This is a genomic window from Chitinophaga sp. YR573 (genome assembly GCF_900110995.1).
In the GTDB taxonomy this organism is placed as follows: Bacteria; Bacteroidota; Bacteroidia; order Chitinophagales; family Chitinophagaceae; genus Chitinophaga.
This window is the reverse complement of record NZ_FOJF01000001.1, coordinates 1,813,671-2,736,416: the sequence shown is the minus strand read 5'-3', so window position 1 is coordinate 2,736,416 and position 922,746 is coordinate 1,813,671. Positions and strand designations below refer to the sequence as shown.

Genomic DNA, 922,746 nt, shown 5'->3' with positions numbered 1-922,746 from the left:
CGGAGAAAGAAGCCAACCTCAAATACATTGATACCATCGTTCAGCATATCAGCATTGGTGTATTATCTTTTGATTCCGAAGGCAGAATAGAACTGATCAACCCTGCTGCCTTTCGCCTCTTAGGCATTTACCGCCTGCGCAATATTGCAGAACTTAAAAACGCACATCCGGGTTTACCTGAATTATTATTACAGGTACATTCCGGTAACAAAATCCTGTACCGCACCCGGCAGGAACAGCAGTTGTCTATTCATGCAGCTACTGTCAGGTTACAGGGGCGCCTGGTGAAACTGCTTTCTATCCAGAATATCCATGCAGAACTACAGGAAAAAGAGCTGGAAGCATGGCAGAACCTTACCAAAATATTAAGGCATGAGATCATGAACTCCGTTACGCCTATCGTATCGCTGATCAGTACGATGCAGGATATCGTGGAACAGGATATCTTACCGGAAACGCAGCAACAGGAAGCTATCACCGACTTGCAGGAAGCACTGCAAACAATCAAGAGCCGTAGTAAAGGCATCATGAATTTTGTAAATGCTTACCGTGATTATACTACGCTGCCAAAGCCACAGTTTACCAACGTAAATATAAAAGAGCTGGTCACCAGCGTAAGCAATCTGCTACAGCCGGAAATGAAACAGGCCGGCATCTATTTCCATCACCAGGTAGAATCTTCCAGTACAGAGATTCATGCAGACGTAGCCCAGTTGCAAATGGTACTGATCAACCTTATTAAAAATGCGATGGATGCACTGGAACACTCACAACAGCCTGCTATCCGCGTTAACGTTACACTCAATAATAACGGCCAGGTAAGTATAGAGATCACAGATAATGGCCCTGGTATAGACACAGATGCGATGGATAAAATCTTCATCCCTTTTTATACCACCAAAAAGAAAGGCAGTGGTATTGGTCTTAGTCTGTCGCAACAAATCATACAGCTGCACGGTGGACAACTTAAAGTGAGCAATACGAACAACAACGGTACTACCTTCCATATTTTACTCCCGGTTCTTTAACTCCACCATTAAACCATTATCCACGGATGAAAAAACGTGTATTAATTATTCTGTTCTTTCTTTTTCTTCTTATAGATCTGATTGCCATTGCCTGTAACAGAGAAGTAGTTTCTTATGTGGCAGAGCCAATGCTCACCATACTGCTCGCGATTTACTTTCTTAATAATACAAAACATGTAGCTCGCTTATTCAGGATACTGATGTTTGCTGCCTTATTCTTTTCATGTATCGGTGATATTTTTCTTTTATTTGAGGATAAGGGAGAAGAATTTTTCATAGCTGGCATTGGTTGTTTTCTATTCACGCACTTAGCTTATATAGGTTTCTTTCTGAAGATCAGATACAGTAATTATCCGCTTCCCGATTGTCAGTGGCCATTCATTTTTTTAACAGAAGCCGCCTTGCTTCTATTCATCTTTGCTATGCTACCCTACCTGGGAGAGATGCGTATTCCTGTAATCATTTATGCTATATTCATTTCCTTTACCCTGCTAACGAGTATGCATGCTTTCCGGCTGAAAGAACAGGTCATCGGATGGTTTGCCGTTGGCGGTGCCATCCTCTTCATTCTCTCAGATACCCTCACCGCAATAGATCACTTCTATCATGCCGTACCGGCAGGCAACTTCCTGGTTACATTAACCTATGGCCTTGCACAATGGGGACTCTGTACCGGAGGACTCAAATACTTACAGATCCGGCAGGGGTATGGCACAGGGAGTGTGGGAACAAATTAAAGCGTACATTTGGTGCTTGCTAAAGTAACTATGCAACAGACAGACTTCTTAGTGATTGGTTCCGGTATTGCAGGCCTTACGTACGCCTTAAAAGTGGCAGCGGAATGCCCTGATAAAAAGATTACCATCATCACCAAAACGCGTGAAGACGAAACCAACACGAAATACGCACAGGGCGGTGTAGCCGTGGTAAACGACCTGGAGAATGACAGCTTCGAAAAACATATTGATGATACGCTCATTGCCGGTGATGGCCTCTGCGATAAACATATCGTTGAGATTGTTGTTAAGGAAGGACCGGAACGTGTAAATGAGATCATTGAATGGGGTGCAAACTTTGATAAAAATGATGCCGGAGATTTCTCCCTTGGCCGCGAAGGCGGACATTCGGAGTTCAGGGTCATCCACTATAAAGACGTTACCGGGAAAGAAATAGAACGTGCATTACTCGATGCCATTCACAAAAACCCGAATATAGAACTGGTTACCCACTGCTTTGTGGTAGACCTCATCACCCAGCATCACCTGGGTTACCTCATCACGAAATCAACACCGGATATTGAATGTTACGGTGTATACGTACTGAACCTTCTCACCAATAAGATCGAAAAGATCCTCAGCCGTATTACCGTACTGGCTACCGGTGGTAATGGCCAGGTATACCGCAGTACAACCAATCCTATTATCGCTACCGGCGATGGTGTGGCGATGGTATACCGTGCTAAAGGCAGGATAGAGAATATGGAGTTTATCCAGTTCCATCCTACAGCCCTCTACGAGCCTGGTGTGAATAATGCATTCCTTATCACAGAAGCTGTACGCGGTGATGGTGGTATTCTCCGCAATGTACATGGAGAGGAATTCATGCATAAATATGATGCACGTCTTTCTCTGGCCCCCCGTGATATTGTTGCCCGCGCAATAGATAGTGAAATGAAAATTGCCGGTACTGAATATGTGTACCTCGACTGCCGGCATATGGATATAGAAAAGTTTGTGCATCACTTTCCAAACATTTATGAGAAATGTCTTTCTGCCGGTATTGACGTAAAGAAGGATATGATACCGGTATCACCTGCTGCACATTACAGCTGTGGTGGTATCAAAGTAAATGAATGGGGACGTACTTCCATTAACAATCTGTATGCATGCGGAGAATGCTCCAGCACGGGTTTGCACGGCGCAAACCGACTGGCATCCAACTCTCTGCTGGAAGCAATGGTATTTGCACATCGTTGTTATTTAGATGCGGTGCAGCGGATTGAATCCATTCCATTAAAGAATGATGTGCCCGACTGGAATACAGCCGGTACTACTGCTCCCAAAGAAATGATCCTGATCACACAGAGTTTAAAAGAACTCAAGCAGATCATGAGCGATTATCTTGGTATCGTACGCACCAACGAACGTTTACAACGTGCTATACGCAGACTGGATATTTTACACGAAGAAACAGAATCACTATACGAAAGAACAGAAGTTTCTCCCCAGCTTTGCGAACTACGTAACCTCATTACTGTAGGTTACCTGATCGTGAAGAGCGCCTCCTTCCGTAAGGAAAGTCGTGGTTTACATTTTAATACTGATTATCCTGAGAAGAGCGCACTGGTACAGAATATTGTGTTATAGAAATTGTAGCTGACATGTATTATTTTTTGCTGGCATTCACATATGGAATTTCCATATTGCCGTTATGGCTGTTATACCTCATTAGTGACGGATTATATCTGATCATCTACTACATTGTGGGCTACCGCAAAAAAGTAGTGTTCGCAAACCTGCGACAGGCTTTTCCTGATAAGACAAACAAAGAGATTACACAGCTGGCTAAAAAATACTATCTCAATCTTACGGATATGATGGTGGAAACCCTTAAGCTGTTAACCATCAGTCCTAAGAATCTGGAACGCCGGTTTATCTGCGACCTTACTGTTTTACATGAACTTTATGCAAAAGGCAAAAGCTGCCAGTTGCACCTGGGACATAACTTTAACTGGGAATGGGCGAATCAGTTTTGTATGCAGGGCGTACAATTCCCTTTCCTGGTTGTGTACATGCCACTGACCAACAAAGCAGCTGACAGGCTGTTTCGTCATTTCCGTGAGAAGTCCGGCAGTACCTTATTACCCGCTAATGATATCAGGGAGGCCATGCTGCCATGGCATGACAAACAATACCTCATTGCCCTGGTAGCAGATCAGAATCCCGGCAACCCCCGTCGTTGTTACTGGTTTCCTTTCTTAAATAAAATGACTGCTTTCTATAAAGGCCCTGAGATGACGGCCAAACGAAACAACATCCCTGTTGTATTTGCAGACATCCGTAAAGTAAAACGTGGCTATTATCACGCCACCCTCAAACTGGCATTTGAAGAACCTCAGCAAGCTCCTGATGGCGCTATCACAGAAGCATTCGTAAACTTCCTGGAGAAGAATATCTACGAACAACCCGAAGTATGGGTGTGGAGCCACAGACGCTGGAAGCATGAATACAAAGAAGAAACAAAGAATTCTCTACCAGAGCCCTAAAACACCAACTCCGCCTTTAGCCGGAGCCAAAGACGGAGTTGATTAGATAGTACATTCTCTACTTCACAGTAAGTTTATTATTCACTTTCGTGGCTTTAGCATCTTCTGCTGTTTTCACGATTTTCTTAACATCTGCTTTCTTAGCATTCCCTTCCAGGGTAGCTTCTCCATTCGCAACTGTTACAGTCACCTCTGTAAACCCGTCTGCTTTATAAGCAGAATCCAGGGTATTCTTCAGTATCTCATCAGGGCTCAGTGCTGCTGGAGGAGGAGGGGGAGGAATAGCAGCTTGTACCATTACATTGTTGGTTACAGATTTCACACCAGCTACACTCTTCACAGATTCTTCTGCAGAAGTCTTAGCCGCATCATCAGAAACCTCTCCGCTCAAAATAACTACTCCACCTTTTACTTCAGCAGTAATACCAGGGACACCTGCTAATTTTTCATTAACACCCTGTTGAATTGTAGTATCGCTAGGTTGGCAGGAAAATAGGCCCACTGCGATAAATAGTAAGCCAGCCATCAATAATGATCTGTTTCTCATAGTCAAAAGTTTATTTGAGTTTTACAAATAACATGCTAGAATGGGCATCGTTGCACATAATTAATTGTTAGTCAATCAAAACAGTTGAAATAATCAACCATTATCCGCAAATCCGGGGTACAAGGTCATACCCCCATCTATAAACATAGTTATGCCAGTAATATAATCACTCTCATCGCTGGCCAGCCACACCGCTGCTTTTCCAATATCATCAGCCTCCCCTATTCTGCCATAAGGAATCAGCTCTAATAGTTTCTTCTCATCCTCAGGAGTATCCCATGCATCTTTATTGATACGCGTCTTAATAGCCCCTGGAGCCAGGCTGTTCACCCTTATTTTAAGTGGCGCCAGTTCCTGTGCCATAGACTGCATTAATAGTTTCACCCCGCCCTTACTGGCAGCATAGTTCACATGTCCCGCCCAGGGAATCACTTCATGCACGCTACTCATACAGATAATTTTGCCCGCTGCTTTAGAGCGCTCAGGCAGCACCCCTCTGCGTTTAAACTCACGTGCAGCTTCCCTTGCACAAAGGAATTGCCCGGTAAGATTAGTACTGATGACCGCATTCCACTGTTCCAGTGTCATATCTAAAAAAGGAGCATCCTGTTGAATACCCGCATTTGTCACCACAATATCTACAGTTCCAAACTGGGTAAGAATCTCCGCAAACATCTTCTTCACATCCTCTTCCTCACTAATATTACACTGGTGGATCACCCCATTGGATCCCGCACTTTTAATCTTCTCCAACACAGCTTCCGCACCTGCAAGACTCTTATCACTATGATAGTTAACAACCACAGTAGCACCGGCTTCCGCGAATGCAACAGCAATGCCTGCACCTATGCCACTACTACTTCCTGTAACCAATGCTATCTGTCCTTCCAGTTGTTTTCCCATAGAAATATTTACGGTTAGGGTTCAAAAAGCATACCTGTGAAAATGAAAAAGGAGAAAAGCAGTAATGCCTTTCTCCTTTTATACTCTTCCGGAAAATATGTTAATTCAATACATTCTTCTCTTTCACTGTTTCCAGCCCTTTTGTATCCTTCATATTATTATATCCACCCTCTACATTACGCAGATTATGAATGCCTTCTCGTTTCAGCATGGAGCAGGCAATAATACTACGATATCCACCCTGACAATGTACATACAGGTTATGATGATCATCAAAATCTGCCATAGTACCAGGATCAACCATATCACTTAATGTAAGATTGATAGCATCTTTAATATGTCCGTCAGCATACTCTGCCGGTTTACGCACATCCAGCACTATCAGGTTCGGATCATGCGGAACATCCATCGCCAGTTCATCCGGTTCTACCGTAATGATCATATCGATTTTTTCTCCTGCAGCAGCCCATCCTTCATAACCACCTTTCAGGTAGCCGATCACATGATCAAAACCAACACGCGCTAAACGAACGATGGTTTCTTCTTCTTTTCCTGCTTCTGTTACAAGAATAATCTCCTGGTTAAATGGTAACAGGCTACCAGCCCATTCCGCAAAACGACCTTCCAGGCCAATACTCAGAGAGCTGGGAACAAAACCTTCTGCAAATGTTGTTGCAGGACGGGTATCCAGTACCAGCACACCTTCTTTGATCTTCTTTTTAAAATCAGCTACGGATAATGCTACATTGCTCTTTTCCATCACAGCCTTGAGCGTATCATATCCTTCCTTGTTTATTTTAGCGTTGATAGGAAAATAAGAAGGAGGTGTACTGAGACCATCAGTAACTTCAGAGATAAACTGTGCTTTATCGGTAGCCAGTAAAGCATAGTTAGTGCTTTTCTCTTCTGCCAGGGTACTGGAAGTATTAGGACCCAGATTTTTACCGCAGGAAGAACCAGGACCATGTGCCGGGTAAACGGTTACATTATCTGGTAAAGTTTTGATCTTGGTATTTAAAGATTCGAACAGCAAACCTGCCAGTTCTTCTTTTGTGTGGTTACCACTGAAAAGGTCCGGACGACCAACATCACCTACAAACAGTGTATCTCCTGTAAATAAGCTGGCGGGAACACCGTTTTCATCATATAGTAAATAACAGGTAGACTCCATGGTATGCCCTGGTGTATGTAATACTTCCAGAGTCAGTTTACCTATAGTAAATTTCTCTCCATCTTTAGCAAGATAGATAGGGAAACTGGTAACAGCTTCGGGGCCGAATACTATAGGAGCTTTTGTAGCAGCAGCAAGATCAAGATGACCTGATACAAAGTCTGCATGAAAATGTGTTTCGAAGATATACTTAATGGTAGCGTTCCGTTCTTTAGCAAGATCAAGATAAGCTTCGATATCTCTCAGTGGATCTATCACAATAGCCTGTCCTTCTGACTCTATAAAGTAGGCAGCTTCTGATAAGCAATTCGTATAAAGTTGCTTGACGAACATCGGTTTTTGATTTCGTGCAAATTTACGGATTTATCAGCGGAGGAATGTATGAGAGAAGTCATAATATGATATGACTTTTAACGTCAAAATTACATACGCGTACGAATACGAGACCTGTTATTATATATAACGGGAAATATGCAGGTAACAAAATACTACTCAATTGAGTAGTATAATTTACTTTCAGTTGTAACCTTGGCAAATCAAAAATTAGAGCCTAACTAAAAGTAAAATCTCTCAGTTAGGCCCGAATAATTTCTTTGTACTCAGATGACCTGTCATCCAAAACCAGATTTAGCCTACCAGCTCTTCCACAAATTTGGCAACTTCAGCTATACGTTGTTTGTTGATCGTATAGTGGATGAACTTACCATCTCTTTCTGTGATTACAATGCCGGCACGACGAAGAATAGCCAGGTGCTGTGATGCAACCGACTGCTCCAGACGCAGCTTAACGTAGATTTCAGTAACTGTCATTTTTTTGTGATCTTCCAGCAATTTAATCATTTGCTGGCGCAGCTTATGGTTTATTGCACGCAATACCATCGCAGCCTTCTTAACAGCAATGTAATCCAATTTAATTTGGTCTTTTTCATTGGTACCTCTAGAAATAATAAGAGTATTAGAAGAGGTAGTTAATAATGTTTTTTCCATCGCATAATAGTTTTTAAAGTAATGATGAAATGAAAGGGATCAACGGACAGTAAACCCACAAATTGTTAGAAAACAATAACCGGGTATCGATTTATACAAAAATATAATATTAGTCGTAATAAAAAAAACTTCTATACCTTATTTTTTAATATATAGATGGTCATTACGTGCCAATTAAATGTAATTTGACAGTTCTATGACACAATTATGTAATCTGATGGAAAAAATCCCTATTTTTTGGGAGTAGAATGGAAGGGTTTGAGGTAAAAAGGACTGAAATATGCCACATCTGCGAAGTCCTGACGGTCAAAAGCGGCATTAGAAAGTAATGACAAATGAGCTGCGCTCATCTCATAAGGCACAAACAAGGCATTTTTATGACCATTTAGTAGTAGTTGCCATTTTTCACTGCCATCGCCAAAGAAATACGTTTTTTGATGATCCAGCTGCGCTGTAAAAGCTTCAGGAGTAAGAATAAGCGCCTGAGGAGCCATTACAGCTGACAAATCCGCATTATATATGGCCGTATACACTTCCATACGGCGCGCATCCAGCATCGGGCAATAGAAAGCTGCATTATCCTTTAATTGCATATACAGCCCCTGTGCCATCATCTGTAAAGTAGAAATGGCTATCAGCGGTTTGTTCCAGGCATAACACAGCCCTTTGGCGGTGGCTACGCCCACACGTAAGCCGGTATAAGAACCAGGGCCTGCGCTTACAGCTATTGCATCCAGTTGATCAGGAGCAACACCCTGCGTTTTCATGATCTCCTGTACAAACGGGACCATTGTAGCGGCATGATCTTTTTGCTGGTCATTGACCAGCGTCTGTAAAGGCACACCGTCTTTAGAAAGACAAACAGAGCCTATTTTCGCAGCAGTATCTATGTTGAGTATTAAAGACAATCTATTTTACATTTGATGTTTGTGCCTCTTCTATTAGCAGCGGACTTACCTTATACCTTTCATTTCCTGTGGCAGTATATACAGATGATAAAACATCACATACATGCTTTATTCCTATCTTTTCACACCATTCAAAAGGCCCTAACGGGTAGTTGGTTCCCAGTCTCATCGCCGTATTAATATCAGCTCTGGAAGCGATTTCTTCCTCAGCAGCCATGTACGCTTCATTAATAATCATACATATTACACGGGGCGTTACCATCCCTACGCTATCTTTCACCACCTCATACTGCCAGCCCAGCTGCCCCATCATCTCCTGCAACACCGGCAACTGCTCCTCATCTATTACAGATACCTCTGTCACCGGCATTTCAATAAAGCCTGGCAGCCAATTGCATCCTATGAGGTTAAACCCCTGAGAGAAGGCATAGTTACCCATTACAGCGCCCAGGGACGTCTTTACGATGCCTGCCAGCACTGGTACTGCCGGGAACCTGGCGTACAGCACCGCATGCTCCTGGTGGTCATCAAAGACCAGGTCTATCACCAGCTGATAATCTGCCAGTGAATCAATCCTGTCCAGCGTGGTTACCTGCTGCACCTGATGCCCGCTTAAGCCGCCTTTCAGCAGCAGGGCTGTATAATGTTGCGCATCTCCTATTACCAGGATCTTCATGAGCAAAATTTTCGCAAACCTATTAATTAATAACTAATAATGATGAATTAAAAATTCCCTGTAATTTTACAACTATGGAAAAACAGATTATCAATACTACAAATGCTCCTGCTCCTATTGGTCCTTATAATCAGGCCATTAAAGCAGGTAATATGTTGTTTGTTTCCGGACAGATCGCTCTTCACGCAGAAACAAACCAACTGATGCTGGAAGATATTATCACTGAAACACACCAGGTAATGCACAATCTGAAAAACATCCTGGTTGCTGCTGATATGGACTTCAGTGACGTATTAAAGACCACCATCTTTATTACAGACATGAAGAACTTCTCGCAGATCAATGAAGTATATGGTAAGTACTTCAGCGGCTATTTCCCTGCCAGAGAAACGGTAGAAGTATCCGGTTTGCCCAAAGGCGTAAACGTAGAGATATCAGTGATTGCCTGTAAATAAAAAAAGGAGTAATTGTTTAGTGATGGTACTTCGCACCATCACTAAACAATAGAAGAGGTTTTGCAGGGCTTCGCCCTGCACCCAAAAATTAAATTGATTACTTTTTGCCAAACAGGCTGGCTGCCAGTTGTGCATCGTGCCCATACACATCATCTCTGAAATTCAGGCGGCCCTGATCATCCACATATGCCGTGAAATATCCAATAAACACCGGCACTTTTTCCTTTAAAGACACAAAGGTCTCTTTCCCGCTATTCATTGCATCCACTATCTTTTTCCGTGTCCAGGAAGGATCTTTACGTAACAGCCATTCCGCCAGGTGCTGAGGTTCAGACACCCTGATACAACCATGACTGAAAGAACGTTTGTTCTCTCCAAACAACCCTTTGGATGGCGTATCATGCAGGTAAATATTGTATTCATTAGGAAAGAGGAACTTCACCTTACCCAGGGCATTTGCCCCTCCTGGTTTCTGCCGGATAATATAAGGAAAACTGGTACCACTGTACTTGTTCCAGTTGATAGAACCTATACTCACAGGCTTCCCTGTATTAGTCACCACTTCCATATTCTGACGGGCTAAATACCCCGGATTACGTTTCATAGCAGGTATCACCTCATGAGCAATAATAGTAGGGGTAACATTCCAGTAAGGGCTAAACACCACAAACTTCATCTGATCACTGAAGATAACGGTGTTCGTACCTGGTTTACCTACTACTACATTACAGGTCCAGTCTAATTTGTTATCATCATATACATACAGTTTAAAAGCAGGAATATTCACCAGCAGGTATTCTGCCGGCAAAGAAGCAGGCACCCAGCGCAAACGCTCCATATTGATCAGCACCTGCTCAATACGTTTACGCGGAGAGATGTTCAATGCGTTCAGTAAAGGTTGCTGAATAGTACCATCAATCTTTAAACCGGTGCAATGCTGGAAGCTACGGATAGCGCTGTCCAGCAGAGGAGTAAACACAGGGGAAGCATCTGCAGCAGGAAGATCTCCTAACAAATGCAGCCGCTCTTTCACAGCAACAATGATTGGCGCAGAATCATTCTCTTTATATATTTTCTGTGTAGCCTTTAAGGAATCCCAGGGCAGTTTTGAAAGGACATCCAGTTGATGCAGTTTGCCTCTCAACAGTTTATATTGGATGTTTACTGGTTCTTCAAAAGTATTCGCGGGTCTGTTGACCATAGAATCCAGTAAACTCTGCATATCTATTTTCTTACGGGGGATAAACCATTCCAGGTCTTTTGCGTTGTCTGAAGTCATGCCTCCCCACACTTTACTGCCATAGGCAAAGAACTGAGCGGTTAACTGTAATTCTGCCTGTGGGATGGATTTGTCACCGGGTTTCAGTTTATCACCTTCCAGCATCAGTGTATCATTCAACTCACGTAGTGGTTTGCTGATAAGACCAGTATCATTCAGACCATATGCAGCATCGGTTTTCATAAGGTTAATGAAGTTACCGGCTTGCTCAGTCAGCTTACCATCGCCGCCAATCCAGGCGTAGTGGTAATCACGTTCACGGTAGAAATCGCGGATATACTCTGCATAGGTAGTATCCTTTTGCAGGAAATTGTTAACGATATTACTATCCAGTTTCTGATCAATGTATTCCTGTTGGGTATAATGGGTGGTATCCCTTCCAATGTGTGGCCCTTTCTTTCCTCCGGAGCGGCAGGCAGCCAGCAAAACTACGAACAACAACAATTTACGTACGGACATATGCGTGATCTCATTTTTAAGAACAACATAAAATTATACTAAAATGTTGAGCTTGAGGTTGCTGCTTAACCAGGATTCTTTTGGTAAACAGGAATTAAGATGTAAAATTATCTCAGGTGCAGGATGCTGCCTAACGAGCATTCTTGTGATAGCTTAACTTTGATTTTTTTGATAAAGAGCAGGAGTAATACCTGTCCAACGCTTAAACGTGCGGGTAAAAGCACTTAGCTCATTATAGCCAAGCATGTAAGATATCTCCTTCACCGGGTAAGACCCGGCCTTTAGATAATTTATGGCTAACACCATTCTTGCTTCATCAGCCAGTTGCTGAAAATTGATACCTTCTTCTTTCAATTTTCGTTGCAGTGTGCGCGTACTGATGTTAAAGTTAGACGCAATATCTTCCAGGGATACAAGCCCGAGGTAGGAGTTCTCCAGCAGGTAATTATAGATCCTGTTTTTAAGCGCTTTTTTTTCTGCCGGATTTTTCAACATTGCTACCTTTTGCAAGAGTATACTTTGCATCTCATAATTAGCAGTGATAATAGGTTCGTTCCAGTATTTCTTCTCAAAAGTGATACAGGTGTCCCTATTTACAACAGGTCTGCAACGCATTACACGCTCATATTCGACCACATCATCGATCTGCCGGGCATAACTCACCGATAAAGGTTTTATCTTTTTGAGGATAAGACCGTCCAGTTCATGTATCACAAAAACCATCAGCAGATCCAACATTTGTATAGCAGCAGGAGAGCTTTGTCCTTCGGGCATTGCCGGAATAAATATCACACTAAAGGTTTCTTCTTCCTGTTTTACTTCCAGTATAAAATCACTGGTGATCAGATGTGTCAGGGATGCTGCTATCAGCAAAGCCTTGCCAACAGTCTCGCTACTTTTGATAATATCTCCCACTACTCCCAATGCAGATAACTGCAATGATTCCCCAAAGTGCAAACCAAACAGCTTGTCTTTACTTAAATGCAAGGCATTCAGCCAGAGATCATTCACCTGTTTTGGAGAAAGCGGTTGATGACTGCTTTGCAATTCCTCCATTGTAACATTTGATAAATGACACAGGCTTTCAACTGACAAATCCCGCTGTGCGGCGTAGGCCAGTAAACCCATCATCAATTTCTTAACCTGATCTTCCATCACTCTAAAATACCTCTACTATCACGTATCCCCAAAAAATGGCGGAATATGGTAAATCGTTGTCACCTAAAGATAACTCTCAAAGGTCCTTCTCTGGTGATCTTTGTATCATCAAAAACATTCTTAATCATCAAATATAAAATCATGAAAAACGAAGCAACACATGTAGTAAACGAATTTTTAAGTGCTGTAAAACGCGTAGATACTGAAAAACTCGGGGAGCTCCTTCATCCGGATGTAGAATGGAAACAACCAGGTAACAACAGTATCTCAGGAATAAAACGTTCCAGAAATGAAGTCTTCCAGATGGTAGGTAAAATGTTCGAGTTATCTGCCAATACCGTAAAACTGACGGATATAAAATCTATAAGTGCCAACGGCAATAAGGTTGCCTGTTTATTACACTGGAACGCAACACATCCTGCCGGTGCAATTTTAGACGTAGATAATATCGATGTCTACACCGTTGAAGACGGAAAGATTGTCAGGGCCGAGATATTTACAGTTGATGAAGCCGGGGAAGATCAGTTCTGGGGTAACTGATTCAGGCATCCTCTGGTATGCTATAAAAGCAAAAACGCTTAACGTTCGATGACGTTAAGCGTTTTTGTTTAAACAATATCTTATAATTTAATTTCTTCTTCGTTGGCGTCGAAAAAGCGATATTCAGTAAGGTGGTAATTAGAATCTGCCTTTACCTTAACCCATTTCTTATATTGGAAATACCATTTCCATTGGCGGGAGGTTAAGAATCCTTTGGCTAGGAAAGCATAAAATATAGGATGAACTCTGATGGTAAGTCCTTTATGCTGATGATTTATCAGGTATTGAAGGTTCTTTTCAACCTCATCTATAATTAATACGGAGGCCCCTATTTTACCGGTACCATGGCAGGTTGGGCAATCTTCCGCCACGGAAATTGTTACTTCTGGTTTAACACGCTGACGTGTTATCTGCATCAGTCCGAACTTTGAGATCGGCAGAATAGTATGCTTGGCTCTGTCTTGTGCCATGAATTTCTCCATAGCTTCGTACACTACCTTTTTGTTCTCCGGCAGCTTCATATCAATGAAGTCAATGATAATAATGCCCCCAAGATCACGCAACCGCAGTTGACGTGCAATTTCTCCCGCAGCTTCTAAATTCGAAGCAAGCGCGTTTTGCTCCTGATTGTTACTGGAGCTTTTATAACCACTGTTTACGTCTATGACGTGCAGGGCTTCCGTTGCTTCTATGATCAGGTATACACCACTGTCGAGGTTCACTGTTTTACCAAATGAAGCCTTCACCTGCCGGGTAATGCCGTAGTGATCAAAGATAGGAGCGCCATTATGATAATGATGAACGATGTCCTGTTTCTCCGGGGCTATCTTACCGATATAAGCCCTGGTATCAGTGTACATGTTCTTATCGTTAATGACGATACGGTTAAAGCTCTCGTTCAGGAGATCTCTTAATATGCTGGTGGTTTTGGCTTGTTCGCTCAGTACCTTTTGCGGAGGCGTGCCGCCGCGCAGATTAGCCTGAATGTTTTTCCAGGTTTCAACCAGGGTGGTAAGGTCCTCATGCAGTTCTGCCGTTTTCTTTCCTTCTGCGGCTGTACGCACAATAACACCGAAGTTCGGTGTCTTGATCGCTTCCACAATCTTTTGCAGGCGTTTTCTTTCTTCGGAAGAGTGTATCTTTTTAGATACAGCTACAATGTCATTAAAGGGTGTTAACACAATAAACCTTCCGGGTAATGAAATTTCGCAACTAAGACGTGGGCCTTTTGAAGAGATCGGTTCCTTTAGTATTTGCACAAGAATGTTAGGCTTACCGCCCAGCACATCTGTAATCTTACCGGTTTTAACAATTTCCGGTTCATTCTTAAACTTTGTAAAATCAAAACCCTCTGGGGTTTTATCGGTAATAGCCTGCTGGGTAAATTTAAGTATGGAGCGTATGTAAGGGCTTAGATCTGTATAATGCAAAAAAGCATCCTTTTCAAAGCCAACATCCACAAACGCTGCATTGAGGCCTGGAATGAGTTTTTTCACTCTCCCCAGGTATAAATCCCCTACTGAGAAATTGGGATTGCCACTTTCGTGATGCAATTCGACCAGTTTCTTATCTTCCAGCAACGCTATTTCCACACCAGTAGGTGCCGCATTTATAATAAGTTCCTTGTTCAAGCGTCCAAAATTTTAACCATTATAACTTCACCTTATTGTTATGCACGGCTATTTAATAACAGCTTGCTGCATACCAGATTACACCTAACATTATGTTAGTATACGTGATGATGGATTGCTTAAGGGTTCAGCGATCTGCAGGTAATATCCGGAATACTAAGCGGGATTTGTGGAAAAACCTGCATGACTTCAGCAATTTAAGAATAATCGCTAAAATCATGCAGGATATATCAAAATTTTTGTCCGATCACCGCGCCGCAAATAAAACCTGGTTAGTATAAATGGCGGGAAACAGGAGAAAACTATTTTTTACCTTTCTTATGCCGGTTCTTTCTCAATCGTTTTTTACGTTTATGAGTGGCAATCTTATGTCTTTTTCTTTTCTTACCGCAAGGCATACGCTAAAACGTTTTTAAATGTTTAAAAATGAAATATTATCTAATACTTTTAATATAGTTGTCAATTTCCGCTTTCAGCCCCGGATCTTTCAGCAGTTTCTTACATTGCTCAAATATCTCAATGGCCTTCTTGGTATCACCCTTACTACGGTAGGCTTCAGCCAATACAAACATTGCTTTCGCTTCGTCAGGATGTTTCTGCAGAAGCGTTTCCAGCCTTTCGATAGCTTTGTCGTACTGACCGGATTGAATTGCCAGATTTGCCAGTGTTAATTGAGCTTCAATATTATCAGGATTAGCTGCCACCACATCCCTGAGCTTTTGAACACCCACCATAGGCTCGCCGGTATTCATATACAACAGCGCTTGTTTTATTTTCAGAGAATCATTTGCAGGGCTAAGTTGTATAGCCCGATCGAGCAAGGTAATAGCCTGTTGGCTCTCCCATTTCATAACTGCAGGATCCTGTGCGTGTTCCAGGTGTTCTAAAAATAAATTGGCTGCAAAGGTGAGACTTTTTTCGGAATTTTCCAACTTGGCTGCTTCGCCAAGATAATAGGCAGCTACGGGAAGTTGGTTTAGACTATCCCAGGTGACATACAATTCTTTGTAAGCGGCTATTTGCTGATTTTTTACATCACCCCGCACAACCTTATTTTCCAAGGTAGTGATAGAAAGTAATTTTCCTGCGGGAACTTTTTGCTTGGCTGCCGCCAGCAATTCGTTGAAGGCAATAGGTTTTTCCTCCTGACCACTATGAAGGTGAGTGTCAGTTGGCATCGCTTTTTTGTCCGAATGTGGTATGGTGCGGCCAAAGGCTACCAATACTATAAGTAATGCCGCAGCGGCACCTACCAGGAGAACTTGTTTTTTCTGCACGCCTATAAGATTAGGCTGCGAAATTAAGAACTTTTAAGCTTCTTTACTTCCGCAACGAATTCTTTTGACGGTTTGAACGCCGGAATAAAGTGCTCAGGAATCTCAACTGCAACATTTTTCTTAATGTTACGGCCGATCTTCGCAGCCCTTTTCTTGGTAATAAAGCTACCGAAACCACGTATGTAGATGTGCTCGCCATTAGCCAACGCTTCTTTGACCTCCTTAAACATGGCCTCTAGTGTTACTAACACGTCTACTTTAGGTATGCCGGTTTTTTCAGCAATATTGTTAATTAAGTCAGCTTTTCTCATAATTGAAGCGAAGGATTACTTGTCCCAAAATTATCTAATTTTTTTTAATTGCTGAATTTTAAGCAAATAAATTTTATCTTTTTTTCTTATACCTTACTTTTTTTTAATATTTTCCAATGCAAGTCATTAACTATGAACCTCTAGGCAAAATGTTGGACGATCGTGAGGAAAAAAGATTTTCAGGCTCTTGACCACTACATGTTCATTTTTATAGGTATGACAGGCAAATTTTCACTAAACCACTCATTAACGAATATACAAAAAATAATATTCATTTCACCTTTTTTTTCTGCACTTAAGGGGGAAAAATGTGTCCTAAATAGCTGAAATCGCTCATCAAATGCTACATTAATATAACGCATATCTCTCTATATTCGTCTATTTCCCAATAACTTCAGTTATAAAATTATTTATTTGAGGACCTTGGAAATATACCCTTAACGGCTTCAAAACAGGACTATATCGGCTTCTGAACAGGATCATCCTCCGTTCATCCTCCGTTAAAAAACGGAGGATGATCCTGTTTTATTCCTGTTTTAAACCTCTTCACACAGATAATTTCTTCTTTTCAGGCAGAACACTTGTCCTGTTTATCCCCTCACAAACATATATTTGCACTAAAATTCCAAGCCGCTCCCTCACAGGATCGTCCCGTTTATAAAAAATGAAGCAATTCTTTACCCCCGCTCTTCTTGAATGGAACCAAAACGAGAATTCCCGCTCCATGCCCTGGAAAGGTGAAAAAGACCCCTACCGGATATGGCTGTCTGAAATTATCCTCCAGCAAACACGCGTTGAGCAGGGTTGGGCATATTATGAAAACTTCATACAGGCCTATCCTACCGTACAGGACCTGGCCGCCGCTCCGGAAGAAACGGTCTTCCGCCTCTGGCAGGGACTGGGTTATTACGCCCGCTGTAAAAACATGCTGGCTGCGGCCCGGCAGATCGTGGAACAGTTCCATGGTCACTTCCCCAATACATATGACGCTATACAATCACTTAAAGGTGTAGGACCCTACACTGCAGCAGCGATAGCATCATTTGCCTTCAACCTGCCACATGCAGTATTAGACGGGAACGTATTCCGCGTGCTGTCCAGGTACTTCGATATAGATACTCCCATAGACAGCACCACAGGTAAAAAACAATTCACCGCACTGGCGCAGGAACTCCTGCCGCACGCACAGTCAGCGGCCTATAACCAGAGCATCATGGACTTTGGAGCTGTGATATGCAAGCCACAGCAACCTGCCTGCTCCATCTGCCCCCTGGCTAAAAAATGTAAAGCATTACAACTCAACCTCGTTGGCCTGTTACCGGTAAAAACGAAGAAACTCATTATCAAAAAGAGATATTTCTACTACCTGGTACTGCAATACAAAGACAAAATCTACATACGCAAACGCACCGAAAATGATATCTGGCAAAACCTGCACGAATTCATTTTAATAGAAACACAGCAACCTGCAGATATTCCCACATTGCAGACAATGCCCGTATTTAAAAACACACTTGTTGATATAAGTTACAACATAGATGGGACTTCAGCTGCATTTAAGCAGCAGCTTACACACCAAACAATTTACAGTCAATTCATCTTCATGTCAGTTAAAAAACAACCCGAAATGCCCGGCTACATTGCTGTTCCACGTACACAGCTGGACGATTTCGCATTTCCAAAAACGATTACAGACTTTCTAAAAAGCAGGGAGTTGAGCCTGTTTTGATCCAGGATTCCAGGAGGGGTTAATTGCTCTTAACTTGCTGCGGCAAGGTATTTGACGCTAAAAGTATGTGTTAAAATTTTCCCTGTCGATTGGAAAAAAATATTAACTTTAAGAAGGTTGTTTATTTAAGAAGAAGTATATTTTCAATAGTTTAAAATCAATAGATTAAAACCTGCAACAATGAGAGGTGTTAATAAAGTAATCCTGATTGGCAACTTGGGAAGAGATCCGGATGTACAGTTTTTAGAAGGTAATATAGCAGTAGCCAAGTTCTCACTTGCTACTACAGAAACATTCAAAGACAGAGCCGGTAAACTGATATCCCAAACAGAATGGCACACAGTAGTATTGTGGAGAGGACTGGCTGAACTGGCGCAAAAATACCTGCACAAAGGCAGTCTTGTATATATTGAAGGCCGTTTGCGTACCCGCAGCTGGGAAGATAAGGAAGGAAATAAAAAATTTGCTACCGAAGTGGTCGGTGACAACCTCGTTATGTTGGACAAACGGATGGATCTCAATAACTCTGAAAGCGCTATCCATCACAGTAACACCGGTAGCTCCACAGGAGACAATTTCCCCAATATGGAGATTCCACCCCAAATGAACGACGCAGCGGACGACCTACCCTTTTAACTATCCAAATAAAATATTAATTCTTTTTAATTGATAATCCTGTAATGGGACATTACTTATATTTGCATATAGGGAAAGTGATTCAATTTAATACCTGAATTTCTTTCCCTTTTTTTGGAACCTGCTTTGTAGTGTAAAGACTCAGGTTTAATATTTATCACGTCAAAGTCGTACAATTTGGACATCTATCCGGCAAGCATTCTATTTGGTAAGCTTACCCAGTTACAAGCCGCAGTGCCGATTGCCACACCCAATGTGGTAGTTTATCTCCTTGTAATATTTATATTACTATTACTGGCATTTATCGTGTCCGGAGCAGAAGTCGCCTTCTTCTCACTCAACTATAAAGACCTCAATGCCCTTAAAACAAGGCAAAATACCAGTGGAAAGCTGATTACCAAGCTATTGGAAAAGCCACGCTCCCTGCTGGCATCCCTCCAGATAGCAGGTATACTCCTCTCCCTGGCCTTCATACTTGTCACCAACTATCTGATCACACAGATGGAAGACCTGCAAACCCTGCCCGTAGTATCCTTCGTAGTACGTATCGCTATCATCACCTTCGTACTCCTCTTCTTTGGTCAGGTACTTCCCCGGGTATGGGCCGCCCAGAATAACATCCGCTTCGCTACCTACTTCGCCTGGTTTGTCAGCATTATACATGCTACCCTCGAACCCGTGAGCGACTTCTACGTAAGCGTCAGCGAAAGCATAGAAGCCAAATTCTTCCACAGAGGCAGTGGCGCTGTCAACTACCAGGAAATAGACGAAGCCATCGAAATGAGCGTAGATCCTACCGCCTCCCAGGAAGAAAAGAACATCCTCAAAGGAATCCTCAAATTCGGCAACATCACCGTAAAACAAATCATGCACACCCGCCTGGATGTGTCTGGTATTGAATATGATGATACTTTCACCACCGTCGTAAAACACGTGGCAGATCTTCACTATTCCCGTTTACCGGTGTATAAAGGTAACCTCGACAATATCGTAGGCGTTATCCATACAAAAGATCTCCTTCCTCATCTCGATAAAGGCAATGCCTTCGACTGGCACACCGTTATGCGGCAGCCATTCTTTGTACATGGCCATAAACTGATAGAAGACCTGCTCTCCGAATTCCAGACAAGGCGTATGCACTTTGCCGTAGTCGTGGACGAATTCGGCGGTACTTCGGGTATCGTTACCCTGGAAGACATCGTAGAAGAAGTAATAGGCGATATCAAAGACGAGTTCGATGAAGAAGAATTCAACTACAGCAAAGTGGACAACTTCACCTATGTATTTGAAGGTAAAACCATGCTCAATGACGTTTGCCGTATCATGAACATTCCTCCCGATACCTTTGAAGTGGTAAAAGGAGAAAGTGATTCTATCGGTGGTCTGATCCTGGAACTGGCGGGTAAATTCCCCGAGGAAAACAGCGTGATCAGCCACGAACAATACGATTTCACCGTACTGGAAGTAAGCAAAATGCGTATCCAGAAAGTACAGGTGAGCATCCGGCAGAATGCAGAAGAGGAATAAAATAACAACCAGCCTGTAATGAAATTCAAAGGGAACAAGAACAGCCTTATACTACCTGCTTATAGCTGGTTACTTACTATTTTGTTATTTACAACCGCCTGCGAACAAACATTTACTCCCAAACCACGCGGATATTTTGAGATAAAGTTCCCGAAACGGGAATACCAGGTTTTTGATAAACCAGGATATCCCTACACTTTCGAATACCCTGTATATGCCACTATCGTGAAGGATAGCCTCTTCTTTGGTGAAAAAACAGAAAACCCTTACTGGATAAATGTGGAATTCCCCTCTCTGAACGGGAAAATATACATGAGCTATAAGGAAATCGGTAAAGGAGAGAATAACTTCCAGCAGCTGATCAACGATGCATTCAAAATGACTTATAAACACACTTATAAGGCTGAATACATCAATGAAAATATAATTGCTACCCCAAACAACGTACACGGACTTTTTTACGATGTAGGGGGTAATGCGGCTTCTGCCAAACAATTCTTCGCTACCGATTCTGTCCGTCATTTCCTTCGTGGCGCCCTTTATTTCGATGCTGCTCCTAATGCAGACTCTCTGGCTCCTGTAAATCAGTTCCTGCAAAAAGACCTGTTACACCTCGTTGAGACCTTAAAATGGAGATAACAGGTAAGATTGTTGTAATTTTGCCAGTATTGGAATAGGTGTGAATATAGATGCTAACTAACAATGATCATAATAGACGATAAATACATCAGCGATGAATTGATTGAAGAACAATTCGTTTGCAACCTGGGTGCCTGCAAAGGGGCCTGTTGTGTAGCCGGTGATTGTGGGGCTCCGCTGGAAAAAGAGGAAGTGAAAATCCTCAAAAAAATCTACCCGAAAATAACTTCCTACCTGCGGCCGGATGGTATCGCAGAAATAGAAAAGACCGGTACCAATACCACCGATGATGAATATGGCTACGTAACCCCCATTGTCAACAAAGGGATCTGTGCCTATGCTACAATAGATAATCATGGTATTGTGGGTTGCGGTATAGAAAAAGCATACAACGACGGAGTAATAGATTTCAAAAAACCTATCTCCTGCCATCTGTACCCCATCCGGGTAAAGAAATACGAAGCCTTTGAAGCGTTAAATTACGATCGCTGGGACGTTTGTAAACCTGCCTGTAAAAACGGGAAAACTTTACGCGTACCAGTATACCGTTTCCTGCGCGATGCGATTACCCGTAAATACGGTAAGGATTTCTATGAAGTGCTGGACAAAATAGCACTCAAGAAGTACAAAGCAGAGTAGGTTTACCACCCTGATGCTATCCCTGCAATTCCCTATCTTTACCAACAGTTGTTTAGCAAAGCCTCTAAACCGGAAACCGGTACGGGTTTTGTAATTCGGAACTACGAATTCAATTACGTATGCATCAGAAAGCATCCACTTTTTTGGCAGATAGCGAGAAAAAAGTAGCCGACATCGGCCACCGGAATACTATCAATCATAATATTGGTAAATATAACACCGCTGTTAAAGCCGGTAAACTACAGTTTGCCGACATGCAGACTGCGCGCGAACGAGCCAAAAATATCAAGTGGAGAGCCCTGGAACATCTCGATAAACACCTGGAAGACTTTGAATCCAACTTTACACGCCGCGGAGGAAAAGTGATATGGGCAGAGAACGCACAACAGGTACTGGACGAAATCCTGGCCATCTGTGAAGCCAAGCAATGTAAAAGCATTGTGAAAAGTAAGTCCATGGCTACCGAAGAAGTACATCTCAACAGCTTCCTCGCCAAACATGGTATCGAATGCGTGGAAACAGACCTGGGAGAATACATACAACAACTTGACGGAGAACCTCCTTATCATATCGTAACGCCGGCCATGCATAAAAGCAAGGAAGACGTGGCCCGCCTGTTTGCTGAAAAGCTGGGCACTGCGCCTAACCTTACTCCGCAGCAGCTAACACAGGTTGCTCGTGAAAAACTGCGTCAGAAATATCTGGATGCAGAAATAGGTATCACTGGTGCTAACTTCATTCTGGCCGATATTGGCGCAGTGGCTGTTACCGAAAATGAAGGAAATGCGCGTCTTAGCACTGCCTTTCCTAAAACACATATTGTCCTCGTAGGTATAGAAAAGATGCTGCCGTCTATTAATGATCTGGCGCTTTTCTGGCCTTTACTCGCTACTTATGGTACCGGGCAGCAGGTAACTGTGTACAATTCTATTTTCAGTGGTCCAAGACAGGAAGGAGAAGTGGATGGTCCGGAAGAAATGTATGTGATCCTGATGGATAACGGACGTACTAACATCCTGAAAGATACAGAGATGCGTGAAAGCCTGTACTGCATTCGCTGCGGTGCCTGTCTGAATGCCTGTCCTGTTTATAAGAATATAGGCGGTCACACTTATGGTACTACTTATAGTGGTCCTATTGGCTCCGTGATTACCCCTCACTTACAGGGGATGGAAGAGAATATGCATCTTAGTTATGCTTCTTCCCTCTGTGGCAACTGTACAGAAGTATGCCCTGTACGCATCAATATCCACGAATTACTGCTCAATAACCGCCATAAAGCGGTAGAAGATAACCTCACTTCAGGTGGTGAAAAAATGTCCTGGTTTGGCTGGAAACAGGCAAGCCTGAGCCGCCGCATGATGAACCTTGTAGGTGGTAACACCAAGAATTTCTTTATAAAGAAGTTTTTTGCTGATGCCTGGGGAGATAACAGGGAGCTACCTGTTTTTGCTCCGAAATCATTCAACCAAATGTGGAAAGACCGGAAAAAATAGTATCTTTTTACTATAACCCGATCTGTTAATATTAAACTTTTAGTCCCATGATGCTGATAGCAATCCTTTTGCCCTGGCTATCTTTTTTCCTTAGAGGTAAAATCCTGACCGGCATTGTATGCCTTTTGCTGCAAATTACTTTGATTGGCTGGCTGCCCGCTGCTATATGGGCTGCATTATCCCTGAATGATAGCAGAGAAAACAGAAGAAATAAGAGACTGATCAGGGCGATTAAAGAGAGTAGAGGATAGAAAGATGATGGTGGGATAAGTAGACTTAGAGGGGGCTGATAGGGACTATCTATTCAGATAATTTGGTATTATCAAATCAGATAAGTTAAGAACCCGGGGGACTATTTAAGGGGCAAAAGGAACATCCACCTGCGCTCTTGTAGCCCTGCCATCCGAAGCAGGTATCCACGCCGGCCCTTCTTTCACCACACGAATCGCTTCCGCATCACAATCCGGCTGCAGCTTCCGGAGTATTTTAAAATCTTCCAGGGTACCATCAGCTTTTACCGTAAAAGCAACCCGTACACGTCCTTTTACACCTCCCGCAGATGCAGGGTAACGAACATTTTTTGCCAGATATTCCTTGTAACGATCTAACCCTTCTCCAGGCTGAGGTGCCTGATAAACAGCCTTTTTTGCTTTTTTAGTGCCATATGCGGTAACCACTACTTCCTCATTCAGAGATTGTTGATTCTCAGGTAACGCTATTCTAAGATTATTTTCATTATTGTTTACCAGCACATTTTTGCTGGCCCAACCCAGAGCGGCTACATTCAGCTGAACATTGGCAGTACTATCAACTGCGATCGTAAAATATCCATCTTTATCTGTCAGTGCGCCCTTATTCGTACCGGCAACAGCAACTGACGCGTATGCCAGTCCGCTATCATTGTTCGCATCTGTTATCTTACCTTGTAACATCCGCATTTTACCCGGAAACAGTGCTACATTACTTTGATTCTGGGTAACCTTAACCCCTCTTCCCCTGATAGTAAGCGCCTTAGGGGGGCTATATACAGATGCGACACCTTTCTTGTCATCCTCAGTAACCTCTTTCTCAGATGCCATATCAGCCGATACAGGTACAACAGCAGCCTTTTCAGCTACCACTACAGATCCCGGAGCTGGTATTGAGGCTGCCGGTACTGGTGCCGGTGCCGCTTTTGATGCTGCAATATCCATTGCCCCTGTAACACTATCACTTTGCTTATATACTCCACGAGCCAAAGGGGACGTCTCAACAATCTCAGGCGCTGATCGCCGCTCTTCCGGCACAGCTGACTGATTCCTTTCTTTCTTCAATTTTAAGTCTGGTATTGCTGTCGGGTGTTGCTGATCTGCTCTGGCAGCCAGAGACTGCCCGCTTTCATCTATAATCCCACCGGCAGGAACAGAGTCATGTAGTACTTTCACATCAGCAATCTCCTGCTTCACCGGAGCCTGCCATAACTTCATCACACCAACACCCGCAACTATCAGCACAACAGCCGCTGCTGCCCAGCGATAATACACAAACATCTTCCGCTCCTTAGCGCCAGCCACCCTCTTTTCCAGCCTGCGATCCAGATCATCCAGGTTGACAGTCTGGTCCGCAGCATACCCGGTAAACCCATCCAACGCTTCCGCCAGGAAAGGATCTTCCAACGCCTGCCGTTCCAGGATGTGCATAGCTTTATCATCCAGCTCTCCGGCAAGGTAACGGCGGATCTGTTCAGGATCCACCCCGTGTTTAATATCGTTATGCTTGTGAGGCATGTTGTTGTTCCATACAAATTTTCAGGTTCCGCTTCCCGTTCTGAATATAGCTCTTCACTTTATTCATCTCATATCCCGTCATGTCCGCCACTTCCCGGTAACTCTTTTCCTTCAGGTAAAACAGGTCTACACTGCGTTTCTGTTCTTCCGGTAATGTTTCCAGACATTTCTCCATATCCTGCAGATGAGCTTCTACACTCACTCCGTTCTCATGATGTTGAAAAGAATCGTTTTCCATAACATCGATAGAGATCTCCCTTCCTTCCCGGTTCTTCATAGACCGTAAACGCATCAGGCAGTAATTACGTGTAAGAACGTGCAACCAGCTCTTAAAGTTCTGAACCTCATGCTGTTTCAGCTTCGCTATCAGCTCCTCAAAGATCTGCATCACTGCATCCTTACTGGCTTCCTCATCAAAATAACGCAGGCACACCCCATATACCAGGTTCATGTAACGCTGGTAAAGGGCTGCAAGGACATCCAGCTTACCGGAGCGTTTATACTCCTGTATCAGTGCCGCATCGTCCTCCTCCTTCATGATATTGTGATGTAAAAAAGCCATAATTGCTTCCTGCAAGTTATAAAAAAAGCACCGGCATAAGCTGGTGCTTTAAAATATTGTAACAGGTAACAGTTAGTGTCTGAAATGACGCATACCCGTCATCACCATCACCATTCCATTCTGTTTGCAGAACTCAACAGAGTCATTATCACGTACAGAACCGCCTGGCTGTATCACTGCTACGATTCCCTCTTCATGAGCGATACGTACACAGTCATCAAACGGGAAGAATGCATCAGAAGCCAGTGCAGCACCTTTCAGATCAAACTGGAACTGATTAGCCTTTTCAATAGCATGACGTAATGCATCTATACGGGAAGTTTGTCCACAACCTTTACCAATCAGCTGCCTGTCTTTCACCAGTGCAATAGCATTGGATTTTAAGTGTTTACACACGATGTTGGCGAATTCCAGGTCGGCCTTTTCAGCAGCAGTAGCTGGTCTTGCACCCGTATCATTCCACTCTTTGTAGCTGCCTTTATCGCTTTCCTGTAAAAGCACACCATTCAGTACGTTCTTATATACATTAGCTGTTACTACAGGTTTTAATTGCTGTAACAGGATTCTGTTCTTCCTTACCTGCAACACAGTAAGTGCATCTGCATCAAAACCCGGAGCGATCAGGATTTCGAAGAAGATCTCGCTGATAGATTCTGCGGTAGCCTTGTCTACAACGGCATTGGTAACCAGTACGCCACCAAATGCGCTTTCCTTATCACCGGCCAGTGCCGCTTCCCAGGCTTCTTTCAATGTACCTCTGCTGGCAATACCACATACATTCGTATGCTTGATAACAGCAAAAGTAGTCTCGGTAAACTCCTGGATCAGCTGACAGGCAGCATCTACATCCACCAGGTTGTTATAAGACAGTTCCTTGCCATGCAGTTTGTTAAATATCTCAGACAGATCGCCGTAGAATACACCACGCTGATGCGGGTTTTCTCCATAACGCATTACCTGACCTTCCGCAGCAGATACCTGGAAGTAAGCAGCAGGTTCGTTATGCAGGAAATATTGTGCAATTGCTACATCGTAGTTGGCACATACTTCAAAAGCCTTTGCAGCAAAAGCCCTGCGATCTTCTATACTTGTATTACCATTATTCTCTACCAGTACTTTTTCCAGGTCAGCATACTGATCTTTGGATGCCACTATCACTACATCTTTATAGTTCTTACCCGCAGCTCTGATCAGAGATACCCCACCAATATCAATCTTCTCGATGATGGTCTGTTCCTCTGTAGTACTCTTTACAGTTTCTTCAAATGGATAGAGGTCTACAATTACCAGGTCCAGCTCAGGAATCTCGTATTGTTTTAACTGTTCGAGGTCCTGCGCATTTTCACGGCGGGCCAGTATGCCACCAAATACCTTGGGATGCAGCGTTTTTACACGGCCACCCAGAATGGAAGGGTAAGCAGTCAGTTCTTCTACAGCCACACATTTTACGCCCAACTCCTCAATAAACTTCTGTGTACCACCTGTTGAATAAATGGTTACACCCTGTTCCCCTAATTTTTTAACGATGTTCTCCAGGTTATCTTTATAGAAAACGGAGATCAATGCTGATTTGATTTGCTTTTGCATGTATAGAAAAAATTAGAAATTTACGACATAAGCTCCCTGGTCCGGAACCGAAAAGAAGCGCAAAGTTAGCGCGTAACAATCACTTTTCCATTTTCGAATGTTCTTAGATGTGTTGGAAGCATCAAAAATCAGCATCCCTATTCCATACAATGAATCCAATTGTTTGATATCCACATGAGGATTATGTGACAGTAAAAGATAATCTGTCTGTAATTTTTTTCCTTCAGCACTGACGGGCAGGTATCTCTGAGAACTGTCTATCACCAATAATCGCTTATCACCCAGGCTAATATAACCTGATGAATACTGACAACTGCGGGTAATTTTAAAAGATGCCCTCGCTGTTTGCAGACAGGAACTAACCAGCTTATCTCTTATAGCATCAGTTTTATCTCCTAAGAACTGCACACTACGTCCGTATATCACATCAACAGCTGTATGCGCCGGAATGTTGTAGACAATCAGCTTACGTTGCCACTGTGCCTGTAAGTTATCTGCCATATCCCATGCAGCCCACAACAAACAACTTAACAGAGCCAGTATCAATCCTCTTGGCCATTGGCAAAGCCACCAGGCCAGTAGCCCGGCGATTATTCCGTAACAGCAAAACGTGCCATACAATGTTATATGAATCTCTGTTATCAACGCCCCGGGCAAATGCCCTATCCATGCTACAGATGTATTCATGTAATACATCAGCCACTTTAAAATCGTTCCTGTAAAATGAACGGGTATTATCAGCAGTAGAATTTCCCCGTAAAGAATCACTGTAGATAAAGGCACAGCCAGCAGATTAGCCGGCAGGAAGTACAACGGAAATTGCTGAAAGTAATAAAGACACACTGGCAAGGTAAACACCTGTGCGGACAAAGTAAGAGCAATCGCTTCCCATATTTTATCCAGCCAACGGTTACGAACAAACAACAACTGGTAAATCGGTCTGTAACAGATAAGAATACTTAACACGGCCAGATATGACAACTGAAAGCCTACATCTGTCAACAGGTAAGGATTATAACATAACAACAGGAACGCAGAAGCCATCAATGTGTTGTAGATATTTGTATGACGATCCAGCACAAACCGGCCTGCAGTAATAAAGGAAAACATTACAGTAGCTCTTAATACAGAGGCAGAGGCACCTGTAAGCCATGTAAAAGCCCATAAGAAAAATAGAATGATCCCTGCCTTCAATATCTTCGATGGCAACCATTGCAGCAACCATAACAAACTCCCATAAATAAGTGCCAGGTGCATCCCGGAAATAGCAATAATATGCACGATCCCCGTATTCGTATAGTCCTGCACCATGGCTTTATCCAGGTCATAACGGTAACCTATCAGTAATGCGGCTGCCAGTCCGGCCTCTGGCTCTCCTATATATTGTTTAAGTATACGCAGACAATAATCCCTCACTCTCCCTGTCCGGTTATTTAAAACCAGCTTCCACTCTCCTTCCCGCAAATAAACCTGCTGATAAATCTGCTGCGCCACACAATACTGCCTGTAATCAAATCCATCAGGATTCCCACTGCTCTGTATCTCCCGCAGCTTATTACAGAGTAACAACTGATTACCACATTCCAAAGCAACCCCCTCTTTTTCCAGGTACACCAGCAAATTCCCCTTCGCCGGTAACAGGCTATCCCCACGAACAATCCCATCCACCCGCACAACCGTCTTATAAGACCGTGGCTTCTCCTGCAAAGGTTCCTGTACCGTTACAAGCAACAGGTCTGAAGATCTCAAAAAAGAGGCAAAATAATGCCCGCTGTGCCGGATATCCGCATAGCTCATAACAAGACAGCCCACGGCAATAACCAGCAGGTGAATAACCACTCCTTTTATCCATCCGTAAGTAAACTGTACCCATAAAGCCAACCTGGATAAAGCCAGTAATATTATCCCGGACAGACAACAAGTCCCCCATAATACAACCGGTAATAAAGGCATATATGATTGTAATACAATGCCTACAGAAAATGGAAGGATCAACCGTACAAAAGGTGCGCGTTTTAAAAAGGCAACAAACATAAATGGGCAATTGAGGACTACAAATATAAAACAGATCAGTTCGCAGGTTTTAAGAACTTGATAAGTTTTTTCGATGAAATATATTTCTGCAATAAGATCGATTTTAAATATCTATATATTTTACAATTATTATATCATTGAAAAACAGTAAATTAGTAATAACGTTTTTATTGATCTGTTATTGATTAGTTAACATCTTTTTAATATTTAATATTTATAGTAAACTGCACTACCGGTCACGCTATTTATGCAAATAAATAGACGTGTCTTTAATGGTTATTTTGAGGGAAAAGAAAGAGCCTGATCTTCATCAGGCTCTGATCTTTTAATACAAGACCGCAATATTATCGCCTTGATATAAAAGCAAAAGGCCTTCCATACGGAAGGCCTTTTGCTTTTATAATATCTCTGCACCTATTTGCTCAGGTACATGCTTTTCTCTTTGTATAATGTTCTGAAATAAGGGTCACGCAAGTCTTTGATAAAGCGGATCGCTTCACCGGTAGACTTCATCTCAGGCCCTAACTCCTTGTTCACTCCAGGGAACTTGTTGAAAGAGAACACCGGCTCCTTGATAGCAAACCCTTTCAGGTTCTTCTCTATCGTGAAATCCTTCAGCTTCTTGGCACCCAGCATCACTTTGGTAGCAATGTTCAGGTAAGGTACCTGGTAAGCCTTCGCGATGAACGGTGTTGTACGGGATGCACGTGGATTCGCTTCAATCACGAACACCTGGCCATTCTTAATGGCAAACTGGATGTTGATCAGTCCGCGGATATTCAGTGCGCGTGCTATCTTCTCTGCATAAAACTCCATAGTAGTTACTTCCAGCGGAGTAAGGTTGAATGATGGCAGCAATGCATTACTATCCCCACTATGGATACCTGCAGGCTCTATATGCTCCATTACACCCATCACATGGAAATCATCCCCATCAAAAATACCATCTATCTCAGCCTCCTGACAACGGTCCAGGAAGTGGTCAATCAGTATCTTATTACCAGGTAAATGTTTCAACAGGCTCAGTACAGATGTTTCCAGTTCTTCTTCGTTGATCACGATCCTCATACGCTGGCCACCCAGTACATAAGAAGGACGAACCAGCACAGGGTAACCTACCTCTTTTGCTACTTCTATCGCATCATCTGTATTGTAAGCAGTACCATAGTTTGGATAAGGAATACCCAGGTCTTTCAGCAGATCGGAGAAACGGCCGCGGTCTTCTGCAATATCCATGTTATCGAAAGAAGTACCGATGATCTTCACACCTTTCTCTTCCAGGCGTTTTGCCAGTTTCAATGCTGTTTGTCCGCCTAATTGTACAATCACTCCTTCTGGTTTTTCCAGCTCTATGATTTCCCACAGATGTTCCCAGAACACTGGTTCAAAGTACAGCTTGTCTGCCATGTCAAAGTCTGTAGACACCGTTTCAGGGTTACAGTTTACCATGATAGCTTCGTAACCTGACTCCTGAATAGCCTGCAAACCATGCGTACAGCAGTAGTCAAATTCAATACCCTGACCAATACGGTTAGGACCAGAACCCAGCACTATCACCTTCTTCTTATCAGTAGGTTTGCTTTCGTTCTCTGTATCAAAAGTGGAGTAGAAATAAGGTGTCTTAGCTTCAAACTCTGCAGCGCAGGTATCTACCATTTTAAAAGTACGGGTAATGCCCAACGCTTTACGTTTTGCATATACCTCATCTTCCTCACAATCCAGCAGGTGCGTCAGCTGCATATCGGAGAAGCCCATCTTCTTGGCTTCAGACAGCAGATCGTTCGGAACGGTGTTCAGATCAAATTCCAGCAGCTGCTTTTCCAGTGTAACGATATCGTTGATCTGGTTCAGGAACCATTTATCTATGTAAGTCATCTGGTGCAGATGTTTAACAGAAACACCAGCCATCAACGCATCCTTAATACGGAAAATCCTGTCCCAGGTAGGCGTCTTCATTCTTTCCAGCAGTTGCTCACTGCTCATCAGCGACTTGCCATAGTAACCTAATCCCAGGGCATCATTCTCTAAACTCTGACACGCTTTCTGCAGTGCTTCAGGGAAAGTACGGCCGATAGCCATTACTTCTCCCACAGATTTCATCTGCAGGCCTAATGTCTGGTCAGCACCTTTAAATTTATCGAAGTTCCAGCGTGGCATCTTTACTATTACATAGTCCAGTGCTGGTTCAAAGAAAGCGGAAGTAGTTTTGGTGATCTGGTTTTCCAGTTCATCCAGTGTATAACCAATAGCCAGTTTAGCAGCTATCTTGGCAATCGGGTAACCGGTAGCCTTGGAAGCCAGTGCGGAAGAACGGCTCACACGTGGATTGATCTCTATAGCGATCAGTTCTTCATTAGCCGGGTTCTGTGAAAACTGTACGTTACAGCCACCGGCAAAATTGCCCAGGTCGCGCATCATCATGATCGCCTTGTTACGCATATCCTGGAAGGACGTGTCGCTGAGCGTCATGGCTGGTGCTACTGTGATAGAGTCCCCTGTATGGATCCCCATAGGGTCCAGGTTCTCTACGGTACAAATGATCACCACGTTGTCATTACTGTCTCGCAGTAATTCAAGTTCAAATTCTTTCCATCCCAGCACTGCCTTTTCAACCAGTACCTCATGGATAGGAGACGCCTGTAATCCGCGTTGCAACGCTTCATCCAGTTCATCTTTGCTGTGTACAAAACCTCCACCGGTACCACCCAGTGTAAAGGAAGGACGGATTACCAGCGGGAATCCTATTTCCTGGGCAAATTCCTTCCCTTCCAGAAAAGAGTTAGCCGTTCTTGCAGGAGCCACAGGAACACCCAGTTGTATCATCCACTGGCGGAACTGCTCACGGTCTTCTGCTTTATCTATTGCTTTAATGTCCACACCTATCAGGCGTACATTATATTTCTGCCATATTCCCAGCTCATCTACTTCTTTACAGAGGTTCAGTGCTGTTTGCCCACCCATGGTAGGCAATACGGCATCTATCTGATGTTCTTCCAGTATCTGTTCTATACTTTCCACCGTAAGTGGCAACAGGTATACCTTGTCGGCCATCATGGGATCCGTCATGATAGTAGCCGGATTAGAATTTATCAGCACCACTTTAATTCCTTCCTCGCGCAGCGAACGTGCTGCCTGGGAACCGGAATAGTCAAATTCACAAGCCTGACCAATAATAATAGGACCAGAACCAATAATAAGAACAGATTTGATAGAGGAGTCTTTAGGCATTTGCGTTTTCTATTGTAAAAATTAAAAACCAGACGATTTTAATACCATTCACCAGACAAAAAAATCGTGCAAAAGTACGGGTTTCACAGTGTATTATGATAATTAAATTTTCCGCTAAAAACTACCCTTCCGCCTAAACCCTTCACAGACAATAAAAAGACGAGACGAATAATAATTATACATATATCATTTCTTCCCGTTCTCCTCACCAGTTATTAGATATTCTCACATAGTACTTTTTTACAATTTGTTAACAGTCAAGGGAAAGGCGTTACAACATCTTCCCAGATATCACAAATCGTTAATATATAGACCTCCAAAGACTATGTTTACACTCTAATATCTCCTTAAACAGCATCTTATCTATGAAGAAAATTTTATTATTGTGTGCAGTAGCATGCACAGTGACCTTCTATGCCTGTAAAAAAGACAGCGCGACGGACACAAATACCCCAGTTCCCCAGGACACTGTAGCAGTATCCGCAATTGATCCTGTAGCACTTTCCTCATCAGTGAAAATCGGTTATGGTGGTACCAGCGTAAAAGGTGCTTTCCCCGCTACAACTACCGCTGCGGAAACGCCTGTGCTGGATTCCATTTACAACGGACGTATCTATACCACAGTTAACAACCGCTACGTTCTGATCTATCCACGTGTAAGGTCTGGTTTCATCAGTGGTTATTATTTAAAGATCAATGGCGCAGATTCTTATTTTAAGATTGACTACACCATTGCTTCCGGTTTAAGAAAAGCAAGGAATCCGAATCATGGTACACGTGATGAAGTCAATAATATGGATTCATCCATCATCATCAAATTGCCTGCTGGTCTCAAAGGTGATACCTTCTCTATTAAATACGCTGCTTATGACTCCCTGAATCATGTGAGTAATACAATCACAGCTATCGTGAATGTGATCGCTCCTGCGGACTCCACAAATGATGCTTTATTGGCAGGCAGCTGGCATTATGTAGGTTATAAAGGGAGTGAGAGCGATGACTGGCAACCTAATGTAGAGCAGGACAGCAGTTATTTCCGTTATTACAAATGCATAGATAATAAAATAGTAATGACAGAGGATGATGAAACTACAGATGGTCTCGTTCTTCTGGTAACATATAAGAATAAGTATACGTACAACATTCAGTTCTCAGCTGACAATGGATGCCAGCGAATATATTATCACAGTAATCGCAACTTAAATCTGGATGAATCTTCCTGTAGTAATTATGTTTATACTCCTTATAGTGAAGGTACTGATATTTATTCCGGTGGTTATTCATATGATGCAACAACTAAAGTGATCACCTTAATTAAGGATCAGGATAATGCGGGAAATAATTTTGAGAGTACAAAATATTATGTAAAGGAACTGACTTCCAGCAGACTTGTGTTCTACGAAATAGACCGTTCTGATGATTATCATAACCAGCTTGAGCTGGAATATTCTGAGTTCACGAAAAACTAATTAAACAAGATATTATCTATGAAGAAAATTATATTATTCAGTGCAGTTGCCTGTAGCCTGGCATTCTACGCCTGTAAAAAAGATAGCAAAACCGATACTCCTGCTACGGACGATACATCTACCTCAATAGATCCTGTGGCGCTTTCAGCTGCGGTTAAAATAGGGTATGCAACCAGTGTTACAGGAAACCTGCCAACGGCATCTGCAGACGGACCAACACTGCTTATTGATGGTTATGACAATCGCACTTACTATGCTGTTAATAATCGCTATGTTGTCATCTATCCTCAATCAGACAAAGGATTTGTAGCAGGATATTATGTAAAGATCAACGGTGCTCAGAATTATTTTAAAATAGATTATAAAGCAGCAGCCGGTGCAAGGAAATTAAATAAGTCTCATGATTCACGTGAAGAAGGAGATAATTCAGATTCCTCTATTGTAATTAAACTGCCGGCCGGCCTTAAAGGAAATACCTTCTCTATTAAATATGCCGCATTCGACACTTTAAATCATGTAAGTAATACCATCACTGCTATTGTGAGTGTTATCGCATCTAAAGACACTGCTGATAACAGTTTATTGTATGGTACGTGGAGATATAACAGATCTAAAATGAATTATAATGACTGGAGTAATCCACAAAGTTATAAACCTGATACTACTTATGTAAATTACTCATGCATTGATGGTAAACTACAGGGTTGCACAGAAGGGTATAGCTGTGAGCCATATATTTCGCGTATCTATGGTCCTGTTTCAAATGATCAGATCTTCTCTGCAAATAATCTCTACACCACCAGTTATGCGCGTATATACAAAGATCTTTACCCGGATCAATCTACATGCAGTAACCTGATATACTACGATGGTAGTCGTGCTTACTCCAGCATCGGTGGCTATACATATAACAACACTACAAAAGTCCTCACTTTAATTTATGATGAGAACGGTACCGGCGATTACGTGAATAATATATATACTGAAAGTTATACCGTTACCGAGATATCTTCTACCAAACTTGTTTACTACTCCAAAGAAGAATCCGTTAATAATGGTGATCGTGCAGGGGCCCGTGATGGAGACATCAAGATCATATATTCCGAATATCTGAAACAATAATTCCTCCATAAAAATGTCAGCGGTACAAAAAGGTCTTGTATCGCTGACATTTTCAATTCATCATCCTTATTATCTATGAAAAAAGTCCTACTATTAAGTGCTATAGCATGCATGGCACTGTATGCATGTAAAAAAGACAGCACGTCCACATCTACTCCGTTAACAGAAACGCCGGCAGACACGATTGACCCTATAGCCCTCTCCGCTGGAGCAAAAGTCGGCTATGGCGCTATTAATGTAAAAGGTACTTTCCCCCTTGCATCATCAGATGCAAATGCACCCGTACTGGATACCTTATACAATGGTCGTGTGTACGATGCTATCAGTAACCGTTACATTGTAATTTATCCACGTGTAAGTGCAGGTTACCTCGCCGGTTATTATCTGAAAATCAATGGCGCAGATTCTTATTTTAAAATTGATTACAAAACGGGATATGGTTTAAGAAAAGCACAGCAGAAGAATCTGTTTGGCTTACGTGATAATAATGGAGATAATTCAGATTCTTCTATCGTAATCAAATTACCTGATCACCTTAAAGGAGATACTTTCTCTATCAGCTATGCAGCTTATGATACATTGAATCGTATAAGCAATACAATAACAGCAATTGTTAATGTAATCGCCTCTGCAGATTCCACTGATAACAGTAAAATAATTGGTGACTGGCAGGTATCCAGAACTAAATATAATAATGATGACTGGCAGATAATTAGTCTGACAGACTCCAGCAACTATAACTATTATACCTGCTCAAAGAATATGTTGCAAACATCAGAGGATAGCACTGATCTGCACCTGCCGGATAATATAGGTTCCGGTTCATTTATATTCTCATTTGGGACTATGAATCTATTCGCATCAGCACAATCCTACAAAAATATTCAGTTAAACCACGAGACATCATCCTGCAGTAATTTCGTATACGATATAGTTAACTCAGGGGACTACTTAACTAAAGGTGGTTACTCATATAATGCTGCCACTAAAACCATTACTGTAATCCAGGATGAGGATGGTACAGGATCTTATATCACTACGCTGCCATTAAAAGTAAAGGAATTCACTTCTTCCAAAATGGTTGTGTACACGACATATATGAGCGAAGGTGCTTCACATGACGAGATTAATCAGATAACCTACCTCGAACTCCTTAAAAAATAATTACCTATGAAGAAAATTATATTATTCAGTGCGGTTGCATGCAGCGTTGCGTTCTACTCCTGTAAAAAAGATAGTAAAACTGAGACGACTCCAGTCACAGAAACACCAACAGCTGTAATAGATCCGGTAGCCCTTTCTGCTGCTGTAAAATTACCCAATGCAACCAGTACAACAGGAGATCTTCCTGCATCATCATCTTCTTCAGATGCTCCGGTATTACTCACTGATGGTTATGATATGCGTACTTACTACGCTGTCAATAACCGTTATGTTGTTATCTATCCAAGATCAACCACTGGCTTTATAGCAGGGTATTATGTAAAGATTAATGGCGCTGGCAATTACTTTAAAATAAGCTTCCCTGCAAAAGGTGCAAAGAAGGCAAATAAAATACCTCATAACCTGCGTGAAGATGGCGACAACTCAGATTCTGCGATCATAATTAAACTGCCTGCTGGTCTTAAAGGAGATACTTTCTCTGTTAAATATGCCGCATATGATTCTACGAATCGCGTAAGTAACACACTGACCGCTATTGTAAGTATAATAGCTTCCGCAGATTCTACCGATAACAATTTACTGGCAGGTACCTGGAAATATAACCGGTCCCGTTATAATAATAATGACTGGAGTGAGCCATCCTTTTATAAAATAGATACCACCTTTGCAAGTTACTCCTGCGTTGCGGGTAAGTTAGAGTCATGCGACGGTGGATGTGAAGACTATCTATATCAGGAGAGCGGTTATACCACAAACGATATGATGTTCTCTGCTAATAATCTGTATACTGAACATTATATCCGTATCGATAATAGGCTGAATGTCGGGAGTTCCTCTTGCAGTAACCTCGTATATAATCAGGAAGGGTATGATGAGAAATATTACGGTGGTTATGTTTATGATGCAAAAACCAAAGTCCTCACTGTAATCTATGATGGTAATGGTACTACTGATGATGGTGATGCAAGTAATATTACTATCTATAATTATACTGTAACAGAGTTATCTGCTACAAGACTTGTTTATCTTGAGAAAAGATACGATAATGATCGCACTGCTGCACGTGGTTATGACAGCAATGTATCCGCAGACTATTATGAATATCTGAAAAAGTAATCTACTAAAAAGAAGGCCGCGGATCGTATGATCCGCGGCCTTCTTTTTAGCTCTTTATCTTCCCGCTCATCAATGCTATACACATTCCCATCACAGCTATTATAGAGAACGAAATTCGTAAACTCGTTGCCTGTGCTACAAACCCTATCAATGGTGGTCCCAGCAGAAATCCCAGGTAACCGATCGTAGATACCGCTGCCAGCGCCACTCCCGGAGACATTGTTCTGCTACGCCCCGCCGTACTGTACACCAGTGGAACTACAGAAGATACCCCCGCTCCTACCAGCAGGAAACCGAAAATAGCTGTAGCGAAATATGGTAATGATACCGAAATGAGCAATCCTCCCGCTGTTAGCGCGCCACTCATCTGCAACATTCTCTTTACACCAAACCGTGTGGTCAGCCAGTCTGCAATAAAACGGAAAGAGGCCATCGTACTCATAAAAGCAGTATAACCAATACCCGCAATACCTTCCGGTGAGTGGATCACCTTTCTGAAATATACACCGCTCCAGTCGAACATCGTTCCTTCACAGATCATAGAACAAAATGCAATCACCCCAAGGATAAGAATAGGCATCATTACCCGTATCCTCCTTTTAAAAAAAGAGAATGCAAACTGCCTGCCTGTCGTTGTTTTTAATATCAGTAACCTGCGCGTCATCCACGGGAACAGGTACTTTATCCCTTTTCCCTCTTTCTCATCTTCCACTTTCACATCATGACGAACAGCCCATTTTATACTAACACCTACAATGATAATCGCCGTTACCATGATCATCAGGAAATGCTGATAAGGCACTACCTCACCGGCAGACATCGCAGTTCCAATAGCTGCTCCGGTAAATCCGGCCAGGCTCCATAATCCATGAAAAGATGCCATGATAGAACGGCCATACATCGCCTCTACCAGCACTGCCTGTGTATTCACGGCTATATTAGCCATATTACCACAAAAACCAAACAGCATCAGACAGGGAAATAACTGCCAGGATTCACCTACCAGTCCAAGCGTAGGCAGCACCCCCGCATACAATAACCCCGCAATCATCACTACCTGACGGCTGCCATATTTACTCACCATCCATCCTGCTACCGGCATAGACAACATAGAACCTATCGGCAATGCCAGCAGCATCCCACCCAATTCTCCATCACTCATATGCAGCTTCTGCTGAATAGCAGGAATACGGGATGCCCAGCTTGCAAAGCAGAGTCCCGTTAAGAAGAACAATGCACTTACCGCAATACGTGCAGATTTTTTCTGAGAATAGTCTAATGTAAGTTCCATATCAGATTACTTTTATACCTAGTTGTAGATAAGGACTTGCCAACTCAAGCCCCGCAGCGTCTGTAATAATGGTATCCATCTCTGTAATATCACATACTTTATAAGGTTCGGCTGTTCCCATCTTATCGCTGGTTACCAGAGAGATCACCCGGTTTGCTGATTGCACCATTACATTCTTCACCGCCGCTTCTTCCATATCCGGACCAGTAACCCCTACTTCTGTATGCAAACTGCATACCCCCATAAAGCAGATATCCGCCCTCACCTTTTCCAGCATACGAATAGTGTCCAGCCCTGCCGTTACCTGCGAACTTTTAAAAATACGCCCGCCGGTAAGGATCACCTCTATACCCGGATGTTCCATCAGCTGCATGGCAATAGGAACACTGGGAGTAATCACCGTAAGTTCTAATGAGGGAGGGAAAAGTTTTACCAGGGCATATGTAGAAGTGCCCCCGTCTATAATAAGTGTTTGTCCGTTTTCCAGGAATGACAATGCCTTGCCTGCAATCGCTTTCTTATCATCTTCATGAATAGCAATGCGTTCATTAAAAGTATAAGGATGAGGAGAGTGCGGAATAGCGCCACCTCTTACTTTAATTAACAGGCCATTTTGTGCCAGTACTTCCAGGTCGCGGCGCACAGTGTCTTCAGATACCTGCAGATCATTACTCAGCTCCGTATGCAATACCTTATGATCGGCTTTTAGCTTCTTGAGTATATAATCGAAACGCTCCTCTTTCAGCATGTTCTTGCAATTTAATGCAATATTATGAAATAATCTGCAATAAATGCATAACTTTGCACAAAACAGCAGAATATGGCAAGGATTGCAATAGACATGGATGGCGTAATGGCAGATACTGCACAGCAGTTTATCAACTACTATGAACAACATTATGGGGTAAGAATAGATAAGGAGTCATTAAACGGCCATCCGGAAGCAGACGGTTTTCCTCACGAGAAAGCAATCATCCGCAGCTTCCTGTTCGAACCAGGTTTCTTCAGGACCAAACCGGTGATAAAAGACAGTCAGGAAGTAATAAAAGCATTACAGGATAAATATGAGGTATTCATAGTATCTGCCGCAATAGAATTCCCTGGGTCTTTAACAGAGAAAATCGACTGGTTGCAGGAACACTACCCTTTCATCAGCTGGCAGAATATAGTTTTCTGTGGATCGAAGACGATTGTACAGGCAGATTATATGATTGATGATCATATCAAAAACCTGCAGCATTTTAAAGGAGAAGCACTGATGTATACAGCGCCACATAATATAAATGTGACAGACTACAAACGTGTAAACAACTGGGAAGAAGTTGGTAAACTGTTATTATAGATCAATACCGGCAACGTTATTGATGCTGTTGAATTCATAAAATCCGGGGTCTGTGGCATAGCCTTTTAAAACAGGCTGGTATAAGAGGTCGTATGCGCAGCGTTCAAATGCTACCGCATCAATGATCAGCTCCTGTGTGAAGTTGGTCCAGGTGCAGCTTATACCTTCTTCCCCGCCATTGTCCCCCAGTTCATGGGCAGTAGCATCCCGGAATACCGGCCACCACATTTCCAGGGATAAAGCAACTTCCCGCACTATCAGATGTATCGCATCCGGAAGAATAGTGTATTCTTCCACCTTTATTAATGCATTACGCTGATCCCGGTTCAATCTCTTTGCAAGGATTTCACGATTACGCTTCTGTGTAAGTAGTTCCGCCGCACCGTTAATCTGCATTCCAATATACCATATGGGAGAATCAAATGCGTTTGGCAAAAAATCCATATGAAGTAGCTTTATATATTTAGCAGTAGATCATACACACAATGATACCAGCAGTATCGTTATGGTAACACTAGTGAAATTATAATAATTTTATGATACAATGAAAAAGGAAAGTTTCATTTCATAAGCTACAGAGTAATAAAATACAACAGAGGAGATCGATATAGGTATAATGCACTGGTGGGTAATAACCTTATTATCAGATCAGGTGCTTTTTTTTGAACGGACCTGCTTACGTAACTGGATGATATCTTTCTTTGCCAGCTCCAGTGCGTCCTTTAAGGAAGAATAACTTTTCAGTAACAGGTTGTGCTCTTCCAGCAATTTGTAATACTTCTCCCGCATAGCCAGCATTTCATCATTATCAGCCTGCCTTGCATCTTCCAGTACACCCGGGTACAGGAATCCGGCGGTAGTCATTTCCAGTGCCCTGGATACGCGCTCCAGTTCTTCTGCACCAAAAACTTCTTTTTCAAACAAATTATACATCGTTCTGCGGCTCATGCCCAGTCGTTTTGCTAATCTTGTTTTGTTAAGACCCCGTTCTCCTATCAGTTCCATCAGGCGGCTCCCATGATGCAAAACTGTGTGCTCTCCAGCCTTATCCCCGCTGTTTACAGTTACACTGTTCCATTCGTAGAATTCTTCCGGTGTTACATTGATTAATTCACAGAATTTTTCGAGCGTGCTTCGTTTCATATCGCTCTTTCGTAAATGGTAGTGGGCTATCTGGTTTGTAAAACCGGCCAGATCGGCAAAATCTACTATCTTTATTTTCTTCTGCTTTAAAATTTGTTTCAGGCGCTGGCCCATGTGGATTAACCTGGACATGTATTCTTTAGATTAGTTGATAGCTTCAGTGTGTTGTGCAACTCATACAATATAATAATAATTTCCATTTCATTTTATGAAATGAGAATTTCATATAGACAATGTGGTTATTATAATGCTGATCAGGTGATTTTTTAAATGCAGTAAAAACAGCACATTGCACACTTTACATCAGCCAAAAATGTTGACAAAATTTAGAATGGGCCAGACAGACTCCCTCCGTAATGCTTACTGGTGGCCACTTTCAAAAATTTCATATATTCTTAAAAATATATGTGCAAATTTTGGGACAGCAAAATAAATATAAATATATTTGATTATAAGTAACCATAAATGATAAATACGACAGTACTGTTCTCTAAAAATTCACGTTTCCCAAAAGCATACAATAACAACTATTAATATGAAAAAATCCATGCCATCCACACCGCCACCAGTAAACGTGTTACAAGACGTACATTCAAGAATGATCAATCTCCCTATTTATTTCAGGGAAAGAGTTTGTGAAGAATGTGCCTGGAGCGTACCAACGTTCTATCGTAAAATGCGTAGTGTTAACAAACCCGGAGGTCTTGACAAAGACAAGATCATACCTTCGCTCAGCAACGCTGAAAAAGAGAAAATTATCGCTGTAATGGATGAGGTCTACCAGGGCTTCTGGAATTACTGTGATAAATACCGTAAGAAACCAGGTAAATAGCCGGTTGGTTTTACTTCTCTCTCTCTTTTGACGTCTCTTTTAGCCCCTAATTCCTTTCCCTTACTAATAGCCCCAGGTTATCCAATTAAAAGGCATTACATAATAGTCTGTCACTATTAATACTTACTATTCCCCAATTTTATTAAATTTAAGCCGCAGATTGACATCACGTTACTCACTTAAACGACCAACAAAAAAAACTGATTGAAGCTATGGCTTATCCGTACCAGATCAAAAGCATAGAAGAGTACCAACAGAACTATCAGCAAAGCGTAATGGACCCTGAAGGGTTCTGGGCGAATATTGCTGATCACTTTTACTGGCGCAGAAAATGGGATAAAGTGCTGGAATGGAACTTTAAAGACCCCAATATTAAATGGTTCGTAGGCGGTAAACTCAATATTACCGAAAACTGCCTGGACAGACACCTCGCCACAAATGGAAATACCCCCGCCATCATCTGGGAACCCAATGATCCGGAAGAACGTCACCGTATAATCACCTACCGTGATCTATACAATAAAGTATGCCAGTTCGCTAACGTACTAAAGAACAATGGCGTTAAAAAAGGCGACCGCGTATGTATCTATATGGGTATGATACCGGAACTCGCTATCTCCGTGCTGGCCTGTGCCCGTATCGGAGCCATACACTCCGTAGTATTCGGAGGCTTCAGCGCACAATCCATTGCAGACAGGATACAGGATGCTCAGTGTAACCTCGTTATCACCTGCGACGGCGCCTTCCGCGGTAATAAAGACATTCCTCTCAAATCTGTAATAGACGATGCCCTCGTCGCCTGCCCTTCCGTAAAAAAAGTGATCGTATGCACCCGCACCCGTACTCCCGTAAGTATGATCAAAGGCCGCGATCTATGGTGGGAAGATGAAATCAAACAGGTGGAAACAATGGGCAACCCACCCTGCCCCGCAGAAGAAATGGATGCAGAAGACATGCTCTTCATCCTCTATACTTCCGGCTCCACAGGCAAACCTAAAGGCGTTGTACATACCTGCGGCGGATACATGGTATACGCCAACTACACCTTCGTAAACACCTTCCAGTACCAGCCCGGTGAAGTGTACTTTTGTACAGCAGACATAGGCTGGATCACCGGTCATAGTTATATCGTATACGGCCCCCTCAGCGCAGGTGCTACCACCCTGATGTTTGAAGGTGTACCTACCTATCCGGATGCCGGCCGCCTCTGGTCTATCACCGATAAGTTCCGTGTTAATACACTCTATACCGCACCTACGGCTATCCGTAGTTTAATGAGCTACGGCCTTGGTCCTGTAAATCATAAAGACCTCAGCTCCCTCAAAAAACTGGGCAGCGTAGGCGAACCAATTAATGAAGAAGCCTGGCATTGGTTTAAAGATAATATCGGTAAAGGACGTTGTCCTATCGTAGATACATGGTGGCAGACAGAAACCGGTGGTATCATGATCACTCCCATTGCCGGCGTCACCAAAGAAAAACCAGGTTACGCTACCTTACCGCTCCCCGGCGTACAACCGATACTGGTAGATGAAACAGGGAAAGAAGTAACCGGCAATAATGTGAACGGAAACCTCTGTATCAAATTCCCATGGCCAGGTATGTTACGCACTACCTACGGCGATCATGAACGCTGCCGTACCACCTATTTTGCTACCTATGATAACCTCTACTTTACCGGCGACGGATGTCTTCGTGATGAAGACGGTTATTATCGTATCACCGGCCGTGTAGATGATGTACTCAATGTAAGTGGTCACCGTATTGGTACCGCCGAAGTGGAAAACGCCATCAACATGCATGCTGGCGTTGTGGAAAGCGCTGTAGTAGGATTCCCGCACGATATCAAAGGACAAGGCATCTACGCTTATGTGATCACAGATCGCATGACGCACGATCCCGAACTCACTAAAAAAGATATCCTGCAAACAGTATCCCGTATCATTGGCCCTATCGCCAAACCAGATAAGATCCAGTTTGTAAGCGGACTGCCAAAAACACGCTCCGGTAAAATCATGCGCCGCATCCTGCGCAAAATTGCAGAAGGCGAAATCGATAACCTGGGCGATACCAGCACACTCCTCGATCCCGCTGTAGTAGACGAGATCAAACGTGGTAAAATATAACTGACTATAAGGGCTGACTAATCCGAAGTACCGCCAACTGTTTGGAAGTACAGACATTAGTCAGCCCTATTTATTTTTGTTCATGAAATTCTTGAAACGCCTCCTATATTTTCTCCTTATACTCTTCCTGCTGCTGAATATCATCGCAGCATTCCATGCCTGGAAATTCACTCACTTCTATCCCGCCGGTGCCTTTAAAAACAAAAAACCGGAACAGATGAATACCTGGGAAAAAGTGAAGATGGTAACCCTGGGCGTACGCCTCTCTAAATCTGTAATAAGACTACACCCAAACGTACCTTTCGAAACAGTACTCCTTCATACCAAAGATGGGCTGCGACTGGAAGGATGGTATATCCCCGCACCCAAAGCCACAGGCACCGTTATATTATTTCACGGTTATAACGCCTGTAAAGACGGTTATCTCCCGGAAGCATATTACTTCCGCCAGCTTGGCTACAACACATTCATGATAGACTTTCGCGGCCATGGTAACAGTGAAGGCAGTACCTGCACTGTTGGCTACAAAGAAGCAGAAGATGTGAAACTCACCTATGAATACGTAAAACAAAAAGACAAACATATTATTCTCTGGGGCATGAGCATGGGCGCTGCTGCCATCATCAGGGCAGTACCTTCCTATCAGTTACACCCGGACAAAGTAATTCTCGAAAGCTCTTTCGCTACATTAACAGATGCTGTAAAAGGAAGAATGAGAGCCGTACACCTTCCCGGTACACCACTAGCGCAAATGCTTACCTTCTGGGGAGGTGTGGAACAGGGCTTCTGGAGTATAGGTTTTAAACCAGAAAGAGATGCCCGTCAAATAAACATGCCGGCCCTCGTATGCTGGGGCTCTCATGATACAAGAGTAACCAGGGAAGAAACAGATCTCATCTACCAACACCTGAGCAGCCGCAAAAAACAACTGGTAATATTTACAGAGTCTGGTCATCAGTCTTTCTGCCGTCATGAACCAGCTAAATGGAAAAGCGCAATAAAAGAGTTTCTGCGATAAAAATAAAAAAGCACGCTCCACAAAATGAAGCGTGCCTCACAAGACCAATACCCGCTTATGATAGTTCATGGCACCATGATAGTACCACTACAATGCTCCGCTGTCAACAGCAGCACGGGAAAATAATATAGGAGATTAACAGACTTCAAAGATACTCCTGAAGACTGCTACGGGAATGCTGGTTAACGTCTTATTACTACAGGTGTACCCACCTTTATGATCTCATACAGCTCGGCAACATCCTGGGTTTTCATACTGATACAACCCAGTGTCCAGTTAATACGATTCTCTACATAATTATCTCGGATACCTGAGTCATATTCCACTCCATGAATACCAATACCACCACCAATAGAAGCATTAGCGGGTAACATACCTTCAGACTGTAACTGGTGAAATTTTGTCCAGGAAACTTCATTCGGATAGTCCAGTAACATAAAACGGCTCCAGCTCTTGTCAAAACGTTTACTCTGGATATGGAAAGTGCCTTCAGGAGTACGGTGGTCACCTTCCAGTTGTTTGTCCGACTGATCCCTGCTGCCGAACACAACTTTGTATACCTTACGCAAGGTCACATCTTCATACAGGTACAACCTGTAATCACTCTTATCTATCAGAAGAAATACCTTATCCGGATCAATATTATCACGGCTTACCTTCACAGTATACAGGTCCTCTTCTCTTTCAGCATTTAATCCTGGCACCGAAACACCCAGTAGCAGGAATAGCAATAAGCAATAGCAACGCATTTCACAAGGGATTTTGCTCAATCTTAACGTTGGCATTCAAGCCTTTATTGTGAAAGATAATGAAAAAGGAGAAAGAGCAACAAGCCCTTTCTCCTTTCCATTTAATATTTTACTAATACTAGTAACCGAAAATTTCTTCCAGCGTTACCTTCTTCACATCACCATATTTCTTCAGATTATCCAGACTGATTTTCTTTTCAGAACCCAGGATACAATAAGTGTATGGCTTACCCGCAAGATTCTGATCATGAAATAATTTCACATTATCAAAAGTGATCTTGTCAATATTCTCATATACAGTTTTGCGGTAGTCAGTAGTTAAACCCAGCTTCTTGGATGCCAGGTAATTAAAGATGATACCATCCTGCGTAATACGTTCTGTTTCAATATCCTGTTTCTGACTCATCCTGGATGTTTCAAACAGTTTGTCGGAACGGGGAATATCATTCAGTAACTCATTCATACCAGTAATGGCATCATCCATTTTATCTGCCTGGCTACCTACATAAGCAACCACAGAATAACGCTCATCTTTCTTATCAGGAGATGCATAGTAAGCATAAGTAGAATAAGCAAGCGCTTTGGACTCACGGATAGTCTGGAATACGATAGATCCCATACCACCACCGAAATAATTATTGAACATACTGATAAGTGCAGTATTCTCTGGTTTATATACAGATGAATTCCTTACCCAGTTTACTTCAGACTGTACCATATCATAATCTGCAAACAGTACATTGTTCTTTGTCTGATCAGCTTTTTCAAACTTGATGGCTGGTGGTGCCACCTTAAAAGTTGCCGGTAAAGCATGCTCTTTCTTTACAGAAGCTACAGCGGCTGTCAGAGACTGAGGGCCATAATAGATAACTGTATGTTTGTAGTCTGGCAGGGAATGCAGTAAATCTACAAGGTCCTTTGCAGTAATTGCATTCAGTTCAGCGTCGCTCAACTGATTATTAAAAGGATTTTTCGCACCATACATACCATAATTCACCAGCCCTTTCAGGATAGCGCCTTTATTCAGTTTGTTATCTGAACGGCCCTTTTGTATACGACCTTTTAATGTAGCCAGTATCTGCTCGTTAGGCTGACAGTTTCTCAGCAGATGTTCAAACAGAGAGGCTGCCTGATCAAAGTTCTCCTGTAAACCGGAAATGGTAATCACTGTTGCATCTGTACCCGAACTTACACTGAAATTACAGGCAATATTGTAAAACTCTTTACTGATCTGTTCCGTAGTATACTTGTCTGTTCCCAGGTATTGCAGATACTGTGAAGCCAGTGGTAATAACTTATTATTCCAGCTTCCCATATCAAAACGGTAGTAAAGACGGAATAAACCATTATCCTTATTCTGTACATACAATACATCAGCCGCTCCTACTTTTCCTTTCTGGATATCCTTATCGAAATCCAGCCACTGTGGTTTTACCGGTGTAGCAGGAATAGCATTTAATTTCACCAGGAAAGCCGATTGAGCTTCGCGGTTTACTTCCACCGGAGTGATAACAGGCTTTTCTACCTTTTCGATATTCTTATCTTCACCTTTACGTTTGTATAGTAGTACATAGTTGTCTTTCAGGTACTTATTAGCAAAATCTACGATCTCCTTTTTAGTCACCTTACTCATATCGTCCACAGCAGAAACATCTGTCAGCCAGTTTTGTCCCCTGTGTTTAATAAAGCCGTCCATCATGGAATTCGCACGGTTGCTATTATTGTCCAGGCCCTGCAGTTCAGCCAGTTTGGCATTGTTTACAATCGCCTTTACCAGTGTTTCATCAAACTCCCCTTTCTTCAGAATTTCCAGTTGTCCCAGCAGCAGGTCTTTTACCTGTTCCAGTGTCTGGCCCTGTTTGGCTTTACCACTCAGGCTAAATACGGTGTAGTCTTTCCATTGCATTAAACCAGCGCTTGCGCCCTGTACTTTCTGCTGCCTGTTGATGTTCAGGTCAAGTAATCCAGCCTTTCCGTTTTCCATGATCTCTGAAAGAACGTTCAGCAGCGTAGACGATTTAACATCCAGCGCTCCCGGCATACGGAATGCAATCATTACATTTTCAGCATCCGGACCGAATACTTCTTTTACAATAGGTGCAGTGATCGGCGCTTCTACAGGAGCTTTATACTCCGGTACAGGCTTAGGCTGCATATAAGCGAAACTGCTGTCAATATGTTTGATCAGGTAATCAAAGTCAAAATCACCCGCCATTACGATGGCCATATTGTTAGGCACATAGTAGGCATTGTAGAACTGACGGATAGCCTTAAGAGAAGGATTTTTCAGATGCTCAACAGTACCGATAGTACTCTGTTGGCCATAATTATGAGTAGGGAACAGGCTCTTCAGCATCAGTTCATAAGACTTACGTCCGTCATTATCCAGTCCTCTGTTCTTTTCTTCATACACCGCTTCCAGCTCTGTATGGAACAGGCGGAAAACCGGGTCTCTGAAACGTTCAGACTGTACCGCCAGGAATTTATCTACCGCGTTGGAAGGAATATCTTCTTCATAGATAGTCTCTTCTGTCCAGGTATGCGCATTGGTTCCCTGAGATCCCATGCTGGCCATTGCCTTATCGTATTCGTTAGCGATGGCATACTTTGCTGCCAGTCCGGATACACTGTCTATCTGGTGATAAACAACTTTTCTCGCTATCGGGTCGGTTGTATGATTGTAGGTATCATACAATCCTTCGATATTGTCCAGGTAAGGCTTTTCCTTTGCCCAGTCAAGAGAACCGTACTGTTCGGTACCCTTAAATAACAGGTGTTCCAGGTAGTGGGCAAGACCTGTATGGTCCTGTGGGTCATTGTTACTACCTGCTCTTGTTCCGATCAGCGTTTGGATACGTGGATCTTTCTTGTTAACGCTGAGAATTACAGTAAGGCCGTTCTTTAATGTGTAAAAGCGAGCCTTCATTGGGTCGTTGGTGATATACCGGTACTTATAGCCCCCGGACTCACCCTCCTTCCATTCGTACTTTTGCTGTGCAGATGTGGTGTTCATCAGGGCACAGGTAAACAGCAATAAATTAATTGCTTTTTTAATGAGGTTCATGTGTTGGTTTTTGACAAATAAAAAAAACATGACCAAATATAATGGTAATGTCCGGATGTCATGCAGCAGGAAAATGTTAAAAGGGGCAATAAAATGAGCAGCGGAGAACTGACTCTAATCCGGGTAAACTCTTCTGGCACTGATGTTTATGGTATCCAGATAGACTGTATGGACATAGTGGGCATAAAGGACAGGCGAAGAACGCACCGTGTCCAGACGTAGTGTTCCCTGTTTACTAACAGGTTGAGTAACAGGTTCATGAGCATAAGCTTTTACGCCCACAATCCTTGTGTCACACGAATGAGCCCAGATGATAAATCCGGTACAGGCCAAAAAAGCAATAACAGAACGCATAACTAATTTAAATTATGTACACCCCAAAACGTTTAAAAACCATTAAAACGTATACCTATGGAAAATGGATATTGTTCAAGACCGTAATCATGTAACGGTGTTAAGGCAAAATTACCATACAGTTTAAATGGTCCGTAGCCGATGTCCCCTGTCAGGCTAACCTTCCATTTATTGAGGTTAAAATCGTCTACCTTCTTCACTTTCCCTCTCTCTTTACTTATCTGTTTGGTACGTGCCTTTACTAAATATCCCCCCATTACACCCATACTCATCTTAAATGCTTTCGACGGACGGGCCGCATTGCTGTTAAAATTTAGCATAAGCGGTACGCTAAGATATTCAGCAAAAAGTTTGTTTTTGGAGAAATTAATAGTGTCCCGTATGATTTCGGTTGGATAACCGGGTACGTAGGTAATGTTCCGTGCAAAACGGTAGTTATTCATTTCTACGCCCAGCGCATATATAAGGTTCAGTTTGTGTTTGTAGAGATTCAGGCGTTGCTGGAACAACCAGATATTTACATTCACAGACTTTCCTGTTATCAATTTGAATTCTGAAGGAGTTAATGGCGTACTCCCTGTGCGGGGAGCCAGTGTGTTCAATCCTGAAGCAGAGTAGGTATAAGATCTGTTGATATCTGCCAGATAAGGATTTGTAGCTGAATAATAAGCATAAGAAACAACGCCTGTGTAATCGCTGCGGTCTATATAGTTATTGAAACCCAGGTCAAGTACAAACCATTTTGTTTGCAGGTTTCTTTTGAGTTTGGCGCGGGCATAGGCAGTGTCGTTATAAATCTTAAAAACACGCTTCCCTTTAGCATCTTTGCCCTGTAAGATCACCAGTCCTTTTACCTGGATCTTAACCAGGGAATCCTTTTCCTGGGCGTTTACACCCACACTTACCAAAAGCAGCAATAATAGCCAGCGTAAAGCTTTACACTTCATATAATATATTTTCAATCCTGTTACCGGTTATGTTATTCCCGGTATAATTGTTACTCTTTCTTTGAAAAGAATCCCGCCACATTGGCTACACCGTTCAATAGCTTGCTGTTGCGGTTCATTGTCACTGACAAATCCTATCACATTTACTTTTTCTTCCTTGAGAAGAACCTCGCCACATTAGCGACCCCGTTCAATAGCTTGCTGTCTCCGTTCATTGTCACTGATACCACCAGTTCTCCCTGTACGGGGGCTGGAGCCGTTACTATTTCAGATACCTTGTTATTGGTGTTGATAGCTGTTGCATTGGCCAGCACTGGAGCTTTCTGCACGGGGTTAGCAACGGCAGCCGCTATCTGCTCCTGTTCATTCATCTTGTCCTGCAATTGCTTCACCACTTCCCCAGAAGTCGCAACTGGCTGCGCCAGTTTAGTAAGTCCCGGATTGCTGTTATCAGCAACTGCTGGTTTATCGCCAACACTGTTTATTACCTGTTTGCCATTTACTATTACACCTGGGCTACCATTTGAAGTCACGCCCGGTCTACCATTTACTGATACGTCTGGTTTATTATGCTCTGCAGGTTTATTACTTGCCAGCAGTTGTTTCCCTGTTGATGACAGGCTACCAGGCTGTTGCCCGTTCGTTTTATTAGGTGTTTGTGTCTGACTACTTGTAGAACCAGTGCCTGTTTGCGCAAGACTACCTGATTGCTGGTTCCCGGCCTGATTATTATTAGTGGCCTGATCCGCCATTAATTGCTGGTTCGTATCTGTAGCTGCCTGCCCATTACTTCCATCTCCTACCTGCTGATTACCAGCTACCTGTCCATTATTCACCCCACTATCCGTGGTTACTTTATTCATTGCCACCGGCACATTTTCTTTACCCGGCAAAACCGGTAACACCCATATCGCTACTCCGGCAACAACTGCCGCTGCGGTACTCCACCACCAGATAGGGCGTATTGTACGCCGGTTATGCCTGTAAAGTGTTTGTTTATTTTCGAACTGAAGGTGTAGATCAGGCTGTAACCTTGCCTGTTGTAATAAATTAAGCTCCTTGGATAAATGTACATTCCCACGGATCATCTTCTCAAAAGCCAGCTTCTCCGCTCCATGTAACTCATTATCCACATAATCCAATAGCTGTATCGACTCGTGATATAACTCGTTCTTCGCATCAAACTGTATCTCAGTATCAGGTGTCAGCTTCACCGATTCCAATAAAGCCATCTCCTCCCTGATGTGCGGATGCTGCTGCAGGAACAGCTCCAGCGCCGCCATCTCGTCTCCGTTTAGTTCCCCGTCTACGGCACTAAGCAGATACTCTTCATAGTTTGATATGTCAATATTTATCTCCATTAAATAACGTTCTCCATTTTCACCAGGTATTGCTTTAAAGATATCCGTGCCCTATGTAAATAAACCTTCACCTGGGAAGGGTTCAACTTCATAATCTCTCCAATCTCCTCATAACTGTAGCCCTCGTAATCCTTTAATAAAACCAGGGACCGCTGTACTTCAGTTAACCGTTCCAACGCTTTCTCCAGCACTTTCTTCGCATCATGTACCCGCTGCTCCGATATTTTCACTTCTTCTTTAAACTCATCTACCAGTGTAATCCGCTTTATCTTCCGGACATGATCTATCATATTGTGGTAGCCTACTGTAAACAGATAGGACTTGGCCTTTTCAAAAGGCACATCTGTACAGTGCTTCCACAATATTTCAAACGCATTCTGTACTACATCTCTCGCATCTTCTGTGTGGTCTAAGTTTTTCACAATAAACCTGAAGAGATTGTCTGAATACAGATCCACGCATTTGTTATACTCCTTTTCGGTCATCCGGATTCTGCGTGATTTTAATGCTAATGTCCGACAAATACTTTTATAACGCTTTATATCTCTTCTCTTTATCTCCCCGACTGCTACCTGTACAAAATTCCTGCTCGATGATTCCGGATGATACCGCGACCACAAATTCAGGGTCCAGACATTACTATGACGCAGACCAACTACCAAATGTTACACTCCCGTCAAACTTTTTACTTACTTGTCATAAAACCCCGCACAGCTGCCCGAATCGTAATACATTTATTCATATAACTTTGAACCAGGTTACAAAAAGCTGTCATTTATGAACGAAAAATTCGTTACCCGTCTGCAAAAAGAACTGGAAGAGATCCAAACCGCAGGTCTTTTTAAGAAGGAAAGGATCATTACTTCCGAACAGGGAGCTGAAATTCAGGTTGGAGGAAACACAGTTATCAACTTTTGTGCGAATAACTACCTCGGCCTGTCCAGTAATCCGGAAGTCGTAAAGGCAGCCAAAGATGCTATTGATACCCACGGATACGGAATGAGCAGCGTTCGCTTCATCTGCGGTACCCAGGATATTCACCGCGAACTGGAACAGAAACTGGCGCAATTCCTTGGTACAGAAGATACTATCCTCTATGCTGCAGCCTTCGACGCCAATGGCGGTGTATTCGAACCACTGTTCAATGAAGAAGACGCTATCATCTCCGATGCCCTTAATCATGCTTCTATTATAGACGGGGTACGCCTGTGTAAAGCACAGCGCTTCCGCTATGAACATAATAATATGGCCGACCTGGAAGCAAAACTCCAGGAATCTGCAGCTCTCCGTAGTCGTATCATCGTTACCGACGGTTCCTTCAGCATGGACGGTACTATCGCCCAGCTGGACAAAATCTGCGACCTGGCCGATAAATACGATGCTATCATAATGGTAGATGAAAGCCACTCTTCAGGTTTCTTAGGTAAAACCGGCCGTGGTACCCATGAATACAGGAATGTAATGGGGCGCATAGATATCATCACCGGTACCCTGGGTAAAGCCCTTGGCGGTGCTTCCGGCGGATTCACCAGCGGTCGTAAGGAAATCATAGACATGTTACGCCAGCGTAGCCGTCCTTACCTCTTCTCTAACTCCGTGGCTCCCAGCATCGTAGGCGCTTCTATCGCCGTACTCGATATGCTGAGTGCGAAAACTACCCTCCGCGATAAACTGGAATACAACACCAAATACTTCCGCAGCAAAATGACCGAAGCCGGCTTCGACATCAAGCCCGGAGATCATCCAATCGTACCTGTAATGCTGTACGATGCCCTGCTGAGTCAGCAGTTTGCCGACAAACTGTTAAAAGAAGGCATCTACGTTATTGGGTTCTTCTATCCCGTAGTAGCAAAAGGACAGGCCCGCATCCGTGTTCAGCTTAGTGCTGCCCATGAACAGGCCCATCTCGATAAAGCTATTACTGCCTTTACCAAAGTGGGTAAAGAATTAGGCGTGATAAAATAAACCAACCTTAAAGAAGTCCGGCCGGGTTTCCGGTCGGGCTTCATACTACCCTCCTTCCTATCTCCGTCCTCTCTCCTTCCTGTCTCCGTCATACCTGAAGCATAGTTGAAGCATGTTAACCGCGCACTTTAACACCTAAAAAGCTACTTTTGCAGCATCAAAAAAAGATCTGCAATGAAACTCACTGGCTGGATGCTCTTCCTGGTTGCCATACTGGCAAATGCCTGCGCACCAAATAATGTTAAAGTACAACCGTCCTGGGAAAAGTATTTTACCCAATACAAAGTAGAAGGATGTTTTATGCTGTTTGATAACGGCAAGGGTACTTTTGGCGTATACAACTTAGACAGAGCTAAAGAACGTTTCCTCCCCGCCTCTACTTTCAAGATCTTCAACTCCCTGGTAGGACTTGAAACCGGTGTCATCAAAGACACTTCCATGGTAATTCCCTGGGATGGTATTGTCCGCTCACGTGAAGAGATCAACCGTTCTCTCAGTATGAACCAGGCATTCCGCCTGTCTTCATTTCCCTATTACCAGGAAGTAGCCCGTCGCATTACAAAACCTGTCATGCAGAAATGGCTGGACACTGTTAAATATGGCAACATGAAGATCAGCAAGATAGATACCTTCTGGGTAGATAATACCTTGCAGATCTCCCCAGACGAAGAACTTGGCTTTGTCAAGAAACTTTATTTCGACCAGCTCCCTTTCCATAAATTGACCATGCAAACCGTACGTAGCGTAATGCTGATGGAGAAAACGCCTCAATATGAACTGAGCTACAAAACCGGATGGGGTACAGTAGGTAAGAAACAGATCGGATGGATAACCGGATGGATAGAAAAAAATGGCCTGCCCACCTTTTTCGTCCTGAACATAGAATCAGAAAATCCGAAGACCGACATGCGCACCGTTCGGATGAACATCCTCAAAAGCATTCTCACCGAAGCCGGATATATAGAATAATATTAGAACAGCCCATAGTTGACTTACGCAACTATGGGCTATTCCCCTGATCCTAAGTTAATTGTTCCAGTCAACTATCTCCAAAAACCCACGCTACGTTAAAAAACTCCTAAATCCCAACCTTTACATACTGTAAAACGTACTAAAAAATTTATATTTGATCTTTGTCTTTCCTACAAGACACATTTATTGAAACCTGAATAGGATGATGTTACGCTTTCAGCATAGTGAATATTTATGGGCACTGGCATTGTTGCTGGTATTACAACTTGCATTTATCAGTATCTCCTGGTGGAAACGCCGCTCTGTCCGTAAACTGGGAGACCCTGTACTGGTAGAAAAACTCTTTACCGGTTACTCCCGCCACCGTTTTGTTCTCCGCTTCCTGCTTATTTTCCTCGCATTCTTCTTCGGCGTATTGGGATTGGCCAATATGCAGAAAGGCAGCCGCATGGAAAAGATCACCCGTAAAGGTGTGGACGTGGTTATAGCCCTGGACGTAAGTAAAAGTATGCTGGCAGGAGACGTGAAACCCGATCGTCTCACCCGCGCCAAACAACTCATTTCCAAGCTGGTAGACAAACTCGATAACGACCGCGTAGGTCTCGTTGTATTTGCCGGTAACGCATACCTGCAGATGCCGCTCACTATCGACTACTCTGCCGCAAAAATGTACCTTACCACTGTCAGCCCCGATATGATCCCTACACAGGGTACCGCCATCGGTCAGGCTATCCAGGTCAGTGATGATGCATTCAATAAAAAAGAACGCAAACATAAATCGCTCATTATCATCTCCGATGGGGAAGATCATGATGAAGCCGCTATATCCAGGGCAAATGCGGCCTTTGATAACGGAGTAGTGATCAATACAATAGGTATTGGTTCTCCTACCGGTTCCCCGCTTCCTGATCCGGAAACCGGTACCTTCAAAAAAGATAAAGAAGGGAATACCGTTATCTCCAGGTTGAATGAAGAAGAACTGAAATCCATTGCCTCCGCAGGCAGAGGTATCTACGAACACCTGGATAACAACACAGAAGAAGTAGTGAATTCCCTGGTCCGTAAAATAGACAGTATGGAACAGAAAGAATTTGGCGAAAATATTTTCACAGACTACAACAGCTACTACCAGTATTTCCTGGCAATAAGTGCGCTCTTACTGGTAGCAGAGTTTTTTATTCCTGAAATCAGACGTAAGACCCGTGTAAACGTTGTTACAGCTACAGAAAAACCATGAGTACAGTACAATTAACTTATAAGACTATACTGGCAGGCACCTTAATATGCCTTGGAAGCAGCGCTTTTGCTCAAACCGGCAATAAATATATCCGTAAAGGAAACGAACTGTATCAGCAGAAACAGTACACCGATGCGGAAGCCAATTATAAAAAGGCATTGGAAGTAAACCAGCAGTCCGTAGAAGGACGATATAACCTGGGTAACTCCCTCTATGAACAAAAACGGTATGACGATGCCCGCACCCAGTATGCAAACAGCTTCAAACTGGCTCCCAATAAACAGGAGAAGGCAGACGCCAGCTACAATATAGGCAACACCTTCATGGAAGGAAAGAAATGGGAAGAGAGCATTAAAGCCTATAAAGAAGCACTGAAAATGAACCCTACCGATGAACAGGCCCGTTACAATCTGGCCTATGCGCAGGCCATGCTAAAGAAACAGCAGCAAGGCGGTGGAGGTGATAACAAGGATAATAAAGACAAGAATAAAGACCAGAAAAACAAGGATCAGAACAAAGACAATAAGGATAACAAAGACCAGAAAGACAAGGATAAGCAGGATCAGAACAAGAATAAAGATCAGCAGAACAAGGATAAACAGGACCAGGATAAGGATAAAAATAAAGATAAAGACAAAGATCAGCAGGATCAGAAACCAGAGCCACAGCCAAGTAAATTAAACAAACAGGAAGCTGAACGTTTATTACAGGCATTGGGTCAGGAAGAAAATAAACTGCAGGATAAAATGAAAAAGGCAAAAGGCCAGGCAGTACAGGTAGAGAAAGATTGGTAATTCAATTCGTTACCTTTGCTCCATAATATTCTCGAACATTATTTATGCAGCTATATAGTAATTCATTGACGGAGTATAAGCGGTTGGCCACTTTAGAAGTAAAAGTCGGGGATCTGCTGATAGGTAATTTCAATCCTGTACGTATACAAACCATGACCACCACGGATACCATGAACACCCTGGGTACCGTGGAACAAGCCATCCGTTGCATTGAAGCGGGAGCAGAACTGGTCCGCATCACCGCTCCCAGTAAAAAGGAAGCAGAAAACCTCCTCCCGATTCGTAATGAACTACGTAAAAGAGGGTACACCACTCCCCTGGTGGCAGATATCCACTTTACACCTAATGCAGCTGAAATTGCAGCCCGCATTGTGGAGAAAGTACGTATCAACCCGGGCAACTACGTAGACAAAAAGAAATTCGAAACACTTACTTATACAGATAGTGAATACCAGGAAGAGATAGAGCGTATTCACAAACAGTTCACCCCACTGGTAAAAATATGCCAGGAGTATGGAACTGCCATGCGTATAGGCACCAACCATGGTTCTCTCAGCGACCGTATCATGAGCCGCTATGGAGATACCCCCATGGGAATGGTAGAAAGCGCTATGGAATTTCTGCGTATCGCCGAAGATCTCAACTACCGCAACATCATATTAAGTATGAAGTCCAGCAACCCGCAGGTAATGGTGCAGGCTTACCGCCTTCTCATTCACACCATGCAGGAAGAACTGGGTCATGCTTATCCGCTACACCTGGGTGTAACAGAAGCCGGCGACGGTGAAGACGGCCGTATCAAATCGGCCGTAGGTATCGGCACCCTCATGGAAGACGGTATTGGAGATACCATCCGCGTATCCCTCACCGAAGATCCTGAATTCGAATTACCCGTATGCCGCGATCTCGTAAAGAGATATACTACCCGCGAAGGACATATGCCCATCCCACCGGTAGATCTGGTACCTTACTCTCCCTTTGCGTATAAACGCCGCGAAACACTGGCGGTAAATAACATTGGCGGTAAACAGGTGCCCGTAGTAGTAGCCGATCTTGGCGATCTGGAAGTAATCACACCAGATCACCTGAAAGCTATTGGTTACACCTACAATGCAGATACCGATAAATGGAATATAGCAGATGCTGCCGCTGATTATCTGTACCTGAACGAACCCTTAACCTTCACATTACCAGGTACATTAAAAGTGATAGTGCCTTATGTAATCTGGCAAACCTGTGAGGATAAGGAGAAATACATGCCTATCCTTTCCCTCATGGAATACCTGAAGGAAAAGGATAAATCCACCATTCTCAATTTCATCGACTTTAATACCGCCGTTGAATTTCCGGAAAAGATCCTGTCACAGCTGAAAACGGATACTACAGCAGTCCTGTGTCTGAACTCTTTCAATACGCATGCCATGCCGGAAATCCGCCGTGCCTTCATTACATTGCTGGACAACAACATACAGACACCCTGTATCCTGAAGTGTTTTGCATCAGATGAAACAGCAGACGAACAACTGATTCACGCAGCTACCGAAGCCGGCGCTTTACTGCTGGATGGCTTTGGTGATGGTCTCTGGCTGGTAAATACTGCCAACGGATCGGAATTCACAGATTACAACTTACTCAATAATATTTCCTTCGGCATCTTACAGGCCACCCGCACCCGTATTTCCAAAACAGAATACATTTCCTGCCCTTCCTGTGGCCGTACACTGTTCGACCTGCAGGAGACTACCGCCAAAATTCGCGCTGTCACTAATCACCTCAAAGGCGTTAAAATCGCCATCATGGGTTGTATTGTGAATGGCCCGGGCGAAATGGCCGATGCTGACTTCGGTTATGTAGGCAGTGGTGTAGGAAAGATCACGCTCTATAGGGGAAAAGAAGTAGTAAAACGTGGGCTGAGCAGCGATGTAGCTGTAAATGAACTGATAGACCTGATTAAGGAAAACGGCATGTGGGTAGAAACTAACTAAAAGAATAAGGGCTGTTGTTTCCAACAGCCCTGTGCAGCAGTGTGCTTTTTGAGGTTAACGGACGACTAAATGATTCAATAATGGGGTTATATAGTATCAGACAATCGAATTGTTATTTTATATATTATACCTAGTAGAGAAATATCATTGTTTAATTGTGTGACACAAAGGTACATGGGCGGATAGTCCCTGTCAAGCGTATTTATACGTAAAATAGCTGCGGGAACTACGTTTTAATAACTTGTAAACCAGCCTATTGCAACACGGCTATAAATAACACATTTCTACTACAGCTATAATCGAAAAAAGTCTTAAATTTTCAGTAAAATCAATTGACTATGAAAAAGTTCCTTACCGGAATGTTCGCATTGTTAATAGGCGCATCAGTGTCTATGGCGCAAACACCTGCAGCCCCTGCAAAACCTGCAAAGAAGGAGAAAGCAAAAACTGAGCAAACTGCTACACCTGCTCCGGCTACCGCTGCTCCTAAAGTAAAGAAAGATGGTACGCCTGACAAACGTTTCAAAGAAAACAAAGCTGCAGCAGCAGAAGGACCAAAGAAAAAAGATGGTACTCCTGACAAACGCTACAAAGCAAACAAGGCTCCTGAGAAAAAATCATAATCCCTAACGGGAAATTTCTAAAGAGGCTGACAAGAAGTTCTGTCAGTGCTTCCGGACCATCAACGTCAGAAGCCCTGCACTGGCTTACTCGTCAGCCTCCACTTTTTTATTTCGTACCTTTAACGCATGTTGGATTTCAGGCTAAAAGTTTTCTATACAGTTGCCAGGCGGCTCAGCTTCACCAAGGCTGCAGAAGAATTATTCATCTCTCAGCCAGCCGTTACCAAACATATCCATGAACTGGAACAACAGCTTGGAATGGCCATGTTTGAACGAATAGGTAACCGTATCAAAATAACCCGCGCCGGTCAGATACTCCTGAAACATGCAGATGATATCTTCACCAGCTACCGCAACCTGGAATACGAGATCAATCAGCTGAAACATGCCCAGGGCGGCCTGCTTCCCTTAGGCGCCAGCACAACCATCGCACAATACTTCATACCACCCGTACTCGCACAGTTTAACCTGCGTTACACAGATGTAACAGCTTCGTTAATGAGCGGCAATACAGAACAAATAGAACAGGCCCTCTTTGATAAAACAATTCAGCTGGGCCTCATCGAAGGCCGTTCCAAAAATCCGGTGTTGAAATACGTGGAATTTGCCAAAGATGAGATAGCCCTCATTGGCAACGTAAACTATACTTATGGGGATAATATGCCCCTTACCGCAGCTACCTTAAAAACCATTCCCCTTCTTATGCGGGAACAAGGCTCAGGTACACTGGAGGTAATTACAGATGAACTCAAACGCCTTAAGCTCAAACTAACAGATTTGCAGATTGCTATGTACATGGGTAGTACTGAAAGTATAAAATCATATCTCCATCATGCCCCCTGCGCAGCATTTCTTTCCTTACAGGCAGTAAAGCGGGAACTGGAAGCCGGGGAATTCAAGATCCTTCCCGTAAAGAACTTCCGCCTGGTACGTAAGTTCCATTTCATTCACCTACAGGGACAGCAGGATAAACTGGCCCAGTTGTTCATGCGCTTTGCCCGTCAGAACGCAGGTACTATAACGCAAAACGCTTAATGCCGCATGCAATCGCATGAAACATTAAGCGCTTTATAACAGATACTGATATATTAACTACGCTGCAGCGTATAAATGATAGCACCAGTCTTATCCTCATAATTCACACTAGCCTTCCACTCCATAGTAGTGTTGCTCAGAGAACTAATTTCAACTCTGTAACCATCAGTTACATTCTTTGCCTTCAAACCGGTTCCCACTTTCTTGAACTGGAACATGTCTGCACCATTCAGTTTATATAAAGACCATACAATTGGCTGTGTTGCAGTACTACAACCATCGTCGGTAGAAGATAATGTGTAAGAACCATTGGCATTGGATGGTAATACCCACTGGCTGCCTTTAAAACAACCAAAAGAAGCCTGATCAAAAACGGTCACTTTAGAATGTGCCGGAATACCTTCAAAACGGATATCGGTTACAATCCAGCTGCCTTTTACAGAGCCTTTACTGATACTTTGTGTTGTGCCGGCTGCGGACTGCGTCTTGCAGGATATCGTAAAAAATGCCGCCACCAGGCATAACATAGCAAGTGTAAGATGTTTCATGTACAAAATAGTTTGATGTTTAAGTAACCGTTTACCGGCGCAAGATGTGGAAAGACAAGAAATGTACCAAAATAGACTTTCCGTTATTTAACAACTGGCTGGCTCATTGGTTGTGAGGTAGGATATATTTGTAGCAGATGCTGTTCCAGCTGGGAATATTTCTGATAAAAATAAAAGGTACTGGCTATTAATGCCATAATAATCACACATAAAGCAATAAATGCACAACGCCACCAGATACTGATAGTCATAGTCCTCTTCTGAGCCTGTATAATGTATGTGTGACCTTGTTTTTGTTTGGTGTCAGTTTTAGTAGGGGGCTCTTCCCACTGAATACGTTCTGCGATTCTGTTCCACACCTGTGCCGGAGGAGCAATACCACCCTCTTCTCCCAATCTCTGCAGTTTATATTCCATAGTGGCGATCTCTCCATTCAACTGGGGATAAATATTCCGCATACGCTCAAACATCACTACCTCATCGCGGGTAGCGAGACCAAGCAAATAGCTTTCGATAATGCCACTTTCTATGTAATCTTCCAGATCCAAGATAGTATTGTAAATAGATTGATGGTTATAATTGAGAGTTCAGGTCAACCCCTTCTTCCGCAGTAATCAGACTTTCAAATGTCAAATTAACTTAATTCATTTCCAAATAAAACCCAACAATATTATGCAAGTTTTTTTATCAGATTGATTATGAAATGATTATTGTTACAACAATTAATTACTACCAGCTGGCACCTGTCTGTATGGAGTTTATTTTGTGGGAACACGGTACTCTATCCGGGAAGAAGGTTGCGCTAATTTCTCCTGTGACTGCCGGTATTTGAGGTAAAAATAGATAGCAGCAAACAGGCATATTTTAGACACAATGAATACCATGATAAAAAATAGTTTCCACCACCTGTGGACCGTGATATAGTCCTGATTTTTGGATTGTATATTGATGAAGGTGTAGTTCGACTTATCTTTCCCTGTAGTATTTTTTTCCTCGTCCCAGTTGATGCGCTGAAAAACCCTGTCCTTTAGTCTTGATGGGGGTTGTACCCCCTCTGTTAAAGCAGCCATCTCTATTCTACGCTCTACAATACGAAGCTCCGTATTCAGTTGCGGATACAGCTTTCTCATGTACTGCAATTCCTCTATTTCCGCTGCAGTAGCAAGACCCAGCGCGTAGCTTTCAATAATGCCGCTTTCTATATAGTGATCAAGTTCCAATTAGTTATTTAAGAATTTTCTAAAGGCAACCATTGCTTCTCTCAACTGACTGGCAACTTCTTCAGGATGCAGTCCCAGCATACGGGCCACAGCTTCCCTGGATAGTCCTTTGTAGTAACACAACCGGAATACTGTCTGTATTCCTTCCGGTAACCCTGTTGTAAAGCGAAACAACAAACTCCCGTTACTCACCATTGTTCCGTTATCTTCCAACTCCCCGACAGCAAGCTTTAAAGCCATCTGTCGTGCTACTCTCCTCATCCAGCCAAACAGGGTAATATCACCAGAATCTCTGTATGCGACAGCATCGTTGAAGATATATACGAAAACCTGAGCAAGTGCGTTTTCTGCTTTCTCATTATCTGCAATAACCTGGAGAATTATAGTGTAAAGTGCAGGACCGTAATGATCATATATCATCTCTCTGGCCCCGGGGTCTCCGGCCATCAAACGCTCTGAAAGTATATAATCGTCGATATGAACAGCTGATTGCTGCAAATTGTTATAGGTTTAAAGCTAACTAAGATAATATTAAATCATGAATGCCTCACCTATTTGAATAATTCATTCACCTGCTGTTTCCGGTACTCAAAAATATCATCCAACTGCTTTTTTACGAATAATCCATGTGCGAATCGTCCTAATATACCAAAAGGCATCTCATAGTGAACAATATCCGTCATTTTTACCCCACCTGTTACCCTTTCAAAATGATGTTGATGATGCCACAGACTATAAGGCCCTCTCCGCTGCTCATCAACAAAATACACCCCTTCCTTTACATGTGTGATCTCCGTCACCCAGCGCAGTGGGATCCCCAGTACCGGACGTACTTTATAGGTAATGATCTGACCTGCATACACAGGTTTCCCTGTTTGGGGAGATGTAACATCATAACGCATGTAGGACGGTGTGATACGCTCCAGGTTCTCCGCCGCCGAAAAGAAGTCCCATGCCTCATCCAGACTGGTATTTATCACTTGCTCGTACTCTAAACGATAGATTTTTCCCATAACTTTATACGACTTGCATTTTCAAATATAGTCATGTCTACAGATCAATACGAACATCATCTTCCTGAAGTATATAATTTACCGAAACAACCTTTCGCCCGTAAGGTCCTGACAATCATGCGCTATATTGCCTGTGAGCTGGATACTCCTTACAGTGGGGATGATCTGTTGTTCTCTATTTTACACTTTGATTTCTTTAATATCCCGGCAGAAGAAATAGCCAAAGTAAGCCGGCGTGTAGCAGAAAGAGGTTATAAGGATAAAACCTCACTCCGGCAATATCTGAAGGAATGGCATAACTCCCATGGCCTCACCATGTTCACCCCCGCGGCGGAACAGGCAATGATGGAATTCAGTCCCTTACTGGAAAGCTGGATACGGGCAGCACAGCAGGTATCTCTTCAACAACTGTTTACGATCATTATTAATGAAGAACGCATAAGTCGCTCACTGAGAATTAATGAAGAAGACAGCCACCATTTACCTGAAATAGTGCTTTTCAATGCATTTATTGCTGAAGAAGTCCTCCGGGAGCCCACACTTACACTCATTGGCTTTATGAATAAGATAGATGAGATAGAAAGGGTTGATAACGTATTACCGTCTCCTATCCTTTCACCGGAAATACCGGCAATGGACCCGCTTTTCATAAATCCACTGTTATCAGGCTTTATGATGAACGTAACCGCGCTTAACAATTACTTAGACTGTCCCCTGGGCTTCTTCTATAAAAGTATTATCCGCGCACCTTATGGCCGCTCTGAAAGCATGGAGTTCGGCTCTGCCGTGCACCATGCAGTGGAAAAGCTGTTCCAGAAAATGCAGGATAATGACACCAACACCTTTCCCTCAACAGAAGAGTTCATCGAAGACTTTTTACAATACATGACCCGTAACCCGGAATCATTTACCAAAGAGGCTTTTGAACGCAGGCTGCAATATGGCAGGGAAATCCTTACCAACTATTACAACACTTACATCAGCCAATGGAATAAAGTGGTAAGCGTAGAACGCAACATCCGTAACGTGCTGGTAAGCGGCGTTCCCCTCAAAGGCAAAATCGACAAACTGGAATTTGACGGCAACAAAGTAAACCTGGTAGATTACAAAACCGGTAGCTACGAGAAGGCTGCTGTAAAGCTCCACAAGTTCGATCCCCCGGGAGAATACACCCCCAACGGAGGCGATTACTGGCGACAGGCAGTCTTCTACAAAATCCTCCTGGACAACTACAAACAAAAGAACTGGCAGGTAACCAGCACAGAATTCGACTTTATAGAACCTGATACTCAGAACATCTACCGGAAAGAAAAAGTCACCATCACACCCGCTGACGTAACCACCGTTACCCAACAGATCGTCTCCACCTGGAACAAAATCCAGGAAAAGGACTTCTACACTGGCTGTGGCAAAGCAAACTGCCGCTGGTGCAACTTTGTAAAAGAGAACAATCTATATATAACCCTGCACCAGTAGTACAAAAATCCGGCAATTAGCGTAGCCCTCTCTTGTAAAAGACAAAGCTTCCACCCGGATTTGGATTTTACTGTTTGGAATTTGATCTTTGGTCCCGGTTTTCGGAATAATAAAATGAAAATGAAGCAGAACTTTCGTGCCGGGATATCCTGGTTGTTAATAATAGGTGCCTCTATCCTCTTACTCCCCCGCTGTGCCAACATAGTACCTCCCAGCGGTGGTCCAAAGGATACTACAGCTCCAAAGCTGGTAAGTGCCAACCCATCGGACTCAACCCTGCACTTCAAAAGCAAAAAGGTGGTCCTTACTTTTGATGAATATGTAGAGTTAGACAATATCTTTGATAAACTGATCGTATCACCTACGCTCAAACGTACCCCCACCGTAACTGCCAAGCTGCACACTGTGACGATGACAATCAAGGATACACTGGCACCCAATACCACCTACACCTTTAACTTTTCCGATGCCATTAAGGATATCAATGAGCGTAATCCCATCCAGGAATACTCCTACGTAGTCTCTACAGGAGATTACCTCGATTCCTTACAGGTAAGAGGTTATATCATAAATGCTGAAACCGGTAAACCAGACAGTAACGTATCCGTAATGATATACCGCCACAATGAAGACTCCGTAGTCTCCAAAGAAAAGCCGGTATACTACGCCCGTTCCAAAGGGAATGGTAGCTTCTGGTTCAAAAACATGGCTCCCGGCGATTACAAACTGTTCGCACTCAAAGAAGAAGATAAAGACCTTCAATACAACCAGCCAGGGGAACTCATCGCTTTCGAAGACAGTCTCATACACCTGCGGGAGCAAAACATCAAAGATGTTACCATGCTGCTGTTCCTGGAAAAAGATAGTACCCTGAAGGAGCCGGGAGAAATGGGCAATGAGCCGCCACCAGAAGAAGAACATAAAGAAAAAGACAAGGATAAAGAGAAAAAGAAGAAACGTCATATCACCGTCGCACCTACCCTCTCTGATAATCACCAGGATCTGGGCCAGCCCCTGCTCCTCACTTTCAGCGGACCGGTAAAAACAATGGACAGTACCACGTTCCTCTTAACACAGGATACCACTAATACACCTGTAAGATTCTCTGTCTCCTTTGATTCTACCCGTACCAAACTCTCCGTTCAGTACACCTGGAAAGAGGGTACACCCTACAGGCTCATCATCCCTAAAGAATCTATCACAGATACAACAGGGCTATCGCTGGCAAAAGCCGATACCATCAAATTCATGTCAAAGAAAGAGTCTGACTACGGCAGAGCCATGGTAACCCTGCATCTCAGCGATAGCGCCAAAGCACAGATAAATGATTCTATGCACATTGTGGTACAGCTGATCAAAGACAAAGAGATCAAATATTCAGGCACTCTCGTCAATGGTACCTGGGTAAAAAAACTGATCCAACCGTCTGAATATGAGGTAAGAATCCTGCTGGACAACAACAATAACGGGAAATGGGACCGCGGTGTATACTTTGGAACGCCTAAAAAACAACCGGAAAGAGTGGTCAATTTCCCTAAAAAAGAAAACATAAAAGCCAACTGGGGAGTACCCATCCGCCTCACGCTTTAACGGTGGATTTTTATAACTTTGCGATATGATCTTTTCTTCAGCCCTGATAGAAAATGCGGTAAATGAATTTGCCCGCTTGCCGGGCATTGGCAAGAAAACAGCATTAAGACTGGTATTACATCTCCTGAAACAGGACCCTGCACAGGTACAATTATTTGGCGAAGTGGTAACACGCATGCGGCAGCAGATCAAATTCTGTAAAAACTGCCACAATGTATCCGACGAAGAAATTTGCAGCATCTGCGCAAGTACCTCCCGCAACAAGGCCATCGTATGTGTGGTAGAAACCATACGGGACGTAATGGCCATAGAAAGCACACAGCAATTTAATGGCGTATATCATGTATTGGGTGGTATCATCTCTCCCATTGATGGTATTGGTCCGGAACAACTGAACATCTATTCCCTGGTAGACAGGGTACAACAGCAGGGTGTAGAGGAAGTAATCATGGCACTAAGCCCTACAATAGAAGGGGATACAACCATTTATTATCTCTCCAAAAAGTTGAAAGAATCTCCTGTAAAAATTACTACAATTGCCCGTGGTATTGCCTTTGGTGGCGAACTGGAATATGCGGACGAAATGACCCTGGCCCGGTCTATCTCCAACAGGCTCCCATTAGAAAGTTATGTGCAAAAGTAAGCTGAATGCTTAATACGGGGGCGTATTACTCATTCAGCTTAAAGAATAATACGGATGTTAAATAACACCCGTGTGTGTTTAACCTGTAATTCCACGTTATGAAAAAGCTAAAAACGGTTGGTTTTTAATTTATGTCTCTTAATGGTGTTAGCTCATCCTGTTTCCCATCTCTCTCCTGTAACTCTTTCCAACGCTGCATTTCCGTATGGTTCAAAAAACAGATCTTGAAAATTGCGGACTCTTCACTTACTGTCTCTTCCGGTACCGGGTACAACCCAAATTGCGCCAAGTGTTTCTGCAAGCTCTGTACATGCTTAGAAATACTCATAGTAATTAATTAATTTGAAAACAAGGTTAATCAACTAAGCGGGCAATGGTGGGTGCTCCTTTTAATTATAACAGCACTGACAATACGTGTTTCTTTGCATGGCAATTTTCTATTACTCTACAAATATAGTAGACTTTTAGATTCTAAACAAAATTTTAGTTTTTCTTTAATAATTGTAAAATTGGGAAATAACAGTTCTGTGCAGCGTATACAGCTAATTTATAGTCAATTATTAAGTACCTTTGCAGTGCTTCCGCAGGTGGATTTGTTTATTGTTCGACCTCCGGTAACATAAACAGTAACTAATAAACGCATTAAACATATGAAATCATTATCCCAGTGCGCAGCAGAGCGCATTCTGATTATTGATGGGGCCATGGGGACCATGATCCAGCGCTACAAGCTGGAAGAAGAAGATTACAGAGGGGAACGATTCAAAAACCATCACTCAGATGTGAAAGGTAATAATGACCTGCTCTGTCTTACACAACCCCAGATCATCGAAGACATACATAAGGAATACCTGGAGGCAGGGGCGGATATCATTGAAACCAATACCTTCAGCAGCACTACAATTGCCATGGCCGATTACGACATGCAGCACCTCGCATTCGAAATGAATGTAGCCGCCGCACGTATCGCCAAAAAAGCAGCCACTGAATACACCCTTAAAACCCCCGACAAGCCAAGGTTTGTAGCGGGAGCTATAGGGCCCATGAATAAAACACTGTCTCTTTCCCCGGATGTAAACAATCCAGGGTTCCGTTCTGTTTATTTCGATGAAGTGGTAGTTGCCTACTACGATCAGATAAAAGGACTGCATGAAGGTGGAGTAGATATTTTACTCATAGAAACCATCTTTGATACGCTCAACAGCAAAGCCGCCATTTACGCCATTAAGAAATACTTCCGCGATATCAACCAGCCGGAATTGCCTGTTATGATATCAGGTACCATCACGGATGCATCAGGAAGAACCCTGAGCGGACAAACACTGGAAGCCTTTTACATATCAGTAATGCATGTAAAGCCTTTCTCCGTTGGTCTTAACTGCGCATTGGGCGGTGCCCAGATGCGGCCGCATATCGAGGAACTGTCACAGATTGCCGCATGTAATGTAAGCTGCTACCCCAATGCAGGTTTACCAAATGCCTTCGGCGAATATGATGAGACACCTGACGAAACAGCACATATCATAGAAGATTTTGCCAAAGAAGGTTTTGTAAATATTGTAGGTGGATGTTGTGGTACAACCCCGGATCATATCCGCCACATTGCAGAACATGTGAAATCGCTGAAACCAAGACCATTACCGGTGCTTGCTACAGAACTTGTGTAAAAGTAAATAGTCCTCATAACTACCACAGCAACAAATGAGCGAAACATTAACTACTGAAGATATTTTAAAGGATCAGGATGATAAAAAGGTGATTAAACCTTTCCTGCGCCTGAGCGGTCTGGAACCTCTGGTGGTAAGACCGGAAACAAACTTTCTCAATATCGGTGAACGTACCAACGTAACCGGTTCTAAAAAGTTTGCCCGCCTTATCCGTGAAGGATTATATGAAGAAGCGCTCTCCGTTGCCCGCCAGCAGGTGGAAAACGGTGCACAGATCTTAGACGTGAACATGGATGACGCACTCCTCGACGGAGAAGTTGCCATGACCACCTTCCTCAACTTACTCGCTTCAGAGCCGGACATCTCCAGGATTCCGGTAATGATAGACTCCAGTAAATTCAGCATCATAGAAGCCGGCCTCAAATGCCTGCAGGGTAAATGTATCGTGAACTCTATCAGTCTTAAAGAAGGCGAAGAGAAGTTCATAGAACATGCCACAATCTGTAAGAGCTTTGGCGCTGCCGTAGTGGTAATGGCCTTCGACGAACACGGACAGGCTGATACTGAAGAGAAAAAAGTGAGCTTCTGCCACCGCGCCTACAAGATCCTTACAGAACAAGTAGGTTACGATCCACAGGATATCATCTTCGACCCAAACATATTTGCCATCGCTACGGGTATAGAGGAGCATAATAACTACGCAGTAGACTTTATCAATGCTACCCGCAGGATCAAGCAACTGATGCCCCTCACCAGCATAAGCGGTGGTGTAAGTAATATTTCCTTCTCTTTCCGTGGTAACGACGTTGTGCGTGAAGCCATGCACTCCGCATTCCTGTATTATGCCATCAAAGAAGGCATGAACATGGGCATTGTGAATGCAGGTATGCTGCAGATCTACGATGAAATCGAACCTACCCTGCGCGAACTGTGTGATGACGCCATCCTCAACCGCCGGGAAGATGCCACAGAACGTCTCATTAACTACGCCGAAACCGTAAAGGCAAAAGGCAAAGTGATAGAGAAAGATGAAACCTGGCGCCTCGGTACCGTGCAGGCAAGACTCAGCCATGCGCTGGTAAACGGTATCACAGACTATATCGAAGCAGATACAGAAGAAGCCCGCCAGTTATATCCCCGCCCCCTCGATGTAATCGAAGGTCCGCTGATGGATGGAATGAACATCGTGGGAGATCTCTTCGGAAGCGGTAAGATGTTCCTGCCACAGGTAGTAAAGAGCGCCCGTGTAATGAAAAAATCTGTAGCCGTCCTCACTCCTTTCATTGAAGAAGAAAAGCTGAGATTAGTGGAACAGAATGGCGGTAAGGTAAAGGCTGCAGGTAAAATACTCCTGGCCACTGTAAAAGGAGATGTTCACGATATCGGTAAAAACATCGTAGGTGTAGTATTAGGCTGTAACGGATACGACATTATAGATATGGGTGTAATGGTTCCTGCAGATAAAATCCTGCAAACCGCCCGCCTGGAAAACGTAGACATTATTGGCCTGAGTGGTCTGATCACTCCCAGCCTGGATGAAATGGTACACGTGGCCCGTGAAATGAAACGGCAGAACTTTAATGTTCCCCTGTTAATTGGCGGTGCTACCACTTCCCGTACCCATACCGCTGTGAAAATAGCGCCTGAGTATGAACATGGTGTAGTACACGTACTGGATGCTTCCCGTAGCGTAACTGTTACCGGCAGCCTGCTTAACAAAGCACTTAAAAAGAACTTCCTGGGAGAAGTAACAACCGAATACGATAAACTCAACGAGAGTTTCAAGAATAAAAAATCTACCAAACAATTCCTCTCCATCGCCGATGCCCGCAAGAATAAAGCGATCACCGACTGGACCGGCTTCGTGCCTGTAAAGCCTAAGAAGCTGGGAGTACAGGTATTCCACGCATACGACCTGGCAGAGATTGCTCAATATATCGACTGGCATCCTTTCTTCATCTCCTGGGAACTGCACGGTAAATTCCCGCAGATCCTCACAGACGAAATAGTAGGCGTAGAAGCTACTCGCCTCTACAACGATGCGAAAGATATGCTCAAACGCATTATCGAAGAAAAATGGCTCACTGCAAACGCAGTAATAGGGTTGTTCCCTGCCAGCAGGACCGCAGACGACACCATCACGGTAGAATCTCCCAAAGGAGGAAAAGTAAACCTCGAATCTATCAGGCAGCAGGTGAAGAAAGCGCCGGGACAACCCAACTACTCCCTCGCCGACTTCATTGCCCCCGCAGAATCAGGTATCCAGGACTATATGGGTGGCTTTGCCGTAACAACCGGTAATGACATAGAAATATGGCTGGAAAGATTCAAACAGGATCATGATGATTATAGCAGCATTATGCTGAAAGCCCTGGCAGACCGTCTTGTAGAAGCATTTGCAGAACTGATGCATGAACGTGTAAGAAAAGAATGGTGGGGATATGCGACAGAAGAACATCTTACCAAAGAGGACCTTATTAAAGAGGAATACCTTGGTATCCGTCCTGCGCCAGGTTATCCTGCATGCCCGGAACATACTGAAAAGTATAAGCTGTTCGACATGCTGGATGCTACTGAAAACACAGGCATTTCATTAACCGAATCTCTTGCCATGATGCCCGCTTCCAGTGTAAGCGGCTGGTACTTCGCCAATCCTGCCGCCAAATACTTCGGTATCGGTAAGATCGAAAAAGACCAGGTGATAGACTATGCCGAACGTAAAGGCTGGCCTGTGGAAGAAGCGGAGAAATGGTTACGGCCGGTGCTGGAATATGATATGTAATTCCCACATTATTTAATACTGATCATGAGAATTGTTTCCTATAACGTAAATGGCCTGCGTTCCGCAATGACCAAAGGTTTTACCGATTGGTTGCGTACAGATCCTGCTGATATCATCTGCCTGCAGGAAATAAAAGCCCATAAAGACAATGTAGATCATCAGCAGTTCGACGAACTTGGTTACGAACACTACTGGTATCCTGCGCAAAAGAAAGGCTACAGCGGTGTTGCGGTGCTGACTAAAATCAAACCTACCAATGTACAGTATGGAAACGGTTACATGCAAAGCGATGCTGAAGGCCGTGTTATCCGCATAGACTTCGGAGATATCACCCTTATCAATACTTACATTCCTTCAGGTACCAGCGGAGACGAGCGTCAGACCTATAAATACCAATGGCTTGACGAGTTCTACGGCTATCTGGAAGAGCTAAGGAAAACAAGGCCCAACGTAATAGTATGCGGCGATTACAATATCTGTCATAAACCTATCGATATCCACGATCCAGTAGGTAATAAAAACTCTACCGGTTTCCTTCCTGAAGAAAGGGCCTGGATGGATAAGTTGTTCAATAATGGATTTGTAGACACTTTCCGGCAGTTTCATCCGGAACCTCATCAGTACAGCTGGTGGAGTTTTCGTGCTAATGCAAGGGCTAATAATAAGGGATGGCGCATAGATTACATCAATGTAACAGCTCCTTTACAACCACGTTTACTGCATGCACAGATATGGCAGGATGTTAAACATTCTGATCACTGCCCTGTTTTTCTGCAATTAAGTTAATCATGATTATCTATAACGTAACTACCAAAGTAACCAACAATATCAATGAAGAATGGCTCCGGTGGATGAAACAGGAGCATATTCCCAAGATAATGGCTACTGGTCTTTTCCACGATTTCCGCATCTGCAGATTGCTGGAACAGGATGATCAGGATGGTCCAACCTACTCAATACAGTACTTTACTGATACACTGGAAAACTACCAGACTTACCTCTCAGAGCATGCTCCGGCGCTTCGCCAGTCGTCGTATCTGCTCTTCGGAAGCCAGTTTGTATCATTCCGAACGGTGATGCAGGTAGTATAACTACCTAAACTTATCCACAGGAAATCCACTGTTTATAAGGGGTTTAGACTTTGGTACAATACTTGAATACATACAGCGTTTATTATAATTACCATGGCAAACACTCTATAGTGGCCGATCTCAGAATGTGATAGGGTAATACCCTACGTTACCATGACAATGGTGAATCTTCTGTAACCGTTACCTGTAGGCGTTTTCAGCCGATAGTTTTTTGTTTAAAAATAATTCAAAAAATTTGGTAATCTGATAAAACGCGCTATATTTGCTCACATCAAACATTTTAATTAACTAGTTAAATCTTACTAGCTATGAACAAAGCCGAATTAATCGACAAGCTGGCAAAAGACGCCGCGATCACTAAAACCCAGGCTAATGAAGCTCTGGATTCTTTTACTAAAGCTGTTGCTGATACCTTGAAAAAAGGTGGAAAAGTAACTTTAGTAGGTTTTGGAACTTTCTCTGTTTCTAAACGTGCTGCACGTAACGGTAGAAACCCGCAGACTGGTCAGATCATCAAGATCAAGGCTAAGAAAGTTGCTAAATTCAAAGCTGGTAAGGCTCTGTCCGACAAGCTTTAGTCTGTTAGCTTAACTTATTCAAGCAAGGAACACTTCTGTTTCTTGCTTTTTTTTTGCCCGTATACAGGCGGAGAGTAGTATGAATTAAGCGAATTAGCGTAATTTGCGTGAAATTAGCGGACTCAGGTCCCTATCATATTAAACGTCAACAAAACTATTAACAATGGGTAGAGGTGATATCAAAACCAAAAAAGGTAAAATTTTCAGTGGTTCTTTCGGCAAGTCAAGACCTGCCAAACCAGCTAAGGCTGCCGCTGAAAAGAAAGCTGCCGCTGCTGCAAAGCAAGCTTAAAACATTTTGAATGATCAATTACTGATGACCAGTAATTGATCATTCGTAATTATTATCAGGGAGCCAGACGCTCAATCTTCCAGCTATTTCCTTCCTGACTGTACAGTAAACGATCATGCAGGCGATTACTACGTCCCTGCCAGAACTCCATCCTCACCGGCTTTACAGCATAACCACCCCAATACACAGGACGCTCCGGTTCTTCCAACACATATTTCTCTGCCAGTATCTGCACCTGTTCTTCCAGGAAACTTCTGTGCGGAACCACCCTACTCTGAGGAGAAACAATCGCGCTTAAACGGCTACCGGCCGGACGGCTGTTATAATATTCATCACTCATCGCAGCAGATACCTTACTAACAACGCCGTCTATACGTACCTGCCTTTCCAGCTCCCGCCAGAAGAACAACAGCGATACATTCGGGTTGGCTGCCATCTCCAGCCCCTTGCGACTTTCGTAATTTGTAAAAAACACAAAACCATCCGCATCAAAACTCTTCAGCAGCACAATACGTGCAGACGGATATCCATCCGGAGTACTGGTTGCCAGCGTCATGGCATTGGGTTCATCCACTTCACTGGTGGTAGCATCTTTCCACCAACGATTAAACTGTTCTAATGGTTCCGGAGCAACATCATGCTCATCCAGGGAGGCCAGGCGGTAATCTTTACGCAGGTCTGCAACTTGTTTATTCAACATGGGCCTATAATTTTCTGTTCCGCAAAGATAGTAGATCGATGAGTCCCTATAACATGATTATCATCATAGGCAATTTTTTTGAAGGGGTTTTGCAGGGCTTTGCTCTGTACTCAAAGATCAAACTCAGTCACTACCAAATATTAATATTTAGTACTTTTATAACATGAGAACTATCCTTTTTGCTATTACCTGTTGCGTCTTTATGTCCTGCGGCAGGCAAGCCAAACATCATAACTCTGTAACGTTACCAAACTTTACTACCACTCCTTATTACTATGTACACCTCAAAGGCAAACTCGGTGATCAGGCAGTAACAATGGACCTTGTAAAATCCGGCCCCTGGATGTACAAGGGATTTTATACCTATGACGGGATAGGGGAACCAATTACAATATGGGGAAGCCCGAACAATAACGGGAAGATTGTGCTCAATGAAAACACCGACCGGGACGATGAAAGATACTTTACAGGACAGCTTGATAGTACTGGCACTTTTAAAGGCATTTGGCGGGGTAATAAAACGTCCCATCCATTTACCTTAAAGCCCGATTTTGATGACGCTACGGGGCTGGATGTGTATTATGCGGCCGATTCTGTAAAGTTGCTGCCAGACAATCCGGCTACACCAATAGGCGAAGCCAGTAACTGCATCTTATGGCCAACGGCATCAATGGAAGAACCTGTGGCAGACTTTATGCGGAAAAGCTTTGCAGATGGTAAACAGGTGGATAACGTAAGGCAGTATATAAAAAGAGATATCGATTCCTTCCTCCTTACCTATAAAACAGGCGCGGCAGACATGGACACTACCGGTGGTATACCAGCTACCGCCAACTGGTCGGCAGATGCAGATATGAAAGTAGTCTGGAATCACTACCCGATCCTGTCTGTTGAATATTTCAGTTATGAGTATACGGGAGGGGCACATGGTAATTATGGCGCTTATTACCAGGTGCTTGATCTGGAAAAAAAGAAGATCCTCAAACCGGAAGATATTTTCAAACCAGAATATAAAACCGCACTGATCCCGGAACTGGCAAAGTCTTTCCGTAAAGCATTCAAGATGGGAGAAGATGATTCAATTGAGGGGATGCTGTTGCAAAAAAATATCAAACCAAACAACAACTTTTATCTCACAGATAAAGGGGTCGCATTCAGCTATACACCATACGAGATAGGCCCCTATGCCCTCGGACAGGTCACTTTGTTCATCCCCTTTAAGGATATCAAATCGTTATTAAAATAAGACTCGGTTTTTTGTGATGATGTGAAGCATCATCACAAAAAACTAAAGGGATTTTGCAGGGCTTCGCCCTGCACCCAAAAAATATGAACCCGATTGCAGTTCAAACTATAAAAAAAGCGGAATACTAAGTATTCCGCTTTTTTTATAGCAATGATTTAACGTAAAGTTCAGCCGGTTACTAACGTACCCACATTTTTACCCATAATCACCTGTAACAGGTTACCTACCCTGTTCATATCGAACACAATGATAGGCAGTTTATTTTCCTGACAAAGCGTAAACGCCGTCATGTCCATCACGTTTAAAGACTTCTGGTAGACTTCGGAAAAGGAGATCGTTTCATAACGGGTAGCAGTAGGGTCCTTTTCAGGGTCTGCCGTATAAATACCATCTACACGGGTCCCTTTCAGAATCACGTCTGCCTGTATTTCTATGGCACGCAGAGAAGCGGCGGTGTCTGTAGTGAAATACGGGTTACCGGTACCGGCTCCGAATATTACCACACGACCTTTCTCCAGGTGACGGATTGCACGGCGGCGGATGTAAGGTTCAGCGATCTGTTCCATTTTGATAGCAGATTGCAGACGGGTATACAGCCCGGCCTTTTCCAGCCCGCTTTGCATAGCCATACCGTTGATTACCGTTGCAAGCATCCCCATGTAATCTCCCTGCGCTCTTTCAATACCGGTTTCTGCTTCATTCATTCCCCGGTAAATGTTCCCGCCACCAATTACGATGGCTACCTGAACACCCAGATCTGTTGCAGCTTTGATATCGTATGCATACTGCGAGATCACTTTGTGATCGATACCATAATTACCATCTCCCATCAGGGATTCCCCACTCAGTTTGAGTAAAATACGTTTATACTTTGGCAACATGATTATTGAAAAATGATATTGAGATTGTAGTTAGAGAATAGATTACTGGGCCCGAAGATACAAAAAATGCGGAACGCTTCATGCTTAATACAAACCGCTCCGTATAGGCACAAAAAAAAGGAGAGAACCAAATGTCTCTCCTTTTCTCACAGGTAAGTGAATTACCCTAATGCGATCCTGGTAAAGCCAGTTACCTTCAGATCTGCGCTAACAGATTTCAGGTAATCAGCTACAGACTTGTTGTTATCCTTAACAAAAGCCTGCTGTAACAGGGTATTATCTTTATAGAACTTGTTGATCTTGCCTTGTGCTATCTTCTCTGCCATCTCAGCTGGTTTACCTTCAGCTTTGATCTGGTCAATTGCGATATCTCTTTCACGAGCGATCAGTTCAGCAGGTACGCCGTCTGCATCAACTGCAATCGGGTTCATAGCTGCGATCTGCATAGCTACATCTTTACCTACTTCTTCAGATACAGGCTGGGAGAAACCAACCAGTACACCCATACGGTAAGTACCGTGGATATAGGAAGTAACGGAAGCAGCAGTGATTTTTTCAAACTTAGCCAGGGTGATTTTTTCACCGATCTTAGCTACCTGATCGTTCACTTTATCTGCAACGGTTGCACCATCCAGGGTAGCTGCACCCAGTTCTTCAACTGTGTTAACACCTGTGCTGATAGCGAGATCAACTATAGCCTGAGCAAATTTGATGAAGTCTTCATTCTTAGCAACGAAGTCAGTTTCACAACCTAATGCTACTACAACACCAGATTTACCATCTGCTGCAGTTTTAGCAATGATTACACCTTCTTTAGTTTCACGGTCGGAACGCAGCGCTGCTACTTTCTGTCCTTTCTTACGCAGGTAATCCACTGCTTTTTCGAAATCACCATCACTTTCAACCAGTGCTTTTCTGCAATCCATCATACCTGCTCCGGTTTGCTGACGCAGTTTGTTCACATCAGCGGCTGTAATTGTTGCTGCCATAAATTATAATGAGTTTAAATCAATTAAGGTTTAGTTTATCCATTCTAATGATCAATTGCGAATCACGGATCAAAGATATCCACGACTCGCAATTGATTATTTGTAGTAGATTATTCGGAATTATCTTCCTCCGCCACCAGGTCTTGGACCACCACCGGAACCAGCTGGGCGACGTTGTCCGCCTGCACCACCGCCACCGGGTCTTGTACCGCCACCACCGGGACCACGGCCAGGACCACCAGGTCTGTTACCGCCGCCACCACCGGGCCTGTTACCACCGCCGCCGCTGCCGCCACCGGGACCACGACCAGGTCCACCAGGACCACGGCCACCACCGCCAGGACCACCACGACCAGGACCACCTGGTTTACGACCTCTCTCACCACGATCATCACCACCTTCCAGCTCAAATTTCAGAGCCTGGTTGTCTGCTTCTTCCTCTTCTATAACGTCGTCAGTTTTTTCGTTAGCTCTTTCAGCCAGACCTTCTGCAATTGCTGCAGCAATGTAGTTGGTGATGATTGCTATTGATTTAGTGGCGTCATCATTTGCAGGAACTGCAAAGTCAACTTTGGTAGGATCTGAGTTAGTATCTACCATACCGAAGGTAGAAACACCCAGGCGACGAGCTTCTGCCAGTGCAATGTGCTCATGGCTGATATCCACCAGGAATAATGCGGCAGGAACACGGGCCAGCTGAGCGATACCGCCCAATACTTTCTCCATTTTTTCCTTATCGCGTGTTAATGTCAGACGTTCTTTCTTGGTAATGCTATCGAATGTTCCGTCAGTCAGCATCTTTTCAATGCTCTGCATTTTCTTAACACTCTTACGGATAGTAGCGAAGTTGGTTAACATACCACCTAACCACCTTTCGGTAACGTAAGGCATGTTCACGCGTTTTGCAGCTTCTGCTACGATTTCTTTAGCCTGTTTCTTCGTGGCCACGAACATGATCTTCTTACCACTCTTCGCGATAGATTTCAGGGCAGCTGCTGCTTCCTGTAAACCTTCAACTGTTTTGTTAAGATCAATGATGTGAATACCTTTCTTTTCTGCGAAAATATAAGGCAGCATCTTAGGATTCCACTTTTTCTTCAGGTGACCGAAGTGTACACCTGCCTCCAGTAATTGCTGCTGTAATGAGGTATTATTTTCCATGTTATTGTAATCTGTTATAAAGGATCAATGTTAATAATCTGCGATCAGCGATTAGCCTTACGCATTCACCACAACTAGCGTTTAGAGAACTGGAAGCTTCTTCTTGCTTTACGTTTACCTGGTTTCTTACGCTCAACGCCTCTAGGATCACGTTTCAGCAAACCAGCCGCTTTCAATGCAGGACGGAACTCAATGTTCACCTCACACAATGCACGCGCAATACCCAGTTTCACGGCTTCTGCCTGACCTTTGATACCACCACCGGCAGCATTAACCTTTATATCAAATTTATCCAGTACGTCTACTGTTTTCAACGGAAGTTCAACCTGATTCTGCAGGTAAACTAACGAGAAGTATGTTTTATAGTCCTTGTCGTTGATGATAACGTTACCAGTACCCTTGCTGATATAGATACGGGCAACAGCTTCCTTACGACGACCAATGGTATTTTTTTGCTTTTCCATGTATCAGAGAAGAATTAGAAAGTTAAGGATTTAGGTTTCTGCGCTGTGTGCGGATGTGCAGCACCGGCATATACAAACAATTTTTTGTACATAGCACGTCCCAGGCGATTCTTAGGCAACATACCCTTTACAGCCCTTTCTATTACTACTTCTGGTCTGCGGTTGATCAGTTCTTTAGCAGTTTCTGCTTTCTGGCCACCTGGATAACCGGAATATGTTAAATATTCCTTGTCATTCCATTTATTACCCGTTAACTGCACTTTTTCAGCGTTGATAACGATAATAAAATCACCACAGTCAGTATGAGGTGTGTAGTAAGGTTTGTTCTTACCTCTTAAAATGGACGCAATCTTAGCGCTCATCCTGCCCAATGTCAGGTTGGTAGCGTCTACAATGTGCCAGTCACGCGTTACGGTTGCGTCGTTGGCCGATTTAGTCTTAAAGCTTAAAGTATTCATTATAGTATATAATAAAATTTATACGTCTTACAAACTATCCCAAACAATTTGGGAGGGCAAAGCTAACTTTCTTACTTCGAATAACAATGAATTTTGGCAACTTTTTTACAAGCGCCCTTGCAATGTATTGATTATCAATAAATATTTTGACGATTAGTTATTAACACACGTTCCCATTATTTAAAGTCAGCTATTTTTATACTGATAAATACGACTTAACATATCTACTATATACTACATACAAAAGCCGGAAGCATAACTGCTTCCGGCCTTCATTGGGTAAATATCCTTAATTGCGGTTCCGGGAAACACCCATATATATTAATATATACTGGAACAGAGTAACCACTGAAGCCAGCGCCGCTACCACATAAGTCATGGCAGCCCACCACAAAGCATCCTTGGCCTTGTCATGCTCTTCCCGCCTCATCAGGTTCGTATTATCCAGCCAGGCCAGCGCCCTGCGGGAAGCATCAAACTCTACCGGCAACGTAATCAGTGAAAAGAGCGTCGTTACTGCAAACAGGATGATCCCGCCCAACAATAAGGTCGGAAACACATTTATCAGCAGAATCCCCCCCAATAGTACCCACTGTACCAGGTTAGAGCTAAACTGCACCGCTGGCACCAATTTAGAACGCATTGATAACCAGGGGTATGCCCGGTCATGCTGCACAGCATGACCGCACTCATGCGCTGCAATTGCTGCGGCGGCTACATTGGCCCCGCTATATACATCAGGACTGAGATTCACTGTTTTATTGGCTGGATCATAGTGATCGGATAAGAAACCATCCACGGAAACCACCTGCACATCGTAAATCCCGTTCTCCTTCAGCATCTTCTCGGCAACTTGCTTACCGATAAGACCAGAAGAGGTCGGAACCAGGCTATATTCCCTGAATTTACCCTTCAACCGCAAACTAACCAGCATGCTGATACCTATAAATATCAGCGATACGATCATAATTCCAGGTGTCATAATTATAGAATAAAGGTTTATTGACTACAAATTTACAGGTAGTAACATCAAATAAACATCCAACCACCCCTCCTTCCAATCATTTGTGATTTCCTTAAGAAACTTACCTTTTTTCTCTGCCAAACTGAAAATTAACACTGCCAATATGTCCTTAAAAGAAACTTTTAAACCCTGTTTCCGGCCGTTCTGACAGATATAAATTATGTCACTATTAGAGATTTTTCATATATAAATCTGAGCTTCATCATTCCTATTTATCAACCTTTTACGAACTTTAATTGAACGTATTATTAAATGCTTTTCTGCCCTGAAACATGCTATGGGAGCCGATCTGTCATACGCCCACAACCCATCAAAAGTTATTAACATCTATTAAATAAACTTTTTTATTCTGTAGCCATTTAGTAATTTAGACGTGAATTTAATGGGTTAGTAAGTAGAAAGAGTCAGCAGAAAATTCTGTTGGCTCTTTTCTTTTTTACTCATTTTCCTTCTCCCACTTTTTTGCAACATATCCACGCAGTTTTTTCAATCACAATTACTTTTTTCACCAACTTCTTACAACGAATTGCTTGTAGTGAAAAACTTAACTTCGCTTCATGAAAATAAAAACCGCTTTTTTTTGTCAGCATTGCGGATACGAATCAGCTAAGTGGACAGGCAAATGTCCAAGCTGCGGACAATGGAATACTTTTGTTGAAGAGAAAGTGCAGAAAGATATTCCATTACGTAATATCAGCTGGCAGGAAGAAAAAGAAAGTACCCGTTCCAATAACTTTGTTAATCTCTCTGATGTAAGCGGTATTGAAGAAGAAAGATTATTAACGCCTGATGGAGAATTGAATCGTGTATTAGGCGGAGGTATCGTCCCGGGCTCACTGGTGCTGGTTGGCGGCGAACCAGGTATCGGTAAGAGCACGCTGTTCCTGCAGAACGCACTGTTACTGAAAGATATAACAACACTCTACATCAGTGGAGAAGAAAGTGCGCAACAGATTAAAATGCGTGCAGATAGATTACAGATAAAAAATGATAAGTTCTTCCTGCTTACAGAAACATCTACACAAACCATTTTCCAGGAAATAAAAAAACTCCGTCCGCAATTAGTGATCATCGATTCAATACAAACATTGCAATCGCCACTTATAGAGTCTGCTCCTGGTAGTGTATCACAAATAAGGGAAACAGCAGCAGAGATGCAACGCTTTGCTAAAGAAAGTCATACACCTGTTTTCCTCATCGGACATATCACTAAAGATGGTTCCATTGCCGGTCCTAAAATACTGGAACACATGGTAGATACCGTGTTACAGTTCGAAGGCGATCAGCACTATGCCTACCGCATATTACGCACCATCAAGAACCGCTTTGGCTCCACCGCAGAGTTGGGCATCTACGAAATGACCGGGCAGGGACTCCGGCAGGTAACCAACCCTTCAGAGATCCTGATTTCACAGCGTGAAGACATGCTCAGTGGTGTGGCAATTGCATCCACAATGGAAGGCATGCGCCCAATGCTCGTAGAAGTGCAGGCACTCGTAACACAATCCGTTTACGGTACTCCGCAACGTACTGTTACCGGCTTCGACCTGCGCCGGTTACAATTACTGCTTGCTGTACTGGAAAAACGCGGTGGTTTCCACTTCGGAATGAAAGACGTATTCCTCAATATTGCAGGTGGAATCAGGGTGGAAGATCCTTCTATAGATCTCTCCGTATTATGCGCCTTACTATCTTCTTATGAAGACATTGCCATTGGCAGTAATATCTGCTTTGCGGGTGAAGTAGGATTAAGTGGAGAGATCCGTGCAGTGAACCGTATAGAACAACGCATCGCAGAAGCAGAGAAACTGGGCTTTGAAAAAATATTCATCAGCCGGTATAATAAAAAAGGAGCAGACTTCAGTAAGTTCAATATTGAAGTGATAGCAGTAGGCAGGGTAGACGAAGTGTACAAAGGATTATTTTAATTCGTACTTTCAGCAGGTTAACCAATCCATTGTTAAAATGAGAAGCCTGCTGTCTTCTTTACTGCATTTATTTTATCCGCATGCCTGTGAAGGTTGTGGTACAGATCTTACATCATCCGAAGAGGTACTTTGTCTGAATTGCCAGGAGAAATTACCCCGTACCGGGTATCAGCATTACCCGGCCAACCCGGTAGCGAAAATCTTCCGGGGAAGAGCAGATATCCGTCATGCAATGGCCGCCTATTATTATAGGAAAGCATCCCTTTTGCAATCGCTCATTTACCAGTTCAAATATCACAATCGCAGGGATATTGCGCTGCAACTGGGAAAGCAAACCGGGTACATGCTTTTGCAAAGTAAATGGTTACACGAAATCAACTGTATTATCCCTGTGCCACTCAGTAAAACAAGGGAACGGCACCGGGGTTATAACCAGGCGGCATTACTGGCTGCGGGTATTGCCGCCGTCATAAAAAAACCGGTAATTTCCCATGTGCTTACCAGGAAAAGCTACCGCTCATCCCAAACAAACAAGAACAGGGTCCTGAGATGGGAAAATGTAGAAGAAGCATTCTCACTGCAGCATGCTCACGTTATCAGGAATCAACATGTACTGCTGGTGGATGATGTAATCACCACCGGCGCTACCACAGAAGCCTGTTGCCAGGTTTTATTACAGGAAAAAGTAAATGTGAGTATATGCAGCCTGGCTTACGCTAATCACACTTAACATCTTGTATTCATTTATTTACTTAATTTCAATACCAACACGTTCATCTTTACAAACCACAATAAAATTTATCCATATGTTAAAAACATTGCTCATTTCAATGCTGATATTCATGAAAGCAGGTGCTATTTATGATTTTAAAGTAGATGCTGTTGATGGCGGCAAGATCAACTTTGCCGATTACAAAGGCAAAAAGATCCTGATCGTAAATACGGCTTCCATGTGTGGGAATACACCACAGTATGCTGAACTGGAAAAGCTCTACAAAAAATATGAAGGTAAACTGGTGATCATCGGTTTCCCGGCTAATAACTTTGGCTCACAGGAACCAGGTTCTAATAAAGAGATCCAGGAGTTCTGCACAAAGAAATATGCAGTTACCTTTCCAATGGCAGCTAAGATTTCTGTAAAAGGATCAGATATCCATCCTATATATAAATGGTTGCTGGAAGAAAGTAAAGCAAAACATTTCACTCCTGAGGAAGTAACCTGGAACTTCCAGAAATATCTTCTGGATGAAAAGGGCAACCTGGTTGCTGTATTTGCACCCAAAACACAACCTTCTGCTCCCGAGGTAATAGCTGCTATAGAAAAGAAATACTAATTACTTAAGATACCAGATTTAAAAGCAATTACGGGAGTCTCCTGTAATTGCTTTTTTCATTTCTCCTTTTCTCCGTTAATTTGCACCTATGCTTTTTTCCAACATCATAGGCCAGGAGGATATTAAGGAACAACTGATCAACTCAGTAGTGCAGAACCGCATGAGCCACGCAATTGTGTTGCTGGCTCCGGAAGGGACCGGTGGTCTTCCGTTGGGATTAGCCTTTGCGCAATACCTCGTATGTGAAGATAAACAGGCAGATGGTGCCTGTGGCAAATGCCAGGCCTGTATAAAAGCGGCTAAATACATCCATCCGGACATTCACTTCTCTTATCCGGTGATTCCCCGTAAACCGGGAGATAAACCCGTAAGTACCGACTATGCTGCTGAATGGAGGGAGTTTATCGTAGCCCAGCCTTATGGAAATGCTTACGATTGGTTACAGTTTATCGGGGCAGAAAATAAACAGGGGAATATCACCGCTACAGAATGCCAGGATATCATTCACAAACTCAGCCTCAAGAGCTTTGAAAGTCAGTATAAGATTTTATTAATGTGGATGCCCGAATATCTGGGCAATGAAGGGAACAGGTTATTAAAGCTGATAGAAGAGCCTCCACCTAATACCCTGTTCTTATTAATAGCGGAGAACCAGGAACAGATCCTGGCCACTATCCTCTCCCGTACACATCTGATAAAGGTAAACCCCTTACCAAAAGAAGTAATGGTAGAGGCATTGATCTCACGTGCGCAGATAGCGCCTGCCAAAGCCCGGCAGGCGGCAACGATTGCTGCAGGTAACTACCGGGAGGCATTATACCTGTTGCAGAACTCAGACGATGATTACCATGAGCTGTTACGCAACTGGCTCAACTATATCTTCACAGGTAACCGTTCTGCCCTGCAGGAATGGGTGGACACCGTTGCTAAAATGGGACGTGAAAACCAGAAACAGTTTCTCCGCTATTTCATCAACCTGCTGGAACATACCCTTCGCCTTAAATATATTGATAAGAGCCTGCTGGCATTTTCTGAAGAGGAAACAGACTTTGCTGCCAAACTGCAAAAGCTGGCAAACCTGCAACAGATGGAGCTGATCATGCAGGAGTTAGATAGCGCCTGTTATTATGTTGAACGTAATGCCAATGCTAAATTACTGTTCCATGCGCTCTCTATCAAGCTGCAGTATATCTTTAAAAAGAGGCCTATTCCAATGATGTAAAAGCGCCTCAGCCCCATTTCCGCGGCAACACCGCACTTTAGCACAATTTCCGCTATCTTTGTCACTTACGTACTTTTTGTATTACAAAGGGAAAGACGTACTTTAAAGCCGCCCGGGACAGATACCGGAAGCATATTCATTTAATACTTTAAACTAATTAATATGGCTTGTGCCGGATGTGGTACAGGTGCAGAGGGGAAGCCGTCAGGATGCAAAAGCAATGGAGGTTGCAGTACTGGAGGCTGCAATAGGCTTAATGTATTTGACTGGTTGGCCAATATTCCCTTAAGTGACAGCTTAGCACCATTTGATATTATTGAAGTAAGTTTTAACAACGGTAGCCGCAAAGATTTTTTCCGCAATGTCACCAAACAGTTTCTCGATAAAGGAGAAATGGTCACAGTAGAAGGAGTTAGCGGTTTTGATGTTGGCCAGGTGACCCTCACCGGAGAACTGGTAAAACTACAGATGAAGAAACGTCGCATAGAAGATACCCCTGAGGTGAAAAAAGTGCTGCGTCGATCTACGAATGAAGACCTTAGCCGCATGGGCGATAATAAAGCCCGCGAAAAAGAAGCCCTCATCAAAGCCAGAGCAATGGCCCGTAGTATCGGTCTTGAAATGAAACTTGCAGAAGTGGAGATTCAGGCAGACGGACGTAAAGCTACTTTCTTCTACACCGCTGATGACAGGGTGGATTTCCGCGAACTGATTAAATTATACGCCGGCGAATTCAGAGTAAAGGTGGAGATGCGCCAGATAGGTGCCCGCCAGGAAGCCGGTAAAGTAGGTGGTATCGGAAGCTGTGGCAGAGAACTTTGTTGTTCTACCTGGTTAACAGACTTCAAAAGCGTAAATACTACTGCTGCACGTTACCAGAATCTTTCCATCAACCAGGCCAAACTTTCCGGCCAGTGCGGACGTCTTAAATGCTGTCTGAACTATGAACTGGATACTTACCTGGATGCGCTGAAAGAATTCCCGGAAGATGCAGACAACATTGAAACTACCAATGGTGTTGCTTCCCTCCAGAAGAGAGACATCTTTAAAAACCTGATGTGGTATTCCTACGGAGACAGTAACAAGCAATACCCGCTTACTATTACCCGTGTAAAGGAAATACGTCAGCTGAACAGGCAGGGTATTAAACCCGAAGACCTGAAACCGGTAGAAGTTGTTGCCGGTAAACCAAAAGAAACTGACCTTGGCTTTGCCGATGTGGTTGGACAGATCAGCCTTCGCTCTCTGGAAAAAACCTCTCAGAAACGCAAGCATAAGGACAAGGAAAAACAAAAGCACAAACAAAAGTCTCAGGATCAACCGCAGCAGCAACAGCCGCAGCAACCTGGTAAAAAAGCTGAAGGCAGGCCAGACGCCCGCCCGCCACAACAACAACAAAGGCAGCAACAACCACAGAAGCCTAAGCAGGAACAACGGAACAATCCAAACCCAAGACCACCACAAGGTCAGGGACAACAAGGACAGGGTAACAATCCTAACAACCCGAAAGGCCCAAGGCCACAGGGACCAGGAGGAAATAACCGCCCGCCTAAACCAAGGCAAAAACAACAATAGTACATCTCATTCATACAAAGAGGCCGTCCGATCAGGACGGCCTCTTTTATTTAAAGCCTATAAAAAGGACTCACTGGCTACCAAAAACAGAAAAGGCCGTCCTAAAGAACAGCCTTTGTTTAACAATTGGTTTTTGCTTATGAAAAAAAAATTAATCGATTACGTTTCGTTCTCGAATAGTAGCTTGTAGTAAGACATGTTGGTAGCTTCATCAAATCCCCGCTCTATCATCTCTCTGTCGCCATGGATATAGACATGGAAGTTCCTGTCTAACTTCAGTACACTCTTGAAAACTTTTTGCTGCTTCTTCACCGCCGGTGAGGAAATATCAAACTCGTCTGGGATCTGCTGCTGAGACTCATGCTGGAAGTGGTCCCGGTACTCCTTAAACGATGCAATCGCTTCCGGATTCCCTAATACTTCCTGTGCAAAATCATCCAGCTGAAACTGCTCCTTCTCCTTAAAATACGCGGCTGATTTGTTGAGCAGATCCACCTGGTCTACTCTGCTGATTTCATATTCACTGGGCAATTTATCGTGTATAAACTGCTTGCACATATTCACCGCAAGCTCCGTCTGATGATAACTGTCATCCCTGCGTTGAATCTGCAGAAAAGAATCTTTCCAGTATACCGCCTCATTTTGCTTGCTGATGCTGTCTATGACACTGACTTTGTACCCATTTTCTTCTTCAATATTATATACCAGACAACCCTTATCCAGCTTGTTTATATTGATCCCATCATCATAATTTACCTGGTAGCTTTCATTGGCTAGGAATACTTTCAGGTATGTGTCCCGGGTCTCTGATTTAAAGATCCCTAATGCTTCAACGTCTTCTCCGTCTACCTGACATTTACTGAAGTACGCTATGTATAGTTCGCCCCCTTTTATCTTCGGATGAGTGGAATGCTTATAGAGATGTTTCGCTATATTGACTGATTGCTCATGAAAATTGTCCCGATTCTCAAATATACGACGGCAATACTGAAATATTTCATTTAATTGTAAATCAGCCTCATGGAAAAAACGGAAATACTCGGCGCTGTTGGTGAACGGCTGTATGAAATAAGTTAAAAGCAACTGACTGATCGTTTCATCCTGCATTTCAAGCGGAGCCTGCGAGCATATCAGGGCTTCTTCCTGCGAAGGGTTACCTACCTTATGTATAGATAGTAACTCAAGATCTTTAAATTCAGAAACATGTATCATGGCGGGGCGAAAATACAGATTCCCCATATCTTTTCTTAACTTGATAGCTCAACGTCAATATTTTTATCATGAAACAACATATCTGTTTATTACTGGCTGTAACCGCAGGCTACACAGCTATGGCACAGGTAAAGACTTTGGAACTGTACAAAACACAGGACCTTACCAAAGAGAAAATGTTTTCAGTGAATATCGAAGGTCCCAACTTCGACAAAGCAGGCAACCTTTATGTGGTGAACTTCCAGCGGGATGGTACCATAGGAAAAATCAGCCTCAAAGATGGCAGTGGGGAAATCTTCGTTAGCCTTCCGGACAGCAGCATAGGCAACAGCATCCAATTCAACAGCAAAGGGAACATGTATCTCCCCGACTTTAAAGGGCACAACGTCCTTGAAGTAAACCCCAAGACTAAAAAGGTAAGTGTATACGTACATTCAGATAAATTTCACCAGCCTAATGATCTCTGTGTAAACAGCCGTGATCAGGTATATGCTTCCGATCCTGACTGGAAAAACAACGCCGGACAGTTATGGCGTATTGATAAAGGAGGTAAGATGGTTCTGCTTGAAGGCAACATGGGTACTACCAATGGGATAGAACTCAGTCCGGATGAAAAGACCTTCTACGTAAATGAAAGCATCCAGCGTAAAATCTGGAAGTATGACGTTGATAAAGCCGGTAACATCAGCAACAAAAAACTCTTTGCAGAATATCCTGATTTTGGATTTGATGGGATGAAATGTGACAAAGCAGGTAACCTGTATGTAGCCCGTTGGGGTAAAGGCACCATCGTTGTCCTCTCCCCTACCGGTAAAGAGATCAGGGAAATTCCTCTTACAGGTAAACAATGCAGCAACTTAACTTTTGGCGGCAAAGACGGTAAAACCGTATTTGTAACCTTACAGGATAGAAAATGCATGGAAATGTTTCGTGTAGCAATACCTGGTAAACGATACTAAACTATCAGATGTATAAAAAGGAAAGAGGGTGTATCAAAAGTGATACACCCTCTTTCCTTTTTATACAAAATTCTTAGATTAGATATTCAATCCGCCACAGGCACTGATCACCTGACCAGTTAAATAACTGCCCATGTTAGATGCCAGGAACAGACATACATTTGCGATATCCTCAGCAGTACCAAAACGACCCAAAGGAATCTTCTCTATATAAGCTTTTGCACCTTCACCATCTTTCAGGTAACTCGTCATATCAGTTTCTACGAAACCAGGTGCCACCGCATTACAACGGATATTACGGCTACCCAATTCTTTCGCTATAGACTTGGTAAATCCGATAATACCTGCTTTAGAAGCAGCATAACTGCTTTGTCCTGCATTACCGGTGATACCTATAATTGAACTCATGTTAATGATAGCACCACTCTTTGCCTTCATCATAGGACGTATAACATGTTTGGTCATATTAAATACGCTCTTCAGATTGATGTCCATCACGTCATCCCATTGCTCTTCGCTCATACGCAACAGCAGATTATCTTTAGAGATCCCTGCATTGTTTACACAGATATCAACCGCACCAAATTCCTTTACCACATCATTCACTAACGCTTCACAATCCGCATAAATCCCGGCATTGGATTTAACTGCTTTTGCCTTTACTCCTTTAGCCTGCAGCTTCTGCTCCAGCGCTTTGGCTTTTTCATCTGAACTGAGATAGGTAAACACTACATGTGCGCCATGTTCTGCAAATTTCTCTGCAATAGCTTCACCTATACCCCGGCTGGCCCCTGTTACAATAGCTACTTTGTTCTCCAGTAATTTCATATAAGCGTGATAGTTGTTTGTTTGCAAATCAGTTTACACCGGTAATACCGGCAAATTTCAGAATATCCTCTACATACTGCCTTTCGTTATTCAAACGGGGAACTTTATGTTGTCCTCCCAGTTTGCCTTTACTTTTTAACCATTCTGTAAAAGTTCCTTTAGGCAATACATGTATAAGAGGACGACGCAGCGCCATATCCTTATAACGTTTGGCTTCGTAGTCGGAGTTGATAGATTTAAGTGTACTGTCCAGCACATCGATAAAATGTTCCACATTGTCCGGCATCACATCAAAGTCCAGTAACCACTCATGTCCACCACATTTATCCTCACTGAAATAAATCGGAGCAGCTGTGTAATCATTTACCACAGCACCTGTCTGCTCACATGCTTTTGCAATCGCCATATCAGAATTCTCCACGATCAGCTCTTCGCCGAAAGCATTGATAAACGATTTGGTCCGTCCACTCACTCTTACACGGTAAGGCGCCAGTGATACAAACTGTATGGTATCACCTACCAGATAACGCCACAATCCACCATTAGTACTAATGATAAGTGCATAGTTCTTGCCCATCTCCACATCCTGCAGTTGCAATGTCTGCGGATTCTCTTTACCATATTCTTCCATCGGCATAAACTCGTAGAAAATGCCATGATTCAGGAATAACAATAATCCTTCTTCTCCTATTACATCCTGAGCAGCAAAGAAGCCTTCAGAAGCGTTATAGGTTTCCTGGTAGAACATGTCCGGCTTGTCGATCAATTGCTTAAATCTTTCGCGGTAAGGCGTGAAGCTCACACCACCATGCATGTATAGTTCCAGGTTAGGCCATACATCAGCAAGATTGTCCTTTCCGGTAATTTCGAAGATACGTTTGATCAATACCAGCGTCCAGGTAGGCACACCGGCAATAGAAGTTACATTCTCATGTATTACGGCATTCGCCATACGTTCGATCTTCTCTTCCCATTCGTCCATAAGGGCGATAGAAAGATCAGGCGTACGTATCATGTTACCATAAAAAGGCATGTTCTGTAACATCACGGCACTAAGATCTCCAAAGTAGGAATCACTTTCCGGTGCCAGTTTATTTACCTGATGGCTGCCACCTATTACCAACGACTTTCCGGTCAGTAACCGGGATTCAGGGAAGTTATTATAATACAGGGAAAGTACATCACGACCAGAACGGTAATGACAATCATCCAGGCTCTCTACAGATACCGGGATGAATTTGCTCTTATCAGCAGTAGTACCGCTTGATTTTGCAAACCATTTGATGGGCGTATTCCACAAAATATTCTGCTGCCCTTCCATCGAACGCTGGATGTAAGGCTTAAGTGTATCATAATTATGTATCGGTACCCGCTGCTTGAACTCCTCTATCTTATAGATCTGTGAAAAGTTATACTGCTTACCAAACTCGGTATACTGAGCTGCGCTGATAAGGTTTTGGAATACCTGCTGCTGCACCTGCAGGGGATACTGCATAAAATACTCTATGCGTCCCATGCGCAAACGCGCCAGTTGTGATATTGCAGGACTTAATATTCTCATAATAGGATTAGGAACGTAGTAGTTAGTTTATAGTTGCTTTGCTGCTTCGTCCAGGTAATTTTTACGGCGTAAAATGAAATTCTGGCCAAGATACACTTTTCTTACCTGTTCATCCTCGGCTAACTCTTCTGCGGTTCCGGCCTTAAGGATTTTACCCTCAAAAAGCAGGTATGCTCTGTCCGTGATGGATAATGTCTCCTGTACGTTGTGGTCCGTAATCAGGATACCAATGTTCTTATATTTAAGTCGCGCAACGATTGACTGTATATCCTCTACCGCAATTGGGTCAATACCTGCAAAAGGCTCGTCCAACAGGATAAATTTTGGGTCTACGGCAAGGGCACGGGCTATTTCCGTACGGCGGCGTTCTCCCCCGCTCAGTACATCTCCCGGACTTTTACGCACATGAGTCAGATGGAACTCTTCCAGCAGGCTTTCCAGCTTTTCCTTCTGCTCTGCCTTTTTAAGGTCTGTCATTTCAAGCACCGCAGAAATATTATCCTCCACACTCAGCTTACGGAATACCGATGCTTCCTGTGGTAAATAACCGATGCCCATCTTGGCTCTCTTGTACATTGGCAGCTTGGTAATATTCACCTCATTGAGGAACACCTGTCCCTCATCCGGCTTAATTAACCCCACCACCATATAAAAGGTAGTTGTCTTTCCTGCTCCATTAGGTCCAAGCAACCCTACAATCTCTCCCTGAGTAACTTCTACAGATACGTGGTTCACTACGGTTCTGCTACCGTAACGTTTAACCAGCTCTTCTGTATGTATTTTTAATGCCATATGTCTAAACTTAGCAAAAATAAACAATTCATTTAGCTTTCAACAGATAAGTGTCCATAACTGCTGGTTTCAACCACCCAGCTATCGTTTTTTTCTGCAAAAGAGCGATGTGGGATACAATTATACGGACTATTAACTAATAAATAGATGATAATACTAAGAGATATACTATTTTTGCTCCGCACAAACTTAAGCTCACTTTTATTTTACTATGAAAGTCACAGAACATATTGCACAGGCAAAAGATACACTTATATCTTTTGAAATCCTTCCTCCATTAAAAGGAAAGAGTATTGAATCTATATATGAACATCTGGACCCTTTAATGGAGTTTAAACCGGCTTTTATTAATGTAACATACCACAGAAGTGAGCATATGTTCAAGAAAAAAAGCGACGGTTCCTTTGATAAAGTAGAGATCCGTAAACGCCCGGGTACAGTCGCTATCTGCGCGGCAGTTATGAACCACTACAATGTAGATGCTGTTCCTCACCTTATCTGCGGCGGTTTTAGCCGGGAAGAAACAGAAAATGCACTCATCGACCTCAACTTCCTTGGTGTAGATAATGTACTGGTATTACGTGGCGATGCTCCAAAAAATGAAGCCTCCTTTGAACCAGAACCTCATGGACACCGCTACGCAGATGAACTGCTGCAGCAGGTGGTGCATATGAATAATGGTATTTACCTGGAAGAAGACCTGCAGGGTGGTGTTAAAACCAAATTCTGTATCGGTGTTGCCGGTTATCCCGAAAAGCATTTCGAAGCCCCCAATATGCAGACAGATATGAACTATCTGAAACGTAAAGTGGAAAATGGTGCAGACTACATCGTTACACAGATGTTCTTCGATAATCAGAAGTTCTTCGACTTTGTGGCCAAATGCCGGGAAGCAGGTATTACTGTTCCTATCATTCCGGGATTAAAACCCATCACCTCCCGCAAACAGTTGAATATTCTGCCAAGGACCTTCCATGTAGATATTCCTGCTGATTTCTCTAACGAGATTTTAAAGTGTAAAACAGATAAAGACGTAGAAGAATTGGGTGCTCAATGGCTGATCCAGCAGTCAAAAGAACTGAAAGCCTTTGGTGTTCCCGTACTGCACTATTATACTTTAGGTAAACCAAACGTAATACTGAAAGCCATACAGGCAATATCATAAAGCAAAAGTATATTATAAAGAAAAGGGGTCATGGCGTTGCTATGATCCCTTTTCTTTATAATAATGCCATCACGTGGAAACGCAGTGGCATGTCCGAATAACTGTCACACTTTTTGTTTTTTGTCCTATGTATCTATAAGACGGCAACAGCTATTCTTACCCCTATAAGACATAAAAAGAGACCATCCCGGGTAAGATGGCCTCTTTTTTATATTTGCTTTAACCTAATAATCTTCCCTGTTCAGCAATATGCCGATGCTTATCCCCAAAGAACTGTTCTTTACCTTGTAAGCAGCAGAATTGTCCAGGTCTACCATCCCATAACTGTAATTTGCCCCAATCATCACCATACTGTTAAGTTCCACACCCAACATTGTATTTAACCCGGCATCCCAACGGTTCAGGTACATACCTGGAGACACCACATTATCTTCTTCCCCGAATGCCAGGGAACGACTGCTATGGCTTACCACTTTTCCGTTAGATATCAGATCTGTACGATAAGTTCCGTCCAATCCATAAGCTACATAAGGACCCGCACCTACACACAGCTTAAATCCCGGAAAGGGGAATTTGTACACCAGATTTACCGGCATCTCTATATACCGCACTTTGATCCTATTCCCGGCTTCCCCATCCGAATGGGATGTCCCCGGTTCAAAGAAAGTGCCTTTCGTAATATACCGGAATGCAGGCTGCAGGTATAAACCACCCTGCAGAGGAATGTTCAGCAAAAGGTCTGCCTGTAAATTTTTTAGTTGATTGCCACTCCCTATTCCTCCACTTTTTTGTCCGGAGGCAGTTTCAAACTTCATGGCAGATAAATTAAAGCCCCCACGTACACCTATACTAACCTGTGCATAGATTTGGGGAGATAGAAAGACCGTACATAAGAATAGGAATAGAATTTTTTTCATGCATTAGTGGTTAGATAACAGTAAAATGTCCCGAAATTTCGATTTTTAGAATACGAACATAACTCAAGCTACGACAGACTCTGCACCAAATTAACGTACAAAAACAACAAATGGTTTTATTAATTATTTTCTGGGGAAAAATAGGAGAAGATACCTATAATAAAAAAAGGATGGACAACCATTGTCATCCACCCTTTTATAATAAGATTATGTTACTATTTAGAACTTATATCCTACAGAAACACCAAATGAAGTGTTCTTGAAGCTTCTGTTGCCATCAGTTTTTTCGTAAGCATTCACCAGACCCAGGTCAGCATTTAGTCCAAGGTATAAACCTGCATTGAATTCATAACCGGCAACAACACCCACACCTGCATCAAAACGTTTCAGTTTCAGATCACCTGATTCATCATCAAATGCTTTGTATTCGGCAGAAACATTACCAACAGTTGCTTTGTTCTTACCACCAATACCATACGCAACATAAGGACCTGCGCCAAGATTAAGTTTACCTGAACCTACTTCCGGTTTAAACAGGAAATTGATAGGTATCTGGAGATAAGATAATGTTGTTTTAACATCGCTGTTATCTTTATTCTTTCCTCCTTTACCTGCATATAATAATCCGGTACCAATGTAGAATTCATCAGCCAGTTGCAGATCTGCCGTAACACCAGCTCTTAGTCCTACAAGGATGTCACTGGTTTCTTTGCCACTGCCTGCAATAGTATTTTTTGAAGTAATGCTGGAAAAGTTAGGGCCTGCAATAATACCCACTTTAGTTTGTGCGAATGTAATACCAGCTGTTAAAAGAGCCGCGGAAAATAATAATATCTTTTTCATATCAGTTTTTTTATAAAATAGTATAGCATCCTACAGGCGTTGGGATGCTATACTGTTAAATATTTGGCGTTGCCTGTTTACGCTTTTCCTGTGTCTATATACAAAATGGATGAGTCTCTGCTAAAACAGAAAACCTGCAGAAAGACTGAATGTGCGGTTTTTGTTTTTGTCATTACTACCATTGTCCGAACCAGAGTTGATCTTAGCAAGGCCAAGTCCGTACTGGGCAGAAAGGATTAAACCGTGGGTTTCAACACCCGCCATCAGGTTACCACCATAGTCAAATCTTTTGTACTTGTCATAACCCTGGTTAGCATCACCGGAATTAAACGGGGTATCATCATCCCATTTAATATTGGTTTCAGTAGTGGTTGTTACACCGCCTAATGAAGAGATCACTTTATTCTTACCGGCTACACCAAACGCAAAGTAGGGGCCGATACCAGCAAATAACCTTGTATCTTCTCCAATAGGAATTTTACCAACGAAGTTTAAAGGAATCTCTATGTATGAAGGACTGGTTGTGTACTTTCTATACACAGAAGCGGAATTGTTTGGATCACCTGATGTCAGCTTTGAACCTTTAGTAGTATAAAATACTCCGGGCTGGAATGACAGGATACTGGGTACTAAAGGGAAATCAGCTATTACGCCGATGTTAAACCCTGATAATGATTTGTCCTTGTCAACGGAGCCATCACTATTAACTGAAATTGATGAAAGGTTCCATCCACCTTTAACACCTACACGAGCCTGAGACATTGCACCAAATGATATCGCAAGGGCAGCAAACGAAAGGATAATCTTCTTCTTAGTCATAACCTACAATTTTTGATTACGACATCAACTTTCCAAAGACTATGCCAAAGGCTAGTACTGCAATTATATCTCTTTGGTAATAAATGAGTTATAACATACTTTAATGTAGGCTACACACGCTTTACTTGTGTGCGGTTCCTCCACGTGCTTCCATTTTATCGATGAATTCATTGAGTTGTTCTACCCCAAGTCGTTTAGCCACGATCTTCTTTTTTTCATCTAACAGATATACTACGGGAGTGCTGTACACATCATATAATCTGCGGAAGTTACTTTGTGCATCGGGGTCCCAGGCGTGAATCCAACCGTTGAGTTTATACTGTTTAATAAAGTTCTGCCACTCTTCTTTAGTACCTTCTGTTTTAAAGCCAACCATCGCTACTCCTTTACTTTTCCAACTGGCTTTATATGCAGAATCCAAACGGGGAACTTCTATTTTACAATGTCCACAAGTGGGGTCCCAGAAAACAAGAACAGTATATTTTGCTTTGGTAGTATAGAGTGATACCGGTTTTAATGCAGAGTCTTTTACTTCCAGTGGTGGCGCCTGTTGTCCTATCAGATTAGGTGCTATAGAATATGCACGCGAGATAACTTTATTCAGTTGTTCATCATTCAGCCAGAATGCATCTCCTGCTACGTAATACTTTTCTACAAGGTGTACAAACACAGCATCCATTCCCATGTACTGCGATGTTTCATAGTTGTAGGTAAGCCACCACACCACATACTTAAACACCTCTTTGTTTTTACGTGTTTGTGCTATCAGCTGGTCACACTCTATATTCACAGAATCGGGATGAGGCGGTACAAGTTGTGTAAAATATTTGTGCAGTTTATTTTCAAGTATAGGAGTATATACCAGTCTGTCATCACCCAGATCTACATTCTCCCAGTAATGTGCTTTATAATAACGATAAGCGAAAGTAGAATCTTCAGGAGAAGGATTAGTTGGGATCTCTGGTTCCTTTAATGCTTTAAACATGCTACTGAGCAGGCTCTGTGGATGTTTGGCAATCACATCATTGCGGTAATCCTGTAGCTTCTTGCGCAAAGTTGTTTCCAGGGATCTCGCAGCAGCACTGTCTGCCGTTGTATGAGCTGTAGCCAGTTTTGCCTGTAACTGAGTATTGATAGGGCCTATCTCATTCGTCAGGAACTTATTATATCCCAGGAAAAGCTCATTTTCTGGAGAGTTCTTAAAGACTGTTTTTGTGATAAGGTCTGAGGAATCAGCGATAATACTGAATTGCTGTTGTTTATTATCCAGTAATAACTCAAAATAACGCTGTTTACCAGGGAGGAGGATCATGTAGATACCACCAGGTAATGCCTGGGTCCCCTTTATTACGCCAATACCCTGCTCATTCAGTAAAGCAGAATCCGACATGTATTTATTATTCCCCATATAATGGGCCAGGTAAACCTGTCCACCTTTATACTGCTTTAACTGGATGGTAATCTGGTACCCCTGTGCCTGTAACTGAAACTGGGATAAAAGGCAGGCTAAAATGATAATTAGTCTTTGCATAGGACATCGGTTAGTGTAAATGTAGCAAGGAAAAGGGAAAATTTAAAATCTCAGGGGGAAACAATACCCCGGAAAACTGTGGTTTACATATGGCTTACAGCTTGTTGCTTGTAGCTAAAATCCTACCTTTGCACCCGTGAGGAAAAAAAATGTTATTCTGGAAAAAGTACCGGTTAGCGCTTATGCCGCAGAAGGGAAAGCACTGGCCCGTATTGACGGAAAGGTGATATTTATAGAAGGGGGCGTGGTTCCCGGAGATGTAGTGGATGTAAGGCTCGGTAAAAACAAAAAGGACTGGGCAGAGGGGAAAGCCATACACATTCATAGCTACGCGGAAAACCGCGTAAAGCCCTTTTGCGAACATTTTGGAAACTGTGGCGGCTGTAAATGGCAGATGTTACCCTATGCCCAGCAGCTGGAATACAAACAGCAGCAGGTGGCAGATAACCTTCAGCGTATCGGGAAACTGGAATTGCCCCCCATGCAACCTATCATGGGTTCCCGTTTTTCTACTCATTACCGCAATAAACTGGAGTTTACCTTCAGTAACAAAGCCTATCTGCTGGCAGATGAGATCGGAGAAGATGGGGTAATCCCCCGGCGTAATGCCCTGGGATTCCATGTACCCAAGTTATTCGATAAAGTATTGGATATAAATACCTGTTACCTGCAGGCAGAGCCGGTAAATGCCATCCGCAATACCATTAAGGCATATGCACTGGCAAACGACCTCTCTTTTTACGATATCCGTGCCCAGGAAGGGTGGCTGCGCAACCTGATCGTCAGGATCTGCACCACCGGGGAGGTGATGGTAAACCTGGTGATCCACCACGAGAACAAAAAAGACAGGGAAGCCCTGCTGGACCACCTGCTGGCAACAGTACCCGGTATCACTACCATACTGTATACCATCAACCCCAAAGGGAACGATACTATTTTCGACCTGGATCCTAAAGTATATTACGGAAAAGGATATGTGGAAGAAAAACTGGAAGATTTTGTATTTAAGATAGGCCCCAAGTCGTTTTTCCAGACTAATACCTACCAGGGAGAAGCATTATACCAGGTAACCAGGGAATTTGCAGGCTTAACAGGAACAGAAATTGTTTATGACCTGTATTGCGGAACAGGCAGTATTGGTATTTTTGTATCTCCACAGGCAGGCAAGGTAATAGGGATAGAACTGATAAAAGAGGCGATAGATGATGCAGTTGAAAATGCAGAAATGAATAACGTGAAGAACGCTACCTTTTTTGCAGGCGATGTGGTAGATATTTGCAACGATGCTTTCTTTGCTCAACATGGGCAACCGGATGTAGTGATAACAGACCCTCCAAGGGCGGGTATGCATGAAAAGCTGGTAAACAAATTACTGGAAATTGCAGCCCCCCGTATTGTATATGTAAGCTGTAACCCGGCAACACAGGCAAGAGATCTGGCTTTACTGGACCAGTTATATGTTGTAAAAAAGATACAACCAGTGGATATGTTCCCACACACCCACCATATAGAAAATGTGGTGTTACTGGAAAAAAGGATTAATCATTAATAGAATCAGTTAATAAATGAGTGAGTTCAGGCCCAGCAGATTTGAAATTCTTCCCACCGTGATCAAAAACCTTCTGATCATCAACGGTTTGGTATTCCTTGCACAATACACGCTGGGTGCAAGTCTGGACCATAAAATTGAAGACCTTTTTGCACTGCATTACTGGGGTTCGGACCTCTTTAAGCCGCATCAGCTGATCACTCACCTGTTCATGCATGGCTCTCTTGAACACCTGTTCATGAATATGTTCACCTTGTGGATGTTTGGTGCTACACTGGAAAATATCTGGGGGCCCAAACGTTTCCTGATATTCTATATGGTTTGCGGCCTGGGTGCAGCCCTCTGTCACCTTGGAGTGCTGACGTACGAGAACATCTCACTCAGTAAAGATATACAGGCCTTCCTGTCTGCTCCTTCCGCCAGTAACTTCGTAATGCTGCAAAACAAGTACGACCTTACCTTCCGCGGTTATGAGTTAACCAGTTATCCTACCACGCCTGAGCAGATGGAAGCTACTAAAGTATTCTTACAGCAATATGTAAGCGACTACCGCGATACCGCTACCCTCGGAGCTTCAGGCGCTGTATTCGGGATCCTCTTTGCTTTTGGATACCTCTTCCCGAACAATCTTTTATATCTCTACTTCCTGTTTCCGGTCAAAGCCAAGTATTTCATTGGCTTCCTGATAGTACTTGAACTGATATCCGGTATCCAGAACTCTGCAGGCGATAACGTAGCCCACTTCGCCCACCTTGGCGGAGTACTGTTCAGCTACCTCTTATTGAAGACATGGAACAGAAAGAACCGACAGCATTTTTATTAACACACAACTTTATGCCATGCATCAGGAGGAAAACAGAGGAATAATACAGCTATCACTGGGAGACCGGAGGAACATGGTTACACAGCTGTTGCTGGTAAACATTACCGTGTTCATGCTGTTGTTCTTTACACAGATCATTTACAACATTGAAGGCAATACGACAGAAAGATTTAACAGAGAAGTACTGAGCAGGATAATTTTATCAGGAAGTATCCAACAGGTATTACATAGCCCGTGGAGCATTATCACGTCTCTTTTTGCACATAACAGCTTCTGGATGATATTCAGCAATATGATCTGGCTATGGGTTTTCGGCTCCTTCTTACAAGGTCTGGCCGGGCACAGACGCATTCTTCCCCTCTATATCTACAGCGGCCTTTGTGGTATCGTGTTTTACCTTTTAGGGATGCAGCTGATTCCTTCTTTCCGCGACCTGCAACCATATGCTGCTATGACAGGGGCTTCTGCCAGCATCATGGCACTGGCGATAGGAGCTACTACCATCGCTCCAAATTACCGCATCTATCCACTGTTATCCGGTGGTATTCCCCTGTGGATAATTACCATCCTGTTTATTATTATAAATGTAGGCACACACGTGGTTACACAACATGATATGACTTACCTGCCTGCATTATTGGGTGGTGGTCTTACCGGTTTTATTTATATGCAACAGTGGAGAAAGGGCAATGACCTCGGCTCCGGCTTTAACAGGATCCTTTATAAGATCACACATTTTTCCCATCCTAAAGGGCCTAACAGCCTTAACATGGTAAAATAAATATAACAGAGAAACATCCGGAATACCCGGATGTTTTTTTATTTTACTTATGCCTTTAAACCCCACCCCGTGTCCCTGTTCAAACGTCGTGCGCTATATTATACACATGTGCTGATAGCTTTTATGCTTATCCTCACATCCTGGCTACCACATTTCAATCCGCAGGCAATATGGCCGAGTGGCTTTATTGGCTTATTGTTTCCGCTATGCTGGTGCCTTAACTTTTTATTCCTTATTCTCTGGATCATTTATAAAGAGAGATTTCTTTGGATGGGTGTGTTTGCACTTGTATTATCATCCCCTGCATTGTATGTTAGTTTTGGACTACACCCGGGATCAGACATAAAAGCCAAAGGCAGGAAACAGTTCACCCTTATGACTTTCAACACCAGTAGCATGGGATTGAAAGAATACAAAGAAGATGTTTCTATTAAAAACAACATCTACTATACTATAAAAGAAAATCAACCGGATATTCTCTGTCTCCAGGAGTTTTACACCAATAACAGAAGCGGTTATACTGATCATATTTCCGATATACAGCAACAACTACATTACCGGTACTTCTATTTCACCTGTGATAAAACAAGCTGGTATACCTGGCAATATGGGATCATCCTGTTTTCTAAATATCCTATTATAAATGCTTCTGCCATCCCCTGCGGACACAGCGCTGTTGGCAGTGGCAGCAGTATACTTCAGGCAGATATACTTATACAAGGCGATACTGTGCGTATTCTCACAGCCCAGCTACAGTCCTACATGTTTAAATCAGTTGATTACTCCTTCATCGAGATGAAAGACCCTGCTGTGGGAGAAGGCAAGACGCTGGTAAGCAAAATGCGCCGTACCATTTACAAAAGAGCGGAACAGGCCCGTCTGCTTGCATCCCTTGCAGATGCAAGTCCTTATCCGGCAATTGTTTGCGGAGATTTCAATGATATACCCGTATCTTATACTTATAATACCATCAGCAATAACATGCAGGATGCTTTTCTCAGTCATGGTTTTGGCTTAGGCAGGACTTTGTCCTTTTTATCTCCAACGCTGCGAATTGATTATATCCTTGCCCAGCCTTCTTTTAACATCCTGGATTACCATACATTTAAGAAGAAAGGGTTTGAACATTTTCCTGTAATGGCCACGTTCTCTCTAAAAAGAAATTAATTTCTCTCTTTCTACTATCTTTAAGCAAAAAGCAATAGCAGTTGAGATTTTTGAAGCTTTTTACAAAAGGTTTTTTTCTGACAGTAAACGTCATTGTATTGCTGCTGTTCCTGGTAGCATGCCTGGCTCCCTATGTGTCACCTGAACAGTGGTGGCCTATCAGTTTTATTACCCTTTTATTCCCTTTATTACTACTTGCGCTGATACTCTTTTTTATCTGCTGGCTCATATTCGATTTCAAATACTGTCTTTTATCTTTACTGGCTATCGTTATCGGGTGGAAATCCATTGCGGCTTTCATTGCATTCAACTTACCGTCTACTAAAAAACAGTTTGCCAATCCTGAAGGAAGTATCAACATCATGAGCTACAACGTAGCGCAGTTTGGACTTTACAAGGAGAAAGACAGTAAATACAACCGTCAGGCTATGTTTGCTTTGATCAACAAGCAGGACATGGACATCGTTTGTTTCCAGGATTTTTATACTTCGGAGAAGAAGAATGATTTCAATAACCGGGAAGATATTTCCCGTGAAATGAGATTGCCCTACCGTTACTTTTCCAGCGATTTTAACCGGGACGGGATGCAACACTGGGGATCTATCATTTATTCCCGTTCCCCTATCATCAAATCCGGCAAGCTGAAGATGTCTACAGGGCCATTAAGTGAAAGTCTCATTTACGCTGATATCGTTAAAAACGGAGATACCATCCGTGTCTTCAATATGCACCTGGCATCTTACCGGTTCAATGAAAGGGATTACCGTTTTATAGAAAAGATAAAAAAACAGGAAGATACCGGGCTGGTAGCTACCCGCAATATTGTGGAGAAAATGAAGGATGCATATGTGGGCCGTAGCCGGCAGGCAGATATTGTAGCGGCTTTCATCAAAACGAGCCCTTATCCTACCATTGTATGTGGCGACTTCAACGATACTCCTGCTTCGTACACCTACTTTACCATCAGGGGAACTATGCAGGATGCCTTCCTTACCAGGGGCAGTGGCATAGGCCGTACCTTTGCCGGATTAGCACCTACCCTGCGTATAGATTACATCTTTACCGATAAATCATTCATTATCAATTCTTTCAGGAAAATAAACTCCGATCTGTCCGATCATTACCCTGTTATTGCTAACCTGACCCTGCTGGGACATTAACCGGTTTATATGCTTTTTCAATGGTAATGTCACTGACGAAACAATAATTATCTTTGCAATCCAACAAAAGCCGAGGAAGGTTTTTACTATTCGAAATTATCTGATATGTCTGAGCTTAAAATATACAATTCGCTACAACGGCAAAAGGAAGTATTCAAATCTCTGTATCCCGGCCACGTTGGTATGTACGTATGCGGTCCTACCGTATCCGGGGAGTCACATCTGGGTCATGCCCGTCCTTATATCACATTTGATGTTGTTTTCAGATATCTGCAACACCTTGGCTATAAAGTACGTTATGTAAGGAATATTACAGATGCCGGTCACTTCGAGGAAGAAGGTCGCGCAGCTGAAGATAAAATAGCCAAAGGAGCCCTGCTGGAAAAGCTGGAACCAATGGAACTGGTACAGAAATACACAAACCTCTACCATTGGGCTATGCACCAGTTCAACTGTCTGGAACCAAGCATAGAACCTACTGCTACCGGTCATATCATCGAACAGATTGAAATGATTAAGAATATCATGGGTAAAGGTTATGCCTATGAGAAAAACGGCTCTGTATATTTTGATGTAAAGAAATATGCAGAAACGCATGACTATGGTATTCTCAGTGGCCGCATATTAGAAGATATGCTGGAAACTACCCGTGAGCTGGAAGGTCAGGATGAGAAAAAGAATAAGGTAGATTTTGCCCTGTGGAAAAAGGCACCACCAGAACACCTGATGCGCTGGCCCAGTCCCTGGAGTGATGGTTTCCCTGGCTGGCATATTGAATGTTCTGCTATGAGCAGTAAATATCTGGGCAAACAGTTTGATATTCATGGTGGTGGTATGGACCTGCAATTCCCTCATCATGAGTGTGAAATAGCACAGAGTGAAGTGGCGCATGGTGAGATGATGGCCCGTTACTGGATGCATAACAATATGATTACCATTAACGGCCGTAAAATGGGTAAGGCGTATAACAATACCATCAAACTGACGGAGATGTTTGCGGGTACTAATCCTTTGCTGGATAAGCCTTATAGCCCCATGACGATCCGCTTCTTTGTATTGCAGACACATTACCGTGGTACCCTGGATTTCTCCAATGAAGCGTTACAGGCTGCGGAGAAAGGTTTGCAACGTTTGTGGGCTGCGTATGAAGTATTGCTGAAACTGAGCTACGACGGGGCGAAAGGTGTTCTCAATGAAGAGCTGGACAAGCAGGTACGTGAATGGTGCCACGAATGCCAGGAGTTCATGAATGATGATGTCAACACGGCTAAAGTATTGGCGAATCTTTTTGAACTGGCACCAGTGATTAATTCATTGAAGGGTGGTCAGATTAAAATGCACGAGATCAGTGAAGAGACTTTCACGCTTTTGCAGAAAACATGGAATATTTATCTGATAGAGATCCTGGCGCTTAAACCGGAGACTTTATCTACTGATGATAATACGCTTGATGGTGTTATGCAGTTACTCATTGAGATGAGGAAAGAAGCTAAAAGCCGTAAAGATTATGCTACTTCCGACAAGATCCGCAATCAGCTTTTAGCTGTAGGTATACAGTTGAAAGATGAGAAGGATGGTGGCGTGAGTTATAGTATCCAATAATAAACAGTACTCATTTTTATATGAATAAAATCATCAGCACTTTTACGGGTATCGCATTGTTTGCATGTGCCTGTAATCAATCAACGAATAATAACCAGAACAATGGTGCGGATAGTGCCAGTCAGCAGGTGACTGCGGCAGCGAAAGTCCCTGTTTTCAATGCAGACAGTGCATATGCATTTACGGCTAAACAGGTGAGCTTTGGTCCACGTATTGCCAATACGCCGGCACAGCCTAAATGTGCTGAATGGCTGATACAGGAGTTAAAACCTTTGGCGGATACGGTGTATGTACAGCGTACTACTGTGATGGGACCTAAGAAACAGCCTCTCCCTTGTATCAATATCATTGCTACTTTCAATCCGGATGCTAAACAGCGTATCCTTCTTTTATCGCATTGGGATACTCGTCCGCATGCGGATCAGGATGCGTTTGATAAAACCAAACAGATGGATGGTGCCGATGATGGCGCCAGTGGTGTTGGGGTGCTATTGGAAACCGCCCGTGAATTGCATGCGCAGAAACAAGGTATTGGTGTGGATCTTTTACTGACGGATGTGGAAGATTATGGAATCAGTGAAGAGGAGAACAGCTTTTGCCTTGGTACGCAGTACTGGGCGAAGAACCCGCATGTGAAAGGTTATAAAGCTAATTATGGTATTCTGTTGGATATGGTGGGTGCCCGTGGCTCACAGTTCTTTATGGAAGCGGGATCTCAGCAGTATGCGTATGGTCCTATGAAGATGTTCTGGGATGTGGCGAATCGTCTTGGATATTCTGATTATTTCCGGTATGAGAATAATGGCTCTGCTATTACGGATGATCATGTGTATGTAAACACGATGGCGAACATACCTACGTTTGATATTATTGCGTTGCAGCCTAACGGTAATTTTGCTCCTCACTGGCATACGCAGAACGATAACATGAGTGTTATTGATAAACGTACATTACAGGCAGTCGGGCAAACTATTATGCAGGTGATTTACGCGCAGCCTTTCGAGTACTAGATAACACCTTACATAACGATGCTCCTGAGCAGGCAAATATTCTTATTTTTGCTGTCTCAGGAGCATCCTGTTTTTATACCCTTGTTATGACTCAACCTTTAGAAATCTACCACGTTCACTTAGGTAAAGACAAAAAGTTTTTACCGATTATGGTTAGTCCTCTTCCTGCTCTGGCCATTCGAAAAAATATTGCTCTCCGGCTGATAGCTTCTATCATGAGCCAGCAGCTAAGTGTAAAAGTAGCAGACGTTATTTACAAGCGTTTCCTTGCTTTGTATAATGGGAAAGAACCCACTGCACAGCAGATTCTTGACACTGCTCCGGAAACCTTGCGCAGCATAGGTTTATCTAATGCTAAAGTAAGTTACGTTCACAACGTTGCGCGCTTCACAGTGGAAGAAAAACTGACGGATAAGAAGCTGCAAAAGATGGATAATGATGAGGTGATTGCCTATCTGACGCAGATCAAAGGTGTAGGTCGCTGGACAGTAGAAATGTTGCTGATGTTTTATCTTGGAAGAGAAGATGTATTTGCGATAGATGACCTGGGAATTCAGCAGGCGATGATCAAATTATATAAGCTGGATAAAACAGATAAAAAAGCATTCAGAGAAAAGCTACTGAAGATCTCTGTGAAGTGGTCTCCTTATCGGACTTATGCCTGTAGATATTTATGGGCCTGGAAGGATATGAAACCTACTGCGTAAGCAGCTAAAAAAAATCCCCACCTTGAAAAAGGCGGGGATATAGGTAATACTAACTAACCCAATTGCTTATATCTAAAACTAAAACAACTCTAATTAAGAAGCGGCTTCCAGCTGCTGCGCTGCAATCTTCGCTTTGATTTTCCCTTCAATCTCATTCGCTACTTCCGGATTGTCGATCAGCAACTGCTTCACGGCATCGCGGCCCTGGCCCAACTTGTTGGTATCATAACTGAACCAGCTGCCGCTTTTTTGTACGATGCCATATTCAACACCCATATCAATGATCTCACCTACTTTGGAGATACCATGTCCGTAGATGATATCAAACTCAGCCTGGCGGAAGGGAGGTGCAACTTTATTTTTTACAACTTTTACTTTCACGCGGTTACCCACTGCTTCATCACCATCTTTGATCTGTGCCATACGACGGATATCTAGACGTACTGATGCATAGAACTTCAGGGCATTACCACCGGTAGTTGTTTCCGGATTACCAAACATAACACCGATCTTCTCACGCAGCTGGTTGATGAATATGCAGCAGCAATTCGTCTTTGAAATGGTAGCCGTCAGCTTACGCAATGCCTGAGACATCAAACGGGCCTGTAAACCCATCTTGCTATCTCCCATTTCACCTTCCAGCTCACCTTTTGGAACCAGGGCAGCTACGGAGTCAATTACCACTACGTCTACCGCTCCTGATAAGATCAAACGGTCCGCAATTTCCAGACCCTGCTCTCCATGGTCCGGCTGTGAAATCAGCAATGAATCAACATCCACACCCAAACGCTGGGCATAAGTACTGTCAAAAGCATGCTCAGCATCTATTATAGCACAGATACCGCCTTTCTTCTGCGCTTCTGCTATTGTATGTATCGCAAGTGTCGTCTTACCGGAAGACTCAGGTCCGTAGATCTCTACGATCCTGCCTTTAGGAAGGCCACCAATACCCAGTGCAATATCAAGACCCAGAGAGCCTGTAGATATTACCTCCATGGCAACCACGCCCTTCTCTCCCATCATCATCACGGACCCTTTACCGAAATCTTTATCGATCTTGTCCATGGTAAGGCGCAGTGCCTTCAATTTATCTGCATTGGCTGTAGACATATTAGTAAGTGTTTTTTTACAAATTTAATGGTGCGCTAAGTTAAGATCTAATTTTTAACTTTCCCAAATTTTTTAGCATTTTACACCAAAAATGCTAAATCCTATAGTAAAGCCTGCAACCTTTCACCGAATCAAAAAAAAGTTTAAGGGTTAACTCACAACGGTAACATATGTCAATGTTCAAATAACACTACAAAGATGGGCCACCTTCACGCACTGAATGTGCGTAGTGAAAAAAGAAAGAAAAATAATCTTACCCTACTATACCATATGCTATCCATTGCGATAGAATACCGATAATAAAACCGGTATAGATCTCGGCAGGAGTATGCGCGGAAAGAATTAAACGGGCCGTTGCTACAACACCGGCTATCAGAATAGTGACTACCAGCGGAAAACTAACATTCATATGCATACCGGTCATCAGCATCAGCAAAAGGCCGATTACCCCGCCCCAGCCGGTCGTATGCATACTGATCTTCGCATACGTATTACCTACCATAGACAATACCACCGCTAAAAATACCCCCAGGAAAAATGCATTGAAAAAAGGAGGTGTTACCCCTTCCCTCTTAAACGCATAAAATGCCCAGAAATAATAAATGGTACAGGCTACATATGGAATGATACGGTCGCGCTGCGTATGCATCTGTATAGACTCTACAAACTTCAGGGAACGTGCCAGCATTAAAGTTAATACCGGGAAAAATATACTGATGGTGAGTACACGGATATAAAGCGTATCATACTGAAAACGCTTGCTGCTGTGGGCAAATGCTACAAAGTATTCCGGCAGTGACCTCACTATCAGGAACGTAATAATTAACGGTATAAATAACGGATGCGTGATATAAGAAATAACCGTTGCTACCGCACGCAATGCTGATGAAAATACCGGACGGTTATCCGTTGTTGATAATGTTGCCTGTTCCATTCGATACCCCCTGATATTAATTTTTTAAAGCTCTTTTCTAAGCCTTGCTACTGGTATATTTAACTGCTCCCTGTATTTGGCCACCGTACGGCGGGCAATATTGTACCCCTTATCCTGAAGCATCTTCGTCAGGTTCTCATCACTCAGCGGTTTACGCTTGTTCTCCCCTTCTATCAGATCAGACAAAATCTTCTTTACCTCACGGGTCGATACTTCTTCCCCGCTATCTGTAGATAATGACTCGCTGAAAAAGAACTTGAGCTTAAAAGTACCAAACTCTGTCTGCACGTATTTACTGTTCGCCACACGGCTTACGGTAGAAATATCCAGCTGGGTAATATCTGCAATGTCCTTCAGGATCATAGGTCTCATCGTTGTTTCATCCCCTGTAAGGAAAAATTCCCGCTGATACCCCATGATAGATTCCATTGTAGACAACAGCGTATGTTGCCTTTGCTTGATAGCATCAATGAACCATTTAGCTGCATCTATCTTCTGTTTGATAAACAGTACCGCTTCTTTCTGACGTTTGTCTTTCTTATCTCCACGGTCATAATCCTTCAGCATATCCCTGTAACCTTCAGAAATTCTTAGGTCAGGTGCATTCTTTGAATTAAGGGACAATTCCAGTTTACCGTTATTGTTGAGGATGAAAAAGTCAGGTATCACATAACTCTCGGCCTTATTCAGGGTGGCATAATTGCCGCCTGGTTTTGGCGTAAGACGGATAATCTGGCCTATGGCTTCCTTCAGCGCTTCATCACTCATATTCAATCCCTTCTGGATCTTCTCGTAGTGCTTCTTGGTAAACTCATCAAAGTAGTTCTCCAGGATCTGGTAAGCGCCCATCACTCCGGGATCATCCTGAATTTTGCGTTTCAATTGCAGTAACAGACACTCCTTCAGGTCTGTAGCACAGATACCCGGCGGATCAAACTCCTGGATCTTTTTAATCAGGTCCTTGATCTCGTCTTCATCTGTAGATACGTTCTGAGAAAAAGAAAGGTCGTCCACAATTGCACTGATCTCTCTTCTCAGGTAACCATCATCATCAATGCTACCAATGATCTGTTCTGCGATGCTGGTCTGTCTTTCATCCAGTGCCAGCATACCCAGTTGTGCCAACAGATGCTCATGGAAAGATGTTTCCACTCTTACCGGGATGGTTTTGTTCTCATCCGGGTCTGGGTAGTTATCATCCCGCAACCTGTAATCGGCTATATCATCATCTCCTTCACTTACGTATTCGGAGATATCAATATTATCGTATTCATTCTCGCTTCCATCAGGCTCAAAATCATCCTCCTCTTCAGGCGCCGTGTATTCTTCCTGCGTTTCCTTAAATTCATCTTCCTGCGCTTCCTCTCCATATTCCAGGGCAGGATTTTCCTCCAGCTCTTCCTTGATACGTTCTTCAAGAACAGCCGTGGGTACCTGAAGCAGCTTCATTAACTGAATCTGCTGTGGAGACAATTTTTGTAATAGCTTCTGCTGTTGTGTCTGCTTTAACATAGTCTGATCCTATCCAATGGCAAAAATAATAACAATAGTTTTAAGTATTCAACTTCCACGGGCGGGAAGGCCTATTTCACAGGTTTGTCGGCAAAATCCAGTTCTATCTGTTCCGGCAATAACCGGAAAGATTTACGGTGATAAGGGGTATCTCCATGTTCCCGGATTGCATTACGGTGATATACAGTAGGATAACCTTTATTTTCCTGCCAGCCAAAATGCGGAAATTGTTCATGCAGGGACTGCATATATTCATCCCGGTAAGTTTTAGCCAGTATGGATGCTGCTGCTATAGAAGCATATATCCCATCTCCTTTAATAATACAGGCATGAGGGATATCTCCATAAGGGACAAAGCGGTTGCCATCTACCAATATATAACCGGGCCTTTGCTTCAGCTTTTCTAAAGCTAGGTGCATCGCCCTGAAAGATGCCTGCAGGATATTGATCCTGTCGATCTCCTCATTATCTACACTGGCAACTGCATAACATACTGCTTCTCTTTCTATTACCACCCGCAGGGTATCACGGTCTGCCGCCTTCATCTGCTTGGAATCATTCAGGAGCTTATGCCGGAATTCAACCGGCAATATCACAGCGGCCGCAAATACCGGCCCTGCCAGACACCCTCTTCCGGCTTCGTCACAGCCAGCTTCAAACGCAATTTCCTTTTGATGGTATGAAAGTAACACAGCCCTATAGTGATTGTTGCCAGGTAAAGTTAGTTATTTTAGATTAGCCCCCACAGACCGTTACAAATTCTTAATTTACTGGAACAACTCATTAAATTCCTGCTTGAACTCCGTCCATTCCCTGTCTGATTTTTTAAGCAGGGTATCTGCTCCTTTACGGGTATCCTCCCAGGTAGATGCGCTGCTCTTTTTTACATCTTCCAGTTCACGATTGATCTGATCCCTCAGTTCTGACAACCTTTTACGGGCTTTTGTACTCTTTTCTGAACCATCTTTTTTGAGGTCCTTCATTTTCTGATCTATTTCATCCTTACGGTCCTGCAGATCGTCACTCACTTTTTTACGCTGTTCATCCAGGTATTCTCCCGCATCTTTGGCAGTTTCCTTAACATCTTGTCCAATTTTCTCCACACCTTCTTTCATCTCATCTTTCTTCTCCTGCTGCTTTCCGGTCTCATGACAGGCAGAAAAGGTAGCGGCAGCAAGCAAGTACAGCAATATTCTCATACGTAGGTTTTTAAAATGATGTTTAGTGATAATAAACGTCCCTTACAAACGCCATTCCAATTTTATAAGATACCCGCCAGTGCCTCAATACAACCACTCAGCACAGTCAATATGGCACTTAATGAAAAATTAGCTAGGTTTGAGGTCCTTTACAAAATAGAATATTAATTATGAAGAAAAATGTATTACTCCTCCTTTTACTGCTGACGGTTAAATTTGCCAGGGCAGATGAAGGTATGTGGCTGCCGTACCTATTGGGACAGCAAGTGTACAACGACATGGTTAAAAAAGGTCTGAAATTAACCAAAGATCAGTTGTACAGTATCAATAAGGCCTCTTTGAAAGACGCCATTGTAATATTCGGAGGAGGTTGTACAGGAGAGATAGTGAGTAGTCAGGGATTAATATTCACCAACCATCACTGTGGTTATGATGCCATTGCTACAGCCAGTTCCATGGAACATAATTACCTGAAAAATGGTTTTTATGCCCTGAACAAACAACAGGAAATCCCTTCAAAAACTTTGTCTATACAGTTCCTCGTAAGAGTGGAAGACGTTACGGCAAAGGTAGAAGAAGCCCTGAAAGGACTTTCCGGTCAGGAAAGAGTAACACAACAACAGAAAATTACCACTGATATTGTTAGCCAGACTATCGCCAATACCAGCTATGAAGCAAAGGTGCTCCCTATGTTCAAGGGTAACCAGTTCCTGCTTTTTGTGTACGAGCGTTATAAAGATATCCGCCTGGTAGGGGCTCCGCCTGAAAGTATAGGCAAATTCGGTGGTGATACGGATAACTGGGAATGGCCCCGCCATACCGGCGACTTCTCCATTTTCCGTGTATATGTGAGTAAAGACGGCAAACCTGCTGAATATGCGGCGGACAATGTGCCTTTAAAACCTAAATACTTCTTACCGGTTTCTATAAAAGGGATCAGGGAAAATGATTATGCCATGATCTTTGGTTACCCGGGTGGTACCAACAGATACGAAAGCTCTGAAGGGGTGAAGCTGAAAATAAATGTGGAAAACCCTTCTGTAGTGGCGCTTCGCGCTGTTCGTCTTAAATATATGTTTGAGCAGATGAAGAAAGACCCGGCCATTAAATTGAAAATGGCCTCTTCTTATGCAGGTATTGCCAATTACTGGAAATTCTTTGATGGAGAAACACAGCAACTCCTGAAATATAAAGTACAGGAAGAGAAACAACAGCAGGAAGCTACATTTGAGAAATGGGCGCAGGGTAAACCTGAGTTTGAAAATATCTTTAAGGATTATGCAAAGGCTTACCAGGACTGGACTCCTTATGCTAAACATCGTATTTATATCAACGAAGGGATCTTAGGTTCTCCTCTCGCCGCTTTTGCTGCCAGTTTACAGGCGGTAGAAAAAGCGATGGTGACTCCTGGTACGGCATCTGATGCAATCAAGCAAAGTATACAGGCTGCTGATAAAGCCCGTACCGCTTTCCTGGCACAGGAAGATAAGACCAGCGATCAGAAAATCCTGGCTGCTACCTGTCGTCTTTTCTATACGGATATTCCACAGGCACAACATCCTATTGGCTTCTACGATGCGGTTAAAGCTAAATTCGGTGCTTTGGATGATGATAATACTTACCGTCTCTGGTCTTCTGCACTGATGTCCGGATCTATGATCCTGAATGATGCCCGCTGGAAGGCGTTTATTGCTAATCCTGATGCAGTGACCCTGCAGACTGATCCTGCTTTTGCTTATTCCAGTGCTTTCATAAAGAACTATGTAAGTAAATACATGCCGATCTATAACCAGTTCGTTACGCAGAATAATGACCTTGGCCGTGTTTATCTGAAAGGATTGTTAGCCATGGAGCCTAATAAGAAATGGTATCCGGATGCTAACTTCTCTATGCGTCTTACTTACGGACAGGTGAAACCTTATTCTCCCCGTGATGCGGTGTCTTATGATTATGTGTGTACGATGAAAGGTGTGATGGAGAAATATAAAGCAGGAGATTATGAGTTTGATTTACCTGATAACTACCTGGATTTATATAAGAAGAAAGACTTTGGCCAGTATAAAGATCTTAGGAAGAATGATCTTGTTACTTGTTTTATTACAACTAACGATATTACAGGTGGGAACTCTGGTTCTCCTGTATTGAATGCTAATGGGGAACTGATTGGTCTTGCTTTTGATGGTAACTATGAAGCTTTGAGCCACAAGATTCAGTTTGATCCTGTATATAACAGGACAATTTGTGTGGATGTACGTTATGTACTCTGGTGTATTGATAAATTGGGTGGGGCTCCTAATATTGTGAATGAGCTGAAGCTGATAAAATAATTTATGCTTGTGTAGAAAGGCCCGGTAGTGATGCTACCGGGCCTTTTTTATTATAGTTACTTTTTATTGCTGCGATTCTTTATCCATTGCACCAAACATCAGTATTATCTTGCTGCTATCGTACAATTGTAATGTCTGATCTGCTACATCAAATGTATAAGGATGGTCTGATAATAACCGGAGAAATGTTACCTCTCTTTCATTTGCTGCCTGATCCACACAGGCCATGCGGGTGCTGATGACCTGCCGGAATGAGATTGTATCTGCTGTCAGATTATAAGCTCCGGCCAGTTTGTTGCAACCACCGTTACCACTGATGCGGCGTGCGGTCGTATCAAACTCCAGCCATACGGAAGATTGTTCCTGCATCTGGCCATTCATCTGTATCAGCTTCCATCTTTTCCGTTGTATGTAATGCCATACGCTTCCTGTTAAGTTTACTTCTTTCACGGCGTCTTCTACAGCAGGTACTTTTGGAGTTTCTTTCGTTGTAGCAGGAGGGTTGCAGGCGTTCGCCAGTATTACAGCTAATGTGAGGGTAAATTTGTAAAACATGATTATAGGTTTAGTAAGATATCTCATTCAAAAATCAAACCATCAGTTATAACTGCCGGATTCTTCTGATCACCTCTCTGTAATAAGCCGCTTTATCTTTTGCTTCAATGTCAATCACCTTTACATCATTGGCGGCCAGCATATCCAGTTTGAATTTGGCTCCTTTTACAAATTCTGCCGGGATATAATAATAGAGCGCATTCCTTACCGGGATAGTGTTCTTCTGGAATTTCTGACGTGCGCGATAAGTCAGCAACCACCAGAGATCCGTTTCCACAAAGTCCAATGATAACCCGAATATATGGATATCCTTTGTGAAGAACAGGTCCAGCCAGGAATCTTCCCTGATGGGTTCTTTCAGGTGCATACGTCTTACCAGGGATAACCTGGGTGCCTGCGGGCTGGAATACGTAGTACCGGACACTACATAATTCCGCATCTGTTGCAGCTGTCCACCATAATGCTCAAAGCCCAGGTTAATACTTAGGGGGTTCAGACAATCTCCATGGATATGCCAGTAGTGAATATTATCTACTATATATTTTCTGAAAATACTGAAAATCCTTTCTGTGATGATACCATCATAAGAGGTTGGTATTACTCCTTCCAGCGTAAACTCATAGTTGGTAGTGAGAATATGTGCCGGTTTAAGACTACGGATCTCTGCATGAATTTCATTAGACTGTATAGCCAGTGTTTTCTTTGCAATAAATGTTTTTAAATCAGCTTCATTGATATGTGTTTGCCGGATGGCAGTAAGGAAGATTTCTTCGTATAACAGCGGGAAAGGCTTCCGGTCGTCCAGTTGCACACAGCCTTCAGGAAGGCAGAAGTTTATGATATCCTGCAACAGTTCTTTCCAGCTCTGGCCTTTGGATATGTTGTTGATATCGTTACCTATCAGCAATATCGGATTCCTCATGTCTTAATAGTTTGGTGTTAACAGGTCTTTCAATATAACAAATGTAGGCATTGGATACGCATCCAATATACGTAGGGTCTAAAACAAAAAAACCGTCCCGGCTTACGCCAGGACGGTTATATCTTAAAGAAGGATTCATTAGCCTACGCTATCAGCCTTCATTACTTTTTGTTGTCTCTTACGCTCTTCTTCGTCCAGGATGGTTTTACGCATACGGATGTGGTTAGGCGTAACCTCTATACACTCATCATGCTGGATGTACTCCATACATTCTTCCAGTGTCATCAGGGTTTTAGGAGCAATGCTGGTAGCACCATCGGTACCACTTGCACGCATGTTGGTCAGTTTCTTTCCTTCATTAGGGTTCACTACCAGGTCACCAGGCTTATTGTTTTCACCGATGATCATGCCTTTGTAAACCTCTTCTCCCGGATCAACGAAGAAGAATCCTCTGTCCTGCAGTTTATCGATAGAGTAACCGGTAGTGGTACCGTTTTCTTTAGCGATCAACACACCATTGTTACGACCGGGAATTGGTCCTTTCCATGGTTTGTAGTCATTGAAACGGTGCGCCATTACAGCTTCACCGGCAGTACCGGTCAGCATCTGTGTACGTAAACCGATCAGACCACGTGAAGGAATTTCGAATTCCAGATGCTGCATGTCACCTTTGGTTTCCATGATCAGCATTTCACCTTTACGACGGGTAACCAGGTCAATCACCTTACTTGCAAACTCCTGAGGTACATCTACCACCAGTGTTTCATAAGGCTCACATTTCTTACCATCTACCTCTTTCAGGATTACCTGAGGCTGACCTACAGTCAACTCATATCCTTCACGACGCATAGTTTCTATCAGTACACCTAAGTGGAGGATACCACGACCGTATACCATGAAGCTATCAGCACTGTCAGTATCCAGCACGCGCAGCGCCAGGTTCTTTTCAGTTTCTTTCATCAGACGGTCACGCAGGTGACGGGATGTAACGAACTTACCATCTTTTGCAAAGAAAGGTGAGTTGTTAATGCTGAACAGCATGTTCATTGTTGGCTCATCCACCGGAATGATTGGCAATGCTTCCGGTTCTTCGAAATCAGCAATGGTATCACCAATACCGAAATCTTCAATACCTACTACTGCACAAATATCTCCAGCTAAAACTTCTGTTACTCTCTTTTTACCCAGTGCTTCGAAAACATACAGTTCACGTACACGGGTTTTCTTGATAGTACCGTCAGCCTGTACAAGAGAAACCGGCTGGTTTTCCTTGATAGAACCACGGGCTACTCTTCCGATAGCGATACGGCCAAGGAAAGTAGAATAATCCAGTGATGTGATCTGCAATTGCAGGGTACCTTCAGCGATTTGTGGTTCCGGAATATGTTTCAGAATACCATCGATCAATGGGGTAATATCTTCGCTCTGAGTCAATGAATCATTGAACCAGCCATTCTTACCTGAACCATAATAGGTTGGGAAGTTCAGCTGCTCTTCAGTAGCATCCAGATTAAAGAACAGTTCGAATACCGCATCATGTACCTCGTCAGGACGACAGTTAGCCTTATCCACTTTGTTGATAACAACAATTGGTTTCAGGTTAAGCGCCAATGCTTTCTGCAACACGAAACGTGTCTGCGGCATTGGTCCTTCAAAGGCATCCACCAGCAATAGTACGCCGTCAGCCATTTTCAACACCCTTTCAACCTCACCGCCAAAGTCGGCGTGACCAGGGGTGTCTATCACATTGATCTTCACGCCTTTGTATTCAACAGAAGCATTTTTACTGAGGATCGTGATACCACGTTCTCTTTCCAGGTCGTTACTGTCCATGATCAGTTCACCAGTTTCCTGGTTAGACCGGAAAACGTTGGTGTGATGAAGGATCTTATCAACCAGGGTAGTCTTACCGTGGTCTACGTGCGCAATAATTGCTATGTTACGGATATTCATAAATCTTGTTAAAATGATTCTGGCTGAAGACGACACATCTGGCCAAAAGAAGGCGCAAAGTTACAATAAAATGTGGAAAAAAGGGGGATAAGATCTTAAATAATTGTGATCAATGTGTTAATGTTGAAGTTCCCCACTCAATCACCTGATTAGTAAGTGATTATATAATTTATCGGTAGCGTCTGGTTTACCAGGAGCTATATCCTCCTGTCTAAGTTCCTGCTATAATCTTGAACAGCTTCTGAACAGGAATATAACAGGTTCATCCTACGTTTATCCTACGTCTTTAACGTAGGATAAACGTAGGATGAACCTGTTATATTCCTGTTTTGTTCCTGTTATATTCCTGTATTGAAGCTAATGAGGTACTATTCTTAGTGTTCTATCAAATGCATCACACTATCAAATGACTGCTGGTTGGCGGGATTATCCAGTGCTCCGGCAATATCTATTTTCTCTCTGGAAGTAAGATGCAGGCTCAACGCTGCCGATTTATCTTCCTTCTGAGGTACATACTGAAAAATGATCCTGTCTAACTTGTCCGGGAAATATCCCTGCAGGTAGGTTAACTCATTATCCTGTACGAAATCCTGCATAGCACTCCAGTGCTGCTGCATGGTAAATAAAGGGTCAAACATCATGTCACTCAGCTGCATGGTTTGTTTAATACCCCCAATATCATTTTTCCTCGTATCCCTTATCTGTATATACACTATCCCACTGGTATTCTCATTGATCCAGTCCCGGAATGTATGGAGGAAACGCATAGAAGTCTCCTGTCCGAAGTTATCACGGATCCCCGCATCCATTACATCTACAATAGGATCGCTGGGCAGGAAAACATTCGGTAATACATATGGGAAGGTGGCACACATACGGATAGCACTGGTCACCCGCATATTCATAGCTCCCTGACCAGCAAAATACTGCCCGAAATCTACGCCGTCAACATCCTGGAACCCTGGCTTCGCAGGACTATACTCAGGTGCGCATAAATAACTCACCGGCTGGGGAGAGATAATCAGCCGGCGCCCGTCTGCATTAATAGTAGCCGTCCATATCAGCATTGGAATGATTGCTTTCTGTTCAGGTCCCTTATAGTAACCCAGTGTTTTGGCCAGCACATTATCTGTATTGGTATTCAGCTGCATTTCAAATGCATATCCCCGGTCTTTTGCATACCGGTTATTCCCTATCTTAAAACTCCGGAAAGGTGTAATAAAATCATTTACAGCAAGAGAAGTAAATACAGGGTTCAGCAGGTCTCTGGCAATTCGTTCTGTATAAATACTATCGTGTAAATTGATCTGTTTCCCCTGTTGTTTTTCCAGGTAAAGCGCCCGGAAATAAGAAGACCCTATCATTCCTCCGGAAGCTCCTGTCATCAGGAAAGTATGCTGCATCAGTTCTCCATGCATAAGGGTATCCAGCCGCTGCAACACGTTCATGCTCCAGGTGGCAGCACGCAATCCTCCTCCACTGCAGTTAACAACGATCAGCTTGGGCTTCTTTCCTGCCGGAAAACGGGCTTTCCAGTTTTCAAGAATCTTCAGTGTTTCCAGTTTGTCCTTCTCAGCACGTTCTATGGTAAAGAACTGTTGAAGGGAAGTAACACTGTAGGAAGGACGGGCATTTCTTTCATGATAATTAAGTCCGTATCCTTTATTACGATTATCTACAAGGTTATACTTCACCATCCAGTTAAGCCCTATCAGCATGATCAGCACCATGGGTATTGCCCAGCTTTGCAACAAATAAGCATAAGCGCCTGCTACTCCTATCAGAAAAGCAAAAAAGATCATCACATTCGCTCCTGCCGGAATACGGAAAAAAGAATGGTCCATCATATAAGCCAGGAAAACGAGGAACACCAATGCGCACCCGACTGTGATCATCGCCGCAAAGTGGTGCTGTTTGAGGATACTATCGAGGTAATGTTTGTTGTAATGATCCACATTCCTTGCCCTGCGCAATTTCCAGGGGGAATTAAAGTAATTATGTACCGGCAGGGCGTTCTCATCTTTCTCCTGTGTAGGCTTTAGGATGGTACGCACGAAATTGCGGGTATTTCCGAATTGCTTACCCAGCCTGCGACCGATATTCTTATCTGCATTAAAGAAATAGAAAAAGGAGAAGAAGATAACGAACAGGTATCCACAGATAAACCCTTCTGCCAGTAATAATATTTCCGGTACAGTGCTTAACTGCTGATAACGCTGGTATTCCCAACCGCGGTATATCAGGTTCACCATGAAAGCAAGCGGAAAAATGGAATTATTGAGACAATATTTGAAGAACGGCTGAGTGGTAGTGGCCAGGAATTTGAAACGGCCGGTATGCAGAATGAAGGTGGTGATATTCCAGCTCATGGCAAACAGCCCGGTGGACAACCCCAGAATAGTAGTGCTATAGAAATTTACTTTACCCAGATATTCCGGCGCCAGAAAGAGCGCATCACCTCCAAATACTTTAGCAAAGTTGCCGTTCACAGTACTAAAAAGTATGGCCCAGAAAATAAGCAATACCTGGTACTTGCGGAAATGCAGCAATAGCAGTTGTATCGGGAATGAATAATAGATCTTTACCAGCAGAAGTTTCACTTTCATCCGTAACGCAATTACAGCTAAACTTACGAAAAATTGTAATATGCGACTGCCCGGAGATAATTATCTTACGCGCCCACGGCTAAGAAATAAAGTCCATAAGAGCGACAGTAGCAGCATCATACCGGTAAACTGATGTAAAATTGCGAGGGTTATCGGAATTTTCACCTGGCTACCCAAAATCGTCAGCACCCCTAACAATACCTGTAATAATACCAGCATCAGGGGCAGATAACGAATTTTGTGCAGAAGGCTATGCTGAGGTGTTTCAGCAGCTTTCCACCACCAGATGCCTACCAGGATGGCAATGATGTAGGCCAGTCCACGATGAATGAATTGTATAGTAATCTGATTATGGGTAATATCTGAGAAGAAACTGCCTTGTGTGAGCATACTTCCCGGTACCCACATTCCATTGATATCCGGCCAGCTACTGGCCACCAGGGCAGCATGCAATCCGGCCATGAAAGCGCCATATATCAGTTGTAAGGTAAGCAGCCCCAGTATCCATATATTCAGGGAGGCTAATCCTTTTACAGGTAATATTTCCTTAGCAGGAGTGCTTAATTTCAGGGCAAACCATAACACATAACAACCCAGTATTAGCGCTGCAATAAAGTGAATGGCCAGTCTGATATGATTTACGTACAGGTCTTCTACATTCAGCCCGCTCTGCACCATGATCCAACCAATGGCTCCCTGTAATCCACCCAGCAGAAACAGGATGATCATAGGTTTTACCATGGTACCGTCTATCTTTTTCTTAATCAGAAAGTAAACGAAAGGTATAGCAAACACAACACCCATCAGCCGTGCCCAGTCGCGGTGCAGCCATTCCCAGAAGTAAATAGCCTTAAAATCAGCGAGAGTAAAATGACTGTTCACATACTGGAACTGTGCAATTTCCTTATAATGATCAAAAGCTGTTTGCCACGCCTGCTCATTCATCGGTGGCAGGGCGCCGAGAAGCGGCTGCCATTCTGTAATAGACAATCCCGAACCGGTGAGCCTGGTAATGCCCCCAAGTAATACCTGGATAATGATCATCCCCACTCCTATATAGAGCCAGATGGCTACCGGCCGTTGCTTTTGTAATGTTGAAGTTTCCATAAACGCCAGCAAAGGTAGGGAATGTCAATTAATCCTTTCTTAACATGTCGGTAATATTCAGTTAACCTTAGGCATGGATCTTTGCGGCGAAATAAGGAACCATTGTATTAGCTAATACGGCCCTAAACATCAAAACATAATCACACAAAAAAACTTTGTATGAAACACATACTGGTATTGGTAGCTATCCTGCTGAGCCTCTCATCCGTTAACGCCCAGGACAACACATATGCTTACAACGGAAAAGCCTCTTTCATCAATGATGAAACGCCCGTTGCAGTAACATCTTTCAAACTGGAAATTGCCAGATTAAATCAGGAAGACCTCGTTTTCCGCATAACAGTTGAAAATCCGGGATCAGAAAAAGTGATCCTTAGCATAAAAGATGCAAATAACGTAGTCCTTCACCAGGAATCCCTTCCGGCTACCCTTGTTTACAAGGCTAAGTTCAACCTGCAGGGACTGGAAGATGGTAACTATACTTTCGAGATCAGGAAAGGAAAAACCAGACTGGCAGAAAAATCAATAGACATAAGAACAGAAACAAGTATTAACCGAACAGTATCCGTACAGTAAGATATTAATACTAAAAAAATAGCGCCAGGTGAATGGCTTTTACAGCATATTTCACCTGGCGCTATTGACTATTTAAAAGCGCTATTTGCCTTTCTCTATCGCTTCGTACAGCGTTTCCATCATGTTCTCCCGCACATGCATATTGCCTAATTTTTTGTTATCCCCACCGGCAGGACAGACTCTGTTACTCAGGAAAATGAATATCAGTTTAGATTGAGGATCTACCCAGATACAGGTGCCTGTAAACCCGGTATGACCATAAGTAAGCGGCGAAGCACTCTTACATGGATAAGGATCTCCGTGTTTGCCATTATCCTTTTCCGGTTTATCAAAGCCCAGTCCACGGCGGCTTAGATTACTGTTATACCCTGTAAACAACTGTAACGTTTCCTGTTTGATATACTGCTTTCCATTATAAGATCCACCATTCAGCAACATCTGCATCAGAATAGCCAGATCTTCTGCATTGGAGAATAATCCCGCATGACCAGCAACACCTCCAAACATAGCTGCTCCCGGATCATGTACATCTCCGCGGATCCACTGCATACGGAAAATACGTTCATTTTCTGTTGGCGCCAGCTGTGCTAAAGAGAACCGCTCTCTTGGTTTAAAACCGGTAGTGGACATGCCCAGTGGCTCATAGAATGTTTCACGTACATAATGATTCAGCTTCTTACCAGTGATCTGTTCTACCACTTCTCCCAGGAAGATAAAGTCATTGTCACTATATACATATCCCTGCTGTGGTTTCAGCGGACTTTCCAGTATCCGTTTGAACAGCGTATCCGTATAACTGCTCTTCAGGTACAGATGCTCTGCTACCCTTACAGAATACAGTGAATCTGCATAACTATGGTAAAGCGCCGTATCGGGTACTACACCGCCAATCAGTGTTTCTTTATAGAAGGCGATGAAAGGGACCAGTCCCGCCTGGTGTAATAACACATCCCGTATACGCAGACCAGCTTTATTACTACCCTTCACCCAGGGCAAATAATCTCCCAACGTAGCATCCAGGTCCAGTTTGCCTTCATCATATAAATGCATGACGGACATGGTCGTAGCACAGACCTTCGTTACGGAGGCCAGGTCATATATAGATTGAGCCGTTACCGCTTCCCGTTTGCCATAATCGTATGCGCCAAAGTTTTTGTCATACACGATCTTACCATCTTTCATTGCCAGGATCTGACAACCAGGGGCCGCTCCTTTTTTGATCATCTCATTGGCCAGTACATCGATATGCTGTAATACCTGGCTGTTCATACCCACCGTTTCCGGCTTCACATGCTGCAATTCCGGCTGTACCACCGGTACTGGTGGCGGCGGAGTTACAATACCCGTTCCATAAGGGAAGTTAGAGCATACCGTTACCGGCAATGTCCCCATCGGCTGTAGCTGTCCGAATAACAAGCGGGCAGCTTCCCGCTGTGTATTATCATCATCTTCATAAGCAGCTACGATCGTAGGCGCATCGCAGAAATACTGGATGGCATAAGGATTTCCGAATACCACAGTCGCAGTTGGCATCTCCTGCTGCAACTGCTGGATCAGCAATCTTTCAGCGGTACTGATGTTAAAGTTGTTGGCAGGACGACGGCCATAATTATGTAAACCAATAATCACTGCCTGGTAATCCCGTTTCAGGCGTTCCACTACCTGTCCTACCTGGTTCTCCTGCTGGCGGGAAGTAAAGATATAGGTAGCAGCGTCTGGCCGTAATGCTTTGATTGTTTGTAAGAAAGCATTGTTCACATCCGCCCCTACTGCTATCACGGCTACTTTACCCGGAGTATGTTCATTGAAAGGGATCAGGTGATTATCATTCTTTAATAATGTCAGTGCTTTTTCAGAGATCCTTTTGGTTAAGGAGTCTGTAACGGCATTCAGGTCGTTGGTAAGATTAGTGGTATCTATTACCTGTGGCTTGTTTAGCCCCATCTGGTATTTAGCATGCAATACCTTCTTCACGCGCAGGTTCACTTCATCCCAGGAGATCAGGTCCTTTCTGATAGCCCGTTTGATGGCATCTACACTGCCTTCTGCCGTAGAGGGCAACATCAGCATATCATTCCCTGCCAGCAGTGACTGCGCAGATTCTTCTCCGCCTGTATAAAATTTGGCGATGCCTTTCATTTCCAGTGCATCGGTAATAACGATGCCTTTATAACCCAGCTCCTGCTTCAGCAGTTTAGTAATAGTATTATAGGAGATAGAGGTAGGTGTATTAGGAGTACTGTCTATAGCCGGAACATAGAGGTGTGCAATCATAATGGAACCTACACCAGCAGCGATCGCTTGTCTGAAAGGATACAATTCCAGAGAATCCAGTTGCGCCCTTGTTTTACGAATGGTTGGCAGATCAAGATGAGAATCCACATCCGTATCTCCATGACCCGGGAAGTGTTTGGCACAGGCCCATACTCCCTGGTCCTGCATTCCTTTGATAGCCTGCACACCCATTCTGGCCACCTGGTATTTGTCCTGCCCGAAAGAGCGGTCATTAATAACAGGATTATTGGGGTTGTTATTCACATCCATATCCGGAGCGTAATCCATATGGATGCCCATTCTCCGGCACTGCTGCCCCAGGATCTTACCGGCATCATAGGCCAGGGTACTATCCTTTACGGCGCCTATCATCAGGTTACGGGGCAGACTGATAACACTATCCAGCCGCATACCCAATCCCCATTCTCCATCAATGGCTATCATAAGCGGTGTCTGGGAAATAGACTGGTAATAATTGGTGAGCAGAGCCTGTCTTACTGGTCCGCCCTGGAAGAAGATCAATCCTCCTACCTTATTCTCCTGGATATCGTTGACTATTTTCCTGACATGATCCGGCCCCAAGTTAGAATGGGCTCTGATCATAATCAGTTGCGCAATACGTTCATCAGAATTCAGCGAAGCAAAGACACTGTCTACCCAGTGATCTTCAGGGGTTTCCCTTCTGACTGCCCGGGTTTTGCTTTCACGAAGAGGTTTATCAGGTCCTGTCTTGTCCGGATTACTTGGATTTATCCTGGTTGATACTCCCGGAACACTGCCCGCCAGGAATAACCCGGAGAGCCCTAAAATCAGTAATTGCTTCATAATCATTGGCTAAACTTACGAATTAATTATTTTTTTGCATATTTCATAATTTCCCGATAGACGTGGTCCGGCAGTGTAAATAACTATTTTTACCCTAAGGTTCATAACGTTCTTTCCATATCTGTATCTATGAAATATTTTAAGCCTCCTTAAAAATAATCCATTATTTACAGCATATCATTGAATGATATCTATGAAATTTCTTAAATATTTCACTTTATTCAAGCAATACCAATTTTAGTTACCTATACATTCAATTGTTTATTATATTTGTACTCTTGCTAAAGATTTTATAAACACATGGTCAATATCATTTTATTTGGCCCTCCCGGCAGCGGTAAGGGCACACAAAGTGCTAATCTTATTGAAAAATACGGACTTATTCACCTCTCCACAGGAGATTTACTCCGTAGTGAGATAGCGGATAAAACACCGTTGGGCATGGAAGCTAAGAAAGTAATCGATCAGGGCTTACTGGTTCCGGATGAAATAGTGATTGGCATGATCAGTTCCAAACTGGATGCCAACCCGGAAGCAAGAGGGTTTATTTTTGATGGTTTCCCACGTACTACTGCCCAGGCAGAAGCGCTTGATAAGCTGTTATCACTGAAAAAAACATCTATATCCAATGTATTGGCACTGGAAGTACCGGAGGATCAGCTGATTGCCCGTTTACTGAACAGGGGTGCAACTTCCGGCCGCAGCGATGATGCCAATGAAGATGTAATCCGTGCACGTATCGTGGAATATCATAACAAAACGGCTCCTGTTGCTGATCATTATGCCAAATATGGCAAGTTTAAAAAGATCAAGGGAGAAGGTGAAGTATCCGAAATATTTGACCGTTTAAGCAAAGAAATCGATAGTCTGGTAGAAGAAAAAGTATAACAGGCAACCGCATATATTTTAAACGCAAAGATTGTAAGTATGTATTTTACTTAGTAAAATGCCTGAACTTAACGATCTTTGCGTTTTTACGTTTTATAGAAAGCGTTGAAAAGCACGCAAAAATTATAAACATTGGAAAGAGGTAATTTCGTTGATTATATAAGAATATCTGCCAAATCAGGCAAAGGTGGGGCAGGAAGTGCGCACTTTATGCGTACCAAATACAACCCCGAGGCTGGTCCGGATGGTGGTGACGGTGGCCGTGGCGGGCATATCATTTTAAAGGGTAACTCACAGCTGTGGACGCTGCTGCATCTCCGCTGGTACAAGAACGTAGTGGCAGAAGACGGCGCAAACGGACGTGATAATAACAGTACCGGTCACAACGGCGCAGATGTGATCATCGAAGTCCCCCTGGGTACCCAGGCCTTTGATGAGGAAACCGGGGAAATGGAAGTGGAGATCCTGCATGAAGGTCAGGAAGTGATATGGGTTCCCGGTGGACAAGGTGGCCGTGGTAATGCCTACTTCAAATCTGCTACTAATCAGGCTCCCGAATATTCTCAGCCGGGCATGCCGGGCAAAGAAGGCTGGAAAGCACTGGAGCTGAAAATGCTGGCGGATGTAGGACTGGTAGGCTTCCCGAATGCGGGTAAATCGACCCTGTTATCTACCATCACAGCTGCCAAACCTAAAATTGCCGATTACGCATTTACGACCCTTACCCCTAACCTGGGTATGGTTGCTTACCGTAACGACCGCTCCTTCTGTATTGCGGATTTACCGGGGATTATTGAAGGTGCGCATGAAGGTAAAGGTCTGGGACATCGTTTCCTTCGTCATATAGAACGTAACCCGGTGTTACTGTTCCTTATTCCGGCAGATAGCCAGGACCATCGTAAAGATTTCGATATCCTGTTGAACGAGCTGGAGCAATATAATTCCGAACTGCTGGATAAGAAGTTTATACTGGCCATCAGTAAAAGTGATATGCTGGATGATGAACTGAAAACAGCTATTGCGGAAGAACTGCCAACGCATGTGCCGCATGTATTCATCTCCTCTGTTACCCAACAGGGCTTACCTGAACTGAAAGACCTGTTGTGGCAGGCATTGAATACTAAATAACCTTATAGTTATAATATGGAAAAGGCGAAGGATATCCTTCGCCTTTTCTATTGAGATTTATTTTATTACTTTAGGAAAATTTTATCCTGTGAAATACATTATCGGAGCATTTTTGTTTATCTCATTGTTCAGCAGATGTACCTCATCTACCCCCGAACATACCAAATACAATATGACCGTTTTTCCGGACGCAGAAAAAGCAAATGCGAAAGGCCTTTATAAAGGTGATTTTGCCGGCGATCCTATTTACCTCACTATTAATTTTTCCAGTGGTAAACATGTAGCGGGTTATAATGTTCACAAAGGATTACGTCGCAACATAAGTGGTACCATGCTACAAACAGCTAATGGCTGGGAACTGGTGATGAATGAACCAGGAGATCATCCCTTTGATGGTATCTTTAAACTGGCATTTGATAGCGCCTTCACCTCTGCAAAAGGAGAATGGAAGCCGTTAAATACACCATCTACATTAACAGAAAAACAATTTACTCTCACCCGCGCAAAGGCTACTAATGACAATGACGATGGTGACATATCCAATTATTATACCCTGGGAGGAGATCATTGTGATATCACTTTCCAAAAAGATGGTAGCTGTATATTCGATTACTACGACAAAATAAACGATTCTACATTTGCAGAACAGATGAATACAGTAAGAGGTACCTGGGAGAGGAAAGATAGCGCTATATTGGTGACCTGGCACAAAACAGCGCAGTGGAATAAAGACAAAAGTGTTTTTATCATCTATAAAGATGGTCTGGAAGGGTTTGAAGGTATGATGACTGTTACAGGAGAAGGATATGAATTCACACCTTCTTTCTAACACTAATACTCAGTGATTAAACGAATCTTATTTTATATACTGGCAGGTTTAATAATGTACGGCTCCTGGCTGATGCTGTTATTAAGCCTGCCTTATACTTCTCTCAAACCACATGTGGATTTCCTCATGACCAAACAGCTGGTCTACCATCTCCGACTCTGGAGAGTGAGCTTTTACACACATGTGTTTATCAGTATTCTTGTACTCCTCACAGGACTTTTGCAGTTCAGCTGGTATCTTCTAAAAAAATATCCCGGAGTGCATCGCACATCCGGGAAAATATATGTTCTGATAGTCTTATTATTCAGCGGCCCCAGTGGTTTGATAATGGGCTTTTACGCCAATGGCGGATTACCGGCCCGTATCAGTTTTGTAATCCTCGCTACCCTTTGGATAGTTTTTACCTATATGGGTTGGCGTTATGCGCTGCAACGTAACTGGCAAAAACATGCGGCTATGCTGATACGCAGTTATGCCCTCACTCTCTCCGCTCTCACTCTCCGTTTCTATGCATTCCTGATTGCCTTCTTTCATATCCCCATACACCCTGTTAACAGGTACATTCTTATCTCCTGGCTTAGCTGGACATTAAACCTGCTAATAGCTGAAGCCATCATAAAATGGGGTTTCGGAAAGATCAACCGTTCATTCCCAGCAAAACCGGCTGCTGTTTAACAAAATGACCATCAGCGGAAATAGTATAAACCTCTTCCCCCTCTTTTGATTCCTGTAGCTTATTGTTTTCATAGCCTGCCGTATCCGGGTTCTTCTCGTATACCTCTTTAAACAATCCTACCCGGATAGTTCCGTTCTGTTGTATCGTAGCTACTTTAAACGGTTTTTCCAGTTCTATCTGACCGCCAATCAGCAACTTATCTATCAGTTTGCCCAGCTTATCAAAACTTACAATATAATATTGTGGGGCAGATCCTTCTCCCACCACATCTTTTACTGCATAGATCAGTGTTTTTATACTATCAGTGTTCTTTACAAGTCCTACGTGATAATATTCACTACCCACATCACGGGAAAACTGTGCATTTCTCATTTCAGGAACAAAACGTTCGTACTCGTATGAGATATAATCTTCTTCCCCTAATTTATCTGCATATTTCCTATCCAGGGAAACAGGGAAACCTAATGGCTTAAACTCATGCCAGAAAAGGTTCCATTGTAACTTTTCCGGGTCAGTTGCTCCGTTCAGAGCAGCGGTAACCTCACTTCGGAATGAATAACCATCCTTTTGTCTCAACCCTTCAAGGTCCTTATCCGCAAAGATATTTTTCACATTACTATACCCGAATTCTATCGCAGATACCAGGTAATATTTAGCCCATTCATTATCCCCCATCCTTGAATAAGCACAGGCCATATTATACAGCACCTTGTGTAAAGGTTTATAATCCAGCAGTTCTGCGACGCCATACGCCTTGATCGCCTCTTTCAGTTCCTGCTTATCAAACAGGGCGTTACCCAGTTCATAATAAGCCTTGGCCTGTGGCTTCAGCAAAATGGATTGCTTAAATGATTCAATCCCAGCAGCAGGATTTTTCTTATTCCTGTATTTATCTATCCCATCAAGAAATAACTTATCCGAAGCGCTGTTTTTCTCAGTAGCACTATTTACTACCAACAATACAGAATCCTTATCATACAGATTATCAGCGCTTAAATGAAGGGCATTAACAGCGGCTGTTTTCTTTGAAGAAGGGGTGCACGCAAACAAACAGGTGCCGGCAATAAAGAGAATTATATATCGCATAAGCTAAAGATAATACCAATTATTATAATGTGATTATCCCTATAAAAAAAGCATTTATAACAGGGTTATAAATGCTTCATACTGAGCCAACCAAGGGGCTCGAACCCTCGACCTACAATTTACGAAACTGTTGCTCTGCCAGCTGAGCTAGGTTGGCGTTATTCCATGATAAAAATAACGCACAACACCGCAGCCCTAGAACAGTCCTCCTAATCCACCCATCATTCCGCCAGCGACTCCTTTCATTTCAGTTTCCCAGGCATTCTCCGCATTTTTCAGGGCACGGTTCAGTGCTGTGATCACTAAATCTTCCAGTTCTTCTTTGCTGTCTTTTTCCAGCAAACGTTCTGCAATGTCGATGCTTTTTACTTCGCGGTTACCTGTAACAGTTACCTTCACGGCGCCATCTCCGGCCTCTCCGTCTACAGTAATCCGGGCAAGACGCACCTTGCTGTCTTTCATTTTTTCCTGCGCTTCCTGCAGCTTACCAAAAAGATCTCCAAACATGGTATGTTGATTTAAAGGCGCGAAGATATTCCACATTTCTTATCTTAACACTTTAATTGTATCTGAATGTTAGAAACCAAAGTATGTATTGTTGGGGCAGGACCAGCAGGAACAGCAGCTGCGCTTCAACTGGCCCAATTGAATATCGATTGTATCATTGTGGATAAAGCCGTGTTCCCGCGGGATAAGGTTTGTGGCGATGGATTAAGTGGAAAAGTAATCACAGCCCTTAACCGTATAGACCCCGCTATTGCAACCCGTCTTAAAGAAGCTAATTTCAAGTTAAACAGCTGGGGGGTTACGTTTGTATCTCCTGCCCGTCATAGCCTGGATGTTGGTTATCGCCCGGACTATGACAGCAAAGATGGTAGTCATAAGGAAACACCTATCGGATATGTATGCAAACGCATGGACTTCGATAATTTCCTGGTAGATGAAGTGAAACGCCGGAAGGAAATACAACTGCACGAAAATGTTAACATAGAAAGTTACGAACTCACCAGCGACGGATATATCGTTACCGGTAATAAAGGCAGCTTCCAGGTGAAAGCGCAATTGCTTATCATCGCTAATGGTGCACACTCTTCTTTCACTAAGAACGTTGCTAACATTACTATAGAACATAAACATTATGTAGCCGGCATTCGTGCTTATTACAAAAATGTAAGTGGTAATAATCCTGACAACTTTATAGAACTGCACTTCCTGAAAAGCCTCTTACCTGGCTATTTCTGGATCTTCCCCCTGCCAAACGGAGAAGCCAATGTGGGTGTGGGTGTATTAAGCGAAGCAGTACGTAAAAAGAAAATGAACCTGAAGAAGTCTATGCTGGACATCATTGAGAATGATCCTGTTTTTAAGGAACGTTTCAAAGATGCAGAACTCACCAGCAGCATAGACGGATATGGCCTGCCACTTGGCAGTAAGAAACGGGTGATTTCCGGCGAACGTTATATGCTGGTTGGGGATGCGGCTTTTCTTATAGACCCTTTCACTGGTGAAGGTATCGGTAATGGGTTGTACAGTGGACGCATAGCTGCACTGGAAGCAGCAGAGGCCCTCAAAGCAAATGATTTTTCAGCAGCTAAACTGGCTCACTACGATTCGGAAGTATACCGCATCATGGGACCCGAACTGAGATTGAGTCACCGCCTGCAAAAGCTGATCAACTTCCCATGGCTGTTTAATACGCTGATGAAAGTAAGCAGTCGTAATAAACAATTGCAGGAGTTATTATCCTGTATGTTCTATGAGGTAGACTTGCGGAAAAAGCTGGCCAAACCATCTTTTTATCTGAAACTACTTTTTAACAGGTAACTTCTATCTGAAATACTCTTTAACAGATAACCAGTGAAATTAACATTAATACTATCCCTTCTAACCTGTTTACTTATGCCATCTGCATCTGCGCAACAGCCGCTTTACACGCACAACAGTGCCGGCAACCTGGAACTTACTGTACAGGGTGCCGCTCACCTGGCACAGTTGCCACTCAGGTGTATGCAACAGGAATTTCCTTATAAAACAGGGATCGTATTTACTGATACATCCCTGGTAACAAATCCCAGAACATACCACCCGGCATTTTATGGCTGTTACGACTGGCATAGCAGTGTTCACGGGCACTGGATGCTGGTACGCCTGCTGAAATCATTCCCGGATTTACCACAAACACCCGAAATCAGGACCAAACTGTCTCAGAACCTGACAGCAGAACATATCGAACAGGAACAACTCCTGTTCAACAATAAAGAAAACAGGGGATTCGAACGTATCTATGGCTGGAGCTGGTTGCTGCAACTGCAACGTGAGCTGCTTACCTGGAATGATCCTTATGGAAAACAACTGGCAGCCAATGTACAACCACTGGCTACTCAGTTCTCCAAAGCATACATAGACTTTCTTGGGAAACTGCTATACCCTATCCGTGTCGGAGAACATACCAACCTTGCCTTTGGCCTCTGCCTGGCATGGGACTATGCAGAAACCGCAAAAGATACCGCCTTACAAGTAGCTATCCGGGAGGCTGCCATCCGTTTTTATAAAGCAGATAAAGACTGTCCGGTGTCCTGGGAACCTGGTGGATATGATTTCCTCTCTCCCTGCCTGGAAGAAGCAGACCTGATGTGGCGTATTCTGCCACCCGCTGAATACCAGACATGGGTACAGGCTTTCATTCCAGAGCTGTTCAAAAAAGACTCCCGCATTTTTAAAGTAGCAGAGGTAAAAGACTATACTGATGGCAAACTCGTACACCTGAACGGACTTAATCTGAGCCGCGCCTGGTGCCTGTATAATATTGCCCGGCATACCAAAGTAAACGCAAACAACATTCTGAAGATGGCGAATGAACATCTGGAAGCAGCCATTCCTCATGTCGCCAGCGGAGATTATGCCGGTGAACACTGGCTGGCTTCTTTTGCCGTATACGCCCTTACTACAGAAAATAATTAGCTAACATAAAAAAAGGACGGTATAACACCGTCCTTTTTCATTTAAATAGTTTCAGAATCAAAGATCACGACCCTGTCCCACAGATGTTTGCAGTTCTCTACAAACGCCAGGTGTAAAGGATGTTTCTGATATATATCATGGCCTTCCAGATCGTTAAATACGGCCAGCTCACAGTAACTGTAACTTCTGTCTATAACAGGGCGATCTGTTGATGCAGGTTTACCTACATTATATAATACCAGTGATTCAATGGCTCCCAGCGAATTGGCGCTGTCTTCAAATTTCTTGATATCAGCGGCTGAAAGATCGGCTTTCAGATAAAAATTAACAACGTGTACAAACATCTTTCAATATTTAATAAGGATTCAAAATTAACTGATCTCTGCTACATATTTCCGCACATTCAGCAGGTTCACAATGTATACCAGTAATACTACCAGTATAGCAGCGCCAAATGTAAAAACAGACAACATGGGCGCCACAAACATATCATGCGTAGCCAGTATACCGGATGCCCACCATTGTAAACCTGCGAGTACCAGTAAGGCTACAACACCGGTAACAATGTACAGCGGAATGAACTGCCGCATCAGGTAACGACGCAACTGACGGGGCGCTGTTCCCAGTGTTACCAGCAACTGGATCTCACGTTTGCAACTCGCTATTACCAGCTGAATAAACATACTGAATACCAGTAATGCAAACAGTAATAATACAATGCCAAAGAACCCTATTACGGATACAATGGTTTGCACAATCATCTTTGTTTTGCTGTATTTGATCTTATCCTGGTTGGTTGTATATCCCTTATCATCCAGGTATTGTACCAGTACAGGATTGGAAGGATCTTTTGTTTTGATGATCACCCGCGAAGGAGCTGTTATCTCTCCATTGCCGAATTTCTGATTAGCCCATTCCATAAAATTACCAGGAACAAGAAAAGAGGAAATACGATCCGAGAAGCCAACAATACGCCCGGTAAATTCCTGTGTAATCAGTCCTTTGGAAATCGTGATCTTCATTGGCAATGCTTTCACAGTTTCCTGGGAAATCTGTGGCAGGTCCTGACTTAACGCAAATCCAAAGTTATACAGGTTCAGGAAATCATTAGGCAGGATGATAGGGATAGTATTATCACCGGTATTCCATTTCCAGTCTTCATTCTTTACATCAATAAACGCATCCGGAACAGATTCAAAAAACATATCTGTATAGAAATGCAGTTCACCGGGAGCAGCAGCTGTTACCTTAAACTGGTTAGAGGTAATAAAACCGAATGCATCTGTGAATGACTGTTTTTTAATATCGGCAATCTCTTCAGGGGAGAACTCACTTTTTGCCGGTTGCCCCATCATCGCATTGGTGATCTTTTTATTGATCACTAAAAAATCGGCGCTTTCATTCTGGTTCTGCTGGCTATGCAGCAGCTGGTCAAAATCCGTATGTGCCTGTATCGCCAGCAGCAGTAGCAGCATCGCGATAGCGAGACCCAATGTGGCCATCACTAAGCGGGTTTTGCCAATGCCGGTTTGTATGATCTTCCTGAGTAAGCCAAAAAACGATTGCATCATAAGTTATAGTGTGAGTCATACGCAAACCTGGTATCATGGTCCAGGTCTGTTAAAATAAAACCAGCGCCGCGGGCACGGCATTCTTCCCCAATCAGCTCGGCTGCACGTTTTGCATTCTCTTCATCCAAATGGCTGAATGGTTCATCCATGATCAGCCATTTAAAGGGTTGTACCAGTGCGCGTATGATAGCAATACGCTGCCTCTCTCCGTAGGAAAGGGTCTTGCCACTTTGAGACAGTATATGGGTAACGTTGAGGCGGGCGGCCATTTCTTTTACCTTTTCTGAGGTACAGTATGGCTGAGGTGTCATTACCCGTTTCAGTTCAATATTCTCTTCTGCGGTCAACTGTTCAAAGATGCGCAGGTCCTGAAATATCACGCTCACCTGTTGCTGGCGCATGGTAGCAATCACTTCTTTATTGTACGACTGCCACAGCTTGCCATCTACCAGCACCTTGCCGGTATAATCATACCTGATATGATACAGGTAATGTACCAGTGTAGTTTTACCGGTACCGGAAGGCGCTTTTATCTTCACGAAATGTCCAGGCGTAAAGGTTATTTCCCTGTTCCAGATGTCTGACGACCGCTGCAATACTTTATCCCGCAGCGGAACAGGCACCAGGTTCTCTAACTGTATCTGCATAACTGTAATGTATAAAAAACCCGGCTTCTTTCGAAGCCGGGCCATATTAAAGTTTGATAAAGATTATTGTGCGATAGCAGCAGCGGTATCGACTGCTACGGCTTCCGCCGCTTCTTTCTTCTTTTTATCCTGCATGTATTTGGCAACATTTGTTCCCAGGTTCACCAGTTGTACCAGGCTGTTTTCATTTTCATTTTTGAAGGTCAGTACCATGTGAGAGTGTTGTACTTTACCATCAAATTTTTCAGAAAGAACAGTGGCATCTTTCAACAGGTTCTTAAACTGGCCGGCCAGTTCTTTACCGTCTGCCGGAACTTCTTCCTCAGGAATATTGTTGACGATCTTTTCCAGGTTTACATAACCACCTAACGGATTACCTTTTATTTTGCTTACGAAACTATTATCCAGTCCGCCAGCTTTTGATTTACCATCCAGGTATTGTGTCAATACATTGTTATCAGAAGCAAGGGTTACCAGCTTATCAGTGATAGATACTGCCGGCATGCCTGGCATCTGCTGATTCATTACATAATGGTCGCCCTGTTTGGTAAACATTCCACCTACCATAGGAGAAGCCATTACTTTATTGAAAGCAGCTTTATCGCCTACTTTCATTGCAAACAGCCATTTAGCATCCGGTTTGGTGATACTGTCTTCCGGGAAATAAGGATTAGGGGTTTTGTTTACCGCAAAGTCGGATGCAACAAATACCATCTGACCTTTAAATGCAGCCAGGATATCATCCAGGGTAAGTCCCGAGCTGTGCAGTGTCATGTTTACGATGCCATCCATACCGGTGCTTTTAATGATATCACCCAGCATGCGGAAATCGAAACCATATACCAGAAAACCGGTAATGTTACTGGAAGGATATTTTTCCAGCATGTCCAGATCAGCTTCCTGTGCGCCATATTTCTTATATATAGCAGCCATTTCTTTACCCATGTAAGAAGAACCTTCCATCACGATCTTTCCTTTATCAAAGTTCACAGCGCCGGTGTAATAACTACCGGAAATGATTTCTTTAAGATTGGCAGGGATCATGGTAGCCTGTGTGCTGTAGATTGGCTCCGGGTTTACGTATACGCTTACATCAGCATCCCCTTTCAGCAGGTCTTTGAATGCTTCAATAGTACCGGCCGTTTCTTCTTTTTTCAGGTGAAACAGGTGATCTGTTTCTGCTACCCAGGTATCTTCTTCTGCGCTAGCAACAGCTGTTACCACGCGGGCAGGAGCAGCAACAGCAGAATCTACTGCTTCAGAATCCGAGTCAGGATAAGCAGGAGCTGCACCACCAGGCATTCCGCTTTTCAGTTTGTCCGCGTCTACACCTTTAACATAGATCACTGTTTCTTTATTCCAGCCGATCACAGCCTTCTGGTCTTCTTCCCAAACGTATTGAAAATCCTTTTTCGTTTTCAGGGAGTAATTAGCAATATTCTTTTTCAGATATGCTTCAAACTTTGCGGCATCTTTCAAACCACCGGTCATACTTACATACGACTGCTGGCTGCTGTTAAATACAACAGACACAAAGAAATTACTCTGCAGATCTATACCAGAGTTCTCTGCATCCTTCCATGCCTTAGCTGCGGTGCTGGCAGTATCTTTATCCTGCACAGCCGTAAACAGCTTGTCCATGGTGATACCATTTGTAATCAGCTTCTTGCTGATTTCTTTGCTGTTGATGTTAAGTACTACACCAGCAGTTTTGGGGATATACTTACTTTGCTCCGGCAGCTTGGAACAAGCAGAGAATACGACCGCTGCTGTAACAGCGGTTAACAAAACCTTGGAAATGTTTCTTGTCATAATCAGGGGATCAGAATTAATAATATTATTATACGCTAAAATACTCAGATTTTCGTTAGTACAATAGGAAGACCCATTATTAAATTAGTCTTTTTGAGCATATATTACGTATAGTATCTGGTATTGGTTAATATACTATCATATCTTGGGCAAGGGCCTAATTTCTAGCTATTTATTAAAAAAATTAAAGCTGCAATAGTTTTATACCTTTGTACAAATGCCATCCTAATTATGATCTTAAATCCTATCATCGAAGCGCTATTATGTACTTAATCATGTTGCAATACATCCGTCCCGTAGCTGCCGTAGAACACTACATGGACCAGCACAGAGCTTTTCTTGATAAATTCTATAAAAGCGGACAATTTATTCTGGCGGGACGAAGAAAGCCTAAATCCGGAGGTGTAATTCTTTGCAAAGCCTCGAGCCGGAAAGAAGTAGAACAAATTATGAGTGAGGATCCGCTGGATAAATACCAGCTGGCGCTTTATGAGATTATTGAATTTGAGCCAACGTCTTACGTAAACGAACTGCAAGCTTACCTTTCATAAAATGGGGAAAGACGAATTACCAGGATGTTTACTCCCTGCAATTCGTCTTTCCTTATTTTTATTATTCCCCCTTAGTGTTTTTCTGTATAATGCTTTTCAGCACTTTGCGCTTTATCAAAATCCAGTATAACTGAATTGATACAGTAACGCAACCCTGTTGGTGGCGGACCATCATCAAATACATGACCCAGGTGTGCCTTACAACGTCCGCACATTACTTCTGTACGTTGCATCCCGTGATCATTGTCCGGTGAATAAATAACACTTCCCTTCGTAATTGGTTCAAAAAAACTTGGCCATCCGCAACTACTCTCAAACTTGGCATCAGAAACAAATAAAGGGTTTCCGCATGCAGCACAGTAGTAAGTACCCTTTTCCGTACTGTTCCAGTATTTTCCTGTAAATGCCCATTCAGTACCCTTTTCACGGGCAATGTTATACACCTCAGGGGATAGCTGTTCTTTCCATTTATCGTTGGATAGGCTTACCTTGCTGGTGTCCGTACGGGAATACACTTCACTCTTTTTTCCTTCCATAGTCTTATTTTTTGCCCCGTTCTGTGAACAGGAGCAATTACTAACTAACACAGCGACATTCAAAATTATCAGATTCCGCCACTTCATAGCTATAATTTTACCCGATTAACGACTCATTAACAAGCTTCTGATGATTAAACTTTATATTGACGCCCTTTTTAAATTTACGATTTGTATTGTATCCTGGTTTCATATGAGAGACCATCCTACTGTATTTAACATTTTAGCAACCATTAAACTTTCCTAACTTTACGCTAAAAGGACACCATAAGTGGCGGATATAATCAATCTATTACCAGACAACATAGCCAATCAGATAGCAGCAGGGGAAGTGATTCAACGGCCGGCATCGGCAGTGAAAGAACTGCTTGAAAACGCTGTGGATGCGGGAGCTACTGAAATACAACTGATTATCAGGGATGCAGGCAAAGAACTGGTGCAGGTGATCGATAATGGAAAGGGAATGAGTGAGACTGATGCCCGCATGTCTTTTGAAAGACACGCTACTTCCAAAATACAAACCATCGAAGACCTCTTCCGTATACGTACCATGGGATTCCGTGGAGAAGCCCTGGCTTCTATCGCCGCCGTATCACAGGTGGAGCTGAAAACCCGGCTTCGCGGTACAGACCTCGGCACCTATATAGAAATAGACAACAGCGCTGTAAGGAAACAGGAGCCCTGCCAGACAGCAGAAGGCACCAGCATTGCCATGAAGAACCTCTTCTTCAATGTTCCTGCACGCCGTAATTTCCTGAAAAGCAATGCGGCAGAAATGCGGCATATTGTAGATGAGTTTATCAGGGTAGCCATGGCCTTCCCACTGGTACAGTTTACCCTTAATAATAATAACACCCAGCTGTTTTACCTGGAAAAAGGTTCGCTGAAACAACGCATCGTCTCCATTCTGGGCCAGCATTACAATGCCCGCCTGGTGTCTGTAAAAGAAACGACAGACTATATGGATGTAAATGGCTTTGTAGGTAAACCGGACACAGCCAAGAAAACACGGGGTGATCAGTTCTTCTTTGTCAATAATCGTTTTATTAAGAGTCCCTATCTGCACCATGCTATCATGAACGCTTTTGCGGAAATGATACCGGCAGACAGCTACCCTTTATATGTACTGTTCATAGACCTGGACCCTGAACATATAGATATCAACGTCCATCCTACCAAACAGGAGATAAAGTTTGATGATGATAAAGTGATGTATGCCTTTGTTCAGTCTGCCGTGAAACATGCTCTGGCACAATTCAGTATCACTCCTACCCTGGATTTTGAACTGGACCCGGGTATTCAGCAACTGGATGCCATCAGCAAACCTTTTACGGAACAGCAGCAGACACAGTCGGCCAGCGGCTCCTTATATAAGACCTTTACGCAGGCTAACCAGGCCCATGTAATTGATAACAGCAGCAATCTTAAGCATTGGAAGGATTTGTATGATATAGGGAAGTCTGATAGTTTTTCTACCGGCAGGTCTTCTCTTGAGAGACCTCCTGTTGACAGGTCTTCCCTGGATACAGGCGGACCTTCTGTGAATACGCCCCTTCAAAATGAAGAGGCTAGTGGCTTTTCAGCCTCTTCCTCTCTGATAGATGAACGCTGGCAGGATACTACTATAGATCAGAAGGTACCGGTACAGGTACATCAACGATATATCCTCTCTCAGATAAAATCAGGATTTATCCTGATTGATCAGCAGGCGGCTCATGAACGTATTCTTTATGAACGATACCAGCGGGCATTACAGGACAGTCCTGTGCCGGTACAGCAAAACCTGTTCCCGCAGACACTCCCGCTCCTGCCCGCAGATGCGGCACTGATCGCTGAAATGTTACCTGACTTACTGGTATTGGGTTATGACCTGGAACCTTTCGGGAACAACACCTTTGTTGTGCGTGGTACTCCTGCTGATATACAAACCGGTAACGAACAGGCCAGCATAGAAGGATTACTGGAGCAGTTCAAGAATTTCAGTAATGACCTGAAAGTAAACCGTCGCGAGCAACTGGTACGCTCCATGGCCCGCAACAATGCTATCCCTGCCGGTAAATCATTGACTACAAGAGAGATGCAGAACGTAATTGACGAGTTGTTTGCCTGTGCAATGCCAACCTCTTCCCCCGGCGGAAAGTATACTTATATCTCATTTAAACTGTCTGATCTGGCAAAGATGTTCGGGTGATTATATCTCTCTGAAGATCTCTTTCAACGCACTATATAGTTTTTTATAAACAGCATATGCTGCCTGGTATGTTTGCGCATGTGTCGCATCAGGTGTAAACACTTTATCAGGCAGCACTGCTGCAAAATCCGGCGTAATATTCAATGCCTGAAAACCCAGCAGAACAGCGCCCATCGCTGAGGCATCCCCTTCCCTTTGCAGATACATAGGGCGCTGGAAGATATCCGCCAGCAACTGTACCCATTCAGCTGAAGCGGTAAATCCGCCACTCACGGAAATCTTATTAATTGTTCCCGCTGTTTCTTCCAGTGCTTCCGTAATACTTAACAGGCCGAAGGCCATTCCTTCCAGCATAGCCCGCATAAAATGCCAGGCATTATGTTGTGGCCGTACTCCTATATAAGCCCCCTTGGTATGTCCATCCCATACCGGTGCTCTTTCTCCATGCAGATATGGTAAACACAACAAGCCTTCTGAGCCGGGAGCAACAGCCAATGCCTGTTGTAATGCCCCATCCACAGAGATCTTCTTATCTGTTACTGCCTGCACAAAAGCATCCAGGAACCACTGGATCAATACCCCTCCATTATTAGACGCCCCTCCTGTAATAAAATGCCCTGGAGTAAGTACATAAGTGAACAAACGTCCATGCGCATCTGTCACCGGTTTATCTATTGCCATCCGCACTGCTCCACTAGTACCTATCGTTAAAGTAGCATGCCCTGCATCCAGCGCACTACTGCCTAATTGTGCCAGGCAACCATCACTACCGCCAGCTATAAATTTTGTAGTAACAGGGATCCCCATTTCTTCCGCTAATAGAGGTAACAAGCCGGTAATAATGCTTTCACTGGGTACCGCTTCCGCTAACTGCGTTGCCGTAATTCCTGCCAGAGATAAAGAAGGGGCATTCCATTCTAGCTCATGAATATTAAACAATCCTGTTGCCGAAGCAATAGAATGATCTGTGATATAACGTTCAAAGAAATGATAGAAAATGTATTCCTTGATCCCGATAAATTTAGCCGCTGATTCAAACGTCTCCGGCGCCTGTTCCCGCCACCAGATAATCTTACACAAGGGAGACATCGGATGTACCGGAACACCTGTCTGCTGATATAAACTTTCGCGTTCGTTTATCTTGTCCGCAATCTCCTGACTACGGTTATCTGCCCAGATAATAAGTGGTGTTAAACCCTGGTGATCTTTATCCACAGCCATCACGCTATGCATCGCACAACTGAATGAGATCGCCAGTGGGTCCTGTTTTAATAAAAGCGCAACACTACGGATACCACTCTTTACCGCCTTCAGTATTTCTTCGGGATCCTGTTCACTATAACCGGGTTGAGACTGTTGGGTGGGATAATCCTGCTGGTGATGTGCCAGCACCTTTCCGTTTGTTTGTACAGCTATTACTTTGGTACTGCTGGTTCCGATATCCACGCCAATAAGATATGATGCCTCCATAGTTATAAATATTTGTCTAAAATCTCCGTTCCTACTATTTCTCTTTAATCCCTTAAAAATAATTTATAGATTTAAAAGTCACTTAAAGTTCAATTAAATTATCCACGATATGGCATTCCAAATTAAGCAAAAGGGGCCGGTGTACGATGTCTGCATCGTCGGTTCCGGGGCTGGCGGCGGTATGGCAGCAAAGATCTTATCAGAAGCAGGATTAAAGATAGCCTTACTGGAAGCAGGCCCAAAGTTCGACCCAGCTAATCCGGAACAAATGACACAGTTGAAATGGCCTTATGAATCGCCCAGAAGAGGTGCCGGTACCACCCGCGCATTCGGGGATTTTGATGCGGCCTATGGCGGATGGGAAATTGAGGGAGAACCTTATACAACAAAACAAGGGACGAAATTCGACTGGTTCCGCTCCCGTATGGTAGGCGGACGTACTAATCACTGGGGACGAATTTCACTGCGCTTTGGTCCACGCGATTTTAAACACAAAAGTTATGACGGGCTGGGCGATGACTGGCCTATTGAATACGAAGAAGTAGCGCCTTTCTACGACCGTGTAGATAAGATGATCGGTGTCTTCGGTACAAAAGAAGGCCTGCCCAATGAGCCGGATGGTTTTTTCCTGCCTCCTCCCAAACCAAGATTGCATGAACTAATGATAAAAAAGGCTGGTACCAAACTAGGCATTCCTGTTATACCTGCAAGAATGTCTATGCTGACCCGCTCTGTTAATAAAGACCGCAGCCCCTGTTTCTATTGTGGGCAGTGCGGACGAAGCTGCGCTGTATATGCCGACTTCTCCTCTTCTTCTGTACTCGTAAACCCTGCGGTAAAAAGCGGGCATGTAGACCTGTATGATAATGCCATGGCCAGGGAAGTCCTCACCAACAGTGAAGGCAAAGCCACCGGCGTTGCCTATGTAGACAAAACCGACCTGGAAGAATACAGGGTAATGGCACGTGTGATAGTGCTTGCAGCCAGTGCCGGGGAAACCGCCCGTTTACTGCTGAACTCCAAATCATCCCGTTATCCGAACGGACTGGCCAACGCCAGTGGCATAGTAGGTAAATACCTGCATGACTCCACCGGCTCTTCCCGTGCAGCTTTCCTGCCACAACTCATGGACCGTAAACGTTATAATGAAGATGGTGTTGGTGGCATGCACATGTACATTCCCTGGTGGGGCGATAATAAAAAGCTGGACTTCGCACGTGGTTATCATATGGAATTCGGTGGCGGGCTGCGTATGCCATCCTACGGATTTGTGAATGCGATAGAAAACATGAACGGTAAATATCCGGGCCGTGACGGACAAATGAAACCTGCCGGTGGATATGGCGCCGGCCTTAAAGACGATTACCGCCGCTTTTACGGGGCTACCATCGGCTTTGCAGGAAGAGGTGAGTCCATTGCCCGCGAAGACAACTACTGTGAAATAGACCCCAACGTAGTTGATAAATGGGGCATTCCTGTATTACGCTTTAACTACACCTGGAGCGATCATGAGATCAAACAGGCTAAACATATGCAGGATACTTTCGAACAGCTGATTCATGAAATGGGTGGTGTGCCATTGGGTAACAAACCCGGGCCGGAAACGATGTACGGACTGGAAAACCCCGGTCGTATCATTCATGAAGTAGGAACAACCCGTATGGGAAATGATCCTAAAAAATCTGTTCTGAATAAATATAGTCAGGCCCATGATGTAAAAAATTTGTTCGTGGTAGATGGAGGATCTTTTGTATCCCAGGCAGATAAAAATCCTACCTGGACCATCCTCGCCCTGTCTATGCGTGCTTCTGAATACATTATGAGTGAGTTAAAAAAACAAAACATTTAACAATGGATAGAAGAGAAACCCTCAAAGCGCTGGCAGTCGGCTCTTTATCTGTGAGTGCCTTTCTGACCGCCTGTAGTGATGATAAGAAAACTAAACCTCCGGTAGGTGCCGGCGTTAAAACACCTGTGTATGGGAGAACCGAAGAAGAAAAAAAGCGGGACTTAAAACTGGAAGAAGAGAAATTCTTTACACCGGAAGAAATGAAAACGATCACCGTACTGGCAGATATTATCATCCCCGCAGATGAACACTCCGGTAGTGCAACAGATGCCAAAGTGCCTGAATTTATCGAGTTCATTGTAAAAGATATGCCCAAATATAAAACGCCCATGCGTGGCGGATTACGCTGGCTGGACCTTCACAGTTCCCGGCTCTATGACAACCGCTTTACGGATTGCAGCAGTAAGCAGCAACTGGCGCTGATAGACCAGATCGCCTACCCGGAAAAAGCAGCACCGGAAATGAGTCAGGGTGTGGCTTTCTTTAACCTGATGAGAGACCTTACCGCCAACGGGTTCTTCACCAGTAAAATAGGTATTAAAGACATTGACTATCGAGGTAATACACCTAATGAATGGGATGGTGTTCCTGCAGATGTTTTACAACAGTATGGCTTATCGTATGATGAAAAAACACTGGCAGAATGTCTGAAAGTAGAAGACCGCAACAAGCTGATGACATGGGATTAATCCATGCATCCGTACATCATTTAATAATATAGTTTTCTCTCATTTTCTTTTATATTGAAACGATAAATTTATTGTTACTATGGTCCAGGAAAAAAATAACCAGGGAAGTCATGTCTCCCGCAGATCATTCTTAAGAAACGGGGCCCTAACCGCTGCCGGCTTTATGATCGTTCCACGTCATGTTTTAGGAGGTAAAGGCTTTATTGCGCCAAGTGATCGCTTACGCGTTGCAGGTATCGGTGTAGGAGGTAAAGGAGAAAGCGACCTTTTAGAGATTTCAAAAGGTCCGTCAGACATCGCTTTCCTTTGCGATGTGGATGCCCGCCGCGCTGCCACTTCAGTACAGCGTTTCCCCAAGGCAAAATTTTACAAAGACTTCCGGGAGATGCTGGATAAAGAGCATAAGAATTTCGATGCTGTAACTGTATCCACTCCCGATCATCAGCATGCTGTTGCTGCGATGGCTGCTATGCAACTTGGCAAACATGTGTATGTGCAAAAACCACTGACACATGATATTTACGAAGCCCGTATGTTATCGGCAGCCGCAAAACGTTATAAAGTAGTTACCCAGATGGGCAACCAGGGTGCTTCCGGAGATGGCGTAAGGCAGATGATGGAATGGTACAACGCTGGTACTATCGGCGATGTACATACTGTATACTGCTGGACAGACCGTCCCGTATGGCCACAGGGTATTCCCTGGTCTTCCAGGAAAGCGGAAATACCAAAGGAACTCGACTGGAACCTCTGGTTGGGTACCGCACCTTACAAAGATTATATAGACAAACTGGTACCTTTCAACTGGCGTGGCTGGTGGGATTACGGTACCGGTGCTTTAGGTGATATGGGATGTCATATCATAGAACCACCTTTCCGCATCCTGGGACTGGGTTATCCTACTTCCGTAGAAGCCAGTGTTGGTAGTGTTTATGTAGATGAATTCAAGCGTGGTTACTTCCCGGAAAGCTGTCCTCCATCTTCTCATGTGATCCTGAAATTCAAGGGTAAGAACGGAAAAGAAATCACATTGCACTGGATGGATGGTGGTATTCAGCCGGAACGTCCGGAAGAACTGGGGCCAAATGAAATCATGGGTGATGGTGGTAATGGCGCTATCCTGATAGGTACAAAAGGCAAGATGATGTGTGGTACTTATGGTATGAATCCTACTTTGCTACCCACAAGCCGCACTAAAGAAGTAACAGTTGCTAAAACGATTGATCGCGTACCGGAAGGACACTATGTACAGTGGGTAAATGCCGCTATTGCTGGCTATAACAGTCCGAAAGATAAACTGATCAGTTCTCCGTTCTCTATTGCAGGTCCGCTTACAGAAAGTCTGCTCATGGCTAACCTGGCTATCAGGAGTTATGATATCAAAAAGGAAGTGGAAGGACATACTTCTTATCCCGGCCGTTATATCAAACTGCTATGGGATGGTGATAATATGAAAGTGACCAACTTTGATGATGCTAACCAGTTTGTAAAACGCACCTACCGCGAAGGTTGGAGCCTTGGAGTATAAGTTTTTAAACCGTCTTATATGGAAGGGGACTCAGTAGCTGAGTCCCCTTTTTCTTTGTTAATCAATCATTTATAGCCTATATTTACAATAGAGAGTCATTCTAACCCCCATATCCTGATAAGCATGAAATTGTTAAGATTGTCGCAGTTACTGCTGTTCCCCGTATTCACATTAACAATATGGGCTTGTAGTAAAACCGGCTCCCGTGAATTGTCTGCATCCGCAACAAAAGAAACAGAGAAGGTACTAACCAGTATACAGGGCCGCGTACTAAATGAACTGTTACAACCTGTGCAGGGTGCCCTGGTTGTATGCGGCGGGAAAAGAGATAGTACTGATGCAAATGGTAACTTTTTAATGGAACGGGTAAAAGTTCTTCCTGATGCGGCACAGGTAACCGTTACAAAAGACCAGTATCTCAATGGCATTCGTACGCTGACTGTAAACACCAACAGCCTGCATTATGTGCAAATCATCTTACAGGCCCGTGAAGCCGCTGCTACCTTCAGCGCAGCCAGTGGTGGCAACATCAATCTGCCCGGTGGTAAACTCACCATACAGCCTAATAGTGTGTTGATGAAAGACAACACTTCCTACACAGGAATAGTAGACATCAACTTTAAATATACTAATCCGGAAAATGAGCATTTTGCTGATATGATGACCGGAGACCTTCGTGGTATTGACGACAAAAAAAACAAAAAAGGCTTGCAGTCGTTCGGTATAGTAACACTGAACTTCACTGGTCAGAGCGGAGAACCACTACACCTGGATGTTAAACAACCGGTAGGCTTGCTGGTGAATATTCCCGGTTCCCTGCAAAGCAGTGCACCAGCGCAAATTGCTTTATGGTCTTTTAATACTGCTTCGGGCTATTGGGAACAGCAGGGATTTGCATCAAAACAGGGAGATGCTTATATCGCTATGGTAAAATCTACAGGATTCTGGCATTTTGCGGTCCCTTATAATGTGGTGAATCTTAAAGCAACTATGCTGGACCAGAATAATAATCCCATCCCCAATATGCGAATGAGTATTGTAAGTAAGATAGATTTCATTCCGGTATACAGTTATACAGATGCAGGAGGTAGGTTTGCCGGTAAGGTAGCTTCCAATTCCCAGCTCATTCTCTCTCTTATTGATCCCTGCGGACAAATTTTTTATCACCAGGAAATAGGCCCCTACGCTGCTGATGTAACAACAGATCCTTTTTCTGTTCCTCTCCCTGCCAGCAGCACCCTGATGATAGATGGTACCGCCAATAATTGTTCAGATCAGCCGGTAATGGGTAAAATAAATATCACAGTAGATGGATTATGTTATGCCACTAATATCAACAACGGGAATTTTAAAATGACATTTATACGATGTAATGCTTCTGCCACAGACGTTACTTTTTCTGCAACGGATACTGCTACTCATATCAATACCATTACCACTATCAATGCCAATAATGGTACAATTACCCCTTCACTGATAGTATGCAAGCCATAACCAGACTTTTATGCGGGATTGGGTTAATGGGCCTGTTCTCCTGCAAAAAAGAGAAGAGCAGCGAAACGATCTATGAAGTGTGCGGATATGCTCCTTATACAACAGAAAGTACCTTCGATTATGTGTATGTATCAAACACACAGGATACACTGGCCTACACATTAATCGTAACAGGCGATACCCTGATAAACGGAGACCGGTTTTCCATATTGAACAATGGTTATACCAGTCAGTACATCCGCTGCGACAATGGCCGTTATTTCCTCTTTGAATTTGGCATCTCTGTTCCAGGTTATGAAAGACCCGATGGAGTAAGACTATTTCTCTATGACAATAAATCCGTAGGTGCCACCTGGGCTGATACCATTACAGCAGTTGCTTCCGGGCAGCCCCAGATTGGATTATTACAATATACCATTCTCCAGCAAGGTGGGTTCAGAACAGTAATGGGGCATGAATACGCAAACGTGATTGGCGTAAGGCAGGATGCGTCCGTTCTGATAGATAGCACGGTACACCTGCTTGGTACCATTGCCACCTATTATTATGCACAGGATGTAGGGTATATACAAGCCATTGCTCCTGAATACACTGTCTCTCTAAAAAACTACAACGTAAAATAACCCTGTTCAGATTTGCTACGAACGTTGCATTTTTGCTACTGCCGCCAAATGCTTAAACTGGCTACTGGCATGAATGGCCCTCTCCTTTGTAGTATGAATAGCATAACACGAATGTTGTTGACTATCAATACATTAAAATATTAGCTTTGTAACCTGCATCCAGATTAATTGTCCCCTAGACACCTTTGCCAACTTTAGAATTTAAACTGTATGCGGTATCCGTACCTGATGTGCCTGGGGCTTTCTGTGTCCCTTTTTCTGGCCTGTAAGAAAGAGTATAGTAAAGAGGATACAGACATTATTACAACCCCGCCTATCACTACGCTGCCGCCCGTTTCAACGGCAACGTGTGAATATAATCCCTATGCAACAGGGAATACTTTCGATTATCAGTACATCTCTGAATCGAATGACACTTCATATTACAACATGGGAGTAAGCGGTGATACCCTTATAGATGGCAACAAATTTGCCATAGTGAGTGATGGGTATAACAAGCAATATATCAGGTGCGATAATGGCCGTTATTACTCGTTCGAAAAAGGCGTTTCTCAAACTGATTACCAGAGACCTGATGGCTTAAGATTGTTCCTGTATGATGATAAAGAAAAAGGTGCTACATGGGCAGATACTGCTACCTCTGTGATTTCAGGCAAACCGGTAGTGGGATTATTACAGTATACCATCCTTGAAAAAGGAAGCACAAGAACAGTACTGGGACAGACCTATACAGATGTAATAGGCGTAAAACAGGACGCTGCATTACTGATTGATGGAAAGGTATATCCGCTTAATACTATTGCTACTTATTATTATGCGAAAAAAGTAGGCTATATTGAAGTGATAGCGCCTACCTATAAAATCTCTATGAAGAGTGCCAGTATAAAATAAGATCAGTAGTGTTCTGATATCTGCGTCAGGAAGCTTTCTACAGCTCTTCTTACATTACTTCCGCTGTTATTATGGTTATTTACCAGCACACTGAATACTAACGTTTTCTTTTTGCTGGTAATAAGATATCCGCTTAATGCTACACAACCGGATAAGGTACCTGTTTTAGCATGTACAGAAAGTCCTTTATAATAATTTTTCAATGTTCCTTTTCCTCCTGTAGGGAATATGCTGTACAGTCTTTCATGATCATATGTTTTGTACATGTCTGTTAGTACACTTACAAAATCCCTGGGAGTAAAAAGATTATAGCGGGAAAGTCCGGAGCCATCTACCCAGTGAGGAGTATCCGGCAAATTAGATAAATAAGTATGCAGCATATAATCAATCATACGGCTTGTACTGATTGTATCCCATAAACGGGCTGCACACATCATCAACGTCTGCTCTGCAAAGAAGTTATCACTGCGGTGCATCATGGGTGTAAAAAGAGAATCTGCGGGAATACCATTTAACATAGTAAACAGGCCTTTTTTATCTGAAACGGATACCGGCCGGTGTAATGTATCTGCCAGTCTTCCTGCAAGATCCTGTGTACTACCTACGATAAAAGGGACTTCTGCTTCCTGCAGACTTTTATCACGACTATTAAACGTCAAAGAAAACTGATTACTGTGCTCATCTCTTTCTGCCAGTAATTCTTTTAACGTATCATCATTTTTGTAAGAGAAACCGAACTGCTTTGGTACTATCAGATTGCTATCTCCATGATGCCTGATATGTGCCACATTCCCATACATTGGCCAGTCGTTTAATTCCGACTGGTAATAATCTGCATAATCATTCCAGGCCCATCCCGGTCCAAACCGTTTATTCTCATTAACGGTTGGAACAACTGCGATATGTTTAGAAGTTTGCAGAAGTTCTAACACTCGTTGCAGAGAATAATCCGGGTGCAGGAAAGAAGGATCTCCTGTCCCTTTTACATATAAAACAGAATCTGTATTGAGATAACGGACTGCCGGAAGAGAATCTCCCAGATAACGTAAGCCCGTATAGAGTGTGAATATTTTCGTGTTGGATGCTGGTGTAAAATACCGGTTGTCCTGATAGCTATACCAGTATTTTCCTGTAGCCGGTTCGTATATACAGATACCGGTATGTGCCTGTCGTAAAGCGGCTGTTTTAAGCAACTCATTCTCTGCCCATTTCTTTATCTCATTATACTGAGCGTACACAGTGCTTTGCAAACAAAGCAACAGGCAACACAACATGACTCTTTTCATAAACTCTTCTTTCTTTAAAAAAAACGGGCTGACACGTCATCAGCCCGTTTATTATTTTCTTAGCTAAAATACCTTGTTATACCTGGTTTTGCATATGGATAAAAACCGTCCGCATCCGGCATTACCGGCGGCTTCGCGTCGAACGCATATGTTGCCGGTTGCAGGTTAAGACCAGAGTTAAGCGCTTTATCAAAAGGAATCACTTCTCCGGAATAAGTAGCCAAACGACCTATGATAGCTGTGAGGGTTGTTTTAGCACCCCTTTCAGCATCCCAGAATTTATATTCCCCTTTTGCAATCGCAGCAAACAGTTCATCATGTTCATTCTGGTAAGGCTGGTTCTCCTGTTTCTTATCAAACTGGAACAGCACTTTTCCTTTATGGTCCTGTATCAGACCTCTGTCGCAAATAATACGTCCTTTTGTTCCTGTCAGTTCCTCATCTACCCGGCTGGCACTATCCTTCCAGTGACGGCATTCACTGTTCATTATAACACCATTACCATAACGATACTCCACTGCATGGTGATCGTAGATCTCTCCGGTATCTTTACCTGTGCGCACGGTACGGCCACCCATACCATATGCGGTTACCGGGTAATCTTTCATGAACCAGTTACCTACGTCAAGATTATGAATATGCTGCTCTACGATATGATCTCCGCACAGCCAGTTAAAGTAATACCAGTTACGCATCTGGTATTCCATTTCTGTATACTGAGGTTGTCTTGGTCTTATCCACAATGCACCCTGGTTCCACCATACATTTATAGACAGCAGATCACCGATAATACCATCATTGAAACGCTTGAATAATTCACGGTAAGATGCCTGATAGCGGCGTTGTAAACCAACCACCACATTCAGTTTTTTAGACTTCGCTATTTCTGCTGCGTCCAATACTCTTTTAATACCGGCTGGGTCTGTAGCTACCGGCTTTTCCATGAAAATATGTTTCCCCTGTTTCACTGCTTCTTCGAAGTGAATAGGACGGAAACCCGGAGGTGTGGCAAGGATCACCACATCCGCCAGCGCGATTGCTTTCTGATAAGCATCAAAACCGGTAAACTTGTGTTCTTCTTTAACATTTAAACGGCTGGCATTCTCTCCCAGCTCCTCTTTAATATTATTGTAGCTGTCGTTCAGTCTGTCTGCAAAAGCATCTGCCATAGCCACCAGCTGTACATTCTGTTTAGTCCTTAATGCCTGTACAGCCGCACCGGTACCACGACCGCCGCAACCTATCAACGCTATTTTAATTACATCACCTGCACCTGAAAAGAAATTGGCCTGAGATAATACAGGCATTGCTAACAGACCGCCTGCCAACATAGACGATTGTTTTACAAAATCACGCCTGCCTGCGTGGAATTCTTGTTGTTCTTCTTGCATGATAGATAGTTTTTAATAATTGTTAATTATGGGGGAATGATATACCTGTAACATTTTTTATTCTATCGGGAACCCAGATATTTATCTACTACATCTGCGAAAAACTGTTCTGCTTCTTCTTTAGTGGGTTGCTTTACTGGTCTTACGATCCTGAATCCTATAAATGGTGCATCCGCATTCCACCATTTGCTTTTAGGAATCTGGGGATCTCTCCGGTTCCAGTCTGTGTTTGATTTCAGGCGGCTTGCACTCCGCAGGTGCGCGGCATCATCCTGATAGTTACCACCTTTTACAGTACGTGGTGTTTTAGCTGTTGGTTTATTCCAGGGGTCTGTATCTGCTGCCTGTTCCAGGAATTTCGGGTCGTATTGGTCCAGTGTCCATTCAGCTACATTTCCCAGCATATCGTACAGGCCCCAGGCATTGGGACGCAGCTCTCCTACTTTATGGTATTTATTCCCGCTGTTGGTGGCGAACCAGGCATAGTCTTTCAACTGTGCGGCATCATTTCCAAAAGGATAAGCGGTAATTGCTCCTGCGCGGCAGGCGTATTCCCATTCTGCTTCTGTAGGCAGACGGTAAAACACACCGGTTTTTGCATATAACCAGCGGCAGTACATCAATGCTCCGTACTGGCTCATACTGTTGGCAGGAAAGCCGCCCAGTTTACCCATCCCCAGGGTAAGATCTATGTACGGAGGACTTGGACGCGTCATTCCATCAGGAACAGGTGTTTTGTCCTTTTCTGCATCTGAATAAATATCGTATTCATCAAAAGTCACCTCATGAGCCCCCATCCAGAAAGCAGCAATCTTTACTTTCTTCTGTGGTCCTTCATCTTCTCCTCTGCCCTTTTCTCCTGCCGGGCTACCAAAGGAAAATTCCCCGGCGGGTATAGGCATCATTTTAAAGGTTAAATCCGTGCCTGGCAACTTCTCATCATAGGCCGTAAATGGAGCGTTCTGTGCGAAAGCTGCACCTGTAAGCATGCTTCCCAGCGACAGCGCCCAAAGTTTGTTTTTCATAACATTCATTAATACAGGTCAATTTATTAAATCCATCTCAGGGATGCAACGTTTTTTATATGAATGTTTAAACATTGGCAAAAAAAAGCACTGTATTGCATTTACGCATAAAAGCACTTATTTTTAGAATTCAACTTGTTAACGTTATGGAAAGAAGACAATTCCTTCAACAGGGTTCCCTCGCAGGTCTTTCTACACTGGCCTTTAGTAGTGTTACCGCAGCAGCCACCCGCACACCCTCAGACGGGAAGGTATTCAATATGAACTATGCTCCGCATCAGGGTATGTTTAAGAACAGTGCCGGTGATGATGTACTCGACCAGATCAAATTTATGTATGATCAGGGGTTCCGTGCTTTTGAAGATAATGGGCTGATGAACCGGGATGTTGCCGAACAGGAAAAGATTGGTAACCTGCTGGCCAAACTGGGTATGCACATGGGTGTATTTGTAATTGATGGCGGCGATAACTGGAAAACATCCCTTACAACAGGTAAACAGGAGTTCAAGGATAACTTTGTGAAGATTTGTCGTAAATCTCTTGAAACGGCAAAACGGGTGAATGCGAAATGGGCCACTTTTGTTCCCGGCTATTTTGAACGTAACCTTCCTATTGGTATTCAAACAGCGAATGTCATTGAGACCCTGCGACTGGCAACATCTATTCTGGAACCTTCCGGACTGGTGATGGTACTGGAACCACTTAGTGATAACCCAGATCTCTTTTTACGTACTGCGGAACAAACTTATATGATCTGCAAAGCCGTAAATAGCCCCAGTGTTAAAATACTGTATGACATTTACCATATGCAGCGTAATACCGGTAACCTCATTCCTAATATAGATCTTTGCTGGAGCGAAATCGCCTATGTTCAGATCGGGGATAATCCTGGAAGAAAAGAACCTACTTCAGGGGAGATCAATTATAAGAATATATTCAAACACCTGCATGGGAAAGGATTTACAGGAGTACTGGGTATGGAGCATGGAAATGCGAAGCCGGGGAAAGAAGGAGAACTGGCTCTGATAAAAGCATATAGAGAAAGCGATGACTTTTTGTAGGCGTTAAGTTTATAAGGTTATATAAAAGAAGAGCTTTTGCAGATAAAACAGCAAAAGCTTTTCTTATTTCAAATCGTTACCTTCCCCTTAAATTTGTTGCCATGAAACTTCTACTCCGCTTGCTGGTAACGGCACTGGCCGCAATGGTTACCGCATATTTATTACCAGGTGTAAGACTGAAGGATTTTGTTACAGCCCTTATACTGGCTGTTGTATTATCTCTGCTTAACCTGCTGGTAAAACCAATACTGATCATATTTACACTACCTGTTACTATTATTACCCTGGGTCTTTTCCTGCTGGTAATTAACGCTATTATCATTCTGCTGGCATCAAAACTGGTAGATGGGTTTAAAGTAGATGGCTTCTGGTGGGCGCTTATATTCAGTCTGGTGTTAACCATCGTCAGTGGTATCATGAACAGCATTGCAGGTAGTAGTAGTGATAACGACTAAGCCCCATGTACTTCGACCGCACACATATCAGTGATGAGCAATTGCTGAGCTTTTATAATGCACTGTTATATCCCCGGCTGGTAGAAGAGAAAATGCTCTTACTGCTGCGCCAGGGCAGGATAAGTAAATGGTTTTCCGGCATTGGCCAGGAAGCCATTGCTGTTGGGGCTACACTGGCCCTTGACGACGATGAGTGGGTGTTACCGCTACATCGCAACCTGGGAGTATTCACTACCCGTAATATGCCCTTGCAGCAGCTTTTCCACCAATGGCAGGGAAGTCCCCTGGGCTTTAGTAAAGGACGGGAACGTTCTTTTCATTTTGGGAGTCAGGCCCATCATATCTGCGGGATGATTTCCCACCTGGGGCCACAGCTTTCCGTGGCTGATGGTATTGCGCTGGCGCATAAACTGAAAGGCGAAAACAAGGTGTCTCTTGCTTTTACCGGCGAAGGCGGGACCAGCGAAGGCGAATTCCACGAAGCCCTGAATGTAGCGGCGGTATGGGACCTGCCGGTGATCTTCCTCATAGAGAACAACGGCTACGGCCTGAGTACTCCTGTAGAAGAGCAATACCGTTGTGAACAGCTTGTTCAGCGGGCTGCAGGATACGGAATGCGGGGGATGCGCATCAATGGGAATAACCTGCTGGAAGTATACCATGCTGTGAGGGAAGCCAGGCGGCATGCATTACAGGAGCAGCAACCAGTGCTGATAGAAGCAGTTACCTTTCGCATGCGTGGACATGAAGAAGCGAGTGGTACTAAATATGTGCCCCCGGCTCTGCTCGAAGAATGGGCCTTACAAGACCCGATACAACACTTCGAAGACTTCCTGAAATACCTGGAACTTCTGACACCAGAGCTAATCACTCACACCCGCGAAACACTGAAGCATCAGATAGATGCAGACATTACAGCGGCGCTGATAGAAACAGAGATGCATGCAGATGAAGCCGTAGAGTTAGGGGATGTGTATGCAATACAGGCTAATGTATATGAGGAATCTGATACTACGCTTCCTTCAAAAACAACAGAAAAACGTTTCATCAATGCTATTTCAGATGCGCTGCATCTGGCAATGGATAAATACCCCAACCTTGTTCTGATGGGGCAGGACATTGCCGAATATGGCGGGGCCTTTAAAATAACAGAGGGTTTCGTAGAGCAATTCGGCAAAAGCCGGGTACGCAATACCCCTCTTTGCGAAAGCGCCATTATAGGCGCCGCGCTGGGCCTCTCCCTAAAAGGCTTTAAAAGCATGGTTGAAATGCAGTTCGCAGACTTCGTTACCTGCGGCTTCAACCAGATCGTAAACAACCTGGCCAAAATCCATTACCGCTGGGGACAGGCCGCCGATGTTGTCATCCGCCTCCCGGCAGGAGCAGGTGTAGGCGCCGGCCCCTTCCACTCACAAAGCAATGAGGCCTGGTTTACGCATACCCCGGGACTGAAAGTCGTATACCCTTCTACTCCCGAAGATGCCAAAGGTCTGTTACTCGCAGCTTTTGCAGATCCCAACCCCGTACTTTACTTTGAACATAAAGCGCTATACCGCAGTATTTCCGGCCCGGTAAAAGACGAATGGTACACCATAGAGATCGGGAAGGCAAGACTGGTGCAGGAAGGAGAAGGGATCAGCATTATCACCTACGGCAGTGGTGTGCACTGGGCGCAGGAATACGCCCACCAGCACCCGGAAATATCCCTTCACATACTGGATCTGCGCACCCTGTTACCGCTGGACTACCCGGCCATAAAAGCCGCTGTTGCACAAACCGGCAAAGTGCTGATCCTTCATGAGGATACGCTCACCGGCGGTTTAGGCGGAGAAATTGCCGCCTGGATAGCAGAACATTGCTTCCATATGCTGGATGCACCCGTTATGCGCTGCGCAAGCCTGGATACACCGGTACCATTTGCCGCCGCACTGGAGAAAAATTTTCTCGCTAAAACGCGTCTGCACCAATATGTACAACAATTGAATGCATATTAACAATATTCATGTGTTGGGATTTTTAAAAGTAATGCGCTAACTTGCACTGCAGATCACTAAACGTATTTTTATGTTGCTTTCAGTAGTTAATAATGTAGAGGTTTCTGATTTTTACAGAAGTGGAGATAAGTTCTTTCATTATCTGACTTTTTTCATGGTTGGCCTGTTTGCGCTGATGTTCCTGTACGCAGCTGTGAAATACGCAAAACGCTAATTATTAATTTATTACGATATTATAAGGCAGTCTTACAATGTAAGGCTGCTTTTTTATTGCCGGAACAGTTATACAATGTACTGACCATCTGCCCTTTATAATTAACTTTGTAGCATGGATCAGTCGTCGGGAAGAATCTACACCTTCCACTTCATCATGCTATGTCTCAGCAACGCCCTGTTTTCCGCCAGCTTTAATATGTTGCTTCCGGAATTACCAGCTTACCTCAGCAGTATGGGCGGAGAACAATACAAAGGGTATATCCTGGCCCTCTTTACTCTCATGGCGGGACTCTCCCGCCCTTTCAGCGGAAAACTGACAGATACTATTGGTCGTGTACCGGTAATGATATTCGGTTCTGTTGTTTGTGTAGTATGCAGCCTGTTATACCCGCTGGTAAGCAGTGTAGGAGCGTTTCTGTTGTTACGTTTCTTCCATGGGTTCAGCACCGGGTTCAAACCTACAGGTACTGCCGCATATGTATCAGATATCGTCCCTGCTACCCGCCGGGCGGAAGCAATGGGAATGGTAGGATTGTTCAGTACTATCGGTATGGCGTTAGGCCCTGCTATCGGGGGTACGATCTCTCCTATCTGGGGGATTACCGTCATGTTCCAGGTATCAGCAGTATTTGCCTTATTATCTGTAGTAATACTGGCAGGAGGTATGAGGGAAACATTGCCCAACAAGCAGCCTTTCCGTTTTACGGCGCTTAAAATCTCAAAAAGCGAAATATTTGAGCCCCTTGTACTGGCTCCGGTGATTATTACCTTCTTAACATATCTCAGCTACGGCGTACTCTTTACTATCATCCCCGATTTCAGCAGTTATCTGGGCATACAGAATAAAGGTCTCTTCTATACTTATTTTACTGCCAGCTCTATTGGTATACGCTTATTGGCAGGTAAAGTTTCTGACAAATACGGACGATTACCCATTCTGAAGTTATCTTCCATTATCATGGCATCTGCTGTTTTCATACTGGCCATTAGCACCACCCCTGCCATGATGCTGACAGCAGCTGTAATCTATGGTATCTCTGTCGGGCTGAACTCTCCTGCTGTTACAGCATGGACGGTAGACCTTGGTAATCCCCTCTACAAAGGCCGGGCACTGGCCAGTATGTATATTGCGATGGAAGCCGGGATAGGATTGGGCGCCTATCTATCCGTTTTTGTTTATAAAAACGATCCTCACTTATTCCCTACCACCTTCTATTGGACTGCAGGAGTAACACTACTGGCATCCGTTTATCTCCTGTTCATTTATCCAAATCGCCAGCCACAGGTTGTAAAGTAAAAATCCCGGTTACCTCTTACGAGATAACCGGGAAATATTTTCAACTCCGTTTTAAGCAGCCTTATGATTAGCTCATTAGAAGAGGATTATAATTGCTCATACAAAGCACGTAAACGTTCGCGGGTCATTTGCTCTTTCCAATCTTTACCCAATGCATTTTCCCACAGAGGAGCCATACCCAGAGACACATCAATCATGATGTTAAACTGCTCATCAGTAAGACCTTTTGTAATATGCTGAGGAATATCGATGTTATGCTTCTTCACCATCAGCTTAAATTCTCTCACCCCTTCCGGATAAAACTCTTCCAGCTTATCAAACACGATACAGTTACCAATACCATGTTTAGTACCTAATAAATAAGCGAGACCATAACTCACCGCATGTGCCACCCCTACCTGGGAATAAGCGATACTCATACCACCGGCATAAGACGCCATCATCAGTTTCTCATCTGCATCATCATCCCATTTATCTTTCTCCAGGAAAATCTCCTGGCATAAGCGCAGGGACTCTTCTCCATAAGAACGGCTGAAGGCATTCAGGTAAGTTCCTGTGAGGGATTCTATACAGTGAATGTAACAGTCCATCGCAGTGTAGAACAACTGATTAGTTGGTACACCTTTTATCAATTCAGGATCTAATACGATCTGGTCAAAAGGTGTAAAGTCTGAGTTCATACCCAGCTTACGGGTAGGACCCGTCAATACACAGGTACGGCTCACTTCAGCACCCGTACCGGAAATAGTAGGGATACCCGCCTTGTATACACCAGGGAACTTTACGAGGTCCCAACCCTGGTAATCTGCTGAAGAACCGGGGTTAGTCATCATCAGAGCAACCGCTTTCGCCATATCCATTACAGAACCGCCGCCGATACCAATGATACCACTCACTTCCCCAAATTCGGCTTTCAGCTCATCACGTACCTTATCCACGTATTTTGTCTTCGGTTCATCAGTAACGTCGATGAACACGATCTTGTCTTTCCCTTTTACCGGTACACGTGCAGCAAAAGCAGGCTTATCCTGGAAAAAATGATCTACAAAAAATATCATGGGCGCATCACCTTTGCGTTGCGGTTCCAATATCTCATCTAACTGGTCAAATGCTCCGCGGCCAAATACCACATAGTCGACCATTTTAAAGTTCCTGAATTTCATCTTAGCCAATTAAGTTTATAGTAATTTTTCAGCTTTCAGCAGATCCTCCGGTGTATCTATCTCTACCCCCATATATTCTGTTACTACCATCTTCAACGGAATGCCGTTTTCCAGATAGCGTAAACATTCAATCTTTTCCGCAGCTTCCAGCGGACTTTCCGGCATTTGGGTAAAGTCCAGTAAAGTTTGTCTGCGGAAAGCATAGATACCAATATGTTCGTAATAAACTGTTTTTACCGCTTTATCCCGGGGATAAGGTATTACTGAACGGGAAAAAAAAAGTGCATTAGACTGTTTGTCCACGGCCACCTTCACATAGTTTGGGTCTTCAATGGATTTCCAGTCTTTCAGCTCCTGCATCAGGGAGGCAACCTGTACTTTTTTACCCGATTCGCCTTCAAATACCTGTAGTAGTTTTTCCAGGGGTTCCTTTTGAGTAAAAGGTTCATCTCCCTGTACATTCACTACGATGTCGATATCTGTTCTGTCGGCAATGGCCTCTGCGATACGGTCTGTTCCACACTCGTGTTCCTTTTTGCTCATAACAGCTTTACCGCCATTATTAACAATCTCGTTGTAAATGATATCACTATCACATACCACCATCACCTCATCGAATACACCGGTGTTCACTGTGCTTTCATACGTGCGCAGTATCACTGATTTATCTCCCAGTTTGGCCATTAGTTTACCCGGAAACCGGGTAGCTCCATAACGGGCAGGAATTAAGGCTATCTTTTTCATGAATTGATTATAAAGCGCTCTTTACTGCATTCACCAGTTTCTCTGCACGTTGTTTCACTTCTTCTTCACTCCATCCCAGGTTAATAGGGGTACAGATACAACGGCTCATCAGTGCATCGGAAACAGGGAATTGTTTCACTTTATACAGTTCCATAGCCTGCTGTAATCCGGGAGCCAAACGGCTCATTACGGAGCTTTGCTTAAAATGTTCCCAGTTACGGATATAATGCCAGTTGTTATCAAACCAGAAAAAAGCAGCCAGACCGGCAGCTTTCATAGCAGCAGCTGCTGCTCTTGCCTGATTTTCTTCCGGCAGGAAGAAACCAAGGAAAGTGGCGCTATCACCGGAAGGATCCGGCAAACGGCGGAAGCTCACTTCTGGTATAGCAGATAATGCATCCTTGAAGATCTTCTTTGTGTTGCGCTGTATTTCCAGGAAGGTATCCAGCTTGCGTACCTGTGCAAGGCCAACCGCTGCATGCAGTTCGGAGATACGGTAGTTGTAACCAATATACGGGTGAAGGTCTGCACCACGGTCTACACCAAGGTGATCATGTCCATGGTCTGCATAAGCATCACATTTAATGTATATTTCCTCATCGTTGGTAACGATACCACCACCTTCCGCGCAGGTGATTGTTTTTACAAAGTCGAAAGAGAAGGCTCCGGCATGACCGATTGTTCCCAATGCTTTGCCTTTATAGGAAGCGCCGAATGACTGACAGGCGTCTTCTAATAAGATCAGTTTGTGTTTTTCGCAGATCGCTTTCAATGCGTCCATGTCGGCCATAGCACCGCACATATGGACAGGCATAACGGCTTTGGTACGCGGAGTAATGGCAGCTTCTACTGCTTTCGGGTCCAGTGTCAGTGTATCATCTACATCCACCAGTACCGGAGTGGCACCAACAGAGAAGATACATTCAAAACTGGCCACAAAGGTAAATGTAGGCATGATCACCTCGTCTCCGGCACCAATTCCCAATGCAGCCATAACGGTTGTAAGGGCAGCAGTACCGCTGGACACAAGGTGCGTATGGGCAACATTCAGCTTTTGGGAAATGGCTTGTTCCAGTTCCTTTGCTTTCCAGATGCCTTTACGTGGGCCGTCAAACCCATAGCGCATAAAAATGCCGGTATCCAGCACATCATTTATCTCTTTGCGTTCTTCCGGTCCAAAAAATTCATATCCGGGCATAAGTTCTAGATTTTTGCAAAGGTAGTATAATCATGATTGCCTTACATCGCAAAAACTGTTTATCTTTTACTAAAAATTAACATGCGTTTTGTATTGTACCTTATCCTGTTGACAGCACCGCTTACGGCCTTACGGGCGCAACAGCCGGAAACGGCAATTAAGGCCCTGCTGGAACAACAGATCAAAGGCTGGAACCAGGGCAATCTGGAAACATTCATGCAAACCTACTGGCAATCGGATTCTCTTGTGTTTATCGGCAAACATGGCCCTACCTATGGCTGGCAGAAAACATTAGACCGGTACAAACAATCCTATCCGGATACTGCCGCCATGGGCAAACTGAATTTTAATTTGCTGGAGATCAGACCATTATCATCAGAAGTATATTTCGTAGTAGGGAAATGGCATCTGCAACGTACTGCGGGAGATATGGAAGGTCATTTTACCCTGATCATTAAGAAGATCAAAGGTGCCTGGAAAATTATCGCCGACCATAGTAGCTAAAAAAAGAAAACCATCCCATGAATGGGACGGCCTGCTATACACCACAACATTAAAGAAGAACATTAGGGGTTATCCATTATATATATGGTAATGACTTTAATCTTCTATATACTTTGCAAAGTTTATTCCATCCCTGAAATGCTTGTCAATAGGACATTACATAAGATTAATGAGTAACGGGTTCCACAGATTGCCCAATAAAATGTTCTTTTTGCTGTGCAGCACACTCCACAAGCGATGGCCGCAGAGACAGGTGCAATAGATTGCAATTCATTATTTATATTCCTGTTTACGGTGTTTAATGTCTTTTTTACTTTCTCCCGTTAGAGCCCTTTCCATTTAAACACTTTGCCATAGAGCATTTCAATTCTTTTCGTATAGGCATTAATTAACATTTCCCTGCTGACTGATGGCATAGATGTTGAGCTATATAATACTCAGCCGTAATGTTAACGCTGCTTAATAATCAGGGATAAACGATTGAATAACAAATAAATAGTCTTTCTATGAACATTAGTGGATACCAGTGGTCGGTACTAAAGAAACTGCTGAAGCGTCGCTTTACACAACTGTCAGATGAAGATCTGATTTTTGAAAGTGGTAAAGAAGTAGAACTGTTTGTGCGACTAGAGAGAAAAATAGGTAAACCTCAGGAAGATGTAGCCCGTATTATTAAAGGCATGCAACAATGCTATCTGCAGGAGTCATTACTGTAATAATGTTTTATGGAAAAATGGCCAGTTACGACCTGTACAAGTTGTGATTGGCTATTTTATTTGTAGTTATCCTGTACCGGTGCTTTCTTTCTCCATAATTTGTACACCAGGTACAAATAGCCGGCAAGACTTATCACAAACCAGCTATAGAAAAAAATCATCCTGCCGGGAGTAGATTCCTCAGGAACTGCGAACCCCAGGTATAACCCGAAGAATACATTGATCATCATCCAGAAAAATCCAATGAACAGCGTACGCATGATCCTGACAAAATATGCCACAATCCCCATATCGAATGGTTCCTTTTGGTCATGTTGTTCAGGTGATTCCATATTCCTAAGGTATGCATAAGTTTCTGAGGGCAAGACTATCCCCGCTGAAAACATTAAAATCCACTGTAGAAGCTATTCCATTTACACGGCCCATATCATTATGCTGCCAGAAGGTCCACTTACGACTGGCAGATGGCCGCTCTTCCTGGTAATAATGGGCTATCCAAAGTGGGTAACTATCAAATTCATCTCCCAGGTAAGTTTCATAGAAATGTACATTGGTATAAATGATAGGTTTTACGCCATATGCTTTCTCCATCTCCTCCAGCCAGATCCTGGCTGTACTTCTTATTACTGCAGCAGGTTGATTATTATTAACTTCTATATCCAGTACAGGAGGAAGATCTCCTGATTCCAGCTGTACCACATTCTGAAAATTGATGGCCTGCTTTAAAGGGTCCCGGGTAGAGTAAAAGAAATGATAGGCCCCCCTGATAATCCCGGCCTTTTTAGCTTTTTGCCAGTTCTGACGAAAAGCCGCATCCTGCCGGGTAATTCCTTCTGTTGCTTTTATAAATGCAAATGAGATATGAATATTGTCTACCTGCATCTGCTCTACGGCAGACCAGTTAATATTTTTCTGAAACTTAGAGACGTCAATGCCATGCATGGAGTAATTCACAGGCATATCTATTCCAAATTCCTCGTACCGTACAAAATTAATTGAATCCCTCTGTTGCCACCAATACCAGGCGCCAGCAGTTAAACACAGGAGAACTACCAGTATAAATGGCAGACGCCATGCCTTCCGGCCCCTTACTTTTACTACTTTCTTTTTATTCCGCATTTCGCTTTTCTATAAAGACCAATTTTTTTGTGATGGAGCTTAGCACCATCACAAAAAAATTGAAAGGGTTTTTTACAGGGCTTCACCCCACACCCCAAAATAAAACTGAATCACCATCCAATTTTACAGCAAGTATAATATTAATTATACATAACCGGTATAGTTATCTTATTTTTACAATAACAAGTATTGTGGTTATGCCGGATTTTAATTTGAACGATACACTGAACCTTTTCTCCAAGTTTACCCTGCGCCGCGCCTGGAACGCCGGCAAAGTACTCAGTGGCTACTTTGTAAGCAAATGGTTCAATAAACCCACTCAATGGGGTTATCCTATTTCGGTATCATTTGAACCAACCACATCATGTAACCTGCGTTGCCCTGAATGTCCAAGCGGATTACGAGCTTTTACCCGGCCCACGGGTATGCTGCAACAGGAACTCTTTAAGAAAACGATAGACGAAATATCCAAAGAGCTTTTATATCTCATTTTTTACTTCCAGGGAGAACCATACCTGAATCCAAGTTTCCTGGATATGGTAAAGTATGCCCATGATAAAGGGATTTATACTGCCACTTCTACCAATGCACATTATCTGACAGATGAGAATGCACGTAAAACGGTGGAAAGCGGATTAGACCGGTTGATTATTTCTATTGATGGTACTACTCAGGATGTGTATACACAATATCGTATAGGTGGTAACCTGGAGAAAGTAATACAGGGAGCTAAGAACATTGTGAAATGGAAAAAGGAGCTGAATTCAAAAACGCCTTTTGTGTTCTTCCAGTTCCTGGTAGTGAAACCCAACGAACACCAGATAGAAGATATTAAAGTACTGGCGAAAGAAATCGGGGTAGACCAGGTACGATTTAAAACTGCACAGGTATATGATTATGAAGAAGGCAACCGCCTTATTCCTACTATCGATAAATATAGCCGTTATCAAAAGAATGAAGACGGCACCTATAAGATTAAAAATAAAATGGGAAACCATTGCTGGAGACTGTCACATGCACCGGTAATTACCTTCGACGGGTTGGTGGTTCCCTGCTGCTTTGATAAAGATGCACAGCATAAACTGGGGGATCTCAAGAAACAATCCTTTAAGGAACTGTGGCATAATGACCAGTACGTAAAGTTCCGTACCCAGTTAAAAGAGGGACGGAAGAATATAGATATTTGTGCTAATTGTAGTGAAGGAACAAAAGTCTGGGGTTAACTAAAGGATTAATCTTCTTCTCTTTCCGCAGTAGCTTTCGCTTTCTTCTTTTTGCTACGGCCCTTGCGGTATTTATCAAACAGGTTAATGCCCAGTCTTACACCCGCAAATTCCAGTGCCGTCATAATGGAACTGGTAGCAAAAGATTTGAATTTACCGCTCTCCCAGGCAATTTTGGCAATGCGCCCTGCCATACCAAGCCAGCCGCTATGTTTAGCGCTACCAGGTATTACAGTGTTCAGTGCCATTTTTTTGTAATTACCCTTGAAGAATTCAACACGATCTCCTAATTCCCCTTCAAGATTGCGCGTGCGTCTTTTAAGACGGGCTATTTCCTTCTGCAGTGATTCTGTACTGGTGATTTTCACCTTAGGCATGTGTAAAGGTTTATCATTTTCGTAATGCATTAGAGTTGTTCATATGCCTCTTCTTCTTCCTCTTTTTTGCTTACCAGGTCTTCATCCTCATCGGTGTTCATTTCACTTAGTAATTCTGTAATAAGCAGGTTAGATAAGGGTGTTTGTATAAGGGGTTTACGGAACACTAAAATGATGGCCAGCAGAAACACGAACAATCCTGCTGAACAGGAAAATCCTATTGTATTACTGTGAGTCATTTCACCAATCCAGAAGCCTACAACCATACCCAGGAAAACAATAACAAAAAAGAACAGCAGGAAAGCCAGGATCAAAGAGAAAAATAGTCCTAACGCTTTGGATAGCTTTCCTGCTGCCTGGAGTTTAATCAGGTCCAGGCGGGTTTCCAAATAATCTTTGGCAACCTTGCCTGTCTGATTGAAATAATTGCTGAAATTATCTTCCATGCAAATGTTTTTAGTGCAATAAGGGATTAAGCCAGCTCATTTTCAAGAGCGTCCTCATATTGCTCTTTCTTCTTGTTGAACTTGTCTTTTAATTTGTCTGCCTGATATTTCAGTTTGTCAACCCATTCGTCTTTCTTATCAGAGTTCAGGAAGTAACCTACTGCTACACCTACTGCAGCACCAACAATAAATGATACAACTGCTTTTGAACTGTTGCTTGCCATAAGATTAGTTTTTAAAGATTAACATTTATTACCGTGATTCGGTATGATACAGATACAAACACTATTCCAATAATCACCAGATGATAAAATGAACCTGTTAAATTGTAGTGAACGGTATCTTTTTTGCAACAATGTTAATATCAACTGACATATTAACATTAACCTCATGAGTGTAATCGACAATCAGCGCCTCAAACAGATCAGCTTTTTATTACTAATTGTACTGCTGGCAGCACTTCTCTTCTCAGAATTGTATACCTTTTTCCCCGGATTCCTTGGGGCGGTAACCCTGTATATTATTGCCCGCAAACTCATGTTCCGGCTGGTAGAAGAACGTAACTGGAATAAAAGTCTTGCCGCAGCAACACTTATGTTCCTCTCATTCATCATTGTATTACTTCCTTTTGGTCTGTTGATCAACATGCTGACGGATAAAATTGTGTATGCCGTATCACATTCATCAGAAATGATGAACAGTATCCGCTCCGCAAATTACCGCATCTATACTGCCACTAAAATAGATCTCCTTTCACAGGTACGCCTGCAAAAACTACAGGAATATCTTACTACCGTTGTGCCGGCATTACTTGGTGCAACATTCAACACCTTAACAGCCATCGCTATACTATATTTTATCCTCTACTTTATGCTGGTGAATGGCCGGGAACTGGAAGCACGCCTCTACGAATATATTCCCCTGAAAGATGAGAATGTACTACGACTGGGTAATGAATTTCGCAAACTGGTGATTGCCAATGCTGTAGGAATTCCCCTTATTGCTGTTATTCAAGGTATTATATCGCTGATAGGGTATTTTATTTTCGGCGTAGCCGAACCTTTTTTCTGGTTTGCTGTCACCTGTTTCACTGCTATGTTACCGGTAGTGGGTGCCGCAGCGGTATATGTTCCAATGGGAATTTACATGATTGCTGCCGGAAATACCTGGCAGGGAATAGGTATCCTGATTTACGGTTTTGCTGTAGTAGGTACTTCGGATAATATTTCCCGTTTTATGCTGGCCAAGAAGATAGGCGATGTTCATCCGCTTATTACGGTATTTGGCGTGCTGATAGGTGTGAATCTCTTTGGTTTCATCGGGCTCATATTCGGCCCCTTATTAATTTCCATGTTCATCCTGTTACTGGAAATATATACCAATGAGTTCCTTACCAAGAAAAGGGAAGTATTGGTTAAACGATAGGTTACTTCTTAGTCTTTTCGTGATGATGCATCGCCCTGCACCCAAAACGTTTTTATTTGTAGTAGTTGTTCTCTGCAATATAGGCAGCTACATTATCGGGTACCAGGTAACGGATGGACTTTCCTTCCTTTACCCATTGCCGGATGCTGGTGGCAGAAATGTCCAGTAACGGTGCTTTCAGGATCTCGATCTGTGCGCCATAAGTATCTTTCACTTCATGTCCGGGACGTTCGTATATGTAGATGGGATAATGCTTTATTAACTGCTCATAATTTTTCCAGCGGGTAATGTTCTGGAAACTGTCGCTACCCATGATCACCGTGAATTCCTGTGTAGGAAATTTCTCCGACAGATAAGTGAGTGTATCAATGGTATAAGAGGGCCGGGGTAATGTAAATTCAATATTACTCGCCCTTAGTTTAGACTCTCCCATCACACCCAGTTCTACCAGGTGAAGGCGATTATGTTCATTCAGTAATGATCCGGATGGTTTTAATGGGTTATGTGGAGACACCACCAGCCATACTTTGTCCAGGTCTGTATTGTATGCCACGTAGTTGGCAATAATGAGATGTCCGGTATGTATAGGATTAAAGGACCCAAAGTACAAGCCTATCTTCATGCCCCTGCTTTTTTTTGAGCGTGAAAGTAAACAATAATGTGTTATGAGAGAGGCTTAAATTGCTCGAACATCATCCCGCAATGTTTACAGAAATGAATAGCACGGCAGAGTGTGGAACCGAACGGGGAGCGTAAGTAAGTGTTCTCACTGCCGCAATGCGGGCAGTTTGTATGCATGATCATATCTATCTCTACATCTCCCTCATGCTTTTGAGGAGCTGCTATTCCAAAGTTTTGCAGTTTTTCTTTGGCGATGGCTGTTAACCGGTTACTGTTCCACTGTACTTCTTTATCTACAGATACCTTTACAGGTATCTGCAGATCTTTTTCCAGTGTTGTTCTGATATTGGTCTTTATCACTTCCACTGCCGGGCAGGCAGCAAAAGTGGGAATCATTTTTATCAGCAGGTATTCCTCTTCCATGATCACATCCGTAATCATTCCCAGTTCCAGTACATTTAATACTGGTATCTCCGGGTCCATTACCTGTTCCAGGGAAGTATAAACTGCTTGTATCGTAATCGTACTGTTCATGTATTTTTCTTTCTACCAGGTTGCTTCAGGATTAAGCCTGAAAACTTCGCCCATTTCATTCAGCAATGGTTGCAAATATGCTGTATGTTTACCATAACGGCCGCCATATACAGGTTGCTTTCTTTCCGGCATATTCAGCGATGCCTTTACCAGCACCGGGTAAATAGCCTCTATCCATTGCTCGTACAGGGCTTCTTCGCCTGGATATACGTTTTCAGCAGCCAGCTGTTTATCATCCGGCCCCGCTTCGAAAATACCACAGGCCAGCTGGAAGCAATTATCCAATGCCGTCTGCATTTTCAGGTAGCTCTCCTCTCCTGCCCGGCAAAGCTGCATGATCCATGCATCCGCATGCAGTGTATGGTACTTCAGCTCTCCCCTTACTTTTCTTGCCAGTTGTTGTAATGGTAGAAAACTGCTTTGCAGCATACTGTTGTAACGTACTGTTTCTGCATGGTCAAACAGGAAATGACGCATCAGGCTGAAGTCATAAGACCCTATAGGCATTTCTGTAAGGTGACAGCATTTGAAATCCTTTTCGCTGCGCATAAATGCAAACTGATCAGGGTCTTCTCCTCCCAGTTCTTCATGTAAGATGCGGTACAGTGCCCAGGAATGACCTATTTTATCCTGTGCCATAGAGGAAAAGGCAATATCTTCTTCCATTACAGGGCCCAACCCTGTCCATTCAGAATTGCGATGACCTAAAATAAGTTCATCATCGCCCATTTTAGTAATAAGCTCTTTTATTAACTGATTTAATAACATCTGGGAGTTATTTGTCGTTGGCTTGTTTAGCCTGTGCTTTAAATTTATTGATCTTCTCCATTACCTTGAAACCACTGGCATCCCTGTAGGTTTTCTCGAGGTTATTGGCAAACATATCTTCATCTTCTACATCAAAGGCAAGGATATCTGCGCTGCGCACTACCCATAGGTTCACACACTTTTTACGGCGTCCGAACTGTTCCTTCGCAAATACCAGTGCCAGTCCGGCATCCGGTGCATGCACGCAGCCAACATGTTCATGGTGGGCTCCTCTCTTTTCCTGATGAAATACTTCGAATACGTTCCAGTTCTCCCCTTCTTCTACTTTGCAGGGATCATCTGTTTTATTCAGCTTAAGGCGGTTTATCCGTGGATCTAATGAGTCATTCATAATCGTGTGAAATTTATATCTCTGTCTGGGGCTGTTCTATGCCACGGGCATTGCCTTCTTCCCGAAAGCCTCTTCTTTCATCAGGGCCTTCCTGATCCAGCGGCCATGTTCTTCTGCCCATTTCCTTACATCCAGTCTTTCTTTATTACATGGGCCATTTCCTTTTATCACTTCAAAGAAAAGGTCCCAGTCCGGGTCTGAATATTCCCAGCGACCGGTTTCCTCATTTTTATTCAGTAAGGGATCGGGTAATGTAAGTCCCAGTTCACGGATCTTGGGTACATATGCTTCCAGGAACTGGTTACGCATATCGTCATTGCTCGCCATCTTCACTTTCCATTGCATCAGCTTTTCGCTGTGTCCCGAAACTTTATCCGGCGGGCCAAAGAAGTGCATGATAGGCTGCCACCAGCGGTTAAGTGCATCCTGCAACATTGCTTTCTGGCCGGGTGTTCCTGTAGCCAGTTCAATAAATGCATCATGCCCTTGTTTCAGGTGAAAGCTTTCTTCGTAACAGATCCGGTCCAGCGCCCGGCAATAAGGACCATAAGATCCTTTTGCATTGGCCACCTGGTTTACAATAGCGGCCGCATCTATCAGGAAACCTATTACAGTCACATCTGCCCAGGTTTCTGCAGGATAGTTGAATACATTAGAGTATTTGGATTTGCCACTTAACAGATCGTTGATCATGGCTTCCCGGGATTTCCCCAGCGTTTCTGCTGCATTATACAGCAATTGTCCATGGCCGATCTCATCCTGTACCTTGGCAATGAGTGCCAGTTTACGTTTGAAACCAGGTGCCCGGGTTATCCAGGTGCCTTCAGGCAATGCCCCTATAATTTCGGAATGTGCATGCTGTTCGATCAGCCGGATCAGCTGTCTGCGATATTCTGCCGGCATCCAGTCGCCGGGTTCTATTTTTTCCCCTTTAGCAATTCGCATCTCAAATGCGGCCAGCTTTTCAGGGTCATCATGCAACTGCTCCTCCCGCTGTTGCACCCTGTTGGGTTCTTCGAAGATATATCCGCCACCGTACATAGTGCGATTGTTTTGGTAACCCGTAAGTTACGAAAAATGTATCTTTAAATACATTTAGACGATATGTTTTTGCCGCTTCGCACCATATTGTATTGTTGCCTGTTACCGGTATTAACGGTAACCAGCCCATCTCATATAAAACCCGCAACGCAGGTAATAAAAGTGACGTTTATGCCGGACAGGCGGCCGGAAAACCCCAACTCAGACAGCCTCTTTTATCATGCTTCCAGGAAACTCCGCTGGTCAGATTTCAAAGCCATTCCTCCCATGCGCGGTAAAAGCGGAGCGGTGAGTTATACCAGTTTTGCCTATGAAGGGAACAGTCTGCATAAAAAAGATACCTTATTACTGAATCTCACCCTGCAGGTCTTCTTTATAAAAAGCGCGTCCTGGTCAAAGCCCATTGTTATGGATCCCTATGGGCTCGCACATGAACAGTTGCATTTTGATATTACCTGGCTGGTAGCATTGCGTTTTCAGCAGCGCATAAAGACAATGCCGCTTACCATAGAAGACTATGACAGCATTATACAATATCAGTACCTGGAGTCTTTCCGGGAAATGAACCGTTTACAGGATGCCTATGATGACGAAACGAGCCATGGACAGAACCCTGCTGCGCAGGCAAAATGGCAGCGGGCAATAGCAGAAGCGGTTACCGCATTAACAATAGATGGAGCTATTACCGGCCCAATTCCTTTTACCACTATTTAAATGCCTTTATCCGCAGCCAGTATTACTTTTAAAACACGTTGGGTAGCCTGGTAATAAAAAGAAGGCTGGATATGTTCAAACTCATCCGAGAGCTGATGATAATCAGGATGATCTTCCACACCAAAGTATAAAGCCGGGATCTTCATCTTATAAAATTCATAATGGTCGCTCTGGTTAATCCAGTTCTGTGCACCATCTTCTTTATGGTCGTGTCCGGAGAGTAATTTTACATTCCCGTCAGGAGATAAGTCTACATATTTCTTTAACTGGGGGAACTGGGTAAGTCCGCATACATACAATTCATTCTTATCATTACGGCTCACCATGTCCATATTAATATTGAGGACCATCTGGGTTGCCGGTACGGGGGGCTGTTTCAGAAAAGCCTTCGCTCCCTGTAAACCTTCTTCTTCCCCATCAAAGGTGACAATGAGCAGTGTATGTTCCGGAGTATGCTTTTTAAAATATGTGGCAATCGCCAGTAAGGCACCTACGCCAGAGGCATTATCATCAGCACCATTATATATACTGTCTTTACCGGCCTGTTCCTTTTTGATTCCCAGGTGGTCATAGTGCGCGGATACTACGATGATAGAATCTGTCTTCCCTTTGATGTAACCAAAGAGATTGGTACCCATGGTTTGCTTTTCGCCTTCCGGGAAAAAGAACGGATACTCAAAAGTATTGTGGTAAGGTTCTATGCCGATCTGCTTAAAACGGTCTTTCAGGTAGAACTGTGCCATGCGGCTTCCCTTGCTGCCTGTACGCCGGCCTTCAAATTTATCCGAAGAGAGTGTACGGATATCCTTTATTAATTGCAGGGAATCTATGGAAGACTGGGCTTGGGCTGTAAACCCCATAAAGAGAAATAAACAAACAGGTAGTATTTTCATGCCTTATGATTGACTATTGCAATATAAGGTATTTCCCTGCGTCTGCATTTCGTAATACCTATTTAAATAACTGGAAAGCAAGCAGGCTAAAGCCGTAAGCAAGGGCCGTCATATAAACAAACTGTATAGCAGGATATTTCCATGATTTCGTTTCCCGCTTCACTATCGCCAGCGTACTCATACACTGCATGGCAAAAGCATAGAACAACATCAGGGACAACCCACTGGCCAATGTGTATACAGGGCGGCCGTCCCTCCAGGTAGCGCCGCTCATTTTCTGCCTGAGAGTGGCATCATTATCTTCGGGGTTTTCCCCTACGCTGTACAATGTAGCCATTGTGCCTACAAAGACTTCACGTGCAGCAAAGGAGGTGATCAATGCAATGCCTATTTTCCAGTCGAACCCAAGCGGGCGGATAGCTGGTTCAATAGCATGACCTAATATACCTGCATAGGAATTAGCAAGTTTCTCTGATTCCTTTTCTCTCAGCAGCTCATCTTTTTGTGCAGGATTAGCAGTCGTAAGCTGTTCATATCTTGTATCAACCGCGTGCATTTTCTCTGTAGGTCCATAACTGGCCAGGAACCAGAGTATTACAGAAATGACCATGATCACTTTACCGGCATCCGTAATAAAGATCTTCGCCTTTTGTACCATGGTAGTACCTACATTCTTCCAGCGGGGAGCCCGGTACACCGGCAGCTCCATAATAAAGTAGCTCTTTTCCTTAATAGCAATGAAGAATTTCATGATGGCAGCAATAATCAATGCCATTACAAATCCTAAAAGATATAGGCCCATCATTACCAGCCCCTGTAAATTGAGGATGCCAAGGAATGGTTTATTGGGGATCACCAGGGCGATCATTATAGTATAAATGGGCAGGCGGGCAGAGCAACTCATTAAAGGCGTGATCATAATTGTGATCAGACGCTCCTTACGGTTCTCAATATTACGCGTAGCCATAATAGCCGGTACGGCACAGGCCACCCCACTGATCAGGGGCATTACGGATTTACCGTTAAGACCCACCTGACGCATCAGCCTGTCTGTGAGAAAGCTGATACGGGCCATGTAACCAGTATCTTCCAGGATGGTGATAAACCCGAAAAGGATCATGATCTGCGGAACAAATACGGCGATTCCACCCAATCCGGCAACAACCCCTTTCACCAGGATATCTGTTAACTGGCTTTCGGGCAGGATATCTGTCAGCTTGCCGCTCAATGCACCAAAGGCAGCTTCTATCCAATCCATAGGAAAGGATGCCAGCCAGAAAATACTCTGGAACATGATGAACATTACACCCATCAGGATAGCATATCCCCAGAAGCGGTGCAGCAGGAGATTGTCCAGCTTTTCTGTCTGCAATTGTTTTTGTAACGGATCGGCTTCCACTACCGCTATCTTCATAATATGTTTAATGCGGGCATATCGCTGCATGATCTCTTCTGCCTGCACTTTGGTTTTATTGAAGTGGTATTCCTGGATCGCGTTGGTAATGGCCAGTTTTTGTCCACCGTTCAGGAATGATAGTTCCTGGTAGTTAACGGCCATGTGCAGGGCGGCATAATCACTACGGGTAGTTACGAATTGTTTAACCACCTGCAATACTTCCGGTGCCAGTGTACGGCTGTCTATAAAATCACGGGGAGGAGCCACATGTTTTTCTTTGGAGAGCAGCTCTATCGTTTTCTTCAGTTCTACGAGTCCTTTGTTCTTGCGGGGATTGATGGTTACTACGGGTACGCCGAGTTCTCTTTCCAGACCGGCTTCATCGATTTCCACTCCCTTTTTACGGGCAATATCCATCATGGTAAGGCCGATAATTACCGGTATTTTAAGGTCTATGATCTGGGAGCAAAAGAGGAGGTTTCGTTTCAGGTTGGCTGCATCGGCAATGATCAGGATCATGTCTGGCTGTTCTCCGTTAGGATTTACCAGCACGTCGTAGGTTACAAATTCGTCAGCACCTTTAGGATATAAGCTGTAAGTACCTGGCAGGTCAATGATATTGGCTTGCAGATTGGCAGAGATGTTGGCACTACCTGTTTTTTTATCTACTGTTACCCCTGGAAAATTACCCACTTTCTGGTTAAGGCCAGTTAATGCATTAAACAGCGAACTTTTCCCACTATTCGGATTTCCTACCAGCGCAATATTAATCGATGCGTTTTTTGTTGCCTGCAGCATTCCTTATCCTTATCCTGATAAAACGATTAAAAAAGCAAAACTATGAATTAATACGGGAGGGCTGTTATCATATCGGGAAAAAGTTCTGCAAAGACTATGTTAAATGAAAAACCACGGTAAAAACCGTGGTAATTTTCATTTCTTTAACTATTGAACTTATTGTGATAAACATATTTGATCAGCAACTGACTATATCTATTCATCACTTAATCAGGTTGTACAGACTATTGAAAACTACATCAATATCCATCTCGGTGTCTTTTGCTGGCTTAGAATGATCCCCACTATCGTCTATGGGTGTGGTATTTTGTTTTTCGTGACTTTTATAATGATAGCTATTGTCCAGAGAATCCTTTGATTCTTTTAATCCCTCCTTATTGGTGTTCTTCTCTATGTGAATGCTATTAACCCCGTCTGTGGTCATTTTCAATTCCACATGTTCCTGGTTCTCATTATCGAAGTCATCATCGTTCCAGTCCCTGATAAAATGATAATGATCGTATACATCATTATCAATATCCACTTTCTTACCTACCGGGACCCTGATGATTACAACAAGGCGCTGACCACGATATTTAGAATTCCGGGGAATTGAAAATCCTGATGGCAGATACAGAATTGAATCCTGCTGTGTAACCTGGAAACTGATTTGTTGTGCCAGCATTCTCGCCTGAGTGATATTCCGGCCACGCGAAGTACGTTGTACTTCTACCTGGAAGCTATCATTCGGGCTCTTTTCCATTTTTATCCGCACATCCCCAATAATTACAGTATCCTCTGTCATACGAAGGTTCCCGTCAAAAAACCCCATATCATCCACATCAACAATATCTTCCCCTTTCTTAATGACGAGCTTTCCGTGAGAAGGTTGCATGATTGCAATTTTTTCTTTTACAGGATAACCATAACCGGCCCTGAAATCCTTCCCGACAGATACAACAAGCAGTATTGTACCGAATACGCCTACCAGCCATAAGAAGCTAAGGGTGTATCCTACATAACGGTTTGTTTCTTTTATCCCGGTCATTTTGCGGATGAAGAATACGATCAGCCCTACGATCGGAACTCCAATCACTAAAAACAGGGTTGGCCAGAAGATCAGGTTTTGTAAAGTGCCTGACAGTAGCAGGTCTTTCAGCGGGAAAAGGACCGGAGAAGCAACTGCAATCATGATTCCTGTGACAAACAATACCAGCAGGATGATGGCAGCAAAGAAATAAAAGAAACCTTTAGTCAGGAATACGATCGCTTTTGCCAATCCTCCGAAGAGGCTACGGAAAAAGCGTTCTATATCATTACCAACTTGTTTTCCCCGGCCCTGAGAAAAATTTCGCACGTCCTCCCCCACATTCTTCAGGTGACCTTTCATGGCGTTGATTTCGTCCTGAACGGTAGCCTTTATATTGTTAACGTCTATGCGTTCTCCTCTCATTTCCAGTTTTTCCGTAGCGGTATTCGCTTCGGGAGTAGCCATCCATAATATGAAGTAGATCAGGATACCGGTACCAAAACCACCTACTGCCAGTAAGGCAAAGATAATTCTGAAGATAACGGGGTCTACGTTCAGGTAAGCACCCAGCCCACCACATACACCACCCAGTACTTTACTGTCCGGATCGCGGTACAGGCGTTTACGCGGGCGGGCTTTATCAAATAAAGACTCCTGTGCGAAATCTTTTGTTTGTGTGCCGGCATCTGATGCGCTATCAAACTGCTCCGGGGTACCCATGGCAGATTTCATCGCCTGTACATCCTCATCGGTAATACAATGGGCGCCTTTCTTAAGTGTGTCCTGGAATAATTCTGCTATACGGCTTTCAATGTCCCCTACAATCTCATCAGCTCCTTCTTCACGGGCAAAGTACCGCTTCAGACTGTCCAGATACTGCCGCAATATCTCATATGCGCTATCCTCAATGGGAATAAGGCGGCTGGCCAGGTTTATATTAATAATCTTTTTCATTTGCTGATCAATGTTTAATTAAGGTTGTGGTATTTGGATGGATTTATTCTTTGTTACTTGTGAGCTGATGGACTGCATTGGCCAGCTCGTTCCAGGTTGTTTCCAGTTCCTTGTAGAAGTTTTCTCCTTTCTCGGTCATGGAAAAATATTTACGTGGGGGCCCCGAGCTGCTTTCTACCCATCTGTATGTGAGCAACTCTGCATTTTTCAATCTTGTTAGTAGCGGGTAAAGGGTCCCTTCCAGGGTGTCCAGCTTTGCTTCTTTCATTTTTTCAATAATGTCTGAAGGATAAGCCTCGCCTTGCTTGATGATAGAGAGAATGCAGAATTCCAGCACCCCCTTTCTCATCTGTGATTGTGTGTTATCTATGTTCATGGCAAGTGAGCTTTATTAAAAACATATAAAACATTGGTGTTTGATAATTACAATACAAAGATAGAGAAAACATACTACTATGCAATACACAATACCATAGAAAGCAAAATAACTTGCTTAGAAGGCTACCAGATTTGCAGTGGTGATAAAGCCACTATCAAAGCTTTAAGACCATTTTTACTTATATAAGTAAGTTTGGCTGTTTGTGATGAACGGTAATATATCGGGATGAAATGAACCGGGTTGGCTGCTTAAACCTCTTTTAACATTTTTTTAATCCGTATATTTACCAAAGTAAATTTCGCTTACCTACTTTTGTAACAACATGATGAAAAAGGTTTTAGGCATATTTCTTCTGGTACTGATGAGTACACAGCTCCTTCCAATAAAGGAGATGGGAAGATTATTGTTTAATAACCAGATTGTTGAAGAACATCCGGTAGATGGTTGCAGTGACCTCGTTAAGCTTACTAAAGAACTTAAGTTCTTAAAGGTATACGATCCCTCTCTCCAATATGCACCATCATTATTCTTTACCAGTACTCATTACAATTTCTTTGCAGAAATTCCTCTGGGCCCTGCAAGAGAGATCCACTGCCCTCCACCCAATTGCTAATCTGTTTATAGTCTTTTAACTACATTCATTTATTATGCATGCGTCCGCATGTGACTGTCATTAACTGTTATAGGCTATAAACTACCACCTTCTGGTGCATACCATTCGTATGTCGCCTCGTTTTTCTCTATTTATTTTATTAATTAATTAGTGTCCGCAGGACTTTGCTTTACCACGTTAGCGAACAGGTATAGCTATGCCCTGCCGGAACAGTCAATTCCTTTGTACTATGAGTAAGCCATCTGTTTTTGCCAATATAAAAAGTGATTTTTCATCAGGTCTTGTTGTATTCCTGATAGCCGTTCCGTTATGCCTGGGTATTGCGCTGGCTTCCGGAGCTCCTTTATTCTCCGGTATGATTGCCGGGATAATCGGTGGTATTGTGGTTGGCGCATTAAGCGGATCACAAATGAGTGTAAGCGGCCCTGCTGCCGGCCTTACAGCTGTAGTGTTAACAGCGATTACCAAACTGGGCGCATTTGATGTATTCCTGCTGGCACTGGTGATTGGTGGTGGTATGCAACTCCTGCTGGGAATAATAAAAGCCGGTACAGTAGCCAACTACTTCCCATCCAATGTGATCAAGGGTATGCTTTCGGCTATCGGTATCATCATCATATTAAAACAATTGCCTCATGCTTTCGGGTATGATGCAGGTGGTATGACCGACGATGATAACAACCAGATCGCCTTATTATCAATACTGAATCATGTTCATTTCGGTGCCATATTAATTACCGCTATCTCCATACTGATCATTCTTTACTGGAACAAAATACCTAAAGCAGGAATCATCCCTTCTGCTCTGGTAGCTGTAATTGTAGGGGCCGGACTGAATGCACTGTTCATTTCCATCGGTAGTCCGCTGGCAATTGCGCCCTCTCATCTTGTAAGCCTTCCAATACCGGATAGCTTCAATGCTTTTGTGGGACAATTCACCACACCGGATTTCACCGCTATTGGTAATAAGGAAGTATGGATCACTGCCGCAACTATTGCAATTGTTGCGTCTGTAGAAACACTGCTGAATGTAGAAGCAACGGATAAACTGGATCCGCTGAAAAGGTATACTTCACCTAACAGGGAACTGAAAGCACAGGGTATCGGTAACATAGTAAGTGGATTAGTAGGTGGTTTACCTGTCACCTCTGTAATTGTGCGCTCTTCTGCCAATATCAATGCAGGTGGTAAGTCTAAACTGTCTACAATTATACACGGTTCATTACTGCTGATATGTACTGCACTGATCCCTGTATTGTTAAACAAAATACCGCTGGCCACTCTGGCAGCTGTGTTACTGGTAACCGGTTATAAACTGTGTAAGATTTCCATATTCACAGAAATGTTTAAAAATGGTAAGTACCAGTGGGTTCCTTTCCTGGTAACCGTGGTTGCTATCGTATTTACAGATCTGCTGATCGGTATTGCACTGGGTATGATCGTTAGTGTCTTCGCCATATTAAGAGGTAATATCAAGAGTTCTTACTTTTTCCGCAAAGAGAAATACAAGAATGGAGACAGCATCCGCCTGGAACTGGCAGAGGAAGTATCCTTCCTGAATAAAGCCAGCATCCTGCTTACACTGGATCATATGCCGGAAAATACAACCGTGATCATTGACGCCGGCAAAACAACATACATAGATTTTGACGTGCTGGAAAGCATTCGTGAATTTAAAGATGTAAAAGCACCACAGAAAAACATCCTTGTTGTGCTGAAAGGATTCAAAGAAGCATACAAGATCGCTAACACAGATGATGCCGGACATGAGGCAGCCTTAAGAAGCGGACATGTCCATACAATTTCAACTGGTAATCACAAGCAATTGTTAAAAGAGTTGCAATTGAATTAATTGTTTATTCATCTCCTTAAAATGAAAAAAATGAAAACATTAAATAAAATATCACAGAAATCTATTACTCCTGAAGAAGCGCTGAACCTGCTCAAAAACGGTAATGCCCGTTTTGTAGATAATCTGCAACTGCATCGTAATCTGCTGCAACAGGTGAACGATACCCGCGACGGTCAATGGCCAATGGCAGCTATCGTGAGCTGTATGGATTCCCGCACTTCTGCAGAACTCATCTTCGATCAGGGACTGGGAGATATTTTCAGCATCCGTTTAGCTGGTGCTGTCATTTCTGATAATGTACTGGGAAGCCTGGAATATGCTTGTAATGTTGCCGGTTCCAAATTTATAGTGGTACTCGGTCATAGCAAATGTGGCGCTATCAAGGGTGCATGTGATAAAGTAGAAATGGGTAACCTTACTGGTTTGTTGAATAAAATCACGCCTTCCGTGTATGCAGAAAAAACGGTTAAAGAAAACAGAACATCCAGCAATCCTGAATTTGTAGAAGCAGTAACACATATCCACACGGAACGTTCTGTACAGGCTATCATGGAACAGAGTCATATCCTGCGTAATATGATCCTGAATGGCGAAATAGGTATTGTGGGTGCTTTATACGATGTGGAAACAGGAGTTGTGACTTTCCTGGAGAACACCCTTGTTATAGGCAGGGAGAACTTCCGGGAACAGCACGAAGCTGTTGCTGTTTAAGGTTGAACAAAGGAACAAGCTACGCTTGTAGTCATATACAAAGGATAAGCCGCTCTTTTTCTGGAGCGGCTTTTTCATTTTATATCTTCCGGAGTCTTTCTACTGCTTTTTCCAGTGTTTCTGTTTTCTTCGCAAAACAGAAACGTACCACATGATCATCTTTTCCATCCTGGTAAAATGCGGATACGGGGATGCTGGCTACTCCAAACTCTTTTGTAATCCTGATAGTAAAATCTTTATCTCCTTCATCAGAAATACGGTCATAACGCATCAGCTGAAAATAACTACCATACGACTGTAAAGGAGTGAACCGGGTGTCTGCCATCAGTTGCAGGAAATGATCCCGCTTCTGTTGAAAAAATGCGGGTAGGGAAAGATAGTGTTCCGGTGTTTTCAGGAACCCTGTTATACCATACTGCATAGGAGTATTGACAGAGAAACACAGGTACTGATGTACCTTACGGTATTCCTGCATCAGATGGGCCGGAGCCACACAGTAACCCATCTTCCAGCCTGTGATGTGAAATACTTTTCCAAAAGAGAAGGTTACAAAACTATTGCGGAACAATGCCGGGTAACGCAGTATGCTAAGATGTTTTGCCCCATCATACACCAGGTGTTCATATACTTCATCTGATAATATTAAGATGTTAAATTCTGCCACCAGTTTTTCCAGTTCCTGTATATCTGTTTCCGTTAAAATACTGCCGGTAGGATTATGTGGAGTATTCAGCATAATCATTTTGGTACGGGGAGTAATCCGGCTACGTACAAGTTGCCAGTCGATATGATAATCAGGATAAGAAAGCGGGATTAATACCGGCACACCACCATTCACCAGTACATTGGGTATATAGCTATCGTAGGCGGGTTCAAAAATGATCACTTCATCACCAGGACCAATACATGTGGCTATTGCTGTGAAAATAGCATACGTGCCTCCGGGTGTAATGGTGATTTCAGTATCCGGATTTATATTTTGTCCGTAAAGGTTGCTGATCTTTTCTGCTATTGCTTCGCGTAATGGCATAATACCGGGCATGGGCGCATATTGATTATGGGCTTGTTCCATGGCTTCATTTACCAGTTGCTTTAATGTTTCGCTGCAATCAAAATCGGGGAAACCCTGTGAGAGATTAATGGCTTTATGTTGTGCCGCCAGGGCAGACATGACAGTGAAAATGGTGGTTCCTACATTCGGTAATTTAGACATAATCAGTTGCGAATTATTGAATCTGTTTCTGAAATTAATAATTCGCAACTAATCTGCCCTATTTAAAGGTATTTTTCTCCTTTATTTCTTTTTACCTCTGCTACGTATTCTTTGATCTGTTGCTCATTTTCTTTTTTACAGATCAGCAGCACATCTGTAGTATCCACTACAATGAATTCGTCCAGGCCCTGCACTACCAATAGTTTATCCTGAGGTGCTTTTATCATACAATTGGTAGCATCTACCAGCATAACATTCTTTCCCTGCACGGCATTACCGGAATCATCTCTTTCCAGGTTTTCGTAAGCAGATGCCCAGGTTCCCAGGTCGCTCCATCCGAAATTGGAAGGGATCACATATACATTATTTGCCTTTTCCATAATTCCATAATCGATGGAGATATTGGAGCATTGCGGATAAATTGTTTCTATTGCTTTCTTTTCTTCCGGGGTATTTAATACCGCCACACTTTGTTCAAACAGCTCATCTATTTCCGGTAAGTATGTTTTAAAAGCAGTGAGGATGGTTTTCACATTCCATACAAAAATGCCGGCATTCCAGAGGAAGTCACCACTTTGCAGGAATGTCCTTGCCAGCTCCAGATTGGGCTTTTCGGTAAAGGTTTTTACCGGGTAAACATTATCAGCTACCTGTTGTGTTTCGTGCTGTATATATCCATAACCTGTATCCGGGCGTGTTGGCTTTATACCAAGTGTAACCAGGGCGCTATGCTTTTGCACGAACATCAGTGCGTTCAGACAGGTGGTGGTAAAAGACATAGGGTCCATAATAAGATGATCTGCCGGCGCACAAATAATGTTTGCCTTGGGATCCTGTTTATGGATCTTATGAGAAATATAAGCAATGCAGGGTGCTGTATTTTTACGGGAAGGTTCACATACTATATTCTCTACCGGCAGACCAGGAAGTTGTTCCTTTACTTTCGAAATATAGTGCTGGTGAGTAACTATGAAAATGTTTTCCTGTGGAATAAACTGTAAGAACCTTTCAAAGGTCCATTGTAATAATGTCTTCCCGGTATTGAGAATATCCAGGAATTGCTTGGGGTAATCTGTGCGGCTATAGGGCCAGAATCGGCTCCCTATTCCCCCGGCCATAATGGCCACATAATAATGCCTGTTCACATTTGTCATCTCAAATAATTCCTTCCCTGATTAAATCATGTAAATGAATGATACCAATATAGCGTTTATCTTCCAAAACTAGTAGTTGTGTAATATCATGCTGGCGCATCATTTCAAGTGCATTGATGGCTAGTTCATCCTTTTGAATAGTTTTCGGATGTGTGGACATGATATCTTTTGCAGTAACGCTGTTTGCCGGAATTTCCTTTTCCAGCATACGGCGAAGGTCACCATCAGTGATAATACCGGCTAATGCTCCATCTTTGTCCAGTACTGCTGTTACTCCCAGCATGCCAGATGAGATATTCACAATTACCTCTTTTAAGGCACTTTCCTGTTGCACATATGGAGCCTGATGTTGCCGGCTAAGGTCTCCCACCTTTAAATATAGCTTTTTACCCAGTGTTCCTCCAGGATGAAACTTTGAAAAATCTCCTGCTGTGAAGCCATGCCATTCTATCAGGCATACTGCCAGGGCATCGCCCATTGCCAGTTGTGCTGTAGTGCTGGTGGTAGGCGCCAGGTTATTGGGGCAGGCTTCCTGGGCTACTGTTGTATCCAGGATCAGATCTGCTTCCCCGGCAAGGAAAGATGAAGCGTTCCCTACCATGGCAATCAGCTTGTTACCAAAGTTCTTTACCAGTGGTACTAATACCTTGATTTCCGGAGAGTTACCGCTTTTTGAGATACAGAGGATAATATCTTCTTCCTGGATCATTCCCAGATCTCCGTGAATGGCATCTGCAGCGTGCATGAAGGACGCTGGTGTTCCCGTGGAATTAAGCGTAGCTACTATCTTCTGTGCAATGATTGCACTTTTCCCAATGCCGGTTACTACCAGACGGCCGGGGCAATGAGCAATCAGCTCTACTGCCTGCTCAAAATCAGCGTTTATGTACTGCTGTAAATCATCTATTGCCTCAGCCTCGAGCCGGAGTGTCCGTTTTGCTATCTCCGCTATATTTATAACCGTTCTGTTTTTCATTAGCATCACAAAGTTAACTAGGATTCAGGAGATTAATTGGAATGCATTGCCTAAATTTATAATAGATGTGCTTCTTTCTTATATCCTAAAAAGCTGTTAAGACATCCTTTAGGATAAATTTAATTGCAGAGCAGCGCATTTTTAGCTAACTTCGTGTCCCCTAAAAAACACATAAACAATATCCATAATTTGTTACTTTTCTTTAGAGTTTATTGTTTAAATATTGAATGCAATGGCTGTTGTAAAGGTAAGTTTGATAGATGCATTAAAGGAACACTTTGGGTTTGATTCCTTCAAAGGAAATCAGGAAATCATCATCAAGAATATTCTTGCCGGTAAAGATACTTTTGTTATTATGCCAACTGGCGGGGGTAAATCCCTGTGTTATCAATTACCGGCATTGATGAGTCCTGGCTGTGCGCTTATTGTTTCTCCGCTGATCGCGTTAATGAAAAACCAGGTAGACCTGGTTCGTTCATACAGCAGCAAGGACAATGTGGCACATTTTTTAAATTCGACCCTGTCCAAAGCACAGATAAAGAAAGTACGGACCGACCTGACTTCCGGTAAGACCAAGATGCTATATGTAGCACCTGAAACGCTTACCAAACAGGAAAACCTGGACTTTTTCAAGGAACTGGATATCTCATTTATCGCCGTGGATGAGGCGCACTGTATTTCAGAATGGGGACATGATTTCCGTCCTGAATACCGTCGTTTAAAGGAAATGATAGAACAGATCAATGGTGATCTTCCTATCATCGCCCTTACCGCCACTGCTACCCCCAAGGTACAAAGCGATATCGTGAAGAACCTGGAACTCCGGGATCCCCAGATCTATCTGTCGTCTTTTAACAGACCCAATCTGTACTACGAGATCCGTCCCAAACGTAAGAAAGATCAGACCATCCGTGAGATCGTCAAGTTCATCCACTCTCATAAAGGCAAAAGCGGTATCATATATACCCTGAACCGGAAAACGACGGAAGAGCTGGCTGACATGCTGATGGCCAACAATATTAAAGCGGTGGCCTACCATGCCGGACTGGACGCCAATACCCGGGCTATGCGCCAGGATCAGTTCCTGCATGAAGATGTAGACGTGATCGTGGCTACCATCGCCTTTGGTATGGGTATAGACAAGCCGGATGTGCGCTTCGTTATACACTACAATATTCCCAAAAGCCTTGAGAACTACTATCAGGAAACTGGTCGTGCCGGTCGTGATGGCCTTGAAGGCATATGCGTTTGCTTCTATTCCTATAAGGATGTGCAGAAACTGGAACACCTCATGCGGGATAAACCCCTTAGTGAGCGAGAAATGGGCGCACAGCTGATCAATGAAACAGTTGCCTATGCTGAAAGTTCTGCCTGCCGCAGGAAAGTAATCCTCCACTATTTTGGTGAAAAGTATGAAGAAGGGAACTGTAATGGTGCCTGCGATAACTGCCGTAATCCAAAAGAGAAGATAGAAGTAAAGAATCGTGTGGTAATTGTGCTGAAAGCGATCCGCTCTCTGGAAGAGCGCTTTGGCAGTGACTATGTGGTGAATGTAATTACAGGTAAGGCTAATCCTCAGATCGCTACTTTCCAGCATAATCAGCTGGAAGTATTTGGTGAAGGGAAAGAGTTTGATGCTCACTTCTGGAATTCACTGATCCGGCAGATGATGCTGGAAGACCTCATAGAAAAGGATATTGAAGAATATGGTCTGCTGAAAATTACAGAGAAAGGCCATGCCTTCCTGAAAGAACCTTATAACATCATGGTATCGCTGAATCATCAGTTTGATGAAGAGGCCGGAGAAGATGAGGAAATAGCGGCTGAAGCTCAGGCTTCTGCGGATGTTGTGCTGGTTGAGATGCTGAAGGAACTGCGTAAAAAAGTAGCCAAAGAAAAGAATCTGCCTCCGTTTGTCATCTTCCTGGAAACGTCTCTGGAAGACATGGCTACTCAATATCCTACTACTGTACAGGAACTGGAAAAGATCCAGGGTGTAAGTAAAGGAAAAGCTGTTCGGTATGGTAAACAATTCGTAGATGTTATCTCTAAATATGTAGAGGAAAACGATATTGTAAAACCGGACGACTTCGTGATGAAGAGTGTGGTGAACAAGAGTGGTCTTAAAGTATTTATTATTCAGAACATCGACAGAAAGATGCCACTGGAAACCATTGCCAAGAACAAGGAATTAACTACTTCCCAGCTTCTGGATGAAATGGAAACTATTGTAGCCAGTGGTACCAAACTGAACCTGGATTATTGTCTTGATGAAGAGCTGGACGATTATGCACAGGAAGAGATAATGGAATACTTTAAAGGATGTGAAACATCCAGTCTTGCGCTTGCTCGTGAAGAATTATCCGATGGTGATTATACGCTTGAACAATTGAAGCTGATGCGTATTAAGTTCCTGGTTGTATATGGCAACTAATTTTTTTTAGATGAACGGGATTCAACAAATAAAAGAAACGATAGCTCCCGTAAGGGAAACCATAGTAGAACATCCGCTTTATAGTCACATGCAGCGCATGGACGATATCAGGGTATTCATGCAGTATCATGTATTTGCCGTTTGGGATTTCATGTCTCTGCTTAAATCTTTACAGCTACATCTTACCTGTACCAGCATTCCCTGGGTTCCTGTAGGTAGTGCGGCTACACGCTTCCTGATCAATGAGATTGTTACAGGAGAAGAAAGTGATGTAGCACCGGATGGCACAAGGGTAAGTCATTTTGAACTTTACCTGCAGGCGATGGAACAGGTGGGCGCAGATACACAGGGTATCCGCAACTGCATCCTTCAGATTCAACAGGGACATTCTCTTGATTCAGTAATTGCATCTTTACCTTCTGCTGCAAAATCATTTGTACAATATACTTTCGATCTGATCGCTAATGCCCCTGTACATGTTCAGGCTGCCGTATTTACTTTCGGCCGGGAAGACCTGATTCCGGATATGTTCCTCGCATTGGTAAATGACCTTGATAAACAATTCCCCGGACAGATTAGTCTTTTCAAATATTACCTGGAAAGACATATAGAAGTGGATGGAGATCATCATAGTCATTTAGGTATGCAAATGGTACAGGAACTGTGTGGAAACGATGCCCGGAAATGGGCTGAAGCGGCAGCCGCATCAAAGGTGGCGCTGGAAAAAAGGCAGGCTTTGTGGAACGGTATTCTGGAAGAAATAAGTGTTCCGGTATAAATTTGATTGAAGAATATTTGGAAGTTAATATTGAATTTTATTATCTTTGCAATCCCTTCACAGGAAGGGGCTTAAAAATAAGATGGTGCGGTAGCTCAGTCGGTAGAGCAAAGGACTGAAAATCCTTGTGTCGGCGGTTCGATCCCGCCTCACACCACCTTCAAAGGAGATCACAGAAATGTGGTCTCTTTTTTTTTGTGCTATGCTGATAGCGGGTTTCAGCAGATTTGGTTTGTGCAGTGATTATTAGAACATCTTGCATTAGCTGCATGAACCGGATAACAATATCCGTTGCCTCCGTCTTTCCGATTTGCCATCCTATGAACAGATTTATAATGACTACATAGTAAATATAGGACCCTAAACATTGCCGATTTAATGCAGTTGTTGATATGTTTATTTCACGGAGAAAATATTAACCATTTCACCTGGTCCACTAGATCCTACAGCACCATCTTTCCAAAAGAGCGACTACCATAAAATGCGACCATCAGGTTTTCTCTAAAAAGGCAGGCGTTCTGTTCCATATTATCGTCTTTAGGTGTTCAAAAGTACATACGGCCCCCATGAATGTAGAAAATGGGCCCTGCTACAAATGATTGATCCCTGCTGCTTCTTGTGGGTCTTTATGAAGTATTGTTGTATGCCATTGATATTATGTAGATCGTTTGTAGTAGTCTGATTGTTATTCCTTTTACATTAAATGTGCATTTTTGAAGTCTATAAAATTAAACCCTCTATCAAATGGAAAGACCTGCAAACGTTCCCGAAGCAGCTATTTATGACGAACAAAAAAATCAATGGGCCCTTGGTGAGAAAAATGAAAAAGGAGAAAAGAAAGGATTGTGGAAACAATGGCATGCCCAGGGACACCTTAGAGCTACAACTGAATACAATGACGGCATTCCGCCGTACCGCGTACACTATTTTCACCCCGATGGCACCCTCGCGCAGGAAGGCGACTGGTATGGCGATAGCAAATGGCTAGGCACTGTTCGGTATTTTAAAAGCGATACGTCTACTGTTGCTTTCTATCCCGGTGCTCCCGATGAAGCCACCAATGTATGGATGGCAGAATTTGACTTTGTAGAAGATGGCATCTGCAATGCAAAGCGATATTTTGATAAACAAAGCAACCTGGTAAGCTCAAATGGCGATCCGGCACCTGCACGTCCGGCAACGGTTCCTGAACGGGCACATTTCACAAGAATGCCATTAAGGAAAACCGGTTGGGTAATGTGTACTATAGATGCCCGTATTGGTAAATTTATTGGCGAATACCTGCAGTGGGACCTGAATGGTAACCTCGTTGTAAAACAGCTTTACAACGAAACCGGCAAAGTAGTGGAAAGTTATGAGTATAATAAGGGCATGCTTAAGACTTCGACAGTATACGATGCCTATAGCATGATAAAAAGCTCTTATTACCAAAACATAGAACCACCGGTAGTTGAAACTTATATCGTTTTTCGAAACGATCAAAAAGATACAGAGCACACCTTTTTTGACCAAACCGGAAAACTGCTTTACTCCGTACGTAGCGAAGAGGTGACTAAATTCCACCATAGAAGACATTATAATGGTAAACTGGTGTATGAAGGTATCATGGCTGAAGATGGTACCCAGCCTCCGGTTAGCATAAAATACTATGCTGAAAATGGCACCACTCTCATCGATTATACTTCCAATGGAGATAATACAGGCGTATGGCGGTTGTATGACGCAACTGGAAATCCACAGCAAAGCATGCCGGTACGTGATGAACAGGCCAACAAAAAGTGGCCGGATTGGGAAGTCTTTCTAGAAAGCTGGTCCGGTTATGACGTGCATTACCTTCAACCCGATTGGGAAACCATTGTAGCCAATTTCCATGAAGCTAATAAGAGCTTCAATGCCGAAAACAAACTGAATGCCCTGGAAATACCGCCGTATTTACAGAAAGAACTGGACAAAGTAGACTGGAAGGGTATTGAAACGGCTATGGACGGCGGGGAAGAACTTCCCATAGCCATCAATGGTATGTTGTGCGAAGATGAGCATGTTGCCAATATTAGCAGAGACATTATCTGGTTCCAGATAGAACACCAGGACTGTGTGTATGAAGCCACCTACCAGGTAGCCAATATACTGGCGCGCATGCTGCCTTTATATAACCATTTGCCTGCTGTTCAACAGCGTCTGTGTAAATTCTTATATGACGTACTGAAACTGTATTACATAAGTACAGAGGAAAAGATGTATGAAAAACTGATCACAGCTATTAATATTGAATCCTCATTACCGCTTATTATGCAGTGGGCTACTGGTGCAGATGAAAAAGTTGCCCGGAAGGCACAATACCTCCTGGTGCTCGCCGGCAAAATAGAAGAAACCGAACCATTTCTGATGCAGGAATGGCAAAACACTGCTCATTCACGTGTAAGAAGGGGATATGCCATATTCAGCCTGTGTGCATTTTATACTATCAGAAAGGAGAACAAAAAACTGGTGGAGGTTTTCTCTGCTGCTTTCAATACGGAAACAGACAGTTTTCTCCGGTTTGCCCTGGCAGGCCAACTTGTGCTGGCGACCCGGGAAAAGGCGGAAGACAAATGGCTGGCGGAGATCCTGGTTGCACTGGCCAACTCCGGACCTATCAGCGAAGACTTTTTTAGTATGAGACCCTTCATTGGCTATAGTAACGTGCAGACATACAGTATGACTGTATTGGCAAAAGCCAATCCCCAAGCACTGGCAAAGACACTGGCAAAGAACATAGAACCAGTAATAGATGCACTGCCCATGGTGGAATCCCGGGAACAGCGAACTCACCTTCAGGCCATTTTCGCCATCCTGTTTGAAAATGTTAAATCCGCTCTGGAAAATATAACACCTGTCAGGAAAAAAGCCCTGCTGGCGGCTGCCAATGTGGTATTGAACGATCCAGCCGGCTTCATCAACCACAAAGAAGTGTTCGACTCTTATGGTTTACCGCACGATGCATTTGCACTTATACAACTGGCGGAAGCAGCAAATTCATAGTTTAATCCATATAGTATATACAATGACTAATATTGATTATTTTAGTTAGGGCGACTGGATTCGAACTTTCCTGAAAACATCAATAAGTATTTAACTTCTTACAGATTTCTTCAAAATCCTGTAAAAAATTCGACATCTCCCCGCCCCTTTCCGCTAAAACAGTAAAAGCCGCTCAAAGGGCAGCTTTTACTGTTTTAGTGCATTTGCAGTTACATTGAATGCTTATCTCACAAGGGTTTCACCCTTCGACTCCTGTTGAGTTATAGATGAGTAACAAAGATCCTCTGATGGACCCCTTTGTCTTTTAAAGCCCTTATTCAACCGGTTCTCACCCCTATTAGAGAACTAAAGTCCTGCTATCAAAAGATTTTATAGGACGCAGCCACAATTGTAACAATCTCTAAACTTTCCGGAGCTTCCAGCCCGCTGCCATTACGTTGCTGTTGGAACGATTTAAAAGATGGTAGCTCCAGAAACTGTTTCTGTGCCTCATCATTATCGAAAGTCGCGATGTGGGTAAATGTTTTACCATCACTTCCCAGGTAACTGATGTAACGGATTGCCGGGTTCCTCAATGCTTCAATATCTTTGACAAACTCCTTTACATTCTGGTGATTCCTGGCAGCAAAATCTGCGTTTACTGTATAGGTTACTTTTACGATTTTCATTTTTTGATTTTTTGTGCTTATAAGACAATCCCGGATCTCAAAACGTGACCATTATCCGTTTTTTATTTATTGAGCCATGTACCCAAAAGCCTGCTGAGCAATGGCACCAGGAAATAGACCATTACAGGTACTGCTATCAGGGTTAATACCAGGGTCCTAAGCGCTGTAGGCAACGGTTGCAGGTATTCTCCCAAGAAATGACAAAGCACTGTGATCAAGGGATAAATGGCAAGCCAGATAATGACTGCCATTTTGTGTTTCTCGTTTTTACTTTTGTTTTCCATGTTAGTTCGTTTTTAAGCTATGAAAATTGCTTTCCATAGTAAAAACAAACAAGGCATCCATTACGTGACAGAAATCCTAAAAATTAAAAAGGTTCTTTAGCTTTTCAGGGTCGACTATAGAATAAACATTTTTGATCTTTCCATCCGCAATATCAAACACCTGGCAGTTGGTCAAAGAATTGTTCTTATAATAAAGTATGGCTGGTTGGTGGTTAATTGTATGAACCTTGAAGGTAAAGCTATGTTGATAGGTTTGATATAAATAAAGCAGCAAGTCCGTTACAGCCTGAACACCGATCGTCAATTCACGAACAATTTTAACTTTTCCTCCTCCGTCGGCCATAAATGAAACCTCCTCTGAAAGTTTTCTTTCCAGTGAGCCCGTGTCTCCATTCTTTATGAATTCAACATATTCCAGCAAATAGGAAGAAGTAATATCCATAGCTAACCTGGGAGGATTATTGTTGTTTTTCAATCCGGACTTAGCGCGGCTTAATAGCTTCCTGGAGTTTTCAACAGTGATGGACAATACCGAGGCAATATCTTCGTGGGAATAGTCAAACGCTTCCTTCAATATAAATACGGCCCGCTCTTTTGGATTCAGGTACTCAAGCAATACCATCATAGAGTAACTAATGATTTCGCGGCGTTCGATATTAGTATCTGCTCGTTGGGTATCTACCGGCTCCGGAAGCCACATGGCGCCTGTAAGTGTTCTTGCATTTCTCTTTTTGACATTAATGGATTGATTAACAACACTTCTTACAAGGTACCCCAATTCATTATCAATTTCCCTGTTGGCAACTGCCATATACTTGATCACAACTTCCTGAATTACATCTTTTGCGTCATCTACAGAACCTAAAATATTGTAGGCATAGGGAAACAATTTTTGCTGGTACCCGTCTATTACATTCATCCGATTAAATTTTAACACATTTTAAAAATAGAATAAGTTTCCGATTTTCATAAAAACATGTCAGCATATAAAATCAAACAGTCTGCTCATTGCAGGTGTTCAATGCGTGGGCGTATTTATAAGAGAGAGGGCTTTGAAGCAGTTGCTTCAAAGCCCTCTCTCTTATAAATACGCCCCTATTTTAAAGCCGATATTACTTTCCCGGCAACCAGTTCCGCCGAAGCAGGATTCTGACCCGTTATCAATAAGCCATCCTGTACAGCAAATGGTCCCCAGTCAGCCCCTTTCTCATACTTAGCACCTCTTTCCTTCAGCATATCTTCCAGAGAAAACGGTACCAGTGCCACTGTCCCTCCAGCCTGCTCTTCACTGTTCGTGAATCCGGCTACGGTCTTCCCTTTCACCAGGTATGTCCCATTCTTAGTCTTTACATTCTTCAATGCAGCGGGAGCATGACATACCAGCGCTACCGGTTTCCCTGATTTATAGAACGCCTCAATCAGCGAAATGGAATATGAATTATCCGGAAGGTCCCACATAGGCCCGTGTCCGCCAGGATAAAAAATGGCATCATAGTCTTTTACATTCACCGTATTCAGCGCCGCGGTATTATTCAATCTATCCTGTGCAGCAGCATCGCCAAGGAATTTCTTTGATGAAGGAGTGAGGAAATTATCCGAAGTACTCTTTGGATCTATAGGCGCTTTCCCTCCTTTCGGAGATGCGATCGTTACCTGAATTCCTTTTTCTGCGAACAGGTAATAAGGAGTTGTAAATTCCTCTAACCATATGCCTGTTTTTTCTCCACCTTTTAATTCACTAAAAGAGGTAACAACAATAAGCACCTTCTTCGGAACTGTGGCCGACTGGCTAAAAACATTATGTGTTATCAACGCAAACAATGCTATCACGCAGGCTATTTTCATCTTCATATCTTTTTTTCACAAAGCTAAGCCGGCGGCGGCTCTGGTAACAAGGACATACATCACGTATTCCATGTGATGTACATCACAGGAAGAACTATTTTTGCAGCAAATAACTGATATGTATCCTGCCCTTAAAAAACAATTTGAAGATCTGATCCAACTGACTGATACAGAGTTTGAATATATATCATCACATTACCAGGTAAAGAGGTTCAAAAAACATGCTATCATTCTGCACCCGGGGGAAATTGTCAATTATGAATATTTTGTATTGAAAGGCCTTATCAAAACGTTCATGGTGGATAATGAAGGCAAAGAACATATCTGGCAGTTTGCTATGGAAGACTGGTGGGTATCTGATTATTATGCCTTTCAAACCCGAGAACTGTCTTCATTTACCATCCAGTGCCTCGAAGATGTAGAACTATTACGTATATCATATACAGACAGGGATAAGCTATGCCGGGAGATGCATAGCATGGAACGCTTTTCCAGACTGAAAATCACATCCGGCTTTTTTAGTCAACAGAAAAGGATCATGGCGTTGCTACAGAATGATGCGCAGTCACGATACAAGCAATTACTGGATCAATATCCGTCTCTCTTTCAGAGGGTACCAAAAGCGCTAATCGCTGCGTACCTGGGGGTTACAAGAGAAACCCTGAGCAGATTGAGGATCGAATAAACGGTCTTATATGCTGGTTAATACGTATTCGGAGAGTGTTTGGGGAGAGTTCGGGAAGTCTCTATATGTGCGTCACACATAGAACATCCTTTGAACATACATAGAACAGAATAATGTGCTCTAAGTATGTTCAACGTATGACCAAGGTATGTTCAACGTGTGCTCAACATATAGAGACTTCCCGAACACTCCCTTACCTCTATATCACATTTTACTTATTATATTTTCATTAAACGGCTATGTTTGGTATCATTTTAGCTGTTACAACGCAGTTTTAAACCATTTAATCAAACCAATAACCCTTTAAGATGAAAAAAATTGCTTTAGCGTCCGCTATTATTTTTGCTATTACTCTGGCTGCCTGTAAAGGAAAGAAAAGCACAGAGAGCTCTGAACAGGCAAGTACTGAACAGACAGATAACAAAGATGCTGCTGCTAATAATACCCCCACCAATGAACCTAAAAGTTATGCTGTAACATTTTCTCCTGATACTGTTTATCTGGGAAAAAATAAGGAAGCATTTGTCCGCTTGAAAGATGGGAAGGCAGTGCAACTATCTGATGCAGATGGAAAAATAACAGGTACAGAACTTACCTACGAAATTGAAGTAACAAATAAGCGGAAATTAGGAGAAAACAGCGTTTACATTAATCCTAATGATTTTCGTTTACAATTAGATAATGGTAATAACATTACCCACGATACTTACAATACAATATCTGCTGCTGCTGAAGCTACCAATTCATCTACTGATAATAAATTCAGATTGCCAGCAGGTACAAAACCTAAATCATTAAACCTGTTTTTTGATGAAACAAGAGTGACTGTTGGTGTAGAATTGAAATAATATTACAGGAAGAACTAAAGCAAAAGGCTCTCCGATGGAGAGCCTTTTGCTTTTAATACACAAACGGTATCAGACGCCAGGTACGTTTTTTATAATCAATATATTCCTGTCCGAAATTTGAAATGAGCAACTCCTCTTCTACCCTCATCCTATTCATAAAAGCCAGTGTTACCGGAATAAATACTATCAACATTCCATACCAGTTATTCAGTGCAAAACCATTTCCTAAAAAAGAAAATAATGACCCCAGATAAGATGGATGACGCAGGTATTTATACAATCCCTGCTGAATGATTTTATGATCTCTACGGATGGTTACATTCACCGTAAAATATCTACCCAATGTATACACTGCTATAAACCTGAAGAGCATACCAGCTACTATCATTCCCATGCCAAAGTATGACGTGTATTCATAACTGTTTATAGGGTTAGAATATCTGCCTGATATATATTGCGCTACTGGCATCACAATCATGATAGTCACCCAGATAGTAATAAGGGAGCGACGATCTGAATGCTGCTTATCTTCCTGACCCGCACGGAATATGCGGTTCAGAATAATCTCTGATGTGATCCAGATAAAGCAGATACACAGGTATAACATAGGTTGATTTTAGATGGCTTTTATTTCTCCATTCTCGTACGCAATGATTACTGTAGGTTGTAAGTTCAGAAACAATCCGGTTTCTACAATACCTGTAATCAATTTTAACTGCTGATGCAATTGTACCGGATCTTTTATTACTCCGAAAGAACAATCGATAATGTAGTTTCCATTATCAGTAATATAAGGCTGATCGTCTTTTGTACGAAGTGTAGGTACTCCCTGTAAAGTCTGTAATGTTTTAAATACCAGCTCCCATCCAAAAGGCACTATTTCCAGCGGTAATGGGAATTTACCAAGGGTCTTAACATATTTACGCTCATCAGCTACGATGATCCTTTTCCTGCTGGCAAGCGCAACAATCTTTTCCCTCAGCAGTGATCCACCACCCCCTTTGATTATCTGCAGGTCTTCGCTGATTTCATCTGCACCATCAATATCTATATCCAGTTGTTGTATTTCACTGAAAGATGTAATAGGAATGCCCAGCTCCCTGGCCTGCTTTTCTGATGCCAGGGAAGTAGCTACTGCCTGGATGTTCAATCCTTCTTTTACCATCTCTCCTATTTTCTTAATAGCCCAGTAAGCAGTAGAGCCTGTACCAAGTCCTACCAACATTCCGGGATGAATGAGTGAAGCCGCCTTCTCTCCTGCTGCCTTCTTAGCTGTAGTAATTGCATCCATGATTATCTCTTTTATAAGAGGCAATATAAGAATTAACACATTTGTATGCGTAAGACTATGTGTCGATTTTCTTATTTTTGATTGCTACCCACAACTATGAATAAAACAAACGATACCGCCTGGCGGATAAAAGCCATCTTTACCGGCTCCATAGGTAACCTGGTAGAATGGTACGACTGGTACGCATATGCTGCCTTCGCTCTCTATTTTGCCCCCATCTTTTTCCCAAAAGGTAACCCCACTGCGCAGTTGCTGGATACTGCCGCTATTTTTGCCGTAGGCTTCCTGATGCGCCCCGTGGGAGGATGGCTGTTTGGCCGTATTGCAGATCGCTCCGGAAGGAAAACGGCCATGACGCTGTCTGTACTACTTATGTCTGTAGGCAGTCTGATGATTGCTATGGCACCTTCTTTCGAGGTAGCCGGGATCCTATCTCCTATTATCTTATTGTCTGCCCGCCTCTTACAAGGCCTAAGCGTTGGCGGTGAATATGGCACCTCAGCTACTTATCTCAGTGAGATATCCACACCAGGGAGACGCGGGTTCTATTCCAGCTTTCAGTATGTAACACTCATCGGAGGACAGCTTATAGCCCTGGGCATTCAAATGCTGTTGCAAAAAGTTTTCCTTACACCGGAACAACTGCATGCATGGGGCTGGCGTATTCCTTTTGTAATAGGTGCCTGCCTCTCATTGTTTGCCCTGATCATTCGGCGGCATATGAAAGAAACTATACAGGTAGAAAAAGATAATGCCAAACGCGGTTCTGTACTGACGCTTTTAAAAGAACATCCACGTGCAGTATTAACCGTTATTGGCCTTACCATGGGCGGTACGCTTGCCTTCTACACTTACACCACATACATGCAGAAGTTCCTGGTAAATACCGTGCATCTTACTAAAGAACGTTCAACAGAATTAACTTTCTGGCTGATGCTTATTTATGCATGTATGCAACCGCTGTTTGGTATGCTTAGTGATAAGATTGGCCGTAAACCATTATTGTTAAGTTTTGGAATATTAGGTACGTTGCTCACTGTTCCTATCCTTACTGCTATCAGCCATACTACAACAGAGTGGTCTGCTTTCTTACTTATCTTATCTGCCCTGATTATCATCAGCGGATATACTTCTATCAATGCCGTGGTGAAAGCAGAGATGTTTCCGGCAGAAGTAAGAGCACTTGGTGTAGGCCTCCCCTATGCACTTACTGTTGCTATCTTTGGTGGTACAGCAGAATACATTGCACTGTATTTTAAAAAGATCGATCACGAATCACTCTATTACTGGTATATAACCATCTGTATTTTTATTTCACTCATTGTATATGCTGTAGTACGCGATACAAAGCATACTTCGCATATTGATAAAGAACTCAAATAATGTTCCCTTACTCAAACATGCCCTATGGCTTTCCCCCATCTTTTTGTTACCCACTAACAGAGTGTTGTATGTATCTGCTTTTTATCCTTTGCTTCTTACATGCATGGAAAAAAGGGGTCGGTAGTGTTGCTTATTTATTAGGCGGTCTGGGCTTTGGTCTGCTACTGGAATATGTAAATGTTATGAGCAGCGCCGGATATAAATATGGTCAGTTCCTGGTAATGCTGGGTCATGCGCCGGATAATATCCCCGTATGGATTGGTGCCGGATGGGGTGTTATTATTTACACATCAAGACTCATATCAGATAGCCGCGGATTAAGTATCTGGGCTGCTGCCGCCTTCGACGCATTACTGGCGCTTAGTATAGATCTGAGTATGGATGTAGTCGCCTATCGCCTGCATATGTGGCATTGGGACTGGCAGGGAATGCATAGCCCCGAATTAGCACTTACCGGGCAATGGTTCGGCATACCTTATGGGAACTTCTTCGGATGGTTATGCGTAGTATTCTTTTATTCCCTGTTTGCCCGCTTCTTAGAGAAAGTAAGTAAGACAAATATCTGGCGTGCTATCACCCCCTTATTCTCCATATTGATTTCACAGGTAGTATTATGGTTAATGCTCTTCCCTGTTTCCGATTGGTTAAAACTTACATTCAATATTGCCAGTAAAGAAAAACTGATCTTTTTATTAGTGCTTTTTCCAATAATGTCCATCATAGGATTCAGAAAACGAAGAGATCTACAATACCCTGCATTACCATCCATTACGTGGCTGGTGCCTGCATGGTTTCATCTCTATTTTTTCTGCTGGTTATTTATAGGAGGATTTTCAGCAGAGAATAAATGGATGACATTCTGGTGTGTTGTAAATTTGCTGACAGGCATCGCTATACATTGGTGGTTACATCTTCGTAAGCCAAAATTAATTTCCGAACTTTGAATATATGAAACAGGAAAGCAAAAATATAAAGTACAGCCGGCTGGCTGCTAAAACAGCAATCAGGATATTTATTATTATGTTATTCTGTGGTATTGTCCCTTTCATTTCGGGTCAGCAACCATGGGATGCCCGTCTGGAAGATACTCATCTTGTTATTACCAATAAATGGACACTGGTATTTCCGGTTATTCTTTTTATAGGGTTTCTGACACTGCTCATTCTCTGTATGAAAAAGAAATACCAGGAACCAGATATTAACTGGCTACTGGTATTAAATACGTTGATATTATTATCCTACCTGGTAATGTTATATAGCAGGATCTTTAAAGCAATAATGGTATAATCATTTTGCTTTTAACCATTCTCCATCCAGATAAATAATATCACGGTTCAGGCATTGCTCAATGACTGCCGTGATATCATTTTTTATATCTTCTGTAACACGGTTCAGTCCTAATGTTTTTGCCACCATCGGTATAGCTGCTACTGTTGTAATTGCCACTGCATCTGTTACCACTTTTTCCACAGCTACTATTATTTCTTCCGGCGCTATATAAGAAAGTTTACGGGACGCTGCCGGTAAATTAGCACGGCTACGTAATGATGGTACTTCCATCTGTGCATCCCATAAGAATTCTTCTTTTACAATAATACTGCCCGTACTTTCTGCATTTGTAATTGCCTGCTTCAGTATATCCCTGATACGACTACCGACTCTGGAAACACCTGCAGCTTCTATCATTCGGCGGATTACTTCTTCTGTATGTACCGGGCTTTCTACCACAACGATTCCTTCCAGCCAGCTTTGCATTTTATCTGACGGATGTAAATGAAATTCTTTTGTAGTGATTTCCACAGGTAGTACTGCCAACTCATATAAAGGAGCTGTTTCTTCTTCCGTTTCCCTGATAATTGTATAATCTTCGGCTACATTATCTTCTTCAATATTCTCTACCTTTTGTGCATCTTCTATTGCATCCAGTAATCTCTTCAATTCACGCGCAGGATGACGGAACCAGTCTGTACTCCATACCCTGTATATTTCCCAACCCATATCTTCCAGTACCTGCTGGCGTAACCGGTCTCTGTCGCGGGCAGAACGTGCAGTATGATAAGATGCTCCATCACATTCTATTCCCAGTAAATATTTCCCGGGATTTTCCGGGTCCGTCACGGCAAGGTCTATATAAAATCCTTTACTTCCAATCTGTTTATGCACGGTGTAACCTGCTGCCGTAATCTGTGCTGCAACCATATCTTCAAATGGAGCCTGCGCAGGTGTACCATCTGTAAAAGCAGATGGTAATTTTCCATGTTGTGCAAAGTAGAGGAAGTTTTTTAACGCACGTACTCCTTCACTTTCTGTTTTGCTGAGATCAATATCATCGGAAGTAAGATTAGTAAATACTTCACAGCGTTGTTTCGCTCTCGTTATTAACACATTCAATCTGCGTTCTCCACCTTCATTATTTAAAGGGCCGAAAGAAAGATTTACATTTCCTTCCGGTGTACGTCCATAACCAATGCTGATAAAAATTACATCTCTTTCATCTCCCTGTACATTCTCCAGGTTCTTTACAAAGAACGGTTCATGCGGATGTGCTTTAAAAAACATTTCTACATCCGGTGTAGTTTTACGCGCTGTTTCCAGCGACTGCTGTATTGCCTGCATCTGTGCAGTACTAAAAGCAACTACGCCTAGACTCATTTCCGGATGTTTGCGTACATGTGCTATCACAGCAGCTGTGATAGCATCCGCTTCTTTTTGATTGGTACGTGTTTTACCTCGATCATAGGTTGCGTCCTTCAATAAATGATATACTAATCCCATTTGCTGATCTGCACCCGGACTAGGAAATATCACCAGTTTATTTTCATAGAATTCATGATTCGAAAATGTGATCAGTGATTCATGACGACTACGATAATGCCAGCGCAACATTCTTTGCGGAGCTCCCTGTGCATCACACATTCCTAATATGCTTGGCATATCTGCTGTTACATTTTCTTCATCATCTACTTCTTTCAGGAGAGAATCAAAAAAGCTACTGGGCGGTAATTGTTTACTATCTCCTACTACCACTAATTGTTTTCCACGCAGCAAAGCACCTAATGCATCAACGGGTCTTACCTGACTGGCTTCATCGAATATTACAAGATCAAACTGCAACGAACCAGGTGGTAAGAAGTTAGCGATGGATAAAGGGCTCATCATAAATACCGGCTTGATAGCCTGTATGGCCAATCCCGCTGCCTGTACCAATTTGCGGATAGGCATATGCCTTGCCTTTTTATTAAACTCTGTACGTAATACGTTTACTTGTCCGCCTGCTTCCAAAGGAGGTACACCGTCCCAATGTTTCAATGCTGCACGTGCTCTGTTATATTGCAGATTGAGTGTGTCCAGTTTTACAAACTGTTTCACTGCCGACTCATGACTGGATCGTTCAAATTTACGCAGTGATGCATGTTCTGTTAATGCCTGCTCCCAAAGATATTCATACCATGTTCTTTGTAGTGCTGCTTTCAATCCTTTATATCCTTCCTTCCAGCGCGTCACTATATCTATCAATGGCTGAAAGCCTTCAGTAGCAGCCGTTGCAGCCAGGTTGTTCCATGAAATTATCTGATGTATTTCAGGCAACCCCTTCATCCACGATTGCAACAAAACAATCTGTTCTTCGTATGCCCGTTGTAGTAAGGGCGTTACATTTCTGAAACGCAATAATTCATTAAGAGCAAGTGAGCTTACTACATTTTCTATCGCTGCTCCATGTTGCTGCATTGTTCTTAACAACGTATCATAATACCCTTTTGCTCTTTCTACCGGTTCGTTTTTTTCCAGGTAATCAAGTATTACGGTTGTACATGATCCTATACTAATCTGCTTGTGTACTTCTGTCAGATAATTAGTCGCAGTTTCCAATGCATCCCAGTTCGTCTGCCCTTTTTGCCAGCGTAATCCAAACAGTTCTTTTGCCAGTGTTTCCTGTTCCTGGATTAGTTTATCCAGACGGCGTGCTTCAAGAATAGCATCTACACAAGACAATTTACCGGCTACATCTTTTGGTAATCCTGCTTTACACAAAGCAGCCAGCTGACGTTTACTCCGGTTATAATCCCCGATTATAAATTTGTACCACTTATCCCCATAGGCCAGCAGGTTCTGTCGGATTTCAAGTACCTGTTGTTCCCATGCTTCAGGAATCAATATCTCATCATATACTTTATGGATTTGCGACAAACGTCTTCCTGTTTGTAACAACTCTTTGATATCTTCTTTTTGCTGCAGCCATGCCGGGTGTTTTATACGGACATTACTAATGTCAGGAGATACAGATGCCAGCTGTGTAACAAAGGATAAGTCCATACTATGTTTGCGACTCAGTGGCATGGGCAATCCTATATGCCCGGCAATAATAGCACTCTCATGTTGCAGCGCGGTGGTGGTTGTTTCTCCCAGTTGTAATATGGGTAACAATTTTTCTTCTGCTGCAGGTGTCAGTACTGTTAACTGGCTACCCCAGAATAATAATGCAGAAGGTACTCCGGTTTCAGCCAGGCGCGCTTCTATACGTGCGGCAATTGCTTCTGCCCGTTGCATAAGACGGGCATCCCATGTAGACAATGATTGTATAGGAATACGGGGCAGATCCATATTTCCGAACTGCTCTCTTAATTGTAAGAGATAGCCCATTATTTTTTGCGGTGTAAGTCCGCTTTGCGCTACCGGTGTATTTACAGAGATGCAATAATCGTTCAGCTCATTTCTGTAATCATTCAGTAAGGTTACTTCCTGTTGCAGTTGTTGTATAGCAGGCTTACCGAGTTCCAGTGTTCTTCTCAGTTCCTGATGTAGTTCTTTTTTATTTGCTTTATGACTATGCAACTCAAGACAGGCATCTCCCAGCTGAATACTGTCCAGCCTGCGTTTCACCACTTCGAGCGCCGCCATTTTTTCTGCTACGAACAACACCTTTTTACCTTCCCCGATAGCATTGGCAATAAGGTTGGTAATCGTTTGTGATTTACCTGTACCCGGTGGACCTTGTATTACAAGGTTACGTCCTTCCTGTACAGCCAGCATTGCCAGCAGTTGTGAACCATCTGCATCTACTACCTGATGCATTTCATGTGCTGATGTTTCTGTATCAATAAACGCATCTTCTGAAACACCTGGTTTGCCTTCATTAAATCCTTCTCCAAAAAGACTCTGCAGGATTGGATGATTACCTGGTTTCTCATCTTCCGGCCATAGGTCACTATCCAGATCATGGTAGAGCATCAGTTTTCCGAAAGAGAAAAATCCCAATTCTACTGCATCCGGTATTACCTGCCAGCCAGGCATGCCGTTAATAACTTCTGCTAATTCCTGAATATATTCCGCCACAGCTATCTCATCTGCTTCAGGCATATCAGGTAACAGGATACCATACTCTGTTTTTATTTTTGCCTGCAGACTCAGATTCATTTCTACTTCACCACCGGTGTAGCGTAAACGAAAACGTTCTCTAGCACTGGATCTTTCCAGTGACACAGGAATTAATACCAGCGGGGCTTGCCGCACTTCTTTAGTATTGTCTTTATCATACCATTGCAGCATACCCAATGTGATAAACAGGATATTCACACCCTGCTCTTCCAGACTGGTACGCGCTGCATAATATGTATTGAGTAATCTGTTTTGCAAACTGGTTACTGTTTCCTGTGTTTGCAAACGGGTATCATATACTACTTCTTCCTGTTCCAATAAAACAGGTGCTTCCGTTTCTATAATTTCCTTATTACCGGACTTAGGCAAAAAGGTCATTGCTTTCCCCTGCTTTACCAGTACTTCGTAAATGTTAACCGCCTTTTCTTCTTCAATATGCACTCCTCGACTGGCTGGTAAATGATAATTGAGTAAGGGGTTACGCAATCCCAGGTCCAGGAGTTCCCTGCGGGATGCTTCAAGTTTTGTTAGGATTGATTCCTGCATGTACAGCTCATTGTAACAACAAAAAAAATGATAATTTATCTTAAGAACGATTTATGGGGATAATTTATTCTTGTTAATTTTTTAAGTTCACAACATTAACATGGAATTCAACAAGATAAATTACAAAACAAAGAAAGTACCTTTATCCACATAACCATATAAGCAACGTTGTGTATCAGATATTTTACCTGCTCTGGGGAACAGATTGGCACATTGCATTAAAAATCTCCGGCTATGTATTAATTACGCTTTCCTTTATAGGGGTCGTAAGTACAATATTGCTGGAAAACAGGAATCCGGTAAAAGCACTTGCTTATATCATGTTGCTGGTATTTGTTCCAATAGTGGGATTGATTGTTTATTACTATCTGGGCCGGGACTTACGCAAGCGCCGGCGCTTTACTTTAAAAGGTAGTAAAGATGCTACCCTGATGTTACGCTATTTTGAATCTCAGCGTAAAGAAATAGAACATTTACAATTAAAGTTACGCCATGAGGTAGCAAGTAAGCAGGAGATTTCTGCTATGTTATTGAATACCAGGCACTCTGTACTTTCTCATAATAACCGCATAAAGGTACTGCTGAACGGAGAAGAAAAGTTTCCTGCCGTAATGGAAGCACTTCGTGCGGCTAAACACCATATCCATATTGAGTATTACATTTTTGCTGCAGACGATGTGGGGAATGCGATCACAGACATTCTGATAGAGAAATTAAAAGAAGGTGTTGAGGTTCGTTTTATCTATGATGATTTTGGTTCAGATAATATAGGTGGGATTCCTGATCTGCTGGAAGATAACGGAGCAGAGGTATATTCTTTTTCTCCTGTCCTGATCAATTTTTACCTGAATGCAAATTATCGTGATCACCGTAAAATTATCGTGATTGATGGAGAAGTAGGTTTTACCGGTGGTATTAATATAGACGACCGTTATCTGAATAATGGTAAACATGAAGTTTTCTGGAGAGATACCCATTTACAGCTGGAAGGCGATGTAGTAAACCTGTTGCAATTACAGTTTCAGATGAGTTACCGCTATTGCAGTAAAAAGACTTTCAATTTTGGTCCTCCTTATTTTCATCGTTCAGATATACAGGATAATTGTTTTGCAGATGTTGTTGCCAGTGGTCCGGATTCGGATTTCCCGATGACGATGCAAACTATCCTGATGGCATTGAATGTTGGCCGCCGGAGCATCCGGATCAGCAATCCTTATTTTATTCCAAACGATCAGATTCTGACTGCTTTGCAGATGGCAGCACAAGCTGGTAAAAATGTAGAGTTATTACTTCCTTCCCGGGGAGATTCTTTTTTTGTGCAACACGCTGCACAATCTTATATTAAGCCAATGCTGGATGCAGGGGTGAAAGTATATTTCTATCAGAAGGGATTTATCCATGCCAAGACTATTGTCATTGATGATAACCTGGCAATTGTTGGTACAGTAAATTTAGATAACCGCAGTTTTTATCTGAATAGTGAAATTGCTGTTGTGATATACGACAAGCCAACTATTCAAAAATTGCAAAACGCTTTTAAACAGGATTTACAGGATGCGGTCCTGATTGAACGCCGCTCCTGGAAAAACCGTTCAATCTGGCAACGTTTTATTGACGCTGTTTGCAGATTGCTTACTCCTTTATTATAAGTAACTATTAATCTTCGTTGTCGTTTGCTTCTTCCAGATCTTCGTGCCTGTCTCCACCCAGACTGTAGAAATTATTTTCCTCATCTTCTTCTCCCAGTGCTTCTTCGTCATCATCCAGTTCTGCTCCGGGGATATCCAGGCTTTCATCAAAGTCTGCCGGGTCTACTCCTTTCTCTCTTGCAATTTCATTATTGAGTCTGGAAGAACCAGTCACTTTTTCCACATCCAGATCTTCCTGTTCTTCCTGGTTCATGATATCTTCACTTGCCGGGTAGATGGGATAACCAGGAAAATCGTCTTCTTTATTTTCTTCTTTCCCTTTTGCATGGGAAAGATCCTTGTCTGTTTTAACGTCTCTGTTTTTCATGGTAATCTTTGTGTTGATCGTGAAAAGATATAACTGTAAGATTTCCACAATTACCGTACCCTAATTACTTCCGATCATTTTAAGACATACTGGTGCCAGTACTTTAATTTCCTGCTTTGTAGGTTTTAACAAGCCGGTAATTTTATTTCTTTTAAAAACTACTACATTATCTGTTTGCTGGTTTGCTACCAACAGAAAATTGCCTGATGGATCTATCATAAAATTCCTTGGTGTTTTACCTCCGGAAGATTGTTGTCCTTTTTTTACAAGATGCCCATTTTTCTGATCTATACTATAGATGACTATATTATTTAAACTTCCACGGTTAGATGCGTATAAAAATTTACCATCCGGGGAAGTGTGGATATCTGCACCTGAGATTTGTCCTTTAAATTGTTCCGGCAATGTGGATATCTCCTGAAAACCTATAAGCGCTCCTTTTTTATAATTGAAAGCAGTAATCTTTCCATCCAGCTCTTGAATCAGGTAAACCCATTTTCCATTCGGGTGGAAAACAAGATGCCGGGGTCCCGAACCCGGAGCTAATGGAGCAAAACCCGGAGTTGCCGGAACCAGGGGTTGAACATCTCCCTGCTGATAAGTGTAAATGGCTACCTGGTCAATTCCCAGATCTGAGACATAGAGAAATTGGTGATCGGGACTAAACACCACACAATGTACATGTGGTTTTTCCTGACGTTCCTTATTTGCTCCCGAACCGGTATGTTCAATAGTTTGTACAGGTGCATCTATTCTTCCATCTTCTTTCACAGGAAGAACAGAAAAACTTCCGCCTCCGTAATTTCCCACTATTACATATTTACCGTCCTGGTCGGTATTCACATAACAAGGCGTTTCTCCTCCTGAGGATTGTTTGTTTAAAAAGTTTAGTTGCCCGGTAGTGGTATCCCAGTCAAAAGCACTCACTCCTCCGGTCTTTCCTTCATTCACAGCATACACATGTTTCTTGTCCGGGGCGATCACCATATAAGACGGGTTATCCACATCTTTGGCAATACTAACAAAACGCAGTGTCCCGGTTACATTATTGAAAGCGTAAACATTGATTCCCTGGTCAGCAGTTTTAGTATAGGTACCGATCAGTAAAAAACTTTCATTGCCAGTTGTATCAGTTTTTGGTTGAGGCATGGAAGTCAGTAGTAAGCTGGTGTAGGCAAGTAGTGTATTAAGCATATTGGGAAGCTTATTTAGGTACGAGTAATTTACGAAATAAGGAATAAATCCGGAAAACGTATTTTAAGGGGCCAATTTTCAAATTACCCCCTTTTTGATCCAATGATATTACCACTATCCTGATCGTTTAAATTTAAGGAGATAATGAGGTCGTTATTATAATCCTTATTTGATTGATTATCAATATATTATGTGTTTTTAATGAAAAAACCCAGCCCGAAGAAACGGACCGGGTGTTTTTATACTTCTAATTTAACCTTCACTTTAATTGATATCTTTTCCAGCATTATAAGCTGCAAATAGAAATATATTGATACCCATTGATTATGGGAAAATTTCTTATGTTATATAAAACTTGTTTTTATTGTTTTTACAAAATTACCTGACACAGATAATTGGGTTATGAGTTTTCAGTTGTTTTTAAGAGCAGAAGTTTTTCTATCAAAATTTAGAAGTAGCTATATAATGATATACTTTTTCCTGATTTATAAATTTACGTGTTTTGGTCAGAGTCTATAAAGTTGCTCTTTTTAAGAAATCAGTTGTTTTCATAGTGCCAGTTTTTATAAATCTTGAGGGACGATTTCGATACAAGACGAATATAAACAAAAAAAATACATGCTTGTAGAAAAGCATGTATTTTTATTTTGGACAAATAAGTCTCTTTTTATCTTCCCATGTACACCATTAAAATCTGTACATCACTCGGATTTACTCCACTAATTCTACTAGCCTGACCAAGAGTACGGGGACGAATCCTGTTAAATTTCTGTCTTGCTTCTGTACTTAATGAAACCAGTTTAGCATAATCAAAGCTATCTGGAATTACTAAGTCTTCCAACTGGCTCATTTTTTTCACCAGTTCATTTTCCTTTTCTATATATACTTCATACTTCACCTGAATTTCTGCCTGCTCTAATGTCTCATTACTGAAACCTGCCAGGGCACTTTCCATTTTTGCTACATGCTCTTTCATGATGAAAATATCCATAGAAGGACGGAGCAATATCTGGTAAGCACGAATTCTCTGTGTTAAGGGAGCCGTGTTTTTTTCTATTAACAGCTGATTGATATCTTCAGGATCAATCGGCAACTCTTTCAATATTGCTTTTATCTTCTCTACTCCTTCCTGTTTTTCTTTCACTTTATCCATTCTCTCCTGACTGGCCAATCCCATACGATAACTTTTTTCTGTAAGACGGAGGTCCGCATTATCCTGTCTTAACAGTGTACGGAATTCTGCACGTGAAGTAAACATACGATAAGGTTCATCCGTTCCCTTATTAATAAGATCATCTATCAATACTCCAATGTAAGCTTCACTCCTTTTCAAAACAAATGCAGGTTGACCGGTTGCTTTCAGGTGAGCATTTATTCCGGCCATTAATCCCTGGCAAGCTGCTTCCTCATATCCGGTAGTTCCATTTATTTGTCCTGCGAAGAATAGATTTTGTACCTTTTTTGTTTCCAGGGAGAACTGCAATTGTGTTGGTGGAAAGTAGTCATACTCTATCGCATACCCCGGACGGAACATCTTCACATTTTCAAAACCGGGTATTAACTGAAGCGCTTTGTATTGAACATCCTCAGGCAGGGAGGTAGAAAATCCATTCACATAAATTTCCACGGTATTCCAACCTTCAGGTTCTACAAATAACTGATGTCTTTCTCTTTCAGCAAACCTGTTGATTTTGTCTTCGATACTTGGACAATACCTTGGACCTATACCCTGAATTCTTCCCTGAAACATAGGGGAACGATCAAAACCGGTACGTAACATTTCATGTACTGCTTCACTTGTATAAGTGATGTAGCAACTTTTCTGTTGTTCCGGTTTTATCTTTTCAACATCCAGGTAGGAGAATCCTGTAATCACTTCATCTCCTTTTTGTTCTTCCATTTTGGAATAATCAAGGCTTCTGGAGTCTACTCTTGGAGGAGTTCCTGTTTTCAGACGATCGCTTTCGAAACCAAGTTCCACCAGTTGTTCTGTAATTCCGGTAGCTGCTCTTTCTGCTACACGACCTCCACCGAACTGTTTATCTCCAATATGCATTACTCCATTCAGGAAGGTTCCATTGGTAAGTACTACAGATTTTGCTTTTATCTCATGCCCCAACCCTGTTACTACTCCATAACACTGACCATCTTTTACTAATAACCCCTTTACCATATCCTGGTAAAAGTCCACATTAGGTGTTTGTTCCAAAGCTTCTCTCCACTTCGTAGCAAACAACATTCTATCGTTCTGTGTTCTTGGACTCCACATAGCAGGTCCTTTAGAACGGTTCAACATGCGAAATTGGATCATAGACTGATCGGTAACAATACCAGAGTATCCACCTAGTGCATCAATCTCTCTTACTATTTGCCCTTTAGCTATACCTCCCATTGCTGGGTTGCAACTCATTTGGGCAATAGTCTGCATGTTCATTGTAATCAATAAAACCTTGGACCCCATATTTGCTGCTGCAGCTGCTGCTTCACAACCGGCGTGTCCTGCGCCAACCACTATAACATCGTAAGATGGAAACATAAGTTAGTTTGAATAGAAAGCAAAATTACATAGAAGGCGGGACATTATAAGATGTTCCACGTGGAACATCTTAATTAGTTTAAAGTACCCCTCCTCCTGGTATGAATCATTATGTTCCACGTGGAACATATACAGGTTACTTGTCACCAAAGTAAAGTGAGAGGTACTCGTTTTCCTTGTTCCTCATTGTAGCTGCATGTACTTTTCCTTTGTCTTTATACCCACATAAGTGCAAAGCTCCATGAAAAATTACCCTATGCAACTCCTGTTCCTCACTTACCTGGAACTTGGAAGCATTCTCTTTTACCCTATCTACACTTATGTATATCTCCCCTTCCGTTACTTTTGGATCCGTTCCTAACTCAAAGGTTACTATATCTGTAAGGGTATCATGTTGCAAAAACTGCTGATTTATCTCTAAAAGATACTCATCTGAACAGAAAACATACTGTAAACTCTTCAATCCCTGTCCTTCTCTTACAAAACTCTCCTTTAAAAAAGCCTTAAGTTTCGTCTTATTCTTCAGATTTACCTTCACCTCATGAGGTGTAAAGTTGATAGCCATATGTTGTTATTAATTACAAATGTAAAAGTATAGTGAAATTTCTAATTAGCAGTATATCAGCTTTGTTCAATTGGTTGCTACCCCCTACCTTTACACCATCATAACAAACACAGAATATCCAAACATAGTATCACAGCAAAAGAAATTATATACTAAGTAGGGAAGCATCTGAATCAAAAGAACAATAATTAAGATGAAAAAAGGCGCGATTAAATTGTCTTCTCTTGCTATAGGAAAAAGTGCAGTGATTACATCTTTTGAGAAAGATGATCTCTACATCAAACTAATGGAGATGGGTTGTGTTCCCGGAGAAACTGTAAAGATTGAAAAGATTGCCCCCCTGGGAGATCCTATTTCTATCATGGTTGCAGGATATAATCTTTCTCTTCGCAAAACTGAAGCTGACTTTATCTGGGTAGAGGAACTTATTTAGTTCTTCCCTCCTCTTCAAATGATCAATTATAGCAGTTATGATTGATCATTTTTAATTTAGCACCACATGAAAACATCTGCACATACCATACCCACCTACCAGTTAGACCCTTCACATAAGGAACATCATAGGGATACCAGTATAAATATTCCCTTCGGATATCATCAACTTTCATCACATCAACATATCCCCGGTTTTGAAATATACTCCACAGAGGGAATGAAAGGCAGTTATGGTCCTGCTAAATCTAACTTCTATAGGGTAGGTATTATGTTGCAGGGATCATTAGATATGCAGATTGGTCTCGAACAATTTCATGTAAAACCAGGAAGTATCAACTTTTCTATACCCGGACAGGTACATTCCAAATGGAATATTAGTCCTGATACCTTCGGATACTATATACTTTTTGAAGGATCCTTCCTGGAAAACCTGATTCCTCCAGGACAAATAAATCAGGAATTTCCTTTTTATAATTATGCAGGTATACAATTGCTGCAATGTAATGCTACAGAAATAGAAGAATTGACTGCTCTCTTTCTACAGATAAATAAAGAAGTACAAGAGGAAAACTCAGGAAGAATAACTGCGGTGAAAATGTATTTATATCTTCTCTTACTAACAGTTAAACGTAGTTATGAAAAACAAGGATTGGAAAAAGTAAGTGTTGATGCCGGCACAAACCTGGTAACCTCATTTCATAAACTGGTTAGTCAGCACTTTTTAGAACTCAGGCAAGTATCTGATTATGCCAATCTCCTGCATGTAACTCCTAATCATCTAAACAGAATTGTAAAAAACACAACAGGAAAAACTGCTTCGGAGGCTATTGATGAAATGTTAGTACAGGAAGCAAAAGTTTTACTGAGGTACACTACCCTCTCTGCAGCAGAAATCGCATATCAACTTGACTTCAGTGAACCAGCTGCCTTTAGTCATTTCTTCAAAAAACTGACTGATCAAACACCCCTGTCCTATCGGAACCAATAAAAGACAGTCAGCTTCTGCATGATGCAATCAATACATTGCATACCTCAAACAATCTATAGCCTGCGAATCTTTGCAACTTTGATCTGTCTAAAAAACAGATCATGAATTTGCAAAATCAGAAAGTAGTTATTGCCGGTGGTTCATCCGGGATAGGATTGGCAACAGCCCTTTTACTCTCCTCACAAAATGCTAATGTTACAGTTACTGGTCGTGATAGCAGTAAGCTCGAAAAAGTAAAAAAAGAATCCCCTACTATCAACACTGTTTTACTTGATAGCGGAAATAGCCAGGCATTGCAGGAATTCTTTTCAGCAAATGGAAAGTTTCATCATCTTGTAATTGCAGTAAGTGGTGCAAAAGGTGGTGGTGCATTTTCATCTCTTTCATTAGCAGATTTAAGAGAAGGATTCGAAGCTAAGTTTTGGCCCCATCTCCAAACCATGCAGGCAGCTCTGCCCTATCTTGAAAAAGATGGAAGTATTACCATCATCACAGCTGCTTCAAGTAATTCACGTTTACCAGGTACTTCCGGACTTGCAGCTATTAATGGTGCATTGGAACTGATGATCCCTATTCTTGCAAAAGAGTTACAACCACTTCGTGTAAATGCAGTTTCTCCCGGAGTGATAGATACCAGCTGGTGGAACTTTTTAAATGAGCAGGATAAGAAAGCAACCTTTGAACAATTCTCCAAACAGATTTGTGTAGGTCGGGTTGGTCAGCCTGAAGAAGTTGCTTCTGCTATTCTGAGTGTCATTTCAAATGGGTATATCAATGGAACAATTCTCTCTTGTAATGGTGGACTTTAATAAGGTCATTTGTGTACTCCATGTGGATAACTGTCTAATAACATCAAATCAGGGAAGGCCCTGAGAATTAGTTATTCCGTAGTATTCCCCGGATATTTTATTTTATCTCATCTATAAAGCCTTCTTTTTTGAAGGCTCCGAGAATCAAATTACCGGTATATTGGTAAGGATACCTATCATTTATTTCATCTATAAAGCCTTCCTGAGCATAAAAAAACACCCTGTTATTCAAATAACAGGGTGTTTATACTATATTAAATATAATTATAATTATATTTAACTGTAAATCAATTAATTAACTACAATCCGTATTGTGCACTTATCTCCAGCATTCTTTCAATAGGCTTTTTAGCAGCTATACGCAGTGTTTCGTTCATTGTGATCTCGGGTTCCTCGTATTCCATGCACAGATAAAGTTTTTCCAGTGTGTTCAGCTTCATATGTGGACAGTCGTTACATGCACAGGCATTGTTAGGTGGTGCAGGTATGAAAGTCTTACCAGGGTTCTCTTTTTGCATCTGATGCAGGATACCTGTTTCGGTTACCACGATGTACTCTTGGGCATCATCCTTCAGGGTATATTTGAGCAGGCCGGTAGTAGAACCAATGTAATCGGCTACGGCAAGTACAGCTGCTTCACATTCCGGATGCGCTATCACCTTGGCTTTCGGATGTCTGATCTTCAGTTTTGTGATCTTTTCCAGGGAGAAAATTTCATGTACCATGCAGGCTCCATTCCAGAGTAACATGTCTCTTCCCGTTTTACGGGCCAAATAAGCCCCTAAATTCCTGTCGGGGGCAAAAATGATCGGTTGGTCCTTGGGGACGCTTTCGATGATCTTTTCGGCATTAGAGGACGTGCAAATGATATCGCTGAGAGCTTTGATACCTGCAGAACAGTTTATGTAGGAAATCACGAGATGATCTGGATGTTTCTCTTTGAATCGTCTGAATAACTCCGGAGGAGCGCTATCAGCAAGGGAACAACCCGCTTTCAGGTCTGGTAAAAGTACCTTTTTCTGAGGACTCAGAATCTTTGCTGTTTCCGCCATGAAGTGTACTCCGGCGAAAACGATGATGTCTGCATCGGTCTTGGCAGCCTGTTGACTTAGCCCCAGACTGTCACCGATGTAATCTGCCACGTCCTGGATATCCGGTTCCTGGTAGTAATGTGCGAGGACAATTGCGTTTTTCTCTTTTTTCAATCTTTCTATTTCCGCGAAAAGATCCAGGCGCACATCAATGGGCAAATCCAGGAAACCTTTTCGTTGCAATTCATTTTTTGCAATGTTCAGCTCCTTCATCATAATTATATATCTAGTTTATTATTTAAATAAAGAAAGAACCCACTACTATTAGGGGTGTGAATATGTGAAAAGTTAATTTTTGCTTCCGATACAAATGTAGTTGTTATTCTTTTCGTATTAGCTATCCACACGAAATTAACAACGCCGATGAGCCATAGTATTGAATTTATCTACTTTCATCCACACCGGTGGATATCCTGGTTCGTGTATATTTTTATAGTGCCGGGTGTATTAAGAAAATGTTAACAGAGGCTAATAACAATTCACAAAAAGGCACTTTTATACCTCAAACCATCCCGGCTGGAAATAACAAAATTAGTTTTACGGTCCTGAACTCATGGTTTTTCCCACTATGTTGGACCTTTTTCCCTGAGTTTTTAACAACCCATGTGGATAAAGAGAATTAAAAATTTTAAAGATGATGATTTTGCTTTTTTAGTTTTACATTCACTTTTATACACATTTTTATGTGGATGAGGATATGAGCAGCTGAAAAATGTGAATAATGAAACCTATACTTTTCCGATATGTCAAATCATCAAATTAATGCCTGTGGCCGTCTTAATTATGTTCCATGTTATGCACAATCAGGGAGAAAAACCGTAACAAGTGTGGATAACCTGTGAATGAACCCTTAATTACACTTCTTGTATTTTACTTGAAACCCTTTACTGTATTGGGTTTGGGCTAAAAAAAACTGTTTTGTAGTTACAGTATTTTTATTCTATTTTTGCTTTCCTTAAAAATTAGACTATATAATATATGTCAGTTATTCAGAAGATCCGGGATAAGTATGCTGTGGTAATCGTCGTAGTGATTTGCCTGGCTATTGTTAGTTTCCTGTTGCAGGATGCCTTTTTTGGCAAGAGTTCTATGATGCGCCGTTCTACCAGTGTTGGTAAAGTAAACGGAGAAGAACTGGATATCAGTGAATATCAACAACGCATTGAAGAAACAGTAAACAAGTATCGCCAGCAGGCTCCTAACGGAAACGTTAATGAACAGACCCGCCAGTATGCACGTGAGCAGGTATGGAATGAGTTCTTAAATGAACAGATCATGAATGCTCAGTACGATAAACTGGGAATTCAGGTAACTGAAGCTGAGGTAATTGACCAGTTCAATGGTAAAAACCCAAATCCAATTGTTGTACAGCAGTTCACCGATCCAAAGACCGGCCAGTTCGACCGCGCACAAATGCAGCAGGCTTTACAGAGCATCGGTCAGGACCAGACTGGAAGAATGAGGAATGCATTACAGGAACTGGAACATTATATTCTGAAATCAAGACTGCAGGAAAAATATACTTCCCTGATCAAGCAGGCTGTTTATTATCCAAAATGGCTGGCTGAACAGCAGGCTAAGGATAATGCACAATTTGCTTCCTTATCATATGTATCTGTACCCTATGCTTCTATAGCTGACTCCACTATTAAGGTAACTGATGATGAATCACAGAAATACATTGATAATCATAAGGCACTGTTTAAAACTCAGGAAGCCCGCAAAGTAGAATACATCTCTTTCGACGCATTGCCTTCTTCTGCAGATACTGCAGTTGCACTGAAATCGCTGTTCGAAGCTAAAGCTGAACTGGATACTACCAGCGCTGCTGATATCGAAAACTTTATCAAGCGTAATTCAGACATCGCTTACTTTGACGGTTACGTTTCAAAGAAAGCACTGATGGTTCCGCAGAAAGATACTATCGCAAACTTACCGGTAGGAACCGTGTTTGGTCCTTATTATGATAATAACCTGATTGTATTTGCGAAAATGATTGATCGCAAAACAATGCCGGACAGCGTAAAAGTGCGTCATATATTAATAGCTACTAAAACTCAGCAAGGTGCCGGCTTACCGGATTCAATTGCCAAGAACCGTATAGACAGTATCGAAAGAGCTGTAAAAGGTGGTGCTGATTTCAAAGCGCTGGTTGAACAATATTCTGATGATCCAGGTAGTAAAGCTACCGGTGGTGAATATGATATCACTCCTGCTACTCCATTTGTGAAAGAATTCAAAGATTTCGCAATGGAAGGTCCTAAAGGGAAAATGGGTGTTGTTAAAACACAGTTCGGTTATCATCTGATTGAAATCCTCGATCAGAAAAATATCGGCCCCGCTATTAAAGTAGCTTACCTCGGTAAACCAGTTGACGCGAGCAAGGAAACTGACAGCAGAGCTTATGCAGCTGCCAACGAATTCGCTTCTCAGAATCACGATCAGAAAGCATTCGAAAAAACTATCCAGGAAAAAGGTCTTAACAAACGTCTCGCAGATAACCTGCGTCCGATGGACTTTGTAATTCCTGGTGTAGGTCAGGCACGTGAACTGGTACGTTGGGCTTATGATGCTAAACAAGGTGATGTTAGTAACGTATTTACTTTCGAAGATAAATATGTTGTAGCTGTATTGAATGGTATCCGCAAAGAAGGTACTGCTTCAGTTGATGAAGTAAGGCCTCAGGTAGAAGCAGAAGTAAGAAAAGCTAAAAAAGCAGATGAGATCATCAAAAAGCTGCAATCACCTGCTTCCCTGGAAGCTGCTGCTAAAGCAGTTAGCCAACCGGAACTGAAAGCAGATGGTATCAACTTTGGTACTCCGTTCATCGCTTCTATGGGTTTTGAACCACGCGTAGTAGGTGCAGCTTTCAATAAAGCACTGGGTACTGCTAAAATATCAGCTCCTATCGAAGGTAATGGTGGTGTATATATTATAAGAGTAGATGCTTACCAGCCAAATACACAACCTCAGGATCCGGCAGGTGCTGCAAGAGCGTATGAGCAAGGTGTTAAATCTATGCTTGATGGTCAGAGCGGTCAGCTGTTTGAAGTACTGAAGAAACTGAATAAAGTAGAAGACAACAGGGCTAAGTTCTTTTAAGGAAATTATATAACTGATTATATGCAAAAGCCTCCCAACCGGGAGGCTTTTTGTATTTGTACACTACCCATACATTTTTAGTAATTTTGTATAAACGTGGATTATGGAAGAGATTGTTAATAAAGTAGCGCAGAGCGGTCTTATTACATTAGACCTGGAAGATTACTATCCGCAGGAAGAAATTGTAGAGTTTGATATGAAGGAACATCTTTTTATGGAGATGATATTGAAAGAGAAAGACTTCCGTGCAAAATTGCAGTCCTGGGACTGGGAACAATACCGTAATAAAATTGTAGCCATCACCTGCTCCGTAGATGCAGTAATACCCTTCTGGGGATATATGTTAGTAATGACTTACCTGGAACCGGTAGCTACTTTTGCCGGTTTTGGGACCAAAGCAGCTTTGCATCATACACAGTTTATGAAAAAACTGGGTGAGATTGATGTAAATGAATATGCAGATCAGCGTATTGTGATAAAAGGTTGTGGGGATAAAGGCGCCGGAGAAGCTGCTTATGTAGAGATTACCCGTCTGCTTCGCCCGGTGGTGAAAAGCATGATGTATGGGGAACCTTGTTCAACAGTGCCTATCTACAAGAAAAAGTAAGAGGCTAGAACCAGCCACGCTTACGGAAAAAGATAATCATCCCTATCAGCATCAGTAGCATAGCAGCTAACACAACGAAATAGCCATTCTGTGTGTGTATCTCCGGCATATTGTCGAAGTTCATACCATAAATACCCACCACAAATGTCAGAGGGGCCATCAGTGTGGTAACAACCGCCAGTACTTTCATAATCTCATTCATTTTGAGATTGATCTGGGTATGATATTGTTCCTGGAGAGTCAGGATCATTTCCCTGTAGTTGTCCGTCAGCTCATTGGCCTGGATAATATGATCGTAAACGTCTTTAAAATATTTAATAGTACGCTCATCCAGCAAATCACTTTCACTTTTGAGGAAACCATTGATGAGCTCCCGTACCGGTGCAATGGCTCGTCTTAACAACAGAAGTTCCCGGCGCAGGAAATTTATCCGGGCAAGTGTACGGGTATTAGGCTGATGTAGAATCCACTCTTCCATCTGTTCTATACGTTCACCCAATTTTTCTATCACTGTAAAATAGCTGTCTACAATAATATCCAGCAGGGAATAACAAAGGTAATCCGTACCAGCGCTGCGTATGCGGGAATGATTGATACGCAGTTTCCCCCGTATATTATCAAATACATCCCGGGCAGCATCTTCCTGAAAAGAGATCAGAAAATGTTTCCCCAGTACTATGCTTACCTGTTCCTGTTCTACGATAGAAGTTTCTTCGTTGAAATACACCATGGGTAACAGACAAAACAGGTAGTCCCCTATTTCATCCATCTTGGCCCGCTGGCCAACACTCATAATATCTTCTTCCAGTAGTGTGTGAATATTATAACGGGTACAGATCCTGTGTACCATCTCTTTATTGATCCCATCTATATTAATCCAGGTAACTTTCGAATTATCAAGGTATTGGAATACAGCAGCGTCATCCTGAGTAGCGATCTCTTCACAAGTATCAGCATCATAATCAAATACGCTGATTTTTTCACAGAAAGTGGGTCTGCGGGTAGAAGGCCCGGTCACCGGGTTATAATTCATGATCCGCTGTTTCTTTTTCTCCTTAAAAGGATTTAAAGTTCCCAGCACCTCCTGTATCGGTAAAATGATATTCTGTTTCTGCATCCTGAGTGGTAGTAATTCTGCTAAGATAAAAATAACTTAAAATTGGCGTAACAGCGAGTTAACATGTAAAGGTTATTTTAGTCCAACCTGCAACTGTTACCAACATCTCACCGTGAAGGATACAGAGCTTTGATATTTACTGACTTATAAAAAATCTAGTATGCGACTGTCCGTTATTGTTGTGAGCTTGCTCCTGTTGATAATTTGTACCTACAGTATTTTTGAATTGAAAAGCAATGATACGCTTGCTGTAGACAGTACCAGGAAATGGTATCATCAGTCTGTGGATAACCTCGATAAAAAAGTAGACCTGCTTTGTAAAGCACTGGCAGAACATCAGTCTGGAGAAGCGGTGCAGCATGCCTTCAAAGAAACAAGACTCGCATATAAAAAGATAGAACTGGTAGTAGAATTCTATCATCCTTATACTGCACAGTTTATGAACGGTACAGGTAAAGAAACACAGAACTTCCAGGCATTGGAAACAACGATATTTCCTGTACTGCAACCAGATATGGCTTATGCAGAAGCCCGTAAGCTGAAATCGGTTATGGGAAGATTAGAGAAAGAGAGTGAAGTGATCCAACCTACTGATGCACAATTATTTGATGCAATGAGACTGGAGTTGGTACGTATCATGTCTCTGGGGTTAAGCGGATTTGACTCACCACAGGCCGGAAATAGTTTACCAGAGGCAGTGGCTTCACTGGATGGGATTAATGAGATCTGGAAATTTTACGTACCCAAGGTAGGGATCTATAATCCTGCTCTTGTAAAATATATGGATGAGCTGATGGCTGCTTCAAAGGCCCGTTTACAGGCAGGACAGGATTTTAACAGGGACCAGTTTGTTACAGAATATGTGAATAACCTGGCTATAAATCTGAAAATGGGAAGAGAAGCTTTACGTATTCCCTATGATAACCAACAGTATATACTGGATCCGGCGGCGTCTAATATTTTTGCCCGCAATGCTATCCTCCCTTTATACTCTTCACCTGATACCATTACTGTAACCAATGATCCGGTGTATAATGTGAATGGTCAGCATTATACAGCCAGGTATCTGCATTCTCTTTTACGTCAGAACAGCGCCTTGAACAGTTATGTGCGTGGGAAATAAAAACTGCCGGTGAAAAGTATCACCGGCAGCGGACTTGGTTATGTAAGATAGGATATGGAAACAAAATTATTACCGGACGTTCAATTACATTCCTCATTATGCATAACCGTTATATAAAACGGGTATATACTCGTAAATAAATTATACGGAAAAAGAACTGGTAAAAAGGGACTTACAGAGATAGGATAATAACAACGAGGTCAGTTAGTATTCACATGATAACATTTATCCTGCTTCTTCAAACACGCACATACCAGATAATGCGGAGTAAGTGCATTTTTCATGGAATATGGTAACTGATTTCGGCGCAAATAACAATACTGTCAGAGAATTTCCAAAAAAAATAGAATAATTACTACAAAAATGTGAGATAAATGAGTAATACAGGAAGTAGCGGAGAAATACCTGTATGCAGGTATTTTCCTTGTATTTCTTTGTGGTAGCGGGTTTAAACTACTGACGGGCTTTTTTACTTTTTCTTTTTATAAGTGACCTCTACTACGGCAACTCCTGTACTAAGCATACCTATTTTTCTGGCTGCTTTTTTAGATAAGTCTATTACTCTGCCTTCGGCAAAAGGACCCCGGTCAGTAATTCTCACTTTTACAGAACGACCATTAGCAACATTTGTGACTTTAACTTTTGTACCAAAAGGTAAAGTACGATGTGCCGCCGTCAGACCATTCTGATGAAATGTAGAACCACTGGCAGTACGATGGCCTTCAAACTTATCAGCATAATATGATGCCTTTCCATTTTCAGTAATCTTCCTGCTACAGGAAGTCAGAAATAAGAGTGTACATAATAGTACAATCAGACTGCGTGAATATTGTATAGTTCTCATAGGCATTATTATAATGGGGGATATGCCCCCAAGATAAAACAGTTTTTTAAAACGGATATCCTATCGCTATGTTCAATATCAGATTTTCCTTACGCCAGTCGGGATCGCCAAATTTTACATCTTTAATTACCCATCGCTCATCCTGTGGTAACCAGGGCTTACGAAGAGGGAATGCAACATCCAGTCGTACTACAATAATAGAAGCATCTACGCGTAAACCAGCACCCGCATCTACTGCCATCTGGGAGACAAAAGAGCCTAATTTAAATTGACTTCCAGCTTTTTCGGGTACAACCCCTTTTAGCCATATATTACCGGCATCCAGAAATAAAGCTGCATTAAATATGCCAGTGAGGTGTGCACGTAACTCAGAGTTATATTCCAGTTTAATATCGCCGGCTTCATTGGCCAGGTATTGACTGGAAGAATCTTTGTAGGATCCGGGGCCCAGTGTTCTGGCCCTGAATCCACGCAGACTACTGCTACCTCCTATAAAGTATTGTTTTACAAAGGGTAGTGTACTGGAATTACCATATGGGAGACCGTAACCCGCATAAATACGGTTTATCCAGGTGAACTTCCTGTTTAATTTCCAGTAATGCCTTGCGTCTACAGTCAAACGAACAAACTGGGCAAAAGGAATGCCCAGAATATTTTTCGAACTATCCCCTTTAGGAACAATCAAACCGGCAATGTTACCGGAATAGTCCAGATCTCCATTGATATAAAAACTATGAACACGATTAGCTGACTGATTGTTGAAAGTAATGTTATAATTACCACCCAGGATAAATTGCTTTTCAATGGCAGAACGCTGACTGGGATCATATTTCAGGATGCTGTCATATCCGGCTGTTGTTTTAGTCGGTAATACGTAAGTGATGGAAAAAGGGGACCACTTATGTTCCAGGAATTCTGTCTTACGCCAGATGTACTGGAAATTAAAAGAATAAGCGTTCAGATTATATAACTGACTACGGCTGTACAATTCATAACTCAGGCTGATACGGGTGCGGGGTACATATGGTGTACGTACATTCAGTCCCTTAAATATTGGTTGCCAGAAACGGGGAATGGTTACCGCAGCTTCCGTCTTGAAGTTATAGGAGTTGCCACCTGTTTGTACGGAGGTGGCCTTCCCTCCCACCTGCCATTCCAATCCACCGGAAACAGAGATTTCCAACAGGTTAGCAGCATGCAGCCAGTTACGGTTGCGGGCAGTAACTTTTACTTCTGATCCTACAAAGTTGTTGGATTTAGAAGTACCTCTCAACTCAGCCTGCAGGCTACGTCTTGGATAAGGGGTGAGGAAGAAACTTGCATTTAAAAGAGAACTGTCCCCTCTTACCGGCCGGAACGTCCCTTTTACAAATTTGAATGTACCAAGGTCTGTTAAGCGATGCAGCGTAATATTGTGAGAACTCAAGCGGTACAAGCTATCCGGTTTCAGGAATATGGAACGGTCAAATACGCTGGGTTTGAATTTATTAGTAGTATCTATGATACGCAGGCGGTTATAAACAACCGGAGTACCCGATCTGGAAAGCGAATCATTATCCAGGGAGTAGTTAGGATACACCGTAATGTTTTTCATGTGGTACATCTTCCGGGCCGGAGCAGGCGTTTCGGGTTTGATAGTTACAAACAGATCCACCATCCCGTTATTGGTACTGTCTACTTCCACCAGCAGATAGTCCGGCGTAAAATAATAGTACCCCTGTTCCTTCAGTATATTATGAATGCGATTACGTTCTGCTTTGATACTATCCAATCTGTAGGGACGGTTCAGTTTCAGGGAAGATCCTTGCTGAGCAGCAGCTACAGCTTTACCAAGGATACTACTGTCTGTTACATATGTTACGCTTTTTATACGGTAACGAAGATTGGGAGTAGCGGTATAAAGGATAGATGCTTTTTTCTTACCCTTGTTCTTTATCTCTGAAGTAACAAGTGCCTGGAAGAATCCATTGTCTACCAGGTATTGTTCCATCACATTGGATGTATAATCAGGTTTGGCCTGACTTAATAAAACAGGCGCTTCTCCCCATTTACGTCTTAACAGGTAATTGAGTCCTTTCCCTTTGGGTTCTTTCCCAAGGTTATAAAACCAGAGGCGGAAAGGTAATCCTGCAAATTTCTTATTGGGTTTGGGTCTGGCACTACTCTCCATTGTTTCAGTAAGGGTACTGTAATCCCGGGACTTTTTACCCTCCCATTTAATATTGGTACCGGTAAAAAGACGATCACCTTCCGGGACGCTCTTAGTTGTACTACAGGCACTGATGCAAACAACAGCAAGTAGCAATAGCAATCGGGGTATAATATGCCAGTTTCCTCTAACCATTTTATTTTTTACTGTCGGGTTTTTTAGTTCGCAGTTTAGTCTGCGTTTTATCTTTTTTAGCGCGTTGGAATATCTCACGGAAATTATCATAATCCATGATCAGGGCAAATGCTACACCTGTTTCAACTACCTGACCCTCAATCACGGTACTGTTATCATTCCGCTGATATACTCTCACACGATATCTGCCATCTCTGGTCAGTTTATATTCTACAGAAATATCTCCTACCAGTGTACTTGGGTTGGCCTGGCTTTCTCCCTGTAACATCACATTGGAACCAACAGAAACAGAGAGGCGATCGTTGAAGAGTTTTTTTGAAGCACCTACTTTCAGGTTAGTCGTTTCCTGCTGAGAACCGGTGGAGTAATCATCTTTGGATTCTACATCGAAGTTGAGATCGATACCTTTTATCAGGTTGCCTGCCAGGTTATTCAGCTGTTGAGACAGGATTTTGCTTACACTTTGTCTTGCCATATTGCTTACACCAAAATCTCCGCTGCCCTCTCCTGCCAAAGGATCTTCAGGGATGAAGCTACCCATTACCAGTAATCCCATTACCTGCTTATTCAGCTCAGAAGGGATCTGGTTGATTTGTCTCAGACGGTTATACACACTTCCGCTAAATGCGTTCTGGTCTGCTTCCGGCATATCCAGTTCAAAGGATATTTCTGGTTTGAGCAGAGAACCTTTGATTTTCAGGTATACATAGAAAGGCAGACGCTGTTTATATTTATTGCGTTCTGTTTCTGGGAGAGAAGTTAACTGATCCTGTACCAGATCGGCAGCCGGAGCATTCACGGTATACTTAGCCGTGATGTCAAGATCTGCGCTGGTAGCATCTCCGCTGAAAATAATGGCACTTCCTTTTTCTATAGAGAAGCTACGTTTGATCAACTGGTTCAGAGACATTTCATATTTACCTTCAGAGATCTCATAACGGCCGGTAAGGCTCAGTTTACTGCTGGGGTCCAGGGTAGCATTGAGGGTGGCTGTTCCTTTCGCCTGAACATAGTCACCATTGACAGGATCAATGATAATCTTGATAGTAGATTCAGGTGTGATTTCCGCAGTACCAGAGAAGTTGATTCCTTTTAAACGGGGATTCTGGAATTTGGTGCTGTCTACTGCTTTCAGAAGAGAGGAATCAATAGGATTGGACTTATCCACAAAAACGATCACACCCTCCCTATTGGCAACACCTGGTTCTTCACTTGGCAGCGTTACAGTAATACTTGATTTATCACGGAGTTTAAGAGAAGCATCTACACGGGGCAGATCGAGATTACCGCGTATTTTGATACGGGTGTCAACAAAAGCAGGACCGTAATATAATTGATCAGGGTTTTGCTGTTTACCCAGTATCATGAAGTTATTGGAATTGATATCCAGGTTGAAGTTAAAGTTGGTGTAGTCTTTTGTATTGATGCGGCCATCAAGTACCAGCTCATTTTGCAGGCTATCTGCAATTACGAACTTATTGAATTGCAGACCTTTCTCATCCAGTACAATGTTCTCATCCGGCATAGTAAGCGGGGTGCCAATTTCTGTGATGGTCCCTCCTGCATTATCAAAATGGAGATTACCCAGCACTTTGGGATTGTCGGTAGTACCAGTGATAGTGAACTTACCATCTGCCGTACCATGCATGCGGTTGACGCTACCAAACGTAAATGCTTCCAGGGAAGACATATTAATACGGTTGATATCCACATTGGCATTGATAGTTGTATCATAAGTACCGGCAACTTTCAGGTCATTGTCGTTCCCAATAAGAGTGGCCGTTAATTTATACTGATTGGCCACAGGTGTTTCCACATCAGCATTGAGGGTGCCTAATTTAGAACCCCGGAAAACCAGGCTGTCTACTTTTATAGTGCTTCTGATGAGAGGCGATTTATCAAGATTGCTTATAAGGGCCTGTGCATTCATGTTACCATTTGCCAGTAAGGTATCTGCTGCCAGTAATGCTGTAATAGTAGACAGTTTGAAGTCTTTGATATTTGCCTGTATGGCAGGTAGGGTACTATTACTGCTATCTGGCCGGGTCTGTAATTCTATAGATTGTTCCTGGTAAGATATTTTAAGCGTTGCGGTATCCGGAGAACCATTGTGGATATGTATGCGATTATCATCCGCTACTTTCCATTGTTGCCTGTTCAGCATCAGATCTGGTTTCAGGGAAAGAGAGATGGCATTGTCCGGCAGAAACTGCACATAACCACCTACCTTGTATTTAGGATTCCGTTTGATATCATCCAGGAAGAGGTCCCAGTTTACTTTACCGCCGGAAGCCAGAGCATTCAGTTGTGTATAATACAGTGGTACTACTTTATGGTGCAACTGTGCTAAAGAGATAGTCGCTTTCAGTGCTGTGTCCAGGACACTTGCATTGAGGAGAAGACTATCCACCTGCAGGGAGTCGTATGTTAATTTGGGTAAGGCGGCATTCAGTACCAGCAGGCTGCTGTCTGTGTTCAGACGGCCATTCATGAGAAGCGGCTTTTCCATGCGCAGACCAGGTATCATGGTTTTGAGGCTGCGGGGCCAGGTTAATTCAGCGTTCCATTGGAGTATTTGTCCTGATGGAAGTTGAATCAGTTTCGCACTATCATAAGGTTGCAGCGGTCTGTTGATCAACTGGCCAAAGGCAGCACCGACTTTTGTATAATCTATTGAACCATTTGCATTTATAAAACCAAATGGACCGGTTAATGAAAGATATTGTTTATCCTGATAATGTGCTATCAAAGCAACAGTATCTATGGTGTATACCTGCCCCTGTGTGGCAATCTGCCATCCATCAAGGAATGCATTGCCTTCTAAGCGACGGGGTTCCAGGCTGCTGAAATCTGCATCCAGGGAGCCTTTCAACTGCAACGGTTCCGTGTACATATGTATGGCAAACAGATCTGCCTTATCCAGTTGCAGCTTTGCCTGTAAAGATTGCAGAGTGGTGTCGTTGAGCGTTCCATCTACATTAAACACCATCGTAATACTGGTATCCTTGCTTTCTCCTTCTGCATGCAGTTGTTGCTTATCAATATTGGCTTTTACTGCAACATCGTGATAAGTGTATCCTTTGTAAGTGGCGTCGCTTAAATGCATAGCAGCATTAGCGATCATACCAGGGAAAGAATATCCCTGCCCGCTGGCTGACATATTTCCACTTACCCAGCCAAAGGTGGTATCATATAATAATATCCCGGGGTGTATGTGGAAGGAAGACAGATTTACATCATAACGACTGTGGATACTGTCTGTGATATTTATAAGATGAGCTGTGAGGTTTGCATTGGCAGAACTGCTTTTCAGTTGTAATGCCGTTGTCATATCCTGCATGCCTCCCAGGAAACTACCGGTAATAAGCAGTGATTCCGGTAAGCGGGGTGTATCCGGTAAAGTGTTAGCAGGAAGCCAAGAGCGCAGCTGTTTGTTTCCTGATAAAATATAGATGTCGGATAAGTTAGCGTAGAGATGATCTGCATCTGTTACGTGTTCTACTTCGCCGTGTGCCTGAATGCGGTTTCCTTTGTTATCAGCAATGCGTAAAGTTTCGATGATCAGTTTACCCAGGGAGCCTTTCAGCACAGTGGTTAACTCGATTTCTTTGTCCCAGAGGGGTTTCATGGATTTATTCTGCCGGGCGTCCGGTACAAAGGGTAACCATTCTGCCAGGGTAATATGGGATGAGTCCAGGTTAGCACGAAGCTGTAACAATTCCAGATTGTCGGACAAGGTAGACCATGAAGGAACATTCACAGCAATCTGTTTCCTGAACAGGCTTTTGTTTGTTTGCAGCAAAAGGTTCTGTAAGGAGAGAGATTGAGGTGTGAATAGGACATTAAAATGTGCCTGTTTGATAGCAAATCCGGAACGGTCTGTCATTGACAGTTTGTGCAGGATAGCGCTGATCGTATCTGGTTTGTAAAGAATATTGCTGATATGCGTATTGAAGTTGCTGAGTAAAAGGTGGTTATAATCCGGATCACTGCCGGCGCCCCGTTTTGCAGGAGCGGTGTTATTATCGAATTTAACGTTTAGATGTTCCAGTTCTGCTTTCGTAGCCAGTACCTGCCAGGTATTGGGAGTACTATCTGCAGGATCTGGTTTGGATGTATCGCGGGCTGTGGATAAGGAGAAGACCCCGGAGGTATTGCTGATCTTTAGTCCTCCTACCAGTACACGGGTAGAATCCTGGTCTATGCTTGAATTAAGGAGTTCCAGTTTTCCTATTCTCCAGGCGGTAGATATACCACTTCCTTCATCGGCATACAGGAAAGAGCTATTCTGGACCTGTAGTTTTTTAAGGAGAAGATGAAAGGCTGCACTGCCGGTATCTACTGGTGGTGGCGCTGCGCTGGTTAATTGTTTGGGTCTGTATTCCTGTTTGAAGAAGCCTTTCAGTCCGTCTAATTTTATACCGCGGAAAGCATAGAGACCATCATCGAGTAATAATTCATCCGGATCTACGTGCAGTTCCTGCCAGGTGATTACGGCATTCATTCCTCCGGGAGCATCTAGATATCTTACGCGTACCTGTTTAAGGGTCACGTCTTTGATATGAAACTGAATGGTAGTGCCGGTTTTAGTGGAAACGGTGTCTGGAATACTGTCTTTACTTACAAAGGCATCTATTACAAACTGGTAATTAAACGCCGAATCCTGAGGATGGCGGTAGATATTTACGAGTAAGCTATCCCATTCCAGATGATTGATCTGTAGCTCATTGTTGAGAATTGCCAACAAATTGTACCGTACTTTAAGGGAACCAGAATATAAAAGCGCCTGTGAACTGGTATCTGCCACAAATACATTCCGTAATTCCAGGTATTGCCAGCCTCTTACGCGCAGATAGCCAATCTTCACACGGGTGTGTAGTTTCTTTTGCAGATAGGATTCCCCTTGCCTACGTATATAATCCTGAACAGATTCCAGCTGTAAAAGCAATACAGCCATAACCGGTAATAATAACAGGACCAAAACCGTCCATAAAACCCATCGCCACCAGGGGCGTTGGTGATGCTGTTGCTCTTGAGTTGATGGTGCCGTCACTATAAAATAGTTACTTACAGTAAATTACTGGATTAAAACACTTTAGGATGTTCGTTGTTCGAATACTGTCAGTAAACAAAATTTGTACCCGCAAACGAGAATCAGGAAAAAAGAGGGGATAAAAACAGAATTATATTACCAGACAGGGTTATTTCTTTGATTGAATTTCTCAATGTAGTAGATCAGTTTTTCCTTATTCTTTGGGTCATCGTTAAATTCCCTCAACAGAGCGGTATCCTGGGGAAGGATATATCTGCGGAGATTGAAAAATGTGAGATCGTAGACATCTCCTGTAACTATATTCAATACTTTTCTGCTGATGGTAGCAGGAGGGGTATTATTAAAAATGATTCCTTCTGTGGCACGGTTGGCCGGGGCAGAAGTAATAGCATGTACCTGATATAAACAATAATATCCTATTTCGTCGAATTTATTAAGACCATTATCCCGGATATATGCGGCGGTTCCGTCACTATATCCCCAGAAATTCTTCACTTTATGTTCATGACCGGCGGAATCCACGAGCATTAACTGATTGCGGGAAGCAAGCAGGTAAATCTGGGCTGCCGGGGTTTTGTCCTTTACAACCAGTTTCCCATTTTCTGATGGCTGATTGGAGCGGAATTCCTTAAAGCTTTTATAGATACCCTTTTTTAATTGATGAGTATCATATATAGAAGTATCCTGTGCAAAAGATGACAGGAAAAGTCCGGAGAACAGCGCTGTAGAAAGTAAAAACCGCATCATAAGGATGCAAAAGTAAGACATGTTTATTTAGCGGGAATGATAAAAGCAAAAGGCCGGGTAAAGACCCGGCCCGGCTGAAGGTTACAACAAAATCTAAACCTGCTTATGAGAAATTTTAATCAAAGCATTCAACTTAATTTATACAGCGAGCGCCTGTAAAGAGTGATCTTTACTTTCCAGCTGTGAGCTGCCCATCAGGAACTCATCAACCTTTCTTGCACATTCTCTTCCCTCGCTGATTGCCCATACTACCAGGGATTGACCACGACGCATATCGCCGGCAGCAAATACCTTGGGTATAGAAGTCTGGAACGCTTTTTCACCTGCCTTCACATTTCCTCTCTCATCTTTCTCTACACCCAACTCATCCAGCATACCGGTGTGTTGAGGGTGTACAAAGCCCATGGCCAGGAAAGCAAGTTCACAGGGTAATTCCTGTTCTGTTCCGGGAACCTCTTTGAAACCACCCGGACGACCATCTGGTCCCAGTGCCCATTCGAGATTCACTATTTTTAATCCTTTCAGATTACCATTCTCATCTCCTGTAAATTCCTTGGTACCAATTGCCCAATGACGTGCAGCGCCTTCTTCGTGAGAAGAAGATGTTTTCAACACCATAGGATATGTTGGCCATGGCATATAAGGAGTACGTTCTCCCGGTGGTTTTGGCAACAGTTCCAGTTGTGAAATACCTATCGCACCATGACGGTTAGAAGTACCTACACAGTCGGAACCAGTATCACCACCACCGATTACTACCACATTCTTACCGGTGGCCAGGATGTCTGCTCCGGAAACAGCACGGCCGCTTACGCGTTTGTTCTGTTGTTTCAGGAAGTCCATCGCATAATGCACACCTTTGAAATGACGGCCGGGAATATCTAGATCGCGTGGGATGGTAGAACCACCAGCCAGTACGATGGCATTGTATTCACGCAGCAGGTCGTTCACACTTACATTCACACCTACGTTAGCATTACACTGGAATACTACGCCTTCATCTTCCATCAGTTTCACACGACGGTCGATTACCCATTTCTCCAGTTTGAAATCCGGGATACCATAGCGGAGTAATCCACCCGGAGCATCATCCCTTTCAAACACGGTTACCTGGTGTCCGGCATAGTTCAGTTGTGCAGCGGCAGCCATTCCCGCAGGACCAGAGCCAATTACCGCTACTTTTTTACCGGAACGTACACGTGGTGATTTAGGCTGTACCAGCCCTTTATCAAAAGCGATTTCAATAATATGACGTTCAATTTCTTCGATAGCAACAGGAGGCTGATTGATACCCAATACACAGGCACTTTCACATGGAGCCGGACAGATACGACCGGTAAACTCCGGGAAGTTATTGGTACTGCTTAATATATTATATGCTTCCTGCCAGTCTTTGTGATACACGGCATCATTAAATTCCGGGATCACATTACCCAGCGGGCAACCGCTATGGCAAAAAGGAACACCACAATTCATACAGCGCGCAGACTGCTGATTCAGTTTAGTATCTGAATACTTTTCGATGAACTCGTTATAATTCTGGACTCTTTCCTGAGGAGCCACTTTAGATGGCAGCTCTCTTGTAAATTCCAGGAATCCTGTTGGTTTGCCCATTTATCTTTTCATTAGAATGTTAGTACTACTTCCCTACTTTCTGAGCCTGTGTTTTTGACGCACTTAAAACGGCTTTGTATTCTTTCGGGAATACTTTCACAAAATGACGCAGCTGATTTTCCCAGTCCTTTAATATGAACTTAGCCACTGTACTGTTTGTGTATGCATGATGTTTGGTAATCAGGTCCTGCAGAGCGATTGCATCTTCCTGGTCCAGGGGGTCCAGATCGATCATATCTTTATTGCAGCGACTTTCGAAAGTACCTTTCACATCATATACATAAGCAATACCACCACTCATACCAGCGCCGAAGTTGTGGCCTGTTTCTCCCAGTATCACTGCTTTACCACCGGTCATATATTCACAACCATGGTCGCCAACACCTTCTGCTACGATGGTAGCTCCGGAGTTACGTACACAGAAACGTTCACCTGCTTTACCGCGGATGTAGGCTTCACCGGAAGTTGCTCCGTAGAATGCCACGTTACCGGCAATGATATTTTCTTCTGCTTTGAAGCCAGCTTCAGCATGTGGGAAGAGGATCAGTTTTGCGCCGGAAAGACCTTTACCAAAATAGTCGTTTGCTTCACCTTCCAGTTCCAGGGTAACACCTTTTGTATTAAAGGCACCGAAACTCTGGCCGGCAGAACCTACAAACTTGTAGTGGATAGTATCTTCCGGTAAACCATCGCCTTTGTAACGTTTGGATATTTCATTACTGAGGATGGTCCCTGTAGCACGATCGGTATTCTTTACTGTAAACTGCTGATATACACGTGATTTCTTTTCAAGCGCTGGCTGTGCAGCTTTCAGCAACTGCCAGTCGATCACTTCACTGATACCATGATCCTGTTCTTCCTGTTTGTACAGGCCTACTTCAGGACCAGCTGGTTCTTTATATAATACCTGAGAAAGATCGAGGTGTTTGTATTTCCAGTGAGTGATATTTTCACGTACCTGTAAGTTATCTACCTGGCCAACCATTTCAACAACGGTACGGAAACCAAGGTCCGCCATTATCTCACGGAATTCTTCTACCAGGAAGTTGAAGAGGTTCACTACGTTTTCAGCATCCCCGTTAAAGCGTTTGCGCAGTTCAGGGTCCTGAGTAGCAACACCCACAGGGCATGTATTCAGATGGCATTTACGCATCATGATACAACCTTCTGCTACCAGAGCAGCAGTAGCCACACCCCATTCTTCAGCACCTAACAAAGTAGCGATAGCGATATCACGGCCTGTTTTCAGCTGACCATCTGTCTGTACCACTACACGGCTGCGCAGTTTGTTCTTTACAAGTGTCTGATGTGTTTCTGCCAGACCAAGTTCCCAAGGTAAGCCGGCATGTTTCACAGAACTTATAGGAGAAGCACCGGTACCACCGTCATGGCCTGCAATCAGCACCACATCTGCCTTGGCTTTTGCCACACCGGCAGCGATGGTACCAACACCTGCTTTGGATACCAGTTTAACACTGATACGGGCAGCACGGTTGGCGTTCTTCAGGTCAAAGATCAGCTGAGCAAGATCTTCGATAGAGTAAATGTCGTGATGCGGTGGAGGGGAGATCAATCCTACTCCTGGTGTAGAGTGGCGCACTTTCGCGATCCATTCGTCTACCTTATGGCCGGGCAGCTGGCCACCCTCTCCGGGTTTTGCTCCCTGAGCCATTTTGATCTGGAGTTCATCCGCATTGGTGAGGTAGTTGCTGGTAACACCGAAACGGGCACTGGCAACCTGTTTGATGGAAGAGCGCATGCTATCACCGTTAGGTAATTTTTCATAGCGCATTTCATCTTCCCCACCTTCACCTGTATTGCTCTTTGCACCGATACGGTTCATAGCGATAGCCAGGGTAGAGTGAGCCTCATGAGAGATAGAACCGAAGCTCATAGCACCGGTAGCGAAACGCTTCAGGATGCTTTGTGCAGATTCTACTTCTTCAATAGGAACAGAAGGACGGGTACGTTTGAAAGCGAAGAGGCTGCGCAGGGTGGCTGCTTTCTCGCTCTGATCGTTTACCGACTTCGAGTATTTCTTGAATATGCTGTAATCGCCCATACGGGTAGCATATTGCAAAAGGTGAATAGTAGTTGGATTAAAGAGATGGAATTCGCCTTTACGTTTCCACTGGTATACACCACCTGTAGTGAGGCGTTGTACCGGTGTTTCTTTACGGCCATAACCCATCCAGTGTTTTGCCAGTGTTTCGCGGGCAATTTCATCCAGGCCCATACCCTGTAAGCGGGAAACGGCACCGGTGAAGTATTTATCTACTACCAGGCGGTTGATACCAAGTATTTCGAAAATCTGTGCACCCTGGTAAGATTGCAGGGTAGAAATTCCCATTTTAGAGAATACTTTCAGCAAACCTTCACATACTGCCTTGATGTAGTTCTTTTTCAGTTTGTCTACGTCCAGTTCTGTTTCCAGCTTTCCGTTGATTTTCAGGTCGCGGATGGTGCTGAGAGCCAGGTAAGGGTTGATGGCGGTAACGCCAAAGCCCAGCAGACAAGCGTAGTGGTGTACTTCCCATACGTCACCGGCTTCTACGATGAGGCCTACCTGGCCGCGGTATCCTTTGCGGATCAGGTGGTGATGTACTGCGGAAGCAGCCAGGATAGAAGGGATGGCAGCATGTTCGGAGTCGATCGCCCTGTCTGACAGGATGATTACTTCAAAACCATCTTCTACAGCATCCACTGCATAACGGCAGAGGCGTTGTAATCCTTTCTCCATGGAACCGGGCTTTTCATCTGCACGGAAATAGGTGTGCAATGTTTTAGCCTGGAACAGGCCGGTATCTATACTACGTATTTTTTCCAGTTCGAAGTTGTTCAGGATGGGATGACGCAGTGCCAGTCCGTGGCAGTGCAGCGGATCTTCATCCAGCAGGTTACCATTATTACCTACGAAAGTAGCAAGAGACATTACCAGTCTTTCACGGATCGGATCGATAGGTGGATTGGTTACCTGTGCGAACAGTTGTTTGAAATAGCTGGTGAGGTGCTGAGGCTGATCGCTCAGTACGGCCAGGGGAACATCTGTACCCATAGAACCGATCGGCTCTTTACCATCCAGCGCCATTGGCGCAATGATGGTATCCAGGTCTTCGGTAGAGTAACCGAAAGCTTGCTGGTATTTGAAGATCTGATCGTGTTCCAGGTGACTGAAAGTTACCCTTGGTTCAGACAGTTCTTCCAGACGGATCTTATATTTATTCAGCCATTCGCCGTAAGGTTGCTGAGAACAGATGGTCTGTTTCAGTTCCTCATCGCCGATGATGCGGCCCTGTTCCATGTCCACAACGAACATTCTTCCAGGTTGCAGGCGGCCTTTTTCTTTTACGTTCTTAGGATCGATAGGTAATACACCGGCTTCAGAAGCCATGATTACGCGATCGTCTTTAGTGATAACGAAGCGGGCAGGTCTAAGACCGTTACGGTCCAGGGTACCCCCGATGATCTTACCATCAGTAAAGGAGATACAGGCAGGACCATCCCAGGGTTCCATCATGGAAGCGTGGTACTCGTAGAAGGATTTCTTTACGGGGTCCATTGCAGCGTTACCATCCCATGCTTCGGGGATCAGCATCATCATTACATGCGGAAGGGAGCGGCCGGTGAGCAACAGCAGTTCTACTACGTTGTCCAGGCTGGCAGAATCGGACTGACCTTCTTCCACAATAGGAAGGATCATATCCATTTCTTCCTGGGAGAAGAATTTAGAGATAAAGTCTTTCTCTCCGGCACGTAACCAGTTGAGGTTTCCTTTCAGCGTGTTGATTTCACCATTGTGCGCAATGTAGCGGTAAGGGTGAGCCAGGCGCCAGCTAGGGAATGTATTGGTAGCAAAACGAGAGTGGATGAGCGCAAAAGCGGACACCATTTTCTCATCGCTGAGATCTGCATAATAATGACGTACCTGGTAAGTGGTCAACTGTCCTTTATACACAATCGTTTTAGTAGAGAGAGATGGTATATAAAACAGTGCCTTTTCTTTAGGTACAGTGTTACGTACTGTTTTGGAAACATAATTACGCAAAACAAAAAGTTTGCGTTCAAATGTATCGTTGTCAGTAATATGATAAGGACAGGCAATAAATACCTGTTCGATTTCAGGTTCTACAGAAAGCGCACCTTCACCAATGCCGTCCGGACGAACAGGCACTTTACGATAACCAAGAATTTCCAGACCTAATTTTTCCGCCGCTCGGTTTAAAATCTCACGACATTCTTCTCTCCATCGGGGTTCCTTTGGAAAGAAAACCATTCCTACACCATATTTACCAAATTCGGGGAGACTAATGCCGATTTTAAGGCATTCGTCATACAGAAATTCATGTGGCAACTGAATCAGGATCCCCGCCCCATCACCAGTGTTTTGTTCACAGCCACATGCACCGCGATGCTCCATGTTTTCCAACATGGTCAGCGCATCCCGGATGATCTGATGCGATTTACGGCCCTTGATATGGGCTGTAAAGCCTGTTCCGCAAGCATCATGTTCATAATCCGGGTGGTACAGTCCTTGCAATTGCTTCACTTCTTGCATTCGTTTAGATTTTTTGACCTTGGCATACTTCTCCTGGCATAATTCGGGAGAGGGTACCGTAATTTTTGTATCGGGAATGCTATAAAGATACTAAAGGAATACGGTATTTTTTACCAAAACTTTCGTATAAGGGTTAAAATTTAGAAAAGATTAAAAAAGTATAGGCTTTTGTTAGAATTATATAAGAAGTGTAGGCTTAACTGGTCTGATTTTACCCTTTAGGGTGCTTGTTGGGTGTTAAAAAGGCGTAATGTGTTGGGGGTGAGGGAAGAGCTATAGGGACAAGGAAAATATAGGGTTTACCCAGTAGAGATATAGTGATCCTTCGTTCATCCTTCGTTCGCGAACGAAGGATGAACGAAGGATCACTATATCTATGGTATAGATATGAACAGGAATAAAACAGGATTATCCTCCGTTTATCCTCCGTCTTTTAACGGAGGATAAACGGAGGATAATCCTGTTCAGAAGCTATTTAGAACCTTATTAAGGAGTCTTAAACGATACGGACGTTCACGCCCAGCTCTTCCAATGCTTTTACAATATGTGGGGAGATACCGCTGTCTGTAATGATCTCATCAATATCCTCAATACCACAGATTTTACCAAAACCACGGCGGCCGAATTTAGAAGAATCCGCCAGTACTATGGTTTTCTGTGCTGCATTCACCATTCGCTGGTTTAGTTGTGCTTCCAATATATTAGTGGTGGTCAGTCCAAATTCGATATCAATACCATCTAAACCCAGGAACAGTTTGCTACAGGAAAAATCAGCCAGGATTCTTTCTGCATAAGTACCGGTTACAGAAGAAGAACTGTTGCGGACAATACCGCCCAGTTGTAATACTTCTATTTCGGGATGGCGAAGCAGTTCCTGTGCTACGTTCAGCGCAGGAGTGATAACTGTAAGATGTCCTTTAGGGTGGATATTCCTGGAAAGGGCCAAGGCCGTGGTACCGGAAGAGATAATAATGGCATCGTTGGGGGCGATTAAGCCGGCAGCAGCGATGGCTATATTATTCTTTTCATCCCTGCGGATCTTCTCCTTTTCATTAACAGGTTTATCATTGATATACGGGTTGTGTATAGTAGCACCTCCATGGGAGCGGAATAACAAGGCCTTGTCTTCCAGTAATTTGAGGTCTTTTCTAATGGTTACACCGGATACGTCCAGTTCTTTGCAGAGATCTACGACATTCACATATCCTTTCTCAGACAACCTGTCGAGGATATATTTATGCCGTTCTGCAATATTTATCATTGACATATGCGCAAAAATTAAAGAGTATTGAAATGTACCTGTAGTTGGGGATGAAACGCTATGCCATCTTCCAAATAGTTACAAAAGTACTTTCATGTTGTTGAATTAAATGCATAATGACAGAAAAAAATATTAGGGAAATTTGTAGTCTTTAGTGTATAAACGAAAGGATATGAAGTAAATTCTCCTTATTCAAGTAGAGTTGAAATGATCTAATTCGTTTATTAGCATATCTTTTTATCATTTATCGATTGTTTTTTCAGTTTTTTATTGGTTGTTTCAATTTATTTAATTTTCTTTTTTCTTTGGATATTGATGAGATAGAAGTGAAAGCAATCATTTTATAAAGTAACCTGGTATGTTTTATAAAGTAGGACACCGTGGTACACGGGGGCTGATGCCTGAAAATACAATCCCAGCCATGATAAAGGGAATAACATCCGGCGCCAATACGGTTGAATTTGATATACATATTACTAAAGACGGGCAGGTAGTTGTTTATCATGATGCTTCTTTTAACCCGGTTTATACGACTATGCCGGACGGATCGGAGATCACATCCCGGGAACAGTATACTTTTTATAAGATGGATTATAGTCGTATCCGGGAATTTGTGATCGGTGAAAAGGCGTATCCTGCATTTCCTCAGCAACAGCGGCTGAAGAGTTATGCGCCGCTATTGTCTGAAATGATAGATGCTGTAGAGGCGTATACCCAGGCACATCATTTACCGGCAGTTACTTATCTGCTGGAAATTAAGTCCTCTGAGGAAACGGATGGTAAGGAACAACCGGCTCCGGAAGAATATATTAATAAGCTGATGGCGGTGAAACAATTGAACCCGCTTGGTAACAGACTGATTGTGCAGTCGTTCGATGTTCGTCCTTTACAGGTGATACATCACCAATATCCTAACATCATATTGGGTTATCTCTCTGAGGATAAAACAATGTCGCTGGATCAGCAATTATCTTTGCTGGGCATCTCTCCTGCTTTTTATAATCCTTATTATCAGTTCCTTACACCGGAGATCCTGGCAGCCTGTCATGAAAAGAAGATCCAGGTAATACCCTGGACAGTTCAGGATATCGTAGATATGAAGAAGCTGAAAGAGATGGGGGTAGATGGAATTATCTCAGATTATCCGGATAGGTTTAAGGATGCAGGAGTATAAATTTATCCTGCTATTTATCCACTGGTAAATTAATATTTTGCGGGAAAGGATAATTTAGCAACATTCAAGACTTTGTATGTGTTTGATACGCAGATCAATGGAATGTTGAAAATTATCGATTATGACCAAAAAATTATCAGCTCTTGCCCTGGCATGTGTCATGGGCTTTTCTGTTATGGCGCAGCAGGCAGCACCACGACCAAAACTTGTTGTAGGGATTGTGGTAGACCAGATGCGCTGGGATTACCTCTATCGTTATGCTGACCGCTACGAGGCCGGTGGATTTAAACGAATGATGGGCGAAGGATTCTCCTGCGAGAACACTTACATCACACATCTCCCCTCTTTTACCGCGGTGGGGCATAGTACTATTTATACAGGATCTGTACCTGCCATTCATGGTATTACCGGGAATGACTGGACAGACCAGGTAACCGGCCGTAAATGGTATTGCACAGAGGATACTACGGTACAATCTGTTGGTACTACTTCTGCTGCGGGAAAGATGTCTCCGCGTAATTTACTGGCGACGACCATTACAGATGAGTTGAAACTGGCTACTAATTTCCGTTCTAAAGTGGTAGGGGTTTCCCTGAAAGACAGGGCTTCTATCCTGCCTGCCGGTCATACGCCTGATGGTGCTTTCTGGTTGGATGATAGTAACGGTAGTTTTGTGACCAGTTCTTATTATATGAATGAATTACCTGAATGGGTAACGAAGTTCAATAATACCAAAGAACCGGCAGCACTTATGTCTAAGCCCTGGGAAACGTTATATCCTATAAAGACCTATGTGCAGAGTACTGCTGATTCCCAGAGTTGGGAAGGAACTTTTAAAGGGGAGACGACCACTACTTTCCCGCATAATATGCCGGTGATTTATCCACAGGACCCGGTAAGTTTGCGCTCTACTCCTTCCGGGAATACGCTGACACTGGATTTTGCCAAAGCGGCGATTGCCGGGTATAATCTTGGTGGTGGCACTATGACGGATTTCTTAACGATTAACTGTGCTTCTACGGATTATGTGGGTCATCAGTATGGGCCTAATTCTATAGAGGTAGAAGATACTTATCTGCGTCTGGATAAAGATCTGTCCGCATTTTTCCGGTATCTGGACCAGCGTTTGGGCAAGGGGAATTACCTGGTGTTTTTATCTGCAGATCATGGTGTAGCGCATTCTGTAGGGTTTATGCAGGAGCATAATATTCCTGCGGGACTTGTGCCAGGTGGAAAACTGCTGGCAGGGGTGAACAGCGCGTTACTGGCTAAGTTTGGTGTGGATAAACTGGCGGTTTCCGGAGAGAATTATCATGTGAACTTTGACAGGAATAAAATAAAAGAGCAGAAGCTGGATTATGATGCGGTGAAGAAAGAAGCGGTGATGTATCTGCAACAGCAGCCGGGAGTTGAATTTGCGGTTGATATTGATAATATTGGGAATAGTCCGGTGCCAGAGCCGATCAAATCGATGATCATTAACGGGTATAACCCTAAACGCTGCGGAGCCGTGATGATTATTCAGGAACCAGGCTGGTTCCAGGGATCTGATAAGGGGACTACACATGGCAGCTGGAATACGTTTGATACACATTTGCCTTTGTTGTTTATGGGCTGGCATGTGAAACACGGGGCGACGAATGCGATGACCAGTATGACGGATATTGCACCCACTATTGCGGCGATGTTACATATACAGATGCCAAGTGGTTGTGTAGGGAAACCAGTGATGGAAGTATATAAATAGCTTACCAGAGAATCTATTACATGATTCTACTACGTAATAGGCTCCGTTAGGAGCCCCGTGTTTGTAGAAAACATGTTAAACAACAAAACACAGACTCCGTTAGGAGTCCCCTGATATTTGCGATTTAGGGGACTCCTAACGGAGTCAATTATATAGAAGATAGATCTTTGCTACAAACACGGGGCTCCTAACGGAGCCTATTGTGTTTTGTTACTACAAACACAGCTAAAATGCTATTCAGGATCAAACAGGAACTTTGTTTTACCCCGTATTATCTTCATATATAAAGGATCACTGGCGTGGCTTTCATCCTGTAGCCGGTTCAGCGCTGTTAATACATAGGTGTAGAGTTTTCCTTTTACATAGGTAGCATCTATGTATTGAGGATCTGCCATCTGTGGCAGGATGGTAAGGATCCTGGATGGATCATTCAGGTTAATGACTTCGTCAGCGTTAAAGCGATACAGCACGTACTGATTGGTTCGGCCGGAAGTATCATTATCTGCCCAAAATAAATTTAACCCGTTAGGCTTTTCTATTGCATCAATAAAATAAGGAGAGAAAGGCGCTTTGCCATTCAGCCAGGGCATAATGGGTCTTAAAGCCGGATAATGATAAAAGTGATTCCTCAGCGTATCTTCTATCCCACGGGGATTTCCGGTAAAAGACTTGTTACTATAGAAGAAACTACCCTGTATCGTATTGAGGGTGCGTACTTCTGTGAGTTGTATGGGCAATTCGTTCGGGTTATTCCAGGCAGCATTACTGTTGATTTTGTATACGCCGTGGCCGATATACACATGACGACCATACCCATGCTGGGCCCACCAGTTCAGTAATACTTCAAAATCAGCCGTACGATGCCCGCGCTCCCAGTAAAGCTGTGGAGCGGCATAATCTATCCAGCCTTTCTTCAGCCATTTCAGTACATCTGCATAAAGATCGTCGTAGTTGGTGAGGCCACCTCTGGTGTAAGAACCTTCGGGATCGCGGTCCCTGCTGCGCCAAACGCCAAAAGGACTGATACCGAATTTCACCCAGGGCTTCTCTTCCTTTATCATCTTACTCACCATCTGGATAATGGTATCCACATTCCAGCGGCGCCAGTCGTCTTTCGCCATACCATGGCCATATTGCCGGTAAGAGCTATAATCGGGGAAATCCTTGCCCGGTACGGGGTAAGGATAGAAATAATCGTCGAAGTGAACGGCATCTATATCATAGCGGCGAACAACGTCGCGGATAATCTGGGTCACATATTCCCGTACTTCAGGAACGCCGGGATCGAAATATTTGCGGCCATCGAAGGTCAGGAACCACTGGGGGCGCTGTTTGGTAATATGTGTAGGCGAAACACTGCTACGGCTTACACTGAACACTGCACGATAGGGGTTGAACCAGGCGTGGAATTCCATACCCCGCTTGTGGGTTTCGGCTATCATGAACTGAAGGGGATCATAATAAGGATCAGGCGCCTGCCCCTGCCGGCCGGTAAGATATTCAGACCAGGGCTCGAAAGGAGATGCATAAAAAGCATCTGCTACAGGGCGCACCTGCACCACCACGGCATTCATGCCGTTTTGCTGCTGGTGATCAAGTATGTCTGTAAATTCCTGTTTCTGCTGTTCTACGGGTAATCCCTTTCTCGACGGCCAATCAATGTTTTCCACTGTTGCTATCCATACTGCGCGTAATTCCCGTTTTGGCGGTAACTGTGCAAATCCCTGCCTGCAAAAGAGGCCGGTGAGCAGCAAGATTACCGCTAATAAATGCTTCACCATTCTACAATACGTTAAGACCTGAAAATTGCGAAAGTAACAAAACGATTAACAATAGCCATAATATGCTGTTTATCTATATATCTATTGGAAAATTCGATAGTTAAAGGTCGATTGAATCCCGTGTTTCTGCCCGAAAGTTGCTACCTTTGCATTATCAAAAGAACAGAATACCATGATTAAAACTGGAAATCCAATTATAAGCATATATACGGAGATGACGCCCAACCCGGAAACAATGAAGTTTGTAGCTAACAAACTGTTGTATCCAGGCAAGCACATCGATTTTCCGGATGAAGCCAGTGCAAAACCCTCTCCTTTAGCGTCAGAGCTGTTCAGCTTTCCGTTTATCAGAGGCGTTTTTATTATGGCAAACTTCATCACCCTTACCAAAACATCTGAAACAGACTGGAACGATATTATACCTACTATCAAAGCATTCCTGAAAGAATACCTGGAAGATAATAACAGGCCTATCGTGAATGAAGATGAGATAGTAATTACTAAAGAATCTGCCAGTAACGAGGTAAGTGCGGATGATACTGATGTTGTGAAACGTATTAAGGAATTATTGGAGAATTACGTGAAGCCTGCAGTAGAAATGGACGGAGGAGCAATACAATTTAAAGATTACAACGAAGGTACGGTGACGTTAATGCTGCAGGGATCCTGTTCAGGCTGCCCATCTTCTATGATTACGCTGAAGGCCGGTATTGAAGGCATGATGAAGCGGATGATTCCGGAAGTGAGAGAAGTAGTGGCAGAAGCAGAATAAGCCATAGTTGAGAGAATGATAGTGTTAAAAATGGAGCACAGTCTTATGACTGTGCTTTTTTATTACCGGTAGCGGTCTGTACGTATATTTGCCACATGAATTTTGAGGTTATCTACCAGAGTTTTCAGGAGGGGATTCACGCCATGAGCTGGCTGGAGATTGTTGCAGCCCTGTTTGGCGCCGTGAGTGTTATCTGCAGTATGAAGAACAGCATCTGGTTATACCCTACAGGGTTAGTCAGTACCGGTATCTATGTATATTTGCTTTCCCGCGACCAGTTTAAGTTATATGCCGAAGCCACTATGAATGTGTATTACTTCGTAATGAGTGTGTACGGCTGGTATCACTGGGCGAAAAAGAAAAATGCTGAAGAGGTGTCTGTTGAATGGACTACCCGTCGGGAATGGGTAATTGCTTCTTTAATTGCATTGATTGGCTGGGGAACATTTTACTATCTGCTTAAAAACTTTTCCAACTCAGATGTACCATTGGTAGACGGATTTGTATCGGCCACTGCCTGTAGTGGTATGTGGTTACTGGCTAAAAGGAAGATAGAGAACTGGCTGGTACTGAATGTTTCCAACCTGGTGGCTATTCCTCTTTTATTTCATAAAAAGCTGATTCCTACTGCCATGTTAACAATCTTCCTGTTTATTGTTGCGGTGTTTGGTTATTTTAGCTGGCAGAGGATCTATAAGAAAGCGGTATGAAGAAAGTAGTTGTCATAGGACCGGAATCTACCGGTAAGAGTACCCTCAGTGAACAACTGGCGGCGTACTACAATACCATATGGGTACCTGAATATGCGCGTCAATATATAGAGGAACTGGGCCGGCCGTATGAACAGCACGATCTTTTGCAGATAGCTGAAGGGCAACTGGAGCTGGAAGATGAAAGGGCTGCGCTGGCAGATAAGCTATTGATTTGTGATACGGACCTGCATGTTATTAAAGTATGGAGTGAGCATAAGTATCATGGATGTGATCCTTTGATACAGGCTTATGTTGCTTCGAGGAAATATGATTTGTATTTACTTACTTATATAGATATTCCCTGGCAGGAAGATCCTCAGCGGGAGTATCCGGACCCTAAAATGAGGGAGTACTTTTACAATGTGTATAAAGCGATTGTTGCTGATTCCGGCGTTCCCTGGGTAGAAATCAGGGGTAGTGCGGAAAACCGGCAGCAGGCCGCTATTCATGCAATAGACGGGCTGCTGAAAGAAGTATAAGACTTACAAAATACAGGTGTTGCTTTCCAGACCGGATTACTTACCACTTACCAGTGCTGAAATATCCGGGTCTCCCGAAAGGAAACGCATTTGTTGCAGGATTTTGCGCTGACGCCAGGCAGTAATACGAGCCGGCGGATTCACAGTATACTTTACAGGATTAGGCAAACAGGCTGCTATCATCGCTGCCTGTTCTCTATTCAGAGAGGCGGCGCTTTTCTGGTAATATTGTTGTGCGGCGGCTTCTACTCCATAAATACCGTCACCCATCTGGGCAACGTTCAGGTACATTTCCAGGATGCGTTGCTTTCCCCACAGTTTTTCTATCATAAAAGTGAAATACACTTCCAACCCTTTGCGTAACCAACTCCTGCCCTGCCAGAGGAACACGTTTTTGGCAACCTGCTGACTGATAGTACTTGCCCCACGAATCTTTTTACTTTTCTGGTTATGTTTCATCGCCTTCTCGATAGACTTGAAGTCGAATCCGTTATGATCAGGAAATAACTGGTCTTCACTGGCGAGTACCGCCAATTTACTATGTTGGGAAATTTCGTCATAGTCTGCCCAGGTTTTATGGAACTTTTTATCAGTACCTAAAAGGCTGAACCAGTTCGAAATCATTGTAATAGTAATTGGTGGATTAACCCAGCGTAACAGGATGAGATAAAGTAAATGCGCAATAAACATCACTAACAGCACCCGCTTCAGCCGTCTCCAAGTTCTCGGAACAATTCCTTTTGTGTTCATCCAGATAGGTTTAGAAAATCGGCCGGAAAGATAATAAGATTATTTAATGTGCGAATGTGTAAATGTAGAATCGTCAGGGATCGTTGCAGTTTCCGTAAATTTGCAGTATGATTTTGACTTTACATCCTGATAATCCGAATCCCCGTCAACTAAAGATGATTGTAGAATGTTTGAAAGACGGAGGTGTGATCATCTACCCTACTGATACAGTATATGGCATGGGATGTGATATATCTCAGCATAAGGCCGTAGAGCGAATTTGCCGTATCAAAGATATTAATCCTGCCAAGGCGCAATTCTCCTTTATATGTTCAGACCTCAGTCATTTATCTGATTATGCGAAGAGTGTTGATACTCCCGTTTTCAGAATGCTGAAGAAAGCACTGCCAGGTCCTTACACATTTATTTTACCGGCCAGTAAAATGGTACCGAAAATCCTGAAGGCCAAAAAGGATACAGTGGGTATACGTGTACCGGACAATAATATCTGCCGGGCTATCGTAAGCGAATTAGGGAATCCTATTATGAGTACTTCTCTCCCCATTGAGAAATACGTGGAAGAATACACGGACCCTGAAATTATTCATGAGAAATTTGGAAAGATTGTGGATATCGTAGTGGATGGTGGTATAGGAGGAATGACTTTCTCTACCGTTGTGGATTGTACTGATAGCGAACCGGTACTAATCAGAGAAGGCGCAGGAAGCTGGGAAGAACTATTCTAAACTTTTAAAACAATGTTTATGAAAAAGGTGATTCTGTTGATGCTGATTGTAACCGCTATCCCTGGACTGTTAAAGGCCCAGCAGAAAAAAGTTGCTACGGGTCAACTATCTGTAGCTCCTCTTTATCCTTTAGTAATTAAGAATAAGTTGACTGTGTCAAGTCCTGTTTTTGCTTCTATTTTTTCCTCTGCTCAATTACCGGTAACTCCAAAGGCAGCTTCTCCGGTAGGCCCCAGAGATTATTATCAACAGAGTTTTGGGTTTTTCTGTAAGAGAGAATGGAACTGGGAGAAACAAACGAAGGTTCCTGTGAAATTCAGGCTCGGAAGTTATCAGGAAGCGCAGCGGATTGAAGGTAAACAATGAAACCCCTTTGTAGTAGTGGAATTACCTCAAATAAGTTGATTCAGACAAATATATTATTTGACCTTGTCAACCAATCAATTAGCTTTTAAACGGGCTAATTTTGATATAATCAGCAATGGAAAAGTGCGCGGTTAATATGAAGGAGACAGGAAGGAGACAGGAAGGAGAGTGGGAGGAGAGAGGAAGGAGAGTAGGATGAACCTATTATTTAATTTAGCTCCGTTAGGAGCGGCGTGTTTGTAGAAAACACCTTAAACAACAAAACAAAGACTCCGTTAGGAGTCCCCTACTTATTTGTTATTTAGGGGACTCCTAACGGAGTCTATTAAAAAGAATATCAATATTTGCTACAAACACGGGGCTCCTGACGGAGCCTATTATGTTTTGCTATAAACACAGCGCTTTTAATTTATTATAAAAGATGGAGATAATCCCCCAACTATTGTTTAATACCTAATTTCTTAGCGATAGCTGCAGGCAATGCTTTTTTGTTCAGCATGATGCAGGTGGTTTTATAAGCAAAGAAAGGTTCGGAAGCATAAAAGTAACCGTTACCAGGATTTGCAGTTCCCCATGAATTCTTCACACGGAAGAATACCTTACCGGTTTGATCTTTCGCTATCCCTACTATAAGCATACCATGATCATCCTGTGTTTCGAAATTGTCGAATGCCAGCTGACGAACTTCAGGAGTGATCGTCTTTTCTTTGATAGGCTCTTCGAAAAGTTTCTTTTTATCTTCTGGTGTCATGTCATCCCAGTCAGTATCAGGAACGATAGCCAGACCATCCCGGAAATTGAAACCTTTTTCGCTTACATCAGAAGCCCAGGCGATGGTGTAACCTGTCTGGACCGCATTTTCTGCAATAGCTGTAAGGTCGGTTAAAGGAACATTGTATACTCTTTCCCAGTTCCAGTTATCAGGAACTTCCAGCACAAACTGTTCGTAGTAAGGATGGTGAGTGAAGGAAGATACCAGTACATAATCATCCGCATTCAGGCCCAGTTCTTTTGCAAAGGTTTGAGGAGTGTAGCTCTTACCATTATAATCAAACTGTTTTGGCGCATCGCCCATGTAGGCATTCAGCACACCATCAAAAGCGGTTTTCCAGTTAGGATTGATCACGCCTTCATTGTTACCAATGCTCTTGGTCATGTTTTCCAGGAGGCCGGTCATTTCAGCATGATTGTAAGTCTTTACGCGGTTACCATCGTAGACACTCTGGGGAACCATACCGTATTCACGGAGACATAACAGATCGTCCGGGAAGCCACCACCTTCTCCGAAGTTGGCTTTACCATGCATGCGTACATAGTTTACTGCTTTCAGGGGGTACATTCTTCTTACCACGTACATTTCGCTCAGGTTTACATCTTTACCCTTGCCAATGCGGAGCGCTTCGGCCTGGAAGAAAGATAAACCGGAGAAGGACCAGCAGGTACCGGTGCGGCCCTGGTTTTCCACGTCACCTGCATCCAGGTTTTTGATTACGGTAAACTGGTATTTACTACCTTCTTTGTTGGTGTTCTGTGCCATTGCCGCACTGGAGCATAATACGGCAAGACAAACGATCCATTTCTTCATTGTTATGGTGATTTGATTTTGGTAAAAACAAGGTGCCAAATGTAAGGGAAAGCTATGATTGCTACAGAGGAAAGTATGACGAACGGGCTGTAGATAGGATACAATAGGGAATTAATCTGCCGGCCAGTCGTACTGGTTGCGGGAGATCTCCCAGCGCCATAACTGTTCTTCCGCTTCCTCACCGGCAAAGTGCATCCCTGATTTCTGGAGGACTTTGACATAAGCGGTGTATTCCACTTCCGTATGGGCAATCACTTTCTGTACATAGGAGTGATTGAAGGCAAAGCGGATCAGGGCTTGTGTGAACTCGGTACCGTAGCCTTTATCACGGTATGTAGGGCTGATCTCATACACGATTTCTACAGTGCCGTTACTATCCGGGCGACCTTTAAAGCCTCCGGCGCCAATCAGGCGCCTGTCTTCCTTATGGATAACCAGGTAAAAGAACCAGCCAAGTAAAGAAGGGTCGTTGCGTAGTTTGTCGTATGCTACCAGGATTATTTCGGGGTATTCTGTCCAGGATTCGGGGATGTCTATATCCAGCAGTTCACCCAATACGTCCTCTCCCTGCAACAGCGCTTCGAAATGCTGCAGAGAACAAGACAATAATTGTAACCGGGAGGTCAGGATCATGGCCGAAAGCTAGTAAACGAATTTGTAAAACACAAGAGGGTAAGACGGGTAATTATGAACAGGGTGAGGTGTGGATACAGTGGAAATTTTTATATAAACAGGAGCAGTGCGTAGTTAAACGCTGTATGACAGGCGGTTTTAGAACTGAGAGGGGGAAACAAGTTCCATAAAGACGACAACAAATATATAAGTAGTGGGTGGGTTTTAGGTGTAGGGCTTCGTCCTGCAAAACCCCTTTGATCATTTTGTGATGGAGCGGAAGCTCCATCACAAAATGATAGTTCTAGTGAGCTTCCAGCCAGTTAATCCCTGCACCTATTTCCACTTCTACAGGAACGGCCAGTGGCAGCGCATTACGCATCCCTTCCAGGATAAGAGGTTTGATAATCTCCACTTCATCTTTATGGGCATCAAATACCAACTCATCATGTACCTGTAAAATCATCTTGGAGCGAAGGTTATGCTGCTGCAATGTTTTGTGGATATTGATCATAGCCAGTTTGATCATGTCTGCAGCGGTACCCTGTATTGGCATGTTGATGGCGTTCCTTTCTGCATAACCACGTACTACCGCATTAGAAGAGTTAATGTCCTTTAACCAGCGCTTACGACCCAGCAGGGTTTCCACATAACCGTTTTGTTGTGCAAACCGGATCTGGGAGTCCATGTATTCCTTAATAGCAGGGTATTGCGCAAAGTAATTGTCGATCAGCATTTTTGCTTCACTACGGGCAATGCCCAGGTTTTCAGATAACCCGAAAGCACTTACACCGTATATAATTCCAAAGTTCACGCTCTTGGCATTGCGGCGCATTTCAGATGTCACCTCAGCGAGGTCTATCCCGTATACCTTCGCAGCTGTAGCTGTGTGGATATCCAGTTTATCATGAAACGCGGCCATCATCTGTTCATCTTTACTGATGGCAGCAATGATGCGGAGTTCTATCTGCGAATAGTCGGCAGATAATAATACATGGTCTTTATCCCGGGCAACAAAAGCCTTACGAACTTCACGCCCCCTGTCTGTACGGATGGGGATATTCTGTAAGTTGGGATTGTTGGAGCTCAGGCGACCGGTTACCGCTACTGCCTGGTTATAGGAAGTATGTACGCGGTTGGTACGGGGATTCAACATTAAAGGAAGTGCATCTACATAGGTAGATTTCAGCTTACTCAGTTCGCGGAACACCAGGATGTCTTCTACGATCTGGTGTTTATTGGAAAGCTTCTGTAAAACATCTTCCCCTGTAGCATACTGGCCGGTACGGGTTTTCTTTGCCTTAGGGTCCAGTTGCAGCTTTTCAAATAATACCTCACCTAATTGTTTGGGAGAAGCCAGGTTGAAGCGGACACCAGCCTGTGTGTATACACTCTCTTCAGCTCTCTTTATTTCAGTATCCAGTTCGCGGGAGTAATCTGATAATGCCTGTCTGTCTATGGAAATACCTTCGTATTCCATATCTGTTAAGACTTTCACCAGCGGATTCTCTATCTCGTAGAATACCTTTTCCACACTTTTAAGAGGTAATAAGGGAGCAAACTTTTCTTTCAGCTGCAGGGTGATATCTGCATCTTCCGCCGCATATTCCTTTATTTTATCCAGTTCCACATCACGCATGTTTCCCTGGTTCTTGCCTTTTTTGCCGATCAGCGTTTCTATGGATACCGGCTCGTATTGCAGGTATTGAGCGCTTAACAGGTCCATGCTGCGGCGACCTTCCGGTTCTATCAGGTAGTGAGCCAGCATGGTATCGAATACAGGGCCTTTTATTTCTACACCGTACCATTTTAGTACGATCATGTCATACTTGATATTCTGACCTACAAAGAGAATATGTGTAGCATCAAACAGGGGGCGGAATTCTTCTATAATCGCTTTAGCTGCCTGCTGGTCTGTAGGTACGGGTACGTACCAGGCTTCGCCGGCTGCGAAGGCGAAACTCATGCCCACCATTTCTACGTTATTGGCATCTGTACCGGTGGTTTCTGTATCGAAAGAGATTTCCTGCTGTGGTAGCAGTTTGGCCAGTAAGCTGGCCCTTTCTTCCGGCGTAGCCGCCAGGTGATAATTATGCGCGGTATTGTTGATGTTGAATTCTGCCGTGAGGATGCTGGGTGCTGCTTCCGATTCTTCGCGGGCAGGTTGCAGATTTGTTTCTGCCACGATGTTACCGAAGAGGTCCAGTTGTGCATTGCCGGTATCTGCGGTGTTACTGGCTGCGAAGGTTTCTCCCAGGATGCGTCTGCCCAGTGTTTTAAATTCCAGTTCAGTGAATATTTCTGCCAGTAATTCTTTGTTGGATTCTTTAATGCAGAAATTTTCTTCGTGGAAAACTACCGGTACGTCGGTGATGATAGTGGCCAGTTGTTTGGACAGGATCGCGCTTTCAGCACCAGCTTTGATCTTCTCTCCCATTTTACCGGCTATCTTATCTGCGTTTTCCAGTACGCCTTCGATAGTACCGTACTGGGCGAGCAGTTTCATGGCTGTCTTCTCTCCTACGCCGGGGATACCAGGGATATTATCTACCGCATCTCCCATTAATCCCAGGATATCTATTACCTGGTTCACGTTCTGGATCTGCCATTTGTCGCAGACTTCCTTTACGCCCATGATTTCTTCCTTGCTGCCCATGTATGGCGGCTTGTAGATAAAGACGTTGTCTCTTACCAACTGTCCGTAGTCTTTGTCCGGGGTCACCATGTATACGGTATAGCCTGCATCTGCTGCTTCCCAGGCAAGGGTACCTATTACGTCATCTGCTTCGTAACCGTCCAGTTCTATGCAGGGGATGTTAAACCCGGTAATGATCTTTTTAATATCAGGGATAGCATCTGTGAGATCTTCAGGAGCCTCTTCACGGTTTGCTTTATAATCAGTGAAGGTGGTATGCCTTTCTGTGGGAGCGCTTGTATCAAACGCAACCGCCATGTGAGTAGGCTTCTCTTTATTGAGGAGATCAACTAATGTAGAGGTGAAACCAAACTGCGCATTGGTGTTGCGGCCGGCGCTGGTAAGACGTGGGTTCCGGATCAATCCGTAATAGGCACGATAGATCAGTGCCATGGCGTCCAGTAAAAACAGTTTCTTTTCTTGCATTTGCCAAAAATAGGTATCAATTATGAAATAAATGATCTTTGTGCACAAAGAAAAAGGGATGAAGAAAATATATCATTTGTCTAGTTGTAGTACCTGTAAACGTATCCTGGAGGCGATTGATGCAAAGGGGAACGGGTTTGTTTTACAGGATATCAAAACAGAAAAGATTACCCCAAAGCAGTTGGAAGAGATGCATACGCTGAGCGGGAGTTATGAAGCGCTTTTTAGTCGCCGGTCTATGAAGTACCGGCCTATGGGTTTGCATGAAAAAGAATTAACAGAGAAAGATTATCATGATCTGATTTTACAGGAATATTCTTTTTTGAAGCGTCCGGTAGCGATAGTGGGAAAACAGATTTTTATAGGCAGTGAGAAGAAGGTGGTAGAAGGTTTGGAGAAGGCATTATAGAAGGGGACTCCTAGCGGAGTCTATTGTGTAGAGTAAAGACATTTTCTACAAACACGGGGCTCCTAGCGGAGCCTATTGTGTTTTGAGATAAAAATGAGGCTCCAATCGAAGCCTAGATTGATGGTTACAAACACTGGATTTCTAACGAAGTCTATTGTGTAGAGTAAAAGAGATTTCCTACAAACATGGGACTTCTAATGTGCCCTGATCAAATTTGGCTCCGGTAGGAGCCCCGTGTTTGTAGAAATATGAAACCCCAATAAAAGACACGCTGAATAGCGTGCTATTTATTAAGAGATTTTACAAAGTTCTGTACGATAGGTTTATACTGCTCCATATCTTCTTCATGTTCAAAAGATTTGAAGGGGAAGGAAGCAGCAGCTACCAGGGCTTCTGTAAGGTTGAATTTATCCTGGGAGATATTATAGAAATAGCCCTTTTCCATGAGGAATTTACCCAGATATTCCTGTTCGGACTGACCGGGTGTAGGAATGAGGATGGCTTTCTTGTTTAGTTTTACCAGGTCCATCAGGGTAGTATACCCGGAACGGCTCAATACCATTCCTGAAGCCAGCATGGCTTCGTTCAGTTCATTCGCGTTCAGGTGGTTTACCTGCTGAATACGCGGAGTGATCTGTTGTTTTTCCGGAGTACCGGGTTTTCCACTCACAATTAAAGCGCTGATAGGCAGCGATTTAACCTGCTCCAGCACCATTTTCTCCAGATTGGAACGCTGAGGTTCCGGGCCGGAGATCAATACCAGCAGATCATATTGTTTTTCTACACCGGTACGGTTTACAAACCGGCTGAGGCAACCCAGATAGGTAGTATTTGGTGGTAATACTTTGGGATGTGCCAGGATCCCGGAAAGGTTGTTGCTGCCCGCATAATCAGGGATCCAGCAGGCGCTATAGCGACGGATGTACTTGTAATTAAGTTGTTGCAGCAATTTTTCAAGGGGACCTCCAAACGGTGTTTTTATCAGTAACTGATGGGAAATGAACACGGCAGGGATCTCGCTATGGTATAATCCAAAGCGGTTATCAGAAATTACGGCATCTATATGGTGTTCTTTTACAACACCTTGCAGCCATTTCTGTTCGTATTTTATGCTCTTAACGATCTTAGGGATCTGTTGAATGATTTTAATACCAAAAAACCAGCCTTTCTGGGCATATTGGATGCGGTAACCAGGAAGGGGAAGGATGGTAATCTGAGGAAATTCCTGCTGCAAAAGTGCGGCATGTTTCCCTTCTGCTGCAATAACTACTTCGCAGCCAGCGTTTAGTATTTCATGGATAAGCGGAATGTCGCGGGTGGCATGTCCCAACCCCCAGTCGAGTGGGACTACCAGTATTTTTTTGCGCGTAGAAATTGTGGACAAATATTTGAAATTTTTACGAAATTAGCTTAATTTAGAAATGCGCACTGTTAAGAAAAGGTAAACTCTCAGACAGACTAGCATTATAGATTAGCAGAGAACACAACTAAGAGTATGATAACTAGAAAATGGCTGACTATCTTTTTACTATGCGGCACTTTAAGTATGATTGGTCAGGGCTGTAAGGTATTTAAAAAGAACGATTGCGGATGCCCAACCATGAATAAGAAGCGAATGCATTGATTTGTAAATGGCTTTAGAAGCAAGAATATCACATCCAGTTAATCGAATATACCGAGCCACGCTAATTATGAAAACCTTGGGAATTGAAGAACAATTTCGAAGTGGAACTGTCAAATTATTTCAGATGAAACAGGTAGAGAGGGATTTATTGATCTTACTGCATGAGGATCGGTATAGCGAACAACAAATCCAGTATGCAGTTAAACAAATAAGCGATATGCTGACTGTGGTAGAGACCATGGACTACCTATGCAATGTGATGGAAGTTGCTGATTGTAACAAAAACCGTGTTACCAGTAAACGAACAATCCTAAAGAAAGTATTTGCAAGGAGAGAACACAAGCCTTTTGAATTCATCATTCATAAGAACTAGTCAGCGCTTTAAGAGTTACGTGTAGCATACACGATCTCCACATCTTCGTTACAAAAACAATAGTCAGTTATCTCATTAGCTTACTAGACAGCGTAAGCATGTCTTTTTTTCGTAGGTTTGCCGCCAAACCAAATAACAGTTGTGATGGCAGACTTCTCGCTCCTGCATGATTATTTACTTCCCATTTCCAAAGCAACCCTGAATGACGATCAGGAATATGATGAATACCAGATAGGTGGTATCGTTGATCTGTATGAAGAAGGGCATACGCCTAATCTTGATACAGCAGACATCGTATTGCTGGGCGTCGGAGAAGATCGTGGTTATGGTCCTGGTAAAAAGGGTGTTGATGCGGCAGATATCATCCGCCGTGAATTTTACAATTTATATTACTGGCATAAAGATGTACAGGTAGCTGATCTGGGAAATCTCAGAAGAGGATCTTCCCTGAAAGATACTTATGCTGCACTGAGAACTGTTTTAGCAGAGATGATCAATGCCGGCAAAACAGTGATCATCCTGGGAGGATCTCATGATCTTACTTATGCGCAATACAAAGCATACAGCTCTCAGAAATATGTGATTGAAGCAACTGTAGCAGATGCACTGATAGACCTTAAAGAAGAATCGCCTATACCGGCAGATAGTTTTTTAATGGATATGCTGACAGAGCAGCCGAACTACATCCGTCATTATAATCATATCGGATTCCAGAGTTATTATGTACATCCGCGTATGCTGGAGACGCTGGATAAGCTTCGGTTCGACTGCTATCGCCTGGGTAAGGTGCGTGAAAGCCTGGAAGAGATTGAACCAGTGCTGCGTAATACAGATCTGTTCAGCCTTGATATCAACATTATCAAACATAATGATGCTCCTGCCAATATCCTTTCTCCGAATGGCCTTGGTGGAGATGAAGCCTGTGCCCTCTCCCGTTATGCCGGTATGAGCAGCCGCCTGAGTACTTATGGTATTTACGGCTATCGCCCGGAAAGAGACAGGGATAACCTTACTGCCAGACAGATATCCCAGATGTTATGGTACTTCATGGATGGATACGCGGTGAAGAATAAAGAAGCGTTGCTGGAAAACCGGGATGCTTTCTGGGAGTTCAGTATCGTGAGTGAAGATATTAATACGGTGTTCCTGAAGAGTAAGAAAACACATCGTTGGTGGATGCAATTACCGGGGAAAGAATTTGTGCCCTGCTCTTATACGGATTATGTAATGGCCAGTAATAATGAAATGCCTGAAAGGTGGCTGAGACACCAGGAAAGATTATAAATAAAAACGCGGAATACCTGTAAAGGATTCCGCGTTTTACATTATGGCAAGTTCTTATGAATGAATACTCGTTAATAATTCTATCACCCTGTTTTTCAGGTATTCTGCTTTGTTATCTGTTACAATCATATCGTCATTAAGACCAGGTAATGTTAACGGTCTTTTCTTCTCTGCACGAATTTCTATATTCTTAAAATAAGCCTCTTTTTTCTCTATCCATAACTGCTGTGATACCTGTAAAGATTCCCGGCGATGATTATCCAGCTTTGTGTATAGCTGACGGTATACAGTGTTCAACAGGCTATCCATTTCTGTGTAATACAGTAAGGCGCAGTTATACACGTTGTTCCCTTCACTAAGGCAATGCTGATAACGTAATTCGAGAGAGTCTACAGTGGTTTTACTGGCTTGAGAGAAAACATTCAGGCATATGCACAATGGCAGGCATAGTAATAATAACTTCATAGGATGGCAAATATTAGGATCGCAAATATAGTCAAATAACACAATATCATAAATTGACTATATATGTGAAAATGCCAGTCAGAAGCTCCCGAAGGGCTGCAGACTGGCATTTTAGCGTATCCTTTTAATTATATTACTATCAGATTATTTTGTCACTTGATAACTATATCACTACCAGCTCGTAGAAGTCTTCCGGTGTAAAGTATTGCTGTGCAAGTTGTTGCAGTTCTCCAGCCGTAATCGTCTTAATGGTACGGATATTATTGTAGAAATAGTTTTCGTCCAGATCATTGAGGATCAGATTTTTCCAGCGTTGAATGATCTGGAAAGCACCATCCAGGTCGCCCAGGATAGAGCCTATCATAAAGTTCCTTACCAGGTGCAGTTCCTCTTCAGGTACTTCTTCCTGCTGTAAGGTGTGCAGTTCCTTATAGATCTCTTTGATAGTCGCCTCACAAACATCGCGTCCTGCCTCTGTGTGGATGTTAATCGCACTGGTCTGACGGAAATTATAGATCTGTGAAGAGATGCCATAGGTGTATCCTTTTTCTTCCCTGATATTGCTCATCAGGCGGGAGCCAAAGTAACCACCAAATATAGTATTCAGTACCAGCATCTTAGAGAAATCCGGATGATAACGGTTAGGGAAATGACGTGCTACACGCACCGCACCCTGTACGCCGTTTTCATCATTAAAAATGCGGAACTTCTTTTCTTCGGCCGGTAAGATTGGCAGCGGCGCCCTTACAATAGTGCTTTCTCCATTCCATTTGGTAGTACCAAAGTATTGGTTGAGAAGCGCAATCATGTTTGCGGGCAGGTTTCCTGCTACAAATATTTTGCAGTTATTGTAAGTATAATGCCGCTTGTAGAAGGCGTGTAATGTTTGCGTCTGCAAAGCATCATATGCTTCCATGTTACTCACTCTGCCATAAGGATGAAACTCGCCGAACAGGTATTTATCAATATGTCTGTTCGCTACGAAATCACATTTCTGCAGGTTTACAGCCAGGCGTTGCTTCATGTTCTGCTGGAAAGTAGCCAGTTCCTCTTCAGAAAAGATGGGGTCCAGGATCACTTCCTGCAGCACTGGTAACAGCTGCGTAAGGTGTTTGGTGAGGCAATGAAGGGTATATGTTGCAGTCTCATGGTGGCTGTTACGGTTCAGGTAAGCACCATGATAATCAATACTTTCGTTTATTTCCAGGGCAGAACGTTTACTGCTTCCGTTCTTCATGAGGAAATTGGCAGCAGAAGCTACCAGGTTCTCCGTTTCGAACCAGCTACCGCCGGGAAAAACCATTTCAAGCTGTAGTGTATCCTGTTCATCGGACTTCACTACGTAAACAGGAATACCGTTATCCAGGGTGAATTTCTCACAAGGTTTCAGCGTAATGTCGAAATCTACGGCATCCTTTATCTGAGGGGCAATTTTCCGATTTATCATTAATCTATTTGAATAGTTATTTACCCGGATTATTTATCCGCGTAATAGTAAATAGTATTGGAATTTTTCTCGTCGAACAGTTGTTGAGCTTCCCTGTGCAGGTCTTCTGTAGTGATAGCTTCATAGTTGCTAAACTCTTTATTCATGAGTTCTGCATCACCCATCAGTTCATAAAATGCAAGGTTATTGGCGCGGTTCAACAGTTCCATATCTTCAAAGGCCAGCATGCTTTCCACGCGGTTCTTCACCTTCTGGAGTTCTCTTTCCGGAATAATTTCCTGTTGTATTTTATCGATCTCTATCTGAACAGCTTTTTCTGCATCCTTCATTTTTACACCTTTCACCAGTTTGCCTTCTATGGTCAGCAGGCCGGCGTCCAGGGTGCCGAAGTGATAACAATCGATGTTGCTGAATAGTTTCTTCTCTTTTACCAGCACCTGGTTGAGGCGGGAAGAAGCGCCACCACCCAGTATGTCTGAGATGAGATCTACTGCATAGTATTGTTTTTCCACACGGCCGGGCATGTGGTAACATTTATACAGCGCATCCAGTGGTACACTGGCTTTTACTTCCAGTTTATGAGCAGCCGTCTGTTTGGGCTCTACGGGCAATTTGCGTGGGAGCTTTTCTCCGGAAGGAATATCCCCGAACCATTTTTCTGCCAGTGTTTTTACCTGTTCCGGTGTTACAGGCCCTCCTACTACGAGGATAGCATTTACCGGGCGGTAATATTTGAAGAAAAATGCTTTCACATCTTCTAGTTTGGCATCTTCAATATGCGACAGATCTTTACCGATAGTCATCCATTTGTAGGGATGGGTAGAGTAGGCCAGGTCGCGCATTTTGTGCCATACATCACCATAGGGCTTGTTGATGTAATGTTCCTTGAACTCTTCACTTACCACTTTACGTTGTACGTCCAGGCTTTTTTCATCAAAAGCAAGCGACAGCATACGGTCGCTTTCCAGCCAGAAGGCCGTTTCAATATTTTCTGCCGGAAGAGTTATGTAATAGTTGGTAAGATCGCTGGTCGTAAAGGCATTGTTTTCGCCACCTGCCATCTGCAGCGGCTCATCGTAGTCCGGGATGTTTACAGAACCACCAAACATCAGGTGTTCGAACAAATGCGCAAAGCCGGTCTTGTTTGGGTCTTCATCTCTTGCACCCACATCATACATCACGTTTACCACAGCCATAGGAGTGGTGTGATCTTCATGCACAATTACGCGAAGGCCGTTTGCCAGGGTGAATTTATTGTAATGGATCATATTCCTCTTTTCCTGTTTATGAGAATTGCAAGTTATTAAAACTAAGGGAGAATGGGCGAAAAGGAAATAGGAGGATAATTATGAGACTATTATTTTTCGAGGAAGATCTCTTTTTCGTTGTAATTGATGGTGATGGTACGGAACTGTTTCCATACAAAATACCCAATGGAACCGGCCACTTCGGACATGGAACCGGCATCGTTCACATCCGGGGAATAGCTTGCCGGTACCTGTTCTACACGGTATGCACCCATTGCCAGGAAAGGAATAGTGACATTTGTATAGGTGAGTACTTTGAAGAGGTCCTGTACCTTATCCGTATTCAAAACAGGTAATGTGGTATTGAGATGATATTTCTCTACGTAGGGATAGTTGAACAGGATACCGTATTCTCCACCGGAAATAAAGTGGAAGCGGCTACCCAGCGTACTGCCATCCGGGAGCGAAATCATGGCTTCTATGGCCGGGGTTTTGAAATTAAGGGCCATGGGCATGCGTTTACCTTTTACTTCAGCCGGTGTTTTGCCGGCACGGTATAAAAGTAACTGCTGATGTTCGTAATCGATGGTTACCACGAAAGTCTTTAACATGTCTACTCCCAGGATGCCGTCTATGGGAACGGGACTATCACGGAACTGTGTCAGTTTTTCCAGGTATACTTTTACAAAAGGGATCCTGGTTTTGGAGAGGTATAATAAGCTGATAGTAGCAGTAGGGACGTTTATCACTATATCATCGGTGCCACTCATGCCCGATATTTCTGTACTTTCCAGTTTCAGTGTTTTGGCTGTTTCCTGGTTAAGGGTAGTGATTTCCGCACCGGTATCAAAAATAAAATGAAGTGTATCTATAGAAGTGGTAACGGTTGCCGGAATGATTAAATACCTGTCGTATATACGAAATGGGAGTGTTGCCACCACTTTTGAGTTGGTGCCATCCTGGGCAGATACGAGTGCCGGCAGGCAGATTAGTATAAAAGCAAGGTATTTTTTCACATTACAGATCAAACGAAAGAAAGTGCAATGTATTATTTCACCCGGCTATAATATGCTTTTAATCTGTATTTTTTTTAGGAGCAGTTCTTTATCGCGCATTAACAATATAGTAGGCCGGGTGCCAACGTTTTTAAGCAGATCGCGGTAAAGCTGCAGGTTGGAACTGATATTATTGTTGATAGCGATGATCTTATCCCCTTTTCTGAACCCCGCCTTTTCTGCCGGAGAGCCTTTGATGATATCGGTAATCTCAACCTGTCCATCTATCAGATAAATAATCAATCCGGTATAGGAATAATCAAATGGATCCCGGTAATGAGTGTTGGGGACCATGTAAATTTCCTTTTTCTCGTAATTGATGAACAGGTTAAAACGGCGCAGGAGATCATTTCCTACCATTCCACCCAGGAAAGGGTAAGCAGTGATATTGCTTACATCATCGAAAAGGTAAACGGGAACATTACGGAAGGAGAAAGTGCCCAGTTTGAATTCCTGTATGGTAGTGATATCCATGGTCATCTTCCCTCCCAGTCCCTGGGCTTCTGTCTGGATTACTTTCCGCTGCTTTTTGCGGGAAGACAATATGGTGCTGTCCTGTACAAACTGTTTGGAGAGCAGCAGGCACATGCCGGCACCGGTATCAAAATAATAACGGGTATTCCGCTGGGCTTTGCCGTTGCGGAGTTCTGCGCTGACAATAGGAATTAAAGTAAGGGAAGGATGCATCAGCAGTCCGCCTTTTGGATAGTTGAAGTTGCCTTTGGTATAGATTGCGATGGTTTCGGTATCGTAGTCTATCTGTACAGTGTAACGGCTCAGGATACTGTAACCCATGATGCCATCTACCTGAAGGCCATATACCTGGCTAATCAGTTCGTAGTCGTTGATGTGGAAATTGAGGCTGTCTACTTCCAGTCCGGGCATCTGCAGGGTATGATTCATGGCAAAGGCCACTTTCTTGGAGCCGCCGACGCCCCGAACGATCTTATCTGTGGGGATGAGCGGAATGCCCAGGCGTAAACAGGTATTGGTGTCCAGGGATATGCCGGCGCTGCCGGTATCCAGAATAAACTGGAGGGTATCAGGATATCCTTTTAACTGAGCCTGAATAACCACTACTCCACCGTAATACTGATGAAATGCGAAGCGTGAAATTAACACACCTTCGGTAGTGGCTGCTTTGGAACGTGAAGATTGTGCAGTTGCTACGTGGAATGAGGCGATGGCCAATAAGAATAACCAACAGTGCTTTAACAGTGTTGCTTTTTGCATACGTATAAATAGGTCAATCTAAAATTAACATTAAAAATGCAGGGTATTGTGGATTTTGTTTTTTCCTACCTTTGTTTATCATGGAACTGAAAGAACTATATAGCAAAGCACTGAACTTTGAGTGGCTATCACCGGAAGAAGGGATATATCTGTTTGAAAAAGCTCCACTTACAGAGCTGATGCATATTGCAGATGAGTTGCGCAAGCAGCAGGTGCCACATGGAAAAGTTACCTGGCAGATAGACCGTAACGTGAATACCACGAACGTCTGCACCGCCAATTGTAAATTCTGCAACTTCTACCGTATCCCGGGGCATGCAGATGCATACATTACCACCATAGACGAATACAAGCGGAAAATAGAAGAGACGCTGAAGTTCGGTGGAGACCAGCTGTTATTGCAGGGTGGTCATCATCCGGACCTGGGTCTTAAATTTTATGTGGACACCTTCAGGACGCTGAAGGAGCTATACCCCACCCTTAAACTGCATACGCTCGGGCCCCCGGAAGTAGCGCATATCACCAAACTGGAAAAGAGTACCCATATTGAAGTGCTGCAAGCGCTGAAGGATGCCGGTATGAACAGCTTACCAGGTGCCGGTGCGGAAATACTGAACGACCGTGTACGCAGGCTGATCTCCAAAGGTAAATGTGGTGCACAGGAATGGCTGGATGTAATGAGGGCGGCACATAAGCTGAATATCGCGTCTTCTGCCACCATGATGTTTGGTCACGTAGAAACCCTGATGGAGCGTTTTGAACACTTTGCAGCTATCCGCCAGGTGCAGAGCGAGAAACCGGAAGGACATTACGGGTTCACTGCCTTTATCCCCTGGACCTTCCAGGACGTGGATACATTGCTGTCCCGTATCCGTGGTGTACATAACATGACTACTTCAGAAGAATATATCCGCATGATCGCTATGAGCCGGATCATGCTGCCTAATATCAAGAATATCCAGGCATCCTGGTTAACAGTAGGTAAACAGGTAGCACAGATCTGTCTTCGTGCAGGTGCGAATGACTTCGGATCTATCATGATCGAGGAAAATGTGGTAAGTGCGGCGGGTGCTCCTCACCGTTTCACCTATCGTTCTATGCAGGAAGCTATCAGAGAGGCTGGTTTTGAACCACAGTTGCGCACGCAGCTGTACGAATTCCGTGAGATTCCGGCAGGCATACAGGAACAGGTAATTAACTATTGATATAGTAACTTTTTTAACGGGCTGCGACACAACGTTGCAGCCCGTTTTTTATTGTATACCATTGATCCTCAAAGAAATGTTAATTCCTTCTGATCTCATGTAACTCTTCGCAATTTTCTACGTCTAACAAATAGTTAAACGGAGGGTATATGAAAAAGTCAGGGTTATTTATAATGGCAATCTGTCTGCTATCAATGGCTGCGTGTAAAAGTACCAGGCTCACTTCATCCTGGAAAACACCGGACGCCAAATTACAGCCGGATAAAAAGATTATGGTGGTTGCGCTGGTGCCTAAACAGGAGCGTAAACTGCGTATTTTAATGGAAGACAATCTCGTATCCGAACTAAAGAAAGAGGGGTATAATGCAGTATCTGCATTTGCCACTTATGGTCCGGATAATGCGATGAACGGGAAAGATGACGAAAAGGCCGCACTGCAGAAATACCGGAACAGTGATGTTGCGCAGGTAATGACAGTAGCGATGGTGGACAAATCACGGCAGAGAAGTTATGTGCCGAATTATGGGTATCCTTATTATGGAATGCCTTATTACAGGGGATGGTATGGTGGAATGTATGGTCCGGGTTACTACCAGGTAAATATAAGATACCAGTGGGAAGCCAATTTGTACGATCTGAATGAAAAGAAGCTGCTGTACAATGCGGAGAGCGATTCCGTTGATCCGCCAACAGCTTACAGACAGGCTTACCTGTATGCCCGTCAGATCGTGAAGGACCTGCAGAAGCAACAGCTGATCGCAAAGAGTTAGTATTTTGTTATTTTTGAGGTTTGATGTTTGCTGAAGGGCGGCATCAAACCTTTTCTTATGCTGGATTTACCCGTTAATGACTCGATTACCCTCAGGCAGTTACAACCTGAAGATGCGCCTGTACTCTACGCGCTGATTGATCTGTCCCGCAAAACGTTGCGTCGCTATCTGCCATGGGTAGATTATAATACCAATGAGGAACATTCTCTTCGCTTTATAGAAATGATGCTGCGTAAGGCAGAAGACCAGGATGCCATTGCCATGGGGATGTGGTATGAAGGGCAGTTATGTGGGGTGATAGACCTGCATAGCTGGGACCATATGTTACAGAAAGTAGAAGTGGGTTACTGGATAGCGGAAAAGTACCAGGGGAAAGGGATTGCGGTGGCCTGTTGCCGGGAGCTGATCAACTTTGCCTTTGAATCATTAAAACTGAATAAGGTAGAGATTCATTTTGCTTTGCAGAATGAACGCAGCTCCAGGATCCCTATCAAACTGGGGTTTGCGAAGGAAGGCGTTTTACGCCACCATGCCAAATTGCACGGGCAATATGTTGACATGGTGGTAATGGGAGTGTTAAGGGAGGATTGGAAATATTAAATATCACAGATTTCAACGCCTTGTTTCAGAGAAGCCAGTTTATCTGCACGTTTAGGTACAAACTCCTGCGCCACAAAGCCTTTGAAGCCGGTTTCATGAATGGCTTTCATAATAGCCGGGTAATATAATTCCTGTGTTTCGTCTATTTCATTACGGCCAGGTACGCCACCAGTGTGGTAGTGAGCGAAATACTGGTGATTGTTACGGATGGTATGGATTACATCTCCTTCCATAATCTGCATATGGTAAATATCGTACAGCAGCTTAAATCTGTCAGAGCCGATCGCTTTGCATAAATCTACTCCCCAGGAAGTATGATCACATTGATAATCAGGGTGATTCACCTTACTGTTCAGCAGTTCCATTACAATGGTCACATTTTTCTTCTCAGCATAATCCATGATGCGTTTTAAGCCTCTGGCGCTGTTTTTCAGTCCCAGTTCATCATCCAGGCCTTCGCGGTTACCGGAAAAACAGATGAGGTGCGGGAATCCGGCTTTGGAGGTTTCATCTATCAGGTACTGGTAATAGGTTACCAGCTGATCATGATGCTCTACGCGGTTCCAGCCTTTGGTAATACCCCAGTCTTTGTTGATGGACGCTACCATGGCGCAGGTGAGGTCATACTTTTTGGCGGTGGCAAAGTCTTTGGGATCGAGAAGATCTATAGACTGAAGGCCTATACGGTTGGCTGCTTTGCAGAGATCTTCCAGGGGAATATCATTGTAGCACCAGGCACAGACAGAGTGGTTGATCTGTCCTTTCAGCTTTTCTTCTACGGCTGTTTCGTGGGCCATAACGCGGTTAGTAAGAGAGGCCAGTGATGTGGATGCAAATGCCATAGCAGCGGCTTTCTTAATCATATCGCGGCGGGAATTTTCGTTAGACATGTTAATTGGTTTAATACTCTATACGTGAAACTACGCATTTTAATTTTGCGTACATCTGCCTTCTTAAATACTTCGTAACTTTATTATGGACTACAACGTTTAATAATTATAGGATTTACGGATACACTCAGCATTTTTTAATAGCCTGTAATACAGATCATTACTTTAAAAGTAAGCACCAACACTTCTTCGTAAGCCCCTGGTCATTGAATTTGGTAAGCTATTTGATTATATTATACTATAACACTTAAAGCGGAGGTTGAAAATGGAAAGAAAAATTACTCCAGCCTTGTGGGCATGTATTTTAATGGACCTGTTAGGATGTGCAAGCTACGCGGTACCTGTTTTAGGGGAAGCCAGCGATGTGATATGGGCCCCCATATCAGCCATCATATTTTATAAAATGTTTGGTGGAAGTGTAGGCGCTTTCGGAGGCGTGTTCAACTTTATAGAAGAACTGTTTCCGGGGCTCGATTTTATCCCCACGTTTACTATCAGCTGGGTAGTGAGAAGGGTTACACAAAGCATCAGGGAAGGTAAAACACCGAAAGAAAAAGTTCAGCCTTACAAAGTAGCCGGACTATAAAAATACCAAGATTGTAAGGTTTCAAAGTTGAAGGTAAGGTTGAGGAGATTCGCCAGCACCTTTGTTATCCTTTCAATCTTTCAAGAAATTAAATAAGGTCTCTTTACCCCGATTAAAAGGGGTTTAACCAACATCCATAAAGGGGTTGACCTGATCTCTTTACTCCGATTAAAAGTGGTTTAACCAATATACATAAAGGGTCTGACTTGATCTCTTTACCAGAAACAGAAGGGGCTGTATCAAATCTGATACAGCCCCTTTTTTGTTGGGTTCTTTTATGTGGAGAAAGACCAGAAGTTATTACCCTCTTGGCGGCATACCACCACCTGGGAATCCGCCACCTCTCATACCTGGGAATCCGCGCATTCCAGGAGGACCTTCCCGGCGTTGATTATTATTGCCACCGGAGCCAAATTTTTTCAGAAAGTAAGTAAAGCTCAGCATAAAGTACTGTTGCAATACCATGTTGTTTGTATCCTGAATATAGTTTTCTCCGGTGCTGCGACTGATACTCACATTGCGCTTCAGAATATCGTATCCGTATAATTTTATCAACCCCTGTTTCTGCTTAAATACACTTTTTGAAATGAAGGCATTGAGCATGGTTACATCTACGTTGTATCCTGCAGCCCTTCCTGCATTCAATGTGTACGTAAGATCACTGCCAATAATAAAACCAGCAGGAAGATTTACGTTAAAATCAACCATAAACGAATAGTTGAAATAATTGGTGTTTGCAGTAGGCTGGATATCGTATCTCGCCGCGCTGTACTGTGCACTGGCGGTAGTAGATACATCAAAGAGTTCTTTATAAAAATAGTTGAAACTGAGACCCTGTGTAATACTATAGGTTTTATTAAAAGTTTTAACAGCAGAACTAAAGTCTGTACCGGTTGTACTGAAGCTCACATCCCGGCCATAACTCAGGGAAGTATTAAAGTTTATAGTGCTGTTATTCTTTTTATTAACCGGAATAGTGTTTACCATAAACCCATCAATATTATATGCACCATTTGCATTCATTGGTTTCGTATACTGTTTACCGGAAGTATCTGTACGGTTTGCATTTACGATTTTGTTTTCAGAAAAACTGCTTCTGATATTTGCAAAGAAACCACGGAAAGTACTCCTGTTAAAAGCATTATACCCTACATTAAAACTATGTGTGAAAGTTGGCTTCAGATCAGGGTTTCCCTGTTGTACGTATAGCGAACTTGTAAGGTCTGGTAATGGTTGTAACTGCTGTACCGTTGGTTGTGTAGTACTACCGGAATAGCGTATACGGAAACGTCTGCCCTGTTCAAAGTTATAGTTGAATGATGCAGATGGATAATAGTTTACAGTATGCTGAGTGATGTGTGTAGATCTGCTTACATTGGTGTTATCTAAGTTACTGAATTGTACGTTTACCCCTACGGTATAATCGTACTTGAACTTTTGTGTGTGGATGTTGATACCAGCCTGTTGTGTCTGAAAAACATTCTCAAAAATATTACTCAAACTATCATTCAGTTTATCGTATTTATCAGATACACTGTTGAGGTCATAAGTAAGATTATTTGATGAGCTGAAATTATGATTCCAGGCGTATGTCAGTTCAAGAAAACGTGTTTTGCTGATGGGTTCTGTGTATGTTAAACTCACGCCCAGATTTCTACCTAAATTGTCAGCATTTGTTAACCTGTCGTACCCGGTTATAAAATCTGCGGTGCTATCTGTACCCACGTGGGTATCAGATGTTTTATAATAATTCTGCCGGGTAGTGGTGTTATAACCAAAGCTGAAATTAGCGCTGACGGTGCGACCAACTTTATTGAATTTTTTTCTGAACAACGCGGTTGTTGAGAAATTGGGAGAGCTGGCGCCACTCCTGTTAATGGAAGATCCTTCAATCGTTTTTACTTTATTGATATCCAGCGACTGATAATCATTTCCGGAATAGTTAGTCCCGTCTGTATAAGTGAAAACAGGTGTGATAACCAGGGAGTGTAAAGAGTCTATCTGATACTCCATACGCATGTTAATGCGGTTGTTGGTGGTATTAGCGACAGAGCCTGAATTCTGATCGTAGTAATAAGTTGAATCGCCTAAGAACGTTTGTTTGGCGCTAATCGTTTGGTTCTGTACACGGGTATCGCTCACCAGGTAGCTACCATTTACTTTTAATTTAGTGCCAAAGTCCTGGTTATAATTCAAACCCGCATTCCAGTTACGTGTGATCCCTGTACTGTTATTACCACCAAGACTGTTGATGGTACTACTTGACGCACCACGACCTCCGCCCCCACTGCGGCCGCTTCCTCCTCCATTTCCACCACCGGAGTTGTTGCTGCTGAAGTTGAAAACATCCTGTTGGGTATAACCAAGGTTATTGATGTTATTCCCACTACCTAAAAAGGAAAGCTGACTGTTTTCGCGGAAGCTGTTGAGGCTTCCGTTAACGGCATAACGTTCATCATTTCCATAACCGGCAGAAGCTCTTCCAAACACACCATGTTTCTTGTCTTTTTTGATGGTGATATTTATTGCTTTTTCCGTGTTGCCATCGTCTATGCCGGTAAACTGTGCCTGATCAGACTTACGGTCTATCAACTGTATTTTATCGATGATATCTGCAGGCAGGTTTTTGGTAGCCAGTTTGGGATCATCTCCAAAGAAAGGTTTACCATCTACCAATACTCTTTTTACTGTTTCCCCCTGTGCAGTGATGACGCCATCTTTATCTATCGTTACGCCTGGTAGTTTTTTCAGCAGATCTTCCACTACTGCATTCTCCCTTGTTTTAAAGGAGCCGGCATTAAACTCCAGGGTATCTATTTTCACTACAACCGGAGGAACTTCCTGCACAATTTCCACTTCATTTAATGTAATTCCTTTTCCTTTCAGCTGAACATTTCCCATGTCTACAACCGGTTTGGCAGGAGAGACCGTTATACTTTTGAAGATGGGTTTATAACCCAGATAGGTAATATACACGCGATAATTACCCATGGCAACACCGGGTATTGAAAAAGCCCCTTTTTTATCTGTAAATACGGTGGCGGCAAGAGAAGAGTCGCTACCATACAATAAAGCGACCGTTGCATCCGCTAAGGGATTGGTCGCAGTTGAGTCGGTAAGTAGCCCTTTGATCTGTCCCTGCTGTGCTTTTGTTATCAGCACGAACAGGAACAGAAATGCAGTTATAAGGGTTATTCTTTTCATGTAAAAGGAATTAATAGCGGGAATGCGAATTTACGGTTAATTAATTCCTGTTGTTTTGACGGTCACGGAACTTCTGCATCTGTTCACGACGCATATCACGAAACTGATCCTGAGAGATTTTTTCTGCATTAGCAGGGATCGCTGTTTCTGTAACAGCTACAGGTTTCAGGTCTACTTTTTTAGCAGAGAAAGAGCGTCTGTCGCTTTCTGCGGATAATACTACGCCATTGGCTTCCGGTAACAATCCGTTGATTGGACTGTAGCTGAAAGGCAGTTCCTGTGTGTACCATACGGTGTATGTTTCATCACGTAAGGTAACGGTTGCTTTTTTGCAGTTGTAGCCGGCTACTTTTTTAGTTTTATCAGTCAGCTTTACATCTTTTGGCGCTGCAAAGTCTTCTTCTGTGTAGAAGGATTTAGTACTGTCGTCTGCTTTTGTGACAACCTGGATATACTTTTTACCGCTAAGGTCTACATATACAGGACCGCCACCAAAGCCACCACCAAAACCACCGCGCATGCCACGGCCTGGTCCGCGACCCTGACCACCGCCACCGTTATCACCCGGAGGAGGACCTTGTGGAGGAGCCTGTCCATTACGACCGCCCATGTCCGGGCGTTCCGTAGCCAGTTTACCTTTACCTGCTGTAAAGAAGAAATGCTGTGAGAAAGTAATTACTTGTTCTTCTGCGTCTCCACCGTCTGTATTACCGCCGCGGGGGCCCATTTTTGCACTTACCTCATAATCTATAACACCTGCGTTTTTGTCCTGTGCCATAGCTGTGATACCTGAGAAGGCTACCAGGGCTGCACTAAGGAGCGTCTTTGAGAAATGGTTCATGTGTTTATGTTTTTTCTGATACAAAAGTCACTAATCGCAAGGCATTAGATGGTTAAATAGCATTATTTACTGTTAATTACTGTTAAGGGTATGCTGCGTGTAAGCCCGGAAACCGATAGCTTTGTGTGATTACAAGTTAACAGAGCTAACAAATGCGTCAACGAATCCGCAACATACTGATATTAATGTGTGTATGCATACTCAGCATATACCTCTTCCAGGGTTACTGGTTATATAACTCCTATCATATTCAGCTGGACCAGTTTGGAAAAGATATAAATGAGTCATTGCGAACAGCTATTTTTAACAAGCAGTTTGCTGATGTGCGCCGGTATTTCAGACGCTATGGCCGCGAACGTGATTCCCTGCATGATATGCCACCCCCGGGAGAAGACTGGCACCATTTAACAGATACGAGTACACGGAATGGAGAAGGGCCGAACAGGAAGTTTGCGGATACGCTTGCCCGGCAGATCTCTGATTTCATCCTGCTGAATAACGAATACGGAGATAGTATCAAGCTGGTAAAGCTGGATTCTGTATATAGTTCGGAGCTGCATAACAGGCAAATTACAACAGACTTTGAGCTGGATACTTTTCATATCAGCTTTAACGGGCTGGCCCGTGACGGATTCCGGGACAGCCTGCGCAGGCGTAGCCCGTTAAAAACAAGCAAGATCCCGTTTAATCCGGCCAGTAACCTCTTTGTTCAGGCCGTATTTAAATCGCCATTGCAATATATTCTGGCAAAGATGATCTGGACACTGGCAGGTACTTTACTATTGCTGGTGCTGGTGACCATCTGTTTTATCTACATGTTGCGGACGATCTTAAAGCAGAAAAAGTTGTCTGAAATAAAGAACGACTTTATCAATAACATGACGCATGAGCTGAAGACTCCTATTGCCACGGTATATGCGGCAGTAGAGGCCATGCAGAACTTCAATGCGCTGAACGACCAGAAGAAAACACAAAACTATCTTGATATTTCCAAGCAGGAATTACAGCGATTATCAGACCTGGTGGAAAAGGTGCTGCATATTGCTTCGGAAGAGAATGAAGAGATAGAAATTTACAGGGAAGAAACGGACCTGAATGATGTGATAGATACTATCATCACCAATCATCAACTGAAAACAAACAGGCCGGTACAGTTCAGATACGATAATCTTTTAGGGGACAGGCAGGTGTTTGTAGACAAAACGCATATCTCCAATGCTATCAGTAACCTGGTGGATAATGCGATTAAATATTCGGGAGAACATCCTGCTGTAAGTATCCGTTGTTCCATAGAAAACGGTACCTTAACTATCCGGGTAAAGGATAACGGAATAGGGATACCCAAGATGTACCAGGAAAATATCTTTGATGCATTTTTCCGTGTACCAACGGGCAATCTGCATAATGTGAAAGGGTTTGGCCTGGGGCTGAGTTATGTGAAGAAGATCATCATGCTGCATGGTGGTACGATTACTGTAACCAGTGAACAGGAAAAAGGAAGTGAATTTATTATCCATCTCCCGCTTTAAAATTCAGCGCTATGTCTAAAGTATTACTAATAGAAGATGAAACACAGTTAGGCCAGATCGTAAAAGACAGCCTGGAGATGAGAGGATTTGAAATGTTATATGCGGAGGATGGGAAGGAAGGACTGAGATTGTATAAAGAACATCACCCTGATGTGGTGGTCCTGGATATCATGATGCCTAATATGGACGGGTTTTCTGTAACTACAGAGATCCGTAAAGAGGATAAATTGACCCCCATTATCTTTTTAACCGCTAAATCACAAACAGCGGATGTGGTAAAAGGGTTTGAACTGGGAGGGAATGACTATCTGAAGAAGCCGTTCAGCATGGATGAACTGATTGTGCGGATCAAATCGTTGCTGATGCGGTACAACGAACAGCAGGGATCTGCGGATTCCGGTGCGGATGTAGTGCAGATTGGCCAGTATACGTTTAACTATACGAAACAGACCCTTACCAGGAATAACAATACCGAGTTCCTCTCTCACCGGGAAGCAGAAATACTGCGGCGCCTGTCTGATAACCGCAACCAGGTGATGGAAAGGAAGACGATCCTGCTGGATTTGTGGGGAGATGACAGCTTTTTTAATGCTCGCAGCATGGACGTATTTATCACCAAAATACGGCGTTATCTGAAGGAAGATCCCAGGATACAGATAGTGAACATACGAGGGGTTGGCTATAAGCTGATCTTTTAATTATCTTTGCTCCCTATGGAGCAGATAGAACAGCAAATAGCTGCATACAAACAGGAAATACTGGCATTTGAACCAGCCACTGCGGCGGATCTTGAAACATACCGTATCAAATTCCTCGGAACCAAGGGAATTGTGAAGGCGATGTTCGGGGAAATGAAACAGGTGCCGAACGATCGTAAGAAAGAATTCGGACAGGTGCTGAACAGCTTTAAACAGCTGGCAGAAGAAAGATATGCGCAGTTTGAAAATCTGAAAGACGATGCGGGCAGTACTACCGCAGATACGGACTTTACCTTACCGGCAGAACCTCACCGCCTGGGTACCCGTCACCCGATCAGCATTGTAAGAAATAACATCATCAGCATATTTGAGCGCCTGGGATTTGCTATTGCAGAAGGGCCTGAAATAGAAGATGACTGGCATAACTTTACCGCATTGAACCTGCCGGAGAATCACCCGGCACGTGATATGCAGGATACTTTTTACATCAGTCAGAACCCCGACTGGTTATTACGCACACATACCTCTTCCGTACAGGTAAGGACTATGGAGCTGGGTAAGTTGCCTATCCGCATTATCTGCCCAGGCCGTGTATATCGTAACGAAACGATCTCTGCCCGTGCACATTGCTTCTTCCATCAGGTAGAAGGGTTGTACATAGACGAAAACGTTTCTTTTGCGGATCTGAAACAAACGCTTTACCACTTTGTTAAAGAGTTGTTCGGAGAGGATATCAGTATCCGTTTCCGTCCTTCGTATTTCCCTTTTACAGAGCCTAGTGCCGAAATGGATATTACCTGTATTATCTGCGGTGGTAAAGGATGTAATGTATGTAAACATACCGGTTGGGTAGAGATCCTGGGTTGTGGTATGGTGCATCCGAAAGTGCTGGAGAATTGTGGTATTGATCCTGAGAAATATACCGGTTTTGCATTCGGTATGGGTATAGAACGTATTACAATGTTGAAATACCAGATTAAAGACCTTCGCCTGTTTTCTGAGAACGATACAAGGTTCCTGGAGCAGTTTGAAGGGGCGATCTAAACATATTTTTACAAGGAATAGGAGAAGGGCGAAGGGGTTTATATCAGCGTCTTTCTCCTTTTGCTATTTTATAAGCATTATGGGAATACATACAATTGCTGTTTGCGGAGCCGGAACCATGGGAGCCGGTATAGCACAGGTAGCCGCTACAGCCGGTTACCGCACGGTACTGTTTGATCTGCAACAGGCGGTGCTGGATAATGCACAGCAACAGATATCCCGGCAGCTGGATACAGCTGTTTCTAAAGGGAAACTGGCAGCGGAGCAGAAAGCTGTTATTTTATCACAGATACGGTTTACGAATGATGTGAATGAGTGTGTCGCAGACCTCGTAATAGAAGCTATTGTGGAGAAATTATCCGCTAAAACCGGGTTGTTCAATCAGCTGGCAGCTATTAATGATCATTCCGCGATATTCGCTACAAATACGTCATCGCTGGCTGTATCAGCCATCGCATCTGAGGTGGTGAATCCATCCAGGGTAGCAGGTATGCATTTCTTTAACCCCGCACCGGTTATGAAGCTGGTAGAGATTGTACAGGGGCAGCAAACATCACAGGCTGTAGTGGATTTGTTGTATGATTTATCGCTGAAACTGGGAAAAACACCGGTACATGTGAAGGATACACCGGGATTTATTGTGAACCGGGTAGCCCGGCATTATTACCTGGAGGCCATGGAGATTGCTGCTGAGGGTATCGTTGATTTTAAAGCAGCAGACAGGTTGCTGGAGAGTGCGGGCTTTCGCATGGGACCCTTTGCCCTTATGGATCTTATAGGAAATGATGTGAACCTGGCAGTGACGCAATCGCTGTATGATGCGTTTGAAAAAGCACCAAGATTTGCACCTAATAAATTGCAGATAGAAAGGGTGCAGCAAGGTGCATTAGGAAAGAAAAGCGGGAAAGGATTTTATAATTACGGCTGAGGTATATCATTTCAGCTGCACATTGTTATCTTTGGATTCTTGTATAAAACGGGACTTAGTACATGATTTTAGTTACGGGAGGAACAGGTTTTTTAGGGAGTAATTTATTGAGGAAACTGGTGGATGTCGGGGAGCCGGTACGGGCATTGTATCGTACAAAGATCCCTGATTTGTTAACGGATACACAGAATAAGATAGAGTGGGTAAAGGGCGATATACTGGATGTATGTACGCTGGAAGACGTGATGGAAGGAGTGGATAAGGTATATCACTGCGCAGCAGTTGTTTCTTTCCATCCCAAAAATCATAAAGAGATGATGAAGGTGAATGTGGAAGGTACCGCTAATGTGGTGAACCTGGCTATAGATGCAGGTGTGAAAAAGCTGGTACATGTGAGTTCTGTGGCTGCGCTGGGCCGTGCAAAGGCAAATGGTGTGATAAATGAGGAGAATGAATGGCAGGAAAGTAAGAACAATTCGCAGTATGCGGTAAGTAAATATTTGGCGGAGATGGAAGTGTGGAGAGCAAATGCGGAAGGCCTTGCCACTGCAATTGTGAATCCTTCTATCATACTGGGAAGCGGGTTCTTTGATGATCCTTCCAGTATGCTTGTACGGAATGCCTGGAATGAATTTCCTTTTTATACAGATGGGGTGACTGGTTTTACCGATGTGAAAGATGTGGCAGATGTGATGATACGCCTGATGGAAAGTGATATCAAAGGGCAGCGGTTCATTTTGTCTGCGGAGAATATGGGTTATCGTGAGCTGTTTACTGAAATGGCTACAAGGCTTGGTAAGAAACCGCCTCATATAGCGGTGAAACCATGGCTGGCGGAGATTGTGTGGCGTGTTGAGGGTCTTAAGGCAAAACTGACCGGAAAGAAAGCACTGCTAACGAAAGAGACTGCGCGTACCGCTCAGATGAAAGTATATTATGACAACAGTAAGATCCAGGCGGCATTACCCGGATTTGCATTTACACCGTTAAAGACAACGATTGCCAGGATGTGTGGCGCATTCAAAGAGTACATGATCTTATCTAAGTAGTAAGGCTCCGATAGCCGCGGCTATGACTGGCTGTAATTCTGCGGGGATGTCCGCACTCATCCATACACGGGGTTTTTCTCCCGGCATTACTGCCGCTATATCCTTGCGGCGGTAGTGAAATTCATAACAGATATTCTCGTAGGAATTCTTTGTTCCGAAGTTATTATGAGCCGTTATACGGATCTCGTCCTTATCTGAGCGCAGTATACCTGCCGGTTTATTGTCGTTTAGCTCCAGGTAGGTCGCTTCTTTGAGAATAAATTCCCAGCGTTTTAAAGGCTCGTTTTTGGTCCCGTTGATCTGTACGTAGGTGTAAGGGGCCGTTGGGGGCATATTGTCCAGAAAAGAGGGCAAAGACCGGCTTGAGAAGGCAATGTGCAGGGCCCTGAGTTCCTGTATCAGGATACTTTCGTCCTGCCCGGTTATGATGAAGTTAAAAGGGTTCTGCGGGTCTTTGATGAAACTGATACTTGCAGCATCTGAAATACCGTTCTTACGGGAGGAGGTGTTGTATGGCCCGTAGGAGATGGTTTTAGAGGTGAACCAGCCATCGCTGATCTTTACGGGCCATTCCTGCGAAGGGTTGTATAACCCCTTCTGGGAGTATCCAGACGTAAAACCGGCAAGCAGCAGGCATATTGTGAACAGGGTACGAACCATATTTAGGCATTGATTTTTGGGAGCAGGGCTTCGTCCTTTAATTTTTTGTGGTGGTGCATCGCACCACCACAAAAAATTGTTCTTTGATCAAACTAACCTTGTTGTTGTTTTCCATAAAGCTTCTCCCACATTTCAGGGATGCGTTTGATCCAGGCCAGTTCTTTCTTCTTCACCCGGGCATCTTCTACCGGTGATCCAAAGTATACTTTACCCGCTTCCAGGTCTCCGCCCACACCACTTTGTGCAAGCACTACCACGCCTTTGTGTATGGTAAGATCTTTTGATACACCTACCTGACCCCACAGAATTACGTTGTCTTCTATCTTTGCTTTTCCGCCAACGCCTACCTGGCCGGCAAATAAACAATTGCGGCCAATCACGGTACCATGACCGATATGGATCATGTTGTCAAACTTAGTACCACGGCCGATGATGGTGTCTCCACTAACGCCTTTATCGATGGCGCAGCCGGCTCCTATTTCCACATCATCTTCGATGATCACACGTCCGCAGCTTTCCAGTTTATCATACATCACTTCCCTGTCTGCTCTCTTCTTAAAGTAGAAAGCATCAGCACCAATTACGGTACCGGCATGAATAATTACGTTGTTGCCGATGATAGTATTGTCGTAAATAGTTACGTTAGGATGTATAATACAATTACTGCCTATGCGAACATGGTTACCAATGAATACATTAGGCTGTATGATGGTGTCTTCCCCTATCACAGCGGAATCGCTGATGGGTTTGGTGGCTGGTTCGAAAGGGCGGAAACGTTTAACAAGTTTCACATAAGCACTGAACGGATCAGGTAAAACAAGTAATGCCTTACCGGGAGGGCAATCAACTTTTTTATTGATGATGATGATGGTTGCTGCAGATCGCAAACAGGCATCATAATACTTTTCAAAGTCTACAAAAGAGATATCTCCCGGTTCAACTTTATGAATCTCATTAATGCCGGTTGCTTCCAGCTGGTCGTTGCCAACCAGCTCTGCGCCTATGAATGCTGCTATTTCCGTAACCGTTAGCGGTGCGTTCAACTTCATGTGTTGTGCTGTTTAGTGCAGCAAAGGTAGTAGAGAATTGGGAATAAATAATTGGATGTTCCGGAATGATGAAGAGACGAAATAAAGTTATCTCACGAAGTACTAACTGTTGTTATCCACACTTTTTTTACTGGTGTGAATAAAAAAGTTTGCATTTTTTTTCTTTTGTGATGAAATTCTTTTTAATATTGTGTAGGGAATTTATGTTTCCTGTACTTACTAACCCATTCACATAACAAGAAAGTCTGATTGTAAACACGGTCAGACTTTTTTTATGCCCCTTAAGATCCGCATCCCACAAGCATTTCAGCCGATTCGTTTTTCTATCTGCTACTAACATCCTACTGATGTCAATACACTTTTATCTCTTTTTGCAGTGAAGCGCAAAAATCAGGAAGGCATCATTTTTCTCTTTTTGAGGTCCATTTTCTGGAAAATGTTTTTTCATTTTGAAAAGATTGTAACATAAAGTGGTAAAAATGAAGAGAATATACTAGATCGTTTTACTGAAGAGTTGTGATTGTGGTAATTGCTGCCATAAACGGGCATCAAAAGCCATACAGATGTTCCGTATAAACGGACGACCTTTCAATGTAACAGACACCTTCTTCGGATGTACAATCACCAGTCCGTCTTTTTCCGGTTCCTGCAAGCGTTGCAAACCTTCAAATATAGCATCACACTGCGTATCAGCCTTATTCCATGTTGTTTCAAAGGCACACATGAGTGCATGTATATGGCGCCGGATTAACAGATCTTCCCTGTTTAACAGGTGACCTCGCACTACAGGAAACTGTCCGTTGTTCACCAGACGTTGCCAGACAGCAATCTCTTTTTCATTTTGTGCATAGGCATACCAGCTGTCTCCGATAGAAGAAGCTCCTAATCCTATCATCAGGGATGTATGTTGATCTGTATAACCCATAAAATTGCGGTGTAATGTTCCATTGGCAAAGGCATTGTAAAGAGGATCGTGCTTCAGAGCAAAATGGTCCATGCCTATTTCTGTGTAGTTGTTTTCTGCGAACATAGTTTTGCCAAGATCATACAATGCCCGCTTCTCTTCGTCTTTGGGCAGGTCGGCTTCAGAATAGCGCCTTTGCCCAACTCCTTTCACCCAGGGAACGTGTGCATAGCTGTAAAAGGAGATCCTGTCAGGTTGCAGCTGCATTACCTGATTAATGGTATCTTTTACACTAACAGCTGTCTGCAATGGCAATCCGTATACAAGGTCGAAGTTGATGGACGTATATCCTATCGCTCTGGCGGCATTCATCACACGTGCTACCGTTTCATAAGGCTGTATGCGGTTGATAATTTCCTGTACGCGGAGATCAAAATCCTGTATACCGAGACTCATACGCCGGAATCCCAGATTGTACAGCGTTTGCATATGTGCTTCAGTGGTGTTGTTGGGATGCCCTTCAAAGCTGAGGGACGCGTCTTTCAATATATCTGCCCCTTTGAAAATCCCCGTTACAAGCTGATGCAGATTTTCCGGTGTGAAGAAGGTCGGCGTTCCTCCTCCCAGGTGTAATTCGCGGATGCGTGGACGTTTCTCAAACAACCCCAGGTATAACTGCCACTCTTTTAACAACGTGCTGATATAAGGTTCTTCTACAGCATGATTCACTGTAATGTACTTATTGCAGCCACAATAGGTGCACAGCTTTTCACAGTAAGGAAGGTGGATGTAAATACTGATGCCTTCTGTGTTGTTGGTGGCATGGAATGACTGTTGTACTAATGCCTGCCAGCTGACGATATCAAAGCCTGCATTGTTCCAGTAGGGAACAGTTGGGTAACTTGTATAACGGGGAGCCGCAACATTGTATTTCTGAATAAGGCTCATACTATGATGGTTTATAACAGTGTTCAATCGTTTTTCCTTTGGAGATGACGGGGCTGATGTATGGAATGCCGAGATTCAGGCCACGCATAATCAATAGCACTGCCATCAATACTACTGCGTATGGTACACATTGGCGCAGCCTGTTGCGCATGTGGACGGTGATGATCTGACTGCAGCAGCTGATGGTGACCATAGCGGGCAATGTGCCGGCACCAAAGGCGCACATAAACAGCGCACCCTGTGCGATGCTGCCGGTGGCTACCGCTCCTGCTACGGCGAAGTATACCAGCCCGCAGGGTAGCAGGCCATTGAAGAAACCGATTGCATAGAGGGTGTGCAGCTGTTGTTTGCGCAGTAGATAACCGAGGATCTTTTTAATGCGGGAGCCATAGATACCTGTGCTAAAATGGAAATGGTTATTGCGGAAGATAACAGCCAGCAATAACCCGCAACCAATGGTAATGGATAACCATTGTTGTAACCCTCCTATGTAAAATTGTCTGCCCAGCCAGCCGGATGCAATGCCTATGCCACTGTATGCGGTGATACGCCCTGTGTTGTATAACAGTATACCGGCCATTTTCCTGGTACCATCCAGGTGTTGTACCGGTAATGTTAGCGCTATAGGGCCACACATTCCTATACAATGAAAGGAGCCTATGAATCCGAGTGAAAGAGCATAAAGAAATGTTAAGAACATAATCAACTTAGTTAACCATTACTGCGTTTTCCTGGAAGTACTTTTTGCCGTTTGCTTCCCATTGCATCTGTACTTTGTAACTACCTCTGTGCAGGCGGTCCTTGCTGAGAATAAGTAGTCCGGATTTAACCGGTACTGTTATATCCTGTCCCGAGTCTGAAGCCCGGTAAAACAAGACATTCCCTGTAAGGGGAATGTCCTGCATCTCTTTGGGAAATGCGAGTGTGATCGTATATTCTTCCTGAGTGATCATCACAGGAGAAGATAGATTCAGTGCCTGTTTACGGCCATCTATCACCTGTTGATATTTCAGCTCTTCCCCATAGTAATCAGGCGTTACCAGGTCTATCCGGGTACGCATACTTTTAGTGACCATGGTAAGAATCCCGGCAGCGAAAAGCACGAAGACGATGATGATTTTATGTCCCCAGTTCATAGTGTTGAGTTTTATTGTACAGGGCCAAGGAAAGTAGTTTTGATGGTCCCGGTTTTTTTATTGCCTGTATATAGCGCTATATGCAGGATTGTTTTACGGTTTTTAATACCCGTACGAGGCAGTACAACGAAGAAAGTGCCTTCTCCCTGGTCTTCTGCCTTTACATGGATAATCTGCTGCCCTAACAGCTCTATAGTGCCGGGAGCATCTTCTAATTTCAAGGTAAGCAGGATGTCCCCGGTCGTTTTATTCACCAGTTTGATGCGATAGAGGTTAGTAATGCTATCCAGTCCTCTTTCCTGGTATAACATGCCTGCTGTGCGCATTACGGCCCCGCTCACGGGCTGCCTGCTGAGCAACATCCAGGAGATAACAGAGAGAATAATTAGTAATAGCGCGCTGTAGACCTTTGTGCGGGGCGTAAAACGTAATGGTTTGTTAGCCGCAATACCGTTTTCAGAAGCATACCGGATCAGATCCGGGGGCCGCCCCGTTTTTTCCATCATGAAATTGCAGGCATCTATACAGGCAGTGCAATTCACGCATTCCAACTGAGTGCCATTGCGGATATCTATGCCTGTGGGGCATACCTTAACACATTGTAAGCAGTCTATACAATCTCCACCATGCTGTTCCTTTTTAAAATGCCCTCTGGGTTCTCCCCTTACATAATCATACGCTACTACTACGGAATCTTTATCCAGCAATACTCCCTGCAAACGACCGTAAGGGCAAACCACTGTACATACCTGTTCTCTGAAGAAAGCAAATACGCCATAGAAAACACCGGAGAAAATGAACATGGTGACTGTATGTGCAGACACAGGGCTTTCAATCACCTTCAACAGGCTATTAACCCCTATGATATAAGCCAGGAAAGTGTTGGCGATGAGAAAGGACAGGGCAAAAAACAGGATATGTTTGCTTGTCTTTTTAAGGATCTTTTCCGTATTCCAGGTGGCTTTGTTCAACACTTTCTGCGCAGCCGCATTCCCCTCTATCCAGTACTCTATCTTCCTGAAAAGCATTTCCATAAAGATGGTTTGAGGGCATGCCCATCCACAGAACAATCTGCCGAAAGCCATAGTAAACAATACAATGAAGAGGATAAAGGCAACCATTGCCAGTCCGAAAATGAAGAAATCCTGTGGCCAGAAAATAGCGCCAAACAAAATAAACTTCCCCTCTACTACATTTAATAAAAACAAGGGCCGGCCATTTATCTTAATAAACGGGCCGGCAAAGAATACAATGAAATACAGGTAACTTAAAATACTTCTGGCAGTATAATACTTACCAGCAGGCTTCTGAGCATATATCCAATTGCGTTTTCCCTGTTTATCAACAGTGGCTAAGCTATCTCTGAACGTTTCAGTCTCTTCCATAATACTACTGTTCTGGTATACCTTGTTTCTCTTTTGGATCAGGAGGATTGGAGCCATGGATACTTTTGATATAACTGGCCAGCTGGGCCAGTTGTCTGGGAGAAAAATCATCTTTCCATGACTTCATACCTTTATCTGCTACCCCGTATTTAATCGTGCTAAATACTTCGTTGATCTTTCCGCCATGCAGCCAGTAATCGTCTGTCAGGTTAGGGCCTACGACTCCCTGCCCCTGTGGGCCGTGACAAGGCGCACAGTTAGTGGAGAACAGCTTCTGAGCCGCTGCAAGATCTGCCTGATCTGTCAGCAGCTTCACGCTTTTCTCATCGATATTATTGGCGGCCAGTTTCAGGTATTCGGCCTTTTCTTCTGCAGCAGCTGTTTCTGCGGAGGCTAATTCTTCTGCCTGCGTAGGGGCTGACTGGAAACGCCATAGATACACAACAGCAAACAGGATACTGCAATAGAATCCATATCTCCACCAGGGAGGTGTAGGATTATTCAGTTCATGGATGCCATCATAATCATGTCCCATATCTACGTCTGCTTCTGAATCTGCATCCAGGCTTTTTGTATCGTTCAGTTTATCCAGCCAGGAGATCTTTGGCTTGCCGGGAACCGTTTCCCTAGCAGGTTTGATCCGTTTTTTGCGTTCAATACCTACCAGAATACGCAACGTAAACAAGAGGCTGATGATCACGATTATTTCCACGGCTATCACAGATACCAGCAGGTAAAAGGATGTCTGTGACAGGCCATTGATGAGCGTTGATTTTATTGCAGGAGTATCCTGTGCCATAGCCTGACCAGCCACCAGTATTAATAGTATGGTTAGGATTGTTCCGGACTTTTTCATCCTGTCCCTGTAAATATCCATGGCACTTATTACCGCGTTGCCAAGGATGGCAATTGCTATAAGTAATCCGATGATCACCGTCAGCAATACGATTGCTACCGGGTTGCTTAATTCAGAAGGAGGTTCCGGCCTGTCCTGCGCAGCAGCCGTAAGGCTGAGTAATAAAAGTGCAGATATATTGACTAATTTCTTGTTCATGTGTGTAACAGTTAAAATTATTTATCATCCAGCGGGATATGGCTGATATGATCTATCATGCCCTTATCTGCTTTGAGTGCCCAGAAAGTGGCCAGAGCAAAGAAGATGGTGAAAATGAACAATGAGGCCAGCGGATATACACTTACACCAGTGATTGATTCCAGATAGTTGATGAACTTCATTGCAGTATGATTTTAATGTGTGGCTTTAATATCTTTTCCTAAGCGTTGCAGATAAGCAATCAGGGCAACGATTTCACGGTCTGGCTGTATAGGCAGCTTATCCTTTTGCAGGGATGCGGTTATTTCCTGTGCCTGTTTCTCCATGTCTGCATTCGCCTGTTTCTCATAACCGCTGGCATAAGGCACTCCCAGTTTGCGCATCACATTGATCATCGGAGCGGTGAGCGTTTTATCTACTTTATCTTCAAACAGCCATGGATATTGCGGCATAATAGAACCCGGAGACATAGACGTTGGGTCCATCATGTGATTGTAATGCCATGAGTCCGGATACTTGCCTCCTATCCTGGCTAAATCCGGCCCAGTACGTTTAGATCCCCACTGGAAAGGATGGTCATAGATAAATTCACCGGCCTTGGAGTATTCTCCGTAACGGGCCACTTCATCGCGGAATGGGCGGATCATCTGGGAGTGACAGGTATAACAGCCTTCGCGGATGTATATATCACGGCCATGCAGTTCCAGCGGCGTATATGGTTTTACGCTGGTGATGGTTGGGATGTTACTCTTTATCAGGAAGGTCGGGATCAGTTCAAGAATACCGCCTATACCAACGACAATCAGACTGAATACAGCCAGCTGTATAGGTCTGCGTTCTATCCAGCTATGCCAGTGCGCTTTGCCGTGAGTAACGAACACTTTTGGTAAAGGCGCAGCTTCTGCTGGTTCATTTGCTACGAATGTACCATGGCGTACTGTTTTGGTCAGGTTTACTATCATCAGGATGACACCTGAGATGTATAATGTGCCACCAAAAGCACGTAGTGCATACATCGGTACAATTGTGTTCACTGTTTCAAGGAACTGGAATTTTAACTGGCCTTCCGGTGTAAACTGTTTCCACATCATGCTTTGTGTAAAAGCCGCCCAGTAAAGCGGAATGACATAAAAGATGATGCCCAGCGTACCTAACCAGAAGTGTGTATTCGCCCATTTCTTAGAGTATAAGGTTGTGCTGAAAATGCGTGGTAATAACCAGTAAAGGATCCCGAAAGTGAGGAAACCATTCCATCCCAAAGCGCCTACGTGTACGTGTGCGATGGTCCAGTCGGTATAATGACTGATCGCATTTACATTTTTAAGGGACAACATAGGGCCTTCGAAAGTGGCCATACCATAACAGGTGAGCGCTACAACGAAGAATTTCAGAATAGCATCTTCTCTTACACGGTCCCATGCACCACGAAGTGTGAGCAAGCCATTGAGCATACCTCCCCAGGAGGGAGCGATAAGCATAATGGAAAATACAGTACCTAAGGATTGGGCCCATTCAGGTAATGCAGTGTATAACAGGTGATGAGGACCTGCCCAGATGTAAATAAAAATGAGTGCCCAGAAGTGAATGATAGACCAGCGGTAAGAATATACCGGCCTGTTAGCGGCCTTTGGAACAAAGTAATACATGAGTCCCAGGTAAGGTGTGGTAAGGAAGAATGCAACCGCATTATGTCCATACCACCATTGTACCAGAGCATCCTGTACACCTGCATAGGCAGAATAACTTTTCAGGAAGGATAAGGGCAACTCAAAAGAGTTTACGATATGCAGCATGGCAATCGCTACCCAGGTACCAATGTAGAACCAGATAGCAACATACAGATGCGCTTCACGACGGCGTAAAATAGTACCCAGCATATTGGCGCCGAATACCAGCCATATCAGGGTGATTGCAATGTCGAATGGCCATTCCAGTTCCGCATATTCTTTACCGGTAGTACATCCCATTAAGAGGGTAATAGCGCCGCCGGCAATGATGGCCTGCCATCCCCAGAAATGAATTTTACTCAGCATATCGCTGAACATACGCGCTTTACAAAGGCGTTGCAGTGAGTAATACACACCCATGAAAATACCATTGCCTACAAAGGCGAATATTACAGCATTGGTGTGTACAGGTCTGAGTCGCCCGAAGGTAGTAGGAGCAAAGCCCAGGTTCATATCTGGCAACACAAGTGCAAGTGCTGCCCAGAGGCCTGCCAGCATGCCTATCAGCCCCCAGCCGATACATGCATATGCAAACCATTTAACGGTACGGTTGTCGTACGAGAATTTTTCAAGAGGCATATATATTCTATTACTGGTTTTTACAGTTCTTGTTATTACATGACTTTTTGCAGATGTGCACGGCAGGTTTGTTTTCGAAAAGGATTCGGTGTGCAGGAGAAAAACTATCTTCAAATTGTCCGTTCTTCACAGACCATATAAATGCTGCAAGGAAAAATAATGCCACCAACAGGCTGGCTCCCAGTAGAATAATGATCACGCTCATAGTGTAATAGTTTATAACAAAGCTAGGTCATGGCGTGTGCGGGGTTTATGATGTAGCTCAATGCTGTTGCTGATTTATATCAGCCCATTCACTTAATCCATAAGTAATCAGTACAATGCTGACAGAGCTTGCTGGCATGAGTATAGCGGCCGTGAGCGGAGATAAAAGACCTTGTACGGCAAAGAAAAGCCCGGTGATATTATAGATCAGGGAGATGATAAAGCTGATGATAATAATGCGTTTATTGGCCTTGCATATTTTTATGAAATGAGGCAATTGCGATAGTTGAGCCGCTTCCAATATACCATCACTTGCAGGTGTGAAATTGTTACTGTTTTCTGTGATAGAGATACCTACATCACTTTGTTTTAATGCACCGGCATCGTTCAATCCATCGCCTATCATGAGTACCCTGTTGCCTTGCTGTTGCAGCTGGATGATATAGTTTAATTTGTCTTGCGGTTGCTGCGTGAAAAGCAATGTGGATGAAGGTCCCAGTAGTTTTCGCAGGTAAGGCATTTCCCTGTTGTTATCCCCGGATAAAAGAGAGAGCCTGTATTTCTTTTGCAGTTGTTTTAATAACACAGGCATGCCTTCGCGGAAATGATTTCCAATGCTGAAATATCCTGCTACCTGTCCGTCAATAGCAACGAATACAACACTTCCATTCGCGGTTAGATGTTCAGGAGCGCCTACAAATATAGCACTACCCATCTCTATAAAGTGTTCCTGTACCCAGCCACTGATACCTTGTGAGGTAACGGATTTAAAACCGTTTACGGGCAGGCGGGTGTTATCCCCGTAATGTGCTGTTATTGCCTGACTAAGCGGATGTGAAGACTGTGCAGCAATAGATATAACAGCATGTGTTTGATCGGGTGTAAGTGGATTACCAATGTAACTGACAGTGCTGATTGTTTTACTTGTAAGCGTACCTGTTTTATCAAAAACAATATGATCTATATCGGCAAGACGTTCTATGGCAGCAGCATTGCGGAGGTATAGGTGATGGCGGCTTAGTATTCTTAAAATATGCCCGTTTGTGAAAGATGCAGCCAGTAGTAATGCGCAGGGACAGGCAATAATTAAAACAGCCGTAACGGCCGGCCATATACGAGCCGGTTCATTTGCCCACCAGTAAGTAGCGGTAATCACTGCAATCCATAATACCACCCAGGTAAAATACCGGGATAATAAGTGAATAAAGGAGGCTTCTTTTGCAACAGGATTTTTTAGTTCCTCACGGTTCCATAGACTGGTAAGATAACTTTGAGCCACTTCTTTAATCGTCAGTATTTCAATATTTCCTTCCAGTTGCTTTCCTCCGGCATATACGATCTCTCCCACAGATTTCCTTACCGGTAAGGATTCTCCCGTTACAAAGCTGTAATCAATTACGGCATTGCCTTTGACCAGGATACCATCTGCGGCAATCAGTTCATCATTATGGATTAGTAAGGAGTCGTTTATTTTGATATCAGGTAAGGCCGTAGGGATTTCTTTTCCCGCTTTCATAACGGAAACCGCTATGGGGAAATAGGCTGTGTAATCTCTGTCGAAAGAAAGTCTCTGGTAGGTTTTATCCTGTAAAATACGTCCTGCCAGCATAAAGAAAACAATGCCGGTCATGGAGTCGAAATACCCGGCACCATGGCCGGAAAAGACGTCTGAAAGACTGCGGACAAAAGTGACAGTGATGGCTAGTACTATGGGTACATCTATATTCAGAAAACCGGCTTTAAGACTGCTCCATGCAGAGCGGAAAAATACCTGGGCGCTGTAGAAGAATACAGGTAAGGAAAGTAATAAATTGAGATAACGGAAGAGTAGATTGAGTTTGGGATCTGAATAACTATGCCCGGAGAAATATTCAGGAAAACTGAGCAGCATAATATTCCCGAAACAGCAGCCGGCCACACCTATACGATAGATGAGATCGCGTTGTACACGAGGCTTTTTCTGTTGCAGATCTTCCAGACTGATATAAGGTTCGTATCCTATACTGCTGAGTATTTCCACTACTTTTCTGAGAGAGGTTTGTGAGTGCCGGAAAATGACCAGTGCTTCCCTGCGTGTAAAGTTGACGCTTACTTTCTGTACGCCAGGGTCCAGCCGGTGCAGGTTTTCGAGGAGCCAGAGGCAGGAGCTGCAATGAATATTGGGAATGTAAAAGGTGACATGTGTTTGTTGATCATCACGAAATTGCAGCAGTTGTTGCTGAATTTTTTCATCATCAAGGAAAGCGAATTTATCTTTTCTGACAGGAAAACGTTGAGCCACTCCTGGTTTATTATTCAGGGAGTAATACTCACAGAGGTCGTTCTCGTTGAGTATTTCATATACCAGTTTACACCCCTGGCAGCAGAAATGTTTATCGCCATTAGTAATGCTGTTGTCCGTACAGGTTTCTCCGCAGTGATCGCATAGTAATTGTATACGGGATAACGTTGCCATATCAAAGATTTGGAGCAAAGCTAGTCGTATGGCCAGGCCGGCACAATGATGAGGATCAAGTTAATGTGTGATGCAGATCAGTCCTGGAGATTAGCAGTACGCGTAATCTCATCTGTATTAAGCAGGCGGATCTTTTTGCCTTGTAGTTCTATAAGGCCATCCTTTTTGAATTCGGAGAGCAGGCGGATAGCGGATTCCGTAGCGGTACCAACAAGGTTGGCTATTTCTTCGCGGGAGAGACGAACATTCAATGTGAAGCCATCGCTTTCTACGCCATAGGTTTCTTTGATAAAGAGAAGGGTTTCTGCCAGTCGTTCGCGCACTGGTTTCTGAGACAGGTGGGTGATTTTAACTTCTGCTTTACGCAGTTCGCTGGCGATGATACGCATCATTTCGAAAGACAGGCTGGCGTCTTTCTGTAATACGCTCATGAAAAGGTCTTTGGGAATGAAACATACAGAGGCGTCATCGATGGCGATGGCAGAAGCGGTATAACGTTCTGCGCTCAGTAATGCTTTATATCCTATAATATCACCCGGTTTGGCGAGGCGTACGATTTGTTCGCGGCCATCGTCCCCACAGTGGGATAATTTAATCTTACCTGTATTCACGCAATAGATGCCAAAAGGATAAGCTCCTTCCTGGAATACTACCTGCCCTTTTTTGTAAATAGAGCATACCTTGGCTGCTTCGATTTCTTCCAGATTGCACTTTTCCGCTTTGAAAAGGATTGATCCAAAGCGGGCCTGGCAATTCAGACAAGAAGCATTATGGAAAGCTGTACACATATATTCGACCGCAAAATTACTAATTTACAGGCAATTTACCCTTAAGTAACGAGTTGTTAATGTATGCCATTTAATTATTATGTTATATATAAACCTTTTCAGGTACTTACCCGTTTCGGGAAAGAGGATGGGAAGGACAGTCTGTCAGATTATTTTAAAGTACCTGTGGATGTTTATCCGGTAGGCAGGCTGGATTATGATAGTGAAGGGTTGCTGATACTTTCGAATGATAAATCATTGACTAACAGGTTGCTGGATCCTAAGAACGCGCATGAACGGGAATACTGGGTGCAGGTAGACGGGGCTATAGATGATCCTGCCATCCGGCAATTACGTCAGGGCGTCACGATTGCCGTGGACGGAAAAAAATATCAGACACGCCGTTGCCAGGCAGAAATATTTGAGACGGAACCGGCTGTTCCGGAGCGTAATCCTCCCATTCGCTTTCGAAAGAGTATCCCTGCACCCTGGATAAAACTGGTCTTACAGGAAGGCAAAAACCGGCAGGTACGCAAAATGACTGCAGCGGCGGGATTCCCTACGTTGAGACTTATCCGTTATCGGATCGGAGGTATCACTATAGAGGGAATATTGCCAGGAGAGATGAGAGAGATGACCCAGCGGGAGATCTACGCACTATTGTTTCAGTAATACCACCTGTAAATAGCTTGTAGCTATTCTTTTGCGCTTTGCCCTAATTTAGCTAGGTTTGTTACTCACAAATCTCTATTATGCTGAAATCAATGACCGGCTTCGGAAGGGCGGAAAATACCAGGGGAGAGACCACTATCGTGGCAGAAGTAAAATCGCTCAATGGTAAGCAGTTTGACGTAAACCTGAAGATATCCCCGTTATTAAAGCCTTACGAATTTGATATCCGTAACCTGCTGCAGCAATCTTTGCTGCGTGGTACGCTGGATGCAACGGTGAATGTACGGCAGAACGGGGCTAACCGTCCGGTGATGATCAATACAGAACTGGCCAGGTTTTACCACCAGTCTATCACTACGCTGGCAACAGAGCTGAACATGCCGCAGGAAGATATGCTGAACGTGCTGATGAAATTGCCGGAAGTAGTGACACCTGCTACAGAACAGATCACAGAGGAAGAATGGAAAGAGGTGGAAAAAGTACTTAAAGCTGCGCTGGCAGAACTGGATGCACACCGCCAGGATGAAGGACAAATGATGGCTGCAGACCTGCTGGTACGCATAGATAACATAGAGTCTTATTGTGTGAAAGTGCGGGAACTGGACCCGCTGCGTAAGGATAAAGTTCGTCAGCGACTGGACAGTTTACTGGCAGAACATGTGGGTAAAGAGAATGTAGATGCGAACCGTCTGGAACAGGAACTGATATTTTATTTAGAAAAGCTGGATATTTCAGAAGAGCTGATCAGACTGGAAAATCATTGCCGTTACTTCAAGGAGATCCTGCATGAAGCAGATCCTGCGAAAGGAAAGAAGCTCGGATTTGTGCTGCAGGAAGTGGGTAGAGAGATCAATACAACCGGTTCAAAGGCAAATGATGCTGCCATACAACAATGGGTGGTACTGATGAAGGATGAGCTGGAAAAGGCAAAAGAACAGGTACTGAACGTACTTTAATAAAAGTATTTCGAATTATATGAGTAATTTCTGCCGGACTATTGTGGCCGCAGGTATGCTGCTGATAGTGGCTTCCTGCCAACCCATGAAGATGGACACCTATGAAAAGAACCTGGAGATTCCGGGACATGAATGGTCTTACGAGCATAAACCCGTTTTTGAGGTTACATTGCTTCCGCAGGACACCGCTTACCTGTATAATATATTTGTGAATGTAAGGCATAAGGACTCCTACCCTTACAGCAATATATGGCTGGTAGTAAATACACAGTTTCCTGAAGGACAGCCAATTCCTCAGCGCGTAGAACTGCCGTTGGCAGACATGTCCGGCAAATGGCTGGGTAGCGGGCTGGATGATATTTATGAGCATCAGATACCTATTCAGCAGAGAGCAATACTGAACAAGCCGGGTACTTACCGGTTCACCTTTGAACAAAACATGCGGCAAAATCCGCTGCCAGATATCATGAATGTAGGCCTGCGGATCGAGAAAGCCGGGTTACGGAAAAATGAGAAAACTATTCCTTAAAATGCACGAAGGAAAGGTAATTTCCTTCATCTACCTCTTTGTACTGGCATACACTATTCTCGCCCTGGTATGGTGGGGCATACTGTTGTTCATGCAAAGTGAACAGATTGCCCGCTTCGAAGTCCAGAACCTGGAACTAAGAACAGATAGTGTTTCACACCCCGTAGAATATCACCAGGAACTCCAACGTATAGAAACTACCGAAAAACGACGAACTGTCATGTTCTTTGGAGAGGGAGTTATTTTCCTTGCCATCATACTTTTAGGCGGGTTCTTTGTGTACCTCGCTGTCTATAAACAGATGAAGTTATCGCAGCAGCAACAGAACTTTCTGATGGCTGTGACACATGAACTGAAGTCGCCCATTGCTGCCGCCAAACTGAATCTGGAAACATTACGCAAACATAGGCTGGATGAAGAAAAGCAGCATCGCCTGCTGGATAATACCATCCGTGAAACCAACCGCCTGGACCAGCTTTGTAATAATATTTTGCTGGCATCCCAGATGGAATCCCAGCGTTATCAGCTGTACCTGGAAGACCTTGATTTCTCTGCCCTGCTGGAAGCCGGCGTAAAAGAAATACAATCCCGGATACCGACCCATACCATACAGGCACATATTTTGCCTGACGTGTGGTTGAACGGGGACAAGTTCATGTTACAGATCGTGCTGAGTAACCTGATAGAGAACGCCGCTAAATATTCACCTAAGAATACGGTGATAGATGTGACACTCACAGCAACAGGGAATCAGCTTAAATTAAAGGTAACGGACCAGGGACCTGGAATACCGATTGATGAGCGCAGGCGCATCTTCCTTAAGTTTTATCGTATAGGCAATGAAAATACGCGTAAATCCAAAGGCTCGGGGTTGGGTTTATTCCTTACTGAGAGGATAGTACAGCAACATGGAGGAACAATTATAGTAAAGGACAATGTGCCGGCAGGCGCCAGTTTTGAAATAACATGGCCTGTATATTCCGCACAAACTGTGTAAATTAGACTATCGCAATTATAAATTATGAAGGAAGCTACAAAAGCATCCATACTACTGGTAGAGGACGAAGAGAACCTCCAGGAAGCATTGAAGCTTAACCTGGAGCTTGAAGGATATGAAGTTACAGCTGTAGATAATGGCACCGCTGCTTTGAAGGCGGTGAAGAATGAATATTTTGATCTGATCATACTGGATATCATGCTGCCGGAAATGGACGGTATTGCCGTATGTGAGAATATCCGTATTCAGAATAATGAGGTGCCCATTTTATTCCTGAGTGCCAAGAACAGTAGTGCAGACAGGGTATTGGGTCTGAAAAAAGGCGGGGATGATTATATGACCAAGCCTTTTAACCTGGAAGAGCTGCTGCTGAGGGTGGAAAAACTGATCGTAAAGAATAAGAAGATTCAGGATAAGGACAGTGTTCCAAGCATATACCGCTTCGGAAGTAATGAAATAGACTTTGGTGCACAGGAATGTATAGGCAAAGACGGAAAACATTATGAATTAAGCAAGAAGGAGGCAATGTTGCTGAAACTGCTGATAGAGAACAAAGGGGAAGTAGTTACCCGGGAGAAGATCCTGCAGGTGGTATGGGGTTACAATGTATACCCTACTACCCGTACTATTGATAACTTTATACTGAACTTCCGGAAGTATTTTGAGGAAGACAGCCGGAACTCGCGATATTTCCACTCTGTGAGAGGTGTCGGCTACAAGTTTACCGAATAGAAGCTCCGCCAGGAGCTTTTTGTTTTTAACCCAACTACCACTTACCACGCATTTTCCCCCAATTTCGGGAGAAATGCTGCCTTGTAATAATTGTCACTTTAAATTCATACATATTTGGCGGATATTTAATATCGGTCTTAACTGATGTTGCAATGCCGTACCTGAGTGAGGTTTTCTAACCTGGTGATGGTACTACTTTGTAGTACAGACTTTAATTATATCCTTTTAAATAAAAACCGTTAAAGAGTTGAGGCTTTGCAATGACATACTCAATGCAGCAGGTTGGCCGTACTGGCTGTTTTTTTTGTTAAGTGTAACGATATTATGTTTCCTTTTTTTCAGAAGAGAGAGGCGGATAAGGAAGATCACAGCAAAAGAGATAACCCGGCAACAATCCCTTGTATACCTGGAAATGCACGCATTTCAGGCACAGATGGACCCTCATTTCATCTTCAATAGCCTGAATGCAATACATCATTATATCCTTACTACCAGTACGGACCTGGCATCTCTGTACCTTACCCGCTTTGCAAGACTGATGCGTTCCATGATCCGGAACTGCAACAGGGAATGGATCAACCTGGAAGAGGATGTAGAAGCTCTTGAACTATATCTGCAACTGGAACAGCTGCGTTTTGGCCCGCAGTTCGACTATAACCTGGAAGTATTGCCGGAAGTATTCCAGCAGGTGACCATGATTCCCCCTCTTATTATTCAGCCGTACGTGCAGGAAGCCATCTGGCAACGCTTGTTACTGAGACCCGAAAAGACCGGGGGACATCTGAAAATCATTATCAGTCGGGATAAAGACATGCTCTGCATCCATATCGCAGACAACGGGGTTCATAATGACACTCTGCCCCCCTCAGACGCTTCTTTCCTGAAAGGGATCACCATTGCCGCAGAAAGACTGGAAGCCATCAACGAAAAGTATAACCTGAAAGCTTCAGTAAAAGAAGAAGATATCTATAATGACCAGCATGAACCCGATGGAAGTCATGTTATTATCATGATGCAACACGTTTCCAGCCGTTTGAACTAACCCCTGCATATTTTATTAAAATCATACACAAATCTTTACGGGAAATATTGTACTTTTTCCCTGCCTGACCTATATGTAAACATAAGCAGGGAATTTTGGGGACAAAGAATTTGTAGAACATGCGCACCATCATTGTGGATGATGAAAAACTAAGCAGAAGTGTACTAACGCTTTTATTGGAGAAACACTGCCCGGCAGTAAACATTGTGGCTGTTTGTGCCGATGGAATTACTGCTTTAGAGGCTATAGAGGCACATAAACCTGAACTCCTTTTCCTGGACGTGGAAATGCCGGGTCTGAATGGCTTTGAAGTATTGCAGGCCTGCAAGGACGCCAGTTTCTCTATCATAATAACAACCTCGCATGATCATTATGCGCTGGATGCTATCCGTCATAACGCGCTGGATTACCTGATGAAGCCTATTATCAGGGAAGATCTGCAGGAAGCCGTGGATAAAGCCCAGGTACGCCTTTCCAAAATGAAAGGGCAGACCGTCAGCAAAACAGATAGCCTGATGGAATTCCTGCATCAGCACCTGCATCCGGGAGAACGGCTGGCACTACCAAGTCCTGAAGGACTAAGGATGTTGCTGGTAAAGGATATCATGTACTGCGTAGCAGACGGGGAAAATACCAAAATTTATCTGCAGAATTCGCCGGAGCAACCATCACTGGTATGCCGCACATTAAAAGAAGTAGAGAGCAATCTAAAGAATAAAGGATTTTTCAGGGTACACCATAGTTATGTGGTGAACCTCTTCTATATGGACAGGTATATAAAAGGAGATGGTGGAGATATTATTATGAGTGATGGAAGTAGTATACCGGTGTCCCGGAATCGTAAGCAGGAATTTATGGAAAGGATAGAGCGGCTGTAAGTATACTTACAGCCTTTTTATTTCCGTACAGGCCATCCATCCGGTTTTACCATCTGGCAACACTATTTTGCAGTATTCCTGCGTAGCATCTGTTACCTGTACTTTTACACCTTCATGTAATTCAAAAATGTCTTTGCTGCCCAGATCCGGTGCCGCTTTTACTTTTACAGCACTACTCATAATGATACCGGTATCATGTACACTGCTGTTCATAAAAGCACTAACAGCCATACTTATAAAGCAAAGAAACAACACACCTGTAACAACATTTGCCCATTTTATTAAAGCCGGTTTAAAGGAAGGGCGCAGCAGCATTGCAATAATACCCGTTACTAATAACCATAAGAAAAGAATACTTCCTAATGCCCATCCGTTCGGGTTATACAGGTGTTGTATCTGTAACCACCATTGCTGGAAGAATAACAGGGGTATATCATTTACATATCCTTCTACCCGCTGATTAGCTACAGAAAGATTATGTGTTGCCGGTTTATAGAAAGGATCCTTGATCAGTGCTTTTTCATAATTATAAATAGCCAGGCCGGTACGGTTGGCTTTGTACCAGGCATTACCCGCATTCACATATAACTCAGGCTGGTTATAACCTTCATCTATCAGTTGCTGGTAAATACCGGCGGCGTCGCTGTATTGTTTTTGCCGGAAAAGATCATTGGCTTTGCTGAACAACTGTTGCTGCGGTATCTCTGCTGCCAGTAATGAATTACATAACAGCAAGCAGCAACAGATACCTGTTAATATTGATTTCATCCGTTAATAGTTATGTTTTATGCAACTGTTTTTGCGCGTTGCAGCTCGTCTTCTAATTGGCTGATCACCTTTACTGCCTGCTGATAGGTACCCTGCATTTTATCGTTGTTATGCATAGGTGTATACAGTGCCATTTCGCAATTATCAAGCAGTTCGAATAGCTGGTCTGTATTCTCTCCGTTGATCTGTTGTTGTGAAAGGCGTTCCTGGATCAGCTGTTTACTAAGATCTGAAAAAGGAATATGTAGTTTATTACTGAGATAACCCCATACAGCACGGGACGTTTCCTCATAAAAAGCTTTGTCTTTTCCTTCCCGCAGGTAGCGAGCTGCCAGTTCCAGGCGTTTGAGCGCTACTTTATTAGCATAGCGGTGTTTAAGGAATGCTGCGTTATTCTGCTGATAATCCTGTTTGCGGCGGTAAAATAATGCAACGATCAGGACTACTAACGGAAGCAGTAATAAGATATAGAACCACGGACTTACTAACAGGAATCGTTGGTCTTTGATCCATTGTAGTTGTCCGTTAAAGTTAGAGGTGATGGTATTCTTGTTTTCGCTAAAGTCTTCCTTCTCTTTTTTCGCCTGTTTGCCTGCAGTTACATGCACTTTAAAGGCAGGGGAACGCATTGTTTTATAACTATTGGATGCTGCGTCGAAGTAAGAAAACTCTACAGGAGGGATGGTTTGATCCCCTGCTTCCACCGGCATAAGCGCAAACTCAAACTGACGGGAACCGGAAAGAGGATTACTGTTCTTCTCAATGTTATCAGTAACCTTCGGATCATACTTTTCGAAACTGGATGGAATATCCAGTTTAGGCGCATTCAGCAGGTTCACATTACCCTGACCGGAGATGACCACTTTCAATGTGAGAGCATCGTCTGTACTCAGGTTTTGTTTGTCTACTGTAGCCGTCATGTTGAATTTACCGACGGCACCGGTGAAGCTGATAGGGCGGCTATCTACCGGCAGAGGCTTCACATTTATTTTTACAGGCGGTGTTTGTATTTTATACGGTACATCTTCATAACTCACTTCCGGACGGTTAAAGAAATCGTCGAAGAAAGGATCGTTGAAGGGGTCGTTAAATGCATCCCCGAAAGGATCACGGGCCGCTTTTTTGTTATTCTTTACAAGCTTTACCAGTCTTACATGATTATCCACTTCTACGGGATCCAGTTCCAGTGTACCGGATTGTAGTGGGAACAGGAGCGTTTTACGAATGATAAATACTTTGAAAGGTATGCCATTCACCAGTTCTTCTGTTGCCTGTGGCGGATTGGGCAATTCTATATCTTTAGCAGAAAAGCCTTTGAAAGCAGGTACTTTGGTAACGCTTGAATTTGTTGGGAGGCGTGTATATAGTTTATAGGTAACCGTTAACTGTTGCCCTTCATAGAGGCTGGTTTTATCAACGTCTACCTTTACAAAAATGTTCTTTTTTAGCTTTGCATTTACGTCTTCTCCATTCTTCAGTACACCTTCCATTTCATCCTGCCTGCTTTGTTGTTGTTGTGCGCGGGACTGAGGAATAGCTGTTTGAGGGAGCTGTTGCTGTTGAGGTCCCAGGCTACGGGCACCCTTTACTACTTCTATCGTAACCGGGTTGGAACGCACCACATTGCCATTCGAGCGTGCGGTAGCACCTGTGAGGGTAAAGTTTCCTACCCTTTTAGGTTGCAGCACATAAATGAGTGCAATATATTCAGAGCGGTGACCGTTCATAATAGACTGCCCCTGCATCTGGGAAGGCCCCTGCAACACTTCAAAATCGTTAAAGGATGGAGGGGTAAAACTAGTTACATTAGGAGCGTTTTCCAGCATGAATTGTATCTGGAAAGGTTCATCCAGTGCCACTTTTGTATTACTAACAGTGGTAGTGAATTTAAAATCCTGCGCCTGCAGGCATGATACTACACCCAGAGAACAAAGCAGGGATAGTACACTCATCCTTATACTAACAGTATTGACCATCATAATGCATAACAAATTTAACCAAAGCCAACCCTGTTATGACCGGGTACCCAGTTAAAACTTAGTTAAAAAAATAATAGATATGAAGGTGAAAAGTGCTTACTGGTAAGGGTTTTACTGGATATCTCCCAGCATGGGCCGCATAAGTACTTCTTCCACAACAGCCTGAGCCGACAGTGTATATGCCGCCCATAGCAGGTTCGCAACGTCTTCCGGTTCCATCATACGGCCCGGAGGGGCATCAAAACCATCCCAGGAGGCCGTTAATGTAGGGCCCGGGCTGAGGGACGTTACTTTCACATTATGTTGTTTCAGCTCTTCGCGCAGGTTGCGGGAAAATCCCAGCAGGGCAAACTTAGTGATGCTATAAGCCCCGCCGTTTGGGTATGCCGTATAACTGGCTGTAGAGCAGAGGTTGAAGATATGCCCTTTGCGCTGTGCTTTCATCGCAGGCAATAATTGCCGGGTAAGGTGATAGGCACTGTACACGTTTGCGGCCATCATGCTTTCCAGCAATCCGTCTTCCTGTTCGTCCAGGCTTCCGGGTACAAAAATACCAGCATTGTTTACCAGTATATCCACTGCCGGGAATACCGATTTTATTTTGGCTGCAAAGGCAAGTACATCCTCTTTTTTACCCATGTCTGCGGGCATGGATAATATGGTAGCCTGCGGATTTTGTGCCTGTATATCAGTAACAGCCTGTTCCAGGTTGGCTGCATTCCTGGCACAAATAGCTATGTTAAATCCTTCCCGGGCAAGCTTTTCAGCGATGGCCTTCCCTATGCCTTTACTGGCTCCGGTGATTACTGCGTTCATAAATTCCATTTATAAGAGGGTGGAAAATAGTAAATTTATGCCTGCTTTCAGCAGCATTTTAAGATGAAATACAAACATATATTTTTTGACCTTGATCATACATTGTGGGATTTTGAAGCCAACTCATTTGAGGTTTTAGAGGAATTATACCATGAGCATAACCTGGAAAGCAGAGGAGTAGCCTCTTTTGCAGTTTTTCATGAACAGTTTACTGAACATAACGAGAAGTTATGGGATCGTTTCCGAAAAGGATTTATTAACCGGCATGAGTTGCGTGTGAAACGTTTCCGGGTAACGTTGCTCGACTTTAAAATCGGGGATGAGAAATTAGCGGAAGCATTAAGTGTGCACTTCCTGGAACGATTACCCTCTAAAACGAACTTATTCCCGCATACTAAAGACGTGCTGGAATATCTGGCAGCTAAAAACTACCCTATCCATCTCATTACCAATGGGTTTGAGGAAACACAGCTGCAAAAAATACGTAATTCGGGGATAGATCATTTCTTTACACATATCATTACTTCAGAATCCGCTGGTACGCTGAAACCAAAGAAAGAGATTTTTGATTTCGCTATTGCCAAGGCTGTGGCCACTACAGAGACCAGCATTATGATTGGAGATGCGCTGGATATTGATGTGCTGGGAGCGTATAATGCGGGGATAGACCAGGTACACTTTAATCCACTGTTACTGGCTCCTAAGATTGATCTGAAGCCAACTTACTCTATTCAGAGCCTGCATGAACTAAAGGAAATATTATAAGAGCTTAAAATAAAAAGGAGCGGACTCTGTTTCTAACTGAGTCCGCTCCTTTTTTGCATGGAAATTACTTTTGGGCAGCAGGCTTCGCTGGCTGAGCCGCTTGTGCTGGCTTTGCCGGTTTGGCAGTACGCAGACCAGCTGTTTTGCTGGGCTGTTTGCAACATGCTTTGTTACTCTTACTGCAGGATTTCTCCTTTGCTTTCTCCTGGGCCAGTACTGTACCAGTAATGAATAATACAGTGGCAGCGCCTATGATTAATTTCTTCATATATGCGTATTTTATAAGGTTGCAATTACTGTCTGACCTGCACGCACTACCTGGTCCAGCTGAACGGATACCTGGGTACCTATGGGCAGATAAAGGTCTACTCTTGAACCAAATTTAATGAAGCCCATTTCTTCATTCTGTGTTACGTCCATACCTGCTTTCAGATAGTTGACGATACGGCGGGCCAATGCACCGGCGATCTGTCTTACCAGTACATCTGCTTTTCCGTTACCGATCACCACTGTATGGCGTTCGTTTTCGGTAGATGATTTTGGATGCCAGGCCACCAGGTATTTACCCGAATGGTACTGAGATAGTTTTACCTGTCCGCTGATAGGGTTCCTGTTCACATGTACATTTGCAGGGCTCATAAAGATAGACACCTGCAGGCGTTTGTCTTTGAAATACTCAGGTTCATAGGTTTCTTCAATCACCACTACTTTACCGTCGCAGGGCGCTAATACCAGGGCCTCATCATGTTTCATTTCCCGGTTTGGAATACGGAAAAAGGAAATGATGAACAGGAAAAGTGCCAGGGAAAAGGCAGCAATAATCTGGAGCGTGAGCGTGTTTCCTGAAAAATAAAAAACAGCGCCATTGATCAGTGCAAGCACTACAAAGGTCAGTAAAATGGTGGCCAATCCTTCTCGGTGGATCTTCATGTTGTGTTGTTGTTTGATGCGAAGTTAAATCATTGCGAATAAATGTACATATAACCATGCAAAAGGAGCTGCAAGTAGCAGAGAATCAAAGCGATCCATAAAACCACCATGCCCTGGCATTATTTTGCCGGAATCCTTTACACCGGCCATACGCTTGAGTTTTGACTCCAGCAGATCGCCTATTGTACCAAAAATGGCCGCGATCGCTGCCAGTGCCAGCCAGTGTTGCAGGGACAGCCATTGCTGGCCCCAGTAATAGCCGTACACACCAGCGGCAGCTACAGCCAGGATCATACCGCCTACAGTACCTTCTATGGTCTTTTTAGGGGATATGGTGGGCGCAAAAGGAGTGCGTCCTATGAGAGAGCCTACGATGTAGGCCATGGTATCATTGATCCAGATGAAAATGATGAGCAGCAGGGGTATCAGCCAGCCTGGTCCGGTACCGGTAGCCGTAGGTGTAAAGCGGATACTGCCATAATTCAGGCACAGGTGTATCAGTAATCCCAGGGAGAGTGTGATATAAATGAGCCCCAGGGCAGAATACCCCATGTTTTTAAGCGAGAACTCTTTACTCAGCAGTATTTCTCCTATAGGCAGTACCAGCAGGAAAATAACGGCCAGCCACCAGCCCAGAAAACCTAATGAGAGGTTTGCGGAAGAGATGAAATGTTCACCCGTAAAGGCCATGATCAGCGCACAACTGGCAACGAGAATACCGTTCCTGTGCCAGCCGGAAATATTGGCATATTCAGGATCTATGTTCCTGATCAGTTTGAAATATTCCTGCAGGGCAAAGAAATTGACCATGAAAAAAAGCAGGAAAAAAGTAAAGGGACTGTATAAGATCCCGCCCAGCATCACGGCTACAAAAACAAGGGCAGTAGCTGTTCGGGTGAAAAATGTCTTCATGTAAGCGTATAATTTGAAAGTTGATGTCCGCTGTTCAGGCGGCTTTTATTCTTCATTCTCAGGATTCTCCTGCAGCAGTTTTATTGCTTCTGCTTCCTGGGACTGATGTACGTAAACTTCGGCCATCCCGGGCAGTGCCACAAGATAGGAAGAGTCTACCCGGTTTACCAGTACTGCGTTTACACCGTATTCCTGTAACATACCTTTCACTATTTCCGCCCGGAAAGTTTGGTTGGTAGTAAATATTTTCACCCAGTCTTTTTCCATAAGTCTTTTATTGAAGCCTGTAATTTACGATTTACTCGCCGATTGAATTTATATCTGGTTCTTTTACAGAGAGTAGTTTGGGTTGATCTGATCTTTTACGCAGGTACCACAGTAGTGCTACTGTTATAATCAGGCTGATGGCTGCGCTATACCAGGCGGTGGTTTCAGACGCCATAGGATCATCATGGATCAGTTTAGCCTGATAAAGATAGACCATCACCACCTGCATTCCGTTATTGAGGAAGTGTCCGAGAATGGATAACCAGAGGTTGCCACTCAGATAATAGATGGCGCCCAGCAGGAAGCCCAGTATAATACGGGGGATAAAGTCCAGCCATTCCATATGGATAGCACTGAAAATGGTAGCGGTAATGATGACCGCTATCCAGGGAATCTTTGGCATAGCCTGGATAAGTAAACGTTGTATCACTCCTCTGAAAAAGAACTCTTCTGCGATGGCCGGGAGTATGGCAATGAGTACAATGTTTACGAGCAGCGTGCCAAAATCGGGCATTTTCAGCAATACCCTGGTCAGGAGTTCGGCCTGTTCTTCCATTTGCCTGGAGGCACCGGAAAGATGCCAGGTATGGTTCCAGTCGCTGGTAAAGCCAACCACCGGTAAAGCAGCCAGCATGATTAAAATAGCCAGTGCTGCGGGCACTACCCTGGGTGGTTTCTGTAAGTACATCCACTGTGCAGGGCTGGGATCTGCCAGATAGGCAAAAAGAGCCGCCGGGCACAGATAAACTACTAAAGTGTATAGAAATTGCGTTAATTTCAGATAGCCGAGAACTTTAGGTAGGGAAGGATCAGCAGTTTGTAATGTTTCTATGGTATAGCCGCTGATGTAAGGAAAGACAGTGATCAGGAAGATCCCGTACAGCAGTGAGAAGCCAATGAATAAGCCAAAGAATGTAGCGATCTGTAATGCTGGCGGGTACTGCCTCAGGTAGCCTGTCATAGAGTAATTTTGCGTAAATTTACAGTGCGAAATCGAGTTGGCAATTGGTTTCCGGATTAATAAGTGTTAATAGCCAGCTATCAATTAATAAAATGGTAAAAATTGGGAATATAATATTAGGTGATTTTCCGCTCTTACTGGCTCCGATGGAAGATGTAAGTGATCCACCTTTTCGTGCAGTGTGTAAAGATCAGGGTGCGGACCTGATGTATACGGAGTTTATTTCTTCGGAGGGTCTTATACGTGATGCGATCAAGAGCCGGCAGAAGCTGGATATATTTGATTATGAACGCCCTGTAGGCATTCAGATCTTTGGTGGGGATGAAGAACCAATGGCAATGGCTGCGCAGATAGTAGAGGCTACCAATCCTGATCTGCTGGATATCAACTATGGCTGCCCGGTGAAGAAAGTAGTATGTAAGGGTGCCGGTTCCGGTATCCTGAAGGATATTCCTAAAATGGTAAAGTTAACATCTGCTGTAGTAAAGGCTACCCGTCTGCCGGTAACGGTAAAGACCCGCCTTGGCTGGGATGATAACATGAAAAATATTGAAGAAGTAGCAGAACGTTTACAGGATATTGGAATACAGGCGCTTACAATACATGGACGTACCCGTACCCAGATGTATAAGGGTAGTGCAGACTGGTCACTGATCGCCAAAGTAAAGAACAATCCCCGTATTCATATACCCATCTTTGGTAATGGAGACATCTGTACACCTGAACAGGCAGTAGCCGCCAGACAAAAATATGGTGTGGACGGGATTATGATAGGACGTGCTGCAATAGGATATCCCTGGATCTTTAATGAAATCAAGCATTTTATGAAGACAGGTGAACATTTACCTCTTCCAACTGTTTTTGAGAGAGTAGAAGTTTGTAAAAAACATCTGCGGCACTCAGTAGCCTGGAAAGGGGACGTTGTAGGCATACTGGAAATGCGCCGGCACTATACCAATTATCTCAAAGGATTACCGCACATCAAAGATTTCAGACAACAATTAGTAACTTGCAATACGCTGGCAGCTGTAGAAGACGTTTTAGATAAAGTAGCAGTACATTACAAGGATCATGTTATAGAGCGGACATCCCCCCTTACAGACAATAATTTATTGCCGGCAAATAATGAAGTAGTAGATTGTAACGTTTACGGATAAACCCCAGGTTCAACTATTAAATTTCTTTCACATGGCCACGATTAAAAACCTGAAAAATGAAGTCTGGAAAGACTTGCAGATTAAAAATAAATCTGCCCTGCGTAAAAAATACGCAGTATCTAATATGGGAAGAGTGATCAGCTATTATGAAGAGATCACGGACGGAAAATTATTGTCCGGATCTACAGTGGAAGGTTATACTGTATTGAATGTTAAGCCCGCAGACAGTTATCAGTCGCTATACCTGCACAGGGAAGTAGCCAAACTGTTTAACAAAAAGCCGGGCCGTACATACAAGTACGTGATCCATGTAGATTACGACAAGAAAAACAACAAGGTCAGTAACCTGCAATGGGCTACTAAAGAAGAAATGGAAGCGCATCAGCAGTTTAGTCCGGCTAAACTGGCCTACAAGGAAAAACAGCGCAACCGTGTTAAAGGGCTGAAGCTCAACATCACAAAAGTAAAGAGTATCAAACGTTTACTGGCTAAACCCGGTAAAAAGACAATGAAACAGATTGCTGAGCAGTTTGATATCAGTGAGATGCAGCTCTACCGTATTAAAAGCGGAGAAAACTGGAGCCATGTTACCCTGGATTAAGCCAGCTATCCTGAAGGGGATCAGATGATATTGTGTTACAATGGTATAATGTTAACGCCAGGCCTTTGTATAATTTGCCAGGTAATGGTACTTAGCAAGGACGTATCAGGAACAGACTTTTAAAGTTATGCCCTGGCGCCTTTTTTCCCTTTCGGCCCTTTTTTCTTTCCCGTTTTTTCTTTGCCACTCCCTGCCTGCTTGGATTCTTCCCGGAATAACCAGGGAGCGATAGGATTTGCCTGTGCCCAAAGGCCCAGCTTCTGCCTCCGTGCGTTCGCTTCTGCGGCTGCCAGCGGAGCGCTTTTTGAATATTTTGTATAATGCCAGGCATCCCCGTCTGCTATCAGCCACCCGTTTACATACTCATTATTGCTGCTGTAAACATCTCCTATCCAACGCTTATATTTGTCTTTACTCAGCAACTCTACCGTTACCATCTTTCCAAAGATCAGATCTGCCAGGGCCTGCCTGCTTTTCTGGTAATAATCCTGTCCTTTTTCAGGAGCATCTATAGCACTCAGGCGGATCTTGTAAGTCTCTTTTTTTACCAGTAATTCAAAGGTATCCCCGTCTATAATGCGTACCACTTTCCCTTTTACTTTTACAGGCGCTTTTTTCACAGTCGTATGAGCTGTTAATTGCTGCGTAAAGAAGCACAGGAAAAAGACAAGTATCAGATTAAAACGAGTGGGCATGAAATAGGATTTAGGCATGCGAAGTAACACATTTTATTTTAATGTGACTAGTGTTCTTGTGTATCTGGTCATCTTGTTATACCTTCCACGTAATAAAAGCGATAGTGAACATGTCTAGTAAGAAAATCGCCATCATTGGTGGTGGAAACCTGGGATCTGCGATAGCGCAGGGATTATTAAAGAGTGGCTTTGCGCAGGCTGCGGACCTTACCGTTACAAAAAGAAATATTGCGTCATTAAGCGAACTGCAGGCATTAGGTGTGCAGACGATCTCAGATAATGAAGCGGCTATCCGTGGTGCGGAAATAATAGTAGTGGCATTAAAGCCCTACAATGTAAAAGAGGTACTGGCAAAAGTGAAGAGTGCATTTGATCCGAAACGCCAGGTGCTGATCAGTGTAATGACCGGGGTATCTATAGACGACCTGGAAGAAATAGCAGGAGCAGGGATGCCGGTAGTGAGAGCAATGCCTAATACGGCCATCGCTATCCAGGAGTCAATGACCTGTATCTGTTATAAGAACGTACCGGAGCAACTGGTGACTTTTGTAAAGGATATGTTTGACCAGCTGGGGGTTACAGTAAGCATAGACGAAAAGCTGATGGATGCAGCTACCGTACTGGGAGCCTGTGGTATTGCCTATGCATTGCGTTTTATCCGGGCGAATATACAGGGTGGTATAGAGATAGGGTTTGATGTGAAAACTGCCAATCTGATTGCCGCACAGACGGTGAAGGGTGCAGCAGAACTGCTGATACGTGAAAAACGCCATCCGGAAGAAGAGATCGATAAAGTAACTACCCCTAAAGGATGCACCATCGCAGGTCTCAACGAGATGGAGCATCAGGGATTCAGCTCCTCATTGATCAAGGGGATTACAGTTTCGTACAATAAGATCGTGAAAGGTTAGACGATTTCCTGTTTGGGGTAATCGAAGAACAGGAATGTTTTCCTGGCGCGGTCAAAATCTTTCCATGAATCAGTAAATGCCTGTACGGCAAAGATACCAGTAGTGGGAACATTGTCTATACGTATCTCCTGGGTCAGGTAATTGGCAAAGTCAGTAATACCGGGGTTGTGTGCGAAGATGGCAACAGCGCTGAAATCATCATCTATTTTGGTAATTACTTTCAGAAAGGTAGACGCGTAACAGAGATAGAGTTCTTCTTCAAACAAGATAGCTTCTTTGGGATAATCCCACTCTTTGGCCATGATCTTGGCAGTACTGCTGGTACGTTTAGCCGGGCTGGCAATGATCAGCTCAGGTACAACTCCGCGCAGCATTAGTCTTGAGGCCATTTCCGGAGCATTCTGTTTGCCCCGTTTGTTAAGTGGCCTGTCGAAATCATCTACATCCGGATCATTCCAGCTGGATTTGGCGTGTCGAATAAGAAGTAATGTTTTCATAGCACATTACAGGTTAGTAGCATGAGAATTAATGTTTAGTACTACCTAATTTACGGATTTTACCGGGAGTAAGAGCGGACGGATGCGGTCCAGAGGACGTGGAAACAGGGATTTAAAGTAAATTTAATAATAGGCCCCGGCAGAATGCCGGGGCCTATATATTTAATATCCTCTTTCGTTCTTGCCTTCCATATAGTTCATGAAAGCTTTGTTTACCACACGGTTACCACCCGGAGTAGGATAGTTACCAGTGAAGTACCAATCACCCAGGTTATTGGGACATGCCTTATGTAAACTTTCTATAGATTGATAGATCACATCTACTTTGGCATTAATGCCGGAAGGAGTGATGATCTGTGCAATCTTGGCAGAGATTTCTTCTGTAGTAAAAGGTTTGTAAATATTGCGTACCACATTCTGTGCATGAAGGGTGTTGGTACGCTGCAGTTCCAGGCAGAGGCCATAAGCTTCCTGCAGGATATGTTCCTTATCGTGTTCTTTCAGCAGGGAAATAGCGGCCTGGAAGGCAACGAAATCACCCATCTTACTCATATCGATACCGTAGCAGTCAGGATAACGGATCTGCGGAGCAGAAGAAACAACGATGATCCTTTTTGGTCCCAGACGGTCCAGCATTTTGATGATGCTTTCGCGCAGTGTAGTACCGCGAACGATGGAGTCATCTATTACTACCAGGGTATCTATACCCGGGCGTACGGTACCATAGGTGATATCGTATACGTGCTGCACCATCTCATTACGGCCGGTATCTGCCGAAATAAAGGTGCGCATTTTCACGTCCTTGATAGCTATTTTATCAATGCGGACGCGGCGTCTGATCATTTCCGTCAGCTTCTCTTCATCTATGTCTTTACCCCAGGAAGCGATACGTTCTATCTTAATATTATTCAGGTAATCTTCCAGTCCTTTAATCATCCCGTAGAAAGCTATTTCAGCTGTGTTGGGGATAAAGGAGAAGATGGTATTGCGAAGGTCGTTGTCTATATTCTTCAGGATAGTTTCAGACAGGTTCTGACCAAGTGCGTGCCGCTCTTTATAGATCTTTTCATCGTTACCACGGGAGAAATAGATTCTTTCAAAGCTACAGGCACGGCGTTCTTTAGGAGCCAGTATCTGTTCTATGCTGTATTCGCCATTTTCTTTTACGATCAGCGCATTGCCCGGCATCAGTTCATGTACTTCATTCTCACCTACGTTGAAGGCGGTACGGATGGCAGCACGTTCGGAGGCGGCTACGATCACGTCGTCATTCACATAATAGTAAGAAGGGCGTATACCGTGTGCATCGCGGATTACAAAAGAATCACCGCTACCTAAAAGGCCACATACATGGTAACCACCGTCAAACATGGAGAAAGCCTGTTGCAGGATCTGCTTCACGTCAAGACCGTTGGTCCTTTCTTCATCTGCTTTGCAAAGGAAATGATGTACTACTTCCAGCATAGCAGCGAGGTCGCTGTTCTTATGTGTTTCTCCCGGCTGAACGTCCACGAACTTGAACAGTTCATCGGCGTTTACCAGGTTAAAGTTACCGGCGATTGCCAGATTGCGTGCGGGAATTGTGTTGTAGCGTACAAAGGGGTGGCAGAGTTCTACGTTATTTCTGCCCTGGGTTGCGTAGCGGAGATGGCCCATCAGTAATTCGCCCAGGAAACGCATATGCCCTTTCATGAGGCCAGGGTACTTGGTGATTTCCGGTTGGTACTTTTCGATCTCGTCAATCTCGTCCTTCACTTTGGCAAAGATATCACCGATTGCCTGTGTAGCGCTGCTTCGGAGGCGTTGCATAAAAGGAACCCCTGGCTCTGTATTCAATTTCACGGTTGCTATCCCTGCGCCATCCTGTCCCCTGTTATGCTGCTTTTCCATCAGCAGGTACAGCTTGTTGAGGCCGTAGAAAACCGTTCCATATTGTTGTTGGTAATAAGAAAACGGCTTCCTTAATCTTATAAATGCTAAACCGCATTCATGCTTTATGGCATCACTCATCCCTATAGAATTGAAGGCGCAAAGTTACGTGTAAAAAGCTGAAAAAGCCTAAAGTTCATGTTTAAATGAAAATCCCCGGTATAGCTATACCGGGGATCAATTATATTATAATGTGTATTGTTCTCATTTACTGTTTGGCGACACTTTCAATCCATTTGGAGATGTGACTGCACTGTTTGAACTCATCGTCTACATGGATGTAGTATGTTGGGATCTTTTCCCTCAGCCATTTGTCGCGGGTTTCTTCCTGTTTAATCTGCAAAGTACGTTGCTGGATGCGCGCATAATCATCTGTCATGTTCTCGCGGTGAGGCTGCGTACGTGTTTTCAGGTAAACAATGCGGCAACCCAGGTTACCTTTTTCATCTGTATACTGAACCGGTTTGGATAATCCGCCTGGTTTCAGGGTGTCCAGCATCAGTACGATATCCCTTTCGGAAGGATCGTCCAGCTGATCTATGGTGATAAGGGTGCTACCATTCATTTTGTTCTGCAGCATACCGCCATCGAACTTCGCCATTTGTGCATCGCTGTATTTGGCAACAGCTTCAGCAAAGGTGTATTTACCGGTAGCGATATTGGTACGGATGGTATCCAGTTTGGCCATTGCCTGAGCAATATCGGAGCGGGTGATGTTCGGTTTGAGCACTATATGCTGAACGGTTACGTTATCGCCCTGACGTTTAATACATTGGATCAGGTGGTAGCCGAACTGTGTTTTGATAGGACTGGAGATCTCATTCTCTTTCAGACGGAAAGCCGCTGCCAGGAAGTCTGCATCCCATTGTTTATCTGCACGGTTCAGGATGTATACCCCTTTGTTGTCTTTAGCTCCGGGATCGTCTGAATATAACAGCGCCAGACGACCGAAGTCGTTGGTTTTGTCCTGTACCTGTTTTTTGAAATCCAGCAGGCGGCTAATGGTGTACTGCTCCATTTCGCGGGTGGGTTTTGGTAACAGGATCAGCTGACCTATTTCGAGTTCAGATTCATAAAAGTGAAGACTATCATGAGGAATACCATCGAAGTATCTTTTTACTTCAGAAGGGGTCACCTTTACAGATCCGGTGACTTTTTCCTGCATAGCTTTTGCCAGAAGGCCTTCTTTGATAGGCTGGCGGAAGCGTTCACGCAGCTGGTAAATAGAATACCCGGTTACTTCTTTCATTTTCTCACGGGTACCATAGAGTTCTTCGAAATAGCGGATACGGTTTTCTATCTGTCCGTCCACATCCGCGTCACTTACCGGCAAACTATCGCGTTCTGCCTGCATTACCATTACTTTCTGAGCGATGATCTGTTCCATGATCAGGCAGGATGCGTTCGGTGGCAGGCTATTGTCCGGCGTATTACGTTGCAGGTTTACCATCTCTCCTTCCACATCTGATCTCAAAACGATCTTGTCCCCTACGATGGCGGCTATTTTATCCGCTACCATCTTTTTCTGCTGGGCTGAAACTACCTGACAAAGCAGTAATGCGCCTGCAGAAATTGCCAATATTCTATTCATAATAACGAGTGCAGTGAATTTCAAAAGTAACCAAAAAATAAGCCGCGTGATAGCGGCTTATTTTTTTAACAAAAGTTTATGCTGTATTATAACGTTCTCTTTACTTCTACTTCTTCGAATCCTTCTACTATATCGCCTACGTGGAGGTCGCTGTAGTTTCGGATACTCAGACCGCATTCCATGTTGGCGGCAACTTCTTTCACATCTTCCTTGTAGCGTTTCAGAGATCCCAGTTCGCCGGTGTAGATTACTATACCATCACGTACCAGGTTCACACGGGTGTTACGTGCTATCTTACCATCCAGCACAAAGCAACCTGCAACGGTAACCTTGTCGAAGCGATAAGTTTCGCGCACCTCTACGTTGGCAATAACCTTCTTCTCGATCTTAGGTTCAAGCATACCTTCCATCGCGCTCTTCAGCTCATCGATAGCATCGTAGATGATGGAGTAGGTACGGATCTCGATATTCTCTTTCTCTGCCAGTTTGGATGCCTGTGAAGACGGACGCACCTGGAAGCCCACAATGATCGCATCTGAAGCGGTAGCCAGCAATACATCGGATTCTGTGATCTGACCCACTGCTTTGTGCACCACGCTCACTGCAATTTCTTCGGAAGACAGTTTCTGCAGGGAATCGCTCAATGCTTCCACAGAACCATCAAAGTCACCCTTGATGATCAGGTTCAGCTGTTTGAAGTTACCCAGTGCAAGACGACGTCCGATTTCATCCAGCGTAATGTGTTTCTTGGTACGGATACCCTGTTCGCGGATGATCTGCGCACGGCGGGTAGCCATTTCCTTCGCTTCGGATTCATCTTCATACATTCTGAACTTCTCACCAGCCTGCGGTGCACCGTTCAGACCCAGTACCTGTACAGGTGCGGATGGCCCGGCGGATTCTACGCGCTGACCGCGTTCATTGAACATCGCCTTGATCTTACCGAAGTGAGATCCGGAAGCGATGGTATCGCCCTGATGAAGAGTGCCAGCCTGTACCAGCAGGGTGGCTACATAACCACGACCTTTATCCAGTGATGCTTCAATTACGCTACCGGAGCCTTCTCTGTTAGGATTAGCTTTCAGTTCCAGTAATTCAGCTTCCAGCAATATTTTTTCCAGCAGGATGTCTATGTTGAAACCGCTCTTGGCAGAAATTTCCTGGCTCTGGTATTTACCACCCCAGTCTTCTACCAGCAGGTTCATACCAGCCAGCTGTTCTTTAATCTTTTCAGGATTAGCGCCTTCCTTATCTATCTTGTTAATAGCAAACACCATAGGCAGACCCGCTGCCTGTGAGTGGGAGATCGCTTCTTTCGTCTGTGGCATGATCGCATCATCTGCAGCAATTACGATGATGGCGATATCCGCTACTTTGGCACCACGAGCACGCATCGCAGTGAAGGCTTCGTGACCCGGTGTATCCAGGAAGGTGAGGCGTTTTCCTGTAGCGGTAGTTACCTGGTAGGCACCGATGTGCTGGGTAATACCCCCTGCTTCACCGGACACCACGTTTGCGCTACGGATATAGTCAAGCAAGGAGGTCTTACCATGGTCTACGTGACCCATGATGGTCACAATAGGCGCTCTTGGTACCAGATCTTCCTCGTTATCCACTACTTCCTCTTCATCCATTTCGTCTGCATCATCTACACCGATGAATTCAACTTCGTAACCAAACTCTCCGGATACCAGTTCTATTACTTCCGCATCAAGGCGTTGGTTGATAGATACCATGATTCCGAGGCCCATACATTTGGAGATTACTTCTGCGAAGCTCACGTCCATCAGGTTGGCCAGTTCACTTACAGAAACGAATTCTGTAACCTGGAGTTTGTTGCCTTCAGTACCCTGATTAGCCATTTGCTCTGCGAGCTCATGACGTTTATCACGGCGTTGTTTGGCTTTAGTATTTTTACCACGTCCACCACCGCCGGTCATTTTGGCCATGGTTTCTTTGATCTTATTCTGAATTTCGTTCTTATCTATTTCTTTATCCTCAGGTCTTCTGTTGTCGCGGTTGCCATAAGTACCACCAGCGCCTACAGCAGGTCTGTTACCAAAACCACCTGGTCTGTTGCCACCGGCTCCACCGCCACGGTTACCGCCAGCACCACCACCCGGTCTGTTACCACCGCCCTGATGGCCGCCTGGTCCACCCGGTCTGTTACCACCTGGTCTGCCATCACGGTTAGGTGCAGCATGTGGTCTGCTTGGTCCTGCAGGTTTATTTGCATCGCCGCCGGCATTGGCATTGTTACCACCGCCGCGGTTCCCACCAGCACCCGCAGGTCTGTTATGATCACGATCGCGGTTAAAGTCACGGTTACCCGGACCACGGTTGCCACCACCTTCATGACCGCCTTTATTACCGGCACCGCCCTCATTTGGAGAGACAGGTTCTGGTTTCTTTTCTACGATGATACGCTTGCGTTTGCGTTTGTCATCGCGGTCATTGTTATTATTGTTGTTGTTACCGCCACCGCCGCGATTGAAATTATTGTTATTTCCTTTGTTGTCGCGGGTATGTCTTTCGGTATGAACGGGCAGATCGATTTTACCGATGACTTTTGGTCCGGTCAGTTTTTCTGCCTGTATGTTTTCTATAACGGCGTTTCCACCATTATCATCCTGGTCTGATGCAATTGCTGCTGCAACTTCCTCCATATGCTGTGCGGCCGGTTTTTGTGCGGGTTCTTTCGCAGGTACCGGTTCTTTTGTTTTATCCTGAGCGACGGCTGTTTTTTCAGCTACCGGCGCCTGTTTGTCTTCAACCGCTTTAACAGCTGGTTTTTCAGCAACAGGTGCAATAACTTTTTCTGTTTGGATGGGCTGTACAGGTTTCACAACTTCCGGTTCGGCAGGTTTTGCTGCTTCTACGGGGCGTGTTGGTTGTACAGGCGGCACAACAACTGGTTCCTTAACGGGTTCTTTTTCTTTTGCCACAGGTGCTACGGGAGCAACAGGGGCTATAGGAGCCACAGGAGTTACAGGTGTTTCCGGTTGTTTAGCAACGGGTTTTTCTTCCTGTTCCTGTTTCTTGGCAACCGGAGGAGGTGTTTTTTTGTGCTTATTATTAAGGGCATCCAGATCAATAGTGGCAACCACTTTGGGGCCATTAATCCTTGGAGCATCTGTTTTAGTGACTTCCGGGCTTTCCGGTTGTGCAGGAACTACTACAGGGGTTTTCTCAACAACAGGGGGCTTCGGAGCAGGTGGTTCTTTCTTTACCTCTTCTGTTTTAACAACAGGAGGGGTAACTACTGCTGCCACTACCGGTTCCGGTTTAGGCTCGGGCTTTGGTTCAGGCTTAGGCTCCGCTTTTGGTTCGGATTTAGGCGCTGGTTTAGGCTCAGGCTTTGGTTCTGGTTTAGGCTCAGGTTTTGGTTCCACTGCTGCCGGGGATGTGGGCTCCTCTTTTGAGGAAGTTTCCTTCTTTTTAGCCGCTGCTGCCTCTGCTTCTTCCTTTTCCTTCTTCTTCATTGCATCTAACACACTTCCTTTAGGCAAGGCTATCTGATCGCTTTTGCGTTTATTAGCCTTATCCTGCTGGAATTCAGATTGCAGGGCTACATACATCTGAGAAGTCAGGCGTGCATTGGGTGAACCAAAGCCCCCCATATCATAGCCTTTATTAGCAAGAAAATCAATTAGTGTTTCCTTACCAATATTGAACTCCTTGGCTGCAGCCAGCAGTCGTGGCGTGTTGTTTGTTACTTCAGGCATATTGTAATCTCGGGCCTCCCCATTTTTCCTGTTAGCTAACAGGACTCCGTTTTTTAACAATTAACAATAACTAAAAAATATTTCCTGTCAAGTAAGCCCACATCCTGGGGAAGTTGCGGTGTGGTCTTACTCTTTATCCTTATCAAATTCTTCCTGTAGTATTCTTCTAATATCTTTTACTGTTTCTTCTTCCAGATCAGAACGGCGAACCAGTTCTTCTACTGTAAGGTCCAGCACACTACGCGCGGTGTCGCAACCAATGCGTTTTAGTTCATCCAGCACCCACTCTTCAATCTCATCAGAGAATTCTTCCAGGTCAATATCAAATTCTGTTTGTTCCTGTTCTTCATCGCGGAACACATCTATTTCATATCCTGTCAATTCGCAGGCCAGTTTAATATTTACACCTTTTTTTCCGATAGCCAGGGATACCTGGTCTGCCTTAAGGTAAACAGAAGCATACTTATTATCATTATCCACTTCCATGCGGCTGATTCTTGCAGGCGTTAAGGCGCGCTGTATCAGCAATTGGATGTTAGCGGTATAGTTGATGATATCTATGTTTTCGTTACGCAATTCCCTTACGATACCATGGATGCGGCTTCCTTTCATACCAACGCAGGCCCCAACAGGGTCTATGCGGTCATCATAGGATTCCACAGCCACTTTGGCTCTTTCTCCGGGTTCGCGTACAATTTTCTTGATTACAATAAGGCCGTCAAAGATCTCGGGAACCTCAATTTCCAGCAATTTCGCCAGGAAGGTAGGATGGGTGCGGGAGAGTATGATGAGTGGTGCGTTGTTTTTCATTTCCACCTTCTTCACTACTGCTCTTACATTTTCCCCTTTCTTGAAATAATCGGTAGGAATTTGTTCAGATTTAGGTAAAATTAACTCATTCCTTTCATCATCAAGCAATAAAACTTCTTTTTTCCAAACCTGATAAACTTCACCGGTTACAATTTCACCTACTCTGTCTGCGTATTTTTTAACCAGGATGTTCTTTTTCAGATCTCCGATACGGGCAGAAAGTGTTTGCTTAGCAGCCAGTATGGCTCTGCGGCCGAAATCCATGATTTCCACTTCTTCGTACAGATCTTCACCAACCTGGTAATCTGGTTCTACTAAAATGGCTTCAGAATAAGCTATCTGGGCATTATCGTCTTCCACTTCTCCATCAGTCACAATTGTCCTGCGGCGTAAAATCTCCAGGTCACCCTTCTCAGTATTTACAATCACGTCAAAATTCTCATCAGAGCCATACTTCTTACGAAGAAGCGTTTTAAACACATCTTCCAATACCTTCATCAAGGTTGGGCGGTCAATGTTTTCCGCCTCCTTAAACTCCGTGAATGACTCAATCAGGTTAATACTTGCCATGTTTCGATTATATTATTATATTTTAAAACACGATGCACACCATGGTGTGCTTTATTTCGCTTAAATTAATTTCTGTTGTTACTTTCTCTTTCTTCTTGCCCACTGTTTCCTCAATTGTGATCTTCTCTTCAGTAGCTGCCAGCAGCGTACCCTCCTTCTCCGTATTGTTCAGCAGCGTCACAGCTACCTTCCGGCCAATATTCTTAAGATACTGACGGTGGAGTTTAAGCGGCTCGTCTAATCCGGGAGAGGAAACTTCCAGGGAGAAATCATTGTCAGGGAAAAGGTTTGCACCTTCCAGTCTGGGGTATAAGTTGCGGTTGAAGGCTACAAGCTTCTCTACTGGCACACCATTGTCGCCATCTACAAAAAGCTTTATATTATTAGTGGGTTTTATCCGCACGTCTACCACAAAATATTCCGGGTAGGGTGCCAGCATTTCGGCTGCCAGGTCCCGGATGTTTATTAAAACATGTTCATTTGCCATATAAAAAAACGAGAAGGGGACAGTCCAGTCCCCTTCAATTGAATCATTTTCCTACATGCAAAATTAGGAATTTATTTTAATCCAAAAACTATTTCTTTAACTTGTACGAAATAATTTAATATATCCAAACCCCCGACCTATACAGATTGTAAAAGATTTTAATAAATTCACGCCCGCGCAAGTAACATGCAAATTAAAAGATACATACAACACCTTCATATAGAGTTGTTCATATGGCCAACGGCGTTAGTGCTATTATATTTCATGAATCCACAAGCTTCGGGCGCTCAAAGTTTTTGTTTGTTGAAACACCTGGGAATTCCCTGGTGTCCGGGCTGCGGAATGGGACATTCTATCAATTACCTGCTTCACGGACAGTGGATCGCCTCTTTTAAAAGCCATCCCTTAGGTCCATTTGCCGTAGGCATGTTAACATATAGAACCTTCCAGCTGGGGAAATTACAGGTACAAACTATTTCTGAACTAAAAAACAACATCACATGACAGATTTCTCTTTTGCTATGTTACCCGGCATTGATTCGGAAGAATTAATGTGGCTGCAGGAACTTACCAAAAACTACTCTGAAGAAAACACCAGGCGCTTCCTGTCTATCTATCAGGGTCGCCGGCAGGACCCACAAACCATCCTGATCTGTTCTCTCATTGGCCTGATAGGACCTGCAGGCATCCAGCGTTTTCTCTTAAAGCAGATCGGAATGGGGATCCTATTCCTCTTCACCCTGGGATTCTGCTTTATAGGCACCATCGTAGATGCCGTTAATCACCGCAAACTTACATGGGAGTATAATAAGAAGGAGGCCATAGCGTCTGCTGCCTTACTGGGACTAAAAGACTTTTAACAGGTTGATCAATTGCATACATTGTTTATATGTATGCAATTGATCTCAACGAAATCCTTGTTAAAGAAAACCTAAAATCAAACCGGTTTCCGGCCCTGATAGCCGATTAACTCCTACATTTGCGGTATGCTTAAGATTATCTTTTACACATTTATATTCTGGCTGCTGTACAAGCTCATATTTGATTTCATCGTACCGGTATATCAGTCTACCAAACAGGTTCGCCGTCAGATGGGAGATATCCAGGACCGTATGCGTCAGCAATATCAGGAACAGCAACAGGCACAGCAGGAAACTCAGCGCCCGCAGACATCTGCCAAAAAAACAGATAAAAGCGACTATCTCGATTTTGAAGAGATCAAATAGTCTTATCTGAAAATATCCGCAATAGTTTTAGGCGGCACCAGGTGAATTGTTTCCAGTCCAACCAGTTTTGCTCCCTCTATATTTGGCAAGGTATCGTCAATAAATAACGTTTCGGAAGGTTGTAGTCCATTCTCTTCCAGTACCAGCTGGTACGCCTCCTTCTCCGGCTTCCGGAGACCAATCAGGTTCGAATAATACACTTTATCAAAAAAGTCTGCCAGTGATGGAATACTTCTGCTTTGCTGCAGGATGTTATTAAATGCATCCATATGGATAGCATTCGTATTACTAAGCAGGTACAATCCGTAATGCTGACGCAGTTGCTGTAAGATCTGTAAACGACGCAACGGAAAATCCAGCAGCATCGCATTCCAGGCATCTATGATCTGCTGGTCCGTTGTTCCTTCGGGCGCATGTTGCTGCATGGCTGTGAGAAAATCCTCCTTTCCAATCTTACCCGTTTCAAGATCTCCAAATAAATTGGATAACGTAAACTGGTTATACAGGCTGGTAAAATCTTTTACGCCCAATTCCGCAAATGCATTGTAAGTGAGCTGGTAATTGATGTTCAGGATCACTCCACCCAGATCGAAAATAATGTGCTTAATGCCTTTCATGGGTGCAAATTTAGCAGTCTCAAAGAAAAAAATATAAATCAGTTGGATAATTGAATAAAAAATAATTAATTTTGCCCTCCCCTGAAAAGGGTACCCACAAAAAGTTTCAATATATTCGTTCTGCAAAGAACAGGTCCTATAGCTCAGTTGGTTAGAGCACCTGACTCATAATCAGGGGGTCCCTGGATCATGCCCAGGTGGGACCACACAGAAACAACGAGGCCGTCTCTTTCTTTGAGATGGCCTTTTTTTGTCTGTTCGTTAAATGATCATAACCACATGCAGATAAAAAGCAAATTCTTTGCTGTTGAAGGCCTGGATGGCGCCGGCAAGTCTACACAAATCGCATTACTGACAGATTATTTCAATGCCCGTGGTATTGAAACAAGGTTTGTTCATTTCCCCAGAAGCCAGGAAGGCGTGTTCGGAGAACTGATCGCAAAATTCCTGCGCGGAGAATTCGGTGATGTGAAACAGGTACACCCACAACTGGTAGCACTGCTCTTTGCGGAAGACAGAAAGGCATTTGCTAAAACCATCAATGAATGGCAGCAAAGTGGTCATGTGGTACTGGTAGACAGGTACGTGTTATCAAATATAGCTTTTCAGTGTGCCAAGCTGACATCCGAAAATGAGAAACAGGAATTAAGGGAATGGATCAATATGTTTGAATATGAACATAACCAGATCCCTAAACCCGACCTGTCTTTTTATCTGGACGTCCCCTTTGCATTTACAGAAAAAGCACTCACCGAAAGACGTTCCGGAGAGGAAAGAAAATATTTAAATGGAAAGGATGATATCCATGAAAAGGATTTTTCCCTGCAGCTGGCAGTAAAACATGAATACGATGTGCTGGTAAATACAGATAATACCATTACAAAGATTACCTGTTATAATGAAGATAAGCAGATGAAACCCATTGCGGATATTCATGCTGAGATCATTTCGAATATTGAGAAGATTATTTGAGGGAAGTGACGTTTACGACAAATGAAAAATGAAATAAAAAGGTTCTCATAGGATATAAAATATAATCGTTGGCATAGATTATTTGAGATACTCTTTTGTAATAACAATTTAGCATAAACTTTCCTTGATACCAATTTAGGTGTATATGGTATCAGAGATAGATAAAAAAACATTATCACTCCACCTCAAATAGATAAAACTGCGTCTCTTCCTGCGCAGAAAAATTATTATCTGCTACAAAAATCATACTCCTGTGACCATTGGGAAGACGTGGTCCAAAAGTCATTCCTTCTATATTGTCTATATAGGTATGCAGACTTTCAAAATTAAATAACTGTTTTTTGCTGACAGGCGTAAAGGTTTTTACTTCCTGTAAAGAATTAATGTCGCTTACATCAGTAGCCTTATCCAGACTGGCAACAAACAATCTGATAGTACAATCTTTAATGCCTGTAGAAAAAGACCGCTCTATAATCAGCAACCGGTAAGCTGATAATACAAGAATATCTGAAATACCATTGATGTAAAACTTATCTGCGGGTACAGGATGTTGTGCTACCGGATCTAATTTATACGCATATTGCGCTACTGGTTTACGACTTTGCAGATCGTACTTGAGAATACGGATATAGGCCGTTGTATCTGTAAATCCTGCACGCGGGCCATCTTCATAACGGGGTTCTTCCAGGTTTACAAACATGTAACGCCCGTCGGGTGTAAAGCCAAGTCCTTCGAATGTACCATTACGGCGTGGTCCTGCGGCGGTTGCCTGCATATGAAACCGGGAAGGGATAGCAAAAGAATCTAAAAATCGTCCGTCTTTGCTGATCTCGTACACAGCAGGATCTTTCAATATAGTGTCTTTGTCTACAATTCTTTCTCCTTCACTACTCCAGATAAGATGACCGGTATGCGGATTATAACGCATCGCTTCAGGATCTGGTGCCATATTTTTCGTAGCAGGATATACGTTACCGTCCGGCATACGTAATGAAGTAACGCCTGTAAAGCGGACACTGTCTGTTGTTAACTGAGCGGTATAAAATCTGGCGGATTGTTTTTCTGAACGATCATCGCAAATGAGGTAGTATACCTGTTGTGCAGTATCATAATCGATACCTGATAATCCACCAATGGTTGTACCATTAAAAGGAAGATTATGAGGTACAATGTATTTGTGTATCAACCTGAGTTTTGAAACAACAGGAGTTGTTGTTTTATGTGCAATGCTGCATCCGGCAAACAGCATGCATAACAGCCAATATTTTTTCATACAAGCAGATGTTAATTACCTGCTGCAAATGTAAGTAATACAAAGCACCCCTCAGATGCTTTGTATTACTTATGAACGGCTATATTAATCAGACTGTTACAATGAAAGGACTAACAATCGCTGTTACTGCTGCTCTGTCCAGTGGTTCGTCGAAGGATTCAGTCGCGGCGTTAGCATCTACCTGTGAAGCAATACCGGTAATGGTAACACCTCCCTGTGCTTCTACCTCTTCTCCATTATAGGTAGCCTGAATAGCAGAAATATCAGTTGCCTTACCGGTAATCCATCCTTTCTGTCCTCTCATTCTACGGATATGAGCAGCGTGACGGGCTTCTACAGAGTGAATCTGTAATGCAACAGTAAGAACGGTTTTATTTTCCTGTAAGTTAGCAGCCTGGCCTTTGTATGCTCTTACGCCGGTATCTTCAAAACCCTGTGCTATGGCTAACAGCGTACTGTAACTGCTGAATACTGAAGGAAAGGTTCCATCTGCTGTATAATCAAATGTAGGCGCAGGATCAGGTGTACCTCCCAATGCCTGAATCGTTTGCGTAAGCAATGTTACGTGTGCAGCCTCATGATTGGAGATCGTTGTAAATGCAGCAAGTCCGGCTGCATCGAACAATGATGTATGTGTAATGGCTTCAGTATAAAATCCTGATTCCAGATGTTCCAGTAAAAGCGCAAACTGTAATACTGATAATACATCGGCAGGAGTACGGCCGTAAGCCTTTTTAAACATACTGCTTAATGCAAGAGGAATCGCAGACAGCGCAAGCACTTTACCAACATTGGCAAAACTTTTCATTGCACTTCTGCGCGTATCCAGACGTTCGTAAATTTCCGGATCCGTTTTCTCTATGGCTGTAAGAATATTTTGCAGGTCCATATTGTAAGATTTTAAAAATGTGAAGTAACTAGTGGGGCAGTGTATTTACGTTGATCTGTGTTTTGATATAAGTACTGGCAATACCAAAAACATCCAATGGAGATCTTGCTTTGTCCAGCCCTTGTGCATCAACAGCAGTGCTGTCTGCAAATGAACCAGCAGTGATCAGATCACGGATAACAGCAGCGTGACGTGCTTCCACAGACACAATTTTACCTGCAAATCCAAGATAGGCTGGCAGTGTAATATACTGGCCTGCACCGTTGTAGGCGCTTACCCCCAGATCTTCAAAAGCCATCGCTGTTGCCAGTACTTTATCTCTGCTGGTGAAATCGATAGAAGTGAAATTTACTTCCAGGGATGCGATTGCATTTGCACCCAGTGCAGCTTTGAAGAATTCGCGGTGAGCGATTTCATGATTACGGATATCTGTAAGAATAATCCCTTCTGCGGTACTCATGCCTGCATAAGGAGTAGCGATGACCTGTATGTAGAATGCTGCTTCCAGCTGTTCTAATGCATATGCGTAATTTAATACTGAAGTATCGCCACTACCAAGGCTTACACCAGAACCATCCGTATTATCTTTTGAGCAGCTGTTTAATGCGGCTCCTGCAGAAAGTATGGCAGTACCCATACCTGCGTATTTAAGAAATGTACGGCGATGCACGTTAGGCATGGCAATACCTTCCTGCTGACCATTACTGGTTGCAGTACGGGTTTTCCGTATGAACATAATGAAAGAGTTTAGAGTGAACTAAAAGTTTTTCAGACTATAAAAACGTAATGTTTAGAGCTACGCGATAGCAAAAACCAGGGTTACACTTTGGGTGTGATGACAGGCTTTCTGTAGTTCATATACGGGGAGTAAATTCTTATGGTTTTAAAAACGTTGAAATACTTTTAATTGAGAGCTCGCTATAGGTAAGGGTTTTAAAGAATGGTATATATGAGTACGGATAATGGATCATCGTTTATCATTCATAAACGATGATTCATTATCCGTAAAAAAAGAGCTTTGGGGGCTACAATAATTATAGTGCCCTTCCACGTATAATATTTACAAGAATAGCGATGATAGCCAATACAAGCAGTGCATGGATCAAGCCACCTGCGGAGTAAACAAACACGCCCAAAACCCATCCGATAATCAGAATAACTGCGATTAAATAAAGTAAGCCGTTCATATCAAAAAGATTTGGTTACAAATAGTATTTAAAAATCTATGCCAGATAAACCGGCAGGAAGAGATAATCTGCTACAGCCGCTAATTACAAGTATTAAAGCCCGCCGGTAACAAGCAATCTGGTCACAGCGTTATGAAGTAGATTTGGGGAAGGTATTCCCCAGAAGGGGTATTAATATTGTTTACTTAGTTCAGTAAACCATTGTTGGATAAAGGTGTTTACTAACTGGACACATTTTTGAAATCATAAAAGAAGACTTATATTAAGGAACAGTTTTCCCCCAGGAACCAGTTTCATTTATCACTGCATAAAATTTTAACACCCATGCAACACAACGAAAAATTGATGGAAGCCCTGAGTGATCTTGTAAAGATCAATAATGACCGCATCGAAGGATATAGAAAAGCCATGGAGCAGACAGATGATGTTGATCTGAAAGCATTGTTTCAACGAATGACAGAAGAAAGTACTGTATATATAAATCAGCTGAACGAAGAATTACTAAAAGGAGGAAGTGGCGAAGAAAGGAATACGACAGTTTACGGAAGATTATACCGTACCTGGATGGGTGTAAGAGCGACCTTTACCGGAAAAAACCGCTACGCTATCCTGGCTGCCTGTGAATATGGGGAGGATGCAGCACAAAGAACATATGAAGATGCTTTACGATCTGATATCTCGATGCCTTACAGCGTTCGTGAAATGATCGCAAACCAGAAGGGTGCACTGAAAAGTTCTCATGATACAATTAAGACATATAGAGATCTTGAAAAAGTAGTTCAAAATTAAATTCATTTGTTCATTACTGATAAGCCTGTTCTTTTTGTTCATAATAGTGGGGAGTTCCTGTTGTTCAGGATGGGCTGCTTACATTTGAAATGAAGATTAAGCGGCTACTTATGTTTATAAGTAACATTTCAGTAATGGATTTAGGTAAATGGACAGCCCCACATTGTGGGGCTGTCTGTATTTAAAGATGAAGATCTTTCTAAAACCAGTCTTTCCACACAGGCTCGTATCCCTGTTTCCTGAGCATAATGGCAATATCTGCTGCGTTCCTTTCATCTGAAATTTCAAATTGTTCCAGGGAAGATGTATCGGCGGCATAGCCTCCTGGATTAGTCCTGGAACCCGCGCTGATAGCTGTGATGCCCAGCTTTACAACATTGTCCCGGAATGTTTCATTCTCCCGGGTAGATAAGCTGAGTTCTACTTCCTGGTCCAGTAAACGATAAGCACAAATAAGCTGCACCAGTTCCCGGTCGTTCATGACAACCTTAGGTGGGAGCCCTCCTGAACATGGGCGTAACCTGGGAAAGGAAAGGCTGTATTTTGTTTGCCAGTAAGTTCTTTCTAAATACTGTAGATGAAGCGCTGTAAAGAAACTGTCTGTACGCCAGTCTTCCAGTCCTATTAATACCCCCAGCCCTATTTTATGCACCCCGGCCCGGCCCAATCTGTCGGGCGTTTCCAGCCGGTAATCAAAGTTTGATTTGCGTCCTTTAGGATGATGCAATTTGTAATCTTCCCGGTGGTAGGTTTCCTGATATACCAGTACTGCATGTAATCCCAGGGGAATAAGTGCTGCGTATTCAGTCTCATCCATAGGCTGTACTTCCATGGAAATACTGGCAAAGTGAGGACGGATGAGTTCCAGCGCCTGTTTGAAGTAATCCAGACCAACAGTCTGACTTGCCTCTCCTGTTACCAGCAGCACATGATCGTATCCCATTTTCTTTATCGCAGCTACTTCCTGGAGTATCTCTGCCGGGGCCAGTGTTTTCCGCTGGATCTTATTATCCAGGCTAAATCCGCAGTAAGTGCAGATGTTCTGACACTCGTTACTGAGGTATAGCGGGATATACAATTGCATAGTGTTACCAAAGCGTTGCTGTGTCAGTTGCCGGCTCAGCTGTGCCATTGGTCCCAGGTAAGGAAGCGCGGCCGGAGACAGCAATGCTTTAAAATCTTCCAGGTTACGTTTGCGGGCATGTAATGCCTGTTCCACATCTGTAGCCGTTTTAGCGTAAATGCTTTCTTTTACCTGGTCCCAGTTATATTGATCAAAAATGTTTTTGAAACCTGACATAAGATGGATGATTTAATCTAAAAAACCGATAAGCGGACTGGACGCAATGGCCTCTTTATGAGCAGGTGCAAGCCCGGCCTCATAGGCCAATCTCCCCGCAATAACTGCCAGCTTAAATGCTTCTGCCATTAATACGGGGTTTTTAGACACGGCAATAGCGGTGTTGACCAACACAGCATCCGCACCCATCTCAAGGGCTCTGGCGGCCTCTGAAGGGCTGCCAATGCCTGCATCTATCACTACCGGAATATTACTCTGCTCTATAATGATCTCCAGGAAATCTGCTGTCTTTAATCCCTTGTTACTGCCAATAGGTGATCCGAGCGGCATCACCGCTGCCGTACCAACTGCTTCCAGTCGTTTGCACAACACAGGATCTGCATGTATGTAAGGCAATACCACAAAGCCCATTTTAACCAGTGCTTCTGCCGCTGCAAGCGTTTCTATAGGGTCTGGTAACAGATAGCGGGGATCGGGATGTATTTCCAGTTTGATCCAGTTTGTTTCCATGGCTTCACGGGCAAGCTGTGCCGCATATATGGCCTCTTTAGCTGTACGTACACCAGAGGTGTTGGGCAACAACCGGAATGGCAGATGCTGTAACATATCATCAGCCTCATTGTGCAGGTCTACCCTTTTTAACGCGACGGTTACGAGTTCTGTACCAGAGGCACGCAGCGCCTCTTCCATGACTGGCAGTGAAGCAAATTTGCCTGTGCCGGTAAAAAGGCGGGATGTAAAGGTGTGACCGGCTATAATTAAAGGTTGCATGACAGGGAATTTAATTGGATATTATTCATGATAGCAGACACCAGTTGCTTTTTATCTGTCGCATGTGTAAGCAATCCGCTGATGGCAATACCATGAATGCCGGTACGCATCAGGTCCGGTATATCCGCTGCCAGAATACCACCAATAGCGATAATAGGAATATCAATGTTCAGGGCTTTCAGTTTCCGCATAATAACATAGATGCCTTCCAGGCCCAGGATAGGACTTAGCTTTTGCTTGGTTGTAGTGAAACGGTAAGGCCCCACACCAACATAGGTAGCTCCGTCCTGCACATGTTGCAGAATATCTTCCAGGGTGTTAGCCGTGCCGCCTACTATAGCTTCACTGCCCATTATTTTTCTGGCCTCAGCGACTGTCATATCATTCTTGCCAACATGAACACCATCCGCGCCTACGGCCTTTGCTATATGCGGAAAATCGTTGATAATAAGTGTAGCGCCGTAATCTGCACAGATAGCTTTGGCTAACAATGCCTCGCTGGCGATAATACTTTCAGGTGCATGTTTAATTCGTAGCTGTACCCAGCGGCAACCCGCTTCGCAGGCCGCCTGAATGTTCTCCAGGTGCATGGGCTGCGATATGTATTGTAATGAACTGATCATGTTAATTAATTTTTCTCCAGATATCCCTGATACGGCAAAACTCTTCTATAGCCCTCTCCGGTTTTTCCCATAGGGCACCCAGCAGTGCGATACCATCAAACAGCATACTGCGGGCTTTACCGGCGGTGGTATCATTCACGCCACCCAACGCCAGCACATTCCCTTTGAAACCATCTTTATCCAGCCGGAAACTTTCATCAAAAGCAGCAGTATAACCTTTCTTGGAAATGCTGTCAAACACAGGACTTAACAGCAGATTACTCCAGTTATTACTGGCCACCTGCAATGTTTCAGCGCTATGAATACTGGTACTTAATGACCATCCCATTTGCTGATAACGACAGATGTCCTCTTCTGTAATATTTCCCCTGGCAGCTTCTCCGAAATGCAGGCCCTGCAAGCCATAGCGTTCACACAAAACAGCATGTTCTGCTATCATCAATCTGGGATAACAGATAGGATCTGCCTGTGATAACAACTGCTCATAATCGGCTTCCTGCCAGCCTGGTTTACGCACGAGGATGCTGTCTGCCCCTTCTTCCAGTAGCTGTTGCCAGATGACTGTTTCACCGGGAATGTTTTGCATATGAGTGATGATCTGTATCAAAGCTTTAGAATTTGATTTAGAAATACACTTCTCCGCCCTGCTCGTTAAAGGCCGCCGCCTGTGCAGCCATACCGGACGCTGCGTATTCTCTTACTTCCTGTGTTATTTTCATAGAACAGAAATGAGGGCCGCACATAGAACAGAAGTGTGCAATTTTCGCGCCTTCTGCCGGCAGTGTTTCATCATGGTAAGAACGGGCGGTTTCAGGGTCCAGCGACAAATTGAACTGATCTTCCCAGCGGAACTCAAAGCGGGCTTTACTCAATGCGTTATCACGGTGTTGCGCACCCGGATGCCCTTTGGCAAGATCCGCCGCATGTGCGGCTATTTTATAGGCAATTACTCCCTGACGTACATCTTCTTTATTGGGCAGGCCCAGGTGTTCTTTGGGTGTTACATAACAAAGCATAGCCGTACCAAACCAGCCTATCATCGCAGCACCGATCGCAGAAGTGATATGGTCATACCCCGGAGCGATATCAGTGGTTAATGGCCCCAGTGTATAAAAAGGTGCTTCACTGCAATGCTGTAATTGTTTCTCCATATTGGCTTTGATAAGATGCATGGGTACATGTCCCGGCCCTTCTATCATCACCTGTATATCATGTTTCCAGGCTATCTGTGTTAATTCTCCCAGTGTTTCCAGTTCGGCAAACTGAGCCGCGTCATTCGCATCTGCGATACAACCCGGACGTAATCCATCACCTAATGAAAACGCTACATCATACGCTTTCATTATCTCACAGATTTCTTCGAAGTGTGTGTACAGGAAATTCTCTTTATGATGAGACAGGCACCATTTAGCCATGATGGAACCACCGCGGGAAACGATACCGGTAGTACGGGTGGCAGTTAAGGGAACATAACGTAAAAGCACGCCGGCATGAATCGTAAAATAATCTACACCCTGCTCTGCCTGTTCTATCAGGGTATCTCTGAAGATCTCCCAGGTGAGGGCTTCCGCTTTACCGTTTACTTTTTCTAAAGCCTGGTAAATAGGAACGGTACCAATAGGCACAGGAGAGTTACGGATAATCCATTCTCTTGTTTCATGAATATGTTTTCCTGTACTGAGGTCCATGATGGTATCGGCTCCCCAGCGGCAGGACCATACTGCTTTTTCCACTTCTTCCTCTATGCTGGAAGATACCGCAGAGTTACCGATGTTGGCATTGATCTTCACGAGGAAGTTACGGCCGATAATCATCGGCTCACTTTCCGGGTGATTAATATTCGCAGGAATAATCGCACGGCCGGAAGCAACTTCCTCCCGTACAAATTCCGGCGTAATAAATTTAACAGGTGTATTAGCGCCAAAAGAATGTCCTTTATGCTGGTGCCATAGCGGATCATCTTTCATCAACTGCTCCACACATTGGTTCTCACGAATGGCGATGTATTCCATTTCCGGAGTGATAATACCTTTGCGGGCATAATGTAACTGGGTAACATTACTGCCTTTTTTCGCTTTCATCGGAGAATGCAAATACGAAAAGCGTAAGGCATCCAAACGGGTATCTGCCAGTCTTTCCTGTCCGTATACAGAGGTAACAGCTGTCAGCTGGTCCACATCATTACGGTCTTTAATCCAGTTCTCACGCAGGCGGGGTAAGCCTTTGCGAACATCAATTTCAATCTCGGGGTCGGTGTAAGGACCACTGGTATCATACACTACAACGGGAGCATTAGGCATTTCTCCTTCAGTGCCATGCGGGCGTGTAGGAGTAAGCGTTATCTCTCTCATGGCTACGCCATTAACATAGATCTTTTTTGAGCCGGTAAATGGCGCACGCGAAATGGGCTGCATAAATTAGTTTTAAATAAGGCAATAAGATTCCTGACGACATCAAGCCGTACAATCAAAAAGGTGAAATGTGGAGATGAATTTACCCTCCCTGTGTAGCGCGTATAATAGTTATACTATCTGCGCTTTGCAGCGTTTGTTGCTGCCAGGTAGCCTTGGGTACAACCTGGCTGTTAATGGCAATAGCAATGCCTTTGTCTGATGGTAATTGAATAAACTGTAAGAGAGCAGCGATGGTTATACCAGGCTGCACCGCATAAAGTTTATTGTTTACATGCACTTCCATGTTTACAGAAATTTAAGTGAAACAATAAACTTTAAGGATGGTAAAAGATGTGAGAGTTCAGTTACTTTTCCCTACGGCAGTATGAACTGCGTCAGGTCTGAGGGTCTCATCTCAGCTTCCCGGTGATTTATTTCCGGAAAACACCCCTAAAGTGAGCGTAAAGGTAGGGGAAAAAGTCCATATCTTTGAAGCTATGAAAAAATGCATTGTGCTGGCTGCATCACTCATTATCCTATATGCGTGTGAGCCATCTTCCGGACCAGCGTCTACCATCACATCCAGGGACAGCAGCCTGATCGATGTGCCGGACAGTACATCAATGCAGATTACGGATTCTGTTGCAATCATTGCAACAACGGATACGGTTACTTATAATGCGGCCCAGTTGGTGGGTAAATGGTTACAACCGGTGCCGGGGCTGGATGACGAAATGCAGGGCTTTCTCCTGAAGAAAAACGGGAAAGCTGTTTCTATCAACACTTACTCTCTTGTATATGACAAATGGTTACTACAGCATGATACATTACTGCTGTGGAACCATGCCGAAGGAGTACATAGCAAGGACTCTGCAGCGACTATAGATACCACGATCATTAAGTCGCTGACAGACACCTCACTGGTGTTATTCCCGATCAAGGCTGTTCCCGGATACCGGGAACAATACAGAAAATCAATTATACATCTGCCATAATGCTACCGCGCAGGCTACTACGGCCATGAATATACCGGCAGTAGCTACCTGCATATCTTCAGTACTTCTGCGGGCTTTTATAACGGAAAAGCCGCCAATCAGTATGGCTGCAATCCCAAATACAAGGGCAGTGCCGGGAGTTTTTGCTGCATAAGCGTAAACGGCAGCAAACACGCCTGCGAACATGGATACGAAGCAGAGAATCTTAGTGCTTCTGGTGGTGGTGGTGTGCTGTTGCATAAACTATGAATTTGAATTAGAAAACTGGGTTTTGTTTTTCTCCCATGGCAGTTTCAGCAACGGTCCTATCTCCTGATAACGGTCATCCTGGTATTCATCCAATCCATAACGGATAGACGTAGTGTCCTTTATTTTTACAAACGTGCCGAAAAGTCGATCCCACAGGGAAAATATATTTGCATAATTAGAGTCTGTTTCCGGTTGGTGATGGCTATGATGCACCTTGTGCATATCGGGCGATACGATGATCCAGCTGAGTGTATTATCAAGCCATTTGGGCAAACGGATATTCGCGTGGTTAAACTGCGCCATAAAGGCGGAAAAAGTCTGATACAGCATTACCATCCAGATGGGCACTCCCATCGTAATAATCGCGAAGAAAAGGGCTATTACGCGGAAGAAACTTTCTACCGGATGATGTCGGAGAGCTGTCGTTGCATCTATAGCGGTATCTATGTGATGAATCTTATGGAAATGCCACATCCAGCCAATTTTGTGCTGGATGAAATGAACCAGGTAGGCACCGATAAAATCCAGCATTAATAACGCCAGGATACAATGTAACCAGAGAGGGAGATGTATGAGGTATAGCAGGCCAAACTGTTCGCGGCTGGTCCATTCAGATGCTTTCACGATCAGGAATGCAAAGCCGAGATTTACGATTGCCGTAGTCAACGTAAAAAACAGATTCGTACCTGCATGACGATAGCGGTTGCTTTTAAAAGATAAACGCGGGATAGCGCCTTCTATGATCCAAAGCAATAAAAGTCCGCCTACCAGAATGGCAGTACGATACCAGGAAGGAATGCTGTCAAAAAACGCTTCCATACGGGAATTAATTTGCGGGATAAACAAGACGGGGTAATAACGTCGTTACTGTCCTTTCGTACCCTTATTTCTACGATAAATTACAACATTTTTTGCTCTCAAACGCTTGCTGGAAAAGAAAAAAGCAACCTCCTTGTGAGAGATTGCTTTACAAATAAATATTAGTTATCAGTTGTTGTCCTGCCTGCTTAATTATTTAACATCAGCGGCATTACCAGCATCAGGAGATCTTCGTTTTCTTCTTTTTCAGAAGGTCTGAGGATACCTGCTTTGGTAGGAGTAGATAATTCGATAGTGATCTCATCACCTTCTGCGGCATTCAGCATTTCTATCAGGAACTTGGCGTTAAAGGCGATCTGCATGTCTTCGCCGGTGTACTGGCAGTTCATACGTTCGTTACCTTCAAAGGAGAAGTCTACATCCTGTGCAGAAAGCTGGAGTTCGCTGCCGGTAATGTTTAACGCTACCTGGTTTGTGCTTTTATTAGAGAATACACTAATGCGTTTCAGTGCGTTCTGGAAATCGCTTTTTACCAGGGTAAGGCGGTAAGGGTTATCTTTTGGAATAACCACTTTATAGTCCGGGAAGCGGGCATCGATCAGACGACAAATCATCTGTGAACCATCATGAGATACAAAGAAGTGATTCTGGCTGTATGATATCTTCAGTTCACTCTCGTTATCCGGCAGGGATGATTTCAGCAGGTTCAAAGGCTTTTTAGGCACAATGAAAGTTTCTGCTTTAGGGCATTCAATGCCTGTTCTTACATATTTCACCAGTCTGTGCGCATCGGTAGCCACAAAGGTGAGGCTGTTGACGGTCAGTTCAAAGAACACGCCTGTCATGGCAGGACGAAGATCGTCGTTGCTCACAGCAAACAGTGTTTTGTTGATGGCTGTTACCAGTGCAGTAGAAGGAAGTGTGAAAGAGGTAGTGTCATCGGCAGTCGGCTCTTTCGGGAAGTTCTCCGGATTTTCACCCATTACCTTGTACTTACCATTATCCGAAGTAATCTCAACTGCATAAGAGTTCAGATCTATATGGAAAGTCAGTGGCTGGTCGGGCAGATTCTTGAGGGAATCCATCAGGATCTTCGCCGGGATACAAATACGGCCGGTTTCTTTGGCTTCTACCTCCAGCTTTACCTTCATTACAGTTTCCAGGTCTGTAGCCACTACAGTTAGTTCGTTTTTGTCAATCAGGAAAAGGAAATCCTCCAGGATTGGCAATACGGTATTGGAGTTAATCACACCGCTGATCTGCTGCAATTGTTTTAACAAAGTAGAGGAAGAAACGATAAACTTCATGTGATATTATTATTTGAAAGCAAACAAAGATAGAAAGTTTTGCCAATCTACAAAGAAGCGGACTGTAAACAACAGACTAATCATGAAATACAGATATTACCCTAAAATGTTATGTTGAATAAAATAACATTTATTGGGCTTATTATTGAGGGATATTCAAAAATTAAGCCTGTATTTCGAATGTTCTGAAAAAATGTAGTGTTTCTTTTAAATGATCTGCATATCCGTTAGCTTTGCGGACTCAAAAAAAATATTTCTAAAACTTAAAAATCTTTTGGGTTATGAAACTGTCTCATTTAGCCGAAACGTTGATCGGGTCTGAAATTATTAAGCTGGCCGGTGAGATAAAGGAGAAGCAGGCCAAGGGCGAGAAGATCTACAATTTTACAATTGGGGATTTTGACCCCAAGGTATTTCCTATTCCGGCTGAGTTTGAGGAAGAGATCATAACTGCTTATAAGGAACATTTTACCAACTACCCTCCGGCAGATGGTATCCTTGAGTTGAGAAAAGCGGTAGGTGAATTCATCTCAGAACATGAACACCTGAACTATGATCCAACAAAGGAGATCGTTATCTCCTGCGGCGGCCGTCCGATTATCTATGCCACATTTAGAACAATCCTGGACAGGGGTGAAAAGGTAATCTATGCCACTCCTTCCTGGAACAATAATCACTATACTCACTTCCTGGAAGCAGAACACGTAGTGCTGGAAACAAAACCAGAAAACGATTTCATGCCTACTGCCGCAGAACTGAAACCTTTAATTAAAGGCGCTACCCTGCTGGCATTATGTTCTCCGCAGAACCCTACCGGTACTGCTTTCGGTAAACAACAACTGGAAGACATCTGCGACCTGGTCATTGCTGAAAACAAGAGCCGCGGTGCTGATGAAAAACCTTTGTACATCATGTTCGACCAGATGTACTGGGTGTTAACTTTCGGACAAACACAACACTACACCCCCGTTTCCCTGCGTCCTGAGCTGAGAGACTATACCATCTTTATCGATGGTATGAGTAAAGCTTTTGCTGCTACCGGTGTAAGAGTAGGTTGGGCATTAGGCCCCGCTCACGTGATAGGCAAGATGAAATCCATCCTGTCTCACGTAGGTGCATGGAGCCCTATGGCAGAGCAGCATGCTGCCGCCAAATACCTGCGTCGCAAAGACGAAGTAAATGCTTACCTGAAGAGCTTTAAAGCTGAAGTAGAGGAAAGACTGCAGCGCATCTATGAAGGATTTGACGCGCTGAAAAAAGCTGGTCATTCCGTAGAGGCTATCGCGCCACAGGCTGCTATTTATCTCACGCTGAAAATAGACCTGGTGGGTAAGAAAACTGCTGATGGTAAAGTACTGGAAGATCAGGCTGCGGTTACATCCTACATCCTGGATGAGGCTAAACTGGGTCTTGTTCCGTTCTACGCCTTCGGTTCTGCAAAGAACTCTCCATGGTATCGCATGAGTGTCGGCACTTGTGTGAAAGAAGAAATACCAGCTATGCTGGCTCAGCTGAAAGCTGCGCTGGAAAAGTTAAAATAGTTATAATAAGCTAAATATCAGAAAAGCCGTTTCGGGATCTCCCCGAAACGGCTTTTCTCATTTACTGTCTGTCCTGTACGTTATTAGTGTTTGTCTTTACCCTTACCATGTCCGTTCCCACCTTTATTCCCGTGACCATTATTCCCATTATTCCCATGACCATTGTTACCAGGATGCTCTTTCTGCCACTGTGCATGCTGAGGATGATACCTGTTCACATAATACTTCTCTTCCCTGCTGTCGCGGATCGGTGTCTGATCGTGCTGGCCTTTAAAGTTGCCGTATTTCTCCTTGTAAACTTTATTCTTAAGGTATGGCCTGTTTACACCATTGATCACCACCTTATGCATGTTGTACACATCATAGCTGGTGTAACGTGCGGGCAGTATTCTGGATCTGTGCCAGCTGTTACCGTTTCTATAGATGTACACCCGGTCAGGTACATAATAATAGGTTTCGATATCCGGCAGGTAATAATAATCAACATAGTCATAGCCTGTAGGTCCCCAGGCTGGCTGAGTACCTAAGTTGATACTAACGTTGACCTGTGCCTGTGAGGCAAACGTAAATCCTGTTAAGGCAATTACGAGGAACATTAACTTTTTCATATAGATTGATTTTCATTAAGTAATGCAAAAGGGATGCCCCAACACGCCAAAACTGATTATTTGAGATATAATCCCGAAATCCATCTGTTAATACCTGAAATTTCGCCGCTATCACATTTTCTCAGGAACCACCTATGGGAAATCCCCTTTCCTGTGTTGATTCAGGGGCATATAAACCTCAAAATCCTATATCCCTTCGTCATAGAAAGCTCATTCCTTCAGCACTCTTACATCATTCCTATATCGTTTGGATATAGGAATGCCGGTAGAATGATATAGGAGTGATATAGGAGTGACGAAGGAATGTTGGTAGAATGAGCCATGAATAAGTCTTTAGGGCCGTGTTTTACAGTGCTTTAAGAAGGGCTTCTAACTTCCTGACTTTTTTGTTCGAAAAGTTAATCAATTGTTAAATAGCCAACTTCCTTGACTATTCTGCTAAAAGTTCTTACTTTTGACTCGGAAACTAAAAAAGTCAAAAAGTTAATGCACGCCGAAACCAAAGATGAAATGAGGGAAAAGATCCTCGAAGCGACTTTGAAGCGATTTACTCACTATGGTGCGTCCAAGACTACCATGAATGAGATAGCTGACGACCTGCGTTGCTCAAAGGCATCTTTATATTATTACTTCCCGGATAAGAAGGGATTACACTTCGCTGTGCTGGAGAAAATCGGGGAAATCTTTCATGCAGAACAAGAGGCTGAGGCGCAGAACATGACATCTGCCACCCAGACCCTGCTGAATATTATTGAAATTAAACGCCAGTTCGTACAACGTTACAGTCGCCTGGAATTATTCAAGGTATTGAATGATGGCAGTCCGGAAACACAACGGGTCATGAGGGAAATGAAGATAGCGATAGATGCGCTGATCACGAAGATTATGAAATATGGCGTAGAGACCGGAGAATTTGTGATAGATGATGTAGAAAGAATGGCAGAATTATATAACCAGACGATGGAAGGACTGAGATTTTCTGTTATAGATTATTGTATGCCGGTTCAGATAAATGCGGACCTGGCCCCCGAAGATTTTGAAAGAATAGTAGCACAGCAGAAGCTGCTGACGGAAATATTTGTGAAAGGATTAAAGCACCGTTAAACAGGAGTCATGCCAGTCAGAGAACGGATAATGGAAACAGCACTACGGATGTTCAGGATGTATGGTATTAAGAGCGTTACAATGTTTGATATATCGAGGGAAAGCGGAGTGTCGAAGAAGACGGTATACGAACATTTCAGAGACAAAGAAGACCTGGTACATGAAGGAATGAGTTTTTTACTGAATGGGCATGTGGAACAATTTAAAAATTTCCGTCAGCACTCTGCCAATGCTATTGAAGAATTAATCAGGGAACTGGAGTACATGGAGTTACTCGGTAAAACAGTGAATCCCGTGATGTTGTACGAAGTACAGAAATATCATCCGGGCATCTGGAAAACCGTAGAAGATTTTAAAAAGGATTGTGTACTGGACGCTATCTCCGAAAACCTGAAGCGTGGAATTGAAGAAGGATTATACCGCAACGATCTTAATACCACAATAGTGGCGCGCATGCGGCAACTACAACTGGAAACGGTATTCGATCCTGCACAATATCCGGCTACACAATATGATATGCACGAGGTAATGACGCAATTAACACAGCATTTCATATTAGGTATTACAACTTTAAAAGGACGTAAAATCGCCGCCGGATACCTACAAATTAAAGACGAAGACTAATATTCGAACGAACTATTAATATTCAAATCCGCCTACAAAAAAAACAAAGATTATACGGATGAAAAGGATCATGTTAACGCTTATTCTCCTTGTGGGAATAGGGGGCTATAATACCTATGCGCAGTCGGAACTGTCGCTGCAGGAGTGCCTGAAGTACGCACTTACCAATAATCAGCAGCTGGCACGTATCCGCATGGAAGAAGATATGGGTCGTTTCAAAACAAGCGAAGTAAGATCCAAAGCACTTCCACAGGTAAATGCCAGTGGACAGTATACCAACAATATCAAGAAACAGGTACTGGCCGTTCCGGGAGAGCTTATCCAGGAACCTGGTAAAACAGTACTGCTGGAAGCGGGTACCACACACAACATCACCGCTTCAGGCACCCTTACACAGACCATATATGATCAATCCGTATTTACCGGTTTAAAAGCCGCAAGAGCAGGAGAAGAATATTACAGTATGCAGTCTGCACAAAGCGAGGAAACCGTTATCTATAATGTGACCCAGTTATATTACAGCACACTGGTATCCCGCGAAAAAATGATCGTACTGGATGCCAATATAGAAAAGATAGGCAAACTGGTAGCCACCACCGGCTCTCAGGTTGAAAGCGGACTGGCAAGGAAAATAGACCTGGACCGTATGCGCGTAAACCTCACCAACTATAAAACACAACGCACACAGGCACAGAACCAATACCTGGTACAACTGAACCAGCTGAAACAACAAATGGGTATGTCAATGACGTCTTCCATCGACCTGCCACATACTTCCTTTAAAGAGATAGAAAGTAAAGCCGTAGCTGCGCTGGATTATGGCGGAGTAAACCTGGATAACAGGATAGAATACCGCTTGCTGAAGAAACAGGAAGAGTTACAGGAGTTCCAGAAGAAAGCATACAAAGCAGAATATTACCCTTCCCTGGCCTTAGCCGGTAACTATTCCTATAATGGGATCAGTAACAAATTTGATATGTTCAAAGGGAGTGGTTCTACTGCCAGCTGGTATAGTATGGCAAATGTGAGCCTCACTTTAAAGATCCCGATTTTTGATGGTTTTGCCCGTCGTTCACGTGTAAGTCAGGCCAGCGTAACGCTGAAAGAGCTGAGTAAACAAAAAGAAGAAACAGCCCTTGCACTCAACACACAGTTTGAAAATGCAAAACTGCAGGTACAGAATAATCTGACTACCATACAGGCACAGAAAGAGAACGTAGACTTAGCCAATGAGGTATATAATTCTACACAGAATAATTACAACCTTGGACTGGCCAACCTCACTGATCTGTTAGATTCAGAAACATCCCTTACAGAAGCGCAGAACAATTATAACGAAGCGCTGCTGCAATACAAACTGGCGGAACTGGACATTATTAAATCAAACGGGAATCTTAAAAGTCTCCTGAACTAATCAACATCTATAAACATCATACTGGATCTATATGAAAAAAATTATTATCTGGAGCTTAGTCGTAATAGCAGCTGGTGCACTGATCATGTGGAAACTGGGCGCCAATAAAAAAGCCAACCTGGCAAAAACGGAGTTCGTAAAAGAAAGTAATTCAGGAGATGTTCCTGTACTGGTAGAAAAAGTATCAAAAACAGATTTCTCACAAGGCTTCCTGGCCAATGGTAACTTCACGCCTGTACGTGAACTCACTTACCTGGCGGAAATTGCAGGACGTATCACTAAACTGACTGTAGACGAGGGTAGCGTGGTAAAACAGGGACAGATCATTGGTTATATAGATGGAGAAATTCTGGGAACAGATTTACAATCTGCAAAGGCTAACCTGGAACAACTGAGAGTAGATAAAGAAAGATATGAAAGCGCATTTCAGACAGGTGGTGTTACCCGCAAACAGGTAGACGATGCGAAACTGCAATACGATCTGGCTGCTTCTAAATATACTGCTGCCAGCCGTCGTGTAAGTGATACTTATATCAAAGCGCCTATACAGGGTGTTATCAATAAAAAATATGTAGAGCAGGGTGCTTACCTCTCTATTGGTAATAAATTGTTTGATATCGTAGATGTATCCCGTTTGAAACTGGCGGTATCAGTACCGGAAGCACAGGTAGTAACCCTGAAAGTAGGTGACAAGGTAAATGTAACTACTAATGTATTCCCCGAAGTTACCTATGAAGGGCGTATCACATTCATTGCAGCCAAAGGTGATAATACACTGAACTATCCGATAGAAATGGAAGTAGCTAACATCAGCGGTAAACAACTGAAAGCCGGGATGTTCGGTACTGCACATTTTGATCTGCCTGATGCATCAGCAGCTATACTGGTAGCACGCACCGCTTTTGTAGGTGGTGTAAACAGCAACCAGGTATATGTAATGCAGGACAACACGGCTAAACTGCGTAAAGTTATAGCAGGTCGCATCTTTGGCGATAAAGTAGAAATAAGAGAAGGATTAAAGGAAGGAGAAACAGTTATCACCAGCGGACAGATCAACCTGATAGATGGTGCTAAAGTAATGGTGCAAAAATAATCAACTATGAAGATCACTGAAATATCCATAAAGCGGCCGACCATAGTGGTAGTGGTGTTTACTGTCCTCTCCCTGATGGGGTTCATTAGCTATAAATCGCTGAACTATGAGTTACTGCCAAAGTTTACATCACCTGTAGTAACAATTGCTACAGTGTATCCCGGAGCTTCTCCTAAAGAAGTAGAGAGTACAATTACCAAGAAGATTGAAGATGCAGTTGCATCCATGGAGAAGATCAAAAAGATCATTTCCAAATCCTCTGAAAGTTTATCTACTGTAACAATAGAATTGAACAACGATGCGAATGTGGATATTGCCCTGCAGGATGCACAGCGTAAGGTAAACTCTATATTATCTGATCTGCCTACAGATGCAAAGGCACCATCGCTGACTAAATTCTCTCTGGATGACTTACCTATCATGACATTGTCTGCTACCGCCAATATGGATAGCAAAACATTTTATGACCTGGTAGATAAAAAAATACAACCATTACTTTCCCGTTTACCAGGTGTTGCACAGGTAACACTGATCGGTGGACAGGAACGTGAGATCCAGATTAATATAGATCCTAAAAAGCTGGACGCATATAAGCTGTCTATTGTACAGTTGCGTCAGACCATCACCAATGCCAACTTAGACTTCCCTACGGGTAAGGTAAAAACATTAGATCAGCAGATGCTGATTCGTCTGGCAGGTAAATATAAGGATGTAGATCAGCTGCGTAATCTTGTACTGACTACACTGGATGATGGTACACAGGTTCGCCTGAAAGATGTGGCAGATGTGCAGGACGGACAGAAAGATGCGGAACGTCTCGCCCGTTTGGATGGAGTGAGTTCTATCGCCCTACAGGTGCAGAAACAGAACGATGCCAATGCCGTAACTGTGAGTGAAGAAATGAAGAAGGCGATCGCCAGCATCGAAAAAGATTATAGTGCCAGCAAACTGAAACTATTTATCGCAAATGACTCTTCCGACTTTACACTGGAATCTGCTGATTCTGTAATTCATGACCTGATCATTGCGATCGTACTTGTAGCCTTTGTAATGTTATTATTCCTGCACAGTATCCGTAATGCGATCTTCGTAATGATCTCTATTCCGGCATCACTGATAGCAACTTTCATCGGTATAAAGCTGATGGGTTACTCACTGAACCTGATGTCCCTGCTGGGTTTATCCCTGGTGGTAGGTATCCTGGTGGATGATGCGATTGTGGTACTGGAGAATATTTACAGGCATATGGAAATGGGTAAGAACCGTGTACGTGCTGCTTTTGACGGGGTAAAAGAAATAGGCTTTACCGTTACCTCTATTACACTCGTAATTGTGGTGGTATTCCTGCCTATCTCGCTGACAAGCGGACTGGTATCAATGATTCTCCGTCAGTTCTGCGTAGTGGTGATGATGTCTACAATGCTTAGTTTGCTTGCCTCTTTTATGATCGTTCCATTACTATCATCAAGATTTGGAAAGCTGGAGCATATCACTGGTAAGAACCTTTTTGAAAAATTCATCCTGTGGTTTGAAAAGCAACTCTCGAAATTTACAGACTGGATGACTGGCATCCTGAAATGGGCACTGAATCATAAAGCAATTATGCTGATTGGAGCAGTAGGCTTGTTATTCCTGTCCTTCATGCTGGTAGGTAAAGGATACATTGGAGGAGAGTTCATTCCTAATGGTGACCGCGGACAGTTCATCGTTGTGCTGGAAATGCCAAAGGATGCATCTGTAGAACAAACCAACCAGGCTACCCGCACTGCGGAGAAATATCTTGCCACTAAAAAAGAAATTACGCGGTTAATCACTACCGTAGGACAAACCAGTGAGGATGGTTTTGGTGTATCGCAGTCAACTGCATACAAAGCCGAGATCACGGTAATGCTGGTAGATCCTAAAGAGCGTCTGGACGGAGCAGATATTTATGGGGCCAGAATCAAAGAACAACTCCGTAAAGTTTTACCTGGTGTGAAGGTGAAAACAATGGATGTGAGTATCATGGGTACGGCACAGACAGCACCTGTGGAACTTGTTGTGATGGGTACTGAGCTGGATAGTGTAATGGGATTTGCCAAGAAAGCGATGGTGGTACTGTCAAAAATTGATGGTACAAGTGATGTGAAGTTATCCGTAGAAGATGGTAACCCGGAAATCAATGTGCAGGTAGATCGTGATAAGATGTCCGCACTGGGACTTACGCTGGATGGCGTAGGAGGAACTATGCAAACAGCATTCAACGGTACTGCAGATGATTCCAAAATAAAATTCAGACAGGGAGATTATGAATATGATATAAACATCCGGTTCGACGACTTTAACAGGAAGAACCTGGAGGATGTTTCCAATATAGAGTTTCTAAATAATAAAGGACAGCTGGTTAAACTGTTGCAGTTTGCTACTATCACACAAGGTTCCGGTCCCAGTAAGCTGGAAAGAAGGGATAAGAATACGTCGGTATCAGTGAAATCGCTGGTTGTAGGTCGCCCAAGCGGTACTGTGCAGGCAGAGTTTGCAGCTAAACTGGCAGAACTGCCTAAGCCTGCAGGTATCAGTTACCTCTGGGCAGGTGATGCGGAAAATCAGGGAGATTCGTTTGGTACGATAGGAATAGCATTGATGATCTCTATTGTACTGGTGTACCTGATCATGGTAGCATTATATGATAACTATATTTACCCGCTGGTAGTATTGTTCTCTATCCCTCTGGCAATCATCGGTGCATTACTGGCACTGGCCCTTACTAACAATACCCTGAACATCTTCAGTCTCCTGGGTATGATTATGCTGATAGGACTTGTGGCGAAAAATGCGATCATTCTGGTCGATTTTACTAACCAGATGAAGGAACAGGGGATGAGTACGAATGAAGCACTGATTCACGCGAATCATGCGCGTCTCCGCCCGATCCTGATGACAACGATTGCGATGGTAATCGGTATGTTACCAATTGCATTGGCAACCGGTGGTGTATCCGCTATCAAAAATGGTCTTGCATGGGTAATCATCGGAGGTCTGACAAGCTCCATGTTCCTGACCCTGATCATAGTACCGGTAGTGTACAGAATTGTGGATAGCGCGATGAACCGTCTGGGAATGAATAAACCTTCTACCAAACGTATGATCCGTCAGAAAATGTCGGCTCCTTCTGAGGAGGAAATTAAAGCAGCAGCATTAAACTAATTATAAGATAATCGTTACTCTAACAGTGTAACAGTTGTAGGTTTAGGTAAATGGCCGGGGTATTCCTACTCCGGCCTCTTTATTTTCTGGCCAGTAATAACATGTGAGATACGGGGAAAGGGATTTCTTCCAGAGAGGTATTGAATAATTTTGTTTTCCCTTCTAATCTGTTTTTCACTATCCATTCGTTACGGTAAGGTTTGGATAGTTTATCTACTCTGAAACCGGCGGTTTCCAAAGCCTGTTGCCAGTCGGCAAAATTCCAGAAACAGAATGTTTCATGCATTTCACTTAACCAGTTGTCTTTATAATCTTTTGTAAACAGGAACTCACAGGCGTCCTGCATTTTTAATTTGCAATAGGTTTCATCTTGTATGGTTACCCATTCATAAGGTAAGTGGAATCCTTCTGCATGACGGAAGTCCTGTGCAAAGCGCGTGAATAAAGCTCTTGTAGACAGTTTATCAAGATCTGTGGTATCGTTCTCTCCGTCGCTGGCATTTAACCACATTAGTATGATCTCGTCTTTATTATCAGGCCCAACAACATCCCTGTTAATCCATACCCCACCAGGAGCAAGCTCCTGATAACGGTTATTGATAAATTCAAGTAGATCAGCCCTGCTGCCGTAAGATTCTATTTCATGGGTAAGAGAAGACGTGTGGATGGTATTCATGCTTCCAGCATCAAATACCAGACTTGTTACTGCATTCTTTTGAGAAAAGAAAACAGAAGGATTTGTAAAATCCCCATTATGCTTACGTTGCAGGCAAATATCAAATAAATGCCTTGATACTTCTACACCGTAAAAATCACACTCATGCAAACGCTCATCTTCACTTCCTGTCTTTATCCAGGAACCAGCTGCACAGCCAATATCTCCTATTCTCCCGGTATGAATATAAGGCGCGGTCTCCTGATATTTTAAAGCAGCTATTTCATCCATCTGCTTTACATAAGCATTATAATCTCTCGTAGCAGTAAGATCTCCGTCTGCGCCTATGATAGGGTCTTTTAGAATACGCTGTACTTTCTCTCCAACATTATACTGGTTCCAGACCTTAAAAGCTGCAGGATGCATCAGATCCAGGATCTGTTTATCTTTTTTCCAGTTATCTGCTTTTACGATCATCTGCACAATATCCCATGGTAAAACCTGTGTGTATTGTTGAGTATTAACATCCCATTCTGCCGGTAATACGCGATAGCCTTGTTCTGCATACATATCCTTTACAGGAGTAGAACAGATTACAATCGTATTATCAGGAGTTAGTTTGTGAAAACCTTCACTGTTATGATTAATAGTTTTTAAGGTATAACCAGCGAAGTTATCAATAACCCCCACATCATCAATTCCATATACAAATACGGGAACATCCAGATAACTGGAAAACTCCTGTATCGTCATAGCCCTTAAGTAAAAAGGAACGGGGTTACGTTTAGTACCCAGATGATTAGAAGAAGTGACCGCAAATATTATTGCGGTAACAGGCATGGGTAACATTGGTTTACCCTGAATATCCAGTTCTCCTTCCAGGCTGCGCTGCACAAGCCCATTCAGGTACTTAAACTGAAAATCTGTAAGAAGATGGTGTCGGCCAGGTATTAGTATATACATCTGCACAAAATAATAAAAAAATGCTGTCTGCCGGGAGGCCGGAGACAGCATGAAAATGGGGGACAAATGATGGTGATGAATTCGTTAGTGAATAGTATGCCCAGATCAGATAATTGCTCGTTTCTTTATTTCGTCAAAAGTGTATTGTTTTTTAATCTCTCCATTTTCAAATACAGTTACCAGCTCATCTGCTAACTGAGGCGCTTCGCTTTGAGCATAAGATTTGAAAACACCATTTTCCTTTACCAGTACCTGTTTGCCATATTTGGATTTCTTGAAAGAAACGCGCGTGTTACCATTTGCATCTAATTCCAAAGGATTCTTCTGTACGTTAATTTCTTTACCATTTACCTGTGCATAAGAACATTTCAATGCATATTCCTGTGTATCACGGTTCACTCGTTGCAGCAAAGCCCCACCCATACCCAGCACCAGGTTTTCAGCACTGATACCGGCATTCTTTAATGCTTCGTAAATAACAGGAATGGAAGAGTAACTGATACCATCACCCTGAATCACACGTACCTGAGGTGGTAATACTTTATACCCTTTCTCATTCAGGGTAAATCCAAATTCCTGCATCAGGATTTCAAATATTTTCAGCAATGTCTGTACAGCATCTCCACTGTCCGGACGTATTACCAATGTTCCTTTACGGTTCAGGATCTGTTGTTTCAGTTCAGTACCCCAGTAATCTTTACATGCACGGAGAATGTTGTAGGAGTCAGATACGCAGGCAATAATACCTGTAGGGAACGTATCCAGAATGTGACGGAATATTTCCAGTTCCCCTTTCTCTCCCAGCAGCGTAACGATAGAGTGTTCAGTGGCAGGGATAGAAACTCCCGGAGCAACAGGTGCGTTATAATAACGTTTCGCGTAAGTAGACGCAATCAATGTATCGCTACCGGCAAAGCTGATCAGGTGAGCGCTACCGCCCCATCCCGCACTTTCTACAGAGCTGGCGCCACGGAAACCAAAGTCGTTCAGTATATAATCGATGCCGGCAAAAGATGCAGCGCTGGCAGTAGTGGTATAATACTGCTGTACTATCTTTTTAATCTCTCTGGAAAGCGTAGCCACCGTACATGGATACCATACCTGCATCAGTAATGTTTCCAGGAAGTTGGTTAACCAGAAACAGTTAGGGTCTGTATTCTCGATGGTCATCAGTACATTCTTTACAGAAGTGACTGTTCCTTCCGGTACTGCTTTGATACGCACCGGTAAACGACCCCCATGTTTCTCTATAATGTATTCGAATTTGCTACGGTCGAAGATATCATTGCGGCCAAATACCTCCAGCAAAGTTGCTTCTGCTTCATCAATCTTTTCTTTAGTAATAACAGCGCCCTGCAGGTATTCCATGAGGAGATACTGTAATCCATAGAAAACGGTTTCTTCAAACTTGCCGCCGCGGCTTTCCAGGTAGGAGTAAATATATTCAGTGCCCGGTATATACAGTTTGTGGTGAGAGTATTTGTAAGCGTCGGCTAAGAGAATGATGTTTTCCTTTGTCATGATTCCTTATTTTAATCGTTTGTAGAATATTTTTCGGCTAATTTTTCTATCAGGGGTATGTGGGTGCTAACTATTTCGCCTTGTGCAATAAGCTGAGGGATCTCGTTTACATTTACCCATCTCATAGCGGCAAGATCGTCTGCGGCTGCAGGTTCTCCGAAGAGGAGGTCTGTACTGAAAAGAGTAGTGATGATCTTATCTACTTCAGAGCGATAACGCCAGTCGTCCATCAGCAGCGATAATTCAAACTGCATAGGTCCGGCTTCCACTTCTCCGCATTCCTCACGTAGTTCACGGCGGGCTGCCATTTCAAAACTGTTATCAGTAGGGTCTGCAAAACCACCAGGCAATCTCCAGGCTACTTCATTCGGCTTGCGGCCTAATAACAGCTGCCGGCGGTTCTGCCGGAACAGGGCGATATCTACTGTAGGATATACTTTTGGAAAGAGGTTGTACGTGTTATAGATCACGCCTGCACGAAACTCTTCCGTATCAAATACTTTATCAGAGATGGCTTCCCTTTGTGCGGTAGCGTTAAAGTCCTGTACGGGAGGCAATGCTTCCGTGTTGTAACGGCCGGTGTAAGAAGGAATGAAACTATCGCGACTACCATACAGTACAAATGTTTCCTGCGGGAAGTTGTTGGATAACAGATCATCCAGTTTCTGAGACCATACTTTATCTATTGCCTGATCGCTGAGTGGTAATATGATGATATCTGAAAACAGCTGTTTGAGCATCCGTTCGCGGGTGTAATAGTCCAACGGATTTTTGCGACTACCCTTTACCGGGCTTACTCCTAAAACAATGATCAGCCGGTTATGTTTTTGTTTCACCTGGCGGATCAGTGAAAGGTGTCCCTCATGAAGGGCCGGTGTCTGAAACCTTGCTATAATGACTGCTGTCGGCTTATTTGTTAGCATAGGATAAATTAGTTTGCGTATTTATGACACAAATGTAATAAGTTATAACACATAGACAAAATAATTTTTGTACTATTTACACAAATAAATATAAACGGCTGATTTTGAGGTGTAAAAATAAAAAAGGCCCCGATAGGAGCCTGTCAATAAATAGTTATATTTCGAAGATGATACCTTCCTGCTTCAGCTTAAAGTATTGTTCTTCATTAAAGCTGTACAGCTTAGCCGGTCGGCCTGCCGACGGATGTTTCTGTTTCTCATTGTGCCCCATCAGAATCCCGAAATGATTCATTTTTTTCTGGAAATTCCGCCGGTCAATGGGACGGTCTAATACCGTCTCGTATAACTTCTCCAGGTCAGAAATCGGGAATTTCTGATCCAGTAGCTCAAAGCCTATAGGCTCATATCTTATTTTGGTACGCAGGCGTTTCACAGCAGTTTCCACTACCTCTGCATGGTCGAAGGCGAGGTCCGGTAACTTCTTGATATCAAACCAGCGGGCATCTTCTGCATCAGAACTGGCGGCCAGTTTAAAGTTGGTAGGGTTTACCAGTCCAAAGTAAGCCACAGACACTACCCTGCCACGGGGATCACGTTCCGGGCGACCAAAAGTATACAGTTGTTCCAGGTAATTGATATGCACACCGGCTTCGGTTTGCAGTTCTCTTGTTACTGCTTCTTCCAGGGTTTCTCCGTCCAGCACAAAACCGCCTGGCAATGCCCAGCGGTGCATGAAAGGAGGAATGGTACGTTTGATGAGCAGTACAGAAATGCTTTCTTTCGCAGTGTAGCCAAACACTACCGCATCCACACAGAGTCTTATGTTTTGTTTTGGTTCCAACCGCTTATTTTATATAATGTTCTACCTGTGTGGTATCCTTATGAAGATTGATGAACAGGGGATTTTTTGCAGGATCGAATACGATAATGGTATTAGCACCCCAGGCATCCTGTGGAACAGGTAAATCTATCAGTACTTCCTGTGCATTTGTTCTATGAAACAGCAGGCTGTCTTTGGCCGCAATGTGTCTGGTGAAACCATGACGTTCAAGATAGTTTTCCATTTGCTGTTTGCGAAGGAACACAGAATCATCAGGATTGCCCGGTTTGATATTCCGGGTTACGTAGCTCTTCTCTGTTATAATATCATAAGCCGCCCTGTTGGTATTATCCCGCTCACCTGACTGATTACACGAAAAAAGCAGGCTGCTTGTTAATAAAATGAGAATACTACGCATGATAAAATTATGTTATAGAGCTGCAAGGTATTAAAAAAAGCGTTGTGGCTCTTAAAACTGGATATTAAAAACTTTTTCGGCTTCTCCTCTGCGGATCTTTACGGTAGTGGTATCTCCCTTTTTGAAGGCAGAAAGTGCCTGCATATAGTCTTCCAGGTTGGCAACGGAATGTTTGCCCAGTTGAACGATTACGTCATTGATTGCCAGTCCGGCCTTTTGAGCGGGTTTACCCTCAGAAACTGCATCTACCCTTACGCCTGCCTTCTGGAAAGTATAATCCGGCATGATACCCAATGTTACAGTGAAGTGTGCGCTGGTACCTGTTTGCAGTTCACGTGTTTTGGAGAACATCAGTTTATCCATGCCATTGGTCTTCTCTACAACGGTATATATCATCCTGATTACCTTTATCTCTCCTTCATAATTAATCTTATCCGCTTCATCTGAAGGCTTATGATAATCGCTATGGGTGCCGGTAAAGAAGAATAATACCGGTACATTTTTACGGTAAAAAGAAGTATGATCAGAAGGGCCAACACCTGATGAATCGTAAGTAAGTTGCAATCCTTCCGGCGCTGTTTTTGGCAGCAATGTAGGCCAGGCCGGAGAAGTACCTATACCGCCAACCTGCAAACCTTTGGTTTCATCCAGGCGGCCTACCATATCCATATTTATCATGTAGTCGAAAGTAGCAGGATCTACAGTGCTATGTTCTGTAAAATATTTGGACCCGAACAGTCCCAGTTCCTCTCCGGAGAAAGCAACAAACAGGTAGTTGTATTTATTAAGGCGGGAAGCTTTAAGCTGTTTGGCCAGTTCCAGCAAAGCTGCAGTACCGCTGGCATTATCATCCGCACCATGATGTATTACTTTCAGCGTTGGTGTCATGGAATTATGATCTTCTCCATAACCGAGATGGTCGAAGTGTGCACCTATCACTACAGTACCAGGGGCTTTATTATCAATATATCCGACTACGTTAGTACCGGTACGTTTGTAGCTACCGAAGGCTACACGTATATTGATATGACTGTCTTCTGTAGTAGAGAGTGATTTACTCACTTTACTGTTGATCCACACCGCCGGTATGGTCAATGGTTCAGAGGGAGTAGCCAGCCATTTCTTCACTTCTTCCGGGCTTTCCGTACCATTATAAAACACTACACCTGTAGCACTGGATTTAGCAGCTTCACGGGCGTACTGGCGGTATACGTCAACCGGTGCGGTGTGAGGGTTTACCTCAAATTCCTTCACGTTTATCAGCCATATATTATCCGGTTCATTTACATCTGGTATTACATCTCCTTTTACACTTTTTTCTGCGCTGAAAGGGAGTGGAATAAACTCTTCGCCTGCGGCAAGATTAGCAATATTGATAGTGAGCAGACTTTTTTCCGCAATAGTTCTGGTTTCACTTACAGGGAATGTCTGCAGGTAACCGTCATTACCTTTGGGCGTTAGTCCTGCCTGTTTCATCTGATCGGCGATATACGCTACGGCCAGTTGTTCTCCGCGGGTGCCGGTACGGCGGCCTTCCAGTATGTCGCTTGATAAATAAGAGATGCTGGCCTGAAGGTTTCCCAATGTTTTACGGTCAGCCTTTTTTTGGGCGTTTAATGGTGTAAAGGGCAATAAGAGTGCGAATAGCCAAATGTTGTGCTTCACAGTTGTTGTTTTTTAGGAGTCTGTTGACGGTTGTCAATAAACAAGAACAGGTGTTAAGCCTTTGAAGTTCAGTGCAAATGTAGTTTACTTCTATGTACTATGGATTATTGACTGCAAACACGAAGGCAATTATTGCACCAAAATCACGATTTAAGCCCGAATTTAGAAAATCACCCTATTTTTGCGGGGCTAAAACAAGATCTGAACTTTAAAACATACCCAAAACAAGAAACCGATCATTAAACATTTATGAAGAACACACCTTTTACAAACAAACACATAGCGCTGGGCGCTAAGATGGCTGCTTTTGCGGGCTACAATATGCCAATATCATATACTGGCATTAATGATGAACACCAGGCAGTGCGTAATAATGCAGGGGTTTTTGATGTAAGCCACATGGGTGAGTTTATACTAAAAGGAGAAAATGCACTGGACCTGATTCAGCGTGTTACCAGCAATGATGCATCCAAACTGACAGCGGGTAAAGCACAATACAGCTGCCTGCCAAATGAAACGGGTGGTATTGTGGACGATCTGCTGGTATATTGCATTGAAGAAAACAAGACGTATATGCTGGTCGTAAATGCCAGCAATATTGAGAAAGACTGGAACTGGATAAGCCAGCATAATACTAAGGGTGCAGAGATGCACAACATTTCTGAAAAGACCTGCCTGCTGGCAATACAGGGGCCTAATGCTTCCGGTATGCTGCAGTCATTAACAGATATTGAACTGGTAAACCTGAAGTATTATACTTTCGCAAAAGGGGGGTTTGCAGGGGTGCCAAATGTATTGATCAGTGCTACCGGTTATACCGGTGCGGGTGGTATTGAAATCTATTTTGAAGATAAAGACGGGGCTGCGGATAAGATCTGGGATGCCATATTTGAAACCGGCGGACCAAAAGGACTGAAGCCAATCGGACTGGGTGCCCGTGATACCCTGCGCCTGGAAATGGGTTTCTGCCTGTACGGTAATGATATTGATGATAATACGTCTCCCCTGGAAGCAGGTTTGGGCTGGATTACAAAATTTACAAAAGACTTCACTTCCCGTAGTATATTTGAGGCGCAGAAAGCTGCCGGTTTAGAGAATAAGCTGGTAGGTTTTGAGATGATAGATAAAGGAATTCCGCGTCATGACTACGAAATCAAGGATGCAGCCGGGCAGGTAATTGGCCGGGTAACCTCCGGGACACAGTCGCCCTCTTTACAAAAAGCGGTAGGTTTGGGTTATGTGAAGACCGCATTTGCTGCCCAGGACTCCGAAATCTTTATTGCGGTGAGAGATAAGTTGTTGAAGGCCAAGGTAGTAAAAGTTCCTTTTTTAAGTTAATAAGAACATAATAAAAAAGGAGCGATAATCGTTAGCTTTATTTGCTGAAAAACCATATCCGCTATGCCTACAATTCATATAACTACTTTGATTCATGCTCCAATGGAAAGGGTCTTTGACCTGAGCCGGAGCATTACCCTGCATAAGCGCAGCATGCTGCACCTGCAGGAGGAAGCAATAAAGGGCCGTACTAACGGGCTGATAGAGTTGGATGAAACAGTTACCTGGCGTGCCAAACACCTGGGAAAGATAAGGCAACTGACTACCCGTGTCACAGAAATGCATCCTAAAGATTATTTCTGCGATGAAATGGTAGAAGGGGATTTTACCTTTATGAAGCATGAGCATCATTTTAAGCAGATTGAGAACGGCACCGTAGCGATTGATATTTTTGAATTTGGTACTCCGTATGGCAAGCTGGGCAAGCTACTGGAGAAGTTTTATCTCCAGCGTTATATGACCCGCCTGCTGCGACTACGGAATAGTGTAATAAAAGATTATGCGGAGAGTGAAAAGTGGAGAGTGATATTAGATTAACAGCGACAGGGCCTGTTGTATAGCAGGTCCTGTAATTGCAACTTAAGAGAGAATGACAGAACAAGGAAAACCCTCTTTGGAGGTATGTTTATCACCAGCATTGCTGCACTTGTATGATGTGAAGAATTGTATAGTGGTGATTATTGATGTGTTAAGGGCTACTTCTACTATCTGTACAGCCTTGAACAATGGAGCAACCAAAGTTATACCGGTATCATCGGTAGCAGAATGTGTGAGTATTGGCAAACAGCTGGGAGCTGTTACTGCCGGTGAGCGGGATGGAATGATTGCCGAGGGCTTATTAAACGGAAACTCTCCTTTTGAGTATTCCAGGGAATTCATCCAGGACAAGACACTGGTGCTGACCACAACAAACGGTACCAAATTACTGCATATGGCTAAAGATGCCATACAGATCATTACCGGTTCCTTTCCTAATATTTCTGCAGTATGTGATTACCTGGTAGCACAAAAGTTGCCGGTGATCCTGGGTTGTGCTGCCTGGAAAGATCGTGTAAACTTGGAGGATACCCTTTTTGCCGGGGCCGTAGTGAGCCGTATAAAAGAACATTTTTCTGTCAATTGCGACTCAGCAATAATGGCAGAGTCTGTATATAATACTTCCAAAGACGATATTTTTGGTTTTATGACACAGGCTTCCCACTTTAAGCGCCTGGCTAATTACGGATTGGAAAAAGATATCCGTTATTGTCTTTCCCCTGATGGCGCCAACGTTTTACCGATATTCAGAAATGGAGAGTTGGTAATAGCGGGATAGCGTTCTGCACAAAGCCTTCAGCTTTTAGCTTTTTAGGTTTTTTCTGCTTACTTTTGTGAATTGCCTTTTCACCAGCTGCTAAATATTTTAGTTTTTTAACCCGCTGGAAAAAAAGTAGGCAGATTTTTGAACTATGTCGCTGCCCCAGTTGCTCAAATATGTTTATAATAACGGAACCGATGAGGTAATCCGTAGGGGGAAACGTATATACGCAGCTGGCGGTGTAGAACTGATAGAGGCAGACCCGGTTTTGAAGTCAGCCACTTTCCGCGTTAAAAGCGATACACACGCCAATTACTATAGAGTTTCCATTAATAAATACCATGATACGGGCAGTATGAATGTCCGTTGCCAGTGTCCTTACAACCTGGGAGATATCTGCCGGCATGAGGCCGCCGCAATGTTCCAGCTACAGGAAATGCTGGATAAAAATCATTTCGATAGCTATGAAACCAAGTATAACCAGCAGCATACGCTGGTGAAAATGAAGTTCATAGATATCAAAGCATTAAAACTGCTTACCAATAACGACATTTTTGCAGAGGCAGAAAAAATGGCCAAACAGGCCCGTGCAGTTAAAATCATTTCTGCCAAGGATGAAAAAGTAGAGGCCGTACTGAAATTTGAAGGGGCAGAATTCCCCATGATCTTACAGCGGAATGAGGAAAGGCACTTTGATACACATTGTACCTGTGATGAAACAGAATTTGCCATCTGTAAACATAAAACCGCCCTGTTCCTGTTCCTGCTGAATAAGCAGGGACCTTACTATTTTGATACACTCAGGAACTGGGATAAGGAAAAGAATAAGTTATTAGCATTATATGGTTATTCCTTAGAGGATAACCTGGAAGGGAAGTTCACCTTCTCTTACCTGGAAGGAAAGCCTTTCCTGCGGGTGCTTGACTCAAGCATCAAAAGAGTAGATGGTCTGGGAAGTGGTAACCGTCAGCCGGTAGCACCTCCGCCACCAGATGTGGCAGCTGTTATTACCCAACGTGTGGGAGTGGTGTTTAACGGGAACGAACCTTTGTACCCGTTCTTCAGGATAGACCTGGTGAGCGGGGAAGTGAATGAAGAGCAAACAACGTTCGTATCGCTGGTAAACAAGCTCGATCTTACCAAATACGTAGATTTTTATCAATATAAAGAGATAGACCGTGACCTGATAACACCTATCCGTAAGGTGCAGGGCATGGAAGTGAGTAAGTTCCTCAGTAAGAATTCCCCTTTTGCGGGCATCTGGGAGAACATTACGCACGACGAAAATGAATCGGCCCTTCCTACGGAAACGAAGGAACTGATGCTGGAGTACCTTCACCCCAAGCTGGCCAAGCTGTTCCCACAGATTGCCGCTCATGGGTTATTGTTCTTCCTGCCTAACCGTCAGCCTTTTAAAACAAAGGGCCTGCTGCCGATTAATTTATCCGGTGAAAGGTTGCAACCCATCTTTAAAACACATTCCTCCCCCGACTTTGTGGAGATCACCTGTCATGTTTCTATAGAAGGTGAAATGGTGAATGTGGCGGATAACGAATGGGACAGCTCTCTCCTGTTCCTTAAAGGACAGGTATTGTACCTCTTCGAGAACCCACAGGATGCCCTGCATGTGGAACTGTTCCGTGAAACCGGACGGGTAAAGATCCCGGCTGATCAGTTTAGCACGTATTTACAGGATTACCTGCTTCCGTTAAGTAAGCACTATAGTATTGAATTTGATAATTCCCTGCTGGCAGAGGTGGATGATGTGGTGCCTGAGTACAGGGTGTTCCTGCGTGAAGTGGGAGAAACATTCGTTATCCAGCCAGGGTTTGCCTACCATGGACAGGAAGTGGACTGGAACAGCGATGCCCGGATCACCGTACAGGAAGGCAATAAAGTACTGATCATTCATCGTAACAAATCCGCAGAGCGGGAGTTTGTTGAAAAGCTCAGTACACTACATACAAACTTCTCTCAGCCTAATACACATAATTACTTTTTCCTGCGTGCAAAAGAAGCCCTGAAGAATAACTGGTTCTTCCTGTTCTTTGATGCGCTGAAGGAAATGAATGTGCGGGTATTTGGATTTGAAAACCTGAAAAACTTCAAGTTCAGTGCACATAAACCTGTCACCAACCTGCAGATCAGCTCCGGTATTGACTGGTTTGATGCCAAGATAGAGGTGGTGTATGGTGATCAGAAGGTAAGTATCCGGGACATTAAAGCCGCACTGGCCAGCAAACAGAACTATGTTCAGCTGGCGGATGGTTCCCTGGGTTTATTGCCTGAAGAATGGCTGAAGAAATATTCGCTGTTATTTAAGATAGGTGAAGAGAAAGATAAGGGTGCGCTGAAACTGAGTAAGTATAACTTCAGCGTAATTGATGAACTGTTTGAGTTCATTGATGATGAAGCTATTCTGATGGAGCTGGAGCAGAAACGCCGTAAACTCTTACAGTTCGACGAGATCCGTAATATAGACCTGCCTGCTAATATGCACGCTACCCTGCGTCCTTACCAGGAAAGCGGGTTCCAGTGGCTCAACTACCTGGATGAAGTGAAATGGGGCGGGATTCTGGCAGATGATATGGGTCTTGGTAAGACCATACAGGCGCTTACATTTATCCAGCATTATAAAAACACGCATGATGATAAATGTCTGGCACTGGTTGTTTGTCCTACCACATTGATCTATAACTGGGAGAATGAAATCAAGAAGTTCACGCCTACGATGAGGTATCATATACATCATGGTCCGGCGAGAATGAAGAGTGCGGAAGAACTGCAACAGTTTGATATCCTCATTACCACTTATGGCACCTTACGCAGTGATATCACTACACTCATGAAGATGCCGCTGGACTATGTAGTACTGGATGAATCGCAGGCTATCAAGAATCCGCAGAGCAAGGTGACCAAAGCGGCACAGCTACTGAATACCCGCAATAAGCTGGCATTGAGTGGTACCCCCATGCAGAATAATACCTTTGATATATATGCACAGATGAACTTCCTGAATCCGGGAATGCTGGGTAGCGTAGACTTCTTCCGTAATGAGTTTGCCACGCCTATCGATAAGTTCCAGGATGAAGAACGTAAAGATCATCTGCGTAAACTTATCTACCCTTTCATATTAAGACGTACCAAGGAGCAGGTGGCGAAAGACCTGCCAGAGAAGATAGAAACCGTGATCTTCTGCGAAATGGATACGGAACAGCGCCATATTTATGACGCTTACCGTAATTCTTATCGCTCCAAGATCCTGGGTGTGATAGAAGATCAGGGTATGGAACGCTCCCAGCTGACTATCTTACAGGGTCTGATGAAGCTGCGTCAGATCTGTGATTCGCCGGCTATCCTGAATGATACGGAGAAGTATCCGAACCATTCTGTGAAGCTGCATGAACTTACCCGTGAGATGTCTGAGAACATCAGTAACCATAAGGTGCTGATCTTTTCACAGTTCCTGGGCATGCTGGGCCTGATCCGTGAGAAGCTGCAGCATATGAAAATCGAATTCGAATATTTTGATGGTAGTACTTCCGCCACAGACAGGGAAAAGGCCATTCAGAATTTCCAGAATAACGAGGACTGCCGCGTGTTCCTGATATCTTTAAAAGCCGGTGGTGTGGGTTTGAACCTTACGGCGGCAGATTATGTTTATATAGTGGACCCATGGTGGAATCCGGCGGTAGAGCAACAGGCTATTGACCGTACACACCGTATTGGACAAACGAAGAACATCTTCGCTTACCGAATGATCTGTAAAGACACGGTAGAAGAGAAAATACTGGAATTACAGGAACGTAAGAAGTCTCTGGTAAAAGAGATTATTGCGGACGACAGCGGTTTTGTGAAGAAGCTTACCAAAGAAGATGTCTTATATCTGTTCAGTTAAATATGGTGAAACGGAGATAAGATACCTGCATCTACAGATAGCCGGGAGGGCAAATAATATTTTTGCAATATTTTAACCCTTTATTTTATTCCTATTCCATTAAATTTGCCTAATATTCTTTTTCAAGACTTTATACTTAAACATGAAGAAAATATTCTTTACGCTGGGAATGCTGCTTGTCTCTTATAGTATTTTTGCACAGAGTGCAGGTGATGCGGTTGCCGGTAAGGCAATGAAAGCAACGCAACATTCCAAGGACTTTTTGGTGATCCAGCTGGGTTATGTTGGTTTGGCGGGTACAGGAGCCAGTGCGATTAAATCCGGTTTTAACCGTGAGTTTAATCTTGCTTTTATGTATGACATTCCTTTGCAGAAAACTAATTTCAGCCTGGCAGCAGGTTTAGGTATCAGTTCAACGGGGATATATCTGAATGATCAGGTTATTAATCTTTCCGCTGTAACTACTTCTCCGGCTTTCACTTCTTCTTCCACTTATAAGAAGTTCAAATTAGCCATGAACTACATTGAGATTCCTTTGGAAATTCGTTACCGTCAGGTGCCGGAAAATGCGAATAAAGGCTTCAAAGTAGGATTAGGTATTAAAGTAGGTAACCTGGTGAATGTACATACACGTTCAGTGGAGACTATCAATAACTCTAAGCATGTTGAGAAGGAATCTAACAAGAGTCTGTTCAATACATGGCGCTTTGATGGTACTGCAAGAATAGGTTATGGTAACTTCTCTCTCTACGGTACTTATGCACTGACTACGATCTTTAAAGACAACAGCACTTATGATATCAAACCATATTCAATTGGTATCATGATCAGTGGTCTGTAAAATAATCTGAGTTAAATAAAAAGAGCGGTCCGGGATTCCCGGGCCGCTCTTTTTATTTGCAGGTTGCTTCTTTTTGCAGATATCTTATCTGCCTTTGAAAACAGGCGTTACTTTCTCAATAAAAGCTTTTATCCCCTCAGCATTATCTTCTGTTTTTCCTGCTATTTCCTGGCAATAGGCTTCATAGTCTAATGCAGTATCCAGGTTTTCTGTCATCCCTTTCGTCAGCATTTTCTTCATCATGGCAATTGCTTTGGTAGGAGCATTTGCATAAAATGTTGCTTCTGCCTGTACCACACTGTCCAGTTCTTCGGGTTTTACTACCTTGTTAACCAGCCCAAGCTGCTGTGCTTCTGTGGCGGAAAGTTTAGTTGCCTTTGTGGCCAGTTCAAAAGCCCTGTGATAACCAACAGTACGTGGTAAAAAGTAAGAAGAGCCGGAATCCAGTACCAGGGCAATATTGATAAAGATTTCTATCATAGAGGCCGTTTCACTGGCAATAATCATATCGCAGGCCAATGCCAGTGAGCAACCTGCTCCTGCCGCCACGCCATTGAGCCTGCAGATAACCGGTTTTGGCATATTGCGGATAGCCCTGATAATAGGATTATATCTTTTGTGCAGTGACTCGCTGAGATTGCGTGTACCAGCCTCCATAGAAGCTTTAAGATCCTGCCCGCTGCAGAAAGCTTTTCCGGCGCCGGTGAGTACCACTACTCTTACCGCAGGATCTTTTTCTGCCTGTTTTAAAGCATCCTGGAGTTCGTAACTCTGGGCATCATTAAATGCGTTGTAAACTTCGGGGCGATTGAGTGTAATTGTGGCAATGCCATCATTGATCTGGTGTAAGATTGCAGACATGGAAATTTAATTGTGGAATTGGAGTAACGAAAGATCGTAAACAGGAAACTCCTGTTTACGATCGTATATTATTTAAAGTGTTTCAGTTAACCATTTAAAGAATTCACGTTGCCATACCAGCGCATTCTGCGCCTTCAGCACCCAATGATTCTCTTCAGGGAAATAAAGCAGTTTGCTTTTAATTCCTTTTAACTGGGCCAGCTGGAAAGCCTGTAATCCCTGTTCTATACCAACACGGAAATCAATCCCACCCTGGATAATCATGATAGGCGTATTCCATTTACTGGCATACTCACTGGGATTAAACTCTTTATAGATTTTAGCATTGGCAGGGTCCCAGTAAGCGCCGATATCATAGTTGGCAAACCACAGTTCTTCTGTAGTACCATACCAGCTTTTCAGGTCAAAAAGACCATCGTGTGCGATGAATGTTTTAAAGCGATTGTTATGCACACCCGCCAGCATATAAACAGAGTAACCGCCATAACTGGCACCTACAGCACCCAGGCGGCTTTTATCTACATACGGCTCCTGGCTAACTGCATCAATAGCGCTCAGGTAATCACGGATGGGCTGTCCGCCCCAGTCCTTACTGATAGCAGCATTCCATTCCACCCCATGACCCGGCATACCACGACGGTTAGGGGCTACAACAATATAGCCCTGGGAAGCGATTAACTGGAAATTCCAGCGGTAAGAGTAAAACTGTGATAGTGCCGCCTGTGGGCCACCCTGGCAATACAGGAGGGTAGGATATTTTTTTGCAGGATCAAAGTCGGGAGGGAAAATCACCCAGCTTAACATGTCTTTGCCATCAGTCGTTTTGATCCAGCGTTTCTCCACCTTACACATGCCTGTTTTATCATACACGGCTTTGTTCACTGTTGTGAGTGGCTGCATAGTGCCTTTAGGCAGTGAAACCGTGTACAGTTCAGACGCATGGTTGATATCCATACGGGATACTACCAGTGTATTACCTGACTGCCCAACGATATCACTGATATCAAAATCTCCTTCTGTTACCTGGCGTATATGCTTTGCGGTTGTAGCCGTTATATCTTTCTGTAATGCTATTTCCAGCAATTGTTCCGTACCCTTTACAACAGCCAGGAAGTAGAGTTGCTTACCATCTTTGCTCCAGTAGATAGAAGCTACGGTGCCATCCCAGTCTTTAGTAAGATTGGTACGTGTACCGGTAGCAAGGTTCAGGACGATGATATCATTTTTATCTGCCTCATAACCATCTTTGGCCATGCTTTGCCAGGCCAGGTATTTACCATCAGCACTGAAAACGGGCCCCAGGTCGTAACCGGGCATACCTTCGGAAAGGTTCTTAGTGGCTTTGGTTTCCAGGTTGTATTCGTAAATATCGGTGTTGGTACTGATAGCGTAATCTTTACCGAACTTCTTCTTGGAAACATAGATAATGCTTTTGCTGTCAGGGGCCCAGATCATATCTTCTGTACCGCCGAAAGGCATCTGAGGAGCATCAAAAGCTTCTCCTTCCATAATATCTATAGGAGTGCCTACCTGACCATTCTCATAGGTAGCGTAGAATACGTGCTGGAAGTTACCGTCTTCCCAGGCATCCCAGTGGCGGTAGTTCAGGTTATCGTAGATCTGTACGTTTGACTTTGGAAGGTCTGGATAATGGTCGGCACCACTCACCTTTTTGATCTTCACATCTTTTGAAAAGAGGATGTGTTTACCATCGGGAGACAGGCGTATATTCTGTAATCCGCCTTCTACATTGGTGAGTTGTATGGCACCGGTGCCATCTGCGTTCATTTCCCACCATTGTCCTTTTAAGGAATAGCCGATCTTCTGAGCGTTAAGGGCAGCCACATCGCCTTCACCGCCTGGCGCTGTAGTGATCTGCTGTGCAGTACCGCCGGTTAACGGGATAGCATAGAGGTTCTTTTCGCTTTTGTTTTCAGCAATGTTGTATTGCGATACGCCGTAAACAACTGTTTTGCCATCTGCCGTAATCGTTTCCCCGCTTACTCTGCCTAATTGCCAGAGTTGCTCAGGCGTCATTTTCTGTTGCGCCGTGGCCATAGTTGTTATAAATAGTGATGTTAACAAAAGAGGTTTGAGCATGTTAGATTTTGTTTGGAGGAATAAATGTAGGGAAAATAGTGTCAGCATCTAATTTGCTACCTTTGTAAAAATTATCAGATACTTTGATTGAGAAAAAACAAGCGATACAACAGGAAGAGAGAGCGGTGATCGTGGGCTTGATAACCAAGGAACAAACTGAGCGTCAGGTACAGGAGTACCTGGACGAGCTGGTGTTTCTGGCAGAAACAGCAGGGGCTCCCATTATAAAACGATTCACACAAAAGATGGCCCGTCCCGATAGGGCAACCTTTGTGGGTAAGGGTAAACTGGAAGAAATAAGAGATTTCATTACCGGAAGGAATATTACCCTGGTAATATTCGATGATGAGCTGTCTGGCTCCCAGATAGCCAATATAGAAAAGGTCCTGAACGTAAAAGTGATAGACCGTAGTGACCTTATCCTGGACATTTTTGCCCGGCGTGCCCGCACAGCCCAGGCAAAGGTGCAGGTGGAACTGGCACAATATCAGTACATACTGCCGCGCCTGAAAGGGATGTGGAGTCACCTGGAAAGACAGGGAGGTGGTATTGGTAGTCGTGGTCCGGGGGAAACGGAAATTGAAACTGACCGTCGTATTATCAAGGATAAGATCTCCTTATTGCGTAAACGCCTGGCAGAAATCGATAAACAGGCGCTGACCCAGCGTAAAGACCGTGGTGAATACATTCGTGTGGCGCTGGTAGGATATACCAATGTGGGAAAGAGTACCATCATGAACGTGCTGAGTAAAAGTGAGGTGTTTGCGGAGAATAAGTTATTCGCCACGCTGGACACCACTACCCGTAAGGTAGTGTTCGATCAGACACCTTTCCTCTTAAGTGATACCGTAGGGTTTATCCGCAAATTACCCCATCACCTGGTAGAGAGTTTTAAGTCAACCCTGGATGAGGTACGTGAAAGCGATGTCCTGATGCACGTGGTAGACATCTCCCATCCACAGTACGAAGACCAGGTAGAAGTGGTGAACCGCACGCTGCAGGAGCTGAAAGCCTTTGACAAGCCAACCATCATGATCTTTAACAAGATGGACCTTTACGAACAGAACACGTTCGATAAATGGCTAGCAGAGGATATTAAACAGGATATCCTTACCCAGATGAAAGCCGACTGGGAACGTCGTTCACAGGGCAATTGTGTGTTCATCTCTGCGCTGGAAAAGAAGAATATTGAAGAGCTTCGCCAAACCATTATGGATAAAGTAATGAACTTATACCGGGAACGTTTTCCTTACAAGTCAGAATTTTTCTATTAATGGCAAAACAATACAACTGGCACCGGGTAGAGGATCTTCCGATGGCCAACCGGGAGATTACTGTGCTGGATGTTCATGGAAAGAAAATTTGTTGTACCCGCTATGAGGGCAGTTTATATGCGTTCGCATATAAGTGCCCGCATGCCAGCGGGATTATGGCGGATGGATTTATAGATGATTCCGGGAATGTGGTATGTCCGTTACACCGGTACCGGTTTAGTGTGAAGAATGGGTATAATTCAAGCGGAGAAGGGTTTTACCTGAAAACCTATCCGGTAGAACAACGGGAAGACGGGGTGTATATCGGGTTAGAGAAAACCGGGCTGTTCGGGTGGTAACCACGTTAATTTTCCATTAAAGACAAATGTATTCTTGTGCAAGTGCCAGCTATGCTGTAATTTTTGCACATGTCTTCTTCCTCTTTCTCCTTCTCAGAAAAACAGGTCAGCATATTCATCATAGGGCTGCTTGTATTCCTGCATTTTACAGGTTTGAATGTTACCGTTATGGAGCCTGACGGCGCTTTATATGCCGGCATTGCCAAACATATGGTACAGCATCATGACTACCTGAACCTGTTTGCTGATGGGCATGACTGGCTGGATAAGCCTCATTTCCCTTTCTGGATCATGGCGCTCTCCTATAACCTGCTGGGCATTAACACCCTTGCTTATAAACTTCCTGCCATCCTCTTTTTAATGATGGGGGTGATCTATACTTACCGGTTCGCACAGGCTTTATACGGGGCTCAGACCGGGCGTTGGGCGGTATGTATCCTGCTATCGGCAGAACACCTGATTATCTCCAGTAATGATGTCCGGGCAGAGCCTTACCTCACAGGTCTGATCATCGCCAGTGTATACCATCTGTATAGAGGGCGTGGTTTCCACCTGGTATTAGGAGCGTTGTTTGCCGCTTGTGCGGTAATGACCAAGGGGCCTTTTGCACTGGTACCGATAGGTTGTGCCATTGCCGGGCAATACCTTTTTACCCGCCAGTGGAAGGAGTTATTCCATTTACGATGGTTGCTGGTTGCAGTGCTTATTGGCATCTTCATCATTCCTGAGTTGTATGCTTTGCGTCAGCAATTTGATCTGCATCCGGAGAAGGTCATCTTTGGGCAAACGGGTGTCTCCGGTATCCGTTTCTTTTTCTGGGATAGCCAGTTTGGCCGGTTTATGAATACGGGGCCTATCAAAGGACAGGGCGATCCTTCCTTTTTCTTCCATACGGTATTATGGGCCTTTTTACCCTGGTCTATATTCTTATATGCAGCGGTGATCGTTTTTTTCCGCAGGGACAAGCGCGAGTATTATTGTATTTGTGGGGCGTTGGCAACATTTGTGTTGTTCTCTCTTTCCAGTTTCCAGTTACCGCATTATCTCAATATTATCTTCCCATTTTTCTCTATTCTCACCGCTCAATATATTTTATCGTTAAAAGGGCTGAAATTCTTCCGGATCACTCAATATGTAATTATGAGTATCATCGGGGTAGCTATCGTTGGATTATGGCTGTTATATCAGCCGGCAGTTAACTATGTGACCGTCGTGTTGATCCTGCTGGTCGTGTTGTTATTTATTTTCCTTCCGTTGCAGGGGTTGCAACGTGTTTTTTTCCGAACCTGTCTGGCCAGTATAGCATTGAATCTGTTTTTGAACGGGATGTTTTATCCGGATGTATTGCAATATCAGAGTGGGAGTGCGGCTGCTTTTTATGCAAATAAAGTGTTGCGGGGTCAGCCGGTAGTTTTTTACAGGGTGAATTCTTATGCGATGGAGTTTTACCTGGATGCACCGGTAGAAAGGTATGAAAGTGTAACAGCTGATAAGCCGGGTTTGTTTTTTACAACACCGGGATATAGGGATAGTTTAGTTGAACTGGGGCATTCCTGTAAGGTAATAAAGTCATTTCCTTATTTTGCTGTAACAAAATTAGATCTTCCTTTTGTGAATCATAGTACACGTAATTCCGCTTTGGGAGAGCGTTTGCTGATATCTGTAGATGCTGTATCAGAAAAAAAAGTAAAGTAAATTTGAAAAATTTCTCGAATAGATTTTGCAGGAATAAAAAAATGTCTATTTTTGCAATCCCGAAACGGGAAAACACTCCTCCTTAGCTCAGTTGGTTAGAGCATCTGACTGTTAATCAGAGGGTCTCTGGTTCAAGTCCAGAAGGGGGAGCAAAAAAAGGGTTTTAACGTCTTACGTTAAGACCCTTTTTCATTTAATAGGAGTATTTTTGTATTCAGCTTCACAGATATCCATCCTGGAAGTACAAAGCCGCTTAAGATTAAACTATCAACCAACGTTTGTAAACAATCACGAAACACTTCGTCAAGGCATTTTGTTTAAAGAAAGGATTTGTTCATAATCAGATTACGTAGCTAAACATCATTAGAAGAAAAATAAATTATGGGTAACGAGGTAGGAAAGTATTTACCATTTTGGGGAAAGTTTATTTCTGTGATTAAGATCTTATTGAAAAGATCAATTGCAGGAGACCAGGTGTTCGAAATGAGTAAAGGAGAATTTGAAGCGATTGGTAACAGGGAAAAGTCCGGTTACAGCTTTAATCTCGAGATCATTAACGGACGTGTTACCAATGATCTTGGAGGCTCTGCTATTGCCCGGGATTTGTTCCAGGTGCTTTCAGACAATGAAGACATCAAGAAATGGCTGAAAGGAAAGAGTGTGAAGATTAACATGGGGAATAAGTTCTCTTTGATGCTTCAGAGTACTCAACTGGACTAACACACTGGTTTTATTAGCCCCCAATTCTATTTCCCTGAAAGGGGGAACGGGCCTGCTGTATAAGTATAATTTTCATGAAAGAATATAGGAAGAGGATCTTAATTAAGGTATAATTGAAATCCTTCTTCCGATTATGCTGCATCTGCGAGTGATATTCTGAAACCCTCCCCCTGCTATGCCAATAGGAATATCCCAATAAATCAATTCCCCGTTAATTTTCTCCAGCGCAGCTTCTCCAAACCAACCTGCTAGTTTTACATCCTTTTTGAACGTCTGTAATAACATTATCCGAAAATGGCCCTTAAAATCTGAATAATAAACAGACTCATAAGATGAGGGACTGATTCTTATAAACCGGGTGGTGGTATTTACGATATAATTATCATCGCAGGTGGTAAGTATCAGCACTGGTATCTCAAACGGGGCCAGGTGTACTTTGTTTAATATTTGACCATGCTCTGCATAAGAGAACAGGTTAAAAAGATTATCTGTGTCCTCTTTTTTATTATAAAACATCAGGTACTGCCTGGCCAATTGTGTTGCCACCTGTACAGGCGTTTTTACAATCTTGTTTGTCATAAGAAATTTTTAAAGTGATAAAATTAAAACCGGATTCCTGGAAAGAAACCCGGGTTGACATTGCATATATTCAACATTAGCAACAAAATCATTTAGACTATAGGCTGGTACATCTCTCCAATATCCAGACAACGGAACAGCATCCCTTCTTTTTCTTCTACCATGGATTGATGATAATGCCCGTAATACCATTGCTTGCAGCCAGCCTGTTTTGCATGTTCATACACAACATTCATATTGCTGCGCTCCTGGTATAAAGCATTTGCTAATCCGGGTTCTCTGCCTGCATAATGATTTACTACAGGTGTAAAAGAGTATGGCCATGCGCTGTTAGGCGCAATGTGTGTAATGACCATATCTACTCCTGCAGCACATGCATTGTCGAGTAATACCGGATTCAATACAAACTCTTCATCTATCCAGTAATCTTTTCCTACTGTTCTGTTTTTTCTGTCAATAGAGATACCGCCACCGATAAATAATATTTTTTGCCCTTCAATAGTCACTACCTCATAATCCTGTACGAAAAAGATATTCTTCATCTGAATTTCCTGGCGGTGATTCCAGAAAAAAGGATTGTCGTGATTACCTCTGATCAGATAAAGAGAATTCCCTTTTTCATGCAGGAATTTATTTAACCCGGATAGTGTTTTAATGTCATGATGAAGATCATGAAAGCCTAATCCAAAATCACCAACCTGAATAAGTGTTGTATTCTTTATTTCAAGTTTATTAATCTTGTATAGGATATTGAGATATTCACCATGTAAATCACCTATCAGTATCATTGTTAAAAGGTTGATGATTATTTATCGTTTATTATTCTTATGGTATCTAACCGTCTTGCTACATCCCAGAAATGATGAAATTCGCCGGCCGGTATTTTCAAGAAGGCCATATCGCCATCTGTTTTTTTAAGCCCGACATCTACAAGTTTCTGGGGCGGTAGCTTTTTTATTTCAGCATAAATCGATTGATAACAAATCATTGCTTCGAATTCTTCATAATAAACTGATTCAATATTTTTCGAAGTGATTTTTATAAATCTTTCACTGGTATTCACCACGTATTTGTTAGTATTAATAATTAATACTAATACAGGTATCTCTTGTGAATTAAATTTTATTTTTTTGCTGATCTCTGTTTGTTTTTCAACCGTTAATTTTTCAAATAATGTAAATGCTTCAGTTCCTTTTATATAAGATTCAATGACACGATGGTGCATTAAATACCAATGTTTAATTCTGAAAGCGGCCTGTTTGTGGGCCATTGCAATTTTCATAAATCAATATTTCAGGTATAAAAATTATACAGACCAGCTATTCAGCTATCCGGATAACCGAATAGCTGGTGTATCTCCTGCTAATGCAAACATTAGCCGGTAATCATTTTCAACAAGAGGAGCTACCCGGTATATTCTTGTTGACACAGAAACGGATGTTGAACCGGGATATGTTCCGTTAACTGAAATAAAATTCTTAGTAATCAGATTATACATCATTCTCATTTTAATGAACTATTTTATTGGCGCAGCTGCTGCTTGCGAAAGCATGCGGCTTTGCTTTAAAGGTGAATCCCATACCCATGATATATCCCATTGCATCCTTCAATGCATCATTGCTTTTGAAAGAAGGATTTGTGTTGATATCAACATGGATTTCCATATCTATATTATAACTTGAAAAGATATCGCATAGGGGATATGCTACTTCAATACTTTTCCCAACTTCTACCAGCATCCTTTCCTTGATACTCATTTTTCGCAGTGTACTGTCATTGTGTATGTACATGAAACCTCCTTTACCCTTACGGATAAAGACTATCACAGTAGCGAATTCAGTGACAGCTCCTTTTACCTGACTATCTGTACCAATGCATACTTTCAATGCATGGCCGTTTTCTTTTTCAGCAGACAGCATCGTGGTTATTTCATCTTCAATTGGTCTGTTGATAATGACACCATTCAGCCGTCTCCAGTACTTGCTTTGTTGCATGGTTATGTTATGTTAAGAAAAATAAAAAACCCGGTCGTGATGAACGACCGGGTTTTATTGTATGGGCATAAGTTATTTATGGCCATATATAAAACGGTCGTTGATAAATGCGATTGCGTTCACTAGGTTTATAAGAATAGCATACGCCTGATAGTTGTATATCATTCATGTTTGTAAAACCTATATTCTCAAAATGTAATTGCATGTGCGGCTGAATTATTTAAAAATAAAAAGCCCCGCAATCTCTTGCAGGGCTTATGTTATATTGAATTCGTTTATCTAAACTTATTCTACAGCATAACTTGCCCCGCAGTCAATAAATCCCTCTAAAGGACGTACTGAACATTTTGGATTTGTATGTAGCTGTATAAATTTCATTTTCGTCGTTGCATTTATTTTAACAAAGCAAAGGTGCATTTATTTTTTTGATAATAACAAATTTTAAAAAGAATATTTTTTTATTAATACAGTCGTCCGTATTCAATAAATTAATTATGATGTAGTTATGCGCTCATTGAATAATTTATTATTTTTAGAACCTTTGGTCAGAAGCATTATAATCAGATTATGAATAGTGTAATAATAGACAAGCTGTTATCTATCGAAGCAGAGCAGCAGGTAAAAATATTATATGCCTGTGAGTCAGGAAGCAGGGCCTGGGGATTTGCATCACCGGATAGTGACTACGACGTGCGCTTTATTTATGCAAGGCCCACAACAGATTACCTGAGTATCAGGGAGAGACGAGATGTGATTGAAGTACCCGTGAATGCAATACTTGATATCAGTGGCTGGGATATAAGAAAAGCTTTACAGCTGTTTCTGAAATCCAATGCACCATTGTACGAATGGCTGCAATCTCCCATTGTGTATATGGAAACAGGCGGCTTTAAAGAAGAACTGGTAAAACTGGCAACAACGTATTTTTCCAACCGTGCGGGTTGTCATCATTATCTTTCTATGGCAAAGAATACTTTTGAAAATGATCTGCAGCAGGAAATGGTGAAGATGAAAAAGTACTTCTATGCATTACGCCCACTATTATCTGCGTTATGGATCGTAGAAAAAGGAAGCCTGCCTCCTATGACATTCGATCAGCTCCGGACGCTGATTACAGATGAGCAATGGAATACTGTTATTGATGATCTGCTGGAAAAGAAAAAAGTAGCAGATGAGAAAGGAGTGATCGCACCAGTTCCATTATTACAGGAATGGATAACATCAACATTAGCTTACTGCGAGGAAAGATCTTCTGATATACCTGCACTAAAGAATGATACACAGGAACTGGATATTTTATTCAGAAAATATATTAAGTAATGACCTTTGAACAGCTGATATCCGAACCACAACATCTTTTACTGAAATGCATCAGTGGTAGCAGAGCACAACAGTTACACCTGCCAACATCAGATACAGATATAAAGGGGATTTTTGTGTTGCGGCAACAGCAATTATATGGACTGCATTATGTACCGCAGTTATCCAATGAGACAAATGATGAGGTGTATTTTGAAATAGGCAGGTTCATAGATCTGCTGAGTAAGAATAATCCAAACATCATGGAGTTATTGGGAACTCCGGAGCAGAGTGTATTATTCCGTCATCCTTTAATGTCACTGATCCGTGTAGAGGATTTCCTGTCTAAGTTATGTAAGGATACATTTGCAGGTTATGCAGCAACACAAGTGAAGAAGGCAAAAGGGCTTAATAAGAAAATACATAAGCCGGTAGGTGAGGAAAGAAAAAGGGTACTGGACTTTTGCTACGTTGTAGAAGGAAATGGTAGTATCCCACTTCAGGAATGGTTAACTCAGCATGGATATTCTCAGGAGAATTGTGGCTTAACAAACCTGCCTCATTTTAAAGATGTATACTTATTATATCATGGTGAAAAGCTAAAAGGCATTGTGTCCGGAGAGCAGGCAAATGATGTGCAATTGAGTTCTATCCCCAAAGATATGATGCCACAAGGCGTCATGAACTTTAATAAGGATGGTTATTCTGTATATTGTAAAGAATACTATGAATACTGGGAATGGGTAAAGAAAAGGAATGAAGCAAGATATCAGAATACGCTTTCCCATGGGAAGAACTATGATGCAAAAAACATGATGCATACTTTTCGCTTGTTAAGTATGGCAGAAGAAATAGCAGCAGAACATAAAGTAATTGTGCAAAGGAATGACAGGGATTTCCTGTTAAAAATAAGAAGCGGGGCTTTTGAATATGAAGACTTATTAAAGATGGTGGCAGAAAAGCTGGAACGGATAGATGAATTATATCTTAATTCAGATTTGCCTGAGATGCCCAATGAGAAAAAAGCAGAAGAAGTTCTTATACAGATACGGGAACAATTTTATTAAAATAACCAGCTTCTCTCACTGACAACTGTTTTCTTTCTGATAGTAATCTGTTTAGTGAAAGTAGTGGGTGGCTGATTGGGACTGCTGAGAATAGTTCCCTTCACCGTAACAAGATAACTGTTGCCTGCCCTGCGGCTATCGAATGCGAAAGTAATAGAACCGGAAGAAGACTCATAACCAGGATGTACCAGTTTGCAATTCTCCGGTAATTCGTAGAAGGTTGGTACAAGTGGATCCGTATCGCATAGATTAGAAGTAACAGACATTAAGGAAGAAGAGCTTACTGTAACATCCAGGGTCTTTATATGGATCACCTCATGTACGTTTTCGAAGTTGAGGAAAACCCTTAACTCTTTATCACTATTGATCATAAACTCCGGCTTTATAGAAAGATGATTGCCTACATTGGTATAGGCTTCTTCCCTGTCATATACAATGATTGTATCCAACCTGTAAGAAAGGAAAAAATAGCAGCCGATAGCTATTGTCAACAGAACAAAAAACGTAGTAATGACGATTTTAAGCATGTAATAAAATTACACTTCTTTGTATTGTCCCGGCATCCCTGAAAACCATGGTTTTATATAAAAAAAGGATGACTATTGTCATCCCTTTTTCTGAGGTATAAAAATCTGCTTTAACTGTCCGACAAGGTCTCCCCCGCCATTTACAGAAATACTACTGATCTTATCAGCGATCTTCTCAACGTATTCCATTTCCTTCAACTTGAAAAGCATTTCGTTTTCTTCCATCAATCTGGCGGTATTCAGCAAGCTACGCGTACTGGCTGTTTCTTCCCGACGCATGATGATGTTCGCCTGCGCTTTCTTCTCCGCTACCAATACCTGGTTCATGATCTCCTTCACATCACCTGGTAAGATGATATCCCTGATACCGCAATCGGATACCGTAACACCCAATGCCTCTGCCTTTTCTTTTACAGCGGACAGTACCAGTGCAGAAATAGTATCCCGCTTATCCAGGAGTTCATCCAGTGTATAGGCAGAAACCTGTTCTCTTAATGCCAGCTGTAGTAATACGTACAACTGCTTGTCGTATTCCTTGCTTTCTATTACCTTGAAGATATCAGATATCTTGTACATCAAAGAGCAGTTTAAACGGATATTGGCTTTATCTTTTGTAAGAATTTCCTGTCCGTTCATTTCTATCTGTAACTGCCGGGTATCTGATATATATACAGCTAATACAGCAGGCGTTTTCCAGAAGTAGTAAATACCTGCCTCCAGCTTCTTCCTGAACTTCCCATCCTCATATAACAAGCCCTGTTCATAAGACTCTATAGTATATGTCTTTACATAAGGAGCAAGATCAGGTCTTAACAGAATAGCTCTGTCTACTGGCTCTGTGATCTCATATTTACCCAGGTCTATACTAATAGTAGTATATGTAATGACGCCCTTCCAGAAAGCATATCTTCCGGCAGCCAGGACTGATTTAAATAATCCGTTTTCATATAACAATACCAGTTCATTCTGCTTTACATCAATAACTAATAGTGCTTCTGCCAGTGCAGCATCCTGCAACAGCATGTTTATATCTAAGGGCGCAATGAAAGGCTGGGTCATATCATAACTGATCACAGTTGCTCCGGGTGCCACCCAGTATTTTCCTTCTGCCAGTAATTTTACAAGTCTGTTGTTTTTTAATACCAATGCTTTGTGATAAGCAGCAACATTTGTTCTAAGTGTCATATATCAAGTTTAAAAAAGTAAAAAGAAAACAGGTCAAAGCTTCCAATCCGTATCAGGCGGAGCCGGGCTTAAGTGGATGTTTGTTCAACAGGTTTTAAGTTTTGGGGCACTTAAAAGCCGGAGAACAGTCAACCGCGGTATCTGCCTTTGTCAGGCCGGCAACAGACTGCTATAGAACCTTTTGTTCTGAGCCAGGTTGCTTTTCCTGTTTCCCTCAGGTGGTGACAGTTTTAAAGTCTGCCAACTTTCAGTGATTGGATTCGTAATCCATCTGTTTGGTTCAACCAATGAGCCTTACCAGAGAGGCGAGGGATTTGAACCCTCAACCACGGAAAGCATTTCTGTAACAGCAGCATATTACCCACCATGGGCAGGCAATACTATGAGGGCTATCAGAAACCATCATCAGGTCCGTTACTAACATTAGTGCAATGCAAAGGTTGAAGACAAGTGCGCAGTTTTTTTGCGCAATAGATTTTTTTTCCTACTTTTTGAAAAATTCTATGGATGCCCGTCAACAAAAATGCTTTAATCCGCTATAAAACTATTGATGCATGCCTGCGGAACCGACGTAGAAAGTGGACGCTGGAGAACCTCATAGATGCCGTGTCTGATGCATTGTATGACTATGAGGGGATTGATAAAGGTATCAGCCGGCGTTCCGTACAGGCGGACCTGCAGCTGATGCGGAGTGATAAACTGGGATATAATGCGCCTATCATTGTTGTAAGCAAGAAGTATTATACCTACGAGGACCCTGCATACAGTATAACCAATATACCGTTGAATGAACAGGACCTGGGGCGTATGAATGAAGCGGTGGAGATTTTGAAACAATTCAAAGGGTTCTCTCATTTTAGTAGTCTGAATGAGGTGGTGCAGAAATTAGAGGACCACGTGTACGCTGCTGCACATAACACTCAAACGATTATTGACTTTGAAAAGAACGAGCGGCTGAAAGGGCTGGAATACCTGGAAATGCTCTATCAATCCGTTATACAGCAAAAGGCGATGATGATAACGTATCAGTCGTTCCGGGCTAAGGAAGAGAGGTCCTTTGTTTTTCATGTATGGTGGCTGAAAGAGTTTAAGAATCGCTGGTTTGCAGTAGGCGTGAAGGGGAAAGGCTTGCAGATCATGAACCTGGCACTGGACAGAATAGAGAATCTTGTTATAGCGGAAGATACTTTATATGTTGATAATGATGAGATTACCCCATCTGAGTATTATAAGGATGTAATAGGTGTGACGGTCAGCAGTACATTGAGGGCCGGTAACGTAAAACTATTTGTGAGTAATGAGCATGCGCCATATGTAACCACCAAACCGATGCACCATTCCCAGAAATTGCTGGAAACAAAAGAAGATGGGATTATTATCAATCTGAAAGTACAATTGAATTTTGAGCTGGAAAGAGAGATATTGGGTTATGCAGAAGGCATGAGGGTATTAGCGCCCGAATTTTTGCGCAAGCGGATTTTTAAGAAGCTAAAGCAGGGAGTGTATAATTATAATGATGAGAACGGGGCGGTTAATGCTTCGTAATCAGCTGATATTCCACAAAAATGAACTAATGAAGTGTAAGTATATCTGTTTGTTATTATTATTAACTGCAGGAAGAGCATATGCCCGTTCGGGTAATGATAGTTTATTAAACCAGTTGAACCGCACGATTGATAAAGCAGCGACGTACGATGCGGAAAAAGTTCAGCAGATCAATATATTAAGAAAGGCCTTACAAAAAGATGAACATCTGTCATTACAACAGCGATATGCTGTTTGTCAGGAGTTGTATGAACAGTACAAAGTGTTTAAATATGATTCCGCCTTTGCCTATGCCCAGCAGTTGCAGGCGCTGGCCAGGCAGATGAATGACCCGGCCAGGATCAATTATGCAGGTATTAAACTGGGTTTTGTGCTGCTTTCTTCCGGCATGTTCAAAGAAGCCGGTGACTATCTGGCAGCTATTGATGTAGCGGCTCTCTCCGATAGTGCCAGGGCTGAATATTACACGCTGAAAGGAAGGTATTATTATGATTTATCTGATTACAGCAGCGATCAATACTTTGCTCCGGGATATACCCTGCAGGGAAATAGCTGTATGGATTCTGCCCTGATACTTTTTAAACCGCATTCGTTTAGTTACGAATACAATTATGGGTTGATGTATCAGAAAATGGGGAATATGGATAGTGCCCGGTATTATTATGTGCGTGCTGTGGCCTTGAAGAATCTTACTACCCACCAGGTAGCCATCGCCACCTCTTCTCTTGGTAATATATATATACGCACCGGCAAAAAGGATAGCGCCATCATTATGATGACAAGAGCAGCTATCGCTGACATTGCTTCCAGTACGAAAGAAACAACGGCCATGTTTATCCTGGCAGGTCTGTTATTTAAAGAACAGGATGTAAAACATGCCTCCCGTTATATAGAGTATGCCGTTGCGGATGCCTCATTTTATGGAGCCCGTCTGCGCAAAGTACAGGTGAGCGCGATCCTTCCCATTATTGAGAGCGAAAAGATCAATACAGTAGAGGGGCAGAAGAAACTGTTGTTTGCCTATGCCGCCATCGTTACACTTCTTTTGCTTTTACTGGTATGGCTGGGGGTGATCATCCTCAGACAATATAAAAAGTTACAGGCAGCTCAGAAAGTAATTACGGCAGCCCATGCTCTCCAGCAGGAAATCAATTATAAACTGATGGAGGCAAACACAATTAAAGAAGAGTACATCGGTTATTGTTTCCAGGTGAACTCTGCTTACCTGGACAAAATCAAGAAATTTAAAAAACTGGCTGATCAAAAATTAACCGATAATAAATACGGAGAGGTAAAATACCTTGTAAATAATATTGATCTGAAAGAAGAACGGGAAGAGTTATTTCGGAATTTTGATCGTATCTTTCTGAAGATCTTTCCGAACTTCGTAGGGGTATTTAATTCTTTCTTCCGGGAAGAAGATCAGATCAGATTAAAGGATAATGAACTATTGAACACCGATCTCAGAATATTCGCCCTCATCAGAATCGGTATTAGTGATAATGTAAAAATAGCCCAGATATTAGAATACTCTGTAAACACAATTTATACTTATAAAACCAAGATCAAAAACAAGGCAATTATTCCAAAAGATGAGTTTGAAGAACGCCTTATGGATATAAAAGCAATGTGAAAATGATCCTATGATCCTTATATATATAAATGTATAATATAACTTTTCTGTATTGATAAACAGTTAGTTGTGATATATTATAACCCATTTTTAACCAATATTTTCTATATATCGACCATATAAATTGTTAACCAGTTGAAAGCTGATTTACTTTGATTTATTGAACTGCAATAGTGATTCACTTGTCGTATAAGCCATCATAATGGCACCACGTATTTAATTGATTTCAGTTATGAAAACAGCGTCCACGCATTTACAGTTATCAGTCAATCTATTTTTCAGGACAAAGTGTAAATGGAGTTATTACCCGGGTTAAGAGGTTAACTGAATACAATTTTATTCCACGTACAGAACAGCCAGCATCTCCTGCCGGTTCTAAATCTATTTCCCAATGGCATCAATATTCCACAAACAAATAAAAACTGATCTATGACCAATCTTCTATTTCGCAAAGTGCGCCTGTTATGCTCGCTATTACTGCTTACGGCAGGTATAGCCGGTGCACAGGCTCAAACTAAACCCATTACCGGTAAGGTAACCGATGAAAGCGGCATGGCCATCCCCGGAGCTTCCATCCAGGTAAAAGGTACCAGCACAGGTACTTCTACCGGAGTAGATGGTACTTTCAAACTAAACGCACCCACTAACGCTACTACCCTCATCGTCTCTTTTATAGGGTATGTTAAACAGGAAGTGATTATTACCGGCAAATCTGAAATTTCCGTTAGCCTGAAAGCAGAAAGTACCACATTAACAGATGTGGTAGTGGTAGGTTATGGTACCTCCCGCAAAAAAGACCTGACAGGTTCGGTTGTTTCTATTAAGTCCGCAGATTTTAATAAGGGGATCGTTACAGCTCCGGATCAGCTGATCCAGGGTAAGGTAGCCGGTCTGATGGTGGTAAACAACAGTGGCGCTCCCGGTGGTGCTACCACCGTAAGGATCAGGGGTAACTCCTCTGTAAGAACGGGTAACCAGCCACTGTACGTAGTGGATGGGATGCCTTTGGACGGCCGTACGGCAAAGCCATCTGTGGCTGCCAATGGCCTTGGCCAAACGCCAGATGCCAACCCGCTTAACTTCATCAACTCTTTCGATATTCAGTCTATGGACGTATTGAAAGATGCATCTGCTACTGCGATCTATGGTGCAAGAGGTGCCAATGGCGTGGTGATCATTACTACCAAGAAAGGAGCTGCAGGCCCTCCACGCCTGGATGTTTCCTATTCTGCCGGTGTAAGTAAGATCATGAAGAAACTGGATGTACTGGATGCTGCCGGATACAGAAGTGCACTGAAACAATACAATCTTACTGCCGGAGATGAAGGTTCCAGCTCCGATGGTCTGGAAAGCATTCTCCGCACAGGTACTACTCAGAACGTAAACGTAGGCGTGAGCGGCGGTAGTGATAATAGTATATACAGAGCCTCTTTTGGTTTACTGGATCAGCAGGGTATTGTGAAGAAAACAGGACTGAAAAAATATACAGCTAATCTGAACGGACAATATAAATTTCTGGAAAATAATCATTTAGGAATTGATTATACCGTACAGGCGGCCCATACTACAGAGCAGATTGCCCCTATTACCAATGATGCTGGTTTTACCGGTAGTTTAATAGGACAGGCACTGCAATGGAACCCTACCCTGGCATTACGCAAACCAGATGGTTCTTTCAATATACTGGGCGTTGGTTCGGCGATCAATCCGGAAGCAATGTCTGCTGCTTATGATGATAATGTAAACATCAACAGTATCCTGGCCAGCATCTCTCCTTATTTTAAATTCACGAACGACCTGGAATACCGTTTCACTTTCAGTATCAATCACCAGGTAGGTGAAAGGGAAACTCAGATAGCTTCTTTTATCAATATCGACCAGGTATTTGGTAATGGTCAGGCTTATTATGGAAATAATACCCTTACTTCCCGGTTGTATACACATACGCTGAACTATAACAAGCAGGTGACCAAAGCATTATTCCTGAGTGCCGTAGCAGGTTACGAATACCAGCGTTTTGATTACAAAGGCAGAAGCCTTGGCGGTCTTGGATTCTCTACCGATCAGTTGAAATACACAGATATCTTACAGAGTCCTTCTCAGACCAATACTTTCATGAGCTCTTTCCGCAATCCTAAATCAGAGCTGCAATCTTATTTTGGAAGGGCTAACCTGAACTTCTTTGATAAGTACCTGGTGACAGCCACTTTAAGAGCGGATGGTTCCAGCAAGTTCGGGACTAATAACAAATATGGTTATTTCCCTTCTTTTGCTGCAAAATGGAATCTTAGCAATGAAGCTTTCTTAAAAGATAACAGGACTATCAACCAACTGGCATTACGTGTTGGCTGGGGACTCACCGGTAACCAGGAATTTCCTGCCGGAGCTGCTCAGGAACAATACACAGTTAATTCAAACGGTGGTGCCAGTCTGAGTAACGTGGCTAATCCTAACCTGAAATGGGAAAGTTCCAAACAGCTGAATGCTGGTGTGGACTATACCTTCTTTGGTGGTCGCTTATATGGTAGCCTGGATTATTTCCATAAGAATACTACTAATCTCCTCTTTAACTTCCCTGCCATTCAGCCTGCACCGGCATCCAATTACTGGATCAACCTGCCCGCTAATGTCGTTAACAAAGGGGTGGAAATTGTGTTACGCGGAGATATCATTGCCACTAAGAACCTCACCTGGAACCTGGGCGTAAATGCTACTTTCCTGAAGAATGAACTGGAGAATTATGATGGCCCTCCGGTGCTGACAGGTTCCATCAGCGGACAGGGTGTGTCTAACGCTTATGCACAAAGGCTTGTTAATGGTAAACCACTGAACTCTTTCTATGTAAGACAGTTCCTTGGATTTGATGATAACGGTCAGGGTAAGTATACAGATGGTGGTAACAGCCAGTTTTTCCTGGGCAATCCTAACCCTACTGCTATGCTGGGTGTTAATACTTCCGTTAATTACAAACAATGGACACTGGGAATAAACTCACATGGTGCATTTGGTATGGATGTGTATAACAACACAGCTAATACAGTATTGCCAATAGGTAACCTCGGTTCCAGGAATATCTCAGCGAAACTGGTAGGTACCAAGGAAAGCCTGTCTAATCCAATCACTGTATCCAGCCGTTATCTTGAAAAAGCCAATTTCATGAAGCTGGATAATGCCACACTTAGTTACAATATCGGGAATATAGGAAAGGTGATCAAAGGAGCTTCTATTTATGTAACAGGTCAGAACCTGTTCATCATTACGAAGTATTCAGGATTTGATCCGGAAGTAAATACGGATAAGAGTATTAATGGTGTTACCTCTTTTGGTATTGAGTATTCACCTTATCCAACTGCACGGAGCTTCCTGGCAGGTATCAACTTCTCATTATAATTCACCGGTCTAAAAATTACAATTATGCGTTTTAATAAAGCATTCGTCATATTTTCTCTTGTGATAGGAAGTGGTTTGGCTTCCTGCACCAAGCTGGATGAAAAACTGGGTTCTACCCTTACACGTTCGCAGGCAGATTCTGTTATTCAGGTTTCTGCATTGTTGAAATCTGCTTACGATGGTTTACAATTGCCCTACCAGGACCAGAGTAACTACTGGGCCTTAGAGGAAATGACTGCAGATGAAGCGGTTGCTCCTACAAGGGGTGGAGACTGGGATGATAATGGTGTGTGGCGTTCATTGAAGCTCCATAACTGGACATCAGACCATACTTTTATTGGTAATACTTTCACTAATATTCTGCAACTGCAGTTCCTGGCGACCAATGTACTGAGCTTCCGCCCTACTACAGCACAGGCAGCTGAAGCACGTTTCCTGCGTGCCTGGGCTATGTATACGGTGCTGAACGGATGGGGACAGGTTCCTTTCCGCGCTCCCGGTGATACATTGCTGAACATGCCTAAAGTATTGACCGCCGCAGAAGCAACTGATTATATTATCAGCGAACTGACTGCCATCACTCCGGATCTCAGAGATGATGTACCGGCTTATACCGCTAATAAAAATGCTGCAAGGGCTTTACTGATGAAGTGTTATCTAAACAAAGGCGCTTTCCTCAACAGGAAATCACCTACGTTTGATGCCGCAGATATGGCCAAAGTAATTTCGCTGGCAGATGAAATTACAGCCAGTGGTAAGTATAGTCTGACTGCGAATTACTTCAACAACTTTTCCTTCAATAATGATGTGGTATCTAAAGAAAACATCTTTACACAGCAGAATGGTCCGGGGTTAAGTACTGTAAGAGGAGGTAATGCCGTGTTCTGTCATTGGGCGCCTACCCTGCATTATAACCAGGATCCAAGTGGCTGGAATGGATATACGACTATCTCTGATTTCTACGATAAGTTTGAAGTAGTGGATACCCGTAGAGGTGGCAGTTTTACAGGCGTAACAGATGTAACAGGCCTGAATGTAGGATTCCTGTTAGGCCAGCAGTATGGCGCCGGTGGCGTTGCGCTGGAAGACAGAAAAGGTCATGCATTGAATTTTACCCGCGAAGTAAAATTGCAGGAAACAGATCCTGCTACACTGGAAGTAACCGGTATCCGTGTAGTGAAATATCCTCCGGATATGACATCTAAAGAAACCAAGAGTAGCAACAACGCACAGAACGATTACGTTTTCTTACGTTATGCAGATGTACTGTTGATGAAAGCAGAAGCATTACTGCGTACCTCTGGTGCAGCAGATGCATTGCTGATAGTAAATAATCTCCGCACTACCCGTAAGGCAACTGCCTGGACAAGCATCACTCTCGATAACCTGATTGATGAAAGAGGTCGTGAATTGTACTGGGAAGGTTGGCGCAGGGAAGACCTGATCCGCTTCGGTAAGTTCCTCGATACCTGGCAGCTGAAACCTTCAGACGATCCTAAATACCTGTTATTCCCGATCCCAACCAGCGATCTGGCGGTTAACAAAAACCTCAAACAGAACGACGGGTATTAATAAGCAGGGCTGACGAAAAGTATCTTTTCGTCAGCCTTTATAATTACAATTTATGAGCAGAAAATTATTGCCTGCTATAATAGTCATTTACGGGCTGTTATGCAGTATGGGCGCTTATGCGCAAAAAAGTGTGGTGAATGTTGGGGATGTTAAAAGTGTGCAGATAGGTAGCGGAACGGTAAAAATAGCCACTACCAATGCATTTGCAGATCTTACAGTATATAGTGCAGGTGTAATAAGAGTAAGGATGGACCGTCAGAAACTGGCAGACGATTTCTCCTATGCTGTTATTGCAAAACCTGTGGCAGTTAAAGCTGTCATAAAAGAAGATGCAGCGAATATTACGATTACTACTGATTCGCTGCAAGCCCGCATTACGAAAAGGCCTTTCTCCATTGCATTTTATACAACCGACGGTTTATTAATTAATGAAGATGAAAAGGGACTTACCACTTCCTGGGTAGGTAATGAAGTCACTTCTTATAAGAAGATGCAGGAAGGCGAACGATTCGTTGGACTGGGAGAAAAGAACGGTAACCTGGACAGAACAGGAAGTGCGTATACCAACTGGAACTCGGATGTATTTGGATATAGAGCAGATCAGGACCCCTTATACAGTACTATCCCGTTTTATATAGGCATACATCATGGGCTGAATTACGGGATCTTTTTTGATAATACTTATCAGAGTGATTTCAACTTTGGCGCCAGTAATAATCGTTTCTCTTCTTTTGGAGCAAGAGACGGAGAAATGAATTATTACTTTATGTATGCACCTGCTATAGCGGGAATCATTAATGCCTATACCAGTTTAACAGGCCGCATGCACATGCCTCCTTTATGGAGCCTTGGATATCAGCAGAACCGGTATAGCTACTATCCTGATAAAGAAGTGCTCCGTATTGCACAAACATTAAGGGAAAAGAAAATTCCTGCGGATGGTATTACACTGGACATCCATTATATGGATGCGTATAAACTATTCACCTGGAATAAAGAACGTTTCCCTGATCCGGCTAAAATGAATGCCGAATTATTAAAAATGGGATTTAGAATTACGGTGATCAATGACCCGGGAATTAAGGTGGAGAAAGGATATGCAGCCTATGAAAATGGTGTAAAAGAAAATGTATTCATAAAATATCCTGATGGTCAGTTATATACTGGCCAGGTGTGGCCTGGCTGGTGTCACTTCGCTGATTTCACCAGTGAGAAAGGACGTAATTGGTGGAAGACACAGATGAAAGGATATGTGGATAATGGTGTCTCAGGTTACTGGAATGACATGAACGAGATAGCTACCTGGGGACAGAAAATGCCCAATAATGTATTGTTTGATTATGATGGTCATCCTACTACGCATCAGCAGGCACATAATGTGTATGGGCTGGAAATGACACGTGCAAGTTATGAAGGTGCCCGTACCCTTACAGGTAAAAGACCCTTTATATTAACACGTGCCGGGTATGCCGGTTTGCAGCGTTATACGGCTATCTGGACCGGCGACAACCGTGCAGAAGAAGATCATATGCTGGCAGGCGTACGACTGCTCAACAGTCTTGGCCTAAGTGGAGTAGCCTTTACCGGAATGGACATAGGAGGTTTCACCGGCAATCCTACTGTGGGGCTGTATGCGCGTTGGATGCAACTGGGCGCATTTATCCCGTATTTCAGGAACCATACAGGTGTGAATACCAAATCGTCTGAGCCCTGGGCATATGGGGAAGAAGTGCTGGAAATAGCGCGGAATTATATTAACCTGCGTTACCGCCTGTTGCCATACATCTATAGTGCGTTTTATGAGGCTTCACAAAGTGGTATGCCTGTGATGCGTTCCCTGGCAATAGATTATACACATGATGCGAATGTATATGATACCCGTTTTCAAAATCAGTTCCAGTTAGGGAAGGCATTTTTGGTAGCGCCGTTTGAGAGTACAAAAGATTTTGGTGAGATCTATTTTCCTGCCGGCAGATGGTATAATCTGTATACTGATGAATTGCAGGCTGGAGGAGAAAAGAAGGTGGTTCCACTAGGATTACAGAAAATACCGGTGTTTGTAAAAGGTGGTAGTATTATTCCTATGCAAACACTGATACAGACTACTGCTGAAAAGCCTGCTGATACATTGTTCCTGCATGTATATAAAGGGGATACCACCAATACAATGGTGTATTATGAAGATGATGGAGAGAGTTATGATTATGAGAATGGTGGATTTTACAAGCGTACTATCCGGTATGATGATCGTCTTACACTTGAAAAAGCAGAAGGTAATTTTACTTCTAAGTTCAATAATATTAAGCTGATACTGCATGGTTTTGATTCTTTACAGCAGGTAAAGGTGAATGGTGGGGTACAGGTTTTACAATCTTCAGGCATTAATTTCCTCACGCCTATTTCCCGTTTCGATCCGCAGGGTGGGTATGCTACGCCGGACATCTGTAAGGTGTTTACGCTAAGCATAAAAAATAGTGCGGATAGGATAGTGGTGGAATTTTGATGCAGCTTATTACCCGGCTGGGGGCAGGATTGGTCGCCTCCACCGGGAATAAGCCTTTTAAAACAGATCTATTTATTTCTTCTAACGGAAATGGATAGATCTGTTTTTGTTTTTAGTACATCCTACTGTAATGACACCGCACTGGATGGAATGATTTCGATAAACACAAAATGAACAGAATGGCATATGGATACCTGAGAACTATATTTTACTTTTGAATTGTCGCTTATCTATAGTGATGCTTTTTTTGCCAACGAGATCCGTTTGTTTTTAACCAACATCTGTGAAATGAAACGTACCAATATTATTTTAAATCGTCCAATACAATTTGTGGGAATAAAGATGCTGTTGTAATCATTATTTACAAACACATTATTATTTAACTCACTGGCAATTATATGCCTGGTGTGATGGCTATGCCATTGCCTGTAAAAATATTTTCGTCGCAAACGCAGGGTTATAGAATACACAGATCCGGGAACTATTCCTGGTTCCCGGCCTCTTATTTTATGTCATATAAGAGGTAAAGGATCAATGTATTTTCTGACTTTCAGTTAAAAACATTTATACGTGGTTTTGGAATTGTTCTTAGATATAAACCGGAGACCATTCCTGGTTTCGGGGAGTTCTTAATGATGGAGTTTATAACGAGTAATAACATCGGGAGCTATTCCTGGTTCCTGACTTTTTAAGAACAGTATTCTGCAAAGCCGCTAAAGAAGCATGTTTTATAATGGTTATTAGGATTAGGGGTTAAGATGACGCAAATCCGGGTACAATTCTTTGTGCCTGGTTTTAATTTATGCATCACCGTTATAAAATTATAAATCATTTTTTTTGGGTTAATTCATAGGCTTGATTTAAAAAGCAGGCACTATTCCTGGTGCCTGAATTTTTCTGATCAGGTGTAAGCGAGGAAAACGTATTAGTTCGACGGTTTAGATCTATGAAAACGGGTACTATTCCTGGTGCCTGAAATTATTACCATTAAAAAAGCCTGAAGGATTAAAGTGAGGTACACCTTGCTCCTTCAGGCTATATCTGAATAACGCTTTTATTAACTACCTGCTTTCTGTAAAGTTTGCAACACTTCAGGTGTTACGCTACCAAACAGGGATACTCCCGCAGCGCCGTTCTGTACAGATAACCTTACACCTTTTTCAAGATCGGCCATATTGCCATTGAAATCAGGCAGATAAAGACCTGCATACAAAGGGAAACGTCCGTTTAATCCTCTCACACCTTCTGCTACAGCATCACCTATCCAGGCAACATCTTCTTTGTAGAAACCATGATAGATCATCGGGCAAACGGCGTTAAGCGGCCAGTTGGTCCAATCCTGTCTTACAATACGCTTAGCTATTTCCGGTGTTGGGAAAACAGCCGCGGATATTGGTTTCTTATGTTGTTTTGCTACTGCTGCGAGGTTCGTTACCACATTGGTAATACGATCGTACCTGAATTTTCTCCAGGAAGGGCTTTGATCCGGATGTTCCAGTTCCAAAGGATCTTTTCCTTTTAACTCCTTGTATTTTTCACGACAGGTTTCGCAATAACAGAAGTCGTACTCCGGCAATTCTTTTGACTGATCAATATTGTAGTTACTCCAGAGATTTACCGGAAGTATTACATCGCAATATCTTACATAGTCCAGGTGAAGACCATCTACATAATCTTTGGACAACACCATTTCTGCCTGTTCTTTCAGATAATTTACCACTTCCGGTTTGCTTGGGCATAACCAGCGGTAGTAACCCACGTATGGAGGATGTGTGGCACAGGATTCTCCTTTACGGTTTTTTGCGTACCATTCAGGGTGACTGGCCAGCAATTCTTTCTCGCCGCGGTTCATTGTCCATATCCAGCGATGCGCCTTTATACCGTTTTCCTTTGCTGTTTTGAAATGTTTCTCACTGTCTGCTTCAAAGAAGATATCTGCAATGCCCGCTTTTCTGTAAGAAGCATACAGCTTTTGCAGATCAGCAATGCTATCCTTTTCATTTGGATTAATCCATACGCGGTGTCTGGCCGTACCTGTCGGTTTGGATATTGTGTTTGCCTTCAATGCCAGTGTAGGTATGGCTGGTTGCATGATAGCCAGGCTGCCCAGCCCTACGGATTTCAGGAAATTACGTTTATTCATGATTAGTGCTTTTGAGATATTTTTCCTTCCTGGTTAATAGAGCAGCTCTCAGTAGAATTCTCCGTGTGTATAGTAGCAGTGTATTGATCGGAGAGCGCTTCCAGGTGTAAGGAATACGTTAAGCCGTTCTCTTTCACAGGGCCTTCAGATAAGCCTAATGCAGCCAGTGTAGTGGCATATTTACCATGATCACGTTTGTAATCACGTTGTTTATGGTAGATCTGCCAAAGGTACTCTTTCGCCTGCTCCATAGCAGGTAATGGTAATGCAACAGCCGGACTGCCTGATGGTTGTTTTACAAAGAAGATGTATCCCCATTTCTCAGGAGCATGCATATCGATGATACCTTGTGGGGACCATACCCAGTTATGCTCTGGTAATGATTTACCGGTAACTTTATCACGACGTTTAACATATTTGCCGTTCACGATATCGGTATCCCATTCTACGCGGGAGAAATTAATACGCCAGAAGGAATTGTCTTTAGGAGGGGTTGCTTTCTGATTATAGAAGCTGAGCGCCGTAAAAGGGATCGCCATTTCTACCGTCCACTTTTTGTCTTTATCACCCGCTTTGTTGAGTGTACCATCAATCTGTATGGCGGTACGCATACCATGTGCGTCCCAGCTCATGAGGGCATCTCCACCTTCGCGGTAAGGCTTGGGCATGAAGAGGTCCATCACCGTATTGTACGGATTGATCTCTATTTCAAAATAATGATGTGTGTCGTTATTGGGATCAATGAATACTTCAAAATCATTATCCTGGAAGATGATCGTATCATGCTGATGCAGGGTAGCCCAGATGTTCTGGTCTTCTAATTCTGCTGCAATGTAGAGATACTGATTATCCCATAACATTTTAAGGCGGGTACGCATAGCCGGTTTGGGCTGTTTGTCGCCTTCTATATCTGTAAAATCATCACTCCATGCGGCTTGTAACCAGGCCTTTTCATCGAATTTCCCATCTATTTTGAGGGGAGTAGGAGTTTGATAACAGTGATATTGCCTTGGCGCTACATACGCAGGCTTTAACTGGGCATTGGCGGAAAGTGTAATACATAACACTCCCAATGCATTGAACACATGACGAATAAGATGAGACATAGTATAAATATAAAACAGCTGGTTCGAATATTTCTATTTTTTCAATGAATGGTTGAAAATGTTGATGAACTACTAATTTTGAACAGTAGTATTCATCACTGCTGCAATTTGAGATAACTGGTAATCCGGACAGCCACCAGGAAGGCTGGCCACCAGGGCTCCCAGTGCGCAGGCAAATGATAAGGTATTTGCAGCTCCGTGTTTGTGGATGGTACTGTACAAGAAACCTGCCAGGAAGGCGTCTCCGCTGCCAATGGTATCTGCTACTGTTACATGGTAACCAGGATGCCGGTAAAAGGTACCATCCTGAAGGAGTACGGCTCCTTTATCTCCCATGGTGGTAATGATGGTAGGAATCACGAAGAAGTTACTCAATGCTCTTAGTCTTTCTTCCAGGTTTGCGGGCAGCTGATACCATTCGCCCAGCAGCTCCAGTTCGGACTCATTTAGTTTTAATATGTTGCAATGTTGTAAAAGCAGCCCCACGATCTTTTTATCATAATGAGGAGGGCGCAGATTTATATCCAGCACAAAAGTGCGATCACTATCCATTAAGGAGAGTAGTGTGAGTATGGTCTTTCGTGTTTCATTATTTCTGGCGGCCAGGCTGCCAAAGACCAGGTATCCTTTATCAGAATGCTGCATCAGTTGCTGCTGTTCCGGTGTCACTTTTATATAATCCCAGGCTACCGGCTGTACAATGTCATATTTCATTTCATTATTGGCTGCTGCCTTTGCAAATACTTTACCGGTTTCATGCAGAGTATCCGTTTGAATATAATCAGTATTGAGGTGATACTGTTTAAGGATATCAAGCAGTTTTTTGCCATCATCATCATTTCCAATGCCGGATATCAGTGTAGTAGCTATGGCCAGTCTGTTAAGGTGGTAGGCTACATTCATCGGTGCGCCACCGGGTAATGTTTTATCTGGTAATATATCCCAGAGTAATTCTCCAAAACAGACAACTTTATATGGTTTCATGTGTAAATGTATTGAACGCTAATTTAGTTTAAATGAGATAAAGAATGCCGGGATGCTGGATAACATCCCGGGTTAGTGCTTTTTTATCTAGCTTGTTACTTGTCTGTAGAAATAACCGGAGTACTGGAAAGCATCCCGGATTTATGGATCTCGGTCAACATTGTAATCTATGGGCTGTTACCAGCTCCGTTTCCGGACCTGGTATGTATAACTCACCATGAGCCTGATTAAATGCAATAGAATGGCCTAAGCGCTGGAAAACGCTCCTGGCGGTATTTCAACTTTGGATTATCGGAAAATGTAAAATCGGTAAGGGACATTATCTGAATGCCCCTTTTTACAAACAAATGGATATGCAAATTATGTATTGGCTGATTTTGTCAGATTTATCAGAAGCATAGTTGTGTGTATGAAATGGTTAACAATAATTGTTGCATCAAAAGTAAAATGGAAAGTTGGAATATGATGATTCCAGTCTGTTCATTGTGATTTTGCCAATATCATTTTGTTCAAGTTGCATTTATAGCATGTTGATATTTGCTAATATCAGGTTTAAATATTATGAGATAACCCTGTCTGACAGAACTTCAAAATTTTTTTCTTTAACATAAAATTGGCCTAATTCACTGATTTTCAAATAGTCTACCCGGTTGTCCATTTATCTAAAGAGCTTAAAATCAGCTTAAAAAGGTATTTATTTATGAAATATTTAAACGGTCGTTTGATTTAATTAAATGTTTGTTTAACTTTGCATCACAATACAAATTGCATATGGAATACAATCAAAAGCAAATATCAATCCTGGAGGCGGCAGAACAGCTGTTTGCTTCTCAGGGGTTCCACGGGACCTCTGTCAGGGATATTGCTCATGAGGCTGATGTGAACATTGCAATGATATCCTACTACTTCGGATCTAAGGAGAAACTGATAGAAGCTATTTTCATTAAACGCATATATGCATGGAAATTAGTACTGGATGATCTTTTAAAGGATAATACCCAATCATTTGAGGCTCGTTTTGACCGTTTGGTTGAAACATATGTGCAGAGGGTGATCAGTAATCCCTGTTTTCACCTGATGATGATCCGTGCGCAGATCCAGACAGATATAAATGTCAATGGACTGATTCACGAAAACAAAAAGGAAGTGTACGGGATAATCGATGGGTTCATTAAGGAAGGACAGGAAAAGGGGGTATTTAACGAGGTAGATACTCTAATGGTAGTGAGTACGCTTTTAGGTACTACCAATCATATTATGTCCACAAAGCATCATTTTCAGCGTCTAAGCAATCTGGAACATCTTTCGGACGAGCAGTTACAGGAATATTTAATTATTCATATAAGCACCTATTTAAAAAAATTGTTTAAAGCCATTCTAATCCATGAAGCTTAATAGTACATACAGGCGTTTATGGTCTCTGGCGGCAGGCGTATTGCTGATATTGCCATATTCCGGTAGCCAGGCACAGGACAAAAAGACTCTTTCTCTGAAAGAGGCCATAACGCTTAGTATTCAGAACAGTAAAGAATTAAAACTGAGTCAGGCAAAAATAGATGCAGCACTTGCTTCTGTTAAAACGGCTAACAATGCTCAATTACCAGATATGAGTATTTCCGGATCTTATTTAAGAATTAACAATCCTAATGTAAGTCTGAAAACAAGCAGCGATAGCAGCAGTGGGAGTTCTTCCACACCTAAAGTAAATCAGGTGGCTTATGCAATGGCTACAGTATCAGTACCTATCTTCTCTGGTTTTATACTCCAGAGCGAGAAAGCATCTGCCCGTTACCTGGCAGAAGCCGCTAAACTGGACGCGGACAAAGACCGGGAAGCTGTGATACAGAATACAGTTGATGCATACAGTAATCTATATAAATCGCAGCAGGCAGTATTGCTTGTTCAGGAGAACCTGAAACAGCAACAGCAAAGGGTAACCGATTTTTCCAACCTTGAGAAGAACGGTATCATGGCCAGAAACGATTTGTTAAAAGCACAGTTACAGGCTTCTAATGTAGAAGTATCCCTGCTGGAAGCAGAGAGTAACCTGAAGCTGGCTAATATCAGCATGAACCTTTTACTGGGTTTACCGGAAAGCACAGAACTGGCAATAGATATGAATGCTTTTGATCAGCAGGTGCCTGCCGGAGCGAAAGCAGTAACCGAATGGGAAGTGCTGGCCTTACAGAACCGTAAAGATGCAGCAGCGTTAGGTCTTCGTGAAAAAGCAGCAGATGCAAATATTAAAGCCACTAAGGGTGCTTATTATCCTTCCGTATCTTTTACCGGTGGTTATGTTGCCCTGGACGTTCCGAATTTTGTAACCGTAACTAACGCGGTAAACGCAGGTATCGGTGTAAAATATAACGTTGCCAGTTTATGGAAGAATGGTTCGAAAGTAGCAGACGCGAAGGTGCAGTTAGCACAGGTGAGAGTAAATGAAGAGATGCTGACTGATAATATTCACATAGCTGTTAACAGGGCATACCAGGATTACCTGGTAAACCAGAAGAAAATAGATATGTATCAGACAGCGATTGACCAGTCAGAAGAAAATTATAAGATCGTAAAAAATAAGCAGGAGAATAACCTCGCTACTACTACCGATCTGCTGGAAGCTGACGTGGCCAATGTACAGGCTAAACTGAACCGTGCTTTTGCAAAAGCAGATGCCATGGTGTCCTATACCAAATTACTTGAAACAGCCGGTCTTCTGAATGAATCTGGTCCGCTTGTATCTGGTAAATAGAGAAAAATTAATCGCATTCAATAATAGTAAAAGATAACAATCATATATATAGTATATGGAAACGCAAACAACTACAGCTGCAAATAAAGGTACTAACAGTGCACAGGAAGCGCCTAAAAAGAAGAACTATCGGTTCATCATTGTATTGGCAATCCTGGTAATAGGTGGCGGTACTTTTGGTATCAGCAAATACATCCACGCACAGCACCATGAAGAAACGGACAATGCACAGGTAGAAGCGAATGTAAGTCCTGTTATTCCAAGAGTGACAGGTTATGTGAAAGAGGTACGTGTAAAGGATAACCAGCGAGTGAAGAAAGGTGATACCCTCATCATTCTCGACGACAGGGACCTGCAGATAAAACTGGAACAGGCAGAAGCCGCTCTGGCAGCAGCACAGGCTAACGTAGCCGTAGCAGCCGCCAACAGCACTGCTGCTCATTCAAATATCTCTTCATCAGAAGCAAACATTGCTACTGTAAGCGCACAGATCGAAGCTGCTAAAGTAAATGTATGGCGTGCAAATCAGGATTATGACCGTTACAGTAACCTGATCAAAGATCATTCTATTACCCAACAGCAATACGAGCAGGCACTGGCTACTAAACAGAGCGCAGAACGTCAGCTGGATGTATTACAGACACAGAAGAATGTGGCTTCCCGCCAGACTTCTGCTGTAACATCGCAAAGCAGTGCTACTGCAGAACAGATCAACGCTGCAAAGGCTGTCATCAAAGAACGCCAGGCTGAAATCGACAATGCTAAACTGACATTGAGCTACTCAATCATTATAGCACCTGAAGATGGTGAAGTATCTAAAACATATGTACAACCAGGTCAGCTGGTACAGGCTGGTCAGTCATTATTCAGCATAGTATTATCACAGGATATCTGGGTGGTTGCCAACTTTAAGGAAACCCAGCTGGATAAAATGAAACTTGGTCAGGAAGTAGGTGTACACGTAGATGCATTCCCGGGTAAAGAACTGAAAGCTAAGATTACATCTTTCTCTCCTGCAACCGGCGCACGTTTCGCTTTACTGCCTCCTGATAATGCTTCTGGTAACTTCGTAAAGGTTGTACAGCGTCTGCCAGTGAAGATCGAATTTGTGAATGTTGATCAGCAGCCGGAAGTGAAACAACTGCGCCCTGGTATGAACGTGGTTGTAGATGTTCACCTGGACTAAAAATATGATCGGTTACGAATGATCAATTACGAATTACGGGAATGGTACTACTCTAAGACTGGATTTATTCTTCGCACGTCGTAATTCGTAATTGAACATTCGCCAACTGATTTTTACACACATAATTGAATAAAGGGATGGAACTGCAACAAAATTCATTAGTAGAGTATGGCGCCCGCAGGGTGATCATTACAATTACTGCCATTTTTTGCGCCTTACTTGAAATAGTGGATACCACCATCGTTAACGTTGCATTGAATGATATGCGCGGTAACATGGGTGCTACCCTCAGTGAGATCGGATGGGTGATCACCGCTTACGCTATCGGTAACGTGATCATTGTGCCAATGACCAGCTGGCTGGCGCAGCAATTCGGAAGACGCAACTACTTTGCGGTTTCCATTATCATCTTCACCGTTTCATCTTTTCTTTGCGGTAACGCTTCCACTATGTGGGAACTGGTGTTATTCCGCTTCATACAGGGACTTGGCGGTGGTGCACTGCTGGTAACATCACAAACTATTATTACAGAAAGCTATCCTCCTGAAAAGCGTGGTATGGCACAGGCAATTTATGGTTTGGGTGTAATCATTGGTCCAACCTTAGGCCCCCCTTTAGGTGGTTATATCGTAGATAACTTCTCCTGGCCTTATATCTTTTACATCAATATACCTATTGGTGTAATTGCAACCCTTCTTACACTGCAATTTGTACGAAGCCCGAAATATGGTGAGAAGAAATCTGCCAGTGAGATTGACTGGTTTGGTATTATTTTCCTGGCATTGGGAGTGGGTTCCCTGCAATTTGTACTGGAGCGAGGGCAGGAAGATGACTGGTTTAATGATATTACCATATTACTATTAACGGTTACAGCAGTACTTGCTTTCTTCTTCTTCATCTGGAGAGAACTGGTATATAAAAACCCGATAGTAGAATTAAGGGTAATGAAAAACGGAAACCTGAGAGTGGGTACACTACTGTCTTTCTTACTGGGTTTCGGTTTATATGGATCTACATTTATTATTCCGCTGTATACACAAAGTACATTAGGCTGGACAGCAACACAATCCGGTATGCTGATGATTCCCGCGGCGCTTACCACAGCATTTATGATGCCTATTATTGGTAAGATGCTTGAGAAAGGAGTGCCGCAGCCATACCTGATTGCGTTCGGTATGTTACTGTTCTTCGTATATAGCTTCTGGGGATATAAAATAATTACACCTGATACAGGCGCTGATGCATTCTTCTGGATGCTGATAGTACGTGGGGTAGGTATGGGTATGTTGTTTATTCCGATTACAGCGCTCTCATTATCTACACTCAAAGGTCAACAGATAGGACAAGGTGCGGCCTTTACGGGTATGATGCGGCAGTTAGGTGGTTCTTTTGGTGTGGCATTGATTACCACATTTATAGCACGCCGTAATGAGTCTCATCGCTCAGATCTGGTAAGCAAACTGGATACGAATAATCCTGATGTGATGAACCGCATAAATGGTATGGCCAATGGTTTTATGAGTAAGGGTATGGATTCAAAAGCCGCACTCGGAACTGCTTACAAGGCAATGGACTATAGCATCGGCAAACAGGCAGTGGTAATGTCTTATATGGAAGTGTTCCTTTATCTGGGAGTATTGTTCCTTATCTGTATACCATTAATGCTGCTGGTAAAGAGTAATAAGCAAAAAGGAAAATTAGACGCAAGTGCTATGCACTAAAAGATATTAAAGATATGTTACTAACAGTGTAACAGTTGTAGGTTTAGGTAATGAGCCGGAATAATCTTATTCCGGCTTTTTTCATAGGTATAAGGCAAAAGAAAAAGGGCCCTCCCGCGACAGGGCTGGCCGTTTCATTGTTTCGGTGTGTTTAATTTTACTTTAATTGTATTATGCGGAAAGTGATTATTTCTGCTGAGAGAGAAGTAAGGGAGCAGGAATGTTAATATCTACTTTATCATCCTGATAAGGCTAATAATATACTTTAGATATAAGTCTAATCTTGTCATTTACAATGATCGTAAACTTGCACAATTATAATATATTTTGATTATAATATCAAGTATAAATATTGATAAAGTAACAATTATGTGCAAAATATTCATGTTTAAGGATTTATACACATTGAGATGTATTTCCTTCAAATGTGGAAAAATATCTGCGAAGAAATGAGCATGGATAGTACCTTTGTCTTACCTATATTGTCATGGCATCAGGTTTGCCCCCAATAATCAGCATTAGAATTAACCAACGATTTTAATAGATAGGACAGATCAATTTTATAATAAAAGGAAGAATCCCAAAATTTACTCTTTATGAAGAGAATTGCTTTTGCATTTGCAACCATCGGTACGTTATTCGCCATCTTAGCACAATACGCTGTCACCAATGACTGGGCGTGGTTCCGTGTATTCCATACACTTGGTTTCATCGGATATATTCTTATCATCAGCGCAATTGCTTATTTTTCACTTTTATTCATTCATCAGTTATCAAGAGAAGAAAAGGTGAAAATGAAGAACAGGAGTGTTGATGCGCAATTAAAATAAGAAAGGTGGAGAATTTTATATTAAAGTTTGAATACATGGACAAGCCTCATATCCTTGAGGTACATCCACATTTACAACAGTACAAAGCTACTTTCAAAGTGACTGTAGAACAGCATGAGATTACCTTCGAAGAAGATGAAGAAGGGTATCTCCGTGCTATTGGTAATATTCATTCTCATATGCCGAATATGGAACCAGGCCTGCTGGAAGAAATTGCCCGCAGGATTGTGGAAGCCGTAAATCAGGATCAGTAATTACTGATCCTCGTTCGCTTCATTGATCAGTGAACTTTCATCCCAGCCCTGTGCGGGAGAATTCCAGCGTGTAACCTTATCATTCGCCATCAGTTTTTCCAGTTCTTCTATACGTTCCTTCACCGTATTTATATATAATTTCTTATCGTTCCTGATAGCAGAAAGCCCCTTCAGTGCCTTGTCTTCCTGCTTACGGAATGTACTGGCTATACGATGTGCATGATAAGCCCTGATGCCCAGCATATTCAGTGCATCGGCGCCCATACGTAAAGATGTATCAAGCGTTTCCCGATAGATGTGTAATACACCCAGGTCCATCAGTTCATAAGTATCCGGAATATTTTCTGCCTTCACCAGCATTTGCAGATGAGGGAAATGTTTGCGTACTACTTTTACCACTTCCAGTGTCTGCTCTACTGTGTCCATGGCAACGATAATTATTTTCGCATCTGATGCTCCGGCGGCTTCCAGCAGATCATGACGGGAGGCGTCTCCGTAATATACTTTTTCACCTAAGTTCCGTAAGGCGTCCACACGGTCAGAATCCAGGTCCAGTATGGTTGCCTTGATACCGTTTACGCGAAGGAACCTGCCTGCGATATTTCCAAAGCGGCCAAAGCCGGCAATGATAACCGGGTGTTTTTCCTGTAAATGTATTTCGTCCGGCTGACGGGTATTCCTGTCTGCTACGTTAAAGCGTGGCTGTATTACTTTTTCATACAGCATCATGAGCAATGGAGTAAGCGCCATACTGATGGCCACTACGGCCGTCATAATACTCACAGTAGCTTCCGGCAGTATGTTGTATTGATTTGTAAAGGATAATAACACAAAGGCAAACTCTCCTACCTGTGACAAAGCCACTCCGAATAAAAGATTCTGTTCTGTACTGATACGGAACACTTTACCCAGCGTTAATAAAATGATAGTCTTTAATGTCATCAGTGCAGCTACCAGTCCTACGATCACCCAGGGCATGGATAATACCAGTTTGAAATCTATAGACGCACCTACTGCCATAAAGAACAGGCCCAGTAATAGCCCTTTAAAAGGCTCTACGTCGCTTTCCAGTTCGTGGCGGTACTCACTATTCGCCAGTACCACGCCCCCCAGGAATGCGCCTAATGCAGGGCTTAAACCTACCAGCGACATCAGCACTGAAATGGAGACTACCAGCAGTAAGGCAAAAGCGGTGAACAGTTCACGCACACGGGCACGGGCAACTATACGTAGTAATGGTTTTATCAGGTAACGGCCGGCCACAATGATCACGACTACCGCTCCCAGCACAACGAGCGTTTGTCCCCATGCGGGCAGGTTATCGCGGAGTGTATGCCCGTCTTTGTGCGTGGAGCTGGCACCTGCCAGCAGCGGGAAGATAGCCAGCATGGGAATCACGGCGATATCCTGGAACAGTAATACGGAGAAGGCACTTTGCCCGGCGGAAGAAGAGAGAGTCCCTTTCTCTTTAAGGCTTTGCAGCACAATGGCCGTAGAGGAAAGTGACAGTGTCATTCCCAGCGCCAGCGAAGCATTCAGCGGCTGGCCGAGTAATAAAGCCCCGCCCGTGATCACAGCAGTGGTAATCAGTACCTGCAATCCGCCCAATCCGAGGATGGGGGCACGCATATTCCATAGCAGCGCCGGTTCCAGTTCAAGACCGATGAGGAACAGCATCATCACTACACCAAATTCCGCGAAGTGCATAATGTCCTGTCCTTCCTGTCCTATGAACCCCAGCATGGACGGCCCGATGACCATACCTGCCAGCAGGTATCCCAGTACGGAACCTAATCCCAGTTTCCTGGCTAACGGTATAAAGATGACCGCTGCAGCCAGATATATCATTGTTATAAAAAAGTAAGAATGTTCCATAGCGTATAATTTATTGGGTCAGGGATTTTCCATCTCTCAGTTCTTCCAGCATCTGCCTGTAAGCGACGACTTCTTCCTGGATGAGTGATGGTGTAATACGGTGAGTCCCGTAAATAATATACGGCGGCATGTACTGCATATTGCAGAGGGTTGCCGTTTGTTTGAATGGCAGCAGGAAATCCTCTACGGTATGGTGGTTCCAGCCTTCCTTGTCATAGGATGATTCCTGTCCGCCGGTAGTGATAACATTGCCAATCCGTTTGCCCCGCAATGCTGTACCGGTGCTGCCATATGCCCATCCGTGTTCCAGTACAAGGTCCTGCCATTGTTTGACAATAGCGGGTGCGCTGTACCAGTAAAAAGGATGCTGGAATAAGATAATGTCATGTTGCAGGAGCAAAGATTGTTCATGCCTGACATCTATATTGAGATCTGGATATACTTCATATAAATCGTGCAGGGTAATGCCCTGCATGCCTTTTATGGCAGGGAGTAACGCGGCCTGTACCCTGGATTTTTCAAGCGCAGGATGCGCAAATAGTATAAGAATTTTAGTCACAGTCGTTCTTAATTTTGTGTGTCTTCTGAGTATTCCTGCAACAAAAGCCTGTACTGGTTAAGGATACTTGATTTTGATACGAAGCCCACCAGTTTTTTGTCATTGATAACAGGCAGGTACCACGCATGTGTGTCATCAAAGCGGCGGATAACATTTGCTACATTATCATTCAGATAAATCACTGCTGCTGGTGGCTTCATCAGCTGTTTCACCATCGTTGTGTCATAGAGCGCAGGATTGAACATAATAGGACGGATATCATCCAGTGATATCAGCCCGTCCAGACGCCCCTCTGTGTTCACTACTCCAATGAAGTCCCGGCTACCCTGTTTTACCAGTTCTATTAAGGTACGCAGTGTAGCAGTATTATTTATCTTTTGAAACTCTGTTTCTACAAAGTCTTCTATCTTCAACAGGGATAAGATGTTTTTATCATGAGCACGGGTAAAGATCTTCCCCTCATTTACCAGGTGTTGAAGGTCCGGAGGAGTGGGAGAAAACCATTTAGCAACCAGGAATGAAATGGTGGCTACAATCATTAGCGGAATAAAGAGGTCGTAACCGGAACTGGATTCTGCAATGAGGAATATTGCGGTAAGCGGTGCATACATTACACCACTCATTACGCCAGCCATTCCTACTATCACAAGGTTGGTGAGCGGAACATGTTCAAAGCCCAGAGCCACGCATACCATGGAAAAGAAGTAACCAAGAAAACCACCTGCAAACAGAGAGGGGGCAAAGTTACCACCATTACCTCCACTATGAATAGTAAACGCAGTAGCAAACACTTTCAGCAGGCAGATGCAACCGGTGAATACCAGTACCATCCAGCTTTGTGTGGGCAGGTAACGAAAGAAACTGTTCTGTATAATATTGCTGGAATCTCCTACAGCCAGTAGTTTCACACTTGAATACCCCTCACCGAAAAAGGGTGGTAATAATACACATAGAAAAGAAACGATCAATCCCCCAAATAGTGCTTTTTTAAGGGCATGCCATTGCAGCTTTGCAAAGAAATGTTCTATACGTTGTGATACTACTACAAAGTAACGGGCATAGAGGGCGCATAACAGCCCCAGTACTATATAGAAGGGAACATTATAATAATTGAAAGGTTGTCTTGATTCAAAATGAAACAAAGCCTCTTCCTGTAAAATGATCTTAGATAACAAGCTGCCGCATACAGAGGCCAGGATGAGTGGCATAAAATCAGAGAACACTACACCGGTGAGCAGGATCTCGAAAGCGAACATCACGCCAGCTATAGGAGCGTTAAAAGCAGCGGCAATACCGGCAGTGGCGCCGGCTGCGAGTAACAGCGTGCGTTCTTTGTATCCCATCCGGTAGTTGCGTGCATAATTGGATCCAATGGCAGCACCGGTTACAGCAATAGGACTTTCCAACCCTGCGGAACCACCTAATCCTACCGTGATAGCGCTTTGCAATACCTGGGAGTACATCTTTACCTGTGGAATCAGGCTGGAGTTTTGAGCGATCTCGTATAAGATCGCCGGAATCCCTTTACGGGATTGCCCTTTAAAGAATAATAAAACTACCAGGGTAGTCAATACAATACCGAGGAAGGGGAATAAAGCGTAAAATATTATCTGTGTGCTAAAGTGGACTTTGTATGTAATAAAGTAATGGATATAGTGCACCAGCATTTTCAGCACAACACCTGCCAGTCCTGCCGCACAACCTACAATAATACCGGATAGGATCAGGAACTGATTCCTGCTCATTTTCTTATGCAACCAGTGAATAATGATCTCATAGCTTCTGGCGCGCTTCAGACTATATCTTTCAAAATCTCTCTTGAATCTGAAAAAACTGTGATATTTCTTTATTGTTTTAAAATGGCTCATTTGCTTATCCTCATAATTCAATTAATGAATAGACCTTATCATTCATATATGGACCGCCAGGATGACGTGCGGTATAATCAAGATTGATCCAGTACTCTCCTTTCATTTCGTGGTAATGGATCTCTTTTACGGGTGGCTGGGGAAATAAAGTTACGATAGCCTGCTTTATTACTTCAAAATCTTCTCTGTTGCCGCAATAAAGCTCCGGGTATGCATGACCCTGGATGAGTACTATACGGCAACGGGCTCCAATGGCCTGCAGGCAGGAGGCCATCAGGATAGAATGATCATCACAATCGCCCCCAAGCCCATTTTGAATGGTTTCCTGCGGAGTGGCAAAATACTCGTCACGACGGGTATCCGGCACATATTTGAAATTCCTGTTAATATAATGGAACAGGGCCAGGTAACGGGATACCTTGCCATATTTCGGGAAGTATTCATCAAAGTCGGTCAGGGAATGGGCTACAGAGAAATTGCGTACCAGGGAATCTTTATAGTTCACTTTATCACGGATACCCCTTACCGTTTTATCGCGGTAACTCTCCACACGATGAGGATAGAGGCTGAGGATGTCCAGCTGTTTACTGTTCTTGGCTCCCCAGTTACCCTGTACCATGCCTTTATAATCATTTAAGACATTATCGAAAGAGTAGTTGTCGGTGAAATAGTTGAAACATAATATACTACATACCAGTACAAATGCCGGAATGATAAGGGGTTTGAATATCCAGGATAATAAACGGGTAAAAAAGAAAGCGAGTAATACAGCTACAAACATGTCCACATGCAATCCCCCGGCTACAATTGGCGGTATATACCTGTTCATGTAGGGGGCCAGCGGAATGATTGTCAACAAGCTCAGGAGGTTGAGCAGAAAATGCTGTAAAGTGGTGTATTTGCTTTCATCTATGGCCATTATGGTATGCAATAACGCAAAATTATGCCAGATAAAGAAAAGACGAGATTATCGGGTTCTCTCTTTTTTTACGCCCACAATTTATTGACCTGTCTGAAAGAGGTGCTTTTATTAATAAGTATAATCTGTTGTTGTGATTGGTTTTGTGGTTTATCCAGTCGTAGTTGAGGGTATATCTTGCTAAGTAGCTGATATCCCATGAGGATGAATAATTTGAAGTCCATTTTCTGGGAAATATCTATGGCAGCTTCTGCTGTACGGATGGCCTTGTTTAATTCATTTTCATGGAAGTAAATATGTGCCTGGATTAGTTTCTGTAATACTTCGAGGTGGCGTCCGTTCAGGAAGTCGAAGGAATATTTTCTGATGAGGTATTCGGCATGTCTGACAATTTTGGACGCTGCCGCAAAATTACCCATACCCATATGCGCATAGGCTTGCCAGCAAAGAAGTGACAGACGCAGGGGATCTGTTTTCTGATATACCAGCAGCGGATAACATTCAAAAACGCGTTTGGTATAGTTGAGCATATGGGTGTAGTCATGCTTTAGCACAAATGCAAACCCCATTAGTCGTAATACCATTTCCATTGAGACGGAAGGGGGTTGGCGGGTAGTACCGTTAAGATATCGCGGGTAGTTATAGATCTTGTCTTTGATGAGTTCATTGACCAGGCCGAACTTCATGTATTCATAGATGAACAGGTAGAGTTCGTGTGGTGTAACCCAGAGGTCATCTTCCATCTGTTCATGACTCATCAGTCTTTTGATACTGTTCAATTCCTGTTCACATTGTTCTGCATCCAGTTGTAGTAAAGACATGATGAAGAGAATACTTCGGATTTTTATTTTGTCTTCAGGTAATTCGGCAAGGTCCAGCAGTGCATTGAGTACCTTCTTTTTACTGAAGTGTACAAAATTATCGTTGAGGAATCTGTGTAGAGGATGTTTTCGGAAATACCCCTGCGGGAAAATGGATTTCAGCATTACCTGTTTATCTCCTTCATGTTGATAGTACACTGCCAGATATTCCAGCAGGTACGATTTCTCCATGTTGGTGAGGGGTAGGTAAAACATGTTGTGGATACTGCCCGTCTGATCATTATTGATGGCATAGCGGAGCAGCCATTTGAAGACGCCTACCCGGTAGGAAGATGCCGGAAGTTGTTCCTGCACATGTTGCAGCATCATTGTATCCACCACCATTTTTGATTCCTGAATGAAATGCATGGCGGTGAAATATTCCAGTAGTACGTTATGCGCGAAGCGCACTTTTACATGGAACATGATTTCCTGGCTCAGGTTTTCCTCTACCAGGATATTATCTGTCAGCAGTTCTTTGTATGCGGGAAATAGGTCTGCATTTTTATTCAGCAGTAATTGTTTCTCTGTATACTGACCGGCCTTTCCAAAGTCCAGCAATAGCAGCAATTTCTCTATGATTGTTATCTTAAAGGTATTGCTCTGGGAATTGAATACCCTGCTTTGTACAAACCTGGATACCATTTCGAAGAGGCTCAGGTTCTCATCCACAAAGGTTTGTTCCGGGCCTATATTCATCTGACAGAATAGCTGCAGATAGTATGGGTAACGGAGTTTCTGAAGGAAGCTTTCACTGAAAGTGCGAACAGTAGCGGGATCCAGCCGGTGGTTATATAATACGGCCTTTACTTCCTGTTCTGTTAAACAGGGTAGATTGATATTGGTTTCTTCATCCATCTCAGGGCCAAGATACCAGTAGCGGCGGAATGCAGGATATTGTAAGGAGTGCTGGAAAATTTCCGACCAGGTATTACTACGGATAGAAAGGATCACTTTTACCCATGGGAAGCGGTCGTTTGAGTATACGAATTCTTCCAGTTTGGTATAGAGTAGTTTCATCTTATCTCCTGAGAGAGATAGTTCATCAAAGCCGTCTATGATCAGGATCAATCGTCCTCCTTTCGCGTCAAAGTGTGCTGCAAAGTATTCGCGGAAGTTTTCACCATTCCCCAGATTTAGCTGATTATCCAGCCAGGAAGCCAGTGAAAAGCCTCTGAGCAGCAGGCTACCGGCAGCATGTGCATGAATGAACCAGCAGACGTCCTGTTTGTATTTAGCTTCTTTGCTGAACCAGAAATGTTCTGCCAGGTGTACAAGTGTAATAGACTTGCCCCAGCCTGAGGGTGCGATAAATGCAGTAGCAGCATAATCACTTCCCAGGAAGCGTTCAATGTGTGAAAAGCAATGTGATCTTGGAACTGTGGATGCAAAGGGAATTCCTGAACGGTTCTTGAGAGTAAGAATCGTATAGTGTGAAACAGCTGTTGCTTTGTTCATCAGCTCTGTCCATTTGCTATCATCTATTTCAGGTGCGGAGCCTTCGGTATCAAGTTGTAATTGATGAAAGTGTCTGGACTGGAAATCATCCCAATCTTTATAACTGCAATATTGAGATAAGGTATTTAATGTATAACGTGAGAAGCTATGTACGGTCGTAGCAAAGCCGAACACTCTTTTAAGAGTGGTCTCGCTCACCAGTTTAGTGGTTTCATCCAGTATGGATTGAGAAAGGTGCTTGCAGTCTCCCGGTATGATGGAATCAGCTCCGAATTTGCGCAGTACTTCTTTCTGTAACGTTATGATAAAGTCATAGGACAGATCTATCATATGGGGACAATAATGGATTTTAAGGATTGAATGGACTTTGGTATCATTGGTAAACTTACGACGCTGTTTTCAGTTCAGATTTGCCAGACTCAAAATGAATAAAATGAACAAGACATATTTGAATGAACTGAATATAATAATCTTTGATTATTAACGTGGGCTGAATGATAATTTTCAGAGAAATGAGGAGATATTTCTATCAAATATTAATTTATAAAATTTAATTAGTACTGCTAACTAGATATTTAAGACGATTTTAAGTGTGCCAGATACTTGAATATCATATATTATCAGAAAAAAATAAGAAATTTTATATAAATCTTCCCATTTTAGGATGAAACGGAATAATAAACTCAATTATTAGCCCCCTAAAGCTCCTGCTATCAATTTCGTTGCCAATAATCAGTAATGAACAAAAAGAACTGCATTATTCATTTTTGAATAAAATGGATGGGTGTTCAACATTGAACAAAATGGCTCATCACTTTACGACTGCGTGAGCCTACATTCGTGGCTCAAACTCTAACATATATTTAACAAAAAGGATAGCAGCCTTGTGTTCTTGACTTTTACCTGTATCCGATCTGCTTCATAATCCCAAGCTTCATAACCAACCTGCCAGTGTATAGAGTATCAGTTCTCTAGAGAATGATTGTGAGAAACGAACTATTAAACATACACGCTTTATAACCCGAACCAATTGATTGCTATGCATTTTAACGCTACTCCTAAAAGCCCGTTAAGAGCTTTTATCTTTACTATTATCTCATTAATCTGGCTGGTTGGGTTACCCGTCAGGGTTACTTACGCAAAAAAGTTGCCTGCTTCCCTGCTTGTTGCCCAAAACAACAACAGTGAAGTAATAACCTGGTTAAATGAATATCTGAAAGTACATCCCAACGCACCCATACAGAGAAATGACTGGATGGCTGCAGACAGACATATTACAGCAGCCGGCCCCTTATGGAGCTATGCCGGCAGTCAGAGTGTTGTTACTTTTGGCGTTGCATGCGCCCTTTGTGCTGTAGAAAACCCTGCAAATGCTATTGACGGCAATGTGAATACTGCTGCCACATTGGTATTACCTGTAGGCGCCGTTGGCGGAGTAGGGCTGAAATTAAAATTTCCCGGCAGTTACCTTGCTGGTGATCGTATAGCTCTGGACCTGGAAATTCCCGATCAGGTATTGTCCGGGCAATTGCTTTCTGCTATATCTGTAACTACTTTTAATGCTGGTGTAGCAAACAATGATGCCATTACTCTTGATAATGGTATTGCCCGTTTTGACCTGCTGGGGTTTGGTGCCGGCAGTACGCCGAAATTCAGGGTAACGATCCCTGTTACTAAAAACTTTGATGAAGTACAGGTGAACCTTTCTGCAATCGTTGCAGGATTTGGTTCATTACTCGTGTATGAGGCTACTGCATTCATACCGGTAACTGTTAGTCCTGCAGCGCCTTCCGTTACATCAGGAGGAACGGTCACCTTTTCATCTGCTATCAGTCGCATCCCTGATGCGACTTTCCGTTGGTATACTACTGCTACAGGCGGAGCTCCCGTTTCATCTACCGGTAGTTTCACCACGCCTGCTTTAAAACGCAGTACCACTTATTATGTAGAAGCAACTTCTCCTACAGATGGTTTAACGAGTACCGTACGTACACCTGTTACTGTACAGGTGAGCGGAGGTGTAGGGCCATTGTGGATCTATGCAGATCAGCAGCAAAGTCCTATCACAGGCGGTATCGCCTGTCTGTTGTGTTATGTAGATAACCCGGGCAATGCAGTTGATGCAGATACAACAACTGCTTCCACGCTTAGATTGCCTGTAGGCGCACTCACTTCCATAGGACAATTACTCGAATTCCCCGGTGGTTACAAAGCAGGTGATAATATCGTACTGGACCTGGAAATCCCTGGTCAGACGTTATCTGTTAGTGCACTGGGTGGCATACAGGTACAAACGTTTAAAGGGGCTACCGCCAATAATGATGCTATTACACTAAGCGCTGCTAATGTACAGGTAGACCTGCTTGGATTTAGTAATGGTACTACCCGTAAGTTCCGTGTAACTATTCCTGTTACCAAAGATTTTGACAGGGCACAGGTAAGCCTTACTTCAGCCTTTGCTGCATTTGGCGCCTTAAACATATATGAAGCTGCGGCATCTATTCCGGTAAAAGTAACGCCTGCCAATCCGGCTACAACAGCTGGTGGTTCTGTATCATTAACTGCATCGATAGATGCCCGCGTGGCATCACCTGTTTTCAAATGGTATACAGATGCGCAGGGGGGGACACCAATAGTGACCAGTGGTACTTTTGCAACGCCACCACTGAACCGTACGACAACCTATTACGTAGAAGCATATGCTGCCGGGGATAACCTGAGCAGCTATACACGTACACCGGTTACTGTTAAAGTAGCAGGAGGACCAGGTACTATCTGGAGTTTTGGACAGGATCAGGAAAGTCCCATTACCAGTGGTTTAGCATGTTTGGGTTGCCTGGTGAGTAATCCTTTACTTGCTGCGGATGGTGACACTACCACAGCAGCTACATTAACTGTTCCACTGGGAGTAGCTGGTACTGTGGGGCAACTGGTGAAGTTACCCGGAGTATACCAGGCAGGCGACAGTATTGTACTGTTCCTGGATTCTCCTTCACAGGACCTTGCTGCCGTACTATTACCCAAAGTAAAAGTGACTACTTACAATAATAGCATTGCAGGTCCTGCTGTATCAAACAATGATGCTGTAACACTAAGCAGTGCTCCTGTAAATATAAAGTTTCTCGGCGCTGGCTTAAATAACGCTGGTAAGTATAGAGTAACGATCCCAGCTACCAAAACATTTGATGGTGTACAGGTTGATTTCGGAGGATTAGTAGGTGTAGCGGGCACCCTTAACTTATATGAAGTGGCTGCCATGATCCCTGTAAAGGTATTGCCAGATCCGGCTAAGACAGCTTACAGCACCAGTATTACATTAACGCCTTCTATAAGAATCACTAATCCCACATTTCACTGGTATACTACCCCGACCGGTGGTACACCTGTTTTCAGCGGCAGCGGTGCTTTCACAACACCGGCACTGATCCGTAATACCAATTATTATGTGGAAGCAGAGGACCCTGCCGGTACGGTAAGTCTTTTGCGTACAGTTGTTCCTGTTACTATAGGTGGTGGTAATGGTCCTTTATGGACATATGGAACAGCTCAACAATCTCCTATCACCGGTGGACTTGCCTGCGCATTGTGTGTTGTAAAGAACCCGCAGTTTGCGGTGGATGGAGATACCAGCAGCGCTTCCCTTTTGTCGCTTCCTTTGGGAGTTGCTACTACATTAGGACAAAAAATAAATTTCCCCGGTGTATATCACAGTGGAGATAGTATCATATTCATTCTGGGAACCAAAGGGAATCCGATTTTAGACGCCTCCTTATTAGGTGCTATCAAGGTTACTACTTCCCTGAATAATGTAAGTAACAATGATGCGCAATTGCTGAATAACCCGTTACTGACCTTCCAGTTATTAAGTCTGGATAGTATCAGCAAATTCCGCATCGCGGTTCCGGTAACAAAAACATTTGATGCTGCACAGATAGATCTCAGCAGCTTGTTGGCGGCGAATAATTCACTATATGTGTTTGAAGCAGCCGCTATGATACCTGTAATGGTTACTCCTTCTTCTGCGAGTATTACAGCGGGTCAGACGGCTAGTTTCGCAGCTACTCTTCCCAGCATACCGGGAGCAGTATTTAACTGGTATGAAACAAAAACAGGTGGCGCTCCGGTGCATACCGGCAGCAACTTTACTACGCCGCCATTATACCAGGATAAAACTTATTATGTAGAAGCGCTTTCTCCTACTGATGGACTGATCAGCTTTGAACGCACAGGTGTATCGGTGAGTGTAAATAATCTCAGTGGTAATGGTGCATTGTCTTGCAGTGGAGTGAAAACGCAGAATAATGGTGTTACAGGCATTTGTTTACTCTGCGGAGTAACCAATGCTGCTAATGCAATAGATGACCTGCCATTAACAGCATCCTCGCTTAATAGTACAGTTGGCCTTGCCTCAACAGTATACCAGGACCTGATATTTGCCAAAGCAGGAAAGGCAGGTGATACTATACGCCTGGGACTGGGCACTACTACAGGATTGCTGGAACTCACCCTATTGGGAGGTATCAGTGTTGGTTTAGGTAATGGCGCCCGTCCTGCAGATGCAGATATGACCGCGCTGAACCCACAGTTTCTGGGGATCCGTTTACTGAGTGGTGTACAGCAAAGTGCTTATGCTTTTGTTGCCACCAAAGCATTTGACAGGGTAGAGATTCGTGTAAACGCACTGTTAACAGCTTTAAACACATTGAATGTTTATTATGCACAAATAGTTACTCCCATAGCACAGGTAAGTGCAGGTACTGTCTTCGCATGTAGCGGTACATCTGCCACCTTGAGTGCTGTTGGCCCCAATGGCTATAACTACCGGTGGTACTCCAGTTATACTGGTGGTACCCCGGTTGGGTATGGTGCCACATTTACCACTCCGGTTGTTACGAAAGACACTATTTATTTTGTAGAAACAAGGGGTACTGACAGCTGCGGAAGTGAAACACGCACACCTGTACAGGTGAAAGTGGGATTACCAAGTGTGAATGTAACACCGTCTTCAGCATCTGTAGCACAAAGCGCTACACCTACTTTCAATGTTGTATCTCCGAATGCGGCTTATAAATATAACTGGTATACTGTACCAACAGGTGGAACACCGGTATTTGTGGGTTCACAGTTTACTACTCCGCCGGTAACAGCAAATATCACTTATTATGTAGAGGCGGTGAATGCCAGCAACGCCAGTTGTAAGAGCTTACGTACTCCTGTTTCCATTACGCTGAATGGCGATGGCGGACCTACGACTCCTGTAAGTGATATTGATTGCGGCGGCGCTACCAGTCAGCAAACGACTACCAGCGGTATCTGTATCGGCTGTTATGTAGCTAAGCAGGATTCTGCGGTGGATAACAGTACACAAACAGCATCTGTGATGTATACCGTTCTGGGTGTAGGCTCTTATGTACAGCAATCCCTCATATTCTCTGCTACGGGAGTAAAGGGTGATAGCGTACGTATCAAGCTGGGTTTCCAGGTTGGACTGATAGACCTGAGTGTGTTATCCGGTATCCAGGTATCTTCTTCCAATGCAGGCACTGCTAATAATGATGGAGTAACGTTAGCGCCTGAACTGGCTAACGTGAAACTGATAAATGGTAACCGTGACCTGTTCTTCACCTTTGCACCTTCTGCAAGCTTCGACAGGGTGAACATTCGTCTGAATGGATTAGCGACTGCATTAACAGCGCTCAAAGTATATTCTGCACAAATATTCGCTGGTACTCCAACGGTAGAAAAAGATACCGTTTACATGTGTCTGGGTGGATCTGCTGCAATGAAAGCTACTGGTCCGGGTACCTCCTTCCGCTGGTATAACCAGCCAACAGGTGGTAGTGTGCTGGCAACAGGAGCTACTTATACCGTAAGTCCTACGACGAATGCGATCTATTATGTAGAAGCTCTTTCCAGCAGTGGTTGTATAAATCCTGTGCGTAAAGCAGTATATGTAATAGTAGGTTTACCTCAGCCATTAGTATCGCCTGCTGTACAAACTATCAACTCCGGACAAACAGCTACTTTCACAGTAACCAATCCTAACCCTGCATACCAGTACAACTGGTACAATTTACCTGCGGGAGGAACTGTACTGAAAGCTAACTCCACTACTTATACAACACCAGCACTTACAGCTGCCGCAGTTTATTATGTAGAGGTAAAAGACCCTGCGAATAACTGTACCAGCGCAACCCGTACAATGGTAAGGGTAGATATAAATCTTCCTACAGAACCCACACCGTGTAGTTATGCTACACTGCAGCAAAGCCCTATTATTGCAGGGATTTGCCTGTTATGCGGTGTATCTGATGGAGGACTGGCTGTAGATCAGAATGCGAACTCTGCTTCTACTATCACTTCTACTGTCGGTGCGTTAGGTTATGTAGGACAGTTATTACAATATGCACATACTTATCCTGCGGGAGATAGCGTCACCCTCGACCTGGAAGTTCCTGGCCAGTTAGTGAATGCGACCCTTCTGGGAGGAATCAGGATAGAAACATATAACAATAGTACCGCGAACGGGGATGTCAGATTCCTGAATAATGGACTGATACGTTTATCACTGTTAAATGCTGGTAACAGGTTCCGTGTAACAATACCTACCACCAAAACCTTTAATGGTGTACTGGTAAGTATTAACGGGGTGCTGACAGCACTCTCCAGTGTGAAAGTATACTTCGCTGCGGTGACTATACCAAGAGCAACAGTTGCCGTAACCAATGTAAATACATGCAGTGGTAATACGGCTACTTTAACGGCTACCTCTCCTAATGCAGCAGACATTGCCTGGTATACAGATGCTGTGGGTGGAACTGCTGTAGGAACAGGCGGGCAGTTTATTACTCCGGTATTAACTTCTTCTGTTACTTATTATGTGGAAGCCAGCCGCTTCGGTTGTGCTAATCCTACAAGAGTACCGGTAACGGTAAATGTGGGTACTACTCCGGTTGCGCCTACGGCTGCTTCAAGAAGTATTTGTACCGGCAGTCAGATAACGTTGCTGGCAACAGCGCCTGCGGGTGTTACCTTCCGCTGGTATACAGCGGCTACCGGTGGTACACTGCTGGCATCTACAGCGGCTTACACAACCAATGCATTAACTGCGGATACTGCCTTCTATGTAGAGTCTGACAACAACGGTTGTAAGAGCGTAACAAGAACGCGTGTGAAAGTTACCGTGAGCGCTGCACCAACCGGACTTACAGTTACTCCATTGGGTACATCTGTAAGCAGTGGTCAGGGTGCTCTCTTCACTGCAAGTGCAACAGGCACAAACCTCCGTTACGTATGGTATAATGCTGCAGGCGATTCTATCTTTAATGCGGCCGTATTTAATACAGGGCCATTGATCACCACTACTACTTATTCTGTAGAAGCGGTGAATGCCAGCGGTTGCAGAAGCAGCGCAAGGGTATTTGTAACGGCCACGGTTATACCTGGTGGTAATGATATCCCATGTGATGCTGCCACTTCTGAAACTAATACCGCAAATGGTATATGTTTAGGCTGTTTTGTAGAGAACCCTGCACTGGCAGTTGATAACAGTACATCTACCAGCTCTACGCTGCGTGTGGTACTTGGCTTACTGGGTGGATATGTACAACAGACACTGATCTTCCCACAGGTCAGCGAACTGAATGACAGTACTCAGATCCGTTTATCTTTTGATGCAGCCCTGGTGGGAGTTCAGTTGTTGTCTACTATACAGATAGGGTCTTACAACGGAGCTACTTCCAATAATGATTTTGTTGCGCTGAATAGTCCGGAGATAAAGGTGATTTTACTAAGCGGTAATCAGCAGGCAATGGTAGGCTTTAAACCAAAGGGAGTCTTCGACAGGATCGTAGTACGTCTTAACTCCGGTCTGGCTGCCGCCATTAGTTCCGTAAATATAAATTACGCCAGCCGCCTTGTAGGTTTGCCGGTAGTGAAAGGCGATACGGTATGTTCCGGTGGCCGCGCTACACTTACCGCAAGTGGGCCGTCTAATGTTACCTTCCGCTGGTACACTACTGCCACAGGTGGAACATCCATCTTTACAGGTAATAGTTACCAGACACCGGCACTTATAGCGAATACTACCTTCTATGTAGAGGCGCTGAAAACAAGCCTTACCTGTCCTAATCCTACAAGAGTACCGGTAATAGCTGTGGTAGATCCTGCTCCGGATGCTCCGGCACTTGACACTACAGCATTGACGATCTGCAGTGGCAGCACGGCGACCTTTAATGTGAAAGCAGATACCGGTGCAGTATATCGTTGGTATACCACACTCACAGGTGGTACTGCGATTTTTACAGGCGCTTCATTTACCACACCGTCATTAACCGCTACTACAGTATATTATGTAGAGGCTTCCAATAATTCCGGCTGTAGCAATACTACCCGTACAAAAGTAACGGCGAACGTAATCACTCAGCCGCCTGTACCGGTGATCACACCTGCAGGTACCAGCATCTGCGCAGGCAACAGTACACAGCTGGTGGCAACATCTGCTACTTCTGGTCTGACATTCCGTTGGTACACAGTAGCAACAGGTGGCACAGCTGTATTTACAGGGGCTACTTTCAATACACCGGTATTGAACACCACCACTACTTATTATGTGGAAACTGTAACGGGTACCTGTACCAGCAGTAGCAGAGCGCAGGTAACTGTAACCGTGAATGAAGTACCTGCTGCTCCTACAGTAACAACTGTACCAGTAAATGGTCAGGTGGTTTCCGGACAGAGCGCTACATTAACTGCTTCGTCTGTTACTCCAGGGGTAACCTACAACTGGTATACGACAGCAACAGGAGGCAGCCCGGTATTCACCGGCGCTGTATTCCAGACACCTGCTTTAACCAGCAGTATTACTTACTATGCAGAAGCGGTTTCTCCAACAGGTGGTTGTCCAAGCACACGTACAGCAGTTGCCTTAACAGTAACAATAGTACCGAATACGGATTGTGACTTTGCAAACGCACAAGCCAGCAGTACTACCGCTATCTGTTTACTCTGCACAATAGAAAATCCGACCAATACAATAGATGCGAATACGGATAACTTCTCTACTCTTACTATACCGTTAAGCGCAGGCAACGGAAGTGTTCAGCAAATGCTGATCTTCCCGCAGGTAACTACTGCAGGCGACAGTGTAAGGATAGTAATGGAATTACCTGCACAGGTACTTGAAGCCAGTCTGCTTGGTGCAATAGAAGTATCCAGCTTTAACGGTGCTACCGCCAATAACGATGCGATACTGCTGAACAACACTGGCGCCTTAAGTTTAAAAATACTTTCCGGTGGCTCTAAGTTCACGGTAGCATTCGTTCCTGGCGCCGCATACGACCGTGTGCAGGTTCGCCTGAGAGGTGGTATCATCTCCGCACTGGTGAAACTGAATATTTATTACGCATCAAGACAGGTATCTCCACCAGTAGTAGCGGTAAGGAATGTAAGTATATGCAGTGGTACTTCCGCTGTATTGAATGCAACCGCCAGTTCTGTTGCGAACCTGGAATGGTATGATGCTCCGGTAGGTGGTACCAAGGTGGCTGATGGAGCTACTTTCACCACACCAATATTAACAGCAACGAAGACTTATTATGTACAGAGTGTTCGCGGTAGTAATAATTGCGCCAATGCGAACCGTGTATCTGTTACTGTTAGTGTAGTGCCTTCACTGGTAGTTCCAACAGTAAACAATGCAACGATCTGTTCCGGCAATCAGGCTACTTTAACAGCCACCGTTGCTGCACAGAATATACAGATCAGATGGTACAGCGCACCAACAGGTGGTACACTGCTGTTTACCGGTCCTACTTATATTACAAATGCGTTGACCGCAGATACTGCGTTCTACGTAGAAACCAGCAATGGTACATGTTCGCTGGGTACCAGGGTAAGGGCAACCGTTACCGTTGGATCAGGTGCACCAACACCAACGCTGGAATCGAATAATGTGAACATCTGTGAAGGTACTGCTGCTACATTCAGGGTAACTTCAAATACAACAGGTATCACTTATAAATGGTACACAACACTTACCGGAGGAACCGCTGTATTTACAGGTCCCGTATTTGTTACACCATTGCTCTCCGCTACTACTGTTTACTATGTGGAATCATCTAACACTGCTTCACAATGTAATGCAGCAACAGCAAGGGTACAGGTAACAGCGAATGTATCGTTGAACCCAGTGGCTCCGGTAGTGGTAAGTAACAGTGTACAGGTATGTATGGGACAGAATGCGGTACTTTCAGTACAAAGTCCGCAGGCAGGATTGACCTACCAATGGTATACTGCGCTTACGGGTGGCACACTGGCCGCTTCAGGAGCAACCATCACCGTGCAGAATGTTACCGGAAATGTTGATTACTACGTACAGGCTGTAAACAGCAATGGTTGCGCTAATGCAGGTAGTCGTGTGAAAGTAAGTGTGATTGCTGTTGCGTCTCCAGGTACACCGGCTGTAACTGCAGTTTCAGTAAATGTCTGCCAGGGTAATACAGCTGTACTTTCCGTACAGAACCCGGATGCTACACTCACTTATCGCTGGTATAGTACAGCAACAGGTGGTACCTCATTAGGTAGTGGCAGCAGCTTTACAACACCGGTAATAAATGCAGATACAGATTTCTATGTAGAGGCCAGCAATGGAAACTGCAGCAGTGCAGTAAGAGCAAGAGTAAGTGTGTTGGTAACAACACCAGCTCCTGTACCAACACTGGAATCAAATAATGTAGGTATCTGTACCGGAGGTAATGCTGTATTCAGAATTACATCTGCAACAGCAGGTATCACTTACAACTGGTATACAGTAGCTACTGGCGGTGTCCCTGTATTCAGCGGACCAGAATTTACTACTCCGTCATTAACAACAACTACTGTCTACTATGTAGAAGCAGTAAATACACTTTCACAATGTGGCAGCACCAGTGCGAGAGTACAGGTAACAGCGAGTGTATCGCCGAACCCGGTAGCTCCGGTAGTGGTAAGTAACAGCGTACAGGTATGTATGGGACAGAATGCTGTACTTTCAGTACAAAGTCCGCAGGCAGGATTAACCTACCAATGGTATACTGCACTTACCGGTGGTACACTGGCCGGTTCAGGAGCAACCTTCACGGTGCAGAATGTTACTGCAGATGTTGACTACTACGTACAGGCTGTAAACAGCAATGGTTGCGCTAATGCAGGTGGTCGTGTGAAAGTAAGTGTGATTGCCGCAGTGTCACCAGGTACACCGGCAGTAACTGCAGCTTCAGTAAATGTCTGCCAGGGTAACACAGCTGTACTTTCCGTACAGAACCCGGATGCTACACTTACTTATCGCTGGTATAGTACAGCAACAGGTGGTACCTCATTAGGTAGCGGCAGCAGCTTTACAACACCGGTAATAAACGCAGATACAGATTTCTATGTAGAGGCCAGTAATGGAAACTGCAGCAGTGCAGTAAGGGCAAAAGTAAGTGTGCTGATAGCAACAGCTGCTCCTGTTCCAACCCTGGAATCAAATAATGTAAGCACCTGTACCGGTGGCAGTGCCGTACTGAAAGTAACATCCAGTACTACGGATATTATATACAACTGGTACACAACAGCGACTGGAGGAACACCTGTATTTACAGGTCCTGAATTCACAACGCCGTTATTAACTACCACTACTATTTACTATGTAGAAGCAGTAAATACACTTTCACAATGTGGCAGCACAAGTGCAAGGGCCAGCGCTACCGTAACAGTTGGACAATCACCTGATGTTCCAACATTGGTAGCAAACAGTGTGAGGGTATGTGCAGGTAAAGATGTAACGCTTGCGATACAAAATCCACAGGCAGGTATTACTTACCAGTGGTTCGATGCGGCAACAGGCGGTACACTGGTATTCAGCGGTACTACATTTAATGTAACGGCAGTTACTGCTGATGTGACTTATTATGTACAGGCAGCAAGTGGAACTACCTGCGTAAGTGCGTCCCGCGCTACTGCTAGTATCCTGGTAGATGCAGCGGCACCAACACCGGAAGTTGTTTCCACTAACCAGGTAACATGTGTAGGTGGTACTGCAACACTGAATGTATTAAATCCGGATGCAAGTCTTACCTATCGCTGGTATGATGCACCAGCCGGTGGTAACCTGTTATCTACAGGTGCAGAATACACAACGGGTCCGTTGAGCGTAAATACTACGTTCTATGTGGAAGCGCTTAACAGTACCGGTTGTAGCAGTCAGGCCCGGAAAGGAGTAACTGTAACGATCGTGAATTCAATAGATGCACCGCTGGCCCCTGGTACGACTGTTTGTTCCGGCAACTCTGCCGTGCTTTCAGTAACCAGTCCGCAGGCAGGGATTTCTTACAAATGGTATACAACAGCAACAGGTGGAACAGCCGTATTCACAGGTGCAAACTTTACAACAGCTGCGCTGACAGCAGATGTCACTTACTATGTAGAAGCAGCCACCGGCGGTTGTGTGAGCCAGAGCCGCACTATTGTGCAGGTAATGGTCAATAGCACACCAGCAGCACCTGTTGTGGCGAATGCATCAGTAATAGCTTGTCTGGGTGGATCTGCTAACCTGAGTGTACAGAATCCGGATGCAACATTGACTTACCGCTGGTATGATTCTCCAACAGGTGGTACATTGGTAGCTACCGGGGCATCCTTCACAACTGGCGCTCTCAGTACAAACCAGATGTATTATGTGGAAGCGCTGAATACTACAGGTTGTTCAAGCATTACACGTACAGCTGTAAGTGTAACCATAGGATCTCCATCCAATGATGCAACAGTAACCGGCAATGAAGCGGGTGTATGTCCTGGCGAATCAGCTACGCTTACCGCCACTTCTACTACTGCAGGTGCAAACTTCCGCTGGTATACAGATGCAATAGGAGGCACGGCCATATTTACCGGCTCAACATTCACAACACCGGCGCTGACTGCAAGCACTACTTATTATGTAGAAGTATTTGCAACAGGTGGTTGTACCAGTACCAACAGAATTGCGGTACAGGTGAATGTTCTGGAAGTACTGGCTACACCGGTAGTAACGGTGGATTCTACCACAGTTAATTCTGTAACGTTCTCATGGGCACCGGTAACAGGAGCAACGGCTTACGAAGTAACGCTGGACGATGGTGTCACTTATTCTGCACCAAGTTCAGGCAGCAATGGAACTTCTCATACGATAGCAGGACTTTCTCCGGACCAGTCTGTCACTATCAGGGTAAGAGCGTTAGGCGGTAGTACCTGTGAAACCAGTGCATTATCTGTTGCAGTCACCGGCAAGGCGAAGAATCCTCAGGGTAACAAAATATTTGTACCTAATGTATTCACGCCAAATGGAGATGGGGTCAATGATATACACTACATCTATGGTAATACCATCGCTGAGGTTGTGATCAGGTACTACAACCAGTTCGGTCAGCTGATATACGAAAGCAAGGATCAGCGTAAAGGATGGGATGGTAAAGTGAGTGGAACTTTGCAACCGGTAGGTGTATATATCTATGTATTACGTGCTAAGCTCCAGGATGGTTCCATTGTAAATATGAAGGGCACGATAACAATTGTCCGTTAATAAAAATACTATAACAAGGGCCGGGATAGTCAGTTAAGCTATCCCGGCCATTAATAGAAAAACGATGAAGAATAATATTACACTCGTTATTGTATTGTTGTTGTTTGGTACATTCCTGCCCGGTTTAACAAGGGCGCAGGTAGACCCGCATTTTTCACAATATTATGCTTACCCGATGTGGTTAAACCCGGCCCTTACAGGTATTGTGGATGGGGACTACCGTATTAGCGCCAACTATCGTAATCAGTGGGTGAACATTGGTAAACCATTTTCTACTACCGGTGTTTCCTTTGATGCAGCAGGCGCTAATAATATAGGCGTTGGTGTGAATGTTACCAATATGTCTGCAGGTGATGCCGGTTATAATTATCTGAATGCAATGGCCAGTTTCTCATACAGAGGCGTGCGTTTTGGTGCAACAGGTACCAGCCAGCTGGTATTTGGTATACAGGCTGGTATGATCAACCGCAGAATAGATCCCGCTAAGTGGACATTGGGTAGCCAGTATGATCCTGTAATGGGATTTGATCCTTCCAAGCCAAGTGGTGAAAATATTAATACAACTTCTTCCAATGTTTTTGATGCAGCTGCCGGAGCCATGTTCTTTGATGGTAACCCCAATCATCAGCTGAATCCATTCGTTGGTTTCTCTGCGGGACATATTACACAACCAAAAGATCCCTTCGTGTCAGGTGACAATAAGCGCCTGCCTGTAAGATATATTGCGCATGGAGGTTCCCGTATCAAACTCAATGATATATTCAGTCTTACCCCGCATGGTTTGTATCTGCGACAGGGGAATGCTGAAGAAATCGTAGTTGGTTTATATACTTCAGTATTTGTAAATGAAGAATTTGATTTCCTGGCAGGGGGTAATTACCGCATTAATGATTCTGCGATTCCTTTTGCAGGATTTCACTTCAAAAATTTTGTACTGGGACTGAGTTACGATGTGAACACATCTTCCCTGAGAAGACTTGTAAATGGCAGCAACAGTTTTGAATTGTCCTTATCCTTTATCAGCCGGAAAAGGAGAGTATTATCTGAGGAATATTTTATTTGCCCTCGGTTATAAACATAAAATAAATACGGATGAAAAAAATTGCACGCTACTGGCTGGTTATTGCATTATTATGGATTGTTAACCAAGCGAAGGCGCAGTACGTATATGATTATAAACGTACTGGAGATATCTACTATGAAGCCAAAGATTATTATTCCGCAGCTCAATATTACACTAAAGCGTTAGGGACATTTAAGATCAAACCAGAACAGATATTGCCTTACGCTGTAGAGAGGAAGGGCAAAGAGACCGGCAAGATCAAAGACTATGAAACGGTAATTTACCGGTTGGGAGAATCTTATCGCCAGTATAATGATTTTGGGAATGCTGAGAAGTATTATGAACAGGCCGTGAGCTTCAATAATAATACACTTTTCCCGCAAGCCCGTTTCTGGTATGGGATCTGTTTACGCGCTAACGGAAAGTATCCCGAAGCACTTGAGCAGCTCAAACAATTTAAGCAACAGTATACCCATACAGATGATATCAGTAACAGGGCTACACTGGAAATTTCCTGCTGTGAATTTGCCATTGCTGAAGCAAGTCGTGTTCCCGGGTTTACAATTGTCAAGCTGGGTGGAGATCTGAATGGTGGTGGTGCAAACTATGCACCTGCTACAATAGGTAAGAATATGTTGCTGTATACTTCTTCCAGACCGGACAGCAGTATGATGCAAAAGAAGGCGAAGAAAGCAAATCCATATATCAACAACCTGTTCATGGCAATGGGTTCCGGTAATTCTTTCAGCGACAGCAAAGAATTAAACATACCGGAAGCAAAAGGAATGGATCAGGGGGCCGCGACTGTTAGTCCGGATGGCAATACTATTTATCTCACACGCTGGACTACACAGAACAATATTAAGCTGGCAGCTGTTTATATAAGTACAAGGACAGGAGACAAATGGTCAGAACCAAAGTCATTGGGACAAAATGTGAACGTAGAGGGTTATTCTTCTATGCAGCCGTTTGTCACTACTGACGGTAAATACCTGCTGTTTGCTTCTAACCGCCCTGGTGGTATGGGGAAGAACGATCTCTGGTATTGTATGCTTGAAAATGGGACGCCTGGCCCCGCCCGAAACCTGGGTACTGTTATCAATACCCGTGATGAGGAACAGGCCCCGTTTTATGATGCAGAGAAAAAGGCATTGATCTTTAGTTCGGATGGACGTGTTGGTCTTGGGGGACTGGATTTCTACAGGAGCGAAGGCGACATGGGTAACTGGGGAACTCCCAAAAACCTGGGTATACCACTTAATTCTGCAAAGGATGACCTTTATTATACTGCGGTAGATAAGATGCATCCAATGACAAAAGGGTATATCAGTTCCGACAGGGAGTCTGTATGTTGCCTGGAATTATTTGGTATTAAAAAGATTAATAAAACAATTAACGGGTTAATCCTGGATTGCGATAATAATCTGCCGCTTACCGGCGCTAAGGTAACTTTGCTGGATACTATTCTGCAAAAAGTATTGCAACAGATTACACTGAATGAAACAGGTCGTTACAGCTTTGAAGTAGAAGCAAAGAAGCATTACAAGATCATGGCTGAAAAGGAAAATTATTTCTCCAAAGCTATCTATGTTAATACAGATGATCTTGTAAGGATTGATTCAATGGAGAATCCTACTATCTGTCTTAAACATTTTGAAATAGGCAAACCCATTATTCTGAAGGATATTTATTATGATTTTGACAAAGCAACACTACGGCCGCAGTCTTTAATAGTGCTGGATACAGTAGTAGCTATCATGCTGGATAATCCGAATATTATTATTGAGATGAGCGCCCATACGGACAGTAAAGGGAAAGATGCGTATAATGTAAAACTGTCTCAGAGGAGAGCACAGTCATGCGTAGATTACCTGATCAGCAGAGGGATTTCTACTTCACGTATGATTGCTAAGGGATACGGTAAAACAAGGCCTATAGCGCCTAATACGCTGCCTGACGGAAAAGATAATCCGGAAGGACGACAACTGAACAGAAGAACTGAATTTAAAGTGTTACGTGTAACACAGGTATCAAAGTAGTAAACCAAAGATGGTAATCCGGCTTCATGCCGAAGCTGGAACCATATCCTATAAACCGAGACACAGACAGAAGGTAATGGCCGGAGCAATCCGGCCATTACTATTTTAATTATTTACCAGCTTTAAGGATGTTACCGATAGCGATAACGCTGTCCTTGGTAGCGCTGAAGCGAACTTTAGCGAACGCGTTGATAGCAAGAGCAGAATCGTATCTGAAGTTACGTGTCTGTCCGTTTACGGTAACTGTCTTCAAATTCTTCCAGATATCTACAGAAGCGCTGGCGCCGGTACCTGTGAGACTACCTTTGAATATTGTATCAGTAAGTGGAGTAGCTGCAACACCATAGATAACATACACTTTGTGTGAAGTATCTTTTGATGTTTTGCTTAATGTAAGACTCAGGTTAACGCTGCTGTCCAGGTTTTCAGACAGTTTCACAGTACCTATCTGTGCAGAATCTGTAAGGCTGATAGCTTTGATCAGTTTGAATTCTTTGCTGCGCAGGATTGGAGAGGCTGGTGCATCATCATCTTTGCAAGCTGCGAAAGTTACACCCAATAGCAAGGCCACTGCTCCTAATTTAGAAGCATAATTTTTAATTGTAAGCATGGTTTCCGTTTAAAAAAATTTAGATAACTCGATTAAAATTGGTTCCGTTTATTTAGTACAAAATGGTTACTTCAGCGCTGATGCAATAGTTAAACGGGTACTGTTATAAAAAGTTACAGGTAAGGCCGGAAAAACATGTGAATTATTTTTACTATGCAACAAGGTGTTTACTGGTGGCTTATTGCAGCCGTTAAGTGATCCTTACGATAACGGGTAATTATTACTACCTTTGCCCAGTTTTATTACAGCTAAACTCAATAAAAAAATAAGCATGTCGCTCACTGTTGTAGGTTCTATGGCATTCGATGATATTGAAACGCCATTTGGTAAATCTGGAAGAATTATTGGAGGCTCTGCCACATATATCGCATGGGCCGCTTCTAACTTTGTAAAACCTATCAACCAGGTATCTGTGATTGGAGGTGATTTTCCACAGGTAGAACTGGATGCCCTTAAAGCAAAAGGTGTTGCCCTGGAAGGTGTACAGGTAAAGAAGGATGAAAAGTCTTTCTACTGGGCCGGAAAGTATCATATGGATATGAATACCCGTGATACACTGGTAACCGAGCTGAATGTACTGGGTGAATTCAAGCCCTCTATACCAGACAGCTACCAGGGTAGTGAGTTCCTGATATTGGGTAACCTGACTCCTCAGGTGCAGATGGACGTAATAAAACAAATGAAAACAAGGCCTAAACTGATCGTAATGGATACCATGAACTTCTGGATGGAAGTGGCACTGGACGATCTGAAAAAGGTACTTAAAGAAGTAGATGTACTGATGGTGAATGACGGAGAAGCCCGTCAGCTGAGTGGTGAATATTCCCTGGTAAAGGCTGCCCGTAAGATCCTGACAATGGGACCGCGTTACCTGATTATTAAGAAGGGAGAACATGGTGCATTACTGTTCCATGAAAACCATGTGTTCTTTGCGCCTGCCCTGCCACTGGATGAGGTATTTGATCCAACCGGTGCTGGAGATACTTTTGCAGGAGGCTTTATCGGTCACCTGGCAAAAACAAAGGACATCTCTTTTGAGAATATGAAAACAGCGATCATCGTAGGTTCTGCAATGGCATCTTTCTGTGTAGAGAAATTTGGTACAGACCGTTTAAGAGAGATCAACCAGGATGATATTAATGCACGTCTGGAACAGTTTGTACAACTGGTAAACTTTGATATAGACCTGGTATAGTCAGGAATAGAATAAAAAAAGGCCGGCACTTCATTTGAAGTGCCGGCCTTTTTTATTTATAAATGCTGTTCAGTAGCGCCGCTAATCTTAAGCCTCCTTTCAATAACTGTTGATTCAGGTCTTTTATGAACCAGTAATTATAACGGTAACTAAGTTTATCGTTGGGTTGTGTAAGCGTATATACCTTGTCTGCGAGCTGGCTGGATTCGAACATCCAGTCTTTGATAGTGCCGCTTTGTAATTGTTTGATCTCTGTTACAGAGGCCGTATCCAGCGCCTGTGTATATTCTGTATAACTCAGCTGCTGGAATTCTATCAGGTGTTCGTCCCATACCCTGTGTAAGTTGGTGGGTCTGTCGAACCAGGTAACATTGATCTTGTTTCCTCCCTGGTCTTCCGGATGCCCCACATGTAATGGCTGATGCATATCTCCTATCAGGTGAATGAGGAAGGTAAGCGCAAACTGCTTGTCTGCTTTGGACACTGCCGGGTCTTTTAATTGCTTAATAAGCGCATTTGTTTCTACGTAAAGATTTTCCCCTGTTTCTTTTTGTACCAGTCCTTCGAACTGTGGTCTGGAAGAATGAGCAGGAAAGTCCATGTAATGCCAGGAAGAGGTATGGTCGTATTTGTGGGTGGTATCTGACTTGATAAAATCAGGCCAGTTGGCCACCATTGCCATGCTTTGTTTCCCCAGTAATGCAGTGACTGCTTTACGGGCCTGCGGGCTAAGGTGCCTGCTGGCAATTTCAGCCACAACACGATGGCCGGTAACGCCCCAGGCAAAAGAGGTAAGCGGGAATAAGGGTAATAGTATGCCCAGTAAAAAAGGGCTGAATTTTTTAAGCATAGCAGAGTCTCGATTATGACGATGTAAAGGTGGGGTAGATTTTCGGATTGTGAAAGAGGAATTGATAAATTGTACATTTGTTTACAAACCCTGTAGTGGAATTAATACTTTAATTATGCCATTCAAGATACATGCTCCATATGCACCTGCCGGCGATCAGCCGCAGGCGATTGCAAAACTGACTGAAGGAATACAAGACGGCGCTGCTTTTCAGACACTGTTGGGTGTAACCGGTTCCGGTAAAACATTTACCGTAGCCAATGTGATAGAGAACGTACAACGCCCTACACTTGTGCTTACCCATAATAAAACACTGGTGGCCCAGTTATATGGTGAATTACGGCAGTTTTTCCCGGATAACGCTGTGGAATACTTCGTTTCTTACTACGATTATTATCAGCCGGAGGCATATATGCCAGTGAGCGATACTTATATAGAAAAGGACCTTTCCATTAATGAGGAGCTGGATAAGTTACGACTGAGAGCGACTACCAATCTTCTTTCCGGAAGAAGGGACATCATCGTAGTGGCCAGTGTATCCTGCATATATGGTATGGGTAACCCTACCGATTATGAAAACGGGATCATCCGCGTTTTTAAAGGCCAGACGATTAGTCGTAATACTATATTACACGGGCTCGTGAATTCCCTGTACTCCCGTACTACCGGAGACTTCAACAGGGGTAATTTCCGGGTAAAGGGTGATACGGTGGATATCAACCTGCCATATGTGGACTATGCTTACCGTATTACCTTCTTTGGGGACGAAATAGAGGAGATTGAGAGCTTTGACATAGAAACAGGTAAGCGTATAGGAACAATGGAGAATGCGGCTATATTCCCCGCAAATCTCTACCTGGCCCCCAAGGATATGATGCACCAGATCATCTACGAAATACAGGATGAATTACTGGCACAGGCGGAATACTTCCGTTCCATAGGGAAACACCTGGAAGCGCAGCGCCTTTCAGAAAGAGTGAGTTATGATATTGAAATGATCCGCGAGCTGGGATATTGCAGTGGTATTGAGAACTATTCCAGGTTCCTGGACAGGCGTAGCCCTGGGATGCGTCCGTTCTGCCTGCTGGATTATTTCCCTAAAGACTTCCTGCTGGTAATAGATGAAAGCCATGTAACAATACCCCAGATAGGTGGTATGTATGGCGGTGACCGTTCCCGTAAGCTGACGCTGGTTGATTTTGGATTCCGCCTGCCCTCTGCCCTGGATAACCGTCCGCTGAACTTCTATGAATTTGAGAACGTAATAAACCAGACGATTTTCGTGAGCGCCACTCCGGGGGATTACGAACTGAGGCAAACAGAAGGGGTAGTAGTAGAACAGGTGGTACGCCCTACCGGGTTGCTGGAGCCACCGATTGAGATACGTCCCAGTGCAAACCAGGTGGATGACCTGCTGGACGAAATAGACAAACGTGTACTGAACGGTGGCCGTGTGCTGGTAACTACCCTTACCAAAAGAATGGCGGAGGAGATGGACAAGTACCTGAAACGTATTAACATTAAATCGCGCTACATCCACTCCGAAGTAGATACGCTGGAAAGGATAGAGATCCTGCGTGACCTGCGTCTGGGTAATATTAATGTACTGGTGGGTGTGAACTTGTTGCGTGAGGGACTGGATTTGCCGGAAGTAACCCTGGTGGCTATACTGGATGCCGATAAGGAAGGGTTTCTGAGGGATGAGCGTTCCCTGACCCAAACGGCAGGGCGTGCTGCCCGTAATGTGGATGGGCTGGTTATCTTTTATGCGGATAAGATTACGGACAGTATGCAGCGTACGATAGATGAAACCAACCGCCGCCGGGAAAAGCAGAAAGCTTATAATATTGCTAATCATATTACGCCAAAGACGGTACTCAAGAGTAAGGAGCAGATCATGGGACAAACATCCGTGCTGCAAATAAAAGAGTTTGATGAGAACTCTCCGCTTGCCATACATGATGAGTTACAACTGGTTGCAGAGGATGCTGTAGACTATGCCCAACAGGTGGCGTCTGCAAAAACGATCCCGCAGCTGGAGAAAACGATCGGTAAGGTGAAGAAGGATATGGAGAAGGCGGCAAGAGAACTCGATTTTATGGAGGCTGCCAGGTTAAGGGACCAGATGTTCGCATTACAACGTGAATTAGACGGAATGAAGCGATAATGTCGCAGTTTTGATCGTTTTTTATGATCCCAATCATAAAAAACACATCTAATTATATTTAATGTATTTGTGGTTATTCAATTTTTTATCGCTCCCCACGCAATTATTTGTAATGTCTATCTAATTATATTACACCTTGTTATAGCTTCCGGCTGTTTATTGTAGTAGCACCAGTCTCTCCAATGTTAGAAAATTGTTAACGAATAGACGGCCGGGCTTTTATATTACTGAATATCAGTTTGTTATACCTTATTATAGACCCCTTCCCTGCTATTTATATTACCCAAAAACATAATTAATATTATCATTAATTGTAATATAGTTGATGTTTGATCCGTAATACCGATGCTTTGTTCAATTAATTCTATTTTTCACCTGCTCTATTTGATGTTTTGATTATGATTGTTACTTTTATTGAAGAATTTAAAATTATACTGCTATGAAGAAAACATCATTTCAAGACTACTTGCCATTTCTTTTCCTGGCTTTGGTTGCGATAATTGGAGTATTCGTTCCAAACGGGACTCTTTTTGCCGACCCAGCAGGAAAATATAATTCTGGTGATATTGCCTGGGTCCTGGTGGCATCCTGTCTGGTATTCCTTATGACCCCCGGGTTATCATTCTTTTATGGTGGTATGATCAACCGTAAGAATGTAATTAATACCATGATGCAGAGTTTTATCGCTACAGGCATTATTAGTGTGTTATGGGTAGTGGTAGGATTTAGTCTTGCATTTGGTACATCTGTTCATGGAATAATAGGTGATCCCTCTACTTACTTCTTCTTTAAAGGAGTAGCTTCCGGCGAACCATGGGCTGGTGGTCCTACCATTCCTTTGCTGCTGTTCGCTCTTTTCCAAATGAAATTTGCGATCATTACACCCGCCCTGGTAGTAGGTGCTACTGCAGAAAGGATCCGCTTTACCTCTTACATCTTATTCATGGTATTATTCAGCCTGTTGGTATATGCTCCAATTGCACACTGGACCTGGCATCCTGATGGGATCCTGGCTAAACTGGGTGTACTTGACTTTGCCGGAGGTACAGTAGTACATATTTCTGCCGGATGTGCTGCATTAGCAGGTGTACTGGTGCTGAAACGCCGTAAGGACCATATTGATAAGAAAGAACTGCAACCAGCTAACATACCTTTCGTATTGCTGGGTACCGGTTTACTGTGGTTCGGTTGGTTCGGTTTTAACGCCGGTTCTTCACTGGGAGCAAATGCATTAGCTGCTTCTGCTTTCGCTACCACTAATACTGCTTCTGCTGCTGCAGGTCTTTCATGGGTTTTCTTCGATGTGATCCGTGGTCGTAAACCTTCTGCACTGGGCTTCTGTATAGGTGCTGTAGTTGGTCTGGTGGCTATTACTCCTGCTGCTGGTTTCGTAGGCATCCCACAAAGTATTATGCTTGGCTTTATTGCTGCTATCGTTTCTAACCTGGTGGCACATTATAAAACAAAGACAGCTATCGATGATACACTGGACGTATTCCCTTGCCATGGTGTAGGTGGTATGGTTGGTATGTTGCTGACTGGCGTATTCGCTACTACAGCAGTAAACAGCCTGGGTAAGGATGGTTTGATATACGGCCATTTCGAACTGTTAAAAGACCAGATATGTGGTTTACTGATAGTGGTAGTTTACAGCTTCTCTGTTTCTTACGGCATCTTTAAACTGATCAACCTCATTCATCCGCTGCGTGTATCTGATGAAGATGAATCACTGGGTCTGGACGTTTCACAACACAACGAAAACTATCACCCTGCTCTGCTGGCCGTACATGATAACGGTGCATTGAAAGAACAGATGGTAGACTAATATAATTTGCTTTATTACTAAGCTGACGGATGAAGTCAGCTTAGTAATAAAGTACAATAAGAATATAAATAATCAGTTTGATACCCAAAACAAAAGAATAGCTAATAATCAACAGGAATAAGTCTTTCAGACAAGTAGCATTTTATCAACCGAACTATATTTATCAACCAATTTCTTATTTCGTTTAACATGAAATTTTCCTTCCTGGTAAATTATTAGCTATTCTTTTTTCTATTCTTCCGGCAATACAAAGAAAAACAGCTACACGAGAAAACAATAGCACACCATTTTATCAACCTAATTCCCATCGCATGAAAAATGTTTTACTGACTGCATTCGCAGCCTGTCAGCTGTTTGTTGCCTATTCTCAAACAAAAGAGGACTCTTTACCGGCCCCCGCAGTAAGGATCTCTGGCTCAGCAGATGTATATTATAAGTACAATTTTAACGGCACCAGTACTGATAACAAGACAAGTTTTACGAACTCCCATAACAGTTTTGAACTGGGTATGATCTCGCTGAAAGCAGAGCATGAGTTCAAGAAGGGAAGTATTGTTGCTGATCTTGGTTTTGGAAGAAGAGCCGCAGAGTTTTCTTATAATGAAACATCTGATAAGATCAGCACGATGGAAATGTCCATTAAACAATTATACCTCAGTTACCAGGTGCTGGACAAATTAAAGATCAGCATGGGAAGCTTTGGGACGCATATAGGATATGAATTGCTGGATGCGTATCTGAACAGAAACTACAGCATGAGTTATATGTTCAGTAACGGTCCTTTCTTTAGTACAGGGGTGAAAGCAGATATTACTATCAGTAGTGAATGGACTGCCATGATAGGGCTTTTTAATCCAACGGATTTTAAATCTGCTTCCTGGAGCAACCAGAAATATGTGGGTGCCCAGCTTGGATATTCTTCTACCAAGGCCCCTGTTAAGTTATACCTGAATTACCTGGGAGGAAGGGATACCAGTGGCGTGCAGAATCATCAGATAGATTTTGTGGCTACATACCAGGTAAGCACTTTACTGGGATTAGGGTATAACGGTACCGTAAGTACGTATAAGAATACACGTAATAAAGAAGAAGAGCAGGTCTCTCAGAAATGGTGGGGTTCTGCCGTATATGTAAACCTTGATTTTACACCTAAACTGGGACTTAGTTTAAGGGGAGAATACTTTGACGATGCAGATGGACTGAAAACATTTGCCGGTACAGATGGTGGACATGTGGTGGCCGGGACCTTATCACTTAATTATAAAGTGGGGAACTTAACGATTATACCAGAGTTCCGTGTAGATAATGCCTCTGTGAATATTTTCAATAAGAGCAACGGATCATCTGCAGCGAGCTCTCCGAATGTTCTATTGGCTGCTACTTATCATTTTTAGTGCAGGGACAATATTTTTTTTATTTTGTGGCCAAAAGAGGTATTGCATGTTACAGCCCCCCACGTTAAAGTTCTTAAAATCACTGAGCAAGAATAATAATAAACCCTGGTTTGAAGAGCATAAGCTGGATTACCAGGACGCAAAGGCGGATTTTGAAAGTGTGGTACAACAGATATTGGATGGTCTATTTAAGCAGGATGCTGTATTGGTTGGCTTACAGGTAAAAGACTGTACTTTCCGTATTTACAAAGATGTAAGATTCAGTAAGGACAAAACGCCCTATAAGACAAATATGGGAGCTGCTTTTGCGCCTGGTGGACGTAAAACGCCCAGACCTGGTTATTATTTTCACCTGGAACCAGGTGGTAATAGCTTTGCGGGTGGTGGTTTGTGGATGCCTGAAGCAGCTGTGCTGAAGAAGGTAAGGCAGGAGATTGATTACAACTTTGAGGAGTTCCAGCAGATCATATCCAATAAAGAGTTTATCCGTTATTTTGGAAAGATAGAAGGAGAATCACTTAAAACGGTCCCGCAGGGATATTTACCTGATAATCCTGCCATTGCCTACCTGAAGCTGAAGAGCTTTACGGCATGGCATCATCTGACGGATGATGTGGCTATACAGCCGGCATTGGTTAGGGAGATACTGAAGATATTTGCTGTGATGCAACCTTTTATCAAATTTCTTGATAGAGCGCTGGATGTAACAGAGTAGAATTATTCTCTTCGCATGTAGGCTGTTCCAGGGCGGAACGGCCTATTTTGCATATGTGTACTTCTGAATTGAGAGAGTCCCCATCCTGAAGGCTTATACTTCATCTGCCAGCGACTACTGGCAGATGAGTACAGCTCAATAATCTTTACGGGTTAGTTTTTGTGAATTAAAAATTCGAAAGGTCTTGCTTTGCGATTTTTCAAAAGGTTTTCTTTGTCCGTTTTAGTATGCGCAAAGCGTTGATTGTACACATTGGCTACCTCTATAATAGGTATGATGCCGTCCAGTGTATCATGTTGATCTACAATGTTCATGATGCGGGATACCTGTGAAGAAAAATTTGTGCTCCACTCTTCAGTAAACTTGTGCATCAGTAACAGCTCACGATTGGCGTTGGTTTTCATAGGACTTAAGGGTGTTTACGGATTTGTAAATTTTAGTTCATTCAGCATCTTACATTCTTAAAATTCACTTTTTTGGAAGAAGTAAGTGGCATAGGATTATTAATAACAAAATTGGATTTTATCTGTCATAAAGCAATACTACTTCTGTGTAATTTTTAGTCGGGTAATACTAATTTCTCTTCAAATCGATACTAAAAGAGCAAGTACCGGTGTACTTGCTCCTAATATCTCAAATTAAATCGTGTATACGTTCGCGGAAAGCTTTTTTTTCCGGTTTCTCTCTCTCATTTTTACAACAAAAAAGGTCTAAATCCATTTTTGCTGATGCAGATATTCAGCAATCTGCACAGCGTTTGTTGCAGCACCTTTACGCAGATTATCTGCAACTATCCACATATTCAATGTGTTAGGTTGAGTTTCGTCTCTACGTATACGTCCTACGAACACTTCATCCTTTTCATGTGCGTCTTTTGGCATCGGATATTTCTGATTTGCAGGGTCATCTACCACTATCACACCAGCCGTATTTTCAAGTATATTACGTATCTCCTTCATTTCGAACTCTTTATCAAAAGCAACGTTTACAGATTCACTGTGACCACCGATAACGGGGATACGTACGGTGGTTGCTGTAACACGAATAGTGTCATCGCCCATGATCTTTGTTGTTTCCTTCACCATCTTCATTTCTTCCTTCGTATAACCGTTATCGAGGAAAACATCAATCTGTGGTATAACATTTAAATCGATCTGATGAGGATAGGCCATTTCTCCGTTTATACCTTTCCGTTCGTTCATTAACTGGTCTACCGCTTTTACACCGGTACCGGTTACTGATTGATAAGTTGATACAACTACTCTGTTGATTTTATATTGCTGATGTAATGGATTCAGCACCAACACCATTTGAATAGTAGAGCAGTTTGGATTTGCAATAATCTTATCTTCTGGGGTCAATGTTTTACCATTGATTTCAGGTACTACCAGTTTTTTGGTAGGGTCCATTCTCCAGGCAGAAGAATTATCAATTACTGTAATACCAGCAGCTGCAAATTTAGGTGCCCATTCCAGGGAGGTACTACCACCTGCAGAAAATAATGCAACATCTGGTTTCATGGAAATCGCCGTATCAGCATTTACCACCTTATAAGGCTTGCCCTTAAATGTTACTTCCTTACCAACAGACTTCTCAGAGGCTACGGGAATCAGCTCTGTAACCGGAAAATTCCTTTCCGTCAACACTTGTAACATTTTGGTACCTACCAGTCCGGTGGCTCCTACTACGGCAACTTTCATTGTTTTACATTTTAAATTTTTGGAAATGCAAATTTAAGGGAACCTGCGCGGTTTTCAATGCCATATACAGAATCATAGAAATTCACTAATTTCCGGCCTTAACCGACACAAATTTTTAAAAAATGCGATTTCCCATTGTTTGTTGCTGCCTGCTGCTGCGGGCAGTTGGCACCCATGCTCAGCTACAGGAGCATTTTAATTATCCGCACATAGACTCGGCTGTTTCCTGGAAAGGCACTGATACTGCCTGGCAGGTAAAGAATGGTATGCTGCAAAGCCATTTCCGCCTGGCCAGTAGTAACTTCTATGTTGCCACAACTTCTTTTGCCACTGCCCCCTATAGCTGGGAGTGGTGGATGCGGCTGGACTTTAACACCTCTTCCCTTAATTATGCAGATGTTTACCTAATGGCAGATTCTGCCAACCTGCTATCTGCTACTGTTAAAGGGTTTTTTGTGCGCATAGGGAATACCAAAGATGAGGTATGCCTTTACAGAAAAAGTGTAAATGCGACACCAATAATGATTATTGATGGCAGAGATGGGATCACGGATCATTCATCCAGTGTTTTAAAAGTAAAGGTAGTCTGTGATGAAGACCATGAATGGAGCTTATGGGTAGATGACAGTGGTACAGGTAATAATTATGTATTGGAAGGCAGTGTGAAGGATTCCTCTCTGAGAAATGCCCGGTATATGGGTTTTGCCGTGAAACAGTCCACGGCTTCTTTTTTTGAAAAGCATTTCTTTGATGATGTAATCGCCGGGCCTGTAGTGAAAGATACCGTGTTGCCGGAGTTGTTGTCTCTGCAGGTGGCAGGCGACAGGGAGCTGGACCTTTGCTTTTCTGAACCATTAGACAGCAATAGTGTTTATATGGAAGGAGACTTTCTTATAAATGGTGTTCAGCCCCCTGCTTCCCTTGTTTTTCAGCATGCCTGTATCAGATTGTTATGGGATAGCCCATTTCCGAACGGGGATAGTTGCCGGTTAGCCATCAAAGGTATCCGGGATATGGCCGGTAACTTAATAACACCTGTTAACAGGTCTTTCCTTTATTATAAGGTTGGTACCGGTGATGTGGTAATTAATGAGATATTATATGATGGTACACCTGAATTTGTCGAATTGTATAACCGGGGAGTAAATGCGGTGAATATGAAAGAGCTGTACCTGTCTAAAGGGAAAGCAGGAGACTCGGTAGCGTTGAGCGGTATATTATTACCAGGGGGCTATGCGGCCTTCACTTCAGACCCGGAGGCATTATGTATGCGATATCATTGTAAACAGCCGGAGAATATATATAAGATGAACCTTCCGGCACTGATCAATAAGGAAGGCACTATTATATTACTGGGGCCGGGTGGATCAATCCTTGATGAATTGCATTATTCTGATGATATGCAGTTTGCCCTGGCGGATAATACAAAAGGTGTTTCACTGGAGCGGCTGGATGCCGGAATGCCGGCACAGGACCCTCATAACTGGCATTCCGCTGCCTCTACAGCTGGTTATGCCACACCGGGCAGTGTGAATTCCCAGCAATTGCAGATAGCCACCTTACCGGGAGCGTTAAATATCACACCGGAAATATTTTCTCCGGATAATGATGGTAAAGATGATGTGGCTGTAATCAGCTATATACTTCCGGCACCTGGTTATGTAGCCAATATTACTGTTTATGATGCCGGAGGAAGGCCGGTCCGTTACCTGCAGCATAATACTTTACTGGAAGTGAAGGGACAAATGATATGGGATGGATTGGGAGAATCCAACAGGGTACTGGCCACTGGTATATACATAGTGTTTACTGAGATGTTTGATCTGAAAGGGCAGGTGAAGCGCTGGAAACTACCAATAGTACTGGCAAAAAGGATGAACTAGTTGCCCTTGTCAAAGAGATCATTTGTCAGAGTCAATTAATGGGGCTAGATTAATTAAGCAAATCATTTTGAATTAATTATTCATTAAATGCACTTATTCGTCATTATAAGCTAATTAAGGCAAATCATCAATTTGTCGGATGAAAACGATTTTTTATATTTGCCTTCCTAAAAATTTGAACATGCAGTATAGAGAAATAGTTGCAGTAACCGGTTTGGGTGGTTTGTTTCAATTGATCGCCAGCAAACAGGATGGTGCTATCGTAAGATCTCTGGAAGACAAGAGCACCCGGTTTGTGAGTTCCCGCGTCCATAATTTTACCCCGTTGGAAAGTATTGAAGTATTTACCACAGGTGAAAATGTGAATCTGGCAGAGGTTTTTAAAGCCATGCAGGATCAGGAAGCGAAAACGGCCCCACTTGATGCGAAAGCCGATAATAATGCTGTCAAAGCCTACTTCCAAAGCGTATTTCCTTCCTTTGATGAGGAAAGGGTATATGTGAGCGATATGAAGAAGATGGTTAAATGGTATGTGATCCTTAAAGCGAACGATCTCCTGAGATTCGATGAAGTAGCTGAAGAAGGTCAGGAACCAGTAGCTGAAACTGTTGAAGCAGAAGCTCCGGCAGCAGAAAGTACCGCTAAGAAAACAGCCAAGCCTAAAAAGGCAGCAGCGAAAGAAGAAGATGCTCCTGAAGCTGCCGCTGAGAAAGCTCCTAAGAAAGCCAAAGCCAAAAAGGAAGAAACTCCTGCAGCTGAAGGTGAAGAAGAGCCTAAAAAGAAGGTTGTTAAAAAGAAGAAGACCGAAGAATAGTAGCAAGATATTCATTGCCCGATGCCTGGTGCCTTACGCTGATGCGTTTTGCGCCAGGCATTTGCATTTGAGCAAACGGAGGGTTCGGAGAGTCTTCGGTAAGTTATATAGGCTAAGCGGGAGTTCAACAGGTGGTTAACAGGGGTTAGTTGGGTGTTAGTCAGGTAAAAACCTGTCTAACTTCTTTTTAACTGCTACCTGAACACAGATGAAATAGGTTACATGATATATAGTAGTCTGATAACAATTAAAAAGAGTTAATGCTCTCAGGTATCAGTAAGTCCGGTCCCAACTGCAAGGATTGATTCATAATTTCTTATTTTAGTAAAATGAAGACATTAGACGCAAATATTGAGAAACAGCCCCGGACCCTTTTGCCGGAAAACTTTACAATTACTACCTGGGATGCCTTGCAGCCTTATTTCGAAGAGCTGCAGCAAAGACCATTAGGAAATGTATCTGAGCTGGAACAATGGTTAAAAGATGTCAGTGAGCTGGAAGCTGTAATAAGTGAAGATGCCTGCTGGCGTCAGATCCGCATGACCTGCGATACCACAGATAAGGTGCTGGAAGAAGCCTTCACCTACTTCTGCATGGAAATCCAGCCTAAGCTGCAACCTTATGCAGATGCACTGAACAAAAAACTGCTGGCCTGTGAGTGGGTAAAAGACCTGGACCAGGAGTTATATAGCACTTACCTGCGCAGCGTACGCAAACAGGTGAAACTGTTCCGTGAAGAGAATGTGCCACTACAGGCAGAGCTGAGTGTAATGTCTCAGCAATATGGCGCTATTGCCGGTAAAATGACTATCAATGTGAATGGGCAGGAATATACGCTGCAACAGGCTGCCAGGTTTCTGGAAAACAGCGACCGCTCACTGAGAGAAGAAGTGTTTGGTAAAACTGCTGCCCGCCGCCTGGAAGACAAAGCTGCTTTTGATACATTGTATACTGCTCTGGTAGAAAAGAGAGACCAGGTAGCTAAGAATGCCGGTTTTGCCAATTACCGCGATTACAAGTTTGAAGAGCTGGGCCGCTTTGATTATACCAAAGAAGATTGTTTTCAGTTTCATGCAGCCATCAGGGAACATATCATACCACTGGTGAAAAACCTGCAGGAAAAGCAACGAGAGAAGTTGCAACTGGATGTACTGAAACCCTGGGATACAGAAGCTGAACCGGCAGGTACTAAACCACTGGAGCCTTTCCATACCGGAGAAGAACTGGTGAATAAAGCCATCGAGACCTTTGACGAACTGGGTCCTTTCTTTGGTAACTGCCTGCGCGTAATGCAGCAGATGGGCCGCCTGGACCTGGACAGCCGCAAGGGCAAAGCTCCTGGTGGATATAACTGCCCGCTGGCAGAAACCGGTGTTCCATTCATCTTCATGAATGCTGCCGGACAAATGAAAGACCTTACCACTATGGTGCATGAAGGCGGACATGCGGTACATTCTTTCCTGAGCCATCACCTGAAACTGAGTGCGTTCAAGGAATACCCTATGGAGATAGCTGAAGTGGCCAGTATGAGTATGGAGTTGTTTACAATGGACTACTGGGATATCTTCTTCAAGGATGGAGAAGAGTTACGCAGAGCTAAGCTGCAACAGCTGGAACGCTCTATCTCTATATTCCCATGGATAGCTACCATCGATAAATTCCAGCACTGGGTATATGAACATCCACAACATACAGTGGAAGAACGTACCACTAACTGGATCAGAATCCTGAATGATTTTTCTACTTCTGCGGTAGACTGGACGGGATGGGAAGATTATCGTGCTATCAGCTGGCAGAGGCAACTGCATCTGTTTGAAGTTCCTTTCTATTATATCGAATATGGGATTGCGCAATTAGGAGCTATTGCCATGTGGAAGCAGTATAAGGAGAATAAACAACAGGCACTGGATAATTACGTAAAGGCACTTAGCCTGGGAAGTACACGTACATTACCTGAGTTGTATAAAGCAGCGGGAATCAGGTTTGATTTTTCTCCTGCTTATGTAAAAGAGCTGGCGAATTTTGTACAGCAGGAAATTGATAAGATCAGTTAAACATAATTTTCTCTAAATAGAAAAAGCTCCGTAAGGAGCTTTTTCTATTTACATTCTTTACATACTCCACTTACTACCACATCTATATTGTGGGCAGCATACCCTTTGGGTAATTGTATCTCCGGCACAGTGGTATCATCCAGACAGATGGTATTACCACATTCTTCACATTTGAAATGGATATGGTGATCATGGTGATCATGTTCGGAACAATCCGATTTGCAAAGTGCGTAACGTATAGAGGTATCCGTAGTAGGGATGCTATGAATGATTCCTTTATCCAGGAAAGTTTGTAAGGTGCGGTAAACTGTAACACGGTCAAAACTATGACCGGCCAATTTTTCAAAACTGCTGTGTTCCAGTGCGCCATTGCTGTCTATGAACAGCTCCAGTATCTTCACACGTGTATCTGTTATGCTGAGATTACTGGCTCTGAGCATATCTGTAATACTTGCTTTAGTCTTGTTGCTCATGATGCATTTATTCTTTTACTATTCTTTCAAAAGGCGGGCTATGTCAGCGATCAGTTTATCTACATCAGGTTTTTTGGTTCCTTCGTATAATCCTCTCACTCTTCCTTCTCCATCTACGAGCGCAAACCATTGAGTATGCACAAAATCGTCCTCACCTGTGTAAGTACCATCATCTACCAGATACCCCTGACGGGCAAGATTATACAGTTCTTTTTTGGTGCCCGTAAGGAACCACCAGTTTTTCGGATCGGCACCATGTAATTCTGCATAGGCTTTCAATACCGGTACACTGTCGTTTTCAGGATCTACGGTATGTGATAATATACGGAAGTCGGGTTCATTTTTGTAAACAGCGTATACTTTTTGCATGTTGGCATTCATCTTAGGACAAATACCCGTACAGGTAGTAAAAAAGTATTCGGCCACATATACCTTTCCCTTCACATCATTATTGGTAATAGTACGTCCTTCCTGATTCACGAAAGAGAATCCCCCTATATAATGCCCGTTTGTTCCCAGCACCGGTAATTTCTCTTTTCCAAAGAAACTTCCCTGCTCTGACTTAATCACATAACCGGAATAGCCAAGAAAGACTATACCAAGCAGGGCAAAGAAAACTATATAAAAAACAATCTTTTTAGACATTCCGCCAATCATTAATTCTTTACAAAGGTAGTACACAATCGGCTAATTACATTTATGCAACTTTGTTGCATAAATGATTATATTTGCAATGACGTCAAAGCTGTTCTTCCGGAGAATAACCTATTATTATTTAGGCTAGCCTAAATAATAATTATCTATTAGTGAAATAATAAAAATAAGTTTGTAAAAAAATATTTAATGGATAGAACATCTACTCTCTGGCGGATTCTTTTGCCGGGCTTATGTATACTCTTTATGTCGGGTCAGGTTTTTGGGCAGCAGGGCATCATCCGGGGGAAAGTGACAACGGGTGGTCTGGCTGTTGAATTTGCCAATATTGTCATCGCCGGGCAGTATATCGGAGCCACTTCGAATGCTTTGGGGCAGTTTATTATAAAGGACGTAACGGCAGGTACTTATGAGTTAAGTGTTTCAATGATGGGATACCAGACGGAAAAAGTGAAGGCGACAATAACTGCCGGGCAAACACTGGTGCTGAATATCAGTTTGAGAGAGGACTTGTCCAGGTTAAATGAAATTGTAGTGACAGGTGTTTCACAGGCTACGGCTGTGCGTAAGAATCCTGTTCCCATTGCCACTATTGGCAAAAGGGAGATGAACATGAATGTGAACAATAACATTATAGATGCTATCATCAAAGGGATTCCGGGCGTGAGTGCGGTAACTACAGGGCCTAATATTTCGAAACCTTTTATAAGGGGCCTGGGATATAATAGGGTATTGACGCTGTATGACGGGGTAAGACAGGAAGGACAGCAATGGGGAGATGAACATGGCATTGAAGTAGATCAATATGGAATTGGCCGGGCTGAAGTGGTGAAAGGGCCTGCCAGTCTTACCTATGGATCTGATGCACTCGCCGGGGTCATTAATATGATACCCGATATTCCTGTTGGAGAAGAGGGAAAACTGAAGGGAAGCTTTCTGACGGATTACCATACCAATAATGGGATGGCCGCTTCTTCCCTGGGATTGGGTTACCGGAAGGGCGACTGGAAATATGCGTTCCGGGCTTCGGGAAAGATGGCGCATAATTACCGGAACAAGGTAGACGGACTGGTATATGGAACTGCTTTCCGGGAGTATAATCTTTCTGCCATGGCCAGGGTTGATAAGTCATGGGGATATTCCGTATGGGGCGTTACCGCGTATGATAACCAGCAGGAGATCCCGGATGGCAGCCGGGATTCACTGACACGTAAATTTACCAGGCAGATATATGAAGCGGCTGAAGATGATCTCAAGAATCGTCCTATTGTACCGGATGATCAGCTGAATTCTTATAAGATAAACCCGCTGCATCAGCATATACAGCATTACAGGGTGTATAACCGCAGCAAGTTTGGAAATGTGTATACTACTATAGGTTTACAAAAGAGTATACGGCAGGAGTTCAATCACCCTACTTTACCGGCGCAGCCCGGACTGGATGTGGTATTGAATACGCTCAACTATGATGTACGGTATAATTTTCCGGTATGGCAGGGCATTGAAACAACGATAGGCGTAAATGGTATGTACCAGGTGAACAGGAGTAAAAATGCGACGGATTTCCCTATCCCGGATTACAACCTGTTTGATATAGGGGGCTTTTTCTTTGCGAAGAAGTCTTTCGGGAAGATGGATGTTTCAGGTGGATTGAGATATGATAACAGGTATATTCACTGGGATGATTTTTATGTAGGAACAAATGCGGGTAATGGTTTTAGCCGGAAGGTTACTTTACCGGATACGGCAGGAGCCAGTTTACAGTTCCCGTCATTTACACACCATTATAGTGGTGTGTCAGGAAGTTTGGGTGTTACCTATAATATTAGTGAGCGTTTATTGCTGAAGGCGAATGTTGCCAGGGGATACAGGGCACCTAATATCACAGAGATAGGTTCCAACGGACTTGATCCGGGAGCGCATATCGTTTACCTGGGGAACAGGGGATTCAAACCTGAGTTCAGTTTACAGGAGGATATTGGTTTCCTGGCTTACCTGGCAGACCTGGATATCAGTGTGGAGATGTTCCATAACCAGATAGAAAATTACATATATCAGTCGCTGTTGTATGATGCCAATGGTCAGCCTGTGGTGATTGTACCGGGGAATTCAACATATCAGTACCAGCAGTCGAAGGCACAGTTGTATGGAGCAGAAGTGAGTGTAAACCTGCATCCGCGTAGTATTAAATGGTTATCGCTGAATAGCAGTGCCGCCTATACGGAAGGATTGAACAAGAATGATGCGCTGATCAAAAAGGATGGAGATCAGGCAAAGTACCTGCCTTTTATTCCGCCGCTGCATGTGCGTTCAGAGTTAAGAGCAATGATGAACAGAAGTTACGGCATCTTCTCAAAGATCTATGGAAGAGCAGAAGTAGACGGGTATGCTGATCAGTCGCATTTTTATGGAGTGGACCATACAGAGACATTTACACCAGGGTATACTTTAATTAACCTGGGGGCTGGTACTACGCTTACGGGCAGAGAGGGAAAAACAGTTTGTGAGTTATTCCTGCAACTGGATAATGTGTTCAATACTGCCTATCAGGCGAATATGAACAGGCTTAAATATTTTGAATATTATACGGCATCGCCGAACGGGCGTTCCGGTATATATAATATGGGAAGAAATTTTAGTGTGAAGGCGATAGTGCCTTTTTGATTAGACGCATACATTTTGAATGAAGACGTGCCGCGCCTTTTGGCGTGGCACTACATTTTAAATCCCAGCTTGATACCTATCTGGAGACTTGGCAGTATGCTAACAAGTCGTCCGTTGTTAGCCTCTACAGCTCCATTCTCAAGATTAAAATTCTGATAGCGGTAGATTTTAGTGCGGACACCGATACCTATAAATGGATCCAGGACTAATTTATCTTTCTGAATTTGTCTGCCCAATAGCAACTGTAACCCGAAAACGTTTTTATCACCGGATTCTTTGTAGGTAGTATTATTGAGTGTTACTTCCTGGTTGGGATAGAATACTTTTTTGTAGAAGAATACGGGTTGAAAGTAGGTACCCATTACGCGGGACAGGCCATCTCTTGTAGAAAAGATATACCAGCGCAGACCTGCACGGAAGCCGAGACCACGGGCATCAACGAATTGTTCGGTGCTGATATCCGGTTTTTTCTGACCGATATCTACTTTCTTGGCCAGCACATAATCGGGATAATCTGTATAAATACCACTGATCCCTATTTCCAGGCTCATTTTTTCTGTGAGTTCCTGTTCGAGAGAGATGTCCAGTTCATTAATGAGAGTAGCCGGATTTACCTTCAGATAAGTAGCTCTGCCAATGGATTTAGTCGTCTGGGCGAATGTTGCCAGTCCACTAAGAATAAAGAGGCATGTAACAAGCAGTGGCTTTTTCATACAATTGTGTGCAGTTTAACTGGCTAAAAACTTGTGTCATTTCAGGTCAATAATCGTTCCACAATTACCGGATACCACTGGTGTTCCAGCACCAGTACTTTGGCTGCCAGGCTTTCCGGAGTATCGTCTGGAGTGATGGTACAGCGTTCCTGTAAGATAGGTGCGCCGTCATCATATTTCTCATTCACGTAGTGGATGGTGATGCCGCTTTCTTTTTCGCCTGCACGGATAACTGCTTCATGAACGAAGTGTCCATACATGCCTTTACCTCCGTATTTGGGAAGAAGGGCGGGATGGATATTTACGATATGGCCGGGGAATGCCTGTACGAGGTTGGCGGGTATTTTCCAGAGGAAGCCAGCCAGCACGACCATATCAATATTCGCCTGTTGCAGTTGTTGTATATAATGGTCTGTATGAAAGAATAATTCTTTTTCTATGAGGATGGAGGGGATGTGTTCTTTGTCTGCTATCTGTAATACGCCTGCTCCGGGTTTATTACAAACGATCAGGGTAACCCGGGCGATGCCTGAGTTCCTGAAATGATCGATGATCTTTTGTGCGTTACTACCTGTACCTGAAGCGAAGATGGCTATATTTTTCAAAATCTCTTTTATTAACAGGCGCAAAATTAATTAATAAAGAGGAGATGTAGAGGGTATGATTAATGAAGGATTTTTATAGGAAGAAGGGGAATATGAGGTAAAATGGTACCAGAGGGCAACTTTCGGCGTAGGTGGAGGTTATAAGATACAGGATACTGACATGAAAAAGTATGAAAGAGACATTGTATATGTATTAATATATAAAGACCTTGCAGAGCGGAGGTGTTGACATGACATTTATCATGTTTTTTCTCATACAAAATATATTGAGGATTACGTGTTTCCCCGCGATATATATAGGTAAAAGGATTGAGGGAAGCAAGTAAGAAATTTTTATAATTGTTGATAAATTGTCAATATTGTGTCTTATTTTTGTGAGCACTTTTAAGAAACTTAAGGTCAAATCTAAACTAAATAGGCTGTGTATCGTCGTGTTTCCATTCTTATGCGTAAGCATTTTGTGAGTGTTCTTGTCCTATGCGTGGGTATGATTGCGTCCTTCTCCGCAAGGGCAGCAGGAGATCCTACTAAAGGCAAGGCATTATTTCAGCAGAATTGCGCATCCTGCCATAATGTTCATAAGCAACTTACTGGTCCCGCTTTGCAAGGCGTGGAAGAACGTTGGTCTGATAAGAAATTATTACACCAATGGATCCATAATTCTGCATCGGTACTGGCTTCTGGTGACGCGTATGCGAATGCGTTGTACAACCAGTTTAATAAGACTGCGATGACTGCTTTCCCATCTCTTACAGATGGGGATATTGATGATATCCTGTCTTACATTGATAAGGAAGGTAAAGCTGCTCCTGCTACAGATACTAAGACTCCTGGAACAACCACTGCTGGTGGTGAAGAAGAGGGTGGTAACGGTCTGCTGTTTGGTATCATTACTTTGATCCTTGCAGTTGTAGCGCTGATCCTGATGCAGATCAACAGTAATCTGAACAAGCTTGCTGCTGACAAAGAAGGTGTAGCAACACCGGAACCTGTTCCATTCTACAAGAACAAGGCTTACATCGCACTGGTAATCGTACTGTTGTTTATCGTAGGTGGTTACTTCACTATAAATGGAGCGATCGGCCTGGGCAGACAGAAAGACTACATGCCACAACAACCCATCTTCTATTCTCATAAAGTACACGCCGGTATCAATCAGATCAACTGTCTGTATTGTCACGCAGGTGCTGAGAAGAGTAAGCATGCGATGATCCCTTCTGAGAATATCTGTATGAACTGTCACAAGGTGATCAGTGATTATAGTGGTCCTCAGTTGTTTACAGCAGAAGGTAAGAAGGTAAATGGCAGTGCAGAAATTCAGAAGTTATACGACCATGTTGGTTGGGATAAGACTGCTAAGGAATATACTAAACCAGGTAAACCTATTGAGTGGACAAGAATCCACAATCTGCCTGATCACGTTTACTTCAATCACTCTCAGCACGTTGTAGCTGGTAAGCAGCAATGTCAAACCTGTCACGGCGCCATTACTGAAATGGATGAAGTACATCAGTTTGCTGATCTGTCTATGGGATGGTGTATTAACTGTCACCGTACTACTAAGGTGCAGTTTGCTGACAATAAATACTACAGCATTTTTGAGAAGTTCCACGAACAGGTGAAAGAAGGAAAGATAGACAGTGTTACTGTTGAGATGGTTGGTGGTACTGAATGTCAGAAATGTCACTATTAATAAATAGATGAGGGATAAGATGATAAGGAAGCTACTTACATCCAACTTCATTGTACAAATTATAATCCGTAACTCGTTAGTATAAACAACATGGAGCAAAAAAAGTATTGGAAAGGCTTGGAGGAGTTGCACAATACCAAGGAACATCAGGAGACTGTGAATAACGAATTTAAAGAGGACCTGCCTTTTGAGGAGAGTGAAAGTTTGCTGAATGCTACTACCCCCCGCCGGGATTTCCTGAAATACCTGGGGTTCACAACAGCGGCTGCTACTATTGCTGCCAGTTGCGAAACGCCTATCAGAAAAGCTATACCTTATGTAAATAAGCCGGAAGAAATTACTCCCGGTGTACCTAACTATTACGCTTCCACATACGCTGTAGACGGAGAATTCGTTCCACTGGTTGTTAAGACCCGTGAAGGACGTCCCATCAAATTAGATGGTAATGATCTGTCTTCTGTAACAGGTGGTGCTTCATCTGCAAGGGTACAGGGTGCTGTATTAGGTTTGTATGATGCTGCACGTTTACGTTACCCTACTATCAGTGGTACGGAAACAACCTGGACTGAACTGGACAAGCAGGTTGGTGCTGCACTGTCTGCAGTTGGTGGTTCTCCTGTTGTATTACTGACTTCTACTATTATCAGTCCTTCTACCAAGAAAGTGATTGCCGGCTTCCAGGCCAAATATCCAGGCTTCCGTCACGTAACTTATGATGCGGTATCTTACTCCGGTCTGTTACTGGCTAACGAAGCTTCTTACGGAAAGAGAGCGTTACCTGCTTACCACTTTGAAAATGCAAAGGTGATTGTAAGTTTAGGTGCTGACTTCCTGGGAACATGGATCAACCCTACAGAATATTCCAAACAATATGGTGTTAACCGTAAGATCGATGAGAAGAAGCCGGAAATGAGCAAACATTTCCACTTCGAGAGCATGATGAGCTTAACGGGTGCCAATGCGGATGAAAGATATACACACAAACCATCAGAAACCGGTGCGGTAGCACTGGCTTTGCTGAATGCACTGGGTGGTGCGGTTAGCGCTCCTGCTATTGCAGACAAGCGTTTGGCTGCCGGTATCCAGAAAGCAGCCCAGGCTTTAAAAGCCAGTCAGGGTAAAGCACTGGTAGTAAGTGGTTCCAATGATGTGAATGTACAGATCGTAGTAAATGCTATTAACAACCTGATTGGTTCTAATGGTACAACTATCGACTGGGCATCTACAGTAGGTTACCGTCAGGGTATCGACGGTGACATGGTACAACTGGTGAAAGACCTGAACGCTGGTAGTGTTGGCGCTATCATGGTGTATGGTGTAAACCCTGCTTATGATTACTATGATGCAAAGGCTTTTGCAGAAGGTATCAAGAAAGCTAAACTGAGCGTTACTTTCAACGACCGTAAAGACGAAACTTCTGAATTATGTAAATATGCGGCGCCTGCGCATCACTTCCTGGAAAGCTGGGGAGATGCTGAAGCAAGGACCGGATATTACAGCTTTATACAGCCTACCATTGCACCGTTGTTCAAAACACGTGCATTTGAAACAACCTTACTGACCTGGAGTGGTAACACTACTACATGGGAAGATTTCCTGAAGAACGAATGGCTGACCCAACTGGGCGGACAGGAAGCATGGGATAAGGTGTTACAGGATGGTGTGATTGAACCAGCTACAGCGCCTACGCTGGGCGGTGCTACTTTCAGCGGAGATGTAAACAGCGCTGCTGCGAAGATCAACAGTGCTAAGAAAGGTGGCAAGTTAGAACTGGTGTTGTACGAAAAGATCGCTATCGGTAATGGTAAGGAAGCCAACAACCCATGGTTGCAGGAAATGCCTGATCCTATTACCCGTTCTACCTGGGATAACTACGCAGTTATTTCCAACACACTGGCGAAGACATTCGACATGCAGCTGGGTGATGACTACGAGATCAACGCTGATAAGAAAGTATTAAAAATCAAGACTAACGGTAAGGAAATTACCCTGCCATTACTGATACTGCCTGGTATTCATCCGGAAGTAATCGCCATTGCGGTAGGTTACGGTCGTAACATGAATGCTGGTAAAGCAGCTGGTGGTGTAGGTAAGAATGCTTATCCGCTGGTTAGTTTCAATGGTCAGACTTTTGACTACTTCACTACTGAAGCAACAGCAGAAGCAACCGGAGAAAAATATGATCTGGGTGTAACACAGACGCATAACAGCTACGAAGGTCGTCCTATCGTAAAAGAAACCACACTGGAAGAGTTCATCAAGAACCCTAAGGAAGTGAATGAAGACCGTGAGGAATTAAAACAATACGGTCCTGATTTCCGCAAAGATGGTACGCTGTATCCTGATGTACATCATTACCCTGGTATCAAATGGGGTATGTCTATCGATCTGAACACCTGTTTTGGTTGTGGTGCATGTACCATTGCCTGCCAGGCTGAAAATAACGTAGCAGTAGTTGGTAAAGAGCAGGTAGTAAAGGCGCATGAAATGCACTGGATTCGTATCGACCGTTATTTCAGCGGTGATGAGAACAATCCTGAAGTAGTGTTCCAGCCTATGCTGTGTCAGCATTGTGATAACGCTCCATGTGAGAACGTTTGTCCGGTAGCTGCTACCAACCACAGTTCTGAAGGTTTAAACCAGATGGCTTACAACCGTTGTATCGGAACCCGTTATTGCGCTAACAACTGTCCTTTCAAAGTTCGTCGCTTTAACTGGAGAGATTTCAATGGTGCTGACAGTTTCGAAGATAACCTGTATGATGTAGGAGGAATGAATGACAGCCTTACCCGTATGGTACTGAACCCTGATGTGGTTGTACGTAGCCGTGGTGTAATGGAAAAATGTTCTTTCTGCGTACAGCGTTTACAGGATGCTAAGCTGACTGCAAAGAAAGCTGGTCGTCCGATGAAAGATGGTGAAGCAAAAACTGCGTGTCAAACCGCATGTTCTGCAGGAGCTATCGTATTCGGGAATGTGAACGATAAAGAAAGCCGCATCTCTAAAATCCGTAACGAAGAGCAGACCAACAGGATGTACTACGTACTGGAAGAGCTTCACGTATTACCTTCCATCAACTACCTGGCTAAGATCAGAAACAAAGATGCTGAGCCAAAGGCAGAAGGTCATCATGAAGAACATGAGGCAGCAGCAAAGCATGAAGCATAGGCTTTAAGCTGAACTGTAAAGACAAACGAAAGATTAACATAAGAGATAAAGTTTTAGTTTAGAACAATTAAAGCTCCTTATTCTGCATAAAAAGTGCAGGTTAGGGGTAAAAGCTTAACGAACTATGCATTTAAAGTACGAATCCACACTAAGAGAACCATTAGTTGATGGCGTGAAGAATTACCACCAGGTAACAGAGGACATCATCAGCCCTATTGAAGGGAAGCCAGGTAAATTGTGGTACATAGGCTTTTTCATATCATTGTCACTGCTATTGTTCGGAGTTTGTTCCGTAACCTGGGAAGTGTACTTTGGTACAGGGGTGTGGAATCTGAATAAAACAATTGGTTGGGGTTGGGATATTACCAACTTCGTATGGTGGGTAGGTATCGGTCATGCCGGTACATTGATCTCTGCGATCCTCCTGCTGTTCCGCCAAGGATGGCGTACCGGGGTAAACCGTGCGGCAGAGGCCATGACCATCTTTGCGGTTATGTGTGCGGGTCAGTTCCCGATTTTCCACATGGGTCGTGTATGGATGGCATTCTTTGTATTGCCTTACCCAAATACACGTGGTCCTTTGTGGGTAAACTTCAACTCGCCCCTGCTCTGGGACGTGTTTGCGATCTCTACTTATTTCACAGTATCTCTCCTTTTCTGGTATTCCGGTTTAATTCCTGACTTCGCGACTGTTCGTGACAGAGCTAAAACCAAACTGCGTAAGCTGTTATATGGTATAGCATCTTTTGGCTGGACCGGTTCTACCAAACACTGGCAACGTCATGAAGCGCTGTCTCTGGTACTGGCAGGTTTATCTACTCCGCTGGTACTGTCTGTACACACAATTGTATCTTTTGACTTTGCTACTTCAGTAATTCCCGGCTGGCATACAACGATCTTCCCTCCCTACTTCGTAGCGGGTGCGATCTTCTCCGGATTTGCGATGGTACAAACACTGCTGATCATTGTACGTAAAGTATTACACCTGGAAGATTACATTACCATTGGCCACATGGAGGCGATGAATAAGGTAATTGTACTGACTGGTTCTGTAGTAGGTTGCGCTTACCTGACAGAGTTGTTCATGGCCTGGTATGCAGCTGTTCCTTACGAATTCGCTACTTTCTATAAATACCGTGCTGCCGGTCCGCTGGGTTGGTCTTACTGGATCATGATGACGTGTAACGTAATCACTCCGCAGGTATTCTGGTTTGCCAAGATGAGAAGAAATGTACTGGTAACATTCGTAATGTCTATCATTGTGAACATCGGTATGTGGTTTGAGCGTTTTGTAATCATCTGTACTTCACTGTACCGTGACTACCTGCCATCAAGCTGGGCTTACTATCGTCCATCCTGGCCAGAAGTTGGTTTCTACATGGGAACCTTCGGTTTATTCTTTACCTGCTTCTTCCTGTTTGCTAAATACTTCCCTGTTATCGCTGTTGCGGAAATCAAGCATGTGCTGAAAACTTCCGGTGAGAGCTTTAAGAATCAGATGGAGAAATACGAGCAGCAGCCAGCAGATGAATTTGCAAGAGACCTGCATCATGACGATGAACCTCATCATGATCCGCACGTAGCTCCGGTGCATCATTCATAATTGCCTGGAAGCATTTATAAAGAGGAATCAGGAATTTGTTTTTTAGAATAAGAATTTTTTAAACATATGGCGGTTAAAAATTTTGTTGTAGCAAGTTTTGATGATGAGGCGGTATTGTTTCCGGCTGTGAAAAAGGTGCGGACTGCAGGCTACAAAATTCACGATGTATATACACCTTTTCCGGTGCATGGTCTTGATCATGCAATGGGTTTGCGGGAAACCAGCCTGCACACCGCCGGGTTTGTTTACGGTATTACCGGTACAACAACAGCATTATCCTGCATGAGCTGGATATTCACAACAGACTGGCCTATGAACATCGGTGGTAAACCGCATTTTCCATTACCGGCGTTCATCCCTATCACATTTGAGTTAACAGTATTGTTCTCAGCTGTAGGTATGGTACTGACATTCTGTTACCTGTGTCAGCTGGCTCCATTTGTTAAGAAACACATATTTCATCCCCGTCAGACAGATGATCTGTTTGTAATGGCGATTGAAGTAACTGCCAAAACAAACGCAGAGGAACTGAAAAAGTTCCTGGCAGGTATTGGTGGAACGCAGATTAACGAACAGCGTGCTGAAGCTGGCTGGTGGTATGGTCGTTACGACCGTGAGGACCGCCTGTTCGACAACAAGCGCCCTGAGCCTGTAAACGCGTAAATGTAGATTTTAAAAGCTTCCTGTTTAACAGGGGGTGAACCAGAACATAAGCTAGAATTATAATATACAGATGAAAAGGACTTCCAACATATTGATCGCAGCTGCTTTGGTAAGTGGAGCTTTGGTATCGGCATGCAACAGGGGAGAGAATAACAGGAATCCCGGCAGACATTACATGCCGGATATGTTTGAATCCCGCGCATACGAGTTCTACAGCGAGCGCGTGTCTACACTGAAACCAGTAGAAGGCACCGTTAAGAGAGGAGAGTTGCTGCCTTACCATCTGAAGGCGGCAGATACTGCTCAGGCCAATTTAGTAAAGAACCCGCTTATTCTTGGAAAAGCGGACCTGGAGGAAGGTAAACGTTTATTCAATATTTATTGTGGCGTTTGTCATGGTACGAAGCTGGATGGTAACGGTCCGTTATACAAAGATGGTACAGGCCCATTCGTAGCAGCACCTGCTAACCTGGCAAGCGGCCCTAAAGCCAGCTATACAGAAGGCAGACTGTTCCACGTAATGACTTATGGTTATCTGAACATGGGTAGTTACGCCAGTCAGTTAGACAGGGAACAACGCTGGAAAATTGCAGCCTATATTCACAGTGTGCAGAACGGTGGTGCTAATGTTGCCGCTCCTGCTGCTCCTGCTGCCAGCACTGATACCACGAAAGCTACTGCTGCTCCTGTAGTTGTAGCACAGGCTAAATAATGAGTAAAATAGCATTCAATCAAGTATTTTAATATACAGTAATGAAGGACCAATTTGTAGTACCAGCAAGACTAAAAACGACCAGCTTCGTGTTAATGGGGATTGGCTTGCTGACTTTGTTGATCGGATTATTCGCATTTCAGGGAGAGCATGGCTCAACCCGTTTCTGGGCAGGTTTGCTGCAGAACAGCACATTCTTTACGCTGATCGTATTAGCCAGTACGTTCTTTATTGCTGCCACTACCCTGGCGCATGGTGGATGGCAGATCGGTTTCCGCCGTGTGCCGGAAGCAATTTCTATGGCTGTTCCTGTATTGGGAGGCATTTTGTTCCTGCTGTTGATGATCCTGGTATTTACCGGTAAAACGCATATCTACCACTGGCTGGATACAGAGCATGTTGCACATGACCCTATCCTTACCTGGAAAGCGCCTTTCCTCAGCAAAGCATTCTTTACTACTGCTGCTGTTCTTACAATCGGTTTGTGGAGTTACTTTACGCTTAAGCTGCGTAAAATGTCTATTGAGCAAGATAGCTGGGATCTTTCAAAAGAAACCGGTAAACGTATAATCTGGAGAAACACCGTTTGGTGCGGTGGTTTCCTCGTAGTATTTGTATTGAGCGTTGGTTCTACTACTCCATGGATGTGGTTAATGAGTATTGATGCACACTGGTATTCTACCATGTACAGCTGGTACACATTCGCAAGCACCTGGGTATCTGGTGTGGCGCTGATCACCTTATTTGTTATTTACCTGAAACGTAATGGCTACCTGCCAATGGTAAATGAAGAGCACCTGCATGACCTCGGTAAGTTCTGTTTTGCGTTCAGCATTTTCTGGACATACCTGTGGTTCTCTCAGTACATGCTGATCTGGTACGCAAACATGCCTGAAGAAATTGTATACTTCAAACCCCGCGTATGGGGCGAGTGGAGGCCAATCTTCTTCCTGAACCTGCTGATCAACTTTGTCACTCCGCTGTTATTCCTGATGAAGCGTGACACTAAACGTAACTACTCTTCCATGGTATTCATTGCAGTTGTGATTATCTTCGGTCACTGGCTGGATTTCTGGCAGATGGTAGGACCTGGTACTTATCAGCACCTGGTATTCCCATGGTTTGAATTTGGTATCGGACTCGGTTTTGTGGGACTGATCATATTCCTGGTATCCAATCAGCTGACTAAAGCAGCATTGGTTCCAAAGACCCATCCTTACCTGAAAGAAAGTATTGTACACCATACCTGATCATAGGCAGATATAAGTAGAAACGAAAAGCATTAGATAACTTAATTATTTCAAATAGCAATGTCAGGATATTTAGCAGTCTTAGTTGTTGTGCTCATATTCATAGTCATCTTCCAGATTGCGAAGGCGAGCGAATATGTGTCCATATTGAAGGGAGAAAAGAAGTCGCGTCAGCAGTCAAACCGGGTTAATGGTTTCCTGATGATATCCTTCCTGGTGCTTGGCTTGATAGGTGTATACTACTGTAACGAATTACTGAGAGGTAAGATGGGATCAGGAGCAGCATCAGAGCAGGGTGAAGGGATTGATAGCATGATCATGTGGACCCTGATAATAACCGGAATTGTATTCGTTATTACACAGATCCTCCTGTTCTGGTTCGCATTCAAATACCAGGAAAAAGAAGGGCAGAAAGCTTTTTACTTCCCACACAACAACAAACTGGAGCTGATCTGGACTGTAATTCCTGCTATTGCACTTACTGTTCTTGTTGCTATCGGTTTAAGACATTGGTTCCGCATTACATCAGAAGCACCGAAGGATGCTATGATCGTGGAAATTACCGGTAAACAGTTTAACTGGCTGATCCGTTACCCTGGTAAAGATGGCCAGCTGGGTCGTAAATTCTTCAAGAATATCAATGAAGCAACTAATCCTGTAGGTCAGGACTGGGATGATGAACTGAATAAGGATGATTACATGGCCACTGAAATGCACCTGGTAGTTAATAAACCAGTGAAGCTGATCATCGGTTCCCGTGATGTGATCCATGACGTTGGGTTGTCTCACTTCCGTATGAAGATGGATGCTGTACCTGGTATTCCTACTACATTGTGGTTTACGCCTAAATATACTACTGCAGAAATGAAGGTGAGAGAGGATAATCCTGATTTCGTATACGAGATCTCCTGCGATCAGATGTGTGGTGCCGGTCACTACTCTATGAAAGCAAACATCGTAGTAGAAACACAGGCAGAATATGATGCATGGGCTGCAAAGCAGAAAACACAATTCGACCTTGCTCATGAAAGTGCAACTCCTGCGGCTGCGGCTACGCCAGCTGCAGACAGCACTCAAAAAGCAGTGGCGGTTAATGTTGTGAAGCATTAATTTTGTAAAAGGCAGTTGAAACTTTAGACGCAGGACATTTAAAAAATTAAAGACAAACTGATGAGGTACTCCCCGAAGTCAGTTTTATATAAACAGAACCGATTATGAGTAACGAAGCAACATTGCACAGTCAACAGGAGGTAATGCATGGCGCAGCAGCGCACGGTCATGGCCATGACGACCATGAGCATCATCATGAAGGCGGCTTCATTTCGAAGTACGTTTTCAGTATGGACCATAAGACCATCGCCAAGCAGTTTCTGATAACCGGTATTCTCTGGGCTATCGTAGGTGCTTTCTTCTCTGTACTGTTTCGTTTGCAACTGGGTTTCCCGGATACTTCTTTCCCCTGGCTGGAAAGCATCCTGGGCCATTGGGCAAAGGGTGGACATATTTCACCGGAGGCTTACTATGCACTGGTAACAATGCATGGTACTATATTGGTATTCTTTGTATTAACGGCCGGTTTGAGCGGTACATTCTCCAACCTGCTGATTCCTTTGCAGGTAGGGGCACGTGATATGGCTTCTCCTTTCATGAATATGCTGAGCTACTGGTTCTTCTTTATGGCCAGCTGCGTGATGATGTGTTCTCTGTTTGTACAAACAGGACCAGCATCCGGTGGTTGGACGTCTTATCCTCCGCTGAGTGCATTAGGTGATGCTTCAATCGGTTCTAAAATAGGTATGGACTTATGGCTTACCAGTATGGCACTGTTTGTAGTGTCTCAGTTACTGGGCGGTCTGAATTATATTTCTACTATCCTGAACATGCGTACCAAGGGTATGAGCATGACCAAACTGCCGCTGACTATCTGGAGCTTCTTCTTCACTGCGGTATTAGGCGTACTTTCTTTCCCTGTATTGCTGTCAGGTTTTATCCTGTTGCTGTTTGACCGTCACGCTGGCACCAGCTTCTACCTGAGCGAACTGTTCGTAGCCGGTAAAGCATTGTCTAACGAAGGTGGTAGTGCGATCCTTTACCAGCACTTGTTCTGGTTCCTGGGTCACCCTGAGGTGTACATCATCATCCTGCCTGCAATGGGTATGGTATCTGAGATCCTGGCGGTAAATGCCCGCAAGCCGATCTTTGGTTACCTGGCGATGGTTGGTTCCATGTTTGCAATTGCCATCCTGGCCTTCCTGGTATGGGCGCATCATATGTTCGTTACAGGTCTTAATCCTTTCCTTGGTGCCTTCTTCGTATTACTTACCTTATTGATTGCGGTACCTTCTGCGATCAAGGTATTTAACTGGATCACTACTATCTGGAGAGGTAATATCAGGTTCACGCCAGGTATGCTGTTTTCTATAGGTTTCGTGAGTACCTTCATCTCCGGTGGTTTAACCGGTATCTGGTTAGGTAACTCTTCTATAGATATCCACCTGCATGATACTTATTTCGTAATTGCTCACTTCCATATAGTAATGGGTGTGTCTGCCTTCTTCGGAACATTTGCCGGTGTATACCACTGGTTCCCTAAGATGTTCGGACGTTACCTGAACAATACTTTATCATACATTCACTTCTGGATTACCCTGTTAGGTGCTTACCTGATATTCTGGCCAATGCACTACGAAGGTATGGCCGGTATGCCAAGAAGGTATTATGATTATTCTAACTGGGAGTCTTTCAAACAATTCGGTGATCTGAACCATTTCATCAGTATAGTGGTGATCATCGTATTCGCAGCGCAGCTGATGTTTGTATTCAACTTCTTCTACAGCATATTCAAAGGAAGGAAGTTAACTACTACCAACCCATGGAGCTCAACTACACTGGAATGGACTACACCAATCAATCCTGGTCACGGTAACTGGCCTGGTGAGATTCCTGAAGTGTATCGCTGGCCATATGACTACAGTAAAGACGGTGTTGATTTCATCCCGCAGACTGTACCATTGTCTAAAGATGAAGAAGCTGCAGGCGGGCATTAATTAATGCCTCCTGCCCCGAAAAGAATGGATTTCAGAGAAAAGGTACCAGTAATGATAAGAGAAAACTCCATAAAATTGTCGTCATCGTTTGCTGTAGCCAGTAAGGTGAAAGATTACTCTCAGTTAATGAAGTTTAATCTGACCTTCATGGTGGTGTTCTCAAGTGTGGTTGGTTATTTACTGGTGCCTGGTGTGGCGTTTTCGTTAATAAAAGTTCTTACTTTATTTGCCGGTGGTTTACTGGTATCCGGTTCTGCCAATACGATTAACCAGCTGCTGGAAAAGGAAACTGATAAGTTAATGGCGCGTACAGCTGTACGTCCTTTACCATCAGGCCGCCTTTCTGAAACAGAAGGAATTATCATAGCGGTAGTAACAGGTATTGCCGGTCTGGCTATCCTGGCCTGGGGTTTTAACTGGTTATGTGCCGGATTGAGCCTTTTATCCCTGGTAGTATATGGTTTTGTATATACTCCCTGGAAAAAATGGAACTCACTGGCGGTACTGGTTGGAGCGGTACCCGGAGCATTGCCTTTATTAATTGGCTGGGCTGCGGGAGAAAACAAGATCAGCGAAGGCGGATGGGCATTATTTGCTATCCAGTTCCTGTGGCAGTTTCCTCACTTCTGGGCTATTGCCTGGATAGGACATAAGGATTACACGAGAGCAGGATTCAAACTGTTGCCTAATTCCGGAGAGCCAAATAAGCAGATCGCTTTACAGGCAGTGGCGTATACATTGTTATTGATACCTGCAGGGTTAATACCTTACATGTTAGGAATAACAGGTTATATCTCTGCTATTGTAGTGATCCTGGTATCGTTGTTTTTCCTTTACAGGGCAGTGAACCTGTACCTGAAATGTGATGTACCGGCTGCCCGTAAGCTGATGTTCGGCTCTTATATCTATCTGACCATTATGCAACTGGCTTTGCTGGCTGACAAAATTTAAAAGTTATTCAAATTATAGTGATGCAGGCGATGAGCGTACAACGTAACAAAATACATCCACACAAATATTCCCTATGGATTGCTATGGGTAGCATAACCATGATGTTTATAGGGTTTACAAGTGCATATGTTGTAAAGCGGGCGCAGGCAAACTGGTTTACATTCCAGTTACCGATGATCTTCTGGATATCTACAGCAATCATCCTGAGCAGTAGTTTTACCGTTCAGATGGCTGTAAAGCAATTCAGGAATCGTCACATGCAGCGTTACAAACAGCTCATTACATTAACGGCAGTATTAGGTGTGGCTTTTGCGGTGTGTCAGTGGATAGGCTTTATGCAGATGAATGCGATGGGGCTGCCATTGAACGGACCGGCATCAGTATCATTTATCTATGTAATAGTAAGTGTACACCTGTTACACGTGCTGGGTGGTGTAGTTGCACTGCTGATTATGTTTGGCAGGGCATTCCGCACAAGGGTACGTACTTACAGCCCGGTGCCCATAGAAGTAGCCGCTACATACTGGCATTTTGTGGACGCATTGTGGATTTACCTGTTAATATTTCTGAGTATTGCCAGATAAAACTTTCTAAAAAATAATTACAAAACAAACAATGGATACAGCAGTTACAGCGCAGAAAAAATGGTGGTCCGGGGGACATTCTCCTTTTAACGTGAGTTACGGAAAGTTGATGATGTGGTACTTCCTGATGTCGGATGCTTTTACTTTTGGAGCATTACTGATCTCTTACGGTACTATCCGTTTCATGAGTACTTCCTGGCCTGACCCTAATGAGGTCTTCCATTCATTTCCGTTCGTTAGTCATACCGCACATTTACCCCTGGTATTTGTGAGTCTGATGACGTTTATCCTGATCATGAGTTCTGTAACCATGGTACTGGCTGTACATGCCGGTCACATGAGAGACAGAAAAGCTGTTGCCAAATGGATGGTATGGACTATCATCGGTGGTATCGCTTTCTTAAGCTGCCAGGCATGGGAGTGGACACACTTACATGAATTAGGTGCATGGTGGGGTCATAATCCTTTTGCTAACGAAGACGGCACTATTGCTTCTACTAACTTTACTAACTTCTTCTTTACTATCACCGGTTTCCACGGTTTACACGTAACATCCGGTGTGGTCCTGAACATTGTGATCCTGGCTAACGTACTGAAAGGTACTTATGATGACAGAGGCCACTATGAAATGGTGGAGAAAGTTGGTCTGTACTGGCACTTTGTAGACCTGGTATGGGTATTCGTATTCACCTGCTTCTACCTGCTGTGATTACAGGTAAAAAGTAAGCTTGAACTGGTATTTGTAATCTGGATTTTTAAAAGTAACACTAATGGAACATACACATACAGGAGTAGTACATGATGAGCATGGCCATGATGCTTCTACCAAAGGCATCTGGAAAACGTTCTGGATATTATTAGCGATCACTATTTTTGAAGTGGGTCTGGCTTTCTCCTACCTGGAGTGGCACTGGATGCCAAGATTGTTTTTGAACTCAATCTTCGTAGCCCTTACAATTCTGAAAGCATTCTTTATCGTTGCTGAATTTATGCACTTACGCAATGAAATCAGGAACCTGATAATGACAATATTAATTCCTTTGATGTTGTTCGTATGGTTTATCATCGCCTTCCTGGCAGATGGTGATTCATGGAAGAACATGCGCAAGGATCTTGCTCCGGGCAAACCAGCTCCTGCTGCTATGCACGTGAATACTGAGGAAGCACATCACTAAGAATATTCCCTACATGTTACGCTTTACTGCTTTCACGCTAGTGGGAGTTGTAAAGCGTAAATTTTATATAACAATTTAAAACTACGGCCATTTCACGCAAAGGACTTATAGGAGTAATGCTGGCAATACTGGTGCCGTTGGCGGGATACCTGATAGTAGACCATTATGGAAGGAATGTTGTGCCGATACCTCGTTACTATATTCCTGATAGTGTGAATACCGTGGTTAAAGACGGTAAGACACAATACGATACAGTGTTTCATACTGTAAAGGATCTCACACTTACCAATCAGATGGGAAAACAGGTACAGTTGAAAGATCTTCCGGATAAAGTAATCCTGGTAAATTTCTTCTTTACCTCCTGCCCCAGTATCTGTCCAAAACTGATGAGCAACCTGGAGAAAATCCAGCAGGCTTATGTAAAGAATGATACACTTCTTCAGTTGCTTTCTTTTACAGTAGATCCTGAGAGGGATTCTTCAGAGCAACTGAGAGCATATGGTAACAAGCATAATATCAATCCGGATAACTGGTGGTTACTGACCGGCGCGAAGAAAGATATTTATGACTGGGCCCGTAATGAAGTATTTGTAAGTGTAACGCAGGGAGATGGCGGACCGGATGATTTCATTCATACGGAGAAGCTGGTACTGCTGGATAAGGATCATCATATCCGCGGATATTATGACGGGCTTGATTCCAATGCTATCCGTCAATGCGCGAATGATATTGCAATATTGCATCTGGAAAAAGATAAACACAGGCCGGGATTATTGAAACGGCTTTTTTCAGGAACAGAGGAATAGTTAATTACTGTTATGGATATCAGGAATAAAAGTCTTAATCTGCCTATTGCTATCATCTCGGTTGCTATACCGGTATTGGTAGCAATACTTTTTTATTTACCACGCCCGCATATTGAGGCTGGGTTTAATGTATACATCCTTCCGTTATTTCATGCGATACTGAATTCTGCAACGGCAGTATTGCTGTTGGGAAGTCTGTACTTCATCAGGAGAGGACAGATCAAAGCGCATAAGATCACTAACCTGATAGCAGTAGGTTTATCTGCTATCTTCTTATTGTCTTATGTTACTTATCACTTCTTTACGGAGAGCACGAAATATGGGGATTCCAATCATGATGGAATAGTGGATGCTACCGAGAAGGCATTGGTGAGTGGTTCTGCTTATATATATTATTTCATATTGCTGTCTCATATACTGCTGGCTATTATCATAGTACCGCTGGTATTATTCACATTGCTGAGAGGTTTCCAGTCGGACTTTGTAAAGCATAAGAAGATAGCACGTATTACCTGGCCTATCTGGTTTTATGTAGCGGTTACAGGTGTGATCGTGTATATAATGATATCACCGTATTATTAATCTGCGTAAATTTGTAGTATGAAAAAGATCCTGCAGATATTAGTAGTGGTGCTGTTGGGCAGCCTTCAGACGATGGCACAGTGTTCTCTTTGCACCAAAACGGCGCAGCAGCTGGGTGAAGGGCCTGCAAAGGGATTGAATAACGGGATTTTATACCTGGCGTTAACTCCCCTGCTGATTATCGGCATCCTGGGGTTCCGCTACTGGAGAAGTACCAGACAATCATAATTCATCTGAAGATATTGACAATGGCTGCGTTCAACACGTGGCCATTTTTTATTTGCTGCATCCTTCCAGTTCATATATATGATAACCCTGTTGCAGGATGTTTTTTTCCCATACCGGAATTACTTCCTGCATATGACAAAAACGACAATCCCTTGAGGATACGGATTGCATATTCAGTGATTTGGATTTGAGGTAATCATTGCCGAAAGTAAGTACGCTTTCATAATTGGTATCAGCAGAAACGATAATGTCAAAATGCATGTAGCCGCCTTCCCGTCTTTTCACATAGGTATCAAAAATGGCGACTTCCATCGTTTGTTGTTCCGGTTTTATGGTCATAGCATGATGGTTAGGTAAATACTGGTAATGGATATATGAGTTGATTTACAAATATTGGGTATGTAAGCAGAGTACTCAAATATTTAACATCTTGTTTGCGAAAGGAGATTTACAAGAGTTATATCGATAAATGAAGATTAAATTTATTAATTTCCAGTATTAAACAGATTATAACAATAGTCTATCTAATAATGAAGGCCCTTTTAATTAACTTCCGGTTAACACATTTGAAGTAATAATTACACCGGCAGGAAGCCCGCTGATACCCAGATTTGGAAGATACTCAGAGTTTTATAAGATTGCATTTTTATTATACAAATAGTAACGAATGAAGTCCACTTATCAGTCGTTTAACCGTGGAGCTATCCCGGTATCCTATCCTGTGAATATTATCTCAGAGGATGAATATACGGACCCGCCAGTTGAGCATTTAAATACTCCGCGTGTATTGTGCTTATCCCTGCTGGCTGCTGCCAATGCAGCAGTTCTTGCGCAATGTTTATTGCTGCTGATAAATGGACTGATGAACTTATCTTTTTTAGGACGATTCTCTCTGGAAGAAGCAGATCCGACAGATACCGGGCTGGGGATATTTATAATAGCTATTCCTGTGCTGGGGGGGGGGCTGGCTATATTACTTATCCGCTATTGCAGGCAAAATCACCTGATAGAACCTCTCTGTATGGGCATTTATATTGGTACCGGTATACCATTGGGTATAGAAGGTGCGGTGGTTGCCAGCAGTTATATCTTTTCCAATTTCACTAAGAATAAATGGCGTACCACTTATCCTGAGAGAAGGATACTGGCAGCGGCCGGTATTGTATCCGGGATTGCTTATTTGTTTGGAAGTCCGGTTGCCGCTGTAGCACTGGCGCTGGAATTACTGCTGGTAGAGTTTACGCTGGGCAGTATATTTCCGCTGATACTGGCGGGAGTTGTGGGGGCTTCTTTTCATTTCCTGTACAGAGGCATGGAACCGGTGTTTGCTATACCGGAAGTGCCTGTTGCCACGGCGTCTGCATTGCTGGGTTATGTAGCTACAGGGGTGATAGTAGGATTTGTTGCAGTGTTTGTTACCAGGACGGTGTCCGGTATTTCCCGGGTGTTCGGGAAGTTACCTGTGCCGCTGTTATGGCGCCCATTGGTTGGCGCTGTTATTATCGGAGTAATGGGATATTTTGCACCTGATATGCTGGGTATGGGTTACGGACATATCAGCGATCTGTTACTGGGCAAGGTAACATTGCAGTTGTTGTTCATTGTGGGAATTGTAAAGTTCATTGCATGGACTGTAGCACTGGGTAGTGGTACTCCTGGTGGAACGGTGCTTCCTTTGCTGATTATGGGTGGTGCGTTTGGACTGTTTATTACTTTATTGCTGCAGTTTATGATGCCTGACGTTCCGCTTAACTTTTCCGTAGCGGCGCTGATAGGTATGGCAGCAATGCTGGCCGGTGGTCTCAGGATATTGCCTGCAGCCATCTTCTTTGCCATTGAAACCACGCATGAGCGGCATGCGATATTGCCGCTGATTTGTGCCTGTACAGCAGCTTACCTGGTATCTTTCCTGTTATCTAAAAGAAGAATTAATCGGGAAGTAGCTATTTAGAAACTACTTTGAGTCCTACGATTGAAAATATCAGCATAAAGAGGAAAAACAGGCGCCAGAAGGCCGCAGGTTCCTTAAACAGTATAATACCCGCAATGGTTGCTCCGGCAGCCCCTATGCCTGTCCAGATAGCGTAGGCAGTGCCTATAGGCAATCCCATTGTGACTGCTTTGTTCAGCAATAAGAAACTGGACGCGATACAGATAACGAAACCTACTGAGGGCCATAACCTTGAGAAGTTCTCTGAATATTTTAGAAAGATGGTAAAGCCCACCTCGAACAATCCACCAATTATTAAGTATAACCAGGCCATGATAATTAATTTATAAGGTATTCACGAAGCGGTATAAGTTGAAATTACCGCTATTGAGTTGTTGTTGTATTTGCTGTTGTAAGGCACGCCGGTCCACATCTTTCATACGGCGGTGCTGGATGAGCTGATAGGTTTTCTCGGTGAGCAGCTGGGCATGTCTTTCTGTATTGTCCATGATCTGGTGCTGGTGTAAAGCGATGGCATCTATGAGTGCCGGTAATCCCTCCTGTTGTGTGGCAACGGTTTTTATAACGGGTATTTCCCAGTTGTCTTTCTGGCGGGTATGTGCCAGCAGACGAAGGTTTTTTACGAATTCGTCTGCGTTGGAATGATCTGCTTTGTTTACGACAAAGATGTTGGCGATTTCCATCAGGCCGGCTTTCATGGTCTGGATCTCGTCACCGGCTTCGGGTACTACCACTACAATGGTGGTGTCGGCCACACCGGCAACTTCTACTTCGCTCTGCCCCACGCCTACTGTTTCTATGAACAGGTAATCGAATCCCGCTGCTTTAATGAGATCACTGACTTCAATGATTTTGGGACTGAGGCCACCCAATGCGCCACGGCTGGCCATGGAGCGGATGAATACGTCGTGATTGTTGAAGTGCTGACTCATGCGGATGCGGTCGCCTAACAAAGCGCCGTAGTTGAATGGAGAGGAAGGGTCGATTGCAATGATGGCTATACGCTTTCCCTGTTCCAGCAGGAGCTGGATCAGTTCATTTACCAGGGTACTCTTGCCCGCACCGGGAGGGCCGGTGATACCTATTATGCGGGTATGGCTGTTTGCCGGAAGGTTTTCCAGCAATTGTTCATAGCCTGCGGCCTCGTTTTCTACGAGGGAGATGCAACGTGCCAGGGCTTTTGAATCACCATTCAATAATAAAGGCAAAAGGGGAAAGTGCATGGCCGAAATTACGAATTACGAATGATCAATTGATTTTCTATCTTCGTAACCAATATATCTTTTATATGAAAGTATCCGGGTTCACTTTTGTGAGGAATGCAGTGAAGTATGATTATCCTGTTGTGGCAGCAATTAACTCTATTCTTCCTTTATGTGATGAAGTGATTGTGAGTGTTGGTAATTCTGATGATGATACACTTGCGCTTATTCAATCTATACAATCTCCCAAAATAAAGATCACACATTCTGTATGGGATGATTCTTTAAAAGAAGGCGGACGTATTCTGGCGGTAGAAACAGATAAAGCCTTTGCGCATGTAAGTAAAGACAGTACCTGGGCTTTTTATATACAGGCAGATGAAGTAGTGCATGAGAAAGATTATGATACTATCCGTGCTGCTATGAATCAGCATAAGTATGATCTGAAAGTAGAAGGACTGTTATTCAACTATACACATTTCTTTGGCAGCTATGATTATATAGGTGATTCCAGGATGTGGTATAAAAATGAAATCCGTATTATCCGTAATGATAAAACGATTTCTTCTTACCGCGATGCACAGGGATTCCGTAAGAATGATCAGAAGTTATTTGTAAAGCCAATTGATGCCAGCATCTATCATTACGGATGGGTGAAGGATCCGGAGGCACAGGCCCGTAAGCTGAATAATTCATTCCAGTTATATCATGGCAAGGATGAAGACAGGATTAGAAATCGTGTGGTGCTTGAACAGTTTGATTATGGAGAAGTAGAATCTCTGGCTCCTTTTACCGGTACACACCCGGCAGTGATGCAGGAACGTATCAATAAGAAGAACTGGAAATTTGAACATGATATCAGTCGTAAGAAGTTTTCTTTTAAGGGTAAGTTGTTGTATTGGATAGAAAAGAGAACAGGGAAACGATTATTCGATTACCGGAATTATAAAATCATCAGATAAATTGATTTTTGGGTGCAGGGCGAAGCCCTGCAAAACCCCTTCAATCTTTTAATGATGGTGTGAAGCGCCATCATTAAAAGATTGCTCTTCGATCAAAATAAATCTTCTCCTGGTATAGCAGGCTTTTTATCAGTACATAGATCTATATAATTTCATATACTCTTTTGCGTTAGTATCCCAACTGAATAACTTTGCATGTTGTTGCACAGCTGCTACTGGTTGATGTTGTTCGAAATGAGTGATACCGGCTTCAAATACTTTCTGCATTTCTGTTTTATCGAAGCTGCGGAAATAATAAGCAGCATCTCCGCCTATTTCGGGTAAGCTGGTTTTATCAGATAAGAATACCGGTTTACCAAAGTGCATAGCCTCTACTACCGGCGCACCAAAACCTTCGGCAATGGAAGGGAACATGAAGGCCTTACAATTTTTGTAGTACCAGTATTTTTCTTCATCGGTAATAGTACCTAAGAGTTTTACGCGATCGCTTACGCCCAGTGCGGCAGCTTCCTGTTCTATCTTTTTGATATAATCTCCCTGTTGTTTACCAGCAATAATCAGCTCATAGTCGTTGTGTTCCAGAAGCGCAGGTAATACATGAAAATTCTTTTTAGGAAGGATCATGCCGATAGAGAACAGGAAAGGCTTTACTGGTCTGTATGCCGGGGCATCAAAACCAGGGAATTCTTTTACTTCAGAACCCTGATAAATGATTCTGCATTTATCTTCCGGTACTTTGATATGCTGATGAATAGTTTGCAACGTGAATTTAGAAATGGCTACCACTACATCTGTTTCATCTACCTGTTGCTGCATTTCTTTCAGCAATCCGTTTTTCTCCGCACTGCTTTTCCGATCATCAAAAAGGAAATTGAGATCGTGTATAGTAAGGATTGTTTTCTTCGCTTTTTTGCGTGGCCATACATTACCTGTCTGGTGTACGGCATGCCATACATCCATCTTTGGCGGATTAAAGAAGTAGCGGTCGTACCATTTGTATGGTATCTTTTCAAAGTTGCCATTGAAGACGTTAAAATCCTTTGGAAGGTAATACAACAGTTTTTCGTCTTCCTGTGTGTATTGCAGTAGCCGTTGTCCTAATTGAAGACAGAAGGTATATAATCCGTTGTGCTGGTATTTCAGCTTTTCAAAATCTAATCCGATGAGATGCATTTCCAGTTATTTATGAGCGCAGCATTTGTTGTCTGAAACGTAAAGAGTACCGGGGAGGTGCATTGCGTGCTATCATCCATGCAATTTTTGCATAGAATCCTCCTTTATATACTTTCTTCAATAGCTTAAAGAAAAACCACCATTTTAAGATGGTGTAGTTTAACCAGGAATAATGTTTCGAGAAGAAGTAAATCAAAGAGAAATAGTATTCCTGGAGAAAGTCTTTTTTAACGGTTGTGCTGGAACCTACAAAATGAATGAACTGTGCTTCCGGTACCAGGTAACAGTTCCATCCTTTTTTCCTGAATGTATAAGCAAGGTCTTCTTCTTCGCAGTAGAAGAAGTAGTTGGTATCCAATCCGCCTATAGCAGCGAACATACCTGAACGCACAAACATAGAAGCACCTGATACCAGTGGCACCTGCAAGGGCTGCTGATAGGTAGTATCCCGCACGGGGAATGCTTCCGGTTTGAATTTACGCAGTAAGCCCGGGCCTAATAGTTTCAGAGATACAGTAGGGAAATAAGTGAACGTTCTGATGGGTTGCATCTTTCCGTTCATCATCTGTCCGGAACAGAGAGCGGTATCAGGATGTGACTGCATGAAGTTGTGCAGGATCTGCAGGCAGTCGTTCAGGAAAACGGTATCATTATTCAGGAAGTAGAGATAATCGGCTCTGGCATGTTGTACACCCAGCATATTGCCACCGGAGAAGCCTACGTTGAGGATACTTCTGACAAGGGTGATATGTTCTTTTTCATCCACGAAGTTCTTTAATTCCAGATAGGCTTCAGGGGAAGATGCATTATCCACGACAATGATCTGCCATTTAATCCGCGGGTCTGTATGTTTTATAACAGACTGGATACAATCCCTCGTATAATGAGTAGAGTTGTAGTTGATTAAAATGATAGCAACATCATACGTTATGTGCATTTTAGATACAATTAAGCCGGAAAATTAGGTATTTGTTGAAAGCTATAAAATTATAAATTATTATTTTGTGTTAGTGGGCTAATTATACAGCTTATTGGCCCGGATTTCGTTGATTAGTACTAATTCTATAATTTAGGTGGCATGACTAATTTCATTCCCATATTCCCTTTAGGCGTTGTGGTTTACCCGGATGAGCAGTTGAACCTGCATATTTTTGAACCCAGATATAAACAACTGATAGCCGACTGTATAAAAGAAAACAAACCGTTTGGCATACCCGCTGTAATTGAAAAGAAAGTAGCGGAGTACGGTACACTAGTAGACGTGGTGAGTATTCAGAAAGAATACGAAAACGGAGAGCTGGATGTAGTGACCCGGGGGACCCAGGTGTTTAGAGTACTGGAGATCATTCAGACTATTCCTGATAAATTATATACAGGAGCAATCGTGAGTTATCCGGACAACCAGTTCCGGGGTAATGAACGGTTACAATCACAGGTATTACAGGCTTTACGGGAGCTGCATCACCTGTTACAGGTAAATAAGGGCTTTAAGAAGCCGGATGCAGAGCTAAGTGCGTATGACCTGGCCCATCATGCTGGTCTTTCACTGGATGAGGAGTATGAGGTGTTACATCTTTTCCAGGAAATGCAACGGCTGGAGTACCTGAAACGTCATCTGATGAAGGTACTTCCCTTAATGGCAGAGATGGAAAGGCTGAAGGACAGGGTAAAGCTGAACGGGCATTTCAGGAACCTGACGGCAGGAGATCTTTAAGGAAGCCTTGTTTCTAGCCGGGATTGGTATAAATTTGGGGCCGTATAAATCAGATATGAAGAAGATAATAACGCGTTTGGCGTTCGCTTTGTCACTGTTAGCATTCGTTTCCTGTGAGAATGATATGGAAGCCATCCTGAAGATGGACAAACAGACTGCGGCAGTGGAGGAAGGGAAAGATATAGAATCTATTTACAGCCAGCTGGGCAAAGTGAAGGCCAAGCTAACCGCTCCGGTGATGCTCCGTCATATGCAATCTCCTGTATATGTGGAGTTTAATAAAGGACTGAAGGCATTGTTCTATAATGATACACTGGGAGTAGAGAGTACATTAACCGCCCGGTACGGTAAGTACTTTGAGAATAATGACAACGTATACCTGCGGGACCATGTAGTGGTTATCAACAAAAAAGGGCAACGACTGGACTGTGAGGAGTTGAACTGGGATTCCAAGAAAGCAATTTTCTATTCTAATAAAGAAGTTCGTATCAGTACACTTACGGATACCCTGTACGGAACAGGCCTGGAATCTAACCAGGACTTTAGCGATTATACAATTTTACACCCAAGTGGTCCTTTTGTAATCAAGGATAGTACAAGTAATCAATAAGTTAGTTAATATACTATAACGAAGACGGCCCAACATTGCAATCTGCAATGTTGGGCCGTTTCGCTTTAACCTATTTTTTAACCTAAAATTTTGTCTATTAGAGATTACAATAATTATGCCATTATAGACGATTATTCTTTCATATGGGGTGATTAGCGTATCCGTTGGTGTTAAATAGTATTAAAAAACGATTTAAAATTAATTTAATATGATAATAATCAACATATAATGGCTGACCTATCGAAATAGATCGTTTTACGAACTATTTTATAACGTTCACGGAAAGGGGACCTAAAGACAACTTCCGGTAGTATATCTTTGGTTCAGGTTTTTCATAGGATATGGTTAAAATTATTACAAGGGCGGTATTCTTACCGCCCTTCTACTTTTAAAACCGGTCTGCTTTTCATCTCCTTAAGCAACTGATAATTAGAAATCCATCACTCTTCAGTTAACCCATAAGGCGATTTTCCCTGGTTTTTGCAAAACGTTTAACTTCTTATTCATTACGTTCCCCAACTAAAATATAGCATTCACTAAAATGGATTATGTCTGTATTCAAAATAACCGCACCTTTGGTACAGGTTTTTCAATAAAGATATGGTTAAAATTTTTCGGGGCCGGTATCCACCAGCCCCGTTTCTTTTTTTATAACTCCCGATATCTCCTTTAAATGAAAAGCCCCGTGAGCTTCTCAGCATCACGGGACCTCCCAGATAACATCTTACTTATTCAAATCCATTTGGAAACGGTTGTTCCAACAGGTACCTGTATATGAAACGATACATTTCGTTATCGCTGTGTCTGTTTTTTATACTTGTTCTCCAGCCGTGGCGTTCGCCGGGGTATATCATGAACTCGAAGTGTTTGCCCAGGTTTTCCAGCTTATCCACAAACTGAATACTATTCTGGATATGTACGTTGTCGTCCATAGTGCCGTGGGTAATCCTTAAAAGGCCCTTGTAGCGGTCTGCGTAATAAATGGGACTGGTTATACGGTAGCCGTCCGGATTCTCCGCAGGGGTATCCATATAGCGTTCTGTGTAGTGGCTATCGTATAGCTGCCAGTCGGTAACGGAGTAGTTAGCCATACCGTGGGTGAATACACTGGCGCCATAGGTCAGTGCCATGCAGGTGATATACCCTCCAAAGCTGCCGCCTGTGATGCAGACCTTGGTGGTGTCTGTCCAGGGTTGGGCACGGAGCCAGGTGGTGGCGTCCATATAATCTTCGATTTCGTGTTTGCCCAGCTGGCGATGGATGTAGTTCATACCCATCTTACCCAGTTGTCCTGAGCTGCGGTTATCTATTGCTACCTGGATGATGCCTTCTTTTGCCAGCCATTGTGCGGGGAGGGATGATTTCCAGTTATCGTACACAGTGCCGGCATTGGGGCCGCCATATATACTGATGAGGATGGGGTATTTTTTACCTTCCTGCATATGTAAAGGCATGGTGATGGTCATGGGAAGTTCCAGGCCGTCTCTTGTTTTGTAGTACCGGATCTTTGTGCCGGCAAGGTTGTATTGGTCGAACTGGGCTCCTTTGCTATGGCCGAGCTCTCTTATCACTTTACCTTTGTTATTCAACAGGGCCATTACCGGAGGTGTGGACAGGTTGGAATAGGTGGTGATGAAGAAAGAGCCGTTGGGGCTTACCATGGTGTTATGGAAGTAATCTCCGAAAGTGAGGCGGGTGAGTACCCCTGTTTTCATATTTACCTGGTAGAGGTCCGTACGGGTGGAAGCCTCTTTTCTGGCAACGAAGTAGATGAGCTGGTTTTTATTATCGATGCTGGCGATGAAGTTCACGGTCCAGTTTCCGCTGGTCAGTTGTTTGTTCAGGGAGCCGTCCATGTTGTACCAGTAGAGGTGTGCCCAGCCGGTTTTATCGCTTTGCATGATGAAGCCTTTACCGTTTTCCAGGAAGGTCATATCATCTTTCCAGTCTATCCAGGTAGGTTGTTTTTCGTCGTAGACTTCTTTTTTAGACCCGTTTTCCAGGTTCACGTCATAGATTTTCAGGTTGTCTTGTCCGCGGTTCATCCATTGTAACCAGAGGTGACCGTCCGCTGTCCAGAAGGGAGTACCGAAGTATTGGTCATCGTTTTCGTTGAAGTCTGACCATACGGTGTTGCCACCGGTAACGGGTACTATGCCCACTTTTACGGCAGGGTTGGTATCTCCTGCTTTAGGGTAGCGGGTGTTTTCCAGGTAGCCGTGTTGTCCTGTAGCGCTGTAGATCGGGAATACAGGCACTTTGCTGTCGTTGAAGTGCATGTAGGCGATGTGTTTGCTGTCGGGGCTCCACCAGAAGGCGCGGTATTTTGATGGGCGGCCGAGGATTTCTTCGTAGTATACCCAGGAGGCCCAGCCGTTATAGATAACGTCTGTACCGTCTGTTGTGTATCGGGTTTGTTTTTTAGTAGCGATTTCTATGCTGTACAGATCGTTACCGTGAGTGAACGCCACGTATTTACCGTCCGGGGAAAGGGTTGGGTTTCTTTCCTGGGTGGTGTCGTGTGTTAATTGTGTTTTTACGCCTTCGTCTGAGGTGTAGATAATATCGTTTTGTACAACGGCGACACTGGCACCGTCGGGTGCTTTTTCATAGGGAGTAGCATTGCCGGTTTGGGCATCTACTTTCCAGGCTTTAGCGTCTGAACGCATTTCTATATAGTGGGTATCATCTGCCCATCCGCGGATGGCTGGTAAGGGCTGGGATAAGCCGCTGGCTTCTCCTTTGAAGATCTGTCCGAAGCTGAGGTCTTTTTTCTCCTGTGCCTGCACAGTAGAGATGAAAAGTCCTGTTGCGGTTAAACAGACTGACAAATAACGTCTTGTACGCATAGTTTGGATGTTGTTGTATCTGTAACGAAAATAATAAAATAGAAATGATCAGGTAGGAATTACGGATGAGTGGGTTGGATAAATTCTGATTGGGGGTTGAAGGGGGATAGGCATAAAAAAAGCCCGGTAGTTAGCCGGGCTTTTATCGTTATATTTTTTCCTGTTTCATTTGCGGGAAGAACAGTACATCCTGTATGGATGGCTGGTTCGTCATGATCATAGTGAGACGGTCTATACCGATACCGATACCGGAAGTAGGCGGCATGCCGTATTCCAGGGCACGGAGGAAGTCGTAGTCTATATACATCGCTTCATCATCACCACGCTGCATGAGTTCTACCTGATCTTCGAAACGCTTGCGCTGATCAATTGGATCATTCAGCTCACTGTAAGCATTAGCGAGTTCTTTACCATTTACCATCAGCTCGAAACGTTCTACCAGTCCTGCTTTGCTACGATGCTTTTTGGTGAGCGGGCTCATTTCCACGGGATAGTCGATGATGAAAGTGGGCTGTATATAATGATGCTCACTTGTTTCTCCGAAGATCTCATCAATGAGTTTGCCTTTACCTATGTTAGGAGGAACAGAGATGTTCAATTGTTTGCAGGTAGCACGCAATTCATCTTCACCCATATTGGTAACATCGATGTTCGTATGTTCTTTAATAGCATCATAAAGACTGATACGGCGGAAAGGCGCTTTGAAGTCGATCACTTTATCACCTACCTGTACCTGTGTGGTACCATGTAATGCGATAGCGATTTTTTCCAGCAGCGTTTCTGTAGTACGCATCATCCATTCATAATCCTTGTAGGCCGCGTACATTTCCATCACGGTGAACTCCGGATTGTGGGTACGGTCCATCCCTTCATTACGGAAATCTTTGGCAAATTCGTATACCCCTTCAAAACCACCTACGATGAGGCGTTTGAGGTAGAGTTCATTTGCAATACGGAGATACAAAGGCATGTCCAGCGCATTGTGATGCGTTTTGAACGGCCTTGCAGCAGCACCGCCCGGAATAGGCTGCAGGATTGGTGTTTCCACTTCCAGGTAACCCATTTCGTTATAGAAATCGCGGATAGTCTGCATGATGCGGGTGCGTTTGATAAACACATCCTTTACTTCCGGATTAATGATAAGGTCAACATAACGCTGACGGTATTTAAATTCCGGATCAGTGACAGCATCAAAGGATTCGCCTTCTTTTTCTTTTACGATAGGAAGCGGACGTAATGCTTTGGACAGTACCGTGATCTTTGTTGCGTGTATGGAGAGTTCTCCTGTTTTGGTAATAAAGGCATAACCTCTGATACCTATGATATCGCTGATATCTAATAATTTTTTCCAAACGGTATCGTACATGGTTTTATCCTCACCATCGCTGATATCATCGCGGCGGATATAAACCTGCATACGGCCGGTATGGTCCTGTATCTGTGCGAAATTAGCCTTACCCATGTCCCGCACGCTCATAATACGGCCTGCCAGGCAAACGTCCTGGAACTGGTCTTTTGTTTCTTCTGAATAAAGTGCCTTAATATTTGCGGCAGTATTATTCACGGGAAATTCTTCTGCAGGATAGGGGTTAATTCCTAACTTTTCCAGTTCCTGCATTTTCTCCCTGCGTATGATCTCTTGCTCAGATAGTGGTGTCATGAGTACTAATTAGAATAATGGAGTGCAAAAATAGCTGATTTAGTGGGGAATTGGCATCAAATTTTCTATTTACAGGTGTTGGCAATTTTTTCAACACTAAACTCTTAAATGGATGAAAACCATTATAGTACCTACAGATTTCTCGGCAACAGCTTACAATGCAGCCCGTTATGCGCTGAAACTGGCAGCGCAACTGGGTACCAGTCGCATTCTGTTGTATCATGCCTATGAGTTAATCATTCCGGTACCGGATCTGCCTACATCTGTACCAGTGGTGGATCCCAAAGAGTTGAAGGAAGCCAGTGAGGCTGGTCTTGCGAAAATGCAGCAGGATTTGTCCGGGCTTGTACCAGCGGGTGCTGTGCTGGATGTGCGTGCGGAAAATAATCTGCTGGCAGCTAATATAGACGAAGTGGCGAAGGAAGAAATGGCGGATGTGATTGTGATGGGGATTACCGGAGGCGGACAACTGGAAGAGATCCTGATAGGTTCTAATACCATAGATGTGGTGAAACATACTACTTTCCCGGTGATCATCGTACCTGGAGAGGTGGCTTTCAAACCCATCAATAAAATCCTGTTTGCCTGTGATTTCAAGAAAATAGGCACACATACGCCTATTGCTCCTCTTAAAAAGTTATTAGACATCTTCCATGCAGAACTGCATGTATTGAATATAGACCGGGCAGGAAAGGGCCTGAATGCAGAGATCCCGCTTGAAAGCCTGTTGCTGGATAACTTACTGGAAGGCTATCATCCTGTTTATCACTTTATTGATCATGATAATATTGTAGAAGGGATTATGGAGTATGCGGACAAGATCCAGGCCGACCTGATTCTGACTGTTCCCCGCAAGCATGGATTGTTTGAAGGATTGTTCAGACGGAGTCGTACGGCAAAGCTGGCATTTCATACACATATTCCTATGCTCGCTATTCATGAGTGAGGATATGTTAAAGATTGTTAAACCTTTCCCGTTTTAAATTATTCTAATCTTTAACCGGTTGGTGGTACAAATATTGTTACTATTTTGCATGTAAAATCACAACATCGAACTATATGTATAAGAAACTATCGCTTTTGTTATTATCCGGAATTGGCTTTCTGCCGGCTACCCAGGCGCAGCTGTTAAAAAAGTTAGGTAATGCAGTAAGCACTGCTACTGGTGGTACAACTGCCAGTGGTGTTACGCAGACTGATGCAGGTAATGCTATTAAAGAAGCACTGTCGAAAGGAGTTGCTAACGGGATTGCTTCGCTGAATAAGAAAGACGGATTCTTTGGTAATGAGGCATATAAAATGTTACTCCCGCCAGATGCTGTGAAAGCAGGGAATACATTACGTGGTATTGGTTTAGGCAGCCAGGTGGATAAAGCTATCCTGTCTATTAACCGTGCTGCTGAAAAAGCGGTAGGTTATGCGGCTCCTATTTTTGTAGATGCTATTAAGGAGATGAGTATCACAGATGCGCTGAAACTGATTCAGGGTGATAAGACTGCTGCTACTGAATACTTTAAAGGTAAAACTACTGATAAGCTGAAGACTGCGTTTACGCCTGTTGTGAAGGGTTCACTGGATAGCACCAGCGCTACCAAGTACTATGGCGACATTGTAACTTCTTATAATAAGCTGCCTACTACCTTTAACAAGATCAATCCTGATTTGCAGGATTACGTAACTGGTATGGCTGTGAATGCACTGTTTGACCAGATAGCTAAAGAGGAAGCAAATATCCGTGCTAACCCGGCGGCAAGAACTACCGATCTGCTGAAGAAGGTATTTGGAAAGTAAAAGTGCGCGGTTAATAGGCTTCAGACAGGAAGGAGACAGGACGGAGAGAGGACGGAGCTATGAAGGAACGTACTAAGATATACATGGAAAAAGGCCAGCAACTGCTGGCCTTTTTCCATGTATAAATGATTTTACAGACTTCCTGCCAGCAAAACCTGCCAGGCTTCCTGTACTTTTCCCTGTTCCAGCAGTTTCTGTGCATAACGATGCAGTTCTTTCTCCATTTCTTCCGGTGCAATGCTGTAGTACTGGAAGATATTTTTCAGGTGTACATCATCAAATGCAGGGTCAATGACCGGTTGCTGCTGTACATTGGCCAACTGCCCCAGGTTATTGCCTGTGAGAATATGGCTGTGACGGATTGTTAAAGGAAGGGCATCTACCCCTATCCCTAATGCCGTATTAGGTTTTGCCACTTCAAATACAGCATCACCGGATGCCCGGCAGTAGTAATCAGCTCCCATCCGGGCAACAAGGTCTATTTTGTGTGGGTCTATCGCTCCTTTATTATCCAGAATATCTTCATTAATATGAATTAATACCGGTTCGCAGATAACCAGGTTCCCGGCACCCCCTTCCTGCCCTGTCTCTATAATCTCTTTTACTATACACTCTAACTGTACAGGGCTTTCTTTTACACGAAAGGGTTTTATCTTTTCTGAAGGCAAGGGTGTAAAGCCGGACTTCTCAAACTCACTGATGCCCCTTGGATATTCACAGCTGGCCAGTGAGGCCTGCTGTACCATGGCATAATTGACCACATTGATCACCACTTCTTTGGTAGCATAGATATTCTCCAGGGTATGTTTGATGGTATTGTCACGTACCCGGCGTGCCGGAGAGAATATAAGAGTAGGAGGATTGCTCCCGAAAAGATTAAAAAAACTAAAGGGAGACAGATTAGGCTGCCCGTCTTTGTCCATTGTACTGGCAAAACAGATGGGCCTGGGCGCAATAGCGCTCTGCAGCCAGGTGTGCAACTCGGCGGTTTTTAGCTGCCCGGGAATGATTTGCATTTATTTCTTCAGTTTGAGAATAGAGAAATCAGATTCTTCCTGCACTATTGTATTAGAGAGGGTACCCAGTCCATCGATCTCCATTTCCACTACATCACCTGGTTGCAGCCATTGTACAGGATAGTTAGGATCATTTAGTTTACCTGTACCGTTTAGTTCCAGGAAACATCCGGTACCTACGGTGCCACTGCCTATTACATCACCGGGCAGGATGTTGGCGCCATAGGCACAACGTTCAATGATTTCTGCAAAGGTCCAGTTCATATCACCCATATTCCCTTCGCTCACCTGGATGCCATTTACTTTACATGTCATTTTAAGGTTGTAATTCTTGCCGGTATGTCCTGGTCTTGCCGGTATCAGCAGGTGTTCCAGTTCATCAGGCGTTACAAGCATGGGGCCTATCACGGTGCTGAAATCTTTTCCTTTGGCAGGGCCAAGGTTGAGTTTCATTTCATCCATCTGTAATACGCGTGCGCTCATATCATTCATGATCATGAACCCTGCTATATAGTCATCTGCTTCAGCGGCGGTGACATTACGTCCGGGACGGCATATCACAACGGCAGCTTCCAGTTCAAAGTCGAGATTTTCGAAATGGTCCGGCATGCAGTGTACGTCACCAGGGCCTTGTATAGCGTTATGGTTGGTGAAGTAAAAGATAGGGAACTGATCGAATTCCGGGATCATTTCCATTTTACGGTTACGGCGTGCAGTGGCCACGTGCTGGCGGAATGCGTAGCCATCGCGGCAGGAAGAAGGAAAGGGTACGGGAGCGATAACATGTACACGATCATATTGGATACCCATGCCTATGCCAACGTGTTTTCCTGCCTTTAACTGGGCATCAGCTTCCATAGCGATGCCGATAACATCGTCCCACATCAATAGAAACATTTGCATATTTCCGGGTAAATCGGGGTGTAAATCCTGGGTATTGTACAAAGTGTCGCCAACTAATATTGCCAGCTGATCGCTCTCATCCCGGAGGTAGGTAACTAGTTTCATAAAGTGAGTGTTCTGGTTGTATGAGCTGTAAATATAGGTAAAATGATATTTTTATCTGTAGGGGTGCAACATTCTGTTAGCGTTATTGTTAGTGTGTGCATACGGGTTCATTTATTAGTAAAATAATTATACTTATTGGCACTTGAATCGGCATAATATTAGCAGATATATTCAGTCGGCGATAAGCCGTGGAAAGGAAACACAGAAGCTATTCAACCTATTTGACTCAAAAAATTAAAACCGGAAGTCATGAAGTTTGATAAGATTAAGAATAAAGGACAGGCTAGATTATTTGAAAGCAGGTATTTGGAAATGCTCACCAAAACACATCCCCTTGCGATATGGGGAATATACCTGCCTATTATCGGGTTTATGTTGTATTACAGTCGTGTAACCCTGGGTTTTGGGTTCTTTACAATCACAACAGTTTTCCTGGGAGCCATGCTTTGCTGGACGCTTTTTGAATATGCAATACATCGTTATGTATTTCATTTTGTAACAGAGAACCCCAGATTGCAACGTATTGTGTATGTGTTACATGGTAATCACCATGAATACCCACGTGATAAGCAGCGCCTGTTTATGCCTCCGGTACCCAGTCTGATACTGGCATCAGTGGTCTTCGGCGCGCAGTATTTTTTCATGAACAATGTTGCTTTCATGTTTTTCCCCGGCTTTTTGCTTGGGTATCTTATATATGGAAGCATGCATTATGCAATTCATGCCTGGAACCCTCCTTTAAAGGCGATGAAGCCTCTCTGGCGTAATCATCATCTGCATCATTATAAAGGCGATGATAAAGGTTATGGCGTAAGCTCATCTTTCTGGGACTGGGCATTCAGGACCAGTTTTGACCTGGAAAAGGAGAAAGAGGATAAAGAAAAAGTAAGAGAATTAATGTTTAATAAGTAATAGCCCGATCACCACTTCTCTTCCCCATCGTCGTCAATAGGTTTTGTAAATTCTTTACGGGATATGATCTTTTGCTGTTGCCGCTGAATAAGCAGGGCTGCTATTTTGCGGTAGGCATCAGGGGTGATATCTGATTCAAGTACTTCACGTACTTTATTTTCGGCTACATCTATTTTGTACAGTAAAAGTACAAACTGCTGAAAGTTGTGGCTGATCAGCTCTTCCAGTCTTTGTGCAAGCAATTCTTCCAGTTGTTCATAGGTAATGCCCGGCTGAATAGCCAGGGCTGCATCTTCTGATAACTGAAGGACTGTTTCCTGAAATACTACGGGATCCATACATTTTATTATAACAAAAAAGCTCCGTGAGGAGCTTTTTTGTTGTGCTATTATTTCATTTGTTTGATCTTGTAAGACGCATTCGTCACAATTCTTACGGGCACTTTAATATCTTTCTTGATGCGCTTGGCTTTGTTGGCCAGGTAGGTATATGTACCATTCATTTCTGTGTTCTGGGCAGCAATGCTGGGTAAACCGGAAGAGCGGTCGATGAGGTAGTTGGTCATGATATCACCGTTGATCTCAGCGGTCGCCTGAATACCATCTTCAATGGTAAATGTTTCTACTTTATTGGTATTTACTTTACCTGTACCATTTATTTTAACGGTTTTAGCGTCCCAGGTCTGCAGGTTCCAGTAAAGGTCTATACTACCTACAAGGCCAGTACGGATAGGTACGTTTTCTTCCCAGCGGGTACCTAATTTAATACTGCGTACGGGGTATGTAACCAGCAGTTGTTCCAGCCATGAGCGGAAGGCGTTGGTGCCGAACTGGTCTTTCATCAGTTTCTTATAGGCTTCCTGTTCGTTTTCTTTCAGGCTGGAGAAGGTAGCGGAGGCTTTATCCAGTAGTTCATCCAGGCCGTTGATTTTGGTAATATAACCGGTAGCCTGAAGGGTTACTGTAAAAGGATGGTCCAGTATGCTTTTCAGGGCAGCCTGGAATGGTTCCTTGTCATTTGGCGTATTGGCATCTACCAGGATATTCTGGTTCCTGGTATTGAAGTTGAATTTCAGCTCTTTGTAACGAAATGTGAGGGTAGCCACGCCTGCGATGTTATCATCCACATTGATGGTGATGGTGTTATTAAAATCGCGGGTAACGCGATTAGTCACATCATCTACTGTGGTGTAGGTTTCACTGCGGCTTTCCTGTTTCAGTTCGAATTGCTGTCCTTTCTGGAAATTGTAGCTGAGATCTATATAGTCCCTCTGTTCCGGTTGTTCCTGGGCGAATGCTGGTATAGCCAGCGCTGACCCTAATGCCATTGACACAAAAAATCGCTTCATCATTACACTATAGTTTATTATACATATTTTTCAATTACTCCCAGGCCGAACAGTGCAAAGTCGTATTTGGCAGGATCTTCAGGATCCAGTTGGCGTAACTGAGCTGTAAGGTCCAGTGCTGTTCGCCAATCGGACTTCGCTTCCGGTATCAGACCAAGTCTGGTAGCTACCCTTGCCACATGTACATCTACCGGGCAAACGAGCTGGGAAGGTGAAATGTGCTTCCATAGTCCAAAATCCACGCCATTTTCATCATTTCTTACCATCCAGCGCAGATACATGTTCAGCCGTTTGCAGGCGGAGTTCTTTTCTGGTGTTGAAATGTGTTTGCGGGTCCTTTCCGGGTGTTCGAGGGAGAAGAATGTTTTATGAAATCCTATCAATCCTTTTTCAACATTCACATCGCTGGAAGTCATATGGCCACTGAAGGCAAATTCCAGGGAGGTGATATTTTCATAGTAGTGTTGAAGGAACTCTATAAAGTACAGCAGATCTATACCGTTAAATGTACGGTGACAGAATTGCATGAGTTTGAGTCGTTCTTTTGGCTGGTGGTTCCTGATGTAATCATATGGAGCGTTATCCATATGCTGCATCAGTTCCCTGCACTTGTTGATGATAGTAGTGCGGTTGCCCCATGCCAGTACTGCAGCAAACAGCCCTGCAATTTCAATATCCTGCAGTTCACTAAACAGGTGAGGTATACAAACAGGATCACCTTCTATAAAGTCGGGATTGTTATAGTATGCCACCTTTGTGTCTAAGAAGGCCTTGAGTTGCTGCAATTTCATAATTGATATTCGGTTATTTATCAGGACATACCTGTCTATATCTGAAATTAAGCAAAGATGCAGAATAAATAAGAAAATGCCGCTGCTATGGCTTATCCTATGGCTTGCTGCAGATCGGCTATCAAGTCTTCAACATCTTCTATACCCACGCTCAGACGGATGAGAGAATCGACAAGACCGTTGCTGATACGTTCTTCGCGGGGAATAGATGCATGTGTCATGCTGGCAGGATGACCTATGAGTGATTCTACTCCACCCAGTGATTCTGCCAGGGAAAAAAGATGAGTACTACTTAGTACTTTGAAGGCTGCCTCCTGGCTATCGTCTTTGAGCGTGAAGGAAATCATACCACCGAAGTCGCGCATCTGTTTTTTGGCAATATGGTGATTGGGATGGTCTTCAAAGCCACACCAGTATACTTTGGCCACTTTAGGATGCTGGCGCAGGAACTTAGCTACAGCAGCGCCGTTTTCGCAATGTCTTTGCATGCGTACGTGCAGTGTTTTGAGTCCGCGGAGGACCAGGAAACAATCCTGTGGGCCGGGAACTGCCCCGCAGCTGTTTTGTATGAAGTAGAGTTGTTTGGCCAGTTCCTCCTCTTTTACGATAAGGGCGCCGTGTACCACATCACTGTGGCCGCCGATATACTTGGTAGCCGAGTGTACTACGATGTCTGCACCCAGGTCCAGTGGATTCTGGAGATAAGGGGAAGCAAAGGTGTTATCTACGGCAAGGAGTATATTATGTTGTTGGGCTATCTGTGCGGTAGCTGCTATATCAATGATGTTCAGCAAAGGGTTGGTAGGAGTTTCTATCCATATCAACCTGGTTTTGGCTGTTACATAGTTTTTAATGTTCTGTGCATCCTGCATATTAATGAACTGGAATTTGATGCCATAGCGTTCAAAAACCTTTGTGAATATGCGATAGGTACCACCGTAGAGGTCATTGGACGCAATTACTTCATCACCCGGGTTCAGGAGTTTCATTACACCGTCTGTAGCAGCAAGGCCACTTCCGAAGGAGATACCGAATTTACCGTTCTCTATGGCAGCGAGGGCGCTCTGTAATGCATCGCGGGTAGGATTTTGTGTACGGGCGTATTCATAGCCTTTATGCTGGCCGGGAGCGCTTTGTACATAAGTGGAAGTTTGAAAAATGGGGGTCATGATGGCCCCGGTAGATGGGTCGGGGGCTACGCCTGCGTGTATTAGTTTAGTTCCCAGCTTCATGCCTGTAAGTATTTAATTTTTAGAAGAATGCGTCAAAGGTACTAATTATGGTATTCCGGCAGCAGCATATTACGCAGAAGGAAATCAGGGATGAATAGTGGAATTTTAATATAAGTATAATTACGTAAGTAAATCAGAACGTAGAAATACGCAGGGAGTGCGGGTTTTTTGTCAGAAATCGCTATTAAATGTTACTACACCTAGTAATTCGCATCACTCACGAACTATTTTAATGACTTGGGCCAATAGCGTAGTATTCCCGCAGTTATTCCTGTTACTTTTGAAAAGGTTTTTCATAGGATATGGTTAAAATTCGTGGGCGGTATTCTTACCACCTTTATTACTAAATGTGCTGATGCTAATGATTCACTTTCATTATAACATCAGCACATTTTTTTTTACTTCTTACCTGTAACTACTTTATCCGACCATTTAACCGGCAATGTAATACTTACAATATCCCAGGCGATAATGAGGTTAGCACCATAAGGCGCTTTTTCAAATACCATTGTAAAGGGATCTACCGGTGTATCCAGTGTGGTTACGGGAAGGTCGGTCCTCACAACATCTTTGCTTTTATCATACTTAAAAGCTCCCCAGATATCTGTATCACGGTTAATAATGAGTGTCCATTTTTTCTCGTCCGGGATGGAATACATGGTATACCTGCCTTTGGGAATGTTTTTACCACCAATGGTAACTGCGCGGTAAAACTCAATTTCTGTGGCTTCGTTGGCGCCAAGGCGATAAATTTCACCATAGGGTTCCAGATCTCCGAAGATCTTTCTTCCTTTTTTCTGCGGACGGCTGTAGATAACGCGGGCTACTAACTGACCGGGTTCGCCTTTTACTTTTACTACATAAGGATACATTACAGGGTAATACGCCATGTCCATAGGACTGGAATCAAGAGGAGGCAGCTTCTTATCTTGTGCGTTTACGAGCATGCCTACTGTAAGGAGCAGCGCTATTAATACTGGTTTTTTCATGGTTTGCTAACAGTTCTTTGTTCGGGTACAAACCTACAACTTAATGCTTAATGCGGAAATGACTCTTTCACGTATGTGATTATTTCGGGGAAGAATGTCCGATAATGAACAGCCAGTTCATCATAATTATCTTCCATTGCAGCAAAAATAGCATCGGCTGTTCCTTCCATGTATTTAGCGCGGCGTACTATTCCGTTTAAACTTTTTAAGATGCCATCTTTTGTTCTGTAATTATATAACCAGTTCTGTGTGCTCATATAATGGAACATCTGTTGAAACCTGGGAGGCAAAATATCATAATGATCATTTAATATCTGATATACCTGTGATGAAAATGTAGCCAGTGAATTTTCTGTGAAGATGGTGTTATCTGTTGCGAGGAAGTGATCGTATACTACATCTATAAATACGGCGCTGTATCTGCCGGATGAAGGTTGGAAATATTCTCTTGCGGCGAGTGTTGCAGGATGCTGATCAGTAAATGTATCTATTGCTCTGTGTATGCGGATGCCTTGCTGAATGCCCTCTTCATATTCCTGCCATCGATTGCCTTTTACAAAATCCGCAATCATATTACCAACGGTTAATGCGGGGTTATTAAAAGACAGATATGCGTGAGCGAGATAATTCATGCATATGAAGTTAACGGCTTTAACAATTACTTAACGTAAAGATTTGAAACATTTTTACTTCTCATGCAACTTATTAATAACAGTGATGTCTTTGATGTGTAAGGTTTGGATAAAAGATTTGACTTTGCCTAAACTAAGAAACAAACATTATTGTTATCATAAAACACTTAAAAGTTTCCGCCATGAAACCTTCTAATTTTTCAATCATGAGTTGCATTAAAAAGACAGTGTTATTTTTAACAGCTGCGCTGTTAAGTACACAATTATTATTTGCAGGTACAAAAGAACTGGAGGCTTCCAGTAAATTAAAAACGGCACTTGACAAAGAGTTCGCAGGTGCTTCTGCTATCAAGTGGTACAGCGATGACAACAAAACGTTCATGGCCAGATTTACGCTGCGTGAACATAGTGTAACTGCATACTTTGATGGTGATGGTAACCTGTTGGCTACACGTCGTTACATCCAGGAAGATCAGTTACCAATGATCGTAGCAAACAAACTGGCTAAACGTTATCCTGACGAACAGATTCGCTGGGTAGTAGAATTCCAGTCTGAAGGAACGCTCGTTTATTATGTTACGCTTGAGAATGCCACCTCCTGGAAAGTGATTAAAGCTACCAGTTCCGGTTCACTGACTGTACACCAAAACATGAAGAAAGCGTAAGCTGTTAGCTCCTGCCACTGTATTGTAGTCCATATTACCGAGGGGGTATTATGGACTATCTTTTTTTTATCAACTTGCTGTAAACGAAGAGAGACAGATCAAATTCCTTACCTTTGGCCCTCTGTTTTGGATTTTAAACTTTTAACGGACATGAATAAAGGGCCTATTTCTCAATTTATCCAGCACCACTACCGCCACTTCAATGCTGCTGCATTGGTGGATGCTGCTAAAGGATATGAGACACATTTACTGGAAGGTGGAAAGATGCTGGTATCTCTTGCCGGTGCTATGAGTACTGCGGAGTTGGGTATTTCTTTCGCGGAAATGATCCGCCAGGGAAAGGTGGATATTATTTCCTGTACAGGTGCTAACCTGGAAGAGGATATAATGAATCTTGTAGCACATACCCATTATAAGAGGGTGCCACATTACCGTGATCTCAGCCCTCAGGAAGAATGGGACCTGCTGCAGGATGGTTTTAACAGGGTTACAGATACCTGTATCCCGGAAGAAGAAGCATTCCGCCGCATCCAGGAACATATCTATAAGATCTGGAAAGATGCTGACGATAAAGGAGAACGTTATCTTCCTCATGAATATATGTACAAACTGCTGCTGAGCGGTGCTATGAAGGAACATTATGAAATTGATCCTAAGAATAGCTGGATGATTGCTGCTGCAGAGCGTAATATTCCTATCATCGTACCAGGATGGGAAGATAGTACCATGGGTAACATCTTTGCTTCTTACTGTATCAAAGGTGAGTTAAAACCTTCTACCATGAAGAGCGGTATCGAATACATGATATGGCTGGCCGACTGGTACCGTAAAAATTCTGCAGGTAAAGGTGTAGGCTTCTTCCAGATTGGTGGTGGTATTGCAGGTGACTTCCCGATTTGCGTAGTGCCTATGATGTACCAGGACCTGGAATGGCATGATGTGCCTTTCTGGAGTTACTTCTGCCAGATTTCGGACTCTACCACTTCTTACGGTTCTTATTCCGGAGCAGTGCCTAATGAGAAGATCACCTGGGGTAAACTGGATATTACCACACCTAAGTTTATTGTTGAATCAGATGCTACTATCGTAGCTCCGTTAATATTTGCTTACCTGCTGGGCTGGTAAGACTTTTGGTTACTTATTTGAAAGGAGAAAAGGCAACTTTTCTCCTTTTTTCGTTTTCTATGAAAAGCGTATATTGTACCCTTATAATATTCCAACAATTATGAAAAATGTTATTCCACTATTAACCGTGGCGGCCGCTGTAAGTTTGAGCGCCTGCCAGTCTGGTACAAAAACCAACAATAATTCCGTAGATAGTATGAGTACCAAACAAGAGAGCCTTTCAATAGAGGCACAGATACCAGCTGCAAAGTTTGACAGCACCATTGACGGCAAACCGGTTAAACTGTATTACCTGAAAGGTAAAGGCGGGGTACAGGCTGCTGTTACAAATTACGGTATCAAGATAGTAGGTTTGCTGGCTCCTGATAAAGAAGGAGTACTGGCTGATGTGGAACTGGGGTATGATAATATTGCAAAATATGTCAGCACCAAAGAAAGATATTATGGCGGTATCGTGGGCCGTTATGGTAACCGTATTGCTAAAGGCAAGTTCAAACTGGACGGTAAAGAATATTCACTGGCTGTGAACAACGGGGTTAATCACCTGCATGGCGGTAAAAAGGGATTCAATGATGTGGTATGGGATGCAGAGCAACCTAATGATCATACATTGAAATTCCATTACAAATCTGTAGATGGTGAAGAAGGTTATCCGGGTAACCTGGATATAACCGTTACTTATGAACTGACAGACAGTAACGAGTTTAAGATCGATTATGAGGCTACTACCGATAAAGCGACTGTAATAAACCTCACCAATCACTCTTTCTTTAACTTAAAAGGTGCTGGTAACGGAGATATTAATGATCATATCATGATGATTAATGCAGACCGTTTCACACCGGTGGACAGTACACTGATCCCAACGGGTAAACTGGAAGCTGTAAAGGGTACTCCAATGGACTTTACAACGCCTGCGGCTATCGGTCAGAGAGTGGGTGATACCAGCTTCCAGCAGATTAAATTCGGTAATGGTTATGATCATAACTATGTGCTGAATAAAAAGGGTAATGAACTTTCCCTTGCAGCTTCTGTACTGGAACCAGTAAGCGGCCGTACATTGGAAGTATGGACAACCGAACCGGGTGTTCAGTTCTATGGTGGTAACTTCCTGAATGGTACTGATACCGGTAAAGAAGGTAAGACCTATGCTTTCCGTGGAGCGTTTTGTTTAGAAACACAACATTTCCCGGATTCTCCAAACGGACATTCTTTCCCTACAGTGGTACTGAAACCCGGAGAAACATACAAGCACACCTGTGTTTACAAGTTTGGTGTTAAGAAATAGTTTTTAAGATGATATTTAAAAGGCCGGCTCTTCATAAAGAGCCGGCCTTTTTTATTGATGTTTCCAGGATCCTTACTGGTATTGATTTCAATAGAAATCCTATATCCCTTCGTCATAGAACCCTCATTCCTTCGGCATTCTTTCGTCATAGGTATATCGTTTGGATATAGGAATGCCGGTAGAATGATATAGGTATGACGAAGGAGCGACGAAGGAATGATGATAGAATGAGCCATCAGAGGGACTCTGGCTTCCTTTTTAAGGCAATAGATACAATAAAGGTTAATTAATCAAAAAAGAGGTCTGATGCAATGCCATCCGCGAAAAGCCGGCCTTCTTTGGTGAGGATTAATATGTCCTGCTCCTTTTTCATCCAGCCTTTATCAATAAATTCTTTTGCTGCATCCTGTAATTGTTGCTGCTTTTCCCTGCCAAACCGTTCGAGTACGGTAGAGAGGTGACAGCCCGCGGAAGTGCGCAGGGATGTCATAATGTATTCATTGAGCATCATAGTAGGGGTCAGTACTTCCCTTTCAAAAGGGATAATACCCTGTTGCAGACTTTTTATATACAAAGCGTTATTGGCCACGTTCCATTGCCGGGAAAGGCCGTTAAAGGAGTGGGCGGAAGGACCTAAGCCCAGATAAGATTGTCCCTGCCAGTAGCTGCTGTTATGCCGGGAATGCCATCCCGGTTTGGCGAGGTTGGATATTTCGTAATGGTCGTAACCGGCCGCGGCCGTCCATTTTATGAGTTGTTCAAAGTGTCTGGCTGCTTTTTCGTTATCAACAGCGGCCATTTTCTTCTTTTTGATGAACTGGTCCAGCGCGGTGCCCGGTTCTACGGTAAGCGCATAACAGGAAAGGTGCGCTACCTGTAACTCGATAGCCTGTTGTACGTTTTGCTGCCAGCCTTCATCGCTGAGGGTAGGTCCGCCGTAAATCAGGTCTATGGAAAGATTATTAAAACCTGCCGCTTGTGCATCTTTAATGCAGGCCAGTGCCTGCCGGCTGTCGTGTGCCCGGTTCATCCATTGGAGATCTGCTTCATGGAAAGACTGGATACCGATACTTAACCTGTTGATGCCTGTAGCGGACAGTTCTTTTAGTTTGGCTGGAGAGAGATCGTCCGGGTTGGCTTCGAGGGTAATTTCTGCATTCTTTTCTATTTTGAAGAGGGAATGCAGTTTATCCATCAAAAGATTTAATTCTTCTGCTGTTAAAAGGCTGGGTGTACCACCACCAAAGTAGATACTGCTGATGGATTGCCCTGCCAGATAGCCCTGTTGCAGGACCATTTCCTGCAGCAATTGCTGCACCAGCAGGGATTGTTGCTCTCTTGTGGTGGAAAAGTGGAAGTTACAGTAGTAACAAGCCTGCTTACAAAAGGGAATATGAAGATAAATACCTGCCATTGTTGTTAAGTAGTCGATAGTCAAAGACTGTGGACTATTTTTATATCTTTGCAAACATCGAAATTACAGCATTAAAAAATATTCCTGGTGCGAAGGTGGTTATTGTTCCTGTTCATTTTACCCTGTTTACGTTTGGCGGCACAAACGGATAGTGGCGTGCAGTCGCTGCCGGTAAAGCAAACGGCTATTCACCGGGACTCTGTTCCGGTAAAGAAAAAAGCACCGGCTGTTCGTAAGGATACGCTGTTACATGCCACTTCTGCTATTCGCAAAGACAGCGTACGGCATACGGCGGCCCCGGCTATTGCTGTTCATAAGGACAGTTTATTGCAGGTACCGGTTGATAGTGCAGTAGTGGTGGCACCGAAGGTATCGGAGTATGATGTGTACATGAAGGAGCTGGTGGCCAAAAATGTATTTTTAAAGGTGAACAAGCCGAGGCGACTTGATGTGAACCCGTTACGTCATTACAGGGACCTGGACTGGCTGGTGTACACGATGGGCGGTATTGTGCTGTTGCTGGGCATTATACGGCTGAGTTATCTGAAATATTTTACCGACCTGTTCCGGGCATTTTTGAATCCTACTTTAAGTCAGCGTCAGCTGAAGGACCAGTTATCCCAATCTCCTTTTCCGAATTTCCTGTTGAATGCTTTTTTTGTGATCAGCCTGGCATTATACATTTACCTGCTGATGTTCCGTGAGCAGTATATCACTAATACGAGCAATGCCTGGATGGTGATTCCGGGGTTAATTGTGCTGGTGGCGATTGTTTACAGTGTTAAATATCTGATGTTGCGTTTTTGTGGATGGTTGTTTGGAAGTATTGAGCTAGCGGATTCATATATCTTCATTTTATATCTGATTAACAAGGTGTTAGGCATTCTGCTGGTGCCATTCCTTGTGATACTGGCGTTTTGCCAGCCGGATGTAGCGCGTGCTTTTCTCTACATTTCGATCTTTTTTATAGTTTTGCTGGTAGCGTACAGGTATATCCGGTCTTACTCTGTGGTAAAACAATACTTATCTTTCAGCAGATTACATTTTTTTCTTTACCTTTGCGCATTCGAAGTAGCGCCGGTTTTAATAATAACTAAGGTGTTGCTGGTCTGGTTAACTGGTAGTCCTGGTAGTCACTAACAAACTGCCTATTGTTAACACAAGAGCAAAAAAAAGTATGATTAAAGGCGGGCCAAAAAAAGATTTGCAGACAAAACAGATTCAGTCAATTCTAATTTCCCAACCTAAACCTGAAACAGAAAAATCACCTTACTTTGAACTAGCAAAGAAATTCAATGTTAAATTGGATTTTCATCCGTTTATAAGGGTTGAGGGACTGTCCGCAAAAGACTTCAGGAAACAGAAGATTGACATACCAAATTTTACGGCGGTTATTTTTACCAGCCGTAATTCTGTTGACCATTTCTTCAGGATCTGTGAAGAAATGAAGATCAAGGTTTCTCAGGACTGCAAGTACTTTTGTATTACAGAAGCGATTGCATTGTATCTCCAGAAATTTATCCTTTACCGTAAGCGTAAGGTATTTTATGGGGCTGATGGTTCTACCAAAAGTCTCCTGGAAGTGATGAACAAGCATCGGGACAATGAGAAGTTCCTGTTTCCAAGTTCAGACAGTCAGAAGAAGGATATTGAAGAATGGCTGAAAACATACAAATGTGAGTATGCTACTGCTACCCTTTACAAGACGGTTTCGAATGATGTAAAGGCAGTGATGGCGGAGCATGCGTATGACATGATCGTGTTTTTCAGTCCTTATGGTGTGAAATCACTTTTTGAAAACATGCCGGAATTTGAACAGAACGGAACGAGGATAGGTGCGTTTGGTCCCACTACTTCTGCCGCTGTGGAAGAAGCTGGTTTACGTCTTGATCTGAAGGCGCCGGTACCTCAGGCACCCTCTATGCCTGCTGCCCTTGAGCAGTACCTTACCCTGATCAATAAAAAATAACACTAAAAAGATATAAATAACTTGTTTGAGGGGGACAGCATAAGCTGTCCCTTTCTTATATTTGAGATACAAAGCGTTACGACAACCAAATCCTAATTTAAGAAATTGAACAGACTTGCGAATGAAACCAGTCCTTACCTTATGCAACATGCGCATAACCCGGTAGATTGGTATCCATGGGGGGAAGAAGCACTGCAAAGAGCATTACAGGAAGATAAACCTATATTAGTGAGCATTGGCTATGCGGCCTGCCACTGGTGTCATGTGATGGAGCGTGAGAGTTTTGAGGATATCGAAACCGCCCGGATCATGAACGAACATTTCATTAACATCAAGATAGACAGGGAAGAACGTCCGGACCTTGACCATATTTATATGGATGCGGTACAGGCTATGACGGGTTCCGGCGGCTGGCCGCTGAATGTGTTTCTTACACCAGGGAAACATCCTTTTTACGGAGGTACTTATTTTCCGCCGGTGAAAGCCTATAACCGTCCTTCCTGGAAGGATGTGCTGCTGGCATTGTCCCAGGCGTTTAAGGAACGCAGGGAAGATATTGAGACACAGGCAGATAATATGACGGCGCACCTGATGCAGGCGTCCCGTTTTGGCTCCAATGCCGCTCCTGCTCTGCTGGTCCCACACGATGAATTGTTTACGCGGATGCAATGTGATATTATGTATCAGAACATTATGCAGCAGGCGGACACGGAGTGGGGTGGGTTTGGGAATGCACCTAAGTTTCCCGGTACATTTATTATACAATCTCTTTTAAGGTATCACCATAGTTTTAAAGTGCCGGAAGCACTGGACCAGGCATTGTTATCCCTGGATAAGATGCTGCAGGGAGGTATTTATGATCAGCTGGGTGGCGGATTTTCCCGTTACAGCACAGATAGTCAATGGCTGGCCCCTCACTTTGAGAAGATGCTGTATGATAATGCGTTGCTTGTGGATGTGCTGAGTGAAGCTTATCAACTGACAGGCAACCGTATATATGCACAGACTATTGCAGAGACGCTGAGTTTCGTGCAGCGGGAGCTGACAGATGCCGGCGGCGCTTTTTATGCGGCGCTGGATGCTGATTCAGAAGGGGTTGAAGGGAAATTTTATACATGGAGTAAGGAAGAGATCGATCGCGTGTTAGGAGCAGATGCGGCTATTTTCTGTGAATTTTATGATGTAACTGAGGAAGGTAACTGGGAAGAGCAGAATATTTTAAGGATACTGCAACCGGCAGCAGCATTTGCAGCCGCTAAAGGGCTGGATGAAGGAGAGTTGAACCGGAAGCTGGCTGATGGCAGGGAAAAGCTGATGGCAGTAAGGGATGGGCGGATTCGTCCGGCACTGGATGATAAGATATTGCTGGGCTGGAATGCGTTGATGATACATGCCTGTTGTAAGGCATATGCGGCATTGGGAAGCGAGTTGTACAGCGAGATGGCGGTAAATGCGGCAAATTTTTGCATAGATAACATGCAACATGTTGATAAACAGTCTTTTTATCATACATTTAAATCCGGAAAAGCGAAATATCCGGCATTTTTGGATGATTATGCCTATCTGATAAAGGCGTTTATCGCGTTACAGGAAGTGACAGGAGAATTCAGCTGGCTGGAAAAAGCGGCTAAACTGACTGAATATGTGCTCAGTAACTTCTCAGATGAAACAAATTTATTTTTTTATTATACTGAAGAAGGCCAACAGGACGTTATTGTACGTAAGAAAGAGGTGTATGATGGCGCTACGCCTAGTGGAAATGCAGTGATGGCAGCAAATATCCGTTACCTGTCTATCGTTTATGACAGGAAGGAGTGGGAAGAAAGGGCGATGAGGATGATTTTTGAACAGTCTCAGTCGGTGGTAAGATATCCGACTTCTTTCGGGATCTGGGGCGGGCTGATGTTGCAGGAAGTAAGGGGTGTAAAGGAGATAGCGGTGGTAGGGGTTGATTACAGGGCTAAAATGATAGAAACAGGCAGGCGGTATATACCATTTAAAGTATTACTGGGAGCGGAAAAAGATAAAAAGGGAGTGCCTTTACTGGAGCAGAGGGAGCAGATGGGTAAAACCTGGATCTATGTGTGTGAAAATTATCATTGTATTAAGCCGGTAAGTGATATAGAGGAAATTTTTAATTTAATATAATTATTATGTATCTTGCATGACCATATCTGTCTGGCAGAAACATAAAAATGATTCGAAGAAGATATAATAAAATGTTAAAAAACACGTTTATTTTAATTGTCACGGTTCTCCATTCAGAGATGAAAAAGTTGGGTGAAAACTAACTACGGATTAAAATAAATCGTTACATTTGTTATCTTACATTAAATTAGAGCAGGTGAATGAGGGGAAAGTGCTGACTTGAATTATTAACACCTGATCATAGGGAAAGATATTTTTGAGTGAAACCAACGAGTAAAATAACCGGTAATTTCTGAAGTGACTATTTAAAAAAGCTTTAGAGCGCTTGTGAATGGCTGGTTGGTGATTCGGCCATTTTTAAGAAAAAAGCGACACCCATAGCGTCATTGTGGCCAATGAAGCTATGTCGCCTACGAAATAAATGATTTTCAATGAAAGCTACCCTTATGAAGCTTAATTTATCAAGTGGTCTGTTAGCAGTATTGCTGGTTAGCCTGCTCGCCAGCTGCGGTGGTAGTAAAACCCCCAAAAATGCACAAGGACAACTCATTGGAGTTAGTCCCAGACCGAAGTATTTCCCGCCTGTACCTTATGGAATGGTATACGTACCCTCGGGTACCTTTCACATGGGCCCTAGCGATGAGGATTTGAACTATGCCTACACTGCGCGTAACAAGTCTGTTTCTATTTCCGGCTTCTATATGGATGCTACGGAGATAACGAACAATGAGTACAGGCAGTTTGTACAATGGGTTACAGATTCTATTGCCCACATTTTACTGGGTGATGTAAAGAGTGATGGTGGCCAGGATGTGATTGACTGGAAGAAGAAGATTAATTATAAGGATAAATCCACCATAGAGAAACTGGAAGGTATGACTTATGCTCCGGAAGACCGTTTATACGGAAGGAAGGAATTTGATGTGCATAAGCTGGTGTACCATTCAGAAACTTTTAACTGGGAGCAGGCCAAGAGGCGTGAAAACGCTAACAAGTCACGTTCCAAGTTCATTGTAAAGAAGGATGTAGCTATCTATCCGGACACATTGTGCTGGATCAGGGACTTCTCCTACGCTTATAATGAGCCAATGACGAGGATGTACTTCTGGCACCCGGCATTTGACAATTATCCTGTGGTAGGTGTAACCTGGCACCAGGCGAATGCTTTTGCTGAGTGGCGTAGTAAGTTCTGGGAAGACTACCGTTTATCCAAGAACCTGTTCACTGAAGATAAGTTCCAGTTGCCTTCTGAAGCACAATGGGAATATGCAGCACGTGGCGGAAGAGAGCAATCTCCTTATCCATGGGGTGGTTATTACCTGAGAAACAAGAAAGGTTGTTTACTGGCTAACTTCAAACCAGGCCGTGGTAACTATCCTGAAGATGGTGGTTTCTACACTGTAAGGGCAGATGCTTACTGGCCTAATGATTATGGCTTGTACAACATGTCTGGTAACGTAGCTGAGTGGACACAGGATATCTTTTATGAAAATGCATATTCATTTACATCAGATATGAACCCTTATCTGCGTATGGACATACCAGATGATGCAGCTCCTAAAATGAAGCGTAAATCAGTAAGAGGCGGATCATGGAAAGACATTGGTTATTTCCTGCAAACAGGTACCAGGTCCTATGAGTATCAGGATAGTGCTAAATCATATATCGGTTTCAGATGTACGATTGCGTTCCTGAGCAGGTCTAAGAATGATTTCGGTCATAAGAAATAAATAAGAGGAAGTAAAGAAGCAGCCATTACGGATTAAGATGAGTAAGATAGCCATAAGGATCGAAGAGCCGGGGATAGTTTTCCGGAGTGCCTTTGGGACGGGCATGTGTGGTGTTAAACAATTAAATAATGTTTAGATGAGAAACCGTATGATGATGTGCATTGAGCGTAATCCGCTATTTATCATTGAGCAAGAACTATTCCATAACAATTTAACCTTTAACACTTTAACTAGTAAATTTTGACCTATGGCTATGAATCCTACTACATCGAAATGGCTGAATTTCTTTGTTTGTATTGCGGCATCTGTAGTAATTATCGGAGCGCTGTTTAAATTACAACACTGGCCAGGCGCAGATATTGCCCTGATCGTTGGTTTGAGTACTGAAGCTCTTATCTTCTTTGTTTATGCATTTGTACCGGACAGCGGTGGAGAACATGGTGAAGCAGTTGTGATGGCTGGTGGAAGCCCTGCATTAGCTGGCCTCGACAAAATGCTGGAACAAGCTGACATTACTCCAGTTAGTCTGCAACGTTTAAGCGAGAACTTTCAGAAATTAGGTACTACAGTAGACAAAATGAGAGATATCAGTGATGTTGTTGCTGCAACCGGCGACTACACACAGAAAACAAGAGAAGCTGCGAGCGCTATCGGTAATGTAGCTCACGCTTACACTACTGCAGCAGCTGCTGTATCTTCCTTCAGTAATGCTTCTGAATCAACCAGAAGTTTCCATGAGCAGATGCAGGGTATGACCAAGAATCTGGCTTCCCTGAATGCTATATATGAGTTAGAGCTGCAGGACACTAACAATCACCTGAAAGCAATGAACAATTTCTACGGAAATCTGCTGACTGTTTCTCAGGCTATGACCAGCAGCGTCGATGATGCGCGCAAAACACAGGATCAAATTTCTAAACTGGCACAAAACCTGACAAGCCTGAACACTGTTTACGGAAACATGCTCAGTGCTATGCACAGCGCCAGATAAGGTAACGCTGATAGTTTTTGAAGTAACAACAGACAATCATTCAAATCTGAGAACAAACTATGGCACTACCAAAGGATCCCAGGCAGAAGATGATCAATATCATGTATCTGGTCTTGACGGCCATGCTGGCATTGAACGTCTCTGCTGAAATACTGAACGCATTTAATATCGTAAATAACTCAATTATAACTTCGAACGGTTCTATTACCGATAAAAACAATATCACCTACGCACAGTTCGACAATCAAATGAAGACTGATGCGGAAAAAACCAAGCCTTTCAGAGATAAGGCTGAGGAGGTGAAAAAAGTTTCCGCTGAAATGTTTGTCTACCTCGATACACTGAAGGAGACTATCATCAGGGAAAGTGGTGGACGTAATGAATATGGCGATGTAAAAAGTAAGGATAACCTGGATGCTCCTACCCGTGTAATGGAGAACCGCAAACAGGGCCCTGAACTGGAAAAACGTCTGACAGAATTGCGCGCTAAGCTGCTGACTTTCGTTGATCCTAAACAAAGAGCAAGTTTCGAAAAAACATTACCACTGCACGTTGAAATCGGTAAATCAAATGGTGGCGAACATGGTCCTAAAAACAAGACCTGGACTCAATACCACTTTAACATGGTTCCAACCATCGCAGCGGTAACCATTCTGAGTAAATTCCAGAATGATATCAAAAACTCTGAGTCTTTAATCATTGATGATCTGTTAGCTCAGATTGGTAAAAATGATTTCAAATTCGATAAGATCAGACCATTCGTTTCTTTGAACTCAAAGAACCTGATGGAAGGTCAGACTTTAACAGCTCAGATCGCAGTAGGTGCTTACAGCAGTACTGTTAATCCTGAGATCGTTGTAAACGGTTCTTCTGTTACAGCTTCTGAAGGTCTGGGTACTTTTACAATGCCTGTTAGCGGTATCGGTGAAAAAACGATCTCTGGTACAGTAACATTGAAAAAACCAAACGGTGAAGCTGAAGCTTATCCTTTCAGTGAAACATACAGTGTAGGAGCTTCAACAACTTCTATCTCTGCAGATAAGATGAACGTATTGTACATCGGATTATCGAACCCAATCTCTGTATCTGCAGGTGGTGTTCCGACTGAAAAAGTATCTGCCAGTATTTCTGGTGGTAGCCTCAGCAGAACAGGTGCCGGTCAGTATGCCGCAATCGTAAATACTCCTGGTAAAGCTACCATCAGTGTAAGTGCGGATATCGATGGTAAAGTAAAGACACTGGGATCGAAAGAATTCCGTATCAAGTACGTACCAGATCCGGTATTGAAAGTAGGTCTCAGCAAAGGGCCTTCTATGAAAGCGGCAGAATTCAAAGTACAGGGTGGTTTACGTGCTGACCTGGAAGACTTCCTTTTTGAAGGTGTGAGATATGAGATTGTTAGTTACCGTATTGGTATCGATGCAACAGGTAAGGATTACGTGGAAGGTGACGCACACAATGCATATTTCCCACCTAGTGTAATGGGTGCTATCCGTTCATTAAGAGCAGGAGATATCGTGTATTTTGATAACGTACGTGTGAAAGGGCCGGAAGGCAAAGTGAGAGATATGAGTAATATCAAATTCAATATTAACTAATATTATTTTTTATGCGAGCAGTCATCCTCAACAGAATTGGTTGGTGTTCCCTGATGCTGGTATTTTTACTGGCTACTCAGTCATCATATGCGCAACGTGGCCGTACAACGCGCCGGAACTCTGCTAAGGCAGCTACCCCTGCAACTCAGGACGCTTCGCTTGTGAATCCTGCGACGGGTAACAGCGTTACACCACCTCCCCCACCACCAGCACAGTCACAGCGCCCGGATGGTGTAGGTATACCTGTAGATACGCCTCGCAAGTCGTTGCGTACAGACGGGATTTCTGAAAAGAACTTCATCAGAGACCGTATTCCTATTGCTTACGATCACATCCGCTCAGATGATGAATTCTGGGAGAAGAAGATCTGGCAGGTAATAGATATCCGTGAAAAGATGAACCTTCCTTTCCAGTATAATGTTGAGGACGAATCTGGTGTAAACCAGCTGTTCATTAATATCCTGATCAATTCTGTTAAGAATAAGGAAGTAGAAGCGTTCAGTCCTATCGACGACCGTTTCACCACTCCCCTTACTTACCCTGAGATTCAAACTAAACTAAGCGGAGAGGAGAAGACAGTACGTAGTATTGACCCTATAACCGGTGAGGAGAAAATGGTAAGCACCCGTGATGAATTTGACCCACGTACTGTTGTTCAGTACAAGATCAAAGAAGTTTGGGTGTTCGATAAAGAAGCATCTGCTCTGAAAGTACGTATCCTGGGTATTGCACCTATGGTATCACGTATGAACGAAGATGGATCTTTACGTGCCGCTATCCCATTGTTCTGGGTATATTATCCTGATATGCGTCCTATCCTGGCTAAGTACGATGTGTACAACCAGAATAACGATGCCGCTACTATGAGCTGGGAAGATCTTTTCGAAATGCGCTTTTTCTCCAGTTTCGTAATCAAGGAGAACAACACGTATAACCGTGAGATCAAGGATTACATTAAAGATGGTACTATGCGTCTCCTGGAAGGTCAGGCGATCAAAGACAAAGTCTTTAATAAAGAACAAGACATGTGGCAGTACTAATCTGCTCGTAAATAAGCTAAAAAGCCGTGTAGATAATATCTGCACGGCTTTTTACTTTATGAGTTATTATGGAAATAATCGAAGACCAGTTTTGCTTTTGCGTTGCCTATCTCTTTGACAAGCTCTTCTTCCGAGAGAAGTTTGATCTTATTGACCGACCGGAATGTTTTTAATAGTTGTGTGGCAGTATTCTCTCCGATCCCCTTTATATTCTCCAGTTCATTTTTGAAGGTGCCTTTACTGCGTTTCTGCCGGTGGAAGGTAATACCGAACCGGTGTACCTCATCTCTGACCCGGCGGATCAGTTTCAGACTTTCACTATCGTAGGGTAATTTGATACTGTCTTTATCTCCCGGAAAAAAGATCTCTTCTTCATTCTTGGCAAGTCCTACGACGGTCATACTACCTACAAGGTCCAGTTCCCGGATACTCTCCATGGCCGATCCCAGCTGCCCCTTACCACCATCAATGATCACCAGCTGAGGTAATGGCTGGTTTTCTTCCAGCAACCTTCTGTAGCGCCTGAAAACGACTTCTTTCATGGATGCAAAGTCGTTAATACCTTCTACGGTCTTAATATTGAAATGACGGTAGTCTTTCTTTGAGGCGATACCATCTTTAAAGACCACGCAGGCAGAAACGGGATAACTTCCCTGGAAGTTGGAGTTATCGAAACATTCGATATGAACCGGTAACTGCTGTAGTTCAAGATCGGCCTGTAACTGGTACAATACCTTCTTCTTTTCCATATCGCTTTTACCTTCCAGGTGCAGGATCTTTCTTCTGTATAATTCTTCTTTGAAGTAGTTTACATTTTTCTCTGAGAGTTCCAGCAGTTTCTTTTTGTCGCCGGTTTTAGGAACGGTAACGGTTATATGTTCTTCCGGATATTCCATGTCAAAAGGCACGATAATTTCCGGCGCTAAACTGTGGAAGGCATCACGTAAATATCCCACTGCATAGGTTAGTACTTCCTCATTTTCTTCTTCCAGTTTCTTCTCGAGTGTTACTGTTTTTGTATCTGCAATGGTGCCATTCAGAACACGCAGATAATTTACGTAGGCATGGTTGCCTTCACTGATAATAGAGAAGACATCTACATTACCTATACGTGAATTGACGATAGCAGATTTGGATTGATAAGCATTAAGGCTCTCTATCTTTTTACGGAGTATTTCTGCTTTCTCAAATTCCATATTGATGGCGTGCTCCTGCATCTGTGCGCGGAATTCCTGCAATACGGGGGTGAGATTCCCTTTTAATATATTCTTTACCTGTTGTAATCCTGCACGGTATTCTTCTTCTGTTTCCAGTCCTTCGCAAGGGCCTTTACAGTTGCCCAGATGATATTCAAGGCATACTTTATACTTGCCTTTGCTGATATTCTGTTGTGAAAGATTGAGATTACAGGTACGCAAAGGAATGTTGTAACGGATCATGTCCAGCAGTTCTCTTACACGTCCTACAGAGGTGAAAGGACCGAGATATTCCGAACCGTCTTTTATAATATTACGGGTAAGGAATACGCGGGGGAAAGGTTCGTGTTTGATGACCATGTAAGGATATGTTTTATCGTCCTTCAGGTTTATATTGAACTTTGGCTGGAACTGTTTGATGAGGGAGTTTTCCAGTAAAAAGGCATCCTGTTCAGAGTCTACGATGGTAAACTCTATATGATGAATGCATTCAACGAGTTTATGTGTTTTATAGTTATCATGATTCTTTAAAAAATAGGAACTCACTCTTTTACGCAGGCTTTTGGCTTTACCTACATATAAGATCTCATTACTTTCATTGTAGTATTTATAAATACCCGCCTGTAAGGGGATGGTATGTGATATCTGTTGAAATTCTGCTGCTGTCATTGTTTACAATCAATTGTGCGCCCTGAGCAAAATCTTTACATCCAGTTCTTTGGATGGCAGGAATGCTATTTTCTGCCAGGTAGTGATACGGATGTGGTTATTGTGCTGATATTCCAGGTGTTGCTGGTATTCGTATACCAGGTTCTGGACATGTTTATTCATCTGTACATTTTCTATACGCTGGCTACTGTCTACATTCAGGATCACTTCCTGGGGAAGTGTGGCTTTATTCCTGGCTTTGTACAGGAGAGAGCGTTTACCGGTGAACTGGTCCGGAAGGACTATTGTATCGTAGGCATCCCTGAGAGAGGGTTTGTTGAGGTCTACTTCCAGGAACGGTTGCAACAGGTTTTGCAGTTGTGCCGAATCGGGGGTATTGATGGTAACGCTATCCCGCTGATTATTAAGCGTGACCGTTTTATATAGGGCAGGTTTCTGCTGACTGATATCCACCAATTCCTGTTTAAAGTATCCTTTTAAATCTCTGTAGCCATTAGCCTGGGTCTGTTGCTGATTAACGCCGGTGCCACAGGAAGCGAAGACAAGGGCAGCAGACAGAAATGTCCAGGAGAAACGATAATCCATCTGACAAAGTTAGGGAAGAATGAGTTATGCAGCTTGTGATAAAAAAAATGCGCCGTGAAAACGGCGCATCTGATGCATGAGCAAATCTGTCGAGAGCACTAAAAAAACATTAAACGTTGGAACTATGGCAATAGTTACAGTGACAAAAAAAAAGCTGTCGCGGATACCCGCGACAGCTTCCTGTTATAACCTAAAGTTTGTTAAATGAGTAGGGTGCCTGTCATCTCTTTAGGAATGGGAAGGCCCATAATCTGAAGGATGGTTGGGGACACGTCGCCCAGTTTACCTGGTTTTAATTCTCCTTTGAAATCATTGCTGATCAAAAAGTAAGGAACGAGGTTGAGTGAGTGGGCGGTGTTGGGAGTACCATCGCTATTGATCATGTAATCTGCATTACCATGGTCGGCAGTAAGGAAAACGGTATAATCGTTTTTCAGAGCAGCGGTGACTACTCTTTCCACGCAGGCGTCCACTGTTTCTACCGCTTTGATAACGGCTGGCCAAACGCCGGTATGCCCTACCATGTCTGCATTGGCAAAGTTGAGACATATGAAGTCGGCCGATTTGCTTTCAATTTCCGGTACGATAGCATCTGCGATTTCATTTGCGCTCATTTCCGGTTGCAGATCGTAGGTAGCTACTTTAGGAGAAGCGATGATCAGTCTGCGTTCGCCTTCGTATTCCTTTTCACGTCCGCCGGAGAAGAAGAAGGTTACGTGCGGGTACTTTTCTGTTTCTGCGATACGTATCTGGGTACGGTTGTTATCTTCCAGTACTGCTCCTATTGTATTATTGAGGTTATCGTTCTCAAATATTACATGTACGCCTTTGTATGTTTTATCATACTCGGTCATAGTTGTATAGTTCAGTTGCAGGGGATGCATACCAAAGTCGGGGAAATCCTGCTGGGTAAGCACCTGTGTGATTTCGCGGCAACGGTCCGTACGGAAGTTGAAACAGAGTACAGCATCACCGTTCTGGATGGTAGCGATAGGTTTCAGTTGCGCATCGGTAACGATGATAGGTTTGATAAACTCGTCGGTAACACCATCTGCATAGGAAGCCCTGATAGCTGTGAGTACATCCTGAGTAGGAGTACCAGTACCGTTTACCAGTCCATCGTAAGCCAGTTTCACACGTTCCCAGCGCTTATCGCGGTCCATTGCATAGTAACGGCCTGTAACACTGGCTACCTGACCGGTAGTTTGTTTCAGGTGTTCTACCAGGTCGGTCATGTATTCCAGTCCGCCTTTAGGATCAGTATCACGTCCATCAGTAAAGGCGTGGATGAATACTTTGGTAAGACCTTTATCTTTAGCGATTTGTGTGAGCGCTTTCAGGTGGCTGATGTGAGAGTGAACACCACCGTCACTAACAAGGCCTATCAGGTGAAGGGCTTTGTCGTTTTCTTTAGCGTAGTTGAATGAGTTCTGTAATATAGGATTGGAAGCCAGTTCTCCTGTACGGACAGCTACATTGATACGTTGCAGTTCCTGGTACACGATACGGCCGGCGCCCAGATTAAGGTGCCCCACTTCTGAGTTACCCATCTGTCCATCAGGTAAGCCTACCTGTTCACCACAGGTAACGAGTGTACTATGCGGGTATTTCCCATAAAGACTGCTAACAAAAGGTGTCTTTGCATGTGCTATTGCATCAGCGGCAGGAACCTGTCCCTGCCCCCATCCATCCATAATAACGAGAATGGCTCTTTTCTTTTCCATATATCTGCTGAGATTTTTTTAAAGTACTACTTCAGGGGTCAAACTTATTGAAATGAGAGCAAAAAACATACTGGATTAAAAGATAAGGTGGAAGTTTATTGCAGTTAAGGGTAATTGTAAAATTATATATTAATATATTTGCATCAATTAATGCCTGTGCAATACAACGATGATTGTATTTTAAATGCGAACCCGCACTTTGGCATAGTTTTAGCCCATTTCATACCAGATGATGAAAACTTTACTACTTAATAAAATACTGACGATGAAAAAGTTAATGTATGTGCTAGGGGTGGTGTTGTTTGGAGGCATTATTACAGCATTTACACTGTCAGCTGCTACAATGAAACCTACGGCCGCAGGGCCTTTCGAAGATGTGGTCAGCTCGATCAAACAAGGAGATGTTAGCGCATTATCCCGTTATCTTGATAATACAGTTGAAATAAATATTTCCGGCAAGTCCAACTCTTACAGCAAGTCACAGGCTGAAATAATACTGAAGGATTTTTTTGCAAAGAACCAGGTGAAATCATTTGAACTGATTCACCAGGGTGAAGGTGGAGGTGGGTCCCGTTTTGGTATTGGTAATATGGGAACTTCAGCAGGTTCTTTCCGTACTTCCTTCTTTTTACAGAAGAAGGGGGGTTCGATGGTGCTGAATGAGTTACGTTTCGAAAATAAATAAGCAGATTAATGCAGACAGAAATATTTTAAAAAGTCCGGAACTCCCGGACTTTTTTTATTTCATTACTTTCGTTGTTCTAAACCGGTAGTATGTTAGAAGAATCGGCACTCAGGAATCTTATACAAAATGCGCTGACGGAAGATATTGGTAGCGGGGACCATTCCACGCTTGCCTGTATTCCTGCTACGGCAACGGGCAAAGCTATATTGAAAATAAAAGAGGATGGAATACTGGCAGGGATGGAAGTGGCAAAGACGATATTCCAGCTGCTGGAACCAAATACTGTTCTTATTCCTTTTAAGAAAGATGGTGAAGTGATGAAGAATGGGGAAACAGCTTTTGAAGTGAATGCATTAGTGCATACGCTGCTGATGGGAGAAAGGCTGGTACTGAACTGTATGCAACGCATGAGTGGTATCGCTACGCTTACACATCAGTACGTGGAGAAACTGAAAGGATATCATACCCGTTTATTAGATACACGTAAGACAACACCTAATTTCCGTTTGCTGGAAAAAGAAGCAGTAAGGATAGGCGGTGGTGTTAATCACCGGATGGGATTATATGATATGGTGATGCTGAAGGATAATCATATTGATTTTGCCGGAGGCATTACTGCTGCCGTGAATAAAACAGTGGCTTATTTAAAGGAAAAGAACCTGCCGTTGCAGATAGAAGTGGAGACAAGGAGCCTGGAAGATGTGCGGGAAGTGCTTGCTGTAGGACAAATACACCGGATTATGCTGGACAATTTCACACCTCAGCAGGTAAGTGAAGCGCTGGTACTGATTAACGGGCGGTTTGAAACGGAAGCATCCGGCGGTATTAACCTGAATACGCTGGAAGAATATGCAAAAACAGGTGTGGATTATGTGTCGGCAGGAGCCGTTATTCATCATGCTGTGAGCCTGGACCTTAGTCTTAAAGCTCTTTAGTACTTAACAAAGAAATATCCCTGAAGTTGAGAAAGATATTATTTATCATCAACCGGAAAGCCGGTACGGACAGAGAGAAACGCCTGGAGGGAGTTATCCGGAGATATTTAACGCCGAAAGCATTCTCTGTAGAGATTACACACCTGGCATACCTGGGGCATGGCACTGTGCTTGCCCGGGAGGCGGTGGAGGCCGGTGTAGACACGGTAGTTGCTGTGGGTGGAGACGGGTCTATAAATGAGATAGCACAGGGCCTGGTGGGCTCCGGTACAGCGTTGGCCATTATACCGTTGGGTAGTGGCAATGGACTGGCAAGGGCACTTAAAATACCAATGAAGGTACCTTATGCACTTGAGCTGATAGCGGATGGTCGTCGCCGGCCTATGGATGTTGGTTATGCCAATGAACATATGTTCCTGAGTAATGCGGGCGTTGGATTTGATGCTTTGATAGCGGATAAGTTTCGCAATGTGCAAAAGAGAGGATTAGTGGGGTATGCGAAGCTGGTGTTCGGAAGTTTTAATAAGTATAAGGGGCCGTTGTACGAAATCAATATAGACGGGAAGATACAGGAGCAGCGCGCTTTCCTTTTTACCGTCGCAAATGGTAACCAGTTTGGCTATGAGTTTAAGCTGGCGCCTAAAGCAAGTGTGTTTGATGGTGAACTGGACGTGTGCCTGGTACCGCCTGTTCCTTTTTACGGATTAATACCCATTGGGTTTTACTCTCTCAGAGGAACGATTGATAAGACAAATTATATGCAGCATTATACAGGTAAGTACATTACTGTTACAAGTCCGGAGCTGGCACATTTACAGGTGGATGGAGATGCTGTACCTTTGAGTGAAGGAGAAAAGGTAATTTTCCGTATTGAACCTGCTGCCCTGCAGGTGATTGTTAATCGATTTTAAAGTAATTTCTATGTCCAAGAAAAAAGGTTCCGGTGGCATTGTGTATTCAACAAATCCTCAGTTTACACCAGATAACGATGAACCGGAAGAAACAGACACTTTAGGAAATGCTCATCAGCAACTGAGGGTAAAACTGGATACGAAGAAACGTGCGGGTAAAGTGGTGACGCTGATAGATGGGTTTGTAGGAAAGACAGATGATCTGGAAGAGCTGGGTAAGAAACTGAAGACGAAGTGTGGGGCTGGTGGAAGTGCAAAGGATGGTCAGATACTGATTCAGGGGGATTACAGGGAGAAAATCGTAAAGTGGTTGCAGGAATGGGGATATAAAGCGAAGTAATTTTATTTTTTGGATAGAGGCAGTCTCATTATTTATGAGGCTGCCTCTTTTTTATTTAGAGTGTGCGGAAGATATGAGGAGAGTGAGTGGTCTGGCTTTTGAAGAAGTGCGTGAAATTAGCGGGTTCTTCAAAACCAAGGCACCAGGCGATAGCAGAAATGTGCCAGTCGGTATGCCTTAAAAGGAGCTTTGCTTCGAGCAGGATCCTTTGCCGGATATGTTCGCTGGTGGTATGTCCGGTAACACGTTTGACAGTGGCATTCAGATGATTTGGATGCACATTCAGCATCTGAGCGAACTCGCCGGCAGTTTTCAGTTGTACCTGTTCCTGCTCGGAAGCGATGGGGAACTGTTTTTCCAGTGTTTCTGTAAAACGTTCTGCCAGTAGTTGTGCTGTTGTTAAAGAACGTTGATGATCACTTGCGGGCGTGCCCATCCGTTTAGCTTCCAGTAGAAGCAGCTGAAGATAGATAATGAGAGCTTCCTGTTTATAGGCAGCGCTATCTGTATGTTCTTTCATCAGTTGTCTGAAGATCTGCTGAAGGTAGCTGCTCTGTTCTTCTGTCAATTTCAGCACGGCGTTGGCGCCTATCTGGAAAAGCGGATAATGCAGGAGTTCATCCCGGTAATCCCGCCGCATTTCGAACAGGTGTTCTGTGAACATGCAGTAGTAACCATCCTGCGGGCCAACCGGTGACCATGTTTTTACTTCTACCTGATTGATGAAAAGGAGGCTGGGCGCTTTTATCTTATATACACGGTCTCCCAGTGTGAATGTACCAGAGCCTTCGGTGATAAGGGAAATCTTATAATAATCACGTCTGCTGGCGGAAATATATTCTTTACAGGGATTTGTAGCACGTGAATGCACAGCAAAGCTACTTTTGGCTGGTACTTTTGGTGTGGCAGGTGTGTTTACGGCTACCTGCAGGAGGCTGCTATCAATCTGGTTCAGCCCCACACGTTGAATACTTCTGCGATTATTACTGGTGGCCATATATTAAAGTTAACAAAAAAGCAGCGCTAATGGGTTACCGGTTATTGATGTATGGATGTATGAATATGCAGATGGTAAAGACGGTCAAAAGAGGTATAATTCCTGCCAATACGCCATTTGTATCGATGTTGCATTTTTAAATTTGATAAATTAACAAAGATTTCACAAATTGAGTTCACCTTTATCAACCAAAATCTTGTTTTCATCATGTGCCTTTTGATGGAACTGCTTACCACTATTACAACCAACTATCTGCAGCAGCATACAAGATTATATACGGATTACATGTTTTGTCTTACAGAACCTATATTTAGTGTAATGAACAACATGTAATCCGTTTCTCTATTCCTTCACCCTTATTGAACACCCGGTCTGTCCTTTCTTGTCGATAACGTCTCTACTATCGAAATAGGTACGGAAACATCTGTTCGGCTTTTTTAAAACCGGACAGATGTCCTACTTTGTAAGTACAAATTCAATCTCTCCGAAGTTCAGTTGAATAATATTTTTGTCTTTTTCGAGGCAGAGGCGGCCATCGGGTAATACGTCTCGTATAATGCCTTCAAAGTATTCGTTGTTCATGCGGTAAAGACCGGCCTGGTTCAGGCGGAACAGTTTGCTGATGTATTCGGTTAAAAGGCTGTCATAAGTAGAAGGATGTAATGCCTGAATCCGCTCCTGCAGGCAGGCACAGAGTTCTTTGCCCAGGGCGATGGCATCCCAGGTTTTACCGGTAATCTGGCGCAGGGATACGGGGTTGGGCAAATGCTCCGGAAAGGTAGTTTGGTTAATGTTCAACCCGATTCCTATAATGGCATATTGCCATGTATTGCCACGCAGTACATTTTCTATGAGAATGCCCCCTGCCTTTCTGTCACGCCAGTAAATGTCATTACTCCACTTGATTCCGGTCTCATCTCCAGCATGTTGACTAAAGAAATCACAGGCACCAAGCGCTACTGCAACGCTTAGCATAAATTGCCTGGAAAGTGGCAGCATTCCGGGTTGCAGGGCTATGGTAAGCATGATGTTTTCACCCGGGGGTGAGAGCCATTGCTTACCACGTTGTCCTTTTCCGGCTGTTTGTTCCATGGCAAACCAGGTAGTTCCGGAGTTTATGGTCCCATTATTGACCTGCTCCATGGCATAGTTATTGGTGCTGTCTACTTTGTCTAAAATGTAAAAAGGCTGTCCGATCACAAGAGATTCTTTTCTGAAATATTTTGAATAAAGCAAAGTAAATCATTTTATCATTTTCTTAACAAAAGACAGGATCCGGCATTACAATAAACGAGTAGTCTCAAACGTCTGCATACCAGGTATCAATACCAATATTGGAAGCATATTGGAATGCATTGTGACAATATCATATTCCGGTGTTTATTTGCCGCTTGTTTAGTAATTTTGACAATTAAAGTTTATTTTTAACCAAAAGAGATTTTATTGGCACCCTTAACCGTTCTGAGTACGAGAAAAAAGGCGTTAACGCGTCTGAGTAGAGAAAGCGAGATTTTTTCCATCATCATCAAGGCTATCCAGGATAAAAAGGGAGAAAATATTGTATCCCTGGATCTACGCCAGATTCCTGAAGCTGTGGCTGACTTCTTTGTTATATGTGAGGCCAATTCCAATACACAGGTTAGGGCTATTGCAGACTATGTTGAACATCAGATACAGGAGCATCTGGGAGAAGAGCCCTACAAACACGAAGGATTTACCGCACAACAATGGATACTTGTAGATTATGTGAATGTTGTAGTGCATGTATTCCAACCCGAAACCAGGCAATTTTACAGTCTGGAAGACATGTGGAGTGATGCAGAACGAATGGAGCATAATGAGAATAACTTATAACTTTTAACTAATAACGACATCCGTAAGGAGCGTAAGATTATGGAAAGAGGCAACAACTTCACCAAGGGGTCAGACAAATCGCCAAAGAAAGGACCAAAGTTCAATATATACTGGGTGTACGCCTTTATAGGGGTCGCTTTGCTGGCTATGAACTTTTTTAATTTCGGAGCCCAGCCTAAAGAGCTTAGTTTTCAGGAATTTCAACTTGATTACCTGAAACCAGGAGATGTAGACAAGCTGGTGGTGGTGAACAAAAAGTCTGTAGAGGTTTACATTAAAAAAGAGAGGCTGAACGAGCCCAAATTTGATAAAGTGGCAAAAGGGCGTTTCGGCGCACCAAATGCCGGTCCACATTTCCGTTTTAGCATAGGCAGTGAGGAAAGCTTTAAAGCAGATATGGATAAAGCTCAGGCTAACACACCATTAGAAGATCAGGTAAAAGTGATTTACGAGGACAGACAGGGATGGTTTGAACCATTCATTCAACTGCTGTTACCGCTGGTATTACTGATTGGTCTATGGGTATTACTGATGCGTAAAATGGGCGGTCCTGCCGGTGGCAGTGGCGGTCCGGGAGGCATCTTTAACATTGGCAAGTCCAAAGCAACCCTGTTCGACAAGGGTACCCGTGTAAATATCACTTTCAGTGATGTTGCCGGATTGGACGAAGCTAAAGTCGAGGTCATGGAAATCGTGGATTTCCTGAAGAACCCGAAGAAATACACTGCACTGGGGGGTAAAATCCCTAAGGGAGCTTTGCTGGTGGGCCCTCCGGGTACCGGTAAAACCCTGCTGGCCAAAGCAATGGCCGGAGAAGCGCAGGTACCATTCTTCTCTATGTCAGGTTCTGACTTTGTTGAACTATTCGTAGGTGTGGGTGCAAGCCGTGTACGTGACCTGTTCAAGCAGGCCCGTGAAAAGGCTCCCTGTATCATATTTATTGATGAAATAGATGCGATTGGCCGTGCAAGGGGTAAGAACGTGATGATGAGCAATGATGAACGTGAAAACACCCTGAACCAGCTGCTGGTTGAAATGGATGGTTTCGGTACTGATAGCGGTATCATCATTCTGGCTGCTACCAACCGTCCGGATGTACTGGATAGTGCGTTATTGCGCCCGGGACGTTTTGACCGTCAGATCTCTATCGATAAACCAGATCTGGCTGGCAGAGAGACCATTTTTGAAGTGCATCTGAAGCCTATTAAAACTTCTCCTATCCTGGATGTTAAGAAGCTTGCTTCCATGACCCCCGGATTTGCTGGAGCCGATATTGCCAACGTATGTAACGAGGCTGCTTTGATTGCTGCCCGTAAAGGCAAAACGGAAGTGGAAATGGACGACTTCAATGATGCGATTGACCGTGTAATTGGTGGTTTAGAGAAGAAGAACAAGATCATTTCTCCTGAAGAGAAAGAAGTGATCGCTTATCATGAAGCTGGTCATGCTATCTGCGGATGGCACCTGGAACATGCTAACCCGCTGGTAAAAGTTACAATTGTACCACGTGGTGTTGCTGCTCTAGGATATGCACAATATCTTCCTAAAGAACAATACCTCTACAATACCGAACAGTTACTGGACGATATATGTATGACCCTTGGCGGTCGTGCTGTAGAAGACCTGGTGTTTGGTAAAATATCTACCGGTGCGCAGAATGACTTGCAGGTTATTACCCGTATGGCTTATGCGATGGTAACTGTGTATGGTATGAATGAAAAAGTAGGTAATGTATCTTTCTATGATCCTAACAGCGATCAGGCATTTACAAAACCTTACTCTGAGGAAACTTCCAAGATGATAGATGAAGAAGTTCGTCAGCTGATCAACAAGGCTTACATAAGGACTAAAAACCTGCTGACAGAAAAGCTGGATCAGGTAAAAGCCCTTGCACAGGAACTGTTGAAAAAAGAAGTATTATATCAGGCAGATCTGGAAAGACTGATCGGTAAACGTCCATGGGATGTTCACAGAGAACACCAGAGAAACAATGAAAGCATCGGCACTGATGGTGTACATCCTTCGGATATCATCAATCCTTCGCCTTCACCTGTTAATGCGTAAGCTAATATGAAGATATCTCCTGCCAAGGAAAATATTCTTAAGAAAGTACGTAATGCATTGAGTCAATCGGTACAGTTGCCCTTCCCAAATGCGGAGGGCAACAGTTCCGTTTTTATAAAGGAACACGACGGATTGGAAATGAAGTTTGCAGAGGAGTTTGCCCGTTTACAGGGGAAGTTCATTTTCTGCACGAGTAAAAATGAAGTCGTGGATAATCTGGTTGCCCTTGTAACCAGTAAAGAGTGGGATGATGTGTATTGCCAGACACCTTCCCTGATGCAGCAGTTTCAGTTAAAGCAATTCCCTTTCATGAACAACGGGGATATGCATACTGCACAGGCAGCGATTACAGACTGTGAATGTCTGGTGGCACGTACCGGTACCATGGTACTGAGTGCGGCACAGGCTTCCGGCAGAGCATTACCTGTATATACGCCTGTTCATATTGTGATTGCTTATACGCATCAGCTGGTATTTGATCTGAAAGATGCCATTACCCGTTTGAAAGATAAATACCAGGGAGAATTACCTTCTTCCATTCATTTTGCTTCTGGTCCAAGCCGTACGGCAGATATTGAGAAGACACTGGTAGTAGGTATACACGGTCCTAAAGAGGTGTATGTATTCCTGGTAGATCAATAAAACGTTTATTAGTTTAACTATATTTGAGCAGCGCATGATAGTAATCATGCGCTGTTCTTTTAAATGATTGTTATGAAGAGGTTGTCCCTTTTTATTTTTACAGCGCTTGTATTAGCATCCTGCGGGCAGGCTCCGGCAGGTGGTAATGGGGCTGATGAACTGGTTATTAAAGATACCTGTGCTGTCATCTTTGTACCATCCGGTGATAAATTACAATCCCTGAAAAGTGCTTTCGGAGAGAAGAGTTTTCCGGGCATTTTACAATTTAACAATGCCACTGCTACTGCGGATAGCCTGTTCCTTGCATCTAAAGGAGTGAAGATCATCCGTACTTCTGCTACGCAATTACATTTTATCAGGAAGAACGGAGAATCTCTCTATATCAATCTCAATCATCCAAAATATGCCTGGGAGATATTTTTGTTTACCGGCTTAGGAGATCCTATCAAGGCTGATCTTGGAGATATTGAAGCTGCTTATGAAGAAGCAGGATTTAAATAGTATTAATTAGTATATGCAGCACCACATTCATCTTCCGGAAGGCAAAAAGGTTTATTTCGCATCAGATTTTCACCTGGGCGCACCCAATGCTACTGCCAGCAGAGAAAGAGAAAAACGGATTGTACAATGGCTGAACGAGGTATCCAAAGATGCCGGGCATATTTTTCTTGTAGGAGATATTTTTGATTTCTGGTTTGAGTATAAGGAAGTAATTCCTAAAGGATATACCCGCTTGCTGGGAAAACTGGCAGAACTGCGGGACAATGGGATTGGTATTTCGGTGTTTATCGGGAACCATGATATGTGGATGAACGGATATTTTGAAGAAGAACTTGCTATCCCTGTTTATTATGAACCACAGACTTATGATATTGGGGGTAAATTATTTTATATAGGCCATGGAGATGGGCTTGGGCCTGGTGACCATGGTTATAAGTTATTAAAGAAAGTATTCCGCAACCCTGTATGCCGCTGGTTATTTTCGGTGATACATCCTTCCTGGGGTATTGCGTTAGCCAATTATTTTAGTCGTAAAAGCCGTTCTGCTACCGGAATGGAACTGGAGAAGTTCCTGGGAGAAGAGAATGAATGGCTGGCTATTTACAGTAAAGAAGTGTTACAGCACACTCATTTCGACTACTTCATTTATGGACACCGGCATTTGCCAATGGATTTACAGGTAGGGGCTAACAGCCGGTATATCAACCTGGGCGACTGGCTGAATTATTTCAGTTATGCAGTATTTGACGGAACCAATACGGAACTGAAGTACTCAGGCGTCAAGGATCTCGTGTAATATTGGCGGAGAGTGCAGTTCCTGAAAATCGGGCAGATGCAGTTTGAAGAAGTCCAGATAGGCATACAGCAGTTTCCTGCGTTTGTCTTTATTCATCGTAATATTTCCCAGACTTTCCCATTCATAACATTGGAATAAGCGATCTGTTAGTTCGCTGTTTTCTGCATCCAGGTAATTACTGTGGTGAGGTGGTAAATCTGTGAATGAACCTTCCTGCAAATCCAGGTAAGAAGCGTATTCAGAGTAACGGCCGTTGAGGCGGAAGCCCAGATATTCTGCCAGTTTGAGTGTGAAATATAAGGGGATGTTTGCTGCTATTGCCAAAGGTGTTTGATCAAGCGCCTGTAATGCCTGTTCTGTAAAATAGTAAAGCTCCAGGTGTTCTTCCGGCTCTTTCAGGCTTTTCTGTAGTAGCTCTATCATGTAGAGCGCCACGGTGTTCTTTACTACATTTACCTGCAGGGAAGTGGAGATGTAGCCGAGTTTGAATTCGGAGATACGCTGTATGCTTTTTTGTTCGTAATGGTATACGATGAGGTCCAGGATATTTCCTGGTTGCAGCAGGTTACCCTTTGCTTTTGGTTTGGATGATCTTACTCCGTTTACCATATATGCCTGTACGCCGAACAGTTCTGTGAAGATGTTCACGATGGCACTTGTATCACCATACTTAACTGTCCTTAATACTATCCCGCGCGTTTTATGTAACATCAGCTTCGAAATTACTGATATCTAGTTTATAAATACGATTTTAGTGACGAGATGCTCCCCTGTTGTTTCGCTCGTGGCAAATACGAGGTATACGCCGCTCTGAGGCCGGTGTCCTGTATAATCAGTGCCATTCCAGATGGCTTGTCCGCCTAATGACTGTGTCTGAAATACTAAGCGCCCACTGATGTCTGTAATCTTAACCAGTGCATTTTGTGCCAGTCCGCGGATCGCAATTGTGCCGCCATATGTGTGGGGCACAGGGTTAGGGAATACCAGTACGGAATCTTTTTGCATGATGGTACCTTCTGTAGCAGTACCATGCCATGACATCAATCCTTTTTCTGTTGCGAAGTATACCTCTCCTGTTACCGGGTCTATGGCTATTTTATAGATATGATTTCCCGGAAGAGGGCTGTTGGCGGTGTTGAAATGTTCGATGATTGTTTCGCCGTCTTCACTCACCAGCCATACGCCATTTAGAGAGCCTACCCATTTTCTGTTTGCACCATCTATAGCGATGCTGGTCACCTGTTCATCCTGGAAAAGGTAACCGGCAAAGTTGTCCTGCTGTATGATGGGAAGGTATGCACTACAGTTGCCTGTAGCTGCCTGGTCTGCACAATTCATAATGGCAATACCGCGGCCTGTGCCTACCCATATAGCGCCATTCTTATCTTTGGCCATACAGTATATATCATTGGAAGGAAGGTTGCCTGACTGAGTCCCCATGCGGAACTGATACCATTGATTGCTGGTGTGGTTGAAGACAAACAGCCCGTTTCCCTGTGGGGATACCATCCATACCTGTCCGTAATCATCTGTGAGCAGTTGGCTGATGGCGTTCCCTGTTTGTGCATAGGGACTGCGGAAAAATGACCAGGAGTTATCAGGCTTTTTTAAGAGCAGATTTGCATTGGCTCCATAATCAGCCACCCAGAGATTACCGGCAGCATCTGTTGCCAGTCCGCTTACATTGGTAGCTTCTTTATAGATGTTGTCCTGGTGTAATAAGCCGCCTCCAAAGGAGCCTATGTATACGCCACCATTGGCATCGGGGGCTAGTGTGATGAGATCTTTTATATTGGCGGGTTGGTGCTGCTGCCACTCCCCTTTGTTATAAGTGTAATATCCGTTGGTATCGCCGGTGGAAGTCCATGCATCTGTTATGCCACCTGCTGCTGCAAACAGGGTGTTGTTTACAAAGAGCATATCGCCGGTGATGATACTGGAAGGGCCGTTGGGAGTAATGGATGTGAATAATCCCGCGCTGTAGCGGATAAGTCCCTGCAGGGAATCGGCTATCCAGGTATCCTGTGCGTAACCAACGGCTTCACGGGGAGCCTGAATGTGTTGGTCCTGTAAGATAGTAGCGACAGTAGCATCTGATTGTAGTATGATGATGCGGTTGTTTTCACAGACAAGTAACTGCTGGTTGTTTATGCTCAGGTTGGTGATAGGATTCCCATCGGTATACCAGGGTGACCATGTATCGTTTTGTAGCTGGAAGAGTTGTTTCCCCTGCCGGCAAATGAGTTTGTTGCCCAGTAGAATAACCTGTTGTACGGTATCCTGTTGCAGGCCCTGTTGTAGAGGCGTCCAGTTCCTGAAGTCTGCGAGGTTGGTACCTGTGAGGGCGCCCTTTTTTATACCTTCTGCCGTAGCTGCATACAGGGAGTTATTCAGTAAGGCGAGTGCATACACGGGAGTGTACAAACCGGTAGAACCAGTAATATATGTATCTGAGATTTCTGACCTGGTAGTGTTTACGACTACGATGCCTAATCCTGTGCAGAGGTAGGCGTTGTCGTTATTAAAAAAGATGCGGAAGATAGATTTATCTGCTGATACCTGTTTGCGCAGGAGATCGGGGATGTTATAGATGTTATTGCCTTGGAGGAAATCAAGGTTGCTGTTCCGGTAGGCCACCATCACACCGTTATTATTGCTGCCAATAGTGCTGATACCGATGTCGTGCAGGCCATTCACTTTACTATAGCGGGTAATGTCCTGTTCTTCTCCTGTGTTTACAGAGAAAAGACCGGATGAAGAAGCGCAATACACTTTGTCTGTATTCACAGTAACCGATATGGCTGGTAGCCAGGGAAGATATTCCTGCCATTGACCAATAGGTGTTTGTGCCAGAGATGGTATGCTAATAAGGCATAGTAATGTGAGGAAACGGTACATGCATCAAAAATAGTTATATGTTATTACTTTATGACACTTACTGTTCTATAAGCAAATCGCCCAGTTTTTTAGACAACTTTGATTACCTTTACGGCCTTACCAAATTACAACGATGCTTATGTGGCAACGCCTGGCGGGTTTCGTCCTAAAATTCCGGCTACCGTTACTGGTATTATTGCTTGCCGGCTCTGCTGTGATGGCTTATTATGCCAGCAAGGTGGAATTATCCTATGAGGCCAACAAATCTATTCCTCTTGATAATCTGAAATACAAAGATTATCAGCAATTTAAGAAGCTGTTTGGAGAAGATGGAAACCTTATGGTGATAGGGGTACAAACAGATGATTTTTTTAAGACAGATTTTTTTGAAGACTATGTACAGCTGAACAAGGACCTGAAAAAGGTTGAATTTGTTGAGAATGTACTGAGTGTGCCGTTTGCCATTAACCTGGTAAAAAACGATAGTACACATAAGCTGGCTGCCGGACCTCTTTTTAAAGGGGATCTGAAACAGCAGGTAGTGCTGGATAGCCTGGACCGTTTATTCAATACATTACCTTTTTATAAAGGGCTGTTGTATAATCCGGATACACATGCATATATGATGCTGGTGAACATCAACAAAGAAGTGATGAACACCGCCAGACGTATAGAGGTGGTAAAAAACATTATGGCGCTGGGTACCGCATTTGGTAAAAAGCATCATACAGAGATAAGAATGAGCGGTTTGCCGCTGATCCGTACCATCATGGCAACCAAGGTAGCTGATGAGCTGAAGTTGTTCCTGAAACTATCTTTTGTATTAACAGCACTGATCCTTTTCCTTTTCTTCCGTTCTTTTGGTTCGGTGTTAATGTCTATGATCGTTGTTGCTATCGGAGTGATATGGTCTGTAGCTACTATTGTATTGCTGGGGTATAAGATCACTTTATTAACCGGACTGATACCGCCATTGATTGTAGTAATCGGTATTCCGAACTGTGTATACTTCCTTAATAAGTATCATATTGAATATGCGAAGGATGGCAACAAAACACGTGCACTGGTGCATATGATCCAGAAAATGGGTATTGTTACCCTTTTCACGAATCTGACAGCTGCCATTGGTTTTGGTGTATTCTGTTTTACCAAGAGTTCTATCTTACGTGAGTTTGGGGCAGTCGCAGGATTGAACATCATGTTCATCTTCCTGATCTCCTTTATATTCCTTCCTTCCGTACTTAGTTATCTGCCGGCACCAAAGACCAAACATACCAGTTACCTGGATAACCCTCTTTTCCGTGCATTGCTGAACGGTCTTACAGCATTGGTATTCCGGTACAGGGCATGGGTATATGTTATTACAGGCTTCATGATAGTGGTAGCTGTAACAGGTATGTTACGGTTGAAGTCAGAAGCGTATATGCTGGACGATATTCCTAAAAGTGATAAACTGTATACGGACCTGAAATTCTTTGAGCAGAACTTCAAGGGGGTAATGCCGCTGGAGATCTCTGTGGATACAAAGAAAAAGAATGGGGTGATCAACCTGAAGACGCTGGAGAAACTGGATGAGTTGTCTAAACTTATCACAGCGCAACCATCTTTTGCCCGTCCGCTTTCTGTAGCAGAAGGTATCAAGTTTGCAAAGCAGGCTTATTATAATGGTGATTCATCTAACTATGGTATTCCTAATCAGTTTGATATTGGCTTCCTGGCACCTTACCTGCGTATGAAAGGTGGTGATGCGAATGCCAGTAAAGAAGCAGCCACATTCACCAGACTGGTATCTTCCTTTATGGACAGTACCCGGCAGGTGGCACGTGTGAGTGTGAATATGGCGGATGTTGGTTCCCGTGAATTGCCTATCCTGCTGGATTCATTACGTCCGCAGGTGAATGCGATCTTTGACACTGCGCAGTATAAAGTGACCTTTACAGGTACCAGTGTGATATTCCTGGAAGGCAGTCGATTTATCATCAATGGTTTAACGGAAAGTATCCTGCTGGCATTTGTACTGATCATATTCTGTATGCTGTATCTTTTCCGTTCCTGGAGAATGCTGATCATATCTATTATTCCGAACATGATACCGCTGGCTGTAACCGCAGGTGTAATGGGTTGGGCAGGTATTGCGCTCAAACCATCTACAGTACTGGTATTCAGTGTGGCATTGGGGATAGCGATAGATGTAACGATCAGGTTCCTGGTGAATTTTAAACAGGAATTGCCTCATAACAACCTGGATATTTCAGCTACTGTAAAGCAAACGATCCATGAAACAGGGCTTAGTATCATATATACATCTATGATCCTGTTTGCCGGATTTATGATATTCAGTTTTTCTGAGTTTGGTGGTACCAAGGCATTGGGCTGGCTGACTTCGCTTACGCTGATACTGGCAATGATCACCAACCTGACGATATTACCAGCATTATTGTTGTGGATGGAGAAATCGCTGCTTAAGAAAGCACAAAAGAAGCAATGGAGGAGTCCGGTTGATGAAGAAGAAGATGTTGATATAGCCGAGCTGGGGCTTGACGACAAAGAATAATAGCAGTGCTAACATATTGCAGAAGGCTCAATACAATGAAATGTATTGAGCCTTCTGCATTTAGCCAAATAATCTAGTGGCCCGCATTCATACTCCCCTTTTAGCCGCTTGTATAAAAGGCCCCTGCATACCCGTTAAAAAGTGAGAGGTTTATCATGCCATTTTAACCTCTTTTAGTTCATTAGTTCATGAAAAACAAATACTTAAAGGGCGCTCACTTATCTGAGCGTAAATTTAAGGAGATACTGCGGCTGTTTGCCGAAGATCTTACTGCCACCCAGATTGCCAGCATTAGTGGAGTAAGCAGAGTAACTGTAAATAGTTACCTGAAGAAAATTCGCCAGCAGATAGCCCGTCATTGTGAATCCTTATTGCCCGCAGATTACAAAGGTCGACCACAGGTCATAGATCAAACCGTTCATCACCCGCAAGACTCTTCCGTTTCTGTAAAGACAGACGTTAGCCGAAACATTAAACCGGTGGTATTCGGAATTTACAGGTCATCTAACAGGTTGCATACCGAGATACTCCCGGATGTAAGCCGTTCTATGATACATTCTGCTGTGAGAAGCAGCCGTTCCATACTGGAAACACAGAATGTAGCAGAGAAGATGCGCCGTTTCAGCAATGTGGCAGATCTTGGCCAATACCGTCTGTACAACCTGGAGAATGAAGGAACGATTGCCAGAGCAGAAGATATTGATGCTTTCTGGGGATTGACCAAACACCGGCTTGCCAAGTTCAAAGGTCTTAACCGCAGTACCGTTTACCTGCATCTGAAGGAATGCGAATTCCGGTATAATAACCGGAATGAGGATATTTATGAAACGTTACTGGAGTTGTTACAGGCTCAGCCACTAAGCCTTTCCTGAGTATTAAAGATTTTATTTAGATCTGGATATACCGGATTTAGATTTTGGTTGATGAGCGCGCAGGCGGTAATCCTACCGCTTGCCTTATATCCTTGTGCCCAATTCTGGCAGTTCCCAGCTGCGGAAATCCCCGATTTTCACTTTATCAATATCTTAATCCTTCTGACAGCATCTATATCTTTTTAATATTTTTTATATATTGCGTGAGCATTTTTCGATATATCAATCAAAATAATTAATAAGGACACGGGGGAAATGTAGCTGCATATAAGGTACTGTATGCAAATTTTGCCATTTAAAGATCACAAGCCACGACCTGCTGTAAAAGATAAAAAATCATTGATGAAAAAAGGTGTATTCCTCTGTCTGCTGCTGCCAGTTATTTATATATTGCCCGCTATTGCCCAAATCAGAACACTTACAGGCAAAGTAACTTCCGATAGCAGTGGAGCTCCGTTACCGGGTGTAACTGTACGCATTAAAGGTTCCACTTACCGTATTGCCACCGGAGAGGATGGCACATTTTCTATTCCTGTTGGTGGTGCACAGGAATTGATCTTCTCCATGGTAGGTTATGCCAATAAACAACTGAAAGCAGATGCTGCTACCACCTGGCTGGATGTAAGGTTGAAGCCAGATCAGTCCAGACTTTCCGAGGTTGTGGTAGTTGGTTACGGACAGCAAACACAACGCTATACAACAGAAGCGGTATCCGTACTGAAATCTGATGTAGTGGAGAATGTTCCGGCCATTACTCCGCAGCAGTTATTGCAGGGACAGGCAGCAGGTGTGCAGATGACGAATTCTTCCGGTTTACTGGGAGCTGCTTCTTTACTGCGGATACGTGGGGCTGCGTCCATTACAGCAGGTGGACAACCGTTATTTGTAGTGGATGGCGTGCCTTTGAGTGATGGTCAGTATAGTACGCTCTATAGCGGAGGAGCAGCACTGAATCCCTTGTTGGAATTGAATCCTGATGATTTCGAATCCATTACTATATTAAAAGATGCGGCAGCTGCTGCTATCTATGGTTCAAGAGGATCTAACGGGGTTGTACTTATAAAGACAAAAAGAGGTGCTACCAATAGTAAAACAAAGGTGCAGCTGGATTATTATACAGGCTGGGCAAAACCTACGAATACGCTGAAGGTATTGAATGCAGATGAGTACCGTAATTACTATAATGATTATATCACAAAGGTAACCGGCAGGCCAACCGTAGATTTCCCTGCAAAAGGATTTGACTGGGCCGATGCAGTAAAAAGAACAGGCAAAACGAATAACTATTCGCTTTCTGCCAGTGGCGGAAATGATAAAACGAAGTTTTACCTGGGAGGCAGTTACCTGAATCAGGAAAGCTTTGTTATCGGGAATGATCTGAAGAAACTGACTGGCCGTTTGAACCTGGAACATAGCATGAGTAAACGGGTGCATTTTGGTGTGAACTTCACCACTGCTTATACAGATATGGACCGCATTCTTGTGGAAGGTGATCTGGTGGCACCTTTCACTGCAGGATACCTGAATACACCTTTTACACCTGCATATACTGATGACGGACAGTTTGCTGATCCTGCCAATAATGCACTGGCTGTAGTGGGGTTAAACAGGAATAAATATTATACCCGTCGTAATACCGGTAACGCCTATGCGACAATTAACATCACAGATCATTTATGGATAAAAAGTGACTGGGGTATTGACCAGTTACAAACAGAAGAACGTTACCGCAGATCTGAAAAGATTACTCCCGGTGGCGCTGGCGGACGTACTATCTGGCAGGATAATAAATGGTTAACTACGAACAGTCTGAATTATGAAAAAAACTTTACGCAGGACCATCACATTGAATTGCTGGCAGCGCATAGTTTTGAGACGGCCCGTTATGATGATATCAAAGTAAGTGGCAGTGGATTTACCAGTGATAAGTTACTGAATGTGGGATCTGCTTCTGTACCTGTTACTACTTCCGCAACAGGAAAAGAGTGGGCGTTGGAATCGTATATCTTCAGAGCAAATTACCGGTACAAGGATAAATATATGGCGGAAGCCTCCTTTAGAAGGGATGGATCTTCCCGTTTTGGCAGTAATAAAAAGTATGGTGATTTCTGGGCTGTTTCTGCGGGCTGGGTAATATCGCAGGAGCAGTTTATGCGCTCTGCAGACTTTATTAATTATCTGAAGCTGACGGCCAGTTATGGTGTTACAGGCAATGACCGCATTGGTTATTATGATTACCTGGCATTATATACTGCCGGCACAGATGCCAACTATGCCGGACAACCAGGATTAAGACCTACACAGGCGAGCAATCCTAACCTGGGATGGGAATCTACTGGTCAGTTAAACATCGGACTGGCAGCGAATGCACTGGATAACAGACTACAACTGAATATTGATTATTACCGCAAGAATTCGAAAGACGTTCTGTTATATGTAGCATTTCCTTCTACTACCGGTTTTGGTTATGGTACCAAGAATTCCGGCAAGATGCAGAACAATGGTGTGGACCTGCAAATAACAGGTGTGGTTGTTAAGAACAAAGATTTTGAATGGACAACCTCTTTGAATGCAGGGTATCTGAAAAATATAGTAACACAGTTGCCATCTGATACGAGAGATGAAGAAGGGAGGAATTTTATTATAGGTTCGTATAACGGACAACGTGCAATACAGGGTTATTCACTGAACTCATTTTATCTGATAAGATATAAAGGTATTAATGCGGAGACAGGTGATCCTGAGTGGTATACCAAAGATGGTAAGGCCACAACAGCACCTACGAGCAATGACCAGGTAATAGCCGGCAGTGCTCTGCCGAAATTCACGGGTGGATTTAATAATACATTCCGGTATAAACATTTTGATCTGGGTATAAACTTCTATTTCTCTACCGGTAATAAAGTGATGTTATCAGAATTCCAGTATCTGGATAATCCTACTTATGGATTAAATGTAAGCAAGGACCTGCTCAATTACTGGAAGCAACCAGGAGACAAAGCATTTGCACCTTCCGCTACAAGTGCGTCCTGGAGTAGTCAGAATAATATTGCACAGGTGTCTACCGCGCAATTATTTGATGGATCTTATCTGCGTTTAAAGACATTGACGCTTGGATATAATCTGCCAGCCGCGTTACTGAGCAACACACATGTATTAAACAGTGCGCGTGTGTATGTACTGGGGCAGAACTTATGGACAGCCACTAAAAAAGGATTCCGCGGAGCAGATCCTGAAGTCTCTGGATACGGCTCTAACGGGCAGGTAGCAGGAGAATCATTCTTTTCACTTCCTCAGCCTAAAACAATTACTATAGGCGTTAACCTGGTATTTTAAAATGTACACAATGAACCGACATAATATATTGATATGGTTCCTGGCTGGAATCACTGTGACAGGGATCTTTTCCTGTAGCGACAAACTGGATCTGGAACCGGAGCAGGCTATTTCTTCCGGAGAGGTATTCACTTCCGGCAGTACTGCGTTAAGTGCTTTATATGGTGTATACAGCCGTTCCCAGCGACTGGAAGTATTCGGTGGTGAGCCTCAGGCCATTGCCGAGTTTATGGCAGATAACGTCAATTACGTAGGAGTACTTGGGATAAAGGACATTGGTACTTTTACAACAGCACCTGGTAATTCCTATGTGAGTGAGATGTGGCGTTTGCATTATGATGCTATTATGGGTGCGAATGCAGTAGTGGATCGTGTACCGGGGATATTGGACCCTTCATTTTCAGATGTGAACCGGAAGATGTATGTGGCGGAGGCAAAATTTATGCGGGCCATTTTATATTTCCAGTTATTGAATCTGTATGCACAGCCTTACCAGGTAGGACAGGGTGCGCAGCCTGGAATTCCGCTGGTGATACAGGCATTTGATGGTACTATTACTTATCCATCCAGGGCAACAGTGAACGAGGTACAGTTACAGATAGAAAAGGATTTGCTGGAAGCGTTGCCGGACCTGGGTGATACGTTTGCGGATGCGGCACTGGCAAGAGGTCGTGCTACAAAAGGAGCAGCTAATGCATTATTGTCCAGATTATATTTATACCGCGAAGAGTGGGATAAGGCGGCTACTTATGCGAAGGCAGTGCTGGATGCACCTTATTATACACTGGCAGGAAATTATAGTTTTTATGATGCGAATTCCGCAGAGGACGTGTTTTCTATTCAGAATACGGATACTGATAATCCTAATACGGGAAGTGGTAGCTGGTCTACCTATTACCGTCCGGTAAGTGCAGGCGGAAGAGGCGATTGTCCTTTTACGGATGAATTGATACAGGCATTTGCGCAGGAAGCGAATGATCTGCGTTATGCGATGAGTGATGAAGGAACGGCCGCTAACCGTGAGGTGCGCCGGTTTTCACTGAAGTTCCCGAATGTATCTACCAGTAAGGATAATGCACCACTGATAAGGGTTACTGAAATGTACCTGAACCGTGCGGAGGCGCTGGCAACATTAAATGGAGTGAACCAGGAATCTATAGACCTGATGAATAGTCTGCGTGTAAGAGCCGGTCTGGCAGTATGGGATATCAACAGTTTTGCGAGTGGAACAGACCTTATTAATGCGATCTTAAATGAAAGGCGTAAAGAGCTTTGTTTTGAAGGACATCGCAGAATGGATTTGCTGAGAAGAGGATTTTCTTTACGTACAGCAGATCAAGATAAGAAGGCTGGGGCTGATAGAGTAATTTTGCCTATACCACAACGTGAAATAGATCTAAGTCCGGCTTTGAAGGGGCATCAGAACCCTGGTTATAATTAAATTTTTTTGATAATGAATGAGTTAGTGTGAAAAGATAACACTAAAATTGTATGCGGATATTAAGGTATTATTAACTAAATTGCACGTAATTACAACAAGAATTTAACATTGACAACAGAATCTAATCCGCGGAACCAAATCGAAAATTTAAATTTGGTAGACTAATTCGTAACTTATAATACTGGGAGACAATTTAGGTTAATGATGTATTGTAGGGATATATTGAGGAGACCCGGGTTACAGATAAAACTAAAATCGTAAAAATCGTACTTATTGCTTATTACTTGAACTGGTGAAATTCCAGCAATTAATTTATTCAACTCTTATTGTTATTGTTTTATTGATCCAACTCATTTTATTCTCTGAATAAATTTCGTTGATAAAACAAATTTTAGCTGAAATGCTATGTGCCTTTTGTTTGGGTATGTAGCAATTTCGGGATTGGTTTACTGCTTGCTTATGATGCGCTTTGATAGCGTGCTGATATACTTATGTTTTTGCTTTTTGATTAGTGTTTGCTTATGACTATTGTTAACAAAATCGTTTATCAAATCAATTATCTTTTATGAAGAAAGGTTTACTCCTATGGCTGTTCGTGGCCATGAGCGTGTTGCACACGTATGCTCAAACACGAACAATTACGGGAAAGGTAACTGATGCCAAGGACGGCTCCGCTTTGCCAGGTGTTTCAGTAGTAATTAAAGGTACTACAAAAGGTACTGTTACTGGCATAGATGGTGGTTATAGTATTCAGGCCACTCCTGAAAATACGCTCGTATTTTCCTTTATAGGTTATACCAACCAGGAACGTCCGGTAGGTAAGAATTCAAATTTTGCGATAACATTATCAACCGACAATAAGCAGTTAAGCGAAGTTGTGGTAACTGCATTAGGTATTACCAGGGAAAAGAAATCACTGGGGTATAGTGTGCAGAGCGTATCTGGTGATGCGTTGGTAAAGTCCGGTGAAACAAATATTATTGAAGGATTAGCATCCAAAGCTGCAGGTGTGCAGGTAATAGGATCCGGTGGTACACCTGGTGCTTCTTCGAAAATTATTATCAGAGGTAATGCTACTTTCTCAATGAGTAACCAGCCATTAATTGTTATAGATGGTGTACCCATTGATAACGAAACAAACGCTACCTCTCAGAGAAATCCGGTATATAATACTGGGTTGTCTGGTGTAAACAATTCCAACCGTGCACTGGATATCAATCCTGATGATATTGCTACGGTTACTATTCTGAAAGGACCTTCTGCTGCTGCATTGTATGGAGCAAAAGCTGCATCCGGTGCTATCATCTACACTACCAAAAGAGGTCGTGCAGGTGCTGTAAAAGTAACGTATGATTTCAATGCAGGTTTTGATAAAGTAAGCAAGTTACCTGATGAGCAAAAAATATATGGACAGGGTAACATTGTAGGTGGTGTGCCTGTTGCACAAACTGGTGTTGCTAACAGCTGGGGACCTCGTATCAGTGATATTCCAACTGCAAATAAAGTATACGACAACACTAAGGATTTCTTCCAGACCGGAACAACTTTCACACACAACGTAGCTGTTACAGGTGGTAATGAAAAGAATACTTTCAGATTGTCTCTGGGTCGTACAGATCAAAAAGGTATTATTCCAACTACAAATCTGCAGAGAACAAATGTTCGTATCACAGTTGATTCCAAAGTAACTGACAGATTAACTGTTGGTGCAACTGCTCAGTACTCAAATACCAGAGGTCAGAAAGCACAGAATGGTAGTAACCTGTCAGGCCCTATGCTGGCAATGATGAGGGCTCCTGCCAACTATAACTTAAGCGATTATAAGAACGAAGATGGTTCCAGCAAAAACTTTGCTCCTTATGATAATGCTTACTGGTCTTTATATAATAACCCCTTCAATGATAATATTGACCGTATCATTGGTAACTTCAATGTTGGTTACAAGATTACGAACTGGTTGGATGCGACTTACCGTTTAGGTGTTGACCAATATTCTGATTCCAGGAAACAGGTTTTTGCTATTGGTTCTCTTTCTGTTGATGACCAGCTGGGCCAGATTGAAGAATATACAATCAAGAATCTGGATTATTATTCTGACTTTATTTTAGGAGCTCATAAGGATTTCAATGATAAAATATCTGCGAGACTGAATCTGGGTGGTAACGTTCGTCAGAATGAGACTTCCACACTGTATTCAAGGGGTAACCAGTTAACAATTCCTAATTATTATAACCTGAACAATGCAGCTGTTTTATATACGGATGCATCAACAGGCCTTGACAGATCTTCTGCACTCTTCTATGATGCAACGGTCTCTTATAACAATATAGTTTTCCTGACTACAACAGGTCGTAACGAGTGGTCATCTACTTTTGGACGGGCAAAGAATAATTTCTTCTTCCCTTCAGTAAGTGCAGCGTTCGTGTTCACTGAAGTATTGCCACAGAATGATATCCTTTCTTATGGTAAGTTACGTGTTGCTGTTGCAGGTGGTGGTAAGAGCCCTTCCCGCTATGCTACTCAGACTACCTATGCTGTACCTACTTTTGCTGATGGATCTACAGATGGTAACTCATTCCCTTTCCTGGGTAAAAATGGGTTCACCTATAGTAATACCTTAGGTAATAACGGCTTAAAACCTGAGCGTTCTACAGAAAAAGAAATCGGTCTTGATTTGAAATTTTTGAAGAACCGCATCAATGTTGAGTTCACTTATTACGATAAATTATCTAAAGATATCCTTGTAAACACCCCGCTCGCAGGTTCTTCCGGATTCCAGGCAATTCTTGCCAATGCCGGTGAAATGAGCAACAAGGGTATAGAAATACTGGCATCTGCTGATGTAATCAGATCAAAAGGATTTGGCTGGAACATTGAACTGAACTTCTCCCATAATAAAAATAAGGTGTTAAAACTGGCTACCGGAGTATCTGAAATTGATGTTGAATCTGCATTCACATCTATCGGTTCTTATGCTATTGTTGGTCAGCCTTATGGTGCATTTTATGGTACCAAATGGGAAAGAGATCCTTCAAGCGGTAAAATCGTAGTAGGTACTAACGGTATTCCTGTTCTTGCTGCTTCCCGTGGAAATATTGGTAATCCATTCCCTGATTGGACCGGTGGTATCAGAAATACATTTACCTACAAAGGCTTTACATTAGGTGCGTTACTGGATGTAAGACATGGTGGCCAGGTATGGGGTGGTACTTATGCAAGGCTGACTTCTATCGGTAAAACTGCTATGACTGCAGACAGAGAAAGAACATACGTAATAGATGGTGTTGTTCTGGGTACTGATGGTAAGTATACTGCTAATACTACAGCTGTAAATGCTAAAACTTACTTCCAGAATATGTACGGTGACCAGGGTGCTGGTTCTGCTACTGAGAATGCTGTATACAGTGGTTCATGGGTGCGTTTACGTGAAGCGTCTCTGAGCTACCGTTATAACATGAAGAATACCAAGATCTTCAATTTCGCAGAGTTAAGCTTTACCGGACGTAACCTGTGGCTGCATACTGATTATCCAGGTGTGGATCCTGAAACCAGCTTAACTGGTGCGGGTTCTAACCTTACCGGGTTTGATTACTTCAACAACCCTGGTACTAAGACTTATGCAATTGGTGTAAAACTGGGATTCTGATCTCTGTGAAAGAATGGTATCATAAAAAACTTTTAACGACCTAGTCATGAAGAAAACAATCATAATACTCTCATTACCTTTTGTGCTGTTAGCCTCAGGTTGCAGTAAATTCGTGGAAGGCTATGATAAGGATCCGAATAATCCATCAGTAGCTACCCCACAACTGGTTCTTTCTGCCGCAGAACTTGGCCTGTATAGTTCATATACCGGACAACTTTCAAGAACTGCCGGTATGTTAACACAACAGTTAGACGGTACTGCCAGTCAACAGCTGGCTGTAACTAAATATTCCATTTTTGAAGGTGATAACGTGAATGACTGGAATAACATTTATAATAATGTTATTCAGCCTGCTAACGACATCATTATCAATTACGGAGCGAACAACGTACATTATGTGGGTGTTGCAAAAGTTATCAAAGCTATGGGCTTAGGACTTGCTACCGATATCTGGGGCGATGTTCCTGCTACAGAAGCAGGTATGGGTCTGATAGATGGTAACGTTACTCCTAAATTTGAAACACAGCAGGCAGTGTACACTTATATCCAGACATTACTGGATGAAGCTATCACTGCGATGAACAGCACAACCGGTGAGAATTTATATACCCTGGGTGCAGATGATTATATCTTTGGACAGAATAGCGCTGATGAGGCTGCAGCACTGGCTAAATGGACAAACACTGCCTGGATCCTGAAAGCGCGTTTTGCTAACCACCTGAGCAAAAAAGATGCACAGGGTTCTGCAACAGAAGCGCTGGCTGATCTGAGTCATGTAACTGACCTGGGTGATGCGAACGCTAATTATGGTTCAAAAACAAACGAACAGAATCAATGGGCTGCATTCGCTACTGCACGTGCAAATGACCTGAGAGATGGAGCTTTCTTCATCGACATGCTGAAAGCAAACGCTGATCCACGTCTGCCTTTCTATGCAGCTGTAGATGCAAATGGTGGTTACAGCGGGTCAATCCCGTCTTCTGAAAATACAGATGCATCCTACGTAGGCCCTTACCTGGCCAGCAGTACATCTTCTGTTCCAATGGTAACTTATGTAGAAGCTTTATTCATTAAAGCAGAAGCAAACCTCAGAGCCGGTAATGCCGCTGCTGCTGCTACTGCTTACAATGAGGCTGTTACTGCCAGCGTAACCAAAGTAACCGGTGCCGCTCCTTCAGCTGCTTTCACACTTGCTTACGCAAGCGAAACAGCTTTGACTATCACCCAGACTAAAATAATGACCCAGAAATACCTGGCATTATTTACTCAGGTTGAAGTATGGTCTGACTGGCGCAGAACTAACATCCCAGGGCTGACACCTAACGTGGCAGAGCAGGCAACTGCAATTCCAAGAAGGTTGCCTACTGTACAGGATGAGAAGAGATATAACGCAGCTAATGTGATTATAGTGACTGATATTTACGAACCAGTTTGGTGGGATAAATAATATCTGACTGATACTTTTTAGAAGGGAGTGTTTCTTATAGGAACACTCCCTTTTTATTTATACGCTCTCTCATAAAAAAGGCCGTACCAGTAATCTGGTACGGCCTTTTTTATAACACTTAATATTTTATTTCAGCAATTCACTCAGCTTAGCTTCCAGTGCTTCTCCTCTTAAACCAACAGCAACAACTTTACCCTGAGGGTCCAGTAACATATTGGTAGGAATAGAATTGATACCATATAAAGGTACTACTGCTGATTCCCAGAACTGAAGATCACTTACATGGTTCCAGGTAAGACCATCTGTTTTGATAGCATCAGCCCATGCCTCTTTTTTCTTATCCAGTGATACACCTAATACGGTAAAGTTCTTGTTCTTGTATTCGTTATATGCCTTTACTACGTTAGGATTTTCCATACGGCAAGGTTTGCACCAGCTGGCCCAGAAATCAACCAATACATATTTACCACGGAAAGAGCTAAGGCTTACCTTTTTACCGGAAAGATCCGGCAGAGAAAAGTCCGGCGCTTCCTGGCCAATCTTAACACTAGTCATATTAGCATCTTCCTGTTCATCGGCACCCATCTGTTGTGCGGCACCTTTCTGTTCTATTTCTGTCAGTTTGCTGGTAAGGCTGGCTAACAGCGTATTGGTAGGGAAGCGTTTTTTAGCATCTGCTACTATACTTTTATCTGCCAGGATGGTTTGTGTATTTACCATGCTCAAAGCAAATACTGCTACTGCCGGAGACTTAGTAGTAGTGGCGGAATGCAGTACATATTGTTCCAGTTCCTTTTCTTTAGCCTGCAGCGCTGCTACTTTTGGTTGCAGTATGCTATCAGGTGTTTTTACCTGGTGAAGACTGTCCAGCGTTCTCATATCATCTGTGAGAGACTTGTTCTTCGCACTTGCTTCATTCAACAGTTGCTGAATTTCTACAGAGGCTTCTGAATTTTCTATTTTAGCCAGTTCCAGGTGATTGAAGTCGCCCTCTATTTCCATCTTACCTGCATCAAGACCCAGGAGAATGAATTTATTGGTCTCTCCAAAGCGGATGCGATATAGTGCCTGCTCGGGAACTATGCCTTTTAAGGTAAACTTGCCACTGGCATCTTTTAATATGACAGTGTCAACTATCTTGGCTTCCTGCAAGGTCAGTTCTTCCAGGTAAACCGTACCCAGTGGGGCGTTATCGATATGTGCTTTAATTTCAAAATCCCCCTTTTCAGTTGGTTGGGAACAGCCAGCCAGTAAAATACCGATGGCTGTGTATAATGCCAGTTTCTTCATATATGATTAATTGTATGTTATTTTAATTTTTCTGCCAGGAGCTGATTCGTGACTTTCGGATCTGCTTTTCCTTTGGAAAGTTTCATGACTTCTCCGACAAATAGTCCCATTAAACCCTTTTTACCGGAACGGAACTCTGCTACTTTGTCCGGGTATTTAGCCAGTACTTCATCAATAATTGGCGAAATACTATCTGCATTATTATCCTGTAAGAGATTCAGACGGGTTGCAATATCCAGCGGACTTGTTTCCGGCTGAAGCAACAGTTCCGGGAAAATGCGGGAGGAAGCTATGGAGAAGCTCACTTTACCATCTTCCACTAACTGGATTAATCCTGCCAGTGCAGTTGCCGGTAAAGGGAATTGAGCCATAGATAACCCCTGCTCATTGAGTGTTGATTTTACAGGACCGATTAACCAGTTGGCTACCGCTTTATGCTTTGGAATGATCTTCACCACCTGTTCAAAATAATCTGCCGTAGGCTTATCATCGCAAACCACGCGGGCATCATAATCTGAAAGCCCGTATTGATGTACGTATTGGTGTACAAGCGCATCCGGCAATTCCGGTAAGGCCTGTCTTATCTTATCGAGGTATTCTTCTGTAAGGTGAAAGGGAGAGAGGTCTGGTTCCGGGAAGTAGCGATAATCATTTGCCTCTTCTTTTGAACGCATGGAGAAGGATGTACCATTACCGGCATCAAAGCTGCGGGTTTCCTGTACAATCACTCCACCGGTTTCTACCAGGGTGATCTGGCGTTTTATTTCTCCCTCTACGGCACGTTTTACGTTGCGTATGGAGTTGAGGTTTTTCACTTCTACTTTAGTGCCCAGTGTTTTTTCCCCTTTCAACCGGATAGATATATTAGCGTCACAGCGCATGCTGCCTTCTTCCATATTACCGTCGCACACATCTAACCAGCGTACCAGCCGGCGGAGTGTGGTAAGGAAGGCATATACTTCATCGCTGCTGTGCAGGTCAGGTTCTGTAACGATTTCGACGAGAGGCACACCAGCACGGTTGTAATCAACCATGGTGTTGTATGGGTCCTGATCATGCATGGACTTGCCGGCATCCTCTTCCAGGTGTATACGGTTCAATTGCACAGATCTTTCACCTGCAGGTGTTGGAATGGTAACGATGCCGCCATTGCAGATGGGAGCAGTATGTTGTGAAATCTGATAACCTTTAGGAAGATCAGGATAAAAATAATTCTTACGGGCAAAGTAATTATTCTGCTCAATGCTGCATCCGCAGGCGAGTCCGAGGCGGACAGCAAATTCAACTGCTTTGGTGTTCAGGCGGGGCAATGACCCCGGATGGCCCAGTGTGATGGGGCTGATATGAGTATTGGGAGCGCCACCGAATGCGGCACTGTCGCCACAGAATAGTTTACTTTCTGTGAGCAGTTGTGCATGCACTTCCAGCCCTATCACTACTTCATATTTATCAAAATCTATGGTTGCGCTCATAATATAAGAATACTAAGTAGCGCAAATATATAAAATGGAAGGTAGAAAGGGGCATCAGGAGTTAAATGACAACAGATTACTGTCAGTAAAAATTCAATAATTTGACCAACGGTATAAAAATTTAACAAAAAATTAGTAATCTTGTATAATAGGTCAATTTGATCATATGATGTTAACTATCCATAACGGGGACTAAAAAAAATCTTGAGCTTATAGCAAATACCTTGTTTGTAGTTGAACTATTAAAATCTAACAAAATCGTAACAATTATTATTATCAACCAGATCTATGATCTGATCTTTTTCTAAACCAAATCAAACTTTATGAGAAAAGTTTTGCTTTTTGCAACAGTCATGCTTTTGCTTCTATCCCACTACTCTTATTCGCAGGATAGGATGATAAAAGGTATAATAAAGGATGCAAAAGACAATTCACCATTGCCTGGTGTTACAGTGAAGATCAAAGGAACTACTTCAGGGACTGTGAGTGCTTTGGATGGTACATATCAGCTTTCCCTGCCTAATGGCGCAGTTACACTTACTTATTCTTTTATAGGTTATGCTGACCAGGAAATTGCTGTTGGCAACCGTACTACCATTGATGTAGCGCTGGGTACAGGTAATAAAGATCTTTCTGAAGTAGTGGTAGTAGGTTATGGTACACAGGTGAAGAGAGAACTGACAGGAAGTATTTCCAAGATCAGTTCCAGTGAGATAGAGAATTTTCCTGCACCTAGTTTTGAGTCTGCCTTACAAGGTAAAGCAGCAGGTGTGGTAATTGAATCAGGTAGCGGTAAATTAGGACAAGGTATTAAGATCCGTATCCGTGGTACTTCTTCTATTGGTGCCAGCAGTCAGCCATTATATGTAGTAGATGGTATTCCGTTAGTATCAGGCAGCCAGTCTGATGCTAATAATGAGCCAACCAATCCATTAGCCGATATTAACCCTAACGATATTGAGTCTGTAGAAATACTGAAAGATGCTTCTGCAGCTGCTATATATGGAGCACGTGCATCTAATGGAGTAGTGTTGATCACTACTAAAAGAGGCCGTATGGGTGAGAAAACACAGATCTCTCTGGATCTGAGCAGGGGCTTTAGTAATCCTACCAAAAAACGTGGATTCCTGAATGCAAGGCAGTATGTAGACCTGTTACATGAAGCTGCTACCAATGATGGTAAAACTGGTTTTGCTGTTGGTGATTTCGCTTCAGAAGCAGAGGGTATACAGTACATGACAGACTATGTTGACGGGGTCATGGATTATTATTCATTGGGTACTGACTGGCGTAATGCTAAAGTAAATACGAACTGGGAAGATGAGATGTATCGTAAGAATGCTCCAAGCAGCCAGGTGAATCTTTCTGCTTCCGGTGGTAATGAGAAAACACGTTTCTTCGTTTCCGGGTTCTATAGTGACCAGGATGCAATCATAAAAGTAAACCGTTTCAGAAGATATGGTGGCAGGTTAAACCTCGACCACACAGCAAGTTCCCATTTATCGCTGGGTATGAATCTTGCGATAAACCGTTCTCAGCTGGACAGGGTTTCTGATGATAATGCTTATTCTACTCCGGGACAGGTAGTAGCACAGATGCCTATTTCTCCGTTTATTAATCCACATACAAACCAATTGAATGATACTACATTGTATCCAAATGGTTTCAGAGATGCACTATACAATTTTGACAAGCAGGTAAATTTCCATACTATAGGTAGCGCATATGTGAACTATACTTTCTTCCCGTCTTTGTCTTTCCGTTCAGAAGTAGGTACAGATTTGTATAACCTAACAGAAGATGAATATAACGGTAAATTAAGTTCAGATGGTGCAGGTATTGGTAAGGGTACATTTGTGTCTACACAAACAGTGAGTTTAAATACTAATAACTATTTTACGTTTACCCCTCACCTGGGAGAATCTCATAAACTGACGGCTACGTTAGGTATGAGTTATCTGCAGAATGATAATAAAGGTTCGTATTTACAGGGAGAAAACTATCCTTCTGATGCGGTGCCAGATCTTTCCGGTGCAGCAACGATTACAGGTGGCTCAACTACCAATGAGCGTTATACTTTCCTTTCTTACTTCCTGCGTGGTAATTATTCTTTCATGAATAAATACCTGTTTTCTGCCAGTGTACGTACAGATGGTTCTTCACGTTTTGGCCCCAAGAACCATTATGGATGGTTCCCTGCTGTTTCTGCGGGCTGGTTGATCTCTGAAGAAAAGTTCCTGAAAGGAAACAACGTTTTAAATTATCTGAAATTGAAAGCCAGCTATGGTATTACAGGTAACTCAGAAATAGGGAACGGAAGATATCTTACGCAGTTTGCTGTAACGAAGTATCCTGGTAATCCTGGTTATTCAACTAACAGACCAGGCGTTTTAGGAAATGATTCACTTAAATGGGAAAAAACAAAACAGTTTGATGCAGGGATAGAATTCGGATTCTTCAATAACAGGATCTCCGGTGAAGTAGATTATTATAATAAACAAACTTCTGATCTGTTGCTGGCAGCTAACATCCCATACACATCCGGTTTCTCTACTGTGTACAGAAACGCAGGAGACATGGAAAATAAAGGGGTGGAAATCACATTGAACAGCCGTAACATAGACTCTAAGGATTTTGTATGGACTACTACACTGAATCTTGGTTATAACAAGAACAGAGTGAAAAATATTGGTGGTCAGATATTTGAAAGTTCCGGTGGAGAGCAACGTGCTGTTGAAGGACAGCCTATTGGTACCTTCTTCATGGCAAAGTTTGCGGGTGTTGATCCGGCAACCGGAGATGCACTGTATTATGATGCAAGTGGCAAAACAACTAATGATTACAGCGCTGCACCCAGAATGGTTGTTGGCCAGGGTAATCCTGACTGGACCGGTGGTTTATCCAACGCAGTATCTTATAAAGGTTTTGACCTGAACGTACTGTTTACTTTTGTAAGCGGTAACAGTATTTATAACAGGGGAGGTATTTATCAGGCAGCCGGTTTCGGTGGTGGCTTTGATAACCAGACTCATGAAATGCTGGGCAGATGGCAGAAAGCAGGTGATGTTACCAACATTCCCCGTTTGTCTTTCTACTATGGCAACGGTACATCAGAATCTTCCCGTTGGATATATGATGGTTCTTATATCCGTCTGAAAACTGTTACCCTGGGTTATACAGTGCCTAAAGTGGTAACAAGCACTTTGCATATCTCCAGTGCAAGATTATATGTTGCAGGTTATAACCTTTGGACCAAAACAAAATACATAAGTGATCCGGAAGTGAACACAGGTAGTAATGACAATAGTATTAGTAACATTGGTAGTGGTATAGATTTCTATACTATACCTCAGGCTAAAACTATTACTGTTGGTTTAAATGTGAAGTTTTAATAACTGATTATTTAAACTTCAAATTGATTACACAAAAACATTAAATATGAAATCCGTTATCACGAAATATAAAATTTTAATAGTAGTTTTTTTAGGATTGCTGTCGGCATCCTGTAATAAGAAACTAGATGTAAAACCACAGGACACCATCTCTCCTGATCAGATAAAAACTGAGGCTGATGTAACAGCATTGTTGCTTGGAACATACGACGACCTTCAATATTATGATGGTTTTGGACAAAATTATCAGTTGATATCTGACCTGATAGCAAATGAAAATGATATTAGTTTTGTAGGAACTTATGCAGACTACAGAAGGATGGCTAACAGAACAATAGACCGTACATCAAGTATTGCAGAAGGAATCTGGTTAAATGGATACCGGGCTATTAATAAAGCGAATATTGTACTTGATAAACTGGATCTTGTTGCTACTGAAAATAAAGATGCGGTTTCCGGTGAAGCTAAATTTATCCGTGCAGTTGTTTATTATGAGTTGAGTGGTTTTTATGGTAAACCATATTCTGATGGTAACCTGACAACTAATCTTACAGTGCCGTTAGTACTTGATCCGATTGTGAGTACTGACGCAATTGATAAAGCATATGTTGCCCGTGCTACTGTACAGGATGTGCATACACAGATCGTAAAAGATCTGCAGGATGCTATTGCAGAACTTCCTGAAGATAATGGTACACGTGCTAATAAATATGCGGCCTACGCATTTCTTTCACGTGTATATCTCGCTGAAGGAAAATATACGGAAGCTGCAACTGCCGCCGATGCCGTAATTACCAGTGGCGTTTATGCACTGACATCTTCTTTTGCAGGGGCATTTAATAATGTAGCTAACTCAAGCGAAGATATTTTTGGCATACAACAATCAGAACAAAGCAATACAGGAACTTCCAACTTCGGGATCATTACTATGTATGACGCTTATGATGAAGGTCGTGGTGACGTACAGGTAAATGCTGATCATCTGAACATATATGAAGCTGGTGATGAACGTGGTACTTTCTTTTATGAAGGTGGTAGTATTTCCGGATATTCCGGTACTTACACTACTAAGTACCATAGTAAGTATAAAGTGGTTCCTGTAGTTCGCCTTGCAGAAATGTACCTGACCCGTGGAGAAGCTAATTTACGTAGTGGTGGTGCACAGGTAGGTGATGCTACCCCGCTGGAAGATATTACGACCGTACGTGACCGTGCAAAAGCACCCACCTTATTAGCTGTAACCGGAGATGATTTTGTAACAGAACGTTACCGCGAACTGGCTTTTGAAGGGGATAAATTCTGGACTAAAAAACGGTTGAAACTGGATATAGGAACATTAGCTTATGATAATGATAAGCTGATACTGCCTGTACCTGAAAGAGAAAGAGACGTGAACACCAAGCTGACACAGAATAACGGCTACTAAAAGATAATTGTTCTATAAAAAAGGCGCCCGGGGTTCATCCCCGGGCGCCTTTTTACTTTAACTTCAAGGTTATGAGTACCGTGGACATCTACAAAGCACAGCAGGCGTTTTTTGCTTCGGGAAATACGCTGACTTACGCTTTCCGAAAGCAACAGCTTCAATTGCTAAAAGAGGCAATTAAGGAGTATGAAGAGCGGATTCTGGCCGCATTACATGCTGATCTGCATAAACATCCTGTAGAGGCATTTGGGAGTGAAATAGGGCTTATGTATGCGGAAATACGAAGTTTGCTTGCCGGCCTGAAACAATGGATGCGTCCTGAAGAGGTAAGCAGTCCGCTTACCCAGTATCCCAGTTACAGCAGGGTGTACCGGGCACCGCTTGGACTTACGCTGATCATTTCCCCCTGGAATTATCCGTTTCAGCTGTTGATGGCCCCTTTGGCAGGTGCTATTGCCGGAGGGAATTGTGCTATTGTAAAGCCTTCGGAGCTGGCACCTCATACTGCCGTAGTGATAGAATCGCTGATAAAGGAAACTTTTGATCCTGCCTATATAGCAGTGTTACAGGGAGATGGTAGCGTAGTGATTCCGGAAATTATGCAACAGCGGTTTGATCATGTGTTCTTTACAGGTAGTACCGGTGTTGGGAAAAAGATACTGGAGATGGCGGTACCACATCTTACACCTGTAACATTAGAACTGGGGGGAAAATCACCTTGTGTAGTGGATGATAAAGTGGATATCAAAGTGGCTGCCAGACGTATTATCTGGGGTAAATACTGGAATGCGGGACAGACCTGTATCGCTCCGGATTATGTACTGGTGCACCGGGATGTGAAGGATGAACTGGTTGCTGCTATGAAGAAGGCGATCATACAATTCTTTGGAGAAGATCCGTTTCAGAGTCCGGATTATGCAAGGATTATCAACACTAAAAGATTTAATACACTGCGCAGTTATCTTGATCAGGGACATTTGCTGCATGGTGGCGCTGCTGATGAAAAGGAACTGTATATAGCGCCTGCATTACTGGATGGTGTAAGCTGGGACAGTCCTGTTATGCAGGAAGAAATCTTTGGTCCGGTGTTGCCGGTTATTACTTTTGATAAACTGGAAGAAGCGGTGAAACTGATCCGTCAGCAACCGTATCCGCTTTCATTATATGTATTTACGAAAAGAGCAAAGACGGAGAAAATATTATTAGAGCAGGTGCGCTTTGGTGGTGGATGTATCAATAATACGCTTGTACATTTTACTAATCATGAACTGCCCTTTGGTGGTGTGGGTAATAGTGGAATGGGACGATATCACGGGAAGTACAGTTTTGATACTTTCACACATCTTAAGAGTGTGATGAAAACAGGAACCTGGATAGATATACCAACTAAATATCCGCCTTATAAGAATAAACTGAAAATAGTGAAACTGATGATGAAGTAATGAACGGCTGGCCCGCAAATCAGCTGGCCAGCCGCATTCAGGCTATAAATCGGCTTTGTGTAATCTCTTTGGTACCTGTACCTGCAATGTAGTTTGTTGTCCATCTCTTTTCACCTTTGCATTCATCGTTCCTTTATCTTTATTCTCCCGGTAAGTATTGGTGATATCACGGGCAGAATTTACTGTAATTCCGGCCAGTTCTGTAATGATATCATTTTCTTTAAATCCTGCTTTTTCTGCTGCAGAACCGGGAGCTACGGATAATACCACTGCACCTTCCCCGTTTTCTGTATCCTGCACTGATAGTCCAAGTTTTACATCGTCATTATTATTGCGGAAGTTCATACCTCCACGTGGCATGTTACGGAAGAAATTATCAGGCCCGTCCTGATTATTGTTGCGGGGGAACAGTTGTGCGCGGGGGAACTGTTCGGTTTTTCTTTCATCCAGTGCCACTGTGATTTTATTCTCTTTCTTATTACGCAGGTAGGTAACAGTCACTTTATCTCCTGGTTCATGTGCGCCTATCTTTTCAAATAATTCCTTTGGCTCAGAGATCTTATCTGCATCAATCTGAGTGATTACATCTCCTTCTTTCATACCTGCTTTTTCGGCAGGAGTACCTTTGCCTACTTCTCTTATTGTAGCGCCGGCGGCTTCTTTCTTTTCAGTAATTACACCTAATATTGCTTTGCCGGGAACGATTGCCATATTATCATCATCCTCGTCGTCATTATTGAAAAATTGCAGGCCACGGTGTTGTCCGAAGTCGAATTTGTTGCCGTCAACGGGTCTTATCCGGCGACGGTAAACAGAAAGATCTCCATCTTTGTAGGCATCCAATTTTTCTCCATCTACCAAAACGTTTCCGTCTTTGATTTCAACAGTCACCTTGCCGTCTTTATCATTATTGCGTTTAATGATGATCTCGTCATATTCGCCTAGTTTGTCGCCCTTTTTATCCTGGGCGTGTGAAGTAGTAATTATAGCAAAGCAGGTTATGCTTGCCAGGGTAAGGGTTTGCAGTAGCTTGCTCATAAACTGATTGTTTTTTTGACAAATTTAGATGAGGGAGAGGCAAAGGAAAAGTTAAAATCGACGTACGCGGTGGGGATTGATAAAAATCGTAATATAGAGTATGGCTAAACAAACCTTATTACAGATACCTACACCCTGTTCCCAGAACTGGGAGGAGATGAGTGTTGTTCCTGGTGGGCGGTTTTGTGATAGTTGTGAGAAGAAAGTAATAGATTTTTCATTGATGAGTGATCGCCAGATACTGGGGATATTAAGTAAGAGCAAGGGGGAAGTTTGTGGGCGTTTTGTAAATGAACAGCTGAACAGGGAGTTGGCTGTTAGCAGCCAGCAGTCTAATGCGTTGATTCCTGCGGTGCTTATTAGTACAGCTCTGATGGCAGGGACAGCTATGTCTGTTCATGCAACTGAAAGGAAGCTGCCAGATATGGAGCAGGATACGACTAAACCAGTGGCTCTTATTCCTCCTGATACGACCGAATGTGATATTTTGCCTGGGTATCCGGCATTGAGTAGTGATCTTGTTGTGGTCGGATATGGAGTAACAAAAAAGACCTTTATTACAGGAGCTATTGCAATAAGGTCTGAAGTCATTCAAAATCTTGCACCTAAGAAAAAAAGACGGTTTAACTTTTGGAGATAAGGATTGGCATTATTTACAGAAGATAAAAAGGAGAGGTTCGACACTTACTGTCAAACCTCTCCTTTTTATCTTTTATAACATTGCTTTCACCTGGCTGATCACCTGATCCAGCTGTCCGGCTTCCTGGCCACCAGCAGTAGCAAAGGATTTCTGACCACCGCCGCCGCCTTTGATGATAGGCGCAATCTTTTCCTTGATGATTTTAGGCGCATCCAGTCCTTTCTCTGCTACCAGGTTATCGGAGATCATGAGTGCTACACTGGCTTTACCACCTACGTTGGCAGCAAAGATGAACACATGATTGCTGATCTCGTTTTTCAGGTTGGTGCAGAGTTGTTTCAGGCCATCAGCACTGCTTACTTCTACTATCTTACCTAAGAAGTTAATGCCATTGATCTGTTCTACCTGTGATTTAAGACTGGCAGACAGTTGTTTTAACTTCTCCTGTTCCAGCAGTTCCAGCTGTTTTTCAAGTATAGCTTTATCCTGTAAAAGCGTTTCTATTGCTTTAGCCGGTTCTTTCGGATTCTTGAGTGCCGCTTTGACCTCTTTCAGCTGCTGGAGTTCGTTATTTACAAAGGAAAGTGCATTGTTGCCGGTTACTGCCTCAATACGGCGTACACCCGCAGCAACTGCGCTTTCAGAAGTGAATTTGAAGAGTCCCAGTTCGCCGGTAGCTGCGATATGGGTACCGCCGCACAGTTCTACTGAGTAGGCAGGGTCCATTACTACCACACGTACCACATCGCCGTATTTTTCACCGAACAATGCCATTGCACCCAGTTTCAGGGCTTCTTCTTTAGGCAGTTCTTTAATGACTACAGGAATATTAGCACGGATCTTTTCGTTAACGATATCCTCTATTTTAGCCAGTTCTTCATCAGTTACTTTTGCAAAGTGTGAGAAGTCGAAGCGCAGATAGGCTGTATTTACCAGGGAACCTTTCTGTGCCACATGCGTACCCAGCACCTGTCGCAATGCTGCATGCAGCAAATGGGTAGCAGAGTGGTTCAGTGCTGTAAGCTGACGTTTTTCCCTGTCAATCACTGCTGTTACTGTTCCGGTAATGGTAACCGGCAATTTATCTACAAAGTGAACGATCAGGTCGTTTTCTTTTTTAGTATCGGTTACGGTGATGGCTTCGCCGTTAAAGGTGATCAGACCGGTATCGCCTATCTGTCCGCCGCTTTCTGCGTAGAAAGGTGTCTGAGCCAGTACCAGCTGGTATTGCTCTTTGCCTTTGGACTTGATTTTACGGTATTTGGTAACATGCGTTTCTGTACCGAAAAGCTCGTAACCTATGAATTTGGTGGATGGCGTTTCATCTAATACTGTCCAGTCGTCAGTATCCAGTTCTGTAGCTGCGCGGGAACGGTCTTTCTGCTCTTTAAGCGCCGCATTGAAACCTTCTTTATCAACCGTAAAGCTATTTTCAGAAGCAATCAGTTCCGTCAGGTCAATGGGGAAGCCATAGGTATCATTGAGTTCAAAGGCAGTGCGGCCATCAATGGATTTTTGTTTGGCATTGCCCATGAAATCCTCAATACGGCGGATCCCGCTATCGAGGGTACGTAAGAAGCTGTTTTCCTCTTCAAACACTACTTTTTTCACGAAGTCCGCCTGTTGCAGCAGTTCCGGGAACACAGTAGCAAACTGTTGAGCCAGTACAGGTACCAGTTCATGCAGCAAAGGCTTTTTCTGATCCAGGAAGGAGAAATAATAGCGGACAGCACGGCGGAGAATACGGCGGATTACATACCCTGCACCAGTATTGGCAGGCAGTTGTCCATCAGCGATGGTGAAGCAGATAGCACGGATATGATCTGCAATTACGCGGAAGGCCACGTCCTGTTTGCTGTCTGTACGACCATAAGTATGGCCGGTGAGCTGTTCTGTACTGTGGATGGTACCCATGAACACATCTGTGTCATAGTTGGAGGATTTGCCCTGCATCACCCTTACCAGGCGTTCGAAGCCCATCCCGGTATCCACATGCTGAGCCGGAAGCGGTTCCAGGCTACCATCTTTAAGACGGTTGAACTGCATGAATACGTTGTTCCAGATCTCTATCACCTGCGGATCATCTGCATTTACCAGTTTACTGCCATCTGTCTGGGCCCTTTCGCTATCAGGACGGCAGTCTACATGGACTTCTGAGCATGGACCGCATGGGCCGGTATCTCCCATTTCCCAGAAATTATCCTTCTTATTACCCAGCAGGATACGGTCTTCTGCGATATGCTGTTTCCAGAAGTTATATGCTTCTTCATCTTTGGGTAGCCCTTCTTTAGCATCTCCTTCAAAGACGGTTACATACAGGCGGTCTTTCGGGATTTTGTAAATTTCTGTTAATAATTCCCAACTCCAGGCGATGGCTTCTTCTTTGAAGTAGTCACCAAAGCTCCAGTTTCCCAGCATCTCGAACATGGTATGATGGTAGGTATCGATACCCACTTCTTCCAGGTCATTATGTTTACCGCTAACACGCAGGCATTTTTGTGTGTCTGCCACCCTTTTCCAGGCTGGTGCCCTGTTCCCGAGGAAATAGTCTTTGAACTGATTCATTCCCGCGTTGGTAAACAACAGGGTTGGATCGTTCTTAACCACGATGGGAGCAGAAGGTACGATGTGGTGACCTTTGGATGTAAAAAAGTCCAGGAATTGCTGACGAATCTCGGGTGCAGTCATAAATATTTGAAATAATTGATATGTATTATAATTTTGTGTCAACTAAATGACTTTAATTTGTATTTTAAGCCAACTTGTGGTATTTAGAAAATTGACATTCAAAAGATTGCCCTTTTAGTCTAATTCCATTAGGTTTGCACACCCCCCGTTTTAAGGCGGAAGGAGTGCAAAAATATTGAAAAAGTCTATAAACCCTCATCCATACGTGTATAACCCTATGAAAAATAAACACAAGGACTTACGTTAGGTTGTAGTTCTGCTTAAATGCATAAGCCCGGTACATGAAGAAGGTTAAATACTTTTATAATACACAAACACTTAAATATGAGAAGCTCGTAGTATCACTGCGGGTAAAAGTACTTCGTATTCTGGGGTTTATTTCGGCGGCGATCGTTACAGGGTTTATCTTCCTGTCTGTCTCCTATCGCGTGCTGGATTCACCAAAAGAAAAGTCGCTGAGGCGGGAGGTCGAGATCATGAACGAGCGATATGAGGCTATGCAGGGCCGGATGAATGAGGTGAAATCCCAGTTATCTGAGCTGGAACATCGTGATAATGAGATTTATAGAGTAATATTTGAGGCTTCCCCTATCCCGGACAGTACAAGGGCTGGTAAATCGGAGAAAGAGGAAGAACTCACCCAGTTGCAGTCATTTTCCAGTAGTGAGATCATTGCCAGTACAGGAGTATTGTTAAAAGAGCTGATTCACAGGATACAGGTGCAGGGGAAATCTTATGAGAAGATTGATGACCTGGTGAAGAACAAACAAAAGATGCTGGCTTCTATACCGGCTATACAACCGGTATCAAATAAAGACCTGAAGCGTATTGCTTCCGGGTTCGGGTATCGTATCGATCCAATTTATAAAACTGTAAAATATCATTCCGGGCTTGACTTTGCGGCTCCTGCGGGTACGCCGATATATGCCACCGGGGATGGTGTAGTGGAAGATGCAAGTATGAGTGATGTGGGTTATGGTAACCATGTATTGATCAATCATGGCTATGGTTACAAGACATTGTATGGCCATATGCTGAAGATTAAAGTGAAGGACGGGCAGACGCTGAAACGTGGGGATGTGGTTGGTTGGGTAGGTAGTACCGGTAAATCTACAGGTCCACACTGTCACTATGAGGTAAGTAAAAACGGGGAAAAAGTTGATCCAGTATATTTCTTCTTTAATGATCTGTCGCCGGAAGAGTTTGACCGTATGCTGAAGATTGCCCGCTCGGGTAACCAGTCTTTCGATTAAATTTTTTGTAATTTGGTAAAATAAAAGTTGTTGGTTCCGGGATAATAGTTTGTTTTCCAAGGACTAAATAACGGATATTTGCCATATTGTAACTGCTAATGATGCAACAGCTGGATCTTTTTTCTTCATCGGAGCCATCTCCGCCTGTACCTGAAAAGGAAACAGAGAAAGTGGCTGTAATCCCCCCCCAGATAGTGGAGGAGGATGAACCGCGGGTGAAGATTCAGATACAGTTACCACCAGATACACCTCCTCCTGTGTCTGTAACAGGAACCTCTGTTACTTCGTCACAACCTCCTCTGAAAAAACGCGGGCGTAAATCTCTGAAAGAGGTCGCAGATGATCCTGACCTTATCAAGACGCTGGACGCTGTATCTCTGGACAAACAATATTATTCCATTAGTGAAGTAGCTACGATGTTTAAAGTAAATACATCGCTGATACGCTATTGGGAGAATGAATTTGATATATTGCAGCCCAAAAAGAACCGAAAAGGTGATCGTTTGTTCCGCCAGGAAGACATTCACCACCTGAAACTTATTTATCACCTGCTACGTGAAAGGAAGTATACCATTGAAGGAGCTAAGCAAAAACTAAAGGAAGACCGGAAATTAGCAGCCCGTAATTTCGAAATGGTACAAGCTTTGCTTAAGGTGAAGGGGTTTTTATCAGAACTGAAGGAACAATTATAAAAATAAATTATGCGATTGAAATCATTATTACTGGGAGGTGGCCTGTTGCTGTCTACCCTGTCCTGGGCGCAAAGCACCACCAGCATAGCTTCTAATGGAAAGAAAGTATTGAAAGGCAAGATTGAGATGAACACATTGATGAATGATAGTGCCTTTGCATGGTTTTATTCAGGCGTGAATAAGTATCAGCCGAATGAGAATATGCTAAATTATGTAAAAGACAATCGTGGTAAGTTTAATGTAGTAGCAGTAGTAGGTACCTGGGATGATGCCAGCCGCCGTGCATTACCCGCATTATATAAAGTGATGATATTGGCTGGTAGTCCTGATGAACAGATTCTTACTTATGGTGCAGATGAAAAATTACAGACGAATGCTCCGCAGGATTATAAAGTAAAGAAACTGCCTGTGTTTATTGTGTTCCGTGAAGGAAAGGAAATAGGCCGTATCAATTCTGATGAAGAAGATACGATTGAATCCGCTATGGCAAAGATTCTGTTGAAAGCAAACAGGAAAGAAAAGGAATAAAAGATACGAAACTTATTTATTGGAACCTGGCTCTTTAAAGGAGCCAGGTTTTTTTATGTCTATTTTTCGTTGATCTCTACTTTGGTGCTGGATAATTTCGCACCACGGTTTTCCAGAGCCTTTATCACAGCCAGGTTTACATCACTACGCAGGGCATTATATTGTATACCTTCAATAACATAGGTCATGTAGATGATCTGTATTACATAGGTATCTTTAGTGAAGTCATGCAGGTTCACTATAAATCCTTCCAGGATCTTTTCATTTCCTTTAAGGATATCTTTTATATCCTGTAATACCTGGATCAGGCTTGCGGCCGGGGTATCTCCGGCTACTTCCAGGCGCATATCCACACGTTGCTCCGTGCGCAGGGAAAGGTTGTCCAGGATGCTATCTACCATCTTTTTATTAGGAACTGTTACGTATGTTTTTTCTTTTGTACGGATACGGGTACTGCGTAATCCTATCTTCTCCACACTTCCCTGGTAGCTATCTACTTTAACTGTATCACCCACGCGGAAAGGTTTGTCGAAGAAGATGATAAAGGAGCCGATCAGGTTTTCTATGCTCTCTTTAGCAGCCAATGCAAGGGCTGCCGCACCTATTCCAAGACCAGCAATAATCTTATTCACGAGTACTGCGCCGAAGATGATCCTGATGAATGCTACTGCACCAAAAACGAATACAAGTGCTTTGAAGAAATCCCGGAAAAATACGATGAACTGGTTATCGGTAATATCATGTGCGATATCTGTTCCCCTGCTGATCATGAGGGTAACAAAGTCTATTGCACGTAATACGATCCATATTACACAGAGGGTAAGTGTAAGGTTCAACGCGGTACCAAGAATCCCTTTTAAGGTGAAATCATTATATACTTTGATATTGAGTTCAGGCGGAAAGTTGAGATGATCTGCTGTGAGCATGAACGCGATGAGTAACAGGAAATATTCCAGCGGCTGTAACAGCAGATGTGAAAACTCCTGTTGCTGGATATCCGGTACCCAGTGTTTTACCTCTTTGAATAGCAGATTCGCTATTCCCTGAGAGAGGTAACGCTTGATCATGGAAACGAACAGCAATACTATTGCCAGTATAAAATAGCTCTGAATAGAGTTGCCAAGGACAATCCGGTCTAAAAAATTATTCATAGTCTGTGGTGCATTCTGAGCTGCGAAATTATATAATCCTTTTACTATCTATGTCATCTATTACAACAACGCCCGGGCGTTTCCCCTTTTCAAAGCTACCGTATAAATCTGCAATACCCAGTGCCATGGCCCCGTTTAAAGTAGCCCACTGTAGTATTTCAGTCAGTGGGATGGCAGGAAAATGTTTCCGGATGGTCTTGATTTCTTCCCAGATGGACAGCTGATGATTGGAAGCGAGGCTGTCTGTTCCCAGGGTGATGGTGCAACCCTGACTGCGGAGTAAGGGGATATCCGGCAGGCGGTTTTCTATGTACAGGTTAGCCTGCGGGCAAAGACACCAATAGGCCTGCAAGGCATTGTCTTTTGTGAATTGGATATCTGATTCCTGTGTAAAGGTATTATGCACCAGTATCAGGGGGAGTTGTTTGAACCAGGGTAACCAGGCAGGCAGACTGTTCGTGCCTGTAGGCTGGAATGCAGTAGCATCCATCCCGAAATGCTGGTAAAAACGAAGGAAATCGCCTGTTTTATCTCTGTAAAGTGTGTTTTCTGCTTCAGATTCCTGATTATGGATGCTGACAGGCGTATTCTCCGGTGTAGCAGATAATAGCGCAAACAACTCCGGGCTTACTGAGTAAGGTGCATGGGGAACAATGGAGCAAGGTAATCCTGCTTCCCGGAACTGCTCAAGTACTCCTGTGCTATATTCATAGCGGTTTTGTGCGAAAGAAGGAACAAAGCCCATGCATTCCACAAAGGAGTGATAATATAAGGTGGATTCTTTCTTTTGTTGAAGAGAGGCGGTGCCGTTACAGATATCTCCTACAGCAGTTATACCACTCTGCCACATGGCCATTTCGGCGTTAGCCATTGCTATGGACTGAGCTTCAGGGTCCTGCTGACCTCTTTTTTCCATGACACTGGTAAGGAAGGCCGGGAGGCCGGTACCCTGGGCTATCAGACCTGCCATATGAGACAATTCCAGATGACAATGCGTATTTATGAAACCCGGACAAAGGATTCCGTTCACTTCCCGTACATTATCTCCTGCCTCACTTTCCGGTACGATATCCTGCACGATACCCTTATCAGACAAGACAAGTACCCTGTTTCCCGGTAGCAATTCCTGCCCTGTAAATATTGCGGTTCCTTTAAATTTAGCAAGTTGGACCATATACTTGTAACGAATTATGTTAATTGGTGTTAATTTTGCAAACCTGTTTAAGCAGCCGTACTGCTTAGACATCCATCAAAGATAATTATGATAGATAAACTAGAAGCTATAAAAGGCCGGTTTGAGCAAGTATCTCTTGCATTGACCAATCCGGAAATAGTGCGCGATAATAAGCAGTTCAGTAAGCTGAGTAAAGAATACCGGCAGCTGGAGAAGATTGTAAAGTCGTACGACAGTTATATGAAAGTACTTGACAGCATTGCTTTCAATAAGGAAGTGCTGGAAAGTGGTGATGATGAAATGAGGGAGCTGGCGAAAGAAGAAACTGAGCAACTGGCTCAGCAGAAGATAGACCTGGAAGAGGCTATCCGTAATTTGCTGATCCCTAAAGATCCTCAGGATGAGAAAAATGCTCAGCTGGAAATCCGCGGTGGAACCGGTGGAGACGAGGCCGCCATCTTTGCCGGTGACCTGTTACGCATGTATATGCGTTACTTTGAGAACAAAGGGTGGAGTTTTAGCGTTATGAACGAGACACCCGGTAGTGCGGGCGGTTATAAAGAAGTTGTGCTGGAAGTAACCGGAGATGATGTGTACGGCACACTCAAGTTTGAATCAGGGGTACACCGTGTACAGCGTGTACCGGCAACAGAAACTGCAGGCCGTGTGCATACATCGGCGGCAACAGTAGCAGTACTGCCGGAAGCAGAAGAAGTGGATGTGGATGTAAGGGAAGCTGATATTAAAATGGATACTTTCCGTTCATCAGGTGCGGGTGGACAGCACGTAAACAAAACGGAGTCTGCGGTGCGTTTAACGCATATCCCTACCGGTGTGGTGGTAGAGTGCCAGGAAGGCCGTAGCCAGCACTCCAACAGGGATATTGCTATGAAGATGCTGCGTTCACGTATATATGAAGCAGCCGTGCGTAAGCATGAAGAGGCGATCGCTTCCCAGCGTAAAAGTCTGGTGTCTACGGGTGACCGCTCTGCAAAAATCCGTACATACAATTATCCACAGGGTCGTGTCACTGATCACCGTATTGGTATGACCATTTACAACCTGGATGCTTTTATGAATGGTGATGTGCAGGAAATGATCCAGGCGCTGCAGTTTGCAGAGAATGCAGAGAAAATGAAGATGGGCAGTTAAAACTGGCAGCATATTTGTCTATCCCTCAGTAATTATCATTAATCAGATATTTAATTAAAATACATAAGATGAGAAGAATTAATCCTATAGTGGCTATTTTACTGTGTGCAACAACGTTATTTAGCTGTAAAACGTGGCAAAGCATGGATAACACCAAAAAAGGCGCTGCCATAGGCGTTGGCGGTGGAGCTGCAACTGGCGCAATCATTGGCCGTGTAGCAGGTAATACTGCGTTGGGTGCTATTATTGGTGCTGCTGTAGGCGGTACCGCTGGTGTACTGATCGGAAAGAAAATGGACAAACAGGCCCAGGAAATAAAAACAGAAGTACCGAATGCTACAGTAGAACGTGTAGGTGAAGGTATCAATGTAACCTTTAACTCAGGCGTACTGTTTGGTTTTGATAAATCAGATCTTACCTCTACTGCACAGACTAACATTAAGCAACTGGCTACCATTCTGAATAAGTATCCTGATACTTATGTACGTGTGGAAGGTCATACAGATACTACCGGTACAGATGCATACAACAATGCATTATCTGAAAGACGTGCCACTGCTGTAGCTAATTATCTGAAAAATCAGGGAGTTGCTGCCAGCCGTGTACAGACATTCTGGTATGGTTCAAAACAACCTGTAGTGCCTAATAACTCTGATGCTAACAAGGCTAAGAACCGTCGTGTAGAGTTCTCTATCTATGCAAATGATAAGATGAAGTCTGATGCGAAACAAGAAGCGCAATAATTAATACATCATAAAAAAAAGCCCTCATGTCTCAGACGTGAGGGCTTTTCTTTTTTATCTCAGCCACCATTTTCTGATCAGCTTAAAAGCCAGAATACCAGCTATTGCACCTATTGTATCTGCCGCTACATCTGCCATATCAAAGCTGCGCTGAATAGCAAAATACTTCTGGATATATTCAATTGCCAGGCCGTAGAAGGCCGCGGAAATTGCAAAGAACGTGAATGTGAGCTTAGAGATAAACCCATGCCGACGATAATAACCAAGGCATAATAAGAGTACCGTACATCCGAATAAACCGAAGTGTACGATCTTATCCATATGGATCTTTTCAAATATCGGGGACTTGGGCAAGTCATTTCCGGGAAGAGTACAGAGAAATAGTACCAACAAGATCCATAGAATGGCTGGTATGTAAAATCTTAAATTCCTGAGTGCTGGCACGTCTATCTGTTTTGATGATGGGGTATAAAATTAAGGTTATAAAGTTATTACTAACCTTATAACCTTAGCGGGCATACCCTTTTTAACCTTTTATTAATAGTTTCCGGAGTTGTGATTACTCACCTACCAATGCCTGGTAAGCAGCAGCATCCAGTAATGCAGCTACATCTGCAGGATTCTTTACAGTCATTTTTACCATCCAGCCTTCACCATAAGGCTCCTGGTTTACCAGCTCAGGTGAGCCATCCAGCTCAGGATTGATTTCATTAATAGTACCAGCTACCGGTAAAAACAGGTCAGAAACTGTCTTTACTGCTTCAACAGTACCAAATACTTCTTCTGCGTCCAGTGCCTTTCCTACAGTAGGAATATCTACAAATACGATATCACCTAATTCGCGCTGTGCAAATTCTGTAATACCTATGGTAGCGATGTTACCTTCTAATAAAACCCATTCATGGTCTTTGGTGTAACGCAGATTTGATGGAAAATTCATGGCAAGTTTGATTTTGAGCGGTAAAAGTAAGGAAATTCCAAATTACAATGTTTGTGTCAAAAGAAAAGGAACTTGTGTATCAACTTAATCCTCATGGGAACATCTGTTAACGGACGATCATTCTGATCTGTTTTTAATGCTGCTATCTTATCAATCACATCTAACCCTTTTATTACCCGACCAAATACAGTATAACTCTGGTCCAGTTGTGGGGTGCCCCCTTCTTTTTTGTAGATCTCCCGCTGGTCTGTGGGGATTTTCCTGCCCAGCCGGTTTTTCTCCAGTTTGTCCAGCTCTTCATCTGTCCACTTTTTCCCCTGTACAATATAAAACTGACATCCCGAACTGGCTTTGGCGGGATTATCGTCCCTTGCCGCCGCCAGGGCGCCTTTTATATGAAACAGGTTCAGCTGCAACTCTGCCGGGATGGTATATCCATTATCTCCTTCACCTAATGCAGTACCCGGTTGGGCATGTTTAGAGGTGGGGTCACCACCCTGGATCATAAATGTGCTAATAACCCGGTGAAAGAGGGTACTGTCATAGAAATGGGCCTTTGTGAGCTTAATGAAGTTATCCCGGTGTTTTGGTGTCTGATCATAGAGAAGGATGATCATGGTGCCATAGGGCGTGATCAGCTTTACTTTACGATGTTTGGCCATGGCGCTGGTAGTGGAAAGCAGCAGTAGTAAAAGAAGTAGATGTTTTTTCATGGGGTGGTTATTTACTAGAGTCCCTCAAGGTCATCAAAATAAGCGATGATATGTTCCTTCAAAAATCTCTCCTGTTCCATCATACCCATTTTGGGAACCGGTTGTACTTCTTTAAAATGCGGCCAGCCGTCCGGATCAAATCCTTCGGGTTCATAATAGCCGCTCTGGCTTAACAGGGTACAGGTGGCCACATGCATGAGGTCCTGTTTCTGTTCTTTTGTGAATTTGGTTTTGGCATGTGCCAATTCCTGGATACCTATTAAAAAGAGGATGGCCTCCATATTTGGTTTTTTACCAAAACGTTCCGTAAGCATATCCTCCAAACGCTTCCATTGCTGTGCGAATTCGTCCTGCATCTTGTGAAGATTTTTAATTATGAGTTCCCTATCAGGGAGTTAGGAGTGCAAATGTACGTTATAAAAAAAGATGATATAAATGTGGCGGGGCTTTATTAATTTGGTGCCGCCATATACTGATGAGAACCAAAAGAGGAATTATTGACACAGATGTTTGATAGCCAGATAGTAACTCGTAAATTGTCATTCGTAATTGGATAATTAACAGCATTTTAACGGCCTACACCGCCAATTGCCGCAGGGTTTTCCCGGCGGAATGTTTACTTTAGCTAACTTGAAAATAATATATAAGCATGGAGAATACATCGACTGATATCCGTCAACTGAATGAAAAGATCCACCAGGCCAGCGCATTTGTAGACCTGTTGAACCTTGAACTAAGTAAGGTGATCGTAGGCCAGCGCTACATGGTAGACAGATTGCTTATTGGTCTGCTTGCACAGGGCCACGTACTGCTGGAAGGTGTTCCCGGTCTGGCTAAGACGCTATCTATCAAATCTTTATCGTCTGCTATTAATGCTAAATTCAGCCGTATCCAGTTTACCCCAGACCTGTTACCTGCCGACGTGGTAGGTACCATGATCTACAATCAGCAAAAGAACGAGTTCATCGTACGCCGTGGTCCTATCTTCGCCAACTTTATCCTGGCGGATGAGATCAACCGTGCCCCGGCCAAAGTACAGAGTGCTTTGCTGGAAGCTATGCAGGAAAGACAGATCACTATCGGTGATACTACTTTCAAGCTGGATGATCCGTTCCTGGTACTGGCTACCCAGAACCCGATAGAACAGGAAGGTACCTATACCCTGCCTGAAGCGCAGGTAGACCGTTTTATGCTGAAAGTGGTGATCGGCTATCCTACTAAAGAGGAAGAGCTGCACATCATCCGTCAGAACCTGAATCCGCAGAATACTGCCAAGATCAACCCGGTTATTCAACCTGCAGACATCCTGGAAGCGCGTAAGCTGGTAAGGGAAGTATACATGGACGAAAAAATCGAACGCTATATTCTTGATATCGTTTTTGCTACCCGTAATCCTGAAGATTATAAACTGCAGAAACTGAAACCACTGATTTCTTATGGTGGATCACCAAGGGCAAGTATTAACCTGGCATTAGCTGCCAAGGCATATGCTTTCATGAAACGCCGCGGATATGTAATTCCTGAGGACGTACGCAGCATCTGCTTTGATGTAATGCGTCATCGTGTGGGTCTTACCTATGAAGCAGAAGCGGAGAATGTAACAAGCGAGAACATCTTAAGCGAGATCCTGAACGCAGTAGAAGTACCATAGTCATTATTTATAACTCATTTAATTATTTACTGGTGGATACCGCAGAAATACTTAAAAAGGTACGGCAGATAGAGATCAAGTCGAAGGGCCTCTCTAACCACATCTTCTCTGGTGAATATCACAGTGCTTTCAAAGGCCGTGGTATGTCGTTCAGTGAAGTGAGGGAATATCAGTTTGGGGATGATGTAAGGGCTATCGACTGGAATGTAACGGCGCGGTTCAATCATCCCTATATAAAAATATTTGAAGAGGAACGTGAACAGACGATGATGTTGCTGGTGGATGTGAGTGAAAGCTCCATCTTCGGTACCGTTAAACAGAACAAGCGCAGTATGATTACTGAACTGTGTGCTGTACTCGCCTTTTCTGCTATTACTAATAATGATAAAGTAGGTGTGATCTTTTTTAGCGATGGTGTAGAAAAATACATCCCGCCTAAAAAAGGTAAATCACATATCCTGTTCATCATCCGTGAATTGCTTTCTTTTACGCCTACGCGTAAAGGGACTAATATCAAAGACACACTTCGCTTTTTTAATAATGCTACCAAGAAGAAAGCCATCGTATTTCTGTTGAGCGATTTCCTGGCAGGCAGCTACCAGGATGCATTGAACATTGCTTCCAAGAAACACGATATGGTGGGTGTACACATCTATGATCAGCGTGATAAAGATCTGCCTGCGGTAGGTCTTATCCAGATGAGTGATGCAGAAACCGGTACACGTCAGTGGGTAGATTCTTCAGACAAGCAGGTGCAACAATATTATGCCCAGCAGTTTCAGCAACATGTACAATATTGCCGTAACTCATTTATGAAGAGCGGTGCGGAACTTCTCAGTATACGCACAGATGAAGATTATGTAAAAGCATTACAAGTCTTTTTCAAGAACAGGGCCTAAGACTAAGTATTAACATGGGTAAACAGATTATTTTTTTATTCGCATTGCTGGGATTATTATCTCCTTTATCATCACTGGCCCAGCAATCCAGGGTGGAAGTAAATGCCAAAGCTGATACCGATAAGATACGTATAGGCGAACAGGTAAAATTACGTTTGTCTGCTACTGTAGAACAACCAGCCGGATTAACAGTTGTATTTCCCCAGGTACCTGATTCATTGAGTCACTGGGAAGTAGTAACCCGTTCAAAGATCGATACAGCAGGTGATAACAATAAAAAGATCTTCAGTCAGACACTTACTATTACAAGTTTTGACTCCGGTCACTGGGATATTCCTTCATTCAGATTTGATGTAGTGCAAAATGCAGGTGGCGCTACTGATTCTGCTTTCACCAGTCCTTTGGGAATTGATGTAGGCACGATCACGGTAGATACTACCAAGGCATTTAAACCTATTAAAGCTGTAAGGACCGTTGGCTGGAACTTCTGGGATTACTGGCTGTATTTTGCAATAGGGATCAGTGGTATTCTTATAGGAATAGGACTGATTGTATATTTCCGCAGCAGACCTAAGAAGGAAGTTGTTAAACCTGTAGTACCTCTCATTGCTCCTTATGATGCCGCTTTACAGCAACTACAGCAGTTAAGGGGAGAGAAGATCTGGCAACAGGGAGATGTTAAACAATATTATACAAGATTAACAGATATCCTGCGTGCTTACTTTGAGCAGCAATTTAATATCCCTGCACTGGAACAAACCAGTGAGGAACTATTACAGCATATTAAACCTGTTACGATACTGAACCAGCAGCGCGACAAGTTACGCAGCCTTTTAACGGTAGCGGATCTTGCCAAGTTTGCCAAGTTGCATCCATCACCGGATGAACATGAAGCTGCGATACAGCAGGCGATTGAAATTGTGGAATGGACTAAACCTGCGGTCGCGAAAGCACCGGAAACAGTAAAAGAAGAAATAAAGCAGCCTTAAAAAATGGACTTTTCGATCTGGAAAAATATTGAGTTTGCCTACCCGGTTTTTTTCGGGTTACTGTTACTGATACCTTTGATGATATACTGGTATATCGCAAAGCAGCAGCGGAAGCAGCCGGCTATGGAAATGTCGTCATTACAGGGATTGAAAGGATTGCCCGTTTCATGGAAAGTGCAGTTACGTCCTGTGCTGCTTGTGTTACGTTTGCTGGCGTTTACCGCGCTAGTAGTAGCCCTGGCAAGACCCCAAACCAGCAATACATCTGAGAGTATAGATAGTGAAGGTATAGACATTGTACTGGCGATAGATATCTCTGGTAGTATGCTGGCAGAAGATCTGCAACCCAACAGGCTGGATGCGGCAAAGAATGTAGCAATGGATTTCGTGGACCGCCGTATCAGCGATCGTATCGGATTGGTAATATTTTCAGGAGAGAGCTTTACGCAATGCCCTATCACGACTGATCACGGTGTTCTTAAAAACCAGATCATGCTGGTGAAGAGTGGTATGCTGCAGGATGGTACCGCTATCGGTATGGGACTGGCTACTTCTGTAGACCGCCTGCGCAGCAGCAAAGCAAAGAGTAAAGTGATTATCCTGCTGACGGATGGTGTGAATAATACAGGATTGATAGATCCGTTAACTGCACTTGAAATCAGTAAAGCATTTAAGATAAGAGTATACACTATCGGTGTAGGTACTATCGGTAAAGCTCCTTTCCCGATGACAATGCCTGATGGTAGTATACAGATGCAGATGCAGGATGTACAGCTGGATGAGCCACTGATGAAGAAAGTATCTTCAGAAACAGGCGGTAAATATTTCAGGGCTACCAATAATAAAGACCTGCAAAACATCTATGCAGAAATTGATAAGCTGGAGAAAACGAAAGTAGAGATCACTTCCTACAAACGTTATGCAGAACATTTCTTCCCTTTTGCGATGCTGGCCCTGGCTTGTATCCTGCTGGAAGTAGTGCTGCGGTATACAGCTTTCAGGAGTTTACCGTAACAGATATCCGAACATATTTCAAACAGCCGGCAGTATTCTGCCGGCTGTTTTTGTTAATGCTGGCTAAGGTATTCTTACTACCTTTACACCCATTAATTAAAAAGAGAATTTGCAAGCAACTATCTACAGATCAACGGGCAGCTGGTACACCGCTAAAACAACTACCGGAGAAATATTCCAGGCCCGTATTAAGGGATTATTGAAAAGGGATGGAGATATTACATCTACCAATCCTATTGCTGTGGGCGATATAGTAGAAATAGTAGTGGAAGATGGGGATGCAAATGCAAAGAATGCGATGATTACGGAGATAGGAGAAAGGCGTAATTATATTGTACGCAGCTCCCCTCACCGGAAGAACCAGAAACATATAGTGGCGGCTAACCTGGACCAGGCTATGCTGATCTGCACCCTGAAAGAACCCCGTACTTCCAATGGTTTTATGGACCGTTTCCTGGTTACAGCGGCGGCTTATCATATTCCAGTGACACTGGTATTCAATAAGAAAGATATTTACAAAGAGAAGGAAATAGACAGATTCGCAGAACTGGCGGCTATATATGAGGATATCGGGTATACTGTATGCCTGGTTTCAGCTACTACAGGCGAAGGTGTGGATGAACTGAGCGCTTCTATGGAGAATAAGACTACACTGATGTCCGGGCATTCCGGTGTGGGCAAATCATCTTTGATTAACAGGCTGTTACCGGGACTGGATCTGCGAACTACTGCGGTAAGCGGCTGGAGCGGCAAAGGGTTACATACTACTACCTATGCTGAAATGCAGGACCTGCCAAATGGGGGGAAACTGATAGATACTCCCGGGGTACGTGAGTTTGGTGTGATAGATATTCCTAAAACGGAGTTATCGCATTATTTCCTGGAGATGCAGGCATATCTTAATGATTGCCAGTTTAATAACTGTTTGCATATCAATGAGCCCGGCTGTGCGGTAAAAGCGGCTGTAGAAGCGGGCGAAATCAATATGGAGCGTTATATCAGCTACGCGACCATCCTTGAAACGATAGAGGAGAAATCCTACTAATGTTTTTTCCTCGATTTACCAGCCATTTCGTCCAGCACTTTCTCTGCTCCCCAATTCTGGCGGGGCGTAGGACATCCGGTTTTTCTCGTGCGGCAAGCGCCCGCACCTGTTAATGTAACTACTAACAGCAGTAGTAATAGTTTACGCATAGGTATTGATAATCAGGTAATTAAAATACTCTGCCATTCATCTGGCGGGAAGATGTTCTGTTCTGCTTTACGTTTTTACCTGTATAGTAATTGCTGCTGGGGCAACCTTTTTGCTCAGATGCACAGCTCACAGCAAGGATGCTGGCAGCGGCCATTAAGAATAGTAACTTCTTCATAGGGTAAGGGTATATTTAAATGCAAGATAATTAAAATATGTTACTCCTCCTTAAACCAACCGGAGTACATCAGGTAATTGTCTGCAATGCGGTTAATTTCCCCGTTGATTAGTGATTCGTTAATATTCTTCACCTTTTTAGCGGGTACGCCGGCATAGATGGCCCCTGCCTCTACCTGTGTATTTTCCAGCACTACTGCTCCTGCTGCAATGATGGTATTACTGCCTATATGCACATTATCCATTACAATGGCACCCATACCTATCAGTACATTGTCCTCCACTGTACAGCCATGTACAATGGCATTGTGACCTATTGAAACATTATTGCCAATGACCGTTTTCGTTTTCTGGTAGGTACAGTGAATGACTGCACCGTCCTGCACGTTCACCTTATTACCCATCCGGATGCTGTTCACATCCCCTCTCACTACTGCATTAAACCATACGCTGCAGGAATCTCCCATCACTACATCTCCTACAATTGTTGCATTAGGCGCAATGAAGCAGTCGTTTCCCATAACAGGCAAAATTCCCTTTACTGGCAAGATGTATGGCATATAATTTTTTTGCAGCAAATGTAAAGAATGATGCGCACATGTATATAATACGCATCAGCACATCATTTTCGTATTTTTGCGGCAGTATGAATAACAGACAACTCTTCTTAAGGCATGTAGCGCAATTATCAGATGCTCCTTTAGGATTGGAAATAGTGAAGGCTTCGGGCATGTATATGTGGGATGCAGATGGCAAAAAGATCCTGGACCTGATTGCCGGTATCAGCGTATGTAATGTAGGACATTCCCATCCGGCAGTAGTACAGGCAATTAAAGATCAGGCAGAACAATATATGCACCTGCTGGTGTATGGAGAACTGGTGCAGTCTCCACAGGTTGCCTTTGCCACTTTACTGACCCAACACCTGCCTGCTTCGCTGGACTGTGTATATTTCACCAACTCCGGTTCTGAAGCCGTAGAAGGGGCTATGAAACTGGCTAAACGTTATACCGGTAAATCGGAGATCATTGCTTTTAATAACAGCTACCACGGTTCTACCCAGGGAGCGATGAGTATTATGGGAGATGAGGTCTGGCGTAATGCTTACCGTCCCCTGTTACCCGATATACAACACCTGGAATATAACAGCTTTGAATCACTGGAAAGTATCACTTCCCGCACAGCTTGCGTGGTAGCAGAAACAGTGCAGGCAGAAGCGGGGGTTCGTGTGCCGCAAAAGGAATGGTTGCAGGCACTGAGGGCAAAGTGTACCGCTACCGGTACACTGCTGATCTTAGATGAAATTCAGTGTGGACTGGGACGGAATGGTACGTTGTGGGCATTTGAACAGTTTGGTATTACACCGGATATTCTCTTATTGGGAAAAGCGCTGGGTGGTGGAATGCCGATGGGCGCTTTCATTGCCAACCGGGAAATTATGTGGGTGCTGACGAATAATCCTGTGTTAGGACATATGACTACTTTCGGTGGGCATCCTGTGATTTGTGCAGCAGGTATGGCCGGATTTAAAGTATTACTGGAACAGGATCTGATCAGTAGTGTGAAAGCAAAGGAACAGTTGTTCCTGAAATACCTGCAACATCCTGCTATCCGCGCAGTGCGTTCACTGGGATTGATGATAGCTGTAGAGATGGAGAACTTTGCAGCGAATAAGAAAGTGATAGATTATTGTATTGATAAAGGTCTGCTGACGGATTGGTTCCTGTTTGCACCTGAATGTTTAAGAATAGCACCACCGCTGATCATTACTGAAGAGGAAATAAAGCAGGCCTGTGATATAATACTGGAAGCAGTTAGAACTGTAGCTTAAAACTCCCGAAGACACCAAATCTGCGACTGGCAGTTTCATCCGGTAGTGAGGATGGCGTAACACGCCAGACAAAATCTACCCTCAGAAATTTAAAGATATTCTCTATGCCTGTACCAATTTCCATATAAGGATTTCCCTCTAATGTACGGAAAGGGTACCCCAGGTTTAGGTTCAGGTTTTTATTCTGTTGGGTGAGACTGCCTATCACTCCTTTTGCTGTCCAGAACTGACGCCATTTCAGTTTTTTAATCAGTGGAATATATCCAAAGATGCCATTACCAATGGTATGCTCTATATTGAATCCTGCGTATTGATCACTGAGGAACTCGTAGCGGTTCATCATGTTAAACGCATATTTATTATAGTAGTAGATTTCATTCCCGGGATGTATTTCCAGCAACTGATAAGGTAGCGTTCCAAAGATCTTTCCACCAAAGAAGTTATAGTAAAGAATACCCAATGGCGGGATCTTTACATAATCTGAAATAGTAACAGATAACTTATGATAAGCATTTCCGCTTTGCATCACTCCAGGTATTCCTACTGCATATTTCATTTCTACGATAGGATATTTACTACCTAAACTAACACGGTAAAAGTTTCCTTCCAGGAATTCTTCATGCCAGGCATAACGCACTTTTAAAGATAATTCCATGTTGGAGAAAAGATCTGTACCATCTTTTTTAATCGGGAATAAATTCACCTGGGGCAACGGTGTGTAAGCGTTATATCTTCTGTGTACCAAAGCCACCTGATTAGAAAATCCGCTGTAATATTCTTTAAAGAACTCCACACGTTTTTCTTCTATCATCATAAACTTCTGTGGTACATTATTCTTTCGGATAGCAACGGAAAAGATATTGTCTGTACCTACTTCATCGTAATAGGTAGCACCATTATCAAAGTCTTTGGTATACGCAGCATACAGGTAGGTGCGGGGATGCCTTTTCAATAACCACAGCGCAGACATTTCCCCTTTCCATACTTTATCAGTAAAGCCATAAGCGAGATATCCATAGAGATAAAGGTCCTTGTTAAATTTAGGCGTTGTACCGAGATCTAACCTTAACCGGAAGCCTTCTATCCTGTTCTGACTAAAGAGATAAAAGTATGGCCCCCATTCCAGTTTACCGAGTGGTTTATAACCGGTAGCAAGAAAACGGATAGTGTTTGAATAGTGCTGGAACAATGGCATTTTCTGCAATGTATCTACCATCTTATAAATGCCCTGTTCATTCTTACTGAGGTTTTCATGACGCGAATGTGTCCAGAAAGAATCTTTACGAACAGTTGCGCCATTTAGTAATACTATGTTTTCCGGGTAATGTCTGTTATAGAATATATTGGTAACACTGGTATCGTTAGTGACTATGTTTTCGTAAGTAGTCGTTTTACGGCCAACAAACTCCAAAGTACTGCCTGGCTTGGGACTTGGTGCCCAGAAATCTGCAATGAATTTATCTTTGGCCAGGAACCAGGTACTGTCTGGTAATTGTTTGAACTCCTGTACTAAACTCAGATTTCTTACAAAGTTGATGTTGGCGTCAGCAGGAACAGAGAGTGTTGTTTTCTGAACTGCATAAGAAGAATCCTGTACCCATATATCTCCTATAAAAGTATTTTCTCCTTTTCGTTTAGGAGTAAAGTTTAGTTTTATATAACGATGTCCGCTTACGTATTGTGTATCTGCAATCTGGTAGTTATAATAGAAAGCGCCGTTATTATTAATAGGACTGGCAAACTGTTTATCGAAAACAGGAATGAAGTTATTATAAACGTTGATGTTCTGATACATACCGCCCAGGAATTTACTCACGCTTTCGTTATCTAATCCGGAAGTACGGCTGCCTTTAATCAGTTCTTTACTCTTTTTAGGGCTCCGCTGAAAGTAATAATCAGAAAGACTTTCAGAGAGGAACATGGGAAGAAAAGGTTTATCATCTGAAGTACTGTCTATGTTGTTAAGGATGAAAGAGAATGGTCTTGTGAACCTGTTTTTAAACAGTTTATTATTCAGGTTTTTCATGTCCAGTTCCATCTTGTTATAGACTTCATATTTATAACTCTGGAAGTGATCGTAGTTGTTTTCCGGTTTATGTCTGATGATCTGATGCAGGAGTATGAGTGCAAAGTTTACATTGGCTTTTACTTCATGCGTTTTAAGAGAAACATCAGAGCGTGTGATATCGAAATCGATGACCTGTTCGGATTTGTTGCTGTCTACCGGAAGTGTGGTAGTCAGGTATCCCATTACTCTAACGAGTATAGAGTCTGATGGAAGACTGTTTAATTCAAAGAGGTATTTACCTGTGGCATTACTTACCATGCCCGTGCTGGTACCTTTGAATTGCAAGGTGACAAAGGGGATGATTTCCTGAGAGTGGGCATCCCTTACCACACCACTGATCTTAAACTGTTGCGCCAGTATCAGCATGGGGATACCGGTGAAAGTTAACATCAGGGTTATTCCTTTTGTCCAGGTTCGCATATGGTTAACAATATTATAGTATTTAAGGCCCCGACAAGGCCAGCATCCCTGTAATACATAATCTTACCGCTGAGAGGTAGGATTATCCCGACCGAAAATATATTTTGCAGAATAAGTAAAATGAGTAACTTTGACATACAAAGTACTTTAAGTATGACTGAGCAACAACACCTGGACACCTTAAGTGATATCAAACGGATGATGGAACGGAGTAGCCGCTTCATTTCCCTCAGTGGGCTGAGTGGTATCTTCGCGGGTTGTTCCGCACTGGTTGGTGCCGCTATCTCCTATTACTGGTTACATGATTATTATGTAAGCTGGAATACCACCGGAAGATTTGATGCTGAAGGCTTTGCCTGGTTGCGTGTGAAGCTGATAGCACTTGCATTGATTGTAATGGCATTTGCCCTGGTAGGTGGTATCTTTTTTACCTGGAGACGTGCAAAGCGTAACAAACTACCTGTATGGGATATTACTTCCCGTAATGTGCTGATCAATGCGCTTATCCCTATGATAGCAGGTGGCGCTTTCATCGCCGGACTGCTGTACAATAACCTGGAAGCAATGGTTGCACCGGTCTCCCTGATATTTTATGGTCTGGCACTGGTGAATGCAAGTAAGTATACATTGTCAGATATACGTTATCTTGGTATCGCTGAAATCATACTGGGAATATTGAATGTTTTTTATTTACGCCGGGGTCTTTATTTTTGGGCCGTAGGATTTGGCGTATTGCACATCTTTTATGGTGCAATCATGTGGTGGAAGTATGAAAGGCAATCAGCGTAATTATTGAAAACGAAAAGCGGAGCTTGTGAACAATCCCATAGGAAACTTAAATAAGATATTTGACAGCCGGATCCGGTTGGGTGTCATGAGTATACTGATGGTGAACGAAGAGGTCAGTTTCAATGACTTAAAACAGATGCTTGAGCTGACAGATGGTAACCTGGCTTCTCACCTGAATACCCTGGAAGAAAATGGCTATCTGAAAGTACATAAGGGTTTTATAGGCCGTAAAACCAATACCACCTATTCCATTACCAAAGCAGGCGAAAAAGCCTTCAAAGGGCATCTGGGCGCTCTTGAAAGCATGATCCGTTCTATAGATTAATTTTTTTTGTCCCTATACTTTGAAATTCAAAGCACTTTTAAATAAGAAAACATGGAAACATCTAACCTAAGCGAAAGCACAGACGTGCAAAAACAACCTGTAAAAGAACCGTCGTTCATGAAACGTTATGCTATTGGTATCAAAGCAATACTGATAGGCATCCTGGTAATGCTGCTGCTGATACCGACCGCTATGATCATGGGCCTCATCTCGGAAAGAGAACGCCGGCAGACTGAAGCTACCGAAGAGGTCAGCGGAAAATGGGGTGGTATGCAAACCATCACCGGACCTGTAATTGTTATCCCCTATGTAATTAAACCAGGTGAAACAGGCGTAGCCATGTTCCTGCCGGACAAGCTGACTGTCAACGGTGAACTGCTGCCCGAAATCCGCAAGCGTGGCATTTACGAAGTCGCTGTATACAGCTCGCACTTACAGATAAGCGGATCGTTCTCTCCCCTTGATATTGCAGGGTTGCATATTGCCCCGCAAGACCTGCTGCTGAAAGATGCCTACCTGGCGATAGGGGTAACTGATATGCGCGGTATTTATAACCAGGCTCAGTTACAATGGAATAATCAGCAATTTATTTTCAATCCGGGGGTGGCTAATCTGCTCGCTCCAAGTGGTATGCAGACAAAGATCCCGCTGGCATTGGAACATGATAGCCTCAGTGGTGGCAACTTTTCTGTTAACCTGGACCTGAGAGGGGCCGGGCAAATATACTTCTCGCCGGTAGGAAAGTCTACTACCGTAAATCTTAACTCAAGCTGGACACATCCCAGTTTTGACGGGGCATTCCTGCCTAACCAACATAATGTACATGAGAAAGGATTCACTGCTGCCTGGCAGGTATCTCACCTCAACCGTAATTTCCCCCAGAGCTTTACCGGTGGTAAGGTAGATATACACACTGCCGATTTTGGTGTAGCCTTGTTTATGCCTGTTGATGGATATCAGCAATCTACCCGTGCAGTGAAATATGCCATTCTTATTATCGGTCTTACTTTCCTTGTTTTCTATTTTATTGAGCTGTTACAGCGTTACTCCGTTCATCCATTACAATATATACTCATCGGCGTGGCATTATGTATTTTTTATACTTTGCTGATTGCCCTTGCAGAACAACTGAATTTCCAGCTGGCGTATCTGATATCTGCGCTGTTAACATTAGGATTGGTGACGGCCTATTCAGCCAGTGTATTCCGCAGTAGTCGTATGGCTGCCGGTATAGGGGGCATCCTCATGATCCTGTATGGCTTTATTTATGTGATCATCAGGTCTGAAGATCAGGCGTTGTTAATGGGTAGCCTTGGATTGTTCATAATACTGGCAGTAGTTATGTATTTTAGCCGAAAGATTAAGTGGAACGAATTGTAGTCTACAAATGAAAAGATCATGAATTACCTGCAGCAGCGTATTAAAAGTTTTGGGTTTGCAATAGCCGGTATTATTGCTTTCCTGCGCAGTGAGCCACATGCCCGTATTCATGCAGTGGCAACAGTGATAGTGATAGCGGCGGGATGCTGGTACAGCTTACCAGGTTCTCAATGGATAGCGCTGCTGCTGGTGATTGGGCTGGTTTGGGTGGCAGAGATGTTCAATACAGTGATAGAAAAGATAATGGATCATCTATCGCCGGAATATCATCCTAAAGTGAAATGGATTAAAGATGTGGCAGCTGGGGCTGTATTGGTTGCTGCAGTGATAGCATTGATTACCGGATGTATCATTTTCATACCTTATCTATCCAAATAAAAAAAGGGTGTATCAGATAATGATACACCCTTTTTTATTTATAGAATGATTTTAGAAGTCAACACCCATTCCGAAATACCAGATTGGTTTACCGCGGAAGAACCCAACCGCAGGCCAGCCAGCATCTACACGCAGGAAGTAACCTGCGATGGTAGTACGGGCACCAAAGCCATAACCACCTACGAATGGTCCGAGGAAACCTTCTTTCACTTTCACCGTTACTGTTCCATCACTACCAGTGTAGTAAGTGTAGTTAGCATCTTTAAAGTTCAGTTTCCCGTTCCATGCAGTTCCTATATCAACAAAGGAGGTCAGCTGGAAGTTACGGATGATAGCAGAATTGATGGGCCTGTCCAGGAAAGTAGCAAATACCGGTAAACGTAATTCTGTACTCAGTGCCATTACATTATTACCATTCCTTGCGTTCTGTTTGTAACCACGTAAAGGAGTGGCTAAGGTCTGGAATGCATAGTTCTCACTCATGTTCACCGGAGTCTGAGTATTGATCTTAGGATTCAGCCAGTTGTCTGTACCACCCAGGTAGTACAACAGTTTGCGCGTACCCCAGGAGAAATCAGCGGAGAAGCGGGTAGCCCATATAAAGTTGCGGAAAATAGATTCGTAGTGACGAACATCCACACCTGTATTGTAAGTGAATTTGCCTTTACCTGCGGTGGTTGTACCGAAGATTTCATTCATATCACCATTGATCTGTGCATTCATATCGCCATATATTTTATAGCGGGTACCATGCCAGATGTTTATAGCAGGATTGGTAGTATTGTCGTATACGTATTCCAGTCGCAGTAATGCGTAGTTATCGTGGAAGTCTTTCAGCTTTAATGTTGTTTCATCAGAACCTGCTACCACAAATTTATCGTTACGGTATCCTACCTGCATACGGATGCTTCTTGCTTCGTCAAATGGATAACGTACGTCTAACTGGAAGAGGTTCGTCTTCATCTTAGCAGGGTAGTCTATTAAAATAGTACCGGTGCTGTCTGTACCTAAACTGCTGTACTTATCCACTTTACGGTAGTAAGTGAATTTATAGTCGAAGCGTTTTTTCAGGTAAGCGAAAGAGAAGAAATACTCAGAACCATCCAGTGAGGATGGGATACGGAAACCGCCGGAGAATTTATAATCTTCCATCAGGTCACTTACACCGATACGGATTAAACCATTCAATGGATCTGCCAGCCGGATTGGGCTGGTAGGCTGTCCGGTAAACGGTTGATAACGGTTTATCAGTACGGAGTTATCCAGTGATAAGATCAGATAATCCGAAGAGAACTTCAGTTTATAAGGCAGCAGTTTGGCAGATTTCAGCAGCGATTGCAGCTGAGGGATCTGTACAGCGGTAGCAGTACCGGCAGCATTGCTGGAACTGTCTGCAGGCTCACTTCCGAATTCACTCTGGAAGAAGTCTGCCTTCTTTGCCGTATCTGCTTTAGGTTTGGAATGATAAGTAGGTAATCCCAGGCGGATACTGTCTTCGTGCATTTCACGGGCCCTGAAGGTAGTAGGACGGGCATTGACATTACGTTTACGTAATGCTACTGTATCTACTTTCAGTTTGAAGAGGCGTTTGAAGCCGAACTGCTGGGTAACCTGAGAGACCTCACTCTGATCACCTGCACCTCTTGACTCCTTGATACCATACTGGTAGTTGGTCAACGGGAAGGTGTAGGTAGAGTCTTTGGTGATGGACACTGCCATTACTGAATCCGGTTCAGTAGCGCCGTAATCTGCCAGTGCAGAATCCAGTTCTGTTTTGTCCGGGTTATGCAGTATTTCAGATCCTACAAAGAATAAGGAGTCCACACCTGCTCTTTCGGTTTTGAAGAAACCGGCATAACGGTTACGGATACCGTTGGCATCAGAAACGAAGGTGAAATGTGTATTGTTATATTGTAATGGTGAACGTGCATCACCATATTTCATGTCTGTTAACTGGGAAACCTGTTTGTCGGCGCTCTTGTTCCAGTTGTCTACCAGGAACACATTATAATGTCCGGAAGGCAATACGGTATCGCTGCCTTTAGCAGTAGGTGATGGTCTGTTAGACGAGAATATGATACCGCTTTTGCCAGGGAAGGCTACGAAAGACGGATCAAGATCGTCGTATACATCATTGGTGATCTGTTCTACTTTATTATTGCTGATGCTGTAAGTGTAAATATCGGTATGACCGTTTTTCACAGCAGACAGGAGTAATGAATTATCAAATTCGAAGAAGTACTTCATATCTATTACCCTGTCGAACTTGTTAAGGTCCTGTCTGAGGGTAGTTTTAGATATAAGGTCGTATACCATGAGTTTAGTCTTGCCTTCGTATTCATAGATGATGGCAAGGCGGTTACCTTTCTGGTTCCATGCCAGCAGCGGGTAGTTAGGATCTAACTGACTTTCCTGCATTCTTACACCACTGCGCAGCAATACTTTAGGTTTATTATCAGCTACCTGGATCTGTACGCGGTAGATCCCTTTGGTGAATTCCACCACAGCGTAGTTGTTGCTCTTTGGATTGGCCTGGAAGCGGTAGAAGTTGGATTTTCCTATTTCACGGGCTACCACGGTACGGCCGCGGGTTACCTGTTTGCGTTTGCGGTTATCATCCTGGAAGCGTTTGGCATTGTACACCATGAAGTCCTGCATGGCATTTTTAGGCTTCTGGTTCAGTACCTGCTGGAATCCTTTTTTCAGTCCGCGGTTAATGCGGGTGATGTACATGAGGTAAGGCACCGCATCTTTCCCGTATTTACTTTCTACATAATACCAGAAGGCATGACCTGCCAACAATGGCTTTTCGTAGGCCAGCTGGTTGAAGTTTTTATATCTGCCGGATTGGATGACGTCTTTCAGTTCATCATCGAGGGTAGCGTTCCAGTTTTCTGCTGCGTAAGCAATAAAACCATCTGTGAACCACTTAGGGAAATCTATCAATACTGCATTTCCTGCAAACTCTCCTATATCTTCCCCGAACAACAGGTTTTCCAGCATTACGCGGGCAATACCCTGACGTATCAGCTGGCGCAGATGTTCGTGGTCACCATCAAAGTATATTATCAGCTTATTACCCACCAGCTTGGTGACGCCACCGGTATTCTGCCAGTCAACGCCAATGCCTATATTGGATTGCTTCATTTCTCCGAAGCTGTTATAGACCACAATATTTACCCGTTGACGGAAAGAGAACTCCATGAACTGTTCCAGTTGTGGCAATTCCTTTTCTGCAACCTGAGCGGCGTATTTACCCAGCTCCAATCCGTTTTGGCTGAAATAAGTATTAAAATGACGGGTTTGATAGTAACGCCATTTGAAATTCTTATGCTGTATGCGGTTCTGCCCAAATTCCACGGAGTTGGTCTGTGCCTGTGAAAGATACGAGCCAAGTAATAGGGTACCGGTAAATAATAACCTGGTAATAAGTCGGTTCATACAGAAAGTATTGATAATATTGCGTTCTTAATTAAAATTAGCAAAAATCGGTAACAATGCTTGAAATACAATGTTTCACCTTTAATCCGTTTCAGGAAAATACCTATTTACTCATAAACGAAAAAAAGGATTGTATAATTATAGATCCGGGCTGTTATTTTGAAGAAGAACGAAAAGAATTACTTGCGTATATCGAAAAAGAGGGGTTAAATGTTACCCGCCTCCTGAATACTCACTGCCATCTTGATCATATTTTCGGTAACCGCCTGGTTGCTAAAACATATGGAGTGGGCCTGGAGATACATATGTTAGATAAAATTGTATTAGATCGTTCCCCCGAGATTGGTAAAATGTATAATGTTCCTTTTGAACCTTCCGTGGAACCAGCCCGTTACCTGGAAGAGGGTGAAAAGATACAACTTGGGGATGATGAACTGGTGATATTATTAACGCCAGGGCATTCACCCGGTAGTGTTTGTTTTTACTGTGCTGCACAGCAGTTTGTAATTGGTGGTGATGTGTTATTCTACCAGAGCATTGGCCGCACAGACCTGCCCGGTGGAGACCATCAGACATTAATTAACAGCATACAGGAAAAATTGTTCGTATTGCCCGATGATGTAACCGTATATCCCGGACACGGAAGGTCTACGACCATAGGATTTGAGAAAAAGACCAATCCTTTTCTGCATTAGATCCTGCTGACGAACTTACCGATGAACGGCAGGCGGGAAAACTCTTTCTTCTCCATTTTCAGCAGGAACCAGATATAAGCGCCAAAAAACAGGGTAGCCACTATCAGTGACAATGGTTTAAGCGCATAGATATCATCCGGGGAAATCAGTTTCCGGTTCAGGAAATCGAAGCAGTAATAGGTAAGCACCGCGGTGATAATGTAAGTGATGATCCTGGGCAGGTGGTAAGGTACCGGATAGTACTTCTGTCCCAGGAAGTAACATACTGCCATCTGGATAAAGTAACATACCATAGTGGCAAGGGCTGCTCCAAAGTAGCCCATTCTTGGAATCCACCACCAGTTAAGCAAAAAGGCCATTACTGCCGTAATGATGGTAATGATGGCGCCTGTGCGGGTACGGTCTGTGAGTTTGAACCAGATAGTGAGATTATAATAAATACCTAAGAACATATTGGCCAGCAGTAATACCGGTACGATCTTCATACCCGGATAATACACTGGTTTACGCAGGAAGATCTTCCATATATTCAGGTACAGACTTACGAACAGGAACATAAAACAGAGCAGCACCACAAAGAGTTTCATGATACGGGCATACAGCTTCTGAGGATTCAGTCCCTCTGCCTGTTTAAAGAAAAAGGGCTCTGCTCCTAACTTAAATGCCTGTATGAACATGGTAATCAGGATGGCCAGCTTATAGTTGGCGGCATAAATACCGATCAGCTGTTTCTTGATCTCCATGTCATTGCCAGGCAGGTACTGTGGCAGGAACCAGGCCCGGTCGAAGGTTTCGTTCACCATACCGGCCATACCCACTATGATCAGGGGAACGGCATAGTTCAGCATTTGTCTCCACAGCTTTGTATCAAACTCCCATTTAATACGCAGTAACTGCGGCAGGAATAACAACAGGGTAACGGCGCTACCCAGCATGTTGCTGAGATAGATGAAGCCTACCTGGTCATCTTTATCGACGAGTGGCAGCCAATGCCAGCCGGCTGCTCGTAATTTAGGGACCAACACCAGAAAGAAAACATTGAAGCCAATAGTGGTGAGGATACCCGAGATGCGGATAAACGCATAACGTACCGGCCTGTTCTCCAGTCGTAGCTGGGCAAAGGGAATGGCGGTTAATGCATCAAATGCCATGATCATAACGACGGCTGTATAAAACCCGGGATGTCCTTTCAGGCCGCCCAGCTCTCCTACATAAGAATTGATCACAGGACCACGCAGTAACAATAATAATATGGTGATACCTATAGTGGTAAATAATAATGAAAGGGTAGAGACACTTAATACGGAACGGCTGTTCTCCTTTTTCGCAAAGCGGAAAAAGGCGGTTTCCATGCCATAAGTGAGTATAATATTCATAAAGGGCACGTAGGCATATACGGTAGACATTTCTCCGTAGGCAGCCTGCGTCATCAGTTCCAGGTAAAGAGGGGTTAAAAAGTAGTTAAGCAGTTTACTTGCTATGTTACTAAAACCGTAGTATATCGTCTGTCCTGCTAATGATTTAATACTCAAAGCCCTGATTTTTAACCAAAATTAATTATTCCAATCCTTTCCTGCGGCCTTGTTTTTTCTCAGACAGCTGCTTTTTGAATTGCAGCCGTTTCTCCTTTACAGCCTTCGAGGGTTTGGTAGCAATGCGCTTCCTTGGCTTTATCAAAGCCTTCTGCACAAGTTCGTTCATTTTTTTAACTACCAGCTGTTTATTGCCCAGCTGGGTGCGCTCTTCCTGAGAACGTACCTGCAAAAAACCTTCCGAATTTATGCGGTTTGACAGTTTTTCCTGTATCAGTATTTTTTGCTCAGGCGTGAGCAAACCAGATTCCTCTACATGAAAGTATCCTTCTACCATCGTTTCTACCTTATTCACATTTTGCCCTCCACTACCACCGCTGCGGGCAGTCCGGAAATTAATTTCCGGGGCAAGATCTATACTCATTATATTAGCTTTTTCTTATGATTGATTATCGTAATTTAATAAAGGTAATTTATTCGGGACACTTCTATTAAAACCTATATCATGACTTTCCTTACTTCCTTACAGCTGCGCGTCCTAAAAACCAGTTTTATACCTGCCCTTCTTATATGGGGATTGACGGATTATTATCCATTACCTGCCCCGGTAAATATCCTGGTTACTTTAGCTGCATTTTTTTTATGGGAATTCATTATAGAGAAAAAATGGATGAATGCAGGGATCATCAGCTGTGTTATTATTGCGTTTTTCGGACTGCAATATTTAATGCAGGTCTATTTAATGGAGAAATTTTTCATGGAGGATTATTTAATACATAATAATGAAGCACACCTGAACATAAACAACTGGCTGTTATTAACTCATCTGAATAGTTTTATAGCCAATCTGATGGTGATTATCACCCGGTTTTACCTGAAGGGAACAGAGAAAAAGTACACCGCAGGACTACTCGCAGCTTTGATTTTTTATCTTTTACCTAAAACAGGTAACCCTTTCAGCAGTGGTCCTTACCATTTCTTCATGGACATCCTGTTGCAAAACTGGTGTAAAATCATCTTTTACTATGTACTTGTTTTCCTTATTGAAAATGGTTTTGCTTCGGGAAATATCTTTGAAAAACTATATTCCAAAATACAGGTATTGAACAAATGGGAATATCTTTTTATATGGATAGCCATTTTCTTTGTGTGGATGAGTTGTGTAGGGGACCTGAATACAAGGATAGAAGTGATGTTTGCAAAAGAAAAAATGAACGGAGAGCCAATATTACTCTCCGGTATATTCATACTGGCGGGTGTATTATTTTTGTATACCGGGACTTTGTTGCTGCGTAATATTATTAGCAGCAGGGCTTTGACCATAGGTAAGTATAGTCCCTGGTTATTATTGCTGCACCTGATCCCGGGTGTAAATATTATAGCAGTAGTGATCAGTTTTTTCTCAAAAGAAAGAGAAGGTACAGTGGTAGATAATGGTCTTGATTATACAAATGCAGACAGAGGGCTGGCTAAAAAAGTAATGATCGCTGTCGGGATTATCGTTACTGTTTATAACATCTACCATATGCTGGTAGTGCCTACCGGCCTGAGATTGGTAGGAATAGGCATTCTGTCGGTTATATACCTGTTAAAGATCCTGGCTTATATCAGGCTGCCTTACAATAAAATATTTGTGTATGCCGTAGTCGGATTTAATATTCTCACTATCGCATATTCTATTGATGACCGCTTTATTATTTATCTTTCACTTATTTATCTGTATTATTATTTCCTGATAGAATTATTTTATCCTGAACTGGAGCCGGAAGATATTATGGAGGTGAAGAATGTACAGGGTATCTAAAGCATTACCTATATGCGTGCAGTTATACAGCGTGTTACCAAAGCATCTGTCACGGTAGAAGACCAGATTACCGGTAGTATCAACACCGGGTTACTGGTATTACTGGGGGTAGAAGATGCGGATACAACAGAGGACATTATATGGCTAAGTAATAAGATCACTAACCTGCGCATCTTTAATGATGCGGAGGGAGTGATGAACCAGTCTGTTAAAGAGGTGGATGGAGATATCTTGTTAGTGAGTCAGTTTACCCTGTATGCAGCTACTAAAAAAGGGAACCGTCCTTCTTATATCCGTGCCGGTAAACCAGATATTGCTATCCCTTTATATGAACAAATGATTATCCAACTGGGTTTGGATATGGGAAAACAGATTTACACAGGTATCTTCGGTGCGGATATGAAAGTAGCACTGCTGAATGATGGGCCGGTGACAATTATCATTGACACAAAAAATAAAGAATGACAATTCAGGAAACTCAGGAGAAAATAGATGGCTGGATCAAAACCGTGGGTGTGCGCTATTTCAGTGAACTCACCAACATGGCCATTTTAACTGAAGAGGTGGGGGAAGTGGCCCGTATTATGGCCAGGAAATATGGAGATCAGTCATCTAAGGAATCCGATCAGAAAAAAGAATTGGCAGATGAGCTGGCAGATGTACTGTGGGTGCTGCTCTGCATCGCCAATCAGACGGGGATAGATATGACAGAGGCGATGGAAAAGAACTTCGAAAAGAAAAATATCCGGGATGCTACCCGGCATAAGGAAAACAAGAAGCTGCAATAAAAGGCCGATTTTTTGATAAATGAATGATATGGAACGTCCCGGAATTATAAAAGGTTATTGGCTGGTGCTGAAACAGACAGGTAATGATTTTATCGATGATAAGGTCCTGAAACTGAGCGCGGCGCTTTCTTATTATACGATCTTCTCCATCGCTCCCATGCTGATTGTGATCATTACACTTTTCCAGGTATTCCTGGGAAGAGAGGCAATAGAAGGTAGTGTATATGGGCAGATCAATCACCTGGTAGGTAATCAGGCTGCTTTACAGATTCAGGAGATGATTAAAAATGCAACGCTTTCCGGAGATTCTACCTGGGCCACTGTTGTAGGGGTAATCACCCTTATTTTTGGTGCTACCGGGGTATTCGGGGAAATCCAGGATTCCATCAATTTCATCTGGCAGCTGAAAGCCAAGCCTAAAAACGGGTTGCTTAAGATCCTCATAAACCGTCTGCTCTCCTTTTCCATGGTCATCAGCCTGGGATTTATATTGCTGGTATCACTGGCATTGAACGGGCTGATAGAATTATTTGGTAAGCAGTTAATCCTTTTATTACCCCAGGTAACAGAGGTAAGTGTGGTAATCATTTACATTATTAACCTCGGAATAACCTTTATTATTATCACCCTCTTATTTGCTATTATATTCAAAGTATTACCCGATGCCAAGGTGCAGTGGAAGCATGTGATAGTGGGCGCTGTTACCACAGCAGTGCTGTTTATGATCGGTAAATTTGCGATCGGGTTTTACCTGGGTGCCAGCAAAATAGGCTCTGCTTACGGGGCCGCAGGGTCTATCGTCATTATTTTACTATGGGTATATTACTCCGCTATTATCCTGTATTTTGGCGCAGAATTTACCCAGGTATATGCCGAATATCATGGGGCGAGAATCCAGCCTAATGCCTATGCAGTATGGGTGAAAGAGATTCCGGTAGAGTCAACTGCCCCACTTGAAGCAAGGATTTCAGAGGAAAAGCCTGCTCCTGAGTCCCGTTAATTCCGAAAGCCTTATTATATTTGCGCCATTATGGCAACAGATCAGAATAAATTCCCGGCGATTATTGCGCATTGTAAAGAATACGGTTTCGTTTTCCCGTCCAGCGAGATTTACGATGGATTAAGTGCGGTATATGATTATGGCCAGTACGGAGCACAGTTGAAGAAGAACATCCGCGACTACTGGTGGAAGAGCATGACCCAGATGCACGAAAACATTGTGGGGATTGATGCTGCCATCTTCATGCACCCTACTACCTGGAAAGCGTCCGGCCATGTGGACAGTTTCAGCGATCCCATGATAGATAATAAAGACAGTAAGAAACGTTACCGGGTGGATCACCTGATAGAAGCGTTTGCTGCTGACTTACCGAAAGAGGAAGGTGAGGCACTGTTGGCTAAAATGGAACTTCTGGAGAAAGATGCGGATTATGCAGGTCTTAAACAGTTAATAGACGATAATAAGATAAAGTGTTCAATAAGTAAAACGGCCAATTGGACGGAAATCCGTCAGTTTAACCTGATGTTCTCTACCCAGCTGGGTAGTGTGACGGATGAGGCCAGCGAAATATACCTGCGTCCGGAAACGGCTCAGGGTATTTTCGTGAACTTCCTGAATGTGCAGAAAACCGGCCGTATGAAGATACCTTTTGGTATCGCGCAGACCGGTAAGGCTTTCCGTAATGAAATCGTAGCCCGTCAGTTCATTTTCCGTATGCGTGAATTCGAACAGATGGAAATGCAGTTCTTCATCCGCCCTGGCACTGAGGGTGAGTGGTATGCATACTGGAAAGAAGAACGTATGAAATGGCATAAGAGCTTAGGCACTTCTCCGGAAAGATATCATTTTAAAGATCACGTAAAGCTGGCGCATTATGCAAAGGCGGCAGTAGATATTGAATATGAGTTCCCGATCGGTTTCAAGGAAGTAGAAGGTATCCATTCCCGTGGAGACTTTGACCTTACTCAACACCAGATTTACAGTAAGAAGAAGTTACAGTACTTTGATACAGAGATCAATCAGAACTATGTTCCTTATGTGATAGAAACATCTATCGGTCTGGATCGTATGTTCCTGCTGACAATCTGTGAGGCATATGCGGAAGAGGACCTGACTAAAGACGGTAAGGAAGATAGTCGCGTAGTACTGAGATTCCCTGCGAAACTGGCTCCTACCAAACTGGCTATTTTCCCATTGACCAAGAAAGATGGTTTACCGGAAATTGCCAAGGAACTGATGGAAGAATGTAAATCTGCTTTCTATTGCTTCTATGAAGAGAAAGATGCGATCGGTAAACGTTACCGCCGTCAGGATGCTATTGGTACACCTTTCTGTGTAACAATCGATCATCAGACTAAAGAAGATAACATGGTGACTATCCGTTACAGAGATAGCATGGAACAGGAAAGAATTCCTTTGAATAAAGTAAAAGAGATAGTATTAAACGCTATCAGTTAAATTTTGGGTGCAGGGCGATGCCCTGCAAAACCCTCTCATAATTTGTGATGGTGCGAAGCACCATCACAAATTATCCATATAACTCCAGGTGAATATCGTGTCTGTCGTACCCCATTGCCATAATCCGCTGTTTCGCCTCATCAATCATTTCCTTCCATCCACAGAGAAAGAAATAAGCCGGCCTTTTGTTCAGGGCCAGTAATTCCTCATAGATCAGGTGTACATATCCTTTATGGCGTGTCCAGGAATCGTCCTCCTGAGAGAGCGTTGGCAGGTATTGAAAGCCTGGCAGCTGATTCTGCAGTTGCCACATTTCATCCGCATAGAGCAGGTCGCATTGCTGCCGGCAGCCATAAATAAGGTGTACGGGCTGATGGGGAATGCCATGTGTATGGATATGGTGTGCCATAGCCCGGAAGGGGGCAATCCCTGTGCCGGTGCAGATAAGGAAAAGCTCCCTATCCAGCTGTTCGGGTAAGGTGAAGCAGCCCAATGGCCCTTTCAGTACCAGCTCGCTGCCTTCTTTCACTTCATTGAAGAGGTAGGTAGTACCCGCTCCGCCCTGCAGCAATACGATGACCAGTTCAATTTCATTGGTCCCGTTCGGTGGAGAGGCGATAGAGTAGCTTCGCCAGCGTTTATTCTTCTTTTCGTGAATGGGGAGATCCAGGGTAACAAACTGACCAGGTTTGAAGTCAAAACAGTCTTTTTCCCTGATCTGTATCCAGAACCGTCTTGTATTAGGCGTCTCCTGTACAATACGGGTTACGTAACCATTATACCATTGTTCTAGCATTTGCGTGGAATTTCTCTTTTAAATTTAACGAAAATAGTCCGTTTTCGATTTCTTCGTATCTTTGCCCCCCTCATGAATATACAGGCTGTTTTACAACTGTACCAGCGTGATACCCGGCTGCAACAGCTGGTTAAAGGGATCAATTTGTCTGGTCCGAACTACTTTCAACTTACAGGATTGACCGGCAGCGCCACTACTTTTGCAGCAGTAGGGGCCTGGGAGCTTGCTGCTTCCACCAATCACCTGTTCATTTTAAACGACAAAGAAGAAGCCGCTTACTTCCATAACGACCTGGAACAACTGAGTCAGGCCCTGGATATCTTCTACTTTCCGGACTCCTTTAAGAAAACCGGTCAGTTTAACGAACTGAACGGAAGCCATAGCATGCTGAGAACGGAAGCGCTGATGAAGTTCTCCGGTCCCAGCATCAACAAGAAAGTCCTGGTTACTTATCCGGAAGCGCTATGGGAAAAGGTATCTGCCTCTGTTGCTTTCAGCGCCAACATGGTACAGCTGAAAGTAGGGGATGTACTGAAAGTGGACCCCTTACTGGAAAAACTGGTAGGCTGGGGATTCCATTTTACTGACTTCGTCTATGAACCAGGACAATATGCTCTTCGTGGCGGTATCCTCGATATCTATTCTTTTGGCAACGAAAAGCCTTACCGTATTGAACTGTTCGGAGAAGATATTGACTCTATCCGGTTGTTTGATCCGGAATCACAGCTGAGTGAGCGTAAGCTGACTCAGGTGACGCTGATCGCCAATATGGATACCCATGGACTGGATCATCAGAAAACGTCCCTGCTGGAGTTCCTGCCGTCTAATACAGTGGTATGGATGAAAGACCCTGCTTATGTGCAGGATGTAATCCTGCAACTGGAAGAACGACTGGATGCCTTTTTACAAACAGGACAAAAGGTGAAGGTGGATGATGATGAGAAGATGGACCTGTCGGAGACCGATTTCGTAAAGGCACATCCGCTGATGCAACAGATCTTACAGCGGAATTGTGTGGTGTTCGGGAAGCGATCCTGGTGGGAAGAGACGAACCGTTCCTTTACACCGATCAACTTTGAAACACAGGAACAACCGGTATTTAACCGGCAGTTTGAAATGCTGATCAAAGACCTTGATGGGCACGATAAGAAAAAGTATTCACTCTTCATCTTTGCCGAGAATGCCAAACAGCTGGAAAGACTGCGCAGTATTTTCGAAGACCTGAAAGCAGATTTTTCTTTTTATCCTATTGCCGTTCCCGTTAGTCATGGGTTCATAGATCATACACTGAAAATAGTTTGTTATACAGATCACCAGATCTTCCAGCGTTACCACAAATACAAGGTAAAGCAGGCATATAACAAGAACAAAGCGATTACACTCAAAACACTGCGTGAACTACAGGCAGGAGATTTTGTGACACATATCGATCATGGTATAGGAGTGTACAGTGGTTTGCAGAAGATTGAAGTAGGTGGTAAAATGCAGGAGGCTATCCGTATCATTTACAAGAACAGTGACCTGTTGTATGTAAATATCAACTCCCTGCATAAGATCAGTAAATATACCGGTAAAGAAGGTGTGGAACCCCGTGTGAATAAACTGGGTAGTGATGCCTGGGATAAGCTGAAAGAAAAAGCGAAAACACAGGTAAAAGATATTGCGAAAGATCTTATCAAACTATATGCTGCGCGTAAGGCAGAAGAAGGGTTTGCCCATTCTCCTGATACCTATCTGCAAACAGAACTGGAAGCATCTTTCCTGTATGAAGATACACCAGACCAGAGTAAGGCTACAGCTGATGTGAAGAGAGATATGGAATCTCCCTCTCCTATGGACAGGCTGGTATGTGGTGATGTGGGCTTTGGTAAAACAGAGATCGCAGTACGTGCGGCGTTTAAATCACTGGTAGATGGTAAACAGGCTGCCGTATTGGTACCTACTACTATCCTGGCTTTCCAGCACTTCAAAACTTTCTCCGAAAGATTAAAAGACTTCCCCTGCACCGTAGATTATCTCAACCGCTTTAAATCATCCAAAGAGAAAAAGGATACTTTACAGCGCTTAGCAGAAGGAAAGATAGATATCATTATCGGTACACATGCTTTATTAGGGAAGGATGTTAAGTTCAAAGACCTGGGTGCACTGATCGTGGATGAGGAACAGAAATTCGGGGTATCTGCAAAGGAAAAACTGAAGCAGATAAAACTGAATGTGGATACACTTACACTAACGGCTACGCCTATTCCAAGAACACTACAGTTCTCTCTGATGGGTGCACGTGACCTGTCTGTTATCAATACACCACCGCCTAACCGTCAGTCGATAGAAACAGAAGTACATGTGTTTGATCATGACCTGATACGTGATGCGATCTACTATGAAACAGAGCGTGGCGGACAGGTATACTTTGTATATAACCGTGTGAAAGGACTGGGAGAAATGAGCAGCCTGATAAAGGGATTATGCCCGGACCTTTCTATTGCTACTGCACACGGACAAATGGAAGGGCATCAGCTGGAAGAAGTGATCATGGACTTTATAGACCGTAAATACGATGTACTTGTATGTACCAATATCGTAGAAAGCGGTGTGGATATTCCGAATGCAAATACCATCATTATCAATAATGCACATCACTTCGGGTTAAGTGATCTGCACCAGTTGCGCGGACGTGTAGGACGCAGTAATAAAAAAGCATTCTGTTACCTGCTGGCTCCTCCTGTAAATACATTGCCGGCAGATAGCCGTAAGCGTTTGCAGACACTGGAACAGCATAGTGAGCTGGGTAGTGGTTTCCAGATAGCGATGCGCGACCTGGACATACGTGGTGCGGGTAATTTACTGGGTGGGGAACAGAGTGGTTTTATGGCAGAGATAGGCTTTGATATGTACCAGAAAATTCTGGATGAAGCTATCCGTGAATTAAAACAGAATGAGTTCCGGGAGTTGTTTAAAGATCAGCTGGAAGAGAAGAAGGATTATGTAAGTGATTGTACGATTGATACAGATCTTGAAATCCTGATCCCGGATAGTTATGTGGAAAGTATTCAGGAACGTCTGAACCTTTACCAGGAGTTGGATAACATTACCCTGGAAGCTAAACTGCAGGATTTCGAGAAAGCTTTACAGGATAGATTCGGTCCTGTGCCTGATCAGGTAAAAGACCTGCTGACTACCATACGATCCCGCTGGATGGCTATTCAGCTGGGCTTTATAAAGATGATGCTGAAGGAAGAAAAGCTGCGTTGTTATTTTATCAATAACCCGGATTCTCCTTTCTTTACCTCTGCTACATTTAATCATATGCTTACTTATATTCAGACACGTGTGAATAATGCGAAGCTGAAACAGGTAGGTAAGAATTTTATGCTGGTGGTAGATAATATAAAATCGATGAATGATCTGCATGACTTCCTGAAAGGAATGACAGACTCAAGAAAGTAATAAAAAGATAAAGCCCGGTATTTATAGTACCGGGCTTTATTATTGTTTATCGTACTAATGTTACTGTTCCTTTTCTACTGAATGTTCTCCCTAAATAATCTTTCCCCTGAATCATCCATACATAGGTGCCTGCTTCTGAAGGAATGCCTTTAAATGTGCCATCCCAACCGGTTGTCAGGGATTGTGTACGGAATACTTCCTGTCCCCAGCGGGACCATACACAAAAGAAATCAAGGGCTGGTACTCCCGGAGAAATAGCGTGGAAAACATCATTGCGTCCATCGTTATTGGGAGAGAAAGCAGTGGGTACATAAAACTCCGGCCCCTTATATACTTTTACGTTCAGGGTATCTTTATCGATACATCCTTCCGGAGATGTTACGGTGAGATAATAAGTCTGATCTGATTGCAGATAAGCCAGCGGAGCAGAAGAATAACTATTATCCAATCCGTTGGCAGGAGACCAGCTGTATTGCAGGTTCTGGCCATTCGCAACAGCGTTTAACTGTAAAGGTTGTCCATTGGCAATGAGTGTATCACGTCCTGCATTTACATGCAGGTCTAAAATTGAAACGGGAACAACAACGGTATTGGATACACAGTTATCCGTACTGACTGTATAGAGAGATGCCTGGTAATCTCCACCTTTGGGGTATGTATAGTTCAGCAGTTGTGAACTAACTATAGCGCCGTTCCCAAGGTCCCAGTGCCATTCCTGCAAAGCAATAGCTGGTGTAAAATCTGTACCGGTGAACTGAACAGGGAAACCCAGACAGGCATTTTCTCCGGTCGCGCTCACCGCCGGTGTAGCATATGCCTGTAACGTTTTCTGTATCTCATCAGTACATCCTTCTTTGGATGTTACCTGTAAGTGTATATCATAAGAGCCGGTAGCGGTATAGGTTACTACAGGGTCTTTAGTATCAGATGTTTGTCCGTTCCCAAAGTCCCAGTTCCAATACGCTAATGAACCTACGCTAAGCGTCGTTTCATCTTTAAACTGTAGTTGTTTCCCGGTGCATAATACCGGCATAGAGAAGTCTGCCACAGGGTAGGTGCCTATTGTTACGGGTTGTTTCATGGTATCAGACACACAACCGCTGTTATCTTCTATCACCATTGTTACCAGGTATTTTCCGGGTTTGGCATATTGATGTGGTGGTGGCTGAGAGACGGTGTATGTAGTACCATCTCCGAAATCCCATAACCAGCGGGTAATGGTACCGAAAGACTTGGAGTTGTCTCCAAAGGTAACAGGCGTACCGTCACAGAAAATCTGACTGTTATCAAATTCCAGCTGAGGGCGTAAGGCTGCGCAGAACTGTTGTTTGTTGGAACTACCGCCGGTACCGGAGCCAAACCCCCAGTATACTAAAGGGCTGTTGTTAAAAATATCTTTTACCAGATCTTTTTGAAGAGATAACCTGGTTGCACCATCCATACTAACGTCCATTTGTTTAGCCGTAGCATCCCATTTAATGCGGAAAATATGCCAGTTGCAGTCTTCTATATTATCGCTGCTGATAAGGGCCGTAACAGGCCCCGCAAGGTTATTTGCCGAGAGGTGATCTGTTACGCCATTCATTTGTATAGCCAGGTGATCAAAAGAAGGGTCGTTTTCATCATCATTCTGCCAGGTATCTATGATAACTCCCAGGGAAGGACTGATTCCTTTAAAACCTATACCCTGCCCAATAGCTCCCAGGTTGGTACCTTGTGTCTGCAAAATAAATCCTATGCCATCGGCCCCGGTTTCATCTTTACAACCCAGGTTTACATCGAAATAATAATCAAAGGAAGCGCTCAGATCAATCTTATTCTTATTCCATACTGTGCCACTGGTGAAGGTTACATCTTCGGTGAGTACATAACAGTTACAGGTACGCTGGGTAGCAGCGCCATTCAGAATATAAGGAGTTTGTAACTGGGCGTAAAGGATAATCTGCATGCACAAAAGCCCTGCAATTAACCATATTGTTTTCCCCATAAGTGGCTTATGAAAGGTAATATATATAAAAACCCCGTTGTAACATATAGGGATGACGAACGTTTTAGTTGACGACCTTATATATCTATAATCGTCAAGTATTGGGCATTGATTAGCCGTAAAAATATTTTTACGGGATTTATGGAATCTTATTCTTTGGTAGCATCATAGTAGAAAATAAAAAACAAATCATATGAAAAAGGTAATGTTTATACTGGCAGGATTATTTTTATCAACTCTTAGTCAGGCACAGCAAACAGACAACAAACCTCCTGTAAAGAAAATTGAGGTAACGGGTTCTGCAGAAATTGAGATTACTCCGGACGAGATCTATTTAGATATAGCGTTGAGAGAATACAAGAATAAAACAACAAAGGTAGAGATTGGGGTACTGGAAAAACAATTGCAAAAGGCGGTGCTGGATGCTGGTATTGCACCTGCGGATCTTACCGTATCGAATGTATTTGGAAACAACTACGAACAGTGGTGGGTAAAGAAGAAAAAGGTCACTGATTTTATGGCGCGTAAACAGTTCCGTTTAAAACTCAGCAAGCTGGATAAAGTGAATGCGATACTTGGAGCGGTAGATGAGGAAGGTATTGAAAGTGTAAACATCAGCAGTTATACCAGCAGTAAGATGGAGGAATACCGTAAAGAAGTAAAGGTAAAAGCATTGCAGGCTGCTAAAGCAAAAGCCGGTTATATGCTGGAAGGTATCGGAGATAAGATAGATGGTGTACTGGAAGTGCAGGAGATCAATACAGATAATTATTCTGATGTACGTCCTTTAATGGCAAATGCATACATGAGAAGTGATAAAGCGATGGATACAGAATCAGCTATGCCCGATATCGATTTTAAAACGATCAAGGTAAGAGCAGAAGTAAGAGCGGTATTTTTCATTAAATAAGAATAAATCAAAAGGCCCCTGTCCGTAATACGAACAAGGGCCTTTTTTATAAAACAAACACACAACTATCTTATCAATTATCCCACCATACTTTATCAGCCAGTGTAGCCTTTTGTATAGCCTGAGGATTTGCACTGATCTCATTCAGCGGATAGAGAAACCTGCGGGGAATAACACTTACGTTGTTATTGGTAATCACTTTTAGATCAGGATAACCGGTACGGCGCCAGTCTACATAAGCCTCCTGTGAAAAGAAGTTTGCTGTATTCTTTTCTTCTATGATCATCTGCAGAGCATTCGCTGAAGTTAACGTACCACGTAATGATAAGTAAGTCTGTGCAGCTGCACTGGTAGTATCAATACCCAGCTTTAACAGGTTGCCTGCAACAGCAGCCCTGTATATAGGTTGCGCAGCAGCATAACCGGAAATGATATAAGTAGCTTCTGCTTTCAGGAACATTGCTTCAGCAGCATTCAGTACGTATACATTAGAAGCGATGCCTCCATAGAAACTTCCTGCCACAGAAAAATCTGATAAGGTCCCTGCACCTGCACCGATCACATTACCGGTATATAAACCGGTCCCTTCTGCTTTGCTTACCAGGTAAGGCAAACGTGGATCACTGTGTGCTTTCAGAGAGTCTACATATTTTGATGATAATGTTAAAGTAGTGGTATTGAAAAAATGCAGATACCATGGATTAGATGAGGTGGATGTTCCTGTGTAAGGGAAAAAACAGTCATCGTCATTGCTGGTCATACCGTTACTTAATGCAGCCAGTGCCAGTGTTGCCTGTGCAGAGGCGGTATAACCGGGCGCTTTTGTAAGGTGCATATAATAACGGGCTTTGAGCGTATATGCCATCTTGGCCCATTTGGTCATATCTCCGCTATAGAAATAATCATCTGTAGAAGGAGTAGTACCGGTACCTGCATTTACTTCAACAATGGCGCTGTCTAATAAGGCCTGAATTGACTTGTAAATATCTTCCTGGGCATCATATGAAGGAGTGGTATTACCAACACCGGTAAATGCCTGGGAATAAGGAATATCTCCCCAGAGGTCTGTAGCATTACCCAGTGCATAAGCAGTTAATATTTTAGAGATACCTGCATACATACCATTGCCATTTGCCGTAGCCTGTACATTTAAGAGATGCAGGTTATTCATTATTGCTACATAGTAAGAGCCCCAGAAATCATCAAAGGTAGAACTGGTGACCATGTAATTGACAGTATTCGGCAGTGGCTGATTAGGTACACAATTCTGCATCCACTGATTAACAAGTGAAGCACCATTACCGGCTGTGATATATTGGGATGTAGCTGCTTCCAGGGGTGCCAGCATCAGGCTTTCTGATACAGTGGATGGCACATTTGGATTGTCATTTACATCCAGGTATTTTTTACACCCTGTAAATACAGTAGTTGCAAGGGTGATTATGATGATGAATGATCTTTTCATGTTGTAAATAGTTTGCGTTTAAAAAGTGATCCTGAGTGTGCAGTCAAATGAGCGGGAAGTAGGCGCTGAGAATGTATAGATCCCCAGTCCACTGTTATGGTTGCCCCATGAGTTCACTTCCGGATCACCACCGGTGAAATCAGCTGCTTTATGAATCCACAGGTTACGCCCTGTCAGCACGATAGACGCATCTTTGAATGGCATTTTGCCTAATAGTTTTTTATCGAGGTTGTAAGACAGTGATACGTTACGCAGTTTGATGTAAGAGTCGTCCTGTATTACGGCTTCGGTTATACCGCTTATCTGCTGGAAGTACTGCTGACCGGTTACTGAAACTGTATTGGCAGTACCGGTTGCATCGCTGATACCTTTTACTACCCTGTCTGCCCTGTTTTCAGTAGGTTTGGATGTACCATAATACAAGCCATAACCATCATCAGAGTTTAAGATATCTCCACCTTGTTTGGTGTCGATGAAGAAGCTGAAACCAAATTGTTTGTAACGGATGTAGTTGGTGATACCGCCTGTCCAGCGAGGAGTGATATTACCTACGATGCCATATTCATCTGATGCATAAGGTAAGCCTGCATCGTTGATTTTTAACTGGCCATCTGTTGTGCGTGCATATTTAGTTCCGAACAAAGAACCCCATGGCTGGCCTTTTACTGCATAGATAGTACCAATGGATGTCTGATCCAGGCCACCACCAATTTGCAGTACTTTTGAATTCAGCTTGGTGTAGTTAATGGTAACATCCCAGCTGAAACTTTTTGTTTTAACAGGAGTAAGGTTTAATAATACCTCAACACCTTTGGTCTCCATCTTGGCAGAGTTGATTGTTGTAGAGGAGTAACCGGTAGAGTTAGCCAGTGAAATACCGGATACAAGACCATCACTCATTTTTCTGTCGAAATAGGATGCTTCCAATCCTATCCTGTTGTTGAACATTTTTGTCTCCAATCCTATTTCAAACTCTTTCTGTAATTCATTTTTCAGATTAGCATTACCCAGGGCGCTGTTAATGAGGAAGCCATTCTGTCCATTATAAGGGAAGTTAAGGTTACTGCTGGCATCACCGGCAATAACAGCCTGTAAGTATGGAGTCTGAGTGGAATAAGCTACTACGTTATCATTACCTACAACAGCATAAGAAGCTCTCACCTTAGCGAAGTTGACAGTCTCCTTTAATTTATCTGTAAATAATTCAGAGAAGATGAAACCGGCTGCAGCAGAACCATAAGGGTAGTAAGTATGATTAGTTGCTAACACGGAGCTGCCATCATATCTTCCACTGAGGGAGAGGACGATCATCCTGTTATAATCAACTTCTGCCTGGGCATAAAAGCCTACTTTCCTGTTTCTTGTCATGGACTCTGTGTAGGTCACAGTAGATGCACTGGCCATGTTGTAATAGCCTGGTTTTGCCAGTCCAAGACCTTTGGCAGTCATATAATCTGAATAATTGGCGTATATGTTATTACCCAGCATCAGACTGGAATTGAACTTACCGATCTGTTTCTTTAATTGAACGATAAAGTCGTGATTATACTGACGGAAGTTCTGATTATTCGTGTATACCAGACCGGTAGTATAAGTAATATCGTTTGTATTTACATGATAATTCAGATGGTCTGTATAAATATCCGCACCTATTCTTTCAGTAACAGACAACCAGTCGTTTGGAGCATATACAAAAGTCAGCAACGGTAAGAACCTGTTGACAGTAGAAGTATTCAGTACATTATCCAGTACCCAGTAAGGATTGTTACGGCTGTAGCGGTATAAGCGCTGTGTACCATCCGCATTCTGATAAGGATGGAAGTCATAGGATACAGGTCCCATGAATACTGTCCATAAAGGATTTTCCAGTCCATATCCTTCCGGCATTTTGTGGTTCAATACATTGCTGTAAGTAAACTGGAAAGTGGAGCTGAGTTTACTGGAGATTTGTGTATTATATTTTGCAAAGATGCTATGTCTGGTATAATCAGTATTAGGGATAGTACCCTGCTGATTAAAGTAGGAATAAGACATAAAGTAGTTGGACGTTGCATTACCTCCATCCACACTGATGGTGTTGTTGGTAGTAACACCAGTTCTGAAGAAATCTTTCAGAGGATTATGTCCGGGTACTTTTTTACCGTTTGCAGTGAGGGTATCTATTGCAGGCCCCCAGGAAGTACTGGCTTTGGCAGTTTCTCCATCTATATATACACCTTTATTACCCTGTGCATATTTGTATTGTCTGTCGGGGAAAATGGTATTTTCAAATGATACACCTGATGAAAGGGAAACGGTTGGTTTCCGGTTGATGTTGCCTTTCTTGGTAGTAATAAGCACAACACCTCTTGCACCCGCAGAACCGTACAATGCGGTAGCTGCGGCACCTTTTAATACGTTGATACTTTCGATGATACCCGGATCGATATCTGCGAGGCGGTTTGTACCGGGGCCACCGTCAAAGGCAGCATCAGTTTCATCGTTGTTGATGGGCACGCCGTCCATTACAATTAACGCCTGGTTTTCGCCGGCGATGGAAGTAACACCACGGATAACGATACGTGCAGAACTACCGGGCATTCCTGATGAGCTGGTGATCTGTACACCGGATACTTTACCGGTGAGAGAGTTTAATACATTCGGTTCTTTAGCCCGGAGGATCTCTTCACTTTTTACTTCCTGGGAGCTGAATGTGAGGTTGCGTTTTTCTTTTTTCACACCCAATGCTGTTACCACAACTTCATTCAGATCGCTGGGATTTTCTGCCAGTGTAATGGAGAGATGATCTTCACCACCCAGCGTGATTTCTTTTGTAGTGAAACCCACAGCGCGTATGGTGATGATGGCACCGGAAGCCGCATTTAATTTAAATGTACCATCTTTTTCGGTGATGGTACCTTTGGTGGTGCCTTTAATAGAGATAGTCGCATAACTAACCGGATGTTTACTTTCATCGGTCACAGTTCCTTCGATAACTCTGGTCTGTGCAAAGGTGAGGGAACTGCATAGCAGCCCCGCAAGCAGTGCCAGCAGGTAATATGAGTTTCTTTTCATACAACGAGATTAGATATTGGTTTCTTATGTGAAAAATCGTCCCTTTAAGCCATTCACCTGAACGGCATCCAATGTTGGTTCCTTAAGTTCATTGTCACTCACTTCAAAGTAAGCTCAGAATGAACTAGTTCTTTTTATTGTTCTTAACTATCTATGGGCAGATATTAACCGATCGGAGAAGAGAGAGGTTAAAATGGGGTGAAAATGAGGTAAAACAAAAAAGTCCCACCTTGACAGGCGGGACATGATGGAAAAAGATTTCAAAAAAAAACGATGATCAATTAGTGTTACTAATGTTTACTTTAAATTTTCCGTCCGTTAGTGGTGTTTCATTATCACCATTCTTTAAAATGCCGGCAAATGTGCCTTCGGCATACTTACTATTTATGCTTGTAATTTTAATTGTAGCGCTTGTACTTGTCCAGGACGCACTTTCATCACTCAGGTTCTTGGAGAACAGTATGAAAGCATGATTTGCTTCAGTAAATTCTCCGGTAGTAAGTGTGTCTGGGAAGATGATGGTAACAGCGAGGAAGCTGTTGAGGGTACCTACCATACCTTGTATGGTTAAGGCTTTTTTGCCAATACCTACGGTGTCTTCCAGGAATCCGGAAGCGGTATTGGCAGAATAGGCAGTGCTGTCAATAGAGAACGAACAGGAACCTGAGGCCAGCACTGCTTTATCTTTTTCACAAGAGATTACTGTAAACGTAATCGCAAATAGGCACAAAATTCCCAGGAGGGATTTGAGTTTCATAGGATAGGTAATTTCTCTAGGTATAGTGATAAATAGGAGTGCAAAATAGTGAGAAAAGAACGAATTAAATAAAATATTTATAAGTTTTTTAACAGTTTGTAGTGGGGTATTATCGAAGTAATTGGAAATGAATAGATAAAAAAAAGACGGATTACATCGTAATCCGTCTCACTATTATTTAAAATTATGTTTATACGTCGATCTTAGCATATTTTGCATGAGACTCGATGAATTCTCTGCGTGGAGGTACTTCATCGCCCATCAGCATGCTGAATACGCGGTCTGCTTCTGCAGCGCTTTCGATAGTTACCTGTTTAAGGGTACGGTTTTCGGGGTTCATGGTAGTTTCCCACAGTTGTTCTGCGTTCATCTCTCCCAAACCTTTATAACGCTGTATGGTTACGCTGTCTTCTTTACCACCTGCAATTTTGAAGATCGCTGCTTTACGGTCTTCTTCTGTCCAGGCATACATCTGTTCTTTGCTTTTCTTCACGAGGTATAAAGGTGGCTGGGCGATGTATACATAACCCTGTTCAACCATGGCCTTCATATAGCGGAAAATGAAAGTAAGGATCAGTGTTGCGATGTGACTACCATCCACGTCGGCATCCGTCATGATGATGAGCTTATGGTAGCGCAGTTTGGAAAGGTTCAGTGCTTTATCATCTTCTTCTGTACCGATGGTTACCCCCAGTGCGGTGAAGATGTTCTTGATTTCCTCGTTTTCGTAGATCTTGTATTCCATGGCTTTTTCCACGTTCAGGATTTTACCCCTTAACGGCAGAATTGCCTGGAAGCTACGGTTACGGCCTTGTTTAGCCGTACCACCTGCCGAATCCCCTTCGACCAGGTACAGTTCGCAGATCTTAGGATCACTTTCGGAGCAGTCTGCCAGTTTACCTGGTAAGCCACTGCCACTCAGTACGCTTTTACGCTGTACCATCTGACGTGCCTTACGGGCAGCCTCACGGGCCTGTGCAGCCAGTACTACCTTATTGATGATCGTTTTAGCATCACGGGGATGTTCTTCCAGATAAGCTTCCAGTACTGCAGCTACAGAACTGTCAACTATACCCATTACATCGGAGTTACCGAGTTTGGTTTTAGTCTGTCCTTCAAACTGAGGTTCAGGAACCTTTACGCTGATTACAGCGCTCAGCCCTTCACGGAAGTCATCACCGGTTACTTCGATCTTTGTTTTTTCGAACAGTTTGTTCTTATCACCATAACTTTTAAATACACGGGTGATAGCACGGCGGAAACCTGCTACGTGTGTACCTCCTTCTATGGTATTGATATTATTTACGTAAGAGAAGATATTCTCAGCAAATGAATCATTATAGATAATGGCTACTTCCACAGCTACATTACTATTTGGCTCATGGATATCTACTGAAATAGGTTCAGACAGTAATGGATTACGGCGACCGTTACGATCCAGCATCTGTACAAACTCAGTGATACCACCTTCGCTGTAGAAAGTTTCACTAAAGAAATTACCGTCTTCGTTTCTCTCACGTTCGTCCGTTAATGTGATTTTGATCTTACGGTTCAGGTAAGACAATTCACGTAAACGACCTGCCAGTATCTCGCGATTGTAGGTAGTATCTTTAAATATTTCGTGATCGGGTTTGAAGTGTATGGTGGTTCCTGTTTCTTCTGAAACACCAATCTCACGTACAGGGTACTGAGGTGCGCCACGCTGGTATTCCTGTTCAAACAGTTTACCATCACGGCGTACGGTTGCCAGCAGCAGGCTACTCAGTGCGTTTACGCAACTGACACCTACTCCGTGTAAACCACCGGATACCTTATATGTGTTCTTGTCGAATTTACCACCTGCGTGTAATACGGTCATTACCACTTCCAGTGCTGAACGGCCTTCTTTGGTGTTCATACCGGTTGGGATACCACGACCGTCATCTACAACACGGATAGAGTTGTCTTCACAGATTGTAACATCAATATTTTTGCAATAACCTGCCAACGCTTCGTCGATGGAGTTATCCACCACTTCATACACCAGGTGATGCAGCCCTTTTATACCGATGTCTCCAATATACATGGCCGGGCGTTTACGTACCGCCTCAAGACCTTCTAATACCTGTATACTATCCGCATCATAACCATTGCTGGCAGGGGAAGTTGCTTGCACTAATTCTTCGCTCATATTTGGGTGTAAAATGTGTTTAGAGTTGAATTCTCGTGAATTGGGCAAATATACGAAAAACGAGGCTTATTTCCATGTTTAATGTGCATATTTTTGCATCCTCATATCCACAAATCAGATGGGGGCATTTTTCCCCAGTGCCACCTCTTTTAATCCCGTGAAAAGCGTCTTCCACACAAGGTTAAAAAAGGATTTCTGCGGATCGCGGGTAAATCGGGGATGTGCTACCCGGGTTTCCCCTTTTGCAGGATTACTGTCTTTAATGACTAATGCATTGGCGAAAAAGCTGATCAGTCCTTTCTTTTTGTATTCATGGGTGCCTTCCTCTTTCTTCAATATATTGATTTTCAGATCGCTGTATAAGAATGTTACCTCTCCGGCAGCCTCTTTTTCGTTCCCGTTCATATTAAAGGTAACATCATCTATCCGGCAGGACTTTATTTCTACCTGGCCCAGGGGCTTTAAAATAGGGTTCAGTTCCTTACCATCCATGCTTTTGACCTGCCCGGAAACGGCGAAGGTACCGGAGTTGTCTTTAAGGGAGAAGTCGAAACGGGCCTTTAGTTTACCACTGTTCATTAACACGGCGTCCATATCTGCTGTGAAATGGCTTTTCTTAGCGATCATGGTATCTATGTTAGTGATATTACGGAAAGTGCCGTGCAGGTGGCTAAAGGTGATTTTACCCGCTTCCTGCGTTTTGGGATTTATTTCTGTGTAGGTGACTTCTGCCTTTTGTCCTATAAGTGTATCTATATATATAGGTAAGGCCAGTTTTAGCAGCAGCTGGTTGGGAAATGACCCCAGTTTGTTGCCGGGGGGCATCGGCAGCATACGGTTGTGGTAAATATTCACATCTGCCGTGGTGATAGCCAGTTTATTGGCCCAGAGTACCTGTTGTTCCAGTAATAATCTGGGTTGCAGCTTATATAAGGTGATGTGGTTCAGCTGCACATCGTAGCGGTCGCGTTGGGTTTTTGCCCTGATATCAAACTGTTGTTTGTTATAGCGGGGATCTACACTGAATTGCCCTATAGTAAGGGTTTGTTCTGCTGCGCTGTAGTTAACGTCCCTTACGTGTAGCCAGTAAAGGCTGTCAGGCGTACGGTATTTATAGTCTTTCAGGTCTATTTCGTAGTTGCGGGCGTAGAGAAACCGGGTAGGGTCCTTCAGGGCTACGGAATCGATCAGGAAGTCTTTTACATGTACTCTAAGCTGGCTTAACTGGGTTATTATCAGACTACTATCTTTTTTTACATAAGTATATTTCAGGTTGATATTATCCAGCAACAGAGAGCCTAAATACAGGGAATGGATCTTTTTATTGATATTCTGATAAGCGTCCTTATGTATGGTGGTATCTATATTCTGACTGTTCAATTCCAGTACGATGCTGGGATTATGTAATTCCAGGGCACCGGCACTCAGTTCTTTATGACGGAAATAGCGAAGCACTTTGAAATAGCGCAGGTTTACCCGGTCTGCGCTGAAGGTATATAAGAATTTAGGGGCTTTGTGTTGCTCCTGTAGTTTCGCATAGATAGCGGAGTCTTTTACCAGGCTTACATTGTATAAGGTGAGACTACCGGTTAGTAAATTAAGGTTCAGGTCGGCATACTGCAGGGTATACAGGCTGTCGGACATTTCCTGCACATATGAGCGTAACTGAAGACGGACTTGTTTGTTCCATTGCTGGCTAAGGTACCAGGCGGTGCCGAGGATCAGTAACAGAATAATACCTATAGTGAGCAGGGCTTTTTTCCAGTGTTTTTTTATGAAGGATTGCATCGTGAATAGTAGACGAAATTCATACCAAGAGGTACGCAGCAAGAGCCTAAACTCTCCTGTAAACTCTTTATAACTGAGAATAGACTAGTATATAACCCGTATATAAGCCGTATCTATATAGGTACGGCTTATATACCTGTTATATAGGGGTTATATACAGCTTATATACGGGTTATATACCCTAATGCACAGAATCTCAGTAGGTTAACACTACCTATTAATATTTCGATGCTTTTTTACTGCTGATTACCAACATATTAAAATATAGGGAGAATTGTTATAATAGGAAATAGTATCGTTTGAGGCCCCTGAGATAGCTAATATCAGGAAGGATTGATCTTTTTAATCCCCTCTGTTCCAACCGGGAAAATCCTCCCCTAATTGTAACCTGACTGTCAAAACGTTCCCCATTAAATTTCGAATGCCTATTTTTGTGACGGTTTTAACAACAAAAGAACGGGCTTGAAAGACATACAGGAAATATTATCACTGGCTATACGGCAGCCTGCAATGAACGATCAGTTGCAGCTTGTTGGTAATGAAGCCGTTGCAGTCCCTGACTGCCTCGATTTCGGTTTACAGCGCTTCACCTACGACCGGCCATTACCGGTAGATGATGTAGCAATGGTAGTGTATCAACCGGCTAAAAGAGGGCAATCGGCGGCTGTGGAGTTGCGTTATTGTGTGGCGGGTAATAAGTATTGTCAGAACCCGGGTTGTACAGACCAGGCATGTGCAGGTGGCAGTAAAGAAAGCTGTAACCAGAAACAGCCTTCTATTGACGTGATTACGGTGCGTTTCCAGCCCGCTTTCATCCAGTCATTACAAAAGGGTGCAACCACCAGCAGTTCTACGCTGTTTGATATGCAATCCCGCAAACCATTCGTTAAAACCATCCAGCCCAGCACCAAATCCAAACAGGTACTGGAGCAAATGGTCCATCATAATTATGAAGGAACGCTGAAGAACATCTTTTTACAGAGCAAAGCCCTGGAATTGTTGTTATTCAGTTCTGACCAGTTTGTGCAGAACGATACCGACGAACGCTTTGGTTGCCGGTTCCTGACCCACCTGGAAGACCGTCAGAAGATAGAAAACGCCAAAGGGATATTACTGGAACAGCTGGATGCGCCTATTACCATCCGTGACCTGGCCCGCCGCGTAGCCATGAATGAATGTTACCTGAAGAAAGGCTTCAAGGCCATGTATGGTACCACCATTTACGATTATTTCCAGAAAGAGAGAATGGAGAAGGCGAAGAGCCTCTTGTATGAAAAGGGAATGTCTGTGTCTGAAGTAGCGATACTGATGGGGTATTCCTGTATTTCCCATTTCTCTACAGCTTTTAAGAAGCATACGGGTCTGAAACCCTGCGAACTCCTGCTGCGATAAGGTTTTATCTGTAATATATTGAAGCTCCCGGCCATAGTCGGGAGCTTTTCGTTTATAGTTTTCCCGTTTTGATCATTTGTTTTCCCGAATTGAAAAACACTCCCCGGAATATTGCCGTTTCTTTGTATCACGATCGGCAGATATCTATCCTGATCTTCAGTTATAAGCTTCCTTATCAGATTTGACCATGGAAGAAAGCTTGCGGAGCGAAAAAAAGTGAGTAAAGCCATTCAATTTTTTGCACCTCCTCAAACACCATATTTGACCTTTTGAAAGTGCATTCGTCAAGTAAGCTTTCGACCGTAATTACATAAAATGGCTCCGACATCCGTCGGAGCCATTTTTATTTAGTGTAATCTTTAATTAGTACAAATGAAAAACCCCGCCCAAAAGAGCAGGGTCTGTCCTATTTATCCCTATACCTATGAAATACTTGTTTGAAAACTATTCAGTTATGGTACCCGCTTCATTGATCAACACCGCTTTTTCTGTACCGTTATCCTGAATATTTATTTTATAATACGCTGCAACATCTGATCTCTCAATTTTCCAACCATCTTTTATGGTAGCTGCCGGATATTTAGCTTTTACTGTTGTTGCTACTGTTTCCGGTAACTTATCTCCTGCATATGCGCTGCGTGTTGCGACCCACTTTCCACTCTCATCATATTCTGCTGTAGTCTTAACTTCTTCTTTTGTAAAGTTAGCTACCCAATGTCCGCTATAGTTCTTAGACCATTTCGCGTCCGATCCTGAAAAGTTCTGCTGAAAAGCATCCTTGACAACTACCGGTGCTACTACTTCAGTTTTAGCAACTACCTTCTTGTTTTTTGCTGATTTTTTTTGTGCAAAAGTTGTGCCGGAAGATATCAATGCCACACAAATTATTAATATTAGCTTTTTCATGTTTCAGATATGGTTTTTCGTTACTGACTGGGTTAAGTTTTTCAACTTATCATTTCTTCCGACGTAGTTACCAAAACAATGCCAAAATCTTTAGGCGAACCAATGCACTGTAAAAATACAAAAAATATCAAAAGATCGTAGCAATTGCTTATTAAAGTCCCTTTTAGTCCTTTCTGAGCCAGTTGAAAATCCGTAACTTTGCAGAATTTTAATCAACTTACTTATTAACGTCAAAGGGCACCTAATTGTTTTATGACCAGTAAATATCAGGAATATAATCAGCTGAACTTACCGCAGATAGAGAAGGATATATTGGCGCGATGGGAGCAGCACCAGGCGTTTGAGCAGAGCGTGTCCCTGCGGGAAGGCGCTACACCATTCGTTTTTTATGAAGGACCGCCAAGTGCGAACGGGATGCCCGGTATTCACCATGTTATTTCCCGTACGCTGAAAGATCTGGTATGCCGTTACAAAACAATGAGTGGTTTCCAGGTAAATCGTAAAGGCGGATGGGACACCCATGGGTTGCCTGTGGAATTAGGTGTGGAAAAAACGCTCGGTATCACTAAAGAAGATATCGGAAAGAAGATTTCTGTAGAAGAATATAACAAAACCTGTCGTTCTGAGGTATTAAAATATAAGGATAAATGGGATGATCTGACCCGTAAGATGGGTTATTGGGTAGATCTGAAGTCGCCCTACGTCACATTTGAGAATAATTATATAGAGAGCCTCTGGTGGTGTTTACAGGAGTTATATAAAAAAGACCTGTTATATAAGAGTATCAGTATCCAGCCATATTCTCCGGCAGCGGGTACTGGTTTGAGTTCTCATGAACTGAATCAGCCAGGTACTTATAAAGATGTTAAGGACACTACTGTGGTGGCTATGTTCAAAGCCCAGGAATCAGATCAGTCTGCTTTCCTCTTTGAAGCCGCCAGGAAAGCCGATCCAGCTGCTGAAGTATTCTTCATGGCATGGACAACTACCCCATGGACACTTCCTTCCAACCTGGGCCTTACTGTTGGTGCTAATATAGAATATGCACTGATCCGCACATTCAATCCATATACCCACCTGCCAATAAATGTGATCATGGCAAAAGACCTGATCAGTAAATATTTTAAGGCAGAAGGGGAAGACGGGGACTTTGGTGCTTATACGGCCACTGATAAAATCATTCCGTGGCAGATCCTGCTGGTATGCCGTGGCAGTCAGCTGGAGAATATGCGTTATGAGCAGCTGTTACCATATGTGCAACCTGAAGAAGGGGATCCGTTCCGTGTGCTCCTGGGCGATTTCGTTACCACAGAAGATGGTACGGGTATCGTGCATACCGCTCCTGCTTTTGGTGCGGATGACTATCGTGTGGGAAAGAAATACGGTATCGGCATATTGATACTGGTAGATAAACAGGGGAAATTCCTGGATGAAGTGGGTGAGTTTGGTGGCAGATATGTAAAAAATTATAAGAGTGATCCGGAGTATAAGGATGTGGATGTGGATATAGCAGTGAAGCTGAAGCTGGAAAACCGCGCCTTTAAGATAGAGAAGTATGAACATACTTATCCGCATTGCTGGCGTACACATAAACCGGTATTGTATTATCCGCTGGATGCCTGGTTCATCCGTACCACTGCCCTGAAAGACAGGATGGTGGAGCTGAATAAAACGATCAACTGGAAGCCGCAGGCAACAGGTACAGGACGTTTTGGCAACTGGCTGGAGAATATGGTAGACTGGAACCTGAGCCGTAGCCGTTACTGGGGTACTCCACTGCCTGTTTGGCGTACGGAAGACTCTGAGGACGAGGAAGTGGAAGTAGAAGAGATCTGCATAGGCGGGCTGGAAGAGCTGCGTACAGAGCTGCGCAAGTCGTTTGATGCCGGTGTAATGGAGTATACAGCCGGCACAGCCGGTACGGAGAACCTGGAAGATTATATCAGTTATCTGACATCCGACCTGCACAAACCTTTTGTAGACAATATAGTATTGGTAAGCCCTTCAGGCAGACCAATGCGTCGTGAGCCGGATTTAGTGGATGTATGGTTTGACAGTGGCGCTATGCCTTATGCACAGTGGCATTTCCCTTTTGAGAATAAAGAAACCTTCCAGAAAAATTTTCCTGCAGACTTTATAGCAGAAGGTGTGGACCAGACACGTGGCTGGTTTTACACACTGCATACCCTGGGAGTAATGCTGTTTGACAGTGTTGCTTATAAAACCGTGGTGTCAAACGGACTCGTATTGGATAAGAATGGCATCAAAATGAGTAAAAGTCTCGGCAATGTGGTCGATCCTTTTGCCACTCTGGAGCAGTTTGGAGCGGATGCAACACGCTGGTACCTGGTAACGAATGCTTCTCCCTGGGATAGCATGAAATTTGATATTGATGGCATCGATGAGATACAGCGTAAGCTGTTCTCTACGCTGTACAACACATATGGCTTCTTTGCCATGTATGCCAACATCGACAAGTTTACGTTTGCAGAGGCCTACATTCCGCTGGAACAGCGCCCGCAAATTGACCGTTGGATCATTTCGGTGCTGAATACACTCGTAAAAGATGTAACAGGATATTTTGATGAGTACGAACCTACTCAGGCAGGCAGGGCTATTCAGTTCTTCGTGACCGAACAGCTGAGCAACTGGTATGTACGTCTTTGCCGTCGCCGGTTCTGGAAGGGAGAACGCGGACATGATAAAACATCGGCTTACCAGACTTTGTATGAGTGCCTGGAAACACTGTCCAAACTGATGGCGCCGGTATCACCGTTCTTCTCTGACTGGCTGTTTGGTAATCTGAACAATGTCAGCAAGCGTAGTGATGCAAAATCAGTACATCATCTGGATTTCCCGGTGGTAGTACCCGCAGCAATAGATACGGACCTGGAAGAAGGGATGCTGCAGGCACAGACAATTTCTTCGATGGTATTGTCATTGCGTAAGAAGGTAAGTATCAAGGCGAGGCAGCCTTTGCATAAGATACTGATCCCTATACTGGACCTAAGGGTAAAAGAACAGCTGGAGCAGGTAGAAGACCTGATAAAAAGTGAAGTCAATGTAAAAGGTATTGACTATCTTACAGAAACAGAGGGCTTCATCAAGAAGAAGATTAAGCCAAACTACAAATCTCTGGGTGGAAAGATGGGTGCAAAGATGAAAGCGGTAGCCGCGGCCATCAGCGCATTTAGTGCAGCAGATATCGCAACCCTTGAGCGTAACGGACAGTTTGATCTGCTGATAGACGGGGAGCAGCTACCTATACAGCTATCCGATGTAGAGATTATTTCTGAGGATATTCCTGGTTGGACAGTAGCTAATAAGGGCGCCTTAACTGTTGCGCTTGATATTACTATTACCCCCGAACTACAGGATGAGGGTAACGCCCGTGAATTAGTCAATCGCATACAGAAGATCAGAAAGGACAGTGATTTTGCACTGACAGACCGTATACAGGTAAAAGTGGCTGCAATAGATGGCCTGAAATCGGCGATTATTAACTATAATGACTATATTTGCACGGAAATTTTGGCAGATAGTATAGAAGTGGTGCCGGAATTACAGGAGGGACTTGAAATTGAAGTAAATGATCTGAAATTCAACGTATTAGTTAACATAAAAAGCTAATTCCCCATGGCAACAAGCAAGAAAGTTGCTAGTACAAAGACCCAGAAGGCGGCTCCGGCTAAAAAAGTAGCGGGCAAGCAAACAGTACCAGCTAAAAAAGCAGCTGTTTCACCCCCTGCAAAAAAGGCAGCAGCACCTCCGAAAAAGGCAGCTGTAAAAACGGCAGCTCCTAAGGCTGCGGCTAAGCCTGTTGTGGCTCCTCCCAAGGTTGTTGCCAGTAAGACCGTAACCAAAGCTGCCCCACCATCTGCAGCTAAAAAAGCACCCGTAGCGGCTCATGTAGAGCAACCCGTTAAAAAGGCAACGGCTCCTGCTACAGCCGTTTCCCAGAAAGTGCCTGATACAAAAGTGGCAACGCCAAGTGTTGTTGCAGAAAAAGAAAAACTAATTTCAAAGCCAGTAGAAAACGAAGAAATAATGCCAGTAAAGAAAGAAGATAAAGAAAAAGTTGTTGCAAAAGATGCAGGCAAGAAACCAGCGGCGCAGAAGACCGATAAGGTAGCTGTAAAAGCTGACAAACCGGCTGAGCGTACTGACAAGACCGATAAAAAAGGTTCTAAAGCAACAACGCTGGTAACTTACCAGCCTGAGTTTACGAAATCTGTACTGGATCAGCCTGAGGCTCCGTCCGGTCCTGTTTATCGTTACAGTGATGTTGATCTGCTGGAATTTAAAGACCTGATCCTGAAGAAGCTGGAAGCAGCTAAAAAGGAACTGGTATACCTGCAGGGCCTGATCACCCGCAAGGATGAAGCCGGTACTGATGATACTGAGAACAAATACATGAGCATGGAAGATGGCAGCGGTTCTCAGGAAAGAGAGCAACTGAACCAGATGGCCAGCCGTCAGATCCAGTTCATCGATCACCTGGAAAAAGCAATGATCCGTATAGAAAACAAAACTTACGGTATCTGCCGCGTAACCGGTAAACTCATCGACAAAGCCCGCCTGCGTGCAGTGCCACATGCTACCCTTAGCATTGAGGCCAAGCTGGCGAAGAGTAAATAATTCAGACTTTTCCGAAAGGATAGATCCTGATCACATTTCCATTAAGAACATTACACCGGAAAATACCGGTGGTGTAAGAATGGGAATAAGATCAGGATTTTTTATATAAAAAAGCATCCCGGGATATCCGGGATGCCAGAAAAAATAAACAGGGTGTTCAAGGAGATTATCTTAATGAGACCTGTCTGTTACTTTTGTTGAGCTGCCTGGCTGCCAGGTAAAAAAGTCCGGCCGATGCCAGTCCGATCAGACTACCCACCCCTATGCGTCTGGCCTGCTTCTTACTGATTGCCGGCAAACGTATCCTGAATTTCTCAGGGCTGGCCTGTGCAATATCCAGTAATGGCTCCATCCATGGGCCGGGAATGATCTTATCAGCTACTTTCTCTATACACACATCTTCTGCGTTGAACGCTACTCCAACACCCGCTTTCTGTAAAAGATTACAGTCATCAGCCCCACTGCCTACATAAATCACATTCTGCGGCATGATATGGTATTTCTCCGAAATGTAATCAAGGATATTACTCTTACAATAAACAGTTGCACCGTCGGCATCACTGCACAAGAAGTATTCCGGAATCGTCATTTCGCCGGTGGCGACACTATTGTATAAGTGAAGTCTGTTCGCAAATACAAAGTCCATTCCCAGCTGATTCTTTATATGGCGGGCCACACATTCAAACCCATCCGTTATAATCCCACATGTATAACCTCTCTTCTTTAACTCTCTCACCACCGCTTTAATATCAGGCACCAGGGGAATAGCGTCAGCAACTTCCAGCAATTCTGCCAGATTGCGCTGGCGGAACAACTGAGCCGTACGTTCCTGTAAAGTGATCTGATCTTCTGCCTGCTCTCTGATTTGCTTTAATGTGGCCGCAAAACCAAATTCTGTAGCCGCTGTAAGGAGATAGTCTTCTGAAAAAATGGCTTCGTCTATGTTAAAGATCACCATTTTATGCAACTTATCAATAGATTCCAGAATAGAATATTCCATCTGCTCCCTGATGAGGTTGATATTTCCCAGTGTTTCCAGGTTGTCCTGGGGGATATTTTCCGCCTTTTTCAGGATTGTGCGGGATACTTCCCGCGACATTTTACTCAACTGCTCCCAGGTCTGCATCGCATTTTCCACCCTGCCTATATTGGCTTCAGTGATCCTGGCGCCCTGTATATGCATATCTATCAATAACCCTATATCAACACCATAATCATTCTCAAACTGTACTTTGGACAAAAAGGATTTGCGTGCTGCAATCATCCCGCTGAGCGGCTGTTTAAATTCTGATAATTCCGGGAAAAGTATACTTAACAGCGGTTTGGCTACCAGTTGGGTAACCCTGCCTGCCTGTCTTTCAAAGTACGATTTTACAAAGTCGGCATTATCTTCCACAATAGGGTCTGTGAGCAGGGCCACAATATTTTCAGGATAAGTGAGGATATCTCCATCCACATACATAACAATATCGTTCTTGGCCGCCATCATCCCCTCTCTCATCGAAATACCTTTACCCCGCTGGCTACTGGTAATTACTCTTACTTTCTCTTTTAAGGCTTCTTCTACAGAATTATCGGTGGAGTTGTCGTCTACAACAATGATCTCTATTTTCCTTGATGTTTTTTTAATGGTTTTAATGACCTGGCGAATGGTAGCCCCTTCATTTAAAACAGGAATAACAATGGAAATCATAGGCAATGCTTGTTGGTTAGAAGATGAAAAATAGCTTATCGTCCTTTTGACAAAATCAGCAAATTGCGTCGAAAGGGCGCAAAAATAGTACCAAGCAAGATTCCCGCTGATTCCCTATTTAAATTCCTGCATTTCTACCAGTTTGCGGTAAATACCATCCCGGGCAAGGAGTTCATCATGCGTACCTCTTTCTTTGATCTCACCACGGTCCAGTACTACGATATCGTTTGCGTGCTGGATGGTAGAAAGACGGTGTGCGATGACAATGGTGGTACGATTCTGCATCAGTTTATCCAATGCATCCTGTACCAGCTTTTCTGATTCTGTATCCAGGGCAGAAGTAGCTTCATCCAGGATAAGAATGGGAGGATTTTTGAAGATAGCCCGGGCAATGGTGAGGCGCTGACGCTGTCCGCCACTCAGTTTCATACCACGGTCGCCGATTACGGTATCATACCCGTTTTCCTGCTGTATAATGAATTCGTGTGCATTGGCAATTTTAGCTGCCCTGATCACTTCTTCTTTGTTGGCGTCTGTTTGTCCGAATGCGATATTATCGAAAATGCTTTCGTTGAAGAGGATAGCTTCCTGGGAAACCATGCCCATTAATGCACGGAGGTCGTGCATTTTCACGTCGCGGATATCTTTTCCGTCTATCAGGATACGGCCATCTGTTACGTCATAGAAACGGGGCAGCAGATCGGCCATGGTGGTCTTACCGGCGCCACTTTTTCCTACGAGGGCCACCATACGGCCTTTAGGGATGGTGAGCTGTATATCTTTTAATACGGCAGCTTCCTCATATTTAAAGGATACATGATCGAAGGTGATCTCTTTTTCGAAGGCGTCCAGCGGAACAGTTTTTTCTTTATCCTTGATAGGATTGTCGATATCTATTACGCGTAATACCCTTTCTCCTGCGGCGAGCCCTTTAGGTAATGAGGTGAAGGCAGAACCGATCGTTTTTGCCGGGGCCAGGATCTGGAAGTACAGGGCCAGGTAACCGATAAAGGAACCGGCACTCAGTTGACTGGAATCGGAGAGGATCAGGTGACCGCCATAGAGCATAATAATGATCACGACCAGCACCCCTGTTATTTCAGAAACAGGGGAAGCCATTTCACGCTGGTTCTGGATAGATTTCACTGTTTCAGCAAAAGCGTTATTATCCTTATCAAATTTCCTGCGGATGAAGTTTTCTGCATTAAAAGCTTTGATAATACGGATACCGGAAAGGGTTTCCTCAGTGGTATTCAATATTTTACCCAGCAGGTTCTGACTGGCATTGGAATGTTTTTTCAGTTTCCGGGAAAGAGAATTGAGCAGAAATCCCGATACCGGGAAGAACAGTAATGTGAAAAAGGTAAGTTCTTTAGAGATATAGAACAGGGCGATAAAAGTGGTGATGATCACGAGTGGGTCCCGGAGGATGATCTGCAGGGAAGTGGCCACAGAGGCTTCCACTTCTACTACGTCACTACTGATGGTGGAAAGCAGGTCACCTTTACGCTCATTATGAAAAAAGCCCAGGGATTGTGTGCTGAACTGATGGAAGAGCTTTTCACGCATTTTACGCACCATGTTTACCCGCATGCGTGTGAGTACCTTCTGGCTCAGCCATCCGAAAAGGTTTTTAAGTACGATGGAGACGAAAATGATGATACATACGTATACCAGTACACCAAACTTACCGTAGGCAACTATCTGTTCATTGAGATAAAAATAGAATACCTCTTTAAAATAAGTGAATGTTAAGGAGAATGAAGGCAGGTGGGTAATGATTACCTGGTCACCGGCTCCAAAGAGGGTATTCATCAGGGGGATGATCAGGGTGAAGTTCATCAACCCGAAAATCGTGTAGAGTATGACGTATACGACATACTCCGGAATAAAGTGATGATAGGGTTTTGATAAACTGAGGAGCCTGAAAAAAGTCTTCATCTTACAATTATTTGTCTTATCTCTTTATCTTTCCGGAAACGGCTTGTGATTTTATCTTTCAGCACATGCCTGTTTCCTTATCTTTGCCAAAGAGGATTGAATGAGGGTGCAAGTTAATGTACATTTAATTTTCAGCCATCAAAACCTCAAACTTTAAGATTATGCAGGAAAGTAAAAGACAGAAACAAGTCGGGCAGCTGTTACAGAAAGAGCTGAGTGATATTTTTAACCGCATGGGATTTAATATCCTGGAAGGTGGAATGATTTCCATTTCTTCCGTGCGTCTTACTCCGGATTTACTGGAGGCAAGGGTATATCTGAGTATGTTCAAGATCGCGGATACCGCGGGGATGATATTGCGTATCAAGGAAAGAATGGGAGAGATTAAGAAAGACCTGGGAAACCGTGTGGGCAAGCAGCTGCGCCGTGTACCGGAGCTGTCTTTATTCCTGGATGATACGCTGGAATATGTGTTTAAGATGGATGAACTGTTCAAGAAGATCAAGGAAGATGATGAAGGGAAGGAAAATAAGTAAACAGGCTTAGTGCTTACGTAATAAAACATGATCTGGCAGTTTGCATTCCGTTATTTCAGGGCAAAAAAAAGTACCAATGCCATTAATATTATCGCGTGGGTAAGTGTATCGGCTATTGCGGTTGGCGCAGGAGCGCTGATCATTATCCTCAGCGTTTTTAATGGTTTTGAAGGGCTTGTAAAGTCATTATATTCTTCTTTTTATCCATCCGTAAGGGTTAGCGCTGCCAGTGGTAAAACTATCCACCTTACCGCACAGCAGCTCCAGATGATAGCCGGTTTAGGAAATGTGGCCCACATGACGGAAGTAGTGGAAGAAAAAGCCGTGCTGCGCTATGGAGAAGGAGACCAGACTATCGCTATTCTCAAAGGGGTAGACAGCAATTACAATAAGGTAGCAGAAGTAGACAAGAGCATTGCACGCGGGCATTTTGATACCGGTGATGATATTGCTTACCGTGCCGTATTGGGTATAGAGCTGGAAATGGCCCTTGGGGTAGATGTGGAACGGAGTCTTATTCCTATTTCGGTGTACCTGCCCCGTCGTAATGTTAGCAATGCGGTATTACCGGAAGATGCGCTTAGCAGCGGGATCTTATATCCTGCCGGGTCTTTTGCTATTCAGCAGGAGTTTAACAGCAAATATGTGATTACGAATATTGCATTCATGCGGCAGCTGCTGGAAATGGGTAAGGATGAGATGTCTGCACTGGAGATACGTGCGAAGAACGGGATAGATGACAAAGTACTGAAAGCAGACATTATCAATACATTAGGTGCTGGTTATAAAGTGGAGACAAGGTATGAGCAGAACCAGTCGTTGTATGCCATTATGGAAACGGAGAAATGGGCAGTGTATGTGATCATGAGTTTTATCCTGGTGATTGCAGCGTTTAATATGATAGGATCGTTGTATATGCTGGTGATGGAAAAGCAGAAAGATATCACTATCCTGACGGCCATGGGGGCAAGATCTTCAACGATTACCAGGATTTTCCTGGCGGAAGGGCTGATTATTGCCGGAACGGGGACCGTTATAGGATTCGGGCTGAGTATTTTGTTTTGCCTGTTGCAGCAGCAGTTTGGGTTGATTAAACTGGAAGGAACATCCTTTCTGGTGAGTGCTTACCCCGTGAGTATGCATCCGGTGGATTTTCTGCTGGTGAGTGTAACGATTATTGTGATAGGTATCGGAGCCAGCTGGTATCCGGCAAGAAGGGCCGGGCGGCAGGGAATAGAATTAAAAGCAACCTAGCTATAAAACGCAGTTACTCGCATTGATTTCTGGGTGCAGGGCGAAGCCCTGCAAAATCCCTTCAATTTTTTTGGATGGGGCGAAGCACTATCCAAAAAAAACATGTTTGTATAAAATGTAAAAAGCTCCTGAGAAGATTCTTCTCAGGAGCTTTTTAGCTATATGAATATATTAGTAATCTCCGAGGTCTGCAGGTGCAGGTAACTGAGCTAAAGCTTTAGCCAGCTGATCGTCGTTAGGAGCGATACCATGCCACTCGTGATGACCTTCCATGAAGTCAACACCTTTACCCATGATGGTTTTCATCAGGATAACGATAGGCTGACCCTGGCCTGTAAGACTAACAGCCTTTTCCAGTGTAGTAACTACGTCGTCCATATCATTTCCGTTCATGTGCAGCACTTTCCATCCGAAAGAGGCAAATTTAGGTTCCAGATCACCTAATCCCGCTACATCTTCAACGGTACCGTCAATTTGCTGACCGTTCCAGTCGATGGTGCAGATAAGATTATCCACTTTGTGGTGAGGAGCGAATAAAATGGCTTCCCAGTTTTGTCCTTCCTGTAATTCGCCGTCGCCATGCAGTGAGAATACAATGCGGTCGTCGTTATTCAGTTTTTTAGACAGTGCAGCACCGATAGCTACGCTCATACCCTGACCCAGAGAACCTGATGCAACTCTGACACCCGGAAGGTGTTCATGAGTGGTAGGATGGCCCTGGAGGCGTGAATTCAGCTTACGGAAAGTAGCCAGCTCTTCCTTGGGGAAGTAACCGGAATGTGCCAGTGCGCTGTAAAATACCGGAGAAATATGTCCGTTGGACAAGAAGAAGATATCCTGGTCTAAACCATCCATATCAAAAGGCTGCGGCTTATGCTGCATAATTTTGAAATAGAGAGCGGTAAAGAAATCCGCACAACCTAATGAGCCACCTGGATGGCCGCTTTGGGAGCCATGTACCATGCGAACTATATCCCGTCTTATTTGAGTAGCAATTTCTGTCAACTGAGGCATGATTGTTGGTAGTGTTTAGAATCACAAAATTAAGAGAATATTAGATACAATCAGACATAATCACGTCTAAATACGTATTTACGACTGCCAAGGTATCAAAACTTTTCAGTTTTTCGATTTATCTGATACACATTTGATTGAAATTAATATCTTTGTCATAACCAAGACCCCTCCGATGGAGAATGTTTTAATTGCTACAGTCCTTAGTTTTGTTGTGACCTACTTTGCCATTCCTGTGCTGATAAGAGTCGCTGAATTGAAACATCTTTATGATGAACCGGATGAAAGGAAGTCACACAAACTACGCATACCAACTTTAGGGGGCATTGCCTTTTTTTCTGGATTTATTATGGCTTCGGCCGTATGTGTGCCTGCGTTGGCAGATTCGCCGTTCCAGTACATGGTGGCGGCATTCCTCGTGATATTCATGGTGGGAATGAAGGATGACGTGATAGGTCTTTCTCCTCTTAAAAAATTAATTGGTCAGCTGGTAGCTTCTTTTGCAGTGATATATCTTGGTAATCTGCAGATCACCAGTATGTACGGATTTCTTGGAATTGGTACCCTGGCCCCTCATTTCAGTCTTTTACTTACTTACTTTACTTTTCTTGTGATAATCAATGCGTTCAACCTGATTGATGGCGTAGATGGCCTGGCAGGTAGCATTGGTATGCTTGTTTCCGGTGTATTAGGTACTTATTTCCTTTATACCGGCGACTTACTATATGCAGTAATGGGATTTGCAATGGCTGGTGGCCTTGCTGCATTCCTGATCTTCAATATTTCTCCTGCACGTATTTTTATGGGTGATACCGGTTCCCTGATGATAGGGTTGGTAAATTCCATTCTGATCGTGAAATTTATAGAGGAAGCAGGTAACCCTGCCGGTAAATTACCTGTAGAGTCCGTGCCTGCTGTTGCGGTCGCTATCCTCATTCTTCCACTGTTCGATACATTAAGGGTGTTTGCCATCCGTATGTTCCAGGGCAGGTCTCCTTTTGCGGCAGACCGTAATCATATTCACCACTATCTGCTGGCACTGGGTCTTAGCCACAAGCAAACTACCCTGGTGTCCGTATCTGTAAATGCCGCTTACATTGCGCTGGCTTTTGCCTTACAGTATATGGGTACTACTTACTTACTGGCATTAGTAGTAGGTACAGCCTTTGCACTGACTGGTGGTGTATACTGGATGAAGAGAAGGAAAGAATCCATGCTTCAGCCGGTTGTTATTACCACTATGCAGGAAGTTGTGGAAACTCCGCCTGTTGCACAGCCGAAAATATTACGGGTAAATCCCAAGGGAATTCTCCAGGACAAATAATTCCAGTCTTAATTTTGTAACCCGTTAAGGTATTCTTCGAGTCGTTCCGACTTTAGAATTTCAGATAAATCCTGTAGGTTTGCACGCACTTAATTATTTTTTGCTATGCAAGACGATCTAACGTTAATTATGGATGATGCTGCCGATTCCATGCAAAAAGCTATAGGACACCTGGAACTGGAACTCACCAAGATCAGGGCCGGTAAAGCAAATCCTCAGATACTGGATGGAATTACGGTAGACTATTATGGTGCGCCTACTCCGCTTCAGCAGGTAGCTAACGTGAGTGTGGCGGATGCACGTACCCTTACCATACAGCCATGGGAAAGGAATATGCTGCAACCTATCGAAAGAGCTATTATAGCTTCCAATATTGGTATTAACCCGCAGAATGATGGTCAGATCATTCGCATGTTCCTGCCCCCGCTTACAGAAGAAAGAAGAAAAGAATTTGTAAAACGTGCTGCCGGTGAAGGTGAACAGGCTAAAATCGCTATCAGGAATATCCGCAGGGATGCTATTGAAGGTATCAAGAAACTGCAGAAAGATGGCTTAAGTGAGGATACTGCTAAAGATGCGGAAGCTGATATTCAGGAACTTACCAATAAATTTATAGACCTGGTCGATAAACATTTTACACAGAAAGAGAAGGAGATCATGACTGTTTAACGATCTGTACGATCTTATTAAAAGACTCCGTTAGAAGTTATCTTCTAACGGAGTTTGTATTTTAAGCCCTTTTCCTGTTTACCAGGTACATACCGGCAAGGATAATCAGCATACATCCTACCTGGAATAAGGAAATACTTTCCCCGTACAGTAATCCCCATATCAGGGCCACTACAGGCATTGCATAGGTCACCATAGAGGCAAACATACCCCCGGCTTTATTGATCAGGACATAGAATAATACAGAAGCTACGCTGGTACCCATGATACCCAGGGTTACACTGGCCCCGATGGACTTCCACGGAATATCCGGCCCGGATAATAAAGTAAAGAACCCGGAATAGATCAGCACAGGCAAAGCAAAGAGTCCGCAGAAGAACAGTGCTATAGCCCCCAGCTGCATGGAACTGAACCCTTTCAGGTAATTATGTACAAGGCTGATATTAATACCATAACAAATAGTGGCTAGTACTATCCATAAGCCATAGTACCAGTAGCCGGCATCTATTCCATTTGCAGTAAACAACAATATCACCCCTAAGAATCCTATACAGATACCCAGTAATTGTTGTTTTATAATTTTCTGGTGGAAGATGAAGAAGCCTGCCAGTATAGCCATCAGCGGAACAAGGCCGTTTAACATACCGGCCAGGGAACTATCCACACGGGTTTCTGCGATACAGAAAAGATAAGCTGGCAGCAGGTTTCCGAGTATTCCCGAAAGGATGATAACAGGAATTTTGTTCTTTGGTGTTTGCCTGATAAACTTTATGAAAAAAGGTAACAGCGATATACCTGCGGACAGGATGCGTAAACTTGCCACCTGGTAAGGTGTTAGGCCTTCAAGACCTATTTTCATCAGGATAAAGGAACTACCCCAGGTTAATGACAATAGCAGAAAAATGGTCCAGTGAATTGTACGTTGGTTCAAGGTTGATTATTTAGGGACCCGAAGGTCTGTATAAATTGAGAATTTTTAGCTGAAAAGAACACTATGGTTTGTATTTTGTTAGAACTAGGAAACCATAAAACATCTATCATGAGCAAGATCAGGTTATCAGATATCAGTACAACAGGCCCTAAGAAAATAGATAAGGAACAGATAAAAGCGCAGACACAGGAGATTCTTGCAGAGCTGGATGAATTACAGAACCTGTTATATGCAGAGCATAAACATTCGGTTCTGATAGTGTTGCAGGGGATGGATGCCAGTGGTAAGGATGGACTGGTAAATCATGTGATGAGCCGTATGAATCCACAGGGGATAGATGTACAATCTTTTAAGGCACCTACACCGGAAGAAGCAGATCATGATTTCCTGTGGCGTATACACAGGCATGTACCGGCAAAGGGAATGATCCAGGTATTTAACCGCTCTCATTATGAAGATATACTGGTGCAGCGGGTGCATAAATGGATCGATGATAAGACGGCGCATAAACGAATGGATGCTATCAATGATTTTGAACGTTTACTAACTCAACACAATAACACCACGATTTTAAAGTTTTACCTGCATATATCACAGGAAGAGCAAAGTATCAGATTGCAGGAGCGGATTAATAATCCGCGTAAGATGTGGAAGTATAACAAGAATGATCAGGCGGAGGCTAAACTCTGGAAAAAGTATATGAAGGTGTATGAAGATGCTTTTGAGAACTGTAATGAAATACCCTGGATAATAGTGCCTTCGGACCATAACTGGTATAAGGAATACGTAGTAGCGAAAACGTTGCGGGACACACTGAAATCATTCAAAATGAAATACCCTGAGCTGGAGCAATAATCTTCTAATAATGAGATAATTATAATATTTATTACTTTAGCGAATCGTTTTGTTCACCTTAAAAAAGCATTGTTATGTCATTCATCAAAGAATTTAAAGAGTTTGCAACAAAAGGTAATGTAATGGACCTGGCTGTCGGTGTAATCATCGGTGCTGCCTTTGGTAAGATCGTTACTTCCCTTGTCGAGAACATTTTAATGCCGGTGCTTGGGTTAGTGACCGGTGGTGTGAATTTTACAGACAAGTTCTTTTTGTTAAATGATAGTAAGGGATCGCATTTCGATTCGCTTGCAAAAGCGAAGGAAGCAGGTGCGCCGGCATTTGCTTATGGCGCGTTTATCCAGAGTATATTTGATTTCCTTATTATCGCTTTTTGTATTTTCCTGCTGGTAAAATTCATGAACCGTCTAACCCGTAAGAAAGAAGTTGCACCAGCAGCAGCTCCGGAACCAAGCACACAGGAAAAACTGCTCATGGAAATTCGCGATGAGCTGAAAAAGAGAGCCTGATTTAGTTTGTATTCCCCACTTATCCTGCGGCAGAGAAAATTATAAGTTAGTTTTCTATTTTTGCGCCCGGGACAATTTATATACGAATGAGAAAATCCATTTTAACTGCTATTTGCTTTTTGTTATGTTTTGGTATGCTGCATGCGCAGAGCGACTGGATGAAAACTTCCAGAGAGGAAGCCAGCGGTAAGATAAAGAAGGATGCCATTGATACAACCCACTTCCCCTGGAAGAAAGGTGCTATTTTCAACCTGAATGTAAACCAGGGAACGCTGACCAACTGGGCTGCGGGGGGTGATAAATTCTCTTTTTCCGTAGCATCTGCATTCAGTGCATTTGCCTATTACAGGAACGGAAAACATAACTGGGATAATGTGATCGACCTGGCTTACGGGTATGTAAATACCACCAGCTTAGGTGGTCGTAAGAGTGATGACCGTATAGGGCTTACTACCAAATACGGGTATGAAATTGCCAAAAGCCTTTACCTGAGTGCGTTGGTAGATTTCCGTTCACAGTTTACGGATGGTTACCTGTACGCATCTGATACATCGAAACCACAACTGGTATCCCGGTTTATGGCGCCAGCCTATGTGCTGTTTTCTCCCGGTCTTGATTTTAAACCCAATGACCAGTTATCTGTATTCGTATCTCCTGTAACGGCCCGTTATGTAATTGTGATGGATGACCATCTGGCTGCACAGGCTGCATTTGGAGTAGATACCGGTAAACATGTTAAATCTGAGTTTGGTGCTTATTTCTCCTTTAACTGGGTAACCCAGATTGCGAAGAATATCGTGTACAAAACCAGGTGTGATCTGTTCTCCGACTATAAACATAATCCACAGAATATTGATGTGTTCTGGACTAATAGCCTGAATTTGCAGGTAAATAAGTATATATCTGCCAATATTTCTATGGATATGATCTATGATGATGATGTAAAAGTGTTTGCAAACCCGAAAACGGGTGTAATGGGACCACGACTGCAAATAAAAGAAGTTATCGGCGTCGGGTTTACGGCAAAGTTCTGATGAGCGGGATTTTGCCTATTTTTGGTAACCTTTGCACCATTATATGAATGATCATAGTTACAAAATAAAGCTTCCCCAGTTTGAGGGACCATTTGATCTCCTGCTTTTCTTCATAGAAAGAGATGAGCTTGATATCTATAATATTCCTATCAATACCATTACACAGGACTTCCTGACTTATATCCATCACCTGGAACAGTTGAATATTGAGCAGGCCAGTGAGTTTATACTGTTTGTATCTACCCTGATGCGTATCAAAGCCAAGATGCTGATTCCGCGTAAGGAGCTGGATGAGCAGGGTATTGAGATAGATCCGCGGCAGGAACTGATAGATAAGATCATGGAATACAAGCGTTTCAAACAGGCTGCGGCAGAACTGGCAGAAAAAGAAGCCGACCGTATGCTGCAGGTGAAACGTGGAAATATTGCCAAAGAACTGGCTTCCATTGGTGAGTTAACCAGCGAAGGTACTGAGGTACAGACGCTTACACTCTTCAAACTGACCAAAACCTTTGAAAAGGTGATGCAAAGGGTGAAGCAGCGGGATAACAAGCCCCAGCACGTGGTATATAAGTACGATTATACCATGGAAGGCTCCCGTGAATACATGATAGAGCTGGCCAGCAAGGAGAAAACCATGTCATTTGAGAAGATGTTCGATCATTGCCAGGACCGTGTACATGCGATATTCCTGTTCCTGGGTATGCTGGAACTGGTGCAGATGAAGTACCTGGGGATTATGGTGGGAGAAGGACGTAATAATTTTATCATCGATTATATAGAACCAGAAGACCGGGAAGTAGAAATTGCCGGTGTTTTCGAATGAGTGAAAAAAGAAACCATATAGAAGTAGTTTCCTTACCGGAATATGTACATACAGACCCTAAGTTTGTAGTGTCCGGTCTGTGCGAACTGGGAAATGGTTTCTTTGCCCAGAATGGCATTGCGCATCGCCACGATTTCTATACCATCTACTGGATTAAGAAAGGGCAGGTGCAGCATACCATAGATACGGTTACTCATGCGGTAAAAAAGAATATGCTTTTCTTCCTGGCCCCGGGCCAGGTACATAAAATGGAGTTTAGTGAGAAGGTGGAAGGGTATATGATTGCCTTTCAGGACACCTTTATGTGTCTGAAAGATCAGTCAGCCACCCTGATGGGCATTAATTCTGCCCTGTTCTTCAATAACCAGTTCAGTAGTGTGATCAGCCTTAACCCGGAACAGGAAAAGGAGTTTGATATGCTGGTGCATATGATGATGAAGGAAGTGACAGAGCAGGCTACTGAATACGAAACCGCTTTACACGGGCTGTTGCGTTATTTCCTGGTGCTGGCCTCCCGTATAAAGGGAAGCAGCATGGTGGCCACCCCGGAACAGCATGCTACACATAACAGTTCCCAGTTCCTGCAATTTAAAAACCTGATAGAAGAGAAATATACCATATTAAAGAATGTATCGGATTATGCTGCTTTACTGCATATTAAGCCTGTGCTATTAAATGAGATCAGCAAACAATTATCTGGTATCACGGCAGGAGAGCATATCCGGAACCGCGTTATCCTCGAAGCGCAGCGTTATTTATACAATACAGACCTTTCCGCAAAAGAGATAGCCTATAAGCTGGGCTTTGAAGATCCCCATTATTTCAGCCGCTTTTTCAAGAAATACACCAGCCAAACGCCTTCCGAATTTAAGGAAGCGTCCCGGGCAAATGTGTAACCCCCAAAAAATAGTCCACCACTAAAGTCTTTTTATCCATTCCTAATATTTGTTGCAACAGTTAATTTTGTATTGTAATTCGGAAGTGACAGAAGATAATGTGAAAGTGACAACAGATAATGTGAGGAGACCGGGTAGCTGGCATAGTTATGGGATTATTTCCCTGCTGTCTGCGAATCCTGAAAGCATATCAATATCACCTCCTTCAATAAAATTAAAAAACTTAAAACACTAAACTTAAAATCATGGCAACCTGGAAAATTGATTCAACTCACAGCGATGTAGAATTCAAGATTAAGCATTTAATGATCACTAATGTGACTGGTTATTTCGGTAAATACGATGCAACTGTAGAAGCAGCAGGTGATGATTTTACTGATGCTAAAATTACTTTTGAAGCTGATGTAGCAAGTATCACTACCAAGAATGCAGACCGCGATCAGCACCTGCAGGCGGAAGATTTCTTCCATGCAGCACAGTATCCTAAAATTACTTTCGTATCTACTTCTGTAAAGAAAGTTGATAACGAAACGTTGAAAATAAATGGTGACCTGACTATGCGCGGTGTTACTAAACCAGTAGCATTAGACGTAGAATATAGCGGCATTGTGAAAGACCCATACGGTCAGACTAAGGCAGGCTTTGAAGTAAAAGGAAAGATAAACAGAAAGGAATTTGGTGTTTCATTCAACGCAATAACAGACAACGGTGGTGTGATGCTGGGCGAAGAAGTGAAATTGCAGGCTAGTGTGCAGTTAGTGAAACAGGCGTAAGGCGGATTTTCTGGCGATAACCATTGCAGCTACAAAACAACAGACAGGATAAGGAATCAATAGCAATAGGGGGAAACGGAATAATATTAACGCAATGGTGTGGAGTGAAAACCTGTTGAAGGATTGATTGCCAGAGATAGTGTAGCCGGATGAAGTAATTCATCCGGCTTTTTTGCGTGTGGAGAAAAATCTACGTAACGTGTTTATTTGTGAGACAAAAAGAAATAGTAATTTCAGGCACTAATCAATGCTCATATTCTTTAATCCATACAAAAAAATTTAATCATGAAGAGAACTGCATCTGCTAACTGGCAAGGTACCGGCAAAGAAGGGAAAGGCACTGTAAGCACCCAGTCTGGCGTATTAAGCAACACTGCTTATTCTTACAAGAGCCGTTTTGAAGAAGGAATTGGTACTAACCCGGAAGAGCTGATAGGCGCTGCACATGCGGGCTGTTATACCATGAAGCTGAGTTTCCTGTTATCCGGCGCTGGTTTCACACCGGAGAACATCGATACAAAAGCGACTATTACTTTGGATAATGGCGCTGTAACCAGCAGTCACCTGGAAGTAACAGTAAAAGCAGCAGGACTGGAAAAGGACAAATTTGCTGAACTGGCAGAAGATGCCAAGAACAATTGCCCTATCTCTAAACTGCTGAACGCAGAGATTACACTGGATGCTAAACTGGCATAAATAATTTGAAAGGGAACCAACTGGTTCCCTTTTTTATATTAAAAAAAGGTTAACCTTTCTTCAAATTATCCACTCTTTTCTTTAATCCATCCATTCTCTGTGTAACAATATATAAGGACCTTTATAGTAGAAAAAAAGGAGATATTGTTATGGAAAAGATCATTCACAGGGCAGCGTCCCGGAGCTTTTCAAATCATGGCTGGTTGCAGAGTTATCACACATTCAGTTTTGCAGGTTATTACAATGAGGAACGTATTCATTTCGGCGCATTGCGCGTGTTAAATGATGATATGGTGAAAGGCGGAATGGGCTTCGGCACACATCCGCATGATAATATGGAAATAGTTTCCATTCCCTTACATGGTGCATTGGAACACCGCGATAATACAGGCAGGCATGAAGTGATCCGTACAAATGAAGTACAGATCATGAGCGCTGGTACAGGCATTGCGCACTCAGAGTTTAATGCATCGAAAACGGATCCTGTCAGCTTTTTACAGATATGGGTGTTCCCTAAATTACGTGATATCACGCCAAGGTATCAACAGCAGGCATTTGAGCCTGCGGAAAGGAATAATAAATTACAGGTAGTGGTGTCTCCGGAACAAGAAAGCGGGGCTTTACTGATTAACCAGGATGCATGGTTTTCATTAGGGAAATTTGATGTAGGTAATTCCGTGGACATTGTACCGAAAATGGCACAGCAGGGAAGTTATTTATTAGTGCTGGAAGGAGAAGTGGAAGTAGCCGGAGAAGTGCTGCAACGCCGCGATGCTATTGGGTTAACAGATTTTGATAAGGTGACGGTGAGGGCACTTAAAGCAGCAGAGTTTTTGTTGATAGATGTTCCAATGAACTAATGAGATAATTTGGATGTATAATTTATTTTGTAAAGGGTTATCACAGCGCAGTCCGGTGATAACCCTTTTTTATTAATTGTAAAAAGGTTTGTAACTTAGAAATACATACTAACAGGCTATTGTATTTGCGACCGAAAGATTGTTTTTCTTATCATTCACGCTAAAATCAATACATATGGAAGTTTCCGCTCAAATCTCAGAGCTTGAACAGATTAATGACTGGAAGGCAGAAGTAGAATCTGCAAGGGATGCCCTCCGGTCTATGCGTAGCCAGCTTGAGCAGGCGGTATTACGCACTACAGATGATGATGACCGCATTCAGATTGAACATTTTCAGAATCAGTTTATCCGGCAGATGGAAGTTGCTGATGAAATGCGCCACGACCTCAAACAATCCGCAAAAAAGATCAATGGCACACTACCTGTATTACATGATGACAGGCCGGTTGATAGCCTTGAAACGCTGAATGACCGCATGCATACATTCAGGAAATTATATAATGAATTACAGAAAGAGTTTGGTGAATTTATCGCCTTCTCATAACCTAGTCAAATTTCGATTACGACTGATGGAGTGACCGGATAACTTGTGCAGGTAAGTATAAACCCCTGTGCAAGTTCCTTATCTGTTAATACTTCATTCCAGGCCATCCATGTTTTCCCTTCAGTGCAACGGGCCGTGCAGGAACCACATACTCCGCCCCTGCAGCTGTATGGAAGAGAATGCCCCTGTGCCAGTGCAGCATTTAATATTGTCATGTTGCCTGGTACAGATAAATGATACGCTCCCTTGTTTGTTTTCAGCAATACTTCCTTTATCGTATTATCATCCGGTTTGCCCATCCTGGCTAACTGAGGAGAGGTGTTTACTACAAAGTTCTCTTTGTGCAACTGCTCTTCTGCAAAGCCCATGAAGGTGAGCGTGAGCATAATCATACGCATATAATCAGGTGGGCCACATACAAAGAATTGTGCATCTGAATTATTAAAGTGCATCTGCGATTTTACGAGGGGCTCTAATAACAGATTGCTAAGTCTTCTGTAAGTTGACTTGTTTTCTTCGTTGTCATTGCTGAAGAAATACATTACATGTAACCTGCTGCTGAATTGCTCTTCCAGTTTTTGCAGTTGGCTGTAGAATATCGTGCGTTCGTGAGAGGTGTTGCTGTAGATTAGTTTTACATGTGTATCCGGTTCGGTATGCAGGATGTGTTTCAGTAAAGAGAAAAGAGGTGTGATACCACTGCCGGCGCCGAATAAAAAGATATCTCTTTTGTTCCTGTATTCATTTAATGTGAACCTGCCGGAAGGCTGTATACAGGTGATGGTGTCTCCTGTTTTCCAGTTGCGCAGGATGTGCCGGGAGATTTCTCCATTTTCTTTTTTTCTTACTGTAACGGCGGGAAAAGGATCAATACCGGGGGTAGAGCTGAATGAATAGGAACGGCGGTATTCTGTACCATGTAAATTGATCAGGAAGGTAAGGAACTGCCCCGGGAGATAGGTGAAAGGTTCACCTTCCAGGATGTAAGTAAATGCGTCAGCTGTTTCTTTGATAATCTCTTTTATCCGGAGACGTAGATACAATTCGTTCATCGTTTGATTTTTGGGTGCAGGGCGAAGCCCTGCAAAATCCCTTCAATGTTTTTATGATGGTGCTTAGCACCATCATAAAAACATTGCTCTTTGATCAAACTCCTTTAGGAGCCGGTTTATCAGGCGGTAACTGTGATTTTGTCTTTCAGCATTTCCCTGGCAACTTTAGCGATACCGGTAGCATCATAACCACATTCGCGGTGCAGATCTTCCGGTTTGCCATGTTCAATGATACGATCTGGGATACCCAGGATACGTACACTGGCTTTATAGCCATGTTGTGCCATGAATTCGAGGATAGCGCTACCGAATCCGCCGGTGATAGCGGCATCTTCAACGGTGATCACTTTGTCGAATTCGCTGAATATTTCATGTAGCAGGGCTTCGTCCAGTGGTTTCACAAAACGCATATCGTAATGGGCCGGTTGTAAGCCATCTGCCAGTAGTTCTTTACATGCTTCCGTAACGAAGTTACCCGGATGACCGAGGGAGAGGATAGCAATATCCTTACCACTGCGGACCTTACGGCCGGTACCGATCTTTATTTCCCTGAACGGCAAACGCCATTCCGGCATTACGCCCTGTCCTCTCGGATAACGGATCACAAAAGGCTGCTGCATGGTTGGCAGCTGGGCAGTATACATCAGGTTACGCATTTCTTCCTCATTCATTGGTGCACTGATGATCACATTAGGCACGCAACGCATGTACGCAATGTCATAAGCACCATGATGGGTAGGTCCGTCTTCTCCCACAACACCGGCACGGTCCAGGCAGAATACTACAGGGAGCTTCTGAATGGCTACATCATGCAGTGCCTGGTCGTAAGCACGCTGGAAGAAGGAAGAGTAGATGTTACAGAATACACGCATACCCTGGGTAGCCAGACCGGCAGAAAGGGTAACGGCATGCTGTTCACAGATTCCCACGTCAAAGGCGCGGTCCGGCATCTGTTCCATCATGAATTTGAGGGAGGAGCCGGAAGGCATAGCCGGCGTAATACCCATGATGGTTTTATTCAGCTCTGCCAGTTCTATGAGGGTATGACCAAAAACGTCCTGGTATTTGGGCGGTTGAGGTGTTTCCACTACTTTTTTGAAGATCTCTCCGGTGATTTTATCGAACAGTCCGGGAGCATGCCAGGTGGTCTGATCTTTTTCTGCCAATGCATAGCCTTTACCCTTGGTGGTAACGATATGCAGCAGTTTTGGACCAGGGATGTCCTTCAGGTCCTGAAGGGTATCTACCAGTTTGATGATGTTATGACCGTCGATAGGCCCGAAATAACGCAGTTTGAGTGCTTCAAACAGGTTACTGGAGCTGGACACTACACCTTTGAGACTGGCTTCCAGTTTAGAAGCCATATCGCGGGTAAAGCGTTTGCCTATAGGCAGTTTGCCCAGCATATGCCATACATCGTCTCTCAGCTTGTTATAGGTTGGAGAGGTGGTGATGTCTGTTAAATATTCTTTCAGCGCGCCCACATTCGGATCTATGGACATGCAGTTATCGTTCAGGATAATGAGGACGTTCGCATTGGCAACTCCTGCGTGGTTGAGGGCTTCGAAGGCCATACCGGCAGTCATGGCACCGTCTCCTATTACAGCAATGTGCTGACGATCGGCTTCTCCTTTGTATTTGGAAGCGATGGCCATACCCAGGGCAGCGGAGATGGAAGTGGAAGAGTGTCCTACTCCAAAGGTATCGTAAGGGCTTTCATCCCTTTTAGGGAAGCCGCTGAGACCTTTGTACTTACGGTTGGTATGGAATACGTCCCGGCGGCCGGTCAGTATTTTATGTCCGTAAGCCTGGTGTCCTACGTCCCATACCAGTTGGTCATAGGGAGTATTAAATACGTAATGCAACGCTACGGTCAGTTCAATCACTCCCAGGCTGGCCGCAAAGTGCCCACCATGTACGCTTACCACGTCAATAATGAACTGGCGGAGCTCTTCGCTCACTTCATGCAACTGTTCTTTGCTCAGCTTCCGCAAGTCCGTAGGGGTTTCGATCTTGCCCAACAGGGGGCCCGGCGTTATATTCATACTAATTGGATGCAGGATTTTAATGAGCAAAAATACAGATTAATGCGCACATGTCCAGAATCCATTCATCTGCACATTATCACATCTGCACATCTGCTCACCCACTCATAACATTTGGGTTCAGGTGGGGGGCCTGCAACGCTATTTTTGAAATGTAGGAGTAGTTTACTAATTTCAGGATAGATGTTTAAACGAATATCAAAATATTGGTGGTGTCAGTTGCTGGGGTGGTTGGCTTATTTCGTGGTCAATATCTTCTTTGCCTATTCATTTGCGGGTGATGTAGAAACATCTTACGTAATCAATCTGTTGCTTATTATGGGCTGCGGACTGGTGGCTACGCATGTTTCCAGGAGTATCCTGGTGCGGATCAACTGGTTCCAGTACAGTTATGAGGCGCAGATGCTGCTCTTTATCCTGTTAACGGTGAGTTCCGGGGTTTTTATTTATGTTGAGTATATCATTGTAGGGAACTTTTTTCGTCATTCCTGGCAGCAAAAGGGATTTACGGATACGAAAACGGTGAACTACCTGTTATCGATGTTCCTGATTACGGCCATCTGGTGGTTGATCTACTTTGTATGGCACTATATAGAAAGGAGCGGCAATGCGCAGGTAGATAAACTGAAACTGGAGAGTACGGTAAAGGAGCTGGAGCTGAAAACCATTAAGGCGCAGCTGAACCCTCACTTTATTTTTAACGCCCTCAACAGTATCAGAGCGCTGGTGGATGAGAACCCTAAAAGAGCCAGAACAGCTATTACAGAGCTGTCTAACATCCTGCGAAGCTCTATGCAGGTGGAAAAGGCAGAAACCGTTAGTCTGGAAAATGAGTTGAACATAGTAAAGGATTACCTTGCATTAGAAACGATCCGGTTTGAGGAAAGATTGCAGGTAAGGTATAACATTGACCAGGAAACGCTGGTATTGCCTATTCCTCCTATGATGTTGCAGACATTGGTCGAAAACGCGATTAAACATGGTATTTCCCGTACTATTACAGGTGGAACTGTGATTATAAGCTCTTATGTAAAGAATATGCAGCATGAGATCACGGTGGCAAATACAGGGCAAATAATGGAAGAGCGGTCGGAGCATGGGTTTGGTCTGCAAAGTACCCGGCAAAGGTTAAGCCTGCTATACGGCAAAAAAGCATCCTTCGATATTTATAACAAAAACGATGAAACGGTAGAAGCTAAAGTAGTAATGCCGTTATTTTAAATAGAGTAGCTCATGAAAAAAGCTTTAATCATTGATGATGAACGCCTGGCCAGAAGTGAACTGAAGAAATTACTGGCAGATCATCCGGAGATAGTGGTGGTAGGGGAAGCTGTAAATGCGAAAGATGGTTTGGAGAAGATAGAAACATTGCATCCCGACCTTCTTTTCCTGGATATACAGATGCCTGACAAGACAGGATTTGACCTGCTGGCGGAGCTGGAAAAGGCCCCGCAGGTGATTTTTACGACGGCTTACGATGAGCATGCTTTAAAGGCCTTTGAATATAATGCGCTGGATTACCTGTTAAAGCCTATAGAGCCGAAGAGACTGGCGGATGCGATTCATAAGCTGCATCAGCTGGAAGAGAAGGAAAGACAGGCGGAAGTGGGGGCTATCCGTACTATCCTTTCTGAGAACGACCAGGTATTTGTGAAAGACGGAGACCGTTGCTGGTTTGTGAAATTGCAGGAGATCCGTTTATTTGAGAGTGTGGGTAACTATGCCAGGGTGTATTTTGAAGGGAATAAACCTTTGATCCTGAAATCTTTGAATGCGCTGGAAGAGCGACTGGACGAACGGACCTTTTTCAGGGCGAACCGTAAGCATATTGTGAATCTGCGGATGATAGAGAAGATAGATACTTACTTTAACGGGGGATTATTGCTGGAAATGCGGGGAGGAGAAAAGATTGAAGTGAGTCGCCGGCAGGCAGTGAAGTTTAAGGAAATGATGAGTCTCTAAGATAATTGTATAAAAAGAGAAGGCCCGCATTTGCGGGCCTTCTCTTTTTCTTTACAGAAAGAATTATTTAAAGACGGGTGCGGCATGCACTGCGTCAGCGATTTCTTTGATAAGAGAGGTATCTTTCTCAATAGCGTTCCCTACTACGATGATATCAGCGCCTGCTTTGCAGTTGAGGTAGGCTTTTTCAGCGTCGCGGATACCGCCTCCAACAATAATAGGGGCGCTTACCTGGCTGGATACGCGGGCTATCATGCTTTCGGTGATGGCTTTGCGGGCACCGCTGCCAGCGTCCATATACACTACTTTCATACCCAGCATTTCACCGGCAATAGCTGTACACATGGCGATATCGTCCTTGTCTGCAGGGATGGGGGTGGTATTACTGATATATGAAACAGTGGTTGGGGCGCCGCCGTCAATGACCATATAACCGGTAGAAATTACTTCCAGGCCGCTTTTCTTTACCGCAGGGGCGGATAAAACGTGCTGACCAATGAGTAATTCCGGGTTACGGCCTGATATAACGGACAGGTACAACAAAGCATCTGCGTAACGGGAAACCTGGGAAGGGCTTCCGGGAAACAAAACTACCGGGATGTCACAGCTGCTTTTCAGCTGCTGCACACACTCATCAAGGTGATGAGTGATTACAAGACTACCGCCCAAAAAGATATAATCAACCTTTGCAGCAATGCATTTTGCAGCCAGGTCGGTTATTCCAGAAGGTGTTACCTTGTCCGGATCAATTAGAACGGCAAAAGATTTGACACCCTTTGCTTTCTTTTCGATGAAGGAATTGTAGATTTTATTGAGCATTAAAATAGCATTGTTCCGGTTGTCGCAAATGTATAAATTTTTCGGTAATAAGTCACATTGTTAGATAAATATGCATGCGATTCATTTTTGATTCGAAAAAATGCACTGCCCGCCCGGGTTTTATTAGTCTTAATGTACAAGCATTAGGCCATTCTCCATAGAGAAACGAATAACTACTTAAAAGGTTACTTTTCACTCATATGCAATAAAAATATATTTTTTTGGCGGGTTAAGCAACAGAAAATTCATAGGAGATGAGGCCGCTGGTGCTGCATATTGCTTCTTTTAAATGTGTTATAAGTGTGTTAAAGAAGGCCGGAATAGCCTTAACAGCATGGTTTTCAGGTAAATTAACAAATTTAGCCAAATTTTGAGATTCGCTGAAAGTGAGTGTGGTGGCTTGTTTCAGCGTTTCTTGTAACGAGCTCTTTGTTAATGATTTGTTATTGAGGCCTTAAAATTTCAAAGAAAAATAACATGCCCTTACATTTGTATTCAAATAGGGTTTTCATAGGATAGTAACAAATTGAGGGCGCCTTTCCAGGTGCCCTTACTTTTTTCCCAAAATCAGCGTCCTGCTTATTTTTTAGAGAACTCTTCCTTTATTTTTATTGTTTATTTGTTTTAGCATGTACATGCTCTTGTTACCTGTTGTTGACATCGTTGGCTGATAAATGTTATTCCCGACTCTAATTCTATTACATGTTACAACATAAAGTCCGAATTTTCATCAAATCTTCAATATTTTTCTTTTTTTACCTTCATTGATCTAATAAAATGGAATATTTCTGACCAATATATTGGTATCTGTGTCGCTATTAATTTTATTTATATTTGTTTTTGTATTAATTTTATAATGGTTACTGTCCTATGAAAAACCAAATATTACTACAGGCATGAATCCTCATGCACGTAAAAATGACTCTCGAAAGCAATGGGTAAACCATTGCTTTTGTTTTTGGGGCACTTTAGATTGGGTTTTATAATTTGGATTTTGTATTTTTAGTCTTACAAATTTATCATATGATGAAAAAGCTGTTGTTTCTGCTGTTGGTAGTGGTTGCCACAGCCGCATCAGCAAACGCCGCCAGCGGAAGGAAGGAAAGAGAGAATGACAAGCTAAAGGAGAAGGGGAAGGAAAAAGAGGGGGAAAAGTCAGCTAATGGGTGTAAAACCGCTAACTGCGATAGTTCTGATAAGGCTGCAAACAAAAATATGCGTCCCACCAGCCGGGTAGAGGAATACGTATGGATGTTGCCCAAGGACCAGGATGGTGATAAAATGTATGAAGAAGAACTGAAAAAAGGGGTCCTTGATCTGTATAAATGGTATTTACAGAACGAATCCCGTGTAAATAACAGCGAAACGCTGAAAACAACCGGAAAAGAGGTAGCCTTTCCTTTTAAAGTGGATGCTAAAACCTTGCAGCAGTATTTCCAGTTCGTAAAGAATAATTTTCCAGGTTTAAGTGAGGATGATCTCACAGATGGTACAAACACTGCCGCTACTCCTAAGAAGCAGCCTGTAGCCAACCATAAAAAATATGCTCCTGTAAGTGTCAGGGATGATATGGAAAGTCAGATGACTCTTCCCGTTACTAAATAAATTGTTGTCTTGCCATAATGCATTTGGAGTTTAGTTATAATAAGGAGGATGTATTGAATGCATTGCGCTATCATTTCATGCAGCAGGGTGAAACGAAAGTTTTCCGCAATACACTGTTTATTCTACTGGTAGTTGCAGTAGCAGGATATGCCTACAGTATAGTGACTGTTGGTGCTATGCTGGGTATTGCTGCTATGATCGTATTGATTACACTCGTATTCTGGTATCTTCTGCCAGTATCTATCTACAATAAAGCCGCTACTTTCAAAGACGATATCCGCCTTCGTTACTCTGAAGAAGGGATCATCATTTCTACACGCAGCAGCGAATCTCAAAGAGAATTATCCTGGAGTAATTTTACCAAGGTGATAGAAGCAAAAAACTTCTTCTTTCTTTATCGTGGTAAAAAGAATTTTTTCCTGGTGCCTACCAGCGCTTTTGAAACAGAAGCGGAACAAAAGGAGTTTGGCAGGTTAGCGAAGAATAATATTCCCTAGAAACAAGAAATTATATACTATATAATGATCAATTTTTTTATGATGATGCTTTGCATCATCATAAAAAAATTGAAATGGTTTTGCAGGGCTTCGCCCTACACCCAAAAATCAAACTGGGTCACTACCCGTCTGAGCCTTTTATAAGGAGAAGTTATGGAACACTGCAAGGTGTAAAATGTGATTCATTGTCTGATCTCCGTTTGCCGGTTGTATGAACTGGTTCATATAACCAATTTCCAGTTTCAGATTGGGCTTCAGCGCATATCCCCCTGCGATGAGAAAACGGTTTTGATCTATAAATTTATCGTTGATCTCATTGTTCCAGAGGTTCATGAAAAACTCGTTCTGCAATGCTATGTAGAATGGAGTGACCTTCTCTCCTTTACGGATAGAAAATTGTGTGCGGTTAAAATAACGCAGGCGATTACCGTACCTCCAGCTTTGTACATCATCATGCGTAGCAATCTTCTGCCCTACCCAGCGTTCTTCAAGCCGTACCCGATGCGTCATCGCAAATTTAGATACGGTATGTTTATAAATAAACTGCTCGTATATACGGTGTTCAGGGAACCAGGCAGCAGCGCCGTCACTGTAGGTTGTTACGTACGCATATCCCAACAGATAGCCCGCCTTTGTGCCAGGCATATATTGCAGGCCGGCACGGTTCAGGATCTGCCCTTTATCGCTGATGCCATTGCGAATCCTCGCCTGGAAATCGAAGGGGATAGACCAGTGTTTATTCAGCTGTGCTGTACCAAAGTAGGTGTACCAGTTCTGGTAAGCCTGATTTAATTTCTGTGCAGACAATTGTGCAATACTCCAAAGCAGGCATATAGCCAGCAGACTAATTTTCTTTCGCATGTACTTCCCGTTGATCCGCAAAAGTATAAAAAAATCCCGGGCGTTTACCCGGGATTCACGATTGATTGTTGATCTATTGTGTATTAAGAAAAGTATCAGAATTTCAACCACCAGTTTTTAGTGCCTTTGGTATCTCCGCCAATTGCTGCCGCCGCTGCATCATAACTGGCTTTGTTCTGCGTTTGCTCGCCGGTAGGATAAGTAATACGGTAAGGTACAAACGGTACATTAGGGTCTAAAGATCCATTGTAAGGCGCCAGGAATAATGAATCACCACCTGGTTTTTTGAAATCCAGACGGATGCGTTCAAACCATGCCTGGAATCCCTGTGGATATAATGCCAGCCATTTCTGAGTGCCGATTACATTTTTCCAGTCGGCAGCATTGTAAGGAACACCGGCAATATATTCATCTACACCTGTGGTAATGCTCCAGAAATCCATAGATGCTTTAATCCCATTTGTATAATGAGTAGCAGCATCAGCACCTACGGCATAACCGCGTGCAGCAGCTTCAGCCAGGATGAATTCTACTTCAGGATAAGACATTAAGATAGCGGGCATGGCAGAAGAATAGATCTTAGTACCAGGAAAAGATAGATCATCTGCTGTCAGTGATGTCCTGGACGGATCATTTGCGGTAGTTCCATAACGCAAGCCTACATAATTTGCAGGATTGTTCTTTGTAGGTCTTGCATATACAGGCAACCGCGGATCATTCACACTTTTCATATAATCTACGAGTGTGCTGCTTACAAAGAAGTCAATGATAGACCTCTCTGTTTCATCCATAGGGAACCTGTTAGGAGTAACTCCCGGATAGATAACTTCTGCATTATTAGCATTGCTGGTCATTGCAGCCTGGTAATTTGCCTCTATAAGACCTTGTGCTTTTACAGGATCGGCATCTGCCATACGGATAGCCATACGCAACAGTAATGAATGCGCCAGTGTTTTCCATGAAGCCACATCTCCCCCATAAATAACATCTCCTGCACCAAAAGTTGGTTTTGATTCATCCAGTAGATTTATCTGTGCCTGTAGTGTATCTGCCAGTGAACTGTAAATGCTTTTTGCATCATCATATTTCGGAGCAATGTTCGTACTTAATTTTAATGCGTCTGTATAAGGCACATTCACATAAGTATCTGTCAGGATCTGAAATAACCATGCTTTAAGGATTGTTGCAATCGCATTCTGATTAACGGCTGCCGGATTGGCGACGCTGGCTGCATTATTCAGCTGAATGATCTGCTGCAGGTTATATAATGATTTATACAAGGCGGTCCAGAAGGCGGTGTTATTGCCTTCGTCTATTGCATACTGACTGTCTGCCACTCTTGCATTACCAGACCAGTATTGTGCATAATGCATCCCGAAATAACCGTTCTGTAGTGTGCTGTACAAAATGTCCATCGCACTCTTTTCTGCACCTGTAAGCAGGAAAACAGGATCTGAGGTGGTTGGTTTTGTCGGGTTGTGATTGATATCATCCAGTTTATTACAGGCCGATAAAATGAGGCCGGATAATAAAATAAGACAACTATATTTTAGCATTCGATTAAGCATCTTCATAAATTTTAAAATGAAATGTTCAGGTTAACTCCATATGACCTTACAGATGGTAATGCACCACCCTCTATACCCTGTACATTCGAAGCAGAGTTCAGAATGTTGGATGGGTCCACATTGGGTGCATTTGATTTAATGAGCCACAGATTACGTCCGTATAAAGAAAGACGGGCATTCTGCGCATGTACTTTTTTATACCATGATGCAGGCAGGTTATAACCCAGTTTCACTTCACGCAGGTATACATAACTGGCGTCGTACAGATTGGCCCTGCTTAACAGTTTACCTTCATTGCTCTGGAAGTAGGTAGCGGCATCCAGTACTGTCTCATTTGGCTTGCCATCAGCTGTTACACCTTCTGCAATGATACCTTTTTCACGTACGCCATTGGCTGCTGTAATATCCAGCAGACCGGACCCTTTACCATACATGTTGGTGTATGAGAAGAAATCACCACCATGCTGAAAGTCTACCAGGGCAGACAGATAAATACCTTTATACGAGAAGGAGTTTGTTACACCACCTGTATAATCAGGATAGGCGTTCCCGATAGGAACAGGACTGGGTGTAATCATATAAATACCATTATCTCCCACTATCCTTTGTCCTTTGTCATTATACACATAATCTGTACCCAGTAATGTACCCAGTGGTTTGCCTACATAAGCGGCTACGGATACCTTTTGTGTACGGCGGTCTGTTCCGATTAATAATACAGGAAGAGAGGTATTGTACTGATCGATATCGAGGTTCAGCAGTTTGTTCCTGTTACGTGCAATGTTAGCCCTGATATCCCAGCGGAAGCTATTCTTCAGGCGAACAGGATTCAGATCAACACCTACTTCTATACCATGGTTTTGTACACTACCACCATTTACGATCGTATTTACAAATCCGGTAGCAGAAGAAACGGGTAAAGGAATGATCTGATCTTTTGTAACACGATCATAATAAGTAAAATCTATACCAATACGATTGTCAAAAAATTTAGCCTGTATCCCTGTTTCATATTCACGGCTACGTTCAGGCTTGAGTGTTTGGTTGTATTTGGTAGAAGACAACTGTGTTGCAGGGTTACTGCCAAAAGGAGGTATGAAATCATAAGTATCATAGATCTGGTAAGGATCTGTATCATTACCCACCATAGATACACTTGCACGTAGCTTACCGAAGCTGAGCCATTTCCAGTTTTTCAGCAGGTCTGAAAATACAAAGGCTGTAGAAGCGGAAGGATATATGTAAGGATTATTTTTACTTATGAGGCTGGAGCTCCAGTCGGCACGGCCGGTCAGATCAAGGAACAACAGGTTCTTATATGCAAATGATGCAGTTGCAAAAGTAGAGTTGATCTGCTTTTCATAAAACTCATCGATGGGGATGGCTGTCTGTACAGAATTATTCAGATTATATACACCCCGGATCATCAGGCCACCTGTAGTGGAACCACCTGTGGTAGTCCATTTACGGTGCATGACATTACCGCCCACTAATGCATTAAATTTCAGGTCATGGGAAATATCTGCTTTTATATTAGCGGTTAACTGGTAGTTCATTTCCCGGGAAGTACGAACACGTTTGGTATAAGCACCTACAAAGTAATCTTTGGCGGTCCTTTCTTCTTCCAGTGTATTGTAATCATCCATAAATACCCTTCCACTGAAACTTAACCATTTGTTTGCTTCATAGTCCAGTCCTGCATTTCCATACAACCGGTTACGGCTATCTGATTCATAATCCATGTAGCGGAGCCAGTATGGCCCATTGCTGGATGCCGGTGTGGGATCACTCCATGATTTTCTGTTCCAGGTGATTTGTGACCCGTCTGCATACTGATAACGTTTTTCCATTTCGTTATCTAACTGGCGCTGACCATACATAGTGAACTGCAGGGTTGGGTTAGGTCCGGTAAAACCTGTGCCGGGCCTACCTTTTGCATCCAGCATACTATAATTTATGGAAGCTGTTCCTGTTAATCCTTTTGCCACTTCGTAGTTACCGCTGAAGGCAACATTGTTACGTGTCATGTACGCACCTGGCAATATAAATTTCTGATTCATATTTCCGTAAGACAAACGGAAGGAACCTTTATCATCATTTCCGGCTAGTGCAATATTGTTGGTGAGTGTGATCCCCGTTCTGTAGAAATCTTTCACATTATTGGGCTGCGCTACCCATGGAGTTGTTTGTCCGAAGTAAGGATTGCCTTTATCTTTATCCCATGACCAGTAGGGACGTACCAGTTGTCCTGATAATTTAGGCCCCCATGAAGCATCATCTGCATATTTTACCAGCAGATCATAGCGACCCTTACCATTGTTGTCATCGTAGGTAGCATGTGCTTCGTCGATGAATCCTTCGGGGTGCTGATTATAATAGAGCGTATCGAATTTACCACCGGTACCGCCGCCGTATTCGTTCTGGTATTTAGGTAATACAGACACCTGGTCCACCTGTGCATTGATACTATAAGTAACGCCTATACCACCTGGGACATCCGGACGTTTTTTAGTAGTGATGAGCAGTACACCATTTGCACCGCGACTACCATACAGGGCAGTAGCAGCAGCACCTTTCAATACGGAAATGTTCTCAATATCTTCGGGGTTGATATCCTGCAGAGAGGAACCAAAGTCGTAACCACCACCACCATTCTGTTGTCCGGCAGCATTGGTATTATTGTTTACAATAGGAGTACCGTCTACTACTATAAAGGCATTGTTATCTCCTAATATAGATTTGGGACCACGGATAGTTATCTTGGTAGATCCACCCATAGAACCGGTATTGGTATTGACTTGCAGACCAGGTACTTTACCAGTCAATGCATTTACGAAGTTGACTTCTTTCGCTTCCTGTACGGCGTTGCCACCAACTTCTTCCACTGCATATCCTACAGAACGTGGGTTCTTCTGGATGCCCAGTGCAGTCACTACTACTTCCTGTAATTGTTTTTTACCGGTGGATGCAGATGTGAGTGTGATCTTTAGTGAATCGTGAGAAGTGATGGGGATCGATTGTTCGCCGTATGAAACAGCGGATACTTTGATGGTATCTTTTGAAGATACTTTTATAGAGAACTTACCATCTGCACCGGCTGCCACTGCTTCTTTCGTAGCAGCGTTCATTATTTTTGCGCCGGGAATGGGAGTACCTGCGGGCTCTTTTACCACGCCTTTAATAGTGAACTGACCGATCTCTTTTTTAAGCGTATTAGAGTCAGCGGGGACTATCAGCGCAGTATCGCTGGTAGGGTTTACAGTAGTATCCTTAGCTGCTGTGGTCGCAGGTTTGGAACTATCCTGTTTGGTTACAGTGGCAGAGTCCGTTTTGCCTTTACCGGTAGTGTCTTTGTTTGTGTTGGGAGTGATTACTACGGGCGCTGCTGTTGGCTTAACGGTCGTATCTTTCTGCTGAAAGTACGTAAGGTTCAACAGGGGCTGGTTAACGCTTGTACTGGCTATTACAGGGCTAATGCTACAGAAAAAGGCACAGCACAGCCATAACCAGTTAAGTACATGGCTTCTCATCTTATATTGAAAGATTAGGTTACAAATTTTTTTAGACGGGTTTCCGTGTCCGTCTTATCGTATGATATCTAGGTCCAATTATAATACAATCGAAATGGGCAGTACAATGAGAAAGGCTGTTATTTTTATTAATTCCCCCTGTTATAATTCTTTACTCATTTCATAATGAGGTATGCCAACTTCCTCAAATTCAGCGCCTTTAGCGCTGTATCCTAATTTTTCATAAAAGCCTTTTGCTTCTTTGCGTGCATGCATCATGAGATGAGTGAATCCATTATTTTTTGCCTGTTGTTCTGCAAACAGTATTAGTTGGCGACCAATTCCCTGTCCCTGAAATGCGTTGTCCACGGCCATTTGCCGCAATTGTACCGTTGTATCATCGAATGGTGTAAGAATACAGCAGCCGGATAATAATTCATCTGTATAACATCCCAGTAGTTGATCATTGATCTCCTTCTGAAGATATTCTTCTGTGTAAGTGAGTCCCAGCGGCTTTCTCAGAACAATGTCCCGTAGAGATACCATGTCATGCCAGGCAGTGCTACCATATTCAATGAAGCGAAAACTTAACATCATTATCTATTTGTACAGCACGATTTCCGTTGGCGTTACAACAAACACCTTGCCAATGGAATGTCTGTGAAGTGATTAGAGAAAACAGGCAACAATAATCTTATCTACTGATTTTACTTCGAGCATATTGTCGTGAATAGCTAATGCATTGGGATGGGTATCCGTACAGATTACTTTTTTGATGATCCCACTGTCTTTTATCTTTTGAAAACCATTACCGGCAAAAATACCATGAGTAGTGATGACAGATATTTCAGATGCACCGGCATCGATGTATGCCTGGGCAGCATGAATGAGGGAACCTCCGGTGCGGATCATATCATCATAAATAATAACGGGTTTGTCTTTTACGTCTGCGCTGATAGCGGTAATATGGGTTTCATCTCCGGAAATGCGTCTTTTGAACACAAAAGCTGCCTGTACGTGCAGGTCATTGGCCAGGGATTCTACCCATTTAGCACGGCCGGCATCTGTACTGGCCAGTACGAAGGGGCGGCCTCCGGCCAGTTCCAGGGCAGCTTCCTTTACCAGGTCTTTACCGTAGAGGTGTACCGGACGGATACCTTTTTCAAAATAATAGGTGATACCATCTACGTGCAGGTCTATCATCATAATTTTATTGCCTGTAGCGGTTTGGGGTAATGCGGAGAACAGGAGGGCCCGGGTTTTCGCCTTTACGATTTCCCCTTCTTTTACAGCCCGCTCCATCGTAGAATACCCGAAAAAGGGGATTACTATGTTCAGGGACACAGCTCCCTGCTGGATACAGCCATGGGCAATATCAAATAATTCTAATGTTTCTTTATCATCAATAGTACCTCCTACTAATATTACTTCTTTTCCTTCTACCTCACTTTTTATGCGATGATAATGCTCTCCATCCGGGAAATCCCGTATATCTATGATCCCTTCTTCCCATTGCGCCAGGGCTAATAACTTGTTTTTCAGGTACTGGTAACGTTGAGTCGCAAATATGATCTTATGAGGCATAGTGTTTGAAATAAGGAATAAAGATAGTAATATAGTCGAATGTCTATAACCCGTTATCGCATACGGGATATCAGTTGTGGACAATTTTTAACGTTTTATTTGCGCAGGGAAAAGTAAATTTGGGCGATGCCTAGACGAATTAAAAGACTTACCGGATGCATCGGAGCATTATGTTTTTACCTGTTATTCTGTCTGCAGCAAGCTAATGCGCAGGTGAAAGTATCTGGTATGGTGGCAGATGCAGACACAAGATCAGGTCTTCCGGGAGTAACAATTATCAATAAAAGTACACGGAGTGGTACAGTAACGAACGAAAGTGGCCGTTTTTCTATAGACGCGATGCCTGGAGATTCGCTGGAATTTTCCATGCTCAGTTTTTACAGGAAGGAATTATCAGTGCCTACTACCTCCATGTTCATCAACGTATATCTTTCCAAACGCATATTTGGTTTGCAGGAAGTGCAGATCCGTTCAAAGGATTATCACCAGGATTCCCTTTCTATCCGTCAGGAGTATGGGAAGTATTTTAATTACCATAAGCCTGGTGCGATGGATGTGCTGAAAACATTACCCTCTAATCCTATTACAGCGCTTACTTATCTTGTACCCAGCAAGGCGCGTAAACGTAAGGAGCATTTTCAGGAACAGCTGGTATACTGGGAAAAAGAGAAATTCATTGATTACCGGTATAATGCGGAACTGGTGGAACGTATGACCAAATTGAACGGGAATGACCTGGATACCTTTATGCATCGTTTCCGTCCGGGATACCAGTTTATAATGGATGCTTCGGAATATGACCTGCTGTTATATATCAAACAAAGCTTCCAGCAGTATCAACAGGAAAAGGCTAATCCTGCGAAGAAAGAAGAAGAGAATTAAGCAATTTTTTTGTGGTGGAGCTTCGCTCCATCACAAAAAAATTGGGAGGGTTTTTGCAGGGCGAAGCCCTGCACCCAAAAATTAATTTATAAGCGTCCCGTTTAATCGTAGCAATTGTGTTTCCGCTAATTTGATATTATACCGGGCATTGATCAACCGGTTAAACCCATCTTCCAGACTTTGCTGTGCTTCCCTTAATTCTATAGAAGTGGATACACCCTGTTTAAACCGTTCCAGCGCTACCATCACATTTTCTCTGGCCAGTAACATATTTTCTTCTTCCAGCGTTACGGCTGTTTTATAGTATTCATAATCCTGAAAAGCAGTACTGAGCGAGAGGGCTACTTTAGTACGTGTATTTTCCAGCATCAGCTGCTGATAATCTACATTTAGCCGGGCATCCTGCACCTGTCTCTTTACATTGAACCCGTTGAAGATGGGGATGGTTGCACTGAACCCATAGTTCAATACACCGTTCTGGTTATATACCGGACTGAAAGAGTTGGTAGCAGCATTAGAATTAACACGGGAATAATTATATCCGGAGTTGAAATTAATGACCGGGAAATAATCCCCTTTACTTTCTTTTAATTGTAACTGAGATACGGTGAGGTTTTGTTGTGCCACCAATAAACCAGTGTTCTTTTGTAAGATCTGCTGACGCAGTTCTCCGTAAGATAATGACATATTCAACGGAATGCTATCCTGTACATCGTAACCGGTATTACCTGCTTCTACTGCCATTAACTGATTCAATGCGGACTTGCTTTGCTCTATTAATGTCTGTTGTCTTAAGTAAGCTGCTTTCTGTGCATTGTAATCTACTTTGGATTGCAGCCAGTCTGTTTTAGGACCTAAGCCAGTCTGGAATTTTGCATCCGAAAGTTTCACTCTTTCTTCTGAAATAGACATCTGTTCGGACACATTACGCAGCTGTTGTTTTTGCTGCACAATGTTATAATAACCGGCAATGATATTGGCAACACTATTCACCAGCTGATCTTTTACTGCCAGCTCGCCCAGGTTGCGCATAGCTTCCAGCTTCTGACGGGTGGCAAACATTTTAAGACCATCAAAGAGTGTCCATGAAAGGCTTACATTGGCAGAGAAGTTTCTGCTATGAATACCACTGGTATCACGTTTGGAACCGTTAAGAAACTCCTGTTTGGTTTGTGTGGTGTTCCATACTTTGGATGCAGTACCGTTTACACGTGGAGCGAACGCAAAGTTCGCATACGCGTAATCGTTAGCTGTGATAGCTGCATCGTTTTGTGCCAGGCGGATATCATAGTTGTTCTTCAACGCCAGATCTATAGCCTGCTCCAGCGTGAGTATTTTTTGCGCCTGTGTTGTAAATGTGCACAGTAAAAAGAAATATAGCAATATACGTTTCATGTGAGTGTTCTGATTAGTGTACAGTAACAGCAGTCCTTTCTTCTTCTTCTTCCATTTCTTTTTCTCCACCCTGTTTTCTTCTTGATAAGAACGTGTACATGGCCGGTATTACAAATAAGGTGAGGATGAGAGAGAATACAATCCCCCCTACAATCACAATCCCCAATGGGATACGGCTGGTAGCCGCTGCACCCAGTGACAGGGCGATAGGCAATGCGCCCAGGGCCATAGCCAGACTGGTCATCAGGATAGGGCGTAAACGCATAGTTGATGCCTGTATGGCGGCAGATGCTTTATCTGCACCCTCATCACGTTTATGATTCGCAAACTCCACTATCAGGATACCATTCTTGGTTACTAATCCTATCAGCATAATTACACCTATCTGTGAGAATATATTCCAGGTCTGGCCAAATAACCACAAAGAGAATAACGCACCTGCAAAGGCCAGCGGAACCGTCAGCATAATAATGAATGGATCTACCCAGCTTTCGAACTGTGCAGCCAGTACCAGGTAAATGAGTACAAGCGCCAGAATGAGTGCAAACATGGTGTTGGAACCACTTTCCGCATAGTCTCTTGAAGAGCCGGAGAGTGCCGCTACATAAGAGTCGTTGAGAACACCTTTCTTCTGGAGTTTATCGTAGATGCGGTACATGGCACTGATACCGTCTCCGATTGTTTTACCAGGGGCAAGACTGGCAGAGACGGTCGCTGATTTATAACGGTTGAAGTGGTAGATGATAGGCGGACTTGTCTCCTCTTCTATCGTTACCACGTTATCCAACTGAATAGCTTCTCCACGGCTGTTACGTACGTAGAAGTTCTGCAGGTCGGTAGGTTTATCGCGGTTACCGCGGAATACCTGTCCCATTACCTGGTATTGCTTACCATTTCTTACAAAGTAACCGTATCGCAGATTACTTAATGCTAATTGTAATGTTTGTGAGATATCATCTACTGATACACCTAATTCGCTTGCTTTCGCGCGGTTGATCTGCAAACGTAATTCCGGTTTATTGAATTTGAGATCTACGTCCACACCGGCAAAGGTGGGATCATTATAGGCCTCTTCCAGGAATTGCGGCAGCACGGCAGAGAGACTATCGAAATTGATATGTTGTAATACAAAGGATACGGGGAGCCCGCTACGGCGACCTACCTGTATGGTTTGTTGTTCTATCGCGAATACTTTCCCTTCGGGGAAGCGGAACATGTTTTTATTTACCATGTTCACGATCTCTTTCTGAGAGCGGAGACGATCGTGAGGTTCTGTGAGTACTACGTTGGCAAAACCACTGTTAACGGCGGTGCTTCCAAAGCCCGGTGCTGTTACCGTGATGAGGATTTTCTTTTCCGGTATAGAATCTACCATGAACTGTGTGAGACCATCCATGTAGCGTTCCATATAATCATAAGAAGTCCCTTCAGGAGCACTGATGGAAAGACGAAACTGGCTGCGGTCTTCTATGGGAGCCAGTTCCGATTGTAAAGACCTGAACACAAAATATATGAGGGCCAGACAGCCTAATATGATAAGTGTAGCTACCCAGCGCAGACGCATGAATGCTTCCAGTGCACGTTGGTAACCCGATTCCATTCCTGTAAAGAAGGGTTCTGTTTTTTCATAGAACCAGGAGTGCTTGTGCGTTTTACGGCCCAGCTTTACATTCAGTACAGGCGTTAGTGTGAGGGATACAAAAGCAGAGATCAACACGGCACCAGCTACCACGATCCCGAATTCCCGGAATAAGCGCCCTACGAACCCCTGCAGGAATACGATGGGAAGGAATACGAAAGCGAGAGTGATGGAAGTAGCGATTACAGCGAAGAAGATTTCTTCTGAACCTTCTTTAGCAGCCTGCATACGGGGCATACCAGCTTCTATCTTCTTATAGATGTTTTCTGTTACTACGATACCATCATCTACTACCAGTCCGGTTGCAAGTACAATAGCCAGTAGTGTTAATATATTAATGGTGAATCCGCAGACGTACATAATAAAGAAGGCCGCTATCAAAGATACCGGGATGTCTACTAACGGGCGGAAAGCCATAAGCCAGTCACGGAAGAACAGGTAGATAATAAGGATTACCAGTACCAGTGCCACAATGAGGGTTTCTTCCACTTCTTCTATCGATTTCCTGATAAACTTAGTATTATCGATAGCGATGTTGGTAGTAATATCGGCAGGAAGATCCTTTTTCAGTTGATCATAGCGTTTGTAAAATTCATCGGCTATGGCCACGTAGTTAGAACCAGGTTGAGGAGACAGGGCGAGGGCCACCATCGGAACGCCGGATTCTTTGAGGATGGTTTCTTCATTTTCAGGTCCCAGTATGGCCTGACCAACATCCAGGAAGTGGATTACATTCCCGTTTACGTTTTTAATAATCAGGTTGTCGAAATCATCTTCTGTATTTAAACGACCAAAAGTACGTACTGTCAGTTCCGTTGCATTACCGGCAATTTTACCGGAAGGCAGTTCTACGTTTTCTTTGGTGAGGGCAGTCTGAACATCTGTAGGAGTAAGGCTGTAGGCAGAGAGTTTAGCCGGGTCCATCCAGAGGCGCATGGCATATTTCTTCTCTCCCAGTATACGGATGGAGCTAACACCCGGAATGGTTTGCAGTCTTTCCAGTAATACGTTATTCGCATATTCGGTTATCTCCAGCTGGTTGCGTACGTTACTTTGTACGGTCATGGAGAGAATATAATCAGAGTTAGCGTCTTCTTTAGAAACAACGGGAGGAGCATCGATATCAGGCGGAAGGCTACGGAGTGCCTGAGATACTTTATCGCGTACGTCGTTGGCCGCAGCTTCGAGGTCTATACCCAGTTCAAATTCAACGGTGATATTGCTGGAACCCTGGCTGCTGCTGGAAGATATATTTTTGATACCGGCAATCCCGTTAATGGATTTTTCCAGTGGTTCTGTGATCTGTGTTTCGATAATGTCTGAGTTAGCACCGGCATATGAGGTACGTACATTCACTATAGGTGGGTCTATGGCGGGGAAATCCCTTACTCCCAGAAAATTGAATCCCACAACGCCGAATATCACGATGATGATATTCATAACGATGGCGAATACAGGACGTTTGAGTGATAGAGAGGGTAGACTCATTATTTTACCTTATTATATTTTAATGCTACTCCGGGCTTCAGTTGTAAAATGCCGCTGGTAATTACTGTATCCCCTACACGGAGTCCGCTGGTGATTTGTACGTTGTCTGCGTTACGAATACCTGTTTCTACTATGACGAATTTAGCCCTGCCGCTGTCTGCGATGGCTACTTTTTTATCTCTTGTGCCGGGAATTACTGCCTGGGTAGGTACCATAATAGCGTCGGGCATATTTTTCAGAGCGATGAGTACTTTGGCAAAAGAGCCCGGAAGCAGTTCTCCTGTGTTGGGAACGATGGCCCTGATCTTTATAGTACGGGTAGCCAGGTCGATTTTAGGGTCCATGGCATAGATGTTACCTTTATAAGTATGGAGGTCTCCTGCAACTTTAAAGTCTACGACATCACCTTGTTTGATAGCGGTGCGGTATTTTTCAGGAACGGAGAAGTCTACCTTAAGCGGGTCGATCTGTTGGAGTGTAGTAATAATAGTGGCAGGAGACACGATGGCACCTAAACTAACATTGCGTAAACCCAGTCTTCCGCTGAAGGGGGCACGAAGTTCTGTTTTCTGTAACTGGGTGCGTGTGTATTCCATATCTGCACCATAGGCGCTCACCTGATTGCGGGTAACGTCTACATCCTGCCGGCTTATACCGTTGATCTTCAGGAGGTTCTCCTGACGTTCGAGGGTAGTTTTGGAGAGTTGTTGTTGTAATTCCAGTTTCTGTAACTGTGCTTTCAGGTCTTCATCGTATAGTTTTACGAGTAATGTTCCTTTAGCCACATTGGTACCTTCTTTAAAAAAGAGGCCTACTACTTTGGCGGTAATCTCTGGTTGTACCTGTACTTCTTCATTACTTTGAAGGGTACCACTGGCTTCTATGGTTTCGTTGAGCGAGCTGGTTTTAACGATATAAGCATCTACCAACAGGTTCTTTCCGCCACTGCCGCGGGTTTGAGATTTAGCGGCTGTTGCAGGGTCACCTGGTTTAGTTGCTCTTTTATAGATAAAAATTCCGATGGCTACTGCTACTGCCAGATAGATTATAGTTTTCAGGATCTTCTTATTGCCGGCCATGTGCTTGCTTTTGTTTAAATTGTAGGGCTAAACCCGGGCAAATTTAATAAATGAGAGTGCTGATAGGGAAGGGTGAGTGTTAATTAAAGTTAATCATGTCTATAGAAGGTTCAATAGGATGTTGAGTGGCAAGAGGGCTTAGGAAATGGCTGTAAATGGCGTTTCAGGGGTCTTTTTATCTGTAATACTTTTTATTAATAATTATGGAAACCCTTCATGGGTATGGGTTTACGTGATATACAACTAAAGTATATGATGTAAAATTCATGTGCGTTCTTGTCAATTCAATAAAAATTATATTTTTGCACTCAAGTTTTAAACCAAAAACACTTAAAATTATGTCAGACATTGCATCAAGAGTTAAAAAGATCATTATTGACAAATTGGGCGTTGACGAAGCAGAGGTAACTCCTGAAGCCAGCTTTACCAACGACCTGGGCGCTGACTCTTTGGATACGGTAGAACTGATCATGGAATTCGAAAAAGAATTCAACATCTCCATTCCTGACGAACAAGCTGAAACTATTACTACTGTTGGCCAGGCAGTTGCTTACCTGGAAGAACATGTAAAATAATCTTACTTAATCAGATTTGTTTTAATGCTGCAACCGAGACGCGTAGTCGTTACAGGTTTAGGCGCACTTACACCGCTCGGCAATTCCGTTTCAGATTTCTGGAAGGGGTTGACTGGCGGTGTATCTGGCGCCGGGCCTATTACACAGTTTGATGCTGCCAAGTTCAAGACACGTTTTGCTTGCGAACTGAAGAACTTTGATGCAACTCACTTTCTGGATAAAAAAGAGGCCCGTAAGATGGACCCTTTTACGCAGACGGCCATTATTGCCGCTGACCAGGCAGTGCAGGATGCCGGAATAAGCCGTAATTCTGTCGATGTGGACAGGGTGGGGGTTATCTGGGGTTCAGGCATTGGTGGGATGATCAACTTTTGTCAGGAGATTAAAGAATTTGGTCAGGGGGATGGAACGCCGCGTTTCAGTCCATTCCTGATCACCAGGCTAATACTGGACATAGCTGCAGGGCATATATCTATACGCCACGGCTTCAGGGGACCCAATTTTTCGGTGGTGTCTGCCTGTGCCTCTGCTACGAATGCCATTATAGAAGCCATGCACTACATCAGGTACGGCAGGGCAGATGTGATGATCACCGGAGGTTCGGAGAATGTTATTAACGATGCCTGCGTAGGTGGTTTTAACGCCATGAAAGCCCTATCCGAAAGAAACGATGACCCGCGTACGGCTTCCCGTCCTTTTGACCTGAACAGAGACGGCTTTGTTATGGGAGAAGGAGCAGGTGGGCTGGTATTGGAATCCTATGAACATGCGATGGCGAGAGGTGCCAAAATTTATGCTGAACTGGCCGGAGGCGGCGCAACTGCAGATGCCCATCACATTACGGCCCCTCATCCTGAGGGATTAGGCGCCATGAATGTTATGCGACTGGCCCTGTCAGATGCCGGACTGCAACCCCATGAGATAGATTATATTAATGTGCACGGTACTTCCACTCCCCTGGGAGATGTTGCGGAAGTAAAAGCGATACAGCAGGTTTTTGGAGAAGATGCCTATAAAATGAACATCAGTTCCACGAAATCCATGACCGGGCACCTGTTAGGCGCAGCCGGGGCTGTTGAATCCATCGCGGCTATTATGTCTATTATCCATGGCATTGTCCCTCCTACCATTAATCATTTTACGGACGATCCTCAGCTGGATCCCAAATTAAATTTTACCTTTAACGTCGCACAACATAGAGAAATCAACGCTGCATTAAGTAACACCTTCGGTTTTGGTGGCCATAATGCCTCTGTTATTTTCAAAAAATTTGTTGCTTGATTGTGTGAAATTACTTCCAGGATTTTTATATCGATTTGTTTACAAGAAAAAGACCCTTTACAAGGATCTTTACAACTTACTGGGCTTTCATCCGGGCAACTTCGCATTGTATGAAGTGGCGTTAAGTCACCGCTCCAGCAAGGAGAAGTTCCTGGAAAGCAATGAGCGCCTGGAATACCTGGGTGATGCCATCCTGGGCGCCATTATCGGCGACTACCTCTTCAAAAAGTATCCCTACAAAACAGAAGGATATCTTACTGAGATGCGGTCTAAAATAGTGAACCGCCAGCAACTGAATGACATCGCTATCAAAATGGGGTTGCGTAAGCTCACCATTTATGATAAGTACAACAGCTTCCTGAAAATAAGCCAGATCTTCGGTAATACACTGGAAGCGCTGGTAGGGGCTGTATACCTGGATAAAGGGTATAACCGCACAAAACAATTTGTTCACCAGCGTTTGCTCGTGCCTTATATAGACCTGGAATTACTTGAAAGTGTGGAAATGAACCACAAAAACAAGTTATACGGCTGGGCTAATAAGCATGGTAAAAACCTTGAGTTTGACCTGCTGGAAGAACAGATGGACAATGGCCGCCGCATCTTTACCGTAGGCGCTGTTGTTGACGGGGAACTGATCTGCAGTGGCAAAGCTTTCAATAAGAAAGACGCCAGCCAGATAGCAGCCCAGCAGGCCATAGAATTACTTGGCCTGGGAGATAAATAACTTACCTTATATGCGTCAGTTCTGACTGATGTCCCCATTTCTTTGTACCCTCCTGTATTTTCAGACTAGCCGGTTATTTGCCACATGAAGACATGTTGTGAGGAACCCTGTGTGTACTGTCTTTTTCCTGTTGTATTTTATGTCTTATAGCCTTGGGCTTTATACTGAATTGATGAATGGATATTATCAGTACTATTAAATAAAAAAGCCGGGTATACTTGTTCATAGAATACAAAGAAAACGCCGGGATATGACAACAGTATGTCAGTAGACTTTACAGATAATATTCTTTCAGTTCTAACACAAGTAGTTTCATTTGTGTAGTAAGTTCAACAGGCGAGAGAATCTCCACATTGTTCCCCCATGTTAACAGCCAGCGTCCAAATGCGAATAAGCAGGGAAAGAGGAAGCTCATCTCAATACATTCTCCTATTACCCGTTCTTCAGTAAAGCCATAAAAGAATTTATTATCTCCTATGCGGCGTGCTGCTGCCTGTGATACTTTTATCTTAATCGACAGACGGGGTGTGTCTGTTTCCCCGTATTTATCCATGTACTCTTTCAGAGAAATGCGTTGGGTTTTATCGTAGGTAGTACCGGTGAGTATAAGTCCTTTGATACGGTCCATGCGGAAGTCGCGGTACCCCTTGCGCAGCCTGCACCAGGCAATAAGGTGCCAGCTGCCACTCATGAAGACAATGCCAATAGGTTCTACTTCGCGTTGTGTAAGTGTATCATTGTGATAGGCGAAATAATCGAGCTGCAACACCAGCTGTTTACCCAGGCTGTGCTGGATATCACTCATAAAACGGTTGGGAAACTCATCGGCAACGGGAGGGCGTCTGCTGACGATGGCTATATTATCTTCCAGAGATTCGAGGAAATCCTTTTCACTGCCGCGTAATACCGCCTTTATCTTTTGCATGGCATTACTGAACTGTTTGCGGTTGGAATGATCACTCAGGTGAGTCATCAGTTTTTCGCCTGTAAGCAGGGCTGCCGCCTCTTCCCTGCTGAACATCACGGGGGGCAGGTGATATCCTTCCACCAGGTAATAACCGGTACCGGCCTCTGCCCCTACGGGCACACCGGCTTCCTGCAGGGCCTTAACATCCCTGTAAACAGTGCGGAGGCTGATATTAAAGCGATCTGCTATTTCAGCCGCTTTCACTATTTTTTTGCCCTGCAGCTGAATGAGAATGGCAGAAAGACGGTCAATTCTGTTCATACAGCAGCAAGTTAGAATAAATATGAAAATATTTCCTGCAGGGATTAAACTTCTCTTATAAGTGCAAGTCTTAGATACAACAGAATATTTGAGAGCAGCGGTTTTGAAAGGGTGAAAAAGAAGGCTCTGTAAAATATTTAAGAACAAGATGCTACAGTACAGAATATAGGTTAAATGGTAAGCCCCTGCAACTCATTGCGGGGGCCTTTTTTTTGCCCTCCCTCCAACCCAAAGAATTTATTTTCATTAACTTATAGTTAACAGATAACAAAAGGATTCGTTTTACTTTTGGTGTAAGCAAAATTCAAATGAGTTTTTTTAATGGTTAATTTGGGGAGGGCCTGATTTTCATCAGGCCCCTTTTTATTTTGCTACCTTCCAGATCATTTAAGTTTGTAGTTTAGAGCTTCTGGTCTGTCTCTAATGGCGGGCCGTACTTTAAACCAGGTAATTTGGCGGGCTCCGAAAATATCAATCAAATAACCAACGAAGAGCAGGAACTATGGAATGCATTCAGGAAAGGGAGTGAACAGGCTTTCAGTGACATTTACCATCAGTTTTCCGGTACGCTCTATAACTATGGATATCACCTGGCTGCTGATGCGGCGCTGGTACAGGATGCTATGCAGGACCTGTTTTCAGACCTGTGGCGTACACGAAAAAATCTATCAGCAACTACCTCTGTCAAATATTATTTATTCCGTTCTCTACGTCGTAAGCTGCACCGGCTCTCTGATATCAAACAAGTACCGGAAGATCTTTATCCCCTTCAAACAGAATCTGCGGAAACTTTAAAGATCCAGGGAGAGGAAGATATATTACAGCAACAGCATCTGCAGAAATTAATGAGCCTGTTACCCGCCAGGCAGCAGGAAGTAATACGACTGCGCTTTTATGATAACTTCAGCTGGGAAGAGATTGCCGGGATATTACAAATCAATGAGCAGTCTGTACGAAACCTGGTACAACGGGCCGTGGTGAAGCTGCGTGAGTTGTGGTAAAAAATATTTCCTTCCAGGTGAGTTAAATTTATCATTCACTGTCTTTAGTATAATAATAGCTATGGATTATTCTGTATATGACACAGCAGATTTTGTTTGTAATGATTCTTTTGTAGCATGGATACAGCGCGGAGAACAGGCAGATTTCTGGAAAACTGTTGAAGAACAATACCCGGAAAAAAGAGCTGCCATGTTGGAGGCAAGAGCGATCATTACAGCTGCCAGCAGCTTACCGGCCTTTACATTGAAGGAAGAGGTGAGCGCAGAGATATGGAATAATATCAGAAGGAAACCTGTTACCCGCTGGTACTGGGCGGCAGCAGTTACCATTTCTGCATTGGCGACACTATGGTGGCTGGTACCGCAACAATCCCATAAAAAGGACTTTGTTTACAGGCAACTGTTGCAAAAGGCTAAGGTGGAACATCCTGTAGAAGTAGTGAATGAGGGTAAAAAGCCGATGGCCGTGAGCCTGCCCGACGGGAGTTCTGTATTGCTGCAACCGGGAGCCCGCCTGAGTTACCCGGCTTGTTTCAGCCATGGTTGTCACAGAAAGGTATTCCTGTCCGGGGCTGCCTTTTTTGAGATTTACCGGGATGCGAAACAGCCCTTTGTAGTGTATGCCAATGAGATGATCATTGATGTACTGGGGACCAGCTTTGCGGTGAAAGCATATGAGGAAGACAGCCTGGTGGAGTTGCTGGTGAAAACAGGGAGAGTAGCGGTATCTGTACAATCAAAGGATGAACAGGTGATCCTCACTGCCAATCAGCAGGCCATTTTAACACGGAGTACGCTGTTGGTAGACGTGACATCGCTGCAGGAACATAAACCGCTTGCAGCTACCCTTGAAACGTACTCGTTCGTATTTATGGACGCACCTGTAGATAGTGTGATGAACACGATAGAACAGGCATATGGTGTACACATTACTTATGATAAGGCTTTACTGGCAGATTGCCGGTTAACCGCGTCGCTGTATGATGAGCCATTGTATGAGAAGATCCGCCTGATCTGTAAAGCGCTGGAAGCAAGTTGTATAATAGAAGGAAACGATATAAAAATATCAGCCAAAGGATGCCATCAAAACGTTATTGAAAATTAAACATCTGCTACAATTATGACAACCATTACTTAATGAAAAAAAGCCAGCGGTATGGCCGTACCACTGGCTAATGATCTTCAAACACGTTGCCTTATACCCGCTCCACTGGGATAAGCCAGCCATTCTATTTCCCACTATTAAATAGGAACACAATCCAAGTTATGAAAAAAAGATTACGAATCCATGATTTAATCCTTCTAGTCATGCGGATAAGCGTATACCAGCTTCTATTTGCCACGTTATTAAGTACAATTGCTTTTGCCAAAAACAGTGATGCTCAGGAAATCTTCAAACAAAAAATATCACTGGATGCAAAGCAACAAACGGTTGCCAGAGTATTATCACAGATAGAGCAACTCGTTGATGTTAAATTCATTTATATCTCTTCTCTGGTCAGTTCTTCCGGAACGGTGAATGTACAGGTGAAGGACCAGCCACTGGGGAAGGTGCTGGACGACCTTTTAGCGCCCCTTAAACTGAACTATCAGTTGTCTGGCCGGCAGATTATACTTAATCGATTACGCGAGCCCGCAGAGGGTTTTATGGCGGTCCGGATATCCGGTGTAGTCAGCGATGATAAAGGCGTGCCTTTACCGGGTGTAAGTGTAAAATTAAAAGGCAGCACGGCCGGTGCTACAACAGATGCCACGGGCAGTTATGGCTTTAACATCCCGGAATATACCGGGACACTGGTATTCAGTTATGTGGGCTTCAACACCAAAGAGGTGGAGATCAATGGAAAGAATATCATCAATGTAGTAATGGAACTATCCTCTACTTCGCTGAACGATGTTGTAGTAGTAGGATATGGTGCGCAGAAAAAGGAATCGCTGACCGGCGCTATTGCTTCTGTAAACAGCACAGACATTGGCAGTGTTCATGCCGGTGGTACAGTGAGTGCAGGACTGGCTGGTAAGATTGCCGGTGTATCATTCCGTTTGTCTGATGGTCGCCCGGGTGCCAGTGCGTCTATACAGATCCGTAACATGGGTAACCCGCTGTATGTAATAGATGGTATTCAGCAGGACGAAGGACAGTTCAATAATATCGCACCCAATGATATTGAAAGTATCACTGTACTGAAAGATGCCTCTGCTGCTATTTATGGATTAAGAGCCGCGAATGGGGTAGTTGTGGTAACTACCAAGCGCGGTAAATTAGGCAGTCGTAATACCATCAATATAAATATGTACAGGGGATGGCAGAACTGGACGCGTTTCCCTAAAACAACGAATGCTTACGAGTGGATGCTGGGGAAAGCAGATGCGGAAATGAACCAGTATGGTCATACAGCTATTACACCGGAAGAAATAGATAAATGGAAGAAGGGCACTGATCCTGGTTATAAGAGTTTCGACTGGTACAAATTCATTGTAAAAAAGAATGCACCACTTACCCAGATGAACCTGAACTTCAGCGGTGGTTCCGACAGGATCAATTACTACGTTTCTGCTACTCATCTGAAACAATATTCTGTACTGGGAAGGGAATTTACTTTTGAACGTACTAATATACAGAGTAACGTAGAAGCACGCGTGTCCGACAATTTTAAGATAGGTGCACAGATCAACGGACGTATTGAAACGAGGGACCAACCTGGTGTACCCGGTGGAGATGATTACTGGGAGGCCCGCTTTGCGATACTGCGTAATACACCGATAGAACGTCCATATGCAAACGATAACCCTACCTATCCCAATGATATAGGTCATAATAATGAAAACTGGGCATTGCAGAATAAGAAGCTGTCTGGTTACTGGCGTAGCGACTGGCGTGTACTGCAAACCAATCTTACCGCAGAGTACCAGTTCCCGCTGAAAGGATTAACAGCCCGTGGACTCTTCTCTTATTATTATGCGAATGAGATCATGAACGGACATGAGTATACCTATGATGTGTATACGTACAATCCTTCAGACAGCAGTTATAAAATAACAGGCGGTAGTTCCAATCCATACAGGGAAAGGCGTAACCGTACTATCCTGTCTCCTACTATTCAGGTACAACTCAATTACAACCGGGTATTTGGTGTACATACTATAGGCGCTACTGTTGTAGCGGAAAGAATCAAGAGAAGGGATTTGAGTTCTTATGTACACTCTGTACCTACTACCAATGATCTCCCTCTGATCTATTTCTCTACGATGGATACTTATAATGATGCTGATAATACAGAAGCCCGTTTAGGGTATATCGGCCGCGTCAATTATAATTATGCCAATAAATATTTTCTTGAAGTATCTGCGAGAAGGGATGCATCGTGGAAATTTTCTCCCGATAACAGATGGGGAACTTTCCCTGCTGTATCCGGTGGATGGAGAGTTACAGAAGAGAAATTTGTGCAGTCTCTGATAGGCCGCAATACATTGAGTGATCTGAAACTAAGGGCTTCTTATGGTAAGCTGGGAGATGATGATGTAGGAATTGGCGCTTATGATTACTTATCAGGATATAATTATAATGCCTCTACCGTGATACTGGATGGTAAGGCTGTAATAGGTTCCAGCAACAAAGGTGTACCTATCAGGAATATTTCCTGGTTTATCAGTAAAACCCTGGATATAGGTGCAGACTTTGGTATTCTCCATAATAAAGTAACAGGTACGGTTGATTATTTCAATAGGAAAAGAACGGGATTACTGGGTGCTAAATATGATATCCTGGTGCCTAGTGAATTAGGTTATTCCCTGCCATCAGAGAATGTGAACAGTGACCAGGTATCCGGTGCGGAAGCATCACTGGCTTATAGCGGCAAAGTGAATGATGTGAAGTTCAATATAGGTGGTAACGTCTCTTATGCACGTGCAAAGAGTTTACACACTTATAAACCTGTTTACAATAACTCTCTGGACCATTACCGTAATTCTGTGGAAGAACGTTACAGCAATACCTTCTGGGGGTATGAAGTAAATGGCCAATTCCAGTCACAGGAGCAAATCAATAACTATAAAGTAAATATTGACGGATCAGGTAATAAAACATTATTACCGGGAGACCTGATCTATAAAGATCAGAACAATGACGGGATCATTAATGACCTGGACCAGCGGCCTATCGGTTATGGTACCGGCAGAAACCCTATCATCAATTTTGGTATTAACCTCGCTGTTTCCTGGCATGGATTTGATGCACGTGCAGATTTCTCCGGTGGCTCCGGTTATTCCTTTAACCGCAATTATGAACTGAGGAACCCTTATCAGAATGGAGGTAACCTGTTGGCGGATATTTATAAAGACCGCTGGCACAGAGAAGATCCTTTTGATTTAAACAGCAAATGGATTCCTGGTAAATATCCTGCATTGCGTTTTAATAATGGTGGACATAGCAACTACGGTAACAATTCTACCTTCTGGTTAATCAATGTACACTATCTGCGTGCAAGGACACTGGAACTGGGTTATACTGTGCCTAAAAACATTCTCGCCAAGGCAAAGATAGAAAAGGCCCGTTTCTATATTAACGGTTATAACCTGTTCTCTCTGGACAATATGCATAATGTTGGTATTGATGCAGAGATCACCGATGATAACGGTCTTACATATCCGCAGAGTAAATATGTAAATGTGGGTTTTGAACTTTCGTTTTGATTTTTTAATTACAGAGATAATGAGAAAACATATTCTAATCATATCATCCTTCCTTATATTCATTTTAGCGTGTAATAAGGATGCCGATTTTTTAAATACTGCTCCCAAAGATATCCTTACCGATGATGCCGTATGGAAGAGTGAAGACTTAACACTGTCTGTACTGGCTGATTTGTATAACCGTTATCCGGAACAACAAACCATCACCAACTGGGCAGAGTTCACCAATTTTGATGAAGGCTTTCCTTCTGAAGCTGGCAACTACTGGCGGACCAAACAGGTGGATTATCCATATGACTGGTGGAACCTCTGGGATTATGGTTACTTCCGTGACCTGAATCTTTTTGTGCAGAAATGCCAGGCAGCGGATCAGTTATCTGCTGATGTGCGGAACCGTTTTGTATCAGAAGCAAGATTTTTACGTGCGGCGCTTTACTTTGAAGAAGTAAAGAGAATGGGAGGGGTACCTCTGATACTGGAGCCTATGGAATATAACTTCAGCGGAGATCCTACCTATCTGCAACATGCCAGGGCAAAAGAATCTGATATCTATGATTTTGTGATCGCTGAAATGGATACTATCAAGGCCATTCTTCCTGATGATGCCAGTATTAAATCAAGAGCTACCAAAGGAGTTGCATTGGCCATGCAGGCACGTGCCGCCTTGTATGCCGCCTCTATTTCTAAATATGGAGTGAATACGCCAACGGTTAGTTTAGCAGGCGGGGAAGTAGGTATTTCTGCGGATAAATCTACTGCTTATTATACCAAGGCGTTAGCCGCTGCGCAGGAAATTATCAGCAGTGGAAGGTATTCCCTGTATAAAAAGAAAACAGAGGACCTGCAGGACAACTTTGCTTCACTGTTTTATGATAAATCGAATAATCCTGAAGTGATTTTTGCACAGGATTTTAAACTGAAGAGCGGGAAAGTAGAAGACTGGACATTGAATAATCAGCCCTGGTCTTCCGCAGAAGAACAACAGGGTGGCAGGGTGAATCCTTCCCTGAACCTGGCACAGTTGTATGAGAAACTGGATAATACTTACAGTCCTTTTGTTACCAATACAGGCAGTGATTATGTATACTATGATAATCCGCTGGATATTTTTGCCGGTAGGGATGCTCGCCTGGGTGGTACCATCATTTTGCCCGGTACTAAATTCAAAGGTGTACCGCTGGACATATGGGCAGGAGTGATGTACTGGAAAAACGGTCAGTATAATATTATTACCGGAGATAACTTCGGAGATCAGGATAGTATTCCGGTTGCCGGTGCTCCTAAAAGCTCGCAGGTAGTAGGAGCAGATGGCCCTGTAGACGGACTGCAATTCAGTGCCCAGACCGGGTTCTACGTTCGCAAGTTTATGGACCAGACAGTAGGTTCCGGACAGATAGGAACAAGAAGTGAAGTATGGTGGGTACGTTACCGTTATGCAGAGGTATTACTGAATGCTGCGGAAGCTGCTTTTGAACTGGGGCAGAATGATGTTGCCGCTACTTATATAAACCAGGTACGTGAAAGGGCGGGATTTACAATACCACTTGGCACTATTACTTTCGACAGAATTGTACATGAAAGAAGAGTTGAGCTGGCCTTTGAAGGACATGAGCTGTTTGATAACAAACGCTGGCGACTGGCGCATAAAGTATGGAACGGAGAGACGATCAGCGCTGCTGATCTTGTCACTAACATTGGTAAAGCCGACAAGGTAAATACAATGATATACGGGCTATGGCCATATAAAATCTATAATCCGGGGAATGCCAATGATGGCAAATGGGTATATAAAATTGTGAAGCCATCGAATGTTACTGCGGCACATCGCTTTAAGCTGGGAAACTATTATTCCCAGATAGGCTCTGATATCCTCAGTAATAATCCCAAGCTTATTAAAAACCCTAACCAGTAAAAATATTTCACATGAAGAAGATAATATACCTGGCATTGTGCGTGGCGGTGTTGTCCTGTAAGAAAGATAATTATGATTCCCCTTCTGTTACTTTGGCGGGAAGAATTACCTATCAGGGAGAACCGATCAATGTAAGTTCCAAAGATGTTACGTTTGAATTATGGGAACCGGGATGGGGTAAGAATGGTGCGATTACCGTAAATGTTAATGAAGATGGTTCTTATTCGGCGTTGCTTTATAACGGCAATTATAAACTGATTATTCCTCCTTCTCAGGGGCCTTTCAGGTCTGTACTGAATAATGAAACCAATTCGGATACGGTGCGTTTGCAACTGAACGGTAACAGAACAATGGATATTGAAGTGATGCCGTATTATATGGTGAGGACTCCGCAGTTTTTATTAACAGGTACTACTGTAGGTGCTTCCTGTAAGCTGGAGAAGATCATTACAGATGTCAATGCAAAGGATATTGAAAATGTATTTCTCTATCTCAATCAGACAGCATTTGTAGATGGAACTAATTACATTGCAAGGAGCAGTATAGCAGGGAGTGATATTGCAGATCTGAATAATGTAAGTTTGAATGTAGAGGTGCCAGCCAGTACTTCTGCGAATGGCAGTACTGGGGATCAGCAGTATATTTATGCAAGGATAGGTGTGAAGATTAGTGGAGTGGAGGACCTGTTATTTTCGCCTGTACAAAAAATTGATCTTTAATAATGACTGAACTCCGGATGCGTCCGGAGTTCGCATTTTGCATCTATGAAAAGACTCACCTTCTTATTCCTTCTTTTTGCAGCTGTGCATGTAAATGCACAACAACAGTTCAGGAACCCATTATTATCTACAGGGCCTGATCCCTGGTGTGTTTACAAAGACGGTTACTACTATTATATGAATTCCATGGGTGACCGGCTGGAATTGTGGAGAACAAAGAGCATGGCGTTACTGGGTACTGCTCCGCATAAGACTATCTGGAGACCACCGGCAACAGGGCCTTATTCCAGGGACATCTGGGCGCCTGAGATCCATTTCCTTAACGGGAAATGGTATGTCTATTTTGCAGCGGACGACGGTGATAATCAGCATCACAGGATGTATGCACTGGAGAACAGCGCAGCAAATCCTATGGAAGGCAACTGGGTATTTAAAGGAAAGGTAGCCGATGTGGAAGATAAGTGGGCAATTGATGGCAGTGTGTTTGAGCATAAAGGGCGGCTATACATGATATGGTCTGGCTGGGAAGGAGATAAGAACGGACAGCAGAATATTTACATAGCAACGATGAAAGACCCGGTAACGATAACCGGACGGCGAGTGAAGATATCCAGTCCTGTTTACGACTGGGAGAAACATGGAGATCTGGGTGATCCCAATTTAAAACATGTAGATATCAATGAAGGACCTGAGATATTGAAACATGATAATATGTTATTCCTGGTGTACTCGGGGTCCGGGTGCTGGACGGACAATTACACATTAGGGATGCTGGTAGCAAATGCCGGCAGTAATCTCATGGATGCCGGATCATGGAAAAAGTGGCCGGTACCGGTGTTTAAACAGGCGCCTGAAATTGGTGTGTATGCGCCGGGGCATAATTCATTTTTCACCTCTCCGGATGGAAAAGAGTCCTGGATTCTGTATCATGCGAACGATCATTCGGGGGATGGATGTGGGGAAAAACGCTCTCCGCGTATGCAGCAGTTTACCTGGAGCAAGGATGGAATGCCCGTTTTTGGGCTTCCTGTGTCTACGAAAGTGTTATTAAAAGCTCCTGCGGATAAATAAATATCAATTTTGCTAATATATTCTAACATGATTAGTTGATGCTTGCATGTTAGCAATTCTGCGTCTCACTTTTTTTTTGTTAACGCCCTACTGGCTTGCACCATAATTGAGGATAGTGCTGTATATTTTCATTGCATTTTATGTAAATTTAAGTAGCAGATTACGAAAATCATTTATTCCACTTTTATGCCATCAATCGTTTTACATTACGTTATCATTGCGGGCATTACAGTCATGTTTATTTTAGTGAACAAAATCTACGGACACAAGACTAAAATAGGCGTAAGAGAACATAGTGAGCAACAACTGTAGAAGCGCAACAACATCAACCTGTTAAACCCAACATCTTCAACCAATGTCTACTGTTCTGTACAGACAGTCTTAGATATCTATGTGCCTTTCAGAAAGAGTATATATTAGTCTATAAAATTTATGGACTATTAAGAAGAATTTACTATCTTCGTTATCACCACTCTAATTAAGCCACCATTAATTAGTTGATTTATAGGTACAAAATCAAAAATAACTAATATGCGTTTTTAACATCACATCTATCTGTGGCTATATTTCAATTTTAACATTATGATCTTCGTCTTAGCGGCCTTACTGGTAAGGAAGTGGCTTAGGAAAAGCGTCCCTGCCTCAACGGTCCTTTAAAATCGATTTGAAATGAAAATTCACCTACAACATGCAAACTCTTTTGCATCCATTGGCGTAATCGCCGTTATTATCGCTTTTACCATACAGGTAAATACAAAGCCTTTCCCGGTGGAGGGCAAAACTACCTTAAAGAATTGTCAGGATACGGTGAGAGGAAAGTCGGTTCCGGTACACAACGAGAATTAATCAGCATATTATAAAAAACAGACAGGGTACTATTTCACATTAAAAACGAAACCTATACCATATACATTTTTGATGCTGATGTTAGTGTTGTGCTGGAAATACTTGCGGAACCTGGAGATAAACACGTCCAGGCTTCTGCCAACAAAATAATCGTTGGACCCCCAGACTTTATTCAGGATCTCTTCGCGTTTGATTACGCGGTTTACATTATGGAAGAATAGCACCAGCAGATCACATTCACGAGGTGTGAGTATAATTTCTTCTCCGCTTTCTGTGATCAGTTTTAAGGAATCCACAAACAGCTGGTTGGTACCTATGCTGATTGCGCCTTGCTGTTGTGGCTGGTCTGAGGAAACAACCTGTTGTTTTCTTTTGATGATATTACGGATACGCAACACCAGTTCATCTACATCAAAAGGTTTTACCACGTAATCATCGGCGCCTATTTTCAGACCGTTGAGGCGGTCTGTTTTATCTCCTCTTGCTGTGAGAAAGAGGAAGGGTACGTTATTGTTCACTTTCACTACACGGTCTGCCAGTTCAAAACCGTTGAGGCCAGGCAGGTTTACATCTATCAGCAGTATGTGGTAAGCATCCGGTGCTTTTTCAAAAACATCCAGTGCGGTAAGGCCGTTTTGTTGCCAGTCCACATCAAAATCCATCAGTTCCAGGTATTGTTTAACAACATTGCCCAGATCTGCTTCATCTTCTACCAGAAGAATTTTGTGTTTCATCCTTTTATAATTTAATCAGGAGTGTATCGTCCCCATTTTATATCCTTCGGTCATGCCTGGTTGATAGCATTCATTATTCAGGTATAATGATTACAAATGTACTTCCTTTTCCGGCTTCACTTTCTACTTTTAATTTCCACTGATGAGCATCAATACATTGCTTTACATAATGCAGTCCAAGCCCTAATCCTTTTGAATATTGGGTAAGATCTTTCTGATGTCTGTAGAACTTATCAAAAATATACCTGATTGTTTCTTTAGTCATGCCTATGCCGTTATCACTTACAATGATCTGCAAGCCTTCCTTATCTGTAGTAATGGATACTGTGATCCGTTTAAGCGGCTGCAGGTTATATTTTACGGCATTGTCCAGTATATTCAACAGCAGAGTAGCAAAGTGGAAGCTGTCTGCCTCCACCGTGATATCGCTGGGATATTCTTCGTAGGTGAGGTGCAGGTTAGCCTCAGAGAATTTAATGCTAAAATCTGTAAGGATGTCCTTTACAAGAATGTTGAGGTCCTGTGGCTCTTTATGTACAGATAGTTTATCTATAGCAGCAATATCGAGTACCTGTCCTATCAGCAGTTTTAATCTTTGTGATTGTCGTTCTATAATTTCAGATAAAGATCGCAGGGCAGTTTTATTATCAAGGATCTTTTCATTCTGGATATTTTTATTGGCTACCATGATTGCCGAAAGAGGTGTATGGAATTCATGGGTGATGTTATTGATGAAATCTGTTTTTACATCGGACAGATGTTTCTGTTTGATCCAGTTGCGAAGGGTAATAATAAAGAGGGTGATGATGGCCAGCATGGATAACAGGGACATGGTCAGCATCAGCCGCATTTGTTTGAATACCATTTGCCGCCTGTTATATGGATCTGCATGAAAGGTGAAAAAGATGGCGTAGGTGTAAGGTACCTGGTCTGATACGTTCAGGCTTAATACCATACTCTGATCGTCCGGTTTTTTCAGGTTACCAAAAATGTGTAATCCTGTTTTCTCCTGCATGGCGCTGTCGATCAGTAAATATTTATTGCGGCCATCGTATATGTTTACATATTTCAGATCACCGAACATCAAATCTATTCTGTGTATACTCAGCAGATATTTTAATGAATCTGTGATGTGCTCTTTCTCTTTTATACTCGCCAGCAGGCTGTCTACTTTTTGTTCTTTAATAAGAGCATTGAAAATATTATTTAAGAGGAGCTGTGTTTCTTTATTGAAGGCGGCAGTATCTGCAGCGTGTAATCTTTCCAGCTCTTTGAACTTTGGCGCTATATATCTGTCGATGATTTTTTTACCGCCCGGGAATAACTGATCATTGACGATGGCACGGGTATAGTCTTCCTGTATCTGCCCCTTCTTTTCGTAATAGAAGCGACGGTTCAGTAAATCATACGTGTTGTACACGAGAATGAACTGAACAAGTGCAAGTACAAGGAAACAGATAACTGATGTTGTAATGTAAATCTTAACCGGATGCGTCATGAAATAATTCCTAAAGGACAAATATATCCTTTCAAGTGACAGCTTTTCCCTCATCCGTAAGTTTCTTATCATATATAAATATCGGGAATTTAATTTTCATTCACAATCTATTAAACATTGTTTACAATTGGTTTGGTTTTTATTGACAAGTTTTAAATGGTTGTAATGCTAATTTAGTGGCTTATACTCTTTGTGCTAAAATACCACTAAACACGTACTCAGTCCTGGCTGTAAGTTGCAAATCGCTATTAACCTATATGTTATGCTTTGTAGCTTACAGCCTTTTTATTTTAACCTTACGCTGACTTTTGTTAATGAAGAAGAAACTAAGAATACTCGCACTTTTGAGCCTGACATTTGTAGCTGTACATGGCGAGAGCTGTAAAAATGATACGACCGAAAAAATTAAACTGACAGTGCCATCTGCGGATGAACCACCACTTACCTGGCAGGAACACTGGTTTGAACACAAACAGCTTGTAAAGCGCATTTATTACGACGATAATGTGGCTGTTTACTACGATGATGCTGTTGACAAAAACATCACCTGGCCGGCAAGAAAGATGGAAGACATCTGGAAATATGTAAAGAAAACCTATGGCACTTTTGGTAAAGAAGGAAGACTATATGTAATACTGCATAGCGGTAAATATGGTGGCGGTCATCCTGCTACTTATTTTGACGGAAGTCATGACTACCGTAATGTAATTGACGTGGGACAGGAAGGTCTGTGGACAGACAGCACCGGCTGGAACCTGGGCGCTACTGCACATGAGGTTGGACATATCGTGGAAGGTGGTTCTAAAAACGTTCATAACTCACCCGCATTTCCTATATGGGGAGACAGCAAATGGATGGAAATATTCCAGTACGATGTGTACAAAGCATTGGGATGGAATGATGCTGCTACCAGCCTGTTTGCAGAAATGCAGACCAAACATGATGATTTCCCGGTTGCAGGAGCGCAATGGTTCAGGAACTGGTTTTACCCTATCTATAACGAGCATGGCGGTACTGCCACACTAAATAAATTCTTTGATCTGCTGGCTAAGAACTTCCCTAAAAATGGCAATGCTTATACCCGTGATATGAACTGGGGAGAGTTTGTACATTTCTGGAGCGGAGCGGCAGGTGTTGATCTGAAAGCACAGGCTACTCTTGCCTTCGGTTGGCCGGCCGAATGGGAAGTTCAGTTTCAGCAGGCTAAAAAAGACTTTCCTGCTATAACTTATAAGTAGTCTTACTATCCTTTACCTACCCCTGTAAGCACCGGTGTTGTAAAACACCGGTGCTTTTTGTGTGTGTTCTTCTACAATATGGCATTTCGAAGGGCTTAATTTGCTATAAAAGAACCCTTTTTAGATACTGGCAGATATTTTGTTCTTAAAATAATGTTAACGTATGAAGAAATAAAACCCCAACTGCCGCCGGATATTCCGGAGGTAGCATCATTCAATTGTTTTTATGGAAAAACATACTGTTACGGTTTACATTGAAGGTCGGTCTTATCAGATTACTATTACGGTGAATGAGATGGAGCATGAAACCACCTATGAAGTAATTACGAGCGGTAATATTCTGAAGGATTTTTCGCCCGAAGCAGAAGAAGTGATTCCTGAATACATCAGCTGGCAGGAAGATTCTGTGGTAAGACCAGAAAAGCGGCTTAAGATGGTAGAGAGTGAACAAATAGCCCGCATTATCTGGACGGACATATTAGACATGATGGAACGCTGATTCTACTTACTTTTGTATAACATGTACAAAAGGGAGTATGATGCAATTATAGTGGGTTCAGGCCCCAACGGACTATCAGCTGCTATTGCAATGCAACAGCAAGGGTTGTCTGTCTTATTACTGGAAGGAAAAGATACTATAGGTGGAGGACTACGTTCCAGAGAGCTTACCTTACCCGGGTTTATTCATGATGTTTGTTCTGCTATTCACCCACTGGCAGCAGGTTCCCCTTTCTTTAAGCAGCTCCCCCTCAAACAATTTGGTTTAACTTATCTGCAACCTGCACTACAGGCAGCCCATCCTTTTGATAATGGAGCCGCAGCCATACTGGATACTTCACTTAACAATACAATACAATCTCTTGGCAATGACGGCGAGGCTTACCGGCAGTTAATAGCTCCTTTGCTGAAAGACTGGCCATTACTGGCGCCTGATATCCTGGGGCCATTACGTTTCCCTGATCATCCGTTGTTAATGGCAAAATTTGGTCTTAAAGGGCTGTTGCCTGCTACTCAGCTGTTGAAACGTTTTAAAGGGAAGGAAGCGAAAGCATTATTTGCCGGGATGGCCGGGCATTCCATGCTGCCGTTGTCCAGCCTGACTACTTCTGCCGTTGCATTGGTGTTGCTGATGAACGGGCATCTGGGCGGTTGGCCTGTGCCTAAAGGAGGGTCTATGGCTATTGCTAATGCCCTGGGAGATTATTTCAGATCATTAGGGGGAGAGATCGTGACCGGTGTATATGTGCGTTCTTTAAAGGAATTGCCACCTGCACGTGCGGTATTACTGGACGTAACCCCCAGGCAATTATTAACTATTGCCGGAGAGCGTTTTTCTTCTTTATATAAGTGGCAACTGCAACGCTACCGTTATGGTATGGGCGTATTCAAGATAGACTGGGCGCTGGACGGACCTGTTCCTTTTACAGATGATGCATGCCGCAGGGCAGGTACGGTACATCTGGGCAATAGCATGGAAGAAATTGCGAATAGTGAATACATGGCGACTAATGGGCAACATGCTGAGCGTCCTTTTGTGTTGCTTGCACAACAAAGCCTGTTTGATGATACCCGCGCTCCGGTGGGTAAACATACCATATGGGGTTATTGCCATGTACCTAATGGCTCTTCTGTTGATATGACGGATGCTATCGAGAAACAGATAGAGCGTTTCGCTCCCGGCTTCCGCGATCTGATTCTGGGTAAGCATGTGATGAACAGTGTGCAGATGGAAAATTATAATCCGAATTATGTAGGTGGTGATATAAACGGTGGCGTATTGGATATTACGCAGCTGTATACACGTCCTGCATTGCGCTGGTCGCCTTATAATACATCGGCAAAAGGCATTTATGTTTGTTCTTCTGCTACGCCGCCTGGTGGTGGTGTACATGGTATGTGTGGTTTCCACGCTGCAAAAAAAGCATTGAAAGATATCTTCAGTATCCGCATTTAAACTCCATTAACAATCCATTTAACATCTGTTGACATGTTTGTTCTCTTTCTCTGACTATATTAGTAGAGATATACCCAGCCCGTGTGTGACCCAACGTAGACGTCTATGAAAAACGAATAATTCTCAACCAAAAATAAAACCCAATCTATGATTCTCAGGATCTTTACAAAGTTATCCCTGTCAGCTCTGCTATTGTGTGGTATGAGTCCGGTCTATGCCCAGACGGATATTACTGCAAATGGTGGCGTTGTAACCGCTCAGTATTCAAATGGTAATGTTGCCGAAAATTACCAGAACCTGACGGACAACAACGTCAACACAAAATATTATATCGATCAAACAGCGTACTGGTTAGGTTATCAGTCGACCTACACCGCGATTGTTACACAGTACACTATTACTTCTGCCAACGATGCTTCCGGCCGTGACCCCAAAAGCTGGACGCTGACTGCTTCTAATGATGGTAACACCTGGACTACCATCGACACACAAACCAATCAGACTTTTGCCAACCGTTTTCAAACAAACACTTACACCTTCTCTAACAGTACCGGCTATCTGTACTATCGTTTGAATGTTACTGCAAACAATGGTGCCGGGGATTCTCAACTGGCGGAATGGCATCTTGCCGGTTCTGCTTCGGGGCCCGCTGCGCCGACTGGCCTTACAGTTACGTTATCTACCTATAATGCGTCTCTTAACTGGTCTGATAACTCTACCAACGAAACAGGCTTCCAGGTGCAAACTTCTATTGATGGTATAAATTTCAGCACCATCTACACTACATCTGCTAACCAGCATACATACGGAGATAGTGGCATAAGTGCTTCTACTGCGTATGAGTATCGCGTGATAGCTGTGAATGCAGGCGGGATCTCTGCTCCTGCTATTGCCTTTGCATCTACACCTGCGGCGCCTTCATTAACAGACATCACTGATTTTACAAATGGTGTTATTACAGACCAGTACAGTACTACTGGTGTGGAAGGCATTGCCAAAGTTACAGACAACAGTGTTTATACCAAGTATCTGACTACACACAATGCAACATGGCTGAACTTTAAATTACCTGCTGGTGGTATTGCAAAACAATATGCTATTACCTCCGCTAATGATGCCACTGACAGAGATCCGAAAAACTGGACGTTCCAGGGATCTAATGACAGTATTAACTGGATAACGCTTCATACTGTAAAAGGACAGGTATTCCCTTCCAGGTACAAGAGAAGGTTGTATTTAATCAGCAATACTTATTCGTATATTCATTACAGATTAAAGATCACTGCTAATAACGGTGGCGCTTATACACAATTGGCAGAATTACAGATTTACGGTACCGGCACAGGTACTGTTGATACAAGTATCCCTGCTGTACCATCCGGCTTAACTACACTGGCTGTATCCGGTAATCAGATCATACTGGACTGGGCAGATAATGCATCCAACGAAACCCGTTATACACTGGAAAGATCTACCGACAGTACTAACTGGGGTACTTCCTTTACACTGGACCCAAACACTACACATTTCTACTCACTGGAACTGTCTCCGTTAACTACTTATTACTATCGTTTAAAAGCAGTGAACGCAAATGGTTCTTCTGCATGGGTATATGCTAAGAATACCACACTCACCAATGTACCTCCGGCTACCTGGAAGGAACACTGGTTTGAACATAATCAGTTACTGAGCCTCGTATACAGCAACAGCAGCGTGAATATTTATTATGACAGCGCTACTCCTACTTCCATTACCTGGATGAATCAGGACTTTACAGATGTGTGGAACTATGTAAAACAGAACTACGGGACCTTTAGCGACCCTAAGGTAAATATGGTGTTTCATAGCAATGGTTATAGTGGCGGTCATCCTGCTACTGTATTTGATTCTAATCATGATTACCGCAATGTGGGAGATCTTGGTGGAGAATGGAGTACAAGAAGCAGCTGGAACGTAGGTGCTTCCATTCATGAAATAGGCCATATTGTTGAAGGTGGCAGCAAAGGGGTAAAGAAATCACCTGCATTCGCTATCTGGAATGATAGCAAATGGAATGAGATCTTTATATATGATGTTACCAAACGTCTTGGCTGGACTGCTGATGCACAGCAAACATATAATGATGTAATAAACGGTCAGGATAATTATCCAAGACCAGGTACCCGTTGGTTTAAAAACTGGTTCTATCCGATTTATACACATGCTGATTCCAGTGCTGCCTTGAACCGTTTCTTTGTTTTGTTATCACAGTACTTCCCTCAGCATAACGGTGAATATACCCGTGATCTGAACATGGGAGAGTTTATACATTTCTGGAGCGGTGCTGCTCAGTATAATCTGAAAGCACAGGCTGATACAGCATTTGGATGGAACAGCACTTATGAACAGCAGTTCAAACAGGCACAGATTGATTTCCCGTTCACTTATCCTGATGTATTGGTTAGTCCTATTGCTGTGGTTAAACCAACACATTTACCTTCCTGTCTGCGCATATGGCCTAATCCGGCAGCAAATACCGTGTATTTAACATTGCCGGAGGATAAGCAGTATACGATAGATGTCTATTCTGTTTCGGGTATTAAAACGTTATCTCAACGTGTTAAAGGGACCAGCAGTACGCTGAATGTTTCTGACCTGCCTGATGGATTGTATATCGTTACTGTGACAGATGGTAAAAAAGTAATTTCTAAAGAGAAAGTAGTTGTAAGTAATAAACATCACTAAACATATTATTACTGTAGCAAAATCCAACTGTTCGGGGGTGTACCGGTTTTCGGTGCACCCTCTTTTTTAATAGTCCAATAATAGCGCCCCTTAAAAGGAACAACGGAATTACCAATAAATGGGACAATCTTCTCATTTTAATAAATATTCAATAATTAACCCCGCTAACTTGTTATTTTTATGATGTAATGTGAATAGATAATAATGAAAATAAGAAAATCGATTATCGGGAATTGCTTTATGTTAGGGATGGTAGCTCTTGGAGGAGTAACACCAGCTATAGGGCAAACGCATAAGACCGCAGGGGCCGTTGTGCTGTACAAAAATCCCGCTGCCACAGTGGATAACAGGGTAAAGGATTTGTTGAAGAGGATGACACTGGAAGAGAAAGTTGGGCAGTTATGTACCCTGCTGGGATGGGATATGTATGAGAAAAACGGGGACTCCGTAGGTGTAAGCGCTGCCTTTAAAGATGTGATTGCAAAAAGGCATATCGGTAGCTTCTGGGCTACTTTAAGAGCTGACCCCTGGACGAAAAAGACATTGGAAACAGGATTGTCTCCTAAGTTGTCTGCAATGGCGACTAATGCTTTACAGAAATATATGATAGAACATACCCGCCTGGGTATTCCGTTGTTCCTGGCAGAAGAATGTCCGCACGGGCATATGGCTATTGGTACAACGGTGTTCTCTACTTCTATAGGACAGGCCAGCACCTGGGACCCTGCACTGATCAAAGAAATGGCGGGCGCTATTTCTCAGGAAGCACGTGTGCAGGGCGCTCATATTGGTTATGGGCCGGTACTGGACCTGGTACGTGAACCCCGCTGGTCGAGGCTGGAAGAGACTTATGGCGAAGATCCTTACCTGATTGGGCAGATGGGTATTGCTATGGTAAAAGGCTTCCAGGGAAACAGCATTAACAGCGGTGTGAATGTGATCTCTACATTGAAGCATTTTACAGCCTACGGTTCTCCTGAAGGAGGGCATAACGGGGGTATTGCTAATACAGGCAGCCGTGAACTGAATACCTCTTACCTGCCGCCTTTTAAAAATGCGATACAGGCAGGAGCATTGTCAATTATGGCTTCTTATAATTCTATAGATGGTGTGCCCTGCAGTTCCAATTCTTTCCTGCTGAAAGATGTATTGTGTAAACAATGGGGTTTCAAAGGATTTACTGTTTCTGATCTGGGTGGTATTCCCGGTCTGAAATCAACTCATCATATAGCGGCTGATATGGAAGAAGCAGCTACATTGTCTATGAATGCGGGTCTGGATGCAGACCTGGGTGGAGAGGCTTATGGAGATGCATTGATAAAAGCAGTGAATAATAAGAAGGTAACAATGGCTACTATTGATACAGCAGTAAGCCATGTGTTAAGGCTGAAATTTGAGATGGGGCTTTTCGATAAACCTTATGTAGATGTTGCGACAGCAGAGAAAACAGTAGGTACAACAGCGCATAAGCAACTGGCAGAAAAAGTAGCCGCGGAGTCTATTGTGTTACTGAAAAATGAGAATGGTATTCTGCCTTTAAAGAAGTCTATAAAGAACCTGGCGGTGATAGGGCCTAATGCTGATAACATGTATAATCAGTTAGGTGATTATACTGCTCCTCAACCGGAAGAGAAGATCGTTACTGTGCTGAAAGGTATACAGGCAAAGATCTCTTCAGATACAAAACTGAAATATGTAAAAGGATGTTCTATCCGCGATACGTCCAGGGCAGGTATAGATGCTGCTATAGCGGCGGCAAAAGATGCGGATGCGGTGATTCTTGTATTGGGTGGTTCCAGTGCACGTGACTTCGCAACGTCTTACCAGAGTACAGGTGCTGCGGTTGTAAAATCAGCAGAGAATGCAGTGAGTGATATGGAAAGCGGAGAGGGTTTTGACAGGGTAAGTCTGGACCTGATGGGTTTACAGAATGAGCTGATGCAGCGCATTGTTGCCACCGGCAAACCGGTGATACTGGTGCTGATAGAAGGCCGTCCGCTGAATATCAACTGGGCAGCGCAGCATGTTCCTGCTATCGTGAATGCGTGGTATCCGGGTCAGGAAGGTGGAACGGCGGTAGCTGATGTGCTGTTCGGGGATTACAATCCAGCAGGACGTCTGCCGGTTTCGATTCCTAAATCAGTAGGACAGTTGCCCGTTTATTACAATTATAAGAACGCTTCCCGGCATGATTATGTAGAAATGAATAGTCAGCCGCTTTATAGCTTTGGCTATGGATTAAGCTACTCTACGTTCGATTATCAGCATCTTACTATAGATGTACAGGATAAGACTACGTTGAAAGCAACGGTGAAATTGCTGGTGAAGAATACCAGTGCGCTAGCAGGGGATGAGGTTGTACAGTTATATCTGAAGGATGATGTCAGCTCTGTGGTGACAGCTGTTAAGCAACTGAAGAAATTCCAGCGTATTCATTTACAGGCAGGAGAACAGAAAGAAGTAACTTTTGAATTGTTACCGGAAGATCTGAAATTACTGAATATGCAGAATAAGTGGGTAGTTGAACCGGGCAGTTTTACTGCGATGGTAGGTGCTTCTTCAGAAGATATCAGATTAAAAGGAACCTTTCAGGTGAGTAAGGAAGTAGTAGTTCAATAAAGGTTTTTTTTGTGATGGTGCATTCGCACCATCACAAAAAAATAAGGGGGGTTTGCAGGGCGAAGCCCTGCACCCAAAATATTTTAATTAAACATTGGTAAACTGCTGGCTGTTTGTTGCTTCTCAGGAATACCAACAATAAAAGTAGCGCCGTGATCTATTTCACTGGTGGCTTTAATAGAACCGTTATGTTGCTCCATTATCTTTTTACAGATGGATAAACCAATGCCGGTGCCTTCTATTTCATGATAACTGTGCAGGCGTTTGAACACGATGAAAATATCATCTGAATACTGACTTTCAAAACCAATACCGTTATCTTTTACAAAGATCCTGTAATAGTAACAGTCTGCAATTTCAGGATGTTTCTCCTGCTCTGCATAGATATGTATTTCGGGTGTTACTTCCTTCTTCCTGAATTTAAGCGCGTTGCTGATGAGATTATAAAATACCTGTCGCATTAAAATGGGGATAGCAGAAACAGCAGGCAAAGGATCAATGATGATACGGGCATTTGTTTGCTGAATCTTTATTTCCAGTTCATTCACCGCCTCTTTCACAATGTCATTCAGGTCAGCGGATACGAAGTCGCCACCCTGAATAGAATGCCTGGAAAAACGTAACAGGTCACTTACCAGTTGCTGCATACGGATGGTAGCATTGGTGATCTTTGTTACGTATTTATCTACATCATCGGTCCCTGTTTTCTTCTGGATGATCATATCACTGAACACACGGATTTTACGCAGGGGTTCCTGTAAGTCGTGAGAAGCAATGTAGGCAAACCTGTCCAGCTCTTCATTGACTGTTTTCAGGTGAATGTTGTTCTGGATAAGTTGTCTGTTTAACTCTCTTATTTTCCGTTCAGAGGCTTCTCTTTCTTCAATCTCTTTTTGCAGGGACGCATTCGTGTTCAGTAACTTTTGTTCCTGTGCAATGAGTGACTGTGTTTTACGATAAAGCTCTACGAACAGACCTACTTTTATCCTCAGTAATTCCGGATTTACAGGTTTATAAATGAAATCAACTGCCCCCACTTTATAACCTTTGAAAATAGCTTCATCTTCATTGTGTGCAGTAATGAAGATGATAGGTACATCTTTCAGTCTGTCCCGCTGATAGATCAGTGCGGCCGTTTCAAAGCCGTTCATATCGGGCATCTGTACGTCCATCAGGATCAGGGAAAAATCAAATTCCTTTAATAATATTTTTAATGCAGCCCGGCCAGAGTTTGCTTTTACTATGATATAGCTCTCCCTTTCCAATATGGATTCTATAGACATCAAATTATCTGCTCTGTCGTCTACAACTAATATTTTAATTGGATCTTGTTGTTCCAGCACCTTTGAAATTTTTCAAATGAATATTACCTATACAGCCATACCCGCATTAAAGACAACAGCTGGTCTATTTTCAACGGTTTGGTGATATAATCAGAGGCTCCTGCTTCCAGACATTTTTCCCTGTCGCCTTTCATTGCTTTTGCTGTTACTGCAATAATCGGCAGTGCGCTGTTCTTATGTTCCCTGCGGATTTTCTGCATTGTTTCATAACCATCCATTTCCGGCATCATGATATCCATCAGCACCATATCTATCTGATTGTTTTCACTCAGGATATTGATGGCTTCTTTTCCACTTTCTGCTGTAATGGTGTTGATGTTGTAGCGTTCAAAAGCTGTGGTGAGTGCAAACAGGTTACGTACATCATCATCTACTACCAGTACATTCTTATGGATCAGTACATCTTTTTGTGAACGGAGATCTTCTATCAGTTGTCTTTTCTCCGGCAGCAAAGAATTATGATTGATATGCAGCTGCATAATAGTTTCTTCCAGTAGCAGATCAAGAGAATTAACACCTTTCAGCAGTATTTTATTGGCGTATTGCTTCAGTTTCGACTTTTCTTTATTGGAGAAATCTTTAGCAGAATATACAATTACAGGCGTGGCATTATACCTGTTCATCGTATTGATGTTGGCAACAAATTCGGCCCCTTCAATATCAGGTAACATATAATCTGCTATGATGCAATCATAAGAATATTTATTTATCAGATCAATAGCTGTTTTTCCTGTCTCCACAAATTCCATTTCTATCAGGTCTCCGTTACTCAACATCCTGGCTATCTGGGAAGCATCAGGTTCGTTGTCTTCCACAACTAATACCTTCTTATGTTTACGGCTATCCAGCTCTATGATGTTGTTAAACAGTATAGTTAGCGCTTCCGTTTTCAGCGGTTTTAAGTTAAAGCTGCGGGCGCCACGTTGCATAGCCAGTAACCTGTTTTCTTCTCCTGATATCAGGTGAATAGGAATATGCCTCAGATTGATGTCGTTCTTAAACAGATCAAGTACCCTCCATCCACTGGCATCCGGCAGTTTTACATCGAGAGTTACAGCTATAGGGTTGAACTTGTTGGTGAGATCAAATACTTCTCCGAAGGTGGTAGCTACCACTACTTTAAGACCCATCTCATGCGCCTTTTCCTGCATGATCTTGGCAAAACGAACATCATCTTCCACTATCAGCACTACTCTGTCTGTATCAAGGATATGTGTTCTGTCATCCCCAATTTCATTGATGATCTCATTTAATCCTTCCAAATCTTTAGTATCAGAAGCTTTGAGAGAAGGAACTGTTTGAATTAAAGCAGGATTGTAATTGTTATCCCCCAGTTTATATCCGCTTATACTTACGGTAAGACTGCTTTGTTTTTCTTTCCTGATAGTAGTAGGATTGTAATTGAGCGGCAGGAAGAGTGTGAATGTACTACCTCTGCCGGCTTCACTTTCCAGTTCAATAGAACCACCTAACAGGTCGGCAAGACCACGGCTGATGGATAATCCAAGACCAGTACCACCGTACTTACGACTGGTAGAACCTTCTGCCTGCTGGAATGCTTCAAAGATGATATTCTGTTTGTCTTTGGAGATACCGATACCGGTATCCTTGATTTCAAAGGCCACTACCCTGTCCGCACCATCCAGACTGTAATTCAACAGTTTCCAGTTGCGTTTAGCTTCGTAAATGCGGAGTCTTACTTCTCCTTTATCCGTAAACTTAAATGCATTGGACAACAGGTTTTTGAGGATCTGGTTGAGACGCTGTACGTCTGTTTCCAGGCTCTGTGGCAGCTGTTCATCCATATCAATACCGAAGCGTAAGTTTTTACTTTCAGAGATATGTTTGAAGGTAGTTTCCACAAATCCGACAACCTCATTGAAACGCACTTTAATGAAGTCCGTAGAAATATATCCGGACTCAATCTTGGAGAGATCAAGGATGTCGTTGATTAATTGAATAAGGTCATCTCCGCAGCTGTGAATGGTTTTCGCATAACGCACCTGTTTTTCATTCAGGTTACCATCATGGTTTTCGTAGAGCTGCTGCGCTAAGATTAAGAGTGAGTTCAATGGCGTACGTAACTCATGCGACATATTTGCCAGGAACTCTGATTTGTATTTGGACGTCAGCTGCAATTGTTCTGCTTTTTCTTCCAGCGATTTTCTCGCTTCTTCCACCTCTTTGTTCTTCTCTTCTACTTCCTCTTTCTGTTTTACCAGCAGGTGTGCTTTATCCTGTAACTCTTCATTCGTTCTTCTCAATTCATCAGCCAGTGACTGTGATTGTTCCAGCAGGTCTTCTGTTCTGGAGTTAGCCTCAATGGTATTCAGTACGATACCGATACTTTCTGTCAGCTGACTTAAGAAGTCTAAGTGAGTCTGACTGAATGAATCAAAAGAAGCCAGTTCGATAACGGCTTTGATCTCTGTTTCAAACAATACTGGTAATACAATGAGGTTAAGAGGTGCCGCCTCTCCTAATCCTGAAGAGATTTTAATATAGTTGGATGGAACGTTTGTTAAGAGTATCCTTTCTTTTTCTACGGCGCACTGTCCTACCAAACCTTGTCCCAGAGAGAATTCGCGGGACATGGTTACTTCATCTCCGTAAGCATATGCCGCAAAGAGTTTCAGTTTAGGGTTTTCCTGGTATTCTTCCTGTTCAAGGATGTAGAACATACCTTTTTGTGCATTTACCACCTGGGCAAGCTCTGAGAGGATACGACGTGTTACCGTGTTGAGATCTTTTTGTCCCTGCAACATCTGTGTAAACTTCGCCAGGTTGGATTTCAGCCAGTCCTGTTCCTGGTTACGCAGGGTTGTTTGTTTCAGGTTAGCGATCATCTGGTTAATGGTATCTTTCAGTTCTTCCACCTCACCTTTCGCATCTACACGGATCATCTGGGTAAGGTCTCCTTTCGTTACTGCGGAAGCCACATCAGAGATCGCACGCACCTGAGTGGTAAGATTTGCTGCCAGCTGGTTTACGTTCTCTGTCAGGTTCTTCCAGATACCGGAAGCACCAGGAACACTTGCCTGACCGCCCAGTCGTCCTTCAACACCCACCTCACGGGCCACGTTGGTAACCTGGTCGGCAAACACCGCCAGGGTATCAATCATTTCATTGATGGTTTCTGTGAGCTGTGCTACCTCTCCGCGGGATACGATGGATAACTTCTGTTTAAGGTTACCGGTAGCCACGGCGGTTACTACTTTCGCAATACCACGCACCTGGTTGGTAAGGTTGGAGGCCATCATGTTCACGGAGTCTGTTAAGTCTTTCCATGTACCTCCCACGCCCTGTACTTCTGCCTGACCGCCGAGTTTACCTTCTGTACCTACCTCACGGGCCACACGGGTTACCTCAAAGGCGAAGGAGTTCAGCTGGTCTACCATGGTATTGATGGTATTCTTCAGATCGAGGATTTCCCCTTTAACGTCTATGGTTACTTTCTTGGATAAGTCACCCGAAGCCACCGCTTTGGTTACCTCGGCGATATTACGCACCTGGGAAGTAAGGTTACCCGTCATCTGGTTTACGGAGTCCGTTAAGTCTTTCCAGGTACCCGCCACACCCGGTACGAATGCCTGCCCACCGAGTTTACCATCGGTACCCACCTCACGGGCCACACGGGTTACCTCAGAGGCGAAGGCGCGCAGCTGATCCACCATGGTGTTCAGTGTTTCTTTCAGCTGCAGAATTTCTCCGCGTACGTCCACCGTAATCTTACGGGACATATCCCCGTTTGCCACAGCGATAGCCACATCGGCGATGTTACGCACCTGAGCGGTGAGGTTACCCGCCATCTGGTTCACGGAGTCTGTTAAGTCTTTCCAGGTACCCCCTACGCCAGGCACGTTTGCCTGTCCGCCTAGTTTACCTTCTGTACCTACCTCACGGGCCACACGGGTTACCTCAGAGGCAAATGCGCGCAGCTGTTCCACCATGGTATTGATGGTATTTTTCAGTTCCAGGATTTCTCCTTTAACGTCTACTTCAATTTTACGCGATAAGTCACCGTTTGCTACCGCAGTGGTTACTTCCGCAATGTTACGCACCTGTGAAGTCAGATTAGACGCCATGATATTCACGGAGTCTGTCAAATCCTTCCAGAGACCTTCCACACCGGGTACATCTGCCTGACCACCCAGTTTACCTTCGGAACCTACCTCACGAGCCACACGGAATACTTCCGAACCGAATGCATTCAGCTGATCCACCATGGTATTGATAGTGTTTTTCAGCTCCAGGATTTCCCCTTTTACGTCCACGGTGATCTTACGGGAGAGGTCACCTTTTGCCACGGCGGTGGTTACCTCAGCGATATTACGCACCTGTGCTGTCAGGTTAGATCCCATCTGATTTACGGACTCTGTTAAGTCTTTCCATGTACCACCCACACCCTGCACTTTCGCCTGCCCGCCCAGCTTACCTTCTGTACCTACTTCCAGTGCCACACGGGTCACCTCAGAGGCGAAGGAGTTCAGCTGATCCACCATGGTGTTGATGGTCTTTTTCAATTCAAGGATTTCTCCTGCTACGTCCACAGTGATCTTTTTGGAAAGGTCACCATTTGCCACGGCGGTGGTCACTTCGGCGATGTTACGTACCTGTGCCGTCAGGTTAGATCCCATCTGGTTTACGGAGTCTGTTAAGTCTTTCCATGTACCACCCACACCCTGTACTTTCGCCTGACCGCCTAGTTTACCTTCTGTACCTACTTCCAGCGCCACGCGGGTTACCTCAGAGGCGAAGGAGTTCAGCTGATCCACCATGGTATTGATGGTGTTTTTCAATTCAAGTATCTCTCCGCGTACATCCACGGTGATTTTACGGGAAAGGTCACCTAATGCCACGGCGGTGGTTACGTCGGCGATATTACGCACCTGAGCGGTGAGGTTACCCGCCATCAGGTTCACGGAGTCTGTTAAGTCTTTCCACACGCCCCCTACGCCTTTTACTGTAGCCTGACCACCCAGCTTACCTTCGGAACCTACCTCACGGGCCACACGGGTTACCTCTGCGGAGAAGGAGTTCAACTGGTCCACCATGGTATTGATGGTGTTTTTCAGTTCCAGGATTTCTCCTTTTACATCCACAGTGATTTTACGGGAAAGGTCGCCCCGCGCCACGGCGGTGGTTACCTCAGCGATGTTACGCACCTGGCCGGTAAGGTTGGAGGCCATCTGGTTCACAGAATCTGTTAAGTCTTTCCATGTACCGGCCACCCCTTTTACTTCTGCCTGTCCGCCCAGCTTACCATCTGTACCTACCTCACGGGCCACACGGGTTACCTCAGAGGAGAAGGAGTTCAGCTGGTCCACCATGGTATTGATGGTATCTTTCAGTTCAAGGATTTCTCCCTGTACATCTACTGTAATCTTTTTAGAAAGGTCTCCTTTTGCCACGGCAGTCGTTACATCAGCGATGTTACGCACCTGTGCTGTCAGATTACCCGCCATCTGGTTTACGGAGTCTGTTAAGTCTTTCCACACCCCGGCCACGTCCTTAACCTTGGCCTGACCACCCAGTTTACCTTCGGAACCTACTTCACGGGCCACGCGGGTTACCTCACGGGAGAAGAGGTTCAGCTGTTTCACCATCCCGTTTACCTCAGTGGCAATACGTGCAAATTCTCCTTGCAGCAGGTGACCTTCAATTTCCAGGGGCATTTCCTGGGAAAGGTTTCCTTTTGCAACAGAGCTGATTACGTGCGCTATTTCGATGGTAGGATGTACCAGGTCGGATATGAGAGTATTGATAGAGACAACTGCTGTATTCCAGGAGCCACGTGCAGTACGGGGCATCTGTACACGGTGATTCAGCCGGCCCATTTTCCCGATTGTATTACGGGCCAGGGTCAGCTCCTCAACCAGGGTTTCGTTGAGAGAAATAATATCATTAACCGTATCACAAATTTTGCCGCTCAGTCCGATGCTGTCTATAGACATACGGACAGAGAAATTCCCATTTTTAACCTCAGATAATACCTGCAGCAATTGGCGGGCATCCAGCTCATCGGACAGTGGTTCATACGTTCTTGTGGAATCCTGTGGAGCTTTTTCCACACTATCAACTGGCTGGGCATCCTGCCCAGGTGACTTTTTCCGGGTAGCCATTTATGAAGGTATTAGAGTATTAAGGACTTATATCTAAGTAATGTAATCTTTTGTGGTGCTGATTCAGGATACTAAAAATCCGTATACATTGTGCATATCGTAAGTATATATCATATAGTTTTGAAGTAGTAATTTTGTAGTACTTTTACAAATAATACATTAATTAGATGCAATTTTTAGGCCATTCAAAGAGGCTGATCCTGTTGGCAGAAGATGATATTGATGATAAGGAACTGCTTGAAAATGCATTTGAAGAAATTGATCCTTCCTGGCAACTGGTATGTATACCTAATGGCAGAAAGTTCATCAAATATCTTGATACTATTCAGGACGTGGATCTCCCTGCTTTGCTGATACTTGATTATAATATTCCGGAACTGACAGGTGTGGAGATAGTAAAGGAATTGAATGATCATGCCCGCTACCTTGCTATCCCTAAAATTATATGGAGCACTTCCAGTTCTCCCGTATTTAAAGCTATGAGTATTGAGCTGGGTGTTGTAGACTATATTACCAAACCGAGCGACCTGGCCTCTTTTCAAACCGTTGCCAGACACATGTTGTCTTTTGTGAAGGAGTAATCAGCCGTTATCAGTTTTTTAATATTAATTTGTGTGTACCCCAATTCCACAATAATATTGCTACATGCAACAGATTGCCATTAAAGGAGACAAATACATACCCGGTATTGTAGCTCCAGTATCTGAGTCCGGCCTATGGCTACAGGCTTCTTATACCATCAGTAACAGCCTGAGAGGTGCTGCCGTCGAAAGACACGATATCTCCCTGGATAAAAATGATCTGCTGGAATTTGTATTCTCCGATGATACCACCTGGCTTTGTGGTAAAGACTCATTAGGAGATTTATTCCCTGAAACATTATCCAACCGTTCCGCAACTTTTGAAATCCCCTCTTCTATAAAGGCCACAGGCGCCAACAGGGGGCTCATAGAAGATATTGCGATTAAAGTCATCAACCACTTTATAAAAACAGATATAGATGATAAGGTGGCTACTATTGCTGCCGGTATGGAACTGAAGAAACTGGAAAATAAAGTGGGGCTGTTCCTGCTGGATACCGGGTTTCAATTGCAGCCTTTTAGTCCCGGTGATGAAAAAACACCTTACCTGCTTTTCCTGCATGGCACTGCTTCTTCTACTTCCGGCTCTTTTGAGGGATTAAAAGGAAAAGATGAATGGACCAGCATCTGTAAAACATACGGTCATAATATTATTGCATTTAATCATCGCTCTCTTACAGAAAGCCCGCTGCAGAATGCATTACAACTGGTACAGCAACTACCGGAAGTGGCTACACTGCATTTGATCAGTCATTCCCGCGGAGGATTAATCGGAGATATTCTCTCCCGTTTCTGTATCACAGACGAGAATAATAAAGGATTTTCAGCGGATGAAATAGCATTGCTGGAAAATGAAGGAAGAACAAATGATGTTAGCTGCATCGCTGCAATAAAAAATGCTTTATCCGGTAAAAAGATTACAGTTAAGAAATTCATCCGTGTAGCATGCCCTGCTGCTGGTACTACACTGGCGTCTTCGCGGATGGACCTCTTTTTTAATGTCATTGGTAATCTCACGGGCGACTTATTTAAAGAACTGATCGCCTCCGTCGTTAATACTAAGAACGATATTCATGTATTGCCCGGACTGGAAGCCATGAATCCCGAATCGCCCTTTATTAAGGTACTGAATGATGTTACATTCAAAGGGAATATTGATGCACCACTGGTAGTGATATCCGGTAACTGCCGAGTGAAGCTGGGGTTAAAAGCGCTGGTCATCATCGCCAGTAAACTCTTTTATCAGAAGAATAACGACCTGGTAGTGAATACCGGCGCTATGTACCAGGGCGCTAAAAGATCGCGGGACCTGCAATACTTCTTTGATGAAGGTGCAGACGTAGATCATTTCAGTTATTTCAAAAATGCCGCTACGGCAAAAATGCTGAAGCTGGCATTAGACCAGCAGGTGGATGATACATTGATTCCCGGCTTTACTTATATGACCAGGGCGCAGGCGATTACTGCAAGAGGACTTGAAAGCGGTCAGCTGTTCATGGATACGGTAACGGGCAAACGTCCGATCGTATTATTACTTCCAGGTGTTATGGGATCTAACCTGCAAAGTGGCAATGATCTGCTATGGATTAACTACTGGAGCTTTGCGACAGGTGGATTATTAAAACTGGCAGCTCCTGATAATATTACGGCTCCTTCTATTGTTGCTACTTCCTACAGAAAACTAGCGCAGTTTCTTTCTAATACATATGATGTTGTTACTTTTCCGTACGACTGGCGCCGTCAACTAAATGAATGTGCTTCGTTGCTGAATGATAAGATCAAAGAATTATTAAAATACGATCAGCCAATAAAGATTGTCGCACACTCCATGGGCGGTGTAGTGGTGAGAGATTTTATTGTTACACATGCTGATACATGGGTTACATTAAATACATCCAACAACTTCCAGCTGATTTTCTTAGGCGCGCCATTAGGAGGGTCTTTCCGTATTCCTTATGCATTATTCGGTAAAGATCCGCTGATTGTGAAGTTGGGTATGCTGGATATTCTACATACCAAGAAAGAGCTGATAAAAGTATTCTGTCAATGGCCGGGGCTCTTAAGTTTGTTACCTCCTGATATGGGCGATACGAAAATATGGGATGAGATGAGGATAGCTTTGGGAGATGATGACTGGCCTGTTCCGATAAAAGATAAACTGGATGAATTTAATAATTATCGCAAGGGGATTAACCAAACGGTAATAGACTATAGCAATGCTGTGTACATTGCGGGGAAAGATAATGCTACACCTTACGGTTACACGATAGATGATACCGGACTGATATTCCTGAGTACTACAGAAGGTGATTCCAATGTAACATGGGAATCTGGTATTCCTTCCCAGATGATCACGGCAGATACAGTGTATTATGTGAACGTAACACATGGTCAGCTGGCGAACAATATGGAAATGTTTAACGGGATAGTGGAGATATTGGAGAAAGGTCAAACCAGCCTGTTAAGTAAACAGCGACCAGTAGTACGTGGTATAGAAAAAGTATTCAGAACTCCTGATACGCAGGATTTTGATTTGTCGCCTGCAGGTCTGGAAAATTCTATATCGGGTAATAGTGATGAAACACCTGCTGTAGAAGCCAGTGAAGTACCGGTAAGTGTATCTGTGAGTCAGGGTGATTTGCTGTATGCTACTTATCCGGTGTTAAACGGGCACTTTAAAGGAGATGGTATTTTATATGCAGAAAAGGCGATTGATAACTACCTGGAAGGTGCATTAACTAAAAGACATAAGCTGGGGTTATATCCGGGTGTCATTGGAAGCAGTGAGATCCTGATTGCCTCTCATTTGCAGCTGAAAGGAGCCGTGGTGGTAGGGTTGGGAGAAGCAGGCACACTCACTGCCTACCAGCTTTCTCTTACTATAGAACAGGGTATCGCAAATTATTTATTGTTCCTGGAAAGCAATAATATTTATCTGGCTACTGTAGGTATTTCTTCATTGATCATTGGGTGCGGATATGGTGGATTAACGATAGAGAATTCTGTAAGAGCGATTCTGCAAGGTGTACAGCGGGCCAATGCTAAAATAAGAAAGTTACAGGGCAAGAATGCAAGGGTAGTGAGTAATGTGGAATTCATAGAGAAATATGAGGACCGTGCCCTGAATGCCTATTACGCATTACATACACTGGAAAATGAGAACAGTCGCTCATTTAATATAGCCATTGCTGATAAGGATATTAAAACGCTGTTAGGTCTGGAAAGAAGAGTGTCAAAGGATCAGTCGGACGATTGGTGGAACCGTATTAGTGTACAGCTGATCAACAGGGAACAGGATAATGATAAGATAAAATGTTTGCAGTTCAGCGCTTCTACCGGAGGTGCCAGGGAAGAACAACGACAGCTGTTTAGCAGTCTGGATATTATCACGGCGCTGATCAGTGAGATCTCTACGAGTAATGAATGGTCTGCAGAATCTGCCAAGACAGTTTTTGAATTACTGATACCGAATGATTTTAAAGAACAGTTTAAGAAACAGGCGAACATCAACTGGATCTTAGATAAAAATACGGCAGCCTATCCATGGGAATTACTGCATGATGGTCTGTCTGATAATTATCCTTTAGCTGTGAATGCAGGTATGATCCGCCAGTTGGCTACAAAGGATTACCGGCTTACGATTAATGCAGTAGCAAAGAAGACAGCACTGATAGTAGCGGATCCTCAGACAAAAGGATTCCTGCCTTCCTTGCCTGCCGCTTTCAAAGAAGGACAACTGGTATCAGAGATCCTGGATAAAGAAGGATTTGCTACCACAAAGATGATCCAGAGTTCTTCCTTTAATGTGATCAAGGCGTTGTTTGCGGATGATTACAAAATCATTCACCTGGCAGGGCATGGAGTGTTTAACAAAGATAATCCTGAAGCGTCGGGCATGGTGATAGGATCTAAGGTGTACCTGTCTACAAGGGAAATAGCACAGATGAGTACTGTGCCTGAGCTGGTATTTGTAAACTGCTGTTCTCTTGGAGAAGCAGATGGGGTAGCAGAAGAGTTTTACCGCGACAGATACCAACTGGCGGCCAACATCGGGATACAGTTGATAGAAAATGGTGTGAAGGCAGTTGTAGCTGCCGGATGGGCAGTAAATGATGATGCAGCATATGATTTTACAGAACAGTTTTATACCGCCATGTTCGAAGGGTATAACTTTGGTCTGGCTATTCAAAAGGCAAGAAAGTATATCTATGATAAATACCCCGATAATAACAATACCTGGGGTGCATACCAGTGTTACGGAGATCCTTTCTATAAACTAACAGATCTCTCCTATAATGCTCCTGCTGCAAAGACAAACTTTGTAATGCCACAGGAAGCAGATGATGCTTTATTCAACCTGTTGAATAAAGTGCAGATGGGAAACAGGACAGTAGAAGAATACCTGCAAAAACTGGATGTCATCTCAACAGCGATAGATAAAGCCGATCTGCGCAATGCTGCTATTACTGAAAAAGAAGCATTGATTTATGCAGAACTGGGAGAGTATGATATGGCGGTTGCTAAATTTGAGCAATTGCTGAAAGCAGAAAATGCGGCATTCTCCTTCCTTGCCACGGAAAGTTATTGCAACATCAGCAGTAAGAAATATATGACGGATATTATACAATATCCTGATAAGGCACCTGATCTGCTGAAGAAGTTTGAGAGTGTGGTAGCTTATCTGAAAAGCCTGGCAGACATGTTCGGAACAGCTGAAAGATTTATGTTGCTGGGCAATTCGTATAAGTATAATGCCATGTTCGCTACTGATAGAAGAGCTGTATTACAACAGGCTGCAGACTATTATCAGAGCGCTACGGCTATTGATTATTCAGTATATACAGTTGTTAGCTGGAAGGAAATAGAAATTCTGTTATCATTAATAGATGGTAAGAAAGTAGCAAAAGATACAAGCGTCGTATTGAATAAGTTCCTGCAACAGGCCAGTACTCCCCTGGATGTATTTAATATCCGTTTGTGTTTGCTGCTGATCAATCCGGGGATAAATATTGAGGATGCTTTCCTTGCGTTGTCTAATATAGCAGGCTCACCAGGTAAAAAGAGAATGGTAAGGGAGCACCTGCAATTCCTGTCAGATGTATTGTCATGGTGTAAAAAGACAGATCCGAAGGATACAATTGATAAATTGATAAAAGATTGGGTATAGTCAGCTATTTTTGTATCCAGCAATGATTAATGAAACATTCTATTTAAAGCAATATCAGTCACAACCGGAGGATACTAAGCTGGTTATCGACATACTTTCAGTGTTCCTTTATCCGGTAGAGCGGTATACACTGATTGATAAAGTACGGCAGGTCAGGGAAATTCCCCAGAACGGAATTGTTGAAATTCTGCAGGAGTTAGTGGATGCCCGTCTGGCTATGATTAATCTTGCCGGTAATTATTCATTGGTACCTGAATTCGGGTTTTGCCTGTTCCCTGTAAATATCATACAACCAGGTTATCTCCGTTTGCTGGATAATAAAACGTATTCTTTCTATAGCACCAGTGCAAGGTTGCAGGAATTACAACAGTTGCTCGTTGCTTATTTCACGGGAGAGAAATCACTGCTCCTGCAACCAGTCAGGAAAATAGAATTTGAACTGGCGGAATACTTCCCTTATTTATGTTACCTGTTGTATTTTTCTGCATATGAACCATTACTGAAATTATTTTCTTCTGAGAGTATTGTAAAAATCTATGAAGCTACTATAAAGTATAACCTGCTGGAGATGCCTGCCATTAGCCAGTTATATGCGTTTCAGAAAAAGATGAATGCATTCACCGATCCTGAGCTATTGTTACTGGAAGGTGATTTCAGAGAAACAGAAAATGTGTTTTCAAAAGCGGTACATCTATTGTATAACAGGGAACCTGAAAAAGCATATGCTGCTTTTGAACAGGGGATGAAACTGCAACGACAAACGGATAAGAAGAACAGTATTCCCAATGCGCCTTTGTTTTCTTTCCTGTATGCACTTACATTAATTATACTACCAGACGAACAGTCTTACCCAATTATCAATAAAATTACTGCTGCTTACGAAAAGAAATTATTTCCGGTGATAACACCCGCTATCTGTTTACTGCATTTTCATAATGGCAGAAAGGAGAAGGCGGAGAACATCCTGGGGATATTATTGGAAACAAATGCAAAGCAGCCTGGAAGGTATTTACTGAGTTATCTTTCCCTGATCTGTTTACAACTTTTTCATCCCAAAAGTAAATTGCTGAAGACCTATCAGCCTATCATGAAAATGATTGTAAACAGGGGGATAGAATATCAATACAGATTATTGACCTATGAATACCTGTATCTTTTTAGAGAGGAAGGATATCAGGGGCATGCAGTGGAGTTTAGTGAACTGGAGACTTTTATAGGGAAACAGCCAGCACTTTCTTTATTGCAAAAAGTACCCGACTGGGAAAGGTTGTTAAATACATTGTTAATCACTAATGAGAATAATAAGAAAGAAAAAGTAGTACTTGAGTCGAGGCTTATTTACCTGATAGATTTTTACAGCTATGGGATACAGCCTGTTTTACAAACGAACCTGGGTGGAGAATGGAGTAAAGGCAGAAGTGTGGAATTGAAGAGATTGAAAGATGGAAAGGTAGAAGGCATGACGGATCAGGATTTCAGGATAGGAGCTACGGTGATGAAAGAAACGCATTATACCTATGGTGGTGAATCTTATATTTTTGAAGAAAAGGTATGGCAGGAGATTGCTGGTCATCCTTTTTTATTCCTGAAGGATCAGCCGACGGTGTCTGTAGAGATCGTAAAAGGAGGGCCGGAACTCTTTGTAAATAAAACAGGTAAAGGATTTACTTTCAGCAGCAACGTTGCGGATGCTACGGGAGATACTGTTATTGTGAAAGAGACGATGAACCGGTTGAAGGTAGTGAAACTCACTCCGCAGCAGCGTAGTTTATTACAGACATTAAAACAGATAGATGTCATTCCTGCTGATGGCAAGGAGAAGTTATTACAGGCATTGCGTAACATTGGTACACATATTACCGTGCATTCTAACCTGGATGAAGCAGCGACTGATATAAAGAAGAAAGAGGGAGATGCACGTATCCGTGTGCAATTGTTACCTATAGGAGATGCATTGAAAGCGAGCTTTTTTGTGAAGCCGTTTGTGAGTGATCCTCCTTATTGCAAACCAGGGGAAGGAGCGAAGATTATTATAGGGATGATGAACGGAGAGCGTTGTCAGGCGATCCGGGACCTGGATGCGGAGAGAGGAAATATGGGCATCTTGCTGGCGTATATACAGCAGGCGATCGTGCAGGAAATAGATGATGATACTATCATCTTTGAAGACCCGCTGGATTGTTTACAACTACTGGAAATTATACAACGTAATCCGGAAATTGCAGTGGCAGAGTGGCTGGAAGGAGAACGGTTTAAGATCCGCACACAGGTGAGTGCGTCCAATCTGCGGGTGACTGTAAAAAAAGCAAATGGGCGTTGGTTTGAATTTAATGGTGAGTTAAAGGCAGATGAGAATACGGTACTATCGCTGAAAGAATTACTGGATGCTACCAAACTCAGTAAAAGCCGTTTCATTGCTTTGCGTAATGGAGATTTCCTGGCGCTGACCAATAAATTATACAAACATCTTAGTGAGTTGGCCAGTATTGCGCTTGAAGAGAAAGACACTATTAAGGTGCAGGAGCTGAGTGCACATATGCTGGACGAGTTGCTGGAAACAGCGGGCAGTGCAGAGACGGATGTTGTATGGAAAGCCAATAGACAGCAATGGGAAGCGTCTGCTTCTTTGGTTCCTGAAGTACCGGTTACTTTGCAAACCACCTTACGTCCTTACCAGGAAGAGGGCTTCCGTTGGATGGCGCGTTTAGCATCCTGGGGAGCTGGTGCTTGCCTGGCAGATGATATGGGGCTGGGTAAAACGATACAGGCGATTGCTATTTTATTATACCGTGCCAGTCAGGGGCCTGCACTGGTGGTTTGTCCGGCTTCAGTATTACCTAACTGGACAAATGAGATCAATAAATTTGCTCCTTCCCTGCGGCCTGTATTCTTAAATAACGGTGACCGGGAAGAGATCTTAAAAGCTAGTCTGGCTTATGATGTGGTGATTACTACTTATGGTGTATTACAGTCGGAAGAGAAAATCTTTGCTGCTGTTGACTGGTGTACGGTGGTGCTGGATGAAGCGCATACTATCAAAAACTTCCAGACTAAAACATCGAAGGCTGCCATGTCTTTGTCTGCCGGCTTTAAACTAATTTTAACTGGTACACCTATACAGAATCATCTCAATGAAATCTGGAACCTGTTCAATTTTATCAATCCGGGTTTATTAGGCAGCCTGTATGATTTCAATAAAAACTTTGCCACACCTGTAGTATATAATCCTGATAGTACGGTAAAGAAACATCTGCGGAAGTTGATTTCGCCTTTTATGTTACGCAGGACTAAAGCCGGTGTATTAGATGAATTACCAGCTAAAACGGAGATTGTGAAGATGGTGGATTTATCTCCGGATGAAGTAGCCTTTTATGAAGCGTTGCGTTTGAAGGCGGTGGAGAATCTGAAGAAGTATGGCAATGTTCATGGACGTCAGCATCTGAATGCATTGACGGAAATTGGCAAGTTACGAATGGCTGCTTGTAATGTGCAGATGATAGATAGTTCTATCAACATTCCCTCTTCCAAACTATCTGTATTCCTGGAAATAGCTACGGAGTTGATCTCTAATAACCATCGTGCCTTAGTATTCAGCCAGTTTGTAAAACACCTGGAATTGGTTAAACGTGCTTTAGATAACCTGGGCATCTCTTATTTATATCTTGATGGTTCTACGCCCATCCCTGTAAGAGAAACATTAGTAAAACAGTTCCAGTCCGGAACTGCGGACCTCTTCTTGATAAGCCTGAAAGCCGGTGGTCTGGGTCTTAACCTTACTGCCGCAGATTATGTTATTCACCTGGATCCCTGGTGGAATCCTGCCATTGAAGAGCAGGCTTCTGACCGTGCGCACCGTATAGGACAAACAAAGCCGGTGACTATTTACCGGTTGGTAACAAAACATACGATAGAAGAAAAGATCATCGCATTACATCATAACAAACGGGATCTGGCAGATCAGTTATTGCAGGGAACTGATCAGGCCGGAAGACTATCAACAGAAGAATTGATGAAGTTAATTACACAAGGTTAATTATCTTTATGGGATATTTTATCTCTATGAAAATTCCAACACTTTATAAGCAATATTCGTTTACGAGTAGTTTATCCAGGGAAGAATTATCAGCAAAGCTCAGAGACTATTTAGCTCAGAACAGAGACTCCCCGTCTTGTTATGGGTCTTATTATGGGACTATCGAGGGTGATAAATTTGAGATAAGAAGAATTACCAGTGCCAGAGAGACTTCTTATATGCTCAATGGAATAGTTAATGCTACTAATAATGGAAGCACTGTTTCGATAGAGATTGCTCCTCGTTTAGGCATGTTTTTAATTCAGATAGTTGTATTCCCCATTATACTTTCAAATTTCTTTGGAGGTTTTTCACATCCGGAACCAGCTAAAATTATGCGGATAGCTTTAATAACGCTGTTATGGATCGTATTTTCTTATGCAGTTTTATTTGTAGGGCTTGGAAAGGAATTAAAAAGATCAAAGGAGTTTCTATTGAGCCTTCTTCAGGGAAAAGAAGCTCAGTCCTGATCATTTAATCTGGGAACCAGTCTTCGGAAAATGTGATACATGCGGTTCTTTCTGTCTGTAGCTGCGATGATGTATTTGTTTAAAGGATACTTATCTAAGAGATTATTTACTCCTGTTGCCAGTTTCTCTACATCTTCTTTACCTATGTTGGCAAACTGATGAGAGAAGTTCAGCACTACTGTGTTAGGGAAACAAAATGTACTATCCCAGTAATCGGTAGATATATCTTCTAAAGAATGTTTTAAGAGAAATGTGGTGTCTTTATCAAATAATCCACTGTTGGTAAATTCTCTGGCTTTGGATAACATGGCAACAGAAATGTCTATACCAATGTAATGGAAATGGAATCTGTTTGCAGATGAAAAGGTTTTGTTGAAGGCAAATCCTGATGTTAAAGGCCCACAACCCAGGTCTATAAAAGAGATCCTGTTGCTGGTGTCGGAGAATACTGTTGTAAAGAAATCAAAAGAAGAAGTGAACGATTCCATCACAGCGCAATACTGCTGGCGCATGTTGTAGTAACAATACAGATCTACCTTTTCCTGAGAGCTATACTTTGTTTGTAAATCGAAGTTAGTCCTGCCGTATTCTATTACGCATAATTTATTATAGTCGTGATCATTGCCATAAATGAGTGAGGGAGGTTTTGTGGCCGGATGATTTTTAATGGGTGCTACTACTAAATTATTAAATACAGCAGTGAATGTTTCATCAGGAGTATCCACACCAACCGGCTTCTCCGCTGCAAACTTTCCTGAAATGAATTGAGAAGGACGAACGGATAAATACCCACCTTTTGAACGGATGAATTCTATTAACCTGAAATAGGTAATATTATTAGAAAGGATAGCAGGATTACCGGTAATGAAGAGTTGTTTCTTCGCCCTTGTAATTGCTACATTCAGTTTACGATCTACCAGCATCCCGTTTTCTTCCATATTATTGGAAAGGAAATCTATCTGATAAAACTGGTTTACACTAAAAGAATAAATGATGATATCCCGTTGTGAACCCTGGAAACGTTCTACCGTATCAATTGTTAATTGATTCAATACCGGAATACCCAGTTTAATAATCTCTCTCCTTATTAATGCAATCTGACTTCTGTAAGGCGTAATAATGCCTACACTTTCTTCGGGAGAAAATACTAATCCATTTAATTGATATAATGCATAGATGTTTTTAAGCAACATAGCAGTAATAACTGCTTCATGAGAATTCGTCTTATTCGTCTTCTCATTGGTGTTCCTTTCCGAAGGAATAAAAGCAAGACGTTTAGTAGCAATCAACGTTTGGATAGCATCGGTACCATATTGCTTAAACTCAAGAGGGGCTTTCTGATGTGCACAGGGAACTTCTTTCAGCTCTCCGTTATAAAATGCATAATTAGGGAATAATGCAATATCAGGATGCATACGCCCCTGCTTATGTAACATGCCCCAGAAGGGTGAATTCTTATCACCTTTATGCAGACTGAATAACCTTTCGAAGAGAGAATTACGCCTGTCGTATAAGCCCATTGCATGTAAGCGGGGATCATTCACCTGTGATTCTACCGGCTTCTGTAATACGACTGCCGGCAGTTGTTTATGATCTCCTATCAGAATGAATTTATCAATTGCATTTGTGCCTTTCCCGTTTTTGGCTGAGAGGATACCTAACAGATGCGGCTCTAATATCTGCGAAGCCTCATCAATAATTGCTACCTGAAAATGTTTGATACGGAACAGTTCCATCCTGCCGGAAACGGCTGCTACTGTTCCTACAAAGATCCGGTACTGCTGCACACGCAGTTTTACCAACTCTCTGGAATCGCAGTCTGCAATGGCTTTATCCAGCAGACGATCCCGGTGTTTAGGATCGCAGGAGAGTGAGGAGCCAATACGTATATAAGCAGGTGCATCTTCTATTGTATCCAGTGAATCACAGATTTCATCTACTGCCCTGTTTGTATAAGATAACAGGAGTATAGAACAACCCATCTTATAAAACTCCTTTACCATCTCCTTTAATGCAATAGATGTTTTGCCTGTTCCCGGCGGGCCTACCAACAGGAAGTAATCACGTGCATGTTTTGCTTTACGTACAATATCATCTACTTCAGCAGAATGCCTGGTAGCTACAGCGGGAAGATCTCCTGCATGTAACATAGGTGGGCGCTGGTTCAACAATAACGTTTTACGATCGGCATTAGCCTGTAAGAATGCATATAGCCCTCTGTACATAATACTATAAGCAGAGTCCAGAAAATCATGCTCTACTGCATATTTACTGTCAACAGGCAATACTGATTGATTACGCTGTTGCTGCCGCAACCGTATAGTAATCTCATCATGATGCAAGGATTCAATAGCGCCTTTGAAGATTTGCTTGTTGGTAACATTATCTTCCTGATTATTCCGCTGATAAAGAATAACGATATCTCCCTGACGAAAGTTGGGCAGGAAATTATCATCATAAGCGGGGATGGTCAATGTTACCGTAGATGGAATCTTTTCTGTGTTATTTTCAAGAATAGTGAGATCCGTTAATATCTCTCCCGATTCCATTTTCTCGTCTAATGTAGACAACCATAAAGAAGAAATACCTTTGCTGCCTTCATAATCGGCTCCGCCAGTTTTTGAGATATAATGTTCCCTTGTAACGAAGGTGTAGAAGCTATGGAAATAAGCAGACTCAGTTAAAGATGAATTGTTGAAAAAAGATTTAAAATGATTGATCTGCGGAACAATGAACCTGTTAAGGAAATTTTCATTCAGCTGATTATTGGTGATCAGTGTTTCCGGAGAAATCTCATCTATCTGTATTTTGGTAACATTGCCTGTATGATCTGCTGCAATCGTTCTTTCATCAGCAACAATCAGGTTACGGATATTAAGAATCTCTTTGATCACTGCCATAAAAGGTTGTGAGAGTCTTAGGTTAGCCTGTTCATCCGCATATTTAGAATAAAAAATGAGGGTATCTAATTTCTTAAATGATACACCTAATATTTTCTGAATAATGATCTGATAGAGGAACGCCTGTGCTTTATGATTCTTTCCTATTAATTCAAAGTTGGTATCAGGAGAAGGAGCCTTCCCCGATTTTAATTCTATCACGAACTGTTTATCTGTATTCAATTGCAGATAATCCAATCTCCCTTGTACTCCCAGGTGTTCACACATAAACGCTGGTTCCAGGATCCCATATTCCCTGTCTATCCCTCTTGAAGGAAATACATTATTTACTACTTTCCGGATATTGTTAAACTGCTCAACAGTGCTTTCAAAAAAGGTAAATACTTTTTCTTTGCTGTTGAGATCTGCGCAAGTAGCAAATTCCAGTGGTGCTGTTTTAAATGCTTTTTTCATGGCGGTTTTATATACTACCGGCTCATGAGGTTTCTCATTCACAAATTCATCTAAGAACAGATTGGCAGCATTACCCAACAGAATATGACTGGTATTCTTAGTAGCTTCAAACCTGCTTTGTACATAGTTCAGCGGATGACTGCCATATTCTTTTAAACATTCTGCCAGGGAGCTGATATCAATTAAATAATCAGGTTCCAGGATGATCATATCAGGAAATAAAATCCCATGATCATCAATGGTAACATCTATTAAATTTAACTGACAATCTGTCCATAAGCGATTTACTGTTGGGGCAAACTCTTCATTGTATTTAATCCTTACAGGATCTTCTGTAGGCATTTTCTCCGCAAAAGCATAAATGTATTCATCATCTACATACAATACATCTACCCTTATCCGTTCATGTTTTTCTCCTTTGATCCTTTGAGCGGGTTTATATAAATCAATTTCCGGTAAGAGGATCGCGATGTATTCCGGTATGGGTACATCATAAAAATGACTGACTACATTACACAATGCTTTAAGGTCATGCAGGTAATCTTCTTCAGAAGGATCGAACTGCGCGTATAGTACATTATTCGCATTAACACGAAAAGTATTGATCTGGTATGTTCTGCGGGAAGGAAGTTTTGTTTTTTTACAAACGTAATTAAGTCTCGAAAATAAATTCGAGAACTGGATAGGATCTCCGGCTGTCATATCCTTACAAACCCGTTCAAGTAAGGAACGCAGTTTCGGATACTTATCTTTTATAGTAGTGGACTGATAATGTAATTCACTTAACTGATCGAAGAATTCAACCCCTGTAACATTCATAATGTACGGCAATATACGACGAAACAGAAAATATATGAAAGATGAAAAAATGAACCGGATTTGCTATTTTTAGTCACCATGATGAAAAACACATTCCTTTTCCTTGTTGCCCTGTTGCTGATCAAATACGGCAATTGCCAGTCGGTTCAGGTAGATCTTACCAAAGAAGTTGGTGTAATGAATCCTATCTGGGCCTGGTTCGGATACGACGAACCCAATTATACCTATATGAAAGACGGTACAAAACTGCTGTCTGAAATTGCGGCCCTTAGCCCGGTACCGGTATATGTGCGGGCGCATAATCTACTAACCAGCGGAGATGGTGTTGCCGCTCTTAAATGGGGTTCTACAAATGTTTATACAGAGGATGCTGATGGTAATCCTGTATATAGCTGGAGAATTGTGGACAGCATTTTTGATACTTACATAAAGAGAGGGATGAAACCCCTTGCTCAGATCGGTTTCATGCCGGAGGCATTATCTACGCATCCCCAGCCTTATAAACACGACTGGCAACCAGGATTACCTTACAACAGAATTATCACGGGTTGGGCTTATCCGCCTAAAGATTACAGCAAATGGGGTAACCTTGTATATGAATGGGTAAAACATTGCGTAGCCAGATATGGGACAAAAGAAGTGGAAAGCTGGTATTGGGAAGTGTGGAATGAACCGGATGGTTATTACTGGAAAGGTAGTCAGCAGGACTTCTTCAAACTATATGACTATGCAGCTGATGGACTAAAAAGAGCGTTACCTACTGCCAGAATAGGCGGATGTAACAGCACCGGCGGTGCCATGAAATTCCTGGATGCCTTCCTGAAACATTGTTTATATGAAACGAATTATGCTACCGGCAAAAAGGGAAGTCCTTTAGATGCGGTGCTTTTTCATGCAAAAGGTTCGCCCACTATTGTAAATGGATCTGTAGTGATGAATGTGCGGAACCAGTTAAAGAACATTGATAATAATCTGAAGACCATCAGTGCTTATCCTGAGTTAAAAGAACTTCCGATTATCATTGGTGAATCAGATCCTGAAGGCTGTGCAGCCTGTGGTATGAGTACTAATCCTGAAAATGCCTACAGGAATGGAACAATGTATTCAAGTTATACGGCGGCTTCGTTTGCACGGAAATATGAGCTGGCAGAAAAATATAACGCTCCTCTTACAGGAGCAGTAAGCTGGTCATTTGAATTTGAAGACCAGCCTATTTTTGCAGGGTTCCGGGACCTTGCCACTAATGGTATAGATAAGCCGGTACTGAATGTTTTTCGTATGTTTGGCATGATGCAGGGAAAACGGGTGGCGGTTACTGCCAGCAATATGTATCCCCTGCAAACAATACTGGACAGCAGTGTAAGGGCTACTTCTGATATTGGAGCTATCGCCTCAAAAGGAGAAAAGACGGCAGCGGTGATGATCTGGAATTATCATGACGCAGATACTGCAGGGCTTACTCAAACTATATTGGTAACAGTAAAAGGACTGCCTGCCGGGAAAGTAAGGATGACACATTACAGGATAGATGATCAGCATAGTAATGCGTATACTGTCTGGAAGAAAATGGGTTCTCCGTTGCATCCTACAAAAGCACAGTTTATCGTATTAGAAAAATCTGGTCAGTTACAAAAGCTGGCAGACACACAACTGGTTAACAGTAATTATTCAGCGAAGATAACTTTGCCTAAACAAGGCGTATCGTTCATTAAATTTGATTGGTAGTATATGCTTATTCAGCAGAAAGAAACAGATGGTAACGGGAAGTTTTATGTGGAAGCAAACGGGGAAATCCTTGCGGAGATGGAATACACGATGCCTTCCAAAGATAAAATGATTATTGCGCATACAGAGGTAGATGCTTCTCTTAGTGGTAAAGGTGTAGGTGTGCAGTTACTGCATGCACTGGTGGATTATGCAAGAACAGAGAATATTAAGATCATTCCTCTTTGTCCTTTTGCAAAAGCCATCTTTGATAAAAGACCGGAGTTCCGGGATGTGCTGCTTTGAAAAATAGTAACTTACAGGTTATGCAATATATTTTAGAAAATCCCGTACACGGTATTATCGGACGGGAAAAATATCAGTGTACTATTTCCTGGCGTAATGGGAAATTTATAGCGGACGAGCCGGTTAAATCCGGTGGTCAGGACTCAGGTCCTGATCCGTATACGTTGCTGTTATCTGCGCTTGCATCCTGCACACTGGTTACATTACGCATGTATATAGACCGTAAAGGATGGGCTATCGATAACATCGAAGTGAATGCGAATATGTACCAGACAAAGGATGGTGATAAATTATCGACCACCATCGATCGTGATGTTAAATTCCTGAGTGAGATAACGGAAGAACAACGTAAACGGTTGGCGCAGATTGCAGAATCCTGCCCGGTATCTAAAATATTGGAAAACCCGATTACCGTGAGGACATTTACTTTTAGTAATGCAGATGTTGAGAAGAAGATAAATTATACCAATGGAGATGTAACGGTAGTATGGAAGCCGGAGTTGTGTAAACACTCTGCACGTTGTGTGAATGGATTACCGGAAGTGTTTGATATAAATGCGAAGCCCTGGGTAAATATGCAGGGAGCTACTTCAGAGAGAATTATGGAGCAGACAGCTAAGTGTCCGACAGGAGCGTTAACCACTGTAAAGAACAAGCCTGAGCAATAAAGCACCTTCGGGTGCTTTTTTTATTGTTTCATCAGTTTAAAAGTTTTACTAAATGTAGAACTGTTGATACTCACGAAATAAATACCTGGTCTCCATGCAGATGTATTGATCGTATTCTGTGTCCCTATATTTCCCACTATTAAATTCAGGATTGTTCTGCCTCCCATGTCAGTTACCTGTAACAGGTGTTTCTGTATGCCCGCAGGAAATGTGTAAGTCACTTTATCTACTGCCGGATTAGGATAAATCCTTACTACTACCTGCTCTGTTGGTTTGGAAGCATTATAAGCAACTTTTGCTTCCACTACTGGTTTTTCTGCGGCTGTAGTATCTGCCATTGACTGGCCAAAGGCAGTAGCCGGTATACACAAGGATAAAAATAAGATTGCTCTCAGGAATCTTTCTTTCATAGGGATATGGTTGTAGGTGCTACGACATATATAAACGATAAATACTATGAGTTTATTACAGGAATTAAGTAATAATATTAGCTTTGCCGGCAATTATAAGCATTATGAGTACTTGGAATTATCGGGTAATAAAGAAGCTGAATGAACAGGGAGAGTATGAATTTGGTATCTACGAAGTGTATTATGATGATAACGGGAAGGTTATCTCACATACAATGGATTCCCTGACACCTGTATGTTCCTCCGCAGAAGGTCTTGAAAACGAGATCGAAATCATGAAAAAGGCTTTTAAAGAGGATGTACTCACCTACGAATAACAGCTCCTTCCTCTGAAAACTAAGTTTTTCTTTTTAAAACTAAATCTTTAGTTTTAAGGCTAAAAGAGCCTTATGCGTACATATATTTGGATGTTATGTGCCTGCCTGTTAAGCTTTGGGGCTGCCAGGGCACAGTCGGTAGACAGGAACAGGGTAATGGAATACCTGCAGGATCAGCGTTATGAAGAGGCGATCGCCTACCTGAAACAGGGCGTAAACGATAATAACCCCAGAGAACTGGCCCTACTGGCCTATACTTATTACCAGGCGGGAAAGATTTCAGAAGCCGCCAGTAACTATGGAAAAGTATTACTGCTGGATAGTAACTACATCCCTGCCCATCAATACCTCGCTACCATACAAATGCAGGAAGACCTGCCACTGGCCGCAATGGCTCATTATAAACGTATCGTCACACTACAGCCGCAAAATGCCAGTGCCTGGAAGCAACTGAGCTTTGCCGGATTTGCCGGAGAGGAGAATGATTCCGCTTTTGCCTGGTTATGTAAATCCTATGAGTTAAAACCTTCAGATCCCAGGGTCGTATCCCGACTGGCAGAGGAATGGCTGGAAAAGAAGCGATTTAATACTGCTGATTCGCTTATTAACCGCTACCTGACTACTGACTCAACGAATCCTTATGTGTTAATGACAGGCACCAGAACGTCTTTTTTAAAGAAGGAATACCCCCGCACATTACAATTTGGCCAGAAACTGATCTCCCAGAACAATGTTTCCGCTAATACGTTCCTCTATGTCATTGCTGCATGTTACAACATGAAAAAGTATGATGAATGTGTATCTGTATATGAATACCTGGATACCCGGCGTGCTACCTCAGAGAATATCATCTATTACACAGCAATGGCTAAAACCCAGCTAAAGAAATATGAGGAGAGTAATACACTCTTGAAATTATGTATCAGTATGGGGCTGTCTGCCAGCCTGGATAACTATTATACAGGCATGTCTGCCAACTACGAAGCAATAGGCCAATTTAAGCCTGCTATTGCCAGTCTGGATACGGCTTATTATCTCTTCCATCAACCTTTGCGGCAATACAGTATTGGCCGTATTTATGATGCCCGCCTGAATAACGAAGCTACTGCCCTTCGCTATTACAAAAAATATTTACAGTTGTATAAACCGGAAGCTACCGTAGAGGAAAAGGAGATCTATAAATATTTACGGTCCCGTATTGAGAAATAGCTTAAACAGTACTAATATACTGTGCTACAAGCATACTCATGGCTCATTCTACTATCATTCCTTCGTCGCTCCTATATCACACCTATATCATTCTACTGGCATTCCTATATCCAAACGATATAGGAATGACGGAAGAGTGCCGAAGGAATGAGCTTTCTATGACGAAGGGATATAGGATTTTAAGTTTTATCAATAGATATCTGTAGCTCTTTAGGAAGCCTTGCATTTATCAATGGTTCGTATTCTACCTGTGTCTGAAGGATGCTTACTTTGTTGGATGAAAGGAATTGCAGGGCCTCTGTAGCCATATTGATGGATAACTGTCTGGCCAGGCACATATGTATGCCATACCCGAATGTTAAGGCAGCTGTATTGTTATTTCTTTCAATATTATAAGAACCGGGATCTTTGAACTGTTGTTGATCCCTGTTGGCGGCAGCCAGTACGACCAGTATGGATTGTCCTTTCTCAATCTTATGATTATCTATAATAATATCTTCCCCGGCAATTCTTCTGGTATTGTGAATAGGAGAATCAAATCTTAGTGTTTCTATTACCGATTTCTGAACAGGGTCTTTATCCTGAAAATTCAATAATGCATTACTCAACAGACCTCTTCCTGCATCAAAACTTTGTATGATCAATCCTGTAAGATTGCTGATACATAATTCAGGAGCCAGGTTGATGAACCTTGCATCTTTTAATAAATGTTTTTCAATGATGTGATAAATCTCTTTTGAGATATTGTTGACAGAGATAAGTTGTTCTTCAGTTTTAACGGGTAACATTAAACGAATAAGCTGATGCATATGATCTGTTATAAAATCACCATCTTCTTTATTAAAACCGAAACTATTTAATATACTCAGCACAGGCAGTTTTTTACAAACGGTTTCTACCCAGTCGAATGTTGTTGCCTTACCAATAAGATGTTGTAGTATATCAGTAGTAGAAACAGGTGACATACACTGGAATAAATGCATGGCAGTTTCTCTTGCACGTATATGCTCATTGCCATTACTTAATCTTGCTAATCCTCCTGTAATGATACGAGCATAATCATTCAGCCCATCTTTATTCACAGGAGGTATCAGCGCAGCAGGATGAGTTAATATTGTCTTACAATGAGCATAAGAATAAACTGCCCAGATATGATTAATATCATCCCGGAATATAGAAGGGAAATTTGCGTATATCGCATACGGGTCCTGCACTTCTGACTGAAGAAAAATTGCTGTTTGCATATTCAAATTTACCTACCTTCATACGCAAACACTTCATTCCTCACTTAACTGTGTATGTAACATGGAAAGTCGTTTTAAAGAGATCGCCGCACTTATAGGAGATCCTACCAGAGCTACCATTATGTGGGTTTTATTGGATGGAAAAGCTTTTACTGCCACAGAGCTGGCCATTGCAGCCGATACGTCCCCGCAGAATATCAGTATGCATCTGAATAAACTGGTACAGGCAGAATTGCTATGTGTGGAAAGCCAGGGCAGACATAAGTATTACAAGTTTTCCAGTAAGGATATTGCGTATGCTATTGAAGGATTAGCCAATATTATTCCACCGGTAACTACAAAGAAAAATCCTGATTCTCCCGTTACTTATTGCAGGACCTGTTATGATCATTTAGCAGGGAAAGTAGGTGTGATGATAACGGATAGCTTAATACAGCAAAAAATCATTGTTGATTTTGAAGTTAGCAAAAAAGGAGAGAAATGGTTTGCGGAACAAGGGCTTGATATTAATGAACTGAAGCAGCAACGCCGTTCCTTTTTACGTTCCTGCCTGGACTGGAGTGAAAGAAGACCTCATATTGCCGGATCGCTGGCAACAGCATTGCTGGATAAAATGCTGGAAGAAGACTGGGTGAGAAGAACAAAAAATTCCAGGGCAATCGTGATTACATCAAAAGGGCAAAAGAATTTGTACCATCATTTTAAACTCACGGTATAAAGGATTCAAATTTAATTTTATGCATATGGAAACAATCAGCTGGCAGGATTTTGAGAAAGTAGAACTAAGGGCAGGGACCATACTGGAAGTGATGGATTACCCCGAAGCCCGTAAACCAGCGTATAAAATACGGGTAGACTTTGGCGCATATGGTATTAAATGGTCCAGCGCACAGGTGACTAAGCATTACACCAAAGAAGAACTCATAGGCAGGCAGATAGTAGGCGTGATCAATTTCCCGGAAAAGCAGATCGGTAAGTTTATGTCGCAGTTCCTGGTCACCGGTTTTGCCGATGAAAACGGGGATATTGTATTGGCGGCCCTCGAAAGACCCGTACCTAACGGCAGTAAACTGATATAACTTTTTTATCTATATTAGCTTCATGAATCCTGTACCTATCCGGCGTCCATTTGTATTATCCGGGGGCGGTGCCCGTGGTTATGCTCATCTGGGAGTGTTAAAAGCATTTGAAGAACAAAGTATTTTCCCTGAAGTTATTGCTGCTACGAGCGCAGGCTCTATTGCAGCTGCTTTTATTTGCGATGGGTATAATACAGATGAGGTAAGGCAGATATTTAAACTGCATAAGCTGGGATTGTCTATGCAATGGCGCAACTGGCGTTCAGGCTTCCTGTCATTGAAGAAGGTGGAGCAGGTACTGAAACAAACCCTGCGGCATACCACATTGGAGTCTCTTCCCATCCCTTTATATATTACGGCTACTAACTTTGCAACGGGTGAGCAGGCCATTTTCGACAAAGGGCCGATTATTCCCGCAGTGCTGGCGGCATCGTCTATCCCGCTGTTATTCCAGCCGGTAATGATAGACGGGGTTCCTTATGTTGATGGGGGCTTATCAGGCAACCTGCCTGTAGAACCTTTGATAGGGGACTATAGGGATGTGATAGGGGTACATGTGAACCCGCTGACGCCCTATAACCCGGCAGGAGGGTTTTTGTCTAATATGGACAGGACCCTGAACATGGCCATCAGTGAACCGGTATTGAAAAACAAATTGTTATGCAGCCGGTTTGTAGAACCGGAAGGCCTGGGGCAATTCGGGATGTTCGAATTTAACCGGCTGGAGAAGATTTATACGATAGGTTTGGAATATACCCGGAATTTATTGGAAGAGGATCCTGAAAAATAAAAGATAATATGAGAAATTTTAGCCCTATCTTATGAGTGAATTCCAGTTAAAATTCACGGGGAATCCGGTTGTTAAAATCCCTTATATGATTCTTAAGAGCATAACCTTTGTTCTGGTTGCCATCTTTGTTGCAAATGTTTCCTTTGCCCAGTCAAAGGCAGATATTATCAAATCTATTAAGAAAGAATTTAAGGATATCAATGATGATAATTCCTATACAAAGGTGGTACTCGAAAATGAAGAATTTATGGAGCAGATGACGGATCGCGGAGGTTCGTTAACGGGATACTATAAAGAAGAAAAGCTCCGTAAGATCGTAGAATGGGTAGGGGTTTCCAATGGGATTTATATCTCAGAATATTATTTCAAAGAAGAACAACTGATCTTTGTGTATAGAGCATTTAAGGCAGTTGTATATGATATAAAAAAGGGAGAGGTTGATTATGATCAGACAGGGGTGAAGTTTGAAGGACGATATTATTTTAATGACAAAACATTGATTGATTCTGTTACCACCGGTACTAACCCGTTTAAAGGAGAGCCTGCAAATTTCCCCGCAGAAGTAGATAAAGACCTGCAATTGCTGGCCAAAAAGAAGAAATGAACAAAATGAATACGGTAGATGAAAATGGTTGTTGGAGAAACAGCTAAACATCCCTTATTTTTGAGGTAATAAATAACCTCATGAAGACCTCAATAACATTACTCTTATTGCTGCTTATGATAGCAGGATGTACAAAAGATGATAACCCGGCTCCTACTTACACCATGGACCAGTTGTACGCCAATTCCATTACAGATGCAATGGTGGCCGACAGCTCGGAGATAATAGATAGCCTTCTTCCCATTACAGCTGCCAATAGTGCTTTACAATGGAAAACGATCAATGGTCAGACATATGTACTGATGTCTACTTTTATGCGTTTCCCTTCCAGTTATCCTGAAGGAGATTCTATTACGAATACCTGGGGAGATGCATGGCTGTTCATTCCTGCACAGATGAAAAATCGTCTGGCAGCTAAGTTTACGGCTTCTTCAGATACGATTATGCGTATCTGCCAGTTGCTGGGATTACCACCGGTGAACAGTCGTAGTAATACACATATCGTAGATATGTGGGTGAAGGCAGACAGTTTGAACCGCCCGGCAGGGAACCCTGATATTACTACCACCACTACCGGTGCAGCATTACTTAACAGCGTACAGCCTTCGTTTGGCAATTGGTTTAATAATTACATCATCTACGCGTATTATCACACATTACAGTCAGCTACTGATTTCCATTATCCATGGACACGCCTTGGTTATACTTATGACTGGGCACCTGGTGCGAAAAAAGTGGGGCTGAGTGAGTATGTCTTACATGCCAGTTCGGGATGCTGGGTAGAGAAAGTGCGAACCGCACAGGACTATTTTAAAAATTAAAAGAACGCCTGCAGATGTTGCAGGCGTTCCTGTTTTTATTCCACTACCGGGAATGAAGATATTCTTAACCTGGCTCCTCCCATAGGGACCAGTGTTAACTCTGTTGCTGGTTCTGTTGTCTTAACAGGGCTTTGTGGTAAGATACCTGCCAGTCCATACTGATCTATCCCCCAGGAAGTAATCTTCTTACCCCTGGCCTTAATCATGATAGGTGCAGTGGTATTGGTAAACGGATCATCATTCACCGGCCATTCCTTTTTAACTACTTCAAAAGAGGTGGTTGGATTTTTCTCATCAATCAATAATCCATAGTTCCAGTCAGACCCCGGTTTAATCTCAAAAGAAGGCCATTTTGCAGGATCAGCGCTTTCCTGCCAGTGAGAATCACCGATAGCTGTTTCCTTACTATCCTGCCGGATATAATTTTCTTTGATCAACAGGGAATAAGTAAGCGGGCCATAGTTCACACTGATACTGTTTTTATTCTTCTCCCATTTACGTACGGAAAGGTCCATAGGCAGCTGTAGGGAGATTTGATCTCCATTCTTCCAGTTATTGCTGATTTTGATATAACCACTGGCATTACCGGCCAATGTAATGGCTTTGCCGTTGATCTTAAGCGCAGGGTGTTTACACCATGCAGGAATGCGCAGGTACAGCGGGAAAGTAACCGCCTTCGGTGTGCTAAGGGTAAAGGTTACCTGGTCATTGAACGGGTATTTCGTTTGCTGAGACAGGGTTACTGCTGTGCCATTACCCACTTTCGCATGCACTTCGTTTTCGAAATACAGCTGTGCAGCAAGCCCGTTATCAGGAGTGGCCATCCAGCTATACTCTGAATAATACACCCATCCTGCGGAGTGGTTATGCTGGCAACAGCGACTGCTGAAAGGGTTCATCATCAGGAAAGGCCCTTCATTGGCAATACCAGGCGCATGGTTCTTGCTGTCGCTCTCCACCATATTAGGGGCGGTCAGGTAACGGAGCGCCCTGTAATCCGGCGTAAAAGCAGCAGAGAAGATATTGAAGGCAACGTCTTCTGCATTGTCTGCCCAGAAAGGATCGCCGGTAATGCCGAGTAACATATTATCCGAAGTGATTTGTTCTACCATCCCACAGGTTTCAATGGCCTGCCGGGGATCATCATATCCTTCACGGGCATTTTCATCTGCGCCGAACATCCCACCGGGTACCTGTCCGTATTTCGTACGGACCATCCTGAAATCATTATAGGTAGCATTGATATCTGCGGTACTGCCACTTTGCTGATAGTACTGGGCTGGTTCCCGGAAAGATTCTGCTATGTTCACATTGTGCCAGTTGGGAAGATTATCTGGCTGGCGCCAGTCGGAAGTATTCTTATCTATTTTGGTCGCCAGGTCCAGCAGGAATTTATCCCCCGTAAGGTTATACAACCAGTATACGCTATACAGATTATCCCCGCCCCGGCTTTTCTCCCAGTAGTCTTCCAGGAATTTATCATCCGGAATAGAGAGCTGCCATTTAAAGTACTTCGTCATCACCTGGATCACCCTGGGATCTTTGGAGTACTCATAATAAGATTGCAGGCACCAGAGCATGGGCATGTTTGTCCAGAGGTCTCTTTTGCCTTCCCCTTTTTCTACGTTAGGGCCGAAGTCGCCATTATCACGTTGATTATTCAGTACGGCATCAATCCAGAATTTAGCCTCTTTGATCATGTGATCATCGTGTAAAACATACCCGATATCTGCATAACCTTTTAACCAATAGGGCAGTTCTTCCCATCCGTATTTTCCTTTTCCTTCTTTGTTGAGCCAGGCATTATCCGTTTTGGAAAGCCAGATGCTTATTTCACCGAGGTTGCCGGCCAGCCCATCCCGTTGCATTTCCAGTGCTTTTCTCACCCATCCTTTGGGGGAGACACTGGCAACGGGTAGCCTGGTGAAATGTTCTTTTTGTAAAGGAGACCTGTTTGTGAGATAGAAACTGTTGGAGCCTGCGTTGGCAGTACGTTGTACTATTTCCGCTTTCTGCGCATAGAGCTGCGGAGAAGCTGCCATCAGGAACAGTAATGTGGAGCTGATTAATGTTCTTTTCATGTTTAAAATTGATTATCTAAGAGTAAAAGATAATGCCCGAAAGAGGATATTCAAAGCATTTAGTATGAATGGTGAATCATCAGAATAAATGTATTATAATTGTAATCATTCCCACGTTATGAATAAACGACTGCTGTACGTATGCTGCTTTATAGTATCCTGCATTATTGTGCTGTCGCAGTGTGTCAGTAAACAAGGTTCTACAGACTTAAGAGGAGAACAGTTTGCAGGCGCTGCCAGTTGTGCGGGTTGTCATAAAAATATTTACGATTCATACCTTGCTACGGCACATTATAATACCTCTCATCCGGCATCCAAATCTACTGTTAAAGGCAACTTTAATGATACATTCATTTACAGCAATGCGATGAAAGTAGTGATGGAAGCAAGGGATAGTGGGTTATTTCAGGCAGGTTATGTAAATGATACGTTACAGGAGCTTCACCGTTTTGATATCGCTGTTGGTTCCGGCAGGAAAGCACAGACCTTTCTTTACTGGCAGGTAGGCAAATATTTTCAGCTGCCGGTATCATACTTTGTATCAGCACACAACTGGGCTAACAGCCCGGGTTTTCCTGCTTCTCACGCTAAGTTCGACAGGATGATACCCAGTGCCTGCTTTGGCTGTCATAGCTCTATGGTGGGGCTTAAAAGCACGGAGATGACAGGGCTGCATATCACGGAACAGTTTGAAAAGAACCAGCTGGTGTATGGTATTGATTGTGAACGTTGTCATGGCCCGGCGGCAGAGCATGTGGTTTTTCATACGTCACATCCACAGGAGAAACAAGCTAAGTATATGACAAAAATCGGCTCACTGAAAAACCAGCAGAAATTGGATATGTGTGCTGTTTGTCATTCCGGATTGAAAACACCGCAGAAATCCATGTTTGATTTCAGGCCGGGGGATAAATTATCAGACTATATCTATGCTGATATTACCCGGCCCGGCAAACCATCTCAAATGGATGTACATGGTACTCAATATCAGTTATTTACTGCCAGTAAGTGTTATATAAAAAGTGAAAACATGAACTGCTCTTCCTGTCATAATCCTCACTCAGGTGATAAACAGGAAGTTTTCTCACAACGTTGTATGAGCTGTCATACCACTGCCAGTCATAACTTTTGCAAATTGACCACTCTGCCCGAAGCAGTGCTTGCAAAAAATTGTATTGATTGTCACATGCCAGCCTTACCTTCCCATAGCATCACATTACTTACAAACGGACATCTCAGCCCTACCCCGGATTCCATTCGTACACATCTGATAACCGTGTACGGGGATGAAACGAAGAAGGTCATTGCCCGCCTTACAAAGAAATTATGAAACCACGTATTGCCGAAGAAAGAGCCAAAATGCCAGAAGGCGCTAACAAGGTGTTAGATAAAAGGACGCTTGCGACAGATAACAGGAACCTGGTAAAATATCTGAAAGAAGGGATGTCTGTACTGGATGTTGGATGTGGTTCCGGTGCCATCACTAAAGGGATCGCTGAAAAAGTAACACCAGGAAAAGTAACCGGTATTGATTCCGGAGAAACATTGATAACCCAGGCAAAAGAGTCGTTTGCATATATTCCTAACCTGGAATTTAAGGTAGCGGACGTACATACTTTTGATACCCCTGAACGGTATGACCTGATTACTTCCGCAAGAGTACTTCAATGGTTACCAGACCCTAAAGAAGTACTCCGGAAACTTAAAAAGTTTCTTAAAGAAGATGGGGTGATTGCCATCCTTGATTATAACCATGAGAAAATAAAATGGGTGCCTGCATTACCTGTTGAAATGCAACAGTTTTACCATGCTTTTTTACAATGGCGCAAAGAGGCCGGATTTGATAATGCTATTGCCGATAACCTGCCGCATTTGTTTGCTGAACTGGGTTTTAAAAATATCAATGTGGAAGCGCAGCCTGAGCTTACGAAAAAAAGTGATGCAGATTTTGCAGGTAAAGCAGGGATATGGTCTGTAGTAGCAAAAACAAGAGGTCTGCAACTGGTGAAAGATAATTATATTACAGAAGAAGAAAGACTGGCAGCTATAACAGCGTATGATGCCTGGATTGCCAATGAGGGAGAAAGTATGCAAATGTATTTGCTGGCAATAGAAGGAAGTGGTGTATCTGGCATTAACATTGCGGATTAAATTATGAAAAACAGTAGTTATGAAAACGTTACTGATACCTGTTGATTTCACCGCTACTTCTGATAATGCAGTGACCTTCGCTGCCGAATGGTGCAGGAAATATGAATATGAACGCGTTATCCTGCTCCGTACCTTCTACGACAATGTCTTTGATCATATTGTATTATCAGCAGAATATGCTCCTGTAAGCCAGGAGTACAGGCAACAGGAAAGAACGGAAACCCTGGAAAAGCTGGGCGTTTTATCAGAACAGTTAAAAACTTCATTAGGGGATGGGATTACAGTGACGACAGCCGTAAGTGAAATGCCTTTATTAAGAGCTATTTTAAGCGTGATACGGGAAGAGAAGCCTGAGATGTTACTGCTGGGTAGTGATAACTACAGTTATTCCAGCGGCAGCTTTATTGCAGGCAATGTGATCACGATTGTAAAGGCCAGTCCTATCAGAGTGCTGATAGTACCTGCCGGCTATACGTACCAACCGGTTCAGACAGCGTTAGTGCCATGCGACTATAACTCAATGGCTGTATTGGATAAATTTAATGACGTGCCGGTTTCTCCTTTGTGGACGGCTACTAAATTGCTTGTGCTGAACGTAGATGCTAAAGAGAAATATTTACGTCCTGATGAAGCATTTAAAACAGCAGAAAATAACCTGCACGAATATCTGAAGAATTTTAACCACGAGATTATTTACAGCAATGAGAAAAATGTGGTGGATGGGATTCTGAATGCCACACAAACTAAAAACGTTCAACTGATTGTGGCATTAAGGGGCAAACGTAGCTTCCTGTATTACCTGACACATAAAAGTATTTCCGAAGCCATTTACCGTAATGCAAAAGAGCCTGTACTGATCCTCAAATAATAATTTATTATATTTGATGATTATGAAGTGGTTTTTGAATTTATTGCTGTTGGTATTGGTTTTTTCATGCGAAGAAGCAAGGAAGCCTGCTATTGTAATACCAGCGCACCCGGGTATTGAGCCTAAACCATTTGTTTATATAGAAAGAGCCCATCTTAATGGAAAAGAATACCGGGTTACATTTAAATCTGCCTTCGACTTCCCTGATAAATTAACACAGGATACCAGTTTCTATCTCCAGGGTAATTATGTAATGCTGTATGATAAAGTGAAAAATAGCATGGATACGGCAAGACTTGATAATGCCGATTATTTCCACAGTCGTTTATCATTGCGCGATCTCTCTGACAGTCTTCATGAAGTAGTGTTTAATATTCACTGGATAAACGATAGTGATATGCCTTCTGATGAATTTGTTGTATACGATGGAAATACATTGACTACGCTGGTATTTGCCGCTCCGGATTCCTGTGAAGTAGCGGACACCATATTTAATGCAGGATCATCTCTTCCTTAGAAAAGTTCTTATACACCTTTCCTTTTCCGAATCCATTTATATTGACGGCATGCCTGTTTTTCCTGTTATGGAAGTATATTTTCTTGCCCATGTAAATGGCTCTCTCCAATAGAAATACTTCCCGTAAAGAACCAGAAGTGACCCTGTAGAAATTTCGGTTATCATTTGAAACAAGATGATCATCAGTGTGCTGGGTAAGGTTCATAAATCCTTTACCGTTTGTTTTCAATAGCTTGATACCGGCTGCTTCCATCTGATATTTACCGGTATACATTTTTCTTGGTCTTAGCACATCCTCATTGTTGATAAAGAATCTTTCAAAGGCATCATCATCCTGTAAATAAATAATCTCTGAAGTTTCGTTACAGACGGTAGATATGAATAACTCCTTTGTTTTTTTGGTAGAGAATCCATCTGCTATCCTCAGCTGATCATCATGTTTAATAGCATTTAAAAACCGGGTATCTTTAATGGTAATTCTCTTTTTACCACTCTTTTCCATCCTGCTTTTAAGGTCCTTATCATCATAACCATAATCCATTACCTGTTCGTCATATCCTCTGAAATGATAAAAATCATTCTGTGCCAAACAGACTCTCCCCTGTACATCCCACCATCTTTTCTCACGGCCGATAAAAGGAGGTGAGATGAAGATATTCCAGTCTTTATTGAACTGTTTATTGATGTATGCAGCGAAGCCCACACCTGTGTAATTATCTGCATCCAGACTGCACAGGATCTCTCCTGTGGCCAGTCGCAGGGCCATATTCTTGGAGTGGCTCATATGGAAATACTGAGGATCGGTAGTCCTGAAATAAGTTAATTTCCCGCTATTGATATACGGTTGTAATTCACTTTTAGCCCAGGTATACAGATCATCTCCGGAGTTATAATCAAGCAGGATAAATTCAACATTCGGATAGTCTGCGTTATCCTTTATATTCTTCAGGAGTGTATTCTTTACATGCATTGCCCGATTCATGCACACTGTGCAGAATGATATTTTGTGGTGTACCATTTTGAGGGTTGGTGTTAAGCTGTAAAGAATAACACACCCGTTTAGAAATTGTTCATTTTTAGGATACTGCGTCTTTGCCTATAACGGTCCAGTCCTCGTTACCATGTCCTGCTTTTATCCAGCGGTCCATTTCAACGGCAATGGCAGGTATTACGGCTAGTTTTGTGCCACCGTGGGCAGCAGCGTCCATGAACAGCTGAGTATCTTTCCTGGCCATGTTTAATTCCCAGGAAGGGTTGTTGTAAGTACCGGAAGATATTCTTTTTAATCTGGCAGGCAGCATAGCCGCCGGGTTCCATGCATCAAATAATGCGCTGATATCGCTGATGGGTATGTGTAAGGCTTTAGCAAGAGAGAGGGTATCTGCTATACCGGCAGTGAAGGTTACCAGGAAGAGGTTGCCTATCAGTTTCATACCGGCTGCTTTTCCTTCTTCCGGGCCGAGGTTAATGAGGTTGCCGGTCAGTTTGGATAATTCAGGTTCCAGCTGAGTGATGACTTTCTGGTCACCGGATACCAGCATATGACCAGTGCTTTCCAGTGCGTTCTGAGGTCCCATGAATACGGGAGCATGCAGGTAAGTGAATCCACGTTCTTTCCACTCTTTGGTCCTTTGTATGGCTCCTTCTGCGGATGTGGTGGTATGATCTATTATAATGGCACCTTGTTTAAATCCTGTGCTTGCTATGGCAAGTACTTCGTTTACGGATGCATCGTCTTTTAATGTAAGGTGAATGATGTCTGCTCCTTTTACGGCATCTGTTACGTTCTCAAATGCTTTTGCACCTTCGGATTCCAGTGCTGTGGCTTTTGCCGGCGTCCTGTTCCATACCTGGACCCGGGCACCTTTTTTTATCATCGCCTTTACGAAATTTGCTCCTAAGAGTCCCATACCTAAGAATGCTACCATTGTATTATTATTTGTACAAAGGTATTATAAAAGGAAACTCCAGGTTTCCCCGGAGCTTCCTTTTTATATTTTAATAACCAGCAGTGTTGGAGCTCCACCGGGGTGTGCTACCCTGATAGATAACGAAGTTACCGTCGTCCTGAATGACGGCATAACTACCATTATAGCCATGCGTATTGGATGACCAATGAGCAGCATTACCGGTATCATATAATACCAGGTTACCATCGCCCTGCATTATAGCACGGTTAATGGCGGAATTGCAGCATGTAACAGAACTCCAGAGCGGCACATTGTAGTAATACAGTACGAGGTTACCATCACCCTGCATCACCACGATGAAGCGTCCGTCAGTAGAACGTATCAATTGACCTTGTGTTAGCTGGTCGCCTGGATTGAGGACGTTGGTACCGCCTAACGTTACAGGATACAATGATTTCAATGCGATCTGATCATAAGTAGAGAAGCCTGACCAGGTATAACCGCAGGTGCTGCCATTCATTACAGAAGCGCCATCAGAAGAAGGGGTGCTTGGAATAGGAATGGCGGCGGATTCACCCTGTGGCTGCCAGTTAGTATGACGTAAGCCCAGGCAATGTCCCAGCTCATGTGCTACCAGCAGTGTTAACTGAGAGGCGCTGGTAATGCTGTATGTGAGTAAGGTGCTTTCGGAAATATATACAGTATTAAAGGCTCTGCCGGTAGAATAAGGAAACCCGGCCTGTCCGCAAACAGATGCTCCTATGCCGCTGTTCTGCACAACGGTAATATCAGCAGCAGAGGCGGTGTATGTTCTTGTCATCTGGATACCTGATCCCACAGCATTGTAGGCTGCAATTACATTATCAAGGATGGTACTCAGGTTAATGGAGCTGAATGAGCCTGCATTCAGATAAACACTGATATTCCTGTATGCAGGAGCTATCAGGTAAGGAGAACGGGCCTGTTCTGTTGTTGGTCCATCCTCATGATCTTTCACACCTTTGAAGAAGATGATATCTCCCTGAACAATGTAGCGGTCTTTCAACTCAACAATTTCCTTCTGCGTGTAACCTTCTTTCAGGATTCTTTTTAAAACGGGATCTCCGGTGGTTTGCTCTGTGCCGGTTACTTTATCGGCATCTTTGTTTTTGGAACAGCCAATGGCTAACGTGATTAACAACACGACGTAAAAAAGGTACTTCTGTTTGAACATAATAATTAGGGTTTAAGTTGATAGTTATGATAACGAGATGGGGGATTCTGGTTATTTAATAGTGCTACACGGGTTACTCTCGGGGTCAAAATTACGTCAGGCCACTGCAATGCGGCAGCATAGGAATAGAAAAAGCTATGTATGGTTTTTATGAGTACCGTACATAGCTTTGATAATTAAAAGCCTCCGTTTGCCTTTTGCAGATTGATGGTAGCATTCAGATAGTCATATACCGCCATTATATAATTCTGCTCTACTGTACTGATTGATTTCTCTGTATCCAGTAAGTAGTTGTATTGAAAACTACCTAATGCAAACTGCTTTAATTGATTCTGATAAATGGTTTGAGAAAGTTCGTAATTCTTCCCTGCTTCCTGTAAATTGTTTAACGCATTATTTTTTTCAGTGGAAGCCTTCGTGATCTCATAATTTATATCAGCTGTTTTTTGTTTGATGTTTAATTCCGTTTGTTGCATACGCATCCGGTTCTCCAGTAAATCATGATGGTTTTTAAAATTAGCAGTTAATGGAATGGATACACGTAATCCTAAATAACTAAAAGATGACCACCACTCACTTTTAGTATAATTGAAGTTGTTATTGACAAACTGTCCGGAATAGTTGGCAAAGAATGATACGACCGGTAAAACATTTTGTTTGGTCATCTTTAGCTGTAATTGATTTCCCTGCTGAGATAAGAGCAATTGTTTTATCTCTGTGCGGTTAGTAGCATCAGCAGCTACTGGTTGCAGATCCGGTAACGCGTTTTTACTTAACGTATCGACTATTACTATATGGCTTTCTGTGGGGATATTAACGTGGTATTTTAATTCTTCTATTGCCAGGTTGTAGTTTTGAACAGATTGCTGGTATTGTACTTTTGCATTTTCATAATCCAGCTTTGCGTGTAAATAATCATTCTCTATTAAACTACCCACCTTGTATTTCCCATCAGCCAACGTATAATATTGCTCATAACGCTGTTCATCATTGGCCGCAATCTTTTGCTGCGCTTCTTTCAATAGTACATTTAAATAGGCCCTTGCGATCATCATTTTAATATTGATTTCCGCTTCCCTGTTTTTTTCACGTTGCAGCTCTGCTTCGTTCCGGGCTATTTTTATAGACGTTGATAACTGGGGTTTGTAAAGCGGCTGATTTAAATCAAGACCAAGCACCGTTAAATTCTTTGCACCAAGCGCCAGTAATTCAGGTTTATCTAAATCGCCAAACCCTGGTGGGATGTAAGTAGCCTGTATACGGGTATTGTAACGAACTTCACCCCCGGCTTTGATCTCAGGTATCCAGGCTGTTTTACTCCGGTTAATATTGGTTTGTGCAATGTTGATATCATATTGGTTGGCCTGTATATCGTACCGGTTTTTTAATCCCAGTTCTAAAGCCTGTTGTAGCGTTAATGTAGTTTGTGCATAAGAAGCGGTAGAGAATAATGTACCTATGATAACGATAATTCTTTTCATTGTTGATTGGTTTGAAATATTAATGAGCCATGTCCATGTCTTTAGAAGGCGGTTGTTTTTTATAACGGATGGCTAAAATGATAGGCACACATAACAATACGGTAAAGGCCGCGATGAGGAAGCTGTGATCATAACTGATGAGCAGCTGTTGTTTGGAGAGCGCCGAGTCTATCAGTTGGTGAGCAGCACTGGTAGCTTCATCAGGTCCCATCCCACTATTCTGAAGTGTTTGTGTATAGGAAGTTATTGTTTCAGTGCTTTGAGGATTATATTGACTAATGTTACCTATCAGGCTACTTCTCACCACTGCATTTTCCTGATTGATATAAATACCCATTAGCGCTACGCCTAAAGCACCACCCAGTTGACGCAACATATTGGACAAGCCAATGGCCTGGGCAAGGTCTTTACCTGTGAGTCCGGCTGTTGCGAGACCCAGTACCGGCATCAGCATAAACAATGCGCCAAATCCTCTTAGAATAAAAGGCCAGAAGAAATTACTGCTGTTTGAATCCGGAGAAGAGAAGGAGATGAGAATCAATGGTACTGCCGTCATTACCATTCCTAACATGATGATGATTTTGGGGTTCAATCCTATTTTCTCCTGCAGGGTCTTCACTACGATCATGGCGGGAATAGATATCATGGCACCAGGTATCATAAAGGCGCCGGTTTGAGTGGCTGTCCAGCCTAAGGAGAGCTGTGCAAATAAGGGAAAGGCAAAGAGGGTTCCGTTAAGAATGATACCGATCAGCAGGTTTAGTCCATTGCCCATTAGCAGGTTGAAGTTCCTGTACAAGCGGAGATTGACTGCCGGATAATCGATTCTCAATTCTCTTATTACAAAGGCGACCATGAAGGTGACAGCTGTAATAAAAAACCAGGTGATCTCAGTACTATCAAACCAGTCTTTTGATGAACCTTCTTCTAAAACATATTGAAGAGAACCAATACCTACTACCAGACAGAAGATACCTGGCCAGTCTATCCGGGGTTTTTCTACTCCGCTAAGATCGGGAACATGTTTCCATGAAAGGTAAGCAGCCATTGTACCGATAGGGATATTGATGAAGAAGATCCAGTGCCAGGAGAAGTTATCTGTGATGTAACCACCCAGTAAAGGGCCGAAAGAAGGACCTATAATGACTCCCATACCATAGATAATCAGACCGGTTGATCTTTTATGGGGTGGAAATGCATCCATGATAATACTTTGTGAGGTGGATAATATTCCACCCCCACCCAGGCCCTGGATAAAGCGCCAGAATACCAGTACCCATAGGTTGGTAGAGAAGCCACACATTAAAGAAGCCATGGTGAATATGGCTACAGAACTGGTAAAGTAAGTCTTACGGCCAAAGAAATTGGAGAACATCCCCGATAGGGGAATGACGATCACATTGGCAATACTATAGGCAGTAATCACCCAGGCAATTTCAGTAGTGGTAGCCCCTATGCTACCGCTGATTTCACGAAGGGAAACGTTTACCACAGTTGTATCGATCAGTTCCAGCAGGGCACAGGAGATGGCAGTGATAACGAGGATGGCACGTTTCGCTCCGGTGGGGTATGTAATAACTTCCATGTTATTGGACTTTAATCTTTAAAAAAGCGCTCAGGCCGGGATATAAGGCAGTTGGCTGTTCCCCGTCAATGCTGATGCGTATAGGAAAGCGCTGGGTGATTTTGATGAAATTCCCGGTGGAATTATCCGGAGGTAATAAGGAGAATCTTGCACCGGTAGCGCCGAGGTATGATTCTACTTTACCGGTTAGTTTTAACTCAGGGAAAGCATCTAATTTAATCTGGACAGCCTGATTGGGTTTGATCCTGTCCAGCTGTGTCTCTTTCAGATTAGCGGAGATCCATAAATGATGATTGTCTATGATAGCGCATAGTGTCTGACCGGCAGAGATGTATTGTCCCTGTGATACGGAACGTTTTGTAACGATACCATCGAAGGGAACAGTAACATAGGCATGGCTAAAGTCTTCTTCAGCCAGCGCCAGTTCAGCCATCTTTTGTTTTACGATGGCCTGTGCAACGGAGATTTGTCCTTTTACTGCTTTGGCGCTGGTTTCCTGTCCCAGTGAATTAGAATAAGAAGAAGCCTGTTTGTTCACCGCCTGTGTATAATTTGCCTGTGCAACCTGTACGGCAGCCGTAGCAGTTTCAAACTGTTCCTGTGTAGCAGCTTTAATTTTAAGCAAGTTATTGGTGCGGTCCAGCTCCTGTCTGGCTTTATCAAGGTTTGCTCTGGTAGCTAAAATATCCTGTTGTCCTGATTGTGCATTCTGTAATGAAGACTGTGCATTCTGGAAGCTGGCGATGGCGCGGATATCGGAAACGCTTAGATCTGCTTTTGCATTTTCCAGTGCAGCCTGTGCCTGTTCCAGTTTGGCTTTTAGCGCTACGGTATTGAATATGATAAGGGTATCTCCTTTTTTCACCTGCTGGTTATCCCGGAAACGTATTTCATTCAGGTAAGCGGTTACGCTGGAGCGCACAGGTATGATGTTTCCATCTACCTGAGCATTGTCTGTAGTTTCATATGCTTTGCTGCTTATCCAGTAATAACTTCCTGTACCTGCTATGATGATCACGATGAGGACAAGGATGATCAGCATCTTAGGATTTTTCTTCTTAGGTTCCTGTTGTTCCATTTTATTAAATCATTTAAGTTTTATACCGACTATTTGGTATCTTATAGAGATATATAATACCGACCATTTGGTCTGTAAAGGTAGCTGCTTTATTCAATTCTCCAAAAATATGTGAGGGGATGATAATTTGTATTTGAGGATCAGTTGGTTGTGGGAGTGGGGTTGAGGTAGGATAGGGTATTAATAAAGAAGCTCACAATTTCCTGTGAGCTTCCTTTTAGAACATTAGTAATACAGCCCTTCGTAGATCCAGGGGCCATCAGGATATAGCCCGAATCCTCTTGGTGTATCACCCTGCGTCCAGTGTGCGGCTCTGAATACCTTATTATCGTATGTCACGTAATCTCCAAGCACATAGGATTGAGAAGAAACCCAGTTAGCAAGAATAATAGAACTGTTCGCGGAAAGATTTTTAACTGAGGAATTTTCTGCTCTGGAATAGGTACTTGTATTAAGCAGGCAAAATACAATACATAATAATGGCATTACATTGAGGGTCCTTTTCATAACGGGGGGTTAATTTGGTGAACTAATGGGGACAAATTTATAGGTAATCACTGCAATATCAATGCAGTATGAAAAATGAAGATGATCCGCTGAAAATCAATTATGATATAAAATATGGATGTATGATAGTCAGATTATCAGTTTTATGTAAGTTCTGCCCAAATCTCTCTGAAATCCTCATCCCCTAAGACCTGCCCCATATCGTATTCATAATACTCAGTGGAGAACACCTTTTTGCATTCTTTTAAGATCTCCATGCATTTATCTTTATCACCTGTTTTCAGGGCAATTTTGGCCAGTAAGGTATAAGGTTGGTTATAGTAGTTACTTCCAAGCTCTTTTGCAATCAGGGATTTCTCTGTAGCCTCTTCCAGTATTTCCGGGGCATCAAAGTTATAGACTAATCTTGCGTATTCTATCAGATATTCCCCCCAGTAAAGGTTTAAGGTAAAATCCTTTTCGTGTTCGTATACTTTTGAGAAGAGGATCCTGCCTTCTTCAAATAGCTCTATCACCTTTTCCCTGTTTTGCTGACTGTGGTAAATGACAGCCATTGCTTTCAATACATTGGTAGCATATACGGGGAAAGTCCAGGTAGCCGGTTTAAGTGTTTGTCCTTTTGTGAAGTACGTAAGGGCGATGTTATAATAAGGTAATTTTCCTTTCTTCATTCTTTTGGCGGCCTTCTCAAATGCAAATCCCAATTGATTCAGGAGCCATTCATTATCCGTCTGGTAATCAGTAATAGATTCTAATAATTCAATGGATATATCATTTAATTCGGCTGCATATTCAGGAGAGATCTCATATTGCTGATATTCCAGAACTCTTACCAGTGCATCTGACCAGCTCAGAAAAGTGATAGGTTCTTCTTTGGTAAAACGGGTGAGTGCTAAGGTGAATTTATTGAGAAACCGGGAATGCCAGTAGTGGTTTTTGCTGAATGGAAAATTCAGGATACGGAAACATCCGTGGATAAAAGAGGAGGTAACGGTCTCTGAGTATATTGTAAAAGCGAGTTCAAATAATTCGAGGATCTTCAGGAATTCATCATCTGCAAACTCTTGTGTAATCAGCATCTTGTCCAGCAAGGCGTTGGCCAGTGATGCATTAAGCAGGATGTTCTCATTATTTTTCAGTGCGTCTGAATATTCATCAATTGCTTTTTGAATGTTCAGCAGTTTGTCTGTTTCTTCCCCTTTCAGCTCAGAAAGGAATTCATAACATTGAGCTCTTTGTTTGGGATGTGTATTCTCAGGATCAATTTTTTCGGCCAGTGTAAGAATCTCAAAAAGCTCCTGAACAATCCCCTCCTGATGTTCTTCTTTTATCTTACCACAAATCAGATCATAATACCATAGAGAGTAGATATTGGCGTAGGCTTCTAATAGTTCTGTTTGATATAATTCCAGCTCTTCTGCACTCAGACTATTCACCAATGCTTCTATTCCGGCGACATCTTCCTTGTCTGTCAGCTTCTCAAGGGTTTCATTAAACTCTTTCTGTTCCATAATGTTGGCGTAGGCATCTTTTGGAATTTGAAGTTACAACTTTCGTCCTGAGTATTTTAATATTTGAATTGCATAACTTTGGCAAATGAGGAAAACAGAAACAGTGAGAGATTATCTGGAGCGTCTTGGGAAGGATTATTCTGATGCAGGGCAGTTTAATGTATATAAGGTGGATAGGCATTATAAGGGTGTTTCTTCTCCACCCTGTAGGCGTGACTTTTATAAGATCTGCCTGATTCTCAACACGGAAGGGGTGATTTCATATGCAGATAAAGTGATCCATGTGAAGGATAATGCCATCTTTTTTGGTAATCCAATGATTCCTTATGCCTGGGAGGGATTGTCTGAAAGGCAGGAGGGTTACTTTTGTATGTTTACAGAGGAGTTTGTTAATAAGCAACTGAACGCGGATAGTCTTTCTGAGTCTCCTTTATTCCGGATTAATGGCAATGCTGTATTGTTCCCGGAACAGCAATCAATGGATTTTCTGATAGGCATCTTTGAGCAGATGCTGAAGGAACTGGCATCTCCCTATAAAAACAAATATGAATTACTGCGCAGTTATGTACAGATCCTTATGCATGAAGCGTTAAAGATTGAACCACCTGAGATTGCTCATACGGTATCATCATCTAACCGTATTTCAGATTTATTTCTTGAGTTGCTGGGAAGGCAATTCCCTGTTACATCCCCTCAGCATGTTATCCAGTTGAAGAATGCCGGCGAATTTGCGCATCAGTTATCTATACATACGAACCATCTGAACAGGTCTTTAAAAGAAGTGACTGGTAAAACAACTTCTGAACATATTACAGAGAGGATGATTAAAGAGGCGAAGACTTTACTGCTTCACAGTAACTGGGATATAGCAGAAATAGGCTATTGCCTGGGTTTTGAGCATCCTTCCAACTTCAATATCTTTTTTAAGAAACAAACTGGTCAAACCCCTAATCATTTCCGCCGGCAAATTGTTGTCAGATCATAAGTATTGATTTGATTCGCATAATTTTAGCGCTTACTCCTCTGGCTAACTTTGTATTATAAAACATATAATACAATGGAAAATATTAAAGACAAGGTCGTTGTTATTACCGGTGCCAGCAGTGGCATGGGGTCAGCTACTGCCCGTAAGCTGGCTCTTTTGGGTGCTAAAGTTGTGTTGGCAGCGCGTAGGGAAGATCAGTTAAAGGCAATGGTAGCGGAGTTGGGCGAGAACTCCATGTATGTAAAAACAGATGTTACTAAACGCGCAGACCTGGATAACCTGATTCATCAGGCAATAGAGCGGTTTGGGCATGTGGATGTGTTATGGAATAATGCGGGTATTATGCCAATCTCTTTCTTTGATGAAGGGCTTGTGGAAGAGTGGGACCGGATGATTGATGTTAATATTAAAGGGGTGTTATATGGTATTAATGCCGTGCTGCCTCATATGCAGGGAAGAGGACAGGGGCATATTCTTACCACGTCTTCCGTGGCTGGTTTAAAGACTTTGCCGAGCACTGGTGTGTATAGCGGGACCAAGTTCGCTGTACGGGCTATTATGGAGGCTTTACGGGAAGAAGTAGCACAGACGATAAAAGTAACCACTATCTATCCCGGTGCTACACATTCTGAATTAGGACATGATATTACGAGTCCGAAGGTGAGGGCGCTGTATGGTAACCTGGAGAATTTTGTCAGAATGGATGAAGAAGCGATAGCGAATGCGGTGATCTATGCGATCAGTCAGCCAGGGAATACTAATGTGAATGAGCTGGTATTGAGACCTCTTGGACAAACGAGATAGTATATCTTATATATTTTAAAAACGTAAAGCCTGCTCCAAGAGCAGGCTTTACGTTTTTAGCAGATCAAAAAAATACAAACTTGTTGGTATTTTTTGAAAATGAGCTTAGTCCTACCTTGAAAGAGATTCTGTTTATTTATACCCCAACTCAACATGTAGCGCTCAATTATTGTTTGTACTACACAACTTATTATAATTATGGCCAGACCAGATGAATCCAAATGGCTCAAATTCCAGTTAAAGAGTGGAAAAATTCCATCATAATTTATTAACCTCAAAAATGTTTTTTATGTCTCGTGAATCAATTCTCATTACAGCAGCAGCTGAAAATGGTACAAAAGAATCTCCCAGGGAATCAAACAAAACAAAATATGGTAAATGGTATGGTCTTGATGGTGTAAAATGGTGTGCCATTTTTGTAAGTTTTGTGTATGATCATGCGGGTAATCCATTGGAACAAATCGATAGCGTACATGGTTATCAGGCTTGTCAGTCCGGTTACAACTTCTGGAAAAGAAAGGGTAGGTTAACAAAAGATCCTCAGCCTGCAGACATAGTTTTATATGACTGGGATGGTGATGGTGTCTGCGATCATACGGGTATTTTTGTAAGATGGGTAGATGCAGGAAAAACGAAATTTGAAGCATGGGAAGGTAATACAACTCAGGGTAATGATAGTGATGGTGGAGAAGTGATGTTACGGACACGAAACAGATCTTCAGTACGCGGTTTTGCTTCTCCTCTTGCCCTTGAAAACGCGTCTCCTCTCAATAGTAATGATATCCTGGAACGGGGAGATTCTGGTACTGATGTAGTGGTTTTGCAAAAAATGCTGTTCGATCTGCATTTCAAAATTACTGTAGATGGTGATTTCGGTCCTGAAACAGAAAATGTGGTAAGGCAGTTTCAACAGAAACATCATTTAGCAATCACAGGAAAAGTAACGACGGAATTATTAGGTGTTATTCAGGAAGAAGTGAATCAGCCGCGTATTGCAGACCCGAAATTTACTACTGGTTCATACCTTCGTAATGGGGATGCAGGCAGTGCTGTATTAGCTGTCCAGAAAGCGCTTAATAAAAAAGGAGCTAATCCTAAACTGGAAGAAAATGGAGTATTCCAGAGTGCTACTCTTGCGGCTGTAAAGGAATTTCAACACAAAAAAGGGCTTGAAGTAGATGGTATTGTAGGCCCGCTGACATTCACAGCATTGGGCATTAATAATACTGTAGCAATGGTTGTATAAAGGAATCTGAAAAGGGAATAAGCATCATATTGATGTTTGTTCCCTTTTTTGTTATCAACCATAAGTATTTATATACCGCTGCATTGAACTCGTAAATACCTGCATCGCATTTCCTTCGAGATCCTGATTTTTAAAAGCCCCGTACATGGTGTCGAAGCTTAATCCTGCCGTTCTTTTGTAGAAGTCGGAGAACTCAGATTTTGAAAGTAATATCTGATTGGGGTAGCTGTACATGACTGCTGTGTGGCGTTTGCTGGGGGAGATGTAAATACTGTCTCCGCATAAAATAGTTCCCTGTGCGGATAAAAAAGGAACTTTTAAGACACAGCTTCCGGGGAAGTGTCCTCCGGTGTGGATGATGCTGATGCCATCCCATAGATGTAAGTTTTCGTTATTCCATAGATGGATAGATGCTGTAAAGTATTCAATGAATGGCTTATCATTTTCGTGGATATAAATGGGGCAGTTGAATGCTGCTGCCCATTCATTCATGGTACTATAATAGTGAGGATGAGAGAAAGCTATTGCCTTCAATCCCCCTATGGAATTTATGAACGCTATTGTTTTGTCGTTCAGCAGCGGTACACAATCCCATAGAATGTTACCACTTGCAGACTGTACTAAAAGGGCTCTATTGGATAATGCGAAGCCGGGATCCATTTGTAAACTATATAACTTGTCGCAGACCTGGGTAATAGTCATCTCGTGTCTATCTCTGAGTTCATCAAAAGAAATCCAGGATTGCCCGTTTACGTTAATGTATTGGCGATCGTCATTGCAAATGTTACAACGTTCGGGTGTTTGAGGATACTGGGTCCCGCAGGTAGTGCAAATCATACTTAAGGTCATTTTAAGATTAATTATTCACCGGCTACCATGTGCATGGAAATGGCTATTCTGTTCCAGTTGTTAATGGTGATGGTAACGAAGATCACTTGTGCTAACTTTTGCTCTCCAAGGAGCTGTAATGCGTTTTCATAAGTGTTATCTGAAACGCCATGCTGACTAATATTAGTCACTTCTTCTGCCAGTTTTAAAATAGCCCGTTCTTCATCGTTGAAGAAAGGTGTTTCCCACCAGGCAGCCAGTGCAAAAAGCCGCTGAGGTGTTTCTCCGAGTTGTAAAGCGTCATTGCTATGGTAATCGATGCAATAACCGCACCCATTGATCTGGGAAACTCTTATCCTGATGAGTTCCTGTAGTTTTCTGTCCAGCTGGAATTCCGGTAAATAGTTGTCAGCAACGGCCATTGCTTTATAAATGGCTGGCTCTGCCTGATTGATGTTCATTCTTGTTTTCATGTGTACGTGTTTTCAAGACCAAAAGTATGATACCTTTGGACTATGTTAGTAGTCCTGATCAACTAAATAAGGTAGTCCAGCATGTCACCCATTGAAAATTTGTTAGTTATAGATAAGCAGCTTGCGGTATCCGTTTATTTACAGGTAGCCAATGGCATTATTGCTTATATCCGGCAGGGTCATTTAAAGCCCGGAGAGGCATTGCCGGCAAGCCGTGTGCTTGCCAAAGCATTACAGGTGCACCGGAAAACTATTATTGCTGCGTATGATGAATTGTATGCGCAAAGCTGGGTGGAAGTATATCCCAGAAAGGGGATTTTTGTGGCTAATAACTTACCGGAAGTTACAGCCCAACCTCTTTCTGCAAGTGAAAACAGGCTGGCGGCCAAGACAAATTTTGTGGTAGATAACAGGATTACTGAGGCTGATCAGTTTGTAAAAATGCCTGGTAGAAACCTGGTGTTTAATGATGGATTTCCGGATACGCGTATTGCTCCGGTGGATTTACTGGTAAGGGAATACCGGCGGTTTGCCAGCTACCGTTTTACGCATAAATACCTGATGTATGGCCCGGAGCAGGGCTCTGAGGCTTTGCGAAATGAACTGTCACGTTTCCTTGCTGAAACGCGTGGTATAAGGGCTTCTCCTGATGATATCCTGATCACCAAAGGTGTTCAGATGGCTATTTATCTGACCAGTCAGGTACTGATTACCAAAAATGATATTGTGATTGTCGCAGACCCCGGATATTCCGGTGCCAACAAAGTATTTGAACATGCGGGTGCTAAGCTGCAACTGGTATCTGTAGATGATCAGGGGATCAATCTGGATGAAATAGAAAAGATCTGTAAACGGAAAAAGGTAAGGTTGGTATATGTGATCCCTCATCATCATACTCCTACAACTGTTACGCTTAGTTCTGAGCGTCGGATGCGCTTACTGGAACTGGCACACAAGTATGGCTTTGCTATTATTGAAGATGATTATGACTACGATTTCCATTATTCCAGCAGTCCTATATTACCGCTGGCAAGTGCTGATTATTATGGAAGTGTTGTTTATATCGGCTCCTTTTGTAAGACCATTGCACCTGGTATCCGGATTGGGTTTATGGTAGCCCCTGAAAACTTTCTTATACAAGCTACCAGGCTCCGGAAATTAATTGATCGTCAGGGTGAGCAATTATTGGAAGAGGCGTTAGCCAATTTATTAAAGAACGGAGATATAGGACGTCATCTCAAAAAAGCGAATAAGTTGTATCATGAGAGACGTGATATCCTTTGTAATCTCTTACAGCAACACTTAAGCGAGTATATCTCTTTCCGTATTCCGGACGGTGGATTTGCTGTATGGATACAATACATCGATATACTTGATCCTGTTAAAGTGGCTAAAAGAGCGGCTGAATTAGGATTGGTAATTAGTGACGGAACAGATTATTATTATGATAAAAACTATAAGAACAATGCTATACGACTGGGTTTTGCATCGTTGAATACAACAGAATTACAGGAAGCTGTTGATATTTTGAAAAGAGCGATATCAGATGTCTTAGGTTAAATACAAATTAGGAGTGTCTTAGGGGAGTCATATAGGCTAAGCAGGAGTTCAACAGGTGGTTAACAGGGGTTAGTTGGGTATAAACCTGTCTAACTCCTGTTAACCTGCTGCCTGAATGCAGTTTAAGGGCTGCTTAGCAGCTATTTTATTAATTACTGGCCATTCTAAACTTTTAAGGAACTATCAGACAAAGAAAAAGGGACAAATTATCTTTTGATGATTTGTCCCTTTTAAGCGGAAAGGAAGGGATTCGATTGTTAAAGCAGTCAACGCAAATCTTGAATACGAAAAAGTTTAATTAAGTGAGCGATATTCCAGCGGCGACTTCCCTACCTTTTGTTTGAATAGCCTGGCAAAATGTTGCGGATATTTAAAACCAAGATCATATGCGATCTGACTGACCGTCTTGTCTGTATCAAAAATCCTCTCTTTAGCAATATCGATTAGTTTTGACTGGATATATTCAGAAGCGGTTTTTCCGGTTTCCTTTTTTACCAAGTCACCAAAATAATTAGCTGAAAGATGAAGTTCTTCAGCGAAATAGGCTACCGACGGCAGACCAATGGTTTGCGGTTTGTCAGTTTCAAAGTAATTGTTGAGTATCTCCTCAAATTTTTCGAGCATCCCGAGATTTACATGGTCGCGGGTGATAAACTGCCTTTCGTAGAAACGCACGCAATATTCCAGCAGAAGTTCGATATTGGCCACGATTAGCCGCTTGCTGTGTTTATCGATGGACTGCTCCAGTTCATCATCAATCTTGTTCAAACAGTCCAATATTGTATTGCGCTCTTTTTCGGATAAATGCAGCGCTTCATTTGACTGATAGCCGAAAAAGCTATAGTCCGCAATACGTTTGCCCAAAGAGGTACCGTGAATCAGATCTGCGTGGAAAACCAGACCGTGACCTTTAGGTTGATAGAATTCACCATTACTGTTTACACCTGCTACCTGTCCGGGTGCCATAAATACGAGTGTGCCTTCCTGATAATCGTAGGTATGCCTGCCATACATCATATCCCCGCATTTCACATCTTTCAAAAAGATCGTATAAAAGCCGAAATACATTTTATGGCCCTGGCGCGGAGCTGCCTTTGTGAAATCCACCACGCTCACCAGCGGGTGTTTGGTTGCATTGTTGTTAAAGGCGTTGTAGTCGCTGATTGTGTTGAACCGAAGCATCTTCTCCATATGCTAAATTTTCTGTCAATCAAATTTAGCACTTTATCCTTCAGAAGCTTATGGCTACAAACTGTATCAGTAAAAATGGTACAACATTCCGGAATCTGTATCCTATTTTTTGAAGCATAAGGTATGACCTTTGTGCTGTAGAATAAAAAAGGCAAATGGAAAAAGTAAAATTAAATAATGGCGTTGAGATGCCGATTCTGGGTTTTGGTGTATTCCAGGTTACAGATCTGGCTGAATGTGAGAGAAGCGTGATCGATGCGATTGAAACCGGTTACCGGCTGATCGATACGGCACAATCCTATATGAATGAGGAGGCGGTTGGTAAAGCTATTAAACAAAGTGGGATTGCCCGCGAAGAACTGTTTATTACTACCAAATTGTGGATACAAGCAAATGGGTATGAAGGAACAAAAAAAGCTTTCGAGAACTCATTGAAGAAGCTCCAACTCGATTATCTCGACTTATACCTCATCCACCAGCCTTTTGGGGATGTTTACGGTGAATGGCGGGCGATGCAGGAACTTTATAAGGAGGGAAAGGTTCGTGCTATTGGTGTCAGCAACTTTCACCCCGACAGGTTGATCGATCTCATCATCAATAACGAGGTAGTACCTGCTGTTAACCAGGTGGAAATTCATCCTTTTCATCAGCAACATGATGCACAGCAATTCATGAAGGAAAACAATGTGCAGATCGAATCATGGGGGCCTTTCGCTGAAGGCAAGAATGACATTTTTAAAAATGAACTACTGAAAGGTATTGGGGAAAAGTATAACAAGTCCATCGCCCAGGTAGTCATACGTTGGCTTGCTCAAAGAGGTGTTGTGGCTATTCCTAAGTCGGTAAAAAAAGAACGCATGGCCGAAAACCTCAACAGCCTTGACTTTAAACTAACTACAGAGGAGATGGAGGAGATCAAAACGCTGGATAGCAATACCAGCAGCTTCTTTGATCATCGTGATCCAAAGATGGTTAAATGGCTGGGTGAGCGTAAGCTGAACAACTAAAATTAAAACATGGGAAAAAGACAATTAAGAAAAAGTTGTCTGCAAGTGTCTGCGCCGGGTTTTGGTTATATGGGACTAAGCTTTGGTTATTAATTATAAACCTTAAATGTACGAGCATGAGAAAAATACTTATAGCCATTGTTTTGTTGGTCTTCGGCATCCCGTTGTGCCGTGCCCAGGCGAATTTACCAAACAGTGAAACAACACCAACCAAACAGGAACAGGAAATCCTCGACCTTTCCAGGAACAAATGGACATGGATGGCCGACAAAAACGTCGATACGCTGAAAAGCCTGTTTACTGATAAATGCGTTTTCGTTCACATGGGAGGTAGCTGGGGTAAAACTCAGGAGCTGAATACCATTAAGGGCGGTATGATCTGGTACAAGAAAGCTGCAGTGTATGGGGCCTCGGTAAATATCTTTGGTAATACCGCCATCCTGTTAAACGATATCGATTTGCTGGCAGTGGTAGGTGGCAATGAAGTAGTACATTCTTTTATGGTGACAGAGGTTTACGTTAAAGAAGAAGGTAAATGGAAAATGGGTTCTCTTACCTTCTCGCAATTGCTCAGGCCAGTTAAAATGACCAATAACAATACTAACCAGCAACACTAATAAAATCGATAGAATGAACCGTCGCAACCTTTTAAAAACAGGCTTAACATTAGCCGGCAGTTCGCTGCTGGTATCAAACAGCAGTGCTAGAAACCTGGTGACTGGTATGTCGGGCGAAACAACAAGCCCAGCACCCGGACGTCGTAAGCTTGGAGGCAAACTTGAAGTTTCAGGTATCGGTCTTGGTGTACAGAATATGCCCCGTACCTATCAGACAACAATACCATCACGCCCGGAAATGATCAATATTATCCGGAAAGCCTACGACCGGGGTGTTAGCCTGTTTGATACGGCGGAGGCTTACGGCCCGTTTGAAAGCGAACGGATATTGGGCGATGCTGTCTCATCTTTCCGTGATAAGATTGTGATCGAGACAAAGTATGGCTGGAACATTGATCAGGCTACAGGACAGCGGTTGCCCGGTTTGAACAGTAAGCCTGATCATATTAAACTCGTTGTTGAAGCCATGCTGAAACGACTTCGTACCGACCGCATCGACCTTTTATACCAGCACCGGGTAGACCCGACTGTGCCTATCGAAGATGTTGTAGGTGCGATCAAGGACCTGATTCATGAAGGTAAAGTACTGCATTATGGACTTTCGGAACCTGGCCCGCAAACAGTAAGACGCGCGCATGCCATTCACCCCGTTACAGCTATTCAGAATGAATATTCACTTTTATGGCGCGGGCCTGAAGAGACAATTATCCCGCTGTGCGAAGAACTGGGCATTGGCTTTGTCTGCTGGAGCCCGCTTGGTGTAGGTTTTTTAACCGGGGCAATTGACGCTAATACACGGTTTGCTCCGGGTGATATTCGCGGTATTGAGGAACGTTTTTCACCCGAAAACCTGCCCAATAACCTGGCATTGGTCAGATTGCTAAAGACCTGGGCTGACCGGAAACAAGCTACTCCCGGTCAGGTATCACTAGCCTGGCTACTGGCACAAAAGCCGTGGATCGTTCCTATACCAGGAACTACCCAGATGGCACACATGCTGGAAAACAGCGCAGCTGGGGATGTAAAGTTCACTGCTGACGAATGGAAACTTTTTAACCAGGAATTAGAGGGCATTTCGATAAAGGGCTTACGGTTACCGCAGGCTGTTTTAAACTTCTCTAATGTAGAAGCACCGATAAAGCAGTAATGATATGAAAGAGCTATTACTATCCATTGTCTTGTTGTCTATCGGTCTGCCAATGATGGCGCAACCCCGTTTAGAAAAATTATGGGAATCTGATTCGCTCACATTGAAAGGACCTGAATCGGCTCTATTTGACGCAAAGTCCAGGTCGCTTTATATTTCAAGTATGAATTCCGGTAGTGTTGTACAATTGGACCTTTCCGGAAAGATCATTAAAAGTGAATTGTTAAGTGGTCTCAAATCCAACAAGGGATCGGCCATTTACAACGGATTATTTTACACCGCTGAAACATCAGCCATAGCTGTTATTGATTTTACTAAAGGATCAATCATTAAACGCATACCGATTGAAGGCGCAGTGATGTTAAATGATCTGGCAATAGATTCAAAAGGAATAGTGTATGTAAGCGATACGCGTACAGGTAAAGTCTACCGGATAGAAGATGATAAACCTCTGCTATATCTCGAAGGTATACCGGGGGCAAATGGGTTGTTGACAGTTGGTGATGATTTGTACGTGGTAGGTTCAGCGATCTTCGAAAGAGTAAATGCCAATAAGGAAATTACAAAAATTGCAGATGGCTTTGAAAACGGTCTTGACGGTATAGTGATGATAGCTAAAGACGAGTTCATTCTAAGTAATTACACGGGTATTTTATATTACGTGAAGGCTGATGGGACAAAGCAGGTTCTATTAGATACACGTGCCAATCGAATAATGGCCAATGATATCAGTTACGATGGGAAAACTAAAACACTGTATGTTCCATCATTCAGTACCAATCGCATCATCGCTTATAAGGTAAATTAAATTTAGCTGGTCAACCTAACTATCATGAATAAACTAAAAGTAGCCGGATTATCCGGCTACTTTTTTCATTACGGAATACTTCAGCAAGGAGGTAAGGAGGGGGAAGAGGTGCCATTTTTTTCCTGATTATACCCTTTGGGGTATAATCACAATATTTACAGTCATTTTATACCCTAAAAGGTATAAAATGAAATAATTCCGTATTTTTATACCCTAAAAGGTATAAAATGACCCTTTTGTCAAAAACTATTAAGGCTAAGCGAAAAGAGAACGGCTTGACGCAGGAGGGGCTTTCTTTGAAGTCAGGCCTGGGATTACGCCTTATCCGGGAAATTGAGCAGGGCAAAACATCCATGCGTATGGACAAGGTCAATCAGTTGCTGACCTTATTTGGAATGGAACTCATACCAGCGCCTAAATCAAGGAATCATGAGTAAAACAGGAAAAGTATATTATGGTAGCGTACTTGCCGGTTTCATTATAGAATCCGATGCAGGTTATCAATTTGTCTACCATAAAGATTACTTAGCTGATGAATCTGCAAAACCCATAAGTCTGACTATGCCATTAAGAAAGGAAGCATTCCATAGTTTCACGCTGTTTGCCTTTTTTGATGGATTAATTCCTGAAGGCTGGCTATTAAATATAGCCAAAGATCACTGGAAAGTTAAAGGTAATGATCGCTTTGAATTATTATTACTTACCTGCCAGGATGCCATTGGTGCGGTAAGTGTAGTACCTGAAAATGAAACTGAATAATATGCCCAATTGTTTATTCTGCTATAAGGATGCTGGAAATGAGGAATACCATACCAGGTGTTCAAAACGATTCTTTGATACTGAAATAATGCCTGAGCTGAAGATGGATAGACAACTATTAAAAGACCTGGCAGAAAAGACGATTAGCCAGCATATAGCAATAACAGGAGTTCAGCCTAAGTTGTCTATTATGCTGGAGAAAAATAAGGGGAATGGGAGACTTACAATCGTAGGATTATGGGGAGAATACATATTGAAGCCTCAGCATGAAGAATTTACCGCTATGCCGGAAACTGAAGACCTTACAATGCACCTGGCAGAAATATTTGGCATTGCTGTTTGTGATCATACACTGCTCAGGGCTACCGACGGAAGCCTTGTTTACATTGCCAGGCGTTTTGATAGGATAAATGGAAAAAAGATTCACGTTGAAGACTTCTGTCAACTATCTGAGTTCCCAACAGAGAATAAGTACAAAGGATCTTATGAAAAAGCTGGTAAATTAATTCTGACATATTGTACAAATTCCGGACTTGATGTGCTAAAATATTTTGAGCTACTCCTTTTCTGTTATCTAACTGGAAATAATGATATGCACCTTAAAAACTTCTCCCTGTTGCATCTTGAAAATAGGATTGCATTGAGCCCTGCTTACGATCTATTGAATGTAAACCTTGTATTTCCAAAAGATCAGGAAGAATTGGCGTTATTGCTTAGCGGGAAAAAGAAGAATATTAAACTAAGAGATTTTGAGGCTCTTGGTATTCTGTTAAATATTCCGGAAAAAGTAAGATCTAATGTTTACCAGAAGTTTAAGTCTTACAATACAGAAGTACTTAAACTGATAAATGCTTCCTTTTTAAATGCTAAAGCAAAAGAAGATTATTGGGAGATATGGAATAAAAAGCAGAGAATATTTGGATAAGGGTAACGCAGATTCAGAGACTGAAAAATTTTGAAATAATCATTTGTTATACAAACTCGTACAATGGATTTCTCTTTTTCATACACTATCCCGAATGATCTGAATTTGGATCCAATATTAATTTCCGGCCCCGATTCTTTTAATCTTAACCAGGAAGAATATTTAATAATTGTGAATGGCGGCAATATATCTGTATTTAAAATAAAATATACTTTTCATTGTAGCCCATTTAAACAAGCACAGATAACAGGTAATTTTCTCATAGTAGGACATGAAAATTATTTTTACGTGTTTGACTTATTGAACAGAATGAATGTACTTAGAATGGAAATGGGAGGATATTTTGGGCATCTTTATGTTGAAAATAATCTTTGCTATGTTGCCGATGCCAATGGCCTTTATTGTATTGAATTAAAAGGGAAGATTTTATGGGAAAACAGTAATCTTGGGATTGATGGCGTAATCATAAATAGGTTTGATGAAGATAATATTTATGGAGAAGGAGAATGGGATCCCCCAGGTGGTTGGCGCCCCTTTACCTTAGAAAAAAAGACAGGCAGGTTGTTAATTACTTCTAAACAAAAAGGGGAATAATCAGGCATAATCATTCTTAATTATTCCCATTTAAATCTGCAGCCCCAGGTATCCCTCTAAAAACGAAAAAGGGGCCTATCATATTCATTAACTATTAGTAATCATTTCTTTATTTCATATACACATTCTAAACCACATCCTGATAAATTTAAGATTATTCAAAACGATGTTATACCACGGAAAAAACTTTGTATTTCTATTTTTCCTATTTTTAGGCCGTTAATCTGAATACACATATCTAACATTATCCTATAACCCAAATTCCCAACTTAAACACTTCCAATTCCCAAACATGAAAACATTCAATTGTTTAACATTGCTCTGTTTATCAGCAGTACTATTCAGCTGTAAAAAAGAAGCAGATTCCCGCATTAAAAACAATGGCATAGCCTCTACTGTAGGTACGTTGGCTGCATCTATGCCTAAAACTTACAAACAGACATCCAACTTTACGGTCAGCAACAACCTGGGGTTTTACGCCGGCGACTTTAACGGAGATGGTCACACAGACGTTTTTCAGCCATATAATAATAATGGGCTGCTTGGAATCTATGTACACAACCTGGCCAGCCCCGGTCAGCCTACTTCTATTTGCAACCAAACAACTAACCTTGACGACGCTGGTGCCGTTTCTATAGGTTTCGTAGCCGGCGACTATGACGGAGACGGTAGAGCAGACCTTATCCAATGCTGGAATGCCAATAACAACATGGCTTTAAATGTCCTCAGATCTACTGGTACAGGCTTCGTAAAAACCTGGGAAGCCGTTATGCCGACAACAGCTAATTCCGCAGGCTTATTTCCAGTTGATATAAATCGTGATGGTAAAACAGACATCGCACAGATATTGGGCGATAATAACAATCTTAGAATAATTGTTTATCGTTCTACAGGCACCGGTTATGAACTATTCTCTGACTTCACGCAAGTAAACAATGGTATTAGCGCAGTAGGTTTCTTCGTTACTGATTTTGAGAATGATGGTATATCAGAGATCGTACAATGCTGGAACGATGGCGGTAGACTTGGCTACATTATCCATCATTTTGAAAGTGGACATTACATAGAATATTTTAGAGGGCGGACTACGCAAGGTGCCGGCAATACAGGCTTAATTCCCGTTAGAGGCAACATTTCTAATGCCCCACAATTTGTACAGGCATGGAATGATAACGGCTCAACAAGCTTTTTCATTTATACATCTGTTTGGAGCCCCAACACCCCTTCCGGTTATGATTACAGTCTTCCCATAGGTTTTACTTCAGGTGAAGGGGCAGGTAATCTTGCCTGGCTTTCTGTGAAACACGCAGGAGAGACTGGCGCACTTCAGGTATGGAACGATAATGGTCGAACTGCGTTTATCATATACACTCCCAGGGAATAAAAATATATCTTCAGAAAAAAGAAAGCGTCTCAAAAATAGCTTTCGAGCTCCGTTAAAAATCTCCTGAATGACAAGTATTCTGGGGACTTGTAACGGAGCTCGTATTTTCAATATGTGTTTCTACAAACAGGATAGCTTACAAGTTTATTACCATTGAGTAACGAGTATCAATAACTGGCTTAATGAGTGCTTTATCAACTGCACGTACAAGATTTTCTAATGCCATGCAACTACCTGTACCGATACCGTGAACAGTGACATCTTTCAGCATTAGGGGCATTGCAGGAGCAACATACAATAGATTTTCTTATCTATTATATCGGTCCTGTAAAGGATACAATTAGCATCAGTAAAAGATATAGCAGACGATATACACCTATTCCCCGCTGGCAGGAAGGAGTGATTCCATGTTGGATTTACTCAGATAAAAATTTACAAATACAAGTAGATACTACGTTTGAAGTAAATTGTCCGACAGAGTATTATTCTGAAGATGGAAAAATAAATTTCGATTCAACCCGGAATTATCATTCTTCCATTTTTACCATTAAGAATATCTCCGATTCCGTTGTATTATTGGGGAGTAGTTTTTCTGTATATTTTCTGCATCGCGAATTGAAAACCGGCAGGGACAATGGATACAAATAGGAAGAAATTTAGATGAAGAAAGCGGCTGCGGAACGGGACAGCCAACAATTCTTATAAGGCTGGGTGAAATAATATTATCTAAAGTAAAGCACTATCAGGGTACGTTTAAAACCGATTGCAGACTTGTGTTTGGACGTAATAATAAGAACCTTGTGTATTCCAATGTATTCAGTGAGTTTGTTGAGGAGAAGATATTCTCTTTTACCGATACTGAGGATTGATGATGCTTTCCAGTTCTTACTTACTTTATATGTAATAGTTTCGACTTGATCCATCGTTCACTTGATGGACAGTCAAGGAGCAGGTAACAAAAAAGCCTCCAAATCTTTCAATTTGAAGGCTTTAAAGCTTGGGGGTTGCGGGGACAAGTTTTGATCCGGTTTATTCAGAATCTATTTGATATTCAGATGTTTATCGATTCATTTCTATCAGGAATAGTAGAAAATGTTTTATTTTAGTTAACAAATAGGTTAACCACAAAAGACATTTTCATGATTATAAAAAACGCTATTAATATAGAAACGCTTGTTTCTGGTTTAAGAAGACCAACCAATATTCCGTAAATAAAGTGCATATAAATAGGTCAATACGACCGAAGGATAGTTGCCTCACTTGTTCAATTATTTAACTTACACTTTCTATTAACTAAAATTAAATTATCTTTGTAGTGGATATTACTTTTAGGGATAAAAAATTAGAAGAACTGGCTAATAATGACCGGAAGCGTCTAAAAGAGTTTGGTAAGCTCCGGGCAGAGAAAATCAAAGCCAGGCTGGCACAATTAAGGTCTGCAACCAATCTTGAAGAAGTAAGGTACCTGCCCGGGAATTTCCATGAACTTACCAACAACCGGAAAGGACAATGGGCCTGCGATCTCGACCAACCGTACAGATTGGTGTTTACACCTCACGAGAAGCCTATTCCCACTAATGAACATGGTCAATATGTTTGGATGGAGATTACAGGAATAGAAGTTAAAGAAATAGTTAACTATCATAAAGAAAAATAATAATGGTCAGGCAAAATCAATACTATCCACAATCAGTTCCTCATCCAGGGGAGACCTTAAAGGAGAAACTGGAAGAAATGATTATGGGACCAAAAGAATTCGCCCTTCGTACAGGGAAGCCTGAAAAAACTATAATTGCCATAATCAAAGGAGATAGTTCCATTACCCCTGATATGGCAGTCCAATTTGAGAGTGCTACTAGGATCCCCGCTAATTTTTGGATGAACCACCAGAGAAACTATGATGAATTTATTGCAAGAGAAAAAAGGAAAGCAGTTATTCAGGAAGCGGTGGAATGGGCAAAGCAATTTCCTTTGGCAGAAATGATAAAAAAAGGCTGGTTACCATCTGTAAATACTATTCAGGAAAAAACAATGGAGATGCTTGCTTTCTTTGGCTTCTCTAATCACACAGCCTGGGAAGACTATTATTTTAATCAGCAACTTAAAGTAGCTTTCCGGATTTCTCTTGCACAAACCAGCGAACCGTATGCTATATCTGCATGGCTTCGTAAAGGCGAATTACAAGCAATGGAGTTAGAAGCAAAGGACTATTCAGAAAAGAAGTTTAAAGAAGCATTACCAAAGTTGAAATCAATTAGGGGCAAATTTGATGTTTTTAGTCAATTACAAAATATTTGCCTGGAAGCTGGTGTGAAAATAGTGCATACTCCCCTTATCAATAAAGCTCCCATAAGTGGTTCAACACGATGGCTAAACGATACTCCTTTGATTCAATTATCAGGGGAGTATAACGATAGTAAGAACTTTTTGTTTACTTTCTTTCACGAAGCAGGGCATATTCTCTTACATGGGAAAAAAGATATTTTTTTAGAGAAGGTAGAGTACTCCGATAAAGATCTCATCAAAGAAAAGGAAGCTGATGAATTTGCCACAAAATGGACGTTATCAGAGATGAAGAAGTGAAAATATTAGCAGCCGCCTATTTCAGTGAAGACGATATAAGAAGTTTTGTAAAGCAATTCAATATTCTTCCGGCAACTATATTTGGCCGGCTGAAACATAAAAACCAGATTCCTTGCTCATTAGGCTGATAATATTTTGAACCCATAATATTTGGAGTCACTACTGAGGAGCGAGATCGACTGAATTAGTTTTGTTCAGACTAACTAATATTTATGCTTGATTTTTATCATCCCTTAGAGAAGGAGAAATCCTTACAGTTAGTAAATTAAATCTCAAATTAATAAAGCCTTCAAATCTTTCGACTTGAAGGCTTTATGTTTGCGGAAAGGAAGGGATTCGAACCCTTGATACCTTGCGGTATACACGCTTTCCAGGCGAGCCAGATCAACCACTCCTGCACCTTTCCGGTTGTTGATTTTAATACGGGATTGCAAAAGTAACCTTTCCGGTCATATTTCCCAAATTATTCCCAATCGTGATTTATAGGGGTCAGTTCACCGCGAAGAGAGGTTTCAATCATGCTTCTTGTTGCTTCGGCGTCGAGTCCCTGGCCTAATACGAACATCAGTTTGGTGACTGCCGCTTCGAAAGTCATGTCATGACCACTGATAACTCCAATCTGCTGGAGAGGCTGACTGGTTTCATATTTGCCAAGTTCTACGGAGCCTCCATCACATTGTGTGATGTCTACTACCAGCACACCCTTGTCAATGACCTTCTTCAGGCTTTCAATGAACCAGGGTTGTGTATTCGTATTACCACTGCCAAATGCTTCGAGGACTACACCACGTAGTCCGGGAACGCTAAGGATAGCTTCCACCGCTTTGCGGGTAATACCAGGGAACATCTTCAGGACGGTGACGTTGTCATCCAGCTGTTTGTGGACTTTCAACGGTTTGTCAGGAGCCGGGAGTACGAACTGGGTTTTGTATTTGATGTCTATGCCCGCTTCCGCCAGAGGAGGGTAATTCATGGAGTAGAAGGCTTCGAACTTTTCAGCGTTATATTTCTTGGAACGGTTGCCACGGAAGAGTGCAAAGTCGAAATAAATGCAGACCTCAGGAACTACCACCTGGCCATTGTGCCGGGTAGAAGCGATTTCCATTGCAGTGATAATGTTCTCTTTAGCGTCTGTACGGATCTTACCGATGGGCAGCTGGGAACCGGTAAGAATGACGGGCTTTGACAGGTTCTCCAGCATGAAGGACAAGGCAGAGGCCGTGAATGACATGGTATCTGAACCATGCAGGATAACGAACCCATCGTACCGGTCGTACCGGTCTTCGATGATGGACGCCAGTTCCACCCATATCTCAGGTTGCATGTCTGAAGAGTCTATAGGCGGATTGAAGGCATATACGTAAAAGTCAATGCCCATGCGGTATAGCTCAGGCAGATTGTTACGTATTTCGTTGAAACCGATGGGGCGTAAAGCCTTGGTCTTTTCGTCGTAGATCATCCCTACTGTGCCCCCTGTGTAGATAATAAGGATCTTACTCATTGCTGCTGTTCCAAATTGGCTGCAAATGTACCGCCTTAATGGTTAGTTAGTTTTAAATAATTTCAGCGCATTACTTGTCGTAATCGCAGCTATCTCTCCTATTGTTAGATTTTTTACATCTGCAATCCTTTCACCTATCAATGGAATGTATGCACTTTCGTTTCGTTTACCCCGATATGGTACCGGCGCCAGATAGGGTGCATCCGTTTCAAGGATAACATATTGTAAGTCTATATGTTCTAATAATTTATCCAGTCCGGCCTTCTTAAATGTCACCACTCCGCCTATGCCCAGGTAGAAACCAAGGTCGATTACCTCTTTGGCTTGCTCCAAAGTGCCTGAAAAACAGTGGAATACACCGGATAAACGCCCATCCTGCAAGGCTTTCACTTCGTCTATGCACTCCCGGGTGCTTTCCCGGGCATGAATAGAGACCGGTAATTTATATTGCCGGGAGAGGTCCAGCTGTTCGCGGAAAGCCTTGTATTGCTGTTCGGTATAGGTAGTATCATGGTAAAAATCGAGGCCAATTTCCCCGATAGCCTTAAAAGGACGTTTTTCCAGCCATTCACGTACAATATTGAGCTCCTGGTTTACATTTTCGTTCACATAACAGGGGTGTACACCCATCATGGGGTGGCAAACTCCGGGGAACTGAGCCTCCAGAGCCAGCATACCGGTAATGGTGCTGCTGTCTATATTAGGTAATAATAACTGGTATACGCCGGCTGCCAGTGCGCGTTCCACCATTTCTGTCCTGTCTTTCGCAAATTCCTCCTCATACAGGTGTGCATGCGTATCAATCCATTGCATATTTAAATATTAAATTTTTTTATAGGATTAGTAAATATATTATATTTGTATAATTTTAATATTATTGTCAGCTCCGTACAAAAGTACGGCCGGAAAACCTCTTTTAAAACTATACTATTCTATGAGAAGCTACTTTTGCTTTAACCGTATCCTTGCGGGTGTTATCGCCCTGCTGCTAATGGCCACCATTTTTTTTGCGTGTACAAAGACTTCAAGTGATGCAGCTCCTTCTAATGCTAATGATAATTTATCCATAGCCGCTGCTGCCGATCAGGCATCTGTAAGTGGAATATATGACGATCTGTTCAGCATTGCTGCAGAGATCAGTGAAAGTGAAGGCTTAAGCGAAACCGGCCGTAAATCCGGTAAAGTTGATCTGACCGATAAACTGGGTCAGTGTTATACTGCTGAAACCGATGACGTTACGCTCGATCATTGGCCTAAAACAGTAACTGTAAGCTTTGGTACCGGTTGTGCTGATGCTTCCGGTCGTACCCGTGCAGGTGTTGTTAAATTTATCTTTACCGGTTACTTCCGTTATCCAGGTGCTACAATTACTGTTCAACCAGTAACTTATACCGTGAATGGTGTCAGTGTTAGTGGCACAAAAGTGATTACCAACGTAGGTACCAACGATGCTTATAAATATACCACACAGGTTAAAAATGGTTCGATCAAACTGGATACAGTTGTGATAACCTATGGTAGTAATATCACTATTACTCAAACAGCAGGTGCAGGTACTACAGATGTTGCTGATGATATCTATACCTTCTCTGGTTCTGATACCCTTACTTACCCAAGTGGTAATGTTGCTATCACAGCTGTAAGTGATTCATCTGCACTGGAAAGAAAGTTTGATTGTGCGTGGATTGGTAAAGGAAAGGCGGTATTAACGCTGAAATCTGTTCAGGCTACCATCGATTATGGTAACGGAGTATGTGATGACTCTGCTACTATCAGCATCGGAGATAAAGTTAAAACCATAGGATTACCTAAATAAGGTAATCTGATAAAATAACTACCCAGGTTCAAATCACCAGAAAGCGCGAATGCCAGTACGGAGTTTGGAACCTGGGTTTTCTATTTCTGATAGGTTCTAGTTAAGTTCTAATTAAGTTCTAATAAGGAATAGCTTCCATTGCCAGCTTTTGTTTACTGAAATATTCCAGTACCCGCGGCAAACAATATTCTAAACGGTCCCATGCCTTCGTGCTGTCGTGAAACACTATAATAGACCCCGCCTTCGCTTTAAATACCACATTCTGTACACATTCCTCTCCGTTTATACTGGTATCAAAGTCAGCGCTTAAAACATCCCACATAATGATCTGTGCCTGGGGGATGAGTTTCTTTATCTGTTTTATCTGAAAGGGAGTAATTCTTCCATATGGAGGTCTGAAGAGGGGAGAAGTGATATACTTACGGGCTTCCATCACATTTTCCATGTATTTATCGGTACTGGTCTTCCAGCCATTCAGGTGATTATGGGTATGGTTACCGGTAGTATGTCCTTCTTCCAGGATCTGCTGGTAAACATTCGGGTATTCTATCACGTTTTTACCTATGCAAAAGAAAGTGCCTTTCGCATTATATTTTTTAAGCTGTTCCAGTATAAAAGGAGTGGCAGTAGGGTGTGGTCCATCATCAAATGTGAGGTACACCGATGGTTTTGCCGGGGAGAAATTCCAGGTACAGCTCTTATATATTGTTTTAAGAAGAGCAGGTGTTTTAGTAAGATAGAACATGGAATGAAGTTACAATATTTTACCTTTGCGCTTATGCAACAACAGAAAGTTCGGGTACGCTTTGCGCCCAGTCCAACCGGCGGACTGCACCTGGGTGGTGTACGCACGGTCTTATTCAATTATTTATTTGCAAAGCAGCATGATGGCGAATTCGTGCTGCGTATAGAGGATACCGATCAGTCCCGCTATGTGCCGGGTGCTGAAGAGTATATTATCGAGTGCCTGCGCTGGTGCGGTTTGAATGCAGACGAAGGTCCGCATGTAGGTGGCCCGTTTGCCCCTTACAGACAGAGTGAGAGAAAAGCAACGTACCGTCAGTTTGCTGAACAGCTGGTAAAGAGCGGTTACGCTTACTACGCTTTCGATACTACGGAAGAGCTGGACGAGATGCGTGCTAAACTGAAAACAGCAGAGAATCCTTCTCCGCAATATAACCATGCTGCGCGTTTACAAATGCGTAACTCTGTCAGTCTTTCTGCAGAAGAAACGGCTGCATTGCTGGAAAAAGGTACCCCTCATGTGATCCGTATAAAAATGCCGGCCAATGAGGAAGTAGGTTTTACCGATCTGATACGTGGTCATGTACAGTTTAATACAGATACTGTTGATGATAAGGTATTGCTGAAAGCAGATGGTATGCCTACCTATCACCTGGCAGTAGTAGTGGATGATTACCAGATGAAGATCACACATGCTTTCCGCGGGGAAGAATGGTTGCCTTCTGCACCGGTACATCTGCTGCTGTGGAAATACCTGGGATGGGAGTCCGACATGCCGAAATGGGCGCATCTGCCGTTGATCCTGAAGCCTGATGGTCATGGTAAACTGAGTAAACGTGATGGCGATCGTTTAGGCTTCCCGGTATATGCAATGAACTGGACAGATCCTAAGACAGAGGAAATCACTAAAGGATTCAGAGAGATCGGATTCCTGCCGGAAGCATTCCTGAACATGCTGGTAATGCTGGGATGGAATGATGGTACTGGCAAGGAGATTTTCTCCATGACTGAAATGATTGAACGTTTCTCTTTAGAGCGTGTACATAAATCAGGTGCTAAGTTCGATTTCGAAAAAGCGAAGTGGTTCAATCATGAATACATTGTAGCGACCGATAATGATAAACTGGCGGAATTATTCCTGCCTGTGCTGAAAGAAAAAGGGGAGAATGCCAGCCTGGAATATATTTCCAAAATAGCTGGAATGATCAAGGAACGTTGTCATTTTGTAAATGAGCTATGGGACCATGGATTCTTCTTTTTCCAGCGCCCTGAGACATATGATGTAGCAGCAGTAAAACCTAAATGGAGTGCTGAGAAAACACAGTTCTTCATGGACTGGGCATCTGTGCTGGAAACAATGTCTGATTTTTCTTTAGTGACGATAGAAGAGAGTTTCAAGCAATTGGCTACTTCTATGAATATTAAAGTAGGAGAGTTGCAGTTACCTTTCCGTATTATGTTGTGTGGTGGAAAGTTTGGACCTACGGTATTTAATATCGCAAAGACGCTGGGAAAACATGAGACGATAGAAAGAATAGTAAAAGGGTTAGATGCGATTAATGCATAAATGAAAAAGTCCGGCAAGTGCCGGACTTTTTTTTACTTAATTCTTTTTCACTTCTTTCGCCCAGGCATCTTTCAATGTTACCGTTCTGTTGAAGATCGGTTTCTCCGGAGTACTATCCGTATCTACACTAAAGTAACCTTTGCGTAAGAACTGTAAACGCTCACCGGGTTTGGCATTTACCAGTCCGGGTTCTATGAATGCATTTGGAATGATCTGTAAGGAATCAGGATTGATATATGATTTGAAATCGCCCTCTTCACTACCTGGATTTTCTACTTTAAACAGACGGTCATACAGTCTGATCTCCGCAGTAGCAGCATGTGCTGCACTTACCCAGTGAATAGTACCTTTTACGGTTAATCCGCTGTTATCTCCACCACTTTTACTTTCGGGAAGATAAGTACAGTAGATAGTAGTGATCTCTCCATTTTCATCTTTATCAAAGCTCTCTCCTTTGATGATGTAAGCGTTCTTCAAACGTACTGCCAGACCGGGTCCCAGACGGAAGAATTTCTTAGGAGGATTCTCCATAAAATCTTCACGCTCTATGTATAAAGTCTGACTGAATGGCAACATACGGCGTCCTGCTTCAGGATCTTCCTGGTTGTTTTCAGCAGATAATTCTTCTACCTGGTCCGCAGGATAGTTGGTGATCACCAGCTTCACAGGGTCCAGTACTGCCATTACGCGGTTAGCTGTTTTATTCAGCTCCTCACGGATACAGAATTCCAGCAGGCTTACATCGATCAGGTTATCACGTTTCTGTACGCCTATACGTTCGCAGAAAGCGCGGATACTGGCAGGAGTATAACCACGGCGGCGTAAGCCACTGATGGTAGGCATACGGGGATCATCCCAGCCACTTACAAAGTTACCCTGTACCAGTTCCAGCAGCTTACGTTTACTCATGATAGTATACGTAAGGTTCAATCTGGAGAATTCATACTGATGGGAAGGAAAGATACCCAGCTGTTCTATGAACCAGTTGTATAAAGGACGATGTGGTATAAATTCCAGTGTACAGATGGAGTGCGTGATCTGCTCTATGCTATCGCTTTGTCCATGTGCAAAGTCGTACATCGGATAGATGCACCATTTATCACCGGTACGATGATGGTGTGCATGTTTGATACGATAGATGATAGGGTCACGCATGTGCATGTTGGGAGATGCGAGGTCTACCTTTGCACGTAATACTTTTTCCCCGTCTTTGAACTCACCGTTACGCATACGCAGGAACAGGTCCAGGTTCTCATCTATACTGCGGCTGCGGTATGGAGTAGGAGTACCCGGTACTGTAGGCGTCCCTTTTGAAACGGCGATTTCATCTGCGGATGAATCATCCACATAAGCCAGATCTTTCTTTATCAGTTGTACTGCAAATTCGTATATCTGTTCAAAATAGTCGGATGCATATAGTTCCTGAGCCCATTGAAATCCCAGCCATTGGATGTCTTGTTTGATAGAATCCACATATTCGGTGTCTTCCTTAACAGGATTGGTATCATCAAAGCGCAGGTTGGTCTGGCCATTGTATTTCTTTGCCAGTTCAAAGTTGAGGCAAATAGATTTGGCATGACCAATATGAAGGTATCCATTGGGTTCAGGAGGGAAGCGGGTAAGCACCCTGCCGTCATTAACACCGTTGGCAATATCTTCTTCTACGATCTGTTCCAGAAAATTCAGGGACTTTTCTTCACTCATATAGATTATATATTTCGGACGGCAAAGGTAGTAAAAAGTCCAGTAGTCCCCAGATTCATGGTCTGTGGGCTAAAAAATCCTAAATTACAGCCCTTAAGAACCCAAACGTTATGGAGAAACCCCTGAATCGCCCGGTGCGGGTATTGGTAGCTAAAGTGGGCCTGGATGGCCATGACAGAGGAGCTAAAGTGATAGCGGCAGCGTTGCGCGATGCCGGTATGGAAGTTATCTATACAGGTCTGCGGCAGACTCCCGATATGGTGGTGAATGCAGCCTTGCAGGAAGATGTGGACGCCATCGGTGTCAGTATCCTGTCTGGGGCACATATGACGGTATTTCCCCGTATTATGGCCCTGATGAAAGAGAAAAAGATGGATGATGTACTGCTGACTGGCGGGGGGATCATCCCGGAAACGGATATGAATGAACTGAATGAATTAGGGGTAGGGAAACTGTTCCCTCCGGGTACCCGCACAGAAGATATTGCCATTTATATCAGGGAATGGGTGGCGGCTCACAGAGATTTTTAAAATTTTTGTAACTTTTTCAGAGATCAGTCGTCTTTCCAGGGTATAATCATCCAATAACAGTTATGAATCATAAGATTTACCTATTGCCAATTTTACTGTGCCTGTTGCAGTTAACCGCCTTTTCCCAGGATAAAACAGATTCCACGGTGACTATTACTGTGGAAGAGAATATTACTATTACCCATAACAGCAGGTCTTATATGACCTGGGGTGGGGATGGTGCATTATTATCATTCGGAAATATTAAATATGCGGGTGAAAGTGTCCATAACATTCCGCGTTTTACATTATTCTTTAATGTCGGGAATAACTATAACTATGATCTTGATCGTCATTTTGGCATTTTTACCGGCTTGAACCTTAAAAATATAGGGTTAATTACTAAAGAGAATGACTCTGTAAAGTTGAAACGCCGTGTATACACAGTAGGTATTCCTCTGGGTATTAAAATAGGAGATCTCAGGGGTGGTACTTTCTTCTTTGCCGGCGGATCTTATGATCTGGCTTTTAATTATAAAGAGAAACAATTCCTGAACGGAGATAAAAGACACAAATTTAATGAATGGTTCAGCAATCGTACACCCTTACTGATGCCTTCTGTGTTTGCAGGTATCCGCTTTTCTCCGGGTTTTGGATTGAAAGTGCAGTACTATCCCAATAACTTCTTTAACAGGGAGTACAAACAGACTATCAATGGTGTAACAACCCAGCCTGCTAAAGATGTGGAATCCAAAATGTTCTTTGCTACGCTCAGTTATGATTTTGGAAAAGAGATATCTCATCCTTCGGCCAAAGTACATTGGGAACGCAAGACCAAACATTGGGAAAAGAGGTAGTATCTCAGTTTGATTACATAATCTTCGCACCAGATGTTGTTGATCGATAAATACACCTTATCTGACGTGAATATTAGGTGAAGTTAAATTGAAAAACAAATGCTGAGCCCATATTCCCAAGCTAAATCAGAGAACTAAACAGTCAGATGCAGTATATTTATGATCAACAACATCTGCCAATCTACGCTGTCATAATATTCAAACTGAGGCATTACCGGAAAAGAAATAAGTAAAACGATTATAATCATCTGATCCGGCTTCTAAAGAGGCCGGATTTTTTGTTGAATAGCATTGTCCTTTTTATGGCTTAAATTAGTCCTTCCAATAAAACCGCGTTACCATGTATCAGACTATTCGTACAGAACTCACTGATAATATTTTCTTTATTTACATCAACAGGCCGAATAAAATGAATGCTCTGAATCAGCAGGTGATGACAGAGCTGGCATTGGCCGTAGACGAGATATATACTAATAAGGAGATCAAAAGTGCAGTGATTACCGGTACCGGGGAAAAGGCTTTTGTAGCAGGAGCTGATATTGAAGAGTTCCTGACCATATCAGCAGCACAGGGTGTTGAACTCGCTAAAAAGGGACATGTTATTTTCAAACGTATAGAGGATAGTCCAAAGCCCATCATCGCAGCAGTGAATGGTTTTGCGCTGGGAGGTGGTTGTGAACTGGCCATGGCCTGCCACTTCCGTATTGCATCTGCCAATGCGAAGTTCGGACAGCCGGAAGTGAACCTGGGACTGATACCCGGTTATGGTGGTACCCAGCGGCTGACGGCCCTGATTGGAAAAGGAAAGGCAATGGAACTGATGATGACGGGAGACCAGATCAATGCCATGGATGCACTTGGCTGGGGGCTGGTGAATCATGTAGTTGCCCAGGATGAACTGATTTTCAAGGCAAAAGAGATCTTAACGAAGATCCATACCAAGGGACCGCTGGCCATTGCCAGGGTCATTAAATGTGCGAATGCCGCGCTGGATAAGGATATAGACAGTTACGAGCTGGAGATAGAAGAGTTTGGGGCCTGCTTTGCGACAAAGGACATGCAGGAAGGGGCAGAAGCATTCGTGCAAAAAAGGCATGCAATATTTATAGGAGAATAGCTAGGTTTGTACCGCAAAAAATCAAGTATATGGAATATAGAATAGAGAAAGACACGATGGGCGAAGTGAAAGTGCCGGTAGACGCTTACTATGGTGCTCAGACACAACGATCTATCGATAATTTCAAGATTGCCCAGGATATTAACAGAATGCCTAAAGAGATTATCAAGGCATTTGCTTACCTGAAAAAGGCCGCTGCTTTGACGAACCTGGATGCAGGTGTACTGCCTGCAGAAAAGGCTACCCTGATTGGTAAAGCCTGTGATGAAATACTTGCCGGCAAACTGGACGACCAGTTCCCGCTGGTAGTATGGCAAACCGGTTCCGGTACACAATCCAACATGAACGTGAATGAAGTGGTAGCTTATCGTGCTCACGTGATCAATGGCGGACAGCTTTCTGATAAAGAAAAAGTGATACACCCTAATGACGATGTGAATAAATCACAGTCATCCAATGATACTTTCCCTACTGCCATGCATATTGCGGCGTATAAAATGCTGGTGGAAGTAACCATCCCCGGTATTACCAAACTGCGCGATACACTGGCTGAAAAGGCAGTTGCATTCAAACATGTAGTGAAGATCGGACGTACCCATTTTATGGATGCTACGCCTTTAACATTAGGTCAGGAAATCAGCGGGTATGTTTCCCAGCTGAATCATGGACTGAAAGCAATTAACAATACACTGGAGCACCTGAGCGAACTGGCTCTGGGTGGGACTGCGGTTGGTACCGGTATCAACACACCAAAAGGATATTCTGAGAATGTAGCGCAGAAGATCGCTGAGTTAACAGGACTTCCTTTTATTACTGCTGAAAACAAGTTTGAAGCACTGGCAGCTCACGATGCTATCGTGGAAGCACATGGGGCATTAAAAACTGTAGCAGTGAGCCTGATGAAGATAGCGAACGATATCCGTATGCTGAGTTCTGGCCCACGTTCTGGTATCGGAGAGATCCATATTCCTGATAATGAGCCAGGGTCTTCTATCATGCCGGGTAAGGTGAATCCTACTCAGTGTGAGGCGCTGACTATGATCGTTGCACAGGTACTGGGTAATGATGTCGCTATCAATATTGGGGGCGCTACCGGTCATTTTGAACTGAACGTGTTCAAGCCGGTAATGATCTTCAACTTCCTGCACTCTGCACGTCTGATAGGTGATGGTTGCGTAAGCTTTAATGATAAATGTGCGGTGGGTATTGAGCCTATCGAAGCAAATATCAAGAAGCATGTTGATAATTCACTGATGCTGGTAACTGCGCTGAATACAAAGATCGGCTATTATAAGGCTGCTGAAATTGCACAGACTGCACATAAAGAAGGAACTACCCTGAAAGAAATGGCGGTTAAACTGGGTTATGTAAAACCTGAAGAATTTGATGCCTGGGTAAATCCGATTGATATGGTGGGAGAGATTAAATAGTTTGTAGTGCAGGGCGAAGCCCTGCAAAACCTCCTTCAATTTTTTGTGATAGTGCGAAGCACTATTACAAAAAATTACTCTTTGATCAAATTAGAAAGAGCTATAACTAAAAAGCCCCGGAATTTTCCGGGGCTTTTTAGTTAGTTATAATGATGTATAAGTGTCGTTATTATTGTTCTGAGACTTAATAAGATGATCAGTATTCCAACCATGATCATCATCGGTTTACGTTTAATCTTCCTTACCAGCAAGGCTGCAAAAGGAGAAGCAACTACACCGCCAATGATAAGACCTATAATCACCGGCCAGCCGGTAATAGCGCCAAACAACAGAAATGTACCCGCGCTGGCAAAAGAGATAAAGAATTCAGCTGCATTTACGGAGCCTATAGTATAATGAACGGTACGTCCTTTGCTTAATAAGGTAGAAGTTACAATAGGGCCCCATCCGCCACCACCGATAGCATCCATGAAACCACCAAACAACGCCAGGAATCCCAGTCTTTTTGTTTTGCTTTTAGCTTTCTTAGCCTGGAATGCTTTGCGGAGAACGATGATACCTAATACCAGCAGGTAAGCGCTCATGTAAGGTTTGATAAACTCTCCGTCAATTCTTTTAGAGAGCAGATAAGCACCTGCTACAGATCCGATGATACCTGGTATTAAAAGGTATAAAAAGAGTTTCTTGTTTACATTGCCGAAACGGAAGTGAGAGATACCGGAAGCGCCGGTAGTGAATACTTCTGCTACGTGTACACTTGCACTGGCAATAGCCGGAGGAATGCCGAGTCCCAGCAGCAGGGAAGTAGAAGTAGCTCCGTAAGCCATGCCCAGGGCGCCATCTACCATCTGGGCCGCTAATCCCACACAGATATAAAAGAGTACTTCCCTGGTAAAGAGAGAAGCTGTAAAGTCATAAATGCGCGTATGGGTAGCATCAGAAGTATTGTAGTAATACAGGATCCCTGCACCTGCCAATACCGCCACAGCGATAAGTGCTATCAGCACCCATAAAGCAGGTTTCTTACGGTTCTCTTCGTTCACCAGGTTGATAAGTACCTCCTGGCGAGCTTCTGTAGCCGTCTGTCTTTCAATCTTCTCTATTACCTCGTTATGCGACATGTATTAGTATTATGTAGTCTAGTCTATAGATATTATAGACTAAGGTAGGGTGAATAACTTGGATATCCAAATGGAAACAAAAAAAGAGAGCAAGTGCTCTCTTTTTCCTGTTTATCTGTTGAAAGGAAGATCATATGTAATGGCCAGGTAGTAGAGACCTTTGATGGTAGGGCCACCTACGTACTGGAAGTAAGATGAGTTAAAGATATTGGAACCACCCACTTTTACAGAAGTATGAAGCTTTGGTAATCCGTAAGTTATCTGGGCATCTACGGTGCTGTAGGCTGGTACATCGCCATTACCGAAGAGGTTCTGCCAGTAGAAATTATCCTGCCAGTGCCATACTACGTTGAAACCAACATTCTTAACTACCTGCCTGTTACCGATGCTCACATTTGTAAACCATTTTGGCGTGTTAAAACCTGGAATCAATGCATCGTCTTTGGTTTTATCCTGTGCCAGTGTGTTATAGTTGGCGTTACCGCTGATCGTAAATGTTTTGTAGAAATTGTATGTTAAGCCCAGTGCAAAGCCGTAGTTCTCAACAGTTGACTTACTGTTTGTCCATACACGGTAGCGGTTCTGGTATTGTTTATCATACATCTGGTCCAGTACGGCCTGGGTTTTATCGTTCACACTACCTGTTTGTGGAACAGCTACTTCCACCTGTCCTATGAAATGTTTATAAGAGTTGTAATAAGCGTCAACATCAACAAATAATTTGTTATCAAACAGTACACTCTTATAACCTGCTTCAAATGAATGGATCTGTTCAGGTACGATAGGATCGAGGTTCGCTACTTTCAGGACGCCTGCATTTGCCTGCTCTGCCTGTGCGCGGGTAAGAGTAGGATCTGCATTGGTAGCTTTATTAACAGCCGTAGTGAATGCTGTAGCGCTGGAAGTAAGGAAAGAGTTCTTGAAATAACCCAGTCCTTGTTCAATGAATGCGAGACCACCTACACGTCTTACACCACCGTTATTAACAAAAGAGTAAGCCTCAAACAGGGAAGGGAAACGGAAACCGTTCTGCCAGGAAGCCCTGAAGTTATGACGCTGGTTAGGAGTGGTGAATACGGCAGCCACACGTGGGTTGAATTTACCGTCAAACTGCTGGCTCTTATCATAACGAAGGGAACCTGTCAGTTTTAACTGATCGTGCAGGAAGAGTTTACCCACTTGTACGAATCCGCCTACTTTACCGTACCAGATGTTTTTACCACCGGGCGTATTACGGTCTGCCATTGCCTTGGTGAAGTCTACGAAGTTGTTACCATCTGGTATGATTTCGTAGGTACGGTAGTCAGCACCAGTCAGTACGTCCATGAAATGGATGTACTTGCGTAGGTTCCAGGTACCTTCCACATGATAGAAGTGACTCATTTGCAGCAGCGCAGCGCCACCACTTTTGTTGGTGCTGTCTTTGGAAGTAGGGTAGATATCCCAGTCGTTGATGCTTTTAATCTTAGCCAGCTGTTTGTCGAATTCCGGTGTACCGGGCGTCCAGCGGCCATTATCGGCTGCAGCACGTGCAGCACGGTGGGCTGCAGCGATGTCTTCACCACTGGTCAGAGCGTTATTGAGGGCAGTGGTGTAATCCTTCTGCCATACTTTATCTGTTTTGAAGGATTTTTCCAGGTTATCTGCCAGTGGGTTCATGTTGTATGAGTTACCTGTATTTTCCAGGGACACATAAGAACGCAGGGTGAAATCCTCTCCCACCAGTTCCAGTTTATGATTCTGTACCAGTACGTTTTTCAGACCGATACGGTTACCACGCTGGAAGAAACCGTCCATTTGTCCTACTCTGTAAGCATATGATGCTTCCAGTTTAGGCTTTATTTTATAATGGAGAGATCCATCAAATTTCATATTCTTTACAGTGTAATCACCTACCAGGTCTTTTTCCCAGTAACCTGTGCGGGATACGTTGTAAGATTTCCCGTTTTTATCTGTGATAGGGAAAGTACTCTGATCCGCATATTTGTTCCAGGCATCATTAGCTACGTTGTTAGCACCCACTAATGTTGGGAAATCCGGGTTGGCTTTGGTACCAGGGTTAAAGTCCTGGTGACTATCAGCGTACCAGTCGGTTCCCTGCATATAAGAGAAATTCACTTTAAATGCCCAGTGGCTGTTAATGGCCTGCGCATAGCGAACAGCAGTTTCAGTAATGGGTTTGGGAGAACTTCCGCCACCATCAAAGTGGTTGAAGGCCAGTTTCTGGTATACACTTACGCCTTGGTACTGGAAGGGATTCTTGGTGATAAGGTTAGACATCCCGTTGATGGCGTTCATACCGTAGAGGGCAGAAGAGGCACCGGGAGTTACTTCTATACTTAAGATATCCAGTTCAGTGGGGCCGATGGCATTACCCAAAGGTACACCCAGCGTGGCCGCCTGGTTGTCTACTCCGTCTATCAGCTGCATAAAGCGGAAGTTATTGGGTACGTTGAAACCGCGGGTATTGAATACTTTGAAGGTAAGACCGGCGGTGGTCATCTGTACACCTTTGAGGTTACCGATAGCATCGTAGAAAGAGGCTGCCGGTGTTTCTTTTAAAGCACGAACGTCCAGCTTTTCAATGGCTACGGGCGACTTTAACAGCTTCTCCGACTGACGGGAAGCTGATACCACCACTTCATTCACCAGCAGGGATTGCGTTATCATGTGGATCTGCAAACGGCTGCTGCTGTTCTTTACTTCAAACTCCTGGGGCTGATAACCCAACAGGCGTACTATTATTTTCAGCGGAAATTTAGTGTTGGCAGTGATTTCAAAGCGACCGGTACTATCTGTAAGGGCGCCAAAGGAAGTTCCTTTGATCTGTACGGATGCACCTCCCAGTTGTTCGTTCTTGTCGCCGGTGATCTTTCCCCCGATAATATAAGAACCGTTCAGTTGTGCCTGTGCCAGTAATGGCAATAGCAGGGTCAGCAGAAACAGGTATGATATACGTATAGGAAGCTTAATTATGTTCATATAAAGCGATGATTTGTAGTTTGGATAAGAGTTCAGTGAAATTGGTTGTCCCTGGGGTGAAGCTATTTGCTACAACATCGTATCGTAAAAGAAGTGTCCATTATTCATTTTATTGGTGGTGGTAAATTACAGAACTCTATTAGTCTATAGAATTTGTGGACAAATGTAATAAGGGAATTTTATCTTTCAAAGAAAACGTTAAAATAAAGGCAATAAAAAAGGCTTTCAGGTGAGTTACTACCTGAAAGCCAATAATATATGTGGAGAATATTTACTTAGTAACGGGTACCTGTTCCTGTTCAGCCAGCTTCTCATGGTGTTTGCCAAAGAAACGTTTCTGGAATACCAGGATGGAAATTACACCTACAGAGATAGCCGCATCAGCTACGTTAAAGATGGGACGGAAGAAAATAAAGTAATCGCCACCTTTAAATGGGACCCACTTAGGCAGGTAGCCTTCATAGATAGGGAAATACAGCATATCTACCACATTACCATGCAGGAAGGTGCCATAACCACCACCGGGAGGCAGGAACTTAGCCACTTCATAATAATTGGTGGAAGAGAAGATCAGCCCGTAGAACATACTGTCTATCAGGTTACCGGCTGCACCGGCCAGGATCAGGGAACCGCAGATGAGCAGTCCTGTGCCATAACCCTGGGTTACCAGCTTCTTCATATAACGGAAGCCCAATACTACAGCGGCAAGGCGGAAAAGAGTCAGTACTACTTTACCGGCGTCGCCGCCAAATTTCATTCCGTAAGCCATACCGTCATTTTCAATGAAATGAATGCGGAACCAGTTAGGGAAAATGTTGAATTCCTGGTTAAAGTTCATGTGGGTTTTGATCCAAAACTTCAAAGCCTGGTCTATAACCAGCACCAGCACTACTATCCAGATTACGTGACGATATTTCAAAGGAATAAATTTTGTTAAAAGTACTAATAATGTGCAAAATCGTAATTTCTGGTCATTCCTGGAAATATACCCGCTTTACACGCTGAGAAATTCCTGTTAATATTTCATAAGGGATGGTTTCTGCCCAGTCGGCCAACTGCTGAACCGGCAATCCTTCCCCAAAAACAATCACTTCATCTCCTTCCGCTACATCCGGAATATGGGTGACGTCCAGCATTAGCATGTCCATGGCTACAGTACCCGCTACAGGGGCTAACTGCCCGCGTACCAGCATCTTACCTACGCCATTACTGAGGCGGCGGGGATATCCGTCGGCATAACCGATGCGTACGGTGGCTGTTACGGAAGGACCTTTAGCTACCCATCTGCCACCATAACCTACTGTTTCGCCTGTTTGCAGGTGTTTTACCTGGGCGACTGTAGTTTTTAGTGTACTTACCGGGCGCAGCTGCATTTCATTGCTGCCATCTATACCGTACATCCCTATACCCAGGCGAACCATATCCAGTTGCAAGTTTGGATGGCGCTGGATGGCAGAACTGTTAGAAATGTGCCGGATTACCGCATTGCCAAGGGCTTTTTGCAGTTCATGGCTCATCTCAAAGAACAACTCTCCCTGTCGTTTGGTGAAGAGGTCCCTGGAAGGATCTTCACTGGCTGCCAGGTGACTGAATACAGATTTTACTTTCAGGTATTCATTATCTGTGAGACGTAATGCCAGCTCAGGAATATCTTTTTTCTCAAAGCCCAGGCGATGCATGCCTGTATCCAGTTTAATATGGATAGGGAAATTGGTTTTCCCAGAGATAATCACTTCTTCTTCAAACTGTTGTAACAGGTGGAGAGAATAAATCTCTGGTTCCAGGTTCCATTGCAGGATAGCATCAAAAGAACTTGGTTCCGGATTCATGACCATGATCGGCATGGTGATGCCGGTCCTTCTCAGTTCAACGCCTTCATCTGCATAAGCTACAGCCAGGTAATCAATACCGTGGAACTGTAACAGGTTGGCTATTTCGAAACTACCGCTGCCATAAGAAAAGGCTTTTACCATGGCCATTACTTTGGTAGATGGCTGGAGTAATGCCTGGTATTGTTTGATATTATGGGAAACCGCACTGAGATTAATTTCCAGTATGGTCTGATGTACTTTTTGTTCCAGGAGTTTGCCGATGCGTTCGAATTCGAAGATACGGGCACCCTTCAGCAGGATGGTTTCATGCTGGAAATCCTGGGAGTTGAAGCTTTGTATAAACTCTTCTGTGGTAAGGTAAAACTGGCTTTTCAGGTCGGGTACCTGCTGGAAGCTCATTTTCTCTCTACCTATATTTTTGCCTATACCGATCAGTTTATTGATGCCCTTTTGTTGCAGCAGGCTGGCCACTTCTTCATAAAGGGAGGCATCGCTTTTACCACTTTGTAAGATATCACTGAGGATAACGGTAAGGGTAGGGTGCTGATGCTGTTGCTGTAAGAAGTCGAGCGCTATTGTGAGAGAACCGAGGTCAGAGTTATAACTGTCGTTGATGATAGAGCAGTTATTGATGCCCTGTTTCAGTTCCAGTCGCATGGCAATATTGCCTAACTGGTCCATGCGTTGCTGGATGACAGCCTGGTCCATACCAAGATGGATCATCAGTGCCCAGCAGTGAATGGCGTTCTCAATAGAACCTTCATCCACAAAAGGGATCGTGATATGTAATGGCTCTGTTTTATAGAGCGCATCTATACGGGCCTGGTTATTATTTTTATCTACAGCGATGATACGCAGGTCTGCATCTGTTTTGCGTGACCAGGTAAATAGCTGCAACCCTCCCTCATGATTATCTTTTTTCCCTACTACATTATGAAAGGCATTTACACATTCATTAAGGGCCAGGTAATCTTTGGAATAGATAAGCAGGTCGCTTTTGGAGAACAGTACCAGCTTTTCGTTGATCTTCTGACGGATGTTGAGGAAGCCTTCGCTATGTGCTTCGCCGATGTTGGTAAAGATGCCGATAGTAGGACGGATGATCTTTTCCAGGTGTTCCATTTCCCCGGGCTGGGAGATACCCGCCTCAAAAATGGCCAGCGTATGTTCCGGCTTCATCTGCCATACAGACAAAGGAACGCCTATCTGCGAGTTATAACTTTTTGGACTGCGAACGATGTTGTAGTCCTTTTCCAGCAGCTGGTACAGCCATTCTTTGACAACAGTTTTACCATTACTGCCGGTAATACCGATAACGGGTATGTGAAAATGCTGACGGTGAAAAGCTACCAGTGCATGTAATGCATTCATGGTATCCTTTACCAGTATAATGTTGGCTTTAGGAAATTTGCCTGGTTCCGGGGGGGCACTCACTACGAAATTACTTACACCTTTTTCGTACAGTTCCTGCATGTACTGATGAGCATTCCGGCGGTTGCTGACCAATGGAATAAAAACAGATGTTTCCGGAAAAGTCAGTTTCCGGCTGTCCAGCAAAATGTGTTCAATCTCCGGATTACCCGTCTGCTGTAATAATTCACCTTTCAGCACTTTGCTGATACTTTCTGCGTTGTACACTGATTGATTTATTTTTTGCTGCTTATTTTAATATTCCCCGATATAAGATTGGGTAATGTACAATGGCTATACAATAAATATACCGGGGTTCTATTGGCCTTTTGACAAGCGCAAATATAGGTTAACTATTGCTCCTTAAACAATTAGAAAACATAGAGAGCATTATTTATTGGTTACTACTCAAATTTTCGTTGCCGGATAAACTGGAATATGGCAGCAAAAAGTAATATTATACCGATAGGAACCAGGAAACAGATCACCTGCCACTTTGTTTTTTCCTGTTTGACCTTTTCAGCATCTAACAGTCTTAGTGTCAGTTGTTTATTACGGGCTTCCATGATCCCGGAGTTGCTGGTGAGGTATTCCAGTGAATTGAGCAGGAATTCCCTGTTGGCAAAGACAACAGAGGGATTATACATATTGATACCCATCTGTAAAGGGCCTTCCTTCTGCGAAACGGCATTGGTGATAATGTCTGCATCACTCACCACGATCATCTTATTGATAGTGTCTGCGTTATTTTTAAACGGGGTACCAGTGACCCGTTCTATTGCCTGTTGTTCATTCAGGTCCAGCCTGTTGCGGAATACGGAAGTGAACTTTCCTTCCAGTAGCACGGCTACGGGCAGGTTATGTCTGGTGAACTGGCGCACGTTTGGTTTTACACGCAGGTCATTCCAGCTCAGTTGTACCGGAGCACCTACTGCATGGGTACTGTTAGAAGTAGTGAGCAGGATCGTTTTTGAGATATCGCCGCCTTTCACAGTATCGATGGAGCTGGCGAAATGACTGAGTACAGGATCCATATTTTTTACGATAGGATGGGCACCTGTAGGAGCCAGTAAAGGAAAATAAGGGAAAGGTACCAGCGCAAACTGTGGTTGATTCCCATTATGACCTACTATCTGTGGAATCTGATCACATTGAATATCCTGCAGCAGGTCCTGGTTGATGCGTACCCCGTATTTAAACAGCATATCCTCCAGGTTCAGGCCCTGGTCAAGCGCTACATAGGTTTCGTGATGCTGAAGACTGTCCATAGAGACGTTCAGTTCATCTACGAACCACATGACGCGTCCGCCATTCATCACGTACTGGTCTATTTTCAGTTTGTCCTCATCGGAGAAACGGCTGACAGGTTTGGCAAATATGATGAGATTAAAATCTTTAGGGATATGTGATACGTACTGTAAGGTGATGGTATCCAGCCCGTAATTGCTTTGCATGGTCGTGAGGGCACTGAATACTTCTGCACCCAGCAGTTCCCCATTGCCCAGCATATAACCCACCAGAGGTTGTTGTTTCTGTTGTAAATGATAGATAGCGCTGGAGAACTGGTATTCGAGCAATGCCTCAGAGCTGTTCATTGTTTCCAGCGGATTAGCGCCACCCTGGTTTTTCAGGAGATTGATGCCGATCGTTTTACTGCCGTAGTGCAGTAATGCTCCGGGGAAGATGAGTTTTTCGGAATAACCCTGACTGGCATCTTCCTGCACCTGCATGTTGAATGGGGTAATACCTCTTTCAACCAACGATTGCTGGAAAGCTAAACGGGAGGAGTCATCGAGGCCCTGGCCAGGACCCTGGAAGGAGAACTGGATATGTTGTCCGCCGTATTCGCGGAACTCTTCCAGTAATTCCTGGGTGGACTGCGCCAGTTGTTTAAAGCTGGCGGGATAATCTCCTTTCAGGAATACTTCAATTGTTACGGTACTGTCCAGGTTCCGGAGCAATTGTTTGGTATGAGGAGTGAGTGTATATCTTTTTTCAGCGGTAAGGTCCCAGCGGTTATGCAGGAACGCTGCCAGTATGTTAATGCCTGTCAGCACAACTATCACAATAATAGCACGCTGTAAATATTGTTTCCTTCTGTTGGTAGCCACAATGATAGTTTTATTCACATTAATCCCATATTCTACGCTGCAAGGATAACCTTGTCAGGTAAAGCATTAACCCGATTACGCTTACGAAATAAATGATGTCACGGCTGTCGATAACACCCCTGCTGATGGATACGTAATGAAACTGAATCCCGGCCATTTGCAGGTAGTAGTCAGCGCTGCCAGTGAAAGCAGGCAATTTGCTGAATGCATCAAAGCCGTAATAGAATATGAAACAGGTAAAAATAGCGATGAGGAAAGCTACTACGGAATTAGAAGTAAGGGAGGAAGACCATACACCGATGGCGGTGAATATGGCGCCCAGTAATAACAGTCCTGTGTAAGAACCGGCAATACCTCCGTTATCCAGGCTGGCGGGATTAGCGCTTAGCTGGCGGATAGCGATATAATAAACGATAGTAGGGATCAGGGAGATGAATACAACCAGTACACCTGCCAGGAATTTACCGGTTACGATCTGCCACCAGCTGAGCGGTTTGGTGCTGAGCAGTTCCATGGTACCGGTTTTAAATTCATCGGCGAAACTGCGCATGGTGATGGCGGGGATCAGTAATAAGTAGATCAGCGGTGCCAGTTTGAAGAGAGGGTCCAGGTTGGCATACCCGTCGTCCAGCAGGCTGGTATCGGGGAAGACAAATAGTAGAAGTCCATTAGCCAGCAAAAAAAGGATAATGGCCACATAACCTGTGATGCTGCTGAAAAACTGGTGAATTTCCTTTTTGAAAATTGCGAGCATAGTAATGACTGAAAGTACAAATATATATAATTAAAAATGATCAATTACCAAGTAGTAACTCAGTTTGATTTTGGGTGCAGGGCGAAGCCCTGCAAAACCCCTTTAAATTTTTTGTGATGGTGCGAAGCACTATCACAAAAAAATCAAACCAGCTGATTAACGCAATAAATGGTGTTATATGATAAATGGAGTAAAATAATATGGCGGTGAAAGTCCCCTGTGGCATCCTTGGGGCGCCTTTAAATATAACGTGAAGAATTACTTTGTCCTCTAAAATTAAGCCTCGAAACCTGTTTCAATCTCTTCAAACTTCAGTTCTTCCAGACCGTTTTTCGCTCTGTAGTCGTTGATAGCTGCTTTGATTGCTTCTTCTACCAGTGCTGCGCAGTGAATCTTTGCAGGTGGAAGGTCGAGTTCTTCTACAAGGTACATGTCGTCGATCTGCGCTGCTTCGTCCAGGGTCTTCCATTTCAACCATTCTGTTGCCAGTGAAGATACCGCGATAGCTGCGCCACTTCCAAAGGTTTTGAACTTTGCATCTGTGATGACGCTGGTAGCCGGATTTACCTGAATCTGCAACCGGATTACTTCAATATACTCCGGCACATGTACCAATCCCATCCCTGTGTTAGCGTTGGTTTTATCCAATGAGCCTGCATTTCGGGGGTTGTTGTAATAATCTAGTATTTTCTCCGAATAACCCATAAGTATAAGTATAAAGATGTCTAGTAGTATTCCGTCATATCCGCCCCTTCCTTAAACATTTCCCACAGGGGACTGATCTCCCGTAGTTTGTTCACTGTATCTGTTACGGTTTGGATGGTATAGTCAATTTCTTCTTCAGTAGTAAAACGTCCCAGTCCAAAACGAAGCGAAGAGTGTGCCAGATCATCTCCCAGCCCTAAACCTTTCAAAACATAGCTGGGTTCCGGAGAAGCAGAGGTGCAGGCGGAGCCGGATGAGAGGGCGATACTTTTGTTGAAACCCATCATCAGCGCGTCTCCTTCCACATATTTAAAGGATATGTTGCTCACATGAGGCAGGCGGCTGGCAGTGCTGCCATTTACATAAGATTCTTCCAGTTGCAGCAGGGCAGCTTCCAGTTTATTCCGTAAAATGGACAAACGCTTCCCTTCTGCTTCCATTTCCCGGAGACTTATTTCACAGGCTTTCCCAAAACCAACAATACCGGTTACGTTTAAAGTGCCGGAGCGCATACCTCTTTCATGACCACCGCCATCCATCTGGGCAATGACCTTTACCCGGGGTGATTTACGGCGTACGTAGAGGGCGCCGACGCCTTTAGGACCATAGATCTTATGGGCACTGAAAGTGGCAAGGTCTATTCCATCGCGGTTTACATCTACCGGTACTTTACCGGCCGCCTGGGTGATATCGCTCATCATCAGTACCCCATTTTTTTTAGCCAGGGCGCTGATTTCACGGATGGGGTTGATTACCCCTATTTCATTATTGGCATACATGATAGCCACCAGTATGGTTTTGGGAGTGATGGCCGCTTCCAGTTCCTTTAAATCCGGTAAGCCTTCACTGTTCACTTTCAGGTAAGTGACGGACGCTCCCAGCTTTTCGAGGTGTTTACAGGTATCGAGTATTGCTTTGTGTTCTATTTCTGTAGTGATGATATGGTTGCCCTTGTCCGCATACATCTCAAAAACGCCTTTCAGCGCCAGGTTATCCCCTTCGGTAGCACCGGATGTGAAGATGATCTCTTTGGGATCAGCGCCTATCAATGCAGCCACCTGTTCACGGGCAAGGTCTATTGCCGCTTCTGCAGCCCATCCGTAGGAATGGTTACGGCTGGAAGCATTCCCGAAGATCTCTGTGAAATAAGGAAGCATTGTTTCCACTACCCGCGGATCGCAGGGAGTTGTAGCATTATTATCCAGATAAACGGGCAACTTTAGCATATTGGCGTAGATTAAGAATTATACCAAATTTAGCACTTAATAAACTGTTTTCGGCGGTGGCATATATATAGGCGTATAGAGAGGGACTATAACTATCTACGAGATTTAGGATCTGATGGTTCCCTCCGGCAAGGTAAAAATGCTAACTTGCTGTTATGCTTAAAGTTGAACATATAGGTATTGCCGTACAATCGTTAAACGTTTCTGTTCCGCTGTTTGAAAAATTATTGAACAGTCCCTGCTATAAAAAGGAAGCAGTAGATAGTGAGCAGGTACAAACCGCTTTTTTCCGTCAGGGAGATACAAAAATAGAATTGCTGGAAGCTACTGATGAGAATAGTGTGATTGCCCGTTTTTTAGAAAAGAAAGGAGAGGGAATGCATCATATTGCTTTTGAGGTAACAGATATTTTGGCAGAGATGGAGCGGTTGTCTTCAGAAGGGTTTACATTGCTGCAAACAGTGCCTAAACGAGGTGCAGATAATAAACTGGTATGTTTCTTACACCCCAAAAATACCAATGGTGTATTGATTGAATTGTGCCAGGAAATATCCTGAAAAAAAGTTTTAATTAATTAAATCCGTCCGGAATATCTCATCGTATATACAAGCAGACACAGGAAAGAATCACGTTAGTAAGTAAAAACTATTTCAGTAATATTTAAACTTTTTAGAATCTACGTTGTTGTTAAGATTGTGATGGGAATGTTCTCGGAGTTGTAAGCGTTAAAGACGCGTTAAGCCTGACTATTACCTATTTAAGTTGTACTCATTATTAGCCAAGCAAAAAACTTCATCAATTAAATAATCAAACTAATTAATACGATAATACCGTACACCATAATAATATTTAAATCTTTTAGAATTACTCTAAAGTTGGCATAGGTTATGAACACCTGCGAGTTCTTTAACTTGCAGGTCTCTTTTTTTATATCACCTTCTCCATGCCCATACTTCTGGAGCCTTTAATCAAAATATAAGTATCTGTGAATTGTTGCTGCTTCAGCCATGCTGCTGTTTCTGCTGCGTTTTCAAGATAGAGGTAAGGATGAGTGATGTTATTGAAATCACCTCCTACCAATACTACTGCATGCCAGTGTGTACGTTGCAGCATATTTGTGAGTGCCTGGTGTTCTTTTACACTATCTTCTCCCAGTTCCATCATAGCGCCTAATAACAACACTTTTTTAGCGGCTTTGATACCTGCAAAGTTTTCTATGGCAGCTTTCATGCTGGATGGATTAGCGTTGTAAGCATCCATGATGATAGTATTACTATCCTGTTTAATTACCTGTGAACGGTTGTTGGACGGCGTATATGCTTCGATGGATTTGCGGATGTTATTATCGGGTACCTTGAAATATTTTCCTACTGCTACTGCGGCCATTACGTTAGGGAAATTATACGCACCTACCAGCTGCGTGGATATCGTTCCTATACCTGTTACATTCACGCTCAGGAGTGCGGAATCTGCGAGAGGTTCTCCTGTGTAATCAGCGGTTTTTTCTCCGTAGGTAATCACTTGATTTATTCCTTTGCTCATCTCCTGCAAATAGGAATATTCATTGTATAAAAATACTGTTCCACCATTGTCACGAAGGAAATCGTAGAGCTCTCCTTTGGCCCTGCGTACGCCTTCTTCACTGCCAAAACCTTCCAGGTGTGCTTTACCAATGTTGGTGATGATACCGTGTGTGGGCAAGGCTATCTTACAGTATGCAGCTATTTCATGTTCATGATTGGCACCCATTTCTATTACTGCCATTTCCGCATCTGCCGGAATGCGCAGGATGGTTAAGGGAACACCTATGTGGTTATTCAGATTACCAGCTGTAGCAGTCGTTCTGAAGGTAGAAGATAATACTGCGCTAACCAGTTCTTTAGTAGTTGTTTTTCCGTTGGTTCCGGTGATGGCCAGAAAGGGGATCTTTAGTTCCTGCCTGTGCCGCAATGCCAGTAACTGCAAGGTTTCCAGCACATCTGTGGTGAGCATCATTTTATCCGGCTGTGTAAAATATTCAGCTTCATCTATTACTGCAAAAGCGGCTCCTTTTTCCAGGGCAGCAGCAGCATAAGTGTTGCCGTTGAAGTTGGGTCCTTTGAGGGCAAAGAACAGATCTCCTGTTTTTAACTGACGGGTATCTGTCTGAATAGATGTATGTTTTTTATAAATATCGTACAGCTGATCTATGTTCATAGAAACAAAAGTATCAAATTCCGGGAGTTGAACAAGTGTATATAACAGAGAATTGCTAAAATCAAAATATTATTTATTTACTATATACTTTAAATTTACGCTAAGCGTTCTTATCAGAATCAAAATAACCATATTTATTAAACCTATGGGTTCATGTAACCCGTGCCAACTAAAAGACGAGACCTATGAAAACTTTACTGTTACCCACACTGCTATGCCTGCTGGCGTACGGTTGTACTGCAGAACATGCCCCTGCTCCAGACCCGGGAATTACTGTCACCGCCTGTGACACTGCTGTTATTACTTCTTCTTATGTACTTACTGTTGTTGCTACTAACTGTACCAACAGATGCCATAAAGGGACCGGTTCTACGGCATCTACCAACTTTACTACTTATGATGGGCTCAAGTCTTACATCGTTGCCAACGAGGCTATTTTCCGTGAGCGTGTTACCAGCGCAGAAGCGGATATGCCGCCAGGCTCATCTCCTAAACTGGCACAGTCAACACGCGATTCCATCAATTGCTGGATCTCTCATGGCATGCCTCAATAACCATTAAAATCAGACACATGAAACGTATTACTACATTGTTTGCTGGTCTGTTCCTGACCTTATCCTGTTTTGCGCAGGATATCTATTCATGCAAAAACACTACACTTTCTTTCTTCTCTGCTACTCCGATGGAGGATATTGATGCTATTACTTCCAAAGGCGTTTCTGCTATCAATGTGAAAACAGGCGCTGTTTATTTTAAGGTGGCCGTGAACACTTTCAAGTTTAAGAAATCACTGATGGAGGAACACTTTAATGAAAACTACCTGGAAAGTGATAAATACCCGAATGCAGAGTTCAAAGGAAAGATCACCGACAACATCGACCTGCATAAAGATGGTACCTATAACGTAACTGTAGAAGGTACTTTAAACATGCATGGTGTAGACAAACTATACCGCGAGAAGGCCACTATTACTGTACTTGGTGGAAAACCTGCTGCGGAAACAAAGTTCAATGTTCACCTGGCGGACCATAAAATCAAGATCCCTACCCTGGTGGTGAAGAACATCGCGGAAACAGTGGAAGTAACCGTAAAAGCTAACTATAACTGACAAACACTATGAAATATATATTCCTGTTATTATTGGGTTGCAGTCTGGATTGTTATGCGCAGGACGATCTGTCGAAGATGTTCGGCAATGATTCTGTGAAAACGCATGAACCGGTTATTGCGACTTATAAATCAACCCGTATTATCCAGGGGCATTCTCCGGAGACGTTAAAAAAGCGTGAGCTGGACTTTAGAGTAGCTCACCATTTCGGTGATCTGGGAGGAGAATATGGTGGCGCCAAGACTTTCTTCGGAATGGATAATTCCAGTGATGTACGCATTGCTTTTGAATATGGTATTACGGATCGCCTGATGGTGGGAATAGGCCGTACCAAAGGCTCCGGCAGTCTTACACAGCTATATGAAGGACTGGCAAAGTACCGGTTATTAAGACAAACGACAGATGATCATGTACCGGTTTCTGTGAGTTTGTTTGGTAATGCAGTAGCCAGTGCAATGACATCCAGTGTTACAAAATCTGATGCGAGTTACTTTGATAAATTCTCTGATCGTATGAGTTATACAGGGCAGGTGATCCTGGCGCGTAAGTTCAACAGGAACCTGTCTTTAACACTGACTCCTACATTGGTACACCGTAACAGGGTGGTTTATATGGATGTGAATGATCTGTTTGCACTGGGTGCAGGCGGTCGGTTTAAGTTCTCCAAAAGACTGGGGCTGCTGGTAGAATATTTCTATCCTTTCCGTAGCCAGGAGAGCAAGGATTATTTTGCAGCGCGTGGTCAGAAGTTCTATAATCCCCTGGCTGTGGGGTTGGAGATTGAAACAGGTGGTCACGTTTTCCATGTCAATTTTACCAATTCTACTGCTATACTGGAGAATCAGTTTATTCCTGAAACGACCACTACCTGGCAACAGGGGCAGTTCCGCTGGGGATTTAACATCTCCCGCCGGTTTTCACTTTGATAGTAACTCATGAATTTATGATTGCGAATGATTATTTCGGTACAGATTATGATACTGCTGTCCATATGATCATTCGCAATTACTATTTTTGATGTATAATTCTCAATCTTTGGAGGCCGTAACATGTCATATAAAAGAGAGGTCAGTCCTGGCACGTATAGCAGCGGCGCGGATGAAAAGTCCGCAGATTGCTATGGTAATAGGCAAAACCATTCACCTGCATGGGGTGAACAGGAAGGAATTCCTGCAAGACCTGAGCTGGGTGCGCCATGAGGTATGTCATGTGGTGCAATACCAGGAGCTGGGGTTGGTTCCTTTTTTATGGCATTATCTGTGGGAGTGTAAAAGGGTAGGATACTATCAGAACCGTTTTGAGGTAGCAGCCCGGGCAGCGGAAAGAGATCCGGGCATCCTACGAAGCGTTTCTATTATTTAATGCAATGATTATCAGTAGATTGTATAAATCTAAAAGAAAAGTTAAAGTCTGGAGTAACATATAAATAGTAGTACTACTGGATTTATTTTGCTTATTTTTACGAAAAGCGAGGTGTTCTATGGTAAAGAAAGTAACAGACGGAATCACCATCAGTGTGGAAACATTTTATCAGCCGGATTATTCCAATCCGATTGGTAGTGAGTTCATGTTCGCCTATCGGATCACCATAGAAAATAATAATACTTTTCCCATCAAATTGCTGCGCCGCCACTGGTATATAATTGACTCTAACGGTACTCACCGTGAAGTGGAAGGAGAAGGCGTAGTAGGGGTACAACCATTACTGGCTCCTACTGAAAGTTATCAGTATGTTTCAGGATCTAATCTGCGTACAGAAATTGGTAAGATGTATGGTACTTACCAGATGGAAAATCAGCTGAACAAGAAACAGTTTGAAGTGAAGATCCCTGAGTTTCAGATGATTGTGCCTTTTAAGCTAAATTGATTTATCCCCCCTTTGTGTAATCTTGTGTGATAGAATAACCCGTTTTAATTCATGAATCCATGTGTAGGCTTTTCCTCTTTTGCCTGATGGTAACTGCTGTGTCATGTACCCATCAGAAGGTATTACCCTTACCTGCTGCTGATCCTGATAATGGCGGACTGATTCTCCCTGGAAATTTTGAGGCTGTTGTAGTTGCGGAAGGCGTTGGCCGGGCCAGACACCTGACCGTAAATGACAATGGCGATATCTATGTGAAGCTTACCTATAATGATATTATGGACGGGCGTGGAGGCACGGTAGCCCTGCGTGATAATGATAATGACGGGAAGGCAGATGTGATTGCTTATTTCGGGGATTATAAAGATGAAGGCGGACAGCCTGCCGGCATTGCTATTCATGATGGATACCTGTATACTTCTACTGTTAAATATGTGCTGCGAAATAAGCTGAAAGCCGGGCAGTTAGTGCCTGACAGCAAAACGGAAATCATTCTTACCGATGAGGATAAGGACTTGTTCCGGCACTGGCATTCTGCCAAACCACTTTGTTTTGATAACGACGGACATATGTATGTGCCTTTTGGGGCGCCTACGGATGCTGCACAGGATATAAAGTCTGCCGGTCCGGCGGGGATGCCTGGTGGTAAGGGTTTAGACCCTGCTCCTGATCTGGAATGGCATGCGGGTATCTGGCAGTTTTCTGCTGATAAAGCAGGGCAAACGCAGAAAGATGGGGTTAAATATGCTACTGGGATACGTAGTGCGCTGGGGCTTGCCTGGAGCCCGCTGGATAATACATTGTATAGTGTGGTGAATGGGATGGATAATTTTCATACCCGTTATCCGGGGGTATTTACTGCCTGGCAGGCGGCTGTATTGCCTGCGGAGACATTTGTAAAAGTAAAGGAGCATGCTGATTTTGGCTGGCCTTATGCTTATTACGATCAGATGCAGGGGAAGAATGTTTTACAACCCGGGTATGGGGGAGATGGGAAGATCGTTGGCCGGGCCAGTAAATTTGATACACCCCTGATAGGTTTTCCCGGGCATTGGGCACCGATGGACCTGTTGTTTTATCAGGGTAATCAATTCCCTGAGCGGTATAAAAAGGGTGCTTTCATTGCGTTTCATGGGTCTACGGACCGTTCTCCTTATCCACAGGCAGGTTATATCGTTTGTTTTGTTCCGTTTGAAAACGGGGCTCCTACAGGGAAATGGGAAGTATTTGCAGATGGGTTTACAGGAGTGGATACGGTGATGAATACCAGTGATGCGGTGTACAGACCTATGGGACTGGCTACTGGTCCTGATGGCTCTTTGTATATCTCAGAATCCAATAAAGGAAAGATATGGAGAGTGATGTATAAAGGCACGGGTAAATTTGGTGAAGCCCAGTTATCCAAAATGGAAGAACGTAAATCAAGGTCTTATATAAAAACACCGGATGAAGTAAAGGATAATATGGGGAAAGGTGGAGAGATGGCCGGAATGATTCTCTTCAATTCTTATTGCAGCAGTTGCCATCAGCGGAATGGGATGGGTGATAATAACCGGTATCCGCCATTGGCTAATTCTGAATTTGTAACAGGAGATAAAGACCGGTTGATTAAGATCATCCTGAATGGTTTACAGGGAGAGATTACAGTAGATAACAAGAAATTTAATGGACAGATGCCAGCGCATGGCAGCTTCCTGGATGATCATGCAGTAGCGTCTATTGTTACTTTTATCAAGAGGAGATTTACTGAAGATGAGAAGTTTATACTTACTGAAGAAGAGGTAAAGAAATTAAGATAATCAGATATCTCCGGCAAGGCTCAGGTGCAGAATTGATTCTCCTACCACTAATATTACAGAGAGGGTGAGGAAGATCCATAAAGATCTTTTGAGATGCCTGGCGTTGCTTTTTAATATGCCGAGAATGAGCCTTATGGTTACCAGACCGGCTACGATAGCAACCAGCAGATTATAGATGGAGAATGAGATTTTACTTACGTGATAATAGTTATAGAGATTACCGTAGAAATTATTCAGTCCGAAGATGGTGGAAATGAATGTCCATCCATAGATAAAGCAAAGGACAAAGCCCAGTGGTATAATGATTAAGGCTAAGGAACGCTGAAAAGGTTTTAAAACTGGCTTCATTAATAATTACTTCGGTCTGTATTTGGATTGTGAGAAGATCTGCATAGCATCTTTATTATCCATCAGCTGTTGCAAAGTTACATTCGAATGCTCTTTCATATACTGTTTCACGATCTGCCATCCCACAAAAGAACCTATCCTGCCAGGAGAACCTTCCGGCATACCCTGAGTAGACGGACCATCATTCATAAAATGCATATTACTTTGCCAGTCGGATTTATACAACAGGTTTTGCTGTACAAAGAACTGCCAGATCATCTGCTCACTTTCATTACAAAAATCCATCTGGTCTTTTGTATATCCGAGACGGATACTGTCCGGTACATCAGGCAGTACCTGTTCCAGGAAGTACTGGTGTTTACCGGCATTTACCAGCTGTACGATGAGTTTATCGCTTGGATCTGCACCAGGGTACATCTGCTGGGAGAGCACCTGGATACAGTTGGTAGTAATATATTCTTTGGAGAACTTGCGGATCATATAACCGGGATAGTCGGGTAACAGAGAATATACCGGGAAATCCTTGCCTAAGTACATATCGAGGCCAACACCCAGGATGGAATCAACCGTTACTGCGCCATAATTGCTGATAACGGAACTGAAGGCCACTACCTGTGGTGCTTTGAAAGCCGGGAAATAGTATTTTATGTAACGGAAGCTCTGGGCAAGGTCTTTTTCCAGATCATCCAGTTTTGGAAATTGTGCGTTGATAGTATCCTGTAATACCCTGAAATCGCTGTTGCTGACAAGCCGGCGTGTTTGCAGTTGTATCAGCTGACTGCTGTCCGCATAAGGGCCGAAATTCATAACATGCTCTATATAAGCAGGTAAAAATGCAGGGTAAGCCGCATCCAGCTGTTGTAAGGCAGTTTGTATATGCGTAGTATCCAGTTTGTAGAGGTCCTGATCAAAACGTTTAATATGCACCTCCATCGCAATATGACTCACATCTGGCACGTTTTTGTGCGTACAGGCGCTGAAACACCACAGGAACAGGATAGGAATAAGCAGCTTACTGCCGTTTCCAAATAATTTATTAATGTAATTTCGCATACTTATTCTATAACTACTTATAGGTAAAAATATTATATATACTGTATTAAAAAAAAGATAAAATTTATCATGAGGAAGGGAATATTGATCATTATGCTGTTCAGCTTCGTTGCAACAGCACAGGCACAAAGGAATTTTATAAGGGAAAACAGGGTACGCCTTGGCTTTACATTGACACCCGCCGCTGTAGCCCTGAAACCCCAGGAATCCGGTGTGGAACGTAATTCGGGCCGCGCAGGGATTAGTTTTGGGATCATGGCGGACTTCCCGCTGGACCAGTCCGGGCTTTATAACATCGCTTCCGGCTTACAGATTACAACTGCCGGTAGTAAACTGAAATATGATGCGGGTATAGGACTGGATGATTACAAACAGAACCCGGCAGAATATAATCTGAAGCTCACTTATATAGAGATTCCCTTTGCTTTAAAATTAAGAACTGATTCCAGGGATGGAATTGGCTTCTGGGGACAGTTTGGTACTTACCTGGATTTCCCGGTGCGTGGCAGAGCGGACATTATCAGCCTGACTAACACCTATGATAAAGTGAATGTATTACGCGATATCAATCCTATCAATATGGGACTGCTGATAGGCGGCGGGATAGAGTATCCATTGGGAGACAGGTTAACAGGTGTAATAGGTTTAAACTACCAGAATGGCTTCGTGGATGTTACCCGGAATGCCAAATGGAATGATGGCAAGGTAAATATGAATAGCTTTGCACTGAAACTTGGACTCTTTTTTTAAAAATACCCGATAGATGAAAATTATACTGGCACAGCAGAACTATCATGTAGGCAATTTTGAGGCGAATACGAAGAAGATCCTTCAGGGGATAAAAGATGCAGCAGCGCAGGGAGCCGATCTGGTAGTGTTCTCCGAATTGTGCGTATGTGGTTATCCTCCCCGTGATTTCCTGGAATTTGAAGATTTTATACAGCAATGTTATGCTGCCATCGATACTATAAAAGCACATACTCATAATATCGCGGTACTGGTAGGCGGACCTGCCCGTAACCCGCAGCAGGAAGGAAAGGACCTGTTTAATGCTGCCTGGTTCCTGTATGAAGGGGAAGTAAAACAGGTGATCCATAAAACACTGCTGCCTACCTATGATGTGTTTGATGAATACCGCTACTTTGAACCGGCTTATGCCTGGAATGTGGTCCCTTTTAAAGGAAAGAAACTGGCAATAACCATCTGTGAGGATATCTGGAACCTGGGAGATAATCCCCTGTACCGGATTTGTCCGATGGATCAGCTGATAGAACAACAGCCGGATGTGATCATCAATATCTCCGCTTCTCCGTTTGATTATGATGCGCAGCAGAAACGTAAGGAGATCATCCGTGCGAATGTATTGAAGTATAAGATCCCGCTGTTTTATAGCTGTACCGTGGGTTCTCAGACGGAAGTTGTGTTTGACGGCGGTTCACTGATCGTTGACGCACAGGGAAATATTGTGAAAGAAATGCCTTATTTCGAAGAGGCAATGGATGGGGTGGTACTGGAAGATTTAAAAGCTTATGATGGTACAATCACCAGCAGTGATTATACGCCTATTACAGGATTACAACCCGAATATAATATAGATCGTATCTACAATGCGCTTGTGCTGGGGATTAAGGATTATTTCGGGAAGATGGGCTTTACGAAAGCTATTTTAGGTTCTTCCGGTGGTATTGACAGCGCAGTAACACTGGCCCTGGCCGTTGAAGCTTTGGGAAAAGATAATGTACGTGCAGTGCTGATGCCTTCACCTTATTCTACAGAGCATTCTGTAGATGATGCGGTGGCATTATCTAAAAAACTGCATAATCCTTATGATATCATCCGGATTAATGATATCTATGAGATGTTCCTGCAAACGCTGGACCCTTTCTTTATGGGATTGCCTTTTAATGTGGCGGAAGAGAATACGCAGTCGCGTATCCGTGGGAACCTGCTGATGGCATTGTCTAATAAGTTCGGGTATATCCTGCTGAATACATCCAATAAGAGTGAGTTATCTACCGGGTATGGTACGCTGTATGGTGATATGGCCGGTGGATTGTCTGTACTGGGAGATGTATACAAGATGCAGGTGTATGCGCTGGCAAGGTATATCAACAGAAATGAAGAGATCATTCCTGTGAATATTATTGAGAAGGCGCCTTCGGCGGAACTTCGTCCGGATCAGAAGGATAGTGATAGTTTGCCTGATTATGCTATTCTGGATACATTGTTATATCAGTATATAGAGCGTCGTCAGGGACCGCGTGAAATCATCGCCCAGGGCTTTGATGCTGCACTGGTAGCCCGTACGCTGAAGATGGTGAATAATAATGAGTACAAGCGTAATCAGTTCTGCCCTATTATCAGGGTATCTTCCAAAGCCTTTGGGGTAGGGAGAAGAGTACCTATAGTAGGAAAGTATTTAAGTTAGTTATATTTGCCAAAATTTAATCAATAGCTATACAATGTTACAAGTTCCGTTCATTCGTCAAAATAAGGCCCTGGTGCTGGAACGGCTCGCTTTGAAAAACTTCAAGGAGCTGGATCTGGTGGAAGAAATCCTGGTGCTGGACGACAAGCGCAAGAAGCTGACCCTGGAATACGATGAGACACAAGCCAAAATAAATTCAGCCTCCAAAGAGATTGGTAAGCTGATGGCACAAGGTCAGAAAGAAGAAGCGGAAGCCCGTAAATCGGAAGTAGCATCACTGAAAGAAAGACTGCAGCCTGCCAATGAAGAACTCATTGCTACAGAGAAAGCCCTGCACGATGTGCTGATCAAGCTGCCAAACCTGCCTGCTGCGGATGTACCGCCAGGTAAAACTCCGGAAGAAAATGTAGAGGTCCGTAAGGGTGGTACCGTACCTGTGTTATATGCAGGCGCTGTTCCTCACTGGGACCTTGCTAAGAAATACGACCTGATTGATTTTGAGCTGGGGAATAAGATCACCGGCGCTGGTTTCCCTGTTTACAAAAACAAGGGCGCCCGTTTACAACGTGCCATGATCCAGTATTTCCTCAATTTCAATATCGATAACGGGTATACGGAATTCCAGCCACCGCATATGGTGAATGCTGCTTCTGCCTATGGTACCGGTCAGTTACCGGATAAGGAAGGTCAGATGTATTTTGTAGGTGAGGATGAGTTATACCTGATCCCTACTGCGGAAGTACCACTGACAAACCTTTACAGGGATGAGATTCTGAAGGATACCGACCTGCCAGTAAAAATGACCGGCTATACACCTTGTTTCCGTCGTGAAGCAGGTTCTTATGGCGCACATGTACGTGGATTGAACCGCCTGCATCAGTTTGATAAAGTAGAACTGGTACAGATCGTACATCCGGATAAATCTTATGATGTACTGGAAGAAATGGTATTGCACGTAGAGAAGCTGGTACAGGCATTAGAACTGCCTTACCGTATCTTAAAACTGTGTGGTGGTGATATGGGTTTTGGCTCTGCACTTACTTATGATTTTGAAGTATACAGCACTGCTCAGCAGAGATGGCTGGAAGTAAGTTCCGTATCTAATGTGGAAACATTCCAGGCAAACCGTGCCAAGATCCGCTTTAAAGATGGTACCGGTAAACCACAGCTGGTACATACCTTAAATGGGAGTTCCCTGGCGTTACCGCGTATTCTTGCCTGTATCCTGGAGAATAACCAGGTAGAAGATGGTATTAAGATCCCTGCGGTATTGCAACCCTATTTTGGTAGCGATAAGATTGCATAATAATTTAAATAATTAATCAGGAGAGGGTGTGTCAGAAATTTGATACACCCTCTTTTTTTTGTAATTAACTTTACCGTATGCACCACTTTTTACCTAATGGACAGGGATTGGAGATTCGCAAGGCAACCGTTGAAGATGCACCGGCTATGCTTGCCTATTTCCGTCAGCTGACAAATGAAACGGATTTCCTGCTGTTTACACTGAGGGAAGCATCCGAACTATCCATAGAAAGTGAAAAGGATTTTATTCATTCTTTCAGGGATGATAAAAAGGATTTATTGCTGGTGGCAGTCAGTGCCGGTCAGCTGGTAGGGTCTATTACTATTAAACAACCTGATCTCTGGAAACAGGCTCACCTGGGGCAGCTGGGTATTGGCGTGCTGCATCCCTACTGGAATATGGGCATAGGCAGAAGGCTGGTGACTGCCGGGTTACGCTGGGCGGAGCAGCATAAAGACATGGAGATTGTTCATCTTAGTGTGTTTTCCAATAACGAAAGGGCTATTCAGTTATACCGTAACTTCGGTTTTATGGAATATGGCAGGATGCCACAGGGTGTGCGTCAGAAAGATGGCGCTTATGGAGATACGATACTGATGTGTAAAAGGATAAAGAACTTATAATGCAACGATACGACAGACAATTAAAACTGGAGGGCTTTGGCCCGGAGAAACAACAGCTGCTGCATAATGCAAAAGTATTGGTGATAGGTGCAGGGGGATTAGGTGTTCCCGTATTGCAATATCTTACCGCTATGGGTGTAGGTACACTGGGCATAGTAGAACATGATACGATCTCTGTTACCAACCTGCAACGCCAGGTGATCTATAATACAGAAGATACCGGCAAGCCTAAATTGCAGATGGCTGTCAAACGCCTGCAACAGTTAAACCCGGAGATCACTTTTATACCTCATGATACCTGGCTGACGCCTGATAATGCGCTGGCTATTATCAAAAATTATGATGTTGTTGTTGACTGCTCGGATAATTTTGGTACACGATACCTGGTGAATGATGCCTGTGTGATGCTGCAAAAACCTTTTGTGTACGGAGCTATTCATAAGTATGAAGGACAGGTGAGTGTGTTTAATTATAAAGGCAGCGCTACGTATCGCTGTTTGTTTCCGGAACAGCCGGAAGCCGGTGCTATGCTGAATTGCAGTGATATCGGTGTGTTAGGTATTCTGCCGGGGATTATAGGCAGTTACCAGGCGAATGAAACCGTAAAGATTATCTGTGGGATAGGAGAAGTACTGAAAGATCAGTTGCTGACGATTGATACATTGTATAATACGCATCATGTGTTTCAGGTGAAAGCTGTTGCGGGTAATCATGATATTAAAAGTCTGCAGGCGGATTATGAACAGCCTTGTGATACTGGTGGAGTGAAAAATCTTTCAGTGAAACAGTTGCAGCAGTGGCTGGAAGAGGGCCGTGATATTCAGTTGATAGATGTACGGGAAGCTCATGAATGGGAGATCTGTCATCTGCCGCAGGCAATGCATATCCCGATGCGGATGGTTGGACAGGTAGCTTCACAGTTTGATAAAGAAAAGCCGTTAGTATTGCTTTGTCATCATGGAATGAGAAGCAGGATGATAGCGAATCAGTTGTATGCGGGGGGCTTTGCTCCGGTGTATAATGTGGAAGGTGGGATTCATGCGTGGGCGAATGAAATAGATCCTGAAATGAATATGTATTAACATGTCAGTAGAGCTTTGCATTTTATTTTTCATCATCGCATTGTTATATGCTTCTGCCGGATTTGGCGGAGGTTCCAGTTATCTTGCTTTAATGGCATTGGCGAATGTAGATTTTCATCTGATGAAATCTACTGCATTACTTTGCAATATTGTAGTAGTTGCCGGTGGGGTATATCATTTCTATCGTGCAGGGCATTTACCTATGAAAAAGGCCTGGCAGATAAGTTTAGCGAGTATACCGATGGCATTTATCGGCGGGTATCTTCCTCTAAAACAAAAGACGTTTTTTTTATTGTTAGGGATTGCGCTTACAGTAGCTGCGCTGCTGATGTGTTATCGTTTATTTGCAGAGAAGAATTATGTGCCGGATGAAGATAAAAAGGGGAATCTGAAATATGGTATTATCGGTGCTTTTATTGGCTTCCTTTCCGGTATGACCGGGATAGGTGGAGGTATTTATTTATCGCCTATTTTACGTTTGGGGAGATATGATACGGCGAAGAATATCGCGGGGTTATGCAGCTTTTTTATCCTTGTAAATTCTATCAGCGGATTATTAGGCCAGGCAGCAAAAAACCAGCTAACGCTTGATTGGCATTTTGCTGGTCCTTTGTTGTTATCCGTTATTGTTGGCGGTCAGATAGGTGCGAGATTATCCGCAGCTGTACTGAAGCCCCGTATCGTTGAAGGGGCTACCGCTTTATTGATATTGTACGCGGGCGTTCACATGTTTTTTCAGTGATGGCTTTTGTTTTTTCTTCCTGCCCAGCCATATCATCAATCCTGTTATTGGTAATGAGGCGGCTACCCATGCACAAATTAATGCGAGTATTTTTGTAGGCCATCCGTAGATACTTCCTGTATGTATGGGATAGAATAATCTTCTTGCTTTCATGCCCTTACTTTCTTTTGCATAAAGACGTTCCTGCACCAGCTCTCCTGTTCCTTTCTGGAAATACATAAAGTCTACTACGTTACTGATAGAGGCAGTGGTATTGACTTTTGAAACAGCTACGGCAAGACTGTCATTCTCTGCAAAGCGGATCATGATGGTACCGGGATGCGTTAATTTCTCATTGGTGGTGTTCAGCATTTTATCCAGGTAAGCAATGTGAGTACCTTTTACCGGCTGGCTTTCAGGTACTTTCATTTTGGTAGATTTTGTATTTCCATCCAGTGCATAGAAAACAAGATTGTTCACCCATTTATAACTCCACACTAATCCTGTTAAGGAAATCATCAACACGAAAATATTGATATAAAAACCGAAGATAGCGTGAAGGTCCCAGTTGAGACGTTTAAAAGAAGCATTCCATTTTACGCTGAAGCGTTGTTTACGATTGTTTCTTTTAGGCCACCAGAGAACGAGTCCGGTAATGATGAGGATGGTAAAGATACTGCATGAAATGCCGGTGATGATTTTACCGGTATCACCCATGCAGAGGTAACGATGTAAACGGAGTACTACTGCAAAGAAGCGGCCTTTTTCATCTACGGCTTTTATGATCTGTCCGGTATAAGGATTAACAGCTATCAGCATTACTTTACCATTGCCTTTACCTGCTTTTCCTTTTCTTTGAGAGAAGAGTACGGTACGGTTGGCTTCAGGCTCTACAATAATGTAGTTTGCTTTGAAATCCGGGTAGGCTTGCTGTACTTTCTCTGCCAGGATATCTGTAGATATTTTTTCTGCCTGTTGTGGCACCTGTACATAATAAAGAGAAGGCTGGAAAATATGTTCCAGCTCGTCCTCAAATACCAGCAGACTGCCACTCAAAGCCACGATCAATACTATTAATCCTGAGCCGATGCCCAGCCATAGATGTAACCATCCGATAATCTTCTTCATCATTAAAAAGTATAAGTAAGGGTAGTCTGCCAGCTCCTCGGTGCGCCGGGAAAAAGGCGAAGATAATCATATCCTCCCACCCAGTATATTTTGTCAGTAATGTTATTGAAATTAAACTGTATACGTACTTTGTTCCATTTGTAATAAAGTGCAGCATTCAGTAATGTATATCCCGGAAGGTGCTGAACTTTGTTGAGAGAAACGTTTCTTTCTGTAACGAAGTTGGCCCCTATACCTGCACCTAATCCTTTTACAACTCCATTAGCTATGGTATATTTTGTCCAGATATTTCCCTGATGTTTAGGGGCATTTGGTTTCTGTACACCTACCAGGTCTGCATCTGTTTTACCGGATTGGGTAATGGTAGCGTCGTTGTAGGCGTAGGACATGATCATGTTCCAGTTATCGGTGATTTGTCCGGCCACATCGAATTCTACTCCTTTGGCAGTTTCCTGTCCGATCTGTACCATCAGGTCTGGTTGTTCTGTATTATCCGCGCTATATAAACTGTTCTTTTGAATAATGCGGTATACAGAAGCGTTGGCTGTTAAACGGCCATTGAACCATTCTGTTTTAAGACCACCTTCAATGAGTTCACTTTGCAAGGGATCAAATGGTCCGCCGGAAAGCGGGTTTGACTGAGTAGCTGCATCCTGTGGATTGTAACCTTTTGTATAGATACCGTAGAGGTTAATGTTTTTAGTGAGGCTGTATACTAAACCAATACGTGGTAAAAGCGCATGTTGTCTCACCTTTTTAACGGTGTCTGTTTTGTAATTGGCCCTGTCTGTATAGGTTTCGTAGCGCAGACCTACCAGTAACTGTAAGTTGCCCAGCTTCAGCTGATCCTGTAAATATAATCCGCCCAGACTTGCGTAGGTTGGTTTGGTTGCTGAGTTAGCGGTGTTGTAAATGTATTGGCTCATGTCTTCTTCTTTGTTATCGTTTTTGGTGAGATCGAAAGAAGAGACATTTGGTTTAGGGATGCTGATGGTTTGTCCGTTTGGCAGTGTGTAATCGTAGAACACGTAGTTAGCTGCTTTCGCGGGATTATATGCTGCAGTGCCTCCGCTTTTTAACAGGTAATTGTTGGCCGTTAACTGGTAAGAGCCAGGAGGAACCATTGTTTGTGAGTAGTCGTAGCCAAGTAATAGTTTGTGTCCTACTTTACCGGTGTTGGCATCGTAGGTGAAATAAGCAGAAGCGTTGTCGCTGTGCTGGTTTAATTCACGTCTGAATACCTGCCGGGCCACGAGATTGTTGATGACTTTACCCGCAGAATCCGGTGCGTATGAGTTAGAGCTGCGGTGTTCCAATAAGTTCTGATCGTATCCGGTACGCAGGTAGGCGACGTTGAATGCCAGTTTGTTGTTGAACTGGTGTGTGAGTGAAGCCATTGCGGTGTAGGTAGCTTCATTGAGGTAATCGTTTTTAGCATTCAGCGACTGAGAGATAGGTGTAGAGTAGAGATCTTGTCCGTTGAAGATGGATTGTCCTCTGTCTAACCTGCTTCTTGACCTGTTGTATACGAAGTCTATGTTTATCCTTGTCCTGTCTGTTGGCAGGAAGGAGAGGGATGGCGCTATGACGATGTTTTTATCAAATTGCAGGGTGCGGAAAGACTTAGCGTCTTCGTAACCCAGGTTTAAGCGATAGAGGACCGTTTTTTTGTGATTGAGAGGGCCGGTAATATCTGCCAATGCACGTACTGTGTTAAAGCTGCCGGCTGTGATACTTACTGATTGTCTGTTCTGGTCTAAAGGCTTTTTGGTAACACGGTTTACAGTACCTCCGGGAGAGGCGTTGCCGAATAATGCAGAGGCAGGGCCTTTGATCACTTCCACTCTTTCCAGGTAGTTTACCATCGGTTGTTTCCAGAAGCCGGTGAAGGTGCGCATACCATTCATCAGTTGGGTGGTGGAACCGCCGTTGATACGGAATCCGCGAATGGTGAGGTCATCATAGAAGGTGAACTGGTTTACACCGCTGATGTTTTTAACGACGTCTCCCATTCTTACTGCTGCCTGGTCCTGCATCAGTTCTTTGGTTACATAAGAGATGGATTGCGGAACGTCTTTTAATGCGGTAGCTGTTTTACTGCCGATGAAGGAGTTAGTGTTTTTATAGCCTAATTCTTTTCTACCGGTGATTTCTACTGTTTGCAGTTGTTCTGTGGAAGGGAGTAGCAGGATGTCTACATGATTTCCACTGGTGACTGTTTTTTTGATGGTTTCGAAACCTGTATTGGAGAATTGTAATGTATATTTTCCTGCTGGTAAGTTGGTAAAGCTGAAATGACCTTTTTCGTCTGTGATTGTGTTCAGGGATTTACCGGTGATGGTGATACTTACTTTTTCCAGCGGTTTATTGTTGATGTCTCTTACGACACCGGTGATATTAGTTTGCGCATAAGCTGCGACGGAGAGGAAAATTAATAAAATGGTAGACTTAATTGCATTGAACATAGGTTGCTGACATATTTAATGCAAAGGACGACCCTGAAGGAGAGAAGCCTCACTCGAATCGGGAAAAATTATGATCGAAAGCGGAAAATGGTTGTTATAACAGACTAATGAGTGTAGCCAAAGTGCGCGGTTAACAGGAAGGAGACAGGACGGAGAGAGGAAGGAGAGTGGGATTAGCCTCCTATCATGGACATACTATCCCAGTGTTTGCTTCCTTTTTCGGCTTCGAAGCCATCGGCAGCCCGGGTGTTTAACGTGTATTGGATTTCCTGCATGAGCTGGTCACTGCTGGCCCCGCTTCTGATCAGGTCCCTGACGTTCAATACATCGTGGCCGTAGAGGCAGGTTTTGAAGCCGCCGGTAGGGGTGATACGGATGCGGTTACAACTGCCACAGAAGGTGCGGCTGTAGGCGGCGATAACGCCGATTTTGCCTTTGTGGCCGGGGATATGATAGTTTAGAGAGGTGGAATGAGGGGCATCCTTGAGTTTTTGCAGTTCGTATTCGCCACTCAGGGTATCCAGTATCCGCTGGTAATGCCATTGCTGGCCCGAAAAGGCGTGTCCCTGCCCGTTAAAAGGCATTTCCTCAATGAACCTTACAGTGATAGGTTTGGTGGCTGTTAAGGCCGCAAAATCAAGTAATTCATCAGTATTTACGCCACCCATTACGACCATGTTCAGTTTTACGTTCATGTCATGTTCGAGCAGGTTGTCCAGGGTGTGCATGACGGCGGGGAACTGATCACGGTGGGTGATTTGTTTGAATTTATCCCTTTGTAGGGTATCCAGGCTTAAATTGATATTCCTGATACCCAGTGCCTTGAGCTGGGGGATGAAGGGCCCGGTCAGCACCCCGTTGGTGGTGATGGATATTTCAGGGAAGATGGCTGATAGTTTGCTGAGCAGTTGCATCAGGTCTTTCCTGAGGAAAGGTTCTCCACCAGTGATACGGACTTTGCTGACGCCCGCGGCGGCCAGTGGCTGCATCACAGCGATGATCTCTTCGTAAGTGAGGATTTCACGCCGTTGCAGGAACTGCATGTTTTCCGGCATGCAGTAGGTGCAGCGCAGGTTACAGCGGTCTGTTACAGCGAGTCTTACGTAATTGATAATGCGGTTATGAGCGTCTTTGAGCATTAACAGCTTTTTGTAGGATTGTCAAATGCCATGCTTTCATCTTCATTTCTCTCTGTCAGACATTTAAAATCTTTTTCCACGAGAATTTGTAATGTAGAATTATCCGGGTTGGGTAATTCCATTGAAAATCCTACCTGTTCGGTGAGCATCCAGGTTTTTAGCTGTTGAGCAGGGACGTAAAGCGTAGTGGTCGTTTGTTCCAGTTTGATACACGGTTCGCCGGCGGTGATAGTGAAATGAAGGGCTGCGGGGCCTATGGTCGTAGTTTCACTTACCTGCTGTTCTACCTGCAGGATTTCTATATCTTTTTTGTCTAATCTGTAGCGGATGCTATTGCCCCGGATCCTTATTTTCATCTTATGCTAATTATCTCGTAGTTAAAATTACTACTTTAGCTACATTATGCGTGTATTGTTATTTGGTATTGCAAAGGATATTGCCGGTGCGCCGTTCATTACGGCGGAAGGGGTGAGTACGGTGGCAGAGTTAAAATCCTGGTTGTATGGGCAGTATCCGGCTTTGCGACAGTTGCGGTCATTGATGGTGGCAGTGAATAAGGTGTATGCGGGGGATGCTGAAATGTTAAATGCAGCCGATGAAATAGCGGTTATTCCTCCTGTTAGTGGTGGATGATAAGGGTAGGGATTCAGTCTCCGGCAAGAGCCTAAACTCTCCTGTAAACTCTTTATAACTGAGAATAGACTAGTATATAACCCCTATATAAGGCGTATCTATATAAGTACGGCTTATATACGGGTTATATACCCTAATGCACAGAATCTCAGTAGGTTAACACTACCTATTAATATTTCGATGCTTTTTTGATGCTGATTATCAATATATTAAAATATAAGGAGAATTATTATAACAGAAAAATGCAGGTACTTTTACAGATAAATACTAATATTTCTGTTCAGCAGGCGCTGGATTTTGTGCAGACTCCTGACTGTGGAGGCGTAGCTGTGTTTGTTGGAAATGTACGGAATGTTACGAAAGGAAAGGCCGTGACAAAGTTGTTTTTTGAATGTTATGAGCCGATGGCTTTGTTAGAAATGGAGAAGATCGCACAGCATGTGATTGATCAGATGGGGGTAAAGAAGCTGGCTATTCTGCATATTGTGGGGGAGAAATTCCCGGGGGATACTGTTGTTGTGATTGCAGCGGCAGCACCGCATAGAGCTGCTGCTTTTGCAGCTTGTGAATATGCTATTGATACGTTGAAAGAAACGGTACCTATCTGGAAAAAAGAATATTTTGATGATGGAGCGGTTTGGGTTGCTGCGCATCCGTAAAATAAACTTAAGCTCAAAACCTTTCAAACTTATTTAGTGCAATTTCTCTTTTGCTTCCTGCATTTCTTCGGGAGTGTTTGCATTAAACTGCTCTGCGGCAAAAGGGTTCTCTATCACTTTTATATTTCCCTGTAATAAAGCTTTGCGAGGGCAGTTCTTACCTGATCCAAAACTTTGTTTTAGCAGCGCTAAGCCAGAAGGTTCCCAGATAGCTATCAGGGGTTCGGGTAACTGGTTAAAAGGACTGATAAATGCAGTAGCATCTTTTTCCGGTTGACGGGAATGCACCAGTAAACTCAGGCTTTGTAAACTGATTAAAGGGAGATCACAGGCCAGTACTAAAAAGGCACTCTCAGGGAACAGCGCATGTGCGCTAAGAAGGCCCACGGCTGGGCCACCACCGTCTATGCTGTCTGTAATAACAGGGATGTTATCAGTGAAGGCCGGTTGCTGATCAGCCCTGCAGGAAAGGTATACGTCAGGGACTAATGCCTGTAGCAAGGTATACAGGTATTGCCACTGGGGCATCCCGTGATAGGCAATATTGCTTTTATCCTGTTGCATCCGGGTGCTGTGTCCACCACAAAGTATGAGTCCTTTCATATTAAAATTCAATGTCATTCAGTTAAACTCCGTTAGGCGTGACGTGTTTGTAGTAAACATTAATATTCTCTTAATTGACTCCATAGGAGTCTCCTAAAGTGCAAATAAGAAGGGGACTCCTACGGAGTCTGTGTTTTGTTGTTTAACTCATTTGCTACAAACACGGGGCTCCTAACGGAGCCTATCATGTTATTCTACAAAATGTCGCCTGACTAAACGACATGGTATTGAAATTTCTTTTTCCTGTAGTGCCTCAGTTTGATTACATAATCTTCGCGCCAGATGTTGTTGACCAATAAATACACCTTATCTGACGTGAATATTAGGTGAAGTTAAATTGAAAAATAGATCCTGAACCCATATTCCAAAGCTAAATCAGAGAGCTAAACAGTCAGATGCAGTGTATTTATTGGTCAACAACATCTGCCAATCTACACTGTCATAACATTCAAACTGAGGCACTACCCTTTTTCCAATCAGAGAGATTAAAAATCTCTTTTACCACCTGTCTTACTAATCAGTTTTGTTTCTCTTATTACCATCCCATGTGTAAATGCTTTACACATATCATAAATGGTGAGCGCGGCTATACTGGCGCCTGTCAGGGCTTCCATCTCCACACCGGTTTTGCCGGTCGTCTTCACAGTGCAGCGTACTACTGCTTCCTCACCTTCCAGATGTATATCTACCTGGCAGCCATTCAGCAGCAAGGTATGGCATAGCGGAATCAGGTCCGGTGTTTTTTTCGCAGCCATAATACCTGCTAAGATAGCTGTCTGAAATACAGCACCTTTAGCGGTATGGATATCTGTTCCACTGAATTGCGCTCTTATTATTTCGGGAAGGAATACCCTGCTTTCCGCTACAGCTTCACGATTGGTATCCGTTTTACCACTAACATCCACCATTGCAGGTTGATCTGCAGCATTTAGATGTGAAAATCCCTGTTCATTGATCATAATAGGATAAATTTACAAAGTATCAAATTTAAAACAATGCTATTAGATGTTATTGCTGCTTCTGCTGCTGTAATGGGGACGGTCCGCGATTTCGGAATGGAACAGATACCCTTTACTGCCGCAACAGGACGGGTGTTACGGGAGCCGGTCCTGGCCGACCGTGACTTTCCTCCATACAACCGCGTAACAATGGATGGCATTGCACTGGATTATGAAACATATGCCAAAGGACAAACCGTTTTTGGTGTAGAAGACCTGCAGGCCGCAGGTATGCCCCGTATGCAATTGTCCAATACAGCTAACTGTATGGAAGTAATGACCGGCGCCATCCTGCCGGAAATGACCGATACCGTTATCCCATATGAACATCTGAGAGCCACAGAGCATGAAGGGTTCAAACGCTTTACTATCACTGCCGCTGTAGAACAGGGGCAATACATTCATACCCAGGGCGCAGATGCACTGGCAGGACAAATCCTGATGCCGGCAGGTACGTTGTTATCTCCCGCAGAGATAGGCGTACTGGCCTCTGTAGGCAAAACAACGGTGCAGGTAAGCAAGCTCCCCAAAGTAGCTATCATTGCCACCGGAGATGAACTGATTCCCGTAGATGGCACACCAGACGAACACCAGGTAAGAACATCCAATTCTTACGGACTGGCAGCCGCCTTACTGGAACTGGGGATCATCTCCACCTGTCATCATGTGAATGATAATGAAGCCGCTATTGCTGCGCTGTTCAGCTCCCTGATGGATGCTGATGTATGGATCTGTACAGGGGCCGTGTCTGCCGGGAAATATGATTACCTGCCGCTGGTGCTGGAACAAATGGGTATGACCACCATCTTTCATAAAGTGCAGCAAAAGCCTGGTAAACCTTTCTTATTTGGCCAGTTTGGAGCTGGTGATACAGAAGATATCCCGCTGATGGGAATAAATGATACGGACAATATTCCCTTAAGTGAAACCGGCCCTGTAGTATTTGCATTGCCCGGCAATCCGGTATCCGGTTTCATGTGTTGTTACCGTTATATTTTACCCTGGTTACGTGCCAGTTTACAATACGAAGCGCCACCAGTACCTTATGCGGTACTTGGCACAGATGTGACCTTTACACCAGCACTCACTTATTTTTTACCGGTACGCCTGCACCCTGTTTCCGGAGGAGAACTCATTGCTTTACCACCGCCATACCATGGCTCCGGAGATCTTGCAGCACTGTTACAGGCTGATGGTTTTTTAGAGTTGGCACCTGATAAAGATTTCTTTGAGAAAGGCAGCAGTTATCCCGTTTGGAAGTTCAGGTAATTTATGGAATACTATTTGGAGTTAAACCTTCCCGTTTAACAACTGTCAAAAATAAAACCCTTTTGCTTATGCCCCCAATCTCCGGAAAGTTACAAATGCAACACCTGGCCTGGAGGGCCGGCTTTGGAGAAAGTCTTCCTGTTATAGAAGAGTGGTCGCATAAAAAGCGTAAACAGGTCGTAGATAAAGTGCTGATCGGCAGAGAGAAAGATCAATTAACACCATTGACGCTGGCCAATCCTCCGGAAGTATCTGACACGCCTAAAAGTCAGATGACAAAAGATGAGAAGAAGGAAAAGAGGCAGATGGAAATGCAGGGGATCAGAGATCTGAATATTGCCTGGATCAATACAATGGTGAACAGCGAACATCCGCTGCGTGAAAAGATGGCGCTTTTCTGGCATGGACATTTTGCCTCACGTTCCAACAGAGCAATTTTTAGTGAGCAGTTACTGACCATCATCCGCACAAATGCATTGGGGAATTTTGGAGATCTGCTGACAGGCGTTTCCAAATCATCGGCCATGCTGGAATACCTCAACAATAAACAAAACCGTAAAGCTCATCCTAATGAAAACTTTGCCCGTGAAGTGATGGAATTATTCACACTGGGCAGAGGCAATTATACAGAAACTGATGTGAAAGAATCTGCCCGGGCCTTTACCGGATGGAATTATGACGCAGATGGTAATTTCGTATTTCAGGAAAAAGCGCATGATACCGGAGATAAAACTTTCTTAGGAAAAACAGGAGATTTTAACGGGGATGATGTGCTGAAAATATTACTGGAAAATAAACAGACAGCTAAATTCATCACGACTAAAATTTATAAATTCTTTGTAGATGATATACCTGATGATGCAAAAATAAATGCACTGGCAGATAAGTTTTATGCATCCAATTATGATATCAAAGAATTGATGCGTACCATTTTTATGGCCGACTGGTTTTATGATGCCCGTTATATTGGCGGACATATAAAATCACCCATTGAATTGATTGTTGGATTACGCAGAACAATACCTGTTACATTTGAGAAAGAAGAAGTGATGCTGTCTTTTCAACAGATATTAGGGCAAACCCTTTTTTACCCGCCAAACGTTGCCGGGTGGCCCGGTGGACGTAACTGGATAGATAGTTCCAGCCTGATGTATCGTCTGCAATTACCGCAGATGATTTTGTATGATAAAGAGTCTGATATCAAACCCAAAGAAATCATTCCTGAAATGGGTATGATGCAGTATACACCACCGGCAAATACAGCGTTCAAAAAGCAGCTGAATAAAAAGATCAAAACAAATGTTAACTGGCAGCCTTATTTCAAAGAATACGAAAAAGTATCCCGTGAAAATCTGGCCGCTACTATCACCGATACTTTGTTGCTGACGAATAAGAGTGTGAACAAAGCATTACTGGATAGTTATGCGGATGCCACATCCCGCGAGAGTTATATTAAATCAGTCACCATTGCCATAATGAGTACACCTGAATATCAGTTGTGCTAAAAATTGCAGATCATGTTAATCATCAACAGAAGACGTTTTTTACAGGTAGGCTCACTGGCTTCGGCTTCTATGTTCATGCCCAAATTTCTGAAAGCGCTGGAGAAAGATAAAATGGTGCCTCCCGGTAATAAAGTACTGGTAGTGATACAGCTTTCCGGTGGGAATGATGGCCTAAACACGGTGATCCCTTATCGCAATGATATCTATTTTAAGTCAAGGCCAACGATAGGTATTAAACGTGAGGATGCATTGTCACTGACAGATGAAACAGGGTTACATCCTGCACTGGTGGGCATGAAATCTTTGTATGATAACGGGTCTATAGGCATCTTACAGAATGTAGGATATCCTAATCCCGACAGATCACATTTCCGCTCTATGGATATATGGCAGACGGGCAGTACTTCTTCAGAAGCCTGGAGCAATGGCTGGATAGGCCGTTACCTGGATGCACAATGTAAAGGTTGTGATAAACCGGTACAGGCACTGGAGATTGATGATACACTGAGTCTTGCCCTGAAAGGGGAACTGGAAAAGGGACTGGCTTTCAAAGATCCTAACCGCCTGAGCGGAGGGAATGAACGTTTTATGAACGACCTCTTACATCAGCATCCTTCCGGTGGAGGAGATACACATCATAATGTGGATTATCTCTATAAGACAATGGGCTCTACGCTTTCTTCTGCTTCTTATCTGAAAGATCAGTTTAAGATGTACAAGACAAAAGAAGAGTATCCTAATACTAATCTGGGAGCCAGTATGCGTACTATCGCCCGTTTAATCATGTCTGATATCAGTACAAAAGTGTATTATGTTTCTCATGGTACTTTTGATACGCATGTGAATCAGCTGAATTCTCAGAATACCTTGTTTAAACAACTGGATGATGCAGTAACTTCTTTCACAAAAGATCTGCAGGCTAATAACCGTTTCCAGGATGTGGTAGTGATGACTTTTTCAGAATTTGGACGCAGGGTGGAACAGAATGCCAGCAATGGTACGGATCATGGTACAGCCAATAATATGTTTATCATCGGCGGCGACCTGAAAGAAAAAGGATTACTGAATGATGGTCCCAATCTTGAGCAATTACAGGATGGGGACCTGCAATATAAAGTTGATTTTAAAAGTGTGTATGCCACTATGCTGAATAAGTGGCTGGGAGCAGATGATAAGGCTATCCTTAAACATGATTACCCGTTGCTTTCATTCGTTTAGTTCCTTGTTACAATAGTTCTGAATGACCCGTGTGTAAGGGTTTTGAGTGCGATCGTGCCACTTGTATCTGCCAGTAAACCGGAGAAGTCTCCTTCTATTAAACTATCCTGTACTTCAGTGATGTTTAATGCCATATAACCGTTGTTATTATCTGCCAGTACGGTATATACGCTGTCGCTGAATGTAATGGACATCCCATTTCCCTGTTGGGTAGAGAGATAACTTCCTTTTTTAAACGGATCAGTTTCTGATATCAGGCTGAAGTTAATTGTTTCATCACTGTTGCCAATACCTGTGATTTTCAGGGTAGGGAAGTCGTTGTTAGGATCGGTATCTGTGAGGTTGGCAGGCGTTAATACCGCGGTAGGATTTTCTGCCAGGATCACAAGGCCATCCAGTTGAAGGGAGACGAATTTTCTTTTTGTCTCATTGTTGTCTTTACTGCAGGCGCTGATCAGACATAATAAAGAGGCGAGGACAAAACACTGGCGCATGGGTTTTTTATTTTAAACGCAATTATAAGCCGTTAATTGTAATTATCTGTTAAAAAATAGTTGATCTTCAATCATATAGGAAAAAATAAACATAAAAAAGCCCGGTAGTTTTTGGCTACCGGGCTTTTTAAATAGTATGTTTTATTCAGCCGTTTGAGGCTTAATAGCGACTCTATATAATACCCAACCCATTAATGCAAAGAAGGCAGTACCTAATATGAAGTAGGTCCCTTCTCCTATAGAATGACTGAGTGCATTTTCCAGGTTAACGGCATTGAGCCAGCCCGGCAGATCGATCTTTAATCCGAAAATGGAGAAGGCATCCACCCCGGCCATGATCGCGATGACCACACCAGCTACGGCGCCTCCTGCTACCAGACCGGTAGCGAACAGGTTTCCTTTACCTAATTCTTCCTCTTCAGCAGAGATGTTTGCATTCCCTTTTTTGCGTGCCTTATCTGCAATACCGCGAATAGCGCCACCGATAAAGATAGGTAGGGTAGTAGACAAAGGCAGGTAAGCACCTACTGCAAAAGACAATGATTTGATACCGCACAGCTCCATGGTGATAGCGATGAATACACCTACCAGTACATATTGCCAGTCGAGGTTATAAGACAGGATCCCTTTTGCCAGTGTAGCCATTAGTGTACCCTGAGGAGCAGGGAAATAAGTACTACCGATCGCATGATCAGTAACACCATTGGCAATCATGGCTGCGGTTGGTTTATCGAGGAATTTTACGGTTAATCCTATTACGACAGAAGACACGATAGCGCCGATGAACAGGGATAACTGCTGGTACATAGGGGTAGCACCCACAATATAACCAGACTTTAAATCCTGTGAGGTACCACCTGCATTCGCTGCAGCAATACAGATCATACCACCTACCACCAGTGCCATAGGTTCATACAGTTTACCGCTCCAGCCTACAGAGATGAATACGAGGCAGGTACCCATCAGGGTAGCGATGGTCATACCGGAAATAGGGTTGTTGGAAGATCCGATCAATCCTACAATACGGCTGGACACTGTTACGAAGAACGCACCGAAGATCACTACCAGTAAACCTACCAGCAGTTTTTTACCGATGGAATCACCTGGTAACTGAGGCAGGAATGCCATCAGCAGGACCAGTGCGATACTACCGAACAATACTATTTTTATGTTGAGGTCCTTTTCAGTACGGGGAACAACTACTTTAACAGTACCTGCTGCGGTTTCTTCTTTTTTCAGGGAGCCAAGGCTACCCTTAAAGGATGAAACAATAGTAGGGATGGTTTTTATCAGGGTGATAAATCCACCTGCCGCCACAGCACCAGCACCTATTTGCCTTACGTAGGCAAAGTAAACAGCGGAAGAGAAATCGGCAAAAGTATGTGTGAGCGGGTTCCAGTTGCCTTTACCGCCTGGTGTGGCCAGACTGGCCAGGTAACCGAGTTTTACCAGCTGGTTAGCCATCGCGTCCGGTGGCACCAGTGTAGCCAGTAAAGGAATGAGTACCAGCCATGACATTACACCACCAGCTACCAGTACACCCGCGATGCGGGGTCCGATGATATATCCGACACCCATATATTCAGGGGTGATCTCACCACTTACTTTGGCAGAAGGAAAGAAGCGGTTGGTTTGTTTGGTCATATATACCGGCACCTCTGAGATTACGTGCAGTACCTTTTGCAGGATGGCGTATACAAAGGCAAACCCCAGTCCGTAGAAAGCTGTTTTCGCAAAGTCACCGCCTTTCTCACCAGCTATCAGTACATCCCCGCAGGCTGTACCTTCCGGGTAAGGCAGGGTTTCATGTTCTTTTACGATCAGCGCCTTACGCAGCGGGATCATCATGAGCGTACCCAGGATACCACCAAAAATGGCGAGGATGAGGATAGTGATGTAATTGAAGTATTTATCACCGCCGCCGTCTGTCAGGAACAGGAAACCGGGCAGAGTGAATACCACTCCCGCAGCGATAGACTCACCGGCAGAACCGGTAGTCTGTATAATATTGTTTTCGAGAATCGTTGTTTTGAAGAATTTCCGGCCCAGTGTAATGGCAATTACAGCGATAGGGATGGAAGCGGAAACGGTAAGACCCGCTTTGAGGGCCAGGTATACCGTAGCGGCGCCGAAGATAATGCCGAATACGCAGCCCAGTAAGATGGACTTGAGTGTAAATTCTTTCATTTTCGTCTCCGGCGAAACGAAAGGCTTGAAATTCTCTGCCATAAGTAAGATTGATGGGTAGATTTTGTTGTTGATTAATAGGCAATATAAGCGAAAAAATGCTTTTAGTACGTTAAGCTAAAACGGAGAAAATTGCTTTTCTCCGTTTTCACTATATAGGATAATTATCTTAGTAAGATCCTGTTTTGTCCTTTACCACTTTGGCTATCCACTTGCTGAGTATCAGCATGACTGTACCTGCTATAGCAGCAGAAACCACCAGGATCATAAAGTAGGATTTTTTATCGGTAAAGCTATCCCAGAAGGTAGCCATCATGCCAGCTATTTTTCCTGCAATGGCGTTCACCAGGTACCAGCCACCCATCATGAGGGCAGTTACACGTGGAGGGGATAGTTTGGATACCATGGATAAGCCGATAGGGCTTACCATGATCTCACCTACAGTAAATACGGCATAGGTGCCGAACAGCCATGCCATTGAAGTTTTATCGATATACACATTTGTACTCGCCGCAGCAAATACCATCAGCAGGGCAGATAAGCCTGCGAAGAAGATCCCGAAGGCAATCTTTACAGGTGTAGTTGGTTCTTTACCTCTTTTGGCCATCCATGCAAACAGGCCTATCATGAGTAATGATAAGGCTACGATGAAGAATGGATTGATTGACTGGAATATTTCTGTGGAGATCAGGTTCATTTTACCACTGGGAGGCCATTGTTCTTTAGGCAGGTTCTGGAAGTAAAGGTCTGGTCCCTGTGTGGTCATTGTCTTTCCGCTGGCATCTGCCACGGCTTTGAAGTGTTGATCTACCTGAGTAATAGTGTGAGGATCGGTAGTAACGGTTTGCAGCATACCAAGAGGTTTTGCTGCATTTTCTATAGCGGGAGACATATGACGGTCGGTGTACTGGTTTGCCCAGATGGTGAGTCCGGTACTGTTCTGGTTGTAGATCACCCAGAAGATGATGGCCACTACGAAGAAGGCCAGCAGAGCGCCGAGACCACGTTTATCTTCATGGGTAGCGGCTGTTTTATATAGGCTGATGTAGAAGATGATGATGGGAACGCAGGCAAACATGAAGGCATCGATAGAGCGGGTACCGAAGATGGAATGTCCCAGCAGTCTGGGTTCTGCCATGAAGTATCCGAGGGCGGCTGCCAGTGCCGCAGGCAAAAGCACGAGGCCGAGAATTCTGCTGGTAGGCATATCTTCTTTCTGGATCGGCTTTCTGATGTCTCCTTCAGCAATTACTTTCAGACGGGAGGAGAAGATGATCAGGCCGACCACCATACCAATGCCTGCAGCTACAAATGCATGACCCCATCCGTAGTGATTGCGGAGGTAGGCTGCCACAAAGTTACAGATGAAGGCCCCTATGTTAACGCCCATGTAGAAGATGTTGTAAGCCACATCTTTTTTAGGACGAAGGTCTTCTCTGTTGTATATGTTACCCAGGATGGTACCGATATTGGGTTTAAAGAAACCGTTCCCTATAATGATAAGGCCAAGTGAAATATACATGGCAGTATCACCGGGGAATGCCAGGCCGAAATAGCCGGCAGCCAGTAAGGCGCCGCCGAAGATGACAGCCCGTCGGTAACCGAGGTAGCGGTCGGCCATGAGTCCGCCTATGAAAGGAGAGAGGTATACGAGTGCGATATAAGAGCCTACGAGATCACCCGCGTGAGCTGTATCAAAGCCTTTGCCCCCATTGGCAGTAGGGTCTATCAGGTACAGGAAAAAGATACCGATCATCAGATAGTATCCGAAGCGTTCCCACATTTCGGTGAAGAACAGCACGTACAAACCCGGATGGTGTCCCGCCTTGGGGGGAGTGTTGTTTGGTGTAATTACAGGCTGTTGAGCAGCTGTTAAGCTCATAAAGGTTAGTTTTGATGTTTGATTACAGGTGTTAGTTAGTCCTTACGAATGTGGCAAGATAAATAAATTCAGCTTTTTATGAAGTAAAATGGTGTTTTTGGTTATTTTTTGGCCTTTCTTTGCAAAAAAAATGGAAGAGCGGGGAAGATAACGTGTAGAATTTGGCTCTTACAGGGAAATTCATATGAAGATATTACTATTAGGAAGTGGTGGCCGGGAACATGCCCTGGCGTGGAAAATGGTACAAAGCCCGTTGTGTGAGCAATTGTTCATAGCACCTGGTAATGCCGGAACTGCGCAGTATGGACAAAACCTGGACATAGCTGTCAGCGACTTTGGGAAAATTAAAGCCTTTTGTACAGCTAACGCCATTGACATGGTAATACCGGGGTCTGAAGAACCACTTGTAAAGGGTATTTACGATTACTTTCAGCAGGATGCTGCTTTACGGCATATTCCTGTGATGGGCCCATCAGCATTGGGTGCACAGCTGGAAGGAAGTAAGGCTTTTGCCAAGCAGTTCATGTTGCGTCATAACATCCCTACTGCCGCTTATAAGGAATTCAGCGAGGAAAACTACGAAGAAGGTGTAACTTACCTGCGCCAACACGCTTTGCCTATTGTTTTGAAGGCAGACGGGCTTGCGGCAGGAAAGGGAGTAGTGATACTGGATAACCATGAGGATGCGGTGGATGAGTTTACGCAGATGATCAAGGACGCCAAATTCGGAGATGCCAGCAAAAAGGTAGTGATAGAGCAGTTTCTGGCGGGGATAGAGTGTTCAGTATTTGTATTGACAGACGGGCATAGTTATCAGTTGTTGCCTACAGCCAAGGACTACAAGAGGATTGGCGAAGGGGATACGGGTCTGAATACAGGTGGCATGGGTGCTGTTTCTCCGGTACCATTTGCAGACAAGGCTTACATGGACATGGTGGATGAGCGTATTATCCGCCCAACGGTGGCCGGTTTGGAAAAGGAAGGAATTGCCTATAACGGGTTTATCTTCTTTGGATTGATTAAAGTGAATGGAGAACCTTTTGTGATAGAGTACAATTGTCGCATGGGAGATCCTGAAACAGAAGTGGTGATGCCACGTTTGCAAAACGATCTGTTAGAGCTGTTTACAGCGGTAGCAGATGGTAAGCTGGGTGAGCAGACCATTTACGAAGATGAGCGCGTAGCCACTACGGTAATGCTGGTAGCTGCAGGATATCCGGAAGCATATGAGAAGGGAAAAGTCATCACCAACATACCTGCACCGGCGCACGACCAGATCGTGTTTCAGGCCGGAACAAGGGCTGAGGGTGGCGAAATACTCACGAATGGCGGACGGGTACTCACGATCACTTCCCTGGCATCCGACCTGGGGATTGCCCTGACACACAGTAAATTAACGGCGGAAAAGATTGGATTTGAGGGTAAATATTACAGGAGAGATATAGGGTTCGAGTTCGTGTAAAGCTTTGATTAAGAGCGTAACACAATTTTAAGAAGTTATTTTCGTTTAAGCGTTTTCGAGAGTCATTCTGTGCCGGCTGCTACATTGTCATTAAAACTGTTACAACTTACTAACCGGCTCAACAGATACAATAATTAAGATTTTTTAATATTTAGTTGTATAATTGATAAAACTAACAATTTTATCATCGTATATTCGTTGGAATAATTCATTTTTGCACTCATAATATATTTGACCATATTTAAGCAATGGGGTTCTTTAATTTTTTAACACAGGAAATAGCGATTGACTTAGGTACAGCTAACACGCTGATTATACATAATGATCAGGTGGTAGTTGACGAACCTTCTATTGTAGCTATAGAGCGGGCAAGTGGTAAAATTGTGGCGGTTGGTAAGAAGGCCATGATGATGCACGAGAAGACACATGAATACCTGCGCACTATCCGCCCATTGAAAGATGGAGTGATAGCTGATTTCAACGCAGCGGAAGGCATGCTTCGTGAGATGATCAAACTGGTATACCCCAAAAAGCCCCTTTTCTCCCCCAGCTGGCGCATGGTTATATGCATACCCTCCAGTATTACTGAAGTAGAAAAACGCGCCGTACGCGACTCTGCCGAACAGGCAGGCGCTAAGGAAGTGTTCCTTATACATGAACCAATGGCTGCTGCCCTTGGTATTGGCATTGATGTGGAAGAACCCGTGGGAAATATGATTATCGACATCGGAGGTGGTACCACTGGTATCTCCGTAATAGCCCTTGCCGGTATCGTATGTGATCAGAGTATCCGCATTGCAGGTGACGAGTTCACCGCTGATATCATGGAAGCATTACGCCGTTATCACAGTTTGCTGATTGGCGAAAGAACAGCAGAACAGATCAAAATACAGATCGGTTCCGCTTTAAAAGAACTGGATAATCCACCAGATGATGTACCTGTAAATGGTCGTGACCTGGTAACCGGTATTCCTAAGCAGATCATGGTATCTTACCAGGAAGTTGCTGAGGCACTGGATAAATCCATCTTTAAAATAGAAGAAGCAATTCTGAAAGCACTGGAAACTACGCCTCCGGAACTGGCTGCAGATATCTACCGCAGAGGATTGTACCTCACCGGTGGTGGTGCCCTGTTGCGTGGCCTGGATAAACGACTCACCCAGAAAATCAAATTACCTGTGCATGTAGCGGACGATCCGTTACGCGCAGTAGTAAGAGGTACTGGTATCGCACTGAAACACGTTGGTAAGTATCCATTCCTAATGCAATAATATCAGGAAACATGCAAGGGAGATTCAAACATTTGCCTTGCATGCTTCTATTTGAAAATATATCCTGTGCGTAATCTCATCATTTTCTTAAGGCGCTATTTTAATTTTTTTCTGTTTCTGCTGCTGGAAGTGATTTGTATTGTGCTGGTATTCCGGAACAACGACTTTCAGAAAACAGCCTACCTCAATTCCGCCAATAACGTCAGCGCCAGGTTATACAACCGTTACAACAATGTGCAGTACTACTTCCATCTCAAGGCTACCAATGACAGCCTTGTAAATGAAAATGCCAGACTGCATAATATTCTGCGTACCAGCTACGACAGCGTTACCCTGGACAACCTGGTTAAAACAGATACCATCCGCACTTACAGCACAGATACCACCCGCAAAGTAGTTGGCATTGAATTACGCCGTTACCTGTATCATGCTGCTAAAGTGGTGAACAACACCGTTAACGCTCCTATCAACTATATTACTATCCACCGCGGCAGCGCAAATGGTCTGAAGCCTAATATGGGCGTTATCGGACCCAGTGGTATAGTAGGTATTGTGCGTAGTGTAAGTCCCAACTATGCGGTTGTTCTCTCCCTGCTCTCTAAAGGCCGCAACTTCGGTTTCAGCGCCCGCCTGAGTCATAGCAAGGAAATGGGGACCGTTCGCTGGTATGGTGGAGATGCAGGCTACGCCCTGATGGAAGATGTTCCGAAAAGTGTAAGACTGATAAAAGGAGATACCGTAGTAACCAGTGGTTACTCCGCATTGTTCCCGGAAAATATTCCTATCGGGTATGTTGAATCTTACTCTCTTACTGATAAAGGAAGTACGGCTTATACCATCAGAATAAAACTGGCTACCAACTTTTATAACCTCCAGTACGTATATGTTGTAGACAACATGCTGAAGGACGAGCAAAAATCATTGGAGGATTCAACCTACAGGCTGATCAAATGAGTATACTGTTAAGAAATATCATTCGCTTTGTGTTGCTGCTGTTGTTGCAGGTGTTCGTACTGAACCAGGTATTGCTGCACCAGCTTGTGAGCCTTAACCTCTACATGCTGTTTGTCCTCCTGTTACCTTTTAATCTGCCCCGCCCCGCTTTAATGCTGCTGGCACTTTTGATGGGTCTTAGTATGGACATGTTCATGAATACCATGGGTGTACATGCTGCTGCCTGTGTGTTCATCGCTTATCTCCGCCCTTTCATCATCAATATATTATCTCCGCAGGGAGGGTTCGAAACGACGCAGAAAACACCATCCATGACGAGTATGGGTGTTTCACAGTTCCTGACATTTGCTGCCATACTGGTATTCCTGCATAACCTGGTATTCTTCTCACTGGAAGTATTCGGGTTTGGTAATTTCTTCTACCTGTTATTAAAGATCTTGTGTTCTACCGCCGCCAGCATATTCCTGATCGTGCTGTATGAACTGTTGTTCTTTTCAAAGAAGTAAGTGAGTAATTTTATTAGTGAGATTGAGGTTATATTAAAAAGCAACAGGCCGTAAGGCCGCATTATTCAATATGTCTGTTTACAATCAGCCCAGGAAAAGAGTGATACAGTTTATCATACTCGGTATGGTAATGTTGATCGTTGTCAGATTGTTCTTTCTGCAGGTCATAGAAAAGAAGTATTCCAAGCTGGCGGATGCCAATGCGGTACTCCGTAAAGTGGTATACCCCAGCAGAGGGATTATCTTCGACAGGAAGAAGCGTAGCATCCTCAGTAATGATGCGATGTACGATCTGGTTGTAACACCTATTGCTGCAAAAAATATTGACACCAGCTACCTGTGTCAGATCTTACAGATAGATAAGGAAGAATTTAAAAGACGTATCGCTACTGCTATCATTAAAAATGGTAGCCGTCGCGTATCTGTATTTGCTTCCCTGCTGCCACCCGATATGTTCGGCCGTTTGCAGGAAAGTATGTATATGTTTCAGCCGGGGTTCGACCTGGTACAACGGCAAATCCGCTCTTATCCTTTCTCCGCCGCCGCAAATATTCTTGGTTATATAGGAGAGGTTTCTCCGCAGATGCTGGTGAAACCGGCTTACAGCGCTTATAACCAGGGGGATTACCTGGGTATGACCGGTCTGGAAAGAGCGTACGAGAGTGTGCTGATGGGACAACGTGGTATCCAATACCTTGTAAAAGATAACCTGAACCGCCCGCAGGGGTCCTATGAAAAAGGGGAATTTGATACGGCCGCTATTGCAGGTAAAAACCTTCATTTATCACTGGACATAGACCTGCAGGTATTAGGCGAACACCTGATGCGGAATAAGATTGGTAGTATTGTAGCTATTGATCCGCAAACAGGCGGACTGCTGGCCATGGTGAGCGCGCCTACTTATGACCCCAACCTGCTGACCGGCTCTTACAGAGCCCGTAACTTCAGCAGGTTGTTTGTTGATACGACTAAACCGTTATTCAATCGTGCCATACAGGCGGGTTATCCGCCGGGATCTTCCATGAAACCACTAACAGCGCTGATAGCGCTGGATGAAGGAGTGATTACGCCGAGCTTTGGTTTCCCCTGTCATGGAGCATATGTGAACTGTGGCCGTCCGATTGCCTGTACGCACACTACTCCGGGGCATGCCGCCAATCTCCGCCTGGCGATTGCCAACTCCTGTAATGCTTACTTCGTACACCTTTACCGGCTGGAAGTAGATGCTCCTAAATGGGGAGGTGTAAAGAAAGGGCATCAGAAATGGCATGACTATATTTCTTCTTTTGGTTTAGGTCACAGACTGGGAGTGGATATTCCTGGTGAATCAGGTGGTAAAGCGATTGATACCGCCGGGATGAACAAACTTTATAACGGACAGTGGAATTCCTGTTCAGAACTGTACGTAGGGATGGGACAGGGACAGGTAGTAGCTACACCGCTACAGATGGCCAATGCCATGTGTATCATTGCCAACCGTGGTTCTTATTTCCTGCCGCACTTTGTACACAGCATAGATGGAGACGAATCAGATCCTATACTGAAGAAATATAAAGAGAAACATACGGTAGCCCATGTGGCGGATACTTCCTACAGATCTGTAATATACGGTATGCAGGACGTGGTGGAATCCGGTACAGGCAGGGTAGCACAGATTGAAGGGGTGATCGTGTGTGGTAAAACAGGTACGGCAGAGAACAATGCCGTAGTAGATGGTAAACTGGTAAAACTGAAGAACCACTCTGTTTTCGTGGCCTTTGCCCCAAGAGATAATCCTAAGATCGCTATTGCGGTGATTGTGGAGAATGCTGGTTTTGGTGCTACGTATGCAGCGCCTATCGCCAGTCTTATCATGGAAAAATACCTGCACGATACGATCTCTGTGAAGCGTAAACCAATGATGAAGACATTGCTGGAATACAATACACTCGATCCTATAGTACGGGAAAAATCAAAGCTCGATTCACTGAACGGTGCTACGGCTAAAATGACATCAGATCAGATACTTAAACTTTACTTTCGCGACTAATCCATGATAAACCGTCGGCAAATAAAACTCACAGAAGGTATTGACTGGCCAATTATGGGCCTGTACTTCGCACTGGTGTTCGTAGGCCTGTTATCGATCTTTGCTGCTGAATACAGGGAAGGTGATAACATCTGGAATGATATCATCCACCTGAATAAGAACTATGCCAGGCAGCTGATGTGGTTAGGGATTTCCGGTGTGCTGGCTACCATCATCTGGCTGACAGACAGTAAATTCTTTACGGCTACGGCTAACCTGCTGTATGCGGGTGGTATCCTGTTGTTGTTACTGGTTCTCGGGATAGGAAAGGATGTAAAGGGTTCTCATTCGTGGCTGGTGATAGGTGGTTTCCAGTTCCAACCGGCAGAGCTGACGAAGCTTTGTACCAATCTGGCGCTGGCCAAGTATCTGTCGTCGCTGGAGACTGATTTTACCAAGCTGCGGCCGCGGTTGATCGCTGCTGCCCTGGCGCTTGTTCCCTGCGGGATTATCATCTTACAGGATGAAACAGGGCTGGCACTGGTATACTTCTCTTTCTTCCTGGTGATGTACCGCGAAGGGTTGCCGGGTCTTTTACTGATTATTGCTTTTTCCGGGATTGTACTGGTACTATCGGCATTGCTGGTAGACAAGAATATCCTCTTCATTATATTTTCTGTTCTCACAGTGCTGGTTATTTACTTCAGCCGGAGGGAGATCAAACGTCATCGTTCAAGACTGGCGGTGATACTGGGTATCTGGGCTTTCTGTTCGGTATTCGTGATGTTTATTGTGCCTATGGCATTTACCAAAGTGCTGAAAGATTACCAGGTGAGGCGTATTGAGGTAATGCTGGGGAAAGAGAATGATCCTAAAGCGACTTATAATACCCGTCAGAGTATGATTGCCATCGGCTCCGGTGGTATATTCGGGAAAGGTTATCTGAAAGGAACACAGACCCGTTATGATTTTGTACCTGAACAAAGTACGGACTTCATCTTCTGTACAGTTGGAGAAGACTTTGGGTTCCTGGGGACGTTGATATTTGTGGGTTTGTATGTTGGGTTGCTGCTGCGGATCATCTTTGTGGCGGAACGACAGCGATCGACTTTTAGTCGCGTATATGCTTATGGGGTAGCCAGTATTATCTTCTTCCACATGGCTATTAATATTTCCATGACCATTGGTCTGGCGCCTGTAATCGGGATTCCGCTGCCGTTGGTCAGCTATGGAGGATCTTCTCTGATGACCTTTACGATGCTTATTTTTATAATGCTCAGACTGGATGCCGACAGGCAAATGGTTTTAAGATAGTTGGCTATCTTTGTGGTATGGCACGTATTATTCCGTTATCAGAAGGGAGTTTCACAGTAGACGCAACCAAGCAGTTTGTTCCATACAACCCTGCTACAGACACAATGCAGCAACGCCCCGGTGGCTCGCTGCTGGTAGAGATTCAACCATTTTTGGTTATCACGGCACACGATTATATTCTGTTTGATACCGGACTGGGTTTACGCAACCCTAACGGTGTATTGCAGATTCACCAGCATTTAATAGACAATGGTGTGAACCCTATGGACATCACCAAAGTGCTGATGAGCCATCTGCATAAAGATCACAGCGGAGGGGTATCTGCTGTAGACCCGATCAGTGGTCAGCGTTCTCTCACTTTCCCACAGGCTACTTATTATGTGAACCGTCATGAGATGGAATATGCAATAGCGAATGATGGTAAATCCTATCATGCGGAAGATGTTGCTATTTTACAACAGATGGATAATGTGATCTTTACTGAGGGAGATGGGACTATAGATGATTATATCAGGTATGAAATGACTGGCGGACATTGTCCTTATCACCAGGTATTTTTAATTGATGATGAGGGTGATAAGGTATTTTTTGGAGGAGATGAGGCCCCACAGGTATCTTATATGATCAGGCGTTTTGCTGCCAAGTATGATTTTGATGGTAAGCGTAGCATGGAATTGCGTCAGCAGTTTATGCAGAGGGGGAAAAATGAAGGTTGGACTTTCTTATATTATCACGATACTAAATTGCCTTTCGGAAAATTCTAACCTATGAGCGAGCTTGCACAAGCGTGGCTGAATGCCTGGAATACTCATGACCTGGATGCTATCATGCATCATTACAGTGAGGATGTGGTATTCTATTCTCCTTTTATACAGAAGCTGAACAATGACCCTAACGGATGTATCCGGGGAGTAGCTGATTTAAAGGCTTATTTTCAGAAGGCGCTGACAGCGTATCCTGATTTACAGTTTGAGCCTTATCATGTACTGGAAGGAGTGAACTCTGTGGTACTTTATTATAAAAGTGTTGGTAACCGGTTAGCGGCTGAAATGATGTTACTGAATGAAGAAGGAAAGGTGAAAGAGGTCAGGGCACATTATAAGAGTTTATAGAGAAAAGCAGCCGGATTTTGAGGATTGATATCTCTTTACAATAAAAGTTTTATTGCCTGAACCTTCTGGCTCCCGGTCCACCCATATTTCTGCTCTGACGTTCTTTCAGGGAACGTACTAATACATTGCGGAACTCTCTTTCAGTTCTGAATACATTGCCGGCTTTAGTAGAGGGCAATACTTTCTGAAACTCTTTATTATAGCGGTTTTTGATATCGAGCATACGTTGTTCGTAGCCCAGTTCATTGTTATCGTTTGTGGGGTGATCAGCAGCCTTTGCGCTGGTAGTGGTGTTGTGGCGTTCTGCTATCAGCAGTTCCACTTCTTTGGTGTACTGGTTGTATAATGGCCAGAATTTCTGTGCTTCATCAGGAGTAAGATCCAGCTTCTGAGACAGGTAGGCTACCTGGGCGGCGCGAATCCGGTCTCTTAGTTCTGCATCGCTGCCTTGCTGGGCATAACCAGGGGTGCTGGTCATACCTATCATGGCGAATATGAAGAGTAAGCTTATTGTGTAAATTTTTTTCATTTCAATTGTCAATTGGACTTTCTTTTAAAAAGAACCTGTGTTGTCCAGGTAACGTTGGATAGCTTCTGAGGACAGCTCGCTGGTTTCTGGCAGCGCTACTGTTCCTGGTGTTGTAATATTAACGGATGCAAGGCTTAACAATTCTTCTTTGTCAAAGGCATCCATATGTGTTTGCAGGTATTCTACTATTTCCTGATCGCTTACATCTGCCAGGGCGTTCTCTTCTACAGGGGTGACAATCTTTTGTCTGCTCTGCATAAAGAATAATGTACCTGTACTGATGACGGCAATGAGACAGGCAGCTGACGCCCATTTCAGATATGTTCTGCGGGGGCGCATCGGCACTACTTTCGCAGGTGCCTGTATATCGGCTAAGATGTTGGCAGTCAGCTGGTCAAAATAACCTTCAGGTGCTGATAGCGGAAACTCTTTAGGTATTCCGGACAGCAGGGGAGAAATGGATTCCAGTTCATCCTGTACCTGTACTTTATTAAGGATTTGTGCTGATAACTGTTCAAAATAGCCTTCGGGGGCTGATAATGGGAACGTTTTAGGGAGCTCTGCCAGCAGGGGAGAGATCTCTTCCAGTTCTATTTTCTGCATAATCTGCCCTGATAAGCGTTCAAAATAGCCTTCAGGAGCTGATAATGGGAATGTTTTAGGAATCTCTGACAGCAGGGGAGATATCTCTTCCAGTTCTATCTTTTGCATGATCTTAGCCGGCAACTGCTCAAAGTATCCGGCGGGCACCTCACCAAAGGTGGGTGTCAGTCCGGGCCATGCAGCCCCAGGAATAATTTCCTGCAGTTCGTTCGCAATATCGTTGTCTCTGGATATCATCTTACTATTTTAGACGCTGAAAGCAGGTAATAGTTTAAATTGGTCAGCTTTTCGTCTTCAAAAATTTAGTTTTCATCCTATAAAAGCGCTAAGATGTCGCATTTTTAGCCATTTTTGATAAATTCCTCTATCTTTTTTACGGCATGATGATAAGATGCTTTAAGTGCGCCCTCTGAGGTTGATAATACACGGCTCATTTCTTCATAGGGCATCTCGTCATAATACCTCAGGTTGAATACGATCCTTTGCTTTTCGGGCAGTCCTAAGATGGCCCGCTGTAATTTCCACTCTAATTTATTTGCATCAAACTGACTATCTGCCTTTAAGGTGTTGCTCAGACCTGTTTCCACATCTGAAAGCGACACGGATGTGTTCTTTTTCTGTTTTTCCAGGAAGGTGAGGCTCTCATTGGTAGCTATTTTATACATCCATGTGTAGAGCTGTGCATCCTCCCGGAACCCTTCCAGGTTCTTCCATACTTTTACGAACACGTTCTGGAGTACATCATTGGCATCATCATGATCTAATACCAGGCGGCGTACATGCCAGTATAATCTCTCCTGGTACTTCTGGATGATATATGTAAATCCTCTCTCCCTGGTTTCAGGTTCACGGTATAATGCCAATAATGTTTTGTCATCCTGAATAATGCTCATATTAAGGTTAAATGGTTTAAATAAAAAAACCATCTATTAGGATGGCTTTTTTATAATAAAGTTTAATGTAAGTCTGCATTATTTTGCTTTCTTCCTCGCGATTGCTTTCTCTGCTGCTTTTACAATATGATCTGCATCCAGGCCATATTTCTTTAACAGTTCGAATGGATTACCGCTTTCTCCGAAAGTATCGTTGGTACCGATGTATTCGATAGGAATAGGATTGTTACGCGCTGCAACCTGTGCAATGCTGTCTCCCAGACCACCCAGTACGTTATGTTCTTCAGCAGTTACGGCACAACCGGTTTTGTTGATAGATTTCAGTACTGCTGCTTCATCCAGTGGTTTGATGGTGTGGATGTTGATGATTTCAACACTATAACCTCTTTCTTCCAGTATTTTACCGGCTTCAACGGCTATCCAAACCAGGTGACCGCAGGCGAAGAGGGTGATGTCAGTTCCTTCGTGCAGGATCTGCGCTTTACCTACTTCGAATTTCTGGTCTACTGCTGTAAAATTAGGCCATTTTGGACGACCGAAACGCAGGTAAACTGGTCCTTCGTAGTCTGCAATTGCCATAGTAGCAGCTTTGGTCTGGTTGAAATCGCATGGAACGATCACCGTCATACCTGGCAGCATTTTCATCATACCAATATCTTCGAGGATCTGGTGGGTAGCACCATCTTCTCCCAGTGTTAAACCGGCATGGGAAGCACAGATCTTCACATTTTTACCGGAATAGGCCACTGACTGGCGTATCTGATCGTATACACGACCGGTAGAAAAGTTTGCAAACGTAGTTGTGTATGGAATTTTACCGCCAATGGTTAAACCGGCAGCGATGCCAATCATATTAGCTTCTCCGATACCGCACTGTACAAAGCGATCGGGAAATTCCTTGATAAAGGCGTTCAGCTTCATAGAGCCCAGCAGGTCAGCCGTTAATGCCACTACGTTTGGATTCTTACGTCCTATCTCCAGGATGCCTTCTCCGAATCCTGCGCGGGTTTCCTTCTCATTTAAAGGTTGAATATCTTTTACCATAGCCTTTTAATATTGAATCGTAAAAGTAATAATTAATGTGACAAAAGTTAATTGTTTAATACTCTATCACGCAATGCCACTTCCCATTGCCAGGCTGTGCGCATCATATCTTCTATGCCTGTTTTAGGTTCCCAGCCCAATAATTTCTTAGCGCGGGAGTTATTGGCATAGATAGCGATGACATCTCCCGGACGGCGGGGACCCAGGTCGTAGTTCAGTTTTACACCGGAAATCTTTTCAAAAGCCTTGATGCTTTCCAGCACGGTTACACCGTTACCGGTACCCAGGTTAAAGACTTCACAGTTGTCTGTGTTACGCTGGTCGATGAGGTATTGCATGGCTTTGGTATGTGCATTGGCTATATCCATTACATAGATATAATCGCGGATGCAGGAACCATCGCGGGTATCATAATCGTGTCCGTACACAGTGAGTTTAGGAATTTTTCCTATAGCGGTCTGCGTGATTACAGGGACCAGGTTATCCGGGCGACCCAGGGGCAGTTCGCCGATCAGTGCGGAAGGGTGTGCGCCAACCGGATTGAAATAACGGAGTAAGATGGACTGCGTATCGTTTACGCGGCTGTAGTCTTCAATGATCTGCTCGCCCATTTGTTTGGTACGTGCGTAGGGCGACTGTGCTTCTCCTAACGGAGTTTCTTCTACTACCGGCAGTTCTGTGGTATTGCCATATACTGAGCAGGAAGAAGAGAATACCATGTTAGGAATATTGAACTCCTTCACGCATTTTAAAACATTTACCAGGGAAGTGAGATTATTCTGGAAATAGAATAAGGGATCTGCTACTGATTCCGGTACAGTTTTCAGTGCTGCAAAGTGGATTACGCCAACGATATCACGGTTTTCGTGAAATACAGCATGTGTATCTTCCAGGTTGCACAGATCTACCTTGTAATTGCGGATCTTTTTGCCGGTTATCTTTTCAACTCCTTCCAGTAATAATGTGCTGCTACGGATATTACTGTCAACAGACACTACATCAAAACCGTTATTGATGAGGTCAACAATCGTATGGGAGCCGATAAAACCACAACCGCCTGTAACGAGAACCTTCATATGTTTTATATTTTTGAAAAGTTTTAGGATTACAAATTACGGATAACCAATGTCTTTTACTGCTTTTGATCAAGTATTGTTTCCAGATACTGACCGTAACCGCTTTTCAGCAATGGTTTAGCCAGTTCTTTCAATTGATCGCGGGTGATGAAGCCCTGACGGTACGCGATTTCTTCTATACAGGCAATCTTGATTCCCTGTCTTTGTTCTATTACTTGTACAAACTGTGAAGCCTGCATGAGGGAATCGAAGGTACCGGTATCCAGCCATGCAGTACCACGTGGAAGGATAGATACTTTCAGTTTACCGCGTTTCAGGTATTCCCTGTTCACGTCAGTGATTTCGTATTCACCGCGTGGGCTGGGCTGTAAATCAGCGGCTATTTTAATGACTTCGTTATCGTAGAAATAAAGTCCGGGAACAGCGTAACTGCTTTTAGGCTGTGTTGGTTTCTCTTCTATGGAAACCGCCTGCATTTGCGTGTCAAATTCAACTACACCATAACGTTCAGGGTCAGACACCTGGTAAGCATATACGATACCACCATCGGGATGAATGTTGTTGGCGAGCTGGGTACCCAGTCCTGCACCATAGAAGATATTATCACCTAATACAAGTGCCACGCTGTCATCCCCGATAAAATCACGTCCTATCACGAATGCCTGTGCCAGTCCGTTAGGAACTGCCTGTTCTGCATATACGAGGTTAAGGCCATATTGTTTACCATCTCCAAACAGCCTTTTAAAAGCCGGAAGGTCGTGGGGGGTAGAAATAATCAGGATGTCTTTTATGCCTGCCAGCATTAACGTGGACAAAGGATAATAGATCATCGGCTTATCATACACCGGCATTATCTGCTTGCTGATAGCATATGTAATCGGGTGCAAGCGTGTTCCGGAACCGCCGGCCAGTATAATACCTTTCATGGTCGATAATTGATATGATTGAAAAAATTAAGGGTTTTCCAAAAAACCGTACAAAAATAGGTGCCTGCCGGTTAAAAAAGGAAAAAAATATCAGAAGATAGGAAAAAGTATATAAGATCTTCTATAAAAGACTGAGTCCGTTAGGTATAACCTAACGGACTCAGTCTTTTATTTTAATTTTTTAGTGATGGGGTTTCTGCAGGGCTCTGCCCTGCACCCGGTTTAAAAGAATAAGTTGGAAATAAAGTATACCAGGGCTGCTACCAGTGCACTGATAGGGATAGTCAGTATCCATGCCCATAGCAGGCTTACCGTTACACCCCAACGTACAGCTGAGAGACGTTTGGTGGCACCCACACCGATAATAGAACCGGTGATGGTATGTGTGGTACTTACCGGAATACCCAGGGATTCTGTGAGGTAGAGGGTGATAGCACCGGCAGTTTCTGCCGCTACACCTTCCAGTGGCGTTACCTTGGTAATACGGGAACCCATTGTTTTAACGATTTTCCAGCCACCGCTCATGGTACCCAAACCGATTGCTGCGAAGCAGGAGAAGGGTACCCAGTTGGGCACATCGGCAATATTGTTGATACTACCATGTGCTACCAGCGCTGCTGCAATGATCCCCATTACTTTCTGCGCATCGTTACCACCGTGAGCAAGACTGAGTGCGCCGGATGAAACCAGCTGCAGGCGTTTGAACCAGTTCTCTGCACGGTAGGGATTGGCCTTGCGGCAGATATTGAGAATGAGTATCGTTATGAGAAAGGCGACGGCCATCCCTATGAAAGGGGCCAGTACGATAAAGTACAGGATAGGCAATACTTTAGCATAGTTGATTACATCAAAGGAACCGTGTGCCGCAGCTACTGCAGACCCGATGAAACCACCAATCAGTGTATGTGAAGAGCTGGAAGGGATACCATACCACCAGGTAAGGAGGTTCCATAAAATGGCAGCTATCAGACCACAGAGGATAACCCTGAGTGTGATAAACTGTTCAAAGATGGATTTGGCAATGGTATTACCTACTTTGAACTCACCATATACGTATTTGGAAATAAAGAATGCTGCAAAGTTGAACACGGCTGCCCACAGTACCGCCTGGAAAGGGGTCAGTACTTTGGTGGATACTATCGTCGCTATTGAGTTAGCCGCATCATGGAACCCGTTAATATAGTCAAAGATAAATGCCAGTATGATAATGATAACTAGTAAGGTCATTAGAAAGATGTTTGCGTTGAAAACAGGCTGGCCATATAATTACACAATCTACTGATTATGCGTACTTTATGATAATTGACTCTATCACGTTAGCACAATCTTCACATTTGTCTGTAGCTATTTCCAGCGCCTGGTATATTTCGCGCATTTTAAGCAGCTCTCCTGCATTATTGGCTTCTTTCTCAAACAAATCGGCGATTGCCATGTCATAGATGTCATCAGCATGGTTTTCCAGGCTATTGATCCTTACACAGGCATCTGTAATGATACGCATGTTGGACATGGTACGCAGTTCAGGGATCGCTTTGTGTAGTTCGAGTGTACCCTGGTGGATGAGATCTGCCAGTTTACGTACACTGTCATTAATATCCACAACTCTGTAAAGATCCAGTCTTTTTGCAGAACCATGGATATAGTCAGCTACGTCATCGAGGGTAGCTGCGAGGTGGTGAATATCTTCACGGTCAAAGGGAGTAATGAAGTTCTGCCCTAATTCCACAAATATGCGGTGTGTAAAGTCATCATTCTTATGCTCCAGCCTTTCTATCAGGTGGGTTTTATCCTTGCGTACAGCAGGATCTGTGGACCCTACCAGCTCTATCAGCACTTTTCCCATCTCTACGAGGTTAGCGGCTACATCTTCGAATAATGAATAAAAAACCCGGTCTTTAGGCACAAAAAGTTTGACAAAAGAATTGAAGCCTCCCATACGGTGTAGTTTGAATTTGGCGCAAAAATAGCTTTCCAGGGGCAATACCTCCAAGAAAAAATTATAATTAATGATTCCTTAACACTGTATTAATATAAAAGTAATATAGCATTTTTTCCTTTGCAAAGTAGAATTGACTGCCCATAAAGGATTTATAGCCTACAACAATGTAACGTCAACTGCGAACTTTTTTCATAAAATAAATAACAAAGGACTGGTATATCCGGTTCAATCAAGCTAAAATGTCCGAAAAACGCCCATTAGACATAGTCGTAATCTCCGATGTACATCTCGGAATTTATGGCTGTCACGCAAAGGAATTGATCCAATACCTGGATAGTATTGACCCTAAAGTGCTGATCCTGAATGGAGATATCATCGATATCTGGCAGTTCAGCAAGCGTTACTTCCCCAAGTCCCATACCAAGGTGATCCGCCGCATCCTGAAAATGACCAGCAAAACAGATGTTTACTACCTGACAGGGAACCATGACGAAGCTTTGCGTAAATACGCCGGTTTCGGACTGGGTAACCTCACGATCGACAATAAACTGATCCTGGAAGTAGATGGCAAAAAACATTGGTTCTTCCATGGAGATGTGTACGACGTTACCATGAAAAATTCCAAATGGCTGGCAAAACTGGGTGGTAAAGGGTACGATCTGCTCATTATTCTCAACCGCCTGGTGAACAATATCCTGGAAAGCATGGGCAAGGAGAAGATGAGTTTCTCCAAAAAAGTAAAGAACGGCGTAAAACAGGCCGTGAAATTTATCTCTGATTTTGAACAGGTAGTGGCAGAAATTGCTGTGGACAAACAATTTGATGTAGTGTGCTGCGGACATATCCACCAGCCTATCATTAAAGAAATGCAGCACGATGGCAAGCCAGTATTGTATTTAAACTCAGGCGACTGGGTAGAGAGTCTTACTTCACTGGAATATACCGCCGGACAATGGAGCTTATACCAGTATCCGGTTAGTAAAAGCCGCGTAGTATTACCTGAAGAGGAAGAAGATGCTAACCAGCCATGGGGAGATATCTCCAAAGTGATTAGTTTCCCGAATCAGTAGTTTACATAACGCATTGATTTAACATATATTTATCAACGGCTTAATATTCCGGTAATAGACATCTGCTATGTTTGTACAGTTGTTACACAGTTAGTTAGACTGGCAATGCTAATATTAAATCTACAATGAAAGTATTGAAATTACATCCTCTGATGACTATCTCCCTATTGCAGATGCAGTTTCAACGATTGCTTTCATGTAATATAGCCGTATATAACGGGCGTAACTCAATTGCCAATGCTTTTGATACGCTACAGGAAGCAGGATTCCCGGAAGACATCCTGATAGAGTTTCCGATTGATGAAACATTAAGTTTAAGGGAGTTTGAAGAAGAACTGGAAGACAAATTCAACTTTACCCTGGAATTGTGTAATAAGGATAATAAGCCGTTTACAAATAAAGGGCTGCATCTTTTTCAATTAATCGCTGCCGTTAGTGATCATTATAAAAATGGTAGTGAGTATAATGCACAATTCGATCTTACACTTGAACGATTATTAAATAACAGACAGGGCCCGCAGCCTTCCTGTTAAATAAATGTACCCTTAACCTATATTGCTGTATATCCTGTGAACCATATCTATCCTCTTCCCTGAGTTGTTAACTATTTTTTAATTATTCCTTAACAATTAACATTCTGGTAACCTTGCTGTAACAATGCGATAACACAGCGGCAATACTTTTGTGCCTGCGATCAATCTATATCAACGAACGAATCCAACTTAGAGTGAAACAACCTATATTGTCTACACTGTTATGTGTATGCCTGTTTCTGTGCAATGCACTGCATGCTTCTATTACCGATAATGGAAAAATAACCGGGAAAGTGACCGATAAAAAATCGGGTGAAGCGCTTATTGGCGTTACCGTTATCGTACAGGGAACTTCTACCGGCGCTGTAACGGACGTAGAAGGTCGTTATACACTGAATGTAACTCCGGGTACCTATACACTTGAATTCAAGTACATGGGTTACCAGACGAAAGCTATCAGCGAAGTAGTGGTAAAAGCGGGCACTCCTGTCAGCCTGCCGGTAATCCTGGACGAACCGCAATCAAAAGAATTAAAGGAAGTGGTGATCAGGGGTTCTTTCAAACAGGAAACCATCAACGCATTATATACTACACAAAAGAACAGCCCTGCAGTATCTGACGGGATCTCTGCTGATGTGATCAAAAAGTCTCCCGACCGTAGTACAGGTGAGGTATTAAAACGCGTAAGCGGTACTACTATCCAGGATAATAAATTTGTAATTGTACGCGGACTGAGCGACCGTTATAACGCTGCAATGATAGACAATGCCAGCCTGCCAAGTACAGAACCTAACCGTAAAGCATTCTCTTTCGATATCATTCCTGCCAACATGATCGATAACATCGTTATCACCAAGTCGGCTACACCAGATCTGCCAGGCGACTTTGCAGGTGGTGTGATCAATATCCAGACAAAAGAAATCCCTGAACAACATTTCTTCGATATCTCTGTAGGTACAGGTATGAACACTGTATCTACTTTCCAGCCTTTTAAAACCGGTTATAAAAGCAGTACAGACTTCTTGGGATTTGATAATGGTAAACGTCAGTTGCCTTCCAGCTTCCCTACTACCAACCAGATTCTCAATAACCAGTTAACACGTGAACAGCAGCAGAATGTTGAACATTCTCTGAACAACGATTACAATATCAAAGAAAGAAAGGGATTACCTGCTGTGAACTTACAGGCTACTTTGGGAAACCATTGGACAACTAAGAAAGATGGTAACCTGGGTATGATTGCAGCGATCACTTATTCTCACAATGAAACAGTGATGAAAGATGTGATCAGGCATTATGATAACTTCGATTACATAGATAATGTATATAAATACTCTTCCAACCTGGGTGCGGTATTTAACCTCGGCTATTCTGCCGGTAAGAGTAAGATTGTATGGAAGAATCTGTACAACAGAATATTTGATGATAACTTCCTTTTCCGTGAAGGTGATAACCTCAGTAGCTCTAAGTATATTAACTACTATGCTTTTGATCTTATACAGAAATCATTGTTTAAAACTGCTGTAGAAGGTGATCATCAGATAGGTGAAGGACAGAACAAGATCAACTGGTTAGTATCTTATAATAAAGTAACAAACAATCAGCCTGATCAGCGTAAAAATTCTTACGGAAGGGCTATTGACAATCCGGCTGCACCGCTGGTTGCAGATGTTACTTCTATTGGTAAGGCTAACAACCGTTTGTTCTCTGACCTGAATGAAAATATTTACATCGCTGATGTAAACTATACGCATCCGTTCCGTTTTATGAATAATAAAAGTTCATTAAAGATTGGTGCGTTAGGCCAGTATCGTAGCCGTGAATTTCACGCACGTTACATTGGTTTGAAAATGGATGAACTGAAAGAGGGTGGAAGTGAGATTGCACAGCGTCCTATTGCTACTTTATATGGTAACGATGCTATCAATGATGGTTATTATTTACTGGATGATATTACTGCTGATGCAGATCAGTACAAAGCCAACACCTTAACTACAGCGGGTTATGTGCAGTTTGATAATCGTTTCTCTGATCGTCTCCGTCTGGTATGGGGAGTACGTGTAGAATCATTTAATCTGCAACTGAAATCTCCTGTAAATAATCCTGCTATAAAACTGGATAATACCTGGACAGACTTCTTACCTTCTGCGAATTTCACTTATTCACTGAATGAAAGTTCTAACCTGCGCGCTTCTTATTACAGAACTGTAGCAAGACCGGAACTGCGTGAAATAGCGCCATTGTCTTACTATGATTATGAAATGTCTTCACTGATCAATGGTAATACTAAACTGGTACGCAGCCAGATCGATAACGCGGATATCCGTTATGAACTGTTCCCTAAAGCAGGTGAAATATTTTCTGCTTCTGTGTTCTACAAACACTTCAAGAATCCGATAGAAAATAAAGTTACTTCAGGCGGTTTAAGTCAGTATGATATTACTCCTTATAACTTCCCGAGTGCATACAATGTAGGGGCTGAAATAGAGATCCGCAAAAAACTGGGATTCCTTGCTGAGAACAGTTTTCTGAAGAGTACTACTTTTTATGCAAACCTTGCTTACATCAAATCAGTGGTGCAGGATAATACAATTGTGAATGCGAAAGACAGACCATTATCAGGACAATCAAATTATGTGATCAATACCAGTTTGTCTTATGCACTGCCTAATGATAAAGTGAGTTTTAATCTGTTGTACAACCGTATAGGACAGCGTTTATATTTAGTAGGAGAAGGTGGTGGAGCTGATGGCAGCGGTAAGCTGGGTAATATTTTTGAAAGCCCGCGTAACCTGCTGGATTTCCAGGCTAGTCTGAATATGAGTAAGCATAGCAGTCTTCGTTTAAATGTAAAGGATATCCTGAATGCAAAGTACCAGTTCTACTATGATCAGAACGGAAATAAGAAGTGGGATAACACAACTTTTACGAAGGGATCCATCAGTACAGGTAAAGATTATCTGTTGCAGGAATACCGCCCGGGTAGCACGTTTACGCTTACCTATACTTACAGATTATCTAAGTAATAATATTTAATATATACATCACAGTTAGTTAACAAATACATCATAGGGTAACCTTATTTTTGAATTCTTAAACAATTGAAACATTTCCATGAAAAGGTATTTACTTGGTTTAATCGCGCTTAGTTCTTTAAGCATTCTGTCTTCCTGTAGCAAGGACGATAACAACAACAATGGTGGTAATAACGGTATCGACAGCAGTGCATATGTTACACTGAAAGGTGACATTTCTGCTAACCAGACATTATCAGCCAGCAAAAAATATATACTGCGCGGTTTTGTGTATGTAAAATCTGGAGTAACCTTAACTATCGAACCAGGTACAACTATCCTGGGTGATAAGGCTTCTAAAGGTTCACTGGTAGTTTCCCGTGGTGGTAAACTGATGGCAGAAGGTACTGCTTCAAAACCAATCGTCTTCACGTCTTCTCAGGCACCTGGTGCGCGTAGCAGTGGAGACTGGGGTGGTGTGATTTTGCTGGGTAAAGCAAAAATTAATCCAACCGGTGGCGAAGCTAAGATCGAAGGTGGTCTGATTCCAACTGCAGGTGGTGATGAAAAAACTTATATCTGGTACGGTGGTACTGATGATACTGACAATTCAGGTTCTCTGAAATATATTCGTATTGAGTTTGCAGGTATTGCATTTTCTGCGGATAACGAAATCAACGGTTTAACAATGGGTGGTGTTGGTAGTGGTACCAAGATCAGTTACATCCAGGTTTACCGTTCAGGTGATGATGCTTTCGAATGGTTTGGTGGTAGTGTAAACTGCGATCACCTGATAGCAAGCTGCTCTAAAGATGACGACTTTGATACTGACCTGGGTTTCTCTGGTAAAGTACAATTTGGTGTTGCACAGCGTTACAAAACTATTGCTGACCAATCTGGTTCTAATGGTTTTGAATCTGACAACGATGCAAATGGTTCCGCACTGGCTCCACAGACTTCTGCTACCTTCTCTAACATGACTATCGTTGGACCATTCCAGTCTGGTAGCAGTGGTTCAGCTGATGCTAACTACCAGCATGCCGCTCAGATCCGTCGTAACTCTGCAATAAGCATTTACAACTCTTTGCTGATTGGTTTCCCTTATGGTCTTTATATCGATGACAGTAAAGTGAGCGTTCCTTCTGCTACTTCACAGAATGCTATTGATGGCAGACTTGTATTCAAAAACAATATCATTGCCGGTTGTACTAATCCATTTAAAGGTGAGTGGATAACTGCTAATGCTGCTGCATATAACACATGGTTAGCTGCCAGCAACACAACAATTCAGACTGCTGTTACAGATGTATTGCTGAAAGATCCTTACAAATTCTCTGCTACTGTAGCAACTACTGTAGGTACTCCAAGCTTCCTGCTGGGTACTGGTTCTGCTGCATTAACAGGCGCTGATTTCACTGGTCTTACAGGTTTCACAAGTGTAGTTTACCGCGGTGCATTTGATGGTACTACTGACTGGACTACCGGTTGGGCTACTGCAACTGCAGAAACTAACGTTTACTAATAAAGGGAATAGCTAGTACATATAAAAAAGGCTCTCTGCGCAAAGCAGAGGGCCTTTTTTTTGTTACATACTTTTTTATCTTCTTATAAAATTTAACACTCATAATTGATAAAGTTAATATTGGGGTAACAGTCCCTTAACACGTGGTAGTTATTTTTGGTATCTGCGAAAAGAGTAAGAAACCTATATTGCGAACTGGATCTTCTCCCGCACCTTTATCGATTCCCGGTAATGTTTTTGCCTGTATATCATGCCAGTACTTTCCTTTAGAGAGTATGTATGCCTATGCCGATTCTGCACTGAAAGGTTCAGATTTTAACAAAAAATTACCACACATATTCAACAAATCAATTTGTAATTTGTTGATAGTGATACGTATGCCTATGTGTTAACATTAACTTAATATTGTGTTAACATTGGCATAATGTAATGGAGATAGGTTTGCGTCAAAATTACTAAAGACGTGAATAAGATTTACTCTTCACTCGTGTTATTTGTAAGTATCCTTATACTTTCAACAACCAACTTAAAAGCGCAGGTCACTTCTTCTCAACTTACGGGTAAAATCGTGAGTGCAAAAGGGGAAATGCTTCCCGGCGTTACTGTATTAGCTGTAAATACAAGTACAGGTACCCGTTATGGCGGACAAACAAATGCAGAAGGCCGTTACCTGATCAACAACCTGAATCCAGGAGGTCCTTACACCATTACTGTAACTTTCATAGGTTATAAGAAAGAAGAAAGAATAGATGTGAACCTGGGATTAGGTAGCACTACTTTCAACTTCCTGCTGGCTGACGAATCTACTGCTTTAAGTGAAGTAGTAATAAAAGGCAATAACACTGGTAAAGCCGGTGGTTTCCGCGTAGGACAGAATGCACTGAAAACACTGCCTTCTCTGAACCGCAGTTTCCAGGATTTTACCCGTGCTACTCCACAGAGTAATAACAACTCCTTCCTGGGTACCAACTACCGTTATAACAACGTAACCCTGGATGGTGCTATCAATAATGATGCGATTGGATTCAGTCCTTCTTTGGGTGGACAGAGCAACAGTTCTGGTCAACCAGGAAGCAGTACCCGTACCAACCCGGTATCTCTGGATGCGGTACAGGACATACAGGTTTACCTGGCTCCTTATGATGTGAAGATTGGTAACTTCTTAGGAGGTAGTATCAATGCTGTTACCCGTAGCGGTACCAATGAGTTCCATGGTTCTGTATACGGTTTTGGCCGTAACGCTTCCCTGATCGGTAAGAATAATGCAGGCGACGGTTCTAAACTGCCTTCTGATTTTCATGATTACCAGACAGGTGTTCGTTTAGGTTTCCCTATCATCAAAGACAAACTGTTCTTCTTCACCAACGCAGAAATTACCCGCAGGAATGATCCTGTTATCCTGGGTGCAGGTTCTTCAGATATGAAACTGCTGACTGTAGATCAGGCACAGCAGATCAGACAGCATATGCTGGATCTGGATGTTTCCAAAACCGGTAAATACGATCCGGGAACTTACGGTAACTCCAGTATCTATTCTAACTCTAATAAGTTCTTCAATCGTTTAGACTGGAATATCAATGATAAACACCAGTTATCTATCCGTAACAATACTATCAGATCACAGGCTACTAACCTGGAACGTGATCAGCAGAACTTCCGTTTCAGCGGTATAGATTACAAACAGGTAAATAACCAGTCATCAACAGTAGCAGAATTGAAAAGCCATTTTTCAAATACTGTTTCAAACAGTTTGATTGTTGGTTATTCTGATATTCATGATTACCGTAATCCAACTTCTGATCCTTCTTTACCTCAGATCCAGATCGCTTCTAACGGTGGTACTATCTTCTTAGGTACAGACCGTGAAGCTGCTATCTTCAACATGAAGCAGAAAACGTTTGAGTTTACTGATAACGTGAGCATCTTCAAAGGCAGAAACAATATCACTATCGGTACACATAACGAGTTTTACAACATCACTTATGGTTTTGTAAACTCATGGAATGGCCGTGTGGATTATAAAACTATTGCAGACTTCCTGGCAGACAAGCCTAGCCGTGTACGTGGTAACTTTAACTACACTGATAACTCCCGTGATTACATCATGGATAATCCATCAGCTAAGTTCAAGATTGGTTTGTACAGCGTTTACGCACAGGATGAGATCCAGGTATCTGATCGTTTCAAGATCACTCCGGGTATCCGTTTTGACTACACCAACCTGCCTAATAAGCAAGCGTTGAGCGACAAGACCGTAAATGCAACTGAAGACGCCAACTACGGTACTACTTATACTTATACCAAACCTAAAGATATCAGGAACAAGTACCTGAACAATGTGCAGATCTCTCCACGTTTAGGATTTAACTTTGATATCAATGGCGATCAGAGCCTGGTATTACGTGGTGGTACCGGTTTATTCACCGGCCGTATTCCTTTCGCATGGTTAGGTTATGCTTATTATAACAATGGTACCAGCTACGGTGCTTATGATAAGAAATTCGGTTATACCAGTGCAGCAGATGCTCCTGTAGCAGGTTCTAATCCAATCTCTGTAAACAATCAGGGTGCTGCGCAGTTTGTTGCTGCACAGGGTGTGAATGTACATGATGCTACCGGTGCTACACAGGTAGACTTAATAGACAACAACTTCAAGATGCCGCAGATGTGGAGAAGCAGCCTGGCATTAGATTATTCTACTCCTGATCAGTGGCGCTTTACCCTGGAAGGTATTTATACCAAGACCATTTATGATCTGAAATTCCAGCAGGTGAACCTGGTAGATAATCCTACCTACATGATCTATGATACGCAGAAACAACAGCCTATCTACAGTGGAGCAAAGATCAACTCTAAGTTTACCAATGCTTACCTGTTATCTAATACTAAAGAAGGCTACCGTTACGGTATTACCGGTCAGGTTAGCAAAACCTTCAAACTGGGTCTGAATGTATCTGCAGCGTATACTTATGGTCAGTCTAAAGACATCACCAATGGTATCCGTAACTCAATGGAATCTAACTGGCAGTTAAACCAGGCATTGAGCCCGAATAATCCTAAACTGGCTTATTCTAACTTTGATATCCGTCACCGTATCGTAGTAACAGCTAACTACAAAGTTGACTGGATGCACAATGGTCGTTTCATTGCTAATTTCGCCGCATTCTTCAATACCTCTTCAGGTGTTCCGTTCACTTATGGTTTCGTAAATGCTACTATACAGGGTACACCACAGCAGTTAAGTTTAGCGTACATTCCAAAGGACCTTACAGAAGCACGTCAGTTCTTTACTGCTGCTAACCAGAGCCAGGCAGATGCGTTTTTTGCTTATATACAGGGCGACAAATACCTGAGCACCCGTAAAGGTCAGTTCACTGAACGTAACGGTGGACGTACTCCATGGAATACACAGGCTGACTTCCGTTTCACACAGGATTTCAACTTTAAGGCTGGTAAAGCTACACATACACTGTCGCTTACTTATGATATCGTGAATCTGACTAACCTGTTGAACAAGAACTGGGGTGTTCAGTACTTCTCACCAAATACATTCAACTCAACTGCAAGTGTAGGTTTAAGTACTGCTACTGCTGGTACTCCTACTGCATATCCGGTGTATACCTGGTCTAACCCTGGTACTCCGTATTCAAAGGATTTCTTTGCAAGCAGACACCAGATGCAGTTAGGTTTAAGATATAGCTTCTAAGGAATTGTTAATACGCTGGTAATGCTGGGATAACAGTGAAGTAATATAGTGAGGTTATCTTTAGCATATCAAATTTGAACGTAAGCGTAGATTTTCATAAGCTGTTTTAATTGACCGTCCCGGGAATTCTCCCGGGACGTTTCTTTTTTATATTTATCAGCTTGTTTGTTCTTTGGGAGAGAGTGCTTTAATTGATCTTTTTAAACAGCTTACTGGCATAACCCTTTTGGGAAATACCTTTCAGCCAGTCATCCACCCTGATGGCGGAATCTCCTGACTTTTGCACCTGAAGATATTGAGAGAGGGAGTCGGTTCCTGTGATAATCAGTTTTACACCATTACCGTCTGCCAGTACTTTATAGACACCTGTGACGTGATGGGATTTCGCATCAAATGAGAATTGACCATTGTTTCCGAATATATAAGATGCAGAGTCTGTAGAGGCGATGGCGCTCCACGTAGTATCAGGGTATGGCATCTTTGCGGAAAGCTGCCAGGTGCCTGCCACATCTATTGAAGGTGTAGCTTCCGTATCATTTTTCTCACAGCTGCATAACAGGAAGAGTAGCAGCAGGGTGGTACAAAGTGATCTCATGCATACGAGTTTATATATTAGACGTGAAACGGTTGACTATGTTACATCTGGTCGGCGACAAAAAGGGGCAGGTGGTCGATTAGGGAGCTCCCGGGGAGCCTGAACTCTAATAATGGCAGAATGATATACTGGCTCTGGCAGGGAGCCAGTATATGTTTAATTACTTAAAGGCCCAGTTTTGAAGCGTACTTCTCAGGATTCTTATCAAATACCCGCTTACAGGTAGCTGAACAGAAATGAAGGGTATCTTTTTTATAGACACTCCATTCAGGATATGCTGTATCATAAGGCATTCCACACACGGCATCCGGGAACTTACCGGCTATTGCAGCTTCATGTGCCTGTTCTACTGGTTTTGCGGTTTCCGCAGGCATCTCTTTTTTAGGTGCTTCATTACAAGCCGCTAATAATCCCGTCAACAGGCAGATATAAAAAGTTCTCATCATAATACCAGTTTTCAGGCGGTAGCCTCGTTATCTTTAGTGATACGCATTACCAGGGTCCTGAAGTATACTTTCAGGGACATTCCTATCACAACTCCTGCCAGCAGGGCCATGGAAATGATCAGTCCTGTAACGGTCAGGATCATTGAAACCAGTTTAGGCAAATAAGGTAAAGCCAGTCCAATGAGGGCTATGATGAATATATTACGGATCTCAGTACGATATTGTTTAATAAGGCCGGTCATATTAGCAAGATTTGATCTCAAATTTACGGCAAAAGTTTAAAAACGGGGGGAATCCTTTGATATCTATATAAACGCTATTTTTAACTTATTATGATGGGGAAGGCCAACTTTTTCATCCATTTAACCTAAATACATTCGTTATGAAGAAGCTCTTTGCTATTTTATTAGCTATACTGCCTGTACTGTTATATGCTCAGGATATGCCAACTCCACAATGGCGGCCTGTATACCATTTTACACCGGTTAAAAACTGGACGAATGATCCCAATGGGTTGATTTACATAAACGGCGTTTATCATCTGTATTATCAGCATAACCCTTTTGAGAATAAATGGGGACATATGAGCTGGGGCCATGCTACCAGTCGGGATTTGTTGCACTGGCAGCACCTGCCGGTAGCTATTCCTGAAAAAGAAGGCAAGGATACCACTACCTGGATATTCTCAGGTTCTGCGGTACTGGATGTTACTAATACAAGTGGTTTTGGTAAAAATGCGATCGTAGCTATTTATACGGCAGATCAGCCTAAACAGAAAAAGGAGTCTCAGTTTATTGCCTATAGCAATGATGGGGGGCTTACTTATACCAACTATGCGGGTAATCCTGTGATAGATATACAACGGCCTGATTTCCGTGATCCCAGTGTGATAAGGGTGGGAGATAAATGGGTAATGACTGTAGCTGTGCCTGATGACAGGAAAGTACAGTTCTATGGTTCTGCTGATTTGAAGAAATGGGAATTGCTGAGTGAGTTCAGTAAACAGGGGGATAACCGTAAGATATGGGAATGCCCATCTTTGACGCCACTTTATGTAGATGGTGATCCTGCAAAGAAAAAGTGGTTGTTGATGGTATCTTCGGGTAACCAGGATGCAGCTACGGGGATGCAATATTTTACCGGGGATTTTGATGGGAAGACGTTTAAGAATGATAATCCTGCGGATGTGCAGTTATTCGTGGATTATGGTCGTACATTTTATGCTGCTATTCCATATAATAACCTGCCGGATAACAGGCAAACTATGCTGGGCTGGTTAATGCCCTTTGAAACAGGGACTTATCCCTGGAGAGGACAGATGTCTATTCCAAGGGATTTAATGCTGAAGACTACGCCTTCAGGCATTCGTTTGTATCAGCAACCTGCTGCCGTGTTGAATGCTTCTCTGGATAAATTACCTGCGGCTAAGAAAGTATTTAAGAAGAATGTTACTGTTAGTGATGAGCTTACATTGAAGGGGATCAATAGTAATAGTTACTGGATAGATGCCACATTTACACCTGGTACAGCAACTGATTTTGGATTTATTGTGGCGGGCGAAAAGATAGGATATGATGTAGCAGGTAAAAATCTATATATCAGTAGAAGTAATTTAGGGGTAGTCTCAGGAGAGAAGATAAGAATACAATTACTGTTTGATAAATCCTCCCTGGAAGTGTTTGTAAATGGAGGAGAGCTGGTATATACTACTTTATTGTTCCCTGGAAAGGATGATACAGGGATTAGTATTTATGCAGATAAGGGGAATGTGAAAGTAGATTCTCTTAGAGTATGGGACCTTGGTAAGTAATTGAAGAGCTTCTGATAAGGTTTATCTTACGCTTATCCTTCGCTTTTTAGCGTAAGACAAGCGTAAGATAAACCTTATCAGAAGCCGTTTTGTTCCTGTTTACTACCAGATTACAACACGTGCACTATCCGGAAGCATCATTTTGCTGTCAGGACCACAGCCCCATGCTTCAGCAAATTCTTTCAGATGAGGCAGCGGGCCGTTAATACGGTTTCTTGCAGGAGAATGAGGATCTGTCTGAACCTGGTTACGCAGGGCAGCTTCTGTGCTGTTACCATGCCATACCTGACCCCAACCCAGGAAGAAACGTTGTTTCCAGGTATATCCATCAATAGGTTTTGGTTCCGGTTTGCCTTTCAGTGATTTTACCAGTGCATAGTAGGCCAGGGTAAGACCACCTAAATCAGCTGTGTTTTCACCGATGGTGAGTGCACCGTTGATATGGAAACCAGGTAATACTTCTATACCATCAAAGTAACGGATGTACTTATTAGACAGGGCCATAAAGTTTTTACGGTCTGCATCTGTCCACCAGTTCTTGAGGTTACCTTCAGCATCAAACTGTGAACCCTGGTCATCAAAACCATGGGTGAACTCATGACCTATTACAGCAATGATACCACCATAGTTGATAGCATCATCCGCATCAGCATTGAAGAATGGAGGTTGCAGGATACCTGCAGGGAATACTACTTCGTTGTTCAGCGGATTGTAATAGGCATTCACTGTCTGAGGAGTCATACCCCATTCGCTTTTATCTACCGGTTTACCTATTTTATCTAATGTTTCTTTATGTGTGAAGTGACTGGCAGAAACAATGTTTTCTATCAGCGTACCTGGTTTGATATCGATGGTAGAGTAGTCTTTCCATTTATCAGGATAACCGATTTTGTATGTGAAAGAAGCCAGTTTTTTGTGGGCCATCTTCTTGGTAGAATCGCTCATCCAGGTAAGACCGTCTACTCTTTCGCCGTATACGGTACGAACGTTTTCGATCATTTCAGATACTTTCTGTTTGGAGCTTTCCGGGAAATATTTCTTTACAAAGAGTTTTCCCAGCGGCATACCCATAATGCCGTCTGTAGCGCGGATAGAGCGTTCCAGGCGGGGTTTCTGCGCTTTGGTACCATGCATAACGGTAGCAAAGAAATGGAAGTTTTCGCTGTCTATTGGTTTAGGCAGGTAACTGGCAAAATGAGAGAGTGTCTGCCAGCGCATCCATGTCTTCAGTGTTTCCAGCGGAGTGCTTTTTAAGAGGGCAGCAACGCTTTTTACGTAGGGCTTGTCCTGGATGATCAGGGTATCAGGTTTAATGCCCTGGATCTCTGAATAAGCATCCCAGTCGTAGTCCGGTGCCAGTGTTTTCAGCTCACTGAAAGCAGCTTTGTTGTAAGTTTTAACGGGGTCACGCAACTGTACGTTTGACAATTGCAGTTTAGCCATTTTGGTTTCGAATTCCAGGATGGTAGCACCTGGGTTCGCATCTTTAAATCCAGCCTGGGTAAATTGTTTGTCAACGTGTTTAACGAATTCGTTGCGTACATCTTTTGTACTGGAATCCTGTCTTTCGTAATAGCTTTTTTCCCCCAGACTAAGGCCATCCTGGCCTTCATACACCGCATTCATTTTACTGTTGCGGGCATCGGCATCTACGCCAAAGCCAAAAGCACCGGAGATACCGATGTTCTGTAATTCGCCTGAAACTTTTGCATAATCTGCAAATGATTTGATGGCATTGATCTTATCAAGATAAGGTTGGAGTGGGGTAATACCCAGTTTCTCAATGGTAGCAGTGTCGAGGAAAGAGCGGTAGAAGTCGGAGATCTGTTGTTCTTCGGTACCTTTTTTCAGGTCTTTCTCATCTGCCAGTGTAAGGATGATGCCTTTGAGGCGAACTTCCTTATTTTGTTTGTCCAGTACGTTAAAAGCGCCCCAGCGGCTCTCTGTAGAAGGGATGGGGTTGTTCTTCTTCCAGTTGCCATTTACAAATCCGTCAAAGTCATCACAGGGTTTAACTGTGGAGTCAATTGAACTTAATTCAAAGGCTGGTGTTTTGGTTGAATCGGCCCCTGCCTGCGTAGTTGTGTTGGTGTTGCAGGCCGTCATCAGAGTAACGGCAGCCAGCAACGGGAGTTGTAACTTCATAAATAAAACAGGTTTATTTTTTATGAAGATAGCTAAAACAGGGCATCTACGGCGTTCAGGGGCGGGTGTTTTTGACAAACGGCGTTTTGCAGGGGCCGACAGTGGGTGGTTTGCCTACTGTTTAGTAGGTTTGTAGTGCGTTAAAACGGAAATTGCATGACATTTAGCTTTAGAATATTCAGAGCGCTTACCAGTATCAACTTATTTTTCTCGGGATTCTTTTTGATGATGTTACTAATGACATTATTATCAGGAGCGGTGCAGGTGTTGGTATTTTTAATTTTGATAGGCGCTGTATTCATCCACTCTATCCTCTCTCTGTACCTGCAAAAAAGTCTGATGGACAAGTCCATCTCCCTGAAAGAAAGTACACCAACAGGTATCTGGATCATGGGTGCTTTTTCTCTTATTTATGCAGGTATATTGCTTGTTACCTGTTATGTTGTACTGGCTTATCATGATAAGGTGATGGAGGAGATGTGGAAACAGATGGGTCAACTGACGGAAGAACAAAAGAAACAGATTACGCCGGCAATACTGAACAGTACCATGAATGCGATTATCGGATTCTTTGGCATATTCGGACTGATGATCATCGGCAATACTTTTCTGTCGTTTAACTTTTTAAATAAGTGGAAGAACAGAGAAGATACAACCGACATTGATATTAACCTGGAAAGTTAAATTTTAAGCATGGAACCATTAGCAGAGCGGTTAAGACCGGAGACATTGGACGAGCTGGTGGGACAGGAACACCTGACCGGTAAGGATAGTATCCTGCGTACGGCCATTCAGCAGGGCAAGATCCCTTCTATGATCCTGTGGGGCCCGCCGGGCGTAGGGAAAACCACTATTGCTAATATTATCGCACATACACTGGAAGTGCCTTTTTATACACTGAGCGCTATTTCTGCCGGTGTAAAAGAAGTGCGTGAAGTGATAGAGGTGGCCCGTAAGCAGGGGCATGCGGTGTTGTTTATAGATGAGATCCACCGTTTTAACAAGTCACAGCAGGATGCCCTGCTGGGGGCTGTAGAAAAGGGCATCATCACACTCATAGGGGCTACTACTGAAAACCCTTCTTTTGAGGTGAATGCGGCGTTATTGTCGCGTAGCCAGGTGTATGTACTCAAACCTCTTGGTGAGAAAGAGCTGTTGCAGTTGCTGCATCAGGCAATGGAAAAAGATGAGTGGCTGGGGAGTAAGAAAATAGAACTGAAAGAGACTACAGCATTATTTAATATTTCAGGGGGAGATGCACGCAAATTGCTGAACCTCTTTGAACTGGTGGCGAATACCCTGAAGGAATATCCTATCGTGGTAACTGATCAGAAGGTAATGGATATTGCCCAGCAGAGAGTGGCTATTTATGATAAATCCGGAGAACAGCATTATGATATTATTTCAGCGTTTATAAAATCAGTACGTGGCAGTGATCCTAATGCTGCTGTGTATTACTTAGCGCGAATGATAGAAGGTGGGGAAGATGTGAAATTCATTGCCCGCCGTTTGGTAATACTGGCATCTGAAGATATCGGGAATGCCAATCCTAATGCGTTGCTGCTGGCGACCAGTTGTTTCCAGGCAGTGACGATGATAGGTTATCCTGAAGCAAGGATCATCTTATCTCAGTGCACTACTTATCTTGCTTCTTCTCCCAAGAGTAATGCGTCTTATATGGCGATTAATAACGCGATGTCTGTTGTAGCCAAGACAGGAGATCTTTCTGTACCGATGCATATACGTAATGCCCCTACGAAGATGATGAAAGAGATGGGATATCATAAGGGGTATGAGTATGCACATGATCATGAGAATAATTTCTCCCCGCAGGAATATTTACCCGATGAGATCAGAGGAGCGAAACTGTATGATCCGGGAAGAAACCCGAGAGAGGATGATTTGAGGAAGTATTTAAAAGCTTTGTGGAAAGAGAAGTATAATTATTAAGCGGGTTGACTAAAAGCTCCGTTAGGAGCTCCGTGTTTGTAGAAAACGAGTTAAACAACAAAACACAGACTCCGTAGGAGTCCCCTAAAGTGCAATAATAGGGGACTCCTACGGAGTCAATTAAGCAGAATATAAATATTTTCTACAAACACGGAGCTCCTAACGGAGCTTTTTTATTTGTTATAAATTAAATACAGGATTTTTAGTTAGCTCAATCTTTTTCTTTTTTCTGTAGAATCTCAAATGTTACCTGCACCTCTTCTCCTTCTTCATCTACTAATGTAATAGTGTGTTTACCCGCAGCAGGACGTAATGCCATCTGGTGAAATTCTGATGTAGTCCCGATGTAGGTATTATCCAGATGCCAGTAAATCTTTGCACTGGTATTCCTGTGTGTAGCGGTAAATATCGCCTCTCCCATTGATCCGTCTATTTCTACCGGTATATAAATCTTTGCACCCTGACGGGGATAAATGATTTCCATCGGGGCTTTATCCTGGTTCAATGTAGCCAGGCATTCCTGTTTATAAGGCGGCAGTGGCTGATAGTTATGTTTGGAGCGATAATAAAATTCCATAGCAGGCGGCAATACAAACCAGGGTACATGTTGCATCTGAGAAGGTGGTTCACAGTTAGCTGTTACACGCCATTGCCCGGTATGATCCAGATGTACCAGCTGGTGATAAGGACAGAGTCCGCTGCGTAAACCGTTTACAGGTACCCACAGTGAATCTTTCTCCGGACAGATATCACTGGCGCGGAAACCGGTGAGCCGGCATACTTCTACTTTACGCAGTTTGTTATAGGGCGCATTGAACCACCCTTCTGTATGTAATAAACGGAATACATCAAACATTACCGGTGCCGCAGTAGATACACCTACTAATCCCGGACGGCCTTCTCCATCTGCATTACCTACCCAAACACCCACTACATACTGTGGCGTTACACCTATTGCCCAACCATCGCGGAAACCAAAACTGGTGCCTGTTTTCCAGGCTATACGCTGGGTAGAGGAGAACTGCTGCCAGAGTAGTTCTTCTCCCGGGCGCATCACTTCTTCCATCGCCTGGAAGGTATACCAGATAGAACCCGCATCCAGCACACCATAAGGGCCGGGCGTGTATTTAGAGGGACGTTTTAATCCTTCCTGGTAATTAGGTGGATGGATATCATCCAGGTCGTATTTACCATTGTACTGGTCCATATGTAACAGCGTACGGGCCATGCTGGCATACATGCCTGTCATTTCCCAGAGGGTGGTTTCGCCACCTCCTAATATTAATGAAAGGCCGTAGTGATCGGCAGGTTGTATGAGGGTAGTGATACCCATTTTCTTCAGCAGCGCATGGAACCGTTCGTAACGGTATTGCTGCAGCATACGTACTGCAGGGATATTTAAAGAGCGCGACAGCGCTTTGCTGGCTGGTACTGCACCATCATATCCGAGGTCGAAATTCTGAGGACTGTAGCCTGCTATCTGTGTTGGGATGTCTGGTACCAGTGTATGTGGCAGCAGCATGCCATCATTGAGCATAGCCGCATATAACACGGGCTTTAAAGTACTGCCCGGGCTACGGGGAGCCTGGATGACATCTACATGGCTTTCCATCTCCGGGTTTTCCGGATGATAGATATTGCCTACGTATGCGAGTGTGTTGCCGGTTTCTACATCCAGTACGATAGCTGCCGCATTGTTGATGCCATTGGATTTGTAAATGTTATGATAACGTTCTACAATGCCGGTAACATTCCTTTGCAAAGCAGCATCTAAGGTAGTTTTGATACGGGTGCTGCCTTCTTTATGATCACGTCTGAAACGGTCTAATAAATGAGGTGCATCCTGTGGTAATGCTTTGGGCTGATCGGGCAGCGGTTCCAGTTTGGATAACTGGCAGGTGATGCTGTCGATTACGCTTGTATGATATAAGCGGTCGAGGAGCTGGTTACGTTTAGTAAGCAGTACCTGTCTGTTACGACCGGGATGTACCAGTGCCGGACTGTTTGGTAATACTGCCAGTGCTGCTGTTTCTCCCCAGGATAACTGCGTGGCACCGCGACCGTAATACCGCCAGGAAGCGGCTTCCAGCCCTACTACGTTACCACCAAAAGGCGCATTGCCCGCATACAGAGACAGGATCTTTTTTTTGGAAGAGGAGAATTCCAGTCTTGTAGCCAGTACAGCTTCTATCAGTTTTTGCCATAGCGTACGTGGTTTATTGCGAGACAGGCGAATAACCTGCATCGTTAATGTGCTACCTCCACTGATGACTTTCTGTTGTTTGAAGTTCTGACGGAATGCTCTGCTTAATGCCAGTATATCTACCCCCCAGTGATAATAAAAACGTTTGTCTTCGTAGGCAACGATACATTTTGCAAATTTATCCGGCACTGGTTTATCTACCGGAAAACGCCATTGTCCGTCCGTAGCAATGGTAGCACTTAACAGTTCTCCATTGCTGTCTTCTATCACAAAGGAAGTAGGGGCCGTAAAGAGGCGGGAGGGTAGGCAGCAGGCATATAGTAATAGTAAAAAAGTGGCGGCTGACAGCCACCACTTTTTACGTAATATCCATTTCTTTAATCTTAGCCACATATTATTTCACAACTTCAACCCATTTACCCGGAAGGAAAGCCTGTATGGTATTATCATACATCGCTTCACAACTAACTGCCGGCAGATAATAACGACCCAGGTATGCTGCATTCAGCAATACATTATAGGTACGTGTTTTAGTTTCTTCGATGTTAAAGTAAGTATATACCCTGTCGTCACGTATATCTATATACGTTGATGGAGAAGTAAGGAAAGAACTGTCATTACCCATCATACGGGTATTGATAATTTCCCAGCCACTCGGGAAGATCTGCGTCAATGCCATCTGTTCATAATAACCACGTTTGCCTGGGTTATGAATGGTAACAGTTGCCATGAAATCTGATCCCTGACGAAGCATAGCCGGGTCCAGTGGTTTGCCTTCGCGGGTACTGTATTTCACCTGCATATCCAGTACTTCAGGATTGTTAGGAATGTTTGGTTCCTGACCGGCATCCGGGCGGCCCTGTAATATGAGACGGGTATACAGTACGTTCTGTCCTTTGTTCTGAATGCTGACAGTACCTTCTGCGCTGACAGGGATCTGCATTACATAAGATTCGCTGGTAGCAGTACTGCTCTTACCATTGAGTGTATAGCTGAAATTCAGTTTACCGTTCTTGTTGGTACCGCAGTATTTAGCTACAGCTATCAGTGCATAGGCAGTGGTTTGTGTGCTGTACCAGCTTTCCTGTGACAGGTTTGCCGCAATCTGTTTCACCAGTTCGTTTGCACGGTCACGTTGTCCCAGCAGGGTCATTGTTTCCAGTATCATTGCCTTATCGCGCAAATCTGATCCGAATGTACCGCCCAGTTGTTTGTAAGGTTTGATATCCCCGGTTAATCCTTTCACTAAGCCGTTAGCTACTTCCGGCTGACCGGATAATTTATAGGCACATGCCAGTCGCCATTTAGCTGCTTCAGACAGGTATTTGAATTCTTTCAGGCGGTTCATTGCACCCAGTTCAGGCACTTTAGCCAGCGCCAGCAGGTACAGACGATAAGCCTGTGTAAGATCCCCACCGTAGAAGTTAGTGGTAGAAGGCGCCCAGGTAGTAGCCTTATTGCGCTGGAATTTCTTCCACTGGTCCAGCATACTCGGAGGCAGTACATATCCTTTCGCCTGTGCTTCCAGCAGGAAGTTACCGGCGTAGTTGGTACCCCATTCATCCGACTGTCCTTCACCAGGCCAGTAGCTTAATCCACCGTCTGAAGTCTGGAAGCCTTTTAAGCGGTTGATGCCCGCTTTGATGTTACGGTCTATGTTCGCCAGTTCACTTTCTTTCAGGTCCATCAACTGGTTCAATGCTAACTGCGGGAATACACTGGAAGTGGTTTGTTCCACACAACCATGCGGATAGTCTATCAGGTAGCTGAGGCGTTTGCCCAGGTTCAGGGAAGGAATGCTGGAAACTTCCAGAACACCTTTGTTGGTACCCGCCATGCCTGCAGGTTTGTAGCCTGCGCTCCAGCTTTGACCAGCCTGTAAAGTAGCTTCCTGTACGGTAGTGATTACCGGGTTAGGGTTGCGTACTTCCAGTTCGGTTTGTTCTTCTGCTTTAGCAGCGCCGCTGGTAGCAGTTACTTTTACTTTCGCGATACCTACCTGCGGTTTCACACGTACATCAAAGTATACGATTTGTTCACCGGGTTGAGAGAAGGTAACTGTTTTAGTATTTTCTCCCACTACTTCCAGCAATGCGTTGGTGCTGAGGGTAACTTTAACAGATTTGATATTGTTTTCCAGTCCGAATACGGTAACCGGTAATTGTACTGTTTCTGAAGGGCCTAATACACGTGGCAGTGTAGTGAGCAGCATCAGTGGTTTTTTCACGGCTACTGTTTTTTCAGCAGAACCGTATGCACCATCTTCACCCGCTACTACCATTGCTTTTACGGATCCAATGTAAGGAGGCAGCTTGAACTGGTGCGTTTGTTTACCACTTTTTAAGGAGAATGGTCCCATGAACAGTACCACAGGTTTAAAGCGGTTGGCCTTAGCAGTGCTGGCGTTTCTGTTTAATCCTTCATCACCCCCTATACTTAAGATACGTTCCATATCTGCACCGTATGCTCCGATCACAAAATCGAAGAGGTCCCAGGTTTTAACACCCAGTGCTTCACGTGCATAGAATGCGCCATGCGGATCAGGTGTTTTGAAACGGGTAAGGTCCAGCAGTCCTTCATCCACCAGGGCGATGGTGTAGGTCATTGGTTTACCTTTTGCTTCAGATACAGTGATGGTTGCATTCTGTTCAGGTTCCAGTTTATCCTGCATGGTAATAACCGGTTGCAGGGTAGTGTTGGCATCATCTACAGAAATCGGTATTACACCGTACATACGTATGGGTAAGTCGTTCAGTGTTTGTGCATGTGGTTGCAGCAGGCTCACGTTCACGTATATGTTAGGCGCCATATTCTTCTCCACTTTAAAGGAGAAGGTGGTTTGTCCTTTCTTTGTATTTACCCAGAAAGTTTTGATCACTTTGCTTCCTGATTCAATGCTGATCAGTCCACGGCCACCTTCGCTGCTTGGGATGGTGAGGTTTACATCTTCACCAACGTTGTATTTCGTTTTATCTGATGTAAATACCAGCATAGCAGCTTCGGCAGGATTGTCTTTCTGCATTCTTTCTGCCCATCCAGGGTAATCTATATATACAGCCTGACCGCTGGTGTGACCACTTTTCAGGTCTTTCACGCGTACCAGGTATCTGCCCCAGTCGGGAGAGTTCACCTGAAGATTCCAGCTACCCTTACCGTTGTTAAGGGAGATGGTTTCTTTTGTCAGCAGTTGATTGTAGCTGTCCTGTGTGAAGTTGCTGAATTCATTATCATCACCGTTCTCATCCCACCACCAGCGCCAGCGGATTTTATAGACTTCTACCTGTACTTCACTGTTACCTTTTAACAGGTTACCATTTTCATCCACGTTTACGATGCTTACAGGATGTGGCTGATCGGTCAGTAACATACCTGTCATGCGGTCGCCTTCCGGCATACGCAGACCAGCATAGGTAGCAAAAGGATTGTAAGGCATGGAGAAGTGGTCGATACTGAAATCACCACCTGGTTCAAATACTTTGATCTCGAAGTTTGCTTTTAATTGTCCTGGTGCCAGCTTACCCAAAGGCAGGCTTACTTTAACAGGAGCAGCGCCATTGTCGCCAAGGCTACCTTCAAAGATGGTTTTATTCTCTGCTTCGAAGTGAGTGATAGGATCATCGAAGTTGTAATCTTTAAAGGTTTTGAAGCTGGTAGTTTGTGCGGTTAATGACACATCTACTTTTGCTTTCAGGTTTTGAGCAGTAGCGCCGAATAACCATTGAGCGCTGAGTGTACCGGTAGATTCATCTGTTTTAGATAAAGTAGTACGGGCACCGAAATCCAGTTTCACTTTCAGCCTGTTGGGCTTTACAGTTTCAATGCGCAGGTTTTTGGTAAATATGGCACCACCTACTTTCACTTTGGCTGTCCAGTTACCTGTCAGGTCATCAGGAGAAGTAGTTGTTGTAAAGCTGTAGAAACCGTTTAATGACTGTAATGCATTGACACGTTTGTATAACTGTCCTTTAGGATTGTAAAGTTCTAAAGTAACCGGGTGGTTAGGTGGCAGTTTCTGTTGTTTATCTTCCAGTATGAAGGTGAGGAAGAGAGTATCTCCCGGGCGCCATACGCCGCGTTCACCATAAAGGAATCCTTTGATACCGTTTTGTACTTCTTCTCCTTTCACATCAAAGCGGCCTAATGGTAAAGAGTTCCCATCATCCAGTTTGAGGTAACCTCTTTCGTCATCTTTTTTAGCGATGAGGATATAAGGTTTACGTTTCAGGTCGAAGGTAGCTAAACCATCACCATCGCTTTTGGTTTTGAAGATTACCTGGTTCTGATAGTCAAGCAGTTCCAGTTCTACGCCCATTAAAGGTTTGGTATCACGTATATCCGTTACAGCTACCAGCATACTGTTATCATTACCACGTTTAGCGGTAAGGCCGATATTGGAAGCAATGACGTTACGGGAAGCCCATTTATCTTTATTATAGTAAGAGTTGGCGCAGGCATCATCACGTTCATCCCATGAATAACCATAAGGATAATAGCTGTCGTAGCGTTGCCAGAATCCATCATCTTCATCTATCTTATCGCCATAATATTCTCTTTCTTCTCCTTCTTCATCATTACCTGCAGTTTTCTCTTTATCACTGGCCACACATGTCTGAAGGGAATATGATTTACGGAATCCGATAGTAACGCGATAGATAGCTCCTGGTTCTGTACGCAGCATCTGGTCCATATCCAGGAAGAAGCGGTTGCGTTTGTGCAGGTTCAGGGATTTATCAGCATCCAGGCGGATGGTTTTCTCTACAACCGGTCTGCCTACACGGCGCAGTTCCTGGCTACCATCCAGGTTATTGCTTTGCAGGTATTGAGGAATATTGTTTTCGTATATTTTGATGATAGTAACGTCTACGGCACTCAGGTTGACTGCTTCGAAAGGCATTACCAGTTTATTGCTGGATGGTAAGATCACCCCTTTGCCAGGGATGGTTACAGAAGGCTGGATGTTTTCAAAATCCACGTTGCCGGAGAAATTTTTATCCAGGCGTTTATCGTAGATATTGAGGATGCCCTCATTTACAACTACGCTAAAGCTACCTTCCATGCGTTTAGGCGCAAATACTTTCACTTCGCTGCCTTCGATGGTATAACGGAGATCGCTTACACCGCTGATGCCTATGAGGCCATCCAGGTTTTGCGCTACGCTGATAGGATCGGAGAACTGTACGAGGAGATATTGTTCAGGATCGGAAACAGCAAGGATGTTCAGCACCTTAAAGTCGGAGATGGAAGGAACTTCTACTGTTTTTTTGCCGGCCTGATCTACTTTCAGGGGTTTACCATCCCAGCTCAGTTCTAATGAGCGGGCAGCTTCACCACGTAGCAGATTATCAATTGTGAATTTGGAAGTTCTGTCTGTAGCGTTATGCTTCCAGGTGATGGGCACTGTTTTCCCCTGGAAGGTAGCAGTTAACACTTTTTCCACCTGTAAGGGATCTTCTGCATCGGCAGTAGTGATAGTACCGGTGAGGACCATCTTATTCGATGAGGTATTATTGGCTGCTTTCAGGCCGTTATCCTCAATGGAATAATCAGGTTTCATCACTTTGAATTCGAAGTCGAGTTCTTTTAGTTCGTCTTCTACTTTCATCACTTTACCCAGCTTGAAGGTAGCGGTATAGGTTTTTTCCGGTGTCAGGTTGGCATCGGGACGAAACTCTATGGTAGTGGCATCAATCCAGTACGCTTTACCTTTAATGCTTGGGCTGAAGTCGAAGATGTCTTCGGAGACAGGTTCGTTTTGCGTGTGGGTGACATTTGCATTTCCTGTTAGTTGTACGCGAATGGTACTCTGTTTGGAAATGACGCCGGCCGTGTAGGCTTCAATGTATTTGGCCATGGCCGGGTTCATGACTTTCCTGGTATGTCTGCATGCTGTCAGGCATGACAATACTAACAGACAACTGACGAAAATGACAATTCTTTTGGGATGCATGAGGTTTCTTGAATGCTGGTTAGGAAAAGAATAAAGGTAATTCAAATAAAACAAAATGCTAATGTATAGATCTGCCCTTTTCCAGTTTAAGGACTTTTGTAACGGCAGAAGGAATTTCTTCCTGGTAATGCGTTACAAAGATGAGGGTAAGATCCATTATATTACACAGTGTATCAATGACTTGCTTAAAATGTTCTTTCTGCTGCACGTCCAGGCCCTGGCAGGGTTCATCAAAGATGAGCAGGGGTGGTTCTTTCACTAATGCCCGGGCCAGCAAAGTAAGGCGTTGCACACTTTCCGGAACTCCTGTAAAGGGTAACTTCATATGGTCCGCAATGCCCAGGATATCCATCCAGCTGGCAGCATGTTCCAGTTGTTCCGGGGTGCCGGCGCGAGTACTGCCAATGATATCATAAAAGCCGGACACTACTACCTGCTGGCAGTTGCTGCCTGCTTTGAAGTACTGGTGCAGTTCGGGAGATACGAACCCTATTTTCCGTTTGATATCCCAGATGCTTTCCCCGCTGCCCCTTTTACGGTCGAAAAGGTAGAGTTCATTGGAATATGCCTGTGGGTTATCTCCGGTAATAAGACTGAGTAAGGTAGATTTCCCGGCACCATTATGCCCCAGTAAAGCCCATTTTTCATTGGGTTTCACTATCCAGTTAACATCGTCCAATATCAAATGTTCACCATACTGTACTTTTACATGTTCCATACGGATGATGGTATCGAACTGCGGGATAACGGGTTTAACGAGCGCCCTCAGCTTTTCTTCATCGATGTTTGTATGGGTTGTAGTTTCCTTTACAGGTAGTGTGAGGTATTCTTCCCGTGTGTACTTTCCTGTTATTTGTCCCTCGTCAAGAGTGAGTACATGGGTGATATTTCCGGGGATTTCGGTAGGAGAGGTGACCAGTAAGACGGTTGTCCCATTGTCTATGATCTTGTTTACCATCTCACTAAAATCTTTTCTGGCCTGTATATCTAACCCTGAGTAAGGATTGTCCAGCATCAGTAATACCGGATTTTGCAGGAGCGCTTTCGCTATCATTACACGGCGGGTTTCGCCGTTGGAGAGTTTAATCAGTTCTTTATTCAGCAGGGGAGCTATACGCAATGGCTGTAATAATGGCGTATCTCCGTCTCCTTCCAGGTATTCCCTTACGGTAGGAGCATCTTCCGCATCCATGCTGTTGAAACGCTGCTGATAATAGAAATCGGTGGTTACATTAGATTTGTTCCTGAAAGCATGGTGATGCCCTATGTGGGCTATCAGGTTGCGATAGCTGAAATAAGGATCTGTGATGGTATGCTGCTGACGGTAAGTATCAGAGAAGTGATAATGAATGCTGCCGTTGATGACATTAAACTTGCCGGTGATGGTGTTTAATAAGGCAGATTTGCCTGAGCCTCCCGGGCCGGTGATAGCCCATTGTTCTCCTGTATTGATGTCCCAGTTTAACCCGGTGAATAATGTTTTATCCAGGTAACGAACGGTTATATGTTCCAGTGAAAGGAAGGGTGCGGCATGGTTCATCATCAGTTTCTCTCTATTTTTGCTAATTCCCGAAATATTGTCGCTAAATTATTATTAATTTATAGATTATGGTATGGATTGTTAAAACATTCGAAGAATTGACCACTACAGAATTATATGCTTTACTGCGTTTGCGGAGTGAAGTATTTGTGGTGGAGCAGACATGTGCTTTTCAGGACATGGATGATACAGACCAACTGGCGGTGCATGTGATGGGATATATTGATAATGAACTGGTAGCGTATACGCGGTTATTCGGACCGGGGATTAAGTATGAGTATGCGTCTATTGGCAGGGTGGTAACTTCTCAGAAGGTGCGTAGCAGTGGGGCAGGAAGGCAGTTGATGGAATATTCTATTGCTATAGTGGAAGAGCGTTTTGGGAAAGCGCCTATAAAGATTGGAGCGCAGCAGTATTTACAGAAATTTTATACTTCGCTGGGTTTTGTGCAGAGCAGTGAGATGTATATGGAAGATGCTATCCCACATATTGAAATGATCCGGAATTAACCGGATCATTGCTTTTTAGGTTTCTCCCTTGGTACGTGAATCTTCACTTTGTACAACGGGATGTAGTATGAAACAGAGTATGTTACGTCGAACTGAGATCTTTTGCCTCCGGTACCAAAGCCAGGAATTACTATTGGCTGGAATGTATCACTGGCGCTGTTGCTGACCATGATCTTTTCTCTCACGCCCCATCCCAGGAAGAAATTCTTCAATACTTCTACCCTTAATCCAAATATCAGTTCTATCCAGTGGGCCGTCATGCTTGTTTTGGGATAAGAACCTTCTATGGTGCTGCTCCAGTAATCGCTGTGCAGTTTATATGCAGGCGATTCGTAGGTATTATGGGCAAAGCCATAGCGGATACCACCGTATACCATGTTTTTTTCCCCGGTAGCCTTCTTGTTAAGGAAGTCATAATCCACTCCTACTGTCACATATTGGCCGTTGCCTTTATAGGTGTAGTTGGTATCGCTGTGGGAAGTTCTGTTATAGCCAAGTTCGATGGCGCCATATAGTCTTTTGTTGATCTGGGCATCTGCCTGTACGGTGATGTCTGTTCTGTAGGGCTGGAAGGCCTTCACTACAAACCGGCTGACATCCAGTCCGAGACGCAGGCCACCGCTGGTCGTATAGACAAGACTGTCTTTTGATTTTGACAGTGGTTTTGTCACCAGTTTACGGGTGGTTGTATCCCTTTTGTGAGCAATGCTGTCAGCAAGCGGTTTAATCCGGATGCTGTCTTTTACCTGGGCCTGTGTGGTGATGGCCAGCAGCAGGCTAATAGATAAAAAATAAAGAAAGGTGCGTATCATTCGAACTGTTTACTTCCTTGTTGTTAATATGTATGGAGTCGATAGTATGATAAGTGGAAATTACGGTATCCAGGGTGAAGAATGTAGCAAAGCCGCAGCCGGCTGATACAAAGTTCGGTTTCCTGGTATAGCGGAATGTAAGGGTATCCGGTGTTTTGGTAGAATCCAGTTTCAGATAAAAACGGGAACTATCTGCCAGTGGTGATAATGAGATGAATACACTGGAGCGTGCGACACTACTCAGGATAGTATCTTTACCCAGGGCGTACAGGGTTACTTTGGGCCAGATGGTGTCTTTATTGATATAGCCGTCCAGCGAATCCTTTTTAAAGTTGATGCCCAGATCTGCGAGGAGGGTCTGGTCGCAGGTCTTTGTTTCATCTTCACAGGCAACGAACGCTGTAAACAATAGTATTAGAAAGAGATATTTCATGCTTGAATATTAATCATTTACGGGCATCGGATGGTCCGTTTTCCGGGCAAAGGTAATCATAATGTAAAAGGCTCCGCAAATCTACGGAGCCTTAAGAAGATTTTATGATTCAAGTTCCTTTTTAAGGAAGCGGGCTGTATGACTGTCTTTACATTCGCTTATCACTTCGGGGGTGCCGGTGCAAAGGATGGTACCACCACCTCCACCACCTTCGGGCCCGAGGTCAACGATATAATCTGCCATTTTGATGACATCCAGGTTATGTTCTATCACCAGAACGGTATTACCACGGTCTACCAGTTTATTCAGCACGTTTAACAGCAGCTGTATATCCTGGAAGTGAAGGCCGGTAGTAGGTTCATCTAAAATATAGATCGTTTTACCGGTATCTTTCTTAGATAGTTCTGTTGCCAGTTTCACACGTTGCGCCTCACCACCGGAGAGGGTAACAGCTGATTGTCCCAGGGTGATGTATCCCAGTCCAACATCCTGTAAGGTCTTTACTTTGCGGTAAATGAAGTTTACCGGCTGGAAGAATTCCACGGCTTCATCTACTGTCATATCCAGTACATCGGAGATGGATTTGCCCTTGTAGCGGATTTCCAGGGTTTCCCTGTTATAACGTCTGCCATTACATTTTTCGCATTTCACGTATACATCCGGCAGGAAGTTCATTTCAATCACTCTCATGCCACCACCTTCACATACTTCACAACGGCCGCTCTTTACATTGAAAGAGAATCGTCCGGCAGCGTATCCGCGGATCTTGGCTTCCGGTACCTGGGAGAAGAGGGTACGGATATCGGTAAAGAATCCGCAATAGGTAGCCGGGTTGCTACGGGGCGTACGCCCGATAGGTGACTGATCAATCTCAATTACTTTATCTAGATTTTCCAGGCCCTTGATGCTTTTGTAAGGCATAGGGACCATTTTGGAATCGTAGGCATGTTTGCTAAGGATCGGGTACAGTGTTTCATTGATCAGGGTAGATTTACCACTACCCGAAACGCCTGTTACGCAGATGAAAGTTCCCAAAGGGAATTTCACACTTACATTTTTCAGATTGTTGCCCGTAGCGCCTTTCAGTTCCAGGAACTTACCGTTGCCTTTGCGTCTTTCTTCGGGTACCGGTGTTACCAGTGAACCATTCAGGTAGCCTGCGGTAGGTGTTTTTAACTTTAATATCTGGGCAGGTGTTCCTTGCGCAATGATCTGTCCGCCGTGAACGCCAGCACCGGGGCCAACATCTATCAGGTGATCTGCATGCAGCATGATATCTTTATCATGTTCCACTACGATCACAGTATTCCCCATTTCTTTTAAGTTACGCAGCGCCTGGATCAGTTGCATATTATCGCGCTGATGGAGTCCTATACTTGGCTCATCCAGGATATAGGTGATCCCCATTAACTGGGAGCCTATCTGTGTGGCCAGGCGGATACGCTGACTTTCCCCGCCGCTTAAAGAGCGGGTAGCACGGTAGAGTGTGAGGTAGTTTAAACCTACGCCTAATAAGAAGCCCAGTCGTTCGCGGATTTCTTTGAGGATATCCTTGGCGATGGTGTTCTGTTTCTTATCCAGTCGTTTTTCGATGTCTTTGAACCAGGCCAGGAGTTTGTCCAGGTCCATCTCACCCAGTTCTGCAATGTTCTTTTCATCTACCTTAAAATAGAGACTTTCTTTTTTAAGACGGGTGCCATTACATTCGGGGCAGGTATTGAGTTTCATGAAACCTTCCGCCCAATTGCGGACAGCTTCTGAAGAAGTATCATTGAAGAAGCGGCGTACGGTATTGATGACCCCTTCATATTCTGTGGAGTAGGTAGGTTCTCCGTTTTCTTCGAAGCCCATTTCCATTTCCAGCTTTCCGTTTTCATCACCGAACAATAGCAGGTTTAAAGATTTCTGCGGGATATCGGAGAGAGGAGCGGTGAGGGAGAATTTGTATTTCTTTGCCAGCTGCTGTACCTGTTTAAAGGTAAAGGTATCGCGGGCTTCCCCTAAAGGAGCCAGACCACCCTCATTGATAGAGCGGGAATAATCTGGTATCACCTCATCCATATCTATCTGGTAGATAGTGCCAAGTCCTTTACAGCGTGGGCAGGCGCCATATGGAGAGTTAAAGGAGAATGTGTTGGGAGAGGGTTCCTCATAAGAGATACCGGTATCCTCACACATCAGCTGTTTACTGTACTGATTGATTTTGTTGCTGTCGTTATCCATGATAAAGAGCAGCCCTTTCCCCATCTGCAGTGCTTTTTGTACACTCTGACTGATTCTTGTACGTGCATCATCCAATACCTGTACTCTATCTACCACTAATTCTATGTCGTGAATCTTGTAGCGGTCAACCTGCATACGTTCTTTCAGGTCGAGTATTTCCCCGTTCACCCGTACTTTCAGGTAGCCCTGTTTGCGTAGTTGTTCAAACAGTTCGCGGTAATGACCTTTACGTCCACGGATTAATGGAGCCAGGATGACCAGCTTCTTTTTAGGAAAGTTTTTGAACACATGATCCAGGATTTCTTCTTCGGAGAAGCGGGTCATGCGTTTGTTGGTATTATATGAATATGCCTGACCTACGCGTGCGTAGAGGAGGCGGAGGAAGTCATATATTTCCGTGATGGTGCCTACAGTAGAGCGGGGATTTTTGTTGGTAGTTTTCTGTTCGATAGAGATAACGGGCGAGAGGCCGGTAATCTTATCAACATCGGGTCTTTCCATGTCGCCGATAAACTGGCGGGCATAAGCGGAAAAACTTTCCATGTAACGTCTTTGTCCCTCTGCATAAATGGTATCAAAAGCCAGCGATGATTTACCGCTTCCGCTGATGCCGGTAATGACAACCAATTTATTTTTAGGTAACTGAATATCCAGGTTTTTCAGGTTGTGAACCCGGGCACCAAACACTTCTATATGATCATCTGCCGGTATGAGTACGGGTTCCGGCGTAGTTACATTCTCTTTCTTCTTTGCCATATTGGTAGTAAAAAGGCGTGGTTGGCCACGAACTAATTTAGACTACTAAACTACACCATAATTGGCGAGTACTAAAATTTTTAGTGAAATAAAAAAGCGGATCACAACTGTGATCCGCTTCTATAATATAACCAGTGAGTTATGCCTGGAATTTCTTGAATATTACGATAGCGTTGTGTCCGCCGAAGCCGAAAGTGTTACTCATAGCTACGTTGACGTTACGTTCCTGTGCCTTGCCGAGGGTAAGGTTGAGGTTAGTAGGGATACCTTCTCCCAGTTCACCGGTGTTGATGGTAGGGGGGATGATATCGTGCAGTGTAGACTTGATACAGGTAATGGCTTCGATGGCGCCGGCAGCTCCTAACAGGTGGCCTGTCATGGATTTGGTAGCGCTGATGTTTATTTTGGTAACGTAGTCGCCGAATACGCCGGTGATACCTTTCAGCTCACTTACGTCGCCCAGTGGGGTAGAAGTAGCATGTGCATTGATATAATCTACATCTTCAGGTTTCAGTTCAGCATCTTCCAGTGCTCTCTGCATACCCAGGCGGGCGCCGAGGCCTTCCGGATGAGTAGCGGTGAGGTGGTAAGCATCTGCAGTCATAGCGCCGCCTACCATTTCTGCGTAGATGGTAGCGCCTCTTTTCACTGCATGTTCGTATTCTTCCAGGATGATAGCGCCAGCGCCTTCGCCCATTACGAAACCATCGCGGGTTGCATCGAAAGGACGGGAAGCGTGAGTCGGCTCTTCATTGCGGGTAGACAGTGCCTTGAGGGCATTGAAACCGGCAATACCAGCACGGGTGATAGGTGCTTCGGAACCACCGGCTACGATAGCGTTGGCTTTACCCAGGCGGATGAAGTTGAAAGCATCCACCAGTGCGCTGCTTGAAGAAGCGCAGGCAGATACTGTGCAATAGTTTACACCCATGAAACCGTATTTCATGGATATTTGCCCTGCGGCGATATCGGAGATCAGTTTGGGAATAAAGAAAGGATTGAACTTAGGAACGAAGTTGGCGTTTGCAAATTCGATGATCTGGTCTTCGAAGGTTTGCATACCACCGTTACCGGAAGCCCAGATAACACCCACCATGGTTTTATCTACACCTTCGAGGTGAAGACCTGCATTTTCCACAGCCTCCTGAGCAGCCACCATTGCATATTGGGTGAACATGTCCATTTTACGGGCTTCCTTCTTCTCCATGAAGTCTTCTATATTAAAACCCTTGAGCTCGCAGGCGAACTTGGTTTTAAATTCAGTGATATCGAAACGTGTAATTGGGCCGGCACCACTGGTGCCTGTTTTCAGATTATTCCAGAAAGTGTTTACATCATTTCCGATAGGCGTTAAGGCCCCAAGCCCGGTAACCACAACCCTTTTTAATGTAACAGTGCGCATATTGCTTTGACTTTAAAATCGAAAGTTAGAGCGCAAATTTAGTCACTTATTCTTATGATTACGCATATTCATAAGAATTATGTGTTATATAAATTTCCGGGATCAGGTCTTTATTGCTGTTAAAGCGGGTTTGGGTGTTTTGTGAGGGGTTAAATGCTTTCATTACAGGTATTTATAATGTTATATGCAAGGGAATTATTTGGGGAGTATTTTAAATACATGAAATTGCTTTTGGTTAATTCTAAATAATTACTATTTTTGCAACCCCGAATGGGACGGGGAGAGATGCCTGAGTGGCCGAAAGGAACGGTTTGCTAAACCGTCGTAGGGTGAAAACTTTACCGAGGGTTCGAATCCCTCTCTCTCCGCAAGCTTTAAAGCCTTCAAGTCGAAAGATTTGGAGGCTTTGTTGTTTTAGAGGCAACTCTCGCAGAGATCGCCTCTGAAAATTCTACAATATCAGCAACATAGATTTTGATCTTACCAAAGATGCTTTAACTTCTCTGATTACGCATTAGGAGAAGGCCCATCCATGATGAACTATAAAGTGAGTAAGAAAGAACTGGCAAGTATCATCAATTCTCAGTATCGTTGAAAGAAAATATCTTATCATCAACAAACTCACTGAATACATTGGAATAAACAACACGGTCGTTGCGTCCAAACACAAGCCTACAATCAGTCTTAAAGGTACCTTTATAGTGCTTTACTTTAGATAGTATCATTTCACCGGGTTTGATGTAAATAGTAGGCTGTCCTGTTCCGCAAAACAGTTCCTGGCTTAAACTTTTCTCCATTTGTATCCATTGTCCCTGTCTGTTTTTCAATTCGCGATGCATATAGTATATGGAAAAAGTCTCTCCCATACATATAATGGAATCGGAAATATTTTGGATGGTAAAAACGGATGCATGATAGTTCCGGGTTAAATCAGGATCTATTTCCCAATCTTTAGAATAATGCTCTTCCAGACAATTTGCATCAAATGAGGTATCGACTTCTATACGTAGATTTTTATCTGAGTATGTATAGCTGACAGGAAATATTTCCGGCCATCGTGGAATAGGCGTTCTTCTCCGCTCATATCTTTGACCTATGTTGATGGTATCTTTTACAGGGCCGGTATAATAAATAGGATAATCCATTGAACGTTGCATATGCAAATATTCGGTAGCAGGCTGGCTGGTATCCACCAATACAAAATCGGCTACTTTAAGACTGCTAATACGTGGTTTAACACATCCACTTATTAAAAAAATCAAACCAAGTCTCCGCATGACAGCTTTTCCAAAAAGATTCAGAAACTAAAATATTCCATAACCCGTACCTTATATCTTATACGGTTTTGTGGATTTTACAGCATATCAGCAATTGTTCTCCGATATATCAGGCAACTCCGTTCCTACGGAAAATTGTACAATTGCCTAATGCCTCTATTGAAAGGCTGTATAGAATACCGTATCAATAAAGAAAAGTGTATTGGCTTTCACGATAACGTTTTCATCATGTATATCTTCGAGAATCAATCCTAACTCTTTATTGTAATAATTGCTGGTAGGAAGTCCATTCCTTAATATATTTTCAAAGCCATTGTATGCCAATAATTTTTTAACATCGGCCAGATCAACTGCATCGTCAGATGTTACAAACGGTTGTTTTAATATGGCACAAAATGTATCTTCGATTTCAATAAATCCAAGAAAACTATAAGCTGTATTAGGGAAAAGAAGATTGTGAATCACAATACTGTTAAAGAACTCCAACCAGGTAGCATAGTAAATTCCATCATTTAATTTAATAACGCTGTTAGTTTCTGCTTCAAAATAAACTTTGGATTCACCACCTCTGGCAAGATATTGGGATTCGTTTGGGGCTTGTTTTATCAAAAGATCTTTTTCTGATGCATAGGCTTTTAAGAATTCGATCTGCTCTTTTTTTGTGATTGCTTTACTTTCGAAATTTCTTTTAACCGTTGTACTTGTGCTAAAGCTTGCGCATAGGATATTCCTGATTGCTGTGCAATTATCTGCTGTCCCCTCAATGATAACTCCGTCAATGATATTTTTAAGTTTGCTTCTGGTATCATTAATATCCATTTGGTGTAAAATTACTAAAAATCAAGAGAATCCTGAATTGCATGGCGGCACACTATTCAATAAATTGATTTTCAATATATTAAGCATGTACTTAACTAGGCCTAATCGAAAAATCGCGTCCTTTAAATTACAATTTTGGTTAAATAATCTTGTGGGCTAACAAGGAAATTTTCTCCAGATCTACCAGGAAAAGGTTCGAACTTTGTCCACTACAGCCCGCTTGACAAGGACAAATTATCGAAAGATGGTTTGTCCTTTTTTCATTTGTAGCTGTATTACTCACCAGGTCTGAGATCAAGTTGAAAAGTTGGGGGATTGAAAGTTCTAAGCATATAATTTAGATTGTCTAAACAGGAAGAATTATTTTCCCGACTCGAAATGCCACATTTTACGATTGTAGTTAATTTCATAGGAAAATGCCGGTTTTACAATTTACCTTTCATTGGAATATTGCAGGAAGTGATGCTGTACTATATAAAGTTTCGTGTATAAATTAATATGAATACTGGAAAGAGGTGTTCACATTAATCGCCATGGCATCTGAGATTTAGGTCCCTCATAAACGATTGTATCTTCTGTGATGTCATCTATATATGCGAGTTCCTCAATATTCTCAACATAATAATAAATGCTGCTTGAATTACTTTCGGGTATTAATATGTGGTATCCCATACAATGGTTTTAGTAACATAGATTGTCATGTAAACCTACTGATTTTGAAATAATTATAAAGCCTCTACGGTATACATCTTTTGATCTCCGGATAAAAATTCGATTAAGAAATTCCGGTTTAGCAATATAATTTAGGATATAGCAAATTAATAGATCAAATTAGCTGTAAACCTTGAATTTGCCTATATTTAAGGTTTATAAACCCTGAATTTATGTAAATTTAAGGTTTATAAACTTTGTATTTGTCTAAAATAAGAGTGCTCAAATGATTAAAAGAGCTATATACGACCAGATTATAAGCAATCTCTTCAAAGGAAAAGCTATTATCATTACCGGGCCAAGGCAAGTGGGTAAAACCACCTTGCTTCAGGTAATCATGGAACAAGCTGATGGAAAAGTACTTTACCTAAACTGCGATGAGCCAGATATCCGGCCAATGTTGGCCAATGCCAGTTCAACATCTTTGAAAGCGCTGATAGGGGATAATACACTGGTGTTGATAGACGAAGCCCAACGAGTTAAAAATATTGGCCTTACCTTAAAACTCCTCGTAGATAACTTTAAAGATATCCAGGTTATTGCAACAGGATCTTCTGCACTGGAACTGGCCAACGAGATCAATGAACCATTAACTGGTCGCAAACGGGAATATCATTTGTATCCCTTCTCGACTAACGAAATGGTAGCAAATAGCTCCGTTCTGCAGGAAAGCAGGTTGTTAGAGCAGCGAATGATATATGGTTTTTACCCTGATATTGTAAATTCGCCAGCGGATGCTCAAGCAAACTTACTTGAATTAACCAATAATTACCTTTTCAAAGACGTTCTTTCATTGCAGGATGTACGAAAGCCTGCCTTACTCGAAAGATTGTTGGTTGCACTTGCACTTCAGGTAGGCAGTGAAATTTCATATACCGAAATCGGAAAAACCATCGGCACCGACAACAAAACAGTCGATCGGTATATCGAACTGTTGGAAAAATGTTTCGTAGTTTTTCAGGTAGGGGGCTTCAGCCGCAATCTACGCAATGAAATAAAAAAAGGAAAGAAGATCTACTTCTATGATAATGGCATCAGAAATGCACTAATCAAGAATTTTTCACCTCTTGAATTACGGCAGGATGTTGGCTCACTCTTTGAAAACTTTCTGGTCAGCGAAAGGATGAAAGCCAACCATTACACAAACCATTATGTAAATACCTATTTCTGGCGTACCCACCAGCAACAAGAGGTTGATCTAATTGAAGAATCAGGCGGGAAGCTATACGCCTGGGAATTTAAATGGAATGAAAAAACTAAAGCTAAAATCCCGCAAGCATTTATGGATGCCTATCCTGGTAGTATTACAAATATTATGAACAGGACTAACTACATGGAGTTTGTGAATGTATAATTCTTTATATATAGAACAAAGAATGAATTAAATTGTTAGCAATTGAACTAAACCTTAAATTCAAAATAATATGAAAAAGCTATTTGCAGAGTTTTTCGGAACTTTTTGGTTAGTATTTGGAGGATGTGGCAGTGCTGTATTTGCTGCCGGAGTTCCCGATATTGGGATCGGACTTTTGGGAGTGGCATTAGCCTTCGGTCTTACAGTGCTTACAATGGCTTATGCTGTTGGGCATATTTCCGGCGGGCATTTTAATCCGGCAGTATCTTTCGGGTTAATGGTCGGAGGGCGCTTTCCTGCAAAAGATCTGATACCCTATATCATTGCCCAGGTATTAGGTGCAACCGCTGCTGCCGGTATACTTTATCTCATTTTGAACGGAGCAGGTGCTTTTAGCAGGGAAGGAGTAGGGGCATTCGCTACAAACTTTTACGACAGCCCGGGATATAATAACAGAAGTTATAGTTTACTGGCTGCCTTTCTTACGGAAATGACGCTGACAGCATTCTTCCTTATTGTAATTATGGGTGCTACAGACAAGTTTGCCAATGGGAAATTTGCGGGAATTGCAATCGGATTGGCACTTACACTTATCCATCTGATCAGCATTCCAATTACCAATACCTCCGTCAATCCTGCCCGGTCTACCTCTCAGGCTTTATTTGTTGGAGGAATGGCCTTAAAGCAATTATGGTTATTCTGGGTTGCCCCCATCGCAGGCAGTATTATTGGTGGACTCATATACAGAACCCTTTTGCAGAAACAAGATAATGAGAGCTAACCCATTTTATACTATTTAGGAATAGAGTTTAAGCATTCTTGAAAAGTTTATGGGTAATTAAGTACTGATTACACCAACAAATCTTTTAGATAAAAAACTAAATGAGCTGTTTTCCTCTTCAGGGGAAAACAGCTCATTTAGTTTTTATCGTGCCATATACATGCCAGGTAGATGCATCTAACAGTAGATTAAAATGGACAAAACGCCAAAGTGCGGAGCCTTTACTTTGATGAATCCTTAAATTTTGATGTATTGGCTATGAACATCTACTCAGGAACACAACCGTAGCGCCCGGGCTTCCTGCCAGGTCAGCTGTTTCTTGCATTACGCGAATCATTATTTGTTAATCATTAAAATTTGCTAAATGAACATCTTACCTCCCCAGGGCAGCTTCAGTGCTTTGCCTGCAAAAGGGATTTTATGCGTTTTTATGCTCTCAGCGCTTTTACTGAGCGGTTGCAGGAAAACTGCAGTGGAAACAGAGAGAAACGGACTAGCTGCCTCAAACAATCAAACAGCCCTGATAAGTGTTGCCGCCGTAGATCCAACCAGTGGATGGACACAGACGTCTTATACCTATGGCATACAAACCCCCTGGAATCTTTCTCAGTCCAGTCGTTACAGTTATTCCAGCGGAGAACATCATTTCTGGATATACTCAGGTGATGCCTGTCAGTTTGAAGGTTGCACTACCGGGCCCCGTTCAGAATTGCGTATGAATAATAACTATACTTCCGGGAAACACCAGTTTGAAGGGGATGTATACATTGTTTCCGGTTCGGAAGGAACGGATATTATGCAGGTATTCGGAGGAGCAACAAATGCAACGGCTATCATGCTTAAAATTCATCCGGGCAGTGGCGGTACTATAAAAAGATATGATAATGAAACGTTGATGACATCTGCTTATAATAAATGGATACACGTAAATGTACAGCATGATGCTGACAATGGTAAGATCTATGTTTACCTGGATAGGGTACTTAAAGGGACCTATGCCGATCGCGGTGATGCCACACATTACTTCAAATGCGGGGTATATAATATATCCGGATCGAGATCTGAAACCCGTTGGAAAAATGTAAAATACTGGAAAAACGGACCTGTGGGGCAATAATCAGCAATATTGTAATGGCGCTTGCAATCTGATCTATATGCAGGGAGAGAGACCGGTTCTCTCCCTGTTTTAACAAACGTAATAGCAAGAAATGGATTGCGGTTATTCAGGCTTTCGTTTAAGTTTGCAATATTTATAGACGGTTAACAGATGCCTGATAAGCTATAGAATTGAAAAAGCTATCAGTTTTTTAACAGATAACAACAAATTTCACCTCATCTTTTCAAGTTCAGAAATTTATTTGTGTAGTTAAATAGCTACACTTATATTTGTAGTCAAATAGCTACACAATGAATTTAAGAAGAGATGTATTCCAGGCTATAGCAGACCCTACAAGAAGGGCAATACTTCTATTGGTAGCCTCACAATCCATGACAGCAGGTGCCATCGCGGCAAACTTTGACACTGCCAGACCGACCGTTTCAAAACATCTGCAAATACTCACTGAGTGCGAATTGCTTAAACAAGAGCAAAACGGCAGGGAGATTCATTACCATATTAATGCAAAAAAAATGAAAGAGGTAGCCGATTTCATTGAACCATTCCGCCAAATGTGGGAAGACCGGTTCAACAAATTAGAGACAATAATGAAAAAATATAAAAACAAATAACATGGAACAAAAAACAAAAATTAATGCCGAAAACGGCAAACAGGAATTAGTGATTACAAGGGAGTTTGATTTGCCATTGGAACTACTCTTTAAAGCTTATGTAGAGCCCGAAATTGTTGAGCAGTGGATGGGTACAAAAGTGCTGAAACTTGAAAATAAAAAGCACGGCAGTTGGCAATTTGAAACAAGTGATGCTAAAGGAAATGTAGTATTTAAGGCCAATGGAGTCATCCATGAGTTTGTTCCCAACGAGAGAATCACTCGGACATTTGAAATGGAGAATACACCTTTTGCCGCCCAGCTTGAGTTCTTCGAATTTGAACAACTTACTGACGACACCAGCAAACTCACTATGCATATAGTATATAAGTCAGTTGCACTCAGAGACCAAATGGTACAAATGGGTTTTGCTCCAGGCTTAAATATGGCACATAACCGGTTGCAAAACATTGTAAACAAATTAAAATAGGACATTATGAGAAATAAAATTATCTATTGGATTGCTACTCTCTGGCTTGCATTAGGAATGGTATCAACCGGAATAGTACAGTTATTAAAAGTGAAACAGGAAGTAGATTTTACTGCAAATTTGGGTTATCCCGCCTATTTTCTGACAATACTGGGTGTCTGGAAAATTCTGGGAGCTGCCGCCGTGCTTATTCCTAAATTTGGCTTACTAAAGGAATGGGCTTATGCAGGCTTTTTCTTTGCGATGTCGGGAGCTGCATTTTCACATATAGCATCGGGTACCGTTAATGTAATATTCCCCTCGTTGTTATTATTAACCCTGACAGTGATATCCTGGTATTTCAGACCTGCAGATAGAAAAGTTATTTCAGTTAATCTTAATAAATGATATCATGAATCCTAAAGCTGATTTTTATTTTAGTAAGACTGAAAAGTGGGAGAAAGAACTGGCGCAATTGAGAAAAATCGTTCTTGACTGTGGGCTGAGCGAAGAATTGAAGTGGGGTGTTCCCTGTTACACCTTTCAGGAAAGTAACATCGTTTTAATACATGTGTTTAAAGAATACTGTGCGCTTTTGTTTTTCAAAGGCGCCTTATTAAATGATGCCAATGGTATTCTGGTCCAGCAAACGAAGGATGTGCAGGCGGCACGCCAGATCCGGTTCACCGATGTGAAGGAAATAGTGAAGATGAAGCCTATCCTGAAAGCCTATATTTATGAAGCCATCGAAGTGGAAAAGGCCGGTTTGAAAGTGAATTTTAAAAAGGTTACAGAATTTACTATGCCTGAAGAATTTCAAAATAAATTAGATAAAAACCCTGCCTTGAAAACTGCTTTTGATGCATTAACACCAGGACGGCAAAGAGGATACCTTCTTTATTTTGCTGCACCCAAACAATCCAAAACCCGGGAGTCCAGAGTTGAAAAGTATATGCAGCAAATTCTCAATGGAAAAGGATTAGATGATTAGTATATTGCCCTATCTGTCATAAAGATTATTTCCTCTGTTTACATCAGGATAAACCTGGCCTGGATCAATAACGACTTTGGAAACAACTTCGCCTTTGTTGGCAGCAAAGGTATATGAAGTACTGTTTTCCCATATCTCTACAGGGAAAGACCGCCTCTCATGCAAACCATTGGCATAAGTTATATCTACAATAAGTGGCATTGCCGCTTTATCAATATTCTCAATGGTTATGAGCGTTTTATTCTTTGCGGTAGTTTCAACTTTTGCAATCTTTTGATCCAATCTGAAGTTTTCCAGAAACATAGATTTCCAGAACCATGTCAGGTCTTCGCCTGTTGAAGCATTCATGCTTCTGAAAAAATCCCAGGGAGTAGGGTGTTTATATGCCCAGTCACGGATATATTTTCTGAAAGCATAATCAAAGCGATCTGCACCAAGGATCTCATTGCGTAGCAGCGCCAGTAAATAAGCTACTTTCTGATACTGGATAGGATATACCTGATTACCAGGTATTACATCAGGACGGGTTAAAATAGGTACTATGCTATCCGCAAAAAGTGCGGTGACCGGCATATCAATTTCAGCATAACCAATGAATTCTCCTTTATTAAATTCTTTGGTTGCCATATTATCTATAAAAAGATTAAAGCCTTCATCCATCCATGCATACTTGCGCTCATTGCTGCCAACGACCATAGGAAACCAGGTATGACCTAATTCATGATTGACTACCGCCCAATACATGTTACCTGTATCTTTGGCTGAACAAAATACCATGCCGGGGTATTCCATACCATCCAGGTTAGAAGCAACATTCACAGCTTTATTAAATGGATAAGGAAACCATTTTTGAGAAAAATACTGCAATGTAAACCTGATGTATTCAGAAGATCTTGACCAGCTGTTACGTTTCTCAGATTCAACAGGATATAAAGAACTGCCTGTAACAGGTTTTCCATCACCCAGCTGGAAATTCAACACTTCCCATATGAATGATTTGGAAGCTGTCCATGCAAAATCCCTTGTACGGTCCATCCTGAACTTCCAGGTGCATGTGGGCTTTGTGGGTCTGGAAGAAGCATCTGATACTTCTTTTGCAGATCTGATAAACACCGGGTTAGTACTTTCCTTAGCGGATTGCCATCGCTTCATCTGAACAGGGGTTAAAACTTCCTCCGGATTCATCAAATCGCCGGAAGCTTCTACCAGGTAAGAAGAAGGTAATGTTATGTTCACCTGAAAATTGCCAAAGTCAAGATAAAATTCTCCATTGCCAAGATATGGTAACGTGTTCCAGCCTTCTACATCATCTAATACGCACATCCTCGGATACCATTGCGCCACAGCATAAATATTACCATTCTTAGATGGCAGGATATCTGTCCTGTTCACCTGAAAATCAGCATTCTTATAATTGACAGGGAAGAGATAATTATATTTTATACGGAAGGTTAATTTCTGTCCTTTTTTTAGAGGTTCAGACAGGGACAATTTCATCCTTGTATCGAATACATCGTAAGTGATGTTACTATTGTCAGTAAGTTTTACTTCCTCAATTTCAAATCCACCATCCTTTACCTGTTCATCAGGATTCTTGTATTGAAACAATCCTGACAATATTCCCCTGGAATTACTCTTATAAACATTCTGCTCCAATTGCAGCCATAAAGAAGAAAGTGCCTGCGGACTATTATTAGTATAAGTAATCGTTACAATCCCCTTAATCAGGTTTTGCTGATCATCGAGCGTTACATCTATTACATAATCCGACTGGTTTTGCCAGTATGCGGGGCCCGGTTCTCCGGTAGCTGTACGGTATTCATTACCAGGGGGTAAAAGCGGCAGTGCAGGAAACAATAGGGAAGGATTATACCTGGATTGACCAAATGATGTATGACAGGTAAAACCCAGGATAATAGTGATTGCAATTTTTATAAAACGCCTGCTGCGGGAAAATATATCCATATTGCCAATTGGTTAAGAATACAGGTAAACTACTATAATTTTCTGGCAAAAAGAAGATCAAAGGAGACCAATTGCCTCAATTTAGTCCATATTCGACTACAACAATAGTCGATTAGACTACAACCGTTTCTTAGTTGTTGCGCAACTTTACAACAACAAAAGAAATAGGAAAATGAAAATTATACTTACAGGTTCGTTAGGACATATCGGTCAGCCACTGGCTAAAGAATTAGTACAAAAAGGGCATATGGTTACAGTGATCAGCAGCAAACCCGAAAGACAAAAAGACATTGAAGCATTGGGAGCTACCGCTGCTATCGGCACACTGGAAGACGCTGATTTTCTTACAGCCACATTTACCGGGGCAGATGCTGTGTATACAATGGTGCCGCCTCCCAACTTCTTCAATCCTGATTTTGATCTGATGGAGCATTGCGTTGGAATCGGTAATAACTTTGTCAAAGCCATCGAAAAATCCGGGGTTAAGCGGGTAGTTCACCTCAGCAGTATTGGTGCTCATTTAGAGAAGAACTCTGGTCTCATTCTTCTGCATCATGTTTTAGAAGATATCCTGAACAATCTTTCCGATGTTGCCATCACATTTATGCGTCCTACTGCTTTCTATTACAATTTATTCGGCTTTTTAGCCGGGATAAAAAACACAGGTATGATAACATCAAACTATGGTGCTGAGGATAAAGTAGTATGGGTTTCTCCGATAGATATTGCTGCCGCCATTGCTGAAGAAATAGTAACACCGCTTGTTGGCAGAAAAGTACGATATGTGGCAAGTGAGGAACTTACGGGTAATGAAGTTGCGGGTATTTTAGGTGCTGCTATTGGCAAGCCGGATTTAAAATGGATCGTTATTTCTAACGAACAATTGCAAAGTGGTTTAATAGCAGGCGGAATGTCTGTAAGTATGGCCGCTGGTTTTGTCGAGATGAATGCAAGCATGCATAGCGGGGAATTATTTGAGGATTATTACCGGAACAGACCTGTGATGGGTACCGTAAAGTTGACGGCGTTTGCGAAGGAATTTGCTGCCGCCTTTAAACAAAATTGATTATATTGTTATATGGCAAACACCCAACTTCAGCGGATTAAGACCATAAGTGAATATCATCAGATTATGGGGCTTCCTAAGCCGGAGCATCCGTTAATCAGTGTGCTGAATTTTGAATCCATTAAGGGGTTTCCTTTCGAATCAATCAGTTTAGTCTTTGATTTTTATTCGATTTCACTTAAAAGGAATTTTAATGCCAGAATGAAATACGGTCAGCAGGAATATGATTTTGATGAAGGGATCATGTTTTTTATTTCACCTGGTCAGGTTTTTGGTATTGAGATAGAGAAAGGTGCAGCATTAACTCATTCGGGATGGTTATTACTGATCCATCCCGATTTTTTGTGGAATACACCTTTGGCTAAAAAGATAAAGCAATATGAATACTTTAACTATTCAGTAAATGAAGCCTTGTATCTTTCAGAAAAAGAAGAAACAACGATTACAGGCATGATGCATAACATGGAACAGGAATATCGTTCCAATATTGACAAATTCAGTCAGGATATTATTATTGCTCAAATTGAATTATTGCTTACTTATTCGGAAAGATTTTATGATCGTCAGTTCATCACAAGGAAAATAGCCAACCATAAAATTCTGCATCGTCTGGAAGAAATTCTGATGGAATATTTCAACAGCGATACCTTAATGAAAAAAGGATTGCCGACTGTTCAGTATATTGCAGAGGCATTGAACATATCTCCCGGTTATTTAAGTGGATCGCTTAAAGCATTAACAGGTAAGAGTACCCAGCAACATATACATGATTTCCTGATAGAAAAGGCAAAGGAGAAACTATCTACCACTGGTTTATCCGTAAGTGAAATTGCCTATGAATTAGGGTTTGAGCATTCACAGTCTTTCAGCAAGTTATTTAAGACAAAAACCAATCTTTCTCCTTTGGAATTCCGGCATTCTTTTAATTGAAATTAAATGTCGAAATTTATTGTTTATAATCCGCCGAATTAATAATATGAAAATACTTATCCTTACTATCTTCTTTAGTCTTTGTATCTATCCGTCATTTGCCAGCGTTTATTATGTAGCCGGTAATGGCAATGATACTAACACAGGTACTATCAGTCAGCCGTTTCTGACTATACAAAGAGCCCAGAGTACCATAGTTGCCGGAGACACTGTTTATATTCGTGGTGGTAACTATACTATGACAGATGCACAGATAGCTAAGTACACTGGTATATGGGCATATGTCACATTGCTTGATAAAAGCGGTAGTGCCGGAAAGCGTATTAACTACTGGGCTTACCCCGGAGAGAAACCAGTGTTTGACTATTCCACTATTAAACCTGCAGGTTACAGAATCAATGCTTTTCAGGTGACAGGCTCCTGGATACATATCAGGGGACTGGAAGTAACAGGTGTACAGGTAACGATTACTACTCATACCCAGAGCGAATGTTTTGAAAACCAGGGCAGCAACAATATTTATGAAATGCTAAGTATGCATGATGGAAAAGCTATCGGGTTTTATCTAAATAAAGGAGGGAATAACCTGATCTTAAACTGTGATGCTTATAATAACTGGGATAATGTTTCTGAGAATCAGAAGGGTGGTAATACTGATGGTTTTGGCTGCCATCCTTCCCAATATGGAGTAGGTTATGTAAACAATGTTTTCAGAGGTTGCAGGGCATGGTTTAATAGTGATGATGGATATGATTGTATCAATGCATTAGAGGCCGTTACATTTGAAAACTGCTGGTCGTTTTATAATGGCTATTCCACTTCCTTTGGAAGTCTGGGAGATGGTAATGGATTTAAAGCAGGTGGATATGGCGTTTCTGCTACACCTAAAGCACCGCCGGTTATACCCCGCAACAATATCAGGTTTTGTTTGAGTGTACGGAATAAAGCCAATGGTTTTTATTCCAATCATCATCTGGGAGGAAGTAACTGGTTAAATAATACTGCGTATAATAATGCAGTGAATTATAACATGCTTAACAGAAGTGCAGATTATACTGCGGATGTTTCCGGTTATGGTCATAATCTGAAAAATAACCTGGGCTATGGCGCGAGAAGCGCAGAATATAGTAATATAGATTTTGATGCCTGCAATGCAGATAGCAATTATTTTAATCTGCCTGTGACTGTTACTGAAGCCGACTTCTTAAGTGTAAATCAAAGTTTATTGACTGCACCCAGAGAAGCGGATGGTAGTTTACCCGTGAATAATTTTATGCGTCTTGCTCCGGGTAGTGATCTGCTTGATAAAGGAATGGATATTGGCTATCCATTTAAAGGTGCTGCACCTGACCTTGGCTGCTTTGAATAATTTAGAATGCTTCATTCAGGCCAAGAAAGAATCCTTTGGCGCCATATTTCCCCCAGGCATAATCCAGACAGAGGTTGGTGCGTGTATTCTTATTGAAGAGTACACGTAAACCCGCACCGCCTCCAGGCTGCCATACCTGGAATAGTTTTGTACCTGATTCGTCATTGGCGGTTTGCATATGAAAGAAGGCAACACCACTGAGGAACTTATTCCTTAATATGGGAAAGCGGTATTCCACTTCGGCATCATTGTATTTTGTGCCTTTAAAATAACCAGTGGTATATCCTCTTCCACTGTGGAATCCAGCATCTTTAGCCGTACCCGGTAGTTCCAGGTAGGGGATATTCCCACTCAGCAGATAAGAGCCCCAGTTCCAGAAGGCTAACACATGTTCCGGATTACGGCGGGAAAGACTAAAGTACTTCCTGAAATCAGTAGTGAATTGTAAAGCCCCTTTTGTACTTCCCATCCAGGTTTGGTTTACACGAAAGCCTGCATCAGCATAAATTCCTTTATACGCACGGTTCTGGTTATCACGAGTGGTATATTGGGCGTTGAAAAAAAGGCCGTTCGCCATGTAGTGGGTCCTGTTAAACCCGTGTCTGTCGCTGTAAATATTATAAGGGGTTAAGTTGCTTGTATCCTTGCTGTGAAGGTCTCTTCTTATATCAAAAGATACTCCCACTCCCACAAAGAGATTTTTTTGTACTTCCTTATATACTTTTTCTCTAATGTTATAATATTGACCATAGAGGGCACGGCCCTTTCTACCTGGGTTGGCTAATATTTTATCTTCTTCACTGCCATTGGAAGGCTGGGCTATCCCTAGTCCGAAATCGGGTGTGACGGTCTTTGCGGCTACTATATTACCCTGAAGGTTCCACTTATTGCCGGGCGTGTAAATATTATGATTGACGTAGAAATAAATGATCCCCTTGGTAGTAATAGATGCTGATGTAGCTGCTACAGACATCAATGTGTTGGGATCGTTACCCAGTTTCCTGCCTGCTACGGCTTTAATGCCTATCTGAGACCCGATACTCGGGTTGGATGCTATATTAGGAATGACAACAATCCCTGAAGGCTTCTTAGTCCGCTGGCGGGGAGCTCTGTTTGGGTAAAAAACACTTTTGATCAGATTGGCAATGTCGTACTGCCGGGAAAGATCTTCTGTCTTGATATGCGTATTGGGTAAAGAGTCCACGTTCAGAGAATCTGCATGAACGGGTGTCTGGGCATATGCATACTTATGTATGCCCATCATGAGGAAGAGTAACAGACAAAATATTTTGCGGCACTGGCCTTGCGCACTTTTATAATGTAGCAATGGGTTATTTATATTGTTCTTTACATCAACCTACAAATTTTAAACCAGCATTGTTTGTGCCCTTTATCCACCTGTCATTCAGAAAGGTGAATAAAGGGCTTTATACCTTTTGTTAGGTGTTTACGTGGTTAACTGTATATTGAAATGCAGCTTTATTTCCTCACTAACTACAACGCCGCCAGTTTCCATCAGCAGATTCCAGACCAGCCCAAAATCTTTACGGTTGATTTTTCCATCTACCTCAAAGCCCGCCCTGGTTTCTCCGAAGCGTCCTTTGCCAACGCCGGTTAATTCAGCGTTTAATGTAACGGGCTGGGTTATGTCGTTAATAGTAAGGTTGCCGGAAAGGGTATCATTATTATATGTACCCTTAAAAGTAATATGAGGATATTTTTCAGTATTGAAGAAATCGGCGGATTTAAGATGAGTGTCCCTGTCCGGTTGATTGGTATCGATACTGTTTGTGTGAATGGTAAAATTGATAACTGCGTCACTAAAGTCTTCATGCTCACTTACTACATCTCCTTCAAATTGTTTAAAAGTCCCGGTAACGTTAAACATGCCCAGGTGTTTTACTTTAAACTGAATATCAGAATGCGCCGGATCAATTATCCATTTTGTTGCTGTTGTCATAGCCATAATTGTGATGTTAATAACTATCACAAAACTACACCAGCGCTGGCTATTGGACGTTGAACCAGGATAATATAAAACAGGAAAGATCTTGAACCAGGTTAAGATTTTATTGTTGTTGCAGCTTTTTTCGGGTTTTACTCAGAAATTCCGGCGTGATGCCAAGATAGGATGCAATATGTTTTTGAGATACATGCTGTTCCATACCCGGAAATCTTTCACGGAAGGAAAGATAACGGCTTTCTGCTGTAGCGGAGTAATTCTCGATAATGCGGAACTGTAGCCGCATCAATGCATTGTGAAAGAGGATACGGAAATAACGTTCGAATTTTGGATACTTATCCAGTAGCTGGTCCTGGGCTGCTTTGGGAAAGAGTAATACTTCTCCTGCACTTAACGCCCGTGTTGAATAAATAGTAGGCTTGTTCTCTGATAAGCTGTACAGATCGCCTGACCACCAGCCTGTTGAGGCAAACTGGATGACATGATCAAAACCATCCTTGTCTGTATAATAGGTCATCACATAACCTGCATTCATGAAAATCATATACCGGGCTGGTTCTCCGCTTTCCACAATTAATTCTCCCTGTTTTATTGTTTTGGAGATCAGGGAAGAACTCAAAGCTCTGACTTCCTCTTCATTTAATGTAACGTATGAATTTATGTGTGATACAATGACGTCTATATTCATTGAGTAAATATAATATTTTCTCATAAGCCTCCTCAGAGCCTATTTATTTCCTGTTCCAAAGCGGATCAGCTTTCAACACTTTTTTATAAACACTACAACTTGCTGCATGCGCACCTGGCAAATAACCAGCACTCATCAAAAACTCATTCACTATTTCTCCTCCTGTAAACCGGAAAGTTTTTTTGAACAACTTCACCCATTCGGCTTTTGTTTTAGGATGATGCAATTCCAGCCACTTTTCAAATGAGCCATGTTCCTTTTGTAATTGAAGAATAGTTTTAGCGTTTTCTATAGCGGCATTGATCTTCAGCCGGTTTCTGATAATACCGGGATCTGCGATCAGTCGCTCTCTGTCTGCCTCTGTATAAGCTGCCACCTTTTTAATATTAAAGTTGTGGTACGCTTTTCTAAACGTAGCTTCTTTCTTCAGGATGATTTCCCAGCTAAGACCTGCCTGGTTAATTTCCAATACCAGCCGGCAAAATAATTCGTTATCATCATGAATAGGAAAACCATACTGATGATCGTGATATGGTTTATGTATAGCCTTTTTATCTTCAGACATATACTCGATTACACTGCAATAAGACATATCGTAAGTTAAAAGAATTTCTGAATTAAAGTTACATATTGTTTTACAAAGGTCTATGAATGTTGTAGTCAAAATGAAAAATCCGGTGGCGTAAGGGTAGGATACAATTTGAATTGTCTTTGATGTACCAGCAGACAATCATGTTGTATGAAAAGACAGGAAACAGGTAACAGCATACTGTTATTGCAGTATGTAGCATTCGGGATTTTACTTTACGGGTTTAAATTATGGGTGATACATAATTACGGGAATGCTACACCACATTGGGACCAATGGGATGGAGAGGCCGCTAATTTATATAAACCATTTACAGATGGAACGCTGGAGTTTAAAGCATTGTTTTCTCCGCATAATGAACATAGAATCTTTACTACCAGGCTACTGGCGCTGGCATTACTGAAGATAAATGTTCTCTGGAATCCTTTATTACAGATGATTGTAAATGCAGTATTGCATATCACTGCAATCATATTAAATATACACCTGTTGCTAAAGGTGACAGGGAAAAAGTATCAGCCGTTACTGCTCATTTTTTCATTCATCCTGTTTTTTGTTCCTTATGCCTGGGAAAATACACTGGGGGGATTTCAGTCGCAGTTTTATTTCGTATTGATTTTTAGCATAGGTACTTTATGGTATACACTGGCAAATGAACCATTCTCTAAAAAATGGTGGATCGGTATTGTTTGTGCAATACTGGCATTCTTTTCACTGGCATCAGGAGTTTTTGCTATTAGCGCTGCAGCCATAGTCAGTATCATATTTTATATAACAGGACTGAGGAAGTCCTGGAAACAATTACTGGCTATCGCTATCCTGCTTGTATTACTGGTAACAGGAATGCTCTTAACGCCTGTTCTGCCCGATCATGCCTCTCTTAAAGCTGCTTCTGTAGCACAGTTTTATAGTGCCTTAGTGAATACGCTTAGCTGGCCTCTGGTTTCCGGTTTTTCATCCGCATTAATCCGCAACATACCTGCATTACTTTTTTCAATTATCCTCTTGTGGAAACGTCCTCCTGTAAATGACGGGAAATGGATTTTACTGGGCCTTATTGCATGGTCTGTGGGACAGTCGATGAGTATTGCCTATGGCCGGGCAGCTTCAAGCCTAAGCTCCCGTTACCTGGATCTGTTTGCCATGTGTATACTGATAAACTTCGCCTGCCTGATATCCCTTTTAAAAGATCAGTTAGAGAAAAGGAATGGACTGGCATATGCAGGATTGATCGGCTGGCTGGCATTCTTCTTTATCGGGTTGAAATTGATTAATAATGATACACTGTCCGGAGCGTTGAACGCCAAACATGCGCAGGGCTTAGAACAGGAAAAGAATGTAAGAAACTTTGTGACGACAGGTAATCCATCTAGTCTCAAACACAAGCTTCCTTATGATATTCCTTATCCTGATCCGGAACGCCTGGGAATGATACTCAACTGGCCTGAGATCAGAAATATTTTGCCCACCAATATAAGGCCAGATGCCCCCGCGGGCAGACTGGATGCTTTTACCAACTGGATACTGGCTCACTATTATTTATTTATGATAACCGGACTGGCAGGTACATTATTTATCACAGTATACCATGTCAGGAATTTAAAACGTCAATAAAGTGCATACAATCCTTATTACAGGCGGAGCTGGTTTTGTAGGCTCTAATCTGGCCATACTATTGAAAGAGAAATACCCATCCTATTCCATATTGTGTATGGATAATTTAAAAAGGCGGGGTTCTGAACTGAATCTGATCAGGTTACGGGGGCATGGTATCACATTTATTCATGGCGATATCCGGCAGAAAAATGATTTCGATCAGATTATAACACCTGTCAGTTGTGTGATTGACGCTGCTGCAGAACCTTCCGTATTAGCCGGACTGGATGGCAACACAGATTATCTGATTGAAACGAATCTGAATGGTACTGTACATGCGCTTAACCTGGCGTTGAAACATAAAGCAAATTTCATCTTCCTCTCTACAAGTCGTGTGTATCCTATAAAAACTATTGAAGAGATTATCACAACAGAGAATGATACAAGATTTGATATAGCAGCCTCGCAACAGATTAAAGGTGTAAGTGCAGCAGGTATTTCAGAAGACTTCCCTTTACGGGGATCAAGGTCTTTATATGGCGCTACAAAACTGGCCTCAGAATTAATGGTAGAAGAATATCATGAGATGTTTGGATTGAATACCGTCATTAACAGGTGTGGTGTAATAACAGGCCCTCATCAGATGGGTAAGATAGATCAGGGAGTAGTGGTATTGTGGATGGCAAGACATTTCTGGAAGAACAAACTATCCTATGTAGGATATGGCGGAACTGGAAAACAGTTGAGGGATATGATCCACATCAAAGATCTCTTCTCTTTAATTGATCTGCAGATACACCAGGAGAAAAAGTTTGCCGGTCATACTTTCAACATTGGAGGTACAAACAAAGTAAGTGCTTCATTACAGGAGCTTACAACATTATGTCATCAGATTACAGGTAATAAAATCCTGATTGATGCTATACCTGAAACGAGGAAGGCAGATATCAGATTATATATTTCTGACTGCCATAAAATTCAAACGTTGTCTCAATGGGAACCCATGATATCTGTTGAAGAAATATTACAGGATATCTTTTTATGGATCAAAGACAATGAGAAACAACTAAAACCTATACTTAACTAATATCTATGAGTGTTGCTATTATCACAGGATCGGCAGGATTGATCGGAAGTGAATCAGTGAGGTTTTTTGCCTCAAAATTTGATACGATTATTGGCATTGATAATAATATGCGGGAGTATTTCTTTGGTAAAGAAAGTTCTACCCGCTGGAATAGAAGCAGGCTGGAAATGGAGATCCCTAATTATAAACATTACAATGCAGATATCAGGGATTACAACGCACTGGAAGAGATCTTTAAGGAATACAATACAGATATTGACCTGATCATTCATAGTGCTGCTCAACCAAGTCATGACTGGGCTGCAAGAGAGCCGCTTACTGATTTTCAGATTAATGCTACTGGTACCTTAAACCTACTGGAACTCACCCGTCAATATAATCAGAAGGCGGTATTTATTTTCACATCTACCAATAAGGTATATGGAGATAATCCTAATTTTTTACCACTGGCAGAACAGGAAACACGCTGGGAAATAGAAGAAAATCATCCTTATTTTAAAGATGGTATAGATGAAAAGATCAGTCTGGATAACACGAAACATTCTGTATTCGGCGCTTCAAAAGCAGCAGCTGATATTATGGTACAGGAATATGGAAAATATTTTCAGATGAATACAGGGGTATTCAGAGGGGGATGTTTGACCGGCCCTAATCACAGCGGTGCGCAGCTGCATGGTTTCCTGGCTTATCTGATGAAGTGTGCGATCACTCAAACGCCTTATACAGTGCTGGGTTATAAAGGAAAGCAGGTGAGGGATAACATCCATAGCTGGGATCTTGTGAACATGTTCTGGCATTTTTATCAGCAGCCTAAGCAGGGAGAGGTGTATAATGCAGGTGGGGGTAGATTCAGTAACTGTTCTATGCTGGAAGGAATTAATTATTGTGAGCAGATTACGGGTAATAAAATGAATTATACCTATAGTGAAACAAACAGGATAGGAGATCATATCTGGTACATCAGTGATATGACTAAATTCAAAAAGGACTATCCTGAATGGAGCTGGAAGTATAACCTGGAAGATATATTGTCACAGATGTTTATCGAAATAAAAAACCGCTTATGAAATTATCAGTTGTAATTCCGGCATATAATGAAGAAGGGAGTATTTATCAAACGGTTACCTCTTTATACAAAACTTTATGGGAAGAAAATATAGCGCATGAAATTGTAGTGATCAATGATAATTCGAAAGATGATACACTCGAAATACTGTCTAATATAAAAAGCCTGGTCCCAACGCTTGTGTTTTACACGAATTATGGGCCTAATGGATTTGGGTATGCGGTACGTTATGGTCTTGATAATTATACGGGAGATTATGTGGCGATTATGATGGCGGATTTAAGTGATGATCCTGCTGACCTGGTCAGGTTCTACCGGAAGATGCAGGAGGGGAATTATGATTGTGTTTTTGGTAACCGGTGGGGGAAAGGGGGAGAGGTGATCGATTACCCTCAGCCAAAGAAATTCTTAAACAGGTTTGTAAACCGCCTGATAAGCTGGAGTATTGGCCTCAGATATACGGACCTGACCAATGCCTTTAAATTATATAAGAGGGAAACAATAGATGGATTAAGGCCATTCCTGTCGCCGCATTTTAACCTGACACTGGAATTGCCCCTGAAGGCGATTGTAAGGAATTACTCCTATACTTATCTGCCTAACTCCTGGCGAAACAGGAAATCCGGAACATCCAAGCTGAAAATAAAAGAGATGGGTAGCCGGTACTTCTTTATCTATTTGTACTGTATGATTGAGAAATTCTTTTCAAGAGGGGATTTTAAGAAGAGAGTAGTGCATATCAGACAAAAGAATGGGCGTTTCCCTGTGGAAGAAGGGTCGATATTAAACTGAAAATAAATTTGCCCTGACGTAAGGGTACCGCTTTCGCAGAATTGTCTACTTTTGGGCATAAATACCAGACGCGGAACATTGGAACGGGAAAGCGAGTTGATAAATGATCATCATTTACTTGAACAATATTTTCATGAATATTTTGAAGTATTGCATCGGTATGCCTATACCCTATTGAAAGATAATGATGATGCGAAAGATGTGGTGCAGTCGGTATTTACGCAATTATGGCAAAAAAGAGAAGCCCTTACTATCAGACAATCCGCCCGTGCCTATTTATATGCAGCTACGCATAATCACTGTCTGAACAGGATCAAGAGCGAAAAAATACGGCAGAATCACCACAGCCGTTTTACAGCAAATGAAGACTATACTACTACCGGTGAACAGGAACAGCTGACATTAAAGGATTTGAAAAAAGAGGTATTGTCCGCTATGGACGCCATTCCCGAAAAATGTCGTGAAATATTTTATAAGAGCAGATTTGAGGAAAAATCCTACCAGGAGATAGCGAAAGAGTTAGGCATATCGGTTAAGACAGTGGAAGCACAAATGGGTAAAGCATTACGCATTTTACGGACTACCCTGTCCGGTAAGACCTACTGGTTGATCATATGTTGTCATTTATTCACCGAAATCAATAAACTCCCGCATTCTTTATGGTAAACAGAGCTTTAAATATGATAGAGATGGATGCGTTGTTATCAAAGTATTTTTCCGGGGAAGCTACTCCGGAAGAAGCGATGATTATTGACGACTGGCGGATGAGTAAGGAAGAAAATGAAAGGGAGTTTAGTGCTTTATGGAATGCGTGGAATGCTACTTCAGCAAAACCGCACCAACAACCTGATGTACCGGCTGCATGGCAGCAAATGCAACCCCTTGCACCCAGGCAAAAAGTGAAAAGAATTTCCCGGTTTACATGGATAGCGGCAGCTGGCTTATTGTTCTGCATAGCTGTTGCCGCCGCATTATTATTTCAAAAAGAAGACCTTAAAACAGTTGCTACAACGAATAATAAAACTGAAAAAGTAATATTACCCGATAGCTCTGTAGCTATTGTCGGAGCAGGTAGCAGCCTTAGTTATTCCACATCATTTACGGGGAAAGAGCGGAATGTTATTTTAAAGGGTGAAGCATTCTTTGATGTACGGCCGGTAGCCGGCAAACCTTTTATAGTAAAAGCGGGGCTTGCTAAAATTAAAGTGTTAGGAACGTCCTTTACTGTTGCAGATACAGGTTCAGTTATTACAACAAGGGTATACAGCGGAAAGGTGATCATGTATAATGATAAGGAAAGTCTCACTATCCTCAGTGAACAAACCGGATCTTTCCGGAAAGACAATCAGCATTTTTCTTTAGTCCCTTTCGTTTTTCATTTTGAAGATGAGGATATGAAAAGTGTGGCTGCATCTTTAGCAAAAGCTTATCATAAGAAAATATTTTTCAAAGATCCTGAAATTGCATCACTCAGGATTTCCAGCAATTTTGATAATAAATCATTGGACTATATACTGCAGGTAATTGCAAGTACCTTAAATGTCAATTATACTTATTCAAACGAGGATGAAATTTATTTTGAAAAGAATTAACCTACTTCTGTGCTGTATCATATTATCATCTCAGTTAACCGGAAAGCTATATGCTCAACAGTATTATCGTGCGATTGTTAAAATTTCCCGGAGCCCTGTTGATATAACGAACCTGGCCAGGACTATTGCTACACAAACAGGATTGGAGTATTCTTTAAATATGCAAAATGCTTCTCTGAAGAAGATGATTACACTGAGGAGAGGTACCTGGCAGTTGTCAGATATATTAAAAGAGGTACGGCAACAGGCAGGCTTAAATTATAAGATTATAGGAGATCATATTTTATTTATGGACTACGAGCCTGGAGGGAATAAAAGTGATGCAAAAACGGTTGTTAAGTATGATCCTCCCGTGGCAAAAAAGGAGAAAAACACAACGGCTTCACTTGTTGTGATAAAGAAAAAGGGCAATTCTCCCATTATATCGACACCTAAAGTGGGCGTCCATTCTGTAAAGAGTAATACAAATAAAACAGCAAAGACTTCCGGAACAACGAACAATAATCAGATTGAGCAGGGATTAATGTCTACCACAGAGGAGCGTGCAGGGCCGATGTTTGATTTACCTAACCATCCGATATGGACAAATGCTACTAATATGAAAGCTTCGTTATTACTACAGCAGTTACCAGGGAAAGATCTTTTCGCATCACTTAAAAAGAGTAGCATTTCTCTGCCAAAAGATAATACCAGCAGCCCTGTGAAAAAAGAAAAAGCGGAGTGGCATAAAGTATTTGTCAAAGCGGGATTTAGCGCTGACGAGATATTATATATGAATGCATCCCTGATGGCGGGAATAAAATATGTGTATGGTATCGTTTCTTACGGGACTACTTTTACAGGAGGCCGTTTTCGCTTTGGGCTGGGTGTGCCCATTAAATTAAATGAGGAACAGCAGCTGCATTTTAATGCAACGGCAGGCATACAGGTTAAAAGCAGATTAGCCGATTCATTACCGATAAGCACTGCTGTTCACGAAAACCTGTACCGTTATGGCGTTGCATGGTCTAAAAAATATAATGAGCGCTGGACATTACAGGTGCAGGTACATTATAATGTACTGAAAAGGACGTCTGATACAAGCCATCCTATATCAAATTACAACCATTTCTATTACGCTAACCCACCTTATGCGCTGTCCAAAGGAGCCAGTACCCGTACTGATACGAGAACATGGATAGGTGCGCAGGTAGCTATATATTACACACTGTTTTAAAAAAAGGCAGAAAGTAAATTACTTTACTTTCTGCTTATAAGACGGGTGAGCCATATTAAAATCACAGCACCTACAACAGCAACAAACAGGGAGCCTATGATGCCATAGCCTATATGAATGCCCAGTTTTCCAAATAGCCATCCACCGAACCATCCTCCTGCAATCCCTAACAGGATATCCACGATTATTCCATATCCATTACCTCTCATTATTTGCCCTGCGAGCCAGCCGGCAACAGCGCCAATTATCAATGTTAAAATCATATACTGTTTTATTTTTATTCAATATACAACTTTTGCCTCAGCCCGCTCACTTTAAGTTAAAATGTTATCCTATAAATTTTAGCATCTGAGGCCGGTACCGTCACATTCAAACTACCACTCACAGTACTTGTAACACCTGTAAATAATTCTTTTACGGCAGTATAGTTAACGGTTGGGTTAAGACCGATTCTTGCCATGTTTATAGTGTATGTTTTAGCAGCCGAACCATAATTGACAATGGCCAGGTATTGATAATTGCCTATGGTGGTTGTGAATAATTCATTAGGTTGATCGCCGGTATTCCCTTCTACAGGCTGGAAAGCTTTTCCATTACCGTTCTTTGAAATATTCAGCAGGTCCTGGTTTTGCAACAGGGATTGTGCAGTGGTAGTCCATGTACCGGTAGTGGAATAATCATCACCAGTGATCAGTGTTCCTGTAACAATGCCGGAAATCATTCTTGCCCGGTTTTCAGCCAGCGGTTCTGTACCGAAAACAAGGTGATCTGCATCTATATAATTATAGATGTTCTTTTGCCACCATCCATAGGTAGTACTATTGAGTGTATATCCTGTTTCGCTGATATCCTTATAGGCATCACACGCAATACGGCGCATGTTTACGTATCTGGCGGTAGCCAGGTTAGGGCTGATGGCGGCATAGGTCAGCATGGTGCCACCCAGTTGATCTGTCACATATTCCATCCCTTTTCTGAAGGCTTCCATGCCTGTATGAATGGTGTTATCATAATAGCTGTCTGCTTCCAGTGAGGCATGTGCCAGGAAATCGAGTTTGATCATTTCGAAACCACAGGCTTTGAATTTACCGATGAGGTATGCGATTCTGCCTTTTGTGGCAGGGTGGGTAGGGTCCATGGCCCTGGCGCCATCAAGGTCTACCGGGGAGCCGTTTACCTTTGTCCAGCAGCTTTGATACTGGTAAGAGGTGCCTTCTACTGTGCCGCCGGCATTTTTGCCCCAGTCAACAAATGGAGCCCAGTATATGCCCGCCTTAAAACCTTTGCTTTTACAATAGTTTACGAAAGTGGTGAGCTGACTGAAATCGCCTGTCCAGCCGCCGGAAGTAAGGTTGTCCCAGTAGGAATCGAGGTCGATGTACAGGGTATTATCACTGTTTCTGAAGGTAGTGCAGTTGTTGGCAAAGAAGTCAACAACAGATGTCGCTTTTGCAAGTGTAAGGTTCGACTGGACTGCCCCCCAGCTATTCCAGCCAAAGGGAGTGCCATGTGTCCAGGTAGAATTATACCGTGGTTCGGCGAGGGCGGTAGCGCTGCCATAAGTTTCGAAAGCATTTCTCCAGTCGCTTTCATAGTCTACGAATATCTTAGGTGATTTACAGCTGGTACCGCCTACGTTTACCCAGCCGTGTCCACGTCCGTCGCGGGTAACGGTAGCGCTGGTGAAGCCACCGAAGACTGTCAAGCCAGTGCCGTTGCCGGTAACAGTCACGCCTGTTTTCCAGGTAGTATGTTCTACGGAGCCTACTATCAGGCCATTCCTGGAGGTATTGTCATAGAGACCGGCTACTTCCGCACCGGTGAAGTTGGCGGAAGCCATTGGCAATGCATTGTACCTTACCCAGGCATCATTATCAAAAGGAACGTTTAACGCTCTCATATCTCCGCCGGCAGGTAATGTGACCTTTGTGGTGGTTAATGGTGACATACGGTAGCAGTTGGAGCCGTTGCCGTTCAGCAATACTTCGGTGAAGAAATAGTCTTTTCCGCTGTAGGTATAAAATACCTGCTGCATTTGCAACAATCCGCTGCCATTCATTGTGATGATATGTTTAGTACCGTTGCCGAACGCATCTGTAATACTTGCAGATGAATAAGAGCGACTGGTATATCCTGTGTAGCTGGAATAGGTAGCATCGGAGTTACAGACAGCATAGGCATCTTTAATGAGCTGTTTATTACCGAAAGACACATTGTATGTACCAGTACTGAGGTTATAAAAGATGGTATTACCGGAGCCAAAGTTGATGGTCACACTTTGCTGTAATTTAACCTTGTCGATATTAGGTCCGTAACCTCCCTGGCCATTATCCAGCCTGATGGTGTTATTGCCTGCATTCAGCATCAGATCTATAGTGGTGCTGTCTACGGTAGTCCAGCCGCCGGAAGCAGCACAGTTTATACCGGTGTAGGCGCCATTGTTTGGTGTGACGAAGATCGTACGTGGGTCGGCGGTGCAATAATATATGGTAAGGGTGTAGTTGCCGGCAACCCTAACATTTACGGGAATGGTGACCATCCCATTCGTAGGGCCGCCTAAGTAACCGACCTGACTGCTGCCGGAACAACCGCTACAGCTTTGTATGTTGGCGCCACCGGAAAGTGTACCGGATTCGGCTTCATATGTCTGTGGAAAGGCCGTGGAAATAAATAACAGGCAGATAAAGGTAAAAAGTGTGTTTTTCATATTTCATGTTATTGGTGAGGGATAGGTAGCTTTTCAGGTTTTCAAATATAATGATTTGGAAGTTCTGCCCATTTCAACAGCGATCACAACTGCTATGCCTGATGTATAACATAACATGTCTGTCCAGGAGAAGCTGGTACCAAATATAATGCAGGCTAATCTTGAATGCTGGAGGCCCAGCAAAACAATTAAACGGAAATATTGTAATATCTCTACAACGTATGCAAATAGCAATACGGCAATGGCTGTAGGTACAATCGGTGTGTTTAAGAATGTTTTAACCATGCAGTAAATAAGTATTACTACCAGAAAATCTCCACCATAGGGTCTTATGATGTTATCGTGAAGGTATCGTGCAATCAGTATTTCTGTTATGAACAGCAGTATTGTCAGGATAAAATAGTTCTTGTGAAAGCTCATGAGTAAAGTACTTTGAAATACAAAGTAAATAATATTATTCTGCATTTACAAATGGTGTGAAAATATAGGTCTTATAATAGATCCTATATAATAATCTTCTAAAAATAAGGGCATTTTATTAATCGTTTATCAAGGTTTAAGATCCGTTAACATTCTATAGAGTTTCTGTTAACAGGTTTTGTTAAGAAAACCCTATAATTTTAGGACGTTGAATAAAATATAGGGCTCTTTTATATAAACCACTCATAAACAGGTCTCTCGGAAAGAAATTTCCCTGAAGGATGTAAATGGAAAACAGAAACAGGATTTACAACAGATCCAATTGTAGTACTATACCGAAAAATGCAGAGGAACTTTTAAGATTGTACCTATCGCCGTGGCTAGAGTCGAAGTAACTTTTATTAATCCAATAATGGGGACTATAATTAATAATGATTAATCAGCCAGAACAGTAACCGTCTTTTCATAACAGATCAGGATTAGAACAATTTCAATTCATCAATATATAATCTGCCGGCATTAGCTCTGCCGGACGGAAAGGGAAATTTCATGCTTATTCAAAACACGTTACTCGACAGTAAAAACTTTTAATAGCCAAAATCAACTTGAATATGAAGATTTACAAATCAACCAAATTTAGCGTGGTTATCCTGCTGACTCTAATGGTTGCAATTTTCATGGGATGCTCTAAAAAGAAAGAGCGTGTCTATGAACTACTGCCACCCGATCCGGAAATGGAAAAAGATCTTACCGAACTGGTAGTTAGTCTTACCGTTAGTATTGAAAACAACGGAGGATCAACTGCAAATGAAGGATCTCCAAGATTGATCGATGGTGATCTTGATTCTAAATTCCTGATCCAGTCATTTGACCCGTCTTTCACCATCCAGGAAGAATATGATTCCGCTTATAGAATAGATGCCTACACACTCACTTCCGCCAATGATGCGGATGGCCGTGACCCTAAAGACTGGACTATTCAAGGTTCTAACGATCAGACAGCCTGGACGATTCTGGACACACAAACAGCACAGATGTTTGACGCAAGAAAGAAAACAGTGCGCTACGAGTTCACAAATGCAAACAAGTACAAATACTACCGTTTTGCCATCACTGCGTTGAAAGGAGGTACCAGTGGACTTTTCCAGCTGGCTGAATGGCGTATGATCAGAAGACCGCAGCAATAAATATAACAACCTAACCAACTAACCAAAATTGGCTATGCTTAGAAATCTAAGAAAGTTTGTAGCGATAGGCAGCCTGTGTTTCCTGGGCCTGTCCATAACATCGGAAGTGCTTGCCCAGCAGTCCGACAAGATTAAAATTACAGGTAACATTAAGGATGAACTGAGAGCAGTAATGCCTGGTGTTACTGTCTATAACCAAAATACCAAGGCGGGCGCAACCACCGATGACAAAGGTAATTTTGCTATCGATGCAAGAAGGGGCGATACCCTGACAGCCCGTTTGATCGGTTACGAACCATATATCATCGTCATCAACAAAACAATCGATTTTGATATCACACTGAAAGCTACCAACAGCAGCCTGAATGAGGTGGTTGTAGTAGGTTTTGGTCAACAGAAAAAAATCAGCCTCGTAGGTGCACAGTCTACCGTTAAAATGGAAGAACTGAAACAACCGGTGGCTAACCTGAGTGCTGCACTGGCAGGTCATATCTCCGGTCTGGTAGGTGTGCAACGTTCCGGTCTTCCGGGTTCAAACGGCGCTGACCTCTGGATTCGTGGTATCTCTACTTTTAACCAGTCTGGTAACAGTGCTTCTCCGCTGATCGTCGTAGATGGAGTACAGGGCCGTGACATCAACAGTTTCGATCCTGAGGACATTTCTTCCTTCACCATTCTGAAAGATGCATCTGCAACCGCGGTATATGGTGTGGCTGGTGCGAATGGCGTTATCATCGTTACTACCAAGAAAGGGATGCCAGGTAAGACTAACCTGATGTTTAACTACAACCAGGGTATCACTTCTTTTACCAAGAAACCCGAGCTGACCGATGGTGTAATGTATATGATGCTGCGTAATGAAGCAGAACGTAATACAGGGCTTGCACCAGAATATTCCAACAATACTATCAACGCTACCATTCTTCATCAGGATCCAAATCTGTATCCAAACGTAGACTGGATGAGCGCTATCTTCAATGATGTAAGTCAGAACAAACGTGCTAACTTCAGCGCCCGTGGTGGTACTGATAACACGAACTACTATTTATCACTGGGATATTATGATGAAACGAGCTTGCTGAAAACAGATGCACTGCAGAGCTATGATGCATCTACCAAGTACAAACGTTATAACTTTACTTCCAATATAAATTCAAACTGGACGAAGACGACTAAGTTTGATCTCGGTATCCAGGGTAATATTTCTTCTACTAATACTCCTGATGTAGGTCCTGAAGATGCCTTTAGAAATGTAATGCAGACTAACCCTGTATTATATCCTATTATGTACCCGGGTAACCTGGTACCTAGTGTGAACTCACAGGGTGCACAGCCAAACCCTTACGTACAGATTACACAGACTGGTTACAGAAATACTTTCCAGAACCAGATTTATTCCAACGCACGTCTTACCCAGGACCTGAAAGCAATTTTGCCAGGGTTGTCTGCCTATGGTTTATTCTCATTTGACGTATATAACTCACACCAGATTCGCCGTTACCGTAACAGAAGTGCTTATCTGATCAATAAGGCCCGTCCTTACAACGCAGATGGTTCTATCAATCTGAACCTGATCTCTAACGGTAGTGATGATCTGTCTTACGAACGTGGTAACAACTCTAACCGCCAGTTCTATGTAGAAGGTGCCTTGAATTATGATCATGATTTTGGCCCTAAAAGTCATCTGACTGCATTATTCCTGTACAACCAGCGCGAACGTGTGGAAGCATTTGCCAATGATGTTACCAGCTCTCTGCCTTATCGTAGTATGGGATTGGCAGGTAGAGGTACTTACTCTTATGATAACAAGTATTTCGCTGAAGTAAACTTTGGTTATAATGGTTCTGAGAACTTTGCGCCAAGCCGTAAATTCGGTTTCTTCCCATCTTTTGGTGCTGGTTGGGTAATCTCTAATGAAGCATTCTTCGCAGAAGCAAAAAATACATTCCAGTTCCTGAAACTGCGTTACTCTGATGGTAAAGTAGGTGATGGTGGTAATGGTGGCCGTCGTTTCGGTTACCTGACACTCGTAGCAACTAACCCTGGTGGTAATGATGTGGGACTGGACTTTGGTAAAGCAGGTGCTACAATTGGCCGTAACGGTACTGTAATTACAGACTACGGTTCCAATGTAACCTGGGCTACTTCTCACAAACAGGATTTAGGTCTGGAATTCAGAACGCTGAAAGATCACCTGTCAGTAACAGCAGATATCTTCAAGGAAAAACGTTCCGGCGTATTCCTGCAGAGAGAATCACTGTCCTCTTTCGTAGGTCTGAACAGCGCTCCATGGGGTAACCTTGGGGTGATCCAGAACAAAGGGTTAGATGCGACTATCGAATTAACACCTGTTAAGATCGCTAAGGACATGACCCTGGATATGCGTGCAACTTTCAGTTACAACAGAGATAAGGTAATTGAGAATGATCAGCCTACCCAGCCTTTCGCTTACATGGAAAAACGCGGAACCAACTACAACTCCACTTTCGGTTATGTAGCAGATGGTTTGTTCATAGATCAGAACGATATCGACAAACATGCTAATCAATCAATATTCGGTACTGTTCATCCCGGTGATATCAAGTACAGAGACCTGAACAACGATGGTATCATCAATGCAAACGACGTACAGAGAATAGGTAACGGAGACGTACCAACTACCATTTATGGTATGGGTGTTAACCTTACCTGGAAAAACTTCTACATTGGCGTATTCTTCCAGGGTGTTATCGGTGCAGACAGGCTGTTATCCGGTGATGGTATCATTCCGTTCAACAACAGCACTGGTCCTGAAAGAAGTAACCTGTTCGCAATTGCAGAAGACAGATGGACTCCTGAAAATCAGAACCAGCATGCATTCTACCCAAGACTTGCATACGGTAACGCTGCTAACAAAAACAATTCACAGGTTTCCAGTTGGTGGGTAAAGGATATCAGCTTCCTGCGTTTGAAAACTGCTGATCTTGGCTATAATCTGCCAAAAGGTACACTCAGAAGTATTGGTTTAAAGAATGCCCGTATATATGTACAAGGATTGAACCTGTTCTATTGGAGCAAGTTTAAACTGTGGGATCCGGAGTTAAATACAAGTAACGGTACTAATTATCCAAACACGAGATCTGTAAACTTTGGTGTTCAGGCTAATTTCTAAAACAAAGACATTGAATCATCGTATTGAGATCAGTGCATAAACAGTTTTAAATGAAAAGAGTTTTCTTAATATTAGCAGCCGTAATGGCATTAGGAGTAACCTCCTGCAAAAAGTATCTTGATCAGGTGCCAGATGACGTACTCACCATCGACGATATCTTTAAATCCAAAACAAATACGGATAACTTCCTGGCAAACCTGTACTACTTATTACCAAATGAACACGAACAGCGGTTCACAGGAAATGAGAACTCCGGGCCATGGTATGCAGCTTCCGACGAATCCAAATACACCTGGTCTTTCAACTACACCAACGATATGAATGTTGGTGCATGGGCAAGCACAGATGATGAAGTAGCTACTTACTGGACCAATTATTATAAAGCGATCCGTAACGCTTCTTACTTCATTCAGAACATTGATAACGCAAACGCGGTAGAAGTAAACGCCGGACTGAAAAAACAATATAAGGCTGAAGCAAGAGCATTACGCGCTATGTTCTACTTCTTCCTGGTACGTACCTACGGGCCGGTAATTATGCTGGGCGAAACTCCGATAGATATTAACGCTTCTGCAGATGAACTGAAACTGAAACGTTCTCCGATGGATAGCTGTATCAGCTTCATCGTAAGTGAACTGGATAACGCAGCAGCTGACCTGGGTGCAGCTGTTCCTGGTGGTAAAGAGTATGGCAGAATCACCAGCGGTGTGGCAAAAGCCTATAAAGTAGAAGCATTGCTGCTGGCAGCAAGCCCTCTCTTTAATGGTAATGCAGACTATGCGAACTTTAAAAATCCGGGAGAATCTGATCCGCTGATCACACAGACTTATGATGCAACAAAATGGGATAAAGCTGCCACTGCTGCACAGGAGTTTATTACTACATATGTTCCAAGTCAGTATAGCCTCTTTAAAGTAAGCGACAATGATCCTTTTATAGCTGCTTATAAATCCTGCCGTGACGTAATGACTACTGAATGGAATAGTGAATGGATCTATGCCCGTGCTAATTCAGGAAGCTACATGCGTTACGACAGAACTCCATTCCATGCAGGTTTACCTGCCGATGAACATGGAGCTGGTGCGAATGGTGCTACACAGACAATGGTAGATGCTTACTTCATGGCAAACGGTTTACCTATCACCGCAGCAGGTGCAGGATATGTAGCTACTGGTTTCTCCAGCTTCCAGGCGCCTTTCGATGATGAAGCAAGAAGCACCTACAACCAGTGGACAAACAGAGAGCCACGTTTTTATGTAGGCATTACCTATAATAACAGCTTCTGGTTGTACCAGACAGGTTCTGATCCAATCGTTACCAATATGGAGTTTAACGGTAACTCCGGCAGAGGCCAGAGTACTTCCGATGTTTCTCCAACCGGTTACATTGTAAGAAAAGACGTAGCGGCCAATGATGACTCCCGTGGTGCATTACTGCTCAGATTAGCAAACATCTACCTGGATTATGCTGAAGCGCTGAACGAATCAAATCCTGCCAGTGCAGATATCCTGAAATACCTGAACCTCATTCGTGAGCGTGCCGGTGTTCCTCAATATGGTACTTCTATCCCTGTTCCTGCATCACAGGCTGATATGCGTGAAGCTATCCGTGCAGAAAGAAGAGTAGAACTGGCTTTTGAAAGTGTTCGTTATTTCGATACCCGTCGCTGGAAGATTGCAGAAGCAACTAACAATGGTCCTATTTATGGTATGGATATGACTAAGAGCGGTACTGATTTTTACAAGAAGACAGTAATAGAAACACGCATTTTCAAACCTAAGGATTATCTCTTCCCAATTCCAAACAAACAAATCCTTATTAATTCCAACCTGGTTCAAAACCCGGGATGGCAATAATTATTCTGATCTAATCATTATAACCTCCATTCTGTATAGGGGCCGGTCTTACAAGACCGGCCCCTTTTTATTTTGGTTTAATAACATTGAGTTCATATTGCATCTTTATTTTGTGTGCAATTCGGGATAACTATTACCCATATACCTGAAATATTTTATCCCTTTACCTAAATTTTATAACCCTCATGAAAACACTTAACCTATGGATGTTAGGCTGCTGCAGCGTATTGCTGTTCACGCAGTGTAGCAAACAAGACAATGAAGAATTGTTATCCCGTAAAGAGAACCGTTTGGCCGTAAGCAGCACATCTGAACTGGCATGTAATTGTCAGGAAAGCAGTACCAAACTTACCGGTACTGATGCTGATGCATGGGCAAAGAAATTTGCACCGTTATTAAAGTTTGATCGGGCTGCTCCTGATTATCCAACTTCTGTAGAAGACGTATGGGCTGCTACAAACCCTGCCAGTATTGTTTGTGGTGGTAAACTGATCTTAGTTAACAATACACCTCCGCGCAGCCTGATTTTCCCTACTTATTATGAAGTACAGGTACACCCAACAGATGCCAACAGGATCTTTGTTGACTACTGGTGGATTTACAAACGTCAGGAGAATTGTATTGGCAGCACTGGCGGTCATGATTACGATCTGGAACACGTAGTAGTACAGTTCAACAGATCTACACAGACGGCTATTTCTGTTACTTATTTTCAGCATGCCGGCTGGTACACCAAGAAGGCCCAGAATGTAACTTCAAATGGAGCAATAGAAGTGTATGTGGGAAAGATCGCTCATGGTAGTTATCATTTCAGGAACACGATCAGCTTTATTGGTTATGCCTGCAGCTACTGGGGTGATTACAGAAATCCAAATGGTACAAAAGATGAAGCTGTCACTGGTAACAACTTATCACAGATGTCCTGCGATATCACCCAGTTTAACTTCAGTGGTGGCTGGGGTGAGCCTGGTGCTGGTCCGTTATACCGCGACAGGGCTTACTGGAATTATACTGCCTGCAAAGGTACTGATGGTGCACTGGGTTCTGTAGATGGTTGCAGCCAGAGCGATTACAGCAATACTTCCTTAATTGGGAGTTTATAATGTTTGATTAATTTAAGAAGCCCTGGTAACGTTACTGTTATCGGGGCTTTTATATTAATGTCGCAAAAGACCTCTTCTTTGTCGCCTTCGCGTATCTACTGTATGAATATCCCAGTGTATGTTTGCATTAACAATTAAAAAATATCAACTATGGCAAATAGAACTGCAATCACCGTAGAAACCACTATTCAGGCTCCTGTAGAAAAGGTATGGAAATACTGGACAGAGCCTGCCCATATCCAGAACTGGACTTTTGCTTCTGACGACTGGCATGCGCCTTACGCAGATAATGATCTGAAAGAAGGCGGGAAATTTAAAACGACTATGGCTGCTAAAGATGGTAGTTTTAGTTTTGATTTCGGAGGAGTATATACAAATGTAGGAGAACATGAAGTGATTGAATATACAATGGACGATAGCCGGACAGTGAAAGTCAATTTCAGCAGTGAAGGTAATGCAACTAAAGTAGTGGAGACCTTTGAAGCAGAGGATACTAATTCTATTGAAATGCAGAAAGGCGGATGGCAGGCTATTTTGGATAATTTTAAGAAATATACAGAAGAGAACTAGTGTAGAGATATAGTGATCCTACGTTCATCCTACGTTCCGAACGTAGGATGAACGTAGGATCACTATATCTCTACTGTAATAATAGAAGATAACAGGCCAGTATTGAATAAAAACATAATAAATCTGTTATCTTTAAATGTATTAAAATTAACCCAATGAGAAAATACAGTTTGTTGCTGATATTAGCGTTCTGTACTACACCAGCGTTCTCTCAGACCTATATCACACATGCTTCCCTGATTAATGTAAACACCAGTAAGACAGATCCCGATCAGACTATTGTCATTGAGAATGACAGGATTACAGCAACAGGACCTTCCAAAAAGATAAAGATTCCCGCGAATGCTACTGTGATAGATGCCAGTGGTAAGTTTATCATGCCCGGTCTCACAGATGCACATATTCATTTTTTCCAGACCGGCGGATTGTATACCCGGCCTGATGGCATTAATCTAAATAAAGTATATCCTTATGAGAAAGACCAGCAATGGGCGAAAGATCATTTGAATGATTTGATGTCCCGCTACCTGGCCTGTGGGATTACTACAGTGATAGATGTAGGTGGCCCTTTCAGCAACTATGCTATCCGTGATAAAGCGAATGCGGATACTGCTTCTGTCACTGCATGGGTAACAGGGCCCTTAATCTCTACCTATCTGCCACCGAACCTTGATAAAACGGATCCTCCTATTATTAAGATTAATACACCGGAAGAAGCCCGTGAGCTGGTAAAGAAACAGTTGCCTTATAAACCTGATTTCATCAAGATATGGTATATCGTCCTGCCGGGGCAAACTGCAGAAAGCACCCTGCCAATTGTGCAGGCTGCAATAGATGAAAGTCATGCACACGGATTAAAGGTGGCCGTACATGCTACAGAATATGAAACGGCGAAATTAGCCGTTACTGCGGGCGCTGATATCTTAGTGCATAGTGTAGATGATAAGGTACTGGACAGTGGCATGCTGGAGCTTTTAAAGGCTAAAAAGACTGTTTATATCCCTACCCTGATAGTGTCTGAGAATTACAGGCGTACATTTACGCAGCAATTCAATTTTACTGCACATGATTTTACTTATGCGGACCCTTTTATGCTGGGGACGCTGATGGACCTTAAACATATACCCGCACCGGTTGATTATAAAGTAGCCCGTACAAAGTATCGTGTTCCTTCCTCTAAAGACAGTATGATGTTGGTTAATCTGAAGCTGGCAGAGGATGCTGGTGTACTGGTAGTAAGTGGTACGGATGCGGGTAATATCGCGACGCTGCATGCTGCTTCTTTTTTAACTGAGTTGCTGGCTATGCAGCAGGCAGGGCTGAGCAACTGGGAAATCATCCGTTCTTCTACCATCAATGCAGCAAAAGGATTTGGGAAAGATAAGGATTACGGAAGTATTGAAAAAGGGAAGGTTGCAGATTTAATATTACTAGAGAAAGATCCTGTAAAAGATATTAATGCGCTTGCGGATATTCATACGGTTATTCACAAGGGAAAGACATTTTATCCGCACCAATTACTGGCTGTGACTCCTGAGATACTCGTACAGCAGCAATTGAACGCTTATAACGCACATGATATTGAAGCCTTCCTGCAACCTTACAGTGATAGTGTAGCACTATATGATCAGGCATCCGGTAAGTTACTGATGAAAGGGAAAGAGCAGGTACGGCTGCGATATACTGATATGTTCACTAAGCTAACAGAATTGCATTGCCAACTGGTAAACAGAATGGTAGTAGGAAATACAATCATTGATCATGAGAAGCTGACAGGTATGAGAAGTACAACGGTAGAAGCGGTCGCTGTTTATACTATAGATAAAGGGAAGATTGTGAAGGTGTATTTTATAAGATAATCTGAATTAAAGATCTGAAGCGGGGTTGTGGGTGGTTGTAATTGTCAATAACATAAGGGTGCGAAATTAATAAAATATCGGGAGTATCTTTGTTATACAATAGATGGCTACTTCTGAGAACATTCTTTTTAATGCCCTCAAACATCATAGGGGATTCATTTGCCAGCAACTGCAAACGGCAAATGTTACTTCATTGCATATCCTCGGTAACTCCCAGATGGATATCTATTATGGTTCTCTTGACTTAGATTCTTTATTCAGAGAAGTAATAGCATTAATACCCGCTGATGATGAAGGATCCTATCTGATCTGGCTAAACGGCAAACATAAAGAAATTACGTTGTCTGATACCTCACGCTGGGTGCTGCTACATGGTACGGAACCCGGAAAATACATTCATCTGCATCCCGCACGTTATTCCCCGCACAGCCTGCGTGTTAAAGCTACTATCCTCAAAACGGCAATGGCTATCATAATAGCAGGAGTAGTACCCGACCTGGATACCGTGAATCATATACGCCGTTCAATATCGCTTTCTCCCGTGAAAAATCTGGAACAGTGTGAGCATTTGTGGGAAGTATTAGAGATGCTGCATGTTTAAACTGCGCGGTTACAAACACTTTGTCCGATATCGACCACTTTTTTAAATAAAAAATCGCGTAATTATTTAATTACCATTGTTTTAAGATTGGCTTATCTCTTGTAAATATCCAGGCATGGATAGAGAGATTACATCAACTAAAAGGAGAAATACCATTCTTATCACTATCATGACTATAGTAGTTTTGATAGTTGCTATATGGCTTGTAAGGAGCTTCTTTAAATCAACCATAAAGAAAGGTGAAATTACAACGGGGACCGTTGAAGTAGGAGATATTGAGAATACCATCAATGCTTCAGGAGAGGTGATCCCGGAGTTTGAAGAGATTGTTACCAGCCCGATTAATGCATCTATTAAAGATGCTGCTATAGATGCCGGCAATAAAGTGAATGCCGGGCAATCTATACTTACCCTTGATAAATCCGCTACACAAACAGCTTTTGAGAAGCAAAAGTTTCAACTGGAAAGTAAACGTAATGAGATCAGCAAACTAAAGCTGGATCTTGATAAGAGCTTTTATGATATACAATCGAATAATGATATTAAGCAGCTGAAGATTGGCAGTCTGACAGATGCTGTAGAGAATGCAAAACGATTGTATAAAGCGGGTGGTGGTACAAGGGAAAGTATTGAACAGGCAGAATTGAATTTAAAAGTAGCACAGCTGGAGAAGAAGCAACTGGAGAATGAGATAAAGAGTAAACAGCAGACCATGCGGATAGAGATACAGGAAGCCGTTATTGCAGCTGCTATACAACAAAATGATCTCGATGAGCTACAAAGGAAATTAAACCTGGCGAATGTAGTGGCCACAAGGGCTGGTGTAGTTACCTATGTGAATAAGAATATAGGTGCTAATATAAGAGAAGGAGAAATGATTGCCCGCATAGCAGACCTGAACAGCTTTAAAATAACCGGCAATATATCGGATAATTATTTAGATCAGTTACATAATAATATGCCGGCTATTATTCGTATCAACGATACACAACTAAGAGGACATGTAACGAATGTATATCCCTCTGTACAAAATAGCATTATCACCTTCGATATTCAACTGGAAGAACGTAATAATAAACAGCTGCGTCCTAATATGAAAGTGGATGTATTTGTAGTGACCGCCACACACAGCAAAGTAATGCGGGTAGCAAACGGAGCTGCATTTAAAGGAACAAGTCCGCAGGATATATTCGTACTGAATAACGGCAAAGCAGAAAGACGCAGCATTCATACAGGATTAAGCAATTTCGATTATATAGAACTGATAGATGGTTTAAAACCTGGTGATGTAGTGATCACCTCAGATATGAGCGATTACAAAAATTCAAAGGAATTAACCATCACACCATGAGATACCTTCTACTTCTTTTAATAGCCAGCAGCGTACATGCCAGTGATACCGTCCGTTTATCATTGCAGCAGGTAGTGGAAATGGCAAGGCAAAACTCCATAGCAGCCAAACAGGCGATTGCTACAAAGGAGAATAAATACTGGCAGTGGCGTACGTTCAGATCCAATTACCAGCCGCAGCTATCGTTAACGGGCGTATTACCCGGTTACAGTAAAACTTCTACCCAGGTGTTACAGCCGAATGGTACTATCCTGTTCCAGCCTATACATAATGATAATTCTTCTCTTACACTGGATTTCAGTCAGACCATTACCGCTACAGGGGGTACTATCTATGGAACTACTGCATTACAGCGCTTTGACGATTTTGACCGTAATAATGTATTGTATAATGGAGTACCTTATGCAATAGGGTATAGCCAGCCGTTGTTACAGTATAACAGTTTAAAATGGGATAAACGGATAGAGCCGCTGAAATACAATGAAAGCAAACAGGCGTATATCGAATCTCAGGAGCTGATAGCGATTACTGTAGAAGGGTACTTTTTTGATCTGTTACTCGCGCAAGTAAATTTACAGGTAGCAGAAAACAACCTGGAAAACACAAAAAAGATCTTAGACATCGCCAATACTAAATTTGAACTGGGGAAGATATCGAGGAATGAGATCCTGCAATTACAACTGGAATTATTAAACGCCAGAAAAGCAGTAGGAACAGCCAAAAGGGATATAGAAATAACTACTTTAACATTACGAAGTTACACAGGATTTGAAGATACGGATAAGGTATCACTTGTTATCCCTGCTGCAGCTACCAATATGGAAGTCTCTGCAGACAGAGTATTAACAGAGGCTTTTGCGAACAGATCAGATGCCATTGCTTTTATAAGGAGGATGGCCGAAGCACAACGGGATGTAGCAAAGGCCAAAGGGCAAAGCGGCCTGGTAGCCACGCTTACCGCTAACCTGGGGTATTCGAAAAGCGCTTCTACCATTCCGGATGTTTACCGTTCTCCGCAGGACCAGCAGCTGTTACAATTGCAGTTCTCTATACCAATTCTGGACTGGGGCCGTTCGAAATCCCGTATTAAAACAGCACAGGCGAATGAACAATTTACAGCCTATGCCGTTGAGCAGGATAAGCAGACCTTTAAACAACAGATCGTAACACAGGTAACGTTGTTCAATATGATGAATGAACAGATCCTTTCCACTGCAGAGGCAGACAGTATCGCTGCTGAGAAATATAAGATTGCCAGGGAAAGATATGTACTGGGAGATCTTAGTATCACAGACCTCAGCATCGCCTTCCAGGAAAACGATCAGGCCAAACGGGATTATATTAATGCATTAAGAGACCTATGGGGTGCGTATTACCAACTACGTTATCTCTCTTTATATGACTTTGAAAAAAACAGAAAACTATGATACGTCTGCAAAACATTGAAAAGGTATATCGTACAGATACGATTGAAACCCTGGCATTGAACAGTATTAGTTTAGATATAGACAAAGGAGAATTCCTGTCTATTATGGGCCCTTCCGGTTGTGGTAAAAGTACCCTGTTGAATATTATGGGATTACTGGATGCTCCTTCCAAAGGAGATGTGAGAATAGCAGAACAGGAAACATTAAACTTATCCGATAAACAACTGGCACATTTCAGGAACCAGAAACTCGGGTTTATATTCCAGAGTTATCATCTTATTAATGATCTGCAGGTACTGGATAATGTAGAGCTGCCTTTATTATATCGCAATACTACTGCTAAAGAAAGGAAACAATTGGCTACAGAAGCATTGGAGAAAGTAGGATTGTCTAACAGGATCAAACATTTTCCTACACAGCTTTCCGGCGGGCAAAGACAACGTGTAGCCATTGCGCGGGCAATAGTAGGAAGACCGGAAATCATTCTGGCAGATGAACCTACCGGTAACCTGGACAGCGCCATGGGGAATGAGATTATGGAGATACTGATACAGTTGAATAAGGTAGATGGGACTACCATCGTGATGGTTACCCACGATGAGAATATGGCGAATAAAACGCATCGTTTGGTAAGACTGTTCGACGGTGCACAGGTACTGTGATCACTTTTAAATCAACATCATGTTAAAGAATTATTTTAAAATAGCTATAGCAGTACTCAAACGCCGGAAGTTTTTCACCTTCATCAGCCTGTTCGGTATCAGCTTTACATTGACGATACTGATCGTATTGACTGCCTTTATCGATAAGGTAATAGGAGATGATTATCCTGATAAAAAAAGAGATCGTTCTTTATATATCAATAGAATTGAAGAAAACGGGAAAGATAACAACAGCTCTGCAACACTTTCGTTTTCTTTTCTAACCCGTTACGCAGGCAGTTTAAAGACTGCTGAGAAGATGACTATATTCTCCGAGTTTAGAGGTACGAATACCTATGTGAATAATAAAAAGATCTCCATCAATTATAAGTATACGGATGCCAATTATTGGGATATACTGGAATACCAGTTCCTGGAGGGAAAGCCTTTTACCCGGCAACAGGTGGATAATGGAGAGAAAGTGGCCGTTATATCAGCTGATATAAAAAAGGAATATTTTGGAGATGTTGCATCTGTAGTGGGCAAATATATTGAAGCAGATAATGTACAATACAGGGTGAGTGGTGTGGTGAAAAGTCTTCCTATTACTTCATATATGCTATACAGTGATATCTATCTTCCCTATACCGTTTCAAAAAAGGCCTATAAAGGAACAGGCTACAAAGGTGAATATATGGCCATCTTACTAGCTCCTTCAAAAGCAGATGTAGCTAAAATGCATGACGAGTATGAACAGGTTGTTGGTAAGATACCTATGGAAAGTAAGGAGTTTACCGAGATTCATAGTCATGCCGATTCATACGTGGTCGGTTATGTAAATACCGGTAATGAAAAGAAATCAGGTATGCTGTATGCACTTACTGCTATCGGATCATTTGTATTTCTGTTTATGTTGTTACCTACATTGAATCTGGTGAATATTAACATCACCCGCATTATGGAACGTTCTTCTGAAATAGGTGTAAGGAAGGCTTTCGGGGCTTCTTCCGGAACACTTGTATACCAGTTCATTGTTGAAAACATCATCCTTACTTTATTAGGAGGAGTGATAGGATTTATATTATCTGTCATTGCACTTTATTTCATTAATGAAATGAATCTGATTGCCAACCTGGAACTTACCATCAATTTTACTGTTTTGTTCTGTGGCTTGGTGGTGTGTTTATTTTTTGGCTTGCTGTCTGGCGTATATCCTGCATGGCGGATGTCTAAACTAAATGTGGTAAACGCTTTAAAAGCACAATAACGAATTATATGTACAGACATTTATTTAAACTGATCTGGAATAAAAGGAAACAGAATTTTTTGTTGATGTCGGAGATGTTGGTTTCCTTCCTGGTAATATTTGCAGTATTTACCCTGCTGGTATATTATTATCAGAATTATAAAAAACCTATGGGGTTTGATTATGAACATGTATGGGTCATTAGTTACAGCAATGGTGATAAGAACCCCAATGGAGATTCGCTGAAATTGTTTTATGAAATATTGAAAAGGGATATACGGGCTATGCCGGAAGTAAAGGCGGTTGGTCAGATGAGTCCTAATATTCCATTTTCGAGCAACTCTATGCAGAATGGATTTCGTTATAAGGGTAAAGTTGTAGAGAGCGTCAACGACTATAAGGTAGATGATAGCTATAAAGATGTATTACACCTGAAAATACTGGAAGGACGCTGGTTTAACAAAGGAGATGCGGTTGCCCATACAAGACCTGTTCTTATCAATAATGGTCTTAGAGAAAAATTGTTTGGTAAGGAGCCTGTAGTGGGAAAGATTATTGAAGATAGACAAATCATTGGTGTAGTGGCTGATACCAAGTTCAAAGGAGATTATACCTCGGCGGGGTTTGCTTCTTATTCCAGGATAGATACCAGCAACATCCATTGGATAGATAGACTGCTGGTAAATGTAACTGCAGATGCAGGCCCTGCTTTTGAAGGCCGCTTGTATAAAAAGGTAGCAGGATATATAGAAAATTCCAATGTAGAAATCGAACATCTGGTCAATAAACGGAAAAGTATTAATTACTTTGCATTAGTACCCATAATCGTGCTTTCAATTGTAAGCTGTTTCCTGATCATCAATGTGGCATTAGGCTTATTTGGTGTACTTTGGTATAATATCAACAGGCGGAGAGGAGAGATAGGGCTACGCAGGGCAATAGGGGCTACGGGACGATCTGTTGCCAGTCAGCTGGTGATAGAGTCAATGATCCTGGCTACCTTTTCACTGATTATAGGGACATTTTTTGCGGTGCAATTTCCGTTGTTAAATGTGTTTGATCTGCCTACGAGTGTTTACATGACAGCGCTGGTATTGTCAATAATATTTATTTATCTTTTGGTACTGATATGTGCTTTTTACCCGGGTAGACAGGCAGCGGCTATTTATCCTGCGGTTGCGTTACATGAAGAATAATATATGATACTGATCATTGATGATGATATTGCGGTAAGGGTTTCGCTACAGTTGCTGTTAAACAGCAATAAATACGATGTAACTGTAGCAGAAGGACCTGAAATGGCATTGAGGATACTCAGTCAGGATAAACCTGATCTGATTATCCTCGATCTTAATTTTACGATAGAAACATCAGGAGAAGAAGGACTGATCCTGTTAAAGAAGATCCGGCAGATTAATCCAACCGTCCCTGTTATTTTAATAACCGGTTGGGGAAGTATTGAGCTGGCGGTAAGTGGTATGAAAGCCGGGGCCAATGATTTCATTAACAAACCCTGGAATAACGAACACCTGCTGCAATCCGTTAAAACCCTGCTGGATTTACAGGAGCATAAATCTGAAAGTCATACCAGGAAAGAGCTGGATAAGATCTATCATTTCCAGCATATCATAGGGGAAGATCCCAGGATGTTAAATATCCTGGAGACGATTGGCAGGGTGGCTGCTACTGATGCCTCTGTGCTGATAATGGGAGAGAGTGGTACAGGTAAGGAGTTGATAGCTGAGGCTGTGCATCAGAATAGTGTACGCCGTAATAAACCTTTTATTAAGGTGAATCTTGGAGGGATATCCACTTCGTTGTTTGAAAGTGAGATGTTCGGACATGTAAGGGGGGCTTTTACAGATGCCCGCTTTGATCGTACCGGTCGTTTTGAGACTGCTCATAAGGGTACTATATTTTTGGATGAGATAGGCGACCTGGATGCGGGTAGTCAGGTGAAGTTGCTGCGGGTATTGCAGGACAGGACCTATGAAGTATTGGGTAGCAGTCGTACGAAAACAGTGGATGTACGCATTGTATGTGCTACTAATAAAGATCTGAATGAGATGGTAGTCCGTAACAATTTCCGGGAAGACCTGCTATATCGTATCAACCTGATCACCATTCATCTGCCTGCTTTGCGGGAGCGGCCAAAGGATATCCCTTTGCTGGTGAATTTCTTTATCAATAATCTGAAAGAGATTTATAACCGGCCTTCTCTGACGGTATCTCCGACTGCCATGAAATGGATGCAGCAGTTACCTTTACCCGGTAATATCCGGCAGTTGAAGAACCTGGTGGAGCGGTCTATACTGGTAAGCAAAAAAGATATCCTGGAGACGGATGATTTCCGTTCACAACTGGAGTTGTCGCCAGCGAAAATGGGCAGTGTGCAGTTCCCTGGTGTGGGCATGATTACACTGGAAGAAATGGAAATCGAGATGATTAAGCGGGCAATGAGTCATCATAAGAATAAGATAGCAAGAGCGGCGGCATCACTTGGACTTACACGCAGTGCATTATACCGGCGATTGGAGAAATATCAAATACCCTACGATGAGGCTGAGGACTAAATACATATTTTTTGTAGTCACACTGCACCTGGTAACACTTGTTCTCAGTTATTTTATTTTCAATGCCAATAAGATCTTTTTTATCATCTCAGAGATTTTTGTCATTATCTCTGTTATTATTGCTATACAACTTTACCGGCAGCTAATCCGTCCGTTGAAACTGTTGATGCAGGGTGTGGATGCTATCCGCGACAGGGATTTCAATGTAAAATTTCTATCTACGGGTAAACATGAGATGGATCAGCTGATCAGTGTATATAATCATATGATAGATGAGTTGCGGAAAGAACGTACCCGTCAGGAACAGCAGCATTTCTTCCTGGAAAAGCTGATCCATACTTCACCTACAGGGATCATTATTCTGGATTATAACGGGCATATACAGCAGATTAATCCTAAGGCGAGGCAGTTATTAGCTGTAGATGCAGGTGTGTATGACCTACCGGCGGGTAATGCCTTATCTCAATATATTTCTCTTTTAAAATCCGGAGAGACTATTACCGTGAAACCGGATGGAGTGAATACTTATAAGCTGCAAAAATCGCACTTTATAGACCGGGGCTTTCCACGTCACTTTATTATGATAGAGGAGCTGACGGCGGAAATACTGGCGGCGGAGAAACATGTGTATGGAAAGGTCATCAGGATGATGGCGCATGAGGTGAATAATACAATTGGGCCGGTAAACTCTATTATACAATCTACATTAGAGGCAACGCCATTATCTATCCCGCTGAAAGAGGCTTTGCAGGTTGCATTGGACCGTAATCAGAACCTTAACCTTTTTATGCGGAACTTTGCGGAACTGGTAAAATTACCGCAGGTGAATAAAAAACAGGTAGACTTGCGTAAGCTGATTAATGATGTATGTATACTGATGAAAATGAAATCTGAAGAGCATGAAGTAGCATTAATCATGAAAGTGCCGGATAAACCGTTCTATATTTCTGCGGATGAACAGCAACTGGAACAGGCACTGATCAACATCGTAAAGAATGCAATTGAAGCGGTGGAAGAGAAAGGTAGTGTGACATTTGCGCTCAATGCCCGGCAACTTATTATTACTGATACCGGCAAAGGCATCAGTACTCCTCAACAGGAGTTATTGTTTACTCCTTTCTTTAGTACTAAAAAAGACGGACAGGGCATTGGATTAATGCTGGTACGTGAGATATTAGTGAATCACGGATTTGAGTTTTCTTTGAAAACAGTAGCAGAAAGACAAACGGAGTTTGTAATTAATTTTGGTTACTGATCTTATCTTTTTGAATAGGAGAGTAATCTGATTTAAGCTGTCCATTGACAATGATTTTGTCAAAGTAGCATTTTACACCGGTAGCAATGTTGATGTTTTCCACGTTTTGTATGTGAAAATGCAGATGTGGTTCTGAAGAGTTACCCGTATTCCCGCAAAGCCCCAGTAGTTGTCCCTGTTTAATTTTTTGCCCTTCTTTTACCTGTATGGAATGATTTTTAAAATGAGCAAAGAAGAGGAATTCATTATTATCTGTTTTTAGTATTACGCAGTTTCCAAGCGCCATCATAGGGTTCATCACTCCGGGTATATTATCTTTTACACCATCTACGGCCATTGCTATTTCTCCATCGCAGGGAGCTGTTAATTCCTTTCCGAAGGCATAATAATCTTCATTACTACTGCCATTTGTTTTAAACGATTTACCGGTGTTATCCTTTATCAGGATATCAAAAGCATTCTTTTGAGCCTCGCTTTGAACATGGTAATTTAATTCTTTGGTATCACCACCCCAGAGAACGTTCCATTCTCCTTTGAAAGGTAATTTCAGTTTGGTGGTATTCCGTTCAACAACAGGAAGGCTGTTGTATGGTGTAATAGTAAAACCTGTGATAGATGCATTATTATCTATAGAGATGTTCAGCATAAAGAGCGCCTTCTCGAAAGTGGTTTTATAGGAGGCTGCTACTGATGTGGACTTTATAAATTGTTTTTTGGTTATTTGCCCACATCCGGTTTTCAGATTTGTAAAGAACCCTGTGAGTTTATCCAGGGGTAATGCCTGTTTCGTTTCGGCAGAGAGCATGCTGAATATACTATCGTATTTCCCTGCATTGTAAGCAGATTGAAATTTGTCTGTGACGGCTTTGTATCCCCGGCTTTCTGTCTGAGCAAAAAGGTGACTGATACTGCATGTAAGAGCAAGGATGAATAGAAAGTGGCGCATATTTTAATGGTTGATCATTAAATATATGAAATAGGACGCTTATTATATCCTTTTTCTCCAAATGGTTGCAACTCTTCTATATACATGCTTTCGAGTAGTTTGATCTCTTTATTATAGTCTGTTACTTCATCGTCCTTATGTCCAATTTCTGCCAGAATTTCAAACCGGAAATGTTCTTCTTTCCATTCCTGCTGAAGATCCGGGTTAGGGTGTACGCCAAAGTTTAACTGCATTTTATGTCTGTTCCAGATAGCATTGAGGTTAATGCTTCCTTCAATATAGATTTTATTGTTAAGGGTATTCCTTATCTGGAAAATACCCATTTTAAACTTCATCTGTTTATATTCCTCTTTCAGCTCTTTCTTTGTTTTCACTATAGTTTAATTGAAATGAGAGAATTGTTTACAGTTGTATTTGTTTCTGTAGATATCGTTGTGCCTGTTTCAAAGATCCTGTCTAACTGGGGATTAAACTGATTAATGAATTCAGTATAGGAAGAGGGGGTTCTCCTGTTGAGATAGAGTAGTAGTGACCCGAATACGATTGCTTTAACCTGTCCTTTGAGGATTTCGATCTGATCTGCTTTGATCAGGTTGCGTGCAAGACAATCATTCCAGGCTTCTTCACAAATTTGATTGAGAGAGGAGCTGATGATGTCAACGATAGCTTTCTTATTCCCGAAATCTTCCATCTTTTCCAGGAAGAAAAGGTCAAAAATACCGGGGTACTGGATAAAGAAATCCATGTAGGCCCTGACACATGATTTGAGGTGTGTGATTGTTTTCTCTCTTTTTGGAGTCCTTTCTTTCACGTATACATTACATTCTTCGTAGAAATCATGGACGCACAGGAATATCAGGTCGTTTATGTCCTGGAAATAACTGTACATGGTGGTATAGGAGTATCCTGCTTTCTCGGCAATGTTTCTCACGCTCAGGCTTTTTAATCCTTCCGCTTTGAGTATTTCTTTGGTAGCCTGTAAGAAATAACCCTTCATCCGCTGCTCATGGACCTTTTTATCTTTCATTTTGTTTATTTAACAGTGTTAAAGATAATTAACATTGTTAAATAAACAAAACAATGTTAATCAGTTTTTAGGATTATTGACGATAGCTCCGTCATCATACAGCCGGCTTAAGCCGGTTATTTTATCATTTTCTCTGATCATTTTAATTTTCAGATAAGGAAGGTTCTCTATCATGAATAAATCGTCTGCTATGGCGACTAAAGGGTATTTTGAGTTGCCTGTTTTCTGGATATATAATTGTCCGTTTTCGAGGGCGATCGTCCTGTCTCCGTAGGTACCAGGGTATTGGGCTAAGTTCAGTGTTATGGGATGTAATTTGGCTTTAAGAGCCATCAGGGCCCAAGTCACCTGAATGTTTTCCTGGGAACGCTTTTCCAGGGCCTTTATCTGGGCGGTTATCAGTGCATCTTTGGCTGCCACTTCTATATCGGGTTTTACACCGGTACCTTCCCAGTCGGTTTTAGTAATGGAACTGATGGACCTGCCCTGGGGGATATGTATGATAAAATTGTTAGCCGCTGCTACCGGCATTACAGGATGGGCACCTCCTCCGGTAGTTTCTCCTATTATGGTGATGCGTTTCAGGTTTTGCAGGCTATAGCAGAAGTCTTCAGCAGCAGAGAAGGTGCTTTTGCTGGTGAGGACATACACGTCTACATCGGGCATGCGTTTGCCTTCTACATAGGCCAGGGTCCATAACTGGAATGTGCTATTGGTAGGACGCCAGTAGATATCAGTTAATGGATGTGGCTGATTGTCAAAGAAATAACTTGCCAGTAGTTGCACCATAGTGGTAGCACCTCCTCCATTATTTCTCAGGTCTATTATAATGGCATCCGTGTTGCTGAGGAAGTTCATGGCGAGTACGGCTGTGGCTCCACCATCTGCGGGTTCTTCAAAGCTGCTAAGGTTCAGGTAGCCTATGTTTCCGTCCAGGATTTTCAGCTCCTTAAAGCCAAAGTTCTGCGAGCGGGAGAGTTCAAACCTCCTTTTTACATTGGCAAGACTGTCTTCCTTCTTTTCGCTATGTACCATTCCCTGGGGATCATATCTTACTCCCAGGTGTTTATCATGACAAACAGCTAACAGATCTTTAGAGAGTTGATCTGCAAATGCATTCGGGTCTTTAATATTGGCGTAATTGCCTTTTTGTACATTTTGTTGTAATTGCTTCACCATCTTTTCAGCTACATCGGGATAAACATATCGTTCCGTGAGTTTTTTAGAGATTGAATCAATGACCTGGGTTTTCTCATTGGCAGTAAGGGAATTCTGTGCATTTGCCAGTCCGGAAAAGGTTGTTAAAAGGATGATGAATGTGATAATTTTCATGAGCTTTTTATATTCCTCAATGCTAAAGAATTATCTTCAATACCAGTTTGTAAAAAACGGCCATTTAATTTATGGGCATCGTTAAAACCAGTCCTTTATATTTAGGTAAATACGTGCAATGTTTTTATTCTGTTCTTTCTCAGGAGCGGAATGACGTTGTACATCGTCGTCTTCCGGATGGAACATTGGATCTGGTATTTAACCTGGGGGCTGCGGTAACTCTATCCCGTGATGAGGTGCAGTTTGATAAGATGCCTGCCGTTTCGTTGACCGGGCTTTATCCTGACAGGAGTTTCCTGCAATACCAGGATAAGGTACATCTTGTAGGTGTTGTTTTTCAGCCGGGTACGGCGCACCTTTTCATCAATGATAGTCTGGAACATATAAAGGCTTCTACTATAGATGCCGGAGATGTGTTTGGGCATGATATTTACAATCTGCCGGATCAATTAAATACGTTCTCTTCTGAGATCGCAAAGCATCGTTTTCTGGAACAGTTCTTAATGAAATATGTTAAGCCTCATAAGGAGGATTATCATTTGCAGCATATATTCGATGCGGTGCGACAGATTCATGCTGCGGAAGGCAATCTTGATATTGGTGTATTGCACAGGCAACACCTGATGAGTGAGCGGAATTTCAGAAGGAAGTTTGTGGAGTGTGTAGGTATGAGTCCGAAGCAATATGCAGGGATTATCAGGATTAAGTCCTTTAGTAAGCGGTATGAATCTTCCAGGGCTACTTATAGTGGGATTTTATATGAACTGGGATATAGTGACCAGTCGCATTTCAATAAAGATTTTTTGCGGATAGCTGGTACTTCACCTGGTATCTATTTTAATCAGCTACATCCTATTGCTGAAAGGTTTATCCATCTTATTTAGTCTGTGTATAAAAAGCCTGTTGAATACGTTTTGGCTTTCCCCTTTATTAGTACTCTGTCTCCTTTATCTATGCAGAACAATGTACCTATGCGGTCTGATAACTGTAATGCCAGCATTTCCGTTTTGTTTAGCTGTTCACCCCAGTAGGGTATCAGTGAGCAGTGTGCGGATCCTGTTACAGGATCTTCAAAGATAGATGCCTGGGGCGTGAAGTAGCGGGATACAAAGTCGCAGTTGTCTCCTTTGGTGGTGATGATTACTCCACCTGGATCAAGGTTGATCTGGTCGAGTATCTGCCGGTTGATGGTAATGTTTCTGATATCAGCTTCCTGTTCATAGACTAATACGAAATCCCTGGATTTTAAAACGGCTATTGGTTGTTTGCTGAGCGCGTTTTTTATGATTTCCGGTAATATGGCGTTAGTTGGTTTCCTGGATGGGAAGTCTAATGTGTAAAGGTCATTATCTACGGTAACGGTGAGGTCTCCGCTTAGTGTATGGAAGACAATAGTGTCTGAAGTATAGTTGAGAATGCTTTTAAGGACATGGGCAGTAGCCAGGGTAGCATGCCCGCAGAGGTCCATTTCTATTTCGGGCGTGAACCATCTCAGATGAATTTTATCACCATTATCTACGAAAAACGCTGTTTCTGCTACAGCATTCTCTTGCGTAATTTTAAGTAAAAGATCATCTGGTAACCATTGTTCAAGAGGTACCACACAGGCGGGATTCCCGCCAAAGGTTTTGTCTGTGAATGCATCTACCTGGTAAAGCGCTAGTTTCATTTGGGCATTAATGTACGAAAATAATCAGTGATGATTATCATTAAGGCATATCAAAACTGCGTAAGAGATATGAGCGGCCGCTCATGATATTTGATACTAAAGGGGTTAATTATGGGCTAAGCTGGAGAGAAGATATGAGGGGGCCTGCTGGTTTTCAGGTGGCCATGGCACTTCATGTAAAGGATCAAAAAATCCTTTTATACAATTGGGATTACGGATGCAAATCTGGATGTGGTTTTTTTCATTAAATCCAGATCCTGGGTACAGCGGTTCTCCTTCTACAAATACTCCTCGTGCAGAATCAAATGGTTTTACGTTTCTTGCAATTCTGTCTTTGTGTACATTTTCAATTACAGCACAATCTAAATGGCGGATTAGCAAATCTTTTGATGGTCCGGGAGCTATATTTTCAGGAAGCCCTCCATCTATACCATCACCAGTACTAGCGATAGTGATAAATGAATTTTTAACCATTTTCAGAAAGCTTGTGTCAAGTAAATCCAAACAGTATTGGAGATCAATAACAGCGCCTATTACAGTTGGATTTTTGATTACTTTTTTACCTGGTGGATTTTGCGCAAATTCAAGCGCTCTTTCGTAATTATTTTCCCAGAAATAACAGCCATTTCCCAGCCAGTCGTAACTTTTAACACTGGGTTTCATAGGAAGCCCTTTGCAAATTAATGCGTCCTTAACTTCCTGGTCACAGCCATGAAACCCGATAATAAAACCGGGACGCGTAGAATGTCTCATAGATAAACTAATTAAAATTTTGAGGGTGAAGTTGGTTAACTTAAAAATAAACTTAGTAATCCGGACAATAATCGTCGGGAATTTCTAATTTGAAAACCTCTTTGCTTCCTTTAGGAACAAAAAGATGTAGAATCTTAAGGCTTTCGAGAAATTCTCTCGCAGCTTCCGGAGTGGCAGTAACGCGTCTGCGTTGCTCATCCAAACTGTCCATTGATTCCTTGTATTCTTTTTCTGTCATCATGAAATAAAATTACAGATTTTTTTATTTCACAAACAAATTTTTGAGGAATTTATTTTTCAGTATTAACAAGGGTTTCAGCCTGAAATTTCAATTATTAAAAGGGTGTTTTTGGCATCGAAATTATTTACAAAATGACAGAATTATAAAACAGATCACATAACTTTTTCCAGCACACTTCCCTTCAGATATGTTTTCTTTACGAATGACCCTGTTTCAGTGAAGCCGGCTTCTATCCATAGATCTTTGCATTGTGGATTTGCGTATAGTACTATTAATGGCCGTTTTTTCCTTAACAAACTTTCAGATACTCTCAGTATAAACTCGCTCATTATCGCAGCGTCAAAGGGATTGAAGAGAAAGATAACACCTACGGTGTCCGGGATTTCATACATACGGGCATCCGCACACGTAATTGTAACAGGAAGATCTTTACAGACACTGGCCGCCTGATCACATAAGCGCTGAGAAAAATCAATGCCGATGATATTCTTAAATCCATAAGCGGCTGCCATCACGAGTACACGCCCTCTGCCACATCCCACATCCAGGAAAGTAGTATCTGTAATTTTCAGCTGATCGAACAACCATCCTGCTGTATAATAATTTACAGGCTCGTAAGTGCTTACATGCAGACGGTCTTCTTTGGATACAATATCCGACAGGTTATCAAGTCCGATAGTACTGATACCATATTGTTTCTCTCCCCTGATTTCATGTTTTACTATGAAAATCGCCATGTCGATTCCCCAATGCCATGAAACGTATAAGAAATAGCGTAAATACTTCATGTGAGTGCCAAAAATAATGTATATACTTATAGAATTAATCTATTAGCATTTTTTAATTACAGAAAATCATTCATTTTTGTTGAAAATCAAGAAAAGCCTTATTCAAATCATCGAAATTGTCGTATATTTTATTGTGCCAACCAACGCCATATTCACCCCAATGCTGTTATAGTATATAAAATCATTACGAAGACAACCTATATATCGTAAACCGACAGTAGAGCATAGACAGCGAGTATGGCAACTAAACTGTAATAAATTATAGTATTGCAATGAATGAACAAATTCTAATTGTAGAAGATGAATTGATTGTCGCAAGTGATCTTCGTTTAACACTTGAACGTGCCGGTTACCGTATTTGCGGTATCGCCCGTTCTGTGATCAGGGCTCAGGAGATTCTTAAAACAGTAAGACCGGATATTGTGTTACTTGATATTTATCTGAAAGGCGATCTTACAGGAATAGACCTCGCAGCAGAGTTGAATCAGCGAAAAATTCCATTTGTTTACCTCTCGGAAAATTGTAATAACCAGGTACTGGACGCTGCAAAGCTCACCCAGCCTTACGGTTTCCTGATAAAGCCTTTCAGAGAGAAAGACCTGCTTGTAACCCTGGACATTGCCCGTTATCGTCATGATCATCAGCAGGAACTGAGATCAAATACTATAGTCGTTACATCTGTACCCCACTTTCAGGGCATTATTGGAAATAGCCAGGTGATGCAGCATATCTTTCACATGGTAAGGCAGGTGGCTCCAATGGATACATCTGTACTGGTGCTGGGAGAAACAGGTACCGGTAAGGAAGGGATAGCGAATGCTATTCATCAGTTATCTGCAAGGAAGAACAAAGCATTTGTGAAAGTAAATTGTGCCGCATTACCGGCCCAGTTAATAGAATCGGAGCTGTTCGGTCATGAGAAAGGTGCCTTTACAGGTGCTGTAGATAAAAGAATAGGGAAGTTTGAACAGGCAGATGGTGGTACGATTTTCCTGGATGAGATAGGTGAAATGCCTGTGGACCTGCAGGTGAAATTATTACGTGTATTGCAGGAGAGGGAGATTGAACGGATAGGAGGAAAGGGGCCTGTAAAGGTGAATGTCCGGATTATTGCAGCCACCAGCCGCAACCTGGAAAAGGAAATCGCCAATGGCAATTTCCGGCTGGATCTTTATTACAGGCTACATGTGTTCCCTATACAAATGCCGCCACTGCGGGAACGTAAAGAAGATATCCCTTTGCTGGTATCTCACTTTATACAGATGTATGCCGCCAGGACCAATAAAACGATCGTTGATATATCTCCGGATATTATGCATGACATCACAGCTTATCACTGGCCGGGAAATGTACGGGAATTGCAACACCTGATAGAAAGGAGTATACTACTGGCAAAAGATGGTGTGATAAGAAAAGTAGATTTACCTTCTGCTATGGTGCTTGTTTCAGAAAATGCACCACCAGGACAGATTAAAACAATTACTGAATTAGAACGGGATCATATACTTTCTGTTTTAAAGATGTGTAATAATAAGATTGCAGGACCAGGCGGTGCTGCAGAATTACTCAATTTGCCTCCAACTACATTAGCTTCTAAAATGAAAAAGTTAGGCATTACAAGAAAACATTCAGTCTGATCTTCTTATATTGCATTAGTATTCCCCCGATTTATCTTTTACCATTAAAATTACAGTACATGAGTGACCCAAATCTGGAACGCCATTCTCATTATGACACCGTATCAAACGCTATTGAGGCATTAAGAAAAGAAGGTTTTACAATTGATTTTAATCTGGAAGGGGACTATCTGTTAAGTCATTCCGATAAGATACATGTAAATGATTTTAATATCGTAGATGTATACCGTTATGAAGGTAATTCTGATCCTTCTGATGAAGCCGCAGTATATGCTATTGAGTCTGCTTCCGGCTTAAAGGGGATATTGATAACTTCCTACGGAGCTTATTCAGACTCACTTTCCACCGCAATGCTGCACAAACTTAAAATGAAATAAAACATCCATTTATATGAAAGCAAACATTGGTATCAGCGAAGCAAATTCAAAAGCTGTTGCACTTATTCTTAATCAGCTCATTTCTGATGAGCAAGTGTTATTCGCCAAAACGCGCAATTATCACTGGAATATTGAGAGTCCGAGTTTTATGGAATTGCATAAATTCTATGAAGGACAGTACACGGAACTGGCAGAAACAATAGATGAAATTGCTGAACGTGTTCGTAAAATCGGTCATTTTGCAGAAGGCCGTTTGAAAGATTATCTGAAACTGGCTAACCTGGAAGAAGGAGAATACACTAACGACCAGAAAACGCAGTTGAAGAATCTGCTGGATGATCATGAAACAATTATCCGCGGGATCCGTGGTCATATTTCTAAAGTAGAAGATGATCATCATGATATTGGAACTGCTGATTTCCTGACAGGTGTTCTGAAACAGCATGAGCAATGGGCCTGGATGATCCGCGCTTATCTGAAATAATAAAATTATATCAACAGGGGCCTTAAAAGCCCCTGTTTCTTCTCTTTCTACAACTGTAGAAATCTATTCCCTCTGGCAAGTGCTATCCTTATGCTATTTTGTCTACTTCTGTTCGTATTGTAATAATTAATGTTAATCAGACATCTAATCCTTGCTTGGTTTGATATTTGAATTAATCTTAATTTTTATATATATGTTGGAGTTATTACAAATAAAACGGCAGCTGGAAGAGCAGCGATATACAAATACTGAAAGCTTATTTGAATTACGGCTTTTGCTGATGGAGGCTGCTTCTATATTAACAAGGAAACATATAACGAATGCTAAACAGGAGAAAGATGTAAAAATGTCGGCCCTGTTATTAAGATCATTTGATAATATCAGAAGTTACTTCTATATCATTGAAACGACGAAACGAGATTATGAAGATTGTTTCATTAACATACAAAACTTAGTAGTCAAAGATATGCTGAACCTTTTGTCTTTATCAGATATGCAGGATTATAAAATTGTACCCCTTCAAAAGACTTCAAATAATTCCCCTGTTTTTATTTAATTCCACGTAACTGACGAAAGCGTCATAAATTTAATTCATGAATACGATCAGAATAGGTTGGGCCGGATTAGGCAACATGGGTATTCCCATGGTTAAGAATCTTGTGCGTGCAGGATTTGATGTTACAGTGTATAACCGTACTGTTGCGAAAGCAAATTCATTAAAGGTTGAAACGGGTGTACGTGTAGTCACTACTCCACGGGAACTAATTGAGAATGTTGATTTCATCATTACGATGGTAGCTGATGATAATGCGTTAAAAGCTATTTATCAGTCGCCCGACGGATTGTTATCCGGGAATATTCCTGCTAATCTGCTGGCGATAGATATGAGTACTGTTTCTCCTGATACCACTAAACAGATAGCTGCTTTGTGCCGGGAAAAAGGTATTGGCTACCTGGATGCTCCTGTTTCCGGAAGTGTGAAACCGGCAGAAGATGCACAGCTGATTATCATGGCCGGAGGACATGAAGACGACTTCGAAAAGGCTAAACCGATATTCGATAGCCTGGGAAAAACTGCCCGTCTCGTGGGAGAAAATGGAAGCGGTAATTATGCGAAGCTGGCTGTTAATACATTCTTAGGTCTTACTGTACAGGCATTGGCGGAAGCTGTGGTCTTTGCACGGAAAAACGGGATAACTCCTGAAGTATTGTTGCCGATTATTAATAGTAGTGCGATTAGCAGTGGGGTGACAAAAGTAAAATCTCCGGGTATCATTGCGAATCGCTTCTCACCTGCTTTTTCATTAAATCTTCTGAATAAGGATATCCGGCTGGCAAAGGAACAAGGGTTAAATACGCCTTTGGGTAATGCGCTGGCAGACAGTCTTCAGGAGGCTTTACGAAAGGGATTGGGAAATGAAGATATGATGGCGATCATCAAATCATTATAATATCAAAAGTAAAAAGGCTCCGTTAGGAGCCTTATGTTTGTAGAGAAGTACTTTCTTTTTTAATGTACAACAACGCTCTCTCTTTCTTTCTGCATAACTACAGGATGTCCTATCTGTTTACGCCCGATTACAAGCGTTAAGACTCCCAATATGGCAGATCCTGCCATAATGCTGACCATAGGAAGGGCTGTATTGGTATTAAACAGACTTACTCCTACAGATGCCAGGGCGCCAATACTCATTTGCAATGCACCCATCAGGGCCGCAGCACTACCGGCATTCTTTTTAAAAGGCGCTATTGACAGGGCAGAGGCATTTGGATTGACAAAGCCAAGACAACACAGGAAGAGGAACAACATGACGATGGTAGCAGGCAATCCGTACCAGTTTAAATAAGTCCCTATCAGGAAGATGATGCCTGTGATAGCCTGGCAGATGAGGCCTACAATGATGATCTGATTGCTGCTATACCTGCGTAATAACAGGCTGTTTAACTGACTGGAACCAATGAAGCCTACAGATAAACCCGCGAAGATCCAGCCATATGCGTTTTTGCTCAGGTGGAAGATATCCATGAACATGACAGGGGAACCTGATACATAGGCAAATAAACCAGAGAAAGCCAGGGCACCTGTTAATGCGTAGGTGTAAAACTGTGGCTCGCGGATCACCGCAAGGAAGTTCATTATAATGGGGCCGGGCTTTAAAGACATGTTTACATCCGGGTGATAACTTTCCGGCAGGAAAAAGATACAGGCCAGTAAGATTAATATACCCATTCCCGCCAGGATGATGAATACTGTCTGCCAGCCGAAAGCGGTAGTTACGTATCCGCCAACTGTAGGTGCTATCATGGGAGAGGCGCCTACTACCAGCATTAACAGGGAAAATACCTTAGCTGAGTCTTTTACCGGGAAGAGGTCGCGTACCATGGCTACAGAAGCAACAGCTGCTGCGCAACTGCCTATTGCCTGGAAGAAACGAAGTACTACCAGTGCATCAAGCGTTCTTGCCGTAATACAGCCTATGGAGGCAAGGATGTATAGTGTTAGTCCTATGTACAGCGGTTTCTTTCTGCCAAAACGATCCAATAGCGGGCCGTAGAGCAGTTGTCCGGCGGAAATCCCGATGAAATAGCTTGACAGGGAAAATCCTACTTTGACGGATGTCGTGTGCAGGTCCAGGGCAATCGCCTCGAATCCTGGCAGGTACATGTCAATCGAAAAGGGCCCCAGTGCGGTGAGTGTCCCTAAAATCAAAATTAAAAAGAAGTATTTCTTAGTTGGCATTTCTTCTTGCATAGTCGTATTATCTATCTGTGTGTAGGGATCAGTATAAAAAAACTTAATAGCATTTAGATCTGTAGTTTCATTCTATCTACAGAATTTACCTAAGTGTTTTTTAGTGAAACTTCTTGTTTGAAGAATATCAGAGAAGATTTTGATTTTTCTTAATGGCTCCTGTAAGTCATGGCATTCCTTGACGGAAACGTTTCCGGATATCAATTCTGGTATATAGGTCTGGCCCTCTTTTATAAGAGATCTCAGATTTTTTCCCTTCATCCGGTTGGTCGGATACATTCTCATTATTATTCATTTCTTCACTAAGCTCTATTAAAGGTAAGCAAAAGGAAGTTTGTTTATCTTCGTAGTCCTATGAAAAATATTTACCTGTTGGTGCTGTTATTGCCCTTGTTCTCCTATGGGCAACAGTTTAAGTCTTCTGTTTCATGGCTGTTTCATCATTCAAATGATACTAAGCAGTTAGTTGATAGCTGTGTATACAACGAAAATGGGATGCTGATTTTTCGTCGTGATTATAATCTGTTTAAAGAGAATGATTATGAGGATAAACGATATACTTATAATGGTGCGGGAAAGCTGGTGAAATCTGTGAGTTATGATGTGGCCGGTCAGCCCTGGTTAACTGATTCAATTGGTTATGATGAACAAAACAGGGTGATATTTGAAAAGGCATACCGGAATAATAATGGTGAGGTAATAACAGATAAGGAGATTCGTTATGGGAAAAACAGTGTAGATATTGGTAAGGATATATATGTTCTGCGAACATATGATACTAAAGGGCAGTTGGCAACAGAAGAGATGTATAAGGATACGGTGCTGATAGAAAAAACGGAGTATCAGGATCATGGAAAGAAGGTAACAAGGGGGGAATTGATTGTACAGACTTCTGATGAAGGGGAGTTTACTTATAAAAATGGAATTTTGATCTCTCAGATAAAAGGCGCAGAGAAAGTGTTTTTTGGAGTGCCTGTAAAAAGAGAAGTGACCATCTTTGATGAGAATGGGTTGAAAAAAATGGTGCAATATTATCAGGATGGAAAATATTATCAGCACCTGGAGTATTACTACAGGCGCTGACTTTTTATAATTACTTCGGCTGATTTTAAACCATCTGCTTTTACTTTTAGTTTGATTATTCCTTTATTGTCGTTTGACCTTAATATTGCTAATGCTTTTCCTTTAAATGTAGTACAGGCAGGTTGCTGAAAACTTGCAGGTCTGTTTGGGCAGGCGCTGCCAGCACCGGCAAGTGTCCCTTGTCCGCTTATTTCCAGTTGTAAGGGGATATCTGCGTTAGGTACTACATTGTCCTGCGCATCGATGATTTCTATGTTAACGTAGGCCAGATCTTGAAGATCAATTGTTTTACGGTCTGCTTTGAGACGGATAGCCGCTGGTTTGCTGGCGGTGACCAATGTTTTAACCCCTACTTCTTTCCCGTTTTTCATGGCAAAGACTGCTAACATGCCGGGTGCATAAGGCACATCGAATGTTACAGTAAGCGGTGTACTGTCCGGCACTTCTTTGATAGCCAGTGTGGCTCCGTTGAGATCCAGTTTTACAGCTTTACTGCGGGTGAATACCCTGAGGTGCATGAGGGTGTCTATATAACCGGGCCATGTCCATGAAGGTGATTCGTCCGGCCATCCCCACCAGCTTACGATTTCTTTGGTACCTGGCGGTTTTGGGGTGTGTACAACTACTTCGATGGGGCTGTTATTCCATACCACATCGCGGTAGAGGGATTGTGTTTTTTTATTCCCTATGAGGTCGATATCTCCGCAGTAGGCATTGAACCAGGGGAAGGAGAGGCGCTGTGATTCTTTGGTCGCATAGATGCTGTGACCGATTCCGGCTTCGCCGAGGTAGTCCATGGCAGTCCATACGAAGTCGCCGATAACGTAGGGGAGGCCCTGTACCTGTGTCCAGGCCTCGTATAGTTCAGAAGGCACTGTTTCTGAGCCGAAGACGATGCGCCCGGGAACGCGTCTCTGGTCTACCGCATAGCGGCTCCATTGGTAATTGTAACCGGCAACGTCCAGTAGAGCGAAGGATTTGTCGGTGGCTTCCCATTTGTAGGGGCGTTCCCAGAAACTGTTTTCGGCTTCGGTGATGGGACGGGTGTTATCCAGTTTTTTTATGGTGTTTACTAATTGCCTGGTGATGGCGAGGCTATCCGCGCGTTCGGGTATTTCATTACCGATGCTCCACATGATAACGGACGGGTGATTACGGTCTCTCAGTATCATGGATTCGAGATCGCGTTGCCACCAGTCGGGGAAGAAGCGGTGATAGTCCTGGGGGTTCTTTTTCTCGAACCACGTATCGAAGGCTTCATCTATTACCAGCATACCGAGGCGGTCGCAGGTTTCAAGGAATTTCTCTGAGGGAGGGTTGTGACTGGTACGGATGGCATTGAAGCCTGCTGCTTTCAGCAGTTCTACTTTTCTTTCTTCTGCACGGTCGAATGCGGCAGCACCTAATAATCCGTTATCATGATGTACACAACCACCTTTGAGCAATGTCCTTTCTCCGTTGATAGTAAGGCCCGTTTCGGCGTCTATATGAATGTTTCTGATGCCTATGGGTATAACTACCTGGTCAGTTACTTTGCCTGCGTTAATGAGGCTTATTTCAGCTTTGTAGAGGTATGGGTGTGCTGGTGACCAGAGTAATGGGTTATTGATGGAAGTTTGTTTTCCTTCTGCCACCACTTTACCTGTTGAATCTATTATACGTACGTTGATTGCTGCATTGCTGGATTCTGTTATCTGTATGGTAGCTTTTTCTTTATTCACTACCGGAGTGGTGACGAAGATTTCTCCCAGGTGTATTTTGGGCCTGTTGATGAGATATACATGGCGATAGATACCTGCACCACTATACCAGCGGGTATTGGCACCAATGTTTTTCACTCTTACGGCGAGTACGTTTGTTTTACCGGCGGGGGCGAGGTAAGGAGTGAGCTCGTAGGTAAACGGTGTATAGCCGTAAGGGTGATTACCCAGGTGATGACCGTTCAACCATACATCGCTGTCCATGTATACGCCATCGAACCGTATACTTGTTTCTTTCTGGTTTTTGAGTATAAAGGTTTTTCTGTACCAGGCGGTACCGCCTACTACGTATCCACCTTGTTCTGTGGCGGGGCTATATTTATAGAAGGGACCGATGATGGTGCTGTCGTTTTGATTGGGCAGGTCTTCGATGGCCCAATCGTGGGGGAGATGTATTGTCCGCCAGTTTTTGTCTGGGAAGTTTGGTTGTTCAGCGCCGGAGATACTGTCTTTTTCTTTCAGGAATTTCCAGTTATCGTCAAACAGTTTTGTTTGAGCGAATGTGTTGAAGCTGGTAAGCAGGCAACTGAGAAAAAATATTTTATTGATCTTCATATTCACTTTCTTTTCTCTGCTATGGCTGTGTCAGGAGATAAATGTAATAACTTTTTTGCCGTTGTTTTGAATGTTTTTTTGAAAGACTTTTGGAATATTCCAGAAAAGTTCTACTTTTGCAATCCCAACATCGAAAGATGGTATACGGGTTCGGGGCGTAGCGTAGCCCGGTTATCGCGCCTGCTTTGGGAGCAGGAGGTCGCAAGTTCGAATCTTGCCGCCCCGACCGAACAAATTAAAAAGCCTTCAAATCATTAGATTTGAAGGCTTTTTAATTATAGTAAAATTTGAATGTGTTATATCTGTTCTCGGATTAAGGGATCAAGTTGAAAAGTTATTCTTTTTTACGGTTAGGTGATTTGTTGATAAGCTTTTTAAACTCTTTGTCAAAGTCACTCTCATAATTCCTGTCTTGCACTATTCGGAATTTTTCATATTCATTTTCTGCTAGTTTTACTGCCACATCATGGCTTACTTTCCCTGCATCTTTTAATATTTGGTATTCATTAAATTGTAAAAAGGCATCTAACTTTTGGATCCAGTCTACCATTTTCATAGGTAATTGTCGTGCTGCTTGATTTTCAGCGTAGTCTAAATACATAGTGACAATCCGTTCAAGCTCTTTGATTTCTTTTTCAATAAGATAGTTTTTAGCGATTCCTATATCGCTCTTCAACACTTTGCCATTGGGGGAGTTCCTGAATGTCTGTAATTATTTACCCGATAACCAACTGCTATTATTGCATCCAGATTGTAAAAATCCAATATTCTGTTTACATCACGGTTCCCTTCTTTTTGAACTACTCGAATTTTTCGAGTAGTTGAATCTTCCTGTAATTCATCACTTTTATAAATTTCTTTAAGATGGTAATTGATTGTATGGCTCTCAACTGCAAATAGTTCTCCCATTTTCTTTTGCGTAAGCCAGAATGTTTCATCGTTAAAAACAACTTCAATTTTTACATCGCCCTGAGGGCTACTGTAAAATATTATATCTGATGATTCTGATGTAGACATAATTGATGTAACGTGAAACTATTATTTTTCCACCTCAACAATTTAGCAATCTCTTGAATTTGAACCAAATCTATTATGAAGATCTTCGGAACGTACCCAATCGCCCTGACCGAAAACAAAAGGAAGGAGACCAATTTGTCTTCCTTTTCATTTTATATTGTCCTGCAAATTTAATCCATGTATTCTTAAACTTCATTTATGATCAAATCGGCTCAAGCTGAATTGTTGGTTTATATAGAATTTTGAGGTTCATTTATATTCTGCATATGTCAGGTTCAAAAAGTCAGGGATGAGTTCTTTATATGGTTTGCTCCAGCTTTTTAAAACAAAATCTTCAAATATATCAATCTGCTTAATATCCAGATGGAATCCTATTTTATCAAGGAATGCCATCATTATTGTATAACCTGCTACAGTTGGGTTTGTATCAATAAGTGCACGCCCCCCTATTTTATTTATCTGTACAGTCCAATTTGTCTCAACTAATGAAAAGGCAAATTCCAGCCCCTTTATTGCTGCAAGCTTCCAGGATTGATATCCCACTTCGGGAACTTCTTCTATGTAACCCTGACTAAAAAAACCTTTTCCGGAATAGTATTCTTTTATTTCATTCTGGCCGGATAAATTGGGCAATACATCAATATTTACAATGGCAAAACATCTAATGCCATTTTTAAATATTTTCCATTTGAAATCGTTTGTTTGGTCTAACATTTTATTTGTTAATAAACTTTATGTTAACTACACCAGGCAATATCCTCATTTAGTTAAAGAATTCCAATTTTCATCAAATCTTCCCAAAATAAGTTCGAAATCTGGCCGCTCATCCCGACCGAAAAATTAAAAGCCTTCAAGTCATTAGATTTGAAGGCTTTTATTATTACATGAAATTTAAAATGTGTTTTCTGAATGCTATTCAGAAAAACCATTTTTTTGTATTCGTTTTTCTTAGCAGAATTAAGGTAGTTTTCCAGGTTCGAACTATAATTCATACTACCTGCTCCATCCACCCATATCTTCATTAGCAGGACATACGTTCAACCAGGGCTGTACGCAATTATATAAGACCGTTGTTCATTTTCTGATAATTAAGGATAAAGAATAGCGGTATTCTGTATAATCCCTTTCTTTTATTTGACTTTTCCAGGAAGAATACATGATCAGTTTGATCCGGAATATTTAGAATCTCATGTGAATCAAATAGGATGCAGTTAACCAGGTGTTCGCCGGCATTGTTGTACTTAATTATTACCTACTTTTACAGATATGGTAATCATCGAAAGTCTGATGTATTTTTTTGACATCATGAAGGAGGATGCAGATGCTTTTTTATCGCATTTCAGGAAAGTTGAGTTACAGAAAAATGATGTTTTCATTGAACGGGGAAGGGTATGCCATACCATTGGTTTAATTGAAACGGGACTGATGAAATGTGTTTTCGATAAAGATGGCGTAGATATCGTCTTTGAGTTCGCATTTGAAAATAGTTTTATCTCCGATTATTATAGTTATGTGACCCGGACCGCTTCGGACAAACAAATCATCTGCATGGAGGATACAACTGTTTATGTCATTGAGCGCACGAAGCTTGATGAATTGGGTGGGCAGTATCCCTTCGTGGAAACCATGAGTCGGAAGATGAACGAATATTTATTTCTAAAAATGCATGACAAGGTAAAGTCCTTGTTACTGGATACGCCTTACCAGCGCTATAAGCACTTAATTGAGGATCGGCAGGATCTGGCAAGTCGTATCCCCCAGTATTTACTGGCGTCTTACCTGAACGTCACACCTGAAACCATCAGTAGGATCAGAAAAAAGATCTCGCTTGAACCTGGTTCTTGATTCAGATCAATCAATATGCAGCAGACGGAGGCTATTTTTGAGAAAAAAACATGCATTATCATCAGTTGCTGCTTAGCCAAACTCAAAACGCTTACGAATGGGCGAACCGGCTCATAGATGGTATACCATTGGACCAGTGGGACCATATTCCTGATGGCATTGATTCGAATGTTACCTGGCAGGCAGGTCACCTGTTAGTTAGTTATTACTATCATTCCATTATGGTCATTGCTGGTCACCAGATGGACGTGCTGAGGGAGGTTCCTCTAAAAGAATATGGAGAACTGTTTACGAAAGGAACACCAGCGAATACCGTCGGAAAGGTGTCAGCTGCAATGCTTCGGCAGCACCTCGCGATCATAGAGAGAAAGTCGATAGGTATCATCGAAACGCTATCGGAGAAACAATTGAGGGCACCGCTGGAGCCTGTTACACCTCGACACCCCATAGCCCACAGTAAGCTGGATGCGATTGACTGGAATATCAAACATGCCATGTGGCATTGCGGACAGCTGGCAATGCTCAAAAGGAGCATAAACGGCCGGCTTGAGTTTGCGATATAAATAAGACTGTGTATATAGGAAGCGTCGACAACCTTTTAATGGAAATGTCGGATTAACTCCACCTGCCTTCTGGGAAAGCCGCTTCCGTATTCAGGTTCTAGTTGCTCAGCTATGAACTTAGTAAGGTAATTCCATTATTTGCCAAATGGCAAGTGGTTCGAGGTCTGTCAAAAGTACTTTTGTATAAAAATTAAGAGAATGGCAAAAACAGTTTTGGTTACAGGTGCTTCCTCAGGAATTGGTAAAGCAACGGCAATTTATCTGGCACAAAATGGCTACAATGTTTATGGTGGTGCTCGCCGGATGGAAATGATGCAGTCATTAAAGGAATATGGAATCAAACCAATTATGCTGGATATTTCTAAAGATGGAAGTATTGTAGCTTGTGTTGAACAAATTTTAAAAGAAGCAGGTAGCATAGATGTTTTGGTTAACAACGCCGGATTGGGCTCATATGGTGCTCTCGAAGACGTGCCCATAGCAGAAGCAAAAAATCAACTGGAAATAAATCTGTTTGGTGTAGCAAGATTAATACAACTGGTATTGCCCCAAATGCGGAAAAACATATACGGAAAAATTGTCAACATCTCGTCTGTTGGCGGTAAAGTTGGTTTACCAATGGGTGTTTGGTACCATGCAGGTAAATTTGCCATAGAAGGTTTGAGCGATTCGCTTCGTAATGAAGTAAGACAATTTGGAATTGACGTAATTGTAATAGAGCCCGGTGGTACAAAATCTGAAATGATGTCGATTGGGGCTAAAGATATGATGCGTGTTTCCGGAGATACAGTGTACAGTAAACTGGCAAACAACGTACAAAAGGCATATACTAATATGGAAAAGAATTCGGCTGAACCAATTGTGATTGCCAGACTTATTAAAAAAGGAATTGAAGCGAAACACCCAAAAACAAGATATATCGGAGGCACTATGGCAAAGCCAATGTTGTACCTTAGAAAAATATTATCGGATAAAATGTTCGACAAGATGGTAATGAGCCAAATGAAATAGAAGGGTTATGGAAAAACTTATCAATTATTTATTACAGTTTGGGCATTTAAATCAGCAACAGGTAGAGCTGATAAAAAGCAAAGCTATAATTAAGACAATTAAAAAGGATGAACATTATCAGGAAGCCGGAAAAATACCCCGTGAAATTATCTTCTTAACAGAAGGGATTATGAGGATTGTCTACTACAATAATAAAGGTGATGAGATTACTAAATATTTCATTGACGAAAATAACTTTGTTGCGGATGTAAACAGTTATAACCAGGGAATACCATCTACTGAATATATACAGGCTGTAACAGATTGCGAATACATTGTATTCGCAAAGAGGGCAATGGAAGAATTATCGATGACGATTATCGGTTGGGACGCAATTATTGCTAAAATAACTGTTAAAGCCCTGGCAGAAAAAGTAAATAGAATCAGCCCAATGATGACAGAGGATGCAACTGAACGTTATCTGATGTTTTTGAATAATTTCCCCATGTTGGTAAACAGAATACCATTATCTTATCTGGCTTCTTATTTAGGCGTTACCCAATCATCACTGAGCAGAGTAAGAAGAAATATTCGCTAAATCAGTTTTGGGCGGGAAGATTCTTCTTAAGAGCTAATTTCAAGCTTATAGCCTTTGCCACGTATAACAACAATTTTGCTATTCGGATCAAATTCCAGTTTTTTTCTAAGTTTTGATATGAACATATCCAGGCTACGCCCCACAATAACACCTTCATCTTCCCATATCTCTTTTTGCAACCGGCTTCTCTCTATAGTCTCGTTAGGAGACAACGCGAAAATGAGCAGTAGACGTGTTTCAGTTCCAGTCAGGTCTATGGTCTCTTTATTTATTGTCAGCTGCCGCTTCTCCGCATCAAACAAGACCGAGCCAAAAGTGAATACCTTGGTACCCTGACCTTTAGGTAAGGTTCTCCTTGGCTTAGCAGATCTCAAAAAAATGAAACCAACAAATGCTAAAAATGGCAGGCTGCCCAGCAAATATCTGTTCTTTGCTGTATTTATTCCTATCGGCTTGAATTTAATGTTGATCATGTAACATGCTCTGGGTTGCACCCTTCCTCTACAAGCTACAATATCATCTTTTTTATTTTTGGATATAGCGTATCCATAGGCTACACTGGAGTTGCCACAATTCAGAACATTAACTACATAATCACTTGCGAGAGGGTCTTGGGCCAACAAACGCCGGGTAGTATTCACCAGGGAGCCCGGTTGAAAAGTAAGATCATTCTCAAACCTGATTTGGTATTCATTTTCAGCGATCTTTTTTACCGGGAGCACCCTTGATGTACTGTCGCCTGACTGTAAGAGTACTTCATGTCCGATCCTGCGGAGTAAAACTTCCCTTCTGGATATATCAAAATCGTCACTATACCCCATACTGAAAGCCACACAGATTACAGAGATAAACAAGAGTAGTATCAATGCGAACATGTATTTGCGTTTTTCGGAGAGGAAATTTCGACTAAGATGCATAGTGTCAAACTTTTATTTACAAAGGTTACATTTTTATTTACAATCCAGATTCCCCGCGCTGAAAGATATCAAAGTAATTTCACTGAATCAATTTGATAGGATATGAAAAATAAAAGAAAGGTTTTTCCGGCTCCGGAAGCTGCTTATTTCTTCAGAAACTCATATACAATATCCGCAGGCATCACTATCGTAGCCGTACGACTATACCTGGCGATATTAATCCCCCTGAAGTTCCCTGCCATATCAAATACAGGTCCACCGCAGCGGTTTGGTGTCAATACAGCATCATGTACAAACACGCCTGTAAATCCATCTCTACGCATGCTTTTACCTCCCGGAAACATCTCAGCAGGGTGAGTAGCTGCTATAACTGGTTTCCATGCTAACACGATCTGTTTAGTATAGAGAGTGCCCTGTCGTTTGAGTTGTACGGTAATTGTGTCATCCGGCCAGTACTTTTGTAACTCAGCATAGTACTTCTCTGCTTTGTCAATGGTAACCCCATTTATACTGATCAACTCATCACCTTCCTTAAGATTATTCTCAGCAGCAGGAGAGTTCCTGCGGACGAAGGTAAGCAGCAACGGACCATCTTTATATGCAATGGATGCCCCTGGAAAGCCTGTACTACTGATCTTTGGCAGGTCCAGTAATAATGATCCCACTATGCTGATAGTGTTAGCAGTATCCATGTTTGTACTTATCAGGAACTGACCTCGTTGCAGTAAAACTGGTTTAGACGGAGTAATGCCTTCTGGCAGCTTCCCCAGTACTTTTAACAGGACAAGATCTTTATCCCTGTTGCGGGACACAACAACTGCTTTAATAACTTTACCGTTGAAGTGAATCTCCGGTTCATTGCCGACCATCGAACTTTTACTTACGATATAACCATGGGTGAATACTGTTCCGTAGATCTTTTCTTCCTTATCCTTTATTTTACTGGTGATAAGCTGACAAGCCGCAGGCAGACCATCAGGTAGCGTATATTGCGGCATTGGGGCTACCAGTGGATCATGGCCGATAGTATCGATGTTATCCGGCAGGGCATTGTATTTTTTTGCAGTACCCAATGCTGTTCTGTACTTACGGAACAGATCTACAGGTATTTCATGATTCTCAGATTCAGGTATTCCAATTGCGCTATGAATCCCGATTACACGCCCCAGGCAATCAAATAGCGGACCTCCGGAGTCGCCGGGTTCCATGATACAGGTGGACTGTAAAAAACCACGGTCATCCCTGAGACTGGTAATACGACCAAAACGTACGCAAGGTAGTGGTTGATTCAGCGATTCCGGGTATGCAATGCTGATGCAGGGTTGATGGAGCTTTAACGAAGAGGAATAGCCAATTTCTGCATAAGGCCAGTTACCGGGAGTAATAATCTTCATCATAGATACATCAGGAACCATCGGATCATCAGCCATCTCTATTTTGCCAAGTGCCAGTGCGATAGTGGCTGTGCCATCCGGGAACATTACTTTGTAGGTAGTACCCGGGACGGTAGTATGTGCCGCCGTGAAGATATCGCCCTGAGGAGTTACCACTACTGCACTGAACTGGGCACCCATTTGTTGTCTGGTAGTCGTATCATAGGCCCAGACGCGCACAGTTGCGGGGTATGCTTTTTCTATAGCAGCATTCTGACCGTAAACATCAACACAGAAGATAAGCGTAATAAGCAGCAGTTTCAATATTTTCATATAAAGAACATAAAGCCCGGCAGATTTGTCTGCCGGGCTGCAACAGAATAGGGACAAATTAGTTACTAAAGATTTCGGCCAGTTTCTCATTCAACTTCTCACCGCGAACATTATCTGCAATGATCTTACCGTTTTTGTCAATGAGATAACATGCTGGCACGCCTCTTACGCCATACAGGCGTCCTACTGCGTTGTTCCAGCCTTTCAAATCAGATACATGCAGCCATGGAAGTCCGTCGTCTGCGATAGCTTTCTCCCACGCATCTTGTTTGGAATCCAGGGATACAGAAAGGATCTCGAAACCTTTGTCTTTATATATCTTATATTGTTTCAGCATGTTAGGGTTCTCTGCACGACAGGGACTGCACCAGCTGGCCCAGAAGTCGAGAAGTACTACCTTACCTTTCAGATCGGCGAGTGATAAGGGCTTGCCTTTTACGTCGTTCTGGGTAAAGGCTGGCGCCGGGTTACCAACAGCAGTAAGGTGTTGAGCGGTAATACGCTGACTGAGTTCTTTGCCTATATCGCTTTTCCGGAAGTCTTTGTTAAGTCCGTCGAGCAATGTTTGCGCAGTAGCCATATCGGTATAAGTGCCTGCAACTTCAGACAGTGCTACCAGGGCGAAAAAGGAGTTTGGGCTGTTTTTGACAAATTCTACCTGTTTCATACCTCTTTGCTTCCTTAACTCAATCTGTTTTGCATTGAGTGCATTGATAAACTCAGGATCCCTTTTATCTTCCTGAGATGCCTCCGCATATTCTTTCTGATAGGCAGCGCTAAGGGCCATAATGGAACCACCTATTTTTAAGTTGTAGGCTGAAAACTCGTCATATACTGAGGACCCGGCAAAACCAGCTTTACTTAAAGAATCTACAGACGTTACCTGAATATTCTCAGCACCGAAATAGAAATAGATCACATCTGCACCAGGCGAATAAATGGAAAATGGCTTGCCTTTTCCTTCATGATCAAGTGCCATGCGGGCGGTCGTATACCCTTCTACAGAACCGGTCAGTCTGAATCCCCCGTTTACCACGTTTGCAGAGTCTTCCTTACCCTGCCCCTGAGCATCGCTATAGTCAATGTAAATTTTAGCAGGTTTATCCAGCTTGCCTAGCTTACCTGTAATACTAAAGTCTTTTTTTTGTGAGAAAGCCAACACAGGAACCATTACTGTGCAGACAAGGAACCCTAATTTCATATAGTTTCTGTTTAAAAAATAAAATGCTGAATAGATGTGTTTATAGGATAAAGCACTTGTCAGCGATTTTCTTAGCTTTTTTACAGAAATATTTTCCCATACAGACAAAAAAGCCCCGCAAAGGGGAGCTGTTACATTGAGGGGTATACCAGTGTTCCGGAAGGGGGAACCCCCGGATATTTGTTAATGTATTCTTTCAGCGACCATCCGGAGCAAGCCTGAATACCGCGAGCAAGTCAGGGAACTCCTGCTCGAACTCGTGGAGCCCGTTCGCAGCGAACCTGGGTGTCTGTATTATAATCTCTTTCAGCAATCCGAAGACCCGGCCGTGTTCATGCTGGTAGCTGGCTGGGCCAATGACGAGGCTGTAGCTGCCCATTGAATATCGGGTTAAATCGTCTAAAAAACTGGTTCGGAAATTTGTCGGCTCACCCCGATATAAACAAGCTGTTTTTTTCAAACATAAGAATGCAAAAGTATTAGTAGATACTAAAAAGGCTCCATCGAAGCCCCGTATTTGTACTATCATATTAACCAACAAAACCGACTTCGTTAGGAGTCCCGTGTTTGTAGCAATTTAACGCGAGATTCCTAACGGAGTCTATTATGGAGAAGATAGATCGTTGCTACAAACACGGGGTTCCGACGGAGCCTATTATGTTTTGCTACAAGAGTGTATTAATTACTTTTGACAGCCTGTTTAACTTAAAACTCTTCTATTGCATTGATTGTGGTATTCCAGAATTTGCCACTTTCCACATTAGTGGTTATCCCATGGTAGAGTGCATCAGCAGCCTGCTCCGGTGTATAGGGTGCCTGGCTACCACCTAGTTTGGTTTGTACCCAGCCCGGATGCATAGGTGTTACACGGATTCCTCTTTCAGCAACCCGTTTAGCCAATATGGAAGCATACATATTAACAGCCGCTTTGGACATTCTATAACCAGGGCCATTACTATCCGCATTCCTCGGCAATCCCATATTACTGGAAATAAAGACTACCTGTGCGCCTTCTTTTAAGTATGGTAGTAAAGGTTCTGTAAAGAATACTACTCCTGTTACATTCGTAGCTAATGTTTGATTAAAGGCATTTATTTCAGGATTGATATCGAACACGTCCGGGGCGGTTCCGGCATTATTGATCAGCAGGTCTATGCCCCTGGTTAGTTTGGGAATCTGGCTGATGGCCTGTTGGATACTGTCTTTATCGGTAGCTTCCAGCGGGATTACATGGAGATTAGGGTGATGAAAACCTTCCATCTTCCCTGATCTGGAAGTGCCGATTACATGGTAGTTCTCGTTTAACAGTTTCTGTGCTAATGCCAGGCCAATGCCACTGCTGATACCAGTGATAACCGCCGTTTTAGGTGAGCTCTGCATCAACAGGCTGAACCAGTCTTCCAGGTGCCAGGTATGCGTTAATTTACCTTCTTTCAGGTAGTGAAACTCGTGGAGGGCGATAGTGACCTTTTTGCCGGTAGCTGGAATTCCCAATACCTCATGCTGATGGGTAAACGAGATGGCTGCCCTTACCCCGGCACGTTCATGTGTACCAAAAATCTCATGAATGATGATTTCTATGTCTGGTAATATAGTTGTAAAGTGACTGATGATATCTTTCAATCCCTGAGGGCCATCTACCTGGTCCTTACCTAATGGGATATCTTGCCAGTCGGGGGTACATACCTCATCCAGCAACGAAGGGTTTTTCTCCTTCCAGGCGCTGTAAAATATTTCTATGGATTGACGCTCCTCTGCAGTTAATGCTTTCACCATACCAGGTGTTTCACGTTGATTAGTCATTGCTTTAATTATTAATTTAGGCAAAGGTCGTGGAGGAGAGCGGGACAGTTGTGGTGACGATTTAAGTGTTTTTTTGGCACTTTCATGACACTCCTGTTTAAGTAATACCTCAATTTTATCTATTTTTAATGTTGGGAAATGGTAAGGATTTAACTATTTAGCCGAAATTTGGACTAAATTCAGGAATCACCAACTTAGGAGGAACGATAAAAATCAGTAGCAATGGCTAAAAATTATGTTTCAAATTCGTCAGAATCGACAAGGATGTTTAAAAGTGGACTGTTGGAGAGCTTGTCAAAGGTTCATTTTACTGTACCTCTTTACATTTACGTGCCTACGGTAGGCTTTTTCATCTATAAATCTTTTTCAGAGGGGATCAGCGGCCTGACCTTTATAGCATATATGGCGCTGGGGCTGGCTATATGGACAGCAACAGAGTACGTGCTGCACAGGTTCATTTTTCATTATATTCCCAAGCAAAAATGGGCTTTAAGGCTGCATTTTATCTTTCACGGGGTACATCACGACTACCCCAGGGACAAAATGAGGCTGGTAATGCCGCCTTCTGCCAGTATCCCGCTTGCCATATTGTTTTACAGCCTTTTCGCCTGGCTTATCAAGGATAAAGCGGCTTTGCATGCTTTTTTCCCTGGTTTCCTGATTGGCTACCTGATTTATGATATGCTGCATTATGCCATGCATCATCATAATTTTAAGAGCGGCCTGATGAAAAGGGTAAAACAGCACCATATGCTGCATCACTACCAGGATGCTACAAAAGGATTTGGCGTAAGTACGGCCATATGGGATAAGATGCTGCGTTCCGATTTCAATAAGGATACACACAACTTAGTCTGATATCCCCCCTAACCGAATTAAAAAAGGGTAGCAATTGTGCTATCCTTTTTCTTTTAACTATTTTACGCTGTGCCTCATTTACTTAAAGATCATATAGGTGTTATCAGCCCATTATCAGATGAAGAATTTGATTATATCCTCAGCCATTTTGTATTTAAAAAACTGAAGAAACACTCTTTTCTTGTACAGGAAGGGAATAGCGTAAAGTATGAGTATTTTGTACTGAAAGGCTGTTTGAAAGCTTATATGTCTGATAGTAATACCGGAAAGGAATTCATTTATCAGTTCGGGGTTGAGGATTGGTGGATTACAGACAGAGAAGCCTTTTTTAAACAATCAGCCGCTACCATCAATATTGATTGTCTGGAAGATAGCGAAGTACTTGGTATTACCTTGGAGAACAGGGAGAAGTTGGTTTCCGAAATGAGGAAATATGAACATTTTGTAGCGGTGAAAGCCAACCTGGGTTATATCTCCCTGCAGAAACGATTACAACTGATGATCATGGGCAGTGTAAAGGAACGTTACGAAAATTTTATTCAGCAATATCCTCATCTGATTAACCGTATCCCTAAATCATTTATAGCATCCTACCTCGGTGTCTCCCGCGAAACGTTAAGTCGTTTATACCGTTCCTGATGTGACTTTTATCACAAAATCAAAGTGATAATTGACCTTCGTCAGCCTGCTGTAATTGTGAAATTTTGCATTAGCAATTAACGCAAAATTAAACAACGATGAAAAGTACATTCGCAATCAGTATGCTTTTGGGCATAAGCTCTTTCACTTTCGGACAAAACATTCCCATACATGCCGACAAGCTATATCCGGAAGGAACTGCATACAGCAAAAAACAAAACGTTTTCTTTGTAAGCTCCATTAATACCGCCCAGATAGGTAAGCTGGATTTTAAAGGTAATTATAGGCCATTCACACAAGACCCTGAGCTGGTAGCAACAATAGGTATTCTGGCAGATGAAAAAAGTAATACACTGTTTGTTACCAATGTAGATAATGGTGTAGCCGTTAAAACCAATCCAGCAACAGCGTATAAATTATCTGAAATTATCGGGTATGATCTGACATCAGGCAAACGTAAATTTAAAGTTGATTTGGGAGCGCTTAATCCCGGTCATCCTAACTTTATCAATGATCTCACATTGGATAACGAAGGGAACCTGTATGTAACAAATAGTTTTTCTCCTGTCATTTTTAAAGTAGATAAAAACCATCATGCTTCCATCTTTGCACAGGACGAAGCATGGACCGGAGAAAGTTTCAACTTAAATGGAATTGTTTATCATCCTGATGGTTATCTGATAGTGGCCCAATCTAATAAAGGTCTGTTATATAAGATCGATATTAAAAAGCCCACCAATATTAAAACCATTAAAGTGGATGAACTGAAGGGTGCTGACGGATTAATCCTGAATGGTAAAAATGAATTGGTGGCAGTATCCAATGCCTCCTCCCGAATTTTCCAGCTGAAATCATCGGATAACTGGACAAGCGCCAATATTATCAGTTCCAAAGCAAGCATGCTGCCATTTCCTACAACCGGCGTTTTGGTAAACGGGAAGTATCATGTTTTAAATGCTAAACTAAGTGAACTGTTTGATCCTAAGGCTCCCAGGAGTACGGACTTTTTATTACAGGAGATAACTTTCTGATTATAAATCAAGGCCTTACGGTGCAAGCTGTAAGGCCTTTCCATCTGCGCAGATAGGCTGCATACTTGAGTACTTGCTTTGTGTATAAATAATATACAAATGAAAAATTTAAAAAATGAACAAGTACGAGAGATTGAAGAGCGAGCTGGAATCAACGGGTAAAGGGAAAATGAAAGCATTTGGCAGCTCAATGTTACCCATTCTGAAGAGCGGCACCCATTTAACCTTTGAAAAAGCCGGTGAATACAAAATAGGTGATATTGTATTCTGTAAAGTGAGAGGACGATATATTGATGCTCACAAGATTATTAAAACAGATGCGCATAAAGGATTCCTGATTGCGAATAATCATGGTTTTGAGAACGGCTGGACCAGGACTATTTACGGGAAAGTAGTCGTAGGAGAATATCAGAATCACATCATCTACAAAGCAAATTAAAAATTCAGATTGTTAGCCCTACCCCCCTGCCTCTTTTAAACAATTCCGCGATCAGAACTATTTCTCTCCTCCATGAAATTAAGTAATTTGCAGGGATGATTAAGTACAAAACTGAGGATGAAATCAAACTAATGCAGACAAGTGCATTGCTGGTGAGTGCTGCTATAGCAGAGATAGCTAAAATCTTAAAACCGGGGCTTACAACCCTTGATCTTGATAAATTAGCTGCTGAATTTATTGCAGACCATCAGGCTACGCCCTCTTTTCTGAATTATCATGGTTATCCGCATAATATCACTACTTCGGTAAATGATGCAGTTGTGCATGGTTTCCCCAATAAAACCCCTTTGAGGGATGGGGATATCGTATCTGTGGATGTAGGGGTTTATAAAAACGGTTATCATGGAGATCATGCCTATACATTCATTTTAGGAGAGGTTAATGCCGCTGTTTTGAAGCTGGTACGTATTACCAAAGCGTCTTTATATGAGGGGATAAAATATGCGGTATCAGGGAACAGAGTAGGGGATATTGCTAATGCTATCCAGGTTTTTAATGAGAATGAAGGATATGGTGTAGTGAGGGAACTGGTAGGGCATGGCCTGGGACGTGATATGCATGAGGATCCCCAGGTGCCTAATTATGGTAAGAAAGGCTCTGGTATATTAATGAAGGAGAACCTGACACTGGCTATTGAACCTATGATTAATATGGGGAGCAGGCATGTCTATACTGATACGGATGGATGGACGATCAGAACAAAGGATGGTAAACCATCGGTACATTTTGAACACGATGTATGTGTTAAAAAAGGAGAAGCTCTTATCTTATCTGATTATACGCTCATAGAAAAGGCGGAAAAGGCGAATAGTGCCTTAAACTCATCTTATTATTAAGTTATTAAGGGATAGCAATCTGCTATCCCTTAATAGTCTGATATTAAAAATCAACATAATTATTACCTAGCCAGGCAGTATCAGTTAATTGAATGACTGCTTTGACTGCATTGGATTGTGGCATTGTCACATTTACAGTGGTGAGAGAGTTTCTTGAAGGCGACAGGTACGTATCTCCCAACAGGACTTCTGCACCATCATCTCTCTGCCATTTCAGTGTTAAGTGAATCCGTTGTCCGTTAAAGAATGTATCCTGCCAGCGATAAGTGTCTGCTGTATAGATATCCAGATTGTCAGTTAAGTTGTAAGTATTAATATATCTTGGCCTCATCAGACCATCGTAATCAGCTACTAATGTACCACCAGTGTAGTTTATCATGTTATACTTAATACCGAAGCTGATTCTTTTAAGTGCAATGTTTATGAAAGAAGAAGAAGAGTCTGTAGCGATATAATTTGTTGTACCATAATAACTATCCTGTTCTGAGTAAAGATATTCTTCCCTGATATCAAAGATGATATCTCCACGAACAGTCATGTAAGACAATGTATCTAAAAATCTATAGTCAAGTGCCTCCGGAGAGTTTGGAACATCGGAATTGTATACCATTTCATTTTTCAGCGTTCTGTACAACGGGCGCTCAAAATATTGATAACCAGGAGACATTATTCCCCACCATAAGCCTATACTGGTCCCTTTTTTAAAGGCAGCAACTTTAATCGTGTAGTTAATACCCTTGGGAATTTCTAACATAATGTTGTCTGGTGTGTTAAAAATGCCTTGTGCATATAGTGAGCCGTCGTACGTACCACGAACATCTATAGCGTAGATGGTGCTGTCGTTCAGATCTTTAGCAGATGCATAATTTTTGTTGCTCAACCTTGTTCCGGGAAAGGGAGTTTGGCTGGTAGTAATGTCTCCATTAAGACGGATACTCAATTTTACTTTTTCACCGGTGACTACTACTGGTGTGGGTTTACTGCTTTCTGATTTTTTACAGGAATAAAAAACAGTCACTACAGTTAGAATAATTAATATGAATCTTGTTTTCATGCTAATAAGTTGGGGAGATTAGAAGTTAATTACGTTTGTGCTTGTCCACGCAGTATCTGTGAGGGAAATACCTATTCCGGCATTTGTATTGGTGGATCCTGTGGGCAATGTAATATTGACGGTCGTTATGTAACTTCTGTTGAAAGGAATGAGTTCTTTTCCTCCTAAAGTGGTAGTAGTCCCATCAGGCTTTACCCATTTGATTGTGAAAAGAATACGTTCCCATGAGCTAAGTGTTTCACTGTACCGGAAATCATTCGCTGTATAAATACTAAGACTGTTATCGATATTATCGGGTGTCAGGTATTTAGTTTGCATTGAATTACTGTATTGGACAATCAGGTATCCACCGGTAAAATTCACAGCGCTATACTTAATGCCAAACACAACTCTTCTCATGGGGATGTTTAATGTCTGAGAAGAGTCTGCATTAAAATTGACTCTGCCCGTATAGCTATCCAATTCAGGAAAGAAGCCATTGAAGGAACTGGTCGTGTCGGCTGCAAAAGTGGTGGCATAAGTAAGGTCACCAAGGAAACTGGAATCATTTGCAGTATAGTGCATCCTGTTTTCTAATGATCTCCTTAATGGCCTGAAGAAATACTGATCGCCAAATCCGTCTTCCTGGAAATACAATCCCTCGCCACTTCCTTTTTTAAAGGCGGCAGCAGTAATCGTATAGCTGATGTTCGAAGGCAATTCCAGGTTGATGGAATCCGGGTTATTAAAAACACCGGCTGCATAAGGCGTATTGCCTATGCGTACGTCTACGGCATAAATAGTACTGTCCCGTACTGTTCTGGCAAACACATAATTATGTGCTTTCCTGCTGCCGGGTAAGGCAGACTGATTAATAGTAATGTCCCCATCAAGGCGTAGATGGATCAATGCTTTCTCTCCCCCCGTTGGTTTGGGATTAGGCATACTTTCTGATGTTTTCTGGCAAGAATAAATAAATGCTACAGCTGCCAGGCAACAAACAATTAATAGTGGGTTCCTTTTCATTTGTGTGAGGGTTTTAAACAAAATAATAAATGAATTTAATAAATATTATAGACATAATATTATCTGATTATTACATCTGTTTTAATTTAATTATGTAGATAAGTTTATTTTTTTTGAGAAGTTTGTCCAATTATTAAAAGCTGATTGTTATTGAGGTGTATTTCACATTATCAACAATAAAATCAGTTAAAAATGGAACCAAGAATTAATGTACAAGAGAAAGGTTTACAGGCTATGGGCGCTTTATCTGCTATGGGTAGACATCTTTCAAAATCAACCCTTTCCAAATCTTTTCTGGAATTAGTTTATTTTAGAGTATCGATGTTGAATGGCTGTGCTTTCTGCCTGGATATGCACGCTAAAGAGCTAAGAGAAATGGGTGAAACAGAGCAACGTTTATATCTGTTAAGTGCATGGAGAGAAGCTCCTTTTTATACAGATAGGGAACGTGCTGCATTCGCTTATGCCGAAGCGCTTACCAGGATAGAATCAAGCCTGGTACCTGATGAGATTTACGATGCTGCAAAAGAACAGTTTTCTGAAGCAGAACTGATAGATCTGACATTAGGTGTTATTGCTATTAATAGTTATAATCGCGTTAATATCGCTTTTGGTGCTCCGGTTGGCACTTACCAGGTGGGTCAATTTGCTCAAAAATAAACTTATAGGAAATGGACGAATTCATGTTAATATTCAGAAGAGATCACGAAACGAAGGAGAACCAGCCTTCACCTGAAGATATGCAGGCATCTATTAAAGAATGGCTCGACTGGAAAGGCAGTCTGGCCGCTCAGAATAAACTGGTAAGTCAGGGTAACAGGCTGCGTCCCGATGGAAAGGTGATCAAATCAGATAAGGTCGTTATCAATGGGCCTTATGCAGAGATTAAAGAGGCGATAGGTGGATTTATTGTGATAAGGGCCCTGGATTATGATGAAGCCGCAGAACTGGCCAGGGACTGCCCGATTTTAAGGGCGCCATGGAACGGAAGTGTTGAAGTGCGTATGCTGGTATCTGAAAGCAATAGCTGAAAAATAATAAGTGCCTTTGTACCTTTGCAAAGGCACTTTATTTAATCCATGGAAGAAAAAGAACTTATACCCCGTTTATTCAGGACAGAGTACAGGAAAATTGTTTCAGTACTCTGTTATTTATTCGGCATAGAACATATTGAAATAGCGGAAGATATTGTTAGTGATACCTTCCTTTCTGCCACTGAATTGTGGAGCTTGAAAGGAGTACCCGAAAACCCAACGGGATGGCTGTATACGGTTGCCAAGAATAAAACGAAGAATTATTTAAAACGTGATGCCCTCTTTGCCAAAAAACTTTCAGTAGAAATAAAATATAGCAGTAGCAGCGTAGAAGAAATCGAAATTGATCTGTCTGTTAAAAGTATAAATGATAGTCAGCTGGCGATGATCTTTACGGTGTGTAATCCCTGTATATCTGCAGAATCCCAGATAGCACTGGCATTGAATTTATTGTGCGGATTTGGGATCCAGGAAATAGCGGATGCCTTTTTAACTAATAAGGAAGTTATTTATAAAAGGTTAAACAGGGCTAAAGAAAAGCTGAAAATTGAGAAGATACGGATTGAACAACCATCACCTGCAGAGATAGATGAGAGGTTGAACACGGTGTTAATAACGCTGTATCTGTTATTCAGTGAAGGGTATTATTCCACCTCTCAGGATACTATTTTAAGGAAAGATCTTTGTGCGGAAGCGATGCGCCTGACTTACCTGCTGGCTGAAAACGAATCTACCAATAAACCGGCTGTGAATGCGTTACTTTCACTGATGTGTTTTCATTCATCCCGGTTTGAAGCCAGGATAAATGAACAGGGGGAAACTGTTCTATATAATGATCAGGATACAACGTTATGGAATAAGGAATTAATTGATAAGGGGATCTATTATCTGAGCCAGGCATCCAAAGGGAATAAATTATCGAAATACCATTTTGAAGCAGGTATTGCTTACTGGCATACGCATAAAGAAGATACAACCGAAAAGTGGGAGAATATTTTGCAGTTATATAACCAACTACTTCAGATAGAGTATTCGCCTATTGCTGCTTTGAACAGAACATTCGCGCTTGCGAAGGCTAACGGAAAGGGAAAAGCGATTATTGAAGCAGAGAAATTACAGCTTACCGATAATCATTTCTATTATTCATTATTAGGATATCTTTATACAGATGTTGATAATGCAAAAGCATTGGGACATTATAAGACGGCCTTGTCACTTGCAAACTCAAGTGCAGACAAAGCCGTCATTACTAAAAATATAGAAGGAATATATGACACTGGAAAGAGCCATTGAAATAGCAACAACCGGTCACAAAGGACAGGTAGATAAATATGGAGCACCCTATTTAGGCCATGTAATGAGGGTCATGAATATGGGGATTACGGAAGAGGAGAAGATCTGTGGGGTATTGCATGATATAGTGGAAGATACAAATGTAACGTTTGAACAACTGGCATCAGAGGGATTGTCACCGGTGATACTGGAGGGCTTACGTGGAGTGACCAAGTTATCCGAAAATGAAGATTATGATGCGTTTATACAGCGAACCCTGCAAAACCGCTTATCATGTGTGGTGAAACTGCATGATCTTACTGACAATATGGATATTCGCCGTATGGATGTAGTAAGGGAAAAAGATGTAGCCCGTTTGAACAAATACCTGAAAGCGTATAAGATTATTTCGGCCAGTGTGATACGTTAATGCACCTGAGGATTTATTTAAAAGGGTACCTGGTTCATAGAGAAACAGATACCCTTTCTTAATATATAGAGATTAATTGGTGGCACCTCCATTTACTAACAGGTGTTGACCGTTTACAAAAGAAGAAAGATCACTGGCAAAAAATTCTGCTGCATTGGCAACATCTTCTACTTCTGCCAACCTGCCCATTGGACAGCTATCCAGTAATTGTTTTCTCAGCTCAGGATAACTGCCAGCTTCTGCGAAAATACCGGAGTGATCTACCGCGAAAGGAATAATAGTATTTACGGTTACACCTCGGTGACCAATTTCTTTGGATAAAATTTCCACCATGTATCTCGGCGTTGTTTTGCTACCACCATATACTGCCATACCTGGTACTGGAAAAGAAGTGGTGCTGGATGCGATGTATATGATCCTGCCATTATCTTCTATATTCTTTGCAGCCTGCTGCATGGTGAAGTAAGCGCCTTTTGTATTGATAGAAAATACACGGTCGAATTGTTCTTCAGTGAAATCTGTTACGGGTGTTTCTACCAGTTCTATACCTGCATTGGCTACTACGATATCTATTTTGCCAAATGCTTTTTTAGCTTCCTGGAATAGCCTTTCCAGATCTGCTACCTTACTAACATCTGCCTGTACAGCAATTACTTTTGCGCCCATTGCTTTGATGTTATTGACTACTTCCTCTGCAGAAGCTTTATCTCTTGAATAATTGATAACGATGTCTGCACCTAATGCTGCATAACGTTCTGCAATTGCTTTACCTAAACCACGTGCTGATCCTGTGATGAGTGCTACTTTATTTTTAAGACTGTTCATGATTGTTATATTTTAATTTGATTAAGCCATACCGCCGTTACTACCAATGTTCTGTGCATTGATCCATTTTGCTTCATCAGAAGCTAAGAAGAGAACGATTTGTGCGATGTCTTCGGGTTCTCCGATACGGTTGAAAGGGGAGAGCGAAGCCAGCCGGTCTATCACTTCCTGTGATTTGCCTTTAGTAAATAATTCTGTATTGGTAGGGCCGGGAGAAACGGAGTTTACATTGATACCTCTTGCGCCTACTTCTTTGGAGAATACACGGGTAAGTTGCTCTACTGCTGCTTTGGTAGCTACATAGGTAGCATAAGTTGGCAACATGATACGGTTCACTGAAGTAGAGAAGTTGATGATACTGCCTTTGTCGGCCAGGCGGGTAGCGGCTTCACGCATGGTGTTGAAGGTACCGCGAACATTGATATCGAACTGGCGTGTGAAGTCTTCGTCTGTAGTATCTTTAATCAGTTTGGTGATCATGATACCTGCGTTGTTTACCAGTACGTCGATTCTTCCATAATGTGCGATAGCGGCATCGAACATTACTTTTACTTCATCTGCCTTGCTTACATCGGCCTGTAAAGCAATGGCATCTCCACCGTTTTGTTTGATGCTGTTAACTGTCTGCTCTGCGGCTTCTTTACCACCTGCATAGTTGACAATTACTTTGGCGCCTGCTACAGCCAGTTTCTGTGCTATGGTTGCGCCTATACCTCTTGATGCGCCGGTTACTAAGATTACTTTCTGTGATAATGTGCTCATATTGTATGTCTTTAATGACACTACAAAGATGAGATATGCACGATGCTAAGAATTACACATATCACACTATTAGGTGTAAATTTCCCACTATGACGTATTGTTATTTTATGTGAAGATCAGCCGCACCTCTTACTTCTGTAGAAATCTCTCCCAGCATTGAATTACCAGGATTATTCTGCCCTGTATATACTTTTACAAAATCTATGGCAGTCAGCGTTACTTTATTCCCGTTTTCATCTACAGCCCAGGTAATGTCAAAAGAGTTATAGTAGTTGTCGGGGTAATCATCTTTCACCGACCAGCTATCGCTATAGCCCCAGGAGAAAGCCAGGTTCTGGTAAATACCGGTACCTTCTTTCAGTCCATATGTATTGGGAAGTAATGTACCCGTGAAAGTGATAGAGTCCTGATTTGCCGCAAAGGAAGGGTAATAAGGGTGATTATGGGATATATTGTTTAGCACGACGCCGGTATGGCCCTGGTTATCTTTCCAGGGAACATCTACGGTAGCCTTTGGATTATAATAGGTGATGCTGTATTTTTTGATAGTGCTGGTACTGTCGTAGTTACTGCCGGCCAGTTCATACCAGGTATCATCCGGTAAACCATTGCCGTTCGTATCCCTGCTTACCATTACGATGCCGGGTTCGGACCATTCATATACACCGGTGTTGAATGCATTGCCATAGATGGCGATATCATAACCCTCACTGTTTACAATGGAATGGTCAAAGCCGAATACAATATAGCCACCATAACCACCCAGTGATACCAGGTGGTCTGTGTTGCCAACCAGTTGCTGGGCGCCTGCTTTGGTACCAGCGCTGTCTTCATTGATAAACTGACCGGGAGCGGGCAGATAATCAAATACTTTACTAATATATCTGTTGCCGGAAACAATGACAGTATGTTCGTCTTTCTTACAGGAATAGGCTGTAAGAAGGATTAACGCCGCTAATATTATTATTTTATTTATCATGATGATACTTGCAAAATTAGGCAAAATTGTCATGTTACCCTCATGTGAACTAATTGTTAAGAGCCGGGGGACAAGGCACTGACGAACGTATACCCTATTGGACGATTCGATTCAGACTTCATCAGCAATCCTTAACAATTAAATTACATGAAGGAAATGTACAAATTACTTACACCTTTTTGTTGTATCGCAACACTTCTCCTGATGTTGTTGGGTACTGCTACTTCTGCACAACAAAAAGAAAGCATCACTATTAAAGGTATCGTTACGGATGAAAGCAATGTGCCATTGCCTGGTGTAACTGTTACCGTGAAAGGAACAAACAATGGTACTATCACCAATGCAAATGGTGCATACTCCATTACCGTTGCAGGTCCGGATGATGTGCTCTCTTTTACGCTTATGGGCGAATTGCCTAAAGTGGTAAGAGCAGGCGATAAGAAAGTGATCAATGTAACGCTTGTTACTGATACCAAACAATTAAGGGATGTGGTTGTAATCGGTTATGGTACGTCCAGCAAAAAGGATGTTACCGGGTCTATCACCACTATCAAATCCGAAGAATTCAACCAGGGCGTATTAACAACCCCCGCTGAATTGTTACAGGGTAAAGTGGCTGGTTTGAACGTTACTAAAAGTGGTGACCCTAACGCGGCCCCTGCTGTTGTATTGAGAGGCCCTTCTACTATCCGTACTACGGGTGGTGCTATGGAACCTTTTTATGTAATAGATGGTGTGCCGGGTGCGTCTATCGACCTGCTGGCTCCTTCTGATATCGAAAGTATTGATGTACTGAAAGATGCTTCTGCTACTGCTATTTATGGTGCGCGTGCTGCAAATGGTGTAATTATCGTTACTACCAAAAGAGCAAAACCTGGTCAGACCAGACTGACTTATAACGCTTATGGCGCGATGGAAGAAGTGTCCAAGACCATTGATATGCTGAGTGGAGATGAACTGCGTGCCTATCTGAAAAAGAACGGACAAACTTTACTTCCTGTACTGAATGATGATGGTTCCAATACAGACTGGCAGAAACTGGTAGAAAGAAAAGGTTACTCCCAGAATCATAACATTGCTTATGGTGGTGCTACTGTAAACACAGAGTATGGAGCAAGCCTGAACTATCTGAAGAACGATGGTATCCTGAAGAATAGCTCGCTGGAACGTACTATCCTGAGGGGTTATATCAATCAGCGTTTCTTTGATAACCGTTTAAGACTGGGTGTTACATTAACGAACAGTCATACTAAGAATAATGATATTCCTCAGTCCCAGGTATTATCTAACATGTTGTTCTATTTGCCAACTGTTAGTCCTTTTAATCCGGATGGTTCTTATAAAGAATATTACGCAAGGACTGGTAGTGGTACATTGAACCCATTATCTCTGATCGATAATAACATCATCAAGACTGATGATAGTAAATCTATGGTGAATGGTGTAGCGCAGGTAGAGATCATCAAAGGATTAAAATATACTTTGTCTGTTACTACCCAGCGTGATCAGAATAACTATAACAGTTATTCAAACAGTAAATCTGGCCTGGCGGTAAACTTTAATGGTCTTGCTACCAGGAAGGCATACCTGAATACCAGCTCTGTACTGGAATCGTATTTTAACTATGATAAGACTTTTGGTTTTCATAGTGTGAAGTTACTGGCCGGTTATACTTATCAGCAGGATAAATCGAATGATGGTTTTGGTGTTACTACCCAGAACTTCTCTAACGATAATCTTACTTATAATAACCTGTTCTTATCAAATCCTGCAAATACTTCACAGATTGCGTTTGATAACAACCCTATATCTACACTGAGACTGATCTCTTATTATGGTCGTGTACAGTATAATTATAAAGATAAATACCTCTTCCAGGCATCTTTAAGAAATGACGGATCATCTGCTTTTGGTATCAATAACCGTTGGGGTTATTTCCCGGCGATATCTGCAGGATGGAATATCACCAGTGAAGAGTTCATGCAGAAGGTGCCTGTTATCAGCGTATTGAAACTGAGAGCTGGTTACGGTGTATCCGGTAACAGTGCTGGTTTTAACGCTTTCTCTTCTCTGTTGATTTATGGTACTCCTGCCGGTAATGCCAAGTTCTTATACAATGGTAATATCACCAATGCGATAGGCCCTGTACGTAATGATAACCCGGACCTGAAATGGGAAAGCACTGCTACCACGAACATTGGTATCGACTTCGGTATTTTGAAAGACCGTATCAGTGGTTCGGTTGATTATTATATCAAGAAGACTTCTGACCTGATTTATGATCAGTATCCGGTTTCTACTACGCAGTACTTTGTACCTACCTATACAGCGAATGTGGGTAGTATCAAAAACAGTGGTATTGAAGTAGTGTTAACAGCTACAGCAATAAAGACCAGCGACTTCACCTGGAAAACCTCTCTGAACTTTGCGCATAACAAGAACGTGATAGAAAATCTGTCTAACAGCAAGTTTGCTATAAACTATATCCAGACGGCGCAGTTAGGAGGTAAAGGTCAGTCAGGTAATTACAGCCAGATCGTTCAGCCAGGATATGCTTTAGGTACTTTTAACTTATGGCATTACATGGGTAAAAATGCAAGTGGTGTAAGTACTTATCAGAAAGCAGATGGTACTATCACTGCTACACAGCCATTAACTACAGATGCACGCATCAGTGGTAATGCACAGCCTACCTTAATATATGGATGGAGCAATAACTTTTACTACAAACACTTTGACCTGGGATTCCTGGTACGTGGTGTAATGGGTAATAAGATCCTGAATGGTACACTGGCAGGTTTGAACAACCCGGTAGATTCCAAGATCCAGAACATTCCAAGGTTTACATTGGGAGAGTCTTACAGCGATATCAATGCTTACCTGTTCTCTGACCGTTTCCTGGAAAGTGGCGCTTATCTGCGTATGGATAATGCTACACTGGGTTATACTATCAAACCTCATACCCAGAGCATTAAGAGCCTTCGCTTTTATGCATCAGGTAATAACCTTTTCGTGATCACGAAATACCGTGGTATTGATCCGGAAATTAATATCGGAGGTTTAACACCCGGGATTGATTATAACAACTTCTATCCTAAAACCCGCACGTTTATTCTTGGTGTGAGTGCTTCATTCTAATTAAGTTAAAGATTATCATCATGAAAAAAATATATTTAATAGCATTAACAGTATTGGTTACTGTTAGCGCCTGCAGGAAACTGGATGTGTCTGTAGATTCACAGTATGTAAATGGTAATTTCCCATCTACATCCAATGACTATGCTGCCTTACTGGGTACCATGTATACCAACCTGGCTTCTAACTACGCTATTGCTTACTGGCGTATGCAGGAGCTTTCTACGGACGAAGCGATCATCCCTGCAAGAGATGGTAACTTTGATGATGGTGGTCAGTACAGACAATTGCACTATCATACCTGGACATATGATCATCCCAATGTAACAGGTATCTGGCAGTGGGGTTTTGGTGGTATCAATAACTGTAACCGTCTGATTAATTTAACGGTTGCTTCTAAAGTAGATACTACTATTAAAGCAGCGAATATTGCGGAAGTAAAAGCCATGCGTGCATTGTATTACTTCTTTATGATGGATACTTATGGTAATGTTCCTTTGATCACTGATTTCCCGGTAGCTTCTTTACCTGCTACTCAGCCAAGGGCTACTATTTTTAAGTTCATCGAAACAGAGTTATTAAGTATTCTTCCGCAGTTGCCTGCAAAATCAAGTAATGCAGCTACTAACGTATTGCAATATGGCCGCCCTACCAAGGGAATGGCTTTTGCATTGCTGGCTAAATTGTATTTAAATTCAGAGTATTATACCGGTGTTGCCCGTTATCCAGAGGCCGTGGCTATGGCAGACAGTGTGCAGACTAATACCAATTATTTCCTGGATGCAAAATATCGTGATATCTTCCTGCCTAATAATGGTCCTCAGATTAATGAAACCATCTTTGCTGTTCCTTACGATCAGCAGATCCCTGGGAATCAGTTTACACGTTTCGGTTTCTATTATTACCTTGTACAGGCTTATGGTTTCAATGTGGGATTAAGTATCGCCATGAGTACTACTCCTGAGTTCTACAAGAGATTTAACCTGGCAGGTGATTTCAGAACGAAGACATGGCTGGTAGGACCGCAGTATTATCCTGATGGAAATGGTGGATTTACCAATCAGCCGGTTTATTACTCAGATGGTACTACACAGATCGTGATTACGCCGGACCTGGTACTGGTGCCACCTAAACCAATGGACATTGGTAATACACAGGCCAGTCAGGCTTCTGGTGTACGTTCTTTGAAATACTATCCTGATCCGGCTATTATCCAGGCTACCCGTTTGAATGGTAATGATGTACCGGTATTCCGCTTATCAGATATATTGCTGATGAAAGCAGAAGCGATCCTGCGTGGTGCTGCTCCGACTACTGTAAGAGGCGTGTTACAGACACCTGATTACCTGGTGAATTTACTGCGTACACGTTCCGGTGCTACTACTGCTTCAGGTGTTACATTAGATACTTTGTTAGATGAGCGTGCGCGTGAATTATCATGGGAAGGATGGAGAAGGAATGACCTGATCCGTTTTGGTAAATTTGAAGTGGAATACCCACTGCCAAATGATGTGCTGAGTATGAATAAAGATGTAAGAAGGAGAATTTATCCAATACCTATCACAGAAATAAAACTGAATGGTAATTTGGTACAGAATCCGGGATACGACCAATAAAATTTCTTTTTTTGCAGGAAGTTCCCCCGGGAACTTCCTGTTTTGATTTAAATACATTTGTACATGAAAAGTTTGTTAGGTTTATTATTGTTGATTTCTCCTGTTGTAGATAAAGGGAAAGTACATATTAATAAGATCCAGGTAATAGGATCGCATAACAGTTATAAGAAGGCGATCGATCCTGCATTGTTTAAATTATTTCAGAAGAAAGATTCTGTTTCTGCGAGTAAGATCGATTATGAACATGTTTCTTTGACGGAACAACTGGAGATGGGGTTGTTGAATCTGGAGATAGATGTGTATGCTGATCCCAAAGGTGGAAAATATGCACATCCAAAAGGGTTGCAATGGGTACCAAATCAACCTGCATTTGATACTGCCGGTGTGATGAATGAGCCGGGATTTAAAGTATTACATATACCAGATCTGGATTTCCGCAGTGATTGCCTCACTTTAAGACGTTGTTTACATGAACTGAAAGCATGGTCTGATAAACATCCTGATCATCCTCCTGTATTTATTACACTGGAACCAAAGGATGGTGTTTCTCCAAATCATGAATTAACTGAACCAGATAAATTTACTGCCCGTGATTTTGATCAGTTGGATAGTACGCTCAGGGAAGATCTGGGTGTTGCACAGTTGCTGGTGCCTGATATGGTGAGAGGAAAGTATAATACACTGGAAGATGCAGTGTTGCATGATAACTGGCCTACATTGGATGCTGCGCGTGGTAAGTTTGTATTTTTGATGGATGATAATAACCGTAAAAGAGATTTGTATATTGTAGGACATCCTTCTTTGAAAGGACGTGTATTATTTGTGAATGCTGATCCGGGTACACCTGAGGCAGCGATGATGATCAGGAATAATCCACGTTTTCCGGAAATGAAAAGTTTAGTTGAGAAGGGATATATTATTCGCACCCGTGCAGATTCTGATACTAAAGAAGCACGTGAGAATGATAAGTCAGGTTTTGAAGCGGCGTGTAATTCAGGTGCGCAGATCATTACAACGGATTATTATAAAAAGAGTACGCATTTCAAATCTGATTATGTGATCAGTTTTGACGGAGATAGTAAATATTTCAGGTTAGATCCTGTATTCAGTAAATAGATGAAATTATGTTTTCTTTCAGAACGGCGATTGTCCTGATTTGTTTTTCTTTTTCGGTGAAGGCGCAGCAGCGCCTTTATCAGTATGTAGATCCTATGATTGGATCGGAGGGATTGGGGCGTGTGTTTATCGGCCCTTCCTGTCCTTTTGGAATGATTAAACCGAGCCCGGATTGTTCTTCCCGTCCTAATAGCGGATGGTTACCTTCCCCTGTACCTGTTACCGGTTTCGGACAGGTGCATGTGAGCGGAACGGGAGGTGGGCCTAAGTATGGGAATATCCTTATCATGCCTTATTCATCTTCTGGGGTAGATAAGTCTTCTTTGCGTGAGCATGAAATGGCCACGTTAGGATATTATAGTGTTGATCTGAAAAGAGACGGGATAAAGGCAGAAATTACTACTGCAGAGAAAGTAAGTTTTTACCGGTTCACTTATCAGCAGCAAAAATCGTTGCAGATAGATGCAGGGTTCTTTTTAGGAGAACAACCTGTACCTGAGGCAAGGGAAGCACAGCAATTTGTAGGCTCTGAAATTGAAGTAGTATCTGATACAGAAGTAAGAGGATATAGCAGGATAAGAGGGGGATGGAATAACGGACCTGCCTATACTGTTTATTTCGATGCTGTGTTTGATCAGCCGGTAGCGGCTTTTAGTACGTGGAAGGGGCCCAAAGTTTATGAGGGCAAAAAAATGCAGTTTGATTCAGGTGAGAAGACAGGAGCATTATTAACTTTTAAAGGAGGTGGAGATTCTCTGAAAGTAAAGGTGGGTATTTCTTTTATCAGTTCCCTGAAGGCTAAAGAGAATATAACCACTGAGATTCCGGGATGGAGTTTTGAAAAGGTACTTGATGAGGTAAGAGCTAAGTGGGAACACCTTTTTGAACGTGTGGCTATTGATAGCTCTTCTACTATAGAACAGAAGAAACTATTTTATACAGCATTGTATCATACCATGCTGATGCCAGTTGACAGAACGGGAGAGAATCCTTTATGGAATGATCAGCCTTATTATGATGACTTCTATGCTATCTGGGATACTTACAGATCTTCCAATCCTTTGATCACTTTAATATCTCCAACAAGGGAAGTAGAGATTGTGAATGCATTGTTGAATATTTATAAGCATGATGGCTTTATGCCGGATTCCCGGAGTGGGAATGCTAATGGTCGTACGCAGGGTGGTTCTAATGCAGAAGTATTGATTGCAGATGCATTTGTAAAGGGTTTGAAGGGGATTGATTATACCCTGGCCCTGGATGCAATGTTACAGGATGCCAATGTCCCCCCTGGTGGAAATGAAGAAAAAGAAGGGCGGGGTGGATTGACGGATTATAACAAGCTGGGGTATGTGTCTTATAATTTTGTCCGTTCAGGAAACCGTACCCTGGATTATGCATATGATGATTACTGTATTGCTACGGTGGCTAAGGGTTTGAATAAAACAGCCATTTATGATCGTTTTATAAAGCAGTCGGGTAACTGGAAGAATCTTTGGCGGGATGATTATACAGATCATGGTGCGAAAGGTTTTATTATGCCTAAAGATGCAGCAGGCAGGTGGCTGGATACAATTCCTTATGGAACGGCTAAGAACCAGCATCCTACTTTTGTATATGGGCCGTTGAGCAGGGAGTTTCCCTGGTATGTATGTCATTGGTGTGCGTTCTTTTATGAAGCTACTTCCTGGGAGTATTCTCTGAGTATCCCTCATGAGGTACCTGCGCTGATTGAAAAATCCGGTGGACCGGATGCTTTTCGTCGCCGGTTGGATACCTTGTTTACCAGGAGTTTTTACAATGTGGCGAATGAGCCTTCTTTCCTGACACCTTGTTTGTATCATTGGATTGGTCGTCCTGATCTGAGCAGTGAGCGTATCCGTGAGATCATCAGTACTAATTATAATACTTCTCATTTCGGATTGCCGGGCAATGATGATTCAGGGGCGATGTCTTCCTGGTTAGCTTTTCATATGATGGGGTTGTATCCTAATGCGGGGCAGTCTTATTATCTGCTGAATGCTCCTTTGTTGAAGTCGGTGACTTTGCACCAGGAAAATGGGAAAGACTTTATTATCATCGCTAAGAATCTTTCTCCGCAGAATCGTTTTGTGAAGTCGGTTACATTGAATGGTAAGCAACTGGATCAGGCCTGGATAGAGCATGCGGATATTGTGAAAGGAGGAGAATTGATATTTGAAATGGATGTAAAGCCTTCTGCCTGGGGCACGACTGTATTACCACCTAAAATTTAATGATGAAAAGAGTTATCTGTTTACTGATATTTAGTTTGTTTTTTCTGCATGGTTATAGTCAGGCTCCTGCTATTAAAGAAGGGGCTACTTTTAATTACATCTTCTCCCTGCATGGGCAGACGGTACCTATTGAGTTCAGCGTATTGCATTTTACGGATACGCTGGTATTAGGCTGGAAGATCCGTGGCCTTGCCGGTGGTACTTACAGGATGTTACCGTCAGCATTGCAGCATGCTGTGAAAATGAATTTTGTACAGCCTTTGGCTGATGCAGTGATAAATTTGAAAGATGATGAGACGTTTATGATAATCTCTACGGATGCTTTTAAGAAACTGGAGAAGGAGCATGCATTTGTATATGATAATACGGTGTATAATTTAAAGGAGCGTGAGGGGGATATGTTACATGTGACTGCCAAAGATGAGACAACTGAGTGGTGGATCTTAAATAACCCCGCCTTTCCTTTGGTCTGTAAGATTAAGGGAAGCCCGCTGGGTATAGATTGTTCGCTGAAGTAGGGGTGTACACTGAAAAATGGTCGCATGCAAGGGCTGTATATTAGTGGCGTTTAACCCAAACCAGATCATGATGTCTACCCGATTATTCATCTTCCTTTTACTGTTTTTAAGTGCCTGTGCTGATAAACATGCCGGCAACCCAATGATCAATGCTACCCGGCAGAAGGATATTAGTGGAATGGAACAGGCAATGGCGAAGGGGATTAGTGTGGATATTCAGGATGATGAAGGGAATACGCCTCTGATATGGGCAGTGAGTATGGGGTATCCTGAGATAGTAACGTTTCTGCTTAATCATGATGCATTGGTAGATGTGAAGAATAAGTTAGGAGAAACAGCGTTGGCCATTGCTACTTTCAGAGGTTATGAAGCGATGGTGGATACATTCATTGCGCATGGTGCCAATGTGGATAATGTGAACAGGGATGGGGTGACTCCGTTGATGTATAGTGCTACCCGGGGCGATGAGCGAATTGTTCGCAGGTTACTGGCTAAAGAAGCCAAAGTGAATGCGGTCAGTAAAGATGGGTTGACACCGCTGGTATATGCGTCATTAAATGACAGGTTGAGTATTGTTCAGTTATTGGTAGAGCATGGTGCGGATGTAAATGTCAGAACACATGATGATGAGACGATATTGATGGGATTGGCTTCGAGGGGGAATGTAAGAGTGGCGGAGTATTTAATTGATCAGGGGGCGTTGGTGAATGTTAAGAGTAATAATTGCGAAACCCCTTTAAGTACAGCTTGCAGAAGCCGGAAGATAGAGATGATAAAATTGTTGCTGGCGCATCATGCGGATCTTAGTGTAACAGATGACAGAGGGAAGACTGTGTTGGAGAATATGGTTGAATGGAAACAGGATGAGGTAGCAGATTTGCTAAGAGTAGCAGAAAGAAAATAATTTTAGGGGCAGGGCAAAGAAAACAATTTTGGGTGCAGGGCGAAGCCCTGCAAAAACCCTTTAATTCTTTTGTGATGGTGCGAAGCACCACCACAAAAGAATTGTTATTTGATTTATTAAAGATCACTAAAGCCTGCTGCATTACCAGAGCCGGTAAGTCCACTGTATTTAATCACCCCTTTAGCATTGCCATTCCTTGTGAAACCCCATCCAGGAGAGTTGTTACTGGCAGCACAATTAGTTACTGTATGTGCCACACTCAATCCTGAACTACCTAATTTAAATCCATTACCATCACCATTAGAACCTATACCGTTACTGTTAGCGGTACAACCTGTTAATTTAACGGGATAGGTTTGTCCATAGAGATCAAATCCATCATCAGCGTTAGACGTAGCGACACAATTGTTAAACTGATTGCCGCTACCACCGGATAATTTGCAGGCAAAGCCGTCAGCATTTTCACCTGCATTCTGTGTGTCGTTGTTGCTGGTAGAAGTGCAGTTATTTACACTTACATTGTAAGCGCCGTTGTACACCTGTATACCGGTGTCTTTGTTTCCGTTGGTTTTTACGTTGTTCACGTAGTTGTTACCACCGATCTGGAATACCAGGCCAGCATCGGGCGCGTTCTTAATAGTCATGTTGGTGATGTTCCAGTAGCTGCCGTTTACTTTCACACCCCATCCGGAGGAGATACCGGAACAATCCAGTGTACCACCGGTGAAATTGATTTTAGCACTTGAAGTGCCGCTGTTGAGTAATTGCAGGGTACTTGTTAGCTTGATGGTACCACTGATGGTAATGATATCACCGGGTACTGCGGCTGAGATGGCAGACTTTAAAGCCGATTCTGTAGTGACAGTTACGCTGACAGCAGCAGCTGTTACCTGTGATGCCGCAATACCTTGTGATTCGTTTAACGTTGGAGGAGGAAGTACATTGTTCTTTCCGCAGCTGGAAAAAGCAATAGCCAGCAAAATAATCGCCAGAGGAGTTTTCATAACATTTGGAATTTTACGAAGGGTTAAAAATAATTATCAGAATCAAATTTCAATTATAAAATGGAAGTGGGGATGATTATTTGTGCAATCGTTACCGGCATCGATTGCGTTTGCTAGAATGGAATAAGAAAGCTCCTGCTGTGTGTAGCAGGAGCTTTCGGGGATTAGTTCTTGATTACTTTTTTAGTCGTGAGTGTTCCGTTATGTGTAAGTTTCAACACATAAAAGCCAGCAGGTATATTGTTGGCGGAGAAGGAACGGTTATAGTTACCTGCTGCCAGGTTTTCTCTTACTATAACTGCTACTTGTTTTCCATTTATATCGTATACTGCTAATGTTGTTAAACCAGCATCTTTCAATGTGAATGCAACGTTTGCGTTATTGTTAAACGGTGTTGGATATACGCTGAGCTGTTGTGTACTGACTTTCTCATTGCTGGCTATTTTAGCAGCCGCAGGAATGGTCGTTACTACCAGTTGTGGCGCATTGTTGCCGGTTTCTTTTGAGTTCCATACCAGTCTGGGTGTGCTGATGGCCAGGTTAATCAGCGCCAGGGAGATGGCATTACGGCCAGCTGCTTTTTCACTTTTCACATATGCAGTGATATCCCAGTTATAATAACGGGGCAATGAATCTGTGAGTGTAACAGTGCTTAACGTAGTTGCAGCTACGGCTGGTTTGTTGTTCCATGTGAGCGCGGCTTCTGTCCAGGTGGTGTTGGATACGGAGTATACGCCAACGGGGATATTTGTGGTGCGGAGATCTTCCAGTTTACCGTATACTTTTAATACTACGCTGGAGATGGTACCGGAGATGCTGCTAAGATCAAATCCGATGTATGTTTGTCTATCGTACCCAGGGGTAGCAGCGGTATTCAGTTTAGTTGACAGCAATAGTGGATCGCTGGTACCGTAGGCGCTGTCTGCGTAAGTGCCATTTCTAACGTAAGCATCTTTTACAACCGTGAGTGTAGTTTGAACGGTGTTTGATACTGTCTTTATTTTCACTTCGGTGATACTGTTCCAGGCGTTTAGGTTGTTGCCATGTCCGAGGATCCTCACATACTTAGCGGTAGTGGTTGCAAAGGAGAAGGTTTCCAGGGCAGTAGTAGTACCGCTGCTTTGCAGGCCGGCAGCTATGGTAGTCCAGGCAGTACCGTCTGTACTGGTGAGGATATCGAATGAGGCTTTTCTTGTATCTCCGCTATAGAAAGCGATATCAAGACCGTTTACAGCGGTAGCAGTGCCCAGGCAGAACTGGATGTACTGGCCGTCACCACTGGCAGACCAGCGGGTAGTAAGGTCGTTATCGAGTACGTTGGTAGCTACGTTGCCATCGTCACTGCTGGCAGATGCCGGTGTGCAGGTAGGAGTAACTACGCCTGCTTCTGGTTTCCACCAGTTACCGGAGATGAACAGCTGGCATAACAGGCTGTAGGTATCGCTGTAGTAACCGGACTTCTTTGTTTTGAGGAAAGTCCAGCCGCTGTTCAGGAATGCCTGGTTGTTGCTGTTTACTACAGAAGCAGCTACAAAGGGAGCTACGAACACTGCTTCAGGATCTGTTCCGGAAACGGTACCGTTCAATTTGTAGCCGTCTTTGATATTGGCAGGATTACCACCGCTTTTGGTGATGATCCAGGAAGCGATTTTATTGGAGAGGGTGTATGCGTTGGAAGAACCATACAGAGCATAGTCCATTACGACGCGTAAAGGTACGCGACATGCATTGTAGTTGTACTCATTCGTTTGCGGACCTTCATCGATGAAATCTGCCGGAGCTGGTTCCGGTGGGTTTTTCACCACGAAATCGGAGATCAGACCGGTAGACGGAGAGTAGGTAGTGCTGAACTGGTTGTACACAGCGTACAGGTTATTGATAAGAGATTCCCAGGTAGCGTCTCCTGTCTCCTGACCGAAAGCACGCATGTGGCTGAGCATCCAGTCGGAAGGACGGGTGTTCAACGCGCTTTTGGTGTCCCAGTCGCCCAGGTTGAGGCGGTTGGTAGATGTCACATTTGCCACTTTAAGGCCGCTTGTGATCATCTTTTTGGCTTCAGCGAGGTAATTGATGGTACCGGTAGAACCCCATTGGTAATGAGCCAGAATGAGGGAATAGGCGATATCCATATCACCATCAGTAGCGGAGTCAAAATGCCCTTGTGCGCTGCTGGCATCAGCTACTACCCATCCCATGAGGTTGGAGTTGATAGAGCTGTGGAAGGCGCGGGCTGTTTTGTACAAGCCATCGTAGATGGTTTTGGCGTTAGCATCGTAACCGGCCATGAGGGCGGTGATTACCATGCCATAACCGTGGCCTTCTGAAGTGCCAAGAGGAGTGTACCCTTCGGCATCGCCGCTGATCTCTCCTTTGATGTAGTAGCCACCGGGAAGAGAGGACAGGTCGTTTTTCAGGTACTTGGCTTTCCAGTAGGTGTAATAGCTGGCTACGCTGGCATTCATCTCTGCCTGAGTTGCGTTGCTGGGCTTGATACAGTTTGGATAGGAGATTGCTTGTGGGAAGGGCTTGTTCTGAGCCTGCACAAGAGTACTGGCAACGCATATAGCGCTGGTTGCCAGAAAGGCATAAAGCTTGTTCATGATGGTTCTATTTTAAGGGTAAGGTTTTTCGTTGCTACAGAATCTATGGTCTCTATTCCGGGTTTTCAATCGATTGTAAAATACTAATAACTCTAATATAACTGAATTTTTTCATGAAGTAATTTTGTTATTTCTCTATGTGGTTCAGGATCATTATTGAAATTATTGGGTAGTGGCACAAACATATTGGCATAATTAGTGTTTCTATCTGTATAAAAGTATAATATATGGATATAATCATTCAATCACTGGGCTTTAAGGCTGGTGAATCCATTGAAAGTTTTATAGCAGAAAAGCTGAAAACTGTGAAAAGTGATAAGATTGTAAGGGCTAATGTGATCCTGTTTAAGGGCGCTGAATCAGATCCGGAGAATAACTATTGTGAGATCCGGCTGGAGATACCGGGAAACGATCTGTTTGTAAAGAAGCATAGTACTTATTTTGAAACGTCGGTAAGTGAGTGCGTGGATGTATTGAAGCAGCAGGTAAATAAGAACAAAGAAAAGCATGTCCATAATTTACAGGCAGATGTGGTGAAGATTCAGGATGCGCTGATAGAGAGCGATGCTGATGATGGGGATGTTGAGCTGGAGGATGTGGTGAAATAAATTTTTTTATATTCTTATCTCCCGGCAGGTCCTGCCGGGAGATTTTTATTTTGTATCAGCCAGGTATTGAGACAGTATTTTGAATAATATATCAGGATTGAATGGTTTACCTATACAGTCATTCATTCCGGCGTGTATCGTCTTGCTTTTGATCTCCGGGATGGCATGTGCGGTGAGGGCGATGATCGGTGTTGTCTTTTCCGCAGCTCTTATCTGCTGACTGGCCTCATATCCGTTTAGCCCGGGCATTTGCAGATCCATCAATATCAAATCATAATCGTTCTCCTTTACTTTATCTACGGCTTCTTTTCCGGTTATTGCGTAATCTATTTTCAGTAACCAGTTTTGCAGAAACTTTGAGACTACCATTCTGTTGATATCATCATCTTCTGCTAATAACACCTTTTTACCTGCGAAATTCTGAATATCTGCTGTCACACTCTGTACGGTAGTTGTTTCTTTTATTTTGGTAAATGCCAGGCAGAAGGAGAATACTGAACCCGTACCGGGGATGCTCTGGAAATTGATATCACTGTCTTGTAGTAATAACAATTGTTTGGTAATGGCTAAACTTCCTGTGAAGACTTTTAAAGCATCATCAATCCCAATCCCTGTATCTTCTACAGAAAAATCGATATATACCTGGGTGGGAGTGCTATTATTCAGCGATACATCCATTGTTACAGATCCCTCATCTGTAAATTTCATAGCATTACTGATCAGTTTATTCAATACCTGTGTGAGCCTTAAAGGATCTCCTATTACAATGTCCGGTACATCTATATCCCTTCTTATTATTAAGCGTATTCCCTTTTCTTTTGCTGCTTTCTCAAAAGAGGATTTTATCGAGCTAATGAGTGCGGGTAGATTAAACGGGATTTCTTCAAAAGTGATGTTGTCTTTTTTGTACATTATTTTTCTGCTGGTATTTTCCAGTGTTGTTATAACAATTGGGGAAGGGGGATTGTTTTATTTTCTGTTAAAGGGTGTTTTGTCGTTTATCATAGAAACAATCAATATGAGCAACTGTTTTTAAGTTATCGATAAATACTTCTATGGGCTGCTTCTTATCAACTACACCTACAAATTTTTTACTGATAATGTCGGGATTATCTATTACTACTGTTATTCCAAACCAACGCGGTAATACTTTGGAAATTTCTTTTAGATCAACATGCTTGCTGAAAAATGGTTTTCAGATCCAGCCATTCCTTTGGGGCGTCCAGTTTATCAAATGGCTTGTTTTCGGGTAATGATTCAATAAAATTGTTCCATCTGGAGTAGATGGCTTCATCTTGACTAATAAGCATACCTATCTCGTTAAGTTCGTCATTATTGAGGGAACCGGCTACCTTACCAGCAAACAAATAATCAATATCGTATTTTTGGGTCATTTACAGTCTAATTGACACGGTTTCTAAAGACTAGCACTATATGGGTCTCATTTTTACTGTATTGTGGCTAAATGTCAGATTTAATGTTAACCTAAAATTGTAGTTAACTCTTTTCTTATTGCTGCATTTTCCTGGGTGAGAACAAATTCTTCATGACTGCATTTATTTCTAATGAAATTATAGGCTCTGTTTTTTAAAGTATTGGATAAATAACTTTTTATAGAAGGAATGGCGTACTGATCTAATGCCTGTTGCCAGAAGTCTATAAACATTTCCTGTACAAGCTCCATAGCCACCAATTTATTTTTCACAATTGACAATGCTAGTACGTATAGCCATTTACGATTACTGGTATATAAGTAATCGAACGCCTGAATATTTCGCGTTTTCAATTGTTTAAGTAATAGAATATCATCTTTATAATCTGGTGTCATAACAGATATTCATATTGTAATAGTACAGTACTAATATACTATACAGTTATGAGTAATTGGTTAATACAAGGTTAACAGACAATATTTTATGCGCCACATAAGTACTCATTTAAGTAGTTTTTTCTCCTATATTCCAATCGCTTAACAATTCATTAAGTAGCCACAGATCAATGTTACCAGAATATTAAGCTGTAAAAAAATAAAATTAGAACATAGTTCATCCTTCTTCAAACCGTGTCAACTTATCATCAACGCGTCGGCATTGCTTTAAATGTACACCTTATGTCATGTTCCGTTTATTCACTACTTAATTGCTAAACATGGAATGCATTCTACTATTACGAGCTCATTACCTAAAGCTCTTTATTCCTATTACTGTGCTATTGCTTTTATCATTTCCTGTGCTTGCTTCCAGGCAGGAACAAAAGGTTACACTCAACGTCATCAACAAGACATTGAAAAATGTATTTCATTCCATTGAAGAGCAGACAGATGTTCTTATCATGTATGACCTGGCTGTAATTGATGACAACGAAAAGGTGAGTATTAATGTGAAGGAGATGGTGTTGGAAGAAGTTCTCAATAAATTATTTTACAACAAGCCCGTGAAGTGGAGTAAGAAAGGAAATGTGATAAGGGTTTTTATCGAGGCTCCGGTAAAGGAGCCGGTTGGTTCAAAGGCATTAGGTAAACCTCCGGTTTCAATTTCAGGAAAGATTACAGATGCGAATGGAACTCCATTACCAGGAGCGACAGTCTTAATTAAGGGTACTAGGCAAGGTACAAGTACTAGCATAGATGGGGAGTTTGTATTGGCTGTAGAAGAGGATGCTGTACTTGTAATTAGTTTTATTGGATATGATAAAGTTGAGGTCTCAATGAACGGTAAACAGCGTATTACTGTAAAATTGAAGCCTGCTATAGGATCCTTGGATGAAGCTGTTGTGGAGGCATATGGTATTACCACTCGTCGCCTTACTACGAGCAATATTGGAAAAGTGACTGCTGAAGAAATTGAGAAACAACCCATCATGAATCCTTTACTTGCATTACAGGGTAAAATTGCAGGACTAGATGTTAGTCAAGTGAACGGATATGCAAGTGCACCAGTTAAAGTAGAACTTCGAGGACGAAATTCTATTGGTGATTACTCATCTGACCCATTATATATCATAGATGGGGTGCCTCTTACTGTGTTAGAGCTTAGTGGAGGAGCTTATCCTACTTCTAATGGGTTCATACAAAATGGACTAACTGGTCCTGCAAGAGGTCAAAGTCCATTGTTTAGTATTAATCCTGCCGATATTGAAAGTATTTCGGTGTTGAAAGATGCGGATGCTACGGCTATCTATGGATCTCGCGGTGCAAATGGTGTTATTCTAATAACGACTAAAAAGGGAAAGATAGGCAAAACACAATTTGATCTGCGTATTCAACATGGAATAACAAAAGCCACTCGTTTTTGGGATATGCTTAATACCCAACAATATATACAGGTACGTAGAGAAGCATTTGCAAATGATATTAAACGCTATGGTGCAATTGATGGAGAAACTGTTCCTGCATCTAACAATGCATATGATTTATTGAATTGGGATACTACACGCTACACTAATTGGCAAAAGGTTCTATATGGCGGTACTGGTAAAAGTACTGAAGTACAAGGTAGTCTATCAGGAGGGGAGGCTAATACCACTTTCCGTATTGGAGGAGGTTATAATCGAACAACAAATATATTGGCGGTTAGTGGTGCAGATCAAAAGGCATCGTTATCATTCAGTTTAACTCATAATTCTACTGATCAACGCTTTAGTATATCGCTTTCCAGTTCATATAGTCATGCACAATCCGATATGATAAATTTACCAGGTATTATTACGATGCCACCAAATGCTCCCCCAATTTTTGATAAAAAGGGAAATCTAAATTACAATGACTGGAGGATATCTGGCAATTTCCCTTTTGAGGTCTTACTTCGCCCATATACTTCTAAAACCAATTTTTTAAATAGTGGAATAAATATAAGTTATCGACTTGTCAAAGGATTAAGTATAAGTACGGGGATAGGGTATAATAATGCACAAGTGGACCAAATAAGTCTTAGCCCAATAGCCTCTAAAGATCCATCAAGTAATCCAACTGGGAGTGCTTATTTTGGGAAAAATAGTAATAAGGGGTGGATTATCGAACCTCAATTAAACTATGATGTAGTTGTTGGAAAAAGCAAATTAAATGTTTTGCTCGGGAGTTCCGTACAACAAAGTAGTACAGAAGGACTTTATGTCCAAGGAACTGGGTATACTACAGATGAGTTGCTAAAAACTATCACAAATGCACCTAGAGTACGTAGTATTGATAATTATGGAGAATATAAATACGCTGCTCTGTTCGGACGCATTACTTATAATTGGAATAATAAGTATATACTTAATTTTAATGGTCGTAGGGATGGGTCAAGTAAATTTGGACCTGGTAGACAATATGGGAATTTCGGGGCTGTAGGTGCGGCATGGTTATTTTCTGAAGAGAGTTGGTTTGAAAAATCTCTGCCGTTTATAAGTTTCGGTAAACTTAGAGGTAGCTATGGTACAACAGGCAGTGATGCAATTGGGGATTATCAATATCTTACAAGATGGTCTTCTGCTAACCTTCAGAGTTATAATGGTATACTGCCTATTGCTCCTACTCAGAATGCAAATCCAAATTATCAGTGGGAAGTAAACAAGAAGTTAGAAGGAGCTATTGATTTGGGCTTCATGAAGGATCGCTATAGTTTAAGTATTGTTTATTATAGGAATCGCTGTGGAAATCAATTGACTCAGTTTCCTACACCAGCTTTTACTGGTTTTACTAGTGTTGCAGCTAATTCGCCGGCTTTGGTTGAAAATATGGGATGGGAATTTACTGCGGGAGCCAATATAATGGATCTAAAAGATTTTAGATGGACGGTAAACGTAAACACTTCATTTAACAAGAATAAACTTATTGCATACCCTAATTTAGCTTCATCTCCACATGCTGGTGTCTACGAAATTGGGCAGCCACTAAATAATATCAAACGTCTTCACTATACAGGTGTAGATCCGAAGACAGGACTTTATACTTTCGAAGATAAAAATAAGGATGGAACAATAAGTACTTCTGCAGGAGTTAAAGATGATAGATACATACTTAATCTAACACCCAAATTTTTTGGTGGGGTAAGTATGAATTTTAATTATAAAGAATTTCAACTAGGGTTGGTTTTTAACATTAAAAAACAAATTGGACAGAACGCGTTAGGTCAGGGAGGATATATTCCAGGAACTTTGTTTAATCAACCTGTCAGCGTTATAACCAGTAACCGTTGGAAAAATAACGGAGATATATCCACCTATGCGGCTTTCACTACTGTGCCTTATCGAAATGAAAGCTATTCTAATTACGGATATAGTTCTGATGCCGGATATGCAGATGCATCTTATATACGGTTGTCTAACCTTGCTTTATCTTATAGTTTACCTAGTTCATGGATCAGGAAAATTGGAATGAAGGGATGTCGAATTTACATGAATGCCAATAACCTGTTTGTCATAACGAAATATAAAGGAGTAGATCCGGAAACTCAAAATTTTGGTGGCCTTCCCCCAACTAGAAATATCGTTGGGGGCATTAATCTAAATTTTTAAATAGACAACAATCATGATAGATAATATATATAGTTATATAGCATCATTTAAGGTATTTTTTAGTGAATATAAGAATAGGGATTGTATCCATTTATATACTCTCAATATATTTAGAACTTCTTGTTTACTCTTTTTATGTTTTAGTTTGAGCAATTGCAAAAAACTCGTGCAGGTGGGAGAACCTGTTGATACAATTACGAGTTCAGAAACTTTTAAAACAGAAGCTAATGCTACAGCTGCATTGATACAGATATATAGTAGCATGTCTAATGATCAAGGGAATTTCAGTATTGGAAATGGATTAATTACAATTTGTGCAGGACTCTCTGCTGATGAATTGAATTATTTTGGGACTGATCCACAAATGCTTCAATTTCAATCTAATAGTTTGCAATCAAAAAATTCTGTATTAAATGGACAGCTTTGGTCTCCTGCATATAAAAATATATATTATGCAAATGCGGTAATCGAAGGTGTGCAGATCTCTAATAATATCTCTCAAAATATGAAGGATGAATTAATTGGAGAAGCCAAGTTTCTTCGTGCATTTACTAATTTTTATTTAGTAAATATATTTGGTGATGTTCCTCTTATTTCTACTACTGATTGGACTAAAATTGTACAACTTCCTCGTACATCAAAAGAAGATGTATATAAGAATATTGTATCAGATCTTAAAGAATCTCAAAACCTTTTACCTGATGATTATTCGGTTTCGGGAGGGGAAAGAACTCGTGCAAATAAATCGGCAGCAACAGCACTACTTGCAAGAGTATATTTGTATATGGGCAATTGGGCAGATGCTGTTACGCAAGCCACTTCCATTTTAGATAACTTAAACAATTATTCCCTAACTAAAAACCTGGCGGATGTTTTTCTGAAAGACAATGTTGAAACAATTTTGGAATTAGAAGTAAACAGTGACTTATTTCCATATACGGTAAGAGAGGCAAATCAAATAATTCCGGAAATATCTGCTCCCCCTAATTATTATATTACAAGTCAATTACTGAGTGCTTTTGAAGTAAATGATCAACGGAAGAAAATATGGATTGATAGTATTGATTTCTTAGGAAAAAAATATTATTATCCTTTTAAGTATACAGTTCGTCAAGGTGAAGGTGGTGCAGATGTCCCCCAATATTATATATTATTACGTATTGCTGAACAATATCTGATCAGGGCAGAGGCAAATGCACATTTAAATAATTTAAATAAGGCCATTGATGATGTTAATGTAATACGTTCAAGGGCGGAATTATCTAAACTATTTTATACTTCTAATCAGACAGAGGTATTTGCTGCTATTGTACAAGAAAGAAGAATAGAGTTTTTTGCTGAATGGGGACATCGTTGGCTTGATCTGAAGAGAACAGGAGTAGCATCTTCTACATTGAGTATAGTTAAAAGTGGTTGGAAGACTGGGGCAGAATTATATCCTATACCATGGTCTGAAATTCAAACTGATCCTAACTTAAGTCAAAATTCTGGATATGACCAATAGTATAATGGAGAAAAGTATTTATTTAAAGAGTATAAAAATTTCGAATAATTGATTTTGAAAACGGTCTCAAAAATTTCGATATAAAAATGAGGAAAATTAGGTTTAGTCGTCAATGGAAAATTCTAAATGGAATATTATTTTTCATAATTCCAATAAGTTTGTTCGCTCAAAAGAAAGAAACATATTCTTTACACGGTAAAATTACAGGATTAAAAGAGAATGAAAAGGTTACAATGCAACTAGTTGTAGGTACTGATTTTAAATTTGAAAATAGGGATTCGGGATATGTTAAAAATGGAGAGTTTTCCATTATAGGCTCTGTCCCAGAAGGCCCCCGAACATATTGGATAAATTTTGATAAACATCCTTCTCAATGCGTTATTTTATTTATTGATAATGGAGAGAATATTTTTATAAACTGTTTGAAAGATATTGGAACAATTCATCACAGTTATTTACAACATTTTATGACAATTGATGGTAGTCCCTCTAATTATGCAATGAATTGTTTAGTTCCTATATTAACTCAATATAGACAAGCTCGAGGAGCCATTCATCGTTATTTAGATAAAATTCAGGATTCTCTTGGTTTTAATCCGACAATAATAGACCCAGTTTTAACATTGAAAAATACGTTAAAAGGCAATTTGTACCATTCGTTCTTTGAAAATATTGAGCCGGACTATATTAAAGCAGTGCCGGTTCTTGCTGAAGAAGCCTTGATTGATGCTACAGATAGAGCTTGGTATTGGAAGAACGTATATGACAGTCTTGACGATTATCAGAAAAATACATATAGTGGAAGAAGATTAAAAGAAAAGGTGGCTCTATGTATAGGGCAGCCTTTTCCTTGTTTCACTTTGCCTACTCCTGAAGGGCAACTGTTAGAATTGAAAAAAGTTGTTACTGAAAATAAACTAACAATAGTTCAGTTCTGGTCATCTAATTCTTATCAGGTTGACAAATATCAGGAGGAATTATTATTGATATTTAAAAAGTATAAAAGCAAAGGTATAAATATTATAGGTGTTTCTTCTGATACTGTTTTAAATAAATGGAAAGCTGGTATTTTGAGAAATGATATCCCCTGGAGCCAGGTATCAGATTTGAAAGGGGCCAATGGAATTGTGGCCAAAATTTATCATGAGTATGGTGATTCTAAGATGCCGAATACTACTAATGTTATAATTGATGAAAATGGTAAGATTTTAGCATGGGATATTAGCGGATGGGAGTTGCAATGGTTTTTATGGAAACGATTTGATGCCAATATACCTAAGGCTGTCGTAAATAAATAAACATTTCCAGATTTAGAAAGTATTCATTGCAATATTATGAAAAACAGAGTAATACCATCAATTGTCTTCTTATTTATAATACAAATTTCCTTTGCTCAAAAAAGAGGATGGCAAAATCTTGATCTTCAAAAGGATACAGTTTTAGGTATTAGTCTTGAAAAAGCCTATGATATTTTATTGAAAAATAAGCAGCCTAAAATGGTAATTGTGGCGGTTATTGACTCTGGAATTGATACACTTCATCAAGATTTGAAATCGGTTCTTTGGCGTAATCCTGAAAATGGATATCATGGTGAAAATTATTTAGCAGAAGAAAGAGGAAGAGAAGATATTACAAATTTGGCAAGTTTAAGGAAAGATTTCTATGATAGCCTTTCATACGAAATCGTTCCTGATATATATCGGAATGATTATCAAACTCACCGTAAATTGGAAGAAGGATTTCGTGCACATGTAGAAGGTATGCGTTCATTTATGACTGAGTTAGAATCATCATCAAACATACTTAACCTAATAGTAGAAAGAATAGGAAAGAAAAATCCTACGCTTTTTGATTTTCAAAATTACAAATCGCAGAACAATGAGGAAAAGCAACTAATAAGTTTAATTATCAGAATATTGCCACAGTACCCTGATTTTAATACATTCAAGAATGCGGAGTTAGATTTGTTAGTTAGAAGAGCGCAGGAGCATCTTTTGATCGGTTTAAACTTGAAAAGTTTACCAGGAAAATATGAGATGTTACAAACGGATGGTAACATACAATATGATCCATTGGGGCTCGTTGCCCCCCCCAATTTTACACCCTTTCATGGAACGCATGTGGCAGGTATTATTGGGGCTTCAAGATTTAATGGTATCGGTGTAGATGGTGTTGCTAATAACGTACAAATTATGATGTTAAAAGTGACTTCGAATATTAGAGAATTAAGAGATCACAATCTTGCAAATGCTATTCGATTTGCAACCGATAAAGGGGCAAGCATAATAAATCTTAGTTTTGGAAAGCCTTATAGTTGGAATAAAAAAGAAGTCGATGATGCGGTGAAATATGCAATGAAAAATGATGTGTTAATTATCCATGCAGCAGGTAATGCCGGAGAGGATTTAGATCAGATTCCGCATTTCCCTAATCCCATTTATGCAGATAGTACTGGTATAGCTAAGGCTTGGATAGAAGTAGGTGCATCTGGTCCTAAGGATGATTCTACGTTGTTAGCTTCTTTTTCTAATTATGGGGAAAATAGCGTGGACATATTAGCTCCTGGTGTTCATATTTATTCTACAATACCTGGCAATAAATATGATGACTATAATGGATCTAGTATGGCAGCACCCCTGGTTGCAGGTGTTGCTGCTTTAATCAAGGAATATTACCCGGTTTTGACAGCAGTTCAAATAAAAGAGATTATATTAAAATCAGTTGTAAAAATTAAACATAATGTTGTTGTCAAAAGGGGAGGACAATACGCTTCAGTTCCATTTTCAACGATATGTAGTTCATCAGGTATCTTAAATGCTTATAATGCATTACAATTGGCAAGCATTATGAGTAAAGATAGTTTGTGAGATATAAATACTATTGAAAAAATTTATGGAATGCTGTCTCCAAATTGAGGAGACAGCATTCTAGTATTTGTATATGAATAAGGTATAAGAGCGTGAGTAAAATATTAAGGTACGTTATTTAAAATTTAAAATATATAGTTTTAGCTAAAGGGAGGGATGATGTGCGTAATGTAACAAATGTTCCACCTGCAGTACTAACTCTAGCTTTCTTAGTAGTTCCTGTTAATACTGTGGTAAGACATAGTGAAGTACTTCCAGAAAATATTGTACAGTTAAAGGGCGCCCTAGCATATGCTCTAGTTGGAGATACTCTTTTAGTAGGTTTCGTTGCATAAATGGCACCCACTGTGAGTGTTATAGCACTTGTAATAATAAGATATCTAGAAGGGTTCATATTAATTATTTTAATTAGAATAATAAATTCTCTTTAATATTTAATTTTGCTATTAATTTCAGATTTTACATGACGAAGGTGATATTGAAAAATAACAATAGGCTGCCCCATAAATAACTTCTGAGGCAGCCTATTAATCTTATACTTGTACCAAATATAAGATGTGTACAAGTTGGGCGAAACTATATTATTTTATATATATAGTTTTTGCATTACTAGCAGATGATGTACGCAAAGTTACAGATGATCCACTTACTGTGCTAAACTTAGCTTTCTTACCACTGTCTGTTGCTGTCGTAAGATATGGAGAAGCTACTCCTGCAAATAGTGTTGCATTAAAAGGGGATCTAGCATAAGCTTTAGTTGCAGCAGCTTTTTTAGCTGGTTTTGTTGCATAGATACTACCAACAATGAGTGTTAATGCTCCTGCGAAAAGCGCAATTTTTGAATTTTTCATGATTTTTTTTTTAGATTATTAATAATTGTCTACTTTTTAAGGGGTAGACTTTCCCTGTGATGTTCATCTTTCAATGAATTAAAGTCATTCTGTTATAAACAGAATGGATTTCATTAGCTAATGATAGTATGAATATTACATCTACTTTATTTGCAACTAAAGCAGAGTTATTTTAAAAGCGTTAAGACAGTATACAGTGCCCCAACCGATATGGAGCCCAATTTTTTAATAAGAAATGAATAATTCCAGATGTACCTACTAATAAGTCAGCAGTAGGGCGATTGTGTTCTTGTAATTGCCAATAGCAAGCGTTTTTGTTTTCTATCATTCTGGTATGTATTAACAAATTTGTAAGCCAGTCTGCCCTTTGCTTCCATTCTTCATTTTTAAAGACATACCATGCTTCTAAATATAGCTCTCCGATTCCTGCGATTCCTACATCTTGTGTTAGATTATTATTTATCATATATGCATGGAAGTTACTAAGTGCGGCTTCTGAAATTTTTTTATATTGAACGTCTTGTATTATTTCATAAGCTCTTATAAAAGTTAGAATAACTCCTGTCCATTCACTACCTGTTTTATATTTTTCTCCAATTATTTTTTTATATTTTTTTCGATTGAACAAATCGTTAAGACCATTAGTCTTTTTAATCAACCAATTTAGTGCCCTAATTGCTGCATTTTTAACCACTTCATTCGGATAAACTGATATATACTGAAGTAAGAAAAACGCGATACCTGAAACACCATATGAAAATCCAATTAATGTGGAAGCGCTTTTTTTACTTGAATTATTTAATATCCATGAACCATCTTTTTGCTGTGAATTTAATAACACTGTTAGATATGATTCAAGCAATTGTCTAATGACATTGGTATCAAGATATGTTTTGCATATTAGGGCTGCTATGCCTTGGCCGGCAATCCCATCAGCTATATTTAAGTTATTGTTGGGTATTTGCAGGTAGGACTGTATTCTATATCTGTTTAAATCGTTATCTTCTAAGAGATCAGATTGAATCGCTTCCTGTAAGGCTATGGCTACTCCAGCTGCTCCATCGTGTAATCCAGGGCTTATACTAGCTAATATCCCCAAAGAATTCTCTTCAATATAATGCCACCCTTTATAATAACTATCTATACATGAATCAATATCGAATCCTAGTCTTTTGGCTTTTGCCAATAAATAGAGAACCCCGCCAATTCCTTCTCTTAAACCAATAACTTTTGTATATTCTCTTTGGGACGAAGATCCTGCATTTTCTGTCGTTGATAATTTAGAACACCACATACCTTCACTTATAACTGTAGGAGATATGATCAAACCTTTAATAGAATTTAGGATCGTTTCCTCCAAAGTATGTGTACTTAGTACTTGAACTTGTAATGTGTCCGTACCGTCTTTTTTAGTTGATAGATTTATCTGACATTGTTCAATGACTGATTTTATGAATCCTAAGGTTGGTCTCTCTTCGGGAGCATGATTAAAACAAGCACTGACTAAATCAGAGATTGTTCTATCTCCAACGAAAAAGTTGATATGTTCTTCAAGGATTATTATATCTTGAGTATCAAATTTCGCTGGAGATAAACCGGTGAGAATACAAAGCATGAGTGCCCCCAAGCCGTAAATATCTTCTTTGACAGTAGGTAAATATTCTTTTTGTTGCTCGGGTGACATATATCCGGGTGTACCTAATGGAAAAGGAGGATTGGGAACACCTTCTTTCAGAGAATAAGTAAGTTCCATATCAATCAGGAAAAATTGTCCATTATCGTCAATTATAAAATTAGCAGGTTGTATATCGCGGTGTATATATCCTTTATAATGTAATTTTTCAATAATTGATATAATTTGTAAAAGATAGCTTATTAAGATAATATGTTCTTCATTTGTTAAGTACTTCCAACTTATGCGATTAAATGTAAATTGTTTGAGCCGATCTTCAAGTGATGTCCCTTTGATAAATTCCATCACTAAATAAGTATTGTCATCTTCTTCGAAGGAGTCAATTATCTTGGGCATAGGAATATCCTCTGCCAATTCATTTTGAAGATATTGTTGCCATAATAGCCGATCCCTAATATCCCGCCCAATATCGTCTGATACCATATGCTTTTTTCCTTCTTTAATTACACAAGGAGCCGTTCTAAAAAGGCCTTTTACATAAATTCCACTATATACATTACCTCTTACATCATCTTTAAGAACTGAGAGCGGTTTATAGAAATGAGCGAATACCTTTTTCGGAATTGGTACTATAGGATTGGTTAATGAAGTAAATGGCCATGTTATTCCTTGTGGAAGTACAAAAGGAATTGAATAAGGATCTTTTATTAAATGTCCACTGGCATCATAGATAAACTTATTTCTTTTTCCCTCATCGTCATTCTGCATGATTGGATTAAAACTTCCATATCTGGCATAAATAATACTCCCTAAATAGACATCCGTTAATATTTGAGGTCCTTTAAATGATTTAGTAAGTAATATTAATTCTCTAGCAATATGAAGAGCGATAACGTTATTTTCAGGATAAATACTAATAACCTTTCCTACCTGTCGAATGCCTAATACACCATTTAATAAATTCAGGCAGGCTTCTCTATTTTTTGCAGCCTTAAAGGAAATATTTTCTGCTATTAAAAAAGGAACAATTGCTTGTAATAGGTCACTTACCTGTGAAATCACAACTGAGATATGAATAATCCACCCTTGCACTTGTGTTATTTCACCTACCTGTAAATAATAGTCGGCTACGTTATACTGAAGGCCGTAAGTGTCCAATATTTTAGAATAGTCATCGAAGTTTTGGTAGTTATTCTTCGGATGCTTAACAACTGAGGGTATGCTTGTATTGATATTCTGTTCCAACATAATTTGTATTGAACTTGGATGTTAAACCGATTTATATTCTTCTCACATTTAAATAACTCCTATTTCACCGGAAATTTGCAGATTGCTCACTACTTTCTTTGAGACCTTTTTATTTATACGTTCAATAAGCAACAACGTAGAGGAAAAGCCAATGATTAAAGGGAATACTTCGTATCTAAGCACAATGATTGTAGTCGATATACAAAAGATAAAATTGGCAATCCAAAAGCAACCAATTAGAATGAAGAGACTGTATCTTTTAATACAAGCAAATGAATATTCATTTTTAATCAGAAATGATATTGCATTGCCTAATAAATAAAGGTTTATCATAAGAAAGATAAAAGGGAATATGAATAAAATGCGCCCTTGTATATTTGGAGAAACACTGCTGATTTCTACATTTTTGTAGTGGAACCAGTACCGGGCAATCGGGTATACCTTATTCATTCCTAAGTTATACACTTCCAGTTTTTCGAGGTGAGGTATGAAATAGTTTTTTGAATTGGGAATAACAAATTCGTGAAAATAAGCCGTCGGATTATTCTTAATTAAATAACTGGCATATTCTGTGAATATTACGGAAGCTTTCCCCCAGGCTACTACACTACTGTATTCGTCTGTTATTTTATAGTGATTGCTAAAGTATACTTTCAATGGAGCCGTTGAATACTGAATAAAAAAATTACCAGGGTTTTTCATAAGATATACTTCCTTGAAGTCGGAAGGAATAGAGCTATAAAATTGCTGACTTAAATTGTCTAATTCCTTAGATTGCGTAGATGGAAAATTTCTGGGAGCATCTAAATATTCGTATGCATATAATATGTTGTTAGCCAACTGCCATCCTGTGAACAAGGAAAATTGTTTTGTCCCTGTCATTTTATATGCAACATTTCTGGTATGTACAACAAATGGTAGTATGAACATTAATCCTAGTAAGGTGCCGAATACCTTCAATGATAACTTATAAGATGATAATACAAAGGCGACTGCTGTAATAAAAGGATAGTAATAAGCATTATTTCTTACAGTAAAGCAAGCGAACAATAATATCGCCTGTATAAATATTTGAGATATATGAGGACGCTGTATAATCCATATTAACTGCGTAAACCAGCATAAGCTAAGTGCTATGAATAACGGGTCACTATTGATATAATTGCTTACATATAAAACTAAGGGATTAAAGAATAGGAAAATGAATGTGATAATTTGATTTGCTCTACCAAGATTAAAGAAATACAATATTGTAAAGAAAAAATACAAAGATGCCAATTCAAAAAAGAAGTACTGAAATCCAACCAATGCAGTATCTGAGTACGTGATGAAGTGGAATATCCTTAGAAACTTGGAATATCCGATTGGCCATATGCTTACATCTAAATTTGCATAGGCGGCATATATATAACTATAAGAATCGGAGAAGAAATCTGCATAAGGATATAATAGCTTAAATATAATAAACTGTACAATCATACCTGCTAGTGCTATGAAAAGATATTTTTTGTTGGTCCGATCCTTCAGAATAAAATCAAAAAAAGAAATATGGTTATTCATCTTAAGCCTCTTTTGCGTATGATACAATTGGATGAGTTGCTATTATTACTGGATTATTTTTTCTTACAAATAATCCATACTTCACGATACAGTACACTGTTCTCACGCCATCTTTCCACTTAATCTTCTTTCCTTCTTTATATGTCCTGCCATAATAAGATATACCTACTTCATAAATTCTCACACCATCTACTTTTGCTATTTTAGCTGTCACCTCCGGCTCAAACCCAAATCGTTTTTCCTGGAGTTTGATCTTTTGAATGATGTCTGTTCTGAATACTTTATAGCCTGTTTCCATGTCTGTGAGGTTCAAGTTGGAGAACATGTTAGACAGGAATGTAAGTACCCTGTTGCCTATAGAATGCCAGAAGAAAAGAATCCTGTGAGGGTTACCTCCCATAAAGCGTGAGCCATAAACAACATCCGCAAAGCCGTGAATAATAGGCTTTAAAAGGGTGTTGTATTCGTATGGATCATACTCCATGTCAGCGTCCTGAATCAATAGATATTCACCCGTCGCACTCATTATACCAACATGAATAGCAGCCCCTTTGCCTTGATTTATCGACTGCCGGATATATTTGATACTTATATCTGGGTTATCATGCATGTATTGAATCACTTTCTGCTCTGTATTATCCTTAGAGCAATCATTTACAATGATTAACTCCTTCTCAATATTCTTAATCAGCTTAACATCTTTTATCTTATCTAAAATAGATCCAATGGTTTTTTCTTCATTGTACGCGGGAATTATGATGGATAATTTTCCTATTTCCCGCCATATAGGATCGACAGCAGGTGTCGTATCAATAATATAATCGTTAATGTTACCCATGGACTAATTGATTATGGATTTGAAAATAGATATCTGATCCTGCTATTGGCGCAGAATAGGCGTACAAACAAATCACCTATAAAGATGTTTTTAATGCAAACGGAAAGCTATAACGAGAGGCATACTAATGCAACCTGATTGTATCTACAACAAATCTGTTATAAACGCAATACTCCTACAAGGATCATTCAATAAAGCCTTACAATGCTGATTTTAACGTAGTGGTTTCCTAAAATCTAATTATAGACATGTTATATTTCTGGGCATAAACACTGGTTATGGGTTTACAATATTTCAGGGTTGTCAGGATGGACCTATTTTCATAAGCGTATTAATAGATATTTCCATGCTGCTCTGTAAAGGTGAAGAATTAACTTTAAAATAATGTGCAATTATTCGAATTTAAAATCTACAACTTTTCGTCACTTCAATAATATTATATTATCCTACTTCGCTGTTTTCCAACCACTGTTGGCGGTATTGCCGGGGTGAACAGTAATAATGTTTACGAAATACAAATGAAAAATAGTTGGATCCTGCAAAGCCAACGTGAACACTTATGGAGCCTACAGACATGTTCGTATTTTTTAACAGTTCAACTGCTTCATTAATACGTTGAAATTCTATGTATTCTCTTGGTGCAAGACTGAATAGCTTTTTAAAATTTCTTTCGAAACTTCGTAAGTTCATACCAGCCTGTCTACTCAAAGAACGAATAGAAAGAGGCAAATGGATATTCTGTTGAATAAATATCTGAATTTCCTTAAGTTTTACTTCCTGATCTGTGTTCAGAGAATCATTTTTCTCAACCGCTTTTTGTGCCGAAAAATATTTAAGTAAAAGATCATTAATCCGGGTTTCAAGAAATAATTTATGTACGGGCCCTTCCAGATCACAATAACGAATTGCATCAATTATTTTTCTCTCATCTGATCCTGCATCAAATATGGAGATAACTTTGGCCTTTGCATTACTGTTTTTTTGATGTTGATATAGCTCTTTGAAGTTTGGGTGCTGTTCTGCAAATTTTTCAACAAATCTGGTAGAAAAGGAAATACAGACAAGGTCGCATTCGTCAGTAATAAAGTCGGCAGTATTACTTAAATGGGGTGGTACATAATAAAATCCATATCTGTTTTTTTGTAATGAAATTTTTCCATGGCCTTGAAAATCAAAGGATATGCTCCCCTTTAATATAAATATAATGGCTACCATTGGAGCATCTGCAATAGCATATAAACGGATAGGTCTTTTCATGAGAAAGCTCTGCCAACTGAATACCCATGAGCTGTCTTGTATCTCTTGTGTAAAGTAACATCCAAAAGGGCCTTCTTTATATTGAACGTATGCATCTTTTAATGTGCGTATCTGGTACTGTGAAGGTAATTGTTGAGATACGGTACTATCTGGTTCATTTGTAGGCGCTACGTTGAATCTCATAATAGCTGCTCTTTCCTCATTATTCATATTATTCTGGTTTCTGTATGATGAGTTAACACTGGGTTATATGCAATGAATGGACATTCCCCAATAATACTTATTGGGGTTTAGTGACAGGGACATCCCATTCCATAGCAAATTGCGATTAGAAATTCAGGTCTTGTATGGTGGCGGCACAAGGCCATTTATTTGATTCATCATCGCCTGTCGAGACTTATTACAGGTTAGAAGCACACTACCAATTTAGTTTCTCATACTGCTATAATGTTGCATAAACAAAAACTTAACATTGAGATAATGTTAGCTACAACTGTAAAATTTAATATGACTGTTGCAATAATTCAGTCAATAAAAAGATCTTTATTGACTACATCACGCTAAATTATTATCCGATGAAATTTAGATTTGCAGACTACCCCGAAGAATCATTAAAATTTATCGATGCTATTCCTTTAAATTATTGCAATTCTATTAATGAGTTTGCGAAACCCCGTTTATTATCATCTTCCTTTTTAGATATTATGTATCATGAACGTTATCTAAAAGGCTGTAAGCTCAGAAATATGGTTTTCTATGTTAAGAAACCAGTAACATTGTTAACTTCTATTGGCAGTACCCGAGGAATTATAGATTGTATGTTATCAGGAAATATGGATTTTCAATTGAATGGACAGGAGAAAATTTCTTTTAATGAAGGTGAGTATAATGTTTTTCTGATGAATACAGATCAGCATAAAATATACCTGCAACCAGGTATGCATGAGTTGCAACGAAGTGAATATTCAATAGAGATCATTAAGCGACTAGAGGAAGAAACCTCTGAGACAAGATATTGGTTGGATAAGTATGAATCAGAGGGATCCGTTGTTTTGAATAAAGGGACAACCTGGGATGAATTATATTCTTTGCAGAATGAACTGAAGCATACCTCCGTTACGAACCCCTTCCGGGAAGAGTGGTTTTACCTCAAGTTGCGGGAACTCCTGGTTTTAACATTTGAACATAATGCGTTAATCCTTCAAAAGCAATAAACTCCGCTCATCAAAATTAAAGATGCTTCATCCAGCTTTGCTGATGGTTGAACAGAGAATTGTGTACTTTCCGTTTGGAAAACGCCGTTCCTCAATATATGTCTCAATCTGTATCATTGCCCGGGAAGCCGGAGAATACCAAATTTTTTGGATTAGATCACCTCAGAACATTCGCTATCACATTCGTTATCTTATTCCACTATAGGCTCTTTAAGCATCCGGAGTGGATGGATCAGGCTTTCGCTTTTGGCTGGACAGGCGTTGATCTCTTTTTCGTCCTTAGTGGATATCTGATTTCTGCACAGCTATTCAGTAAGATTGCACAAGGGAAGGGGATTTCGTTAAAAGAATTCTTTCTTAAAAGGTTCTTTAGGATTATCCCTGCTTATCTGGCAGTAGTTGCTCTTTATTTTTGTATCCCGGTATTCAGAGAACGGGAAGCATTACCACCATTATGGAAGTTCCTGACGTTTACGCAGAACCTGGGAGTAAACCTCAAAACAAATGGCACTTTCTCCCATGCCTGGTCGCTTTGTATAGAAGAACAGTTCTATTTATTATTGCCTTTGATCATTACAGTATTACTTTATTTAAAAGCAGGTCGTAAATCAGCCTGGTTGATTGGTATATTATTTATAGCAGGATTTGCATTGCGGTATATGAGCTGGACGCAATTTGTGGTACCATTTCAGGGAACAGATGATTCCTGGGTAGCATGGTACAGAGCGATCTATTATCCCACTTACAATAGGCTGGATAGCCTCCTGGTAGGGGTAAGTATCGCTGGCATATTCCAGTTCTGGCCAGCAGTAAAAGAAAAAGTGACAAGATATGGTAATGTTATCTTGATCATAGGGGTATTATTACTAGCAGCCGCTTATTTTTTATGTATTGACCAGGAATCATTCAACGCTACGATTTTTGGATTTCCATTAATCGCCATTGCTTATGGGGCGATTGTGACAGCCGCGATCAGTCCGTCTTGTTTTCTTTATAGGCTTAATTCAAGAATATCGTCCCGTATAGCTATCTTATCTTATTCGATTTATCTGAGTCATAAAGGTGTTATTCATTTGACTCAACTGCAATGTAGTAAATGGGGAATAGCTGAAAAGGGTCATTTAATGTTTTTTATTTGCATGGTTACAACAGTGTCAGGAGCATTAATATTGAGGTATATAGTAGAGAAACCATTTCTTCGGATCAGGGATTATATTTTGTATAAAGAAAACGACAGATAATATTGTTAAGCCTGTCGCGTTCTTAAACATTGATCTCCCTGAAATTGGTTAATTTCATTGAAGGAAAACATAATATTTTATAATTAGCAGGTCTCACGTATTGGAAAAGTTAGCAACCTATTAACCCGTAGGTTGAATAAGTAACATTGTGTACCTCATCGTTTTGTATGAAAAGAATCTTATTATTCATATCATTCCTGTTTAGCGTGCATAATTTATGTGCGCAGGTGACCTATACGGTGTCAGGAAGTATAAAGGATAGTACAGGTCAGGAGATGATAGGTGCAAATATACTACTCATTTCAGGAAAGGATAGCCTACATGCCGCCAGCAA

The 922,746-nt window shown here is 42.9% G+C and carries 785 protein-coding genes, 7 tRNA genes, 1 pseudogene and 1 riboswitch (2 of these 794 running past the window's edge); of the genes and pseudogenes, 428 read left to right on the top strand and 365 right to left on the bottom strand.

All coding sequences use genetic code 11. The features are described 5' to 3' along the window. The 4 genes in view from BMW86_RS11535 to BMW86_RS11520 are tightly spaced (at most 30 nt apart) and all read left to right on the top strand, a layout consistent with a single transcriptional unit that may run on beyond the window. Positions 1 to 1,028, top strand: the 3' portion of a protein-coding gene (locus BMW86_RS11535; RefSeq protein ID WP_089781920.1) for a sensor histidine kinase. Its footprint begins 310 nt before the window's first position; the window shows 1,028 of its 1,338 coding nt (coding positions 311-1,338); its start codon lies off the left edge, out of view; its stop codon occupies positions 1,026 to 1,028. A 26-nt stretch (positions 1,029 to 1,054) separates the two neighbouring features. After that, complete coding sequence (locus tag BMW86_RS11530) at positions 1,055 to 1,765, top strand: lysoplasmalogenase (RefSeq protein WP_089781919.1); 711 nt, start codon at positions 1,055 to 1,057, stop codon at positions 1,763 to 1,765. 30 nt (positions 1,766 to 1,795) lie between these two features. Further along, the gene (nadB, locus tag BMW86_RS11525; protein WP_089781918.1) at positions 1,796 to 3,394 is read left to right on the top strand and encodes an L-aspartate oxidase; all 1,599 of its coding nucleotides are present in this window, start codon (positions 1,796 to 1,798) and stop codon (positions 3,392 to 3,394) included. Positions 3,395 to 3,408: 14 nt separating this feature from the next. Then, a complete protein-coding gene (locus BMW86_RS11520) occupies positions 3,409 to 4,293 on the top strand; it encodes a lysophospholipid acyltransferase family protein (RefSeq protein ID WP_089781917.1) in 885 nt (294 codons plus the stop codon). Between the two features lie 58 nt (positions 4,294 to 4,351). Here the strand turns inward: BMW86_RS11520 and BMW86_RS32790 are convergent, their stop codons facing one another. The 6 genes from BMW86_RS32790 to BMW86_RS11490 all read right to left on the bottom strand — a co-directional run bounded on the left by BMW86_RS32790 (position 4,352) and on the right by BMW86_RS11490 (position 9,485). Then, the gene (locus BMW86_RS32790; protein ID WP_089781916.1) at positions 4,352 to 4,840 is read right to left on the bottom strand and encodes a BON domain-containing protein; all 489 of its coding nucleotides are present in this window, start codon (positions 4,838 to 4,840) and stop codon (positions 4,352 to 4,354) included. Between the two features lie 93 nt (positions 4,841 to 4,933). Beyond that, entirely contained in the window at positions 4,934 to 5,743 is an 810-nt protein-coding gene (locus BMW86_RS11510) for an SDR family oxidoreductase (protein WP_089781915.1), read from the bottom strand. A 100-nt stretch (positions 5,744 to 5,843) separates the two neighbouring features. Further along, a complete protein-coding gene (locus tag BMW86_RS11505; RefSeq protein WP_089781914.1) occupies positions 5,844 to 7,247 on the bottom strand; it encodes an MBL fold metallo-hydrolase in 1,404 nt (467 codons plus the stop codon). A 294-nt stretch (positions 7,248 to 7,541) separates the two neighbouring features. Continuing rightward, the gene (locus BMW86_RS11500) at positions 7,542 to 7,901 is read right to left on the bottom strand and encodes an ArsR/SmtB family transcription factor (RefSeq protein ID WP_012788619.1); all 360 of its coding nucleotides are present in this window, start codon (positions 7,899 to 7,901) and stop codon (positions 7,542 to 7,544) included. Positions 7,902 to 8,131: 230 nt separating this feature from the next. Continuing rightward, positions 8,132 to 8,809, bottom strand: coding sequence for a tRNA (adenosine(37)-N6)-threonylcarbamoyltransferase complex dimerization subunit type 1 TsaB (tsaB, locus tag BMW86_RS11495; RefSeq protein ID WP_089781913.1), 678 nt, complete (start codon positions 8,807 to 8,809; stop codon positions 8,132 to 8,134). A gap of 1 nt (position 8,810) precedes the next feature. Further along, positions 8,811 to 9,485 (bottom strand): 3-hydroxyacyl-CoA dehydrogenase family protein, encoded by a 675-nt coding sequence (locus tag BMW86_RS11490; protein WP_089781912.1) that lies wholly within the window; start codon positions 9,483 to 9,485, stop codon positions 8,811 to 8,813. 74 nt (positions 9,486 to 9,559) lie between these two features. Between BMW86_RS11490 and BMW86_RS11485 the strand changes: the two genes are divergently transcribed. Beyond that, entirely contained in the window at positions 9,560 to 9,940 is a 381-nt protein-coding gene (locus tag BMW86_RS11485) for a RidA family protein (protein ID WP_089781911.1), read from the top strand. 97 nt (positions 9,941 to 10,037) lie between these two features. On the opposite strand, the gene BMW86_RS11480 is transcribed toward BMW86_RS11485, so the two are convergent. Together BMW86_RS11480 and BMW86_RS11475 are read right to left on the bottom strand one after the other, a co-directional pair. Continuing rightward, on the bottom strand, positions 10,038 to 11,678 hold the full coding sequence (locus BMW86_RS11480) for a L,D-transpeptidase family protein (protein WP_089781910.1): 1,641 nt from the start codon (positions 11,676 to 11,678) through the stop codon (positions 10,038 to 10,040). A gap of 153 nt (positions 11,679 to 11,831) precedes the next feature. Beyond that, positions 11,832 to 12,833 carry an AraC family transcriptional regulator gene (locus BMW86_RS11475; RefSeq protein ID WP_089781909.1) on the bottom strand — a complete coding sequence of 334 codons (1,002 nt, stop codon included), beginning with the start codon at positions 12,831 to 12,833 and terminating at the stop codon, positions 11,832 to 11,834. A 144-nt stretch (positions 12,834 to 12,977) separates the two neighbouring features. On the opposite strand from BMW86_RS11475, the gene BMW86_RS11470 reads away from it, so the two are divergent. Beyond that, positions 12,978 to 13,376: a nuclear transport factor 2 family protein gene (locus BMW86_RS11470; protein ID WP_089783644.1), complete on the top strand. Its 399-nt coding sequence runs from the start codon at positions 12,978 to 12,980 to the stop codon at positions 13,374 to 13,376. Positions 13,377 to 13,456: 80 nt separating this feature from the next. On the opposite strand, the gene BMW86_RS11465 is transcribed toward BMW86_RS11470, so the two are convergent. The 3 genes from BMW86_RS11465 to BMW86_RS11450 all read right to left on the bottom strand — a co-directional run bounded on the left by BMW86_RS11465 (position 13,457) and on the right by BMW86_RS11450 (position 16,595). Further along, on the bottom strand, positions 13,457 to 15,007 hold the full coding sequence (locus BMW86_RS11465) for an Rne/Rng family ribonuclease (protein WP_089781908.1): 1,551 nt from the start codon (positions 15,005 to 15,007) through the stop codon (positions 13,457 to 13,459). 434 nt (positions 15,008 to 15,441) lie between these two features. Then, a complete protein-coding gene (locus tag BMW86_RS11455; RefSeq protein WP_089781906.1) occupies positions 15,442 to 16,284 on the bottom strand; it encodes a tetratricopeptide repeat protein in 843 nt (280 codons plus the stop codon). A 23-nt stretch (positions 16,285 to 16,307) separates the two neighbouring features. Next, positions 16,308 to 16,595: an HU family DNA-binding protein gene (locus tag BMW86_RS11450; protein WP_073084475.1), complete on the bottom strand. Its 288-nt coding sequence runs from the start codon at positions 16,593 to 16,595 to the stop codon at positions 16,308 to 16,310. Between the two features lie 664 nt (positions 16,596 to 17,259). Here BMW86_RS11450 and mutY point away from each other — a divergent pair. The 7 genes from mutY (at position 17,260) to BMW86_RS11415 (ending at position 23,512) form a co-directional block, all read left to right on the top strand. Then, positions 17,260 to 18,324, top strand: coding sequence for an A/G-specific adenine glycosylase (gene mutY, locus BMW86_RS11445; protein ID WP_089781905.1), 1,065 nt, complete (start codon positions 17,260 to 17,262; stop codon positions 18,322 to 18,324). Between the two features lie 180 nt (positions 18,325 to 18,504). Continuing rightward, positions 18,505 to 18,960 (top strand): single-stranded DNA-binding protein, encoded by a 456-nt coding sequence (locus tag BMW86_RS11440; RefSeq protein ID WP_089781904.1) that lies wholly within the window; start codon positions 18,505 to 18,507, stop codon positions 18,958 to 18,960. Between the two features lie 177 nt (positions 18,961 to 19,137). Further along, the gene (gene gldE, locus BMW86_RS11435; protein WP_177189227.1) at positions 19,138 to 20,487 is read left to right on the top strand and encodes a gliding motility-associated protein GldE; all 1,350 of its coding nucleotides are present in this window, start codon (positions 19,138 to 19,140) and stop codon (positions 20,485 to 20,487) included. Between the two features lie 18 nt (positions 20,488 to 20,505). Next, positions 20,506 to 21,126, top strand: a complete 621-nt coding sequence (gene gldD / locus BMW86_RS11430; RefSeq protein WP_089781902.1) for a gliding motility lipoprotein GldD — start codon at positions 20,506 to 20,508, stop codon at positions 21,124 to 21,126. 63 nt (positions 21,127 to 21,189) lie between these two features. Continuing rightward, the gene (locus BMW86_RS11425; protein WP_089781901.1) at positions 21,190 to 21,765 is read left to right on the top strand and encodes a DUF3109 family protein; all 576 of its coding nucleotides are present in this window, start codon (positions 21,190 to 21,192) and stop codon (positions 21,763 to 21,765) included. Positions 21,766 to 21,884: 119 nt separating this feature from the next. Then, entirely contained in the window at positions 21,885 to 23,261 is a 1,377-nt protein-coding gene (locus tag BMW86_RS11420; protein WP_089781900.1) for a LutB/LldF family L-lactate oxidation iron-sulfur protein, read from the top strand. Positions 23,262 to 23,308: 47 nt separating this feature from the next. Then, a complete protein-coding gene (locus tag BMW86_RS11415; protein ID WP_089781899.1) occupies positions 23,309 to 23,512 on the top strand; it encodes a YqaE/Pmp3 family membrane protein in 204 nt (67 codons plus the stop codon). Between the two features lie 105 nt (positions 23,513 to 23,617). Here BMW86_RS11415 and BMW86_RS11410 read toward each other — a convergent pair whose 3' ends face one another. From BMW86_RS11410 to carB, 5 genes are all read right to left on the bottom strand, one after another. Beyond that, positions 23,618 to 25,027, bottom strand: a complete 1,410-nt coding sequence (locus BMW86_RS11410; protein ID WP_089781898.1) for a TonB family protein — start codon at positions 25,025 to 25,027, stop codon at positions 23,618 to 23,620. Continuing rightward, the gene (locus BMW86_RS11405; protein WP_255372904.1) at positions 25,011 to 25,565 is read right to left on the bottom strand and encodes an RNA polymerase sigma factor; all 555 of its coding nucleotides are present in this window, start codon (positions 25,563 to 25,565) and stop codon (positions 25,011 to 25,013) included. Before BMW86_RS11405 ends, BMW86_RS11410 begins: the two co-directional genes overlap by 17 nt. Before the next feature lie 96 nt (positions 25,566 to 25,661). Continuing rightward, complete coding sequence (purH, locus tag BMW86_RS11400) at positions 25,662 to 27,176, bottom strand: bifunctional phosphoribosylaminoimidazolecarboxamide formyltransferase/IMP cyclohydrolase (RefSeq protein WP_089781896.1); 1,515 nt, start codon at positions 27,174 to 27,176, stop codon at positions 25,662 to 25,664. 12 nt (positions 27,177 to 27,188) lie between these two features. Beyond that, the gene (locus BMW86_RS11395) at positions 27,189 to 29,210 is read right to left on the bottom strand and encodes a ComEC/Rec2 family competence protein (protein ID WP_089781895.1); all 2,022 of its coding nucleotides are present in this window, start codon (positions 29,208 to 29,210) and stop codon (positions 27,189 to 27,191) included. Between the two features lie 414 nt (positions 29,211 to 29,624). Beyond that, positions 29,625 to 32,438, bottom strand: a complete 2,814-nt coding sequence (gene carB / locus BMW86_RS11390) for a carbamoyl-phosphate synthase large subunit (protein WP_089781894.1) — start codon at positions 32,436 to 32,438, stop codon at positions 29,625 to 29,627. Positions 32,439 to 32,803: 365 nt separating this feature from the next. Between carB and BMW86_RS11385 the strand changes: the two genes are divergently transcribed. The 4 genes from BMW86_RS11385 (at position 32,804) to BMW86_RS11370 (ending at position 37,309) form a co-directional block, all read left to right on the top strand. Beyond that, positions 32,804 to 33,907 (top strand): hypothetical protein, encoded by a 1,104-nt coding sequence (locus BMW86_RS11385; RefSeq protein WP_089781893.1) that lies wholly within the window; start codon positions 32,804 to 32,806, stop codon positions 33,905 to 33,907. 18 nt (positions 33,908 to 33,925) lie between these two features. Next, a complete protein-coding gene (locus tag BMW86_RS11380; RefSeq protein WP_089781892.1) occupies positions 33,926 to 35,029 on the top strand; it encodes a hypothetical protein in 1,104 nt (367 codons plus the stop codon). Positions 35,030 to 35,104: 75 nt separating this feature from the next. Further along, positions 35,105 to 36,193 (top strand): hypothetical protein, encoded by a 1,089-nt coding sequence (locus BMW86_RS11375; RefSeq protein ID WP_143056556.1) that lies wholly within the window; start codon positions 35,105 to 35,107, stop codon positions 36,191 to 36,193. 6 nt (positions 36,194 to 36,199) lie between these two features. Further along, a complete protein-coding gene (locus BMW86_RS11370) occupies positions 36,200 to 37,309 on the top strand; it encodes a hypothetical protein (RefSeq protein ID WP_089781890.1) in 1,110 nt (369 codons plus the stop codon). A 46-nt stretch (positions 37,310 to 37,355) separates the two neighbouring features. Here the strand turns inward: BMW86_RS11370 and BMW86_RS11365 are convergent, their stop codons facing one another. Both BMW86_RS11365 and BMW86_RS11360 read right to left on the bottom strand, forming a co-directional pair. Further along, entirely contained in the window at positions 37,356 to 38,600 is a 1,245-nt protein-coding gene (locus BMW86_RS11365; protein WP_089781889.1) for an MFS transporter, read from the bottom strand. 1 nt (position 38,601) lies between these two features. Beyond that, on the bottom strand, positions 38,602 to 39,348 hold the full coding sequence (locus BMW86_RS11360) for a DeoR/GlpR family DNA-binding transcription regulator (protein WP_089781888.1): 747 nt from the start codon (positions 39,346 to 39,348) through the stop codon (positions 38,602 to 38,604). Positions 39,349 to 39,420: 72 nt separating this feature from the next. Here BMW86_RS11360 and BMW86_RS11355 point away from each other — a divergent pair, with 72 nt between their 5' ends. Beyond that, entirely contained in the window at positions 39,421 to 39,942 is a 522-nt protein-coding gene (locus BMW86_RS11355; protein ID WP_089781887.1) for a 5' nucleotidase, NT5C type, read from the top strand. On the opposite strand, the gene BMW86_RS11350 is transcribed toward BMW86_RS11355, so the two are convergent. Beyond that, positions 39,937 to 40,386, bottom strand: a complete 450-nt coding sequence (locus tag BMW86_RS11350) for a hypothetical protein (RefSeq protein ID WP_089781886.1) — start codon at positions 40,384 to 40,386, stop codon at positions 39,937 to 39,939. The two genes, BMW86_RS11355 and BMW86_RS11350, sit on opposite strands and share 6 nt — an antisense overlap. 204 nt (positions 40,387 to 40,590) lie before the next feature. Next, on the bottom strand, positions 40,591 to 41,217 hold the full coding sequence (locus tag BMW86_RS11345) for a helix-turn-helix transcriptional regulator (RefSeq protein WP_089781885.1): 627 nt from the start codon (positions 41,215 to 41,217) through the stop codon (positions 40,591 to 40,593). A 403-nt stretch (positions 41,218 to 41,620) separates the two neighbouring features. Between BMW86_RS11345 and BMW86_RS11340 the strand changes: the two genes are divergently transcribed. The 3 genes from BMW86_RS11340 to BMW86_RS11330 all read left to right on the top strand — a co-directional run bounded on the left by BMW86_RS11340 (position 41,621) and on the right by BMW86_RS11330 (position 45,061). Beyond that, positions 41,621 to 41,917, top strand: a complete 297-nt coding sequence (locus BMW86_RS11340) for a hypothetical protein (protein WP_143056555.1) — start codon at positions 41,621 to 41,623, stop codon at positions 41,915 to 41,917. A 212-nt stretch (positions 41,918 to 42,129) separates the two neighbouring features. Then, positions 42,130 to 44,043, top strand: a complete 1,914-nt coding sequence (gene acs / locus BMW86_RS11335) for an acetate--CoA ligase (RefSeq protein WP_089781880.1) — start codon at positions 42,130 to 42,132, stop codon at positions 44,041 to 44,043. Between the two features lie 82 nt (positions 44,044 to 44,125). Continuing rightward, on the top strand, positions 44,126 to 45,061 hold the full coding sequence (locus tag BMW86_RS11330) for an alpha/beta hydrolase (protein ID WP_089781878.1): 936 nt from the start codon (positions 44,126 to 44,128) through the stop codon (positions 45,059 to 45,061). Between the two features lie 182 nt (positions 45,062 to 45,243). Here the strand turns inward: BMW86_RS11330 and BMW86_RS11325 are convergent, their stop codons facing one another. The 5 genes from BMW86_RS11325 to BMW86_RS11300 form a co-directional block, all read right to left on the bottom strand. Further along, positions 45,244 to 45,810, bottom strand: a complete 567-nt coding sequence (locus BMW86_RS11325) for a L,D-transpeptidase family protein (RefSeq protein WP_177189226.1) — start codon at positions 45,808 to 45,810, stop codon at positions 45,244 to 45,246. 118 nt (positions 45,811 to 45,928) lie between these two features. Further along, the gene (locus BMW86_RS11320) at positions 45,929 to 48,874 is read right to left on the bottom strand and encodes a M16 family metallopeptidase (RefSeq protein ID WP_089781874.1); all 2,946 of its coding nucleotides are present in this window, start codon (positions 48,872 to 48,874) and stop codon (positions 45,929 to 45,931) included. 386 nt (positions 48,875 to 49,260) lie between these two features. Further along, a complete protein-coding gene (locus BMW86_RS11310) occupies positions 49,261 to 50,175 on the bottom strand; it encodes an outer membrane beta-barrel protein (RefSeq protein ID WP_089781870.1) in 915 nt (304 codons plus the stop codon). Positions 50,176 to 50,318: 143 nt separating this feature from the next. Continuing rightward, complete coding sequence (locus BMW86_RS11305; protein ID WP_089781867.1) at positions 50,319 to 51,536, bottom strand: anti-sigma factor; 1,218 nt, start codon at positions 51,534 to 51,536, stop codon at positions 50,319 to 50,321. Then, a complete protein-coding gene (locus tag BMW86_RS11300; RefSeq protein WP_089781865.1) occupies positions 51,536 to 52,021 on the bottom strand; it encodes an RNA polymerase sigma factor in 486 nt (161 codons plus the stop codon). Before BMW86_RS11300 ends, BMW86_RS11305 begins: the two co-directional genes overlap by 1 nt. Before the next feature lie 292 nt (positions 52,022 to 52,313). Between BMW86_RS11300 and kbl the strand changes: the two genes are divergently transcribed. The 7 genes from kbl to BMW86_RS11265 all read left to right on the top strand — a co-directional run bounded on the left by kbl (position 52,314) and on the right by BMW86_RS11265 (position 60,147). After that, a complete protein-coding gene (kbl, locus tag BMW86_RS11295) occupies positions 52,314 to 53,501 on the top strand; it encodes a glycine C-acetyltransferase (RefSeq protein WP_089781863.1) in 1,188 nt (395 codons plus the stop codon). A gap of 174 nt (positions 53,502 to 53,675) precedes the next feature. Beyond that, entirely contained in the window at positions 53,676 to 54,470 is a 795-nt protein-coding gene (locus BMW86_RS11290) for a penicillin-binding transpeptidase domain-containing protein (protein WP_089781861.1), read from the top strand. 205 nt (positions 54,471 to 54,675) lie between these two features. Next, complete coding sequence (locus BMW86_RS11285; protein WP_089781859.1) at positions 54,676 to 55,710, top strand: VWA domain-containing protein; 1,035 nt, start codon at positions 54,676 to 54,678, stop codon at positions 55,708 to 55,710. Beyond that, entirely contained in the window at positions 55,707 to 56,504 is a 798-nt protein-coding gene (locus BMW86_RS11280; protein ID WP_089781858.1) for a tetratricopeptide repeat protein, read from the top strand. Before BMW86_RS11285 ends, BMW86_RS11280 begins: the two co-directional genes overlap by 4 nt. Positions 56,505 to 56,548: 44 nt before the next feature. Beyond that, on the top strand, positions 56,549 to 58,489 hold the full coding sequence (gene ispG / locus BMW86_RS11275) for a (E)-4-hydroxy-3-methylbut-2-enyl-diphosphate synthase (protein ID WP_089781855.1): 1,941 nt from the start codon (positions 56,549 to 56,551) through the stop codon (positions 58,487 to 58,489). A 338-nt stretch (positions 58,490 to 58,827) separates the two neighbouring features. Continuing rightward, entirely contained in the window at positions 58,828 to 59,112 is a 285-nt protein-coding gene (locus BMW86_RS11270) for a hypothetical protein (protein WP_089781853.1), read from the top strand. A 126-nt stretch (positions 59,113 to 59,238) separates the two neighbouring features. Further along, the gene (locus BMW86_RS11265) at positions 59,239 to 60,147 is read left to right on the top strand and encodes a LysR substrate-binding domain-containing protein (RefSeq protein WP_089781851.1); all 909 of its coding nucleotides are present in this window, start codon (positions 59,239 to 59,241) and stop codon (positions 60,145 to 60,147) included. Positions 60,148 to 60,200: 53 nt separating this feature from the next. On the opposite strand, the gene BMW86_RS11260 is transcribed toward BMW86_RS11265, so the two are convergent. From BMW86_RS11260 to BMW86_RS11240, 5 genes are all read right to left on the bottom strand, one after another. Next, positions 60,201 to 60,695, bottom strand: a complete 495-nt coding sequence (locus BMW86_RS11260) for a lipocalin family protein (protein ID WP_089781849.1) — start codon at positions 60,693 to 60,695, stop codon at positions 60,201 to 60,203. Positions 60,696 to 60,778: 83 nt separating this feature from the next. Next, positions 60,779 to 61,243, bottom strand: a complete 465-nt coding sequence (locus BMW86_RS11255; protein ID WP_089781847.1) for a hypothetical protein — start codon at positions 61,241 to 61,243, stop codon at positions 60,779 to 60,781. Between the two features lie 210 nt (positions 61,244 to 61,453). Beyond that, positions 61,454 to 61,915, bottom strand: a complete 462-nt coding sequence (locus BMW86_RS11250) for a hypothetical protein (RefSeq protein WP_089781845.1) — start codon at positions 61,913 to 61,915, stop codon at positions 61,454 to 61,456. After that, entirely contained in the window at positions 61,916 to 62,413 is a 498-nt protein-coding gene (locus tag BMW86_RS11245) for an RNA polymerase sigma factor (RefSeq protein WP_143056554.1), read from the bottom strand. A 53-nt stretch (positions 62,414 to 62,466) separates the two neighbouring features. Continuing rightward, positions 62,467 to 62,928 carry an SRPBCC family protein gene (locus BMW86_RS11240; RefSeq protein WP_089781841.1) on the bottom strand — a complete coding sequence of 154 codons (462 nt, stop codon included), beginning with the start codon at positions 62,926 to 62,928 and terminating at the stop codon, positions 62,467 to 62,469. Positions 62,929 to 62,961: 33 nt separating this feature from the next. Here BMW86_RS11240 and BMW86_RS11235 point away from each other — a divergent pair, with 33 nt between their 5' ends. From BMW86_RS11235 to recR, 3 genes are all read left to right on the top strand, one after another. Further along, positions 62,962 to 64,404: a RecB family exonuclease gene (locus tag BMW86_RS11235; protein ID WP_089781839.1), complete on the top strand. Its 1,443-nt coding sequence runs from the start codon at positions 62,962 to 62,964 to the stop codon at positions 64,402 to 64,404. A gap of 120 nt (positions 64,405 to 64,524) precedes the next feature. Further along, positions 64,525 to 65,994 (top strand): Ig-like domain-containing protein, encoded by a 1,470-nt coding sequence (locus BMW86_RS11230; RefSeq protein ID WP_177189225.1) that lies wholly within the window; start codon positions 64,525 to 64,527, stop codon positions 65,992 to 65,994. 25 nt (positions 65,995 to 66,019) lie between these two features. Next, entirely contained in the window at positions 66,020 to 66,637 is a 618-nt protein-coding gene (recR, locus tag BMW86_RS11225; RefSeq protein WP_089781835.1) for a recombination mediator RecR, read from the top strand. A gap of 124 nt (positions 66,638 to 66,761) precedes the next feature. On the opposite strand, the gene BMW86_RS11220 is transcribed toward recR, so the two are convergent. Beyond that, complete coding sequence (locus BMW86_RS11220) at positions 66,762 to 66,965, bottom strand: hypothetical protein (protein WP_089781833.1); 204 nt, start codon at positions 66,963 to 66,965, stop codon at positions 66,762 to 66,764. A 322-nt stretch (positions 66,966 to 67,287) separates the two neighbouring features. Between BMW86_RS11220 and BMW86_RS11215 the strand changes: the two genes are divergently transcribed. The 6 genes from BMW86_RS11215 to BMW86_RS11190 all read left to right on the top strand — a co-directional run bounded on the left by BMW86_RS11215 (position 67,288) and on the right by BMW86_RS11190 (position 73,047). After that, on the top strand, positions 67,288 to 68,304 hold the full coding sequence (locus BMW86_RS11215) for a homocysteine S-methyltransferase family protein (protein WP_089781832.1): 1,017 nt from the start codon (positions 67,288 to 67,290) through the stop codon (positions 68,302 to 68,304). 34 nt (positions 68,305 to 68,338) lie between these two features. Then, entirely contained in the window at positions 68,339 to 71,086 is a 2,748-nt protein-coding gene (gene metH, locus BMW86_RS11210; RefSeq protein WP_089781830.1) for a methionine synthase, read from the top strand. Positions 71,087 to 71,110: 24 nt separating this feature from the next. Next, on the top strand, positions 71,111 to 71,872 hold the full coding sequence (locus BMW86_RS11205; RefSeq protein WP_089781828.1) for an exodeoxyribonuclease III: 762 nt from the start codon (positions 71,111 to 71,113) through the stop codon (positions 71,870 to 71,872). Positions 71,873 to 71,874: 2 nt separating this feature from the next. After that, a complete protein-coding gene (locus tag BMW86_RS11200) occupies positions 71,875 to 72,177 on the top strand; it encodes a DUF4286 family protein (RefSeq protein WP_089781826.1) in 303 nt (100 codons plus the stop codon). A 308-nt stretch (positions 72,178 to 72,485) separates the two neighbouring features. Next, positions 72,486 to 72,755: an HU family DNA-binding protein gene (locus tag BMW86_RS11195; RefSeq protein ID WP_029465307.1), complete on the top strand. Its 270-nt coding sequence runs from the start codon at positions 72,486 to 72,488 to the stop codon at positions 72,753 to 72,755. A 163-nt stretch (positions 72,756 to 72,918) separates the two neighbouring features. Beyond that, the gene (locus BMW86_RS11190) at positions 72,919 to 73,047 is read left to right on the top strand and encodes a 30S ribosomal protein THX (protein WP_089781824.1); all 129 of its coding nucleotides are present in this window, start codon (positions 72,919 to 72,921) and stop codon (positions 73,045 to 73,047) included. Between the two features lie 55 nt (positions 73,048 to 73,102). On the opposite strand, the gene pdxH is transcribed toward BMW86_RS11190, so the two are convergent. Continuing rightward, positions 73,103 to 73,747, bottom strand: coding sequence for a pyridoxamine 5'-phosphate oxidase (gene pdxH / locus BMW86_RS11185; RefSeq protein WP_218149134.1), 645 nt, complete (start codon positions 73,745 to 73,747; stop codon positions 73,103 to 73,105). 163 nt (positions 73,748 to 73,910) lie between these two features. Here pdxH and BMW86_RS11180 point away from each other — a divergent pair, with 163 nt between their 5' ends. Continuing rightward, on the top strand, positions 73,911 to 74,993 hold the full coding sequence (locus BMW86_RS11180; protein ID WP_089781823.1) for a DUF3298 and DUF4163 domain-containing protein: 1,083 nt from the start codon (positions 73,911 to 73,913) through the stop codon (positions 74,991 to 74,993). Positions 74,994 to 75,160: 167 nt separating this feature from the next. Here BMW86_RS11180 and pyrH read toward each other — a convergent pair whose 3' ends face one another. The 6 genes from pyrH to BMW86_RS11150 all read right to left on the bottom strand — a co-directional run bounded on the left by pyrH (position 75,161) and on the right by BMW86_RS11150 (position 79,928). Then, on the bottom strand, positions 75,161 to 75,874 hold the full coding sequence (pyrH, locus tag BMW86_RS11175; RefSeq protein ID WP_089781821.1) for a UMP kinase: 714 nt from the start codon (positions 75,872 to 75,874) through the stop codon (positions 75,161 to 75,163). A gap of 161 nt (positions 75,875 to 76,035) precedes the next feature. Further along, a complete protein-coding gene (gene tsf, locus BMW86_RS11170; protein ID WP_089781819.1) occupies positions 76,036 to 76,863 on the bottom strand; it encodes a translation elongation factor Ts in 828 nt (275 codons plus the stop codon). Between the two features lie 120 nt (positions 76,864 to 76,983). After that, positions 76,984 to 78,024, bottom strand: coding sequence for a 30S ribosomal protein S2 (gene rpsB / locus BMW86_RS11165; protein ID WP_089781817.1), 1,041 nt, complete (start codon positions 78,022 to 78,024; stop codon positions 76,984 to 76,986). A 74-nt stretch (positions 78,025 to 78,098) separates the two neighbouring features. Beyond that, entirely contained in the window at positions 78,099 to 78,488 is a 390-nt protein-coding gene (gene rpsI / locus BMW86_RS11160; RefSeq protein WP_089781816.1) for a 30S ribosomal protein S9, read from the bottom strand. Positions 78,489 to 78,502: 14 nt separating this feature from the next. Continuing rightward, positions 78,503 to 78,946, bottom strand: a complete 444-nt coding sequence (gene rplM, locus BMW86_RS11155; protein ID WP_089781814.1) for a 50S ribosomal protein L13 — start codon at positions 78,944 to 78,946, stop codon at positions 78,503 to 78,505. Between the two features lie 289 nt (positions 78,947 to 79,235). Next, positions 79,236 to 79,928, bottom strand: a complete 693-nt coding sequence (locus BMW86_RS11150) for a zinc metallopeptidase (RefSeq protein WP_089781812.1) — start codon at positions 79,926 to 79,928, stop codon at positions 79,236 to 79,238. A 599-nt stretch (positions 79,929 to 80,527) separates the two neighbouring features. Here BMW86_RS11150 and radA point away from each other — a divergent pair. From radA to BMW86_RS11125, 5 genes are all read left to right on the top strand, one after another. After that, a complete protein-coding gene (gene radA, locus BMW86_RS11145; protein WP_089781810.1) occupies positions 80,528 to 81,898 on the top strand; it encodes a DNA repair protein RadA in 1,371 nt (456 codons plus the stop codon). Positions 81,899 to 81,935: 37 nt separating this feature from the next. Then, positions 81,936 to 82,628: a ComF family protein gene (locus BMW86_RS11140; protein ID WP_089781808.1), complete on the top strand. Its 693-nt coding sequence runs from the start codon at positions 81,936 to 81,938 to the stop codon at positions 82,626 to 82,628. A 76-nt stretch (positions 82,629 to 82,704) separates the two neighbouring features. Further along, a complete protein-coding gene (locus BMW86_RS11135) occupies positions 82,705 to 83,232 on the top strand; it encodes a glutathione peroxidase (RefSeq protein WP_089781807.1) in 528 nt (175 codons plus the stop codon). Positions 83,233 to 83,320: 88 nt separating this feature from the next. Continuing rightward, positions 83,321 to 84,454: a DNA polymerase III subunit gene (locus BMW86_RS11130; protein WP_089781805.1), complete on the top strand. Its 1,134-nt coding sequence runs from the start codon at positions 83,321 to 83,323 to the stop codon at positions 84,452 to 84,454. Positions 84,455 to 84,616: 162 nt separating this feature from the next. Further along, a complete protein-coding gene (locus BMW86_RS11125) occupies positions 84,617 to 86,029 on the top strand; it encodes a PSP1 domain-containing protein (protein WP_089781803.1) in 1,413 nt (470 codons plus the stop codon). Positions 86,030 to 86,188: 159 nt separating this feature from the next. Here the strand turns inward: BMW86_RS11125 and BMW86_RS11120 are convergent, their stop codons facing one another. Next, the gene (locus tag BMW86_RS11120; protein ID WP_089783642.1) at positions 86,189 to 87,241 is read right to left on the bottom strand and encodes a nucleoid-associated protein; all 1,053 of its coding nucleotides are present in this window, start codon (positions 87,239 to 87,241) and stop codon (positions 86,189 to 86,191) included. Between the two features lie 68 nt (positions 87,242 to 87,309). Here BMW86_RS11120 and BMW86_RS11115 point away from each other — a divergent pair, with 68 nt between their 5' ends. Beyond that, a complete protein-coding gene (locus tag BMW86_RS11115) occupies positions 87,310 to 88,200 on the top strand; it encodes an SMP-30/gluconolactonase/LRE family protein (protein WP_089781801.1) in 891 nt (296 codons plus the stop codon). 78 nt (positions 88,201 to 88,278) lie between these two features. Here BMW86_RS11115 and fabG read toward each other — a convergent pair whose 3' ends face one another. From fabG to lptB, 3 genes are read right to left on the bottom strand one after another with little or no spacing between them, the layout of a single operon-like run. Further along, positions 88,279 to 89,028, bottom strand: a complete 750-nt coding sequence (gene fabG, locus BMW86_RS11110; protein ID WP_089781799.1) for a 3-oxoacyl-[acyl-carrier-protein] reductase — start codon at positions 89,026 to 89,028, stop codon at positions 88,279 to 88,281. A gap of 28 nt (positions 89,029 to 89,056) precedes the next feature. Then, a complete protein-coding gene (locus tag BMW86_RS11105) occupies positions 89,057 to 90,589 on the bottom strand; it encodes a GH3 auxin-responsive promoter family protein (RefSeq protein WP_089781797.1) in 1,533 nt (510 codons plus the stop codon). A 27-nt stretch (positions 90,590 to 90,616) separates the two neighbouring features. Next, on the bottom strand, positions 90,617 to 91,381 hold the full coding sequence (gene lptB / locus BMW86_RS11100) for an LPS export ABC transporter ATP-binding protein (protein ID WP_089781795.1): 765 nt from the start codon (positions 91,379 to 91,381) through the stop codon (positions 90,617 to 90,619). 211 nt (positions 91,382 to 91,592) lie between these two features. Here lptB and metF point away from each other — a divergent pair, with 211 nt between their 5' ends. Further along, a complete protein-coding gene (gene metF / locus BMW86_RS11095; RefSeq protein WP_089781793.1) occupies positions 91,593 to 92,546 on the top strand; it encodes a methylenetetrahydrofolate reductase [NAD(P)H] in 954 nt (317 codons plus the stop codon). A 224-nt stretch (positions 92,547 to 92,770) separates the two neighbouring features. On the opposite strand, the gene BMW86_RS11090 is transcribed toward metF, so the two are convergent. The 4 genes from BMW86_RS11090 to BMW86_RS11075 form a co-directional block, all read right to left on the bottom strand. Further along, on the bottom strand, positions 92,771 to 93,463 hold the full coding sequence (locus BMW86_RS11090; protein ID WP_089781791.1) for a porin family protein: 693 nt from the start codon (positions 93,461 to 93,463) through the stop codon (positions 92,771 to 92,773). Positions 93,464 to 93,682: 219 nt separating this feature from the next. Next, positions 93,683 to 94,306 carry a porin family protein gene (locus BMW86_RS11085; RefSeq protein WP_089781789.1) on the bottom strand — a complete coding sequence of 208 codons (624 nt, stop codon included), beginning with the start codon at positions 94,304 to 94,306 and terminating at the stop codon, positions 93,683 to 93,685. Positions 94,307 to 94,426: 120 nt separating this feature from the next. Next, positions 94,427 to 95,125, bottom strand: coding sequence for a porin family protein (locus BMW86_RS11080; protein WP_089781787.1), 699 nt, complete (start codon positions 95,123 to 95,125; stop codon positions 94,427 to 94,429). 121 nt (positions 95,126 to 95,246) lie between these two features. Next, the gene (locus BMW86_RS11075; RefSeq protein WP_089781785.1) at positions 95,247 to 96,656 is read right to left on the bottom strand and encodes a TlpA family protein disulfide reductase; all 1,410 of its coding nucleotides are present in this window, start codon (positions 96,654 to 96,656) and stop codon (positions 95,247 to 95,249) included. Between the two features lie 136 nt (positions 96,657 to 96,792). Between BMW86_RS11075 and rlmD the strand changes: the two genes are divergently transcribed. From rlmD to BMW86_RS11035, 8 genes are all read left to right on the top strand, one after another. Further along, entirely contained in the window at positions 96,793 to 98,205 is a 1,413-nt protein-coding gene (gene rlmD, locus BMW86_RS11070; RefSeq protein ID WP_089781783.1) for a 23S rRNA (uracil(1939)-C(5))-methyltransferase RlmD, read from the top strand. A 58-nt stretch (positions 98,206 to 98,263) separates the two neighbouring features. Then, positions 98,264 to 99,028: a rhomboid family intramembrane serine protease gene (locus tag BMW86_RS11065; RefSeq protein WP_177189224.1), complete on the top strand. Its 765-nt coding sequence runs from the start codon at positions 98,264 to 98,266 to the stop codon at positions 99,026 to 99,028. Between the two features lie 16 nt (positions 99,029 to 99,044). Continuing rightward, a complete protein-coding gene (locus tag BMW86_RS11060; RefSeq protein WP_089781779.1) occupies positions 99,045 to 99,809 on the top strand; it encodes a rhomboid family intramembrane serine protease in 765 nt (254 codons plus the stop codon). A 69-nt stretch (positions 99,810 to 99,878) separates the two neighbouring features. Continuing rightward, positions 99,879 to 100,976: an endonuclease/exonuclease/phosphatase family protein gene (locus BMW86_RS11055; protein WP_177189223.1), complete on the top strand. Its 1,098-nt coding sequence runs from the start codon at positions 99,879 to 99,881 to the stop codon at positions 100,974 to 100,976. 41 nt (positions 100,977 to 101,017) lie between these two features. Then, the gene (locus BMW86_RS11050; protein ID WP_143056552.1) at positions 101,018 to 102,136 is read left to right on the top strand and encodes an endonuclease/exonuclease/phosphatase family protein; all 1,119 of its coding nucleotides are present in this window, start codon (positions 101,018 to 101,020) and stop codon (positions 102,134 to 102,136) included. Positions 102,137 to 102,241: 105 nt separating this feature from the next. Then, the gene (gene cysS / locus BMW86_RS11045; protein ID WP_089781773.1) at positions 102,242 to 103,738 is read left to right on the top strand and encodes a cysteine--tRNA ligase; all 1,497 of its coding nucleotides are present in this window, start codon (positions 102,242 to 102,244) and stop codon (positions 103,736 to 103,738) included. A gap of 20 nt (positions 103,739 to 103,758) precedes the next feature. Next, complete coding sequence (locus BMW86_RS11040; RefSeq protein ID WP_089781771.1) at positions 103,759 to 104,748, top strand: M28 family peptidase; 990 nt, start codon at positions 103,759 to 103,761, stop codon at positions 104,746 to 104,748. Between the two features lie 86 nt (positions 104,749 to 104,834). Next, the gene (locus BMW86_RS11035) at positions 104,835 to 105,455 is read left to right on the top strand and encodes a DNA-3-methyladenine glycosylase family protein (RefSeq protein WP_089781770.1); all 621 of its coding nucleotides are present in this window, start codon (positions 104,835 to 104,837) and stop codon (positions 105,453 to 105,455) included. 93 nt (positions 105,456 to 105,548) lie between these two features. Here the strand turns inward: BMW86_RS11035 and recA are convergent, their stop codons facing one another. The 5 genes from recA to BMW86_RS11010 all read right to left on the bottom strand — a co-directional run bounded on the left by recA (position 105,549) and on the right by BMW86_RS11010 (position 110,210). Beyond that, positions 105,549 to 106,565 carry a recombinase RecA gene (recA, locus tag BMW86_RS11030; protein WP_089781768.1) on the bottom strand — a complete coding sequence of 339 codons (1,017 nt, stop codon included), beginning with the start codon at positions 106,563 to 106,565 and terminating at the stop codon, positions 105,549 to 105,551. A gap of 253 nt (positions 106,566 to 106,818) precedes the next feature. Further along, positions 106,819 to 107,499, bottom strand: a complete 681-nt coding sequence (locus BMW86_RS11025) for a phosphatase PAP2 family protein (RefSeq protein WP_089781766.1) — start codon at positions 107,497 to 107,499, stop codon at positions 106,819 to 106,821. Positions 107,500 to 107,523: 24 nt separating this feature from the next. Beyond that, on the bottom strand, positions 107,524 to 109,011 hold the full coding sequence (gene rpoN, locus BMW86_RS11020) for an RNA polymerase factor sigma-54 (RefSeq protein WP_089781764.1): 1,488 nt from the start codon (positions 109,009 to 109,011) through the stop codon (positions 107,524 to 107,526). 71 nt (positions 109,012 to 109,082) lie between these two features. Further along, entirely contained in the window at positions 109,083 to 109,703 is a 621-nt protein-coding gene (locus BMW86_RS11015) for a ribonuclease HII (protein ID WP_089781762.1), read from the bottom strand. 75 nt (positions 109,704 to 109,778) lie between these two features. Then, positions 109,779 to 110,210 carry a hypothetical protein gene (locus BMW86_RS11010; protein ID WP_089781760.1) on the bottom strand — a complete coding sequence of 144 codons (432 nt, stop codon included), beginning with the start codon at positions 110,208 to 110,210 and terminating at the stop codon, positions 109,779 to 109,781. 170 nt (positions 110,211 to 110,380) lie between these two features. Here BMW86_RS11010 and BMW86_RS11005 point away from each other — a divergent pair, with 170 nt between their 5' ends. Then, positions 110,381 to 112,537, top strand: a complete 2,157-nt coding sequence (locus BMW86_RS11005; protein ID WP_089781759.1) for a S46 family peptidase — start codon at positions 110,381 to 110,383, stop codon at positions 112,535 to 112,537. Between the two features lie 63 nt (positions 112,538 to 112,600). Here the strand turns inward: BMW86_RS11005 and BMW86_RS11000 are convergent, their stop codons facing one another. From BMW86_RS11000 to BMW86_RS10980, 5 genes are all read right to left on the bottom strand, one after another. Then, positions 112,601 to 113,092, bottom strand: a complete 492-nt coding sequence (locus tag BMW86_RS11000) for an META domain-containing protein (RefSeq protein WP_177189222.1) — start codon at positions 113,090 to 113,092, stop codon at positions 112,601 to 112,603. Positions 113,093 to 113,138: 46 nt separating this feature from the next. After that, positions 113,139 to 114,014, bottom strand: coding sequence for a hypothetical protein (locus BMW86_RS10995; RefSeq protein WP_089781755.1), 876 nt, complete (start codon positions 114,012 to 114,014; stop codon positions 113,139 to 113,141). 138 nt (positions 114,015 to 114,152) lie between these two features. Next, entirely contained in the window at positions 114,153 to 115,967 is a 1,815-nt protein-coding gene (gene typA, locus BMW86_RS10990) for a translational GTPase TypA (protein ID WP_089781753.1), read from the bottom strand. A 374-nt stretch (positions 115,968 to 116,341) separates the two neighbouring features. After that, positions 116,342 to 118,573, bottom strand: a complete 2,232-nt coding sequence (locus BMW86_RS10985) for a patatin-like phospholipase family protein (RefSeq protein WP_089781751.1) — start codon at positions 118,571 to 118,573, stop codon at positions 116,342 to 116,344. Positions 118,574 to 118,633: 60 nt separating this feature from the next. Next, positions 118,634 to 119,680 carry a COX15/CtaA family protein gene (locus BMW86_RS10980; RefSeq protein ID WP_089781749.1) on the bottom strand — a complete coding sequence of 349 codons (1,047 nt, stop codon included), beginning with the start codon at positions 119,678 to 119,680 and terminating at the stop codon, positions 118,634 to 118,636. Between the two features lie 159 nt (positions 119,681 to 119,839). On the opposite strand from BMW86_RS10980, the gene BMW86_RS10975 reads away from it, so the two are divergent. Beyond that, complete coding sequence (locus BMW86_RS10975) at positions 119,840 to 120,256, top strand: hypothetical protein (RefSeq protein ID WP_089781747.1); 417 nt, start codon at positions 119,840 to 119,842, stop codon at positions 120,254 to 120,256. Positions 120,257 to 120,337: 81 nt separating this feature from the next. On the opposite strand, the gene BMW86_RS10970 is transcribed toward BMW86_RS10975, so the two are convergent. Then, positions 120,338 to 123,355 (bottom strand): glycoside hydrolase family 3 N-terminal domain-containing protein, encoded by a 3,018-nt coding sequence (locus BMW86_RS10970; RefSeq protein ID WP_255372903.1) that lies wholly within the window; start codon positions 123,353 to 123,355, stop codon positions 120,338 to 120,340. A gap of 300 nt (positions 123,356 to 123,655) precedes the next feature. Between BMW86_RS10970 and BMW86_RS10965 the strand changes: the two genes are divergently transcribed. The 4 genes from BMW86_RS10965 (at position 123,656) to BMW86_RS10950 (ending at position 126,875) form a co-directional block, all read left to right on the top strand. Then, positions 123,656 to 124,243, top strand: a complete 588-nt coding sequence (locus tag BMW86_RS10965; RefSeq protein ID WP_089781745.1) for an adenylate kinase — start codon at positions 123,656 to 123,658, stop codon at positions 124,241 to 124,243. A gap of 132 nt (positions 124,244 to 124,375) precedes the next feature. After that, a complete protein-coding gene (obgE, locus tag BMW86_RS10960) occupies positions 124,376 to 125,371 on the top strand; it encodes a GTPase ObgE (RefSeq protein WP_089781743.1) in 996 nt (331 codons plus the stop codon). Positions 125,372 to 125,459: 88 nt separating this feature from the next. Next, complete coding sequence (locus tag BMW86_RS10955) at positions 125,460 to 126,200, top strand: hypothetical protein (RefSeq protein ID WP_143056551.1); 741 nt, start codon at positions 125,460 to 125,462, stop codon at positions 126,198 to 126,200. Between the two features lie 12 nt (positions 126,201 to 126,212). Beyond that, positions 126,213 to 126,875: a DUF2306 domain-containing protein gene (locus tag BMW86_RS10950; RefSeq protein WP_255372902.1), complete on the top strand. Its 663-nt coding sequence runs from the start codon at positions 126,213 to 126,215 to the stop codon at positions 126,873 to 126,875. Here BMW86_RS10950 and BMW86_RS10945 read toward each other — a convergent pair. The 3 genes from BMW86_RS10945 to BMW86_RS10935 all read right to left on the bottom strand — a co-directional run bounded on the left by BMW86_RS10945 (position 126,838) and on the right by BMW86_RS10935 (position 128,505). Further along, a complete protein-coding gene (locus BMW86_RS10945) occupies positions 126,838 to 127,962 on the bottom strand; it encodes a tetratricopeptide repeat protein (protein WP_143056550.1) in 1,125 nt (374 codons plus the stop codon). The genes BMW86_RS10950 and BMW86_RS10945 overlap by 38 nt on opposite strands. Before the next feature lie 84 nt (positions 127,963 to 128,046). Next, positions 128,047 to 128,119, bottom strand: a tRNA-Thr gene (locus BMW86_RS10940). Positions 128,120 to 128,157: 38 nt separating this feature from the next. Beyond that, positions 128,158 to 128,505, bottom strand: coding sequence for a YbaB/EbfC family nucleoid-associated protein (locus BMW86_RS10935; protein ID WP_255372901.1), 348 nt, complete (start codon positions 128,503 to 128,505; stop codon positions 128,158 to 128,160). Positions 128,506 to 128,535: 30 nt separating this feature from the next. Between BMW86_RS10935 and BMW86_RS10930 the strand changes: the two genes are divergently transcribed. Together BMW86_RS10930 and BMW86_RS10925 are read left to right on the top strand one after the other, a co-directional pair. Then, positions 128,536 to 129,786 carry an NAD(P)/FAD-dependent oxidoreductase gene (locus BMW86_RS10930; protein WP_089781735.1) on the top strand — a complete coding sequence of 417 codons (1,251 nt, stop codon included), beginning with the start codon at positions 128,536 to 128,538 and terminating at the stop codon, positions 129,784 to 129,786. 75 nt (positions 129,787 to 129,861) lie between these two features. Continuing rightward, the gene (locus BMW86_RS10925) at positions 129,862 to 130,923 is read left to right on the top strand and encodes a DUF2891 domain-containing protein (RefSeq protein ID WP_089781732.1); all 1,062 of its coding nucleotides are present in this window, start codon (positions 129,862 to 129,864) and stop codon (positions 130,921 to 130,923) included. Positions 130,924 to 130,964: 41 nt separating this feature from the next. Here the strand turns inward: BMW86_RS10925 and BMW86_RS10920 are convergent, their stop codons facing one another. The 4 genes from BMW86_RS10920 to BMW86_RS10905 form a co-directional block, all read right to left on the bottom strand. Next, entirely contained in the window at positions 130,965 to 131,267 is a 303-nt protein-coding gene (locus BMW86_RS10920; RefSeq protein ID WP_089781729.1) for a Dabb family protein, read from the bottom strand. Between the two features lie 27 nt (positions 131,268 to 131,294). Continuing rightward, positions 131,295 to 132,494, bottom strand: coding sequence for an FtsX-like permease family protein (locus BMW86_RS10915; RefSeq protein WP_089781727.1), 1,200 nt, complete (start codon positions 132,492 to 132,494; stop codon positions 131,295 to 131,297). Then, positions 132,491 to 133,141: an ATP-binding cassette domain-containing protein gene (locus BMW86_RS10910; protein WP_177189221.1), complete on the bottom strand. Its 651-nt coding sequence runs from the start codon at positions 133,139 to 133,141 to the stop codon at positions 132,491 to 132,493. The genes BMW86_RS10915 and BMW86_RS10910 overlap by 4 nt, the downstream gene beginning before the upstream one ends. 63 nt (positions 133,142 to 133,204) lie before the next feature. Next, positions 133,205 to 134,953 (bottom strand): DUF4836 family protein, encoded by a 1,749-nt coding sequence (locus tag BMW86_RS10905; protein WP_089781723.1) that lies wholly within the window; start codon positions 134,951 to 134,953, stop codon positions 133,205 to 133,207. A 275-nt stretch (positions 134,954 to 135,228) separates the two neighbouring features. Here BMW86_RS10905 and BMW86_RS10900 point away from each other — a divergent pair, with 275 nt between their 5' ends. Further along, positions 135,229 to 135,504 (top strand): YciI family protein, encoded by a 276-nt coding sequence (locus tag BMW86_RS10900; RefSeq protein WP_255372900.1) that lies wholly within the window; start codon positions 135,229 to 135,231, stop codon positions 135,502 to 135,504. A 71-nt stretch (positions 135,505 to 135,575) separates the two neighbouring features. Here BMW86_RS10900 and msrB read toward each other — a convergent pair whose 3' ends face one another. Beyond that, on the bottom strand, positions 135,576 to 136,040 hold the full coding sequence (gene msrB, locus BMW86_RS10895; protein ID WP_089781718.1) for a peptide-methionine (R)-S-oxide reductase MsrB: 465 nt from the start codon (positions 136,038 to 136,040) through the stop codon (positions 135,576 to 135,578). Between the two features lie 271 nt (positions 136,041 to 136,311). On the opposite strand from msrB, the gene mutL reads away from it, so the two are divergent. After that, a complete protein-coding gene (gene mutL / locus BMW86_RS10890) occupies positions 136,312 to 138,231 on the top strand; it encodes a DNA mismatch repair endonuclease MutL (protein ID WP_089781716.1) in 1,920 nt (639 codons plus the stop codon). Here mutL and BMW86_RS10885 read toward each other — a convergent pair whose 3' ends face one another. Then, positions 138,232 to 139,701 (bottom strand): gluconokinase, encoded by a 1,470-nt coding sequence (locus BMW86_RS10885; protein ID WP_089781714.1) that lies wholly within the window; start codon positions 139,699 to 139,701, stop codon positions 138,232 to 138,234. A 109-nt stretch (positions 139,702 to 139,810) separates the two neighbouring features. Between BMW86_RS10885 and BMW86_RS10880 the strand changes: the two genes are divergently transcribed. The 6 genes from BMW86_RS10880 (at position 139,811) to BMW86_RS10855 (ending at position 146,775) form a co-directional block, all read left to right on the top strand. Then, complete coding sequence (locus BMW86_RS10880; protein ID WP_089781712.1) at positions 139,811 to 141,550, top strand: GMC family oxidoreductase; 1,740 nt, start codon at positions 139,811 to 139,813, stop codon at positions 141,548 to 141,550. Between the two features lie 2 nt (positions 141,551 to 141,552). Beyond that, complete coding sequence (locus tag BMW86_RS10875; RefSeq protein WP_089781710.1) at positions 141,553 to 142,239, top strand: gluconate 2-dehydrogenase subunit 3 family protein; 687 nt, start codon at positions 141,553 to 141,555, stop codon at positions 142,237 to 142,239. A gap of 79 nt (positions 142,240 to 142,318) precedes the next feature. Continuing rightward, positions 142,319 to 143,767, top strand: a complete 1,449-nt coding sequence (locus tag BMW86_RS10870) for a Gfo/Idh/MocA family protein (RefSeq protein ID WP_089781708.1) — start codon at positions 142,319 to 142,321, stop codon at positions 143,765 to 143,767. Positions 143,768 to 143,890: 123 nt separating this feature from the next. Further along, entirely contained in the window at positions 143,891 to 145,261 is a 1,371-nt protein-coding gene (locus BMW86_RS10865) for a hypothetical protein (protein WP_089781706.1), read from the top strand. Further along, entirely contained in the window at positions 145,249 to 145,884 is a 636-nt protein-coding gene (locus BMW86_RS10860; protein WP_143056549.1) for a hypothetical protein, read from the top strand. The genes BMW86_RS10865 and BMW86_RS10860 overlap by 13 nt, the downstream gene beginning before the upstream one ends. 210 nt (positions 145,885 to 146,094) lie before the next feature. After that, positions 146,095 to 146,775 (top strand): hypothetical protein, encoded by a 681-nt coding sequence (locus tag BMW86_RS10855; RefSeq protein WP_089781702.1) that lies wholly within the window; start codon positions 146,095 to 146,097, stop codon positions 146,773 to 146,775. 2 nt (positions 146,776 to 146,777) lie between these two features. On the opposite strand, the gene BMW86_RS10850 is transcribed toward BMW86_RS10855, so the two are convergent. From BMW86_RS10850 to BMW86_RS10840, 3 genes are all read right to left on the bottom strand, one after another. After that, a complete protein-coding gene (locus tag BMW86_RS10850; RefSeq protein ID WP_089781700.1) occupies positions 146,778 to 148,061 on the bottom strand; it encodes a D-alanyl-D-alanine carboxypeptidase/D-alanyl-D-alanine-endopeptidase in 1,284 nt (427 codons plus the stop codon). A gap of 59 nt (positions 148,062 to 148,120) precedes the next feature. Further along, on the bottom strand, positions 148,121 to 149,452 hold the full coding sequence (locus BMW86_RS10845) for a Gfo/Idh/MocA family protein (protein ID WP_089781698.1): 1,332 nt from the start codon (positions 149,450 to 149,452) through the stop codon (positions 148,121 to 148,123). Positions 149,453 to 149,514: 62 nt separating this feature from the next. Next, entirely contained in the window at positions 149,515 to 150,477 is a 963-nt protein-coding gene (locus tag BMW86_RS10840; protein WP_089783639.1) for a formylglycine-generating enzyme family protein, read from the bottom strand. 146 nt (positions 150,478 to 150,623) lie between these two features. Here BMW86_RS10840 and BMW86_RS10835 point away from each other — a divergent pair, with 146 nt between their 5' ends. The 5 genes from BMW86_RS10835 (at position 150,624) to BMW86_RS10820 (ending at position 155,500) form a co-directional block, all read left to right on the top strand. Next, complete coding sequence (locus BMW86_RS10835; protein ID WP_089781696.1) at positions 150,624 to 151,538, top strand: hydroxypyruvate isomerase family protein; 915 nt, start codon at positions 150,624 to 150,626, stop codon at positions 151,536 to 151,538. Between the two features lie 101 nt (positions 151,539 to 151,639). After that, entirely contained in the window at positions 151,640 to 151,993 is a 354-nt protein-coding gene (locus BMW86_RS10830) for a phage holin family protein (protein ID WP_089781694.1), read from the top strand. Positions 151,994 to 151,998: 5 nt separating this feature from the next. After that, positions 151,999 to 153,987, top strand: a complete 1,989-nt coding sequence (locus BMW86_RS10825; protein ID WP_089781692.1) for an alpha-ketoacid dehydrogenase subunit alpha/beta — start codon at positions 151,999 to 152,001, stop codon at positions 153,985 to 153,987. A 70-nt stretch (positions 153,988 to 154,057) separates the two neighbouring features. Beyond that, positions 154,058 to 154,201 (top strand): hypothetical protein, encoded by a 144-nt coding sequence (locus BMW86_RS32785; protein ID WP_177189219.1) that lies wholly within the window; start codon positions 154,058 to 154,060, stop codon positions 154,199 to 154,201. Between the two features lie 114 nt (positions 154,202 to 154,315). After that, positions 154,316 to 155,500, top strand: a complete 1,185-nt coding sequence (locus tag BMW86_RS10820; protein ID WP_089781690.1) for an MFS transporter — start codon at positions 154,316 to 154,318, stop codon at positions 155,498 to 155,500. 86 nt (positions 155,501 to 155,586) lie between these two features. Here BMW86_RS10820 and BMW86_RS10815 read toward each other — a convergent pair whose 3' ends face one another. From BMW86_RS10815 to BMW86_RS10805, 3 genes are read right to left on the bottom strand one after another with little or no spacing between them, the layout of a single operon-like run. Beyond that, on the bottom strand, positions 155,587 to 156,663 hold the full coding sequence (locus BMW86_RS10815; RefSeq protein WP_089781688.1) for an iron-containing alcohol dehydrogenase family protein: 1,077 nt from the start codon (positions 156,661 to 156,663) through the stop codon (positions 155,587 to 155,589). 15 nt (positions 156,664 to 156,678) lie between these two features. Beyond that, positions 156,679 to 157,407: a 3-deoxy-manno-octulosonate cytidylyltransferase gene (gene kdsB, locus BMW86_RS10810; protein WP_089781687.1), complete on the bottom strand. Its 729-nt coding sequence runs from the start codon at positions 157,405 to 157,407 to the stop codon at positions 156,679 to 156,681. 7 nt (positions 157,408 to 157,414) lie between these two features. After that, on the bottom strand, positions 157,415 to 158,605 hold the full coding sequence (locus BMW86_RS10805) for a DegT/DnrJ/EryC1/StrS family aminotransferase (protein WP_089781685.1): 1,191 nt from the start codon (positions 158,603 to 158,605) through the stop codon (positions 157,415 to 157,417). 81 nt (positions 158,606 to 158,686) lie between these two features. On the opposite strand from BMW86_RS10805, the gene BMW86_RS10800 reads away from it, so the two are divergent. Beyond that, the gene (locus BMW86_RS10800) at positions 158,687 to 159,109 is read left to right on the top strand and encodes a YybH family protein (RefSeq protein ID WP_089781683.1); all 423 of its coding nucleotides are present in this window, start codon (positions 158,687 to 158,689) and stop codon (positions 159,107 to 159,109) included. Positions 159,110 to 159,615: 506 nt separating this feature from the next. Continuing rightward, entirely contained in the window at positions 159,616 to 159,825 is a 210-nt protein-coding gene (locus BMW86_RS10795; RefSeq protein WP_089781681.1) for a hypothetical protein, read from the top strand. 56 nt (positions 159,826 to 159,881) lie between these two features. Here the strand turns inward: BMW86_RS10795 and BMW86_RS10790 are convergent, their stop codons facing one another. Together BMW86_RS10790 and BMW86_RS10785 are read right to left on the bottom strand one after the other, a co-directional pair. Continuing rightward, complete coding sequence (locus tag BMW86_RS10790) at positions 159,882 to 160,157, bottom strand: hypothetical protein (RefSeq protein WP_089781679.1); 276 nt, start codon at positions 160,155 to 160,157, stop codon at positions 159,882 to 159,884. Between the two features lie 4 nt (positions 160,158 to 160,161). After that, the gene (locus tag BMW86_RS10785; protein WP_089781677.1) at positions 160,162 to 160,944 is read right to left on the bottom strand and encodes a glycoside hydrolase family 25 protein; all 783 of its coding nucleotides are present in this window, start codon (positions 160,942 to 160,944) and stop codon (positions 160,162 to 160,164) included. A gap of 197 nt (positions 160,945 to 161,141) precedes the next feature. Here BMW86_RS10785 and BMW86_RS10780 point away from each other — a divergent pair, with 197 nt between their 5' ends. Next, a complete protein-coding gene (locus BMW86_RS10780; protein ID WP_089783638.1) occupies positions 161,142 to 162,167 on the top strand; it encodes a radical SAM/SPASM domain-containing protein in 1,026 nt (341 codons plus the stop codon). 8 nt (positions 162,168 to 162,175) lie between these two features. On the opposite strand, the gene BMW86_RS10775 is transcribed toward BMW86_RS10780, so the two are convergent. Genes BMW86_RS10775 through BMW86_RS10765 form a run of 3 tightly spaced genes read right to left on the bottom strand, consistent with a single transcriptional unit; the run spans position 162,176 to position 163,214 of the window. Then, entirely contained in the window at positions 162,176 to 162,544 is a 369-nt protein-coding gene (locus BMW86_RS10775; RefSeq protein ID WP_143056548.1) for a hypothetical protein, read from the bottom strand. A gap of 29 nt (positions 162,545 to 162,573) precedes the next feature. After that, positions 162,574 to 162,990, bottom strand: a complete 417-nt coding sequence (locus BMW86_RS10770; RefSeq protein WP_089781673.1) for a hypothetical protein — start codon at positions 162,988 to 162,990, stop codon at positions 162,574 to 162,576. Positions 162,991 to 163,016: 26 nt separating this feature from the next. After that, positions 163,017 to 163,214, bottom strand: a complete 198-nt coding sequence (locus tag BMW86_RS10765; RefSeq protein WP_089781671.1) for a YtxH domain-containing protein — start codon at positions 163,212 to 163,214, stop codon at positions 163,017 to 163,019. Between the two features lie 166 nt (positions 163,215 to 163,380). Here BMW86_RS10765 and BMW86_RS10760 point away from each other — a divergent pair, with 166 nt between their 5' ends. Then, positions 163,381 to 164,415 (top strand): AI-2E family transporter, encoded by a 1,035-nt coding sequence (locus tag BMW86_RS10760; protein ID WP_089781669.1) that lies wholly within the window; start codon positions 163,381 to 163,383, stop codon positions 164,413 to 164,415. 52 nt (positions 164,416 to 164,467) lie between these two features. Here BMW86_RS10760 and nadD read toward each other — a convergent pair whose 3' ends face one another. The 5 genes from nadD to paaA are packed head-to-tail and all read right to left on the bottom strand — an operon-like array spanning position 164,468 to position 167,770. Then, a complete protein-coding gene (gene nadD, locus BMW86_RS10755; RefSeq protein WP_089781667.1) occupies positions 164,468 to 165,037 on the bottom strand; it encodes a nicotinate (nicotinamide) nucleotide adenylyltransferase in 570 nt (189 codons plus the stop codon). Between the two features lie 41 nt (positions 165,038 to 165,078). Continuing rightward, positions 165,079 to 165,570, bottom strand: coding sequence for a 1,2-phenylacetyl-CoA epoxidase subunit PaaD (paaD, locus tag BMW86_RS10750; protein ID WP_089781665.1), 492 nt, complete (start codon positions 165,568 to 165,570; stop codon positions 165,079 to 165,081). A gap of 12 nt (positions 165,571 to 165,582) precedes the next feature. Then, positions 165,583 to 166,338 carry a 1,2-phenylacetyl-CoA epoxidase subunit PaaC gene (gene paaC, locus BMW86_RS10745; RefSeq protein WP_089781663.1) on the bottom strand — a complete coding sequence of 252 codons (756 nt, stop codon included), beginning with the start codon at positions 166,336 to 166,338 and terminating at the stop codon, positions 165,583 to 165,585. Between the two features lie 7 nt (positions 166,339 to 166,345). Further along, positions 166,346 to 166,729: a 1,2-phenylacetyl-CoA epoxidase subunit B gene (locus BMW86_RS10740; RefSeq protein WP_089781660.1), complete on the bottom strand. Its 384-nt coding sequence runs from the start codon at positions 166,727 to 166,729 to the stop codon at positions 166,346 to 166,348. A 36-nt stretch (positions 166,730 to 166,765) separates the two neighbouring features. Continuing rightward, a complete protein-coding gene (paaA, locus tag BMW86_RS10735) occupies positions 166,766 to 167,770 on the bottom strand; it encodes a 1,2-phenylacetyl-CoA epoxidase subunit PaaA (protein ID WP_089781658.1) in 1,005 nt (334 codons plus the stop codon). Positions 167,771 to 167,833: 63 nt separating this feature from the next. Here paaA and BMW86_RS10730 point away from each other — a divergent pair, with 63 nt between their 5' ends. Beyond that, complete coding sequence (locus tag BMW86_RS10730) at positions 167,834 to 168,484, top strand: hypothetical protein (RefSeq protein WP_143056547.1); 651 nt, start codon at positions 167,834 to 167,836, stop codon at positions 168,482 to 168,484. On the opposite strand, the gene BMW86_RS10725 is transcribed toward BMW86_RS10730, so the two are convergent. From BMW86_RS10725 to BMW86_RS10710, 4 genes are all read right to left on the bottom strand, one after another. Continuing rightward, the gene (locus BMW86_RS10725) at positions 168,481 to 169,377 is read right to left on the bottom strand and encodes a M28 family peptidase (RefSeq protein ID WP_089781654.1); all 897 of its coding nucleotides are present in this window, start codon (positions 169,375 to 169,377) and stop codon (positions 168,481 to 168,483) included. The two genes, BMW86_RS10730 and BMW86_RS10725, sit on opposite strands and share 4 nt — an antisense overlap. 58 nt (positions 169,378 to 169,435) lie before the next feature. Then, positions 169,436 to 171,571, bottom strand: a complete 2,136-nt coding sequence (gene feoB / locus BMW86_RS10720; protein WP_177189218.1) for a ferrous iron transport protein B — start codon at positions 171,569 to 171,571, stop codon at positions 169,436 to 169,438. A gap of 202 nt (positions 171,572 to 171,773) precedes the next feature. Then, positions 171,774 to 173,534, bottom strand: a complete 1,761-nt coding sequence (locus tag BMW86_RS10715; protein WP_089781652.1) for a PspC domain-containing protein — start codon at positions 173,532 to 173,534, stop codon at positions 171,774 to 171,776. Positions 173,535 to 173,577: 43 nt separating this feature from the next. After that, positions 173,578 to 173,910 (bottom strand): PadR family transcriptional regulator, encoded by a 333-nt coding sequence (locus BMW86_RS10710; protein ID WP_089781650.1) that lies wholly within the window; start codon positions 173,908 to 173,910, stop codon positions 173,578 to 173,580. Positions 173,911 to 174,235: 325 nt separating this feature from the next. Between BMW86_RS10710 and BMW86_RS10705 the strand changes: the two genes are divergently transcribed. From BMW86_RS10705 to BMW86_RS10695, 3 genes are all read left to right on the top strand, one after another. Continuing rightward, positions 174,236 to 174,526 carry a hypothetical protein gene (locus BMW86_RS10705; RefSeq protein ID WP_089781649.1) on the top strand — a complete coding sequence of 97 codons (291 nt, stop codon included), beginning with the start codon at positions 174,236 to 174,238 and terminating at the stop codon, positions 174,524 to 174,526. 229 nt (positions 174,527 to 174,755) lie between these two features. Further along, positions 174,756 to 176,378 carry a SulP family inorganic anion transporter gene (locus tag BMW86_RS10700; protein WP_089781647.1) on the top strand — a complete coding sequence of 541 codons (1,623 nt, stop codon included), beginning with the start codon at positions 174,756 to 174,758 and terminating at the stop codon, positions 176,376 to 176,378. A gap of 30 nt (positions 176,379 to 176,408) precedes the next feature. After that, complete coding sequence (locus tag BMW86_RS10695; RefSeq protein WP_089783636.1) at positions 176,409 to 177,089, top strand: carbonic anhydrase family protein; 681 nt, start codon at positions 176,409 to 176,411, stop codon at positions 177,087 to 177,089. A 79-nt stretch (positions 177,090 to 177,168) separates the two neighbouring features. Here the strand turns inward: BMW86_RS10695 and BMW86_RS10690 are convergent, their stop codons facing one another. Genes BMW86_RS10690 through BMW86_RS10680 form a run of 3 tightly spaced genes read right to left on the bottom strand, consistent with a single transcriptional unit; the run spans position 177,169 to position 180,432 of the window. Further along, a complete protein-coding gene (locus BMW86_RS10690; protein ID WP_255372899.1) occupies positions 177,169 to 178,350 on the bottom strand; it encodes a methionine aminotransferase in 1,182 nt (393 codons plus the stop codon). Positions 178,351 to 178,364: 14 nt separating this feature from the next. Continuing rightward, complete coding sequence (locus BMW86_RS10685) at positions 178,365 to 179,456, bottom strand: mannose-1-phosphate guanylyltransferase (protein ID WP_089781642.1); 1,092 nt, start codon at positions 179,454 to 179,456, stop codon at positions 178,365 to 178,367. Position 179,457: 1 nt separating this feature from the next. Then, on the bottom strand, positions 179,458 to 180,432 hold the full coding sequence (locus tag BMW86_RS10680) for a KpsF/GutQ family sugar-phosphate isomerase (protein ID WP_089781640.1): 975 nt from the start codon (positions 180,430 to 180,432) through the stop codon (positions 179,458 to 179,460). Between the two features lie 232 nt (positions 180,433 to 180,664). Between BMW86_RS10680 and recQ the strand changes: the two genes are divergently transcribed. The 4 genes from recQ to BMW86_RS10660 all read left to right on the top strand — a co-directional run bounded on the left by recQ (position 180,665) and on the right by BMW86_RS10660 (position 186,665). After that, a complete protein-coding gene (gene recQ, locus BMW86_RS10675; protein WP_089781638.1) occupies positions 180,665 to 182,866 on the top strand; it encodes a DNA helicase RecQ in 2,202 nt (733 codons plus the stop codon). Between the two features lie 10 nt (positions 182,867 to 182,876). Further along, a complete protein-coding gene (locus BMW86_RS10670; protein WP_089781636.1) occupies positions 182,877 to 183,644 on the top strand; it encodes a DUF3050 domain-containing protein in 768 nt (255 codons plus the stop codon). A gap of 84 nt (positions 183,645 to 183,728) precedes the next feature. Further along, positions 183,729 to 183,801, top strand: a tRNA-Phe gene (locus tag BMW86_RS10665). Between the two features lie 587 nt (positions 183,802 to 184,388). Beyond that, entirely contained in the window at positions 184,389 to 186,665 is a 2,277-nt protein-coding gene (locus BMW86_RS10660; protein ID WP_089781634.1) for a toxin-antitoxin system YwqK family antitoxin, read from the top strand. Positions 186,666 to 187,024: 359 nt separating this feature from the next. Here the strand turns inward: BMW86_RS10660 and BMW86_RS10655 are convergent, their stop codons facing one another. The 4 genes from BMW86_RS10655 to BMW86_RS10640 form a co-directional block, all read right to left on the bottom strand. Beyond that, a complete protein-coding gene (locus BMW86_RS10655; protein WP_089781632.1) occupies positions 187,025 to 187,333 on the bottom strand; it encodes a hypothetical protein in 309 nt (102 codons plus the stop codon). Between the two features lie 62 nt (positions 187,334 to 187,395). After that, the gene (locus tag BMW86_RS10650) at positions 187,396 to 187,617 is read right to left on the bottom strand and encodes a putative antibiotic biosynthesis monooxygenase (protein WP_089781630.1); all 222 of its coding nucleotides are present in this window, start codon (positions 187,615 to 187,617) and stop codon (positions 187,396 to 187,398) included. Positions 187,618 to 187,693: 76 nt separating this feature from the next. Then, positions 187,694 to 188,536, bottom strand: coding sequence for a sigma-70 family RNA polymerase sigma factor (locus BMW86_RS10645; protein WP_089781628.1), 843 nt, complete (start codon positions 188,534 to 188,536; stop codon positions 187,694 to 187,696). A gap of 176 nt (positions 188,537 to 188,712) precedes the next feature. Beyond that, positions 188,713 to 189,462 (bottom strand): type 1 glutamine amidotransferase domain-containing protein, encoded by a 750-nt coding sequence (locus BMW86_RS10640; protein WP_177189217.1) that lies wholly within the window; start codon positions 189,460 to 189,462, stop codon positions 188,713 to 188,715. Between the two features lie 118 nt (positions 189,463 to 189,580). Between BMW86_RS10640 and BMW86_RS10635 the strand changes: the two genes are divergently transcribed. Both BMW86_RS10635 and BMW86_RS10630 read left to right on the top strand, forming a co-directional pair. Next, a complete protein-coding gene (locus BMW86_RS10635) occupies positions 189,581 to 190,147 on the top strand; it encodes a Crp/Fnr family transcriptional regulator (RefSeq protein ID WP_089781624.1) in 567 nt (188 codons plus the stop codon). Between the two features lie 308 nt (positions 190,148 to 190,455). Beyond that, complete coding sequence (locus BMW86_RS10630; RefSeq protein WP_089781622.1) at positions 190,456 to 190,995, top strand: hypothetical protein; 540 nt, start codon at positions 190,456 to 190,458, stop codon at positions 190,993 to 190,995. Between the two features lie 52 nt (positions 190,996 to 191,047). Here the strand turns inward: BMW86_RS10630 and BMW86_RS10625 are convergent, their stop codons facing one another. Both BMW86_RS10625 and rpiA read right to left on the bottom strand, forming a co-directional pair. Next, positions 191,048 to 191,602 (bottom strand): methyltransferase family protein, encoded by a 555-nt coding sequence (locus BMW86_RS10625; protein WP_089781620.1) that lies wholly within the window; start codon positions 191,600 to 191,602, stop codon positions 191,048 to 191,050. A gap of 9 nt (positions 191,603 to 191,611) precedes the next feature. Further along, positions 191,612 to 192,286: a ribose-5-phosphate isomerase RpiA gene (rpiA, locus tag BMW86_RS10620; protein WP_089781618.1), complete on the bottom strand. Its 675-nt coding sequence runs from the start codon at positions 192,284 to 192,286 to the stop codon at positions 191,612 to 191,614. A gap of 96 nt (positions 192,287 to 192,382) precedes the next feature. Between rpiA and BMW86_RS10615 the strand changes: the two genes are divergently transcribed. The 3 genes from BMW86_RS10615 (at position 192,383) to BMW86_RS10605 (ending at position 194,956) form a co-directional block, all read left to right on the top strand. Further along, entirely contained in the window at positions 192,383 to 193,669 is a 1,287-nt protein-coding gene (locus BMW86_RS10615) for an MFS transporter (RefSeq protein WP_089781616.1), read from the top strand. 68 nt (positions 193,670 to 193,737) lie between these two features. Beyond that, complete coding sequence (locus BMW86_RS10610; protein WP_177189216.1) at positions 193,738 to 194,613, top strand: carotenoid biosynthesis protein; 876 nt, start codon at positions 193,738 to 193,740, stop codon at positions 194,611 to 194,613. 4 nt (positions 194,614 to 194,617) lie between these two features. Beyond that, positions 194,618 to 194,956, top strand: a complete 339-nt coding sequence (locus BMW86_RS10605) for a hypothetical protein (protein WP_089781613.1) — start codon at positions 194,618 to 194,620, stop codon at positions 194,954 to 194,956. Here BMW86_RS10605 and BMW86_RS10600 read toward each other — a convergent pair whose 3' ends face one another. Continuing rightward, positions 194,957 to 199,591: a DUF3320 domain-containing protein gene (locus BMW86_RS10600; RefSeq protein ID WP_089781611.1), complete on the bottom strand. Its 4,635-nt coding sequence runs from the start codon at positions 199,589 to 199,591 to the stop codon at positions 194,957 to 194,959. Between the two features lie 170 nt (positions 199,592 to 199,761). Here BMW86_RS10600 and cls point away from each other — a divergent pair, with 170 nt between their 5' ends. Further along, complete coding sequence (gene cls / locus BMW86_RS10595) at positions 199,762 to 201,240, top strand: cardiolipin synthase (protein ID WP_177189215.1); 1,479 nt, start codon at positions 199,762 to 199,764, stop codon at positions 201,238 to 201,240. A gap of 7 nt (positions 201,241 to 201,247) precedes the next feature. On the opposite strand, the gene BMW86_RS10590 is transcribed toward cls, so the two are convergent. The 4 genes from BMW86_RS10590 to ybeY all read right to left on the bottom strand — a co-directional run bounded on the left by BMW86_RS10590 (position 201,248) and on the right by ybeY (position 205,902). Continuing rightward, a complete protein-coding gene (locus BMW86_RS10590; RefSeq protein WP_089781607.1) occupies positions 201,248 to 201,607 on the bottom strand; it encodes a hypothetical protein in 360 nt (119 codons plus the stop codon). A 60-nt stretch (positions 201,608 to 201,667) separates the two neighbouring features. Then, positions 201,668 to 202,801 carry a lactonase family protein gene (locus tag BMW86_RS10585; protein ID WP_089781605.1) on the bottom strand — a complete coding sequence of 378 codons (1,134 nt, stop codon included), beginning with the start codon at positions 202,799 to 202,801 and terminating at the stop codon, positions 201,668 to 201,670. A gap of 667 nt (positions 202,802 to 203,468) precedes the next feature. Continuing rightward, positions 203,469 to 205,337 carry a tRNA uridine-5-carboxymethylaminomethyl(34) synthesis enzyme MnmG gene (gene mnmG, locus BMW86_RS10580; protein WP_089781603.1) on the bottom strand — a complete coding sequence of 623 codons (1,869 nt, stop codon included), beginning with the start codon at positions 205,335 to 205,337 and terminating at the stop codon, positions 203,469 to 203,471. A 136-nt stretch (positions 205,338 to 205,473) separates the two neighbouring features. Then, complete coding sequence (gene ybeY, locus BMW86_RS10575) at positions 205,474 to 205,902, bottom strand: rRNA maturation RNase YbeY (RefSeq protein WP_089781601.1); 429 nt, start codon at positions 205,900 to 205,902, stop codon at positions 205,474 to 205,476. 193 nt (positions 205,903 to 206,095) lie between these two features. On the opposite strand from ybeY, the gene BMW86_RS10570 reads away from it, so the two are divergent. The 3 genes from BMW86_RS10570 (at position 206,096) to BMW86_RS10560 (ending at position 208,134) form a co-directional block, all read left to right on the top strand. Next, positions 206,096 to 206,335 carry a FeoA family protein gene (locus tag BMW86_RS10570; protein ID WP_089781599.1) on the top strand — a complete coding sequence of 80 codons (240 nt, stop codon included), beginning with the start codon at positions 206,096 to 206,098 and terminating at the stop codon, positions 206,333 to 206,335. Positions 206,336 to 206,401: 66 nt separating this feature from the next. Next, positions 206,402 to 207,325, top strand: a complete 924-nt coding sequence (locus BMW86_RS10565; protein ID WP_089781597.1) for an AraC family transcriptional regulator — start codon at positions 206,402 to 206,404, stop codon at positions 207,323 to 207,325. A 101-nt stretch (positions 207,326 to 207,426) separates the two neighbouring features. Further along, on the top strand, positions 207,427 to 208,134 hold the full coding sequence (locus tag BMW86_RS10560; protein ID WP_089781595.1) for an SDR family oxidoreductase: 708 nt from the start codon (positions 207,427 to 207,429) through the stop codon (positions 208,132 to 208,134). A 299-nt stretch (positions 208,135 to 208,433) separates the two neighbouring features. Here the strand turns inward: BMW86_RS10560 and nadA are convergent, their stop codons facing one another. Beyond that, on the bottom strand, positions 208,434 to 209,438 hold the full coding sequence (gene nadA, locus BMW86_RS10555; RefSeq protein WP_089783635.1) for a quinolinate synthase NadA: 1,005 nt from the start codon (positions 209,436 to 209,438) through the stop codon (positions 208,434 to 208,436). A 765-nt stretch (positions 209,439 to 210,203) separates the two neighbouring features. On the opposite strand from nadA, the gene BMW86_RS10550 reads away from it, so the two are divergent. Together BMW86_RS10550 and BMW86_RS10545 are read left to right on the top strand one after the other, a co-directional pair. Beyond that, a complete protein-coding gene (locus BMW86_RS10550; protein ID WP_089781593.1) occupies positions 210,204 to 212,327 on the top strand; it encodes a peptidylprolyl isomerase in 2,124 nt (707 codons plus the stop codon). A gap of 103 nt (positions 212,328 to 212,430) precedes the next feature. Further along, positions 212,431 to 212,934 (top strand): DUF2480 family protein, encoded by a 504-nt coding sequence (locus BMW86_RS10545; protein ID WP_089781591.1) that lies wholly within the window; start codon positions 212,431 to 212,433, stop codon positions 212,932 to 212,934. Positions 212,935 to 212,938: 4 nt separating this feature from the next. Here the strand turns inward: BMW86_RS10545 and corA are convergent, their stop codons facing one another. Then, entirely contained in the window at positions 212,939 to 214,051 is a 1,113-nt protein-coding gene (corA, locus tag BMW86_RS10540) for a magnesium/cobalt transporter CorA (protein ID WP_089781589.1), read from the bottom strand. Positions 214,052 to 214,211: 160 nt separating this feature from the next. On the opposite strand from corA, the gene BMW86_RS10535 reads away from it, so the two are divergent. After that, on the top strand, positions 214,212 to 215,174 hold the full coding sequence (locus tag BMW86_RS10535; RefSeq protein WP_089781587.1) for a hypothetical protein: 963 nt from the start codon (positions 214,212 to 214,214) through the stop codon (positions 215,172 to 215,174). A 469-nt stretch (positions 215,175 to 215,643) separates the two neighbouring features. Here the strand turns inward: BMW86_RS10535 and BMW86_RS10530 are convergent, their stop codons facing one another. The 7 genes from BMW86_RS10530 to BMW86_RS10500 form a co-directional block, all read right to left on the bottom strand. Further along, positions 215,644 to 216,018: a septal ring lytic transglycosylase RlpA family protein gene (locus BMW86_RS10530; protein ID WP_089783634.1), complete on the bottom strand. Its 375-nt coding sequence runs from the start codon at positions 216,016 to 216,018 to the stop codon at positions 215,644 to 215,646. A 46-nt stretch (positions 216,019 to 216,064) separates the two neighbouring features. After that, entirely contained in the window at positions 216,065 to 218,362 is a 2,298-nt protein-coding gene (locus tag BMW86_RS10525; RefSeq protein ID WP_177189214.1) for a translocation and assembly module lipoprotein TamL, read from the bottom strand. A 1-nt stretch (position 218,363) separates the two neighbouring features. Then, positions 218,364 to 223,319, bottom strand: coding sequence for a translocation/assembly module TamB domain-containing protein (locus BMW86_RS10520; RefSeq protein ID WP_089781584.1), 4,956 nt, complete (start codon positions 223,317 to 223,319; stop codon positions 218,364 to 218,366). A gap of 231 nt (positions 223,320 to 223,550) precedes the next feature. Further along, positions 223,551 to 224,162: a hypothetical protein gene (locus BMW86_RS10515; protein ID WP_143056546.1), complete on the bottom strand. Its 612-nt coding sequence runs from the start codon at positions 224,160 to 224,162 to the stop codon at positions 223,551 to 223,553. Positions 224,163 to 224,300: 138 nt separating this feature from the next. Continuing rightward, complete coding sequence (locus BMW86_RS10510) at positions 224,301 to 225,776, bottom strand: glutamate synthase subunit beta (protein WP_089781580.1); 1,476 nt, start codon at positions 225,774 to 225,776, stop codon at positions 224,301 to 224,303. Positions 225,777 to 225,801: 25 nt separating this feature from the next. Continuing rightward, positions 225,802 to 230,331 (bottom strand): glutamate synthase large subunit, encoded by a 4,530-nt coding sequence (gene gltB, locus BMW86_RS10505; protein WP_089781578.1) that lies wholly within the window; start codon positions 230,329 to 230,331, stop codon positions 225,802 to 225,804. A gap of 496 nt (positions 230,332 to 230,827) precedes the next feature. Further along, the gene (locus BMW86_RS10500) at positions 230,828 to 231,598 is read right to left on the bottom strand and encodes a DeoR/GlpR family DNA-binding transcription regulator (RefSeq protein ID WP_089781576.1); all 771 of its coding nucleotides are present in this window, start codon (positions 231,596 to 231,598) and stop codon (positions 230,828 to 230,830) included. A 352-nt stretch (positions 231,599 to 231,950) separates the two neighbouring features. On the opposite strand from BMW86_RS10500, the gene BMW86_RS10495 reads away from it, so the two are divergent. Together BMW86_RS10495 and pafA are read left to right on the top strand one after the other, a co-directional pair. Then, positions 231,951 to 232,766, top strand: coding sequence for a glycerophosphodiester phosphodiesterase family protein (locus tag BMW86_RS10495; protein WP_089781574.1), 816 nt, complete (start codon positions 231,951 to 231,953; stop codon positions 232,764 to 232,766). Between the two features lie 121 nt (positions 232,767 to 232,887). Beyond that, the gene (gene pafA, locus BMW86_RS10490; RefSeq protein ID WP_089781572.1) at positions 232,888 to 234,513 is read left to right on the top strand and encodes an alkaline phosphatase PafA; all 1,626 of its coding nucleotides are present in this window, start codon (positions 232,888 to 232,890) and stop codon (positions 234,511 to 234,513) included. A 233-nt stretch (positions 234,514 to 234,746) separates the two neighbouring features. On the opposite strand, the gene BMW86_RS10485 is transcribed toward pafA, so the two are convergent. Continuing rightward, positions 234,747 to 236,294 (bottom strand): glycoside hydrolase family 10-like protein, encoded by a 1,548-nt coding sequence (locus BMW86_RS10485; protein WP_089781570.1) that lies wholly within the window; start codon positions 236,292 to 236,294, stop codon positions 234,747 to 234,749. Positions 236,295 to 236,466: 172 nt separating this feature from the next. Here BMW86_RS10485 and BMW86_RS10480 point away from each other — a divergent pair, with 172 nt between their 5' ends. From BMW86_RS10480 to BMW86_RS10470, 3 genes are all read left to right on the top strand, one after another. Beyond that, entirely contained in the window at positions 236,467 to 237,066 is a 600-nt protein-coding gene (locus tag BMW86_RS10480) for a NifU family protein (RefSeq protein ID WP_089781568.1), read from the top strand. A 95-nt stretch (positions 237,067 to 237,161) separates the two neighbouring features. Next, a complete protein-coding gene (gene pnuC, locus BMW86_RS10475) occupies positions 237,162 to 237,776 on the top strand; it encodes a nicotinamide riboside transporter PnuC (protein WP_089781566.1) in 615 nt (204 codons plus the stop codon). Next, entirely contained in the window at positions 237,773 to 238,297 is a 525-nt protein-coding gene (locus tag BMW86_RS10470; RefSeq protein ID WP_089781564.1) for an AAA family ATPase, read from the top strand. Before pnuC ends, BMW86_RS10470 begins: the two co-directional genes overlap by 4 nt. Positions 238,298 to 238,333: 36 nt before the next feature. Here BMW86_RS10470 and mtgA read toward each other — a convergent pair whose 3' ends face one another. Next, the gene (gene mtgA / locus BMW86_RS10465; RefSeq protein ID WP_089781562.1) at positions 238,334 to 239,047 is read right to left on the bottom strand and encodes a monofunctional biosynthetic peptidoglycan transglycosylase; all 714 of its coding nucleotides are present in this window, start codon (positions 239,045 to 239,047) and stop codon (positions 238,334 to 238,336) included. Between the two features lie 107 nt (positions 239,048 to 239,154). On the opposite strand from mtgA, the gene BMW86_RS10460 reads away from it, so the two are divergent. Together BMW86_RS10460 and BMW86_RS10455 are read left to right on the top strand one after the other, a co-directional pair. Further along, positions 239,155 to 239,772 (top strand): L-threonylcarbamoyladenylate synthase, encoded by a 618-nt coding sequence (locus tag BMW86_RS10460; protein ID WP_089781560.1) that lies wholly within the window; start codon positions 239,155 to 239,157, stop codon positions 239,770 to 239,772. Between the two features lie 18 nt (positions 239,773 to 239,790). Beyond that, on the top strand, positions 239,791 to 240,138 hold the full coding sequence (locus tag BMW86_RS10455) for a hypothetical protein (RefSeq protein WP_143056545.1): 348 nt from the start codon (positions 239,791 to 239,793) through the stop codon (positions 240,136 to 240,138). 439 nt (positions 240,139 to 240,577) lie between these two features. Here the strand turns inward: BMW86_RS10455 and BMW86_RS10450 are convergent, their stop codons facing one another. The 3 genes from BMW86_RS10450 to polA all read right to left on the bottom strand — a co-directional run bounded on the left by BMW86_RS10450 (position 240,578) and on the right by polA (position 245,456). Then, complete coding sequence (locus BMW86_RS10450) at positions 240,578 to 241,723, bottom strand: C1 family peptidase (RefSeq protein ID WP_089781556.1); 1,146 nt, start codon at positions 241,721 to 241,723, stop codon at positions 240,578 to 240,580. A 111-nt stretch (positions 241,724 to 241,834) separates the two neighbouring features. Next, positions 241,835 to 242,356, bottom strand: a complete 522-nt coding sequence (locus tag BMW86_RS10445; RefSeq protein WP_089781554.1) for a GNAT family N-acetyltransferase — start codon at positions 242,354 to 242,356, stop codon at positions 241,835 to 241,837. A gap of 283 nt (positions 242,357 to 242,639) precedes the next feature. After that, positions 242,640 to 245,456 carry a DNA polymerase I gene (gene polA, locus BMW86_RS10440; RefSeq protein WP_089781552.1) on the bottom strand — a complete coding sequence of 939 codons (2,817 nt, stop codon included), beginning with the start codon at positions 245,454 to 245,456 and terminating at the stop codon, positions 242,640 to 242,642. Between the two features lie 58 nt (positions 245,457 to 245,514). Here polA and BMW86_RS10435 point away from each other — a divergent pair, with 58 nt between their 5' ends. Further along, positions 245,515 to 245,865, top strand: coding sequence for an arsenate reductase family protein (locus tag BMW86_RS10435; RefSeq protein ID WP_089783633.1), 351 nt, complete (start codon positions 245,515 to 245,517; stop codon positions 245,863 to 245,865). Positions 245,866 to 246,148: 283 nt separating this feature from the next. On the opposite strand, the gene BMW86_RS10430 is transcribed toward BMW86_RS10435, so the two are convergent. Further along, entirely contained in the window at positions 246,149 to 247,249 is a 1,101-nt protein-coding gene (locus BMW86_RS10430; protein ID WP_089781550.1) for a glycosyltransferase, read from the bottom strand. A 364-nt stretch (positions 247,250 to 247,613) separates the two neighbouring features. Here BMW86_RS10430 and BMW86_RS10425 point away from each other — a divergent pair, with 364 nt between their 5' ends. After that, positions 247,614 to 247,862, top strand: a complete 249-nt coding sequence (locus BMW86_RS10425; RefSeq protein ID WP_143056544.1) for a hypothetical protein — start codon at positions 247,614 to 247,616, stop codon at positions 247,860 to 247,862. A 144-nt stretch (positions 247,863 to 248,006) separates the two neighbouring features. Then, positions 248,007 to 249,146 (top strand): formimidoylglutamase, encoded by a 1,140-nt coding sequence (locus BMW86_RS10420; protein ID WP_089781547.1) that lies wholly within the window; start codon positions 248,007 to 248,009, stop codon positions 249,144 to 249,146. A gap of 54 nt (positions 249,147 to 249,200) precedes the next feature. Here BMW86_RS10420 and BMW86_RS10415 read toward each other — a convergent pair whose 3' ends face one another. From BMW86_RS10415 to BMW86_RS10395, 5 genes are all read right to left on the bottom strand, one after another. After that, positions 249,201 to 249,611 (bottom strand): lysozyme inhibitor LprI family protein, encoded by a 411-nt coding sequence (locus BMW86_RS10415; protein ID WP_089781545.1) that lies wholly within the window; start codon positions 249,609 to 249,611, stop codon positions 249,201 to 249,203. A gap of 163 nt (positions 249,612 to 249,774) precedes the next feature. After that, complete coding sequence (locus tag BMW86_RS10410; RefSeq protein ID WP_089781544.1) at positions 249,775 to 251,058, bottom strand: M16 family metallopeptidase; 1,284 nt, start codon at positions 251,056 to 251,058, stop codon at positions 249,775 to 249,777. A gap of 29 nt (positions 251,059 to 251,087) precedes the next feature. After that, entirely contained in the window at positions 251,088 to 252,326 is a 1,239-nt protein-coding gene (locus tag BMW86_RS10405) for a M16 family metallopeptidase (RefSeq protein ID WP_089781543.1), read from the bottom strand. A gap of 89 nt (positions 252,327 to 252,415) precedes the next feature. Then, positions 252,416 to 253,321, bottom strand: coding sequence for an aspartyl protease family protein (locus BMW86_RS10400; RefSeq protein ID WP_177189213.1), 906 nt, complete (start codon positions 253,319 to 253,321; stop codon positions 252,416 to 252,418). A 45-nt stretch (positions 253,322 to 253,366) separates the two neighbouring features. Further along, positions 253,367 to 254,593 carry an aspartyl protease family protein gene (locus tag BMW86_RS10395; protein ID WP_255372897.1) on the bottom strand — a complete coding sequence of 409 codons (1,227 nt, stop codon included), beginning with the start codon at positions 254,591 to 254,593 and terminating at the stop codon, positions 253,367 to 253,369. A gap of 80 nt (positions 254,594 to 254,673) precedes the next feature. Between BMW86_RS10395 and mqnC the strand changes: the two genes are divergently transcribed. The 3 genes from mqnC (at position 254,674) to BMW86_RS10380 (ending at position 257,168) form a co-directional block, all read left to right on the top strand. Beyond that, positions 254,674 to 255,798: a cyclic dehypoxanthinyl futalosine synthase gene (gene mqnC, locus BMW86_RS10390; protein ID WP_089783631.1), complete on the top strand. Its 1,125-nt coding sequence runs from the start codon at positions 254,674 to 254,676 to the stop codon at positions 255,796 to 255,798. Between the two features lie 149 nt (positions 255,799 to 255,947). Beyond that, entirely contained in the window at positions 255,948 to 256,568 is a 621-nt protein-coding gene (locus BMW86_RS10385; RefSeq protein ID WP_089781541.1) for a hypothetical protein, read from the top strand. A 57-nt stretch (positions 256,569 to 256,625) separates the two neighbouring features. Beyond that, positions 256,626 to 257,168: a GNAT family N-acetyltransferase gene (locus BMW86_RS10380; protein ID WP_089781539.1), complete on the top strand. Its 543-nt coding sequence runs from the start codon at positions 256,626 to 256,628 to the stop codon at positions 257,166 to 257,168. Here the strand turns inward: BMW86_RS10380 and BMW86_RS10375 are convergent. Continuing rightward, a complete protein-coding gene (locus BMW86_RS10375; RefSeq protein WP_089781536.1) occupies positions 257,165 to 258,058 on the bottom strand; it encodes a hydroxypyruvate isomerase family protein in 894 nt (297 codons plus the stop codon). The two genes, BMW86_RS10380 and BMW86_RS10375, sit on opposite strands and share 4 nt — an antisense overlap. 265 nt (positions 258,059 to 258,323) lie before the next feature. Between BMW86_RS10375 and BMW86_RS10370 the strand changes: the two genes are divergently transcribed. Beyond that, entirely contained in the window at positions 258,324 to 258,644 is a 321-nt protein-coding gene (locus tag BMW86_RS10370; RefSeq protein WP_089781534.1) for a hypothetical protein, read from the top strand. 300 nt (positions 258,645 to 258,944) lie between these two features. Here the strand turns inward: BMW86_RS10370 and BMW86_RS10365 are convergent, their stop codons facing one another. Beyond that, positions 258,945 to 261,848 (bottom strand): TonB-dependent receptor, encoded by a 2,904-nt coding sequence (locus BMW86_RS10365; protein WP_089781532.1) that lies wholly within the window; start codon positions 261,846 to 261,848, stop codon positions 258,945 to 258,947. A gap of 40 nt (positions 261,849 to 261,888) precedes the next feature. Next, on the bottom strand, positions 261,889 to 262,689 hold the full coding sequence (locus BMW86_RS32780; RefSeq protein ID WP_177189212.1) for a GLPGLI family protein: 801 nt from the start codon (positions 262,687 to 262,689) through the stop codon (positions 261,889 to 261,891). Between the two features lie 152 nt (positions 262,690 to 262,841). On the opposite strand from BMW86_RS32780, the gene BMW86_RS10355 reads away from it, so the two are divergent. The 5 genes from BMW86_RS10355 to BMW86_RS10335 all read left to right on the top strand — a co-directional run bounded on the left by BMW86_RS10355 (position 262,842) and on the right by BMW86_RS10335 (position 267,937). After that, positions 262,842 to 264,218 (top strand): sensor histidine kinase, encoded by a 1,377-nt coding sequence (locus tag BMW86_RS10355; protein WP_089781530.1) that lies wholly within the window; start codon positions 262,842 to 262,844, stop codon positions 264,216 to 264,218. Positions 264,219 to 264,229: 11 nt separating this feature from the next. Further along, entirely contained in the window at positions 264,230 to 264,916 is a 687-nt protein-coding gene (locus tag BMW86_RS10350; protein ID WP_089781527.1) for a response regulator transcription factor, read from the top strand. Positions 264,917 to 264,931: 15 nt separating this feature from the next. After that, positions 264,932 to 265,960 (top strand): phenylalanine--tRNA ligase subunit alpha, encoded by a 1,029-nt coding sequence (pheS, locus tag BMW86_RS10345; RefSeq protein WP_089781525.1) that lies wholly within the window; start codon positions 264,932 to 264,934, stop codon positions 265,958 to 265,960. Between the two features lie 79 nt (positions 265,961 to 266,039). Beyond that, complete coding sequence (locus BMW86_RS10340; RefSeq protein ID WP_089781524.1) at positions 266,040 to 266,888, top strand: 3-hydroxyacyl-CoA dehydrogenase NAD-binding domain-containing protein; 849 nt, start codon at positions 266,040 to 266,042, stop codon at positions 266,886 to 266,888. Between the two features lie 62 nt (positions 266,889 to 266,950). After that, positions 266,951 to 267,937 carry an NAD-dependent epimerase/dehydratase family protein gene (locus BMW86_RS10335; protein WP_089781522.1) on the top strand — a complete coding sequence of 329 codons (987 nt, stop codon included), beginning with the start codon at positions 266,951 to 266,953 and terminating at the stop codon, positions 267,935 to 267,937. Here BMW86_RS10335 and BMW86_RS10330 read toward each other — a convergent pair. The 12 genes from BMW86_RS10330 to BMW86_RS10275 all read right to left on the bottom strand — a co-directional run bounded on the left by BMW86_RS10330 (position 267,926) and on the right by BMW86_RS10275 (position 280,826). Continuing rightward, the gene (locus BMW86_RS10330; protein ID WP_089781520.1) at positions 267,926 to 268,597 is read right to left on the bottom strand and encodes a hypothetical protein; all 672 of its coding nucleotides are present in this window, start codon (positions 268,595 to 268,597) and stop codon (positions 267,926 to 267,928) included. The genes BMW86_RS10335 and BMW86_RS10330 overlap by 12 nt on opposite strands. 92 nt (positions 268,598 to 268,689) lie before the next feature. Further along, complete coding sequence (locus tag BMW86_RS10325) at positions 268,690 to 269,646, bottom strand: UDP-3-O-(3-hydroxymyristoyl)glucosamine N-acyltransferase (protein WP_089781518.1); 957 nt, start codon at positions 269,644 to 269,646, stop codon at positions 268,690 to 268,692. Positions 269,647 to 270,139: 493 nt separating this feature from the next. Continuing rightward, positions 270,140 to 271,498, bottom strand: coding sequence for an oxygen-independent coproporphyrinogen III oxidase (hemN, locus tag BMW86_RS10320; RefSeq protein ID WP_089781516.1), 1,359 nt, complete (start codon positions 271,496 to 271,498; stop codon positions 270,140 to 270,142). Between the two features lies 1 nt (position 271,499). Next, entirely contained in the window at positions 271,500 to 272,198 is a 699-nt protein-coding gene (locus BMW86_RS10315; protein WP_089781514.1) for a sulfite exporter TauE/SafE family protein, read from the bottom strand. Between the two features lie 7 nt (positions 272,199 to 272,205). Next, entirely contained in the window at positions 272,206 to 272,634 is a 429-nt protein-coding gene (locus BMW86_RS10310) for a FixH family protein (RefSeq protein WP_089781512.1), read from the bottom strand. A gap of 11 nt (positions 272,635 to 272,645) precedes the next feature. Further along, entirely contained in the window at positions 272,646 to 274,076 is a 1,431-nt protein-coding gene (gene ccoG, locus BMW86_RS10305; RefSeq protein WP_255372896.1) for a cytochrome c oxidase accessory protein CcoG, read from the bottom strand. Beyond that, positions 274,024 to 275,073, bottom strand: a complete 1,050-nt coding sequence (locus BMW86_RS10300; protein WP_089781507.1) for a cbb3-type cytochrome c oxidase N-terminal domain-containing protein — start codon at positions 275,071 to 275,073, stop codon at positions 274,024 to 274,026. Before BMW86_RS10300 ends, ccoG begins: the two co-directional genes overlap by 53 nt. A 17-nt stretch (positions 275,074 to 275,090) precedes the next feature. Then, a complete protein-coding gene (locus BMW86_RS10295; RefSeq protein ID WP_089781505.1) occupies positions 275,091 to 275,255 on the bottom strand; it encodes a CcoQ/FixQ family Cbb3-type cytochrome c oxidase assembly chaperone in 165 nt (54 codons plus the stop codon). Between the two features lie 12 nt (positions 275,256 to 275,267). After that, complete coding sequence (gene ccoN, locus BMW86_RS10290) at positions 275,268 to 277,379, bottom strand: cytochrome-c oxidase, cbb3-type subunit I (protein WP_089781503.1); 2,112 nt, start codon at positions 277,377 to 277,379, stop codon at positions 275,268 to 275,270. A 10-nt stretch (positions 277,380 to 277,389) separates the two neighbouring features. Further along, entirely contained in the window at positions 277,390 to 277,584 is a 195-nt protein-coding gene (gene ccoS / locus BMW86_RS10285; protein WP_089781501.1) for a cbb3-type cytochrome oxidase assembly protein CcoS, read from the bottom strand. 57 nt (positions 277,585 to 277,641) lie between these two features. Then, the gene (locus BMW86_RS10280; protein ID WP_089781499.1) at positions 277,642 to 280,038 is read right to left on the bottom strand and encodes a heavy metal translocating P-type ATPase; all 2,397 of its coding nucleotides are present in this window, start codon (positions 280,036 to 280,038) and stop codon (positions 277,642 to 277,644) included. 77 nt (positions 280,039 to 280,115) lie between these two features. After that, positions 280,116 to 280,826 (bottom strand): Crp/Fnr family transcriptional regulator, encoded by a 711-nt coding sequence (locus BMW86_RS10275; protein WP_089781497.1) that lies wholly within the window; start codon positions 280,824 to 280,826, stop codon positions 280,116 to 280,118. 63 nt (positions 280,827 to 280,889) lie between these two features. Here BMW86_RS10275 and BMW86_RS10270 point away from each other — a divergent pair, with 63 nt between their 5' ends. The 7 genes from BMW86_RS10270 to BMW86_RS10240 all read left to right on the top strand — a co-directional run bounded on the left by BMW86_RS10270 (position 280,890) and on the right by BMW86_RS10240 (position 286,611). Next, positions 280,890 to 281,477 (top strand): pseudouridine synthase, encoded by a 588-nt coding sequence (locus tag BMW86_RS10270; protein ID WP_089781495.1) that lies wholly within the window; start codon positions 280,890 to 280,892, stop codon positions 281,475 to 281,477. An 80-nt stretch (positions 281,478 to 281,557) separates the two neighbouring features. Then, positions 281,558 to 282,433: a YicC/YloC family endoribonuclease gene (locus tag BMW86_RS10265; protein WP_089781493.1), complete on the top strand. Its 876-nt coding sequence runs from the start codon at positions 281,558 to 281,560 to the stop codon at positions 282,431 to 282,433. Positions 282,434 to 282,452: 19 nt separating this feature from the next. Further along, complete coding sequence (locus tag BMW86_RS10260; protein WP_089781491.1) at positions 282,453 to 282,962, top strand: gliding motility lipoprotein GldH; 510 nt, start codon at positions 282,453 to 282,455, stop codon at positions 282,960 to 282,962. Continuing rightward, complete coding sequence (locus BMW86_RS10255; RefSeq protein ID WP_089781489.1) at positions 282,943 to 283,959, top strand: sensor histidine kinase; 1,017 nt, start codon at positions 282,943 to 282,945, stop codon at positions 283,957 to 283,959. The genes BMW86_RS10260 and BMW86_RS10255 overlap by 20 nt, the downstream gene beginning before the upstream one ends. A 24-nt stretch (positions 283,960 to 283,983) precedes the next feature. Then, positions 283,984 to 284,691, top strand: coding sequence for a response regulator transcription factor (locus BMW86_RS10250; RefSeq protein WP_089781487.1), 708 nt, complete (start codon positions 283,984 to 283,986; stop codon positions 284,689 to 284,691). Between the two features lie 412 nt (positions 284,692 to 285,103). Further along, positions 285,104 to 285,733, top strand: a complete 630-nt coding sequence (locus BMW86_RS10245; protein WP_089781485.1) for a sensor histidine kinase — start codon at positions 285,104 to 285,106, stop codon at positions 285,731 to 285,733. A gap of 119 nt (positions 285,734 to 285,852) precedes the next feature. Continuing rightward, positions 285,853 to 286,611 (top strand): LytR/AlgR family response regulator transcription factor, encoded by a 759-nt coding sequence (locus BMW86_RS10240; RefSeq protein ID WP_089781483.1) that lies wholly within the window; start codon positions 285,853 to 285,855, stop codon positions 286,609 to 286,611. Between the two features lie 6 nt (positions 286,612 to 286,617). Here the strand turns inward: BMW86_RS10240 and BMW86_RS10235 are convergent, their stop codons facing one another. The 3 genes from BMW86_RS10235 to BMW86_RS10225 all read right to left on the bottom strand — a co-directional run bounded on the left by BMW86_RS10235 (position 286,618) and on the right by BMW86_RS10225 (position 290,174). Further along, complete coding sequence (locus BMW86_RS10235; protein WP_143056543.1) at positions 286,618 to 287,379, bottom strand: SH3 domain-containing protein; 762 nt, start codon at positions 287,377 to 287,379, stop codon at positions 286,618 to 286,620. 17 nt (positions 287,380 to 287,396) lie between these two features. Next, entirely contained in the window at positions 287,397 to 289,358 is a 1,962-nt protein-coding gene (locus tag BMW86_RS10230) for a BatD family protein (protein WP_089781479.1), read from the bottom strand. Positions 289,359 to 289,469: 111 nt separating this feature from the next. Further along, on the bottom strand, positions 289,470 to 290,174 hold the full coding sequence (locus BMW86_RS10225; RefSeq protein ID WP_089783629.1) for an SDR family oxidoreductase: 705 nt from the start codon (positions 290,172 to 290,174) through the stop codon (positions 289,470 to 289,472). Between the two features lie 63 nt (positions 290,175 to 290,237). Here BMW86_RS10225 and BMW86_RS10220 point away from each other — a divergent pair, with 63 nt between their 5' ends. Next, positions 290,238 to 290,939, top strand: a complete 702-nt coding sequence (locus BMW86_RS10220; RefSeq protein WP_089781477.1) for a YjjG family noncanonical pyrimidine nucleotidase — start codon at positions 290,238 to 290,240, stop codon at positions 290,937 to 290,939. 64 nt (positions 290,940 to 291,003) lie between these two features. Here the strand turns inward: BMW86_RS10220 and BMW86_RS10215 are convergent, their stop codons facing one another. Genes BMW86_RS10215 through BMW86_RS10195 form a run of 5 tightly spaced genes read right to left on the bottom strand, consistent with a single transcriptional unit; the run spans position 291,004 to position 294,009 of the window. Further along, positions 291,004 to 291,207: a hypothetical protein gene (locus tag BMW86_RS10215; protein ID WP_089781474.1), complete on the bottom strand. Its 204-nt coding sequence runs from the start codon at positions 291,205 to 291,207 to the stop codon at positions 291,004 to 291,006. An 11-nt stretch (positions 291,208 to 291,218) separates the two neighbouring features. Then, entirely contained in the window at positions 291,219 to 291,869 is a 651-nt protein-coding gene (locus BMW86_RS10210) for a phosphatidylserine decarboxylase family protein (RefSeq protein WP_089781472.1), read from the bottom strand. A gap of 24 nt (positions 291,870 to 291,893) precedes the next feature. Next, positions 291,894 to 292,781, bottom strand: coding sequence for a phosphatidate cytidylyltransferase (locus BMW86_RS10205; protein ID WP_089781470.1), 888 nt, complete (start codon positions 292,779 to 292,781; stop codon positions 291,894 to 291,896). 45 nt (positions 292,782 to 292,826) lie between these two features. Then, positions 292,827 to 293,048 carry a putative signal transducing protein gene (locus tag BMW86_RS10200; RefSeq protein ID WP_089781468.1) on the bottom strand — a complete coding sequence of 74 codons (222 nt, stop codon included), beginning with the start codon at positions 293,046 to 293,048 and terminating at the stop codon, positions 292,827 to 292,829. Between the two features lie 31 nt (positions 293,049 to 293,079). After that, a complete protein-coding gene (locus BMW86_RS10195; protein WP_089781466.1) occupies positions 293,080 to 294,009 on the bottom strand; it encodes a CPBP family intramembrane glutamic endopeptidase in 930 nt (309 codons plus the stop codon). Between the two features lie 92 nt (positions 294,010 to 294,101). Here BMW86_RS10195 and dusB point away from each other — a divergent pair, with 92 nt between their 5' ends. Further along, on the top strand, positions 294,102 to 295,166 hold the full coding sequence (gene dusB, locus BMW86_RS10190; RefSeq protein WP_089781464.1) for a tRNA dihydrouridine synthase DusB: 1,065 nt from the start codon (positions 294,102 to 294,104) through the stop codon (positions 295,164 to 295,166). 31 nt (positions 295,167 to 295,197) lie between these two features. Beyond that, positions 295,198 to 295,767 (top strand): NUMOD4 domain-containing protein, encoded by a 570-nt coding sequence (locus BMW86_RS10185; RefSeq protein WP_089781462.1) that lies wholly within the window; start codon positions 295,198 to 295,200, stop codon positions 295,765 to 295,767. Between the two features lie 125 nt (positions 295,768 to 295,892). On the opposite strand, the gene BMW86_RS10180 is transcribed toward BMW86_RS10185, so the two are convergent. Next, positions 295,893 to 296,462 carry a thermonuclease family protein gene (locus BMW86_RS10180; RefSeq protein WP_177189211.1) on the bottom strand — a complete coding sequence of 190 codons (570 nt, stop codon included), beginning with the start codon at positions 296,460 to 296,462 and terminating at the stop codon, positions 295,893 to 295,895. Positions 296,463 to 296,572: 110 nt separating this feature from the next. Between BMW86_RS10180 and proC the strand changes: the two genes are divergently transcribed. Then, positions 296,573 to 297,373 (top strand): pyrroline-5-carboxylate reductase, encoded by an 801-nt coding sequence (gene proC / locus BMW86_RS10175; protein WP_089781459.1) that lies wholly within the window; start codon positions 296,573 to 296,575, stop codon positions 297,371 to 297,373. Here the strand turns inward: proC and BMW86_RS10170 are convergent. The 6 genes from BMW86_RS10170 to BMW86_RS10145 form a co-directional block, all read right to left on the bottom strand. Next, positions 297,370 to 297,870 carry a SixA phosphatase family protein gene (locus BMW86_RS10170; protein WP_089781457.1) on the bottom strand — a complete coding sequence of 167 codons (501 nt, stop codon included), beginning with the start codon at positions 297,868 to 297,870 and terminating at the stop codon, positions 297,370 to 297,372. The two genes, proC and BMW86_RS10170, sit on opposite strands and share 4 nt — an antisense overlap. Before the next feature lie 162 nt (positions 297,871 to 298,032). Next, complete coding sequence (locus tag BMW86_RS10165; protein WP_089781454.1) at positions 298,033 to 299,880, bottom strand: amidophosphoribosyltransferase; 1,848 nt, start codon at positions 299,878 to 299,880, stop codon at positions 298,033 to 298,035. Between the two features lie 127 nt (positions 299,881 to 300,007). Then, positions 300,008 to 301,390, bottom strand: coding sequence for a peptidylprolyl isomerase (locus tag BMW86_RS10160; RefSeq protein ID WP_089781452.1), 1,383 nt, complete (start codon positions 301,388 to 301,390; stop codon positions 300,008 to 300,010). An 86-nt stretch (positions 301,391 to 301,476) separates the two neighbouring features. Continuing rightward, on the bottom strand, positions 301,477 to 305,115 hold the full coding sequence (infB, locus tag BMW86_RS10155) for a translation initiation factor IF-2 (RefSeq protein WP_089781450.1): 3,639 nt from the start codon (positions 305,113 to 305,115) through the stop codon (positions 301,477 to 301,479). Between the two features lie 126 nt (positions 305,116 to 305,241). Further along, the gene (gene nusA / locus BMW86_RS10150; protein WP_089781448.1) at positions 305,242 to 306,495 is read right to left on the bottom strand and encodes a transcription termination factor NusA; all 1,254 of its coding nucleotides are present in this window, start codon (positions 306,493 to 306,495) and stop codon (positions 305,242 to 305,244) included. Between the two features lie 22 nt (positions 306,496 to 306,517). Beyond that, positions 306,518 to 306,982: an LSm family protein gene (locus BMW86_RS10145; protein WP_089781446.1), complete on the bottom strand. Its 465-nt coding sequence runs from the start codon at positions 306,980 to 306,982 to the stop codon at positions 306,518 to 306,520. A gap of 186 nt (positions 306,983 to 307,168) precedes the next feature. Between BMW86_RS10145 and BMW86_RS33325 the strand changes: the two genes are divergently transcribed. The 3 genes from BMW86_RS33325 (at position 307,169) to BMW86_RS10130 (ending at position 308,208) form a co-directional block, all read left to right on the top strand. After that, positions 307,169 to 307,486, top strand: coding sequence for a DUF2752 domain-containing protein (locus BMW86_RS33325; protein WP_089781444.1), 318 nt, complete (start codon positions 307,169 to 307,171; stop codon positions 307,484 to 307,486). Next, a complete protein-coding gene (locus BMW86_RS10135; RefSeq protein ID WP_089781442.1) occupies positions 307,483 to 307,842 on the top strand; it encodes a TM2 domain-containing protein in 360 nt (119 codons plus the stop codon). The genes BMW86_RS33325 and BMW86_RS10135 overlap by 4 nt, the downstream gene beginning before the upstream one ends. Before the next feature lie 126 nt (positions 307,843 to 307,968). Continuing rightward, on the top strand, positions 307,969 to 308,208 hold the full coding sequence (locus BMW86_RS10130) for a hypothetical protein (protein ID WP_089781440.1): 240 nt from the start codon (positions 307,969 to 307,971) through the stop codon (positions 308,206 to 308,208). A gap of 2 nt (positions 308,209 to 308,210) precedes the next feature. On the opposite strand, the gene BMW86_RS10125 is transcribed toward BMW86_RS10130, so the two are convergent. Continuing rightward, entirely contained in the window at positions 308,211 to 308,825 is a 615-nt protein-coding gene (locus BMW86_RS10125; protein ID WP_143056542.1) for an HAD family hydrolase, read from the bottom strand. 132 nt (positions 308,826 to 308,957) lie between these two features. Between BMW86_RS10125 and BMW86_RS10120 the strand changes: the two genes are divergently transcribed. Then, a tRNA-Ile gene (locus BMW86_RS10120) sits at positions 308,958 to 309,031 on the top strand. 73 nt (positions 309,032 to 309,104) lie between these two features. Beyond that, entirely contained in the window at positions 309,105 to 309,797 is a 693-nt protein-coding gene (gene tmk, locus BMW86_RS10115; RefSeq protein ID WP_089781435.1) for a dTMP kinase, read from the top strand. Between the two features lie 175 nt (positions 309,798 to 309,972). Here the strand turns inward: tmk and BMW86_RS10110 are convergent, their stop codons facing one another. From BMW86_RS10110 to BMW86_RS32485, 4 genes are all read right to left on the bottom strand, one after another. Further along, positions 309,973 to 311,070 carry an esterase-like activity of phytase family protein gene (locus BMW86_RS10110; protein WP_089781433.1) on the bottom strand — a complete coding sequence of 366 codons (1,098 nt, stop codon included), beginning with the start codon at positions 311,068 to 311,070 and terminating at the stop codon, positions 309,973 to 309,975. Positions 311,071 to 311,158: 88 nt separating this feature from the next. Beyond that, positions 311,159 to 311,959 carry a ferritin-like domain-containing protein gene (locus BMW86_RS10105; protein ID WP_089781431.1) on the bottom strand — a complete coding sequence of 267 codons (801 nt, stop codon included), beginning with the start codon at positions 311,957 to 311,959 and terminating at the stop codon, positions 311,159 to 311,161. A gap of 28 nt (positions 311,960 to 311,987) precedes the next feature. Continuing rightward, complete coding sequence (locus BMW86_RS10100) at positions 311,988 to 312,695, bottom strand: ferritin-like domain-containing protein (RefSeq protein ID WP_089781428.1); 708 nt, start codon at positions 312,693 to 312,695, stop codon at positions 311,988 to 311,990. 298 nt (positions 312,696 to 312,993) lie between these two features. After that, entirely contained in the window at positions 312,994 to 313,146 is a 153-nt protein-coding gene (locus BMW86_RS32485) for a lmo0937 family membrane protein (RefSeq protein ID WP_143056541.1), read from the bottom strand. A 324-nt stretch (positions 313,147 to 313,470) separates the two neighbouring features. On the opposite strand from BMW86_RS32485, the gene BMW86_RS10095 reads away from it, so the two are divergent. Next, positions 313,471 to 313,935 carry a ferritin-like domain-containing protein gene (locus BMW86_RS10095; protein ID WP_089781426.1) on the top strand — a complete coding sequence of 155 codons (465 nt, stop codon included), beginning with the start codon at positions 313,471 to 313,473 and terminating at the stop codon, positions 313,933 to 313,935. Between the two features lie 199 nt (positions 313,936 to 314,134). Here the strand turns inward: BMW86_RS10095 and thiH are convergent, their stop codons facing one another. The 6 genes from thiH to thiS form a co-directional block, all read right to left on the bottom strand. Continuing rightward, on the bottom strand, positions 314,135 to 315,235 hold the full coding sequence (thiH, locus tag BMW86_RS10090) for a 2-iminoacetate synthase ThiH (RefSeq protein ID WP_089781424.1): 1,101 nt from the start codon (positions 315,233 to 315,235) through the stop codon (positions 314,135 to 314,137). Positions 315,236 to 315,247: 12 nt separating this feature from the next. Further along, entirely contained in the window at positions 315,248 to 316,006 is a 759-nt protein-coding gene (locus BMW86_RS10085; protein ID WP_089781422.1) for a thiazole synthase, read from the bottom strand. Continuing rightward, a complete protein-coding gene (locus tag BMW86_RS10080) occupies positions 315,994 to 316,629 on the bottom strand; it encodes a thiamine phosphate synthase (protein WP_089781420.1) in 636 nt (211 codons plus the stop codon). Before BMW86_RS10080 ends, BMW86_RS10085 begins: the two co-directional genes overlap by 13 nt. Position 316,630: 1 nt before the next feature. Then, on the bottom strand, positions 316,631 to 317,236 hold the full coding sequence (locus BMW86_RS10075; protein WP_143056540.1) for a thiamine phosphate synthase: 606 nt from the start codon (positions 317,234 to 317,236) through the stop codon (positions 316,631 to 316,633). Between the two features lie 16 nt (positions 317,237 to 317,252). Next, the gene (gene thiC, locus BMW86_RS10070) at positions 317,253 to 319,043 is read right to left on the bottom strand and encodes a phosphomethylpyrimidine synthase ThiC (protein WP_089781417.1); all 1,791 of its coding nucleotides are present in this window, start codon (positions 319,041 to 319,043) and stop codon (positions 317,253 to 317,255) included. A gap of 79 nt (positions 319,044 to 319,122) precedes the next feature. Then, positions 319,123 to 319,326 (bottom strand): sulfur carrier protein ThiS, encoded by a 204-nt coding sequence (gene thiS, locus BMW86_RS10065; RefSeq protein ID WP_089781415.1) that lies wholly within the window; start codon positions 319,324 to 319,326, stop codon positions 319,123 to 319,125. A 51-nt stretch (positions 319,327 to 319,377) separates the two neighbouring features. After that, a riboswitch (TPP riboswitch) is annotated at positions 319,378 to 319,484 on the bottom strand. A 35-nt stretch (positions 319,485 to 319,519) separates the two neighbouring features. Between thiS and BMW86_RS10060 the strand changes: the two genes are divergently transcribed. Continuing rightward, on the top strand, positions 319,520 to 320,017 hold the full coding sequence (locus BMW86_RS10060; protein ID WP_089783628.1) for a lipocalin-like domain-containing protein: 498 nt from the start codon (positions 319,520 to 319,522) through the stop codon (positions 320,015 to 320,017). Here BMW86_RS10060 and BMW86_RS10055 read toward each other — a convergent pair. From BMW86_RS10055 to dnaN, 3 genes are all read right to left on the bottom strand, one after another. Beyond that, positions 319,997 to 320,257: a hypothetical protein gene (locus BMW86_RS10055; RefSeq protein WP_089781413.1), complete on the bottom strand. Its 261-nt coding sequence runs from the start codon at positions 320,255 to 320,257 to the stop codon at positions 319,997 to 319,999. The two genes, BMW86_RS10060 and BMW86_RS10055, sit on opposite strands and share 21 nt — an antisense overlap. Positions 320,258 to 320,260: 3 nt before the next feature. Beyond that, positions 320,261 to 321,085 carry a sterol desaturase family protein gene (locus BMW86_RS10050; protein WP_089781411.1) on the bottom strand — a complete coding sequence of 275 codons (825 nt, stop codon included), beginning with the start codon at positions 321,083 to 321,085 and terminating at the stop codon, positions 320,261 to 320,263. 188 nt (positions 321,086 to 321,273) lie between these two features. After that, positions 321,274 to 322,392 carry a DNA polymerase III subunit beta gene (dnaN, locus tag BMW86_RS10045; protein WP_089781409.1) on the bottom strand — a complete coding sequence of 373 codons (1,119 nt, stop codon included), beginning with the start codon at positions 322,390 to 322,392 and terminating at the stop codon, positions 321,274 to 321,276. A 281-nt stretch (positions 322,393 to 322,673) separates the two neighbouring features. Between dnaN and BMW86_RS10040 the strand changes: the two genes are divergently transcribed. Then, positions 322,674 to 323,933 carry a pyridoxal phosphate-dependent aminotransferase gene (locus BMW86_RS10040; protein WP_089781407.1) on the top strand — a complete coding sequence of 420 codons (1,260 nt, stop codon included), beginning with the start codon at positions 322,674 to 322,676 and terminating at the stop codon, positions 323,931 to 323,933. 83 nt (positions 323,934 to 324,016) lie between these two features. Here BMW86_RS10040 and BMW86_RS10035 read toward each other — a convergent pair whose 3' ends face one another. Next, on the bottom strand, positions 324,017 to 324,541 hold the full coding sequence (locus BMW86_RS10035) for a hypothetical protein (RefSeq protein WP_089781406.1): 525 nt from the start codon (positions 324,539 to 324,541) through the stop codon (positions 324,017 to 324,019). 486 nt (positions 324,542 to 325,027) lie between these two features. On the opposite strand from BMW86_RS10035, the gene BMW86_RS10030 reads away from it, so the two are divergent. Genes BMW86_RS10030 through BMW86_RS10010 form a run of 5 tightly spaced genes read left to right on the top strand, consistent with a single transcriptional unit; the run spans position 325,028 to position 331,962 of the window. Then, complete coding sequence (locus tag BMW86_RS10030; protein WP_143056539.1) at positions 325,028 to 325,645, top strand: TetR/AcrR family transcriptional regulator; 618 nt, start codon at positions 325,028 to 325,030, stop codon at positions 325,643 to 325,645. 9 nt (positions 325,646 to 325,654) lie between these two features. Further along, the gene (locus BMW86_RS10025; protein ID WP_089781404.1) at positions 325,655 to 326,269 is read left to right on the top strand and encodes a TetR/AcrR family transcriptional regulator; all 615 of its coding nucleotides are present in this window, start codon (positions 325,655 to 325,657) and stop codon (positions 326,267 to 326,269) included. A gap of 58 nt (positions 326,270 to 326,327) precedes the next feature. Beyond that, the gene (locus tag BMW86_RS10020; RefSeq protein WP_089781402.1) at positions 326,328 to 327,683 is read left to right on the top strand and encodes a TolC family protein; all 1,356 of its coding nucleotides are present in this window, start codon (positions 326,328 to 326,330) and stop codon (positions 327,681 to 327,683) included. Between the two features lie 31 nt (positions 327,684 to 327,714). Beyond that, on the top strand, positions 327,715 to 328,776 hold the full coding sequence (locus BMW86_RS10015) for an efflux RND transporter periplasmic adaptor subunit (protein WP_089781399.1): 1,062 nt from the start codon (positions 327,715 to 327,717) through the stop codon (positions 328,774 to 328,776). A 6-nt stretch (positions 328,777 to 328,782) separates the two neighbouring features. Then, positions 328,783 to 331,962, top strand: a complete 3,180-nt coding sequence (locus tag BMW86_RS10010) for an efflux RND transporter permease subunit (protein ID WP_089781397.1) — start codon at positions 328,783 to 328,785, stop codon at positions 331,960 to 331,962. Between the two features lie 79 nt (positions 331,963 to 332,041). Here the strand turns inward: BMW86_RS10010 and BMW86_RS10005 are convergent, their stop codons facing one another. The 6 genes from BMW86_RS10005 to BMW86_RS09980 all read right to left on the bottom strand — a co-directional run bounded on the left by BMW86_RS10005 (position 332,042) and on the right by BMW86_RS09980 (position 338,927). Next, a complete protein-coding gene (locus tag BMW86_RS10005) occupies positions 332,042 to 333,580 on the bottom strand; it encodes a class I SAM-dependent methyltransferase (protein WP_089783626.1) in 1,539 nt (512 codons plus the stop codon). A 105-nt stretch (positions 333,581 to 333,685) separates the two neighbouring features. After that, positions 333,686 to 335,101 (bottom strand): nicotinate phosphoribosyltransferase, encoded by a 1,416-nt coding sequence (locus BMW86_RS10000; RefSeq protein WP_089781395.1) that lies wholly within the window; start codon positions 335,099 to 335,101, stop codon positions 333,686 to 333,688. A gap of 11 nt (positions 335,102 to 335,112) precedes the next feature. Further along, on the bottom strand, positions 335,113 to 336,024 hold the full coding sequence (locus BMW86_RS09995; protein WP_089781393.1) for a pantoate--beta-alanine ligase: 912 nt from the start codon (positions 336,022 to 336,024) through the stop codon (positions 335,113 to 335,115). A 154-nt stretch (positions 336,025 to 336,178) separates the two neighbouring features. Continuing rightward, on the bottom strand, positions 336,179 to 336,865 hold the full coding sequence (locus tag BMW86_RS09990) for an NUDIX hydrolase (RefSeq protein ID WP_089781391.1): 687 nt from the start codon (positions 336,863 to 336,865) through the stop codon (positions 336,179 to 336,181). A 4-nt stretch (positions 336,866 to 336,869) separates the two neighbouring features. Beyond that, positions 336,870 to 337,262 carry a hypothetical protein gene (locus tag BMW86_RS09985; RefSeq protein ID WP_089781389.1) on the bottom strand — a complete coding sequence of 131 codons (393 nt, stop codon included), beginning with the start codon at positions 337,260 to 337,262 and terminating at the stop codon, positions 336,870 to 336,872. Between the two features lie 51 nt (positions 337,263 to 337,313). Further along, complete coding sequence (locus BMW86_RS09980; RefSeq protein WP_143056538.1) at positions 337,314 to 338,927, bottom strand: M20/M25/M40 family metallo-hydrolase; 1,614 nt, start codon at positions 338,925 to 338,927, stop codon at positions 337,314 to 337,316. Between the two features lie 249 nt (positions 338,928 to 339,176). On the opposite strand from BMW86_RS09980, the gene gcvT reads away from it, so the two are divergent. The 5 genes from gcvT (at position 339,177) to BMW86_RS09955 (ending at position 346,301) form a co-directional block, all read left to right on the top strand. Beyond that, the gene (gene gcvT / locus BMW86_RS09975; protein WP_089781385.1) at positions 339,177 to 340,265 is read left to right on the top strand and encodes a glycine cleavage system aminomethyltransferase GcvT; all 1,089 of its coding nucleotides are present in this window, start codon (positions 339,177 to 339,179) and stop codon (positions 340,263 to 340,265) included. A gap of 63 nt (positions 340,266 to 340,328) precedes the next feature. Further along, positions 340,329 to 340,802 (top strand): SRPBCC family protein, encoded by a 474-nt coding sequence (locus tag BMW86_RS09970; RefSeq protein ID WP_089781382.1) that lies wholly within the window; start codon positions 340,329 to 340,331, stop codon positions 340,800 to 340,802. Positions 340,803 to 340,854: 52 nt separating this feature from the next. Beyond that, the gene (locus BMW86_RS09965) at positions 340,855 to 341,580 is read left to right on the top strand and encodes a 2-phosphosulfolactate phosphatase (protein ID WP_089781380.1); all 726 of its coding nucleotides are present in this window, start codon (positions 340,855 to 340,857) and stop codon (positions 341,578 to 341,580) included. Positions 341,581 to 341,713: 133 nt separating this feature from the next. Continuing rightward, positions 341,714 to 345,460, top strand: coding sequence for a DEAD/DEAH box helicase (locus tag BMW86_RS09960; RefSeq protein ID WP_089781378.1), 3,747 nt, complete (start codon positions 341,714 to 341,716; stop codon positions 345,458 to 345,460). Between the two features lie 142 nt (positions 345,461 to 345,602). Beyond that, positions 345,603 to 346,301 (top strand): outer membrane beta-barrel protein, encoded by a 699-nt coding sequence (locus BMW86_RS09955; protein ID WP_089781376.1) that lies wholly within the window; start codon positions 345,603 to 345,605, stop codon positions 346,299 to 346,301. Positions 346,302 to 346,385: 84 nt separating this feature from the next. Here the strand turns inward: BMW86_RS09955 and BMW86_RS09950 are convergent, their stop codons facing one another. Together BMW86_RS09950 and BMW86_RS09945 are read right to left on the bottom strand one after the other, a co-directional pair. Next, a complete protein-coding gene (locus BMW86_RS09950; RefSeq protein ID WP_089781374.1) occupies positions 346,386 to 347,162 on the bottom strand; it encodes an enoyl-CoA hydratase-related protein in 777 nt (258 codons plus the stop codon). Between the two features lie 72 nt (positions 347,163 to 347,234). Continuing rightward, positions 347,235 to 349,262: a S9 family peptidase gene (locus tag BMW86_RS09945; protein ID WP_089781370.1), complete on the bottom strand. Its 2,028-nt coding sequence runs from the start codon at positions 349,260 to 349,262 to the stop codon at positions 347,235 to 347,237. A gap of 83 nt (positions 349,263 to 349,345) precedes the next feature. Between BMW86_RS09945 and hflX the strand changes: the two genes are divergently transcribed. From hflX to BMW86_RS09920, 5 genes are all read left to right on the top strand, one after another. Beyond that, the gene (gene hflX / locus BMW86_RS09940; RefSeq protein WP_089781367.1) at positions 349,346 to 350,536 is read left to right on the top strand and encodes a GTPase HflX; all 1,191 of its coding nucleotides are present in this window, start codon (positions 349,346 to 349,348) and stop codon (positions 350,534 to 350,536) included. Next, positions 350,536 to 350,874, top strand: a complete 339-nt coding sequence (locus tag BMW86_RS09935) for a Rieske (2Fe-2S) protein (RefSeq protein ID WP_089781365.1) — start codon at positions 350,536 to 350,538, stop codon at positions 350,872 to 350,874. Before hflX ends, BMW86_RS09935 begins: the two co-directional genes overlap by 1 nt. Positions 350,875 to 350,943: 69 nt before the next feature. After that, the gene (locus BMW86_RS09930) at positions 350,944 to 352,569 is read left to right on the top strand and encodes an ArnT family glycosyltransferase (protein ID WP_177189210.1); all 1,626 of its coding nucleotides are present in this window, start codon (positions 350,944 to 350,946) and stop codon (positions 352,567 to 352,569) included. Positions 352,570 to 352,645: 76 nt separating this feature from the next. Beyond that, positions 352,646 to 352,719 (top strand) — tRNA-Asn (locus BMW86_RS09925). A gap of 231 nt (positions 352,720 to 352,950) precedes the next feature. After that, a complete protein-coding gene (locus tag BMW86_RS09920) occupies positions 352,951 to 353,289 on the top strand; it encodes a hypothetical protein (protein WP_089781363.1) in 339 nt (112 codons plus the stop codon). A 102-nt stretch (positions 353,290 to 353,391) separates the two neighbouring features. Here BMW86_RS09920 and BMW86_RS09915 read toward each other — a convergent pair whose 3' ends face one another. The 4 genes from BMW86_RS09915 to BMW86_RS09900 form a co-directional block, all read right to left on the bottom strand. After that, on the bottom strand, positions 353,392 to 353,868 hold the full coding sequence (locus BMW86_RS09915; RefSeq protein ID WP_089781361.1) for a hypothetical protein: 477 nt from the start codon (positions 353,866 to 353,868) through the stop codon (positions 353,392 to 353,394). Between the two features lie 92 nt (positions 353,869 to 353,960). Further along, positions 353,961 to 354,656, bottom strand: coding sequence for a metallophosphoesterase (locus BMW86_RS09910; RefSeq protein WP_089781359.1), 696 nt, complete (start codon positions 354,654 to 354,656; stop codon positions 353,961 to 353,963). 17 nt (positions 354,657 to 354,673) lie between these two features. Next, entirely contained in the window at positions 354,674 to 355,150 is a 477-nt protein-coding gene (locus BMW86_RS09905; protein ID WP_089781357.1) for a hypothetical protein, read from the bottom strand. 226 nt (positions 355,151 to 355,376) lie between these two features. Continuing rightward, a complete protein-coding gene (locus BMW86_RS09900; protein ID WP_089781355.1) occupies positions 355,377 to 355,862 on the bottom strand; it encodes a ribonuclease H-like YkuK family protein in 486 nt (161 codons plus the stop codon). Between the two features lie 567 nt (positions 355,863 to 356,429). On the opposite strand from BMW86_RS09900, the gene BMW86_RS09895 reads away from it, so the two are divergent. Continuing rightward, positions 356,430 to 357,182, top strand: a complete 753-nt coding sequence (locus BMW86_RS09895; protein WP_089781353.1) for a nucleotidyltransferase domain-containing protein — start codon at positions 356,430 to 356,432, stop codon at positions 357,180 to 357,182. Further along, the gene (locus tag BMW86_RS09890; protein WP_089781351.1) at positions 357,182 to 358,228 is read left to right on the top strand and encodes a DNA polymerase beta superfamily protein; all 1,047 of its coding nucleotides are present in this window, start codon (positions 357,182 to 357,184) and stop codon (positions 358,226 to 358,228) included. Before BMW86_RS09895 ends, BMW86_RS09890 begins: the two co-directional genes overlap by 1 nt. Here the strand turns inward: BMW86_RS09890 and BMW86_RS09885 are convergent. After that, positions 358,225 to 358,755, bottom strand: coding sequence for a hypothetical protein (locus BMW86_RS09885; RefSeq protein ID WP_089781349.1), 531 nt, complete (start codon positions 358,753 to 358,755; stop codon positions 358,225 to 358,227). The two genes, BMW86_RS09890 and BMW86_RS09885, sit on opposite strands and share 4 nt — an antisense overlap. Before the next feature lie 78 nt (positions 358,756 to 358,833). Next, complete coding sequence (locus BMW86_RS09880; RefSeq protein WP_089781348.1) at positions 358,834 to 359,940, bottom strand: slipin family protein; 1,107 nt, start codon at positions 359,938 to 359,940, stop codon at positions 358,834 to 358,836. 507 nt (positions 359,941 to 360,447) lie between these two features. On the opposite strand from BMW86_RS09880, the gene BMW86_RS09870 reads away from it, so the two are divergent. From BMW86_RS09870 to BMW86_RS09850, 5 genes are all read left to right on the top strand, one after another. Then, a complete protein-coding gene (locus BMW86_RS09870) occupies positions 360,448 to 361,485 on the top strand; it encodes a helix-turn-helix transcriptional regulator (RefSeq protein ID WP_089781344.1) in 1,038 nt (345 codons plus the stop codon). 28 nt (positions 361,486 to 361,513) lie between these two features. After that, on the top strand, positions 361,514 to 363,118 hold the full coding sequence (locus BMW86_RS09865; RefSeq protein ID WP_089783624.1) for a DUF6377 domain-containing protein: 1,605 nt from the start codon (positions 361,514 to 361,516) through the stop codon (positions 363,116 to 363,118). Between the two features lie 429 nt (positions 363,119 to 363,547). Continuing rightward, complete coding sequence (locus tag BMW86_RS09860) at positions 363,548 to 366,508, top strand: SusC/RagA family TonB-linked outer membrane protein (RefSeq protein WP_089781342.1); 2,961 nt, start codon at positions 363,548 to 363,550, stop codon at positions 366,506 to 366,508. Positions 366,509 to 366,532: 24 nt separating this feature from the next. Next, a complete protein-coding gene (locus tag BMW86_RS09855; RefSeq protein WP_089781341.1) occupies positions 366,533 to 368,080 on the top strand; it encodes a RagB/SusD family nutrient uptake outer membrane protein in 1,548 nt (515 codons plus the stop codon). A gap of 52 nt (positions 368,081 to 368,132) precedes the next feature. Then, complete coding sequence (locus tag BMW86_RS09850) at positions 368,133 to 370,583, top strand: glycoside hydrolase family 31 protein (protein ID WP_089781339.1); 2,451 nt, start codon at positions 368,133 to 368,135, stop codon at positions 370,581 to 370,583. Between the two features lie 1,057 nt (positions 370,584 to 371,640). Here the strand turns inward: BMW86_RS09850 and BMW86_RS09845 are convergent. The 3 genes from BMW86_RS09845 to BMW86_RS09835 form a co-directional block, all read right to left on the bottom strand. Further along, entirely contained in the window at positions 371,641 to 372,726 is a 1,086-nt protein-coding gene (locus tag BMW86_RS09845) for a family 10 glycosylhydrolase (protein ID WP_177189209.1), read from the bottom strand. A 2-nt stretch (positions 372,727 to 372,728) separates the two neighbouring features. After that, positions 372,729 to 373,832, bottom strand: coding sequence for a carbohydrate-binding family 9-like protein (locus BMW86_RS09840; protein WP_089781335.1), 1,104 nt, complete (start codon positions 373,830 to 373,832; stop codon positions 372,729 to 372,731). A 72-nt stretch (positions 373,833 to 373,904) separates the two neighbouring features. Then, complete coding sequence (locus BMW86_RS09835) at positions 373,905 to 374,816, bottom strand: carbohydrate kinase family protein (protein WP_089781333.1); 912 nt, start codon at positions 374,814 to 374,816, stop codon at positions 373,905 to 373,907. A 771-nt stretch (positions 374,817 to 375,587) separates the two neighbouring features. On the opposite strand from BMW86_RS09835, the gene BMW86_RS09830 reads away from it, so the two are divergent. From BMW86_RS09830 to BMW86_RS09805, 6 genes are all read left to right on the top strand, one after another. Then, positions 375,588 to 376,211, top strand: a complete 624-nt coding sequence (locus tag BMW86_RS09830) for a TetR/AcrR family transcriptional regulator (RefSeq protein WP_089781331.1) — start codon at positions 375,588 to 375,590, stop codon at positions 376,209 to 376,211. Further along, the gene (locus tag BMW86_RS09825; RefSeq protein ID WP_089781329.1) at positions 376,201 to 377,565 is read left to right on the top strand and encodes a TolC family protein; all 1,365 of its coding nucleotides are present in this window, start codon (positions 376,201 to 376,203) and stop codon (positions 377,563 to 377,565) included. Before BMW86_RS09830 ends, BMW86_RS09825 begins: the two co-directional genes overlap by 11 nt. Before the next feature lie 55 nt (positions 377,566 to 377,620). After that, positions 377,621 to 378,751 carry an HlyD family secretion protein gene (locus BMW86_RS09820; protein ID WP_089781327.1) on the top strand — a complete coding sequence of 377 codons (1,131 nt, stop codon included), beginning with the start codon at positions 377,621 to 377,623 and terminating at the stop codon, positions 378,749 to 378,751. Positions 378,752 to 378,888: 137 nt separating this feature from the next. After that, positions 378,889 to 380,472, top strand: coding sequence for a DHA2 family efflux MFS transporter permease subunit (locus tag BMW86_RS09815; protein ID WP_089781325.1), 1,584 nt, complete (start codon positions 378,889 to 378,891; stop codon positions 380,470 to 380,472). Positions 380,473 to 381,068: 596 nt separating this feature from the next. After that, positions 381,069 to 381,302 (top strand): hypothetical protein, encoded by a 234-nt coding sequence (locus BMW86_RS09810; protein ID WP_089781323.1) that lies wholly within the window; start codon positions 381,069 to 381,071, stop codon positions 381,300 to 381,302. Between the two features lie 35 nt (positions 381,303 to 381,337). Then, positions 381,338 to 381,556 (top strand): hypothetical protein, encoded by a 219-nt coding sequence (locus BMW86_RS09805; protein WP_089781321.1) that lies wholly within the window; start codon positions 381,338 to 381,340, stop codon positions 381,554 to 381,556. Here the strand turns inward: BMW86_RS09805 and BMW86_RS09800 are convergent, their stop codons facing one another. Genes BMW86_RS09800 through BMW86_RS09780 form a run of 5 tightly spaced genes read right to left on the bottom strand, consistent with a single transcriptional unit; the run spans position 381,557 to position 389,425 of the window. After that, positions 381,557 to 383,431: a monovalent cation:proton antiporter-2 (CPA2) family protein gene (locus tag BMW86_RS09800; protein WP_089781319.1), complete on the bottom strand. Its 1,875-nt coding sequence runs from the start codon at positions 383,429 to 383,431 to the stop codon at positions 381,557 to 381,559. It lies immediately after the preceding gene. Between the two features lie 10 nt (positions 383,432 to 383,441). Further along, positions 383,442 to 383,990, bottom strand: a complete 549-nt coding sequence (locus tag BMW86_RS09795; RefSeq protein ID WP_089781317.1) for a glutathione-regulated potassium-efflux system oxidoreductase KefF — start codon at positions 383,988 to 383,990, stop codon at positions 383,442 to 383,444. An 8-nt stretch (positions 383,991 to 383,998) separates the two neighbouring features. Beyond that, entirely contained in the window at positions 383,999 to 385,858 is a 1,860-nt protein-coding gene (locus BMW86_RS09790; RefSeq protein ID WP_089781316.1) for a chloride channel protein, read from the bottom strand. 10 nt (positions 385,859 to 385,868) lie between these two features. Further along, positions 385,869 to 386,789 carry a transglutaminase-like domain-containing protein gene (locus tag BMW86_RS09785; protein ID WP_255372894.1) on the bottom strand — a complete coding sequence of 307 codons (921 nt, stop codon included), beginning with the start codon at positions 386,787 to 386,789 and terminating at the stop codon, positions 385,869 to 385,871. A 56-nt stretch (positions 386,790 to 386,845) separates the two neighbouring features. Further along, positions 386,846 to 389,425 carry an NACHT domain-containing protein gene (locus BMW86_RS09780; RefSeq protein ID WP_089781312.1) on the bottom strand — a complete coding sequence of 860 codons (2,580 nt, stop codon included), beginning with the start codon at positions 389,423 to 389,425 and terminating at the stop codon, positions 386,846 to 386,848. Between the two features lie 709 nt (positions 389,426 to 390,134). On the opposite strand from BMW86_RS09780, the gene BMW86_RS09775 reads away from it, so the two are divergent. From BMW86_RS09775 to BMW86_RS09765, 3 genes are all read left to right on the top strand, one after another. Beyond that, complete coding sequence (locus BMW86_RS09775; RefSeq protein WP_089781310.1) at positions 390,135 to 402,671, top strand: Ig-like domain-containing protein; 12,537 nt, start codon at positions 390,135 to 390,137, stop codon at positions 402,669 to 402,671. A gap of 64 nt (positions 402,672 to 402,735) precedes the next feature. After that, the gene (locus tag BMW86_RS09770; protein ID WP_089781308.1) at positions 402,736 to 403,746 is read left to right on the top strand and encodes a PorP/SprF family type IX secretion system membrane protein; all 1,011 of its coding nucleotides are present in this window, start codon (positions 402,736 to 402,738) and stop codon (positions 403,744 to 403,746) included. Positions 403,747 to 403,763: 17 nt separating this feature from the next. After that, on the top strand, positions 403,764 to 405,773 hold the full coding sequence (locus BMW86_RS09765) for an OmpA family protein (RefSeq protein ID WP_089781306.1): 2,010 nt from the start codon (positions 403,764 to 403,766) through the stop codon (positions 405,771 to 405,773). Between the two features lie 109 nt (positions 405,774 to 405,882). On the opposite strand, the gene BMW86_RS09760 is transcribed toward BMW86_RS09765, so the two are convergent. Continuing rightward, positions 405,883 to 406,383, bottom strand: coding sequence for a hypothetical protein (locus BMW86_RS09760; RefSeq protein WP_089781304.1), 501 nt, complete (start codon positions 406,381 to 406,383; stop codon positions 405,883 to 405,885). A 271-nt stretch (positions 406,384 to 406,654) separates the two neighbouring features. Between BMW86_RS09760 and BMW86_RS09755 the strand changes: the two genes are divergently transcribed. Further along, entirely contained in the window at positions 406,655 to 407,578 is a 924-nt protein-coding gene (locus BMW86_RS09755; RefSeq protein WP_089781303.1) for a PfkB family carbohydrate kinase, read from the top strand. Between the two features lie 52 nt (positions 407,579 to 407,630). Here the strand turns inward: BMW86_RS09755 and BMW86_RS09750 are convergent, their stop codons facing one another. Next, complete coding sequence (locus BMW86_RS09750; RefSeq protein WP_089781301.1) at positions 407,631 to 408,428, bottom strand: S1/P1 nuclease; 798 nt, start codon at positions 408,426 to 408,428, stop codon at positions 407,631 to 407,633. Positions 408,429 to 408,543: 115 nt separating this feature from the next. Between BMW86_RS09750 and uvrB the strand changes: the two genes are divergently transcribed. The 4 genes from uvrB (at position 408,544) to BMW86_RS09730 (ending at position 414,529) form a co-directional block, all read left to right on the top strand. After that, on the top strand, positions 408,544 to 410,595 hold the full coding sequence (gene uvrB, locus BMW86_RS09745) for an excinuclease ABC subunit UvrB (protein WP_089781299.1): 2,052 nt from the start codon (positions 408,544 to 408,546) through the stop codon (positions 410,593 to 410,595). Positions 410,596 to 411,034: 439 nt separating this feature from the next. Then, the gene (locus BMW86_RS09740) at positions 411,035 to 412,420 is read left to right on the top strand and encodes an ammonium transporter (protein ID WP_089781298.1); all 1,386 of its coding nucleotides are present in this window, start codon (positions 411,035 to 411,037) and stop codon (positions 412,418 to 412,420) included. Positions 412,421 to 412,731: 311 nt separating this feature from the next. Next, complete coding sequence (locus BMW86_RS09735) at positions 412,732 to 413,814, top strand: porin (protein WP_089781297.1); 1,083 nt, start codon at positions 412,732 to 412,734, stop codon at positions 413,812 to 413,814. 46 nt (positions 413,815 to 413,860) lie between these two features. Beyond that, complete coding sequence (locus BMW86_RS09730; RefSeq protein ID WP_089781295.1) at positions 413,861 to 414,529, top strand: DUF2461 domain-containing protein; 669 nt, start codon at positions 413,861 to 413,863, stop codon at positions 414,527 to 414,529. A 152-nt stretch (positions 414,530 to 414,681) separates the two neighbouring features. Here BMW86_RS09730 and BMW86_RS09725 read toward each other — a convergent pair whose 3' ends face one another. Together BMW86_RS09725 and BMW86_RS09720 are read right to left on the bottom strand one after the other, a co-directional pair. Continuing rightward, complete coding sequence (locus BMW86_RS09725; protein WP_012788212.1) at positions 414,682 to 414,933, bottom strand: hypothetical protein; 252 nt, start codon at positions 414,931 to 414,933, stop codon at positions 414,682 to 414,684. A 306-nt stretch (positions 414,934 to 415,239) separates the two neighbouring features. Continuing rightward, positions 415,240 to 416,229: an aspartate-semialdehyde dehydrogenase gene (locus tag BMW86_RS09720; protein ID WP_089781293.1), complete on the bottom strand. Its 990-nt coding sequence runs from the start codon at positions 416,227 to 416,229 to the stop codon at positions 415,240 to 415,242. Positions 416,230 to 416,351: 122 nt separating this feature from the next. On the opposite strand from BMW86_RS09720, the gene BMW86_RS09715 reads away from it, so the two are divergent. The 3 genes from BMW86_RS09715 (at position 416,352) to BMW86_RS09705 (ending at position 420,980) form a co-directional block, all read left to right on the top strand. Beyond that, positions 416,352 to 418,112: a lamin tail domain-containing protein gene (locus tag BMW86_RS09715; RefSeq protein WP_089781292.1), complete on the top strand. Its 1,761-nt coding sequence runs from the start codon at positions 416,352 to 416,354 to the stop codon at positions 418,110 to 418,112. Between the two features lie 181 nt (positions 418,113 to 418,293). Continuing rightward, positions 418,294 to 418,926 (top strand): DUF5606 family protein, encoded by a 633-nt coding sequence (locus BMW86_RS09710; protein WP_089781290.1) that lies wholly within the window; start codon positions 418,294 to 418,296, stop codon positions 418,924 to 418,926. A 329-nt stretch (positions 418,927 to 419,255) separates the two neighbouring features. Continuing rightward, positions 419,256 to 420,980: a M3 family oligoendopeptidase gene (locus BMW86_RS09705; RefSeq protein WP_089781288.1), complete on the top strand. Its 1,725-nt coding sequence runs from the start codon at positions 419,256 to 419,258 to the stop codon at positions 420,978 to 420,980. Between the two features lie 44 nt (positions 420,981 to 421,024). Here BMW86_RS09705 and BMW86_RS09700 read toward each other — a convergent pair whose 3' ends face one another. Continuing rightward, positions 421,025 to 421,453, bottom strand: a complete 429-nt coding sequence (locus BMW86_RS09700) for a Fur family transcriptional regulator (protein WP_089781286.1) — start codon at positions 421,451 to 421,453, stop codon at positions 421,025 to 421,027. A gap of 18 nt (positions 421,454 to 421,471) precedes the next feature. Further along, entirely contained in the window at positions 421,472 to 422,098 is a 627-nt protein-coding gene (locus BMW86_RS09695) for an SCO family protein (protein WP_089783623.1), read from the bottom strand. A 198-nt stretch (positions 422,099 to 422,296) separates the two neighbouring features. Between BMW86_RS09695 and BMW86_RS09690 the strand changes: the two genes are divergently transcribed. Beyond that, positions 422,297 to 424,771, top strand: a complete 2,475-nt coding sequence (locus BMW86_RS09690; RefSeq protein ID WP_218149132.1) for a TonB-dependent receptor — start codon at positions 422,297 to 422,299, stop codon at positions 424,769 to 424,771. A gap of 50 nt (positions 424,772 to 424,821) precedes the next feature. On the opposite strand, the gene BMW86_RS09685 is transcribed toward BMW86_RS09690, so the two are convergent. Then, the gene (locus BMW86_RS09685) at positions 424,822 to 425,484 is read right to left on the bottom strand and encodes a hypothetical protein (protein WP_089781281.1); all 663 of its coding nucleotides are present in this window, start codon (positions 425,482 to 425,484) and stop codon (positions 424,822 to 424,824) included. Between the two features lie 41 nt (positions 425,485 to 425,525). Next, positions 425,526 to 426,089 (bottom strand): phosphoribosylglycinamide formyltransferase, encoded by a 564-nt coding sequence (gene purN / locus BMW86_RS09680; protein ID WP_089783622.1) that lies wholly within the window; start codon positions 426,087 to 426,089, stop codon positions 425,526 to 425,528. Between the two features lie 421 nt (positions 426,090 to 426,510). On the opposite strand from purN, the gene BMW86_RS09675 reads away from it, so the two are divergent. The 15 genes from BMW86_RS09675 to BMW86_RS09605 all read left to right on the top strand — a co-directional run bounded on the left by BMW86_RS09675 (position 426,511) and on the right by BMW86_RS09605 (position 442,551). Continuing rightward, positions 426,511 to 427,782, top strand: coding sequence for a c-type cytochrome (locus BMW86_RS09675; RefSeq protein WP_255372893.1), 1,272 nt, complete (start codon positions 426,511 to 426,513; stop codon positions 427,780 to 427,782). Between the two features lie 90 nt (positions 427,783 to 427,872). Continuing rightward, the gene (locus BMW86_RS09670; protein WP_089781277.1) at positions 427,873 to 430,950 is read left to right on the top strand and encodes a TAT-variant-translocated molybdopterin oxidoreductase; all 3,078 of its coding nucleotides are present in this window, start codon (positions 427,873 to 427,875) and stop codon (positions 430,948 to 430,950) included. A 124-nt stretch (positions 430,951 to 431,074) separates the two neighbouring features. After that, a complete protein-coding gene (nrfD, locus tag BMW86_RS09665) occupies positions 431,075 to 432,553 on the top strand; it encodes an NrfD/PsrC family molybdoenzyme membrane anchor subunit (protein ID WP_089781275.1) in 1,479 nt (492 codons plus the stop codon). A 66-nt stretch (positions 432,554 to 432,619) separates the two neighbouring features. Further along, the gene (locus tag BMW86_RS09660) at positions 432,620 to 433,216 is read left to right on the top strand and encodes a DUF3341 domain-containing protein (RefSeq protein ID WP_089781273.1); all 597 of its coding nucleotides are present in this window, start codon (positions 432,620 to 432,622) and stop codon (positions 433,214 to 433,216) included. Between the two features lie 70 nt (positions 433,217 to 433,286). Further along, positions 433,287 to 433,928, top strand: a complete 642-nt coding sequence (locus BMW86_RS09655; protein WP_089781271.1) for a c-type cytochrome — start codon at positions 433,287 to 433,289, stop codon at positions 433,926 to 433,928. Positions 433,929 to 433,969: 41 nt separating this feature from the next. Beyond that, entirely contained in the window at positions 433,970 to 435,178 is a 1,209-nt protein-coding gene (locus BMW86_RS09650; protein ID WP_089781270.1) for a quinol:cytochrome C oxidoreductase, read from the top strand. A 60-nt stretch (positions 435,179 to 435,238) separates the two neighbouring features. Beyond that, the gene (locus tag BMW86_RS09645; RefSeq protein ID WP_089781268.1) at positions 435,239 to 436,288 is read left to right on the top strand and encodes a cytochrome c oxidase subunit II; all 1,050 of its coding nucleotides are present in this window, start codon (positions 435,239 to 435,241) and stop codon (positions 436,286 to 436,288) included. A 104-nt stretch (positions 436,289 to 436,392) separates the two neighbouring features. Continuing rightward, the gene (locus BMW86_RS09640; protein WP_089781266.1) at positions 436,393 to 438,225 is read left to right on the top strand and encodes a cytochrome c oxidase subunit I; all 1,833 of its coding nucleotides are present in this window, start codon (positions 436,393 to 436,395) and stop codon (positions 438,223 to 438,225) included. 75 nt (positions 438,226 to 438,300) lie between these two features. Further along, positions 438,301 to 439,176: a heme o synthase gene (gene cyoE, locus BMW86_RS09635; RefSeq protein WP_255372892.1), complete on the top strand. Its 876-nt coding sequence runs from the start codon at positions 438,301 to 438,303 to the stop codon at positions 439,174 to 439,176. Positions 439,177 to 439,259: 83 nt separating this feature from the next. Continuing rightward, positions 439,260 to 439,760: a cytochrome c oxidase subunit 3 gene (locus BMW86_RS09630; protein ID WP_255372891.1), complete on the top strand. Its 501-nt coding sequence runs from the start codon at positions 439,260 to 439,262 to the stop codon at positions 439,758 to 439,760. 31 nt (positions 439,761 to 439,791) lie between these two features. Beyond that, the gene (locus tag BMW86_RS09625; protein ID WP_089781263.1) at positions 439,792 to 440,469 is read left to right on the top strand and encodes a cytochrome c oxidase subunit 3; all 678 of its coding nucleotides are present in this window, start codon (positions 439,792 to 439,794) and stop codon (positions 440,467 to 440,469) included. Between the two features lie 61 nt (positions 440,470 to 440,530). Beyond that, positions 440,531 to 440,935 (top strand): cytochrome C oxidase subunit IV family protein, encoded by a 405-nt coding sequence (locus tag BMW86_RS09620; RefSeq protein WP_089781261.1) that lies wholly within the window; start codon positions 440,531 to 440,533, stop codon positions 440,933 to 440,935. 116 nt (positions 440,936 to 441,051) lie between these two features. Beyond that, on the top strand, positions 441,052 to 441,741 hold the full coding sequence (locus tag BMW86_RS09615; protein ID WP_089781259.1) for an SCO family protein: 690 nt from the start codon (positions 441,052 to 441,054) through the stop codon (positions 441,739 to 441,741). Positions 441,742 to 441,753: 12 nt separating this feature from the next. Beyond that, positions 441,754 to 442,323: a DUF420 domain-containing protein gene (locus BMW86_RS09610; protein WP_089781256.1), complete on the top strand. Its 570-nt coding sequence runs from the start codon at positions 441,754 to 441,756 to the stop codon at positions 442,321 to 442,323. A gap of 18 nt (positions 442,324 to 442,341) precedes the next feature. Then, positions 442,342 to 442,551 carry a hypothetical protein gene (locus tag BMW86_RS09605; RefSeq protein WP_089781254.1) on the top strand — a complete coding sequence of 70 codons (210 nt, stop codon included), beginning with the start codon at positions 442,342 to 442,344 and terminating at the stop codon, positions 442,549 to 442,551. A 48-nt stretch (positions 442,552 to 442,599) separates the two neighbouring features. Here BMW86_RS09605 and BMW86_RS09600 read toward each other — a convergent pair whose 3' ends face one another. After that, entirely contained in the window at positions 442,600 to 442,890 is a 291-nt protein-coding gene (locus tag BMW86_RS09600; protein WP_255372890.1) for a DUF2024 family protein, read from the bottom strand. Between the two features lie 328 nt (positions 442,891 to 443,218). Here BMW86_RS09600 and BMW86_RS09595 point away from each other — a divergent pair, with 328 nt between their 5' ends. After that, the gene (locus BMW86_RS09595) at positions 443,219 to 444,502 is read left to right on the top strand and encodes a chloride channel protein (RefSeq protein ID WP_089781252.1); all 1,284 of its coding nucleotides are present in this window, start codon (positions 443,219 to 443,221) and stop codon (positions 444,500 to 444,502) included. On the opposite strand, the gene BMW86_RS09590 is transcribed toward BMW86_RS09595, so the two are convergent. Both BMW86_RS09590 and meaB read right to left on the bottom strand, forming a co-directional pair. Beyond that, positions 444,495 to 444,815: a DMT family transporter gene (locus BMW86_RS09590; protein ID WP_089781250.1), complete on the bottom strand. Its 321-nt coding sequence runs from the start codon at positions 444,813 to 444,815 to the stop codon at positions 444,495 to 444,497. The genes BMW86_RS09595 and BMW86_RS09590 overlap by 8 nt on opposite strands. Before the next feature lie 10 nt (positions 444,816 to 444,825). Beyond that, positions 444,826 to 445,725: a methylmalonyl Co-A mutase-associated GTPase MeaB gene (gene meaB / locus BMW86_RS09585; protein WP_089781248.1), complete on the bottom strand. Its 900-nt coding sequence runs from the start codon at positions 445,723 to 445,725 to the stop codon at positions 444,826 to 444,828. Positions 445,726 to 445,790: 65 nt separating this feature from the next. On the opposite strand from meaB, the gene BMW86_RS09580 reads away from it, so the two are divergent. Beyond that, positions 445,791 to 446,666, top strand: a complete 876-nt coding sequence (locus tag BMW86_RS09580) for a glycosyltransferase family protein (protein WP_089781246.1) — start codon at positions 445,791 to 445,793, stop codon at positions 446,664 to 446,666. A 129-nt stretch (positions 446,667 to 446,795) separates the two neighbouring features. Here the strand turns inward: BMW86_RS09580 and BMW86_RS09575 are convergent, their stop codons facing one another. Together BMW86_RS09575 and BMW86_RS09570 are read right to left on the bottom strand one after the other, a co-directional pair. After that, positions 446,796 to 447,839: a glycosyltransferase family 4 protein gene (locus BMW86_RS09575; RefSeq protein ID WP_089781243.1), complete on the bottom strand. Its 1,044-nt coding sequence runs from the start codon at positions 447,837 to 447,839 to the stop codon at positions 446,796 to 446,798. Positions 447,840 to 447,849: 10 nt separating this feature from the next. Next, positions 447,850 to 448,776 (bottom strand): glycosyltransferase family 2 protein, encoded by a 927-nt coding sequence (locus BMW86_RS09570; protein WP_089781241.1) that lies wholly within the window; start codon positions 448,774 to 448,776, stop codon positions 447,850 to 447,852. Positions 448,777 to 448,917: 141 nt separating this feature from the next. Here BMW86_RS09570 and BMW86_RS09565 point away from each other — a divergent pair, with 141 nt between their 5' ends. Further along, a complete protein-coding gene (locus BMW86_RS09565) occupies positions 448,918 to 449,553 on the top strand; it encodes an LON peptidase substrate-binding domain-containing protein (RefSeq protein ID WP_089781240.1) in 636 nt (211 codons plus the stop codon). A gap of 55 nt (positions 449,554 to 449,608) precedes the next feature. Next, complete coding sequence (gene lptC / locus BMW86_RS09560; RefSeq protein WP_089781239.1) at positions 449,609 to 450,163, top strand: LPS export ABC transporter periplasmic protein LptC; 555 nt, start codon at positions 449,609 to 449,611, stop codon at positions 450,161 to 450,163. Between the two features lie 728 nt (positions 450,164 to 450,891). Here lptC and BMW86_RS09555 read toward each other — a convergent pair. After that, positions 450,892 to 453,012, bottom strand: a complete 2,121-nt coding sequence (locus BMW86_RS09555; RefSeq protein ID WP_089781237.1) for a S9 family peptidase — start codon at positions 453,010 to 453,012, stop codon at positions 450,892 to 450,894. Positions 453,013 to 453,160: 148 nt separating this feature from the next. Beyond that, positions 453,161 to 454,672 carry a lysine--tRNA ligase gene (gene lysS / locus BMW86_RS09550; RefSeq protein WP_089781235.1) on the bottom strand — a complete coding sequence of 504 codons (1,512 nt, stop codon included), beginning with the start codon at positions 454,670 to 454,672 and terminating at the stop codon, positions 453,161 to 453,163. Between the two features lie 112 nt (positions 454,673 to 454,784). Between lysS and BMW86_RS09545 the strand changes: the two genes are divergently transcribed. Next, a complete protein-coding gene (locus BMW86_RS09545; RefSeq protein WP_089781233.1) occupies positions 454,785 to 455,618 on the top strand; it encodes a universal stress protein in 834 nt (277 codons plus the stop codon). Positions 455,619 to 455,731: 113 nt separating this feature from the next. Beyond that, positions 455,732 to 456,463, top strand: coding sequence for a DUF4197 domain-containing protein (locus BMW86_RS09540; protein WP_089781231.1), 732 nt, complete (start codon positions 455,732 to 455,734; stop codon positions 456,461 to 456,463). A 131-nt stretch (positions 456,464 to 456,594) separates the two neighbouring features. Here the strand turns inward: BMW86_RS09540 and BMW86_RS09535 are convergent, their stop codons facing one another. Both BMW86_RS09535 and BMW86_RS09530 read right to left on the bottom strand, forming a co-directional pair. Then, complete coding sequence (locus tag BMW86_RS09535; RefSeq protein ID WP_089781230.1) at positions 456,595 to 457,479, bottom strand: flavin reductase family protein; 885 nt, start codon at positions 457,477 to 457,479, stop codon at positions 456,595 to 456,597. Beyond that, positions 457,480 to 458,487 (bottom strand): fumarylacetoacetate hydrolase family protein, encoded by a 1,008-nt coding sequence (locus BMW86_RS09530; protein WP_089781228.1) that lies wholly within the window; start codon positions 458,485 to 458,487, stop codon positions 457,480 to 457,482. A gap of 249 nt (positions 458,488 to 458,736) precedes the next feature. On the opposite strand from BMW86_RS09530, the gene BMW86_RS09525 reads away from it, so the two are divergent. Continuing rightward, complete coding sequence (locus BMW86_RS09525; protein WP_089781226.1) at positions 458,737 to 459,399, top strand: sterol desaturase family protein; 663 nt, start codon at positions 458,737 to 458,739, stop codon at positions 459,397 to 459,399. 8 nt (positions 459,400 to 459,407) lie between these two features. On the opposite strand, the gene BMW86_RS09520 is transcribed toward BMW86_RS09525, so the two are convergent. The 6 genes from BMW86_RS09520 to BMW86_RS09495 all read right to left on the bottom strand — a co-directional run bounded on the left by BMW86_RS09520 (position 459,408) and on the right by BMW86_RS09495 (position 464,391). Beyond that, positions 459,408 to 459,737, bottom strand: a complete 330-nt coding sequence (locus BMW86_RS09520; protein ID WP_089781224.1) for a hypothetical protein — start codon at positions 459,735 to 459,737, stop codon at positions 459,408 to 459,410. Positions 459,738 to 459,787: 50 nt separating this feature from the next. Continuing rightward, entirely contained in the window at positions 459,788 to 460,750 is a 963-nt protein-coding gene (locus tag BMW86_RS09515; RefSeq protein ID WP_143056537.1) for a DUF6263 family protein, read from the bottom strand. 14 nt (positions 460,751 to 460,764) lie between these two features. Further along, a complete protein-coding gene (locus tag BMW86_RS09510) occupies positions 460,765 to 461,538 on the bottom strand; it encodes a TIGR02757 family protein (protein ID WP_089781221.1) in 774 nt (257 codons plus the stop codon). 92 nt (positions 461,539 to 461,630) lie between these two features. Next, positions 461,631 to 462,770 (bottom strand): cystathionine gamma-synthase, encoded by a 1,140-nt coding sequence (locus BMW86_RS09505; RefSeq protein WP_089781219.1) that lies wholly within the window; start codon positions 462,768 to 462,770, stop codon positions 461,631 to 461,633. A 398-nt stretch (positions 462,771 to 463,168) separates the two neighbouring features. Next, positions 463,169 to 463,759 carry a DUF2911 domain-containing protein gene (locus BMW86_RS09500; protein ID WP_089781216.1) on the bottom strand — a complete coding sequence of 197 codons (591 nt, stop codon included), beginning with the start codon at positions 463,757 to 463,759 and terminating at the stop codon, positions 463,169 to 463,171. A 47-nt stretch (positions 463,760 to 463,806) separates the two neighbouring features. After that, positions 463,807 to 464,391, bottom strand: a complete 585-nt coding sequence (locus BMW86_RS09495) for an acyl carrier protein phosphodiesterase (protein WP_089781215.1) — start codon at positions 464,389 to 464,391, stop codon at positions 463,807 to 463,809. Positions 464,392 to 464,597: 206 nt separating this feature from the next. Between BMW86_RS09495 and BMW86_RS09490 the strand changes: the two genes are divergently transcribed. From BMW86_RS09490 to BMW86_RS09480, 3 genes are all read left to right on the top strand, one after another. Next, positions 464,598 to 465,056: a hypothetical protein gene (locus BMW86_RS09490; protein WP_143056536.1), complete on the top strand. Its 459-nt coding sequence runs from the start codon at positions 464,598 to 464,600 to the stop codon at positions 465,054 to 465,056. A gap of 150 nt (positions 465,057 to 465,206) precedes the next feature. After that, positions 465,207 to 466,181 carry a deoxyhypusine synthase family protein gene (locus tag BMW86_RS09485; protein ID WP_089781211.1) on the top strand — a complete coding sequence of 325 codons (975 nt, stop codon included), beginning with the start codon at positions 465,207 to 465,209 and terminating at the stop codon, positions 466,179 to 466,181. A gap of 100 nt (positions 466,182 to 466,281) precedes the next feature. Beyond that, positions 466,282 to 467,469 (top strand): aldose epimerase family protein, encoded by a 1,188-nt coding sequence (locus tag BMW86_RS09480; protein WP_089783619.1) that lies wholly within the window; start codon positions 466,282 to 466,284, stop codon positions 467,467 to 467,469. Between the two features lie 286 nt (positions 467,470 to 467,755). Here BMW86_RS09480 and hemW read toward each other — a convergent pair whose 3' ends face one another. Next, on the bottom strand, positions 467,756 to 468,937 hold the full coding sequence (hemW, locus tag BMW86_RS09475) for a radical SAM family heme chaperone HemW (protein ID WP_255372889.1): 1,182 nt from the start codon (positions 468,935 to 468,937) through the stop codon (positions 467,756 to 467,758). 33 nt (positions 468,938 to 468,970) lie between these two features. Between hemW and BMW86_RS09470 the strand changes: the two genes are divergently transcribed. From BMW86_RS09470 to gldN, 7 genes are all read left to right on the top strand, one after another. After that, positions 468,971 to 470,023, top strand: a complete 1,053-nt coding sequence (locus BMW86_RS09470; protein WP_143056535.1) for a DUF4271 domain-containing protein — start codon at positions 468,971 to 468,973, stop codon at positions 470,021 to 470,023. A 37-nt stretch (positions 470,024 to 470,060) separates the two neighbouring features. After that, positions 470,061 to 470,852, top strand: coding sequence for a uroporphyrinogen-III synthase (locus BMW86_RS09465; RefSeq protein ID WP_089781205.1), 792 nt, complete (start codon positions 470,061 to 470,063; stop codon positions 470,850 to 470,852). 105 nt (positions 470,853 to 470,957) lie between these two features. Then, a complete protein-coding gene (locus tag BMW86_RS09460; protein WP_089781203.1) occupies positions 470,958 to 473,000 on the top strand; it encodes a thioredoxin domain-containing protein in 2,043 nt (680 codons plus the stop codon). Between the two features lie 446 nt (positions 473,001 to 473,446). Then, positions 473,447 to 474,730: a T9SS ring complex lipoprotein PorK/GldK gene (locus BMW86_RS09455; RefSeq protein WP_089783618.1), complete on the top strand. Its 1,284-nt coding sequence runs from the start codon at positions 473,447 to 473,449 to the stop codon at positions 474,728 to 474,730. Positions 474,731 to 474,977: 247 nt separating this feature from the next. Further along, positions 474,978 to 475,721 carry a type IX secretion system motor protein PorL/GldL gene (gldL, locus tag BMW86_RS09450; RefSeq protein ID WP_089781201.1) on the top strand — a complete coding sequence of 248 codons (744 nt, stop codon included), beginning with the start codon at positions 474,978 to 474,980 and terminating at the stop codon, positions 475,719 to 475,721. Positions 475,722 to 475,780: 59 nt separating this feature from the next. Next, positions 475,781 to 477,319 carry a type IX secretion system motor protein PorM/GldM gene (gene gldM, locus BMW86_RS09445; RefSeq protein ID WP_089781199.1) on the top strand — a complete coding sequence of 513 codons (1,539 nt, stop codon included), beginning with the start codon at positions 475,781 to 475,783 and terminating at the stop codon, positions 477,317 to 477,319. Between the two features lie 11 nt (positions 477,320 to 477,330). After that, a complete protein-coding gene (gldN, locus tag BMW86_RS09440; RefSeq protein ID WP_089781197.1) occupies positions 477,331 to 478,359 on the top strand; it encodes a type IX secretion system ring subunit PorN/GldN in 1,029 nt (342 codons plus the stop codon). Between the two features lie 56 nt (positions 478,360 to 478,415). Here the strand turns inward: gldN and uvrC are convergent, their stop codons facing one another. From uvrC to gpmI, 3 genes are all read right to left on the bottom strand, one after another. Then, positions 478,416 to 480,224, bottom strand: coding sequence for an excinuclease ABC subunit UvrC (uvrC, locus tag BMW86_RS09435; RefSeq protein ID WP_089781195.1), 1,809 nt, complete (start codon positions 480,222 to 480,224; stop codon positions 478,416 to 478,418). Between the two features lie 9 nt (positions 480,225 to 480,233). Further along, complete coding sequence (locus BMW86_RS09430) at positions 480,234 to 480,809, bottom strand: hypothetical protein (RefSeq protein ID WP_089781193.1); 576 nt, start codon at positions 480,807 to 480,809, stop codon at positions 480,234 to 480,236. 200 nt (positions 480,810 to 481,009) lie between these two features. Beyond that, positions 481,010 to 482,533, bottom strand: coding sequence for a 2,3-bisphosphoglycerate-independent phosphoglycerate mutase (gpmI, locus tag BMW86_RS09425; RefSeq protein ID WP_089781190.1), 1,524 nt, complete (start codon positions 482,531 to 482,533; stop codon positions 481,010 to 481,012). A gap of 265 nt (positions 482,534 to 482,798) precedes the next feature. Here gpmI and BMW86_RS09420 point away from each other — a divergent pair, with 265 nt between their 5' ends. From BMW86_RS09420 to BMW86_RS09405, 4 genes are all read left to right on the top strand, one after another. Then, positions 482,799 to 483,218 carry a DUF4783 domain-containing protein gene (locus BMW86_RS09420; protein ID WP_177189208.1) on the top strand — a complete coding sequence of 140 codons (420 nt, stop codon included), beginning with the start codon at positions 482,799 to 482,801 and terminating at the stop codon, positions 483,216 to 483,218. 89 nt (positions 483,219 to 483,307) lie between these two features. Beyond that, positions 483,308 to 484,153 (top strand): carboxylating nicotinate-nucleotide diphosphorylase, encoded by an 846-nt coding sequence (gene nadC, locus BMW86_RS09415; protein ID WP_089781187.1) that lies wholly within the window; start codon positions 483,308 to 483,310, stop codon positions 484,151 to 484,153. Positions 484,154 to 484,179: 26 nt separating this feature from the next. Then, complete coding sequence (locus BMW86_RS09410; RefSeq protein WP_177189207.1) at positions 484,180 to 485,064, top strand: diacylglycerol/lipid kinase family protein; 885 nt, start codon at positions 484,180 to 484,182, stop codon at positions 485,062 to 485,064. Positions 485,065 to 485,074: 10 nt separating this feature from the next. Further along, entirely contained in the window at positions 485,075 to 485,404 is a 330-nt protein-coding gene (locus BMW86_RS09405; RefSeq protein ID WP_089781183.1) for a translation initiation factor, read from the top strand. Positions 485,405 to 485,459: 55 nt separating this feature from the next. On the opposite strand, the gene BMW86_RS09400 is transcribed toward BMW86_RS09405, so the two are convergent. Both BMW86_RS09400 and BMW86_RS09395 read right to left on the bottom strand, forming a co-directional pair. Then, positions 485,460 to 486,401 carry an AraC family transcriptional regulator gene (locus BMW86_RS09400; protein WP_089781181.1) on the bottom strand — a complete coding sequence of 314 codons (942 nt, stop codon included), beginning with the start codon at positions 486,399 to 486,401 and terminating at the stop codon, positions 485,460 to 485,462. A 456-nt stretch (positions 486,402 to 486,857) separates the two neighbouring features. After that, positions 486,858 to 487,637 (bottom strand): biotin--[acetyl-CoA-carboxylase] ligase, encoded by a 780-nt coding sequence (locus BMW86_RS09395; RefSeq protein WP_255372888.1) that lies wholly within the window; start codon positions 487,635 to 487,637, stop codon positions 486,858 to 486,860. A gap of 207 nt (positions 487,638 to 487,844) precedes the next feature. Between BMW86_RS09395 and rsfS the strand changes: the two genes are divergently transcribed. From rsfS to BMW86_RS09370, 5 genes are all read left to right on the top strand, one after another. Then, on the top strand, positions 487,845 to 488,255 hold the full coding sequence (rsfS, locus tag BMW86_RS09390; RefSeq protein WP_089781180.1) for a ribosome silencing factor: 411 nt from the start codon (positions 487,845 to 487,847) through the stop codon (positions 488,253 to 488,255). Positions 488,256 to 488,294: 39 nt separating this feature from the next. Next, positions 488,295 to 490,319 carry an ATP-dependent zinc metalloprotease FtsH gene (gene ftsH, locus BMW86_RS09385; RefSeq protein ID WP_089781178.1) on the top strand — a complete coding sequence of 675 codons (2,025 nt, stop codon included), beginning with the start codon at positions 488,295 to 488,297 and terminating at the stop codon, positions 490,317 to 490,319. A gap of 6 nt (positions 490,320 to 490,325) precedes the next feature. Beyond that, a complete protein-coding gene (locus BMW86_RS09380; RefSeq protein ID WP_089781176.1) occupies positions 490,326 to 490,961 on the top strand; it encodes a LutC/YkgG family protein in 636 nt (211 codons plus the stop codon). A 72-nt stretch (positions 490,962 to 491,033) separates the two neighbouring features. Then, a complete protein-coding gene (locus BMW86_RS09375) occupies positions 491,034 to 491,462 on the top strand; it encodes a hypothetical protein (protein WP_143056534.1) in 429 nt (142 codons plus the stop codon). 13 nt (positions 491,463 to 491,475) lie between these two features. After that, positions 491,476 to 492,258 (top strand): UDP-2,3-diacylglucosamine diphosphatase, encoded by a 783-nt coding sequence (locus tag BMW86_RS09370; RefSeq protein ID WP_089781172.1) that lies wholly within the window; start codon positions 491,476 to 491,478, stop codon positions 492,256 to 492,258. On the opposite strand, the gene recO is transcribed toward BMW86_RS09370, so the two are convergent. Next, positions 492,235 to 492,969: a DNA repair protein RecO gene (gene recO / locus BMW86_RS09365; RefSeq protein ID WP_089781170.1), complete on the bottom strand. Its 735-nt coding sequence runs from the start codon at positions 492,967 to 492,969 to the stop codon at positions 492,235 to 492,237. The genes BMW86_RS09370 and recO overlap by 24 nt on opposite strands. Before the next feature lie 21 nt (positions 492,970 to 492,990). Then, positions 492,991 to 495,156 carry a type IX secretion system anionic LPS delivery protein PorZ gene (locus tag BMW86_RS09360; RefSeq protein ID WP_089781168.1) on the bottom strand — a complete coding sequence of 722 codons (2,166 nt, stop codon included), beginning with the start codon at positions 495,154 to 495,156 and terminating at the stop codon, positions 492,991 to 492,993. Positions 495,157 to 495,268: 112 nt separating this feature from the next. On the opposite strand from BMW86_RS09360, the gene BMW86_RS09355 reads away from it, so the two are divergent. The 6 genes from BMW86_RS09355 to BMW86_RS09330 all read left to right on the top strand — a co-directional run bounded on the left by BMW86_RS09355 (position 495,269) and on the right by BMW86_RS09330 (position 508,431). Then, positions 495,269 to 497,689 carry an efflux RND transporter permease subunit gene (locus BMW86_RS09355; protein ID WP_255372887.1) on the top strand — a complete coding sequence of 807 codons (2,421 nt, stop codon included), beginning with the start codon at positions 495,269 to 495,271 and terminating at the stop codon, positions 497,687 to 497,689. 188 nt (positions 497,690 to 497,877) lie between these two features. Further along, positions 497,878 to 498,561, top strand: a complete 684-nt coding sequence (locus BMW86_RS09350; RefSeq protein ID WP_089781164.1) for a LuxR C-terminal-related transcriptional regulator — start codon at positions 497,878 to 497,880, stop codon at positions 498,559 to 498,561. Positions 498,562 to 498,840: 279 nt separating this feature from the next. Next, complete coding sequence (locus BMW86_RS09345; protein ID WP_218149131.1) at positions 498,841 to 501,897, top strand: SusC/RagA family TonB-linked outer membrane protein; 3,057 nt, start codon at positions 498,841 to 498,843, stop codon at positions 501,895 to 501,897. Between the two features lie 10 nt (positions 501,898 to 501,907). Next, positions 501,908 to 503,338 carry a RagB/SusD family nutrient uptake outer membrane protein gene (locus tag BMW86_RS09340; protein WP_089783616.1) on the top strand — a complete coding sequence of 477 codons (1,431 nt, stop codon included), beginning with the start codon at positions 501,908 to 501,910 and terminating at the stop codon, positions 503,336 to 503,338. A 565-nt stretch (positions 503,339 to 503,903) separates the two neighbouring features. Continuing rightward, a complete protein-coding gene (locus BMW86_RS09335; protein WP_089781161.1) occupies positions 503,904 to 506,984 on the top strand; it encodes a SusC/RagA family TonB-linked outer membrane protein in 3,081 nt (1,026 codons plus the stop codon). A gap of 46 nt (positions 506,985 to 507,030) precedes the next feature. After that, positions 507,031 to 508,431 carry a SusD/RagB family nutrient-binding outer membrane lipoprotein gene (locus BMW86_RS09330; protein WP_089781159.1) on the top strand — a complete coding sequence of 467 codons (1,401 nt, stop codon included), beginning with the start codon at positions 507,031 to 507,033 and terminating at the stop codon, positions 508,429 to 508,431. 126 nt (positions 508,432 to 508,557) lie between these two features. Here the strand turns inward: BMW86_RS09330 and BMW86_RS09325 are convergent, their stop codons facing one another. After that, a complete protein-coding gene (locus BMW86_RS09325) occupies positions 508,558 to 509,721 on the bottom strand; it encodes a TlpA disulfide reductase family protein (RefSeq protein WP_089781157.1) in 1,164 nt (387 codons plus the stop codon). A 17-nt stretch (positions 509,722 to 509,738) separates the two neighbouring features. Continuing rightward, positions 509,739 to 511,193 (bottom strand): Asp-tRNA(Asn)/Glu-tRNA(Gln) amidotransferase subunit GatB, encoded by a 1,455-nt coding sequence (gene gatB, locus BMW86_RS09320; RefSeq protein ID WP_177189206.1) that lies wholly within the window; start codon positions 511,191 to 511,193, stop codon positions 509,739 to 509,741. A 323-nt stretch (positions 511,194 to 511,516) separates the two neighbouring features. On the opposite strand from gatB, the gene BMW86_RS09315 reads away from it, so the two are divergent. The 3 genes from BMW86_RS09315 (at position 511,517) to BMW86_RS09305 (ending at position 517,453) form a co-directional block, all read left to right on the top strand. Beyond that, positions 511,517 to 514,585 carry a SusC/RagA family TonB-linked outer membrane protein gene (locus BMW86_RS09315; RefSeq protein ID WP_089781154.1) on the top strand — a complete coding sequence of 1,023 codons (3,069 nt, stop codon included), beginning with the start codon at positions 511,517 to 511,519 and terminating at the stop codon, positions 514,583 to 514,585. Between the two features lie 46 nt (positions 514,586 to 514,631). Then, positions 514,632 to 516,011, top strand: a complete 1,380-nt coding sequence (locus BMW86_RS09310) for a RagB/SusD family nutrient uptake outer membrane protein (protein ID WP_089781152.1) — start codon at positions 514,632 to 514,634, stop codon at positions 516,009 to 516,011. 71 nt (positions 516,012 to 516,082) lie between these two features. Next, positions 516,083 to 517,453 carry an aldehyde dehydrogenase gene (locus tag BMW86_RS09305; RefSeq protein ID WP_089781150.1) on the top strand — a complete coding sequence of 457 codons (1,371 nt, stop codon included), beginning with the start codon at positions 516,083 to 516,085 and terminating at the stop codon, positions 517,451 to 517,453. A 42-nt stretch (positions 517,454 to 517,495) separates the two neighbouring features. Here BMW86_RS09305 and BMW86_RS09300 read toward each other — a convergent pair whose 3' ends face one another. Next, a complete protein-coding gene (locus BMW86_RS09300; protein WP_089781148.1) occupies positions 517,496 to 518,491 on the bottom strand; it encodes a PDZ domain-containing protein in 996 nt (331 codons plus the stop codon). 100 nt (positions 518,492 to 518,591) lie between these two features. Between BMW86_RS09300 and BMW86_RS09295 the strand changes: the two genes are divergently transcribed. Continuing rightward, complete coding sequence (locus BMW86_RS09295) at positions 518,592 to 519,131, top strand: hypothetical protein (protein WP_089781146.1); 540 nt, start codon at positions 518,592 to 518,594, stop codon at positions 519,129 to 519,131. A gap of 72 nt (positions 519,132 to 519,203) precedes the next feature. On the opposite strand, the gene alaS is transcribed toward BMW86_RS09295, so the two are convergent. Next, positions 519,204 to 521,819 carry an alanine--tRNA ligase gene (alaS, locus tag BMW86_RS09290; protein WP_089781143.1) on the bottom strand — a complete coding sequence of 872 codons (2,616 nt, stop codon included), beginning with the start codon at positions 521,817 to 521,819 and terminating at the stop codon, positions 519,204 to 519,206. Positions 521,820 to 522,100: 281 nt separating this feature from the next. Here alaS and BMW86_RS09285 point away from each other — a divergent pair, with 281 nt between their 5' ends. The 3 genes from BMW86_RS09285 to BMW86_RS09275 all read left to right on the top strand — a co-directional run bounded on the left by BMW86_RS09285 (position 522,101) and on the right by BMW86_RS09275 (position 524,292). Then, positions 522,101 to 523,072, top strand: coding sequence for a M23 family metallopeptidase (locus BMW86_RS09285; protein WP_089781141.1), 972 nt, complete (start codon positions 522,101 to 522,103; stop codon positions 523,070 to 523,072). Between the two features lie 98 nt (positions 523,073 to 523,170). Beyond that, positions 523,171 to 523,764 carry a MerR family transcriptional regulator gene (locus BMW86_RS09280; protein ID WP_255372886.1) on the top strand — a complete coding sequence of 198 codons (594 nt, stop codon included), beginning with the start codon at positions 523,171 to 523,173 and terminating at the stop codon, positions 523,762 to 523,764. A 9-nt stretch (positions 523,765 to 523,773) separates the two neighbouring features. Continuing rightward, entirely contained in the window at positions 523,774 to 524,292 is a 519-nt protein-coding gene (locus BMW86_RS09275) for a thioredoxin domain-containing protein (protein ID WP_089781139.1), read from the top strand. A 59-nt stretch (positions 524,293 to 524,351) separates the two neighbouring features. On the opposite strand, the gene BMW86_RS09270 is transcribed toward BMW86_RS09275, so the two are convergent. Beyond that, entirely contained in the window at positions 524,352 to 525,443 is a 1,092-nt protein-coding gene (locus BMW86_RS09270) for a mechanosensitive ion channel family protein (protein ID WP_089781137.1), read from the bottom strand. Between the two features lie 28 nt (positions 525,444 to 525,471). Beyond that, on the bottom strand, positions 525,472 to 526,617 hold the full coding sequence (locus BMW86_RS09265) for an amidohydrolase family protein (RefSeq protein WP_177189205.1): 1,146 nt from the start codon (positions 526,615 to 526,617) through the stop codon (positions 525,472 to 525,474). An 87-nt stretch (positions 526,618 to 526,704) separates the two neighbouring features. On the opposite strand from BMW86_RS09265, the gene prfA reads away from it, so the two are divergent. Further along, positions 526,705 to 527,769, top strand: a complete 1,065-nt coding sequence (gene prfA / locus BMW86_RS09260) for a peptide chain release factor 1 (protein WP_089781133.1) — start codon at positions 526,705 to 526,707, stop codon at positions 527,767 to 527,769. 143 nt (positions 527,770 to 527,912) lie between these two features. Continuing rightward, a complete protein-coding gene (locus tag BMW86_RS09255; protein WP_255372885.1) occupies positions 527,913 to 528,512 on the top strand; it encodes a YiaD family glycine zipper/OmpA-like lipoprotein in 600 nt (199 codons plus the stop codon). A gap of 54 nt (positions 528,513 to 528,566) precedes the next feature. Here the strand turns inward: BMW86_RS09255 and BMW86_RS09250 are convergent, their stop codons facing one another. The 4 genes from BMW86_RS09250 to BMW86_RS09235 all read right to left on the bottom strand — a co-directional run bounded on the left by BMW86_RS09250 (position 528,567) and on the right by BMW86_RS09235 (position 530,521). Continuing rightward, positions 528,567 to 528,833, bottom strand: a complete 267-nt coding sequence (locus BMW86_RS09250; protein WP_089781130.1) for a VanZ family protein — start codon at positions 528,831 to 528,833, stop codon at positions 528,567 to 528,569. 238 nt (positions 528,834 to 529,071) lie between these two features. Beyond that, positions 529,072 to 529,452 carry a glycine cleavage system protein GcvH gene (gene gcvH / locus BMW86_RS09245; protein WP_089781128.1) on the bottom strand — a complete coding sequence of 127 codons (381 nt, stop codon included), beginning with the start codon at positions 529,450 to 529,452 and terminating at the stop codon, positions 529,072 to 529,074. Positions 529,453 to 529,508: 56 nt separating this feature from the next. Next, positions 529,509 to 530,165 (bottom strand): peptidylprolyl isomerase, encoded by a 657-nt coding sequence (locus tag BMW86_RS09240; RefSeq protein WP_089781126.1) that lies wholly within the window; start codon positions 530,163 to 530,165, stop codon positions 529,509 to 529,511. Positions 530,166 to 530,179: 14 nt separating this feature from the next. Next, entirely contained in the window at positions 530,180 to 530,521 is a 342-nt protein-coding gene (locus tag BMW86_RS09235) for a hypothetical protein (RefSeq protein ID WP_089781123.1), read from the bottom strand. Positions 530,522 to 530,814: 293 nt separating this feature from the next. On the opposite strand from BMW86_RS09235, the gene BMW86_RS09230 reads away from it, so the two are divergent. From BMW86_RS09230 to rsgA, 5 genes are all read left to right on the top strand, one after another. Continuing rightward, the gene (locus BMW86_RS09230) at positions 530,815 to 531,816 is read left to right on the top strand and encodes an AAA family ATPase (RefSeq protein WP_089781121.1); all 1,002 of its coding nucleotides are present in this window, start codon (positions 530,815 to 530,817) and stop codon (positions 531,814 to 531,816) included. Positions 531,817 to 531,848: 32 nt separating this feature from the next. Next, positions 531,849 to 532,715 carry a DUF58 domain-containing protein gene (locus BMW86_RS09225; RefSeq protein WP_089781119.1) on the top strand — a complete coding sequence of 289 codons (867 nt, stop codon included), beginning with the start codon at positions 531,849 to 531,851 and terminating at the stop codon, positions 532,713 to 532,715. A gap of 14 nt (positions 532,716 to 532,729) precedes the next feature. Then, the gene (locus tag BMW86_RS09220; protein ID WP_089781117.1) at positions 532,730 to 533,704 is read left to right on the top strand and encodes a hypothetical protein; all 975 of its coding nucleotides are present in this window, start codon (positions 532,730 to 532,732) and stop codon (positions 533,702 to 533,704) included. Positions 533,705 to 533,707: 3 nt separating this feature from the next. Next, positions 533,708 to 534,718, top strand: coding sequence for a vWA domain-containing protein (locus tag BMW86_RS09215; protein WP_089781115.1), 1,011 nt, complete (start codon positions 533,708 to 533,710; stop codon positions 534,716 to 534,718). Positions 534,719 to 534,827: 109 nt separating this feature from the next. Next, complete coding sequence (gene rsgA / locus BMW86_RS09210) at positions 534,828 to 535,763, top strand: ribosome small subunit-dependent GTPase A (protein WP_089781113.1); 936 nt, start codon at positions 534,828 to 534,830, stop codon at positions 535,761 to 535,763. On the opposite strand, the gene BMW86_RS32775 is transcribed toward rsgA, so the two are convergent. Genes BMW86_RS32775 through BMW86_RS09205 form a run of 3 tightly spaced genes read right to left on the bottom strand, consistent with a single transcriptional unit; the run spans position 535,760 to position 536,608 of the window. After that, positions 535,760 to 535,912 carry a hypothetical protein gene (locus tag BMW86_RS32775; protein WP_177189204.1) on the bottom strand — a complete coding sequence of 51 codons (153 nt, stop codon included), beginning with the start codon at positions 535,910 to 535,912 and terminating at the stop codon, positions 535,760 to 535,762. The two genes, rsgA and BMW86_RS32775, sit on opposite strands and share 4 nt — an antisense overlap. 20 nt (positions 535,913 to 535,932) lie before the next feature. Next, the gene (locus BMW86_RS32770) at positions 535,933 to 536,088 is read right to left on the bottom strand and encodes a hypothetical protein (RefSeq protein WP_177189203.1); all 156 of its coding nucleotides are present in this window, start codon (positions 536,086 to 536,088) and stop codon (positions 535,933 to 535,935) included. Positions 536,089 to 536,128: 40 nt separating this feature from the next. Then, positions 536,129 to 536,608, bottom strand: coding sequence for a gamma carbonic anhydrase family protein (locus tag BMW86_RS09205; RefSeq protein WP_255372884.1), 480 nt, complete (start codon positions 536,606 to 536,608; stop codon positions 536,129 to 536,131). Between the two features lie 32 nt (positions 536,609 to 536,640). Here BMW86_RS09205 and BMW86_RS09200 point away from each other — a divergent pair, with 32 nt between their 5' ends. After that, positions 536,641 to 537,918, top strand: a complete 1,278-nt coding sequence (locus tag BMW86_RS09200) for an aspartate aminotransferase family protein (RefSeq protein WP_255372883.1) — start codon at positions 536,641 to 536,643, stop codon at positions 537,916 to 537,918. On the opposite strand, the gene BMW86_RS09195 is transcribed toward BMW86_RS09200, so the two are convergent. Continuing rightward, the gene (locus BMW86_RS09195) at positions 537,902 to 540,406 is read right to left on the bottom strand and encodes a DUF5686 and carboxypeptidase-like regulatory domain-containing protein (protein WP_089781107.1); all 2,505 of its coding nucleotides are present in this window, start codon (positions 540,404 to 540,406) and stop codon (positions 537,902 to 537,904) included. The two genes, BMW86_RS09200 and BMW86_RS09195, sit on opposite strands and share 17 nt — an antisense overlap. 153 nt (positions 540,407 to 540,559) lie before the next feature. Here BMW86_RS09195 and BMW86_RS09190 point away from each other — a divergent pair, with 153 nt between their 5' ends. The 4 genes from BMW86_RS09190 to BMW86_RS09175 are packed head-to-tail and all read left to right on the top strand — an operon-like array spanning position 540,560 to position 543,278. Then, positions 540,560 to 541,195 (top strand): hypothetical protein, encoded by a 636-nt coding sequence (locus BMW86_RS09190; protein WP_089783614.1) that lies wholly within the window; start codon positions 540,560 to 540,562, stop codon positions 541,193 to 541,195. Positions 541,196 to 541,220: 25 nt separating this feature from the next. Next, a complete protein-coding gene (locus BMW86_RS09185) occupies positions 541,221 to 541,520 on the top strand; it encodes a winged helix-turn-helix domain-containing protein (protein WP_089781104.1) in 300 nt (99 codons plus the stop codon). A 51-nt stretch (positions 541,521 to 541,571) separates the two neighbouring features. Beyond that, positions 541,572 to 542,900, top strand: a complete 1,329-nt coding sequence (gene creD / locus BMW86_RS09180) for a cell envelope integrity protein CreD (protein WP_089781102.1) — start codon at positions 541,572 to 541,574, stop codon at positions 542,898 to 542,900. Positions 542,901 to 542,918: 18 nt separating this feature from the next. After that, on the top strand, positions 542,919 to 543,278 hold the full coding sequence (locus BMW86_RS09175; protein WP_089781099.1) for a diacylglycerol kinase family protein: 360 nt from the start codon (positions 542,919 to 542,921) through the stop codon (positions 543,276 to 543,278). A gap of 51 nt (positions 543,279 to 543,329) precedes the next feature. Here the strand turns inward: BMW86_RS09175 and BMW86_RS09170 are convergent, their stop codons facing one another. Further along, a complete protein-coding gene (locus BMW86_RS09170; protein ID WP_089781097.1) occupies positions 543,330 to 546,719 on the bottom strand; it encodes a hypothetical protein in 3,390 nt (1,129 codons plus the stop codon). A gap of 56 nt (positions 546,720 to 546,775) precedes the next feature. On the opposite strand from BMW86_RS09170, the gene BMW86_RS09165 reads away from it, so the two are divergent. Continuing rightward, entirely contained in the window at positions 546,776 to 547,414 is a 639-nt protein-coding gene (locus tag BMW86_RS09165) for an MBL fold metallo-hydrolase (protein WP_089781095.1), read from the top strand. On the opposite strand, the gene BMW86_RS09160 is transcribed toward BMW86_RS09165, so the two are convergent. Then, a complete protein-coding gene (locus BMW86_RS09160) occupies positions 547,411 to 548,946 on the bottom strand; it encodes an oligosaccharide flippase family protein (RefSeq protein WP_089781093.1) in 1,536 nt (511 codons plus the stop codon). The genes BMW86_RS09165 and BMW86_RS09160 overlap by 4 nt on opposite strands. A gap of 25 nt (positions 548,947 to 548,971) precedes the next feature. Beyond that, positions 548,972 to 549,370 (bottom strand): annotated as a pseudogene (gene arfB / locus BMW86_RS09155) (alternative ribosome rescue aminoacyl-tRNA hydrolase ArfB); the annotation flags it as partial. A gap of 81 nt (positions 549,371 to 549,451) precedes the next feature. Between arfB and BMW86_RS09150 the strand changes: the two are divergent. From BMW86_RS09150 to BMW86_RS09130, 5 genes are read left to right on the top strand one after another with little or no spacing between them, the layout of a single operon-like run. Continuing rightward, positions 549,452 to 550,750 carry a hypothetical protein gene (locus BMW86_RS09150; RefSeq protein ID WP_089781089.1) on the top strand — a complete coding sequence of 433 codons (1,299 nt, stop codon included), beginning with the start codon at positions 549,452 to 549,454 and terminating at the stop codon, positions 550,748 to 550,750. A gap of 12 nt (positions 550,751 to 550,762) precedes the next feature. Next, positions 550,763 to 551,215, top strand: a complete 453-nt coding sequence (dtd, locus tag BMW86_RS09145) for a D-aminoacyl-tRNA deacylase (RefSeq protein WP_089781087.1) — start codon at positions 550,763 to 550,765, stop codon at positions 551,213 to 551,215. Then, the gene (locus BMW86_RS09140) at positions 551,212 to 551,538 is read left to right on the top strand and encodes a nucleotide pyrophosphohydrolase (RefSeq protein WP_089781085.1); all 327 of its coding nucleotides are present in this window, start codon (positions 551,212 to 551,214) and stop codon (positions 551,536 to 551,538) included. The genes dtd and BMW86_RS09140 overlap by 4 nt, the downstream gene beginning before the upstream one ends. Positions 551,539 to 551,566: 28 nt before the next feature. Further along, positions 551,567 to 552,538 (top strand): YihY/virulence factor BrkB family protein, encoded by a 972-nt coding sequence (locus tag BMW86_RS09135; RefSeq protein WP_089783613.1) that lies wholly within the window; start codon positions 551,567 to 551,569, stop codon positions 552,536 to 552,538. Between the two features lie 30 nt (positions 552,539 to 552,568). Further along, positions 552,569 to 553,996 (top strand): glycine--tRNA ligase, encoded by a 1,428-nt coding sequence (locus BMW86_RS09130; RefSeq protein WP_089781083.1) that lies wholly within the window; start codon positions 552,569 to 552,571, stop codon positions 553,994 to 553,996. Between the two features lie 70 nt (positions 553,997 to 554,066). Here BMW86_RS09130 and BMW86_RS09125 read toward each other — a convergent pair whose 3' ends face one another. After that, on the bottom strand, positions 554,067 to 554,792 hold the full coding sequence (locus BMW86_RS09125; protein WP_089781081.1) for a ferredoxin--NADP reductase: 726 nt from the start codon (positions 554,790 to 554,792) through the stop codon (positions 554,067 to 554,069). A 72-nt stretch (positions 554,793 to 554,864) separates the two neighbouring features. Here BMW86_RS09125 and mfd point away from each other — a divergent pair, with 72 nt between their 5' ends. Continuing rightward, entirely contained in the window at positions 554,865 to 558,239 is a 3,375-nt protein-coding gene (gene mfd, locus BMW86_RS09120) for a transcription-repair coupling factor (RefSeq protein ID WP_089781078.1), read from the top strand. A 46-nt stretch (positions 558,240 to 558,285) separates the two neighbouring features. Here the strand turns inward: mfd and BMW86_RS09115 are convergent, their stop codons facing one another. After that, positions 558,286 to 560,226 carry a lectin-like domain-containing protein gene (locus tag BMW86_RS09115; protein ID WP_089781076.1) on the bottom strand — a complete coding sequence of 647 codons (1,941 nt, stop codon included), beginning with the start codon at positions 560,224 to 560,226 and terminating at the stop codon, positions 558,286 to 558,288. Between the two features lie 193 nt (positions 560,227 to 560,419). Here BMW86_RS09115 and BMW86_RS09110 point away from each other — a divergent pair, with 193 nt between their 5' ends. Continuing rightward, entirely contained in the window at positions 560,420 to 561,136 is a 717-nt protein-coding gene (locus tag BMW86_RS09110) for an SIMPL domain-containing protein (protein ID WP_089781074.1), read from the top strand. 73 nt (positions 561,137 to 561,209) lie between these two features. On the opposite strand, the gene BMW86_RS09105 is transcribed toward BMW86_RS09110, so the two are convergent. The 5 genes from BMW86_RS09105 to BMW86_RS09085 form a co-directional block, all read right to left on the bottom strand. Beyond that, positions 561,210 to 562,601 carry a SusD/RagB family nutrient-binding outer membrane lipoprotein gene (locus BMW86_RS09105; protein ID WP_089781072.1) on the bottom strand — a complete coding sequence of 464 codons (1,392 nt, stop codon included), beginning with the start codon at positions 562,599 to 562,601 and terminating at the stop codon, positions 561,210 to 561,212. A gap of 18 nt (positions 562,602 to 562,619) precedes the next feature. Then, on the bottom strand, positions 562,620 to 565,655 hold the full coding sequence (locus BMW86_RS09100) for a SusC/RagA family TonB-linked outer membrane protein (protein ID WP_089781070.1): 3,036 nt from the start codon (positions 565,653 to 565,655) through the stop codon (positions 562,620 to 562,622). Positions 565,656 to 565,932: 277 nt separating this feature from the next. Further along, on the bottom strand, positions 565,933 to 566,412 hold the full coding sequence (locus BMW86_RS09095) for a hypothetical protein (RefSeq protein WP_089781068.1): 480 nt from the start codon (positions 566,410 to 566,412) through the stop codon (positions 565,933 to 565,935). Positions 566,413 to 566,602: 190 nt separating this feature from the next. Beyond that, the gene (gene gyrB, locus BMW86_RS09090; RefSeq protein ID WP_089781066.1) at positions 566,603 to 568,582 is read right to left on the bottom strand and encodes a DNA topoisomerase (ATP-hydrolyzing) subunit B; all 1,980 of its coding nucleotides are present in this window, start codon (positions 568,580 to 568,582) and stop codon (positions 566,603 to 566,605) included. Positions 568,583 to 568,696: 114 nt separating this feature from the next. Next, positions 568,697 to 570,370 carry a hypothetical protein gene (locus BMW86_RS09085; protein ID WP_089781064.1) on the bottom strand — a complete coding sequence of 558 codons (1,674 nt, stop codon included), beginning with the start codon at positions 570,368 to 570,370 and terminating at the stop codon, positions 568,697 to 568,699. Positions 570,371 to 570,832: 462 nt separating this feature from the next. On the opposite strand from BMW86_RS09085, the gene BMW86_RS09080 reads away from it, so the two are divergent. Continuing rightward, positions 570,833 to 571,762 (top strand): helix-turn-helix domain-containing protein, encoded by a 930-nt coding sequence (locus tag BMW86_RS09080; protein WP_089781063.1) that lies wholly within the window; start codon positions 570,833 to 570,835, stop codon positions 571,760 to 571,762. 444 nt (positions 571,763 to 572,206) lie between these two features. Here BMW86_RS09080 and BMW86_RS09075 read toward each other — a convergent pair whose 3' ends face one another. Then, positions 572,207 to 572,668: a PepSY-like domain-containing protein gene (locus BMW86_RS09075; RefSeq protein ID WP_089781060.1), complete on the bottom strand. Its 462-nt coding sequence runs from the start codon at positions 572,666 to 572,668 to the stop codon at positions 572,207 to 572,209. A 252-nt stretch (positions 572,669 to 572,920) separates the two neighbouring features. On the opposite strand from BMW86_RS09075, the gene ileS reads away from it, so the two are divergent. After that, positions 572,921 to 576,298 carry an isoleucine--tRNA ligase gene (gene ileS, locus BMW86_RS09070; RefSeq protein WP_089781058.1) on the top strand — a complete coding sequence of 1,126 codons (3,378 nt, stop codon included), beginning with the start codon at positions 572,921 to 572,923 and terminating at the stop codon, positions 576,296 to 576,298. A gap of 6 nt (positions 576,299 to 576,304) precedes the next feature. Then, positions 576,305 to 577,306 carry a TraR/DksA family transcriptional regulator gene (locus BMW86_RS32480; RefSeq protein WP_143056533.1) on the top strand — a complete coding sequence of 334 codons (1,002 nt, stop codon included), beginning with the start codon at positions 576,305 to 576,307 and terminating at the stop codon, positions 577,304 to 577,306. A gap of 166 nt (positions 577,307 to 577,472) precedes the next feature. Here BMW86_RS32480 and BMW86_RS09060 read toward each other — a convergent pair whose 3' ends face one another. Further along, positions 577,473 to 578,999 (bottom strand): HAD-IB family phosphatase, encoded by a 1,527-nt coding sequence (locus tag BMW86_RS09060; RefSeq protein ID WP_089781055.1) that lies wholly within the window; start codon positions 578,997 to 578,999, stop codon positions 577,473 to 577,475. Between the two features lie 114 nt (positions 579,000 to 579,113). After that, on the bottom strand, positions 579,114 to 580,940 hold the full coding sequence (locus BMW86_RS09055) for an ABC transporter ATP-binding protein (protein ID WP_089781053.1): 1,827 nt from the start codon (positions 580,938 to 580,940) through the stop codon (positions 579,114 to 579,116). 161 nt (positions 580,941 to 581,101) lie between these two features. Here BMW86_RS09055 and rbfA point away from each other — a divergent pair, with 161 nt between their 5' ends. Together rbfA and BMW86_RS09045 are read left to right on the top strand one after the other, a co-directional pair. Beyond that, positions 581,102 to 581,476 carry a 30S ribosome-binding factor RbfA gene (rbfA, locus tag BMW86_RS09050; protein WP_089781051.1) on the top strand — a complete coding sequence of 125 codons (375 nt, stop codon included), beginning with the start codon at positions 581,102 to 581,104 and terminating at the stop codon, positions 581,474 to 581,476. Between the two features lie 27 nt (positions 581,477 to 581,503). Continuing rightward, positions 581,504 to 582,730, top strand: coding sequence for an FtsX-like permease family protein (locus BMW86_RS09045; RefSeq protein ID WP_089781049.1), 1,227 nt, complete (start codon positions 581,504 to 581,506; stop codon positions 582,728 to 582,730). 171 nt (positions 582,731 to 582,901) lie between these two features. On the opposite strand, the gene BMW86_RS09040 is transcribed toward BMW86_RS09045, so the two are convergent. Then, entirely contained in the window at positions 582,902 to 583,744 is an 843-nt protein-coding gene (locus BMW86_RS09040; RefSeq protein ID WP_089781047.1) for a transketolase, read from the bottom strand. A gap of 175 nt (positions 583,745 to 583,919) precedes the next feature. Between BMW86_RS09040 and BMW86_RS09035 the strand changes: the two genes are divergently transcribed. Further along, the gene (locus tag BMW86_RS09035; protein ID WP_089781045.1) at positions 583,920 to 585,068 is read left to right on the top strand and encodes a glycosyltransferase family 4 protein; all 1,149 of its coding nucleotides are present in this window, start codon (positions 583,920 to 583,922) and stop codon (positions 585,066 to 585,068) included. Between the two features lie 105 nt (positions 585,069 to 585,173). Beyond that, the gene (gene frr / locus BMW86_RS09030; RefSeq protein WP_089781043.1) at positions 585,174 to 585,737 is read left to right on the top strand and encodes a ribosome recycling factor; all 564 of its coding nucleotides are present in this window, start codon (positions 585,174 to 585,176) and stop codon (positions 585,735 to 585,737) included. Positions 585,738 to 585,798: 61 nt separating this feature from the next. Here frr and BMW86_RS09025 read toward each other — a convergent pair whose 3' ends face one another. Beyond that, a complete protein-coding gene (locus BMW86_RS09025) occupies positions 585,799 to 586,668 on the bottom strand; it encodes a DMT family transporter (protein ID WP_089781041.1) in 870 nt (289 codons plus the stop codon). A gap of 108 nt (positions 586,669 to 586,776) precedes the next feature. Here BMW86_RS09025 and BMW86_RS09020 point away from each other — a divergent pair, with 108 nt between their 5' ends. From BMW86_RS09020 to BMW86_RS08980, 9 genes are all read left to right on the top strand, one after another. Then, a complete protein-coding gene (locus tag BMW86_RS09020; RefSeq protein WP_089781039.1) occupies positions 586,777 to 587,523 on the top strand; it encodes a PPK2 family polyphosphate kinase in 747 nt (248 codons plus the stop codon). Between the two features lie 74 nt (positions 587,524 to 587,597). After that, positions 587,598 to 588,032 carry a large conductance mechanosensitive channel protein MscL gene (mscL, locus tag BMW86_RS09015; protein ID WP_089781037.1) on the top strand — a complete coding sequence of 145 codons (435 nt, stop codon included), beginning with the start codon at positions 587,598 to 587,600 and terminating at the stop codon, positions 588,030 to 588,032. Positions 588,033 to 588,118: 86 nt separating this feature from the next. Continuing rightward, positions 588,119 to 589,066 carry a DUF3078 domain-containing protein gene (locus BMW86_RS09010; RefSeq protein ID WP_089781035.1) on the top strand — a complete coding sequence of 316 codons (948 nt, stop codon included), beginning with the start codon at positions 588,119 to 588,121 and terminating at the stop codon, positions 589,064 to 589,066. Positions 589,067 to 589,109: 43 nt separating this feature from the next. Then, complete coding sequence (locus tag BMW86_RS09005) at positions 589,110 to 589,892, top strand: segregation and condensation protein A (RefSeq protein ID WP_089781032.1); 783 nt, start codon at positions 589,110 to 589,112, stop codon at positions 589,890 to 589,892. Continuing rightward, a complete protein-coding gene (locus tag BMW86_RS09000) occupies positions 589,889 to 590,788 on the top strand; it encodes a helix-turn-helix domain-containing protein (RefSeq protein ID WP_089781029.1) in 900 nt (299 codons plus the stop codon). The genes BMW86_RS09005 and BMW86_RS09000 overlap by 4 nt, the downstream gene beginning before the upstream one ends. A 245-nt stretch (positions 590,789 to 591,033) precedes the next feature. Further along, the gene (locus BMW86_RS08995) at positions 591,034 to 591,561 is read left to right on the top strand and encodes a YceI family protein (RefSeq protein WP_089781027.1); all 528 of its coding nucleotides are present in this window, start codon (positions 591,034 to 591,036) and stop codon (positions 591,559 to 591,561) included. Positions 591,562 to 591,846: 285 nt separating this feature from the next. After that, positions 591,847 to 592,257 carry an OsmC family protein gene (locus BMW86_RS08990; RefSeq protein ID WP_089781024.1) on the top strand — a complete coding sequence of 137 codons (411 nt, stop codon included), beginning with the start codon at positions 591,847 to 591,849 and terminating at the stop codon, positions 592,255 to 592,257. A 149-nt stretch (positions 592,258 to 592,406) separates the two neighbouring features. Beyond that, positions 592,407 to 593,117, top strand: a complete 711-nt coding sequence (locus BMW86_RS08985) for a pirin family protein (protein WP_089781023.1) — start codon at positions 592,407 to 592,409, stop codon at positions 593,115 to 593,117. Between the two features lie 175 nt (positions 593,118 to 593,292). After that, positions 593,293 to 593,661, top strand: a complete 369-nt coding sequence (locus BMW86_RS08980; protein WP_089781020.1) for a hypothetical protein — start codon at positions 593,293 to 593,295, stop codon at positions 593,659 to 593,661. Between the two features lie 5 nt (positions 593,662 to 593,666). Here BMW86_RS08980 and BMW86_RS08975 read toward each other — a convergent pair whose 3' ends face one another. Together BMW86_RS08975 and dxs are read right to left on the bottom strand one after the other, a co-directional pair. Continuing rightward, a complete protein-coding gene (locus BMW86_RS08975) occupies positions 593,667 to 594,713 on the bottom strand; it encodes a ferredoxin--NADP reductase (RefSeq protein ID WP_089781019.1) in 1,047 nt (348 codons plus the stop codon). A gap of 119 nt (positions 594,714 to 594,832) precedes the next feature. Then, on the bottom strand, positions 594,833 to 596,758 hold the full coding sequence (gene dxs / locus BMW86_RS08970) for a 1-deoxy-D-xylulose-5-phosphate synthase (RefSeq protein WP_089781016.1): 1,926 nt from the start codon (positions 596,756 to 596,758) through the stop codon (positions 594,833 to 594,835). A gap of 183 nt (positions 596,759 to 596,941) precedes the next feature. Between dxs and BMW86_RS08965 the strand changes: the two genes are divergently transcribed. Both BMW86_RS08965 and BMW86_RS08960 read left to right on the top strand, forming a co-directional pair. Beyond that, positions 596,942 to 597,979 carry a sensor histidine kinase gene (locus tag BMW86_RS08965; RefSeq protein ID WP_089781014.1) on the top strand — a complete coding sequence of 346 codons (1,038 nt, stop codon included), beginning with the start codon at positions 596,942 to 596,944 and terminating at the stop codon, positions 597,977 to 597,979. A 12-nt stretch (positions 597,980 to 597,991) separates the two neighbouring features. Continuing rightward, positions 597,992 to 598,720, top strand: coding sequence for a LytR/AlgR family response regulator transcription factor (locus BMW86_RS08960; protein ID WP_089781012.1), 729 nt, complete (start codon positions 597,992 to 597,994; stop codon positions 598,718 to 598,720). A 63-nt stretch (positions 598,721 to 598,783) separates the two neighbouring features. Here the strand turns inward: BMW86_RS08960 and BMW86_RS08955 are convergent, their stop codons facing one another. After that, entirely contained in the window at positions 598,784 to 599,539 is a 756-nt protein-coding gene (locus BMW86_RS08955; protein ID WP_089781010.1) for a phosphoglycerol geranylgeranyltransferase, read from the bottom strand. 1,023 nt (positions 599,540 to 600,562) lie between these two features. Between BMW86_RS08955 and BMW86_RS08950 the strand changes: the two genes are divergently transcribed. Continuing rightward, complete coding sequence (locus BMW86_RS08950; protein ID WP_089781008.1) at positions 600,563 to 601,144, top strand: hypothetical protein; 582 nt, start codon at positions 600,563 to 600,565, stop codon at positions 601,142 to 601,144. A gap of 17 nt (positions 601,145 to 601,161) precedes the next feature. Further along, entirely contained in the window at positions 601,162 to 601,641 is a 480-nt protein-coding gene (locus BMW86_RS08945; protein ID WP_089781006.1) for a YcxB family protein, read from the top strand. A 138-nt stretch (positions 601,642 to 601,779) separates the two neighbouring features. Here the strand turns inward: BMW86_RS08945 and BMW86_RS08940 are convergent, their stop codons facing one another. From BMW86_RS08940 to prs, 5 genes are all read right to left on the bottom strand, one after another. Further along, complete coding sequence (locus tag BMW86_RS08940; protein ID WP_089781003.1) at positions 601,780 to 602,502, bottom strand: DUF2490 domain-containing protein; 723 nt, start codon at positions 602,500 to 602,502, stop codon at positions 601,780 to 601,782. A 95-nt stretch (positions 602,503 to 602,597) separates the two neighbouring features. Next, positions 602,598 to 604,070, bottom strand: a complete 1,473-nt coding sequence (locus BMW86_RS08935) for a SusD/RagB family nutrient-binding outer membrane lipoprotein (protein ID WP_177189202.1) — start codon at positions 604,068 to 604,070, stop codon at positions 602,598 to 602,600. Positions 604,071 to 604,081: 11 nt separating this feature from the next. Continuing rightward, on the bottom strand, positions 604,082 to 607,600 hold the full coding sequence (locus BMW86_RS08930) for a SusC/RagA family TonB-linked outer membrane protein (RefSeq protein WP_089780999.1): 3,519 nt from the start codon (positions 607,598 to 607,600) through the stop codon (positions 604,082 to 604,084). A gap of 141 nt (positions 607,601 to 607,741) precedes the next feature. Beyond that, positions 607,742 to 608,176: a GNAT family N-acetyltransferase gene (locus tag BMW86_RS08925; RefSeq protein WP_255372882.1), complete on the bottom strand. Its 435-nt coding sequence runs from the start codon at positions 608,174 to 608,176 to the stop codon at positions 607,742 to 607,744. Between the two features lie 72 nt (positions 608,177 to 608,248). Next, the gene (gene prs / locus BMW86_RS08920; protein ID WP_089780997.1) at positions 608,249 to 609,163 is read right to left on the bottom strand and encodes a ribose-phosphate diphosphokinase; all 915 of its coding nucleotides are present in this window, start codon (positions 609,161 to 609,163) and stop codon (positions 608,249 to 608,251) included. 126 nt (positions 609,164 to 609,289) lie between these two features. On the opposite strand from prs, the gene BMW86_RS08915 reads away from it, so the two are divergent. Further along, positions 609,290 to 610,045: a carboxypeptidase-like regulatory domain-containing protein gene (locus BMW86_RS08915; protein WP_089780994.1), complete on the top strand. Its 756-nt coding sequence runs from the start codon at positions 609,290 to 609,292 to the stop codon at positions 610,043 to 610,045. Between the two features lie 81 nt (positions 610,046 to 610,126). Here the strand turns inward: BMW86_RS08915 and BMW86_RS08910 are convergent, their stop codons facing one another. From BMW86_RS08910 to BMW86_RS08900, 3 genes are read right to left on the bottom strand one after another with little or no spacing between them, the layout of a single operon-like run. After that, positions 610,127 to 611,440: a TolC family protein gene (locus BMW86_RS08910; RefSeq protein WP_143056532.1), complete on the bottom strand. Its 1,314-nt coding sequence runs from the start codon at positions 611,438 to 611,440 to the stop codon at positions 610,127 to 610,129. Positions 611,441 to 611,453: 13 nt separating this feature from the next. Further along, positions 611,454 to 614,567: an efflux RND transporter permease subunit gene (locus BMW86_RS08905; protein ID WP_089780990.1), complete on the bottom strand. Its 3,114-nt coding sequence runs from the start codon at positions 614,565 to 614,567 to the stop codon at positions 611,454 to 611,456. After that, complete coding sequence (locus BMW86_RS08900) at positions 614,567 to 615,646, bottom strand: efflux RND transporter periplasmic adaptor subunit (RefSeq protein WP_089780989.1); 1,080 nt, start codon at positions 615,644 to 615,646, stop codon at positions 614,567 to 614,569. The genes BMW86_RS08905 and BMW86_RS08900 overlap by 1 nt, the downstream gene beginning before the upstream one ends. A 338-nt stretch (positions 615,647 to 615,984) precedes the next feature. On the opposite strand from BMW86_RS08900, the gene BMW86_RS08895 reads away from it, so the two are divergent. From BMW86_RS08895 to rnc, 3 genes are read left to right on the top strand one after another with little or no spacing between them, the layout of a single operon-like run. Further along, positions 615,985 to 616,221 (top strand): acyl carrier protein, encoded by a 237-nt coding sequence (locus BMW86_RS08895; RefSeq protein ID WP_012788038.1) that lies wholly within the window; start codon positions 615,985 to 615,987, stop codon positions 616,219 to 616,221. Between the two features lie 27 nt (positions 616,222 to 616,248). After that, complete coding sequence (gene fabF / locus BMW86_RS08890; RefSeq protein WP_089783610.1) at positions 616,249 to 617,502, top strand: beta-ketoacyl-ACP synthase II; 1,254 nt, start codon at positions 616,249 to 616,251, stop codon at positions 617,500 to 617,502. A 4-nt stretch (positions 617,503 to 617,506) separates the two neighbouring features. Continuing rightward, on the top strand, positions 617,507 to 618,229 hold the full coding sequence (gene rnc / locus BMW86_RS08885; RefSeq protein ID WP_255372881.1) for a ribonuclease III: 723 nt from the start codon (positions 617,507 to 617,509) through the stop codon (positions 618,227 to 618,229). A gap of 274 nt (positions 618,230 to 618,503) precedes the next feature. On the opposite strand, the gene BMW86_RS08880 is transcribed toward rnc, so the two are convergent. Continuing rightward, positions 618,504 to 619,457 carry a helix-turn-helix transcriptional regulator gene (locus BMW86_RS08880; protein ID WP_089780985.1) on the bottom strand — a complete coding sequence of 318 codons (954 nt, stop codon included), beginning with the start codon at positions 619,455 to 619,457 and terminating at the stop codon, positions 618,504 to 618,506. A gap of 452 nt (positions 619,458 to 619,909) precedes the next feature. Between BMW86_RS08880 and BMW86_RS08875 the strand changes: the two genes are divergently transcribed. The 7 genes from BMW86_RS08875 (at position 619,910) to BMW86_RS32765 (ending at position 629,698) form a co-directional block, all read left to right on the top strand. Continuing rightward, entirely contained in the window at positions 619,910 to 620,458 is a 549-nt protein-coding gene (locus tag BMW86_RS08875; RefSeq protein ID WP_089780983.1) for an RNA polymerase sigma factor, read from the top strand. A gap of 61 nt (positions 620,459 to 620,519) precedes the next feature. Next, complete coding sequence (locus BMW86_RS08870; RefSeq protein WP_089780981.1) at positions 620,520 to 621,563, top strand: FecR family protein; 1,044 nt, start codon at positions 620,520 to 620,522, stop codon at positions 621,561 to 621,563. Positions 621,564 to 621,766: 203 nt separating this feature from the next. Then, positions 621,767 to 625,150 (top strand): TonB-dependent receptor, encoded by a 3,384-nt coding sequence (locus BMW86_RS08865; RefSeq protein WP_089780979.1) that lies wholly within the window; start codon positions 621,767 to 621,769, stop codon positions 625,148 to 625,150. Between the two features lie 19 nt (positions 625,151 to 625,169). Next, the gene (locus BMW86_RS08860) at positions 625,170 to 627,062 is read left to right on the top strand and encodes a RagB/SusD family nutrient uptake outer membrane protein (protein WP_089780975.1); all 1,893 of its coding nucleotides are present in this window, start codon (positions 625,170 to 625,172) and stop codon (positions 627,060 to 627,062) included. Positions 627,063 to 627,073: 11 nt separating this feature from the next. Continuing rightward, positions 627,074 to 627,781, top strand: a complete 708-nt coding sequence (locus tag BMW86_RS08855; RefSeq protein ID WP_089780973.1) for a DUF3823 domain-containing protein — start codon at positions 627,074 to 627,076, stop codon at positions 627,779 to 627,781. Positions 627,782 to 627,826: 45 nt separating this feature from the next. Next, positions 627,827 to 628,852, top strand: a complete 1,026-nt coding sequence (locus tag BMW86_RS08850; protein ID WP_089780971.1) for a glycoside hydrolase family 43 protein — start codon at positions 627,827 to 627,829, stop codon at positions 628,850 to 628,852. A gap of 669 nt (positions 628,853 to 629,521) precedes the next feature. After that, on the top strand, positions 629,522 to 629,698 hold the full coding sequence (locus BMW86_RS32765) for a hypothetical protein (protein WP_177189201.1): 177 nt from the start codon (positions 629,522 to 629,524) through the stop codon (positions 629,696 to 629,698). Between the two features lie 29 nt (positions 629,699 to 629,727). Here the strand turns inward: BMW86_RS32765 and BMW86_RS08845 are convergent, their stop codons facing one another. Both BMW86_RS08845 and BMW86_RS08840 read right to left on the bottom strand, forming a co-directional pair. After that, positions 629,728 to 630,432, bottom strand: coding sequence for a response regulator transcription factor (locus BMW86_RS08845; protein ID WP_089780969.1), 705 nt, complete (start codon positions 630,430 to 630,432; stop codon positions 629,728 to 629,730). A 73-nt stretch (positions 630,433 to 630,505) separates the two neighbouring features. Continuing rightward, entirely contained in the window at positions 630,506 to 632,002 is a 1,497-nt protein-coding gene (locus BMW86_RS08840; protein WP_089780967.1) for a sensor histidine kinase, read from the bottom strand. 242 nt (positions 632,003 to 632,244) lie between these two features. Here BMW86_RS08840 and BMW86_RS08835 point away from each other — a divergent pair, with 242 nt between their 5' ends. From BMW86_RS08835 to BMW86_RS08815, 5 genes are all read left to right on the top strand, one after another. Then, positions 632,245 to 633,168, top strand: a complete 924-nt coding sequence (locus tag BMW86_RS08835) for a hypothetical protein (RefSeq protein WP_089780965.1) — start codon at positions 632,245 to 632,247, stop codon at positions 633,166 to 633,168. A gap of 226 nt (positions 633,169 to 633,394) precedes the next feature. After that, a complete protein-coding gene (locus tag BMW86_RS08830; RefSeq protein ID WP_089780963.1) occupies positions 633,395 to 633,667 on the top strand; it encodes a hypothetical protein in 273 nt (90 codons plus the stop codon). Positions 633,668 to 633,688: 21 nt separating this feature from the next. Next, positions 633,689 to 635,122, top strand: coding sequence for a phytoene desaturase family protein (locus tag BMW86_RS08825; protein WP_089780960.1), 1,434 nt, complete (start codon positions 633,689 to 633,691; stop codon positions 635,120 to 635,122). Between the two features lie 147 nt (positions 635,123 to 635,269). Continuing rightward, positions 635,270 to 637,846, top strand: coding sequence for a T9SS type A sorting domain-containing protein (locus BMW86_RS08820; protein ID WP_143056531.1), 2,577 nt, complete (start codon positions 635,270 to 635,272; stop codon positions 637,844 to 637,846). 204 nt (positions 637,847 to 638,050) lie between these two features. Then, positions 638,051 to 640,465 carry a glycoside hydrolase family 3 N-terminal domain-containing protein gene (locus tag BMW86_RS08815; protein ID WP_089780957.1) on the top strand — a complete coding sequence of 805 codons (2,415 nt, stop codon included), beginning with the start codon at positions 638,051 to 638,053 and terminating at the stop codon, positions 640,463 to 640,465. Positions 640,466 to 640,548: 83 nt separating this feature from the next. On the opposite strand, the gene BMW86_RS08810 is transcribed toward BMW86_RS08815, so the two are convergent. Together BMW86_RS08810 and BMW86_RS08805 are read right to left on the bottom strand one after the other, a co-directional pair. Then, a complete protein-coding gene (locus BMW86_RS08810) occupies positions 640,549 to 641,808 on the bottom strand; it encodes a sensor histidine kinase (protein ID WP_255372880.1) in 1,260 nt (419 codons plus the stop codon). A gap of 23 nt (positions 641,809 to 641,831) precedes the next feature. Further along, a complete protein-coding gene (locus BMW86_RS08805) occupies positions 641,832 to 647,930 on the bottom strand; it encodes a HAMP domain-containing protein (RefSeq protein WP_255372879.1) in 6,099 nt (2,032 codons plus the stop codon). A 167-nt stretch (positions 647,931 to 648,097) separates the two neighbouring features. Here BMW86_RS08805 and BMW86_RS08800 point away from each other — a divergent pair, with 167 nt between their 5' ends. The 4 genes from BMW86_RS08800 to BMW86_RS08785 all read left to right on the top strand — a co-directional run bounded on the left by BMW86_RS08800 (position 648,098) and on the right by BMW86_RS08785 (position 658,220). Then, the gene (locus BMW86_RS08800) at positions 648,098 to 648,511 is read left to right on the top strand and encodes a response regulator (RefSeq protein ID WP_089780955.1); all 414 of its coding nucleotides are present in this window, start codon (positions 648,098 to 648,100) and stop codon (positions 648,509 to 648,511) included. Positions 648,512 to 648,575: 64 nt separating this feature from the next. Next, on the top strand, positions 648,576 to 653,678 hold the full coding sequence (locus BMW86_RS08795) for a CHAT domain-containing protein (protein WP_089780953.1): 5,103 nt from the start codon (positions 648,576 to 648,578) through the stop codon (positions 653,676 to 653,678). Positions 653,679 to 653,700: 22 nt separating this feature from the next. Then, positions 653,701 to 657,711, top strand: a complete 4,011-nt coding sequence (locus tag BMW86_RS08790) for a DEAD/DEAH box helicase (RefSeq protein WP_089780951.1) — start codon at positions 653,701 to 653,703, stop codon at positions 657,709 to 657,711. A 26-nt stretch (positions 657,712 to 657,737) separates the two neighbouring features. Next, positions 657,738 to 658,220 carry a hypothetical protein gene (locus BMW86_RS08785; RefSeq protein WP_143056530.1) on the top strand — a complete coding sequence of 161 codons (483 nt, stop codon included), beginning with the start codon at positions 657,738 to 657,740 and terminating at the stop codon, positions 658,218 to 658,220. Here BMW86_RS08785 and BMW86_RS08780 read toward each other — a convergent pair. Continuing rightward, the gene (locus BMW86_RS08780) at positions 658,211 to 662,392 is read right to left on the bottom strand and encodes an AAA domain-containing protein (RefSeq protein WP_089780947.1); all 4,182 of its coding nucleotides are present in this window, start codon (positions 662,390 to 662,392) and stop codon (positions 658,211 to 658,213) included. The genes BMW86_RS08785 and BMW86_RS08780 overlap by 10 nt on opposite strands. Positions 662,393 to 662,470: 78 nt before the next feature. On the opposite strand from BMW86_RS08780, the gene BMW86_RS08775 reads away from it, so the two are divergent. Genes BMW86_RS08775 through BMW86_RS08765 form a run of 3 tightly spaced genes read left to right on the top strand, consistent with a single transcriptional unit; the run spans position 662,471 to position 665,070 of the window. Further along, positions 662,471 to 664,117, top strand: a complete 1,647-nt coding sequence (locus BMW86_RS08775; RefSeq protein WP_255372878.1) for a GH39 family glycosyl hydrolase — start codon at positions 662,471 to 662,473, stop codon at positions 664,115 to 664,117. 3 nt (positions 664,118 to 664,120) lie between these two features. After that, complete coding sequence (locus BMW86_RS08770; protein WP_089780945.1) at positions 664,121 to 664,402, top strand: GNAT family N-acetyltransferase; 282 nt, start codon at positions 664,121 to 664,123, stop codon at positions 664,400 to 664,402. 20 nt (positions 664,403 to 664,422) lie between these two features. Next, positions 664,423 to 665,070: a (4Fe-4S)-binding protein gene (locus BMW86_RS08765; protein WP_089780943.1), complete on the top strand. Its 648-nt coding sequence runs from the start codon at positions 664,423 to 664,425 to the stop codon at positions 665,068 to 665,070. Positions 665,071 to 665,090: 20 nt separating this feature from the next. Here the strand turns inward: BMW86_RS08765 and BMW86_RS08760 are convergent, their stop codons facing one another. Continuing rightward, on the bottom strand, positions 665,091 to 665,480 hold the full coding sequence (locus BMW86_RS08760) for a T9SS type A sorting domain-containing protein (protein WP_089780941.1): 390 nt from the start codon (positions 665,478 to 665,480) through the stop codon (positions 665,091 to 665,093). 104 nt (positions 665,481 to 665,584) lie between these two features. On the opposite strand from BMW86_RS08760, the gene BMW86_RS08755 reads away from it, so the two are divergent. After that, the gene (locus BMW86_RS08755; protein WP_089780939.1) at positions 665,585 to 665,797 is read left to right on the top strand and encodes a hypothetical protein; all 213 of its coding nucleotides are present in this window, start codon (positions 665,585 to 665,587) and stop codon (positions 665,795 to 665,797) included. A gap of 72 nt (positions 665,798 to 665,869) precedes the next feature. Further along, positions 665,870 to 667,006: a tetratricopeptide repeat protein gene (locus BMW86_RS08750; protein WP_089780937.1), complete on the top strand. Its 1,137-nt coding sequence runs from the start codon at positions 665,870 to 665,872 to the stop codon at positions 667,004 to 667,006. A gap of 179 nt (positions 667,007 to 667,185) precedes the next feature. On the opposite strand, the gene BMW86_RS08745 is transcribed toward BMW86_RS08750, so the two are convergent. Continuing rightward, positions 667,186 to 668,250: a cytochrome P450 gene (locus tag BMW86_RS08745; protein WP_089780935.1), complete on the bottom strand. Its 1,065-nt coding sequence runs from the start codon at positions 668,248 to 668,250 to the stop codon at positions 667,186 to 667,188. 61 nt (positions 668,251 to 668,311) lie between these two features. Here BMW86_RS08745 and BMW86_RS08740 point away from each other — a divergent pair, with 61 nt between their 5' ends. The 5 genes from BMW86_RS08740 to BMW86_RS08720 all read left to right on the top strand — a co-directional run bounded on the left by BMW86_RS08740 (position 668,312) and on the right by BMW86_RS08720 (position 671,544). Continuing rightward, complete coding sequence (locus tag BMW86_RS08740) at positions 668,312 to 668,968, top strand: ArsR/SmtB family transcription factor (RefSeq protein ID WP_089780933.1); 657 nt, start codon at positions 668,312 to 668,314, stop codon at positions 668,966 to 668,968. A 25-nt stretch (positions 668,969 to 668,993) separates the two neighbouring features. Then, a complete protein-coding gene (locus tag BMW86_RS08735; protein WP_089783606.1) occupies positions 668,994 to 669,329 on the top strand; it encodes a tRNA-binding protein in 336 nt (111 codons plus the stop codon). 22 nt (positions 669,330 to 669,351) lie between these two features. Next, positions 669,352 to 670,119 (top strand): patatin-like phospholipase family protein, encoded by a 768-nt coding sequence (locus BMW86_RS08730; RefSeq protein ID WP_089780931.1) that lies wholly within the window; start codon positions 669,352 to 669,354, stop codon positions 670,117 to 670,119. Positions 670,120 to 670,204: 85 nt separating this feature from the next. Continuing rightward, positions 670,205 to 670,723 carry a hypothetical protein gene (locus BMW86_RS08725; protein WP_143056529.1) on the top strand — a complete coding sequence of 173 codons (519 nt, stop codon included), beginning with the start codon at positions 670,205 to 670,207 and terminating at the stop codon, positions 670,721 to 670,723. A gap of 80 nt (positions 670,724 to 670,803) precedes the next feature. Then, positions 670,804 to 671,544 carry a hypothetical protein gene (locus BMW86_RS08720; protein WP_089780927.1) on the top strand — a complete coding sequence of 247 codons (741 nt, stop codon included), beginning with the start codon at positions 670,804 to 670,806 and terminating at the stop codon, positions 671,542 to 671,544. Positions 671,545 to 671,579: 35 nt separating this feature from the next. Here BMW86_RS08720 and BMW86_RS08715 read toward each other — a convergent pair whose 3' ends face one another. Continuing rightward, entirely contained in the window at positions 671,580 to 673,625 is a 2,046-nt protein-coding gene (locus BMW86_RS08715; protein ID WP_089780925.1) for a beta-L-arabinofuranosidase domain-containing protein, read from the bottom strand. A gap of 118 nt (positions 673,626 to 673,743) precedes the next feature. Between BMW86_RS08715 and BMW86_RS08710 the strand changes: the two genes are divergently transcribed. From BMW86_RS08710 to BMW86_RS08695, 4 genes are read left to right on the top strand one after another with little or no spacing between them, the layout of a single operon-like run. Next, positions 673,744 to 674,955, top strand: coding sequence for a multiheme c-type cytochrome (locus BMW86_RS08710; protein WP_089780924.1), 1,212 nt, complete (start codon positions 673,744 to 673,746; stop codon positions 674,953 to 674,955). Then, positions 674,952 to 675,776: a class I SAM-dependent methyltransferase gene (locus BMW86_RS08705; protein WP_089780922.1), complete on the top strand. Its 825-nt coding sequence runs from the start codon at positions 674,952 to 674,954 to the stop codon at positions 675,774 to 675,776. The genes BMW86_RS08710 and BMW86_RS08705 overlap by 4 nt, the downstream gene beginning before the upstream one ends. 19 nt (positions 675,777 to 675,795) lie before the next feature. Next, a complete protein-coding gene (locus tag BMW86_RS08700) occupies positions 675,796 to 676,644 on the top strand; it encodes a universal stress protein (protein ID WP_089780920.1) in 849 nt (282 codons plus the stop codon). A 22-nt stretch (positions 676,645 to 676,666) separates the two neighbouring features. After that, on the top strand, positions 676,667 to 677,161 hold the full coding sequence (locus BMW86_RS08695) for a hypothetical protein (protein ID WP_143056527.1): 495 nt from the start codon (positions 676,667 to 676,669) through the stop codon (positions 677,159 to 677,161). Here the strand turns inward: BMW86_RS08695 and BMW86_RS08690 are convergent. The 8 genes from BMW86_RS08690 to BMW86_RS08655 form a co-directional block, all read right to left on the bottom strand. Beyond that, positions 677,136 to 678,179 (bottom strand): glycosyltransferase family 2 protein, encoded by a 1,044-nt coding sequence (locus BMW86_RS08690; protein ID WP_089780916.1) that lies wholly within the window; start codon positions 678,177 to 678,179, stop codon positions 677,136 to 677,138. The two genes, BMW86_RS08695 and BMW86_RS08690, sit on opposite strands and share 26 nt — an antisense overlap. Before the next feature lie 58 nt (positions 678,180 to 678,237). Then, positions 678,238 to 679,089: an NAD(P)-dependent oxidoreductase gene (locus tag BMW86_RS08685; RefSeq protein ID WP_089780915.1), complete on the bottom strand. Its 852-nt coding sequence runs from the start codon at positions 679,087 to 679,089 to the stop codon at positions 678,238 to 678,240. 70 nt (positions 679,090 to 679,159) lie between these two features. Further along, a complete protein-coding gene (locus BMW86_RS08680; protein ID WP_089780913.1) occupies positions 679,160 to 680,284 on the bottom strand; it encodes a M57 family metalloprotease in 1,125 nt (374 codons plus the stop codon). Positions 680,285 to 680,460: 176 nt separating this feature from the next. After that, a complete protein-coding gene (locus tag BMW86_RS08675) occupies positions 680,461 to 681,765 on the bottom strand; it encodes a TolC family protein (RefSeq protein WP_089780911.1) in 1,305 nt (434 codons plus the stop codon). Between the two features lie 19 nt (positions 681,766 to 681,784). Then, positions 681,785 to 683,350 (bottom strand): DHA2 family efflux MFS transporter permease subunit, encoded by a 1,566-nt coding sequence (locus tag BMW86_RS08670; protein ID WP_089780909.1) that lies wholly within the window; start codon positions 683,348 to 683,350, stop codon positions 681,785 to 681,787. Position 683,351: 1 nt separating this feature from the next. Continuing rightward, entirely contained in the window at positions 683,352 to 684,428 is a 1,077-nt protein-coding gene (locus BMW86_RS08665) for an HlyD family secretion protein (protein ID WP_089780907.1), read from the bottom strand. Between the two features lie 225 nt (positions 684,429 to 684,653). Further along, the gene (locus tag BMW86_RS08660) at positions 684,654 to 684,935 is read right to left on the bottom strand and encodes a carbohydrate-binding protein (RefSeq protein ID WP_089780905.1); all 282 of its coding nucleotides are present in this window, start codon (positions 684,933 to 684,935) and stop codon (positions 684,654 to 684,656) included. Between the two features lie 143 nt (positions 684,936 to 685,078). Further along, positions 685,079 to 686,446, bottom strand: coding sequence for a hypothetical protein (locus BMW86_RS08655; RefSeq protein ID WP_089780903.1), 1,368 nt, complete (start codon positions 686,444 to 686,446; stop codon positions 685,079 to 685,081). A gap of 85 nt (positions 686,447 to 686,531) precedes the next feature. On the opposite strand from BMW86_RS08655, the gene BMW86_RS08650 reads away from it, so the two are divergent. The 3 genes from BMW86_RS08650 to BMW86_RS08640 all read left to right on the top strand — a co-directional run bounded on the left by BMW86_RS08650 (position 686,532) and on the right by BMW86_RS08640 (position 689,481). Then, positions 686,532 to 687,431 (top strand): helix-turn-helix domain-containing protein, encoded by a 900-nt coding sequence (locus tag BMW86_RS08650; protein ID WP_089780901.1) that lies wholly within the window; start codon positions 686,532 to 686,534, stop codon positions 687,429 to 687,431. A gap of 72 nt (positions 687,432 to 687,503) precedes the next feature. Continuing rightward, on the top strand, positions 687,504 to 688,235 hold the full coding sequence (locus BMW86_RS08645) for an SDR family oxidoreductase (protein ID WP_089780899.1): 732 nt from the start codon (positions 687,504 to 687,506) through the stop codon (positions 688,233 to 688,235). Positions 688,236 to 688,524: 289 nt separating this feature from the next. Beyond that, entirely contained in the window at positions 688,525 to 689,481 is a 957-nt protein-coding gene (locus BMW86_RS08640; RefSeq protein ID WP_177189199.1) for a C40 family peptidase, read from the top strand. A 54-nt stretch (positions 689,482 to 689,535) separates the two neighbouring features. Here BMW86_RS08640 and BMW86_RS08635 read toward each other — a convergent pair whose 3' ends face one another. Both BMW86_RS08635 and BMW86_RS08630 read right to left on the bottom strand, forming a co-directional pair. Continuing rightward, positions 689,536 to 690,318, bottom strand: coding sequence for an MBL fold metallo-hydrolase (locus BMW86_RS08635; protein WP_143056526.1), 783 nt, complete (start codon positions 690,316 to 690,318; stop codon positions 689,536 to 689,538). A 23-nt stretch (positions 690,319 to 690,341) separates the two neighbouring features. Continuing rightward, the gene (locus BMW86_RS08630; RefSeq protein WP_089780893.1) at positions 690,342 to 690,782 is read right to left on the bottom strand and encodes a carboxymuconolactone decarboxylase family protein; all 441 of its coding nucleotides are present in this window, start codon (positions 690,780 to 690,782) and stop codon (positions 690,342 to 690,344) included. A gap of 81 nt (positions 690,783 to 690,863) precedes the next feature. Between BMW86_RS08630 and BMW86_RS08625 the strand changes: the two genes are divergently transcribed. After that, complete coding sequence (locus BMW86_RS08625; RefSeq protein WP_089780891.1) at positions 690,864 to 692,342, top strand: MocR-like pyridoxine biosynthesis transcription factor PdxR; 1,479 nt, start codon at positions 690,864 to 690,866, stop codon at positions 692,340 to 692,342. Between the two features lie 294 nt (positions 692,343 to 692,636). Here BMW86_RS08625 and BMW86_RS08620 read toward each other — a convergent pair whose 3' ends face one another. After that, the gene (locus BMW86_RS08620) at positions 692,637 to 693,533 is read right to left on the bottom strand and encodes a helix-turn-helix domain-containing protein (protein WP_089780889.1); all 897 of its coding nucleotides are present in this window, start codon (positions 693,531 to 693,533) and stop codon (positions 692,637 to 692,639) included. Positions 693,534 to 693,688: 155 nt separating this feature from the next. Here BMW86_RS08620 and BMW86_RS08615 point away from each other — a divergent pair, with 155 nt between their 5' ends. The 11 genes from BMW86_RS08615 (at position 693,689) to BMW86_RS08555 (ending at position 703,357) form a co-directional block, all read left to right on the top strand. Beyond that, positions 693,689 to 694,540: an aldo/keto reductase gene (locus tag BMW86_RS08615; protein ID WP_089780887.1), complete on the top strand. Its 852-nt coding sequence runs from the start codon at positions 693,689 to 693,691 to the stop codon at positions 694,538 to 694,540. A gap of 116 nt (positions 694,541 to 694,656) precedes the next feature. Next, positions 694,657 to 695,157 (top strand): nuclear transport factor 2 family protein, encoded by a 501-nt coding sequence (locus BMW86_RS08610; RefSeq protein ID WP_089780885.1) that lies wholly within the window; start codon positions 694,657 to 694,659, stop codon positions 695,155 to 695,157. Between the two features lie 13 nt (positions 695,158 to 695,170). Beyond that, a complete protein-coding gene (locus BMW86_RS08605) occupies positions 695,171 to 696,304 on the top strand; it encodes an aldo/keto reductase (RefSeq protein ID WP_089780882.1) in 1,134 nt (377 codons plus the stop codon). 4 nt (positions 696,305 to 696,308) lie between these two features. Next, complete coding sequence (locus BMW86_RS08600; protein ID WP_089780881.1) at positions 696,309 to 697,112, top strand: SMP-30/gluconolactonase/LRE family protein; 804 nt, start codon at positions 696,309 to 696,311, stop codon at positions 697,110 to 697,112. Between the two features lie 227 nt (positions 697,113 to 697,339). Then, the gene (locus tag BMW86_RS08595) at positions 697,340 to 697,549 is read left to right on the top strand and encodes a type II toxin-antitoxin system Y4mF family antitoxin (RefSeq protein WP_089780879.1); all 210 of its coding nucleotides are present in this window, start codon (positions 697,340 to 697,342) and stop codon (positions 697,547 to 697,549) included. Further along, positions 697,542 to 697,871, top strand: coding sequence for a HipA N-terminal domain-containing protein (locus tag BMW86_RS08590; RefSeq protein WP_089780877.1), 330 nt, complete (start codon positions 697,542 to 697,544; stop codon positions 697,869 to 697,871). Before BMW86_RS08595 ends, BMW86_RS08590 begins: the two co-directional genes overlap by 8 nt. After that, the gene (locus BMW86_RS08585; RefSeq protein WP_255372877.1) at positions 697,858 to 698,796 is read left to right on the top strand and encodes a HipA domain-containing protein; all 939 of its coding nucleotides are present in this window, start codon (positions 697,858 to 697,860) and stop codon (positions 698,794 to 698,796) included. The genes BMW86_RS08590 and BMW86_RS08585 overlap by 14 nt, the downstream gene beginning before the upstream one ends. A gap of 63 nt (positions 698,797 to 698,859) precedes the next feature. Then, positions 698,860 to 699,390 carry a hypothetical protein gene (locus BMW86_RS08580; RefSeq protein ID WP_089780875.1) on the top strand — a complete coding sequence of 177 codons (531 nt, stop codon included), beginning with the start codon at positions 698,860 to 698,862 and terminating at the stop codon, positions 699,388 to 699,390. 292 nt (positions 699,391 to 699,682) lie between these two features. Beyond that, positions 699,683 to 700,774 carry an FG-GAP repeat domain-containing protein gene (locus BMW86_RS08575; protein ID WP_089780874.1) on the top strand — a complete coding sequence of 364 codons (1,092 nt, stop codon included), beginning with the start codon at positions 699,683 to 699,685 and terminating at the stop codon, positions 700,772 to 700,774. 1,315 nt (positions 700,775 to 702,089) lie between these two features. Beyond that, positions 702,090 to 702,431 (top strand): type II toxin-antitoxin system RelE/ParE family toxin, encoded by a 342-nt coding sequence (locus BMW86_RS08560; protein WP_089780866.1) that lies wholly within the window; start codon positions 702,090 to 702,092, stop codon positions 702,429 to 702,431. Positions 702,432 to 702,433: 2 nt separating this feature from the next. Further along, entirely contained in the window at positions 702,434 to 703,357 is a 924-nt protein-coding gene (locus tag BMW86_RS08555) for a HigA family addiction module antitoxin (RefSeq protein ID WP_218149130.1), read from the top strand. Positions 703,358 to 703,678: 321 nt separating this feature from the next. Here the strand turns inward: BMW86_RS08555 and BMW86_RS08550 are convergent. The 3 genes from BMW86_RS08550 to BMW86_RS08540 form a co-directional block, all read right to left on the bottom strand. Then, positions 703,679 to 703,763 (bottom strand) — tRNA-Ser (locus tag BMW86_RS08550). 57 nt (positions 703,764 to 703,820) lie between these two features. Then, the gene (locus BMW86_RS08545; RefSeq protein WP_089780864.1) at positions 703,821 to 704,858 is read right to left on the bottom strand and encodes an asparaginase; all 1,038 of its coding nucleotides are present in this window, start codon (positions 704,856 to 704,858) and stop codon (positions 703,821 to 703,823) included. Positions 704,859 to 704,900: 42 nt separating this feature from the next. Continuing rightward, a complete protein-coding gene (locus BMW86_RS08540) occupies positions 704,901 to 705,671 on the bottom strand; it encodes a TatD family hydrolase (RefSeq protein ID WP_089780862.1) in 771 nt (256 codons plus the stop codon). Positions 705,672 to 705,792: 121 nt separating this feature from the next. Here BMW86_RS08540 and BMW86_RS08535 point away from each other — a divergent pair, with 121 nt between their 5' ends. Beyond that, positions 705,793 to 706,674, top strand: coding sequence for a hypothetical protein (locus tag BMW86_RS08535; protein WP_089780860.1), 882 nt, complete (start codon positions 705,793 to 705,795; stop codon positions 706,672 to 706,674). A 118-nt stretch (positions 706,675 to 706,792) separates the two neighbouring features. Here the strand turns inward: BMW86_RS08535 and BMW86_RS08530 are convergent, their stop codons facing one another. Beyond that, the gene (locus BMW86_RS08530; RefSeq protein WP_089780858.1) at positions 706,793 to 707,419 is read right to left on the bottom strand and encodes a polysaccharide deacetylase family protein; all 627 of its coding nucleotides are present in this window, start codon (positions 707,417 to 707,419) and stop codon (positions 706,793 to 706,795) included. A 33-nt stretch (positions 707,420 to 707,452) separates the two neighbouring features. Here BMW86_RS08530 and gltX point away from each other — a divergent pair, with 33 nt between their 5' ends. Further along, positions 707,453 to 708,985: a glutamate--tRNA ligase gene (gene gltX / locus BMW86_RS08525; RefSeq protein WP_089783604.1), complete on the top strand. Its 1,533-nt coding sequence runs from the start codon at positions 707,453 to 707,455 to the stop codon at positions 708,983 to 708,985. 36 nt (positions 708,986 to 709,021) lie between these two features. Here gltX and BMW86_RS08520 read toward each other — a convergent pair whose 3' ends face one another. Further along, positions 709,022 to 710,689 carry a glutamine--tRNA ligase/YqeY domain fusion protein gene (locus BMW86_RS08520; RefSeq protein ID WP_089780856.1) on the bottom strand — a complete coding sequence of 556 codons (1,668 nt, stop codon included), beginning with the start codon at positions 710,687 to 710,689 and terminating at the stop codon, positions 709,022 to 709,024. A 110-nt stretch (positions 710,690 to 710,799) separates the two neighbouring features. Between BMW86_RS08520 and BMW86_RS08515 the strand changes: the two genes are divergently transcribed. The 4 genes from BMW86_RS08515 (at position 710,800) to fumC (ending at position 714,602) form a co-directional block, all read left to right on the top strand. Continuing rightward, a complete protein-coding gene (locus tag BMW86_RS08515; protein ID WP_089780854.1) occupies positions 710,800 to 711,219 on the top strand; it encodes a cobalamin B12-binding domain-containing protein in 420 nt (139 codons plus the stop codon). Between the two features lie 62 nt (positions 711,220 to 711,281). Next, entirely contained in the window at positions 711,282 to 712,055 is a 774-nt protein-coding gene (locus BMW86_RS08510) for a porin family protein (RefSeq protein ID WP_089780852.1), read from the top strand. Between the two features lie 340 nt (positions 712,056 to 712,395). Next, positions 712,396 to 713,172 carry an enoyl-CoA hydratase/isomerase family protein gene (locus tag BMW86_RS08505; RefSeq protein ID WP_089780850.1) on the top strand — a complete coding sequence of 259 codons (777 nt, stop codon included), beginning with the start codon at positions 712,396 to 712,398 and terminating at the stop codon, positions 713,170 to 713,172. Positions 713,173 to 713,201: 29 nt separating this feature from the next. After that, positions 713,202 to 714,602, top strand: coding sequence for a class II fumarate hydratase (gene fumC, locus BMW86_RS08500; protein ID WP_089780848.1), 1,401 nt, complete (start codon positions 713,202 to 713,204; stop codon positions 714,600 to 714,602). A gap of 140 nt (positions 714,603 to 714,742) precedes the next feature. Here fumC and BMW86_RS08495 read toward each other — a convergent pair whose 3' ends face one another. The 8 genes from BMW86_RS08495 to BMW86_RS08460 all read right to left on the bottom strand — a co-directional run bounded on the left by BMW86_RS08495 (position 714,743) and on the right by BMW86_RS08460 (position 726,743). Next, positions 714,743 to 715,723, bottom strand: a complete 981-nt coding sequence (locus BMW86_RS08495; RefSeq protein ID WP_089780847.1) for a sulfite exporter TauE/SafE family protein — start codon at positions 715,721 to 715,723, stop codon at positions 714,743 to 714,745. A 111-nt stretch (positions 715,724 to 715,834) separates the two neighbouring features. After that, positions 715,835 to 718,705: a TonB-dependent receptor gene (locus BMW86_RS08490; protein WP_089780845.1), complete on the bottom strand. Its 2,871-nt coding sequence runs from the start codon at positions 718,703 to 718,705 to the stop codon at positions 715,835 to 715,837. A gap of 271 nt (positions 718,706 to 718,976) precedes the next feature. Beyond that, the gene (locus BMW86_RS08485) at positions 718,977 to 719,624 is read right to left on the bottom strand and encodes a lipoprotein signal peptidase (RefSeq protein WP_255372876.1); all 648 of its coding nucleotides are present in this window, start codon (positions 719,622 to 719,624) and stop codon (positions 718,977 to 718,979) included. A 52-nt stretch (positions 719,625 to 719,676) separates the two neighbouring features. Then, complete coding sequence (locus BMW86_RS08480) at positions 719,677 to 722,175, bottom strand: bifunctional UDP-N-acetylmuramoyl-tripeptide:D-alanyl-D-alanine ligase/alanine racemase (protein WP_089780841.1); 2,499 nt, start codon at positions 722,173 to 722,175, stop codon at positions 719,677 to 719,679. A gap of 176 nt (positions 722,176 to 722,351) precedes the next feature. Continuing rightward, on the bottom strand, positions 722,352 to 724,076 hold the full coding sequence (gene gldG / locus BMW86_RS08475; RefSeq protein WP_177189198.1) for a gliding motility-associated ABC transporter substrate-binding protein GldG: 1,725 nt from the start codon (positions 724,074 to 724,076) through the stop codon (positions 722,352 to 722,354). A 1-nt stretch (position 724,077) separates the two neighbouring features. After that, on the bottom strand, positions 724,078 to 724,812 hold the full coding sequence (gene gldF, locus BMW86_RS08470) for a gliding motility-associated ABC transporter permease subunit GldF (RefSeq protein WP_089780837.1): 735 nt from the start codon (positions 724,810 to 724,812) through the stop codon (positions 724,078 to 724,080). Positions 724,813 to 725,088: 276 nt separating this feature from the next. Next, positions 725,089 to 725,517, bottom strand: a complete 429-nt coding sequence (locus BMW86_RS08465; protein WP_089780836.1) for an iron-sulfur cluster assembly scaffold protein — start codon at positions 725,515 to 725,517, stop codon at positions 725,089 to 725,091. Positions 725,518 to 725,537: 20 nt separating this feature from the next. Continuing rightward, complete coding sequence (locus BMW86_RS08460; RefSeq protein WP_089780834.1) at positions 725,538 to 726,743, bottom strand: IscS subfamily cysteine desulfurase; 1,206 nt, start codon at positions 726,741 to 726,743, stop codon at positions 725,538 to 725,540. A gap of 155 nt (positions 726,744 to 726,898) precedes the next feature. Here BMW86_RS08460 and mce point away from each other — a divergent pair, with 155 nt between their 5' ends. Continuing rightward, positions 726,899 to 727,300 (top strand): methylmalonyl-CoA epimerase, encoded by a 402-nt coding sequence (gene mce / locus BMW86_RS08455; protein WP_089780832.1) that lies wholly within the window; start codon positions 726,899 to 726,901, stop codon positions 727,298 to 727,300. Positions 727,301 to 727,670: 370 nt separating this feature from the next. Here mce and BMW86_RS08450 read toward each other — a convergent pair whose 3' ends face one another. Next, on the bottom strand, positions 727,671 to 728,939 hold the full coding sequence (locus tag BMW86_RS08450; protein WP_089780830.1) for a UDP-N-acetylmuramoyl-tripeptide--D-alanyl-D-alanine ligase: 1,269 nt from the start codon (positions 728,937 to 728,939) through the stop codon (positions 727,671 to 727,673). A gap of 185 nt (positions 728,940 to 729,124) precedes the next feature. Between BMW86_RS08450 and BMW86_RS08445 the strand changes: the two genes are divergently transcribed. The 6 genes from BMW86_RS08445 to BMW86_RS08420 all read left to right on the top strand — a co-directional run bounded on the left by BMW86_RS08445 (position 729,125) and on the right by BMW86_RS08420 (position 733,710). After that, positions 729,125 to 729,493, top strand: a complete 369-nt coding sequence (locus tag BMW86_RS08445; RefSeq protein ID WP_089780828.1) for a hypothetical protein — start codon at positions 729,125 to 729,127, stop codon at positions 729,491 to 729,493. A gap of 17 nt (positions 729,494 to 729,510) precedes the next feature. Next, a complete protein-coding gene (locus BMW86_RS08440; RefSeq protein WP_089780826.1) occupies positions 729,511 to 730,047 on the top strand; it encodes a YceI family protein in 537 nt (178 codons plus the stop codon). A gap of 8 nt (positions 730,048 to 730,055) precedes the next feature. After that, entirely contained in the window at positions 730,056 to 730,973 is a 918-nt protein-coding gene (locus tag BMW86_RS08435) for a DUF5777 family beta-barrel protein (RefSeq protein WP_089780824.1), read from the top strand. Between the two features lie 109 nt (positions 730,974 to 731,082). Next, positions 731,083 to 731,409, top strand: coding sequence for a DUF4157 domain-containing protein (locus tag BMW86_RS08430; RefSeq protein ID WP_089783603.1), 327 nt, complete (start codon positions 731,083 to 731,085; stop codon positions 731,407 to 731,409). Between the two features lie 118 nt (positions 731,410 to 731,527). After that, positions 731,528 to 731,914 carry a Co2+/Mg2+ efflux protein ApaG gene (gene apaG, locus BMW86_RS08425; protein ID WP_089780822.1) on the top strand — a complete coding sequence of 129 codons (387 nt, stop codon included), beginning with the start codon at positions 731,528 to 731,530 and terminating at the stop codon, positions 731,912 to 731,914. Between the two features lie 59 nt (positions 731,915 to 731,973). Further along, a complete protein-coding gene (locus BMW86_RS08420) occupies positions 731,974 to 733,710 on the top strand; it encodes a PQQ-dependent sugar dehydrogenase (protein ID WP_089780820.1) in 1,737 nt (578 codons plus the stop codon). Here the strand turns inward: BMW86_RS08420 and BMW86_RS08415 are convergent, their stop codons facing one another. Beyond that, positions 733,711 to 734,058: a hypothetical protein gene (locus tag BMW86_RS08415; protein ID WP_089780818.1), complete on the bottom strand. Its 348-nt coding sequence runs from the start codon at positions 734,056 to 734,058 to the stop codon at positions 733,711 to 733,713. 6 nt (positions 734,059 to 734,064) lie between these two features. Next, complete coding sequence (locus tag BMW86_RS08410) at positions 734,065 to 735,111, bottom strand: gliding motility lipoprotein GldB (protein ID WP_089780816.1); 1,047 nt, start codon at positions 735,109 to 735,111, stop codon at positions 734,065 to 734,067. Between the two features lie 69 nt (positions 735,112 to 735,180). Between BMW86_RS08410 and BMW86_RS08405 the strand changes: the two genes are divergently transcribed. The 6 genes from BMW86_RS08405 (at position 735,181) to BMW86_RS08380 (ending at position 741,292) form a co-directional block, all read left to right on the top strand. Beyond that, on the top strand, positions 735,181 to 735,861 hold the full coding sequence (locus tag BMW86_RS08405) for a porin family protein (protein ID WP_089780814.1): 681 nt from the start codon (positions 735,181 to 735,183) through the stop codon (positions 735,859 to 735,861). 13 nt (positions 735,862 to 735,874) lie between these two features. Further along, positions 735,875 to 737,539 (top strand): NAD+ synthase, encoded by a 1,665-nt coding sequence (locus tag BMW86_RS08400; RefSeq protein ID WP_089780812.1) that lies wholly within the window; start codon positions 735,875 to 735,877, stop codon positions 737,537 to 737,539. A gap of 34 nt (positions 737,540 to 737,573) precedes the next feature. After that, positions 737,574 to 738,845 (top strand): serine--tRNA ligase, encoded by a 1,272-nt coding sequence (gene serS, locus BMW86_RS08395; protein ID WP_089780810.1) that lies wholly within the window; start codon positions 737,574 to 737,576, stop codon positions 738,843 to 738,845. 77 nt (positions 738,846 to 738,922) lie between these two features. Further along, positions 738,923 to 739,468, top strand: coding sequence for a GNAT family N-acetyltransferase (locus BMW86_RS08390; RefSeq protein WP_089780808.1), 546 nt, complete (start codon positions 738,923 to 738,925; stop codon positions 739,466 to 739,468). Next, complete coding sequence (locus tag BMW86_RS08385; protein ID WP_255372875.1) at positions 739,468 to 740,550, top strand: ThiF family adenylyltransferase; 1,083 nt, start codon at positions 739,468 to 739,470, stop codon at positions 740,548 to 740,550. Before BMW86_RS08390 ends, BMW86_RS08385 begins: the two co-directional genes overlap by 1 nt. A gap of 1 nt (position 740,551) precedes the next feature. Beyond that, positions 740,552 to 741,292 (top strand): sulfite exporter TauE/SafE family protein, encoded by a 741-nt coding sequence (locus tag BMW86_RS08380; protein WP_089780805.1) that lies wholly within the window; start codon positions 740,552 to 740,554, stop codon positions 741,290 to 741,292. Here BMW86_RS08380 and BMW86_RS08375 read toward each other — a convergent pair. The 4 genes from BMW86_RS08375 to BMW86_RS08360 all read right to left on the bottom strand — a co-directional run bounded on the left by BMW86_RS08375 (position 741,251) and on the right by BMW86_RS08360 (position 746,359). After that, positions 741,251 to 742,402, bottom strand: a complete 1,152-nt coding sequence (locus BMW86_RS08375) for a PepSY-associated TM helix domain-containing protein (protein ID WP_255372874.1) — start codon at positions 742,400 to 742,402, stop codon at positions 741,251 to 741,253. The two genes, BMW86_RS08380 and BMW86_RS08375, sit on opposite strands and share 42 nt — an antisense overlap. Continuing rightward, positions 742,402 to 744,864, bottom strand: a complete 2,463-nt coding sequence (locus tag BMW86_RS08370; protein WP_089780803.1) for a TonB-dependent receptor — start codon at positions 744,862 to 744,864, stop codon at positions 742,402 to 742,404. The genes BMW86_RS08375 and BMW86_RS08370 overlap by 1 nt, the downstream gene beginning before the upstream one ends. A gap of 173 nt (positions 744,865 to 745,037) precedes the next feature. Beyond that, positions 745,038 to 746,003 carry a GTP 3',8-cyclase MoaA gene (gene moaA, locus BMW86_RS08365; RefSeq protein ID WP_089780801.1) on the bottom strand — a complete coding sequence of 322 codons (966 nt, stop codon included), beginning with the start codon at positions 746,001 to 746,003 and terminating at the stop codon, positions 745,038 to 745,040. Then, positions 746,003 to 746,359, bottom strand: coding sequence for a DUF7009 family protein (locus tag BMW86_RS08360; protein ID WP_089780799.1), 357 nt, complete (start codon positions 746,357 to 746,359; stop codon positions 746,003 to 746,005). The genes moaA and BMW86_RS08360 overlap by 1 nt, the downstream gene beginning before the upstream one ends. Before the next feature lie 46 nt (positions 746,360 to 746,405). Between BMW86_RS08360 and BMW86_RS08355 the strand changes: the two genes are divergently transcribed. Together BMW86_RS08355 and BMW86_RS08350 are read left to right on the top strand one after the other, a co-directional pair. Continuing rightward, complete coding sequence (locus BMW86_RS08355) at positions 746,406 to 746,636, top strand: MoaD/ThiS family protein (RefSeq protein WP_089780797.1); 231 nt, start codon at positions 746,406 to 746,408, stop codon at positions 746,634 to 746,636. 242 nt (positions 746,637 to 746,878) lie between these two features. Next, positions 746,879 to 747,295 carry a molybdopterin synthase catalytic subunit gene (locus BMW86_RS08350; protein ID WP_089783601.1) on the top strand — a complete coding sequence of 139 codons (417 nt, stop codon included), beginning with the start codon at positions 746,879 to 746,881 and terminating at the stop codon, positions 747,293 to 747,295. Positions 747,296 to 747,328: 33 nt separating this feature from the next. Here the strand turns inward: BMW86_RS08350 and BMW86_RS08345 are convergent, their stop codons facing one another. Beyond that, positions 747,329 to 747,898, bottom strand: a complete 570-nt coding sequence (locus BMW86_RS08345; protein ID WP_255372873.1) for a molybdenum cofactor guanylyltransferase — start codon at positions 747,896 to 747,898, stop codon at positions 747,329 to 747,331. A 485-nt stretch (positions 747,899 to 748,383) separates the two neighbouring features. Continuing rightward, the gene (gene moaC / locus BMW86_RS08340; protein ID WP_089780795.1) at positions 748,384 to 748,857 is read right to left on the bottom strand and encodes a cyclic pyranopterin monophosphate synthase MoaC; all 474 of its coding nucleotides are present in this window, start codon (positions 748,855 to 748,857) and stop codon (positions 748,384 to 748,386) included. Between the two features lie 36 nt (positions 748,858 to 748,893). On the opposite strand from moaC, the gene BMW86_RS08335 reads away from it, so the two are divergent. The 3 genes from BMW86_RS08335 to BMW86_RS08325 all read left to right on the top strand — a co-directional run bounded on the left by BMW86_RS08335 (position 748,894) and on the right by BMW86_RS08325 (position 752,888). Next, positions 748,894 to 750,165, top strand: coding sequence for a molybdopterin molybdotransferase MoeA (locus tag BMW86_RS08335; RefSeq protein WP_089780793.1), 1,272 nt, complete (start codon positions 748,894 to 748,896; stop codon positions 750,163 to 750,165). Positions 750,166 to 750,233: 68 nt separating this feature from the next. Next, entirely contained in the window at positions 750,234 to 751,670 is a 1,437-nt protein-coding gene (locus BMW86_RS08330; RefSeq protein WP_255372872.1) for a DUF1800 domain-containing protein, read from the top strand. Between the two features lie 12 nt (positions 751,671 to 751,682). Beyond that, positions 751,683 to 752,888 (top strand): DUF1501 domain-containing protein, encoded by a 1,206-nt coding sequence (locus BMW86_RS08325; protein ID WP_089780789.1) that lies wholly within the window; start codon positions 751,683 to 751,685, stop codon positions 752,886 to 752,888. On the opposite strand, the gene BMW86_RS08320 is transcribed toward BMW86_RS08325, so the two are convergent. The 3 genes from BMW86_RS08320 to BMW86_RS08310 all read right to left on the bottom strand — a co-directional run bounded on the left by BMW86_RS08320 (position 752,885) and on the right by BMW86_RS08310 (position 757,451). Further along, positions 752,885 to 753,382 carry a hypothetical protein gene (locus BMW86_RS08320; protein ID WP_089780787.1) on the bottom strand — a complete coding sequence of 166 codons (498 nt, stop codon included), beginning with the start codon at positions 753,380 to 753,382 and terminating at the stop codon, positions 752,885 to 752,887. The two genes, BMW86_RS08325 and BMW86_RS08320, sit on opposite strands and share 4 nt — an antisense overlap. A gap of 141 nt (positions 753,383 to 753,523) precedes the next feature. Continuing rightward, the gene (locus BMW86_RS08315) at positions 753,524 to 755,611 is read right to left on the bottom strand and encodes an OPT family oligopeptide transporter (RefSeq protein ID WP_089780785.1); all 2,088 of its coding nucleotides are present in this window, start codon (positions 755,609 to 755,611) and stop codon (positions 753,524 to 753,526) included. 127 nt (positions 755,612 to 755,738) lie between these two features. Then, positions 755,739 to 757,451, bottom strand: coding sequence for a peptide MFS transporter (locus BMW86_RS08310; RefSeq protein WP_089780783.1), 1,713 nt, complete (start codon positions 757,449 to 757,451; stop codon positions 755,739 to 755,741). Between the two features lie 184 nt (positions 757,452 to 757,635). Between BMW86_RS08310 and purD the strand changes: the two genes are divergently transcribed. The 8 genes from purD (at position 757,636) to BMW86_RS08270 (ending at position 766,078) form a co-directional block, all read left to right on the top strand. Continuing rightward, positions 757,636 to 758,913 (top strand): phosphoribosylamine--glycine ligase, encoded by a 1,278-nt coding sequence (purD, locus tag BMW86_RS08305; protein ID WP_089780781.1) that lies wholly within the window; start codon positions 757,636 to 757,638, stop codon positions 758,911 to 758,913. A gap of 248 nt (positions 758,914 to 759,161) precedes the next feature. Beyond that, the gene (locus BMW86_RS08300; RefSeq protein WP_089780779.1) at positions 759,162 to 760,184 is read left to right on the top strand and encodes a rod shape-determining protein; all 1,023 of its coding nucleotides are present in this window, start codon (positions 759,162 to 759,164) and stop codon (positions 760,182 to 760,184) included. A 66-nt stretch (positions 760,185 to 760,250) separates the two neighbouring features. After that, the gene (mreC, locus tag BMW86_RS08295) at positions 760,251 to 761,138 is read left to right on the top strand and encodes a rod shape-determining protein MreC (protein WP_177189196.1); all 888 of its coding nucleotides are present in this window, start codon (positions 760,251 to 760,253) and stop codon (positions 761,136 to 761,138) included. Further along, positions 761,135 to 761,644 carry a rod shape-determining protein MreD gene (gene mreD, locus BMW86_RS08290; RefSeq protein WP_089780774.1) on the top strand — a complete coding sequence of 170 codons (510 nt, stop codon included), beginning with the start codon at positions 761,135 to 761,137 and terminating at the stop codon, positions 761,642 to 761,644. The genes mreC and mreD overlap by 4 nt, the downstream gene beginning before the upstream one ends. Positions 761,645 to 761,714: 70 nt before the next feature. After that, positions 761,715 to 763,673 carry a penicillin-binding protein 2 gene (gene mrdA / locus BMW86_RS08285; protein WP_089780772.1) on the top strand — a complete coding sequence of 653 codons (1,959 nt, stop codon included), beginning with the start codon at positions 761,715 to 761,717 and terminating at the stop codon, positions 763,671 to 763,673. Between the two features lie 3 nt (positions 763,674 to 763,676). After that, positions 763,677 to 764,966, top strand: coding sequence for a rod shape-determining protein RodA (rodA, locus tag BMW86_RS08280; protein ID WP_089780770.1), 1,290 nt, complete (start codon positions 763,677 to 763,679; stop codon positions 764,964 to 764,966). 17 nt (positions 764,967 to 764,983) lie between these two features. Next, complete coding sequence (locus tag BMW86_RS08275; protein WP_255372871.1) at positions 764,984 to 765,730, top strand: MBL fold metallo-hydrolase; 747 nt, start codon at positions 764,984 to 764,986, stop codon at positions 765,728 to 765,730. Positions 765,731 to 765,733: 3 nt separating this feature from the next. Beyond that, entirely contained in the window at positions 765,734 to 766,078 is a 345-nt protein-coding gene (locus BMW86_RS08270; protein ID WP_089780768.1) for a nuclear transport factor 2 family protein, read from the top strand. A 49-nt stretch (positions 766,079 to 766,127) separates the two neighbouring features. Here BMW86_RS08270 and BMW86_RS08265 read toward each other — a convergent pair whose 3' ends face one another. The 8 genes from BMW86_RS08265 to BMW86_RS08230 form a co-directional block, all read right to left on the bottom strand. Beyond that, positions 766,128 to 766,607 (bottom strand): hypothetical protein, encoded by a 480-nt coding sequence (locus tag BMW86_RS08265; protein WP_089780766.1) that lies wholly within the window; start codon positions 766,605 to 766,607, stop codon positions 766,128 to 766,130. Positions 766,608 to 766,631: 24 nt separating this feature from the next. After that, positions 766,632 to 767,447 (bottom strand): hypothetical protein, encoded by an 816-nt coding sequence (locus tag BMW86_RS08260; protein ID WP_089780764.1) that lies wholly within the window; start codon positions 767,445 to 767,447, stop codon positions 766,632 to 766,634. A gap of 104 nt (positions 767,448 to 767,551) precedes the next feature. After that, on the bottom strand, positions 767,552 to 768,103 hold the full coding sequence (locus BMW86_RS08255; protein ID WP_089783598.1) for an RNA polymerase sigma factor: 552 nt from the start codon (positions 768,101 to 768,103) through the stop codon (positions 767,552 to 767,554). A gap of 78 nt (positions 768,104 to 768,181) precedes the next feature. Further along, complete coding sequence (locus BMW86_RS08250) at positions 768,182 to 769,147, bottom strand: transketolase family protein (protein WP_089780762.1); 966 nt, start codon at positions 769,145 to 769,147, stop codon at positions 768,182 to 768,184. A 47-nt stretch (positions 769,148 to 769,194) separates the two neighbouring features. Further along, positions 769,195 to 770,223 (bottom strand): UDP-glucose 4-epimerase GalE, encoded by a 1,029-nt coding sequence (galE, locus tag BMW86_RS08245; protein ID WP_089780760.1) that lies wholly within the window; start codon positions 770,221 to 770,223, stop codon positions 769,195 to 769,197. Positions 770,224 to 770,279: 56 nt separating this feature from the next. Then, positions 770,280 to 771,149 (bottom strand): glucose-1-phosphate thymidylyltransferase RfbA, encoded by an 870-nt coding sequence (gene rfbA, locus BMW86_RS08240; RefSeq protein ID WP_089780758.1) that lies wholly within the window; start codon positions 771,147 to 771,149, stop codon positions 770,280 to 770,282. A gap of 222 nt (positions 771,150 to 771,371) precedes the next feature. Then, complete coding sequence (locus BMW86_RS08235; protein ID WP_089780755.1) at positions 771,372 to 772,376, bottom strand: inorganic phosphate transporter; 1,005 nt, start codon at positions 772,374 to 772,376, stop codon at positions 771,372 to 771,374. A gap of 55 nt (positions 772,377 to 772,431) precedes the next feature. After that, positions 772,432 to 773,085, bottom strand: coding sequence for a DUF47 domain-containing protein (locus tag BMW86_RS08230; protein ID WP_089780752.1), 654 nt, complete (start codon positions 773,083 to 773,085; stop codon positions 772,432 to 772,434). A 242-nt stretch (positions 773,086 to 773,327) separates the two neighbouring features. Between BMW86_RS08230 and BMW86_RS08225 the strand changes: the two genes are divergently transcribed. From BMW86_RS08225 to BMW86_RS08205, 5 genes are all read left to right on the top strand, one after another. Next, positions 773,328 to 774,158: a UDP-2,3-diacylglucosamine diphosphatase gene (locus BMW86_RS08225; RefSeq protein ID WP_089780750.1), complete on the top strand. Its 831-nt coding sequence runs from the start codon at positions 773,328 to 773,330 to the stop codon at positions 774,156 to 774,158. 125 nt (positions 774,159 to 774,283) lie between these two features. Then, a complete protein-coding gene (locus BMW86_RS08220; RefSeq protein WP_089780747.1) occupies positions 774,284 to 774,691 on the top strand; it encodes a hypothetical protein in 408 nt (135 codons plus the stop codon). Between the two features lie 194 nt (positions 774,692 to 774,885). After that, on the top strand, positions 774,886 to 777,717 hold the full coding sequence (locus tag BMW86_RS08215) for a TonB-dependent receptor (protein ID WP_143056525.1): 2,832 nt from the start codon (positions 774,886 to 774,888) through the stop codon (positions 777,715 to 777,717). Between the two features lie 88 nt (positions 777,718 to 777,805). Next, positions 777,806 to 779,227, top strand: a complete 1,422-nt coding sequence (locus BMW86_RS08210) for a hypothetical protein (protein ID WP_089780743.1) — start codon at positions 777,806 to 777,808, stop codon at positions 779,225 to 779,227. 463 nt (positions 779,228 to 779,690) lie between these two features. Next, on the top strand, positions 779,691 to 782,933 hold the full coding sequence (locus BMW86_RS08205; RefSeq protein WP_089780741.1) for a TonB-dependent receptor: 3,243 nt from the start codon (positions 779,691 to 779,693) through the stop codon (positions 782,931 to 782,933). Positions 782,934 to 783,120: 187 nt separating this feature from the next. Here the strand turns inward: BMW86_RS08205 and BMW86_RS08200 are convergent, their stop codons facing one another. The 3 genes from BMW86_RS08200 to BMW86_RS08190 all read right to left on the bottom strand — a co-directional run bounded on the left by BMW86_RS08200 (position 783,121) and on the right by BMW86_RS08190 (position 784,216). Further along, positions 783,121 to 783,528: a hypothetical protein gene (locus tag BMW86_RS08200; RefSeq protein WP_089780740.1), complete on the bottom strand. Its 408-nt coding sequence runs from the start codon at positions 783,526 to 783,528 to the stop codon at positions 783,121 to 783,123. A 164-nt stretch (positions 783,529 to 783,692) separates the two neighbouring features. Continuing rightward, positions 783,693 to 783,974 (bottom strand): YHS domain-containing protein, encoded by a 282-nt coding sequence (locus tag BMW86_RS08195; RefSeq protein WP_089780738.1) that lies wholly within the window; start codon positions 783,972 to 783,974, stop codon positions 783,693 to 783,695. Positions 783,975 to 783,985: 11 nt separating this feature from the next. Next, positions 783,986 to 784,216, bottom strand: a complete 231-nt coding sequence (locus BMW86_RS08190) for a hypothetical protein (RefSeq protein ID WP_089780735.1) — start codon at positions 784,214 to 784,216, stop codon at positions 783,986 to 783,988. Positions 784,217 to 784,356: 140 nt separating this feature from the next. On the opposite strand from BMW86_RS08190, the gene BMW86_RS08185 reads away from it, so the two are divergent. Then, positions 784,357 to 785,784, top strand: a complete 1,428-nt coding sequence (locus tag BMW86_RS08185; protein WP_089780733.1) for a glycoside hydrolase family 32 protein — start codon at positions 784,357 to 784,359, stop codon at positions 785,782 to 785,784. Between the two features lie 102 nt (positions 785,785 to 785,886). Here BMW86_RS08185 and BMW86_RS08180 read toward each other — a convergent pair whose 3' ends face one another. Further along, entirely contained in the window at positions 785,887 to 787,929 is a 2,043-nt protein-coding gene (locus tag BMW86_RS08180) for a M13 family metallopeptidase (protein ID WP_089780731.1), read from the bottom strand. Between the two features lie 156 nt (positions 787,930 to 788,085). On the opposite strand from BMW86_RS08180, the gene BMW86_RS08175 reads away from it, so the two are divergent. Continuing rightward, positions 788,086 to 788,613, top strand: coding sequence for a hypothetical protein (locus BMW86_RS08175; protein WP_143056524.1), 528 nt, complete (start codon positions 788,086 to 788,088; stop codon positions 788,611 to 788,613). Between the two features lie 9 nt (positions 788,614 to 788,622). Then, the gene (locus BMW86_RS08170; protein ID WP_089780727.1) at positions 788,623 to 789,879 is read left to right on the top strand and encodes a replication-associated recombination protein A; all 1,257 of its coding nucleotides are present in this window, start codon (positions 788,623 to 788,625) and stop codon (positions 789,877 to 789,879) included. A gap of 211 nt (positions 789,880 to 790,090) precedes the next feature. Here the strand turns inward: BMW86_RS08170 and pbpC are convergent, their stop codons facing one another. The 3 genes from pbpC to BMW86_RS08155 form a co-directional block, all read right to left on the bottom strand. Continuing rightward, positions 790,091 to 792,475, bottom strand: a complete 2,385-nt coding sequence (gene pbpC, locus BMW86_RS08165) for a penicillin-binding protein 1C (protein WP_089780725.1) — start codon at positions 792,473 to 792,475, stop codon at positions 790,091 to 790,093. 1 nt (position 792,476) lies between these two features. Then, positions 792,477 to 797,933 (bottom strand): alpha-2-macroglobulin family protein, encoded by a 5,457-nt coding sequence (locus BMW86_RS08160; protein WP_255372870.1) that lies wholly within the window; start codon positions 797,931 to 797,933, stop codon positions 792,477 to 792,479. A gap of 154 nt (positions 797,934 to 798,087) precedes the next feature. Further along, positions 798,088 to 799,572, bottom strand: a complete 1,485-nt coding sequence (locus BMW86_RS08155; protein WP_089780721.1) for an ATP-binding cassette domain-containing protein — start codon at positions 799,570 to 799,572, stop codon at positions 798,088 to 798,090. A gap of 65 nt (positions 799,573 to 799,637) precedes the next feature. Here BMW86_RS08155 and BMW86_RS08150 point away from each other — a divergent pair, with 65 nt between their 5' ends. Further along, a complete protein-coding gene (locus tag BMW86_RS08150; RefSeq protein WP_177189195.1) occupies positions 799,638 to 800,078 on the top strand; it encodes a GNAT family N-acetyltransferase in 441 nt (146 codons plus the stop codon). 5 nt (positions 800,079 to 800,083) lie between these two features. Here the strand turns inward: BMW86_RS08150 and BMW86_RS08145 are convergent, their stop codons facing one another. From BMW86_RS08145 to fabF (BMW86_RS08130), 4 genes are all read right to left on the bottom strand, one after another. Continuing rightward, positions 800,084 to 800,890, bottom strand: a complete 807-nt coding sequence (locus BMW86_RS08145; RefSeq protein ID WP_089780717.1) for a DUF6048 family protein — start codon at positions 800,888 to 800,890, stop codon at positions 800,084 to 800,086. Beyond that, the gene (locus BMW86_RS08140; RefSeq protein WP_143056523.1) at positions 800,856 to 801,323 is read right to left on the bottom strand and encodes a DUF6452 family protein; all 468 of its coding nucleotides are present in this window, start codon (positions 801,321 to 801,323) and stop codon (positions 800,856 to 800,858) included. The genes BMW86_RS08145 and BMW86_RS08140 overlap by 35 nt, the downstream gene beginning before the upstream one ends. Before the next feature lie 102 nt (positions 801,324 to 801,425). After that, complete coding sequence (uvrA, locus tag BMW86_RS08135) at positions 801,426 to 804,302, bottom strand: excinuclease ABC subunit UvrA (RefSeq protein WP_089780713.1); 2,877 nt, start codon at positions 804,300 to 804,302, stop codon at positions 801,426 to 801,428. A gap of 139 nt (positions 804,303 to 804,441) precedes the next feature. Beyond that, positions 804,442 to 805,704, bottom strand: a complete 1,263-nt coding sequence (gene fabF / locus BMW86_RS08130) for a beta-ketoacyl-ACP synthase II (protein WP_089780711.1) — start codon at positions 805,702 to 805,704, stop codon at positions 804,442 to 804,444. Positions 805,705 to 805,983: 279 nt separating this feature from the next. On the opposite strand from fabF (BMW86_RS08130), the gene BMW86_RS08125 reads away from it, so the two are divergent. Then, positions 805,984 to 806,072, top strand: a tRNA-Ser gene (locus tag BMW86_RS08125). Between the two features lie 207 nt (positions 806,073 to 806,279). Here the strand turns inward: BMW86_RS08125 and BMW86_RS08120 are convergent. Both BMW86_RS08120 and BMW86_RS08115 read right to left on the bottom strand, forming a co-directional pair. Beyond that, the gene (locus BMW86_RS08120) at positions 806,280 to 806,981 is read right to left on the bottom strand and encodes a hypothetical protein (protein ID WP_143056522.1); all 702 of its coding nucleotides are present in this window, start codon (positions 806,979 to 806,981) and stop codon (positions 806,280 to 806,282) included. A 156-nt stretch (positions 806,982 to 807,137) separates the two neighbouring features. Beyond that, the gene (locus BMW86_RS08115) at positions 807,138 to 807,800 is read right to left on the bottom strand and encodes a putative polyvalent protein kinase domain-containing protein (RefSeq protein WP_089780707.1); all 663 of its coding nucleotides are present in this window, start codon (positions 807,798 to 807,800) and stop codon (positions 807,138 to 807,140) included. A 937-nt stretch (positions 807,801 to 808,737) separates the two neighbouring features. Between BMW86_RS08115 and BMW86_RS08110 the strand changes: the two genes are divergently transcribed. The 7 genes from BMW86_RS08110 (at position 808,738) to BMW86_RS08080 (ending at position 813,813) form a co-directional block, all read left to right on the top strand. Then, positions 808,738 to 809,865: an ATP-binding protein gene (locus tag BMW86_RS08110; protein WP_089780705.1), complete on the top strand. Its 1,128-nt coding sequence runs from the start codon at positions 808,738 to 808,740 to the stop codon at positions 809,863 to 809,865. Between the two features lie 70 nt (positions 809,866 to 809,935). Further along, positions 809,936 to 810,646, top strand: a complete 711-nt coding sequence (aqpZ, locus tag BMW86_RS08105; RefSeq protein WP_089780703.1) for an aquaporin Z — start codon at positions 809,936 to 809,938, stop codon at positions 810,644 to 810,646. 364 nt (positions 810,647 to 811,010) lie between these two features. Then, positions 811,011 to 811,763 (top strand): polysaccharide lyase family 7 protein, encoded by a 753-nt coding sequence (locus tag BMW86_RS08100; RefSeq protein WP_089780701.1) that lies wholly within the window; start codon positions 811,011 to 811,013, stop codon positions 811,761 to 811,763. 290 nt (positions 811,764 to 812,053) lie between these two features. Next, on the top strand, positions 812,054 to 812,374 hold the full coding sequence (locus tag BMW86_RS08095; RefSeq protein ID WP_089780699.1) for an ArsR/SmtB family transcription factor: 321 nt from the start codon (positions 812,054 to 812,056) through the stop codon (positions 812,372 to 812,374). A 1-nt stretch (position 812,375) separates the two neighbouring features. Beyond that, positions 812,376 to 812,843 carry an SRPBCC family protein gene (locus BMW86_RS08090; protein ID WP_089780697.1) on the top strand — a complete coding sequence of 156 codons (468 nt, stop codon included), beginning with the start codon at positions 812,376 to 812,378 and terminating at the stop codon, positions 812,841 to 812,843. Between the two features lie 6 nt (positions 812,844 to 812,849). Then, positions 812,850 to 813,230, top strand: coding sequence for a DoxX family protein (locus BMW86_RS08085; RefSeq protein ID WP_089780695.1), 381 nt, complete (start codon positions 812,850 to 812,852; stop codon positions 813,228 to 813,230). A 4-nt stretch (positions 813,231 to 813,234) separates the two neighbouring features. Beyond that, positions 813,235 to 813,813, top strand: a complete 579-nt coding sequence (locus BMW86_RS08080) for a YdeI/OmpD-associated family protein (RefSeq protein WP_089780693.1) — start codon at positions 813,235 to 813,237, stop codon at positions 813,811 to 813,813. 9 nt (positions 813,814 to 813,822) lie between these two features. Here BMW86_RS08080 and BMW86_RS08075 read toward each other — a convergent pair whose 3' ends face one another. Next, positions 813,823 to 815,778: a M1 family metallopeptidase gene (locus tag BMW86_RS08075; RefSeq protein WP_089780690.1), complete on the bottom strand. Its 1,956-nt coding sequence runs from the start codon at positions 815,776 to 815,778 to the stop codon at positions 813,823 to 813,825. A 172-nt stretch (positions 815,779 to 815,950) separates the two neighbouring features. Here BMW86_RS08075 and BMW86_RS08070 point away from each other — a divergent pair, with 172 nt between their 5' ends. The 3 genes from BMW86_RS08070 to BMW86_RS08060 are packed head-to-tail and all read left to right on the top strand — an operon-like array spanning position 815,951 to position 819,143. Then, the gene (locus tag BMW86_RS08070) at positions 815,951 to 816,844 is read left to right on the top strand and encodes an NmrA family NAD(P)-binding protein (RefSeq protein ID WP_089780687.1); all 894 of its coding nucleotides are present in this window, start codon (positions 815,951 to 815,953) and stop codon (positions 816,842 to 816,844) included. A 12-nt stretch (positions 816,845 to 816,856) separates the two neighbouring features. Further along, positions 816,857 to 817,774 carry a helix-turn-helix domain-containing protein gene (locus BMW86_RS08065; protein ID WP_089780685.1) on the top strand — a complete coding sequence of 306 codons (918 nt, stop codon included), beginning with the start codon at positions 816,857 to 816,859 and terminating at the stop codon, positions 817,772 to 817,774. Between the two features lie 46 nt (positions 817,775 to 817,820). Next, positions 817,821 to 819,143, top strand: coding sequence for a right-handed parallel beta-helix repeat-containing protein (locus BMW86_RS08060; protein ID WP_089780682.1), 1,323 nt, complete (start codon positions 817,821 to 817,823; stop codon positions 819,141 to 819,143). Position 819,144: 1 nt separating this feature from the next. Here BMW86_RS08060 and BMW86_RS08055 read toward each other — a convergent pair whose 3' ends face one another. The 4 genes from BMW86_RS08055 to BMW86_RS08040 all read right to left on the bottom strand — a co-directional run bounded on the left by BMW86_RS08055 (position 819,145) and on the right by BMW86_RS08040 (position 822,359). Further along, positions 819,145 to 820,407 (bottom strand): BamA/TamA family outer membrane protein, encoded by a 1,263-nt coding sequence (locus BMW86_RS08055; RefSeq protein ID WP_089780681.1) that lies wholly within the window; start codon positions 820,405 to 820,407, stop codon positions 819,145 to 819,147. Positions 820,408 to 820,590: 183 nt separating this feature from the next. Beyond that, positions 820,591 to 821,109, bottom strand: coding sequence for a YceI family protein (locus tag BMW86_RS08050; protein ID WP_255372869.1), 519 nt, complete (start codon positions 821,107 to 821,109; stop codon positions 820,591 to 820,593). Between the two features lie 103 nt (positions 821,110 to 821,212). Then, the gene (locus BMW86_RS08045) at positions 821,213 to 821,794 is read right to left on the bottom strand and encodes a Crp/Fnr family transcriptional regulator (protein ID WP_177189194.1); all 582 of its coding nucleotides are present in this window, start codon (positions 821,792 to 821,794) and stop codon (positions 821,213 to 821,215) included. A 43-nt stretch (positions 821,795 to 821,837) separates the two neighbouring features. Further along, complete coding sequence (locus BMW86_RS08040) at positions 821,838 to 822,359, bottom strand: DNA-3-methyladenine glycosylase I (protein ID WP_255372868.1); 522 nt, start codon at positions 822,357 to 822,359, stop codon at positions 821,838 to 821,840. Positions 822,360 to 822,533: 174 nt separating this feature from the next. Between BMW86_RS08040 and BMW86_RS08035 the strand changes: the two genes are divergently transcribed. From BMW86_RS08035 to BMW86_RS08005, 7 genes are all read left to right on the top strand, one after another. Further along, positions 822,534 to 823,997: a hypothetical protein gene (locus BMW86_RS08035; RefSeq protein WP_089780675.1), complete on the top strand. Its 1,464-nt coding sequence runs from the start codon at positions 822,534 to 822,536 to the stop codon at positions 823,995 to 823,997. A 1-nt stretch (position 823,998) separates the two neighbouring features. Next, positions 823,999 to 825,066: an NAD-dependent epimerase/dehydratase family protein gene (locus tag BMW86_RS08030; RefSeq protein WP_089780673.1), complete on the top strand. Its 1,068-nt coding sequence runs from the start codon at positions 823,999 to 824,001 to the stop codon at positions 825,064 to 825,066. A 5-nt stretch (positions 825,067 to 825,071) separates the two neighbouring features. Beyond that, positions 825,072 to 826,133: an NAD-dependent epimerase/dehydratase family protein gene (locus BMW86_RS08025; RefSeq protein WP_089780671.1), complete on the top strand. Its 1,062-nt coding sequence runs from the start codon at positions 825,072 to 825,074 to the stop codon at positions 826,131 to 826,133. Beyond that, positions 826,130 to 826,924: a glycosyltransferase family 2 protein gene (locus BMW86_RS08020; protein ID WP_089780669.1), complete on the top strand. Its 795-nt coding sequence runs from the start codon at positions 826,130 to 826,132 to the stop codon at positions 826,922 to 826,924. The genes BMW86_RS08025 and BMW86_RS08020 overlap by 4 nt, the downstream gene beginning before the upstream one ends. Positions 826,925 to 826,975: 51 nt before the next feature. Then, the gene (locus BMW86_RS08015) at positions 826,976 to 827,590 is read left to right on the top strand and encodes an RNA polymerase sigma-70 factor (protein WP_177189193.1); all 615 of its coding nucleotides are present in this window, start codon (positions 826,976 to 826,978) and stop codon (positions 827,588 to 827,590) included. Further along, complete coding sequence (locus BMW86_RS08010; RefSeq protein ID WP_089780665.1) at positions 827,584 to 828,516, top strand: FecR family protein; 933 nt, start codon at positions 827,584 to 827,586, stop codon at positions 828,514 to 828,516. The genes BMW86_RS08015 and BMW86_RS08010 overlap by 7 nt, the downstream gene beginning before the upstream one ends. Positions 828,517 to 828,676: 160 nt before the next feature. Then, complete coding sequence (locus BMW86_RS08005; protein WP_143056521.1) at positions 828,677 to 829,732, top strand: hypothetical protein; 1,056 nt, start codon at positions 828,677 to 828,679, stop codon at positions 829,730 to 829,732. Between the two features lie 23 nt (positions 829,733 to 829,755). Here BMW86_RS08005 and BMW86_RS08000 read toward each other — a convergent pair whose 3' ends face one another. Genes BMW86_RS08000 through BMW86_RS07990 form a run of 3 tightly spaced genes read right to left on the bottom strand, consistent with a single transcriptional unit; the run spans position 829,756 to position 832,859 of the window. Next, a complete protein-coding gene (locus tag BMW86_RS08000) occupies positions 829,756 to 829,995 on the bottom strand; it encodes a GlsB/YeaQ/YmgE family stress response membrane protein (protein ID WP_218149129.1) in 240 nt (79 codons plus the stop codon). A 56-nt stretch (positions 829,996 to 830,051) separates the two neighbouring features. Continuing rightward, positions 830,052 to 832,439 (bottom strand): CBM35 domain-containing protein, encoded by a 2,388-nt coding sequence (locus BMW86_RS07995; RefSeq protein WP_089780659.1) that lies wholly within the window; start codon positions 832,437 to 832,439, stop codon positions 830,052 to 830,054. Positions 832,440 to 832,472: 33 nt separating this feature from the next. Continuing rightward, entirely contained in the window at positions 832,473 to 832,859 is a 387-nt protein-coding gene (locus tag BMW86_RS07990; RefSeq protein ID WP_089783596.1) for a ribosomal maturation YjgA family protein, read from the bottom strand. A gap of 611 nt (positions 832,860 to 833,470) precedes the next feature. Between BMW86_RS07990 and BMW86_RS07985 the strand changes: the two genes are divergently transcribed. From BMW86_RS07985 to BMW86_RS07920, 14 genes are all read left to right on the top strand, one after another. Beyond that, complete coding sequence (locus tag BMW86_RS07985) at positions 833,471 to 834,046, top strand: discoidin domain-containing protein (protein WP_089780657.1); 576 nt, start codon at positions 833,471 to 833,473, stop codon at positions 834,044 to 834,046. Between the two features lie 34 nt (positions 834,047 to 834,080). Then, on the top strand, positions 834,081 to 837,197 hold the full coding sequence (locus BMW86_RS07980; RefSeq protein WP_089780655.1) for a SusC/RagA family TonB-linked outer membrane protein: 3,117 nt from the start codon (positions 834,081 to 834,083) through the stop codon (positions 837,195 to 837,197). Positions 837,198 to 837,247: 50 nt separating this feature from the next. Further along, entirely contained in the window at positions 837,248 to 839,053 is a 1,806-nt protein-coding gene (locus BMW86_RS07975) for a RagB/SusD family nutrient uptake outer membrane protein (RefSeq protein ID WP_089780652.1), read from the top strand. A 185-nt stretch (positions 839,054 to 839,238) separates the two neighbouring features. Further along, positions 839,239 to 840,156, top strand: a complete 918-nt coding sequence (locus BMW86_RS07970; RefSeq protein ID WP_089780650.1) for a xanthine dehydrogenase family protein molybdopterin-binding subunit — start codon at positions 839,239 to 839,241, stop codon at positions 840,154 to 840,156. Between the two features lie 150 nt (positions 840,157 to 840,306). Next, positions 840,307 to 840,726, top strand: a complete 420-nt coding sequence (locus BMW86_RS07965; protein ID WP_089780648.1) for an SRPBCC family protein — start codon at positions 840,307 to 840,309, stop codon at positions 840,724 to 840,726. Positions 840,727 to 840,881: 155 nt separating this feature from the next. Beyond that, positions 840,882 to 842,585 carry an amidohydrolase family protein gene (locus BMW86_RS07960; RefSeq protein ID WP_089780646.1) on the top strand — a complete coding sequence of 568 codons (1,704 nt, stop codon included), beginning with the start codon at positions 840,882 to 840,884 and terminating at the stop codon, positions 842,583 to 842,585. Between the two features lie 103 nt (positions 842,586 to 842,688). Beyond that, positions 842,689 to 843,186, top strand: a complete 498-nt coding sequence (locus tag BMW86_RS07955) for a hypothetical protein (protein WP_089780641.1) — start codon at positions 842,689 to 842,691, stop codon at positions 843,184 to 843,186. A gap of 115 nt (positions 843,187 to 843,301) precedes the next feature. Beyond that, the gene (locus tag BMW86_RS07950) at positions 843,302 to 844,537 is read left to right on the top strand and encodes an efflux RND transporter periplasmic adaptor subunit (protein WP_089780640.1); all 1,236 of its coding nucleotides are present in this window, start codon (positions 843,302 to 843,304) and stop codon (positions 844,535 to 844,537) included. Then, positions 844,534 to 845,964 carry a TolC family protein gene (locus BMW86_RS07945; RefSeq protein ID WP_089780638.1) on the top strand — a complete coding sequence of 477 codons (1,431 nt, stop codon included), beginning with the start codon at positions 844,534 to 844,536 and terminating at the stop codon, positions 845,962 to 845,964. Before BMW86_RS07950 ends, BMW86_RS07945 begins: the two co-directional genes overlap by 4 nt. Further along, the gene (locus BMW86_RS07940) at positions 845,961 to 846,626 is read left to right on the top strand and encodes an ABC transporter ATP-binding protein (protein WP_089780636.1); all 666 of its coding nucleotides are present in this window, start codon (positions 845,961 to 845,963) and stop codon (positions 846,624 to 846,626) included. The genes BMW86_RS07945 and BMW86_RS07940 overlap by 4 nt, the downstream gene beginning before the upstream one ends. A gap of 19 nt (positions 846,627 to 846,645) precedes the next feature. Further along, on the top strand, positions 846,646 to 847,872 hold the full coding sequence (locus tag BMW86_RS07935; RefSeq protein ID WP_089780635.1) for an ABC transporter permease: 1,227 nt from the start codon (positions 846,646 to 846,648) through the stop codon (positions 847,870 to 847,872). Between the two features lie 8 nt (positions 847,873 to 847,880). After that, positions 847,881 to 849,047, top strand: a complete 1,167-nt coding sequence (locus BMW86_RS07930) for an ABC transporter permease (protein WP_089780632.1) — start codon at positions 847,881 to 847,883, stop codon at positions 849,045 to 849,047. A 3-nt stretch (positions 849,048 to 849,050) separates the two neighbouring features. Beyond that, positions 849,051 to 850,424: a sigma-54-dependent transcriptional regulator gene (locus BMW86_RS07925; protein ID WP_089780630.1), complete on the top strand. Its 1,374-nt coding sequence runs from the start codon at positions 849,051 to 849,053 to the stop codon at positions 850,422 to 850,424. After that, positions 850,408 to 851,679, top strand: a complete 1,272-nt coding sequence (locus BMW86_RS07920) for a sensor histidine kinase (RefSeq protein ID WP_089780629.1) — start codon at positions 850,408 to 850,410, stop codon at positions 851,677 to 851,679. The genes BMW86_RS07925 and BMW86_RS07920 overlap by 17 nt, the downstream gene beginning before the upstream one ends. On the opposite strand, the gene BMW86_RS07915 is transcribed toward BMW86_RS07920, so the two are convergent. The 4 genes from BMW86_RS07915 to BMW86_RS07900 are packed head-to-tail and all read right to left on the bottom strand — an operon-like array spanning position 851,663 to position 854,984. Continuing rightward, complete coding sequence (locus BMW86_RS07915; protein WP_089780627.1) at positions 851,663 to 852,625, bottom strand: peptidoglycan DD-metalloendopeptidase family protein; 963 nt, start codon at positions 852,623 to 852,625, stop codon at positions 851,663 to 851,665. The two genes, BMW86_RS07920 and BMW86_RS07915, sit on opposite strands and share 17 nt — an antisense overlap. A 17-nt stretch (positions 852,626 to 852,642) precedes the next feature. Further along, a complete protein-coding gene (locus tag BMW86_RS07910; RefSeq protein WP_089780625.1) occupies positions 852,643 to 852,999 on the bottom strand; it encodes a GIY-YIG nuclease family protein in 357 nt (118 codons plus the stop codon). Beyond that, complete coding sequence (locus BMW86_RS07905) at positions 852,999 to 853,652, bottom strand: TetR/AcrR family transcriptional regulator (protein ID WP_089780623.1); 654 nt, start codon at positions 853,650 to 853,652, stop codon at positions 852,999 to 853,001. Before BMW86_RS07905 ends, BMW86_RS07910 begins: the two co-directional genes overlap by 1 nt. 60 nt (positions 853,653 to 853,712) lie before the next feature. Beyond that, on the bottom strand, positions 853,713 to 854,984 hold the full coding sequence (locus tag BMW86_RS07900) for a S41 family peptidase (RefSeq protein ID WP_089780621.1): 1,272 nt from the start codon (positions 854,982 to 854,984) through the stop codon (positions 853,713 to 853,715). A gap of 71 nt (positions 854,985 to 855,055) precedes the next feature. On the opposite strand from BMW86_RS07900, the gene BMW86_RS07895 reads away from it, so the two are divergent. Further along, positions 855,056 to 855,868: a helix-turn-helix domain-containing protein gene (locus BMW86_RS07895; protein ID WP_089780619.1), complete on the top strand. Its 813-nt coding sequence runs from the start codon at positions 855,056 to 855,058 to the stop codon at positions 855,866 to 855,868. Here the strand turns inward: BMW86_RS07895 and BMW86_RS07890 are convergent. From BMW86_RS07890 to BMW86_RS07875, 4 genes are all read right to left on the bottom strand, one after another. Beyond that, a complete protein-coding gene (locus BMW86_RS07890; protein ID WP_089780617.1) occupies positions 855,865 to 856,653 on the bottom strand; it encodes a PhzF family phenazine biosynthesis protein in 789 nt (262 codons plus the stop codon). The genes BMW86_RS07895 and BMW86_RS07890 overlap by 4 nt on opposite strands. A 105-nt stretch (positions 856,654 to 856,758) precedes the next feature. Then, positions 856,759 to 857,406, bottom strand: a complete 648-nt coding sequence (locus tag BMW86_RS07885) for a hypothetical protein (protein WP_177189192.1) — start codon at positions 857,404 to 857,406, stop codon at positions 856,759 to 856,761. A gap of 52 nt (positions 857,407 to 857,458) precedes the next feature. Then, positions 857,459 to 857,647, bottom strand: coding sequence for a hypothetical protein (locus BMW86_RS07880; protein WP_089780614.1), 189 nt, complete (start codon positions 857,645 to 857,647; stop codon positions 857,459 to 857,461). A gap of 152 nt (positions 857,648 to 857,799) precedes the next feature. After that, on the bottom strand, positions 857,800 to 858,435 hold the full coding sequence (locus tag BMW86_RS07875) for a class I SAM-dependent methyltransferase (protein WP_089780612.1): 636 nt from the start codon (positions 858,433 to 858,435) through the stop codon (positions 857,800 to 857,802). 272 nt (positions 858,436 to 858,707) lie between these two features. Between BMW86_RS07875 and BMW86_RS07870 the strand changes: the two genes are divergently transcribed. The 5 genes from BMW86_RS07870 to BMW86_RS07850 all read left to right on the top strand — a co-directional run bounded on the left by BMW86_RS07870 (position 858,708) and on the right by BMW86_RS07850 (position 862,384). After that, complete coding sequence (locus tag BMW86_RS07870) at positions 858,708 to 860,072, top strand: sigma-54-dependent transcriptional regulator (protein ID WP_089780610.1); 1,365 nt, start codon at positions 858,708 to 858,710, stop codon at positions 860,070 to 860,072. 59 nt (positions 860,073 to 860,131) lie between these two features. After that, complete coding sequence (locus BMW86_RS07865) at positions 860,132 to 860,449, top strand: hypothetical protein (RefSeq protein ID WP_089780608.1); 318 nt, start codon at positions 860,132 to 860,134, stop codon at positions 860,447 to 860,449. A 13-nt stretch (positions 860,450 to 860,462) separates the two neighbouring features. After that, positions 860,463 to 860,933: a Dps family protein gene (locus BMW86_RS07860; RefSeq protein WP_089780606.1), complete on the top strand. Its 471-nt coding sequence runs from the start codon at positions 860,463 to 860,465 to the stop codon at positions 860,931 to 860,933. Between the two features lie 193 nt (positions 860,934 to 861,126). Next, positions 861,127 to 861,489, top strand: a complete 363-nt coding sequence (locus BMW86_RS07855; RefSeq protein WP_089780604.1) for a hypothetical protein — start codon at positions 861,127 to 861,129, stop codon at positions 861,487 to 861,489. A gap of 37 nt (positions 861,490 to 861,526) precedes the next feature. Continuing rightward, a complete protein-coding gene (locus BMW86_RS07850) occupies positions 861,527 to 862,384 on the top strand; it encodes an NAD(P)-dependent oxidoreductase (protein ID WP_089780602.1) in 858 nt (285 codons plus the stop codon). Positions 862,385 to 862,443: 59 nt separating this feature from the next. Here BMW86_RS07850 and BMW86_RS07845 read toward each other — a convergent pair whose 3' ends face one another. Further along, positions 862,444 to 863,685, bottom strand: coding sequence for a multidrug effflux MFS transporter (locus tag BMW86_RS07845; protein ID WP_255372867.1), 1,242 nt, complete (start codon positions 863,683 to 863,685; stop codon positions 862,444 to 862,446). 354 nt (positions 863,686 to 864,039) lie between these two features. On the opposite strand from BMW86_RS07845, the gene BMW86_RS07840 reads away from it, so the two are divergent. Next, positions 864,040 to 864,768, top strand: a complete 729-nt coding sequence (locus BMW86_RS07840; RefSeq protein WP_089780600.1) for a hypothetical protein — start codon at positions 864,040 to 864,042, stop codon at positions 864,766 to 864,768. Here BMW86_RS07840 and BMW86_RS07835 read toward each other — a convergent pair. After that, positions 864,756 to 867,083, bottom strand: coding sequence for a glycoside hydrolase family 2 TIM barrel-domain containing protein (locus tag BMW86_RS07835; protein WP_089780598.1), 2,328 nt, complete (start codon positions 867,081 to 867,083; stop codon positions 864,756 to 864,758). The two genes, BMW86_RS07840 and BMW86_RS07835, sit on opposite strands and share 13 nt — an antisense overlap. Positions 867,084 to 867,234: 151 nt before the next feature. On the opposite strand from BMW86_RS07835, the gene BMW86_RS07830 reads away from it, so the two are divergent. Further along, positions 867,235 to 867,309: transfer RNA gene (locus BMW86_RS07830), tRNA-Pro, on the top strand. 108 nt (positions 867,310 to 867,417) lie between these two features. Here the strand turns inward: BMW86_RS07830 and rhuM (BMW86_RS33000) are convergent. From rhuM (BMW86_RS33000) to BMW86_RS07820, 3 genes are all read right to left on the bottom strand, one after another. Next, positions 867,418 to 867,759, bottom strand: coding sequence for a RhuM family protein (gene rhuM, locus BMW86_RS33000; protein ID WP_218149128.1), 342 nt, complete (start codon positions 867,757 to 867,759; stop codon positions 867,418 to 867,420). Further along, the gene (gene rhuM, locus BMW86_RS32995) at positions 867,756 to 868,100 is read right to left on the bottom strand and encodes a RhuM family protein (protein ID WP_218149127.1); all 345 of its coding nucleotides are present in this window, start codon (positions 868,098 to 868,100) and stop codon (positions 867,756 to 867,758) included. Before rhuM (BMW86_RS32995) ends, rhuM (BMW86_RS33000) begins: the two co-directional genes overlap by 4 nt. A 249-nt stretch (positions 868,101 to 868,349) precedes the next feature. Beyond that, complete coding sequence (locus tag BMW86_RS07820) at positions 868,350 to 868,814, bottom strand: hypothetical protein (protein WP_089780597.1); 465 nt, start codon at positions 868,812 to 868,814, stop codon at positions 868,350 to 868,352. Positions 868,815 to 869,366: 552 nt separating this feature from the next. Between BMW86_RS07820 and BMW86_RS07810 the strand changes: the two genes are divergently transcribed. The 4 genes from BMW86_RS07810 (at position 869,367) to BMW86_RS07795 (ending at position 872,096) form a co-directional block, all read left to right on the top strand. Further along, positions 869,367 to 869,945: a Crp/Fnr family transcriptional regulator gene (locus tag BMW86_RS07810; RefSeq protein WP_089780593.1), complete on the top strand. Its 579-nt coding sequence runs from the start codon at positions 869,367 to 869,369 to the stop codon at positions 869,943 to 869,945. A gap of 50 nt (positions 869,946 to 869,995) precedes the next feature. Then, complete coding sequence (locus tag BMW86_RS07805; protein ID WP_089780591.1) at positions 869,996 to 870,508, top strand: DinB family protein; 513 nt, start codon at positions 869,996 to 869,998, stop codon at positions 870,506 to 870,508. A 198-nt stretch (positions 870,509 to 870,706) separates the two neighbouring features. After that, positions 870,707 to 871,519 carry an oxidoreductase gene (locus BMW86_RS07800; protein WP_089780589.1) on the top strand — a complete coding sequence of 271 codons (813 nt, stop codon included), beginning with the start codon at positions 870,707 to 870,709 and terminating at the stop codon, positions 871,517 to 871,519. Positions 871,520 to 871,526: 7 nt separating this feature from the next. Next, positions 871,527 to 872,096 carry a Crp/Fnr family transcriptional regulator gene (locus BMW86_RS07795; protein WP_089780586.1) on the top strand — a complete coding sequence of 190 codons (570 nt, stop codon included), beginning with the start codon at positions 871,527 to 871,529 and terminating at the stop codon, positions 872,094 to 872,096. A 26-nt stretch (positions 872,097 to 872,122) separates the two neighbouring features. Here BMW86_RS07795 and BMW86_RS07790 read toward each other — a convergent pair whose 3' ends face one another. The 3 genes from BMW86_RS07790 to BMW86_RS07780 form a co-directional block, all read right to left on the bottom strand. Next, positions 872,123 to 872,971 carry a winged helix-turn-helix domain-containing protein gene (locus tag BMW86_RS07790; protein WP_255372866.1) on the bottom strand — a complete coding sequence of 283 codons (849 nt, stop codon included), beginning with the start codon at positions 872,969 to 872,971 and terminating at the stop codon, positions 872,123 to 872,125. 185 nt (positions 872,972 to 873,156) lie between these two features. Further along, the gene (locus tag BMW86_RS07785; protein ID WP_177189191.1) at positions 873,157 to 874,719 is read right to left on the bottom strand and encodes a trypsin-like peptidase domain-containing protein; all 1,563 of its coding nucleotides are present in this window, start codon (positions 874,717 to 874,719) and stop codon (positions 873,157 to 873,159) included. Positions 874,720 to 874,777: 58 nt separating this feature from the next. Further along, the gene (locus tag BMW86_RS07780; RefSeq protein WP_089783594.1) at positions 874,778 to 875,920 is read right to left on the bottom strand and encodes a TlpA disulfide reductase family protein; all 1,143 of its coding nucleotides are present in this window, start codon (positions 875,918 to 875,920) and stop codon (positions 874,778 to 874,780) included. Between the two features lie 190 nt (positions 875,921 to 876,110). Here BMW86_RS07780 and BMW86_RS33320 point away from each other — a divergent pair, with 190 nt between their 5' ends. Beyond that, entirely contained in the window at positions 876,111 to 876,302 is a 192-nt protein-coding gene (locus tag BMW86_RS33320; protein WP_089780579.1) for a putative quinol monooxygenase, read from the top strand. 323 nt (positions 876,303 to 876,625) lie between these two features. On the opposite strand, the gene BMW86_RS32760 is transcribed toward BMW86_RS33320, so the two are convergent. Continuing rightward, positions 876,626 to 877,723: an SDR family NAD(P)-dependent oxidoreductase gene (locus BMW86_RS32760; protein WP_177189190.1), complete on the bottom strand. Its 1,098-nt coding sequence runs from the start codon at positions 877,721 to 877,723 to the stop codon at positions 876,626 to 876,628. Between the two features lie 222 nt (positions 877,724 to 877,945). Here BMW86_RS32760 and BMW86_RS07765 point away from each other — a divergent pair, with 222 nt between their 5' ends. The 5 genes from BMW86_RS07765 to map all read left to right on the top strand — a co-directional run bounded on the left by BMW86_RS07765 (position 877,946) and on the right by map (position 881,586). Beyond that, on the top strand, positions 877,946 to 878,581 hold the full coding sequence (locus tag BMW86_RS07765; RefSeq protein ID WP_089780577.1) for a sterol desaturase family protein: 636 nt from the start codon (positions 877,946 to 877,948) through the stop codon (positions 878,579 to 878,581). A 69-nt stretch (positions 878,582 to 878,650) separates the two neighbouring features. Beyond that, positions 878,651 to 879,220, top strand: a complete 570-nt coding sequence (locus BMW86_RS07760; RefSeq protein WP_089780575.1) for a Crp/Fnr family transcriptional regulator — start codon at positions 878,651 to 878,653, stop codon at positions 879,218 to 879,220. Positions 879,221 to 879,318: 98 nt separating this feature from the next. Beyond that, entirely contained in the window at positions 879,319 to 880,251 is a 933-nt protein-coding gene (locus BMW86_RS07755; protein ID WP_089780573.1) for a hypothetical protein, read from the top strand. Positions 880,252 to 880,366: 115 nt separating this feature from the next. Beyond that, the gene (locus BMW86_RS07750) at positions 880,367 to 880,690 is read left to right on the top strand and encodes a S24 family peptidase (protein ID WP_089780571.1); all 324 of its coding nucleotides are present in this window, start codon (positions 880,367 to 880,369) and stop codon (positions 880,688 to 880,690) included. Positions 880,691 to 880,785: 95 nt separating this feature from the next. Then, positions 880,786 to 881,586 (top strand): type I methionyl aminopeptidase, encoded by an 801-nt coding sequence (map, locus tag BMW86_RS07745; protein ID WP_089780569.1) that lies wholly within the window; start codon positions 880,786 to 880,788, stop codon positions 881,584 to 881,586. Between the two features lie 43 nt (positions 881,587 to 881,629). Here the strand turns inward: map and BMW86_RS07740 are convergent, their stop codons facing one another. Together BMW86_RS07740 and BMW86_RS07735 are read right to left on the bottom strand one after the other, a co-directional pair. After that, positions 881,630 to 882,640 carry a hypothetical protein gene (locus tag BMW86_RS07740; RefSeq protein WP_143056520.1) on the bottom strand — a complete coding sequence of 337 codons (1,011 nt, stop codon included), beginning with the start codon at positions 882,638 to 882,640 and terminating at the stop codon, positions 881,630 to 881,632. A gap of 18 nt (positions 882,641 to 882,658) precedes the next feature. Continuing rightward, the gene (locus BMW86_RS07735) at positions 882,659 to 883,645 is read right to left on the bottom strand and encodes a hypothetical protein (RefSeq protein ID WP_143056519.1); all 987 of its coding nucleotides are present in this window, start codon (positions 883,643 to 883,645) and stop codon (positions 882,659 to 882,661) included. Positions 883,646 to 883,837: 192 nt separating this feature from the next. Between BMW86_RS07735 and BMW86_RS07730 the strand changes: the two genes are divergently transcribed. From BMW86_RS07730 to BMW86_RS07715, 4 genes are read left to right on the top strand one after another with little or no spacing between them, the layout of a single operon-like run. After that, complete coding sequence (locus BMW86_RS07730; RefSeq protein ID WP_089780563.1) at positions 883,838 to 884,305, top strand: carboxymuconolactone decarboxylase family protein; 468 nt, start codon at positions 883,838 to 883,840, stop codon at positions 884,303 to 884,305. 11 nt (positions 884,306 to 884,316) lie between these two features. Further along, complete coding sequence (locus BMW86_RS07725; RefSeq protein ID WP_089780561.1) at positions 884,317 to 884,676, top strand: YciI family protein; 360 nt, start codon at positions 884,317 to 884,319, stop codon at positions 884,674 to 884,676. A 48-nt stretch (positions 884,677 to 884,724) separates the two neighbouring features. After that, on the top strand, positions 884,725 to 885,972 hold the full coding sequence (locus tag BMW86_RS07720; protein WP_089780559.1) for an RNA polymerase sigma factor: 1,248 nt from the start codon (positions 884,725 to 884,727) through the stop codon (positions 885,970 to 885,972). Next, entirely contained in the window at positions 885,950 to 886,381 is a 432-nt protein-coding gene (locus BMW86_RS07715) for a phosphohydrolase (RefSeq protein WP_089780557.1), read from the top strand. The genes BMW86_RS07720 and BMW86_RS07715 overlap by 23 nt, the downstream gene beginning before the upstream one ends. Positions 886,382 to 886,453: 72 nt before the next feature. On the opposite strand, the gene BMW86_RS07710 is transcribed toward BMW86_RS07715, so the two are convergent. The 3 genes from BMW86_RS07710 to BMW86_RS07700 all read right to left on the bottom strand — a co-directional run bounded on the left by BMW86_RS07710 (position 886,454) and on the right by BMW86_RS07700 (position 888,947). Continuing rightward, positions 886,454 to 887,206: a glucose 1-dehydrogenase gene (locus BMW86_RS07710; protein WP_089780555.1), complete on the bottom strand. Its 753-nt coding sequence runs from the start codon at positions 887,204 to 887,206 to the stop codon at positions 886,454 to 886,456. A gap of 21 nt (positions 887,207 to 887,227) precedes the next feature. Then, positions 887,228 to 887,968, bottom strand: a complete 741-nt coding sequence (locus BMW86_RS07705; RefSeq protein ID WP_089780554.1) for an SDR family oxidoreductase — start codon at positions 887,966 to 887,968, stop codon at positions 887,228 to 887,230. 100 nt (positions 887,969 to 888,068) lie between these two features. Continuing rightward, the gene (locus tag BMW86_RS07700; protein WP_218149126.1) at positions 888,069 to 888,947 is read right to left on the bottom strand and encodes a hypothetical protein; all 879 of its coding nucleotides are present in this window, start codon (positions 888,945 to 888,947) and stop codon (positions 888,069 to 888,071) included. A gap of 156 nt (positions 888,948 to 889,103) precedes the next feature. On the opposite strand from BMW86_RS07700, the gene BMW86_RS07695 reads away from it, so the two are divergent. The 6 genes from BMW86_RS07695 (at position 889,104) to BMW86_RS07670 (ending at position 898,491) form a co-directional block, all read left to right on the top strand. Further along, positions 889,104 to 892,085 carry a SusC/RagA family TonB-linked outer membrane protein gene (locus BMW86_RS07695; protein ID WP_218149125.1) on the top strand — a complete coding sequence of 994 codons (2,982 nt, stop codon included), beginning with the start codon at positions 889,104 to 889,106 and terminating at the stop codon, positions 892,083 to 892,085. A 20-nt stretch (positions 892,086 to 892,105) separates the two neighbouring features. After that, positions 892,106 to 893,698, top strand: a complete 1,593-nt coding sequence (locus BMW86_RS07690; RefSeq protein WP_177189189.1) for a RagB/SusD family nutrient uptake outer membrane protein — start codon at positions 892,106 to 892,108, stop codon at positions 893,696 to 893,698. A 63-nt stretch (positions 893,699 to 893,761) separates the two neighbouring features. After that, on the top strand, positions 893,762 to 894,814 hold the full coding sequence (locus tag BMW86_RS07685) for a phosphatidylinositol-specific phospholipase C1-like protein (RefSeq protein ID WP_089780549.1): 1,053 nt from the start codon (positions 893,762 to 893,764) through the stop codon (positions 894,812 to 894,814). An 8-nt stretch (positions 894,815 to 894,822) separates the two neighbouring features. Continuing rightward, positions 894,823 to 897,069 (top strand): GH92 family glycosyl hydrolase, encoded by a 2,247-nt coding sequence (locus tag BMW86_RS07680; RefSeq protein WP_089780547.1) that lies wholly within the window; start codon positions 894,823 to 894,825, stop codon positions 897,067 to 897,069. Beyond that, positions 897,069 to 897,587 (top strand): hypothetical protein, encoded by a 519-nt coding sequence (locus BMW86_RS07675; RefSeq protein WP_089780545.1) that lies wholly within the window; start codon positions 897,069 to 897,071, stop codon positions 897,585 to 897,587. The genes BMW86_RS07680 and BMW86_RS07675 overlap by 1 nt, the downstream gene beginning before the upstream one ends. A gap of 67 nt (positions 897,588 to 897,654) precedes the next feature. Next, positions 897,655 to 898,491 (top strand): ankyrin repeat domain-containing protein, encoded by an 837-nt coding sequence (locus BMW86_RS07670; protein ID WP_177189188.1) that lies wholly within the window; start codon positions 897,655 to 897,657, stop codon positions 898,489 to 898,491. A gap of 116 nt (positions 898,492 to 898,607) precedes the next feature. Here BMW86_RS07670 and BMW86_RS07665 read toward each other — a convergent pair whose 3' ends face one another. Beyond that, a complete protein-coding gene (locus BMW86_RS07665) occupies positions 898,608 to 899,495 on the bottom strand; it encodes a right-handed parallel beta-helix repeat-containing protein (RefSeq protein ID WP_089780541.1) in 888 nt (295 codons plus the stop codon). Positions 899,496 to 899,659: 164 nt separating this feature from the next. Further along, the gene (locus tag BMW86_RS07660; RefSeq protein WP_089780539.1) at positions 899,660 to 902,095 is read right to left on the bottom strand and encodes a glycosyl hydrolase family 8; all 2,436 of its coding nucleotides are present in this window, start codon (positions 902,093 to 902,095) and stop codon (positions 899,660 to 899,662) included. 227 nt (positions 902,096 to 902,322) lie between these two features. Here BMW86_RS07660 and BMW86_RS07655 point away from each other — a divergent pair, with 227 nt between their 5' ends. Continuing rightward, a complete protein-coding gene (locus BMW86_RS07655; protein ID WP_089780537.1) occupies positions 902,323 to 902,703 on the top strand; it encodes an HPF/RaiA family ribosome-associated protein in 381 nt (126 codons plus the stop codon). A gap of 45 nt (positions 902,704 to 902,748) precedes the next feature. On the opposite strand, the gene BMW86_RS07650 is transcribed toward BMW86_RS07655, so the two are convergent. From BMW86_RS07650 to BMW86_RS07635, 4 genes are all read right to left on the bottom strand, one after another. Then, the gene (locus BMW86_RS07650; RefSeq protein ID WP_089780535.1) at positions 902,749 to 903,615 is read right to left on the bottom strand and encodes a response regulator; all 867 of its coding nucleotides are present in this window, start codon (positions 903,613 to 903,615) and stop codon (positions 902,749 to 902,751) included. Between the two features lie 67 nt (positions 903,616 to 903,682). Next, complete coding sequence (locus tag BMW86_RS33315) at positions 903,683 to 903,832, bottom strand: hypothetical protein (RefSeq protein WP_410492555.1); 150 nt, start codon at positions 903,830 to 903,832, stop codon at positions 903,683 to 903,685. A 40-nt stretch (positions 903,833 to 903,872) separates the two neighbouring features. Continuing rightward, positions 903,873 to 904,097: a hypothetical protein gene (locus tag BMW86_RS07640; RefSeq protein ID WP_089780533.1), complete on the bottom strand. Its 225-nt coding sequence runs from the start codon at positions 904,095 to 904,097 to the stop codon at positions 903,873 to 903,875. An 86-nt stretch (positions 904,098 to 904,183) separates the two neighbouring features. Further along, entirely contained in the window at positions 904,184 to 904,531 is a 348-nt protein-coding gene (locus tag BMW86_RS07635) for an RNA polymerase sigma factor (protein WP_089780531.1), read from the bottom strand. 320 nt (positions 904,532 to 904,851) lie between these two features. Here BMW86_RS07635 and BMW86_RS07630 point away from each other — a divergent pair, with 320 nt between their 5' ends. The 4 genes from BMW86_RS07630 to BMW86_RS07615 all read left to right on the top strand — a co-directional run bounded on the left by BMW86_RS07630 (position 904,852) and on the right by BMW86_RS07615 (position 912,570). Then, positions 904,852 to 908,199: a SusC/RagA family TonB-linked outer membrane protein gene (locus tag BMW86_RS07630; protein ID WP_089780529.1), complete on the top strand. Its 3,348-nt coding sequence runs from the start codon at positions 904,852 to 904,854 to the stop codon at positions 908,197 to 908,199. A 13-nt stretch (positions 908,200 to 908,212) separates the two neighbouring features. After that, entirely contained in the window at positions 908,213 to 909,703 is a 1,491-nt protein-coding gene (locus BMW86_RS07625) for a RagB/SusD family nutrient uptake outer membrane protein (RefSeq protein ID WP_089780527.1), read from the top strand. An 86-nt stretch (positions 909,704 to 909,789) separates the two neighbouring features. Further along, on the top strand, positions 909,790 to 911,001 hold the full coding sequence (locus BMW86_RS07620; RefSeq protein ID WP_089780525.1) for a redoxin domain-containing protein: 1,212 nt from the start codon (positions 909,790 to 909,792) through the stop codon (positions 910,999 to 911,001). A gap of 36 nt (positions 911,002 to 911,037) precedes the next feature. Next, on the top strand, positions 911,038 to 912,570 hold the full coding sequence (locus tag BMW86_RS07615) for a S8 family serine peptidase (protein WP_089780523.1): 1,533 nt from the start codon (positions 911,038 to 911,040) through the stop codon (positions 912,568 to 912,570). A 581-nt stretch (positions 912,571 to 913,151) separates the two neighbouring features. Here the strand turns inward: BMW86_RS07615 and BMW86_RS07610 are convergent. The 5 genes from BMW86_RS07610 to BMW86_RS07590 form a co-directional block, all read right to left on the bottom strand. Next, the gene (locus BMW86_RS07610; protein WP_089780521.1) at positions 913,152 to 913,421 is read right to left on the bottom strand and encodes a hypothetical protein; all 270 of its coding nucleotides are present in this window, start codon (positions 913,419 to 913,421) and stop codon (positions 913,152 to 913,154) included. A gap of 181 nt (positions 913,422 to 913,602) precedes the next feature. Next, entirely contained in the window at positions 913,603 to 916,302 is a 2,700-nt protein-coding gene (locus tag BMW86_RS07605; RefSeq protein WP_089780519.1) for a class III lanthionine synthetase LanKC N-terminal domain-containing protein, read from the bottom strand. A gap of 48 nt (positions 916,303 to 916,350) precedes the next feature. Next, positions 916,351 to 917,862, bottom strand: coding sequence for a hypothetical protein (locus BMW86_RS07600; protein WP_089780517.1), 1,512 nt, complete (start codon positions 917,860 to 917,862; stop codon positions 916,351 to 916,353). Between the two features lies 1 nt (position 917,863). After that, on the bottom strand, positions 917,864 to 918,700 hold the full coding sequence (locus BMW86_RS07595; RefSeq protein ID WP_089780515.1) for a glycosyltransferase family 2 protein: 837 nt from the start codon (positions 918,698 to 918,700) through the stop codon (positions 917,864 to 917,866). 441 nt (positions 918,701 to 919,141) lie between these two features. Beyond that, positions 919,142 to 920,167 (bottom strand): helix-turn-helix domain-containing protein, encoded by a 1,026-nt coding sequence (locus BMW86_RS07590; RefSeq protein WP_089780513.1) that lies wholly within the window; start codon positions 920,165 to 920,167, stop codon positions 919,142 to 919,144. Positions 920,168 to 920,532: 365 nt separating this feature from the next. Between BMW86_RS07590 and BMW86_RS07585 the strand changes: the two genes are divergently transcribed. From BMW86_RS07585 to BMW86_RS07575, 3 genes are all read left to right on the top strand, one after another. Continuing rightward, entirely contained in the window at positions 920,533 to 921,171 is a 639-nt protein-coding gene (locus BMW86_RS07585; protein ID WP_089780511.1) for a hypothetical protein, read from the top strand. Positions 921,172 to 921,269: 98 nt separating this feature from the next. Beyond that, positions 921,270 to 922,412 carry an acyltransferase family protein gene (locus tag BMW86_RS07580; RefSeq protein ID WP_089780509.1) on the top strand — a complete coding sequence of 381 codons (1,143 nt, stop codon included), beginning with the start codon at positions 921,270 to 921,272 and terminating at the stop codon, positions 922,410 to 922,412. Positions 922,413 to 922,579: 167 nt separating this feature from the next. Further along, positions 922,580 to 922,746 carry the beginning of an outer membrane beta-barrel family protein gene (locus tag BMW86_RS07575; RefSeq protein ID WP_089780507.1) on the top strand. The gene runs 2,449 nt beyond the window's last position, so 167 of the gene's 2,616 nt are visible here — the first part of the coding sequence; its start codon is at positions 922,580 to 922,582; its stop codon lies off the right edge, out of view.

Bases quoted from the DNA above. Each gene is read 5' to 3' on its own strand.
- BMW86_RS11530 (WP_089781919.1), top strand. From the start codon at position 1,055: ATGAAAAAACGTGTATTAATTATTCTGTTCTTTCTTTTTCTTCTTATA.
- nadB (WP_089781918.1), top strand. From the start codon at position 1,796: ATGCAACAGACAGACTTCTTAGTGATTGGTTCCGGTATTGCAGGCCTT.
- BMW86_RS11520 (WP_089781917.1), top strand. From the start codon at position 3,409: ATGTATTATTTTTTGCTGGCATTCACATATGGAATTTCCATATTGCCG.
- BMW86_RS32790 (WP_089781916.1), bottom strand. From the start codon at position 4,840: ATGAGAAACAGATCATTATTGATGGCTGGCTTACTATTTATCGCAGTG.
- BMW86_RS11510 (WP_089781915.1), bottom strand. From the start codon at position 5,743: ATGGGAAAACAACTGGAAGGACAGATAGCATTGGTTACAGGAAGTAGT.
- BMW86_RS11505 (WP_089781914.1), bottom strand. From the start codon at position 7,247: ATGTTCGTCAAGCAACTTTATACGAATTGCTTATCAGAAGCTGCCTAC.
- BMW86_RS11500 (WP_012788619.1), bottom strand. From the start codon at position 7,901: ATGGAAAAAACATTATTAACTACCTCTTCTAATACTCTTATTATTTCT.
- BMW86_RS11490 (WP_089781912.1), bottom strand. From the start codon at position 9,485: ATGAAGATCCTGGTAATAGGAGATGCGCAACATTATACAGCCCTGCTG.
- BMW86_RS11485 (WP_089781911.1), top strand. From the start codon at position 9,560: ATGGAAAAACAGATTATCAATACTACAAATGCTCCTGCTCCTATTGGT.
- BMW86_RS11480 (WP_089781910.1), bottom strand. From the start codon at position 11,678: ATGTCCGTACGTAAATTGTTGTTGTTCGTAGTTTTGCTGGCTGCCTGC.
- BMW86_RS11475 (WP_089781909.1), bottom strand. From the start codon at position 12,833: ATGGAAGATCAGGTTAAGAAATTGATGATGGGTTTACTGGCCTACGCC.
- BMW86_RS11470 (WP_089783644.1), top strand. From the start codon at position 12,978: ATGAAAAACGAAGCAACACATGTAGTAAACGAATTTTTAAGTGCTGTA.
- BMW86_RS11450 (WP_073084475.1), bottom strand. From the start codon at position 16,595: ATGAGAAAAGCTGACTTAATTAACAATATTGCTGAAAAAACCGGCATA.
- mutY (WP_089781905.1), top strand. From the start codon at position 17,260: ATGAAGCAATTCTTTACCCCCGCTCTTCTTGAATGGAACCAAAACGAG.
- BMW86_RS11440 (WP_089781904.1), top strand. From the start codon at position 18,505: ATGAGAGGTGTTAATAAAGTAATCCTGATTGGCAACTTGGGAAGAGAT.
- gldD (WP_089781902.1), top strand. From the start codon at position 20,506: ATGAAATTCAAAGGGAACAAGAACAGCCTTATACTACCTGCTTATAGC.
- BMW86_RS11425 (WP_089781901.1), top strand. From the start codon at position 21,190: ATGATCATAATAGACGATAAATACATCAGCGATGAATTGATTGAAGAA.
- BMW86_RS11420 (WP_089781900.1), top strand. From the start codon at position 21,885: ATGCATCAGAAAGCATCCACTTTTTTGGCAGATAGCGAGAAAAAAGTA.
- BMW86_RS11415 (WP_089781899.1), top strand. From the start codon at position 23,309: ATGATGCTGATAGCAATCCTTTTGCCCTGGCTATCTTTTTTCCTTAGA.
- BMW86_RS11410 (WP_089781898.1), bottom strand. From the start codon at position 25,027: ATGCCTCACAAGCATAACGATATTAAACACGGGGTGGATCCTGAACAG.
- BMW86_RS11405 (WP_255372904.1), bottom strand. From the start codon at position 25,565: ATGAAGGAGGAGGACGATGCGGCACTGATACAGGAGTATAAACGCTCC.
- purH (WP_089781896.1), bottom strand. From the start codon at position 27,176: ATGCAAAAGCAAATCAAATCAGCATTGATCTCCGTTTTCTATAAAGAT.
- BMW86_RS11395 (WP_089781895.1), bottom strand. From the start codon at position 29,210: ATGTTTGTTGCCTTTTTAAAACGCGCACCTTTTGTACGGTTGATCCTT.
- carB (WP_089781894.1), bottom strand. From the start codon at position 32,438: ATGCCTAAAGACTCCTCTATCAAATCTGTTCTTATTATTGGTTCTGGT.
- BMW86_RS11385 (WP_089781893.1), top strand. From the start codon at position 32,804: ATGAAGAAAATTTTATTATTGTGTGCAGTAGCATGCACAGTGACCTTC.
- BMW86_RS11380 (WP_089781892.1), top strand. From the start codon at position 33,926: ATGAAGAAAATTATATTATTCAGTGCAGTTGCCTGTAGCCTGGCATTC.
- BMW86_RS11375 (WP_143056556.1), top strand. From the start codon at position 35,105: ATGAAAAAAGTCCTACTATTAAGTGCTATAGCATGCATGGCACTGTAT.
- BMW86_RS11370 (WP_089781890.1), top strand. From the start codon at position 36,200: ATGAAGAAAATTATATTATTCAGTGCGGTTGCATGCAGCGTTGCGTTC.
- BMW86_RS11365 (WP_089781889.1), bottom strand. From the start codon at position 38,600: ATGGAACTTACATTAGACTATTCTCAGAAAAAATCTGCACGTATTGCG.
- BMW86_RS11360 (WP_089781888.1), bottom strand. From the start codon at position 39,348: ATGCTGAAAGAGGAGCGTTTCGATTATATACTCAAGAAGCTAAAAGCC.
- BMW86_RS11355 (WP_089781887.1), top strand. From the start codon at position 39,421: ATGGCAAGGATTGCAATAGACATGGATGGCGTAATGGCAGATACTGCA.
- BMW86_RS11350 (WP_089781886.1), bottom strand. From the start codon at position 40,386: ATGGATTTTTTGCCAAACGCATTTGATTCTCCCATATGGTATATTGGA.
- BMW86_RS11345 (WP_089781885.1), bottom strand. From the start codon at position 41,217: ATGTCCAGGTTAATCCACATGGGCCAGCGCCTGAAACAAATTTTAAAG.
- BMW86_RS11340 (WP_143056555.1), top strand. From the start codon at position 41,621: ATGAAAAAATCCATGCCATCCACACCGCCACCAGTAAACGTGTTACAA.
- acs (WP_089781880.1), top strand. From the start codon at position 42,130: ATGGCTTATCCGTACCAGATCAAAAGCATAGAAGAGTACCAACAGAAC.
- BMW86_RS11330 (WP_089781878.1), top strand. From the start codon at position 44,126: ATGAAATTCTTGAAACGCCTCCTATATTTTCTCCTTATACTCTTCCTG.
- BMW86_RS11325 (WP_177189226.1), bottom strand. From the start codon at position 45,810: ATGCGTTGCTATTGCTTATTGCTATTCCTGCTACTGGGTGTTTCGGTG.
- BMW86_RS11320 (WP_089781874.1), bottom strand. From the start codon at position 48,874: ATGAACCTCATTAAAAAAGCAATTAATTTATTGCTGTTTACCTGTGCC.
- BMW86_RS11310 (WP_089781870.1), bottom strand. From the start codon at position 50,175: ATGAAGTGTAAAGCTTTACGCTGGCTATTATTGCTGCTTTTGGTAAGT.
- BMW86_RS11305 (WP_089781867.1), bottom strand. From the start codon at position 51,536: ATGGAGATAAATATTGACATATCAAACTATGAAGAGTATCTGCTTAGT.
- BMW86_RS11300 (WP_089781865.1), bottom strand. From the start codon at position 52,021: ATGACCGAAAAGGAGTATAACAAATGCGTGGATCTGTATTCAGACAAT.
- kbl (WP_089781863.1), top strand. From the start codon at position 52,314: ATGAACGAAAAATTCGTTACCCGTCTGCAAAAAGAACTGGAAGAGATC.
- BMW86_RS11290 (WP_089781861.1), top strand. From the start codon at position 53,676: ATGAAACTCACTGGCTGGATGCTCTTCCTGGTTGCCATACTGGCAAAT.
- BMW86_RS11285 (WP_089781859.1), top strand. From the start codon at position 54,676: ATGATGTTACGCTTTCAGCATAGTGAATATTTATGGGCACTGGCATTG.
- BMW86_RS11280 (WP_089781858.1), top strand. From the start codon at position 55,707: ATGAGTACAGTACAATTAACTTATAAGACTATACTGGCAGGCACCTTA.
- ispG (WP_089781855.1), top strand. From the start codon at position 56,549: ATGCAGCTATATAGTAATTCATTGACGGAGTATAAGCGGTTGGCCACT.
- BMW86_RS11270 (WP_089781853.1), top strand. From the start codon at position 58,828: ATGAAAAAGTTCCTTACCGGAATGTTCGCATTGTTAATAGGCGCATCA.
- BMW86_RS11265 (WP_089781851.1), top strand. From the start codon at position 59,239: ATGTTGGATTTCAGGCTAAAAGTTTTCTATACAGTTGCCAGGCGGCTC.
- BMW86_RS11260 (WP_089781849.1), bottom strand. From the start codon at position 60,695: ATGAAACATCTTACACTTGCTATGTTATGCCTGGTGGCGGCATTTTTT.
- BMW86_RS11240 (WP_089781841.1), bottom strand. From the start codon at position 62,928: ATGGGAAAAATCTATCGTTTAGAGTACGAGCAAGTGATAAATACCAGT.
- BMW86_RS11235 (WP_089781839.1), top strand. From the start codon at position 62,962: ATGTCTACAGATCAATACGAACATCATCTTCCTGAAGTATATAATTTA.
- BMW86_RS11230 (WP_177189225.1), top strand. From the start codon at position 64,525: ATGAAGCAGAACTTTCGTGCCGGGATATCCTGGTTGTTAATAATAGGT.
- recR (WP_089781835.1), top strand. From the start codon at position 66,020: ATGATCTTTTCTTCAGCCCTGATAGAAAATGCGGTAAATGAATTTGCC.
- BMW86_RS11220 (WP_089781833.1), bottom strand. From the start codon at position 66,965: ATGAGTATTTCTAAGCATGTACAGAGCTTGCAGAAACACTTGGCGCAA.
- BMW86_RS11215 (WP_089781832.1), top strand. From the start codon at position 67,288: ATGAAATCATTATCCCAGTGCGCAGCAGAGCGCATTCTGATTATTGAT.
- metH (WP_089781830.1), top strand. From the start codon at position 68,339: ATGAGCGAAACATTAACTACTGAAGATATTTTAAAGGATCAGGATGAT.
- BMW86_RS11205 (WP_089781828.1), top strand. From the start codon at position 71,111: ATGAGAATTGTTTCCTATAACGTAAATGGCCTGCGTTCCGCAATGACC.
- BMW86_RS11200 (WP_089781826.1), top strand. From the start codon at position 71,875: ATGATTATCTATAACGTAACTACCAAAGTAACCAACAATATCAATGAA.
- BMW86_RS11195 (WP_029465307.1), top strand. From the start codon at position 72,486: ATGAACAAAGCCGAATTAATCGACAAGCTGGCAAAAGACGCCGCGATC.
- BMW86_RS11190 (WP_089781824.1), top strand. From the start codon at position 72,919: ATGGGTAGAGGTGATATCAAAACCAAAAAAGGTAAAATTTTCAGTGGT.
- pdxH (WP_218149134.1), bottom strand. From the start codon at position 73,747: ATGTTGAATAAACAAGTTGCAGACCTGCGTAAAGATTACCGCCTGGCC.
- BMW86_RS11180 (WP_089781823.1), top strand. From the start codon at position 73,911: ATGAGAACTATCCTTTTTGCTATTACCTGTTGCGTCTTTATGTCCTGC.
- pyrH (WP_089781821.1), bottom strand. From the start codon at position 75,874: ATGTTGCCAAAGTATAAACGTATTTTACTCAAACTGAGTGGGGAATCC.
- tsf (WP_089781819.1), bottom strand. From the start codon at position 76,863: ATGGCAGCAACAATTACAGCCGCTGATGTGAACAAACTGCGTCAGCAA.
- rpsB (WP_089781817.1), bottom strand. From the start codon at position 78,024: ATGGAAAATAATACCTCATTACAGCAGCAATTACTGGAGGCAGGTGTA.
- rpsI (WP_089781816.1), bottom strand. From the start codon at position 78,488: ATGGAAAAGCAAAAAAATACCATTGGTCGTCGTAAGGAAGCTGTTGCC.
- rplM (WP_089781814.1), bottom strand. From the start codon at position 78,946: ATGAATACTTTAAGCTTTAAGACTAAATCGGCCAACGACGCAACCGTA.
- BMW86_RS11150 (WP_089781812.1), bottom strand. From the start codon at position 79,928: ATGACACCTGGAATTATGATCGTATCGCTGATATTTATAGGTATCAGC.
- radA (WP_089781810.1), top strand. From the start codon at position 80,528: ATGAAAATAAAAACCGCTTTTTTTTGTCAGCATTGCGGATACGAATCA.
- BMW86_RS11140 (WP_089781808.1), top strand. From the start codon at position 81,936: ATGAGAAGCCTGCTGTCTTCTTTACTGCATTTATTTTATCCGCATGCC.
- BMW86_RS11135 (WP_089781807.1), top strand. From the start codon at position 82,705: ATGTTAAAAACATTGCTCATTTCAATGCTGATATTCATGAAAGCAGGT.
- BMW86_RS11130 (WP_089781805.1), top strand. From the start codon at position 83,321: ATGCTTTTTTCCAACATCATAGGCCAGGAGGATATTAAGGAACAACTG.
- BMW86_RS11125 (WP_089781803.1), top strand. From the start codon at position 84,617: ATGGCTTGTGCCGGATGTGGTACAGGTGCAGAGGGGAAGCCGTCAGGA.
- BMW86_RS11120 (WP_089783642.1), bottom strand. From the start codon at position 87,241: ATGATACATGTTTCTGAATTTAAAGATCTTGAGTTACTATCTATACAT.
- BMW86_RS11115 (WP_089781801.1), top strand. From the start codon at position 87,310: ATGAAACAACATATCTGTTTATTACTGGCTGTAACCGCAGGCTACACA.
- fabG (WP_089781799.1), bottom strand. From the start codon at position 89,028: ATGAAATTACTGGAGAACAAAGTAGCTATTGTAACAGGGGCCAGCCGG.
- BMW86_RS11105 (WP_089781797.1), bottom strand. From the start codon at position 90,589: ATGAGAATATTAAGTCCTGCAATATCACAACTGGCGCGTTTGCGCATG.
- lptB (WP_089781795.1), bottom strand. From the start codon at position 91,381: ATGGCATTAAAAATACATACAGAAGAGCTGGTTAAACGTTACGGTAGC.
- metF (WP_089781793.1), top strand. From the start codon at position 91,593: ATGAAAGTCACAGAACATATTGCACAGGCAAAAGATACACTTATATCT.
- BMW86_RS11090 (WP_089781791.1), bottom strand. From the start codon at position 93,463: ATGAAAAAAATTCTATTCCTATTCTTATGTACGGTCTTTCTATCTCCC.
- BMW86_RS11085 (WP_089781789.1), bottom strand. From the start codon at position 94,306: ATGAAAAAGATATTATTATTTTCCGCGGCTCTTTTAACAGCTGGTATT.
- BMW86_RS11080 (WP_089781787.1), bottom strand. From the start codon at position 95,125: ATGACTAAGAAGAAGATTATCCTTTCGTTTGCTGCCCTTGCGATATCA.
- BMW86_RS11075 (WP_089781785.1), bottom strand. From the start codon at position 96,656: ATGCAAAGACTAATTATCATTTTAGCCTGCCTTTTATCCCAGTTTCAG.
- BMW86_RS11060 (WP_089781779.1), top strand. From the start codon at position 99,045: ATGCATCAGGAGGAAAACAGAGGAATAATACAGCTATCACTGGGAGAC.
- cysS (WP_089781773.1), top strand. From the start codon at position 102,242: ATGTCTGAGCTTAAAATATACAATTCGCTACAACGGCAAAAGGAAGTA.
- BMW86_RS11040 (WP_089781771.1), top strand. From the start codon at position 103,759: ATGAATAAAATCATCAGCACTTTTACGGGTATCGCATTGTTTGCATGT.
- BMW86_RS11035 (WP_089781770.1), top strand. From the start codon at position 104,835: ATGACTCAACCTTTAGAAATCTACCACGTTCACTTAGGTAAAGACAAA.
- recA (WP_089781768.1), bottom strand. From the start codon at position 106,565: ATGTCTACAGCCAATGCAGATAAATTGAAGGCACTGCGCCTTACCATG.
- BMW86_RS11025 (WP_089781766.1), bottom strand. From the start codon at position 107,499: ATGGAACAGGCAACATTATCAACAACGGATAACCGTCCGGTATTTTCA.
- rpoN (WP_089781764.1), bottom strand. From the start codon at position 109,011: ATGTTAAAGCAGACACAACAGCAGAAGCTATTACAAAAATTGTCTCCA.
- BMW86_RS11010 (WP_089781760.1), bottom strand. From the start codon at position 110,210: ATGAGAATATTGCTGTACTTGCTTGCTGCCGCTACCTTTTCTGCCTGT.
- BMW86_RS11005 (WP_089781759.1), top strand. From the start codon at position 110,381: ATGAAGAAAAATGTATTACTCCTCCTTTTACTGCTGACGGTTAAATTT.
- BMW86_RS11000 (WP_177189222.1), bottom strand. From the start codon at position 113,092: ATGTTTTACAAATTTACCCTCACATTAGCTGTAATACTGGCGAACGCC.
- BMW86_RS10995 (WP_089781755.1), bottom strand. From the start codon at position 114,014: ATGAGGAATCCGATATTGCTGATAGGTAACGATATCAACAACATATCC.
- typA (WP_089781753.1), bottom strand. From the start codon at position 115,967: ATGAATATCCGTAACATAGCAATTATTGCGCACGTAGACCACGGTAAG.
- BMW86_RS10985 (WP_089781751.1), bottom strand. From the start codon at position 118,573: ATGAAAGTGAAACTTCTGCTGGTAAAGATCTATTATTCATTCCCGATA.
- BMW86_RS10980 (WP_089781749.1), bottom strand. From the start codon at position 119,680: ATGGAAACTTCAACATTACAAAAGCAACGGCCGGTAGCCATCTGGCTC.
- BMW86_RS10975 (WP_089781747.1), top strand. From the start codon at position 119,840: ATGAAACACATACTGGTATTGGTAGCTATCCTGCTGAGCCTCTCATCC.
- BMW86_RS10970 (WP_255372903.1), bottom strand. From the start codon at position 123,355: ATGAAGCAATTACTGATTTTAGGGCTCTCCGGGTTATTCCTGGCGGGC.
- BMW86_RS10965 (WP_089781745.1), top strand. From the start codon at position 123,656: ATGGTCAATATCATTTTATTTGGCCCTCCCGGCAGCGGTAAGGGCACA.
- BMW86_RS10945 (WP_143056550.1), bottom strand. From the start codon at position 127,962: ATGCGATATATAATTCTCTTTATTGCCGGCACCTGTTTGTTTGCGTGC.
- BMW86_RS10935 (WP_255372901.1), bottom strand. From the start codon at position 128,505: ATGTGGAATATCTTCGCGCCTTTAAATCAACATACCATGTTTGGAGAT.
- BMW86_RS10930 (WP_089781735.1), top strand. From the start codon at position 128,536: ATGTTAGAAACCAAAGTATGTATTGTTGGGGCAGGACCAGCAGGAACA.
- BMW86_RS10925 (WP_089781732.1), top strand. From the start codon at position 129,862: ATGCCATCTGCATCTGCGCAACAGCCGCTTTACACGCACAACAGTGCC.
- BMW86_RS10920 (WP_089781729.1), bottom strand. From the start codon at position 131,267: ATGTTTGTACACGTTGTTAATTTTTATCTGAAAGCCGATCTTTCAGCC.
- BMW86_RS10915 (WP_089781727.1), bottom strand. From the start codon at position 132,494: ATGATGCAATCGTTTTTTGGCTTACTCAGGAAGATCATACAAACCGGC.
- BMW86_RS10910 (WP_177189221.1), bottom strand. From the start codon at position 133,141: ATGCAGATACAGTTAGAGAACCTGGTGCCTGTTCCGCTGCGGGATAAA.
- BMW86_RS10905 (WP_089781723.1), bottom strand. From the start codon at position 134,953: ATGACAAGAAACATTTCCAAGGTTTTGTTAACCGCTGTTACAGCAGCG.
- BMW86_RS10900 (WP_255372900.1), top strand. From the start codon at position 135,229: ATGTTGCAATACATCCGTCCCGTAGCTGCCGTAGAACACTACATGGAC.
- msrB (WP_089781718.1), bottom strand. From the start codon at position 136,040: ATGGAAGGAAAAAAGAGTGAAGTGTATTCCCGTACGGACACCAGCAAG.
- BMW86_RS10885 (WP_089781714.1), bottom strand. From the start codon at position 139,701: ATGGAGGCATCATATCTTATTGGCGTGGATATCGGAACCAGCAGTACC.
- BMW86_RS10880 (WP_089781712.1), top strand. From the start codon at position 139,811: ATGGCATTCCAAATTAAGCAAAAGGGGCCGGTGTACGATGTCTGCATC.
- BMW86_RS10875 (WP_089781710.1), top strand. From the start codon at position 141,553: ATGGATAGAAGAGAAACCCTCAAAGCGCTGGCAGTCGGCTCTTTATCT.
- BMW86_RS10870 (WP_089781708.1), top strand. From the start codon at position 142,319: ATGGTCCAGGAAAAAAATAACCAGGGAAGTCATGTCTCCCGCAGATCA.
- BMW86_RS10865 (WP_089781706.1), top strand. From the start codon at position 143,891: ATGAAATTGTTAAGATTGTCGCAGTTACTGCTGTTCCCCGTATTCACA.
- BMW86_RS10860 (WP_143056549.1), top strand. From the start codon at position 145,249: ATGCAAGCCATAACCAGACTTTTATGCGGGATTGGGTTAATGGGCCTG.
- BMW86_RS10855 (WP_089781702.1), top strand. From the start codon at position 146,095: ATGCGGTATCCGTACCTGATGTGCCTGGGGCTTTCTGTGTCCCTTTTT.
- BMW86_RS10850 (WP_089781700.1), bottom strand. From the start codon at position 148,061: ATGAAAAGAGTCATGTTGTGTTGCCTGTTGCTTTGTTTGCAAAGCACT.
- BMW86_RS10845 (WP_089781698.1), bottom strand. From the start codon at position 149,452: ATGCAAGAAGAACAACAAGAATTCCACGCAGGCAGGCGTGATTTTGTA.
- BMW86_RS10840 (WP_089783639.1), bottom strand. From the start codon at position 150,477: ATGAAAAACAAACTTTGGGCGCTGTCGCTGGGAAGCATGCTTACAGGT.
- BMW86_RS10835 (WP_089781696.1), top strand. From the start codon at position 150,624: ATGGAAAGAAGACAATTCCTTCAACAGGGTTCCCTCGCAGGTCTTTCT.
- BMW86_RS10830 (WP_089781694.1), top strand. From the start codon at position 151,640: ATGAAACTTCTACTCCGCTTGCTGGTAACGGCACTGGCCGCAATGGTT.
- BMW86_RS10825 (WP_089781692.1), top strand. From the start codon at position 151,999: ATGTACTTCGACCGCACACATATCAGTGATGAGCAATTGCTGAGCTTT.
- BMW86_RS32785 (WP_177189219.1), top strand. From the start codon at position 154,058: ATGTTGCTTTCAGTAGTTAATAATGTAGAGGTTTCTGATTTTTACAGA.
- BMW86_RS10820 (WP_089781690.1), top strand. From the start codon at position 154,316: ATGGATCAGTCGTCGGGAAGAATCTACACCTTCCACTTCATCATGCTA.
- BMW86_RS10815 (WP_089781688.1), bottom strand. From the start codon at position 156,663: ATGAAATTCAGGAACTTTAAAATGGTCGACTATGTGGTATTTGGCCGC.
- kdsB (WP_089781687.1), bottom strand. From the start codon at position 157,407: ATGAAAAAGATAGCCTTAATTCCTGCCCGTTATGGAGCTACCCGGTTT.
- BMW86_RS10805 (WP_089781685.1), bottom strand. From the start codon at position 158,605: ATGCCCGGATATGAATTTTTTGGACCGGAAGAACGCAAAGAGATAAAT.
- BMW86_RS10800 (WP_089781683.1), top strand. From the start codon at position 158,687: ATGCGTTTTGTATTGTACCTTATCCTGTTGACAGCACCGCTTACGGCC.
- BMW86_RS10795 (WP_089781681.1), top strand. From the start codon at position 159,616: ATGAACATTAGTGGATACCAGTGGTCGGTACTAAAGAAACTGCTGAAG.
- BMW86_RS10790 (WP_089781679.1), bottom strand. From the start codon at position 160,157: ATGGAATCACCTGAACAACATGACCAAAAGGAACCATTCGATATGGGG.
- BMW86_RS10785 (WP_089781677.1), bottom strand. From the start codon at position 160,944: ATGCGGAATAAAAAGAAAGTAGTAAAAGTAAGGGGCCGGAAGGCATGG.
- BMW86_RS10780 (WP_089783638.1), top strand. From the start codon at position 161,142: ATGCCGGATTTTAATTTGAACGATACACTGAACCTTTTCTCCAAGTTT.
- BMW86_RS10775 (WP_143056548.1), bottom strand. From the start codon at position 162,544: ATGCCTAAGGTGAAAATCACCAGTACAGAATCACTGCAGAAGGAAATA.
- BMW86_RS10770 (WP_089781673.1), bottom strand. From the start codon at position 162,990: ATGGAAGATAATTTCAGCAATTATTTCAATCAGACAGGCAAGGTTGCC.
- BMW86_RS10765 (WP_089781671.1), bottom strand. From the start codon at position 163,214: ATGGCAAGCAACAGTTCAAAAGCAGTTGTATCATTTATTGTTGGTGCT.
- BMW86_RS10760 (WP_089781669.1), top strand. From the start codon at position 163,381: ATGAGTGTAATCGACAATCAGCGCCTCAAACAGATCAGCTTTTTATTA.
- nadD (WP_089781667.1), bottom strand. From the start codon at position 165,037: ATGAAGATAGGCTTGTACTTTGGGTCCTTTAATCCTATACATACCGGA.
- paaD (WP_089781665.1), bottom strand. From the start codon at position 165,570: ATGAACAGTACGATTACGATACAAGCAGTTTATACTTCCCTGGAACAG.
- paaC (WP_089781663.1), bottom strand. From the start codon at position 166,338: ATGTTATTAAATCAGTTAATAAAAGAGCTTATTACTAAAATGGGCGAT.
- BMW86_RS10740 (WP_089781660.1), bottom strand. From the start codon at position 166,729: ATGAATGACTCATTAGATCCACGGATAAACCGCCTTAAGCTGAATAAA.
- paaA (WP_089781658.1), bottom strand. From the start codon at position 167,770: ATGTACGGTGGCGGATATATCTTCGAAGAACCCAACAGGGTGCAACAG.
- BMW86_RS10730 (WP_143056547.1), top strand. From the start codon at position 167,834: ATGTTTTTGCCGCTTCGCACCATATTGTATTGTTGCCTGTTACCGGTA.
- BMW86_RS10725 (WP_089781654.1), bottom strand. From the start codon at position 169,377: ATGAAAATACTACCTGTTTGTTTATTTCTCTTTATGGGGTTTACAGCC.
- feoB (WP_177189218.1), bottom strand. From the start codon at position 171,571: ATGCTGCAGGCAACAAAAAACGCATCGATTAATATTGCGCTGGTAGGA.
- BMW86_RS10715 (WP_089781652.1), bottom strand. From the start codon at position 173,534: ATGAAAAAGATTATTAATATAAACCTGGCCAGCCGCCTTATTCCCATT.
- BMW86_RS10710 (WP_089781650.1), bottom strand. From the start codon at position 173,910: ATGAACATAGATAACACACAATCACAGATGAGAAAGGGGGTGCTGGAA.
- BMW86_RS10705 (WP_089781649.1), top strand. From the start codon at position 174,236: ATGATGAAAAAGGTTTTAGGCATATTTCTTCTGGTACTGATGAGTACA.
- BMW86_RS10700 (WP_089781647.1), top strand. From the start codon at position 174,756: ATGAGTAAGCCATCTGTTTTTGCCAATATAAAAAGTGATTTTTCATCA.
- BMW86_RS10695 (WP_089783636.1), top strand. From the start codon at position 176,409: ATGAAAACATTAAATAAAATATCACAGAAATCTATTACTCCTGAAGAA.
- BMW86_RS10685 (WP_089781642.1), bottom strand. From the start codon at position 179,456: ATGACAAATGTGAACAGGCATTATTATGTGGCCATTATGGCCGGGGGA.
- BMW86_RS10680 (WP_089781640.1), bottom strand. From the start codon at position 180,432: ATGAAAAACAGAACGGTTATAAATATAGCGGAGATAGCAAAACGGACA.
- recQ (WP_089781638.1), top strand. From the start codon at position 180,665: ATGGCTGTTGTAAAGGTAAGTTTGATAGATGCATTAAAGGAACACTTT.
- BMW86_RS10670 (WP_089781636.1), top strand. From the start codon at position 182,877: ATGAACGGGATTCAACAAATAAAAGAAACGATAGCTCCCGTAAGGGAA.
- BMW86_RS10660 (WP_089781634.1), top strand. From the start codon at position 184,389: ATGGAAAGACCTGCAAACGTTCCCGAAGCAGCTATTTATGACGAACAA.
- BMW86_RS10655 (WP_089781632.1), bottom strand. From the start codon at position 187,333: ATGAAAATCGTAAAAGTAACCTATACAGTAAACGCAGATTTTGCTGCC.
- BMW86_RS10650 (WP_089781630.1), bottom strand. From the start codon at position 187,617: ATGGAAAACAAAAGTAAAAACGAGAAACACAAAATGGCAGTCATTATC.
- BMW86_RS10645 (WP_089781628.1), bottom strand. From the start codon at position 188,536: ATGAATGTAATAGACGGGTACCAGCAAAAATTGTTTCCCTATGCCTAC.
- BMW86_RS10640 (WP_177189217.1), bottom strand. From the start codon at position 189,462: ATGAAAATAGCCTGCGTGATAGCATTGTTTGCGTTGATAACACATAAT.
- BMW86_RS10635 (WP_089781624.1), top strand. From the start codon at position 189,581: ATGTATCCTGCCCTTAAAAAACAATTTGAAGATCTGATCCAACTGACT.
- BMW86_RS10630 (WP_089781622.1), top strand. From the start codon at position 190,456: ATGAAAAAAATTGCTTTAGCGTCCGCTATTATTTTTGCTATTACTCTG.
- BMW86_RS10625 (WP_089781620.1), bottom strand. From the start codon at position 191,602: ATGTTATACCTGTGTATCTGCTTTATCTGGATCACATCAGAGATTATT.
- rpiA (WP_089781618.1), bottom strand. From the start codon at position 192,286: ATGGATGCAATTACTACAGCTAAGAAGGCAGCAGGAGAGAAGGCGGCT.
- BMW86_RS10615 (WP_089781616.1), top strand. From the start codon at position 192,383: ATGAATAAAACAAACGATACCGCCTGGCGGATAAAAGCCATCTTTACC.
- BMW86_RS10610 (WP_177189216.1), top strand. From the start codon at position 193,738: ATGTATCTGCTTTTTATCCTTTGCTTCTTACATGCATGGAAAAAAGGG.
- BMW86_RS10605 (WP_089781613.1), top strand. From the start codon at position 194,618: ATGAAACAGGAAAGCAAAAATATAAAGTACAGCCGGCTGGCTGCTAAA.
- BMW86_RS10600 (WP_089781611.1), bottom strand. From the start codon at position 199,591: ATGCAGGAATCAATCCTAACAAAACTTGAAGCATCCCGCAGGGAACTC.
- BMW86_RS10590 (WP_089781607.1), bottom strand. From the start codon at position 201,607: ATGAAAAACAGAGACGTTAAAACAGACAAGGATCTTTCCCATGCAAAA.
- BMW86_RS10585 (WP_089781605.1), bottom strand. From the start codon at position 202,801: ATGCTTAATACACTACTTGCCTACACCAGCTTACTACTGACTTCCATG.
- mnmG (WP_089781603.1), bottom strand. From the start codon at position 205,337: ATGTTTCCATCTTACGATGTTATAGTGGTTGGCGCAGGACACGCCGGT.
- ybeY (WP_089781601.1), bottom strand. From the start codon at position 205,902: ATGGCTATCAACTTTACACCTCATGAGGTGAAGGTAAATCTGAAGAAT.
- BMW86_RS10570 (WP_089781599.1), top strand. From the start codon at position 206,096: ATGAAAAAAGGCGCGATTAAATTGTCTTCTCTTGCTATAGGAAAAAGT.
- BMW86_RS10565 (WP_089781597.1), top strand. From the start codon at position 206,402: ATGAAAACATCTGCACATACCATACCCACCTACCAGTTAGACCCTTCA.
- BMW86_RS10560 (WP_089781595.1), top strand. From the start codon at position 207,427: ATGAATTTGCAAAATCAGAAAGTAGTTATTGCCGGTGGTTCATCCGGG.
- nadA (WP_089783635.1), bottom strand. From the start codon at position 209,438: ATGAAGGAGCTGAACATTGCAAAAAATGAATTGCAACGAAAAGGTTTC.
- BMW86_RS10550 (WP_089781593.1), top strand. From the start codon at position 210,204: ATGTCAGTTATTCAGAAGATCCGGGATAAGTATGCTGTGGTAATCGTC.
- BMW86_RS10545 (WP_089781591.1), top strand. From the start codon at position 212,431: ATGGAAGAGATTGTTAATAAAGTAGCGCAGAGCGGTCTTATTACATTA.
- corA (WP_089781589.1), bottom strand. From the start codon at position 214,051: ATGCAGAAACAGAATATCATTTTACCGATACAGGAGGTGCTGGGAACT.
- BMW86_RS10535 (WP_089781587.1), top strand. From the start codon at position 214,212: ATGCGACTGTCCGTTATTGTTGTGAGCTTGCTCCTGTTGATAATTTGT.
- BMW86_RS10530 (WP_089783634.1), bottom strand. From the start codon at position 216,018: ATGAGAACTATACAATATTCACGCAGTCTGATTGTACTATTATGTACA.
- BMW86_RS10525 (WP_177189214.1), bottom strand. From the start codon at position 218,362: ATGGTTAGAGGAAACTGGCATATTATACCCCGATTGCTATTGCTACTT.
- BMW86_RS10520 (WP_089781584.1), bottom strand. From the start codon at position 223,319: ATGGCTGTATTGCTTTTACAGCTGGAATCTGTTCAGGATTATATACGT.
- BMW86_RS10515 (WP_143056546.1), bottom strand. From the start codon at position 224,162: ATGATGCGGTTTTTACTTTCTACAGCGCTGTTCTCCGGACTTTTCCTG.
- BMW86_RS10510 (WP_089781580.1), bottom strand. From the start codon at position 225,776: ATGGGCAAACCAACAGGATTCCTGGAATTTACAAGAGAGCTGCCATCT.
- gltB (WP_089781578.1), bottom strand. From the start codon at position 230,331: ATGCAAGAAGTGAAGCAATTGCAAGGACTGTACCACCCGGATTATGAA.
- BMW86_RS10500 (WP_089781576.1), bottom strand. From the start codon at position 231,598: ATGTCAATGATAAATATTGCAGAACGGCATAAATATATCCTCGACAGG.
- BMW86_RS10495 (WP_089781574.1), top strand. From the start codon at position 231,951: ATGTTTTATAAAGTAGGACACCGTGGTACACGGGGGCTGATGCCTGAA.
- pafA (WP_089781572.1), top strand. From the start codon at position 232,888: ATGACCAAAAAATTATCAGCTCTTGCCCTGGCATGTGTCATGGGCTTT.
- BMW86_RS10485 (WP_089781570.1), bottom strand. From the start codon at position 236,294: ATGGTGAAGCATTTATTAGCGGTAATCTTGCTGCTCACCGGCCTCTTT.
- BMW86_RS10480 (WP_089781568.1), top strand. From the start codon at position 236,467: ATGATTAAAACTGGAAATCCAATTATAAGCATATATACGGAGATGACG.
- pnuC (WP_089781566.1), top strand. From the start codon at position 237,162: ATGAATTTTGAGGTTATCTACCAGAGTTTTCAGGAGGGGATTCACGCC.
- BMW86_RS10470 (WP_089781564.1), top strand. From the start codon at position 237,773: ATGAAGAAAGTAGTTGTCATAGGACCGGAATCTACCGGTAAGAGTACC.
- mtgA (WP_089781562.1), bottom strand. From the start codon at position 239,047: ATGAACACAAAAGGAATTGTTCCGAGAACTTGGAGACGGCTGAAGCGG.
- BMW86_RS10460 (WP_089781560.1), top strand. From the start codon at position 239,155: ATGATTTTGACTTTACATCCTGATAATCCGAATCCCCGTCAACTAAAG.
- BMW86_RS10455 (WP_143056545.1), top strand. From the start codon at position 239,791: ATGAAAAAGGTGATTCTGTTGATGCTGATTGTAACCGCTATCCCTGGA.
- BMW86_RS10450 (WP_089781556.1), bottom strand. From the start codon at position 241,723: ATGAAGAAATGGATCGTTTGTCTTGCCGTATTATGCTCCAGTGCGGCA.
- BMW86_RS10445 (WP_089781554.1), bottom strand. From the start codon at position 242,356: ATGATCCTGACCTCCCGGTTACAATTATTGTCTTGTTCTCTGCAGCAT.
- polA (WP_089781552.1), bottom strand. From the start codon at position 245,456: ATGCAAGAAAAGAAACTGTTTTTACTGGACGCCATGGCACTGATCTAT.
- BMW86_RS10435 (WP_089783633.1), top strand. From the start codon at position 245,515: ATGAAGAAAATATATCATTTGTCTAGTTGTAGTACCTGTAAACGTATC.
- BMW86_RS10425 (WP_143056544.1), top strand. From the start codon at position 247,614: ATGAAACAGGTAGAGAGGGATTTATTGATCTTACTGCATGAGGATCGG.
- BMW86_RS10420 (WP_089781547.1), top strand. From the start codon at position 248,007: ATGGCAGACTTCTCGCTCCTGCATGATTATTTACTTCCCATTTCCAAA.
- BMW86_RS10415 (WP_089781545.1), bottom strand. From the start codon at position 249,611: ATGAAGTTATTATTACTATGCCTGCCATTGTGCATATGCCTGAATGTT.
- BMW86_RS10410 (WP_089781544.1), bottom strand. From the start codon at position 251,058: ATGATAAATCGGAAAATTGCCCCTCAGATAAAGGATGCCGTAGATTTC.
- BMW86_RS10405 (WP_089781543.1), bottom strand. From the start codon at position 252,326: ATGATCCATTACAATAAATTCACCCTGGCAAACGGCCTTCGCGTAATT.
- BMW86_RS10395 (WP_255372897.1), bottom strand. From the start codon at position 254,593: ATGCAAAAAGCAACACTGTTAAAGCACTGTTGGTTATTCTTATTGGCC.
- mqnC (WP_089783631.1), top strand. From the start codon at position 254,674: ATGGAACTGAAAGAACTATATAGCAAAGCACTGAACTTTGAGTGGCTA.
- BMW86_RS10385 (WP_089781541.1), top strand. From the start codon at position 255,948: ATGAAAAAGTCAGGGTTATTTATAATGGCAATCTGTCTGCTATCAATG.
- BMW86_RS10380 (WP_089781539.1), top strand. From the start codon at position 256,626: ATGCTGGATTTACCCGTTAATGACTCGATTACCCTCAGGCAGTTACAA.
- BMW86_RS10375 (WP_089781536.1), bottom strand. From the start codon at position 258,058: ATGTCTAACGAAAATTCCCGCCGCGATATGATTAAGAAAGCCGCTGCT.
- BMW86_RS10370 (WP_089781534.1), top strand. From the start codon at position 258,324: ATGGAAAGAAAAATTACTCCAGCCTTGTGGGCATGTATTTTAATGGAC.
- BMW86_RS10365 (WP_089781532.1), bottom strand. From the start codon at position 261,848: ATGAAAAGAATAACCCTTATAACTGCATTTCTGTTCCTGTTCGTGCTG.
- BMW86_RS32780 (WP_177189212.1), bottom strand. From the start codon at position 262,689: ATGAACCATTTCTCAAAGACGCTCCTTAGTGCAGCCCTGGTAGCCTTC.
- BMW86_RS10355 (WP_089781530.1), top strand. From the start codon at position 262,842: ATGCGTCAACGAATCCGCAACATACTGATATTAATGTGTGTATGCATA.
- BMW86_RS10350 (WP_089781527.1), top strand. From the start codon at position 264,230: ATGTCTAAAGTATTACTAATAGAAGATGAAACACAGTTAGGCCAGATC.
- pheS (WP_089781525.1), top strand. From the start codon at position 264,932: ATGGAGCAGATAGAACAGCAAATAGCTGCATACAAACAGGAAATACTG.
- BMW86_RS10340 (WP_089781524.1), top strand. From the start codon at position 266,040: ATGGGAATACATACAATTGCTGTTTGCGGAGCCGGAACCATGGGAGCC.
- BMW86_RS10335 (WP_089781522.1), top strand. From the start codon at position 266,951: ATGATTTTAGTTACGGGAGGAACAGGTTTTTTAGGGAGTAATTTATTG.
- BMW86_RS10330 (WP_089781520.1), bottom strand. From the start codon at position 268,597: ATGGTTCGTACCCTGTTCACAATATGCCTGCTGCTTGCCGGTTTTACG.
- BMW86_RS10325 (WP_089781518.1), bottom strand. From the start codon at position 269,646: ATGAAGTTGAACGCACCGCTAACGGTTACGGAAATAGCAGCATTCATA.
- hemN (WP_089781516.1), bottom strand. From the start codon at position 271,498: ATGAGCCTTATTCAGAAATACAATGTTGCGGCTCCCCGTTATACAAGT.
- BMW86_RS10315 (WP_089781514.1), bottom strand. From the start codon at position 272,198: ATGTTCTTAACATTTCTTTATGCTCTTTCACTCGGATTCATAGGCTCC.
- BMW86_RS10310 (WP_089781512.1), bottom strand. From the start codon at position 272,634: ATGAACTGGGGACATAAAATCATCATCGTCTTCGTGCTTTTCGCTGCC.
- ccoG (WP_255372896.1), bottom strand. From the start codon at position 274,076: ATGGCTCCAATCCTCCTGATCCAAAAGAGAAACAAGGTATACCAGAAC.
- BMW86_RS10300 (WP_089781507.1), bottom strand. From the start codon at position 275,073: ATGAACAAGAAATTAGTCAATATATCTGCACTTTTATTACTCAGCCTT.
- BMW86_RS10295 (WP_089781505.1), bottom strand. From the start codon at position 275,255: ATGAAGTTCATCAACTATCTGGAATCAATCACTGGTGTAAGTGTATAT.
- ccoN (WP_089781503.1), bottom strand. From the start codon at position 277,379: ATGCCTCTTGAAAAATTCTCGTACGACAACCGTACCGTTAAATGGTTT.
- ccoS (WP_089781501.1), bottom strand. From the start codon at position 277,584: ATGAGCGTGATCATTATTCTACTGGGAGCCAGCCTGTTGGTGGCATTA.
- BMW86_RS10280 (WP_089781499.1), bottom strand. From the start codon at position 280,038: ATGGCAACGTTATCCCGTATACAATTACTATGCGATCACTGCGGAGAA.
- BMW86_RS10275 (WP_089781497.1), bottom strand. From the start codon at position 280,826: ATGTGTACAGCTTTCCATAATGCTTCTTGTCTGAATTGCCAGGCCCGC.
- BMW86_RS10270 (WP_089781495.1), top strand. From the start codon at position 280,890: ATGCCATTTAATTATTATGTTATATATAAACCTTTTCAGGTACTTACC.
- BMW86_RS10265 (WP_089781493.1), top strand. From the start codon at position 281,558: ATGCTGAAATCAATGACCGGCTTCGGAAGGGCGGAAAATACCAGGGGA.
- BMW86_RS10260 (WP_089781491.1), top strand. From the start codon at position 282,453: ATGAGTAATTTCTGCCGGACTATTGTGGCCGCAGGTATGCTGCTGATA.
- BMW86_RS10255 (WP_089781489.1), top strand. From the start codon at position 282,943: ATGAGAAAACTATTCCTTAAAATGCACGAAGGAAAGGTAATTTCCTTC.
- BMW86_RS10250 (WP_089781487.1), top strand. From the start codon at position 283,984: ATGAAGGAAGCTACAAAAGCATCCATACTACTGGTAGAGGACGAAGAG.
- BMW86_RS10245 (WP_089781485.1), top strand. From the start codon at position 285,104: ATGCACGCATTTCAGGCACAGATGGACCCTCATTTCATCTTCAATAGC.
- BMW86_RS10240 (WP_089781483.1), top strand. From the start codon at position 285,853: ATGCGCACCATCATTGTGGATGATGAAAAACTAAGCAGAAGTGTACTA.
- BMW86_RS10235 (WP_143056543.1), bottom strand. From the start codon at position 287,379: ATGAAATCAATATTAACAGGTATCTGTTGCTGCTTGCTGTTATGTAAT.
- BMW86_RS10230 (WP_089781479.1), bottom strand. From the start codon at position 289,358: ATGATGGTCAATACTGTTAGTATAAGGATGAGTGTACTATCCCTGCTT.
- BMW86_RS10225 (WP_089783629.1), bottom strand. From the start codon at position 290,174: ATGAACGCAGTAATCACCGGAGCCAGTAAAGGCATAGGGAAGGCCATC.
- BMW86_RS10220 (WP_089781477.1), top strand. From the start codon at position 290,238: ATGAAATACAAACATATATTTTTTGACCTTGATCATACATTGTGGGAT.
- BMW86_RS10215 (WP_089781474.1), bottom strand. From the start codon at position 291,207: ATGAAGAAATTAATCATAGGCGCTGCCACTGTATTATTCATTACTGGT.
- BMW86_RS10210 (WP_089781472.1), bottom strand. From the start codon at position 291,869: ATGAAGATCCACCGAGAAGGATTGGCCACCATTTTACTGACCTTTGTA.
- BMW86_RS10205 (WP_089781470.1), bottom strand. From the start codon at position 292,781: ATGAAGACATTTTTCACCCGAACAGCTACTGCCCTTGTTTTTGTAGCC.
- BMW86_RS10200 (WP_089781468.1), bottom strand. From the start codon at position 293,048: ATGGAAAAAGACTGGGTGAAAATATTTACTACCAACCAAACTTTCCGG.
- BMW86_RS10195 (WP_089781466.1), bottom strand. From the start codon at position 294,009: ATGACAGGCTACCTGAGGCAGTACCCGCCAGCATTACAGATCGCTACA.
- dusB (WP_089781464.1), top strand. From the start codon at position 294,102: ATGGTAAAAATTGGGAATATAATATTAGGTGATTTTCCGCTCTTACTG.
- BMW86_RS10185 (WP_089781462.1), top strand. From the start codon at position 295,198: ATGGCCACGATTAAAAACCTGAAAAATGAAGTCTGGAAAGACTTGCAG.
- BMW86_RS10180 (WP_177189211.1), bottom strand. From the start codon at position 296,462: ATGCCCACTCGTTTTAATCTGATACTTGTCTTTTTCCTGTGCTTCTTT.
- proC (WP_089781459.1), top strand. From the start codon at position 296,573: ATGTCTAGTAAGAAAATCGCCATCATTGGTGGTGGAAACCTGGGATCT.
- BMW86_RS10170 (WP_089781457.1), bottom strand. From the start codon at position 297,870: ATGAAAACATTACTTCTTATTCGACACGCCAAATCCAGCTGGAATGAT.
- BMW86_RS10165 (WP_089781454.1), bottom strand. From the start codon at position 299,880: ATGAGTGATGCCATAAAGCATGAATGCGGTTTAGCATTTATAAGATTA.
- BMW86_RS10160 (WP_089781452.1), bottom strand. From the start codon at position 301,390: ATGAATAGAATATTGGCAATTTCTGCAGGCGCATTACTGCTTTGTCAG.
- infB (WP_089781450.1), bottom strand. From the start codon at position 305,115: ATGCCTGAAGTAACAAACAACACGCCACGACTGCTGGCTGCAGCCAAG.
- nusA (WP_089781448.1), bottom strand. From the start codon at position 306,495: ATGGCAAGTATTAACCTGATTGAGTCATTCACGGAGTTTAAGGAGGCG.
- BMW86_RS10145 (WP_089781446.1), bottom strand. From the start codon at position 306,982: ATGGCAAATGAACATGTTTTAATAAACATCCGGGACCTGGCAGCCGAA.
- BMW86_RS33325 (WP_089781444.1), top strand. From the start codon at position 307,169: ATGCAAATTAAAAGATACATACAACACCTTCATATAGAGTTGTTCATA.
- BMW86_RS10135 (WP_089781442.1), top strand. From the start codon at position 307,483: ATGACAGATTTCTCTTTTGCTATGTTACCCGGCATTGATTCGGAAGAA.
- BMW86_RS10130 (WP_089781440.1), top strand. From the start codon at position 307,969: ATGCTTAAGATTATCTTTTACACATTTATATTCTGGCTGCTGTACAAG.
- BMW86_RS10125 (WP_143056542.1), bottom strand. From the start codon at position 308,825: ATGAAAGGCATTAAGCACATTATTTTCGATCTGGGTGGAGTGATCCTG.
- tmk (WP_089781435.1), top strand. From the start codon at position 309,105: ATGCAGATAAAAAGCAAATTCTTTGCTGTTGAAGGCCTGGATGGCGCC.
- BMW86_RS10110 (WP_089781433.1), bottom strand. From the start codon at position 311,070: ATGAAAAAATATTGGCTGTTATGCATGCTGTTTGCCGGATGCAGCATT.
- BMW86_RS10105 (WP_089781431.1), bottom strand. From the start codon at position 311,959: ATGGACCTGCAAAATATTCTTACAGCCATAGAGAAAACGGATCCGGAA.
- BMW86_RS10100 (WP_089781428.1), bottom strand. From the start codon at position 312,695: ATGTTCATACGGAAAACCCGTACTGCAACCAGTAATGGTCAGCAGGAA.
- BMW86_RS32485 (WP_143056541.1), bottom strand. From the start codon at position 313,146: ATGAACGGCTTACTTTATTTAATCGCAGTTATTCTGATTATCGGATGG.
- BMW86_RS10095 (WP_089781426.1), top strand. From the start codon at position 313,471: ATGCAACACAACGAAAAATTGATGGAAGCCCTGAGTGATCTTGTAAAG.
- thiH (WP_089781424.1), bottom strand. From the start codon at position 315,235: ATGTCAGGTTTCAAAAACATTTTTGATCAATATAACTGGGACCAGGTA.
- BMW86_RS10085 (WP_089781422.1), bottom strand. From the start codon at position 316,006: ATGCAACCTTTAATTATAGCCGGTCACACCTTTACATCCCGCCTTTTT.
- BMW86_RS10080 (WP_089781420.1), bottom strand. From the start codon at position 316,629: ATGATCAGTTCATTACAATACATATCGCAGCCCATGCACCTGGAGAAC.
- thiC (WP_089781417.1), bottom strand. From the start codon at position 319,043: ATGCAGCCCATTTCGCGTGCGCCATTTACCGGCTCAAAAAAGATCTAT.
- thiS (WP_089781415.1), bottom strand. From the start codon at position 319,326: ATGGAAGTGCATGTAAACAATAAACTTTATGCGGTGCAGCCTGGTATA.
- BMW86_RS10060 (WP_089783628.1), top strand. From the start codon at position 319,520: ATGAAAAAATGCATTGTGCTGGCTGCATCACTCATTATCCTATATGCG.
- BMW86_RS10055 (WP_089781413.1), bottom strand. From the start codon at position 320,257: ATGCAACAGCACACCACCACCACCAGAAGCACTAAGATTCTCTGCTTC.
- BMW86_RS10050 (WP_089781411.1), bottom strand. From the start codon at position 321,085: ATGGAAGCGTTTTTTGACAGCATTCCTTCCTGGTATCGTACTGCCATT.
- dnaN (WP_089781409.1), bottom strand. From the start codon at position 322,392: ATGAAGTTTATCGTTTCTTCCTCTACTTTGTTAAAACAATTGCAGCAG.
- BMW86_RS10040 (WP_089781407.1), top strand. From the start codon at position 322,674: ATGAAACTGTCTCATTTAGCCGAAACGTTGATCGGGTCTGAAATTATT.
- BMW86_RS10035 (WP_089781406.1), bottom strand. From the start codon at position 324,541: ATGAAAAAGTTAATGTTCCTCGTAATTGCCTTAACAGGATTTACGTTT.
- BMW86_RS10030 (WP_143056539.1), top strand. From the start codon at position 325,028: ATGCACGCCGAAACCAAAGATGAAATGAGGGAAAAGATCCTCGAAGCG.
- BMW86_RS10025 (WP_089781404.1), top strand. From the start codon at position 325,655: ATGCCAGTCAGAGAACGGATAATGGAAACAGCACTACGGATGTTCAGG.
- BMW86_RS10020 (WP_089781402.1), top strand. From the start codon at position 326,328: ATGAAAAGGATCATGTTAACGCTTATTCTCCTTGTGGGAATAGGGGGC.
- BMW86_RS10015 (WP_089781399.1), top strand. From the start codon at position 327,715: ATGAAAAAAATTATTATCTGGAGCTTAGTCGTAATAGCAGCTGGTGCA.
- BMW86_RS10010 (WP_089781397.1), top strand. From the start codon at position 328,783: ATGAAGATCACTGAAATATCCATAAAGCGGCCGACCATAGTGGTAGTG.
- BMW86_RS10005 (WP_089783626.1), bottom strand. From the start codon at position 333,580: ATGTATATACTAATACCTGGCCGACACCATCTTCTTACAGATTTTCAG.
- BMW86_RS10000 (WP_089781395.1), bottom strand. From the start codon at position 335,101: ATGACAAAGGAAAACATCATTCTCTTAGCCGACGCTTACAAATACTCT.
- BMW86_RS09995 (WP_089781393.1), bottom strand. From the start codon at position 336,024: ATGCTAACAAATAAGCCGACAGCAGTCATTATAGCAAGGTTTCAGACA.
- BMW86_RS09985 (WP_089781389.1), bottom strand. From the start codon at position 337,262: ATGCGTAGTATTCTCATTTTATTAACAAGCAGCCTGCTTTTTTCGTGT.
- gcvT (WP_089781385.1), top strand. From the start codon at position 339,177: ATGAAGAACACACCTTTTACAAACAAACACATAGCGCTGGGCGCTAAG.
- BMW86_RS09970 (WP_089781382.1), top strand. From the start codon at position 340,329: ATGCCTACAATTCATATAACTACTTTGATTCATGCTCCAATGGAAAGG.
- BMW86_RS09965 (WP_089781380.1), top strand. From the start codon at position 340,855: ATGACAGAACAAGGAAAACCCTCTTTGGAGGTATGTTTATCACCAGCA.
- BMW86_RS09960 (WP_089781378.1), top strand. From the start codon at position 341,714: ATGTCGCTGCCCCAGTTGCTCAAATATGTTTATAATAACGGAACCGAT.
- BMW86_RS09955 (WP_089781376.1), top strand. From the start codon at position 345,603: ATGAAGAAAATATTCTTTACGCTGGGAATGCTGCTTGTCTCTTATAGT.
- BMW86_RS09950 (WP_089781374.1), bottom strand. From the start codon at position 347,162: ATGTCTGCAATCTTACACCAGATCAATGATGGCATTGCCACAATTACA.
- BMW86_RS09945 (WP_089781370.1), bottom strand. From the start codon at position 349,262: ATGCTCAAACCTCTTTTGTTAACATCACTATTTATAACAACTATGGCC.
- BMW86_RS09935 (WP_089781365.1), top strand. From the start codon at position 350,536: ATGGCAAAACAATACAACTGGCACCGGGTAGAGGATCTTCCGATGGCC.
- BMW86_RS09930 (WP_177189210.1), top strand. From the start codon at position 350,944: ATGTCTTCTTCCTCTTTCTCCTTCTCAGAAAAACAGGTCAGCATATTC.
- BMW86_RS09920 (WP_089781363.1), top strand. From the start codon at position 352,951: ATGGGTAACGAGGTAGGAAAGTATTTACCATTTTGGGGAAAGTTTATT.
- BMW86_RS09915 (WP_089781361.1), bottom strand. From the start codon at position 353,868: ATGACAAACAAGATTGTAAAAACGCCTGTACAGGTGGCAACACAATTG.
- BMW86_RS09910 (WP_089781359.1), bottom strand. From the start codon at position 354,656: ATGATACTGATAGGTGATTTACATGGTGAATATCTCAATATCCTATAC.
- BMW86_RS09905 (WP_089781357.1), bottom strand. From the start codon at position 355,150: ATGAAAATTGCAATGGCCCACAAACAGGCCGCTTTCAGAATTAAACAT.
- BMW86_RS09900 (WP_089781355.1), bottom strand. From the start codon at position 355,862: ATGCAACAAAGCAAGTACTGGAGACGGCTGAATGGTGTCATTATCAAC.
- BMW86_RS09895 (WP_089781353.1), top strand. From the start codon at position 356,430: ATGAATAGTGTAATAATAGACAAGCTGTTATCTATCGAAGCAGAGCAG.
- BMW86_RS09890 (WP_089781351.1), top strand. From the start codon at position 357,182: ATGACCTTTGAACAGCTGATATCCGAACCACAACATCTTTTACTGAAA.
- BMW86_RS09885 (WP_089781349.1), bottom strand. From the start codon at position 358,755: ATGCTTAAAATCGTCATTACTACGTTTTTTGTTCTGTTGACAATAGCT.
- BMW86_RS09880 (WP_089781348.1), bottom strand. From the start codon at position 359,940: ATGACACTTAGAACAAATGTTGCTGCTTATCACAAAGCATTGGTATTA.
- BMW86_RS09870 (WP_089781344.1), top strand. From the start codon at position 360,448: ATGCCCGTCAACAAAAATGCTTTAATCCGCTATAAAACTATTGATGCA.
- BMW86_RS09865 (WP_089783624.1), top strand. From the start codon at position 361,514: ATGAAGTGTAAGTATATCTGTTTGTTATTATTATTAACTGCAGGAAGA.
- BMW86_RS09860 (WP_089781342.1), top strand. From the start codon at position 363,548: ATGACCAATCTTCTATTTCGCAAAGTGCGCCTGTTATGCTCGCTATTA.
- BMW86_RS09855 (WP_089781341.1), top strand. From the start codon at position 366,533: ATGCGTTTTAATAAAGCATTCGTCATATTTTCTCTTGTGATAGGAAGT.
- BMW86_RS09850 (WP_089781339.1), top strand. From the start codon at position 368,133: ATGAGCAGAAAATTATTGCCTGCTATAATAGTCATTTACGGGCTGTTA.
- BMW86_RS09845 (WP_177189209.1), bottom strand. From the start codon at position 372,726: ATGAATAAACGTAATTTCCTGAAATCCGTAGGGCTGGGCAGCCTGGCT.
- BMW86_RS09840 (WP_089781335.1), bottom strand. From the start codon at position 373,832: ATGTCTCATCTTATTCGTCATGTGTTCAATGCATTGGGAGTGTTATGT.
- BMW86_RS09835 (WP_089781333.1), bottom strand. From the start codon at position 374,816: ATGAAACCATATAAAGTTGTCTGTTTTGGAGAATTACTCTGGGATATA.
- BMW86_RS09830 (WP_089781331.1), top strand. From the start codon at position 375,588: ATGGAATACAATCAAAAGCAAATATCAATCCTGGAGGCGGCAGAACAG.
- BMW86_RS09825 (WP_089781329.1), top strand. From the start codon at position 376,201: ATGAAGCTTAATAGTACATACAGGCGTTTATGGTCTCTGGCGGCAGGC.
- BMW86_RS09820 (WP_089781327.1), top strand. From the start codon at position 377,621: ATGGAAACGCAAACAACTACAGCTGCAAATAAAGGTACTAACAGTGCA.
- BMW86_RS09815 (WP_089781325.1), top strand. From the start codon at position 378,889: ATGGAACTGCAACAAAATTCATTAGTAGAGTATGGCGCCCGCAGGGTG.
- BMW86_RS09810 (WP_089781323.1), top strand. From the start codon at position 381,069: ATGAAGAGAATTGCTTTTGCATTTGCAACCATCGGTACGTTATTCGCC.
- BMW86_RS09805 (WP_089781321.1), top strand. From the start codon at position 381,338: ATGGACAAGCCTCATATCCTTGAGGTACATCCACATTTACAACAGTAC.
- BMW86_RS09800 (WP_089781319.1), bottom strand. From the start codon at position 383,431: ATGGAACATTCTTACTTTTTTATAACAATGATATATCTGGCTGCAGCG.
- BMW86_RS09790 (WP_089781316.1), bottom strand. From the start codon at position 385,858: ATGAGCCATTTTAAAACAATAAAGAAATATCACAGTTTTTTCAGATTC.
- BMW86_RS09780 (WP_089781312.1), bottom strand. From the start codon at position 389,425: ATGATAGATCTGTCCTATGACTTTATCATAACGTTACAGAAAGAAGTA.
- BMW86_RS09775 (WP_089781310.1), top strand. From the start codon at position 390,135: ATGCATTTTAACGCTACTCCTAAAAGCCCGTTAAGAGCTTTTATCTTT.
- BMW86_RS09770 (WP_089781308.1), top strand. From the start codon at position 402,736: ATGAAGAATAATATTACACTCGTTATTGTATTGTTGTTGTTTGGTACA.
- BMW86_RS09765 (WP_089781306.1), top strand. From the start codon at position 403,764: ATGAAAAAAATTGCACGCTACTGGCTGGTTATTGCATTATTATGGATT.
- BMW86_RS09760 (WP_089781304.1), bottom strand. From the start codon at position 406,383: ATGCTTACAATTAAAAATTATGCTTCTAAATTAGGAGCAGTGGCCTTG.
- BMW86_RS09755 (WP_089781303.1), top strand. From the start codon at position 406,655: ATGTCGCTCACTGTTGTAGGTTCTATGGCATTCGATGATATTGAAACG.
- BMW86_RS09750 (WP_089781301.1), bottom strand. From the start codon at position 408,428: ATGCTTAAAAAATTCAGCCCTTTTTTACTGGGCATACTATTACCCTTA.
- uvrB (WP_089781299.1), top strand. From the start codon at position 408,544: ATGCCATTCAAGATACATGCTCCATATGCACCTGCCGGCGATCAGCCG.
- BMW86_RS09740 (WP_089781298.1), top strand. From the start codon at position 411,035: ATGAAGAAAACATCATTTCAAGACTACTTGCCATTTCTTTTCCTGGCT.
- BMW86_RS09735 (WP_089781297.1), top strand. From the start codon at position 412,732: ATGAAAAATGTTTTACTGACTGCATTCGCAGCCTGTCAGCTGTTTGTT.
- BMW86_RS09730 (WP_089781295.1), top strand. From the start codon at position 413,861: ATGTTACAGCCCCCCACGTTAAAGTTCTTAAAATCACTGAGCAAGAAT.
- BMW86_RS09725 (WP_012788212.1), bottom strand. From the start codon at position 414,933: ATGAAAACCAACGCCAATCGTGAGCTGTTACTGATGCACAAGTTTACT.
- BMW86_RS09720 (WP_089781293.1), bottom strand. From the start codon at position 416,229: ATGAAAGTTGCCGTAGTAGGAGCCACCGGACTGGTAGGTACCAAAATG.
- BMW86_RS09715 (WP_089781292.1), top strand. From the start codon at position 416,352: ATGCGATTTCCCATTGTTTGTTGCTGCCTGCTGCTGCGGGCAGTTGGC.
- BMW86_RS09710 (WP_089781290.1), top strand. From the start codon at position 418,294: ATGCAGTATAGAGAAATAGTTGCAGTAACCGGTTTGGGTGGTTTGTTT.
- BMW86_RS09705 (WP_089781288.1), top strand. From the start codon at position 419,256: ATGAAGACATTAGACGCAAATATTGAGAAACAGCCCCGGACCCTTTTG.
- BMW86_RS09700 (WP_089781286.1), bottom strand. From the start codon at position 421,453: ATGAGCAACAAGACTAAAGCAAGTATTACAGATATGCTCAGAGCCAGT.
- BMW86_RS09695 (WP_089783623.1), bottom strand. From the start codon at position 422,098: ATGTCTAAAAAGATTGTTTTTTATATAGTTTTCTTTGCCCTGCTTGGT.
- BMW86_RS09690 (WP_218149132.1), top strand. From the start codon at position 422,297: ATGGATAGAACATCTACTCTCTGGCGGATTCTTTTGCCGGGCTTATGT.
- BMW86_RS09685 (WP_089781281.1), bottom strand. From the start codon at position 425,484: ATGAAAAAGCCACTGCTTGTTACATGCCTCTTTATTCTTAGTGGACTG.
- BMW86_RS09670 (WP_089781277.1), top strand. From the start codon at position 427,873: ATGGAGCAAAAAAAGTATTGGAAAGGCTTGGAGGAGTTGCACAATACC.
- nrfD (WP_089781275.1), top strand. From the start codon at position 431,075: ATGCATTTAAAGTACGAATCCACACTAAGAGAACCATTAGTTGATGGC.
- BMW86_RS09660 (WP_089781273.1), top strand. From the start codon at position 432,620: ATGGCGGTTAAAAATTTTGTTGTAGCAAGTTTTGATGATGAGGCGGTA.
- BMW86_RS09655 (WP_089781271.1), top strand. From the start codon at position 433,287: ATGAAAAGGACTTCCAACATATTGATCGCAGCTGCTTTGGTAAGTGGA.
- BMW86_RS09650 (WP_089781270.1), top strand. From the start codon at position 433,970: ATGAAGGACCAATTTGTAGTACCAGCAAGACTAAAAACGACCAGCTTC.
- BMW86_RS09645 (WP_089781268.1), top strand. From the start codon at position 435,239: ATGTCAGGATATTTAGCAGTCTTAGTTGTTGTGCTCATATTCATAGTC.
- BMW86_RS09640 (WP_089781266.1), top strand. From the start codon at position 436,393: ATGAGTAACGAAGCAACATTGCACAGTCAACAGGAGGTAATGCATGGC.
- BMW86_RS09630 (WP_255372891.1), top strand. From the start codon at position 439,260: ATGGGTAGCATAACCATGATGTTTATAGGGTTTACAAGTGCATATGTT.
- BMW86_RS09625 (WP_089781263.1), top strand. From the start codon at position 439,792: ATGGATACAGCAGTTACAGCGCAGAAAAAATGGTGGTCCGGGGGACAT.
- BMW86_RS09620 (WP_089781261.1), top strand. From the start codon at position 440,531: ATGGAACATACACATACAGGAGTAGTACATGATGAGCATGGCCATGAT.
- BMW86_RS09615 (WP_089781259.1), top strand. From the start codon at position 441,052: ATGCTGGCAATACTGGTGCCGTTGGCGGGATACCTGATAGTAGACCAT.
- BMW86_RS09610 (WP_089781256.1), top strand. From the start codon at position 441,754: ATGGATATCAGGAATAAAAGTCTTAATCTGCCTATTGCTATCATCTCG.
- BMW86_RS09605 (WP_089781254.1), top strand. From the start codon at position 442,342: ATGAAAAAGATCCTGCAGATATTAGTAGTGGTGCTGTTGGGCAGCCTT.
- BMW86_RS09600 (WP_255372890.1), bottom strand. From the start codon at position 442,890: ATGACCATAAAACCGGAACAACAAACGATGGAAGTCGCCATTTTTGAT.
- BMW86_RS09595 (WP_089781252.1), top strand. From the start codon at position 443,219: ATGAAGTCCACTTATCAGTCGTTTAACCGTGGAGCTATCCCGGTATCC.
- BMW86_RS09590 (WP_089781250.1), bottom strand. From the start codon at position 444,815: ATGGCCTGGTTATACTTAATAATTGGTGGATTGTTCGAGGTGGGCTTT.
- meaB (WP_089781248.1), bottom strand. From the start codon at position 445,725: ATGCACTTTCCCCTTTTGCCTTTATTATTGAATGGTGATTCAAAAGCC.
- BMW86_RS09580 (WP_089781246.1), top strand. From the start codon at position 445,791: ATGAAAGTATCCGGGTTCACTTTTGTGAGGAATGCAGTGAAGTATGAT.
- BMW86_RS09575 (WP_089781243.1), bottom strand. From the start codon at position 447,839: ATGCATCTCATCGGATTAGATTTTGAAAAGCTGAAATACCAGCACAAC.
- BMW86_RS09570 (WP_089781241.1), bottom strand. From the start codon at position 448,776: ATGCACATAACGTATGATGTTGCTATCATTTTAATCAACTACAACTCT.
- BMW86_RS09565 (WP_089781240.1), top strand. From the start codon at position 448,918: ATGACTAATTTCATTCCCATATTCCCTTTAGGCGTTGTGGTTTACCCG.
- lptC (WP_089781239.1), top strand. From the start codon at position 449,609: ATGAAGAAGATAATAACGCGTTTGGCGTTCGCTTTGTCACTGTTAGCA.
- BMW86_RS09555 (WP_089781237.1), bottom strand. From the start codon at position 453,012: ATGCGTACAAGACGTTATTTGTCAGTCTGTTTAACCGCAACAGGACTT.
- lysS (WP_089781235.1), bottom strand. From the start codon at position 454,672: ATGACACCACTATCTGAGCAAGAGATCATACGCAGGGAGAAAATGCAG.
- BMW86_RS09545 (WP_089781233.1), top strand. From the start codon at position 454,785: ATGAAAACCATTATAGTACCTACAGATTTCTCGGCAACAGCTTACAAT.
- BMW86_RS09540 (WP_089781231.1), top strand. From the start codon at position 455,732: ATGTATAAGAAACTATCGCTTTTGTTATTATCCGGAATTGGCTTTCTG.
- BMW86_RS09535 (WP_089781230.1), bottom strand. From the start codon at position 457,479: ATGCAAATCATTCCCGGGCAGCTAAAAACCGCCGAGTTGCACACCTGG.
- BMW86_RS09530 (WP_089781228.1), bottom strand. From the start codon at position 458,487: ATGAAACTAGTTACCTACCTCCGGGATGAGAGCGATCAGCTGGCAATA.
- BMW86_RS09525 (WP_089781226.1), top strand. From the start codon at position 458,737: ATGAAGTTTGATAAGATTAAGAATAAAGGACAGGCTAGATTATTTGAA.
- BMW86_RS09520 (WP_089781224.1), bottom strand. From the start codon at position 459,737: ATGGATCCCGTAGTATTTCAGGAAACAGTCCTTCAGTTATCAGAAGAT.
- BMW86_RS09515 (WP_143056537.1), bottom strand. From the start codon at position 460,750: ATGATGAAGCGATTTTTTGTGTCAATGGCATTAGGGTCAGCGCTGGCT.
- BMW86_RS09510 (WP_089781221.1), bottom strand. From the start codon at position 461,538: ATGAAATTGCAGCAACTCAAGGCCTTCTTAGACACAAAGGTGGCATAC.
- BMW86_RS09505 (WP_089781219.1), bottom strand. From the start codon at position 462,770: ATGAAGCTGGGAACTAAACTAATACACGCAGGCGTAGCCCCCGACCCA.
- BMW86_RS09500 (WP_089781216.1), bottom strand. From the start codon at position 463,759: ATGAAAAAACCAGTATTAATAGCGCTGCTCCTTACAGTAGGCATGCTC.
- BMW86_RS09495 (WP_089781215.1), bottom strand. From the start codon at position 464,391: ATGAATTATCTCGCTCACGCATATCTGTCTTTTAATAACCCCGCATTA.
- BMW86_RS09490 (WP_143056536.1), top strand. From the start codon at position 464,598: ATGAGTTGCATTAAAAAGACAGTGTTATTTTTAACAGCTGCGCTGTTA.
- BMW86_RS09485 (WP_089781211.1), top strand. From the start codon at position 465,207: ATGAATAAAGGGCCTATTTCTCAATTTATCCAGCACCACTACCGCCAC.
- BMW86_RS09480 (WP_089783619.1), top strand. From the start codon at position 466,282: ATGAAAAATGTTATTCCACTATTAACCGTGGCGGCCGCTGTAAGTTTG.
- BMW86_RS09465 (WP_089781205.1), top strand. From the start codon at position 470,061: ATGATTAAAGGCGGGCCAAAAAAAGATTTGCAGACAAAACAGATTCAG.
- BMW86_RS09455 (WP_089783618.1), top strand. From the start codon at position 473,447: ATGAAGCTTAATTTATCAAGTGGTCTGTTAGCAGTATTGCTGGTTAGC.
- gldL (WP_089781201.1), top strand. From the start codon at position 474,978: ATGGCTATGAATCCTACTACATCGAAATGGCTGAATTTCTTTGTTTGT.
- gldM (WP_089781199.1), top strand. From the start codon at position 475,781: ATGGCACTACCAAAGGATCCCAGGCAGAAGATGATCAATATCATGTAT.
- gldN (WP_089781197.1), top strand. From the start codon at position 477,331: ATGCGAGCAGTCATCCTCAACAGAATTGGTTGGTGTTCCCTGATGCTG.
- uvrC (WP_089781195.1), bottom strand. From the start codon at position 480,224: ATGACAGCAGCAGAATTTCAACAGATATCACATACCATCCCCTTACAG.
- BMW86_RS09430 (WP_089781193.1), bottom strand. From the start codon at position 480,809: ATGGATTATCGTTTCTCCTGGACATTTCTGTCTGCTGCCCTTGTCTTC.
- gpmI (WP_089781190.1), bottom strand. From the start codon at position 482,533: ATGGAAAAGAAAAGAGCCATTCTCGTTATTATGGATGGATGGGGGCAG.
- BMW86_RS09420 (WP_177189208.1), top strand. From the start codon at position 482,799: ATGAAAAAGTTAATGTATGTGCTAGGGGTGGTGTTGTTTGGAGGCATT.
- nadC (WP_089781187.1), top strand. From the start codon at position 483,308: ATGTTAGAAGAATCGGCACTCAGGAATCTTATACAAAATGCGCTGACG.
- BMW86_RS09405 (WP_089781183.1), top strand. From the start codon at position 485,075: ATGTCCAAGAAAAAAGGTTCCGGTGGCATTGTGTATTCAACAAATCCT.
- BMW86_RS09400 (WP_089781181.1), bottom strand. From the start codon at position 486,401: ATGGCCACCAGTAATAATCGCAGAAGTATTCAACGTGTGGGGCTGAAC.
- ftsH (WP_089781178.1), top strand. From the start codon at position 488,295: ATGGAAAGAGGCAACAACTTCACCAAGGGGTCAGACAAATCGCCAAAG.
- BMW86_RS09380 (WP_089781176.1), top strand. From the start codon at position 490,326: ATGAAGATATCTCCTGCCAAGGAAAATATTCTTAAGAAAGTACGTAAT.
- BMW86_RS09375 (WP_143056534.1), top strand. From the start codon at position 491,034: ATGAAGAGGTTGTCCCTTTTTATTTTTACAGCGCTTGTATTAGCATCC.
- BMW86_RS09370 (WP_089781172.1), top strand. From the start codon at position 491,476: ATGCAGCACCACATTCATCTTCCGGAAGGCAAAAAGGTTTATTTCGCA.
- recO (WP_089781170.1), bottom strand. From the start codon at position 492,969: ATGTTACATAAAACGCGCGGGATAGTATTAAGGACAGTTAAGTATGGT.
- BMW86_RS09360 (WP_089781168.1), bottom strand. From the start codon at position 495,156: ATGTACCGTTTCCTCACATTACTATGCCTTATTAGCATACCATCTCTG.
- BMW86_RS09355 (WP_255372887.1), top strand. From the start codon at position 495,269: ATGCTTATGTGGCAACGCCTGGCGGGTTTCGTCCTAAAATTCCGGCTA.
- BMW86_RS09350 (WP_089781164.1), top strand. From the start codon at position 497,878: ATGAAAAACAAATACTTAAAGGGCGCTCACTTATCTGAGCGTAAATTT.
- BMW86_RS09345 (WP_218149131.1), top strand. From the start codon at position 498,841: ATGCAAATTTTGCCATTTAAAGATCACAAGCCACGACCTGCTGTAAAA.
- BMW86_RS09340 (WP_089783616.1), top strand. From the start codon at position 501,908: ATGAACCGACATAATATATTGATATGGTTCCTGGCTGGAATCACTGTG.
- BMW86_RS09335 (WP_089781161.1), top strand. From the start codon at position 503,904: ATGAAGAAAGGTTTACTCCTATGGCTGTTCGTGGCCATGAGCGTGTTG.
- BMW86_RS09330 (WP_089781159.1), top strand. From the start codon at position 507,031: ATGAAGAAAACAATCATAATACTCTCATTACCTTTTGTGCTGTTAGCC.
- BMW86_RS09325 (WP_089781157.1), bottom strand. From the start codon at position 509,721: ATGAAGAAACTGGCATTATACACAGCCATCGGTATTTTACTGGCTGGC.
- gatB (WP_177189206.1), bottom strand. From the start codon at position 511,193: ATGAGCGCAACCATAGATTTTGATAAATATGAAGTAGTGATAGGGCTG.
- BMW86_RS09315 (WP_089781154.1), top strand. From the start codon at position 511,517: ATGAGAAAAGTTTTGCTTTTTGCAACAGTCATGCTTTTGCTTCTATCC.
- BMW86_RS09310 (WP_089781152.1), top strand. From the start codon at position 514,632: ATGAAATCCGTTATCACGAAATATAAAATTTTAATAGTAGTTTTTTTA.
- BMW86_RS09305 (WP_089781150.1), top strand. From the start codon at position 516,083: ATGAGTACCGTGGACATCTACAAAGCACAGCAGGCGTTTTTTGCTTCG.
- BMW86_RS09300 (WP_089781148.1), bottom strand. From the start codon at position 518,491: ATGAGCAAGCTACTGCAAACCCTTACCCTGGCAAGCATAACCTGCTTT.
- BMW86_RS09295 (WP_089781146.1), top strand. From the start codon at position 518,592: ATGGCTAAACAAACCTTATTACAGATACCTACACCCTGTTCCCAGAAC.
- alaS (WP_089781143.1), bottom strand. From the start codon at position 521,819: ATGACTGCACCCGAGATTCGTCAGCAATTCCTGGACTTTTTTACATCC.
- BMW86_RS09285 (WP_089781141.1), top strand. From the start codon at position 522,101: ATGAAGAAGGTTAAATACTTTTATAATACACAAACACTTAAATATGAG.
- BMW86_RS09280 (WP_255372886.1), top strand. From the start codon at position 523,171: ATGATGCAACAGCTGGATCTTTTTTCTTCATCGGAGCCATCTCCGCCT.
- BMW86_RS09275 (WP_089781139.1), top strand. From the start codon at position 523,774: ATGCGATTGAAATCATTATTACTGGGAGGTGGCCTGTTGCTGTCTACC.
- BMW86_RS09270 (WP_089781137.1), bottom strand. From the start codon at position 525,443: ATGAATAATTTTTTAGACCGGATTGTCCTTGGCAACTCTATTCAGAGC.
- BMW86_RS09265 (WP_177189205.1), bottom strand. From the start codon at position 526,617: ATGGTCCAACTTGCTAAATTTAAAGGAACCGCAATATTTACAGGGCAG.
- prfA (WP_089781133.1), top strand. From the start codon at position 526,705: ATGATAGATAAACTAGAAGCTATAAAAGGCCGGTTTGAGCAAGTATCT.
- BMW86_RS09255 (WP_255372885.1), top strand. From the start codon at position 527,913: ATGGATAACACCAAAAAAGGCGCTGCCATAGGCGTTGGCGGTGGAGCT.
- BMW86_RS09250 (WP_089781130.1), bottom strand. From the start codon at position 528,833: ATGGATAAGATCGTACACTTCGGTTTATTCGGATGTACGGTACTCTTA.
- gcvH (WP_089781128.1), bottom strand. From the start codon at position 529,452: ATGAATTTTCCATCAAATCTGCGTTACACCAAAGACCATGAATGGGTT.
- BMW86_RS09240 (WP_089781126.1), bottom strand. From the start codon at position 530,165: ATGAAAAAACATCTACTTCTTTTACTACTGCTGCTTTCCACTACCAGC.
- BMW86_RS09235 (WP_089781123.1), bottom strand. From the start codon at position 530,521: ATGCAGGACGAATTCGCACAGCAATGGAAGCGTTTGGAGGATATGCTT.
- BMW86_RS09230 (WP_089781121.1), top strand. From the start codon at position 530,815: ATGGAGAATACATCGACTGATATCCGTCAACTGAATGAAAAGATCCAC.
- BMW86_RS09220 (WP_089781117.1), top strand. From the start codon at position 532,730: ATGGGTAAACAGATTATTTTTTTATTCGCATTGCTGGGATTATTATCT.
- BMW86_RS09215 (WP_089781115.1), top strand. From the start codon at position 533,708: ATGGACTTTTCGATCTGGAAAAATATTGAGTTTGCCTACCCGGTTTTT.
- BMW86_RS32775 (WP_177189204.1), bottom strand. From the start codon at position 535,912: ATGCGTAAACTATTACTACTGCTGTTAGTAGTTACATTAACAGGTGCG.
- BMW86_RS32770 (WP_177189203.1), bottom strand. From the start codon at position 536,088: ATGAAGAAGTTACTATTCTTAATGGCCGCTGCCAGCATCCTTGCTGTG.
- BMW86_RS09205 (WP_255372884.1), bottom strand. From the start codon at position 536,608: ATGGGAAACGACTGCTTCATTGCGCCTAATGCAACAATTGTAGGAGAT.
- BMW86_RS09200 (WP_255372883.1), top strand. From the start codon at position 536,641: ATGGCATATAATTTTTTTGCAGCAAATGTAAAGAATGATGCGCACATG.
- BMW86_RS09195 (WP_089781107.1), bottom strand. From the start codon at position 540,406: ATGCGAACCTGGACAAAAGGAATAACCCTGATGTTAACTTTCACCGGT.
- BMW86_RS09190 (WP_089783614.1), top strand. From the start codon at position 540,560: ATGACTGAGCAACAACACCTGGACACCTTAAGTGATATCAAACGGATG.
- creD (WP_089781102.1), top strand. From the start codon at position 541,572: ATGGAAACATCTAACCTAAGCGAAAGCACAGACGTGCAAAAACAACCT.
- BMW86_RS09175 (WP_089781099.1), top strand. From the start codon at position 542,919: ATGAATTACCTGCAGCAGCGTATTAAAAGTTTTGGGTTTGCAATAGCC.
- BMW86_RS09170 (WP_089781097.1), bottom strand. From the start codon at position 546,719: ATGAACCGACTTATTACCAGGTTATTATTTACCGGTACCCTATTACTT.
- BMW86_RS09165 (WP_089781095.1), top strand. From the start codon at position 546,776: ATGCTTGAAATACAATGTTTCACCTTTAATCCGTTTCAGGAAAATACC.
- BMW86_RS09150 (WP_089781089.1), top strand. From the start codon at position 549,452: ATGACTTTCCTTACTTCCTTACAGCTGCGCGTCCTAAAAACCAGTTTT.
- dtd (WP_089781087.1), top strand. From the start codon at position 550,763: ATGCGTGCAGTTATACAGCGTGTTACCAAAGCATCTGTCACGGTAGAA.
- BMW86_RS09140 (WP_089781085.1), top strand. From the start codon at position 551,212: ATGACAATTCAGGAAACTCAGGAGAAAATAGATGGCTGGATCAAAACC.
- BMW86_RS09135 (WP_089783613.1), top strand. From the start codon at position 551,567: ATGGAACGTCCCGGAATTATAAAAGGTTATTGGCTGGTGCTGAAACAG.
- BMW86_RS09130 (WP_089781083.1), top strand. From the start codon at position 552,569: ATGGCAACAGATCAGAATAAATTCCCGGCGATTATTGCGCATTGTAAA.
- BMW86_RS09125 (WP_089781081.1), bottom strand. From the start codon at position 554,792: ATGCTAGAACAATGGTATAATGGTTACGTAACCCGTATTGTACAGGAG.
- mfd (WP_089781078.1), top strand. From the start codon at position 554,865: ATGAATATACAGGCTGTTTTACAACTGTACCAGCGTGATACCCGGCTG.
- BMW86_RS09115 (WP_089781076.1), bottom strand. From the start codon at position 560,226: ATGGGGAAAACAATATGGTTAATTGCAGGGCTTTTGTGCATGCAGATT.
- BMW86_RS09110 (WP_089781074.1), top strand. From the start codon at position 560,420: ATGAAAAAGGTAATGTTTATACTGGCAGGATTATTTTTATCAACTCTT.
- BMW86_RS09105 (WP_089781072.1), bottom strand. From the start codon at position 562,601: ATGAAAAGATCATTCATCATCATAATCACCCTTGCAACTACTGTATTT.
- BMW86_RS09100 (WP_089781070.1), bottom strand. From the start codon at position 565,655: ATGAAAAGAAACTCATATTACCTGCTGGCACTGCTTGCGGGGCTGCTA.
- BMW86_RS09095 (WP_089781068.1), bottom strand. From the start codon at position 566,412: ATGAAACTCAAATCCCTCCTGGGAATTTTGTGCCTATTTGCGATTACG.
- gyrB (WP_089781066.1), bottom strand. From the start codon at position 568,582: ATGAGCGAAGAATTAGTGCAAGCAACTTCCCCTGCCAGCAATGGTTAT.
- BMW86_RS09085 (WP_089781064.1), bottom strand. From the start codon at position 570,370: ATGCAATCCTTCATAAAAAAACACTGGAAAAAAGCCCTGCTCACTATA.
- BMW86_RS09075 (WP_089781060.1), bottom strand. From the start codon at position 572,668: ATGAAAAAGCTAATATTAATAATTTGTGTGGCATTGATATCTTCCGGC.
- ileS (WP_089781058.1), top strand. From the start codon at position 572,921: ATGACCAGTAAATATCAGGAATATAATCAGCTGAACTTACCGCAGATA.
- BMW86_RS32480 (WP_143056533.1), top strand. From the start codon at position 576,305: ATGGCAACAAGCAAGAAAGTTGCTAGTACAAAGACCCAGAAGGCGGCT.
- BMW86_RS09060 (WP_089781055.1), bottom strand. From the start codon at position 578,999: ATGATTTCCATTGTTATTCCTGTTTTAAATGAAGGGGCTACCATTCGC.
- BMW86_RS09055 (WP_089781053.1), bottom strand. From the start codon at position 580,940: ATGAAGACTTTTTTCAGGCTCCTCAGTTTATCAAAACCCTATCATCAC.
- rbfA (WP_089781051.1), top strand. From the start codon at position 581,102: ATGCAGGAAAGTAAAAGACAGAAACAAGTCGGGCAGCTGTTACAGAAA.
- BMW86_RS09045 (WP_089781049.1), top strand. From the start codon at position 581,504: ATGATCTGGCAGTTTGCATTCCGTTATTTCAGGGCAAAAAAAAGTACC.
- BMW86_RS09040 (WP_089781047.1), bottom strand. From the start codon at position 583,744: ATGCCTCAGTTGACAGAAATTGCTACTCAAATAAGACGGGATATAGTT.
- BMW86_RS09035 (WP_089781045.1), top strand. From the start codon at position 583,920: ATGGAGAATGTTTTAATTGCTACAGTCCTTAGTTTTGTTGTGACCTAC.
- frr (WP_089781043.1), top strand. From the start codon at position 585,174: ATGCAAGACGATCTAACGTTAATTATGGATGATGCTGCCGATTCCATG.
- BMW86_RS09020 (WP_089781039.1), top strand. From the start codon at position 586,777: ATGAGCAAGATCAGGTTATCAGATATCAGTACAACAGGCCCTAAGAAA.
- mscL (WP_089781037.1), top strand. From the start codon at position 587,598: ATGTCATTCATCAAAGAATTTAAAGAGTTTGCAACAAAAGGTAATGTA.
- BMW86_RS09010 (WP_089781035.1), top strand. From the start codon at position 588,119: ATGAGAAAATCCATTTTAACTGCTATTTGCTTTTTGTTATGTTTTGGT.
- BMW86_RS09005 (WP_089781032.1), top strand. From the start codon at position 589,110: ATGAATGATCATAGTTACAAAATAAAGCTTCCCCAGTTTGAGGGACCA.
- BMW86_RS09000 (WP_089781029.1), top strand. From the start codon at position 589,889: ATGAGTGAAAAAAGAAACCATATAGAAGTAGTTTCCTTACCGGAATAT.
- BMW86_RS08995 (WP_089781027.1), top strand. From the start codon at position 591,034: ATGGCAACCTGGAAAATTGATTCAACTCACAGCGATGTAGAATTCAAG.
- BMW86_RS08990 (WP_089781024.1), top strand. From the start codon at position 591,847: ATGAAGAGAACTGCATCTGCTAACTGGCAAGGTACCGGCAAAGAAGGG.
- BMW86_RS08985 (WP_089781023.1), top strand. From the start codon at position 592,407: ATGGAAAAGATCATTCACAGGGCAGCGTCCCGGAGCTTTTCAAATCAT.
- BMW86_RS08980 (WP_089781020.1), top strand. From the start codon at position 593,293: ATGGAAGTTTCCGCTCAAATCTCAGAGCTTGAACAGATTAATGACTGG.
- BMW86_RS08975 (WP_089781019.1), bottom strand. From the start codon at position 594,713: ATGAACGAATTGTATCTACGTCTCCGGATAAAAGAGATTATCAAAGAA.
- dxs (WP_089781016.1), bottom strand. From the start codon at position 596,758: ATGAATATAACGCCGGGCCCCCTGTTGGGCAAGATCGAAACCCCTACG.
- BMW86_RS08965 (WP_089781014.1), top strand. From the start codon at position 596,942: ATGTTTAAACGAATATCAAAATATTGGTGGTGTCAGTTGCTGGGGTGG.
- BMW86_RS08960 (WP_089781012.1), top strand. From the start codon at position 597,992: ATGAAAAAAGCTTTAATCATTGATGATGAACGCCTGGCCAGAAGTGAA.
- BMW86_RS08955 (WP_089781010.1), bottom strand. From the start codon at position 599,539: ATGCTCAATAAAATCTACAATTCCTTCATCGAAAAGAAAGCAAAGGGT.
- BMW86_RS08950 (WP_089781008.1), top strand. From the start codon at position 600,563: ATGATGAAAAAGCTGTTGTTTCTGCTGTTGGTAGTGGTTGCCACAGCC.
- BMW86_RS08945 (WP_089781006.1), top strand. From the start codon at position 601,162: ATGCATTTGGAGTTTAGTTATAATAAGGAGGATGTATTGAATGCATTG.
- BMW86_RS08940 (WP_089781003.1), bottom strand. From the start codon at position 602,502: ATGCGAAAGAAAATTAGTCTGCTGGCTATATGCCTGCTTTGGAGTATT.
- BMW86_RS08935 (WP_177189202.1), bottom strand. From the start codon at position 604,070: ATGCTTAATCGAATGCTAAAATATAGTTGTCTTATTTTATTATCCGGC.
- BMW86_RS08930 (WP_089780999.1), bottom strand. From the start codon at position 607,600: ATGAGAAGCCATGTACTTAACTGGTTATGGCTGTGCTGTGCCTTTTTC.
- BMW86_RS08925 (WP_255372882.1), bottom strand. From the start codon at position 608,176: ATGATGTTAAGTTTTCGCTTCATTGAATATGGTAGCACTGCCTGGCAT.
- prs (WP_089780997.1), bottom strand. From the start codon at position 609,163: ATGCCTCATAAGATCATATTTGCGACTCAACGTTACCAGTACCTGAAA.
- BMW86_RS08915 (WP_089780994.1), top strand. From the start codon at position 609,290: ATGCCTAGACGAATTAAAAGACTTACCGGATGCATCGGAGCATTATGT.
- BMW86_RS08910 (WP_143056532.1), bottom strand. From the start codon at position 611,440: ATGAAACGTATATTGCTATATTTCTTTTTACTGTGCACATTTACAACA.
- BMW86_RS08905 (WP_089780990.1), bottom strand. From the start codon at position 614,567: ATGAGTCTACCCTCTCTATCACTCAAACGTCCTGTATTCGCCATCGTT.
- BMW86_RS08900 (WP_089780989.1), bottom strand. From the start codon at position 615,646: ATGGCCGGCAATAAGAAGATCCTGAAAACTATAATCTATCTGGCAGTA.
- BMW86_RS08895 (WP_012788038.1), top strand. From the start codon at position 615,985: ATGTCAGACATTGCATCAAGAGTTAAAAAGATCATTATTGACAAATTG.
- BMW86_RS08880 (WP_089780985.1), bottom strand. From the start codon at position 619,457: ATGAACAGAATTGACCGTCTTTCTGCCATTCTCATTCAGCTGCAGGGC.
- BMW86_RS08870 (WP_089780981.1), top strand. From the start codon at position 620,520: ATGGATTATTCTGTATATGACACAGCAGATTTTGTTTGTAATGATTCT.
- BMW86_RS08865 (WP_089780979.1), top strand. From the start codon at position 621,767: ATGCGGATAAGCGTATACCAGCTTCTATTTGCCACGTTATTAAGTACA.
- BMW86_RS08860 (WP_089780975.1), top strand. From the start codon at position 625,170: ATGAGAAAACATATTCTAATCATATCATCCTTCCTTATATTCATTTTA.
- BMW86_RS08855 (WP_089780973.1), top strand. From the start codon at position 627,074: ATGAAGAAGATAATATACCTGGCATTGTGCGTGGCGGTGTTGTCCTGT.
- BMW86_RS08850 (WP_089780971.1), top strand. From the start codon at position 627,827: ATGAAAAGACTCACCTTCTTATTCCTTCTTTTTGCAGCTGTGCATGTA.
- BMW86_RS32765 (WP_177189201.1), top strand. From the start codon at position 629,522: ATGAAAATTCACCTACAACATGCAAACTCTTTTGCATCCATTGGCGTA.
- BMW86_RS08845 (WP_089780969.1), bottom strand. From the start codon at position 630,432: ATGAAACACAAAATTCTTCTGGTAGAAGATGAAGCAGATCTGGGCAAT.
- BMW86_RS08840 (WP_089780967.1), bottom strand. From the start codon at position 632,002: ATGATAAGAAACTTACGGATGAGGGAAAAGCTGTCACTTGAAAGGATA.
- BMW86_RS08835 (WP_089780965.1), top strand. From the start codon at position 632,245: ATGAAGAAGAAACTAAGAATACTCGCACTTTTGAGCCTGACATTTGTA.
- BMW86_RS08830 (WP_089780963.1), top strand. From the start codon at position 633,395: ATGGAAAAACATACTGTTACGGTTTACATTGAAGGTCGGTCTTATCAG.
- BMW86_RS08825 (WP_089780960.1), top strand. From the start codon at position 633,689: ATGTACAAAAGGGAGTATGATGCAATTATAGTGGGTTCAGGCCCCAAC.
- BMW86_RS08820 (WP_143056531.1), top strand. From the start codon at position 635,270: ATGATTCTCAGGATCTTTACAAAGTTATCCCTGTCAGCTCTGCTATTG.
- BMW86_RS08815 (WP_089780957.1), top strand. From the start codon at position 638,051: ATGAAAATAAGAAAATCGATTATCGGGAATTGCTTTATGTTAGGGATG.
- BMW86_RS08805 (WP_255372879.1), bottom strand. From the start codon at position 647,930: ATGGCTACCCGGAAAAAGTCACCTGGGCAGGATGCCCAGCCAGTTGAT.
- BMW86_RS08800 (WP_089780955.1), top strand. From the start codon at position 648,098: ATGCAATTTTTAGGCCATTCAAAGAGGCTGATCCTGTTGGCAGAAGAT.
- BMW86_RS08795 (WP_089780953.1), top strand. From the start codon at position 648,576: ATGCAACAGATTGCCATTAAAGGAGACAAATACATACCCGGTATTGTA.
- BMW86_RS08790 (WP_089780951.1), top strand. From the start codon at position 653,701: ATGATTAATGAAACATTCTATTTAAAGCAATATCAGTCACAACCGGAG.
- BMW86_RS08785 (WP_143056530.1), top strand. From the start codon at position 657,738: ATGAAAATTCCAACACTTTATAAGCAATATTCGTTTACGAGTAGTTTA.
- BMW86_RS08780 (WP_089780947.1), bottom strand. From the start codon at position 662,392: ATGAATGTTACAGGGGTTGAATTCTTCGATCAGTTAAGTGAATTACAT.
- BMW86_RS08775 (WP_255372878.1), top strand. From the start codon at position 662,471: ATGATGAAAAACACATTCCTTTTCCTTGTTGCCCTGTTGCTGATCAAA.
- BMW86_RS08770 (WP_089780945.1), top strand. From the start codon at position 664,121: ATGCTTATTCAGCAGAAAGAAACAGATGGTAACGGGAAGTTTTATGTG.
- BMW86_RS08765 (WP_089780943.1), top strand. From the start codon at position 664,423: ATGCAATATATTTTAGAAAATCCCGTACACGGTATTATCGGACGGGAA.
- BMW86_RS08760 (WP_089780941.1), bottom strand. From the start codon at position 665,480: ATGAAAGAAAGATTCCTGAGAGCAATCTTATTTTTATCCTTGTGTATA.
- BMW86_RS08755 (WP_089780939.1), top strand. From the start codon at position 665,585: ATGAGTACTTGGAATTATCGGGTAATAAAGAAGCTGAATGAACAGGGA.
- BMW86_RS08750 (WP_089780937.1), top strand. From the start codon at position 665,870: ATGCGTACATATATTTGGATGTTATGTGCCTGCCTGTTAAGCTTTGGG.
- BMW86_RS08745 (WP_089780935.1), bottom strand. From the start codon at position 668,250: ATGCAAACAGCAATTTTTCTTCAGTCAGAAGTGCAGGACCCGTATGCG.
- BMW86_RS08740 (WP_089780933.1), top strand. From the start codon at position 668,312: ATGGAAAGTCGTTTTAAAGAGATCGCCGCACTTATAGGAGATCCTACC.
- BMW86_RS08735 (WP_089783606.1), top strand. From the start codon at position 668,994: ATGGAAACAATCAGCTGGCAGGATTTTGAGAAAGTAGAACTAAGGGCA.
- BMW86_RS08730 (WP_089780931.1), top strand. From the start codon at position 669,352: ATGAATCCTGTACCTATCCGGCGTCCATTTGTATTATCCGGGGGCGGT.
- BMW86_RS08725 (WP_143056529.1), top strand. From the start codon at position 670,205: ATGATTCTTAAGAGCATAACCTTTGTTCTGGTTGCCATCTTTGTTGCA.
- BMW86_RS08720 (WP_089780927.1), top strand. From the start codon at position 670,804: ATGAAGACCTCAATAACATTACTCTTATTGCTGCTTATGATAGCAGGA.
- BMW86_RS08715 (WP_089780925.1), bottom strand. From the start codon at position 673,625: ATGAAAAGAACATTAATCAGCTCCACATTACTGTTCCTGATGGCAGCT.
- BMW86_RS08710 (WP_089780924.1), top strand. From the start codon at position 673,744: ATGAATAAACGACTGCTGTACGTATGCTGCTTTATAGTATCCTGCATT.
- BMW86_RS08705 (WP_089780922.1), top strand. From the start codon at position 674,952: ATGAAACCACGTATTGCCGAAGAAAGAGCCAAAATGCCAGAAGGCGCT.
- BMW86_RS08700 (WP_089780920.1), top strand. From the start codon at position 675,796: ATGAAAACGTTACTGATACCTGTTGATTTCACCGCTACTTCTGATAAT.
- BMW86_RS08695 (WP_143056527.1), top strand. From the start codon at position 676,667: ATGAAGTGGTTTTTGAATTTATTGCTGTTGGTATTGGTTTTTTCATGC.
- BMW86_RS08690 (WP_089780916.1), bottom strand. From the start codon at position 678,179: ATGGTACACCACAAAATATCATTCTGCACAGTGTGCATGAATCGGGCA.
- BMW86_RS08685 (WP_089780915.1), bottom strand. From the start codon at position 679,089: ATGGTAGCATTCTTAGGTATGGGACTCTTAGGAGCAAATTTCGTAAAG.
- BMW86_RS08680 (WP_089780913.1), bottom strand. From the start codon at position 680,284: ATGTTCAAACAGAAGTACCTTTTTTACGTCGTGTTGTTAATCACGTTA.
- BMW86_RS08675 (WP_089780911.1), bottom strand. From the start codon at position 681,765: ATGAAAAGAATTATCGTTATCATAGGTACATTATTCTCTACCGCTTCT.
- BMW86_RS08670 (WP_089780909.1), bottom strand. From the start codon at position 683,350: ATGGAAGTTATTACATACCCCACCGGAGCGAAACGTGCCATCCTCGTT.
- BMW86_RS08665 (WP_089780907.1), bottom strand. From the start codon at position 684,428: ATGGAACAACAGGAACCTAAGAAGAAAAATCCTAAGATGCTGATCATC.
- BMW86_RS08660 (WP_089780905.1), bottom strand. From the start codon at position 684,935: ATGAAAAGGACCCTCAATGTAATGCCATTATTATGTATTGTATTTTGC.
- BMW86_RS08655 (WP_089780903.1), bottom strand. From the start codon at position 686,446: ATGGAACAGAAAGAGTTTAATGAAACCCTTGAGAAGCTGACAGACAAG.
- BMW86_RS08650 (WP_089780901.1), top strand. From the start codon at position 686,532: ATGAGGAAAACAGAAACAGTGAGAGATTATCTGGAGCGTCTTGGGAAG.
- BMW86_RS08645 (WP_089780899.1), top strand. From the start codon at position 687,504: ATGGAAAATATTAAAGACAAGGTCGTTGTTATTACCGGTGCCAGCAGT.
- BMW86_RS08640 (WP_177189199.1), top strand. From the start codon at position 688,525: ATGTCTCGTGAATCAATTCTCATTACAGCAGCAGCTGAAAATGGTACA.
- BMW86_RS08635 (WP_143056526.1), bottom strand. From the start codon at position 690,318: ATGATTTGCACTACCTGCGGGACCCAGTATCCTCAAACACCCGAACGT.
- BMW86_RS08630 (WP_089780893.1), bottom strand. From the start codon at position 690,782: ATGAAAACAAGAATGAACATCAATCAGGCAGAGCCAGCCATTTATAAA.
- BMW86_RS08625 (WP_089780891.1), top strand. From the start codon at position 690,864: ATGTCACCCATTGAAAATTTGTTAGTTATAGATAAGCAGCTTGCGGTA.
- BMW86_RS08620 (WP_089780889.1), bottom strand. From the start codon at position 693,533: ATGGAGAAGATGCTTCGGTTCAACACAATCAGCGACTACAACGCCTTT.
- BMW86_RS08615 (WP_089780887.1), top strand. From the start codon at position 693,689: ATGGAAAAAGTAAAATTAAATAATGGCGTTGAGATGCCGATTCTGGGT.
- BMW86_RS08610 (WP_089780885.1), top strand. From the start codon at position 694,657: ATGAGAAAAATACTTATAGCCATTGTTTTGTTGGTCTTCGGCATCCCG.
- BMW86_RS08605 (WP_089780882.1), top strand. From the start codon at position 695,171: ATGAACCGTCGCAACCTTTTAAAAACAGGCTTAACATTAGCCGGCAGT.
- BMW86_RS08600 (WP_089780881.1), top strand. From the start codon at position 696,309: ATGAAAGAGCTATTACTATCCATTGTCTTGTTGTCTATCGGTCTGCCA.
- BMW86_RS08595 (WP_089780879.1), top strand. From the start codon at position 697,340: ATGACCCTTTTGTCAAAAACTATTAAGGCTAAGCGAAAAGAGAACGGC.
- BMW86_RS08590 (WP_089780877.1), top strand. From the start codon at position 697,542: ATGAGTAAAACAGGAAAAGTATATTATGGTAGCGTACTTGCCGGTTTC.
- BMW86_RS08585 (WP_255372877.1), top strand. From the start codon at position 697,858: ATGAAACTGAATAATATGCCCAATTGTTTATTCTGCTATAAGGATGCT.
- BMW86_RS08580 (WP_089780875.1), top strand. From the start codon at position 698,860: ATGGATTTCTCTTTTTCATACACTATCCCGAATGATCTGAATTTGGAT.
- BMW86_RS08575 (WP_089780874.1), top strand. From the start codon at position 699,683: ATGAAAACATTCAATTGTTTAACATTGCTCTGTTTATCAGCAGTACTA.
- BMW86_RS08555 (WP_218149130.1), top strand. From the start codon at position 702,434: ATGGTCAGGCAAAATCAATACTATCCACAATCAGTTCCTCATCCAGGG.
- BMW86_RS08545 (WP_089780864.1), bottom strand. From the start codon at position 704,858: ATGAGTAAGATCCTTATTATCTACACAGGGGGCACAGTAGGGATGATC.
- BMW86_RS08540 (WP_089780862.1), bottom strand. From the start codon at position 705,671: ATGCAATGGATTGATACGCATGCACACCTGTATGAGGAGGAATTTGCG.
- BMW86_RS08535 (WP_089780860.1), top strand. From the start codon at position 705,793: ATGAGAAGCTACTTTTGCTTTAACCGTATCCTTGCGGGTGTTATCGCC.
- BMW86_RS08530 (WP_089780858.1), bottom strand. From the start codon at position 707,419: ATGTTCTATCTTACTAAAACACCTGCTCTTCTTAAAACAATATATAAG.
- gltX (WP_089783604.1), top strand. From the start codon at position 707,453: ATGCAACAACAGAAAGTTCGGGTACGCTTTGCGCCCAGTCCAACCGGC.
- BMW86_RS08520 (WP_089780856.1), bottom strand. From the start codon at position 710,689: ATGAGTGAAGAAAAGTCCCTGAATTTTCTGGAACAGATCGTAGAAGAA.
- BMW86_RS08515 (WP_089780854.1), top strand. From the start codon at position 710,800: ATGGAGAAACCCCTGAATCGCCCGGTGCGGGTATTGGTAGCTAAAGTG.
- BMW86_RS08510 (WP_089780852.1), top strand. From the start codon at position 711,282: ATGAATCATAAGATTTACCTATTGCCAATTTTACTGTGCCTGTTGCAG.
- BMW86_RS08505 (WP_089780850.1), top strand. From the start codon at position 712,396: ATGTATCAGACTATTCGTACAGAACTCACTGATAATATTTTCTTTATT.
- fumC (WP_089780848.1), top strand. From the start codon at position 713,202: ATGGAATATAGAATAGAGAAAGACACGATGGGCGAAGTGAAAGTGCCG.
- BMW86_RS08495 (WP_089780847.1), bottom strand. From the start codon at position 715,723: ATGTCGCATAACGAGGTAATAGAGAAGATTGAAAGACAGACGGCTACA.
- BMW86_RS08490 (WP_089780845.1), bottom strand. From the start codon at position 718,705: ATGAACATAATTAAGCTTCCTATACGTATATCATACCTGTTTCTGCTG.
- gldF (WP_089780837.1), bottom strand. From the start codon at position 724,812: ATGCTCGCAATTTTCAAAAAGGAAATTCACCAGTTTTTCAGCAGCATC.
- BMW86_RS08465 (WP_089780836.1), bottom strand. From the start codon at position 725,517: ATGGGTTATTCGGAGAAAATACTAGATTATTACAACAACCCCCGAAAT.
- BMW86_RS08460 (WP_089780834.1), bottom strand. From the start codon at position 726,743: ATGCTAAAGTTGCCCGTTTATCTGGATAATAATGCTACAACTCCCTGC.
- mce (WP_089780832.1), top strand. From the start codon at position 726,899: ATGCTTAAAGTTGAACATATAGGTATTGCCGTACAATCGTTAAACGTT.
- BMW86_RS08450 (WP_089780830.1), bottom strand. From the start codon at position 728,939: ATGAACATAGATCAGCTGTACGATATTTATAAAAAACATACATCTATT.
- BMW86_RS08445 (WP_089780828.1), top strand. From the start codon at position 729,125: ATGAAAACTTTACTGTTACCCACACTGCTATGCCTGCTGGCGTACGGT.
- BMW86_RS08440 (WP_089780826.1), top strand. From the start codon at position 729,511: ATGAAACGTATTACTACATTGTTTGCTGGTCTGTTCCTGACCTTATCC.
- BMW86_RS08435 (WP_089780824.1), top strand. From the start codon at position 730,056: ATGAAATATATATTCCTGTTATTATTGGGTTGCAGTCTGGATTGTTAT.
- apaG (WP_089780822.1), top strand. From the start codon at position 731,528: ATGGTAAAGAAAGTAACAGACGGAATCACCATCAGTGTGGAAACATTT.
- BMW86_RS08420 (WP_089780820.1), top strand. From the start codon at position 731,974: ATGTGTAGGCTTTTCCTCTTTTGCCTGATGGTAACTGCTGTGTCATGT.
- BMW86_RS08415 (WP_089780818.1), bottom strand. From the start codon at position 734,058: ATGAAGCCAGTTTTAAAACCTTTTCAGCGTTCCTTAGCCTTAATCATT.
- BMW86_RS08410 (WP_089780816.1), bottom strand. From the start codon at position 735,111: ATGCGAAATTACATTAATAAATTATTTGGAAACGGCAGTAAGCTGCTT.
- BMW86_RS08405 (WP_089780814.1), top strand. From the start codon at position 735,181: ATGAGGAAGGGAATATTGATCATTATGCTGTTCAGCTTCGTTGCAACA.
- BMW86_RS08400 (WP_089780812.1), top strand. From the start codon at position 735,875: ATGAAAATTATACTGGCACAGCAGAACTATCATGTAGGCAATTTTGAG.
- serS (WP_089780810.1), top strand. From the start codon at position 737,574: ATGTTACAAGTTCCGTTCATTCGTCAAAATAAGGCCCTGGTGCTGGAA.
- BMW86_RS08390 (WP_089780808.1), top strand. From the start codon at position 738,923: ATGCACCACTTTTTACCTAATGGACAGGGATTGGAGATTCGCAAGGCA.
- BMW86_RS08385 (WP_255372875.1), top strand. From the start codon at position 739,468: ATGCAACGATACGACAGACAATTAAAACTGGAGGGCTTTGGCCCGGAG.
- BMW86_RS08380 (WP_089780805.1), top strand. From the start codon at position 740,552: ATGTCAGTAGAGCTTTGCATTTTATTTTTCATCATCGCATTGTTATAT.
- BMW86_RS08375 (WP_255372874.1), bottom strand. From the start codon at position 742,402: ATGATGAAGAAGATTATCGGATGGTTACATCTATGGCTGGGCATCGGC.
- BMW86_RS08370 (WP_089780803.1), bottom strand. From the start codon at position 744,864: ATGTTCAATGCAATTAAGTCTACCATTTTATTAATTTTCCTCTCCGTC.
- moaA (WP_089780801.1), bottom strand. From the start codon at position 746,003: ATGCTCAAAGACGCTCATAACCGCATTATCAATTACGTAAGACTCGCT.
- BMW86_RS08360 (WP_089780799.1), bottom strand. From the start codon at position 746,359: ATGAAAATAAGGATCCGGGGCAATAGCATCCGCTACAGATTAGACAAA.
- BMW86_RS08355 (WP_089780797.1), top strand. From the start codon at position 746,406: ATGCGTGTATTGTTATTTGGTATTGCAAAGGATATTGCCGGTGCGCCG.
- BMW86_RS08350 (WP_089783601.1), top strand. From the start codon at position 746,879: ATGCAGGTACTTTTACAGATAAATACTAATATTTCTGTTCAGCAGGCG.
- BMW86_RS08345 (WP_255372873.1), bottom strand. From the start codon at position 747,898: ATGAAAGGACTCATACTTTGTGGTGGACACAGCACCCGGATGCAACAG.
- moaC (WP_089780795.1), bottom strand. From the start codon at position 748,857: ATGATCAATGAACAGGGATTTTCACATCTAAATGCTGCAGATCAACCT.
- BMW86_RS08335 (WP_089780793.1), top strand. From the start codon at position 748,894: ATGCTATTAGATGTTATTGCTGCTTCTGCTGCTGTAATGGGGACGGTC.
- BMW86_RS08330 (WP_255372872.1), top strand. From the start codon at position 750,234: ATGCCCCCAATCTCCGGAAAGTTACAAATGCAACACCTGGCCTGGAGG.
- BMW86_RS08325 (WP_089780789.1), top strand. From the start codon at position 751,683: ATGTTAATCATCAACAGAAGACGTTTTTTACAGGTAGGCTCACTGGCT.
- BMW86_RS08320 (WP_089780787.1), bottom strand. From the start codon at position 753,382: ATGCGCCAGTGTTTTGTCCTCGCCTCTTTATTATGTCTGATCAGCGCC.
- BMW86_RS08315 (WP_089780785.1), bottom strand. From the start codon at position 755,611: ATGGCAGAGAATTTCAAGCCTTTCGTTTCGCCGGAGACGAAAATGAAA.
- BMW86_RS08310 (WP_089780783.1), bottom strand. From the start codon at position 757,451: ATGAGCTTAACAGCTGCTCAACAGCCTGTAATTACACCAAACAACACT.
- purD (WP_089780781.1), top strand. From the start codon at position 757,636: ATGAAGATATTACTATTAGGAAGTGGTGGCCGGGAACATGCCCTGGCG.
- BMW86_RS08300 (WP_089780779.1), top strand. From the start codon at position 759,162: ATGGGGTTCTTTAATTTTTTAACACAGGAAATAGCGATTGACTTAGGT.
- mreD (WP_089780774.1), top strand. From the start codon at position 761,135: ATGAGTATACTGTTAAGAAATATCATTCGCTTTGTGTTGCTGCTGTTG.
- mrdA (WP_089780772.1), top strand. From the start codon at position 761,715: ATGTCTGTTTACAATCAGCCCAGGAAAAGAGTGATACAGTTTATCATA.
- rodA (WP_089780770.1), top strand. From the start codon at position 763,677: ATGATAAACCGTCGGCAAATAAAACTCACAGAAGGTATTGACTGGCCA.
- BMW86_RS08275 (WP_255372871.1), top strand. From the start codon at position 764,984: ATGGCACGTATTATTCCGTTATCAGAAGGGAGTTTCACAGTAGACGCA.
- BMW86_RS08270 (WP_089780768.1), top strand. From the start codon at position 765,734: ATGAGCGAGCTTGCACAAGCGTGGCTGAATGCCTGGAATACTCATGAC.
- BMW86_RS08265 (WP_089780766.1), bottom strand. From the start codon at position 766,607: ATGAAAAAAATTTACACAATAAGCTTACTCTTCATATTCGCCATGATA.
- BMW86_RS08260 (WP_089780764.1), bottom strand. From the start codon at position 767,447: ATGATATCCAGAGACAACGATATTGCGAACGAACTGCAGGAAATTATT.
- BMW86_RS08255 (WP_089783598.1), bottom strand. From the start codon at position 768,103: ATGAGCATTATTCAGGATGACAAAACATTATTGGCATTATACCGTGAA.
- BMW86_RS08250 (WP_089780762.1), bottom strand. From the start codon at position 769,147: ATGGTAAAAGATATTCAACCTTTAAATGAGAAGGAAACCCGCGCAGGA.
- galE (WP_089780760.1), bottom strand. From the start codon at position 770,223: ATGAAGGTTCTCGTTACAGGCGGTTGTGGTTTTATCGGCTCCCATACG.
- rfbA (WP_089780758.1), bottom strand. From the start codon at position 771,149: ATGAAAGGTATTATACTGGCCGGCGGTTCCGGAACACGCTTGCACCCG.
- BMW86_RS08235 (WP_089780755.1), bottom strand. From the start codon at position 772,376: ATGACCTTACTAGTTATCATTATCATACTGGCATTTATCTTTGACTAT.
- BMW86_RS08230 (WP_089780752.1), bottom strand. From the start codon at position 773,085: ATGGGAGGCTTCAATTCTTTTGTCAAACTTTTTGTGCCTAAAGACCGG.
- BMW86_RS08225 (WP_089780750.1), top strand. From the start codon at position 773,328: ATGTCCGAAAAACGCCCATTAGACATAGTCGTAATCTCCGATGTACAT.
- BMW86_RS08220 (WP_089780747.1), top strand. From the start codon at position 774,284: ATGAAAGTATTGAAATTACATCCTCTGATGACTATCTCCCTATTGCAG.
- BMW86_RS08210 (WP_089780743.1), top strand. From the start codon at position 777,806: ATGAAAAGGTATTTACTTGGTTTAATCGCGCTTAGTTCTTTAAGCATT.
- BMW86_RS08200 (WP_089780740.1), bottom strand. From the start codon at position 783,528: ATGAGATCACTTTGTACCACCCTGCTGCTACTCTTCCTGTTATGCAGC.
- BMW86_RS08195 (WP_089780738.1), bottom strand. From the start codon at position 783,974: ATGATGAGAACTTTTTATATCTGCCTGTTGACGGGATTATTAGCGGCT.
- BMW86_RS08190 (WP_089780735.1), bottom strand. From the start codon at position 784,216: ATGACCGGCCTTATTAAACAATATCGTACTGAGATCCGTAATATATTC.
- BMW86_RS08185 (WP_089780733.1), top strand. From the start codon at position 784,357: ATGAAGAAGCTCTTTGCTATTTTATTAGCTATACTGCCTGTACTGTTA.
- BMW86_RS08180 (WP_089780731.1), bottom strand. From the start codon at position 787,929: ATGAAGTTACAACTCCCGTTGCTGGCTGCCGTTACTCTGATGACGGCC.
- BMW86_RS08175 (WP_143056524.1), top strand. From the start codon at position 788,086: ATGACATTTAGCTTTAGAATATTCAGAGCGCTTACCAGTATCAACTTA.
- BMW86_RS08170 (WP_089780727.1), top strand. From the start codon at position 788,623: ATGGAACCATTAGCAGAGCGGTTAAGACCGGAGACATTGGACGAGCTG.
- pbpC (WP_089780725.1), bottom strand. From the start codon at position 792,475: ATGTGGCTAAGATTAAAGAAATGGATATTACGTAAAAAGTGGTGGCTG.
- BMW86_RS08160 (WP_255372870.1), bottom strand. From the start codon at position 797,933: ATGGCCAAATACATTGAAGCCTACACGGCCGGCGTCATTTCCAAACAG.
- BMW86_RS08155 (WP_089780721.1), bottom strand. From the start codon at position 799,572: ATGATGAACCATGCCGCACCCTTCCTTTCACTGGAACATATAACCGTT.
- BMW86_RS08150 (WP_177189195.1), top strand. From the start codon at position 799,638: ATGGTATGGATTGTTAAAACATTCGAAGAATTGACCACTACAGAATTA.
- BMW86_RS08145 (WP_089780717.1), bottom strand. From the start codon at position 800,890: ATGATACGCACCTTTCTTTATTTTTTATCTATTAGCCTGCTGCTGGCC.
- BMW86_RS08140 (WP_143056523.1), bottom strand. From the start codon at position 801,323: ATGAAATATCTCTTTCTAATACTATTGTTTACAGCGTTCGTTGCCTGT.
- uvrA (WP_089780713.1), bottom strand. From the start codon at position 804,302: ATGGCAAAGAAGAAAGAGAATGTAACTACGCCGGAACCCGTACTCATA.
- fabF (WP_089780711.1), bottom strand. From the start codon at position 805,704: ATGCGCACTGTTACATTAAAAAGGGTTGTGGTTACCGGGCTTGGGGCC.
- BMW86_RS08120 (WP_143056522.1), bottom strand. From the start codon at position 806,981: ATGCGGAGACTTGGTTTGATTTTTTTAATAAGTGGATGTGTTAAACCA.
- BMW86_RS08115 (WP_089780707.1), bottom strand. From the start codon at position 807,800: ATGGATATTAATGATACCAGAAGCAAACTTAAAAATATCATTGACGGA.
- BMW86_RS08110 (WP_089780705.1), top strand. From the start codon at position 808,738: ATGATTAAAAGAGCTATATACGACCAGATTATAAGCAATCTCTTCAAA.
- aqpZ (WP_089780703.1), top strand. From the start codon at position 809,936: ATGAAAAAGCTATTTGCAGAGTTTTTCGGAACTTTTTGGTTAGTATTT.
- BMW86_RS08100 (WP_089780701.1), top strand. From the start codon at position 811,011: ATGAACATCTTACCTCCCCAGGGCAGCTTCAGTGCTTTGCCTGCAAAA.
- BMW86_RS08095 (WP_089780699.1), top strand. From the start codon at position 812,054: ATGAATTTAAGAAGAGATGTATTCCAGGCTATAGCAGACCCTACAAGA.
- BMW86_RS08090 (WP_089780697.1), top strand. From the start codon at position 812,376: ATGGAACAAAAAACAAAAATTAATGCCGAAAACGGCAAACAGGAATTA.
- BMW86_RS08085 (WP_089780695.1), top strand. From the start codon at position 812,850: ATGAGAAATAAAATTATCTATTGGATTGCTACTCTCTGGCTTGCATTA.
- BMW86_RS08080 (WP_089780693.1), top strand. From the start codon at position 813,235: ATGAATCCTAAAGCTGATTTTTATTTTAGTAAGACTGAAAAGTGGGAG.
- BMW86_RS08075 (WP_089780690.1), bottom strand. From the start codon at position 815,778: ATGGATATATTTTCCCGCAGCAGGCGTTTTATAAAAATTGCAATCACT.
- BMW86_RS08070 (WP_089780687.1), top strand. From the start codon at position 815,951: ATGAAAATTATACTTACAGGTTCGTTAGGACATATCGGTCAGCCACTG.
- BMW86_RS08065 (WP_089780685.1), top strand. From the start codon at position 816,857: ATGGCAAACACCCAACTTCAGCGGATTAAGACCATAAGTGAATATCAT.
- BMW86_RS08060 (WP_089780682.1), top strand. From the start codon at position 817,821: ATGAAAATACTTATCCTTACTATCTTCTTTAGTCTTTGTATCTATCCG.
- BMW86_RS08055 (WP_089780681.1), bottom strand. From the start codon at position 820,407: ATGATGGGCATACATAAGTATGCATATGCCCAGACACCCGTTCATGCA.
- BMW86_RS08050 (WP_255372869.1), bottom strand. From the start codon at position 821,109: ATGGCTATGACAACAGCAACAAAATGGATAATTGATCCGGCGCATTCT.
- BMW86_RS08045 (WP_177189194.1), bottom strand. From the start codon at position 821,794: ATGAATATAGACGTCATTGTATCACACATAAATTCATACGTTACATTA.
- BMW86_RS08040 (WP_255372868.1), bottom strand. From the start codon at position 822,359: ATGTCTGAAGATAAAAAGGCTATACATAAACCATATCACGATCATCAG.
- BMW86_RS08035 (WP_089780675.1), top strand. From the start codon at position 822,534: ATGAAAAGACAGGAAACAGGTAACAGCATACTGTTATTGCAGTATGTA.
- BMW86_RS08025 (WP_089780671.1), top strand. From the start codon at position 825,072: ATGAGTGTTGCTATTATCACAGGATCGGCAGGATTGATCGGAAGTGAA.
- BMW86_RS08020 (WP_089780669.1), top strand. From the start codon at position 826,130: ATGAAATTATCAGTTGTAATTCCGGCATATAATGAAGAAGGGAGTATT.
- BMW86_RS08010 (WP_089780665.1), top strand. From the start codon at position 827,584: ATGGTAAACAGAGCTTTAAATATGATAGAGATGGATGCGTTGTTATCA.
- BMW86_RS08005 (WP_143056521.1), top strand. From the start codon at position 828,677: ATGCAAAATGCTTCTCTGAAGAAGATGATTACACTGAGGAGAGGTACC.
- BMW86_RS08000 (WP_218149129.1), bottom strand. From the start codon at position 829,995: ATGATTTTAACATTGATAATTGGCGCTGTTGCCGGCTGGCTCGCAGGG.
- BMW86_RS07995 (WP_089780659.1), bottom strand. From the start codon at position 832,439: ATGAAAAACACACTTTTTACCTTTATCTGCCTGTTATTTATTTCCACG.
- BMW86_RS07990 (WP_089783596.1), bottom strand. From the start codon at position 832,859: ATGAGCTTTCACAAGAACTATTTTATCCTGACAATACTGCTGTTCATA.
- BMW86_RS07985 (WP_089780657.1), top strand. From the start codon at position 833,471: ATGAAGATTTACAAATCAACCAAATTTAGCGTGGTTATCCTGCTGACT.
- BMW86_RS07980 (WP_089780655.1), top strand. From the start codon at position 834,081: ATGCTTAGAAATCTAAGAAAGTTTGTAGCGATAGGCAGCCTGTGTTTC.
- BMW86_RS07975 (WP_089780652.1), top strand. From the start codon at position 837,248: ATGAAAAGAGTTTTCTTAATATTAGCAGCCGTAATGGCATTAGGAGTA.
- BMW86_RS07970 (WP_089780650.1), top strand. From the start codon at position 839,239: ATGAAAACACTTAACCTATGGATGTTAGGCTGCTGCAGCGTATTGCTG.
- BMW86_RS07965 (WP_089780648.1), top strand. From the start codon at position 840,307: ATGGCAAATAGAACTGCAATCACCGTAGAAACCACTATTCAGGCTCCT.
- BMW86_RS07960 (WP_089780646.1), top strand. From the start codon at position 840,882: ATGAGAAAATACAGTTTGTTGCTGATATTAGCGTTCTGTACTACACCA.
- BMW86_RS07955 (WP_089780641.1), top strand. From the start codon at position 842,689: ATGGCTACTTCTGAGAACATTCTTTTTAATGCCCTCAAACATCATAGG.
- BMW86_RS07950 (WP_089780640.1), top strand. From the start codon at position 843,302: ATGGATAGAGAGATTACATCAACTAAAAGGAGAAATACCATTCTTATC.
- BMW86_RS07945 (WP_089780638.1), top strand. From the start codon at position 844,534: ATGAGATACCTTCTACTTCTTTTAATAGCCAGCAGCGTACATGCCAGT.
- BMW86_RS07940 (WP_089780636.1), top strand. From the start codon at position 845,961: ATGATACGTCTGCAAAACATTGAAAAGGTATATCGTACAGATACGATT.
- BMW86_RS07935 (WP_089780635.1), top strand. From the start codon at position 846,646: ATGTTAAAGAATTATTTTAAAATAGCTATAGCAGTACTCAAACGCCGG.
- BMW86_RS07930 (WP_089780632.1), top strand. From the start codon at position 847,881: ATGTACAGACATTTATTTAAACTGATCTGGAATAAAAGGAAACAGAAT.
- BMW86_RS07925 (WP_089780630.1), top strand. From the start codon at position 849,051: ATGATACTGATCATTGATGATGATATTGCGGTAAGGGTTTCGCTACAG.
- BMW86_RS07920 (WP_089780629.1), top strand. From the start codon at position 850,408: ATGAGGCTGAGGACTAAATACATATTTTTTGTAGTCACACTGCACCTG.
- BMW86_RS07915 (WP_089780627.1), bottom strand. From the start codon at position 852,625: ATGCGCCACTTTCTATTCATCCTTGCTCTTACATGCAGTATCAGTCAC.
- BMW86_RS07905 (WP_089780623.1), bottom strand. From the start codon at position 853,652: ATGAAAGATAAAAAGGTCCATGAGCAGCGGATGAAGGGTTATTTCTTA.
- BMW86_RS07900 (WP_089780621.1), bottom strand. From the start codon at position 854,984: ATGAAAATTATCACATTCATCATCCTTTTAACAACCTTTTCCGGACTG.
- BMW86_RS07895 (WP_089780619.1), top strand. From the start codon at position 855,056: ATGGGCATCGTTAAAACCAGTCCTTTATATTTAGGTAAATACGTGCAA.
- BMW86_RS07890 (WP_089780617.1), bottom strand. From the start codon at position 856,653: ATGAAACTAGCGCTTTACCAGGTAGATGCATTCACAGACAAAACCTTT.
- BMW86_RS07885 (WP_177189192.1), bottom strand. From the start codon at position 857,406: ATGAGACATTCTACGCGTCCCGGTTTTATTATCGGGTTTCATGGCTGT.
- BMW86_RS07880 (WP_089780614.1), bottom strand. From the start codon at position 857,647: ATGATGACAGAAAAAGAATACAAGGAATCAATGGACAGTTTGGATGAG.
- BMW86_RS07875 (WP_089780612.1), bottom strand. From the start codon at position 858,435: ATGAAGTATTTACGCTATTTCTTATACGTTTCATGGCATTGGGGAATC.
- BMW86_RS07870 (WP_089780610.1), top strand. From the start codon at position 858,708: ATGAATGAACAAATTCTAATTGTAGAAGATGAATTGATTGTCGCAAGT.
- BMW86_RS07865 (WP_089780608.1), top strand. From the start codon at position 860,132: ATGAGTGACCCAAATCTGGAACGCCATTCTCATTATGACACCGTATCA.
- BMW86_RS07860 (WP_089780606.1), top strand. From the start codon at position 860,463: ATGAAAGCAAACATTGGTATCAGCGAAGCAAATTCAAAAGCTGTTGCA.
- BMW86_RS07855 (WP_089780604.1), top strand. From the start codon at position 861,127: ATGTTGGAGTTATTACAAATAAAACGGCAGCTGGAAGAGCAGCGATAT.
- BMW86_RS07850 (WP_089780602.1), top strand. From the start codon at position 861,527: ATGAATACGATCAGAATAGGTTGGGCCGGATTAGGCAACATGGGTATT.
- BMW86_RS07845 (WP_255372867.1), bottom strand. From the start codon at position 863,685: ATGCAAGAAGAAATGCCAACTAAGAAATACTTCTTTTTAATTTTGATT.
- BMW86_RS07840 (WP_089780600.1), top strand. From the start codon at position 864,040: ATGAAAAATATTTACCTGTTGGTGCTGTTATTGCCCTTGTTCTCCTAT.
- BMW86_RS07835 (WP_089780598.1), bottom strand. From the start codon at position 867,083: ATGAAGATCAATAAAATATTTTTTCTCAGTTGCCTGCTTACCAGCTTC.
- rhuM (WP_218149127.1), bottom strand. From the start codon at position 868,100: ATGTCTACATCAGAATCATCAGATATAATATTTTACAGTAGCCCTCAG.
- BMW86_RS07820 (WP_089780597.1), bottom strand. From the start codon at position 868,814: ATGTTAGACCAAACAAACGATTTCAAATGGAAAATATTTAAAAATGGC.
- BMW86_RS07810 (WP_089780593.1), top strand. From the start codon at position 869,367: ATGGTAATCATCGAAAGTCTGATGTATTTTTTTGACATCATGAAGGAG.
- BMW86_RS07805 (WP_089780591.1), top strand. From the start codon at position 869,996: ATGCATTATCATCAGTTGCTGCTTAGCCAAACTCAAAACGCTTACGAA.
- BMW86_RS07800 (WP_089780589.1), top strand. From the start codon at position 870,707: ATGGCAAAAACAGTTTTGGTTACAGGTGCTTCCTCAGGAATTGGTAAA.
- BMW86_RS07795 (WP_089780586.1), top strand. From the start codon at position 871,527: ATGGAAAAACTTATCAATTATTTATTACAGTTTGGGCATTTAAATCAG.
- BMW86_RS07790 (WP_255372866.1), bottom strand. From the start codon at position 872,971: ATGTTCGCATTGATACTACTCTTGTTTATCTCTGTAATCTGTGTGGCT.
- BMW86_RS07785 (WP_177189191.1), bottom strand. From the start codon at position 874,719: ATGAAAATATTGAAACTGCTGCTTATTACGCTTATCTTCTGTGTTGAT.
- BMW86_RS07780 (WP_089783594.1), bottom strand. From the start codon at position 875,920: ATGAAATTAGGGTTCCTTGTCTGCACAGTAATGGTTCCTGTGTTGGCT.
- BMW86_RS32760 (WP_177189190.1), bottom strand. From the start codon at position 877,723: ATGACTAATCAACGTGAAACACCTGGTATGGTGAAAGCATTAACTGCA.
- BMW86_RS07765 (WP_089780577.1), top strand. From the start codon at position 877,946: ATGGCTAAAAATTATGTTTCAAATTCGTCAGAATCGACAAGGATGTTT.
- BMW86_RS07755 (WP_089780573.1), top strand. From the start codon at position 879,319: ATGAAAAGTACATTCGCAATCAGTATGCTTTTGGGCATAAGCTCTTTC.
- BMW86_RS07750 (WP_089780571.1), top strand. From the start codon at position 880,367: ATGAACAAGTACGAGAGATTGAAGAGCGAGCTGGAATCAACGGGTAAA.
- map (WP_089780569.1), top strand. From the start codon at position 880,786: ATGATTAAGTACAAAACTGAGGATGAAATCAAACTAATGCAGACAAGT.
- BMW86_RS07740 (WP_143056520.1), bottom strand. From the start codon at position 882,640: ATGAAAACAAGATTCATATTAATTATTCTAACTGTAGTGACTGTTTTT.
- BMW86_RS07735 (WP_143056519.1), bottom strand. From the start codon at position 883,645: ATGAAAAGGAACCCACTATTAATTGTTTGTTGCCTGGCAGCTGTAGCA.
- BMW86_RS07730 (WP_089780563.1), top strand. From the start codon at position 883,838: ATGGAACCAAGAATTAATGTACAAGAGAAAGGTTTACAGGCTATGGGC.
- BMW86_RS07725 (WP_089780561.1), top strand. From the start codon at position 884,317: ATGGACGAATTCATGTTAATATTCAGAAGAGATCACGAAACGAAGGAG.
- BMW86_RS07720 (WP_089780559.1), top strand. From the start codon at position 884,725: ATGGAAGAAAAAGAACTTATACCCCGTTTATTCAGGACAGAGTACAGG.
- BMW86_RS07715 (WP_089780557.1), top strand. From the start codon at position 885,950: ATGACACTGGAAAGAGCCATTGAAATAGCAACAACCGGTCACAAAGGA.
- BMW86_RS07710 (WP_089780555.1), bottom strand. From the start codon at position 887,206: ATGAACAGTCTTAAAAATAAAGTAGCACTCATCACAGGATCAGCACGT.
- BMW86_RS07705 (WP_089780554.1), bottom strand. From the start codon at position 887,968: ATGAGCACATTATCACAGAAAGTAATCTTAGTAACCGGCGCATCAAGA.
- BMW86_RS07700 (WP_218149126.1), bottom strand. From the start codon at position 888,947: ATGATAAATAAAATAATAATATTAGCGGCGTTAATCCTTCTTACAGCC.
- BMW86_RS07695 (WP_218149125.1), top strand. From the start codon at position 889,104: ATGTACAAATTACTTACACCTTTTTGTTGTATCGCAACACTTCTCCTG.
- BMW86_RS07690 (WP_177189189.1), top strand. From the start codon at position 892,106: ATGAAAAAAATATATTTAATAGCATTAACAGTATTGGTTACTGTTAGC.
- BMW86_RS07685 (WP_089780549.1), top strand. From the start codon at position 893,762: ATGAAAAGTTTGTTAGGTTTATTATTGTTGATTTCTCCTGTTGTAGAT.
- BMW86_RS07680 (WP_089780547.1), top strand. From the start codon at position 894,823: ATGTTTTCTTTCAGAACGGCGATTGTCCTGATTTGTTTTTCTTTTTCG.
- BMW86_RS07675 (WP_089780545.1), top strand. From the start codon at position 897,069: ATGATGAAAAGAGTTATCTGTTTACTGATATTTAGTTTGTTTTTTCTG.
- BMW86_RS07670 (WP_177189188.1), top strand. From the start codon at position 897,655: ATGATGTCTACCCGATTATTCATCTTCCTTTTACTGTTTTTAAGTGCC.
- BMW86_RS07665 (WP_089780541.1), bottom strand. From the start codon at position 899,495: ATGAAAACTCCTCTGGCGATTATTTTGCTGGCTATTGCTTTTTCCAGC.
- BMW86_RS07660 (WP_089780539.1), bottom strand. From the start codon at position 902,095: ATGAACAAGCTTTATGCCTTTCTGGCAACCAGCGCTATATGCGTTGCC.
- BMW86_RS07655 (WP_089780537.1), top strand. From the start codon at position 902,323: ATGGATATAATCATTCAATCACTGGGCTTTAAGGCTGGTGAATCCATT.
- BMW86_RS07650 (WP_089780535.1), bottom strand. From the start codon at position 903,615: ATGTACAAAAAAGACAACATCACTTTTGAAGAAATCCCGTTTAATCTA.
- BMW86_RS07640 (WP_089780533.1), bottom strand. From the start codon at position 904,097: ATGACCCAAAAATACGATATTGATTATTTGTTTGCTGGTAAGGTAGCC.
- BMW86_RS07635 (WP_089780531.1), bottom strand. From the start codon at position 904,531: ATGACACCAGATTATAAAGATGATATTCTATTACTTAAACAATTGAAA.
- BMW86_RS07630 (WP_089780529.1), top strand. From the start codon at position 904,852: ATGGAATGCATTCTACTATTACGAGCTCATTACCTAAAGCTCTTTATT.
- BMW86_RS07625 (WP_089780527.1), top strand. From the start codon at position 908,213: ATGATAGATAATATATATAGTTATATAGCATCATTTAAGGTATTTTTT.
- BMW86_RS07620 (WP_089780525.1), top strand. From the start codon at position 909,790: ATGAGGAAAATTAGGTTTAGTCGTCAATGGAAAATTCTAAATGGAATA.
- BMW86_RS07615 (WP_089780523.1), top strand. From the start codon at position 911,038: ATGAAAAACAGAGTAATACCATCAATTGTCTTCTTATTTATAATACAA.
- BMW86_RS07610 (WP_089780521.1), bottom strand. From the start codon at position 913,421: ATGAAAAATTCAAAAATTGCGCTTTTCGCAGGAGCATTAACACTCATT.
- BMW86_RS07605 (WP_089780519.1), bottom strand. From the start codon at position 916,302: ATGTTGGAACAGAATATCAATACAAGCATACCCTCAGTTGTTAAGCAT.
- BMW86_RS07600 (WP_089780517.1), bottom strand. From the start codon at position 917,862: ATGAATAACCATATTTCTTTTTTTGATTTTATTCTGAAGGATCGGACC.
- BMW86_RS07595 (WP_089780515.1), bottom strand. From the start codon at position 918,700: ATGGGTAACATTAACGATTATATTATTGATACGACACCTGCTGTCGAT.
- BMW86_RS07590 (WP_089780513.1), bottom strand. From the start codon at position 920,167: ATGAATAATGAGGAAAGAGCAGCTATTATGAGATTCAACGTAGCGCCT.
- BMW86_RS07585 (WP_089780511.1), top strand. From the start codon at position 920,533: ATGAAATTTAGATTTGCAGACTACCCCGAAGAATCATTAAAATTTATC.
- BMW86_RS07580 (WP_089780509.1), top strand. From the start codon at position 921,270: ATGTCTCAATCTGTATCATTGCCCGGGAAGCCGGAGAATACCAAATTT.